This window comes from Kitasatospora azatica KCTC 9699 (genome assembly GCF_000744785.1).
Classification (GTDB): domain Bacteria; phylum Actinomycetota; class Actinomycetes; order Streptomycetales; family Streptomycetaceae; genus Kitasatospora; species Kitasatospora azatica.
Genome location: NZ_JQMO01000003.1, coordinates 966,391 through 1,889,136 on the forward strand (window position 1 = coordinate 966,391; position 922,746 = coordinate 1,889,136).

A 922,746-nucleotide genomic window follows, 5' to 3' on the forward strand; every position below is an offset into this window, starting at 1 on the left:
CATTCCGGACGGCCAGTAGGAGCGGCGCTGGAACGGGTAGCCCGGCAGGTCGACCAGCGGCGCCGAACCGGGCAGCAGCGCGGCCCAGTCCACCGCTACGCCGCGCACGAAGGCCTCGGCCGCCGCAGTGAGGAACCGGCGACGGTCCCCGTGGCCGCGCCGGAGCGTGCTCAGCGCGGCGCCGTCGCCGCCGTGGGTGTCGATCGCCTGCCGGATGCCCATCGCCAGCACCGGATGCGGGCTGACCTCCAGGAACGTCGAGTGGCCCGCGTCCAGCAGTTTCTCGACGGCCGGTCCGAACCGCACCGGCTCGCGCAGGTTGCGGAACCAGTACCCGGGGTCGAGCTCGGCGGTGTCGATCGGTTCCGCGGTGACGGTGGACCAGAACGAAACGTCGGTGGAGTGCGGGGCGATCCCGGCGAAGGCGGTGAGCAGTTCCTCCCGCAGCTCCTCGACAGCCGCGCTGTGCGAGGCGTAGTCGATCGGCACCCGCCGGGTCCGCACCTGCGGCCCGTAGTGGGCGGCCAGCGCGTCGAGCGCGGCCGCCGGCCCCGCGACCACCGTCTGCGCGGGGCCGTTGACCGCGGCGATCGACAGCGAAGCGTCCACCACGGCGAGGTCCCGCCGCAGCTGTTCGGCCGGCAGTTCCACCGACAGCAGCCCGCCACTGCCAGCGATCCGATTCAGCACCCGGCTGCGCAGGGCCACGATCCGGGCGCCGTCCTGGAGCGACAGGGCGCCCATGGCGGTGGCGGCGGCGATCTCGCCCTGCGAGTGGGCCACCACGGCGGCGGGCTCCACCCCGGCCGAGCGCCACAGCGCGGCCAGCGACACCATCACCGCCCACAACGCGGGCTGGATCACCTCGTCGCCCGCCAGCGGCGGCGCACCGGGGACACCGCGCAGGACATCGAGCAGCGACCAGTCCACGTACGGGCCCAGCGCGTCGGCGCAGTCGCCGATCCGATCGGCGAAGACGGTGGAGGTCTCGATCAACTCCGCTGCCATGCCCGCCCATTGCGAGCCCTGGCCGGGGAAGACGAAGACCGGCCGGACCGGCGGCCCCTCGTGACGGCCCTCCACCACGGCCGCCGACGGCTGGCCGGCCGACCGTGCCTCCAGTTCGGCGAGGAAGCCGTCCCGGTGGTCCGCGAGGACGACGGCGCGGTGTTCGAAGGTGGTGCGGGTGGCGGCCAGCGACCGGCCGACCGAGGCCACCCCGAGTTCGGGGCGCGCCTCCAGCTGAGCGCGCAGCCGTTCGGCCTGGTCGCGCAGCGCGGGTTCGTCCCGCGCTGACAGGACCCAGGGCAACACCCCGGCATCGCCTTCGCCGACGGGACGATCCGCGCCCTGCCAGTCCGTCAGGACGATGTGGCAGTTGGTGCCGCCGATCCCGAACGAGCTGACTCCCGCGACCAGCGGCCCCTCGGGCGCCGGCCAGGACCGGGTCTCGGTGTTCACCCGCAGGTGCAGCTCGTCGAGCGGGATCCGGTCACCGGGGTCGGAGTAGTTCAAGCTGGGCACGAGTTCGCGTTCGCCGACGCACAGGACGGCCTTGATGAACCCGGCGATCCCGGCCGCGCCCTCCAGATGACCGATGTTCGTCTTCACCGATCCGACCAGCAGCGGGGCGTCCAACGGGTGGGCCGATCCCAAGGTCGCACCGAGCGCGGCGGCCTCGATCGGGTCGCCGGCCCGCGTCCCCGACCCGTGCAGCTCGACGTACTGGACCTCGCCCGGCTCGACGCCCGCGTCGGCGCAGGCGGCCAGGAGCACCCGCTCCTGCGACGCACGGCCCGGCGTCGGCAGCGTCTCGGTCGCACCGTCGTTGTTCAGCGCACTGCCGCGGATGACGGCATGGATCCGGTCGCCGTCCCGGACGGCGGCTTCCAGGAGCTTGAGGACGACCACCCCGCCGCCCTCGCCCCGGACGTAGCCGTTCGCGCGGGCGTCGAAGGTGAAACATCGCCCGTCCGCCGACAGCGTCCCGGCCCGTTCCAGGGCCAGCGTGCTGTCCGGCGCGAGGATCAGGTTCACACCACCGGCCAACGCCAGGTCGGACTCGCCGTCCCGCAGGCTCGCACAGGCCAGGTGCACGGCGGCCAGCGAGGAGGACTGCCCGGTGTCCACCACCAGGCTCGGACCGTTCAGGCCCAGCGTGTAGGAGATCCGGTTGGCGGTCACACCGCGCTGCAACCCGGTCAGCGTGTGTCCGGTCACGGCGTCGGGGCCCAGGCCGTGCAGCAGCGTCGCGTAGTCGTCGGCGATCACCCCCAGGAACACGCCGGTCCGGCTGCCCGCGAGGTCGCCGGGCAGGGTCCTGGCGTTCTCCAGGGCCTCCCAGGCCAGTTCGAGGGCCAGCCGCTGCTGCGGGTCCATGGCCACGGCCTCACGGTGCGAGATGCCGAAGAACTCGGGATCGAATCCGTCCACCCGATCGAGGAACCCGCCGCGCGCCGGCCCCCGGCCGTCTCGCCGGTCGGTGATCGCGTCGCCGCCGCCGCGCAGCAGCCGCCAGAACGCGTCCGGCCCGTCCGCCTGCGGAAACCGGCAGCCGATCCCGACGACCGCGACCGCGCGCGAAGGGAGATCACGCGCGCCATGACCAGCAATGTCCATCATCGATGCACCCCGTAGTGAACCCAGACAACCAGATGGCAAATGACCAGAACGGGCGTGACAGGTCGCCAAGTCGGCCCCGCAGCCGCAGGATTCTCCCCCTCCGCCAGATCCGGACCATGGGCATGGCCCTGTCGACCCCCCACCCGCAGGCATCCTGCCCCGCGCCGCTACCGGACCCGGGCGCCCCTGGAGTAGGCCGTGTACCTACGGGGAACCGCCCTGACACATCGTCATCTACCGCCCGAGAGGTTTCGGCCTCCGGGACGGCACAGGTAAGCGCTTACTCGCTATGTCAGAAGCCGACCTGACCCAGCATCGGATCCGGCCGAGGGGCGCGAGACCTAGACCTGAGGCTGCGTCAGTCGTGCTGCTGGGAAGGCAGGTTGTCCAGGGTTTCCTCGAAGCCGCGGATCAGGATGCTGAGGCCGGTTTCGAAGGCCAGGTCACTGAGGCGGAGCGAGCCGGGGAGGGTGGGGTCCGGGCTCGACGCCAGGCCCTCGCTCTGCACCGCGCGCGGCAGGCCGAAGTCGAGGGCCGCGCCGGCGAGGAAGTACTCGAGGCACTGCACGATCGGCGCCAGGCGGTCCTCCGGCCAGCCCGCCTCGCGCAGCACCGCGAAGGTGTCGGTGTAGCCCTGGAGTGCGGCGATGGACTGCGCCGGCCGCATCACCAGCAGCGGAACCATGTTCGGGTGAGCGGCGAAGGTGGCGCGGTAGGCGCGCGCCCAGCTGTCGAGAGCCGCGGTCCAGGGGCGGATGGTCGGATCGAGATCCATCTCGGCGACGATGAGTTCGCTGACCCCGTCCACGATCTCGGCGCGGCTGGAGACGTAGTTGTAGAGGGACGGACCCTTGACGCCGAGGCGGGCTGCGAGCCGGGTGGTCGACAGGGCCTCGGCGCCTTCCTCGTCGACCAGTGCGAGAGCGGCCTGCATGATCCCGTCCCGGGTCAGCATCGGCCGCGACGGTCTGCCCATCTGGCCCTCCTCTCGCTGTCCGGATTCGTCCACCCCGTGTTGGGCGGCGAACGCCGACTAGTGTACGTTCACGCCAGGCAAAACTACTGGCTCTAGTTTTAGCGGGCGCCAGGTGGATCCTGCCTGGCGGCACCTGGTGCCGGCGGGCATGGCCTCGGAGAACGACGATTCTTCGCAGGCTCGGCCGACGGCGGACTTCGGCCACCACCCACGCATCCCCCTTGACCTGCCAGCAGCCACCGAGGCTCCCCCGAGGTGGAACTTGCCGACGTCACATCTGGCATGAGCGTGACACTTCATCGCTCTGCCGGCTGCCCCTGTCCGCCTTTCGCCGAAGGTGACCCTCCGCATGTCCACAATGCGCACCCTCGGGCTGCCCGTGCTCGCCGCATCCGTTGTGCTCTCGCTCAGCGCCTGCGATCCGACCGCGCCGGCCGCCCAGTCCGCCAACCCTTCCAGCGCCGCCGCCCTGGCCGCGCCCAACACGACCGACGGGAACCCGTCGGACACGTCGAGCGCCTCGGCGAGCCAGCGGGTGACCCTGGTGACCCCGGCCTCCGACCAGACGCCGGCCGGCCCGAGCAGCGGCGGCCCCACCGCCACCACTCCGACCCCGGCTCCGGTGTCCGCGCCGAACCAGGCGTCTACCGGCGCGGTTCCGTCCGGAACACCCACCGCAGCCGCCACCCCCGACCTCAAGCTGGACTCCTACGACCAGGCGAGCGGCAAGGCCGTCCTCACCGTCGCCGACAACCCAGGAGCGCCCAGTTCGGGCACGCCCGGCCCGGGAACGCCCAGCCCGGCCCGGACGGCAGCAGCCAGCCCCGACCCGGCCACCTCGGCAGCGGCCACCCCCAGCCCGGCCGGCTCGGCGGCGGCCGCCGCTGCCGTCCGGCCCGGCCAGCTGATCGACAGCCCGCCGTCGGCCGCCGCGCCGCACGGAGCCCTGCTCGCCATCACCGACGTCAAGCCGGCCGCCAATGGCAAGGTGGTGGCCAGCACCCGCCCGGCCACCATCTCCGAACTGCTCGGCCGGACCTGGGCCGACATCAAGAGCGCGCTCGACCCGCACAAGATCCAGGTCACCCCGAAGCTCAAGGACCTCAAGGCCTCCTACGTCCCGAAGCCCGACGGCGGCAGCGGCTCCGCCTCGGCCGCCCTCGAGCTGGACGCGAACGACAGCATCCCGCTGCCCGGCGGGGCCACGGCCACCCTCAGCGGCTCGCTGGAACTCGACCCCAGCGTGACCTTCTCCTACCACGGCACCACCGGCATCCTCGGCGCCGACCAGGCCAAGGTCGGCTTCGACCTCGGCGCGCACGCCAACTGGCACCTCACCGCGAGCCTTTCCGGCTCCACCGGCCAGGTGAAGATCCCGATCGCCACCCTCACCGCCACCCCGACGGTGATGGTCGGTTCGGTGCCCGTCGTGATCACCCTCAACCTGACCGTCTACGCCGAGGTCAGTGCCGACGGCACCGTCACCGTCGACACCACGCAGCAGCTCGACGGCGCCTGGGCGATCCACGCCGACTACACCAAGGCGGCCGGCTGGACCTCGGCGACCGAACCGGTCACCACCAAGGTCTCCCCGGTCAAGGCCAGGTTCACCGGCTCCGCCAACGTGCGCAGCGGCCTGGTCGCGGACGGGTCCGTCGCGCTCTACGACAGCCTGGGCGTGAAGGCGACCGTCGAGCCGTACCTGCGGGCGGCGGTGAACGGCGAGGTCAGCATCGACAGCAGCGGCGCCGCTCCCACCGTCACCGGCACGGCCGGCCTCTACGGCGGCCTCGACGTGACGGGAGCCGTCATGGCGCGCATCGCCGTCCTCGGCACTCCGCTGCTCGAGAAGGACCTGCCGTTCAAGCAGTACCACAACGAATGGCCCATCATCACCCGATCGGTGGCCAAGCAGACGCCGAACAGCACTGCCTCGCCCACTGGCTGACGATCCATCAGGGACAGCACCTGCCAGACCCTCGGCAGGTGCTGTCGAGGGTTGCGTCGCCGTCGTGGTCGGCGATCCGGCCGGTGAACGACGCCGGCAGTGTGCTGCTGCGGGCCGACGCCCGCTCCGAGCTCGTCCGCGCGGTCTCCGGCGCGCTGGTCGCCTTCGAAGCAGGCGAGGTCGGCGAAGCGGACGGCAGCGACTGGAGCGTCACCGTGCTCGGGCACGCGGACGCGACCGAGGATTCACCTGGGGACGAGCCCGGCTGCCGGGCCTCGGTCCCCACCGGTTCGCAGCTGCCCGGCCAGGTGTCGACCCGCATCCGACCCGAGCCGCTGACCGGCCGCCTGCTGACCGGCGGCCTGCTGTCCACCGCCGGCGCCCCGCCCGGCCCTCCCGACAGGACGAAGGCGCGGACCTCAACACCAACGCCCCGTCCCTGACGGACCGTCCGACATGCGCACCCGTCACCGACCGCCTACCGTGCGTCAGAAGGGGGCAACCATAGTGAGAGGACCATCCCCATGGCAGGCAAGTTCGAGCTCTACACCGACGAGAGCGGCATGCACCGGTTCCGGCTCAAGGCGAGCAACGGTGCGGTCGTCGTGGTCGGCGACGCGCACGAGACCAGGGAATCGCTGCTGAAGAACATCGAGTCGCTCCGCAAGCTCGCTCCCTACGCCCAGGTGCAGGAGACGGCGGCTAGCCCGGCGTAGCAGGTCGACTCGACCGAGTGGCCTGGACCCGTGGCGGTCCAGGCCACTCGTCGGTCATTGGCCCTGCCCGGCGCGGACCGACAGCGTCTACGCTCACGGAATGCGCATCTCGATCATCGACGCCTTCACGGATCGCCCGTTCGCCGGCAACCCGGCCGCCGTCTGTCTGCTGACGGGCGAGCAGTGGCCCCGGGAGCAGTGGCCGCAGGAGCGCTGGCTGCGTCAGGTCGCGCGCGAGATGAACCTCTCGGAGACGGCCTTCGTGCTGCCGAGCACCGACCGGGACGAGGCCGACTGGGCGCTGCGCTGGTTCACCCCGATGACCGAGGTCCCGCTCTGCGGCCACGGCACCCTCGCGGCCGCGCATGCGCTGCGCGCCCACGGCCTGGCGCCCGAAGGGCCGATCCGGTTCAGCTCGCTGAGCGGCGTACTCACCGCGACGCCGCGCGCGGACTCGATGATCAGTCTGGACTTCCCGGCCGCGCGCCTGGCCGCGGCCGAGATCCCCGACGGGCTGGAGGAGGCGCTCGGGACAACGGTGCTGAGCTGCCGCACCACCGGCCCGCTGGACATCCTGGTCGCCGAGGTCCGCAGCGAGCACGCGGTCCGCGGCCTGGCCCCGGACCTGGCCGCGGTCACCCGGCAGCGGGCCAGGGGCATCGTGGTCACCGCCCGGGCCGAGGATCCGAGCGAGGGCTACCAGGTCGTCTCGCGCTACTTCGCGCCCGCCGCCGGGGTGGCCGAGGACCCGGTGACCGGCAGCGCGCACACCGCGCTGGCCCCGTTCTGGGCCGAGCGCCTGGGCCGTACCGAGCTGACGGGGTACCAGGCCTCGGCGCGCGGCGGCCTGGTCCACTGCGAGCTGCGCGGCGACCGGGTCCTGCTCTCGGGCCGCGCCGTCACGGTGCTGACCGGCACCCTGCACAGCACGCCCTGAGCCGGCCTCCTCAGTTGAGCCATCCCACGTGCCCGTGCAGCAGCGCGTACCCCACGAAGGCCACCGTGTCGATCAGCGCGTGCGCCGCCACCAGCGGCATCACCCGCCCCCAGCGCCGGTACAGCAGGACGAAGACCGCCCCCATCACCATGTTGCCGACCAGCCCGCCGATCCCCTGGTAGAGGTGGTACGAGCCGCGCACCGCCGCGCTGGTCAGCAGCACCGCCACGGCCCCCCAGCCGCGCTGGTCGAGTCGGCGGATCAGGTAGCCGAGCACCACCACCTCCTCCAGCACCGCGTTCTGGCAGGCGGAGAGGATCAGGACCGGGATCCGCCACCAGACGTCGGGCAACCCGGAGGGCACCACGGTGAGGTTGAAGCCGGCCGCCCGCGAGCCGAAGTAGAGCGCCAGGCCGCTGCCGCCGATCACGGCGGCCACGGCCGCGCCGCGCCCGAGGTCGGCGAGCTTGCGTCGCAGGTCGAAGCCGAGCACCCGCAGTGAGGTGCCCTCGCGGATCAGCAGGTAGCCGACCAGCACCACGGGCATCAGGCCGCGGCAGATGTAGTAGAGCTGCCAGGCCAGGTCGATCCACGGGCGGCCGGGGGCCGCGGAAGTGTTGAGCGCGGCGGTCTGGTGGGAGAGCGCGACGTTCTGGGTGAGCGAGTCGGTGAAGCTGATCAGTGCGCCGATCCCGCTGGCGCCGAGCGAGAGGCCGAGCACGATGAGCAGCTCCGCGCCGAGCAGCCGGCGCCCGCGGTCACCGGGTGGCAGGGTGTTCGCGGGCTGTGCGGGAGGTGCCATCGTCATGGCGGATCATCTTGTCACACCGTGCTGAGCCTGCCCCTGAACGCAGCGCGCCCCACCGGCCGAAACGCAGCCCTCACCCCACCGGCCAGGTGTGCACCGGCTCCCCGGCCCGGGACAGCTCCATGTACCGGCGGGTCATGGTGGCCAGCGCGGTGGCCCGGTCCATCCCGTACCGCTCGCGCAGCTGGTGCACGGTGGCGGCCTGCCAGTTGGCGCCGTTGGTGCGGCGCAGGCAGCGCTGCTCGATGATGCCGAGGTAGCGGTCCCGGTCGGCGGGCTGCACGCCCCACTCGTCCAGCCCCTGGTGGGCCAGCGGCAGCAGCTCGCCGAGCACCAGGTCGACCACCGGCACCTCGGTCAGGGCGCCGCGGGCGCCGCGGCCCTGGCGCGGCCAGTGCACCGAGGCGTCGATGCCGTAGCGGGCGGCGGTGTGGAAGTTCTCGTCGGCCTTGGCGAACGGCAGCTTGTTCCAGATCGGCCTGGGCTGTTCGGCGAGCACCCGGACCAGTCCGTAGTAGAAGGCGGCGTTGGCCAGCGTGTCGACGACCGTCGGGCCGGCCGGCAGGCAACGGTTCTCCACCCGCAGGTGCGGGACGCCGTCGGCGACGTCGTAGACCGGGCGGTTCCAGCGGTAGACGGTGCCGTTGTGCAGTCGCATCTCGGCGAGCCGCGGTATGCCGCCGGAGGCGAGCACCTTGGCCGGGTCCTCGTCGTCGCAGATCGGCAGCAGGGCCGGGAAGTAGCGCAGGTTCTCGGCGAAGAGCTCCAGCGCGGAGTTCACCCAGCGCTCCCCGAACCAGGTGATGGGGCGCACGCCCTGGGCCTTGAGCTCGGCCGAACGGGTGTCACAGGCCTGTTGGAAGAGGACCGGGCGGGTCTCCCGCCACAGTTCGCGGCCGAACAGGAACGGCGAGTTGGCGCCCAGCGCCACCTGGACGGCGGCGATCGCCTGGGCGGCGTTCCAGACCGGGGCGAACCGGTCCGGGGTGACCTGCAGGTGCAGCTGCAGCGAGGTCGCGGCCGCCTCGGCCACCATGGTCACCGACTCCAGCTCCAGGCGCTCCACGCCCTCGATGTCCAGCGCGATGTCCTCGCCGCGGGCCGCCATGATCTGGTCGCTGAGCAGGCTGTAGCGGTTGTTGTGGGACATCGCGTCCAGCCCGGTGTGGGCCAGGTCCAGGGTCGGCAGCACACCCACCATGACGATCCGGGCGCCGGCCTCGGCGGCCCGCCGGTCGGCGTAGCGCAGCCCGATGTCCAGCTCCTCGCGCAGTTCCTCGAAGACGTGGCCGCTCAGCCGGTGTGGCGCGATGTTGACCTCGATGTTGAACTGGCCCAGTTCGGTCTGGAAGTCGGCGGAGGCGATCGCGGCGAGCACCTGCTCGTTGCGCAGCAGCGGCAGGCCCTGTTCGTCGGCGAGGTTGAGCTCGATCTCCAGGCCGAGCACCGCCCGCGGGCGGTCGAACCGCCCCTCCCGGAGCATCCGCTCCAGCGCCTCCTGGCAGGACTGCAGTTTGCGCCGGTACTGCTGCCGATCGGACAGATCGGCTCGGGTCGCGATGACCTTCTCCCCCATGGATACCCCCTCAGGCCGAGACACCGTGCCCTGCATCATGCCCACCCGGAAGATCGATACCCGACTCCGGGTAATGCCGTGCGGCACAAGGGATCTGACGATTTCTCACCTCCCTCCCGACTTGCCGTGCACGACAGAAGGTGATAAACAGGTCACCCTGCGCACTTGTTCGAGTAGACTCCGCGCTGCACTCATCGCTTGCCGCGGAGCCCCCTCGCGCGCCCAGCCCCGCGATCACGCCCAACCGGACCCGGCCCTTCGCGCCACGCCGGTATGCCGCCTTCGCACGCCGATCTCGCACGGAGAGGCGACCCGCCATGACCTTGCAGACACCTCAGCCCCCGCCCAGCGCCCTACGGGCCGTGCTGGCCGCCCTGACCTCGGAGGCCGCCCTGCGGCAGTCCGGCGCGGCGGCGCTACGCAGTACCACCGGCCCGCTGCTGCCGTCCCATCCGCTGGCAGTCCATCAGCTGCCGCCGGGTACCGCGACGGCGCGCGCGCTGGCCGCAGCGCCCCGGACGGGCTGGCGGTTCCTGGTCAAGCACGGCGGCGCGGTGCTGGCGGCCGCCGAGGTGGTGAAGTCCACCGAGGGCCACACCTTCGCGCACTTCGCCGCCGGCCCCTACCTGGACTCCACCGTGCAGGCGCTGGCCGAGGCCTGGCAGCTGGTCCAGCCGAGCCGCACCCTCTTCCAGGCCCGGCTGCTGTCGATGCCGGACCACTACGCCACCGCGCTGTGGCTGCACGCCACCGAGGCCGACCCCGAGGGCGACCTGCTGCTGCCGCTGGCGCCCGCCCCACTGGGCATCACCGCGCACCACGCCTATCCGGCCGACCAGCTGCTCGCCCTGCTCACCCGGCCGTCGGCCAGAGTGACGGCGTTCGCCTGAGAGAAGGCCTCCGCCCGAGCGGTGGCCTTCAGCCTCCAGTCTTCACCGGAGAACGACCGCCTCACCCCGATGGACTACCCCGCAGCCACCCGGCCAGGTCAGGGCCGGGTGGCCCTTTCGGTGCCCCAAAACCGCCGCCAACCATCTGAATGGGTGATCTCTGGGCCACAGTTGTGGCACATGTCACCGAAACCGCTGCGCGAGGGCCCACCGACGCCGACACTGGGACCCAGCGTGGAAGGACCACCTTCCTACCCACAGACGCGCGGGTTCACACCTGAGTGCCACTGCGGGGGGCGTGGATCGTTGAGTGAAGCGAGGTACAACGATGTGCCAGCACCGACCTGAGTGCCCGTCGGCCGAGTCCGCCGACCGTGAGGCGGCCGAGCCGGTCGCCCGCCACCCCGAGCAGGGCTGGAGCCTGCTCTGCAACGGGGTCCTGCTCTTCGAGGACACCGGCGAGCTGCTGCCGGACGGCCGGGTGATCGCGCCCCGCCGCTCCCTGGTGATCGCCGCCTGACCGCCGCCCTACCGGCGCGAACACGACGAGGTCCCCTGCGGCAGTGCCGCAGGGGACTTCGTCAATCCCGTCAGACCCCGTACTCGTCCAGCGGCGGGCAGGAGCAGACCAGGTGGCGGTCGCCGTAGGCGCCGTCGATCCGGCGCACCGGCGGCCAGTACTTGTCCGCCGGGTTGACGCCCGCGGGGAAGACCGCGTCGTGGCGCGAGTAGCCGTGCGCCCAGTCGCCGGCCAGCGTGGCGGCGGTGTGCGGGGCGTTGCGCAGCGGGTTGTCGTCCGCGGCCCACTCGCCCGAGCCGACCTTGTCGATCTCCGCACGGATCTCGATCATCGCGTCGCAGAAGCGGTCGATCTCGTGCAGGTCCTCGGACTCGGTGGGCTCGATCATCAGCGTGCCGGCCACCGGGAAGGACATGGTCGGGGCGTGGAAGCCGTAGTCGATCAGGCGCTTGGCGATGTCGTCCACGGTCACCCCCGTCTCCTTGGTGAGCGGGCGCAGGTCGATGATGCACTCGTGCGCGACCAGGCCACCGGGGCCGGTGTACAGCACCGGGAAGTGCGGGGCGAGGCGCTTGGCGATGTAGTTGGCGTTCAGCACCGCGACCTGGGTGGCGCGCTTGAGGCCCTCGCCGCCCATCAGCCGCACGTACGCCCAGGAGATCGGCAGGATCGCGGCCGAGCCCCACGGGGCGGCCGAGATCGGGCCGACGCCGGTGGCCGGGCCCGCCTCGCTCTGCAGCGGGTGGTTGGGCAGGTACGGCGCCAGGTGCGCGCGCACCGCGACCGGACCGACGCCCGGGCCGCCACCGCCGTGCGGGATGCAGAAGGTCTTGTGCAGGTTGAGGTGCGAGACGTCGGCGCCGAACTTGCCCGGCTTGGCCAGGCCGACCAGCGCGTTCAGGTTGGCGCCGTCCACGTACACCTGGCCGCCGGCCTCGTGCACCAGGCCGCAGATCTCGGTGATCTGGGTCTCGAACACGCCGTGGGTGGACGGGTAGGTGACCATCAGCACGGCGAGCTGCTCGCGGTGCTGCTCGATCTTCGCCTTGAGGTCCTCGACGTCCACGTCGCCGTCGGTCAGCGTCTTGACCACGACCACCCGCATGCCGGCCATCACCGCGGAGGCGGCGTTGGTGCCGTGCGCCGAGGCGGGGATCAGGCAGACGTCGCGCTGGACGTCGCCGTTGGCGTGGTGGTAGGCGCGCACCGCCAGCAGGCCGGCGAACTCGCCCTGCGAGCCGGCGTTCGGCTGGATCGAGACGGCGTCGTAGCCGGTGACCTCGACCAGCTGCTGCTCCAGCTGGCGGATCAGCGTCAGGTAGCCCTGGGCCTGCTCGATCGGGGCGAAGGGGTGCAGCTGGCCGAACTCCGGCCAGGTGACCGCCTCCATCTCGGTGGTGGCGTTGAGCTTCATGGTGCAGGAGCCGAGCGGGATCATGCCGCGGTCCAGCGCGTAGTCCCGGTCCGAGAGGCGGCGCAGGTAGCGCAGCATCGCGGTCTCCGAGCGGTGGCTGTGGAAGACCGGGTGGGTCAGGTACTCGTCCTCGCGCAGCAGCTCGGCGGGCAGCGTGTCGGCGGCCTCGGCCACCTCCGCGCCGGCCACCCCGAAGGCGGTCCAGACGGCGGCCAGGTGCTCGCGGGTGGTGGTCTCGTCGCAGGAGATCGAGACGGTGTCCGCGTCGACCTGGTACAGGTTGACGCCCTCGCCTCGGGCGGCGACCACGACCTCGGCGGCCCGGCCCGGGACCTTGGCGGTGACGGTGTCGAAGAAGGCCTGGTGGGCCAGCTCGACGCCGCCGGCCCGCAGGCCCTCGGCCAGCGCGGCGGCGTAGCGGTGGGTGCGGTGGGCGATGTCGGCCAGGCCGTCGGGGCCGTGGTAGACGGCGTACATCGAGGCCATCACGGCGAGCAGCACCTGGGCGGTGCAGATGTTGCTGGTGGCCTTCTCGCGGCGGATGTGCTGCTCGCGGGTCTGCAGCGCCAGCCGGTAGGCGCGGTGGCCGTCGGCGTCCACCGAGACGCCGACCAGGCGGCCGGGCAGCGAGCGGGCGTACTCGGCGCGCACCGAGAGGTAGCCGGCGTGCGGGCCGCCGAAGCCCATCGGCACGCCGAAGCGCTGCGAGGTGCCGCAGGCGATGTCGGCGCCGAGCGAGCCGGGCGACTTGAGCAGGGTGAGCGCCAGCAGGTCGGCGGCGACCGCGACGATCGCGCCCAGGCCGTGCGCCTGCTCGATCACGGCGGTCAGGTCGCGCACCGCGCCGGAGGCGCCCGGGTACTGCAGCAGCACGCCGAAGACGCCCTGCTCGACCACCTCGGCCGGGATGCCGGCGGAGAGGTCGGCGACGACCACCTCGACGCCGGTCGGCAGTGCGCGGGTCTTGATCACCGCGATGGTCTGCGGCAGCGTGTCGGCGTCGACCAGGAAGACACCGCCCTTGACCTTGGTGACCCGGCGGGCCAGGGCCATCGCCTCGGCGGCCGCGGTGCCCTCGTCCAGCAGCGAGGAGCCGGAGGTCGGCAGGCCGGTCAGGTCGGAGACCAGGGTCTGGAAGTTGAGCAGCGCCTCCAGCCGGCCCTGCGAGATCTCCGGCTGGTACGGGGTGTAGGCGGTGTACCAGGCCGGGTTCTCCATGACGTTGCGCAGGATCACCGGCGGGGTGAAGGTGCCGTAGTAGCCCAGCCCGATCATCGGGGTGAGCACCTGGTTGCGGCCGGCCAGCTCGCGCAGCTCGGCCAGGACCTGGGCCTCGCTGCGGCCGGCCGGCAGGTCCAGGCCGGTGATGCTGCGGATCGCCTCGGGGACGGCGGCGGTGGAGAGCTCCGCCAGTGAGCCGTAGCCCACCTGGGCGAGCATCTTCGCCTGGGCGGCGGCGTCGGGGCCGATGTGGCGCGACTCGAACGGGCTGGCCGCTTCGAGTTCGGCGAGGGTCGCGGAGCTGCGGGGACGACCGGCGGTCGGCTGGGCAGTCATGGTGGTCGAGGCCTCCTGGTCACGGACCGGCGGGGGCGCGCACGCCGTGAGCCTCGCCGCCGTGGGGAGCGGACGGACCTGCAGCGGACGAGCCGTCAGGCCTCCCCCTCTGTCATCGGGACCTGAGAGCTTCGCCCGCACGGGGCTGATGCCCCGCCGGCTTGCACCGTCGGTGAGGGTGGGGTCCACCGGCTCCCTCGCCGGAGGTCCTGCCCTGCTTTCCAGAGTGACCTATCCCACACGGTACGGATGCCTGAGAGATTCCGGGGAGGAGTTGCTCCTTCGGCGCCTCACGCCCTTGGAATCCAAGAGGTGGGGACTCTCCCGAGCGGGTTCGGCGGTCGCGCCAAGGGTACCAGCGCGGGCCCCCGCAGTGACCGGGCAGGTGATCGATCGCACTCCCCCGGACGGCCCATGACCAGCCCGTACGGCGGCGTTCGGCTGGCCGTTGTCCGCTTGGTGCCTTTTGGTGTGAATCGAAAGTAGTAGCACCAGGAGGAAAGCGTGCAGACCGACATCGACCCCCGAGACCTGATCGGGCACAAGGCCGTCGACCGGAACGGCGACAAGATCGGCACGGTGGACGAGGTCTACCTCGACGACGCGACGGGCGAGCCCGAATGGGCGGCCGTGCGCACCGGGATCTTCGGCCGGGACGCCTTCGTCCCACTGACCACGAGCGAGTTCTCCGGCGAGGAACTGCGCGTGCCCTACGACAAGTCGCTGATCAAGGAGTCGCCGGACTTCGGGGTCGGTCAGCACCTCTCGCCCGCCCAGGAGCTGCAGTTGTACCGGTACTACGGTCTGGACTCGCCCGGCGCCGACCGACCGACCGCCGCGAACAACACGCCCGCCACCTCGAACACCGCGCGGGACATGGACTTCGGCGTCGCCGCCGGCGCCGCGACCACCACCGCGAACCGGCCGACGGCCGCGACCACCACCCACGCGGCCACCCCCACCCAGACCACCACCACGCCGATGGCGACCACCATCGGCCTGGACAAGCCGGTCGAGCGGGAACCCCAGCCGGTGCCCACCCCGACGCCGACCCCCGACCCGGTGCACGCGGCCGCGGCCAAGCCGGCCGCCGCCGAGGGCACCGCCACCATGCCGCCGCCCGACCCGATCGAGCTGACCCTGCGCGAGGAGCGGCTGGAGATCACCAACGAGTGGCATGTGCTGGGCACCGCCCGGATGCACAAGTACGTGGTGACCGAGCCGGTGGAGCGCCGGGTCGAGGTGGTGCGCGAGCGGGTCCGGGTGGAGCGGGTCGCGGTCGGCGAGGCGGAGCGGTCCTCGCTCTCGGCGCAGGAGATCGCCGAGGCGGTGGAGGAGGTGACGCTGCACGAGGAACGGCCGACCGTGCGCAAGTTCACCGCGCCGCTGGAGCGGGTGCGACTGGTGGTGGAGCGGTACACCGAGGAGAAGGTGATCAAGGACGAGCTGCGTCGTGAGCAGGTGGAGATCCACGACAGCACCACGCCCGCGGATGACCCCGGCAGCACCCACGCCCAGCCCCAGCCCCATACCCAGGCCCAGGCCCAGGCCCAGGCCCATGCCCATGCCCATGCCCAGGCTCCGACTCAGTCCCAGGCTCAGTCGCAGACTCAGGCCGCCAAGACCACGGGCTGAGCAGCGCCGTTCCGGCCCGGACCCCGCAGGCGCGGGTTCCGGGCCGACGTCCTGCCCAAAGCTTCAGCGATAGATATTTGACAAACTGAAGCACTTCTCGGCATGGTTACTTCAGCACATTGACTATCGCTGGCTTGAAGCAGCCTGACAGGCCGCCAGAGCCCGTCCCTGAAGGAGCCATCCGTGAGTGAGGCAGCCAAGCCCGCCGCCACGGCCGTGAACCCGAGCAGTGCCCGGGTGCTGCCCGCCCTCGTGCTGGCGATGCTGGCCTACAGCGTGATCCAGACCGCCGTGGTGCCGATCCTGCCGTCGCTGGCCAAGGAGCTGCACGTCTCGGGCTCCAACATCACCTGGCTGATGACGGCCAACCTGCTCTCGGCCGCCGTGCTCACCCCGCTGCTCGGCCGCTTCGGCGACCTGCGCGGCCGCAAGCCGATGCTGCTGATCTCGCTGTCCGGCCTGGTGCTGGGCTCCGGGCTGGCCGTGGCCACCCACTCCTTCGGCCTGCTGGTGCTGGCCCGAGTGCTGCAGGGCGCCGGCGGTGGCGTGCTGCCGCTGGCGATCAGCATCGTCCGCGACGAGCTGCCCCGGCACAAGGTGACCGGCGGCGTCGCCGCGATCAGCGCCTCGATGGGCGTCGGCAGCGGTCTCGGCCTGGTCGCCACCGGTCTGCTGCTGGAGCACTGGGACTACAAGTCGATCTTCTGGATGGGCCTGATCTTCGGCCTGATCGCCGTCGCCCTGGTCATCTGGCGGGTCCCGCAGGACCCGGTGGTCGACAAGGCCGGCGGCGCCGACCCGCTGGGCGCGCTCACCCTGGCCGGCTGGCTCTCCGCCCTGCTGATCGCGGTCAGCCGCGGAAACGAGTGGGGCTGGACCTCCAACAAGACGCTGGGCCTGTTCGCCGTCGCCGCCGTGGTCGCCCTGGTCTGGGGGATCATCGAGGTCAAGGTCAAGCACCCGCTGGTGGACATGAAGATGATGGCCCGTCCGGCCGTCGCCTTCACCAACATCTCCGGCCTGCTGATCGGCTTCGGGATGTACGGCTCCTTCCTGGTGATCAGCAACTTCGCCCAGACCCCGGCCAAGCTCGCGCACTACGGCTTCACCGCCACCGTGCTGCACGCCGGTGTGATGCTGCTGCCCTCCGCGCTCGGCTCGATGGCCGCCGCCCCGGTCGGCGCCCTGCTGATCGCCCGCCGCGGCCCGCGCCTGCCGCTGGTCCTCGGTGGCCTGCTCGGCTTCGTCTCGATGGCCTACCTGGCCGTGCGGCACAGCGCCGAGGGTGACATCTACTTCGCTTCGGCGATCTTCGGCCTCGGCGTGGGCCTGGCCTACGCGGCCATGCCGGCCTACATCAACGGCGCCGTCCCGGCCGAGCAGAGCGGCATCGCCAACGGCATGAACGCGGTGCTGCGCACCGTCGGTGGCGCGATCGGCACCGCCGTGATGGGCGCGATCCTCACCGGCGACACCATCAAGCACCTGCCGATCCCGATCCAGCTGCCGACCCTGCAGGCCTACCAGCACGCCTACTGGGTGGCCGCCGTGATGTGCGTGATCGCCGCCGTCGTCCCGTTCGCGATCCGCACCGTCCGGCCCGCCCCGGTTCCGGTCGAGGCCGCCGCTCAGCCGAGCGACGCCGCTGCCGAGCCCGCCAGGACCAGCGCCTGACGCTGGGCTCCTCCCGGCCGAAGGCTGGGGGAGCCGTCCGCTGAGTGCCGCCCAGGGATCGGCGGCACCCGGGGACCCCCGTCGCCCCCGTTCGGAAAGCCCGGACGGGGGCGACGGCTATTCCGGGCGCTGCCTCAGCGGCAGCGGGTCCGACGGCGTCAGCGCCGCATCGTCGACCGGGAAGGTCCGTACCCGCCCCGGCGGCGAGTACGGCGTCTCGAAGCGGACCGTGACCCGGCCCACCCCGCTGCCCTGCACCCAACCCGGGCCGTACTCCTCGTGCGTCACGTCCTGACCCGGGAGCCAGATCCGCCACCGCACCGGCTGGGCGGCCGAAGCGGTCGGCAGCGGTTCGGCGGCGGGTTCCGGCTCGGGCCCCGAGGAATCCGCATCGGCCTGCGCAGCGATCTCCGCCTCCGCCGCCTCCGCTTCCGCCGCCTCTGCTTCGGCCGCATGCGCGAAGAGGTCCTCCTGGGTGTACTCGGCCAGTTGGGAGACCCCGACCCCGAGCAGCCGGATGCCCCCGGTGAGGTTGACCTGAGCGGCCAGCCGGCGCGCGGTGGCGGCGATCACCCGCTCGTCGTCGGTCGGCCCGCGCAGCGTCTCGGACCGGGTCAGGGTGCTGAAGTCGAACCGCCGCACCTTGATCACCACCGTCCGCCCCGACCGCCCGGCGGCCCTGAGACGGCGCACGCAGCGGGCGGTCAGCTCGTCCAGCTCGTGCAGGATCCGATCGCGATCGGCCAGGTCCACCTCGTAGGTGTCCTCCACCGAGACCGACTTGGCGTCCCGGTCCGGTACCACCTCGCGCTCGTCCAGGCCGCGGGCCATCAGCGACACGCCGGCGCCGTGGGCCTTGCCGAGCAGGCGCATCAACTCGTCCTCGGACTGCTCGGCGACCTCCGCCACGGTGAGCAGCCCGGCCCGGCGCAACGCCTGCTCGGTGGCCGGACCGACCCCGGGCAGCGCCCGCACCGACATCGGGCCGAGCACCGCGCGCTCCTGACCCGGCGTCACCAGCACCAGGCCGTTGGGCTTGGCCTGCTCGGAGGCGATCTTGGCCATCAGCTTCGAGCCGGCCGCGCCGATCGAGGCGGTCAGCGCGGTGCGCTCCTCGATGTCGGCGCGCAGGTCCTGGGCGATCGCCTGGACCAGCTCGGCCCCCTCGGCGGGGGTCGCGGCGGCCAGCGCCGGACCGTACGGGCCGGCCTCGAGGTCCACATAGGCCTCGTCCACGCTCAGTTGCTCGACCAGCGGGGAGAGTTCCCGGATCATCGCCATCACCTGCTCGCTGACCTCGCGGTAGGCGACGAACCGCGGCCACAGGTAGGCGGCATTCGGACAGAGCCGGCGGGCCACCGCGGTGGCCATCGCCGACCGCACCCCGAAGACCCGCGCCTCGTAGGAGCAGGTGGAGACCACCCCGCGCAGGCCGAGCCCGCCGACGATCACCGGCTTGCCGCGCAGGCTCGGCTTGGCCGCCTGCTCCACCGAGGCGAAGAAGGCGTCCATGTCGAGGTGCAGGATGCTCGGCAGGGTGCGCACACTGCCGATCATCGCGCACCCGTCTGACAGTCCCTGCCAGGGTCTGTCCGGTCGATCTTGTCGGATCAGCGCGCGGCTCCCCCAGCCTTCGGCCGGGAGGGGCCCCCATTCCGCGCCCGGGTGGGCGTGCGCCCGAGTCGACCTCGTACTGGGCCGTACTTGGGCGATTCGGGCGTGCGTCCAGCCGGGATGCCCGGCGTCGCGCGCCCGGCAAGATCGGCCGGACAGACCCTAGCTAGGGCGTGCGTGCGGCGTCCGCCAGCGCCTGTGCCACGCCCGGCTCGGTGGGGCCGAGCAGCGCCGGGTCGGGATGCAGCAGCGCGCTGAGCGCGGCCTTGCCGGCTCCTGGCAGCTCGCGCACCCCGCCGTAGTACCAGGTGGCGTCGTGCGGCTCGGCCACCCCGACGGCGTACGAGTCGATCCCGGCCGCCCGGCACAGGCCGAGGGCCCGGCGGACGTGGAAGTCCTGGCTGACCAACACCGCATGGTCGACTCCGAAGATCCGTCGGGCCCGGGCGCAGGAGTCCCAGGTGTCGAAGCCCGCGTAGTCGCGCACCACCCGCACCGGCGGCACCCCGTGCCCGACCAGGTAGTCGTACATCGCGCCGGGCTCGTTGTAGCTGGTGCGGCCGTTGTCACCGGTGACCAGGATCGCCTGCACCTTGTGCGCCCGGTAGAGCTCCAGCGCGGCGTCCAGCCGGTGCGCCAGGTAGGCCGAGGGCTCGGTGCCGACCACTCCGGCGCCGAAGACCACCGCGACCGGCTCGGCCGGGACGTCCGCCACCGTGCGGATCCGGGAGCTGTCGGCGCAGAACAGCCAGGTGCTCGGGACCAGGGCCAGCGAGCAGAGCAGCAGTAGGCCCTGGAAGGCCCGCCGCTGACGGCGCCGCCCGCGCAGCACGCTGGTCACCCGCATGATCACTACCCCCTCCGTGGACCACCGTGGCCCATCACGAGGGCGGACGATACGCGCGGCTGCGGCGGTTCCGCCGACCGGGGGTCGGACCGCCGACCGGGACGGTCCGCTGACCGGGGGTCAGACCGCGCGGTTGCGCCGCTGGGCCAGCTCGTCGGCCGGATCGTGCCCGACCAGCGTCTCGCCGGTGTCGGTGCGCTCGGCGTGCAGCCGGCCGAGGGTGCCCTCGAGCTCCTGCCAGACCGCGCCGACCGCGATCCCGAAGACGCCCTGACCGCCCTTCAGCAGGTCGACCACCTGCTGCGGGGAGGTGCACTCGTAGACCGTCGCCCCGTCACTCATCAGGGTCAGTCCGGCCAGTTCGGAGAGCTCGCTGGACTGCAGATGGGTGACGGCCACTCGGATGTTCTGCAGCGAGACGCCGGCGTCCAGCAGTCGCTTGACGATCTTGAGGATCAGGATGTCCCGGAAGCTGTAGAGGCGGTGCGCTCCGGCCGGGTAGGCGGTCCGCACGCTCGGCTCCAGCAGGCCGGTGCGGGCCCAGTAGTCCAGCTGCCGGTAGGTGATGCCGGCCGCCGCACAGGCCGTCGGCCCGCGGTAGCCCAGCAGGTCCGAGGACGGACCGATCCGCTCGATGGCCGGCTGACCGGCCTGAACTGCGGGAAAGCGCCCCACCCGGGGCAGTTCGGCGACCGTCTCGATCGCCGGCGCCTCCCAGGCGCGTCCGATCCGAGGCCGGTTGCCGGGCGGCAGGTGGAGGGTGCACGGGCCTCCCACGGCCGCCTCGTCGCCGCTGCTGCTCATGCCAACCTCCGTCCAGTCGTGTTCCGGCATCGCCACCGCCATCCGCACCGTGGAATCCCGGTGACCACCCCTGACGGTAGGCAGTCGTCCAAGACGCGTCAACGATCGCCACGCCGGGTCGGCGAAACAACGTCACTCCGAAGAGTGGTTTCGCGTGCCCCTAGTGTGGGTAGGACCGAACATTTTGGCAAAACAGCTGATCGACTGCGGACGATTTCAGCCAGGCGTGACGCGCTTACTGCGCGCTGCCGCCGAAGTCCTCCGGCGAGACCTGGTCGAGGAACTCGCGGAACTTCTCCACCTCGTCCTCCTGCTCGTCCGGGATCGCGATGCCCGCCTCGGCGAGCACCTCCTCGGCCCCGTAGATCGGCGTGCCGGTGCGCAGCGCCAGCGCTATCGCGTCCGAGGGGCGCGCGCTCACCTCGACCCCGCCGGCGAAGACCAGCTCGGCGTAGAAGACGCCCTCGCGCAGATCGGTGATCCGCACCTCGGTGAGCTGTTGGCCCAGGGCCTCCAGCACGTCCTTGAAGAGGTCGTGCGTCAGCGGCCGCACCGGAGTCATGCCCTGCTGGGCGAAGGCGATCGCGGTCGCCTCGCCAGGGCCGATCCAAATCGGCAGGTACCGATCACCCCCCACTTCGCGCAGCAGGACGATCGGCTGGTTGGAGGGCATCTCCACCCGGACACCCACGACGTCGAGCTCATTCACAAGGCAACCCTATGGCCCCTGTCCGATATAGGAAAGCGCGGCCCGAATCGGCCCGCACTTATTGGGGTCGGGCACGCAGCCCGGCCTGCACCATGGTGGCGTGCAACCGCACGGCCAGCGTGGCCAGCTCCCGGGCGGTGGTCTCGGCGTGCGCCCTGGTCTGCGGGTTGCGGTGCCGGCGCAGCGGGGCGACCACCTGGTCCACCAGGGCGATCTCCCGCTCGGCTGCGGCCTTCACCTGGCGCAGGTGGCGCGGCTCCAGTCCGAACCGGCCGAGCTCGGCCACCAGGCGGGCGATCTGCAGGGTCTCCGCGTCGTACCCGCCGTCCGGTCCGGGCAGCACCAGGCCGTAGGACTCCCATTCGGCCAGGTCACGCTCCTCGGCACCGGCCGCGGCCAGCAGCTCGGCCCGGCCCAGCCGGACGCCGGCGGGCGGCACGGTGTCCAGCTCGCGGTCGGCCTCCTCCAGCGGACCGGGACGGGACTCCGCCACCGGCAGCGCCGGCGGGGCCTCACCGCGCTCGATCGCGTCCAGGTGCTCACGGATCACCCGCAGTGGCAGGTAGTGGTCGCGCTGCATCCGCAGCACGTAGGCGAGCCGCTCGACGTCGGCCGGGCCGAACTTGCGGTAGCCCGAGGGCGTGCGCTGCGGTTCGACCAGACCCTCCGCCTCCAGGAAACGGATCTTGGAGATGGTGACTTCGGGGAAGTCCTCGCGCAGGAAGGCGAGCACCGCACCGATGCTGAGCAGTTCGGCCCCGCGCCGCTCGGCGGCCCGCAGCTGCGGGCCGCTGGGGCGGCGGGGGGCCATCACGGTCTGATTCGAGGTCACTCGCGCTCTCCTGCCGACGTCGTGTGCGAACCCCCGCCTGCCCGTGCCCGATGACCCAGTGGATCAGTACCGCTGCATCAGTACCGCTGAACCCGTTACCGCTGGACCTAGTACCGGTGGGGTCCCGCGAAGAAGACCAGGCGGTACTTGCCGATCTGCACCTCGTCACCGTTGTTGAGCGCGACCTCGTCGATCGCCTCACGGTTGACGTAGGTCCCGTTCAGGCTGCCCACGTCCGCGACCGAGAAGCCGCCGCCCGGCTGGCGGCGGAACTCCACGTGCCGCCGGGAGACGGTGACGTCGTCCAGGAAGATGTCACCCTGCGGGTGGCGGCCGGCGGTGGTGATGTCGGCGTCCAGCAGGAACCGGCTGCCCGAGTTGGGCCCGCGCAGCACGATCAGCAGCGCGGAGCCCGGGGGCAGCGCGTCGATCGCGGCGAGCACCTCGGCCGACAGGGCCGGGGTGGCGCCGGTGCTGGTGGCGGCCGGGTCGTAGGACTCCAGACCGGAGATCGAGATGGTCGAGGTGGTCTCGACCGAGCTCTCGGGCGCGCCGACCCGCAGCGGGGTGCCGCAGTTGTTGCAGAACCTCGCGGTACCCGGGTTGTGGTTGCCGCACCGCGGACAGACGATCTGGCCGGTCATGTTCGCAGCCTCCTGGTACGGCACTCCCCCTGGGACGTGCCCGGCGTAGGGATCCGGGGCAAACCCTCCACCAGAGGTTGAGGGTCCTGTCGGGAAACCTATGCGCGGCGCACCCGGGGAATCAACCGACGCGCCGTAGCTGCCGTCACGGAACAGCGGACGCTCGCCACCGGCGGGCTGGTACCCCTCCGGAGCCGAGCGCATCCCGGGGACCTGGCCCGGCTCCTCGTCCCGGCGGTGGCGCGCGGTGGGCGCCTCCACTGCCGCAGCGCGGCGGTTGTTACGGCCGAACAGCTTCGAGAACAGACTCACGGGCGAATCCCCTTGCGTGAAACAGACCCGCCCGCGGGGCAGGATGGGAGTGGTACTGCACAGTCTGGCCGACGCCGTCTTCGGCCCGCACACCGGGGGCCACTCGCAAGCGCAGGTGAAGGGCGGTGGAGCCGACGGACCGTCAGCGAAATCGGGCGGGCCCTCACTTCGCCGCCGGCTTGGCGAACTGCGCGGCGGACGGCACCGCCAGCGCGTCCACCGTCACCTTCTGCTGTTCCGAGATGGTGGTGGCAACCTGCTGCTTCTCAAGAGTACGGACGATGCCACCGGGAATGTTCAACGCGGGACTCAGATCCTGCGGGTTGCCGATCACCGTGAACCGGTAGGGCTGCACGACGGTCTTGCCGTCGATCTGCACGCCACCGCCGGGCACGTCGGTGAAGTAGGTGTTGGCCACCACGCGGACATCGTTGATCTGAATCGCCTCCGCCCCCGCCGCTCGGAGTTCCTGCAGGGTGTCCAGCAGCATATCCGCCTTGACCTGCCCCTGGGGGTCATCGACCGTCAGTACGATGCCCGGGCCGGTCGCCTTCACCGTACCGGCCAGCACGCCCAGCTCCAGCGCCTTCTGCCTGGTCTGCTCCTGGGCTTCCTTGGCCTGGTTCGAGCTGTTCTGCAACTGCGCCAGGGACTGGTCGAGTTGGGCCTTCTCCTGCTGCAGGCGCTGCTGCCGGCTGTCCAGCTCGTCGAGGATCCGGACCAGGTCCTCCTGGCGGGCGCCGCGCAGCGCACTGTGGTCGTTGGTGGAACGGACCTGGATCGCCAGGCCCAGTCCCAGGGCGAACAGCAGCAGCGCCACCACCAGCTGACCGCGCGAGATCCGCGGCGGCCAGAGGGCGCTGCGCAGCCGGCGCCGGGCGTCGGCGGCGGGCGCCGCCGAGTCCTCGGCGGGCTCGGGGGCGAGCTCGGGCTCGGGGGTCGGCTCGGGTTCGGGGGTCGGCTCGGGCTCGGGCGTCGCCTCGGGCTCAGCCGTCGGCTCGGCCTCGGGCGTCTCCTCGACCGGCTCGTTCTCGTTCTCGTCCTTGGTCACCGCGTCCCCCGCTCAGGCCCGGAACACGTGGCGCCGGATGGCCGCCGCATTCGAGAAGATCCGGATGCCCAGCACCACGACCACCCCGGTGGACAGCTGCGAGCCCACGCCCAGCTGGTCGCCGAGGAAGACGATCAGCGCCGCCACCACCACGTTGGAGAGGAAGGAGACCACGAAGACCTTGTCGTCGAAGATCCCGTCCAACATCGCCCGCACCCCACCGAAGACCGCGTCCAACGCGGCCACCACGGCGATCGGCAGATACGGTACGACGGCGGCCGGCACCGAAGGCTGCACGAAGAGCCCGACGATGACTCCGGCCACCAGGCCCAGTACGGCGATCACGGCTTGGATGCTCCTGTCGTAGGGGTCGAGGGTGCCGGGCTCGGACTCGGCGAGCCGGCGTCGGGGGTGGCCAGCCGCAGCGTGAAGCCGACCGCGGCGGGCAGGTCCATCGAATGCTGTGCGGCGGCGGTGGCCTTGATGCCGTAGCTGTCCTGCAGGAGCCGCAGATAGTGCCCGCCCATGCTCTCCTGGAACGCACCCGGCAGCCGCTTCTCGTCGCCTACCGCCAGCACCGTGTACGGCGGCACCAGCGGGCGGTTGTCGACCAGGATCGCGTCACCGGCCGCGCGGATCGGCGAGAGCGCCGTCAGCCGTTGCCCGTTGACCGCGATGGCCTCGGCGCCGGCCTGCCAGAGCCCGTTGACGATCAACTGCAGGTCCCGGTCGCGCAGCCGGCCGCCGCTGAACCCACCGGAGGTGCGCGGGTCGATCCCACCGCCGGTACTGGCGTTGGCCGGGTCGTCGATCACCAGCTTCAGCCCCGGGCCGGTCACCGCGCCGGTGCCCACCGAGGCACCCAGCGCCACCAGGCCCGCGTCTCCGCCGCTGGCCCGCAGGGCGCGCTGCTGCTCCTGGTCGACCTGCGCCCGGGCCGACTCCACTTGGTGCTGCAGCCGGTCGGCGGCAGCGGTCGCATCGGTGACCCGCTGGATCAGCGCGTCGCGCTCCTTGGCCAGCGCCGGACTGGACTCGTGGGCGTTGACCCCACTGACCGTCACCACCACGGCTGCCAGCGCCAGGCCGACCGCCAGCAGCACCTTGCCCTTGGCGGTGGTGGGCAGCCGACGGCTCCCCTCCTCGCCACGGGCCCGCGCGGCGGCCGCGTAGCCCTCGTCCAGGCTCTGGTCCATCACCGTGGTCAGCAGCGTCATCGAGGCGTCGGGACGGGCGAACCGGCCGTTTCGCTCGTTCGGTGATCGCGTGGCTGGCATGCGGGACATCGTCCCATGCGGCCGCGGCCCCGGGCGAACAGCCCCCATCAGGTGACTGCCCGCCCGGGGCCTCGACTCGACTACGCGCTAACGCCCGGCGCTGTCGACCACCGCCGCCCACTCGTCCAGCAGGCGTTGGGTGGCCTCGTCGTCCGGACCCTCCGCCCACAGGTGGGTGACCGCCTCGGCCGGGTCGGGCAGCACCAGGGTCCAGCGACCGTCCGCCTCGACCACCCGCACGCCGTCGGTGGTGTCCAGCCGGCGAGCGCCCGCCGCCTCGACCACCGAGCGCATCACCATGCCCTTGGCCGCCCACGGCGTGGCAATGTCCCGCCGCTGCATGTGGGCCTGCGGAATCCGGGCGTCGATCTGACTGAGCGTCAGCTGGGTCCGGGCCACCAGCCCGACCAGCCGGACGAAGGCGGCTGCCCCGTCCAGCAGGCCGCTGAACTCCGGCACCACATAGCCGCCGCGGCCGTCGCCGCCGAAGATCGTGCCCTCGGCGGCGGCCGCCTTGGCGAGATCGTCCGGTGAGGTGCTGGTCCAGCTGACCTGGGTGCCGTGGTACGCCGCCACCTGCTCGGCGATCCGCGTGGTGGTCACCGGCAGCGCCACCTGCCCGCTGCGCCGCTCGGCGGCCACCAGGTCGAGCAGCACCAGCAACGCCCGGTCGTCCTCGATCACCCGGCCGAGCTCGTCCACGAAGGAGACCCGCTCGCCGACCGGGTCGAACCGCACGCCGAATGCCGCCCGGGAGGAGGCCACCAGCGCGCCCAGCCGGGCCAGCCCCGCGCGCCGCTCCTCCGCGCCCTCGGTCGGCCGCGCCTCGTCCAGGCCTCCACTGACTGTCAGGGCCTCGACCCCGAGCCGACCCAGGATGCTCGGCAGCACCAGCCCGGCGCTGCCGTGGGCGGTGTCCACCACCACCTTCAGCCCGGCCTCCCGGACCCCGGTGATGTCGATCGCCCGCAGCAGGTTTCCGGCATAGGAGTCGAAGACGCTGGACGGGAAGGTCAGGTCGCCGATCTCGCCCGGGAAGGCCCGGCGGAACTCCTGGCGGGCATAGACCCGGTCCAGCTTGCGCTGGCCGGCCTGGGAGAGGTCGGCACCGCGTTCGTCGAAGAAGAGGATGTCGAGCGAGTCCGGCACGCCCGGTGTGGTGCGCAGGAAGATGCCGCCGGCACTGCCCCGCGCGGTGTGCTGACGCGCCACCGGCATCGGCACGTTCTCCAGGTCGCGGACGTCGATCGCGCTGGTCTGCAGCGCCGAGATCATCGCCCGCTTGAGCGCACGCGCACCACGAGAGTGGTCACGCGCGATGGTGACGGTGGCGCCCTTCTTGAGCGTGGTCGCGTAGGCACCCGCCAGCCGGACGGCCAGCTCCGGGGTGATCTCCACGTTGAGGATGCCCGAGACGCCACGCGCGCCGAACAGGTGCTCCTGGCCGCGCGACTCCCAGATCACCGAGGTGTTGACGAACGCGCCGGCCTCGATGGTCTTGAACGGGTAGACCCGGACCGAGCCCGCGATGATCGACTCCTCGCCGATCAGGCACTCGTCGCCGATCACCGCGCCGTCGTCGATCCGGGCCGCGCGCATCACGTCGGTGTTCTTGCCGACCACGCAACCGCGCAGGTTGGTCTGCGGACCGATGTAGACGTTGTCGTGGATGACCGCCTTGTGCAGGAAGGCACCGCGTTTGACGACCACGTTGCTGCCGAGCACGGTGTGCTCGCGCAGCTCCACGCCCGCCTCGACCTTGGCGTAGTCGCCGATGTACAGCGGACCGCGCAGGATCGCCTCCGGGTCGACCTCGGCACCCTCGGCCACCCAGACGCCCGGCGAGATCTCGAAGCCGTCGAGTTCGACGTCGACCTTTCCCTCCAGCACGTCGGCCTGGGCCTTCTGGTAGCTCTCGTGGGTGCCCACGTCCTCCCAGTAGCCCTCGGCGACGTAGCCGAAGACCGGCTTGCCCTCCTTGAGCAGTTGCGGGAACACATCACTCGACCAGTCCACCGAAGTCCCGGCCGCCACGTAGTCGAAGACCTCGGGCTCCATGACGTAGATACCGGTGTTGACGGTGTCCGAGAAGACCTGACCCCAGGTGGGCTTCTCCAGGAAGCGCTCGACGCGGCCCTCGTCGTCGACGATCGTGATGCCGAATTCCAGCGGATTGGGAACCCGGGTCAGACAGACCGTTACCAGAGCGCCCTTGCTCCGGTGAAAGGCGATCAAATCGGAAAGATCGAAGTCGGTGAGCGCGTCACCGGAGATCACCAGAAAGGAGTCGTCACGGAGCGCGTCCTCGGCGTTCTTGACACTCCCGGCGGTGCCGAGCGGAACCTCCTCGTTCGCATAGCTGAGGTTCATCCCGAGTTCCTCGCCGTCACCGAAGTAGTTCTTCACCAGTGAGGCGAGGAACTGCACGGTGACGACGGTATCGGTGAGGCCGTGCCGCTTGAGCAGTCGTAGCACGTGCTCCATGATCGGTCGATTGGCAACAGGCAGGAGCGGCTTCGGCATACTCGAAGTCATCGGGCGGAGACGAGTTCCCTCGCCTCCTGCCATCACAACGGCTTTCATTGCGGATGCGTCCTCCTTCGCGGCAATGGACTCCTCGTCCATCAAACCGTTCCAGGAGACCTCTACCCGGTTGAAATGATCCGACGCGCGGACGGACCGGTTGTCTCAACCAGTACTCAGCCAGTACTCGGCCGCCCGTCAGCAGTCAGCTGCTGGGGAGGGCGTCCGCCTTGACGATCTGCCGCGCCTGGACCGCATAGAGGATGCCGGCCCACCAGTACAGGATCGTCCCCCACCAGATGAACGCCCAGCTGACCGCGGCGGCGGTGTGATGGAACCAGCCCTGACCCTGTCCCAGCAGCAGAAGCGGAAAGGCGTACATCAGATTGAAGGTCGCCGCCTTGCCGAGAAAACTCACCTGGAGCGGACCGTATCCATGCCGGTTGAGAATAGGCAGTAGCGAAGCGATGAAGATCTCGCGAGCCAGCAGGATCGCAGTCAGCCACCAGGGCAGGATCTCCCGCCAGGTCAGGCCGAGCAGGGTGGAGAGCACATACAGCCGGTCCGCGAGCGGGTCGAGGATCTGGCCGAGCCGGCTGATCTGGCCCCAGCGCCGGGCCAGCTTGCCGTCCAGGTAGTCGCTGATCCCACTGAGCATCAGGATCAGCAGGGCCCAACCGTCGTTGTTCGGCCCGTCGAACTGCGGCCAGAGGATCAGCCAGAGGAAGACCGGGACCCCGACCAGCCGCGCCATGCTCAGCACGTTGGGGATGGTGAGGACGCGGTCGGTCTGGACGCGCGTCTCCTGGACCTCCACCCGGGGGCCTCCTCTTCTCGTACGGCGACTGTGCGGGCCCGACTTTACCCGGAACCGTCCGGGAACGCGAAGAAGCCCCCACCGACTGCGTTTAATTAAACACAGTACGGTGGGGGCTTCTTCTGAATGATTGTTCGGCGGCGTCCTACTCTCCCACAGGGTCCCCCCTGCAGTACCATCGGCGCTGTAAGGCTTAGCTTCCGGGTTCGGAATGTAACCGGGCGTTTCCCTCACGCTATGACCACCGAAACACTATGAAACTTATCGCCGCACCATCCCCGTGACCAAACGGGATGGGGTCGTTGTTTCAGAACAACACAGTGGACGCGAGCAACTGAGGACAAGCCCTCGGCCTATTAGTACCGGTCAGCTCCACCCATTACTGGGCTTCCACATCCGGCCTATCAACCCAGTCGTCTACTGGGAGCCTTACCCTCTCAAGGAGGTGGGAGTGCTCATCTCGAAGCAGGCTTCCCGCTTAGATGCTTTCAGCGGTTATCCCTCCCGAACGTAGCCAACCAGCCATGCCCTTGGCAGGACAACTGGCACACCAGAGGTTCGTCCGTCCCGGTCCTCTCGTACTAGGGACAGCCCTTCTCAACACTCCTACGCGCACAGCGGATAGGGACCGAACTGTCTCACGACGTTCTAAACCCAGCTCGCGTACCGCTTTAATGGGCGAACAGCCCAACCCTTGGGACCTACTCCAGCCCCAGGATGCGACGAGCCGACATCGAGGTGCCAAACCATCCCGTCGATATGGACTCTTGGGGAAGATCAGCCTGTTATCCCCGGGGTACCTTTTATCCGTTGAGCGACGGCGCTTCCACAAGCCACCGCCGGATCACTAGTCCCTGCTTTCGCACCTGCTCGACCCGTCGGTCTCACAGTCAAGCTCCCTTGTGCACTTACACTCAACACCTGATTGCCAACCAGGCTGAGGGAACCTTTGGGCGCCTCCGTTACCCTTTAGGAGGCAACCGCCCCAGTTAAACTACCCACCAGACACTGTCCCTGATCCGGATCACGGACCCAGGTTAGACATCCAGCACGACCAGAGTGGTATTTCAACGACGACTCCACCAAGACTGGCGTCAAGGCTTCAAAGTCTCCCACCTATCCTACACAAGCCGAACCGAACACCAATATCAAGCTATAGTAAAGGTCCCGGGGTCTTTCCGTCCTGCTGCGCGAAACGAGCATCTTTACTCGTAATGCAATTTCACCGGGCCTATGGTTGAGACAGTCGAGAAGTCGTTACGCCATTCGTGCAGGTCGGAACTTACCCGACAAGGAATTTCGCTACCTTAGGATGGTTATAGTTACCACCGCCGTTTACTGGCGCTTAAGTTCTCAGCTTCGCCCGGACGAATCCAAGCTAACCGGTCCCCTTAACGTTCCAGCACCGGGCAGGCGTCAGTCCGTATACATCGCCTTACGGCTTCGCACGGACCTGTGTTTTTAGTAAACAGTCGCTTCTCGCTGGTCTCTGCGGCCGGCCCCAGCTCGGGCAGCAAGTGCCTCCACCAGTTCCGGCCCCCCTTCTCCCGAAGTTACGGGGGCATTTTGCCGAGTTCCTTAACCATAGTTCACCCGAACGCCTCGGTATTCTCTACCTGACCACCTGAGTCGGTTTGGGGTACGGGCCGCCATGAAACTCGCTAGAGGCTTTTCTCGACAGCATAGGATCATCCACTTCACCACAATCGGCTCGGCATCAGGTCTCAGCCTTAAAGAGTGGCGGATTTGCCTACCACTCGGCCTACACCCTTACCCCGGGACAACCACCGCCCGGGCTGGACTACCTTCCTGCGTCACCCCATCGCTCACCTAATACCCTGTCGGATCAGCGGCTCCACCACGTCCCTTTGTCCGAAGACTCCGGGCCGGCTTCACGGCCTTAGCATTCAGAGGTTCAGCGTTGGCGCTTCAAAGCGGGTACGGGAATATCAACCCGTTGTCCATCGACTACGCCTGTCGGCCTCGCCTTAGGTCCCGACTTACCCTGGGCAGATCAGCTTGACCCAGGAACCCTTGGTCAATCGGCGCAAGAGTTTCCCACTCTTGTATCGCTACTCATGCCTGCATTCTCACTCGTATCCCGTCCACGACTCGATTCCTCGGCCGCTTCACCCGGAACACGACGCTCCCCTACCCATCCACAGCGTCGTTGGACGTATTCTGTGAATGACACGACTTCGGTGGTGTGCTTGAGCCCCGCTACATTGTCGGCGCGGAATCACTTGACCAGTGAGCTATTACGCACTCTTTCAAGGGTGGCTGCTTCTAAGCCAACCTCCTGGTTGTCTCTGCGACTCCACATCCTTTCCCACTTAGCACACGCTTAGGGACCTTAGTCGGTGTTCTGGGCTGTTTCCCTCTCGACCATGGAGCTTATCCCCCACAGTCTCACTGCCACGCTCTCACTTACCGGCATTCGGAGTTTGGCTAAGGTCAGTAACCCGGTGAGGCCCATCGCCTATCCAGTGCTCTACCTCCGGCAAGAAACACGTGACGCTGCACCTAAATGCATTTCGGGGAGAACCAGCTATCACGGAGTTTGATTGGCCTTTCACCCCTAACCACAGGTCATCCCCCAGGTTTTCAACCCTGGTGGGTTCGGTCCTCCACACGGTCTTACCCGCGCTTCAACCTGCCCATGGCTAGATCACTCCGCTTCGGGTCTTGGGCATGCAACTCAAACGCCCTATTCGGACTCGCTTTCGCTACGGCTACCCCACACGGGTTAACCTCGCTACACACCGCAAACTCGCAGGCTCATTCTTCAAAAGGCACGCAGTCACGGCTGGTCCGAAGACCAACGACGCTCCCACGGCTTGTAGGCACACGGTTTCAGGTACTATTTCACTCCGCTCCCGCGGTACTTTTCACCATTCCCTCACGGTACTATCCGCTATCGGTCACCAGGGAATATTTAGGCTTAGCGGGTGGTCCCGCCAGATTCACACGGAATTTCTCGGGCTCCGTGCTACTTGGGAGAAGCTCAAGTGAGCCGCTAATGTTTCGTCTACGGGGGTCTTACCCTCTACGCCGGACCTTTCGCATGTCCTTCGACTACACCAACGGTTTCTGACTCACCCAGCCGCCGGCAGACGACTGAAGAACTTTCCCACGACCCCGTATCGGCAACCCCTGCCGGGTCTCACACCAATACGGTTTAGCCTCATCCGGTTTCGCTCGCCACTACTCCCGGAATCACGGTTGTTTTCTCTTCCTGCGGGTACTGAGATGTTTCACTTCCCCGCGTTCCCTCCACGCACCCTATGTGTTCAGGTGCGGGTGACAGCCCATGACGACTGCCGGGTTTCCCCATTCGGACACCCCCGGATCAAAGCTCGGTTGACAGCTCCCCGGGGCCTATCGCGGCCTCCCACGTCCTTCATCGGTTCCTGGTGCCAAGGCATCCACCGTGCGCCCTTAAAAACTTGGCCACAGATGCTCGCGTCCACTGTGCAGTTCTCAAACAACGACCAGACACCCACCTACACCACCCGAAAACGAGTACTGTCCATGGGACCGGCATCCTCGAGGTTCAGACCATACGGCCGTTCCCTCAGGACCCAACAACGTGCCCGACACACCAGACTCAAGAACGCTTTCCACGCCGAAGCAGTACTCACGAACCATCACCCAGTGTGCCGAATAGTCAACGTTCCACCCATGAGCGAGCACTCCGGGACATTCGCCCGAAGCTGCTATGTGCTCCTTAGAAAGGAGGTGATCCAGCCGCACCTTCCGGTACGGCTACCTTGTTACGACTTCGTCCCAATCGCTGGTCCCACCTTCGACGGCTCCCTCCCAAGGGTTAGGCCACCGGCTTCGGGTGTTACCGACTTTCGTGACGTGACGGGCGGTGTGTACAAGGCCCGGGAACGTATTCACCGCAGCATGCTGATCTGCGATTACTAGCAACTCCAACTTCATGGGGTCGAGTTGCAGACCCCAATCCGAACTGAGGCCGGCTTTTTGGGATTCGCTCCGCCTCGCGGCATCGCAGCCCTTTGTACCGACCATTGTAGCACGTGTGCAGCCCAAGACATAAGGGGCATGATGATTTGACGTCGTCCCCACCTTCCTCCGAGTTGACCCCGGCAGTCTCCTGTGAGTCCCCACCACCCCGAAAGGCGTGCTGGCAACACAGAACAAGGGTTGCGCTCGTTGCGGGACTTAACCCAACATCTCACGACACGAGCTGACGACAACCATGCACCACCTGTATACCGACCACAAGGGGGCGACTATCTCTAGCCGTTTCCGATATATGTCAAGCCTTGGTAAGGTTCTTCGCGTTGCGTCGAATTAAGCCACATGCTCCGCTGCTTGTGCGGGCCCCCGTCAATTCCTTTGAGTTTTAGCCTTGCGGCCGTACTCCCCAGGCGGGGAACTTAATGCGTTAGCTGCGGCACCGACGACGTGGAATGTCGCCAACACCTAGTTCCCAACGTTTACGGCGTGGACTACCAGGGTATCTAATCCTGTTCGCTCCCCACGCTTTCGCTCCTCAGCGTCAGTAATGGCCCAGAGATCCGCCTTCGCCACCGGTGTTCCTCCTGATATCTGCGCATTTCACCGCTACACCAGGAATTCCGATCTCCCCTACCACACTCTAGCCTGCCCGTATCGAATGCAGACCCGGGGTTAAGCCCCGGGCTTTCACATCCGACGCGACAGGCCGCCTACGAGCTCTTTACGCCCAATAATTCCGGACAACGCTCGCACCCTACGTATTACCGCGGCTGCTGGCACGTAGTTAGCCGGTGCTTCTTCTGCAGGTACCGTCACTTGCGCTTCTTCCCTGCTGAAAGAGGTTTACAACCCGAAGGCCGTCATCCCTCACGCGGCGTCGCTGCATCAGGCTTTCGCCCATTGTGCAATATTCCCCACTGCTGCCTCCCGTAGGAGTCTGGGCCGTGTCTCAGTCCCAGTGTGGCCGGTCGCCCTCTCAGGCCGGCTACCCGTCGTCGCCTTGGTAGGCCATTACCCCACCAACAAGCTGATAGGCCGCGGGCTCATCCTGCACCGCCGGAGCTTTACACCCAGAACCATGCGGTCCCAGGTCATATCCGGTATTAGACCCCGTTTCCAGGGCTTGTCCCAGAGTGCAGGGCAGATTGCCCACGTGTTACTCACCCGTTCGCCACTGATCCACCCCGAAGGGCTTCACCGTTCGACTTGCATGTGTTAAGCACGCCGCCAGCGTTCGTCCTGAGCCAGGATCAAACTCTCCGTGAATGTTTTCCCGTAATCGGGTCGACACCCGCGCAGAGCGGCACGACAATCAGCGGAATAGGCCGACCCCGTGCACTGCGTCCTCGCTAGTGTTTTACTTCAAAAGGAATCTCCAACCCGAACCAGAAGGTCCAGGCCGGGGATGTCAACATATCTGGCGTTGACTTTTGGCACGCTGTTGAGTTCTCAAGGAACGGATACTTCCTTCAAGTCACTCTCGTGAACTCTCCGGGTGTTTCGTTCTTTCGTGTTCTCAGCGTATCAGATGAGTTTCGCTCCGATTTCACTGGAGATTCGCTCAGCCGTCTCGCTGCATTCACCATCACCTCGCGGCGACCTGAGCAACGATAGCCGCTCCGGGCCGGTCCGCCTAATCGAGCATGTTGCGCCCTCGGCCACCCGAGTGCCAGCACCGCCGAGGACGGCGCGCCGGGACGATTCTCGGCCTCACCCGTATGCCGTAGAGTGCGGCACATCGACACAGAGGACTAGACCACTTGAGTCGAGCAGGGGCCTGACCGGCCCGGGACCTGGGCGGTGGCCTGCGGCGAGGTGTCGCGGGCGCCGGATCGGCCGGGCAGGTACCTGGTCCCTTCTGTGACGAGATGTCCTAAGTTGGCATGATTTAGGCTTCAGTCGGTATGTCCCCGCCGCTGCTCGCGGCCGCACGCTGTACTCCGCACCTGGGAGGCTCCACCATGACCACTGTGACGTCGCCGCTGACCGGCCGCGCCATCGGACTCGCCGCCGTGCCCGACCCCGTCTTCGCCGGCGCGATGGTGGGGCCCGGCACTGCCATCGACCCGGTGCGCGAGCCGACGACCGCTGTGGCGCCGGTGGACGGCCTGGTGGTGTCGATGCACCCGCACGCGTTCGTGGTGATGGACTCCGACGGTCATGGCGTGCTCACCCACCTCGGCATCGACACCGTCCAGCTGAACGGTGCGGGCTTCGAGCTGCTGGTCAGCAAGGGCGACCAGGTGAAGCGCGGCCAGCCGGTGATCAAGTGGGACCCGGCGGCGGTGGAGGCCGCGGGCAAGTCGCCGATCTCCCCCATCGTGGCGTTGGAGGCCTCGGCCGAGGCGCTCAGCGCGGTCGCCGAAGCCGGCGAGGTCGCCAGCGGCGGCGAGCTCTTCACCTGGAACTGAGTCCGGCCCGGCCCAGGCCCCCAGGACCCAGGCCGCCCAGGACCGGGGTCACTCGGGCCCAGGGCACCCATAGAACGAGCAATTGGCCGGACAGCACCCCGCCCACCGTGTTTCGGTGGGCGGGGCAGCACTGCCGGGGCGAGAGGAACTGAAGGACATGCAGAAGACGCTGCGCGGCGTGGGCGTCAGCCACGGCGTCGCGATCGGCCCGGTGCGGCACATGGGGACCGCGGTGCTGGAGCCGCCGGCCACCCAGATCCCGACCGAGGACGCGCCGCGCGAGCAGGCCCGGGCGCAGCAGGCCGTCGACGCGGTCGCCGCCGACCTGATCGCCCGCGGCAACCTGGCCGGTGGCGAGGCGCAGGCGGTGCTGGAGGCCCAGGCGCTGATGGCGCAGGACCCGGAGCTGATGGCGGACGTCTCCCGCCGGATCGCCGTGGGCAGCAGCGCCGAGCGCGGCGTCTACGACGCGTTCGCCGCCTACCGGGCGCTGCTCGCTGCGGCCGGCGAGTACCTGGCGGGTCGGGTGGCGGACCTGGACGACGTGCGCAACCGGATCGTCGCGCGGCTGCTGGGGGTGCCGATGCCGGGTGTGCCGGACAGCGACGAGCCGTACGTGCTGCTCGCGCGTGACCTGGCGCCGGCCGACACCGCGCTGCTGGACCCGACGCTGGTGCTGGGCTTCGTCACCGAGGAGGGTGGGCCGACCAGTCACTCGGCGATCCTGGCGCGGGCCTTGGGGGTGCCTGCCGTGGTGGCGCTGCCGGGGGCGACCGACCTGGCCGAGGGTGTGGTCGTGGCGGTCGACGGCAGTAGTGGTGAGGTGCTGATCGAGCCGGCGGCCGAGAAGCAGGCGGAGCTGCGTCGGCTGGCGGCCGAGCGGAAGGCGGCGCTGGCGGCGTCCTCCGGTCCCGGGCGGACTTCCGACGGGCATCTGGTGCCGCTGCTGGCGAACGTCGGCGGCCCGGGTGATGTGGCGGCGGCGCTGGAGAACGGCGCCGAGGGCGTCGGGCTGTTCCGGACCGAGTTCCTCTTCCTGGACGACTCCAAGAAGGCGCCGGGTGAGGACGCCCAGGTGGAGGCGTACCGCAAGGTGCTGGAGGCGTTCCCCGAGGGACGCGTGGTGGTGCGGGTGCTGGACGCCGGCGCCGACAAGCCGTTGGACTTCCTGACGCCGGCCGACGAGCCGAACCCGGCGCTGGGTGTGCGGGGTCTGCGCACGCTGCTGGAGCACCCCGAGGTACTGGCCACCCAGCTGCGGGCGCTGGCCCGGGCGGCCGAGGGGCTGCCGGTGCACCTTGAGGTGATGGCGCCGATGGTGGCCGATCGGGCGGACGCCAAGGCGTTCGCCGAGGCCTGTGTGGCGGCGGGCCTGCGGGCGAAGTTCGGCGCGATGGTGGAGATTCCGTCGGCCGCGCTGCGGGCCCGGTCGATCCTGCAGGAGGTCGAGTTCCTCTCGCTGGGGACCAACGACCTGGCTCAGTACACCTTCGCGGCGGACCGCCAGGTCGGTTCGCTGGCCCGGCTGCAGGACCCGTGGCAGCCGGCTCTGCTCGACCTGGTGGCCGCGGCCGCGGAGGCGGCGAAAGCAGCTGGGAAGAGCTGCGGCGTGTGCGGCGAGGCGGCCTCCGACCCGCTGCTGGCCTGTGTGCTGACCGGTCTGGGTGTGACCAGCCTGTCGATGGGCTCCGCGTCGATCCCCTACGTCCGGGCTTCGCTCGCGAAGTTCACGCTGGCGCAGTGCCGGCGGGCGGCCGAGGCCGCGCGGGCGGCGGACAGTGCCGAGGAGGCCCGGGCGGCGGCGCAACAGGTGCTGTCGGGCGAGTGAGCTGACCGATCGACAGTGGAAGGGCCCCGCCGCGGCGGGGCCCTTCCACTGTCAGGAGCGGCGTTCGCGGCCGAGGCGCTCGAAGAACCGCAGGTGGTCGAGGTTGTCCACGGAGCCGGGGTTGACGGCCTGGTCCAGCGGGGTGCCGCTGAGCAGCCGCTTGACCGGGACCTCGATCCGCTTGCCGGTGAGGGTGTGCGGCAGGCCGGTGACGGCGATCACCTCGTCGGGGACGTGGCGCGGCGAGAGCTGCTCGCGGATCACCGCGCGGATCCGCGAGCGCAGCGCGTCGTCGAGTTCGGCGCCGGGGGCGAGCACCACGAAGAGCGGCATCCAGTAGCCGCCGCCGTCCTCCTCCAGGCCGATCACCAGGGATTCGGCGATCTCGGGGAGGCGCTCGACCACCTCGTAGATGTCCGAGGAGCCCATCCGTACGCCCTGGCGGTTGAGGGTGGAGTCGGAGCGGCCGTGGATCACCACGGTGCCGCGGGAGGTGACGGTGATCCAGTCGCCGTGCCGCCAGATGCCGGGGTACATGTCGAAGTAGCTGTCGTGGTAGCGCTGCCCGTCGGGGTCGTTCCAGAAGCCGGTGGGCATGGACGGGATCGGCTTGGTGACGACGAGTTCGCCGACCTCGTCGGTGTGCGGCTTGCCGTGGACGTCCCAGGATTCGACGGCGGCGCCCAGGCAGGGGGCCTGGATCTCGCCGAGGTACACGGGCAGGGTGGGGACGCCGCCGACGAAGCAGCTGCAGACGTCGGTGCCGCCGCTGACCGAGGCGAGCCAGACGTCCGGCTTGACCTCGTCGTAGATCCAGCGGAAGCCGTCGGGCGGCAGCGGGGAGCCGGTGGTGCCGATGCAGCGGACGGCGCTCAGGTCGAGGTCGCGGCCGGGGTGCAGTTCGGCCTTGCGGCTGGCGATGGCGTAGGCGGCGGAGGTGCCGAGCACGGTGGCGCTGGTGCGGGCGGCGACCTCCCACAGGGCGCCGGTGGTGGGGTGGCCCGGGCTGCCGTCGTAGGTGACGATCGTGGACCCGACGAGCAGGCCGGCGATCAGGAAGTTCCACATCATCCAGCCGGTGGAGGTGTACCAGAAGAACCGGTCCTCCGGGCCGAGGTCGAGGTGGAGCCCGGCCTGCTTGAGGTGTTCGACCAGGATGCCGCCCTGGCTCTGCACGATGGCCTTGGGCAGGCCGGTGGTGCCGGAGGAGTAGAGCACCCAGAGCGGGTGGTCGAAGGGGAGCGGCTCGAAGACCGGCTCGACCTCGGCGGCGACCAGCTCGTCCCAGGCGAGGGCGCCCTCGGGGGCCGGGGTGCCGAGCAGCGGGACGTGCACGAAGGCGCGCACCGAGGGGAGTTCGCGGCGCAGCTCGGCGACCACCTCGGTGCGGTCGTGGTTCTTGCCGCCGTAGTGGTAGCCGTCGACGGCGAGCAGCACGTCGGGCTCGAGCTGCTGGAACCGGTCGAGGACGCTGCGGGCGCCGAAGTCGGGGGCGCAGGAGGTCCAGATGGCGCCGATCGAGGCGGTGGCGAGCAGTGCGACGGCCGCCTGCGGGATGTTCGGCAGGTAGGCGCCGACCCGGTCGCCGGGCTTGAGGCCCTGGGCGCGCAGGGCGGCGGCGAGCGAGCCGACCTGGCGGCGCAGCTCGGCCCAGCTGACGGCGACGGGCTGTTCGGTGGTCTCGTCCAGGTGCAGGATCGCGGGCTGGTCGGCGTGCGCGGGGTCGGCGCCGTGCCGCAGGGCGTGCTCGGCGTAGTTGAGGCGGGCGTCGGGGAACCACCGGGCGCCGGGCATGGTGGCGTCGGCGAGCACGGCGCTGGGGGCGGTCTGGAAGCGGACGTCGAAGTACTCGGTGACGGCGGTCCAGAACCGGTTGAGGTCCTCGGTGGACCAGGCGTGCAGGGCCGCGTAGCGGGCGGCGGCGGTGGCGTCGTCCGAGGCGGGGGCGAGCGGGCCGGCCGGAGCTCCGTGCCGCTCGGCGGCCCACTGCTGGAAGGCGACCAGACGGGTGGCGGCGGCCGCGGCGGGGTCCGGGCGCCAGAGCGGCTCGGTGCGGTCGGCGGCGTCCTGGGGTGGGGTGCTCACGGTGGTGGTCTCCCGGCCGGAGGTGGGCGGGATCATCGCTTGTGGCGCGGCCCGCGTCGGTGCGTGCTGACGGTGCAAGACCCTGCCATGTGATCGTCGGTACGCCAAGATGCAATGGTCTCTCGGTGAGCTGTTCCTCCACTGCGTCACAGCGCAGTCGCTCGGCCGGGGGCTGGCTACGCTGACGGCATGTCGAACTTCGCGCGGGTCGAGCGGGACCGGTTGGCGGATCTGCTGGTGGCGGTGGGACCGGACGCCCCGACGCTCTGTGCGGGGTGGCGGGCCAGGGAGCTGGCGGCGCACCTGGTGCTGCGGGAGGCGCGGCCGGATGCGGCGCTGGGGATCCAGCTGCCCTGGCTGGCCGGGTGGACGGCGCGGGTCCAGGGCGGGTACGCGCGGCTTCCGTACCCGGAGCTGGTGCGGCGGTTCCGCAGCGGGCCGCCGCGGCTGTCGCCGTTCGCGCTGCCGGGCTTCGACGAGCTGGCGAACGCGGTGGAGTACTTCGTGCACGCGGAGGACGTGCGGCGGGCCGGCGAGGGTGACTGGGAGCGGACGGCGGTGGCGCCCGCGCTGGCCGAGCTGCTGTGGCGCCGACTACCGCTGACGGCCCGTTGGGAGCTGGGCCGGCGCACTCCGGTGCGGGTGGCGCTGGCGCGCCCGGACGGGCGGGACCTGACGGTGGGTCAGCGCCTGCCGGGCTCGGTCCGGGTGACCGGTGAGCCGGCCGAGCTGCTGCTCTTCGCCTTCGGCCGGGGTGCCCGCACCGAGCTGACGCTGACCGGACCGGCCGCGGAGCTGGCCCGGTTGCGCGCGGCGGTGGCGCTGCCGCCGGAGTAGCGGGCGCCCTGGGCCGTTGGGGATGCTGCGGCCGCTGCTGACGCCTGCTCAGAGGTGCTTGCCGTAGTCCCCGCTGAACCAGGCGTTGGCCACCTTGGTGTGGAACGGGAAGGCCAGCGGGGTCGGGCCGTCGATCAGCTGCCAGCCCTCGGTCTCGTCGGTCGGCACCGAGGGCGGCAGGGCGGCCAGGTCCTGGGCGGGCAGCAGGGCGAAGAGGCAGAGGAACCCGCCGCGGCTGTCACTGGCGGTGTCGACCAGGATGACCTGCTCCGCCTCGGCCAGGATGCCGGTCTCCTCGCGCAGCTCGCGCACGGCGGCCTGCTGCCAGCTCTCGCCGTAGTCGACGTAGCCGCCGGGCAGCGCCAGCTCGCCGTAGCCGGGCTCGATGGTGCGGCGGATGACCACCAGGCTCTGCCCGCCGTCGGGACGGTTGACCGGGAGCAGTGCGACGGTGACCGGCAGCGGGTTGCGGTAGCTGATCTCGCCGCAGCCGGGGCAGGTGCGCGGCCAGCCGGTGGTGCCGGCCGGGTAGGCGGTGCCGCACCAGTGGCAGTACGCGCCCGGGCCGAAGATCGCGGGTCGGGTGGCCTGGTGAGTGGTCATGGGCTGGATGGTAGTCCGGGGCTACCGTGCAAGAGAGGTGAATGGCGGTGGAACTGCGACTGGACCGGGGGCCGGTGGTCCTGGACGGCGGGCTGTCCAACCAGCTGGAGGCGGCGGGCCACCGGGTGGACGACGAGCTCTGGTCGGCCCGGCTGCTGCTGGACGATCCGCAGGCGCTGGTGGCCGCGCACGGGGCGTACTTCGCGGCCGGTGCCCAGGTGGTGATCACGGCCGGCTACCAGGCGAGTTTCGAGGGTTTCGCCCGGCGCGGGATCGGGCCGCGCGGGGCCGCCGAGCTGTTCGCGCGCAGCGTCGAGCTGGCCCGGGAGGCGGCCGGCGGGGTGCCGGGCCGGTGGGTGGCGGCCTCGGTCGGGCCGTACGGGGCGGTGCTGGCGGACGGGTCGGAGTACCGGGGGCGTTACGGGCTGAGCGTGGCCGAGCTGGAGCGGTTCCATCGGCCGCGGGTGGCGGCCCTGGCGGCGGCCGGTCCGGATCTGCTGGCGTTGGAGACGGTGCCGGACGTGGACGAGGCGGTGGCGCTGCTGCGGGTGGTGCGCGGGCTGGGGGTGCCGGCCTGGCTCTCCTACACGGTCGACGGCGCCCGTACCCGGGCCGGGCAGCCGCTGGAGCGAGCCTTCGCGGTGGCGGCCGAGGTGCCGGAGGTGGTGGCGGTCGGGGTGAACTGTTGCGCGCCCGGTGAGGTGGCCGAGGCGGTGCGGATCGCGGCGCGGGTGACCGGCAAGCCGGTGGTGGCCTATCCGAACAGTGGTGAGGGGTGGGACGGGGTCGGCTGGACCGGTGAGCCGAGCGGACCGGCGGTGTTCGCCCGGGGCTGGGTGGCCGACGGCGCGCGGCTGGTGGGCGGCTGCTGCCGGGTCGGCCCGGAGCGGATCGCGGAGCTCGCCGCGGTCCTGGCCGCCGGTAGTGCCACCGGCAGGTAGCAGGCCGGGAAACGGGCGTGAACCGGTGGGCGACGTGCATCAGCGCCCTCGCGCCTGGCAGACTCGGGACGATGCCCCCGCAGTCGACATGACCACGAACCGTGCGACATTGTCGAATGCCTGCCTGACTGCCAGTGGAGGTCCCCATGCCCGGCCCGATCCAGTCGCTCTCCCGGGCCGCCGCGATCATGCGGCTGCTGGCCGGCGGTGAGCGCCGGCTGGGCTTGTCCGAGGTGGCCACCTCGCTCGACCTGGCCAAGGGCACCGCGCACGGCATCCTGCGCACCCTGCAGTTGGAGGGCTTCGTCGAGCAGGACCCGGAGAGCGGCAAGTACCAGTTGGGCGCCGAACTGCTGCGGCTGGGCCAGAGCTACCTGGACGTGCACGAGCTGCGGGCCCGCGCCCTGGTCTGGGCCGACGACCTGGCCCGGGCCAGCGGCGAGACCGTCTACCTCGGGGTGCTGCACCATCGCGGGGTGCTGATCGTGCACCACGTGTTCCGGCCGGACGACACCCGTCAGGTGCTGGAGGTCGGCTCGATGCAGCCGCTGCACAGCACCGCGCTGGGCAAGGTCCTGCTGGCCTACGACCCGGTGGCCCGGGGCGAGTTGGGCGACGGCCCGTTGGAGTCGTACACCCCGCGCACGCTCACCTCGCTGGACGACCTGGACGCCGAGTGCGCGCTGATCCGCGAGCGGGGCTGGGCGGACGCTGTCGAGGAGACCTGGGAGGGGGTGGCCTCGATCGGTGCGCTGATCCAGGACCGCCGCCGCAACCCGGTCGGCGCGGTCTGCGTGAGCGGCGCGGTGGAGCGGGTCTGCGAGGACGGTTTCGTCCGTCCGCAGCTGGTCGCCTCGGTGCGGGACGCGGCCCGGGCGATCTCCCGTGACCTGGGCGCGAACCGGTTCTGAGCCCCGCCTGAACGAACGCCGGAGGGTGGACAGTGGCACTGTCCACCCTCCGGCGTTTTGTCCGTATTTGCAGCCATTTGGGTGTTAGCGTCGCGAAACACCGACCCGGGGCCGAGGAGGGGAGGGTCACAGGCAGGTCACCGCGCCTTGACGTGGCGGCTGGCAGGGTGAAAACTCCCGCATAGCGGTCGACAATGTCGAACGGTGGCCGTCGAAACCCCCTAGCAGCTCCGTCCCCAGCGGAACCGGGGTCGCGCCGGCCTCTCTCCCCCACCCGCCTCCTGCCTGCTTGCGGACCGAACCGGAAGCACCCGGCAAACGGCCATACGGACAAAGGAGTCTTTGTGTCCGCCCTCTCCAACGGCGACATCTTCGTCGGCGAAACGCTCGGCACCGCCGCGCTGATACTCCTCGGCGGTGGCGTCTGCGCCGCCGTCACGCTCAAGAAGTCCAAGGCCCAGAACGCCGGCTGGCTGGCCATCACCTTCGGCTGGGGCTTCGCGGTCCTGATCGCCGCGTACATGTCCGCCCACAAGTCCGGCGCCCACCTCAACCCGGCCGTCACCCTGGCCATCGCCGTCAAGACCGGCGAGTGGAGCCACGTGCCGCTCTACCTGGGCTCCCAGATGCTCGGCGCGATGATCGGCGCCGTGCTGGTCTGGCTGACCTACCTCGGCCAGTTCCAGGCCAACGAGGAGCCCACGCTCGGCATCTTCTCGACCGGTCCCGAGATCCGGAACCCGGTCCAGAACCTGATCACCGAGATCATCGGCACCATGGTGCTCTGCATGCTCATCCTGACCTCGGGCCTGACCCTCGGCGACAGCCTGTCCGGCCTGGGCATCCTGATCACCGCCTTCACCGTGGTCGGCATCGGCCTCTCGCTCGGCGGCCCGACCGGTTACGCCATCAACCCGGTCCGCGACCTCGGCCCGCGCATCGTGCACTCGCTGCTGCCGATCCCGAACAAGGGCGGCTCGGACTGGAGCTACGCCTGGATCCCGGTCGCCGGACCGGTGATCGGCGGCCTGCTCTCCGGTCTGCTCTACAAGGGTCTGTTCTAACCCCCAAGCCGTTTACGTCCCCCACCTCAGAGCCGAGGATCACCCTATGACCGCCACTGCCAACTTCATCGCCGCGATCGACCAGGGCACCACTTCGAGCCGCTGCATCATCTTCGGCGCCGACGGCCGGATCGTCTCCGTCGACCAGCAGGAGCACCGCCAGATCTTCCCGCAGCCCGGCTACGTCGAGCACGACGCCGCCGAGATCTGGACCCGGGTCCAGTCCGTGGTCCGCGGCGCGCTGGACAAGGCCGGCCTGACCAAGGACGACATCCGCGCGATCGGCATCACCAACCAGCGCGAGACCACCGTGCTGTGGGACAAGAACACCGGCGAGCCGGTGCACAACGCGCTGGTCTGGCAGGACACCCGCACCGAGGCGCTCTGCCGGGAGCTGGGCCGCAACGTCGGCCAGGACCGGTTCCGCCGCGAGACCGGCCTGCCGCTGGCCAGCTACTTCGCCGGCCCGAAGATCCGCTGGCTGCTGGACAACGTCGAGGGCCTGCGCGAGCGCGCCGAGGCCGGCGACATCCTGTTCGGCACCATGGACACCTGGGTCATCTGGAACCTGACCGGCGGCGTCAACGGCGGCAAGCACGTCACCGACGTGACCAACGCCAGCCGCACCATGCTGATGAACCTGGCCACCCTGGCCTGGGACGAGAAGATCGCCGAGTCGATGGGCGTGCCGCTGACCGTCCTGCCGGAGATCCGCACCTCCGCCGAGGTCTACGGCACCGCCGTGGGCGACCTCGACGGCGTCCCGGTCGCCTCCGCGCTCGGCGACCAGCAGGCCGCGCTGTTCGGCCAGACCTGCTTCAGCGAGGGCGAGGCCAAGTCGACCTACGGCACCGGCACCTTCCTGCTGCTCAACACCGGCGAGAAGGTCGTCAACTCGTACCACGGTCTGCTGACCACGGTGGGCTACCAGATCGCGGGCCAGAAGCCGGTCTACGCCCTGGAGGGCTCGATCGCGGTCACCGGCTCGCTGGTGCAGTGGCTGCGCGACCAGCTCGGCATCATCTCGACCGCGGCCGAGATCGAGACCCTGGCCTCCACTGTCGAGGACAACGGCGGCGCCTACTTCGTGCCGGCCTTCTCCGGCCTGTTCGCCCCCTACTGGCGCTCCGACGCCCGCGGCGTGATCGCCGGCCTGACCCGGTACGTGACCAAGGGCCACCTGGCCCGCGCCGTGCTGGAGGCCACCGCCTGGCAGACCCGCGAGGTGGTCGACGCGATGGAGAAGGACTCCGGCGTGACGCTGACGGCCCTCAAGGTCGACGGCGGCATGACCTCCAACAACCTCCTGATGCAGAACATCGCCGATGTCCTGGACGCCCCGGTCGAGCGGCCCTACGTGGCCGAGACCACCGCGCTGGGCGCCGCCTACGCGGCCGGCCTCGCGGTCGGCTTCTGGCCGGACCTGGACACCCTGCGGGCCAACTGGCACCGCGCCGCCGAGTGGACTCCCCGCATGGACGAGGCCACCCGGGAGCGCGAGTACAAGAAGTGGCTCAAGGCCGTGGAGCGCACCATGGGTTGGGTGGAGGAGGACCAGGAGAGCTGAGCCGTCAGCCGGCCGGGGCGTCACACGCCCCGGCCGGCCGCTGAGTTTCAAGGCCCGAACCCTGGGCCGAACCGTACTTCGAGAGGAGACCCGGCGCCGCCCGCACCGCGGCCCGGAAAACACATCATGGCAACCATCCCGACCCTGGGCGCCGAGCGCACCCCCGGCCACGCCGCTTCCCGTGCCGAGACCCGTGAGCTGCTGGGCAAGGCCACCTACGACCTGCTGGTGATCGGCGGCGGCATCCTCGGCACCGCGGTCGCCTGGACCGCCTCCCAGGCCGGCCTCAAGGTCGCGATGGTGGATGCCGGCGACTTCGCGGGCGCCACCTCCAGCGCCTCCTCCAAGCTGGTCCACGGCGGCCTGCGCTACCTGCAGACCGGCGCGGTCAAGCTGGTCGCCGAGAACCACAAGGAGCGCCGGGCGCTGGCCACCGACGTGGCCCCGCACCTGGTCAACCCGCTGACTTTCTTCGTGCCGGTCTACAAGGGCGGCCCGCACAGCGCCCCCAAGCTCGGCGCCGGAGTCTTCCTCTACTCCGCGCTCTCCGCCTTCCGGGACGGCATGGGCCGGGTCTCCACCGCCGCGCACGCCGCCCAGCAGGTGCCCGCGCTGCGCACCGAGGGCCTGCGCTCGGTCGCGGTCTACGGCGACCACCAGATGAACGACTCCCGGGTCGCCGTGATGACGGTCCGGGCGGCCGTGGACGCCGGCGCCGTGGTGCTCAACCACGCCGAGGTGACCGGTCTTCGGTTCACCGGCGGCCGGGTGACCGGTGCCGAGCTGAAGGACCGGCTGGACGGCGCCGAGTTCGGCGTCAACGCCCGCCTGGTGCTCAACGCCACCGGCCCGTGGGTGGACCACCTGCGCGCCATGGAGGACGCCGGCGCCGCGCCGAGCATCCGGCTCTCCAAGGGCGCCCACGTGGTGGTCAAGCGCCGTGCGCCGTGGCGGGCCGCGCTGACCATCCCGATCGACAAGTACCGGGTCTCCTTCGCCATCCCGTGGGAGGACCACGTCCTGCTCGGCACCACCGACGAGGAGTACACCGGCGACCCGAAGGACGTCCGGGCGACCGAGGCCGACATCGACCAGATCATGGACGAGGCCGGCCACGCGATCAAGGACGAGCACCTGGACCGCGACCTGATCACCTACGCCTTCGCCGGCCTGCGGGTGCTGCCCGGCGGCCCCGGCGACACCGCCGCCGCCAAGCGCGAGACCGTGGTGACCGAGGGCAAGGGCGGCATGCTGTCGGTGGCCGGCGGCAAGTGGACCACCTACCGCCACATCGGCCGCACCGTGCTGGAGAAGCTGGCACACGTCCGCGGCACCGGGATCGGCGAGGACATCTCCCCCATCCCCGCCACCGTGCCGCTGCCGGGCGTCGGCGCGCCGAACGCCGTCGCGCACCGGCTGCTGATCGACCGTGAGCCCGGCTCCCGGATGGAGCCGCTGGTGGCCAAGCACCTGGCCAGCCACTACGGCACCCTGTCCTTCGACATCGCCCGCCTGATCGCCGACGACCCGACGCTCGGCGAGCCGATCCACCCGGACGGCCCGGACGTGTGGGCGCAGGTCGCCTACGCCGCCGACAACGAGTGGGCGTACACCCCGGACGACGTGCTACGGCGCCGCACCACCATGACGGTGCGCGGCCTGGACACGCCGGAGATCCGCGACGAGGTCGCGCAGTTCCTGAAGAAGCGCACCCAGAGCTGACGCCGCGTGACCTGAAGGGCGGTCACCCCGTGAGGGGCGGCCGCCCTTCGTCTACTCTCGGACCGACCTGTTCCACCGACTCTGGAGGCACCCCCGCGTGACCAGGCCACCGCTTCCGCACGACTTCCAGCGGCCCGTCCCGAGCTTCACCGTGACCAGCACCGACGTGCCCGACGGCGGCATCCTGCCCGAGGCCCAGGTGCTGGCCGGCGGCGACACCTCACCGCAGTTGAGCTGGTCGGGCTTCCCCGCCGAGACCAAGAGCTTCGCCGTCACCTGCTTCGACCCCGACGCGCCGACCGGCAGCGGCTGGTGGCACTGGGTGCTGTTCGACATCCCGGCCGACGTCACCGAGCTGCCCACCGGCGCGGGCAGCGGGGACTTCGCGGGCCTGCCGGCCGGCGCGGTCCAGGCGCGCAACGACTACGGCACCAAGAACTTCGGCGGCGCCGCCCCGCCAGCCGGCCACGGCCCGCACCGCTACGTCTTCACGGTGCACGCGGTCAGCGTGGAGAAGCTGGGGCTGGACGCGGACACCTCGGCGGCGGCGATCGGCGGCACGCTCGGGTTCCTGGCCCTGGGACGGGCGAGCATCGTCGCGGAGTACGAGAACAAGTAACCGGCGGCAGCTGTGTGGTGCGGCGGCGAACCGGTCGGACCGGTTCTCCGCCGCACCGCTCTCCTGACCTGCCAGAGTACGCAGGAATCGGGCCCCTCCGACGGCTCGGCCCGACCCCGTACCGCGGTCCACCGGACCCGCGCGCGTCGCAGGCGTCGGGACTCACCAGCAGCCCGTCCGAACACCTGTCGCACCAGTGTTGACCTCGGCACACACCGCCGCCTCCCGCTGCCTGGGCGCGCCCGGCCGGCTCGGCACGAGCTGCCGCCCGGTGCCCGAAGAACCGTCAACATCGCACTGAACAGGCCTAGTTGACGGTACACCGGCACGCTTGGCCGTCGGCTCCACCCGTACGATCGCCGCATTCCGGCAGGGTTGGTTCCGGGGAGCCGAAGGAGAGCTGGTTGATGGGCATCGACAGCACCACGGGCACGGTGGCTGAAGTCGAGGAACTCTACGAGCGGCCACTGGCCGAACTGTTCGCGATACAGGTCCGTGAGCACCCGGACCGGCCGGCCGTGGCGGGGCCGGAGGCACAGCTCAGCTATGCCGAACTCGACTCGCTCGCCGAGCAGTTCGCTCGCGGGCTGCGGGAGTTCGGGGTGCTGCCGGGGGCCGTACTCGGGGTGGCGGGGCAGCGCGGGGTGGACGCCTGCGTGGCCCTGCTGGGCGCGGCGTCGGCCGAGGCGAGCTATCTGCCGCTGGACGCCTCGCTGCCGGCCGAGCGGCTGCGGACCATGCTCGCGGACAGCGGTGCGACCGCGGTGGTGCGGCTGCCGGGGTCCGCCGAACTGCTCGCGCCGGGTGCGCGGGTGCTGGACTTCGACGAGGTGTTGGCGGGCGGCGATCTGGCCGACCCGCTGCCGCTGCCCGATCCGGCGACACCCGCCTATGTGATGTTCACCTCCGGCACCACCGGGCGGCCCAAGGCGGTGGCCGTCCCGCAGCGCGGCGTGGCCCGGCTTTCGGTGGCCAACGGCTTCCTGGAGATCCGCCCGGACGACCGGGTGCTGCATGCCGCCACCCTCTCCTTCGACGCCTCGGTGCTGGAGATCTGGCCGACCCTGCTGAACGGCGCCTGCCTGGTGCCGGCCGCCGCCGAGGTACTGCTGTCACCGCCCGCGCTGGCCGAGTTCATCCGGCGCGAGCGGATCAGCGTGCTCTTCCTGACCACCAGCGTCTTCCACCTGATGGCCCGCGAGCGGCCCGAGATGTTCGCCGGGCTGCGCTACGTGGTGACCGGCGGCGAGGCCCTGCAGCCGGAAGCGGCCCGCCGGGTCCTGGAGTTGGGCCGGCCCGAGCACCTGGTCAACGCCTACGGCCCGACCGAGGCGGCCTGCGTCGCGGCCGCCCACGAGATCACCGACCTGGCCGAGGACGCCACCGCGGTGCCGATCGGCCGGCCGATCGCCGACACCCGCTGCCACGTCCTGCGCGCGGACGGCACGCCGGCCGCCGTCGGCGAGGAGGGCGAACTGTGCATCGGCGGCGCCGGGGTGGCCGCCGGCTACCTCAACGCGCCCGAGCTGGCCGCGACCCGTTTCGTCCACCTCCCGCTCGCTCCTGACGGTGCGTCAGAACGCGTCTACCGCACCGGGGACTACGTACGCCGTCGACCGGACGGGGTGCTGGAGTTCTGCGGCCGGCGGGACGAGCAGGTCAAGGTCAGGGGCTTCCGGGTGGAGCCGGGCGAGATCCGCACCGCGCTGCTGCGCCACCCGGCCGTCGCCGACGCCGCCGTACTGGCCCGCGAGGACGGCGTCAGCCGCTACCTGGCGGCCTACGCGGCGATCCCCGACGGACCCGAACCCGCCCCCAGCGGAGCGGAGTTGCGCGCCTTCCTGCGGGAGGTGCTGCCGAGCTACGCCGTCCCCGCCACGCTGACCGTGCTGGAGCGGCTGCCGCTGACCCCGAGCGGCAAGCTGGACCGCGAGGCGCTCCCCGACCCGGCCGCCGCACCCGCCCCCGTGATCCCGGGCGATCCCGACTCCACCGCCGCCAGGGTGGCCACGGCCTGGGCGGCCCTGCTGCCCACCGGGCAGGCCGAGCCGACCGACGACTTCTTCGAGTCCGGTGGCAACTCGCTGCTGGCCGTCCAGCTGGTGGCCAAGGTGCAGACCGAGCTGGAGATCGACGACCAGCACAACGACCTGCTGGTGACCGAGCTGCTCAACGAGCCGACGCTGCGGGCCTTCACCCGAGTGGTGGAGCGGGTGGCCCAAGGCGACGCCGACCGGGCCCCGGGCGCAGCGCCGGTCAACCGCTGGCGCCCGGACACCCGCTGGGCGGTGCCCACCGTCACCAGCGCGCAGCCGCACCCGCGCTGGCGTGCCCCGCGGCACGTGCTGCTGACCGGCGCCACCGGCTTCCTCGGCGCCTACCTGCTGCGCGAGCTGCTGGACAGGACCGAGGCACAGATCCACACCCTGGTCCGGGCCGAGGACACCGCGCACGCCCGTGAGCGGCTCGCCCAGGCGCAGCAGCGCTACGGCAGCGGCCGGCCGCTGCCCGCGGACCGGGTGCGCCCGCTGCTCGGCGATCTGGCGAAACCGCGGCTGGGGCTGAGCGACCGGGACTGGGCCGAGCAGGCCGCGTCGGCGGACGTGGTCCACCACTGCGGCGCCGAGGTCAACTTCCTCTACCCGTACGAGAAGCTGCGGGTCGCCAACGTCCACGGCACCCAGGAGGTGCTGCGGCTGGCGGCCGGCCGTGCGGTCCCGGTGCACCATGTCTCGACCCTGGCCGTGGTGCACGGAATGGGCGCGGCGGGTCTGCGACTGGTCACCGAGGACACTCCGCTGGACCATGTCGAACAACTCGCCATGGGCTACCCGGAGAGCAAGTGGGTGGCCGAGGAGGTGGTGCGCGGCGCCGCCCGGGCCGGGCTGCCGGTGGCCGTGCACCGCCCGTACGAGGTGTCCGGCAACACCGAGAACTTCACCTGGAACAGCAACGCGGCGCTCTGCGAACTCTTCCGGCTGATCGCCGAGATGGGCCTGGCCCCGGACCTCGACCTGGCACTGAACCTGCTCCCGGTGGACTACGTGGCCGCCGCGATCGTCCACCTGTCCCTGCACACCCCGGCCGAGGGCCAGACCTACCACCTGGTCAACCCGCACGAGGCGGTGCTCGGCGACCTGGTGGACCGGCTGCGCGCGCACGGCCACCGGATCGAGACGGTCGGCTACCCGGAGTGGATCGAGGCCATGCTCGGTTACCTGGCGGACCGCCCGTCCCACCCGTTCACCCCGCTCACCCAGCTCTTCACCAAGCGGATCCCGCCCAGCGGCATCACCGTGCAGGAGCTCGCCGCGGTCAGCGTCTCGCCGGTGATCGACCGGGCGAGGGTGGACCGGGACCTGGCCGACAGCGGGATCCACTGCCCGCCGGTCGACCGGACCCTGCTGGACCACTACATCGGGTACTTCCACGCCTCCGGCTTCATCCCGGCCCCGACCACTGCGACCACCACCGCGGGAGCGCGCCGTGACTGACACCCTGACCGTCGTGCCGGACCTGACCGACCCCAGGTTCTTCGACCCCGCCCCACCGCATGCCGCCTGGGCGGAGCTGCGTCGCCGCCCGGGACTGCACTACCAGGAGCGCGCCGACGCCCCCGGATTCTGGTCGGCCACCCGCTACCGGGACCTGGACGCCGTCTTCCGGGACACCAGCGGCTTCAGCTGCGAGTCGGGCATGACCCTGGACTCCGCCCTCGGCACCCGCGACCCGGCCGCCGGGAAGATGATCGAGATCTCCGACCCGCCGGCGCACACCCGGCTGCGCCGGCTGCTCAGCGGCGGGCTGAACAAGTCGATGGCCCGCACCATGGACGGGGCGCTGCGCAGCCTGATCACCGGCTGGGTGGAGCAGGCGGTCCAGGCCGACGCGTGCGACTTCGTCGCGGCGGTCAGCGCCAGGTTGCCGGCGGCCGCGACCGGTCTGCTGCTCGGTCTGCCGGAGCGGGAGTGGGACAAGCTCGCCGATCGGGCCAGTCGGGCGATCAGCGGCTCGCTCACCATGGACGACCCGCGCGCCGGTGACCTGACGGCCCGTCGGGCTTCCACCACCACCGCCAACGGCCAGCTGCTCATGCACCTGGCGGGCCTGCTCGACCACGCCGAGCTGGCGCCCGAGGGGCTGATCCGGCGGCTGCTGGACGCCGAGTTCGACGGCGACCGGCTGACCCGCGACGAGGTGCTGCTGAACTGCCTCAACCTGGCCGTGGCCGGCAACGAGACCACCAAGAACGCCACCGCCGGCGGTCTGATCGCCTTCGCCGAGCACCCCGATCAGTGGCAACTGCTGCGGAGCAACCCGGAGTTGCTGGACTCGGCGGTGGAGGAGGTGCTGCGCTGGGTCACCCCCACCCAGCACTTCATCCGCACCGTGCTGGAGCCCCGGGTGGTGGGCGGCACCGCGCTGGAGCCGGGCGACCTGCTCTGTCTGTGGATCACCTCGGCCAACCGCGACGAGGAGGTCTTCGCCGATCCGTACCGCTTCCGGATCGACCGCAACCCCAACCCGCACTACTCCTTCACCAGCGGCAAGCACTTCTGCCTGGGCGCTCCGCTGGCCCGGCTGGAGATCAGGCTGGTCTTCGAGGCACTGCTCGCCCGGGTCGAGCGGATCGAACTGCTCGGGCCGCCCGAGCGCCGGGCGACCACGCTGATCAACTCCTTTGTGAGCCTGCCGGTCGCGCTGCACGCTTCCTGACGGTCCGTCAGCGCCGAAGACCACGGAGGCAGCGAGGTCGGCGGGCGTGCTGTCCGGTAACGCCGGGCGCACCACCGTCCCGTCCGCGCGCCCGGCCTTGATGGTGCGGGTCAGGTGATCGACGGACGGGACGATGGTGGTCGGTCGGCCCGCGGAGCCGGGGTCAGTGGGGGGCGGGTGCCGGCTCCAGGAGGAAGACGGGGATCACCCGGTCGGTCTTCTTCTGGTACTCGGCGTAGTCCGGCCAGGCCTTGACGGCCCGGTCCCACCACGTCTCCCGTTCCTCGCCGGTGAGCTCACGCGCCGTCATGTCCTGGCGGACCGGGCCGTCCTGCAGCTCGGCGCGTGGATCCGCGACCAGGTTGTGGTACCAGACGGGGTGCTTGGGCGCACCGCCCTGGGAGGCGACCACGGCGTACTGGCCGTTGTGCTCGACCCGCATCAGCGGGGTCTTGCGGAGCTTGCCGCTCTTGGCGCCGAGGGTGGTCAGCAGCACCACCGGCAGGTCGCGCAGGGTCGTGCCCTGGGTGCCGCCGGAGGATTCGTACAGCTCGACCTGGTCGCGCACCCACTGCGTCGGGCTGGGCTGGTACTCGCCGGTGAGGGGCATGATCGCTGTCCGATCTCTCGATGGGTACTGGCAGTTCACCATCATCCATCAATCAACCGACGGATCGTCAGATCTGGCGTGCCGCCGCCGGCGTCACCAGGCACGGCCCGCTGAACGGGGAGGGTGTCAAGCGAGGTCTCCATTGACGGGCCGCAGTCGCGCCACGGCCGTCTCGACGAGTTCGTGGGGGGTGAGGATCCGGCCGTCCTGGTCGGGGCCGACGTCCAGGACGGTGCCGTGCTCGTCCGACTGGAGCGGTTCGAGGACGGCGTACTGGGAGTCGAGCAGCGAGGCCGGCATGAAGTGGCCGGTGCGGGCCGCGAGGCGGCTGGCGACCAGCCGGCGGCCGCCGTCCAGGTGCAGGAAGTAGGCGTCGGGGCAGCCGGCCCGCAGGGTGTCGCGGTAGCGGCGCTTGAGCGCGGAGCAGGTGACCACGCCGCCGGTGCCGGCCTGTCCGCGCTCGTGCAGCCAGGCCGCCAGGGCCCGCAGCCAGGGCGCCCGGTCGGTGTCGTCCAGCGGGATGCCGGCCGTCATCTTGGCGATGTTGGCGGCGGGGTGGAAGTCGTCCGCCTCGGCGCAGGGCAGGCCGAGGCGTTCGGCGAGCAGTTGCGCGACGGTGGTCTTGCCGACACCCGCCACGCCCATCACCACGATCAGCTGGTTGTCGGCGTTGAGAGCCATGGGGTTCGCTCCTTGCTCTGGCTGCGGTGACGCCACTATCGCTCCAAAGGTATGACTTATTCAAGGCGTCGACAACAAATCGTCATACTTATATGCGCAAGGCGGGCGGTCCGCACCTTCGGGCCGGTGGAACGCCTCTAGTGCCGCGTCAGGCAACCTTTGCCCGTCAAGGAGCGGCGTCCGGTGCGTGCTCTCGGCGTGCCGGCTGGAAGTCCTCGTACTGGACGTACTTGGGCTTTCGGCCGGTGCGGCGAGAGTGCGTGCCGGGCGTCGCGACGGGGCGAAGGTTGCCTGACGCGGCACTAGGCTGGCGGGATGGAGATCCAGGGGCTGCCCGGCAAACTGCTCGCCCAACTCGGGCCGGCCATCGCGTCCGGCGAGCTCCCCACCGGGTCCGTGCTGCGGATCGAGGAGTTGGAGGAGCAGTTCGGCGTCTCCCGGACGGTGGTGCGCGAGGCCGTGCGGATCCTGGAGTCGATGCGCCTGGTGGTCTCCAAGCGGCGGGTCGGGATCACCGTGCAGCCCAAGAGCGACTGGGACGTCTTCGATCCGCTGGTGATCCGCTGGCGGCTGGCCGGCGCCGACCGGGCGGCCCAGCTGCGCTCGCTCGGTTCACTGCGGGTGGCCGTCGAACCGGCCGCGGCGGCCCTGGCCGCCCAGCATGCCACTCCCGACCATTGCCGCGAACTGAGCGCGCTGGCAGTGGAGTTGACGGTCACCGCGCGAGCCGCCGACCTGACGTCCTTCCTCCGGCACGACATCGCCTTCCACGCGACCGTGCTGCGCGCCTCCGGCAACGAGATGTTCGCGCACCTCGGCGACACGGTGGGCGCGGTACTGACCGGGCGGACCGAGCACAACCTGATGCCGCACCAGCCGCGCGCCTACGCCGTGCAGTTGCACCGCGAGGTGGCCGAGGCGATCTGCGCGGGCGCCGCCGAGCCGGCCGAGCGGGCGATGCGCACCATCGTCACCGGGGCGCTGGAGGAGCTGGCCGTCGAACTGGGCTGAGGGCTGCTTTCCCGCCACTGTTTGCCTGCCGTGATCGGGGGCAGGGAGTGGGCGGAAAGGCCGGCGGGAAGGGGGGCGTCGATGTCCGCTGGAGGGCGGCGGATGCCGGACGAGGTGCGCGCGGCCAGCGTTCGGACCGTGATATTCCTGGCGTTCACCCTGGTCAGCCTGATCTTCGCGTCGCTCGCCTCGCTGGCGCACGCGCGCCGGGCGATGACCATGGCACTGCTGATCACCGGTCTGGGCGTGTTCGGGATCGTCTGGTGCCTGCTGGAGATCGTGATCTCCCGACAGATCGCCGCCCAGCGCCGGCGCGGCCCCGGCGGCGACACACCGTCGACGGGCAGCAGGCAGCCCCGGCGGTGAGGGTGCGTCATCACGGCCGGGGCTGCGAACGGGGGCGGCGTCAGCCGCGGCTGCCGACCGCGTAGGCGTACTGGGTCGGCCAGCGGCGCTCGGCACCCAACTCACGCGCGGCGTAGTGGGCCCAGTACGGGGTGCGCAGCAGCTCGCGACCGAGCAGGACGACGTCCGCGCGCCCCTCGGTGAGGATCTGCTCCGCCTGCGCGGGTTCGGTGATCAGGCCGACCGCGCCGACCGGCAGGCCGGTGGCCTCGCGCACGGCGGCGGCGAACGGCACCTGGTAGCCGGGGTGGAGCGGGATCTGCGCGTTGCTCACCAGGCCGCCGGTGGAGACGTCGAGCAGGTCGACGCCGGCCGCCTGCAGCTCCTTGGCCAGCCGGACGGTGTCCTCGCCGGTCCAGCCCTCGCGGTGGTCCTCGTCGTTCTCGGTCAGCCAGTCGGTGGCCGAGGTGCGGAAGAAGACCGGCAGCTCGGCGGGCCAGACGGCGCGCACCGCCGCGACCACCTCGAGCGCGAAGCGCAGCCGGTTCTCGAAGGAACCGCCGTACTGGTCGGTGCGGTGGTTGGAGTTCGGCGAGAGGAAGGAGTGGATCAGGTAGCCGTGCGCGCCGTGCACCTCGACGGCCTGGAAACCGGCCGCCAGCGCGCGCTCGGCCGCGGCGCCGAAGGCCTGGACGATCCGCTGGATCTCCTCGACGGTGAGCGCGTCGGGCTCGGGGTGGTCACCGTAGGACTCGCCGGTCGGGCCGACGGTCTGCCAGCCGCCGTCCCCGGCCGGGATGCCCGCACTGCCCTGCCACGGGGTGCGCGAGGAGGCCTTGCGGCCGGCGTGCGCGAGCTGGATCGCGGCGACCGAGCCGTGGCTGCGGATCGCGCTCGCCACCCGGGTCAGTTCCTGCTGCTGCCGCTCGTTCCACAGGCCCAGGTCGTACGGGGAGATCCGGCCCTCCGGGGCGACGGCGGTGGCCTCGACGATCACCAGCCCGGTGCCGCCGGCCGCCCGGGCGGCCAGGTGGGTGAGGTGGAAGTCGGTGGCCACACCGGTCTCCGGCCCCTCGCTGGCGGCCGAGTACATGCACATCGGGGCCATCCAGACCCGGTTGGGGACGGTGAGCTCGCGCAGGGTGATCGGCTCGAACAGGGCAGACACGGGTGCTCCTTGGCGGGGTACGGGGCCTCTCGGAAGTACGTGAAGCATCGTACTACGTGGTGCATCAAACTACGACAGATGTCGAACTACGAGGATCGCCGTACAATCGCTTCCGTGACCGAAGCCGCGAGCACCCTCCTTCCCGAGCCGGCCACCGGCGAGATCCGCCTGGTGGCGGTACTGAGTGCCCTGGCCGACCCGATCCGACTGCGGATCGTGCGGGAACTCGCCGCCGGACACGAACAGATGGCCTGCATCGCGTTCAGCCTGCCGGTCAGCAAGTCGACCAGCACGCACCACTTCCGCGTCCTGCGCGAGGCCGGCGTGATCCGCCAACACCGGGTCGGCACCTCACGGATGAGCACACTGCGCGAGACCGACCTGGGCGAGCGCTTCCCCGGGGTACTGGAGAGCGTGCTCGCGGCGGTCCGGGGCGAGGGGCTCGACGAGGAACGGGAACTGACGGAGTAACCGGCACCGGAGCAGCCCGCGCCGGAGCGTCCGGCACAGCTGCAGCCGACACAGCTGCGGCTGGCACAGGTGAGCGACGCGCCCACGATGGAGTGACCGGACTTGGGCGTGGTGGCCCGGCCGGTGGTACCTCTGTGCGGGTGATCTCCCTGCGCATCCGCGCGGCGCTGGCCGCCGTCGCTCTCGCCTTTCTGACCGTCCCCACACCGGCCCAGGCCGAGCCCGTCGTCTCGGACTCGCTGCTGAACCTGACCGTGGTGGACACCGGGACCGGCACCCCTCTGGGCCGGGCCGACCTGCTCTGCCATCCCGCCGCCGGCACCCATCCCGAGGCCCGGGCGGCCTGCGCGGCACTGGATACGGCGGACGGCGAGCTCGACCGGCTCGCCGGGACCCCCGGGGTGCTCTGCTACCAGCTCTACGCGCCGGTGACCGCCACCGCGGTCGGCAGCTGGGCGGGCCGTCCGGTGCGCTGGGAGAAGACCTTCGGCAACATCTGCGAGCTGCACACCAAGACCGGCCCGGCGTTTCGGATCTGACCCAACGCGGATCCGACCCAGCACGGATCCGACCCAGCACGGTCGGCCGCGCCGACGGGCGGCCCGACAGCCACGCCCGTACGGTGTTGCCTGGGTCACATCCGAAAATCCGATCTGACGGACCGTCAATTCGACTGACGGTCCGTCAGAGCCCTGTCCAGGCAACGCTGCTGCGATCTGATGGTTCGTCAGTTTGGCTCACGCTGCGCCCAGTTGGCCCAGTTCGCTGGATTTCCAACCGGGCTAGTATTGATCGGGTTGTTGTGCTCCGGGACGGGGCAGGGCACCCAGCCGAGCGGATCTCCGCAGGTCAGCAGGGGTCCTGGACCAGCCCGAGTGGGGGTCGAGGGACGAGGACCGTATGGCTGTCATGACGCAGATCAGCACACCGGACGACCGGCAGGAGCCGGCCGTCGAGCTCGCGCTGTTCGGCGGCCGCCCGGCGCCACGGCCGCGCACCCTGGTGGAGGTGCTGGCCGCCACCGTCGCCGCGCACCCCCAGGAACCAGCGCTGGACGACGGCCGCACGGTGCTCAGCTACCGCACGCTCGCCGCCGAGGTGGAGGGGCTGCGCCGCCGGCTCGCCGCCGCCGGGGTGGGGCGCGGCGACCGGGTCGGCATCCGGGTGCCGTCCGGGACCAACGACCTGTACGTCGGCATCCTGGCCGTGCTGGCCGCCGGCGCCGCCTACGTGCCGGTGGACGCGGAGGACCCGCAGGAGCGCGCCGACCTGGTCTTCGGCGAGGCCGCCGTGACCGCCGTGCTCGGCGCCGAGCGGGAGCTGACCGTGCTGCGCCAGGGCGGCGGCACGGCGGCCGGCCCGACCCCCGAGGACGACGCCTGGATCATCTTCACCTCCGGCTCCACCGGCAAGCCCAAGGGCGTCGCCGTTACCCACCGCAACGCCGCCGCCTTCGTGGACGCCGAGGCCGCGCTCTTCCTCCAGGAGGAGCCGATCGGCCCGGGCGACCGGGTGATGGCCGGGCTCTCGGTCGCCTTCGACGCCTCCTGCGAGGAGATGTGGCTGGCCTGGCGCTACGGCGCCTGCTTGGTCCCGGTGCCGCGCTCGCAGGTGCGCGGCGGCGCCGACCTCGGCCCCTGGCTGGCCGAGCAGGAGATCACCGTGGTCTCCACGGTGCCCACGCTGGCCGCGCTATGGCCGGCCGAGGCGCTCGGCGACGTCCGGCTGCTGATCTTCGGCGGCGAGGCCTGCCCGCCCGAGCTGATCGAGCGCCTGGTCACCGAGGGCCGCGAGGTGTGGAACACCTACGGCCCGACCGAGGCCACCGTGGTCGCCTGCGGCGCCCTGCTGGACGGCAACGGACCGGTGCGGATCGGCCTGCCGCTGGACGGCTGGGAGCTGGCCGTGGTGGACGAGGCGGGCGAGCCGGTCCCGATGGGCGGCAGCGGCCAGCTGGTGATCGGCGGCGTCGGGCTGGCCCGCTACCTGGACCCCGAGAAGGACGCCGAGAAGTACGCGCCGCTGGAGTCGCTCGGCTGGGAGCGCGCCTACCGCAGCGGCGACCTGGTCAAGGCCGAGCCCCAGGGCCTGCTCTTCCTCGGCCGGGCCGACGAGCAGATCAAACTCGGCGGCCGCCGGATCGAGCTCGGCGAGGTGGACGCGGCGCTGCAGGCGCTGCCCGGCGTGGCGGGCGCGGCCGCGGCCGTGCGCACCGCGCGCGGCGGCAACCAGCTGCTGGTCGGCTACCTGGTCACCCAGGACGGCTGGGACCGCGAGACGGCCGTCCAGCGGCTGCGCGCGGAGCTGCCGGCCGCCCTGGTCCCGCTGCTCGCACCGGTCGCCGAGCTGCCCACCCGCACCTCCGGCAAGGTGGACCGCAACGCGCTGCCCTGGCCGCTGGAACTGCCCGAGGCCACCGGCCCGGTCGAGCAGCTGTACGGCACCGAGGCCTGGCTGGCCGAGCAGTGGAGCGAGATCCTCGGCGTGACCGTGAGCAGCGCCCGCGAGGACTTCTTCGAGATCGGCGGCGGCAGCCTGGCCGCCGCCCGGCTGACCACTCTGCTGCGCACCCGCTACCCGGCCGCCGCCGTACTGGACATCTACCAGCAGCCGGTGCTGCGCAAGCTGGCCCGGCACCTGGAGCGCTCGGCGCAGGGCGACGGCGCGGCGCGCAGCATCGCACCGACCCCGACCCGGGCCAAGCTGGTCCAGCTGCTCCTGCTGCTGCCGCTGTTCACCCTGACCGGCCTGCGGTGGAGCGTCGGACTGCTGGCCTTCGGCAACCTGCTGCACTGGTTCGGCGCCTACCCGTGGGCGCCGGGCGCCTCCTGGTGGCTGGTCGGCGCCGGCGCCGCGCTGCTGTTCAGTCCGCCCGGCCGGCTGGCGATCGCCGCCGGCGGGGCCCGGCTGCTGCTGCGCGGTCTCCAGCCGGGCAGCCACCCGCGCGGCGGCTCGGTGCACCTGCGCCTGTGGGCGGCCGAGCGGCTGGCCGAGGCGAGCGGGGCGACCGGGCTCTCCGGCTCCTGGCTGATCCGCTACGGGCGGGCCCTGGGCTGCCGGATCGGGCCCGAGGTGGACCTGCACGCGCTGCCGCCGGTGACCGGGCTGCTGCGGCTGGGCCGCGGCTGCGCGATCGAGGCCGAGGTGGACCTGTGCGGCTACTGGCTGGACGGCGACCGGCTCGAGATCGGCGCGGTGCGGGTCGGCTCGGGGGCCGTGGTCGGCACCCGCAGCTCGCTCTTCCCCGGCGCCCGGGTCGGCAAGCGGGCCGAGATCGCGCCCGGCTCCTCGGTCACCGGCCAGGTGCCGACCGGCCAGCGCTGGGGCGGCGCGCCCGCCGTCAAGCTGGGCCGGGCCGAGCACGGCTGGCCCAAGCAGCGCCCGCCGCACCGGGCCCAGTGGGCCGCCGCGTTCAGCGCCAGCGGCTTCGGCCTGACCCTGCTGCCGCTGCTGGCCGCACTGCCCGCGCTGCTGCTGGCTGGCTGCTTCGTCGACCCCTCGGACGGGCTCGGCGCGGCGCTGCGCGGCGCGCTGCTGGCGGTCGTGCCCGCCGCCCTGGTCTTCGGGCTGGTGTACGCGACGTTGCTGGTGCTCGCGGTCCGCTTGCTGAGCCTCGGCCTGCGGGCCGGCTACCACCCGCTGCACGGGCGGGTCGGCTGGCAGGCCTGGACGGTCAGCCAGCTGATGGACCTGGCCCGGGAGCAGCTCTTCCCGCTCTACGCGGGCCTGGTCACCCCGGTCTGGCTGCGGCTGCTCGGGATGAAGGTCGGCCGGCGCGCCGAGGTCTCGACGGTGCTGGCGCTGCCCAGCCTGACCACGGTCGGCGACGGCGCCTTCCTGGCCGACGACACCCTGATCGCACCCTACGAGCTGGGCGGCGGCTGGCTGCGGGTCGGGAAGGCCGAGATCGGCCGCAAGGCGTTCCTCGGCAACTCCGGGATGACCGCGCCCGGCCGCGCGGTGCCCGACCGGGGCTTGGTCGGGGTGCTCTCGGCCACCCCGAAGAAGGCCAAGAAGGGCAGCTCCTACCTGGGACTGCCGCCGATGAAGCTGCCGCGCGCGGCCGAGGGCGGCGACCAGAGCCTGACCTACGAGCCGCCGACCCGGCTGCTCTGGGCGCGCGGGCTGGTGGAGCTGGCCAGGCTGGTGCCGGTGTTCTGCTCGGTGGCGCTGGCGGTGCTGACCGTCGCGGCACTGGCCGCGCTCTCCTCCCCGCTGCTGATGGCGCTGCTCGGCGGGGTGCTGCTGCTGTCGGCCGGGCTGCTGGCCTGCGTGGTGTCGGTGGCGGCGAAGTGGCTGCTGGTCGGCCGGTTCCGGGCGGTCGAGCACCCGCTGTGGAGCAGCTTCGTCTGGCGCAACGAGCTGGCCGACACCTTCGTCGAGGTGCTGGCGGTCCCGTGGCTGGTCGGCGCGGTGCCGGGGACTCCGGTGCTGGTGCTCTGGCTGCGCGCGCTGGGTGCCCGGATCGGGCGCGGCGTGTGGTGCGAGAGCTACTGGCTGCCCGAGGCGGACCTGGTGACCCTCGGCGACGGGGTCACCGTGAACCGTGGCTGTGTGCTGCAGACCCACCTCTTTCACGACCGGATCATGCGCATGGATAGTGTGGTCCTCCGCGAGGGCGCCACCCTGGGCCCGGGCGGGATCGTGCTGCCCGGCAGCACCGTCGGGGCCCGCAGCACGCTCGGGCCGGCCTCGCTGGTGATGCGCGCCGAGTCCGTCCCGGCGGACTCCCGCTGGCTGGGCAACCCGATCGAGGCCTGGCAAGCGTGACCCAAGGAGTGGACCACCCGGTGAGCCCCAAGCAGGCCGATCCGTACTTCCCGAACAACGGCGACCCCCGGTACCGAGTCCACCGTTACGAACTGACCCTCGACTACCGTCCGGGGCCCAACCGGCTCGCCGGCACCGCCCGGATCAGCGCGCTGGCCGGCCCCGAGGTGCTGCGCGAGTTCGCCCTCGACCTGGCCGAGTTCCGGATCGGCCGGGTGCTGGTGGACGGCAAGGCCGCGCACTACACCCACCGCGGCGCCAAGCTGCGGATCAAGCCCGCCAAGCCGCTGGCCGTCGGTGCGGCCTTCACGGTCGAGGTGCACTACAGCGGCAATCCGCGCCCGGTCCGCAGCCAGTGGGGCGGCCTGGGGTGGGAGGAGCTGACGGACGGTGCCCTGGTGGCCAGTCAGCCGGTCGGTGCGCCCTCCTGGTTCCCGTGCAACGACCGGCCCGCAGACAAGGCCGCCTACCAGATCTCGATCACCACGCCCTCGCTCTACCAGGTGGTGACGGGTGGTCGGCTGCTCACCAGGACCACCCGGGCGAGCAGCACCACCTGGGTCTACGAGCAGTCCGCGCCGACCCCGAGCTACCTGGTCGGGGTGGCGATAGCGCCGTTGGAGAAGGTCCTGCTGGTCGACGCCGAACCGGGCGCCGTCCCGCAGACCGGTTATGTCCCCGCCGAGCTGGTGCCGCGCTTCGCAGGCGACTTCGGACGGCAGCCGCAGATGCTGCGGCTCTTCGAGGAGCTCTTCGGCCCCTACCCGTTCGGCGAGTACGCGGTGGTGATCGCCGAGGAGGAGCTGGACGTCCCGGTCGAGGCCCAGGGCATGGCGGTCTTCGGCACCAACCACGTGGACGGTGTGCGCGGCTCCGAGCGGCTGGTCGCCCACGAGTTGGCGCACCAGTGGTTCGGCAACAGCCTGACCATCGCCGACTGGCGGCACATCTGGCTCAACGAGGGCTTCGCCAAGTTCGCCGAGTGGATCTGGTCCGAGCGCTCGGGCGGCCGCAGCATCGCCGCGCACGCCGCCGAGGCGCACCGCAAACTGGCCGCCCTCCCGCAGGACCTCCGCCTCGCCGACCCCGGCCGCAAGCTGATGTTCGACGACCGGCTGTACGAGCGCGGCGGCCTGACCGTCTACGCCCTCTACCGGGCGCTCAGCGCGCCGATGTTCCTGCGGATGCTGCGGGACTGGACGACCGGCCGCCGCCACGGGGTGGTGACGACGGCCGACTTCATGGCGCACGCCCAGCGCTACACGGCTCCCGGGCAGTCCCTGGTGGAGTTGTTCGACGCCTGGCTGTACCAGGGGGAGCTGCCGCAGCTGCCGTAAGCGCGGGGTAAGTCGGCGGTAAGGGCGGGGGCGGATCGTCCTCGGTGGGGGCGAGAGGCGCTCCCACCGACTGGAGGACTCCATGCGCATTCCTCGCACTGCGGCCAAGATCGGCGCCGCCCTCGCCATCGCGGCTTCGGCCGCCACCCTGACCAGCGCGCCCGCGCACGCGGCGAGCGGCTGGGTCTGCCGCGACGCGGTGCCCAACGTGGGCCCGCTCCACCTGTCCGTCCAGCCCTGCATGGTCATCTACTCCGACCACGTCACCGGCGTGACCATCCTGAGCGGCAGCGGGTCCGGCAGCGTGCGCGCGATGGTCGGCCTGAACCACGTGTACTCGTTCTACCGGATCGAGACCGACAGCTGGACCCCTGGCTCGGAGGACCCGTTCTACAACGTGTCCCACGGCAACTCGTACAACATCTCGGGCGGCTACTACTACGGCGGCGCCGAGTACGGCGACATCCAGAGCCCGGTCGTCAACTACTGACCCGCCGGGACGGGAGCCCGCGGCGGCCCGCATCCGCCGCCGCGGGCCGCTCACGGCTGGTACGGCGGGGTCAGGCCCCAGCCCCAGCGGGGCATCGGGGTCTGCACCACGCGCTCGGCGCCGGGCGCGGAGAACATCTTGGCCATCCGGGTGCCCCACTCCAGGTACCCGGTGAAGGCGGCCCGGAACTCCGGGTCGTCCGGCAGGCCGACCTGGTCGGCGGTGTCCTGGAGCAGTGCCACCCAGCGGCGGCGCTGCTGCTCCGTCAGATTGCGGCCCAGGTGGCGGGAGACCATGTGCGGGTGTCCGCCGCGCTCGGCGGAGTAGGCCGGCGGGCCGCCGAAGACCTCGCCGAGGAAGAGCGCGACGTGCTGCGGGTGCTCGTCGTCCATGCCGGCGAAGACCGGGGCGAGGATCTCGTCCTTGGCCACCTGCGCGTAGAAGGCACTGGTGAGCCGGGCCAGCGCCGGGGCGCCGCCCAGGTACTCGTAGAGGGTGGGCGGTTCGCCCCGGCCGGGGCCGCTGCCCTGGATGCCGGTGTCGGCGTAGTGGCGCATCTCCTGGATCGCGCCGACATAGGGTTTGATCGCCGCGAAGAACTCGGCGAACTGGGTGGAGCGGCGGAAGCCCTCCAAGTGGTCGTGGACCGAGGTCCAGCGGATCCGAAGGATGTACGAGCCGGGCTCGTCCACGCTCTCGGTGAGCTCGTAGTCCACGCAGTGGGGCGAGGCGGCCAGCGGGACGGCGGCGCGGCGGTAGGCGGCCGTGAACTCCTCGCGGTCGCTCTCCGCGATCTGGTAGCGGATGTACTCGACAGTTGTCATGGCAGCTATGATGCTCCGTCAGAACCTGTTCAGCGGGCGGACTTTCGGGGCGATCGCGGAATTGAGCTGTAGGAGAACGAGCACCGCCACGCTGAGGTAGGTGCTGATCGCACCGAGCAGCACCGCTCCCGCGTAGAGCTGCTGGGCGACCACGATCCGCCGCCGGGCGGCCGCCACCGTCCCGGTCGGCGCGTCGGCCCGGACCAGGCCGGCCGAGTCCGCGTAGCGCAGTCCGGCGAGCAGCAGCAGGCCGAGCACCAGCAGGTGCAGCCAGTAGACCAGCAGCGCGACCCGGTACGCCTCGTACTCGGCGAGCAGTGCGGTGGAGAACGGCATCAGTGAGATCAGCCCGAGGAACGCCAGGTGGATCCAGGTGAGTTGGCGGTCGCTGCGGGCGAAGTGGTCCAACTGGGTCTGCTGGCCCATCCAGAACATGCCCAGGGTCAGGAAGCCGAGCAGGAAGATCCCCAATCGCGGCGCCAGGTGCAGCAGTTCGCGGGCGAGTTGGCCCTCGCCGTGCAGCGCGTCGGCCGACCAGAGGGGCTGGCCGCCGTGCACCGCCGCCAGCTGCGGCACGTGCAGGTCCAGCACCAGCAGGGTCATCGCGACGGCGAAGATCCCGTCGCTGATCGCGGCCAGCCGGTGCAGACTGCCGCCCGCTATCCGGTGGTACGTCGTGGTCATTCGCGTGCCCTCTCCCCCGGTGGAATACTCGTTGATCACGTTCCAACGGGGAGGATGATACGAAGATGAACCGTTTCACGGTGCATTACATCGGCGGTCCGACGGCGGTGCTGGAGTTGGACGGGGTGCGGTTCCTGACCGATCCGACCTTCGACGCGCCGGGCGAGTACCCGCGCGGGAACCGGGTCCTGACCAAGACCGCAGGGCCGGCGTTGACGGCGGATCAGGTCGGTCCGGTGGACGCCGTACTGCTCTCGCACGACCAGCACCCGGACAACCTGGACCGCGCCGGGTCGGCGTACCTGGTCGGCGCGCCGGTGGTGCTGAGCACCGGCGCCGCCGCCGAGCGGCTCGGCGGGACGGTTCGGGCGCTGGCGAACTGGGCGAGCGTGGAGGTCGGCGGGGTGCGGGTGACCGGGGTGCCCGCGCAGCACGGTCCGGACGGCAGCGAGCACTTGGTGGGCGAGGTGACCGGGTTCGTGCTGCAGGGCTCCGGGCTGCCGCGGGTGTACGTGAGCGGGGACAACGCCTCGCTGGAGGTGGTCCGCGAGGTGCTCGACCGGATCGGCCCGATCGATGTCGCGGTGCTCTTCGCGGGCGCCGCCCGGATCCCGGTGATCGACGGGCAGCTGACGCTGACCAGCGAGGACGCCGCCGAGGCCGCCTCGATCCTGGGCGCCCGGCACGTGGTCCCGCTGCACTTCGAGCACTGGGGCCACTTCACCGAGGGCGCCGACACGCTGGTCGAGGCCTTCGAGAAGTCGCCTGCCCGGCTTCACCTGCCCAAGCCGGGCGAGCGGATCGAACTCGGCGGCGAGTTCAGCTAGTCGGATCCGCCGCCGGCTCCGCCGGGCGCTTGAACATCCGGGTGGCGGTGATCTCGCCGTGGATGACCGGGGCGTCCGGCTCGGGGCTGGCCGGCAGGCCGGGGCGCAGGTGCTCCTCGACCGAGATGTACTTGAGCCCGGCCCGCAGGTCGGCGTCGTTGCGCAGCCGGATCACCAGCGGGAACTCGGCCAGCGCGGTGGTGTCGAACAGGCCGGTGGTGTAGATCAGCTGGACCCCGAGGGCGTCGGCCACCGCGCGCTGCAGCTCCAGCAGGTAGGTCGCGTTGGCCCGGCCGATCGGGTTGTCCAGGAAGAGCGTTCCGGCGTGCCGCAGCTGCGACTGGCCCCGGTCGTTGGCGCGCAGCGCGGCCATCGTGCAGTACAGCGCGATGGCCGCGGTCAGCAGCTGGCCGCCGGAGAAGACGTCGGACATCTGGCCCACGCTCACCCGCTCGGCGCGCAGCACCGCGTCCGGCTTGAGGATCTCCACCGAGACGCCCTTGGGGCCGAGCGCCGCCGCCACCGCGCGCAGCAGCAGGGACATGCCGTCCCGTCGAAGGTCCGAGTTCTTGCGGACGGCGGCCCGGGTGGCCTCGTCGATCACCTCGCCGAGGCGTTCGGCCAGCACCGTCTGGTCCGGGTCCTCGAAGCGGATCCGCAGGAACTCCTGCCCGGACCACTCGCCCAGCCCCTCGGGCAGCCGGGAGAGCCGCTGGGCCGCGCGCAGCGTGGCGAGCGCGGACTCCACCAGTCCGCGCAGCCGGTCCACGATGGAGCCGCGGTTGCGCTCCAGCTGGGTGAGTTCGTCGGTCAGCACTCGCAGCCGGGGCGCGAAGGCCTCGGCCCAGGCGGCCGCGTGCTCGGGCAGTGCGGCGGCCGGGAGTTCGCGGATCTGCTGGCGGGCGGGGGTGCGGACGGCCTCGTAGCGCGCGGCGTTGGCGTGCCGGACCAGCGCGTCGGCGGCGTCGCGGACGGCGAGGTCGGCGGCGGTCAGCTCGGCGGAGGCGGCGCGCAGCGCGCGGCGGGTCTCGGTGGCGGCGGTGCGGGCCTCGGTGAGCGTGTCCAGGTACGGCTCGGCGGCGGGCTCCTGGTCCTCGGCGAGGTGGTCGCGCAGCCCGTCGCGCAGTTGGGCGGCCGCCTCGTCGAAGTCGGCGGCGGCCGACTGGGCGGACTGCGTGGTGCGCAGCAGCTCGCTGTGCTCGATCCGGGCGCTCTCCAACAGGTCGCGCCGCTCGGCGAGTTCGGCGGTTGCCCCGCGCAGCAGCTGCTGGGCGTGGGCGGGGTCGGCGGGGACCATCTGCTCGGGCAGCTCGGTGTGCGAGTCGCCGGAGACCGGGGCCGATCGCTCCACCTCGCCGCGCAGTCGGCCGAGTTGCTCGCTGGCGACGGCCGAGCGGGCCTCGATGGTGGCGACCAGTTCCTCGGCGCGGGCGGCGGCGGCCTGCCGGGCCGGGCCGTCGGCGCCGTCGGGGCTGTTCAGCAGCTCCTCGGCGCGGATCCGCACCTTGTTGGTGAGCCGGTCCAACTCCCCCTGGGCGGCGGTCTCGTCGCTCTCGGCGCGGGCCTGCTCGGCGCGCAGGTCGGCGCCGACTCCGACCTTCTCGTAGAGCTGGGCCGCGGCCCGGTAGGCCTCGCGCAGGGCGGGCAGCGAGGCGGTGGGCAGCTCGTCGGTGACGGCGACGGTGCCGGACAGCTCGGAGCGTTCGGCGCGCAGCGTGCGGGCGGTGCGGCGGGCGTCGTCGGCGGCGCGCTGGGCGGCCCGGCGGTCCTCGTCGCAGGCCTGGGCGCGTTCGGCGCAGGCGGCCTGCCGGCGTTCGCACTCGGCGGTGTCCTCGGCGAGTTCGCGCAGCGAGCGGTGCCAGCTGGGGCGCTCGCGCAGCCGGAAGGCGAGGCCGGCCAGCGCGTCGGCGCGGCGGCGGCTCTGCTGGGCGGCCTCCCGGCGCTCCTCGTGGACGGCGGCGGCCGCGGCCCGGTCGACCTCGGCCTCGGCGTGCTCGGCGCGCGCGGTGGCGAGCTGGGCGGCGGCAAGTTCGGCCTGCTCAGCGGCTTCTGACGCGGCGTCAGCCAGTTCGGCGAGCGTTCCGGGCGGGCAGCTGGCCTGCCAGGAGGCCAGCCGGGCGGCGAGCGCCCGGTCGCCGCCGAGCCGGGCGGCGAGTTCGCGGATGTGCTCCTCGCGGGCGCCGGCCCGCTCGCGCAGCTCGCGGCGCTCCTGGTCGGCGGCGAACTCGTCGTGCATGGCCGGGTTCGGCGGCACCAGGAAGAACGCCGGCTCGTCAGTGATCGGCGCGATCAGCGAGGCGGCCGCACCGACCGCGACGGTCGAGCGGGGCAGCAGCGCGGCGTTCTGCAGCGCCTCGCGGGCCCGCTCCAGCGAGGACGGGTCGGTGACCACCACGCCGTCCACCAGCTCGGGCCGGGCGGCCAGGATCCGCTCGTGGTCCTGCGGGTCGACGGACTGGGCCAGGTAGCGCCAGCCGGGCAGCGCCGGGATGCCGTGCTCGCCGAGGAACTCCACGGTGGCCAGCACGTCGGGCCCGGGGGGCAGCAGGCCGCCGTCGCCGAGCGCGGCGAGGATCCGCGAGTCGTCGGCGGCGGCGGTGCGCAGGTCGAACAGGGTGCGCTCGGCGGTGGCGATCGAGGTGTCGAGCAGCTCGGTCAGGTCCTCGGCGGCGCGGTCGAGGACGTCGGGGGTGAGCCGGTTCGCCTCGTCCTCCTCGTGGTAGGGCGCCAGCCCCAGCAGTTCGGCGAGCCGGGGTTCGCCCGCCAGCTGCACGGCGGTACGCCGCTCGGCGGCCAGCGCACGCTGGGCGGCCACCCGGGCGTCGGCGGCGCGGGCGGCGGCCAGTTCGGCGCGGCCTTCGGCGGCGGCGGCCTCGCGGGTGCGGGCGGTGGCCTGCTCGGCGGCGGCCCGGGCCTGGTCCAGGCCGGCGGTGGCGGCCTGCTCGGTGTCGGCGGCCTGCAGTGCGGCGCGGGCCGGGTCGCCCGCAAACATCGACGCAGTGGAGGCGGTGTCGATCCAGCCGGCATCGACGGCGGCCTGCAGCTCCTGCTCGACCTCGGCGAGGCGCTGGCGCAGGTGGTCGGCGTCGGAGCGGGCCTTCTGCCCGGCGGTGGCGGCGGCCAGCCCGTCGGCCTGGGCCCGGGCGCCGTCCTCCTGCAGCTCGGCGGCGCGCGACTCCTCGGTCTCGGCCCGCTCCTCGGCGGTGGCGGCGGCCGCCTCCAGGGCGTGCGCGAGGGCGCCGGCGGCCTGGGCGCGGGCGGCCAGGGCGGGAGCCGCGTCGAGTTCGGCCTCGCGGATCGCGGCGGCCACCCTGGCCGCCCGGTCGGCGGCGGCGCGGTGGCGCAGCACCGCCTCGGCGGCCTGCCAGGCGGAGTAGAGGGTGCGGGCGTCCAGCAGTTCGCGGCGCAGGCCGGCCGCCTCGGTGGTGGCCGCGGTCAGCGAGAGGGTGGCGTGACGGTGGGTCAGTTCGGCGGTGATCAGCGAGTGCCGGGTGCGGTCGGCCTCGGCGGCGGTGACGGCGCTCGCGGCGGCGGCCACCTCGATCGCCAGGTCCTGGGCCCGGTCCCGCTCGGCGCCGGCCCGGGCGGCCAGCGCCTGGGCGAGGCGGCGGGTGCGGCGCTCGGCGCCGCGGTGCGCCTCGCGGACCGACTCGCGGGCGGCGGTGGCCGTGACGATCCGCTCCAGCAGCTCCACCGATCCGGCGGTGAAGTCGCGCTCGGCGGTGAGCTCGGCGCGCCGGCCGAGCTTGGCGGCGAAGCCGTGCACCAGGTCGGCCAGGCCGTCGGTGTCCCGGGTGTCGGTGACGGCGCGCAGCAGCAGGTCGGTGAAGTCGGCGTCGTGCTTGACCGCGAAGAGGCCGGCCGCCTCGCCCTCGTCGGCGTTCATCTCGCGCTGGTAGCGGAAGAGTTCCGGGTCGAGGCCGAGCTCGCCGAGGTGCTCGGTCCAGCGGTCGTGGCCGTCCTCGAAGGTGAGGTCGAGGTAGGGGTAGGCCTTGGCGGCCTCGGTGAGCGCGTCGCGGAAGCCCTTCATGGTGCGGCGGCGGCCGCGCGGGCGGGCGGTGGGGTCGCCGAGCGCGGCGCGTTCGGCCACCGGCAGCGAGTCCAGGGTCAGGCCGGGGCCCGGCCGGAAGGAGTACCAGGTCTCGGCGAACTTGCGCGGGTCGGAGGAGACCTGGCGGCCGCGCCACTCGCTGACCTTGCCGACCACGACCAGCTCGCTGGTGACGGTGTGCTGCCACTCCAGTGCGACGTGCCCGCAGTCGTCGGCCAGCAGGAACTTGCGCAGCACGCCGGAGCTGGCGCCGCCCAGGGTGTTGCGGTGCCCGGGGAGCATCACCGAGAAGATCAGCTTGAGCAGGACCGACTTGCCGCCGCCGTTCTCCAGGAAGAGCACGCCGGCCGGGGCCGGGCGGCGCTGCGGGCCGACCGGGTCCTCACCGAACATGCCCAGCTGCTGCGGGGCGGGGTTGGCCACCGGCTCGCCGACTCCGCGCAGGTCCAGCACGGTGTCGGCGTAGCGGGCGCCGGCCGGACCGATGGAGTAGAGGCGGACCCGGTTGAGCTCGTACATGTGCAGCCTTCAGCAGGTGTTCAGAGGGAGTGGCGAGCGATCAGAGGGAGTGGAACGGCAGGCCGGCGTCGGCGACCAGCTCTTCGCTGTGGTCGGCGGGCAGCAGGGTGGCGGTGCCGTCGCTGACCGGGACCACGCCGAGGTCCAGCAGCTCGGCCATCGCGGCGCTGCCGGCCAGGTCGCGGACCTGGAGCTGGTAGCGGGCGGTGGTGCGGTAGGTGCCGCCGGCGTCGTCGGAGGCCTTCTGCAGGAAGCCGGAGTCGACCAGGAAGGCCACCGCCTTGCCGGTGATGCCGATGGTGGAGCCGGCCAGGCGGCGGGCGTCCTTGGTGGCGCCGGTGGTGGAGCGGCGGGCCCAGACCCGCCAGGCGGCCTCCAGTCCGGGGGCGTCGCTGGCCGGGTCGGTGTTGGCGCCCTCGGCCTCGGCCTGCTCCTCCAGCCGGCGGCAGGCCTGGCGGACGAAGGCGTCCACGCCGTTGACGGTGATCCGGCCGAGGTAGCCGTCGTCGGCGAGGTCCTCGGGGCGGGGGAAGGCGAGCGCGGCGACGGCGAGGTGGGCCAGGCCGTGCAGGAACCGGTCGGTGGTCTCGGAGGCGGCGCGGCGCGAGTAGTCGCCCATCCGGACGGCGAAGACCGAGTCCTCGGCGGCGGCCAGCGCCATCCCGGCGCGCGGCGAGACCTCGAGCACCATCAGGTTGAGGCCGGTGGCGACGGCGTCGGCGAGCCGGGCGAACGGCGGGTCCTCCCGGTAGCGGCGGACCAGCTCGGTGTACTCGGCGTCGCGGGCCGGGAGCAGCTTGGCCTGCAGACCGAAGGAGACGAGTCGGGCGGCATCGGCGACGTCACTGGGGGTGAGCGCGGCGGCGGGCGCATCGTCGTGCGGGGTGGTCACAGCTGGTGCTCCTTCGGCCGGACAGGCCTTGGCTGATGGTTCGTCACTGCGCGTCCTGCCGGTCGGCCGCCATGCCGGCGGCGTCCAGCAGGGCGCTGCCGACGATCAGGTCGGCGCCGCCGAACTCCGGGTCGGTGAGCTGGGTGCCGTCGTCCACTGCGAAGAGCAGCCGCTGCTCGCCCTGGCGGTAGGCGGTGCCGACCGGCGGGCTGGCGGCGTGCACGGCGAGCAGGGCGACCAGGTACGGCAGTTCCGGGTCCTGCCGGCGGGCGTCGGCGAGCAGGCCGGACAGCCGCCGGGGTGCGTCGGCCGGCAGGTCGAGCAGTTCCAGCGCGGCCTCCAGCTGGGCTTCGGAGAACCGACTGTCGTCGGGGGTGGCGACCAGGTCCGGGTCGGGCAGCTCGGCGCCCAGGTGCTCGCGCTCCACGGGCGGGGTGAGCAGCAGGTCGACCAGGTCGGTGACGCGGACGGCGGTCGGGGTGCGCAGGCCGGCGCCGCGGGCGAAGAAGGCATCGGTGGGCCGGATCGCCTGCTCTATCGGCAGCCGCAGGACCGGCGCCAGCAGCTGGCCGTAGAGGTCGACGCCGGAGCGGGCGGCGGGCGCGGCGAAGGCCTGCCGGTCCTGTTCTGCGCGGAACAGCGGTCCGGCCTCCAGCAGGCGGGTCTGCAGTTGGGTGTGCCGGCGGATGCAGTCCTTGACGATGTCGACCAGCTCGGCGGCCTGCCGCTTGTGGTCGGCGCCCTCGGCCTCGTCGCGGGCCTTGCGGATGTTGGTGAGGATCGCGTTCTCGTGCCGGTAGCGGTCGGCGATGTGGTCGAGCGCCTCGTCGATCAGGTCCGGGACGGCCTGCATCCAGTCGACGGCGCGCACGTTGCGGCGGGTCGCGTCGAGCGCGCGGCGCAGCGTCTCGGCGTACTGGACGGTGCGGTAGCGGGCCTGCTCGGCGGCGAGCTGGGCGTCGGCGAGGCGGCCGCGGCGGATCAGCACCTCGAGCTTGACCTCGGCGGCGATCTGGGCCGAGGTGACGTCCGTGTCCAGGGCGCCGACCAGGACGTTGACCGCCTCGTCGGTGGTGCGCAGGTAGACCCCGCCGTCCGGGCCCGGGACCTCCTCGATCAGTTTGAAGTCGTAGTCGCGGCGCAGGTAGGCGCCGTCCGGGCCGAAGGTGCCGTAGACGGCGCGGAAGCCGCGGTCCACGCTGCCGACGTTGATCAGCGACTCCAGCACCCAGCGGACCACCCGCTGGTGCTCGGCGCCCGGGCGCTCGGGGTGCTGGGCGGCGGCCCGGGGCAGCAGCCGGGCCAGCACTATCTCCCGGTCGGCGCCGGTGTCGAAATCCATGTGCAGGGTGACCAGGTCGATCGCGGCCAGGCCGACCTCGGCCATCGCGTAACCGCTGTACTCGCCGGCCAGGTTGACCTTGCGGTTGTCCAGGTCGTGCAGCGGCGCCGTGCAGGCCAGCGCCTTGAGCCGGCGGGCCAGGCCCTCGTCGGCGGCCGGCCCCGGGGCGGGGCGAGCGGCGGTGGGCGGCCTGAGCTCCTGCTCTGCGGGTTGGGCGGCGGCGATGACGGTCACGGTGGACAAGACTAGGGCCCCGCGCGGACATCGTCCGAAACGGTCCCTCTCGTCCCGCTTCGTCCCCACCACTCGCAAGCAAGTTGAACGTGTTCAGTTTCAGGTCTAGAGTCCTGACCGTCGCCGGGCAACGGCCCGGCCCGAGGGGGTGCGTGATGGCCAACGAGAGCGCTGACCTGCGATATGTCCGCCGCTGGCTGTGGGTCTTCATCGTCTGCCTGGTCCTGAGCGGACTGACCGCCTTCCCGCTGCGCACGGAGAGCGGTCTGCTGGTCGACCTCGCCCACCGGCTGCCCACCCCGGCGCCGCTGCTCGACTGGCTGCAGCGGGTCCGGACCGGGCTGGTCGACACCGACGCCCGCTACCCGTTCCTCGCCTACGGCACCGACTGGCTGGCCTTCGCGCACCTGGTGATCGCCGGGGCGTTCTGGGGGCCGCTGCGGGACCCGGTGCGCAATGTGTGGGTGGTGCGGTGGGCGCTCGGCGCCTGCGTCGGAATCCTGCCGCTGGCGCTGATCTGCGGGCCGCTGCGCGGCATCCCGCTGTACTGGCGGTTTGTCGACATGTCGTTCGGCTTGGTCGGCGCGGTGCCGCTGCTGCTGGTGCTGGCCGGGATCCGGCGACTGGAGCGGCGACCCGAGGCCGTTCCCAGCACCTGACTTGAAGCGGTGGGCCAAGGGAGTGGCCGCAGCCGCCTGGGGGAAGTCGGAAGCCCTACGATCCCCTCAGGCATCCGCTTCAGGCACCCGCAGCAGCTCTGGGAGGCAGTCGGCCGTGACCGGTACGGTGATCGATCTCAACGCGGACCTCGGCGAGGGGTTCGGACGCTGGACGCTGACCGACGACGAGGCCCTCCTCTCGGTGGTCACCAGCGCCAACGTGGCCTGCGGTTTCCACGCCGGCGACCCGTCGACCATGCGCCGGGTCTGCGCCCTGGCCGCCGAGCGCGGCGTGCGGATCGGCGCCCAGGTCTCCTACCGCGACCTGGCCGGCTTCGGCCGACGAGCGATGGACGTGCCACCGGACGAACTCGCCGACGAGATCGCCTACCAGATCGGCGCGCTGCAGGTCTTCGCCCGCGCCGCCGGCTCACGGGTCAGCTACGTCAAGCCGCACGGCGCCCTCTACAACCGGGTGGTGGCCGACAGCGAACAGGCCGAGGCGGTGGTGGCCGGGGTGCTGCGGGCCGGCGCGGTCTGCGACGGCCCGCTGCCGGTGCTCGGGCTGCCGGGCTCACGGCTGCTCCAGGTCGCCGAAGGCGTCGGACTGCCCGTGGTCACCGAGGCCTTCGCCGACCGCGCGTACACCTGGTCCGGCACCCTGGTGCCGCGCAAGGAGCCGGACTCGGTGGTGCACGACCCGGAGGCGGTAATCGCCCGGGCCGTCGGGATGGCGCGCGACGGCCTGGTGACGGCGATCGGCGGCGAACCGGTGGCCGTCGACGCCCGCTCCCTCTGCGTGCACGGCGACACCCCCGGCGCCGCCCAACTGGCCTGGCGGGTGCGCGGCGCGCTGGCCTCGGCCGGGATCCGGGTGGAGGCCTTCACGTGATACTCCATCAGGTGGGCGGGCAGGCGCTGCTGCTCGAAGTCCCCGACGCCGAGCAGGTGGCCGCCCTCTACGCCCGGTTGCTCGCCGAGCGCGCGGCCGGCACCCTGGGCGAGGTGGCCGAGATCGTCCCGGCCGCCCGGACCGTCCTGCTGGACGGGCTGGCCCGTCCCCGCGAGCTGGCCAAGGTGCTGGCCGACTGGGAGCCCCCGGCCGCACCCTCCACCGACGGGCCGCTGGTCGAGGTCCCGACCGTCTACGACGGCGCCGACCTCGCGGAGGTCGCACGGCACTGGGAGCTCACTGCCGCCGAGGCGGTGGAGCTGCACAGCGGGATCGAGTACCGGGTGGCGTTCTGCGGCTTCCTGCCGGGCTTCGGGTACCTGACGGGCCTGCCGGCCGAGCGCGCCGTGCCACGCCGGTCCACCCCGCGCACCTCGGTGCCGGCCGGCTCGGTGGCGGTGGCCGGACCGTACACGGGGGTCTACCCGCGCTCCTCCCCCGGCGGCTGGCAGCTGCTCGGGCGCACCGAACTGCGGTTGTGGGACTCGGCGCGCGAGCCGGCCGCGCTGCTCGCGCCAGGGGTCCGGGTGCGGTTCGTGCCGGTCGGAGCGGTCTGATGGCCGCGCTGCTGGTCACCCGCCCCGGGCCGCTGACCACCGTTCAGGACCTCGGCCGGTTCGGCGTCGCCCATCTCGGGGTCCCGCGCGCCGGCGCCCTGGACCAGCCCGCGCACCGGGCCGCCAACCGCCTGGTGGGCAACGCTCCGACGGCCGCCACCCTGGAGACCACGCTCGGCGGGGTCACCGTCCGGGCGCAGGGCGGTCCGCTGCTGCTCGCGGTCACCGGCGCGCCGGGAGGGGTGCGGCTGGACGGGCGGCCGGCGGCCTGGGGGGCGGCGGTGCTGGTGCCGGCGGGGGCGACGCTGGACGTCGGACCGGCCGACTTCGGCGTCCGGAGCTATCTGGCGGTGCGCGGCGGGATCGCCGTCCCCGCGATGCTGGGCAGCCGCTCGGCCGACCTGCTGGCCGGGCTCGGCCCCGGGCCGCTGCGGGCCGGCGACCTGCTGCCGGTGGGCGCCGAGTACGGTGCGCCGGCCGCCGAGCTGGTGCCGCTGCCCGCGATACCGAGCGAGTTGGTGCTGCGGCTCGGCCCGGGCCCGCGCGCGGACTGGTTCCTGCCGGGCACCCTGGCCGCTCTCGCCCGGGCGCGCTATCAGGTGGCGGCCGCCAGCAACCGGGTGGCACTGCGGACCGAGGGCCCGGCGTTGATCCGGTCCCGGCACGGCGAGCTGGAGAGCGAGGGCATGGTGCTCGGGGCCGTCCAAGTCCCGCCGGACGGCCGGCCCGTGGTCTTCCTCGCCGACCACCCCACCACCGGAGGCTACCCCGTGATCGGCGTCGTCCCCGCCCCCGACCTGGCCGCCGCCGCCCAGGCCGGACCGGGCACGCCGGTACGGTTCGTACCGGTCCGGGCTTGACCTTCCCGTTGCGGGAAGGTGAACGCTGGTCGCGAAGGGGAGGGGGCACCAGGTGGAACGGCTGACCATCGGGGTCTTCGCGCAGGCCTGCGGGCTCTCGGCGAAGGCGCTGCGGCACTACGACGAGCTCGGGCTGCTGCGCCCTGCCGAGGTGGATCCGTTCTCCGGCTACCGCTACTACCGGCCCGGGCAGGTGGAGCAAGCGCGACTGATCGCCCACCTGCGGCGGATCGGCGTGCCACTGGCCCGGATCCGGCGGCTGTGCGAGCTGACACCCGGTCAGGCCGCCGCCGAGCTGGACGCGTACTGGGCCGGGGTGCTGGCCGAGACCGCGGCGCGGCAGGACCTGGTCACCCTCCTGATCGACCATCTGACAGGGAGGGACAGCGAGATGACCAGGACTCTCACACTGCGCTGCGCGGCCCGAGCGGACGCCGGACTGGTGCGCTCGAACAACCAGGACAGCGCGTACGCCGACCCCGGGCTGCTGGCCGTCGCGGACGGCTTCGGCGGCACCGGCGAACACCTGAGCAGCGCCGCGATCTCGGCCCTGCGCTCCTTCGACACGACCGCGGCCGACACCGGAGAGCTGCTCAACCTGCTGGGCGAGGCGGTGCGCGGCACCCTGCCGGACCACGCGCACCAGGGCGGCACCACCCTGACCGCACTGCTGCTCAGCGGTGAGCGGCTGGCGCTGGTGCACATCGGTGACTCCCGCGCCTACCTGCTGCGCGGCGGCGAGCTGTTCCAGATCACCCACGACCACACCATGGTCCAGGCGATGGTGGACGAGGGCCGACTCACCGCGGCCGAGGCGGCCTCGCACCCGCAGCGCTCACTGCTGGTCCGCGCGCTCGCGGCCGGCTGCGAGACCTGCCCGGACCTGTCGCTGCACGCGGCGCGCGCCGGCGACCGGTACCTGCTCTGCTCGGACGGCCTGAGCACGGTGGTCCCGCCCGATCTCCTGCACACGGTGCTGGCCACCGTCTTCGACCCGGAGCAGGCCGTGCAGCAGCTGATCGCGCTGGCGAACAAGGCCGGCGGTCCCGACAACATCGCCTGCGCGATCGCCGACGTGGTCGAGACTTCGGGCTGAGCGCGCGTGGAGACCGAACTGCTCCGCCGGTATCCCGCGTTCCGGCGGTTCTGGGCTTCGACGGTGCTGACCACCGTGGGTGGGCAGCTGACCGCGGTGGCCGTGCCACTGCAGATCTACGACCTCACCCGCTCCTCCGCCTGGGTGGGCCTGGCGAGCCTGGCCGGCCTGGCGCCGCTGGTGCTGTTCGCGCTCTGGGGCGGCGCGCTGGCCGACGCGGTGGACCGGCGGCGGATGCTGCTGGCCACCGGCGCCGGCATCGCGCTGGTCTCCGCGCTGCTCTGGGCGCAGGCCGTGGCCGGGCTCGGTTCGGTGGCGGTGCTGCTGCTCCTGGTCGCGGTGCAGCAGGGGCTGTTCGGCGCCAACGCCGCCGTGCGCGGCGCCGTGCTGCCGCGCCTGGTCCCGCCCGAGCGGCTGACCGGCGCGAACGCCCTGATGGGGGTGGTGACCTGGTCGGGCGGGATCGCCGGCCCGCTGCTCGCCGGCGGCCTCGCGGGGACGGTCGGGCTCGGTCCGCTGTACCTGCTGGACGCGGTGGCACTGGTGCTCGCGCTGCTGACGCTGCGCCGGCTGCCCGGGCTCGCCGCGCCCGAGCGCGTGGGCAGTCGGCGCGCCGGGCTTCGGGAGGTCGGGGCGGGCCTGCGGTATCTGACCGGCCACCGGATCCTGCTGACCGCGTACCTGGCCGACGCCATCGCGATGTTCTTCGGGATGCCCGCGGCCCTGTTCCCGCAGCTCGCCGAGGAGCGGTTCGGGCGTTCCGCGATCGGGATGCTCGGTGCGGCCATGGCGATCGGCGCGGTGGCGGCGAACTGCCTCTCCCGCCCGCTCGGCCGCACCCGGCGGCACGGCGCGATGGTCACCCTCGCGGTCTGTGCCTGGGGTCTGGCCGTCGCCGCCTTCGGCGCGAGCCGCTCGCTCTGGTTCGCCATCGCCTTCCTGGCGTTGAGCGGCAGCGCCATCGCCGTGCTGAGCATGTTCCGCAAGACCATCCTGCAGAGCGCCAGCAGCGACGCGCTGCGCGGCCGCCTCCAGGGCCTGGACACCGTCGTGGCCGCCGGCGGCCCCCGGCTGGCCGGCCTCGCCCACGGCGCCGTCGGTGCCGGGTGCGGCACCACCTGGGCGATCACCGGCGGTGGACTGCTGGCCGTCCTGGGCATGGTGGCCGCCGTCGCGGCCTGGCCGGCCTTCTGGCACTACCGGCCGGAAACGGCGCCTGCGGCCGCTCCTGCGGATCTCGCCGAGCCGGCGAAGCCGGCCGATCCCGGGCCCGCGCGCCGACTGGTCGCGGCGGCGCCTGACGCCGCCGCCCGGCCGGACGGCCCCTAACGCTCCCGTGCGGTGAGGCGGCCGCGGACTGCGGCGTGCACCTCGGCCTCCTCGGCGGGGTCCGCGGCCAGTCGGCGCAGGCGTTCCAGGACGCGGGCGTCGCCGGTGGTGACCACGTGGCGGGCGGCCAGCTCGCGGGTGGTCTCCTCGCAGTCCCAGAGGCACTCCACCGCGGGGCCGCAGGCGAAGTAGCGGTCGGTGAGGGAGAGCGCCCGGGCCGCGCGACCGCGCAGCTCCGAGGAGGCCGACTCACCGTAGATGTGACGCAGCGTGGGCACGGCATCGGCGGCGGCCAGCCGCCCCGCACCGTCGACCAGCCCGGCCAGTCCGGCGCCGCGGACCCCGTGCACCAGTACCCACTGGCGCAGGCCCGCGACCACCACGGCGGCGTCGCCGGGCTCGCCGATGTCCGCCAGGAGCAGCACCGCGGCCTCGCCGAGCGCACTGTCGGCCCCGCCGGTGGCGGGGTCGGCCCAGCGGCGGGCGTAGCGCAGCGCGCGTGGGCCGCGCATCCGGCCCAGGGTGTCCAGGGCGGCGCGGACGACCCGCTGGTCGGCGTCGGCGGCAGCGGCCTCGATCAGGCCGGGCACCGCCGGGTCGTCCTGGTCGACCAGGTGCCGCAGGGCGGCCCGACGGGCGCCCTCGGCGCCCTCGCGGGCAGCGGTGAGCAGGGCGGGGCGGTCCTCCGGCCGGGCCACCGCGGCCAGGCAGCGGGCGGCGGCGGCCGAGCGGCGTTCGACTGCGGCGGGATCGGTGCGGTCGGCCTCGGCCTGGTCGGCCCAGACGAGCACGTCGGCCACGCTCCAGCCGGGCGTCACACCGCCGCGGTCGAACTGGCGCTGCCACAGGTCGAAGGGCGACTGCTCGCCGGCGGCCGCGATCCGCGGATGGTGCGCGGCCCACAGGCGCCAGGGTTTCGGTTCGTAGGCGGCCCGGATCGCGGCACGCAGTTCGGCCTCGCCCCGCGGGTCCTCGGGGAAGCGGCCCAGCACGGCGGGAGCGAGCGCGAGCAGCGCCTCGTCCTCGTCACGCAGCGCCAGCTCGTCCAGCGCCCAGGCCCAGTTGCCACCGCCGGCGGTGTACTGGCGCAACAGCAGCAGGGCGTCGCGGCGGCCGTAGCCGGCCAGGTGGCCGAGCACCGACAGGGCCAGGCCGGTCCGGTTCTCGTCCAGGTCGAGCAGGTCGTCGGGGTGGTTGAGGTGGCGCTCGATGCCGCCGAGCGGGGCCTCGAGGTCCATGTAGACGCGGGCGTAGTAGAGGGAGCGGTTCTCGACCTGCCAGTCGGTGCGCGGGTCGCTGGTGACGCACTCCTCGAGGGCGGCGATCGCTTCGTCACGGTCGGCTGCGAGCGCATGCAGCTGCCCGTCGCCGCGTCCTCTTTGCAGAAGGCCGAGGAGGCTGGCACTGGGGGCTATCACGGGCTCGAACATGAGGTCAGCATCCGTTGCGGCGGTCGTCGTGGCAACGGGATTTCCGTCGCCGGGGTCTGATAAGGAGGGTGGAGCGGGCGCCCGGGCGCCGGAATCACCGTAGGTTACCGCCTGAGTGGGCGGGACGCACACAGTCCGACCGGTCGGACCTCCGCGGGTGTCCGACCGTAGCCGTCTGGCATATGCCTGGTGAAAGTTCCCTGCACATCTGCGGTTCATGTCCCGTTCTGGCTCAGAGTGTGGGACAGTCGAACAATGAGTCACCCTCCCCTCGCCGCAGCGCGTGAAACCGCGGCGGTCGAGTGGGACCTGGTCAGGGACACCGTGCGCTGGTCCCCCGAGGCTTACCAGGTGTTGGCCCGCGATCCGCGGCTCGGCCCGCTGACCCTCGACCAGTTCCCCTCCTACCTGGTCCCGCAGGACCGCCCACTGCTCTGCCGGATGGTCACCGAGGCACTGGTGCACGGCCGGCCGCTGGACGGCGTGGTGCGGGTCCACCGCCCGGAGCAGCCGGACGCCGCCGTGCACTGTACGGGCCGGCCGCGGCTGGGCCCGGACGGCCAGGTGGTCGCGCTGAAGATGGTGCTCAGCCCCGTCGGGTGAGACCGACCGCACCGGTTTGTGGTGCGAGCCCCCGACGATCGCTTGCAGACCGGCGCACATATGCTGTCGGCACAGGGCGGACCTGCACCACTGGGAGGACCGTTCCGATGGACAGCCAGATTCTTCACAAGGCCGCGTTCCTGCTGCACGATTGCCACGAGCCCGAGCAGGTCGTGGTCGAGCGGCTCAAGGAGTACTTCCCGGCCCTGACCCTGGTCGAGCGCGAGCGCTACGTGGCCGAGGCCTGGGACAAGGTGCACACCGCGGGCGCCGACAGCATCTGAGCCGCCTCAGTCGGCAGGGCGGCGGGCCGGCGGTACCGCCGCCCTGATCTCCGCGCGCAGCTGCGCCACCTGGGGCAGCGCCTCGAAGCGGTCGCAGAGCCGGTACATCCGGCGCAACCGGTCCCAGGTGCGGTGCGAGGAGGTCTCGCCGATCTTGAGCAGCGCCGACCGGGTCTGCTCCTGCGCCGCCTCCGGCTCCCCGGCGATCCAGTACACCGAGGCGAGCGTCACGTGGTCGAGCACGTTGGAGCGCTCCTGCCCCCGTCTGGCCCGCAGCCGCATCGCCTCCTGGGCGTGCTCCACCGCCTTCCGGGCCGCGCCCGGATCGTGCTCGGCCAGCGTCCGGTAGACCAGGAACTGCATGCCGTGCAGCTCCGCCTCGTTGAAGGTCTGCATCCAGACCGGCTGCGGCTCGCGGATGTCCTGGACGTAGTACTCCTCGGCCTCGCCGAGCAGCTGGTCGACCTCCTCGGTCCGGCCCAGCGTGGCCTGGGCCCAGGCCTCCACCGTGTTGAGCATCGCCCGGGTGCGCGGCGCCATCCCCGGCCCGGCTCCGGTGCGGGCCAGCCGCATCAGGTCCAGCGCCTCCGCGCCACGGCCGTGGTGCAGCAGTTGCCGGGCGCAGCGGGAGACCGCCTCGCCGGCCCGCGGCCGGTCGCCGGCCTCCTTGGCGGCCTGCGCGGCGATCACGAAGTACCGCTGGGCGGTGGACTCCAGGCCGACGTCGTGCGACATCCAGCCGGCCAGCACCGCGAGGTTGGCGGCCACCAGCCAGAGGCGGCGGGCCAGCTCGGGCGGGTGGCGGTGGGTCAGCAAGCCGCCGACCTCGTTGAGTTGGCCGATCACGGCCTTGCGCTGGAGCCCGCCGCCGCAGGAGGCGTCCCAGGAGCGGAACACCTCGAAGGAGCGCTCCAGGGCCTCGACCTCCTCCAGGCCGGCCGGGCCGGATTCGTAGACGTCGACCAGGGGGTGGGTGGCGGTGCCGGTGATCACCTGGCGGGGGCCGGGGCGCTCGGCGGCGTAGCTGACGCTCTCGCCGGAGAGCCAGCTGTAGAGGGAATCGGGCACGGCGGAGGCTCCCAGTAGGGTCGGGCCTCCGACGGCCTGTCCGCGTCGGTTGAGCATGAGATCCATTCCCGTGAAATCGGCGAGGATCTCCGCCGTCCGCTCCGGCTCCGCGACCGTGGCGCCCTGCGCCAGAGCCGAAGCGGGCCGCCGATGTCGCGCCAGGCCGAGGTCCTCGATGGAGATGACACGACCGAGGCGCTCGGTGAACACGGCAGCCAGCACCCGCGGGACCGGATCGCGTGGGACCTCGCCCTGCTCGATCCAGCGCCGCACCCGGGAGGTGTCGGTGGACAGCTGCTGCTGCCCCATCGCGGCACCCCGCCGGTTGACCAACCGGGCCAGCTCGCCCTTGGACCAGCCGGTCAGGGCGAACAGGTCGGCGAGTCGGGTGTTGGGTTCCTTGCTCACATCAAGCCCCCAGAATCCTCGGCTGCTTCGAGCCTAACGGGCTGTCATGTGCCACGCGAGCATTCGCCAGGCTTCGCCAGGGCTGCGCTTGTGGATAGCCAGTGCCGTCCGGGTGTCAGGTAGAGATGCGCCACCTCACCCCGGGCCAACTGGCCCGGAATGCAGGCTCCGGAGCATTTCGGAGGCTGCCACCGGCCGCTCCGGCGGCCTGGCGAGAGGGGTGGCGCGACCGGGTGGCGCGCCTGGCGTCGAGCCCGGCCGACCGGTCCGACCGGCGCATTTCCCCAGAATGCGCGGATCGACCGGGGCGGCCGAGCCCGCGCTCGGCGCACCATCCACCGCGGTTCCGTCGTCCGTCCACCCACCGGGCGACCGCCGCGCCGCCGCGAAGCTCGATTGCGCCGGAGCACGCCCCGTTGCCCCAGCGCGTGCACCAGGTCTGAATCCGCCAGGGCCGCAGCCTTGGCTGACATATGCCGTCGGCAAGGAAGGGAATTTCTCCTCCTCATGTACTCCTCAGCGACTTCCCCCACCGCGCCCCGGACCGGCACCGCCCAGCGGCCGCCGTCCTCCGTGGCGGTCCGCCGGCCCGTGGCGAAGCCTGCGTTGCCTGCCCGTCCCGCCGGGCGGATCGAGGCGCCCGGATTCGTTCCGCGCGCCGGTGAGCGCCTGCTGCGCCCCCGTACACCGCAGTCCGCTCCCGGCACCCTCGGCGCCGGCCAGGCCGGCAACTGGGGGAAGGTCGACACCGCCGCGCTCGGCACCCCCGCCGTGAAGGCCGCGCTGGCCCACATCACGCGGATATGTCCCGCCTTCTCGGCGCGCCAGGTGCTGCGCGCGGACGGGGCGCACATCCTGATCACCGGGCTGATCGGGCGCACCCCCGTGGTCGCCAAGTGCCTCTCGCCGCAGGCGGTGCAGGCCGACCGCCGCGGGGTCCTGGTGGAGCGCTTCCGCCGCGAGGTGGCGGTCTACCGGGCCTTCGTCCGGCACCGCCCGCCGGTCCGGATGCCCCGCCTGGTGGCCGCCGACCACGACCGCTGCGTGCTGGTGATGGAGCGGATCCCCGGCCGCCCGGCGGCACTCGAGCGCCACCCGGCCAACGCTCCGACCCCGGGCGAGGTCCGTGCCATCCTGGGCGCCGTGCGCGGGCTCAACCTGTGGCGCCCGCCGACCGACGTGTTCCAGCAGCCGCTGGACTACCAGTGGGAGATCAGCCGCTACCACTCGGTCGGCCAGCTGACCGACCGGGACGCCGGGGACCTGCGCCAGCTGCTGCACGGCCTGGCGCACACCGGCTGGCAGCTGAACCACGGCGACGCGCTGCTGAGCAACATCATGCTGGCCCCGTCGGGACCGGTGCTGCTCGACTGGGAGCAGGCCGGCTGGTACCTGCCGGGCTACGACCTGGCGGTGCTGTGGAGCGTGCTGTCCGGCGACACCGCCGCGCGCCGGCAGATCAGCCAGGTCGCCCAGCTCGGCGGCACGCTGGCCCGGGACGCCTTCCTGGTCAACCTGGTCCTGGTGCTGATGCGCGAGCTGCGGATCTACGACGTGCCGGGGGCCGGCGAGGAGCAGCGGCTGATGATCCGTCGGCTGTACGAGGACGCGGCGCTGGCCCGGCGCGCGGTGCGGGCCGCAGTGGGCACCCGCTGAGCGCGGCGTGTCGGCTGGGCGCGGCGGCTGACGGTCGCTCAGGCCTGCTTGCGGACCGGCTGCTGGAACGACGGCTTCTGGGGCCGCCCCGCACGCGCCAGGGCGGCCAGCCCGGCGGCCTCCAGCACCGTCTGCGGGCAGCGCCCGTGCGGTCGCCCGCTCAGCGCGTCGCGCAGGTGACGCTCCAGCGGGTGACGCCGGCTCAGTCCCTGGCTGCCGGTGAGCTCCACCGCGGCCTGCACCGAGTCCACCACCGCCCGGGTGGCCAGCAGGTACGCCGGTCCGGTCCGGCCCACCGCACCCTGGTCCCCCGCGTCGATCCGCGCGGCCAGGCCCACCAGCAGCTCCTCGGCGCCGATCAGCGCGGTCTCCAGCTCGCCGAGCGCGGCCTGGTAGCGCGGCAGCGTCCCCAGCGGTTCGACCACGGCTCCGGCCACGGGCGCGGCCACAGGTCCGGCCACGGCTCCGACCGGGTTCCCCGGCGTGCGCCGGCTCAGGAAGCCCACCAGCCAGTCCCGCGCGGCCCGGCCCACGCCGAGCTGGACCGCCGCGAGCGACAGGTCCCGCCAGGCCGTGCCGAGTGCGGCCGCCGGCCCCGGCTCGGCGTCCTGCGGGCGCAGGGCGAGCGCCAGTTCGGCCGGCACCGGCACCTCGGTGAAGCTCAGGTCGTGGCCGGCGGCGGCCCGCAGGCCCAGCTGTTCCCAGACCGGGTCGACCTCCAGCCCGGGGCTCTCGCCCCGGACCAGGAAGGCGCCGACCCGTGGTTCCGGCTCGTCCGTGACGGCCTGCACCACCGCCCAGGCGAGCGCCTCGGCACCGGCGCAGCCGCTCGCGCGGCCGGTCAGCAGCCAGTCACCGCCGTCCCGCCGGGCGAGCACCGGGAGGCCGTCCGCCGCCGGGAGGCTCCGCGCCGGGTCCGCGCCCACCGTGTTGACCAGCGCCGGGCCGCGCCGGGACTCGGTCAGCAGGCGACGGTAGACGCCGGCCGGCCAGAGCGCGGTGCGGTCCTGCTCGGCGTGCAGCAGCAGGGTGAAGGCGGTCAGCAGCGCCACCGAGGCGTCGCCGCGGCCGAGTTCGGCGAGCACCTGGACGGTGTCGGCGAGCGTGGCGGCGGGGCCGCCGTAGCGCTGACCGACCGTCAGGGTGAGCAGTCCGGCCTCGTGCACCGCCTCGACGCCCTGGTACGGGAAGGTGGCGTCGCGGTCGTGCTCCTCGGCCCGGGCGGCCAGCAGGTCGACCACCCGGGGCAGCTTGGCCAGCGCCTCGGCGAGGGCCGACGGGCCGGTGGATGACGGGCTGGCGGTGCGGGTGCTCATGGCGCTGCCTCCGGGGGCCGGCGTGCGGGCGTGCGAGTACGTGGCGAGGAGCGAGACGCGACGGCACCGCCCGGCGGGAGGACCCGTCGGGGACGAACTGGAAGCAGCCTGCCGCGCCGGGCTACGGACAGAGCGCGCTGGCGGTCCGCCGCAGGTCCAGGTAGCTGCGGGAGGTCAGCAGCGGGCGGCAGGACGACATGCTGGTGACTGTACGAAGTAATGATCGACAGCGTCAAGCACCACGAGCGGGCGCTCGGCCCGGCCGGGATCAGCCCTGCTGGAACATGTCCCCGGGCAGCGGCTTGAGCAGCTGGTACAGGTCGTCCGCGATCGGCCGGTCCCAGGAGGCGATGGTCACCTGGACCTGGTCGCTGCGGTCGAACTGGGCGCAGAACACCCGCTCCTCGGAGACCTTGACCTTCTTCACGATCAGCAGGTCGTCCCGCAGCATCACCGGGAAGTCCTCGGCGGAGACGAACTCCACCGGCTCCTCCACCTCGAGCGCCGCGAGCAGCTGTCTGACCTCGAACGGCACACCGTCCGGGGTGTCCCGGGCCGGCGAACCCTCGGGCAGGTTCCCGATGAACATCGCCGGGCCGCGGCCGCCGAACAGGTCGTACCGCAGGAAGATCCCCTGACAGGAGCCGTCGGGGCCGGTCATCACCGCGGCGCCGAAGAGGCCGGGCCAGTCGCCCGGGTCCATCGCGAGTACGTCGAAGTCCGGGCCCGCGGGGGTGCCGGAACGTCGGCGGAGAAAAGACATGTCGCCATCGTACGTGGCCCGTCCGCGCGGACCCGCACTGGGCGGTGGTGTTCGAGTCCCGTTCACAATTGCGCGAGCTCCACGCTCCGAGACGAATGTTGACGCTGAGCAACCGTCCGGGCTACGGTCGCGATGTACGGCAGCTGCTGTGGACGTGCTCCACGTGGGGGTGGCCTGCTGTGGCGCATTCCTGTGCGCCCACTCTCCCTGTGGCACATCGTCGTGCGGCGGCTGCAAGCTCCAGCACTGGTTCCGGCTCCGTTTCCAGCTCCAGCACACCCCTTCACCCCAAAGCCTGGTTCGCGGGTTCCCCGACAACTGTCGCGCCCACGGACCGCGCCCGGGACACCGACGCGTGGGGGCGTTCGGATCCCGGGCACCGGCGGCCTGGGCCCTAGGCCCCGCCGCCAGCCTCCCGGCGACCGCCGGTCCGCACGGGCCGGTTCGGGGAAACCTCGGGAGGGAGCCCGGTGTCGCGAACCGGGCCGCGCAGCAGGCGCCGTGCACGACCGCGTGGGGGCGGTCGGCACGGCGCCTGCCTGTCTTTCCCGGCGTCCCCGACCAGGGTGCCGACCTCGCCGGGCTCCTGACGTCAGGTCAGGTCGAACTCGCCGTCCTGGGCGCCGAGCACGAAGGCCCGCCACTCCTCCGGGGTGAAGACCAGCACCGGCCCGTCCGGGAACCGCCCGTCGCGCATCGCGATGTACCCGTCCACGAAGGCGATCTGCACGTCGCCCGGGGAGCCGTCCTCCTGCTTGGCGGAGAGCCACTCGGCCCCCGTGGTGTCCAGCTTGGGCTTGCGGGCCGGCGGGACCGTCGCGGCCTCCGCGCTCTGGTCGGCGGTGTCCCCGGGGCTGATCTCGGTTGCCACTGCTGGTGCTCCTCCCGAACGTCCTTCAAGGGGGTCAGCGTATCGGTCGGGATCGTGACGGGAGTGCGCTTTTGGGTCGATACCCGGCGCGGGCGCGGGACGCGGCGGGCCGGGTTTGCGAGAGTGGGCCGGTACGAGAGTGGGCCGGGAACCTGGGCGACGGCAGAGCTGGGAGCAGTCGATGGCACAGATCACCCCGCGAGGCGGGATGGGCGCGGACGTCATCCCGATCGGGGAGGCGCCCTCCGCGGCCCGGGTGCCGAGCCAGGCGCCGGTCCGCACCGCCGCCCTGGGCCGGGTCGGGGTGGTGCTGGTCTCGCACAGCCGGGACCTGGCGCAGGACGTGGCCGACCTGGCCCAGGCGATGGCGCAGACCGAGGACCCGTCGGCGGTGGCGGCCACCGGCGGGAACCCCGGCGACGGCCTGGGCAGCAGCGCGCTGCTGATCGCGGCGGCGGCCCGCCGGGTGGACCAGGGGCACGGCGTGGCGGTGCTGGCCGACCTGCCGGCCGCCGTCCAGACGGTGCTCTCGGTACTGGCGGCGGCCGACGAGCACGGGTTGCCGTTTCCGGTGCGGTTCGCCGACGCACCGTTCGTGGAGGGCGCGGTGGCGGCAGTGCTGACGGCCTCGGCCGGCGGGGACCTGGCGGCCGTGGTGGACGCGGCCGAGGAGACCTACCGCCAGCGGAAGGTGTGAACCGGCCGCCGGGCACGGGCCGGGCTCGCGCGGCGGCGCGCGAAAATGTCCGACCCATCGCGTACAACCATCCACGCGGCGCAGGAGTCTGCACTGCGTCGAGGGATCTCACGCCGGGTCAGCCCGGCCTCGCCTGGGGAGCACCGTGCCGCGATCGGACGCCACTACACCTGACCTGACGACCGCCGTTGACCTGGCCGCGCAGCTTGCCACCGCAACCGCCACCGCTGCGACCGCTCCCGGGCCGGCGCCCGCCCACGCCTCGTCGCAGTCCGCCGCGCTCGCCCCGGACCGGCTGGCGCACTGGCTCAGCCACTCCCCCGCCCAGCCGCTCTTCCGGGCCCACGCGGCCCGCCGCCTGGCCGTCCTCGCCTACCGCCGGGTGACCGACCAGCGGGCCTTCGGCGCCCAGTTGGACCGCCTCTGCCAGGTCGCCGTGCCGATCTCGCTGCCCGCCCTGGAACAGGCCGTCTCCGAGGGCCGGCCGCTGCCCCAGCGCAGCGTGCTGATCACCTTCGACGACGCCGACCGGGACGTCCTGGAGCACGCGCTGCCCGCGCTGACCGCCCGTGGGCTGCCCGCCGTGGCCTTCGTGGTGACCGAACTGGTCGGCACCGACCGGCCGTCCTGGCGGGACGAGGCGGCCTTCCTGCTCGGCCACGGCGGCCAGGCCCGGGCGCTGCGCGCGGACGGACTGCGCGGGCGGCTCGAACAGCTCGCCACCCTCCCCGACCCGGACCGGCGGCGCAGCCTGCACGAACTGCGGGTGAGCAGCCCCGTCATGGCCCCCAGGCGCGAGCGGCTGACCGCGCTCGACCTGCGCCGTCTGGTGGCCGGGCGGGTGGCGGTCGGCAGCCAGAGCCTGGGCGAGCCCGAGCTGCGGCGCTGTGACGACGCCACGGTGCGGGCGGAGATCCACACCGCGCACCAGCAGCTGACCGGCTGGCTGGGGGCCGCGCCCACGGCCTTCGCCTACCCCGGCGGCGAGCACGACCCGCGTGCGGCCGCGCTGCTGGCCGACCTGGGCTACCGCGCCGCATTCCTGACCGACCACCGGCTCAGCCCGCGGTTGCCCCGGGAGGCGCTGCACATCAGCCGTCTGGAGGTTGACGCCACCGCCGACCAGCCGCACTTCGAGGCGATCCTCTCCGGCCTGCACCCGGCGCTGACCCGCTGGCGCGGGCAGTGAAGCCCCGCAGTGCGGTGAGCCCCGTCGTGCGGTGAGCCCCGCAGTGCAGTGAGCCCCGCAGTGCAGTGAGCCCCGCAGTGCCGTAGTACGGCGTCAGACGGTGGCCGTCACCGTCTCGGTGGCCCCGGCTGCCGCCAGCAGCGCGCGTCCCTCGGGGTAGCCTGCGGCGGCGGCCGGGAGCGGGCCGGGCCGGCCGGTGAGCAGGACGGTGAGGGTGCCGGTGCCGGCGCGGGCGAGGCTTTCGGTGGGCACCCGGCGCAGTGCCTGGGCGGCGACCGCGCCGGCCGAGCCGTGCAGGGTCAGCGCCGGATCGGCGGTGGCCGCGACGGCGGCCCGGATCCGGTCGGCGACCAGCTCGTAGTGCGTGCAGCCCAGCACGATCTCCGTGGTGCCGGCGGGGGTGAGCGCGGCGGCGGCGGCGATGGTCCGCGCCATGGCGGCCTCGTCGGCCTGCTCGACCGCGTCGGCGAGTCCGGGGCAGGGCACCTCGGTGATCTCCGCCTCGCCGCCGAACTCCGCGATCAGGCCTCGCTGGTAGGCGCTGCCGGTGGTGGCCGGGGTGGCCCAGATCGCCACCCGTCCGCCGGCCCGGGCGGCCGGCTTGATCGCGGGCACCGTGCCGATCACCGGAATACCGGGCTCCAGTTCTGCCCGCAGAGCGTCCAGCGCGTGCACGGTCGCGGTGTTGCAGGCCACCACCAGCACGTCGGGCCGGTGCGCGGCCGCGGCGCGGGCGCACGCCAGCGCGTGCTCGGTGAGATCCGCCGGCGTGCGCGGACCCCAGGGCATGCCCTCGGGGTCGCAGGAGATCACCAGATCCGCGTCGGGCCGCAGGTTCCGCAGCGCGGTGGCCGCCGGCAGCAGGCCGATTCCGGAGTCAACCAGTGCGATCTTCATAGTGAACGACCCTAGCCGATCGCGCCGTGCCGCCCACCTGAACGGGGCCGGTGCGGCAGACTGCCCGAGTGACATTGCTGCTGTGGGTGACCGGACTGTCGCTGCTCTGCTGGCTCTGGCTGGCCGTCGGGCAAGGGTTCTTCTGGCGCACCGATCTGCGCCTGCCGCCGAACCGGCCGGAGCCCGGGCACTGGCCCGAGGTCGCGGTGGTGGTGCCGGCTCGGGACGAGGCCGAGGTGCTCCCGCTGAGCCTGCCCGGGCTGCTCGCGCAGAAGTACCCGGGACGGGCCCGGGTGATCCTGGTGGACGACCACAGCTCGGACGGCACCGCCGAGGTCGCTCGCCGGCTCGCCGCCGGGGGCGGCCTGCCGCTCACCGTCAGCACCCCGCCCCCGCTGCCCGCCGGGTGGACCGGCAAGCTCTGGGCGGTGCGGCACGGGGTCGAACTCGCCGGCCAGGCCGAGCTGCTCTTCCTCACCGACGCCGACATCGCGCACGGCCCGGACACGCTGGCCGCGCTGGTGGCCGGCGCCGAGGCCGGCCGCCTCGACCTGGTCTCGCAGATGGCCCGGCTGCGCACCGACACCGCCTGGGAGCGGCTGATCGTGCCGGCCTTCGTCTACTTCTTCGCCCAGCTCTACCCGTTCCGCTGGAGCAACCGGCCGGGCGGCCGGACGGCGGCGGCCGCCGGCGGCTGCTCGCTGGTGCGCCGCACCGCGCTGGAGCGGGCCGGCGGCGTCGAGGTGATCCGCGGCGCGGTGATCGACGACGTGTCACTCGCCCGCGCGGTCAAGCGCACCGGCGGCCGGACCTGGCTTGGCCTGGCCGAGCGCGACCCCGAGTCGACCGTGCTGAGCGTGCGCCCGTACGTCGGCCTGGGCCCGCTGTGGCGGATGGTCTCGCGCAGCGCGTACGCCCAGCTGCGGCACTCACCGCTCCTGCTGCTGGGGACGGTGCTCGGCCTGTCGCTGATCTACCTGGTGCCGCCAGCGGCCGCCCTCGCCGGTGCCGTCACCGGCGGGCCGGCGGTGCTCGCCCTCGGCCTGGCCGGCTGGGCCGTGATGACCGGGACCTACCTCCCGATGACCCGCTACTACGGCCGCTCGCCACTGGCCGCGCTGCTGCTGCCGTTCACCGCGCTGCTGTACCTGCTGATGACGGTGGACTCGGCGGTTCAGCACTATCGCGGCCGTGGCGCGGCCTGGAAGGGCCGCACCTACTGACCGGGCCTACTGACCGGGCCCCTACTGACCGCGCCCTACTGACCGAGTTCGACCTACCGACCCAGCTCGACCTACCGACCCAGCTCGACCTACCCACCCAGCTTGGCCAGGAAGTCGGCGATCAGGGGCGCGGTCTCGGGCAGCGTCTCCTCCAGCGCGAAGTGCCCGGTGTCCAGGATGTGCAGCTCGGCCTCGGGCAGGTCGCGCAGGTAGGCGCGGGCACCGGGTTCCAGGAAGAAGGGGTCGTTACGGCCCCAGAGGATCAGCGCCGGTGGCCGGTGCGTGCGCAGCCACTCCTGCCAGCGCGGGTAGCTCTCGACGTTGCTGTGGTAGTCCAGCGCGAGTTCGACCTGGATCGCCTTGCGGCCCGGCAGGTCGAGGAAGTGCTGGTCCATGGTCCAGCCGTCCGGGCTGATCAGGGTCGGATCGCCGGCGCCGCCCTCGTACTGGCTGCGGGTGACCGGCAGGGTGAGGATCTCGCGGACCCGCTCGGCCGCGCCCGGGACGCCCGGGCGGTTGGCGATCATCTGCTGCGCCGTCGCGGAGAGGCCTTCGGCGTAGGCGTTGCCGTTCTGCACCACCAGTCCGGTGATCCACTCCGGGTGCCGAGCCGCGAGCCGGAAACCGACCGGGGCGCCGAAGTCGAAGGCGTAGAGCACGAAACGGTCGAGGCCGAGCTGCTCGCAGAAGCCCTCGATCACCTCGGCGAGCGCGTCGAAGCTGTACCGGAACTCGGCCGGGTCGGGGCTGTCGCTGCGTCCGAAGCCGGGGTAGTCCGGGGCGACCAGGTGGTAGTCCGCGCCGAGCGCGTCGATCAGGCGCGCGTACTGGTGCGAGGAGGCCGGGAAGCCGTGCAGCAGGAGCAGGGTCGGCGCGTCGGCCGGGCCGGCCTCGCGGTAGAAGATCCGCAGGCCGTCGATCTCGACGTGGCGGTGGTGGACACGCGGTATCCGCAGCTCGGCCATGGGCCGACCCCCTCTGATCGGAGCAGTCGTGCTGACAGCTCCGATCTAACCACTAAAACGCATTTAGGTGGTAGGAGTTCTGGTCAGGGGCTCTGCCAGTGGCTTCTGGCAGCGGCTCTCAGTGGCTCGTCGACCGGACCTGCGCCAGCAGTTGGTCCAGCACACCCGGGATCGCCTCCACCCCGCCCGCCGCCGTGGGCGAGGTCTGGTAGCGGCCCTGCACCACCAGGCTGGGCAGCTCGGTGGTCTCGTACCTGACCAGGTCGTCGGGCGCCTGCTCGACCTCGCGGCGCACCTGCTCGGACTCGTACGCGGCGGTGAACTGCCGCCGGTCCACCCCCTGGCGCTCCGCCCAGCCGGCGGCCGCCGCCTCGCTGCCGAGGTCCGCCCCCTCGCCGCGGACCGCCCGGAACACGGCCCGCTGCAGCCGGTCCACCTGACCGAGCTTCTCCAGCGTGAAGTAGAGCCTGGCGTGCGCGGTCTGCACCCTCTGCTCCGGACCTCCCGGCCAGACCGCCGGGATCCGGCGCAGCACCACATCGGAGGGCTGGCGGGCGGCCCACTGCTCCAACGGCTGCTCCAGCAGCTCGGAGTGGTAGCACCCGTACCAGAAGACCTCGACCACCTCGCGCTGGGCCGACGCGCTCACCTGCTGCGGATGGCGCAGGCTGACATACCGTCCGTCCGCGGCGGCGGGCACCGAGCCCAGGGCGCAGGCGACGGACACCACCAGGACAACGGCACGGGTCAGGGGCTTCATACCGCCACCGTGGCAGCCCCGCCCGCCGGCCGGCCAGCTGACGCGCGATCAGTCCCCCGATCGAGCGGTCCGGCTACTCCTCCCGAGTGAGGCGCTCGGTCTGCGCCTCGAAGAAGCGCAACAGCTCGACCGGGAACGGCAGCACCAGCGTGGAGTTCTTCTCGGCCGCCACCTCCACCACGGTCTGCAGCAGCCGCAGCTGCATCGCGGCCGGCGTCTCGGACATCCGCTGCGCCGCCTCGGCCAGCTTGCCGGCGGCCTGGAACTCGCCGTCGGCCGTGATGATCCGGGCCCGCCGCTCCCGATCGGCCTCCGCCTGCCGGGCCATCGAGCGCTTCATCGAGTCGGGGAGCGCGACGTCCTTGATCTCCACCCGGTCGATGTGCACGCCCCAGCCCACCGCCGGGCTCTCCAGCATCAGTTCGAGCCCCCGGTGGAGCTGCTCGCGCCCGGAGAGCAGGTCGTCCAGCTCGCTCTTGCCGATGATCGAGCGCAGCGAGGTCTGCGCCACCTGCAACATCGCGAACTGGTAGTTCTGCACGTCCACGGTGGCCCGGATCGGCTCATTGACCCGGAAGTACAACACCGCGTCCACCCGGACCGTCACATTGTCCTTGGTGATCCCCTCCTGCGCGGGCACCGGCATGGTGACCACCTGGACGTTCACCTTGCGCATCCGGTCCAGCACCGGCACCAGCAACGTCAACCCCGGCCCCCGCACCTGCTGACGCACCCGCCCGAGCCGGAACACCACCCCGCGCTCGTACTGCTGCACAACACGCACACCGGTGAGGAGCCAGAGCAGGGCGACCACGGCCAGGGCTATGACGACGGGCATGCGGTCAGTATGCGCGCGCCCGTGCGGCCGCGGAAGGAGTTTGACGAGTAGTACACACACCGCCCCTGGCTCACCCCCAACTCCCGGGCCGCGTTAGCCAGTCCGGGTGACGGCGGTTGGACCGTGGGGTGGCTGCTCGCCCAGGATGGCCGGGCAAGCGGGCGGGCCATCGCCCCGCGTTAACCCCCTGGAGTCAGAGCCGTGTTCAAGGGCTTTCGCAGCTTCCTGCTGCGCGGAAACGTTGTCGACCTGGCGGTCGGTATCGTCATCGGTGCGGCCTTCACCGCCGTGGTCACCGGCTTCGTCACGGCGTTCCTGACGCCGCTGGTCGGGGTCGCCATGGGGGCGGTGGGGGACTTCACCAAGGAGGCCTTCGAGGTCGGCGGCACGGCGTTCCCGTACGGCGCGTTCCTGAACGCGTTGATCAGCTTCGTGCTGATCAGCGCGGTGATCTACTTCGCGGTGGTGCTGCCGGTCGGCAAGCTGCAGGAGAAGTTCGAGGCGCCGAAGGCCGAGCCGGCCAAGGTGGACTGCCCGCAGTGCCTCAGCCGGATTCCGGCCGCGGCCGTGCGCTGCTCGTACTGCACCTCCGAGGTGGCCGGCACGCCGGGCTTTCCTGCTCAGGCCATGCAGCGCGGCTGACGCGTGCGCCGGTGTGAGCCCCCCGTCGCGGGGGGGCTCACGTGTTCATTGCCGTCTTTCATTGACTCTCAATGACCGGAAAGCGTCGACAAAATGTCCGATCTTCCCTCGTTCGAGGGGTTTGCGCTGGAGAAGACTGCGTAAACACTCGAACTGCCACCCCTCCTGCTCTCCTCAGGGGCGCATTCTGGGCTTACGGTATGCCCCATGACCTCGCCCCGCCCCTACGACGGAGTTGGTTACTACCCTCCGTCCTTCTCGTCGGGCACGCCCATCTACGACATGCTGGTCGCAGAGCGCGGAGTCCCGCAGATCGCGCCGATCAACGTGCCGGCCGCCCTGCCGCCGGCCCCCATGCCGTCGCCGTCCTACGGGTCGGCGATGGAATCGACCAGCCTGCTGCCCGCGCTGCCGCCCGCCCGGCTCGCGCTCGGCCCGGGCACCAGCAGCGGCTACCAGTCGGCGCAGCCCGTCCCCGGGTACGGCGGCCAGCCGTACGTCCCGGGTCCGCGGGTGCCCGGCCAGCCGGTACCGCCCGGCTATCCGCAGCCGGCCGCGCCGCAGCCCTGGGACCAACAGCCCGGCGCCTTCCGGCCGGGCCAGGGTGCACCCGCACCGATGGCCCCGGTGCGCCCGATGCCGCCGCAGCCGTTCTTCCAGCAGCAGGGCACCCCGCCGCACGGCTTCCCGCAGCCGCAGTTCGGGCAGCAGCAGCCGCAGCAGAGCCCGCAGCCGCCCGCCGCCCAGCCGCAGTTCGGCCAGAGCCAGTTCGGACAGCAGCAGTTCGGGCCCGGGCAGTTCGGACAGCAGCAGCAACAGCCCTACCCGGGGCAGGTCTACTGACCGGAGGCAACACCGGTCAGCCGATCGAGGGGGACGGTCATCAACGGGCCGCCCGGCCCGCCGGAACACGGCAGGCCGGGCGGCCCGTCCGCATCCCCGCACACGCATCCCGGCACCGCTCGACATCCATCTTCCGGCCCGCCCCCCGCGCCGCCCCCATGGCTCTCGCTTGCGAGCGTACCTGGCAGGATGGGCGACATGCCGCTTCTCACCGGACTTCACCGATACCCCGTCAAGTCGATGTACCGGCAGAACCCGCGGCAGGCCGTGGTGGAACCCTGGGGTCTGAGCGGGGACCGGCGCTGGATGCTGGCCCGGGCCACCGGCCGGGCGGTCACCCAGCGCGAGATCGCCGCGCTCGGCCAGTTCCGCACCGACCTGGACGAGGACGGCGCACTGCAGATCACCTCCCCCGGCGGCGAGCAGCTGCGGGTGCCCGCGCCGAGCGCCGCCGAGGGCGCCGTCGACACCCAGGGCGATGTCTTCGGCAGCCTGTTCGCCGCCGTCGAGGCCGAGGAGAAGGCCCAACTCTGGTTCCGCGAGCGGCTCGGCGAGAGCGACCTGCGGCTGCTGCACCTGGCCGACCCGCGGGCCCGGCGGATCGCGCCCGACTTCAGCGAGCCGGGCGAGACGGTGAGCATGGCCGACGGCTTCCCGCTGCTGGCCGCCAGCACCGCCTCGCTGGCCGCGCTCAACGAGTGGCTCACCGAGGCCGACACCCCGGCGGTGCCGATGGAGCGGTTCCGCCCGAACCTGGTGATCGACGGCACCGAGCCCTGGGAGGAGGACGGCTGGCGGCGGGTCAGGATCGGCGAGCTGACCTTCCGGGCCGTCAAGCTGTGCGGCCGCTGCGTGGTGACCACCACCGACCAGGAGACCGGCGAGCGCACCGGCGCCGAGCCGCTGCGCACCCTGGCCAAGCTGCGGCGCTTCGACAAGAAGGCGGCGTTCGGCGTCAACCTGGTACCCGAGCGACCCGAGGGGGTGACCGGCGACGAGCTGGGCACCCTCCGGCTGGGCGACCAGGTCACCGTGCGGGCCCGCGGCGAGCGGCTCCCCGCCGCATAGCTTCGGAGGACCCATCCCGGCACGCTACGGTGAGGCCCGAGGCGGCACGAGCACGGAAGGCGGGGCGACGGAACGTCATGGGTGAGCACAGGGTCCGGGTCACGCAGGACAGCGGCTCGCGCTGGCGGCGTCGCGCCGGGGAGTACGACACGCTCGCCGAGGCGCTGGCCGCCGCCGAACCGGGCGACACCGTCACCGTGCGCCCCGGCGTGTTCCGCGAGAACGTGCTGCTCGACAAGGCGGTCACGGTGCTGCCCGCCGAGGGGCCCGGCACCGTACGGATCGACCCGCCGTCCGGCGTGGCGCTCACCGTCACGGCCGGCGCGACCGTCCGCGACCTGGTGATCGAGAGCTACGACAGCTCGGCGGCCGCCGTGCGGATCACCGGCCCCGAGGCCACCGCCACACTGACCGGCTGCCGGGTGGACACGCACGCCGCGGTGGGCATCGAGGTGGCCGAACGGGCCGAGGCGCGGATCACCGGATGCACCGTCAGCAACCCGTCCGGCCTCGGTCTGCGGCTGCGCGGCGGGGCCACCGCGCGGTTCCAGGACTGCGAGGTCGCCGCCGCCGGCCAGGCCGGGCTGGCGGTCCTCGAAGGGGCCCGGGCCGAGCTCGACCGCTGCCGACTGCACCACGCGGCGGGCGCCGGCGTGCTGCTCACCGACGCCGGAAGCCTGGCCGAGCTGACCGGCTGCGAGATCTACGAGATCCGCGGCAGCGGCGTGCAGGCCGAGTCCAAGGCGGTCGGCCGACTGACCGACTGCGAGGTGCACCGGGTCACCGGCAACGGCCTGACCCTGGACACCGAGGCCGAACTGCAGCTGCGCGACTGCCGGCTGCACGACCTGCCGGAGAACGCCGCCGACCTGCGCGGCCGCGCCACCCTGACGCTGGAGCGCAGCACGATCCGCTCGTTCGGCCGGGGCGCGCTCTCGGTCTGGGACCCGGGCACCAGGGTCGAGGCCACCGGCTGCGAGATCGAGGACTCCACCGGCGACTACCCCGCGATCTGGGTCAGCGACGGCGCCCGGCTCACCCTCACCGACTGCGCGCTGCACGACCTGCCGGACGCCCTGTTCGTCCTGGACCGGGACTCCCAGGCGACCGTCACCGACACTTCGTTCAGCCGGATCCGCAGCTCGGCCGTCTCGGTCAGCTCCGGCGCCACCGTCGCGCTGCAGCGCTGCCGGGTGCAGGAGGCCGGCACCGGGCTCTGGTTCCGCGACCACGGCAGCGGCGGACTGCTGACGGAGTGCGAGATCGCCGAGGTGGCCACCGGGGTGATCGTCACCAAGGGCGCCGACCCGGTGCTGCGCGACTGCGTGGTGCGCGCCAGCGCCGAGGCGGCGGTCTACGTCTCGGCGCAGGGCAAGGGCAGCTTCGAGGACTGCCGGGCCGTGCAGGGCAAGGGCTTCGGCTTCCACATCATCGACGGCTGCCGCACCAAGCTGACCCGCTGCCGGGCCGAGCAGAACGGCCGGGCCGGCTTCGAGATCGCCGAGCCCGGCCCGCTGGTGGAGGCCTGCACCTCGGACGACGTGCCGACCGCGCCGGCCCCGGCCCCCGCCGAGACGGTGCCGGCCCCGCGCACCGCCCAGCTGACCGCCGGCGCCCCGGCGCTGGTCGCGCCGCCGCAGATCGCGCCGATCCCGGACTGCCGCCCGGCCGACGAGGCGCTGGCCGAGCTGGACGCGCTGATCGGCCTGGCCACCGTCAAGCAGGAGGTGCGCACCCTGATCGACCTGATCGCGGTGGGCCGGCGGCGCCGCCAGGCCGGGCTGAAGGCGCCCTCGCTCCGTCGGCACCTGGTCTTCACCGGTTCCCCCGGCACCGGCAAGACCACGGTGGCGCGGCTCTACGGGGAGATCCTGGCCGCACTCGGGGTCCTGCAGCGCGGACACCTGGTGGAGGTGGCCCGGGTGGACCTGGTGGGCGAGCACATCGGCTCCACCGCGCTGCGCACCCAGGCGGCGTTCGACCAGGCCAGGGGCGGGGTGCTGTTCATCGACGAGGCGTACACGCTGGCCCCCGAGGACGGCGCCCGGGACTTCGGCCGGGAGGCCATCGACACCCTGGTGAAGCTGATGGAGGACCACCGGGACGAGGTGGTGGTGATCGTGGCCGGCTACACCGCCGAGATGGAGCGCTTCCTCGGCGCCAACCCCGGTGTCTCCTCCCGCTTCTCACGGACCATCAGCTTCCCCGACTACACCGACGCCGAGCTGCTGGAGATCGCCCGCACCCAGTGCGTGGAGCACGAGTACCAGCTGGCCGAGCCGACCGCGGCGGCGCTGCTCGACCACTTCTCGACCCTGCACCGCGGCCCGACCTTCGGCAACGGCCGCACCGCCCGACAGGTCTTCGAGACCATGGTGGAACGCCATGCGATGCGGGTGGCACAGCTGTCCGACCCGTCCACCGAGGAACTCCAACTCCTCGTCCCGGCCGACCTCCCGCTGCCCCGCTGAGCCCTGCCACGCTGAGCACTGGGACGCTGAGCACTGGGACGTGGCAGGATAATCAGAGGGATCGATCTTCTCTGAAAGGCGGGGCGACGCACGTGGCCGACAGCAGCAACCTGCTCGCCGAGCAGCGCCGGGCACTGATCCTGGACGAGGTGCGCCGACGCGGCGGGGTCCGGGTGAACGAGCTGACCCGGCGACTGAACGTCTCCGACATGACGATCCGCCGGGACCTGGACGCGCTGGCCAAGGTCGGCGCGATCGAGAAGGTGCACGGCGGCGCGGTGCCGGTCGAGGAGGCCCGCACCCACGAGCCCGGCTTCGAGGCCAAGTCCTCGCTGGAGCTGTCCGCCAAGGAGGAGATCGCCCGGGCCGCGGCCGCGCTGGTCACCGCCGGGATGGCGATCGCGCTCTCCGGCGGGACCACCACCTTCGCGCTGGCCCAGCACCTGGTGACGGTCGGTCAGCTGACCGTGGTGACCAACTCGGTCCGGGTCGCGGACGTCTTCGAGCGGGCCCAGCGCCAGGGCGAGGGCACCGGGACCACGGTGGTGCTGACCGGCGGGGTGCGCACCCCCTCGGACTCGCTGGTCGGGCCGGTGGCGGACCGGGCGATCCGCTCACTCCACTTCGACCTGCTCTTCCTGGGCACCCACGGCCTCTCCCCCGAGGCCGGCCTCTCCACCCCGAACCTGGCGGAGGCGGAGACCAACCGGAACTTCGTGGCCTCGGCCCGCCGGGTGGTGGCGGTGGCCGACCACACCAAGTGGGGCGTGGTCGGCCTGTCCACCTTCGCCGAGCTGAGCGAGGTGGACACCTGGGTGACCGACGCGGCGCTCTCCGCCGAGGCGGCGGAGGCGGCGCGTGACCATGTGCGTGAGCTGGTGCTCGCGCCGTCGGGGATCTAGCGCTCGGTCGGGGTCTGGAGCTCTATCGCGTAGTACTTGAGCTCGCCGTCCTCGTGGGTGAAGGTCAGGCCCGCGGCCTCCATCACCCGCTGGGACGGGAGGTTTTCGTGGTCGGTGTCGCCCTTCAGGGACGTGACGCCCCAGCCGGGCGCGGCGGCCACGATCGCGCGCAGCGCCTCGCGGGCGTACCCGTTGCCGCGGGCGGAGGCGGACAGGCCGTAGCCGACGGAGACGTGCCCGTGCTCGTCGGGCGCGCCGTGGAAGCCGATGCCGCCGATCGCCGTACCGCCCTCGCGCAGGCGGATCTCGTAGCCGCCGAAGGGGTGGGCGGTCTGGTACTTGACGAACATGCCGGCCCCGACCCGCTCGCCCTCCGACGGGTAGTCAGGGGCCCAGTTGTCCGCGGGGCCGGCTTGGCCCGCCGCGACCCGCTCCGCTTCGGCGATGGTGAAGGGGTGCAGGATCAGGCGCTCAGTCAGAAGATCGTTCATGCACGCTGGATATCACGCGGGCAGCGTCTCCGACCAGCCGTTTCCGACGAGGAACGAGTCCAGCGCGCGACGGTGCGGTGCGATGTCCAGGCCCTGCTCGGCGAGCCAGTCATCGGAGTAGTACTTGTCCAGGTAGCGATCACCGGGGTCGCAGATCAGCGTGACCACGCTGCCGTGCTCACCGCGCTCGCGCATTTCGGCCACGATCCGCAGGGCGCTCCACAGCCCGGTGCCGGTGGAGCCGCCGGCCTTCTTGCCGAGGGCCCGCTCCAGGACCCGCATCGCGGCTATCGACGCGGCGTCAGGAACCTTCATCATCCGGTCGATCGCGCCGGGCACGAAGCTCGGCTCCATCCGCTGCCGGCCGATCCCCTCGATCCGCGAGCCGCTGGCGCTGGTGGCGTCCGGGTCGTGCTTGAGCCAGCCCTCGAAGAAACAGGAGTTCTCCGGGTCGGCCACGCAGATCCGGGTGTCGAACTGCTGGTAGTGGACGTAGCGGGCGATGGTGGCGGAGGTGCCGCCGGTGCCGGCGGTGGCGACGATCCAGGCGGGCTCGGGGTGCGGTTCCAGACGCAGCTGGGCGAAGATCGACTCGGCGATGTTGTTGTTGCCGCGCCAGTCGGTGGCCCGCTCGGCGTAGGTGAACTGGTCCATGTAGTGGCCGCCGGTCTCAGCGGCGAGCCGGGCGGAGACCTCGTAGACCTCGCAGGGGTTGTCCACCAGGTGGCAGGTACCGCCGTGCAGCTCGATCAGCTCGATCTTGGCCCGGCTGGTGCTCTTGGCCATCACGGCGACGAACGGCACGCCGATCAGGGCGGCGAAATAGGCCTCGGAGACGGCGGTGGAGCCGCTGGAGGCCTCGATCACCGGCTTGCCGGGGCGGATCCAGCCGTTGCACAGGCCGTAGAGGAAGAGCGAGCGGGCCAGCCGGTGCTTGAGGCTGCCGGTGGGGTGGGTGGACTCGTCCTTGAGGTACAGGTCGATGCCCCAGTCCGCCGGGAGCGGGAAGCGCAGCAGGTGGGTGTCGGCCGAGCGGTTGGCGTCGGCCTGCACCTTGCGGACGGCTTCCTTGAGCCAGGTGCGGTAGGCGGCGTCGGAGCGGTCCACATCTACTGTTTCCATACCTTCAGTGTAACGGAAAGTAGTCATTCTGAATGATTAAGGTTCCGCTTATGGGGCCCCGGACGTGGTCGCCCGGGGCCCCGCCGGCCGTCAGTCGGCCTGGATCGCCCGCAGCACGTCCAGCCGCGCTGCCCGGCGGGCCGGGCGCAGGCCCGCCACCGCGCCGGCCAGCAGACCGGCCAGCAGCACCACGGCCAGCTGGGTCGGCGGCAGCGCGAAGGAACCGGTGCCCGCACTGTCCGAGGCTTTGACCAGGGCCCAGCCGAGGAAGGCGCCCAGCCCCAGCCCACCGACCGAGCCGAACGCGGCCACCAGCACCGACTCCCAGCGCACCATGGCCCGCAGCTGGGCCCGGGTCTGGCCGACCGCGCGCAGCAGGCCCAGCTCCCTGGTGCGCTCGTGCACCGCGAGGGTGAGCGTGTTGGCGATGCCCAGCAGGGCGATCAGCACGGCCAGCGCGAGCAGGGCGTAGACCAGCGAGAGCATCGTGTCGATACCGGAGGCGGCGGTGCTCGCGTACTCGGCGCGGGTCTGCACCTGCGGGTTCCCGTAGCTGGCGGCGACCGGCTGCAGCGCCGCCTTGCCCGCCGCGGCCGACACACCCGGCTTGAGCGCGACGGCGACCAGGGTGTCGCTGTCCTGTCCCCGGTGCGGGGCCCAGGCCTGGCGGGTCATCAGATAGTCACCCGTCAGGCCGGTGCCCTGGTAGAGCGCCCGGACGGTGAACTGCTGGGTGCTGCCGTCGGCGAAGGCCACCGGGACCGACCGGCCCAGCTGCCAGCCGCGGTTGGCGGCCTCGGCACGGGAGACGGCCAGACCGTCGCCGCCCAACTGGTCGAGCTGCCCGTCGACCCGGCCGAGGTCCACCACACCGGCGAACCTGGACGGATCGGTGATGTCCAGGACCCGTCCGTGGCCGTCGATCCGGGCCACGCCCTTGCCGAGTCCCACCGCCTCGCGGACCTGTGGCACCGCGGCCACGGCGTCCGCCAGCTTCGGGCTCAGGCCGCTGCCGCCGGCGCCCCGGGCCGGCGAGCTGATGGCCAGGTCCCCCGCGAAGGAGCTGTTGACGCTGGTGTCGAGGGTTGCCTTGAGCGAGGCGCCGAAGACGGTGAACAGGGTCACCACCGCCACGCCGATCATCAGCGCGGTCGCGGTGGCGGCGGTCCGCCGCGGGTTCCGGGCCGCATTGCGACGGGCCAGCGCACCGGTCACACCACGCAACCGGGGCAGCGGGGCGCCCAGGGTGCGCACCGCCAGCGCGGCGGCCACCGGGCCCAGCACGATCACCCCGGCCAGAGCCGTGACGGCGCCCAGCGCGGTGAGGTTGACGGAGGGTCCGCCGGTGGCGCCCTCGACCGCCAGCGGGATCCCGGCGGCCAGCAGCACGGTGCCGAGCGCCGCCCGGACCAGTCCGGCGCGGCCCGAGGCGGCCCGGTCCACGTCGGTCTCGCGCAACGCGGCCAGCGGCGCGGTCCGGCCGGCCCGGACCGCCGGGACCAGGGCCGAGGCCAGCGTCACCAGGGTGCCGGTGAGCAGCGGCAGCGCGATCGCCCAGCCGCTGACCACCAGTCCGCCGGTGGGCAGCGAGAACCCGGCGGCGTGGAACAGCGCCTTGAGGCCGGTCGCCACCCCGATCCCGCCCGCCAGGCCCGCGACGGAGGCCACCAGACCCACCGTCAGGGCCTCGGCCAGGGTTGCGCCGAGAACCTGGTCCCGGCCGGCGCCGAGGGCGCGCAGCAGGGCGTTCTCCCGGGTCCGCTGGGCGGTCACGATGGCGAAGGTGTTGTGGATGGTGAAGGTGGCGACCAGCAGGGCGATGCCGGCGAAGACCAGCAGCAAGGTGGTGAACAGTTTCAGGAAGCCGCCGGAGACCTGCTGGTTGCTCTCGGCGCTCGCGGCGCTGCCGGTGATCGCCTCGACGCCCTGCGGCAGCCGGGGCTTGATCGCGTCGACCAGCTGCTGCTGCGAGGTGCCGGCGGCGGCCCGCAGTCGCAGCGCGGAGGCCTGGCCCTGGCCCTGCGGGGTCAGGTGGCGCTCGGCGTCGGCCAGGCTGAGACCGGTGTAGGTGGACGGGCCCATGCCGTCGGCGTTGTCGCCGAACACCGCGATGCCGACGATCCGCACCGTCACCGGGTCCGGGGTGCGCACCACCGTGGTGTCGCCGATCGCCAGGTGGCCGGCGTTCGCGGCGCCCCGGTTGATCACCGCCTCGCCGGGCCCGGCGGGCGCCCGGCCGGCGGCCAGGTGGAACGGGTTGAGCTGGGTGTCCGTCAACCAGTTGCCCGCGATGGTGGGCGGGCCCTGGCCGCCGACCGGCTTGCCGTCGGCGCCGACCAGCTGGCCCGCGCCCTGCACCTCGGGCTCGACGGCGGCCACCTGCGGCAGGCCGCGCAGCCGGTCGGCGAGCGCCAGGTCGACCGGCGCCCGGACGCCGCCCGGGGTGTTGGGGGCGGCGAGCACGTCGGCGTTGCGGACCACCGCGTCGGTGCCCGCGTCGGCGCTGGCGAACAGGGTGCCGAAGTTGGCGTGCAGGGTGTCACTGAGCATCATGGTGCCGGCCAGGAAGCTGACGCCGAGCAGGATCGCCGCGAAGGTGCCGAAGAGCCGTCGACGGTGGGCGCGCAGGGAGCGCAGGCCGAGGCGGACGGTGGGGTTCCGGGTGGGGTTGAAGGTGGGGTTCACGGTGGGGTTCATGACCGCACCGGCTTTCGGGACGGCCGGGAGTCCATCGCCTTCATTCGGTCCAGCACCCGGTCCGCGGTGGGGGCGGCCATGGTGTCGACCAGTCGGCCGTCGGCGAGGAACAGCACCTGGTCGGCGTGGGCGGCCGCGCTCGGGTCGTGGGTGACCATCACCACCGTCTGGGCCATCTCGTCCACCGCGCGGCGCAGCAGGCCGAGCACCTCGGCGCCGGTGCGGGAGTCCAGGTTGCCGGTGGGCTCGTCGGCGAAGACCACCTCGGGGCGGGCGGCCAGCGCCCGGGCCACCGCGACCCGCTGCTGCTGGCCGCCGGAGAGCTCGGTGGGGCGGTGGCGCAGCCGGTCGCCGAGACCGATCACGTCGATCAGGCTGGTCAGCCAGGCCTGGTCGGGTGTCGCGCCGGCCAGGTCGAGCGGCAGGGTGATGTTCTCCGGCACGGTCAGGGTCGGGACCAGGTTGAAGGCCTGGAAGACGAAGCCGATCCGCTCCCGCCGAAGGAGCGTCAGCCGACGGTCGGTCAGACCGGTCAGCTCGGTGTCACCGAGGTAGGCGGCGCCGGCGGTGAGGGTGTCCAGGCCGGCGGCGCAGTGCATCAGGGTGGACTTGCCGGAGCCGGACGGGCCCATGATCGCGGTGAATCGCTCGGCCGGGAAGTCGACGCTGACGTGGTCCAGGGCGCGGACCTCGGTGTCACCGATGCCGTAGATCTTGACCGCCTCCTCGACCCGGGCGGCCGGGCGCGCATCGGGCAGCGTGGCGAGACTCTCCAGCAGGCTCATCGGTCGCGCTCCGGCTGCTCGGTGATGACGGCCTTGCGGGCCCGGTACTCGTCTTCGTCGATCTCGCCCCGGGCGTAGCGCTCGCCCAGGACGGCGAGCGGGCCCTGCTGGCCGGCGTGGTGGTACGCGTACGGGCCGAAGCACCCGGCCCGGCGCCAGACGGTGCGACGCAGCACAGCGAAGACGATCACCAGGAAGGCCAACCAGAAGAACGGGATGAACAGGAACCACGGGTGCCAGCCTGAATCGGCCAGCAGCGCGGTCGCGGTGGTCGCGTACATGGGGATCCATCTCCTCGGGTGCGACCCGGGCTCCGCCGGGTCCGTCCCCATGAGCGTCCCGCCGCACGGTGTCCCGGCGCGTCGTGCGGGCGGCGGCCGTCGGCGTACCACGAGGGGAGTAGGCGGAGCGGCGGTCCGCTACTCCGGGGAGGGGTACGCCGGGGAGGTGCGGGGTGCTCGGGGGCCACGTGGTGCTGGGTGCTCGGGGGCCGCGTGGTGCTGGGGGGCGCGTGAGGGCACGTGAAAGCGCGTGGTGGGCTTTGCAAACTTTGCAAAGCCCACCATCAGGGGCACGTGTAGGGCTTTGCAAGCTTTGCAAGGCCCTACCGGGCACCCGCCCAGCGGTTTGCAAAGCTTGCAAAGCCCGACCGAGCGCGCCGCCTCCACCCACCCAAACCCCGCTACTGCACCGCCACCTCCTGAGGGTCCGTCAAGTACGGCTCCCACGCCAGCTCCGCCGCTCCCACCAGCCCCGCGTGGCGCAGCTGAGCAGCCACCACCGGCACCCGGTCGCACCGTCCCCAGAGACTGTGCCCGGTCACCACCTCGGGCAGCCGCTGCGGCGCCGCCGCGAGCAGGTCCTGGTGCAGCCCGCTCAGCACGATCCGGTCCGGGTTGAGGATGTTCGCCAGCCCCGCGAGCCCCAGCCCAAGCCGGTCCACCACCGCGTCCACCGCCGCCCTCGCAACGGGATCGCCGGCCGCCGGCCCAGCACCCACCGCGTCACCGGCCGCCGGCCCGCCACCCCTCGGGCCGCCCGCAACCGATCCACCCGGCACCGCGTCACCATCCGAGACCGCGCCACCCACCGCCGAACGGGCCACCGCCGAACGGGCCAGCTCCCGCGCCTGGTCGAGCAGCGGCTTCCCCGGGTCCGGGGTCCGCCCGGCCGCCGCCAGCAGCGCCTCCGGGTCGGTCTCGACGTTCAGACAACCCCGGTTCCCGCACGGGCAGGGCCGGCCGAGCGGATCCACCGTCAGATGCCCGACCTCCAAGGCCAGCCCGGCGCTACCCGTGTGCAGCCGCCCGTCCACCACCAACGCCCCACCGACCCCCCGGTGCCCGGAGGTGACCAGCAGCAGGTGTCGCGCGTCCCGCCCCGCGCCGTGCCGGTGTTCGGCGAGCGCCGCCAGGTTGGCGTCGTTGGCGACGGCGGTCGGCAGCGGCCGTCGCGCGCGCGGCCCGAGGTCCTGCTCGGCCATCGCTGCCGCGAACAGCTCTGCCACCGGCGTACCGCCGGGCCAGCCGAAGTGCAGGGCGGCCAGCGCGGTGCCCTCCGGCTGGCGCACCGGGTTGGGCAGCGCGAGTGCGGCGCCCAGGCAGCGGCGCCGTTCGGCCCGGATCAGTTCGGCGCCGGCCGCGGCGATCGCGCCGAGCATCCGCTCGGGTCCGGTGCTGGCGGGCAACGGATGGTAGACGGCTTCGCCCAGTACGCCGCCGAGCCCGGCGAGTGCGACCGAGAGGCCGTCGGCGTGCACCTGCGCGGCGAGCACCACCGGCCCGTCCGGCGCCAGGCCGAGCCGGTGCGAGGGCCGGCCCCGGCCGGTGCCGACCGGGTGCGCGTCGACGGTGACCAGGCCGAGCGCGGCCAGCTCCCCCGCGACGGCGCCGGCGGTGGCGCGGGTGACGTCCAGCGCGGCGGTGAGCGCGGACCGGGTGGGGGCCCGGCCGGTGTGGATCAGCTGCAGCGCGGGGCCGAGCAGGCTCCGCCCCCGCTCGAGGGCGGGGCGGCGGACCGGCGCGGGGTGGCTTGTCGGAGTGTGCGGCACTCCTCTATTCTGACTTTGTGCCGCTCCTAAACAAAAAGCCCGCCGCCTCTGCCCGCCCGTCCGGCGCACAGCCGGCCGCCACACAGTCGTCCAGCGCACACCCCACAGCCACACAGCCGTCCAGCACACACCCGCCGGCCGCGAGCCGCTCCTGGAGCCTGGCCCGGATCGCCCTCACCGCCTTCTTCGCCGTCGACGGCTTCCTCTTCGCCGCCTGGGTGGTCCGGATCCCCGACATCCGCGCCCAGGTGCACGCCTCGCACTCCGCCCTCGGCCTGGCCCTGCTCTGCGTCTCGGGCGGCGCGGTGGCCACCATGCCGGTGATCGGCCGGCTCTGCGTCCGGTTCGGCAGCCGCCGCGTCACCGTCGTCTCGCTGCTGCTGCTCAGCGCCGCCGTGGTGCTGCCCCCGCACGCGCACTCGGTACCCACCCTCGGTGCCGTACTCGTCCTCTTCGGCGCCGGGTACGGCGCGGCCAACGTCTCGATGAACAGCGCCGCCGTCGAGGTGGTGGCCGAGCTGCGGCGGCCCGTCATGCCGAGTTTCCACGCCGGCTACAGCCTGGGCGGACTGCTCGGGGCGGCGGTCGGCGGGCTGCTGGCCGGCACCCTGACGGCCAGTTGGGCGCTGGCCCTGAGCGGGGTGCTGGGCCTGGCGGTGACCGCGATCGCCGGTGCGGCACTGCTGCGCACCCGCCCGGCCGGGCAACTGCCCTTCGTGAAGACCGGGAAGCAGACCGCCACCGGGAAGCAGCCCACCGGAAACCCGCCCGGCAGGCTGCCGCACGCCCGCCTGCTGGTCCTGCTCCTCGGCCTCACCGCGCTCTGCAGCTCCTACGGCGAGGGCTCGCTCGCCGACTGGGCCACCCTGCACCTGACCGACGACGTGCACGCGAGCGCCGCGCTGGCCGCCTTCGGCTACGCCGCCTACGCGTTCGCGATGACCACCGGCCGGCTGGCCGGCACCTGGCTCTCCATCCGGCTCGGCCCGGCCCGGCTGATGGTGGCGGGCGGCCTGACCGCCGGCGTCGGCATGCTGGTCGCCGCTCTGACGCCGTCCGTCCCGGTGGTCCTCGGCGGTTTCGTCCTGGTCGGCCTCGGCCTGTCCAACCTCTTCCCGCTGGCGATCGCCCGAGCCGGTGAGGCCGGCGGCCCGCACGGTGTCGCCACTGCCTCCACCCTCGGCTACGCGGGCATGCTGATCGGCCCCCCGGTGATCGGTTTCCTCGCCGACGCGGCCAGCCTGCCGGTGGCCCTGACCACGGTCGCGGCGGCGGGCGCGGGAGCCGCGGCGCTGGCTCTGGTGGTGCACCGCCCGGCGGCGGGGGCGCGCCAGTAGTCCCGCCCGGCGCCGCCAGGTCCGCGCTACCCTGCGGCATGCCCATTGATCAACTCCCCGCCGCCGAGCGGACCGCCGTGCCCTGGCGCAACGGTGGCGGCGTGACACGAGAAGTCGCATCCGCCGACCTTTGGCGCGTCAGCCTGGCCGAGATCGCCACCGACGGTCCGTTCTCCGTCTTCCCCGGGTTGTGGCGGGTGCTCACCGTGGTGGCCGGTCCCGGAGTCGAGCTCACCGTCGCCGACGCGCCACCGGTGACCGTCGAGCCGCTGCGTCCGTTCGCCTTCCCCGGTGACGCGCCGACGAGCGCGCGGCTGCTCGGCGGGCCGGTCACCGCACTCAATCTGATGACCCGTCAACCAGATGCCGATCTGACCCTGCGAACCGGTGGCGAGCTGGTCCCGACTCCCGGTCACCCGCTGCTCGCCGTCGCCCTGGACGGCTACGACGCCCTCCTCGTCACGCATCCGTCCACCGTCGCGGCGCCCGCCGGACCGCTGGCCGTCATCACCCTCTGAAGGATTCCGATCGATGCACCTCGACCAGGCCCGACGCCTCGTCGCCACCCGATTCCCGCAGGCCCTCGGCGCCGTCCTGGCCGGTTCCAGCGCGACCGGTCAGGCCCGGGCCACCAGCGACCTGGACCTAGCGGTCCTGGTCCCGAACGGCGCCTACCGCGAGACGATCCGGTTCGAGAGCCGGGTCGCCGAGCTCTTCGTGCACACCCCCGACACGCTGCCCGAGCTGTTCGCCGCCGGCCGCGCCGACCGGCGCGGGGTGATGCAGACGATGTACGCGGAGGGCCTGGTCCTGCTCGACCCCGAGCAGCTCGTCGCCGGGGCGAGGGCCACCGCCGCCACCGAACTGGCCGCCGGCCCGCCCCAACTGACCCCGGGACAGCGCGAGAGCCTGCGCTACGGCCTCACCGAGGCGCTGGACGACCTCGCCGACAGCACCGACCCCGACGAGCGCGCCGTCCTGGCCGGCGGCCTGCTGCGCAGCGCCGCCGACCTGCTCTGCGACCACCACCGCGCCTGGACCGGCAACGGCAAGTGGCTCCCCCGCCGCCTGCTCATCGCCGACCCTCACCTGGGCGCCACCCTGCTCGCCGCTCACCGCGCCGCCGCCACCGACCCCACCGCCCTGGTGCGGGCGGGCGGCGAAGTCCTCGCCCGCACCGGCGGCCCGCTGCGCGAGGGCTTCCGCCGCGAGTGGTCAGCCGTCGGCGGCTGAGCGGACCGTTCTCGTCCCCCGCCAGTCCGCCGGACTCGCCGTCAGTTCTCGGCCGGCGGGTGCAGGTCCCAGCCCACCAGCGCCCTCAGTTGCTCGGCGGTGATGCCGTCCGGAAGCGGGCGCGGTGGGTCGTGGCGGAAGGGGGGCTGCCAGCCCTCGTCGGGGGTGAAGCTGCGCACGATCCGGGCGGGGGCGCCGGCGACCACGGCGTGGTCGGGGACCTCGCCGCGGACCACGGAGCCGGCGGCGACGACCACGTTGCGGCCGAGGCGGGCGCCGGGGAGGATCACGGCGCCAGTGCCGATCCAGCTGCCGGAGCCGATCTCGACCGGTTCGTTGCGCGGCCACTGCTTGCCGATCGGCAGCGAGGTGTCGCGGTACTCGTGGGCCTGGTCGCTGATATAGACGTTGGGGCCGGTCCACACGTCGTCGCCGAGCACGATGGACTGGTGGCCGACCAGGTGGCTGCCGCGGCCTATCACGCAGCCGCCGCCGATGGTGATCACCGGCTCGGGGCCGAGGTCCAGGCCGGGCAGGAAGCCCGCCGACATGGTGACCCGCTCGCCGATGATGCAGAACGGGCCGATCGCGATCGACTGCTCGTTGAAGACGGTGCCGAGCGGGAAGGCCAGCTTGCTGCCGTCGCCCAGGGTGTGGAAGCGGTACGGGCCGGGCTGCTGATTGCTGACCGCGCCGCGCTCCTGCACCCAGCGCCAGCCTCGGTGCACGGCCCGCGCGGCGGTACGGCGGGTCCGGGCGCGGACGGTGGCGAGCAGGCGGGCGGCGATCGGCATGCGATCACGGTAGCCGCCGGGCCCGCCCGCCTACCGTCGGGGGGACGCAGATCACACCTGGTCAGGCCGGGTCGGGCGGTGTCAGTCGGCCTGGACGGCCCACGGCGCGGGGCGGCGCTCGAGGAAGGCCCGCATCCCCTCCTGGGCCTGCGGCGAGCCGAAGAGCCGGGCGGACTGCTCGACCCGGGCCTCGGTGTCGGCCTCGAAGGAGCGCAGCACCTCCGCGTTGACCAGCTGCTTCGACTCGGCGAGCCCCTGCGGGGAGGCCAGCCGCAGCGCGTCGAGTACCTGAGCAAGCGCTTGCTCGGGGTCCTCGGCCGCGATCGTGACCAGGCCGATCCGGGCCGCCTCGGTCGCGTCGAAGGTCTCACCGGTCAGGTAGTAGCGAGCGGCGGCGCGCGGCTCCAGCTTGGGGCGCAGCGGCAGCGAGATGACGGCGGGCGCCAGGCCGAGCCGCACCTCGGTGAAGGCGAAGGTGGCGGCCGGCCCGGCGATCGCCAGGTCGGCGGCGCCGACCAGTCCGAGTCCGCCGGCCCGGACGTGCCCGTTGGCGTAGGCGATCACCGGCTTGGGGCACTCCACGATGGCCCGCTGGATCTCCACCAGGCCGCGCGGCCCGACGGTGGGGTCGTCGCCGGTCGCCTCGGAGAGGTCCGCGCCCGCGCAGAACACCTTCCCGGTGTGGCCGAGCACCACGGCCCGTACCTCCGGATCCTTGGCAGCCTCGGCCAGCCCCTGCGCGAGTTCGGCCATCAGCCGGCTGGAGAGCGCGTTGCGGTTGTGCGGCGAGTCGAGTTCCAGGGTGGTGACGACCCCGGTCGTGCTGACGCGGACGAGGGGCTCTGCTGCGCTGGTCATCGTGGTGGGACCTGCTTTCCGGTATCCGATATGAGGGTGGGTCGGACGGGTTGGGACGACTCTGGCATGCGGAGGGCGGCCACGACTAGTGCGCCCCGAAACGCGGTGGTGGTCGGTGCCCTCGGCCGGGCAGAATCCCAGGTCATGACCCGTCTCCTGCTGCTGGCTCCCCGGATCAACGAGACCGGGCTGCAGCTGCTCACCGCCGCCCGCCGTCGTGGCCTGCGCGCCCACACCGCGCGCGGTTGGTCCGTCCCGGAGGAGCTGACCGGCCTCGGCCCGGCCCATGTGTACGGTGGCCCGCTGTTCGCCGACGCGGTGGGGCTCGAGCTGGGCCTGGCCGCGCTGGACGCGCCGCTGGACTGGCTCGCCGGGCTGCCGGTGGAGCTGACGCACCGTCAGATCTCCTGCACCACCCTGGTCGAGGCGCGCCGGTTGCGCCGCCCGGCCTTCCTGAAGCCGCCGGTGGACAAGCTCTTCCCGGCCCGGATCTACCCCGACGGCAGCGGCCTGCCCGGCCCCGACGCCCTGGACGACGACACTCCGGTGCTGGTCAGCGACCCGGTCGCGTTCGTCCGCGAGTACCGGCTCTTCGTCCTGGACGGCGCGGTGCACACCGCCTCCCGGTACGCCGTCGACGGCCGCCTCGACATCGCGCCGGTGACCGACGCGCTGGTGGACGTCGCGCCGGCGACCGACGCGCCGGTGGCCGAGGACCGGCACGCCCCGGCGGCCCTCGCCTTCGCCCGGCAGGTCCTGGCCGCGACGGCCGACGGGCTGCCGAGCGCGGTGGTAGTGGACGTCGGCCTGCTCGCGGACGGCCGCTGGGCGGTGGTCGAGGCCAACCCGGCCTGGGCCAGTGGTGGTTACGCCTGCGACCCGGACCTGGTGCTCGACGTGGTGCTGCGCGCGGCCGGCCCGGCGGACGAGCTGCGTGCGACGGACCTGCCGTACTGCCGCGCCCTGCCCGCGGTGTGGCGCTGACCCTCCGCCCATCGCTGACGATCCGTCAGATCCCCCGCTCCAGCAGGGTGTTCTCGGGCCCGTCGACGGTGCGCAGGTGCGCGGTCAGCGGGTCCTGCTAGCCGACCTCGCCGCGCCCGTCCAGGTCGGTGGCCGCTGCGTCGGCGGCGGCGTACTCATGACGCCACCGCCAGCGCGCGCGAGACCGTCAGGGTGCCGGCGACGACGGCCACGACGGTCGGGTGGCAGCGGTCGCGGAAGGCCTGCTCCGGATCGCTCGGCGGTGGGTTGACGCCGTTGGGCAGCATGCCGTCCGGCCGCTGGGCCAGGGCGAGTTGCTCCCAGGCGTCGGCGTACCCGTGCGGCCGGTCGAGGCAGCCGGCGACGATCAGCAACTCGCCGAGCAGGTCCCAGGAACGGGTCTCGGTGAACACCTCCACCCAGACGGGGAGCCAGCGGTGCAGGTACTCCTGCAGGAGTGGCGGGAGACCTCCGGGGTGGGCGGCGTAGTCGGTGAGGTGGCAGACGGTGTGGGCAACGCCGTGGGCGGTGTTGGCGTCCAGCATCCACGGCTCGGGCGTGCCGCCCAGCCAGCTGCGGGCCACCAGGTCCGCGGTGTCGGGCGGGTCCGGCAGGCCGAGCCGACGGTTGGCCGCGAGGACGGCCAGCCGCCGGTTGGGTGCCTGCTCGGGTACGGCCGCCGCGCGCAGCCCGGCCAGGTGCTCGGCGAGCGAGTCCAGCCGTGGGTGGCGGTAGCCGGCTGCGGCGAAGAGCGAGTAGATCTCGGTCGGGTGGCTCGCGGCCGGCGCCTGGCGCTGCAGGGCCAGCAGCAGCTCGCCGAAGCGGAACTCGCGCCAGGCGTAGTCGAGCAGTTCCTCGGCGGTCCGGGCACCGGCCTCACCGGCCACCGCCTCGCGCCGGACGGTACCGCCGGCCAGCGCCAGGTCGGCCAGGGCCTTCAGCGCGTTGCCGTCGATCTCGTGGTCGGGGAGGTCTCGGGGCAGTGCGAAGCTCGCGCGCATCCGGCCCAGCCAGCCGAGTGCGCCGTCGGCGACCTGTCCGGCCCGCCGCACCATGGTCGGGTCCATCAGCGTCCACCTTCCAGCAGGTACCGGGCCAGTACGGTCTCCAGCATCGTGCGCGGCTGGTCGAAGGCGAGCTGCTCGAGGTGCTCGATCGCGGGGGCGAGCAGCGGTTCGGGGGCGTGCTGGTGGTCGAGTGCGAGCCAGCGGGCCAGTCGGGCGGCGCTGAGGTGGTCGCGGCGCAGCAGCGCCCGAGTCATGCCCCGGGTGAGGTCGAGGCGGTGCCGGCGGGCCTGGTCACGCAGCGGACTGGCCAGCGGGGGCAGGGCGAGAGAGGAGAGCCGGGCCAGGTCAACGCACCACGGCACCCAGTGCGGCGGCTCGGCGGGATCCGCGGTGCCGGCGGTGGTCGCCAGGCCCTCCCAGCCGTCGGTGGCGACGCCCAACTCGCCCAGCGCGCCGGCCAGCGCCTGGTCCCGCCAGGCCCACAGCTCGCGGTCCGCGGCGCCCTCGGGCGGCGCGGGGAAGGCGCCGACGGCGGCGTGCACCAAGGCGGCGTCGGCCGCGGGGAAGGCGTGGCCGGCCAGTAGCGCGGCGGTCAGCGCGTCGGCGCCGAGGACCCGGACGGCGGCCAGTGCGGGGACCGGCTCGGCCTGGGCGGCCACCCGCCGGTGCAGGCAGAAGGGTTCGGCGCGCGGCTCGGCCCGACCGCGGATCGCCTCGGCCAACTGGCCGGCCAGTGTCCCGGCGGCCGATTCGACCGCACCGGGCATCACCTCGTGAGCAGACATACCGCTTGCCTCCTGGGGCGAAGTCGGGTGCGGTATGTCCCACGCTGCTCCGGTTGCCGCCGGACCGAGGGCTTCAGTTGGGCCATCCGGGGGACGGCCGCGCGGCCCGCCGGGGAGGAGCCGGCAGACAGCAGAGTGCCCCGCCCCGTGTGTGGGGCGGGGCACTTCGGCACCCGATGGTCTGTCAAGCCGGGCGGAGCCACTGGCCCCAGTGCGACGGCGCCTCCACCGGCCGGCAGCACGGCCGGGCGCAGTGCGTCTCGTGGGGCGAGGGCGCCTCGTCCTCCGGGTCGATGACGAAGGTGCCGGTGGCGTCGATGGTTCTTGGGATCTTCTTGCGGTCCATCCTGCTGCTCCCCTCCGAAGGTGGCAGAGATTGACACTACCTTCTGTTGCCGAGCATGTACATGGCGTACATGTTCGAAGATACAGGATGTCAGCAAGAGCGCCGACCCGGCCCGCCAAGCTCCCCCGGTGCCGGCCCGCCCGCGCTACCCCAGCCACCCCGGGCGGACCAGCCCGCTCTCGTAGGCGAGGACCACCAGTTGGGCGCGGTCACGGGCGCCGAGCTTGACCATCGCACGGCTGACGTGGGTCTTCGCCGTGAGCGGGCTGACCACCAGACGGCGGGCGATCTCCTCGTTCGACAGACCCATGCCGACCAGGGTGAGCACCTCGCGCTCGCGGTACGTGAGGGCGGTCAGGGCCGGGCCGGCGGCTTCGGCGGGGGCCTTGGAGCGGGCGGCGAACTCGCCGATCAGCCGGCGCGTCACACCCGGTGACAGCAGCGCGTCCCCGGCGACGGCCACTCGGACGGCGCGCAGCAGGTCGGCCGGCTCGGTGTCCTTGACCAGGAATCCGGCCGCGCCGGCGCGCAGCGCCTCGAAGACGTACTCGTCCAACTCGAAGGTGGTCAGCACGACCACCTTGACGGCGGCCAGTTCGGCCCGGGCGCCGATCCGCCGGGTCGCCTCGAGACCGTCCAGCACGGGCATCCGGATGTCCATCAGGACCACGTCCGGCAGCAGCTCGGTGGTCAGCCGCACCGCCGCCTCGCCGTTGTCGGCCTCGCCGACCACCTCGATGTCGGCCTGCGCGTCCAGCAGCGCCTTGAACCCGGCCCGGACCAGCATCTGATCGTCCGCCAGCAGCACTGTGATCATCGCTCCCCCGCTCCCTCTCGTGCGGTCGGCAGCCAGGCTGTCACCCGGAAGCCGGTGCCGTGCGGCCCCGCCGCCAGGGTGCCACCGAGCGCGGCCGCACGTTCGCGCATCCCGGCCAGCCCGTTGCCGCCGCCCACCGGCTCCGCCACGTCCGGTGCAGCGGCCGGACCGGGGTCGTCCACCTGGACGGTCAGGCCGTCCGGCGCGGTCCAGTCGAGCAGGATCTCGGCGCGGCGGGCCGCGGAATGGCGGATCACGTTGGTCAGCGCCTCCTGGACGATCCGGAAGGCGGCCAGGCCGACTCCGGTCGGCGGCGGGCGCTCGGCGCCCTCGACGCGGACCGCGACGTCGAGGCCGGCGTGCGCGGCCTGGGCGGTCAGCTCGGGCAGCCGGTCCAGGCCCGGGGCCGGCCGGCGCGGCGCGGCGGTGCCGGGGGTGCGCAGGGTGCCGAGCACCTGGCGGACCTCACCGAGTGCCTCCTTGCTGGCCGCCTTGATGGTGACCAGGGCGGAGCGGGCCTGCTCGGGCTGATCGTCGATCAGCTCCAGTGCCACGCCGGCCTGCAGGTGGATCAGCGAGATGCTGTGGGCGAGGATGTCGTGCAGCTCGCGGGCCATCTTGAGCCGCTCCTCGTCGGCCCGGCGGCGGGCGGCGGCCTGCTCGGCGGCGCGGTGCGCGGCGATCTGCTCGTGCCGGAACCGGACGAGCTCGGCGACCGCGGCCAGCAGCAGGACCAGCGCGGTGACACCGAGCTCCTGCCACCAGCCGCGCGCGATGTGCCCGCGCTGCCAGTCGGCGGGCAGCGCGAAGGTGAGCAGGAGATGGCCGAGGTAGACGGCGCCGAGGCTGAGCCAGGCGGCCCGGCGGTGATCGCTTCCGACGGCGGTGCAGTAGGCGACGGCGAAGCTGAGGAAGACCGGCCCGTAGGGGTAGCCGGCGCCGAGGTAGAGCAGGGTGACGGCGGCACTCGCGCCGACCACCGCGACGGGGTGGCGCTTGCGCAGCACCAGCAGCGCCGGGCCGACCAGCAGCAGCACGTACCCGAAGGCATCCAGCGGCACCCGCTGCGGCACCTGGTGCTTGGCCGCGACGGAACTGCCGAACAGCTGGATCACACCGACCAGCACCGAGGACGCCACCGGCCAGCCGGCCTTGCCGGCCCGGATCCAGGGCGGCTGCCAGGGACCGTGGTCCGTACCGGTGCTCATACCGTGCGGCCTTGAGTGCTCATGCCGGAAGGCTAGGGGAGAACGGGCGGCCCGGGCGTCAGCCGGCCGGGGTGCTCGCGGGTACTCCCTGGGGAGTATGCAAAGTGTGGGGCTTTGCAAAGTTTGCAAAGCCCCACACGAAAGCAGTCCCTACCGCGAAGCCAGCGCAGCCAGCCGGCGGGCGGCGCTGTACTGGCGCAGGATCTGGGCGAAGGTGGTGTGCCCCTGGGTGGTCTGGGCGAAGGCGCGCCAGGCGGGGCCGATCGCGCAGACCGCCAGGTGGAACAGGTGCGGGCGCCGCTCGAAGGCCTCCAGCATCACCTTGCCGGCCCGCATCTCCACGCCCAGGCCGGCCTTCACGGCGAACGCGTAGTTGAGCGCCTGGCGCCGCACGTCGCTCGGCCCGGCCGCCTCGGCGACCTGCACCGCCCACTCCCCCGCCAGCCGTCCGGAGCGCAGCGCGTACGAGATGCCCTCGCGGGTCCACGGCTCCAGCAGGCCGGCGGCGTCACCGGCGACCAGCACCCGGCCCCGGGAGAGCGGCGAGTCCTCCGCGCGGCAGCGGGTCAGGTGGCCGGACTCGATGGCCGGCGCGAAGCCGGCCAGGCCCAGCCGGCGGATGTAGTCGGCCAGGTAGCGCTTGGTCAGCTCGCCGTCCCCGCGCGCCGAGATCACGCCGACGGTCAGCGTGCCCGAGTCGGTCTTCGGGAAGACCCACCCGTAACTGCCGGGCAGCGGCCCCCAGTCCAGGTGGATCCGCCCTTCCCAGGACCGGATCACCCGCTCGGGCACCGGGATCTCGGCCTCCAGGCCGAGGTCGATCTGATCGAAGGTCACCCCGACGTGCCGCCCGATCCGGCTGGCGCTGCCGTCCGCCCCGACCACCGCGCGGGCCTGCACCGAGCGTCCGTCGGCGAGGGTGACGGCCACCGTCCGCCGGTCCGCGCCGCCCTGCTGCTCGACGCCGGTCGCGGTCACGCCGGTGACCAGCACCGCGCCCGCCTGCTGGGCCGCGTCGACCAGCCGCAGGTCGAACTCGGTCCGGTTGACCAGTCCGAAGAGCATCCGCTTGGAACGCCGGGTCCGGGTGAACCGCCCGTTCAACGCGAAGGTGACGGCGTGCACCCGGTCCTGGAACGGGATCTTGAAGTCCGGCGGCAGACTGTCCCGGGACGGTCCGATGATCCCACCGCCGCAGGTCTTGTAGCGGGGGTGCTCGGCCTTGTCCAGCAGCAGCACCCGCCGGCCCTGAGCGGCCGCGGCGTGTGCGGCCGAGGCGCCGGCCGGCCCGGCACCCACCACCACCACGTCCCAGATCCCACTCAGCGGATCGGCGGCACGCTCATCGGCGGCATCCTGCACATCGGCGGCGTCCTGCACATCGAGCACATCATCGAGGGGCAGGCTGGGATCAGGGGCGTTACCGGAGTCTCTCACGGCGAATCATCCTATGCGCCACGACACGGCGGGCCCGCCCAGCAGCCCCGCACGGTCTTCGGAGCGGCGCCTATGCTCGTCGAGCAGGCGATCACCCAGCTCCCGGAGACCACCATGACCGCTTCCGATCTCGCCACCGCCGTCCGTGCCCTGATGCCCCGTGCCCAACGGGAGCTGGCCGAGCTGGTGGCCTTCCCGTCGATCGCCGACCCCGAACTCGGTCTGGAGCAGGAGTGCCGGGCTGCCGCCCGATGGGTGGCCGAGGCGCTGCGCGCCGAGGGCCTGACGGACGTTCGGCTGCTCGACACGCCGGACGGCACCCAGTCCGTCTACGGCGAACTGCTGGGCCTGCCCGACGCGCCGACGGTGCTGCTCTACGCGCACTACGACGTGCAGCCGGAGCTGGACGCCGCGGCCTGGACCAGCCCGCCGTTCGAGCTGACCGAGCGCGACGGCCGCTGGTACGGGCGCGGCGCGGCGGACTGCAAGGGCAACATCCTGATGCACCTGACGGCCCTTCGGGCGCTGCGCGAACTCGGCGGCGGCACGCTGCCGGTCAATCTCAAGGTGATCGTCGAGGGCTCGGAGGAGCAGGGCACCGGCGGGATGGAGAAGTACGCGCTCGGCGCCCCCGAGCTGCTGCTGGCCGACGCCATCGTGATCGGCGACGTCGGCAACTTCGCCGCCGGCCTGCCCACGGCGACCGCCTCGCTGCGCGGGATCACCGAGGCGGAGATCGAGATCCGCACGCTGGCGGGCAACCTGCACTCGGGCCAGTTCGGCGGCGCCGCCCCCGATGCGCTGGCCGCGCTGATCAAGGTCCTCGGCACGCTCTACGACGAGCAGGGCGCCACCGCCATCACGGGCCTGCCGGCCGACCAGACCTGGCCGGGCGTCAGCTACCCCGAGGACCGCTTCCGCGCCGACGCCAAGGTGCTGGACGGCGTGCAGCTGATCGGTGGCGGCGAGATCGCCGACCGGCTCTGGGCCCGCCCGGCGGTCACCGTGGTGGGCATCGACGTGCCCTCGGTGCTCGGCTCGACCTCCTCGGTGCAGGCCACGGCCCGGGCGAAGGTCAGCCTGCGGGTGCCGCCGGGCATGGACGTGGACGCCGCGCAGGCCGCGCTGCTGGAGCACCTGAAGGACGCGGCGCCGTGGCACGTGGACGTCCGGGTGACCGCCCTGGCGAGCGGCTCGCCGTTCAGCGCCGAGACCGCCGGCCCGGCCTACGAGGCGCTGGGCGCCGCGATGCACGAGGCGTACGGGGTGGAGATGGTGGTGTCCGGCGAGGGCGGCTCGATCCCGCTCTGCAACACCCTGCGCAACCTCTACCCGAAGGCCGAGATCGTGCTGATCGGGGTCGAGGAGCCGGGCTGCCAGATCCACGCCGTGGACGAGAGCCTCGACCCCTCCGAGCTGGAGAAGATGGCCCTGGCCGAGGCGCTCTTCCTGCGCGACTACCCGAAGGTCTGGGGCAGGTAGCGACGGTTGCCGAGCCGGTCGGCGAGCGCCAGCAGAGCGGCGCCGGTGACCACCCCGGCGCCACCGCCGAAGCACAGGTCGGCGATCAGGCTCGGGTGCCCACCGCCACCGTCGGCGCGGCGGAGCCGCCTGGCGCGGGCCACCCGGTGGGCCGCGCCGAGCCCGGCGGCGAGCAGCACCGCGGCGCGCCGGACGGGCTGCGGGAGGATGGGCGGCGCGGGTGCGGGGGCGTCGTCCGGCGCCGGCAGCTCGCGCACCTCACGCAGTTCGCGGTCCAGGTAGCGCAGCAGGCCGACCAGTGCGACCGCCGAGCCGCCGTACTGGGCGACCACGCAGAGCGGGACGGCGCCGACCCGCCGCTCCAGCACCGGCAGCAGTCGGCCGCCGGCCCGGCCGGGGTGGGTGAACTCGTCCCAGCCGACGTGGCTGGCGGCGCCGATCGCCGCGGAGAGCGCGAACGCGGCGACACCGGCCGGCCCGGTGACGTGCCCGGCCCGGTATCCGGCCCGGCGCCCGGCCGGGTAGCCGGTCGCACGCCCGCTCGCGCGCCCCGTCCCCCACCCGGTCCTGCGGCGCGCGGTGACCGCCTCGGCGGGGGCGGCCCAGCGCGGCGGCAGCAGTCCGAGCAGCGGGCGGCGCAGCGCCAGGTGCCAGCCGCCGACCAGCACGGCCGCCAGCGCGACGTCCACCGTGGGGACCGCCCACCAACGGTGCGTCAGCGTGCCGCCCCGGTACAGCTCGGGCTGCCAGGAGGCCGCGAAGAACGGCAGGTCCGGCGCCATCGACCCGGCCACCAGGGCGGATGCCACCAGCGGCCCGCGCCCGCGCAGTCCGCGCAGCAGCGGGAGCACGGCGACGGGGTGGCTGAAGGTGAACGGCATAGGCCCATCCTGCCCCCTCGCACCCGAACCCGCCCACGCCGCCCTGCGCGCCCGCGTACCGGCAGACCCGCAGACCCTCAGCCCCGCACCGAGGGCGGTCTCAGCCTCCGCCCACCCCCTGCGCCGCCGGAAGCCCCGCCTCCAGGTAGCGCGGAGTGCCGGTGGGCCGGGCTTCGAGGGCTCCGGCCAGGCGGCGGTAGCGGCCCGGCGACAGCAGCCGCTCGGCCTCCCCCAGGGTGACGAACCGCCAGTCCCGCAGCTCGTCCGGCGGCAGCCGGAGCGCCGCGCGCTGACCCGCGGTCAGCCGACCGCCGTCGTAGACCAGCCGCATACCGCCGCGGTGGTCACCCGTCCGCGGCTCCCAGTCCACCGCGAGCAGCCGAAGCGCTCCCGGCTCCAGGCGCAGGCCCAGCTCCTCGGCGGCCTCGCGGACCGCGGCGGTGGTCGGCGCCTCGCCGCGTTCGACCACCCCGCCGGGGAACTCCCAGGCGGGCTTGTAGACGGGGTCGACCAGCAGCACCCGGTCCTGCTCGTCGAAGAGCAGCACGGCGGCCGCCACGGTGTCCCCGGGGGTGGTGCTGCTGCGCACGATCGGGCAGCGGGCGGTGCCCTCCTTGACCAGCGCGGCCAGCGTCTCGGCGACCTGGCGCGGGGTCAGCTCGGCGGTGTCGAGCACATGGGCGTCGCGGTGCAGCCACTCCCGCGCTGCCTGGTACTCCGGGAGGTGGTCGAAGCGCCAGCGACGGACCCGCTCGCTGGCCACCGGGTCGCCCGGGACCTCCTCGCCGGCCGCGATCCTCGCACGCAGGATCGTTTCCTCAGCGTGCAGCACGAAGTGGTGCACCGGCAGTCCGCGGGCTGCCAGGGCGCCGAAGATCTCGTCCCGGTACTCCTCGCGCAGCAGGGTCATCGGCACCACCAGCGTGCCCGGCACCTCGCTCAGCAGGGCCGCCGCCACCTCGGGTACCAGTCTTCGCCAGGCCGGCAGGTCCTGGAAGTCGGTGACCTCGGCCAGCCGCTGGGCCGGCAGCAGCTCGCACAGCGCGTGGCCGACCAGCTCCGGATCATAGAGCGTGCTGTCCGGCAGCAGCTCGAGCAGTTCCCGGCAGGCACTGGTCTTGCCCGCCCCGAACGTCCCGTTGACCCATACGATCACGACTCCCCCTGACCTCGGGTGGCCCCGGCACGGTGTGCGCCGGGTGTCCCGGCACCATCTCGGGTGGTACCCGTCGGGCCCGATCCCTCACTCCTGACGATCTGACCGACCGTCAGCTACTGCCTTCACGCCGGCGCGTGTTCGCCGGTTCCCGCCGGGTGCGCACGCCCCGCGCGCCTCCCGGCCCGCCCCGGCGCCCACCCGGCGGCAGTCACTTCTCGGTGGCCCAGAGGGCAGCCGCGGCGGCGCCCACCAGCCCGGCGTCGGTGGCCAGTTCGGCCTGGCAGATCCGCAGCCCCCGGACGTAGGAGAGCGTCGCGTACTCGGCCAGCCGGGCCCGCAGCGGACCGAGCAGCAGGTCGCCGGCCTGGGCCACGCCGCCGCCGATCACCACCACGTCCAGCTCGACCAGGGTCGCGGTGGCCGCGATCCCGGCCGCCAGCGCCTGGCCGGCCCGGGCGAAGGCGGACAGGGCGCGCGGATCACCGTCGCGCGCCGACTCGGCCACCGCGACGGCCGTCGCGCCGCCGGAGATGTCCACCAGCCCGCCGCCGCGCGGTCGCCAGCCGGCGGCGAGCGCATGCCGGGCGATCGCGGTGCCGCTGGCCAGGCCCTCCAGGCAGCCACGGCTGCCGCACGGGCACGGGTCGCCGTCCAGGTCGACGCTGATGTGTCCGATGTGGCCTGCGTTGCCGCTCGGCCCCGGGTAGAGCGCGCCGCCCAGCACCAGACCGCCGCCGACACCGGTGGACACCACCAGGCAGAGCGCGTTGTCGAAGCCGCGGGCCGCGCCGCGCCAGTGCTCGGCGGCGGCCATCGCGACACCGTCGCCGGTCAGCACGGTCGGCAGTCCGTCGGCCAGGAAGCTGACCTCGCGGACCACCGGGAAGTCGCGCCAGCCGGGAATGTTCACCGGGCTGACGGTGCCCCGGACGGTGTCCACCGGCCCGGCACTACCGACGCCGACCAGCCGCACCCGGGACCAGTCGGCACTCGCCCGCAACTCGGCCAGCACCTCGGTGAGCGCGGCGAAGACCGCCTGGCCGCCCTCCCCGGCCCGGGTCGGGCGCTCGGTGCGGTGGTGCAGCAAGCCGTCCTCGGCGCCGACCAGCGCACCGGCGATCTTCGTCCCGCCGATGTCGATCGCCGCCACCAGGGCCTGACCGGCCACCGCCTGCCCACGGAGCATCCGCCGCCTCTTTCCTCAAAGCCGGGACCCCGCACGGCCGGCAACCCGCCGCTGACCCTATCGGCTCCCCCGCCCCGGACACGTCAGGGGCACCAGCGGCAACCAGTACCCCGGCAGCACCCCGGCACGGTCCCGCTCCTGGACACATACGCCCGGCACGGCCGAGAATCGCCCTATGACCGCACTCGAGCCCCGCACTGACGCGGCGCCATCCGGCCTGCTCGACCGGCCTTCCGAGGCCGACCGCGACCGGGCGCTCGAGATGCTGCGGGAGAGCGCGGGCGACGGCCGGCTCTCCCATGACACCTTCATGCGCCGGATGGAGCTGGTCCTGACCGCGCGCAGCCGCACCGAACTGGACGCGGTCCTCGCCGACCTGCCCAGCGACGGCCCACTGGCCCGCGCGGTGCTGCGCACGGTCGGCCGCCTCTCCGCGTTCACCGTCCGCCTGCGCAACGCCTGGCGCACCGAGCGCCTCCCCGGACTGACCCTCCCTCAGCTGGGCCCGCAGGCCCTGCGAATCGGCCGCGCCCCCGGCTCCGACCTGCGGCTGGCCGACACCTCGGTCTCCCGCTCACACGCCGAACTTCGCCGTGAGACCCACGGCTGGGTCCTCTACGACCTCGGCTCCACCAACGGCACCCACGTCAACGGCCACCGAGTCACCGGCGGCGTCCCGGTCCACCCCGGCGACCAGGTCGCCTTCGGCAACCTGGCCTTCCGGCTGGCCGCAGGCTGACGGGGCGTCAGCCGGACGGGCGCGATCGCGCGGCGGATCGGCGCGGTGGGCCATAGCTTCGTCAGTGGGCGATCAATCGCCTACTGACGAAGGGCGGCGCGGATGGCGCAACGGCTCGCACGACTGGGCGCGGCCGCACTGCTGACCGGGCTGGCCTTCGCGGTTCCGGGGCACGTCGCGCGCGCCGAGGAGCCACATCCGCATCCGTGGCCGTCGGCCTCGCCAGCGTCGGACCCAGACACGGTGTGTGCGACCGCCCAGGCGTACCTGGACGCTGGCGACCCGGATCGTGCGGAGGCGCTGTACAACTCAGTGCCGCCGGTGGGCCCGAAGTCCTGCGCCGTCCGTGGGCTGAACCTCGTCGACCAGCAGCGGGTGCTGGCCGCCAACGAGGTAGCCGAAGGGCGGAGGTCACTCCGCGCGGGCCACCTGGACACCGCCGAGGAGTCCTTCCACTCCGCGCTCTGTGCCGACGGCGCGAACAAGGACGCCATCGCCGGGCTTGCACAGATCGTCGCGCTGAGAGGGCACTCACTGCCGACGGCATCGTCGAATTGGGACTACTTCTACGGCGATTGGGTGCGGCCCGTCGGGAAGCTGCTGCTACCGATCGCCATCGGGATCGCGGTCCTGCTGGCTGCGGCGAGCCTCGCCTCGCACTGGCTGGTCCGGCCGGAGTCGGTGGCTTGGAGCAAGAGTCGACGCGGGCTGATGGGCGGGATCGGGATCCTCCTGCTGGCCCACTCCGCGGTCATGCTGCCCGTATACCCGATGTTCCAACCGTACGACCCGGGCAGCACACTACTGCTGACCGCGCTGCTCCTGGCCATCGCGCTGACTCTGACCGTCTGGGTACTGACGGTCCTGTCCGCCCGCGCCATCACGGCGGACAAAGGAAACTGGCGGGATGTCATGGCGGACTGGCGGGCGCTGCTGGTCTCCCTCCCGATTGTCCTCGGCCTGGGTCTCGCGCTGGGCCTCACCGCGTTGCACGGGTCGGACGACCACCAGATCCTGGTCGCCTACGGTGTCCTGACCGTCTTCGGCGTCTTGCTGACCGGTGCCGCCCTCGGCCAGCTGCGGCGGCTGCAGGTGGTGGTGCAGGACCACAGCGGGACGACCGAGGTAGCGTCAACAGACTATCTGCTGGCCCGAATGCAGAGCCTGGGCGAAGAGACACCCCTGCACCTGGTCGCGACCTCGGCGCTCACCCCGCTGTCCAAGCTGTCCAGCGGGGACCTGAGCACACTGCCGACCGGCCGCGTAGTCGGAGCACTCGCCCGGGTGTTCTTCGCCCTGCGCCCCGATCTCACGTGGCGAGCCACAGTCTCCGTCGTCGACTGCAACCGAGTGGCGGTCACCATCACCCGCAACGGACGGCACGCCAGCAGCGAGATCATCAGCCGACCGGAACTCGGGCTGCTCCCGATCCCGACCGCCGGTGTCGACGCTGAGGTCAAAGCCGCCCAGGAGCGCGCCAAGGCGCAGTTGATCACCGGTGCCGCCGCCTGCGTTCTCATGCGGCTCAGCGAGGTTCACCACGAGCTCAAGGAGAATCTGTACGGCGCCGACAACTGGCGCAGCATCACCCAGCAGGTCATCGCCACCAGCAAGTCGCTCATCGACCACGAGGAGCAGCAGGTGCCGCTCCTCGGTCAGGCGCTCAACGACGATCCCGGCTATCTGCTGGCCCGCTTCGAATACCTCTGGGCGATCTTCCGGCACACACCCGCCGAGGATCGCAACCACCGACAGTTCGCGTTGACGGTCGACCGGCATCTCAGGACTGCCCCCCATGACCTCAAGCTCCTGATGGGATGGCCGTTCCTGAACATCCGGATCCTTTACAGCAGTGCCACCCAATGGCTGAACGCCTACCTGCACAGCGGGCTCACCGACACCGAGGCGCTGAGAGAAGCGAGGACCTCTGTCGGCCAACTGCTGAGGAACTGCTACACCGACAGCAGCCGACCGCCGGAGCTCGGGATGCTCAAGGAGCGGATGCGCCCGTTCGCCGACAATCTGCAGTACTGCCTCATGGTCCTTGACGGGAACCTACCGCTGGCACCCGAGGCTGCTCATCCCCACGAGCTCGACCCGCTCTCGCCGCGCCTTGCCTTGCACCACGCCTGCCTCGACAGCTTCCTGCTCATCCACACCAACAATCGGGACTGGGAGAGCAAGGCCGTCGAGGATCTGCGGTACGCCTTGGCCACCCCTGTGGACCGCACGGATGCCTTGGCCGACCCGTGCCTGCAGCAACTCAAGGAGAACGCCGGCTTCCGGAACCTGGTCGGTCTTCCTCCGAGGAGCTTCCTCGACCTCGCCGTCCTCGCCAACTATCGGGCGAAGCTGCTCCACGAGAACATCACCACCTCCCGGCACCTGGAGCTCCGCACCGCCACCCCGGCCCTGTGCAAGGCCCTGGCCACTCAGCTGCAGATCACTCTGACCGAAGCCGAACGCCTCCGTGACCTCGCCGAACTCGCCCAATTCGATCAGGACCTCAAGCACCCCGGTGCGCTGCACCTCCTGCACGCCATCAACGTCGACTCCCGCGAGGACCTGAACGAGCTGGCGCAGCGCGATCCGAAGGAGCTGATCCGCAGCCTGCGGCGAGCAGCCACCGAGGCCAACCTCTCCGCTCTGCCCGCAGTGCGGACACCCTGGCGCTGGCTGTACAAGATCGGCGTGGACCCGGCCCGAGTGCGGGACGCCCAGGATGCCGACCGCCCCCCGAACTCCCTCGGCTAACCCTCCAACAGCCGCTTCTTCAGCACCTTCCCCATCGCGTTCCGCGGCAGCTCCGCCACCAGCACCACCCGCCGCGGGCGCTTGTGCACCGACAGCCGTTCGGCGACGAAGGCGGTCAGCTGGTCTCCCGTCACCGCCCCGTCCGCGACCACGAAGGCCACCACGGCCTGCCCGAGGTCGGCGTCCGGGGCGCCCACCACGGCGGCGTCCGCCACGGCCGGGTGGTCGCGCAGCGCCGCTTCCACCTCGCCTGCGCCGATCTTGAAGCCGCCGCTCTTGATCAGGTCGACGGAGGCGCGCCCGACGATGCGGTGGAAGCCGTCGGGGGCGATGGTGGCGACGTCGCCGGTGCGGAACCAGCCGTCGGAGGTGCGGACCTCGGCGTCGGCTTCGGCGCGGTTGAGGTAGCCGTCGAACAGGGTCGGTCCGCTGACCTGCAGTTCGCCGACGCTCTCGCCGTCCCAGGGCACGGGTGTGCCGTCCTCGCCGACCAGTCGGGTGGCGACGCCCGCCACCGGGAGGCCGACGCTGCCCGGGCGGCGCTCGCCGTCGGCGCGGGTGCTGACGGTGATCAGGGTCTCGGTCATGCCGTAGCGCTCGATCGGCTGGTGGCCGCTGAGGGCGGCGAGCTTCTCGAAGACCGGCACGGGGAGCGGGGCGCTGCCGGAGACCAGCAGTCGGGCGGCGGCCAGCGCGCGGGCCGACGGCTCGTCAGCAGCGACCCGGGACCAGACGGTCGGCACCCCGAAGTACAGGCTGCCGCCGGCTCGCGCGTACGCCTCGGGGGTGGGTCGGCCGGTGTGCACCAGGCGGCTGCCGGTCCGCAGCGCGCCCAGTACACCGAGCACCAGCCCGTGCACGTGGAACAGCGGCAGGCCGTGCACCAGGGTGTCCTCCGGTGTCCAGGCCCAGGCGGCGGCCAGCGCGTCCAGGTCGGCGGCCACGGCGCGGTGGGAGAGCACCGCACCCTTGGGCGGCCCGGTGGTGCCGGAGGTGTAGAGCACGAAGGCGGGCCGCTCGGATGCGGGCTCGGGCAGGCTGACGGCCTGCGTCTCGGTGAGGTCCACCGGCAGCGGCTCGACACCGTCGACCGGCTCGTCGGCGCCCGCCAGCAGCTCCGCGCCGGAGTCGCGCAGGATGTGCGCCCGCTCCACCGGACCGGCGTCCGGCGGCACCGGCACCACCGGCACGCCCGCCAGCAGGCCGCCGACCACGGCCACCACGGTCTCCGCCTCGGGTCGGGCCAGCACGGCGAGGGCCCGAGCCCCGGCCGCCCGCGCCGCGACCGCGCCCGCCGCGCCCAGCAGGTGCTCCCGGCTCAGCGGCCGGCCGTCGATCCGCAGGGCGTCGGGGGCGTCGCCGAAACCGCCCTGAAGTGCCGTCAACAAGTCCACGCTCGTACTCTAACTGCCACAGGGCGTGCTCCCCGGTGAGGGGGAGCACGCCCTGTGGCAGTTCAGCGAGGGTGCGAGGTCAGCCCTTGCGCGACTTGACCTCGGTGGTGAGCTGGGGGAGGACGTCGAAGAGGTCGCCGACGACGCCGTAGTCGACGAGGTCGAAGATCGGCGCCTCGTCGTCCTTGTTGATCGCGACGATGGTCTTGGAGGTCTGCATGCCGGCCCGGTGCTGGATCGCGCCGGAGATGCCCGCGGCGATGTACAGCTGCGGGGAGACCTGCTTGCCGGTCTGGCCGACCTGGTTGCTGTGCGGGTACCAGCCCGCGTCGACCGCGGCGCGCGAGGCACCCACCGCCGCGCCCAGCGCGTCGGCCAGCTCCTCGACCACCGAGAAGCCCTCCGCCGCACCCACACCACGACCGCCCGAGACCACGATCGCGGCCTCGGTCAGCTCCGGACGGCCGGTCGACACCCGCGGGGTGCGGGCGGTGACCGTTGCCGCGTTCCCGCCGAACACCACGCTCACGTTCTCCACCGCACCGGCCGCCGGGGCCGGCTCGGGGGCCGCCGCGTTGGGCTTGACGGTGATCACCGGCGCGCCCTTGGTCACCTTCGACCTGACCTGGAACGAGGCCGCGAACACCGACTGCGTGGCGACCGCGGTGCCGTCGGTGTCGGCCTCCAGGTCCACGGCGTCGGTGATCACGCCCGAGCCCAGGCGCAGCGCGGTGCGGGCGGCGACCTCCTTGCCCTCGCCGGAGGAGGTGACCAGCACCGCCACCGCGCCCGACGACCGGGCGATCTGGGTCAGCGCGTCGACCTTGGGCACGACGAGCAGGTCGGTGAACTCGGGCGCGTCGGCGACGTAGACCTTCGCGGCGCCGTACTCGCCGGCCTTGGCGGCGATCGCGGCCGCGTGGTCGCCGGCGCCCAGCACCACCGCGGCGGGGGTGCCCAGGCGGCGGGCCAGGGTGAGCAGTTCGAGCGCGGGCTTGCGCACCGCGCCGTCGGCGTGGTCGACCAGGACGAGGATCTCGCTCATGACGTTCGTTCTCCTAACAGCGGATCAGGGGCGGCGGATCAGGGGCGGCTTAGATGAACTTCTGCTCGGCGAGGAAGCCGGCCAGCTGCTTGCCGCCCTCGCCCTCGTCCTTGACGATCGTGCCCTTGGTCCGCGCGGGACGCTCGGTCACGGTCTCGACCGCCGTCCACGCGCCCGCCAGACCCACGCTCTCGGCGTCGATGCCCAGGTCGTCCAGGTCCCACTCGACGACCGGCTTCTTCTTCGCCGCCATGATCCCCTTGAACGAGGGGTAACGGGCCTCACCGGACTGGTCGGTCACCGACACCACCGCCGGCAGCGCCGCCTCGACCTGCTCGGTCGCCGTGTCCCCGTCCCGACGACCGCGCACGGTGCCGTCCTCGACCGACACCTCCGACAGCAGCGTGGCCTGCGGCAGGCCCAGCCGCTCGGCCAGCAGCGCCGGCAGCACGCCCATGGTGCCGTCGGTGGACGCCATCCCGCACACCACCAGGTCGAAACCGGTCTTCTCCAGCGCCTTGGCGATCACCGCGGAGGTCGCGATCACGTCCGAGCCGTGGATGTCGTCGTCATTGACGTGCACACCCTTGTCCGCACCCATCGACAGGGCCTTCTTCAACGCGTCACGCGCGTCGTCCCCACCAACGGTCAACACGGTCACCTCCGCGTCCCCGGAAGCCTCCGCGATCCGCAGCGCCTGCTCGACGCCGTACTCGTCGAGCTCCGACAGGAGGCCGTCCACGGCATCCCGATCGGTGGTGGTGTCGTCCGCGAAGCGACGGTCACCGGTCGCATCGGGCACGTACTTCACACAGACAACGATCCTCAAGCTCACGGCCTGTCTCCTGTACTGGTCTCGTCCGGCGGCTGCGGCGGTGCAACGGACGGGCGCGCACTCGGCGGCACCCGCTACGGACAGCGCATTCCTGCTGCCCCGACCGGCACTTCCGGCAGCATACTCGGCAGCATCCCGCTATGGTTACTCGTCAGTATCCAAATACCCGTCGCCCACATCTTGCCGCAATATCGGGGCGTCCTACCGCCTGATCATTGTGACGAAGCTCTCGGCTTCCGGGCCGGTCAACCCACCGGAAAGGGCCGGTCAGATGGCCTGGCCGAGCGCGGCGATCACATCCGCCTTTCGCGGCTGACCGCTGGCCCGCTTCACCACCCGGCCGGCGGTGTCCAGCACCAGAACGGTCGGGGTGCGCAGGATCTCCAGCCGGCGGACCAGGTCCAGGTGCTGCTCGGCATCGATCTCCAGGTGCGCGACGCCCTCGACCAGCTCGGCGACCTCGGAGAGCACCCGGCGAGTCGCCCGGCAGGGCTGGCAGAAGGCGGTGGAGAACTGCAGCAGGGTGGCCCGCTCCCCCAGCGTCACGCCCTCCCCCAACTCGGCTGCCGACACCCGCACGGCCTCGTCCCTCCCGCGCGCCACGGCAGCGCGCAACCTCCCGTCGCGGCGGGATCGGATCAGCCCGAAAGCGCTCGCCAGCGCGAGCACCGCGACGCACACCAGCAGTCCGGTCATGCGCTCCAGTGTGCGCCACCGTGCGCCGTCCATCGGCACTGGCTCCCGGGCTACTGCGACGCGTACCATCGCGGCGTGGACAACGCGGGTTCCGAGCTGACGCGCCGACGGGTGATCGACCTGTGCCGCGCGACCGCGACACGCTGTCGCTGAGGAACTCCCCCGGCTCGCCCTTCTGGCCCTTCTCGCTCTTCTGGCACGGCGTCACCGTGCTGTTCGGAGTCCACCCATGCAGATCGATCCCCGCGGACCGCGTTTCGCCGCCGCTCTCACCACCCTCGTGCTGGCCACCGTGCTGATCACCGGCAGCGGCGCGCTCCTCGCCGCGCAGACCGTGGTCTTCGCCGTCGGCGCCCTGGCCGGCCTCGGCCGCTCCCCCTACGGCTGGCTCTACCGGGTACTGGTGCGACCCCGGCTCGGGCCGCCCGCCGAGCTGGAGGACGCCCGACCGCCACGCTTCGCCCAGGGCGTCGGCCTGCTCTTCGGCCTGATCGGCACCGTCGGCTACCTCAGCGGCGCGGACTGGCTCGGCCTCACCGCGACCGGCTGCGCACTGGCCGCCGCCTTCCTGAACGCCGCTTTCGGCTACTGCCTCGGCTGCGAGCTGTACCTGGTGCTGCGCCGCGGCCAGGCCCGGCTCGGCACCACCCGTTGAGGCCCGCCGAGCCCCGTTCCTGAAGTTCCCTGAAGTTCCGCTAACGCGCTGATCAGGGGTGTGATGACAATCTCGCCCGGGTCAGGCACGCCCAGATGACAGAAGGCACCCCTTCGAGGGACGATGCTCCGCAGTATCACCCGTGTCAGCTGCGGCGTGCCGCGGCCCAGGGGCCCGGCCGCCACCCCCGCCGGCCCGGGTGCCATCGCACCGGGCCAGGGCCCGTTTGAAAGAAGTAGGGCTGACCGTGGCTGAGTTCGTGTACCCGCCGGTGATCCGCGCCGCGCTGACCGCTTTCAAGGCGCTGGACGTGAGGCTGAACATCGTGGGCGCCGAGCACGTGCCGGCCACTGGTGGTGCGGTCCTGGTGAGCAATCACATCAGCTACCTGGACTTCATCTTCGCCGGGATGGGCGCCTACAAGAACGCCAAGCGCAAGACCCGCTTCATGGCCAAGGACGAGGTCTTCAGGCACCGGATCTCCGGCCCGCTGATGCGCGGCATGAAGCACATCCCGGTCGACCGGACCGACGGCCAGCCCGCCTACGACGCGGCGGTCAAGGCACTGCAGGACGGCGAGGTGGTGGGCGTCTTCCCCGAGGCCACCATCAGCCGCTCGTTCACGCTGAAGAAGTTCAAGACCGGCGCCGCCCGGATGGCTGCCGATTCCGGAACCCCGCTGCTGCCGGTGATCCTCTGGGGCACCCAGCAACTGTGGACCAAGGGCCGGCCGAAGACCCTGACCAAGCGGCACGTGCCGGTGACGATCATGATCGGCGAACCCATTCACCTGGCGCCGACCGACAAGCCGGTGATGGTCACCCGGCGGCTGCGGGCGGCGATGAGCGAGATGCTGGACCGCGCCCAGCGCGAGTACCCCGCGAAGCCGGCCGGCCCCGAGGACTCCTGGTGGCTGCCCGCCCACCTGGGCGGCACCGCGCCGACCCTGGAGGTCGCGGAGGCCGAGGACGAGCAGGAGGCGGCAGCGAAGGCGGCCCGGCGGGCGGCGAACTGAGGTTCTGTGCTCTGATGGCGCGTCACCCCGCAGGTTCGGGGTGACGCGCCATCAGTCGTTTCAGCGATCGGCCGTTTCAGCTCTCTGCTGTTTCAACTCTCGGCCAGCGCCTTGGCGATCCGGCGGTTGGTCTCGTCCCAGGCCTCGGTCGACTGCTTGGGCAGCACGTCGTTCCAGAGCGGCAGGCAGGTGCCACGCAGCTGCATCATGCCCTCGGGCCGGGCGATCAGCCACCAGTGCAGGTGGGCACCACCGTCACCCCACCGGTTGACGTGCACCCGGGAGATCCCGCCGAGCGAGAGGATCGCCCGCTCGACCCGCTGGATCATCTCGCCCATCTCGACCAGGAGTTCTGCGGGCAGGTCGACCAGGTCGTAGTGTGCACGCGGCACCAGCATCACCATGGCCGGCAGCGCCTCCGGCTCCGAGAGACGGCGGACCGCCCAGTTCTCATTGGACCAGATGACGTCGGGGTCGTCGTCGCCGCGCTTGCAGGCGTAGCACTCGTCCGGACCATCCTCGCCGTTCCGCGCCGGCTCGGGCAGTACGGGCTGCTCCAGGACCTTGATCTCAATGTCGCCCTCGTAGGGGAAGACCTCCCAGAACGGGATGCCGTCGCTCGGCAGCGGGATCCGCTCGCCGATCGGAAGGCTGCGGACGTAGTCACTCGGCTGTATATCGGTCACCACCCGCAGTCTGGCACAAACGCGAAGAAGCCCCCACCGACTGCGTTTAATTAAACACAGTACGGTGGGGGCTTCTTCTGAATGATTGTTCGGCGGCGTCCTACTCTCCCACAGGGTCCCCCCTGCAGTACCATCGGCGCTGTAAGGCTTAGCTTCCGGGTTCGGAATGTAACCGGGCGTTTCCCTCACGCTATGACCACCGAAACACTATGAAACTGTCGCCGCACCATCCCCGTGACCAAACGGGATGGGGTCGTTGTTTCAGAACAACACAGTGGACGCGAGCAACTGAGGACAAGCCCTCGGCCTATTAGTACCGGTCAGCTCCACCCATTACTGGGCTTCCACATCCGGCCTATCAACCCAGTCGTCTACTGGGAGCCTTACCCTCTCAAGGAGGTGGGAGTGCTCATCTCGAAGCAGGCTTCCCGCTTAGATGCTTTCAGCGGTTATCCCTCCCGAACGTAGCCAACCAGCCATGCCCTTGGCAGGACAACTGGCACACCAGAGGTTCGTCCGTCCCGGTCCTCTCGTACTAGGGACAGCCCTTCTCAACACTCCTACGCGCACAGCGGATAGGGACCGAACTGTCTCACGACGTTCTAAACCCAGCTCGCGTACCGCTTTAATGGGCGAACAGCCCAACCCTTGGGACCTACTCCAGCCCCAGGATGCGACGAGCCGACATCGAGGTGCCAAACCATCCCGTCGATATGGACTCTTGGGGAAGATCAGCCTGTTATCCCCGGGGTACCTTTTATCCGTTGAGCGACGGCGCTTCCACAAGCCACCGCCGGATCACTAGTCCCTGCTTTCGCACCTGCTCGACCCGTCGGTCTCACAGTCAAGCTCCCTTGTGCACTTACACTCAACACCTGATTGCCAACCAGGCTGAGGGAACCTTTGGGCGCCTCCGTTACCCTTTAGGAGGCAACCGCCCCAGTTAAACTACCCACCAGACACTGTCCCTGATCCGGATCACGGACCCAGGTTAGACATCCAGCACGACCAGAGTGGTATTTCAACGACGACTCCACCAAGACTGGCGTCAAGGCTTCAAAGTCTCCCACCTATCCTACACAAGCCGAACCGAACACCAATATCAAGCTATAGTAAAGGTCCCGGGGTCTTTCCGTCCTGCTGCGCGAAACGAGCATCTTTACTCGTAATGCAATTTCACCGGGCCTATGGTTGAGACAGTCGAGAAGTCGTTACGCCATTCGTGCAGGTCGGAACTTACCCGACAAGGAATTTCGCTACCTTAGGATGGTTATAGTTACCACCGCCGTTTACTGGCGCTTAAGTTCTCAGCTTCGCCCGGACGAATCCAAGCTAACCGGTCCCCTTAACGTTCCAGCACCGGGCAGGCGTCAGTCCGTATACATCGCCTTACGGCTTCGCACGGACCTGTGTTTTTAGTAAACAGTCGCTTCTCGCTGGTCTCTGCGGCCGGCCCCAGCTCGGGCAGCAAGTGCCTCCACCAGTTCCGGCCCCCCTTCTCCCGAAGTTACGGGGGCATTTTGCCGAGTTCCTTAACCATAGTTCACCCGAACGCCTCGGTATTCTCTACCTGACCACCTGAGTCGGTTTGGGGTACGGGCCGCCATGAAACTCGCTAGAGGCTTTTCTCGACAGCATAGGATCATCCACTTCACCACAATCGGCTCGGCATCAGGTCTCAGCCTTAAAGAGTGGCGGATTTGCCTACCACTCGGCCTACACCCTTACCCCGGGACAACCACCGCCCGGGCTGGACTACCTTCCTGCGTCACCCCATCGCTCACCTACTACAGACTTGGACCACCGGCTCCACCACGTCCCTTTGTCCGAAGACTCCGGGCCGGCTTCACGGGCTTAGCATCACCTGGTTCAGCGTTGGCGCTTCAAAGCGGGTACGGGAATATCAACCCGTTGTCCATCGACTACGCCTGTCGGCCTCGCCTTAGGTCCCGACTTACCCTGGGCAGATCAGCTTGACCCAGGAACCCTTGGTCAATCGGCGCAAGAGTTTCCCACTCTTGTATCGCTACTCATGCCTGCATTCTCACTCGTATCCCGTCCACGACTCGATTCCTCGGCCGCTTCACCCGGAACACGACGCTCCCCTACCCATCCACAGCGTCGTTGGACGTATTCTGTGAATGACACGACTTCGGTGGTGTGCTTGAGCCCCGCTACATTGTCGGCGCGGAATCACTTGACCAGTGAGCTATTACGCACTCTTTCAAGGGTGGCTGCTTCTAAGCCAACCTCCTGGTTGTCTCTGCGACTCCACATCCTTTCCCACTTAGCACACGCTTAGGGACCTTAGTCGGTGTTCTGGGCTGTTTCCCTCTCGACCATGGAGCTTATCCCCCACAGTCTCACTGCCACGCTCTCACTTACCGGCATTCGGAGTTTGGCTAAGGTCAGTAACCCGGTGAGGCCCATCGCCTATCCAGTGCTCTACCTCCGGCAAGAAACACGTGACGCTGCACCTAAATGCATTTCGGGGAGAACCAGCTATCACGGAGTTTGATTGGCCTTTCACCCCTAACCACAGGTCATCCCCCAGGTTTTCAACCCTGGTGGGTTCGGTCCTCCACACGGTCTTACCCGCGCTTCAACCTGCCCATGGCTAGATCACTCCGCTTCGGGTCTTGGGCATGCAACTCAAACGCCCTATTCGGACTCGCTTTCGCTACGGCTACCCCACACGGGTTAACCTCGCTACACACCGCAAACTCGCAGGCTCATTCTTCAAAAGGCACGCAGTCACGGCCCACCAGCAAGCTGGCGAACGACGCTCCCACGGCTTGTAGGCACACGGTTTCAGGTACTATTTCACTCCGCTCCCGCGGTACTTTTCACCATTCCCTCACGGTACTATCCGCTATCGGTCACCAGGGAATATTTAGGCTTAGCGGGTGGTCCCGCCAGATTCACACGGAATTTCTCGGGCTCCGTGCTACTTGGGAGAAGCTCAAGTGAGCCGCTAATGTTTCGTCTACGGGGGTCTTACCCTCTACGCCGGACCTTTCGCATGTCCTTCGACTACACCAACGGTTTCTGACTCACCCAGCCGCCGGCAGACGACTGAAGAACTTTCCCACGACCCCGTATCGGCAACCCCTGCCGGGTCTCACACCAATACGGTTTAGCCTCATCCGGTTTCGCTCGCCACTACTCCCGGAATCACGGTTGTTTTCTCTTCCTGCGGGTACTGAGATGTTTCACTTCCCCGCGTTCCCTCCACGCACCCTATGTGTTCAGGTGCGGGTGACAGCCCATGACGACTGCCGGGTTTCCCCATTCGGACACCCCCGGATCAAAGCTCGGTTGACAGCTCCCCGGGGCCTATCGCGGCCTCCCACGTCCTTCATCGGTTCCTGGTGCCAAGGCATCCACCGTGCGCCCTTAAAAACTTGGCCACAGATGCTCGCGTCCACTGTGCAGTTCTCAAACAACGACCAGACACCCACCTACACCACCCGAAAACGAGTACTGTCCGTGGGACCGGCATCCTCGAGGTTCAGACCATGACGGCCGTTCCCTCAGGACCCAACAACGTGCCCGACACACCAGACTCACAGAACGCTTTCCACGCACCGAAGTGCAGTACTGACAGAAGACCATCAGCCCAGTGTGCCGAATAGTCAACGTTCCACCCATGAGCAACCACTGCGAAGACATTCGCTCCGCAGCTGGCTATGTGCTCCTTAGAAAGGAGGTGATCCAGCCGCACCTTCCGGTACGGCTACCTTGTTACGACTTCGTCCCAATCGCTGGTCCCACCTTCGACGGCTCCCTCCCAAGGGTTAGGCCACCGGCTTCGGGTGTTACCGACTTTCGTGACGTGACGGGCGGTGTGTACAAGGCCCGGGAACGTATTCACCGCAGCATGCTGATCTGCGATTACTAGCAACTCCAACTTCATGGGGTCGAGTTGCAGACCCCAATCCGAACTGAGGCCGGCTTTTTGGGATTCGCTCCGCCTCGCGGCATCGCAGCCCTTTGTACCGACCATTGTAGCACGTGTGCAGCCCAAGACATAAGGGGCATGATGATTTGACGTCGTCCCCACCTTCCTCCGAGTTGACCCCGGCAGTCTCCTGTGAGTCCCCACCACCCCGAAAGGCGTGCTGGCAACACAGAACAAGGGTTGCGCTCGTTGCGGGACTTAACCCAACATCTCACGACACGAGCTGACGACAACCATGCACCACCTGTATACCGACCACAAGGGGGCGACTATCTCTAGCCGTTTCCGATATATGTCAAGCCTTGGTAAGGTTCTTCGCGTTGCGTCGAATTAAGCCACATGCTCCGCTGCTTGTGCGGGCCCCCGTCAATTCCTTTGAGTTTTAGCCTTGCGGCCGTACTCCCCAGGCGGGGAACTTAATGCGTTAGCTGCGGCACCGACGACGTGGAATGTCGCCAACACCTAGTTCCCAACGTTTACGGCGTGGACTACCAGGGTATCTAATCCTGTTCGCTCCCCACGCTTTCGCTCCTCAGCGTCAGTAATGGCCCAGAGATCCGCCTTCGCCACCGGTGTTCCTCCTGATATCTGCGCATTTCACCGCTACACCAGGAATTCCGATCTCCCCTACCACACTCTAGCCTGCCCGTATCGAATGCAGACCCGGGGTTAAGCCCCGGGCTTTCACATCCGACGCGACAGGCCGCCTACGAGCTCTTTACGCCCAATAATTCCGGACAACGCTCGCACCCTACGTATTACCGCGGCTGCTGGCACGTAGTTAGCCGGTGCTTCTTCTGCAGGTACCGTCACTTGCGCTTCTTCCCTGCTGAAAGAGGTTTACAACCCGAAGGCCGTCATCCCTCACGCGGCGTCGCTGCATCAGGCTTTCGCCCATTGTGCAATATTCCCCACTGCTGCCTCCCGTAGGAGTCTGGGCCGTGTCTCAGTCCCAGTGTGGCCGGTCGCCCTCTCAGGCCGGCTACCCGTCGTCGCCTTGGTAGGCCATTACCCCACCAACAAGCTGATAGGCCGCGGGCTCATCCTGCACCGCCGGAGCTTTACACCCAGAACCATGCGGTCCCAGGTCATATCCGGTATTAGACCCCGTTTCCAGGGCTTGTCCCAGAGTGCAGGGCAGATTGCCCACGTGTTACTCACCCGTTCGCCACTGATCCACCCCGAAGGGCTTCACCGTTCGACTTGCATGTGTTAAGCACGCCGCCAGCGTTCGTCCTGAGCCAGGATCAAACTCTCCGTGAATGTCTACCGGTAATCCGGCAACCACCCGCGCAGAGCGGCACGACAATCGGCGGAATAGGCCGACCCCGTGCACTGCGTCCTCGCTAGTGTTTTACTTCAAAAGGAATCTCCAACCCCGATCAAGCGATCGAGGCCGGGGATGTCAACATATCTGGCGTTGACTTTTGGCACGCTGTTGAGTTCTCAAGGAACGGGGACTTCCTTCGAATTCGCTCTCGCGTTTTCTCCGGGCCCTTCGTTCTTACTTCGTAGAGCTTATCAGATCCGCCTCTCGGCGTTTCCCGACTCGCTCTCGGTGTTTCCAACCTTACCAGGTCTTCCGCACCGCTTCGGCCTCAAGAGGCCTTCGCCGTACCGGACCTGACGGCCCGTCCGACGTGTTGAACTTTAGCTCAGCTCCGCTCCGAAAAGCGAATCCGGGCCCACTCAGCGAATTACCGGCACAGCAAAACAAGCCCGCCCCGACGGTGCGCAGAAAAGGCCGCACGCCGATGACCGACGATCTTGCTGAGAGTGGTGTTTCAGGAGAGTGGCTGCACCCGGGACCGTCCGCACAGAGCGTGCGTCCGGTGCTCCCTGACGGGCAGCTCGAAGAACACTAGACCTCTCCGAGGTCAGAGTCAACCTCGGGATCGGACGGCGGCTCCTCGTCCCCCGGCAGCTGGAAGGCCAGCACCGCCACGTCGTCGTCGTGCTCGGCGGTCACGCCCATCGCGCGCAGCAGCCGGGCGCAGACCACCGCGGGGGAGCCGACGGCGCCGGACAGCGTGTGGGCGAGCCGGCCGAGGCCGTGGTCGATGTCCTGGTCCCGGCGTTCGACCAGGCCGTCGGTGTAGAGGACGCCGGTGGTGCCGGGGAGCAGGCGCAGGGTGTGCGAGCTGTGGGTGCCGCCACCGGTGCCCAGCGGGGGGCCGTTCTGCTGTTCGCCCTGGAGGACGGTGCCGTCGGGGCTGCGCAGCATCAGCGGGAGGTGCCCGGCCGAGGCGTAGGTGAGGGTGCCGGCGGCAGGGTCGTAGACGACGTAGACGCAGGTGGCGATCTGGTTGGCGTCGATCTCCATGGCGATGCCGTCGAGCAGGCTCATCACCTGGTGCGGCGGCAGGTCGAGGCGGGCGTAGGCGCGGACGGCGGTGCGCAGCTGGCCCATCACGGCGGCGGCGCGCAGGCCGCGGCCCATCACGTCGCCGATCACCAGCGCGGTGCGGCCGCCGCGCAGGCTGATCACGTCGTACCAGTCACCGCCGACCGCGGCGTCGGCGCCGCCGGGCTGGTAGGTGGCGGCGACCCGCAGGTCGGCGGGCTGTTCGAGCTTCTGCGGCAGCAGGCTGCGCTGCAGGGTGACGGCGGCCTCGCGCTGGCGGCGTTCGGCCTCGCGCAGTCGGGCGGCGGCGTGCACCTGGTCGGTGACCTCGGCGGCGAAGACGAGGACGCCGACGGCGGGGGGCGACTGGCCGTCGCGGGCTCCGGTGCGTTCGGTGGAGTGCAGCGGGACGCAGGAGACGTTGAAGGAGCGGCTGGGGCCGCCGATGGCGCGGTCGGCGATGCTGCGGGCCTTGACCCCGCGGCCGCGGCCGCTGCGCAGCACCTGGTCGAGCAGCGGGAGCAGGCCGAGCTCGGCGAGCTCGGGCAGGGCCTCGTCGGCGGGCAGCCCGACGGCGCGGCTGCCGAAGAGCTCGCGGTAGGCGTCGTTGGCGTAGCCGAGGCGGTGCCGGGTGCCGTAGGTGATGACCACGGGTGCGGGCAGGCGGCCGAGCACGTCGCGCAGGTCGTAGAGCTCGTGCAGGTCGAGCAGCTGCTCGACCTCGGGCAGGCCGGTGAGCGACAGGGAGCCCTGCGGGTCGCGCTGCCCGGGCAGGGCGGGGACAGGGTCGTCCTGGGGCGGAGCGACGCGCCAGGGGGCCCCGGTGAGCCGCGCACTCCAGCGCATGAGGTTCAACCGACTGTCGCTTTCCTTGGGGGCACCACCCGGCCGGAGGCTGGGGGATCTCGTGGGTCCGTCACGTTTCGTACAGGTGTCCATACGCGACGTAACGGGCTGTCACGCAGATCCTGTCAGGTGAAGGCATGGTTCCGGAAGTCGTACGTGTGTTGGTCGTGTTGTCAGCCGTCCGCATCGCTCGCCGCGGACTCGAACTCGGCGCGCGGGTGCTCGACCGTGCCGAGCGAGACCACCTCGCGGGCGAAGAGCCCGGCCAGCAGCCAGTCCGCGAGTATCCGCACCCGGCGGTCGGGGCTGGGCAGCCGGCGCAGCGTACGGGCCCGGTGCAGCAGCCAGGCGCGGCGGCCGGTGAGGCTGCGCCGGCGGGTGTGGGCGACGGCGCGGCGCAGGCCGAGCGAGGTGGAGGCGTACGTCTGTTCGGGCCGGTAAGCGGTGACCGGGCGGCCCGCCCGGACGGCGACCAGGTTGGCGGCGAGCACCTCGGCCTGGGCCAGCGCGTGCTGGGCGTTCGGCGGGCAGGCGGCGGCGTCGGGACCGGGCACGGCGGCGCAGTCGCCGGCCGCCCAGGCGCCGGGCAGCGCGGCGCCGTCCGGCCCGAGCACCTGCAGGGTGTCCAGGCAGCCGACCCGGCCGTCGGGTTCGAGCGGCAGGTCGGTGGCGGCGAGCAGCGGGGCGGGGCGGACGCCGGCCGTCCAGACCAGGGTGCGGGCGGCGAACCGGCTCCCGTCCGAGAGCGCGATCCGCTGCTCCTGGGCGGAGTCCAGGGTGGTGGCGAGCCGGACGTCGACGTTGCGGTCGCGCAGCTGGGCCAGGGTGTGCGCGGCGAGCTGCGGGTCGGCCTCGGCCAGGATCCGGTCGGTGGCCTCGACCAGCACCCAACGCAGGTCTTCCGGCTGGATGTTGGGATAGCCGCGGAGCGCGTGGCGGGCCATGTCCTCCAGCTCGGCGAGCGCACCGACGCCGCCGTAGCCGGCCCCGACGAAGACGAACGTGAGTGCGGCGTGCCGCAGTTCGGGGTCGCGGGTGGAGGAGGCCAGGTCCAGCTGGGTGAGCACGTGGTTGCGCAGGCTGACCGCCTCTCCGACGGTCTCGAATCCGAGGCCGTGCTCGGCCAGTCCGGGGACCGGGAGCGTGCGGGATACCGAACCCACCGTCAGAATCAGCTCATCGTACGGGAGTTCGACCTCCGTGCCGGACTGCGGCGCCAGCCAGGCCAGTCGGCGGGCGTGGTCGATCCGGGCGATCCGCGCGGTCAGCACCCGGCAGTCGGGCAGCGCCCGGCGCAGCGGGACCACCACATGCCTGGGATCGATCGATCCGGCGGCCACCTCGGCGAGCAGCGGACGGTACGTCAGGTAGGGTGCGGCCTCAACCACGGTGATCTCTGCCCGGCCGGCCCGCAGCTCCTCGTGCAGGGCTCGCTGGAGCCGCTGGGCCGTGGTGAGCCCAGCGCAGCCGCCGCCCACGATCAGGATCCGGATGGTGCCACCCCCTGTCGATGTGACCTGGTTCACGCACCAATGACGCCTTGCCGAGGGCGGTGTTGTCCACAGTCCGTACCGGATTCGCCCGGACAAGGTCGTGCATGAGCCTCGGGGAAGTCGTCACCCCGGGTGGTGAATCCATTACGGCCTGATTTACCGTAGGCCGACCAGCCCGACTGTCCCACGCTGAAACGGGGAAGGGTAGTCCGCGGATGATCCTCGCTCGGATGCGACGGAGGCCGTGCGGATCCGGCGCGGGCGACGGGCGGCTGCGACGACTACGCACAGGAGCCCCGGACGGGCTCCTCCGGGGGAGGGTTGGGAATGATGGAACAGGATCACCTGCTGGGCGACGCGACGATGCCGCAGGTCGACGGGGGTACGAGCACCGTGCCTGAGCAGCGGGTGCCGGAGGGCACGACCGTGGACCAACCCCCTGCCGTCGAGCGCCGTCCGAGCGGCCCCCGACTACGGGTGGACGCGCGCCGCAACCTGGAGAGCGTGCTGCGCGCGGCCCGCGAGGTCTTCGGCGAACTCGGCTACGACGCGCCGATGGAGGAGGTGGCCCGGCGCGCCGGAGTGGGTGTCGGCACGGTGTACCGGCGCTTCCCCAGCAAGGAGGTGCTGGTCCAGCGGATCGCCGCCGAGGAGGTGGCCTGGCTGACCGCCCGGGCGCGCGAGGCGCTGTACGGCCCGGCCGGGCCGTGGGAGGCGCTGGCCGGCTACCTGGCCACGGCGGTCGGCACCGGCGCCGGGCGGCTGCTGCCGCCGGAGGCCTTCGGCTATGCCGAGGAACTGGCCCGGGTGCCGGAGCAGCGGCTCTCCCCGGACGGGTACGGCGGTTACGGCGGCTACGGCCTCGGCGACGGCCTGGCGGATCCGGGCGGCCAGCAGGCCGACCCGCGACTGCTGCTGCAGCTGCTGGCGGCGCTGGTGGCGCGGGCGGCGGCGGCCGGTCAACTGCGGCCCGGGGTCACGGTCTCGGAGATCGTGCTGGTGCTGACGGCGGCCGTACCGCCGTCGATCGGCCGCGCGGTGGGGCCGCAGGGCTCGGACCCGGGCGAGCGGCTGCTGCGGATCCTGCTGGACGGGCTGCGGGCGGGCTGAGCACCGGCTGAGCACGGGCTGACCGCCGGCGGCGGGTCGGCGGCGGGTCGGCCGGGCGGCAGCTGGGCGCGCGGCGCGTCAACCTGGCGTCAACTCGCTGCGCCGGAGCAGGGGAACCGGACCTCGGGCGCTTCCCCGGAAGAGTGGGTCGGGCGGGGTGCGGCTTCCGGAGCACCCGCCGCTATGCCATTCTTTGGCCGTGGTTGGAGCCAATGTCCCGGTGCGCACCCTTCGGGGTGCCGAAGCCGCCGTCGCGCGCCCCGGCGCATCGCTGCACGTCAGCGGAGCACCCGTGCGCCAAGCGTGCGCTGTGGGTGCGCCCTGCGGGCGCGGATCGGGCGGGGCGCGGCGATGAGTGCCGAGGAGCAGAACGAGCGGAGCGTCGAGCCCGGGGCCGAGGCCGCGACCGGCCAGGTGCCGGGTCAGGCCGGTGCGCCGGTCCGCGAGTCGCTGACTCCGCCGAGAACCCAGGCCGCGACCGGCAGCCCCCGGGTCCCCGGGCAGGCCGTGGCCGGTCAGGGCGGGGTGACCCCGGAGGCCTTCGTCACCGCAGCCGCCCCGATCGAAGCGGAGGACTCGGTTCCGTTCGGCCGGGTGCCGCCGCCCGCCGACCCGGTGGACGGCGACCGCCCGCCCTCCGACGCCGAGTTGACCGCCCTGGTCCGGGCCGGCGACGACACCGCGTACGAGGAGATCTACCGCCGGCACGCCGAGGCCGTCCGCCGCTACGCCCGCTCCTGCTGCCGTGACAGCTTCACCGCCGAGGACCTGGCCGGCGAGGTCTTCGCCCGCACCCTGCAGGCCCTGAAGGCCGGCAAGGGCCCCGAGTTCGCCGTCCGCGCCTACCTGCTGACGGCCGTGCGCAACGTCGCCGCCGCCTGGACCCGCAGTGAGCGGCGCGAGCAACTGATCGACGACTTCGGCGCCTTCGCGCAGACCGCGGCCGCCGCGGCGGTGGGGTACGACCTCGCCGACCCCGGCGCGGACGCCTGGGCGATGGCCCAGGCAGACCAGCGCATGGTGATGCAGGCCTTCATCGAACTGCCCGAGGACGACCGGGTGCTGCTCTGGCACACCGAGGTCGAGCAGGAGTCGCCGAAGACCGTCGCGGTCATGCTCGGCAAGACCGCCAACGCGACCGCCGTCCAGGCACACCGCGCCCGCTCCCGGCTGGCCGCCGCCTTCCTGCAGGCACACGTCTCGGGCAGCCAGGACCAGGGCTGCGAGGAGTACGCCAGCCGGCTCGGCCAGTACGCCCGCGGGGCGCTGCGCAAGCGGGCCTCCACCGAGGTGGGCGACCACGTGCGCGACTGTGCGCGGTGCACGGCCGCGCTGCTGGAGCTGGTGGACATCAACCACGCGCTGCGCCTGCTGCTGCCCGGTGGGGTGCTGCTCTGGGTGGGCGCGGGGACGTTCTCGGCCTTCGCCGCGGCTGCGGTGGCGGGTGGCGCGGTTGCCGGCGGGGCGGCGGCTGGTGGGGCCGCTGCTGCGGCTTCCGGGGCTTCCGGAGCCGGTGGGACTGCGGGTGCTGCCGCCGGCGCAGCCGGTGGCGGTGCTGCCGGTAGCGCAGCCGGTGGTGCCGCCGGCGCCGCGTCGGGTGGTGCCGCTTCAGGTGGCGGGTCGGCCGCGAGCGCCATTGCCGGGCAGGGGATCGGGGCGGCCGGCAAGGCCGCGATCGCCGCCGCCGTGGCCGTGGCCACCGTCGCCGCCGTCGCCTACGCGCTGAGCAGCTCGCCCGCCGCCGCGCCCCCGCCGCCGCGCCGCCCCCGAGCAGCGCACCCGCGAGCCCCCCGCCGCCACCGGCGGCGGTCGCACCCGCGCCCGTACCGACCCCGACCCCGACCCCGACCCCGACCCCGACCCCGGAGGCGTCCACGCCTCCCCCGCCGTCGCCGCCCCCCGCGCCGACCCCGTCGCCCACGCCGGCCAAGCCGAGGCCCACACCTTCGCCGACGCCCTCCGCCTCGCCCACCCCGACGCCGCCGGCACCGCCGTCCCCGGCAGCGCTGCCGCCGACGCTCTCGCCGGTGCCGAGCTTCGCGCCGCCACCGGTGCCCACACCGGTGGTCCCGACGGTGCTGCCCCCCGTGCCAGCGCCGCCGCCCCCGCCACCCACCAGCTTCTGGGTGGACGAGCTGCCGTTCAGCAAGGAGTCACACCGGGGCCGGTCGATCTCGCCGAGCATCGACCGCCACCACAGCGACTGGCTACTGCTGCAGCGTGACGGCCTGTCGATGGCCGGCGCCTCCTACAAGCGGGGCGTCAGCGTGCACGCGCCGTCGACCGTGACGATCGACCTCAACCGCCCCTGCTCGGCCTACGACGGCCTGGCGGGGGTGGACGACCTGACGCTCGCCCCCGGTGCCGTCCGCTTCTCGGTGCTCGGCGACGACGACCGCTCGCTGTGGCGCTCCCCCGCGCTGCACGCGGGCGACGCCCCGGTGCCGGTGCACGTCCCGCTGGCCGGCCAGCACTCGATCCAGCTGGTGGTCACACCGGTGGACGGGTACTGGTCGACCGGGATCCTGGCGGACTGGGCGAACGCGCAGTTCAGCTGCTGAGCGTTCAACTGCTGGGCGTTCAACTGCTGAGCGTTCAGCCGGCGGGCTGAGGCCGGATCAGACGGCGCAGGCCCCGTCGGCGCAGGCCTCGCCGTCGGTGGTCTCCGCCTTGGCGGCCGCGCCGGTCTCGGCGGCGACCTGCTGCAGGACCTTCAGGAAGGTCTCCGTCTCCTGGCCGCCCTGGACCGCCCACTGGCCCTCGAAGACGAAGGTCGGCACCGCGCTGATGCCGATCGCGCGGGCCTCGGCGAGCTGCGCCCGCACCTGGGCCACGCCCTCCTCGCCGGCCAGGTACGCCGTCACCCGGTCCCGGTCCAGCCCGGCCGTGACGGCCACCTCGGTGAGCGCGGCGCGGTCGCCCACGTCCACGCCGTCCGTGAAGTGCGCCTTGAGCAGCGCCTCCTTGAGCGCCCCCTGCACCTTCGCCCCGTACTCGGTCTCGGCCAGGTGCAGCAGCCGGTGGCCGAGGAAGGTGTTGGCGTGCAGCGCGCTGTCGAAGTCGTACTCGATGCCCTCCGCCTTGCCCAGCTGCGTGACCCGGTCGTCCATCGCCCGCGACTGCGGCCCGTACCGCTCAGCCAGCCACTCCCGGTGCGGGCTCGCCGTCTCCGGCGCGTCCGGCACCAGCTGGTACGGGCGGTAGACCACCTCGACCTCGCCGTCGAACTTCTCCAGCGCCTGGTCGAACCGGCGCTTGCCGATGTAGCACCAGGGGCAGGCGATGTCGGAGTAGATCTCGACCTTCATGGGGGCTGGCTCCAGTGTCGCTCGGGGGTGAACGTGAAAGTTCAACCAAAATGTCCGGCCCCGCATTCCCGGACCACCGACAGGAGCTGCCGATAGCATCTCGAGCGTCAGCGTGTTCGAGCAGGCGGGGGCCCACATGGCAGACACCGGTGGACAGTTCACCATTCATCCGGGAGACGTGCAGGCCGTCGCGCCGACCTTCTCGCAGCAGAGCGCCAGTCTGCAGACCGCTCTGGAGTCCCTCAAGCAGAGCCTGACCGGCCTCGGCGCGCCCTGGGGCGACGACAAGCAGGGCAAGGAGTTCGGCGACGCGTACTCCCCGCCGCACGACTCGGTGATCGCATCGATCGGCGTCCTCGTCCAAGGCCTGGAGAGCATCCACGACGGCCTGGCCGCCCACGCGGACAACCACACCCGGGCCGACCAGTACAGCGCCCAGCAGTTGCCGAAGCAGTCCGCCCGGCTGGCGGAGTGACGCGCGATGGGTGAATCCGAGGCGGCGAAGCTGGTCCGCGAGGTGACCGGCATGTGGTGGCCGGCCGCCGACTCCGACAAGCTCCGCCAGGCCGCCGACGCCTGGAAGGCCATGGGCAAGGCGCTGGACGACGTCACCGGCCCCACCAACCAGGCCGCGCAGAGCGTCACCGGCACCAGCTCCGGCCCTGCCATCGACGCGTTCGCGAAGTTCTGGGGTCAGTACTACAGCAGTGGCAAGGGCTGGCTGCCCGACACCGCCAACGCCTGCCGCCAGATCGCGAAGGCGCTGGACGACTTCGCCGACGCGGTCGACAAAGCGGTGGACAAGCTCGAAGAGGAAGCCGCCATCGTCGGCGCGACGCTGGTCGCCGGCACGGCCCTGGCCTTCTTCACCGCCGGCCTCTCCGAGGCGGCCGCCGGGGCCGCGACTGCGGGAATCATCGCCGCTGCCGACGGCCTCGGCATCGCGGTCTCCGAAACCGTCGCCACCATCGCCGCGACCACGCTGACCGGCGCGGCCTTCGGCGCGGTCGAATCCGTCGCGGTCGATGTCGCCGTCGCCCAACCGGTGCGGATGTCCTTCGGCGACGGCGGCTTCAGTGGCACCGAGATCCTGGACGCGGCCGAGACCGGCGGCTTCGCGGGCGGCGCCACGGGCGGCCTCGGCTCCGGTGCCCGTGCCCTGAGCCAGGCCGCCGACGGCAGCACCTCCGCGCTGCTCAACGGCCTCGGCCGGATGTCCACCGGCCTGGACAGCCTGCCCGGGCGGATGGCCACCGGCGCGGCGCTGGGGGCCGGTCAGGACGCCCTGTTCAACGGCGGAGACGTAAACCTGCTGGACGTGGCGACGGGGGCGGTCGGCGGCGCGGCGGGACCCCGGGGCGGCAGACGCCCCGAGGTGGACGGACTCGGCGACGGCTACCTCCCCAAGACATCGGGCTCCGACTACATCGAGGGCGCCCAGTCGCCCGAGGCGGAACAGGCCTACCAGCGGATTCGCCAGACGACCGGCGACACCGCCCGGATCGCGGGGAATACGAAGATCAGCCAGGACGTGCTCGACCGAATCAAGGACCACATCTTCAATACGGTCCACCAAGACGTCCCGGTCCCGCCGACCGGGGAACTCCGCACCGGCCGGTTCGCACCCATCGACAATATCGCGGACCTGTGGACAAAGGCGGAAGCCGGAACGCTCGACGCCGACGAGTCGGTCAGGTTCAAGAAGTGGGCCATGCACGAAGGTGTCGAGAGTATCCTCATGGCCAACGGAATGCCCTACCGCGCCGGCGTGTGGGAGGACGGGGTCAATTTCCCCGCGCCGGACTCGTGGGGGGCCCACGATGTGGCACCCCACGAGTACCACCCCACCGACCCCTTCGTGGCTTGGCCGAATCGCGGACTCGACAAGCCCGGCTTTCCCATCGCCGATAACCTGTCAAATCTGGACGAGGTTGCTGCCATCGTCCTCGGAAGGAAAACGCAGTGAGCACTTCGCCCGAATCCGTCGCAGCGCGACTCCTCAAGGTCGACTGGACCCCGAGTGGCGCTTACACCCGGCAGCGAATCTCACTGATGCGCGAATTCCTGCGGCGGAGCGCCCTCTGGTCGGAGCAGCTCGGGTCCGACGAGTGGCCGTTCTTCGACATCGCCTACCTGGTGGACCCGACGGTGCGGGCCGCGCCCGAAATCGTGGCTGCGGTGGCCGGCGGCAGCGCGCAGCAGAATGTGACGGTCAGTCGGAGCTGCGAATGGGCACTGCATTTCGCGGCCCTGCGGGAATCCGGAAAGGCGCCGTTGCAGCTGCCCGATCCGTTCGAGCCGCTGCTGACCCTGTTCGAGCACGGCGGCGGGTTCAACCTCGATGGCACGGGGATGATCGATATCGACTTCAACGCCAGCATGGCCCGGGGAAGCCGTGCGCAGTGGCTGGCCGCCGGGCCCGGGGCCTATTCGTAGATCTTCGCCGCGGAGAGCTGCAGCGCGACCGACCGCCAGGTGACCGGTTCGAGCTCGGCGTGCAGCGGGGAATCGGCGGCGACCCAGGAGGCCCAGCCGGCCAGCCAGCCGTGCAGGGTGCGGTGGGCCCAGCTGCCGCCGTCGCCGACCCACTCGCCGCGCTCGGCCTTCGCCCGCATCTCGCGCCGGTCGCGGGCGAAGTCGACGGCGAGCGCGGCCGCGTAGGCGCGCAGGTCGGCCGCGCCGGCCACGTCCTCGGAGTCGAGCTGCGGGTCGGCGACAGCGAGGTTGGTCTCGCCCGGGGCGGTGCGCAGGACGTCCAGTTGGCAGGCCAGTCCTCGCCATCCCGGACCGGCGTCCGCGGCCTGGCCCCTCAGCAGGAGGACCCAGGCCCAGAGGAAGCCGTCCACCGTGCGGTTGGTCCAGCGCGTCGCCACCGGAAAGCCGGGGTCCCGCTCCTGGCACACCTGCTCGCAGTCGTACGCGAGGAGCCGCAGGTAGCAGGCGAAGTCCTGACGGGAGCTCACCTGCCAGGCCTCGAGGCTTAGCGGTATCGGCATGCCGAGAGGCTAGCCGACCTCACCCGCGCCCGGCCCCACCAGGTCGCTCGGGTCGGTGTTGGCGCCGCACAGGATGACGGCCACCCGCTCACCCGGCAGCGGGCGGTGGACCGTGAGGCCGGCCAGGGCGGTGGCGGCGGCGTGTTCGGCGGCGATCCGGTGCTGGTCCCAGAGGGACTGGCGGGCCTCGATGATGGCGGAGTCGGGGACGAGCACCGAGTGCACGCGGTCCTGCTGGGCCGCGTGCAGGGCATTGGCGGAGGCCCGACGGGCGCCGAGCGAGTCGGCGGCGACGGAGGAGACCGGGACGTCGACGGGGTGACCGGCGGCCAGTGCGGCGTTCAGTGCCCGGCAGTGCTCGGGTTCGACGGCGACCACCCGGATGCCGTGGTGCCGGGCGGCGGTGGCGACGCCCGCGAACAGGCCGCCGCCACCGACCGAGAGCACCACCGTGTCCAGGGTGGGGAGTTGGCGGGTGATCTCGTCGAGGAGGGTCCCCGCGCCGGCCGCGATCAGCGGGTGGTCGTAGGCGTGCGAGGCCAGTGCGCCGGTGGCGTTGGCGAACTCCTCGCAGGCGGCGAGCGCTTCGGCGTACTCGGTGCCGGTGAGGCGGACCTCGGCGCCGTACGAGCGCAGCTTGGCGACCTTGACCTCCGGCGCCGTCTTGGGCAGGAAGACGGTGGCCCGCACCCCTTGGCGCTGCGCCGCCCACGCGCAGGCGAGCCCCGCGTTGCCGCCGGAGGCGATGGTCACGCCGGTGTCGGGCAGGGTGCCGGCCTCGCGGTGCGCGGCGAGGAAGTTCTGCGCACCGCGCGCCTTGAAGCTCCCGGTGTGCTGCAGGAACTCCAGCGCGAACCAGAGCTCGGGCCCGGCCGGGGCGAGGGTGACCGGCCGGACCTGGCCGGCGATGCGGTCGGCGGCCTGCTTGACGTCGCCGTAGCTGAGGTGCGGCACTCGGATGATCTCCTTGCTGACAGGGGCTCGCCTCCCATCATGTCGGTTACGGTAACGGGTCCGGTTGCCTGACCCCGCCCACCACCTTGTAGGTCTGGTCGGTGACAGGGTTGCCGTTCGAATCCAGCGTTGCGACGCGCTCGGTGCCGTTTCCGGCTGCGTCGGTCGTACGGCTGGTCAGCGTGCTGCTGCCGTCCGACTTCCTTTCGGAATTGGTGACCGACGCGTTGCCCTGCGCATCGACCTCGCCCTCCGCGCTGGCCGTGGAACCGTCACTTGCCTGGTCGCTCCGCGTGAACGATGAGGAGCCATCGCTGTTCTTGGTGCGGTCGATGGTGTACTCGGTGGTGACGCCGCCAGGCATGGCCTCGGTACCGGTCTCGTGCTCGGTCCCACTGCCGTCCGGGTTCCTGGTGGTTTGCAGATCCCGTTGCTGGTTGCCGTTGGCATCGGTGTCGGTCTCGTGGGTCGTCACGACTCCGGTGTTCGGGTCGGTGCTCTCGGTGCTGATCTTCGACTCGCCCGTGGCCGGGTCCGTGGTGTGCGAAGCGGTACCGGTGGCCACCGGGGTGCCGGCGGAATCGACGGTACTGATGGTCGACGTGGTGTCCCCGGTGACCGGATCGGTGGTCGTACTGGTGGTGGTGGTCAACCCGGTGTCCGGGTCGGTTGTCACGGTCACGACTGGATCCGCCATGGTGAACCTCCCGAGGCGTCCCGCAGGCGTCTGCCCGGCTGACGACGGTGGACGGCACCATTCTCCTCGTAAGTGGGCCCAGGCGCTCAGTGGTGAAGGGTGAGCGTGAGCAGGACGGTGGCGATGGGGACGAGCGCCGCGAACGAGACGGCGTACGCGGTAGCGCGGGCGCGGGGTGAGGGGAAGTCAGCGGGGTCGGTTTTGCGGGGGCATCGGGTCATGCGGGATCGGTCGTGGGGTTCAAGGCCTCGGCGAGGAGCAGGAGTTCGGTCGGATAGAGGGGGCGGAGCCGGGCGAGGACGGTGCCGTTGGGGAGGATGCACCAGCCGTCCGAGAGGTCGGGCAGGTCGACTTCCGCATCGATGAGCGCGGTGGTGAACGCGGCGAGGGCGGCCACCGCTTGGTGACGGGGGTGGCTGCTCATGTGGGCTTCACCAGCCAGCGGGGGTCGGCTTCCCATTCCGGACCGCCGTGTTCGGGGCGCAGGTAGATGCGGGGGCCGACCCGGTCCATGAAGGTGCCGAGCCGGTCGTTGAGGACGTCGTAGACCAACTCGCCGCGCTGGACCGGGAGATAGCTGACCTCGGGCGGGCGGGCATCGCCGGGGACGATGGTGGGGTAGGCGGGGCCGAGGCGCAGGGTGGCCTCGGGGCGGCCGCCACAGTTCGCGGGACAGGCGCACTCGGGAAGGGTGCGGTCGGCGAAGGCGGAGGGGGGATAGATGGCGGCGCTTTTCTGACTATCGGTCATTAGGGAAACTCCACGGGGCATTTGGGGAGCGGGAACTTCACTTTCCGTGCCACAAGGGTTGCGCTTCGAAGTTAGTGTTGGGAAGGCATCGCAAGTTCCAGGTTTGTCAGACGGAACAAGGAGGGGTCGGTCATGGCCTTCGAACCTCGCGAGCTTCACCCGGGCCGATCGGCACGGGACTTGTACGGCTGGGAGATCCGGCGCCACCGCAAGATGGCCGGGGACATGTCGATGACGCGGCTCGCCGAGGTGCTGAAGTTCTCGAAGGCGCACCTCTCGCGGATCGAGTGCGCCGAGTCCCTGCCGCCGGAGGGGCTCTCGGAGAAGCTGGATGCGGCGTTCGGGACGGACGGGGTGTTCCTTCGGCTGTACCCACTGGCGAAGAAGGAGCAGTTCCCGAACCGCTACCGGCGGTACATGGAACTGTCCAACGAAGCAGTCGCGTTCGAGAGCTATACCGACACCGTGCACGGCCTGCTGCAGACCCCCGCTTTCGCTGCGGCAGCCCTGAGAGCGGGCGATCCGTTCGCGAGCGCAGAGGAGATCGCGCAGAAAGTGGCCGCTCGACTGCAGCTACAGGAGCGCCTACGCGGGGCCGCACCACCCCAGTACTGGTTCATCCTGGACGAGAGCGGGTTGCGCCGGGCCGCTGGTGAACCGCACGTCATGCGCGACCAACTCCAGTCGCTGCTGGACGCAAGCATGATGCGAAATGTAACCCTGCAGATCCTGCCGTTCTCTGCCGGCTTCCACTCGGAAACGGGTGGGTCGCTGACCTTGCTCACGCTTCCCAACGGGAAGGTCGTCGCCTACGAAGAGGGCAGCCGTTCAGGCTCGTTGATCGAGGAATCGGACGCCGTCGCGAAGCGTGACGCGTACTACGATCTTCTCAGGGCTCAGGCCCTGTCGCCTCGGGACACCCAGGCGATGCTCAGCGTGGCCTTGAAGGGATTCGAAGATGCAGCCCCAAAAGCAGCCCGCCCAGTGGCGGAAGAGTAGCCACAGCAACAACGATGGCGGCGCGTGCATCGAGGTGGACGACGCCAACCCCGGCCACGTCCGCGACTCCAAGGACCCCGAGGGCCCCGTCCTCTCGTTCCCCCCGACCTCGTGGAACGCCTTCGTCCGTGCAACTGCAAGCGGGGAGTTCGTGTGAGCTGGCGGAAGAGCACCTACAGCAACAACGACGGCGGCGAGTGCATCGAGGTCAACGACGCCCACCCCGGCCAGGTCCGCGACTCCAAGGACCCCGAGGGCCCCGTCCTCTCGTTCCCGCCGGCCTCCTGGAACGCCTTCATTCGCGAGTTCGCTCGCCACTGATCGTCCCGAGCCACCGCTGCGCCTCGCCCGCGCTCGACAGCCTCACGACCTCCAGGTGCGGGTGCGCGGCGAGGCGTTCGGCTGTGTTCTTCCGCTTCACTCCGTGCCGCGCCCAGGCCCAGCGGACCGGGTGCTCCGGGTCCAGCAGGAGGCCGCGCCAGGTCTCGCGGTTTCCGTTCCACAGCTCGCGCCGGAACGCCACGCGGCTGAGCGAGCGCTTGATCACCCGCCACATGACGGTCCGTCGGGGCAGGTCCAGCCAGACCAGGGTGTCCGCCCGGCGCCACAGCAGGTCACCCAGCGCCCCCTGGTACTGCTCCTCGCAGACCCAGGCCTCGCCCGCCGTGAACTGCTCCACCTCGGCCTCGAACTCCGGCCGCTTCACCCAGCCGGGCCCGTGGTGCAGCGCGTCCAGTTCCACCCTGGGCAGCCCGAACCGGGCCGCCAGCTCGGTCGCCATCGTGGTCTTGCCCGCACCCGAGATGCCCGCGACGATCACCCGTTCCATGCCGCCCATCATCACCTGTCCTCAGCACAGCCATCCTCATCACCGCCGTCCTCGTCACCTCCGGGCCGGCGGCGCCGGAACCACCAGCACCGGGCAGGCCGCGTGGTGCACGGCGGCCGTGCTCACCGAGCCGAGCAGCAGTCGGCTGAAGCCGCCGTTGCCGCGCGTGCCGATCACCAGCGTGTGCTGGCCCACCGAGCCGGCCAGCACCACCTCGACCACCTGGCCGAGCACCACATGAAGCGTCAACTCACCCTCGAAGGGCCGGTGTCGGGCCCGCTCCACCAGGCCGACCGCGCGGCGCAGACCGTCGCCCATGCTGCCGTTGAGCTGCTCCACGCTCTCCTGCATCAGCTCGGCCATCCCGGGCGGGTAGCCCCCGGGCGAGGGGTTCACCACGCCCAGCACGTACAGCGGCAGCTCGTACCGCTCCGCCTCGGTCATCGCCCGGTCCAGCGCCCAGAGCGAGCCGTCGGAACCGTCGCAGGCCGCCAGGATGCCGGGCGGGGTGGGGGTCGGGGCGGAGGTGGAGACGGGGATCGGGTCGACGGCCGGCTCGGTGGTGGTCATGCAGCCCATGATGGGTCGGCCGATGGTGGAAACTGGTGATTGACGGACCATCAGCGGGAGAGGGTGCGGGGTTGAACGGCTCGACGGTGCAGGACTTCGACCGGCGGATCGACCCCTACCGGTCGGAGCTGCTCACGCACTGCTACCGGATGCTCGGTTCGGTGCACGACGCCGAGGACCTGGTCCAGGAGACCTGTCTGCGGGCCTGGCGGGCCCGGGACCAGTACGACGAGTCCAAGGCCTCGCTCCGGACCTGGCTGTACCGGATCGCCACCAACGCCTGCCTGACCGCGCTGAAGGGCCGTGGCCGACGACCGCTGCCGTCCGGTCTGGTCGAGCCGAGCGATCCCACCGGGCCGCTGGTCCCGGGTACCGATGTCAGCTGGCTGCAGCCGTTCCCGGATGCCCGGCTGGCCGAGGGCGATCCGGCGGCCGCGCTGGTGGCCAGGGGCAGTCTGCGGCTCGCCTTCGTGGCGGCGATGCAGGTGTTGTCGGCCCGCCAGCGCGCGGCCCTGATCCTGCGCGAGGTGCTCGACTTCTCGGCCGCCGAGGCCGCGCAGATCCTCGGCACCAGCACGGCTGCCGTGAACAGTTCGCTGCAGCGGGCCCGCGCGCGGCTCGGTGAGGCGGGCGTCTGCGAGGCGCGGATCGAGGAGCCGTCGCAGGCCGAGCAGCGGGCGATGGTCGACCGCTACGTCGAGGCGTTCCTGCGGGCCGATGTGGCGGCGATCAAGCAGCTGCTGACCGAGGACGTGCTGATGGAGATGCCGCCGATGGTCAACTGGTTCGTCGGACCCGAGGCGTACGGCCAGTTCATGACCTGGGTCTTCACCGACGGCCGCACCGACTGGCGGGCGCTGCCGGTCTGGGCGAACGGGCAGCCTGCGGTGGCCGCCTACCTCCGTGCGGCAGACGGCGCGTACCGGCTGCACACCCTGCAGGTGTTCACCGTCACGACGGCGGGGATCAGTCGCAACTCGGTGTTCCAGGAACCGGAGGTGTTCGCGGCGTTCGGGCTGGCGCCCCAGCTCTGAGCAGAGCCGATGAGCGCCGGCCCGAACGCCGTTCGATCAGCCCGCCTGGACCGGGCTGTTGTGGTACGCGGCGACCAGCCAGCCGCTGTCGCGCCGCTCCAGCACCCAGGTCGCGTTGACCATGCGCTCGGCGGGCACCTCGGTCTCACCGGCGAACAGGACGCCGGTCTCGCTGATCACCACGGCGGCGTCGGCGCCGAGGAAGCGGAGCTGGTCGACCCGGTTGATCGTGGTCGAGCCCTTCAGCGGGCCGGCGAAGCCGCCGGCCATGCTCCGGCGGATCTCCTCCCGGCTGCTGCGGTAGCTCCCGGGCAGGATCGCGCTGGCGTCCTCGGTGTAGTCGGCGACGAACCCGTCGGCATCGCCGTCGTCCCAGGCCTGGTAGAGGCCGGCCAGCACCGCGTGGATGGCGGCCTCGTCGGCCTCGCGGAACCGGGCGGGCTGTGAGGCCTGCTCGGACCGCTGGGACTGCTCGGACTGCTGGGTGGTCATGGTTCTGCTCCTCGTCGGTGTGCGTGTCACGGACCCTTCGACGGGCCCACGAGTACATACCGAGGCGGTCGGCGGAACTCATCGCGCCGGAGAACCGGCTTCAGGCGAACCGCGCTCCAGCCACCGCCCGCCGCTGCGGCATCGGCAACCCCGTCCAGCAGTTGCCGCCCCGCCGCGCCTCGAAGCGGCGCAGCCACAGCTCGACCGCCACCAGGTCGGCGAGGCCGTCCAGCCCGCCCGGTGGCAGGTCCGAGTACGGGTCCACCGCCCGCCCGAGCGCCCGGCGCACGGCCGGCAGGTCGATCAGGCCGGCCTCCGCCAGCAGCGGCGCGTGGAACAGGTCGGCGAGCGCGTCCGCGGCCTGCCGCAGCCCGCTGCGCGCGGCCTCGGCCCGGTCGGGGCGCGGTGCCCGGCCCCAGTCGGCGGGCAGGTCGGAGCGCCCCGCGCCGGCCAGCACCGCGCGCAGCAGGGCGTGCCGGGCGCCGGGCTGCAGGCGGACGTCCGCCGGGAGCAGCCGCGCCGCGCGGATCACCCGATTGTCGAAGAACGGCGCGTGCAGCCGCTGTCCCACGTGCTCGGCGGCCTGCATCAGCACCCGGTAGTGGCCCGCGTGGTGGTGCAGCGCCAGGCGGGCCCGGTGGGCGCCGGGGTGCAGCACCGGCTCGGGGCCGCGCCCCGCGAGCCGGAGCCGCAGGGCCACCTCGCTGAGCGCGTCGTCGGAGAGCCAGCGGGCCGCCGGGCCGGGGACCACCCAGGCCAGGTCGGCCACCGAATAGGCGCCCGCGGTGAGTCGCGCGCCGGGGCGGGCACTCCCGCGCTCGGGTCCCCGACGGGCCGTCAGCTGCACGGCGGCGTCGTCCATGGCGTCCGCGTACCGCACCCGGGCCAGTTTGCGGGCCGCGCGCAGCACGGTGACGGGGGTGCGGACGGCGCCGGTCAGGGTGCCCGCGATCGCCCGGTCGACGCCTGCCAGGGCGGCCACCGGCGGCAGCAGTTCGCGGGGTCGGCCGTCCCGGATCAGGTCGGCCAGCCGGGCCGGGTGGCCGTCGAGCACCTGGCGGGCGCCGTGTCCGGTGAGGTGGTCGGTGCCGCCCGCGCCGAGTCGGGCGGCGGTGGCGGCGGCCGTGATCAGGGCGCGGTCGGGGGCGTCGGTGAGCGGGCCGGCCAGCGGATCGTCGGCGAGTTCGGCGTACGGCAGGGTGCGCGGCTCCACGGACAGCACGGTGTGGCGCAGCCGCGGGCGGCCGGGATCGTGCGGGGGCTGCGGGGCGGTGCGCGGGGACTCGCGGGAGGTGACGGCGGTGAGCAGGTCGGGCGGCGGCTCCGCCGGCCGGTCCGCCGGCTGCGGGCGGGCCCAGGAGCCCTTGGTGGCGCCGGTCCTGGGCGCCGGTTCGGTCGGGGCCGGCGGCCGTGCGGGCGCGGGGCCGATCGGGACGGCGGCCGCGAGCAGGGCCAGCGCCGGGGAGGCGGTGCCGTAGGAGAGGTCGGCGCCGATCCGGGGGCGGCCGGGCAGGCCGCTGCCGGTGGGCGCGTTGCGGATCCGGGAGCGGACGGCCTCCAGCAGACTGCGCGTCAACTCCCGTACTGCGGGAGCCTCACCCTGGGGAGTGGCGGGCTGGTCGGTGTCGTAGGCGGTGACGTGCGGGCGACCGCCGCGAATGGCCAGGGTGTGGCCGGGCGGGACCCGGTGCACGCCGGTGTACGGGGTGCCGGTGCCGATCGCCTCGGGGGACTCCGGGCAGGCGAGGGCGGCGGCGAGGTGGCCGGTGTCCAGGGTGGCGCCGACCAGGTCGGCGAGCGGCAGGCCGGCGGTGGCGAAGGCCGTGCCGCCGCACCAGGGGGTGTGGAAGACCTGCTGCAGGCCCGCGAGGTCGGTGAGCAGCAGGGTGCTGCGGGTGCCGATCCGCAGCACCACGGTGTAGCTGCCGGGCCAGCCGCTCAGGTGCCGGACGGCGCCGCCGCGGGCGGCGGCCAGACCGGCGGCGAGTTCCTGGTCGGCGGCGCCGCAGTGGCCGAGCACCAGCAGACGGGCGGTGGCCTCGGTGTCCTCGCTGAGGTCGGCTGGGGCCTGGACGGCGGTGGGGGCGCCCTTGGGGCGCAGCACGAACTGCCGGATCTCGTCCGGGCGCCAGTCGCCGACCGCCCAGAGCGGGTCGGGGCCGGTCCACAGCTCGGTGGCGGCCAACGGGCGGACCGCGGCCAGGACCTGCTGCACCTCGTGGTTGTGGCGGGCCCGGGTCGCACTACCGCTCCAGCCGGCCAGCCACCGCATCGCGCCTCCCGTGCCTCGTGCTCCGTGGAGACATGGTGCCACTGCGGGAGCGGTGCGGCGTGGGGCGTGCAGGGTCGGGTGATTCCGTGCGGGGACAGGCCAATTCGGGCACCTGAGCGGATCGGGGTTGGTTGCCGCGCGGTCCGGGCCTCCCCCTCCGTGGCCCGGGCCGCGCGGCGCGGGCGGCGCAGGCCGGGTCTACCCGGCGGTGGCCGCCCGAGCTCCGAGGACCCGTCGACCGGGCTGAGGGACGGGACGGCCCGCTCCCGTCCGCCAGTGCGGGCCGTCCACCTGGCCGCTGCCTCCCGGCGGCGGCACGGGCGCCGCGCGTCCGATTCGCGGCGCCCCGCTGCACCGTTCCTCCGCCAGCCTGGCGGCTGGGAGGTGCCCCCTCGGTCATGGCCATGCCGATATGGCCGAAAAGCGGCGTAAGCCCGGGAGGGCATCCGCATGCCCTCCCGGACCTCGGCCACCGCCCGCGGGGAACTGAGGCAGCGGCATCCCCCGGCCCGCCGGGTCCTCGACGGCGGGCCGACCCACTGCCACTAGCGAACTGCCGGGACGCCCGTGGAACCAGGGGGCACAGGTGGGCGCACGTCAACACAGGACCGGAGCACGCCACTCCTCCTGACGACACCCGATCCACCCGGGCCGGCCACACCCCGTCAACGGCTCCCCGAAAGAGTCCCCCGCGCAGGCGATTGCGAACCGATGCTGCGTCATCTCCGGTACGCGATCCCGCCATCCGGAATATCTACCCTTAACCCTGGGAACCCGGCCGACTACGCTAGGTGCCACCGCGCCGGGCACGCCACGCCCGCGCCACCCAAGCCTCACCCGTACAAGGGGGGCCGTCGTATGAGCATCACCTCGCGAGGACCGAACGAGCGGCTCGGTACCCTGCTGACGCAGGCTCAGATCAGCAATGCCGGCCTGGCCCGCCGGGTCAACGACCTGGGCGCCCAGCGCGGCTTGACGCTGCGCTACGACAAGACCTCGGTGGCTCGCTGGGTGAGCAAGGGCATGGTCCCGCAGGGCCCGGTCCCGCACCTGATCGCCACCGCGATCGGCGGCAAACTCGGCCGCCCCGTCCCACTGGAGGAGATCGGCCTCGGCGACACCGACCCGACGCCCGAACTCGGCCTGGCCTTCCCGCGCGAGGTGGCCGAGGCGGTGCGCTCCGCCACCGACCTGTGGCGGGTCGACCTCGACCTGCGGCGTGGCCCCGGCGGCGGGCGGTGGAGCGACAGCCTGGCCGGCACCTTCTCGGTGGCCGCGTACGCGACGCCGGTGTCCCGCTGGCTGATCAGCCCGGCCGACGGATCGGTGGCCCGCGGGGAATCGGAGGGGTCCGCCGCTGCCGCACTCCCCGGCCCGCGCTCCGGCGGCTTCCGCGTCGGCCAGTCCGATGCCGCCAAACTGCGCGAGGCCGCCCAGGAGGCCCGCCGCTGGGACTCCAAGTACGGCGGCGGGGACTGGCGTTCCTCGATGGTCCCGGAGTGCCTGCGGGTGGAGGCCGCGCCGCTGCTGCTCGCCTCGTACAGCGACGCGGTGGGCCGCGCGCTCTTCGGCGCCACCGCCGAACTCACCAGACTGGCCGGCTGGATGGCCTTCGACACCGGCCAGCACGAGGCCGCCCAGCGGTACTACATCCAGGCCCTGCGACTGGCCCGGGCAGCCGCCGACGTCCCGCTCGGCGGCTATGTGCTGGCCTCGATGAGCCTGCAGGCCTGCTACCGCGGCTTCGCCGAGGAGGCCGTCGACCTCGCCCAGGCCGCCCTGGAGCGCAACCGGGGCCTGGCCACCACCCGCACCATGAGCTTCTTCCACCTGGTCGAGGCCAGGGCCCAGGCCAGGGCCGGCAACGCGGCGGCGTGCTCGGCGGCGCTCGCCGCCGCCGAGAGCGCGCTGGAACGCTCACGCGCCGGTGACCCCGATCCGGCGTGGATCGACTTCTACGCCTACGACCGGCTCGCCGCCGACGCCGCCGAGTGCTTCCGCGACCTCGGCATGCCCGCCAAGGTCCGCCAGTTCACCCGCGAGGCGCTGGCCCGCCCGACCGAGGGCTTCGTCCGCTCGCACGGCCTGCGGCTGGTGGTCTCCGCGATGGCCGAGGCCGAGGCCGGCAACCTGGACGCCGCCGTGGAGGCCGGCGCCCGCGCCGTCGAGGTGGCCGGGCGGATCTCCTCCCAGCGCAGCCGGGAGTACGTGCTGGAGATGCTGCGCCGCCTGGAACCCTTCCAGGGCGAGCAGCGGGTGAAGGAGCTGGCGGAACGGGCGCGGCTGGTCCTGGCGGGGGCGGCGACCTAGTGGCATGGGCGGCGGGGGCGGACTACGACGTCCTGGTCGTGGGCGGCGGGATCGTCGGGCTCTCCACCGCCTGGGCGCTGGGCCGGGAGCGGCCCGGCCTGCGGGTCGCGGTGCTGGAGAAGGAGACCCGGGTCGCCGCGCACCAGACCGGCCACAACAGCGGCGTGATCCACAGCGGCGTCTACTACCGCCCCGGCTCGCTCAAGGCGCGGTACGCGGTCGCGGGGGCGGCGGCGATGGTGAAGTTCTGCGCGGAGTACGGGCTGCCCTGCGAGGTGACCGGGAAGCTGATCGTGGCGACCTCCCAGGCGGAGCTGCCCCGGCTGGCGGCGCTCGCCGAACGGGGACGGGCCAACGGCATCCCGGTCCGGGAGTTGACGGCCAGTCAGATCGGCGAGTACGAGCCGGCGGTGGCCGGTCTCGCGGCCCTGCACGTGGCCACCACCGGGATCTGCGACTTCACCGAGGTCGCCCGCGGCTACGCCCGGCTCGCCACCGAGGCCGGGGCCGAGCTGCACACCGGCTGCGAGGTGCTGGCCGTCGACCGGCGCGCGGACGCCGTCACCGTGCACACCGCCGACGGGCGCGAGCTGCGCTGCGCGGTGCTGGTCAACTGCGCCGGGCTGCACAGCGACCGGGTGGCCGAGCTGGCCGGGGACGACCCCGGGGTGCGGATCGTGCCGTTCCGCGGCGAGTACTACGAACTGCGTCCGGCCGCCCGGGGCCTGGTCCGCGGGCTGGTCTACCCCGTCCCCGACCCGGCCTTCCCGTTCCTCGGCGTCCACCTCACCCGCGGCATCCACGGGGACGTGCACGTCGGGCCGAACGCCGTCCCCGCGCTGGCCCGGGAGGGGTACGACTGGCGCACCGTCCAGCCGGGCGAGCTCGCCCGGACCCTGGCCTTCCCCGGCACCCGGCAGCTGGCCCGCCGGCACTGGCGCTACGAGTGCGGCGAGCTGCACCGCTCGCTCTCCAAGCGCGCCTTCACCCGAGCCGTGCGGCGGCTGCTCCCGGGGGTGCGCGCGGAGGACCTCGTCCGGGCCGGTGCGGGCGTGCGGGCCCAGGCGGTGGCCCGCGACGGCGCACTGCTGGACGACTTCGCCTTCGCGGGCTTCGACCCGGCCGACCCGCACTCCCCGCGTCGCACCGTCCACGTGCTCAACGCCCCCTCCCCCGCCGCCACCGCCTCGCTGCCGATCGGCCGGGAGATCGCCCGCCGGGCCCTGGCCGCCCTCGCCGCCGGGGGGTCATGAGAACGGCCCCCGTAGAATCGACGGCATTGTGACTTCGACTGCCCCCACCCCCCAGCTCCCCGTCCAGCGGCCGTCCGCGCGCCTGTCGGCCGCTCCGGCGGGCTACCCGGCGCCGATGTACCCGCACAAGGCGACCGAGGAACAGCACCGCGAGCACCGGATCCGGACCTTCCAGCCGCGCCGCGGTCGGATGACGCCCGCGCAGGCGGGAGCGCTGGACCGGAACTGGGAGAAGTGGGGCATCGCGATCGACGGGACGCCCCTCGATCTCGGGCAGGCCTTCGGCGGCCTGCCGGTCACCCTGGAGATCGGCTTCGGGATGGGCGAGACCACGGCCGCGATGGCCGCCGCCGACCCGGGCACCGGGATCCTGGCGGTGGACGTGCACACCCCCGGGCACGGGAACCTGCTCAACCTGCTGGAGCAGAACGGCGCGCAGAACGTCCGCCCGGCCGCCGGGGACGCGATCATCCTGCTGCGCGACATGCTCGCCGACGCCTCGCTGGCCGGCCTGCGGGTCTACTTCGCCGACCCGTGGCCCAAGCCCAAGCACCACAAGCGCCGCCTGGTGCAGCACGGCTTCCTGGACCTGGTGCTGCCGCGGCTGGCCCCCGGTGCGCTGGTGCACTGCGCCACCGACTGGGAGCCGTACGCCGAGCAGATGGTGGAGGTCCTCTCGGCCCGCCCCGAGCTGGTCAACCTGCACCCCGAGGGCGACGGCAGCGGCTGGACGGACGGCCGCGAGGACGGCACCGTCCCCGGCTACGCGCCGCGCCCCGAGTGGCGCCCGCTGACCAAGTTCGAGCGCGCCGGGATCGCCAAGGGCCACGTGGTGCACGACCTGCTGTTCCGGAAGGCCTGACGCCGGGCCCCGGCGGCCCTACGCTTTTCGGGTGAGCAGTCCGATCAGTGCCCGCCCCACCGGGAGTGCGCTGCTGCTCGCCGCCCTGCTGGGCTGCACCGGGCTGCTGGTCCACCAGGTGCAGCGGCAGACCGGCACCACCGGGCTGCTGGTCGGTCTCGGGCTGGCCGTGCTGCCGGTGCCGTTCGTGCTCGCCGCGCTGACCTGGCTCAACCAGAGCGCCCGGGTGCCGGGCCGGCGACTGGCCCTCTGCCTGGCCTGGGGGTCCAGCGCCGCCACCACCATCGCGCTGTTCGCCAACGGCTGGGCCAGCGACTACCTCACCGCACTGCAGGGCAGCGCCAGGGGCGGTGCCTGGGGCGCCGACTACGCCTCCCCGCTGATCGAGGAGACCGCCAAGGGCGCGGTGCTGCTGGTCACCATGCTGCCGCTGCGCCGGCTGGGCAGGAAGCGGCCGGGCTGGCAGGGGCCGGGCAGGCGGCGGCCGGGCAGGCGGCGCGGCGCCGGCCCCACCCCGCTGGCCCGGGCCCGGCTGCGGCACCGGGCGGTCGCCACCGGCCTGGTGCTCGGCGGGATGAGCGCCTGCGGCTTCGCCTTCACCGAGAACGTGCTCTACCTGGGCCGCGCCTTCACCGACGACCAGCAGCAGCGACTGGAGTCGATCGGCCTGGGCCTCAACCCGAGCCTGCGCGACTACGACGGCACCGTGCACACCTTCGTGCTGCGCGCCCTGCTCTCCCCCTTCGCGCATCCGCTCTTCACCGCGCTGACCGGACTGGGCCTGGCCGTCTCGCTCAGCTGCTCGCGCCGCTGGGCGGCCCGGCTCGCCGCCCCCGCCGGTTGGCTGGCCGCGGTCGCGCTGCACAGCACCTGGAACGCCGCCGCCGGGCTGGGCACGCACGGCTTCCTGCTGGTCTACGCACTGTTGATGGTGCCCTGCTTCGGCGCCCTGGCCGGGCTCGCCCTGTGGGCCCGCAGCCGACCCCGACAGCCACGAATGCCCTGATCAGCGCGGTGCTACCAGCGGTAGGCGAATCGATTTCCCTTCTGCGTCGGCATCACGTAGTGTTGGGTTCACCGACGCGGGGTGGAGCAGCTCGGTAGCTCGCTGGGCTCATAACCCAGAGGTCGCAGGTTCAAATCCTGTCCCCGCTACTCAGTAGCACGGAAGGCCCGGCAGACATCGTCTGCCGGGCCTTCCGGCGTTTGCCTCGATAAATCCGTTGCCTCCCGCCCGGGCGTCTGCCTATCGTGGCGGCACACTGAAAGGAGGTGATCCTGGTTGAGTACCGTCAGGATGTGTGAGGTGGCTGCTCGCTAGAGCCGCCCCGGCCTGTGGCTTCAAGGCGGCAGGCGAATACCCAGCAGTCACCCGGCCCGTGAGCTCGTCGGTACATCCCCGACGCCACGGCGGTTCGCCGCCGCGGAAGCAGCTCACGGGCCGTCTGCATGTGCGGACCCGTGCACCTGCCAACCCGCTCCTTGGACTCCCCGGGACGCTCTGAGACACTTTCGTTGGCCCAGGGCCAACCTTGGGGTTTCACAGGGGGATTCACATATGTGGGGTCGGGGGACGGTTCTCGGGGGCCGTTACACGTTGGCCGAACGACTCGGCGGCGGCGGGATGGGCGAGGTCTGGCGGGCCGTCGACGGCGTGCTCGAACGGGACGTGGCGGTCAAGATCCTGTTGCCGGCGCTGCTGGACGACGCCACCTTCGCCGCGCGGTTCCGGCGCGAGGCCAAGGTGCTCGCCGCGCTCAGCCACCCCGGCATCGTGGACGTCCACGACTACGGCGAGGACGAGACCGATCCGGACTCGCGGATCGCGTACATCGTGATGGAGCTGGTGGACGGCCGGCCGCTGGACGAGGTCCGCGAGGAGAACGGGCAGCTCCAAGATCACCGACACCCACGCGGTGATCGGCACCGCCCTGTACATCGCCCCCCGAGCGGGCCGAGGGCATCGCCACCACGCCGGCCTCCGACCTCTACTCGATCGGCGTCGTCTGCTACGAACTGCTCACCGGCCGACCGCCCTTCACCGGGGAGGCCGCGCTCGAGATCGTGCTCAAGGACATCAGGGAGCCCGCGCCGGAGCTGCCCGAGACCTTCCCCGAGCCGGTGCGCGCCTTCGTCGCCACGGCGCTGGCGAAGCAGCCCGAGGAGCGGCACCCGGACGCCCCCACCACTGCCGCACCACCGCCGGCCCCGGCCAGGCCCGCGGCCTGCGGCACCGCGGGCGACATCACCAACGTGGGTGACGGGCTCAAGGTCGGCCTCGCCTCGGACAGCACCACCGGCGGCGTCGCGGCGGTCATGGGACGCAACACCCAGTACGGCTGGGTGCACACGGTTCCGGACAGCTGGTCGCGGTTCAACCCCTGCAACCTGGACAAGCCGAACCTGGTCGAGGACAGCAACGGGGTCTCCCTCGCCACCTTCTCCAACAGCTTCATGATGTATTGGACGGTGACCCCCACCGGCTCGGGCAGCTACTACCTCAAGGACTACATGGGGCAGAGCTGCATGACCGACAACGGCGACGGGAGGCAGCTGACCATGACCACCTGCACTCCCGGCAACAAGACCCAGGAGTGGTGGATCCCCTAGCCCACCCCCGAATGGCGCTACAGTTCCTGCCATTCAGACAGGCTGACGGGGAGTGAGCGATGACGGTTCCGGCGGACCAGGCCGCGCAGTTGCGGCGCTGGCAGGTCATCGCGGTGAGCACCCTGGTCGGGGTCGGACTGCTCGGGCTGCTGCTCTACACCACGGCTGCCCCGCACCCGGTCAGCGCGCTGGGCGCCGGGGTGATGATCGCCTGTGCGACCACGGTCGGCGGGGCGCTGCTGGGGTTCCTGTTCGGGATCCCGCACGCGCTGGGCGCCGGGAGCCAGTCGAGCGGGCAGCGGACCGGGCAGTACACCACGAACACCAATCTCGAGCAGGTCTCCGACTGGTTGACCAAGCTGCTGCTCGGCGTCGGCCTCACCCAGCTCGGCAGCCTCTGGCAGAGCGCCCGGCAGCTCGGGCACGCCCTCGCCCCGGCGCTGGGCGGGCGGGTCGACGCGGCGCCGTTCGCGGCCGCGCTGGTGCTGTACTTCCTGGTGCTGGGCTTCCTCGGCGGATGGCTGGCCACCAGGCTGCTGCTGGCCGGCGCGCTGACCCAGGCCGACGGCAACGCGCTGCAGCTGTTCAGCAGTGCCCAGGAGCAGCTGCGCGAGGGCAACGAGGTTGGCGCGGAGGACCTGCGGGTGCAGGCGATGGGCCACCTCGGCAAGTTCACCACCCGGGCCGGCAGCCCCGACCCGGAGCGGCCGGCCACGCTGGAGGGGCAGCTCGCCGAGGTGCGGGCCGGCGCGAAGCGCTCGGCGGCGACGCCGGAGGAGGTGCGCGGGCTGTTCGCCTCGGACGACGCGGCGCTGCGGCTCCAGGCGCTGGCCCTGACCCAGGGGAACGCCGCGCTGGGGGACTTCGAGAGCGTGCTGGACTACATCGAGCGCCCGCGCTCCGCCTTCGAGCACTACCACGCGCTGCTCGCGGCCCGCGGCATGCTCAACCGCCTGGGCCGCGACCAGCGGATGCGGCTGCGGGCCGCCGTGGTCTCCCAACTGCTCGCCCCCGACGGCATCCCGGACTCCTCGGACCGCCGCTGGGTGGCCGAACGAATCCTCGCCAAACTGGACGCGATCGGCCAGGTCCCCACCCCCCGCCCCGCGGGGGTGTGACCTCCTCGGCAGGGGTCAGATCAGGCGCTGGAGGTAGCCGTTGGTGATCAGCCAGCCCACGTTGATCCGGTCCGGGGCACCCGGGACGAGGGTGGCGTCGAGCTGGTACTGCCAGCCGTAGCCGGGCTGGTTGAACCACGGCGCGATCGGGCCGGCGTGCACCTTGAAGGTCTTGAGGACCCGGTAGTCGTGGTAGTTGCACCCCGCCGCCGGGTTCCCGTCCAGGCTCTGCGGCGGGATCGAGCGGCTCGCGTACGGCAGCCCCTCGGGCGCCAGGAAGGACCCGTACTCGCTGCCGAAGCGGTCGATGTGCTGCCCGGGCAGCAGCGGCTGCTCCAGCTCGATCGGCTGCCCGTTGAGGCCGATCAGGTACCCGTTGGAGGGCGGGTACTTCCAGGAGCCGGCCGCCGAGTCGTAGTACTGGTTGAGGAACTCCTGAGCCCCGGCCCCTCCGGTGCGCTGGTAGCCGATCAGTTCACGACCCACCGGGCCGGTGGTCGGCAGTTGCTCGGGCCCGAGCCGTGGATCGCCGCTCTCGAATGCGGCGGAGCACTGGTCGGAGGGCAGTGCGTCCGCGTGCGCCACGGGGGCGACGGCGAACGCGAGGAGGGCCGTGGCGGCCAGGACGCTGGTGCGCTGGAAAGTGACGATCACTCACGCAGGGTAGCGCGCAGGGCAGTTGCTTCGCCGGGATTCAGGCCATGTCCGATCAGATACGCTTCGATGCTCCCGTGCCGCTGCCGGATCCGCTCCAGCACCCCGGTGAGCAGCTCGGGCGTCGCCGGGTTGCTGAGCCGCACGTTCCCGTCCGCGTCCAGGTACTCCACCGGCCCGTCCTGCAGGCCGAGCCCCTCGTTGGAGCGCAGGTAGTCGGCGATGATCTGCTCGTCCGAGGCACCGAGCAGGTCCAGCAGCACCGCCACCGCGATCCCGGTCCGGTCCTTGCCGACCGCGCAGTGCAGCAGCGCGGGCAGCGCACCCGGCGCGAGCAGCCTGCGCAGCAGGGCGACCAGCACCGGCCCGGCGGTGTCGGCCATCAGCGGGTAGAGCTCGACGAGCGGCGTGCCGGTGCGGTCCTCGCCGTCCTGCGGCAGGAACGGGAGGTTGGTCAGCTCCACGTCCAGGTCGTGCAGCCGGTCCGGCCAGTGGTCGAGCTCGGCGGGGTCGCGCAGGTCGATGACGGTGCGCAGCCCGAGTTTGGCCAGCCCGTGGGCACCCTCGGGGGTCAGCTCGTTGAGCGTGGCGGAGCGGTAGAGCCGGCCGGGGCAGACCTCGCGCAGGTTGCGCAGGCCCGGTATCTGAGGATCAGTCATGCGCCGGACGGTACCGGCGGTGCCGGGTCAGCGCGAGGACATATCGGCGTCGGCCGTCGCCCGGGGCGCGGTGGCCGCGCAGCTCGCTGCGCACCCCGTGGCGGCCGAGTGCGGCCCGCAGCTGCGGCAGGTGCGGGCTGCGGCGGGCCGCGCCGTCGTGCAGCGGGTGGACCAGCACCTCGCCGCCGGGCGCGGTGACCCGGACCAGTTCGAGCAGGGCGGCCAGCTGCGCCGGTGGCCCGAACAGCTCGGGGTAGGCGAAGAGCAGGTACGAACTGAGCGTCAGCGCGAAGGTCCCGTCCGCGAACGGCAGGGCGGGCAGCGCCGCGGCCAGGTAGCTGCCGGGGTTCGTGGCCCGGTCGGCCGCGAAGAGCCGGCGGGCCCGGTCCCAGCTGCGCAGGTACTTCTCGTACGGGAGGTGCCGCGGCGCCAGGTAGCGGTGCGGCGCGGCGGGCATCGCGCGGGCCATGGTGCGGCGGGCCCGCTCGGCCTCGGCCAGGAGTTCGGCGGCGGGCCGCGCATAGGCGGGGTCGGCGGCCACCACCCGGCAGCCGAGCTCCCTGGCCTCGGCCACCAGCGCGGCGGCGCCGCCGGGGCAGTCGAGCACCGGGCCGGGCAGCGCGCGCAGCCGGGCCCGGGTGAGGCCGAAGAAGGCGCAGTACTCGTCCAGCGGGCGGGAGGTGATCAGCACGCAGCCCAGCCGAACACGCGGGCGCCCGCTCCGCATCCGGAGCGGGACGCCCCGTCGCCGCAGCGGAGCGGGGCGCCCGGTCGCCGCTGACGGCCGTTCAGCCCGCGAGCATGGCGCGGGCGGCGGCCCGGGAGACGCTGGTCAGGCCGTGGGTGATCCGGACGGTCAGGAAGATCAGCAGGATGCCCGCCAGCGAGGTGCCGGCCACCTGCCAGAACGAGCTCAGGTAGTAGTCGTGCCGCACGCCGTGGCTGTCCTGGTAGTCCAGCACCCGGTAGCCGGGCCAGCCGAGGTAGTGCCGGAAGACCCAGTTGTACGCCGGCAGCAGGGCCATCGACAGACTGCACGCCCAGAGCGTGACGGACAGGCAGAAGCTGAAGACGTGCCAGGGGAACATCACCACCTGGTACGCCGCCGCCTTCCACCCCGCCGGGTCGGCCAACTGGGCGTTGGCGCGCGCCCAGAAGCCGGGGCGGCGCGGCACCACCGGGGCGGGCGCGGCCAGCCGCTGACCGAGCAGCCGGGCGATCCGGCCGCGCTCCACCGCGCCCTGGCCGCGGGCACCGGCCAGCAGCAGCGCCAGCACCGGCAGTCCGAGCACGGTGACCAGGGTGCCGGCGCCGAGCGCGAAGACGGTGACGGCCCAGCTGAAGCCGAGCACCGCGGTGACCAGCGAGCCGGCCACGTAGCCGAGCTCCCGGTAGGACTCCCGGGCCCACGGGGCGCGCCAGAAGGACGGGGTGTCGTACTCGTCGAACCGCGTAGTCGTCGTCATGCCTCCAATCTGCCCGGCGGCGGCCGGCGCCGGTACCCGGCTGCCCGGCGGACCGGAGGTGGGGTTAACCCCCCTGCCACTCGTGTTCGAGCAGCGAGTACTGCAGCGCGTCGTGCCAGGTGTCACGGAGGTACAGGTCGTCGCGGATCCGGCCCTCCAGCTGGAAACCGACCTTGCGCAGCACCCGGGCGGAGGCCAGGTTGGCCGGGTCGAGCCGGGCGGCCAGCCGGTGCAGGCCGAGTTCGCCGAAGCCGAACCCGCAGAGCAGCCGGGCGATCTCGGTGGCGTAGCCGAGCCCCCAGGCGTCGCGGCGCAGCGCGTACCCGATGAACGCGGCGCGCTGGCTGTCGGCGCCCTCGACGCCGAGCACCGCGTTGCCGAGCGGGACGGCGTCCTCGCCCTCCTCGGTCAGCGTGACGGCCAGCCGGTAGACGGTGCGCGGCTCGTTCTCGGCCTCCTCCAGGTAGAGCGCGACCTGGTCGGCGCAGTCCTCCCGGTCGCGCGGCTCGAACGGCAGGTAGCGGGCGGTCTCGGGATCGCCGAAGATCGCGTGCAACGCGTCGATATCGCGCGGCACATGATGGAACTCACGGATCGTCAGCCGTGGCCCGGTGAGCAGGACGGGGTGCATGGCACGTACGGTAACGGGCCCGGGAGCGGTTACCGTACCGGTCATGGACGACGAGGACCTGCGGCTGGCGCCCCGGCCGCACACCGCTGAGCTGCTGCGTTGGGCCGAGCAGCAGGGGCTGGACCCGGTGCCGCAGGGGCCGCTGAACGCGGTGCTGACGCTGCTCGAACTGGGTGACGCCAAGTTGCACGACGGCTTCCCCGAGCTCAGCTCGGCGCTGCTGCAGGAGCTGCTCTACGAACGGATCCACCTGTACGTGCAGCCCCGCCAGGACCAGGACCCGCTGGCCTACGGGGCCGCGGTGCGGCTGCTGGTCGATCACCAGCGGGCCGCCAAGCGCCTCAACGCCAAGCGGCAGCAGCGGCTGCACGAGGAAGCCGAGTGGCAGGGCGAACTGCTGGCCGGGCTGCTGCGCCAGCCGCACCTGCTGACCTGGCCCCGGCTGTACGCGCTGCTGCTCTGGCAGGCCGGGGTGGACACCGAGGACCTGGACGCGGTGCGGGCCTGGCTGGCCGGTTTCCGCGAGCTCGGCGAGGCGGAGCGGATCATCGCACTGGCCGCGCTGACCGAACTGGACCAGCCGGAGGGCGTCGAGGGCTGGACCGAGGGCGTGCTGCTCTCGATCGGGATGGCCACCGACGGCGCCCGGCTGCTGGTGGAGAACCGGCTGATGCAGCGCAGCTACCGCAACCTGGCCGGGCTGAACGCGCTCGGGCTGCCGATGCCGGCCGAACTGTCCGGGGACTTCCCGGCCTTCGAGGCGGCCGTGCAGGCCGAGGCGCTGCGGCTGCTCGGCGAGTGGACGGTTCCCGGACTGCCGGAGCTGCTGCTGACGGAGTACCAGGACCTCGCGCCGGAGCCGGGCGCGGCGGAGGTCGACCGGTACATCGTCCAGCGCGGGCTGGTGGAGCTGCCGGACATCGCCGACTGGCCGACCGACGAAGCCGCCGCCGAGGCGGGCGACGAAGCCGCCGGACAGGCCAACGAGGCCGCCGGAGCGGCGGGGGACGCTACGGAGTGACGCCCTGCGCCTGCAGCCAGGCCACCGGGTCGACCGGGGCCGCGCCGCCGGGGCGGACCTCCAGGTGCAGGCGCGGGCTGGTGCCGCTGCCGGTGGCGCCGACCTTGCCGAGCGCCGTGCCGGGGGCCACCTGGCCGGCGGTGACGGTGATCGAGGCGAGGTTGCAGTACCAGAGCTCGGTGCCGTCGGGCAGGGTCTGGATCACCCGGTAGCCGTAGCTGCCGGACCAGCCGGCCGAGCTCACGGTGCCGCCGGTGACGGCGACCACGGGGGTGCCGGCGGGGGCGGCGAAGTCCAGTCCGGTGTTCAACTGCGCCCAGGGGGAGCCTGGCGCGGTGAGGGTGTACTTGGCGACGGGGAGCCGGGCCTGCGCACCCTGCGGTGGGGCGGCCTCGACCGGGGGAGCCGGCTCGGTCGGGGCCTGCGGTGCCTGCGCCTCGGGGGCCTGGACCTGCGGGGCCTGCGCGGCGCGCTTGGCGGCGGCCTCCTGCGCGGCCTCCAGGCGGGCGGCCTCCTCGGCGGCGGTGCGTGGGTCGGCCTGCTGCTGGATCCGGGCGGCCAGCGCCAGACCCGGGTCCGCGGCGCTCGCCGCGGGGCTCTCGTCGGGTGCGATCACGGCGGTCGCCGGGGCGCTCGCCGGGGTGGCGGCCGCGGCAGCGGTGGCGGTCAGGCCGGTGGTGGCGCCGAGTGCGGCGGCCATCGCGGTGACGCCGAGTACCGGGGAACCGGAGCGCGACTGGCGGGGCAGCCGGTGGCGGGGAGTCTCCTCCGGCGCACCGGCGTGATCGAGCAGAGCCGGAGTATGCGTCAACGCCACGGGGGCGCGCTCCTTTCCTTCCCTCGCGCCTACCGGGTTAGCTGACGGGTTCGGAGAGGAAGGTCTCCTACGGACCGGCCCCTGATGGGAGACAGTCCGATTCACCCCAAGGAACGGTGGTTCCCCGGCTCCCTTGCCCGCATTTTTGACAGGTTCAGGATTAGGCGACGGCGCACGGTGCCGTTCGGGTACGGCGTTGCCGACCGCGCTGCGTTATCAAACGTTAATCCCAGGAGCCCCTGATTCCAAGCCATACCAGGGGGATTGGCACACCCTTACTTTGGGTGCCGAACTGAGTACGCGTACTCATGTGACGGGCACCGGAGTTGGCGATCCTTCAAGCATGACTTCCTCGGTTCAGCCGCGGACCACGTCCGCCTACTACGTCCAGGCGATCCTCTCCTTCGCCCTCGCCGCCGGTGGCCTTTCCATCGGCATCGCCTATCTGCCGGTCAGCGCCTGGATGCGGGCTTTCCTCGCGCTCGGCCTGCTCTACACCGTCACCTCCGCCTTCACCCTCGCCAAGGTGATCCGTGACCGGCAGGAGGTCGGCGAGATCGTCACCCGGGTCGACCAGGCCCGACTGGAGAAGCTGCTGGCCGAGCACGACCCGTTCCGGGTCGAGAGCTGACCCGGCGGTCCGGAGGCGGTGCCCAGGAGGGGTTGACGGCTATGGCTATTAGCCATAGCTTTGTGGGTGTCGGTAGCAGCCGGCACCCACCTCGTCAGGCCAGGAGGCCCGTCGTGAACGCCACCACCGCACCGCAGACCCGGTACCTGCAGCTCGCCGGCGGCACCCTCGCCTACGACGACACCGAAGGCGAAGGCACCCCCGTGGTGCTGCTGCCCGGGATGCTCGACTCCCGCGCCGTCTACCGGCACCTGCGCCCACTGCTCACCGCCGCCGGACACCGCGTGATCACCATGGACCTGCGCGGCTTCGGCGAGTCCTCGATCGCCTGGGACGACTACGGCCCGGCCGGCGCCGCCGCCGACGCCCTGGCCCTGCTGGACGAGCTGGGCATCGAGCGCGCCGTGCTGGTCGGCAGCTCCTACACCGGCGCCAGCGTGGTCAAGGCCGCCACCACCGCGCCGCAGAAGGTCGCCGGGATCGTGCTGGTCGACGCCTTCGTCGAGAACCTGCCGCAGAACGCGCTGATGCGCGGCCTGGTCCAGCTGACGGGCTCGGCGGTGCTCGCCTTCCCGAAGGTCTGGGGCTGGTACCTGAACAAGATGGCCTACCCCGGCGGCGTCACCCCCGAGATCGCCGCCTACAACGCCCGCCTGGAGGCCGCGCTGCGCACCCCCGGCCGCAAGCAGGCCACCCGGGGCTACGTCCGCGGCAACTCCTCGCCGATCGGCTGGACCGAGGGCGTCGAGTGCCCGGCGCTGGTGCTGATGGGCACCAAGGACCCCGACTTCCCGAAGCCGGAGGTGGTGGCCGACCGCCAGGTCAAGGCGCTGAACGGCCGCAAGGTGATGATCGACGGCGCCGGCCACTACCCGATGGCCCAGTTCCCGCAGGCCGTCGCCGACGCCCTGCTCCCCTTCCTCACCGAGGTGTCCTGATGCCCCGCGCCGGACTGACCCCCGATGCCGTGGTCGACCACGCCCTCGCGCTGATCGACGAGCAGGGCCCCGAGACCCTCACGCTGGCCGCCGTGGCCGCGCGGGCCGGGGTGGCGGCCCCCTCGCTCTACAAGCACGTACCCGGGGGCCTGGCCGGACTGCGCCGGCTGATCGCGGCCCGGGTGACCGGCGACCTGGCCGCCCGGCTGCGCGCGGCGATCGCCGGACTGCACGGCCAACCGGCCGTGGAGGCACTGCTGCGGGCCTACCACGGCTACGCCACCGAGTACCCGCGCCGCTACGCCGCCCTGCCGCAGGCCCCCTCGGCCGGCGACGAGCAGCTGATCGGCGCGGGCACCGCCCTGGTCGGGGCGATCTTCTCGGTGCTGGAGGGCTACGGGATCGAGAACTCCGAGGCCGTCCACGCGGCTCGCACCGTGCGCGCCCTGGCCCACGGCTTCGCCTCGCTGACCATCGGCGGCGCCTTCCAGCTCAGCGAGGAGCTGGCGGTCACCCAGGACCGGCTGATCGCGGTGCTGACCGCCGGCCTGCGGGACTGGCCGGGCACGGGCACGGGCACGGGCACTCAAGGGTGATTCATCCCCTGGTGTGATGGTTAATCCATCGGATAGGACTAAAGTCCCATGGACTGCTGATCCGCTGGAGGGCCCCATGACGCAGCCGAGCACCGCGCGCCGCACCGCCGCGATCCCCGGGCAACGCGCCACCACCGAGGCCGCCGCCGTCGACACCGCGGCCACCGGGCAGCTCGGGCCGCTCGACTCGTACGAGCCCCTGGAACCGCAGCCCCGTGGGTGGGCAGCGGTCCGACGGGGACTGGCGATCGTGCGGGGGCTGCGGACGCTGGGGAGCGTGCCGGCCCGTCCGCAGGCCGGCTACGGGGAGGTCGACGGGCAGTGAGGTGACCACTCCCCTCATTGCCCTCGAGATGCGCCTCGAACCCCTTCAGGGCCGTTCACACCGCCCTCAACTCCCTCGGCCTGGGCTGGGTTCGACCATCACAGCCCGCGCGCGCGGCCCGGAAAAAAATCTTCGCGGTCCGGGGCAACCTTTCCGGGGGCGGTGGCAACTGGGGGGTGTCCGGCCAGGCGGTCCGGTCAGAGGCCACGGCTGAAAGTGAGCATCGACATGTTCCCTCGCCCATCCACGTCGTCGGAGGCGTCCCCGGGCGGCCGCGCCCGCCGTGGTCGCGCGTCGTCCCGCTCGGCCGAGCCGGGGCGGCGGCAGTCCCATCGTGGCCGTCGGTTGTACCAGCGTCGGAGTCTCTGGGCGGCCGTCAGCCTGGCGGTCGTGGGCGGCTCCGTGGTCGCGGTCAACACGGCCTCGGCGGGAACCATGGACACGAGCTCCTGGTACCTGCTGGTCAACCGCGACACCGGCAAGGCGCTGGAGGACACCGGCTACGCCACGAACGACGGTGCCCCGATGGGGCAGTGGAGCCGTACCGGCGACGTCAATCAGCAGTGGAAGTTCATCGACGCGGGTGACGGGAACTACCGGCTGCAGAACCGGAACTCCGGCAAGGTACTGGACGACACCGGCTGGTCGAAGACCGAGGGCTCCGAGCTGGTGCAGTGGAGCGACCTGAACGGCGGCAACCAGCAGTTCCACGTGGAGAAGTCGTCGGACGGCTACGTGCGTCTGATCAACCACTTCAGTGGTAAGGCCGTTGAGGTCCCGGGCGGCTCCAAGGCCGACGGGGCTCACGTCGCCCAGTACCACGACTGGAACGGCCCCCAGCAGCAGTGGCAGCTCGTCCCGGCCGGTAGCGTCAGCGGCACCGGGAACACGGGGGGCTCCGGCAGCAGCGCCGCGCCCTCCTCCTCCGCCAAGCCCACCGCGCCTGCCACGCCGGGCGGCAGCGGGCCGGCGAGCCAGGCTCCGAGCGGTACCCACCCGACGTCGGCGCCGCCGACGTCCGCCCGGCCGACCTCGGCCCCGCCGGCGGCTCCGGCCGGCGCCGGCTCCGGCGGCAGCTCGACGAAGAGCTTCATGGGCAGCAACACGATGCTCATCGGCGGCTCGATGACCGACACCTCGGCGAACGCCGCGCCGTTCGACATGCGGTACGCGTACGTGCACAGCCAGCCCGCGCCCTCGTCGGACTACTACTCGGCATCGCTCTGCAAGTCCACCTGGTCGAGCTGGTGGGGCTGCTGGAGCGGCGAGACCACGGCGCCCGGCTTCTACGTGACCTGGAACGACGACCACGTGTCCAAGGTGACGTACCAGGGCAAGCCGCGCCCGCAGAAGAACTTCTGGACCTGGTACTCACTGCGCGACCTCGGCGATCTGGCGGGCGAGGGCGACGGTCCGGGCGAGGTCAAGGCCATCAACAGGACCGACCTGCTCACCCGCTACATGAACGACTACCGCTTCTTCCTCCAGAAGATCGGCAACAAGCAGGACGCGATCGACATCGAGCCCGACTTCTGGGGCTACGTCCGGTCGCTCGGCAACCCGCACCAGATCGCCGCGCAGGTCACGGCCTCGAACCCGACGGACTGCGGCTCGCAGGAGAACAGCGCCGTCGGCCTGGCCCAGTGCATGATCGCGATGGCCCACAAGTACGCGCCGAACACGGGCGCCGGGTTCCACCTCACCTGCTGGGACTGGCAGAGCAACATGCAGAAGTGCGTCAACGACTACACGGACCTCGGTGCGAAGAACGCCGACTTCCTGGTCGCCGACGTCGTGGACCGCGACGCGGGCTGGTACGCGCTGCCGGCTAACGGCGGCCGTGACACCTACTGGAACGACCAGAAGGCCGCCGCCACGCTGAATTGGTACAAGACGATGACCGAGTCGGTGGGCAAGCCGATCGTCCTGTGGCAGATCCCCCTGGGCAACATGGCTCAGAACAACACCCTCGGCCACTACAAGGACGACAAGGTCGACTGGCTGATGTCGCACACGGACCAGCTGGCGAGCGTGCACGTCGCCGCCCTCCTGTTCGGCCCGGGCCAGCAGGAGCAGACCACGGTCGAGTCCGACGGCGGGAACCTGATCAACAAGACGACCGCGTACCGCAACTCGGGCGGCACGCCGCTCAAGTAGCCGCACGCAGCACGGAAACGGCCGAGCGGGGCCGGGGGACTACCAGCCCCCGGCCCCGCTCGACGGATCATCGTCAGTCTCGCCTAGTCGTCCTCGCCGCACTCCCGCAGCGAGATGGACCAGATGCCGCGCCCGTGGGTGGCCGCGTACAGCCGCCCGTCCGGGCCGAGCTTCAGCTGGTCGACCGCGACGGCCGGCAACTCGCCGACCCGCTGCCAACCCGTCCGGCCCGCACCCCGGTAGAGCACCCCGAGGTCGGTGGCCAGGGCCAGCCCGCCGGTCCTGGTGACCACCAGCGAGTCCGCCGGGACGTCCGGCAGATCGGCCGAGATGTCGCTCCAGTGCGCGCCCGAGTCGGTGGACTCGAAGACATGGCCGACGCCCGCGCCGGGACCCGAAGTCCAGTGCCGGGAGAAGCCGTTGACCGCGAGGTAGACGTGCGCGGAGTTCTTCGGGTCGATCGCCAGTCCGGCCAGGTAGCGGTTCGGCACGGTGGCGTCCACCGGCAGGGTGAGCTGCTGCCAGCCGGTCCCGTCCGCGTTGCCGACCGCGATGCCGCGGGTGAAGCCCTGGTTGTTGCACGGACCGCACCAGGCCGCGTAGACCTTGCCGCCGGAGGCCGCCACGGCGGTGGCGACATGGCCGTCACCGAGGTCGAAGGCGCTGCTCCAGGCAGCGGCGTCGCGGATCGCGTAGCCCTGGGTCTGCACCCAGACGTGCCGGCCGCCGGCCACCCAGAGGTTGCCGTTCTGCTGGTCCGCGGCCAGCGGGGCGATGAACCGGGCACCGGCGCCGCCGAGCGCGTTGTCCGGCGGGGCCACCGAGAAGGTGGTCGCCTTGCTCGGGTCGACCAGGTAACTGCCGTCATTGACCGCGCAGTTCTGGGTCACGTTGATCGCCAGGTAGACGTACTCCTGGGCGATGTTGCAGCCGTTGGCCGGGTCGGTCAGGGTGTCCCCGCCGTCGCCGCCGAAGTTGGAGCCCATCACCTTGTCACGGCCGCGCAGGATCGACTGACCGTTGTCCTGCAGCCCGCCGTTGACCGCGACCCCGCCGTAGGTCAGGTCCTTGCCGACGCCCACCGAGTAGTACTGGAGGGTGTCGATGGTGCCGTCGTTGAGCGAGGTCCAGTCGGTGCCGTGGCCCAGGCTGTCCACGCTGCCGTTGACCGGACGGCTGTACAGGCCGCCGTCGTTGCCCGCCAGCACGTAGGACTTGCCGTGCAGGCTGCCGAACGCGAGGGCGTGCTGGTCGGGGTGCGTGGTCTGCGGGCAGCTGCCGCTCTGCTTGGTCGGATCGATGCTCCAGCAGGCGAAGTTGAAGTTCCAGTACGGGCCGACGGTGTTCCAGTTGCTGCCGCCGTCCTTGGTCTCGAAGACCTCCTCCAGACCGGCGTAGACGTGGTCCGGGTTGGCCGGGTCGACCTGCAGCGACTGGTCGTACCAGGACTGTGCGCCCGGCAGGTCGTCGGCCCGGGTGAGCGCCGAGCCGGACGCGGCGAGCTTGTTGTAGTCCGCCTGCTTGGTCCAGGGGCCGAGCGGAGAGCCGGACTTGGAGACGTAGATGCCGGCCAGGGCGCTGGCCGGGTTGCTCGCCTGCAGGGCCGGGGACTGGTCGATGGCGTAGTAGCGGGAGCCGTCCGCCGAGCGGGCGAAGGTCACCGCGCCGACGTTCGCGGCGTCCGTCGGCAGCTCGCCGAGTGCGCCGATCCGCTGCCAACTGCCCTCCGCGGCCTTGCTGTAGAAGCCGTTGGTCGGGTCGCCACTGCGCCAGCCGACGGCCAGCACCACCTTGGTCGGGTCCTTGGGGTCGATGGCGATGTCGTTGGTGATGTTCTTGTACGGCGCGTTGGGGTCGTTCGCGAGCGGACCGCCCGGCAGGTAGTCCGGGTTGGGGGCGAACTCCAGGGTCCACGGGCCGCTCAGGTCGGTGGTGGAGTGGCTCCAGACGCCCTTGCTGGTCGCGGCCCAGACCTTGTCGCCACCGAACCGCAGCTCGTGGATGGTGCTGCTGTCCAGCTCCTTGCCACCGACCCGGGAGCCGGCGCTGAACGAGCCGTGCTCGGGGTGGTCCAGCAGGTAGACGCCGGAACCGAGGTAGGCGTCGGCGTTGGTGGACGACTCGCCGGTGCCCAGCCAGAGTCGGCCGCGTGCGTCCAGCGCGAGCGCGCCGGTGGCCTGGGTGGGCAGCTTGTCGCTGATCGGCTCCCAGTGACCGCCGCCGGTCGAGGAGCGCCAGACGCCGCCGCCGGCGCTGCCGGCGTAGACGTGGCCGTTGGCGTCGGCCGTCACGGCCGCCATCCGGCCGGTGACATTGCCCATCCCCGCACTGGAGTTGGAGGCCGTGTCGCGGTAGCGCGGATCGTCGGAGTTGTAGGCCAGCCCGGTGGTGTGCCGCCATTGGCCGCCGGTGTTGGACAGCGCGCGCAGCGCGTCCCAGGCGGCGGCGAAAGCGCCGGGGGCGACGATGCCGGGGGACGTCCGGGCCTCCGCGCGCTGATCGGCCCCCTCCTGGATCGAGTCGGCCTCACCGCCGTCGTCGCCCTTGTCCGCCGCCTTGACGGTGGTGCCTTGCGGAACCGGGACGGAACCGGCAGGTGAGCCGATCATCCCGAGAGTCGCGGCGACGGCGCAGATCGTGAGCCATCGCCTGGTGCGCAGTGGTGCCGACAACAGAACCTCCCAGTGGTTCTTGAGCGAGTACCGCGCGGCACTCGATCACAACTGGGCACTGGGAGGGACTGGTTGGGATGAAATTTTACTCAATCGTTGTCGGTGGACTGACGTGGCGTCAGTGGCGGCCGCCGAGCTGGAAGAGCAGGAAGAGGAAGCCGCCGAAGAAGTGCGCGGCGGCCATGTAGATGCCCACCCGGATGGCCACCCGACGGTCGGTGCGCTTACCACCGTCGGTGGTCGGGGCGTAGCGGGGGCGGGGGTGCTGGACGGCGGCCATCAGTGCACGCCTTTCGAAACGGGAGCGGGCTTCGAGGTGGGAACGGGCAGGCAGAGCTCGCTGGCCGGGCTCTGCAACAGGGTGTGCACGAAGAGCAGTTCGACGCCGTCGACGCCCTCGGCGGCGAACCGGTGCGGGGTCAGCGAGTCGAACTGGGCGCTGTCGCCGGGCTCGAGGAGGTGGGCCGTCTCGCCCAGGGTCAGCCGCAGCCGCCCCTGGGTGACGTGCAGCCACTCCTCGCCGGCGTGCACCCGGACCACCGCGTCCTGCAGGCCCGGCGGGATCTGCACCCGCAGCGCCTGCATCGCCATCCCGGGCGCGCCGGCCCGGCGGTAGCCCCAGCCGCCGGTGCGGCTGGGCTCGATCGCGCCGCCGCGCACCACCGGGTCGGGGGCGCCGGGCTCCTCACCCAGCAGCCCCGCCACGGTGGCGCCGTAGAGCCGGGCCAGCGCCAGCAGCACCGGCAGCGAGGGCTGGCGCCGTCCGGTCTCCAGTCGGGACAGGTACGCTGGCGACAGCCCGGCCCTGGAGGCCGCGGCCTCCAGCGTGAGCCGGCCGGCCTGCCGGTGCTCGCGAAGCCGGGCACCGAGCCCGGGCAGCTCCTCGGTGGTCATGCCACCAATAGACACCTGCCGTGCCCGCCAGGCAACAAATGTGCCTCCCAGGCAAAAGTGCCATCGGCACAATGGCATCCGCACAAAAGGCATCGGCACAGTGCCATCGGCAGAATGGCCGTGCCCCGGTTTCCCGGGCCACGGCCTTTCGCCTGCTGCCGCTACTCGGCCGCCAGGTGCTCCGCGGCGCTTATCGGCGATCCGCCGATGGTGGCCGCCGTGGCCTTGCGCCGGGCCGGCTCGCGACCGGGCGGCTGGACCGGCCGCTCCCCGGCCGGCGGTGTGACGGTCGGCCGGGAGACCGGCGCGCCGACCTCCACCCAGAGCTTCTCGGTCTCGTGCTCCACCAGGATCTTGTCGCCCTCGCGCAGCGTGTAGGTGGTCTCCTCGTGGGTGATCTCCACCCGCAGCAGGTGCTGGCGGATCCGCATCGAGAAGGACAACCGGACCAGCCCGGCGGGCAGCCGCGGCCGGAAGCCGATCGCCTCGCCGTGGTCGCGCATCCCGCCGAAGCCGGCCACCAGCGCGATGCAGGCGCCCGCCAGCGAGGCCATGTGCAGGCCGTCGCGGGTGTTGCCGCCCAGGTCGTGCAGGTCCATCAGGGCGGCCTCGGCGGTGTAGTCGTAGGCCAGGTCCAGCTGGCCCACCTCGGCCGCCATCACCGCCTGGGTGCAGGCCGAGAGCGAGGAGTCACGCACCGTCAGCCGCTCGTAGTAGGCGAAGTTGCGCGCCTTCTGCTCGGGCGTGAAGGCGTCGCCGCGCAGCTGCATGGCGAGCACCAGGTCGGCCTGCTTGACCACCTGCTTGCGGTACAGGTCGAAGTACGGGAAGTGCAGCAGCAGCGGGTACTTCTCGCGCGGGGTGCCCTCGAAGTCCCACAGCTGGTGGTCGGTGAAGCCGTCGGCCTGCGGGTGCACGCCGAGCTTCTCGTCGTACGGGATGTACATCGCGGTGGCCGCGTCGCGCCAGGCGGCGGTCTCCTCGGTGTCCACCCCGAGCGCGGCCGCCTCCAGCTGGTGCCGGGCCACCGCCTCGGCGGCGGCCCGCAGGTTGGTCTGGGCCATCAGGTTGGTGAAGACGTTGTTGTCGGCGATCGCGCTGTACTCGTCCGGGCCGGTGACGCCCTCGATCCGGAACTGCCCCGCGGAGTCGTGGTGACCGAGCGAGCGCCACATCCGCGCCGTCTCCACCAGCAGCTCCAGCCCGTAGGCGCGCTCGAACTCCACATCGCCGGTGGCCCGCACGTAGCGGGCGGCGGCCACCGCGATGTCCGCGCCTATGTGGAAGGCCGCGGTGCCGGCCGGCCAGTAGCCCGAGCACTCCTCGCCGCGGATCGTCCGCCACGGGAAGACCGCACCGGCCAGGCCGAGTTGGGCGGCCCGCTCGCGGGCCAGCGGCAGCGTGGAGTGGCGCCAGCGCAGCGCCTGTGCGACGGCGCCGGGCAGGCAGTAGGTGAGCACCGGCAGCACGAAGGTCTCGGTGTCCCAGAAGCTGTGCCCGTCGTAGCCGGGGCCGGTCAACCCCTTGGCGGGGATGGCCCGTTCCTCGCTGCGGGCGGAGGCCTGCAGGACGTGGAAGAGCGCGAACCGGACCGCCTGCTGGAGTTCGACGTCACCGTCGATCTCGATGTCGCTGGCGGCCCAGAACTCCTCCAGGTACTCCTTCTGCTCGCTGACCAGGCCGTCCCAGCCGGAGTAGCGGGCGGCCGTGATCGCCGCCTCCACCTGGTCCCGGACGGCCGGCAGCGAGCGGGTGGCCGACCAGCCGTAGCCGAGGAACTTGGTGATCCGCAGCCGCTCGCCGGGCCGCAGCACCGTGGTGGTGCTGATCCGGGCCTGGTCGTGCCGGGCCTCGGAGGTCACACTGACCCCGTCCGGGCCCTCGATCACATGGTCCATCCCGGCCGCCACCCGCAGGTTGCTGTACCGGGTGCGGTGCACCAGGGTGGCCTTGGTCCCGTGCGCGTGGTTCGCCTCGGCGACCAGCGGCGCCTCCAGCACGGCGGCCGCCCGCGGGTCGCCCTCGCCGCCCTCCGGGAGCTGCTCGTTGGCGACCAGCTCGGACTGGACCACGATCCGGACCGGCCCGTCCACCGCCTCGACCTCGTAGTCCACCGCGGCGATCGCCCGCTGGGTGAGCGAGACCAGCCGGGCGGAACGGATCTTGATGGTCCGGCCGGCCGGCGAGGTCCACTCCGCCTCGCGCCGCAGCACGCCCTCGCGGAAGTCCAACGAGCGGCGGTGGCCGCGCAGTTCGCCGTACCGCAGGTCGAACGGCTCGTCGTCGACCAGCAGTCGGATCAGCTTGCCGTTGGTGACGTTGATGACGCTCTGCCCGGACTCCGGATAGCCGTAGCCGCCCTCCGGGTAGGGCAGCGGGCGCAGTTCGAAGACGCCGTTCAGGTAGGTGCCGGGCAGGCCGTGCGGCTCACCCTCGTCGAGATTGGCCCGCAGGCCGATATGCCCGTTGGAGAGTGCGAAGACGGATTCGCTGCGGGCCAGGCCCGCCAGGTCCAGTCGGTGTTCGGTGATGCTCCACGGGTCGACCGCGAAGCCCTCCTGTGCGGTCATTGCGCCGCCCCCTCGATCAGTTCGGACAGGTCGTCCACCACCAGGTCCGCGCCGTTCTCCCGCAGGGCCTCGGCCTGGCCGGTCCGGTTCACCCCGACCACCGTGCCGAAGCCGCCGGCGTGGCCGGAGGCGACCCCGGCCAGCGCGTCCTCGAAGACCGCGGCGTGCTTCGGCTCGACGCCCAGCGCCTTGGCGGCGGCCAGGTAGGTGTCGGGGGCCGGCTTGCCGGGCAGGCCCTGGCGCTTGGCCACCTCGCCGTCGATCACCACGTCGAAGAGGCCGTCGATGCCGGCCGCCTTGAGCACGTCGCGGCAGTTGGCGCTGGACGAGACCACCGCCCTGGGCAGGCCGAGCACCCGCAGCCGGTGCAGGTACTCCACCGAGCCCGGGTAGGGCTGTACGCCCTGTTCCCGGATCAGCCGCAGCACCAGCTCGTTCTTGGCGTTTGCCAGGCCGTTGACGGTGCGGGTGCCATGGGGGTCCCCCCGGACGAAGTCTGGGGGAGGGTCGGCCGGACTGCCCTCCGGCAGTTCGATCGAGCGCGACGCGAGGAAGGTCCGGGTGCCGTCCAGGCGCGGCCGGCCGTCGACGAAGCGGTCGTAGTCCTCGACCGGGTCGAACGGCACGAACTCGTCGCCGGTGCGGCGGGCCTCCTCACGCAGGAAGTCGTCGAACATCGACTTCCAGGCGGCGGCGTGCACCTTGGCGGTCTGCGTCAGCACACCGTCGAGGTCGAAGAGATAGGCGCGGATGTGGTCGGGTAGCCCCAGCATGGTTGCAGTCTGGCTCAGAAAACGCCCCCTGGGGTCGATTCCGGGCGGCGCGTCGTACAGCGTTCAATCGCGCTCGGCGTTGCCTGACGAGGCGTCAGCCGGTCTGCCGGGCCCGTCGGTGCAGCTGCTCGGCCAGATCCCGCCAGCCGGCCGCGCACTCCAGCGCCAGATCCGCCACCACCGGGAGCAAGTGCGGTGGGATCTGCTGGAGTTCACTTTCCGCGATACTGACCGCGACCAGCCGGCGGTGCAGCCAGACCAGCAGCGCGCGGCCGTGGTCGGTGAACCGCAGCGAGGGGTCGCGGCGCAGCACGGCGAGGCCGGCGAAGGCCTCGGCGGTGCGGGCGCCGGCCGGCCGAGCCGCGGCCAGCCGACGGGCGCCGAACGGCCGCAGCGCGGGCGGCGGCTGGTGCGCGGCGGCGGCCAGGTCCTGCGCCTGGGGCTCGGGCTGGGCCTGGCGGTGCGCCTGCGGGTGGTCCTGGCGCTGCGCCGGACGGGCCGGCACCGGCCCGCCCGCCTGGGACGCGGACAGTGACTGCGGCCGCGACTGGGGCAGCTGCAGCGGCCGGCCCTCGGCGCCCTCGCGCGGCGCGGGGACGGTCGCCGTCACCTCCGCCGCCCGGGTCTGGCGGGCCGGGCGCGCGGTGCGCACCAGCGCGGGCTCCTCGCCCCGCCCGATCCGGGCCCGCACCCCGTGCGCCGTACCCAGCGACACACCGGCAGCCTGGGCGATCTCCCGCAGCGAGGCGTCCGGGCGCTCGCTGAGCACCTTCAGCACCCGCTGGCGGCCCTCGTCCGGGTTGACCGGGCGCAGCCGGCCGTCCCGACCGACCCGGGCGATGGTGCCGGCGCCGCTGGAGCGGCGGCGGATCTCGCCGATGGTCTTGGCCGACAGGCCCGAGCTCTGCGCGATCGACCGGTCGGACAGTTCGGGCCGCAGCCGGACGATCCGCTCGGCCGCGGCCTTGCGCTCGGCGATGGACAGCGGCAGCCCGAGGGTGTCGCCGGCCTTGCTCTCCACGGCCCGCACGAAGGCGGCCTCCGGGGAGCCCTCGAAGTACTCGACGGCGATGGTCCGCTCACCGCGCAGTTCGGCGGCGCGCAGCCGGTGGGCGCCGTCGATCACCCGCATCGTGCTGCGGTGCACCAGGATCGGCGGCAGTTCGGTGGCGAGGGCGGCCAGCTCGGCGGCGTGCTCCTCCTCCACCGGCGTGAAGCGGGGCGACTCCCCGAGCTGCACGGCATCGAGCGGGAGCCGGTCGACGGGATTCATTCGAGCCCCCGCACGGGCGCGCAGGGCGTCGGAATTCCCGAGCCGATCCCGAATACCGACTCAGCGCCACCGGTGATCATTTTTCGATTCCTTCCGAATCATTCGCGAGGCATTGGCGAGTTCATAGGCGAGTCATGGGGGCGGGCCGTCGAACACCCTCGGACAGCACGCCTGATCTGCGATACCGCGGCGGCCTGTCGGCGGCTATTCGCTCATCTCAACGACCTTGCGCGGCAACGGGATTCCCGGATTCCGCCGGTCCGGCATACGCCTTTCGAGGCAGCCCACCCCCCATTCGGGACAACCGGCCCGAGCGCGTACGGTGGCAACGGCACGGTCGCCGCATCCAGGCAAGGAGCACCCTCGATGACCTCGCAGCCCGACCAGGACCTGGTTCTCGCCCGCAGGGACGGCCGGGTAGGCCGGATCACCCTCAACCGCCCGCGCGCCATCAACGCGCTCAACCACGCGATGATCCTCGCCGTGCGGGCCGCCCTGGACGCCTGGGAGCACGATCCCGAGGTGGCCGCCGTGGTGATCACCGGCGCGGGCGAGCGCGGGCTCTGCGCCGGCGGGGACATCCGCTTCTTCCACGACGACGCCAAGATCGGCGGCGCCGCCGCGCGGGCCTTCTTCCGCGACGAGTACCTGCTCAACCACCGGATCGCCCGCTATCCCAAGCCGTACGTGGCGGTGATGGACGGGCTGGTGCTGGGCGGCGGGGTCGGCGTCTCGGCGCACGGCTCGCTGCGGGTGGTCACCGAGCGCGCCGCGGTCGGCATGCCGGAGACCGCGATCGGTTTCGTCCCCGACGTCGGCGGCAGCTGGCTGCTCGCCCGCGCCCCCGGCGAGCTCGGCACCCACCTGGCGCTCACCGCCGGGCGGATGACCGCGATGGACGCCCTGCACTGCGGTTTCGCCGACCACTACCTGCCGAGCGAGCGGATCGCCGAGTTCACCGCGGCCCTGGCCGAGCTCGAACCGGTCGAGGCAGTACGGGAGTTCGCCGCACCGGCGGAGCCCGCACCGCTGGCCGCCCAGCGCGGCTGGATCGACCACTGCTACGCGGCCGACACCGTCGAGGAGATCCTCGACCGGCTGCTCACCGCCGGCCTGCCGGAGGCCAAGGAGGCCGCCGAGCAGATCCTGGACAAGTCGCCGACCGCGCTCAAGGTCACCCTGGCGGCACTCCGCCGGGCCCGCCGACTGCCGTCCCTGGAAGCCGCGTTGGACCAGGAGTACCGGGTCTCCAGCGCCAGCCTCGGGGCGCCCGACTTCGTCGAGGGCATCAGGGCCCAGGTGGTGGACAAGGACCGCAACCCGCGCTGGTCGCCCGCCGGCCTCGCCGAGGTCTCGGAGCTCGACGTGGCCCGCTGCTTCGAACCTCCGGTGGGCGTCCCGGAGCTGGGCCTGGCATAGGGCCCGGCGTAGGGCCCGGCGTAGGGCCTGGCGTAGGGCCCGGCGTAGGGCCTGGCTACTCCTAGGTACGGGTACTCAGGGAAGGCGAGTACAGCAGCGGTGTCCGGGCCCGCCGCCGTGGCCGATGCTCAAGCCATGACCTCAGCTCCGCGGCGTCTCTGGTGGATCGCCCCAACCGTCAGCACCGTGCTCGCCCTGCCGCTCCTGGCCCTGGCCTGCCTGATCCTCATGTTCGTCGGGTTCGCCTACGACTCCTGCGACCCCGGCGGCTGCCCCGGCACCGACCGCCATGTGCTGACGGCGCTGGCGGCGCTGCTCGCCACCGTGCCACTGGCCGTCGGCGCCTGGCTCACCAGCCGTTTGGCCAAGCCGGGTTGGGGCGCCGCGCTGTGCGTGCTGGCCCCGCTGACGGCGGCCGGCTCGGTGCTCTCCTTCCTCACCATCCCCGCCGGACGCTGAGGCCAGGACCGCCCGGCCACCAGGGTGAGCACGGCGCGGGCGACGGCGGTCGATCTGGCACGGGGTCAGCAGTAGGCGAACGGTCGGAGCGCCGCGCTGGCGCCCAACTCCGGCCGCTCCTGCGGCAGATGGTGCCCGGCCGAGGGCGGCGATTCGTTGCCTCGGACTGCGTGACGTCCACCGACGATCGTGCCTTGACCCCATACATCTCAGCTCATACGGTCTATGCAGATCTGACGGGGCGTCAGATCAGCAGCAGAATTGGACCGCCACATGTCTGAAGGTTTGGCGCCGCCCTGACCCGAGCACCACCCTGCTCCACGCACCGCACCGCACCGCACCACGCCGCACCACGCCGCACCGCACCGCACCGAGCCGGCGTCGACCCGGCTCAACGGCGCCTCCCCCGCGCCGCACACTCACGCTGCGAAACTCTCCCACCGCCCGGCCCGCCCACTGCGCAGGCCGCCCGGTCCGCAGCCTCTCTCGCCGGCGCTCCCCCCGCCAGCACCGCTTCAGCTCCGCCCGCGCCGCCCTTACGGCGCGGCGTACGGAATCCGCGCTGCCCTGCGGCGGCTCGCCGTGCTCAGCCTCCCACCCGAGCACGGTGAGCCCCTTCAGGTACGCCGCCAAGCGAACGTCCCGGGGGCCGGCCACCCGCACCGCATGTCCACGCACCCTGCCCAGCCGGCAGGTCCGTGCGCCATGCCCGCGCGGCCGGAGAATCCCATCCGCGAACAGAGAACCGGGGAACTGTCATGAAACTCCGCACCGCCCTGCTCCCGCTGGCCATCGCGGCCACGGTGCTCGCCGGCGCCCAGACCGTCAGCGCCCAGACCGTCAACGCCCAGACCGTCAACACTCAGACCGCCGGTGCTGCCACCACCGGCAACGCTCAGACCGTCAGCGCCACCGACGACGCCAAGGGGCACGTCGAGCGCAACCGCGACGAGGGCACCGTCGCCTACGTCTCCATCACCACCTGGGAGCACATCCCGGCGACCGCCAGAGCCGGCTTCATCGCGGCCGCGCAGGACGACGGCTACGACTCGCTCCGGCACGAGCCCGGCACCTACAGCGTCCACGTGGTGCCCGACCCCGACGACCCGTCCCGCGTGGTGATCGCCTCGACCTTCACCAGCGAGGCCGCCTACCAGCGCCACCAGCACGGCCGTTACGAGCGGGACCTGCGCGCCCACGCCGCGAGAGCCGGTATCGCGGGCCCGGCCAAGGTGGTGCGCAACTACTCGCTGACGGCCACCACCGGCGACGGCAAGCTCGCCTCCCCGCACGGCGACGGCGGCACCGTCTTCACCGTGGTGGCCGTCTTCACCAACGTGCAGGCCCAGTACCGCGCCGAGTTCCTCAAGATCGCCCAGGCCGACGGCTACGGCTCGCTGACCGGCGAGCCCGGAACCCTCGGCTTCCACTTCGTCCCCGACCCCGACGACCCGACCCGCTTCGTCTTCCTGGAGACCTTCACAGACCAGGCCGCCTTCGTCGCCCACAAGAACGGCGCCCCCGCCCAGGCCTACCTCGACCTGGTGTCGCGGGCCGGCATCATCGGCCCCGAGTTCGTCATCACCAACGTCACCACCGGCTTCGACAAGCCCGGCGGCTGGTCCGTCCCCAACCTGGACTCCTGACGCCAACGGGGCCCGTGGACATCCACGGGCCCCGCCGGTCGGCCGTCGGCCCCCGCCTCACCGCTGCGCAACGGCCCCGGCCGGCGTGGGCTGCGCGAGCTCGGCTGCCGGACGGCCGACCGGCTACTCCTGTTCGGCGGGTTGGTCCGGCTCGCCGACCCGACCGGTCGCGGAGAGCAGCGCGAGGATGGCGAGCGCGACCAGCAGGACGGCGACCAGCAGCAGGACGGTCAGGACCGTCGGGTGGTCCCACAGCGCGAACACCAGGGCGAGGACCAGCAGCACGGCGAGGGCGATCCAGCGGCGGTGGGCGTCGGTCCACTTGCCGGCCTGCCCGGTGTGCACACCGTGCGCGTCGCCCCAGCGTGCGGCGGACAGCGCCGCACGGTCGGCCGCCCCACGGGTGGCCCGCGGCAGCCGCCCGGCACCGGACAGGTAGGCGCCGAGCCCGACCACCACGCCCAGCACGATCGCGGTGCGCAGGCTGACCCGCAGGAAGTGCAGCAGCGTGTCGAAGACCGCGGCGGCCGCCGCCTCGGACTGCACCTGGGCCGGCAGGTGGTCGAGATAGTAGTGACGGGCGATCACCAGGCCGATCGCCAGCACCAGGCTGGCGAAGGCCGCACCGAAGGCCGTGGTGACCAGGGCCCGGCGCCGCCGCCTGGCCAGCACCACCCCGATCGCGCCGAGCAGCACGGTGATGACCGGCATCCAGTTGCCGACCGTGTCGAGCAGCCGGGCACCCGCCTGCAGCTTCGCCAGCTTGTCGGACTCGAAGAGCACCATCTGCTTGTCGACGTCGGGGATCTTGTCGGCCGGGGAGACGCCGGCGTCGATCAGTTCCTGCTTGACCCGGTCGACGGCCGCACCGACGTCGAGGACGACGGTTCCCTCGCTGACGCCGATCGCGCCCCGGCCCTTGCCGGTGAGCGCGTGCACCACGGTGCTGTGGGCGACGCGGTTGGTCTGGATCCAGACGGTCTCGAACCGGTCGCTCTGCACGAAGCGCGTCGCCACCTTGGCGACGGCCTGGTCCACGGCCGAGTCCAGCTGCGGCCCCAGGGCCTTGATCGCGCTGCCGACCCGGGGCGGCAACCCCTGCGACTGCAGCCAGGCGGCGATGTCCGCGGTGACGTCCTTGCCGTCGACCCGGACGGCGACCGCCTGGGTGATGCGGTCGGCAGCGGCCGCCTCGATGGCCGGGTTGGACGCGAGCGGACCGACCGTCGCCACGTACCGGTCGGTGTCCAGCGCGATGTCGTGCACCCAGACGGTGAGCAGCGAGACCGGGACGAGGATGCAGCAGAGCGTGATGAGCACGGCCGAGGCGGTGCTCATCACGATCCGCCCGGCCCGGGACGGACGCCTCGATCGCGGGCCCGCACTCCCCCCGGAGGACTCGGGCTCGGGCTCGGGCTGGCTGTTCACGAGGGCTCCAACCGACGCGGGGTGGCCGAAGCGCCACTCACGTCCATTGGCACGGACAGCGACCGCCTCGGCACCTCCAGGTGCGCCGACCGGGCGAGGCGACGCCCGGACGGCCGCGAACACCCGGCCGGGTCGATGCGCCGCCACCGGGGGGACAGCCGGTGTCCGGACGGGACATGATGGGAACAGCCCGGTGTCTGGTTCACCCCGTCGGCCCGATCGAGGTGGTTGCGGTGGTCACGCCACGGCCCGCATCCGTGCGGCTGGGGAGCGAGGGCGCCCAGCCGGCGGTCGAGGCCGACCTCGAACCGCTGGCGGAGCTCCTCCTGTCGCTGCCCGATCGACTCGACGCCCACATCGGTGGGCTCTACCTGCTCTCGGGGGACCAGGACCTGCTCCATCTGCTGATCACCCTCGGTGCGGCCCGGCAGTTCACCCGGCCCTGGCAACGGGTCTCGCTGGCCGCGCCGATCCCGGTCGCCGAGGCCGCACGCGAGGACCGCTTGGTCTGGGTCGGCGGCGCGGAGGAGATGGCGCGCCGGTACCCGCAGGTCGCGGTCGCCATGCCGTACGCCTTCTCGCTGCTGGCCGCGCCCCTGGTAGCGCAGGACACCACCTACGGGGTCGTCTTCTTCCTCTGGCCCGCCGCGCATCCGCCCGTCCTGACGCCCGAGGAGCGCCAGGCCGTCCGGATCCTCGCCGCGGAGCTCGCCGAAGTACTGGCCAGGGCGGCCCGGTCCGGCCACTCCTTCCTGCCCCGGGCGCGCCCGCTGGCGATCGCCGTCGGCAACGGGAGGCCGCAGACCCTCGCCGAGACGGTCGCGCGGCTGCCCGAGGGAGTGTGCGGCATCGGCCTGGACGGCCGGATCGCCGTCGTCACCCCGGGCGCGGCCGAGCTGCTCGGCAAGCCCCCCGAGCGGCTGCTGGGCCAGCGGCCCTGGGTCGTGCTGCCCTGGCTGCGCGACCCGGTGTACGAGCACCACTACCGGGCGTCGGTGATCAGCGGCCAGCCCAACTCCTTCGTGGCGATGCGGCCGCCGGACCAGTGGTTGTCCTTCCATCTGTTCCCGGACCATGACGGGCTCACCGCCCGGATCTCCGTCGCCCACGTCACCCGGCGCGGGCTGCCCGTCTCCGAATCGACCACCGAGCAGCTTCCGCACACGCGGCCCGGAGCGATCTACCACATCCTCCACCTGGCCAGCGCGCTGACCGAGGCCGCCACCGTGCAGGACGTGGTCAGCATGGTGTCCGACCAGATCGTCCCCGCCTTCGGCGGCCAGGCCGTCGCGGTGCTGCTGGCGGAGAGCGGACGGCTGCGCATCATCGGCCACCGCGGGTACCCGCCCGGCCTCGTCGACCAGTTCGACGGCACTCCGCTGACCGAGCAGACCCCCGGGGTGCGGGCCGCGACCAACCCGGTGCCGGCCTTCTTCCAGACCCGGGCCGAGCTGGAACGGGCCTACCCCGGACGCCACGAGACCCAGGACGACATGGCCGCCTGGGCCTACCTGCCGCTGGTCACCTCGGGACGGTTGATCGGCACCTGCGTCCTGGCCTTCGCCGAACCGCACCGCTTCAGCATCGAGGAACGCGCCGTCCTGACCGCGCTCGGCGGCCTGATCGCCCAGGCGCTCGACCGCGCCCGGCTCTACGACACCAAACTGAACCTCGCCCAGGGCCTGCAGGACAGACTGCTGCCGCAGGCCCTGCCGAGCGTCCCCGGTCTCGAGACCGCCGCCCGCTACCTGCCCGCCACCGAGGGGATGGACATCGGCGGCGACTTCTACGACCTGATCCGCGTCGCCCCGGACACCGCGGCCATCGTCATCGGAGACGTCCAGGGCCACAACGTCCACGCCGCCGCCCTGATGGGCCAGATCCGCACCGCCGTCCGCGCCTTCGCCACGGCCGACGCCGACCCCAGCACCGTGCTCGCCCGCACCAACCGCCTGCTGGCCGACCTCGACACCACCCTGCTCGCCAGCTGCGTCTACCTCTGCGTCGACCTGGCGCGGCACGATGCCTGGCTGGCCGACGCCGGCCACCCCGTGCCGCTGCTGCGCAGTCCCGACGGCCGGGCCCGCCGCCTGGAACCGCGCAACGGCATGGTGCTGAACGTGGACCGCAGCGCCGAGTACCCCGTGACCCACCTGGCGCTGCCCGTCGGGACCACCCTGGTCCTGTACACCGACGGACTGATCGAGACGCCCGGAGCCGACCTGGACAAGGCCCTGGAACACCTCGAAGCCGTCCTCGCCCGCCACGGCGGCGAGCCGCTCGACGACCTCGCCGACGCGCTGATCGGCCAGGCCAGGAAGGCCGAGCACCGTACCGACGACATCGCACTCCTGCTGGTCCGTTCCGTCCCCCGATGAACCGCGCCCCGGGAAGGAGGTGGTTACCGTGGCACGCACCCCGTTGCTCGCCGTACACGGGATCTCCAAGCGGTTCGGCGCCGTGCAGGCGCTGTTCGAGGTCGACCTCGAGATCGCCGAGGGCGAGGTGGTCGCGCTCGTCGGAGACAACGGTGCGGGCAAGTCCACCCTGGTCAAGGCGGTGTCCGGGGTCTCCCCACCGGACAGCGGCGTGATCGAGTGGGAGGGGCGTCCGGTCGACCTCCGTCAGCCCTCGGACGCCCAGGGCCTCGGCATCGCCACCGTCCACCAGGACCTCGCGCTCTGCGACAACCTCGATACCGTCGCCAACCTCTTCCTCGGCCGCGAGATCCAACGGTTCGGCATCCTCGACGAGGTCAGGATGGAGCGGAGCTCCCACCGACTGCTCAGCCTGCTGTCCATCCGCCTCCCCAGCCTGCGCGTCCCGGTCGGCTCGCTCTCCGGCGGCCAGCGGCAGAGCGTCGCCATCGCCCGCGCGCTCATCGGCAAGCCCCGGGTCGTGATCCTCGACGAGCCCACCGCCGCCCTCGGCGTCGGACAGACCGCCCAGGTCCTCGAACTGATCGAGCGGCTGCGCGACCGGCACCTCGGGGTCCTCGTGGTCAGCCACGACCTGGAGAACGTGCGCTCCGTCGCCGACCGGATCGCCGTGCTGCGCCTCGGCCGAAACGGCGGCACCTTCGACACCAAGTACGCCACCCAGGAGCAGATCGTCTCGGCCGTCACCGGTGACCAGACCGTCGCCGTCGCCCTGCAGCAGAGCCTGCTGCCGCGGGGACTCCCCGAAACCAACGCCCTCGACGTGGCCTTCCGCTACCTTCCGGCCCAAGCCGGCGTGGGCGGCGACTGGTTCGACGTCATCCCGCTGCCGGGAAGCCGGGTCGCCCTGGTCGTCGGTGACATCGTCGGACACGGCCTGCACGCCGCCGCCACCATGGGACGCCTGCGGACGGCGGTGCACAACTACTCCATGCTCGACCTTCCACCCGACGAACTCCTCGCCCGCCTCGACGAGTTGGTCGGACAAATCGACCGGGACGGCAGCGGCGGCAGCAATGACCCGATCACCGGAGCGACCTGCCTCTACGCGATCTACGACCCGGTGTCCCGGATCTGCGAGCTGGCCCGGGCCGGCCACCTCCCGCCCGCGCTGGTGAGGCCCGACGGCACGGTGGAGTACCTCGACCTGCCGTCCGGGCCGCCGCTCGGCGTCGGCGGACTGCCCTTCGAGACACTGCGGCTCGACATGCCGGAGGGCAGCCAACTCGTGCTGTACACCGACGGGTTGGTCCGGAACCACCATCGGGACATCGACTTCGGCCTGGAGCTCCTGCTGGGCACACTGGCCGGCCGCGACCGGTCCCCGCAGCAGACCTGCGACACCGTCCTGGACGTCATGGTGCCGACGGTCCCCAGGGACGACGTCGCCCTGCTGGTAGCCTCCACCCGCACCCTGCCGGACGATCAGATCGCCCAGTGGGACGTGCCGTCCGATCCCGCCGCCGTTGCGCACGTCCGCGCCGCAGCCACCCGTCAACTGGCCAAGTGGGGCCTGGAAGAAGCCGAGTTCGCCACGGAGCTGATCCTCAGTGAGCTGATCACCAACGCCATCCGCTACGGCGCCGAGCCGATCCACACCCGCCTGCTCCGCGACCGCTCCCTGATCTGCGAGGTTTCCGACACGAGCGGTACCTCCCCGCACCTTCGCTACGCCGCCACCACCGACGAGGGCGGCCGGGGCCTTCTCCTCGTCGCCCAACTCTCCGAACGCTGGGGCACCCGGTACACCGCCACCGGCAAGATCATCTGGGCCGAACAGTCAATTCCCGCCCACACCGCCGGCGGACCCGACCCCGGCGACGCGCCGGCGCCGTGACCGCTCGCGTCGAGCAGCGGTCACCAGTCGCAGCCGGGCTCCAAAATGCGGCGGCACCCCGCGCCGAAGAACCAGCCGGGGTGCCGTGCTGCAGGTCAGCGGGGGTTTCCCCGCCTCATTCCGAGTGGGCCGCCAGGGGCTCGAACCCTGAACCTACGGATTAAAAGTCCGCAGCTCTGCCGATTGAGCTAGCGGCCCGGTGGCGAGGGTGTCGTCATTGCAGTACGGCACCTGCCGGGACGATCCTACCCGGTGATCCCCGACGGTTGGCCAGCACATTGCGGCTGTCCGGGCGCCGGGTCCAGGTGGGCGAGGCGGACGCGGCGCAGCCAGGCTTCGACGGGGGCGGGGTCGGGGGTGGGCGGGAGGGCGCCGGGGCGGGCCAGGCGTTCGGCGGCGGCGGCGAGCAGCGGCTCGGCCAGGGACGGGTCGGCGGCGATCCGCTCGCCCAACTCGCGCACCCGCTCGGGGTCGGCGAGTCGGACCTGCAGCTCGCCGGTCTCGTGCAGCAGCAGCGCCTGCTCGACCAGCCGCAGCAGGTGCCGGGCCGGCTTGGCCCGCCGCTCGGGCTCGCGGGCCCGCAGTTTGCGCAACTGCTGGTCGGCGTAACCGAGGTAGGCCGAGCGCACCGCGCCGGCGCTCAGGAAGCTGCGCCGAAGGCCGATCAGCTCCTCCCCGAGCGGGGTCCTGACCTCGTACAACTCATCGGGCAGCCAGACGAGTTCGGTCACCGTCGGATTCCCGGCCAGAGCCAGCCGGCACCACTTCGCCACCTCGTGGAAGGTCCGGTCCGGTTCGGTCGTGACCACCGACTCGCGCGGCCGGTCCAGTCCGTGCAACTCCTGTGTGGGCACCGCGAAGACGCCGAGCCGGTCCACGTCCGAACCCGGCCGCGCCAGCCCGTACGCGGTCGAACCGACCACGCCCGACAGCACCACCCGCACCCCGGCCACCCCCCTTCCGTCCAAGAGCACGCAGTCTCTCCCGGGCCGCACCGCCGGCGCATCCGGTTTAGCGGCAGTCGGTCTAGGGTCGAGTCAGACCGACCGAGAAGGAGCCCACGATGCCCACCATGCCCGCCGTCCCCACCTCCGCCATCGCCGCCGCCGGCCTGATCGGCGGCTACGGCACCGCGCGCTGGACCGGAAAGCGCGAACTCGGCGGCGCCGTGCTCGCGGCCGCCGGCGCGGGGGCCGCGTACCGCTGGCGGCGGCAGGCGGGCGGTACCACGGCGGCCGCGCTGACCGGCCTGTACGTGGCCGCCTTCGGGGGCTCGCACCCGCTGGCGAAGAAGATCGGCGCCTGGCCGTCGGTCCTGGCGGTGACCGGCGTGGTGGCGGCCGCCTCGACCCTGGCGGAGCGCCGGCAGCACGGCCGGTAGGGCCGACAGCGCAAACCGGCGTTCCTGACAGGCTCCTGACCAGGGGTGGTGACAGCGGCCCGGGAACGGGGCAGGATCAGAGTCGGCTACCGAGGTGGCCGTATGCGACAGCGGGGAGTTACCAGAGGGGATCTGCGGAGAGGTCGGGGGGCACGGCGATGGGCCAACTCAGCCATGGGGTCATGCTGTTCTGCTGGTGGACGGGTCTGGTGCTGCTGGTGGCCGGGGTGCCGGCGGCCGCCCTGCGGCTCACCCGGTTCGCCCGGCGCGGCACCGAGGTGCAGGGCACGGTGGCCGAAGTACGGGTGGAGCGGTGGCACGGGACGGACGCGGTGCGCCCGGTGGTGCGGTTCACCGATCCGGCCACCGAGCGGGAGGTGGTCGGCCGGCCGGCCTGCGGGCGGGTGCCGCTGGCGGGCTGGCCGGGGCAGCCGATCGCCGTCCGCTACCTGCCGGGGGACCCGGAACGGTTCCAGATCGGGCCGCAGACCAGCGTCCTCGACGCCGCGCTGACCAGCCTGCTGGTGATGACCCTCGGCTCGGTCGCGCTGGTGCTGACCCGGTGGACCGATCCGGACGCGATCGCGACCAGCACCGTGCTGGCGGCCTCCGGCCTGGCGCTCGGCACCGCGACCGCGCTGACCCGTCACGCCTCCCGGGTCGATCGGCGCAGCCGCCTGTGCGTCAAGGGAGTTGTCAGCCTCGGACAGGTCGTCGGCAGCTTCGTGGTGGACGGCGGCGGCGACCGCGCGCACAAGCACCACCCGGTGGTCAGCTTCACGGCGGCGGGCGGCCAACAGGTCACCGGCGTCGACCTGACCACCCACAGCCGCCACGGCTACCCGCCGGACGGCGCCCCGATCCCGATCCGCCACCTGCCGGAGGACCCGATGTCCTTCGGGCTGGACTGGACGGCCAAGCGACACCGCCCCCTCACGCCACGCCGTCCGCGCAACCCGGCCCGGGCCGCCGTCGGCCTGTTCGGCGCCCTCGCCTGCTGCGGTGCGCTGATCACGCTCGGCGCCACCCTCGCCAACCGCTGAGGGCCCGCCCCACCGGAGTGGAACGGGCCCTCAGCGAACCGGGTTCAGCGAACCGGGTTCAGCGAACCGGGTTCAGCGAACTGTCCGCGGTGACTACGACTCAGCAGTCACCAGGAGTCGGTGTCAGTTCTTCCAACGCGGCTTGCGGTCGCCGCCGTTGAAGCTGCCACCACGGTTGTCGCGGTCGCCGCCGAAGGAACGCTCACCGAACGAACGGCCGCCACGGTCACCGTAGGAGGAGCCGCCCTGCGGACGCCCACCCGAGCGGTGGTCGTCGCGACGGGCGAACGGACGGCTGCTGCCGCCGCCACGGCTGTCGCGGTCGCCGCCGAAGGAACGCTCACCGAACGGACGGGCCGGACGGTCACCGAAGGAACGGCCGCCGCGGTCGTCGCGGTCACGGTTGAAGCCGCCACCACGGTTGTCCCGGTCACGGTCACCGAACGGACGGGCCGGACGGTCACCGAAGGAACGGCCGCCGCGGTCGTCGCGGTCACGGTTGAAGCCGCCGCCACGGTTGTCACGGTCGCCGAAGGAACGGCCGCCACGGTCGTCGCGGTCACGGTTGAAGCCGCCACCACGGTTGTCACGGTCACCGAAGGAACGGGCCGGACGGTCACCGAACGAGCGCCGCTCGCCACCGCGCTCACCACCACGCTCGCCACCACGGCTGTCGCGGTCCCGGTCCCGGTCACCGAACGAACGCGCCGGACGGTCGCCGTACGAACGCCGCTCGCCCCGCTCCTCGCGGGCCGGCCGCTCGTTGCGCGCCTCCCGGTAGGCCGGCACCCGCTCCTCGCGCGGCTCGCGCACCTCGGTGACCTCGGCCACCGCGGCGGTCTCGGTCTCGGCGCCCTCGACCGGCGCCTCGTCCTCGATGCCCAGCTCCGCCCGCTCCCGAGCGGCCCGCGCGGAGAGCCGGTCGGCCTCCTCGCGCAGCTCGGTCGCCCGGCGCTGCGCGCGCTCCAGCTGACGGGTCATCTCCTCGACCTCGCGCTCCGCCGCACCGGCGATGCCCGAGGCGCTCTCCGCCTGGACCTCGATCAGCGAACGGGCGCCGGTGATCTTGGCGACCTCGGCGTCGAAGGCGTGGTCCAGGATGTGGCGCGAGGCGTCCACGCCCGCGTCCTCCATCAGGCGGAAGACGCCACGGCGCTGGTGCGGCAGCACCAGGGTGACGACCGCGCCGGAGCGGCCGGCCCGCGCCGTACGACCGGAGCGGTGCAGGTAGTCCTTGTGGTCGCCGGCCGGGTCCACGTTCAGCACCAGGTCGATGCCGTCCACGTGGATGCCGCGGGCCGCCACGTCGGTGGCGACGACCACGTTGACGTAGCCGTCCTTGAAGTCGCCCAGCACCCGGGTACGGGCGCCCTGGGTCATCCCGCCGTGCAGCGCGTCGGCCTTCACGCCGGCCTCGATCAGCTGCTCGGCGACCCGGTCCGCGCCCATCTGGGTGCGGACGAAGATGATCGTGCGGCCCTTGCGGGCGGCGATCGCGTTGGTGATCGGCGCCTTGTCCTTGGGCTTCACCACGAGGATGTGGTGGGTCATGGTGGTGACCGCACCGGCCGACGGGTCGACCTCGTGGGTGACCGGGTTCTTCAGGTAGCGCTTGACCAGGCTGTCGATCTCGTTCTCCAGGGTGGCGGAGAAGAGCAGCCGCTGGCCGCCCACCGGCACCTGGTCGAGGATCTCGGTGACCTCGGGCAGGAAGCCCATGTCGGCCATCTGGTCGGCCTCGTCGAGCACCACGGTCCGGACGTCGGCGAGCTTGGCGCTGCCACGGTTCAGCAGGTCACGCAGTCGGCCGGGAGTGGCGACCAGGATGTCGACGCCACGCTCCAGCGCGTAGATCTGGTTCGACATCGAGGTGCCGCCGCAGACCACCTTGAGCTTGAGACCGAGCACCGAGCCGAACGGCTCCAGCGCGTCGGCCACCTGCATGGCCAGCTCGCGGGTCGGGACCAGGATCAGGCCGCGCGGGTGCTTGGGCTTGGTGCGCTCGCCGTCGGCGAGGCGGGTCAGCAGCGGCAGGCCGAAGCTGAGCGTCTTGCCGGAGCCGGTGCGGCCGCGGCCGAGCACGTCCTTGCCGGCCAGCGCGTCCGGGATGGTCGCGGCCTGGATCGGGAACGGGGTGGTCACGCCGCGCTTGGCGAGGGCGCGCACCACGTCGTCGTGCAGGCCCAGGTCACCGAAGGTGACGGTGGGCTCAGCGGGCTCGGTCTCGGTGGAGTCGAGGGTCTCGGGGGACTCGAGTTCGGTGGCCTCGAGGGAGTCGGCCACCGCGTCGGCGGTGTCAACCGCGTCGTCGGCGTCAGTGGGCATGACGAAGCGGGCGTCGTCAACGAGAGACAATGCAAAACCTTCCGGAAGTGGCACGCGCCAAAGTCCGGGGTTCTGACTTACAACCGCCTCTATGCGGTCAGCCACGGATCGCCGGAACGCGCCAAGGGCGCCAGATGGGATTAGGGCGCCAGTCAAATGGATCAAACGAACGATCTACCACCATAGACGACCCATCACTCCGAAGGCAAACGCGCTGGCCAACTCTCTAATGTGAGGTGGAACCCAGTCCGCCGACAGCAGATCCGGAGCCGCTGGCCGAGGGCGCCGGGGAGGTGGGGGCGGACGAGGACGGCGAGGGGTGGCCGGATCCCGCCGACGGGGCGGCCGAGCCGCTGGCGCCCGCCGAGGGGGCGCCAGAGCCGCCACCCGCACCGCCGGAGCTCCCGGCACTCGGCGCGGCCGAGGGGCTCGCGCTGCCCGCCCCGCCCTCCCCCGCCGACGGCGCGCCGCCGGTCGCGCCGTGCCCGCCCGAGGCACCGGCCCCGGGGGCGCTGGGCCCGCCCGCCGGCTCGCTCGGCCGGGGCGGGACGGCCACCACGCCGCCCGGCACCGGAGCGGCCGGCGAGGCCCCCGGGCTGGGGTCGTTCACCGGCGCCACCTCGCCCACGACGGCCGGCGACCCGCCACCCGTCGCACCTGACGGTCCCTCACCCCTGGCGGCGCCGACCGGGGCCGGGTGGGCCCGGCCGACCCCGCCCGTCGTCCCCGTGGAGGCGTGCCCGCTCGGGCTGGCGGTGCCGGTGACATGGCCGGCCGGCTGCTTCTCCGAACCGGCGCCGACCTCCATGCACCCGGCCGCGCTCAGCCCGGCCAGCGCCAGCACGGCGGTCCGCACCGCCACCGAGCGGAACACCGCCGCCCGCTCCACGCCCCGCGTGCTCCGGGTCACCCGGGCGTCCCGCACCCGCGCCGCCACCGACGGGCCTCCGGACGGCAGCCTCCGCGCCACCGGCGCCGTCCCCAGCGCCACCCGTCCACCCGAACGCCTGCTCGCACCCGTCGGAACCATCGCCGCCGCCTCTCCCGCACACCCCACCCTGGCCGCCCCAACCGGCGGCCCTTCCGCTGCCCAACGCCCACCCCGCCCCCGGGGACACGGCCACCTCGCGCAATACCCGGTGCAATACCTGGCACACCCTCACCGAGGCCACGACAATGAGGCCGTGGACATGAGCCGGGACGACTTCGAGACGCTGGTCAGCGATGCCCTCGACCAGATCCCCCCGCAGCTGGCGGCGATGATGGACAACGTGGCCGTCTTCGTCGAGGACGAGCCCGACCCGGCCACCCCGGACCTGCTCGGTCTCTACGAGGGCACCCCGCTGACCGAGCGCGGCGAGTGGTACGCCGGTGTGCTGCCCGACCGGATCATCGTCTACCGCGGCCCGACCCTGCGGCTGTGCGAGACCGCGGAGCTGGTGGTGGCCGAGGTGCGCACCACGGTGATCCACGAGGTCGCCCACCACTTCGGCTTCGACGACCACGAGCTGCACGAACTCGGCTGGTCCTGACCTCGCCCGGCGTTAACCGTTTTGGCGTTCCCGCCCGCATCCCATATGCTTCTCACGTCCCCGACCGCTGGAGATCAGCCGGGCGGGCCGCAAGCCCTCATCGTCTAGTGGCCCAGGACGTCGCCCTTTCAAGGCGGTAGCACGGGTTCGAATCCCGTTGGGGGCACGCAGTAACAGCAGTATGCAGTGCACGTAGTAAAGTCGGGGCCGCAAGGCTCTGTCGAGGTCCTGTGGAGCAGTTGGTTAGCTCGCCACCCTGTCAAGGTGGAGGTCGCGGGTTCAAGTCCCGTCAGGATCGCTCGTCCCGCGAGGGACGGTGCAGTACGGCCAGGTAGCTCAGTTGGTACGAGCGTCCGCCTGAAAAGCGGAAGGTCGCCGGTTCGACCCCGGCCCTGGCCACAGCCTCGAGCCCCCGTAGTGAACATCACTGCGGGGGCTTCTTCGTGTCCTGTTCGAGTCGGCCGGACGGCATGCAGCCAGACCGCATGCAAAGGGGCCCCGCACCGCGACGAACGCGGTGCGGGGCCCCTTGCGGAACTACTGCGGAACTACGCGGCGCTGATTAGAGCGGGCGAATGTTCTCGGCCTGCGGGCCCTTCTGGCCCTGCGTGACGTCGAACTCGACCTTCTGGCCCTCGAGCAGCTCGCGGAAGCCACTGGCGTTGATGTTCGAGTAGTGGGCGAACACGTCCGGGCCGCCACCCTCCTGCTCGATGAAGCCGAAGCCCTTTTCCGCGTTGAACCACTTCACGGTGCCGTTAGCCATGGGAAATCTCCTTTTGATGGGGCAATTCGAAACTCACACCTCGTGAGTCCCGCGTCGCCGCGATGATGCCCCGTCCGGGGAAGAGCCGGAAAAACAAAAATGCGCCTGCAACCAGCAGGCGCACACAAAGTTCATGGGAACCACAACTGCAACTACCGACGACTGTAGCAGGGTCCGACGTCAAACGGGCGGATCCGCCGCGCCGTTCTTTCGGCGCGGCGAGGACCGGTGCCGCGCGGCGGGGATCGGCGAGGCCCGGGCAGGGTACCGCTGGGACGTCCACGGGGCCGGGGCGGCGGCGAGCCAGAAAAATTCGATGCCCCTGTGCATGACCCAACCGCACCGGATGGGGCGCATACTGGCACGGATGACGAATTCAGCGCCGCGGCGCCACCTTCCCACCAGTCCCTTCCGCGCCGCGGCCGTGCCGGCGCCCAAGCAGTTCGCCGTAGGGGACCGCGTGTCGCACGACGAGTACGGCCTCGGTCGGATCATCAGTGCCGAGGGCGACGGCGAGATCGCCGTGCTCGTCGACTTCGGCTCGCGGCAGGAGCGGATCTCGAAGCCCTTCGCCAAGCTTTTCCTGCTCTGAGGCGCTGAGCCTCAGAGCAGGCTCGGGCCGATTCCGCTGACCGACGGTCAGCGGAACGCTTCCAGGTACCCCGCCGTCAGCTCCGGTGTCGCCAGCCAGGCCGCGTAGTCGGCCGGGTCGGCGTAGGTGTTGGCGAAGCGGCGGGCCACGGCTTCGTGCTGGGCCGCCGCGGCGAAGACGCCCTGCAGGTGCTCGGGCATGGTCAGCATGGCCGTGGTGAACTCCACCGAGTGCCGGGCGTGCTGCCAGCAGAGTTCGAAGGTCTCCCGCATCCAGTCCGGGGTGAACGGCGCGCCGCCGCGCTCGATGATCGCCCGCTGGTAGAGCGCCGCCGCGCGGGCCGCGTTGTTGGCGCCCTGGCCGGTGATCGGATCGTTGAGCACCAGCGTGTCCGCGATGCCGAGGACGTGACAACCCTCACCCAGTCGGGCGACGGGGTGACGCACCGTCGGGGTGACGGCGCCGTACAGGTTGGCCAGCCCGTCGGTGGGTTCGGCCTCGGCGCACAGCTCGTACTCCCAGGGCAGCCGGGTGCGCAGCAGGCCGAGGATCCGGTCGAGCTGCTCGTCGGGGGCCGGGCGGTCGGCGAAGCAGTCCAGCGGTCCGCCGGGGAGCGCCTCCCAGAGCAGGATGGTGCACGGGCCGGAGCCGGTCAGGGCGGGCTGCAGGTAGAGCTCGCCGGCGCCGGGGATCGCGTGCATCCGGGCCCGCGGTTCGGCCGCCGGGTCGGGCACCCCGACGCCGTGCAGGTAGAGGCAGGTCAGGGTGCGTTGCGGGCGGTCGAAGGGGGAGCGCCCGGCGTCCCGTTCGAAGAGCTCGGCGAGTTCGCCGCGGCCGGCGGCGACGATCGTCAGCTCGTGGCGTTCGGCCAGCGCCCGCAGGCCCGCGCCGTCCAGGGTGCGGTACTCGATCCGGCCGCCGCGCTCGGCGAGGAGTTCCAGCCAGCCGGCCATCTTGATCCGCTGGTCCACCGACTGGCCCGGCTCGTCCATCACGGCGGTGAAGGCCAGCGCCTGCACCGCGACCTCCTGCGGGCCGTCGGGCGGTGCGGCCAGGGTGCCGCGGACCGAGTGGACCGCCGGGGTCTCGGCCTCCCAGAGGTTGAGGCCGGCCGCCCGCTCGATCCGCAGTGCGGGCCCGAACATCGCCTGGGTGGACAGCACCGGACCGGTGCGCAGTTGCTCCGGGGTGCGCGCGGCGACCACGGTCACCCGGTACCCGGCGGCGAGCAGGCCCAGGGCGAGCTGCAGCCCGGCCTGGCCGGCTCCGACAATGGCGATCCGACGCATGGGAGCCTCCCGGGAGCCGGTCTGCTGGATCCCTGATGGTACGTCAGTTCGGCTGCGCCGAGTAGCGCTTGGCGAGCGGGCGGAGCACGGCCAGGACCGCTGCCAGGTCCGGCGCGGCGGCGAAGAACTCGGCGTCCGCCCGCTCCACCACCTCGACCGCCCGGACCGCCACCTCGACACCGCGCTCGGTGATCGCCAGCCGCTTCATCCGGGTGTCCGCCTCGTCCACCTGGCGGGTGAGGAACTCCTTGGCCTCCAGCCGGCGCAGCACCTGGGAGGCGGTCTTCACGTCGGTGCCGGTGTACTGGGCCAGCTCCAGCTGGTTGGGCCGGCCGCCCTCGCGGCCCAGCCACCACAGGCCGGCCAGCAGCACGAACTGCGGATGGGTCAGGTCCAGCGGGGCCAGCGCGGCGGCGATCCCACGCTGCCAGCGCAGGGTGGCGTGCCAGAGCAGGAAGCCGGGACTGTCATCGGGTTCGAGCGCCATGACCACGGAGATTATCTGCCCGACGACTATCCTGCCAAGCTCGACCGGCCGGTACAGCCAGATGTGACACTTGAGGCGCCGACAAGCCGAGAAGCCGAGAAACTGAGGTGCGGACCGCCGCCCCTCCTTGCGACCCTTGAGGGATGCCCGCGATGAGTTCCCCCGCAGTCCAGCCCGCCGACGCGCCCACCATCGGTGAGCTGGCGGCCCGACTGCCCGAGCTGACGCTGCGCGACCAGCAGCGGATCGGCCGCCGGCTGGACGGGGCGCGGCGGGTCCGCAAGGCCGAGGCCCGGGAGGCGATCGCCGCGGAGCTGGCCGCCGAGGTGGCCAAGGCCGAGCAGCGGATCGAGCAGCGCCGCCAGGCCGTCCCGCAGATCAGCTATCCGGCCGAGCTGCCGGTCAGCCAGAAGAAGGACGAGATCCTGGCCGCGATCCGCGACCACCAGGTGGTGATCGTCGCGGGCGAGACCGGCTCCGGCAAGACCACCCAGATCCCGAAGATCTGCCTGGAGCTCGGCCGCGGCATCAAGGGCCTGGTCGGCCACACCCAGCCGCGCCGGATCGCCGCCCGCACGGTGGCCGAGCGGGTGGCCGAGGAGCTGCGGACCCCGCTCGGCGAGGCGGTCGGCTGGAAGGTGCGGTTCACCGACCAGGTCGGCCAGGACACCCTGGTCAAGCTGATGACCGACGGCATCCTGCTGGCCGAGATCCAGACCGACCGCGAGCTGCGCCAGTACGACACCCTGATCATCGACGAGGCGCACGAGCGCAGCCTCAACATCGACTTCATCCTCGGGTACGTCAAGCAGCTGCTCCCGCGCCGCCCCGACCTCAAGGTGGTCATCACCTCGGCGACCATCGACCCGGAGCGCTTCGCCCGCCACTTCGGCGACGCCCCGATCGTCGAGGTGTCCGGCCGCACCTACCCGGTGGAGGTCCGCTACCGGCCGATGGTCGAGGAGGGCGACGGCGAGGAGGGCGACGAGAACATCGACCGCGACCGCGACCAGATCCAGGCGATCTGCGAGGCGGCCGAGGAGCTCCAGGCCGAGGGACCGGGCGACATCCTGGTCTTCCTCTCCGGCGAGCGTGAGATCCGCGACACCGCGGACGCGCTCAACAAGCTGAAACTGAAGTTCACCGAGGTCCTGCCGCTCTACGCCCGGCTCTCCTCGGCCGAGCAGCACAAGGTCTTCCAGCGCTCCAACTCCCGCCGGATCGTGCTGGCCACCAATGTCGCCGAGACCTCGCTGACCGTCCCGGGCATCAAGTACGTGATCGACCCGGGCACCGCCCGGATCTCCCGCTACAGCCACCGCACCAAGGTCCAGCGGCTGCCGATCGAGGCGATCAGCCAGGCCAGCGCCAACCAGCGCAAGGGCCGCTGCGGCCGCACCAGCGACGGCATCTGCATCCGGCTCTACTCGGAGGAGGACTTCCTCGCCCGCCCCGAGTTCACCGACGCCGAGATCCTGCGCACCAACCTGGCCTCGGTCATCCTGCAGATGACGGCGGCCGGCCTCGGCGACATCGCCGCCTTCCCGTTCCTGGACCCGCCGGACTCGCGCAACATCAAGGACGGCGTCAACCTGCTCCACGAGCTGGGCGCGCTCGACCCGGAGGAGAAGGACCCGCGCAAGCGCCTGACCCAGCTCGGCCGCAAGCTCGCCCAGCTCCCGGTCGACCCGCGGCTGGCCCGGATGGTACTGGAGGCCGACAAGAACGGCTGCGTGCGCGACGTCATGGTGATCGCCGCCGCGCTGTCCATCCAGGACCCGCGCGAGCGCCCCACCGAGAAGCGCCAGGCCGCCGACGAACGGCACCGCCGGTTCAGCTCGGAGACCTCCGACTTCCTCTCCTACCTGGCCATGTGGCGCTACGTACGGGAGCAGCAGCGCGAGCTCTCCTCCTCGGCCTTCCGCCGGATGTGCAAGAGCGAGTTCCTGAACTACCTGCGGATACGGGAGTGGCAGGACATCTACGTCCAGCTGCGCACGGTGGCCAAGCAGTTGGGCGTCACCATCGAGGAGCCCCACGACGACGTGGAGCCCGACGCCGACCGGATCCACCAGTCGCTGCTCGCCGGACTCCTCTCCCACCTGGGCCTGTTCGACGTGGAGAAGCGCGAGTACGGCGGCGCCCGCGGTGCCCGGTTCGCGATCTTCCCGGGTTCCGGCCTGTTCAAGAAGCCGCCGCGCTGGGTGATGTCCGCCGAGCTGGTGGAGACCTCCCGGCTCTGGGCCCGGATCAACGCCAAGATCGAGCCCGAGTGGGTGGAGCCGCTGGCCGCCCACCTGATCAAGAAGACCTACAGCGAGCCGCACTGGGAGAAGAAGGCCGGCGCGGTGATGGCCTTCGAACGGGTCACTCTCTACGGCATGCCGATCGTCGCCCAGCGCCGGGTCAACTACGGCCGGATCGACCCGGAGCTCTGCCGCGAGCTGTTCATCCGCAACGCCCTGGTCGAGGGCGACTGGGAGACCCACCACCACTTCTTCGCCGCCAACCTCAAGATGCTCGGCGAGGTCGAGGAGTTGGAGAACCGCGCCCGCCGGCGCGACATCCTGGTGGACGACCAGACCCTCTTCGACTTCTACGACGCGCGGCTGCCCGAGGAGATCGTCTCCACCCGGCACTTCGACTCCTGGTGGAAGAAGACCCGGCACGAGCAGCCCGACCTGCTCAACTTCGAGAAGTCGATGCTGATCAACGACGCCGCCGACGGCGTCACCGAGGCCGACTACCCGGACTACTGGCAGCAGGGCAAGCTCCGGTTCAAGCTGACCTACCAGTTCGAGCCGGGCAGCGACGCGGACGGCGTCACCGTGCACATCCCGCTCCCGGTGCTCAACCAGGTCAGCTCGGAGGGCTTCGACTGGCAGATCCCGGGCCTGCGCGGCGAGTTGGTCACCGCCTACATCCGCGCCCTGCCCAAGGCGATCCGCCGCAACTTCGTCCCCGCCCCGGACTTCGCCAAGGCCGCACTGCGCGAGATGACGAACCGTCAGGAGCCGTTGCTGCCAACGCTGGAGCGGATCCTGCACCGGATGTCCGGGATCCCGATCCCGCCCGAGGCCTGGGAGGACGAGCGGGTCCCCGACCACCTCAAGGTGACCTTCCGGGTGGTCGACGGCAAGCGCAAGCTGGCCGAGTCCAAGGACTTGGAGGAGCTGCGGCTCAAGCTGACGCCCAAGCTCAAGGAGACCCTCTCCTCGGCCGCCAGCGGCCAGGGCATCGAGCGCACCGGCCTGACCGGCTGGCCGGAGGACCTGCCGCTGCTCCAGCGCACCTTCGAGCAGCGCTCCCGCGGCCACTCGCTGCGCGCCTACCCGGCGCTGACCGACGAGGGCGAGAGCGTGGCGATCAAGCTCTTCGACACCCCGCAGGCCCAGCAGCAGGCGATGTGGCAGGGCACCCGCCGGCTGCTGCTGCTCACCACCAACTCCCCTGCCAAGCAGATCCAGGCGCGGCTGGGCAACCAGGCCAAACTGGCGCTCTCCTACAACCCGCACGGCTCGGTCCCGGCGCTCTTCGAGGACATCACGGCCTGCGCGGCGGACCGGCTGATGGCCCTGAACGGCGGCCCGGTCTGGGAGGCCGAGGCCTTCGGCAAGCTGTACGACAAGGTCCGGGCCGACCTCTACGAGCTGTCGGCCGACACCACGCTGAAGACCGCGAGTGCCCTGATCGCCTTCCACCGGGCGGCCAACCGCTTGAAGACGGTCAGCAGCCCGGTGCTGCTCTCCGCGGTCAACGACATCAAGCTGCACCTGACCTCGCTGGTCCACCCCGGCTTCGTGACCGACAGCGGCTGGCAGCGGCTGCCGGACGTCAAGCGGTACCTGGTCGCGGTGGACCGCCGGCTGGAGGCGCTGCCCAACCACCCGCAGCGCGACCTGCAGCAGCTGCTGAAGGTGCAGGAGGTGCAGCGGGCCTACGGCGAGCTGCTGGCCGCCGTACCGGCCGGGCAGCAGCCCAGCGCGGAGCTGCGGCAGATCCGCTGGATGATCGAGGAGCTGCGGGTGAGCTTCTTCGCCCAGTCGCTGGGCACCCCGACCCCGGTGTCGGAGAAGCGGATCCTCAAGGCCATGGACGCCGCCGCGGCCACCCTCTGAGCGAACCCCCCCAGGTCGGGCCGGGCGGTCCCGTTCGGCCGGTTCGACCTGGGGGCCCGGCATGCAGTACGATCTGTCTTGTCGCTGCGAAGAACAGCGGCGAAACACTGAGGTCAGCAGTGAAATCCCTGGCCCTGTGGAGCAGTTGGTTAGCTCGCCACCCTGTCAAGGTGGAGGTCGCGGGTTCAAGTCCCGTCAGGGTCGCCACAAGCAAGAGGCCCGGAACCGTAAGGTTCCGGGCCTCTTGTCGTTCCCGTGCGATCGGCTCCCGACGGACCGTCAGGTCATTATCGCCATCCTGGTCCAGACCACAAGAGGGCAGCCTGTGACGGTCGTCACTTATCTTTTCTTGAACTTGGCCAGGTGGGACCCCCCCTCAATGGGCCCTCATTTAATATATAAAATTGTACTGACTTCCGCTGCATTCCCACCCCTCGCCATCCGCATTTAATCCCGCATCAGGCGCCCCAACAATCACTGATTTCCCGACCATTAAATGGTCAAAGGACAGTCATGAACCAGTTGACGCTCATGTCGCCGAACCCCCCTCGGATAAACATCCCACCATTTCCGGGACGGCCTGCGGGCATGCAGAAAGGCCACCCTCCCGGACCCGGCGGAGTCCGAGGGGATGGCCCCTACTGTCGTGCGTTCAGCGCGGCGGGCTGAGCGGCCCGCCGTGGGCGGCTCAGGCCTCGGTGCGCTGGGCGGGGATACCGGCCAGCAGCGCTCGCACCTCCGCCTCCCGGTACCGGCGGTGGCCGCCAAGCGTGCGGATGGACGTGAGCTTGCCTGCCTTGGCCCAGCGCGTGACCGTCTTGGGGTCGACACGGAACATGGTGGCAACCTCTGCCGGCGTCAGCAGGGGCTCAGCGTCAGGGGTACGAGCGGTCATGAGCGGCCTCCTCGGAGAACCGAACCAGGGCGGTTCTATCCTTCAAATTCTGCACCTTGGCCCGCGATGCCCGAAATGGCATAGACGGACCGAGTCGGTTATAGGACGAACGGCTTGTCCTGGTGTCTACGGCGGTCCGCACGGGCAGATGGTGGTGCAGGCGCACAACGCCTTCCTCTCCTCGCAGTGGTTCGCCGACCAGGGCTTCGCCGTGGTGGTGGCGGACGGGCGCGGCACCCCGGGCCGCAGCCCCGCCTGGGAGAAGTCGATCGCCTTCGACTTCGCCGGACCCACCCTCGAGGACCAGGTGGAGGCGGTGCAGGCGCTCGCCGCCGAGTTCCCGTTGGACCTCGGCAAGGTGGCGATCCGCGGCTGGTCCTACGGCGGCTACCTGTCCGCCCTGGCGGTGCTGCGCCGTCCCGACGTCTTCCACGCGGCCGTGGCCGGTGCCCCGGTCACCGACTTCGCGCTCTACGACACCCACTACACCGAGCGCTACCTCGGCCACCCCGGCGAGCGTCCCGAGGTGTACCGGGCGCAGTCGCTGATCGAGGACGCGGCCAAGCTGGAGCGGCCGCTGATGCTCATTCACGGGCTGGCCGACGACAACGTGGTGGCCGCGCACACCCTGCGGCTCTCCTCCGCGCTGCTGGCCGCCGGGCGTCCGCACACGGTGCTGCCGCTCTCCGGGGTCACCCACATGACCCCGCAGGAGCAGGTGGCGGAGAACCTGCTGCTGCTCCAGGTCGACTTCCTGAAGGAGAGCCTGGGCCTGAAGCCGACGCCGGGGCTCTGACCGGCGCTGTCACGGTCCTCGGCATGACATCCGTCATGCCGAGGACGCGACGGCGCACACTGACCCGCGCACCCCGTCGCGCGGCACTCTGGACAGGTCGGGAGAACCACCGGAGAGGACGGGGACATGAGCCAGGAAGTGGCCGCCTTCAGGCAGGTCAGCAAGAGCTACGGCCGGGTCAAGGCGGTGAACGGCCTCGACCTGACCCTGTACCCGGGCCAGACCGTCGCCCTGCTCGGCCCGAACGGGGCCGGCAAGTCCAGCAGCCTGGACCTGCTGCTCGGCCTGCGCGAGCCGGACCAGGGCCAGGTCACCCTCTTCGGCGGCACCCCGCGGGCCGCGATCGAGGCCGGCCGGGTCGGCGCGATGCTGCAGAGCGGCGGGCTGATGACCGATGTGACGGTCCGTGAGCTGGTCCAGCTGGCCTGCGACGTGCACCCGCGCGGCCACCGGCTCGACGAGGTGCTGCGTGACGCCGGCATCGAGGAGATCGCCGGGCGCCGGGTGGACAAGCTCTCCGGCGGTCAGGAGCAGCGGGTCCGGTTCGCGCTGGCGATCGCCGGGGCCAACGACCTGATCGTGCTGGACGAGCCGACCACCGGTATGGACGTGTCGGTCCGTCAGCAGTTCTGGGCCTCGATGCGCCGGCAGGCCGAGCAGGGCCGCACGGTGCTCTTCGCCACCCACTACCTGGAGGAGGCCGACTCGATCGCCGACCGGGTGCTGGTGCTGCACCGCGGCCGGCTGATCGCCGACGGCTCCTCGACCGAGATCAAGGCCAAGGCCGGTGCCCGACGGGTCGGCTTCGAGCTGCACGCCTCGGACGGTCAGGTCGAGGAGGCGGTGCTGCGGGCGCTGCCCGGACTGGTGGCGCTGGAGCTGAGCGGGGCCGCGGACGGGGTGCGCACGGTGCGGATCCGGTCCACCGATGCCGACGCGGTGGTCGCGGGCCTGTACAAGGCCGGCTGCTACCCGCGCGGGCTGGAGGTCACCAGCCTCGGCCTGGAACAGGCCTTCCTGACCATCACCGAGGCCGCCGAGGCGACCGACCCCTCGCTGGAGAGTGCGCGATGAAGACGCTGATCAAGCTCGAGATCCTGCGCACCCTGCGCAACAAGCGGTACGTCTTCTTCACCGTCCTGTACCCGGCGCTGATGTACTTCTTCTTCATCAACGCCTACGGCGACCACGGCACGGCCGGCGGGGTCAGCGCCAAGAGCTACTTCATGGTCTCGATGGCCACCTTCGGCGCGGTGGGCGCGGTGCTCACCGGTAGCGCGCAGCGGATCTCGCTGGAGCGCAAGAGCGGGTGGACCAGGCAGCTGCGGCTGACCGCGCTGCCCGGGCGGGCGTACGCGACGGCCAAGATCTGCGCCTGCGCGGTGACCACGCTGCCGGCCATCCTGGTGGTCTTCGGGCTCGGCGCGGTCGAGGGGGTGCGGCTGGACGCCGGGCAGTGGCTGGGCCTGGTGGCGGTGCTCTGGGCGGGCAGCTTCGTCTTCGCGGCGCTCGGGGTGGCGCTGGGGTACGCGGCCGAGCCGAACGCGGTGCAGCCGATCGTGATGATCGTCTACATGCTGATGGCGGCCTTCGGCGGGACCTGGTTCCCGGTGAGCGGCACCCTGAAGACGATCGCCCGGTTCAACCCGGTCTACCTGTACAACCAGCTCGCCGCCTTCGTCCGCCCCGGCACCGCCTTCGACACGGCGGCGGCCGCCTCGCTGGCCGGCTTCCTGGCGGTCTTCGTGGCCGGGGCGGCGTTCCTGTACCGCAGGGACACCAAGCAGGCATGATGACGGCCATGCAGTACACGCCCCTGGACCCCCGCCCCACCGAGTCGGAGCGGAAGGTCCGGGGGCGCGGTGCGTGCGACCCGGACGCGGACCCGCCGGCGCTGAGCAACATCCCGGGCTCACCGGTGGAGAACCGGCGGCAGTTGCTGGTCAAGATCTGCTGGATGCTGCTGTGGATGGTCTACCTGGTCTACCCGATCAAGGACCTGGGCAGCGGTCACTACTCCACGACGGCCGTGGTGTTCGGCTGGCTGGCCCTGACAGCGTTCCTCGGCTGCTACCTCAGCCTGGTGATCTTCCGTTCGGCGAACGGGATCTGGTGGCGCGGCAGCTACCCGCTGCTGGCCGGGATGCTGGCGATCGCGCTGAGCACCTCGTTCTACTACGGCGAGGCCTGGCTCGGCCTGTTCACCTACCTGTCGGTGGCCACCGGGGCGATCCTGCCGCCGCGGATCGCGCTCTGGGGTGTGGGCGCCGTCACGCTGCTGCTCGCGGGAACCGCGCTGGCCGTGCACGCCCAGAGCGGCGCGCTGGTCGCACTGGCGCTGCCCACCTTCCTGAGCGGCGCCGCGATGACGGGCGTGCAGCGGCTGGTCGCCACCATGCGCGAACTGCGCGAGGCCCGGCTGATGGCGGCCCACCTGGCCGCCTCCGAGGAGCGGCTGCGGCTGGCCCGCGACATGCACGACCTGCTGGGGCACTCGCTCTCGCTGATCACCTTGAAGAGCGAGCTGGCCGGGCGCTTCATGGACGCCGGCAACCAGGAGCAGGCGCGGGCCCAGGTGAGCGAGATCGAACAGGTGGCGCGGCAGTCGCTGACCGACGTCCGGGCCGCGATCACCGGCTACCGCAAGCCCACCCTCTCGGTCGAACTCGCCGCCGCCCGCACCGCCCTGGCCACCACCGGGGTCACCCTGGAGGCGCCGTCCACGCTGCTGGAGGAGCACCCGGGGCTGGGCGCGCCGGAGGGCGAGGCGCTGGCCTGGGCGCTGCGCGAGGCGGTCACCAACGTGGTCCGGCACGCCGCCGGGGCCAGCGTCTGCACGGTGGGGCTGGACGAGACCTGGGACGAGGACGGCTCGCGCTACGTGGTGCTCGAGGTCGCCGACAACGGGCGCGGCCCCGGCAAGTCCGCCCCGGGCAACGGCCTGACCGGTCTCGACGAGCGCCTCGCGCTGGTCAGCGGCCGACTGGAGACCGCCACCGGCCCGCACGGCAAGGGCTTCACGATCCGGGCCCTGGTCCCGCTGGGTGCCAGGGCCGCCTGAAGCCGTAGGGTCGCGGCATGACTGACGATCACATCCGGGTGCTGCTCGCCGAGGACCAGTCGATGGTCCGGGAGGCACTGGCCGCGCTGCTCGGACTGGAGGGCGACATCGACGTGGTCGCGCAGGTCTCGCGCGGGGACCAGGTGGTGGCGGCGGTGCTGGAGCACCGGGTGCAGGTGGCGGTGCTGGACATCGAGATGCCCGGGCTGACCGGGATCGAGGCGGCGGCGCTGGTCAAGCGGCAGAGCCCGGGGACCAAGGTGGTGATCGCGACCACCTTCGGCCGGCCCGGCTACCTGCGGCGGGCGATGGAGTCCGGCGCGGACGCCTTCCTGGTCAAGGACGCGCCGGCCGCCGAACTCGCGGAGGCGGTGCGCCGGGTGCTGCGCGGCGAGCGGGTGATCGACCCCACGCTGGCGGCCGCCGCGCTGGCCGATGGGGCCAACCCGCTGACCGGGCGCGAGCTGGACGTGCTCGCGGTGGCCGCCGAGGGCGCGGTGAACGCCGAGATCGCCCGCCGGCTGCACCTGTCCGAGGGCACCGTGCGCAACTACCTCTCGATGGCGATCCAGAAGACCGGCGCGCGCAACCGTGCCGAGGCGGTGCGGGTGGCCAAGGAGAAGGGTTGGATGTAGCGGGTCAGTTGAGCCGGTGGCGGGCCGCCCGGGCGTCCTGCCGGACCCGGGCGGCGGACTCCGGGTCGAAGGCGTCCAGGATCTGCGCGTACGCCTCCATCTCGCCCGCCCCGCCCAGGAAGTCCCCGGTGCGGACCAGGAGTTCGGCCCGTTCCAGGCGCAGTTGGGCCGGGTGCCGGGGGAGCAGCAGGGACAGCTCGGTGGCCCACAGCTGGGTGCGGGCGTGCTCGGGCCGCTCGCTCGCCCAGTTTCTGATGTTCCCGAGCACCCGCAGCATGATGTCCAACGGCTGTGCGGGGGTGAGCAGTTCGGGCGTGAACCGGTGCCCGGACGCGACCACGATCGCGGCCGCGTCCTCGGCCGAGAGCAGCCGGCCGCCGTGGTACGGGTCGGCCAGCACGTACTCCTCGCCCGGATCGGGACCGCCCACCGCCACGATGAAGTGGCCGGGCAGCGCGATCCCGTGCACGGTGAGCCCGGCCCGCTCGGCCACCGCCGACCAGACCAGCGAGAGCAGGATCGGCAGCCCACGCCGCCGCCGCAGCACCTCGGGCAGCAACGAGGACTCCAGCCGCCGGTAGTCCGACTGCTGTCCGTGGAACCGCTCGCGCCCACCGAGCACCGCGGCCAGCAGCGCGGCGGTCTCCTCGGGGCTGCCGGGCGCACGCTCGGCCACGGCCCGCCGCACGGCCGCGGCGTGCCGGTCGAGCGCCGCCTGGCAGGCGGCCAGCAGCGCCTCGAGGGTGGGCGGCGGCTCGTACTCCCCGTCCTCGGTGCGCACGTCCTCGGCGAGGGTGTGCTCGGCGGCGGCCAGCAGGCAGAGCAGCACCGGATCGGGCTGCTCGGACCTGGCCTCGGCGCGGAAGCGGGCTCTGCTCTGCTCGGTCACGGTGGCTGCGGTGGCTTTCGGTCGTGACGGTCTGACTGGGTGGGACTGACCGGGTGGGACTGACTGGGTGGGGCTGACTGGATGGGAACCTACGCGCGGTGCTACGCCCGGGGAAGACAGGCGTAGTGGTAAGTGTGGCTGGTCGTGAAGCCCAGCCCGTCATAGAGCGTGATCGCACTGTCGTTGTCGGCCTCGACCTGCAGGTAGCCGCCCCGGGCGCCCTCCTCGGCCGCGCGCGCCGCGAGCACCGCCATCAGCGCGGTGGCCAGGCCCTGGCGGCGGGCGGCCGGCTGCACCTCGACGGCGCCGAAACAGGCCCAGGGGCCGTCGATGACGCACCGTCCGATCGCCAGCGGGACGGCGGAGTGCGGGTCGGGCACGGTGGCGAACCAGACCGAGGGCCCGCCGTGCAGCACCTGGCGGGCCGCCGCGTCGGCCGCCGGGTCGCCGCTGACCCGCCGGTAGACGGACATCCAGTCCGGGCCCGCCGTGCGGGAGAGCCGGACCAGCTCGGTCCCGGAGGCCGCCGCCTTGACCAGCGGGGCGAGCGGCGCGGTGCGCACCAGGGTCGGGGCGTAGACGGCGCCCAGCCGGTCCAGCTCGGCGGTCAGCCCGGTGGGGGAGCCGGGGGTGGTCACCTCGACCCAGGCGGGCAGCCCGCGCTGCGCGTACCACTGCGCGACCCGGTCCAGCGCGGCGGGCAGCGGCAGGCCCGGGTCGCCGAGCGCCTGCACCGAGTTGGCCCGCCGGGTGAAGCCGGCCGAGGCGCGCAGCGTCCACTCGCCGAGCGGCTGCTGCTCCACAGCCGGCCAGCCGCGGGCGGCGATCCGCTGCAACTCCACCGGATCCACAGGCGGTACCGGCACGCTGCGGGCAGGGAAGAGCGGGACCACCTTGCCGGCGACCAGCCGGTCCAGGCCGATCCTGGACCGGGCGGCCGCGCGGGGCTCCACGGTTACTTCGTGAGCGTCCCACGATGTGAGCACGCCGATCACATCACGAAAACGCGGGCGTCCGGTGGCCGGGTCCAGGGCAGTCTCCAGACAGCGCACCGACACACGTCGTCCCACGTCAGAGGGGTCTATCCGAACTTCGGGACGCGCGCTGCCCGGAATCCGGTTGGTGTTCATAGTGATCTCCGGTGCATGTGTAGTGTCTGACCCGCGATACTAGGGGCGGGCATCGACGACGCCGCGCTCACCCGCGCACGCAAGTACATAGTTTGGGCAGCAGCCCAACCGAGGAGGAACGACAGCGTGACCTACGTCATCGCGCAGCCTTGTGTCGACGTCAAGGACAAGGCGTGCATCGAAGAGTGCCCGGTCGACTGCATCTACGAGGGCCAGCGCTCCCTTTACATCCACCCGGATGAGTGTGTCGACTGTGGCGCGTGCGAGCCGGTCTGCCCGGTCGAGGCGATCTTCTACGAGGACGACACTCCGGAGGAGTGGAAGGACTACTACAAGGCGAACGTCGAGTTCTTCGACGACCTCGGTTCGCCCGGTGGTGCCTCCAAGCTCGGTCTGATCGAGCGCGACCACGAGTTCATCGCGGCGCTGCCCCCGCAGAACCAGGGCGAGCACTGAGACCGTGAGTACCGAACAGCCGCGCGCGCCGTTCCCGGGTCACCCGGGGGCGGCGCGCCGCGTATCCGACCTTCTTCCGGTCTTCCCGTGGGACAAGCTGGAGCCCTACAAGGCGACCGCGCTGGCCCACCCGGACGGGCTGTGCGACTTCTCGGTCGGCACCCCGGTGGACCCGGTCCCCGAGCTGATCCAGAAGGCGCTGGCCGGCGCCGCCGACTCGCCCGGCTACCCGACCGTCTGGGGCCCGGTGGAGCTGCGCCAGGCGATCGCCGGCTGGTTGCACCGCCGCTGCGGCGCCGAGATCGAGCCGGACGCCGTGCTGCCGACCATCGGCTCCAAGGAGCTGGTCGCATGGTTGCCCGGACAGCTCGGGCTCGGCCCCGGAGACCAGGTGGCCTACCCCCGCCTGGCCTACCCGACCTACGAGGTCGGCGCCCGGCTCTGCGGGGCCGAGCCGGTCGAGTACGAGGACGTGGCGGAGCTGGACGGCTCCCGGGTGCGGCTGCTCTGGCTGAACTCGCCGTCCAACCCCACCGGACGGGTCCTGACGGCCGACCAGCTGCGCCGCGCGGTGGTCTGGGCCCGGCAGCACGGGGCACTGGTGGTCAGCGACGAGTGCTACCTGGAGCTTGGCTGGGAGGCCGAGCCCGTCTCGGTCCTGCGCCCCGACGTCTGTGGCGGCTCGCACGAGGGCCTGCTCGCGGTCCACTCGCTCTCCAAGCGCTCCAACCTGGCCGGCTACCGCGCCTCCTTCGTGGCCGGCGACCCGGTGGTGGTGCGTGAGCTGCTGGAGATCCGCAAGCACGGCGGCATGATAGTGCCGGCGCCGGTGCAGGCGGCCACCATGGCGGCGCTCGGCGACGACGCGCACGTGGCGGAGCAGCGGGCCCGGTACGCGGCCCGGCGCTCGGCGCTGCGGGCGGCGCTGGAGGGCAACGGGTTCCGGATCGAGCACTCCGAGGCGAGCCTGTACCTGTGGGCGACCCGGGACGAGCCCTGCTGGGACACCGTGGCCGACCTGGCGCGGCTGGGCATCCTGGTGGCGCCGGGCGACTTCTACGGGCCGGCCGGCGAGCGGTTCGTCCGGGTCGCGTTCACGGCGACCGACGAGCGGGTGGCATCTGCGGTCGCGCGGCTCGAGAGCCGGTCGCACAAGCGGTAGTCGGACAGCCGGAAGGGCCGGGCCGTTCTCGCGAACGGCCCGGCCCTTCGGTGTGCCCGGTGTCAGCCGACCGTCGGCAGCTGCTGCAGCGGCCCGGTGACCCCGCTGAGCAGGTTGGTGGCGCTGCCCAGGTCGGGCAGTCCGCCGAGCCGGTGGGTGGCGCCGGTGGCCTGCCCGCTGAGCTCGTCCAGGTGCGCGGCGTCGGCGGCCTGCGCCGGGTGGGTCAGGTCGGCGGCGGGCAGCACGTGGGTGAGCTGGTCGAGACCGGCCAGGTTGCCGGCCAGGCCGTGGGTGGCGGGCAGCGTGTCGGCCAGCTGCTGGGTGGCGGGCAGCGCGCCCAGCGAGTCGACGCCGGGAACGGCGCCGGTCAGCCGGTCCTGGCTGGGCAGCTGGCGGGCCAGGCTGCTGGTCGCCGGGAACTGCTCGGCCAGCTGGCCGGTCGCGCCGACCGGGTTGCTCAGGGCGTCGCCGTTCAGCACCTTGCCCAGGCCGTTGACCTTCTGCATCACCGTCGGCGTCGCGGCGGGGCCGCCGTGCTCCATGTCGAGCGGCATCGAGCGCGGTGCGGCGGCGCCGCCCAGGTGGGGCAGCCCGCCCAGCGGCGTCAGGGTGGCGACCTTGCCGACCGTGTCGGCCAGCGGGCCGCCGCCGGCCGTGGTGGCGCCGGCGTGGTCGCCGAGGCCGCCGACCGCCTTGTCGGTCTGCGGCAGCGCGGTGGCCGCCGCGGAGCCGGTGGCGTCGGCCGCGGCGGGCAGCGCCGTTCCGGCCAGCAGCGCGCCGGTGGTGCCCAGGGCCTGGCCGACCTGGTGGGTCTCCCCCTTCAGCGTCGAGGCCGAGGTGACGCCGTCCAGCTTGCTGATCCCGGCGCCGACGTCGGTGCCCTTGGGCATCAGCTGGTCGGCGGACGCCGACCCGGCGGCGACCAGCGGGGTCGCACCGGCCGCGACGAGCAGTGCGGCCTGGGCGATCCGGCGTGAGAGGGGGAGGGACATGGTGCTCCTAAGAAGTGACGACACGACAGGTCCGCCGGGCGGACGCCGTGATTACCGCTTGAGGAGCGAGAAGGTTTCGGTCGCCGAAGGTAAAGAGTCACTAAAGATCGCATGATCCTCTTTCCGCCAGCGGAGGCATTTCCGCTGGAAGTGACGTTTCTTCGGGCTGTCGGCCTGCGTTCGGCGAGCCGGCCGGCGGTGTCCCGTCGCCCCCTCCCGGTTCACCCTGGAGGGAGGCGACCGGGTGAACGTTCGTCAATCCCGGCTGACGCGGCGTCAATGCTTGGCGGCAGGCATCCCGAGGGTCACCAGCACCCGGTCGGTGGCCGCCGGGTCCGGCTGAGCCGTCCACCCGGCGTCCGAGCGGTCCATCCGCCAGGCCTTGCCGTCGAAGTGGATCGTCCCGATGCCCAGCTCCTGCGCGTGCGCCACCGACCACTCGGCCACCGCCCAGCCGCTCTGCCGCTGCGCGTCGGGGCCGGTGTCGGTGTTGGCGGCCGGGTCGGGGGTGAGGGCGAGGGTGCTCGTCCTGGCGTCCGAGGAGGTCGGGCCGGCTGCCGCGGTGACGGCACGCCCGAACTCCCGCTTGAGCCGGTCGGTCAGCTGCTTCGGCGAGCCGGGGCCGGTGGCGGGTGCGCCCGACGGCGAGGCCGAGGCCGAGCCCGAGCCGGCGGTGGCGGCGGCGGGCGCGGCGGCGGTGGTGCCGGCGGTGGTGCCGGCGGCCGCCGGGTCCGTCGGGTCCGGCTCGGCGAAGGAGTGCACCACGCAGCTGAAGGTGGCCGGTGCCCGGCCGGTCAGCGCCGAGGCGAGCAGCGAGGCCTTGGCCTCGTGCTTGGCGTAGGCGCCGGGGTAGCCGCTCTTCTGCACCGTCTGCGCCGCCTCGGTGAGCGGCATCCGGGCGTAGTTGGGCGCTTCCTTCTTCAGGGCGTCGAGGAACTTCTGGGACGCGTAGACCGGGTCCTGGATCTGCTGCGGGGTGCCCCAGCCCATGGAGGGCCGCTGCTGGAAGAGGCCGATCGAATCGCGGTCGCCACCCTCCAGGTTGCGCAGCTTGGACTCCTGCAGCGCGGTGGCCAGCGCGATGGTCAGGGCCCGCTCGGGCATGCCGCGGGAGAGCGTGACGGCGGCGATGGTCGCCGCGTTGGAGCCCTGGTCGAGGTCCATGGTGACCGGCTTGCCACCGGCCGGGGTGACCGTGCAGCCCTCGTCGGCCTCGGTGTGGTGGGTCCGCTTCCACAGCACCAGGCCCGCGACCACGGCCGCGACCAGCAGCAGCGAGGTCAGGACCCAGCGCAGCGGCCGGCGCCGACGGCCGCGGTCGGGGCTCGACTGGCCCGTCTGCTCCTCCATGGCCACCGTGGCCCCTCTCACCTCGGGTTGTTTCCGCACACCGTACTCACCCACCACCGACTCGGACGACAGTACGGTCCCCGCTGGTTGCGTCACGGCGCAACCAACGTCGGCAAGCGGCCCCCGATAGGCTTGGCGACCATGAGCAGCCTGCCCTCCACCAGCGCCCCGACCGCCCTCGACCTCGCCCTGGACGGCGGTGCGCTGACCGCGCAGCTGGTCGACTTCCCCTCGGTCAGCGGGAACGAGCAGGCGCTCGCCGACGCCGTCGAGCAGGCGCTGCGGGCGTTCGGGCACCTGACCGTGGACCGGTACGGCAACAACGTGGTGGCCCGCACCGACCTGGGCCGGGCCGAGCGGGTGCTGCTGGCCGGGCACCTGGACACCGTCCCGATCGCCGACAACCTGCCCTCGCACGTCGAGGGGGACCTGCTCTACGGCTGCGGCACCTCCGACATGAAGTCCGGCGTCGCGGTCCAGCTGCGGCTGGCCGCCACCCTGCCGGCGCCCAACCGCGACCTCACCTTCGTCTTCTACGACTGCGAGGAGATCGAGGCCAGCCGCAACGGCCTGGGCCACCTGGCCGCCCAGCACCCCGACTGGCTGAAGGCCGACTTCGCGGTGCTGATGGAGCCGAGCGGCGCGATGGTCGAGGGCGGCTGCCAGGGCACCCTGCGGGTCAAGGTCACGCTGACCGGCACCCGGGCGCACGCGGCCCGCAGCTGGCTCGGCGACAACGCGATCCACCACGCCGCCGAGCTGCTCGGCCGGCTCGCCGCCTACCAGCCGCGCCGGGTGGAGATCGACGGTCTGGAGTACCGCGAGGGCCTCAACGCGGTGGACATCCGCGGCGGGGTGGCCGGCAACGTGATCCCCGACGAGTGCGTGGTGACCGTCAACTTCCGCTACGCGCCGGACCGCAGCCCGGCCCAGGCCGAGGCGCACGTCCGCGAGGTCTTCGCCGGCTTCCCGGTCGAGGTGACCGACTCCGCCCCCGGCGCGCTGCCCGGCCTGGCCCAGCCGGCCGCCCAGGCCTTCCTGGCCGCCACCGGTGGCCAGGCCCGGGCCAAGTTCGGTTGGACGGACGTGGCCCGGTTCAGCGCGCTCGGCGTCCCCGCCGTCAACTACGGCCCCGGTGACCCGAACCTGGCGCACAAGCGCGAGGAGCACTGCTCGCTGAGCGCGATCGCCGAGTGCGAGCAGCGGCTGCGCGACTGGCTCAGCGGCCCCGACCTCATCGCCCCGGAGCTGGACGCCCCCGCCGAGTAGCGAGCGCTTCGCCGGTCGGTCATTCCGATGTTCCCCGTTATCCGCCCTCGTCAGGCGTACAGTTTCGTCATGACAGGGACATCAGCGCAGGACGGCGCAGACGGACGGCGCTTCGGCCACGGGCCGGAGCTGGTGGACGAGGCCGCACCACTGGCCGAGCCGCACAAGAAGGCCTGGCCGGAGAAGCAGAAGGGCCCGGTGCTGCTGCGCCGGGAGCAGGTCGGCACCAGCACCACCGACCAGCGCCTGCTGGACACCACCGGGCCGACCGACTGGCTGCACACCGACCCGTGGCGGGTCTGGCGGATCACCTCGGAGTTCGTCGAGGGCTTCGGCGCGCTCGCCGAACTCCCGGTCGCGGTCAGCGTCTTCGGCTCGGCCCGGACCCCGGTGGACTCGGCCGAGTACAAGGCGGGCGTGGCGATCGGCCGAGCCCTGGCCGAGGCCGGCTACGCGGTGATCACCGGCGGCGGCCCCGGCGCGATGGAGGCCGCCAACCGCGGCGCCTCGGAGGGCGGCGGGCTGAGCGTCGGGCTCGGCATCGAGCTGCCGTTCGAGCAGGGGCTCAACGAGTACGTCGACCTCGGGCTGAACTTCCGTTACTTCTTCGTCCGCAAGACCATGTTCGTCAAGTACGCGCAGGGTTTCGTGGTGCTGCCCGGTGGGCTCGGCACGCTGGACGAGCTGTTCGAGGCGCTCACCCTGGTGCAGACGAAGAAGGTCACCCGCTTCCCGGTGATCCTGTTCGGCAGCGCCTACTGGAGCGGTCTGGTGGCCTGGCTCAAGGACACCCTGGTGGCGCAGGGCAAGGCCTCCGAGGCCGACCTGGAGCTCTTCCACATCACTGACGACGTGGACGAGGTGCTGAAGATCATGGCCGAGAGTCGCCGGCCCAACGGCCAGGAGATCTGACCTCGCCCCTTCGGCTCCGGGCCGAGCGGGCGGACAGCGCTCAGGCCAGCCCCCGGCGGGCCACCGCCGGGGGACGGGTGCCCCGGATCGAGGCGACCATGTCCAGCACCTGGCGGGTCTCGGCCACCTGGTGCACCCGGTAGATCCGGGCGCCGAGCCAGGCCGAGACGGCCGTGGTGGCCAGGGTGCCGAGCAGGCGCTCGTTCACCGGCTTGTCCAGCGTCTCCCCGACGAAGTCCTTGTTGGAGAGCGAGACCAGCACCGGGAACCCGGTCGCGGTCATCTCCGGCAGCCGCCGGGTGGCCTCCAGCGAGTGCCGGGTGTTCTTGCCGAAGTCGTGCCCGGGGTCGATGACCAGCGCGTCCCGGCGCACCCCGAGCGCGGCGGCCCGCTCGGCCAGCCCGACCGTCACCGCCAGGATGTCGGCCATCACGTCCGGGTAGCCCACCCGGTGCGGCCGGGTGCGCGGCTCGGCGCCCCCCGCGTGCGTGCAGACCAGGCCCACGTCGTAGCGGGCGGCCACCTCGGCCAGCTTCGGGTCCACCCCGCCCCAGGCGTCGTTCAGCAGGTCGGCACCGACCGCGCAGACCGCCTCGCCCACCTCGTGCCGCCAGGTGTCCACGCTGATCACGGCCTCCGGGTGGCGCTTGCGCAGTTCCGCCACGAACGGCACGGTGCGGCGCAGCTCCTCCTCGACCGTCACCTCCTCGCCCGGGCCGGCCTTGACCCCGCCGATGTCCAGGATCGCCGCGCCCTCGGCCATCGCCCGGTCGGCGGCGGCGAAGGCGGCCTCGTCGGCGAAGGTCGAGCCCTGGTCGAAGAAGGAGTCCGGGGTCCGGTTGACGATGGCCATGATGACCAGTTCCTCCGCGCCGAACTCACGCGGTCCCAGGCGCAGTGCCACCCTTGCTCCTCACAGGTCTCACAGCAGTCGACTATCGATCCACGGGTGCCCTGGTGCGATGATGGGGCCCCGGCCTTCCCAGGGACTCCATGATCCCTCACGCGGCCGCATACTCACGTGTCGGGAGGACAGCTCGTGTTCTGGGTGATCGTGGTGGCGATGGCCGTGGTCGTCGGCGGTGCCGCGCTGGTGGCGCTGGGCGGCGGCGGCTCGCTGCCGGAGGCCGTGCACGACCGGATCGCGGCCCGACTGCCGCAGGAACGGCCGCTGAGCCGGGCCGACGTGGACGAGATCCGACTGCCGATGGCGGTGCGCGGCTACCGGATGGACGAGGTGGACGACGTCCTGGACCGGCTCGGCGCCGAGCTCGCCTACCGCGACTCGCGGATCGCCGAGCTGGAGGCCGCGGTGGCGGTGCGCGAGGGCGTCCAGGTGGGAGCCGGGGCCGGCGCCGCCCAGGCCGGTTCCGAGCCGCTGCCGGGCCTGGAGGACTTCGCCAAGGCGGTCGACCAGGGCGCCCACGCCCCGGCGGCCGAGCAGCCCGCCGACCGCCCCCGCGACGACCGCTTCCGCGACGACGCGGCACAGCAGTGAGCGAGGCGGTCGCGGGTCCGGACGGCCTGCTGCGCTGCCCCTGGGGCGAGTCCGCCGAGGACTACCGGAGCTACCACGACACCGAGTGGGGCCGTCCGGTGCACGGCGAGGACCCGCTGTTCGAACGGATCTGCCTGGAGGCCTTCCAGTCCGGCCTGTCCTGGATCACCATCCTGCGCCGCCGGGAGGGCTTCCGGGCCGCCTTCGCGGGCTTCGAGATCGCCAAGGTCGCTGCCTTCGGCGAGGCCGAGGTGACCCGGCTGCTCGCCGACCCGGGGATCATCCGCAACCGGGCGAAGATCGAGGCCTCGATCGCCAACGCGCGCGCCGCCCAGGCGCTGGACGGCGGCCTGGACGAGCTGGTCTGGCGGTTCGCCGGCGATCCGGACCGTCCGGCACCCGCCACCCTGGCCGAGGTCCCGGCGATCACCCCGGAGTCCACCGCGCTGGCCAAGGAGCTGAAGAAGCACGGCTTCCGGTTCGTCGGCCCGACCACCGCCTACGCCCTGATGCAGGCCTGCGGGCTGGTCAACGACCACCTGGTGGACTGCCACGTCCGGCAGTCCACCAACTGATCGTCCGTCAGCGCCCGACGTAGTTCGGCTGTTCCTTGGCCACGAAGGCCCGCACCGCGATCCGGTGGTCCTCGCTGGCCCCGGCCAGGGTCTGCAGCTCGTCCTCCTTGTCCAGCGTCTCGCTCAGCGAGTGCGAGGCGCCGAAGTCGAGCGCCGCCTTGATCGCGCCGTAGGCGACGGTCGGGCCGTGCGCCAGCTTCTGGGCGAACTCCCGTGCTGTGGCCGCGAGTTCGGCAGTGGGGACGACCTGGGTGGCGAGCCCGAGGGTGAGCGCCTCGGCGGCCTTGACGGTGCGCGGGAACATCAGCAGCTCGGTGGCCCGGGCGTGCCCGACCAGCCGCGGCAGGGTCCACGACGCGCCCGAGTCCGCGGTCAGTGCCACGCCGGCGAAAGAGGTGTTGAACCCGGCCGTCTCGGCCACGATCCGGAAGTCGCAGGCGAAGGCCAGCGAGGCCCCGGCCCCGGCGGCCACCCCGCCGACCGCGGCCACGGTCGGCTTGCGCATCCCGGTCAGGGCCCGGACCAGCGGGTTGTAGTGCTCGGCGACGGTCTTCAGCGGCGGCTCACCGGTCTCCTCGGCGCGCTGCAGCAGGCCCAGGTGCTCCTTGAGGTCCTGGCCGACGCAGAAGGCCTTCTCCCCGGCCCCGGTCAGCAGCACCGCCCGCACCGCCGGGTCGGCCGCCGCCTCGATCACGCTGTCGCGCAGGGCCACCTTGGTCGGCACGTCCAGCGCGTTCATCGCCTCGGGTCGGTTGATGGTGATGACGGCGAGCGCGCCGTCGCGCTCGTAGAGCACGGAGTCGGACATGGGGGAGGGCTCCCAACCGGTCGGTAACACCTGGACCCGAGTCAGCATGCCGGAGCCGGACGGGTGGCGGGAGTGTGAGGTAGCGCACCTTTGCCGACTCTTGTGCCTACCCGGGCGCGCCGCCACCCGGTGCTGCCCCGGCGGCGGGAGGATAGCGCGCCGGGGCAGCCCGCAGGCGGCAACTGAGGGGTCTTCGCTCGCCCGGGTGACGGTGTGTCTGAGACGTAATCAGGCGGTCTGTGCCGGTGTGGTCACTGGTGCGGAGAGAGTGACGTTGGTCATCGGGGCGCCGTATGCGGGATAATGGCTTCCGATCAAAGCGTTCGATACCAGCGGTGGACGGACTGCTGGTACCTAGCTGAGCGGCTGCAGGAAGGGGAACGAGCATGGCGGCCATGAAGCCGCGGACGGGTGACGGCCCGCTGGAGGTCACCAAGGAGGGGCGGGGCATCATCATGCGAGTTCCGCTCGAAGGCGGCGGTCGCCTGGTGGTGGAGCTCACTCCGGACGAGGCGAGCGCCCTGGGCGAGGCCCTGAAGCAGGCCTGCGGCTGACTCCAGCCTGACGTGCCCGCAGGGCCCGGTACCGACCGAACCACGGTCGGCACCGGGCCCTTCGCTCTTTCCGGGGTCCGCCCGGGGTCAGCGCTTGATGGCGCAGAGCAGCCCGTCGCTGACCGGCAGCAGCGCGGGCAGCAGCCGCTTGCTCTCCCGGACCTCCTGGACCAGCTCGCGCACCGCCGCGGTGCGCGGGTCGTCCAGCGCCGGGTCGGTCAGCCGGCCCTGCTGGAACACGCCCTCGAAGCAGACCACCCCGCCCGGCCGCAGCAGCCGCAACGATTCTGCAAGGTACGCCTGCGACTCCGCGGCGTCCCCGTCGCACAGCACCAGGTCGTACTGCCCGTCGGCGAGTCGCGGCAGCACGTCCAGCGCCCGTCCGGGTATGAACCGGGCCCGATTGGCCGCGAATCCCGCCGCCAGATAGGCCTCGCGGGCGAACTCCTGGCGGATCGGCTCCGGGTCGACGGTGGTCAGAATGCCGTCCGGGCGCATGCCGCGCAGCAGGTAGAGGCCGGACACGCCGGTGCCGGTGCCGATCTCGGCCACCGCCTTGGCGCCGACCGCCGCGGCCAGCAGCCGCAGCGCGGCCCCGCCGCTCGGACTGATCGCCCGCACGCCGGTCCTGGCCGCCTGCGACCGGGCGTAGGTCAGCACGGCGTCCTCGCTGACATAGGTGTCGGCGAGGGTCGCAGCCGCGGGCCCGAAGTCGATGATTTTCGTCCTGGAGAGTAGGGGCGCTGCCGGATGTCGATATTTCTTGCCACAGATTACTGGCCGGGTGGGAACCGCGTCCGGCGGCGGGCCGTTGAAGTCAATGCGCGGTTGGTGCGCACGGTCGGTGGATGAGCACACTTTTATCCAGAACTGACGGGTGAGGTGGATATGGTGGTGGCCCTGCTGGGCAGAAGAGCCAACCGAGGAGGTGTGGCCGAGGGCGACGTCCCTGTGCGGCGGCAACTCCGCGGCACCTCGTCGGCCCGTACGCCGAAGCCCGTGATGAACCAGTCTGCGCACTCTCCCCTGGACCAGTCGTCCGACGGCACCGCCGCCGAGTCCTCGGCCCCCGCCGCTATCGCGACCTTCGCCGACGGGGCCGACGCGCAGAGCTGGACTCCGCCCAGTTGGGAGGAGATCGTCGAGGCGCACAGCGCCCGGGTCTACCGCCTGGCCTACCGCCTGACGGGCAACCAGCACGATGCCGAGGACCTCACCCAGGAGGTCTTCGTCCGGGTCTTCCGCTCGCTGTCCACCTACACCCCCGGCACCTTCGAGGGCTGGCTGCACCGGATCACCACCAACCTCTTCCTGGACATGGTCCGCCGCCGTCAGCGGATCCGTTTCGACGCGCTGGCCGAGGACGCCGCCGAGAGGCTGCCCAGCCGCGAGCCGAACCCGGCCCAGGCCTTCAGCGACACCCACTTCGACGCCGACGTGCAGCACGCACTCGACACCCTGGCCCCCGAGTTCCGCGCGGCCGTGGTGCTCTGCGACATCGAGGGCCTGTCCTACGAGGAGATCGCGGCCACCCTGGGCGTCAAGCTCGGCACCGTGCGCAGCCGGATCCACCGCGGTCGCTCGCACCTGCGTGCCGCCCTCAAGCACCGGGCCCCGGGCGCCGAGCCCGGCCGTGCCCGGCGTGGCGGCTCCGAGCCGCTCGAGCCGGTGATCGTCGGCGCGCTCGCGGCCGATCCGGGCGGGAGCGGGCGGAGGCGATCGTGAGCGGCGCAGGCCGGTCCGGCGCCAAGCGCCCGGCGCCCGCCCGGCAGGATCTCGTGGGGCAGGAGTTCCCGGTGCTGCGGCCGATCGCCGTACGCCCGGCAGAACCCGCGGCGAGCACCGAGGAACACCACCTCGGCGAGGCGCTGACCGCCTACCTGGACGGCGAGCTGGGTCATGACGCCCGGGAGCGGGTCCAGTCCCATCTGGCGACCTGTCCGAGCTGCCTGGCCGAGGCCGAGGCGGCCCGCGCGGTCAAGCAGTTGCTCACCCGGACCGAGGCCCCCGGCCCGTCCGGGATGCTGATGGCCCGGCTGCTCGCGGTGGCCGCGCTGCCCGAGGACGACGGTGCGGACGACGGTCCGCGGGACGGCTCCGGCGGACTGTCCAGTGCGGAGCTGCCCAGCGCCAGTCTGCTGGGCAACCCGTCACTCGGTAGCCCCTCGCTGGGCGGCAGCCGGCTGACCGGCGGCTCCTTCGGCCGGGGTGCCGGCGCCTCCTTCGGCAGCGGGGCGCTCGGTTCCGACGCGCCACTGCCCGGGGTCGACCCGCGGGCCGGGCGCGGCCCGGACGTGCGGCTGTGGAGCGGTCGGCGCGGTGGCGCGGCGCGTGCCGCCGCCAGCAGCCCCGAACGGCAGCGGCCGGCGGCGGTACTGCCGATCTCGCGACCCGGGGTGCCGCGCGGGCGGCGGCTGGTGGTCGCGGCGGCCGGCGCCTTCTCGGTGGCCGCGGTGACCCTGGGCGGCTTCGGCAGCCTGGGCCTGGCCTCGGTGGCGGGCGACACCCCGCTGGACGACCAGCACGGCAACGCGGTCAACCCGCAGGTGCCGGGCAACGTCCCGGGCGGTCCGCTGACCGCCCCGCTGACGGTGAACTTCCCGCTGCGCCCGAGCGGCGGTCACCCGTACGACCTGCTGACCCCCGGTCCGCTCGGTCACCCGGGGCAGGGGGGCAACGGTCAGGCGGACACCGGCCAGGTGGTCAATCCGGTCGTCAACGGTCGCCCGTTTCTGCCGTAGTCCGACCAGTAGTCCCGACAGTGTTCGGCCACCAGTTGGTCTTTACCACGGTTTCATCCGCCCGTGGACCACAGACCTGCTGGTGGCCATTACGCTGTAGGGACCGGTGTCGCGGGCCGAACCGGGTTCGTCCTCCAGCAGCTGGGAGCTTCCGTGTTCTTCGACATAGGCCCACTCGAAATGATCACTCTGGCCGTCATGGCGATCGTGATCTTCGGGCCCGACAAGCTGCCGAAGCTGATCCAGGACACGGTCGGCTTCATCCGCAAGGTGCGCTCCTTCGCGGACAGCGCCAAGGCCGACATCCGCAGTGAGCTCGGCCCCGAGTTCAAGGACTTCGAGTTCGAGGACCTCAACCCGAAGACCTTCGTGCGCAAGAGCCTGCTCGGCGACGGCGACGACCCGCTCGGCTTCAAGGAGCTGCGCGAGGGCATGGACATCAAGTCGGTGCTGGACGACAAGCCGGCCAACGGCACGATCAGCACCACCACGTCGGCCGCGGCGCCTGCCGCGCAGCCGGTCAGCGCGCCGCTGGCCGCCGGCGAGCGGGCTCCGTTCGACCCGGACGCCACCTAGGGCCCTCGGGCCTGTCCGGCCGGCCCTGAACCGGGGCTCCTCGAAGCCCGTCACGACCACGACACCCCGCCAGGGCAGCCGCCCGGCGGGGTGTCGGCGTGGTGCGCCGCTATTGTGCTGAGTGCTCGACAGGTAGCTGAGGAGGTCCCGGATGGACGCGACGAACAGCCGTGCGGTGGAACCGACCGAGACGGCTCGGCGCGGTACGGCCACCGCCGAGGCGGCGGAGGTGCCGGCCCGACGCGCGGCCGAGCCCACCGACCCGCTGGCGCCCTACCTGGCCGCCGACTTCCCCTGGTACGGCCTGGACGAGGGCTGGACCGGGCGCCGCTGGCTGCTGCAGGCCGGCGCCGGCGGTCAGCAGCGCCCCGCCCAGCAGCGCAGCATCGACTACGGCTCGGTCGGCCACGGCGAGGAGCCGCCCAAGCAGCAGGAGGCGCACGGCGGCCGCCGGTTCGCCGTGGTGGTCACGGTGGCCCGCCGCCCCGGCCGGCGCAGCGCGGACGGCACCGGCGTACTGGAGGCCACCTCCGCCTCCTCCGCGGCCTGGCTGGCCGGCTCCGGCCTGCTCGCCTCCACCTGGCCCGGCCAGCTGGACCGCAGCCGCCGCCAGGAGTGGCTGGACCAGCAGACCGGCCTCGCCTGGGACCTCGCCGACGACCTCGGCGGCCCCGGCTGGTCCCCCCTCACCCTCCCGGTCAACGGCCTCCCCGAGCCCTTCCGCTACCGCGAGTCCGAGTACGGCTGGGTGCTGGCCGGCGAGGCGCCCGGCGTGCTGCTCGGCGCCTACGGCCGCGGCATCAGTGCCTACGGCATGGGCTTCAGCGCGATTCAGGACCTGGCGTCGTACACCAGGTCCTGAAGGCACGTCAGCTGCGGGTCGGCAGCGGGCCTGATCGGGTCGGCAGAGCGCCCGATCAGAACTTGTTCTTCGGGGTCAGCCCGAGCGAGAGGCCGGAGAGGCCGCGCTGGCGGCCGCCGAGCTTGCCGGCCACGGTGCGCAGGGCGGCGCCGGCCGGGGAGTCGGGGGCGGCCAGGACGACCGGGCGGCCGTCGTCGCCGCCCTCGCGCAGGCGGACGTCGATCGGGATGTTGCCGAGCACCGGGACGGTGGCGCCGGTGGCCCGGGTGAGGGCGTCGGCCACGGTCTGGCCGCCGCCGGTGCCGAAGACGTCGACCATCTCGTCGCAGTGCGGGCAGGGCATGCCGGACATGTTCTCGATCACGCCGACGATCTTCTGGTGGGTCTGCAGCGCGATGGTGCCGGCTCGCTCGGCCACCTCGGCGGCGGCCTGCTGCGGGGTGGTGACGATCAGGATCTCGGCGTTCGGCACCAGCTGGGCCACCGAGATCGCGATGTCGCCGGTGCCGGGCGGAAGGTCGAGCAGCAGCACGTCCAGGTCGCCCCAGTAGACGTCGGCCAGGAACTGCTGCAGCGCGCGGTGCAGCATCGGGCCGCGCCAGACCACCGGGGCGTTGCCCGGGGTGAACATGCCGATCGAGATCACCTTCACGCCGTGCGAGGACGGCGGCATGATCATGTCCTGCACCTGGGTCGGGCGGCCCTCGACGCCCAGCATCCGCGGCACGCTGTGCCCGTAGATGTCGGCGTCCACCACGGCGACCTTCAGCCCGTCGGCGGCCATCGCCGCGGCCAGGTTGACGGTGACCGAGGACTTGCCGACCCCGCCCTTGCCGGAGGCGACCGCGTACACCCGGGTCAGCGTGCCCGGCTTGGCGAACGGGATCTCGCGCTCGGGCGCACCGCCGCGCAGCAGCTGGGAGAGCTCCTTGCGCTGCTCCTCGCTCATCACGTCGAGCTCGACCTCGACCGAGGTCACCCCCGGCACGCGGCCGACCGCGGTCTTCACCCGGTCGGTGATCGTCTCGCGCATCGGACAGCCGGAGACGGTCAGGTAGACGGCGACGCGCACCGCGCCGCCCGCGGAGAACTCCACCGATTTCACCATGCCGAGCTCGGTGATCGGGCGGTTGATCTCCGGATCCTGCACGGTGGACAGCGCCTTGCGGACGGACTCCTCCGTCACGCCGGTCGCCACCTCTGTCTCATTGGCCATGTCTTGATGGTACGGCTCGCCGTCAGGGCGGTTGACTGGCCGGTAGCGTGCCGAGGGTCACAACCGGCCCGAGTCGCCGCCGGTTCGAGCGGGCCGCCCGACCTCAGGCGGCCTCGCTGGCGCCCAGTCGCTCGTCCATCTCCTTGAGCAGGCTCTGCAGCTCGGAGCGGATGAAGTCGCGGGTGGCCACCTCGCCCAGGCCCTGGCGCAGCGCCGCCACCTCACGGGTCAGGTACTCGGTGTCGGCGATGTTGCGGTCGCTGCGGGCCCGGTCCTGCTCCATGTTGACCCGGTCGCGGTCGTCCTGACGGTTCTGCGCCAGCAGGATCAGCGGGGCCGCGTAGGAGGCCTGCAGCGAGAGCGCCAGGGTGAGGAAGATGAACGGGTACTCGTCGAACCGGACACTGACCGGCAGCAGGGTGTTCCAGCCGATCCAGACCAGCACCACCACCGTCATCCAGACGATGAAGCGCCCGGTGCCCAGGAAGCGGGCGATCCGCTCGGAGAGCTTGCCGAAGGCCTCCGGGTCGTAGGAGGGCAGGGTGAAGACCGACGGGCGTCCGGTGCGCGGTTGGTCGAGCCGGGTCCGGATGGCCGTGCCGTGTGCGGTGTCCACCCGCTGAACCCGGCCGCCCTCGCGGGTGCGCAGCTCACGCAGCCGGCTCAGCTCGCTCAGGATCCGCTTGCGGTCAGCGTCCACTGCTCGTCTCCGTCTCGTGCTTGTGGTCCGCCGGGTCCTGCTCCAGGTCCCCGTTGTGGCCGTGCAGCGCGGCCTCGCGCCAGTCCTCGGGCAGCAGGTGGTCCAGTACGTCGTCGACGGTGACGGCGCCGAGCAGGTGGTCGGCCTCGTCCACCACCGGGGCGGCGACCATGTTGTAGGTCGCCAGGTAACTGGTGATCAGCGGGAGCGGGGTGTCCGGCGGGAGCGGGTCGAGATCACCGTCCACGATCGAGCCGACAAGGGTGTACGGCGGCTCGCGCAGCAGCCGCTGGAAGTGCACGGTGCCCAGGTAGGTGCCGGTGGGGGTCTCGTTCGGCGGGCGGCAGACGTACACCTGGGCGGCCAGCGCGGGCTTGTGGTCGGAGACCCGGACCCGGGCCAGCGCCTCGGCCACCGTGGCGTCCGGCTCGAGCACGATCGGCTCGGTGGTCATCAGACCGCCGGCGGTGTCCTCCTCGTAGGAGAGCAGCCGGCGCACCGGTGCGGCCTCCTCCGGCTCCATCAGCTGGAGCAGCCGCTCGGCCTCCTCGCCGGGCAGTTCGGAGAGCAGGTCGGCGGCGTCGTCCGGGTCCATCGCCTCCAGCACGTCGGCCGCCCGCTCGTCCTGCAGCTTGCCGAGGATCTCCACCTGGTCGTCCTCGGGCAGCTCCTCCAGCACGTCGGCGAGGCGCTCGTCGTCCAGCGCGGCGGCCACCTCGGCCCGGCGCTTGGCGGACAGGTGGTGCATCACGTTGGCCAGGTCGGCCGGGCGCAGCTGCTCGAAGGTGGCCAGCAGGTTGGCCGCGCCCTGGCCCTCCTCGGTCAGCGTGAAGCCGGTCACCGCGGTCCAGTCCAGGGTGACCGCCTCGCCCTTGCTCTTGCGCAGCCGGGCGACCTTGCCGCGCTGCACGAAGACCTTGCTGATCTCCCACTCACGCGCCCGGGTCTGCACCATGGCCACGTCGAGCACGGTCACCTCGGCGCTGGTGGCGGTCTCGGTGACCCGGCGGTCCAGCAGTTCGGCCAGCACCAGGGTCTCGGTCGGCCGCTGCTCGAAGCGGCGCATGTTGATCACCCCGGTGGTCAGCACCTGGCCGGACTCGAGACTGGTCACCCGGGTCATCGGCAGGAAGATCCGGCGCCGGCCGACCACCTCGGCCACCAGGCCGAGCACCCGCGGCGGGCGTCCGGCGAGCCGCAGTGAGACGACCACGTCGCGGACCCGGCCGACCTGGTCGCCGTTGGGGTCGAAGACGGCGACTCCGGCGAGATGGGAGATGAAGACCCGGCTGCCTGGCCCTGCCATGGACTTCCTTCCGCTCGTCCTGGGGAAAGGCTATCTAACTGTCCCGTTTCGGGCGTCGCGGAGCCGCCGTTACGGTCCATGCGGCACAGCGGCCGTTGCGCCGCCCCGTACGCTGTGGCGCATGGACGGGATCAACACCACTGCTGACGACTTCCTGGGCCGTGCTCTGCTGGAGGAGGCGGTGAAGAAGTCCGGGCTGCTCTGGGTGCGGGCCGACGGCGCCGGCGAGAGCCGACCGCTCTGGCACGCCTGGCACGACGGCGCGGTGGTGGTGGTCGGCGACGGCGGCGAGCAGCCGCTGCACGGGCTGCGTGCCCAGGGCTCGGCCGAGGTGACCGTGCGCAGCAAGGACAAGTGGGGGCGGCTGGTCGCCTTCACCGCCGCCGTCTCGGTCCTCGAGCCCGGCAGTGACGCCTGGACCGGGGCGGTCGAGGAGCTCAAGGGGAAGCGGCTGAACGCGCCGGACACCGACACCATCACGGACCGCTGGGCGGCCGAGTGCCGGGTGTTGCGGCTGGCGCCGGTGGGGGCGCCGACCCAGCAGCCGGGCGCGATGCCGGAGGGCTCGCACGCCGCCGTGCCGATGGTCAGTTCGGCGACCACCCGGCAGCCGATCCCGGCCGGGCTGCCGAAGCTGGTGCTGGGGCGGTTGCGCCGGAAGTCTTGAGGCGGTCACGCCGGAAGTCTTGAGATGTGGGCGACAGCGGCGTCATAGCGGCACGGGCCTTACCGTAGTACGGCCCGCCCCCCCTTTGCTCCGCCCTGCACCTTTGAGGAGAGCCGTGCCCGTCGCTCGGCCCGAGACCGCCACCGCCGCCGCCCACGCCCCGTCGGTCGCCACGCCCGCACCGGCGCTGCCCAGGACGGATCTGCTGCTGCTCGCCGTCTCGATCGCGGGCATCTCGCTCTCCGCGCCGCTGATCAGCGCCACCGCCGCACCAGCCCTGGCCATCGCCTGCTGGCGCAACATCATGTCGGTGGGCGTGCTCGGCCCGTACGCGCTGCTGCGCCACCGGGCCGAGCTGCGCGGGATCGGCCGGCGCGCGCTGCTGCTGGCGATCGCCGCCGGGGTGCTGCTCGCGGTGCACTTCGCGCTCTGGATGCCCAGCCTGCGGATGACCTCGGTGGCCTCGGCCACCGCGCTGGTCACCACCACCCCGCTGTGGACCATCCTGATCATGCGGATCACCGGGGTGCGCCCGCCCCGACTGGTCTGGCTGGGCATGTGCGTGGCCTTCACGGGCGTGCTGGTGCTCACCGGCGTCGACCTGGCGCTCTCCTCCCGGGCGCTGCTGGGCGACGCGCTGGCGCTGGGCGCGGGCCTGGCCGCCGCCGGCTACATGCTGCTCGGGGCCGAGGTCCGACGGACCGTCAGCACCACCGCCTACACCCTGGTCTGCTACGCCACCACGGCCGTGGTGCTGCTGGCGCTCTGCCTGGTCACCGGCACCCGGATGGTCGGCTGGCCGGCCGGCGTCTGGGGACAGATCGCGCTGCTGATGGTGGCCGCCCAGCTGCTCGGGCACTCGCTGAGCAACCGGGTGGTGCGCACCCTCGGTCCCTCGGTGACCTCCACCGCGATCCTGCTGGAGACCCCGGGCGCGGCGCTGATCGCCGCCGTCTGGCTGGGCCAGTGGCCGCCGTACGCCGCCTACCCGGCGGTGGCGGTGATCCTGCTCGGGCTCGGCCTGGTGGTGCGGGGCGGGCGGCAGTGACCGCCGCCCGCCAGGGCCACCCGTCCGGTCAGAGCCGGCCGTCCGCTCAGAGCCGGCCGTACGCTCAGAGCCAGCCGTTGCGCTTGAAGCCGCGGTGCATGCCGACGCAGATCACCAGGACGCCGACCAGCACCAGGAAGTAGCCGTACTTGTAGTGCAGTTCGGGCATGTTGTCGAAGTTCATGCCGTAGATGCCGGTGATCATCGTGGGCACGGCGAAGATCGCCGCCCACGCGGTGATCTTGCGCATGTCCTCGTTCTGCGCCACCGAGACCTGGGCCAGGTTGGCCTGCAGCAGCGAGTTGAGCAGTTCGTCGAAGCCCTGCACCTGCTCGATCACCCGGGCCAGGTGGTCGGCCACGTCGCGGAAGTAGGTCTGCACCTCGCGGTCGATCAGCTGGGCCGCGGCCGGTTCGGTGAGCTGCTGCATCGGCCGCAGCAGCGGGACCACCGCGCGCTTGAACTCCAGCACCTCGCGCTTGAGCTGGTAGACCCGCCCGGCGTCGGTGCCGGGGCCGCCCGCGGGGGAGAAGACGTCGAACTCGATGTCGTCCACGTCGGTCTGCAGCCGGTCGGCGACCAGCAGGTAGTCGTCCACCACCTGGTCGGCGATCGCGTGCAGGACGGCGGCCGGGCCCTTGGCGAGCAGTCCGGTGCCGTCCGTGCCGTCGGTGGCGTTCTCCAGCTGGTGGCGCAGCTCGGTCAGCGAGCCGTGGCCGCCGTGCCGGACCGTGATCACGAAGTCGGCCCCGGCGAAGACCATCAGCTCGCCGGTGTCCACCACCTCGCTGGTCGGGGTGAGGCGGTCGTGGTCCACGTAGCAGACGGTCTTGAAGACGGCGAACAGCACATCGCCGTACCGCTCGATCTTGGGGCGCTGGTGCGCGTGCACCGCGTCCTCCACGGCGAGCGGGTGGAGGCCGAAGCGTTGGGCGATGCCCTCGAACTCCTCCTCGGTCGGCTCGTGCAGGCCGATCCAGCTGAACGCGCCCGGCCCGCCGTCCCGTACCTTGCGGACGGCCTCGCGCGGGGAGCAGCTCTCGCCGAGTCGGCGGCCCTCCTGGTAGACGGCGCAGTCCACCACGGCCGTGTGCGGCCCGCCGGGGCGGCCGGTCCGACCGGGCGTCTCGGGCTGACGGCGGGTCGGCCGTACGGCGGCCCGAAGATTGTTCATCATCGACATCCGGGATCCTCTGCTCGAACGTTCACCCTAACAGCAGGTCAGGACGGGCCTCAGGGGCGTGCACCCGGCCGGGTACGCTCGCCGTATGGCCCACGACTTCCCGCTCTTCGGCGACCCAAGCCAGCCGCACGGCCCGCAGGGCCCGACCCGCGCCGAGGTGCTGGCCGCCGTCGAGGCCCGACTGCTGACCACCTTCGGCGAGCCGAGCGGGCGCGCGGCGGTCACCTTCCTGGGCGCCGAGCGGATCGAGGTGCTGCGCTTCGGCCCCGGCGCCGAGGGGCTGGTCCGGTACGCGACCCTGGGCATGGCCGCCGCCCCGATGGCCGACCCCACCTCGGCGGTGGCCGACCCGGTGCGCGGGCCGCGCGCCGAACTGCTGCTGACGCTGCGCGCCGGACGCGACGAGGTGCTCCGCGCGCTGGCCACCTTCGCGGCGACACCGCAGGTCGAAGGCCTGGTGGTGGCCCCCGGCAGCTCGCTCGACCTGGGCGGGCCGCTCTGGCCGGACGCGCCGTTCACCTCGGTGCTGGCGGCCGAGAGCGGCGGCCTCGTCGAGGACCTGGAGCTGGCCGAGCCGGCCGAGCCGGTGCGCTTCCTGCCGCTGCTGCCGATGACGCCCAACGAGGCCGCGCACAAGCGGGTGCACGGTGCGGCGGCGCTGCAGGAGCGGTGGCTGGCCAAGGGCACCGACCTGCGCGATCCGCAGCGGCGCGGGGTGGCGCTGGACTGAGAGTGGACCGCGACCGGTCGGCTGCTACTTGTAGGTGTGGATGAAGCCGTAGACGCCGCTCGCCACCAGCTGCACCGCGATCGCCGAGAGCAGGAGACCGGAGAGCCGGGTGATCAGCACCACGCCGCCCTCCTTGATGATCCGGATGATCACCAGCGAGAACCGCATGGTCAGCCAGAGCACCCCGTGCATGGCCACGATCGCGGTCCACACCGCCAGTTCCTGGCCGCTGCCGTGGGCCTTCTGCACGGCGAGGATCACCGCGACGATCGCGCCCGGGCCGGCCAGCAGCGGGGTGCCGAGCGGGACCAGGGCGACATTGACGTCCTTGGTCTGGGTCGGCTCCTCGATCTTGCCGGTGAGCAGGTCGAGCGCGATCAGCAGCAGCAGGATGCCGCCCGAGACCTGCAGGGCCGGGATGGAGACGTGCAGGTAGTCGAGGATCTGCCGACCGAACAGGCCGAAGGTGGTGATCACCCCGAGTGCCACCGCGGCCGCCTGCCAGGCCATCTTGCGCTGCACCCGGCCGGCTCGCCCGGAGGTGAGGGCCAGGAAGATCGGGATGGTGCCCGGCGGGTCCATGATCACGAAGAGGGTGACGAAGAGCGAGCCGAAGGTCGTCCCGTCGAAGAAGCCCATAGCCCGAATTGTCGGGTTGGTGACTGATGGCCGCATGTGGGGTGGGCTGACCCGGCGTCAGCTGGGTGGCCTGCCTGGGGTGGCTGGGTGGCCTGCGTGAGGGTGGCTGGGTGGCGGCGTGCCTGAGGTCGGCTGGGTGGCTGCCCGGGTCAGCTGATCGGCTTGGCGCCGGTCGCCTGGGACAGCAGCGCCTCGTAGGCCTGCGGCGCGGTGGTGAACGCGCCGAGCGCGACCGTCTTGCGCGAGCCGTGGTAGTCGCTGGAGCCGGTGCAGAACAGCCCGAGCTCGCCCGCGAGTCCGCGCAGCCGCGTCCGGGCCGCCTCGTCGTGGTCCACGTGGTCCACCTCGAGACCGCCGAGGCCGGCCGCCGCCAGATCGGCGATCACCTGCTCGGAGACGGTGCGTCCGCGCTTCTCCGCGCCCGGGTGGGCGAAGACCGGCACACCGCCGGCCGCCCGGACCAGTCGGACCGCCTCGGCCGGGTCGGTCTCGTGCTTGGGCACGTCGGCCCGGCCGCCGTTGGCCAGCCAGTCGAGGGTGAAGGCCTCCGAGACCGTGGTCACCACGCCCGCCTCGACCAGCGCGCTGGCGATGTGCGGCCGCCCCACCGAGCCGGAACCGGCGATCCGCTGCACCTGCTCCCAGCTGATCGGCGCGCCCAGTGCCCGGCAGCGCTCGACCACGGCCTGCCCGCGCCGGAACCGGTCGGTGCGGACCAGCTCGCGCTCCGCGGCGAAGGCCGGTTCCGCCGGATCGAAGAGATAGGCCAGCAGGTGCATGCTGATGCCGTCCACCCGGCAGGACAGCTCGGCACCCGGGATCAGGGTCAGCGCGCTGCCGGCCGGCAGATCCCGGACCGCGGCGGTCGCCTCCTCGTAGCCGGCGACGGTGTCGTGGTCGGTCAGCGCCACCACGTCGAGTCCGGCCGCGACTGCCGCGGCCACCAGCTCGGCCGGGCTGTCGGTCCCGTCGGAGGCGTTGCTGTGGGCGTGCAGGTCGATGCGCACGGGGCTGGGCTCCTGGCTGACGCGGTGGAGTGGCTGGAGCAGCCCAGGATAGTCGGCGCGGCTTGGGGGCTTGGGGCTTGGCGGTGTTGAGGGCTCGGGGTGGAGGGTTCGGCGTGGCGCGGCGGGTTCGGGGTGGTGGGTTCGGTGTTGGCGGCTCAGCCCAGCAGGCGCGGGGAGAGCGCTCCGCAGGGCAGCAGGTCCAGCTCGGCGCCGGCGTCGCGCAGGTCGGTCAGCACCAGCTCGTCGTACATCACCAGAGCGGACTGCTCGGGCCAGGCGATCGCCCAGAGCCAGATGCCGCGCGCCTCGCCGACGTAGACCGCACGGTCACTGGGCGCGCCCTGGACGTGCCACATCGGCGTCGGGCGGCCGGCCGCCATCAGCTTGGCGCCGACCGGCTTGTCCAGCGAGATGGCCTCACCCGGATCGGGACCGGGGAGCCCGGCGTAGCGGGCGCCGAGGCCGACCCCGAGCTCCTCGGCGACCAGCACCAGCTCGCCGAAACCGCCGAGCGGGGCCGGGCCCGAGCAGGCCACGGCGGTGGCGCGGGAACCCGACAGATCGTCACCCGCGTGGGCGATGCCGGTGTACAGCCAGCTGACCGGGAGCGGCCACGGAAGCCAGACGGGCACCTCGGACCTCGTCACCGCCGCGCCCAGGGCCTCCACACTGGGCGGCAGTACGGGTTGTACCGGGTGCACGGCTCCGTGCTTGTCACACTGCCAGGTGTCGGAGAAGAGACCGGGGGCACGCACCCGACCGGCGCACCTCGGGCAACTTGGCTCGCCCCTCATAACAGCCAACGCTCCTCCCTCCGGACCGCCGCGTCAAGGACGGTCACCCGTACGGAGTGAGTCACCGGCGCGGTCCGGACATACGTGCGGACGTACGTCCGGACGGGTCGGCTCGGCCGGGGCCGGGGCGGTGGTCCCCGCTAGGGGATGTCCCGCGCGGCTCGGCGGCAAACGTCGGTCGGGCGCGCTCGCGGGTGCGCGCGCCGGGTACGCCGCGTGCGCCCGGTGGGGCAGGCGCGGATACGCTGACGCCCCGTCACCGGCAAGTGGGTGACGGGGCGTCAGCGAGCCTGCGACCGCAGCGGACCGGACGTGGCGTCAGACGGTCTGGCACGGGCGGATGTAGAGGCGCTCGCCGGTACGGGCGGCGTCCTCCACGAGTCGGCGAACAGTCTCCGCGTCGACGATCACACGATCGACGGCAGAGCCCTGCTGGTCGTCCAGTCGGAGAATCTCGAAACGCATGGGCCTCTCCTCTCTTGGTCCCGGCGGGAGCCGGGGCGGCGGGGTGGTGCTCATCGGTACCGACGGTGGTGCCTGGGTCAGTGCCACTTGTCCCCCCTCGTTGCAGCCTCTGGTTGGACACCCCCCGGCCATCGACTGGGGGAAGACTGCTGGGCCCTCGTTCATCAGGGTCGCGCCGAGCGGCTTCCTGGCAGTTGCCCGCTCGTGAAGTCCTGGTTACTTGGCTGCGCGGTGACGCGTGGTGACTCTCGGGATAGAACCGCGCGGGCGGGGCGTTCATTCCCGGTCTGAATCAAATATTACCGGACCTAATGAAATTCGGCCCGGCAGAGCGTGCGGCCACGGCGGCGCTCAGGCTCACTGGGGCTCTGGTCGACCGGCGTTCGGGCCGGCTGGCGGTGTGATCGACCGGCGCTCGGGTCTACCGACGGTCGGGTCGGCTGGGCGTTCAGGCCGACTGGACGGAGGACCAGAACTCGGTCAGAGCGGCTGCCGTCTCGGTCGGGCGCTCCGCGTTCGGGGAGTGGCCGGCGCCGTCGATCCGGACGTACCGGGCGCCGAGCCGTGCGGCGGTCTCGGACTGCTCCTCGACCGGCCAGGCGTAGTCCCGCACGCCGGAGACGGCCAGCTTGGGCAGCGGAACGGCCGCCAACTCGGCGGTGCGGTCCGGCTCGCTGAGCAAGCGCTCACCCATGGCCAGCAGGGCCTGGGGGAGGTTGGCCAACCAGCGGCGGTGCAGGAACTCGGCGATCTGGGGCGCGGGCTTGCCGGCCGGGTCGCCGCTGCCCTCCTCCAACTGCTGCATCACCTGCCAGATGGTCTCCAAGTCCACGCTGCCGAGCGCGTCCATCAGCATCTTGGTGCGGGCCGCCTCGGCGGGGTCGATCGGGCCCGGGCCGGTGGAGAGCATGGTGAGCGAGGACCAGGGCAGGGCGGTGGGGGTGTTGGCGGGGGCGTTGACGCCGGCGAGGACGGCTTCGCGGGCCACATAGCCGCCGAAGGAGTGGCCGAGCAGGTGGAGGGGGGTGCCGGGGGCGGCTTCGGTGAGCGCGTCGGAGATCGCGCGCAGGTCGCGGCCGAGCTCGGGCAGCGCGTAGGCGGCCTGGTCGGCGGGGCCGCCGGTCTCGTACTGGCCGCGCTGGTCGACGGCGACGGTGCGGAATCCGGCGGCGGCGAGCGGTTCGAGGAGGGCGATGAAGTCCTCCTTGCTGCCGGTGAAGCCGGGCACCAGCAGGGCGGTGCCGCGCGCGGGGCCGGTGGGCTCGGCGCGCAGGACGGCGAAGCTGCCGCGACTGGTGGGCAGGCGCAGGGCGGTGGCGCAGGCGGGGAGGGCGAGGAAGGGCGGGGTGCTCATCAGGGGGAGTCCTCCTCGGCTGCGGTCGGCGAGAGCTGTAGTTGAGGGTAGGGGGTGGGGGCGAAGCGCGATGACCGGTGACAGTTAACAGAATCTGAAATCTGTCAGCTGTCACCGGTCATTCGTCAACGGTCATCCGTCATCCGTCGTCCGCCATCGACCATCGCGAAGCCGGTACCGAGAATCGGCCGGCGCGAATCCGTCATCGCGAAGCGCTCGTCGCCCGCCGGACAGCCGACGAGGGGTGGGCTGTCCGCCACACCCCTCGTCAGGTGATGCTCCGTCAGTCGGTCGCCTCGGCCGCCACCGCCGCCTTGCGGGTGCGGCGGCGCGGCGCCGGTGCTGCCTCGGCCGCAGCCTCAGCCGGCACCTCGGTCTCGGCGACCGCCTTCTTGGCGGCGGTCTTCCGGGTCCGAGTGGCCTTCTTGGCGGGGGCCTCGGCCGAAGCCGGCTCGGTCTCCGCCGGAGCGGCAGCCGCCGCAGCCTTCTTGATGGTCCGCTTGGCAGCCGCCTTCTTCGCGACCGGCGCCTCCTCGGCGACCACGACGGCCTCGGCAGCCGCGGCGGTCTTCTTGGCCGCGGTCTTCCTGGTGGTCGTCTTCTTCGCCGGAGCCTTCTCGACCGGCTGCTCCGCGATGTCCGCGACGGTCGCGATGTCCGCCTCGGCCGGAGCGGCAGCCGCAGCCTTCTTGGTGGTCCGCTTGGCGGGCACCCGCTTGGTGGCGGTCTTCTTGGCCGGCTGCTCGGCAGTGGCCTCCTCGACCGGAGCCGCGACCGGGGCCGCCACCTCGGCCGGAGCCTCGGTCACGGTCGTCGCCTTGCGAGTGCGGCGGCGCGGGGCCGGCGCGGTCTCGGTGACCACGGCCACCGCCACCGCAACCGCCTCGGCCTCGGCCTCGGCCGGAGCCTCTGCCACGGCCGTCGTCGCCTTGCGAGCGCGGCGGCGCGGGGCCGGCGCGACCTCGGTGGCCGCAGCCTCGGCCGGAGCCTCGGTCACGGCCTCGGCCGGGGTGACAGCCGCGTCCTCGGCAACCGCCTTCTTCGCGGCGGTCTTCCGGGTCCGGGTGGCCTTCTTCGGTGCGGGGCTCGCGCTCTCCTCGACCGGCGCACCGGCCTGGCTCGGCACGGTCACCGTCGCGGGCGCCTCGGGCGCCGGAGCAGCCTCGGTGACGGCAGCGACAGCAGCAGCCACCGGGGCGACAGCCACAGGTGCCGCCTCCACGGCCTCGACCGCACTCGCCGTCGTCGCGGCCTCGACCGCCGCGTTGCCACGCGAGCGCCGACGACGCCGACGCGGCGCCGCCGTCTCGCCGTCCCCGCCGGCGGGCACACCGGCCGCCGGGACAGCCGCCCCAGCACCGTCTGCGCCAGCGCCGCCCGACACGGCACCGGTCACCGGCGCCGTCCCCTCGGCGACCGAAGAGCCGCCACGGGTACGCCGACGGTTGCGCGGCGCCCGGGCCGACCGCTCCTCGGTCGCCTGCTCGCCGACCGCACAGCGACGCCCGTTCCCGCGCTCGCCATTGGGGCGGTCACTGCCGGAGCGCTCAGCGGAACGCTCGCCCGAGCGCTCGCCGCCGGGTCGCTCGCCGCCACGGCCGCCACGACCGCGGTCGCGCTCGCCGCCCCGGCCGCCACCGGTGCGCGCACCGCGCCCGCCGGTCTCGCCGAGGTCCTCGACCTCCTCGGCGGCCAGTCCGGCCCGGGTGCGCTCGGAACGCGGCAGCACGCCCTTGGTACCGGGCACGATCTTCAGCAGCTCGTACAGGTGCGGGGAGGTCGAGTAGGTCTCCTCCGGCTCGTTGAAGCCCAGCTCCAGCGCCTTGTTGATCAGCTGCCAGCGCGGGATGTCGTCCCAGTCGACCAGCGTGACCGCGGTGCCCGAGGCGCCGGCCCGGCCGGTCCGGCCGATCCGGTGCAGGTAGGTCTTCTCGTCCTCGGGGCACTGGTAGTTGATGACGTGCGTGACGCCCTCGACGTCGATGCCGCGGGCCGCGACGTCGGTGCAGACCAGCACGTCGACCTTGCCGCTGCGGAACGCCCGCAGAGCCTGCTCGCGGGCGCCCTGGCCGAGGTCGCCGTGCACGGCGCCGGCCGCGAAGCCGCGCTGGGTCAGCTGGTCGGCCACATCGGCGGCGGTCCGCTTGGTGCGGCAGAAGATCATCGCCAGCCCGCGGCCCTCGGCCTGCAGGATCCGCGCGACCATCTCGACCTTGTCCAGCGAGTGGGCGCGGAAGATGTGCTGCTCGACGGAGGCGACGGTGTGGCCGGTGTCGTCCGGCGCGGCCGCCCGGATGTGGGTCGGCTGGCTCATGTACCGACGAGCCAGGCTGATCACCTGTCCCGGCATGGTGGCCGAGAACAGCAGGGTCTGCCGCTTGGCGGGCAGCATGGTCAGGATCTTCTCGACGTCGGGCAGGAAGCCCAGGTCGAGCATCTCGTCGGCCTCGTCGAGCACCAGGGCCCGGATCTTGGAGAGGTCGAGCTTCTTCTGCCCGGCCAGGTCGAGCAGCCGGCCGGGGGTGCCGACCACGATGTCGACGCCCTTCTTCAGCGCCTCGACCTGCGGCTCGTAGGCCCGGCCGCCGTAGATGGCGAGCACGCGGACGTTGCGGACCTTGCCGGCGGTCTGCAGGTCGTTGGTCACCTGGGTGCAGAGTTCGCGGGTGGGGACCACGATCAGCGCCTGCGGGCTGTCGGAGAGCTGCTCCTCGGTGGCCCGGCCGGCGTCCACGTCGGCGCGCACGATCGCGCGCTCGATCAGCGGGAGGCCGAAGCCGAGGGTCTTGCCGGTGCCCGTCTTGGCCTGGCCGATGACATCGTGCCCGGTCAGCGCGACCGGGAGGGTCATCTCCTGGATCGGGAACGGGTGGATGATGCCGACCGACTCCAGCGCCTCGGCGGTCTCCGGGAGGATGCCGAGTTCGCGGAACGTGGTCTTCGTGGGTTCAGTCGTGGTGGACAGGGTGCTGCCTCTTCCGTGTGGCGGGCCGAGAGCGAGTGGACGGCGGGCAGCCGCGTGACTGTGCCGGGTCCGAGGACCCGTCAGTTACGAGGTCGTGCACGACCGCGCCGGTCCCTGCTGCGCGCGGGCGCCGGCCCTGGCTGGGCTGCGGCGTCCCGAGGCGTGGGGGAGATTTCCCTTGAGGGGTCGGCGCGGGACCGGCGCCCTGCGGCGCGGTCCGCGGCGGCCCTCGCTCGGCCACTGATGCGGTGCCTGGCTTGAGGTCCAAGCCAAGGTCGGAGCCGATCGGCTCTCCGACCGGGCATCCGCGTACGTGAGACCCTGGCGCCGCGAACCGGAATGATCCGGACGAAGCGAACCCGCGCGGTCTGCGAACCGTGCGGGTATACGGGTCCCTGTACCACTGTACCGGCAGCGGCCGACTCGAACACGTGATGCGCCTGACACGGCCGCACCGGGGGCCGCAGGTGGAGCTCGACGGCAGGTCACGGCGGTCTAGAGTGACGGTCCATGGAGACTCAAGGCGAGGCCGGCCAGGTCGGCTCGATCGGTGACTGGACGACCTGCTCGGCCGACCCGGACTACCGGGCCGCCGTGCTCGACCTGCTGGGCGCACTGGCCTACGGGGAGCTGAGCGCCTTCGAGCGCCTGGCCGACGACGCCAAGCTGGCGCCCGGCCTGGCCGACAAGGCCGCGCTGGCCCGGATGGCCTCGGCCGAGTTCCAGCACTACCAGCTGCTGCACGACCGGCTGGCCGAGATCGGCGCCGACCCGACCGAGTCGATGACCCCGTTCGTCGAGCCGCTGGAGTCCTTCCACCGGGTGACCGCGCCCTCGGACTGGCTGGAGGGCCTGGTCAAGGCCTATGTCGGCGACTCGATCGCGACCGACTTCTACCGCGAGGTGGCGGTCCGGCTGGACGACGACACCCGCGACCTGGTGCTGAGTGTGATGAGCGACACCGGGCACGCGCAGTTCGCGGTGGACAAGGTGCGCCAGGCGATCGAGGAGAACCCGCGGGTCGGCGGCCGGCTCGCGCTCTGGGGTCGACGGCTGATGGGCGAGGCGCTCAGTCAGGCGCAGCGGGTGGTGGCCGAGCGCGACGCGCTCTCCAACCTGCTGGTCGGCGGCGCGGAGGTGCGCGGCTTCGACCTGGTCGAGGTCGGCAAGATGTTCAACCGGATCACCGAGGCGCACACCAAGCGGATGAGCGCGCTGGGCCTGGCTTCCTGAGCGAGCGCTTGCTCGGTGCGCGCCGCCTGGCCAAGCGCTTGCTCAGCGAGTGCCGCCTGGCCAAGCGCTTGCTCAGCCAGCACGGCCTGGCCAAGCGCTTGCTCAGGCCGACCCCTGCTCGTCAGGCCGCGTGCCGCCGGTGCCGCCGGTGGCTGCCGTGCTGGGCGGCCAGGTCCGGCCGGGCCGGCACCGAGGTGAGCAGCCCGGTGCAGATCGCCGTCATCACCAGGGTGGCCGCCGGCTCGCCGCCCGCCAGGGTGAAGCGGATCACCAGACCGCTGAGCAGCGCCGAGACCAGCGCGGTGCCGATGGTCAGCCCGCGGGACATCGGGTAGTACTCCGGGACCAGGACCAGCGCGGCGGCTGCGGCCAGCAGGCCGATCAGTGCGAACAGCACGGCTTCGACGGGCAGGGGCACGGTCGGCCTCCCGGAACTGGTGCGGAGCCGCGGCGGGGGGACCGCGGTGGCCCACCCATACCCGAAGCCGTCGGCGCGGAAACGGTGCCGAAACAACGAAGCCCGCCACTGCTCGAGGCAGTGACGGGCTTCGTTCGGTCCGCTCAGATGGTGCCGAAGCCGACCTTGCGGACCGCCTGCTCGCCGATCTCGACGTACGCCAGCCGCTCGGCCGGGACGATGATGCGGCGGCCGTGCTCATCGGTCAGCGAGAAGAGCTTCGAGGTGCCGTCCAGCGCCTTGGCGACCGCGTTCTCGACCTCGTCCGCGGTCTGCGAGCTCTCGATGACGATCTCTCGCGGCGCGTTCTGCACGCCGATCTTGACCTCCACGGCTTCCGTCCCTCCGGGGTTGCAGCCTCCACGCGCGACGGTCGGCCAGGTGAGCCCGGCTGCCGCGCCGTACGGCTTCACCTTAGAGCAAGCCGAGGCGACGGATCCGTTGCCGGGCTCAGCTGTCGGCGAACCCCTGACCGGGCGCCATCGGCTGGTCGCCGGGGTGCATCGGGAAGCCCTTGAGGCCGCGCCAGGCCAGGCTGGCGACCAGCCGGACGGCCTCCTCGCGCGGGATCTCGCGCCCCTGCGAGAGCCAGTAGCGGGCGGTGATCTGGGCAAGCCCGCAGACTCCGGCGGCCAGCAGCTTGGCCTCCGTCTCCGGCAGGTCGGTGTCCTCCGCGATCACCTTGCTGACCAGCGTGGCGCTCAGGTCGGCGGCCCGGTCCACCCGCTCGCGCACGGCGGGCTCGTTGGTCAGGTCGGACTCGAAGACCAGCCGGAACGAGCCGGACTCGCTGGCCACGTAGTCGAAGTAGGCCTGCATGGTGGCCGCCACCCGCTGCTTGTTGTCGGTGGTGGCGTCCAGCGCCGCCCGGGTCGACTCGACCAGGGCGTCGCAGTGCTTGTCCAGCAGCGCGAGGTACAGCTCCAGCTTCCCGGGGAAGTGCTGGTACAGCACCGGCTTGCTGACTCCGGCGCGTTCGGCGATGTCGTCCATCGCCGCGGCGTGGTAGCCCTGGGCGACGAACACCTCCTGCGCGGCTCCGAGCAGCTGCTCACGGCGGGCGCTACGCGGCAGCCGGGCGCCGCGTGGGCGGTCCTGGGCCTCCTGGATGGCCGTCACGGCGCTCCTCACTTGGCGTTGATGGCAGGGCGGCTGATTCTACTTTCGAGTAACCCTCGGCGCGCCCGTCCGGAGGGGGAAAAGCGCAGCTCTCGGGTTGTTGGGTGCCCACAATACGGCGCGGGCCCCCGTCCGGCGCCAGAGTCTCACTACCATCTTCTCCCATGAGCACTGAGCAGCAGGAGCGGGCCGGGGCGGAGCCGGGCGAGGGTGCGGACGGCGGTCCGGGCGAACGCCCGGCCGGTCTCTGGGAGACCCGGGTGGTCGAGGTGCCGGGTGCGGTGCTGTCGGTGACCGGGCCGACCGCGGACGCGGTGGCGGGCCTGCCCGAGGCGCTCTTCGTGCACGGTCTGGGCGGCTCGGCCGACAACTGGACCGAGCTGATGGCCGACCTGGACGGCGTGGTCCGCGGCGAGGCGATCGACCTGCCGGGCTTCGGTTGGTCGGCCCCGCCGCTGGACGGCAACCTCTCGGTCTCCGGGCACGTCCGGGCGGTGATCGGCTACCTGGAGGCGACCGGCCGCGGCCCGGTGCACCTGTTCGGCAACTCGCTCGGCGGAGCCGTCTCGGTGCGGCTCGCGGCGCTGCGCCCGGACCTGGTCCGCAGTCTGACGCTGATCTCGCCGGCGCTGCCCGAACTGCCGCCGCAGCGCTCGGCGCTGCCCACCGGACTGCTCGCGGTGCCCGGGGTGCCCCGGCTGCTGGCCCGGATCCCGTCCGACGGGCGCAGCGTGGAGCAGGCCACCGACGGGCTGCTCGACCTGGTCTACGGCAACGCCCGCGCGATCCCCGCCGAGAAGCGCGAGTTGGCGGTCGCCGAGTACCGGCGGCGGATCGGGCTGCCGTACGCGATGCAGGTGCTGGTCGGCTCCGCGCGCGGGATCGTCTCCGCCTACACCGAGCGCGGCGACCAGGCGCTGTGGCGGCAGGCGGAGCGGGTCGAGGTGCCGGTCCTGCTGGTCTACGGGCTGCGCGACAAGCTGGTCTCGTACCGCTCGGCGGCGCGGGCCTGCGCGGCCTTCAAGGACGCCCGGCTGCTGGTGCTGCCGGAGTCCGGGCACGTGGCGATGATGGAGCACCCGGCGCAGGTGGGGCGCTCGGTACGGGAGTTCCTGCGCGAGGTCGGGGACTGACCGAACGTCAGAGGTCAGCCGAGGTTACGGGCATTCACTCCTTCAGGTGGCGGATGCGCAGGTGAGCGATGCCGGGGCGGATTCCGTTCTACCTTCTAGGTGTCGGACCGAACAGATGTGGGGGGCGTGGGGGCGCCCGAGAGTGTGTGACTGATGTGCGCAGTGGGCGGGGTCGGCCCTCCCTCAGCCTCCGGCTGGGAGGCGCCCCCCATTCGGCCCGGGCGTGGGGGTGCCCGGTGAGGTGCGACGGGCCGTGCCTGTCGCCGTGCGCTCTTCGCTAGGTCCCTGGGTCCGCTGGTCGTCCGCTGATTCGCACCCGCGTCGTTTCGGCGTTCCCGTTCGCTCTGCTTCTGGAGGTCGTCGTGCGCATTGCTCTGCTCACCGAGGGCACTCACTCGTACCCGCAGCGTGCCGCAGTCGGGCGCGAGCCCGGCTGGTGCGACCGGCTGGCCGAGGGGCTGCCGGAGCACGAGTTCGAGCGGTTCGTGCTGTTGGCCGGGGCCTCCTCGGCCACCGACCGGCCCGACCCCGGGATCCGCACGCTCGCGCTGCGCGGCCCGCGCCCTGCCGGTCGCGGGCCCGGCGCGGTCCGTCGCCGGCACTACGCGCGGGCCTACGAACAACTGGTCCAGGCCCTGGTACTGCCGCGCGAGCACGAGGCTTTCGCCGTCGGGCTGCACCGGCTGGCCGCGCTGGCCCGGGAGGACGGCGCACTGCCCGCCTTCCTGGCCTCCAGCCACGCGCACGCGGTGCTGGAGCGGGTCTGGCGCTCGCCCGGCGCCGACACCGCCGCCGGACAGCCGCTGGTCCGGGACGTGCTGGTCGCCGGAGACCTTCTCGAGCAGTGCCTGCGCCCGCTGGCCGCCGACTGGTACGGCGACGGGCCGGGCGGCCTCGCCGGCGTCGACCTGTGCCATGTGGTCGGCGGCGGCCCGGCCGCGCTGCCCGCCCTGGTGGCCAAGGAGCGGTTCGGGATGCCGTTCGTCCTCACCGAGCACGGGCTGCACCTGCGCGAGCAGTACCTCGGCTACCGGCAGGCGCCGTACCGCTGGCCGGTCCGGGCGCTGCTGCTGAGCTTCTTCCGGCTGCTCACCGCCGAGACCTACCGGCAGGCCGCGCTGCTCACCCCCGGCAGCGGCTACGACCGCGAGTGGCAACTGCGCTGCGGGGCCCGGCCGGAGCGGATCCGGGTGGTCTACCAGGGCCTGCCCGCGGTGGCCCGCCCGGCCGCGGGCGCCGAGCCGGACCAGCCGACCCTGGTCTGGGCCGGGCGGCTGGAGCCGGCCGCCGATCCGGAGTCGATGCTGCACGCCTTCGCCCGGATCCGCGCCGAACTGCCCGGCGCCCGGCTGCGGATGCACGGGCCCGAGGGGCTGCCCGGCTACCGCGAGCACTGCGCGGCGGTGGCCCGGCGGCTCGGGGTGAGCGAGCAGGTGGAGTTCAGCGCCGAGCCGCGCCTGCTGGCCGAGGTCTGGGCCGGCAGCACGGTCGCGGTCTTCTCGGCCCGCTCGCTGCCCCAGCCGCGCCCGCTGGCCGATGCGATGCTCAGCGGCCGGGCCCTGGTCGCCACCGACGTGGGCGTGGCCCGTGAGGTGGTCGGGCCGACCGGCCTGCTGGTACCGCCCTGCGATCCGCCCGCGCTGGCCGTCGCCTGCCTGGCCCTGCTGGGGGACGAGGAGCGGCGCGCCCGGCTGGGCCTGGCCGGCCGACTGCGGGCGCAGGAGCGGTTCGCGGTGGAACCGGTGGTGGCCTCGTTCCGGGAGATCTATCTGGAACTGGTCTCGCAGTGGCCGGCCTTCCCCGCCGCCGAGCGCCGGGCGGGCGCGCTGCCGCGCCCGTTCACCCGGCCCGCCGAGTACTGGGTGGCGGGCGATACGCCGAGCCCCACGGCGGCGCAGACCGGTGCCGGCTCGGCCGAGGCGATGGCGCAGGCGAGTTGATGGTCCGTCAAGACGAAGTCCCGGCCTCGGTGGCGGATCCGGTCCGGGAACTGATGGCGGCACACCGCGATGTCTGCGAGCGGGCGACGCACCCACTGGAGATCGCCGCCGCGCTGGAGGCGGCCGGGGTCGGCGCCGCGACGGCCGGGCGGTACCGGCACGCGGACGTCTTCTCGCTGGCCGAGGAGCTCTTCGCCCGGGTGCCGAGGCGGCCGGCCGGCGGCAGCCCCTCGAACGAGGGCACGTCCGGCACACCCACCGGGTCGGACGGTACGGCGACCGGTCGGCGGTGCCGGGCCGCGACCGGCGTCGGGCTGCTCGGGGCGATGCTGCTCCCGCTGGTCACGGTGCTCGGCTCGGCCGGACCGCCCGGCGCGGTGGAGGTGCCGCTGGTGCTGGCCGTGGCGGCCTGGGTGGCGGTCGGACCGGCCGACTGGTCGGCGCGCTGGGTGCGGCACGCGGGCCGGGTGCAGCTGCGCTCCGCGGTGACGATCGCCGAGTTCCGGGGTCGGATGCGCCCGGTGCTGCCGGTGGCCCTGGGGCTGCAGCTGGCCGCGCTGGCCGGGACCAGCTTCGCCGCGCTGGCCGTGCTCACCGCGGTGGCCCCGCGCCCGGGGCCGGCCGGTCAGGGCGCCGACCTGCTGCATTCGGTGGTCCAACAGGCCGGACCGGCGCAGTGGTGCGGGCAGGCCGCGCTCGGGCTGCTGCTCGCCACCGCGGCCACGCTGCGCCGCTGCGGCCGCCGGGCCCTGGCGGCGGCCGGCCTGCTCGGAGCCACCGGGCTCGGGATCGCCCTGGTGGCCCTGCGCTCCGCCGGCGCCCTGCCCGACTGGGCGACCACGTCGGGCACCTTGACGGCCCTGGCGGCCGGCGCGGTGGCCGTGCTGCTGCTCCCGTGCGCCTGGCTGACCGTCACCGCTCCGGGGGCCCACCGCTGATGGCCGGTGAGTCCTGTTCCGTCCCTGCTCTGCTGCGCTCTGCTGTGCCGCGCTCCGTTGTCGTGCGCTCTGTTGTGCCGCGCTCCGTTGTCGTGCGCTCTGTTGTGCCGCGCTCTGTTGTCCCGTGCTCTGCTGTCTCGTGGAAGGACGCCCCATGAGGGTGCTGTTGCTGGGGTCCGGTGGCTACATCGGCCGCCGGGTCGCCGACCGGTTGCTGCTCGACCGGGATCTGCAGGTCACCGTGCTCGGCCGGCGGGATGCGGCCGACATCCGGTTCGACCTGGCGGCCGGGAGCCCGGGGGCGCTGGCCCGGTTCCTGGACGCGGTGGCGCCCCAGGTGGTGATCAACTGCGCCGGTGCGACCTACGGCACCCCGCGCACCCTGGTGCGGGCCAACTCGCTGGCGGTGGCGACCGTCTGCGAGGCGATCCGGCGCAGCCGCGAGCCCGCCCGGCTGGTGCACATCGGCTCGGCCGCCGAGTACGGCCCGGTCCCGGTGGGCACCCCGATCCCGGAGAGCACCGAACCCCGGCCGATCGGCCCGTACGGGGTGTCCAAGCTGGCCGGTACGGAACTGGTGCTCGCCTCCGGGCTGGACGCGGCGGTGCTGCGGGTCTTCGACGTGGTCGGCCCCGGCACCCCGGCGGCCTCGCTCTTCGGCCGACTGGCCGAGGGGCTCCGCCGGGCCCTGGAGCAGCAGGAGAACCTGGTCCGGATGCCGGACCTCTCGGCGTTCCGGGATTTCGTGGACGTCCGCGATGTCGCGCGGGCGGTGCGGGCGGCGGCGGTCTCGGCGGCCACCGGCGTGATCAACATCGGCAGCGGGCACGCCGTCCGGGCCCGCGAGGCGGCCGACCTGCTGGTCCGGGTCTCGGGCTTCGACGGTCCGCTGGTCGAGGAGGTGCGGCCGGTGGCGCTGCCCGTCCAGGCCGCCGGCGAGACACCGGCCAGGTCTATGGCAAACCTCACACCGCCCCACCCGGCCGGCGAACCGGTCCCGTGGCGCCAGGCCGATGTCCGCACCGCCCGCGAGCGACTGGGCTGGCGGGCACACACCCCGCTGGAGGAGTCGCTCGGCGACATCTGGCTGGAGACCGCCTGCCGGGTCTAGGGCCGGTCCGGCCGATCCCACGATCCGGTGGAGCTTGTCTCGCCTGGCGGACATGCTGTCTCGGAATAGGGAGCCGGCATGACACTGTTGGCGTAGTCACCACCGTATTGACGACCATCGGAGTCCCCGTGTCGCTGCCACCCCTGGTCGAGCCGGCCGCCGAGCTCACCGTAGACGAGGTCCGCCGGTACTCCCGCCACCTGATCATCCCGGACGTCGGGATGGCCGGGCAGAAGCGGCTGAAGAACGCCAAGGTGCTCTGTGTGGGCGCGGGCGGCCTCGGATCCCCGGCGCTGATGTACCTGGCCGCGGCCGGTGTCGGCACGCTCGGCATCGTCGAGTTCGACACCGTCGACGAGTCGAACCTGCAGCGCCAGATCATCCACGGTCAGTCCGACATCGGCCGCTCCAAGGGCGAGTCCGCGCGCGACTCGGTCAAGGAGATCAACCCGTACGTCAACGTGATCCTCCACGACGAGCGTCTCGACAACGACAACGTCATGGAGATCTTCTCCGGCTACGACCTGATCGTGGACGGCACCGACAACTTCGCCACCCGGTACCTGGTGAACGACGCTGCGGTGCTGCTCGGCAAGCCGTACGTGTGGGGCTCGATCTACCGCTTCGACGGCCAGGCCAGCGTCTTCTGGGCCGAGCACGGCCCCTGCTACCGCTGCCTCTACCCGGAGGCCCCGCCGCCGGGCATGGTCCCGTCCTGCGCCGAGGGCGGGGTCCTCGGGGTGCTCTGCGCCTCGATCGGCTCGATCCAGGTCACCGAGGCGATCAAGCTGCTGGCCGGTGTCGGCGAGCCGCTGGTCGGCCGGCTGATGATCTACGACGCCCTGGAGATGAACTACCGCCAGGTCAAGGTCCGCAAGGACCCCGACTGCGCGCTCTGCGGCGAGAACCCGACGGTCACCGAGCTGATCGACTACGAGTCGTTCTGCGGCGTGGTCTCCGAGGAGGCCCAGGAGGCGGCCCTCGGTTCGACCATCACGCCCAAGCAGCTCAAGGAGATGCAGGACAACAACGAGGACATCCTGCTGATCGACGTCCGCGAGCAGAACGAGTACGAGATCGTCAGCATCCCGGGCGCGGTGCTCATCCCCAAGAACGAGTTCCTGATGGGGAACGCGCTGGAGAAGCTGCCGCAGGACAAGAAGATCGTGCTGCACTGCAAGACCGGTGTCCGCTCGGCCGAGGTGCTGGCCGTGCTCAAGGCGGCCGGTTTCAGCAACTCGGTCCACCTGGGCAGCGGCGTGATCGGCTGGGTCAACCAGATCGAGCCCGAGAAGCCGGTGTACTAGAAGCCGGAGCACTAGAGGCTGTGTGACGACGGGCCGGCTCCCACCAGCGAGGTGGGAGCCGGCCCGTCGTGCTTCCTCAGAGGCTCTGCTCAGAGGTTGCCGCGCCGTTGCAGGTAGCTGTACGCGATCCAGCCCGGCAGCACCGGCAGCCAGAAGGTCAGCGCCCGGTACAGGAAGACCGCCGAGGTGGCGGTGGCCGCCGGCAGTCCGGCCAGGCTGAGCGCACCGAAGATCGCCACCTCGACCGCGCCGATCCCGCCCGGCGTCGGCACCGCCGAACCGGCCGCGTTGGCGGTCAGGAAGATCACCGCGACCGCCGGGAAGCTCATCGACCCGCCGAAGGCCCGCACCGAGGCGTCCAGGCAGGCGGTGAAGGTCAGGGTGAGCAGCAGGATGCCGCCGAAGCCGGTGAGCAGCTTGCTCGGCGTCTGCATCAGGTCCAGCATCCGGGGCACCACGCCGAAGAAGAGCGAACGCACCCGGGTCACCACGAACCGCCGCAGCGGCGCGACCGCCGCGATCACCAGCGAGAGCACCGCCGCCGTCAGCACCCCGATGATCACCGCACGCTGGCTGCCCAGGTCGCCGTTCTTCTGGCTGCCGGTGATCAGGCCGAAGCTGAACAGCAGCAGCAGGTGCCCGCCCAACCCGGCCAGCTGCGAGGCGCCCACGCTCGCCACCGCCTGCCCCGGCCGGATGCCGGACTTCTGCAGGTAGCGGGTGTTGAGCGCGATGCCGCCGATCGCCGCGGGCGCCACCAGCTTCACGAAGGAGCCGGCCAGCTGCGCGGCCACCGTGCGCCGGAACGGCAGCTTCTCCGGCACGAACCCGGTCAGGCTCATCGCGGCGGCGCCGTAGCTGGCGGCGGCGGCCGTGATGGCCACCGCGGTCCAGGCCCAGTTCATCTGCGAGAGCTTCAGCTGGCCCGGCTGGATGGTGGTCACCGCGAGGTAGGCGGCGAAGGCCAGCGCGACCACCGTGATCAGCGTCTTCGGCTTGAGCCGCTCCAGCTTGGCGGGAGCCTCCGGCGCCTCGGGGGCGATCTGCAGGATCTCGGCGCGGATCCGGCTGAGCAGGTCCTCGCCGGCCACCGCGATGTCCTCCTCGGCTTGCTCCCTGGTCCGTTCGCCGGCCGCCACCTGCTCCAGCGCCAGCGCCTGGGCGGCGGCCTTGCGGTCCTTGGCCTGCTTGGCCAGGTCGGCGCGGGTCTGCCGGCTCATCGCGACCGGCTGCAGCAGCGGCAGCGCGGCCGCCACCCGGTCCGCGCCGAGCACCCGGTTGGCCACCGAGACCGCCCGCGCGGGGCCGATCCGCAGCGCGAAGGTGGTGAGCAGCTGGGCGAGGTCGATCCGCAGTGTCAGGTCGCCGGCCGCGATGTCGCCGCCGGACAGGTTGACCAGCGCGCCCAGCTTCTCGTCCACCACCAGCAGCGACTCGCCGGTCAGCCGCCGGTGTGCGATCCGGCGTCCGTGCAGGTCGGCCACCGACTCCCAGAAGGAGGCCATCACCTCGTCGGTGATCTCCTCGTCCGCCAGCTCGTCGAGGGTGCGGCCCTCGATCTTCTGGTAGACCAGGATCGCGGCGTCCGGACCCAGCTCGGAGGTGGCCACCAGCTGCGGTGCGTTGGCCCCGGCGGCGGCTGCCGCGTAGGCGATCAGCGCCTCCTGCTCGAGCGCCTGGCGCAGCGACTGGGGACTGCGCCGCACCGCCACCGAGCGCAGCCGCAGCCGGCGCCAGGCCCGGTAGAAGAAGCCGGAGGCCTGCTGCTCGCGGTCGATGATGTGGACGTCGAGCGCCGGCCCGTCCTGCTGGTTGACGAAGTAGCGGCGGGTGCCACCGGGGGCGTCGGGGGCCCGGTGCGCGTTCCTGGGCGTGAAGCCGACCCGGCGCAGCCCGAGCATCAGGTGCTGGCCGGTCGGGCGGATGTTGGGCGAGCCGATCGCATAGAGCGTCCCGTAGGCGACCGACCAGCCGATCAGCAGGGTCAGCAGCAGTGAGAGCGGCGTGGTGTAGCCGCTGATCAGCTCGGTGGCGCCGCTGAGGATCACCACGATCCACAGGGCGACCCGCCAGCGCGGCCGGTGCACCATGCCGACGGCGGTCATGTAGGCGATCACCGGCGCCAGATAGCCGTGCACCGGCTCGGTGATCGGGCCGCCGCCCTCGGGGAGCCGGGTGAAGGCGGTGCGGATGGTCTGGCTGGCGCCCTCGGCCACCCACCAGTCCACGGCCAGCGAGACGCCGTAGGCCAGCACCGAGGCGAGCACACCGTCGGCCACCCGCAGGCCGTCCCGCTTGATCAGCCGCTCGACCGCGAAGGCCACCGGCACACCGAGCACCGCCACACCCGAGAGCAGGCTGCCGAGTGTGCTCAGCCACGGTGTGACGTGCTTGATGTTGGCGTGGATGTCCGTCTCGATACCGCTGGTGGTCGAGGTGGCGATGTTCGCGATCACGAAGAGCGCGATGATGCTGAGCAGGCCGGCCACGAAGCGGATCAGGTCGGAGGGGCGGTGCGCGCGGGCGGCGAGCAGCGGCTCGTCCACCGCGAGGTGGCCGTCGTCCTCCTCCGCGGTGCGACCCGGCTGCGGCCCGGGCGGTCCCGGCGGCTGCTCCGCCGGCGGTTGCTTCTCCAGCGGCTGCTTCTCCTGGGGCTGCTTCTCCAGGGGCTGCTTCTCCAGGGAAACAGGGGGCTCGGCGGGCTCCTCGGCCGATGGGTGCGCGGGGATGGGCTCGTCGGAGCCCTCGTCCACGTCCACGTCAGCCGTCCCGGTCATCTGGTCTTGTCCTCGTATCACCACTCACCGCCTCGAAGATGGTGGCATGCCGGGCTGCCGGCCGCCGGACAGGGGCCGTACCGGGCGCGGCGAAGTACCCCGCAGGGAATCGCCGGCCGGTCCGGATGGGCAAGAATGCCCGGGTGACGGACAACAGCGCGGGCGTTCGCCCCACCGCAGACCTGCCCCCGTTCGCCGAGCTGGTGCTCGATGTGGTCGACCGTATCCCGCCGGGGCGGGTGATGACGTACGGGGACGTCGCCGAGTTCCTGGGTCAGGGCGGCCCGCGCCAGGTGGGCCGGGTGATGGCCCTGTACGGGGGCGCGGTGCCGTGGTGGCGGGTGGTGCGGGCGGACGGTGCGCTGCTGCCGGGGCACGAGCAGCGGGCTTTGGCGGCCTACCGGACCGAAGGCACCCCGCTGCGCGAGACGGCCGAGCTGTTCAAGGTGGACCTGCGAAGCGCCCGGTGGGACGGGCGGTAACACGCGCCCCCAATCGGTGCACCGCGTCACGCGCGCGCCCCGGCGTCTCGTAGGCTCTATGGTCTTCGGCTCCCGATCCCAGGACTTCCGTGGCCTCCCCCTACCGCTTGGTGCGCAGCCCGCTCGCGACGCCCGCCCCGCCGGTGCTGGACCCCTACCAGCAGGCGGTGGCCGAGCACGCGGGCGGTCCGCTGCTGGTGCTCGCGGGCCCGGGGACCGGGAAGACCACCACGCTGGTGGAGGCGGTGGCCCGGCGGGTGGAGCGGGGCACCGATCCGGAACGGATCCTGGTGCTGACCTTCAGCCGCAAGGCGGCGATGGAGCTTCGCGACCGGATGGCGGTGCGGCTCGCGGCCGCGCCGCAGGCCACCACCTTCCACTCCTTCTGCTACGCGCTGCTCCGCTCCCACCAGGAGCCCGAGCGGTACGCCGAGCCGCTGCGGCTGCTCTCCGGCCCCGAGCAGGACGTGATGGTGCGCGAGCTGCTGGCCGGCGGCGCCGAGGACGCGGCGGCCGGGATCGGGAAGATCCGCTGGCCGCTGGACCTGCGGGCCTGCCTGACCACCCGCGGTTTCGCCGACGAGGTCCGCGCGGTGCTGGCCCGCAGCCGCGAGTTGGGGCTGGGCGAGGCGGAGCTGGCCCGGTTCGCGGCGGGGGTGGCACGACCGGACTGGGCGGCCGCCGCGCACTTCCTGGCCGACTACCTGGACGTGCTGGACCTGCGCGGGGTGCTGGACTACGCGGAGCTGGTGCACCGTGCGGTGCTGCTGGCCGAGCGGCCCGAGGTGGACTTGGCGGCCCGCTACGACGTGGTCTTCGTGGACGAGTACCAGGACACCGACCCGGCCCAGGTGCGGCTGCTGCGGCAGCTGGCCGGCGACGGGCGGGACCTGGTCGCGGTCGGCGACCCGGACCAGTCGATCTACGCCTTCCGCGGCGCCGACATCAACGGCATCCTCGACTTCCCGCAGGAGTTCCCGCAGCGCGACGGCCGGCCGGCCGAGGTCAAGGTGCTGCGGGTGTCCCGCCGCTCGGCGCCGGTGCTGCTCGCCGCCTCCCGGGAGCTGGCACGGCGGATGCCGATGGGGCGCCTGCCGGCCGAGAAGCTGGCCCAGCACCGGGCCCTGCTGCCGGGCCGCGCGGGCACCGACGGGACGGTCGAGCCGGGAAGGGTCGAGGTCTACACGTATCCGACGCCGGGCGCCGAGCTGGAGAGCGTCGCGGACCTGCTGCGCCGCGCGCACCTGGAGGACGGTGTGCCGTGGGGCGAGATGGCGGTGCTGGTCCGGGCCGGTGCGCGCGCCATACCCGGGGTGCGGCGGGCGCTCAGCTCGGCCGGGGTGCCGCTGGAGATCGACGGCGACGACCTGCCGCTGCGCGAGGAGCCGGCCGTGGTGCCGCTGCTGCTGGCGCTGCGGGTGTGCGCGGAGGGAGCCGCGCGCGAGAAGTCGAGCGGGCCGACTTCCGGTACCGAGGCAGCGGAGGGGACGGAGGGGGCGGACACAGCGGACCCGCTCACCGCCGAGCTGGCCCACACCCTGCTGACGGGCCCACTGGCCGCCCTGGACGGGGCCGACCTGCGCCGCCTGGGGCGGGCGCTCCGCGAGGAGGAGCGGGCCGCCCTGCGCGCTGCGGTGCAGGGGGAGCCGGGGGAGCCTAGGGAGGACGCGGAGCCCAGGGAGGACGGGGAGCAGGAGGGGGAGCCGGAGGCACCGCAGCCGCGCGTGCGCACCATCGTGCGCTCGGCGGAGGAGCTCATTCGCGAGGCGCTCGCCCAGCCCGAGCGCCTGGTGCTGCTCGACACCGCCCCCGCCCGCCGGGCCCGCGAGCTGGGCACGCTGCTGCGCAAGGTCCGCGACCTGCTGATCGGCGGCGGCACCGCCGAGGAGGCGCTCTGGCAGCTCTGGGACGGCAGCCCCCGCTGGCGCGAACGCCTGGAACGCGCCGCCCTGCGAGGCGGCCCGGCCGGCCGCAACGCCGACCGGGACCTGGACGCGCTGTGCGCCCTGTTCGAGACCGCCGCCCGCGCCGAGGACCAGGTCACCGGCCACCGCGGCGCCCTCGACCTGCTCGAGGAGCTGGCCGCCCAAGACATCGCCGCCGACACCCTCACGGTCCGCACCGCCCGCCGTGAGGCGGTCCGGCTGATGACCGCCCACCGTTCCAAGGGCCTGGAGTGGCGCCTGGTCGTGGTGGCCGGCGTCCAGGAGGGCCTCTGGCCGGACCTGCGCCGCCGCGGCTCGCTGCTGGAGGCGGACCGGATCGGCCGCGACGGCCTGGCCGAGCCGCTCACCCCCGGCGCGCTGCTCGCCGAGGAACGCCGCCTCTTCTACGTGGCCGCCACCCGCGCCAAGGAGCGCCTGATCGTCACCGCGGTCAAGGCCCCGGCCGAGGACGGCGACGAACCCTCCCGTTTCCTGCGCGAGCTCTACCGCGAGGAGCTGGACCTTCCCCCAGCCTCCGGCCGGGGGGCCCCCATTCCGGAAAGGTGCTGCGCCGCACCCCGCCGGTCACCGTCGAGGACGTCACCCACCGCCCGCGCCGCCCGCTCTCGGTCGCCGCGCTGGTCGCCGAGCTGCGCGCGGTCACCGTCGACCCCGGCCGCTCGCCCGAGCTGCGCCGCACCGCCGCCGAACGGCTGGCCCAGCTGGCCGGCGCGGCGGACGAGACCGGTGCCCCGCTGGTCCCGCTGGCCCACCCCGACCGCTGGTGGGGCATGGCCGAGGTGACCAGCAATCCGATACCGCTGCGCGAGCCCGACCGCCCGGTGCAGCTGTCCGGCAGTGGCCTGGAGCAGCTCGACTCCTGTTCGCTGCAGTGGTTCCTGGCCAAGGAGGTGAAGGCGCAGACCACCACCTCCGGCGCCCAGGGCTTCGGCAACGTGGTGCACGCGCTGGCCGACGAGGTGGGTTCCGGGCGCACCCCGGCCGACCTCGGGGTGCTGCTCGAACGGCTGGACACGGTCTGGGACGCGCTGGCCTTCGACGCCCCGTGGAAGTCCACCCAGGAGAAGGCGCAGGCCCGGGCCGCGCTGGAGCGCTTCCTGCACTGGCACGTGCTGGAACGCGGCCGCGCCACCCTGGCCACCGAGCACGACTTCGACCTGACCCTGCCGGTCGGCGAGCTGGCGGTGCGGATCCGCGGGGTGATGGACCGGGTCGAGCAGGACGCGGTCGGGCGGGCCTACGTGGTCGACTTCAAGACCGGCAAGCGGGCGCCGAGCGACAAGTCGCTGCCCGAGCACAAGCAGCTGGCGGTCTATCAGCTGGCGGTCCGCGAGGGCGCCCTGGACGACCTGGTGAACCAGCGTCCACCGCTGGGCGGCGCCGAGCTGGTGCAGCTGCGGTTCGAGGACAAGAAGCTTCCGGACGCCCCGAAGGTGCAGCACCAGCCGCCGCCCGAGGGCGAGCCGTGGATCGAGAACCTGCTCGCGGACGCGGCCGGCCGGGTGCTGGCCGAGCGCTTCGTCCCGACCGCCGGGGACAGCTGCGGCCACTGCGCCTTCAAGGGGAGCTGCTCGGCCCAGCGCGACGGGCGCCAGCTGGTCGACTAGCCCTCGACCGGCCGCTGACCGGGCACTGACCGGGCACTGATCGATTAGGCGCTCTGTCGGGCCCGCCGGTTACCGTGTCCCAATGCTCAGCCACCCCGACCAGCTCAAGGAGCTGCTCGGCATCCCCTTCAACCGCGAGCAGATGCGGGCCATCGGCGCCCCGCTGGACCCTGCTGTGATCGTCGCGGGCGCGGGGTCGGGCAAGACCACGGTGATGGCCGCCCGGGTGGTCTGGCTGGTCGGCTCGGGGGCGGTCAAGCCCGAGCAGGTGCTCGGCCTGACCTTCACCAACAAGGCCGCCGCCGAGCTCGCCGAGCGGGTGCGCACCGCGCTGGCCCGGGCCGGGCTGCGCGAGGCCGAACTCCTCGGCCAGTCGGCCGGCGAGCTGGGCGGCGAGCCGGAGATCTCCACCTACCACGCCTTCGCCGGCCGCCTGCTCAAGGAACACGGGCTGCGGATCGGCATCGAGCCGGACGTCCGGCTGCTCGCCGACGCCACCCGCTTCCAGCTGGCCGCCCGGGTGCTGCGCTCGGCGCGCGGCCCGTTCCCGCACCTCAAGGACCGCTTCTCGGCCCTGGTCGGCGAGCTGACCGCGCTCGACGCGGAGCTCGCCGAGCACCTGGTGGAGCCCGCCGAGCTGCGCGCCTTCGACGCCGAGCTGCTGGACGAGCTGGCCGTCGCCAAGCTGACCAACCAGGACCTGCGCGACGTCCCGGAGGCGGCCCGCGGCCGCCAGGAGCTGCTCACCCTGGTCGAGGAGTACCGGCGGCGCAAGCACGCGGCAGGGCTGATGGACTTCGGTGACCAGATCGCCGCCTCGGCCAGGCTGGCCATGCAGCGTCCGGAGGTGGGCCGGCTGCTGCGCGAGCAGTACCGGGTGGTGCTGCTGGACGAGTACCAGGACACCTCGGTCGCCCAGCGGCGGCTGCTGGCCGGGCTGTTCGGCGGCCCCGGCAGCGACGGCCACCCGGTGACCGCCGTCGGCGACCCCTGCCAGGCCATCTACGGCTGGCGCGGTGCCTCGGTGGCCAACCTGGACGACTTCCCCGGCCACTTCCCCAAGGCCGACGGTGCGCCGGCCGCCCGCTACGCGCTGAGCGAGAACCGGCGCAGCGGCGGGCGGCTGCTGGCCTTCGCCAACGAGCTGGCCACCCCGCTGCGTGAACTGCACGAGGGCGTCGAGGCGCTGCGTCCGGCCCCCGGCGCCGAGCTGGACGGCTTCGCCCGGGTCGCCCTGCTGCCCACCCACGCCGAGGAGATCGCCTGGCTGGCCGACTCCATCGCGCATCTGGTGCGCACCGGGACGGCGCCCGGCTCGATCGCGGTGCTCTGCCGGGGCGGCGCGGCCTTCCCCGACATCCACGCGGCGCTGGTGGCCCGGGAGGTCCCGGTCGAGGTGGTGGGCCTGGGCGGGCTGCTGCAGCTGCCCGAGGTGGCCGACCTGGTCGCGGTCTGCGAGGTGCTGCAGGACCCGACCGCCAACGCCGCCCTGGTCAGGCTGTTGATCGGCCCGCGCTGGCGGATCGGCCCGCGCGACCTGGCGCTGCTCGGGCGCCGGGCCGCCGAGCTGGTGCGCACCGCCCGGCTGGACGGCGGCGACCCGCTGGCCGCGGCGGTGGCCGAGACCGATCCGACCGAGGTGGTCTCGCTCTCGGACGCGCTGGAGACCTTCCTGGAAGCCGCCCAGCCGGACGAGCTGCCGTTCTCCGCGCAGGCCCGTCAGCGCTTCGCATACTTTGCAAAGGAGATCCGGGACCTGCGTCGAGTACTCGCCGAACCGCTGATGGACGTGCTGCACCGGGTGCTCACCGTCACCGGCCTCGAGGTCGAGCTGGCCGCCTCCCCCCACGCCCTGGCGGCCCGCCGCCGGGAGACCCTGCACGCCTTCCTGGACATCGCCGCCGGCTTCGCCGATCTGGACGGCGACCCGGGCCTGGCGGCCTTCCTGGCCTTCCTGCGCGCCGCCCAGGAGTACGACCGGGGCCTGGACACCAGCCTGCCCGGCGGCGAGGACACCGTGAAGGTGCTCACCGCGCACAAGTCCAAGGGCCTGGAATGGGACGTGGTCGCCCTGCCCGGCCTGGTCAAGGGCGCCTTCCCGAGCAACCGCAGCCGGGAGCGCTGGACCAGCCGCCGCCACGTGCTGCCCTACCCGCTGCGCGGCGACGCCGCCACGCTGCCCGAGGTGCCGGGCTGGAACGCCAAGGGCATGACCGCCTTCAAGGCCGGCCTCAAGGAGCAGACCGGCACCGAGGAGCTGCGGCTCGGCTACGTCGCGGTGACCCGCCCGCGCTCGCTGCTGCTGGCCGGCGGCCACTGGTGGGGCCCGAGCCAGAGCACGGTGCGCGGCCCGTCCGAGTACCTGGACGCGCTGCGGATGCACGCCGAGCGGCCGGGCGCCGGCGAGGTCGAGCACTGGGCCGAGCCGCCGCTCGAGGGTGCCGGGAACCCGGCCCTGCAGACCACCGGCGACACCCCTTGGCCGTTGCCGCTGGACCCGGCCGCGCAGCTGGCCCGGCGCCGGGTGGCCGAGGTGGTGACCCGACGCCTCGCCGGGCAGCCGGCGCCCGCCGCCGAGCGGCTGACCGTCGAGGAGCAGCGCCAGGTGGCCTCCTGGGACCGCGATCTGACCGCGCTGCTCGGCGAGCTGGAGCGGTCCCGCCGTACCGTGCGCGAGGTGCCGCTGCCGCCCGCGCTCTCGGCCTCCCAGCTGATGCGGCTGGCCGCCGACCCGGACGGCTTCGCCCATGAGCTGGCCCGCCCGCTGCCCCGCCCGCCGCAGACCGCGGCCCGTCGCGGCACCCGCTTCCACGCTTGGATCCAGGCCCAGTTCAGCCGCAGCGCGGCACTCCCGCTGCTCGAACCGGACGCGCTGCCCGGCCTGGAGGACGACGGCATCGCGGACGAGCATGACCTGGAGCAGCTCAAGGAGGCCTTCCTGCGCGGCCCGTACGCCCACCGCCGCCCGTACCGGGTCGAGGTCCCGGTGCAACTGGTGCTCGGTGGGCGGGTGGTGCGCGGCCGGATCGACGCGGTGTACCGCGAGGGTGACGACGACGCTGGGTCACGTTTCGAGGTGGTGGACTGGAAGACCGGCCACCAGGAGAGCGCCGACCCGCTCCAGTTGGCGATCTACCGGCTCGCCTGGGCCGAGCAGTACGGCCTGCCGCTGGAGCAGGTCACCGCTGCCTTCTGCTACATCCGCAGCGGTCGGATCGAAAGACCGGTAGGACTTCCTGACCGGAATGCGTTGGAAACGCTTCTGATCGGGAACAGTGACTATTAGGTCACAGAGAGCATTCAACTCGTCACACAGTCGTGCGAAATCGATGCAGAGTGCACGTTTCGCGCCTATTGTGGGGTCGGTAACCGGTCACCCGCTTCTGCTCGGCCGCCGGACAGGCCCCCGATCATCACCCTCAGTCATCGCCGCAGGTGCCCAGGGCACCGGGCGCCTTCTGCTGGAGACACCTACCTTGAGCGTGACCGGATGGTTCAGAGACCGGCTGGCCGGTCCGACCCGGGGCCCGGCCACCGTCCGCTCGACGGGCACCTGGCCCAGAACAGCACTCGCCCTGCCCTTCATCGGCATGGCCCTGGTGGTCGGCCTGGACTACCTGAGCACCCTCGAGGTGACGGTCGAACCGGCCCTGACCGCGGTGCCCGCACTCGCGGCCATCGTCAGCCGCCGGGTCTGGTACCCGATCCTGACCGGCGTGCTCGCGGAGTTCGCCGCCTTCCTGATGGCCGTCTACAACAACGTGCTCGGCGATTCCGTGCACAGCGCCACCGTCTTCGCGATCGCCCTGGTCACCGCGATCAGCTGGGTCAGCGCCACGCTGCGGGTCAGACAGGACCAGGCGCTGGCCGACGCCCAGCTGGTGGCCGAGATCGCCCGCCGGGTGCTGCTGCGCCCGGTCCCCGACCGGGTCGGCACGGTGCGGGCCGCCGTGCACTACGCGGCCGCCGCCGCGCACGCCCGGATCGGCGGCGACCTCTACGAGGTGGTCAACACCCGGCACGGGGTCCGCGCGGTGGTCGGCGACGTGCGCGGCAAGGGACTGAACGCGGTGGAGACCGCGGCCGCCGTGCTCGGCGCCTTCCGCGAGGCCGCGCACCAGGAGCCGGCGCTGGACAAGGTGGCCGGCTGGCTGGCGGTCAGTCTGGACCGGGCGCTGCACGAGAACGACCACCCCGGGGTGGAGGAGGAGTTCGTCACCCTGGTGCTGATCGGGGTCGGCCACGACGGCATCGCCGAGATCGTCAACTGCGGCCACCCCGCCCCGCTGCTGCTGCGCGGCGACGGGACGGTGACGGTGCTCGAGCTGGACGAGACGGTGCCGCCGCTCGGCGTGCTCGACCCGGCGGACGTGGCGCCGCCGGTGCAGCGGGTGCTGTTCGAGCCGGGGGACCGGGTGCTGCTCTTCACCGACGGCGTGATCGAGGCCCGCAACCGGGCCGGGCACTTCTACCCGCTGGCCGAGCGGCTGCCCGGCTGTGCCGAGGGCGGCCCGGTGGACGTGCTGCGCCGGCTGCACACGGACGTGGTGCGCCACGTCGGCAGGCAGCTCGGCGACGACGCGGCGATGCTGCTGCTGCAGTACGAGCCGGCGGCCGCCGGTCCGCAGCAGCAGTTGCCGCACCAGAACGGCCGGCTGGCCCGCCAGTAGCGCCAGCCGGTCCACCCGGCCCGGCTCAGAGGTCCACTTCGACCAGCAGCGGCCGGTGGTCCGAGACGCCGACCCGCGGCGCCGCGACCGTGCCCACCGCGGTGCGCGGCACCCCGACGGCGAGCACGTGGTCGAACTGCACGGTCGGCCGGTGCGACGGGTAGGTGGGCGTGCGGGCCAGGTCGTGCCAGCCCTGCAGCTGGGCGCCCGGCTCCCGGCCCCGGCGCCGGCGTGCTCCCGGTACCGCCGGTCCGGCGCCGCGTGCGTGCCGGGCCGCGCGCAGCTCGCGGATCCGCCGGCGGGAGGCGGGCGCCCGGTCCAGGGCGGTCGCGCCGCCCAGCACCGTGCGGGGCACCGGGCCGACCAGGTTGAAGTCGCCGAGCACCAGGTACGGCCGCGGCAGGTCGGCGATCCACCGCCGGATGCCCGCGAGTTGGGCCATGTTCCAGCCGGGCACGAAGGACAGATGGGTGGCCACCACGGTGAACGGCCCCTGCTCGCCCTCGAGTACGGCGGCCAGCGCGGCCCGCGGCTCGTCCGGTACGGGGGTCAGCCCGCGTCGGCCCGCCACCCGCAGCGGCAGGCCGAACGGCGCCGGCGCGAACCGCCGGGCCCGCCAGTGGTGCACCGGGAGCCGGGTGAGCAGCGCGGTTCCGTAGGAGGGACGGTCGGTGGCGGTGTCCAGGTCGTCCGGGCCGTAGACCTGGAGGCCGGTCACCGCGGGGTCGCGCAGCCAGCCGGCCACCGGCGCCGGGCGGCCGTGCAGCGCGGCGGCGAACCGCCAGTCGGCCGCGCCCATCGCCTTGGCGGCCACCGCGCTCTGGTCGGTCAGGCCGGAGCGCTGTTGGTGGCGGTCCACCTCCTGGAGCGCCAGTACGTCGGGGTCGAGCGCGGCGATCGCCTCCTGCAGCGGATCGGCTGCCTCGGCCGGGTAGGGGAGCGGGCTGCCGTCGGCGGCGAGCGGCTGGCCGTGCAGCAGGTTGAAGGTCGCAATTCGCAGTGGGCTCACACCTGGTGACGGTACGCCTCGACCCGGTCGAAGCTTGTGAGTGCACCGCATACCGGGTATACATACTCGGTATGTCCATCAGACACGGCCTGCTCGCCCTGCTCGACCAGGGCCCCCGCTACGGCTACCAGCTGCGCACCGAGTTCGAGGCCAGGACCGGCGCCACCTGGCCGCTCAACGTCGGCCAGGTCTACACCACCCTCGGCCGACTGGAGCGCGACGGCCTGGTGGTCCCGGACGGCGAGGACGAGGAGGGGCACCTCTTCTACTCCGTCACCGAGAAGGGACGCGCCGAACTGCGTGCCTGGTTCGACACCCCGGTGCCGCGGACCAACCCGCCCCGGGACGAGCTGGCGATCAAGCTCGCCATGGCGGTGACCGTGCCCGGCGTGGACGTGCACGCGGTGGTCCAGGGCCAGCGCCGGCACAGCATCCAGGCGCTGCAGGACTACACCCGGCTGAAGGCCCGGGCGCTGGCCGGGATGGCGGACGAGGCCGCCGGCAGCTCCGAACTCGCCTGGCTGCTGGTGCTGGACCAGCTGATCTTCCAGACCGAGGCCGAGGTCCGCTGGCTCGACCACTGCGAGACCCGCCTCGCCGCCCACCGGGCTCCGGCGCCCGAGAGCGCCGGCGCGCCGCCCGCGCGCCGCCGGACCAAGCAACGACAGGGGGAACGATGACCGACACCCGAGCAGTACTCCATCTCGAGCAGGTGACCCGGATCCACGGCCAGGGTGCCGCCGAGGTGCACGCGCTGCGCGGCGTGGACCTGGAGGTCCGCGCCGGCGAGTTCGTCGCCGTGATGGGCCCCTCCGGGTCCGGCAAGTCCACCCTGCTCACGCTGGCGGGCGGACTGGACAGTCCGACCGGCGGCCGGGTCCTGGTCGAGGGCAGGTCACTCGGCGACCTCTCCCGCAAGAAGCTGGCCGAGGTCCGCCGCCGCTCGATCGGCTACGTCTTCCAGGACTACAACCTGATCCCCGCGCTGACCGCCGTCGAGAACATCATGCTGCCGCGGGAACTGGACGGGACCTCCACCCGCGCCGCCCGCCGGGAAGCGCTGGCCGCGCTCGAGGAGCTCGGCATCGGCGAGCTGGCCGACCGGTTCCCCGACGACATGTCGGGCGGCCAGCAGCAGCGGGTGGCGATCGCCCGGGCGCTGATCGGCGACCGCCGCCTGGTGCTGGCGGACGAGCCGACCGGCGCACTCGACTCCGCCAGCGGCGAGCAGGTGCTCGCGGTGCTGCGGGCCCGCTGCGACGAGGGCGCGGCCGCCATGATGGTCACCCACGAGGCCCGGCACGCGGCCTGGGCGGACCGGGTGGTCTTCCTGCGGGACGGTCTGATGGTCGACGAGACCGGCCGGCAGAACGCCGAGTCCCTGCTGGTCACCGCCGCCACCAACTCGCTGCCCAAGTCGGTGGACGAGTGAAGCTCACCGCCTGGCGGGTGGCCCTGCGAATAGCGCGCCGCGACGCGCTGCGGGCCAAGGGCCGCAGCGCCCTGGTGCTCGCGATGATCGCGCTGCCGGTGCTCGGGGTGGCCGGCGCCGATGTGGTCTACCGCAGTTCCACCCTGACACCGGCCCAGAAAGCGACCCGTCAGCTCGGCACCGCCGACCTGCTGCTGCAGTTCGACGCTCCCGGCCTGCGCCTGATCCAGGCCCCGTTCGCCTCGGACGGGACGAACGTCGACGAACCCCGGTCGAACCAGGCGCTCACCCCCGAGCAGCAGCGCAGCAAGAACACCGACCCCGCCACCCTGGCCGCCCAGCTGCTGCCGGCCGGCTCGGCCCTCACACCGGTCAGCTCGTCCAACCGCGCGCTGGCCACCAGCAAGGACGGCCTGCTGCGGACCGACCTCGTCGAGGCCGACCTGACCGACCCGATCTGGCGCGGCAGGCTGAACCTGGTCGCCGGCCGGGCCCCGGCCACCGACCACGAGATCGCGGCCACCCGGTCCTTCCTGGACAGCGCCGGACTGAAGCTCGGCGCCGGCACCGTGCTGCGCGGCCTGGGCGACCAGCCCTTCGTCATCACCGGCGTGGCCGAGCACCCGGACGAGCTGAACGCCACCGAACTGATCGGCCGCCCCGGCACGTTGACCCACGACCAGGCCGGGCGGGACAAGCCCGCGGACGACACCGGCTGGCTGGTCCGGCTGCCGGCCGGCGCCCAGGTCGACTGGGCGGCGGTCCAACAGCTCAACAGGTACGGCTTCGTGGCCACCTCGCGCAGCGTGGTGCTGCACCCGCCGGCCCGCTCCCAAGTCCCGTACTTCGTCCAGCAGGACCGCGAACCGAGCGCCAAGTACCTGGAGAACTCGGCCGTGGTGGCCCTGGTCACCGTGGTGGGCATGGCGCTGCTGGAGGTGGTGCTGCTCGCCGGCCCCGCCTTCGCCGTCGGCGCGCGGCGCTCGCGCCGCCAACTCGGGCTGCTCGCGGCCGGTGGCGGTGACCGCGCGCAGGTGCGCGCGGTGGTGCTCAGCGGCGGTCTGGTGCTCGGCCTGGCCGGCGCGCTGCTCGGGGTGCTGCTCGCGGTGCTGCTGGTCGCACTGGCCCGCCCGTGGCTGGAACCGATGGCCGGTCAGCGCTTCGGCTCCCTGACCCTGGCACCGCTCGACCTGCTGGGCGTGGCCGCGATCGGGCTGGTCACCGGCCTGCTGGCGGCAGTGGTGCCGGCGTTCCAGGCGGCCCGGCAGGACGTGGTGGCCGCACTGACCGGGCGCGGCTCGGTCAAGCCGCCGTCCAAGCGGCTCACCCTGCTCGGCCTGCTGATGCTGGCCGGCGGCGCCGCGCTGGCGCTGTTCGGTGCGACCAGCGGGCTCGGCAGCCGCAGCTCGGCGGTGCTCGGCGGCTCGATGATCGCCGAACTGGGCATGGTCGCCTGCACCCCGATGGTGGTGGGCCTGTTCGGCAAGCTGGGCCGTTGGCTGCCGCTCGGCCCCCGGCTCGCGCTGCGCGACTCGGTCCGGCACCGGGGCCGCACCGCGCCGGCGGTGGCAGCCGTGATGGCGGCGGTGGCCGGCTCGGTGGCGGTCGGCGTCTACGGGGCGAGCGCGGACAAGGAGAGCAGGGAGCACTACACCGCGATGGCGCCGCTCGGCGCGGTGACCCTGATCGGCTCCGACAGCTCGTCGAACGGCGCCGCCTCGCTCGACTCCGAGCGGGCCGCGGTCGAGCGGGCGATGCCGGAGCTGGGTCGGCGGGCCGACATCCTGGAGGTCCGGTTCGGGGGCGACTGCGTGGGCCCGAGCAAGAGCTCCTGCGGCTCGGTGCGGATCGTGGCCCCGCCGGCCAAGCGCTGCCCGACCGAGGACCACCCAAGCGGGCCGGTCGACTTCCAGCAGCTGCGCCAGGACCCGCGCTGCGTGAGCTGGCTCGCCGGCAGCCGCTTCGGCGGGATCGTCTCGGGCGACGCCGACGTGCTGCACAACCTGTTCGTGGTGCGCGACAGCGCCGTCGACCAGGCCGCGGCCGCCGGCAAGGTGGTGGTCTTCGACCCGTCGCTGATCGAAGGCGGGAAGACCGTGCTGCGCACCACCGCCGACTACGACCCGGCCTCCCCGGAGCGGGCCGACCGGGACGTCACGGTGGACGCGGTACTGGCCACGCCGGGCTACCGCACCGGGGCCGCCTACATCACCCCGCAGACGGCCGCCCACCTCGGGCTCACCACCCGGGACAACGGCTCGGCCTGGCTGCCGGCCGCCGCACCCTCCAGTGGAGCCGAGCAGCAGGCCCTGGCCGAGATCGGCAAGGTCGGCGGCGCTTCCTGGAGCCTGCAGGTGGAGCGCGGCTTCCAGCCGCACAACACGCTGCTCGGGCTCGGCCTGACCGCCTTCGCCGCACTCGTCGCGCTGGGCGCGGCCGGCATCGCCACCGGCCTGGCCTCGGCCGACTCGCAGCAGGACCTGACCACCCTGGCGGCGGTCGGCGCGGCGCCACGGATCCGCCGGAGCCTGTCCGGCTTCCAGTGCGGGGTGATCGCCGCGATGGGTGCGGTGCTCGGCACGGTCTGCGGGCTCGTCCCGGCGGTGGCACTGCGCGAGGCGGCGGGGGCCTCCGTTCCTCCCGGCGAGGCCACGCACGTGGTGCTGGCCTTCCCGTGGCTGAACATCGGGCTGACCCTGGTGGCGCTGCCGCTGCTCGCGGTGCTGCTGGCCACCCTGCTCACCCGGTCCAGGATCACCCTGCTGCGGCGCGCTACCTGACGCACCGAGGTGACGCACGGCACAGCGCCGCCGCGGCCCAGCACCTGGACCGCGGCGGCGCACACGCAGGCGGGCGAACTAAAGTCGTCCGTATGACGAAAACCCCGGACAGCGTCGTCCGCTCCTTCATCGACCAGCACGAGGCAGCCTTCCTCGCCGACCTCGCCGACTGGCTGCGCATCCCCTCCGTCTCCGCCGACCCGCAGCGGGCCGGCGAGGTGCGCCGCTCGGCCGAGTGGCTGGCGGCGAAGTTGCGCGAGACCGGGTTCCCGGTGGTGGAGGTCTGGGAGACGGACGGGCTGCCGGCGGTCTTCGCCGAGTGGCCCTCGGGTGAGGCCGCGGCGCCCACCGTGCTGGTGTACGGCCACCACGACGTGCAGCCGGCAGCCCGGGAGGACGGCTGGGACACCGACCCGTTCGAGCCGACCACGGTCGGCAACCGGCTCTACGCCCGGGGCGCGGCCGACGACAAGGGTCAGGTCTTCTTCCACACCCTCGGCCTGCGCGCCCACCTGGCCGGTACCGGCCGCAGCGCGCCGGCGGTCAACCTCAAGCTGCTGATCGAGGGCGAGGAGGAGTCCGGCTCGCCGAACTTCGGCGCGCTGATCCGCCGCGAGGCCGACCGGCTGGCGGCCGACCTGGTGTTCGTCTCCGACACCGGGATGTGGGACGGCGACACCCCGACCGTCTGCACCGGCATGCGCGGCAAGCTGGACTGCCAGATCGACCTGGCCGGTCCGGACAGCGACATCCACTCCGGCTCGTTCGGCGGCGCCGTCCCCAACCCGGCCGCCACCGCCGCCGAGCTGGCCGCCGCGCTGCACGACCCGGACCGCCGGATCGCGGTGCCGGGCTTCTACGACGGTGCGGTCGAGCTGACCGAGCAGGAGCGCGAGCTCTTCGCCAAGCTCCCCTTCGACGAGCAGCGGTGGCTGGCCACCGCCAAGTCGCACGGCACCCAGGGCGAGGCCGGCTTCTCCACCCTGGAGCGGGTCTGGGCCCGGCCGACCGCCGAGGTCAACGGCGTCTGGGGCGGCTACACCGGCCCCGGTACCAAGACCATCGTGCCGGCCGAGGCACACCTCAAGCTCTCCTTCCGGCTGGTCGCCGGGCAGCAGCCGGAGCGGATCGAACAGGCCATCCGGGACTGGGTCGCCGCCCGGGTCCCGGCCGGGATCCGGCACACCGTCAGGTTCGGCAGCATCACCCGGCCCTGCCTGACCCCGCTCGACCACCCGGCGCTGCGCTCCACCGTCCGGGCCATGGGCCGGGCCTTCGGGCAGGAGATCCTCTTCACCCGCGAGGGCGGCTCCGGACCAGCCGCCGACCTGCAGGACGTGCTCGGCGCCACGGTGCTCTTCCTGGGGATCTCGATCCCCTCGGACGGCTGGCACTCGATCAACGAGAAGATCGAGCTGGACCTGCTGCGCAAGGGCGTGGAGACCGCCGCCTACCTGTGGGGCGACCTGGCCGAGAACTACCGGTGATGACTCTTCAGATCTTCAGGACGGGGACGCAATGACGACGAGGACGACTCCCGAGAGCGAGCAGCCGCTCCAGCTCGCACTGGCCCGCGCCGGGGTGGACCGGGCGGCCCAGCACCGGCTGGACGAGCCGTGGCTGGCCGCGGCCTGGAGCCACCCGAGCACCAAGGTGCTGCCGATCGCCGGCGGCGAGGCCTTCGTGGTGGACACCGCGAACCGCACCGAGCTGGTGCTGCTGCCCTCCTTCGAGGCGCCGCAGACCGGCGACCGGTACTTCCTGGGCACCGACGAGGACGGCGTCTCCTACTTCGCGCTGGCCGGTGAGACGCTGCCCGGACGTCTCGACGGCGATGCCCGCCCGGCGGGGCTGCGCGAGGTCGGCGGCACCCTGTCGGACCGCGACGCCGGCCTGCTGGTGCACGCGGTGGCGCTGGAGCACTGGCACCGGCTGCACAGCTTCTGCTCGCGCTGCGGGCACCCGACCGAGAAGGCCGGGGCCGGCCACCTGCGCCGTTGCACCTCCTGCGCGGCCGAGCACTACCCGCGCACCGACCCGGCGGTGATCATGCTGATCACCGACGAGCAGGACCGCTGCCTGCTGGGCCGCCAGGCGCTCTGGCCGGAGGGCCGCTGGTCCACCCTGGCCGGGTTCGTGGAGCCGGGCGAGTCGATCGAGCAGGCGGTGGCCCGCGAGGTCTTCGAGGAGGCCGGCGTGCGGGTCGGCGAGGTCAGTTACGTGGCCAGCCAGCCCTGGCCGTTCCCGGCCAGTCTGATGCTCGGCTTCGTCGGCCGGGCCGAGACCGGCGGCACCGACATAACGGTGGACGGCGAGGAGCTGGCGGAGGCGCGCTGGTTCTCCCGGGAGGACCTGCGGGCCGGCTGGGAGTCCGGCGAGGTCGTGCCGCCGTCCGGGATCTCGATCGCCCGGCACCTGATCGAGCTCTGGTACGGCGAGCCGATGCCGAGCGCGGTGCGCTGGTAGCGGAATTCCGGGACGGACGCTCGGGCGTTCCGTGGCGGGTGGTTCGGGGGCGTGCAGAGGTTAATGCGCGCCCCCTTTCGCTGCTTTGCGCGCGGAATAGCGCGGCGCTGCTTCAAGATCGGTCATCCATGCAGGCCAGGAACGTTCCGAGGGGCACCCGGAGCGGTACTGCTCAGGCAATCATGGCCAATTATGGTCGGTTTAGCTGAAAGGCCATCAGCTCAATCGCTACATTTCCAGGGTGACCCTCTCCAGTGGAAGCGTGTCCTCCCCCAAGTACCAGCGGCTGGCCGCCGACCTGCGTCGGCGGATCGCGGCCGGTGAATGGCGCGCCGATACCGCGCTGCCGGTGGAGTCCGAGCTCGAGCAGCAGTACGGCGTGGCCCGCAACACCGTCCGGCTGGCCGTCGACGTGCTGGTCAACGAGGGGCGGCTGGTGCGGCTCCAGGGCAAGGGCACCTATCTGCGCGAGCACCCGGTGCTCGACCACCGCGCCTACGGGCCGCCGCTCGACCAGCTGCCGCTGCCGGCCCAGCCGCAGACCGGCCGGCTGCCCGCCCAGCGGGACGGGCTGGCCGCACCCAGCGAGGTCTACGCGGCCGAGGCCGGGGCGGCCGGCCGGGCGCTCACCACCGAGTTCGAGATGCTGATCGTGCGGGCCCGGGTGGACGTCGCCGAGCGGCTCGGGCTGCGGCCCGGCGAGGCCGTGGTGGTCCGCCGCCAACTGCGGCTGATGGACCGTGAGCCCTACTCGATCGAGGAGAGCCATTACCGGGCCGGAGTGGCGGCCGGCACCGCGCTGATGGAGCCCGACCCGGTGCCGGGCGGGGACGAGGCGGTGCTGGCCGTGCTCGGGCGGGTGGAGATCGGCGCGGTGGACCAACTGGTCGCCCGGATGCCTGGGCCGGAGGAGGCCCAGTGGTTCCAGGGCGGGCCGGGTGTCCCGCTGCTGGTGCAGACCCGGGTCACCTACGACGGGCGCGGCCCGGTCCGGGTGATCGAGACCCGCTACTCCGCCGACCGCTGCCGCCTGGTCTACGGCCTGGGCGAACTGGAAGCCCGGCGCGCCGCGCGGAGTTGACGCGCGGCGCACCGACGAAGGCGCCCCGACGAAGGCGCCCCGACGAAGCCTCGGAGCGGCGCCCGGGGACTGGGCCTCAGGCGGCGAGCGCCTTCTTGACCTGGAGCAGGCTCGGGTTGGTCATCACGGCCTGCTCGCCGCTGGGCGCCACCACCAGCACGGTGGGCACCGTCTGGTTGCCGCCGTTGGCCTCCTCGACGAACTTGGCGGCGGCCGGGTCCTGCTCGATGTTGATCTCGGTGTAGCCGATTCCCTCGCGGTCCAGCTGGCTCTTCAGACGAGTGCAGTAGCCGCACCAGGTCGTGCTGTACATCGTGACGCTGCCGGACATCGAACAGGCTCCTTCTCCAGGGAACGGACTTTCGCCGGTGCACAACGTACGCGAGCGGCCGGCCATTCCAGCGGGCGCGGCGGACTGATCGTCATACCGAGCCTGTGGACAACCCGGGGCCCGGTGTCGGTACGGGCTGCCAGGATGTCCGGACCGGGCAGCGACGTCCGGCAGTGACGTCCGGCACAGACCTCCGGCACGGACCGCGGGCTGAGAGGATGGAGCCCATGCAGGAAGAGCTCTCGATCGACGGCGGCGGGTACGGCAGTCACGGCGGCCACGGCGCCCGCCCGGGCGACCCGGACGCCGTGCTGGCCGGGCTCGACCCGGAGCAGCGAGCCGTCGCGACCGCCCTGCACGGGCCGGTCTGCGTGCTGGCCGGCGCCGGCACCGGCAAGACCAGGGCGATCACCCACCGGATCGCCTACGGGGTGCGCAGCGGCGTCTTCCAGCCCCAGCAGGTGCTGGCGGTGACCTTCACCGCCCGGGCCGCCGGCGAGATGCGCGGGCGGCTGCGCCAGCTCGGCGCCGACGGGGTCCAGGCCCGCACCTTCCATGCCGCCGCGCTGCGCCAGCTTCAGTACTTCTGGCCGCGCGCCGTCGGCGGCGAGGTGCCCCGGCTGCTGGAGCGCAAGGTCCAGCTGGTGGCCGAGGCCGCCGGGCGCAGCGGCCTGCGCGTGCAGCGCTCCGAACTGCGGGACCTGACCAGCGAGATCGAGTGGGCCAAGGTCACCCAGATCGTCCCGGACGACTACCCGGTCGCCGTGCTCAAGGCCGGCCGCGACGCCCCGCGCGACGCCGCCGAGATCGCCCGGGTCTACGCGACCTACGAGCAGACCAAGCGCGACCGCAATGTGATCGACTTCGAGGACGTGCTGCTGCTCACCGCCGCGATCCTGGAGGACCGACCGGAGATCGCCGAGCGGGTGCGCGGCCAGTACCGGCACTTCACCGTCGACGAGTACCAGGACGTCTCGCCGCTGCAGCAGCGGCTGCTCGACCAGTGGACCGGCGGCGGCAGCGGGGCCAGCCTCTGCGTGGTCGGCGACGCCAGCCAGACCATCTACTCCTTCACCGGCGCCACCCCCGACTACCTGCTGAACTTCCGGACCAAGCACCCCGACGCCACCGTGGTGAAGCTGGTCCGCGACTACCGCTCCACCCCGCAGGTGGTGCACCTGGCCAACGGGCTGCTCGCGCAGGCCCGCGGCGAGGCGGCCCGGCACCGCCTCGAGCTGATCTCGCAGCGCGAGCCCGGCCCCGAGCCGGTCTACGTCGAGTACGCGGACGAGCCGACCGAGGCCGAGAGCACCGCGCACCGGATCAAGGAGCTGATGGCCCAGGGCGTGCGGGCCAGCGAGATCGCGGTGCTGTTCCGGACCAACAGCCAGTCCGAGGTCTACGAGCAGGCGCTGGCCGATCTGGGCCTGGCCTACCAACTCAAGGGCGCCGAGCGGTTCTTCGAGCGGCCCGAGGTGCGGGAGGCCGGGCTGCTGCTGCGCGGCGCCGCCCGGGCCGGCAACGATCCGCTCACCGCCGAGGCACCCGACCTGGCCGCCCAGGTCCGCGCCGTGCTGACCACCCGCGGCTTCACACCGACGCCGCCGGCCGGCTCCGGCGCGGTGCGCGAGCGCTGGGAGTCGCTGGCCGCGCTGGTCCGCCTCGCCGAGGAGTTCGAGGCCGGGCGGCTGGCCGCCGGCGAGCCCGCCGACCTGGCGGCCTATGTCGCCGAGCTGGACGCGCGGGCCGCCGCCCAGCACGCCCCGGCGGTCGAGGGGGTCACGCTGGCCTCGCTGCACGCGGCCAAGGGCCTGGAGTGGGACGCCGTGTTCCTGGTCGGGCTGACCGAGGGCACCCTGCCGATCATCTACGCCAAGACCGACGAGCAGTTGGAGGAGGAGCGCCGACTGCTCTACGTCGGGGTGACCCGGGCCCGGGCCCACCTGAGCCTGTCCTGGGCGCTGTCGCGCTCCCCGGGCGGGCGGGGCAACCGCAAGCCCAGCCGGTTCCTGGACGGGCTCCGCCCGGGCTCCGGCGCCGCCGGGCGGGCCAAGGGCGGCGCCCAGGGGAGTGGGCAGGGCGGTGTGGAGCGCTCGGCCGGGCGGCGTGCGCCACGCGGGCCGGTCAAGTGCCGGGTCTGCGGGCGCACCCTGACCGAGGCGGTCGAGCGCAAGCTGCGCCGTTGCGAGGACTGCCCGTCCGCGATGGACGAGGGGCTCTACGAGCGGTTGCGCGAGTGGCGCTCCCGGCGGGCCAAGGAACAGGCCGTGCCGGCCTACGTGGTCTTCACCGACGCGACCCTGATGGCGATCGCCGAGGACGCGCCCACCAGCGTCGCGGAGCTGACGTTGATCTCGGGTGTCGGTGCCATGAAGCTGGACAAGTACGGGGCCGACGTGCTGTCGTTGTGTTCGGGGGAAGACCCCGAGGTGGACCGGGCCGCTGAGTCGGACGACCCCTCGGGTGAAGCCGTCGGCGACCTCGCCGGCGATGACTCCCGAAACTCGCCGGAAAAATAGTTTGCGCGCTGTGCATGAAGCGCAATAGCCTGCCGGAGCGGTCAAGGGGACGCGACCGCGAAGCCACTCAGGAGCACTCCTGAGGGGGCTTTCCCCTGCCCCATCGCAGGACAGCTCGACTGACAGACATCCGAACACCGGAGCCCGGGGGACTGGGCACCGCGAGACGCCGAGGGAGGCGAAGACAGTGAACACCACGAAGACGATCACCACCGACCTGACTGGCCAGAACTCTGTCGTCTCCTCGCTGTGCGCCCTCGCCCTTGTCGGCGCTCCCGGCGCTGCTGGTGCCTCGCGCACCAGTGTGCTCAGCGTCCTGGGAACGGCTGTCGAGACCGGTCTGTCCCTGGGCTGGGGCACGGTCGCCGTCGACTCCCCGCGTGTGATGCGCGATGAGCGACCGACCGAGGCACCGAAGGCAGTGGAAGCGGCGGCCAAGCATGGCGCCTATCTGCAGGTCGTCGGTGCCGGAGCCGCCAAGCAGGACGAGCAGCTGATCAACCAGGCCAAGGCCGCCTTTATCGGCGCCGAGGTCATCCGGAACAGGGCCTTCCGCGGGCCTGAACCCTGGAGAGAGCGAACCTGAGGAAGCCTCAGGTCGGCACCCTCCAGGGCCGCGGAACCCGTACACCGGGATCCGCGGCCCTCTTGTTTTGTCCGGTACGACAGACCACCAGGCCCCTCGGGGCCTCCGATCCAGCCAGCCAGTCGGCTGGATCGGAACCAGAAACCAAGACGAGGAAGACGCCACCAGTGTCCACGGTCATCACACCGCCCCTCCCGTCCGTACCGCCGACAACGCCGACCACGGCCGCGCTCGCTCCATTCCCCCCTCCGGAAGGCTCTCTCATGCAGATCACCGCGCTCGACGACGCCGAGACGCTCGGCGCCCCCATCCCGTGTCGCTCCTTCGACCCCGAGGTCTTCTTCGCTGAGACCCCGGCCGATGTCGAGTACGCGAAGTCCCTCTGCGGCACCTGCCCGGTCAAGGAGGCTTGCCTGGCCGGCGCCCTCGACCGCCGCGAGCCGTGGGGCGTCTGGGGCGGCGAGCTCTTCGTCCAGGGTGTCGTAGTCGCTCGGAAGCGGCCGCGTGGTCGCCCGCGCAAGACCGAGGTTTCGGCGTGATCCCCGCGCCGCGAGCAGCCACAGTCCCCCGGGAATGCCCCCCGGCGGACGGCGCACTGCGCCACTCCGTGCGCATCGCCCTTGCCCAGGCTGATGCCGCGATCCAGACCCCGTACCCGACGAACCACCACGAGCAGGACCACGACATGGCGATCACCGCAGGGCCCAGCGCCCGCGCCGAGCAGACCACCGAACTTCTGATCCAGAACAGGACCCTTGAGATGCATCTAATGCAGGAAAACCTGGCCCGTGCCCATATGCAAGAACGCCTCCAGGAGGCCGAGGACCAACGCCTCGCGCTGCGGGCGATGCGGGTCGCCAAGCTGCGCCGCAAGGCCGAGCGCGCCTCGCTGCGGGCCCGCAAGGTGCTGGCCGGCGCGGTGCTCTGAGCTGGTGTGAGCTGAGCCGCAGTCGGCTGAGCTGCAGCCAGCCGAGCGCTGTGAGCTGAGCACTCCTCACCGTGTGGCGGTGCCCCGGTAACCCCGAGAGTCGGGGCTACCGGGGCACCGCCGCGTCCGGCTACTCCTCCTCGGCGAAGCCCGGGAGCCAGTCGAGCATCTCGGCCCGGAACGGAGCCTGGGCACCGAGCTGGCAGAGCACCCCGATCGTGCTCAGCGTGACCCGGTGGATCAGCAGGTAGTCCGGCGGCAGGTTGAGCTGCTTGCCCAGGTTGTAGGCGGGGGAGCGGGGATCGGCGATCCGGGCCGCCTGGGACCGCATCCAGGCCCGGGTGAAGTGGAACCGGTCGACCGCCGCCGGTTCGATGATCGGGCGCAGGTAGTCCAGCACCGCGTCCGAGTCGAGCTCGATGGTCGGCTTCACGAAGCCCTCGGCACGCAGCATCTCCAGCACGCCGACCGCGTCGTCGGCCAGCGCCATCCGCAGCGAGTCGCCGATCGGCTGCGGCAGCCCGCCGGGCAGCCGGTCCACCGTGCCGAAGTCCATCACGCCGAGCCGCCAGCCCTCGGCCGGGCCGTCGTCCTTGAGCAGCCGGAAGTTGCCGGGGTGCGGGTCGGCGTGCAGCAGACCGGTGCGGGCCGGGCCGGCGAAGAGGAAGCGGGCCAGCAGGTGTCCGGCGCGGTTGCGTTCGGCCTGGCCGCCGCCCGCGATCACCTCGGCCAGCGGCGTACCGTCCAACCACTCGGTGACCAGTACCTGGTCGGCCTGGGCCACCACGGCGGGCACCACGATGTCCGGGTCGTCGGCGAACTCCTCGGCGTGCACCTGCTGGGCCTCGGCCTCCAGGGCGTAGTCCAGCTCCTCCGCCACCCGGCTGCGCAGCTCGGTGATCAGCGGCTTGATGTCCAGGCCCGGGATCAGCGGCCCGACCAGCCAGGCCACCCGGCTGAGTTGGCCGAGGTCGGAGAGGAGCGCCTCGCCCGCGCCGGGGTACTGCACCTTCACCGCGACCGGTCGGCCGTCCTGCCAGACGGCCCGGTGCACCTGCCCGATCGAGGCCGCGGCGGCCGGCCGGTCGTCGAAGCTGCGGAAGTTGGACCGCCAGTCCTTGCCGAGCCGCTCGGCCAGCGCCGCGTGCACACTGGCGGCGGGCATCGGCGGGGCGGCGTCCTGAAGCTTCGTCAGGGCCGCCCGGTACGGGCCGGCCACCTCCTCCGGCAGGGCCGCCTCGAAGACCGAGAGCACCTGCCCGAACTTCATGGCACCGCCCTTCAGTTCACCGAGCACCTTGAAGAGCTGGTCCGCCGTGGCCTGCTGGAGCTCGGCCGTGACCGCCTCGGCCGAGCGACCGCCGATCCGCTTCCCCAGGCCCAGGGTGGCCCGCCCCGCTATCCCCAACGGCAGGGCGGCGAGCCGTGCGGTGCGGGTCATAGCCTTACGCGGAAGATCGCTCACCCGGGGCCTCCCAATCGAGCGTGCGCCAGCGGTCACCGCGGCTGCGGCGACCGGGGGACGGCGGTCACTAGGCCATTGTGCCCGCTCCCCCTCAGCGCCCGGCCGGAGCCTGCCACACGGCTCGCCCGCCCACCGTGCGGTGCCCGGTGAGGTGCGGTGCTCGGCGCGCAGTGCTCAGCGCCAGTAGCAACCGCACTCGGTGTGCGGGGGCAGCCGCAGCCGGCGGACCATGCCGTCCACGGCGGAGACCTCGCACCAGCCGTCCACGCTCGGTGGCCGCACCCCGTCGAGCAGCAGCAGGGCGTGCAGCCCGGCGAGCCCGGCCACCGCCGAGGCGAGCGCACCGTCGCAGGCGGGTTCCCGAGCCCGCCCCGGGCCCTCGGTGGCCAGCTGGGCCAGCAACCGGGGCCAGGCGGCGTCCCGGTCGGTGCGGGTGAGCGCCACGCAGCCGCCGCAGGCGGAGGCGCCGGGCAGCACCAGCGGGCCGACCACGCCCAGGTGTTCAACCACCCCCACGTAGAGGTGCGGCACGCCGGAGCGCATCAGGCCCCGCGCCTCGACCGCGGAGCCGGCGAAGGCACCGCTGCCGTCGCGCGGGGCGAGCACCACCAGATCGGGCGGCCGCCCGGGCGTCGCCCGCGCCTCGTCGATGTCGGGCGTGCCGCTGCCCGCTCGGCCGCAGTCTGCTGTGCTCTTGTCCGGGGTGCCGCTCCCGGCCGGGGGGAGACCGGCGGCCCGCCGCACCGCCTCGCGGGCGGCGGTGCCGCGCGGCCGGCCGACGTCCGCGGCCGGGATGCCGCCCGGCGCGCAGTCCCCGGCCAGCACCCGGCCCTGGTCCACCACCTCGACCGTGCCGACCCCGCCTGCCGCGAGGGTGGCCGCCACCGCGGCGCCGACCCGGCCGGCCCCGCGCACCTCCACCCGCAGCGCCGTCCGCCGGGCCAGCGTGCCGGCCCCGGCGCCGGGCTCGGGGCTGAGCAGCGAGAGCGAGGCGAGATCGGGGGCCAGCAGCGCCCGGCGGCTCGGCGGGATCCCGGCCAGTGCCTGTTCGACCGCGGAGGCGTCCTCGAGCAGGCCGGTCTGCTCCAGTGAGTGCAGCGCCTGGGTGACGTACTCGGAGGCGAGGCCGAGCTGCTCGGCGGCGGCGGTCACGGCGGGGACGCCGCGCTCGCCGTCCAGCAGGGTGAGGAAGGCGCAGAACCGCTCGTCGGCCTGGGCGACCACTTGGGCCCGCTCGGGGGCGGTACCGAATTGCAGGGTCTGCTGATCGCGCCAGGCACGGGAGAGCGCGGGCTTGAGCATGGGACGCATGCGGTGCTCCTTTCCCGGGGGTACCAGCGAGGCGATTGCCGAATGGATGCGATCGACTCCGGTGCGTAAAGAGAGCCTCTCCCAGCTGCGGAAATTCCCCTAACCGGTTATCCACAAGCGCCGGAGATCATCTGACCAGCATTCAGTTTCGATGAATGTTGATCACCGTTGAAAAGAATTCGGCCGGGGCAGCGGACTTCTGTCAGTGTCAACAGGTAACGTCGTGTGCCATGGCAGCCGAACGGGACTCCCAGCCCTCGGCGTCGCCTCGGCGTGCCCGTGCAGCGGCCGGGTCGGGGTTCGCGACGCCCGCGCATCCGACAACCAGCCCGAGCACGACCACCAGCCCGAGCACGACCACCGGATCACACACCACGACCGGCCCGAGCACGACCACCGGACCACACACCACGACCGGCCCGGTCGAGGTGCGCCGCAGCGCCCGTCGCAGCCGTACCGTCTCCGCCTACCGCGAGGGTGATCGCACGATCGTGCTGATCCCGGCCCGGATGTCCTCGGCCGAGGAGCAGCGCTGGGTGGCCCAGATGCTCGACCGGCTGGCCGCCCAGGAGAGTCGTCGCACGCTCGGCGACGACGCGCTGGCCGAGCGGGCCAGACGGCTGTCCGCGAGCTACCTCGACGGCCGGGCCCGCCCCGACCAGGTGCGCTGGGTCACCAACCAGAACTCCCGCTGGGGCTCCTGCACCCCGAGCGAGCGCACCATCAGGCTCTCGCACCGCCTCCAGGGCATGCCCGAGTACGTGCTGGACTACGTGCTGCTGCACGAGCTCGCGCATCTGCTGGTCCCGGACCACGGACCGCGCTTCTGGGCCCTGCTGGAGGCCTACCCGCGCACCGAGCGGGCCCGAGGCTACCTGGAGGGCGTCATCTCCGCCGCCCGCCTGCCGCACATCCCCGGGGCCCGCGGCGGTGCTGCCGAGGAGCCCGAGGTGTGCGGCTGAGCCGCCGTCAGACGGTGGCGACCAGTTCCCGGGCCAGCCCGACCAGTCGGCGCACCGAATCGTCGGTCAGCTCCGGCAGCGCGTCGAAGTCGAACCAGCGCAGGTCCAGCGACTCCTCGCTGATCAGCTCCTTGGACCCGGCCGGTGCAAGCGCCACGTACTGCACGTCCAGGTGGGTGTTCTCCGGCCGGTCCTTGCCGGTGCACCGCACCTGGTGCCGGTCCAGCTTCACCGGCACCGGACGCCCGCCGTCGGCGCCGTCGGCCGAGAGCAGGGTCAGCCCGGCGATCCCCGACTCCTCGGTGGCCTCGCGCAGCGCGGCCGCGCCCAGCGTCGCGTCGCCAGGCTCGCAGTGGCCGCCCATCTGCAGCCAGAGCCCGACCTTCGGGTGCAGGGTCAGCAGCACCCGCCCGGCCGCCGGGTCCACCACGGCGGCGCTGGCCGTGATGTGGGCGGGCAGGCAGGACTTGAACAGGCCGTCCTGATGCTTGGTCAGGTGGTCCAGGTAGTCGCGCCGGAGCTGTTCCTGGTCGGGGTCGGTCGGCGCCCAGGACTCGAGGGCCGAGGTGGCGTCGGTGTGCAGGCCGGTGTTCAGGAGGGTCATGAAGCGGGCTTGTCCTTGTCGTTCTTGTCGTCGCCGTCGGTCTCAGCAGCCTCGGGGGCCTCACTGGCCCCGGCAGCACTGGCCCCGGCAGTGGCGGAGCCGCCGGCCGCCTCGCCGAGCAGCTTGTCGATCGCGTCGAAGTCCAGCCCGCCCTCGGCCGGCTCGGTGGTGTCGCGGTGCACGAAGCCGTCCGGGTCGTCCAGGTCGCTCGCGGTCGGCAGCATGTCGGGGTGCTCCCAGAGCGCGTCGCGGCCCTCGACGCCCCGGGCGTCGGCCAGCGAGGCCCACAGCCGGGAGGCGTCGCGCAGTCGGCGCGGGCGCAGCTCCAGGCCGACCAGGGTGGCGAAGGTCTGCTCGGCCGGACCGCCGGTGGCGCGGCGGCGGCGCAGCGTCTCGCGCAGCGCGGAGGACTGCGGCAGGTGCGGTTCGGCGGCGGCGTGCACCACCGCGTCGACCCAGCCCTCGACCAGTGCGAGGGCCGTCTCGAGCCGGGCCAGCGCGGCCTTCTGCTCCGGGGTGTCCTCGGGCTGCAGCAGGCCGTTGCCCAGCGCCTCCTGCAGCGCCTCGGGGTTCTCCAGGTCGAGCCGGCCCATCAGCTCCTCCATCCGGGAGGTGTCCACCTTGATGCCGCGGGCGTAGGCCTCGACGGCGCCGAACAGGTGGGCCCGCAGCCACGGCACGTGGGCGAAGAGCCGCTGGTGGGCGGCCTCGCGCAGGGCCAGGTAGAGCCGCACCTCCTCGGCGGGGACGTTCAGGCCCTCGCCGAACTCGGCGATGTTCTGCGGCAGCAGCGCGGCCTTGCCGGCCGGGGCCAGCGGCAGGCCGACGTCGGTCGAGCCGAGCACCTCGGCGGCGAGTGCGCCCAGGGCCTGGCCGATCTGGGTGCCGAACATGGCCCCGCCCATCGAGCGCATCACGCCCATCAGCGGACCGGCCATGGCCTGCATCTCCTCGGGCAGCACGCCGCCCATGGCGTTGCCGACCCGCTCGGCGACCGGGTCGACCAGCTCCTGCCAGACCGGCAGGGTGGCCTCGATCCACTCGGCCCGGCTCCAGGCCACGGCGCTGGCGGAGGAGGACGGGAACTCGGTGGCGGAATCCAGCCAGAGCTCGGCGAGCCGCACCGACTCCTCGACGGCCGAGCGCTCGGCCGAACTCACCGAGCGGTCCTTGGCCTTGCCTTCGGCCGGCTCGGCCACCACGGTCTGGCGGGCGATGTCCTTGGCCAGCTGCCAGTTCACCGGGCCGCCGTCGAACGAGAGCATCTGGCCGAGCTGCTGGAACGCGGCGCCCAGGTCGTTGGGGTCGAGGCCGCCCATCATGGCGGCGAAGGGGTTGTCCCCGCCGGCGCCACCGGGACCGCCCGCGCCGAACAACGCACCGAACGGGTTGGCGCCGAAGCCGAAGGACTGGGGCTGTTCCGGCTCGCCGCCGGACTTGTCGTCTTTCTTGCCGCCCTGGTCCTTGCCCTCCTCGGGCTCCTCGGGCGGGACACCGAATCCGAAGGGGAGGTCGCTCACGGGGTCCTCGATCTGGTCGGCCGTCACGCGGGGGCGGTGGCGGGAAAGCAAATGGCTAAGCGGACGGCAGGTTGCCGCAGACAGCGGGCGCGCCCGCGCCGGGTGCACCGCCGGGCCCTCTCCTCGGGCAGGATGGACCGTACGTGACACTCGTACGTACGCACATAAGCTAACCGTGGAGGATGGCCGGTGAGTTCCCCGCCTTCGGACGTTCGCTCTGGGCTGACCGGGGGCGAGGAGGCCCAGGTGGCGCCTGGGTCCGCGCCCCCAGCCTACGGCGGACGGCCGCTCACCGTCGCCGTGACCGGCGCCGCCGGCGTGCTCGGTGAGCGCCTGGTCCGCCGCCTGGTCGATTCGCCCGGCATCCGCAAGGTGCTGGCGATCGACGACCGACGCGGCGAGGCCGCCGGAGTGCAGTGGCGGGTGCTGGACGTCCGCGATCCGGCGGTGGCCGAACGGCTGCGCGGGGTGGACGTGGTGGTGCACCTGGCGATGGACCTGGGCATGGAGTCCGATCCGCGGGCCCGCAGCGCGTACAACGTCCGGGGCGCGCAGACGGTGGTGACCGCCGCGGCGGCCGCCGGTGTGCACCGGGTGGTGCTCTGCACCTCGGCGATGGTCTACGGCGCGCTGCCGGACAACGAGGTGCCGCTGGCCGAGGACTCCGAGCTGCGGGCCACCGAGGAGGCCAGCCTGGTCGGCGACCTGCTGGAGATCGAGCGGCTGGCCCGCCGGGCGCCGCGCGCCCACCCGGGACTGCAGGTGACCGTGCTGCGCCCGGCCGTGGTGGTCGGTCCCGGTGTGGACACCGTGCTGACCAGGCACTTCGAGGCGCCGCGCCTCCTGGTGGTGGCCGGCTCGCGGCCCTGCTGGCAGTTCTGCCACGTGGACGACCTGGCCACCGCGCTGGAGTACGCGGCGCTCGGCCTGGTCGAGGGCGAGGTGACGGTCGGCTGTGACGGCTGGCTGGAGCAGGAGCAGGTGGAGGAGCTCTCCGGGATCCGCCGGATGGAGCTGCCCGCCTCGCTGGCGCTGGGCACCGCCGCGCGGTTGCACCGGCTCGGCCTGACCCCGGCCCCGGCCGGGGACCTGGCGTACACCATGTACCCGTGGGTGGTGTCCGGCAGCCGGCTGCACGAGGCGGGCTGGCGGCCGCAGTACAGCAACGAGGAGGTGCTGACCGAGCTGCTCGCCCAGGTCGCGGGCAAGCACGCGGTGGCGGGGCGGCGCCTCGGCGGCAAGGAGGCCGCCACCAGCCTGGGCGCGGCGGGCGCGACGGTGGCCCTGGTGGGCACCGCGGCGCTGGTCCGGCGGGCCCGTAAGCGGCGGCGCATCTAGGGCCGGCGGACCCTGAGGCCCGCGGATTCATTGGACGACCCGACAATTGCCGGTTGAGCCCGGGCATGACCGATCATTGGGAGCATGTCCGAGAACCACGACCCCATCCGTCTGCTCGCCGTCCGCGAGACGCCGCTCTCCCTCGACGAGGTCTACGCGGCGGTCGGCCATGACGCCGCCGGTGGCACCACGGTCTTCGTCGGGACGGTCCGCGACCACGACGGCGGCAAGTCGGTCGCCGCGCTGGAGTACAGCTGCCACCCGAGCGCCGAGCAGGAGATGCGCCGGATCGCGGAGAAGGTGGTTGCCGACTATCCGGTGAAGGCGCTGGCGGCGGTGCACCGGATCGGCCGGCTGGAGATCACCGACGCCGCCGTGATCGTCGCCGTCTCCTGTCCGCACCGGGGCGAGGCCTTCGCCGCCGCGCGCAAGCTGATCGACGATCTGAAGCACGAGGTGCCGATCTGGAAGCACCAGGTCTTCTCCGACGGCGAGGAGGAGTGGGTCGGCGCAGGCTCCTGCTGACACCCGCTCAGCCCAACCGGACACATGAATGCGCCCACCGGGTGGCAGTGACTGACCTGCCGTAACCCGGATGGCGCTGCCGCCGTTCACCGTCCAGGCGGTTAATGTGCTGATAGGCACGACGAGCTGGGAGGACGGACATGGCAGCGCTGGCCTGGTTGGGGATCCCTGTCGCCGCGGGCGTGATCGCCGTCCTGTGGGCGGCCTGGGCCGCCCGTCCGCCGAAGGCCACCGGGGACGGCGCCTCGCTGGCCGAGCACCAGCGGTTCCTGGCGGCCATGGAGCGCAGCACCGGCAGCTACCGGGTGTCGGACGGGCACAAGGTCTCGGACGGCCAGGGGCGCTGACCCGGCGGGCGGGGCGCAGGGGTGGTCCCGTACTGTCGTGGCATGCCACGCCGCTCTGCGACGATGCTCGCCGCCACCCTGACGCTCATAGCGCTGCTCTGCGTCTCCGTGCTGCTCCCGGTGCCGTACACGCAGCTGAGCCCGGGACCGACGTACAACACGCTCGGCGTCCAGTCCGGGACCCCGGTGATCAGCATCTCGGGGCAGCAGACCTATCCGACCAGTGGTCACCTCAACATGACCACGGTCCAGGTCACCGGTGCGAACTACCAGCCGAGCCTGGTCTCGGTCGTGGTCGGCTGGCTGCGGGACGACCAGCTGGTGGTGCCGCACGACACGCTCTACCCCAAGGGCCAGACCGAGCAGCAGTCCGAGCAGCAGAACGCCGAGGAGTTCGCCTCCTCGCAGGACAGCGCCAAGACGGCCGCGCTGAACCAGCTCGGCTACCCGGTCGGCACCAAGCTGATCGTCGCCTCGGTGGTGGCCGGTGGGCCGAGCGAGGGCCGGCTGCACGCGGGTGACGAGATCATCGCGGTGGACGGCACCAAGGTCACCGACCCCACCCAGGTGGCGCCGCTGGTGACCAAGCACAAGCCGGGCGAGACGGTGGTCTTCACGGTGCGCTCCAAGGACCCGACCGACGCCCTGGAGAAGCAGGTCCCGATCACCACCACCAAGGCCCCCGACTCCGACCGCGCGATGGTGGGCATCGTGCCCGGCACCACGCACACCTTCCCGTTCACCATAGACATCGGGCTGCAGGACGTCGGCGGGCCGAGCGCCGGGCTGATGTTCGCCCTCGGCATCGTGGACAAGCTGACCCCGACCGACCTGACCGGCGGCAAGTTCGTGGCCGGCACCGGGACGATCGACGACCACGGCAAGGTCGGGCCGATCGGCGGCATCTCGATGAAGGTGATCGCGGCCCGGGAGGCCGGCGCCCGCTACTTCTTCACCCCGAGCGAGAACTGCGCCGAGGCGGGCAAGAACACCCCGGACGGGCTGCGGCTGATCAAGGTGGACACGCTGGACGACGCGCTCAAGGCGCTGGGCCAGGTCCGGGCCGGGCAGGACTCGGCACTGCCGTCCTGCCAGGCCTCGTAGGACTCGTCGTAGTTCAGGCGAAGGTCGCGAGCAGTGCCTTGGTCAGGCCCGGCACCAGGTCGGGGCCGGTCAGCACCTCGCGGGCGATGTCCTTCTCGCGCAGCCGCAGCGCCGTCTCGCGCTTGCCGTCGCGCAGCACGGCGGCGGTGATCCGGACCTCCTGACGGTCCGGGTGGTGGGCCACCCACTCGGCGATCTGCGCCTCGGTGGCGTTGGCCGGGCGGCTCTTCTCCGCGCCCGGCGGCAGCATCAGCCGCTCGACCACCAGTGCGCAGCCGGCCACCCCGGCCGGCCAGGCGATGGTGCCGAGGAACTCGTCCAGCGCCATGCCGGCCGGCAGCTCGTCCTGCTCGACCGGGGTGAGCGAGCCGTCCTGCGAGGCGTCCAGTCCGAGCTGCCGGGCCACCGCCGGGTCGGTGCGGCGCAGTTGGGCGCTGTCGACCAGGGCGAACAGGCGGGCGGGCCGGTCCCAGCCGAGCCCGGCGACGTACTCGTCGATCTCCAGGGCGGCGCGGGTGAGCGGGGTGGCGGCCGGCGGCAGGCCGCCCTCGAGGGGGGTGTTCGGGGCATCGGACATGGCTCCATCCTCACATGTCGCCGGGGCGCCGGGCCGCGCAGCGCACCGAGCCCGGTGGGAAGGTGCGAGGGCGGCTGGGAACTCGGTGCGAGGCTGGTTAAGTTGCTCTGGTGGGCTGCCGGCCCACCGGCGTTCACCCAGCCGCCCCGACCACTCCAGCAGAGGTGCCGCCTTGGTATTCCAGATGCCCGACCGTGAAGGTCCGGCGTACCGTCCACGGGTCGGCCCGCCGTCGCGCCGCACTCGGGTCCTGCTGCTCACGCTGGGTGCGCTGGTCCTGCTCTTCCTGGCGTTCGTGCTGTTCGCGGGCTTCTGGACGGACTGGCTCTGGTTCAAGTCGGTGCACTACTCCTCGGTCTTCGCCACCGAGCTGTGGACCAAGGTCGGGCTGTTCGCGGTCTTCGGACTGCTGATGGCGGCGGTCGCCGCGCTGAACATCTGGCTGGCGTACCGGCTGCGGCCGCCGCTGTCGGCCATGTCGGTGGAGCAGCAGAGCCTGGACCGCTACCGGATGGGCATCGCGCCGTTCCGCAAGTGGCTGGTGCTCGCGATCGCGCTGCTGGTCGGGCTGATCGCGGGCGCGTCGGCGGCCGGGCAGTGGCGGCTGTGGCTGCTGTGGACCAACGCGAGCTCCTTCGGGGTGCGGGACAGTCAGTTCCACCTGGACGTCTCCTTCTACGCCTTCGACCTGCCCTGGTACGAGTTCCTGCTCGGCTTCGCGTTCAGCGCGGTGGTGGTCTCGGTGATCGCCGCGCTGCTGGTGCACTACCTCTACGGCGGCCTGCGGCTGCAGGGCCCCGGCCGGCGGGCCAGCGCCGGGGCGCAGGGGCACCTGGCGGTGCTGCTGGGCATCTTCGTGCTGCTGAAGGCCGTCGCGTACTGGCTGGACCGGTACGCGCTGGCGGTGAAGAGCGGCTCCTTCAAGCGCGTCTCCGGCTACACCGGTCTGCGTTTCGTGGACGCCAACGCCTATCTGCCGGCCAAGACCATCCTGTTCTGCGTGGCGCTGATCTGCGCGCTGCTGTTCTTCCTGACCCCGGTGCGGCGGACCTGGGCGCCGGCCCTGATCGGCTTCGGGCTGATGGCGCTCTCGGCGGTGCTGATCGGCGGGGTCTACCCGGCGATCGTGCAGCAGTTCCAGGTCAGGCCGAACGAGCAGGCCAAGGAGACGCCGTACATCAAGAAGAACATCGACGCGACCAGGCAGGCGTACGGCATCGCGGACAGCCAGACCATCCAGTACAGCCCGAACAATACGGCGGACGCGCAGTCGCTGGCGCCGGACGCGCAGACCATCGCGGACATCCGGCTGCTCGACCCCAACATCGTCTCGCCGACCTTCCAGCAGCTCGAGCAGCAGCGCTCCTACTACGGCTTCCCGGGCACCCTGGACATCGACCGGTACGGTCCCAAGGCCGCCGCCCAGGACACCGTGCTCGGGCTGCGCGAGCTCAACCTCGACGGGGTGCAGCAGCGCAACTGGATCAACGACCACTTCAAGTACACCCACGGCTACGGCGCCGTGGCGGCCAAGGGCAACCAGGTCGACGACCGCGGCCAGCCGGTCTTCACCGAGTCGGGCCTGCCGGCCGGCGGATCGCTCGGCGACTACGAGCAGCGGATCTACTTCGGCGAGAAGACCGACACCTACGCGATCGTCGGCGGCACCAATCGGGAGATCGACTACACCTCCGACAGCGGTCTGCAGACCTCCCAGTACGGGGGCGGCGGCGGGGTCTCGCTGGACAACCCGGTCACCCGGGCCGCCTACGCGGTGAAGTTCGCCGAGCCGCAGTTCCTCTACTCCGGGGCGATCAGCAACGGCGCCAAGGTGCTGTACGACCGCACGCCCAAGGAGCGGGTGGAGAAGGTCGCGCCCTGGCTGGCGATCGACGGCGACCCCTACCCGGTGGTGCAGGACGGCCACCTGGTCTGGGTGCTGGACGGCTACACCACCTCGGACGGGTACCCGTTCTCCTCCAAGACCACGCTGGGTACCGCGACCAAGGACTCGCTCACCGACCAGCGCGGCGGTGTGCTCACCCCCAGCAACCAGGTCAACTACATCCGCAACTCGGTCAAGGCCACGGTGGACGCCTACACCGGCGAGGTGACGCTCTATCAGTGGGACGACAGCGACCCGGTGCTGAGGACCTGGATGAAGGCCTTCCCGGGGACGGTGGAGCCGAGGAGCGCGATCCCGGCCACGCTGCTCCCGCACCTGCGCTACCCGCAGGACCTGTTCAAGGTGCAGCGCGACCTGCTGGGCATGTACCACATGACCGACCCGAACTCCTTCTTCAACGGCACCGACATCTGGCAGGTGCCGGTCGACCCGACCAGTGAGTCCAAGCAGGTCCAGCCGCCGTACTACCTGACGCTGCGGATGCCCGACCCGGCGGCCACCGACGCCGCCTTCTCGCTCACCAGCAGCTTCGTGCCCGGCGCGCGCGAGAACCTGGCGGCCTTCATGGCGGTGGACTCCGACCCGGGCCCCGACTACGGGAAGATCCGGCTGCTCAGGGTGCCGAGCAGCGACTCCAGCACGCCCGGCCCCAACCAGGTGCAGGCGAAGTTCAACTCCCGCCCGGACGTGGCCACCACGCTGAACCTGATCAAGAACGGCGGCGACTCGGACATCGAGTACGGCAACCTGCTGACCCTGCCGGTCGGCGGCGGCTTCCTGAACGTCGAACCGGTCTACGTGAAGGCGCGCGGAGCCAAGTACCCGGTGCTGCAGAAGGTGCTGGCGGTGTACGGGACGGACAACGTCGCCTTCGAGAACACTCTGGACGCGACGCTGAAGCAGCTGTTCAACGGCGCCGCGGTGGGCGCCACCGGGACGGCGCCAAGCGGCGGCAACCCGCCCTCGGGCGGCACCGGCACGCCGTCGGGCAGCATCGACCCGGCGCTGAAGCAGGCCCTGGACGCGATCCAGAAGGCCTACACGGACAGTCAGAACGCCTTCAAGGCAGGCGACTGGACGGCCTACGGCGCGGCGCAGAAGGCGCTGCAGGACGCGATCAACGCGGCCGCTGCCGCCGAGCACAAGCCCTGAGCTGCGGCGCTGCGCACACCATCGAACCGGTGGTGTGCGCAGCGGCCTCCGTGATCGTGCTATGGTTGGGACACAACGACGCGGGGTGGAGCAGCTCGGTAGCTCGCTGGGCTCATAACCCAGAGGTCGCAGGTTCAAATCCTGTCCCCGCTACTCAGGTTGAAGGCCCGGATTCCCATCGGAATCCGGGCCTTCGGCGTTCCCGGATCCCGGCGGCCCGCTTTTCGTCATGGACACCTCTTGACGCCGACTTTGGTCTAGTCCACCGTGTGGCAATGGAATCGGGGGGCGCGGCCGGACCGCTGCGCTACGAGCTGCTCGGGCCGCTGCGGGTGCGGCGCGCCGGCGAGCCGGTGGACGCCGGTCCCGCGATGCAGCGGGCGGTGCTGGCGGTGCTGCTGCTGAGTGCGGGCGAGCCGGTGGTGCGCGAGCAGATCGTGCAGGCCGTCTGGGGGACCAGGGCCGGCCCGAACGCGCCCGGCCTGGTCGCCACCTACGTCTCGCGGCTGCGCCGGGTGCTGGACCCGGATCGGCCCCGACGCACCCTCGGCGGGGTGTTGGCCACTCGTGGCGCCGCCTACCGGCTCGCCGTCGAACCCGGCGAGCTGGATCTGCACACCTTCGAAGCCGCCCGGGCCAGGGCCCGCACCCAACGCGCGGAGGGCTCACCGGCTCGGGCGCTCGACACGCTGGACCAGGCACTCGGGCTGTGGCGCGGCGCCGGACTCGACGGGCTGCCGGGACCCTTCGCCGCCCTGCACCGCGGGCGGTTGGCCGAACTGCGCCTGGCCACCTCCGAGGAGCGGTTCGAGCTGGCCCTGCTGCTCGGGCAGCACCACGAGGTGGTCGCCGAACTGGGCCTGCTGGCGGCCGCCCACCCGCTCCGCGAGCGGCTGCGCGCACTGCTGATGCTCGCGCTCCACCGGGCCGGTCGGCAGGGCGAGGCGCTCGCGGTCTACACGCAGACCCGACAGGCTCTGATCACCAGTCAGGGACTCGAGCCTGGGCGGGAGTTGGAGGAGTTGCAGCAGCGGATCCTGCGTGGTGACCCGGCCCTGGAGCTCGGCGTGCCGCCGACCGTGCTGCGCACGCTCTGCCTGCCGGCCCAACTCCCGTCCGATCTCTCGGACTTCACCGGAAGAACCGCAGAGCTTCGGACGCTGGCCCGACTCCTGGGTGGCGGCACCGGCAACGCCGAGAACGGTCGCAGCGGTGCCGGCCGGTGGCTCGGCGCGGTGCCGGTGGTCGTGCTCAGCGGGCCACCGGGGGTGGGCAAGACCGCGCTCGCCGTGCACGCCGCACACCGGCTGCGCGAACGGTTCCCGGACGGCCAGCTGTTCGCCGCGCTGCACGAGCCCGACGGGCGGCCCGGAGAGGCGGGCGCGCTGCTCGGGCGGCTGCTCGCCGACCTCGGCGTCGAAGCCCGGGACCTGCCGGTGGAGACCGAGCGGCGGGCCGCGTTGCTGCGTTCGGTCAGCTCGGGCCGCCGGCTGCTGCTGGTGCTGGACGACGCCGCCGACGCGGGGCAGGTGGCGGCGCTGCTGCCGGGCTCGCCGAGCTGTGCGGTGCTGGTCACCGCGCGCGGGCGGCCGACCGTGCTGCCCGGGGCCCGGGCGATCGCGCTGGACGCGCTCGGCCCGCAGGAGGCGCGCCGGCTCTGGCGCCGGCTGCTCGCGGACGGGCCGCCGGGCGGCGGTGCGGCGTCGGCCGCGGACGAGGCCGCGGTGCTGGCGGTCTGCGCCGGTCTGCCGCTGGCGCTGCGCGCGGCCGCCACCCGGGTGGCGGCCCGGCCCGGTCTCGGCCTCGGGCCGGTGGCGGCGCGACTGCTGGACGGGCGCCGAAGACTGGCCGAACTCAGCCCGGGCGGTCGCGGGTTGGCGCAGGCGCTGGCCTCGGCCGAGACCCGGCTGCGCCGGACGCCGGACGGCCCTGCGGCCGTCGAGCTGCTGCGGCGGCTGAGCGCGCTCGGGCCGGACGGGCTCGACCCGCTGCCGCCGGACCTCCCCGAGGAGTTGCTCGATCGGCTGGCCGAGTACGGTCTGGTGGGGACGGCGCCCGACGGCCGGTACCGGATGCACCCGTTGATCGCCCTGATCGGGCGAGCCCCGGATGGACGGGGAATGGAATCCGGATGTCACCACCCGTTCTCCGAGGCTTCGCCCGACCGGTCTGACCAGCCCTGATGGCAATCGGGCCGACCTTGCGTCAGGTCCGCCGGGCTGCCTCGGGCGCCCGGCTGTCGCCGGTCCGTCAGCTCCCCTTGACCGGCTATTTGGTCTAGTCCACTCTGAGTCCGCCCCGGCAGCGGCGCAGCAACCCGTGCCGGTGGTGTACCGCTCCCTGCCGCCCGCATCCAGCCGTCAAGCGCCGATTCGAGGAGCAGAACCGTGCACCGTGCGACCAGACAGACCCAGAGAAGACCCGACCGGGCCGAGCGGCCGAAGTCGGGCGTCCGCATGGCGGTGGCCTCGGCAGCGGCCCTCGCCGCGACCGCGAGCGGCACCCTGCTGCTCGCCACCGGCGGCAGCGCCAGCGCCGATGTCGCCAACCTGCTGCAGAACCCCGGCTTCGAATCCGGCAGCCTGGCCGGCTGGACCTGTAGCGCCGGCTCCGGCGCCACCGTCACCAGCCCGGTGCACAGCGGGAGTCACGCCCTGCAGGCGACCCCGGCCGGCTCGGACAACGCCCAGTGCACCCAGCGGGTCTCGGTGCTGCCCAACTCGACCTACACGCTCAGCGGTTGGGTCCAGGGCAACTACGTGTACCTGGGCGACAGCGGGACGGGTGGCACCGACACCTCCAACTGGAGCACCAGCTCCGCCTGGAACCAGTTGAAGACCAGCTTCACCACCGGTGCGTCCACCACCAGCGTGACCATCTATCTGCACGGCTGGTACGGCACCGGCGCGTACTACGCCGACGACCTGGTACTGAGCGGGCCCGGCGGGCCGACCCCGACCTCGACCGGGAGCCCCACCCCGACGCCGACTCCCACCCCGACGCCGACCCCGACGCCCACGCCGACCCCGACCCCCACGCCCACCCCCACGGGTCCTGGTGGCGGGAGCAAGCACAAGCTCACCGGCTACTGGCAGGACTTCGACAACGGCGCCACCGACCAGCGGATCAGCGATGTCAACGCGGCCTACGACATCATCGCGGTGGCCTTCGCCGATGCCACCAGCACGCCCGGCGCGATCAGCTTCACGCTGGACAGCACCCTCTCCGGCAAGCTGGGCGGCTACACCGACGCCCAGTTCAAGGCGGACATCGCGGCCAAGCACGCGGCCGGCAAGAAGGTGGTCATCTCGGTCGGCGGCCAGAACGGCACCATCTCGGTCAGCGACTCGACCTCGGCCGCCAACTTCGCCAACAGCGCCTACGCGCTGATCCAGCAGTACGGCTTCGACGGCGTCGACATCGACCTGGAAAACGGCGTCAGCTCCACCTACATGGGCCAGGCGCTGCACTCGCTGGCGGCGAAGGCGGGCAGTGGCTTCGTGCTCACCATGGCGCCACAGACCATCGACATGCAGTCCACCGGCACCGAGTACTTCAAGCTGGCGCTGAACACCAGGGACATCCTCACCCTGGTCAACACCCAGTACTACAACTCCGGTTCGATGAACGGCTGCGACGGCAACGTCTACGCCGAGGGCGGCGTGGACTTCCTGACCGCGCTGGCCTGCATCCAGCTGAAGGGCGGTCTGGCGCCGAGCCAGGTGGGCCTCGGCCTGCCGGCCTCCACCCGCGCGGCGGGCAGCGGCTATGTCTCCCCGAGCACCGTGAACAACGCCTTGGACTGCCTCGCGAGCGGTCTGAACTGCGGCTCCTTCAAGCCTTCCACGACCTGGCCGGGCATCGGCGGTGCGATGACCTGGTCGACCAACTGGGATGCCAGCAACGGCAATTCCTTCGCAAGCTCGGTCGGCGGCCACCTGCACGGCATGCCGTAGACCGGATCTCTCACCCCCACACAGAGAGAAGAGAAACCGAATGCGCAGAAGCAGTCGATCGGCATGGGCGGTGACCTCGGCGGCAGGACTCCTGCTGGGTGGCGCCCTGTCGGTGCTGGGCATGGCGCATGCCCAGGCCTCGCAGAGCCTCCCGGCGGCCACCCCCGCGGCCGCTCCGGCCAACACCACCGGCGCGCCCGCCAGTTCGGGTGGGATCAAGGTCGCCTACTACGACCAGTGGGCGGTCTACCAGAACGCGTTCTACCTGAAGAACGTGGACACCACCGGTGAGGCGAGCAAGCTCAACTACCTGCTCTACGACTTCGAGAACATCGACCCGTCCAACCTCACCTGCTTCGAGGCCAACTCGGCCGCCTCGCAGGACGAGAACAACCCCAACGCGGGTGACGGCGCCGGCGACTCGTTCGCGGACTACGGCAAGACCTTCGCCAACGGCAACTCGGTGGACAACTCCACCGACACCTGGAACCAGCCGATCGCCGGCAACTTCCACCAGCTCCAGGAGCTGAAGGCGAAGTACCCGAACCTCAAGGTGGTGCTCAGCCTCGGCGGTTGGACGTACTCCAAGTACTTCTCCGACGCGGCGGCCACCGACGCCTCGCGCAAGAAGCTGGTCTCCTCCTGCATCGACATGTTCATCAAGGGCAACCTGCCCTCACAGGGCGGCTACGGCGGCGCGGGCACCGGCAAGGGCATCTTCGACGGCTTCGACATCGACTGGGAGTACCCGGGCGGCGGCGGGCACACCGGCAACCACGCCAGTCCGAACGACAAGCAGAACTTCACCGCGCTGCTGGCGGAGTTCCGTTCGGAGCTGAACGCGCAGGGGGCGGCGGACGGCAAGACCTACTCGCTCTCCGCGGCGCTGCCGGCCGGCCAGGACAAGATCAAGTACGTCGAGACCGACAAGATCGGCCAGTACCTGACCTTCGGCGACCCCATGACCTATGACATGCACGGCGGTTGGGAGCCCACCGGGCCGACCAACCACCAGTCGCCGATCTACGAGAACCCGGCCGACCCGTCCAACCCGATCACCCCCGGCACCTCCAAGTACTCGGCCAACGAGGCGATCAAGGCCTACACGGTCGGCGACTCGCAGTACGGCATCCCCGGCGGCTTCCCGGCGAGCAAGCTGAACATGGGCGTGCCGTTCTACTACCGCGGCTGGACCGGCGTGCCGGCCGGCAGCAACCACGGGCTCTTCCAGACGGCCACCGGACCCGCGCCCGGCGCCGCCGACTCGGGCAACGTGGCGGGCACCCGGATGTACAAGGAGCTCTCCGGGGTGGTGGACAACGCCTCCACCACCTTCTGGGACCCGGTCTCGCAGGCCGCGTACTTCTACGACGGGACCAACTTCTGGTCCGGTGAGTCCAAGCAGTCGATCCAGGCCAAGGCCGACTACCTGCACTGCAACGGTCTCGGCGGGACGATGATGTTCTCGCTCTACGACCTGGACCCGGCGGCCACCCTGTTCAACGCGGTGGTGACCGACACCAACGGTTCGGCCGGCAACTGCCCGGCGCCGACCCCCACGCCCACGCCGACCCCACGCCCACGCCGACCCCCACGCCCACGCCGACCCCCACCCCCACCCCCACGCCGACTCCCACCCCCACGCCGACCCCCACCCCGACCCCGACTCCCACCCCCACGCCCACCCCGACCGGCCCGTCCGGGAACCCGGTGGTCAACGGCGGCTTCGAGTCCGGCGCGCTCTCGCCGTGGACCTGCACCGGCAACCTCGGCTCGGTGGTGAGCACCCCGGCGCACTCCGGCTCGCACGCCCTGGCGGGGGCTGCCAGCAGCAGTGACGACGCCCAGTGCTCGCAGACCATCACGGTCAAGCCCAACACCACCTACACGCTCTCCGGTTGGGTGCAGGGCAACTACACCTACCTCGGAGTGACCGGCTCCGGCGCGGACAGCTCGAACTGGACCACCGGCCCCAACTGGTCCCAGCTGTCGACCAAGTTCACCACCGGCGCGACGGTGACCTCGGTGACCGTCTGGGTGCACGGCTGGTACGGCCAGGGCACCTACTACGCGGATGACATCAGCGTGAGCTGAGGGTCCGTGAGCAAACGGAGGCGGTGTCACCGGATAAGCGGTGGCGCCGCCTCCGGTACTATGGGCAGACGCTCGCACCATCCTTCGCACCACGGGGGTTTGTGAGGCGCAAGTGTCGGGAAATCGACAAAGCGCCGAAGCAATCTCCGCCGGCTTCGGCCCGGCCCGGCAAAATCGCGCGGGCAGGTGTACGCGGGTGTTCGGGTGATGCGACGATGGACCACATGGGGGACGGGACACGGCTGTTGGCGGGCCGTGCGCCGAGACGCGTCCCTGCTGGATGCCGCGGCACTCGGGGGGAGCGGGAGTCGGCATGAAGCTGATCGGCAAGAACCAGCCGGGCGCCGACAGCGGCCCGGTGGACACCTCCGCCGCGATGGCCGCGCCCACCGCACCGGTACCCGCCCAGCGCGGCCTGGGCCGTCCCGGGCCCGGCCGCTCCTACGGCCCCGAGAGCCTGGAACCGGTCCCCCTCCCGCAGGTGACCGGCCCCTACCCCGCGCCCGCCGCCTCGCCCGCCCTCCGCGAGCCCGATACAGCCGATGCCGCCAGCTTCGAGAGCGAGCTCGCGGCCCGCGAGTCCGCCGCCCTGGAGACCAGGCACCGCGCCGCGGCCGACGCGGGCGACGCCGGGGCGGCCAGCCAGCTCGGTGCGCTGCTGCTGCGCCGCGGCGACCTGGACGACGCCGAACCGTATCTGCGCCGCGCTGCCGCGGCCGGACTGCGGGCCGCCGCCAACAACCTCGGCGTGCTGCTGCACCAGCGCGGCCACCGGTCCGAGGCCGGCCAGTGGTGGCGCCACGCGGCGGTGGCCGGCAGCGCCCCGGCCGCGCACGCGCTCGGCCTGCACCTGCGCGACCACGGCGACGAGGAGTCCGCCGAGTACTGGCTGCACTTCGCCGCCGAGCAGGGCCACGCGCTCGGCGCCTACGCGCTGGGCGACCTGATGGAGCACCGGCGCGACGTGCGCGCCGAACGCTGGTTCAAGCTGGCCGCCGACGCCGGGCACCGGGAGGCCGCCTACCGGCTGGCCCGGATGCGCGAGGCCGCCGGCGACAAGGACAGCGCCGAGACCTGGTACCGCACCGCGGCCGTGCGCAGCCACGCCCGGGCGGCACTGCGGCTCGGCGTGCTGGTCGAGGAGCGGGCCACCGGCGACCAGGCGCTGCGCGAGGAGGCGGCCCGCTGGTACCGGCAGTCCGCGCAGAACGGCGAGCCCCGGGCGGCCTGCGCGCTCGGCTTCCTGCTGCGCGACTCGGGCGACCTGCCGGCCGCCGCCGAGTGGTGGCAGGAGGCCGCCGAGGCGGGCGACGGCAACGCCGCCAACGCGCTCGGCGCACTGCACGCGAGCCGTGGCGAGGACGGCGCCGCCGAGCGCTGGTACCGCGCCGCGCTGGAGGCCGGCGACCACAACGGCGCGTTCAACCTGGGCCTGCTGTGCGCCGCCACCGGCCGCGAGGCGCAGGCCGAGCAGTGGTACCGCCGGGCCGCCTACGCCGGGCACCGGGAGGCCTGCAACGCGCTGGCCGTGGTGCTGCTGCAGCGCGGCGACGAGTCCGGCGCCGAGCCCTGGTTCTCCAAGGCCGCCGAGGCGGGCAGCGTGGACGGAGCCTTCAACCTGGGCATCCTGCACGCGGGCCGGGGCGAGCAGCAGCAGGCCCAGGAGTGGTACGCCCGCGCCGCCGCCGAGGGCCACGGTGAGGCGGCGCTGCAGCTCGCGGTGGTCAAGGAGCAGCGCGGCGACCTGCCCGCAGCCCTGGACCGCTACCGGCAGGCCGCCGCCGGTGGCTCGGCCGAGGGCGCCTTCCGGCTGGCCTCGCTGCTGGACCGGCGCGCGGACGTGCCGGAGGAGGCCGAGCACTGGTACGCGGTGGCGGCCGACGCGGGACATGCCCGGGCTCAGGTACGGATGGGCGTGCGGGCCGCCGAGCGCGGCGCGCTGGAGATCGCGGAGAGCTGGTACCGGCGGGCCGCCGAGTCCGGCAGCCGCAGCGCGGCCTTCAACCTGGGCCTGCTGCTGGCCCGTCAGGAACGCGAGCCGGAGGCGATGCTCTGGTACACCCGGGCCGCCGACGCGGGTCACGGGCGGGCCGCGCTGCGGCTGGCCCTGCTGGCGCTGCGCCGGGGCGAGCCGGTGCAGGCCGAGAACTGGTGCAAGCGGGCCGCCGACTACGGCCCGCCGGAGGTCGCCGAGCGCGCGGCCCGGCTGCTGGATGCGATGCACCCGGAGATGACGGCCTGACGGGACGTCAGTTGCCGCTCAGGCAGTCCGGACAGAGCCCGCGGTAGGTGATCTCCGCGCCGGAGACCGCGAAGCCGAAGCGCTCGGCGTCGGGCAGCGCCGAGAGCGGGTCGCCGAACGGGTGGACGTCGCGGATGGTGCCGCAGCGCGAGCAGATCAGGTGCTGGTGCGAGTGGTGCGCGTTGGGGTCGTAGCGCTTGGCCCGACCGTCGGTGGAGACCTCCAGTACCTCGCCGAGCACCACGAGCTCGCCGAGCGTGTTGTAGACCGTCGCGCGGCTGATCTCGGGCAGCCGGGAGACCGCACGGGCGTGCACCTCGTCGGCGGTCAGGTGGACGTGGTCACCGTCGAGCACCTCCGCCACGACTCGCCGCTGCGCGGTCAGTCGCCAGCCTCGGCTTCTCAGTCGTTCCAGCAGGTCGCTCATGCGAACAGGGTAGGGCACGATCCGAACTTGGCTCTAGTATTGACTTAGATATTGTCCAAGCTAGGATCGGCTCCAGAACTTCACCGCTGAACCAGCTGTACGACCGGACAGAGACCCCGGAGGCTTCCCATGACTGCCCAGGACGAGCTGCGGCCGATCCTCACCACCGAGGCCGGCGCGCCCGTGGCCGACAACCAGAACACCGAGACCGCAGGCATAGGCGGCCCGGCCCTGATCCAGGACCAGCTGCTCTTCGAGAAGCTCGCGCACTTCAACCGCGAGCGGATCCCGGAGCGCGTGGTGCACGCCCGCGGCGCCGCCGCCTACGGCACCTTCACGGTGACCGCGGACGTCACGCCGTACACCCGGGCGGCGTTCCTCTCCGAGGTCGGCAAGCAGACCGAGACCTTCCTGCGCTTCTCCACGGTGGCCGGCAACCTCGGCTCGGCCGACGCGGTGCGCGACCCGCGCGGTTTCGCGCTGAAGTTCTACACCGAGGACGGGAACTACGACCTGGTCGGGAACAACACCCCGGTGTTCTTCATCAAGGACGCCATCAAGTTCCCGGACTTCATCCACACCCAGAAGCGCGACCCGTACACCGGCTCGCAGGAGGCGGACAACGTCTGGGACTTCTGGGGCCTGTCGCCCGAGTCCACCCACCAGGTCACCTGGCTCTTCGGTGACCGCGGCATCCCCGCCTCCTACCGCCACCTCAACGGCTACGGCTCGCACACCTACCAGTGGCAGAACGAGGCCGGCGAGTACTTCTGGGTCAAGTACCACTTCAAGACCGACCAGGGGATCAAGAACCTGACGGCCGAGGACGCGGCCAAGCTGGCCGGCGAGGACCCGGACAGCCACCAGCGCGACCTGCGCGAGTCGATCGAGCGCGGCGAGTTCCCGAGCTGGACCGTGCAGGTGCAGATCATGCCGGCCGCCGACGCCGCCGAGTACCGGTTCAACCCGTTCGACCTGACCAAGGTCTGGCCGCACGCGGACTACCCGCCGATCGAGATCGGCAAGCTGGAGCTCAACCGCAACCCCGACAACGTCTTCGCCGAGGTCGAGCAGTCGATCTTCTCCCCGGCGCACTTCGTGCCCGGCATCGGCCCGTCCCCGGACAAGATGCTGCAGGGCCGGCTGTTCGCCTACGCGGACGCGCACCGCTACCGGGTCGGCATCAACGCCGACCACCTGCCGGTGAACCGCCCGCACGCCACCGAGGCGCGCACCAACAGCCGCGACGGCTACCTCTATGACGGCCGCCACGGCCGCCAGAAGAACTACGAGCCGAACAGCTTCGGCGGCCCGGTGCAGACCGGCCGGGCGCTCTGGTCGGCCACCCCGGTCAGCGGCGCGACCGGTAACCACGAGGCGCCCTCGCACCGCGAGGACAGCGACTTCGTGCAGGCGGGCAACCTGTACCGGCTCTTCTCGGAGGACGAGAAGCAGCGTCTGATCGCCAACCTGGCCGGCTTCATCGCCAAGGTCTCGGCCGACCGCGAGGACATCGTGGAGCGGGCGATCGACAACTTCCGCCAGGCGGACGCCGACTACGGTCAGCGCCTGGAGGCCGCGGTGCGCGAGCTGCGCAAGCAGCAGTAGGCACCACCCCCAAGCCGCGGGCCCCGACGATCAGCTGACTGATCGTCGGGGCCCGCACCCAGTGTTTTCGCCCGCTCGCCGCCGGGCGCTCGAGCCCGGTGTCGACGGTCGGCGGGCGCTGCGCTCCCTCGTTCCTCGGTCGCTTGACCCTTCTCCCTTTCGACACCGGCGCGCCCTTTGGCTCGGGGCGGGTGCGGAGCATCAGACGCTGAGGTGGCGCAGCGCTTCCTGGTGCAGGATGCCGTTGGAGGCCACCGCGTCCGCGCCGCCCGGGCCGTCGATGCCGTCCAGGCCGGTGAAGCGGCCGCCGGCCTCCTGCACCACGATGCACGGGGCGGCCATGTCCCACAGGCTCAGCTCCGGCTCGGCGGCGATGTCCACCGCGCCCTCGGCGACCATCATGTAGGACCAGAAGTCGCCGTAGGCGCGGGTGCGCCAGCAGGCCCGGGTCAGGTCCAGGAACGGGTCCAGGCGGCCGCGCTCCTCCCAGCCGCTGAGCGAGGAGTAGGAGAGCGAGGCGTCCTCGATCCGGGAGACCGCGGAGACCTGGATCCGGCTCGCCTTGGCCAGGCTGCGCCCGGCGTACGCGCCCAGACCCTTGGCCGCCCACCAGCGCCGGTTCAGGGCGGGCGCCGAGACCATGCCGACCACCGGCTGCTCCTGGCCGTCCGCGCCGACCTCGAGCAGCGCGATCAGGGTGGCCCAGACCGGCACGCCGCGGATGTAGTTCTTGGTCCCGTCGATCGGGTCGATCACCCAGCGCCGCGGCCCCGAGCCGACCAGGCCGAACTCCTCGCCCATCACCGCGTCGCGCGGCCGGGCCCGCTGCAGCACACCGCGGACCAGCTCCTCGGCGGCCTTGTCGGCGTCGCTGACCGGCGTCAGGTCGGGCTTGGTCTCGACCTTCAGGTCCAGCGCCCGGAACCGCTCCAGGGTGACCGAGTCGGCCGAGTCGGCGAGCACATGGGCGAGGCGGAGATCATCGTGGTAGTCGGCCATGGATCGAACAGTACCGTCCGGGCACCCTCGCGGACCGGAGCGTTTCAGTGTCCGGACCCGCTGAGTTGGAGCCCGACCACGCCGGCGATCACCAGCGAGATGGAGACCAGCTTGAGCGCCGAGGTGGTCTCGTTCATCCAGATCATCCCGTAGACCGCGGTGCCGGCCGCGCCGATGCCGGTCCACACCGCGTAGGCGCTGCCGACCGGCAGGTGCTTGAGGGAGAGGGTGAGCAGGCCGAAGCTGCTGAGCGCGAAGAGGCAGAAGGCGATGGTGGGGACGAGCTTGGTGAAGCCGTGGCTCAGCTTGAGGTTGATCGCGAAGCCGGTTTCCAGCAGCCCCGCGAGGACCACCATGACCCATGCCATCGGTTCGTCTCCCTTGGTATCCGCCGACCCTCTTATGATCACCAGTCACAGCGGCGCTGACACCTCGGGACTCTCAGCCGCCCTCGCGCTCCTGGTCCCGTTCGTGTTCGCCCTCGCGCGTCTCCCGGGAGGCGAGCAGTCGGCGCAGCGAGTAGAGCCGGGCCGGGTCGGCATGGCCGTCGGCCACCCAGGCGTCCAGCGCGCAGTCCTTCTCGTCGTGGCTGCAGGCGCGCGGGCAGTCCTCGGTGCCCGGCTCCAGGTCGGGGAAGGCGTGGATCACCCGGGACGGGTCGATGTGCGAGAGCCCGAAGGAACGGAAGCCGGGCGTGTCGATCACCCAGCCCGGGTCCAGCGCCTTCTTCGAGCCCGGCTTGGTCCCCGGCGGCGGGGGCAACCGCAGCGCCAGCGCCGAGACCGTGGTGTGCCGGCCGCGCCCGGTCACCGCGTTGACGTTCCCGGTGATCCGCTGGTGCTGCGGCACCAGCGCGTTGACCAGGGTGGTCTTTCCGACGCCCGAGTGGCCGATGAAGACCGTGGACAGGCCGCGCAGGTGCTCGCGGACCGCCTCGGCGCCGGCCGTCGCCAGCTCGTCCCGCCGGGTCACCACGTACGTGATGCCGAGCGGGGCGTAGGACTCCAGCAGCGGCTCGGCCGAGGCCAGGTCGGACTTGGTGAGCACCAGCAGCGGTTCCATGCCGGCGTCGTAGGCGGCCACCAGGCAGCGGTCGATCAGTCGCGGGCGCGGCTCCGGGTCGGCCAGTGCGGTGACGATGGCCAGCTGGTCGGCGTTGGCCACCACGATCCGCTCGTACGGGTCGTCGTCGTCCGCGGTGCGGCGCAGCACCGAGGTGCGCTCCTCCACCCGGACGATCCGGGCCAGCGTGTCCGGCTCGCCGGACAGGTCGCCGACCAGGTGGACGATGTCGCCGACCACCACCCCCTTGCGGCCCAGCTCACGGGCCTTCATGGCGGTGACCTCGCGCTCCCGCTTGGTCCCGGCGTCGACCAGGCAGGTCAGCCGGCCCCGGTCGACGGTGAGGATCATCCCCTCGTCGGCGTCCTCGTGCTTGGGCCTGATCCGGGTCCTGGGCCGGGATCCCTTGCGGCCCGGGCGGTTGCGGATGTCGTCCTCGTCGGCGTCCTTGCCGTAACGGCGCATGGTGCTCGTACCCGCTCAGCCGGCCGCCTGGCCGAGTAGGTCGGCCCACATCACGGGGAAGTCCGGCAGGGTCTTGGCGGTGGTGGCCACGTTCTCCACCTGGACGCCGGGGACCGCCAGGCCGAGGACGGCGGCGGCGGTGGCCAGCCGGTGGTCCTCGTAGGTGTGGAAGACGCCGCCGTGCAGCGCGCGCGGACGGATCCGCAGACCGTCCTCGGTCTCGCTGACCTCGCCGCCCAGCTCGTTGATCTCCTTGGCCAGCGCGGCCAGCCGGTCGGTCTCGTGCAGGCGCAGGTGGGCGATCCCGTAGAGGTGGGACTCGGAGTCGGCCAGCGCGGCCAGCGCGGCGATCACCGGGGTGAGCTCGCCGACGTCGTGCAGGTCGGCCTCGATGCCGTGGATCGCGCCGCCGCCGGTGAACTCCAGGCCCTCGTCGGTGAACTGGCAGGAGCCGCCCATCCGGGTGTAGATCTCGCGCAGCTGGTCGCCGGCCTGGGTGGTGTGCTTCGGCCAGTCCCGGACCGTCACCCGGCCGCCGGTGACCAGCGCGGCGGCGAAGAACGGCGCCGCGTTGGACAGGTCCGGCTCGATCACCAGGTCGCGGCCGAGCAGCGCGCCCGGGGTCACCCGCCAGACGTCCTTCTCGCCGCCGTCCTCGGGCGCGTCGACCTGGACGCCGGCCTGGCGCAGCATGTCGACGGTCATCCGGATGTGCGGCAGCGAGGGGACCGGACCGCCGATGTTGCGGACCTCGACGCCCTGGTTGTAGCGGGCGCCGGAGAGCAGCAGGGCGCTGACGAACTGCGAGGAGGAGGAGGCGTCCAGCTCCACCACGCCGCCGTCCAGCGCGCCGGTGCCGTGCACGGTGAGCGGGAAGCCGCCGCGGCCGCCGTCCTCGATCCGGGCGCCGAGCGCGCGCAGCGAGTCGATCACGCCGTGCTGCGGGCGCTCGTAGCTGCGCGGGTCGCCGTCGAAGTGCACCGGCCCGTCGGCCAGCACCGCGAGCGGCGGCAGGAAGCGCATCACCGTGCCGGCGTTGCCGACGTCGATCCGGGCCGGACCGCTGAGCCGACCGGTCGGGATGATCCGCCAGGCCTCGCCGCCCCCGGTACCGCCGGAGGAGTTGTTGACCCGCTCCTCGATGCCGACGCCGAGCGCCCGCAGGCCGTCCGCCATCAGCTGGGAGTCGCGGCTGCGCAGCGGTCGACGCACCCAGCTGGGCTCGCCGGCCAGCGCCGCGAGGATCAGCGCGCGGTTGGTGACGGACTTGGAACCAGGGATGGTGACAGTCGCGTCGACAGCGGCGGTCGCGACGGGGGCGGGCCACAGGGTCTCGGTCATGCGGCCAGTTTAGGTGGGCCCGCCACGGATGCGGCCCACCCGCCCACGGGGTGGGACCGGCTCAGTATCCGAGGAGCTGGCTGCCGCCGGTGAGCAGACAGACCAGCGCGACGACCACGAACAGCGCCACCCAGAGCAGCGCGCCCACCCCGGTGAGCCGGGCCAGCTGGTCGGCGTCCGAGTCGCGGGCCCCGCCGTACCGGCGCTTGCGCTGCAGTTCGAGGACCGGGCGGACCCCGGCCAGCAGCAGGAACCAGACGCCCAGGTAGGCGAAGCCGGCCTGCAGCCGGGCGCTGCCGTACCAGGAGACCGCGAAGCAGGCGGCGCCGGTGACCAGCACCGAGAGCAGCCCGAAGGCGTTGCGGATCTTGATCAGCATCGCGACCAGCAGCGCGATCGAGATCCACAGCAGCGCCGTGATGTGCCCGGTGGCGAGCAGCGCGGCGCCGCCCAGGCCGAGCAGCGGCGGCGCGGTGTAGCCGGCGGCCGCGGTGAGGATCATGCCCAGTCCGTGCGGGCGCCCGGCCGAGACGGTCAGGCCCGAGGTGTCCGAGTGCAACCGGATCCCGGCCAGCCGGCGCCCGGTGAGCAGCGCGATCAGCCCGTGCCCGCCCTCGTGCGCGATGGTCACCACGTTGCGGCTCAGCCGCCACACCGGGTGCGGGAGTATCGCCAGCAGGGCGGCGCCGGCGCAGGCCAGCACCAGCCAGCGCGGCGGGTCGGGCTGGGTGCCCAGCACCCGCTGCCAGACGTCGCTGATGCTGTGGTTCATGGTCGGTCCCAAAGGTGCGGGGCGGCGGCGGAGAGGGCAGCCTCCCATGCCAGGACGGCCGCGCGGTAGCCCGCGGTTGCACATGGCCGGTCGGCCATAGGCTGGCCTCATGTGTGGTCGATTCGCGGCGAGCACCAAGCCGGAGGACATCGTCGAGCTCTTCGACGTGCAGCAGTGGGACCCGGCCGAGACGCTCGCCCCCAGCTGGAACGTGGCCCCGACCGATCCGGTCCTGGCGGTGCTGGAACGGGTGCCCAAGGGGGAGCAGGAGCCGGTCCGGCAGCTGCGCAAGCTCCGCTGGGGCCTGGTGCCGGCCTGGTCGAAGTCGCCGGAGACGGCGGTGAAGATGATCAACGCGCGGGCCGACACCGTGCATGAGAAGCCCGCCTACCGGCAGGCCTTCGCCTCCCGCCGCTGCCTGCTCCCGGTGGACGGCTACTACGAGTGGCAGACCATCCAGCCGGAGAGCGGCAAGGGCAAGCCCCGCAAGGTTCCCTACTTCGTGCACCGGGTGGACGGCGCGCCGCTGGCGCTGGCCGGGCTCTACGAGTTCTGGCGGGACCGCTCGGCCCCGGCGGAGGCTTCCGGCGGCTGGCTGGTGACCTGCACCATCGTCACCACCGAGGCCGAGGAGCTGCTGGCCCCGATCCATGAGCGGATGCCGCTCTTCCTGCAGCCCGACACCTTCGCCGACTGGCTGGACCCGGCGCTGGACAACGCCGAGGAGGCCCGCTCGCTGCTGGTCGCGCCGCACCCCGGGCTGCTGACCGCGACCCCGGTCGGCGCCGCCGTCGGCAACATCCGCAACAACCACCCCGGACTGACCGATCCGGTCACGCCCGAGGCCGAGGGAGCGCTGTTCTGATGCGCGAACTGCGCGAACTGCGCGAACTGGTGGACACCCCGGCGGGCCAGGCGGCCGTCAGCTGGCACCGGGCGACCGGCCGGGCCCGGCTGCTGCTCGCCCTCGGGCACGGCGCCGGCGGCGGGATCGAGGCACCGGACCTGGTGGCGCTGGCCGCCGCGCTGCCGGCGCACGGGGTGAGCGTGGCGCTGGTCGAGCAGCCCTGGCGGGTGGCCGGCAAGAAGCTGGCGCCCGCGCCGAAGACCCTGGACCTCGGGTGGCTGCCGGTGGCCGAGAAGCTGGCCGCGGAGGGTCTGCCGCTGGTGGTCGGCGGGCGCAGCGCCGGGGCCCGGGTGGCCTGCCGGACCGGTGCGGCCACCGGCGCGGTGGGGGTGCTGGCGCTGGCCTTCCCGCTGCACCCGCCGGGCAAGCCGGAGAAGTCCCGGGCCGAGGAGCTGCTCGGCAGCGGACTGCCGACCCTGGTGCTGCAGGGCGAGAAGGACACCTTCGGCACTCCGGCGGAGTTCCCCGAGCTGCCCGCCGGCCACCGGATCGTTCCGGTGCCGGGCGCGGGCCACGGTTTCAAGGTGCCGAAGTCCGCCGTGCTCGGCCAGGCCGCGGTGCTGGAACTGATCACCGACTCGGTGACGGAGTGGCTGGCGGGGCTCGCCGGGCGCGCGTCGCGCTGACTGGCGGGCCGGTCGATTCTGTGATCGGCGGGGAATGCCGGGGCGACGGGCCGGGTTAACCCTTCCGTCAGCAGTGCCCCAGGCGAAAGGCAGCGCACATGGGTTCGATCGCGTGCCCCGAGCGACCCGAGGAGCGGAGCGCCGAGAGCGCCTTCCTCCCGTGGTCGGAGTGGCTTGTCGCGGGCGAGAAGCCCGTGAGCCCGATATCCTCGCTTCCGGGCGGGCTCGCGGTGAGCCATGCCCGCATCAGCGAGGAGGTGGGTCCGGTCGTCGCGACCGAGGACGAGCCGAACGTGGGCCTGGGCGGGCAGGACGCCGATCCTGGGACCGAACCGTCGGGCGAGGCGCCGCTGACCGGTGACGCCACCCTGACCGGTGAGGGGCCGCTGACCGGCGAAGAGCTGGCCGAGGCGATCGGCGAGGACACCTTCCGGGTGTCCTCGGACGAGAGCGAGGAGGCCCGGCGGGCGCGCTTCGAGCGCGATGCCCTGGGTTACCTGGACCCGATGTACTCGGCCGCGCTGCGGATGACCCGCAACCCGGCCGATGCCGAGGACCTGCTGCAGGAGGCCTTCGCCAAGGCGTACGCCTCCTTCCACCAGTTCCGCGAGGGGACCAACCTCAAGGCCTGGCTCTACCGCATTCTGACCAACACCTTCATCAACTCGTACCGCAAGAAGCAGCGGGAGCCCCAGCGGACCGCCGCCGAGGAGATCGAGGACTGGCAGCTGGCCCGGGCCGAGTCGCACATGTCGACCGGTCTGCGCTCGGCCGAGACCCAGGCACTCGACCACCTGCCGGACAGTGATGTGAAGGACGCCCTGCAGGCGATCCCCGAGGAGTTCCGCATCGCGGTCTACCTCGCGGACGTCGAGGGCTTTGCATACAAGGAGATCGCCGACATCATGGGGACCCCCATCGGTACGGTGATGTCCCGGCTGCACCGAGGCCGCCGCCAGTTGCGCGGCATGCTGGAGGACTACGCCCGCGAACGCGGACTGGTCCCGGCCGGCAGCGGGGCTGGGCGCGAGGCGAAAGGCACGGGCTCATGAGCTGCGGAGGTCCGCACGCCACGGACTGCGGCGAGGTACTTGACCACCTCTACGAGTTCCTTGACAACGAAATGGCCGAGGGCGACTGCGCCAAGCTGCGGCAGCACTTCGAGGAGTGCTCGCCCTGCCTGGAGAAGTACGGTCTCGAGCAGGCCATCAAGGCACTGATCAAGCGCTCCTGCGGATGTGACGACACTCCGACGGATCTGCGGAGCAAGGTGCTGGCCCGGATCGACAGCATCCGGGCGGGTCAGCGCAGCGGTGAGCCGGTGGTGCAGGTGGACGCGTCCGCCGCGGTGCACAGCGAGGCCGGACTGCTGACGGCCGGGCCGGTGGCGACGCCGGCGGAGTGAGGCAGACCCTGCGGGGGGCTTGGGAGTTCGCTCCCAAGCCCCCCGCTGTTTTTTGCTCTGCTGGTTTCCGCCCTGCCCCCGTGTGACGCACCGTCAGTTCGCCGAACTCACTCGATCGGGTGAGTGTGGTGGGTGCTCGGCCGGGTATGGCGCGATGGCGGCTCCCTGGACGGGAGTTGAGCCCTATCCTCCTCAGACGAGCCCGGCGAGGTGGGGAGGCTGAGATCGCTGTCGATCGCGGGAGCCGTGCGCTCCCTGAGCGAACTTCGGCTGAACGGACACCGGCGCGGCTGACCGCGACGGCCGTCGGCTATGTCGTGCTGGTGCTGGCCGCCGCCTGCTGCTGCCTGCTGCCGATCCGGTTCAGCTGGGACGGGCCGGTCGACTGGCCCAAGGTCGGGCTGCTGGCCTTCCTGCACACCTGCTGGGAGTCGGTCGCCCAGGGCCTGCCCACCCCCTGCCTGCGCGCCGCCCGTCGGGCAACAGCGCTGGTCACCGGCCGCCGCCCGGAGCCCGGCGAGGAGCGCGGACCGATCCGGCCCAGTGCCAACACCTTCCTGCCGGTGCTCTTCGCCGGGGTGCTGATGCTGCCACCGGCGGCGGCCGCGCTGGTCGCCCTGCTGGCCGCGCTGGCCGGCTCCAGCCCGGACGGGCCCCGGTTGCTGCGTCGGGGGTGGAACGCCGCCCAGTTCGCGCTGGCGGCCTGGACGGCGGCGGTGCTCTTCCACCTGCTGGACGGCCCGCGCCTGCTGCTCGGCGCCCGCTATCCCGCCGCACTGGTCCCCGCGCTCGCCGCCATGCTGGCGTTCTGCCTGGTCAACGGCGTGCTGGTGGCCGGGATCCGGGTGCTCGCCGAGCACAGCCCGCCGGCCGAACTGCGGCGCGGCGCGCGCAGCGTGCTGGGCCTGCCGGCCCTGGTGCACGGGCTCGGCGGACTCATGATGGCGGTGCTCTGGCAGGGCCCGTACGGCGCCTTCGCGGCGGTGCTCGCCCTGCTGCCGCTCTCCATCTCCGCCTGGGTCTTCGCCCAGGGCCACCGCGAGCGGGCCGCGCACCGGGCCACCGTGGAGGCCCTGGTCCAGGCGGTGGAGATCAAGGACTCCTACACCCGGGGACACAGCGAACGGGTCGGCCGCGCCTCGGTGCTGATCGCGGGGCAGCTCGGCATGGCCGGCGAGCGGCTGCGCACCCTGCACTTCGCCGGCACCCTGCACGATGTCGGCAAGCTCGGGGTGGCGACCGAACTGCTGCGCAGAAACGGTCCCCTCACCGAGGCCGAGCGCCGGGCCGTCGAGGTGCACCCCGAGTACGGGCACGAGCTGGTGCGCGGCATCGAGTTCCTCGGCGAGGCGCATGCCGGGATCCTGCACCACCACGAGCGGATGGACGGCCGCGGCTACCCGCAGGGTCTGGCGGGGGAGCGGATCCCGGAGTTCGCCCGGATCATCGCGGTGGCCGACGCCTTCGACTCGATGACCTCCACCCGCTCCTACCGGCGCGGCCGCCCGGTCCCGGAGGCGGTGGCCGAGCTGCGCCGCTGCGCGGGCAGCCAGTTCGACCCGGTGATGGTGGACGCGCTGGTCACGGCGGTGGAACGGCACGGCTGGCAGCCCGTGCTGCCGCCCGCCGAGCACCAGGACCAGGCGGTGCCGGACATTCCGCTCGGGGTTCCCGAACCGCCGCCCCGGATCCCCGCCGGCGGCGCCAGATGAGGCGGCTGCCGGTCGCCGACCGGGGCGACGGGGTGAGCGGCGCCTCGCTGCTGCGGGCAGCGGCGCTGCTGCTGCTCACGGCAGCGCTGGTGGCGTTCGCGGCCCATGGGCTGACGGAGCCTCAGGTGGCGCTCAGCTTCGCGGCGTTGATCACGGTGGGGGAGGCGGTGCGGATCCGTCGGCCGGGCGGGCGGGAGCAGGCTCCGCTCGGTGCGGCGGCGGGGCTGGCCTACGCGCTGCTCGGCCCGTTGCGCGGGCTGCCCACCGGGCACGGGGTGCTCCAGGTGGTCGCGGTGGCCGGGATCGGGCTGGCGGCCGGTGGGCTGTTGCGGGCCGGCGCGCTGACGGTGCTGCGCCGGTGGTTCGCGGAGCCGGTGGCCGCCGTGCCCCGGCCGCGGCGCACACCGGTCGGCGGCCACCCGCACGCGCGTCCGCGCCACTCGCCGGTGAGTCCGGTCGGCCGGACCCGGCGGGTGCAGGCGCGCCGCCACGGCCACCCGCATGCGCGTCCGCGCCGGCGGCGGCAGGTCTGGTGGGCGGGGGTGCGTCCGTTCGGCTGGGACGGGGCGGCCCGCCGGCTGCTGGTGGTCGGCTTCGCCGCCACCCTCTTCCAGCCCCTCTACAACAGCGGCGCGCTGGACCGGGTCCCGTTGGCCGGCCCGGCCTACGGGGTCTTCCTGGTGCTGGTCGCGGCGCTGGCCGGGCTCTGCGACGCGGTGCTCGCGGCCTGCCAGCACCGGGGCGGCGGCCGGTTCGGCTCGGCGCTGGAGGAGGAGCTGCGGGCGCTGCCCGGGATCGGTTCGGCGATCGCCGCCACCGGGATGCTGGTCAGCCTGGCGGCCGGCGAGGTCGGGCTGTGGGCGCTGCCGGTCTTCTGTCTGCCGCTGCTGCTGGCCCAGGCCTCGTTCCGCCGGGCGGCGGCCGTTCGGGCCACCTACGGGCAGACCATCGCCACCCTGGCCCGGGCCACCGAGGTGGCCGGCTACACCGCCGCCGGCCACGCGCGCCGGGTCGCGGACACCGCGTGCGCGCTCGGGCGTGAGCTGGGTCTGGGCACCCATGAGCTCGTCCTGCTGGAGTACGCCGCGCTGATGCACGACATCGGCCAGCTCTCCCTGGTCGAACCGGTTGCCGCAGGTGCCACCGCGGACCTGCCGGAGTGCGAGCAACAGCGGATCGCCCGGCTCGGCAGCGAGGTGATCCGGCGGACCGGGGTGCCTGGCCCGGTGGCCGAGCAGGTGGCCCGGTCGGCCGACCCGCTGCTCGGTCCGGACGGCCGGCCGGACCGCACGCTGCCGCTGGCGGCCCGGATCATCCGGGTGGCCAACGCGCACGAGGACCTGACCTGCGCGGCTGACGGCGGCCCGGCGGCACTGGCCGCACTGCGGGCGCAGAGCGGGCGGATCTACGACCCGGTGGTGGTGGCCGCGCTGGAGCGGGTGCGGGCCGCGGGCACCGGGCCGTGCATGGTCGCCCGGGCCGACGCGGGGTGAGCGGGGCAGCCTGCTGCCCACCGTGCGTAAAGGGGGCTGCGCGGGGAGCGCACCCTGCCGCCGCCGTGGTTGGATGCGGTCATAGCGTGGAACACCCGAACCGGGGCTCCGGGCTCCCGGCTCCGACATCGGGGTGGCGGGCCGGCCAGGCGGACCGGCTCCCAGCAGGATTCAGCGGAACCGAGCGGACAGGCGGCAGGGCAACGTGAAGATCTTCCACCGGGCACGGCATCGGCCGTCCGCCACCTGGCGGCAGACGACCGACCGGGCCTTCACGCTGATCGGCGACGGACGGTACGAGGACGCCGGCGCGCTGCTGGTGATGGCCGCCGACCTGGAGCCCTGGCTCTCCGACTCCTGGTTCAACCTGGCGCTGCTGCACAAGTTCCGCCGGGACTGGGAGCAGGCCAGGGTGGCCGGGCTGCGCGCGGTCGCGCTGCTCGACCGCGACCAGGGCGCGCCCGACTGGTGGAACCTGGGCATCACCGCGACCGCCCTGCAGGACTGGCCGCTGGCCCGCCGGGCCTGGCAGGCGTACGGCCTGCGGCTGCCCGGCGGTCCGAGCGCGGCGGCCGACGGCCCGGTCCGGCTGGACCTGGGCACCACCCCGGTCCGACTGTCGCCGGAGGGCGAGTCCGAGGTGGTCTGGGGTCGCCGACTGGACCCGGCCCGGGTCGAGGTGCTCTCCATCCCGCTGCCCTCCTCCGGCCGCCGCTGGGGCGAGGTGGTGCTGCACGACGGCGCCCCGCACGGCGAGCGGGTGGCGAACGGCGCCGCCTTCCCGGTCTTCGACGAGATCGAGCTCTGGGCGCCCTCGCCGGTGCCCACCTACGTGGTGCTGCTGCAGGCCGCCGCCGAGGCGGACCGGGACGGGCTGGAACGGCTGGTCGCCGAGGCCGGTTACGCCGCCGAGGACTGGACCTCCTCGGTCCGGCTGCTCTGCCGGGCCTGTTCGGAGAGCCGGATGGTGACCGACGACGGCCGCACCGTGCACCACGACCCGCACGACGACGGCGACGCCGCGCACCCCGGCCACCTGAGCCACCTCAGCCAGGGCAGTGCCGGCACCGCCTGGCAGACCGAGCGGGAGTGCGGGATCGCGGCCCCGGCCGGGCTGGTCCGGTTGCTGCTCGACCGCTGGGTCGCGGCCTCCCCGACCACCCGGGCCTACCGGGACGTGGAAGAGGTCTGCTGATCGCCCGTAGGCTCTGCTCGGCCCCGTAGGCTGGGGAGGTTACCGAGCACGCGCGTACAGGAGCGGACAGAGCGATGGCGGACCAGCACGACGAGCACACCCACGAGCACGAGGAGACGGCTGAGCAGGCCCCGAAGGTGGTCGGCGAGGCGCCCGACCTCAGCAAGGGCACGGCGCGCCCGATCACCGTGGTCGGCAACCCGGTGCTGCACCGCGAGTGCCGGACCGTCACCGAGTTCGACGGCGAGCTGGCCGGCCTGATCGACGACATGTTCGTCTCGATGTACGCGGCCGAGGGTGTCGGCCTGGCGGCCAACCAGATCGGCGTGGACGCCAAGGTCTTCGTCTACGACTGCCCGGACGACAACAACGTGCGGCACATCGGCCACGTGATCAACCCGGTGCTCGAGGAGCTCGCGGTCGACCGGCGGACCCTGGACGACGGCAACGAGGGCTGCCTCTCGGTGCCCGGCGCCTACGCCGAACTGCCGCGTCCGGACTACGCGGCGGTGACCGGTCAGGACAAGGACGGCAACCCGATCCGGGTCGAGGGCACCGGCTTCTTCGCCCGCTGCCTGCAGCACGAGACCGACCACCTGAACGGGTACCTGTACATCGACCGGCTCTCCAAGCGCGACCGCAAGGACGCCTTGCGGCAGATGGCCGAGGGCACTCCGCGCTACGCCACGGTGCCGAACGACTGACGAGTCCTCGCATCCCCAGCGGCTCCGCTTCGGCGGGGCCGCTGTGGCGTGTGTGCGCAGATGTGGCGTCGGCCATGCATATTATCGTTCGCATTGCGCTTGATTGATCATCAGACGCTTACGAACGAAGGGGTGGAACACCCGCATGTCCAAGCGCTTGGCCAGCAGTACCGCCGTCATCCTCCTCGCCACCGGCGGGCTCTCCGCCGTCGCGCCCGGAGCGCAGGCGGCCGACAGCACCCGCACTGTCGACTACCGGGGCTACCACCTGCAGGTTCCGGCCGACTGGCAGGTCGTCGACCTCGCCCAGAACCCGCACACCTGCGTGCGCTTCGACCAGCACGCCGTCTACCTCGGCACGCCCGGCGAGCAGCAGAACTGCCCGGCACACCTGGTGGCGGGCCGCACCGACGCCTTCCTGATCCAGCCCGCGCCCGCGCCGACCGCGAGCCGTCCGGCGGCCCCGCTGGTCGACCCCGGCACCGCGGTGCTCCCCGGGATCGTCGACGCCGGCGCGAGCAGCCGCGAGATCAACGTCCAACTGCGCGGCACCGGACTCCAGCTGACGGCCAGTTACGGCGACAGCGCGCAGACGGTGAACACCATCCTGGCCGCGGCCGGCTACACCAGGACCGGCGCCGCCGCCCCGGCCGCCGCGCCGCTGGCAGCGCCCGCAGCGCCTGCCGCCACAGTTGCCGGCGCGACCACCAGCAGCACGGTGGCGCCCTCCACCGACGACGTCGCCAAGGGCTTCGACGCCTGCAGCGCGCCCTCCGACAACCTGATGTCGGCCTGGATGGCCAACTCGCCCTACCGCTCGGTGGGCATCTACATCGGCGGCCCGGCGCAGAGCTGCGCCGCCGGGGTGCTGGACGCCGGCTGGGTCGGCCGCCAGGCCCAGAGCGGCTGGTCCTTCCTGCCGATCTACGTCGGCCACCAGGCCAACGCGAACATCTCGCTGCAGATCTCCACCGACCTGCCGACGGCCGCGCAGCAGGGCACCGACGAGGCGAGCGACGCCCTCGGCAAGGCCGCCGCACTCGGCTTCCCGGCCGGCTCGGTGATCTACAACGACATGGAGAACTACAGCTCCTCCACCTCCAGCGCCCGGGTGCTCGCCTACCTGAACGCCTGGACCGCCCGGATCAAGCAGGGCGGCTACCGCTCCGGCGTCTACTCCGGTCCGTACAGCGGGCTGAGCGACCTCTCCTCGCAGTACAACAACGGCAGCTTCGCCCGTCCGGACGTGGTCTGGTCGGCGGCCTGGAACAGCCACCAGGACACCGGCGACGCCGGGACGGGCCTGTCCGCCGGTTACTGGCCGGGTGCCCGCCGCGCCCACCAGTACGCCAACACGACCGAGAGCTACGGCGGCTACTCGCTCAACATCGACGCCGACGCGGTCACCGTGGCCTCCACGGCCAGCGGCAACTCGATGGCCCCCGGCCAGCGGCTGGAGGGCGGGCAGAGCCTGAACAGCGCCAGCGTCAGCCTCACCATGCAGACCGACGGCGACCTGGTGGTCTCGCTCAAGGTCGGCGGCAGCGCCGCGCAGCCCGTGCTCTGGCGCTCCGGTACCGGCGGCAACTCCGGTGCCTACCTGGTGATGCAGCGCGACGGCAACCTGGTGATCTACCGTGCCGACGGGGTGGCGATCTGGTCCACCTACAGCAGCGGCCGGCCGGGCAGCTGGCTGAGCGTCCAGGACGACGGCAACGTGGTGCTCTACGGCAGCAACGGCGGCCCGATCTGGTCCACCGACGCCTACCGGGTCCCGTCCACCTTCACCGCCGGCCAGGGCCTCAAGCCCGGCCGCTGGACCGAGAGCGCGTTGATCAGGGTGGTGGTCCAGCAGGACGGCAACCTGGTGATCTACCGCAAGCGCGACGGTGCGGTGCTCTGGACCCCCAACACCTGGGGCAACCCCGGCGCCTACCTGACCATGCAGGCCGACGGCAACCTGGTGCTCTACCGCCAGGGCGGCGGCCCGTCCTCCGGTGGCGCGCTGTGGTCCAGCAACACCTGGGGCAACTCCGGTGCCTACGCGCTGACCCAGGACGACGGCAACTTCGTGGTCTACCGCCAGGGCGGCGGCCCGTCCTCCGGTGGCGCGCTCTGGGCCACCAACACCTACGGGAACGCCTCCTGACCAACCGTCGGACATGACACTGCCCCGCCGGTTCGATGACCGGCGGGGCAGTGTCGTTTGCGGCCTAGAAGTCGTCGTCGAAGGAGACCGAGCCCTCGACGGCGACCTGGTACGCGGAGACCCGGCGCTCGAAGAAGTTGGTCAGCTCCTGGACGTTCTGCAGCTCCATGAACCCGAACGGGTTGCTGGAGCCGTAGCGGATCGGCAGGCCGAGACGGGCCAGCCGCTGGTCGGCCACCGCCTCCAGGTACTGGCGCATCGACTCGGTGTTCATCCCGGCCAGGCCCTCGCCGCACAGGTCACGGGCGAACTGGAGCTCGGCCTCGACGGCCTCCTCCAGCATCTCGGTGACCTGCTGGGCCATCTTGTCGTCGAAGAGGTCGGGCTCCTCCTCGCGGACGGTGTCCACCACCGACATCGCGAAGTCCATGTGCATGGACTCGTCGCGGAAGACCCAGTTGGTGCCGGTGGCCAGGCCGTGCAGCAGGCCGCGGCTGCGGAACCAGTACACGTAGGCGAAGGCGCCGTAGAAGAACAGGCCCTCGACGCAGGCCGCGAAGCAGATCAGGTTGAGCAGGAAGGCCCGGCGGTCGTCCTTGCTCTGCAGCGAGTCCAGGTGGTCGACCGCGTTCATGTACTTGAAGCAGAACTGGGCCTTCTGGTGGATGGAGGGGATGTTCTCCACCGCGGCGAAGGCCGCCGTGCGGTCCTCGGGATCGGGCAGGTAGGTGTCGAGCAGCGTCAGGTAGAACTGGACGTGCACGGCCTCCTCGAAGAGCTGCCGGGACAGGTAGAGCCGGGCCTCGGGCGAGTTGATGTGCTTGTAGAGGCTCAGCACCACGTTGTTGGCGACGATCGAGTCACCGGTGGCGAAGAAGGCGACCAGCCGGCCGATCAGGTGCCGCTCGCCCTCGCTCAGCTTGGCCAGGTCGGCGACGTCGGAGTGCAGGTCCACCTCCTCGACGGTCCAGGTGTTCTTGATCGCGTCCCGGTACCGGTCGTAGAACGACGGGTAGCGCATCGGACGCAGGGTCAGCTCGAAGCCGGGGTCGAGCAGCATCTTGTTCTGAGTCAAGGAGGTGCCGGCGCTCTGCGCCGTCGAATAGGGGTGGTGGTCGGGCGACGGGTGGGAACTCACTGGCAGGCCTCGCAGGACTCGGGGTTCTCCAGGGAGCAGGCGATGGCCGCCTCCTCCTCCGGGGAGAGGGTGGGGGTCGGCACGCTCACCGCCGTACGGGCGGCGCCGGAGGCCGCCTGGGCGATCCGGGTGGCCGGGCGCGAGCGCAGGTAGTAGGTGGTCTTCAGACCGACCTTCCAGGCGTACGCGTACATCGAGCTGAGCTTGCCGATGGTCGGCGCGGCCATGAACAGGTTCAGCGACTGGCTCTGGTCGATGTACGGCTGCCGGGCGGCGGCCAGGTCGATCAGCGCGCGCTGCGGCAGCTCCCAGGCCGTGCGGTAGAGCGAACGAACCTCGGCGGGCAGCCAGTTCAGCTCCTGGACGCTGCCGTTGGCGTCGCGCAGCGCGTCCCGGGTCTGCTGGTCCCAGACGCCCAGCTGCTTCAACTCACGCACCAGGTACGGGTTGACCTGCAGGAACTCGCCGGACAGGGTCTCGCGCTTGAACAGGTTGGAGACCTGCGGCTCGATGCACTCGTAGACACCGGCGATCGAGGCGATGGTGGCGGTCGGGGCGATCGCCAGCAGCAGCGAGTTGCGCAGACCGGTGCGGGCGATGGTGGCGCGCAGCGCGTCCCAACGCTCCTGCCACTGGGGCGTTGAGCCGCTGTGCTGGTCTTCAAAGAAATGGTCGATGTGCAGCTGACCGCGGGCCGCGCGGGTCTCGCCGTACGCCGGGTGCTGCCCGAACTGCTCGGCCAGCTCGCTGGAGCGCTCGTACGCGGTGAGCATGATCCGCTCGGCGATCAGCGTGGAGAGCCGCTTGGCCTCGGCGGAGTCGAAGTCCAGGCGCAGCTGGAAGAAGACGTCCTGCAGGCCCATCACGCCCAGACCCACCGGCCGCCAGCGGGAGTTGGAGGTGCCGGCCTCGGTGGTCGGGTAGAAGTTGATGTCCACCACGCGGTCCAGGAAGGTCACCGCGGTCCGCACGGTGGCGTCCAGCCGCTCCCAGTCCATCGCGTTCAGCAGGTCGGCGGCTGACGCGCCGTCGGCCAGGTGGGCACCCAGGTTGACCGAGCCCAGGTTGCAGACCGCGGTCTCGGAGTCGTCGGTGACCTCCAGGATCTCGGTGCACAGGTTGGAGGAGTGCACGGTGCGGCCCGGCAGCGCGGTCTGGTTGGCGGCCCGGTTGGAGGCGTCCTTGAAGGTCATCCAGCCGTTGCCGGTCTGCGCCAGGGTGCGCATCATCCGGGCGTACAGGGTCTGCGCGGGGATGGTGCGCACGGCCTTGCCGGCCTGCTCGGCCTTCAGGTAGGCCGCGTCGAACTCCTCGCCCCACAGGTCGACCAGCTCCGGCACGTCGGCCGGGGAGAAGAGCGACCAGTCGGCGTTGGCGTTGACCCGGCGCATGAACTCGTCCGGGATCCAGTGCGCCAGGTTGAGGTTGTGGGTCCGCCGGGCCTCCTCGCCGGTGTTGTCGCGCAGCTCGAGGAACTCCTCGATGTCCGCGTGCCAGGTCTCCAGGTAGACGCAGGCCGCGCCCTTGCGCCGGCCGCCCTGGTTGACGGCGGCCACCGAGGAGTCCAGGGTGCGCAGGAACGGCACGATGCCGTTGGACTTGCCGTTGGTGCCGCGGATCAGCGAGCCGCGCGAACGGATCCGGGAGTACGACAGGCCGATCCCGCCGGCGTGCTTGGACAGCCGGGCGATCTGGGCGTAGCGCGAGTAGATCGAGTCCAGGTTGTCCAGCGGCGAGTCCAGCAGGTAGCAGCTGGACATCTGCGGGTGCCGGGTGCCGGAGTTGAACAGCGTCGGCGAGCTGGTCAGGTACTCCAGACGGCTCATCAGGCGGTACAGCTCGGCCACCTCGGCCACCGACTGCTCGCTGTCCCCGACCGCGAGACCGCAGGCCACCCGGAGCAGGAAGTGCTGCGGGGTCTCGACCACCTTGCGGGTGATCGGGTGGCGCAGCAGGTAGCGGGACTGCACGGTGCGCAGGCCGAAGTACTCGAAGCGGTCGTCGCCCTGCGGGTCGATCAGCGCGTCCAGGGCGGCGGCGTGCTTGGTCACGAAGGCGGCGGTGGTGTCGCCGATCAGGCCCTCGGCGTGGCCGACGGCGATCGAGGCGGCGAAGGAGACCGCACCCTGGCTCGCGGCCTCGTCCAGGATCTCCTGGGCGAGCAGCCGGGCGGCCAGCTTCGAGTACTGCGGGTCCTCGGCGATCATCGAAGCGGCGGCGTCCACGGCCAGCCCGCGCAGCTCGGCGAAGTCCGAACCGGCATGGCGGCCGCGCAGCGCGGCGGCGGCGACGTGGCCGGGGTCCACCTGGGGGAGGTCGGTGCTTCGGTCGGTGAGCAGCCGAAGCAGCGCAGTACCGGGGTCGGTCTGGGCTTCGTCGGCAGAACCCTGTGAGGGCAGGGCAACTGAGGCAGCGACGGTCAAGGCGCACTCTCTCCTGTGGCGGCGGCGGACGGGCTCGTCCGGAGGAGCGCGCGGCAGGGAAAAACGGCACGCCGAAACGTTCCGGCGCGCGCGTCAACCCTGGCCCACCCGCGAGGCCGGACGGTACTTCAGTGCTGGGAGGCCTCTGCGGGGAGGCCGGGTGGCACACCGTCGGCAGGTCCTCGGACTTGCGGGCCCTTCGTGTGCAGCCCCGCTCACCGCTGCGGGGCAGTCCCGGACTCACACCGGATTCCCCTGCGTCGACAGCGAGAGTGAGCATACATGTAGTGCGGACTCCTGCGAGTAGCCCCATATGTAGTGTCGCGCGCGGTGTCTGACCCAGTACCGGACGGTTGCGAAACGTGGCTTCCGGGGCCCCGAGGGGCTTGGCGCACAGCCCGCTGGCCTACCCTGTAGCGCATGCTGAAGCACACGGGGAGAAGGCAGCAGATACTGGTGGCGCTGGTGGCGTTCCTCGTCTCGGCGCTCGCGACCGTTCTGGCCAGTACCGTCACCACTGCCTCGCCCTCGGTCCAGCCGGGGAGCGACGGGAAGTCCGGCTCGCCGGGCGCGACCAGCACCAAGCCGTCGGCGCCGAGTTCGCTGAGCGACCCGCGCAAGCCGCTGCCGATCGGCCTCGCCTACGGGGACACCCTCACCTGGAAGAACGACCAGGAGCTCGCGGTCGGCCTCGGCGACGCCGTCGACTCCGGCGCCAAGTGGATCCGGGTCGACCTGTCCTGGAACGACATCCAGCCGGACAGCCCCAAGACCTACGAGTGGCAGCGCTTCGACCGGGTGCTGAACGGCGCCCGGGCCCGCGGCCTGGAGGTGCTGGCCACCATCGGCTACACGCCGAAGTGGGCCCGCAAGGCCGGCTGCAGCACCGACGACGCCTGCCCGCCGGCCGATCCGGCCAAGTTCGCCGCCTTCGCCCGGGACGCCGCCAAGCGCTACGCATCGCAGGGCGTGCACATGTGGGAGGTGTGGAACGAGCCGAACATCCCGTTCTGGGCGCCCAAGCCCGACCCGGCCGGCTACACCGAGCTGCTGACCGCCACCAGCAAGGCGCTGCGCCAGGCCGACCCGCAGGCCTACGTGCTGATGGGCGGTCTGGCGGCGGTGGGCACCGATCCGTCGATCGCCTACGTCTCGCAGGGCGACTTCCTCACCGCGGTCTGCAAGCTGGGCGGCAACAAGGTGGTCGACGCGATCAGCTACCACCCCTACACCTATCCGTACCTGCCGAGCGCCAAGACCTCCTTCGGCACCGCCATGGAGGACATCAGCAGCGCCCAGGGCAACCTGGTGTCGATCCTGGCCGGCAACGGCACCCCCGACCTGCCGATCTGGATCACCGAGACCGGCGCGCCGACCAACGGCCCCGGCACCGCGACCGACGGCAAGACCATCCCGCCGGACACCACCCACGTGACCGAGGCCTACCAGGCCGCGATCGCCACCGACACCGTGCAGGCAGCCGCCGCCAACCCCCATGTGGGCGCGGTCTTCTGGTTCTCCGACCAGGACACCGGGCAGGCCGCGGACAAGCAGCACCGCTCGATGTTCTACGGGCTGCGCCACTTCGACGGCACGCCCAAGCCCGCGCTGGCCGCCCTCAAGGCCGCGATCCTGGCCTACGAGCACAGCAGGTAGCAGAGCCGCTGACGCTGAGCGCTACCGCGGCTCGCTCGGCAGGCTGCGGAACAGCTCGAGGTAACGCGTCATCAGGTCGTCCCAGTCGTAGTGCTCCCGCGCCTGCCGGCAGCCGGCCGCGCCCAGCCGGTCGGCCAGCGGGCCGTCGGTCAGCAGCTCGCGCAGCGCCCCGGCCAGCGCGCCGGCATCGCCCGGCGGGACCAGCAGGCCGGTCCGGCGGTCCGTCACCACGTGCGGGATGCCGCCGACGGCCGAGCCGACCACGGGTGTGCCGCAGGCCATCGCCTCCACCAGGGCCATCCCGAACGACTCCGCCTCGGTGCGCGAGGGCAGCACCAGGACGGCGGCCGTGCGCACCGCCGTCACCAGCTGCTCGCCGGTGAGTTCGCCGTCGGCCGTCACCCGGTCGGCGATGCCGAGCCGGTCGGCCAGCGCCAGCAGGTCCGGCAGCGCGTCGCCGCCGCCGACCAGCCGCAGCCGTGCCCGCGGCAGCCCGGTGCCGGCCGCCAGCAGGGCGAAGGCGTGCAGCAGCACGTCCACGCCCTTCCAGGCCGAGCTGCGGTCCAGCCGCCCCGCGTAGACGACCACCGGCTCGCGGCGGGAGGCGGGCTCGCCGGGGGTGAACCGGGCGGTGTCCACCCCGGGGGTGATCTGCACGGCGTGCGGGTGGCCGGCCGCCAGCGAGACCGGGGAGACCGCCACCAGGCGGGTGGCGCGCCGGAACACCCGGGGCAGCAGGTGCCGTTCGTACCAGCCGATCAGCCGGTCGGCGGCGCCGCTGCCGGCCTCGCCCTTGTGCATCGAGCCGGCGTGGTAGGTGAGCACGGTGGGGCGCCGTCCGGCGACCGCGAGCGCGAGGTCGGCGAGTCCGGGCACCGGCGCGTGGGCGTTCACCAGCTCGGCGCCGGTCCGCCACAGCCACCAGCGCAGCTGCAGTGGCCAGAGCGGGCCGAGCGGCGTGTTCGACAGCCGCAGCCAGGCGGCCAGCCGGACCACCCGCACCCCGTCCTCGACGCTCACCGTGGAGCGCAGGCCGCCCTGGCGGGTGGTCAGCACCACCGGGCACAGGTCGGGCGAGTCGGCCAGCGCGCGGGCGATCCGGGCGGCGTAGTGCTCCACCCCGCCGACCTTCGGCGGGTAGTAGGGCGCGACCACCGCGACGGTGCGCCGGCTCACCGCAGCGCCATCCGCTCGGCCGCCGGGAGCTGCTCGACCGGCACCGACACCAGGGGTGTCAGCTCGGCCCGCAGCAGGTCGACGAAGCCGTGGGCGCGCGCGGCGTAGCCGGGGACCTCGGCGGCCAGGAAGCGGCGGTAGGCCGGGCTCTCGGCGAGCAGCCGGTCGAGCAGCCCGATCAGGGTCGGGGCGTCGGCCTCGGCCATCGGGACCACCCAGTGGTCCAGGCTCAGATCCGCCATGATGCCGCGGGTCTTGTGGTCGTACTCGACGGCCGCGCACGGCACCTGGGCCACCAGCCCGAATATCACCGAGTGGAAGCGGGTGCCGAGGATGCAGTCCGCGGCCCGGTAGAGCGCGAAGATGTCGTGGTGGTCAAGCTCGCCGTCGTCCAGCACCCGCAGGCGGGGGTCGGCGACCAGGGCAGTGATCCGGGCGTTGACGATCCGGTCGTCGTCCTCCTGGTAGGCGCAGGTGACCTGGGGGGCGAGCACCACCGTGCAGCCCTGGCGCTCGATCAGGTGGCGGACGGCGTCGGCCATCGCCCGCTCGTAGCCGAGCTGCCCGGCGCTGCCGAGGAACTGACGGGCCGTCACCAGGACCAGTCGGCTGCCCTCGGGCACCCGCAGCTCGGCGCGCCAGTCGTGCTGCGAACGGCTGCGGAAGGCGAAGGCGCTGTCGACACCACGCTCCACATTGCCGGTCGGCACGCCGGCCTCGACGAGCCGGTGCACGCTGATCGACTCGCGGGCCACCACCTTGCGGCAGCTGCCGAGCACCCGGCGCATCATCAGCCGCTGGATCCGGGTGGGGAACGGCCCGAAGGACTGCGGACCGAGCACCACCGGTACCCGGAACCGCCGGGCGAGCCAGAGCGGCAGCAGCAGGAAGAAGATGCTGAGGTCGCTGGGCAGGTCGGCGCGGCCGTTGAAGTGGCCGCCGCCGACCGAGAGCACCAGGTCGGCCGCGCCCAGCGCGCTCAGCTCGGCCCGGATCTCGCCCGGCAGCAGCCGGCTCAGCGCGCGCAGCGCCCGGCCGGAGCCGGGCAGCGCGGCGAGGGCGGCCAGGGCGAAGGCCGACAGCTTGCGGGCGATCCGCCGCGGGCGGCCGATCTCCTCGTCCCCGGTGTAGCGGCGGATGGAGCCCAGGTTGGGGACGCCGTCGAAGCTGGGCCAGCGGTCGGGCGCCTCGAAACCGGCGATCTCGATCAGCGCACCCGGGAAGGCCTGGGCCAGCTGGTCGAGCGTGACGCTCAACAGGGCCGCATCGCCTCGGTTGTCCCGCCGGAAGGCGTTGACCACCAGGATTCTCACGCTCGTGTGACCCCTTGTCCGCTGACCTCTTGATAGTGCTGCTGCAGGCCGTCGAGGAACTCCTCGACCCCGTACCGTCCGGCTCGCGCCGCCGATCCGGCGCCCAGCCGGGCCAGCAGCTCCGACCGGCCCACCAGCGCGCCCAGCGCGGCGGCGAGCGCGTCCGGGTCGCCCGGCGGGACCAGTGCGCCGTTGTCCGGGCCGACCAGCTCGGGCAGCCCGCCGACCGCGCTGGCCACCAGCGGGCGGCCCAGTTGCAGGGCCTCCAGCGCCACGGTGGGGAAGTTCTCCGGCCACAGCGAGGGCAGCACCACGACGGCGGCCGACCGCAGCCGCTCGCGCACCTGCTCCGGCGTCAGCCAGCCGGTGAAGGCCACGCTGCCTTCGGCGACCAGGTCGGCGGCCGCAGCCTCCAGGGCTGTCCGCGCCGTCCCGTCGCCGACGATCGTAAGCCGCGTACCTGGGTGATTCCTGACGGTCTCCCGGAAGGCGTCCAGCAGGACCCGCACGCCCTTCACCGGCTCCAGCCGGCCGACGAAGAGCAACTGCTCCAGGTCCGTCAGCGGAGCCGGCCCGGGCCCCGCCTCGATCCCGTTGGGCAGCACCCGCACCGGTACCCGGCCCAGGTCGCGGCCGACCGCCCGGGCGAAGTACCGGCTGGGCGCCAGCACCCGGTCGACCCGCCGCAGCCGGGGCAGGTAGCCGGGACGCTGGACCAGCCGCAGGTAGAGGTAGCGGGCGGCGTCGGCCGGGCTGAGCCGGCCGCCGGCGGCCGCGCTGGGCAGGTTCCAGCGCAGCAGCTCCAGGGTCCAGTCCTCGGGGCCGTGCACGGTCAGCACCCGGGGGACGCCACGGGTGGCGGACAGCACCGCCGGGCTGAACTCGCCGATGGTGTGCAGGTGCACGCAGTCCGGCCGGAACTCCTCGACGGTGCGGCGCACCGCGCGGTGGGCCTGCCGGTACCAGGCCTTGGCGAGCAGGCGGCGCAGCGGGTGGCCCGCGATGGCGGGGACCAGCTCGTCCGCGAAGACCTGCTGACCGTCCGCCAGCAGGTCGGTGGCGATCACCCGGACCTGGTGGCCGCGGGCGGTCAGCCCCTCGGCGATCAGCCGGACACTCTTCTCGGCACCGCCCGCCTCGAAACCGAGGTTGACGATCTGCAGGATCCTCACAGCGCCTCCGCCGTCCGTACCGCCGTTGTGCTGCGGGCCCGCCGCCGGGCCAGCAGGGCGACCAGCGCCACCAGCCCCGAGGTCAGGTTCCCGGCCGCCCAGGCCCAGCCCAGCCAGGCCAGCCCGCGCGGCGCCCAGAGCGCCGCCAGGCCGATCGCCACCGCGGCGTAGACCGCGTTGCTCAGCATCAGCGCGCCCATCTGGCGGGTGAGTTTGAGCGCGAAGCTGGTCCAGGTGTTCAGCGCCACCGCCAGGGCCGCCAGGGCGAAGACCAGCAGCAGCGGACGGGCCCTGGCGGGGTAGTCGCCGCCGAACAGGGTGAGCAGCAGCCCGCTGCCGCCGGCCACCGCGGCCGCGGCCGGCAGTTGGGCGCCGGCCATGATCAGCGCCGAGCGGCGCAGCAGCACCCGGAACCGTGACGGGTCGTAGGAGGCCTCCGCGAAGACCGCCTCGCCGACCGAGAAGGAGACGGCGTTGAGCAGGCTGGCGATCTGGAAGGCCACGTAGTAGTAGCCCGCGGCGGCCTCGCCCAGACGCTGCAGCACGATCAGCGGGATCGCCAGCTGCGGGGCGAGGTTGAGCAGGCTGGACAGGTAGTTGGCGACCGAGAAGCCCAGTTGCTCGCGCAGCCGGGTGCCGCGGGCCAGGAAGTCGAAGCGGAAACCCAGCTTGCGGCGCATCAGCAGGACCGAGGCGAGCACCGCCGCCAGGTATCCGCCGCCGGTCGCGGTGAAGATGCCGAAGGCCCCGAGCCCGGTCAGCGCGATCGGCAGCGCGAGCTTGGCCAGGCCCTGCAGCAGGCCGTCCACCAGCACGTTGTACTGCGGGAGTCGGGCGCCGACGAAGACCGAGTCGGTCAGCAGATTGACCGAGGAGCAGATGCAGAACAGCACGAAGACCACCGCCTGCGGCAGCTGGTCGCGAATCGCGAGCAGCTTGGGCCCGTACAGCGGCAGGCCGAGCAGGTACCCGGTGCCGACCGCGCAGGAGACCAGCGCGACCAGCGCGATCGACTGGCTGACCTGCCCGTTGCGGGCCTCGGCCTGGGCCGGGAACCGGATCAGCGTGCTGTTCAGCCCGAACAGGCTCAGGTACGAGATCAGCGAGGTCGCCGAGATCAGCGAGGTCGCCAGGCCCACCTGCTCGGGCGGGTAGAACCGGGCGACCACGACCCAGAAGACGAAGCCCAGGGCGGCCGTGGTCACCGTCGCCGAGAGCAGGAAGAACGAACTGCGGTAGACCTGATCGGGCGGCCGGGCGTGCTTGCCCCTAGCCACGGCTCTCCTCGGGGCCGCCGCCCCGGTAGTACTCCAGCAGCCGCTCGGCGTGCTGCGGCCAGCCGAACGCCGAGCTCGCGTAGCGGTGCGAGTAACTCCCCATCCGGGCGCGCAGCTGCGGGTCCGCGGTCAGCTCGGCGAGCGCCGCCCGCAGCGGCTCCACCGCGCGCGGCAGCAGCCGCAGCTGCTCGCGGTCCAGCTCGTAGGGGGCGTAGCCGGGGTCGTCGGTGGTCACCACCGGCAGCCCCGAGGCCATCGCCTCCTGCACGGTGAGCGGGAAGCCCTCGGCGGTGGACGGCAGCGCGAAGACGTCGCAGGCGCGGTAGACCCGGGCCAGCTCCGCCGGGGCCAGCGTGCCCAGGTGGTGCACGCCGGCCCGGTCGCGCAGCGGGCCGGCGTCGCCGTCGCCCGCGAAGACCAGGTCGTAGGCCGCCGGCTGATGGGCCTCGAGCAGCAGCTGGTACCCCTTCTTGGGCACCAGCCGGCCGGCGAAGAGCACCAGCGGCCGGTCGGCGGGCAGCCCGAACCGCTCGCGGTCGAGCCGGCGTTCCTCGGCCGAGTCGGCCGGGCGGAACAGCGCGGTGTCCACCCCGTTCGGCAGGTGCCGGACCCGCTCGGGCCGTGCGCCGAAGGCCTGGACGAAGTCGGCCACCGAGGCGTTCAGGGTCAGCACCCGGCGGGCCCGGCGCAGCAGCGCCCGTCCGGCCACCGCGTAGACCGCCCGCTGGACGGCCCGGACCAGCGGCGACGGGTGCTCGACCAGGCCCACGTGCTGGGTCACCAGATGCGGGGTGCGGGTCAGCGCGGCGGCCAGCCCGGCCGCCCAGCTGGTCAGGTAGAGGCAGTCGTGCAGGTGCACGGCGTCCGCCCAGCGGGCCCAGCGCAGCGCGGCCGGCAGCAGGGCGGGGGAGAGCACCGGGAAGGGCACGCCGGCCCGCTGCTCGAAGCCGTTCCAGGCGGCCACCCGGACCACCCGCACCCCGTCGGCGCGGCTCTCCTCGGACCGCTGACCGCTGGTCAGCACGGTGACCTCGGCGCCCAGCGCGGCCAGCCGCAGCGCCTCCTGGTGCACCACGTTCTCGATCCCGCCCAGGTGCGGCGGGTAGTAGTGGCTGACCAGCAGCACCCGATACGGAGTCACTTGAAGATCGCCGCCCCTTCGCTGCTGTAGATCTGGTCCTTGGTGGTGTCCAGCAGGCCCATCGGGTAGCGGTAGGTGACCAGGTCGCCCTGGTAGGAGAAGGTCACCCGCCCGGTGCGCACGGTGGTGGTGCCCAGCACCACGTACGGGTGGCTGCCCAGCTCGGTCGGGAAGATCCCGCCGACGGCCGGCCCGGTGATCAGGGTGTGCAGCCGCCCGAAGGTGTAGGACTCGCTCTGCACCACCGGCACCGGGTGGCGGCCCGCGATGTCCTGCTCCAGCCAGTACGCGGCCAGCCGCTCCTCGGTGCTCGGGTAGTAGATGTCGTAGTACTGGCCCGCGTTGTTGAGCTGGAGCTGCGCCGGATACCCGCCGAGCAGCTGCGGCACCACACCGGTCAGGTCCAGGAAGAGCCCGAGGATCAGCGTGCAGGCGATCGGCACCGCCCGCCGCCCCGCCCAGCGCACCACCCACAGGGTGCCGGCCGCGATGAACGGCGCGAAGAAGAGCAGGCCCTGCTGGAAGGCGCGCAGCACGCTGTAGTCGACCGAGAGTTGCGGCACCACGGTGAGCAGCGCGATCACGCCGAGCGCGCCCACGGTCAGCGCGACCTGGTCACGCAACGGCTGGAAGACCCGGCGCCGGGCCCGCAGCGTCACCACCACGCCGATCAGCAGGAGCAGTTGGAGCAGGCTCGCGGCGCCCTGGCGGAGCAGCCCGTTCATCCCGGCCACGTCGACGCCGATCGCCGCCAGCCCGCGCCCGGCCGAGGTCAGCGGCATGTCGGGGGCCGGGACCAGGACCGCCGGATAGGCGTTGACGGTCTTCAGCGGCAGGTAGTCGCCGGCCGCCCGCTTCGGCGCGGTCTGCACGATGCTCTGCGCCTGGTAGTCCTTCAGCCGCTGCTCGGGACTGACCTTGTTGCCGCCCAGCAGGCTGTACTTGGTGTCCGAGGAGCCGCTCGTGCCGCCACCGCCCAGCTGGGTGACCTGCTGGTAGGCGGCGGACAGGGTGGCGGTCAGCTGCCCGCTGGTGTGGGTGACCGGTCCGGCCCAGACCAGCGCCAGCACCGCCGGCACCAGCACCATCCACCAGGTGACGAAGGACTTCGCGCCCGGCCCGCCCACCGTCCGGCTGCGCCGCCGCCGGCCGCGCCGCCCGGCCACCAGCGCGACCAGCCGCCAGAGCAGCGTGCTCCCCACCGCGATCCCGAGCACCGCGACCACCACGTAGGTGGTCGAGTAGTGCGAGAGCACCACCCCCGCGAGCAGCACGCTGAAGGCCAGCCGGCGGGTGCGCAGCGGGCGGCCGGAGTCCGTCAGCACCAGCGTCGCGCAGCCGAGCAGGACGAAGGCCACCTCCTGGCGGCCGAGGAAGGTCATGTCCGTGAAGAAGGTCGGGAAGGCCATGAAGTACATCGCCGACAGCAGCGCCACCAGCTGCGGCGCGACATTGCGCACCGCCCGGTAGACCATCACCGGGGTGAGCGCGAAGAGCAGCGGCAGCACGACCTTGAAGACGTAGACGTCCTGGACCGCGGTCAGCCGGACCAGGCTCACCGGCAGCAGCGTGATGCTCAGGCAGGCGTTGTAGGCGTCCGGATAGGTGGAGACGCTCCACAGCGAGCCGCCCAGGGTGAGCCGGAAGTACTCGTACTCGCGCTGGATGTCGTGCCCGGTGATGTACCAGCCGCGCAGCGAGTTCAGCAGCAGCAGCGCGGCGGCGGCCGTGAACAGGCCGCTCTCCAGCACGCCGGTGGGGTAGCGCCGCCGGCGGACCAGCAGCAGGAGCAGCAGGCCGGCCACGGCCAGCAGGGCGAACAGGCTGACCGTGCCGCTGAGCCCGTTGTTCAGCCGGATCGGGCCGGCGACCGCCAGCAGCAGGCAGAGCCCGCCCAGGCCGGCCACCGGGCCGAGGCCGGGGGGCCGGTGGGCCAGCCGGTCGAGCAGGCCGCGCGGCCGCGCCGCGGGCCGGTCCTCCACCGGGAGCAGGGCGCCGAGCACGATCAGGGTCATCGCGGTGGCGCCGGTCAGCGGGACGCGGGTCAGCGGGTGGGCGTTGCCCAGCTGGGGGAGCGCGGTGTTGACGCCGAGGGCGATCAGCAGGTCGGTGATGGCGGCCAGGCCGACCGCGAGCAGCAGGTTGGCGTCGCGGCTGGAGACCACCTTGGCCGCCGTACCGCGCCACAGCAGCGTCGGGGCGAGCAGCAGCAGCCACAGGCCGGCCAGCGAGCGGGGCAGCCCGGGCATGCCGGGGACCAGCTCGAGCACGCAGGCGAGGGCGATGGAGAGCAGCAGCGCCGAGCGGCCGCGCAGCCAGCCGGGCAGGGTGCGGCGGCGGGTGCGGGGCTCGGTGGGGTCGGCCTCCGGAGCGGGCTCGGGCGCGGTCTTCGGGTCGGCCTCGGGCTCGTTCTCGGGCTCGTGCTCGTACTCGTTCTCGGGCCCGGCCTCGGGGTCGGTCCCGGGACCCTTCCTGGGACCGTTCTTGGGTCCCGTCCTGGGTCCCGTCCTGGGGCCGGTCTTGGGGTCGGTCCCGGTCCGGGCCGCGCGCCGCTGTGCGCTGGTGGCGCTCATCCGGCCACCGCCACGGGTATCGCCGGTCCGTACACGGTGTCGTACACGCGCTCCACCCGCTCGCCGACCGCCCCCCAGGAGTACCCCCGCGCGGCCTGCGCGCTGCGCTCACCGAGCCGGGCGTGCAGCTCGGGGTCGCGGGCCAGTTCGTCGATCGCCGCCGCCAGCGCGGCCGGCTTCGGCGCGGCGAGCAGGCCGACGCCGCGCAGCAGTTCCGCGCTGCCCGGGACCTCGGTGGCCACCACCGGCAGCGCCGAGGCCATGGCCTCCAGCGCGGCCAGCGGCATGCCCTCCTTGTCGGAGGGCAGCACGAAGGCGTCCGCCTCGGCGTAGGCGCGCACCAGGTCGGCACCGTGCAGGCCGCCGGCGAACTCGACGCTGCCGCCCAGCCCGAGCCGGGCCGCCTGGGCTTCGAGCCGGCCGCGCAGTTCGCCGTCCCCGACGATCCGCAGCCGCACCGGTTCGTTCAGCAGGCTGATCGCCTCCAGCAGCCGGGCCACGTTCTTCTGCACGCCGAGCCGGCCGACGAACAGCAGCCGCAGCGGACCGGCCGAGCGCGGGCGGGGCGCCGTGAAGTACTCCGGGCCCACCCCGTTGGGCACCACGAACACCCGCTCGGCGGGCACCCCGTACGTCTCGCGGACCAGCGAGCCCTGGCCCTCGGTCAGCACGATCACCCCGGCCGCCCGTCGCATCACCCGCCCGAACAGGTGCTTCTTGTACAGCGGCAGCAGCCGGCCGGCCGGCCCCGAGGCGTCCACGTCCAGGTGGAAGTGGAGCAGGTAGCGCTGCCCGCGCAGGGCGGCGCTCAGCGCGACCAGCTCCGGCAGCAGGGCGTTCGCGCAGTGCAGGTGCAGGACGGCCGTGCGGGGCGCGCGCAGCAGCGAGACGGGCAGGCCGGGTGCGACGGCGGTGTGCGCCAGCTCGACCGCCCGGTGCCGACGGACCGTCACCGCGGCTTCGGACTCGCGCCGCTCCGCGCCGTCCGCCCCGAGCACGGTGGTGACCACCTGGACCCGGTGCCGCCCGGCCAGCTCGCGCGCCAGCTGCTGCACCACGCGCTCCAACCCGCCCAGGTGGGGCGGGTAGTAGGGGGTGATCTGCAGGATCGTGCGCATTCGCCAGGGTCCAGGGCTCAGGGGTTGGTGGTCGGCTGCTTCCCGAGGTGGAAGTGCAGGGTCTGCGGATGCCCGGCCAGGGTGACGCGCACCGCGGCCACGTTGCCGTTCGACTGCATCCGCACGACGGTCGGTACCGCAGTGCCGTCCTTCGGTACCAGGCTGACCGTGGAGGTGGCCGCGACCGAGCCGTCCCGGGATTCTAGCGTCACGGTGATCCGGTAGGACTTGGCGCCCGTGCCGTGGTCGGTCACCGCGAGCGGGACCAGCACCACCGCGCCGTCGAAGGTCGGATCGGCGGTGAAGTACAGCTCGGTGAAGGAGGAGCCCCGCTCGGTGAACGAGTCGAGCAGCTGGGTGCGCACGGTCGGGACCGACCAGAGCCCACCGGCCAGCCCGATCACCGCGCCGACCGCCAGCAGCACCGAGGTGATCCGGAACCGCAGGCTCGGCGCACGTCGTCGGCGGCGACGGGCCGCGATGGCCCGGGCGGAGCGCCGACGGGCCGGTGTGACGGCGGGTTCGGGCTCGGCCTCAGGCTCGGGCTTCGCGTCCGGTTCGGTGGCAGCCTCGGGTTCAGCCGCGGGTTCCGGGGCTGACGGGGTGTCGCCTTCGGTCCCCTCCGGCTGCTCGGGTTCCTCGCTCATACCGACTCGAACTTGCGCGGGCCGCGCTGCGCCGGGATCGGGACCCCGCCCTGCTGCGGGTCGGCCGAGCGGCGGAAACGGTGCACGAAGAGCTGGCGCAGGTTCGCCATGCCGTCGGGCAGCGCATTCAGCTTCACCTCACCGCCGCGCCGGCGGTACTCGATCGGTACTTCGAGCGAGCGGTAACCGGCCCGGATCGCGGCGTTCTTGATCTCCTGTGAGAAGGCCATCCCGGTGGAGCGCACATCCAGGCCGTGCCAGACGTGCCGGCGGAAGACCCACATGCCCGACTGCGAGTCGCGCAGCCCGTTGCGGAACAGCATCCGGCTGAGCGCGCTGAGCGCGTGGTTGGCCAGGGCGTGCGAGCGCTTCATCGCGTCGCGGTTCTCCCGGCTCAGCCGATCGGTGGTCAGGAACTCGATGTCCCCGTCCACCAGGGTCCGCAGCAGCTGCGGCAGCGCGTCGAACGGGTAGGTGCAGTCCGCGTCACCGGTGGCGATCACCTCGCCCTTGGCGGCCTCGAAGCCGGCCAGGTAGGCGTTGCCGTAGCCGCGTGCGGGCTGCGAGACCACCCGGGCGCCGAGGGAACGGGCCACCTCGGCGGTGCCGTCGGTGGAGGCGTTGTCGACCACCACCACCTCGGTCTCCCAGCCGGCCTGCGCCAGCGCGTCCACCGGCACCGATGCCATCACCGTAGGGAGGTTGGAGGCTTCGTTGAGTGCCGGTATGACGATGGACAGCGTATTCACCAAGGCCCCCGAGACGGCTGCTGCGGACGGGGCTGGGTGTGCCCCCGGTGCCCCTGTTGCACGCGGGTGGCAATGGTGCGGAACGCAGCCACGGCAGGTGGCTTCAGCCTCCCGCGGGTCGTCACTTTAGCCGATGCTTATTCCGGCAAGTCGGCCGCCCGTGTCACTGACCGTCAGCCGACCGCTCGTCAGGGTCAGCGGGCGGCTGCCGCTCCGCAGTGGCTCCCCGGCTCCCCGGCTCAGCCGCTCAGCCGATCAGCCACGATGCCATCGGCTTGGCCGACTGCCCCGTGCCGCCGTTCTTGAGATCGGTCACCTGGGGCGCGGTCAGTGCCTGGTTCCACACCAGGATGTGGCCGACCACACCGGCCCACATGCTGCCCCACTGGTTGTGCTCGCGGCTGCGACCGAACTGCATCGGCCCGGGCCCCGACCAGATCGAGCCGTTGGGCAGCGGGGTGCTCTGCGCGGGCTGGCCGTTGACGTAGAGCGTGATGTTGCGCTGGGTGGCGTCGTACACGCCGGTGAGCAGCGCCCACTGGCCGACCGTGGTGGTGCTCTCGGCCACGGCCTGGACGGCGTTGCTGTCGTTACCGCCGTCGGCGGTCTGCACCCGGAACACCCAGCTCTTCTTGCCGCCCGCGTCGTCGCGGCCCAGCTCGAAGGAGTACGAGACGCCGTCGCCCTGGCTCAGCGCGATCCGCGGGCCGTCGGCCGCCTCGTTCTCCACCCAGGCGGAGATGCTGAAGCTCTTGGTCACGTCGACCACCGGGCTCGCCGACTGCGCGAAGGAGTTGCTGTCCGCCTTGAACCGCAGCACATAGCCGTCGGTCACCGCGTTGACCTGGGCGTCCGGGCCGATCGCCACGTTCGCCTGGCCCGAGTGGTCGGCGAGCAGGTTCGGCTGGCCCGGCACGGTCGGGGTGTTGGAGGGCACCTTGGAACTGCCGGCGGTGGGCTTGGTGCTGGCAGAGGCCGTCGCGGTGCCGGAGGCCTGCGGCTTGTCCGGGCCCTTGTCCTTGCCGAAGCCGATGAACAGGGTGCCGGCGCCGATGCCGAGCAGACAGGCGGTCACCACGATGCCGGTCGTCCACAGTCGGCGCTTACGGCGGCTCTGAGTCTCCGCCAGGTCGGCCAGCTGCTCCCAGTTCGGACCGTCGGGGCCCGACCCGAACGGCTGCTGCGGCTGGGAGGTGAACGGCGACTGCGATTGCGGCTGCGGCTGGGGCGGTTGCGGTTGCTGTGGGAAGGCGGGCTGCGGGAAGGCTGACTGTTGCGGCATCTGGGGCGGGGTCGGCTGCGGACCCGGCTGCGGGTAGCCGCTCGCCGGTTGCGCGTACGGGTTGCCGCCCTGCGGGTAGCCGTAGCCGGACGGAGTGCTCGGCACCTCGGGTACCTGCGGGTAGCCGTAGCCGCCGGGCGCCGCCGGTGCGCCCTGGTGCGGCGCAGCCGCCGGCTGCGTCGGGTCCGCTCCCTGCTCCTGCTGCGGGAGGGCGGGATTGTGCGTGGGGGCGGCGGACTCTCCCCGGTGTTCCGTGCCGTCAGTCATAGAGCGGATGCTAGAACATGATCCGCCGGGTCCCAATTGTTTGTTCGTATCGTTGCCTTCGGCGGGCGTGCTCGATCACGGGTTGAACGTCATTGCGTACACCCACAGCTCGATCTCCGGCCGGGGGCGCCAGTCGCGTTCGGGGGCCCGGCGAAAGCCCAGGCGTTCGTAGATGCGGTGGGCCGCCTTCATGTCGGGGCGGGTGGAGAAGGCCATGCCGTGCAGGCCGAGTTCGCGGCTGCGGGCGATGGTGGCGCGCACCAGGGCCTCGCCGACGCCGCGGCCGCGGGCGCCCGCGGCGGCGGCGAGCATCCGGATCTCGCTCTCCTCGGCGGTGGCGATGTCGGCCCACTCGGTGCCGCCGACGGCCAGCGTGACGCAGCCGAGCACCCGCCCTGCCGGGCCCCGGGAGAGGTCGGCGGGGTCGACGGCGACCAGCAGTTCGGCCTCGGCGGCCCGGCGGCGGGCGTCGCGCAGCAGCGTGACGTACTGGGCGTCGGGGCTGGTGTGACCGTCACCGACGAAGGCCTCGACGGTCACCTCGCCCGCGGCATCGAGATCGGCTTCGGTCGCGGCGCGGATGAGGAGGTCCATCGGCCCAGTGTGCCAAGACGCAGGTCGGGAGTTGCGGTCGAGGTCGCGGCCGAGCAGACCGAATCCGCCGATCAGGCCGGCGACGGCGAGCACGCTCACCAGGGTGGAGGAGGGCATGGCTCCACTCTCGCGAGCCGTTCGCGCCGGGACGAGTGGCAGTAATGACACTCTCCGTCGAATTTCTGCCATGGGCTCGCTAGGCTGCCGTGCATGCTGAAAAACGTCGTCGCGGTGGTGCTGGAGGAGGTCCACCCGTTCGAGCTCGGGGTGGCCTGCGAGATCTTCGGACTGGACCGCAGTGAGCAGGGGCTGCCGGTCTACGACTTCGCGCTGGCCTCGGACCGGCCGGGCGAGCTGCGCACGCACGCCGGCTTCACGGTCAACGTGCCGTACGGCGCCGAGCGGCTGGCCGAGGCCGACCTGGTGATCGCCGCCGCCACCGGGATCCGGGACAGCTACCCGATCGAACTGATCGAGGCGCTGCGCGCGGTGGTGGACCGGGGCGCCCGGGTGCTGTCCATCTGCAGCGGCACCTACCTGCTCGGCGCCGCCGGGTTGCTGGACGGGCGCCGCTGCACCACGCACTGGCGGCACGCGGAGGACCTCGCCGAGCGCTTCCCGCTGACCCGGGTGGAGCCGGACGTGCTCTACGTGGACGATGACCCGGTGATCACCTCGGCCGGCACCGCCGCCGGCATCGACGCCAGCCTGCACCTGGTCCGCAAACTGCAGGGCGTGGAGGTGGCCCGCGGCATCGCGCGGCGCATGGTGGTCGCGCCGCACCGCGAGGGCGGGCAGGCCCAGTACGTCAACCGGCCGCTGGCGAACGAGGAGTGCACCTCGTTCGGCTCGGTGCTCGACTGGATGCGGGCCGAACTGGACCGGGACTGGACGGTCGACCAACTGGCCGCCCGGGCGCACATGGCACCGCGCACCTTCGCCCGCCGCTTCCAACAGGAGACCGGCACCACGCCGCTGCGCTGGCTGATCGGCCAACGGGTGCTGTACGCCCAGCGGCTCCTGGAGGAGACCACCGACCCGGTCGAGACCGTGGCCGCCCGCGTCGGCTTCGGCAACGCGGCCACCCTGCGCCACCACTTCGGCCGCTGGCTGGGCACCACACCGGGGGCGTACCGGCGGGCTTTCGGAGGGTGAATGGGTCGGGGGCAGCCGGGAACCGACTGCCCCCGGTGTTCACCCCGCCTGGGTGAACACCCAGCGCTGCCAGGCCGCCCCCGCCGAGGCCGCCTGGACCAGCGGTGTCCCGTCGGCGGTGGAGCCGGAGGAGCCCACGCTCAGCAGCTTGCCCGAGTGCTGCGCGGTGACGGCGTACCCGCCGCCGGTCGCGGCGGTCAGGGTCCAGGTCTGGTTGGCGGTTGTGCCGCAGGTCCACTGGATCACGGCGGCGCCGTCGGTCCGGGCGGAGCCGGTGACGTCCAGGCAGAGGCCGCTCTTCACCGAGACGAGGTGGAAGGCGCCGTTGCCGGCGTCCTGGAGGGTCCACTGCTGGTTGCCGCCGCCGGTCGGGTGGTACTCGATGACGGCGGCGCCGGCGGTGGTGGAGCCGCCGTTGACGTCGGCCGCGCTGCCGCTGGAGGCGGCGGTCAGCGTGTAGCTGTGCCCGGCCGAGGGCGGCGGGGTGGCGGCCGACTGGTAGGCCTCCACCTCCCAGAGCGAGTAGCCGTAGCCGGTGCCGCGCTGGGTCAGGTAGATGCGCAGGTAACGGCCGCTGCCGTGCAGGCCGGTGAGGTCCTGCACACCGCCGGTGCCGGCCGTCGTGCTGTAGGCGGTGGTCCAGTTCACCGCGTCCTCGGAGAACTGCACCTGGAAGGCCTTGGCGTAGGCCGCCTCCCAGCTCAGCTTGACCCGCCCGACGGTCGTCGAGGCGCCGAGGTCGATCTGCAGCCACTGCGGGTCGGCGTAGGCGCTGGACCAGCGGGTGCCGTAACTGCCGTCCGTCGCGGCCGAACCGGGGAAGGCCGCCGTCTCGGTGGAGGAGACGGTGACCGGCCGGCCGAGGGCCAGGTCGCCGGGGGCGGTGTCGGCGGGCCAGCCGGGGGCCCGGCCGATCGCGGTGATCAGCGGCTGGAAGTCGGTGTAGGCGGCGACCGGCTTCGGCGAACCCCAGGTCTGCTGGGCCAGGGCGCGGATCGGGGCCAGGATGCCGGCGGCGGTCTGCTGCTCGGTCTCGGCGCCCGGGTTGTCGCACCAGACGTGCAGCACCGAACCGCTGTTGCGGCTCGGGTCGCCGATGGTGGCGCCGCCCTGGAAGATCCCGGGGTTCCAACTCTCGTACATGTATGTGGTGTCGGGCTTCTCGCCGCCGTAGACGTAGTAGGTCGGGGTCCAGCTGGAGTTCATCACCTGGTGTCCGGCTGCGACCAACTGGGCAGGCGTGAGGCCGTAGTTGTACCAGTAGTCGACGGTGATGTCGGGGTTGACGGTGATGGTGCCGTCGCTGGCCTTGATCCCGTCGTTCCACATCCGCATGGTCTTGCCGCCGCCCCGGACCAGCGCGTCCGCCCAGTTGACGAAGCCGTAGAAGACGTCCTTGGCGGTGGCCGTGGCGCCGTAGTGCGCGCGGGCGTAGCTGAGCAGCTGCGGGTAGGCGCTGTAGTCGGTCACGTACTCGTCGGCGCCCAGGTGCCAGAAGGCGGCGGGGAAGAGGGGCAGGTACTCGCTGATCAGGTCCTGGATCAGCGTGTAGGCGGCGGGGTTGGACAGGTCGATGAAGGAGTTGTCGGGCGTGCCTGAGCTGTTGACCAGCCGCAGCTCGGGGTGCGCGGCGAGCACGGCGTTCAGGTGGCCCGGCGCGTCGATCTCGGGGACCACGGTCACGTGGTACTGCGCGCCGAGCGCGATCAGGTCGGTGATCTGCTGCTTGGTGTAGTGGTCGGCGGAGGTGATCTCCGGGTGGCTGCTGCTCTCCAGCCGGAAGCCGTAGGTGTCCGAGAGGTGCAGGTGGAGGTAGTTCATCTTGACGTAGGCGAGGTCCTTGACCTCCTGGCGCAGCCAGTCGACGGTGAAGAACTTCCGTCCGGTGTCGACCATCAGCCCGCGCTCGGCGTACTGCGCCCAGTCGTGCGCGGCGCCGCCGGGCACCGTCCTCGACTGGTGCAGGAGTTGCAGCACGCTCCGGGTGCCGTAGAAGACCCCGTCCTCGGCGGCGCCCTGCACGGTCAGCACGGAGCCGACGGTCAGCGTGTAGGCGGAGCGCCGGGTGTCGGTGCCGCCGAGGGTGAGGAAGAGGTCGCCGGGCTGGGCGCCGGCGGCGGTCAGCTCGGTGACCGTGGCGCCGGTCAGCTGGGTCAGGTCGGCGGCGAACACCTGCCCGGTGCCGGTGAGTTGGGTGGCGTAGGCGCTGTCGACGACCACCCGGCCGGTGGCGGTGAAGGTGTACGAGCCGGTGCCGGCCGTCCACTGCTGGAGTGCGGGGATGATGACGGGAGCGGCGCCGGCCGCCGCCGTCGTGGGCGTCGTCGTGGTCGCCGTCGTGGTCGTCGTCGTGGTGGCGGCCCGGGCGGGCAGTGGGAGCAGCAGCAGGGCGAGCAGGGTGAGCAGTAAGCCGAGGGCGGAGCGGGATCGTTTCATGATCGTGGCCTCCTGGGCTGGAAGCCGGCCGCGGTGCGGTGGGGCGCCCCGCGGCCGGCGTACGTGGGGGTAAATCCGTGCGATCGATCAGACCCGGTCGGATCAGATCAGGTCGGGCCCGGTCGGATCCGGTCAGGCCGGCAGCGACCAGGCCTGGTTGGCCTGGTGGTAGCCGCAGGTCCAGGTGTCCAGTCGAGTGGCGTCGGCGGTCCCGCCACCGTAGACGTCCAGGCAGAGTCCGGACGCGCTGTTCACCACCGTGCCGTCGGGCTGGGCGTGCCACTGCTGCGCGGTTGCGCCGCCGCAGCTGCTCAGCACCACCCAGGAGCCGGCCGAAGTGCCGGACGCGGTCAGGCACTTGCCGAGGGTGCGGATCGTCCCGTCGCCGTTCACGGTCCACCGCTGGTTGGCGTTGCCGGTGCAGCCGTAGAGGATCACCGAGTTGCCATCGGTGGTCGAACTGTTGGAGTCGTCAACGCACTTGGTGCCGTTGCCGGTCAGCTGCCCGGTCGGGACGGGGGCGGCACAGCCCTTCGGGGTGAGTCGCCAGACCGCGGTGCCGTGCGCGGGGACGCTGGCGGTCAGCGCGGTCGAGACGGTCGAACTCGCGCCGGTCCACAGGTCCTTGGCGGTCACGGTACAGCTCGGCAGGCCGATCGAGGCGAGCGACACCGAGACCGAGCGGGCGCTGCTGGTGCGGTTGAGCACGGCCACCGCGCGGTCGCCGTTGGCCAGCGGCCGGGCCAGCGTGTCGGTGCTGCCGTCGGTGGCGACCACACCCGCCTGCCGACCGGCGCTGTCCTGGTCGACCGCGACCAGGTCGGTGTTGCCGAGCGCGGCCAGCGCGGTGGGGGAGAGCTTGGCGACGTCCGAGGAGAGGATCATCGGAGCGGCCATCATCGACCAGAGGGCCACCTGGCTGCGCGACTCCTCGTCGGTCAGGCCGCCGTCACCGGCGATCAGGAAGTCCGGGTCGTTCCAGTTGCCGGGCTTGGCGTAGCGGCCGATCCAGCGGTTGTAGCCGTAGTTGGACAGCACCGAACCCCACCGCGAGGCGTTCGGGTTCCTGGCGTCGAAGGTGGCGATGTCCCAGCCCTCGCGCCAGAGTTGACCGTCCTGGCCGACCCAGCCGAGCACCGAGAACCAGCTCGGGCTGCCCCACTCGCCGTTCTGGAAGTAGGCGGGCGCGGACTCCGAGAAGGTGATCGCCCGCCCGCTGCCGGCCAGTGCGATGGACTGTGCGTCATAGGCCTGGCGGTAGGCCTGCTCCTGGGTCTGGCCGGCGGCCACGTACACGTTGCAGCCGTCCAGCTTGAGGTAGTCCACGCCCCAGGCGGCGAACGAGGCGGCGTCCTGGGCGAAGTGGTCCGCCCCGCCGCCCTGCGGCCGCCCGCTGCCGGGGTAGCCGCCGCAGGTGCTGGATCCGGCGTCCTCGTAGATGCCGAACTTCAGGCCCTTGCCGTGCAGGTAGCTGCCCAACCAGGCCATCCCGTGCGGGAACTTGACCGGATCGGCGACCAGGTTGCCGGCGCCGTCCCGGCTGCCCGCCATCCAGCAGTCGTCCACCGTGACAGTGTCGTAGCCCTTGGCGGCCAGCCCGCTGCTGACCAGCGCGTCGGCGTTTCCGGTGATGGTCTGCTCGGTGATCCCGCACTGGTAGTGCGCCCAGTCGTTCCAGCCCATCGGCGGCGTGGCGGCGAGTGTGGTGCCGCCGGCCGTGGTGCCGCCGGCCGTGGTGGTGCCGGCCGTGGTGGTTGTGGTTGCGCTCGTGGTGGCGGCGGAGGCGGTGCCGGTCAGCGGGAGGGCTATCAGGGCGGAAGCGGTCAGCAGGGTATGGAGGGTGCGGCGGACCGAGGGCACGGCAGGCTCCTTCTCGACGGGGTCGTGGGCGCGCGACCGCACCAGCGCACGAGGACGACTGCGCGGCCGTGCGGTGCGCGACCAGTGCACCGTTGATGCGCATTCACGTCAAGAGAGCCACCTAAATGAGCAGAAACGAGCAGACCACTCAGGCAAGGCAAAAGTACTTTCGTCCTGCAAAAGTAGATGCCATGATGAGGGAACGTCAGCAGACGATCCGTCAGGGGGAACACCCATGTCCACGTCCGACCAGCCCACGGTCAAGGCCGCCGCGGCCGCGCTCCAGACCTACGGGAAGGCGCGCGCGGCCGCCGCCGGCTCCCGGCCGACCCCGGCCTGGTATCCGCCGGCCCGAGGCCTCCTCGCGGCGCTCACGTATGCGCTCGGTCCGGCACTCCTCCCCGGCCGGTGGCAGCCGTGGCTCGTCGGACTCCTGCTGGTGTCGGCGCTGGCCTTCCTCGCGGTGCACGGCGCCGCGGTCCGCCCCGGCGGCGTACTGGTGCTGCCCAAGGACGATCCGCGCCGCCGGGCGAAGCTGCGCGCCCACTGGCAGAGCCTGCCCGTCTACGGCCTCGGCTGGCTCGCGGCCGTCCCCGGCGGGGTCTGGGCCGGGTCGGTCACCTCCGCGCTGCTGCTCGGCGGCTTCCTCTGGGCGACCAGCGAGTACGAGCGCCGGCTGGCGGCCCGCCGGTGACCGTCGACGAGCTGATCCACCACCCCACCCGCCTCGCCTTGGTCGGCTTCCTCTCCGGCTGCCACGAGGCCGAGTTCGCCGCCGTCCGCGACTACTGCGGGATCTCGGACGCCAGCGTCAGCCGGATCGTGGCCGCGCTGGAGCCCGCCGGCTACGTGCACGTCCGCAAGGGCTACGTCGGCAAGCGCCCGCGCACCTGGCTCTCGCTCACCCCGGAGGGCCGCAGCGCCCTGGCGGCCCACCTGGCCGCCCTGCGCGCCATCGTCGACGCGGCCGCCCGTACAGCGGCCGCCGCTGAGGCGGAGTGAGCCCCTCGCCCGTCCACTCGGGGGAATCCGGCCTAATGTTGATAGAATACAAATCCTTGTACATGGCCAATATCGCTGCTGGAGGTGTGCGATGACCGTGACCCAGATCGACATCGACGACGATGCCCTGGAGCGCGCCATGGCGCTGTCCCACGCCAAGACCAAGAAGGAGGCAGTCAACCTCGCTCTCCAGTACTACGCCGATCGGCAGGAGCGGGCGGCGCGGATAAGCCGCCACTTCGAGCGCGCGCGGCAGTGGGGGGCGGTCGAGGCGGCCGAGCGCCTGCACGATGAGGAGAAGAGCGGCCGGTGATCTACCTGCTCGACACCTCGGCGCTCGTCCGGCTGCTCCGGGACCCGAGGCTGCAGGCCGGCTGGTACGACGCCATCGATGCCGGAGTTGTTGGCTCCTGCTACCCACAGCGGACTGAGTTCCTGTACAGCGCCCAGAACAGCAGGGAGTACGGCGAGATCGCGGAGATGTTCGCAGACCTCTACCCCGATGTGTCCGTGCCGAAGAACGCCGCCCGCTGGATCGGCGCGGTCCAGCACCGCATGGCGCAGAGCGGTGAGCACCGGAGCGCGTCGGCCGTGGACCTCGTGATCGCCGCGACGGCGGCCCACCATGGCTTGACCGTTCTTCATGACGACGCCGACTACCGCACGGTTGCCCGCCACGCCACCGACCTCAGCGAGCACAGCGTTCACGACCTGGCTTGATGCGCGGCCAGGCCCCTCGGGTCAGTCCCGCAGGTGTCCGACCCCGTTCCACAGCTCCGCCCGCAGTCGCCCGTGCTGCGAACGCCACAGGCTGGCCGAGCAGTTGTGCACCGCCTCCAGGGCCACCAGCTCCGCCTCGGTGAGCCGGTCCAGGACGTAGCGCAGCATCAGCACCACGTTGTCGTGCGCCACCAGCAGAACCGGGCGCTCGGCCTCCTCGGCGCACAGGTCGCGCAGGCAGTCGCGGACCCGCAGTGCCACGTCCGACCAGCTCTCGCCGCCCGGCGGCCGGTAGTAGAGCTCGCCCATCTTGCGCCGGCGGGCGGCCTCCTCGGGGTGGTGCTTCTCGATCGCGGCCGCCGTGAGCATCTCCAGCACGCCGAGCTCCCGGTCGCGCAGCCGCTCGTCGTAGCGGACCGGCAGGCCGACCGGCACCGAGCCGAGCCCGGCCGCCTGGGCGATCGCGATCCGGGCCGTCTCGGCCGCCCGCACGTACGGGGAGCACCAGACGGCGCGCGGCCGGTCGCAGGACGGCAGCTCGGCCCACCAGCGGCCGAAGGCCTGCGCCTGAGCCTGGCCGTGCATGGAAAGCGGGATGTCGGCGTCCCGGCAGCTGATCGGGACGCTGAGCGCACCGGTGCTCTCGGCGAGCTGGAACTCCACGTTGGCGGTGCTCTGGCCGTGCCGGGTGGCGATCAGCACGGACGGCTGCGCGGCCGCGAGGTCCTGGCGGGGCTGTCCGTTGAGGATGGTGCTCAGCTCTGGCATTCCCGCTCCCCGTTGGTTCGGTGCGTATCGGCTCTTACCGCTGAGTAACGGTGCGACTTTCGGTGCAAAATGCGAGCTTCGCTGCAAAAGGGGTGCCCTACATATGATCGCGCCGCCACCCCCTCAGTGTTGAGGCCGATGGCGGCGCGATCACAGGGCGCGCAGTGGGGCGCTTAATGCGCCGCCACCGGCTGGGGCGCGTTTTTGAGCTCGGGGTCGCCCGTCTCCGCGCTGTAGTCCGCCGGGGAGGTCTCGTCCACGCCCTCAGGGGCCTTGGCCGCCTTGAGGACCAGGGTGAGCAGGACCGCGACCCCCAGGTTGAGGACGAACGCGGTCAGGCCGATGTAGCCGATCTGCCCGATCACCGGGATGGTCGTGCTGTTGCCCCCGAAGTGCTTGGTGGCGGGGGAGGCGAGACCGTACGCCTTCCAGGTGCCGTACGCCATGCCGGCCGCCCAGCCGGCCAGCAGCGCCCAGCGGTGGAACCAGCGGGTGAACAGGCCCGCGACGATGGAGACGCAGGTCTGCAGGATCCAGATCCCGCCGAGCAGCTGCAGGTTGATCGCCAGCTGCTTGTCCATGCCGAGCACGAAGACCAGCGCGCCGACCTTGACCAGCAGCGAGACGATCTTGGCGACCTTGGTCTCCTGCTCGGGGGTCGCGGCCGGGGCGATGAACTCCTTGTAGATGTTGCGGGTGAACAGGTTCGCCGCGGCGATCGACATGATCGCGGCCGGCACCAGCGCGCCGATCCCGATCGCGGCGAAGGCGACGCCGGTGAACCAGCTCGGGAAGAGCTTGTCGAACAGCTGCGGGACGGCCAGCTGCGGGTTGTACCCCGCCACGCCCTTGCCGACCCCGGCCGCGATGGCCAGGAAGCCGAGCAGTGCCAGCAGACCGAGCATCAGCGAGTAGGCGGGCAGGATCGCCATGTTGCGGCGCACGGTGTTGCGCGACTTGGCGGCCAGTACGCCGGTGACGGTGTGCGGGTACATGAAGAGCGCGAGCGCCGAGCCGAGCGCCAGGGTGGCGTACGTCCACTGCGCCTTCGGCCCGGTGAACATCGCGCCGACCGGCTGCTTGGTCTTCGGGTTGATCGTGCTGAACTTCTGCGCGGCCTGGTCGAAGATGTGCCCGTAGCCGCCGAGCCGCATCGGCAGGTAGATCACCGCGACGATGATCACGATGTAGACCAGGGTGTCCTTGACGAAGGCGATCAGCGCCGGCGCCCGCAGACCCGAGGAGTAGGTGTAGGCGGCCAGCACGGCGAAGGCCAGGAAGAGCGGCAGGTCCTTGACGAACCAGTTGGAGTTCGCGCCGCCGCCCACCCCGAGGGTGTCCAGCACCGCCTGGATGCCGACCAGCTGCAGCGCGATGTACGGCATGGTGGCCAGGATCCCGGTCACCGCCACGGCCAGCGACAGACCACGCGAGCCGTACCGTCCGCGCACGAAGTCGGCCGGGGTGACGTACCCGTGCACCCGGGCCACCGACCACAGGCGCGGCAGGAAGAGGAAGACCAGCGGGTAGGCGATGATCGTGTACGGGACGGCGAAGAAGCCCGCCGCGCCCGCGCCGTAGACCGCCGCCGGCACCGCGATGAAGGTGTACGCGGTGTAGAGGTCGCCGCCGAGCAGGAACCAGGTGATCCAGGTCCCGAAGCTGCGCCCGCCCAGACCCCACTCGTCCAGGTGCAGCGCGGAGTCGGCCCGCCGCCAGCGCGAGGCCAGGAAGCCCATCACGGTGACCAGCAGGAAGAAGAGGACGAACACCACCAGGGCGACCGTGTTCACGCCGTGCTTCATCAGTTCACGCCCCAGTTCGCGCTCTTCGCGGTCTTCCTGCTCTTGCGCTGCTTGGCGTCATGGTTGAGCAGCAGGTACGCGGCGCCGGTGAAGAGCGCCGAGACCGGGATCCAGAGGATCTGGTACCAGTAGAAGAACGGCATCCCGCCGAGCTTCGGCGTCAGTCGCGCATAGGAGTTCACCCAGAGCAGCGCGACGATCGGCACGGCCAGGCTGACCCCGGCGAGCACGCGGGCGGGTGTGACGGGCGGCAGCGGCGCGCCCGGGGGCGGCGGGGGTGGCGGTACTGGGCGGGCGTCGGTATCGATGGACATGAGAGCGGCTCCGGCGGTTGCAGCGGTTGCGAGGTTGCGGCTGTTGCGGGGTGCGACGTTTCAGCGCGATCCCGAGCAGCACCGCAGCGCCTCGGCGTACGTACGACCGATGCGCCCGCCGAGCAGCGCCCCTGGTGATCGGCTTGGACTGTCCGGAATGTAGGGCACCGTATGCCCCGGTGTCACCAGGTAAAACCGACAGTCTCGGAAATTGGACACCCGTTCGACGTGCAGTCAGCTGCTGCGTCGGGTCGGCCGGTTGATCGTGCTTGACGAATGGTCAAGGAACGTTGACCATTACTCCTGTGACTGATGCTCCTGATGACCACTCCGTGGCGCCTTCTGACGACGATCCCTTCGCGGGTCCTTCCGAGGACGAAGTCGTCCACCTCTCCACCGACGAGCAGCTGCGCGCGATCAACAACGTGGTCCGCCACCGGATCCTCGGCATCCTGCGCGACGGCCCCGCGACCATCACCCAGCTCGCCCAGAAGCTCGACCTGGCCAAGGGCAGCTCCAGCTACCACGTCCGGCTGCTGGAGCGGGCCGGACTGGTCGAGGTGGTCAGCACCCGCAAGGTCCGTGGCGTCAACGAGCGCTACTACGCCCGCACCTCACGCGGCATCAGCCTGCCCGACCCCGCCCCCGGCGAGCCCGACATCGTGATGCGGCACGCCGTCGCCGACCTCGAGGCGGCCCCGCCCGGACCCCGCCTCGTCCGCCTGCAGCACGTCCGGATCGGCGAGTCCGCCTACGAGGAGTTCGCCCGCCGCCTGGTCGCCCTCACCGAGGAACTGCGCGCCGCCGCCGACCCCGACGAGCCCACCGCCAACCTGGCCATCGCCTTCTACCGCCCGCAGGAGCCGAAGTGACCATTGCTCAGCCGGCCGTCGCCACCCCGCAGTCACCGGCCGCCGCCCCGCGACCCACCCTCCCCGCCGCCTTCCACCGCCTCTGGGCCGCCTCCGCCGCCTCCTCCCTCGGCGACGGCGTCTACCTCGCCGCCCTCCCACTGCTCGCCGCCGGCCTCACCCAGGACCCGCTCACCCTCGGCCTGGTCACCTCCGCCGCCCTGGCTCCCTGGTTCTTCTTCGGCCTGATCGGCGGCGCCCTGGTCGACCGCTGGGACCGCCGCCGCACCATGTGGCTCACCGACCTCTGCCGCGCCGCCCTGCTCGCGATACCCGCTCTTGCCATCGGTCTTGGCTTCGCGAGCATCCCGCTGCTGATCGCGGTGGCCTTCCTGCTCGGCATCGGCCAGATCCTCTTCGACACCGCCTCCTCCGCCTACCTCCCGCAGCTGCTCGACCGCGACATGACGCTGCTGCAGAAGGCCAATGCCCGTGCGATGGGCGCGCGTACGGTCGCCGCCGACTTCGCCGGGCCGCCGGCGGGGAGCGCGCTGTTCGTTCTCGGCCGCGCCCTTCCGTTCGGGCTCGACGCCGTCTCCTTCCTCGCCAGCTCGCTGCTGATCCGGACCCTGCCCAGCCGCCCGGTCCCGCCGCGCGAGGCGGGGCCCTCCCTGTGGGCGGAGGCCAAGGTCGGAGCCTCCTACCTCCTGCGCGACAAGGTCCTCCTCGGCCTCGCCCTGCGCCCCGCCATCGGCAACCTCGCCTTCGTCGGCGCCGACGCGATCCTGGTCCTCTTCGCCCACCAACTCCTCCACCTGGGCGACTTGGGCTACGGCGTCCTGCTCGCCTCGCAGGCAGCGGGCGGCCTCCTCGGCGCGGCCCTCGCCCACCGCCTCGGCGCCTGGCTCGGCACGGGTGGCGCCCTGACCGCCACCGCCCTCCTCGAAGCCGTCGCCCTCGTCGCCCTCGGCCTCTCCGGCAACCCGTTCGTAGCCGGCCTCGCCCTCGCCCTCCTCGGAGCCGCGATGGGGGCGACCATGGTCCTCGCCCCGTCGGTCTCCCAGGCCCTGATCCCGGCGGAACTGGCCGGCCGCGTGGGCGCGACGCGCAGGCTGATGGCGGTGGGGGCCGCCCCGATCGGCGCACTGCTGGGTGGGTGGCTGGCCACGGCGGCCGGGTTGCGCGCGCCGTTCCTGGCGGGAGCGGTGCTGCTGGCGTCGACGGCGGTGCTCTCGCTCACGCTGGCTAGCAACCGGCGGATCAGCGAGGCCCTGGCGGCGGCCGAATAGCCTGCGGCTCAACTGCGGGCCGGGGCATACTCGGCGCATCGAGGAGGGCACCCATGAAGTCCTGGAAGGACATCCGGTCCAACGCCATCACCGACCCGCAGCACGTTGCCGCACACCGCGAGAAGCTCGATGCCGAGCTACGCGCCCACCGCCTCGCCGAAATGATCTCGCCAGACTCGTGAGAAATGTCCAATGAGGCAACATGGCCGTCCTCGACTTGCTTGATCAGAAGTGCCGCATCAATCGGATCTGCATCCGTCCCTTCTCTCCAGAACGAGGTATGTGAGTAGAGCACGAACGCCGGCGTGCTTCGATGTGAGAGGACCGATCGAATAGTCGGAACCTCTCGTGCGAGAGTTGCTTCGACCCTGGCTCTTACAAGGTCGATCTCACGAACAATGTCGGCGATCTCGGAAGTACTCACTTGGCAACCTTTGCTACGTCTACGACTGCCCCAAGAAGTTCCTCGGTCAGGGCATGCGGTGCGGTCGCAGCACCCGGCCGCGACCCAATCCATTCGTCCATTTGCGACAAATCCTTTGGCCGAAGCACCGGCCTTCCGGCCCACCCTGGTCGACCTGCTCGGGGTGTTTGCGGGGCCTGGTGCGGTTGTATTCGACCTCGAATGGTCGTCGAGCGCGGTTTCGATTGGATCATGATGCACCGCCGACTCGCCCGCGACTGCGAGAGCAAGCCTGAGCACTCCGAAAGCTTGATCCCCTCGCGATGATCTCGAACCTTGCCAAGCGGCAATGGGTGAAAATGCCATAACCTGGCACAATCGGTGAACTATCGCTCACTCGAGCAGGACGTTCTCGTGGCCGCCCGCCTCCGGCGACAGTTCACAGAGCGGCGTCAAATGAGCGGGATTCCCCCGTACCGCAGAATAGCGTAGCCGCCAGCGACAAGCGAGACGGAAGATATCGCAATAATACCGATAGCGCGGATCTTCGACCGGGCAAAGATCCTTTTAAGTCGCACGCAGGCCCACACGGCTAGCATTGGGGAAGAAAGTAGCAAAATGAACACAACGGCATTAAAGAGAAACGATACCAACGTGGCAATCATCAAGAATCAGCGCCTTCCACATTCCACCGACTGCGAGCATTGTACCGTGTTGGTGGGTGCCGCTACACCATGCAAGTAAACCTGTTAATTGCCACAGCGGTCCCGTCGGCGCCTGTGTCGACGGGACCGCAGCAACGGAACCGGCTACTGGAACTGATCCCAGTTGCCCCCGATGAGATCACCCCAGGTGCTCACGGATGTCCAGTCAACTTGAGGCCTGGACGGTTTTACTCCGAGATTTGAGCGCAGGTTGTGAGCCATATCCTTCCACGTTGTGTGGATAAACCCCGCCATTTCTCCCGAATGCACGAACGGTGAATTGCTCCTGGCCTCCGCATGCTGGGTCAGATACAGCTCATTGTGGTCCGCCGCCAGCGAGAATCGGATAGTGGAGCCTGCCTTGTCAAAGTAGTGGTCAGACATCACGATGAAGGTGAAACTTGCGGGTGTGTCCAACACCACCTTGACAGTTCCAACTCCATCGACCCATTTCGGTCCGGGATGCAACTCACACGTTGCGCCATCCCAGAACGAGGTGCACCCCGTCACAGGGAACGGGAATATTGCGCCCGGAGCTTGCCTGAACTTCGACATCACATCGATCGGCAGGCCTGTCTTTGAGACCGGGCCGATGTCTTCCCGGTAGGTGTAGGTGTAGTCAGAATTCGGGGTATGGGGCGTGCACTGGTCCTTGCAGTCGCTGGTGTCGACGTGAGGCGGCTGGTAGCCCGGCTTCGATATCGCCTTCGTTACAGCGTCCTGAAAATGCGTCGCGCCCGCGGCAACCCCAGTGTCCGGGTCCCAGGCTATCCGGCCATCCGGGTCGCTGAGGTTTACGGGGTTGTTGTTGCTGTAGGCGTAGCCGTTCCACTGCTGGGGGTCGGCAGTGGTGAGCAGCGGGTCAGGGCTGATGAAGCGACCTGTTGAGGCTTGGTATTCGCGGGCGCCGAGGTTGGTGAAGTAGTTGGTGGTGTCCCGTGTGCCGCCGACGAAGCCCTTGTCACCGGCCCAGTTGCTGGTGGCTGTGTTGGTGGTGCGGGGGTTGCCGAAGGGGTCGACGGGGTTGCGGGTCGCGGCCAGTGAGGAGGCGTCGATGCTGAGGGTGTTGGTGCCATGGTTGTCGGCGAATTGATAAGAGGAGGTGCTAGCGGTGCGGACGAGAGTCATGCCGCTGGGCAGTGCGTAGTAGCGGGTGCCGGTGCGGGCGCCGTTGGACGGGTTGTAGGTGAGCTCGTCCTGGCCGCCGTTGAGGGTGACCGTGGTCTTGCCCGGGTTGCGCCGGATGAGCTGGTTACCGTCGGCGTCGTAGAGGTAGGTGGTGGTGGCACCGGCGCGGGTCTGGGAGGCGAGCTTGCCCTCAGTGTCCCAGGTGAGGGTGGTGGTGTTGGCCGCGTCGATGGTGTTCCAGCAGTTGGGGCTCCAGATGGGGTTCTGGTTGAGGGCCTGGGCGGATTTGTAGATGACCAGGTTGCCGTCGTCCTGCAGGGCGAGGTAGGCCCCGGGGGTGGGGTAGGTGCCCGAGGCCCAGAGCGGGTTGTGGTTTGTGTCGTAGATGACGAAGTTGCCGTCGGTCTGCATGGTGGCCCATGCACCGGGGTGGTTGTAGGTCCCGCTGCTCCAGGTCACAGCTCCGTTGCGCAGGGAGACGACGACGAGGTTGCCGTCGGCCTGCATTGCCAGGCGAGTCGTGTTGGAGGTGATGCTCTGGCCGGAGCCGAGGACCCAGCCGCCGAACATGTTGCGCGTGCCGGAGGGGTCGACGATCTTCGTGGTGTTGCCGGCGGCGTCGTACTGGTTGCTGCCCGCGGCGGCGGTAACGCCGTTGACGGTGTTCTGGCTGCCGGTCAAGGCGTGCGGGCCGCCGTTGCCGTTGCCGTTGTTGACCGTGCCAGTGGGCTGGAAGGTCTGGTTGGTGGTCTGGTCCTTGGTGCTGTCGCCGCCGGTGTCGTGCTGGACCTGTTGAATGCGGTTGCCGGTCAGGTCATAGCTGTACGACTGCCAGTACGAGGACGGGCCGCCGACCGTGGTGCGGTTGGGGGTCTGAGCGCCACTGGTGGGGGTGGTGTTGGTGCAGTTGCCGATCGCACCGACGGAGGGCTGCGGGGCCATGGTGGTGGAGCCGGTGTCGGTCCACGCCGTGCTCAGGCGGCCGAGGTAGTCGTAGGTGAAGCACTGACGGTCGGTCGCGGACGGCGTGTTGTTCGGGATGGTGGTGATCGCCGTGATCTTGCCGGCCTGGTTGTACGCGTAGTTGAGCTGCTGCACCGACCCGGTCGGGTTCGGCTGCGCATCCACGAACTGCGACACCTGACGACCCGTCGGCTCGTCCCAGGTGTTCGTCGCCACCAGCTCGGTGCCCCAGGGGTTGACCGTGGTGCGTACGTTGCGGCCGTAGGCGTCGTAGGCGTTGATCTTGTCGTACGTGACGGTGCTTCCGAAGCCGCCCAGCGGACCGAGAAGATCGTACTTGTAGTCGATCTGCTCGGTGGCCACATCGCCAGCAGCACCGCGGATGTCCTCGTTGAGGGCGCCGCTGATCGGGTCATAGGTGCGCAGGTCGGTGAAGGTGTACGGGCTGGTGAGACCCACCTCGCTACCCGGGATGGACTCGGTGACCGAGGTCGGGTGATACGCCGTGTCGTAGGAGTTGAAGGCCTTGGAGTACACGCTGCCCGAGGCGCCGCCCACGTAGCGGGTGGAGGTGGCGATCTGACCCTTGGCGCCGGAGACGGTGTCGTAGGTGAAGCCGGTCAGCTGCTTGGTCGTGTCCGTCGTCGACGTGCCATTGAACGATCCGGTCTTGCGGCCGAGCAGGTCGTAGGCGAAGGCGATGGACTGGCCGCGCGCGTCGGTGGTGGTGGCCAGGCGGCCGTCGGCGTCGTAGCTCTGGGTGGTGGTGCCGGTGTCGGGGTCCACGGCCGAGATCTGTCGATTGCGCTGGTCGTACGAGTAGGACCAGGTGTTGCCGGCCGCGTCCTGGCGGGTGTTGGGCTGGCCGGACGGGTTGTAGGTGTAGCGGGTGACGTCTGCGTTACTCGCGCTACCGGTCGCATTGGCGGTCCGGTACTGCCACAACTGGGCGGTGCGACCACGGGCGTCCAGCACCGTGCTGGTGGCGGTACCGCCCGCCGGCGGGGTCACGTCGGTGCGGTCCACGCCGGGGTAGGCGGTGGTGGTGGTGTTCTGTGATACGCCGTAGGCACGGAACTCGCTGGTCACCGGTCGGCCACGGCCGTCGAAGGTGGTCAGCGTCTCGTGCGGAACCTGGTTCAGGTTCGGGTTGAACCAGGTGGTGCCAGGAGCGGCGTCGGCATTGTAGTAGGTGGCGTTGGCCCACCAGACACGGCCCTGTGAGTCGTAGAGGTTGTCCGTCACCAGGCGGCCCGCATAGCCGCTGACCCCCGCCGAGCCCTGGGTTTGGATGGTCCGGCCCAGGCCGTCCAGGATCGCGATCGAGGTGGTGTAGTTGGCGCCGTCGATCTGCAGGGTCTTACTGGTGACGGTTGAGGCGGCGCCGGTGCCGTTGACTGCGTAGGCGAACGTCGCCGAAGCGGTCTGCGAGGTCGCTCGTCCGGGCGCCCACGCGGAGGTGACCCGGCCCAGCGCGTCGTAGGACTTCGTGATGGTACGGCCGTTGGGGTCCGTGACTGTCAACGGCAATGCCCGGGCGAGGTCCAGCGTGCTCGTCGTCGTACGACCACTCGCGGCATCCGAGGCGCCGGCCGGGGCCGGAGCCGTCACCGCGACCGAGTTCGGCAACTCGCCGGCGTTCGCCGTGCTGTACACGGTGGTCGTGGTCGCACCGCCGGTGTGCGCACCGTCGGTCGCGTTCGCGTCGGTCACCGAGACGGGTCGGCCGTAGGTGTCGTAGCTGGTGGTGGCGGTGGTGGTGTATTGCGGGTTGCCGCTGGCGTCGTAGCGGTCCAGCACCTGGGCACTGGTGGCCTCCGCCTTGGCGCCCGCTGCACCGTACGGCTGACCGTCGAACAGCGTGCGGCTGCCCGAAACCGTGCTGGCTGCCGTTGGTGTGGCCGTGCACGCACCCGCGCCGGAGAGGGTCAGGGTCTGCGCGACCAGGCCGGTCAGCATCGGGTTGCTGCTCGTCGCGTACGTTGGCACCGCACACACATCGGGCGTCCCATCAGCGCTGCTCAAGCTGGAGACCACTCGGTTGGTGTGCCCTGGATCAGTCGTCGTGACGGTGCCGGTGGTCTGCCAGGTACCGTCGGCCTTCAATGCCTTACCGGCGGTGGTGGCCGTAGTAGCAGCGTAGCGGGCGACCAGGTCCGGCAGACCGGAACGCGGGTGGGTGGCTGTGGTCACCGGACCACTGCTGGTGTTTACGGTGTACGCCTGGACCGAACCGCCGGCGGTGCTGTAGGTGTCGGATTCCAGGGCACGGCCGGACAACCAGTCGTCGTCCGAGACGGCGCCGCTCTTTGGCCCCGACACTGTAGCCGAGCGAGTACCTGTGCTGGTCAGGTCGCCATTCATGCCCTGGTAAAAGCTGGTCGAACTCTGACCCTGCGGGCCGTCGTTGCCGGTACCCTTCACTGCCGTCACCGACGCGTAGCCGCGGAACTGGTCCCAAGTGCGGGACTTGGCGTCCACAATGGTGGCGTCGTTGTGATGCCAGGCGGCCGGGCCGTAGGTGTAGTTGGTGGTCTGCGGCTTGTCACCGGCGGCGAGCTTGGGGTCGACGGTCACGGTGGTGACCGGGTAGCGCAGGAACCAGTCGTCCACCGGCGTGGTGTCGGCGGTCGAGTTCGGTGGGTACCACTTGACGTTGTAGCAGCTCAGCGTGTCACTGTCTGCACTGGTCGGCATGACGTGGTTGGCGTTTGAGCACGCGCTCTGCTGGTAGACGACGCCGATCGTGCCGCCGGTCTCGGTGGTCACCACCGTCAGGCGGGGGCGGTTGTAGTCGGGGCGGGCCGGGCTGTTGCCGTCCACCCGGTTCGGCATGAGCATCCAACCGAACGACACCGGCGGCAGCGGGGCTGCCGTCTGACCGTTCTGGTTGTCCTGACCGGTTCGCTGGACCGACGCCAGCCACGGGATCTGGGTGTTCTCCGAGCTGTTCTGCGCGCTCACGAACAAGTGCGTCAGCTGGTAGCTGTCGACCGTTCGATAGGCGCCGTTGCTGCGGACCTGCGTGGCAATGGTGTTCAGCCACTTGCTGGTCCAGAACGACGGGCCGATGTTGGTGCAGCTCGAGGCGTCGCACTGCTGGTCCAGGGGGACATCAGGCCAGTTCGCGCCATTGGCCAGGGTGCGCTGGCTCGGGTCGCACGCGGCCGTCGAGGTGACGCAGCGCTCACCGGAGGTGAAGACGACCTTCGCGGCGCTCTGGTAGTTGCCGTTGGCGTTCAGCTGGTCGGAGAGCAGCTGGCCGTAGTCGATCTCCGCCAGCACACCTGCACGGGTGTAGGACGAGTTTCCGCTGCCGGGCTGGCCGGCGCCACGGGAGTAGTAGTTCGCCTCCGCGTTGTACCGGTACGTGGTCAGGTTTCCGTGCAGGTCGACGACGGCGTCCAGGTTCCAACGCCAGGCGCTCTGGCACCACGAGGACGTGGTGGTCGAGGAGTTGTAGCAGGGGTCGCCCGGCTTTGGTGAGTAGACGGGGACGGTCCACGCGGACTGGGCGTCCGGACCGATGGTGCTCGCCTTGCCGTCCGCACCGGGCAGGTGGCTCGCGCCGAAGTAGTAGACCGTGCCGGTGGTGTCGGTGACCCGCAGGTAGGAGCCGTTCCAGGTGCCGTTGCTCGCACCGGTCAGGTACTCGATCTTCGTGCCGTCGTCGTTCTTCAAGTGCCAGGAGCAGTTCGACTGCTCCTCTGTGGCAACGAACGTCTTGTTGCACGACACGTCGTCCGGCACCAGCTCACCCGAGTGACCCGCCAGCGACATCGTCAGATTCGCACCCGCCCAGCACTCATCACCCGAGCCAGTGATCCCGTCACGGTTGCACGGCTGATAGGACCGCTCCACGAAACCCGTGCCCAGGTCCCAGCCGTCGCCACCCACCCACGACACCTGCGCGTTCGTCGACGACGTCTTGCCGTCCACCGACGCCGAGTCATAGGACAGCCCAACACTGGGTGCAGACCCGCCGATCGACGGCGGGACCGACACCGGATACCCGTACGTGAACGCACCCGAAGAACCGCCGGCCGTCCAACCCATACTCGGATTCAACGAAGTCGCGCTGTAGGTACCGGCACCACTGCTGCTTCCGGAGACCACACCCACAACCGCAGGAGCGGCAGCAGCAGGCGCAGCCTGAGCTGACAGGGCCTGCGGGTGGACACCACCAGTCGGGGTTGCGGTCGCGTCAGTAGCAGCGGGCACGGTGACATCCGCGACCAAGCGCTTGCTCACCTCGTCGTAGTGCGAGGGGATCGGCGTACGCGTCTGGCAACCCTTGACCTGCGGAGTGGTCAGCGAGCACGCGGGAAGCTGCACCAAAGTCGCGCGGCTGAGGAAACTGCCCCCGACACCACCGAGTTGGGTCGGGTCGACACCGACCCGCAGCTTCGAACCGGGCTTTGCACCATCACCGGAAAGCGCGATGACGCCCTCCGGAGCACCGGCGGCCGCCGCCGTGGCTTGATCAGCAAGAGAGACCTGCACCGACGCGCCAGCCGCCGGCTCGGCGGACTGCGCCTGTGCCTGCGGCGTCCCAGCGGGCTTGTCAGCAGCAAGCGGCGCCACCCAGATGGGCAATGTCCCCGCCTGCACATCAGCACCAGCAGCCGGAGCCTGGTCACTGCCACCCAGCGCATTCGCGCGTGGAGCAGTCGCACCCGCCGCCGGAGCCGCCGGCAGCGTCACGCTCGCCTGCCCGGGCTTCGCCTTCTTTGCACCCCCAGCCGGCGGCGTCCACACCTGACCGGCCGGATACGAGGGCTTCGACGCCGCCAGCGCCGCCTGACTCTTCCCCGGCACCGAAGCCGTCTTCGGCAACGGCGTGTTGGGCGGCGACCAGACCTTGTCGCTCGGGTCACCCGCCAGCGCGAAGGCCGGCGTGGACAGCATCGCCGTCACCACCGCCAACGCGCTGACCATCGCTATGCGTGGACGCAAGGACTGCCAAAGGCCGCCGGAAGCTGCGCGGGCAGCAGGCACGGACACCAGAACCCCCCAGGTGACACAGGGTCACCATATTTGTGTGTTCGTCAGATAGTCCGGGTGACGTTAGCGCGGTCAGATCAAGCGGTGCGAGACCCCCAAGAGAAATCCTCACAGTGATTCATCTCATACGTATTCAGAAGTCGACTATGTCCACCTATTCCGGTCATAACCAGTTGCTCGCGGCACTGCTCCAGCCACAGCGTGTCGGAGTCTGCGGCCATAGTGAGGCCAGAAATTTGAACACCTAGTACAGGAGGGGGATTTTTCGTGTCTGCTCGGCTGTCATCGCAGCGCCGCCGACCTCGCGGCACCCCGGCCCGCCTGGCGGCTGCCGCAAGCGTCCTTATACTCACCACCGCGACCCTGGCCACCCAAGCCGGCCTGGCCCCCCACGCCGGCGCCACGACCGGCCTTCCGGATGCCGCCACCGCTGCCGCCATCAACGCCGCGCACGCGAACGACCCGAGCCCGGCGGGCCAGGACGACACGGCGTTCGCCCAGGCCAAGTCGACCGGCAAGAACGTCCAGATCGACCGCCTGACCACCGAGTTCACCGAGACCTACGCGACGCCGGCCGGCCACTACCAGCAGACCGCGCATCCCGACCAGCAGCGTCTGAAGGCGGGCGACCAGTGGAAGAGCCTGGACGCCACCCTCGCGCCCCAGCAGGGAGGCGGCTACGCGCCCGGCGCGACTCCCTCCGGTGTGGTCCTGTCCGGTGGCGGTAGCGGGCCGCTGGCCACGATGACCAGCCCCGACGGCAAGAAGCTCGCCCTCACCGCGCCGTTCAACCTGCCCGCCCCGCAGGTCAGCGGCGACAATCTGCTCTACCCGAGCGTGCTCCCCGACACGGACCTCAAGGTCACCGTCGGCAAGAGCGGCAGCGTCAGCACGGTCCTGGTCCTCAAGACCAAGGCGGCCGCCGCCAACCCGGCGTTGAAGAAGCTGCACTTCGCCACGACCGCCGACGGTGTCACCGTCCAGACGGGTGCCGACCAGAACCTCACCGCCCAGGGCAGCGACGGCAAGCCCCGCTGGACCGCGCCTGCACCCACCATGTGGGACAGCAGCAACACCACGCTCCAGCCTGTGCAGGCCAAGGCAGCTGTGATGAGCAGCACCGTCACCGACCAGTCCGACCCGACAGCCAAGCCTCCGATCTCGGCGACGAGTTCCGCCGACGGGCCGGGCAGCGCGGCCAAGGTCGTCACGATGCCAGTCGATGCCACGTCTGACGGCCTGGACCTGACGCCGGATCAGACCCTCCTCACCACAGGCGTGGCGCCGTTCTACGTCGACCCGGCCTGGATTCCCTGGTCCACCAGCAGTAACGGCAACACCTTCGTCCAGTCGAACTACCCGACCGCGACGCACTACAACGTCAACACTGAGCGCCTCGGCGTCGGCAAGTGCGGCACCTACTCCGCCGGCGACAGCTGCGTCCCGTCCGGCCTCTATCGTGCCTTCTACCAGTTCGACACCAGCCCACTGCGCGGCGCGATCATCAACTCCGCCAAGCTGGACGTCTGGGAGTACTCCTCCGCCGACTGGAGCTGTACCAACTCCTACCCGGTCGACGTCTACTGGGAGGACGGCCCGATCGGCCCTGGCACCGACTGGGGCCATCAGCCCAACCCCCAGGGCGGGAAGCTCGACTCCAGCAATGTCGCCGGGTCCGGCAGCAGCGGTTGCTACAACGACATCGACGTCCAGTTCTCCAACATGGGCGCCACCCTGAGCAACGCCATCACGGGGAACAACATCGTCACGATCGGTCTGCGTGGCGACGAGAACAACCAGAACGCGTTCAAGCGCTTCGAGTACAACGCCAGCCTCTCGGTGACCTACGACCGGGTGCCCAGCGTGCCCACCGACCCGCAGGTCAACCCGGCGCCGTACATGGTGAGCACCGGCCAGACCAACCAGAACTGCAACGGCGGTTGGCAGAACTGGAGCTGGCTAGGCGCCGGCACCGACGCGGCGGGCGCTGTGACCATCAGCACGGTGGTCTCCAGCCCGGTGCAGGACCAACTGCGCAGCAACCTCGGCATCTGGGACTACACCAGCGGTGGTGCCGGGCTGCCGGCCGGCACCAACACCGAGTCGCCGTGGACGACGAACGGCTCCCGGGCGACCTACACGCTGCCCGGTGGCTTCATCAAGAACGGCCACGTCTACGGCTACCACCTGCAAGCCACCGACGAGCTCTCCGGAAGCTCCTGGTCGGGCTGGGGCCCGGTCTGCACCTTCGGAGTAGACCAGACTCCGCCGGTGGTCAGTCTCCCGAGCCGGGTGAACGACCTGGCACACCAGTTCCCGCCGTCCGGCAATGGGCAGACCACCCAGCTCTTCGCCGGTCAGTCCGGGTACCTCCCGATTACTGTCACCGATCCGGTCCCAACCGGGGGCACGGACGTATCGGGACTGGCCTGCCTGCGCTGGTCCGCGGACCCGCAGTTCAACGGCGCCAGCTTCCAGTGCGGCAGCAACATGCCCAACGGCCAGGTCCCGGTGACCCCTGGGCACTGGGGCACGAACATCGAGTACATCCAGGCCAAGGACAACGCGGGCAACGTCTCGCCTGTCCTGCAGTACCCCTACTACGCGCCGTGGAATCCGAACGGTCCACCGCCGGTCTTCGGCGACCTCACTGGTGATGGTGCGCCCGACATCCTGACCACCGACGCCGGCGGCAACCTGCGCACGTACAGCGTTCCCGGCAATGCCTCGGCCAGCGGACCGGCGGTCGCGCTCTCCGCACTGAAGAGCGACAGCCCGCACTACTACGACCCCGCCAACCCGGGCAACGACCCGTGGTCGAACTACCAGATCACCCACCGCGGCAGCCTCAGCGGCGGCAACAATGTGGACGACGTCATCGTTCACAAGCCCGGTGACGCCACTCTCTACTACTATCCCAACAACTCGACCGCCAGCGGAATTCCGGGGCGCCTAGGCCAGAAGTTCACGCTAAAAAAGCCGGACTGCTTTATCAGTGCGAACCAGAACTGCTCTTCCTACCAGACTGACTGGTCCGGCACAGTGCAGATCGCCGCGATCGGCGACCCCAAGAACAGCAAGCTCAGCCCGGTTGACTACAAGAAGGCCGGCTTGATCGCCGAGGAGCTCGGCAGGGACGGGAACACAGGTCTCTGGTTCTACCCGACCCCGACCACTGGCACATTCGACAAGCCGGTCCAGCTCGCGACCACCGGCTGGGCGGGCATGGACCTAATCACCCCTGGTGACTGGACCGGAGGCGGCACCCCGGGCCTGTGGGCGCGCAATCGCAGCACCGGCGTGATCACTGCCTACGCCCTGACCCCGGGCACCGACACGAGCAGCAAGACCAACCTTGGCTACGACACCCTGACCGCCATCAGCGCTCCGATTACCATCGGCATGGTCCCGGTGTCCGACGTCCCGATCCTGCAGTCCGACGGCAACCTCACTGGCCAGGGGTTCCCGTCCCTGTGGGGCGTGACCGCGGACAAGCCCGGAGACAAGAGCCGTATCACCACCTGGTACGGCGCCCCGGCCATGACTAACGGTGTTGCCACCGGCTACAACTGGACAGGCGGCGACTGGACCATCGGCAACACCACCACCGTGCCGGATGAGTGGCTCGGCACGGTCACTCAGGAAGCGGTCGGAGTCAGCGGCGAGGACCGCGCCGGCATCAACCCCCTGACCGGCACCGGCAGCGTCAGCTACAGCCCCGAGCATCCGGGCGGGCTGGCGGCCCCCCTCAAGGGATCTGTGACGGTGAACAACACTGGGATCCTCGCCACGCCGTACCTTCCCAACTCCGATGTGACCACCCTGAGCAATGACCAGATTGCCTCGGGTAAGTCGATCGCCTCGAAGACTGCCACGCTGACCATGCAGAGCGACGGTAATCTCATCCTCTCGCCGCTCAATTCGACGAGAGTGCTGTGGAGTTCGGGCACCTACAACCATCCGGGCGCGATCGCCAAGATGCAGGTGGACGGCAACTTCGTCATCTACGACGGCCAGAACGCGATCTGGAGCACCAACACATTCGGCACTAACCTCCAGCTGAAGCTGCAGTCCGACCTCAACCTGGTCATCTATCAGGGCACCAACGTGGTCTGGACGACCAATACCTACAACACCGCCTACAGCTCTGTGCGGGTCGCGGCAGGACGGTCGGACATCGCCAACAGCCTCGCCGCTCCCGGCGTGGACACCAGCGGCAGCTACAGTGTCGCCGCCTGGGTGAAGATCAAGGGCGACACCGGACACGATCAGACGCCGGTCTGCCAGCAGGGCAACTCCGTCCCGTCCATGAACATCGTCTACCGGGAGTCGGACCACGGCTGGGGCGTCTACGCCCCCAACCAGGACGACCCCAACGCCTCCTGGGCCTACGCGGGTGCACCAGCTGGGACGGCCTTCGTGGATGGCTGGACGCATGTGGCGGCGACCTACTCGGCTGATTCCAAGATGCTGAGCTTCTACCTCAACGGCTATTTCGCCGGTTCCACGCCGGCCAACAGTTGGGGCGAGAGCCGGCCGATGATGATCGGTGGCTGCTACTTCAACAACAACTACGGCGCCATCGTCTACCAGCTCAACGGCTTGGTCTCCGATGTCCGTACCTACCCCTACGCGCTGACCACACAGCAGGTCGCCGCGCTGTACAGCCTTCCGAAGCAGACCATGACCAGCGGTCTGAGCAGCAGCAAGTGCATTGATGATGACCAGGGGAGCCGGAACAACGACAACAAGATCCAGATCTGGGACTGCAACAGCTCCGACCCGCAGAAGTTCTCCCTCCCCGGTGACGGCACCATCCACATCTACGGAAAGTGCCTCGACTCCGGGGCAGGGACTGCCGGAACGCCGCTCAAGCTCTGGGACTGCAACGGCAGCGGGCCACAGAAGTTCAACCCGGACCCGAGCAACAACAACCGTCTGGTGAGCCAGACCCACAACGAGTGCGTGGACTTGCCGCAGAGCAATATCGCCAACGGCACTCAGCTCCAGCTGTGGGACTGCAACTCCTCCAACGCGCAGAGCTGGCCGATCAACTAGCCCAACTGATCGACACTCCGTAGGACCTACTGCGCCCTGCCCCGAGGCTCCCGGGGCAGGGCGCAGGCGCTCATTAGGAGCGAGCGGTAGGCGCGGGTCGCCGTCACCTGGCCGGCATGCCGCCGTGCGGGCTGTTGACGATCAGCGGCACCGACCCCTCGGCGAGGTAGAAGTGGCCGGGGTAGTGGTCGATGTGGAGGTGTCCGCCGTCCTCGGCGTCGGCCATCCCGTGCAGGTTCTCCGCGAGTACTGCCCGGGCGGCGGGGTCGCCGCTGATCACCAGGAGCTGCCGTGGGGAGTCCAGCAGGATGAGGACTCCGGGACCGGGACTCTCCCTGACCTCGATCCCGGCCAAGGCGTGGTCATCCGGCGAGGGCGTGGCGCTGACCAGCCCTTCGCCCTGGGTCACCGCGCTTGCCAGGCGGTGCAGTTCTTCCGCAGAGGCGGTGAGGTCCACCTCGCCGTACGCCGGGTCGCACAGGAGTATCACGTGGGGCACCCGTTCGCGATGGCCCAGGAGCGGAAGAGGGTGAGGGCTTCGGTGAGGTTGCCGGGGCCGCAGGCTGCATGGAAGACCTTGTCGGCGGTCCACACCCAAACCCAGTCGTGCTGGCTGCGATTGACGTCCTGGCGGGGAAGCTCGTGGTCCTCGAGGTCGGTCTCCTCCAGGTCGATCCGGACGCTCCAGCCCGGGTTGTCGAGCGTGTCGATCCGCACGCCCCACTCATGTTCCCAGTCCTCGTTGCACTGAGCCGCGTACCAGCGCTGCAGCCAGTCGAGGACCTGCTCCGTTTCGTTCATGGACGGGATGCTAGGCGAAGGCGCCGGCCTTGATGCTCGCGACGAAGGCGGCGAAGGAGGCGGTAGGGAAGGCGAGCACCGGGCCGGACGGGTCCTTGGAGTCGCGGACGGGGACGAGGTCGGTGAACTGACCGTCGGCGACCTCGATGCAGTCGCCGCCACCGTCGCTGTAACTCGACTTGCGCCACTGGTCATTGCTCATGAGTACAGGTCCTGTCTGGCTTTGCGGATCACGTCCAGGGACGCGTCCTCCGAGAGGGCTGCGATCTGGAGGAGAGCATACTCACGCTGCCAGTGGCGAACCGTTGCCTGATCACGTACCAGCGACCCCTGGTGCAGCGACTCGCTGTATCCGATCAGCGAACTGTCAGGAAGGCTCAGCAGATTCAGCTTCCGCCACAGTGGAAGGCGCTCGCCGAGCGACAGCGGCGCCACCTGCAGTGCGATGTTCGGCAGTTGCGCAGTAGCTACCAGGTGGTCCAACTGCTCACCCATGACCTTTCGGCCGCCGACCGGTCGCATCAGCGCACTCTCGTCGATCACGAAAAAGGCGAAGGCCGGGCTCTCGCAGGTGAGGATCTGCTGGCGGTCGAGCCGCAGTGCCAGCCGCTCCTCCACCGTGTCCGGACCCTCTTGCAGCTGAGAGCCTCGTGAGGCCCCAGCTTCGAGCATCGCGCGAGCGTAGGCGGGCGTCTGGAGCAGTCCCGGCACGCACGCGATTTCGTAGATCTTCAGCTCCGTGGCCTTCGCCTCCTCGGCCACGTAGTCCATGTAGCCCTCGCGGAAGATCAGCGCCTGACGCCGCTTCACATAAGGCATCAGATAAGCCAACGCCCCCTGGGTCTCCAGGATCTCGTCACACCGCTCCGCGAACCCGTCCTTGGGCGCCCGCGTACCGCTCTCGATACGGCTCACCAGGCTGTCGTCGCACGGAATCCGCCCGGCCAGCTGGGGCTGTGACAGGCCCCTCAACTCCCGGTACATCCGCAGCATTCCGCCGAACAGGCTGCCGGGGGATTCGCTCGGATCCAGCTCATTCTTTCGACCAGCCACCGCACGTCCTCATCCTGCGACGAAGCCCTGCCGGATCTGTCAACGGTCTGTCAGGTCAGGCAAGATCCAGCCCTAGCGAGGGTATGCCCAACTGCCGATCCTGGAATCACACAGTTACCACTCGATCGCAGATTGCGCTCAAGGACGGGATGCCCCATGCCCACCACCCCTCTCGCCCGGCAACTCGCCTACGCCCGCCGGGAAGCCGCCGACGCCCTGGACGACCTCACCGCCGTGCTCGCACTCGCCGGCGTGCAACTGCCCAGCGTGGGCGTCGACTGGCGCAGCGGGCAGGTGACCGGCCGCTTCCTGATCGACCTCGGCGCGGCTCGCCCGGAGACCGTCGCCAAGCTCACCGCCGTGCTCCGCAGAGGAGTCGCAGTCACCAGCCGGCCACCCAAGTGACCTTGTTGACCTTGAAGGTCCTCCGCCGCCTCCGCCGACCTCCCGCAGCGCCGCCGCCCTGCCCCCTCGGCTGGCCGAGCTGTCCCCTCTGCCTCCGCGTCTCGACACAGGAGTTGACCGCATGAGCAGCCGCATGACCATCCGCGTCTACCGCATCACCGCCACGGGCAAGCGCGTTCCTCTCACCCGTAAGCGCACCGTCCAGGGCGAGCCGGGATACCTCGATTCCCCGCGCTACGACCAATGGCCGGACTGCACGTGTCCGCGACACGCAGAGCACCGGCTGTCCTGAGCCGTGACGCCCTTCACAGCAGGGTGACCTGGACGACGAAGACACGCTTGAGACGCGGAGCGATGAAGGAAATCGGCGGGAGCGCCCGCGGCCACCTACTCAACGTCGGGGTGGTACTCCCAGGACCAGCTAGCTCATCCCTGGACAGCCCGCGTGGCCACGCGGAGGATCTCGCTGGAGACGGTCAGGTGCTCGCGGGCTTCATCGGGGGTGTCGGCCTGCTGCGCCAGGTACAGACTCCGGTGGCACTTGCGCGCGGTGTCGGGGAAGCGCTCGATCTCGACCATCGCGGACCAGTGCGCCAGGAACGCGTGCACGGGAGTGAGGCTGTCCAGCTCGGCAGCCCGGTTGAACGCCTTCTCCGAGTCGGCCTGCATCTTCGGCAGGAGGTTCGGTGCCACGACCGCCAGGGCGGCCTTCAATGCCGCCGGAGTTTTCGCAGGCCTCGGGATGAGTTCCTCGGCGCTGTGTGCTGCCGTGCTCAACATGGCCTCCACAAAGTGCCCCGGACACAGTACAGCGGCTGAGGTCGGATCGACGTCCACTCACGCCATGTCGAAGCGACAAACAGCCCACGGCCCCGCCCTCCGAACGCAACCGCGATCGCAACCGCAACCGCAACCGCGATCGCGAGCGCGAATGCGGGGATCGGGGCCGTGGACTGCGCCCCCGAACCGCCTCAGACCCCCGGCCGCTGCAGCCGCGTGATGAACTTGTACCTGTCCCCCCGGTAAATCGACCGCACCCACTCCACCGGCGCCCCCTCCGCGTCGAAGGAGTGCCGCGCGAGCTGCAGCATCGGCAGCCCGAGGTCCGATCCCAGCAGGCCGGCCTCCCTCGGGTTGGCCAAGGTCGTCTCGATGGTCTCCTCGGCCTCGGCCACCACCACCCCGTACACCTCCCGCAACGCCGTGTACAGGGAGTTGTGCTTGACCAGGTTGCGCCGCAGGGCAGGGAAGCGCTTGGCGGAGAGGTGGGCCACCTCGATGGCCATGGGGTCGCCGTTGGCCAGGCGCAGGCGCTCGATCCGCAGCACCCGGCCGCCGGGCTTGATGTCGAGGAGCGGGGCGAGGTGGTCGTCGGCGGTGATGTAGCCGACCTCGATCAGGCGGGAGGTGGGCTCGAGGCCCTGGGCGCGCATGTCCTCGGTGTAGGAGGTCAGCTGCAGGGCCTGGGCGACCTTGGGCTTGGCGACGAAGGTGCCCTTGCCCTGGATGCGCTCCAGGCGGCCTTCGACCACCAGTTCCTGCAGGGCCTGGCGCACGGTGGTGCGCGAGGTGTCGAACTGCGCCGCGAGTGCGCGCTCGGGCGGGACCGGGGTGCCGGCTGGCTGGGTCTCGGTGAGCTGGAGCAGGTGGCGCTTCAGCCCGTAGTACTTGGGCACCCGCGCTGCTGCCGGGTCGCTTCCCGTGCCAGCCCCGGGACTGGTCTGCGTGGGCAGCGCCCCCGCCTGGGGGAGCTGGGCCGTGGTGCCCCCATCGCTGCTCATGGCCGCTTCTCCGCTTCCTCGCGAGGCCGCTGTCGACCCCACTACCTCGTTAACGGCACACATCGTTGCACGTATGCCGGGGCGACGGGGAGCTCATCACGCGATGAACGGTGAGCGTCACGCGATGAACGATGAGCGGTGTCGGCTTGATAACGGCTCGTCCGGATTGGTCTTCGGCCCGTTGACAGTGCCATTGGTCTAGGCCAAGCTCCAGGCATCTGGTCTACACCACTGCAGGCCAAGTACTTGAATCCCAGCCCATCTCACGGGTTCGCGGCACCGCTTCCTAGCATTTTGCGATGGTTTGCGGGCGTATGTCGCCAGCCGCCCGATGGGGGGCACACCGGGCATCCCTCAGGAGGATGGCGTGAAGCGTCAGCTCATCGCGGCGGTCGGCGTCGCGGCTATGGTCGTCGGCGTGGCGGCTTGTGGTTCCTCGACCAAGTCGTCGGACAACTCTGCGAGCAGCAGCTCGGCCAAGCCGGCCAACTACAACGGCAAGACCCTGACCGCCTGGTTCATGGACGGGTCCGCCCCGCAGGCCTGGCAGGACGGCGTGAAGGCCGACTTCGAGGCCGCCTACCCCGGCGCCAAGCTGAACATCCAGATCCAGAAGTGGGACGGCATCGGCCAGAAGGTGACCACCGCCCTCTCCGAGGGTTCGGTGGACGTCCTGGAGCTCGGCAACACCCAGACCGCGGGCTACGCGGCCACCGGTGGTCTGCTCGACATCACCAAGGACAAGGCCGACATCGGCGGTGCCGACTGGGCGCCGAACCTGAACGCCTCCTCGGTGCTGGACGGCAAGCAGTACGCCGCCCCGTGGTACTTCGCCAACCGCGTCGTCATCTACAACAAGGCGCTGTGGACCAAGGCCGGCATCTCCGCCGCCCCGAAGACCCTGGACGAGTTCTACGGCGACCTGGACAAGCTCAAGGGCGCCGGCGTCGCGAACCCGATCTACCTGCCCGGCCAGGAGTGGTACACCTACTTCGGCCTGATCGCCGGCTCCGGCGGCCAGATCGCCAAGCAGAGCGGCGGCAAGTGGGTCGGCAACCTGGAGTCCCCGGAGGCCAAGGCCGCCTTCGCGACGTACCAGAAGCTGCAGAGCTACTCGACCGCGCCGAAGGACAAGGACGAGGCCACCCCGCAGCAGATGACCCTGTTCCCCAAGGGTGACATCGGCGCGATGATCGGCCTCGGCTGGGAGGCCCCGGCCCCCAAGGACATGCCGGCCGACCAGGTGGGCTTCTTCCCGCTGCCGGGCGCGACCGCGGACAAGCCCTCGGGCGTCTTCCTCGGCGGCTCCAACCTGGCCATCGCCCAGGCGAGCAAGAACCAGGACCTGGCCAAGGGCTTCCTGAAGATCGCCCTGTCGGACAAGTACGAGGGCCAGATGGCCTCCGCCGGCCTGGTCCCGAACAAGACCTCGCTGAACGCGCTCGCCACCACCGACTACGCCAAGGCGGCCATCCCGGCCTCCACCAACGGTGCGACCACGCCGAACGTCCCGGCCTGGGCGAACGTCGAGAACACCCCGAACCCGATCAAGGACTTCATGGCCGCCGCCCTGCAGGGTGGCGACTACGACAGCCTCGCCAAGAAGTACGACGACGAGATCACCAAGCGTCTCGGCCAGAAGAACTAGTACCCCGAGCGGCGTCGCTCACCGGCCCTCCTGACGGAGGCGGTGGGCGGCGTCGCCGCCCTGTTTGGGGCCGCGACGGCGGCCGGACGGTGGCCGCCCCAGTTCGGCCAGGCGTGAGGAAGAGAGAACGATGGCTGTTCAGTCGGACCCGGTGCGGGTGCAATCCCCAGGGCAAGTGACGGCGGATGCGTCCCGGAAGGCACCCAGACCGTCGGCCGGCCCGGGACTGCTGAGCAAGGCCGCCCCGTACCTGCTGCTCCTGCCGGCCATCGCCGCCACGCTGGCGCTGCTGGGCTGGCCGCTGCTGAAGACGCTGCTGCTGTCGTTCCAGAACATGAACAAGCGCCAGCTGATCCAGCACATCACCGAGTGGAACGGCTTCGACAACTACAAGGAGCAGCTGACCAGCTCCGACTTCTGGCACACCACCGGCCGCTCGGTCGCGTTCGTGCTGGTCAACGTCGTGCTGATCATGATCGGCGGGACCCTGGTCGGCCTGCTGCTCAACAAGCTCGGCAAGAAGATGCGGCTGGTGCTGTCGGTCGGCCTGATCCTCGCCTGGGCGATGCCGTTCGTGGCCCAGGCCACCGTCTTCACCTGGCTCTTCGACTCCCGCTACGGCGTGGTCAACTGGTTCCTGGACAAGCTCGGGTGGCACGGCATGGCCACCTTCAACTGGTACAGCACCCAGTACTCGACGTTCTTCGTGATCATCCTGCTGATCGTCTGGGGCTCGATCCCGTTCGTCGCGTTCAACATGTACGCGGGCCTGACCACCATCCCGACCGAACTCTACGAGGCGGCCCGGATGGACGGCGCCGGCTCGTTCAAGATCTTCAGCTCGGTGATCTTCCCGAGCCTGAAGCCGTTCTTCCTGGGGACGACCTTCCTGGAGATCATCTGGGTCTTCAAGTGCTTCACCCAGGTCTTCGCCATCAACAACGGCGGCCCCGAGCGGACCACCGAGACGCTCCCGGTCTACGCCTTCGTCGAGGGCATGGGCAACCAGCACTTCGGCGTCGCCGGCGCGATCGCGATGCTCACCATCCTGATGCTGGCCGTGGCGATGGTCTATTACTTCCGGATCATTCTGAAGCAGGAGGACGAGCTGTGAGGCGCTCTTTCCTTGGACGCAGCTGGGCCAACGCGGTGGCGGTCGTCCTCCTGGTCTTCTTCGCCTTCCCGGTCTACTGGATGGCCTCCACGGCCTTCAAGCAGAACAACGACATCATCAGCAAGACCCCGGTCTTCCTGCCGCTGAACGCCACCTTCGAGCACTTCAGCACCGCGACCCACGCGCCGCAGTTCTGGGACATGGTGCGCAACAGCTTCGTGGTCACCGTGACCTCGGTGCTCGCCTCGCTGGTGATCGCCACCCTGGCCTCCTTCGCGGTGGCCCGGATGAAGTTCCGCGGTCGCAAGACCTTCATCCTGGTGATCATGCTGGCGCAGATGGCGCCCTGGGAGATCATGGTCATCTCGGTGTACCTGATCGTCCGCGACAACGACATGCTCAACAGCCTGGTGCCGCTGGTCATCTTCTACATGATGATGGTGCTGCCCTTCACGATCTGGACGCTGCGCGGCTTCATCGCCGCCGTGCCCAAGGAGCTGGAGGAGTCGGCGATGGTGGACGGCTGCACCCGGCCGCAGGCCTTCGTCAAGGTGGTCTTCCCGCTGCTCGCGCCCGGTCTGATGTCGACCTCGCTGTTCGGCTTCATCACCGCCTGGAACGAGTTCCCGTTGGTCCTGGTGCTCAACAAGGCCACCGGTCCGGGCACCGCCCAGACCCTGCCGCTCTGGCTGACCTCGTTCCAGACCACCTTCGGCGACGACTGGGGCGCCACCATGGCCGCCTCCACCCTCTTCGCGCTGCCGATCCTGATCCTCTTCCTCTTCCTCCAGCGCAAGGCCGTCGGCGGCATGACCGCCGGCGCAGTGAAGGGCTGACGACCGATGAGCATCCTCACCCCCAGCATCCTGGACAGCGACCAGCTGCACCGGGACGCGCTCACCGTCCTGCAGCCCGGCTTCGAGGGCACCGAGCCGCCGGAGTGGGTGCGCCGGCACCTGGCCGCCGGCCTCGGCTCGGTCGCGCTCTTCGGACGCAACGTCACCGACCAGGCCCAGCTGGCCGAGCTGACCCGGGCGCTGCGCGAGCAGAACCCGGACGTGCTGATCGCGATCGACGAGGAGGGCGGCGACGTCACCCGGCTGGAGGTCGGCTCCGGCTCCTCCTGGCCCGGCAACCTGGCGCTCGGCGCGATCGACGACCCGGTGCTGACCCGGGACGTGGCCCGCGAGCTCGGCCGCGCGCTGGCCGAGTGCGGGATCACCTTCAACTGGGCGCCCGCGGCGGACGTCAACTCCAACCCGGGCAACCCGATCATCGGGGTGCGCTCGTTCGGCGCCGACCCCGAGCTGTGCGCCCGGCACACCGCCGCCTGGGTGGAGGGCCTGCAGTCGGCCGGCGTGGCCGCCTGCGCCAAGCACTTCCCCGGCCACGGCGACACCGCGGTCGACTCGCACCACGGCCTGCCGCTGATCGACGTGGACGAGGAGCTGCTGCGCTCGCGCGACCTGCCGCCGTTCCGGGCCGCGGTCGCCGCCGGGGCCAAGGCCATGATGAGCGCGCACATCATGATCCCGGCCCTGGACCCGGTCTACCCGGCCACCCTGAGCCCGGCCGTGCTGGGGCGCCTGCTGCGCGGGCCGGCCAGCGAGGGCGGCCTCGGCTACGACGGGCTGATCGTCACCGACGCCATCGAGATGGGCGCCATCGCCGACACCTACGGGATCGCGGAGGGGACGGTGCTGGCGCTCGCCGCGGGTGCCGATGCGATCTGCGTGGGTGGCGGCCTGTGCGACGAGGAGACGGTGCTGCAGCTGCGGGACGCCATCGTGGAGGGCGTCCGCTCGGGCCGGCTTCCCGCCGAGCGGCTGGCCCAGGCGGCCCAGCGGGTGCGGGAGCTGGGCAGCTGGGCCCGGCAGCGGGCGCAGGGAGCGCCGACCGAGCCGGACCTGTCGATCGGCCTGCGGGCGGCCCGTCGGGCGCTGCGGGTGACCGCCGATCCGGCCCAGCCGTTCGTGCCGGTGACGGACCGTCCGTATGTCGCCTCCTTCTCGGCGGAGTCCAACATCGCGGTCGGCGACGAGACCCCGTGGGGCCTGGCCGGCATGCTGGCCGAGCGCTTCCCGGGCACCCGCAGCCGCAACTTCGGCCCGGAGCAGGCGGCGAGCGGGCAGCTGGACGCGCTGATGGCCGAGGTGCTGGCGGAGGCCGACGGGCGACGCCTGGTGCTGGTGGTGCGTGACCTGCACCGCCACGAGTGGATGTCGGCGGCGCTGCGCCTGCTGCTGACGGCCCGTCCGGACGCGCTGGTGGTGGAGATGGGTGTGCCGCAGGCCGAGCCGGTCGGCGCGCTGCACATCGCCACCCACGGCGCGGCCCGGGTCTGCGCCCTGGCCGCGGTCGAGGTGCTCACCGGCCAGCCGTCGGTCAGCGTCTAGGACGTCACCCGCAGGCCCCACTGACTGCCGCTCAACCCGAAGGCCCCGAGAGGAATCCTCCTCTCGGGGCCTTCGCGTTCCCGCGGTTCGCACCGGACTTGTCATGCCTTAAGCAGGCATTAAGGCAACCTCAAGTGACGGTGCGACAGCGGAGTGCTGATCGGTGACAACAGGTGTGCAACGGCGGGCGGCCAAGTGAACCCACGGCGTTGACAGCGCGTTTGGTCTAGGCCAGGCTCCAGGCACCTGGTCTGGACCACTCATGGGCCACGAAGACCACGCAGACCACAGAACCCTTCGGTTGCCCCTGGCCCAGCCTGCCGCGGGAACACCCTCTTGCCGTCCCTCCGGGAGGATTGCGTGAAGCGTCAGCTCATGGCCGCGTCCGTCGTCACCGCGCTCGTCGCGGGACTGGCTGCCTGCGGGTCGTCAGGCGGGTCGGGGGCGACGGCCAACCAGTCGGTCGACCCGAAGTCGGTGACCGGGACGGTCAACATCTGGCTGATGAGCGACGCGCAGACCAGCTGGCCGGAGCTGGTGCAGCAGGTCAACGACGAGTTCGCGGCCCAGTACCCGAACGTCACGATCAAGCTCAGCTACCAGACCTGGGCCGACAAGGTGAACAACCTGGACACCGCGATCGGTCAGGGCAAGGCCCCCGACGTGGTCGAGCTGGGCAACACCGAGACCATGAAGTACATCCTCAACGGCACCCTGGCCTCGCTCGACAAGGCCGACTTCGAGAACTCGGACAGCTGGATCCGCGGCCTGGAGAACACCTGCACCTACAACGGCAAGCTCTTCTGCGTGCCGTACTACGCGGGCGCCCGGGTCGGCATCTACAACACCGCGATGTTCCAACAGGCCACCGGAAGCGCCGAGTTCCCCAAGACCGAGGACGACCTCAAGGCGGCCCTGGACAGGCTCCAGGCCTCCCACAAGGAGGACAAGAGCTACTCCGCGCTCTACCTCCCGGGCCCGTACTGGTACGCCGCGATGTCCTACGTGGCGGCCTTCGGCGGCAACATCGCCCGCTTCGACAGCGCCGGCAACTGGCACGGCACCCTGGAGGACCCCAAGTCCCAGCAGGGCATCCAGCACTTCGTCGACCTGGTGAAGAAGTACAACCACGGCGATCCGACGGTCAACGAGCTGCACCAGTCGGACGTGCTCGGCAAGCAGAAGGCCGCGGTGATCTACGGCAACGGCTGGGAGGCGGCCGGTGCGGCCACCGCGCCCGGCGGCGACCCGGCGCTCAAGGACAGCCTCAAGGTGGCCGGCTTCCCCGGCCCGAACGGCAAGCCGCTGCCCAGCTTCATCGGCGGCTCGGACCTGGCGATCACCGCCAAGTCGCAGGTCACCGACGTGGCCAAGGCCTGGGTGAAGCTCTTCACCGGCACCAAGTCCGAGGCCCTGCTGGCCGCCAAGAACATCCTGCCGAACAACCTCACCCAGCTGGGCCCGCTGCGCTCCAAGCCGGAGACGGCGGCGGCCGCCAACGCGGTGCCGGACGCCTGGTTCACCCCGCTAGCGCCGGGCTGGGCCCAGGTGGAGAAGCAGAACGTCCTGGTGAACATGCTCGACGCGATCCTGGCGGGCAAGTCCATCGACGAGGCGACCAAGGCCGCCGACGCGCAGATCAACCAGCTGATCAACAATCAGTCGTAGGATCGGTCGCTGACGGGGGGGCAGGCCAGCCAATCACCGGAGGTCACCGGATGTCCGAGCAGCAGACCAACCTCCCCGGACGGATCATGGCGGCCGAGATGGCCGAGCAGCCCGCTGTCCTGCAGCGGATCCTGGACGAGGGCGCGCCCCGGATCCGGGACATCGCCGCCGAGATCGCCGCCCGCGGCCCGCGCTTCGTGCTGCTGACCGCGCGCGGCACCTCGGACAACGCGGCGCTGTACGCGAAGTACCTGATCGAGGTGCTGCTCGGCAAGCCGGCCGGGCTGGCCTCGATGTCCACCACCACGGCCTACGGCGCCAAGCCCGACCTGCGGGACGTGCTGGTGATCACGGTCAGCCAGTCCGGCGGCTCGCCCGACCTGGTGGCCTCCACCAAGGCGGCCCGGGAGGCCGGCGCGGTCACCCTGGCGGTGACCAACAACCCCGCCTCGCCGCTGGCCGAGGTCTCCGAGTTCCACATCGACGTACTGGCCGGCGCCGAGAAGGCACTGCCGGCCACCAAGACCTACACCGCCGAGCTGCTGGCGCTCTACCTCCTCGTGGAGGGGCTGCGCGGGGGCGGCACGGAGGCGGCCAAGGGGCTGCCGCAGCTGGCCGCCGCGGTGCTGGCCCGGCAGGCCGAGGTGAAGGCGCTGGCCGAGCGGTACCGGTTCGCCCAGCGGTTGGTGATCACCTCGCGCGGCTACGGCTACCCGACCGCCAAGGAGGCGGCGCTGAAGCTGATGGAGACCACCTACATCCCGGCCTCGCCGTTCTCCGGCGCGGATCTGCTGCACGGGCCGCTGGCGATGGTGGACAACGTCTCGCCGGTGATCGCGATCGTCCCGGACGGCAAGGGCGGCGAGGCGCTGCAGCCGGTGCTCGACCGGCTGCGCGGGCGCGGCGCCGATCTGATGGTGGTCGGGCAGCAGGACCAGGTGGACGCGGCCTCGGCCGGCTTCGCGCTGCCCGCCGGGGTGCCGGAGGAGGTGCAGCCGATCCTGGAGATCCTGCCGCTGCAGCAGCTCGCCTACGAGATCACCATCGCCCGCGGCCAGGACCCGGACGCGCCGCGGGCGCTCGCCAAGGTCACCGAGACGCACTGAGCCGCACCGCACCGCACCGAGCTGGGCCGCACTGAGCCGCACCGCACCGAGCTGGGCCGCACTGAGCCGCACCGCACCGAGCTGGGCCGCACTGAGCCGCACCGCACTGAGCAAGCGCTTGGAAAGCACTACGGGCCACGGCGCCGACGCGGGACCCTCAACCCACGTGGCACCGCAGCCCGGAGCTGTCGTCGGCCGCCTTGGTGTGGCGCTGGAACTGTGCGGGGTCCCGGTGCGTCGGCGGCCGACCGTGGAGCGACCGCGCGCGGTCAGGGCAGTTGCGCGGGTGGTCGTTCCTTGGTGCGCCTCCATTGTGGACTAGACCAATCTGGGTTGTCCAGAAGTAGCTCCACATTGGTCTGGACAACCAAGATCGCGCCCCGCGGCCTCAACTTGGCTACGCTCGCGGTGTGCCCTCGTTGAACGAACTCGTCCGCCGCCACACCACCCTCACCGGTGCCGACGTGGAATGGCTCCACCTGCTGGTCTCGGAGTGGCAGCTGCTCTCCGACCTATCCTTCGCCGACCTGGTGCTGTGGATCCCCACCTGGGACGGCATCCGGTACGTCTCGGTGGCCCAGATGCGGCCCAATACCGGGCCCACCTCGTACCAGGACGACATGGTCGGCCACCTGGTCCCGCGCGGCCGCCGGCCGCTGCTGGACGCCGCCTTCGACGAGGGCCGGATCGTCCGCGAGGGCGATCCGGAGTGGCGCGAGGAGGTGCCGGTCCGGGTCGAGTCGATCCCGGTCCGGCGCGAGGGCCGGGTACTCGGAGTGATCGCCCGCAACACCAACCTGCTCACCGTGCGCACCCCGAGCCGGCTCGAGCTCACCTATCTGCAGAGCGCCTCGGACCTGGCCCAGATGATCGCTGCCGGAACGTTTCCCTACCCGGGCGAGCAGGTCGACATGGATGCCGCCCCCCGGGTCGGCGACGGCCTGATCCGGCTGGACGCCGACGGCATCGTCACCTACGCCAGCCCCAACGCGCTCTCCGCCTACCACCGGCTCGGCCTGACCACCGATCTGGTGGGTGGTCACCTGGGGCGCACCACCGCCGAGTTGGCGCCCCCGTCGCGCAACGCGGTGCACGAGGCGCTGGTCAAGCTGGCCAGCGGCTGGGCGCCCCGGCAGACCGAGGTGGAGGCGCAGGGCGGGGTGGTGACCCTGCGGGCCATCCCGCTGAAGCCCAAGGGCGTGCACACCGGTTCGCTGGTGCTGGCCCGGGACGTCACCGAGCTGCGGCGCCGGGACCGGGAGTTGATCACCAAGGACGCCACCATCCGGGAGATCCACCACCGGGTGAAGAACAACCTGCAGACGGTGGCCGCGCTGTTGCGGCTGCAGTCGCGCCGGCTCGGCGACGACTCGGCCCGGGCCGCGCTGGACGAGGCGGTGCGCCGGGTCGGCTCGATCGCCATCGTGCACGAGACGCTCTCGCAGACGCTGGACGAGCAGGTGGCCTTCGACGAGATCGCCGACCGGGTGCTGGCGATGGTGATGGAGCTGTCCCAGGACGGTCAGGTGACCACCCGGCGCAGCGGCAGCTTCGGCATCCTGTCGGCCGAGGTGGCCACCCCGCTGGCGATGGTCCTCACCGAGCTGCTGCAGAACGCGCTGGAGCACGCCTTCGGTCCGAAGGCGGCCGGCAACCTCTCGGTCAGCGCGCTGCGCGGCCGGGCGCCGGCCACCGGCAAGGGCTGGTCGGACAGTTGGACGGGCGGCGAGAAGCCGGAGGAGTACCTGCTGATCACCGTGCAGGACGACGGTCGCGGGATGCCCGAGGACTTCGACCCGCAGGAGGACGGCAACCTCGGACTGCAGATCGTCCGCACACTGGCCACGGGGGAGTTGGGCGGCACCTTCGACATGGTCGCGGCGCCGGGCGGCGGGACCAAGGTGGTGCTGGAGATCCCGGTCAGATAAGCCCCGGGAGAAGGTTCGCGGAGCGACCTTCGCGGAGAAGGTGCCACGGAGAGGGTGCACAGAGAGAGAAACGAGACCCTGCCGACCGGGGGGGGAGGGTCGGCAGGGCCTCTCAACCCGTTCCGGCCGTCGGGGGGAGTCGGTCGGAACGGGGGCTCTGTGTTGCGGTCTGTCGTCGGCCGACGAGGGTCGGCCTGCGGCAGTCGCAGGCGGGTCGCCCGCCCCGTCATATTGCGTACGGTGAGCGTCCCAGGTCCACGATATTGCTCTGCGTGAACAGTGGCAAGTGTCGCGACCGAGTCGGAAGGCTTCGACGGAGTGGCGGTCGAAGCCTGTGATCATGTGTTGATCGGTACTACGTGATCGGTACTACTGGGGTGTTGCAAGTGAAGCGAGGTGACTCGCTTCAGGCGGTGCGCGCGCGGTTGCGGGCGGCGCGGCGCTTCATGGCGCGACGCTCGTCCTCGCTCATGCCGCCCCAGACGCCGGCGTCCTGACCGGTCTCCAGGGCCCACTGGAGACACTGCTCCATGACGGGACAACGGCGGCACACGGCCTTGGCTTCCTCGATCTGCAGCAGAGCAGGACCGGTGTTCCCGATCGGGAAGAACAGCTCCGGGTCCTCTTCGCGGCAGACAGCGCGGTGGCGCCAGTCCATGGTCGTCCAACTCCTCCTGCTGACAGGCGGTGGCCGGTCAGCACAATCGATGGCTTGTGAATGTGAACGCTTTCACGAATCCCACAACGGCAAAACGGACCAGAGGCCTCTACGGCCTGGCGGTCTGAGCTGAGGGGGTTTCGGGCGAATCCTGAGCGGATCCCCAGCCGGAGGCTGAGTGGGATGCCATCAGTGGGTCGCTTCGCTGTCCCGCTGCGATGCGTCCCGATCGCCATGTAGAGGTTCGCAAACCTCGGGCTCGGATACAACCCCCTTCGAGGAGGAATTTTTGATTCTTCGGTGTCGCCTACCTCACAGGCAGTACTTCTATGGGGTGAAGGGGGCTAGCGCGTTCGAGAAGAAGGGCGGGACCCCCTTCTGGTCACACAATCACACGCAGTGCCCGCCGTACGCCTGTGAAACTGACGCGACTCCTGTCTCCAAGGTGGTCCCCATCGACCTGAAATGGGGCCGGTTCCTCTGAAACCAAGGTGAAGTGCCTGACGTCGTGATAGGAGACGACATGCTTCCCGGAAGGTCCAACAGCCTTCTGCGACTGCTCCGAAGGAGTGTGCGGCCGCAGGATCTGACGAACCGTACGAGCGGTTCCGAACGCCGTCATTCGAGTGATGCCGAAGACGTCAAGGTCGGTTTCGAAGGATGCCGACGGAGAGGGCAGTACCGGGCGGTTACCGAGAAAGGTCCACGGTGAGGTGTTCGAAACTATGGTCATCACCAGTCCCGGCTGAGGTGCCCTACCCGGCAGTACCAAGGTGACCGGCCCGCTCCGGCGGTGCTCACGTTCGGTGACGTAGTGCCGGAGCGCCTCGCGGACATAGAGCGCGTGCGTCGATTTGCGCCCCGACCGGCGCTGCTCCTCCACCCGGCCGACCACGCCGGCGTCGAAGCCCAGCCCCGCGGTGAAGGTGAACCAGCGGTCCGGCAGCCCCTCGGTCATCGCCTTGCCCAGCGAGATCGCCCGCTCCCGGCGTTGCTCCAGTGCGTCCAGCAGCACCCCGGTGGCCTCCACCGGGTGGTTGGGCAGGCCCAGCGCGCGGGCGAAGACATTGGTGCTGCCGCCCGGCACCACCGCCAGCCGCGGCACCTTCTCGCCCGGACCGGCCGCGAGCAGTCCGTTGACCACCTCGTTGACCGTGCCGTCGCCGCCGAGCGCCACCACCAGGTCCACCGCGCCGTCCGCGGCCGCCTGGCGGGCCAGGTCCCGGGCGTGGCCGCGGTACTCGGTGACCGCCACCTCCAGCTTGAGATCACTGCGCAGCGCGTGGGTCAGGACGTCCCTGGTCCGGCCACTGGTGGTGGTGGCTTTCGGATTCACGACCAGGAGCGCGCGCATGGGGCTCAGCCTACGGCTCGGCACTCGCGGGGCGGCGGCTACCCTGCTGGGGTGACCGCAGAAACCTCCGCACCCGTCCAGTCGGCAGCCCGCCCGCCCCAGCTGCTCGCCGCCGTCGCCCTCACCGTGGCCGAGGGCTCCGCGCTGGTGGTCTGGGGCGGCTACATGATCGTGGCCGGCCTGGTCGAGAGCACCAGGAACCAGGGCCTGGCCGAGTACGGCGGCGCGGTGATCCTGCTGATGGGCCTGCTGCCGCTGCTGGCCGCCCGGGCCCTGCTGCGGCTGCGCCGCTGGGGTCGCACGCCGGCCGTGCTGACCCACTCGCTCTGCCTGCCGGTGGCCTACTACATGTGGCAGAGCACCGGGATGATGCCGCTGCTCGGGGCGCTGGTGGGCCTGGTGGGGCTGGCCGGGCTGGTGGTGCTGCTCAACCCCAAGGTGACCAAGGCGCTGTACGAGACGGCGGACTGAGAGCACCCGCCAGGCCGGGACCACTCGTCGGGCCGGGACCACCCGCCGGACTGGGATCACTCGTCGGGCTGAGCTCGTAACAGCAGAACCGGGGCGCGCGCCGACTGGCGCGCGCCCCGGTGCATGCTTCGAGCTCTACTCCTCGACCAGCAGCTTGTCCCGCAGCTGGGCGAGCGTGCGCGCCAGCAGGCGCGACACGTGCATCTGCGAGATCCCCACCTCGGCGGCGATCTGAGACTGCGTCATGTTCCGGAAGAACCGGAGCACCAGGATCTTCTGCTCGCGCTGCGGCAGTTGGGCCAGCAGCGGCTTGAGCGACTCGCGGTACTCGACCCCCTCCAGCGCCTCGTCGGTGGCGCCCAGGGTGTCCGCCACGGCCGGCGACTCGTCGTCGCTGTCCGGCACGTCCAGCGAGAGCGTGGAGTAGGCGTTGGCCGACTCCAGGCCCTCCAGCACGTCCTCCTCCGAGATGCCCAGGTGCTCGGCCAGCTCGTGCACCGTGGGGGAGCGGCCGTGCCGCTGGGAGAGCTCGCTGGTCGCCGTGGTCAGCGACAGCCGCAGCTCCTGCAGCCGGCGCGGCACCCGCACCGCCCAGCCCTTGTCGCGGAAGTGCCGCTTGATCTCGCCCACGATGGTCGGAGTGGCGTAGGTGGAGAACTCCACCCCGCGCTCGTGGTCGAACCGGTCCACCGACTTGATCAGGCCGATGGTGGCCACCTGGGTCAGGTCGTCCAGCGGCTCGCCGCGGTTGCGGAACCGCCGGGCCAGGTGCTCGACCAGCGGGATGTGCATCCGGACCAGCTGGTTGCGCAGCTCCACCCGCTCCGGCGAGCCCTCGGGCAGCGTGGACAGCTGGACGAAGAGCGCCCGGGCCGCCTCCCGGTCCGGCGCGGACGAGCGGTGGTGCACGGCGGTCTGGGCCGGCAGCGCGGCCCGCACCACCTCCGCCAGCGGGTCCTCGTCGGCGGCCGGCGGCAGCGCTGGTGCTGTCTGGTCCGGCGTCGGGTCGGTCGGCTGGCTCATCCGCTGGGCGTCCTTCGGGTGCGCGTGCTGGTCGGTGGCGGGCCCCGGCGCGGGTCCGCCGGGCTGCGCCGGTACGGTACGGCGCCGGGCGCCCGGAGTGCGCGCGGCACGGGCGCCGGCGGACGAGGCGTCCGTCGGCAGGCCGTCCACGGGCGGGTGCCCGACGGCAGAGTTGCGATCCAGATCACTCACGGCGATCCCCCGTTCCGTTCCGGGAGCACCCGGGCCGCCTTCGCGGCCGGGCCATCACATTGGTTGTACCGCGACCGGACTCCCGAACGGGAGCGATTCCGGTCGCGGACCGGCCGGTACTTCGCCCCAGGGCGGGGTTCACGGCTGCAGGATGGTCCCGCCGCGCTTCTTGTGCAGGCTGATGCTGACGGTGCGGTCCGCGGCCACCGAGGACTCCACCTCGCCGGCCAGTGCGGAGAGCACCGTCCAGGCGAAGGTGTCCCGCTCGGGGGCCCGACCGTCCGTGGTCGGGGCCGAGACGGTGACCCGGAGTGCGTCGCCGACCAGCCGGAACTCGCAGGACAGCACCGACCCGGGCACCGCCTGCTGGAGCAGGATGGCGCAGGCCTCGTCCACCGCGATCCGTAGATCCTCGATCTCGTCCAGGGTGAAGTCCAGCCGGGCCGCGAGCCCGGCCGTGGCCGTCCGCAGCACCGAGAGGTACGCCCCCTGCGCGGGCAGCCGGACCTCCACGAAATCCTGGGCAGCCCGGTCCTGTTCGGCCTTTCCCGCGGGATCGCCGACGTTCTGGTCCACCCTCACCTCCTGGGTGACGCGCTGTGCTTGTGACCCCGAGGCCGCGGCACGTTCTGTTGCTTGGCTCAACTGCTTCGCCCCAACTGTCTTGAGGGGTGGTGCGGTACGTTCCGATTCCTACCCAGCCGGGCGGCACCGGACGCGGGCCGTCCGCCGAGACGTTACCGCGATCAGAGTGCGGATGTCGCGACCTGGAGCCGGATTCCCGCTTACGTGGTTCAGGAAGTGCCCAGCTCGCGGAGCGCGTCCCCGGTCAACCGGTAGACCGTCCAGCCGTCCAGCGGCTCGGCGCCGAGCCGCTTGTAGAAGCCGATCGAAGGTTCGTTCCAGTTCAGCACGCTCCACTCGAAGCGCTGGTAGCCGCGCGTCACGGCGATCCTGGCCAGCTCGCTGAGCAGTGCCTTGCCGTGCCCGCCGCCGCGGTTGCCCGGGCGGACGTACAGGTCCTCCAGGTAGACGCCGTGGGTGCCGTTCCAGGTGGAGTAGTTGCGGAACCAGAGCGCGAAGCCCACCGTCTCGCCGGTCGCCTCGTCCGCGGCGATCAGTGCGTGGACCACCGGCTGCTCACCGAAGAGCGCCTCGGCCAGCTGGTCCTCGGTGGCCCTGGCCTCCTCGAGCGCGCGCTCGTAGTCGGCCAGCTCACGGATCAGCTCGATGATGGTCGGGACGTCCTCGCGGACGGCTTCTCTGATCATGCAACCGAGGGTACTGGGCCGAAACGCGGACGGCGCCGCTCACTCCAAAGGGTGAGCGGCGCCGTCGACGGGACCGGGCGATCAGGCCTGCTTGGTCTCCCAGAAGATCTTGTCGATCTGGGCGATGTAGTCCAGCAGCGTCTGGCCGGTGGCCGGGTCGGTCGAGGCCTTGGCGGCCGAGGCGGCCTTGAGGGCGTCGTTGAAGAGCTGGTGCAGCTCCGGGTACTTCTCGAAGTGCGGGGCCTTGAAGTAGTCGCTCCAGAGCACCGACAGGTGGTGCTTGACGGCCTCGGCGCGCTGCTCCTTGATGATGATGGCGCGAGCGCGGAAGTGAGCGTCCTCGTTGGCCTGGTACTTCTCCTGAGTACCCTTCACCGACTCGGCCTCGATCCGGGCCTGAGCCGGGTCGTAGACACCGCAGGGCAGGTCGCAGTGGGCGTGAGCGGTGACCCGCGGCGCAAACAGACGAGAGAACATGGGAGTCCTTCCTTAGATCGTCTTCCCGCGCCGAGACTACCCCGCCGGACCCCGGTTCTCTCGGCCGGGACGGGGGCCTAGGGCAAAAGGTGGAGTCGGAACCGGTCGATATCGGGCACGCGTTGTCCATGCGGGATGCTGGACCCGACCGGGTCGGCAGGACGAGGAGGAGGGCACCAATGGCGGCGATGCGGCTGCGGGACGCTGACACGGGTACTGAGCCCGTGCAGAGTACGGCTGGCGGGCTCTTGCCGTTCGGCTTGATGGACGTGGACGGGCCGTCGATGGTCCCGACCCTCTACCACGGCGACAAGGTGGTGGTCCGCTACGGAGCCCGGGTCCGCCCGGGTGCGGTGGTGCTGGTCCGCCATCCGATGCGGCAGGACCTGCTGGTGGTCAAGCGGGCCGCCGAGCTGCGGCCCAAGGGCTGGTGGCTGCTGTCGGACAATCAGTTCCTCGGCAACGACAGCCGGGACTTCGGCGCGGTGCCGACCGAGCTGGTGCTCGGCCGGGTGCTGCTGCGGGTCAGTCCGCGGGTGTCCTGGCTGGCGCCGGCCGGCTGGCTGGAGCGGCTGCTCTGCCGTTGGCCGCTGGGCCGGGTGCCGTGGCTGGCGGCCCGGTTCGGGGTGCTGCGCCGGCTCAGCCCCTCGCGGTAGCGGCGGCCGCGGCGGCCTCCTGCTTCTTGCGGGCCCGGTAGGCGGCCACATTGGCGCGGGTGGCGCAGCGGTCCGAGCAGTAGCGGCGGGACCGGTTGGTCGAGGTGTCCAGGTAGGCGTTGCGGCAGGGCGCGGCCTGACAGATGCCGAGCCGGTCCGCGCCCAGCTCGGTCAGGTGGATGGCCAGGCCCATGCACGCCACCGCGGTGAAGTTCGCGGTGGCGCTGGGCGCGTTGTCCGCCAGGTGCAGGTGCCAGCGCGGCCGGCCGCTCTCGTCCAGGTAGTCGTGCCCGGAGACCTGCGGGCTGACCGGGTACTCGGCCAGCAGGCCGTTCAGCAGGTCGACCCCGCGCACCTCGTCGCCGCCCGCGGCGGCCTCGAAGACCGCCCGCAGCCGGGCCCGCACGCCCCGCAGCCGGGGCAGGTCGGCGGGCTCGGTCAGCTGGGCGGCGCGCGAGTCAGGGCTGCCGAACAGGTCGCGCACGGCGTCCACCGAGACCAGCGCGTCGGTGCCGCGGTCCGGCTCCTCGCTGTTCACCAGCCGGACGGCGTAATCGGCGTAGGAGGCGAGCTCCACAGGGCCCTCCGAGGGAGCGGTAACGGGTGAGTCGCCTTAAGCCTATTACGCCGTCCGGGTAAACGGTGCGTTCGTTCTGCCCGGTCTCCGAGCGCTACAGCACCTTCGAGAGGAAGGCCTTGGTGCGGTCGTGCTGCGGGTTCGCCAGCACGTCGCGCGGGTGGCCGGACTCCACCACCACACCGCCGTCCATGAAGACCAGCGCGTCGCCCACCTCGCGGGCGAAGCCCATCTCGTGGGTGACCACGATCATCGTCATGCCGTCCTCGGCGAGGCCGCGCATCACGTCCAGCACCTCGCCGACCAGCTCCGGGTCGAGCGCCGAGGTGGGCTCGTCGAAGAGCATCAGCTTGGGCTCCATGGCCAGCGCCCGGGCGATCGCCACCCGCTGCTGCTGCCCGCCGGAGAGCTGGGACGGGTAGCTGGCGGCCTTGTCGGACAGGCCGACCCGGTCCAGCAGCGCCCTGGCCCGCTCCCGGGCGGCCGCCTTGGACTCGCCCTTGACCTGCACCGGCGCCTCGACGATGTTCTCCAGCGCGGTCATGTGCGGGAACAGGTTGAAGTGCTGGAAGACCATGCCGATGTCGCGCCGCTTCTGGGCGACCTCGCGGTCCTTCAGCTCGTAGAGCCGGTCGCCCTTCTGCCGGTAGCCGACCAGCTCGCCGTCGACCCAGAGCCGGCCGGCGTTGATCTTCTCCAGGTGGTTGATGCAGCGCAGGAAGGTCGACTTGCCCGAGCCGGACGGCCCGACCAGCACGAAGACCTGGCCCTGCCGGACCTCCAGGTCGATCCCCTTGAGCACCTGGACCAGGCCGAAGGACTTGTGCAGCGCCTCGGCCTTCACCATCGGGGTGACCGAGTCGCTGATCACCTTCGGCGTGTCGTTGACGGTGTCGTTCACAGGTGGCCGCCTCCCTCGAGTCCGGGGACCACATCGGGTGCGCTGGGTGGCTTGGGTCGACCGGAGAAGAGGCCGCGGAGCCGCTGCATCGGGGTCGGCGGCAGGATCCGGTTCGCACCTCGAGCGTAGTGCCGCTCGATGTAGTACTGGACGACGGTCAGGATCGAGGTCAGGAACAGGTACCAGAGGCTGACCACGACCAGCAGTGGGATGGTCTGGAAGGTGCGGGAGTAGATGTTCTCACCGGCCCGCAGCAGCTCCTCCAGCGAGATCGCCGAGACCAGCGAGGTGGTCTTCAGCATCGAGATGGTCTCGTTGCCGGTCGGCGGGATGATCACCCGCATGGCCTGCGGCAGGATGATCCGCCGCATGGTCGAGGACTGGCTCATGCCCAGCGCGTGCGCCGCCTCGGTCTGGCCCAGCGGCACCGACTGGATGCCGCCGCGGACGATCTCGGCCATGTAGGCGGCCTCGTTGAGGCCCAGGCCCAGCAGCGCCGCGACGAAGAGCGGGATCAGCTTGTTGGTGTCCTCGGACCAGAAGGCGCCGCCGTCGGACAGCCCGAGGAAGCCGCCGAACGGCACACCGATGGAGAGCTTGCCCCAGAGCGCGCCGAGGAAGTTCCAGAACAGCAGCTGGACCAGCACCGGGGTGCCGCGGAAGATCCAGATGTAGAACCAGGCGGTGGAGGAGAGCACCGGGTTCGGCGACAGCCGCATGATCGCCAGCACGGTGCCGCCGGACACACCGATCAGCATGGACAGCGCCGTCAGCTCGAGGGTGACGCCGAGCCCGTGCAGGATCGAGGAGTCGAACAGGTACTGCCCGACGACATGCCACTGGAACTGGGGATTGGTGACAAGGGCGTGGATCAGCATCGCGGCGAGCACCGCGACGACGATCGCTCCGGCCCAGCGTCCGGGGTGGCGGACCGGGACGGCCTTGATGGCTTCAGGCCGTCCCTTGTTCACCGCCCCGTGATCGGATGAATTCACGGTGTGTGGCCTCGGGGGTTAGGGGTCCGGACGGAGCGTCAGCTGGGGTTGATCTGTGAGCTGCTGATCGCGCCGGCCTGGACGCCCCACTTCTGCAGGATCGCCTTGTAGGTGCCGTTGCTCATCAGCGACTGGATCGCGCCCTGGACCGCCTTGGTCAGGTCGGTGCCCTTGGGCAGCACCACGCCGTACGGGGCGGTGTCGGTGACCGAGCCGATGGTCTGCAGCTGGCCGCCGGTCTGCTGGACCGCGTAGTCGACCACCGGGGAGTCGGCCAGCATCGCGTCGTCGCGGCCGGAGACCAGGGCGGTGGTGACGTCGGTCTGCAGGTCGAACTTGTCCCCGTCGTTCGGGATGGGCGGCTTGCCGGCCTTCACACACGCCGGGTTGATCGTGTTCTTGATCGAGTCCGCCTGCGTGGTGCCGGTCTGCACCGCGACCTTCTTGCCGCACAGGTCGTTGGCGTCGACCTTGTTCGGGTTGCCCTTCTTCACCGCGGTGCCGGTGCCGGCCGAGAAGTAGCTGACCATGTCGACACTGGCCTCGCGCTCCGTGGTGATCGAGAAGGAGCTCAGGCTCATGTTGTACTTCTTCGCCGTGATGCCCGGGATGATCGAGTCGAAGGTCGCGTTCTGCACGTCGGCGGTCAGCCCGAGGGTCTGCGCGATGGCCTTGGCCATGTCGACGTCCATGCCGACGATGGTGCCGCTGGCGTCCTTGAACTCGTTCGGCGCGTACGAGGCGTCGGTGGCGACCACCAGCTTGCCGCCGGCCTTGACGTCGGCCGGCACCAGGGCGGAGAGCGAGGCGACCGCGGTCGGCGTCGGGACCGCCGAGGAGCCGCTGGAGCTGCTCTTGCTGCTGCTACAGCCCGTGACCACCAGCGAACCGGTGACCAGGACGGCGCCGAGGGCGGCGAGGCGGGAACGGCGAGTACGGGTGCTCATTTGGGGGGAGCCTCCTGGTGAGAGGTGAGGCGGATCGGGCCCGCTGTTTTCGGGGGTGAATCGGGTGTGAATGGTGGCCCACCCTCCGCCTGAGGTGGTGGTGGAGATCCTGCCATCACCGAACTGTTGAGCGGAGCACCATTCAGATCAAAAATGGATAACGGGGGTAGCCGACCCTCCTTCTGACATCCGCTTATCTGTGCTGAGCCGGCGAGAGCCCTTTTCTGACAGCCTCTCACCGGTGACCCGGACCCGCCCGGCGGTGCGTCCGAGCGGGTCCGGTCAGCGGCTGTCAGAACCCGCCGTTGATCTCCGAGACCGGGACCGCGCCGTTGCGCGCGTTCCACTTGGTGAGGATCTTGTCGTAGGTGCCGTTGCGGATCAGCTGGTCCACCGCCTTGGCCAGCACGTCACGCAGCGCGTTGTCGGCCTTGTTGACGGTGATCCCGTACGGGCTGGTCTGCAGCATCGCGCCGGTCACCTGGAAGCGGTCGCCGCCCCGGTCGGGCTGGGTGTTGTAGGCGGCCACCGGGTAGTCGTTCAGGTCGGCCACCGCCTTGCCGGAGGCCACCTCGGCCAGCGCCTGCTCGTCGGTGTCGAACAGGTCGATGGTCAGCGACTTGCCGACCTTGGTGCAGGCCGCCACCTGGCGGGCGGCGATCTCGGCCTGGATGGTGCCGCGCTGCATCGCCACGGTCCGCCCGCAGAGCCCGTCCAGGTTGACGATCGACTGCGGGTTGCCGGCCTTGACCAGGATCGCGGTGCCGGTCAGGAAGTAGTCGACGAAGTCGACCCCGGGGTTGGCCTGCCGGCCGTTGTCGTCGGCCCCGCTCTGGCGCTGCGGGGTGTCGATCACCGCCGACATGGCGAGGTCCAGCTCGTGGTTCTGGACCGCGGGGATCAGCTGCGCGAACGGGCGGTCGACGAACTGGATCCGCAGGTTGAGGTAGGCGCCGAGCGCGTTGGCCAGGTCGATGTCCAGGCCAGCCGGCGTGCCGTCGCTGCCCTTGAAGTCGACCGGGGCGTAGTTGAGGTTGGAGCCGATCCTGAGCGCGCCGGCGGAGCGCAGCGAGGCGGGGAGCTTGGCGCGCAGGGCGGCGCCGGGGTCGGTGGTGGTTCCGGTGGCACTGCCGCAGCCGGCGAGCAGCAGGCCGCCCACGCCGAGGCCGGCCGGCAGCGAGCGGTTGAGCAGGGAGCGGTGGCGGACGGGACTGAGGGTGCGTCTGGGCATGGAGGTGCGTCTGAACATGACGAAGGACTTCCTGAGGGAGGGAAGAACGAAGTGAGCTCCGCCACGGACCGGCTGCTGGGGTGTGCAGCGTGACCTCGGGTCTGCCCTGGTAGGCCGCAGGAGGAGGGTGCGCGGCCGGTGTCCGACGAGGTCCGGTGAAGGGAGCGGGAAAGGGGATCCTCCCATCCCGGTCTGCCGGTCGGAGCGCCGGGTGTGTCAGAATCTGCTATCGGGTGACCCCCGATACCGAACAGAGACCACCGGTTCGCGACAGGACCGGGGTGCCCAGGACCGGAAGTCATGACGCCGACTCCGTATCCGAAGCACCAGCTCCCGTGAGCGTCTTCCTGTTCACTCCTGCGGGTGTGCGCGCCTTACCGCTACGGCCGGTGAACAGTGCGTGACGAGGAACCAAGGCATCGGTGTGGTGCCTGGTCCGAGGCCTAGGCTCAGCCCGTTGCACCGTGCGAAACACCCAAAAACCCTCATTCGAGGGCGGCCCCGACAGTCGCCCCGACCCCCCGAATCCGGATCGCGACGACGCGGCCCGGGATTTTCAGCTTCTTCGGGGCGGGTCGAAAACGTCGGGCGTCGTCCTCGCTGATCATGACGAAGAGGTCATCGTGGCAGCGGAGATCATTCACCCTCGTACTCAGGACACCGAGGACCCCGTCGACGCCGTGTTCGCGCTCCACCGCGGCGGCAAGATGGAGGTCCGGGCGACCGTGCCGGTGCGCGACGCGGACGACCTGTCCCTCGCCTACACCCCCGGGGTCGCCCGGGTCTGCACCGCCATCGCCGAGCAGCCCGAGCTGGTGAACGACTACACCTGGAAGTCCAACGTGGTCGCGGTCGTCACCGACGGCACCGCCGTGCTGGGCCTGGGCGACATCGGCCCGCAGGCCTCGCTGCCCGTGATGGAGGGCAAGGCGATCCTGTTCAAGCAGTTCGGCGGCGTGGACGCGGTGCCGATCGCGCTGGACTGCACCGACGTGGACGAGATCGTGGAGACCGTGGTCCGGCTGGCCCCGTCCTTCGGTGGCGTCAACCTGGAGGACATCTCCGCCCCCCGCTGCTTCGAGATCGAGCGCCGGCTGCAGGACGCGCTGGACATCCCGATCTTCCACGACGACCAGCACGGCACCGCGATCGTCTCCACCGCCGCGCTGTGGAACGCCGCCAAGGTGACCGGCCGCGAGATCGGCGAGCTGCGGGCCGTCATCTCCGGGGCCGGTGCGGCCGGCATCGCGATCGCCAAGATGCTGGTCGCGGCCGGCATCGGCGACGTGTCGGTCTGCGACCGGCGCGGCGTGGTCTACCAGGGCCGCGAGGACCTCACCGACGTCAAGGCCGAGATCGCCGCGCTGACCAACAAGGCCGGGCTCAAGGGCTCGCTGGCCGAGGCGCTGAACGGCGCGGACGTGTTCATCGGCGTCTCCGGCGGCACCGTGCCGGAGGAGGCGGTGGCGACCATGGCCGAGGGCTGCTTCATCTTCGCGATGGCCAACCCGAACCCGGAGATCCACCCCGAGGTCGCGCACAAGTACGCCTCCGTGGTGGCCACCGGCCGCTCCGACTTCCCGAACCAGATCAACAACGTGCTGGCCTTCCCCGGCATCTTCGCCGGCGCGCTGCAGGTGCGGGCCACCCGGATCACCGAGGGCATGAAGCTGGCCGCCGCCGAGGCGCTGGCCGCCGTGGTCGCGGACGAGCTGACGGCGCAGAAGGTGATCCCGTCGCCGTTCGACCCGCGGGTGGCCCCGGCGGTCACCAAGGCCGTCGCCGAGGCGGCCCGGCGCGAGGGCGTCGCACGGCGCTAGGGCCGGACAGGCCCTAGCCGTACCCACCGGCACCGGGCCCGGGACACGCGGTGGAGGTCACACTCGCGCGTGGTTCCGGGCCCCGGTCGTTGCGGGCTAGTGTCCGGTCCATGTTCGCCGCCTACGCCGCCCGTATCGATGCTGACGACCCGTTGGGTGCCCTGGAACTCGGGGAGCTGCCCGAGCCGCAGGCCCGGCCCGGCTGGAGCGTGGTGACCGTCAAGGCCGCCAGCCTCAACCACCACGACCTCTGGTCGCTGCGCGGGGTGGGCCTGCCCGCCGAGCGGCTGCCGATGATCCTCGGCTGCGACGCGGCCGGGGTGGACGAGCAGGGCCGCGAAGTGGTGATCCACTCGGTGATCGGGCAGAGCGGCCACGGGGTCGGACCCGATGAGCCGCGCTCCATCCTGACCGAGCGTTACCAGGGCAGCCTCGCGCAGAAGGTGGCCGTCCCCACCTGGAACCTGCTGCCCAAGCCCGCCGAGCTGTCCTTCGCCGAGGCCGCCTGCCTGCCGACGGCCTGGCTGACGGCCTATCGGATGCTGTTCACCAACGCGGGCGTCCGCCCGGGCGACACGGTGCTGATCCAGGGCGCGGGCGGCGGCGTGGCCACCGCACTGATCGTCCTCGGCAAGGCGGCCGGCCTGCGGGTCTGGGTCACCGGGCGGGACGAGGCCAAGCGGGCCCGGGCGGTCCAGCTGGGTGCGGACGCCGCCTTCGAGTCCGGCGCCCGGCTGCCGGAGCGGGTGGACGCGGTGATGGAGACGGTCGGAGCCGCCACCTGGTCGCACTCGGTGAAGGCGCTGCGGCCCGGCGGGACCATCGTGATCTCCGGCGCCACGTCCGGGCCCTCTCCCAAGTCGGCCGAGCTGAACCGGATCTTCTTCCTGGAGCTCAAGGTGGTCGGCTCCACCATGGGCACCAAGGAGGAGCTGGCCGGACTGCTCGCGCTGTGCGCCAACACCGGGGTGCGCCCGGTGATCGACTCGGTGCTCCCGCTGGCCGAGGCCCGCGAGGCCTTCGCCCGGCTGGCCAAGGGCGAGGTCTTCGGCAAGATCGTCCTGGAGCCGTAGCAGAGCGAGCGCGAGCCCGGGGGACCGGGCTCGCGCTCGCTGTTCATTTCGCTCTGCGGTCAGCCCAGCCGGCGGCGCAGCCGTTCGGCGGCCGAGGCGAGCACGGACTGGGCCTCGGCCAGCTGATCGGCCGTCAGCGGGCCGCCGTCCCGGGCCGCGTCGCGGATCTGGTCGCGGAAGCGGTCCAGCAGGCGGTCCAACTCGCGGCTCGGGTCGGCCGACGCGTCGGTGCGGGCCCAGTCGGGCAGGTCGGCCGGGGCGGTGTCCTTGTCGAGGTCGACCCGGCTGACGGTGATCTTCTCCTCGGACTTGGCCGAGGTGTCCCAGCGGGACGGATCGGCCAGGCCGGCCAGGCCCTTGGTCAGCTCGGAGAAGCCCTCGGCCAGTCCGGTCGGCCAGTCGCCCTTGCTGACGTGGTCGCGGACCTGCTGCTCGACCCGCCGCTTGATCCGCAGCGCCTCCTGCTGGGCGGCCTGTCGGACGGCCTGGGACTGCTCGCGCGCCTTGCGGGCCTCCTCCTTCGCCCGCCTGGCCTGCTCCTTGGCGGCCCGCTCCTGCTCCTTGGCCCGCTTCGCCTGGGCCTTGAACTCGGCGAACTCCTCCTTGGTGCGCTGCCAGGCCGGGTCGCCGGCCGGCTCCGCGGGCTCGGCCCGGCGGGCGGTGCGGGCGGCGGTGCGCAGCTCGTCGCGCAGGTCCTTGGCCAGGTCGCGGACGTCCTCGCGGATCGCGCCGGCCAGCTGGGCGACCGAGTCGCTGATCTCCACCTCCAGCTCCGCCAAGTCCTCCTGACGGGCGGTCAGCTCGGCCCGGCCCGCGTCGGTGATCCGGTAGACCTTGCGGCCGCCCTCGGTGGAGTGCTCCACCAGGCCCTCCTGCTCCAGCTTGGCCAGCCGGGGGTAGACCGTCCCGGCGGAGGGCGCGTACAGACCGTGGAAGCGCTCCTCCAACAGGCGGATCACCTCGTAGCCGTGGCGCGGCGACTCCTCCAGCAGCTTCAGCAGGTAGAGCCGCAACCGCCCGTGTGCGAACACGCTACTCATGCGCCCGCCTCGCTTCGCTCGGCGGCCGCTTCGCAGCACGCGCCGCCCATCATGATTCGCTCGCTTCGCTCGCTCATGCCTCCGCGCCCTTCTCCAGTTCCTTGACCAGGCTGGGGCCCTCGTCCTCCGGCTCCGGGCGGCGCAGCACCGAGATGGCGCCGGAGACGGTGGCGACCTGCAGCTTGCCGGTGCCCGCGCCGAGCGTGCCGGTGAGCCGCTTGGCACCCCAGGTGCCGCCCACGGTCAGCTCCTCGAAGGCGGTGGAGAACTCGCCGCTGGTGCTGCCGGCCTCGACCTTGGTGTCGGCGGGCTGGGGGAGTCGGACCGCGACGTCCCCGGTGACGGTGTTGATCTTGATGTCGGCCGGCGAGCCGCCCGCCAGGTCCAGGGTGACCGCGCCGCCGACCGTGTTGGCGCGCAGCTTGGCGGCGGTGCCGGAGACCACGGTCAGGTCGCCGGAGACGGTCTTGACCCGCAGCTCGCCGGAGACCGACTGGGCGTCCACGTCACCGGAGACCGAGCTGGCCTCGACGGTGCCGTCCAGCCCGACCAGCGTGGTGCCGCCGGCCACGCCGTAGACCGTGGTGCTGCCGCGGACGCCGGAGACGGTGGCCTCGGCGTTGACGGTGCCGAGCCGGACCGGGGTCTCGGCCGGGACGGTGAGCGAGACCACTGCGACGGCCTGGCGCTTGCGCCGCCAGGAACCGAAGAGGCTCTTGGCCGCGTCGACCGACTTGAGGCCCTCGCTGAAGTCGCCCCAGGAGAGGTTGGGGTACGTCACCGTCAGCACGCCGTCGACCAGCGTGACCTGGAGCGGCTCGCCCTCCAGCTCGGTCACCTCCAGGCGGGCGGGGCCCTCGGCGGCGACCACGTTGACCGCGCCGCCGATGATCCGCACCTGCAGGGCGCTGACCGGCTCCTCGATGGTGATCTTGTCAGGCTCGCTGACCGTCCACTGGCTCATTGCTTCTTCCTCCCGTTGCGCGGCCGCCGTCGTACCCTGGAGGGGCGACGATCCGGCGATCGCGATGTATCGCGTCTTCCGAGAAACACGATATATCGCGTGGCGCAGAAGTCAAGGAGTTCTGCGCGCCGAGAACGTTGAAGGGCCCAGGAGGCGGTTGCCTCCCGGGCCCTTCAACGTGGTGCTCCTGCTACTCGTCGTCCTCTACTCGTCGTCCTCGTCGTCGAGCCGGGCCAGCCAGGTGGCCAGCCGCTCGACGGGGATCTCGAAGTCGGGGTTGAGGTCCACGAACTCGCGCAGACGGTCGGCCAGCCACTCGAAGGTGACCTCCTCCTCGCCACGCCGGTCCGCCAGCTCCTCGATGCCGCGGTCGGTGAAGTACACGGTGTGCTCCGGTTCGGGATGGGTGCTACCGGGTCAGGATAGTCGGGGATCGTCAGCCGTCATTGCGGTAGTAGCTGAGCGAGCAGGTGGTGGCGCCGTTGGTGTCGGCCGGCTTGACCACCCGCAGCACCACGACGGCGCCCGAGGCGCGAGAGCGCAGGCAGAAGAAGCGGTTGGCCGGCAGGGCGCTGGCGGCGAGCTCGCCGGTGGGCTCGCGGTCGATGCCGGCCGAGCACTGCTCGGCGGTCAGCGCGCTGCCGTCCTTGGCGATGTAGGCGTCGGTGCCGTCGCTCATCTGGTAGTACGGGCCGTACGTGCTCAGGTGCCAGTCGGCCGCGCCGCCCGGCTCGACCTTGCCGTTCTTCAGGTCGAACTGGTAGTCCGCGTCCGTGCCGATCGACAGCACCCGGTCCTTGTAGACCGCGGTGTACTTGGGCGGCCGGGCGGTCGGCGACGCGTTGCCGCTCGCCGACGGGCCGCCGCTCGGCGAGCCACTGGCCGCCGGGGAGCCGGTGCGCGCGGCGTCGGTGGTCGGCGTCAGCGTCGGCGTCGGCGGCGCCGAGGTCGGGTTGGCCGGCTGCGCCGTGCTCACGTGGTCGGCGCTGCGGCCGCCGCCACCGTGGTCGTCGCGGGTCAGCGCCACGCCCGCCGCCGCGCCGCCCAGGGCCGTCGCCACGGCCACCGCCAGTACGGTCTTGCGGGAGGCGCCCTTGGGCCGCTGCGGCTTCGTCGGCAGGGTCTCGGTCGCCGGTGCCACCGGGTGCACCGACGGTGCGGCCGCCCGGAGCACCATGGTCTGCCGCGCCGGCGACAGCGGGCCGGCGAGGACCTCGCCGGGCGGCGCGACGGTGGTGGCGGGAGCGCTGGGCAGCTCCGAGCGCCGGGTGATCTCGCTGTCCACCGTCGCCGGCAGCCAACCGTCCGTGAACCGCAGCTGCCCGCCGACCTCCGGGTGGCTGCGGGCCGACTCGATGATCTCGGCGGGCGCCGGCCGCTCCTCGGGCGACTTGGCCAGGCAGCGCAGCAGCAGCCCGCGCAGGTCGGCCGGCACCGCGGCCATCTCGGGCTCCTCGTACACCACCCGGAAGAGCACCGCGGTCTCCGAGCCCTCGCCGAACGGCGGGACACCGCCGGCCACGTAGGCGGCGAGCGCGCCGAGTGCGAAGACGTCGGCGGCCGGGGTGATCTCCCTGCCCTGGGCCTGCTCGGGAGCCATGAAGGAGGGCGAGCCGACCCGCAGGCCGGTGCTGGTCAGCGAGGTCGCGTCGGCGGCCCGGGCGATGCCGAAGTCGATCACCCGCGGACCGTCGGCGGCCATCAGCACATTGGCCGGCTTGAGGTCGCGGTGCACCACCCCGACGCTGTGGATCGCCTGCAGCGCCTCGGCGATGCCGCCCATCAGCAGCAGCACCGTGCGCACCGGCAGCGGACCGTGCTCGCGGATCACCTGCTGCAGCGAGGGACCGGGCACGTACGCGGTGACCAGCCAGGGCACCTCGGCGGTGGTGCCGGAGTCGATCAGCTGGGCGGTGTAGAGGCCATGGATCCGCTGGGCGCTCGCCACCTCCTGGGCGAACCGGCGGCGGAACTCGGGGTCCTCGGCGAGCTCCGGTCGGACCACCTTGATCGCCACCGGGCGCCCGCCGGGGGTGTACGAGAGGTAGACCCGTCCCATCCCGCCGGAGCCGAGCCGCGCGTACAGCCGGTACCCGGCGACCTCCGCCGGGTCGTCCGAGAGCAGCGGCTGGAAGATCGGAAACGGAGACATGGCTGGTCGCGAGTGCTCGGCAGGCATGGCGCAGAGACTAGCGAAGGGCCCGGTCTCAGGATGAGACCGGGCCCCACAACATCATTGACGCGATGTCAGGCGTGCTGTCAGAGGCTGAAGACCTCTTCGACCAGCGCCTGCTGCTCGGCGGCGTGCCGCTTGGCCGAGCCGACGGCCGGAGCCGAGGCGGCCGCACGGGCCACCCGGCGCAGCCGGCCACCGCTGGCCTTGCGACCGATCACCACGTCCAGGTGGTCGACCAGGTTCATCGCGATGAACGGCCAGGCACCCTGGTTGGCCGGCTCCTCCTGGGCCCAGATGAACTGGACGTCCTCGCCGTAGCGGGCCAGCTCCTCCTGGAGCTCCGCGACCGGCAGCGGGTAGAGCCGCTCGATCCGGACCAGGGCGGTGTCGGTGACGCCGCGCTCGGCGCGGGCCGCCTCCAGGTCGTAGTAGAACTTGCCCGCGGTGATGACCACCTTGCGCACGTTCTTCGGGTCGACCGTGGAGTCGCCGATCACCGGACGGAACGAACCGGAGGTGAACTCCTCCGCCGCACTCGCCGCCGCCTTCAGACGCAGCATCGACTTCGGCGTGAAGACGATCAGCGGCTTGTGGTGCGGGTTGTGCACCTGCCAGCGCAGCAGGTGGAAGTAGTTCGACGGCAGCGTCGGCATGGCGACCGTCATGTTGTTCTCGGCGCACAGCTGCAGGAAGCGCTCCGGGCGGGCCGACGAGTGGTCCGGTCCCTGGCCCTCGTAGCCGTGCGGCAGCAGCAGGGTGACGCCGGAGTGCTGGCCCCACTTCTGCTCGGCCGAGGAGATGTACTCGTCCACCACCGACTGCGCGCCGTTGACGAAGTCGCCGAACTGCGCCTCCCACATGACCAGCGAGTTCGGGCGGGTCAGCGAGTAGCCGTACTCGAAGCCCATCGCCGCGTACTCCGACAGCAGGCTGTCGTAGACGGTGTAGCGGGCCTGGTCCTCGGTCAGGTACAGCAGCGGGGTGTAGTCCTCGCCGGTGACCCGGTCGATCAGCACCGCGTGGCGCTGGCCGAAGGTGCCGCGGCGGCTGTCCTGGCCGGCGAGCCGGACCGGGTGACCCTCCATCAGCAGCGAGCCGATGGCGAGGGTCTCGCCGGTGGCCCAGTCGATGGTGCCGTCCTCGATCGAGGCGGCGCGGCGCTGCAGCTGCGGCAGCAGACGCGGGTGCACGGTCAGCCAGTCGGGCAGGTTGACCTGCGAGGCGGCGATCCGCTTGACCATCTCCTGGGAGATGCCGGTCTGGATGTTGACCGGGAAGTCGGCGACCGGGCGGCCGTTGGCGGCCGCGGTCTGCGCCGAGGCCGCGTCGCGGACCTCCGCGAAGACCTTCTCCAGCTGGCCCTGGAAGTCCTGGAGCGCCTGCTCCGCCTCTTCCATGGTGATGTCGCCGCGACCGATCAGACCCTCGGTGTAGAGCTTGCGCACCGAGCGCTTCTTGTCGATCAGGTCGTACATCAGCGGCTGGGTGAACGACGGGTTGTCGGCCTCGTTGTGACCGCGGCGGCGGTAGCAGATGAGGTCGATCACGACGTCCTTGTGGAAGGCCTGACGGAACTCGAAGGCGAGCCGCGCGATGCGGACCACGGCCTCCGGGTCGTCGCCGTTCACGTGGAAGATCGGGGCCTCGATCATCCGGGCCACGTCGGTGCAGTACATCGAGGAGCGGGACGAGGCCGGGGCGGCGGTGAAGCCGACCTGGTTGTTCACCACGATGTGCACGGTGCCGCCGGTGCGGTAGCCGCGCAGCTGCGACATGTTCAGGGTCTCCGCGACCACGCCCTGGCCGGCGAAGGCCGCGTCGCCGTGGATCTGGATCGGCAGCACCGGGAAGGTGGTGCCGCCCTGGTCCAGGATGTCCTGCTTGGCCCGGGCGATGCCCTCGACCACCGGGTCGACCGTCTCCAGGTGGGACGGGTTGGCGGCCAGCGAGACCTTGATGGTCTCGCCGTCCAGGCCGGTGAAGGTGCCCTCGGAGCCGAGGTGGTACTTCACGTCGCCGGAGCCGTGCATCGACTTCGGGTCCAGGTTGCCCTCGAACTCGCCGAAGATCTTGCCGTACGGCTTGCCGACGATGTTGGCCAGCACGTTGAGCCGGCCGCGGTGGGCCATGCCGATGACGGCCTCGTCCAGGCGGTGCTCGGCCGCCGAGTCGATGGTCGCGTCCAGCAGCGGGATCAGCGACTCGCCGCCCTCCAGCGAGAAGCGCTTCTGGCCGACGTACTTGGTCTGCAGGAAGGTCTCGAAGGCCTCCGCCGAGTTCAGCCGGCGCAGGATCCGCAGCTGCTCCTCGCGCTCCGGCTTCGTGTACGGCTTCTCCAGGCGTTCCTGCAGCCACTTGCGCTGCTTGGGGTCCTGGATGTGCATGTACTCGATGCCGACGGTGCGGCAATAGGTGTTGCGCAGCAGTCCGAGGACGTCGCGCAGCTTCATCATCTTCTGGCCGCCGAAGCCGCCGACCGCGAACTCGCGCTCCAGGTCCCACAGGGTGAGGCCGTGCTGGACCACGTCCAGGTCGGGGTGCTTGCGCTGCTTGTACTCCAGCGGGTCGGTGTCGGCCATCAGGTGGCCGCGGACCCGGTAGGAGTGGATGAGCTCCATGACGCGGGCGGTCTTGTTGACGTCGTCCTCGTGCGTGGTGGCGACGTCGGTGGCCCAGCGGACCGGCTCGTACGGGATCCGCAGCGACTCGAAGACCTCGTCGTAGAAGCCGTGCTCGCCCAGCAGGAGCTGGTGGATCGCGCGCAGGAACTCGCCGGAGGCGGCGCCCTGGATGACCCGGTGGTCGTACGTCGAGGTCAGCGTCATGATCTTGGAGACGCCGAGCCGGGCCAGGGTCTCCGGGTTGGAGCCCTGGAACTCGGCCGGGTACTCCATCGCGCCGACACCGAGGATGGTGCCCTGACCCTGCATCAGGCGCGGCACCGAGTGCACGGTGCCGATGCCGCCCGGGTTGGTCAGCGAGACGGTGACGCCGGTGAAGTCGTCCATCGTCAGCTTGTTGGCGCGGGCCCGGCGGACGATGTCCTCGTAGGCCTGCCAGAAGCCGAAGAAGTCCAGCGTCTCGGCCTTCTTGATGGCCGCGACCACCAGCTGGCGGTCACCGTTGGGCTTCACCAGGTCGATCGCCAGGCCCAGGTTCACATGGTCCGGCTTCACCAGGAAGGACTTGCCGTCCTTGACCTGGTAGCTGTGGTTCATGCCCGGGGTCGCCTTCAGCGCCTGCACCATGGCGTAGCCGATCAGGTGCGTGAAGGAGACCTTGCCGCCACGGGCGCGCTGCAGGTGGTTGTTGATGACGATGCGGTTGTCGATCAACAGCTTGGCCGGGACGGCGCGCACGCTGGTGGCCGTCGGGACCTCGAGCGAGGCGTCCATGTTGGTCGCCACCGCCTTGGCCGGGCCGCGCAGCGGGACGAGCTCGGGCCCTGCGCTCTCCACCACCGGAGCGGCCTGCGCGGCGGCCTTGGGGGCCGGGGGCGCGGCCGGAGCGGCTGCCAGCGGCGCGGCGGCGACAGGCGCGGGCGCGGCCACGGGGCGGCGGGCGCGGCTGCCGGAGCGGCGGCGGGGGCAGGCGCCACGGGGGCGGCAGCTGGGGCAGGGGCAGCAACGGTGGTCGGCGTGGGGCCGACCTGGGTCGCGGCCTGGGTCACTGGGGTCACCTCGGTACCGGGCTTGTAGTCGGCGAAAAAGTCCCACCAGGCTCGGTCGACCGAGTTCGGATCCTGGAGGTACTGCTGGTAGATCTCGTCGACGAGCCACTCATTGGGGCCGAAGCCAGTGGAGCTTGCCGAGCTGTTGGGGGTTTCAGGGGACTGTGGCGACACGGCGGCAACCGCCCTCTTCCGCTTCCTTTTGGGATGTTTGGACAGCGGGGATTAAGGCTACGCCCCTGATCAGTGATCGCGCAGTCCCCGGGGGGTAGGCGTCGCCCAGATCACAGTGTCCTCAGCCACATTGGCCGGAAAGATGCGTTAGAAACGCGCCTGGGCGGGGAAGCGATCGCGGCTGAGCAGCGGATAAAACAGCCCCAAAGCGGACAAAGAGCCGGGAGATTGGCCGGTTGTGACCGTTTCGGGGCTGTCGATCACCGAGTTGTCCCAATTCGGTGACAAAGCTGGCCGCGGTGGACAGTACGGGAGGTCGGCGCTGGTCAGCGGCCACCTCCGGGCTTCACGGCGAGCTTCACAGCGGGCTGCGCGGTGGGCTTCACAGCCGAGGCCGTGGCACCGCCGGCAGCTCGCCCGGCAGCGCCACCTGGATCAGGCAGCCGCCGGAGCCGTCCGCCACCTCGATCCGACCGCCGTGCAGGTCCACCGCCCAGCGGGCGATGGCCAGGCCGAGACCGGTGCCGCCGTCGCTGCCCGGACCGTGCGCGGTCGCGGTGCCGGTCCGGCTGAACCGGTCGAAGACCCGGGTGCGGTCCTGGGCCGGGATCCCCGGGCCCTGGTCCTCCACCTCGAGCAGCAGGGCCTGCGGCGACTCGCCGGCCCGGGCCCGGACCGTCACCAGTCCGCCGGCCGGGGAGTGCTTGCAGGCGTTGTCCACCAGATTGGCCACCACCTGGTGCAGCCGCTCCGGATCGGCCACGCCGGTCAGGCCCTCCGGGTGCACGTCGAGGCGCAGCCGGACGTCGTCGCGCCGGCTCCACGCGCCGCCGGCGGTCGCGCCGTCCACCGTGAGCCCGCGCAGCACGCCGGTGAGGAAAGGGCCGACCTCGAACTCGCGGGCGTCCAGTGGCACCACGCCGCCGTCCAGCTTGGACAGGTCCAGCAGGTGGGTGACCAGTCGACCGAGCCGCTCGGTCTGCTCCAGGGCTGCGCCGAGGGTCCCCGCATCGGGGGGGACCACGCCGTCCACCATGTTCTCCAGCACCGCCTGCAGTGCCGCGATCGGTGTCCGCAGCTCGTGCGAGACGTTGGCCACCAGCTCCCGGCGGTGCCGGTCGGCGGCCTCCAGATCGGCGGCCATGGTGTTGAAGGTGGCCGCCAGCTCGCCGATCTCGTCGCGTGAGCCGGCCTTGACCCGGCGGCTGTAGTCGCCGCCGGCCATCGCCCGGGCCGCCACCGTCATCTCGCGCAGCGGCGCGGTGAGGGTGTGGGCCAGCAGTTGCATGAAGAGCAGCGAGGCGATCATCGAGAAGACCATGATCACCCGCACCTGGGTGCCGGACCGGATCGCGATCACCACCAGGCCGGTGGCGATGACCACCGCGATGATCACCAGCAGGCCCAGCCTGCCCTTGATCGAACGCACCGGATCGAGCGGCCGGATGGCCTGCCAGATCCGCGCTGCCAATCGACCCAGCGGCCGCCGGCGCGGCTTCGGGTCGGACTCGGTATCGGTTGTCATCGGTGCTCGGTCCCCGTGCTCCTGTGCCCCCGTGGCCCCCCGCAGGTACCCATTCACATCACTGGTCGACCCACCTCGGTGGTCGACCGGGCCGGTCATCCGACCGGTGCCTCCAGTGCGTAGCCCACGCCGTGCACGGTACGGATCCAGGTCGCACCGATCTTCCGGCGCAGCGCCTTGACGTGGCTGTCCACGGTGCGGGTGCCGGAGGCGTCGGTCCAGTCCCAGACCTCGGCCAGCAGCTGCTCGCGGGTGAGCACCGCGCGCGGCTGGGCGGCCAGGCAGGCCAGCAGGTCGAACTCGGTCGGCGTCAGGTGGACGTCGCCCGAGGCGAGCCGGACCCGGCGCTGGACATGGTCGATCTCCAGTTCGCCGAAGCGCAGCGATCCGAGGGCCGGGGTTCTGGCCGCCTGCTGGGCCCGTTCGACCCGGCGGAGCAGCACGTTGACCCGGGCCGCCAGCTCGCGCATCGAGAACGGCTTGGTCATGTAGTCGTCGGCGCCCACACCGAGGCCGACCAGCAGGTCGGTCTCGTCGTCGCGGGCGGTCAGCATCAGCACCGGGACCGGGCGCTGGGCCTGGATCCGGCGGCAGACCTCGAGGCCGTCGAAGCCGGGGAGCATGATGTCGAGCACCACGAGATCCGGCTGCCAGGTGTGGAAGCCGTCCACCGCGCCGGGACCGTCGTGCGCCACGGCGACCTTGAAGCCCTCCGCGCCCAGTCGGGCCGCGATGGACTCGGCGATGGTGGGTTCGTCCTCCACCACCAGAACACGTCGTTGGGCAATCACACCGCTCGCGCTGGTGTCCTGCTGAATTTCTGTCACGGTCACGCCACCGCCCCCAGGGCCTGCGGGCCGTCACCTGTGGGAGTGCGGCACCGCTCGTAGTCTTGTTCCGTCGTTGTTTGCCGTGCCGGTACGTGGTCCCGGGCTGCACACCTCGCAGCGTACGGACAGCGGGCAGGCCCCGGCAGGCGGACCGCAGATTTCCGGACCACCGGCCGTAGCGCGCGCCCCGGGGACCGGCACGGGCCGCTACCTTACCCGTCCATGTCGCCTCACCGTAACGGTGTGTATGCACGAACCCGTCACCGCCCCGGCGGCTGTGCTTTCCCGCATGAAGGTCTATACCAAGTCCTGAACTGCCGTAACGAGCACCACAGAAGCTTCCTCAGCTGACTCTCAGGCTGAACCCGTACCGTGGACGAAACCGGCCCCTGATGGCACGGTGTGCACGCGGAGCGAGCGTGTCATGCTCACCTGGCCCCGACTGGCCCGGTGGACCGGCGACGGACGGAGGCGCAATGGCGGACGCATCTCGGGGCGGCGCGCGATGCGCCCCAGTGGCGCCCTACGCGGGCCTGCGCCTGGGCCTGCGGACCGGCCCGCTGCAGTGGGTGCTGGATCGTGCGCCGACGCCCCGGCGCAACCCCTTCGCGCTGCTCTACCTGCTGGTGCTGGCCGGCACCACGGTCTTCGCCCGGCTCGCCGACCCGCGGCTGGTGCACCAGCTGCAGACCATGTCCAGCACCGACGGCCACCACCTGCTCAGCACCCCCGTGCGCTCGCTGCTGATGAGCGGGCTCTGGGTGGCCGGGCCGGTCTGGATGCCCTACCTGTGGGCCTTCGCCTTCACCGTGGCGCCGCTGGAGCGCCGGGTCGGCCCGCTGCGCGCGGCCGGGGTCTTCGCGGCCGGCCATGTCGCCGGGACGCTGCTCTCCCAGCTGGTGGTGGGGGTCGCGGTGGCGCTCGGCAAGATCGGTCCGGGCATCCTGGACGAGCTGGACATCGGCGTCAGCTACGGCGTGCTGGCCAGCCTGGGGGCGCTCAGCGGCCTGCTCACGCCGCGCGGGCGGCTGCTCGGTCTGACCGGGGCGGTGCTGTTGATCGTCCACCAGATCACCTCGGACCAGGACCTGGTCACGGCGGTCGGGCACCCGACCGCCCTGCTCGCCGGAGTGGCGCTCTGGCCGGTGCTGCGGCGGCCGCGCCGCGGTCCGCGCGGGCCGCTCCGGCCGGTGCGGCAGCGCAGTCGGCTCGATGCCAACTTGACGCAGCCGGCGCTCGACCGGGCGTAGTCCGAACCTTCCCTCCCTGATCGCTCAGAGCGAACAAAGCCCGGGGAACATCCGGCCCTGACCAAGCCTTAGTCATGTCGACTCAAGTTCACTGACTGGGGAGAGATCATGGCATCGACGTCCGCTTCGCTCACTCTGCCCGTGCTGCCCCTCGACGACGAGGTGGTGCTCCCGGGCATGGTGGTGCCGCTGGACCTCAAGGACACCGAGGTGCGGGCCGCCGTGGAGGCGGCCCGGGCCGCCGCCCGGTCGTCGGTGGACGGCGGCAAGCCGCAGGTGCTGCTGGTGCCCCGGCTGGACGGCTCCTACGCGGCGGTCGGCACCCTGGCCACCGTCGAGCAGGTCGGCCGGCTGGCCGACGGCGAGCCGGCCGCACTGGTCCGCGCGGTCCGCCGGGTGCGGATCGGCGTCGGCACCACCGGCCCCGGCGCCGCGCTCTGGGTGGAGACCAGCCCGTTCCGCGAGTCCTCGGTGGGCACGCCGGTGGCCGGCCGGGCCGCCGAGCTGGTCAAGGAGTACAAGGCGGTCTCCACCGAGTGGCTGCGCAAGCGCGGCGCCTGGCAGATCGTCGACCGGGTCGCGCAGATCGAGGGCGTCGGCGAGCTGGCCGACAACGTCGGCTACGCCCCCTTCGCCACCGCCGAGCAGAAGCTCAAGGTGCTGCTGGAGGCCGACCAGGTGGCCCGGCTGGAGTACGCCCTGCAGCTGCTGCGCGACCACCTCGCCGAGGAGGAGGTCAACGACACCATCCGCAAGGACGTCGAGGAGGGCGTGGCCAAGCAGCAGAAGGAGTTCCTGCTCCGCCGCCAGCTGGAGGCGGTGCGCAAGGAGCTGGCCGAGCTGAACGGCGAGGCGGTGGACGAGGAGGGCGACTACCGCGCCCGGGTCGAGGCCGCCGACCTGCCGGAGAAGGTCCGCGAGGCCGCCCTCAAGGAGGTCGACAAGCTGGAGCGCTCCAGCGACCAGTCGCCCGAGGGCAGTTGGATCCGCACCTGGCTGGACACCGTGCTCGAGCTGCCGTGGAACAACCGCAGCGAGGACACCTACGACATCGCCGGCGCCCGCGCGGTGCTGGACGCCGACCACGCCGGCCTGGCCGATGTGAAGGACCGGATCGTCGAGTACCTGGCGGTGCGCAAGCGCCGGTCCGACCAGGGGCTGACCCTGGTCGGCGGCCGTCGCGGCGGAGCGGTGCTGGCCCTGGTCGGCCCGCCCGGCGTCGGCAAGACCTCGCTGGGCGAGTCGGTGGCCCGGGCGATGGGCCGCGACTTCGTCCGGGTGGCCCTCGGCGGGGTGCGCGACGAGGCCGAGATCCGCGGCCACCGGCGCACCTACGTCGGCGCGCTGCCCGGCCGGATCGTGCGGGCCATCAAGGAGGCCGGCTCGATGAACCCGGTGGTGCTGCTGGACGAGATCGACAAGGTCGGCTCGGACTACCGGGGCGACCCGGCCGCCGCCCTGCTCGAGGTGCTGGACCCGGCGCAGAACCACACCTTCCGGGACCACTACCTGGAGGTCGAGCTCGACCTGTCCGACGTGGTCTTCCTGGCCACCGCCAACGTGCTGGAGGCCATCCCCGAGCCGCTGCTCGACCGGATGGAACTGGTCCGACTGGACGGCTACACCGAGGACGAGAAGGTCGTCATCGCGCGCGACCACCTGCTGCCCCGGCAACTGGAGCGGACCGGCCTGTCCGGCGACACCGTGACGGTCTCCGAGGAGGCGCTGCGCAAGCTGGCCGGCGAGTACACCCGCGAGGCCGGCGTGCGGAACCTGGAGCGGGCGGTGGCCCGGATCCTGCGCAAGGTCGCCGCGCAGAGCGAGCTGGGCGAGCGTGAGCTGCCCACCGCGATCGGCGCCGAGGACCTGCGCGGCCTGATCGGCCGGCCGCACCACACCCCGGAGTCGGCCCAGGAGCCCGCGGAGCGGCGTACCGCCGTGCCCGGCGTGGCCACCGGCCTGGCGGTCACCGGCGCCGGCGGCGACGTCCTCTACATCGAGGCCTCGCTGGCCGACGCGGAGACCGGCTCCACCGGCCTCACGCTGACCGGGCAGCTGGGCGACGTGATGAAGGAGTCCGCCCACATCGCGCTCTCCTTCCTGCGCTCGCGCGGCGCCGAGCTGGAGCTCCCGGTCACCGGACTGCGGGAGCGCGGCATCCACCTGCACGTCCCCGCGGGCGCCGTCCCCAAGGACGGACCGAGCGCCGGCATCACCATGACCACCGCGCTGGCCTCGCTGCTCTCCGGCCGCAAGGTCCGCACCGATGTGGCGATGACCGGCGAGGTCTCGCTCACCGGCCGGGTGCTGCCGATCGGGGGCGTCAAGCAGAAGCTGCTCGCCGCCGACCGGGCCGGTATCACCACGGTGATCATCCCCAAGCGCAACGAGCCCGACCTGGACGACGTCCCGGCCGAGGTGTTGGAGCGCCTGACCGTGCACCCGGTCGCGGACGTCCGCGAGGTGCTGGCGCTGGCCCTGGAGCCGGCGGGGGTGCTGGTGGAGAGCGCGGCGGCGTGAGCTGACGCGGAGCGGTGCCCGACCGGAGCGTGACCGGTGCCCGACGGACCTGACGGTCCGCCGGGCATCGGTCGTGCACCCACCGCCGGTGTGGTCCACCAGGGCGCTACCACGGGCGCGCTCCGGATCGCGGCAGGCTGACCGGCGTGCCGATCCGGGGAGTCGGGTGACAGCCGATCGGGTTCCTGTGCGACACTGCGCAAATGCCGTCGCCTACACAGAAAGCCCTGGCCAAGGTGCCTGGGCCGCTGCGTCCGTTCCTGGTGCAGCACCGCAGTCTGGTGAAGTTCCTGCTGGTGGGTGGCACGTGCTTCGTGCTGACGCTGGTGATCAACTACGGGCTGAAGCTCACCGTCTGCGGATCCAAGCCGGTGGTCGCGCTGACCATCGCGACGGCCGTGGCCACCGTGGTCTCCTACCTGCTCAACCGGGCGTGGTCGTTCCGCTCCGAGGGCAGCCACAAGGAGGCCATCCCGTTCATCGTGGTCAGCGCGATCGCGGTGGGTGTGAACGACCTGCCGCTGCTGGCCAGCCGGTACGTGTTCAACCTGCGCGAGCCGAATGTGACGCACTTCACGCAGGAAGTCGCCGACTTCATGAGCGGCATGATCCTCGGCACGCTGGTGGCGATGGCGTTCCGCTACTGGGCGATGAAGAAGTTCGTCTTCACCACCACCAAGGCGAGCGGCGAGACCGCCGACGAGCAGGCCGAGCCGCCGGCGCGGGTGGGCTGACCGCCTTCCGCACGACCCGCAGACCTGCGCGACCTGCACGACCCCACGACTTTCAGGGCTGAACCCGCGTCAGCTCGACCTCCGGCCCCGGGGCCGCCGCCATCGGGCGGCCGCTCCGGGGCCGGATCACTACCGCGAGCAGGGCGAGCGCGAAGCCGGCCACCGCCCAGGCGCTGAGCACCAGCAGCGGCGCGGTGACGTCGGTGCCGCCGAAGTGGGCGATCGAGCGGGCCACCTCGGTGCCGGCGCCGTTCGGCAGCCAGGCGCCGATCGCCCGCCAGAACGGCGGCATCAGCGGAGCAGCAGCACGGCGACGACCAGGAGGGCTGCGCGGGCGGTGACGGCGTCCTTGAACTCGCTGACGAATCCTGGCATCGGCGCTCCATTTCCGGCGATACGGCAGCAAGACGGACTAGTTCGACACGTCATAGCATGAACGGTTTCGTGGATACTGATCGCGCGCCGGGGATCGGCGAAACGGGCTGGTGAGCGGCGGTGGGCGTGGACGAGGAGCAGGCGGCGCAGGAGGCTGTCTTCCGTGCGGTGGAGCGCGAGGTCGCGGTGATGTTCCGGCGCGGCCGGGCCCGCTCGGCCGAGATGTCCCGCCTGGTGCACCCGCAGCTGGAGGGGATGGCCTACAGCCTGCTGGCCCACCTCTACGACGCCGGCGAGGTCCGGGTGACCGAGGTCGGCACTCACTTCGGGGTGGGCAAGGCGACCATCAGCCGGCAGATCAAGGCGCTGGAGGAGCTCGACCTGGTGGCCCGGCAGCCGGACCCGCTGGACGGGCGGGCCTCGCTGGTCTCGCTCACCGAGGACGGCGCCCGGCGCTACCGCAGGGCGCACGAGGCGCGGCTGGCCTCGTTCCGCGAGCTGCTCGGCGCCTGGGAGGCGGACGACCTGGCCCAGTTCGCCCGGCTGCTGGCCCGGTTCAACGAGGCGGCCCAGACCCTCTACCGGCACCCGGAGCTTGCCGACTGACAAGGTTGCCGGCCGAGAAGGTTGCCTGAGTCAACCAATGTCCTTATAGTTGCCCTGGGCAACGAATCTAAGGACGCGTCTCCATGGCCGCAATACCCGCGACACCCCAGGTCCACCGCCAGCACCAGGGCGGTGCCGACGACCGTCCGATGACGCACCGGGAGATCCTCGAAGCGCTCTCCGGCCTGCTGCTCGGCCTCTTCGTGGCGGTCCTCTCCTCGACCATCGTCTCCAACGCGCTGCCGACCATCCTGCGCGACCTGCACGGCGGCGAGTCCGCCTACACCTGGGTGATCACCGCTGCCCTGCTCAGCCTCACCGCCTCCACCCCGATCTGGGGCAAGCTCTCCGACCTGGTCAGCAAGAAACTGCTGATGCAGGTGGCACTGGTGATCTACATCGTCTCCTCGACGCTGGCCGGCCTCTCGCAGAACACCAGCGAGCTGATCGGCTGCCGGGTGCTGCAGGGCATCGGCGCCGGCGGCGTGGTCGCGCTCGGCCAGATCTGCCTGGCGGCCATGGTCCCGCCGCGCGAACGCGGCCGCTACAGCGGCTACTTCGGCGCCGTCTTCGCACTGGCCACGATCGGTGGGCCGCTGATCGGCGGCGTCATCGTGGACACCCCCTGGCTCGGCTGGCGCTGGTGCTTCTACGTCGGCATCCCGTTCTCGCTGGTCGCCATCGTGGTGCTGCAGCGCACCCTGCACCTGCCGGTGGTCCGGCGGAAGGCCAGGATCGACTACCTCGGCGCGCTGCTGATCGCCGGCGCGGTCAGCCTGCTGATGATCTGGGTGACGCTGGCCGGCAAGAACTACCCCTGGGCCTCCTGGCAGACCGCGGCGATGGTCGGCGGCGGGCTGCTGCTGGCCGCGCTCTTCGTGCTGACCGAGTGTCGGGCCGCCGAGCCGATCATCCCGCTCACCCTGTTCCGGCACCGCACGGTGAGCCTGGCCGCCGCGGCCAGCGCGCTGGTCGGGATCGGGATGTACGGCGCGACCACCTTCCTGAGCCAGTACTTCCAGCTGGCCAGGGAGAAGACCCCCACCATGGCCGGCATCATGACGCTGCCGATGATCCTGGGCCTGGCCGCCTCCTCCGCGGCGGCCGGCCGACTGATCACCAAGCACGGCAAGTGGAAGCGCTACCTGGTGGCCGGCACCTTCCTGCTCGCCCTCGGCTTCCTGCTGCTCGGCACCGCCCGGGCCGACACCCCGTACGGACTGCTCTCGCTCTACATGCTCGCCACCGGCGTGGGCCTCGGCCTGACCTCGCAGAACCTGGTGCTGGCGGTGCAGAACACCGTCCCGGTCAAGGAACTGGGCACGGCCAGTTCGGCGGTCACCTTCTTCCGCACCATGGGCGGGGCGATGGGTGTCTCCGCGCTCGGCGCGCTGCTCGGCACCAAGGTCACCCACTACCTGACCCAGAACCTGGCGGCCGCGCACCTGCCCGCAGCCGGCGGTGCGCCGGGCGGCGGCGAGCTGCCCGACCTGCACCGGCTGCCCGCGCCGCTGGTGCCGCTGGTCACCGACGCCTTCGGGCACGGGATCGGCACCGTCTTCCTGGTCGCGGCGCCGTTCGCGCTGCTGGCCTTCCTGCTGGTGCTGGGCATCCGCGAGGTGCCGCTGCGCACCCGCGAGAGCGGCTGACCGCGACCAACGCGAGAGGGGCTCCGCACGGTTCGTGCGGAGCCCCTCTCGCGTTGTGTCCGGGTGTCAGCCCGCGATCAGGCTGATCCCGTAGCCGACCGCCGCCGCGCAGGCGGCGAAGCAGACACCCGCGCCGGCCAGCGCGACGGTGCCGCGACCGGCGCCGGACTCACCGGCGGCCGAGGCCTCGACGGCGGCCTCGCGCCGGGACAGGGCCAGGATGCCGAGGGCGAAGGCGGCGACCACGAGCACCGTGATGGTGAAGCTGATGCCGGCGGTCTGCGCGAGGGCGTTCCACTTGATCTGCATGGCAGCCTCCTCAGGCAGCGACGGTGGTGGTGACGGCGGACGGTGCGGTGGCGGACGCGGTCGGCGTCACGTCCACCGGGGTGACCTCGTTGACGTTGCCGGCGGTCACCGGCTGGCGGCGCGAGATCAGCCACATGGAGCCCGAGCCGAGCACCAGCGCGGCACCGACCAGCAGCACGCCCCAGGTGCCGCGGTCCGCGACGAAGGCGGCCGCGCCGGCCACGGTGGCGGCGGCGGGCAGGGTCAGGCCCCAGGTGTAGACCATCCGGCGGGCCATGCTCCAGTGCACCTGGGCCTTCGGGCCGCCCAGGCCGGCGCCCATGATGCCGCCGGAGACCACCTGGGTGGTGGACAGGCCGTAGCCCATGTGCGAGGAGGTCAGGATGACCGCGGTGGTGGCCGTCTCGGCGGCGAAGCCCTGCGGCGCCTGAACGTCGGTCAGGCCCTTGCCCATGCTGCGGATGATCCGCCAGCCGCCCATGTAGGTGCCGATCGCGATGGCCAGGCCGGCGCTGACGATCACCCAGGTGGGGGGCAGCGAGTGCTTGGGCAGCGCGCCGGCCGAGACCAGGGTCAGGGTGATGATGCCCATGGTCTTCTGCGCGTCGTTGGTGCCGTGCGCCAGCGAGACCAGCGAGGCGGAGAACATCTGGCCGACCTTGAAGCCCTTGGTGCTGGTCTTCTCACCGGCCTTGCGGGTGATCAGGTAGGCGGCCTTGGTGGCGCCCCAGGCGGCCAGGCCGGCCACGATCGGGGAGGCCACGGCCGGGATCAGGATCTTGCTGACCACGACGCTGAAGTTCACCCCGTGCAGTCCGACCCCGACCACGGTGGCGCCGATCAGGCCGCCGTACAGCGCGTGCGAGGAGCTGGACGGCAGGCCGCGCAGCCAGGTCAGCAGGTTCCACAGGATCGCGCCGGCCAGCGCGGCGAAGATCACCGAGGGGTGGATGCCCGCCTTCTCGTTGACGATGCCGCCGGAGATGGTCCCGGCCACCTTCACGGACAGGAAGGCACCCGCGAAGTTGAGGATCGCGGCGATGGTGACGGCGACCTTGGGCCGCAGTGCGCCGGTGGCGATGGAGGTGGCCATCGCGTTGGCGGTGTCGTGGAAGCCGTTGGTGAAGTCGAAGGCGAGCGCCGTGACGATCACCACCGCCACCAGGAACGTGATGTGTTCCATAACCAAACAATCGTCGTAGTTGTCGGACTGACGTGTTCTGCAGCTGTGCTCAGCGGTGACCGTAGGGATGGTGGGTGAACGGAAGGTTAACTACCCACGGCTTCAGGGAGTTGTACATGTCCTGAGCCTTGCCGCAGAGAGTCTGGCAGATGTCTTGACCTGGTGCGATCTGGGGGTATGCGGAGAATGTCCGTCTTGCTGCCGAAAGATGAGATCTGCGTCACCAGTCGGCGTTCGGCTGAGAATTCATCAGTTCGCCCGGACGCCACCTGCCGTCTCCGACGGCTGGCATGGCAGGATCACCCGGGGGCCCGTGACCAGCGGGCGGACGAAGGGGGAGGCCGGCGCCGATGTGGGCCGTGCGACGTGACCAGATGATCGGCAGCCAGCCCTGGCTCCGGGCCGCCCTGCGCTGCGGCGCCGTGCTGGCGATGGCCGCGCTGGCGCTGCCGGTGGCCGCCACCGCCGCCTTCGCCGCTCCGGCACCCTCGCCCGCGCCCTCCAGCAGCGCCCCGGCGGTGCCCGGCACCGACCCCGCGGCCGACCCGCTGGCCGCCGCCAAGGCCACCCTCGGGCCGCTGCTCGACAAGATCCACCTGCTCTACCAGAACGCCGAGTCGGCGACCGAGCAGTACAACGCCACCGCCCAGCGCCTGACCGCCCAGCAGGGTGACCTGGCCGCCGTCAACACCCGGCTCGACCAGCAGCAGAAGCTGGTGGACTCCGGAGTCGACGTGGCCGCCGAACTCGCCGCCGCCCAGTACCGCAACGGCAACCTCTCCGCCTACGGCCAGCTGCTCGCCACCGACGACCCCTACCAGGCCGTCCACCTCGCCGAACTGCTCGCCGCCGCCGGCCGCTCGCAGGCCGCCTTCATCGCCCAACTCAAGACCGAGCAGGCGCAGCTGGAGCAGCTGAAGGCGCAGTCCACCGCCGCACTGGCGGACGCCAAGGCGCTGCTGGCCCAGCAGGACCAGAACAAGGCCGAGATCGCCCGCCAGCTGACCACCGTCGAGCAACTGGTCTCGGGGCTGACCGGCGCGCAGCGCAACGACCTCGAGCTGCTGGAGAAGAAGCAGGCGGACGACGCCCAGGTGACCTTCCTGGCCTCCGGGGCGCTCGGACAGGGCGAGCGGACCCCGTCGGCGGCCGGCCGGCAGGCGGTGGCCTACGCGCTGGCACAGCTCGGCAAGCCGTACGTCTGGGGGGCCGCCGGGCAGGACGCCTTCGACTGCTCCGGGCTCACCTCGCAGGCCTGGCTGCACGCCGGCAAGGAGATCCCGCGCACCAGCCAGGACCAGTGGGCCGCCCTGCAGCACATCCCGCTGAACCAGCTGCGGCCCGGCGACCTGGTGGCCTACTACCAGGGGGCCACCCACATCGCGCTCTACATCGGCGGCGGGCTGGTCGTGCAGGCCCCGCACACCGGTGCGGTGGTGCGGGTCTCGCCGATCGGGATCGCGCCGATCCTGGGCGCGGTGCGACCGGACCCGGAGGCCAACGCCGACGATCAGGGCGGCGCCTGGAAGGTGCCGGACGTGCTGCAGAACGCGCAGACGCTGACGCCGATAGCGCCCTCGCTGGCCACCGTGCCGGGACTGCCGACCGTGCCGCCGCTGCCCGCGCTGCTGCCGGTGCTCCCGGTGGTGCCGCCGGCGCCGACGGCGGTGCCCGCGCCGTCCGCTCCGGCCTCCTCGTCCTCCTCGGGTCAGCCGAGCCCGGGCTCGCCGAGCCCCAGTGCCTCCGCCTCGGGGAGCGCGAGTGCGTCCGCCTCGCCGCAGCCGACCACGAGCGGCAGCGCCTCGGCCTCCGGATCGGGCTCCGCGACGCCGTCCGGGTCCGGTTCGCCGTCCGGCTCGGCTTCGCCGTCGGGGACGGCCTCCGGCAGCCCGTCGGGGACGGACTCTCCCTCGGCCGCCGCCTCCGGGACCTCGCCCTCGGCCACGCCGTCGAACTGAGGCCTGACGAACCGAGGCCTGGCGAACCGAGGGTTGGCGAACCGAGGGTTGGCGAACCGGGACCGGTCGGTCCGAGACCGACCGGCCCGAGCCGGGGCCGATGGGCTACTGGCCGGAGTCCGGTTCGAAGCGGATCACCACGGCCTTCGAGGTCGGGGTGTTGCTGATGTCCGCCGTGGAGTCCAGCGGGATCAGCACGTTGGTCTCCGGGTAGTAGGCCGCCGCCCCACCCCGGGCCACCGGGTAGCCGACCAGCTTGAAGTGCGGGGCGCGGCGCTCGGTGCCGTCGTGCCACTCGCTGACCAGGTCGACGTAGTCGCCCTCGGTCAGCCGCAGCTCGGCCAGGTCCGCCGGGTTGACCAGCACCACCCGGCGGCCGCCGGTGATGCCCCGGTAGCGGTCGTCGAGGCCGTAGATGGTGGTGTTGTACTGGTCGTGCGAGCGCAATGTCTGCAGCAGCAGGCGGCCGGCCGGGACCTCGGGGGCGGTCTGCGGGTTGACGGTGAAGTTGGCCTTGCCGGTGGCGGTCGGGAAGGTCCGGCTGTCCCGCGGGCCGTGCGGCAGCGCGAAGCCGCCGGGGGTGCGCACCCGGGCGTTGAAGTCGGCGAAGCCGGGCACCACGCGGGCGATCCGGTCGCGGACCGAGTCGTAGTCCACCGCGAAGTCCTCCCACGGGGTGGCGTCGGCCGGGCCCAGGGTGGCGCGGGCCAGCCGGCAGACGATCGCCGTCTCGGAGAGCAGCCCGGGGGCCGGCGGGCGCAGTCGGCCCTGCGAGGAGTGCACCATGCCCATCGAGTCCTCGACGGTGACGAACTGGTCGCCCTTTCCGGTGCGGTCGCGGTCGGTGCGGCCCAGGGTGGGCATGATCAGCGCGCGGGCGCCGGTCACCACGTGCGAGCGGTTGAGCTTGGTGGAGACGTGCACGGTGAGCCGGCAGCGGCGCATCGCGGCCTCGGTCACCTCGGTGTCGGGGGTGGCCGCGACGAAGTTGCCGCCCATCGCGAAGAAGACCTTGACCCGCCCGTCGCGCATCGCCCGGATGGTCTCCACCGAGTCGAAGCCGTGGTGGCGCGGCGGCCGGAAGTCGAACTCCCGCTCCAGCGCGTCCAGGAAGGCGGTGCTCGGCCGCTCGAAGATGCCCATGGTCCGGTCGCCCTGCACATTGCTGTGCCCGCGCACCGGGCAGACCCCGGCCCCCGGCTTGCCGACATTGCCGCGCAGCAGCAGGAAGTTGACCACCTCGCGGATGGTCGGCACGGCGTGCTTGTGCTGGGTCAGGCCCATCGCCCAGCAGACGATCACCTTCTGCGAGCGCAGCACCATCGAGGCCAGCTCCTCGATCTGCTCCCAGGGCAGTCCAGTGGCGGCCAGCACCTCCTGACGGTCCGTCAGCTTGGCCTCGGCGGCGAACTCGGCGAAGCCGTGGCAGTGTTCGGCGACGAACTCGTGGTCGACGCCGTCCGCCTGCAGGATCAGCTGGTTGAGCGCGCGGAACAGGGCCAGGTCGCCGCCGAGCCGGATCTGCAGGAACAGGTCGGTCAGCTTGGTGCCGTGGCCGACCAGGCCGCGGGCGTTCTGCGGGTTCTTGAACCGCTCGAGCCCGGCCTCCGGCAGCGGGTTGACGCTGACGATGGTGGCGCCCGCCCGCTTGGCCCGCTCCAGCGCGGAGAGCATCCGCGGGTGGTTGGTGCCCGGGTTCTGGCCGGCCACGATGATCAGGTCGGCCTGGTAGAGGTCCTTGAGGCTGACGCTGCCCTTGCCCACCCCGAGGGTCTCCACCAGCGCCGAGCCGGAGGACTCGTGGCACATGTTGGAGCAGTCCGGCAGGTTGTTGGTGCCGAGCCGGCGGGCGAACAGCTGGTAGGCGAAGGCGGCCTCGTTGCTGGTCCGGCCGGAGGTGTAGAAGGCGGCGCCGTCCGGGGTCTCCAGTGCCTTGAGCTCCTCGGCGATGATCGCGAAGGCCTCGTCCCAGCCGACCGGCACATAGTGGTCGGCGCCCTCGGCCAGCAGCATCGGCTCGGTCAGCCGACCCTGCTGGCCCAGCCAGTAGCCGGAGCGCTCGGCCAGCTCGCTGACCGGGTGGGCGGCGAAGAACTCGGCGGTGATCCGACGCTCGGTGGCCTCCTCGGCCACCGCCTTGGCGCCGTTCTCGCAGAACTCGGCGGTGTGCGGCTTGTCCGGCTCGGGCCAGGCGCAGCCCGGGCAGTCGAAGCCGCCGTGCTGGTTGACCTTGAGCAGGGTGGACAGCGCCCGGCGGGCGCCCATCTGCTCGCCGGCCATCCGCAGGCTGTGGCCGACGGCGGGCAGCCCGGCCGCCGCGTGCTGCGGGGCGCCTACCGCCGGGGCGTCCTGTGCCGGGTCGCTCTGCGGGGCCTGCTTGGCCATGACTGCCACTCCTCCAACTGGGGTCAGGGCCGCGCCGTCGTCAGCCCGACCTCCATCTTTTCACTGCTCGCCAGTGCGGTGAGCAGCGCGCGGGCGGCGGCGTCGTTCTGCCGGAAGGCCGGGGCGTTGGTGCGGGGGCGGGCGAAGGCGGCGAAGGCGCGGCCGTTGGTGTGCGGGCCGAGGGCGAGCCGGCGGGGGTGGCCGGTGCCGCCGGGCTCGAGACCGGGATCGAGGCTGGGGTCGAGGCCGCGATCGAGGTCGGGGTCGAGGCTGGGGTCGATCAACCGGCCCTCGGCCGGGGTGGTGGTCAGCAGGCCGGAGCGGTGGGTGTGCTCCGGGTCGGCCAGCACCTCCTCGGCCAGCTCGCCCGACCGCAGCAGGCCGGCCAGCAGCCGGTCCTCGGTGCGCTCCAGGGCGTGCCGCGGCAGGTAGGCCTCGATCAGCGCGGTGGCGACCGTGCGGTGACCGGGCAGGCTCGGGCTCTCGGCGACGAAGCTCCCGGTGGCCTCGTCGGTGCCGACCCGCAGGTCGGCGCCGAGGAAACGGACCACCCCGGCCTCGGCGAGGGCGAGCAGCTCGCGCAGTCGAAAGCCCGGCGGCCCGGAGGCGAGGAAGCTGAAGAAGCCCTGCCACCAGCCGTCCAGCTCCCGGGCGGTGGAGCGGGCCGTCAGGCGCCCGGCGGCGAGCAGCCGCGGGAGTTGCCCGTAGAGCGAGAGCAGGGCGAGGAAGGCCCCGAGATCCGCACTGAAGGCCGGGTCGGCGCGGCGGTCGGCGTCGGCGCGGATGTAGTCGCGCAGGTGCCGCTGGAGCTGTTCGGGGTCGGTCAAGCGCAGGCCGGCCAGCGGGTGGTCGAGGCGCTCGAAGTCCAGCCGGTCGGCCTCGGCGGGCACCGCGCGGGCGACCAGGGCGGCGGTCTCGGGGTGGTACCAGTCGAGCCGGTCGTAGTCGGCGAGGAACTGCTCCCAGGGCAGGGCGGTCCGCTCGGGGTGGGCGTGGAAGAGCTCGTGGTAGTAGCCGAAGCCGATCTCCTTGGCCATCAACGGCCAGACGTCCCTGCGTAGTTCGAGCCGCCCCGGGCGGGCCAGCAGGGCGTCGACCGCGGCCGGACCGAAGAAGCGGGGCAGCGGAGCGGGCGGGCCCTGCAGGGCGTAGCCGGTCTTGGAGTGGTACGGCACACCGCGCCGCGAACCGACATGGATCACCGGCTCGCGACCGGAGGGGTGGTAGACCTTGGAACCGTCCGGACGGTCCTCGAAGCGGCCGCCGCGGCCCTCGGTGAGCAGCGTCGTCAGGTCCACGAAGGCCAGCCCGAAGCCGCGCAGGATCAGCCGCTCGCCGGGGGCGACGCCGCTCAGGTCGGCCTCGGTGGAGAAGGACGGCGGCAGATAGTAGCGGCCGTGCCGGGCGGCGAACGCGGCGGTGGCGGCGTGCTGTCGGTCCGGCACGGAGCCCAGGTGGCCGAGCGTCAGCACGATCTGATCGACCGTCAGGATCGTGCCGCAGGACAGGGTGACCCGCTGCGGTCCGTCGGGCGGGCCGTCCAGGGCCGAGGCGGTGTCCCGGTGCACGGTGAGCGTGACCCGTTGCGGCAGTTCGGCCACCGCGCGGCGCAGCACCCAGTCCAGGTAGGCGCTCTGGGCCCGCCGGGTGGGGAAGTCGGTGGGCGTCAGGGCGGCCAGTTCGGCGGCGGTGACCGGGTCGGTGACCGGCCGGTACGGCGGGTGGGCGCGCTGGTCGGCGGCCCACTCGGCGAGCGAGGGGCCCGGGCGGACCGGGCCGTCCAGGACCGAGCGCTCGTCGGTGAACATGGTGACGTCCGCGGCCATCGAGTTCATCCGCAGCAGCGGCGACTGTTCGTGGCGCCAGATCCGGCCGCCGCCGGGCGGGTACGGGTCGATCAGGTGGATGAGCAACTCCTGCTCGGGGGAGAGGAGTTCTTCGGTATTGGCGGCGATCCGCTCGAGCAGGCCGGTGCCGCGCGGGCCGGCCCCGACGATCGCGAGTGAGGTGGTCGCCGGGCCGGTCACCGTGCGGTTCGCCGGGCGGGTCGTTGGGCGTGTCGCCGGGCGGGTCATCGGGCGTCCACCCGCTCGCGCAGCCGGGCCAGGCCGGCCCGGGCCTGCCGCAGCGGGCCCGGCGTCGGGGTTCCCCGGCCGGAGCCGCGGGCGAAGTGGCGTTCCAGGTAGTACTGGCCGATCGAGAGCAGGCTGGTCAGCAGCAGGTACCAGAGGGTGGCGACCAGCAGCAGCGGGATGATCTGGTAGGTCTGGTTGTAGATCAACTGCACCGAGTAGAGCAGGTCCTGGACCGCCAGCACGCTGACGATGCTGGTGCCCTTGAGCAGTGCCACCAGCGAGTTGGCGGCGGTCGGCACGATCGAGCGCATCGCCTGCGGCAGCACGATCCGGCGCAGCACCCGCAGCCGTCCCAGGCCCAGCGACTGCGCGGCCTCCAGCTGCCCCTGGTCGACCGAGAGGATCCCGCCGCGCACCACCTCGGCCGCGAAACCCGCCTCCAGCAGGGTGAGTCCGATCACCGAGGTGAGCACCGGGCCGAACAGGTTGACCGTCCGCACGGTGAGGAACTCCGGGCCGAACGGGATGCCCAGGCCCAGCGTCGGGTAGAGCGCGCCGATGTTGAACCAGAGCAGCAGCTGGACCAGCGGCGGGATCGACCGGAACAGCCAGACATAGGCCCAACTCAGGGTGCGCAGCAGCAGGTTGCCCCAGATCCGGGCGGCCGCCAGCAGGGTGCCGAGGGCGAAGCCGAGCAGCATGGTGGCGGCGGTCAGCCAGAGCGTCAGGGTCAGCCCGTGCAGCACCGCGCCGGTGGTCAGGTAGTCGCCGACCACGCCCCACTGGAAACGCGGGTTGCGGACCAGCGAGTTGACCACCATGGCCAGTGCCAGCAGGGCGAGCGCGGTGCTCAGCCACTGGCCGGGGTGCCGGCGGCGGACGATCGGCAGGTCGGCGGCAGCATCGGCGGACCCGGCGGTGGGCGCCGCGGTAGGCGCGGCGGGCGCGGCGGGCGGAACGCGATCGTGGACGGGAACGGCGGGGCGGACCTCGGGAGAGGTGGCCATCAGGGGAGCTCCAGTGCGGGCAGGCGGGACTGGTGGCAATCCGCCATCACACGCGGGCCGCGTCCCTCAACGCGGCGGCACTGCTCTCGCTCCGTCACGATCGTACGTCGAGTGCCCGGTTCTGGACAGTGGTTGACGAATTCCACCATTCGCTGCTCAACTGGGGCTCATGAACGCCGCGCAGCCTCTGGTCACTCGCGACCACATCGACTTCGGTCGGGTGTGGTCCGCGGCCTGTCTGGGCTGATCCGGCGACGGGCCGTCCGATCGGCCCCGCTTCCCAAGTCATGGACTTCGGAGCCTCCTCCCTCGGTGCCCCGTAGCGGGCCGGGACCCTGCCGTCGCTGACCCTCGCGCTCTCGCGCCAGCCATCACGCGCACTCGCTCTGCTCTCCCGCACTGCTCTCTCGCTCTGCCCCTTTCGCCGTACCCCGGCGCCCGTTCGGCGCGCCCTGGGGTCCCTCGGTCGTGCCACGAAACTGATCTGAGAGGTCGTCAGCCATGCCCGTCGAGTTCCTCGGTATCGCCGCCACCAGCGACGCCTCGGAGACCACCGCCCGGTCCACCACCGCCTTCGACCGCGACTACACCCTGCGGCTCGGCCGCGCCCACGAGGAGCACGGCTGGGACCGGGTGCTCTTCGCCTACGGCTCGGGCTCGCCGGACCCGGCGCCGGCCGCCGCCTTCCTGGCCTCCCACCTGGAGAAGCTGCAGATCCTGCTGGCGCACCGCCCGAACGTCTCCTCCCCGACCTTCGCCGCCAAGACCTTCGCCACCCTGGACCGGATCAGCCAGGGCCGGCTCACCGTGCACTTCATCACCGGCGGCAGCGACCGCGAGCAGCAGCGCGAGGGCGACTTCCTGACCAAGGACCAGCGCTACGACCGGACCCGGGAGTACATCCGGATCGTCAAGCAGGCCTGGACCAGCCAGGAGCGCTTCGACCACGAGGGCGAGTACTACCGCTTCAACGACTTCGTCGCGGACGTCTTCCCGGTCCAGCAGCCGCGCCCGGGCGTCTCGTTCGGCGGCTCCTCGGAGGCGGCCTACGCGGCCGGCGGCGCCGAGGCGGACATCTACTGCCTCTGGGGCGAGCCGCTGGCCGAGACCGCGGCGCAGATCGAACGGGTCAAGCAGGCCGCGGCGGCCGCCGGACGCACCACCCCGCCGCGGATCCAGGTGGCGTTCCGGCCGATCATCGCGCCCACCGAGGAGCTGGCCTGGGAGAAGGCGCACCGCACGGTGGAGGCGATCCGGGCCCGGCGCGGCGACGCCGTCGGCACCGCCGGGGCCGCGACGCCCGAGAACGTCGGCTCGCAGCGCCTGATCGCGATCGCCGAGGCCGGCGAGCGCTACGACCGGGCGCTGTGGACCCCGACCGCGGCCGCCACCGGCGGCGCCGGCAACTCCAACGCCCTGGTCGGCACCCCGGAGACGGTCGCCGCGGCGCTGCTCGACTACTACGACCTGGGCGTGGACATCCTCTCCGCGCGCGGCTACCACCTGCTGGACGACGCGATCGACTTCGGCCGCTACGTGATCCCGCTGGTCCGTGCCGAGGTGGCCCGCCGGGACGCCGAGCAGGCCCGCAAGGCGGCCGACGCCGAACGCGACCGGCACCAGCTGATCGCGGTGCAGGCGTGAGCGTCCTGACCATCCGCCAGGTCGAGGCCGACCACCCGCTGGCCGAGCCGCTGGTGCGCGAGCTGACCGAGGAGTACCTGACCCGCTACGGCGAGGGCGCGCACGCCGAGATGAGCCGCTACCCGGTGGCCGAGTTCGCCCCGCCGGGCGGCCTGCTGCTGCTCCTGCTGGAGGACGGCGAGCCGGTGGCGGGCGGCGCGTTCCGCCGCTACGACGAGCGGACGGCCGAGCTCAAGCGGATGTGGACGCACTCCGGGCACCGCCGGCGCGGCCTGGCCCGCCGGGTGCTCGCCGAGCTGGAGCTGCGCGCCCTCGACGCCGGCTACCAGCGGATCCACCTGACCACCGGACCGCGCCAGCCCGAGGCCAAGGGCCTCTACCTGGCCGCCGGCTACACGCCCCTGTTCGACCTCGCCGCGGACCCGCTCACCATCGGTCCGCTGCCGTTCGAGAAGGCCCTGAACCGAAAGGCACCGAGCTCGTGAGACCCCTCAAGACCCTCGCCGCGGCCCTGCTACCAGCTCTGGCCCTGACCGCGTGCGGGTCCTCGGGTGCACCGGTGAAGGCCGCCCAGGGCGTGGACCCGCAGCGCGACGTGGTCTCCCAGGAGCACAAGGTCGACGCGATCGCCGCGCTGCTGCCCGCGGAGGTCCGCGCGGCGGGCAGCATCAAGGTGGGCGCCGCCGTCGGCACCCCGCCGACCGCGTACTACCCGGACCCGGCCACCAAGAAGCCGGCCGGCCTGGACGTGGACTTCACCGACGCCGTGGCCAAGGTGCTCGGCCTGACCGTGACCCGCGAGGACGCCGCCTTCGAGACCATCCTGCCCGCCCTGGGCAGCGGCAAGTACGACCTGGGCACCGGCAACTTCGGGGTCACCACGGCCCGGCTGAAGACCATCGACTTCGTCACCTACATCGACGACGGTCAGGGCTTCGCGGTGAAGAAGGACAACACCACCCTGGGCACCGTCACCGACCTGGTCCAGCTCTGCGGCCTGACCATCGGCACCGGCACCGGCACCACCTTCGAGAGCACGCTGAACGCCAGGAAGAACGTCTGCACCGACGCCGGAAAGAAGCCGTACACCGTGCAGTCCTTCTCGGAGAACGCCGCGATCCTGACCAGCCTGCAGCAGGGCCGGGTCGACGCCGTCATGTCGACCATCAACGGCCTGCGCTACCAGGCCGCCCAGCCGGCCGCCGGCACCCGGTTCCTCGGCGAGTTCCACCGCCTGGACGTCGGCTTCGCCTTCAAGAAGGGCACCCCGCTGGCACCCGCCTTCCAGGCCGCGGTCAACCAGCTGATCAAGGACGGGACGTACCAGCGGATCCTGGAGAAGTGGGGGACCACCGGGTCGGCCGTCCCGCAGTCCCAGATCAGCCCGCCCGAGCACAGCTGATGGCGGCCACCGAGGTGCGGGCGACCAGGCCCGCCGACGACCTGGCCGAGCTGCCCGTGGTCCCCGCCCGGCACCCCGGGCGCTGGCTGGCCGGGCTGGCAGCCCTGCTGGTGGTCGCCCAGTTCGTCCACGGCCTGGCCACCAACCCCGGCTGGGAGTGGCAGACCTTCGCCCGCTACCTGTTCACCGACACCATCCTCAAGTCGGTCGGCATCACCCTCGAACTCACCGCCTACGGCACCGTGCTGGGCTTCGCGATCGGCATCCTGGTGGCCTTCCTGCGGCTCTCCGGCAGCCGGATCCTGCAGAGCATCGCCTGGACCTACATCTGGGCCTTCCGCTCGATCCCGCTGATCGTCCAGCTGGTCTTCTGGTTCAACATCTCCTACCTCTACCAACACCTGGCGCTGGGCGTGCCGTTCGGCCCCGAGCTGTGGTCCTTCAAGACCATCGACGTGCTCAGCGCGCAGGGCGCGGCGGTGCTGGGCCTGGCGCTGTACCAGAGTGCCTACGCCGCCGAGGTGGTGCGGGCCGGGGTGATCGCCATCGACGCCGGGCAGTTCGAGGCGGCCGCCGCGCTGGGCATCCCGTGGCTGCGGCAGGTCCGCCGGATCGTGCTGCCGCAGGCCATGCGCTCGATCCTGCCGAACGCCGGCAACCAGGTGATCGCGCTGCTCAAGATGACCTCGGTGGTCTACGTGATGGCGATCGGCGAACTCTTCTACCAGGTCCAGGTGGTGTACGGGCGCAACGGCCGGGTGGTGCCGCTGCTGATGGTGGCCACCGTCTGGTACATCGCGCTGACCACCGTCCTGTCCGTCCTCCAGTACTACGTGGAACGGCACTTCAGCCGAAGGGGCAAGGCATGAGCGGCGACGTGATGATCGAGATCCGGGGCGTGCACAAGAGCTTCGGTGAGCTCGAGGTGCTGCGCGGGGTGGACCTGCGGGTGCCGGCCGGCTCGGTCACGGTGATCCTCGGCCCGTCCGGCTCCGGCAAGTCGACGCTGCTGCGCAGCATCAACCACCTGGAGCGGCTGGACCGGGGGATCGTGGCGATCGACGGCGAGCTGATCGGCTACCGGCGGGTCGGCGACCGGCTGCACGAGCTGCGCGAACGGGAGGTGCTGCGCCAGCGCACCCACATCGGCTTCGTCTTCCAGAACTTCAACCTCTTCCCGCACCTGACCGTGCTGGAGAACATCACCGAGGCGCCGATCAGCGCGCTCGGCCGGCCCAGGGCCGAGGCCCGGGAGCTGGCCCGGGAACTGCTGGCCCGGGTCGGCCTGGCCGACAAGGCCGAGTCCTACCCGCGCCGGCTCTCCGGCGGCCAGCAGCAGCGGGTGGCGATCGCCCGGGCGCTGGCCCTGGAGCCCAAGGTGCTGCTCTTCGACGAGCCGACCTCGGCGCTCGACCCCGAGCTGGTCGGCGAGGTGCTCGACGTGATCAAGGACCTGGCCCACTCGGGCACCACGATGATCGTGGTCACCCATGAGATCGGCTTCGCCCGCGAGGTGGCCGACACCGTGGTCTTCATGGACGGCGGTGTGGTGGTCGAGCAGGGCCCGCCGCAGGCCGTGCTGGACCACCCGCAGCACCAGCGCACCCGCGCGTTCCTCTCCAAAGTCCTCTGACGTCCTCTGATGCCCTCCCGTAAGGAGCCCGTTGTGACCGCCACCCGCCGACTGCTGCTCGCCGCCCTGGCCGCCACCACACTGGCCGGCTGCGCGAGCGCCACCGCCGACCCGCAGCCCAGGGCCGCGCCGTCCGGGATCAACCTGACGCCGGATCAGCACCGGCTCACCACGCCGAAGGTGGACTCGATAGCCGCGCTGGTCCCCGACGGGGTGCGCAGCAGAGGCACCCTCCAGGTGGTCGACTCGCTCGGCACCGTGCCGCCGCTGGACTTCTACGCCACCGACGACAAGACCATCATCGGCGCCGAACCCGACCTGGCCTCCCTGGTCGCCGACGTGCTCGGCCTCAAGGTCCAGTTCAACCCGGAGAGCTGGGAGAACGTCTTCGTCGGCCTGGACAGCGGCAAGTACGACGTGGGCTTCACCAACATCACCGTCACCGAGGCCCGCAAGGAGAAGTACGACTTCGCCACCTACCGGCTGGACAACCTCGGCTTCGAGGCCAGGAAGGGCAGCGGCTGGAAGGTCACCGGCCCCGAGGACGTGGCCGGCCGGACCATCGGCGTCTCCTCCGGCACCAACCAGGAGAAGCTGCTGCTCGCCTGGAGCGACCAGGACGTCAAGGCCGGCCTCAAGCCGGTGGACGTGAAGTACTACCAGAACTCCGCCGACCACTACCTGGCACTCGGCTCGGGCCGGATCGACGCCTGGCTCGGCCCCAACCCGACCACCGCCTTCCACGCCGCGCAGACCGGCCAGACCGAGATCGTCGGCACCTACTCGGGCGCCGGCAAGGACGTCCAGGGCAAGATCGCCGCCACCGTGAAGAAGGGCAACCCGCTGAACACCGCGGTCAACGCGGCGCTCAACGAGATCATCAAGAACGGCACCTACGCCCAGGTGCTGCAGTGCTGGGGGCTGTCCAACGAGGCGGTGCCGGGCTCGGAGATCAACCCGCCGGGGCTGCCGAAGACGAATTGACGCCCGATAGGCTGGCCGCCATGTCAGATCTGGAGGGGTACCAGCTGCTGCGGGAGCTGGAGAGCGGCGCCACCGGCACCGTCTGGGAGGCGGTGGACCGCCAGCTCGGCCACCGGGTCGCCGTCCACATCGCGCCGGCCGGCGCGCCGGCCGAGCTGGTCGAGCGCTTCCAGCAGGAGGCCGCGGCCGTCGGCAAGCTCGCCCACCCGCACCTGGTCGCGGTCCAGCACGTGACCGGGCGGGCCCTGGTGACCGAGCTGCTCAGCGGCCGCACCCTGGACACCGCCGGCCGCGCCGACATCGGCCACCTGCTGGTCTGGGCCCAGCAGGCCTTCCTCGGGCTGCAGGCCGCGCACGCCCTCGGCGTGGTGCACTGGGCGCTCAAGCCCGGCCGGCTGCTGGTCACCGAGCAGGGCGGCCTCAAGCTGCTCGGCTTCGGCACCGCCTACCTGGCCCCCGCCACCGAGACCGGCAACGGCCCGTACCTGGCGCCCGAGCAGTGGCGCCAGGTCCCGGCCGACGGCCGCGCCGACCTCTACGCGCTGGGCTGCGTCATCTTCGAACTGATCACCGGACACCCGCCGTACACCGGCGCCACCGCCGAGGAGTTGATGCACCGTCACCTCAGTGACCCGGTGCCCTCGCCGGCCGCCCACCGCCCGGGCCTGCCGCCCGCACTGGACCAGCTGGTCCAGGCCCTGCTGGCCAAGGACCCGGCGGCCCGCCCCGCCGACGCGGCCACCGTGCGCGTCCAGTTGGGGACGATCGCGGCCGGCTACCACGGCGAGAGCGACCACAGCGCGCAGGGCCAACTGCGCGCCCAGGTGGACCAGGCCTGGGCCTACGGCGAGGCCGGCCACCCGATGGAGGCCGTCCGGCTGCTGACCGCGCTCACCACCCAGGCCGCCCGCACCCTCGGACCGACCGCGCCGCCCACCCTGCAAATCGCCTACGACCTTGCCATCTGGCGCGGGATGGCTGACGATATCGCTGGCGCGGCAGGTCTGTTGGCCGATCTCGTGCCACTGATGACCGCCACCCTGGGGCCGGGGGACGAGGACGTGGCGAAGGCGACCCGGGACCTCTGGTCCTACCGAACCGACCTGGAGCGCAAGCGCAACCGGCAGGGCACCATCGCCCGCCCGGGCGAACTCGCCATGCTGCTCGGCCTCCCCGCCTACCACCTGCCCGCCTGAACCACCCTGTGCTGGGGGAGACATGAAAGCCGGCGACCTGCTGGAGGAGCGCTATCGACTGGTCGGCGAGCTGGGCCGCGGCGGCTTCGGCGTGGTCTGGGAGGCCTACGACGAGCGGATCGGGCGGCAGGTAGCGGTCAAGACCCTGCGTCACCAGGGCGCCGGATCCGACGCCACCGACCTGGCCCGGCTGCGCCGCGAGGTGGAGGTGCTGGCCCGGCTGGTGCACCCGAACATCGTGCTGGTCTTCGACGTCGGCGAGTTCGACGCGGACGGCGAGCGGTTCAGCTACATCGTGATGGAGCTGCTCAACGGCCTGACCCTGAAGCAGGCCCTGCTGGCCGGCCGACCGCAGCTGCTGCAGGCCCTGGACTGGGCCGGCCAGCTCTGCGCCGCGCTGGCCGCCGCCCACGCGCACGACGTGATCCACCGCGACATCAAGCCGGAGAACATCATGTTCGCCGCGCCGGACCGCAAGCTGCTCAAGGTGCTGGACTTCGGGATCGCGCAGATCGGCGACAACCGGGACGCGCTGACCACCGTGGGCTCGGTGATCGGCTCCACGCCCTACCTGGCCCCCGAGCGCTGGCGCGGCGAGCCGGGGACGGTCCGCTCCGACCTCTACGCGGTCGGCTGCGTGCTGTACGAGATGCTCACCGGCGCCCGGCCGTTCACCGCCACCAGCACCTACAACCTGATGGTCCAGCACGTGGACGAGGAGCCGCCGCACCCGGGGGCGCTGCCCGCCGAGCTGGCCGATCTGCTGCTCGCGCTGCTGGCCAAGGACCCGGCCGACCGGCCGGCCGACGCCGCCGAGGTGGGCCGGCTGCTGCAGCAGGTGAGCGGGGCGGTGCGGGACCTGCGCCGCCAGGCCGACGCCGCCTTCCAGGCCGCCACCGAGGGCCGGCCCGCCGAGGCGGTCGAGCAACTGCGGCCGCTGATAGAGAAGTTCGCGCTCGCCTTCGGCCCGGACGACGGCCGCACGCTGCGCACCTGCCACGACCTGGCGGTGGCGCTGGCCCGGCTGGACCAGCAGGTGGAGGCGTACTGCCTGCTCAGCGAGCTGCTCCCGGTGGCCGTCGGCGCGCTCGGTGAGGACCACCCCGACGTGGAGGCGATCGAACGCCGACTGGCCCGCACGCCGGTGCCCGAGCGCCCCTGTCCGCCGGGACTGCTCGACGCCCTGCTCGGCACTGTCAACCGTACGGGCAGCTGATTCGACCCCCCCTCGCGATTGGATGAATTGATAGGAACTCGCCGAGATCGACCCCCTGGTTGCCAGGCGCCGCTGGTTGATATACCTCGATTTTCCAGATTTTCCCCCAGCGTGCGATGAGGTGATGGGCAGATGAAGCTCCTCCGTGTTGGCCCCCCGGGTGCCGAGCGCCCGGCTGTGCTCGGCCCGGACGGCACCGCTTACGACCTCTCGGGGCGGACCCGGGAGATCGACGGCGATTTCCTGTCCCGGCTGGACCCGGCCGAGCTGGCCGAGGCGGTGGCCCGCGGTGAGCTGCCGGTGCTGGACATCGCCGGGCAGCGCCTGGGCGCACCGGTGGCCCGGCCCGGCAAGGTGGTCTGCGTCGGCCTCAACTACCGCGACCACGCCGAGGAGGCCGGCGCGGCGATCCCGGTCGAGCCGGTGCTCTTCCTCAAGGCCAGCAACACCGTGGTCGGCCCCGAGGACGAGGTGCTGATCCCGCGCGGCAGCACCAAGACCGACTACGAGATCGAGCTCGGCGTGGTGATCGGGCGCACCGCCCGCTACCTGGAGAGCGAGCAGCAGGCCGCGGCCTGCGTCGCCGGCTACACCATCTCCAACGACGTCACCGAGCGGGCCTTCCAGCTGGAGCGCGGCGGCCAGTGGGACAAGGGCAAGTGCTGCGAGACCTTCAACCCGCTGGGCCCGTACCTGGTCACCCCGGACGAGCTGGCCGACCCGCAGGCGCTGGAGCTGAAGCTCTGGGTCAACGGGGAGCTGCGGCAGGACGGCAGCACCGCGCAGATGATCTTCCCGGTGCTCTCGGTGCTGCGCTACATCAGCCAGTTCATGGTGCTGGAGCCCGGCGACGTGGTCACCACCGGCACCCCCGCCGGGGTCACCATGGGCCGTCCCGGCACGCCCTTCCTGCAGCCGGGCGACGTGATGGAGCTGGAGGTCAGCGGGCTCGGGCGGCAGCGCCAGGTGCTCGGGAAGGCCTGACCGGAGCGCTCGCTACCGGCCGGTCCTGAGGGTGCCGAGGCGGGCCAGCAGCCGGGCGGCCCGCCCGTCGGGCGCCTCCAGGGCCAGCAGCGCGGCCAGCACTTCGGCGGTCTGCGGGTCGTGCGCGGCGGTGGCCGCGGTCATCGCCAGGAACTCGTCCACCAGCCAGTCGCGCAGCTCGGTGGGCGGGATCTGGCGGCCCTCGTCCAGCCAGGTCAGCGAGGAGGCCTCGACCACCGAGATCCAGCAACGGACCAGCAGGGTCAGCCGGGGTCCGGCCTCCCGCACACCCAGGTAGCGCAGCGTGCGGCGCAGCGCCGTGCGCCGCACCTCGTCCACGATCGCGCTGGTGCGCGCCGTCTCCACCACCGAGCCGCCGCGCAGCAGGGCGCCGTAGCCGGCGTCGTGCTCGGCGACGAAGGAGAAGTAGCCGTCCAGCACGGCGCCCAGCTGCTCGCTCGGGGTGCCGCGCTTGGGCACGCTGAACCGCGCGGTCAGCTCGGTGGCGGCGCTGCGCAGCGCGGCCTCGTAGAGCTGCTGCTTGCCGCCGGCGAAGTAGCGGTACACCAGCGGGCGGGAGGCGCCGGAGGCCTCGGCCACGTCGTCCAGGCTGACCTCGTCCGGTGGTCGGGTGCTGAACAGCGCCAGCGCCACGGCGATCAGCTGCTCGCGGCGCTGCTGCACCGGGAGCCGACGGTAGCCGGACCGCTTCTTGGTGGCGGGGGTGCTGCCCGAGGCCGGCTCCGTGTCGTTCATGGCGGTCAGCGTAGTGTGCGCTGCTGGCGCGTCCCAGCCGGATAAATCGTCATTAAAGCCGCATGATACGAGCATGCAGCGGACGGTTCGGGGGGAGCGCGGCAGCGCGCGGGTGGTGCACGCGATCTCGCGGTACGTCAGGGCGGCGCCCGGTACCTACATCTGGCTGGCGCTGCTGGCGGTGACCAGCTTCATCGTGGCCCGGATCAACCCCGAGAACCTGGAGTGGTTCCTGCAGGGCCGCAGCACCAACCTGGACCAGCTGAAGCACCATCCGGTGCACGCGCTGGTCGCCAGTGCGATCTGGACCGAGTCCGCCTCCTTCCCCTTCTACTTCGTCCTCTTCAACATCTTCCACGTGCCGGCCGAGCGCTGGCTGGGCACCTGGCGCTGGCTGACCGTGGCGGCCACCGCGCACGTGCTGGCCACCCTGATCAGCGAAGGCGTGGTCGCGGTGGGCATCCACCACGCCCGGCTGCCGGCCAGCCTCGCCGACACCGTGGACGTCGGGGTCTCCTACGCGCTGGCCGGGGTGGAAGGCGTGCTGACCTACCGCCTCGCCAGGCGCTGGCGGCCGCTCTACGGCGGCGGGCTGCTGCTCTTCTACCTGGTCCCGCTGATCACCTCGCACACCTTCACCGACCTCGGCCATTTCTGCTCGATCCTGATCGGCTTCTGCTTCTATCCGATCACTCGCGGCAGGCCGGTCTGGGACCCGCTGGTCGCCTGGCGCAACTGGCGGGCGCACGGACGGTAGTTGGAGGGCGCACGGAGCGGTAAACAGCACCCTCGGTTCCGGAAAGGGGCTTGCAAAGCGACCGAGCTGCGAAAGGATGTCCGAATGGCTTCCGTATCCCACCGCTCCGCCTCCGACGCCGTGACCCCGCGTCAGATCGCGGACGCGTACGTCCAGGCTCTCGCCGAGCTCGACCCGCTGACCGCGGTCTACCTCGGCCTCAACCCGGAGGACGACCGCCTCCCCGACCTCACCCCGGCCGGCACCGCTGCCGTCGCCGACCTGGCCCGCCGCACCCTGGCCGAGCTGGAGGAGGCCGAGGCGGCCGGCGCGCTGACCGCCGCCGCCGACCCGCAGGCCGAGCAGCGCTGCGCCCGACTGCTGCGCGAGCGGGTCACGGCCGAGCTGGCCGTGCACGAGGCCGACGAGGACCTGCGCTCGCTGCGCAACCTCGGCTCGCCGCTGCACAACCTCCGTGAGGTCTTCACCCTGCTGCCGACCGAGACCGCGGAGGACTGGGCGCGGCTCGGCCGCCGGCTGGCCCGGGTCCCGCTCGCCGTCCAGCAGTACCGCCAGACCCTGGAAGCCGGCGTCGCCAAGGGCCTGCTGGCCGGACCGCGGCAGGTCAGCACGGTGATCGAGCAGATCGCCGAGTGGCTGGCGCCGGACGAGGCGATCGCCGAGCCGGCCCGCGCCGCCGGCTGGTTCGGCGTGCTGGTCGACCCGGCCACCGAGCCGTCGCGCACCGAGCTGGCCGCCCACGCGCAGGCCGCCGCCGACGAGATCGCCGCCTTCAGCGACTGGCTGGGCGAGGTCTACGCGCCCGCCGCCGCCGGCACCCCCGACGCCGTGGGCCGGGAGCGCTACACCCGCTGGGTGCGCTACTGGACCGGTGCCGAGCTGGACCTGGACGAGGCCTACCAGTGGGCCTGGACCGAGTTCCACGACCTGGACGCGCAGATGCGCACCGAGGCCCAGAAGGTGCTCCCCGGCAGCACGCCGATGCAGGCGATGAACTGGCTGGAGAGCGACGGCCCGGCGATCACCGGCGCCGAGCCGGCCCGCGAGTACCTGCAGGGCCTGATGGACCAGGCGATCAACGACCTGCAGGGCGTCCACTTCGACCTGGCCGAGCCGGTCACCCGGGTGGAGTCGAGGATCGCCCCGGCCGGCAGCGCCGCCGCCCCGTACTACACCGCCCCGTCGCTGGACTTCACCCGCCCCGGCCGCACCTGGCTGCCGCTGCTGGGCCGCGACAGCTTCCCGGTCTGGGACCTGGTCAGCACCTGGTACCACGAGGGCGTGCCCGGCCACCACCTGCAGCTCGCGCAGTGGAACTACGTGGCCCAGAGCCTGTCCACCTACCAGGTCAGCCTCGGCGCGGTGAGCGCCAACCTGGAGGGCTGGGCGCTGTACGCCGAGCGGCTGATGGACGAGCTCGGCTACCTCACCGACCCCGGCCACCGCCTCGGCTACCTCAACGCCCAGATGATGCGGGCGCTGCGGGTGATCGTGGACATCGGCATGCACGTCGGCCTGGAGTTCCCGGCCGACTCCCCGTTCCACCCGGGCGAGGCGATGACGCCGGAGCTGGCCCGCGCGTTCTTCGGCGAGTACTGCGGCCTGTCGCCGGCCTTCCTGGACAGCGAGCTGGTCCGCTACCTGGGCATGCCCGGCCAGGCGATCGGCTACAAGCTGGGCGAGCGGGCCTGGCTGCGCGGTCGGGCGGCGGCCCGGGCGGCGCACGAGGCGCGCGGCGAGGAGTTCGACCTCAAGGCCTGGCACATGGCGGCGCTCTCGCAGGGCTCGCTGGGTCTGGACGACCTGGTCGCGGAGCTGTCCGCGCTCTGACGGAGTCCTCCGTGGCCTGATGCTGGCCGGGCCCCGTCTGCGCCGGGGCCCCGTCAGACCCTCAAGGCTCGGGTCAGACCCTTAAAGCTTGGATAAAATAATCAAATTTGTCCTGCTTTGAACCGGTTTTGCCTTGCCTCGCTCACGACTGCGAGCTTCGCTGGAGAGAAGTGCCGTCCGCGCACGCCGACGGCACCCCCGTCCGGAAGGCTCCTCCCGTGTCCGCGCAGCAACACGCGATGAGCGACCCGGTGCCGGACCCCCGCCGCTGGCGGGCGCTGGCCGTGATCGCCGTCGCTCAACTGATGATCGTGCTCGACATCACGATCGTGAACATCGCCCTCCCCTCCGCCCAGCAGGACCTGGGTATCTCCACCGGCGACCGGCAGTGGGTGATCACCGCGTACACCCTGGCCTTCGGCGGTCTGCTGCTGCTCGGCGGGCGGATCGGTGACATCTACGGCCGCAAGCGCACCTTCATGATCGGCCTGCTCGGCTTCGCCGCCGCCTCCGCACTCGGCGGTTTCGCGGTCACGGGCGGCATGCTCTTCATCTCCCGCGCCCTGCAAGGAGCCTTCGGCGCGCTGCTGGCCCCGTCCGCGCTCGGGCTGCTCTCCACCACCTTCCACGAGCCCCGGGAACGCGCCACCGCCTTCGGCATCTTCGGTGCCATCGCGGCCGGCGGCAGCGCGATCGGGTTCATCGCGGGTGGCCTGCTGACCGAGTACCTGAACTGGCGCTGGTGCCTGTTCGTCAATGTGCCGATCGCGCTCGCCGCCGCCACCGGCGCCTACGTCCTGCTGAAGCGCGACTTCATCACCAAGAACATCCGCATCCCCCTGGACCTGCCCGGCGCGCTGCTCGGCTGCGGCGGCCTGCTGGCGATCGTCTACGGCACCTCGGAGGCCGAGTCGCGCGGTTGGGGCGACTGGCTGGTGCTGGCCTGCCTGACCGGCGGCGCCGCACTGCTCGCGCTCTTCGTGCTGGTCGAGCGCAACTCCACGCACGCCCTGCTGCCACTGCACATCATCCGCGACCGAAACCGCGGCGGCGGCGCGCTGTCGGTCGGCCTGGCCGTGATCGGCCTGTTCGGACTCTTCCTCTTCCTCACCTACTACCTGCAGTCGGTCAAGGGCTTCTCGCCGGTGAAGACCGGCATCGCCTTCCTGCCGATGACCGCCGCGATCATCTTCAGCTCCACGGGTGTGGCCGCCCGCCTGATGAACCGGGTCCCGGCCCGCAACCTGCTGGTCCCCGGCCTGCTGCTGGGCGCCTCCGGGATGGCCTGGCTGACCCAGATGAAGGTGGACAGCCCCTACGTGGCCATGGTGCTGCCCGCCGAGATCCTGCTCGGCCTGGGCATGGGCCTGGTCTTCATGCCCGCGATGAGCCTGGCCACCCTCGGCGTCGCGCCGGCCGAGACCGGCGCGGCCTCGGCCACCATCAACACCGCCCAGCAGGTCGGCGGCTCGTTCGGCACCGCGCTGCTCAACACCATCGCGGCCAGCGCCACCGCGAGCTACCTGGTCGGGAAGGACATCACCAGCAAACTGGTCCGGGACACCGGAGCGGTGCACGGCTACAGCATCGCGGCGGCCGTCGCCCTCGGGGTGTTCCTGCTCGCGGCGGTGGTGGCCTTCGTGATGGTCGACCACCGACCGGGCGCGGGCGAGGAGGTCGGAGAGGGAGAGGCGTCCCCTTCTCTTGCCACGAACGTTCAGCCATGATGGTCCCTCCCTTGCCGATCACCCGGTCGGTGGATTCTCAGACGGCTCTCAGTCGGAAATCATCCGGTTACCAGTCGTCCGGGCGATAGTCGAAGAGGACCAAGGCGCCTCACCCCGGTGCCGACCAGTCGGCCGACCGTGGCCACCGAGCGGGCAGGAGTCACTGTCTGATGAGCAGTCAGCGTCGGCGACACCGCAAGCAGCCCAAGTTCGGCCTGCGCCCGATGCTGGTGATCGCCACGCTGGGCGCTGTCCTGGCCGGTGCGATAGCGGGTGTCAGCCTGCTCACCTCGCGCGCCGCCGCCTCCAGCCAGCGGTCCGCCGCCGCTCCGTCGGCCCGGGCTGTGCACGGCAAGGACGGCAAGGGGTCCAAGCACCGCTCGGCGAGCTCCTACTCGCCCGCGCCGGCTGCGGCGCCGGCCGCTCCGCAGCCGAGCACCGACTCGCCGGTGGCCCAGCTCCCGCCGTCGAACGCCCCTTCCCCCTCCGCTTCCCCCTCCGCCGCCCCCAGCACATCCCCGTCCCCGTCCCCGTCGCCTTCCGACTCCTCTCCCTCGGCCTCGCCCTCCGACGCTCGGGCCCTGCCCAGCGCCTTCACGACCACCGCTTCCCCCGGGCCCGAGGCCGACCGGGTCGGCGCACTCTTCACCAACTCCGTCTCCGCCGGCAACCACTTCTGCACCGCGAGCGTGGTGCACAGCGCCACCCGCAACCTGCTGCTCACCGCCGCCCACTGCCTGAGCAGCACCACCGGCGTGCAGTTCGCCCCCGGCTACCGCAACGGCCAGTCCCCGTACGGTAGTTGGCAGGTCACCCAGATCTACACCACCACCGGTTGGTCGCAGAACGGCGACGTCGACCAGGACTTCGCCTTCCTCGAGGTCGCCCCCAACGCCAAGGGCCAGCAGATCGAGGACGTGGTCGGCGGCGGCACCCTCGGCACCAACGAGTCCTTCACCGCCACGGTCCGCCTCTACGGCTACCCCGACAGTGGTGAAGCGCCCCTGGCCTGCTCCAACGCCACCACCCAGCAGTCCGGCTACCAGCGCCGGATCGACTGCCCCGCGTACTCCGGCGGCACCAGCGGCGGCCCCTGGATCTCCACCACCACCGGCCGCGTGATCGGCGTCATCGGCGGCTACCAGCAGGGCGGCGACACCGACGACACCTCGTACAGCGCCTACTTCGACGCCACCATCGCCAACCTCTACCAGACGGCGGTGGCCTCCTCGGCCTCCTGACCCGGTCAGGAGGCCGAGGAGTCAGGACCAAGCTCACTCGCTCTCGAAGCCGCCGTCCTTGCCGGTCTGGTTGTCGTGCGTCTCGGTGACCATCCCGTGGCCGGCCGTCACGCTGCCGCTGGTGTTGTGGTGCTTGGAGAACCACGCGCTGTGCCCGTGCGCGCTGGCGCTGCCCGCAGCACCCACCACGGTGAGGGAGGCGAGGGCGAAGCCGATCACGGCGGTGCGAATTCGCATATGCATTCCATTCTCCGGTGGGCCGATCACTTTGGCCCGATATGTCAGAGAGAATGCACCGCCCACCCTGCTGAAGTCAGTCGCATACGCACGTGATCACCCTGATGGCCGCGCCACTTCGTCCTGCCGAGTGCTCAGATGGGCACAGTCCGAACAGACTTGTGGGCCCGGCCGCCGACACGACGAAGGCCCAGGTCATCAGACCTGGGCCTCGATCAAGCACTTCGGTGAAGTGCCCCCGGTAGGATTCGAACCTACGCACCCGCCTCCGGAGGGCGGTGCTCTATCCCCTGAGCTACGGGGGCTTGCCTGTCGCATCTCTGCGACGAGAAGAACATTACCAGCTCGGCGCGGTGCTTCGTGCAGGGGTTTGTGCAAAGGCGCCACGGGGGCGCGGTGGCGGCTCTAGGCTCGGTGGGGTGTCGGGTGTGTCCGGGCGGGTCCTCGTGGTGGACGACAGCGAGGTGATCCGTCAGCTGATCAGGGTCAACCTGGAGCTGGAGGGCTTCGAGGTGGTGACCGCGGCCGACGGTGCCGAGTGCCTGGAGGTGGTGCGCCGGGTGCGGCCCGACGTGGTCACCCTGGACGTGATGATGCCCCGGCTGGACGGGCTGCGGACGGCGGCCCGGCTGCGCGGCCAGGAGGAGACGGCGGCGCTGCCGATCGCGATCGTGAGCGCCTGTACGCCGGCGGATCTGGACCGGGGGGAGTCGGTCGGGGTGGACGGCTATCTGGCGAAGCCGTTCGACCCGGTGGATCTGGTGACCCTGGTACGGCAGTTGATGGGACTCAAGCGGGACCGGGGGAGCGGCTTCACCTTCGGCGAGTTTCGCTGAGAGCGAACAGCTGTCGGAAGGCACCATGTCTCAAACCGTGGCCTCGGCGCTGCCCGCCCCCGCCCCTCGCCTAGGCTTGGGCCCGTGACACCCGCAGAGCTCTCCCACGCAGTCCAGGTCGCCGTGCGCACCGCCGTCGAGGCGGGCGAACTGTCCGTCGACGTCCCCGAGCAGGTGACGGTCGAGCGACCGAAGAACCGCGAGCACGGCGACTACGCCACCAACGTGGCCCTCCAGCTCGCGAAGCCGGCCGGCAAGCCGCCGCGCGCCGTGGCCGAGTTGGTCGCCGCCCGTCTGCGAGAGCTGCCCGGGGTCGCGAAGGTCGACATCGCCGGGCCGGGCTTCCTGAACATCACGCTGGACGCCGCCACCCAGGGCGAGCTGGCCCGCACCATCGTCGAGGCCGGCGAGTCGTACGGCCGCAACGAGGCGCTCAAGGGCCTGAAGATCAACCTGGAGTTCGTCTCCGCCAACCCCACCGGCCCGATCCACATCGGCGGCGTCCGCTGGGCGGCCGTCGGCGACTCGCTCGCCCGGATCCTCAAGGCCACCGGCGCGGACGTCACCACCGAGTACTACCTGAACGACGCCGGCGTGCAGATCTCCAAGTTCGCCGCCTCGCTGCAGGCCGCCGCGAACGGCAAGCCGGTCCCGGCCGACGGCTACGTCGGCGAGTACATCGTGGACATCGCCAAGGCGATCACCGACGGCGTGCCCGGCGTGCTCGACCTGCCCGAGACCGAGCAACTGCAGGCCTTCCGCACCCACGGGCTGGGGCTCATGGTGGCCGAGATCCAGCGTTCGATGGACGAGTTCGGCACCCACTTCGACACCTGGTTCTCGGAGCAGTCGCTGCACGACTCCGGCGCCGTGACCAAGGCGATCGAGCGGCTGCGCGAGCAGGGCCACGTCTTCGACGAGGACGGCGCGATCTGGCTGCGCACCACCGACTTCGGTGACGACAAGGACCGGGTGCTGATCAAGGCCGACGGCGAGACGACGTACTTCGCCGCCGACGCCGCCTACTACCTCTCCAAGCGCGACCGCGGCGCCGAGGTCAGCGTCTACATGCTGGGCGCCGACCACCACGGCTACGTCAACCGCCTCAAGGCCATCGCGGCCTGCGCGGGCGACGACATGGACCGCAACATCGAGGTCAAGATCGGCCAGTTCGTCAAGATGCTGCGCGATGGTGAGGAGGTCCGGATGTCCAAGCGGGCCGGCAACATCATCACCATCGACGACGTGGTCGACTGGATCGGCGTGGACGCGGCGCGGTACACGCTGGCGCGGTCCTCCACGGACTCCACGATCACCCTCGACATCAACCTGCTGACCAGCCAGACCAGCGAGAACCCGGTCTACTACATCCAGTACGCGCACGCCCGGATGTGCTCGGTCCAGCGCAACGCCGACAGCAAGGGCATCGTCCGGAGCGCGGACTTCAAGCCGGAGCTGCTCGACAGCGAGTGGGAGTCCGTCCTGCTGGGCCAGCTCGGCGAGTTCCCGCGGGTGCTGGCGAAGGCCGGCGAGCTGCGCGAGCCGCACCACGTCGCCCGGTACCTGGAGGAGGTCGCTCGCGACTACCACCGGTTCTACGACAACTGCCAGATCCTGCCCAAGGGCGACGAGGAGGTCACGGACCTCACGCACGCCCGGCTCTGGCTCGCCGACGCGACGCGCACGGTCATCGCCAACGGTCTGACGCTGCTCGGCGTCTCCGCCCCCGAGCGGATGTAGCCGCCAACCTCTCGCACTTCAAAGGGGCGGTGACGGACCTTCGGGAACGTCACCGCCTCTGCCACAAGGGAGAACCAATGAGCCGCTCCGCGCACCCCGCGGGCCCCCGCCACGGCGACGTGCTGCCCGAGGGCCACTACCTCGCCCCGCCGGCCGACCTCAACGCGCTGGACGCCAAGGTCTGGTCCCGCACGGTCGCCCGGGACGCCGACGGCACCGTCACCGTCGGCGGGGTCAAGGTGACCGCGCTGGCCGCCGAGTTCGGCACCCCGGCCTACGTGATGGACGAGGCCGACTTCCGCTCGCGGGCCCGCGCCTGGCGCGAGGCCTTCGGCGCGGACGCCGACGTCTACTACGCGGGCAAGGCGTTCCTCTCCAAGGCGGTCGTCCGCTGGCTGCACGAGGAGGGGCTCAACCTCGACGTGTGCAGCTCCGGCGAGCTCGCGGTGGCGCTGGCGGCGGGCATGCCGGCCGGCCGGATCGCGCTGCACGGCAACAACAAGTCGGTGCACGAGCTGGAACAGGCCGTGAAGGCGGGGGTCGGCCACATCGTGGTCGACTCCTACCAGGAGATCGAGCGGCTGGCCGCGATCGCCGAGCACCAGGGCGTCCGGCAGCCGGTGCTGATCCGGGTGACGGTGGGTGTCGAGGCGCACACCCACGAGTTCATCGCCACCGCGCACGAGGACCAGAAGTTCGGTCTCTCGCTGGCCGGGGGAGCGGCGGCCGAGGCGGTCCGGCTCACTCTCGCGCAGCCGAGCCTGGAACTGCGCGGGATCCACTCGCACATCGGCTCGCAGATCTTCGACACGGCCGGGTTCGAGGTGGCCGCCCGCCGGGTGGTCGGCCTGCTGGCCGAGATCCGCGACGAGCACGGTGTCGAGCTGCCCGAGATCGACCTGGGCGGCGGCCTGGGCATCGCCTACACCAGCGAGGACGATCCGCGGGAGCCCGCGGAGATCGCCGTCTCACTGGCCGAGATCGTGCGCCGGGAGTGCGCGGCGGCCCGGCTGACCGCCCCGCGGCTCAGCGTGGAGCCCGGCCGGGCGATCGTCGGCCCGACCGCCTTCACGCTCTACGAGGTCGGCACCGTGAAGGAGTTGGCGCAGCTGCGGACGTACGTCAGCGTGGACGGCGGAATGTCCGACAACATCCGCACCGCGCTCTACGACGCCGCGTACTCGGTGGCCCTGGTCTCGCGCACCAGCACGGCCGAGCCGATGCTGGTCAGAGTGGTCGGCAAGCACTGCGAGTCGGGTGACATCGTGGTCAAGGACGCCTTCCTGCCCGCCGACCTGGCTCCGGGCGACCTGGTCGCGGTGCCCGCCACCGGCGCCTACTGCCGCTCGATGGCGAGCAACTACAACCACGCCCTCAAGCCTCCGGTGCTGGCCGTCCGCGACGGCGCGGCCCGGGTGATCGTCCGGCGCGAGACGGAGGAGGATCTCCTGCGCCTCGATATCGGATGACGAAAATCCTGTCTCAAACTCTGGAACGACGGTAGATCTTTACTAATCGTCCCCGAGACTGGGACACAAGACCGGAACCAGAACATGGGAATGAGCGGAGTCGGATGATGCGTACGCGGCCGCTGAAGGTGGCGTTGCTGGGCTGTGGTGTGGTGGGCTCCGAGGTGGCGCGCATCATGACGACAGACGCCGCCGACCTCGCCGCGCGCATCGGCGCGCCGGTCGAGCTCGTCGGCATCGGGGTCCGCCGGGCGGGCCGGGCCCGTCCGGGCGTGCCCGCGGAGCTGATCACCACCGACTCCGAGGCCTTGGTGAACCGGGGCGACATCGACGTGGTGATCGAGGTGGTCGGCGGCATCGAGCCGTCCAAGCACCTGATCCTGTCCGCCTTCAAGCAGGGCGCCTCGGTGGTCAGCGCCAACAAGGCGCTGCTCGCCCAGGACGGCGCCGAGCTGCACGCGGCCGCCGCCGCGGCCGGGGTGGACCTCTACTACGAGGCCGCGGTGGCCGGCGCGATCCCGCTGATCCGCCCGCTGCGCGAGTCGCTGGCCGGCGACCGGGTCAACCGGGTGCTGGGCATCGTCAACGGCACCACCAACTTCATCCTGGACAAGATGGACTCCACCGGCGCCGGTTACTCGGAGGCGCTGGAGGAGGCCACCGCGCTGGGCTACGCCGAGGCCGACCCGACCGCCGACGTGGAGGGCTTCGACGCCGCCGCCAAGGCCGCGATCCTGGCCGGCATCGCCTTCCACACCAAGGTCACCGCGGCCGACGTCTACCGCGAGGGCCTCACCGAGGTCACCGCCGCCGACATCGCCTCCGCCAAGCAGATGGGCTGCGTGGTCAAACTGCTGGCGATCTGCGAGCGGGCCGCCGACGGCGGTTCGGTCACCGCGCGGGTGCACCCGGCGATGATCCCGCTCAGCCACCCGCTGGCCAGCGTCCGGGAGGCCTACAACGCGGTCTTCGTGGAGGCCGAGGCGGCCGGCCGGCTGATGTTCTACGGCCCGGGCGCCGGCGGCGCACCGACCGCCTCCGCGATCCTCGGCGACCTGGTCGCGGTCTGCCGCAACAAGCTCAACGGGGCCACCGGGCCCGGCGACTCGGTCTACACCCAGCTGCCGGCCAAGCCGATGGACCAGGTGGTCACCCGCTACCACGTCAGCCTGGACGTGGACGACCGGGCGGGCGTGCTCGCCCAGGTGGCCTCGGTCTTCGCCGAGCACGGCGTCTCCATCGACACCGTGCGCCAGCAGGGCCGCGACGGCGACGCCTCGCTCGTCGTGGTCACCCACCGCGCCACCGACGCCGCCCTGTCGGCGACCGTGGACAAGCTCCGCGCGCTGGACAGCGTGCGCGATGTGGCCAGCATCATGCGGGTTGAAGGGGAGTAAAGCAGCCATGAACGCCGTGGTCGACAGAGTCAGTGGACACACCCACCAGTGGCGGGGCCTCATCGAGGAGTACCGCGACCGGCTGCCGGTCAGTGCCACCACGCCGGTGGTCACCCTGCTGGAGGGCGGCACGCCGCTGGTCCCCGCCCAGCTGCTCTCCGAGCTGACCGGCTGTGACGTGTATCTCAAGGTCGAGGGCGCCAACCCGACCGGTTCCTTCAAGGACCGCGGGATGACGATGGCGATCTCCAAGGCCAAGGAGGCCGGCGCCCAGGCGGTGATCTGCGCCTCCACCGGCAACACCTCGGCCTCCGCCGCCGCCTATGCGGTGCGGGCGGGGATGGTCTGCGCCGTGCTGGTCCCGCAGGGCAAGATCGCGCTCGGCAAGATGGGCCAGGCGCTGGTGCACGGCTCGAAGATCCTCCAGGTGGACGGGAACTTCGACGACTGCCTGACGCTGGCGCGCGAACTGTCCGAGAAGTACCCGGTCGCGCTGGTCAACTCGGTGAACCCGGTGCGGATCGAGGGCCAGAAGACGGCCGCCTTCGAGATCGTCGACATGCTCGGCGACGCCCCGGACATCCACGTGCTGCCGGTCGGCAACGCCGGCAACATCACGGCCTACTGGAAGGGCTACCGGGAGTACGCAACGGACGGCCTGGCCACCCGCACGCCGCGGATGTGGGGCTTCCAGGCCTCCGGTTCGGCCCCGATCGTGGACGGCGCCCCGGTGCTCAAGCCGCAGACCATCGCCACCGCGATCCGGATCGGCAACCCGGCCTCCTGGGCCTACGCCGAGGCCGCGCGGGACGAGTCCGGTGGTCTGATCGACAAGGTGACCGACCGTCAGATCCTGGCCGCGTACCGGCTGTTGGCCGCCAAGGAGGGCGTCTTCGTGGAGCCCGCCTCGGCCGCCAGCGTGGCCGGCCTGCTGGCCAAGGCGGAGGCCGGACTGGTCGACCCGGGCCAGCGGATCGTCTGCACGGTGACCGGCAACGGGCTCAAGGACCCCGACTGGGCGGTGGCCGGAGCGCCGCAGCCGCACGTGGTCCCGATCAACGCCGAGGCCGCCGCCCAGCGGCTGGGTCTGCTGGACTGAGCCGGCCGCACCGGACTGCGTCAGGTCGGTGACACCCGGACCTGACGACACGTCGACGTTCGACACCGAGGCGTTTCCCGCCGGATCGGGGGGTAACGCCTCGGTGTCGTTTTCGTTGTCCCATGTGAGGCCGATTCCACGCGAATTCCGGCCATAACCTGCAACACGGCAGATCGAAGGGGAGCGGGGTGTACCGCTGTGGAACCTCTCTTCGATACGCTGAGTCCTGGCGGCGTGGCACATGCCAAGGGTCTTCGCCCTGACGGGCACTGACACCCCCCCGCCGCCGTACCACCGCCGGCCCCTGACGACGGGCCTGCCTCACTTCCCCAGGAGAGTCCACCGCATGGCCGGTCCCGCGTTCCGTGCCGCCGCCGTCCGGGTGCGCGTCCCCGCGACCAGCGCCAACCTGGGCCCCGGCTTCGACGCCTTCGGACTCGCCCTGGGCCTGTACGACGACATCGTGGTCCGGGTCTGCGACTCCGGCCTCTCGGTGGACATCGCAGGTGAGGGCGCCGAATCGCTGGCCCGGGACGAGCGCCACCTGGTCGTCCGCTCGATGCGCGCCGCCTTCGACCGGCTCGGCGGACAGCCGCGCGGCCTCGAAGTCGTCTGCGCCAACCGCATACCGCACGGCCGCGGCCTGGGCTCCTCCTCGGCCGCCATCTGCGCGGGCATCGTGGCCGCCCGCGCGGTCACCATCGGCGGCCCGGCCGCCCTGGACGACGCCGCGCTGCTGGCCCTCGCCTCCGAGCTCGAGGGCCACCCGGACAACGTCGCCGCCTGCCTGGCCGGCGGGTTCACCATCGCCTGGACTGACGAGGACTCAGCCAAGGCGGTGCGGCTCGAACCGGCCGCCGAGGTGGTCCCGGTGGTCTTCATCCCGGCCACCGAGGTGCTCACCGAGACCGCCCGCGGCCTGCTGCCCAAGACCGTTCCGCTGGCCGACGCGGCCGCCAACGCGGGCCGCTCCGCGCTGCTCGTGGAGGCGCTGACCAGGCGGCCCGAGCTGCTGCTGGCCGCCACCGAGGACCGGCTCCACCAGGACTACCGCGCCTCCGCGATGCCGGACAGCGCCGCGCTGGTCGCCGCGCTGCGCTCCGAGGGCATCCCGGCGGTGATCTCGGGCGCGGGTCCGACCGTGCTCGCGCTGACCGACGAGGCCGGCGCCGACAAGCTGCTCCAGTTCGCCGGGGAGAACTTCGCAGCTCACCGGCTGCGGCTCGACCGTGACGGAGCAGGCGTCCGTCCGTTGGACGGGTGACCGTTCTCACTCGACCGACCGCGCGGCACCACGCGCCCGGCCCGCCCGTCGCCACGGTGCACGGCCGTGCGCCAAAAGTGCCGGGCGGGCCCGGCGGGCGGAACGGACACGATTGGCAAGCACCAGGCTGGGGAATGTGTGAGGGGGTCGGTAGTGTTAACCTCATGTCTGCATCAGGCGCCCCGCGGGGCCCGGTGCACCGCGTCCCCCTCCCCAGGACCCGATTCCACGGGCCCGAGGCGTTGTCGGGGACCACGATTCTCCGGGAGCCCGCCACAGCGCGTACGCAGCCTGCCTGCGCGATTGCGGCCGCATCCCGAAGCCGTGTCGGATCCCGACCCCCACCCTCCGCAACTGGCCTGAAGTCCAGTAGGGCGGGAGCGCGGGAGACCGTCACGCGACGGGGGCCCGGGATTCGCAGGCAGCGCGGTCGGCATGCAGTGTCGATTTCACTGGCCGCTCGCCGCACCACATTTCGCACCACCGTGCCTCGTGCACCGCACTTCGCACCTCTCCCCCCACCCAGCACCGTTGCGGTGGAGGGACCACCGCCTCCGACTTGCGCACCGCAGAGCCGCAGGTCAGACAGCACAACCGGTCGCCGAGCCAGACAGGCCGACGTCCGCTCCAGGGAAGGACCCTTAGTGAGCGACACCACCGATCTGATGGGCGCGCGCCCGGACGCCGACGCGACGGACACGCCCGCCGCCCCCGCGGCGCCGGCCAAGCGCCGCCGTACCGCTGCCGCAGGCCTTGACGGTCTGGTCCTGGCCGAGCTGCAGAAGCTCGCCTCGACCCTCGGCATCAGCGGCACCGGCCGTCTGCGCAAGAGCCAGCTCATCGAGGCCATCAAGGAGAAGAGCGGCGGCGACCCGCTGCTCGCCTCCGCCGGCACCGCGGCCGCGCCGGCGCGCGCCGCCGCCAAGGAGGCGGCCCCCGCGGCCGCCGCCGAGAAGCCGGCCCGCCGGACTCGCAGCACCGCCGCGGCCGCCACCGCGCCGGCCACCGAGGCTCCGGCCCAGATCGAGATCCCGGGCCAGGCGGCCCCCGAGGCCGCCGCTCCGGCGCGGGCCGAGCGCGGCCGTCGCCGGGCCACCTCGGCCGCCGGTGCGCCCGCCGCCGGTGCGCCCGGTGCCGTCGAGGCGGCCGCCGCGGGCACCGCCGTGGAGACCGTCGAGCCGGCCGCCGAGGCCAAGGCCGAGGCCAGGACCGAGGCGAAGGCCGAGGCGAAGACCGAGACCCAGCCGCGGACCTTCGAGGGCCGTGACGACCAGCGTGAGGGCCGTCGCGACCGCCGGGACCGCCGGGACCGCCGCGAGGGCGCCGAGCAGCGCACCGACGCGGCCGAGGGCGAGGGTGGCGACAGCCGCGAGTCGCGTCGCGACCGCCGCAACCGTCGCGACCGCGCCGACCGCCGGGACGGCCAGCAGGGCGGCGGCGCCCAGCAGCAGCCGGCCCAGCAGCCCGCGGCCCAGCCCGCCGCCGCCCAGCAGGGCGGCCAGGGCAGCCAGGGCGGTTACGACGACGACGAGTTCGGCGACGGCCGGCGCGGCCGCCGCGGCCGCTACCGCGACCGCAACCGCCGTGGCCGCGGCGAACGCTTCGAGGGCAGCGTCGCCGAGCCGCAGGTGGGCGACGACGATGTGCTGATCCCCGTCGCGGGCATCCTGGACATCCTCGACAACTACGCCTTCGTGCGGACCTCCGGCTACCTGCCGGGCCAGAACGACGTCTACGTCTCGCTCGCCCAGGTCCGCAAGAACGGCCTGCGCAAGGGTGACGCGATCACCGGTGCGGTGCGCCAGCCCAAGGACGGCGAGCGCCGCGAGAAGTTCAACGCCATGGTGCGGCTGGACTCGGTGAACGGCATGGACCCGGAGAGCGGCCGCAACCGCCCCGAGTTCGGCAAGCTCACCCCGCTCTACCCGCAGGAGCGGCTGCGCCTGGAGACCGACCCGGGCGTGCTGACCACCCGGATCATCGACCTGGTGTCGCCGATCGGCAAGGGCCAGCGCGGTCTGATCGTCGCCCCGCCGAAGACCGGCAAGACGATGATCATGCAGGCGATCGCCAACGCGATCACCCGCAACAACCCCGAGTGCCACCTGATGGTCGTCCTGGTCGACGAGCGTCCGGAAGAGGTCACCGACATGCAGCGCTCGGTCAAGGGCGAGGTCATCTCCTCGACCTTCGACCGTCCGGCCGAGGACCACACCACGGTCGCCGAGCTGGCCATCGAGCGCGCCAAGCGCCTGGTGGAGCTGGGCCACGACGTGGTGATCCTGCTCGACTCGATCACCCGCCTGGGCCGCGCCTACAACCTGGCGGCGCCGGCCTCCGGCCGCATCCTGTCCGGTGGTGTCGACTCGACCGCGCTCTACCCGCCGAAGAAGTTCTTCGGTGCCGCGCGCAACATCGAGAACGGCGGCTCGCTGACCATCCTCGCCACCGCGCTGGTGGAGACCGGCTCGCGGGCCGACGAGGTGGTCTTCGAGGAGTTCAAGGGCACCGGCAACATGGAGCTGCGGCTGGACCGCAAGCTCGCCGACAAGCGGATCTTCCCCGCGGTGGACGTGGACGCGTCCAGCACCCGCAAGGAGGAGATCCTGCTCGGCAGCGAGGAGCTGGCGATCACCTGGAAGCTCCGCCGGGTGCTGCACGCGCTCGACTCGCAGCAGGCGATCGAGCTGCTGCTGGACAAGATGAAGCAGACCAAGTCGAACGCCGAGTTCCTGATGCAGATCGCCAAGACCACGCCGGGGTCCAGCGACTGACGCATCGTCGGAGCGACACGGCCGCGGGCGGCCACTGGATTCCAGTGGCCGCCCGCGGCCGTTGGCGTCCCGGCCTGTCCCCGGCTCAGGACAGGGCTGTGACACGAAGCGGACATACCGTCCTATTGGCTCGCTTATGCTCGAAAGATGTCCGATGAACAGCAGCAGCCGAGTACCCGCCGGGAGCGCCGGGCCGCGCACCGCCGGGTGCGCAGCCGCAAGGCCAAGGTGCTGCGAGCCGTCGCCTTCACGGCGGCCGGCCTGGTGCTGGCCGGTGCGGGTACCGCCGGTTACGCGTACTGGAAGCTGAACGGCAACATCAAGAGCGTCGACATCGACTCCCAGCTCGGCACCGCCCGCCCCTCGGCCCCCAGCGACGGCTCGTTCAACGTGCTGGTGCTCGGCTCCGACTCGCGCAGCGGCGCCAACGGCAGCCTGGCCGGCGGCGACACCGGCGACACCGCCCGCTCGGACACCGCGATGGTGGTGCACGTCGCCCAGGACCACAAGACCGCCACCGTGGTCTCGATCCCGCGCGACACCCTGGTGGCCCGCCCGTCCTGCACCGCCAAGGACGGCAGCACCGTGCCGGCCGCCAAGAGCGCGATGTACAACAGCGCCTTCGAGGTGGGCGGCGCGGCCTGCGCGGTGAAGACCACCGAGCAGCTCACCGGCATGCGGATGAACCACTACATCGAGATCGACTTCGCCGGTTTCGCGGGCTTCATCAACGCCATCGGCGGCGCGACCGTGACCACCTCGGTGAACATCCACGACAAGGACAGCGGCCTGGACCTCAAGGCCGGCACCAACCACCTCAACGGTGACCAGGCACTGGCCTTCGTCCGGACCCGGCACGGCGTCGGGGACGGCAGCGACCTGGGCCGGATCGAGCTGCAGAAGCAGATGGTGAAGTCGATCATCAAGCAGATCGGCAGCATCGGGCTGTTCTCCAACCCGGCCAAGCTCTACTCGGTCGGCGACACCCTGACCAAGTCGATCACCACCGACTCGGCGCTCGCCTCGGTGTCCGCGCTGACCGGTCTCGGCGAGGAGCTCAAGGGGATAGGGACGGACCAGCTGACCATGGTCACGCTGCCGGTGGCGCCGGCCCCCGGCGACCCCAACCGGGTGGTGTCCAAGGCCCCCGAGGCCGGCCAGCTCTGGGACGCGCTGCGGGCCGACCAGCCCGCACCGAGCGCCATCGTCAGCAGCCAGCCGTCCAACCCGGCCGACCCCAAGGGATCGGCCGGCAGCGCGGCGAGCGCCACCGCTACCCCCTGAGGCGTGCGGAATAACCTCGGACCCGCGTCAGTTTGGGAAGAAGCGGTCAGTGCTGGCACACTGGTCCGTCGGCCCCGGTTCACGTGCGGCATCCAAGCCGCCGACCCGGCGCCCTCCCGATCACTAGGAGAATCCCTTGAAGCGCGACGTCCACCCCGAGTACGTGGTCACCAACGTGACCTGCACCTGCGGCGCCGAGTTCACCACTCGCTCCACCGAGACCTCCGGCGTCATCCGCGCCGAGGTGTGCTCGCAGTGCCACCCGTTCTACACCGGCAAGCAGAAGATCCTCGACACCGGCGGCCGCGTGGCCCGCTTCGAGGCTCGCTTCGGCAAGGGCCTCAGCGGCAACCGGGCCTAGCGCTCCCGCGGCGCCGGTCCTCGGCGCCCCCGCACTGCGGGGGCGCCGGGACCGGCGCCGTTCGCGTCTTGCCCCTCAGTCGCCGCCGGCGGATGTCACCGCACCCAACCACGCTCCCGGGAAAGTAGGCCCACCCCATGTTCGAGGCAGTCGAAGAGCTCCTCGTCGAGCACGCCGCCCTCGAAGAGCGGCTGGCCGACCCGTCGGTCCACGCGGACCAGGCCAACGCGCGCAAGCTGGCCAAGCGGTACGCCGAGCTGACCCCGATCACCCGCACCTACCGGGCCTGGCGACAGGCCGGCGAGGACATCGAGGCGGCCCGCGAGTTCGCGGCCGAGGACCCCGACTTCATCGCCGAGGCGAAGGCCGCCGAGAAGCGCCAGGAGGAGCTGACCGAGGAGCTGCGCCTGCTGCTGGTGCCGCGCGACCCCAACGACGACAAGGACGTCATCCTCGAGGTCAAGGCGGGCGAGGGCGGCGAGGAGTCGGCGCTGTTCGCCGGCGACCTGCTGCGGATGTACCTGCGGTACGCGGAGCGGGTGGGCTGGAAGACCGAGATCATCGACGCCAACGAGTCCGACCTCGGCGGCTACAAGGACGTCTCGGTGGCCGTGAAGACCAAGGGCATGACGGAGCCCGGCCAGGGCGTCTGGGCCCGCCTGAAGTACGAGGGCGGCGTGCACCGGGTGCAGCGGGTGCCCGCGACCGAGTCGCAGGGCCGCATCCACACCTCGGCGGCGGGCGTGCTGGTCACCCCGGAGGCCGAGGAGGTCGAGGTGGAGATCCACGCCAACGACCTGCGGATCGACGTCTACCGCTCGTCCGGCCCCGGCGGCCAGTCGGTCAACACCACCGACTCCGCGGTCCGGATCACGCACCTGCCGACCGGTATCGTGGCGTCCTGCCAGAACGAGAAGAGCCAGCTGCAGAACAAGGAGTCGGCGATGCGCATCCTGCGGTCGCGACTGCTGGCCGCAGCGGTGGAGGCGGCCGAGCAGGAGGCCTCGGACGCCCGGCGCAGCCAGGTCCGCACGGTCGACCGCTCGGAGCGGATCCGGACGTACAACTTCCCGGAGAACCGGATCTCGGACCACCGCACCGGCTTCAAGGCGTACAACCTGGACCAGGTGCTCGACGGCGACCTGGCCGCGCTGATCCAGTCCGCCGTGGACGCCGATGCCGCGGCGAAGCTCGCCGCGGCGCAAGAGCAGTAACCACCGCAGAGGGGTACGTACGGATGAACCTGCTGCTCGCCGAGGTGGCCCAGGCCACCCAGCGGTTGGCCGCGGCCGGCGTGCCGTCGCCGCGCTTCGACGCGGAGGAGCTCGCCGCACACATCCACCACGTCAAGCGCAGCCAGCTGCACACCGTGAAGGACGCCGACTTCGACGCCCGGTACTGGGAGGCCGTCTCCCGCCGGGAGGCCCGCGAGCCGCTGCAGCACATCACCGGGCGGGCGTTCTTCCGCTACCTCGAGCTGGAGGTCGGCCCCGGGGTGTTCGTGCCCCGGCCGGAGACCGAGACGGTGGTCGAGTGGGCGATAGAGGCCGTGCGCGAGATGGACGTGGCCGAGCCGCTGGTGGTGGACCTCTGCTCGGGCTCCGGCGCGATCGCGCTGGCCCTGGCCCAGGAGCTGCCGCGCTCCATCGTGCACGCCTTCGAGCTGGACGAGGGTGCGCTGAAGTACACCCGGCGCAACATCGACGCCAGCAGCGACCGGGACCGGGTCACCCTGCACGCCGGGGACGCCACCCTGGCCTTCGCCGAGGACCGCTCCTGGGACGGCCGGTTCGACCTGGTGATCAGCAACCCGCCGTACATCCCGCTGACCGAGTGGGAGTACGTGGCCCCCGAGGCCCGCGACCACGACCCGCAGATGTCGCTCTTCTCGGGTGAGGACGGCCTGGACACCATCCGCGGCATCGAACGGGTGGCGGCCAGGCTGCTGCGCCCCGGCGGCGCGGTGGTGATCGAGCACGCGGACACCCAGGGCGGGCAGGTGCCGTGGATCTTCAACGAGGAGGGCGGCTGGACGGACACCGCCGACCACCGTGACCTGAACGGTCGTCCGAGGTTCACCACCGCCCGCAAGACCTCGCTGTGACGACTGCTGTGACTACCGCTGTGACTTTCGTTGTGACTTCCAAGAGGGGACTGCACCGATGAGCCGCCGTTACGACTGTGCCGATGCCGGCGACCGTGCCACCGGGCTGCGCGAGGCCGCCTCGGCGATCCGCCGCGGCGAGCTCGTCGTGCTGCCCACCGACACCGTGTACGGGATCGGCGCGGACGCCTTCAACGCGGAGGCCGTGGCCGGTCTGCTGGCCGCCAAGGGCCGCGGCCGCGACATGCCCTCGCCGGTGCTGGTCGGCTCGCCGACCACCCTGCACGGTCTGGTCACCGACTTCTCCGAGAAGGCCTGGGAGCTGGTCGACGCCTTCTGGCCGGGCGGCCTGACCCTGGTGGCCCGTCACCAGCCGTCGCTGCGTTGGGACCTGGGCGAGACCCGGGGCACCGTCGCGGTCCGGATGCCGCTGCACCCGGTCGCCATCGAGCTGCTCAACGCCACCGGTCCGCTCGCGGTCTCCAGCGCCAACAAGTCCGGCCAGCCGGCCCCCAGCGACTGCGAGGACGCCGAGTACCAGCTGGGCGACTCGGTCGCGATCTACCTCGACGGCGGCAAGACCGAGCACGGCCAGGCCTCCTCGATCGTGGACGTCACCGGCAAGATCCCGGTGCTGCTGCGCGCGGGTGCCGTCAGCCTCGAGCAGCTGAGGGAGGTCGTCCCCGACCTGGAGGCCGGCAGTTGACGGCCTCGCTGCACCCCGGTCTCGACCCCGGCTGGGTGACGGGCGCACTGGCCGCCCGGCACCGGCCGGCCGACAGCTTCCGGATCCTCTTCGTCTGCACCGGCAACGTCTGCCGGTCGCCGATCGCCGAGCGGCTGACCCGGCACGAGCTGGACGCCCGGCTGGACGCCCGGGCGGCCGGCCGGATCCTGGTGGAGAGCGCCGGCACCTGGGGCCACGAGGGCGCCCCGATGGAGGCGCACGCGGCCACCGTGCTGGACGAGTACGGCGTGGACAGCCGCAACTTCGCCGGCCGTGAGCTGCTGGACGAGCACGTGGTGCTGGCCGACCTGGTCCTGACCGCGACCCTGGACCACCGCGCACAGGTGATCTCGATGGGCCACGCGGCGGGCCTGCGCACCTTCACGCTCAAGGAGTTCACCCGCCTGGTGCGGCTGATAGACCCGGCCACGCTGCCCGCGGTCGGCCAGGGCGCGGAGGTCGCCGAGCGGGCCCGGGCGCTGGTCCGGGCGGCCGCCGCGCTGCGCGGCTGGCGACCGGCCGCCAACCCCGAGGCGGACGAGGTGGACGACCCCTACGGCGCCCCGATCGGCATGTTCCGCAACTGCGGCGAGGAGATATTCGACGCGCTGGACCCGGTGATGACCGCACTGACGGGTGTACCGGGCCCGCGCCCTCAGGACAGTCCCGGCGCGGCGTCCTAGGCTGGTTTCCACCGCCCCAAGGCCCCGGAGCGCCGCCATGACCCTCACCGATGCCGCGCACGGTCTCGAACAGCACCGCCACTGGGAGCCCGCCGAGGCCCTGCGCACCGCCGATCCCGAACTGGCCGACCTGCTCTCGGCGGAGGCCGAGCGGCGGGCGAGCGGACTGCAGCTGCTGGCGGGGGAGAACCTGGCCACCGAGGCGGTGCGGGCCGCGCTGGCCGGCCCGCTGATCGACAAGTACGCCGAGGGCTACCCGGGCCACCGCCACCACACCGGCTGCGCGGTGGCCGACGCCACCGAACTGCTCGCGGTCTCCCGGGCCCGCACCCTGTTCGCCGCCGAGCACGCCAATGTGCAACCCCGCTCCGGGACTTCGGCGATGCTGGCGACCTATGCCGCGCTGCTGCGGCCCGGCGACGCGGTGCTGGCGATGTCGCTGGAACACGGCGGCCACCTCTCCTGCGGGTCGAAGGCCAACTTCTCCGGGCGCTGGTTCGACTTCATCGGCTACGGGGTGCGCGAGGAGGACGGCCTGGTCGACCTGGACCAGGTCCGCGAACTGGCCAAGGCGCACCGACCGAAGGCGATCATCGCCGGCTCGATCTCCTACCCGCGGCACCTGGACTGGGCGGCCTTCCGGGAGATCGCCGACGAGGTGGACGCCTACCTGATCGCCACCGCCGCGCAGACCACCGGCCTGGTGGCGGCCGGCGCGGCCCCCTCCCCGGTGCCGTACGCCGACGTGGTGGTGGCGGCCACCCACAAGCTGCTGCGCGGCCCGCGCGGCGGCCTGCTGCTCTGCACCGAGGAGCTGGCCGAGCGGGTGGACCGGGCGGTCTTCCCGTTCACCCAGGGTGGTGCGGCGATGAACGAGGTGGCGGCCAAGGCGGTGGCATTCGCGCAGGCGTCCACGCCGGAGTTCGGTGCGTACATCCGGCGTGCGGTGGACGGTGCGCGCGCCCTGGCCGGCTCGCTGGCGCTCAGCGGGGTCCGGCCGCTGACCGGTGGCACCGACACCCACCTGGTCACCGCCGACGTCGGCCCGCTGGGCCTGACCGGCGCGCAGGCCGAGCGGCGGTGCGCCGCGGCCGGGCTGCTGCTCGGCAAGTGCGCGCTGCCGTTCGACCCGGCGCCGGCCGCCGAGACCTCCGGGATCCGGCTGGGCACCGGGACGGCGGCGGCGCTCGGACTGGGCGCCGCCGAGCTCGGCGAGGTCGGTGAACTGATCGGTGCCCTGCTCAGCGGGGGTGAGCAGGCCGCGGTGGCGGCCCGAGTGCGGGAGTTGGCGGGCGGCGTGAGCCAGGAAGGCGCCCGGTAGAGCGAACCGCGATGCACGCACCGCGCGTCCGACTCAATAAGCTGTGTGCCGTGGCGACGCACCTCGAACCCCTCACCCGTGCGGGAGTACCTTCCGTACGCACCTGTCTGCGCGCGCGGAAGGAGGCTGTCGGTGCGTGAATACCTGCTCGTGCTGTTCTGCACGGCCGCCGTCACCTACCTGCTGACCGGGCCGGTGCGGAAGTTCGCCATCCTGGCGGGCGCGATGCCGCCGGTGCGCGCCCGCGACGTGCACCGCGAGCCAACCCCGCGGCTCGGCGGCATCGCGATGTTCGGCGGGCTCTGTGCCGGACTCCTGGTCGCCTCCCAGCTCCACAACCTGGCCAAGGTGTTCCAGAACGACTCGTCCGACATCCGGGCCTTGCTGTCGGGGGTCGGGATCATGTGGGTGCTCGGCGTGCTGGACGACAAGTGGGGCGTGGACGCGCTGGTGAAGCTGGGCGGCCAGATGATCGCCGCCGGCGTGATGGTCTACCAGGGCATCACGGTGATCTCGCTGCCGGTGCCCGGCGTCGGACCTGTCGCGCTCAGCCCCACCCTGGGCATGGTGATCACGGTCGCCCTGGTGGTCGTCATGGTCAACGCGGTGAACTTCATCGACGGTCTGGACGGCCTGGCCGGCGGCATGGTCTGCATCGCCGCGATGGCCTTCTTCCTGTACTCCTACCGGCTCTGGTACGGCTACCAGATCAGCGAGGCGGCGCCCGCGGTGCTGTTCAGCGCGCTGCTGATCGGGATGTGCCTGGGCTTCCTGCCGCACAACCTGCACCCGGCGCGGATCTTCATGGGCGACTCCGGCTCGATGATGCTGGGCCTGATGCTGGCGGTGGCCGCGGTCTCGGTGACCGGCCGCGTCGACCCCGACCTGATCACCGCGCAGACCGGCGGATCGCAGACCACCACCACCCACATCCTGGTGCCGATCTACATCCCGCTGCTGCTGCCGCTGGCCGTGATCGCGCTGCCGCTGGCCGACCTGCTGCTCGCCGTGGTGCGGCGCACCTGGGCCGGGCGCTCGCCGTTCGCCGCCGACAAGCAGCACCTGCACCACCGGCTGCTGGAGATCGGGCACTCGCACAGCCGGGCCGTGCTGATCATGTACTTCTGGGCCGCGCTGATCGCCTTCGGCACGGTGGCCTTCTCGGTCACCAACACCGGGCGCACCGTGGTGCTGGCCTGCGCCGGGTTCTGCCTGGTCGGCCTGGTGGCGCTGCTGCTGCCGTGGTTCAAGCCGAAGGCGCCGGCCGGCGTGCAGTCCTTCGTGCCGCCGCGCTACCGCCGTGGCGGCACGGCCCGGCGGGGCGCGGCCGTCACCGTCGAGGCGGTCGAGACGCCCCGCGGTGCGCAGCCCGCGCCGGCCGTGAGCGAGCTGTCCGCCGCGGACCGGGATATCCTGCGGGGCAGCGGCGCCACCGCGCTCGGCAGCAGGAGCGGCGACCGGCCGTGAGACCGGGCCGCTTGGGCTGCCGAGCGGCGCTCAGGCCGAGCGCGGCACCGTGATGGCGGTGAGCGCCAGGCCCTGCTCGGTCAGCCAGCGGCCGGTGAAGCCGGTCAGCTGGCGGCCCTCCACTACCGGCGCCGGGACCAGCAGCTGGGCCGTGAACCCGCCCTGCGCGTCGAAGGTGAGCGAGGCCTCCTCGAAGTCCAGGAACACGTGGGTGAGCGGGAACCAGGCCTTGTAGACGCTCTCCTTGGCGCTGAACAGCAGCCGGTCCCAGGGCACCTCCGGCCGCTGCGCGGCCAGCGCGCGCAGCCGGGGCAACTCCTCCGGCCTGGCGATCGCCTCCAGCACGCCCTCCGGCAGCGGCTCGGCGGGCTCGGCGTCGATGCCGATGGTCAGCACCTGGGACGAGCGGGCCAGCGCGGCCGCCCGGAAGCCCTGACAGTGCGTCATGCTTCCGACCACCCCTTCGGGCCAGCACGGCACGCCTCGAGGACCGGGCAGGATCGGCGCCGCGGGCACGCCGAGCTCGGCCAGCGCCCGCCGGGCGCAGAGCCGCACCGCGCGGAACTCGTCCTGGCGCGACTCGACCGAGGTGCTGATCAGCTCCTCCTCCGCCGGGGAGAGCCGCTCGGTCACCGGCCCCGCGCTGCGGTCGCTGACGCTCACCACCGACGACGGCAGGATCCGCCCGATCACGCCGCGCCCTCGGCCGGCGGCGCCGGAAGGATCCGCCGCAGGCCGGGCGTGCCGGAGCCGCGCCGCTGCCACTCACGCGGATAGCCCACTGAGACCTCCTCGAAGCGCACACCGTCGTACCAGGTGGTCCGGGGGATGTGGAGATGGCCGTAGACCATGACCTCGGTCCGGAACCTGGTGTGCCAGTCGGCCGTGGCGGTGGTGCCGCACCACAGGGCGAACTCCGGGTAATACAGGATGTCGGTCGGCGTGCGCACCAGCGGATAGTGGTTGACCAGGACCAGCGGCACCGACGGATCGCAGTCCGCCAGCCGCCGCTCGGTCTCGGCCACCCGGGCCCGACACCAGGCCTCGCGGCTCGGGTAGGGGTCGGGGTGCAGCAGGAACTCGTCCGAGCAGACCACCCCCACCTCGTGCGCGTGCTCCAGGGCCTGCTCCTGGGTGCGCGTGCCGGCCGGGCGGAAGGTGTAGTCGTACAGCAGGAAGAGCGGCGCGATCCGCACCGGCCCGCCCTGGCCGTGCCAGACCGGGTACGGATCCTCCGGTGTTATGACCCCGAGCTCCCGGCACAGGTCCACCAGCCGCTGGTACCGGGCGACCCCGCGCAGCTGCGAAGGGTCGTCGCCGTGCGACCAGAGTTCGTGGTTGCCCGGTGCCCAGATGACCTTGGCGAACCGCTCGGCGAGCAGCCCCAGGGCCCAGGCGATGTCGTCCACGATCTCGCTGACGTCGCCGGCGACGATCAGCCAGTCGTCCGGGGAGTGCGGCTGGAGCGCCTCGACCAGGGAGCGGTTCTCGGCGTAGCTGATGTGCAGGTCGCTGATGGCGAGGAGGGAACCGCCTCGCTCATCAGTGGTGTTCGTCACTGCGTGCCTTCCAGATGGTGCGGGAGCGGTCAGGCCTGAGTCTGGCGCCAGGCCCGGTAGGTGGCCGCGATGCCTTCACTGAGCGAGATCTGCGGCTGCCAGCCGAGGGCGGCCAGGCGACCGGTGTCCAGCAGCTTGCGCGGCGTGCCGTCCGGCTTGCTGCTGTCCCAGACCAGCTCGCCGGTGTAACCGACCGCGTCGGCCACCGTGCGGGCCAGCTCATGGATCGTCAAGTCGTAGCCGCAGCCCACGTTGACGGGTGCGTCGCCGTCGTAGCGCCGCAGCAGCACCTCGCAGGCGGCGGCCAGGTCGTCCGAGTGCAGGAACTCGCGGCGCGGCGTGCCGGTACCCCACAGGGCCACCTCGGGACGGCCCGCCTCCTTCGCCTCGTGGAAGCGGCGGATCATCGCCGGCAGCACGTGCGAGGTCTCCAGGTCGAAGTTGTCGCCCGGGCCGTACAGGTTGCCCGGCATCGCCACCACGTAGGAGGCTCCGTACTGCTTGCGGTAGGACTGGACCTGCACGATCCCGGCGATCTTGGCAATCGCGTACGCCTCGTTGGTGGGCTCCAGCGGCCCGGTCATCAGGGCGTCCTCGGTGATCGGCTGCGCTGTCACGCGCGGGTAGATGCAGCTGGAACCGAGGAAGAGCAGCCGCCGTACGCCCGCCGCGTACGAGCCGGCGATCACGTTCAGCTGGATGCGCAGGTTGTCCTCGATGAACTGCACCGGGTAGGTGCTGTTCGCCATGATCCCGCCGACCTTGGCGGCAGCGAGCACCACGGCGTCCGGGCGCTCTTGGCGCAGGAAGGCAGCGGTGGCGGCCTCGTCGCGCAGGTCGAGCTCGGCGCGGGTGCGGACGATGATCTCGTAGCCCGCAGCGGTCAGACGGCGGACCAGGGCGGAGCCCACCAGGCCGCGGTGGCCGGCCACGAAGATCCGGGCGGGCGGCGGCAGCAGGTCCTCGTGAAGGTCGGCCCTCTCCTGGTTGCTCATCGGTCCACCCGCACACCGACGCCGGCGACCTGGTTCTCCAACTGCTCGATGTCGGCGGCGACCATGATCCGCGCGAGCTCGGCGAACTTCGCCTGCGGGGTCCAGCCGAGCTGCTCGCTCGCCTTGGAGGCGTCCCCGATCAGCGCGTCCACCTCGGAGGGACGGTCGTAGCTGGGGTCGTAGCGCACGTACTCGCTCCAGTCCAGGCCGGCCGCGTCGAAGGCGACCTCGCAGAACTCGCGCACGGTGTGTGCCTCGCCGGTGGCCACCACGTAGTCGTCGGGCGTGTCGGTCTGGAGCATGCGCCACATCGCCTCGACGTACTCCGGCGCGTAGCCCCAGTCGCGGCGGGCCTCCAGGTTGCCCAGGTACAGCCGGTCCTGGAGGCCGGCCTGGATCCGGGCCACCGCGCGGGTGATCTTGCGGGTCACGAAGGTCTCGCCACGGCGAGGGCTCTCGTGGTTGAAGAGGATCCCGTTCACCGCGTGCATGCCGTAGGCCTCGCGGTAGTTGACGGTGGCCCAGTACCCGAAGACCTTGGCGCACCCGTACGGGCTGCGCGGGTGGAAGGGCGTCTTCTCGTTCTGCGGCGGCGGGGTGGCGCCGAACATCTCCGAGGAGGACGCCTGGTAGACCTTGGTCCGCACGTCGCTGGCCCGGATCGCCTCCAGTAGCCGCAGCGAGCCGAGCCCGGTGACGTCGCCCGTGTAGAGCGGCATCTCGAAGGAGACCCGGACGTGGCTCTGCGCGGCGAGGTTGTAGACCTCGTCGGGCTGTACCTCGCGCAGCAGGTTGACCAGCGCCACCCCGTCCGAGAGGTCCACGTAGTGCAGCTTCAGCCGGCGTCCGACGGTCTGCGGGTCCTCGTAGATGTGGTCGATGCGCTCGGTGTTGAAGCTGGACGAGCGCCGGATCAGGCCGTGCACCTCGTAGCCCTTTTCGAGCAGGAGCTCCGCGAGGTAGGAGCCGTCCTGACCGGTGATCCCGGTGATCACGGCCGTCTTCCGTGGCAGCTGAGACATCTGATGGGTCCTCATATCGTTCATGGGTCGGTGGGGTTGGGGCGATCGGCCGGGTGGGGCGGCCGGATGGGGTGGGGCGGCGGCTGGTACGGCCGCCGCCCCGGCACGGCGCGGGCGATTCAGCCGCGGACGCGCGCCAGGTACGCCTCGATCTCGTCCACCACCCGGATCGCGCCGCCGCCCTCGACGACCTCCTTCTGCATGACCCGGCAGCGCTCCTGCATCTCCTGGTCGGCGGCGACCTTCAGCACCGCCTCGCGCAGCGCCTCCGGGGTCACCTCGTCACCCGGGATCCGCAGCCCCAGGCCCAGCTCCTCGGTGCGGAGCGCGACCAGGTCGAGCTCGGCGGCCTGCGGCACCGCGACCAGCGGAGTGCCGTAGTACATGGACTCCATCGTGCTGCCCAGGCCCGAGTGGGTGACGAAGACCTGACCGTGTTCCAGCACCGCGAGCTGCGACGGGATCCGCTGCTTCACCTCGAAGTTCGCCGGGATCGGGCCGAGGTCGGCCGGGTCGACGTTCGGGCCGGTCGCGATGACGACGTTCCAGTCCAGGTCGGCGAAGGCGGCGATGGCCTTCTTGTAGAACTCTGCCCGTGCGTTCCAGACCGAGCCGAGGGTGATCAGCAGGGTCGGGTTGTCGTTCTGCGGCGGCTCCCAGTGCTCCTCGGTGCTGCGGTCGATCAGGCTGGGGCCGACGAAGACGAAGCGCTCGTCGAAGGTCTCCCCGGCCGGCTGGTAGGAGCGCGCCATGAAGACCAGGTTGAGGTCCTCGATCCCGTCGAGGATCTCCCCGGTCGAGCCGGTCGCGAGGTTGTGCGTCTCGCGGAACTCGGTGAGCCGGGTGAAGAACTCGACCAGCTTGGGGTGCTCGGGGGTGATCGAGGGGAACTCGCCGGCCAGCGCTTCGTTCAGCGAGTAGTGCTCGTTGGATGCGAAGAGCGGGATCGACTGCACCGCCGGGCAGCTCCACTTGGTGGCCAGCGCGCGGCCGGCGTGGTGCATCAGCGCGTCGTAGAAGAGCAGGTCGGGCTCGTCACCGACGAAGTGCGGCGCGGCGCCGGCCACGGCGGCCTCGTTCTCCAGCAGGAACTTCAGCGGACCGCCGGCCATCTCGTCGTCGGAGACCTTCTCCGGCGCGCTCTTCCCCTCCGGCCACGTGGAGGTGTAGTGCGCCACGGCCGCGCCGACCGAGGAGACCTTCTCGGTGAAGTCGGGGGTGGTGATGTAGGTGACCCGGTAGCCACGGCGCACCAGCTCGGCGACCACCACGAGGGTGGGGTTGATGTGGCCGTGGAAGGGCGCGTTGAGGATGGCTATGTGCTTGCTCACTGGTTCTGACTCCATGGGGCTGGTGCGGTTGTTGGTGCTTCGGTGATCAGGCGTTCTTGGTGTGCCGCGCGAGGTGGTCGGAGATCGTGCGGAGCACCGGCTGCTGCTGGGCCGCGAGATAGAAGTGGCCGCCCGGGAAGACCTCCAGCTCGAACGCCGCCGAGGTGTGCTCCTGCCAGGCCCGGGCCTCGTCGATGCTCGTCATCGGGTCGGCGTCGCCGGTGAGCATGACGATCGGGCAGTCGAGCTTCGCGCCGGGCACGTAGCGGTAGGCCTCGATCGCCCGGTAGTCGCTGCGCAGCGCCGGCAGGATCATCCGCAGCAGCTCCTCGTCCGAGAGCAGCTGGGCATCGGTCCCGTTGAGCCGCTGCATCTCGCGGATCAGGCCGTCGTCGTCCAGCGAGTGGACGTTCTCGTCCCGGTAGCGGTCCGGCGCCCGGCGCCCGGAGGCGAACAGGACCACCGGCGGGGCCCCGAGCTTGTCCTGGAAGCGCCGCGCCACCTCGAAGGCGAGAACGGCGCCCATGCTGTGGCCGAAGAAGGCCAACGGCCGGTCGGTCCACGCCTGGAGAGCGTCGAAGATCTGGTCCGCGAGCGGGGCGATGTCCTCGATGGACGGCTCACTGCGCCGGTCCTGCCGGCCCGGGTACTGCACGGCCAGCACCTCCACCGACGTCGGCATCGCGGCGGAGACCGGGAAGTAGAAGGTGCCCGAGCCACCGGCGTGCGGGAAGCACACCAGCCGGACGGCGGCCTCGGGGGAAGGGTGGTAGCGCCGAATCCAGGGATCGGTGCCCGCGGCAGCCACGGTCATGGTTCCGTCTCTCTTTTCGTCATGCTCGTCGGGTGAGGTGTTGCCTGGTGTGGTGCGGTGTGCTGAGGTGGCCGGCCGGTTCAGAGGACTTCGGTCAGCCATTCCTCGACGGCGTCCGCGGTGGTGGCCGCGTGATTCTCGACAATGGTGAAGTGATCACCAGGGACTGACGTCTCGTCATGCTTCAGCTGCCACTCGATGTGCAGCCGGTCCGAGGCGTCGGTGTTCGCCGTGGCGTCGCTCCCGAGCGGTATCTGATCCGTCGCGCGGACCAGGAGCGTGGGCGTGTTGACCTCCTCCGGGTGCCATTCGGGGAGGATGCGGTGATAGGCGCCCATCGCCGTTAGGCGGGTGGCGTTCATCAGGTCGCCGCCCAGCTTCTGCTCCCGGTCGAAGACGATGCCGAGCATGGCGTCGCCCACCCGCTGGCTGACCTCGGTACCCGGCCACGGGCTGTCCAGCAGGACCAGGCCCGCCGGTGCGGCCCCGAGGGCTTCGAGCCGCTCGGTGACCGCGTGCGCGACATGGCCGCCGGCGGAGTGGCCGGCCAGCACGAACGGCTCCTCACCGGCGTACCGCAGCACCGCCTCGGCCTGCAGCCGGACCAGGGCGTCGAACGTCTCCGGGACACTCTCCCCCTCGATGAACCCCGGCTGCGGCAGCACGGACACCTGCCGACGATCGCGCAGGGCGGCGGCGAAGCGCGAGTACTGCTGGGGCCCGGCCGTCGCGACCACGGCGGGGAAGCAGATCAGGGACGGCCTCGCACTCCCCGTGGCGAGGCGCACCGGCCGTGGGATGTGCGCGAAGGCCGTGTTGCCGTCGAACGACTGGCGCAGGCGCGAGGCCGCGATCAGCAGGTCGTTGCCGGCGGCGTTCTGACCGGTGCTGAAGGACTGGCGGAACAGCGCCACCAGGCCGGCCGGGACGACCTCGGCGCGCGGTGGTCGGTCCGCGGTGGTCTCCGTGGCGGGGGCTGCCTCGGGGGCGACCGCGTCCTCGGCCGGGGCGCCGGCTTGGTCGAGTTTGGTGCGGAGGAACGCGGCCACGGCCGTCGGCGTGCTCTGCTCGAAGAGCAGCGCGGCCGGGAGGCGCAGGTCCGTTGCCGAAGCCAGCCGGTTCCGGAGCTTGACGGCGGTCAGCGAGTCGAAGCCCAGGTCGAAGAACCCGCGTGCCGGGTCGATGGCCTCGGCCGACGCGTGGCCGAGGACGGCGGCCGCCTCCCTGCGCACCAGGTTGAGCAGGAGGCTGTCCCGCTCGGCGTCCGGCGCGCTCCGCAGCTGCTTGGCCATGGATGGTGCGGCGGGGGCTGAGGTCAGGTCGGCGTTGCCGGTCGGTGCTGCTTCGAGCCAGTAGTGGCGGTGTTGGAAGGCGTAGGTGGGGAGTTGGGTGGTGGTGCCGCCGGTGAGGAGGGGGGTGAGGTTGGTGGGGTGGCCGTGGGTGTGGAGGGTGGTGAGGGAGGTGAGGAAGCGGTGGTGGCTGCTTTCGTTTCGGCGCAGGGTGCCGGTGATGAGGATGGTGTCGGGGTTGTCGGTGGTTTCGGCGGTCTGGTCGATGCCGTAGGTGAGGACGGGGTGGGGGCTGATCTCGATGAAGGTGGTGTGGCCCTGGTCGATGAGGGCGCGGACGGTCTCTTCGAAGCGGACGGTCTGGCGCAGGTTGCGGTACCAGTACGCGCCGTCGAGGGTGGTGGTGTCGGTGAGTTCGGTGGTGACGGTGGAGTGGAACGCCACCTGGGCCTCGCCCGGCGCCAGGTCGGCCAGCAGGACGGCGAGTTCGGCTTCGAGGTCTTCGACCTGGGGTGAGTGGGAGGCGTAGTCGACGGGGATGCGGCGGGCGCGCACACCCTCCGCCTGATAGTGGGCCTGGAGCTCGTCCAGCGCCTGGGTCTCGCCCGACACGACGATCGAGGTCGGGCCGTTGACGGCGGCGATGGCGAGGCCGCCGTCGGGGCGGGTGGCCAGTTCGGCCTGGATCTCGTTCAGGGGGAGGGGGATGGAGAGCATGCCGCCGCGTCCGGCGAGCGCGGTGATGGCCTTGCTGCGCAGGGCCGCGACGCGGGCGCCGTCTTCGAGCGTGAGGGCGCCGGCGACGACGGCGGCGGCGATCTCGCCCTGCGAGTGCCCGATCACGGCGGCCGGCTGGACGCCGTAGGACTGCCACAGGGCGGCGAGGGAGACCATGACGGCGAACAGCACGGGCTGCACGACGTCGACGCGCTCCAGCGAGGGCGCGCCTTCCGTCTCGCGCAGCACGCCGGTCAGCGACCAGTCCACGAACGGCGCGAGGGCCTGCTCGCACTCGGCGATGCGCTGCGCGAACACCGGCGAGGTGTCGAGCAGTTCGACGGCCATCCCGGCCCACTGCGCACCCTGACCGGGGAACACGAAGACGGTGCGTCCCCTGGAGCCGAAAGCCGTGCCTCGCACCACATTGTCGGCTTCGCTGCCTTCGGCGAGCGCGGTCAGGCCGGCCAGCAGCCCCTCGTGCCCTTCGCCGATGATGGCGGCGCGGTGCTCGAAGGCGGTGCGGGTGGTGGCGAGGGAGTGGGCGACGTCGAGCGGCGTGAGCTCGGGGTGCGCCTGAAGGTGGGTCAGCAGCTGCTGGGCCTGAGCCTGGAGAGCGTCAGGGGTGCGGGCGGAGACCAGCCATGGAAGGACGGAGGGTTCGGTGGCGGGCACTGGCGGCTCGGCGTCCTGTGCGGGTGCCTGCTCGAGGATGACGTGCGCGTTGGTGCCGCTGATCCCGAAGGCGGAGACGGCGGCCCGGCGGGGCTCGCCGGTCTCCGGCCAGGCCGTCGCCTCGGTCAGCAGCTCGACCGTGCCCGCCGACCAGTCGACCTCGGGTGTCGGCTCGTTGACGTGGAGGGTCTTGGGCAGCACGCCGTGCCGGAGCGCCTCGACCATCTTGATGACGCCGGCGACGCCGGCGGCGGCCTGGGTATGGCCGATGTTGGACTTCACCGAGCCGAGGTGCAGCGGTCGGCCGTCGGGGCGGTTCTGCCCGTAGGTGGCGAGCAGGGCCTGGGCTTCGATGGGGTCGCCGAGCTTGGTGCCGGTGCCGTGCGCCTCGACCGCGTCGATCTGACCCGGTGTCAGGCGGGCGTTGGTCAGGGCCTGGCGGATGACGCGTTGCTGCGAGGGCCCGTTGGGTGCGGTGAGGCCGTTGCTGGCGCCGTCCTGGTTGACGGCGCTGCCGCGCAGGACGGCGAGCACCTGGTGGCCGTTGCGCCGAGCGTCGGAGAGGCGTTCGACGAGGAGCATGCCGACGCCCTCGCCCCAGCCGGTGCCGTCCGCGTCCGAGGAGAACGCCTTGCAGCGGCCGTCGGCGGCCAGGCCGCGCTGGCGGCTGAAGGCGACGAAGGCGGCGGGGGTGGACATCACCGTCACGCCGCCCGCGAGCGCGAGGTCGCACTCGCCGTTGCGCAGCGCCTGAGCTGCGAGGTGGAGGGCGACCAGGGAGGACGAGCAGGCGGTGTCGACGCTGACGGCCGGGCCTTCCAGGCCCATGGTGTACGAGATGCGGCCCGAGACGACGCTGGCCGCCGTGCCGGTCCCCAGGTACCCCTCGATCTGCTCCGGCGCGTGCTTAAGCAGGCCGATGTAGTCCTGGCCGTTGGTGCCGGCGAAGACGCCGGTGCGGCTGCCACGCAGCGAGGTGGGGTCGATGCCCGCGCGCTCCACCGTCTCCCAGGAGGTCTCCAGCAGCAGGCGCTGCTGCGGGTCCATCGCGAGGGCTTCGTACGGACTGATGCCGAAGAAGTCCGGGTCGAACTGGGTTGCGGTGTCCAGGAATCCACCCTCCTGGACGTAGCTGCTGCCCGGGTGGTCCGGGTCCGGGTGGAAGAGGGTCTGGAGGTCCCAGCCACGGGTGGTGGGGAAGCTGGCGACGGCGTCGGTGCCGCTGGTGAGCAACTGCCAGAGCTCGTCGGGGGAGTTGGCCTCCCCGGGGAAGCGGCAGCTCATGCCGATGATGGCCAGCGGTTCGTCGCTGTTGCTCGTGGTGGAGTTGAACTGGTTCTGCGGCAGATCGTCGTCGGTGCCGAGGAGTTCGGTGTGGAGGTGGTCGGCGAGGGCGTTGGGGGTGGGGTGGTCGAAGACGAGGGTGGCGGGGAGGTTGAGGTTGGTGGCCGCGTTGAGGCGGTTGCGCAGTTCGACGGCGGTGAGGGAGTCGAAGCCGAGTTCCTTGAAGGCGCGGCCGGCTTCGATGGTGGCGGCGTTCGCGTGGCCCAGGACCAGGGCGACCTGTTCGCGGACGAGGTCGAGCAGGAACTGGTCCCGCTCGGTGGCGGGGAGTGCGGTCAGGCGCGTGCGCAGGGCCGAGGCCTGGTCGCCCGGGGCGGAGTGGCCCTGGGGTGCGGACTCCAGAGCCGCGCGCGCCTCGGGCACCTGGTCGAACAGGGTGCTCGGCCGCGTCGAGGTGAACGAGACGGCGAGGCGTTGCCAGTCGATGTCGGCGATGGCGATGTGGGTGTCGCCGTTGTCGAGTGCGCGTTGGAGTGCGGTGATGGCGAGGTGGGGGGTCATGGGGGGCATGCCGCCGCGCTTGAGGCGTTCTTCGTTGGCGCCGGCGTCGATGAGCATGCCGGTGTCGGCCCAGGGGCCCCAGGCGATGGAGGTGGCGGGGAGGCCGTCGGTGTGGCGTTGGTGGGCGAGGGCGTCGAGGTAGGCGTTGGCGGCGGCGTAGTTGGCTTGGCCGGGGCTGCCGATGGTGCCGGCGATGGAGGAGTAGAGGACGAAGGCGGTGAGGTCGTGGTCGCGGGTGAGGTCGTGGAGGTGGTGGGCGGTGTGGGCTTTGGCGGTGAGGACGGTGGTGAGGCGGTTGGGGGTGAGGGTGGTGATGGTGGCGTCGTCGAGGATGCCGGCGGTGTGGATGACGGCGGTGAGGTCGGGGTGTTGGGCGATGAGGTCGGCGAGGGCTTGGCGGTTGGTGGTGTCGCAGGCGGTGATGGTGACGCGGGTGCCGAGGGTTTGGAGTTCTTGGGTGAGTTGGGTGGCGCCGGGGGCGTTGGGGCCGCGTCGGCTGGTGAGGAGGAGGTGGGGGGCGCCGTGGTGGGCGAGGTGGCGGGCGAGGTGGGTGCCGAGGGCTCCGGTGCCGCCGGTGATGAGGGTGGTGCCGGTGGGGGTCCAGGCGCTGGTGTTGGTGTTGGTGGGGGCGTGGGTGAGGCGGCGGGTGTGGATGGCGGTGTCGCGTAGGGCGAGTTGGTCTTCGCCGGTGGTGTTGGTGAGGGCGGTGGTGAGTTGGGTGGTGGTGTGGTTGGTGATTGTGGTGGGGAGGTCGATGAGGCCGCCCCATTGGTCGGGGTGTTCGAGGGCGGCGACGCGGCCCAGGCCCCAGATTTGTGCTTGTTCGGGGTTGTTGATGCGTTCGGTGGGGGTGGTGGAGACGGCGCTTTGGGTGAGGGCCCAGATGGGTGCGTCGATGCCGGTTTGGATGAGTGTCAGGGTGTCTTCGAGGTCCAGCAGGGAGACGATGCCGGAGGGGTCGGTGTTCTGGAGGGCGTCGGTGTTCTGGAGGGCGTCGATGGTGCGGGCCTGGACGGTGGCGCCGCCTTCGGCCAGGGCTTGGGTGGTCCAGTCGAGCAGCGGGTGGCCGTCGGTGGGGGTGACGACCAGCCAGGTACCGGTGAGCTGACGGGTCGACTGTTCGGTGAGCGAGTGCCAGGTCTCGCGGTAGCGCCAGGTGTCGACAGTCGCGTGGCTGCGTTGGTCCTTGCGCCAGGTGGAGAGCGCGGGCAGGACGGTGCTCAGTGGGGCGTCGGGGTCGAGCTGGAGGGTGGCAGCGAGGGCTTCGAAGTCCTGATCCTCCACGGCCTGCCAGAACTGGGCGTCCGCCGGATCCGCTGCCACCAGAGCGTTCTGGGGCGCGTCGAGCCAGTAGTGCTGGTGTTGGAAGGCGTAGGTGGGCAGGGGGGTGGTGGTGGCGCCGGTGCCGGTGTAGTAGGCGTTCCAGTTGATGGTGGTGCCGGTGGTGTGGAGTTCGGCGAGGGCGCGGGTGGCGGTGTGGGGTTCGGGGCGGTTGGCGCGCAGGAGGGGGATGGTGGTGGCGTTGTCGAGGGTGTCCTGGGTCATGGCGGTCAGGACGGTGTCGGGGCCGAGTTCCAGGAAGGTGGTTGCGCCTTCGGTGGCGAGGGTGGTGATGGCGTGGGTGTAGCGGACGGTTTCGCGGACGTGTCGGACCCAGTAGTCGGGGGTCTGGAGGTCCTGGGGGTCGGCGAGGGTGCCGGTGAGGTTGGAGACCAGGGGGATGGTCGGCTGGTTGTAGGTGAGGGAGGAGGCGATGGCTCGGAACTGGTCGAGCATCGGGTCCATGTGGGGGGAGTGGAAGGCGTGGCTGACCCGCAGGCGGCGGGTTTTGCGTCCTTGGTCCGCGAAGATCTGGGCGACGCTGGTGACGGTGTCGTCGTCCCCGGACAGGACGATCGAGTTGGGGCCGTTGATGGCGGCGATGGAGATGCGGTCGGTGAGGTGGGGGGTGATCTCGTCTTCGGTGGCCTGGACGGCGATCATGGCGCCGCCGGTGGGGAGGGCCTGCATGAGGCGTCCGCGTGCGGCGACCAGGGTCGCGGCGTCCTGGAGGGTCCACAGGCCGGCGAGGTGGGCGGCGGTGACCTCGCCGATGGAGTGCCCGGCGAGGAAGTCCGGCCGGATTCCCCAGGACTCGACGAGCCGGAACAGGGCGGTCTCCAGCGCGAACAGGGAGGCCTGCGTGTAGGCGGTCTGGTCGATCAATCCGCTGTCGCCGAAGACGACCTCGCGCAGCGGCGTGTCGAGGTGCTTGTCCAGCTCGGCGCACACCCGGTCGAAGGCTGCGGCGAACACCGGGAACGCCCCGTACAGCTCACGTCCCATCCCGGCCCGCTGGCTGCCCTGACCCGAGAACAGGAACGCGAGTTTTCCGCGTCCGGCCTGCCCGCGCACCACACCAGCCGCATCCCGGCCCTCGGCCAGCGCGGCCAGCCCTTCGAGGAAGGCCTCCCGGCTGTCGGCGACCACGGCCGCCCGGTGCTCGAACGCCGAACGCGTCGTCGCCAGCGAGTACGCCACATCCAGCGCCGAGGCACCGTCAGCCCGCACATGCTCCAGCAGCCGCTGCGCCTGCGCCCGGACCGCCTCCGCCGTGCGGCCGGAGAGGAGCCAGGGCAGGACGGCGGGCGCCGGCACCTCAACAGTCGGCTCGGCCTCCCGGGCGGGTGCCTGCTCCAGGATCACGTGCGCGTTCGTCCCGCTCAGGCCGAAGGCCGAGACGCTCGCGCGGCGGGGTTCACCGGTCTCGGGCCAGGGTGTGGCCTCGGTCAGCAGCTCGACCGCGCCCGCCGACCAGTCGATCTGCGGGGACGGCTCGTCCACGTGCAGCGTCTTCGGCAGCACACCGTGCCGCATCGCCATGACCATCTTGATGACGCCGGCGACACCGGCCGCCGCCTGGGTGTGGCCGATGTTGGACTTCACCGAGCCGAGCCGCAGGGGCCGTTTGGCGGGCCGGTTCTGGCCGTACGTCGCGAGTAGCGCCTGCGCCTCGATCGGGTCGCCGAGCTTGGTGCCGGTGCCGTGGGCTTCGACGGCGTCGACCTGATCAGGTGTCAGGCGTGCGTTGGCCAGGGCCTGGCGAATCACGCGCTGCTGCGAAGGACCGTTCGGCGCGGTGAGCCCGTTGCTCGCCCCGTCCTGGTTGATCGCGCTGCCGCGCACCACCGCGAGGATCTGGTGTCCGTTGCGCTGGGCGTCGGAGAGGCGTTCGACGAGGAGCATGCCGACGCCCTCGCCCCAGCCCGTGCCGTCCGCCGCAGCCGCGAACGGCTTGCAGCGGCTGTCGGCGGCCAGGCCGCGCTGGCGGCTGAACTCCACGAAGGCGGCGGGGGTGGACATCACGGTCACACCACCGGCCAGCGCGAGGTCGCACTCGCCGTTGCGCAGCGCCTGTACGGCCATGTGCAGCGAGACCAGGGACGCGGAGCAGGCCGTGTCCACCGTCACCGCCGGGCCTTCCAGACCCAGCACGTAGGAGATACGACCCGAGGCGACGCTGGCCGCGTTGCCGGTGCCGAGGTACCCCTCAAGTCCTTCCGGCACCTCGGTCAGCAGCCTGACGTAGTCCTGGCCGTTGGTGCCAGCGAAGACGCCGGTCCGGCTGCCGCGCAGGCTGGTCGGGTCGATGCCCGCACGCTCCACAGCCTCCCAGGAGGTCTCCAGCAGCAGGCGCTGCTGCGGGTCCATCGCCAGCGCCTCACGCGGCGAGATCCCGAAGAAGGCGGCATCGAACTGCCCGACCGCCTGGACGAACCCGCCTTCGCGCGCATAGGTCGTGCCGCGCCGGTCCGGGTCGGGGTCATAGAGGTCGGCGAGGTCCCACCCACGGTCCTCGGGGAACTCCGACACGGCGTCCCTGCCGTCGGCGAGCAGCTCCCAGAGTTCCTCCGGTGACCCGACGCCCCCCGGAAAGCGGCAGCTCATTCCGACAACGGCGATCGGCTCGCGCGATGCCACGGTGAGCTGTCGGTTCTGCTGCCGTAGGCGTTCATTCTCCTTGAGCGATGCGCGCAGCGCTTCGAGAAACTTCTCGGGAGGCGTTTCCATTACAGGCTCCACAATTCACGCATCGTCAGGAATCGGTGCTTTCGAATGCCATCCGGAGCAAGTCCTCGGCATCCATCGTGTCGATCGACTCGATCGACTGAGGGCGAATCTCGTTGGGCTCCGTGGACTGTTCCTCGCCGTGGAAGTCGGCCATCCGCAGCAGGACGTCCAGCAGGCCGGCATCGCGTAGCTGGGCCAGCGGGATGGTGGCCAGTGCCTCCCGGACGCCGAGCTCCTGAGAGTCCTGGCCCGAATCCCTGTCGGTGCCGAGGAGTTCGGTGCCGAGGTGGTCGGCGAGGGCAGCCGGTGTCGGGTAGTCGAAGACGAGGGTGGCGGGGAGGTTGAGGTTGGTGGCCGCGTTCAGTCGGTTGCGCAGCTCGACGGCGGTGAGGGAGTCGAAACCGAGCTCCTTGAACGCGCGGTCGGCCTCGATGCCGGTCGGGTTGGGGTGCGCGAGGACCAGCGCCACGTGCTCGCGCACGAGGTTGAGGAGATGGCGGGGGCGCTCTACGGCGGGGAGCCGGCTGAGCTGGTCGGCCAGGCTCTGCTGATGCGCGGGGGTGACGCCGACCTCAGGCGCGCCGGCGGCCTCGGGGATGCCCTGGAACAGGGTGCTCGGCCGCGTCGAGGTGAACGAGACGGCGAGGCGTTGCCAGTCGATGTCGGCGATGGCGATGTGGGTGTCGCCGTTGTCGAGTGCGCGTTGGAGTGCGGTGATGGCGAGGTGGGGGGTCATGGGGGGCATGCCGCCGCGCTTGAGGCGTTCTTCGTTGGCGCCGGCGTCGATGAGCATGCCGGTGTCGGCCCAGGGGCCCCAGGCGATGGAGGTGGCGGGGAGGCCGTCGGTGTGGCGTTGGTGGGCGAGGGCGTCGAGGTAGGCGTTGGCGGCGGCGTAGTTGGCTTGGCCGGGGCTGCCGATGGTGCCGGCGATGGAGGAGTAGAGGACGAAGGCGGTGAGGTCGTGGTCGCGGGTGAGGTCGTGGAGGTGGTGGGCGGTGTGGGCTTTGGCGGTGAGGACGGTGGTGAGGCGGTTGGGGGTGAGGGTGGTGATGGTGGCGTCGTCGAGGATGCCGGCGGTGTGGATGACGGCGGTGAGGTCGGGGTGTTGGGCGATGAGGTTGGCGAGGGCTTGGCGGTTGGTGGTGTCGCAGGCGGTGATGGTGACGCGGGTGCCGAGGGTTTGGAGTTCTTGGGTGAGTTGGGTGGCGCCGGGGGCGTTGGGGCCGCGTCGGCTGGTGAGGAGGAGGTGGGGGGCGCCGTGGTGGGCGAGGTGGCGGGCGAGGTGGGTGCCGAGGGCTCCGGTGCCGCCGGTGATGAGGGTGGTGCCGGTGGGGGTCCAGGCGCTGGTGATGGTGTTGGTGTTGGTGTTGGTGTTGGTGGGGGCGTGGGTGAGGCGGCGGGTGTGGATGGCGGTGTCGCGTAGGGCGAGTTGGTCTTCGCCGGTGGTGTTGGTGAGGGCGGTGGTGAGTTGGGTGGTGGTGTGGTTGGTGATTGTGGTCGGGAGGTCGATGAGGCCGCCCCATTGGTCGGGGTGTTCGAGGGCGGCGACGCGGCCCAGGCCCCAGATTTGTGCTTGTTCGGGGTTGTTGATGCGTTCGGTGGGGGTGGTGGAGACGGCGCTTTGGGTGAGGGCCCAGATGGGTGCGTCGATGCCGGTTTGGATGAGTGTCAGGGTGTCTTCCAGGTCCAGCATGGAGACGATGCCGGAGGGGTTGGTGTTCTGGAGGGCGTCGATGGTGCGGGTCTGGACGGTGGCGCCGCCTTCGGCCAGGGCTTGGGTGGTCCAGTCGAGCAGCGGGTGGCCGTCGGTGGGGGTGACGATCAGCCAGGTACCGGACAGAGAGGAACTGTTGGTGGTTGACAGGGGCTTCCAGGTGATCTGGTAGCGCCAGGTGTCGACGGCCGAACGGTCGCGTTGGTCCTTGCGCCAGGTCGACAGTGCCGGGAGCACGGTGCTCAGTGGGGCGTCGGGGTCGAGCTGGAGGGTGGCAGCGAGGGCTTCGAAGTCCTGATCGTCCACGGCCTGCCAGAACTGGGCGTCCGTCGTGTCGACTACCTCGTCTGCCGACGTCTCCTCAGGACCTTCGAGCCAGTAGTGCTGGTGTTGGAAGGCGTAGGTGGGCAGGGGGGTGGTGGTGGCGCCGGTGCCCGCGTAGTACGTGGACCAGTTGATGGTGGTGCCGGTGGTGTGGAGTTCGGCGAGGGCGCGGGTGGCGGTGTGGGGTTCGGGGCGGTTGGCGCGCAGGAGGGGGATGGTGGTGGCGTTGTCGAGGGTGTCCTGGGTCATGGCGGTCAGGACGGTGTCGGGGCCGAGTTCCAGGAAGGTGGTTGCGCCTTCGGTGGCGAGGGTGGTGATGGCGTGGGTGTAGCGGACGGTTTCGCGGACGTGTCGGACCCAGTAGTCGGGGGTCTGGAGGTCCTGGGGGTCGGCGAGGGTGCCGGTGAGGTTGGAGACCAGGGGGATGGTCGGCTGGTTGTAGGTGAGGGAGGAGGCGATGGCTCGGAACTGGTCGAGCATCGGGTCCATGTGGGGGGAGTGGAAGGCGTGGCTGACCCGCAGGCGGCGGGTTTTGCGTCCTTGGTCCGCGAAGATGTGGGCGACGCTGGTGATGGTGTCGTCGTCCCCGGACAGGACGATCGAGTTGGGGCCGTTGATGGCGGCGATGGAGATGCGGTCGGTGAGGTGGGGGGTGATCTCGTCTTCGGTGGCCTGGACGGCGATCATGGCGCCGCCGGTGGGGAGGGCCTGCATGAGGCGTCCGCGTGCGGCGACCAGGGTCGCGGCGTCCTGGAGGGTCCACAGGCCGGCGAGGTGGGCGGCGGTGACCTCGCCGATGGAGTGCCCGGCGAGGAAGTCCGGCCGGATTCCCCAGGACTCGACGAGCCGGAACAGCGCGGTCTCCAGCGCGAACAACGCTGCCTGCGTGTAGGCGGTCTGGTCGATCAACCCGCTGTCGCCGAAGACGACCTCGCGCAGCGGCGTGTCGAGGTGCTTGTCCAGCTCGGCGCACACCCGGTCGAAGGCTGCGGCGAACACCGGGAACGCCCCGTACAGCTCGCGTCCCATCCCCGCGCGCTGGCTGCCCTGACCGGAGAACAGGAAGGCGAGTTTTCCGCGTCCGGCCTGCCCGCGCACCACACCAGCCGCCTCCCGGCCCTCGGTCAGCGCGGCCAGTCCGTCGAGGAAGGCCTCCCGGCTGTCGGCGACCACGGCCGCCCGGTGCTCGAACGCCGAACGCGTCGTCGCCAGCGAGTACGCCACATCCAGCGCCGAGGCCGCGTTGTCCCGCACATGCACGAGCAGCCGCTGCGCCTGCGCCCGGACCGCCTCCGCCGTGCGGCCGGAGAGGAGCCACGGCAGCACCGCCGGGGCCGCCACCTCAACCGCAGCCGCCTCGCTCGCCACCTCGGGCGCCTGCTCCAGGATCACGTGAGCGTTGGTCCCACTCACGCCGAACGCCGACACCCCGGCCCGGCGCGGCTCGCCCGTCTCCGGCCAGGCCGTCGCCTCGGTCAGCAGCTCGACAGCGCCCGCCGACCAGTCGATCTGCGGGGACGGCTCGTCCACGTGCAGCGTCTTCGGCAGCACACCGTGCCGCATCGCCATGACCATCTTGATCACGCCACCGACACCGGCCGCGCCCTGAGTGTGTCCGATGTTCGACTTCAACGACCCCAGCAGCAGGGGCCGGTCCGCGGGCCGGTTCTGGCCGTAGGTGGCGATCAGCGCCTGCGCCTCGATCGGGTCGCCCAGCCGGGTACCCGTCCCGTGTGCCTCCACCGCGTCGACCTGACCGGCAGTCAGGCGTGCGTTGGCCAGCGCTTGGCGAATCACCCGCTGCTGCGAAGGACCGTTCGGCGCCGTCAGCCCGCTGCTCGCGCCGTCCTGGTTGACCGCGCTGCCCCGCACCACGGCCAGCACCTGGTGCCCGTTGCGCTGGGCGTCCGAGAGGCGCTCCACGAGCAGCATGCCGACGCCCTCGGACCACCCTGCGCCGTCCGCCGCCGCCGCGAAGGACTTGCAGCGGCCGTCAGTAGCCAGGCCGCGCTGGCGGCTGAACTCCACGAAGGCGCCAGGGGTGGACATCACCGTCACACCACCCGCGAGCGCCAGGTCGCACTCGCCGTTGCGCAGCGCCTGCACCGCGAGGTGCAGGGCCACCAGCGAGGACGAGCACGCCGTGTCCACCGTCACCGCCGGGCCCTCCAGGCCCAGCACGTAGGAGATACGACCCGAGGCGACGCTGCCCGCGCTGCCGTTGCCCAGGTAGCCCTCGAAGCCGTCCGGGACGGCCTTCAGCCGCGCGACGTAGTCGCTGTACATGACGCCGGCGAAGACGCCGGTCCGGCTGCCGCGCACGGACTCCGGTTGGACGCCGGCCTGCTCGAACGCCTCCCAGGTTGCCTCCAGCAGCAGGCGCTGCTGCGGGTCCATCGCCAGCGCCTCGCGCGGGGAGATCCCGAAGAAGGCTGGGTCGAACTCGGCCGCCTCGTAGAGGAAGCCGCCTTCCCGGACATAGCAGGTGCCGGCCCGGTCCGGGTCCGGGTCGTAGAGTCCGTCCAGGTCCCAGCCCCGGTTGGTCGGGAAGCCCGAGACCGCATCCCTGCCCTCGGAGACCAACTGCCACAGGTCCTCGAGCGAGTTGACGCCCCCGGGGTAGCGGCAGCCCACGCCCACGATGGCGACGGGCTCGATCTCCTTGTCCTCGAGCTCCTGGAGGCGGCGTCGAGTCTGGCGCAGATCGGTGGTCGCCAACTTGAGGTAGGAACGAAGCTTTTCCTCATTCGACATGCGTGGTCAGCCCCTCGAGGACTAGCAGGAATATCACGTACATGGGGTTCAGGACTTCCCGAGCTCGAAGTCCAGGGCGTCGAACAGCTCGTCGTCCGTGGCGGAGTCGAGGTCGTCGTCCGCGAAAGCCTCGTCGGCGGTGCCGCGCGAGTCGTTCAGCCTGCCGAGTAGGGCCTTCATCCGCAGGACGATCTCCAGGCGGGTGTCGTCGTCCTCGGCCGCGGCCTCCAGGACCGTTGCCAGCCGGTCGAGTTCCTTGAGTGCGGACGCGCCCGGCGCCACGCCGTCCAGGTGGATCTCCTTGCGGAGGTGTCCCGCGAGCGCGCTGGGGGTGGGGTAGTCGAAGACGAGCGTCGCCGGGAGTCGGAGCCCGCTCGCGGCGTTGAGCCGGTTGCGCAGTTCGACGGCGGTGAGCGAGTCGAAGCCGACGTCCATGAAGCCGCGAGCCGGGTCAATGGCGTCGCCCGAGGGGTAGCCGAGCACGGCGGCGGCGGTCGACCTGACCAACTCCAGGACCATAGCGTCCCGTTCGGCCTCCGGCAGGGCGGCGAGGCGCTCCTTGAGGGCCGTCCCGTTGCCGCCGGCACCGGTCTCGGCCGTCCGGCGGGCGGGCAGTCGGACCAGGCCGCGCATCATCGGCGGGATGTCCACCACGCCGGCCGCCGGGCGCAGGATCGCGTTGTCGAGCTTCATCGGCAGCAGGACGGCCTGCTCGCCGGCCTGGGCGGCGTCGAGCAGGGCGAGGCCCTCCTCGTTCAGCAGCGGGATCATGCCCCCGCGTGCCATCCGCCGCACGTCGGCGTCGGTGAGCTGACCGGTCATGCCGCTGGCCTGGGCCCAGAAGCCCCAGCCGAGCGAGCCGGCGGGCAGCCCCAGCGCCTTGCGGTGCTGGGCGAGCGCGTCCTGGAAGACGTTCGCGGCAGCGTAGTTGCCCTGTCCGGCGCTACCGAAGGTGGCGGCGGCGGAGGAGAACATCACGAAGGCTGCGAGGTCCAGGTGCTTGGTCAGGTCGTGCAGGTGGAAGGCCGCGTCGACCTTGGGCCGCAGCACGCGGGCGAGCCGCTCGGGCGACAGCGAGTCGATGACGCCGTCGTCCAGCACGCCCGCGGTGTGGACGACCGCGGAGAGCGGGTGCTGGGCCGGGATGATCGCAAGCAGCTCGCGCAGCGCCTCCCGGTCGGCGGCGTCGCAGGCGGCGATGGTCACCGAGGCGCCGAGCGCGGTGAGTTCGGCCGTCAGCTCGGCCGCGCCGGGAGCGGTGGCGCCGCTGCGGCTGGCCAGCAGCAGGTGCCGCACCTGGTGTTCGGTCACCAGGTGGCGGGCGACCAGGCCGCCCAGGGTGCCGGTCGCGCCGGTGATCAGCACGGTGCCGGTCCCGAAGCCGCGCGGCGCGGCGTCGGCCTGGGCCGGCCGCACGGCACGGCTCAGCCGCGGCACATTGATCTGCCCACGTCGCACAGCAAGCTGTCCCTCCCCCGTTGTCCTGGCCCAGCTCGCCGCGGGCAGCAGCACCGCGCAGGATTCCTCCTCGCCGTCCACGTCGATGACGGTGAAACGGCCAGGGTTTTCCGACTGAGCAGATCGAATCAGTCCCCAGATCGGAGCGGAAACCAGACCTGGGACATCCTCACTCGCACGCGTGGAGACAGCGTGATGAGTGATCAGAGCCAGCTGCGACGATGCGAACTGATGATCGACCAGCCAGGACTGTATCAGAGTCAGAACTTCCTGGGTCATCGCGCGAGCGTCGTCCGGGAGGCTTTCGGAATCGACGTGCGAGGGCCCGGCGCAGGTGACGAACACCACGTCAGGGGCGCTCTGACCAGCGGCGATACGCTTGCTCAACGAGGTCAGATCCGGGTGCTGCTCCAGCCGGTACCCGGCCGTGCGCAGCGTCTTCTCCAGGCCGAGCGTGTCCGGCCCAACGAGAACGAACGATCCCTGCGGCGAAGCGGAAATCGGGGAACTCGGCCCCCCCCGTACCCAGTCGATCTGGAACAGCGCATCACTCAGCGTGCTCCGGGCGGCCGTGAGTTGCCCGGAACTGATCGCACGCAGAGCGAGCGATTCCGCACGGGCGACCGGGGCGCCGGTGCCGTCCGCGATGGTGAGCGCGAGGGTGTCGGTCCCGGTGGGCGTGAGCCGGACGCGCAGTGAAGTCGCGCCGACCGCATGCAGGGTGACGGACTCCCAGGAGAACGGGAGCACCGGCGCCGAGGCATTCGTGCCGCCGTCGGAGCCGGCAGCGGCGGTGCGGGTCAGCCCGACGGCGTGCAGGGCGGCGTCGAGCAGCGCGGGGTGGATGGTGCAGTGCGCGGCCTGGGCGCGCTGCTCCTGCGGGAGCGTGACCTCGGCGTAGATGCTGCCGTCGTGCTGCCAGGCGGTGTGCAGGCCCTGGAAGGCGGGGCCGTAGCCGTAGCCGGCCTGGTCGAGGGTGGGGTAGAGCGCGCTCAGGTCGATCGGGGTGGCGCCGGCCGGGGGCCATACGGTCAGGCCGGCGGGCGCGGACTCGATCACCGGTTGGGCGGTCAGTGTACCGGCGGCGTGCTGGGTCCAGGGGCTGCCGTGGGCGGCGTTCTCCGGCTGGGAGTGGATGGTGATGGTGCGTCGGCCGGTGTCGTCGGGGGTGCTGACGGCGACCTGGAGGCGGGTGGCGCCGGTGGTGTGGAGGGTGAGTGGGGTGTGGAGGGTGAGTTCTTCGAGGTGGGTGGTGTTGGTGTGGTCGCCGGCGTGGAGGGCGAGTTCGACGTAGGCGGTGCCGGGGAGGATGACGGTGCCGTTGACGGCGTGGTCGGCCAGCCAGGGGTGGGTGGTGAGGGAGAGCCGGCCGGTGAGGAGCAGGGTGTCGGTGTCGGCGGGCTTGATCACCGCGCTGAGGAGAGGGTGGGTGGTGGTGGCCAGGCCGGCTGAGGTCAGGTCGGCGTTGCCGGTCGGTGCTGCTTCGAGCCAGTAGTGGCGGTGTTGGAAGGCGTAGGTGGGGAGGGGGGTGGTGGTGCCGCCGGCGAGGAGCCCGCTGAGGTCGGTGGGGTGGCCGTGGGTGTGGAGGGTGGCCAGGGAGGTGAGGAAGCGCTGCTGGCCGCCTTCGTTTCGGCGCAGGGTGCCGGTGATGAGGACGTCGCTGGAGGTTTCCTCGATGCCGTAGGTGAGGACGGGGTGGGGGCTGATCTCGATGAAGGTGGTGTGGCCCTGGTCGATGAGGGCGCGGACGGTCTCTTCGAAGCGGACGGTCTGGCGCAGGTTGCGGTACCAGTACGCGCCGTCGAGGGTGGTGGTGTCCATCGGCATGGTGGTGACGGTGGAGTGGAATGCCACCTGGGCCTCGCGTGGCGCCAGGTCGGCCAGCAGGTCCGCGAGCTCCGTCTCGAGGTCTTCGACCTGGGGTGAGTGGGAGGCGTAGTCGACGGGGATGCGGCGGGCGCGCACGCCTGCGTTCTCGTAGTGGGCCTGGAGCTGGTCCAGCGCCTGGGTCTCGCCCGATACGACGATCGAGGTCGGGCCGTTGACGGCGGCGACGGCGAGGCCGCCGTCGGGGCGGGTGTCCAGCTCCTGCTCGACGGCCGCCAGGGGGAGGGGGATGGAGAGCATGCCGCCGCGTCCGGCGAGCGCGGTGATGGCCTTGCTGCGCAGGGCCGCGACGCGGGCGCCGTCTTCGAGCGTGAGGGCGCCGGCGACGACGGCGGCGGCGATCTCGCCCTGCGAGTGCCCGATCACGGCGGCCGGCTGGACGCCGTAGGACTGCCAGAGGGCGGCGAGGGAGACCATGACGGCGAACAGCACGGGCTGCACGACGTCGACGCGCTCCAGCGAGGGCGCGCCCTCGGCTTCGCGCAGCACGCCGGTCAACGACCAGTCCACGAACGGCGCGAGGGCCTGCTCGCACTCGGCGATCCGCTGCGCGAACACCGGCGAGGTGTCGAGCAGTTCGACGGCCATCCCGGCCCACTGCGCACCCTGACCGGGGAACACGAACACCGTGCGCCCACCCGTGCCGGTGCCGCGCACGAGGTTCGGGTTCTCCTGGCCGGTCGCGAGCGCGGCCAGGCCGTCGAGGAGGGTCTCGTGGCTGTCGCCGATGATGGCGGCGCGGTGCTCGAAGGCGGTGCGGGTGGTGGCGAGGGAGTACGCGACGTCGAGCGGCTTCAGCTCGGGGTGCGCCTGGACGTGCTCCAGCAGGCGCTGGGCCTGGGCCTGGACAGCGTCAGCAGTGCGGCCGGAGATGAGCCAGGGCAGGGCGCCGGACATCGTGACCTCGGCGGTCGGCTCGCTCTCGCGGGCGGGGGCCTGCTCCAGGATGACGTGCGCGTTGGTGCCGCTCACGCCGAACGAGGACACCGCCGCCCGGCGCGGCTCGCCGGTCTCCGGCCAGGTCATCGCCTCGGTCAGCAGCTCGACCGCGCCCTCGGACCAGTCCACCTGCGGCGTCGGCTCGTCCACGTGCAGCGTCTTCGGGAGCACACCGTGCCGGAGAGCCTCGACCATCTTGATGATGCCGCCGGCACCCGAAGCCGCCTGTGTGTGGCCGATGTTGGACTTGAGCGAGCCGAGGCGCAGCGGCCGGTCGGCCGGGCGGTTCTGCCCGTAGGTGGCGAGCAGGGCCTGGGCTTCGATCGGGTCGCCGAGCTTGGTGCCGGTGCCGTGTGCCTCCACCGCGTCGATCTGACTTGCCGTCAGACCCGCGTTGGTCAGCGCTTGGCGGATCACCCGCTGCTGCGACGGCCCGTTCGGCGCGGTGAGCCCGTTGCTCGCGCCGTCCTGGTTCACGGCCGTGCCGCGCACTACCGCGAGGATCGGGTGCCCGTTGCGCTCGGCATCCGAGAGCCGCTCCACCACGATCACACCGGCGCCCTCGCCCCATGCGGCGCCGTCGGCGGCCGCCGCGAAGGACTTGGCGCGGCCGTCCGGAGCGAGTGCCCGCTGACGGCTGAACTCCATGAACGCCACCGGCGTGGCCATGATCGAGACACCGCCGGCGAGCGCCAGGTCGCACTCGCCGTTGCGCAGCGCCTGCACCGCGAGGTGCAGGGCCACCAGCGAGGACGAGCAGGCGGTGTCGACCGTCACCGCCGGACCTTCGAGGCCGAAGGCGTAGGAGAGGCGCCCGGAGACCACGCTGGCGGAGGTCGCGGTGGCGAGGTAGCCCTCGGCGGCCTCCCCTGCCTCGCTCAGCAGCATGGTGTAGTCCTGGCCGTTGGTGCCCGTGAAGACGCCCGTCCGGCTGCCGCTCAGGGACGTCGGGTCGATGCCCGCGCGCTCCACCGCCTCCCAGGCGGTCTCCAGCAGCAGGCGCTGCTGCGGGTCCATGACGAGCGCCTCGCGCGGCGAGATGCCGAAGAAGTCGGCGTCGAACTCGGCGACGTCGTACAGGAATCCGCCGCTACGCACATACGACGTGCCGCGCTGATCGGGGTCTGGGTCGTACAGCCCGTCCAGGTCCCAGCCGCGGTTGGTGGGGAACCCGGAGATCGCGTCGGTCGCGTTCGCCACCAACTGCCACAGGTCCGCCGGGGAGGCCACGCCGCCTGGGTAGCGGCACCCCAGTCCGACGATCGCGATGGGCTCGTCGAGCGAGGCCACCACGGCCGGCGAACCGGCCGGCTGCTCGGCGGTGTTGGAGATCTCGCCGAGCATGAACTTGGCCAGCGAGGTGGCGTTCGGGTAGTCGAAGACCAGGGTGGCGGGCAGGCTCAGGCCGGTGACCGTCTTCAGGCGGTTGCGCAGCTCGACGGCCATCAGGGAGTCGAAGCCGAGTTCCATGAACGCGCGGCCCGCCTCGACCGCCTCCGGACCGGAGAAGCCCAGCACGAGCGCGACCTGGGACCTGATCAACTCCACGACCAGTCGACCCTGTTCGGCCTCGGGGAGGCCGGTCACCTGCTTGGCCAGCGAGGTGTCGTCGGCGGCCGACGGCTGGGCCGCAGAACCTGTGGCGCCCAGCGCCTGGCGGACCTCGGGGAGGTCGGAGATCAGCGGTGCGGGCCGCGTCGAGGTGAACGCCGGGGCCAGACGCTCCCAGTCGATGTCAGCCACGGTCGCCGTGGCGTCACCCGAGGCCACCAGCGGGCCGAACAGCGCGACCGCCGACGCCGCGGGCAGAGCGGCCACGCCGCTGCGACGGAGCTGGACCTCGCTGGCCCCCGCGTCGGCCCAGGGGCCCCAGGCGATGGAGGTGGCGGGGAGGCTGTCGGTGTGGCGTTGGTGGGCGAGGGCGTCGAGGTAGGCGTTGGCGGCAGCCTGGGTGGCCTGCCCGGCGTTGCCCAGGACGCCCACGATGGAGGAGTAGAGGACGAAGGCGGTGAGGTCGTGGTCGCGGGTGAGGTCGTGGAGGTGGTGGGCGGTGTGGGCTTTGGCGGTGAGGACGGTGGTGAGGCGGTTGGGGGTGAGGGTGGTGATGGTGGCGTCGTCGAGGATGCCGGCGGTGTGGATGACGGCGGTGAGGTCGGGGTGTTGGGCGATGAGGTCGGCGAGGGCTTGGCGGTTGGTGGTGTCGCAGGCGGTGATGGTGACGCGGGTGCCGAGGGTTTGGAGTTCTTGGGTGAGTTGGGTGGCGCCGGGGGCGTTGGGGCCGCGTCGGCTGGTGAGGAGGAGGTGGGGGCGCCGTGGTGGGCGAGGTGGCGGGCGAGGTGGGTGCCGAGGGCTCCGGTGCCGCCGGTGATGAGGGTGGTGCCGGTGGGGGTCCAGGCGCTGGTGATGGTGTTGGTGTTGGTGTTGGTGGGGGCGTGGGTGAGGCGGCGGGTGTGGATGGCGGTGTCGCGTAGGGCGAGTTGGTCTTCGCCGGTGGTGTTGGTGAGGGCGGTGGTGAGTTGGGTGGTGGTGTGGTTGGTGATTGTGGTGGGGAGGTCGATGAGGCCGCCCCATTGGTCGGGGTGTTCGAGGGCGGCGACGCGGCCCAGGCCCCAGATTTGTGCTTGTTCGGGGTTGTTGATGCGTTCGGTGGGGGTGGTGGAGACGGCGCTTTGGGTGAGGGCCCAGATGGGTGCGTCGATGCCGGTTTGGATGAGTGTCAGGGTGTCTTCGAGGTCCAGTAGGGAGACGATGCCGGAGGGGTCGGTGTTCTGGAGGGCGTCGGTGTTCTGGAGGGCGTCGATGGTGCGGGTCTGGACGGTGGCGCCGGCGGTGGTGAGGGCTTGGGTGGTCCAGTCGAGCAGCGGGTGGCCGTCGGTGGGGGTGACGACCAGCCAGGTACCGGTGAGGTTGCCGGTGCTGGTCGTGGTGAGGGGCTTCCAGGTGATCTGGTAGCGCCAGGTGTCGACGGCCGAACGGTCGCGTTGGTCCTTGCGCCAGGTGGAGAGCGCGGGCAGGACGGTGCTCAGTGGGGCGTCGGGGTCGAGCTGGAGGGTGGCAGCGAACGCCTGGAGGTCCTCGCGTTCGACGGTCTCCCAGAAGGACTGGTCCGTGGGGTCGCTGGCGACCGGGGTTCCTTCGAGCCAGTAGTGCTGGTGTTGGAAGGCGTAGGTGGGCAGGGGGGTGGTGGTGGCGCCGGTGCCCGCGTAGTAGGCGGACCAGTCGACGGGGGTGCCGGTCGCGTGCAACTCCGCGAGGGCACCGGTGATGTTGCGCTCTTCGGGGCGGTTGGCGCGCTGGAGGGGGATGGTGGTGGCGTTGTCGAGGGTGTCCTGGGTCATGGCGGTCAGGACGGTGTCGGGGCCGAGTTCCAGGAAGGTGGTTGCGCCTTCGGTGGCGAGGGTGGTGATGGCGTGGGTGTAGCGGACGGTTTCGCGGACGTGTCGGACCCAGTAGTCGGGGGTCTGGAGGTCCTGGGGGTCGGCGAGGGTGCCGGTGAGGTTGGAGACCAGGGGGGTGGTCGGCTGGTTGTAGGTGAGGGAGGAGGCGATGGCTCGGAACTGGTCGAGCATCGGGTCCATGTGGGGGGAGTGGAAGGCGTGGCTGACCCGCAGGCGGCGGGTTTTGCGTCCTTGGTCCGCGAAGATCTGGGCGACGCTGGTGACGGTGTCGTCGTCCCCGGACAGGACGATCGAGTTGGGGCCGTTGATGGCGGCGATGGAGATGCGGTCGGTGAGGTGGGGGGTGATCTCGTCTTCGGTGGCCTGGACGGCGATCATGGCGCCGCCGGTGGGGAGGGCCTGCATGAGGCGTCCGCGTGCGGCGACCAGGGTCGCGGCGTCCTGGAGGGTCCACAGGCCGGCGAGGTGGGCGGCGGTGACCTCGCCGATGGAGTGCCCGGCGAGGAAGTCCGGCCGGATTCCCCAGGACTCGACGAGCCGGAACAGGGCGGTCTCCAGCGCGAACAGGGAGGCCTGCGTGTAGGCGGTCTGGTCGATCAATCCGCTGTCGCCGAAGACGACCTCGCGCAGCGGGGTGTCGAGGTGCTTGTCCAGCTCGGCGCACACCCGGTCGAAGGCTGCGGCGAACACCGGGAACGCCCCGTACAGCTCACGCCCCATCCCGGCGCGCTGGCTGCCCTGACCGGAGAACAGGAACGCCAACCCGCTGCTCTCACCAGCAGCCGTGCCGCGCACCACACCAGCCGCATCCCGGCCCTCGGCCAGCGCGGCCAGTCCGTCGAGGAAGGCCTCCCGGCTGTCGGCGACCACGGCCGCCCGGTGCTCGAACGCCGAACGCGTCGTCGCCAGCGAGTACGCCACATCCAGCGCCGAGGCCTCGTCAGCCCGCACATGCACGAGCAGCCGCTGCGCCTGCGCCCGCACGGCCTCCGCGCTGCGCCCCGAGAGCACCCACGGCAGCACCGCCGGGGCCGCCACCTCAACCGCAGCCGCCTCGCTCGCCACCTCGGGCGCCTGCTCCAGGATCACGTGCGCGTTCGTCCCACTCACGCCGAACGCCGACACCCCGGCCCGGCGCGGCTCGCCCGTCTCCGGCCACGCCGTCGCCTCGGTCAGCAGCTCAACAGCGCCCGCCGACCAGTCCACCTCGGGCGTCGGGCCGTCCAGGTGCAGCGTCTTGGGCAGCACACCGTGCCGCATCGCCATGACCATCTTGATCACGCCGGCGACACCGGCCGCCGCCTGGGTGTGGCCGATGTTCGACTTCAACGAGCCGAGTCGCAGCGGCTGTTCGGACGGCCGCTCCTGGCCGTACGTCGCGAGCAGCGCGTCAGCCTCGATCGGGTCACCCAGCCGGGTGCCAGTGCCGTGTGCCTCCACCGCATCGACCTGACGTGCCGTCAGTCGCGCGTTGGCCAGTGCCTCGCGGATCACGCGCTGCTGCGACGGGCCGTTCGGGGCGGTGAGCCCGTTGCTCGCCCCGTCCTGGTTGACCGCGCTGCCCCGCACCACGGCCAGCACCTGGTGCCCGTTGCGCTGGGCGTCCGAGAGCCGCTCCACGAGCAGCACCCCGACGCCCTCGCCCCAGCCCGTCCCGTCCGCCGCCGCCGCGAAGGACTTGCAGCGGCCGTCCGCCGCCATCCCGCGCTGCCGGCTGAACTCCACGAACGCGGTCGGCGTGGACATCACGGTGACGCCACCGGCCAGCGCCAGGTCGCACTCGCCGTTGCGCAGCGCCTGCACCGCAAGGTGCAGCGCCACCAGCGAGGACGAGCACGCCGTGTCCACCGTCACCGCCGGGCCCTCCAGACCCAGCACATAGGAGAGCCGCCCCGAGAGCACCGCCCCGGAGCCGCCGGTCAGCAGATGCCCCGAGAACTCCTCGGGGATCGCGCCGACCGTGGTGCCGTAGCCGGAGTGCGAGCCGCCGACGAAGACGCCCGCCCGGCTGCCCTTGGCCGAGGCCGGGTCGATGCCGCCGCGCTCGAAGGCCTCCCAGGCCGCCTCCAGCAGCAGGCGCTGCTGCGGGTCCATCGCCATCGCCTCGCGCGGGCTGATGCCGAAGAACGAGGCGTCGAACCCGGCGGCGTCGTAGACGAACCCGCCCTCGTGCGCGTCACTGCGGCCGGACCGCTCCGGGTTCCGGTCGCGCAGCTCGTCGAGGTTCCAGCCGCGGTCGGTCGGGAACCCGGAGACCGCATCCCGGCCGGTTGCGGCCAGCTGCCACAGCTCCTCGGGGGAGCCGACCCCGCCTGGGAAACGGCAGCTCATGGCCACGATCGCGATCGGCTCGTGCTTTCCTGACTCGAGCTCACGAAGTCGCTCGCGAGTCTCCTTCAGGTCGGCCGTCACCCACTTGAGGTAGTCGCGGAGCTTGTCTTCGTTAGCCATGTCCAACCTTTTTTCGTTCTCGGGATTTCTCGGGCGTCTGCTGCGGGGCGATTCAGGAACGCCCGAATTCCTCGTGGATGAAGTCGAAGAGCTCGTCATCCGTCGCGGAGTCGAGCTGCTGGACGGTTGCCGCCCGGTGCGTGCCGCCGGGGACGGCGCCCAGCTGGGTGAGCAGCGCTTGCAGGCGGGTGACCACCGTGGAGTGCAGCTCGTCGTCGTCCGGCTGGAGGGTGGCGACGGCCGTTTCCAGCTTCGCCAGCTCCTGCAAGGCGGACGGCTTCTCCGCCGCCGGTGCGCCGGCCGGGGCCAGCCGGTCCCGCAGCAGGTCGGCCAGCGCCGTGGGGGTCGGGTAGTCGAAGGCCAGCGCGGCCGGCAGCCGCAGGCCGGTGGCCTTGTTCAGGCGGTTGCGCAGCTCGACGGCGGTGAGCGAGTCGAGCCCCAGGTCCTTGAACGCCGTCGTCGCACTGACCGTGTCCTGGCTCGCGTGGCCCAGCACGGCGGCCACCGTGCCGCGGACCAGGTTCAGCAGCACCCGGTTCTGCGCCTGCGTGCTCTGGCCCGCCAACTGCTGGGCCAGGGTGGCCGCCGCGTCGGAGGCCTCCGCGCCGGCGCCGCTCTCCGCCGCCGCCAGGATCCGGCGGACCTCGGGCAGCCCGTCCAGCAGCGGACGGGGACGGGCCGCGGTGAACCCGGGCACGAACCGGTCCCAGTCCACGTCGGCCACCACCAGGCAGGTCTCCTCGTGGTCGAGCGCCTGCTGGAGGGCGGCCAGGGCCAGGGTCGGCGCCATCGCCAGCACACCGCGCCGGCGCAGCTGCTCGGTCGCCGCACCGTCCGACGCCATCCCGCCGCCGGCCCAGGAGCCCCACGCGACGGAGGTGACGGGCAGGCCGGCGGCCTCACGCTGCCTGGCCAGGCCGTTGAGGAAGGCGTTCGCCGCTGCGTACGCCCCCTGGCCGCCGCTGCCCCAGACACCGGCGTTGGAGGAGAAGAGCACGAACGCGTCGAGCTCGTCCTGGAGCAGCAGTTCGTGCAGGTTGACCGCGCCCGCGACCTTGGCCGCCAGGACGTCGGCGAACTCGGCCAGGTCGCTCTCGTCCAGCGTGGTGGCCCGCACGACACCGGCCGCGTGCAGCACCGAGCGAACGGGGGAGCCGGAACTCCGCAGCTCCGCCAGCAGGGCCGCGAGCGCGTCGCGGTCCGCCACGTCGCACGAGGCGATCGTCACCCGGGTGCCGAGCCCGGTGAGCTCGGCCGCCAACTCGGCGGCCCCGGCGGCCTGGGAGCCGCTGCGGCTGGTCAGGACGAGGTGCTCGGCGCCGTTGTCGGCCAGCCAGCGGGCGGCGTGAGCGCCGATCCCGCCGGTGCCGCCGGTGATCAGCACCGTGCCCTGGGGCTTCCAGGCGCGCGGGGCGCGGGTGTCGCCGAGCGGGGCGTGCACGAGCCGGCGGACGAACAGCCCGCCCTCGCGCACCGCGACCTGGTCCTCGGCCGCGCCGAGACCGGAGATCGCCGCTCGCAGCCGGTCGGCCGAGAGCTCGTCGGGCGACTCGGGCAGGTCGACCAGACCGCCCCAGCGCTGCGGGTGCTCCAGACCCACGACCCGTCCCAGGCCCCAGAGCTGAGCCTGGGTCGGCCGGACCGGGTGAGCGGCCGCGCCGACGCGCACCGCGCCTCGGGTGCCGATCCACAGCGGCGCCTCGATACCCGCGTCGCCCAGCGCCTGGACCAGCAGCAACGTGCCGGCCACCGCGCGCGGAACCACCGAGAACGTGCCGTGCGCGGCCTCGTCCAGGGCGAGCAGCGAGAACACACCGCCGATCGGGGCGCCGCCCGCCGACGACTCCCGCAGCCGCGCGGCCAGCGCGGGGCGGTCCGTGTCGGCCGGTTCCAGCTCCAGGACGACTGGAGTGGCGCCGCCCTCGGTCAGCGACCGCACGGCCGCCGTGACCCACGCGTCCTCGGCCCGGCCGGTGGGCGTCACCACCAGCCAGGTCCCGGGGGCGACGGCCGCCGGTGCGGCCCCCGCGGCGGGCTGCCAGTCCACCCGGTAGCGCCAGGAGTCCACCATCGAGCGGTCCCGGCGGCGCCGACGCCACGAGGAGAGCATCGACAGCGTCGGCAGCAGGTCGCCCAGCGGGGCCCGGTCGAGCTCGCTGTCGATGTCGAACTCCGTTGCCAGGGCTTCGAGATCCTCGTTCTCCACCGCCTGCCAGAACAGCGCGTCCGTCGCGTCGGTCGGGTGTGAGGTCAGGTCGGCGTTGCCGGTCGGTGCTGCTTCGAGCCAGTAGTGGCGGTGTTGGAAGGCGTAGGTGGGGAGGGGGGTGGTGGTGCCGCCGGTGAGGAGGGGGGTGAGGTTGGTGGGGTGGCCGTGGGTGTGGAGGGTGGTGAGGGAGGTGAGGAAGCGGTGGTGGCTGCTTTCGTTTCGGCGCAGGGTGCCGGTGATGAGGATGGTGTCGGGGTTGTCGGTGGTTTCGGCGGTCTGGTCGATGCCGTAGGTGAGGACGGGGTGGGGGCTGATCTCGATGAAGGTGGTGTGGCCCTGGTCGATGAGGGCGCGGACGGTCTCTTCGAAGCGGACGGTCTGGCGCAGGTTGCGGTACCAGTACGCGCTGTCGAGGGTGGTGGTGTCGGTGAGTTCGGTGGTGACGGTGGAGTGGAACGCCACCTGGGCCTCGCCCGGCGCCAGGTCGGCCAGCAGGACGGCGAGTTCGGCTTCGAGGTCTTCGACCTGGGGTGAGTGGGAGGCGTAGTCGACGGGGATGCGGCGGGCGCGTACGCCTGCGTTCTCGTAGTGGGCCTGGAGCTCGTCCAGCGCCTGGGTCTCACCCGATACGACGATGGAGGTGGGGCCGTTGACGGCGGCGATGGCGAGGCCGCCGTCGGGGCGGGTGGCCAGCTCCTGCTCGACGGCCGCCAGGGGGAGGGGGATGGAGAGCATGCCGCCGCGTCCGGCGAGCGCGGTGATGGCCTTGCTGCGCAGGGCCGCGACGCGGGCGCCGTCTTCGAGCGTGAGGGCGCCGGCGACGACGGCGGCGGCGATCTCGCCCTGCGAGTGCCCGATCACGGCGGCCGGCTGGACGCCGTAGGACTGCCACAGGGCGGCGAGGGAGACCATGACGGCGAACAGCACGGGCTGCACGACGTCGACGCGCTCCAGCGACGGAGCACCCTCGGCCTCGCGCAGCACGCCGGTCAACGACCAGTCCACGAACGGCGCCAGCGCCTGCTCGCACTCCGCGATCCGCTGCGCGAACACCTCGGACGAGTCCAGCAGTTCGACCGCCATCCCGGCCCACTGCGCACCCTGACCGGGGAACACGAACACCGTGCGCCCACCGGAGCCGAAAGCCGTGCCTCGCACCACATTGTCGGCTTCGCTGCCTTCGGCGAGCGCGGTCAGGCCGGCCAGCAGCCCCTCGTGCCCTTCGCCGATGATGGCGGCGCGGTGCTCGAAGGCGGTGCGGGTGGTGGCGAGGGAGTGGGCGACGTCGAGCGGCTTCAGCTCGGGGTGCGCCTGAAGGTGGGTCAGCAGGCGCTGGGCCTGGTCCTGCACCGCCTCCGCCGTACGCCCGGACAGCAGCCACGGCAGCGCACCAGGCGCCGCGGCCTCGGCAGTCGGCTCGCTCTCGCGAGCGGGTGCCTGCTCCAGGATGACGTGCGCGTTGGTCCCGCTCACGCCGAACGCCGACACGCCGGCCCGGCGGGGTTCGCCGGTCTCGGGCCAAGTCATCGCCTCGGTGAGGAGTTCGACCGCGCCGGCGGACCAGTCGATGTGCGGGGAGGGCTCGTTGACGTGGAGGGTCTTCGGGAGCAGGCCGTGCCGCATCGCCATGACCATCTTGATGACGCCGGCGACGCCGGCGGCGGCCTGGGTATGGCCGATGTTGGACTTCACCGAGCCGAGGTGCAGCGGTCGGCCGTCGGGGCGGTTCTGCCCGTAGGTGGCGAGCAGGGCCTGGGCCTCGATGGGGTCGCCGAGCTTGGTGCCGGTGCCGTGCGCCTCCACCGCGTCGATCTGACTTGTCGTCAGACCCGCATTGGTCAGGGCCTGGCGGATGACGCGCTGCTGCGAGGGCCCGTTGGGTGCGGTGAGGCCGTTGCTGGCGCCGTCCTGGTTGACGGCGCTGCCGCGCAGGACGGCGAGCACCTGGTGGCCGTTGCGCCGAGCGTCGGAGAGGCGTTCGACGAGGAGCATGCCGACGCCCTCGCCCCAGCCGGTGCCGTCCGCGTCCGAGGAGAACGCCTTGCAGCGGCCGTCCTCCGAGAGCGCACGCTGCCGGCTGAACTCCACGAAGATGCCCGGGGTGGACATCACCGTCACGCCGCCCGCGAGCGCGAGGTCGCACTCGCCGTTGCGCAGCGCCTGGGCGGCCATGTGGAGGGCGACCAGGGAGGAGGAGCAAGCGGTGTCGACCGTGATGGCCGGGCCTTCCAGGCCCATGGTGTAGGAGATGCGGCCCGAGACGACGCTGGCCGCCGTGCCGGTCGCCAGGTACCCCTCCAGGTCTTCCGGCACCTCGTTCAGCAGGCCGAGGTAGTCCTGGCCGTTGGTGCCGGCGAAGACGCCGGTGCGGCTGCCACGCAGCGAGGTGGGGTCGATGCCCGCGCGCTCCACCGTCTCCCAGGAGGTCTCCAGCAGCAGGCGCTGCTGCGGGTCCATCGCCAGCGCCTCGCGCGGCGAGATCCCGAAGAACTCCGCGTCGAACTCCGGGGCTCCGTGCAGGAATCCGCCGTTCCGGGCGTACGTCGTGCCGGGCTGCTCGGGGTCGGAACTGAAGAGGGTCTGGAGGTCCCAGCCACGGGTGGTGGGGAAGCTGGCGACGGCGTCGGTGCCGCTGGTGAGCAACTGCCAGAGCTCGTCGGGGGAGTTGGCCTCCCCGGGGAAGCGGCAGCTCATGCCGATGATGGCCAGCGGTTCGTCGCTGTTGCTCGTGGTGGAGTTGAACTGGTTCTGCGGCAGATCGTCGTCGGTGCCGAGGAGTTCGGTGTGGAGGTGGTCGGCGAGGGCGTTGGGGGTGGGGTGGTCGAAGACGAGGGTGGCGGGGAGGTTGAGGTTGGTGGCCGCGTTGAGGCGGTTGCGCAGTTCGACGGCGGTGAGGGAGTCGAAGCCGAGTTCCTTGAAGGCGCGGCCGGCTTCGATGGTGGCGGCGTTCGCGTGGCCCAGGACCAGGGCGACCTGTTCGCGGACGAGGTCGAGCAGGAACTGGTCCCGCTCGGTGGCGGGGAGTGCGGTCAGGCGCGTGCGCAGGGCCGAGGCCTGGTCGCCCGGGGCGGAGTGGCCCTGGGGTGCGGACTCCAGAGCCGCGCGCGCCTCGGGCACCTGGTCGAACAGGGTGCTCGGCCGCGTCGAGGTGAACGAGACGGCGAAGCGCTGCCAGTCGATCTCGGAGATCATCACGGCCGGGTCGCCGAGGTCCAGCGCCCGTTGCAGCGCGGCGACCGCCATGTCGGGCGCCATGGGGGTCAGCCCGCCGCGACGCAGTCGCTCGTCCGGGGTCTCCTGTGCTGCCATGCCGGTGTCGGCCCAGGGGCCCCAGGCGATGGAGGTGGCGGGGAGGCCGTCGGTGTGGCGTTGGTGGGCGAGGGCGTCGAGGTAGGCGTTGGCGGCGGCGTAGTTGGCTTGGCCGGGGCTGCCGATGGTGCCGGCGATGGAGGAGTAGAGGACGAAGGCGGTGAGGTCGTGGTCGCGGGTGAGGTCGTGGAGGTGGTGGGCGGTGTGGGCTTTGGCGGTGAGGACGGTGGTGAGGCGGTTGGGGGTGAGGGTGGTGATGGTGGCGTCGTCGAGGATGCCGGCGGTGTGGATGACGGCGGTGAGGTCGGGGTGTTGGGCGATGAGGTCGGCGAGGGCTTGGCGGTTGGTGGTGTCGCAGGCGGTGATGGTGACGCGGGTGCCGAGGGTTTGGAGTTCTTGGGTGAGTTGGGTGGCGCCGGGGGCGTTGGGGCCGCGTCGGCTGGTGAGGAGGAGGTGGGGGGCGCCGTGGTGGGCGAGGTGGCGGGCGAGGTGGGTGCCGAGGGCTCCGGTGCCGCCGGTGATGAGGGTGGTGCCGGTGGGGGTCCAGGCGCTGGTGATGGTGTTGGTGGGGGCGTGGGTGAGGCGGCGGGTGTGGATGGCGGTGTCGCGTAGGGCGAGTTGGTCTTCGCCGGTGGTGTTGGTGAGGGCGGTGGTGAGTTGGGTGGTGGTGTGGTTGGTGATTGTGGTGGGGAGGTCGATGAGGCCGCCCCATTGGTCGGGGTGTTCGAGGGCGGCGACGCGGCCCAGGCCCCAGATTTGTGCTTGTTCGGGGTTGTTGATGCGTTCGGTGGGGGTGGTGGAGACGGCGCTTTGGGTGAGGGCCCAGATGGGTGCGTCGATGCCGGTTTGGATGAGTGTCAGGGTGTCTTCGAGGTCCAGCAGGGAGACGATGCCGGAGGGGTCGGTGTTCTGGAGGGCGTTGGTGTTCTGGAGGGCGTCGATGGTGCGGGTCTGGACGGTGGCGCCGGCGGTGGTGAGGGCTTGGGTGGTCCAGTCGAGCAGCGGGTGGCCGTCGGTGGGGGTGACGACCAGCCAGGTACCGGTGAGGTTGCCGGTGCTGGTCGTGGTGAGGGGCTTCCAGGTGATCTGGTAGCGCCAGGTGTCGACGGCCGAACGGTCGCGTTGGTCCTTGCGCCAGGTGGAGAGCGCGGGCAGGACGGTGCTCAGTGGGGCGTCGGGGTCGAGCTGGAGGGTGGCAGCGAGGGCTTCGAAGTCCTGATCCTCCACGGCCTGCCAGAACTGGGCGTCCGTCGTGTCGACTACCTCGTCTGCCGACGTCTCCTCAGGACCTTCGAGCCAGTAGTGCTGGTGTTGGAAGGCGTAGGTGGGCAGGGCGGTCGTGGCGGCGCCGGTGCCCGCGTAGTAGGCGGACCAGTCGACGGGGGTGCCGGTCGCGTGCAACTCCGCGAGGGCACCGGTGATGTTGCGCTCTTCGGGGCGGTTGGCGCGGAGCAGGGCCAGGGTGTTCGTGTCGGGGAGGGTGTCCTGGGTCATGGCGGTCAGGACGGTGTCGGGGCCGAGTTCCAGGAAGGTGGTTGCGCCTTCGGTGGCGAGGGTGGTGATGGCGTGGGTGTAGCGGACGGTTTCGCGGACGTGTCGGACCCAGTAGTCGGGGGTCTGGAGGTCCTGGGGGTCGGCGAGGGTGCCGGTGAGGTTGGAGACCAGGGGGGTGGTCGGCTGGTTGTAGGTGAGGGAGGAGGCGATGGCTCGGAACTGGTCGAGCATCGGGTCCATGTGGGGGGAGTGGAAGGCGTGGCTGACCCGCAGGCGGCGGGTTTTGCGTCCTTGGTCCGCGAAGATCTGGGCGACGCTGGTGATGGTGTCGTCGTCCCCGGACAGGACGATCGAGTTGGGGCCGTTGATGGCGGCGATGGAGATGCGGTCGGTGAGGTGGGGGGTGATCTCGTCTTCGGTGGCCTGGACGGCGATCATGGCGCCGCCGGTGGGGAGGGCCTGCATGAGGCGTCCGCGTGCGGCGACCAGGGTCGCGGCGTCCTGGAGGGTCCACAGGCCGGCGAGGTGGGCGGCGGTGACCTCGCCGATGGAGTGCCCGGCGAGGAAGTCCGGCCGGATTCCCCAGGACTCGACGAGCCGGAACAGGGCGGTCTCCAGCGCGAACAGGGAGGCCTGCGTGTAGGCGGTCTGGTCGATCAACCCGCTGTCGCCGAAGACGACCTCGCGCAGCGGGGTGTCGAGGTGCTTGTCCAGCTCGGCGCACACCTGGTCGAAGGCTGCGGCGAACACGGGGAACGCGTCGTAGAGTTCGCGTCCCATCCCGGCCCGCTGGCTGCCCTGACCGGAGAACAGGAAGGCGAGTTTTCCGCGTCCGGCCTGCCCGCGCACCACACCAGCCGCATCCCGGCCCTCGGCCAGCGCGGCCAGTCCGTCGAGGAAGGCCTCCCGGCTGTCGGCGACCACGGCCGCCCGGTGCTCGAACGCCGAACGCGTCGTCGCCAGCGAGTACGCCACATCCAGCGCCGAGGCCTCGTTGTCCCGCACATGCTCCAGCAGCCGCTGCGCCTGCGCCCGGACCGCCTCCGCCGTGCGGCCGGAGATCAGCCACGGCAGCACCGCCGGGGCGGCAACACCATCTTCTGATGCAACGTCAGCAGCCTGCTCGGCCTGCTCCAGGATCACGTGCGCGTTGGTCCCACTCACGCCGAACGCCGACACCCCGGCCCGGCGCGGCTCGCCCGTCTCGGGCCAGGCCGTGGCCTCGGTCAGCAGCTCGACCGCGCCCTCGGACCAGTCGATCTGCGGGGACGGCTCGTCCACGTGCAGCGTCTTGGGCAGCACACCGTGCCGCATCGCCATGACCATCTTGATGACGCCGGCGACACCGGCCGCCGCCTGGGCGTGGCCGATGTTCGACTTCAACGACCCCAGCAGCAACGGCCGGTCCTCCGGCCGCTCCTGCCCGTAGGTGGCGAGCAGCGCCTGCGCCTCGATCGGGTCGCCCAGCCGGGTACCCGTCCCGTGTGCCTCCACCGCGTCGACCTGACGTGCCGTCAGTCGAGCACTGGCGAGTGCCTGGCGGATCACCCGCTGCTGCGACGGGCCGTTCGGGGCGGTGAGCCCGTTGCTCGCCCCGTCCTGGTTCACGGCACTGCCCCGCACCACGGCCAGCACCTGGTGCCCGTTGCGCTGGGCGTCCGAGAGGCGCTCCACGAGCAGCATGCCGACGCCCTCGGACCACCCGGTCCCGTCCGCCGCCGCCGCGAAGGACTTGCAGCGGCCGTCCGGCGAGAGGCCACGCTGGCGGCTGAACTCGATGAAGAGGGCGGGGGTGGACATGATGGACACGCCACCCGCGAGCGCCAGGTCGCACTCGCCGTTGCGCAGCGCCTGTACAGCGAGGTGCAGGGCGACCAGCGAGGACGAGCAGGCCGTGTCCACCGTCAGCGCGGCGCCCTCCAGGCCCAGCGCGTACGCCACCCGGCCGGAGACCGCCGCCGTCGCGCTGCCCGTGAGGAAGTAGCCCTCGGTGCTCTCCAGCGACTGCTGGAGGCCGGTGGCGTAGTTCTGCGACGACGCGCCGGCGAAGACGCCGGTCCGGCTGCCGCGCAGCGAGGCCGGGTCGATGCCCGCCTGCTCCAGGGCCTCCCAGGACGACTCCAGCAGCAGCCGCTGCTGCGGGTCCATCGCCAGCGCCTCACGCGGGCTGATGCCGAAGAACGAGGCGTCGAACCCGGCGGCGTCGTAGAGGAACCCGCCCTCGCGGACGTAGGACTTGCCGGAGCGGTCCGGATCCGGGTGGTAGAGGTTCTCCACGTCCCAGCCACGGTCCATGGGGAAGCCCGCGATCCCGTCGCCGCCGGTCGCGACGAGCTGCCAGAGGTCGTCGGGGGTGCGGATCTGGCCGGGGTAGCGGCAGCTCATGCCGACGATGGCGATCAGCTCGTCCGCGTTCGCGTCCCCGCCAGCGTTCGCGTTCGCCCGCACCACGACACCGCTGTTCGCACTCGCGGGAGTGTCCGCGAACTGGCTGAGCAGGTGGCGGGCGAGGGCCTCGGGGGTGGGGTGGTCGAAGACAAGGGTGGCCGGTAGGCGCAGACCGGTGGCCGCGTTGAGGCGGTTGCGCAGTTCGACGGCGGTGAGCGAGTCGAAGCCCAGCTCCTTGAACGCGCGGGTCTCCTCGACGCTGTCGGCGGACTGGTGCCCGAGGGCGGTGGCCGCGTGGGTGCGGACCAGGTCCACCAAGAGTCGCTGGCCGTCGGCGGCGGTCAGGGCGGCCAGGCGCTGGCCGAGCCCGCCGGCCTCCTGACCGGCTGCGGCGGCGCGGGCCCGCCGGGCCGGGGCCTTGACCAGGCCGCGCAGCAGCGCGGGCAGGCCCTCGGTGCGGGCGCGGCGCTGCAAGGCCGCGGTGTCCAGTCGGACCGGGAGGAGCAGGGCCTCGTCCAGCTCGCGCGCGGCGTCGAAGAGGGCCAGGCCCTCCTCGGAGGAGAGCGCGATCATGCCGGCCCGGGCCATCCGGGCGAGGTCGGCGTCGTCCAGGTGCCCGGTCATGCCGCTGCGCTGGGCCCAGAAGCTCCAGGCCAGCGAGACGCCGGCGAGTCCACGGGCGCGGCGCTGCTGGGCGAGCGCGTCCAGGAACGCGTTGCCGGCGGCGTAGCTGCCCTGGCCGGGGTTGCCGAAGACGCCGGCGGCGGAGGAGAACATCACAAAGGCGGAGAGGTCCAGGTGCTCGGTCAGCTCGTGCAGGTTGACCGCCGCGTCCACCTTGGGCCGCAGCACCGGGGCGACCCGCTCCGGGGTCAGCGCGGAGACCAGGCCGTCGTCCAGCAGCCCGGCGGTGTGTACCACGGCGTCCAGCGGGTGCTCGGCGGGGATGGTCGCGAGCAGCTCGGCGAGGGCCGCGCGGTCCGCGATGTCGCAGGCGGCGATGGTCACCGAGGCGCCGAGCGCGGTGAGTTCAGCCGACAGCTCGTCCGCGCCGGGGGCCGTGGCGCCACTGCGGCTGACCAGCAGCAGGTGCCGCGCGCCGTGTTCGGTCACCAGGTGACGAGCCACCAGGGCGCCCAGCGTCCCGGTGCCGCCGGTGATCAGCACCGTGCCGTCCGCCGCCAGGGTGCGGGGCATGGTCAGCACAACCTTGCCCACGTGCCGGGCCTGGCTCAGGTGGCGGAACGCCTCGGGAGCCCGGCTGATGTGCCAGGTGGTGACGGGCAGCGGCGTCAGCACGCCTTGCTCGAAGAGCGCGAGCAGCTCGGTGAGCATCTCCTGGATCCGGTCCGGACCGGCCTCGGCCAGGTCGAACGCCTGGTAGGCGACGCCCTGGTGCGCGGCCGCGACCGCCTCGGGGTCGCGCTTGTCGGCCTTGCCCATCTCCAGGAAGCGGCCGCCGCGCGGCAGCAGCCGCAGCGAGGCGTCCACGAACTCGCGGGCCAGCGAGTCCAGCACGACGTCCATGCCCCGGCCGCCGGTGGCGTCCAGGAAGGTCTGCTCGAAGTCCAGGGTGCGGGAGTTGGCGATGTGGGCGTCGTCCAGGCCCAGGGCGCGCAGGGTGTCCCACTTGCCGAAGCTGGCGGTGCCGTAGACCTCGGCACCCCAGTGGCGGGCCAGCTGGGTCGCGGCCATGCCGACCCCGCCGGCGGCCGCGTGCACCAGCACCCGCTCGCCGGGCTGCAGGCGAGCCAGGTCGTGCAGGCCGTAGTAGGCGGTCAAGAAGACGATCGGGATGGACGCCGCCTGCTCGAACGACCAGTCCCGCGGCATCCGGACCAGCATCCGGCGGTCGGTGACCGCGACCGGGCCGAAGGAGCCCGCGAACAGGCCCATCACCCGGTCGCCCGGGGCGAGGTCGGTCACGCCCGGGCCCACCTCGGCCACCAGGCCCGCCGCCTCGCTGCCCATCACGTCCTGGTCGGGCACCATGCCCAGGGCCAGCACGACGTCACGGAAGTTCAATCCGGCGGCGCGCACGGTGACCCGCACCTCACCGGAGGCGAGCGGCGCCACCGCCGCCGGGTGCTCGATCAGCGCCAGCGCGTCGAGCGTTCCCTGCTGACGGACGTCCAGCCGCCAGCCGTCCGCCCCGACCGGGGGTGCGAGCAGCTCGCCCGAGGCCGCGCGGGCCACGCGCGGGGCGAACAGCCGGCCGTCCCGTACGGCCAGCTGGGTCTCGCCGCTGTCGACCACGGCGGCTGCGGCGCCGGGCAGGGCGAGCAGCGAGGCTGGATCGGCGTCCAGGTCCACCAGGGCGAACCGGTCCGGGTTCTCCGACTGGGCGGAGCGGATCAGGCCCCACACGGCGGCGCCCACCAGGTCCGACAGGTCCTCGCCGGCTCGGGTGGCCGCCGTGCCACGGGTCACCAGGACCAGCCGGGACGAGGCGAACCGGTCGTCGGCCAGCCAGGCCTGGACGGTCTCCAGCACCTCGTGCAGCGCCGCGCGGACCGCGTCCGCGAGGTCACCGGCCGAGCCGGCGCTGTTCTCGGGCGCGCAGGGCAGCAGGACGGTGGCCGGGAGGCCGAGCCCGGCGTCCAGGGCCGAGCGCAGCCTGCCCACCCCGGCGTGCCGGGACACCGGAACCCCCGCACCGGCCAGGCCGTCGGCCAGGCCCAGCGCGTCGGCGCCCAGCACGATCCACCCGGACGGCGCGTCCTGACGCTCCGTCGGCGCGGCGAGCGGTGCCCAGTCGAGGCGGAAGAGCGAGGAGTCACGGTGCGAGCCGGCACTGCCGAGCTGACCGGCCGTCACCTCACGCAGGGTGAGTCCCCCGATCGTGGCGACCGGGGCGCCGGTGTTGTCGGCGATGGTGAGGGTGACGGTCTCCGGACCGGTGGCGGACACCTGCACCCGCAGGGCGGTGGCGCCGACGGCGTGCAGCGTGACGCCGCGCCAGGCAAACGGCAGGCGGGTCCGCTCGCTCGCCGGGAAGAAGCCGCCCAGCCCGACGGCGTGCAGCGCGGCGTCGAGCAGCGCGGGGTGCAGGCCGTACCGGTCGGCCTCCGCCTGCGGGCCCTCCGGGAGCGTGACCTCGGCGTAGATGCTGCCGTCGTGCTGCCAGGCGGTGTGCAGGCCCTGGAAGGCGAGGCCGTAGCCGTAGCCGGCCTGGTCGAGGCTGGAGTAGAGCTCGCTGACGTCGATCGGGGTGGCGCCGGTCGGGGGCCAGGCCGTCAGATCGGCGGCCGCGTGCGCGGGCTGACCGCTGAGGGTGCCGATGGCGTGGGTGGTCCAGCTGGGGACATCGGTGTCGCTGTCCGGCTGGGAGTGGATGGTGATGGTGCGTCGGCCGGTGTCGTCGGGGGTGCTGACGGCGACCTGGAGGCGGGTGGCGCCGGTGGTGTGGAGGGTGAGCGGGGTGTGGAGGGTGAGTTCTTCGAGGTGGGTGGTGTTGGTGTGGTCGCCGGCGTGGAGGGCGAGTTCGACGTAGGCGGTGCCGGGGAGGATGACGGTGCCGTTGACGGCGTGGTCGGCGAGCCAGGGGTGGGTGGTGAGGGAGAGCCGGCCGGTGAGGAGCAGGGTGTCGGTGTCGGCGGGCTTGATGACGGCGCCGAGCAGGGGGTGGGTGGCGCTGCTCAGGCCGGCGGAGGTGACGTCGGCGGTGCCGGCCTGGAGGGCGTCGAGCCAGTAGTGCTGGTGCTGGAAGGCGTAGGTGGGCAGCAGGACCGGGGTGCCGCCGGTGAGGAGGGAGGCTAGGTCGGTGGGGTGGCCGTGGGTGTGGAGGGTGGCCAGGGAGGTGAGGAAGCGGTGGTGGCCGCCTTCGTTGCGGCGCAGGGTGCCGGTGATGAGGACGTCGCTGGAGGTTTCCTCGATGCCGTAGGTGAGGACGGGGTGGGGGCTGATCTCGATGAAGGTGGTGTGGCCCTGGTCGATGAGGGCGCGGACGGTCTCTTCGAAGCGGACGGTCTGGCGCAGGTTGCGGTACCAGTACGCGCCGTCGAGGGTGGTGGTGTCGGTGAGTTCGGTGGTGACGGTGGAGTGGAACGCCACCTGAGCCTCGCCCGGCGCCAAATTAGCCAGCAGGACGGCGAGTTCGGCTTCGAGGTCTTCGACTTGGGGTGAGTGGGAGGCGTAGTCGACGGGGATGCGGCGGGCGCGTACGCCTGCGTTCTCGTAGTGGGCCTGGAGCTCGTCCAGCGCCTGGGTCTCGCCCGACACGACGATGGAGGTCGGGCCGTTGACGGCGGCGATGGCGAGGCCGCCGTCGGGGCGGGTGGCCAGCTCCTGCTCGACGGCCGCCAGGGGGAGGGGGATGGAGAGCATGCCGCCGCGTCCGGCGAGCGCGGTGATGGCCTTGCTGCGCAGGGCCGCGACGCGGGCGCCGTCTTCGAGCGTGAGGGCCCCGGCGACGACGGCGGCGGCGATCTCGCCCTGCGAGTGCCCGATCACGGCAGCGGGCTGGACGCCGTAGGACTGCCACAGGGCGGCGAGGGAGACCATGACGGCGAACAGCACGGGCTGCACGACGTCGACGCGCTCCAGCGACGGAGCCCCCTCGGCTTCGCGCAGCACGCCGGTCAACGACCAGTCCACGAACGGCGCCAGCGCCTGCTCGCACTCCGCGATCCGCTGCGCGAACACCTCGGACGAGTCCAGCAGTTCGACCGCCATCCCGGCCCACTGCGCACCCTGACCGGGGAACACGAACACCACCCGGCCGGCCTCACCCGGCGCCGTGCCGCGCACCAGGTTCGGGTTCTCCTGGCCGGTCGCGAGCGCGGCCAGGCCGTCGAGGAGGGTCTCGTGGCTGTCGCCGATGATGGCGGCGCGGTGCTCGAAGGCGGTGCGGGTGGTGGCGAGGGAGTGGGCGACGTCGAGCGGGCTGAGCTCGGGGTTCGCCTGAAGGTGGGTCAGTAGCTGCTGGGCCTGGGCCTGGACGGCGTCGGTGGTGCGGCCGGAGATGAGCCAGGGCAGCGCGCCGGGCGCCGTGACCTCGGCGGTCGGCTCGCTCTCGCGGGCGGGTGCCTGCTCCAGGATGACGTGCGCGTTGGTGCCGCTCACGCCGAAGGCTGAGACGGCGGCCCGGCGGGGTTCGCCGGTCTCGGGCCAGGTCGTCGCCTCGGTGAGGAGTTCGACCGCGCCGGCGGACCAGTCGATGTGCGGGGAGGGCTCGTTGACGTGGAGGGTCTTGGGCAGGATGCCGTGCCGGAGCGCCTCGACCATCTTGATGACGCCGGCGACGCCGGCGGCGGCCTGGGTATGGCCGATGTTGGACTTCACCGAGCCGAGGTGCAGCGGTCGGCCGTCGGGGCGGTTCTGCCCGTAGGTGGCGAGCAGGGCCTGGGCCTCGATGGGGTCGCCGAGCTTCGTCCCCGTGCCGTGCGCCTCGACCGCGTCGACCTGACCCGGCGTCAAGCGGGCGTTGGCCAGCGCCTGGCGGATCACGCGCTGCTGCGAGGGCCCGTTGGGTGCGGTGAGCCCGTTGCTGGCGCCGTCCTGGTTCACCGCGCTGCCGCGCAGGACGGCGAGGATCGGGTGCCCGTTGCGCTGGGCGTCGGAGAGCCGCTCGACGAGGAGCATGCCGACGCCCTCGCCCCAGCCGGTGCCGTCCGCGTCCGAGGAGAACGCCTTGCAGCGGCCGTCCTCCGAGAGCGCACGCTGCCGGCTGAACTCCACGAACGCCTCGGGAGTCGCCATGACGGTCACACCGCCGGCCAGCGCCAGGTCGCACTCGCCGTCCCGCAGCGCCTGAGCTGCGAGGTGCAGCGCGACCAGGGAGGACGAGCAGGCGGTGTCGACCGTCACCGCCGGGCCCTCCAGGCCGAAGGTGTAGGAGAGGCGGCCCGAGATGACCGCTGCGGCCACGCCCGTGGCGAGGTACCCCTCCGAGCGCTCGGGGTCGCGGCGCAGCACCGTCGCGTAGTCCTGGCCGTTGGTGCCGGCGAAGACGCCGGTCCGGCTGCCGCGCAGGCTGGTCGGGTCGATGCCCGCGCGCTCCATCGCCTCCCAGGAGGTCTCCAGCAGCAGGCGCTGCTGAGGGTCCATCGCCAGCGCCTCGCGCGGCGAGATCCCGAAGAACTCCGCGTCGAACTCGCCGGCCTGACGGAGGAACGCACCCACCCGGGTGTAGAGCGTGCCGATCCGGTCGGGGTCCGGGTCGTAGAGCTTCTCCAGGTCCCAGCCCCGCTCCTCGGGGATCTCCGCGACGGCGTCCTCGCCGTTGACGAGCAACTCCCACAGCGCCTCGGGGGAGTTCACGTCGCCAGGGAAGCGGCAGCTCATGCCGACGATGGCGAGCGGCTCCTGGCCGCCGGCCTCGAGTTCCTGCAAGCGCTGCCGAGCGTCGTGAAGCTCGCCGGTCACCCGCTTGAGGAAGTACCGGAGCTTGTCGTCGCTGTTGCCCGTCACTGAAATGCCGCCTCGGAAGAGTGGAAGTTTGCGTGGTTCAAAATGGCGATCGGACGCCGGCTTACGAAATTCCGAGTTCTTTGCTGATGAAATCGAAGACTTCGTCGTCCGATGCCGAGATCAGCTTTTCGGAGGTTGTCGCGGAATCCGCGGTGGTCGAACCCGGCGAGTGCGCCTTGAGGATGTTCTGCAGGCGCAGCTCGATGGCGCCGAGTGCGGAGTCGCCGGGGTCCAGGGCCGCGAACACGGCCTCGACCCGGTCCAGGTACTGGAGGACCGACTCGACCTCGCTCGGATCGTCCTGCGACATCTCCAGTCGCAGGTACTTCGAGAGTTCGGCCGGTGTGGGGTAGTCGAAGACCAGCGTCGCCGGCAGCCGAAGGCCGGTCGCGCCGGTGAGGCGCTTGCGCAGTTGCACCGCGGCCAGCGAGTCGAACCCGACGTCGCGGAACGCCTTGCCGGGCAGCACCCCGTCCGGCGAGGCGTGGCCCAGAACGGCCGCGGCCTGCGTGCGGACCAGTTCGAGGAGCACCCGGCCCTGCTCCGACTCGGACAGGCCGGCCAGGCGCTGGCGCAGCGCCGAGCCGGCGTCGGCGTCCGTGCCCTCGGCCTCGCCCGACGGCAGCTCGTGACGGACCTCCGGCAGGTCGGACAGCAGCCCGCGGACGGGTCCGGACATCTGGACGGAGGCGAACCGCTGCCAGTCGACGTCGACGATCGCGGTCACCGGCTCGGCGCTGTCGAGCGCCCGCTGCATCGCCCGCAGCGCCAACTCGGGTTCGAGCGGTGAGAGCCCGAGCCGCCGCACGGTGTCCTGGACGGTCCCGCTTCCCGCTGCCATGCCGGTGTCGGCCCAGGGGCCCCAGGCGATGGAGGTGGCGGGGAGGCCGTCGGTGTGGCGTTGGTGGGCGAGGGCGTCGAGGTAGGCGTTGGCGGCGGCGTAGTTGGCTTGGCCGGGGCTGCCGATGGTGCCGGCGATGGAGGAGTAGAGGACGAAGGCGGTGAGGTCGTGGTCGCGGGTGAGGTCGTGGAGGTGGTGGGCGGTGTGGGCTTTGGCGGTGAGGACGGTGGTGAGGCGGTTGGGGGTGAGGGTGGTGATGGTGGCGTCGTCGAGGATGCCGGCGGTGTGGATGACGGCGGTGAGGTCGGGGTGTTGGGCGATGAGGTTGGCGAGGGCTTGGCGGTTGGTGGTGTCGCAGGCGGTGATGGTGACGCGGGTGCCGAGGGTTTGGAGTTCTTGGGTGAGTTGGGTGGCGCCGGGGGCGTTGGGGCCGCGTCGGCTGGTGAGGAGGAGGTGGGGGGCGCCGTGGTGGGCGAGGTGGCGGGCGAGGTGGGTGCCGAGGGCTCCGGTGCCGCCGGTGATGAGGGTGGTGCCGGTGGGGGTCCAGGTGCTGGTGTTGGTGTTGGTGTTGGTGTTGGTGTTGGTGGGGGCGTGGGTGAGGCGGCGGGTGTGGATGGCGGTGTCGCGTAGGGCGAGTTGGTCTTCGCCGGTGGTGTTGGTGAGGGCGGTGGTGAGTTGGGTGGTGGTGTGGTTGGTGATTGTGGTGGGGAGGTCGATGAGGCCGCCCCATTGGTCGGGGTGTTCGAGGGCGGCGACGCGGCCCAGGCCCCAGATTTGTGCTTGTTCGGGGTTGTTGATGCGTTCGGTGGGGGTGGTGGAGACGGCGCTTTGGGTGAGGGCCCAGATGGGTGCGTCGATGCCGGTTTGGATGAGTGTCAGGGTGTCTTCGAGGTCCAGCAGGGAGACGATGCCGGAGGGGTCGGTGTTCTGGAGGGCGTTGGTGTTCTGGAGGGCGTCGATGGTGCGGGTCTGGACGGTGGCGCCGCCTTCGGCCAGGGCTTGGGTGGTCCAGTCGAGCAGCGGGTGGCCGTCGGTGGGGGTGACGACCAGCCAGGTACCGGACAGAGAAGAACTGTTGGTGGTTGACAGGGGCTTCCAGGTGATCTGGTAGCGCCAGGTGTCGACGGCCGAACGGTCGCGTTGGTCCTTGCGCCAGGTCGACAGTGCCGGGAGCACGGTGCTCAGTGGGGCGTCGGGGTCGAGCTGGAGGGTGGCAGCGAACGCCTGGAGGTCCTCGCGTTCGACGGTCTCCCAGAAGGACTGGTCCGTGGGGTCGCTGGCGACCGGGGTTCCTTCGAGCCAGTAGTGCTGGTGTTGGAAGGCGTAGGTGGGCAGGGGGGTGGTGGTGGCGCCGGTGCCCGCGTAGTAGGCGTTCCAGTTGATGGTGGTGCCGGTGGTGTGGAGTTCGGCGAGGGCGCGGGTGGCGGTGTGGGGTTCGGGGCGGTTGGCGCGCAGGAGGGGGATGGTGGTGGCGTTGTCGAGGGTGTCCTGGGTCATGGCGGTCAGGACGGTGTCGGGGCCGAGTTCCAGGAAGGTGGTTGCGCCTTCGGTGGCGAGGGTGGTGATGGCGTGGGTGTAGCGGACGGTTTCGCGGACGTGTCGGACCCAGTAGTCGGGGGTCTGGAGGTCCTGGGGGTCGGCGAGGGTGCCGGTGAGGTTGGAGACCAGGGGGATGGTCGGCTGGTTGTAGGTGAGGGAGGAGGCGATGGCTCGGAACTGGTCGAGCATCGGGTCCATGTGGGGGGAGTGGAAGGCGTGGCTGACCCGCAGGCGGCGGGTTTTGCGTCCTTGGTCCGCGAAGATCTGGGCGACGCTGGTGACGGTGTCATCGTCCCCGGACAGGACGATCGAGTTGGGGCCGTTGATGGCGGCGATGGAGATGCGGTCGGTGAGGTGGGGGGTGATCTCGTCTTCGGTGGCCTGGACGGCGATCATGGCGCCGCCGGTGGGGAGGGCCTGCATGAGGCGTCCGCGTGCGGCGACCAGGGTCGCGGCGTCCTGGAGGGTCCACAGGCCGGCGAGGTGGGCGGCGGTGACCTCGCCGATGGAGTGCCCGGCGAGGAAGTCCGGCCGGATTCCCCAGGACTCGACGAGCCGGAACAGCGCGGTCTCCAGCGCGAACAGGGAGGCCTGCGTGTAGGCGGTCTGGTCGATCAATCCGCTGTCGCCGAAGACGACCTCGCGCAGCGGCGTGTCGAGGTGCCTGTCCAGCTCGGCGCACACCTGGTCGAAGGCTGCGGCGAACACGGGGAAGGCGTCGTAGAGTTCGCGTCCCATCCCGGCGCGCTGGCTGCCCTGCCCGGAGAAGAGGAAGGCGAGTTTTCCGCGTCCGGCCTGCCCGCGCACCACACCAGCCGCATCCCGGCCCTCGGCCAGCGCGGCCAGTCCGTCGAGGAAGGCCTCCCGGCTGTCGGCGACCACGGCCGCCCGGTGCTCGAACGCCGAACGCGTCGTCGCCAGCGAGTACGCCACATCCAGCGCCGAGGCCTCGTTGTCCCGCACATGCTCCAGCAGCCGCTGCGCCTGCGCCCGGACCGCCTCCGCCGTGCGCCCGGAGAGGAGCCAGGGCAGGACGGCGGGCGCCGGCACCTCAACAGTCGGCTCGGCCTCCCGGGCGGGTGCCTGCTCCAGGATCACGTGCGCGTTCGTCCCACTCAGACCGAACGAGGACACGGCGGCCCGGCGGGGTTCGCCGGTCTCCGGCCACGCCGTGGCCTCGGTCAGCAGCTCAACAGCACCCGCCGACCAGTCGACCTCGGGCGTCGGCTCGTCCACGTGCAGCGTCATGGGCAGCACACCGTGCCGCATCGCCATGACCATCTTGATCACGCCACCGACACCGGCCGCCGCCTGGGCGTGGCCGATGTTCGACTTCAACGACCCCAGCAGCAACGGCCGGCCCTCCGGCCGCTCCTGGCCATACGTCGCGAGCAGCGCGTCCGCCTCGATCGGGTCACCCAGCGTGGTGCCGGTCCCGTGTGCCTCCACCGCGTCGACCTGACCCGGCGTCAACCGAGCACTGGCGAGTGCCTGGCGGATCACCCGCTGCTGCGAGGGCCCGTTGGGCGCGGTGAGCCCGTTGCTCGCCCCGTCCTGGTTCACGGCACTGCCCCGCACCACGGCCAGCACCTGGTGCCCGTTGCGCTGGGCGTCCGAGAGCCGCTCCACCAGGAGCATGCCGACGCCCTCGGACCACCCGGTCCCGTCCGCCGCCGCCGCGAAGGACTTGCAGCGGCCGTCGGTAGCCAGGCCGCGCTGGCGGCTGAACTCCACAAAGGTGTCGGGGGTGGACATCACCGTCACGCCGCCGGCCAGCGCCAGGTCGCACTCGCCGTTGCGCAGCGCCTGCACAGCGAGGTGCAGGGCGACCAGCGAGGACGAGCACGCCGTGTCCACCGTCAGCGCGGCGCCCTCCAGGCCCAGCGCGTACGCCACCCGGCCGGACGCGATGCTGCCGGCGCTGCCGCTGCCCAGGTAGCCCTCGAGGCCGTCGGGGACAGCCGTCAGGCGTGAGGCGTACTCGTGGTACATCAGCCCGGTGAAGACGCCGGTCCGGCTGCCGCGCAGCGAGGCCGGGTCGATGCCCGCCTGCTCCAGGGCCTCCCAGGACGACTCCAGCAGCAGCCGCTGCTGCGGGTCCATCGCCAGCGCCTCACGCGGGCTGATGCCGAAGAACGAGGCGTCGAACTCCGCCGCGTCGTACAGGAATCCGCCCTCGCGCACGTAGGACGTGCCGGGCCGGTCCGGGTCCGGGTCGTAGAGCCCGTCCAGGTCCCAGCCCCGGTCGGCCGGGAGCGCGCCGATCGCGTCGCGACCCTCGGCGACGAGCTGCCAGAGGTCCTCGGGGGTGCGGACCTGACCGGGGAAGCGGCAGCTCATGCCGACGATGACGATCGGCTCGTCGGAATCCGCGTTCGCCCGCACCACGACACCGCTGTTCGCACTCGCGGGAGTGTCCGCGAACTGGCTGAGCAGGTGGCGGGCGAGGGCCTCGGGGGTGGGGTGGTCGAAGACAAGGGTGGCCGGTAGGCGCAGACCGGTGGCCGCGTTGAGGCGGTTGCGCAGTTCGACGGCGGTGAGCGAGTCGAAGCCCAGCTCCTTGAACGCGCGGGTCTCCTCGACGCTGTCGGCGGACTGGTGCCCGAGGGCGGTGGCCGCGTGGGTGCGGACCAGGTCCACCAAGAGTCGCTGGCCGTCGGCGGCGGTCAGGGCGGCCAGGCGCTGGCCGAGCCCGCCGGCCTCCTGACCGGCTGCGGCGGCGCGGGCCCGCCGGGCCGGGGCCTTGACCAGGCCGCGCAGCAGCGCGGGCAGGCCCTCGGTGCGGGCGCGGCGCTGCAAGGCCGCGGTGTCCAGTCGGACCGGGAGGAGCAGGGCCTCGTCCAGCTCGCGCGCGGCGTCGAAGAGGGCCAGGCCCTCCTCGGAGGAGAGCGCGATCATGCCGGCCCGGGCCATCCGGGCGAGGTCGGCGTCGTCCAGGTGCCCGGTCATGCCGCTGCGCTGGGCCCAGAAGCTCCAGGCCAGCGAGACGCCGGCGAGTCCACGGGCGCGGCGCTGCTGGGCGAGCGCGTCCAGGAACGCGTTGCCGGCGGCGTAGCTGCCCTGGCCCGCCGTCCCGAAGATGCCGGCGGCGGAGGAGAACATCACAAAGGCGGAGAGGTCCAGGTGCTCGGTCAGCTCGTGCAGGTTGACCGCCGCGTCCACCTTGGGCCGCAGCGTGCGGTGGATCCGCTCGGGCGTCAGGGAGGCGATCACGCCGTCGTCCAGTACGCCTGCCGCGTGCACGACCGCGTTGAGCGGGTGCTCGGCGGGGATGGTCGCGAGCAGCTCGGCGAGGGCCGCGCGGTCCGCGATGTCGCAGGCGGCGATGGTCACCGAGGCGCCGAGCGCGGTGAGTTCGGCCGACAGCTCGTCCGCGCCGGGGGCCGTGGCGCCACTGCGGCTGACCAGCAGCAGGTGCCGCGCGCCGTGTTCGGTCACCAGGTGACGGGCCACCAGGGCGCCCAGCGTGCCACTGGCGCCGGTGATCAGCACCGTGCCGGCGGGGTTCAGGGCGGGGGCGGCGGTTCGGTCGGAGCGCCCGGTGCGGGCCAGGCGCGGCGCGCGCAACACGCCGGAGCGCAGCGCCAACTGCGGCTCCCCGGCGGCCAGGGCGGCCCGCAGGGTATCGGCCGTCAGCGGCTCTCCGGTCGGCACGTCCAGCAGGACGAACCGGTCGGGGTTCTCCGACTGCGCGGAGCGGACCAGGCCCCAGGCCGGGGCGGCCGCGAGCTGCTCGATCGCCTCGCCGCCGTCCAAGGCGACCGCGCCCCGGGTCAGCAGGACCAGCCGGGACGCGGCGAAGCGCTCGTCGCCGAGCCACTCCTGAAGCAGCGTCAGCACATGCTCGGTGCTCTGGTGCGCCCGGGCCGTCAGCTCCTCGGCGCCCGTGAGCGGCGCCACGCAGGCGGCGAAGACCACCTCGGGAGCCGCCGCACCGGCCTGGACCGCCTCGCCCAGCGCGGCCAGGTCGGCGAAGGCCGGCACGTCCCCGAAGGCCGCCGCCAGGTCGAAGGCGTCGGGGCCGACGAGGCTCAGGGCCTCGGGCGCACCGGCCGGGTTGCCGAGAGCCGCAACGGTCGTCCAGTCCAGCCGGAACAGCGCATCGTGCAGCGCGGCTGCGGAGTCGCTGAGCTGATCGGACGTCACCTCGCGCAGTGTGAGCGCCTCGATCGTGGCGACCGGGGCGCCGGTGTTGTCGGCGATGGTGAGGGTGACGGTCTCCGGGCCGGCGGCGGACACCTGCACCCGCAGGGCGGCGGCGCCGACGGCGTGCAGCGTGACGCCGCGCCAGGCGAACGGCAGCCTCGGCCGGTCGCTCTCGCGGAAGAAGCCGCCCAGCCCGAGGGCGTGCAGCGCGGCGTCGAGCAGCGCGGGGTGCAGGCCGAACTGATCAGCCTCCCCCTGCGGGCCCTCCGGCAGCGCCACGTCGGCGAATACCTCCTGGCCGCGTCGCCAGGCCGCCCGCAGGCCCTGGAAGGCGGGGCCGTACTCGTAACCGGCCTGGTCGAGGGCGTCGTAGCGACCGGTGAGGTCCACCGCGACGGCATCGGCGGGCGGCCAGACGGAGAGCTCGACCGGCTCGGCCGGTCGGCCGGTCGACAGGACGCCGGTGGCGTGCTGGGTCCACGGGCTGGGGTCGGTATCGGCGTACGGCTGGGAGTGGATGGTGATGGTGCGTCGGCCGGTGTCGTCGGGGGTGCTGACGGCGACCTGGAGGCGGGTGGCGCCGGTGGTGGGGAGAACGAGCGGAGCGTGGAGGGTGAGCTCTTCCAGCAGGTCGCAGCCGGTGTGGTCGCCGGCGTGGAGGGCGAGTTCGACGTAGGCGGTGCCGGGGAGGATGACGGTGCCGTTGACGGCGTGGTCGGCCAGCCACGGGTGGGTGCCGAGGGAGAGCCGGCCGGTGAACAGGAAGCTCTCGCTGTCGGGCAGTTCGACGACGGCGCCGAGCAGGGGGTGGGTGGCGCTGCTCAGGCCGGCGGAGGTGACGTCGGCGGCGCTGGAGGCGTCCAGCCAGTAGCGCTGGTGCTGGAAGGCGTAGGTGGGCAGCGCGACGGCGGTGCCGCCGGCGAGGAGCCCGCTGAGGTCGGTGGGGTGGCCGTGGGTGTGGAGGGTGGCCAGGGAGGTGAGGAAGCGCTGCTGGCCGCCTTCGTTTCGGCGCAGGGTGCCGGTGATGAGGACGTCGCTGGAGGTTTCCTCGATGCCGTAGGTGAGGACGGGGTGGGGGCTGATCTCGATGAAGGTGGTGTGGCCCTGGTCGATGAGGGCGCGGACGGTCTCTTCGAAGCGGACGGTCTGGCGCAGGTTGCGGTACCAGTACGCGCCGTCGAGGGTGGTGGTGTCCATCGGCATGGTGGTGACGGTGGAGTGGAATGCCACCTGGGCCTCGCGTGGCGCCAGGTCGGCCAGCAGGTCCGCGAGTTCGGCTTCGAGGTCTTCGACCTGGGGTGAGTGGGAGGCGTAGTCGACGGGGATCCGGCGGGCGCGCACACCCTCCGCCTGATAGTGGGCCTGGAGCTGGTCCAGCGCCTGGGTCTCGCCCGATACGACGATCGAGGTCGGGCCGTTGACGGCGGCGATGGCGAGGCCGCCGTCGGGGCGGGTGGCCAGTTCGGCCTGGATCTCGTTCAGGGGGAGGGGGATGGAGAGCATGCCGCCGCGTCCGGCGAGCGCGGTGATGGCCTTGCTGCGCAGGGCCGCGACGCGGGCGCCGTCTTCGAGCGTGAGGGCGCCGGCGATGACGGCGGCGGCGATCTCGCCCTGCGAGTGCCCGATCACGGCAGCGGGCTGGACGCCGTAGGACTGCCAGAGGGCGGCGAGGGAGACCATGACGGCGAACAGCACGGGCTGCACGACGTCGACGCGCTCCAGCGAGGGCGCGCCCTCGGCTTCGCGCAGCACGCCGGTCAACGACCAGTCCACGAACGGCGCCAGGGCCTGCTCGCACTCGGCGATCCGCTGCGCGAACACCGGCGAGGTGTCGAGCAGTTCGACGGCCATCCCGGCCCACTGCGCACCCTGACCGGGGAACACGAACACCGTGCGCCCACCCGTGCCGGTGCCGCGCACGAGGTTCGGGTTCTCCTGGCCGGTCGCGAGCGCCGCCAGGCCGTCGAGGAGGGTCTCGTGGCTGTCCCCGATGATGGCGGCGCGGTGCTCGAAGGTGGTGCGGGTGGTGGCGAGGGAGTACGCGACGTCGAGCGGCTTCAGCTCGGGGTGCGCCTGGACGTGCTCCAGCAGGCGCTGGGCCTGGGCCTGGACAGCGTCAGCAGTGCGGCCGGAGATGAGCCAGGGCAGGGCGCCGGACATCGTGACCTCGGCGGTCGGCTCGCTCTCGCGGGCGGGTGCCTGCTCCAGGATGACGTGCGCGTTGGTCCCGCTCACGCCGAACGAGGACACCGCCGCCCGGCGCGGCTCGCCGGTCTCCGGCCAGGTCATCGCCTCGGTCAGCAGCTCGACCGCGCCGGCCGACCAGTCCACCTGCGGCGTCGGCTCGTCCACGTGCAGCGTCTTCGGCAGCATCCCGTGCCGGATCGCCTCGACCATCTTGATGATCCCGCCGACACCGGCGGCCGCCTGGGTGTGGCCGATGTTCGACTTCAACGAGCCCAGGAACAGCGGCCGGTCCGCTGCCCGCTCCTGCCCGTAGGTCGCGATCAATGCCTGTGCCTCGATCGGGTCGCCCAGCGTGGTGCCCGTGCCGTGCGCCTCCACCGCGTCGACCTGAGCAGCCGTCAGACCGGCGTTGGTCAGCGCCTGGCGGATGACGCGTTGCTGCGCCGGGCCGTTCGGCGCGGTGAGCCCGTTGCTCGCGCCGTCCTGGTTCACGGCCGTGCCGCGCACTACCGCGAGGATCGGGTGCCCGTTGCGCCGAGCGTCCGAGAGCCGCTCCACCAGGAGCATGCCGACGCCCTCGCCCCAGCCGGTCCCGTCCGCCGCCGCCGCGAAGGACTTGCAGCGACCGTCGGCGGACAGCCCGCGCTGGCGGCTGAACTCCACGAAGACGCCGGGGGTGGAGAGCACGGTCACGCCGCCCGCGAGCGCGAGGTCGCACTCGCCGTTGCGCAGTGCCTGGACCGCCAGGTGCAGGGCGACCAGCGAGGACGAGCACGCGGTGTCGACCGTCACCGCGGGACCCTCCAGGCCCAGCGTGTAGGCGATCCGGCCCGAGGCGATGCTGCCCGCGCTGCCGTTGATGAGGTAGCCCTCGAGCCCGTCCGGCGCGTCCTGGACGCGGGAGCCGTAGTCGCCGTACATCACGCCGGCGAAGACGCCGGTCCGGCTGCCGGCCAGCGAGGTCGGGTCGATGCCCGCCCGCTCCACCGTCTCCCAAGAGGTCTCCAGCAGCAGGCGCTGCTGCGGGTCGATGGTGACCGCTTCCCGGGGGTTGATGCCGAAGAAGTCCGCGTCGAAGTGGTCGCTCTCGTGCAGGAACCCGCCTTCGCGCACGTAGCTCTTGTGCAGGCGGTCCGGGTCGGGGTCGTACAGCCCGTCCAGGTCCCAGCCACGGTTGTCGGGGAACCCCGAGACCGCGTCCCGCCCCTCGGCGACCAGGCGCCACAGGTCCTCCGGCGACTGCACGCCACCGGGGTAGCGGCAGCTCACGCTCACGATGGCGATCGGCTCGGGTGCGGCCTCCTCCAGTGCCCGCAGGCGCTGGCGGGTGTCGGTCAGCTCGGCGGTCACCCGCTTGAGGTACGTGCGCAGCTTGTCCTCGTTCTGCATTACTGCCGCTCCCTCAAGGGTTCCTGGAAAACCGGTGCTTGTGCGTTCGATGCCGGGTTGTTCGATGTCATGGCGTCGGTCATCGCGTCGGTCATCGCGTCGGTCATCGCGTCGGTCATGGCGTGGGTCCGGGTGCGCGTGGAGTCGCTGCTAGAGCTGCGCATCGATGAAGTCGAAGAGCTCGTCGTCGGAGACGGATTCGAGGGTCTCGGCCACCGAGCGGCCCGCCGAGTCCGCCGTCTCCTCGCCGACCGGGTCGTTGACCTTGGCCAGCAGGTCCTGAAGACGCTTCCTGAGCTGCCCGCGCAGTTCGTCGGACGGGGGAGCGGCCGACAGCGCGGCCTCCAGCTCGTCCAGGTTCATCAGGTCCAGGCCGACGGCCTTGGCCCCGATCCCGGCCTTGGCGAACTCCTCGTGCAGGTGGTCGGCCACGGAGGACGGCATGGGGTAGTCGAAGACCAGCGTGGCGGACAGGCGCAGGCCGGTGGCCGCGTTCAGCCGGTTGCGCAGCTCGACCGCCGTCAGCGAGTCGAAGCCGCTCTCCTTGAACGAGCGCCCGCCGTCGACGGCCGCCGCCGTGCTGTGGCCGAGGACGGCAGCCACCTGCGTGCAGACCAGCTCCAGCAGCAGCTCCCGCTGCCCCGGCCCGTCGAGCTCGGCCAGCCGGCGGCGCAGCAGCTCGCACTCGTCGGGCGTCGCGGCGCCCGCCGCCGGGAGGTGCTGCGCCTGGCGCCGGACGGGGCCCCGCACCACCGTGCGCAGCAGGCCCGGCAGCGTGCCGGCCGCCGCCTGCGCCCGCAGGCCGACGGTGTCCAGCTGGACGGGCAGCAGGGCCGCCTCGTCCGTGCCGAGCGCCGCGTCGAAGAGAGCGAGCCCGGTCTGCGAGGACATCGGCGCGAAACCCTGCCGGGCCAGGCGCTGCACGTCCTGCGCGGCCAGGTTGGCCGTCATGCCGCTGCGCTCGGCCCAGAATCCCCAGGCCAGCGCGAGGCCGGGCAGGTCGGTGTCCCGCCGGTGGCGGGCCAGGGCGTCCAGGAAGACGTTGGCCGCCGCGTAGTGGCTCTGACCGCCGCTGCCGAAGGTGCCGGCGGCGCTGGAGAAGAGGACGAACGCCGCGAGGTCCAGGTCACGGGTGAGCTCGTGCAGGTTGAGCGCGGCGTCGACCTTGGGCGCCAGCACCTGGTCCACCTGCTCGGTCGTCAGACCCGTGAGCACCCCGTCGGCCACCACGCCCGCCGCGTGGATGACGGCGGTCAGCGGGTGCGCGGCGTCGATCTCGCCGAGGACCCGGACGAGGTCCTGCCGGTCGGCCGCGTCGCAGGCCGCCAGCGTCACCTCGGCGCCCAGGCCGGTGAGCTCGGCCAGCAGCTCCGGCGCGTCGGGCGCGTCGAGCCCGCTGCGGCTGGTCAGCAGCAGGTGCCGGGCTCCGTGCGTGGTCACCAGGTGCCGGGCGACCAGGCGGCCGAGGGTGCCGGTGGCACCGGTGACCAGGACGGTCCCGTCGGGGTCCAGGCCGGGCGCGCTCGCGCCGGTGGACGGCACGACCCGCGCGAGCTGCGGTGCCAGCAGCTCACCCTGACGCAGCGTCAGTTCCGGCTCTCCGGTGGCGAGGGCGGCGCCGACGGCCTCGGCGGAGGCTCGCTCCTCGTCCAGGTCCAGCAGGACGAACCGGCCGGGGTGCTCGGCCTGGGCCGAGCGGATCAGGCCCCACACCGGCGCGTGCACCAGGTCGGCGAGGCTCTCCTGCCGCGCGGTGGCGACCGCCCCACGGGTCAGGAAGACCAGCCGGGAGCCGGCGAACCGCTCCTCGGCCAGCCAGGCCTGGGCCAGCGCCAGCGCCCGGTGGGTGGCCGCCCGCGCAGCCCGGGCCGTGGTGGCGGCGTCGGCGGCGTCGGCGGCGTCGACCTCGGTGCCGAGCGCGGAGACGCAGGAGACCAGGACGGCCGTCGGGACCGGCGCACCGGCGAGCACGGCGTCGCCGAGTTCCGCGAGATCCCAGTGGTTCGCCACCTCGGCGTCGTCGGCCAGCGCGGCACCGACCTTGAACTCGTCCTCGGCCAGCAGCGCGTACCCGCCCTCGTCGGCCGGGCGCGCGGCCGGGGTCGGGACGGCCGACCACTCCAGGCGGAAGAGCGAGTCCTGCCCCGCCGTCCGGGCCGGCCGGATCTGCTCGGCGGTGGCCTCCAGCAGCACCAGGCCGTCGATCGACAGCACCGGACGGCCCGAGAGGTCCGCCGCCAGGACGGCCACGGCGTCGTGACCGGCCGGCGCGATCCGCACCCGGAGCCCGGAACCGCCGGCGGCGGAGAGGTTGATCCCGCGCCACGCGAACGGCAGCCGCGTGCGGCCGCCGCCGCGCAGGATGGTCGGGTGCAGGGCGGCGTCCAGCAGCGCCGGGTGGATGGCGAACTGGGCGGCCTGGTCCTGCTGTGCCTCGGGGAGGAGCACTTCGGCGAAGACCTCCGGACCGCGCTGCCAGGCGGCGCGTAGTCCCTGGAAGGCGGGCCCGTAGCCGAAGCCGGCTTGGTCCAGCGCCTGGTGCAGGTCGGCCACGTCCAGCGGCTCGGCACCCTGCGGCGGCCAGTTGGTCAGGTCCTCGGCGAACTCCGGGGCACCCGGGGCAACGGTTGCCTCGGCGTGCAGGGTCCAGGGCTGGGTGGCGTCGTCAAGGTCGGGCTGGGAGTGGATGCTGAGGGTGCGTCGCCCGGCGTCATCCGGTGCGCCCACGCTGACGTTGAGGCGGACCGCGCCGCGCTCGGGCAGGGTGAGCGCGGCGTGCAGCGCGAGATCCTCCACCCGGGCGCAGCCGGCCTGCTCGCCCGCGTGGAGGGCGAGCTCGACGAAGGCGGTGCCGGGCAGGATCACGGTGCCCAGGACGGCGTGGTCGGCGAGCCACGGGTGGGTGCTGAGCGAGAGGCGGCCGGTGAGCAGGAAGCCGTCGGTGCCCGGGAGTTCGACGACCGCGCCCAGCAGCGGGTGGGCGGTCGCTGCCAGGCCGACGGAGGCGATGTCGGCCGAGGTGGCGGAGGGCGAGGTGTCGAGCCAGTAGCGCTGGTGTTGGAAGGCGTAGGTGGGCAGGGGGGTGGTGGTGGCGCCGGTGCCGGTGTAGTAGGCGTTCCAGTCGATGGTGGTGCCGGTGGTGTGGAGTTCGGCGAGGGCGCGGGTGGCGGTGTGGGGTTCGGGGCGGTTGGCGCGCTGGAGGGGGATGGTGGTGGCGTTGTCGAGGGTGTCCTGGGTCATGGCGGTCAGGACGGTGTCGGGGCCGAGTTCCAGGAAGGTGGTTGCGCCTTCGGTGGCGAGGGTGGTGATGGCGTGGGTGTAGCGGACGGTTTCGCGGACGTGTCGGACCCAGTAGTCGGGGGTCTGGAGGTCCTGGGGGTCGGCGAGGGTGCCGGTGAGGTTGGAGACCAGGGGGGTGGTCGGCTGGTTGTAGGTGAGGGAGGAGGCGATGGCTCGGAACTGGTCGAGCATCGGGTCCATGTGGGGGGAGTGGAAGGCGTGGCTGACCCGCAGGCGGCGGGTTTTGCGTCCTTGGTCCGCGAAGATGTGGGCGACGCTGGTGACGGTGTCGTCGTCCCCGGACAGGACGATCGAGTTGGGGCCGTTGATGGCGGCGATGGAGATGCGGTCGGTGAGGTGGGGGGTGATCTCGTCTTCGGTGGCCTGGACGGCGATCATGGCGCCGCCGGTGGGGAGGGCCTGCATGAGGCGTCCGCGTGCGGCGACCAGGGTCGCGGCGTCCTGGAGGGTCCACAGGCCGGCGAGGTGGGCGGCGGTGACCTCGCCGATGGAGTGCCCGGCGAGGAAGTCCGGCCGGATTCCCCAGGACTCGACGAGCCGGAACAGCGCGGTCTCCAGCGCGAACAGGGAGGCCTGCGTGTAGGCGGTCTGGTCGATCAACCCGCTGTCGCCGAAGACGACCTCGCGCAGCGGCGTGTCCAGGTGCCTGTCCAGCTCGGCGCACACCCGGTCGAAGGCTGCGGCGAACACGGGGAACGCCCCGTAGAGCTCACGTCCCATCCCGGCCCGCTGGCTGCCCTGCCCGGAGAACAGGAAGGCGAGTTTTCCGCGTCCGGCCTGCCCGCGCACCACACCGACGGCCTCCCGGCCCTCGGCCAGCGCGGCCAGTCCGTCGAGGAAGCCCTCGTGGTTGTCGGCGACCACGGCCGCCCGGTGCTCGAACGCCGAACGCGTCGTCGCCAGCGAGTACGCCACATCCAGCGCCGAGGCCTCGTTGTCCCGCACATGCTCCAGCAGCCGCTGCGCCTGCGCCCGGACCGCCTCCGCCGTGCGCCCGGAGATCAGCCACGGCAGCACCGCCGGGGCGGCAACACCATCTTCTGATGCAACGTCAGCAGCCTGCTCGGCCTGCTCGATGATGACGTGCGCGTTGGTCCCGCTGATCCCGAAGGCGGAGATGCCGGCCCGGCGTGGCTCGCCCGTCTCCGGCCAGGCCGTCGCCTCGGTCAGCAGCTCGACCGCACCCTCGGACCAGTCCACGTGCGGCGTCGGCTCGTCCACGTGCAGCGTCTTCGGCAGCACACCGTGCCGCATCGCCATGACCATCTTGATCACGCCACCGACACCGGCCGCCGCCTGGGCGTGGCCGATGTTCGACTTCAACGACCCCAGCAGCAACGGCCGGTCCTCCGGCCGCTCCTGCCCGTAGGTGGCGAGCAGCGCCTGCGCCTCGATCGGGTCGCCCAGCCGGGTACCCGTCCCGTGTGCCTCCACGGCGTCGACCTGGTCAGCCGTCAGGCTGGCGTTGACCAGGGCCTGACGGATCACGCGTTCCTGCGCCGAGCCGTTGGGCGCGGTGAGTCCGTTGCTCGCGCCGTCCTGATTGATCGCGCTGCCGCGCACGACTGCGAGGATCGGGTGGCCGTTGCGCTCGGCGTCCGACAGGCGCTCGACGAGGAGCATGCCGGCGCCCTCGGCCCAGCTGGTGCCGTCCGCCGCCGCCGCGAAGGACTTCGAGCGGCCGTCGGCGGCCAGGCCGCGCTGGCGGCTGAACTCCACGAACATGCCCGGCGTGGGCATCACCGTCACGCCGCCGGCCAGCGCGAGGTCGCACTCGCCGTTGCGCAGCGCCTGCGCGGCCAGGTGCAGGGCGACCAGCGAGGACGAGCACGCCGTGTCGACCGTCACTGCTGGACCTTCCAGGCCAAGCGCGTAGGCGATCCGACCCGAGACCACGCTGGACGACTTGCCCGTCAGCATGAAGCCTTCGAAGGTGCTCGGCGTTTCGTGTAGGCGGGACGCGTAGTCCTGGTACGTCATGCCGGCGAAGACGCCGGTCTGGCTGCCGCGCAGGCTGGTCGGGTCGATGCCCGCACGCTCGAAGGCCTCCCACGAGGTCTCCAGCAGCAGGCGCTGCTGCGGGTCCATCGCCATCGCCTCACGTGGGCTGATGCCGAAGAACCCGGCGTCGAACTCCGCTGCGTCGTACAGGAATCCGCCGTCCCGGACGTAGGACGTGCCGGGCCGGTCCGGGTCCGGGTGGTACAGCCCGTCGATGTCCCAGCCCCGGTCGGTCGGGAGCGCGCCGATCGCGTCGCGCTCCTCGGCCAGCAACTGCCACAGCTCCTCGGGCGTGTGGACGTTGCCGGGCAAGCGGCATCCCATGGCCACGATGGCGATCGGCTCGTCGTGGGCGGACGCAGGGGCCGCGACCGGAGCCGGGACCGAGGTCCGAGCGCCCATCAGCTCGGCGCGCAGGTGCTTGGCCAGCGCGGTGGGCGTCGGGTTGCCGAAGATCGCACTGGTCGTCATCCGGGATCCGGTCACCGCCACCAGCCGGTTGCGCAGGTCCATCACCGTCAACGAGTCGAACCCGAAGTCCTTGAACGCCCGTTCGGTGTGGATCGCGTCCACCCCGGAATGGCCCAGAACCGAGGCCGCCTCGGTGCGGACCAGCTCCGTCAACAGCCGCTCCTGTTCGACCTCGGAGAGAGCGCTCAACTGCTGGACCAGCTTCGACCGGGGACGCGTCGCGGTCGACTCGACCTCGCCGGAAGCAGCGGCGGCGGCACGAGCCTCGGGGAGCGCGTCGAAGAGGCGACTGGCACGCGGTGCCGTGAAGTCCGCGATGAAGCGCGGCCAGTTCACATCGGCGACGGTGATCCGGGAGTCCCCCTGATCCAGGGCCTGCTGAAGCGCCATGACCGCAGCCTCGGGCGCCATCGCGGTCAGGCCGCGGCGCTGCATCCGGCTGTCGACCTCGGCCCCGACCATGCCGCCACCACTCCATGTGCCCCAGGCGATGGAGGTGGCGGGCAGGCCGTCGGTGTGGCGCTGCTGGGCGAGGGCGTCGAGGTAGGCGTTGGCGGCGGCGTAGTTGGCCTGCCCGGCGTTGCCCAGGACGCCCACGATGGAGGAGTAGAGGACGAAGGCGGTGAGGTCGTGGTCGCGGGTGAGGTCGTGGAGGTGGTGGGCGGTGTGGGCTTTGGCGGTGAGGACGGTGGTGAGGCGGTTGGGGGTGAGGGTGGTGATGGTGGCGTCGTCGAGGATGCCGGCGGTGTGGATGACGGCGGTGAGGTCGGGGTGTTGGGCGATGAGGTTGGCGAGGGCTTGGCGGTTGGTGGTGTCGCAGGCGGTGATGGTGACGCGGGTGCCGAGGGTTTGGAGTTCTTGGGTGAGTTGGGTGGCGCCGGGGGCGTTGGGGCCGCGTCGGCTGGTGAGGAGGAGGTGGGGGGCGCCGTGGTGGGCGAGGTGGCGGGCGAGGTGGGTGCCGAGGGCTCCGGTGCCGCCGGTGATGAGGGTGGTGCCGGTGGGGGTCCAGGCGCCGGTGACGGTGTTGGTGTTGGTGTTGGTGTTGGTGGGGGCGTGGGTGAGGCGGCGGGTGTGGATGGCGGTGTCGCGTAGGGCGAGTTGGTCTTCGCCGGTGGTGTTGGTGAGGGCGGTGGTGAGTTGGGTGGTGGTGTGGTTGGTGATTGTGGTGGGGAGGTCGATGAGGCCGCCCCATTGGTCGGGGTGTTCGAGGGCGGCGACGCGGCCCAGGCCCCAGATTTGTGCTTGTTCGGGGTTGTTGATGCGTTCGGTGGGGGTGGTGGAGACGGCGCTTTGGGTGAGGGCCCAGATGGGTGCGTCGATGCCGGTTTGGATGAGTGTCAGGGTGTCTTCGAGGTCCAGCAGGGAGACGATGCCGGAGGGGTCGGTGTTCTGGAGGGCGTCGGTGTTCTGGAGGGCGTCGATGGTGCGGGCCTGGACGGTGGCGCCGCCTTCGGCCAGGGCTTGGGTGGTCCAGTCGAGCAGCGGGTGGCCGTCGGTGGGGGTGATGACCAGCCAGGTACCGGTGAGCTGACGGGTCGACTGTTCGGTGAGCGAGTGCCAGGTCTCGCGGTAGCGCCAGGTGTCGACAGTCGCGTGGCTGCGCTGGTCCTTGCGCCAGGTGGAGAGCGCGGGCAGGACGGTGCTCAGCGGGGCGTCGGGGTCGAGCTGGAGGGTGGCAGCGAGGGCTTCGAAGTCCTGATCGTCCACGGCCTGCCAGAACTGGGCGTCCACGGCGTCCGCCGGGGCGAGTGCTGCGGTCACGGCCGGGGTCTCCAGCCAGTAGTGCTGGTGCTGGAAGGCGTAGGTGGGCAGCAGGACCGGGGTGCCGCCGGTGAGGAGGGAGGCTAGGTCGGTGGGGTGGCCGTGGGTGTGGAGGGTGGCCAGGGAGGTGAGGAAGCGGTGGTGGCCGCCTTCGTTGCGGCGCAGGGTGCCGGTGATAAGGACGTCGGCCGAGGTCTCTTCGATGCCGTAGGTGAGGACGGGGTGGGGGCTGATCTCGACGAAGGTGGTGTGGCCCTGGTCGATGAGGGCGCGGACGGTCTCTTCGAAGCGGACGGTCTGGCGCAGGTTGCGGTACCAGTACGCGCCGTCGAGGGTGGTGGTGTCGGTGAGTTCGGTGGTGACGGTGGAGTGGAATGCCACCTGGGCCTCGCGTGGCGCCAGGTCGGCCAGCAGGTCCGCGAGCTCCGTCTCGAGGTCTTCGACCTGGGGTGAGTGGGAGGCGTAGTCGACGGGGATGCGGCGGGCGCGCACTCCTGCGTTCTCGTAGTGGGCCTGGAGCTCGTCCAGCGCCTGGGTCTGGCCGGAGACGACGATGGAGGCGGGGCCGTTGACGGCGGCGATCGCCAGTCCACCCTCGGGGCGGGTGTCCAGCTCGGCCTGGACCTCGTCCAGGGTGAGCGGGACGGAGAGCATGCCGCCGCGTCCGGCGAGCGCGGTGATGGCCTTGCTGCGCAGAGCGGCGATCTTGGCGCCGTCGTCCAGCGACAGCGCGCCGGCGACCACGGCGGCGGCGATCTCGCCCTGCGAGTGCCCGATCACGGCGGCCGGCTGGACGCCGTAGGACTGCCAGAGCGCGGCGAGGGAGACCATGACGGCGAACAGCACGGGCTGCACGACGTCGACGCGCTCCAGCGACGGAGCACCCTCCGCCTCGCGCAGCACGCCGGTCAACGACCAGTCCACGAACGGCGCCAGCGCCTGCTCGCACTCCGCGATCCGCTGCGCGAACACCGGCGAGGTGTCGAGCAGTTCGACCGCCATCCCGGCCCACTGCGCACCCTGACCGGGGAACACGAACACCGTGCGCCCACCTGAGCCGGCAGCGGTCCCACGCACCACACCGGCGGTCTCGCGGCCCTCGGCGAGCGCGGCCAGCCCCTCCAGGAAGTCCTCCCGGTTGTCGGCGACCACCGCAGCACGGTGCTCGAAGGCACCCCGCGTCGTGGCGAGCGAGTAGGCGATGTCGAGGGGCGTGAGGTCGGGGTGCGTCTGGACGTGGCTCAGCAGCCGCTTGGTCTGGGCCTGGAGGGCGTCGGGGGTGCGCGCGGAGATCAGCCAGGGCAGCACCGCCGGGGTGGCGCGCTGCGCCGACGGAGCGTCAACGCCCTTGTCTGTCTGCTCGGTCGGCTCGGCTTGCTCGATGATGACGTGGGCGTTGGTCCCGCTGATCCCGAACGAGGACACAGCCGCTCGGCGGGGTTCGCCGGTCTCCGGCCAGGCCATGGCCTCGGTCAGCAGCTCAACAGCGCCCGCCGACCAGTCCACCTCGGGCGTCGGCTCGTCGACGTGCAGGGTCTTCGGCAGCATGCCGTGCCGCATCGCCATGACCATCTTGATGATCCCGGCGATGCCGGCGGCGGCCTGTGTGTGCCCGATGTTGGACTTCAGTGAGCCCAGCCGCAGCGGCCGGTCCGCCGGCCGGCCCTGCCCGTAGGTGGCGAGCAGCGCCTGCGCCTCGATCGGGTCACCCAGTCGCGTCCCGGTGCCGTGCGCCTCCACTGCGTCGACCTGGCCCGGTGTCAGGCCTGCGCTGGCGAGTGCCTGGCGGATCACCCGCTGCTGCGACGGACCATTGGGCGCGGTGAGGCCGTTGCTCGCCCCGTCCTGGTTGATCGCGCTGCCGCGCACCACCGCGAGGACGGGGTGGCCGTTGCGCTCAGCGTCGGAGAGCCGCTCCACGAGGAGCATGCCGACGCCCTCGCCCCAGCCGGTCCCGTCCGCCGCCGCCGCGAACGCCTTGCACCGGCCGTCGGCGGACAGCCCGCGCTGGCGGCTGAACTCCACGAACATGCCCGGGGTGGGCATGACGGCCGCGCCGCCGGCCAGGGCCAGGTCGCACTCGCCGTTGCGCAGGGACTGCACCGCGAGGTGCAGGGCCACCAGGGAGGACGAGCAGGCCGTGTCCACGGTCATTGCCGGGCCCTCCAGGCCCAGCGTGTACGCGATTCGACCCGAGGCGATGCTGACGGACTTGCCGGTCAGCACGTAGCCGTCGACTCCGTCCGAGGCCTCGTGCAGCGGGGAGCCGTAGTCCTGTGCCATCGCGCCGACGAACACGCCTGCCTGGGTGCCGTACAGGCCGGCGGGGTCGATGCCCGCCCGCTCGAACGCCTCCCAGGAGGTCTCCAGCAGCAGCCGCTGCTGCGGGTCCATCGCCAGTGCCTCGCGCGGCGAGATCCCGAAGAAGCTCGAGTCGAACAGGCCCGCCTCGTGGAGGAAACCGCCGCCGCGAGCGTAGGTCTTACCCGGGTGCTCGGGGTCGGGGTCGTAGAGGCCGTCGAGGTCCCAGCCCCGGTTGGTCGGGAACCCGGAGATCGCGTCGGTACCTTCGACGACCAAGTGCCACAGGTCCTCGGGGGACTTGACGCCCTGCGGGAGACGACAGCTCATCGCGACGATCGCGATGGGCTCCTGACTCGCCGGCACCGTGGCGGATGCCGAAGGAGCAGAGTTGCCGGCCGGCTCCAGGATCTCCAGCACCAACTGCCGTGCCAGGGCGACGGGCGTGGGGTAGTCGAAGAGGAGCGAGGACGGAAGCCGCAGGCCGGTCGCGGAGGCAAGGCTGTTGCGTAGCTCGACGGCGGTTAGGGAGTCGAAGCCGAGGTCCTTGAAGGAGCGGTGGGGGTCCACCACCTCCGAAGCGGTGTACTCCAGCACGACGGCGATCTGGGTACACATCAGGTCCAGAAGGACACGCGCGCGCTCGGTCTCGGCCGCACCAGTCAGGCGGTCCCGCAGTGGCGACGAGACGACGCTGAGTGACTCCTCGGCGGCGGCGCTCTGAGGCGTCGCGCTGTTCGTGCGCGTCGGAGCGGCCTGGGTGCTGTCGAGCCAGTAGCGGCGGCGCTGGAAGGCGTAGGTGGGCAGGGGGGTGGTGGTGGCGCCGGTGCCCGCGTAGTACGTGGACCAGTTGATGGTGGTGCCGGTGGTGTGGAGTTCGGCGAGGGCGCGGGTGGCGGTGTGGGGTTCGGGGCGGTTGGCGCGCAGGAGGGGGATGGTGGTGGCGTTGTCGAGGGTGTCCTGGGTCATGGCGGTCAGGACGGTGTCGGGGCCGAGTTCCAGGAAGGTGGTTGCGCCTTCGGTGGCGAGGGTGGTGATGGCGTGGGTGTAGCGGACGGTTTCGCGGACGTGTCGGACCCAGTAGTCGGGGGTTTGGAGGTCCTGGGGGTCGGCGAGGGTGCCGGTGAGGTTGGAGACCAGGGGGGTGGTCGGCTGGTTGTAGGTGAGGGAGGAGGCGATGGCTCGGAACTGGTCGAGCATCGGGTCCATGTGGGGGGAGTGGAAGGCGTGGCTGACCCGCAGGCGGCGGGTCTTGCGTCCTTGGTCCGCGAAGATCTGGGCGACGCTGGTGACGGTGTCGTCGTCCCCGGACAGGACGATCGAGTTGGGGCCGTTGATGGCGGCGATGGAGATGCGGTCGGTGAGGTGGGGGGTGATCTCGTCTTCGGTGGCCTGGACGGCGATCATCGCGCCGCCGGTGGGGAGGGCCTGCATGAGGCGTCCGCGTGCGGCGACCAGGGTCGCGGCGTCCTGGAGGGTCCACAGGCCGGCGAGGTGGGCGGCGGTGACCTCGCCGATGGAGTGCCCGGCGAGGAGGTCCGGCCGGATTCCCCAGGACTCGACGAGCCGGAACAGCGCGGTCTCCAGCGCGAACAGGGAGGCCTGCGTGTAGGCGGTCTGGTCGATCAACCCGCTGTCGCCGAAGACGACCTCGCGCAGCGGCGTGTCCAGGTGCTTGTCCAGCTCGGCGCACACCTGGTCGAAGGCTGCGGCGAACACCGGGAACGCCCCGTAGAGTTCGCGCCCCATCCCGGCGCGCTGGCTGCCCTGCCCGGAGAACAGGAACGCCAGCTTCCCGCCCTCGGTAGCCGCGGTACCCGATACGACCCCAGGAGCAGCGCTGCCTTCGGCGAGTGCTGCGAGTCCGTTGAGGAAGCCCTCGTGGTTGTCGGCGACCACGGCGGCGCGGTGTTCGAAGGCGGTGCGGGTGGTGGCCAGGGAGTAGGCCACATCGAGGGGCTTCAGCTCGGGGTGCGCCTGGACGTGCTCCAGCAGGCGCTGGGCCTGGGCTTGGAGGGCGTTGGGGGTGCGGGCGGAGATGAGCCAGGGCAGGACGGCGGGTGCGGTGGCCTCGGTGGTGGGCTCGTCGTCACGTGCGGGTGCTTGTTCGAGGATGACGTGGGCGTTGGTGCCGCCCATGCCGAAGGCGTTGATGCCGGCGGTGTGGGGCTGGTGGGGGTGGGGCCACGGGGTGGGGGTGGTGGGGATGTGGAGGTTGAGGGTGCTGAGGGGGATGTTGGGGTTGGGGGTGTGGTGGTTGAGGGTGGGGGGGATGGTGCGGTTCTTGATGGCGAGGACGGTTTTGAGGAGTCCGGTGATGCCGGCGGCGCCTTCGAGGTGGCCGATGTTGGTTTTGGCGGAGCCGACGAGGAGGGGGTCGGTGGTGGGGCGGTGGGTGGTGGTGAGGGCGTTGGCCAGGGCGTGGGCTTCGATGGGGTCGCCCAGGGGGGTGCCGGTGCCGTGGAGTTCGACGTACTGGACGGTGGCGGGGTCGATTCCGGCGTGGTGGTAGGTGTCGCGCAGGAGTTGTTCCTGGGCGGCTTGGTGGGGGGTGGTGAGGGTGTCGCCGCCGCCGTCGTTGTTGACGGCGCTGGCGCGGATGACGGCGTGGATGCGGTCGCCGTCGGCCAAGGCGCGGGTGAGGGTCTTGAGGACGATGAGGGCGCCGCCTTCGCCGCGGACGTAGCCGTTGGCGCGCTCGTCGAAGGTGTAGCAGTGGCCATCGGGGGAGAGGCCGCCGAATTTGGCGGAGGTGATGGTGCTGTCGGGGATGAGGGTGAGGTTGACTCCGCCGGCCAGGGCGAGGTCGCTCTCGCCGCGGCGCAGGCTTTCGCAGGCGGTGTGGACGGCCACGAGGGAGGAGGACTGGCCGGAGTCGATGGTGTAGCTGGGGCCGCGTAGTCCCAGGGTGTAGGAGACGCGGTTGGCGATGATGCTGCGGTGCAGGCCGGTGAGGGTGTGATGGGTGGTGTTGTCCGTGGCGTGCTGGTTGGTCAGGGTGGCGTAGTCGTCCCAGATCGCGCCGATGTAGACGCCGGTGCGGCTGTCGTGGAGGTCGGCGGGGACGATGCCGCCTTCTTCGAGGGCTTCCCAGGCGAGTTCGAGAATGAGGCGCTGCTGGGGGTCCATCGCGGCGGCTTCACGCGGTGATATCCCGAAGAAGGTGGGGTCGAAGTGGTCGACCTGGTCGAGGTATCCGCCTCGGCGCGTGTGGGTCTTGCCAGGTGCGGCGGGGTCGGGGTCGAAGACCGCGTCGGCGTCCCAGCGCTCGAGGGGGGTCTCGGTGATGGCCTCGATGCCCTCGCTCAGCACCCGCCAGAACGCCTCCGGGTCCGGAGCCTGCGGAAAGCGGCACGCCATGCCGACGATCGCGACGGCGTCCGAAAGGTCGCGCGCAGCATTGTTGTTCGTCATGTTCGCAGATCCCCGTTCGCGACTGTCACACTCGAAACACCACACCTGACCCCAGACGGCATCCCACTGCCAGGGACTCTTAACAAGCCCTACGCCAGGAACTGTTGATGCCGCATCATGGTCGGCGCGCAGGCTTCCGGTCGGCGACGCAGAAGTCCTGCGGGCCGTGCCGTGCCCAGGCCGATAGGTCAGATCGTTGTGAAACAGTCAGTAGACACCCCGTTGTGACGGACAAGAGCCGTCGGCGTGTAGCTAAATCTGTGACCGCCAGGCCTGTCAAGCTGGGCTCTGACGGGTCCTCGGCGAGAGGCCGCATGACAGTCGACTCATGGTCCTGACAGGAAAGCGCGAACGCCCTCCGACCGGCGATGATGGGAACTTCCTGTGAGTCTGCCAGGTACTGACCGGTCCTCAGGATCCGCTTTGAAACAGATTGTTGATGCTCATGGCGCGGACATGGCGCAAGCCTTGAGCTGGATTTGAGGGTGGTCCAGGGGGCCGGCAAGGAGCCCTTATCCACATCGAGCGGCAGAATATGACGGGGAGATGATGCGCCGTCAGCAAGCGCAGCCCCTCTCCAGATGGATCGGACATACTGGCTGATAGCCCATCAGGATCTGACGAAAGGGATAGGCATCTCCCGTGCCGGGGAACAACATTGACGTGGTGTCGAACGGTGGGCAATGATGACCCGGACTGTGGCATCCGTGGTTGTCGGTGCCAGCGGGCTTCCGTGACGTCGATCTGTTCGGGAACCCTGTGACCCCACTCGGCGTGCACTGTTCCGATGCGCCCCAACGGCTCGTCATGGTGGCTGCTGGACTTCCGGGACTCTGTTTCCACTGGCTGAATTCGTGAAGGCGCTACCGCGGCAAGGGCGGGGCTCCTGGACTGGGTACGAACGGGGAGTAAGTGGTGAGGTCAGATATCCTCAACCGGGTCAGTGAGTTCTCCAGGCGGGAGCTCTTCGACAATCAGGAGCATTTGGACTCCCTGGCTGAGGCGCCGCTTCCCCTGTATCAGAGCTTTCAAGACACCGGGCTGATGAACTGGTGGTTGCCGGAGAATGCCGGCGGAGCCGGGCTGGGCCTCGAGGACAGCATCGACATCGTCTCCGAGCTCGCCTATGGAGATGCCGGGGCCGCGTTCACGCTCTTCATCTCGATTCTCGGGACCAGCATGGTGTCGCTGTACGGGAGCGACGAGCTCAAGGAACGCTACCTGGCGCCGATGGCCAAGTCCGGGGGTTTCTGCGCGACGCTGGGCAGCGAGCAGGTGGCCGGCAGCGAGCTGGGGAACATCACCACGACTGCCACGCTCCAGGGTGGCAACCTCGTGCTGAACGGCCAGAAGTTCTTCTCCACCAACTCGAAGTTCGCGGACTTCCTGGTGGTCGTCGCGAAGTCGGCCACAGAGCCCTCCGGCTACTCGGCGATCCTGGTTCCGAAGAACACGCCGGGCGTTCGCATCGTCAAGCGCTGGGACATGATCGGACTGCGCGCGTCCGGGACCTATCAGGTAACGCTCGAGGGATGCCGAGTTCCGGCGTCAAATGCACTTAACGGCCCAGGGCTCCGGTTGTTGGAGATCGGCCTGAATGCGAGCCGGATCCTGATCGCGACCACTGCCGTCGGCGTGGCACGACGAATTCGTGATCTCTCGATGGAGTACGCCAAGACGAAGCCGCTCGGTGGTGGAAAGCTCGTCGACAATGCCGTCTTCGCAAGCAAGCTCGGTCAGATGGAGATGCAGATCGACGCGATGAAGAGTCAGTGCAAGGCGGCCGCGCGAGACTACGACGCCATCATGCACAGCCCCGACGCTGCGACTACATTCGTCCGCCAGGGCACTCTGAAGTCCGCTCTGACTGCCAAGATGATATGTGGTCAGCTTGGCTGGGACATTGCCAGCAAGGGGTCGGAGATGTTCGGCGGCCTCGGCTACACGAACGAGATGCTCATCGGAAAGCTGGTCCGCGACATGCGGTACGTCTCGATCGTCGAGGGTGGGGACGACGTTCTGCGGGAGCTCATGTTCAACCGTTACGTCGTACCGGTGGCAAAGCGCTCCTAGCGTTTGCTTGCCCCGCGATGCGGGGTTTCCCGGGAGTGCGCATTCGGCTTCGACCGAGTGAACTCCCGTCAGTAGGTGTGCCCTTGCCCGTTAGTTGTGGCTCGGGTCAGGTGTGGTGTTTCGAGTGTGACAGTCGCGAACGGGGATCTGCGAACATGACGAACAACAATGCTGCGCGCGACCTTTCGGACGCCGTCGCGATCGTCGGCATGGCGTGCCGCTTTCCGCAGGCTCCGGACCCGGAGGCGTTCTGGCGGGTGCTGAGCGAGGGCATCGAGGCCATCACCGAGACCCCCCTCGAGCGCTGGGACGCCGACGCGGTCTTCGACCCCGACCCCGCCGCACCTGGCAAGACCCACACGCGCCGAGGCGGATACCTCGACCAGGTCGACCACTTCGACCCCACCTTCTTCGGGATATCACCGCGTGAAGCCGCCGCGATGGACCCCCAGCAGCGCCTCATTCTCGAACTCGCCTGGGAAGCCCTCGAAGAAGGCGGCATCGTCCCCGCCGACCTCCACGACAGCCGCACCGGCGTCTACATCGGCGCGATCTGGGACGACTACGCCACCCTGACCAACCAGCACGCCACGGACAACACCACCCATCACACCCTCACCGGCCTGCACCGCAGCATCATCGCCAACCGCGTCTCCTACACCCTGGGACTACGCGGCCCCAGCTACACCATCGACTCCGGCCAGTCCTCCTCCCTCGTGGCCGTCCACACCGCCTGCGAAAGCCTGCGCCGCGGCGAGAGCGACCTCGCCCTGGCCGGCGGAGTCAACCTCACCCTCATCCCCGACAGCACCATCACCTCCGCCAAATTCGGCGGCCTCTCCCCCGATGGCCACTGCTACACCTTCGACGAGCGCGCCAACGGCTACGTCCGCGGCGAAGGCGGCGCCCTCATCGTCCTCAAGACCCTCACCCGCGCCTTGGCCGACGGCGACCGCATCCACGCCGTCATCCGCGCCAGCGCCGTCAACAACGACGGCGGCGGCGACACCCTCACCACCCCCCACCAAGCCGCCCAGGAACAACTCCTGCGCGACACCTACCACCACGCCGGAATCGACCCCGCCACCGTCCAGTACGTCGAACTCCACGGCACCGGCACCCCCCTGGGCGACCCCATCGAAGCCCACGCCCTGGCCAACGCCCTCACCACCACCCACCGCCCCACCACCGACCCCCTCCTCGTCGGCTCCGCCAAAACCAACATCGGCCACCTCGAAGGCGCCGCCGGCATCACCGGACTCCTCAAAACCGTCCTCGCCATCAAGAACCGCACCATCCCCCCCACCCTCAACCACCACACCCCCAACCCCAACATCCCCCTCAGCACCCTCAACCTCCACATCCCCACCACCCCCACCCCCTGGCCCCACCCCCACCAGCCCCACACCGCCGGCATCAACGCCTTCGGCATGGGCGGCACCAACGCCCACGTCATCCTCGAACAAGCACCCGCACGTGACGACGAGCCCACCACCGAGGCCACCGCACCCGCCGTCCTGCCCTGGCTCATCTCCGCCCGCACCCCCAACGCCCTCCAAGCCCAGGCCCAGCGCCTGCTGGAGCACGTCCAGGCGCACCCCGAGCTGAAGCCCCTCGACGTCGCCTACTCCCTGGCCACCACCCGCACCGCCTTCGAACACCGCGCCGCCGTGGTCGCCGACAACCACGAGGGCTTCCTCAACGGACTCGCGGCACTCGCCGAAGGCAGCGCTGCTCCTGGGGTGGTGCGCGGCACGGCGCAGGGTGAGGCCGGGCGCGCGGTGTTCGTGTTCCCCGGTCAGGGTGCGCAGTGGGCCGGGATGGCGGTCGAACTGCTGGACTCGTCCGAGGTGTTCGCGCAGCGGATCGCGGAGTGCGAGCAGGCGCTGGCGCCGTTCGTGGACTGGTCGTTGACCGGCGTGCTGCGCGAGGCGGAGGGTGCTCCGTCGCTGGAGCGCGTCGACGTCGTGCAGCCCGTGCTGTTCGCTGTCATGGTCTCCCTCGCCGCGCTCTGGCAGTCCTACGGCGTGCAGCCGGCCGCCGTGATCGGGCACTCGCAGGGCGAGATCGCCGCCGCCGTGGTCGCCGGCGCGCTGTCGCTGGACGACGGCGCCAAGATCGCCGCTCTGCGCAGCAAGGCCATCACCGCGCTCGCCGGGCGCGGCGGCATGCTCTCCGTCCCGCTCACCCTGGACGAGGTCCAGGCCGAGTTGGACACCCGCCCCGAGGGTGGACTGGCGATCGCCGCAGTGAACGGCCCGACCTCGATCGTCGTCTCCGGCCAGACCCAGGCGCTGGACGAGCTCCAGGCCCACTACGAGAACGCAGGAGTGCGCGCCCGCCGCATCCCCGTCGACTACGCCTCCCACTCACCCCAGGTCGAAGACCTCGAAGTCGAACTCGCCGAGGCCCTCGCCCCCGTCGCCCCCCGCACCGGCGAGATCCCCTTCCACTCCACCGTCACCACCGAACTCACCGACACGGCCACGCTCGACGCCGCGTACTGGTACCGCAACCTGCGCCGGACCGTCCGCTTCGAGGAGACCGTCCGCTCGCTGATCAACCAGGGCCACACCACCTTCGTCGAGATCAGCCCCCACCCCGTCCTCACCTACGCCATCGAGGAGACCGCCGAAACCACCACGGAGGTCCTCGCCACCGGCACCCTGCGCCGCAACGAAGGCGGCCAGCAGCGCTTCCTCACCTCCCTGGCGACCCTGCACACCCACGGCCACCCCACCGACGCTAGCGCGCTCCTCGCCGGCGGCACCGCCGTCCCGCTCCCCACCTACGCCTTCCAGCGCCGCGCCTACTGGCTCGATACCAAGGGCGAGGCGCGGGCGCGCCAATTCACCTCGGTGAGCACCGCGTTCGCGGGTGAGGCGGTCGAGGCGTCGCAGTCGGCACTGCCCCCGCAGGTGACCTCGGGGACGCCGGAACAGCGTCGTGCCGCGCTGCTCGAACTGCTGCGGAAGGACATCGCGGGTGTGCTGGGCTTCGCCCGGCCGGAGGAGGTCGAGGTCGGCCAGACCTTCAAGGGCCTCGGCTTCGACTCGCCGACCGCCGTCGAGCTGCGCAACCTGGTGAACGCTGCCCTGGGCCTGCGCTTGCCGTCCTCGCTGCTCTTCGACTACCCGACCCCCCTCCTGCTGGCCGAGCACCTGCTGGCCGAGATCTCGGGGACCGGGACCGGCGCGGACGCCGTCTCCGTGCGGCGGCCGATCGCCGTTGACGAGCCGATCGCCATCCTGGGGATGAGCTGCCGCTATCCGGCGGGCGTGCGAAGCCCAGAGGACCTCTGGCAGCTCGTCGCGACCGGCGGCGACGGGATCGCGGGCTTCCCCACCGACCGTGGCTGGGACCTGGCGGTGGCCGACTCGGCGGAGCCGGGCGAGAGCTACCTGCGCGAGGGCGGCTTCATAGACGACGCGGCCGGGTTCGACGCTGGCTTCTTCGGCATCAGCCCGCGTGAGGCGCTGGCGATGGACCCGCAGCAGCGCCTGCTGCTGGAGACGTCCTGGGAGGCGATCGAGCGCGCCGGCATCGACCCGGCTTCGGTCCACGGCGAACAGGCGGGTGTCTTCGTCGGCGCGATGGCTCAGGACTACGGCCCTAGGCTGAACGACGCTCAGAGTGACGCGCGCGGTTACGTTCTGACGGGTAGCACGGCAAGCCTGGCGTCGGGTCGGATCGCCTACTCGCTGGGCCTGGAGGGTCCGGCGGTGACGGTGGACACGGCGTGCTCGTCCTCGCTGGTGGCGCTGCACCTGGCGGTGCAGTCGCTGCGCAACGGCGAGTGCGACCTGGCCCTCGCCGGTGGCGTGACGGTGATGCCCACCCCCGGCATCTTCGCCGAGTTCGACAAGCAGCGCGGCCTGGCGGCGGACGGCCGCTGCAAGTCCTTCGCGGCAGCGGCGGACGGCACCAGCTGGGCCGAGGGTGTCGGCATGCTGGTGGTGGCGCGACTCTCGGACGCGGTACGCGACGGGCACCAGGTGCTCGCGGTGGTGCGCGGCAGCGCGGTCAACCAGGACGGGGCGAGCAACGGCCTCACCGCGCCGAACGGTCCGTCGCAGCAGCGGGTGATCCGCCAGGCACTCGCCAGCGCAGGCCTGACACCGGGCCAGGTCGACGCAGTGGAGGCGCACGGCACCGGGACGCGACTGGGTGACCCGATCGAGGCGCAGGCGCTGCTCGCCACCTACGGGCAGGAGCGGCCGGAGGGCCGACCGTTGCTGCTGGGGTCGTTGAAGTCGAACATCGGACACGCCCAGGCGGCGGCCGGTGTCGGTGGCGTGATCAAGATGGTCATGGCGATGCGGCACGGAGTGCTGCCGAAGACGCTGCACGTGGACGAGCCGACGCCCGAGGTGGACTGGTCGGCGGGCGCTGTTGAGCTGCTGACCGAGGCCATGGCCTGGCCGGAGACCGGCGAACCCCGCCGAGCGGCTGTGTCCTCGTTCGGGATCAGCGGGACCAACGCCCACGTCATCATCGAGCAAGCCGAGCCGACCGAGCAGACGGACAAGGGCGTTGACGCTCCGTCGGCGCAGCCTGTGCTGTCGTGGCTGATCTCCGCCCGCACCGCTGACGCCCTCCAGGCCCAGGCCCAGCGCCTGCTGGAGCACGTCCAGGCGCACCCCGAGCTGAAGCCCCTCGATGTGGCCTACTCCCTGGCCACCACCCGCACCGCCTTCGAACACCGCGCCGCCGTGGTCGCCGACAACCACGAGGGCTTCCTCAACGGGCTCGCGGCACTCGCCGAAGGCAGCGCTGCTCCTGGGGTCGTATCGGGTACCGCGGCTACCGAGGGCGGGAAGCTGGCGTTCCTGTTCTCCGGTCAGGGCAGCCAGCGCGCGGGGATGGGACGTGAGCTGTACGGGGCGTTCCCGGTGTTCGCCGCAGCCTTCGACCGGGTGTGCGCCGAGCTGGACAGGCACCTCGACACCCCGCTGCGCGAGGTCGTCTTCGGCGACAGCGGGTTGATCGACCAGACCGCCTACACGCAGGCCTCCCTGTTCGCGCTGGAGACCGCGCTGTTCCGGCTCGTCGAGTCCTGGGGAATCCGGCCGGACTTCCTCGCCGGGCACTCCATCGGCGAGGTCACCGCCGCCCACCTCGCCGGCCTGTGGACCCTCCAGGACGCCGCGACCCTGGTCGCCGCACGCGGACGCCTCATGCAGGCCCTCCCCACCGGCGGCGCGATGATCGCCGTCCAGGCCACCGAAGACGAGATCACCCCCCACCTCACCGACCGCATCTCCATCGCCGCCATCAACGGCCCCAACTCGATCGTCCTGTCCGGGGACGACGACACCGTCACCAGCGTCGCCCAGATCTTCGCGGACCAAGGACGCAAAACCCGCCGCCTGCGGGTCAGCCACGCCTTCCACTCCCCCCACATGGACCCGATGCTCGACCAGTTCCGAGCCATCGCCTCCTCCCTCACCTACAACCAGCCGACCATCCCCCTGGTCTCCAACCTCACCGGCACCCTCGCCGACCCCCAGGACCTCCAGACCCCCGACTACTGGGTCCGACACGTCCGCGAAACCGTCCGCTACACCCACGCCATCACCACCCTCGCCACCGAAGGCGCAACCACCTTCCTGGAACTCGGCCCCGACACCGTCCTGACCGCCATGACCCAGGACACCCTCGACAACGCCACCACCATCCCCCTCCAGCGCGCCAACCGCCCCGAAGAGCGCAACATCACCCGCGCCCTCGCCGAACTCCACACCACCGGCACCACCATCAACTGGTCCACGTACTACGCGGGCACCGGCGCCACCACCACCCCCCTGCCCACCTACGCCTTCCAACACCAGCACTACTGGCTCGAAGGAACCCCCAAGGCCGGTAGCTCCAACGCATCCGGGCTCGGCCTGGGTGATGTCGACCACCCGCTGCTGGGTGCCGTCCTCGGCGTCGCCGACACCGAGGGCCTGGTCTTCACCGGTCGCCTCGCCCTCAGCACCCACCCGTGGCTCGCCGACCACGCCGTCCTGGGCACCGTGATCCTGCCCGGCACCGCCTTCGTCGAACTCGCCCTGCACGCGGGGGACCAGACCGGCTGCGGCCGGCTGGACGAACTCACCCTGGAGGCCCCGCTCCTCCTCCCTGAGAGCGGCGGCGTCCAGCTCCAGCTCGCGCTGAGCATGGCGGACGAGCACGGCAGCCGCTCGGTGATGCTCTACTCCCGGCCGGATGACGGCGCGGCCGGTGGCGGTCCGTCCGACACGCCGTGGACCAGGCACGCCACGGGTGTGCTCTCCCCAGTGCGTCCGTCCGAGTCGTTCGACCTCTCCAGCTGGCCGCCCGCCGACGCGGTGGCCGTGGACCTGACGGACCTGTACGGACGTCTCGCGGCGAAGCACTACGGGTACGGCCCGGCGTTCCAGGGCGTCCAGGCGCTCTGGCAGCGGACGGACGAGGTCTTCGCCGAGGTGCGCCTCCCGCAGGAGCAGGAGGGCCAAGCGGCTCGCTTCAGCCTGCACCCGGCGCTGCTCGATGCCGCGCTGCACGCGTTGGCCCTCGGGCTGCTGCTGGACGGGGGAGAACCGGAGGAGTCCGCGCTTCTCCCGTTCATGTGGAGCGGCGTCACCCTGTATGCCACCGGTGCTTCGACCCTGCGCGTGCGGCTGTCCAAGAAGGCCGAGGACCGGGTGACGCTGGCGGCTGCCGATGTCACCGGCCGCCCGGTGGCCGCCGCCGACACGCTCGTGCTGCGCCCGATCTCGGCGGAGCAGCTCCGGGCATCGCTCTCCGCGCGCCGGTCGGAGTCGGTGTACCGGGTGAACTGGGTCCCGGCCACCACCTCGTCCGCCGTCGCCGCCGTCACCAACGGCGCCCTGGCCGTCCTGGGGGCCGATGAGCTGGGACTGACCGGCACCCTGTCGGCCGATGGGCACCAAGTCGTCTGCTACCCGGACCTGATGGCGCTCACCGACGCCCTGGCCTGGGGCACCCCGGCCCCGGCGACGGTGATCGCGCCATGCCTGCCGCCCGCTGACACGGCCGACCCGGCCTCGGCCGACGCCGTCCACGCCGCGACCCATCACGCCCTGGAGCTGGTGCAGGAGTGGCTCGCGGACGACCGCTTCGCCGCCTCGCGCCTCGTCCTGCTCACCCAGGGCGCCGTTGCCACGGCCGCGGGCGCGCCGGTCGGCGATCTCGCGAACGCGGCGGTCTGGGGCCTGGTCCGGTCTGCGCAGTCGGAGAGCCCCGGCCGGCTGGTGCTGGTCGACCTGGACGCCGCCGCCACGTCTGCCCAGGCGCTGCCCCAGCTGCTGGCCTCCGGCGAGCCGCAATTGGCCGTGCGCGACGGTGTGGCCCACCTGCCGCGGCTGGCTGCTCAGGTGGCTGACGGGCCGTCGGCCCGGCCGCTGGACCCGCAGGGCACCGTGCTTCTCACCGGTGCGACCGGCACCCTGGGCCGCCTGCTGGCCCGGCACCTGGTGACCGAGCACGGCGTGCGACACCTGCTGCTGACCAGCCGGCGCGGCGCGGCCGCCCCGGGGGCTGCCGAACTCGAAGCCGAGCTGGCCGAGTTGGGTGCGACGGTGACGCTGGCGGCGTGCGACACGGCGGACCGCGCGGCGCTCGCGGCGCTGCTCGCCGCCGTACCTGCTGACCGCCCGCTGACCGCGGTGATCCACGCCGCGGGCATCACGGACGACGGCGTGATCTCCTCGCTCTCGGCAGGGCGGGTCGACGCGGTGCTGCGCCCGAAGGTCGACGCCGCGCTGCACCTGCACGAGCTGACCGCCGAGCTGGACCTGTCCGCGTTCGTGCTCTTCTCCTCGATCTCCGCCACCCTGGGCTTCGCCGGGCAGGGCAGCTACGCCGCCGCCAACGCCTTCCTGGACGCGCTGGCCCGGCACCGCCGTTCGCTCGGCCGTCCCGCCTCCTCGCTGGCCTGGGGCCTGTGGGCCGAACGCAGCGAGCTGAGCGGCCACCTGGGGGACACCGACCTCCAGCGGATGGCGCGCTCGGGCCTGCTGGCGCTGCCCTCCGAGGAGGGCCTGGAGCTCTTCGACCACGCGCTGACCTCGGCCGAGGCCGCGCTGGTGCTGGCCCGGCTGGACCTGGGCGCCCTGGCGGCGCAGGCCGGTTCCGACGCCGTGCCCGCGATGCTGCGCGGCCTGGTCCGGAGACCGGAGCGGCGTGTCGCCGAGACCGCCGCGACCGGCGCCGGCGCCGACTCCTCGCTGCGCGGTCAGCTGGCCGCGCTGCCGGCCGCCGAGCGGGACCGGGCGCTGCTGGACCTGGTACGCATGCAGATCGCCGCCGTCCTGGGCCACGCCTCCATCGACGAGGTCGACCCCGGCCTGGCCTTCAAGGAGCTCGGGTTCGACTCACTCACCGCGATCGAGCTGCGCAACCAGCTGAACACGGCCACCGGGCTGCGTCTGCCGTCGACCCTGCTCTTCGACTACCCGTCACCCAACACGCTGGTCCAGCACCTGTGGGACGAACTGGCGATCGACCAGGCCGCACCGAGTGACGCGGCGTCCGCGGCCGCCGTGGCACCCGAACGGGCGGCTCTCGCCGCCGCGCCGGCGGGCATCGCGGACGACGAGCCGATCGCGATCGTCGCGATGAGCTGCCGTTTCCCGGGCCAGGTCCGCACGCCCGACGAGCTGTGGCGGCTTGCAGCCGAGGGCCGCGACGAGATCACGCCGTTCCCGACCGACCGGGGCTGGGACTTGGACGGACTGTACGACCCGGACCCGGACCGGCAGGGCAAGTCCTATGTGCGGGAAGGCGGTTTCGTCCAGAACGTCGCCGACTTCGACGCCGACTTCTTCGGGATCTCACCGCGCGAGGCGCTGGCGATGGACCCGCAGCAACGGCTGCTGCTGGAGACCTCCTGGGAGGCCTTCGAGTACGCCGGCCTCGATCCGGCCTCGCTGCGCGGCAGCCGCACCGGCGTCTTCGCCGGGCTGATGTACCACGACTACGCCTCGCGGATGACCACGATCCCGGACGGCTTCGAGGGCTACCTGGGCAACGGCAGCGCCGCCAGCATCGCCTCCGGGCGCCTGTCCTACACCTTCGGCCTGGAGGGCCCGGCGGTGACGGTGGACACGGCCTGCTCGTCCTCGCTGGTGGCGCTGCACCTGGCGGTGCAGTCGCTGCGCAACGGCGAGTGCGACCTGGCCCTCGCGGGCGGTGCGGCCGTGATGTCCTCGGCGCTGCCGTTCGTGGAGTTCAGCCGGCAGCGCGCTCTCTCCCCGACCGCGCGCGCCCGGTCATTCGCGGCCTCGGCGGACGGCACGATCTGGTCCGAGGGCGTGGGCATGCTGCTCGTCGAGCGACTCTCGGACGCCGAGCGCCACGGGCACCAGGTGCTCGCGCTGGTGCGTGGCAGCGCGGTCAACCAGGACGGCGCGAGCAACGGGCTCACCGCACCCAATGGTCCGGCGCAGCAGCGGGTGATCCGCCAGGCGCTGGCCAGCGCTCGTCTGACGCCGAGTCAGGTCGACGCGGTGGAGGCGCACGGCACCGGCACCAAGCTCGGCGACCCGATCGAGGCGCAGGCCCTGATCGCCACCTACGGTCAGGCGCGACCCGCGGACCGGCCGCTGCTGCTGGGTTCGCTGAAGTCCAACATCGGGCACACGCAGGCCGCCGCCGGCGTCGCCGGGATCATCAAGATGGTCATGGCGATGCGGCACGGCATGCTGCCGAAGACGCTGCACGTGGACGATCCGTCCCCGCAGGTGGACTGGTCCGAGGGTGCGGTCGAGCTGTTGACCGAGGCGACGGCCTGGCCGGAGACCGGCGAGCCGCGCCGGGCGGCGGTGTCCTCGTTCGGGATCAGCGGGACCAACGCCCACGTGATCATCGAGCAGGCGCCCGCCCGCGACGGCGAGCCGGTGGAGCCCGATACCGAGCCCGCCACGGTCCCGTGGCTGCTCTCCGGGCGAACTGCTGACGCTGTCCAGGCCCAGGCCCAGCGCCTGCTGGAGCACGTCCAGGCGCACCCCGAGCTGAAGCCCCTCGATGTGGCCTACTCCCTGGCCACCACCCGCACCGCCTTCGAACACCGCGCCGCCGTGGTCGCCGACAACCACGAGGGCTTCCTCAACGGGCTCGCGGCACTCGCCGAAGGCAGCGCTGCTCCTGGGGTGGTGCGCGGCACGGCGCAGGGTGAGGCCGGGCGCGCGGTGTTCGTGTTCCCCGGTCAGGGTGCGCAGTGGGCCGGGATGGCCGTCGAACTGCTCGACACCTCGCCGGTGTTCGCGCAGCGCATCGCCGAGTGCGAGCAGGCCCTCGCGCCGTTCGTGGACTGGTCGTTGACCGGCGTGCTGCGCGAAGCCGAGGGGGCTCCGTCGCTGGAGCGCGTCGACGTCGTGCAGCCCGTGCTGTTCGCCGTCATGGTTTCCCTCGCCGCCCTGTGGCAGTCCTACGGCGTCCAGCCGGCCGCCGTGATCGGGCACTCGCAGGGCGAGATCGCCGCCGCCGTCGTCGCCGGCGCGCTGTCGCTGGACGACGGCGCCAAGATCGCCGCTCTGCGCAGCAAGGCCATCACCGCGCTCGCCGGGCGCGGCGGCATGCTCTCCGTCCCGCTCACCCTGGACGAGGTCCAGGCCGAGTTGGACACCCGCCCCGAGGGTGGACTGGCGATCGCCGCCGTCAACGGCCCCGCCTCCATCGTCGTCTCCGGCCAGACCCAGGCGCTGGACGAGCTCCAGGCCCACTACGAGAACGCAGGAGTGCGCGCCCGCCGCATCCCCGTCGACTACGCCTCCCACTCACCCCAGGTCGAAGACCTCGAGACGGAGCTCGCGGACCTGCTGGCCGACCTGGCGCCACGCGAGGCGCAGGTGGCATTCCACTCCACCGTCACCACCATGCCGATGGATACCACGACACTCGACGGCGCGTACTGGTACCGCAACCTGCGGGAGACCGTCCGCTTCGAGGAGACTGTCCGCTCGCTGATCGACCTCGGCCACACCACCTTCGTCGAGATCAGCCCCCACCCCGTCCTCACCTACGGCATCGAGGAGACCGCCGAAACCGCCGACAACCCCGACACCATCCTCATCACCGGCACCCTGCGCCGCAACGAAGGCGGCCAGCACCGCTTCCTCACCTCCCTCACCACTCTCCACACCCACGGCCACCCCACCGACCTCACCCCCCTCCTCGCCGGCGGCACCACCACCCAACTCCCCACCTACGCCTTCCAGCACCAGCGCTACTGGCTCGACATCCCGCAGGCCGCCGCCGCCGACGTCACCTCCGCCGGTCTGAGTAGCGCCACCCACCCGCTGCTCGGCGCCGTCATCGAACTCCCCGGCACCGACACCCTGCTCCTCACCGGCCGGCTCTCCCTCACCACGCACCCCTGGCTCGCCGACCACGCCGTCAACGGCACCGTCATCCTCCCCAGCACCGCCTACGTCGAACTCGCCCTCCACGCCGGCGACCTCGCCGGCTGCGACCTCCTCGAGGAACTCACCCTCCGCGCACCCCTCGTCATCCCCAGGACAGGCGCCGTCCGCCTGCACCTCAGCGTGGCAGCGCCGGACGACAGCGGACGCCGCACCCTCACCCTCCACTCCCAGCCCGACACCGACACCGATACCGGCACCCTGCCCTGGACGCTGCACGCTGACGGCACCCTGGTCCCCGGGGCCCAACCCTCCACCGACGACCTGACCGCGTGGCCGCCCGCCGGCGCCACCCCTGTCGACGTCACCGACCTCTACCGCAGCCTCGACCAGGCCGGCTACAGCTACGGCCCTGCCTTCCAAGGCCTCCAAGCCGCCTGGACCCGCGACAACGAGATCTTCGCTGAGGTCACCCTCCCCCAGGACCAGCACGCCCAGGCCGCCCACTACAACATCCACCCCGCCCTCCTCGACGCAGCCCTCCACGCCACGTTCCTGCACAACCCCACGGCGAGCCCGCTGCCGTTCGCCTGGCGCGCCGTCACCCTGCACGCCATCGGCGCGACCTCGCTGCGTGTCCGCCTCAGCTCGGCCGCCCCCGACACCTACACCCTCGCCATCACCGACCACACCGGCACGCCCGCCGCGACCATCGAAGCCCTGGCGGTACGACCGCTCTCACCCGAACGGCTGCTCAGCGGCCGCAGTGGGGGGCACCAGTGGCTCTTCCAGGTGGACTGGGTTGCGGCGGCCGAGTCGGCCGCGCCCAAGGACAGGCCGCGGTTGGCCGTCCTCGGGGAGGACATCCTGCGGGTGAGGGCCTCGCTCATGGCGGCGGGCACCTACGCCGAGGCCTACCCGGACTTCGCGGCCCTGAGCAAGGCAGTGGACGAGGGCGGTCCGGTGCCGGCCGCAGTGTTCGTCACCAGCGTGTCCGAGGCCGGTGGCGGGGACTCGGCGGATGGCGCCGCGGCCGCCCACATGCTGACCCACCGGGCGCTGGAGTCGGCACAGTCCTGGATCGGCGACCAGCGCTTCGCCTCCTCCCGGATGGTGTTCCTGACCCGTGGCGCCGTGGACGCGCGAGGGGCCGGTGAGCCCCGGGACCTGTCGGCGGCGTCGGTCTGGGGTCTCATCCGCTCCGCACAGGCGGAGAACCCCGACCAGTTCATGATCGTCGACATCGACGATCACCGGGCCTCCTGGAAGGCCCTGCCGTCGCTGGTGGCCGGCCGGGAGTCGCAGCTGGCCCTGGACCGAGGCACCGTGCTCGTCCCCCGTCTGGCCCGCACTGCCGCGGGTGCCAGCGGCGGCGGTTCCCCGTTGGATCCGCAGGGCACCGTCCTGATCACCGGGGCCACCGGGATGATCGGCATACTGGCGGCGCGTCGTCTGGTGACCGAGCACGGAGCGAAGCACCTGCTGCTGACCAGCCGTCATGGAGCCGAGGCGCCGGGCGCCGCGGAGCTCGAAGCCGAGTTGGCCGCGCTGGGCGCGAGCGTCACACTGGCTGTGTGTGACACCACGGATCGCCAGGCCCTGAAGGCCCTGCTCGCCACCGTCCCCGCCGACAAGCCGCTGACCGCGGTGGTCCATGCCGCCGGCGTGATGGACGACGGCGTTATCTCCTCGCTGACGGCCGACCGCCTCGACGCCGTGCTGCGCCCGAACGTCGACGCGGCCTGGCACCTCCACGAGCTCACCGCGCACCTGGATCTCTCGGCGTTCGTCCTCTTCTCCTCGTTCTCGGGCACGTTGGGCGTGGCCGGCCACGGTGGCTACGCGGCCGCTAACGGTTTCCTCGAAGCGCTGGCGCAGCAGCGGCATGCTCAGGGCCGGGCAGCGGTGGCGGTGGCATGGGGCCTGTGGGCCGAGGGGAGTTCAATGACCAGCCACCTGGGCGAGGCCGACCTGACCCGGTTGGCTCAGGCGGGCGTGGCAGCGCTCTCCCCCGCCGAGGGGATCGAGCTGTTCGACGCCGTGCTGCGGACCGAGCGGGCCACCGTCGCCGCGGTGCGGCTGGACTTCGACGTCCTGCGCGCCGGAGCCAGGTCAGGGACGACACCGCCGCTGTTCCGAGGACTGGTCCGGGTGACCACCCGCCGGGTCGCGGGCGTTGCGACCGGCGCGGTCGCCACGCTGCGCCAGCGACTGGCGGCCCTGCCCGACGCCGAGCGGGACGCCCTGCTGGTGGACCTGGTGCGGACGACCGTGGCGACCGTGCTCGGCCACGCGTCGCCCGACACGGTGCTGGCAGACCGGGGTCTGAAGGAGCTCGGCTTCGACTCACTCTCCGCCGTCGAGGTCCGCAACCGGCTGAACACGGCGACCGACCTGCGCCTGCGGGCGACGGTGGTGTTCGATCACGCGTCCCCGCTGGCGCTCGCACAGTTCATCAAGACCGAGATTCTGGGGCGCTGAACCGGTCCGCGTTGGCGGCGCAACCGTCACCGGAAGTCGGCGTGCACCCAGAGCAGAGCAATCAGGAAGAAGGAAAATATGCAGGTTTCAGGCGTCTACATCGACTCCATCGGAGTGCACTTGCCGGAGTGGGTGAGTGCCGAGAAGGCGGTGGTCGACGGGATCTACGACGCGGACATCCAGGCTGCAAACGGGCTGACGGGTACTCACATCGCCGGTGACGTACCAGCGGTGGAGATGGCGATCACGGCCGCCCGCAACGCTGTCGAGCGTTCGGAGCTGGAGCTGGACGAGGTCGAGTCGCACATCCACAGCGGCGTCTTCTTCCAGGGGCCGGAAGGCTCGTACCCGCCCGGCTACATCCTGCGCGAGCTCGGTGTCAGCGGTGCCTCCAGCCTGGACCTGCGCCTCGGCTGCAACGGCTTGCTCGGTTCGCTGGAGGTCGCGGTCGGCCAGATCACCGGGGCCGCCAAGGCGAAGAACGTGCTGCTGACCACGGCGGAGAACTGGGGCACCCCGCTGCTGAACCGGTGGCTCGGCCTGGGCCCGGCGTTCATCCTGGCCGACGGCGCCTCCTCCGTGCTGCTCAGCAGCGAGGGCGGCTTCGCCGAGGTACGTGCGGTCAAGTCCGGTGTGCTGCCGGAACTCGAGCAGTGGCACCGCGGTGAGGACTCGCTGCTGCCGCCGCAGGACCTGGAGACCAACCCGTACGACCTGAGCAACCGCGCCACTGTCTTCAACGAGAAGACGATGTCGCTCACGGACGTGCTGGAGAAGCTGACGGTCTTCAACCTGAACATCGTCTTCGGCTGCCTGGTGGACGCCGGCCTCAACGGCTCGGACCTCGCCAAGGTGATCGCCATCAACACTGATGGTCGGATGATCGAGCAGGGCCTGATGGCGCCGCTCGGCCTCGGGATGGACCGCTCCACCTGGGACTTCGGCAAGTCGGTCGGTCACATGGGTGGCTCGGACGTGATCGTCTCGCTCAACCACCTGCTGGAGTCCGGCGAACTCGCCCCGGGCGACCACGTTCTGCTGACCTCGTCCGGTCCGGGCTGGACCTGCACCGCCGCCGTGATCACCATCCTCGCCAAGCCCTCCTGGGGCGGCTGAGCGCGACTGAGAGCCCGCTGAGCACGGCTAAGTGGGCACCCTAGGGGCTGGGCCGGCGAACCGCCTGTCCAGCCCCTGGCAGTTTCAACCGTTCGAGTGACACATTCGATCTTTGGTGTGTCTAGCGCCACACTCCGTCAGTAAAGACCTCATCAAATAGTTTGTGATACCGTTCACGAGCACCAGGGATGAGTCGAAGTGCCTCACATGGAGGACTTCTTGGCTGACAAGGTCAGCCCTTCGGTCGCTGAGCACACGCACCCCTGGTGCTCATCCCAGCTACACGTCCACGTTCCCCGACATGCCGCCGGAGTTGCCGACATGCCGTCCGCTGACGCCCCGCTCGTTCGAGGCGCCGCAATTCCCACTGCGGTCGCCGGAGTTGCCGCAGTCGCGGCCGCGACCGTCCTCGCGGGCGCCAAGGGTCTGTACGGTGCGCTGTTCGCGCTTCTCCTGGTGATGGCCTTCTTCAGCTTCGGGCAGATCGCCATCGATCGCCTGACCAGGAACAACCCGCAGATGATGCTTGCCGTGGCGATGTGCGTCTACATGACCCAGATCCTCGCGGTGGGCATCGTCCTCGCCTTCTTCAAGGGCACAACACTCTTTGACACCAAGGTCTTTGGCTTCGCCGTGCTCGGCCTCACCGCCGTCTGGACCGTGGGTGTGGTGCGGGCGGCAATGAAGGCCAAGATCTTCTATGTGGTGGCGCAGTCGGCTGATGAGAGCGTGACGGCCCCGGAGCGTCAACCGTGAAGGTCACCTCCTCCTCCAAGGGGAGGGGGTCGACGCTTATGCGAAACCAACAGGCTGCTATCGTCCGGGGCAGCAGCCACGGAGTACGGGAAGCGTCCGGATCGCTCCACCAGCCGGATTGATCACCGATGACGTCGCACAGCCTCCGCCAGAATCTGGACGCGTGCGGGGCTGCGTCTTGACGCGGCTCGCCGTCACCCCCAAGCGCGCGAAACAAGAAATCAGTCAAAGTGCCGCACCGTGGCCGAAAGCCGCGCCGACACACCGAGGTTGCCGTAACTATGTGTCACGACGAAGGAGTCCGTGGTGAGTGCTGACAGGCTCACGCAGCAGCTTGCCTCAGAAGGCTGCCACCTGTTCTCCGGCTGCGGCTTCCCGGCCCCCGGCCTGAACGAGTTCCAGTTCAAGCCGATCTTCACGGTCGCCGGCTTCGATTTCAACAAGCCGATGCTGCTGTCGCTGATCGTCATGCTGCTGGTGATCGGCTTCTTCTGGGCCGTGTTCGCCCGGCCGAAGGTGGTCCCGGGCAAGCTGCAGCTGGTGGCCGAGATCGGCTACGAGTTCGTGAAGCGCAGCGTCGTGCTGGAGAACATCGGCAAGCGGGGCGAGAAGTACGTCCCGATGATGGTCTCGCTGTTCTTCTTCGTCTGGATGCTGAACGTGATGTCGATCATCCCGTTCGCCCAGTTCCCCGCCGCCGCGGTGATCGGCTTCCCGGTCGCTCTGGCCCTGGTGGTCTGGGTCACCTACATGGGGCTGACCTTCAAGAAGCACGGGTTCATCGGCGGCCTGAAGCACCTCTGCTGGCCGTCGGACGTCCCCGTCGGGGTCATGTTCATCCTGGTCCCGATCGAGTTCATCTCGAACATCTTCCTGCGGCCGTTCACCCTCGCGGTGCGACTCTTCGCGAACATGTTCGCCGGTCACCTGCTGATCGTGATGTTCTCGGTGGCCTCCTGGTATCTGCTCAGTCCGAGCATCGGTGTGCTGTACGCCGGCGCGTCCTTCTCGCTGACCCTGGCGCTCACCGCCTTCGAGCTGCTGATCCAGTTCCTGCAGGCCTACATCTTCACGCTGCTCGCCAGCACCTACATCGGCGGCGCGCTCGAAGAAGCGCACTGACCCCGCTGTAGCCCCCTGCCTCATCTCCCCTCGCTCGTCCGGTGGCCAACCACCACCGGTTCACCACCCTGCAAAGGAAAATCTGAGATGTCGATCGAGAACCTCGCTGCGGTCAGCGGCTCCGTCGCCTCCATCGGTTACGGCCTTGCGGCGATCGGCCCCGGCATTGGCCTCGGCCTCATCTTCGGCAACAGCGTGCAGGCCATGGCCCGCCAGCCCGAGGCGGCCGGCCTGATCCGCACCAACATGTTCATCGGTCTGGCGGTGACCGAGGCGCTCGCGCTCGTCGGCATCGTCATGCCGTTCGTCTTCGGCAAGTAATCGGCCGTAGTCCCACCGGACGGAAGGTCCAGATATGTTGCTCGCAGCGGCCAATCTGGCGGCAGAGGACTTCAATCCTCTGATCCCCAAGGCTCCTGAGCTCATCATCGGCCTGATCTGCTTCTTCGTGGTCTTCGGTCTGCTCGGCAAGAAGCTCCTCCCCAGCATCGAAAAGGTGCTGGCGGAGCGCCGGGACATGATCGAGGGCGGCATGGAGCGTGCCGACGCCGCACAGGCCGAGGCCCAGGCCCTCCTTGAGCAGTACCGCGCCGAGCTCGCTGAGGCGCGTCACGAGGCCGCTCGGATCACCGAGCACGCTCGTGAGCAGGGCGCTGCCCTGATCAGCGAGATGCGCGAGGAAGGCCAGCGTCAGCGCGAGGCCATCGTCGCGGCCGGTCACGCCCAGATCGAGGCCGACAAGAAGCAGGCGACTGCCGCCCTGCGCCAGGACGTCGGTTCGCTCGCCACCCAGCTGGCCTCCCGCATCGTGGGCGAGTCCCTCGAGGACGCGGCCCGGCAGACTGGCGTGGTCGACCGCTTCCTGGACGACCTGGAGGCCAAGGCCGCCGCGAGCGCGGCGGTCGCCAAGTGATCGGCGCCAGCCGTGAGGCGCTGGCCGCCGGTCGCGAGAACCTCGACAGCCTGACCGACAACACCTCGGTGGACGCGGCCAAGCTGGCGGAGGAGCTCAGCGCCGTGACGGCGCTGCTGGACCGCGAGGTCTCGCTGCGCCGGCTGCTGACCGACCCCTCGCGGAGCGGTCAGGACAAGGCGCAGCTGGTCGGCTCGCTGCTGACCGGTCAGGTCTCCGGCGAGACCGTCGACCTGGTGTCCGGCCTGGTTCGGTCCCGCTGGTCCGGTGGCCGCGACCTGGTCGACGCCGTCGAGGAGCTGTCCGCCTACGCCGAGGTGATCGCCGCCGAGAAGGCCGGCCGCCTCGACGACCTGGAGGACGAGCTCTTCCGGTTCGGACGGATCGTCAGCGGCTCGCACGAGCTGCGCGCCGGTCTGACCGAGCCGAAGGCCGGCACCGCCGCCAAGGCGGAGCTGATCAAGAAGCTGCTCGGCGGTCGTGCCCTGGCGGGCACCGTCCGCCTGGTCACCTCGCTGGTCACCCACCCGCGTGGCCGTAGCCTGGAGCAGGGCCTGGAGTCCTACTCCAAGCTCGCCGCCGACCGCCGCGGCCGTGTGGTGGCCCTGGTCACCACCGCGGTTCCGCTCAGCGACGGCCAGAAGGAGCGCCTCTCGGGCGCGCTGGCCAAGCTGTACGGCCGCGCCGTGCTCCTGAACATCGACGTCGACCCCGAGGTCGTCGGCGGTGTCCGGGTGCAGATCGGTGACGAGATCATCGACGGCACCGTGTCGAGCCGCCTGGAAGGCGCTCGACAGGCCCTCGAAGGCTGAGCCACCCGCACAGCACATCCGACCCTCGGTCGGGCGCCGGTCCCATCCCACGGGGCAGCCGGCACATACGTACGGCCGGTCCAACAGCACCGGCCGAGGATCGAATACTTGCGGCCCTCCTTGGGCGGGCCGAGGATCGCAACCTAGGAGAGCAGGGAAGCCTGATGGCGGAGCTTACGATCCGGCCGGAGGAGATCCGGGACGCGCTGGCCGACTTCGTCCAGTCGTACCAGCCGGACGCCGCCTCGCGTGAAGAGGTCGGCACGGTCACCGAGGCCATGGACGGTATCGCCAAGGTCGAGGGCCTGCCCTCGGTCATGGCCAACGAGCTGCTGAAGTTCGAGGACGGCACCCTCGGCCTCGCGCTGAACCTCGACACCCGCGAGATCGGTGTCGTCATCCTCGGTGAGTTCGCGGGCATCGAGGAGGGCCAGACGGTGCACCGCACCGGCGAGGTCCTGTCCGTCCCGGTCGGTGACGGCTACCTCGGCCGCGTCGTGGACCCGCTGGGCAACCCGATCGACGGCCTGGGCGACATCGCCTCGACCGGTCGTCGCGCCCTCGAGCTGCAGGCCCCCGGCGTCATGGTCCGCAAGTCGGTCAAGGAGCCGCTGCAGACCGGCATCAAGGCCATCGACGCGATGACCCCGATCGGCCGCGGCCAGCGTCAGCTGATCATCGGCGACCGCCAGACCGGCAAGACCGCGGTGGCCGTCGACACGATCATCAACCAGCGTGACAACTGGCGCTCCGGCGACCCGAAGAAGCAGGTCCGCTGCATCTACGTCGCCGTCGGCCAGAAGGGCTCCACCATCGCCTCGGTGCGTGGCGCCCTGGAGGAGGCCGGCGCGCTGGAGTACACCACCATCGTGGCTGCTCCCGCCTCCGACCCCGCGGGCTTCAAGTACCTCGCCCCGTACACCGGTTCGGCCATCGGCCAGCAGTGGATGTACGACGGCAAGCACGTCCTGATCATCTTCGACGACCTGTCGAAGCAGGCCGAGGCCTACCGCTCCGTCTCCCTGCTGCTGCGTCGTCCGCCGGGCCGCGAGGCCTACCCGGGTGACGTCTTCTACCTGCACTCCCGCCTGCTGGAGCGCTGCGCCAAGCTCTCCGACGAGCTGGGCGGCGGCTCGATGACCGGTCTGCCGATCATCGAGACCAAGGCCAACGACGTCTCGGCGTACATCCCGACCAACGTCATCTCGATCACCGACGGCCAGTGCTTCCTGGAGTCCGACCTGTTCAACGCCGGCATCCGCCCGGCCGTGAACGTCGGCATCTCGGTCTCCCGCGTCGGTGGCTCCGCCCAGATCAAGGCCATGCGCTCGGTCGCCGGCCGCCTGCGTCTGGACCTGGCCCAGTACCGCGAGCTGGAGGCGTTCGCCGCCTTCGGTTCCGACCTGGACTCGGCCTCCAAGGCCCAGCTGGAGCGCGGTGCCCGCATGGTCGAGCTGCTCAAGCAGGGCCAGTACCAGCCGTTCCCGGTCGAGGAGCAGGTCGTCTCCATCTGGGCCGGCACCACCGGCAAGATGGACGACGTCCCGGTCGCCGACATCCGCCGCTTCGAGCGCGAGTTCCTGGACTACGTCCGGGTCGAGCACAAGAACCTGCTCGCCGGCATCGTGGAGACCGGTCTGCTCGCCGACGGCACGATCGACGCGCTGACCGAGGCGATCAAGTCCTTCAAGCTGGGCTTCACCACGGCCGACGGCAAGCTGCTCTCCGAGCAGGCCTGAGTCCGGTAACGAGGGAAAGGACGTAACGACCCATGGGAGCACAGCTTCGGGTCTACAAGCGCCGGATCCGCTCTGTCACCGCGACGAAGAAGATCACCAAGGCGATGGAGATGATCTCCGCGTCGCGCATCGTCAAGGCGCAGCGCGCGGTGGCCGCCTCCACTCCGTACGCCGACGAGCTCACCCGCGCGGTGACGGCGGTGGCCACCCGGTCCAACGCCAAGCACCCGCTCACCACCGAGAACCCGCAGGCCAAGACCGCCGCGGTGCTGCTGATCACGGCAGACCGCGGTCTGGCCGGCGGCTACTCGACCAACGCCATCAAGCAGGCGACCTCGCTCACCGCGCGGCTGCGTGCCGAGGGCAAGGACGTGGTGACGTACATCGTCGGTCGTAAGGGTGTCTCGTACTACGGCTTCCGTGGCCTCGAGGTCACGGGCTCGTGGACGGGCTTCTCGGACAAGCCGACCTACGGTGACGCCAAGGCCGTGGCGAGCGATCTCATCGAGGCGTTCGTGTCGGAGACCGGCGGGGTGGACGAACTGCACCTGATCTCGACCAAGTTCGAGTCGATGCTCACCCAGACCGCGGTCGACGCCCGGCTGCTGCCGCTGAAGCTGGACGAGGTCCAGCTGAGCGACGACAAGCCGGCCAAGGCCGAGATCTTCCCGCTGTACGACTTCGAGCCGTCGGCGGAGGGCGTGCTGGACGCGCTGCTGCCGCGGTACGTCGAGAGCCGGATCTACAACGCGCTGCTGCAGTCGGCCGCTTCGGAGCACGCCGCTCGTCGGCGCGCGATGAAGAGCGCCACCGACAATGCGGGAGAGCTCATCAAGTCGCTGACGCGGCTTGCCAACTCGGCCCGCCAGGCCGAGATCACCCAGGAAATCAGCGAGATCGTCGGCGGCGCCAACGCCCTCGCCGACGCTAGCCGCGGGAGCGAATGAGAATGACCACCACTGTTGAGCCGACGGGCGCCGGACTGGCCACGGGCCGCGTTGCCCGGGTCATCGGCCCGGTCGTCGACGTGGAGTTCCCCGTCGACGCGATTCCCAACATGTTCAACGCCCTGCACGTCGAGGTCGACAACCCCGACGGCACGGGCAAGAAGGTCCTGACCCTCGAGGTCGCCCAGCACCTCGGCGATGGCATGGTCCGCGGCATCTCGATGCAGCCGACCGACGGCCTGGTCCGTGGCGCCCAGGTGTCCGACACCGGCTCCGCCATCTCCGTGCCGGTCGGCCAGATCACCAAGGGCAAGGTCTTCAACGCCCTCGGCGAGGTGCTGAACACCGACAAGGCCGAGTTCGAGTCGCAGGTCGAGGTTCGCTGGCCGATCCACCGCAAGGCCCCCGAGTTCAAGGACCTCGAGTCCAAGACCGAGATGTTCGAGACCGGTATCAAGGTCATCGACCTGCTCACCCCGTACGTCCAGGGTGGCAAGATCGGTCTGTTCGGTGGCGCCGGTGTCGGCAAGACCGTCCTCATCCAGGAGATGATCTACCGCGTCGCCGAGAACTTCGGTGGTGTGTCGGTCTTCGCCGGTGTCGGTGAGCGCACCCGTGAGGGCAACGACCTCATCGAGGAGATGACCGACTCGGGCGTTCTGGACAAGACCGCGCTGGTCTTCGGCCAGATGGACGAGCCGCCGGGCACCCGCCTGCGCGTCGCCCTGTCCGCCCTGACGATGGCGGAGTACTTCCGCGACGTCGAGCAGCAGGACGTTCTGCTCTTCATCGACAACATCTTCCGGTTCACCCAGGCCGGTTCCGAGGTGTCGACCCTGCTCGGCCGGATGCCCTCCGCGGTGGGTTACCAGCCGAACCTGGCCGACGAGATGGGCCTCCTGCAGGAGCGCATCACCTCGACCCGCGGTCACTCGATCACCTCGATGCAGGCGATCTACGTCCCCGCGGACGACCTGACCGACCCGGCCCCGGCGACCACCTTCGCCCACCTCGACGCGACGACGGTTCTCTCCCGTCCGATCACCGAGAAGGGCATCTACCCGGCCGTCGACCCGCTGGACTCCACGTCCCGCATCCTGGACCCGCGCTACATCGCGCAGGACCACTACGACACGGCCATCCGTATCAAGGGGATCCTGCAGAAGTACAAGGACCTCCAGGACATCATCGCGATCCTCGGTATCGACGAGCTGAGCGAGGAGGACAAGATCACTGTCCACCGCGCCCGCCGCATCGAGCGCTTCCTCTCGCAGAACACCTACGTGGCGAAGCAGTTCACCGGCGTCGAGGGTTCGACCGTGCCGCTGTCCGAGACGATCGAGGCCTTCAACAGCATCGCGGACGGCAAGTACGACGCCGTTCCGGAGCAGGCCTTCTTCATGTGCGGTGGCATCGAGGACCTCGAGAAGAACGCCGCCGAGCTCGCGAAGAAGTAAGTCGCAGCCGATCGGTCGGTTGATGGCCCAGTGACCATGAGGGGTGGTCCCCACTTCTGGGGACCACCCCTTGTGGCACGAGGGCTGTGATTCCGGTCATCTCCGTGCCGCAGGTTTCATGTCAGCGGCGCGAGCCCGTTATTCTTACCGAAACTCCCGAGTAATCGGGTGTTGCAAGAGCCTAGGAGCCCACGTTGGCTGAGCTGCACGTCGAGCTGGTCGCAGCCGACCGCAAGGTGTGGTCCGGTGCGGCCACCCTCGTTGTCGCCCGCACGGCTTCCGGAGACACCGGCATCATGCCGAACCACACCCCGGTGCTGAGCGTGCTGGAGTCCGGTCCGGTGACCATCCGCACGACCGACGGCGGCACTGTCGTCGCCGCCGTGCACGGCGGTTTCATCTCGTTCGCCGACAACAAGCTGTCGCTGCTCGCCGAGGTCGCCGAGCTCGCGGACGAGATCGATGTGACCCGCGCGGAGCGCGCGCTGGAGCTCGCCAAGAGCGAGAGCGACGCGCACGCCGAGCGCCGCGCCGAGGTTCGCCTCGTCGCCGCAGGCCGCCGCATGGCTGCCTGACACTGAGCTTGACCGATGGTCCCGGGGACGCCTGAGCGTGACCCCGGGACTGTCGTATCGGTTGATAAACGGGGACGCGGGTAGCGAGGAGGTCGGTGAGCATGGTCCTCGCCCTTGTGGTGTGTGCGACGGTCGTGGCTCTCGGGGTGGTCGGCCTGGTGGCGTTCGCAGTACGGCGGCGCCTGATCCAGCGAGTCGGAGGAACCTTCGACTGCAGCTACCGGCTGAAAATGCCCGCCGACGCCTCGACCGTTCCCGACCTCGACGAGAACGGACAACCCACCTCCGCCCCGGTCCCCGCGACCGACGGCAAGGGGTGGGTTTTCGGTATCGGGCGGTACAGCGGCGACCACATCGAGTGGTTCCGGGTCTTCTCCTACGCCCCCCGCCCGCGCAAGGTGCTGCCCCGCCGGGAGATCGAGGTGCTCGGCCGGCGCTACCCCGAGGGCCAGGAGGAACTCGCCCTGCTCTCCGGCTCCGTGGTGCTGCGCTGCCTGCACCAGGGCGCCCCGCTGGAGCTGGCGATGAGCGAGGACGCGCTGACCGGTTTCCTGGCCTGGCTGGAGGCGGCTCCGCCCGGCCAGCGGGTCAACGTCGCCTGAGAGGTGGTCGCTCGTTCGAGCGGCCACTTCCGGTTTCGGCGCGGGTGGGCGGGTTGTTGTGGAGGATGGTGCTGTCCGCCCGGACTGTACGGAGGAGGTGTGTTCTCGATGACCGCTATGGCGGCTGAGCCGGATCTCGTTCTGGGCCTGGACGAGGTCCTGTGGCACGCGTGGCTCGCGCTGGAACTCCCCGAGGGCTATCGCGCCGAGATCATCGAGGGGTTCATCGAGGTGTCACCCGCTGGCCGACTCAGCCACGGGAAAGCCGCCAATGCGCTCCGCCGCGCGCTGGATGCCTACTTGTCCGACAGCGGGCTCGCCGCTTATCAGGCCCTCAATGCCCTGCACGGTTACAAGGTCTCCACCCCGGACGTCCTCATTGCGCCCCTGGACCTGGATGACATCTCGGCTGCCGACGATTTGGGTGTCGACGCCGCCCGAGTGCACTTGGTGGCGGAAGTGGTCTCCCCGGGATATGACGACCGGCAGCGTGACCGGGTGCGCAAGCGCCGCGCCTATGCGCGGGCCGGCGTCCCCGTCTACGTGATCATCGATGACTACGACGGTGAGGGCCACGTCACCGTTCTCACGAAGCCGAACCCGAAGAAGGCAACCTACGAGGCGGAGCACCGGGTGCCCTACGGCACCCCCGTCACCGTCCCCGAAGGCCCCGCCAAGGGCTTCGTGATCGACACCACAGTCACCGGCGAGCCGCGCAAGTCTGAGTAGGCTGCCCGCATGGTCAACCTGACGCGCATCTACACCCGCACCGGCGACGACGGCAGTACCGCGCTCGGTGACATGAGCCGCACCACCAAGACCGATCCGCGGCTGATCGCCTACGCGGACGCCAACGAGGCCAATGCCGCGCTGGGCGTGGCGATCGCGGCCGGCGCGCTGTCCGAGGACCTGGTGGCGGCGCTGACGCGGATTCAGAACGACCTCTTCGACGTGGGCGCGGACCTGGCGACGCCCGTCGTGGAGAACCCGAAGTACCCGCCGCTGCGGGTCGAGCAGGGGTACATCGACTGGCTCGAGGGCCAGTGCGACCTGTACCTGGAGCAGTTGGAGAAGCTGCGCAGCTTCATCCTGCCGGGTGGCACCCCCGGCGCCGCGTACCTGCACCTGGCCTGCACGGTGGTGCGCCGGGCCGAGCGGGCCACCTGGGCGGCGATCGAGGAGCACGGCGAGAGCGTCAACCCGCTGGCCGCCAAGTACCTCAACCGGCTCTCCGACCTGCTCTTCATCCTGGCCCGGGTGGCCAACAAGGAGCGCGGCGACGTGCTCTGGGTGCCGGGCGAGAACCGCTAGTCCCCGTCCGCTAGCCGCCGTCTCCCGCGCGGTCCGGTCGCAGGGTCCACGGCAGCAGGAACCACAGGCCCGCGAAGACCAGCGAGGTGACCGCCGTGACGCCGACCGCGGCGGTGTGCCCGAGCACCACGTCGGTCACCAGCAGCACGGCGCCGTTCAGTGCGACCGCCAGGATCACCAGGCCCAGCACCGCGAGCCGCGAGGAGGCCCGGACGATCCGCCGCTTGAAGCCGCGGTGGAAGAGCGCCCGGTGGATCGCGACGGGAGTGGCGAGCACCGCCGAGGCCAGCACGGTGAGCAGCAGGGTGATGATGTAGACGTCGCGCTGGAAGTCGTCCAGTTCCGGGAAGCGGCTGGTGAACGCCAGACCGAGCAGGAACGCGAAGACGATCTGCACGCCGGTCTGGATCACCCGCAGCTCCTGCAGGAGCTCGACCAGGTTGCGGTCCGCGCGCTCCTCGGGCGTCTCGCGGCGCAGCGGTTGCGGTTCGGGGTCCGGCTCGTTGACCATGGCGCTCATTCTGCCCGGCCGGACCGGCCCTGAGGCTGCCTCGGCGGCTGCTTCGGGAAAACCGTGTAGCTGGCCGCGACCACCAGGTTGACACCGGCGATCACGGCGAGCGTGCGGTACCAGCCGGTCAGCGCCTGGGTGCGGGCCGGGTCGCCGGTGAGTGCGATCATCGCGGCGAGGAGCAGCGCGCTGATCCCGGCCGCGAGCAGCGTGCGGGCCAGCATCCGCCACTCGTGCCGGGCGCGCCGCGCGCCGTAGCCGGGGTGCGGGCGCGGTGCCCCCGTGAAGCGGTGCGCGGCATGGCCGTCCGCCCAGCGCACCAGGTAGGGCCCGTAGGGGAGGGCGAAGCCGACGTACAGGGCCGCCAGGCCGTGCGAGGCGTTGGCGGTGGCTCCGTGGCGCAGGTCGAGCACGGTGGCGCCGAGCACCACCAGGTCGACCAGCGGCACCGCCAGCAGCACCGCGGCGCCGGCTCGGGGCCGGCGCGCCGGATACCGCAGCGCGAGGCCGGCGGCGATCAGCAGCCAGAACGCGATCTCGCCGGCGACGATCAGGCTCACGAGCACGGGACGGCTCCTCTCCACGTCACCTCCCAGCCTGGCCACTCCGGTCGGCCGGCACCTCGTCGCTGAGGCCGAACCAGGGCTGCAACCTTCGATGTACAGCGCGGCCGCCGCCTCGGATGGTGAGATGGAGGGGTGATCAAGGCGCAGCTCTCCCCCCGTCAGGAGGACCTCGCGATCGCCGCGGGCGGGCTGATCGGCGGCCTGCTGCTGGTCGCCTTCCGCGCGTACGACTACCACGGCGTGCCGGTCTGGCTGACGGTCCTGCTGCTGGTGGCGATGGCCGGCCTGGAGCCGCTGCGGCGGACCCACCCGGGGTGGACGGTCTGCGTGGGCGGCCTGGTCTTCACCGCGGCCGTGTTCGCCGGCAGCCTGCTGGCCACCGTGATCATGTACACCGACCTGCTCTATGCCGGCGCACTCTACGGGCCGCCCCGGATGTCGGTGGTGCAGCGGCTGTGCGGGGCGGCCTCGACCCTGGTACTGACCGGCCTGGCCGCGCTGTACGGCACGGTCGGCGGGGCGCTGCTGGTGGCGGTCTTCGTGGCGCTGGTCCTGCTGGCGCCGGTGTGGACCGCCGACGTCGTGCGCAAGCACCGCGACCGGGCCGACGCCGAGCGCCTGCGGGCCGAGCAGACCGCGCTGCTGGCCGAACTCGACCGGCGCGGCGCGGTGGTCGCCGAGCGGGCCCGGATGGCCCGCGAGCTGCACGACGTGGTGGCCAACCACCTGTCCGCGATCGCGATCCACGCCACCGGCGCGCAGTCGCTGGCCCGCCGTCAGCAGCGCCCGACCGAGGACCCGCTGCTCAGCACCCTCGCGGTGATCCGGGAGAACAGCGTGCAGGGGCTGGCCGAGATGCGCCGCATGATCGGTCTGCTGCGGGACGGCGGGGAGCAGCAGGACAGTTACCAGGCGCCCAGGCTGGAGGCCTTGGACGCGCTGCTGGCCAAGGCCCGGGAGGCCGGCCGGGCCGCCGGGCTGAGCTTCGAGGCCGAGCAGTGCGGCGAGCGCACCGAGCTGCCGGCCCCGGTGGAGCTGGCCGCCTACCGGATCGTCCAGGAGTCGCTGACCAACGCGCTCAAGCACGCCTCGAGCGGCACCGTGCGGCTACGGCTGCTGCACCGCCCCGAGCGGGTGGAGATCGCGGTGGACAGCCCGTACCGGGCGGGCGCCGGACAGCGATTGCCCGGCGCCCGGGCCGGTCTGGTCGGCATGGGGGAGCGGGCCCAGCTGCTCGGCGGCAGCTTCCGGGCCGGGCCGTGCGGGGACCAGTGGTGCGTGCGGGCGATACTGCCACTGGTGCCGGCGGTCGGGCCTGGGGAGGACACATGACGGTGATCAGGGTGCTGGTGGCGGAGGATCAGGCGGCGGTCCGGGCCGCGCTGGTGATGATCCTGCGCAGCGAGCCCGGGATCGAGGTGGTCGGCGAGGCAGCCGACGGCGAACAGGCCGTCAGCCGGGCCCTGGAGCTGCGCCCGGACGTGGTGCTGATGGACGTTCAGATGCCTCGGCTGGACGGCGTCGCGGCCACCCGGCAGATCGTCGCGGCCGGCGCCGCTCAGGTGCTGATGCTGACCACCTTCGACCTGGACGAGTACGTGCACGGCGCGCTGCGGGCCGGCGCGGCCGGCTTCCTGCTCAAGGACGTGGAGGCGGACAGCCTGATCGAGGGCATCCGCACGGTGGCCCGGGGCGACGGCATGCTGGCGCCCTCGGTCACCCGACGCCTGATCAGCTCCTTCGCCGGCCGACCGGCTGCCGACCACACCGCGCTGGCCGCCCTCACCGAGCGCGAGCGCGAGGTGCTGGCCGCGATCGGCGCGGGCCTGTCCAACGGCCAGATCGCCCGCCGGCTCGAGATGGCCGAGGCCACCACCAAGACCCATGTGAGTCGGATCCTGGCCAAGCTCGACCTGCGCAGCCGGGTCCAGGCCGCGATCCTGGCCCAGGACTTGGGCCTCACCCCGCCCGCGGCCGGCGGAGCCGCCCAGCCGCCGCGCTGACGCAGATCACACCCGGGAGTCGTTTCATCACCCCGCCCGGGGCACTACAGTCCGAGCCGTGAGCAGCGCGGCTCCCGGGGGGTGATCCCTGTCCTGGGGCGCGCCTGGACGGGATTTCGGGAGAGCCAGCCATGAGCAGTGTTTCCACGCAGCGTCAGCAGATCGCCGTGATCGGCGCCGGACTCATGGGCGCGGGCATCGCGCAGGTGTCCGCGCAGGCCGGGCACCCGGTGGTGCTGCGGGACGTCACCGAGCAGGCGCTGCGCCGCGGGTTGGACGGCATCGAGGCCTCGTACGCCAAGTTCGTCAGCAAGGGCAAGCTGACCGAGGAGGAGGCCGCGGCCGCGCTCGGGCGGATCACCACCACCACCGACCTCGGTGCGGTGGGCGAGGCCGACATCGTGATCGAGGCGGTCTTCGAGCAGCTGGAGGTCAAGGAGGCGGTCTTCCGCGAGCTCGACAAGATCGCCAAGGACGGGGCGGTGCTGGGCAGCAACACCTCGGCCATCCCGATCACCCGGATCGCGGCGGTCACCGAGCGGCCGGAGTCCGTGGTCGGCGTGCACTTCTTCTCGCCGGTCCCGCTGATGCGCCTGGTCGAGCTGGTCCGCGGCTACAAGACCAGCGACGCCACGTTGGCCACCGCCCGCGGCTTCGCCGAGGGGGTGGGCAAGGAGGTGGTCGTGGTCAACCGGGACGTGGCCGGCTTCATCACCACCCGCCTGATCACCGCCCTGGTGGTGGAGGCCGCCAAGCTCTACGAGTCGGGCGTGGCCACCGCCGAGGACATCGACACCGCCTGCCGGCTCGGCTTCGGCCACCCGATGGGCCCGCTGCAGACCGCCGACCTGACCGGTGTGGACATCCTGCTGCACGCCGCCCGCAACATCTACGCCGAGACCCAGGACGAGAAGTTCGCCGCCCCGGAGATCATGGCCCGGATGGTCACCGCCGGAGACCTCGGTCGCAAGAGCGGCCAGGGCTTCTACGGCTACCAGGGCTGAGCCCCGGCAGCTCGTGAGTTTGCTCACGAGGGGTGGCTCGGATGGGTGATTTGCACCGCAATCGAGCGTGAGTGCCGGGCACCACTGCGTATATTCCCTCGGACGAGTGAAGTTGCTTCAGATCGGGCGGGGACCAGCAACCTGGACCGCTGGTCCGGCGTCAGATGGTGGGGGCCTCAATGCTGAAGGAGGACAGCGTGCGCATCGTGGAGTACCCGGAAGCCTGCGGCCAGGCTGTCCTCGGCCTGGAGGGCGGTCTGGACGTGCGCAGCGCCGCCGACGCCCGGGCCCGGCTGCACCGGGCCGTCGACCACGGCGCCGGCGACCTGGTGCTGGACCTCGGCGGCCTGGAGTCCTGGGACGCCACCGGGCTCGGCGTGATCATGGGCACCCACCGGCGGGCCGGCCGGCTCGGCCGCCGGCTGGTGCTGCGCTCCGTCCCGCCGCAGCTGCAGCGGCTGCTGGTGGCCACCCGGCTGCACCGGATCCTCGCGGTCGAGGGCGCGGTGGCCGATCCGCTCGGCGCCACCCTGCCCGGCCTGGCCGGCGTTCCGGGGGCCGGAGCGCTGCCCTCGGTGATCGCGCCGACGCTCTGAGTCGCGGTCGGCCCCAGTTGGGGGACCGGCGCTGCACAGTCGGTGGTGAGTGTGCGAGAGTCTGCGCTCGACAGGACCGTTCCACCCGCGCGGCCCGGCTGTGGCGGCGCCGCCCGGGCGAGGTGAAGGTCCGTCGCCCGTCGGACGCATCGGACGCGTCCTACGGCTCGGTCCCTCAAGGCGGCCGGCGGCCGGCAGCCGCCCGGCGGAGCACAGGCGGAGCGCATCGTGGCACAGCCATCCGGTGAATTCGGGCAGGAGAACCTGCGCGTGCGAGCGGGCGACCTGGTCGCAGGGCGGTACTTGGTGACCGTCTCCGGAGTGGACGGCTCCGACGTCCAGCCGTGCCCGCCCGACCGCCGTCCGGTCCTGCGTCGGCGGCTCGACGGTGACAACCGGTCCGGCGGCCGACCCGCCGTCGGCCCCGGACCCAGTCCGGCCGTCGGCCCGCTCGCGCTCGGCGCCGGGCTGGCCGACCTGCCGCTGCTGGACCGCGAGGCCGAGGTCGCCCAGCTGCTCGGCATGCTCGCCGAGGGCCGCTCGATCCGGCTGACCGGCGAGGCGGGTTCGGGCCGCAGTGCGCTGCTCGCAGCCGTCGCCGAGGCCGCGGGCGAACTCGCCCCGCACGGCGTGATCCAGCTGTGCGGGCACCGGCGGACCGCCGAGGACCTGCTGCAGGACCTGTTCGCCGCCACCTACCAGGCCCCCGAGTACCGCCCGGGCGCGACCGAACTGCCCGAACTGCTCGCCCAGGTGGGCGCCGTGGTGGTGATCGACGAGGTGGTCCCGGACGGCGCCGAACTGGAGCAGCTGCTGGCCACCGCCCCCGAGTGCGCCTTCCTGATATCCGCCGCGCCCGGCTCCGGCGGCGCGCTGCCGGTCGGCTCCCGGCTGGAGGACCACGCCGTCGGCGGCCTGTCCAGGACCGCCTGCCTGGCGCTCACCGCCCGGCTGGCCGGCCGCGCGCTGGACGAGACCGAACGGGCCTGGGCGGTCGACCTCTGGTTCGAGTCGCAGGGCCTGCCGCTGCGCTTCGTCCAGGCCGCGGCGCTGCTGCGGCGGCGCGACACCGAGGTGGACGCGCTGCTGGCCGCCGAGGAGGACCGGCGCAGTGTCTTCGGCGGGCCGGTCGGCGACCGGCCGGAGGAGGAGTACGCGGACCCCGCCGTCCACGAGGCCGAACTGCGCGAGACCGTGCCGCTGCCCTCGGTCGCCGAGGCCGCGGCGCCCGCGCTGCTGCTGGTGGACGGCCTCAGCGAGGAGGCGCAGGAGGTGCTGCGGCTCGCCGTGGCGTTCGGCGGCGAGTGCCCGACCGCGCCGCACCTGCCCGCGCTGATCGACGTGGACCACGGCGAGAGCGCGCTGCGCGAGCTGGTGGAGTGCGGCCTCGCCCAGTCGATCGGTGGCCACCACCGGCTGACCTCAGGGGTGGTGGAGGCGCTGGCGCCGGTCTGGGGAATCGACCGGGCCCGCACCGAGGGCGCGGCCCAGCACTTCTCCTGGTGGGTCGGCCACGGCTCGGTGAGCAGCGCGCAGATCGCCGCCGAGGCCGAGGTGGTGCTCGGTGCGCTGCAGGCCGACCGGGCGGCCGGCCGGACCGCCGCGGTGCTGAGCCTGGCCCGGGCGGCCGCCCCCGCGCTCGCCCTGACCCTGCGCTGGGGCGCCTGGCGGCAGGTGCTCGACCTCGGCGCCGCGGTGGCCCGGGAGGCCGGCAGCCCCCGGGACGAGGCCTGGTTCCTGCACGAGTCCGGCGTCTACTGGCTCTGCCTCGACGTCCCGCAGCGGGCCAGGACGGCCCTGGAGGCCGCCAGCGCGCTGCGCGGTGCCGCCGGCGACTCGCGCGCCGTGCTCGCCTCGCGGCGGCTGCTGACGCTCCTTCAGGAGGCCGAGCGGACACCCGTGGTGGCGGAGGACCAGACCCAGGTGATCCGCCGCCCGGTGATCCGGGTGCTGGCCCAGCGCTCCTGGAACTCGGCCACCATGCTGCGCGGCTGGTCGCGCCGGAACGTGCTGCTGGCCGCCGGCGGACTGGTGGCGCTGGCCGTGGTGGGCACAGCCGTCGGCGTGCTGGGCTCCGGCTCCGCCGGCAGCGGTGGGACCGGCGGGACCGGCGGCGACAACGGGGTGTCGGGCACGGTGCTGACCGGCGGGACCGGGGCGGCCTCGGCCACCGCGACCGGCAGTGCGTCGGGGACGGCCTCCGCCACGGCCTCGGGCAGCGCCTCCGACTCGGCATCGGCCACCGCCTCGGGCAGCGCCACGGCCACCGGCACGGACAGCGCGAGTGCGAGCGCCGGCCCGACCCACGGGCGCAGCGGCTCCCCGTCCGGTACGGCGACGCGCCCGGGGGACCCGGGAACGACGCAGCCGCCGACGCAGCCGGCCCCGACGACGACGAGCGCGCCGGCGCCGACGACCACGAGCGCGTCGCCTACGAAGACGCCTCCGCCGCCGAGCAGCACGCCGCCGTCGACCCCGCCGAGCAGCCCGCCCACGCCGACCCCCACGGCCACCGCTTCGGCGACCGCGACGAACACCGCGTCGCCACCCACCAGCCCGTGATCTGAGTCACCGTCACGTCTGAGGGGCGGGTGGGGGGAGGCCGGCTCTGCCGACTTCCCCCCACCCGCCCCTCAGACGCGCGGCTTTTGCGTGTGCGCCGGCCTTGGGAACCCGGTCCGGGGGTGGCGCGGGGCCCGCGCAGCGAGCGGGGCGGCCGGCCCTGCTGAGGCGCGGCCGAGCGGCGGCGGTCCGGGGCGGGCGGCCCCGCTGAGGGGCGCGCAGGGTGGCTGACGCTGCGTCAGAAGAGCTTCAGCTTGTCGTCGTCGATCCCGCGCAGCTCGTCGTAGTCCAGTACCACGCAGTCGATGCCGCGGTCGTTGGCCAGCACGCGGGCCTGGGGCTTGATCTCCTGGGCGGCGAAGATGCCCTTGACCGGGGCGAGCAGCGGGTCGCGGTTGAGGAGCTCCAGGTAGCGGGTGAGCTGCTCGACGCCGTCGATCTCGCCGCGGCGCTTGATCTCCACGGCGACCGTGCCACCCGCCGCGTCGCGGCAGAGGATGTCGACCGGGCCGATCGCGGTGGGGTATTCGCGGCGGACCAGCGACCAGCCGGCGCCGAGCACCTCCATCCGGTCGGCCAGCAGCTCCTGCAGGTGCGCCTCGACGCCGTCCTTGATCAGCCCGGGGTCGACGCCCAGCTCGTGCGAGGAGTCGTGCAGCACTTCTTCCAAAGTGATGATCAGCTTCTCGCCGGCTTTGTTCTCGACCGTCCACGAGCCGTCGGCCTCCTTGAGGGTGCACGGCGGCGACATCCAGTTGAGCGGCTTGTAGGCGCGGTCGTCGGCGTGGATGCTCACGCTCCCGTCGGCCTTGACCAGGATCAGCCTGGTGGCGGAGGGCAGGTGGGCGGAGAGCCGACCGGCGTAGTCGACAGAGCAACGGGCGATGACAAGACGCATGGGCGCAAGCCTAGGCGCTCCGGCACCCCACCCCGGCCCATCTGGGCGGGGTCACGACAAGTGACTGAACAGAAACCGTGCGTACGTCAATACGCCGCGCAGTCGTTCGACTGCGGACGCGATACCCGGCCCCGTGGCAGCTCCGCGCTTGAACGTGCGGTCGGGCGGCCGACCACGGCAGAGCCAATTGAAGCGAGTCGGTCCAGAGGGTGTACCGGGGAGTAGAAGGGGGCGAACCATGGGAACCCGGGAGCCGGTCGCTCCCGAAGTCTGGCGCCTGCGCGCACGGACCGCTACGTTGGGTGACGCCTTCGAACGCCCGCGTAGCCAAACGGGGATGGAGTGTGTGGAGATGTACTGCCTCTGGGCTGATTCCGGCCATTCTGGCCACGCCGGCGGCGTTTTCGACGGAAATAGTGGCATTCGCCAGATCTGCCACGTCTAGCCTGCCAACCTGGCAGAGCCGCGTCCGCCCCAGCCGGGTCCGACCGGCACGCCCCTGAGCGGGGCCAACCGACTGAGCACGGCACGGCACCACCCGCACCAAGCACGACGCACCAAGCACGACGCACCAAGCACGACGCACCAAGCACGACGCACCAAGCACGACGCACCAAGCACCGCCACCCGCGCGAGGTGCGCGCGGTGGACCGCGAGAGGAGAACCCATGTCGCTCGACGTCTCACCGGCTCTTCTGGAGAAGGCCGAGCGAGGCGAGGTCGACGAGCGGGAGTTCGTCGACTGCGTCCGTACGTCCCTGCCCTACGCCTGGGACCTGATCAGCTCGCTCGTCGCCCAGATGGAGGTCGACGGCACCGGCTTCGCGGACAACCAAGTCCCGCCGCCGAGCGAGCAGGCGCGTGGCCAGCTGCTGCGCGCGATGGCGAGTGACGCCATCCGCGGCGCCCTGCAGCGGCACTTCGGGGTGCAGCTGGCCTTCCAGAACTGCCACCGGGTGGCGGTCTTCGGGCCGTCCGCCGAGGCCGAGGAGCGCCACCGGCGCTTCACTTCGGTCCGGGCCCAGCTGCTGAACCAGTCGCCGGGCCTGCGCGACTGTTGATCCGTCAGAGGGGGGGTGGCGCGCCACTGCGCGCCACCCCCCCCTCTGACGCGCAGTCAACTCAGCTGGGGCAGGACCTCGGCCCCCAGTCGGGCGATGTTGTGCAGGGTGGCCTCCTGGTCGCCCGAACCCTCGGCGAGCAGGGCGAACCGCCGGATCCCGGTCCGCTCGACGGTGGCCAGCAGCCGGTCCGCGCACTGCCGGGGCGTGCCCACCGCGTGCAGGTCGCAGAGCAGCTCGGTGTAGGCGTACGGGTCGCGCATCCGCCGCTCGCGGCCGTCCACCGTGCGGTGCGCGCCGAGCCCGTACTCGAACCAGCCCGGCATCGCCTGCAGCAGGGTGGCCCGGGCGGCGGGGGAGCGGTCGGCCACCTGAGCCACCCCGGCGGCCACGTGCTCGCGCTCCACCCGGGCGAGCTGCTCCTCGCCGCGTCCGGCAGCCCGCCAGGCGGTGCGGTAGGCGGTCAGCATGGCGAGCTTGTCGTCATCGCCGGAGTGCATGCCGAGGAGCATCGGCAGGCCGCGCTCGGCGGCCAGTTTGACGCTGCCGGGCGAGGTGCAGGCGACCACCACCGGCGGCCCGCCGGCGGTGCCCGTCTCGGTCGAGGGGCCGGTCTCGGTGCGCTGGCGCGGGAAGCGCAGCGCGGGCCCGGGCGTCAGGCCCAGCCAGTTGGCGAGTTCGTTGCCGCTGAGCCGGGCCGGCTCCACGGCCCGGGGCACCACCGCGACCTCGGGGAAGCTGAACTGCGGTCCGTCCGCCCGGACTCGGGAGCCGCGCAGCCAGCTGAGCAGCAGGTCCAACCGTTCGGCGAAGCCCTCCTCGTAGGCGGCCACGCCGCTGCCGAAGACCGCCAGGTCGATCCACGGCCCGCCGCGCCCGACGCCGAGGGTGAACCGGCCGCCGGAGGTCAGGTGGAGCAGCGCGGCCTGTTCGCCGAGGGCCACCGGGTGACTGGTGGAGAGCACGCTGACCGCCGTGCCGAGTTGGATCCGCCGGGTCCGGCCGAGCAGCAGCGCCGCCAGGGTGGCCGCGTTCGGGCAGACCCCGTACGGCACGAAGTGGTGCTCGGCCAGCCAGACGGCGTCCAGTCCGGCCCGCTCGGCCGCGACGGTGGCGGCCACCGTCCGGTCCAGTGCCTGGGCGTGGGTCTGGCCGGGGAACTGGGCGGAGAGCAGGAAGGCACCGACCCGGACGGTGTCCTGGGCCGCTGGATGGCAGCCGCCGCGCTCCGGTGCGGTGACCGGGGGGAGGTCGGGAGCAGCCAGCGGGGGAAGATCGGCGCGGGTCTGGGTCACGGGATTGCCCTCCTCGGGTGCGAGCGGGCGGTTTGGGAGTCCCACTCTGTCCCCATGTGAGTAACTGTCCTCACGTGAGTAACTCATGTCATGTGCCATTGGCACCTAGAACAGCCGATTTCGCCGAAGAACGGGTGGATATTCCCGAAAACGCCCTGCGGGAGCCCGGGCGCGTGATAGGGGTCTCGGTAGGCGGCCCGTAACCTGAACGGTGTACCGCGTCGCGTCCCCGCCGGAAGGTGAAGCCCCGTGTCTCCCCGTCGCAACCGCATCAGCAGCTCCGCCGACCGCAGCGCGGAGCCTGCCGCGGCCCCGCTGGGCGGCTCGCTGCGTCGGGTGGAGAGCTACCGGGGCGAGGACTGGGTGGTGCAGACGGTGGCCGGGACGGCGGGCCGGTTCTACCGCTGCCCGGGCTGCGACCAGGAGATCCCGCCCGGGATGGGCCATGTGGTGGCCTGGCCGGACCACGGCGCCGGGGTGGAGGACCGCCGGCACTGGCACCGGGCCTGTTGGGGCGCCAGGGAGCGCCGCGGCTCGGCGGTCCAGCGCGGCCGCGGCGCTCCCAAGTACTGACGCAGTACTGACGCGTCAGGCGTCGCGCTTCTTCAGCACCGCGGCGCCGCCCAGCAGCGCCAGCAGGGTCCAGCCGCCGCAGATGAAGAATCCGGCCAGCCAGCCGTAGGGCGCGCTCGGCTCCTGGAAGACCATCAGCATCTGGCGTCCCGCGTAGTCGGGGAAGTAGTGCGCGACGTTCTTGACCTTGGGCACCGCCGAGAGGATCGGCGAGAGCAGGAAGAAGAACGGGACCAGCACGCCCAGCGCCAGTGTCTGGTTGTGCAGCATCGCGGTCACTCCGGCCGAGAAGAGGCAGAGCAGGGTCAGGTAGACCGCCGCACCGAAGACCGCGCGCAGCACGTGCGGTGAGCCCAGGGTGGTGTGGTGCCCGCCGAGCAGCGCCTGCCCGAGGAAGAAGGTGACGAAGGCGGTCAGCAGCGAGACCAGCAGCGCCAGCACGCCGATCACCACCGACTTGCCGGTCAGCAGGGTGCCGCGCTGCGGCACGGCGGCCAGCGAGACCCGGATCATCCCGCTGCTGTACTCGTTGCCGATGGCCAGCACGCCGAAGACGATCATCGCGATCTCGCCGAGCACGATGCCGGCGAAGCTGGTCGCGGTGGCGTCGAACGGGGTCTTCGAGTCCTTGGTGAAGTCGGCGAAGTTGTTCTTGGTGAGCAGCGAGATCAGCGCGCCCAGCGCGGCCGTCACCAGGAAGGCCAGCAGCAGGGTCCAGATGGTGGAGCGGACGGTGCGGATCTTGGTCCACTCGGACTGCAGGATCGCGGGGAAGGAGGCCATCGTCAGTTCGCGCCTTTCTTGTGGCTCTGCTGCTGCCAGCCCGCTCCCCAGGTGGCCGGTCCGCCGACGGCGGCGTCCCGGGTCCGGGCGTCGGCGCCGTCGATGCCCCCGTCGATGCCCCCGTCGAGACCTCCGGTGAGACCTCCGTTGAGACCCGCGTGGTACTCCACCGAGTCGGCGGTCATCTGCATGAAGGCCTCCTCCAGCGAGGCGCGCTGCAGGCTCAGTTCGTGCAGCGTGATGCCGTGCGCGGCGGCGAGTTCGCCGAGCTTGGCGGGGTCGCCGCCGACCACCTCGTAGGAGCCGTCCGGGCCCGGCTCGGCGGTGATCGACTGGCGGGCCAGTGCGTCCAGCAGCTGCTCCGGGTGCGGGGTGCGCACCCGCACCGCCGAGCGGGAGTTCTGCTCGATGAACTCGGCCATCGGCAGGTCGGCCAGCAGCATGCCCCTGCCGATCACCACCAGGTGCTCGGCGGTCAGCGCCATCTCGCTCATCAGGTGCGAGGAGACGAACACCGTGCGGCCCTCGCCCGCCAGCCGCTTCATCAGATTGCGGATCCACAGGATGCCCTCGGGGTCGAGCCCGTTGACCGGCTCGTCGAACATCAGGATCTCCGGGTCGCCGAGCAGGGCGGAGGCGATGCCCAGGCGCTGGCGCATGCCGAGCGAGAAGCCGCGGGCCTTCTTGTTCGCCACCTCGGTCAGCCCGACCAGGCCGAGCACCTCGTCGACCCGGGTGATCGGGATCCGGTTGCTCTGGGCCAGCCAGAGCAGGTGGTTGCGTGCGGTCCGGCCCGGGTGCACCGCCTGAGCCTCCAACAGCGCGCCGATGTACTTGAGCGGTTCGCTGAGGTGGCCGTAGCCCTTGCCGTCGATGGTGACCTTGCCGCTGGTCGGGCGGTCGAGGTCGAGGATCAGTCGCATGGTGGTGGACTTGCCGGCGCCGTTGGGGCCGAGGAAGCCGGTGACGACGCCCTGGGGCACCTGGAAGGTCAGCCCGTCCACAGCGGTCTTGTCACCGTAGCGCTTGGTCAGCTCGTGCAGTTCGATCATCACTGCTCCCGGTTCGTCATTCCTCGTCAGGTTATGACAAATCAGACGATTGGGCCCGCATTGTGCACCTCTTCGGGATGCCCCCTACGGTGGGCGCCATGACCGATCTCTCCGTACGTGACAGCGGCGGTGCGGGTACGCCCCTGCTCCTGCTGCACGCCTTCCCGCTCAACTCGGCGATGTGGCGCGGCCAGCTGGACGGCTCGCTGGGCGCGGTCCGGGTGCTGGCCCCGGACCTGCCGGGCTTCGGCGCCTCACCGGCCCCGGCCGGCGAGCCCTCGCTGGACGACTGGGCGGACCAACTGGCCCAGGTGCTGGACCGGGCCGGGGTGGCGCGCGCGGTGGTCGGCGGACTGTCGATGGGCGGCTACCTGGCTATGGCCTTCGCCCGACGGCACGGGGACCGGTTGGCCGGGCTGCTGCTCGCGGACACCAAGGCGAGCACCGACGCCCCGGCGGCGCTGACCAACCGGGAGCGGATCGCCAGTGCGGTGCTGGCCCGGCAGAGCGTGGCGCTGCTGCTCGAGGAGAAGACCGAGGCCTCCCTGCTCGGTACCGAGGCCGGCGAGGAACTGGCCGAGGAGGTACGGGGATTGATCGGTGCGGCGACACCCGAAGGGGTGGCCTGGGCGCAGCGGGCGATGGCCGGGCGGGCGGACTCCTTCGCGACCCTGGCGGGCCTCGCGGTGCCGGCCGCGGTGGTGGTGGGGGAGGACGACCGGCTGACCCCGGTGGACGACGCCGAGGACCTGGTGCTGACCCTGCCGGACGCCGAACTCACGGTGATCCCGGGCGTCGGACACCTGAGCGCCCTGGAGGCGCCGGCGGCCTTCAACGCGGCACTGGGGGCCCTGCTGCGCCGGGTGCGTTAGCGCCGCGACCTGCCCCGACCGGTTCGAGAGGCACAACGGCCGTCGGCCCCCGCCCGTTCGAGAAGGCGGGGGCCGACGGCCGTAGCGGCTGAGCGGGTGTCAGCGGGACTGCTGGGCCGGGACGCCGAGGCTGTCGTCGGTCGGCAGCGAGGCCGCGGCGACGGCGGCACCGGTGAGGGTGGCCAGCATCTCGCGGACGTTGGTGAGCTGGGCGTTGATCGAGTCGCGGCGGTTGGTCAGCGCCGCCAGCTCGCGCTCGGACTCGCTGCGGATCCGGTCGGCCTTGGCGTTCGCGTCCGCCACGATGTCCTCGGACTGGCGCTGGGCCGTCTCGACCGTCTGGCGGGCCCGGCGCTCGGCGTCGGTGCGCAGCTTCTCGGCCTCCAGGCGCAGCTGCTCGGCCCGGTGCTCGATCTCGGCCAGCCGCTTCTCGGCCTTGGCCTGACGGGCCGCCAGGTCGCGCTCGGACTGCTCGCGACGCTTGGCCAGGTTGGTCTCGAACTCCAGCGCGGCCTGGGCGGCCTTGGTGCGGGTCTCCTCGAAGAGGGCGTCCGCCTCCTCACGCTTGTTCTGCGCGTCCTTGTTGGCCTCGGAGCGCAGCTGGGCGCTGTCGCTCTTGGCCTTCTCGACGATCCGCAGGCCCTCGTCCTCGGCCTTCGCCTTGCGGTCCTTGGCGTAGTTCTCGGCCTCGGAACGAACCTGCTGGGCGGCGGCCTCGGCCAGCTCGCGGTGCTGCTCGGCGGCGCGGTGCGCCTCCTCACGCAGGTCCTTAGCCTCTTCCTCGGCCAGACGCAGGATCTTCTCGACCCGGGCACCGAGACCGGCGTACGAGGGCTCCGCCTCGGTCACCGCGGCCTGCGCGCTCTGGGTCTCCAGGTGGAGTTCCTCGATGCGCTTCTCGAGCGCGCTGATCCGGGACAACGCGCTGTCACGGTCGGCCACCAGCTTGGTGATCCGCTCGTCGACCTGGGCGCGCTCGTACCCACGGCGCACCAGGTCGAAGCCGTGAGGGGAGTGACTGTCGCTCATGGGGTTGGGCTTCCTGTCGTCAAACCAATGAGGTGGTTGAGGGAATCCTGACACGGTACCGGAGTGTCGTAGGCAAAAAGCCTATGGCGGACGGACAATGTCCGCTCAATCGGGTGGTGTCCTTTCGGACCTGCTACCACTCGAACGGGGGGCGCCCACTCCCGCGCCCGCCTTTGATCCCCCGTTGGCTCCACTGCCCCCCTTGGCGCCGGACGCCGCCGGCGCCTTGCCGGACGAGCCGGCCGCCTCCCGGGCCGCCGCCTGCTGCACAGGGGACGGCGCCTCGAAGGCCTCCAACGCGGACAGGACGTCCTGCACGCGCGAGATCTCGGTGTTGATGTCCTTGCGGCGGCGGACCAGTTCGTCCAGCTCGCGCCGGCCCTCGTCGGTGACCCGCTGGGCCTCGGTCCGAGCCGTGGCCTGCACCCGGTCGGCCTCCTCCTCGGCCAGGCGCAGCTGCTCGGCCGCGGTCTCCTCGGCGGCCCGCAGCCGCTTGCTGGCCTCGCCGGCCGCGGCCTCCAACTGCTCCTCGGCCTCGTCCCGGGCGGCCTTGAGCCGCTCCTCGGCCTCGGCGCGCAACTGCTCGGCCTTGCTGCTGGAGTCGGCGAGCTTCTGCTCGGCCTCCTTGAGCAGGCCCTCGGCCTTGCGCACGGCGGCGATCCGGACCTTGCTGGCCTCGGCGGAGGCCTGCGAGGTGAGCTCGGCGGCCCGCTCCTCGGCGGCGGCGACCAGCGCGGCCGCTCGCTCCTCGGCCTCGGCGACGGCGGCCACCGCCTGCTCCTCGGCCTCGGTGAGCTGTTCCTGAGCGGCGGTCACCAGCGCGTCCACCCGCTCCCCGGCGGACTTCATGGCCTGCGCGTTCTCCTTGCGGGAACGCTCGTGCAGGGCCTCCACCTCGGCCTGGGTGCGCTCGCGCAGCTCCTCGGCGCGCTCGCGGATCGCGGTGGCGTCCCGGCGGGCCTCGGAGAGCATCGTGTCGGCGTCGGTGCGGGCCCGCTCGACCTCGGCCTGGCCGGCCGCCTCGCCGGCCGCGACCAGTCGGTCGGCCTCCTTGCGGGCCGCCGCCACCATCGCGTCGGCCTGCTCCTCGGCGGCGGCGGTGGTGGCCAGCGCGGTGGTCTGGGCCTCCTCGCCGAGCGACTCGGCGTCCGCGAAGGCCTTCTCCAGCACCGAGGTGGCCTGCGCCCGGGTGGCCGTGTCGAACTGCTCGGCCTGCTCGCGGGTGCTGTTCTCGTACGCCTCGGCCTGGGCCCGGGTGGTGGCGTCGTACTCCTCCGCCAGGGTACGGGTGGCGGAGGCGAACTCCTCGGCCTCGGTGCGCAGTCGGGAGGCGTACTGCTCCGCGTCGGCGAGCAGCGCGGCGCCGCGCTCCTCGGCCTCGGCCACGGTGCGCTGGGCGTGCGCCTCGGCGTCGCCGACCATCTGCTGGGCCTGCGCCTCGGTCTCGGCACGCAGCGCCGCCGCGTACTGCTCGGCCTCCGAGCGCAGCGCGGCGTCGTACTCGCGGGCCTCGCCGGCCACCCGGGCGGCCTCGGCCTCGGCCTCGGCGCGCAGCCCCGCGGCGTACTGCTCGGCCTCGCTGCGCACACCCGCGTCGTAGGCGTCCGCGTCGGCGCGCAGGTGGCCGCTGTAGGTCTCGGCCTCGGCGGTGATCCGGGCGGCCTCGCGCTCGGCCGCCTCCCGCTCGGCGGCGGCTGCGGCCTGCGCCTCGGTGCGCAGTTCGGCGCTCTCCCGCTCGGCGCCGGCCCGCAGTTCGGCCACCTCGGCGGCGGCCTGCTCGCGCGTCTCGGTGGCCTCCCGCTCGGTGCGCTCGACCAGTTCGGCCACCTGCTGCGAGGCCCGCTCGTGCAGCCCGGCCACCGACTGACGGACCGCCGCCGCCTCGTCCTCGGCGGTGCTGACCAGCTCGGTGGCCCTGGCGGTGGCCGCGGCGGTGGCGCCGGCCGCCTCCAGCCGGGCCTGCTCCAGCGCCTCGGCGGCCTCGGCGCGCAGCCCGGCGATCTCCTCGGCGGCCTCGGCGACCAGCGCCGACGCCTCCTCGTTGGCCTCCGCGCGGGCGGTGGCCGCGGCGGCCTCGGCCTGCTCCAGCTGCTCGGCGGCCTGCACCTGCAGCGCCTCGGCGGCGGCCTCGGCCTCGGTCCGGATCCGGGACGACTCGGCCGTGGCGGCCTCCCGCTCGGCGGTGGTCTCGGCGTTCGCCCGCTCGCGCAGCTCGGCCACCTCGGCGGCGGTGCGCTCGGTCAGTTCGGTGGCGGCCGTCTCGGCCTGCTCGCGGGCAGTGTGCGCGGCCGTCAGCTGGGCGGCCGTCTCCTCCTGCTCGCGGCGCAGCGCCACGCCCGCCTCCTCGGCGGCCCGGCGGCTCTCCTCGCGCAGCGCGTTGGCGGTGGCCTCGGCCTCGGCGACCAGTCGCTCGGCCTCGCTCTGCGCCTGCGCCTCGCGCTCCTCGGCGGCCTGCTGGGCGGCGGCCTGCACGGTGCTCGCGTGCGCCTCCGCCTCGGCCCGCACCCGCTGGTCGAACTCGCTGGCCTCGCGGCGCAGTTCGGCGGTCTCCCGCTCGGCGGCGGCCCGGTTCTCGGCGGCCGCGGCCTTCGCGGCGGCGACCGCGTCCTTGTGCTGCTGCTCGGCGGCGGCGGCCAGCTTCTCGGCCTCGGTGCGGGCCCGGGTCAGGGTCTGCTCGGCCCGCGCCTGGGTCTGGGCGGCCTGCTCCTTGGCCTCCGCGCGCAGCCGGGCGACCTCGGTGGCGGCGCCCTCGCGCAGCTCGTCCGAGTCGGCCTTGGCCTTGGTGAGCAGCTCCTCGGCGTTCCTGGCCGAGTCCTCTATCTGGGCCACGGCCTGCCGGCGGGCCTCGCCGCGGACCCGCTCGGCCTCGGTGGCGGCCTGGGCGCGCAGGGCCTCGGCCTCGGCGCGCTGCTGGGCCGCCTCGTCCTGCAACCGCTCCATCCGGGCCCGGATGTCGGCGGCGTCGTCCAGTGCGGCGTTCTGCGCCTGCTCGACGGCCGCCTGGGCCTGCTCGCGCAGCCGTTCGGCCTCGGCGGCGGCTTCCGCGCGGACCCGCTCGGCCTCGGCGGCGGCCTCGGCCCGGGTCGCCTCGGCGTCCTGGGTGGCCCGGGCCAGCGCCTCCTCGGCGCTCTTGGCGGCCTTGGCCAGGTGCACGGTGGCGTCCTTGGCGCCCTCGGCCCGGCCCTGCTCGCGGGCGTCGGCCCGGACCGCCGCGGCGGCGGCCTCGGCCTGGGCCCGGATCTCGGCGGCCTCGGCCTGCGCGGCGGCCCGCTGCTCGGCGATCGCGGTCTCGGCCTCGGCCCGCAGCTGGGTGGCGACGGACTCGGCGGCGGTGCGCAGCCGGGCGTTCTCGTCGTCGGCGGCGGCCTTGGCGGCGTCCGCCTCGGCCTGGGCGGTCTGGGCGCGGGCCATCAGCTCGGCGGCCGCGGTCTTGACCCGCTCGGCCTCCGCGGTGGCCTTGGCGACCATCTGGGCCACCGCGGCCTTGGCGGTCTGCGAGCGCTGCTCGCTGGCGGCCTCGCCGTCGGCGACCCGCTGCTCGGCGAAGGCGGTCGCGTCGGCCTGCAGCTGCTCGGCCGCCCTGGCCGCCTGTTCGCGCAGCTCGGCGGCCTCCTGGCGGGCCCGCTCGGCCTCCGCCCTGGCCTCCTCGCGCAGCCGCTCGATCTCGGCGGCGGCCTGCGCGGCGGCGGCCTCGGCCCGCTCCTTGTCGCGGGCCGCCTCCTGCTGGAGCCGGGTGATCTGGGCCTCGGCCGCGGCGAGGCGCTGCTCGGCGGCGGCCTGCGCACCGGCCAGCTGCTGCTGCGCCTCGGTGGCGGCGCTGCCGCGCAGCTCGGCGGCTTCGGCGTTGGCCTGCTGGGCCTGCTCGGAGGCGGCCCGCAGCAGCCGTTCGGCGTCGGTCTGGGCGCGCAGCAGTGCCGCCTCGGCGGCGGCCTGGGCCTCACCGCGGGCGGCGTCCACATCGGCGGCGGTCTGGGCGCGGGCCTGGTCGGCCAGGGCGGTGGCCTCGGCGCGGGCCGCGGCCATCATCCGCTCGGCCTCGGCCCTGGCCTCCTGGAGCAGGCGCTGGGCCTCCTGCTCGGTGCCGGCCCGGGTCTGCTCGGCCCAGTTGACGTTCTCGTTGACGTGCTGCTCGGCGGCCCGGCGCAGGTCGGCGAGTTCCTCGTCGAGCTGGCGGCGGCGGGCCTGCAGCTCGGCCTCGAGGCGGGCGGTGCGTTCGGCGGCCTCGGCCATCAGCCGCTGGGTGGCCGCCTGGGACTCGCGCAGCTGCCGCTCGGCGGTCTCGCGCAGCTGCTGGGCCTGGAGTTCGGCGGTGCGCAGCAGCTGCTCGGCCTGGCCGGAGACGGCGTCGAAGGCGCGCGGCTGGGCCAGCTGCCGACGGGATTCGTGCAGCTTGGCCCGGAGCACCTCCACCTGGTAGGCGAGGTCCTCGGCATGCTCGACGGTCTTGTCCCGCTCCTTGCGAAGCCGATCCATCTCGGCTTCGAACTGGGAGAGGTGATCCTCAACCTCGTAGCGGTCGTTGCCCCGCACTGCGCGGTCCCATCCATCTCCTGGTCGCGTCCTCGACCGGCGCCGGCCCCGAGGGGGCCGGCCACGCCGGTCCTTGCACCCGCGGCCGCGCGGACGTCCCCCGGGCCGTGGTCGGAGCTCCGGACGGTGGGCACGCGGTACTGACCGCGCTCCTCCGACCGGGTGGACTCCTGGGCGAACTCTTGCCTGTGGAGAATGGTGACAGATCCGAACTGCGACCGTTCAGCCGTGCCCTGGTTTTGGACTCCCCTGCGACCCTGGGCAGTGTAGTGGGCCGGAGCGGCACTGTAACCGGGCAGGTGGCGACTTCCGAAGGTTACCGGCCGGTCAGTGGGTGTCCCCGGAGGCCGAGGTGACCAGCTCGGTGAGCACCCCGCCGCAGTCCTTCGGGTGCAGGAAGGTGATCCGCGAGCCCATCGAGCCGATCCGCGGCTCGTCGTAGAGCACTCGCACACCCTTGGAACGGATGTCGGCAGCATCGCCGTCGACATCCGCGGTGCCGAAGGCGATGTGGTGGACGCCCTCGCCGTTCTTGGCCAGCCACTTGGCGACCGTGGAGTCCTCCCGGGTGGGCTCCAGCAGCTGCAGGTACGAGGCGCCGCCGTCGCCGGTGTCGTTGATCTTGAGCATGGCCTCGCGGACGCCCTGCTCCTCGTTCACCTCGCTGTGGAACACCTCGAAGCCGTACGTGGCACGGTAGAACTCGACGGTCTTGTCGAGGTCGAAGCAGGCGATGCCGATGTGGTCGATGCGGGTCAACAAGGAAGCCTCCTGAAGGGTGAGTCGCACCAGTGCAGCGCAGAATCCCGCTGCCGCGCCACCGGGCCGTGTGCGAGCCTGATCACACCGTCGCTCCGGTGACGCCCGGGTTACACCTCAGTACATTGAGCAGCATCCCTCCCCCCGGGCCCGTCGCCGTGCTCTCGGCCCGACGGACTCGCTGGCCAAGACGTGCGAAGGGGCTCGTTCCATGCCTACCGCTTCCACCGCTACCACCTCCGTGATCGTCGCGGGCGCCCGGACCCCGATGGGCCGACTGCTCGGCTCGCTCAAGGGCTTCTCCGGCGCCGCACTCGGCGGTCTGGCGATCAAGGCCGCCCTGGAGCGTGCCGGCGTGACCGGCGACCAGGTCCAGTACGTGATCATGGGCCAGGTGCTGCAGGCCGGCGCCGGCCAGATCCCGGCCCGCCAGGCGGCCGTCGCCGCCGGCATCCCGATGAACGTGCCGGCGCTGACCATCAACAAGGTCTGCCTGTCCGGCCTGGACGCCATCGCGCTGGCCGACCAGCTGATCCGGGCCGGCGAGTTCGACATCGTCGTGGCGGGCGGCCAGGAGTCGATGACCAACGCCCCGCACCTGCTGCCGAAGTCCCGCGAGGGCTACAAGTACGGCGCGATCGAGCTGCTCGACGCGATGGCCCACGACGGCCTGACCGACGCGTACGAGAACATCCCGATGGGCGAGTCCACCGAGAAGCACAACAGCCGCCTGGGCATCGCCCGCGAGGTGCAGGACGAGATCGCCGCCCGCTCGCACCAGCGCGCCGCGGCCGCCCAGAAGAACGGCATCTTCGACGCCGAGATCACCCCGGTGGAGATCCCGCAGCGCAAGGGTGACCCGATCCTGTTCAGCCAGGACGAGGGCATCCGCGGCGAGACCACGGTGGAGGCGCTGGCCAAGCTGCGCCCGGCCTTCGCCAAGGACGGCACGATCACCGCCGGCACCTCCTCGCAGATCTCCGACGGCGCCGCCGCGGTGGTCGTGATGAGCAAGGCCAAGGCCGAGGAGCTGGGCCTGAGCTGGATCGCCGAGATCGGCGCGCACGGCAACGTGGCGGGCCCGGACAACTCGCTGCAGTCGCAGCCGTCCAACGCGATCAGGCACGCGGTCGCCAAGGAGGGCATCAGCGTCGAGGACCTCGACCTGATCGAGATCAACGAGGCCTTCGCGGCGGTGGCGCACCAGTCGATGAAGGACCTCGGGGTGACCGAGGAGAAGGTCAACGTCAACGGCGGCGCGATCGCGCTCGGCCACCCGATCGGCATGTCCGGCGCCCGCGTGGTGCTGCACCTGGCGCTCGAGCTGGGCCGGCGCGGCGGCGGCATCGGCGCGGCCGCGCTGTGCGGCGGCGGTGGTCAGGGCGACGCGCTGATCATCCGGGTGCCGAAGGCCTGAACCTCAGTCACAAGGGGAGAGACAGCTCAATGATCGACGTGCCGACCCTGGTCGAGCAGGCCCGTGCGGGACGCCCGCGGGCGGTGGCCCGGCTGATCTCGCTGGTCGAGAACGCCGCCCCGCAACTGCGGGAGGCGATGGCCGCGCTGGCGCCGTACACCGGCCAGGCGTACACCGTGGGCCTGACCGGCTCGCCCGGGGTCGGCAAGTCGACCTCCACCTCCGCGCTGGTGTCGGCCTACCGCCGGCTCGGCAAGCGGGTCGGCGTGCTGGCGGTGGACCCGTCCTCGCCGTTCTCCGGCGGTGCGCTGCTCGGCGACCGGGTGCGGATGCAGGACCACGCCACCGACCCGGACGTCTTCATCCGCTCGATGGCCACCCGCGGGCACCTGGGCGGTCTGTCCTGGGCGGCCCCGCAGGCGCTGCGGGTGTTGGACGCGGCCGGCTGCGAGGTGATCCTGGTGGAGACCGTCGGGGTCGGCCAGTCCGAGGTCGAGGTGGCCGCGCAGGCGGACACCACGGTGGTGCTGCTGGCGCCCGGGATGGGTGACGGGATCCAGGCCGCCAAGGCGGGCATCCTGGAGATCGGCGACCTGTTCGTGGTCAACAAGGCCGACCGGGACGGCGCCGACGCCACCGCGCGGGAGCTGAGCCACATGCTGGGCCTCGGCGAGGCGCGCGAGCCGGGGGACTGGCGACCGCCGATCGTCAAGACGGTGGCGGCCCGCGGCGAGGGCGTCGACGAGGTGGTCGAGGCGCTGGAGAAGCACCGCGCCTGGCTGGAGGAGCACGGCGAGCTGACGGCCCGTCGGCGGCGCCGGGCGGCGCAGGAGATCGAGGCGATCGCGCTGGCCCAGCTGCGGGCCAGGATCGGCGACCTGCACGGTGACCGGCACCTGGACGCGCTGGCCGAGCAGGTGGCGACCGGCGCACTGGACCCGTACGGCGCGGCCGACGAGCTGGTCGCGGGCCTGACGGACCAGCCCTAGTCAGGCCGGCTCGGGCGCCGCTCGGGCACGGCTCAGGCGCGGCCGCGCAGGCCGCGCAGGTGCTCGGCGATCGGGGCCAGCGCCTCGTACATCGCGTCCAGCTGGTCCTGGTCGAAGCGGTCGATGAAGTGGGCGCGGACGCTGCGCACGTGGTCGGGAGCGACCTTGCGCAGCGTCTGCCAGCCCTGTTCGGTGAGGTGGGCGAAGAGCCCGCGGCGGTCGCCCGGACACTCCTGCCGCAGCACCAGACCGGCGTTCTCCATCCGGGTGATCTGGTGCGAGAGCCGGCTCTTGGACTGCAGGGTGGCGGTGGCCAGGTCGGTCATCCGCATCCGGCGGTCGGGCGACTCGGAGAGCACCACCAGGATCTCGTAGTCGTTGATCGCGAGGTCGTGCTGCTGCAGCTCGCGGCTGAGCTGGTACTCCAGCAGCTTGCTGACCTCGAGATGGGCACGCCACAGCCGCTGCTCCCGGGCGTTGAGCCAGGGGGCGTCTTCCTCGGCGGGGGCGGCCGCAAGTTCGGCCGGCTCAGTGGCGTGCGTATCCATACGAGCCATGATACCCGATATTGTTCAACTTTCTACAAACTGCCTCGCGCCCGGCACCCCGGCCTCCGCCGCCACCGCGCCCACCGGGCGTTCGGCCATCAGCTCCTCCGAGGACTGCACCAGCACCTGGCCGGCCCCCACGAACTCGAACTGGTGCTCCTCGCCGGACATTCCGCCGACCCCGGTGAGCCGGCGCAGGCCGCCGAACACGCCCTGCAGGTAGTGGTGGTCGTAGTGGTGGCACGGCGCGGGGCAGTCCGCCCAGCCGACCAGCGCCTGCGGATCCACTCGGACGGGTGGCTCCATGAAGTGGACCGGGCCGTTCGAGGCCGCCACGAACCGGCCGGTGCCGATCAGGGTCAGGAAGCCCGGGATGATCGACTGCTTGAGCGAGAGGGTCGGCTCGAACCCGAGCAGATTGCCCGAACGGACCGTCAGGTTGCCGTCCTCCAGGTCGTAGGAGTTCAGGTCGAACGCCCGGTCGGCCAGCAGCAGTTTGCCCCGGCCCTGGGCCACCACCCAGTCCGCCGCGTGCAGCGGCGAGTTGAAGGTGCCGGCCAGGTACCGGTCGAAGGAGCCGTGGCCGACACCCTGGAAGCCGATGTCGCCGTAGTAGGCGATCATCTTGCCCTTCTGCAGGAAGTACCTGCCGTTCAACTCGACCGAGAAGACGTACGGGTTGACGTTGTCGCCCGCCGGCAGGCTGTACGCGTCGTACACCGTGAGGTCGGTCATCAGAGCTTCTCCTCGCTCGCCTGCACGTAGACCACGCCGTGGCCGGACAACTCGAGCTGGAACGCCTCGCCCGAGCCGCGCCCCACGAACTCGCGCCAACCCAGCGCGCTGGACAGCCGGTTGCGGACCTCGCCGCGGTGCCCGACGTACGCCTGCGGGTCCACGTGCACCGGCTGGTCCGGGGTGATCGGCAGCTCGAAGACGCCGCCGTGGGCGAGCATCGCCGCCGAGCCGTGACCCGACAGCTGGGTGGTGAACAGCCCCTGGCCGGTCACCTGGCCGCGCACGATGCCCAGCACGCCGCCCTGGGCGCCCATGAACATGGTGGACTGGCGCAGCGTCCCGTCGAAGGCGAGCAGCCGGTCCGCCTCCACGTACAGGGTGTCGCCGACCAGGTCGACCACGTGCACGTGGTGCCCGCCGTGGCCGAACAGCACGGTGCCGTGGCCCTCGACGGTCATCAGCGGGGTGTCCTCGTTCGCCACCCGGCGCCCGATCATCGACAGCACCCCGCCTTGGCCGCCCATCAGGTCCGGGGTGAAGCTGACCTCGCCCCGGTAGGCGAGCATCGCCCCGCGCTGGCTGAAGACCCGCTGCCCGGGCAGGATCGACGCCTCCACCAGCTTCCCGTTGATCCGCTGGAAGGGCATCAGACGTCACCCCCGACGGTCCGCCGCTCGGCGGGCTGCACATAGACCAGGCCCTCGCCGCTGAACTCCAACTGGACCGCCTCGCCGCCGCCCTCGCCGATCAGCGTGGTCCAGCCGGCGCCGGAGCGCAGCTCGCGGCGCAGGCCGCCGGTGTGCGCCAGGTAGGCGCCCGGGTCCACCCGCAGCGGCAGGTCGCGGCCCACCCGCAGCAGCACCGCCGGGCCGTTGGAGGTGAGCGCCGCCCAGCCGGTGCCCTCGACCTTGGTGGTGAACAGGCCGTCGCCGGAGGCCATCCCGTTCAGGCCGGTGAAGCTGGTGCCGGTGCGCAGCACCGCCTCGGTGCAGAGCAGGTTGGCCGCCTCGACGTAGAGCGTCTCGCCGTTCAGCCGCACCAGGTTGACCTCGGTGGCGCGGTCGGCGAAGAAGACCGTGCCCTGGCCGCGGACCTCCATCACCGCCATCTGCTCCCCGGTCAGCCGACGGGTCACCATGCCGCGCAGGCCGTCGCCGCCGCCGGTGAGCTTCTTGAAGGACATCTGCCCGGTGTAGGCCACCATCGAACCGTTGCGCGCCTTGACCGCCTCGCCCGCCAGGTCGACGGCGAGCACCCGGGAACCCTGCAACCGGAACCGGGCCATCTCAGGCCTTGGCCAGCTGGGTCGAGTCGGTGCCCGCCGAGTGCTCGACCTCCAGCAGCGAGGCCGAGTGGCGCTGCGCCTCGAAGGCCGCGTGGCCGCCGCGCAGCCCGAACAGCCGCTTGGAGAGCAGGATCCACAGCACGGCGGCGATGTTGACCGCGATGGTGACCAGCTTGATCGGGCTCACGTGGTGGGTCAGCTCCAGGCCCTCCAGCGGCAGGAAGGCGGCGGTGGCGATCACCGCCAGGTACTCGGCCCAGCGCTGGTTCAGCCACAGGCCGACGCCCTCGACCAGCTCGATCAGCGAGTAGAGCAGCACCCCGAGGGCGACGAAGCCCAGGGTGCTCCTCTTGTAGTCGAAGGTCTTGCGGATGGTGTCGACCACGGAGGAGTGCTCGAGGTCCCAGTGGAAGTGGTCGGCGACCGGGTGGAAGACCGTCAGGTTCTGGTCGAAGAGCTGGTGCACCGCGTCCTGGCTGTTGGCGAACCGCCACACCGCCCAGGCGATCAGGATGCCCAGCACGCCGCGCAGCGCCCGCTCCACGGCCAGGAAGCGCAGCACGAACAGGTCGCGCAGCGCCTTGCCGCGCGGCACCAGCGGCGCGTCGGCGGCCGGGCCGCTGCCGTGCGGCGCGCCGAGCGCGAAGTCGCCGCAGCGCAGGCAGCGCCAGGCGTCGCCGAGCGCGGTGGCGGCGTGCAGCCGGGCCCGCAGGTCGGGTTCGGTCGGGGCGTAGGTGAGGTGGCCGCGCTTGGCGCAGGTGCGGCGGTTCCAGTCGCGCTTGAACATGTCGTGCTTCCCCCCGGTCGGGTCTGGCGGCGGACCCGGCGCCGGGCCACGCGGCAGCAGGATAGCGAGACCCTCGCGGAATGTGACCTCTCGCACCCCGGGGGCCCCGGATGCCGGGCGCGGCGGAGGGTCTGCTCATAATGGGCGAGCGCTTGTGCTCCTGTTCACAAGCGACTCCCCGTCACCCGTGAGGTTGTCCGCCATGCAGAACAGTGCCGCCCACCGCCTGCGCCTGGTCTCCGGCCCGGAAGGGCTGTCCTTCGTACTCCTGCTGATCTGCTCGGTGCTGAAGCGGACCACCAGCTTCGACGCGGTGCCGGTGATGGGCATGATCCACGGCATGCTGTTCATCGCCTACGTCGCCTTCCTCGGCCTGGCCTGGCAGAAGCAGCGCTGGACCGCCAAGCGCGCACTGCTGCTGCTGGTCCTCTCGGTGCTGCCGACCGGCGGCTTCTTCGCCGAGCGGATGCTCGCCAAGGAGGAACGCGGCGAGGTCCCGGCGGCGACCCTGGAGAAGGCCGCCGCCTGAGACCCCGCCGCGCCGGGTCACCGCGTGCCGGTGGGTCAGGGCGTGCCGACGTTGACCGCCGCCCAGGCCGCCCGCACGGTGGTGTACTCGGTGCTGGTGCTGCCGTAGAGCGCCGCCGCCGCGTTCAGCGTCGCGGTGCGGGCGCCGGCGTAGTCGGTGGTCGAGGTCATGTACTCGGTCAGCGCGTGGTACCAGACCTGCGCCGCCTTGTCCCGGCCGATCCCGGTGACCGTGCTGCCGTTGGAGACGGTGCCGTCGCCCCAGAGGTTGTCGGCGTCGGTGTAGAGGGTGCCGTTGCCCGAGGTCCGGTGCTTCAGGTCGGTGGTGTACTGCCCACCGCGGGTGGTGTCCTTCAGCTGGTACGTGCCGCTGCTGAGGTTGGTGGTCAGCGGGACCCGGCCGACGTAGACGCCGGTGCCGGTGCCGGCCGAGACGGTGTGGATCTCCTCGTGGCTGGAGAGCAGCTGCCCGGTGGCGGCGTCGGTGACCAGCTGCTGGCGGCTCGGCGTGCCGTCCGCGCGGACACCCTCGACGGCCGTCTGGTAGGCGAGCCGCGGCGTGCCGTCGACGGCCCAGACCACCAGGGTGGGGCGGCCGGCACCGGAGACCTCGCGCAGCGGCTGCTCGTCCCGGTCCTCGGCGCTGCCCAGGCTGGCCCGGACCGTTCCGGTGGCCTGCGCGGCCGCCTGGTCGGCCGAGAGCGCGGGGGTCAGGCTCGGCAGTGCGAGCTTGGCGCCGACCGCGCGGTCCACCGAGCGCAGCGTGCCGTCGGCACCCTGATGGACGACCAGGTCGCCGCCGATCACCGGCAGGCCGCCGTAGGTGCGGTCGAACCGCAGGTGACGGGTACCGTCGGGGCCCACCACGGCGTCCTTGACAAAGCCAAAGGCCCGCTAAACGCCACTGAATGGCGAGGTTCCGCCGCGCGCCGGACCTGTCCAGCATCGTGGACAACTGGTACGCGTGATCGGGGCCGCCGGTACGGTGTGGGACGTGGCCAAACCCCTCTCGCTCGACTTCGACCCGATCGCCCGTGCCGACGAGCTGTGGACCCGCCGCTGGGGACAGGTGCCGTCGATGGCGGCGATCACCTCGGTGATGCGCGCCCACCAGATCCTGCTGGGCCGGGTCGACGCGGTGGTCAAGCCGTACGGTCTGACCTTCGCCCGCTACGAGGCGCTGGTGCTGCTGACCTTCAGTCGCACCGGTGAGCTGTCGCTGTCCAAGATCGGCGAGCGACTGATGGTCCACCCGACCAGCGTGACCAACACAGTGGACCGGCTGGAGAAGGCCGGACTGGTCTCCCGGCGGCCCAATCCGCTGGACGGCCGCGGCGTGCTGGCGGCGATCACCGTGCGTGGGCGCGAGGTGGTCGAGCTGGCCACCCGGGAGCTGATGGCGATCGAGTTCGGTCTGGAGTCCTACGACGAGGAGCAGTGCCGCCAGGTGTTCGAGCTGCTCAGGCCGCTGCGGGTGGCGGCCGGCGACTTCGCCGAGACCCCCGCCGAGGACGACCGGTAAGGGCGGCTACCCTCGATCGAAGCCCCTTGTCTAGCGAAGGCTGCCGACCATGAAGTCCAACCCCCTGCTCACCTGGTACCGCGTGCTGGCCATCGCCACCGGCTGCGCGCTGCTGATCTTCTGCGGCTTCATGATCGCGAAGTACGGTTTCGGCGCCGCCAAGGACCTCACCACCTACGTGGCGATGCTGCACGGCTACCTGTACATCGGTTACTTCGTGGTGACCTTCCTGCTCGGCCAGAAGCTCAAGTGGCCGCTCGGCCGGCTGGTCTTCACGCTGGCCGCGGGCTGCATCCCGTTCGCCTCGTTCTTCGCCGAGCGCCGGGTGGTCCGCGAGGCGGCCGGCGACCGGGCCGAGGCGCCGGCCAAGCAGCCGGTCAGCGCCTGACCCGTACCGGTGCGGCCTTACCGGTGAATTGGGACCCCCGCTCCGGCGGGGGTCTTTTGCGTTCCGTCGGCCATCGACAAGTAGTAGGACGTCCGAGTAAATTGCTAGGACGTCCTACTATCAAGCAGCGGAGCGGAGCCCATGGACGCCGAGGAGATCGAGCGCGGCAGGCAGCGCTGGCAGCAGCGCTACGACAGCGCGCGCAAGCGTGACGCCGACTTCACCACCCTCTCGGGCGACGAGGTGCAGCCGCTCTACGGCCCGCCCGCCGGCCAGGACTACGAGGGGTTCGAGCGGATCGGCTGGCCGGGGGAGTACCCGTACACCCGCGGCCTGCACCCCACCGGCTACCGCGGCCGGACCTGGACCATCCGCCAGTTCGCCGGCTTCGGCAACGCCGAGCAGACCAACGAGCGCTACCGGATGATCCTGGAGGCCGGCGGCGGCGGCCTCTCGGTCGCCTTCGACATGCCCACCCTGATGGGCTTCGACTCCGACGACGCCAAGGCCCTGGGCGAGGTGGGCCACTGCGGCGTCGCCATCGACTCGGCCGCCGACATGGAGGTGCTGTTCAAGGGCATCCCGCTCGGCGACGTCACCACCTCGATGACGATCAGCGGCCCGGCGGTGCCGATCTTCTGCATGTACCTGGTGGCCGCCGAGCGCCAGGGTGTCGACCCGGGCGTGCTCAACGGCACCCTGCAGACCGACATCTTCAAGGAGTACATCGCGCAGAAGGAGTGGCTCTTCGCCCCCGAGCCGCACCTGCGCCTGATCGGCGACCTGATGGAGTACTGCGCGGCCGGCATCCCCGCCTACAAGCCGCTCTCGGTCTCCGGCTACCACATCCGCGAGGCCGGAGCCACGGCCGCGCAGGAGCTCGCCTACACGCTGGCCGACGGCTTCGCCTACGTCGAGCTGGGCCTCTCCCGCGGCCTGGACGTCGACGTCTTCGCGCCGGGGCTCTCGTTCTTCTTCGACGCGCACCTGGACTTCTTCGAGGAGATCGCCAAGTTCCGCGCGGCCCGCCGGATCTGGGCCCGCTGGCTGCGCGACAAGTACGGCGCCAAGACCGCGAAGGCGCAGTCGCTGCGCTTCCACACCCAGACCGCCGGCGTCTCGCTGACCGCCCAGCAGCCGTACAACAACGTGGTGCGCACCGCTGTCGAGGCGCTCTCGGCGGTGCTCGGCGGCACCAACTCGCTGCACACCAACGCCCTTGACGAGACCCTGGCACTGCCCTCCGAGCAGGCCGCCGAGATCGCCCTGCGCACCCAGCAGGTGCTGATGGAGGAGACCGGGGTGGCCAACGTGGCCGACCCGCTGGGCGGTTCCTGGTACGTCGAGGCGCTGACCGACCGGATCGAGGCGCAGGCCGAGGAGATCTTCGCGCGGATCCTGGACAAGGGGAGCCTGGCGAAGGGCACCGAGGACCACCCGATCGGTCCGATGACGGCCGGCATCCTGCGCGGCATCGAGGACGGCTTCTTCACCGGCGAGATCGCCGAGGCCGCCTTCCAGTACCAGCAGGGGGTGGAGAAGGGCGAGAAGCGGGTGGTCGGCGTCAACTGCTTCCCGAAGTCCGTCACCAAGGAGCTGGAGATCCTCCGGGTCAGCCACGAGGTGGAGCGCGAGCAGGTCCGGGTGCTGGCGGCGCGCAAGGCCGACCGGGACGAGGCCGCGGTGCGGGCCGGGCTGGACGCGATGCTGGCGGCCGCGCGGGACGGCGGCAACATGATCCCGCCGATGCTGCAGGCCGTCCGGGCGGAGGCGACGCTGGGCGAGATCTGCGACGCGCTGCGCCAGGAGTGGGGCATCTACCGGGAGCCGGCCGGCTTCTGACGCGTGGGCTGAGCGGCGGACCGCCGTCCGGGGACGTCCCGGGCGGCGGTCCGCCGTGTCAGCAGCCCTGGTAGAGGCCCGGGGTGAGCAGCAGGTCGGTGAAGCGGCGGATCCACTCGGGGGTGGCGGGCTCGCCGATCACCAGCATCCGGTGCTCGACGGCGCCGGCGATGGTGTCGAAGATGATGTCGATCTCCTCGGCCTTCTGCCCCGGGTCGCTGTCCCCGGAGATCTCGCCCCGGGCCTGCGCGTTGGCCAGCCCCTGGTGCACCAGCCGCTTCTGCGGGTCCACGATGTGCTCGCGGATCCGCAGCCGCAGCTGCGGGTCGCGGCTGCCCTCGGCGAACAGCGCGAGCAGTGCGGCCTGGCTCTCCGGGCGGGCCAGCAGTTCGGCGAACTGGGTGACCACCGATTCGATGTCGGCCTGCAGGCTGCCCCGGTCAGTCACCTCCAGCTGGTCGAAGAGGCTGGCCACGGCGTCGACCACCAGCTCGTTCTTGGACGGCCAGCGCCGGTAGAGGGTGGTCTTGGCGACGCCGGCGCGGCTGGCGACGTCGCCCATGGTGAGCCCGCCCCAGCCGAGTTCGGCCAGCGCGGCGCGGGTGGCGTCGAGGATCGCCAGGTCCGCGGCGGCACTGCGCGGACGCCCCTTGGCACGGGGTGGGGCCGGCTGCGTGGTGGGGGCCACCGGGCCTCCTTGACTTTACTGATGAGTAGCTTGGGTGGGGACGCTCACCGTACCGAGAGACGGACGGGATCGAAAGTGGGGCACATCACGTGGCGCCGGGCGGTCGGGGGCTTGCGGCACCGGGGGCCGGGCCAGATACGCTACGACCTGTAGCGAATAGAGCGGCAACCACGTGCTGGCCCTGTGGGAGGGGCGGGTGCGGGGCGCGGGTGGGGATCCGCGCCGGCTGGAATTGGCTATGGCGGGGCATCTGCGGAGGGTTTTCCCCGCGGATGGCGCCCGGCACCGGCGCGAACGGGGGAGGATGGTGCCATGCAGCCACGGAACACGCATCTGAACAGCGCCGCCCTGCGCGGTGCGGTCGACCTCGCCGCGGTGAAGGCGGCCGGAGAGGCCGCACAGAAGGCCGAGCAGGCCCGCGCCGAACGAGCCCGCCAGGCTGAGGCCGGCGAGCCGGCCGCCGGCGCCGGCTACCCGCTGGTGATCGACGTCAGCGAGGAGACCTTCGAGGAGGAGGTCGTCCAGCGCTCCACCGAGGTTCCGGTGGTGGTCGACTTCTGGGCCGAGTGGTGCGGCCCGTGCAAGCAGCTCAGCCCGATCCTGGAGCGCCTGGCCGAGGAGTACGCCGGCCGGATCGTGCTCGCCAAGATCGACGTCGACGCCAACCAGCTGATCGCCCAGCAGTTCGGCATCCAGGGCATCCCGGCCGTGATGGCCGTGGTGGCCGGCCAGCTGGTGCCGCTCTTCCAGGGCGCCGAGAACGAGGCCAACGTCCGCAAGATCCTGGACCAGCTGATCGCGGTGGCCGAGCAGCGCTTCGGCATCGTCGGCGGCTCGGGTGCGGGCGCCGAGGCCGGCGACCCGGCCGCGGCGGCGCCGCGACGGCCGCTGGACCCGGCGCTGGAGGCCGCGCACGAGGCGCTGGACCGCGGCGACCTGGGCGGGGCGATCCAGGCCTACCAGAACGTGCTGGCCGACCAGCCGGGCAACGCAGAGGCCCAGCTCGGCCTGGCCCAGGCGCAGTTGCTGCGCCGGGTGGAGGCCTTCGACCCGCAGGCCGTCCGCGCCGCCGCCGCGACCGAGCCGAAGAACGTGCAGGCCCAGCTGGACGCGGCGGACCTGGATCTGGTGGGCGGTCATGTCGAGGACGCCTTCGGGCGGCTGGTGGACACCGTCGGGCGGACCGCCGGGGCCGACCGGGACACCGCCCGGCTGCGGCTGCTGGAGCTCTTCGAGGTGATCGGCTCGGAGGACCCCCGGGTGACCGCGGCCCGGACGGCGCTGGCCCGGGTGCTCTTCTAGTCCGCTGAGTCCGCTGCGGCAGTCCGTTGCGGCAGTCCTCGGCGGCCGGGCGGCTGGCCCCCGGTGCAACCGGTGGCACGGCAGGTGACCTGCGGTGTCGTCAGGGATAAGGCGACAATCAGGTGTATCCGGCCGAGGTTTATCAAATCTTGACACGGCCCGTGCGCGGTCACCTCGGGTGACCGCGCACGGGTGTTTCCTTCCTGTTTCCAGGAGATTTCTCCAGCACGAAGCCCGACTTTCGTCACGCTGCGTCGATGTCATGATCCAGTCATGATCATTACCGCCAAGTGTTGGATTACCCGTCAGTAAGGCACCTCTTGTGCTTCGGCCGGGATTCCAGCACGATCGGCCACGCCCGGTCCCTCACTTCATTCCCCGGCAGCTTGCCGGACACCTGAAGCGCGGGATCCCCACCGGGTGACCGTCGGCCCCCGGCCGGTGGTTGGGAGGGCAGGGGGGTGTCCGCGTCCCACCGCGGTTCCTGTCCTTCACTTCTCGATCGCGCGACCCCGCGTGATCGTCTGGTTGTCGCTCGGGGGGTGATCGCCGGCCGTCCGGTCCGCTTGACGCCGGTGCTCGTCGCTACCGAGGACGTAGCTCTTCTCCCATCCCAGGACGGGATCCGCGCGAGGCGTGTCGGACCCGAACCGGAGATGTACGTCCGAGAAGGAGGACACGCATGTCCAAGACTTATGGCAAGACCCGCTGGAAGCGCTTCGCCCTCGTGATGGTGCCCAGCATCGCCGCCACCGCCGGTATCGGCGTCAGCATCGCGCAGAGCGCGCTGGCCGCGTCGTTCAGCGTGTCGGGTCAGAGCTTCAAGGTGACCACCGACCAGCTGCACGGCACCAACTTCGCCCAGTTCGGCGGCGTCGACCTGGAGACCAACGGCACTCCGCACGTGATCGCCGTCTCCGCGTTCGACCACGCCACCATCAAGAACCTGTGCCAGTCCGTGGTCACCGACCTCGGCCCGCTGGGCAAGTGGACCCTGGTGCTGAACGCCGGTCAGTCCGACGACCCGGCCAAGCAGGTCCAGGCCAGCAACCTGCTGATCGACCTGAACCAGCTGAACGCCGACGCGACGTTCAACAACATCGCCATCGGTCAGGACGCCTCCACCCTGAAGGGCACCGCCACCCAGGGCTGGAAGGACCACATGGGCCACGGCCTGCCCAGCGGCGCCACGGGCTTCGCCCAGGCCGCCGACTCGGCCGACCTGAGCAACGTTCAGCAGACGGCCTACGCCACCTCGGCGGGCACCTTCTCGCTCAACGGCCTGAAGCTCAACATCCACCAGGGCTCCGGCGCCGGCGTCGAGTGCTACTGATCCGTCCCTGACGGTCCGTCCGACCGGGTCACAGCGCCGGGCGGACCACACGGAAACGGACCGAGGCCATCCTGATGGCCCCGGCGGGCAGGGGGCGGCTGATTCGAGCCGTCCCCTGGCCGCACACCCCCCAAGCTTTCCCCCTCGGACAGATCCCGCGAGGAGTTCCATCGTGACCAGCGCAACTGCCCCCCTCTGGCCCGAAGGCACCGGCCTGCCCACCCGGCTGTGGCGGCGGTTCACCGCCTGGCGCCGCACCCGGCCGTTCTGGGGCGGCCTGCTGGCCATCCTCGCGGGCCTGCCGATCCTCTACTTCCCGTACGCGAACCTGACGCTGGGCGGCCTCACCATGGCGCTGGCGACCACCGGCGGCGCCGGTGCGCTGGTGATCGGGCTGCTGCTGATCGTGCTCGGCATCACGGCCTGGTTCCAGCCGATGAGCAGAGTCTTCTGCGGCGTCGGCGTCACCATCCTGACCCTGATCTCGATCCCGGTCTCCAACTTCGGCGGCTTCCTGGCGGGCATGATCCTCGGGCTGATCGCCGGCGGCATGCTCTGCGCCTGGGTGCCGCTGTCGCCCGAGGACGCGGAGCGGGCGGAGGCGATGATCGCCGCCGGTCCGCCGGTGATGAACCACTGGGCGGCCGACACCGAGCAGGCCCCGGCGGCCGAGGCGGCCGTGGAGCAGAGCACCGAGCCGGTCGCTGAGCAGAGCACCGAGCCGGCTGTCGAGCAGAGCAGCCCGCAGGCACCGAGCGCCGAGCAGGCGGGAGGGACCAAGTGACCGCGCGGGACGAGCAAGCCGAGCCGGTGCTGCCCGCGCAGCGCCGTGCCGACGGCCCCCGGCACGCCGCCCCCGCGAGCGCGGCCGCAACCGGGCCCGGCTGCTGGCCTTCGCCGCCGTGCCGACCGCGCTGCTGATGGGCAGCAGCATGGCCCCCAACCTGGCCGCGGCCGCCGGCTCGACCAGCACGGCCTGCGCGCCCGACAGCCAGACCACGGTCACCCAGGTCCCGAAGAGCCAGCTCACCCCGGTGCCCGCGCCCAGCACGGCGGCCACGGCCACGCCCAGCAAGGCGGCTGCGCCCACCAGCGCGCCCACCAAGGCGGCCACCGCCGCGCCCACCGCCGCGCCCACCAAGGCGGCCGCGAACGGCACCGGCCAGGCGGTCAGCGCGACCCTCGGCACGCCGCCGCAGGCGCCGGCCGGCGTCAGCCCGCTGCAGGCGGCCAGCACGGTCACCAACCAGGTGGTGCAGGCCTCCGCGGTCCAGCCCGGGACCACCCAGAGCCAGGACCTGATCGGCGACATCCTCGGCGGCATCGCCGGGATCTTCGACCCGAACCACCAGAACCAGCAGACCCCGCAGAGCACTCCGGCCCCCGCCGCACCCCAGGTCGGCGCCCCGGTCACGCCGAGCACGGCCGCGCCGAGCGGCTCGCCCAGCGCGGCGCCGAGTGCCAAGCCCACGGCCGCCCCGACCGGCGCCCCGACCACCGCGGCGCCCACGCCGGGTGCACCGGCGCCGTCCAGTGCGCCGGGCGCGGCAGCCGGCGGGTCCGCGAGCGCCGCCCCGTCGAGTGCGCCGTCCGGTTCGTCGAGCGTCGCCCCGAGCGGCGCGGCCTCGCCGAGTGCCGGTGCCACCGCCTCGCCGACCGCCACCGCCTCGCCCTCGGCCGTCGCCTCGGCGCTGGCGAACGGTGACGCCCGCCCGCTCTGCGCCGTGGACGCCAGCGGCCTGAAGCCGGCGGGCGTGCTGGGCGGCCAGGTGGTGCCGGACCAGAGCTGGACCCTGCACACCTCGCGGCTGTCGCTGTACGGCGCGGTCTTCGGCGGCGTCTACGAGGTGCACAGCCCGACCCGCACCTACCGGGTGCTCAAGTTCACCGTCTCCTCGGTGGACATCGAGAATCTCGACATGTCGACGATCGAGAACACCGCGACCGGCAAGAATCCGGCCCAGACCTTCCACGTGAAGGGCGCCCCGGGCTCCACCTCGACCATGCGTCAGGGCCCGATCATCATGTACGTGGAGAGCCTGAGCGGCGACCTCGCCTCGCTCTACGGCATCCCGCTGCCGGACCTCGGGGCGATCACCCTCACCCCGGACACGCTGCCGCAGTGGCTGTACAACCTGATCGGCTCGGTCCCGATCCCGATCGACATGGCGCTGACCAAGGTGAAGGCGGTGCAGGCCGGCCAGTTCGGCGGCAACCTGCACATCCCCGGGATGCACATGTACAACGACGACACGCCGTACGACGGCCTCTGAGCCGCCGAGGCTCCGGGACTCCGAGGCTCCGGGCCGACAGTAGAAGGCCCCCGCTCGCGCTGCGAGCGGGGGCCTTCCGCGTGTGCGTCAGACGCGCGAACCCAGGTGGTGCACCTGGACCATGTTGGTGTTGCCGGGCACGCCGGGCGGCGAGCCGGCGGTGACGATCACCGTGTCGCCCTCGCCCAGGCGCTTCATGCTCAGCAGCTCCTGGTCGACCTGGAGCACCATCTCGTCGGTGGTGGCCACCTGCTCGGTGACGTAGGCCTCGACGCCCCAGCTCAGCGAGAGCTGGTTGCGGGTGGCCGAGTCCGGGGTGAAGGCGATCACCGGGATCGGCGAGCGGTAGCGGGAGAGCCGGCGGGCGGTGTCACCGGACTTGGTGAACGCCACCAGCGCCTGTGCGTCCAGGAAGTCGCCCAGCTCGCAGGCCGCGCGGGCCACCGAGCCGCCCTGGGTGCGCGGCTTGCGGCCCGGGTTGAGCGGCTGCAGGCCCTGGGCGAGCAGCTCGACCTCGGCCTGCTCGGCGATCCGGCTCATGGTCTTGACCGTCTCGACCGGGTACTTGCCGACGCTGGACTCGGCGGAGAGCATCACCGCGTCGGTGCCGTCCAGGATCGCGTTGGCGACGTCCGAGACCTCGGCGCGGGTCGGCCGGGAGGCGTGGATCATCGACTCCATCATCTGGGTGGCGACGATGACCGGCTTGGCGTTGCGGCGGGCCAGCGTGATCAGCTTCTTCTGGACCAGCGGCACCTTCTCCAGCGGGTACTCGACGGCCAGGTCGCCACGGGCCACCATGATCGCGTCGAAGGCGAGGACGATCTCCTCCATCGCCTCGACCGCCTGCGGCTTCTCGATCTTGGCGATCACCGGCACCCGGATGCCGACCTCGTCCATCACCTTGTGCACGTCGTCGATGTCGGCGGCGTTGCGGACGAAGGAGAGGGCGACCATGTCGACGCCCAGACGGAGCGCGAAGCGCAGGTCGTCCTTGTCCTTCTCGGAGAGGGCGGGCACGTTGACGGCCGCGCCGGGCAGGTTGATGCCCTTGTTGTTGGAGAGCACACCGCCCTCGACCACCACGGTCTTCACCCGCGGGCCGTCGACGCTGACGACCTCCAGGGCGATGACGCCGTCGTTGATCAGGATCGGGTCGCCGGGCTTCACGTCGCCGGGCAGGCCCTTGTAGGTGGTTCCGCAGATGTGCTGGTCACCGGGGACGTCCTCGGTGGTGATGGTGAACGTGTCGCCGTTGTCAACGGTCACCGGCCCGTTGGCGAAGGTCGCCAGACGGATCTTGGGGCCCTGCAGGTCGGCCAGCACGCCAATGGCGCGGCCGGTGTCCCCGGCGACCTGGCGGACCTTGAGGTACCGCTCCTCGTGCTCCGCGTGGGAGCCGTGGCTCATGTTGAGGCGGGCGACGTTCATGCCCGCCTCGACGATGGCCTTCAGCTGTTCGTAGGAGTCCGTGGCCGGACCCAGGGTGCAGACAATTTTCGCTCGGCGCATATGGATGATCCTATCCGTATGAGTTATTCCCGGGGATTGGGGCGAACCTCCGATACCCGGTCATTGACTCGGATGGACGAGGGCGAAAGCCTGTTGGGCGATCTCCAACTCCTCGTCGGTCGGAACCACCGCCACAGTTACTCGCGAGTATTCCGGTGAAATCACCCGGGCCTCGCCCGAGCGGACCGAGTTGAGCTCGGCGTCCACCGCGATGCCCAGCCCCTCGAGACCGGCGGTGGCGGCCGCGCGCACCGGCGCGGCGTTCTCGCCGACCCCCGCCGTGAAGGCGATCGCGTCCACCCGGCCGAGCACCGCGTAGTAGCCGCCGAGGTACTTGCGCAACCGGTGGATGTAGCTGTCGAAGGCCAGTTGCGCGGCCTCGTCGCCCTGCTCCACGCGGCGCAGGATCTCCCGCATGTCGTTCTCGCCGCACAGGCCGAGCAGGCCGCTGCGGCGGTTGAGCAGATCGTCGATCTCGTCGATTGACAGGCCGCCCACCCGGTGCAGGTGGAAGACCACACCGGGGTCGATATCACCCGAACGAGTGCCCATCACCAGGCCCTCCAGCGGGGTCAGACCCATCGAGGTCTCAACGCAGACCCCGCCGGCCACCGCCGAGGCCGAGGCGCCGTTGCCCAGGTGCAGCACGATCACGTTCAGCTCCGCCGGGTCCCGGCCCAGCAGCCGGGCGGTGGCCCGGGCCACGTACTGGTGCGAGGTGCCGTGGAAGCCGTAGCGGCGCACCCGGTGCTCGTCCGCCACGGCGGTGTCGATCGCGTAGCGGGCGGCGTACTCCGGGACGGTGGTGTGGAAGGCGGTGTCGAAGACCGCCACCTGCGGCAGGTCGGGGCGCAGCGCCCGGGCCACCTCGATGCCGGTGATGTTGGCCGGATTGTGCAGCGGGGCGACCGGCACCAGGCGGCGGATCTCGGTCAGCACCTCGTCGGTGACCACGGTCGGTGCGGTGAACCGCTTGCCGCCGTGCACCACCCGGTGGCCGATCGCGGCGAGTTCGGGGGAGTCCAGGCCGAGCCCGTCGGCGGCCAGCTCCTCGGCCACCGCCTTGAGCGCGGCCGAGTGGTCCGCGAAGACCTGCGTCGACTCGCGCCGCTCCCCGGTGCCGGGGGTGTGCACCAGTCGGCCGGTCCGCTCGCCGATCTTCTCCACCAGGCCGGCCGCCAGCCGCCGGCCGTCCAGCATCTCGATCAGCTGGTACTTGACCGAGGAGGAGCCGGCGTTGAGTACCAGGACCCTGGTCGCCTCGCTCATCGGGACTCCTCCTTGGCGCTCTGGGACTGGATGGCGGTGATCGCCACGGTGTTGACGATGTCCTGGACCGTCGCGCCCCGCGACAGGTCGTTGACCGGCTTGCGCAGGCCCTGCAGCACCGGGCCGACCGCCACCGCGCCGGCCGAGCGCTGCACCGCCTTGTAGGTGTTGTTGCCGGTGTTCAGGTCCGGGAAGATCAGCACGGTGGCCCGCCCCGCCACCGCCGAGCCCGGCAGCTTGGTCGCGGCCACATGCGCGTCCACCGCCGCGTCGTACTGGATCGGGCCCTCCACCAGCAGCTCCGGGCGGGCCGCCCGGACCAGCTCGGTGGCCTTGCGGACCTTGTCCACGTCCGCGCCGGAGCCCGAGGTGCCGGTCGAGTAGGAGAGCATCGCGACCCTCGGCTGCACGCCGAACTGGGCGGCGGTCTCGGCGGACTGGATCGCGATGTCGGCCAGCTGCTGGGCGTCCGGGTCGGGATTGACCGCGCAGTCGCCGTAGACCAGCACCTTGTCGGCCAGGCACATGAAGAAGACGCTGGAGACGATGGCCGCGCCCGGCGAGGTCTTGATCACCTCGAAGGCCGGGCGGATGGTCGCGGCGGTGGAGTGCACCGCACCGCTCACCATGCCGTCGGCGATGCCCTCCTGCACCATCAGGGTGCCGAAGTAGCTGACGTCGGTGACCAGGTCGAGGGCCAGCTCCACGGTCATGCCCTTGTGCGCGCGCAGTTCGGCGTAGAGCTCGGCGAAGCGCTGGCGCAGCGGGCTGGTGGCCGGGTCCACGATCCGCACCTGTGCGCGGTCGCCGGTCTCCTCCACGGGCAGCGTGATGCCCAGGCTCGCGGCCTTGCGGCGCACCGCGTCCACCTCGCCGAGCAGGGTCAGGTCGCAGATGTTGCGGCGCAGCAGGATCTCGGCGGCCCGCAGCACCCGCTCCTCGGTGCCCTCCGGCATCACCACGTGCCGCCGGTTGCCACGGGCCCGCTCCAGCAGCTCGTGCTCGAACATCATCGGGGTCACCCGGTCCGAGCGGCTCAGCTCGATCCGGCTGGTCAGTTCGGCGGTGTCGACGTGCAGTTCGAACAGGCCGAGGGCGATCTCGGCCTTGCGCGGACTGGTCGAACCGAGCTTGCCCTCCAGGTGGGTGAGGGCGGCGGCGGTCGGCCAGCTGCCCTCGCCGACCACGGCCACCGGGGTGCCGGGGGCCAGTCGGGCGGCCAGCGCCAGCACGTCCGGGCCCGGGTGCTGATCCAGTGTCAGCAGCACCCCGGCGATCGGCGGCGCGCCGGCCGCGTGGGCGGCCAGCGAGCCGATCAGCAGGTCGGCCCGGTCCCCGGGGGTCACCACCAGCGCCCCCTCGGTCAGCGCGCCGAGGAAGGTCGGCAGCATCGCGCCGCCGAAGACGAAGCCGCGCACGTCCCGGGCCAGTCCCGCCGCATCACCGAGCAGCACCTCGGCGCCGGTGGCCTCGACCAGCTGCGCCACCGTGGGCGCGGAGAGCGCGAGTTCCTCGGGGATCACATAGGCCGGCACCGGCAGCTTGCTGCTCAGCCCGCGCAGGACCGGCTGCTTGGCACCCGGGGCCACCCGGTTGGCGATCATCGCCAGGGTGGAGCAGCCGAGGTCGGTGTAGGCGCGGTAGGCGTTGCGGACCTCGGCGACCACCGCCTCCGGCTCCTTCTGCTGGCCGCCCACCACCGGCAGCACCCAGGCGCCGAACTCGTTGGCGAGCCGGGCGTTGAAGGCCAGCTCGTCGGGGATGTTGGTGTCCGCGAAGTCGGTGCCGAGCACCAGGACGGCCTGGCAGTGGCGCTCCAGCGCGCGGAACCGGTCGACCAGCGCCGAGACCAGCTCGTCCTGCCCCTGGGCGGCCTGCAGCGCGGCGGCCTCCTCGTAGGTGAGCCCGTACAGTTCGGCGGCCGGCAGGTCCAGCCGGTAGCGGGCCCGCAGCAGCTCCACCACGTGGTCCGAGCCCGCCTCACCCGGCGCCGCCGCGTGCACCAGCGGACGGAACACCCCGACCCGGTCCACCTGACGGGTGAGCAGTTCCATGACCCCGAGCTCGACCGCCTGGCGGCCGTCCCCCCGGTCGATCCCGGTCACGTACACACTGCGCGCCACCCGCGTCACTCCGTTCGCTCCGGGCTTCCCGTCACCCGTGCGGGCCGGACCCAGCTCCGACCATACCTTCGCAGTTGGGTCAGGCGTTCGCATGCGGATGCGGCCGGGCGGAGCAAGGGACGAAGGTCACTTGGGCGGGGGCGGAACGGCCGGAACGGCTCAGGGATAGACGCCGTCGAGTTCGACCCGGGCACCCTGGTCGGTGGAGGTGAGGGTGAGACGGACCTGATGGTGGATCAGCAGCCAGCCGAACCGCTGCTGCGCGGTGTCGCTCGGGCCGAGCTGCCAGCCGTGTGCGGAGATCAGGTGGGCCTTGAGCCGGAGCACCACCTGGTCCGGCGGCTGGCCGTGGGTGCCGCCGATCACCAGGTACCGGTCGCAGGAGTCGGTGGTGCACTCGGTGGTGTCCGAGAGCACGGTCAGGCCGCCGGGCAGCGGCAGCACCGAGGTGCTGGAGGGGACGAACGAGTCGTAGGACTGGAACATCAGGTACCCGGGGGCGGCCAGGGCGGTGGCCGCGAGGTACACGCAGAGCGCCGTGACGACGGCGCCGGGCATGTCCACGTACACCTTGCTCGGTCGCTTCCCCCGCAGTCGCCCCTCGGTCAGCGTCCCGAGCGCGATCAGGGCGACCGTCAGCGGCGCGTAGGCGAGGTACACCTCCGCCTGGATCTCGTCCGGGATCCATTCCAGGTGCATGGCGACGACGACCGCCGCGTACGTCAGCAGCAGCGCGCCCACCACCGAGCCGACCACCGCCGTGCGCAGCAGGACGGCCCAGCAGCCGAGCGGGACGGCGACGAAGACGATGCCCAGGAGGGTCCATATCCACACCCGGGTGATGATCCCCGCCGTCGGTGCCCGGCAGCGGGCACCGACGGGGACCGTTGATCAGTTGTTACCTGACGGTACGAGCCAGACCGTCGCCAGCGGCGGGACGATCAGTTCGGCGCTGCGCGGCTGGCCGTTCCATTCGACGGCCTCGGCCTTGATCGGCACGGAGTTGCCGACCCCGCTGCCGCCGAAGTGGGCGGCGTCGGTGTTGAGGGCCTCGGCCCAGAGGTGGTCGGTGCCGGACAGGGCGGGCAGGCCCACCCGGTGGCCGTGCCGGACGACGGGGGAGAAGTTGCAGACGGCGACCAGGGGGGAGCCGTCGGCGGCGTAGCGGACGAAGGTGAGCAGGTTGTCCTCGGCCGCGCCGCCGTCCAGCCAGCGGAAGCCGTCGGGGGTGGTGTCCAGTTCCCAGAGGGCGGGGGTGTCCCGGTAGACCCGGTTGAGTTCGCTGACCAGGCGCTGCACGCCACGGTGGTCGGCGGCGGCCGGCCACTGCTCGTCGAGCACCCACCACTGCGGGCCCTGCTCGTGGTGGAACTCGGCGCCCTGGGCGAACTCCTGGCCCATGAACAGCAGTTGCTTACCGGGGTGGGCCCACATGAAGCCGAGGTAGGCGCGGTGGTTGGCGCGCTGCTGCCACCAGTCGCCGGGCATCTTGGAGACCAGCGCCCGCTTGCCGTGCACCACCTCGTCGTGCGAGATCGGCAGGATGTAGTTCTCCGAGTAGGCGTACACCATCGAGAAGGTGATGTCGTTGTGGTGGTACTTGCGGTGGATCGGCTCCTTGGAGATGTAGACCAGCGAGTCGTGCATCCAGCCCATGTTCCACTTCAGGCCGAAGCCCAGGCCCCCGGTGTCGGTGGGGCGGGTGACGCCGTCCCAGGCGGTGGACTCCTCGGCGATGGTCATCGCGCCGGGGCAGCGCCGGTAGACGGTGGCGTTCATCTCCTGCAGGAAGCCGACGGCGTCCAGGTTCTCCCGCCCGCCGTACTGGTTGGGGGCCCACTGGCCGTCCTCGCGCGAGTAGTCGAGGTAGAGCATCGAGGCCACCGCGTCCACCCGCAGTCCGTCGATGTGGAACTCCTCGCACCAGTACACCGCGTTGGCGACCAGGAAGTTGCGCACCTCGGTGCGGCCGTAGTCGAAGGTGAGGGTGCCCCAGTCGGGGTGCTCGGCGCGGCGCGGGTCGGCCGGCTCGTACAGCGGCTCGCCGTCGAAACGGGCCAGCGCGAAGCCGTCCTTGGGGAAGTGCGCCGGGACCCAGTCGACGATCACCCCGATCCCGGCCTGGTGCAGCGCGTCGATCAGGTACTTGAAGTCGTCCGGCGAACCGAACCGCGCGGTCGGGGCGTAGAAACCGGACACCTGGTAGCCCCAGGAACCACCGAAGGGGTGCTCCATCACCGGCATGAACTCCACATGGGTGAAGTTCAACTCCTGAAGATAGGCGGGAAGTTCCTCGGCCAGCTGGCGGTAGCTCAGGCCCGGCCGCCAGGAGCCGAGGTGCAGCTCGTAGACCGACATCGGCGCGCGGTGGTGGTGGGTGCGGGCCCGGCGGGCCAGCCAGTCGGCGTCCTGCCAGGTGTACTCGGAGGCGGTGACCACCGAGGCGGTGCCGGGCGGGCACTGGGCCGCGCGGGCCAGCGGGTCGGCCTTCTGCACCAGCTGCCCGTCCCGGGTGCGGATCTCGAACTTGTAGAGCGCGCCCACCCCGAGCCCGGGGACGAACAGCTCCCAGACCCCGCTGGCGCCCAGCGAACGCATCGGGAAGCCGGTGCCGTCCCAGTGGTTGAAGTCGCCCGCCAGCCGCACCCCGACGGCGTTCGGCGCCCAGACCGCGAAGGCCGTGCCGGTGATCCCCTGCACGGTGCGCGGGTGCGCGCCGAGCGCCTGCCACAGCTGCTCGTGGCGGCCCTCCCGGATCAGGTGCAGGTCCAGCTCGCCGAGGCTGGGCGGCAACCGGTAGCCGTCCTCCTGCAGGGTGGGCTCGGTGCCCGGGTAGCCCACCCGCAGCTGGTAGGCGGGGATCGCCGAGCCGGGCAGCAGACCGGTGAACAGTCCGCCCTGCTGGTGGGTCAACTCGGCCGGACCGTACGCGGTTTCGATGGTCACCCGGTCGGCCAGCGGGCGCAGCACGCGGATCGCGGTGCCGCCGGTGGTGGGGTGCGCACCGAGCAGCGCGTGCGGGTCGTGGTGCGCGCCGGCGACCAGGCGGTCGATCTCCGCCGGGGCCAGCGGCGCCTCGGCCAGCCGCAGCACCGGGGTGTCGACGGCGATCGCCGGCGCGGGCGAGCCGGGAGCCGGCACCACGACGGGGACCACCTCGGACGCAGTCTCAGCGGCCTCGGCTGCGTCCTCGACGGCCGCAGCCGCCGCCTCGGCTGCGGTCTCGGCCGTGGGCTCGGTCGAGCGGGACGACTGGGCCCGCCGGGGCGTCTGGGCTCGGCCGCCCCTGGTGCCCGGGCGTCCCGGCAGGAAGGTGGCGGGCACGGTCGGGTTGGGGCGGTCGAGCGGGGCCACGGCGGGATCCTCCAGGCTGGGTCGGAACGGACGGGCAATCAGCTGGCGAGCGGTCAGGTCGAGGTGGCAAGGCGGTGGATGGCGGTCAACGGGATCGGCAGCCAGCCGGGCCGGTGCCGGGCCTCGTAGACCACCTCGTACACCGCCTTGTCGATCTCCAGGGCACGCAGCAGCTCCGGGCAGCTCGCCGGATCGGTGCCGCCGGCCGCCGTGTAGCCGGCGCAGTAGGCGGTCCGGTTGCGGGCCGCCCAGCCCGCCGCCAGATGGGCCAGCTGCGGATCCGGCTCGGCGCCGGCCAGCAGGTGGGCCGCCGCATAGTCGAAGGAGCGCAGCATCGCCGCCACGTCCCGCAGGGCCGGCTGCGGCACCCGCCGCTCGGCCACCGACTTGGCCGGCTCGCCCTCGAAGTCCAGCAGCACCCAGCCGTGCGGGGTGCGCATCGCCTGGCCCAGGTGCAGGTCGCCGTGGATCCGCTGCACGGTGAGCCCGGTGAGGTGGTCGGCGGTCAGCTGCTGGAAGGCGGCGTGCAGGGCCGGCCGGTACCGGCGCAGCGCCGGGACGGCCGCGGCGGCCACGTCGAGCCGCTCGGCCATCTGGGTGGCCAGCCGACTGACCTGCTCGCGGTCCAGCCGGGCCACCGGCAGCGCTCGGGCCAGCACCCGGTGCACCTCGGCGGTGGCCCGGCCGAGCCGGTGCGCCTCCACCGCGAAGTTGCCGGGGCTGGGGTCGCCCTTGAGTCGGGCCACCTGGTCCAACGCCAGCTCCCAGCCGTCCTCCGCATCCGGCAGGAAGCGTTGCAGCAGGCCCAGGGTGGCCGGTTCGGCACCCACCAGCCGGCTCTCGAACCAGGCCGCCACCCGGGGGATCCGGGTGGAGCCGGCTCGGGAGAGCGCCAGCGAGAGCTCCAGGTCCGGGTTGGTGCCGGGGCTGATCCGACGGAACAGCTTCAGGATGAACTGGGTGCCGTAGATCACCGAGGTGTTGGACTGCTCGGCGGTGCCGGCCCGGCCCAGCAGGTCGCTCGGCAGGCCGGGACCAGGGGTGCGCCGGAAGGCCAGCGGACCGAACCGGTCGGCGGTGGCCAGGTGGCCGAGCAGCCGGCCGGTCAGCTCCGGGTCGTGCACCGCGTCGTAGAGCGCGGCGCCGTCGTACGGGCCGTGGGTGAGGCTGCCCAGCGAGGCCTCCGGGAGCAGCCCGGGCGGCGCCTCGGCGCGCAGGCCGAGCAGCAACTGGTACAGGTCGGCGCCGTCGCCGTGCTCCACTCGCAGCAGCAGGTGGACCATGGCCGGGTCGCCGGTCAGCAGCGGGGTCGCGGTGACCGGGCGCAGCCCGGTGATCGCCTGCCCCTTGCCCGCGTACCAGCGCTGGCTGGGCAGCCAGTCCGCGATCAGCGGCAGGGCGGCCTCGACCAGGTCCCCGACCGCCAGCGACCCGCTGGTGCGGGGTCTGCCGGTGTGTCCCGCCGGCGGGTGCCCCCCGGCGCCGCGGCCGGCGCCGGCGGCACCGTGCGGCCCGCCGGGACTGCCTGGGCTGCCCGAGCCGCGCGGCGCGGTACCCGCGTCGCGGTGGGCGTGGGCTTGAGAACGGGAGATTTCCGACATGACTCCCTTTCCCCGGAAGCGGGCTGACGGCCTGACGGATCTGGCCGGGCCCGCCAGTCTTCCGGATTTCGGCGGCGCTGCTGCGGCGGCACGCGAGGGACACTCGGGTGTCACGCCTGAGGGTGGGTACGCGTTGGGCTGTTCTCCGTACGTGGTGGCGCGCGGCCCGTCGGGGGCGCGCGAGCTGGCCCGCGCTCCCCCGAAACTGGTGGATCGTTACTGCGCGCCGGGCTTGCGCAGCTGGAACCAGTAGAAGCCGTGCCCGGCCAGGGTGAGCAGGTACGGCCACTCACCGATCGACGGGAACCGCACCCCGCCGATCAACTCGACCGGGTAGTGCCCGCCGTACCGCCGCAGGTCCAGCTCGGTGGGCTGGGGGAAGCGGGAGAAGTTGTTCACACACATGACCAGGTCGCCCTCGTACTCGCGCACGAAGGCCAGCACGGCCGGATTGCTGGAAGGAAGTTCGGTGTAACTGCCGAGCCCGAAGGCGGGGTTGAGCTTGCGAATCTCGATCATGCGCCGGGTCCAGTGCAGCAGCGAGGAGGAACTGCTCTGCTGCGCCTCGACATTGGTCACCTGGTATCCGTAGACCGGATCCATGATGGGCGGCAGACTGAGCCTGCCCGGGTCCGCCGAGGAAAAACCCGCGTTACGATCCGGCGTCCACTGCATCGGGGTGCGCACGCCGTCGCGATCCCCCAGCCAGATGTTGTCGCCCATGCCGATCTCGTCGCCGTAGTAGAGCACCGGCGAGCCGGGCAGCGAGAGCAGCAGCGCGGTGAACAGCTCGATCTGGTTGCGGTCGTTCTCCAGCAGCGGGGCGAGCCGGCGGCGGATGCCCACGTTGGCCCGCATCCGCGGTTCCTTCGCGTACTCCGCGTACATGTAGTCGCGCTCCTCGTCGGTGACCATCTCCAGGGTCAGCTCGTCGTGGTTGCGCAGGAAGATGCCCCACTGGCAGCCGAACGGGATGGTCGGCGTCTTGGCGAGGATTTCCGAGACCGGGTAGCGGGACTCGCGGCGCACCGCCATGAAGATCCGCGGCATCACCGGGAAGTGGAAGGCCATGTGGCACTCGTCGCCGCCGGAGGAGAAGTCGCCGAAGTAGTCGACCACGTCCTCGGGCCACTGGTTGGCCTCGGCCAGCAGCACGGTGTCCGGGTAGTCGGCGTCGATCTCCTTGCGGACCCGCTTCAGGAACTCGTGGGTCTCCGGGAGGTTCTCGCAGTTGGTGCCCTCGCGGGCGAACAGGTACGGCACCGCGTCCAGCCGGAAGCCGTCGATGCCGAGGTCCAGCCAGAACCGCAGCCCCGCGACCATCTCCTCCTGGACCCGGGGGTTGTCGTAGTTCAGGTCCGGCTGGTGGGAGAAGAACCGGTGCCAGAAGTACTGCTTGCGGACCGGGTCGTAGGTCCAGTTGGAGGTCTCGGTGTCGACGAAGATGATCCGTGCGTCCGGGTACTGCTTGTCGTCGTCGGCCCACATGTAGAAGTCGCCGTACGGGCCCTCGGGGTCGTTGCGGGAGGCCTGGAACCACGGGTGCTGGTCGCTGGTGTGGTTCATCACGAAGTCGATGATCACCCGCATGCCGCGGGCGTGGGCGGCGTCCACGAACTCCACGAAGTCGGCCAGGTCGCCGAACTCGGGCAGCACCGACTTGTAGTCGGCCACGTCGTACCCGCCGTCGCGCAGCGGGGAGGCGAAGAACGGCGGCAGCCAGAGACAGTCGACGCCCAGCCACTGGAGGTAGTCGAGTTTGCTGGTGAGCCCCTTGAGGTCGCCCACGCCGTCGCCGTTGCTGTCCTGGAAGGACCGCACCAGGACCTCGTAGAAGACCGCACGCTTGAACCACTCGGGGTCCAAGTCCTTCTTCTCGGTGTCCGCGAAGGTGTCGTGGACGGGCTCGTTCACAATCACAGGGAGATCCTCCGAACCGTGAGGAGGTGAGCCGGCGCGGTTGAGGGGTCGAGCCGGACGTAGTTGTGGCGGTGCCAGGTGTACTGCTCGCCGGTCAGCTCGTCGGTCACGGAGAGCGGGATGTCCGCCGGAAGAGTGACAGTGGCCTCCTGCGGGTGGTGCGGATCCAGGTTGGCCACGATGATGACGTGGTCCTCGCCGGTCTGCTTGGCGTAGGCGATCACCTGGTCGTTGTCGGTGGGCAGGAAGCGCAGGTTGCGCAGCCCCTGCAGGGCCGGGTGGGCGCGGCGCAGTTCGTTCAGCCGGGTGATCAGCGGGGCGAGCGTGTCGGTGCGGGTCCAGTCGCGCGGGCGCAGCTGGTACTTCTCCGAGTCCAGGTACTCCTCGGTGTCCGGGCCGGCGGGGGCGGACTCGGCGAGCTCGAAGCCGGCGTAGACGCCCCAGCTGGGCGAGAGGGTGGCGGCCAGCACGGCGCGCACCGCGAAGGCGGCCGGGCCCTGGTGCTGCAGGTGGCGGGGGAGGATGTCCGGGGTGTTGGCGAAGAAGTTCGGGCGCATGTAGGCCGCCGCCTCGCCGGACAGCTCGGTCAGGTACTCCGTCAGCTCGTGCTTGCTGTTGCGCCAGGTGAAGTAGGTGTAGGACTGCTGGAAGCCGATCTTCGCCAGGGTGTGCAGCATCGCCGGGCGGGTGAAGGCCTCGGCCAGGAAGATGACGTCCGGGTCGGTCCGGTTGATCTCGGCGATCACCTTCTCCCAGAAGTGCACCGGCTTGGTGTGCGGGTTGTCGACCCGGAAGATCCGCACGCCGTGCGACATCCAGTGGCGCAGCAGCTTGAGGGTCTCGATCACCAGGCCGTCGAAGTCCTGGTCGAAGTTGATCGGGTAGATGTCCTGGTACTTCTTCGGCGGGTTCTCGGCGTGGGCGATGGTGCCGTCGGGCCGGTGGCTGAACCACTCCGGGTGCTTGTTCACCCAGGGGTGGTCGGGGGAGGCCTGAAGCGCGAAGTCGAGTGCGATCTCCAGCCCGAGTTCACCCGCCCGGGTGACGAAGGCGTCGAAGTCCTCGATGGTGCCGAGGTCCGGGTGGATCGCGTCGTGCCCGCCCTCGGGCGAGCCGATCGCCCAGGGCGAGCCGACGTCCTGCGGGCCGGCGGTCAGGGTGTTGTTGGGGCCCTTGCGGTAGGCCAGGCCGATCGGGTGAATGGGCGGCAGGTAGAGCACGTCGAAGCCCATGGCGGCGACGGCCGGCAGCCGTTCGGCGGCGGTCCGGAAGGTGCCCGAGCGCATGGGCCCCTCCTGCCCGTTGCCGGGCAAGGAGGGAGGTTCCAGGGTGGCGCCCTCGGAGCGCGGGAAGAACTCGTACCAGGAGCCGTACAGCGCCCGGCGCCGCTCCACCTGCAGCACGTGCGGACGGGAGGCGGTGACCAGCTCGCGCAGCGGGTGGCGGGTCAGCGCGGCGGTCACCTCCGGGGCCAGCGCGGAGGCCAGCCGGGTCAGCGGGGGCAGGGCCGGCTCGCGCAGCGCGTCCACGGCCTTCAGGACCAGGGCGCGGCCCTCCCGCTTGGGGACCCCGGCGGCGGCTCGCTCGAGCAGCAGGGCGCCCTCCTCCAGGGTGAGTTCGACGTCCTGCCCGGCCGGGACCTTGACGCTGGCGTGGTGCCGCCAGGTGGCCACCGGGTCGCTCCAGGCCTCCACCGTGTAACTCCACCGGCCTTCGGCCGTCGGAGTGACCTCGGCGCCCCAGCGGTCGGTGCCCGGGGCCAGCTCACGCATCGGCAGCCAGGCGCCACCGCGGCCCCTGGGGTCGCGCAGCACCACGTTGGCGCCGACCGCGTCGTGGCCCTCCCGGAAGACCGTCGCGCTGACCTGGAAGGTCTCGCCGACCACGGCGCGGGCCGGCCGGCGGCCGCCGTCGACCTGCGGGGCGACGTCGAGGACGGGGATCCGGCCGATCATCGGGTCGCTCTCCTTCGTCCCACGCGTGGTGGCGGTGGTACGGCGCGGGGCCGCGGGCGGGCGCGCGGCAGTGGACTTGCGGGTGGCGGTGGACTTGCGGGTGGTGCTGGTGGTTTTTGACGGTGCTTCGGCCGTTCGGGGGGCGCGCACCGCGGGGAGCTCCGTTATGGCCGGAATGGATACCGGCGCGGCGAGTGGCTCCAATCCCTCGGACACCAGTGCGGACTGATTCCGTGTGTCGCCGTGCATGCCAAACTCCTGCCCGAGATCGGCGGCAGTCCCACGGGCGGATCGAGCACCGGGGAGTACCGGGAGGACTGCTGGGTGGGGGACTGACGAGCGACCGGAGCCTGCCCGTACCACCGTGCTCAAGAAACTGGCCTACTGCTGCCATTGCTGCCTGGCGACGCCCACGGTGGTCCGGAACTGCGAGACGGCGCGCGTCCCGGCGCGCGGCCTCGCGGCACGCCCTGAGGGCGATTCCGACCCACCCCGGAAACGATCCGGGCAGGGATAGGACACGCGGTAGCCCACCAGGGAGGACACCAGGTGAGCCGAGTGGGCTAACGGGGAGTCGGGAAAGGATTTCGAGCGCGGAGGACCGACCGCGCCGCACGGGGTACGCCACCCATGTCGACCCGCTGCGACAGCGGCCTGTGCCCATCCTCGCACTGATCGTGGCCGCTACCACTCGGTTCGCGGCCAGCGTGGTGGTGCGGGGGAGCAGACCAGCCATCAGCATCCGCCTCTGCGGAGTACTTCTGCAAGCCCGGCGTGCGCTCCCGAGAAGGCGTGCGCCCCCTGCGCCCCCCATGTTGCGAACTGCGCCATCCGCGATCTCATCAGTCGCCCGAATGGAGCCGTGTTACGAGAGTTGACGTCCCATCAGCCCCGTCGGCCGGTCTACGCTTCGGGCCGTGAAGGCCATCCGCAGATTCACCGTCCGCACCGTCCTGCCCGAGCGCCTCCAGTCGCTGCACGAACTCGCGCTCAACCTGCGCTGGTCCTGGCACCCGGAGACCAGGGAGCTGTTCCGCTCGGTCGACCCCGGAGTCTGGGAGGCCGTCGGCGAGGACCCGGTCCGGCTGCTCGGCGAGGTGCCGGCCCACCGGCTCGCCGCGCTGGCCGCCGACCGCCGCTTCCTGCGCCGGCTCGGCGACCTCACCGACGACCTCAACGACTACCTGAGCGCGCCGCGCTGGTACCAGGGCGCCCAGACGGTCGAGCCACTGCCCGCGGCGATCGCCTACTTCTCCCCCGAGTACGGGATCGCCGCCGCGCTGCCGCAGTACTCCGGCGGCCTGGGCATCCTGGCCGGCGACCACCTCAAGGCCGCCAGCGACCTCGGGGTGCCGCTGATCGGCGTCGGACTCTTCTACCGGCACGGCTACTTCCGCCAGTCGCTCACCCGCGACGGCTGGCAGCAGGAGCGCTACCCGCTGCTCGACCCCGACGAACTCGCGGTCTCGCTGCTGCGCGAGCCGGACGGCGAGCCCTGCCGGGTGGAGCTGGCCCTGCCGGCCGGCCGCCGCCTGGTCGCCCAGATCTGGAAGGCCCAGGTCGGGCGGGTCCCGCTGCTGCTGCTCGACTCCGACCTGGACGCCAACGCCGCCACCGAACGCGATGTCACCGACCGCCTCTACGGCGGCGGCAGCGAGCACCGGCTGCTGCAGGAGATGCTGCTCGGCATCGGCGGCGTGCGGGCGGTGCGGACCTTCTGCCGACTCACCGGCCACGCCGAGCCCGAGGTCTTCCACACCAACGAGGGACACGCCGGCTTCCTCGGCATCGAGCGGATCCGGGAACTGGTCGCCCGGGGCTCGACCGACTTCGGTGCCGCCCTGGAAGCCGTCCGGGCCGGCACCCTGTTCACCACCCACACCCCGGTGCCGGCCGGCATCGACCGCTTCGAGGCGGACCTGGTGGCCCGTCACTTCAGCGGCGACGCGGCACTGCGCGGGGTCCCGGTCGACCAGGTGCTCGCGCTCGGCCTGGAGAGCTGGCCCGGTGGCGACCCCAAGCTGTTCAACATGGCCGCGATGGGCCTGCGGCTGGCCCAGCGGGCCAACGGCGTCAGCACGCTGCACGGCGAGGTCAGCCGCGCCATGTTCGGCGCCCTGTGGCCCGGCTTCGACAGCGCCGAGGTGCCGATCACCTCGATCACCAACGGGGTGCACGCGCCCACCTGGATCGACCCGGCGGTGGTCCGGCTCGGCGCCGCCGAGATCGGCGCGGAGCGGGCCGAGGCCGCGATGTCGGTCGGCGCGGCCGAGCGGTGGAGCGGGGTCGAGCAGATCGGCGACGCGCGGATCTGGGAGGTCCGGCGGGAGCTGCGCGGCCAGCTGGTCGAGGAGGCCAGGCGGCGGCTGCGCGCCTCCTGGCGTCAGCGCGGGGCGGGGGACGCCGAACTCGGCTGGACCTCGGCCGTGCTCGACCCCGATGTGCTGACCATCGGCTTCGCCCGCCGGGTCCCGTCCTACAAGCGGCTCACCCTGATGTTGCGCGACCAGGACCGGCTGCGCTCACTGCTGCTGCACCCGACCCGTCCGGTGCAGATCGTGGTGGCCGGCAAGGCGCACCCGGCCGACGACGGCGGCAAGCGGCTGATCCAGCAGCTGGTCGCGTTCGCCGACGACCCGGCGGTGCGCCACCGGATCGTCTTCCTGCCGGACTACGACATGGCGATGGCCAAGCACCTCTACCCCGGCTGCGACGTCTGGCTGAACAACCCGCTGCGCCCGCTGGAGGCCTGCGGCACCTCGGGGATGAAGGCCGCGCTCAACGGCTGCCTCAACCTCTCGGTGCTGGACGGCTGGTGGGACGAGTGGTACGACGGCCGCAACGGCTGGGCGATCCCCACCGCCGACGGCCCCGGTTTCGACGAGGACCAGCGCGACGACATCGAGGCGGCCGCGCTCTACGACCTGATCGAGCACCAGGTCGCGGCCCGTTACTACGAGCGCGGCCCGGACGGTCTGCCGCACCGGTGGATCGCGATGGTCCGGCACACCCTGGTCACCCTGGGCCCCAAGGTGCTGGCCGGGCGGATGGTCCGGGAGTACGTGGAGAAGCTCTACGCCCCGGCCGCGATCGCCCAGCGCGAGCTGTCCGACGGCGGCGCGAAGCAACTGGCCGAGTGGAAGGCCAAGGTCCGCGAGGCCTGGCGGGCGGTCCGGGTGGAGCACGTGGACGCGGCCGTCGCCGAGGCCGCCGAACTCGGCACCTCGCTCGCGCTGCGGGTGCAGGTGGCGCTGGGCAGCCTGACCGCGGAGGACGTCGAGGTGCAGGTGGTCTCCGGCGCGGTGGACGAGCGCGACCGGATCCGGGAGGCCGAACTCCTGGCGCTCAAGCCGGTCGGCGGTCCGGACCTGAACGGCTGTCAGCGCTACGAGGGCACCCTCGAACTCACCCGCACCGGCCCGTTCGGCTACACCGTCCGGGTGCTGCCCGCCCACCCGCTGCTGGCCTCGCCCGCCGAGCTGGGCCTGGTGGCACTGCCGGCCCCGTCGGCCGGGATGGACGCGGGGGTGCTGCGCTAGCCCCGGCGCCGCTGACTGGTGCTCAGGAGGTCGGGTGGGTCGACTTCCTGAGCACCTTCCGTCGGGTTGCCTTGGGCCGACTCGGTGCTTATGCGGCCGGGTTGACCGCGACCGGCCAGTGGCCGCCGGGGAAGGCTGCCTTGTCCACGGCCAGCCCGTGCAGGGTGCCCATCTGCGTCGCCTGCGCGGTCAGCAGCGCGGAGAGGGCGCCGACAGCGGTGAGGATCACCGTGGTGTTGACCCCCAGCTCCTCCAGCAGGGCGAGGAACCCCGCCCAGGAGAAGACCCCGCTGGCGAGCGCCGCGATGGAGGCCATCACCACCAGGAAGAACTTCGCGGCCACGGCGGCCAGCGCGAGGTAGAAGATCAGCCCCGCCCCAGCACAGAGGTAGAGCGAGGTGGAGGTCTTGTCGGCGATGGTGGCGATCGAGGTCGCTGCGGTGGCCTGCGGCGCCAACTGCTTGGTGTACGCGGTGGCCGCGGGGCCCTGCCACTCGCCGGTCGAGCCGAGTACGTTCGGCTGGATCTCGCCGGCAACCCCGGAGGCCTGGCCTCGGATGCTCTCCCACTCGTACCCGTGGATGAACATGTAGATCGGCGCGGCGGCGCCCTCGACCAGGTCCTTGAGCGTGTTCAGGATCTGGGTGCCCATCTCGATGATCTGCTTGCCGAACCAGATGATCGCCTCGGCGATCGGGTCCGGGATCCACCAGTGGTCGGCGGCGGACTGGGCCTTGGCCGGAACGGTTTGCAGATGGTCCGAGATCGAGCCCATCTTGGCGGAGAGCTGGTCCAGGGTGGCCTGGTACTGGGCCATGGTGAAGGCCATGGATCGGGTCCTCTCTGGTCAGCGGGTCAGCGGGTCAGGTTGGAGAGCACGGCGCCCTGCTGCTGCTCCTGGGCCTGGTAGCGGTCGGCGACCGTGCGCAGTCCGGTGGCGACGCCCGCCATCGCCGTCTGCCCCTCCTTGGCCCGGTCGATCACTTGGGTGACCACCGCGTCGTAGGCGTCGACCAGGAGTTGGAACACTCCCGCCTGGAGTCGGTCCATCTGTAGGGGCGGGGTGGCGGCGGCGATGGCGGCCATGGTGGCGGACTGCTGGTCCCACAGGTCGGCCTCGTTGCGCAGGGTCTGGATGGTGACCTGGTAGCCGTGGGCGTCAGTCATGAGAGCCGCCGATCGGTGAGGGAGTCAGCAAGCTTCTGGGGATCGGACAGCAGGGCCAGCGCCTCGTTCAGCAGTCCGTCCAGTCCGCCACCGGTCTGGGCGGCGGCGCGCGCCCGCTCGTCGGCTCGACGCAGCTCGGCCGCGGCCTCGCGCAGCGCCTCGCGCAGCGCGGAGTTGAGGCTGTCGGTGCTCTGTCGGGCAGCCCAGTCCCTGTCCACCTCGCAGCCGGTCAGCCCGGCCGCAGCGAGCTCCAGCCGCAACCGGCCGTCGGCCGCCGTGCCGTGGCCGGTCAGCGGAGCCGGCAGGGTGCTGCGGGAGGCCGCGGCGAGGATGTCCTCAGCGAGTGCTTCCGGTGGGCGCGGGGCTACCTGGGGGGCGGAGTCGGAGGCGGCACCGGGGTGGGAGGGCTGCTCGGCGGCGTGGGCCGAGGTGCCGTAGCCCGGCTGTGCGACCCGGTCTGCCAGCCAGGAGCTGCCGCCGAGGCTCTGCATCCAGACCTCGGCCCGTTTCACGGAGGCAGCCCGCGCGGCGTCGAGCACCGCCGGCCCGAGCTCGGCCGCCGAGACCCGGCGCTGCCACCCCGGTGCGACCGACACCGACTGCGGCAGGTTGTCCGGCCCGAGCACCACGGTGACCGCTCCTGCGGCGTCGTGCCCCTCGGCGCGGGCGGGGGTGGCGGCGCGGGCTTCGGCGAGGACGGCGTTGAACTGTCCGAGTCTGGCGGTCATCTCGTGCAGACGTTGCTGCAGATCCGGTTGCGGACTCGAGTCGGGAAACTGGTACGGGTCGGTCACTCGTGATCCCCCTTGATGTTCACGGTGATTGCCTGGATGTTCAATTTGGCTGTGAAGTCTTGCGGGAGAGCAGGGCGCCGCAGAGTGCCACTGTCGGCCACGCGCTCAGCAGGATCATGAAGCCCACCCCCGATGCCCTGGAGTCACCGGCGCCGAACTGGGCGAAGCCGAGTGCGAGGAGGCCGACGGCGAGCGCGCCGAGAACCGCGCCGACAGCCCTGCGCACTCGGCGCAGGGTGGGCGCCATGGCGACCGCGGTGGCGGCGGCGACGCCGATGATGGCGCCGATCAGCAGACCGGGCGCCGGGTAGGCAGGCGGTCGGACCTCGCCGGACATGTGGGCTGCGGTGAGCCGGATCATCAGCGAAGTGCCCAGCGCGACCTCGGCCATCAGGCCGAAGGTCAGCAGCATGCCCCGGCTGACGGGTTTCGACTTCTTACTCACAGTCACCTATCGGGTCGACGGACACTGACATGGTGAAGGATGGGGCTGGTAAAGCTGGATCAATATAGCGTCAGCTCACAATCGCTCGACCCAATTTGAGGATCAGCTGAGGGTTTGGAGGCAGCGGGACCGCCACCGTCAGACCAGGCTCTCCCGCCAGGCCTGGTGCAGGCCGGCGAAGCGCCCTTCGCCCGCGATCAGTTCGGCCGGGGTGCCGTCCTCGACGATCCGGCCCTGGTCCATCACCAGCACCCGGTCGGCGATCTCCACCGTGCTCAGCCGGTGCGCGATGATCACTGCGGTGCGTCCGGCCAGGACCGTGCGCATCGCCTGCTGGACCGCCTGCTCGCCGGGGACGTCCAGCGAACTGGTCGCCTCGTCCAGCAGCAGCACCGCCGGGTCGGCGAGCAACGCCCGGGCGAAGGCGACGAGTTGGCGCTGACCGGCGGAGATCCGGCCGCCGCGCTTGCGCACGTCGGTGTCGTAGCCGTCGGGCAGCGCGGCGATGAACTCGTGCGCGCCGATCGCCTTGGCGGCGGCCTCGATCTCGTCCCGGGTGGCCTCCGGGCGGCCGACCGCGATGTTCTCGGCGACCGTGCCGGAGAAGAGGAAGGACTCCTGGGTCACCATCACCACACCGCGCCGCAGTTCGGCCGCGGCCAGGGTGCGCAGGTCGACGCCGTCCAGCGTGATGCTGCCCGAGGTCGGGTCGTAGAACCGGGCCAGCAGCTTGGCCAGGGTGGACTTGCCCGCGCCGGTGGCGCCGACCACGGCGGTGGTGCTGCCGGCCGGCAGTGTGAGGTCGAAGACCGGCAGCACCTCGCGGCCGGTGCGGTAGGCGAACCGCACCTGGTGGAAGGCGACTTCGCGGCCGGTGGCGGTGGTGGCCGGCAGCGCCACCGGGGCGGCGGGCTCGGCCACCGAAGGCTCGTGGGCGAGCAGGCCGGAGATCTTCTCCAGGGCGGCCGCGGCCGCCTGGTAGCTGTTCAGGAACATCGCCAACTGGTCGATCGGGTCGTACAGCCGGCGCAGGTAGAGCACGAAGCCGGTGAGCACGCCCAGTTCCAGGCTGCCGTCGGTGACCAGGTAGGCACCGGCCAGCACCACCAGGGTGATCCAGACGTTGGCGGTGGCCCGCGAGGAGGCGACGTAACGGGCCATCTCCAGCAGCCCGTTGGCGCTGGACCGGGTGTACTCCCGGTTGGCCTCGGCGAAGACCGCGAGGTTGGCGTCCTCGCGGCGGAAGGCCTGGACCGGGCGGATGCCGTTCATGGTCTCGGTGAAGCGGACGATCACCGAGGCCACGGCGGTGCGGCCGGTGCGGTAGACCCGGGTGCTGCGGCGGCGGAACATCCGCACCAGCAGGTACATCGGCAGCACCGAGGTGAGCGCGAGCAGGCCGAGCCGCCAGTCCATCACCAGCAGGATGACGGCGATGTAGCAGACCGACAGGAAGACCGAGAGCAGCTCCTGCAGGCCCTCGTTGAGCAGTTCGCGCAGCGCGTCCACGTCGCTGGTGGCCCGGGAGATGATCCGGCCCGAGGTGTAGCGCTCGTGGAAGTCCAGGCCGAGCCGCTGGGCGTGCCGGAAGATCCGGGTCCGCAGCTCGAGCAGGATGTCCTGGTTGAGCAGACCGGAGAGCCGGATGAAGGCGCGCTGCAGCAGCGTGCCGGCCAGTGCGCAGCCCAGGTAGGCGGCGATCACGGCGACCAGCGGGCCGCTGTCGTGCCGGCGCAGCGCCGGGATGCCCCGGTCGATGGCGAGCGCCACCAGCAGCGGCCCGGACTGCAGGGCCGCCTGCTGGAGCAGGATCATCAGGGTGGCCACCACCACCCGCCGCCGGTGCGGGGCGAGCAGCGAGCGCAGCAGCGCGGCGGGGGCGCCGGGCGGGACGGGGATCTCCTCGTCCTCCACCGCCACGGGTTCGAGAACGGTGGTCATCGGGTCACACTCTCTTCCATCGCACCGCTCATCAGTTCCCGGTACTGCGGGCAGCTCTCCAGCAGTTCCGCGTGGGTGCCGACCGCGAGCACCACGCCGTCGGCCAGCACCGCCACCCGGTCGGCGAGCAGCACGGTGCTCGGGCGGTGGGCCACCACCAGGGCGGTGGTGCCGCTCAGCACCTGGCGCAGCGCGGCCTCGACCAGCGCCTCGGTGTGCACGTCCAGGGCCGAGAGCGGGTCGTCCAGGACCAGGAAGTCGGGGTCGCCGACCACCGCGCGGGCCAGCGCCAGGCGCTGGCGCTGGCCGCCGGACAGGCTCTGGCCCTGCTCGCCGACCTCGGTGTCCACGCCCTGCGGCAGCTGGTGGACGAAGTCGGCCTGGGCGGTGGCCAGCGCCCGGTCCAGCGCCTGCGCCGAGGCGCCGGGGGCGCCCATCAGCACGTTCTCGCGCACCGAGGCGGAGAAGAGGATCGGGTCCTCGAAGGCCACCGCGACCCGGCGGCGCAGCTCGGGCAGCGGGAGGTGCTGGATGTCCTGGCCGTCCAGCGTGATGGAGCCGCCGGTGGCGTCGTACAGCCGGGGCAGCAGGGTGGTCAGCGTGGTCTTGCCGCTGCCGGTCGCGCCGACCAGGGCCATCGTCTCGCCGCGCCGGATGTGCAGGTCGATGCCGCGCAGCAGGTCGGGGCTGTCCGCGGGGGCGTCGGGGTAGCGGAACCGGACGTCGGTGAAGCGGATGCCGTCGCCGTTCGGGGCGGCCGGGGTGGTGCTGGGGGCCGGCTCCTCCGGGGTGTCCATCACGTCGAAGAAGCGGTCGGCGGCGGTGCTCGCCTCGTTGCTGTAGGCGAGCAGCCAGCCCATCGACTCGACCGGCCAGCGCAGGGCCAGCGCGGTGGACAGGAAGGCCACCAGGGTGCCGGCGCTCAGCTCGTCGTGCGCGACCAGGACGGCGCCCAGTGCCAGTGCGGAGCCCAGCGCCAGTTCGGGCAGGCCGACGATCAGCGCCCACAGGTCGGCGAGCATCCAGGTCTTGCGCAGTTCGGTGTCGCGCAGCCGGTCGGCCCGTTCGCGGAAGTGCCGGGCCATGGTGCGCTGGCGGCCGAAGGACTTGAGGATCCGGATGCCGAGCACCGACTCCTCCAGCACCGTGGCCAGGTCGCCGTTCTGGTCCTGGGCGGTGCGCGAGGCGGCCGAGTAGCCCTTCTCGAAGTGCGTGCAGAGCATGATCAGCGGGACCGTGGGCAGCAGCGCGATCAGGCCGAGCCGCCAGTCCAGCAGCAGCATCAGCACGCTGCCGGAGAGGAACATCAAGGAGTTGACGATCAGGAAGACCAGCGGGAAGGCCAGGAAGAGCCGCAGGGTGTACATGTCCGAGGTGGCCCGGGAGAGCAGCTGTCCGGACGGCCAGCGGTCATGGAAGGAGACCGGCAGCCGTTGCAGCTTGGCGTACAGGTCGTCGCGCATCGCGGCCTCGACCCGGGCCAGCGGACGGGCGATCAGCAGCCGGCGCAGCCCGAACAGGCCGGCCTCGGCCAGACCCAGCACCAGCAGCAGCGCCACCAGCGGCCAGAGCCGGTGCAGGTCGTGGTGGGCGATCGGCCCGTCCACGATCCGGCCCAGCACCAGCGGCACCAGCAGCACCGCCCCGGAGGCCAGCAGGGCAGCGGTCACCGACCCGGCCAGGAACCACCGGATCGGGTGGGCGTAGGTCCTGAGCCTGAGCAGCGAGCGCACCGTGGACCTGGTGGGTTCGGCGGTGGGCGGCGGAAGCGGGGGTGCAGCGTTCTCGGCCATCTCGGCGAGGGTAGGCGCCGGGTCGGACATTTCTCATCTGGTTTTTCGCACCTGACGAAGTAGCCGTAGCGAACGCGCCATGAGCGCTCCGTCGGTCCGCCCGGCGGTGTCGAGCAGCAGCTCGAAGGGGCCGCCGGGCGGCATGGTGAAGTCGACCGGCCGCTCGGAGGCGTTGAGCAGCAGCAGGAAGCTGTCGTCGGTCAGCGGGCGGCCGTGCTGGTCGCGCTCGGACATCGCGTCGCCGCTGAGCAGCATGCCGAGCACGGCGGTCGGCGCGTACCAGTCGGCCTCGGCCATCTCGGTGCCGCGCGCGGTGTACCAGGTCAGGTCGGGCAGCCCGCCGGGCACGGCCGCGCGGCCGGAGAAGAAGGCCCGCTGGCGCAGCACCGGGTGGGCCCGGCGCAGCCGGATCAGCCGGGCCGTCAGCTCGTGCAGCTCGCGCCACTCGGGCTGGTCCAGCAGCGACCAGTCCACCCAGCTGGTCTCGTTGTCCTGGCAGTAGGCGTTGTTGTTGCCGTCCTGGGTGCGGCCGAACTCGTCGCCGGCGGTGAGCATCGGCACGCCGGTGGAGAGCAGCAGGGTGGCCAGCAGGTTGCGCAGTTGACGGTGCCTCAGGTCTCGCACGGCCGGGTCGTCGGTGGGGCCCTCGGCGCCGCAGTTCCAGGCCCGGTTGTCGTTCGTGCCGTCCCGGTTCTCCTCGCCGTTGGCCAGGTTGTGCTTGGCGTTGTACGAGACCAGGTCGCGCAGGGTGAAGCCGTCGTGCGCGGTGACGTAGTTGACCGAGGCGTACGGGCGCCGGCCGCCGCGCTGGTAGAGGTCGGAGGAGCCGGAGAGCCGGTAGCCGAGCTCGCCGACGTCCGGGCGGGCGCCGCGCCAGAAGTCGCGCACCGTGTCGCGGTACTTGTCGTTCCACTCGGCCCACAGTGGCGGGAAGTGGCCCACCTGGTAGCCGCCGTGGCCGACGTCCCAGGGTTCGGCGATCAGCTTGACCCGGCTGAGGAAGGGGTCCTGGGAGATCGCCGCGAGCAGCGGGTGGTGCATGTCGACCCCGTCGCTGCCGCGGGCCAGCGCGGCGGCCAGGTCGAAGCGGAAGCCGTCCACGCCCATCTCGGCGGCCCAGTAGCGCAGCGAGTCGGTGATCAGTCGGACGGTCTGCGGCTGCCGGGTGTCCAGGGTGTTGCCGCAGCCGGTGAAGTCCTGGTAGCCGCGCGGGTTGCGGCCCAGCCGGTAGTAGCCGGCGTTGTCGATGCCGCGCAGCGAGAGGGTCGGGCCGAGCGGGCCGCCCTCGGCGGTGTGGTTGTAGACCACGTCGAGGATCACCTCGATCCCGGCGGCGTGCAGCGCCCGGACCATCCGCTTGAACTCGCCGACCTGCTGGCCGCGGGTGCCGGAGGCGCAGTAGCCGCCGTGCGGGGCGAACCAGCCGATCGAGTTGTAGCCCCAGTAGTTGGTCAGGCCGCGCCCGGCCAGGAAGTCCTCGCTGGCGAACTGGTGGACCGGCAGCAGCTCGACGGCGGTCACCCCGAGGCCGACCAGGTGCTCCACGGCGGCCGGGTGCGCCAGGCCGGCGTAGGTGCCGCGCAGCTCGGGCGGCACGCCGGGGTGGCGCATGGTGAAGCCGCGCACGTGCAGCTCGTAGAGGACGGTCTCGGCCCAGGGCGTCTTGGGCCTGCGGTCGTCGGACCAGTCGTCGTCGTCGTGCACCACCACGCCGCGGGCGGTGAACGGCGCCGAGTCGCGGTTGTCCCGGACGGTGTCGGCCACCTCGGCCTCGGGCCAGTCGCGCACCGCGCCGCAGCAGGCGGCGTCGCCGGTGAAGGCGCCGTCCACGGCCCGCGCGTACGGGTCGAGCAGCAGCTTGGCCGGATTCCACCGGGCGCCGGTCCACGGGTCCCAGCGGCCGTGCACCCGGTAGCCGTAGCGGGTGCCGGGGCCGACCCCCGGCAGGTAGCCGTGCCAGGTCTGGAAGGTCTGCTCGGCCAGCGGGTGCCGGGTCTCCTCGCCGTCCTCGTCGAAGAGGCAGAGCTCCACGGCCTCGGCGCCGGGCGCCCAGAGCGCGAAGTTGGTGCCGTGGCTGCCGTCGGCGCCGTGCCGGTAGCGGGCGCCGAGCGGCTGCCAGCTGCCGGGCCAAGGGCCGGTCGGCGGTTCGGGGGCACCCCCGGCCGGAGGCTGGGGGAGGGTCGCGGCCGCGGGGCCGGGCCGGCCGCGCTCCAGTTCCTGCCGTGCCGTCATACCCGCACCCTCCGAAGGAGCCTGGTCTGTTACGGGCTGATGTCCGTTGAGTGGAATCGTTCCCTCGTGTTCCAGGGGGAATCCGATTGTTGAAGGCTGGACCGGATCTGCAGGGCATTCACTGCTCGGCCACTCCCCTCCCGCCGAAGATTCACTCAGACGGCCCAGTTATCCTTGCGCTCGCGCGGGCCCTGTGCGGGGCCCGACCAGGGAACGAACGGGAGGGGAGCCGCCCAGTGGAGCCGGTTCAGGCGGCGAAGGCCGCGAGAGGCAGCAGGACGATCCGGATCGGGGCCCGTCGCGCCGCCGTCGCGCTCTTGACGGGCGGTGTGCTGGTGCTGGCCGCCGCCTGCGGGCCGGACGACAGCTCCAAGGCCGGCGGATCCAGCGACGCCTCGGCCGGCAGCGGGGGCTCCGCCGCCTCACCGGCCGCTCCGGCCTCGCCGAAGCTCTCGGCGGCCGTGGTCAGCGTCGACCCCAAGGACGGCTCGCAGGACGTGCCGCCCAGCGGCGCGGTCAAGGTCTCGGTGGCCAACGGCAAGCTGACCCAGGTCGCGGTGGCCGACAAGGACGGCAACCCGGTGCAGGGCACGCTGGCGGCGGACGGCTCCTCCTGGACGCCGTCCGGCACCCTGGCGGTCGGCATGCTCTACAAGGTGAACGCCCAGGCGGTGGACGCGACCGGGCTGCAGTCCGCGCTGGACAGCACCTTCACCACGCTGACCCCGGCGAAGACGGTCTCCTCCAACGACAACATCTCGACCGGCGCCAGCTATGGGGTCGGGATGATCGTCTCGGTGAACTTCAACAAGGACATCGTCAAGAAGGACGACGTCGTCAAGGGCATCACCTTCGAGGCCTCCGACGGCACCCAGGTGAAGGGCCACTGGTTCAGCAGCCGCCGGCTGGACTTCCGTCCGCAGCAGTACTGGAAGCCGCTCACCAAGGTGACCATCCACTACAAGCTGAAGAGCGTCGAGGTGGCGCCGGGCGTCTACGGCGGCTCGGACCGCGACGAGTCCTTCACCATCGGCCGCTCGCAGGTCTCCACCGCGGACGCCGCCACCCACGAGATGACGGTCACCCGCGACGGCAAGGCCGTGCAGACGATACCGATCACCGCCGGCAACGACGACAACCCGTCCTGGAACGGGACCATGGTGATCGAGGGCAAGGAGAAGGTGACCCGGATGAACTCCGCCACCGTCTCCAACATCGTCGGCTCCGAGTACGACGTGCCGGACGTGCCGCACGCGATGCGGCTGACCGACACCGGCACCTACGTGCACGGCAACTACTGGAGCAACGCCTTCGGCAGCTCCAACGCCAGCCACGGCTGCATCAGCATGCAGGACACCAACACCAAGGGCGGCGACGACAGTTCGACGGCCGGCAAGTTCTTCAACTCCTCGATGATCGGCGACGTGGTGATCATCAAGAACTCCAAGGGCAAGACGGTCAGCGGCAGCAACGGGCTGAGCGGCTGGACCGTGCCGTGGACCACCTGGTGACCAGTTCGTAGCAGTTCGGCGGCAACCTGCGGCCCGTGCCAAGGCGTTCTTGGTACGGGCCGAGTCTTTTCATCAGGGCTTTTCATCAGTTGGTGTAACAATCGGGTGAATCGTCCGTTCGGCGGGAACCGGCGGCCGGCTCGCCGCGTGTGTAGGCAGTACCGGACTGAGCAAGGGGAGTAGAGGAATGCGCTCGATACGCGTGGGGGCGGCTTTGGCGGTCGGGACCACCCTGCTGCTGGCGACGGCGTGCGGTGGCGGCGGCACGCCGAACGCGAGCGGATCGGCCACACCGGGCGCGACGGCCGGCAGCGGGGGCAGCGGCTCGGCCGCACCGCCCAGCTCGGCCGCACCGAAGACCTCGGCGGCCGTGGTGGACATCGAGCCCAAGGACGGCACCCAGGACGCCGCGCCGAACGCCCTCAAGGTGGGGGTGACCAGCGGCAAGCTGACCCAGGTCGCGGTCACCGACAAGAGCGGCGCGGCCGTGCCGGGCAGCATCGCCCCGGACGGGCTGAGCTGGGTCCCGGCGAACGGCCTCTCGGTGGCCAGCTCCTACCAGGTCAACGCCCAGGCCACCGACGCCAACGGGGTCTCCACCACCGCCACCAGCAGCTTCAGCACGCTGACCCCCAGCCAGACCTCGCGCAGCTCGGACAACGTGGTGACCGGCTCCACCTACGGGGTCGGCATGATCGTCTCGTTCGACTTCCACATGCAGATCCAGAACACCAAGGCCGTCGAGAAGGCGATCACCTTCGAGACCCCCGACAACACCCAGGTCAAGGGCCACTGGATGGGCAACGGGCGGCTCGACCTGCGCCCGGAGAACTTCTGGAAGTCCGGCACCACGGTCAAGGTGCACATCCGGCTGAAGAGCGTCGAGGTGGCGCCGGGCGTCTACGGCGGCTCGGACCGCGACGAGTCCTTCACCATCGGGGACTCCAGGATCAGCACGGTGGACGCGGCCGCGCACACCATGACCGTGCAGAAGAACGGCCAGACGGTCGAGACCATCCCGATCAGCTCCGGCTCCAGCGAGCACCCGACCTACAACGGGACCATGGTGATCGAGGCTCGGGAGGACACCGCCCACATGACCTCTGCCTCGGTGCCCGGCCTCAAGCCCGGCGAGTACGACCTGCAGGTGCCGCACTCGCTGCGGCTGACCGACACCGGCACCTACGTGCACGGCAACAACTGGTCCTCGCACGACACCTTCGGCTCGGAGAACGTCAGCCACGGCTGCGTCGGCCTGGAGGACGCACCCGGCGACGCCGGCGGCACCGACACCCCCGCGGCCAAGTTCTACGCCACCGCACAGGTGGGAGATGTCGTGAAGGTCGTCAACTCCAAGGGCGCGACCGTGGCGGCCGACAACGGCCTGAGCGGCTGGAACATGCCCTGGAGCACCTGGTAGGGCAACACCGGGCACACCGGTCATATGCCAATCGAATAGTGATCGTTTCGTCATTGTCCGTACATGGGCCGCTGCGAACCGCAATGATGGTGCGCATGGCGGGATGGGGCGAAGTTGATCAGTCATCACATCTCGGGCGCGGCCTGGCCGCTGACGGTCCCTCAGGGGAGGGGCGGTCGGCCCTGGCCGCCCTGGAACGACTCTCCCCGTGGGAGCTGGAGCGGGTCGTGCTGCCCCGGCTGCGGGACCCCGCGGGCACCGAGGAGGTCCGCCTGCCCTCGCGCGGCGAGTCGGGCCCACTGGCCCGCCGACTGGTGCTCTCGGTGCTCCGCACCTGGGGCCTGAACAACCTGCTCGAAGTCGGCGAGTTACTCACCGCCGAGCTGGTGGCCAACGCCGTGCGCCACACCGGCGGCCGCACCATCGGCCTCAAGCTGCTGCGCCGCCCCGGCTGGCTGCGGATCGAGGTGCGCGACTCCTCCCGCTCGCTGCCCTGCCTGATCGTGGCCGAGCCCGGCGCCGAGTACGGCAACGGCCTGGTCGTGGTCAACACCCTCGCCGACCGCTGGGGCGCCGACCTGCTGCCCCGCGGCAAGGGCGTCTGGTTCGAGCTGAAGGTCCGCGAACGAGTCGCCTGAACCCCTCGCCTGAACCCCTCGCCCCGAACGCCGAAGGGCCCCCGCACACGGCGGAGGCCCTTCGTACCGTTCATCCGATCCGGTGGTTCAGCACTCGATGACGTTGACGGCGAGGCCGCCGCGGCTGGTCTCCTTGTACTTGACCTTCATGTCGGCGCCGGTCTCCTTCATGGTCTTGATCGCCTTGTCGAGGGAGACGTGGTGGCGGCCGTCGCCGCGCAGGGCCATCCGGGCGGCGGTGACGGCCTTGACGGAGGCCATGCCGTTGCGTTCGATGCAGGGGATCTGGACCAGGCCGCCGACCGGGTCGCAGGTGAGGCCGAGGTTGTGCTCGATGCCGATCTCGGCGGCGTTCTCGACCTGTTCGGGGGACCCGCCGAGGACCTCGGCCAGGCCGCCGGCGGCCATCGAGCAGGCGGAGCCGACCTCGCCCTGGCAGCCGACCTCGGCGCCGGAGATGGAGGCGTTCTCCTTGAAGAGCATGCCGATCGCGCCGGCCGCGAGCAGGAAGCGGACGATGCCGTCCTCGTCGGCGCCGGGGATGAAGTTCTGGAAGTAGTGCAGGACGGCCGGGATGATGCCGGCCGCGCCGTTGGTCGGGGCGGTGACCACGCGCTGGCCGGAGGCGTTCTCCTCGTTGACGGCCATCGCGTACAGGGTCACCCACTCCATGGCGTTGGCCGGCCCTATGCCCTCGGCGCGCAGCGCGCGGGCACCGGAGGCGGCCCGGCGGCGGACCTTCAGGCCGCCCGGCAGGATGCCCTCGCGGGTCATGCCGGCGCTGACGCACTCCTTCATCACGGCCCAGATCTCCAGCAGGCCGGCCCGGATCTCCTCCTCGGTGCGCCAGGCCTTCTCGTTCTCCAGCATCAGGCCGGAGATCGACAGGCCGGTCTCCCGGGTGTGGCGCAGCAGTTCCTCGCCGGTGCGGAAGGGGTAGCGCAGCTGGGTGTCGTCGGGGACCACCCGGTCCGCGCCGATCGCGTCCTCGTCGACCACGAAGCCGCCGCCGACCGAGTAGTAGGTCTTCTCCAGCAGCGGGGTGCCGGCCGCGTCGTGGGCGACCAGGGTCATCCCGTTGGCGTGGTACGGCAGCGAGCGGCGGCGGTGCAGCACCAGCTGCAGGTCGGGGTCGAAGCCGATCCGGTGGGTGCCGAGCAGCGAGAGCTGCTTGCTCTCCTTGATCCGCTCGACGTCCAGGTCGGCCTTGGCGACGTCCACCGTGCGCGGCGAGTTGCCCTCCAGTCCGAGCAGCACCGCCTTGGGGGTGCCGTGGCCGTGCCCGGTCGCCCCGAGCGAGCCGAACAGCTCGGCCTTGACGGAAGCGACCTGGTCGAGCAGCCCCTCCGAGCGCAGTCGGCGGGCGAACATCCGGGCGGCCCGCATCGGGCCGACGGTGTGCGAACTGGAGGGGCCGATGCCGATGGAGAAGAGGTCGAAGACGCTGATGGCCACGGGGGACGTCCTTGTCTGGTCTCGTGGACCGAAAGGTAAGGAGAGACACGGCGCGGGGCACCGGCTCACGTTCCAGTGTGCGCGGTGCCCCGGTGGATCGGGCCTGGTCGACGGGGGTGACGTCGACCACGGGCCCGAGGTGGAGGCTAGAGCTCCGGGTAGAGCGGGTACTTCTCGGCGAGGGCGGTGACCCGGGCCTTGAGGGCGGTGGCCTTGGCCTCGTCGAAGGAGGGCAGCAGGGCCTCGGCGATGATGTCCGCGACCTCGCGGAAGTCCTCGGCCTGGAAGCCGCGGGTGGCCAGCGCCGGGGTGCCGATCCGCAGGCCGGAGGTGACCATCGGCGGGCGCGGGTCGTTCGGGACGGCGTTGCGGTTGACCGTGATGCCGACCTCGTGCAGCCGGTCCTCGGCCTGCTGGCCGTCCAGCTCGCTGTGCCGCAGGTCGACCAGGACCAGGTGCACGTCGGTGCCACCGGACAGCACCGAGACACCGGCGGCCTTGGCGTCCTCCTGCAGCAGGCGCGCGGCGAGGATCTTGGCGCCCTCGAGGGTGCGCTCCTGGCGCTCCTTGAACTCCGGGGAGGCCGCGACCTTGAAGGCCACCGCCTTGCCGGCGATCACGTGCTCCAGCGGGCCGCCCTGCTGGCCGGGGAAGACCGCGGAGTTGATCTTCTTGGCCCACTCGGCCTTGGAGAGGATCACGCCACCGCGCGGGCCGCCCAGGGTCTTGTGGGTGGTGGTGGTGACCACGTCCGCGTAGGGGACCGGGGACGGGTGCAGACCGGCCGCGACCAGACCGGCGAAGTGCGCCATGTCGACCATCAGCAGGGCACCGACCTCGTCGGCGATCCGGCGGAACTCGGCGAAGTCGAGCTGGCGCGGGTAGGCGGACCAGCCGGCGATGATCAGCTTGGGCTGGTGCTCCTTGGCGAGGCGCTCGACCTCCTCCATGTCCACCAGGTTGGTCTGCTCGTCCACGTGGTAGGCCACCACGTTGTAGAGCTTGCCGGAGAAGTTGATCTTCATGCCGTGGGTCAGGTGACCGCCGTGGGCCAGATTCAGGCCCAGGATGGTGTCGCCCGGCTGGATCAGCGCGAACATCGCGGCGGCGTTGGCCTGGGCACCGGAGTGCGGCTGCACGTTGGCGGCCTCGGCGCCGAACAGCGCCTTGATCCGGTCGATCGCGATCTGCTCGACCACGTCGACGTGCTCGCAACCGCCGTAGTAGCGGCGGCCGGGGTAGCCCTCGGCGTACTTGTTGGTCAGCACCGAGCCCTGGGCTTCCATGACCGCCACCGGGGCGAAGTTCTCGGAAGCGATCATCTCGAGGGTGGACTGCTGACGGTGCAGCTCGGCGTCGACCGCGGCGGCGATCTCCGGGTCGAGAGCGTGCAGGGACTGGTTGAGAACAGTCATGGTGGCGTCTTCCCGTGGGGCGGGGCGGGTGGACCAGTGGGGGCGGCCGCCGCGCTGCGACCGCCCCGTCGGATGAGTCAGCCGGCGGTGAAGGCGGTGTACTCGTCGGCGCTCAGCAGGTCCCCGGGGGTGTCGGTGACCTTGAGCTTGAACAGCCAGCCACCCTCGAAGGCGGCCGAGTTGACCAGGGCGGGCTCGTCGACGACGTCCTGGTTGACCTCGACGACCTCGCCGGTGGCCGGCGAGTACAGGTCGCTGACCGACTTGGTGGACTCGAGCTCGCCACAGGTCTCGCCGGCGGTGACGGTGTCACCGACGGACGGCAGGTCCACGTAGACGATGTCGCCGAGGGCGCCGGCGGCGTGCTCGGTGATGCCGACCGTGGAGACCCCGTCAGCGTCGGCGGCGGTCAGCCACTCGTGCTCCTTGCTGTACTGCAGGTTCTGGGGGTTGCTCATGGGTTCATTCTCCATTACATGGAAGCGGGTATGCCGAAGTGGTCCGCTGAACGGACAGGCAACAGAAGGTCAGATTCTCAGCGGGCGCGCTTGTAGAACGGGAGCGCCACGACCTCGACCGGCTCGTGCTTGCCACGCACGTCCACCGCGACGGCGGTGCCGGGGGCCGCGTGCGCGGCGTCCACGTAGGCGATGGCGATCGGCTTGCCGAGGGTGGGGGAGGGGGCACCCGAGGTGATCCGGCCGATCACGGCGCCGTCGGCGTCGACCACGGCGTACTCGGCGCGCGGCACCCGCTTGCCGTCGGAGACCAGGCCGACCAGCTTGCGCGGCGGGTTGGCCTCGGCCTGCGCGGCCGCCGCCTCCAGCGCCTTGCGGCCGACGAACTCGCCGCCGTTGGTGGTCTTGTCGAACCGGACCACCCGGCCCAGGCCCGCGTCGAACGGGGTCAGCGAGGTGTCCAGCTCGTGGCCGTACAGCGGCATGCCGGCCTCCAGGCGCAGCGTGTCGCGGCAGGACAGACCGGCCGGCACCAGGCCGTGCGGGGCGCCGACCTCGGTCAGCGCCTGCCACAGGTGCTCGGCGTCGGCGGGGGCGCAGAAGATCTCGAAGCCGTCCTCGCCGGTGTAGCCGGTGCGGGCCAGCCAGACCTGCTTGTCCGCGACGGTGGCGGGCAGCAGCGCGTAGTACTTCAGGCCGGGCAGGTCGGCGTCGGTGACCGAGGAGAGGATCGCGTTGGCCTCGGGGCCCTGGACGGCGATCAGCGCGTAGGCGTCGCGGTCGTCGCGGACCACGGCGTCGAAGCCGGCCGCGCGCTCGACCAGCGCGTCCAGCACCACCTGGGCGTTGGAGGCGTTGGCGACCACCATGTACTCGTCCTCGGCGGTCCGGTAGACGATCAGGTCGTCCAGGATCCCGCCGTCCTCGCGACAGATCATCGTGTAGCGGGCGCGCAGCACGCCGAGCGCGGAGATGAAGCCGACCAGCGCGTGGTCCAGCAGCTCGCCGGCCTGCGGGCCGGAGACGGTGATCTCGCCCATGTGCGAGAGGTCGAAGAGACCGGCCTTGGTGCGGACGGCGAGGTGCTCCTCGCGCTCGCTGCCGTAGCGCAGCGGCATGTCCCAGCCGGCGAAGTCGGTCATGGTCGCGCCCAGGGCACGGTGCAGCGCGTCGAGCGCGGTCAGGCGGGGGGACATGGAGGGACTCCCGGTCGTGGATGTGGACATGCGGGGGTGGAGTCTCCCCGTCTGTCGTCACAACCTGAGAGCTTCACCGCACCAAGAATGGCGTGGCTTGCACCGTGGGTGGGCGCACGGCACGGCCGTGTTCCACTTTCCAGATTCGCCTCGCCCACACGGTAGGGGTGCCTGAGAGATTCCGGGGAGGACTTGCTCCTTCGGCGCCGGTCCGTGCCGAGTGGCACCTCCGGACTCTCCCGCGCGGGTTCGAGCGGCCAGTATGAAATTTCGCGTGCGGGCACATCATGGCATGCCGGTCCGCCCGACGGGAGGGGGGTCGGGCTCGGTAGGCTCTGCTCGTGCAGATTCAGGGTGGCGGCTGGCCCGCGAACGAGTTGGAGCAGGTGCTCACCGCCGCGCTCGGCGATCCCGGCGCCACCCCACGGGTGATCGAGGTGCTGGCCCGCAGTCAGGTGTGGATCCCGCTGCCGGTCGGCGCCGACCCCAGCGGGCAGGGCCTGGACCTGCCGACCCTCGAGCTGGCCGGCGCCCCGTACGTGCCGGTCTTCTCCTCCGAGGAGCAGTTCCTGAAGCACGCCCCCGGCCTGTCCTGCGCGGTGGCCCCGGTCTGGGAGTTCGCCCGCGGCCTGCCGCTGGGGGTCGGGATCGCGGTCAACCCCGAGGCCCCGGTGGGCCTTCCGGTGCCGCCGGAGGGCGTCGGCGAGCTGCGCCGCGGCCCGCAGGGCGACCGCTGGGGCACCGAGCCCGGCGCGCCGCCGGCCGAGGGCGCCCGAGTCGCGCTGCGTGAGCCGGAGCCCGCCGAGGAGCCGGTCGCCTTCCTGGAGGCGGTGCGCGCCGAGCTGGCCGTGCTGCCCGGTGTGCTGACCGCCCGTCGGGCGCTGGCCTCGGTGGAGGGCGAGCCGACGGTGCTCTTCGTGGGCGTCCAACTGGATCCGGCGGCGCCCGCCGACCCGGTGGAGGCCAACGCCGCGCTGGGCCGGGCACTGGGTGTCGCACCGCTGCCCGGCGGCGTGCACATCGTGCTGCTGGACCTGGCGGCCGACCCGGTGGTGGACTGGATGCTGCACCAGGTCCGGCCGTTCTACGAGCGGGGCTGACCGGGCGATGGGCGAGATGGGCGAGTCGAGAGAGGGGCGGGTGCGGTGACAACGGGAGCGGCAGGCGGCGGGCCCGGACCGTGGGGACCTGCCCCGGGGACCCCTGATCACGAGTGGAAGCAGCCCGGAATCCTGGAACGCGCCTTGCAGCAGGTCGTCCCGGAGCGTTGGGACGCCTACGAGCACCTGCTGCGCACCCTCGCCGAGGGGCGGGTCTGGATGCTGCTGTGGCACGGTACGCCCGGCAGTCCGGACGCGCAGTACGGGAACATGGACATCGGCGGGCACGGCTACGCGCCGGCCGCCACCTCGCCGGAGCAACTGGCCGCCAGTGGCTGGACCAGGGCCCACGAGGTGATCTCCGGGCGGGAGATCGCCGCCACCCTCTACCGCACCCGCTGGGGCCTGTGGCTCAACCCGCACGCCCCGGGCGGCGGAGTCGGCGTGCCCTGGGCCGACCTGCGCCGGGTGGCGGCCGGTCTGGAGCGGCTGCCGGCCGGCCCGCTGCAGCTGAGTGATCCGCAACTGCCGGGCACCGAGCAGTTCTTCGGGTTGCTGCAGCACCAGGCGCCGTCGGTGCGTCCGGTGCGGGCGTTGCGCCGGGCCTGGGTGCGGCCGGTCGTGGGCGAAGCCTATCTGGCCATCGGCCTCGAGCTCTACGACACTTCGCCGCCGGCGGTGGAAGCGGTGCGCGCGCTGATGCAGCGGGCGATCTCGCAGGCCCCGCCCGGGCTGGCCGTCTCCACGGTGGCGATGAGTGACGAGTTCGACCCGGTGGCGCTGTGGATGCGCGCCAACTCCCGGCCGTTCTACCACCGCGAGGCCACCCCCACGCCGCACCCGACCGGCTACGGCTACCCCCAGCAGGGCTGGCCGCAGCAGCCTTGGCCCGGTCGCTGACCGGGAGACTGACACATCGTCGGTTTAGCGATCTCGGATATCGGTAGATCACAGTCGGGCATCTTTCATCAGTGGGGGCTGGCGCGGGGCTGTAGTGAACGTGAAGAGTTCTGCGCACCGCACCAGCCGAGCAGCCGGGGCGGCATGACACACAGGCTCTGACCAGGACCTGACCAGTCATGCCTGTCCGCGGGCCGCCTTGGGCCGACCATCGTCGGCGAGGGGACGCCACCTGCCCATGACCACACCCATCGACACCACCGCACCCGCTCCGGGCGACCCCGGAGCCGCCACTTCCGGCGTGCCGCAGAGCCGGATCGAAGGCCGCTCACTCGGCCGGATCGCCTGGACGCGCTTCAAGCGCGACAAGGCGGCCGTAGCCGGCGGCATCGTGGTGATCCTGCTGGTGCTGCTGGCCGTGCTGGCCAAGCCACTCGAGGCGGTCTTCGGGCTGGACCCGAACGCGCCGAACCCGGATCTGCTGGACGCCAACCTCGGTGGTCTGCCGCTGGGTTCGTTCGGCGGCATGAGCGGCAGCCACCCACTGGGCGTCGACCCGCTGCAGGGCCGCGACGTGCTCGCCCGGATCGTCGAGGGCTCCTGGGTCTCGCTGCTGGTCGCCTTCGGCGCCACCGTGCTCTCCAACACCATCGGCACCGTGCTCGGCGTGATCGCCGGCTACTACGGCGGCTGGGTGGACGCGGCGATCAGCCGGGTGATGGACACCTTCCTGGCCTTCCCGCTGCTGCTGTTCGCGATCTCCATCTCGGCCTCGCTGCAGGCCGGCGCCTTCGGCCTGCACGGTCTGCCGCTGCACATCGGTGTGCTGATCTTCGTCATCGGCTTCTTCAACTGGCCCTACATGGGCCGGATCGTGCGCGGCCAGACGCTCTCGCTGCGGGAGCGCGAGTTCGTCTTCGCGGCCCGCTCGCTGGGCGCACGCGGCCCGTTCATCCTGTTCAAGGAACTGCTGCCGAACCTGGTCGGTCCGATCCTGGTCTACTCGACCCTGCTGATCCCGACCAACATCCTCTTCGAGGCGGCGCTCAGCTTCCTCGGCGTCGGTGTCCAGGCCCCGCAGGCCTCCTGGGGCGGCATGATGAACGACGCGATCAACTACTACCAGGTGGATCCCGCCTACCTGGTGGTCCCGGGCCTGGCGATCTTCGTCACCGTGCTCGCCTTCAACCTGCTCGGCGACGGGTTGCGCGACGCGCTCGACCCGCGCAGCAACTGACTTACCCCCACGCGCAGTCACTGCGTCCACCTGTCACACCCGCCCACCATCCGTTTTAAAGGGGTTGATCCTGCAATGCGCCGATCTCGTACCCTCGCCCTGGCCGCGGCGGTCGCTACCGCCGCGCTGGTGGTGAGCGGCTGCTCAAGCAGCGGCAAGGGGTCCGCCAGCCCGTCGGGCGGCTCCTCCGGCGGCTCCGCCGCCACCGGTGCCGACGCCGCGACCAAGGGCATCGTGAACGTCTCGGACCACAAGGGCGGCACGGTCACCTATGAGATGAAGGGCACCCCGGACTCACTGGACCCGGGCAACACCTACTACTCGTACATCTACAACTTCTCGCGGCTGTACGCGCGTCCGCTCACCACCTTCCAGCCCGGCGCGGGCAAGGACGGCAACAAGCTGGTCCCGGACCTGGCCTCGGGCATGGGCCAGGTCAGCGCCGACGGTCTGACCTGGACCTACCACCTGCGCGCCGGCCTGAAGTACGACGACGGCACCGCGATCAGCTCCAAGGACGTCAAGTACGCGGTGGAGCGCTCCAACTTCGCTCCCAAGGTCAACTCCAACGGCCCGACGTACTTCAACGAGCTGCTGGTCGACAACGCGACCCCGTACGCGGGTCCGTACGACGACAAGAGCCCCGACGGCCTGAAGTCGATCGAGACCCCGGACGACACCACCGTGGTCTTCCACCTGAAGCACCCGTTCGCGGACTTCGACTACCTGGTGAGCGCCCCGCAGACGGCCCCGGTCCCGCAGCCCAAGGACGACGGCGCCGGCTACGTGAAGCACATCGTCTCCAGCGGCTCCTACAAGTTCCAGTCCTACGAGGACGGCAAGGGCGCCACCCTGGTGCCCAACACCAGCTGGGACGCGAGCACCGACCCGCTGCGCAAGCAGCTGGCGGACAAGATCGTGCTCAAGATGAACATCGACCAGGCCACCATCGACCAGGACCTGATCGCCGGTAACGCCCAGGTCGACCTGGTCGGCGGCGGCGTCGACCCGCAGACCCAGGCGAAGATCCTGACCGACCCCAAGCTGAAGGCGAAGACCGACAACGCCTACGGCGGCCGGCTGGTCTACATGGCGATCAACAGCCACCAGGCGCCGTTCGACAACGTGGACTGCCGCAAGGCCGTCCAGCTCGCGATCGACAAGGTCGCGGTGCAGACCGCCGAGGGCGGCCCGATCCGCGGTCAGATCGCCTCCACGGTGCTGCCCCCGGACATCCCGGGCCAGGTGGCCTTCGACACCTACGCCACCCCCGGTCAGAAGGGTGACGCGGCCAAGGCCAAGGACGCCCTGAAGGCCTGTGGCCACGCGGACGGCTTCAAGACCGTCCTCACCGCCCGCACCGAGCGCAAGGCCGAGGTGGCCGCGGCCACCGCGATCCAGAGCCAGCTGAAGGCGATCGGCATCGACGCCGAGATCCAGCAGTTCCCGCAGGGCAAGTACTTCTCCGACTACGCGGGTGTGCCGAACTTCATCAACTCCAAGGGCGTCGGCCTGATGATGATGCAGTGGGGCGCCGACTGGCCGACCGGCTACGGCTTCCTGCAGCAGATCGTCGACGGTCGGGCGATCAAGGACTCCGGCAACAGCAACCTGTCGCAGCTCAACGACCCGGCGGTCAACAAGCTGATCGACGACGCCGCGACCAACACCGACCAGGGCGCCCGAGAGAAGGACTACGCGCAGATCGACAAGCTGGTCATGGACGACGCGGTGATCGTGCCGCTGACCGACTTCAAGGTCTTCCTGTACCGCTCGGACAGCGCCACCAACCTGGCCTCCACCCCGGCCTTCAGCGGCGAGTACGACTACCTCAACATCGGCACCAACAAGTAAGAGCCTGGCTCACCATCCCTGAAGGCAGGTGAAGGCGAGCGGAGCCCGCCCCCGTCCGTGATTGTCCTCGCTGGGACGAATGTCCCAGCAGGACGGTCCGGACGGGGGCGGGGCACCCGGAAGCCGTACAACTGTGTTGGCCTACATCATCCGCAGGACGTTCGCGGCCCTGGTACTGCTGCTGGTCGTCAGCGCGGTCACCTTCGGCATCTTCTTCCTGCTCCCCCGCCTGGCGGGCGAGACCACCGACCAGCTCGCCGCCCAGTACATCGGTAAGAACCCCTCGCCAGAGGCGATGGAGGCGATCAAGAAGAACCTCGGCTTCGACCAGCCGCTGTACGTCCAGTTCGGACGGTTCATCAAGCAGCTGTTCGTCGGTGCGCAGTACAAGTTCGGCCCGGACGCGACCACGTGCCACGTGCCCTGCTTCGGCTACTCCTTCAAGAACCACCTGGAGGTCTGGCCGGAGATCAGCAGCCGGCTCCCGGTCACCTTCTCGCTGGCGCTCGGTGCCGCGGTGCTCTGGCTGCTCTCGGGCGTCGCCACCGGCGTGATCTCGGCGCTGCGGCCCAGGTCGATCTTCGACCGGGTCTCGATGGGCGTCGCGCTGGCCGGTGTCTCGCTGCCGATCTTCTTCACCGGTGCGCTGCTGCTCTTCCTGTTCAGCTACCAGTGGCCGATCTTCGACAACCTGCACTACGTCAACTTCACGGACGACCCGTTGAGTTGGGCCAGAAACCTGATCCTGCCCTGGGTCGCGCTGACCTTCCTCTACTCCGCGCTCTACGCCCGGCTCACCCGGGCCGGGATGCTGGAGACGATGAACGAGGACTACATCCGCACCGCCCGGGCCAAGGGCCTGATGGAGCGCAAGGTGGTGGTCCGGCACGGGCTGCGGGCCGCGCTGACCCCGATCCTCACCATCTTCGGCATGGACCTGGGCCTGCTGCTGGGTGGCGCGGTGATCACCGAGCAGGTCTTCTCGCTGCAGGGCGTCGGCTTCTTCGCGGTCAAGGCGATCGACGACAACGACCTGCCCAAGATCCTCGGCGTGACCCTGGTCGCCGCCTTCTTCATCGTCATCTGCAACCTGCTGGTTGACCTCCTGTACGCCGCCGTCGACCCCCGGGTGAGGCTGTCATGACCCCCTCGGACACGCCGTCCGGCAGCGCGTTCCTCTCGGTGCGCGACCTGCGGATCCACTTCGACACCGACGACGGCCTGGTGAAGTCCGTCGACGGGGTCAGCTTCGACCTCGAGCCCGGGCGCACCCTGGGCATCGTCGGCGAGTCCGGCTCCGGCAAGTCCGTCACCTCGCTCGGCATCATGGGCCTGCACAACACCAAGCGGGCCCGGATCAGCGGCGAGATCTGGCTGGACGGCGAGGAACTGGTGGCCGCCGAGCCCGACCGGGTGCGCCAACTGCGCGGCCGCTCGATGGCGATGATCTTCCAGGACCCGCTGACCGCGATGCACCCGTACTACACGGTCGGGCAGCAGATCATCGAGGCCTACCTGGTGCACCACCCGAAGGCCAGCAAGCGGGACGCCCGCAAGCGCGCCATCGAGATGCTCGACCGGGTCGGCATCCCGCAGCCGGACCAGCGGGTGGACGCCTACCCGCACCAGTTCTCCGGCGGCATGCGCCAGCGCGCGATGATCGCCATGGCGCTGGTCAACGACCCCTCGCTGCTGATCGCCGACGAGCCGACCACCGCGCTGGACGTCACCGTCCAGGCGCAGATCCTGGACCTGATCCGGGACCTGCAGCAGGAGTTCGGCTCGGCCGTCATCATCATCACCCACGACCTGGGCGTGGTGGCCGAGTTGGCCGACGACATCCTGGTGATGTACGGCGGGCGGTGTGTCGAGCGCGGCCCGGCCGCGACTCTCTTCGACGCCCCCGAACACCCCTACACCTGGGGCCTGCTGGGCTCGATGCCGCGACTGGACCGGGAGTTGCAGGACCGACTGGTCCCGGTCAAGGGCACCCCGCCCAGCCTGATCAACGTGCCCAGCGGCTGCGCCTTCCACCCGCGCTGCCCGTACGCCGAGCAGACCGGCGGACGCTCGTCCACCGAGCGGCCGGTGCTGGCCGAGGCCGCGCCCGGGCACTTCGCCGCGTGCCATCTGCCGGCCGCCGACCGGCACCGGATCTTCGCCGACGAGATCGCCCCGCGGCTGTGAAATCCCTGGAGAACAAGGCATCATGACGGACCTTCAGAAGACGGACATCCCCGCCCCGGCGCCCTCCCCGGAGCGTGAGCCGCTGCTGCGGGTCACCGACCTGCAGCGGCACTTCCCGCTCCGCTCGGGCCTGCTGCGCCGCAGCAGCAGCGCGGTGCGGGCGGTGGACGGGATCTCCTTCTCGGTGCTGCCCGGTGAGACCCTCGGCGTGGTCGGCGAGTCCGGCTGCGGCAAGTCCACGATGGGCCGCCTGGTCACCCGGCTCGACGAACCCACCGGTGGCACCGTGGAGTTCGAGGGCCGGGACATCACCCACCTGAGCACCGGCGCGATGCGGCCGCTGCGCAAGGACATCCAGATCATCTTCCAGGACCCGTACTCCTCGCTGAACCCCCGGCACACCGTGGGCACCATCGTCGGCGCCCCGTTCCGGCTGCAGAAGGTGGCCACCGAGCACGGGGTCAAGCGCGCGGTCCAGGACCTGTTGGAGCTGTGCGGGCTCAACCCCGAGCACTACAACCGCTACCCGCACGAGTTCTCCGGCGGGCAGCGGCAACGCATCGGCATCGCACGGGCGCTGGCGCTCAAGCCGAAGATGGTGGTGGCCGACGAGCCGGTCTCGGCGCTCGACGTGTCGATCCAGGCCCAGGTGGTCAACCTGCTGGACGACCTGCAGCGCGAACTCGGCCTGACCTACCTGATCATCGCGCACGACCTCTCGGTGGTGCGGCACGTCTCGGACCGGGTGGCGGTGATGTACCTCGGCAAGATCGTGGAGATCGCCGACCGCGAGTCGCTGTACGCCCGTCCCGCGCACCCGTACACCACCGCGCTGCTCTCCGCCGTGCCGGTGCCCGACCCGCGGCGCAAGGAGCGGCGGGAGCGGATCCTGCTCACCGGAGACGTGCCCTCGCCGATCAACCCGCCGAGCGGCTGCCGCTTCCGCACCCGGTGCTGGAAGGCCCAGGACATCTGCGCGAGCGAGGAGCCGCCGCTGGTGGCGCTGCGCGCGGGGCACCAGGCCGCCTGTCACTTCCCGGAGAACCAGGACCAGCCGCAGGACCAGCCGCAGGACCAGGCCCAGGCGTAGTGCCTACCGGCCGGTGCGCTGTGCGCGCCGGCCGGAGAGCCAGACGATTCGCTCGAACCCGGCGGTCGCCACGACCAGCCCCGCGACCCCGAGGTCCGTCCCGTCGAGGTCCGTGTCGGCGGACATCGGACCGAGCCAGCCCGACGGGTCGACCAGCACCTCCTTGGTCTCGCCGAGGTCCTCCTTCCCGTAGCAGTCCTCCGAGCCGATGTTGGGGTGCTTCAGCGGCTTGCCGTCGGTGCGCCGCAGGTCGCAGCTGTAGACCGGCCCGTGCTTGCCCTTGCTGGTGTGCACGGCGGTGACCACCACCTCGGTCCGGACGCCCTGACGGCTCATCAGCTCGGCCTTGAAGAGCGGCAGCGGGATCGCCAGCACGGCGATCCCGAGGACCATCGCGCCCGCGAACAGCCAGCCGCTCTGGGCGAGCAGCAGCACGGACGTCAGGGCGATGATCAGCACCAGCACGTCCAGGAAGAAGGCGGCGCCGCCGTAGTCCGGGTTGCCGGCCAGCACCCCGAGCCCGATCAGCAGCACCGGGGCCAGTGCGGTGATCCAGGTCCAGCGGCGGATCGCCCGGGCCGAGAGCGGCGGAAGCTTCTTGGACCGCCGGGGCTTGGCGGTCCGGAGCCCGCGGTGCTCCGGGTTCAGCGGCCGCTTCGACTTCTTGTTCGGGTGCTTCTGGGACACCGGCACAGTGTGGCGGGCCGGACCGCCACGCGGAACCCCGGGGGCTGCGGTTTCGGCGCCGGACTACGGCCGGGAGACACTGGCCCGGTGACCTCGCAGATTTTCTCCCCGGACGTGCAACAGCCCCTGGACGTGATCGGCATCTTCGTCTTCGGCCTGTCCGGGGGCCTGCTCGCGGTGCGCAAGAACATGGACATCTTCGGCATCTGCGTGCTGGCCGAGGCCACCGCGCTGGGCGGGGGAGTGGTGCGCGACCTGCTGATCGGGGCCACCCCGCCGGTCGCCTTCACCAACCTCGGCTACTTCCTGGCGCCGCTGCTGGCCGGGCTGGTGGTGTTCTTCCTGCACCCCGAGGTGGAGCGGATCAACCGCAGCGTGCAGACCCTGGACGCGCTCGGGCTCGGCCTGTTCTGCGTCACCGGCACCGCCAAGGCGCACGACTACGGCCTCGGCTCGGTCGCCTCGGTCGCGCTCGGCATGCTGACCGCCGCCGGCGGCGGCGTGATCCGCGATGTGCTGGCCAACGAGACGGTCTCACTGCTGCGCTGGGACCGGGAGATCTACGCGGTGCCCGCGCTGGTCGGGGCCACCATGGTGGCGCTGCTGATCGCCGCGAACCACCTGACCTCGCTGACCGCCACCACCGCCGCGATGACCGCCTTCGGACTGCGGATGCTGGCGCTCAAATATGGCTGGCGCGCACCGCGTGCTTGGCACCGCAACGGTTCTCGCACCAGCGAGGAGTAGGCGAGCCGCCGTAGGCCAGCGAGATCGCCTCGACCGTGCAGAGCAGCTCGGGCAGCAGCCGGTTCAGCTCGCCCACCGGCGCCACCGCCGTCGGCACCGAGATCGAGCAGGCCGCGATCGCCTTGCCGTCGATGCCCTTGATCGGGGCGGCCAGACAGTTCACCGTCTCCTGGTACTCGGCCTGGTCCAGCGCCCAGCCCTGCCGGCCGACCGCGAGCAGCTCGGTGCGCAGCTCCTCGGCCGAGCGCACCCCGCGCGGGGCGCGGGTCGGGAACTCCAGGCCCTCCAGCGCCACGGCGAGCTGATCCTCCGCCAGATCCGCCAGCAGCACCCGACCCGCCGCGGTGGCGGCGGCCGGCGCCCGGCGGCCGATCCGCGAGGCCGGGCCGAGCCAGCTGTCCCCGGGGGCCGGATAGCGGCTCTCCACCTTGTCCACGTACAGCACCTCGTCGCCCTCCAGCACCGCCAGGTGCACGGTGTGGCCGTAGCGCTCGCTCAGCGAGGCCAGATAGGGGGCCGAGACCTGACGGACGTCGATGCCCTCCAGGGCGGTGTGGGCGAGCGACAGCAGCCGGCCGCCGAGGCGGTAGCGGTGGTCGGACTGGCGGTGCACGAAGCCGTGCTCCTCCAGGGTGCGCAGCAGGCGCAGTGCGGTGGACTTGTGCACACCGATCGTGTTGGCCGCCTGCTCCAGCGAGGCGGGGCCGTCGCCCAGCGAGGTCAGGATGGTCAGCGCCCGGTCGACGGTCTGCGACATCGGCCGCACCTCCCCTGCTGTGCCGCCCGCCCGGCGGTTTGGCAGGAGGCTAACCCCGCGTTGCAGCCCGTGCAATGGCCAAATTGTGACTTGGGGACAGGGCAGTGGGGCGCGGCGCCTACACTGGTGCAGCCATGCCATACCTCGACCATGCGGCCACCACCCCGATGCTCCCCGAGGCGATCGCCGCGATGACGGCGCACCTCGGCGTCACCGGCAACGCCTCCTCCCTGCACGCGGCCGGCCGTCGGGCCCGCCGGGTGATCGAGGAGTCCCGCGAATCGCTGGCCGCCGCGCTGGGCGCGCGGCCGAGCGAGATCGTCTTCACCGGCGGCGGCACCGAGTCGGACAACCTGGCGGTCAAGGGCCTGTACTGGGCGCGGCGGGACGCCGACCCGGCGCGGGTCCGGGTGCTGTGCAGCCCGGTGGAGCACCACGCGGTGCTGGACGCCGTGCACTGGCTGGCCGAACACGAGGGCGCGCAGGTCGAGTACCTGCCGGTGGACCACTACGGGCGGGTGCACCCCGACGCGCTGCGGGCCGCGATCGAGGCTGACCCGGCGTCAGTCGCGCTGGTCACCGTGATGTGGGCCAACAACGAGATCGGCACCCTCCAGCCGGTGGTCGAACTCGCGGCGGTGGCCAAGGAGTTCGGCATCCCGATGCATGCCGACGCGGTGCAGGCGCTGGGCCAGGTGCCGGTCTCCTTCGCCGACTCCGGCCTGGACGCGCTGACCGTCACCGGGCACAAGATCGGCGGACCGTACGGGGTCGGCGCACTGCTGCTCTCCCGGGCCGCGGCACCGGTGCCGCTGCTGCACGGCGGCGGCCAGGAGCGGGACGTCCGCTCCGGCACGCTCGACGTGCCCGCCGCCGCCGGCTTCGCCGCGGCCGCCGCGCTCGCCGTGGAGCGGCACGCCGAGCACGCCGCCGCGGTCGGCGCGCTGCGTGACGACCTGATCGCGCGGGTGCGCGCGGCGGTGCCGGACGCGGTGCTGAACGGCGACCCCGACGAGGCCGGCCGACTGCCCGCCAACGCGCACTTCTCCTTCCCCGGCTGCGAGGGCGATGCGCTGCTGATGCTGCTGGACGCCGCCGGGATCGAGGTCTCCACCGGTTCGGCCTGCTCGGCGGGGGTGCCGCAGCCCAGCCACGTACTGCTGGCGATCGGCGCCGATCCGCTGCTGGCCCGCTCCTCGCTGCGGTTCTCGCTCGGGCACACCTCCAGCAAGGCCGACGTGGACGCGCTGGCCGAGGCGATCGGCCCGGTGGTGGCGCGGGCCCGCAACGCCGGGCAGCGCTGAGCTGTGCTTTCCCCCGCTCGCCTCCGGGCGCTCGTACCCGCTGCCAACGCTCTCCCCCAGCCTGGCGGCCGGGAGGTGCCCCCACCCTCCGGCGCTCCCTCGTTCCTCGGTCGCTAGTCGCTCGTCCCTTTCGGCAGCGGCGCGCCCTTCGGCTCGGGGGGAGGCAGGGCATTGCGTACCCTGGGGGGACTATGACTGAGTTCCCTGGTGCCCCGACCGGCCGGTCCGCCGGCTCCCGTCTGCGTGTGCTCGCCGCGATGTCCGGCGGGGTCGATTCCGCCGTCGCTGCGGCGCGGGCGGTCGAAGCCGGGCACGAGGTGACCGGCGTGCACCTGGCGCTCTCCTCCAACCCGCAGTCCTTCCGTACCGGCGCGCGCGGCTGCTGCACCCTGGAGGACTCCCGGGACGCCCGCCGGGCCGCCGACGTGATCGGCATCCCGTTCTACGTCTGGGACCTGGCCGAGCGGTTCCGCGAGGACGTGATCGACGACTTCGTCGCCGAGTACGCGGCCGGCCGCACCCCCAACCCCTGCCTGCGCTGCAACGAGAAGATCAAGTTCGCCGCGCTGCTGGACAAGGCGCTGGCCCTGGGCTTCGACGCGGTCTGTACCGGGCACTACGCCCGGATCGTGGAACTGCCCGGCGGCGGCCGCGAGTTGCACCGGGCCGTGGACGCCGCCAAGGACCAGTCCTACGTGCTGGGCGTGCTGGACGCCGAGCAGCTCGCGCACTCGCTCTTCCCGCTCGGCGACACCACCAAGGAGCAGATCCGCCTCGAAGCCGAGCGGCGCGACCTCGCGGTGGCCAAGAAGCCGGACAGCCACGACATCTGCTTCATCGCCGACGGCGACACCCAGGGCTTCCTGGCCCGCCACCTGGGCACCGCGCCCGGCGACATCCTGGACACCGACGGCACCAAGGTCGGCGAGCACGACGGCGCGTACGGCTTCACCATCGGCCAGCGCAAGGGCCTGCGGATCGGCCGCCCGGCCGCTGACGGCAAGCCGCGCTACGTGCTGGACATCTCGCCGGTGAACAACACGGTGACGGTCGGCCCGGCGGCCGGCCTGGACGTGCTCGCGCTCACCGCGATCAAGCCCCGCTGGTGCGGTACCGCGCCCGCCGGGGAGGGCCGGTACACCGCCCAGCTGCGGGCGCACGGCGAGGAGGTGCCGGTGACCGCCTCGCTGCTGGACGGCGAGCTGCGGGTCCGGCTGGACCAGCCGGCCCGGGGCATCGCGCCAGGCCAGGCCGTGGTGCTCTACGACGGCACCCGGGTGGTCGGCTCGGCCACCATCGCGGAAACGGAGCGGCGGGCCGTGGAAACGGAGCAGCGGGCCGTGGAAACCGAGCGGCGGGCCGTGGCGGAGATCTGATAAGCCTCTTCCCACTATGAACATCACGGTCTTCTGCTCCGCGTACTCGCTCGACGAGCGCTACACCGCCCCCGCCGCCGAGTTCGCCCGGCTGCTCGGCGCGGGCGGCCACACCCTCGTCTGGGGCGGTTCCGACGCCGGCCTGATGGGCCTGCTGGCGGACGAGGTAAAGGCGGCCGGCGGCAAGCTGGTCGGCGTACTGGTCGACATGCTCGCGCACAAGGGCTACGAGGGCGCGGACGAGCTGGTGATGACCCGCGACCTGGCCGAGCGCAAGGCCCTGCTGCTGGCCCGGGCGGACGCCATCGTGGTGCTGGTCGGCGGCCTCGGCACGCTGGACGAGATCACCGAGGTGCTCGAGCTCAAGAAGCACAACCTGCACGGCAAGCCGGTGGTCGTGCTGGACACCGACGGCTTCTACGACGGCCTGCGCGCCCAGCTGGCGCGGATGGACGCCGAGGGCTTCCTGCCGCGCCCGCTCGCCGAGCTGATCGCCTTCGCCGACACCCCCGCCGAGGTCTTCGCCCACCTCGCCGCCGCCTCCTCCTGACAGGATCTCAGCCATGGCTACCCATCTGATCACCGGCGCCGGTTCCGGCATCGGCGCCGTCGTCGCGCAGCGCCTCGTCGACCGCGGCGACGAGCTGTGGCTGCTCGCCCGCAACGCCAAGCGCGCCGCCGAACTGCGCGAGCGCTTCCCCACCGCGCAGACCCTGGTGGGCGACCTGGGCGACCCGGCCAAGCTCTCCTGGGCGCTCGGGCACCAGAGCCCGCCGGTCGAGCTGGACTCGCTGCTGCACATCGCCGGCATGGTCGAGCTGGGCCCGATCGGCGACACCCCGGTCAAGGTCTGGAACGAGACCCTGGCGATCAACCTGGTCGCCCCGGCCGAGCTGACCCGCCTGCTGCTGCCCCAGCTGCGGATGTCCCGCGGCCACGTGGTCTTCGTCAACTCCGGCGCCGGCCTGACCGCCCACGCCGAGTGGGGCTCCTACGCGGCCAGCAAGTTCGGCCTGCGGGCGCTGGCGGACTCGCTGCGCGCCGAGGAGCACGCCGCCGGTGTCCGGGTCACCACCGTCTACCCCGGCCGGACCGCGACGCCCATGCAGCAGAAGGTGCACCAGCAGGAGGGCAAGGCCTACGAGGCCGAGCGCTGGATCGCGCCGGAGTCGGTGGCGACCGCCGTACTGACCGCGCTCGACCTGCCCCGTGACGCGGAGATCACCGACATCACCGTCCGCCCGGGAGGGTAAGGCCAGCGGGCCTTCCCACGGGCCCCCGTGCGCTGTCGGTCTCGCCCGTTACCGTGTGCCGGTGCACAGGACTGACGACGTGGTGATCCACTTTGCCGACGGCCCGCGGCTGCTCCGGCCGGAGCGCGACGAGCTGACGTACGCGGTCGAGGAACGGGTGACGGCGCAGGCCCCCTGGCTGTGCCTGGTGCGTGGCGGGCCGGACAGCGAGTTGTACGCCCAGGCGTACTGCCACGGCCCGGACCAGTGGCAGTTGGAGCACCGCCACGGGTCCTCGGGGGAGCACTACCAGGCGGTGGAGAACGTGACCTGGTCGGTGACCGAGCAGGTCCTCTGGGGCTGGATCGCGGCCGAGCCGGGCTGGCGCGACCAGGTCGCCTGGCGGAGGCTGGACTTCCCGGCCCGGCAGGTGCCGGTCGCCTACGAGCCGCACGCCCGCACGCGGTGGATCGGCAGTCACGCCGGCGGCCAGTTCTTCGGCGATGTCGCCGATGCAGCGGACGCGGCGGGCGACCTGGCGCTGCTGCACCTGTTCGACTCGGCGGGGAACCATCTCGCGACCGAGTTCCGCCCGGCCGCCGACTGGGACGACGCGGAGCGCGAACTGTCCGGGCTGCTGGGCGGCTTGAGCGAGGTGGTGTACGGCGCGATCCGGATCCGGCCGTTCGCGGTCGAGGCGCACGGGGTGAGGTGGGGGCTGATCGACGAGACGGCGGAGCGCGACGGCATGGAGCACTACGAGCTGGTGCCGCAGCAGCTCGGTTTCGGGGAGCCGTTCGACGGCTTCTACTCCACCTGACGGCCCGCCCGAACGTGCCGTGGCAGGCGGCATCGGGCGGGCGGCATCAGTGGCGGTCCAACTGCCTGCCGGACCACGGGCTGACGGCTCGGGCGATCAACTCCCTGAACCAGGCGGCGGCGAGGTCGGCCCCCTTGATGCTCCCGTAGGCTGCCGAGCGTGACCAGTGAGTATGCGTTCCCCGCCCTGCACGGCGCCGCCACCGGTGTCGGCTCGATGCCCGGTACCGATGCCCGGGAGGCTGCCAAGACCTCGGTCGGGGCGTTGGAGCAGCTGCCGTTCCTGCCCGAGTTGCCGGCTCGCGGGCCGGGGGCGGACATGATCGGGCGGTCGGCCGGGCTGCTGGTGGAGCTCTTCGCCGAGGTGCAGCCCAGTGGGTGGCGGTTCGCCGACCGGCCGGGGCGGGACACCAGGCGGGCGCGCTCCTGGCTGGGCGAGGACCTGGACGCGCTGGAGGAGTTCACCCAGGGGTACCAGGGTGCGCTGAAGCTGCAGGCGGTCGGGCCGTGGACGCTGGCCGCCGCGGTCGAGCTGCGGCACGGCGAGAAGGCGCTGGCCGACCCGGGGGCCTGCCGGGACATCGCCGGCTCGCTGGCCGAGGGGCTGCGCCGGCACCTCGCGGAGGTGCGCAAGCGGATCCCGGGCGCGCAGCTGGTGCTGCAGCTGGACGAGCCCTCGCTGCCGGCGGTGCTGGCCGGCGAGGTGAAGACGGCCAGCGGCTTCCAGCGGCTGCGCGCGGTGGACCGCCAGCGGGCCGAGGAGGCGCTGCGGGAGCTGATCCGCTCGCTGGACGTGCCGGTGCTGGTGCACAGCTGCGCGCCGAACGTGCCGATCCCCCTGCTGCGCCGGGCCGGTGTGGCCGGGATCTCGCTGGACTTCGGGCTGCTGACGGAGCGTGATGACGACGAGCTGGGCGAGGCGGTGGAGGCGGGGACGGTGTTCCTGGCCGGTGTGGTGCCGTCCACTGACCAGCCCCGTGGCGAAGTGAAGGCAGTGTCCGACCCGGCCGGTAGTGTCACCGGTGTCAGGACGTTGTGGCGCAGGCTCGGGCTCGATCCGGAACTGCTGGGCCGCCGCGTGCTGGTGACACCGACCTGCGGGTTGGCGGGGGCGAGCCCGGCCTACGCGCGCACGGCGCTGTCACTCAGCGTGAGGGGCGCCCAGAGCCTGGTGGACAACCCGGAGTAACGGTCAGGGAGGTTGCGGTGGCGGCGGTCGAGGGCTGGGAGGACGTTCCGGCGCAGGTGCGCAGGCGCCACGCCGAGTTGGCGGCCGAGGTGGAGGACCACCGCGCGCGGTACTACGACCAGGACGCCCCGATCGTCAGCGACGCCGAGTTCGACCGGCTGATGCGCGAGCTGGAGGCGCTGGAGGCCGAGCACCCGGCACTGGTCACCCCCGACTCGCCCACCCAGAAGGTGGGCGGCGGCGTCAGCGAGGACTTCGCCAAGGTCGAGCACCGCGAGCGGCTGCTCAGCCTGGACAACGCGATGGACGGGGAGGAGCTGGCCGCCTGGGCCGAGCGCGTGGCGAGCGAGCTGGCGGGCACCGAGTACCACTACCTCTGCGAACTCAAGGTCGACGGCCTCGCGGTCAACCTCACCTACGAGCACGGCCGGCTCACCCTCGCCGCCACCCGCGGCACCGGGCGGATCGGCGACGACATCACCGCCAACGTCCGCACCATCAAGGAGATCCCGCACCAGCTGCAGGGCGAGAACATCCCCGAGCTGGTCGAGATCCGCGGCGAGGTCTACCTGCCCACCGAGGCGTTCGCCGAGCTGAACGCCTCGCTCGCCGCCGAGAACGAGCGCCGCAAGGCCGAGAACGAGCAGCGCGCCAAGGAGGGCAAGCGCCCGCAGGCCCTGCTCAAGCTCTTCGCCAACCCGCGCAACGCCGCCGCCGGCTCGCTGCGCCAGAAGGACATCCAGGTCACGGCATCGCGCCCGCTGCACATGGTGGTGCACGGCATCGGCGCCCGCGAGGGATTCACCATCGACTGCCAGTCGCACGCCTACCAACTGCTGCACGACTGGGGCCTGCCCACCGCCAAGCACAACCGGGTGGTGGGGACCCTCGACGAGGTGCGGGCCTTCATCAAGGAGTACGGCGAGAAGCGCCACTCGGTCGAGCACGAGATCGACGGCGTGGTGGTCAAGGTGGACGAGATCGCCCTGCAGGGCCGGCTCGGCGCCACCTCCAAGTCGCCGCGCTGGGCGATCGCCTGGAAGTACCCGCCGGAGGAGGTCACCGCCAAGCTGGCGCGCATCCAGGTCGGCATCGGCCGCACCGGCCGGGCCACCCCGTTCGCCGTACTGGCCGAGCCGGTGAAGGTGGGTGGCGTCATGGTGCAGTACGCCACCCTGCACAACCAGCAGGTGGTCAAGGCCAAGGGCGTGCTGCTCGGCGACACCGTGGTGCTGCGCAGGGCCGGTGACGTGATCCCGGAGATCCTCGGCCCGATCGAGGACCTGCGGGACGGCACCGAGCAGGAGTTCGTGATGCCCTCGCACTGCCACGAGTGCGGGTCCGAGCTGCGCCCGATGTCCGAGGGGGACATCGACCTGCGCTGTCCCAACGCCCAGTTCTGCCCGGCCCAGGTCCGCGAGCGGATCGCCTTCCTGGGCGGACGCTCCTGCCTGGACGTGGACGGCCTGGGCTACGTGGCCGCCACCGCACTGACCCAGCCGTTGGAGCCCGTCGAGCCCCCCGTCAAGAACGAGGGGGACATCTTCGGACTGACTGTGGAGCAGTTGCTGCCGATCAAGGTGCTGGTGCGCGACCAGAAGAGCGGGATGCCGAAACTGGACGACGTCACCGGCGAGGAGAAGGAGGTCTTCTTCTTCGCCAACCTGGAGGGCGAGCCGAAGAAGACCGCGACCCTGCTGCTGGAGAGCCTCGCGGCGGCCAGGCAGAAGGAACTCTGGCGCTATCTCAACGGCCTGTCGATCCGCCATGTCGGCCCGGTCGCGGCCCAGGCGCTGGCCCGCGAGTTCCGCGACCTGGACGCGATCTTCGCGGCGAGCGAGGAGCAGCTGGCCGCCGCCGAGGGGGTCGGCCCGAAGATCGCCCGCTCGATCATCGAGTGGTACCAGGAGGAATGGCACCGCGAGATCCTGCGGAAATGGCGCGAGGCGGGGGTCCGGTTCACCGAGGAGGCGACCGAGGAGGAGGCGGAGCGGCCGCTGGACGGGCTCACCGTGGTGGTCACCGGCACGCTGGCCGGGCACACCCGGGACGGTGCCAAGGAGGCCCTGGTCTCGCGCGGTGCGAAGGTGACCGGTTCGGTTTCGAAGAAGACCGACTTCGTAGTGGTCGGTGACAACCCTGGGTCTAAGTATGACAAGGCGGTCCAGCTGGGGCTGCCGGTGCTGGATGATGCCGGCTTCGCGGTGCTGCTCGACTCGGGTCCGGCCGCGGCGCGCGCCCACCTCGGGCTGCCGACCGGCGAGGAGGAACCGGCCGAGGTAACCCCCGAGGGGGCTGACCAGGTCTGACGTGTCCCTCTTGTTATCGTGCTGATGCGCCGTCAGCAGGGTGGTGGGCGCGTAAAGGGGGCATCGTGTCAGTGTGCGGCGCCGGATCCGTGCTGGCGTGCTCCCGGATGACCGAAAGTCCGCCCTCGCTGTGAGGGCGGACTTACCCTGGAGCGCAACAGTGTGTCAGCAGGAGTGGGGGGCACCGGCCAGTGAGATCCGCGGGGGCCGGCGCCGACAGGGGCGCTTCCCGGCTGAGACCGACTGGCACTTCATCAGAAGGGCCAGGGCCGACCGTTCTTCGGGTCGGCTCCAAGCCGCGATGCGGCCTGGCGGGGGCGGGCCTGACGGAGGACAGGGCGTATGGATCGTACGACCGGCGGCGCGCCGACACGCCCGCCGCAGGGGGTGGCGGGTGCGGTCCTGCTGCTCGGTGTGCTGCTGGCCGGAGCCGCACCGCTGATCCCGCTTGCGGTCCTGGTCAGCCGGCACGAGCCCGAGCTGCTGCCGCTCTTCGCGGTCCCGCTGGCCGTCCTGGTGGCGGCCTGGCGGATCGCCCGCGACCGCGCCAGGGACCAGCTGACCGATCCGCTGACCGGTCTGCCGAACCGTCATGCCCTGCTGCTGGCGGCCCAGGAGGCGATCGCCGAGCACGAGGCCGAGGACGGGTACGCCGTCGGTCTGATCCTGCTCGACCTCGATCGGTTCCGTTCACTCAATGACACGCTCGGTCATGCGGCCGGTGACCGCTTACTCGTGCACATCGGGCGGCGACTGCACCGGGTGCTGCGCGGCGGATCGCACGACGGCCGGGAGAACCCCGGCGAGCCGGCCGGCCCGCTGCTCCCGGTCGCGCCCCTGGCACCGGTCGGCCCGCTGGCCCCGTTCGGCGCCGCCGAGCGCCGCCGGGAGACCGAGGACCTGCTCGCCGGCCTGCCCCCGGCCGCCGAGGCCGGCCGCCGCGCGGTGGTGGCCCGGATGGGCGGCGACGAGTTCGCGGTGCTGCTCCCCGGCGTCGGCTGCCCCGACACCCTGGAACGACTGGCCCGGGCGCTGATCGCGGAACTCGCCGCGCCGATCCGGCTCGACGGCCTGCTGCTGGTGCTGGAGGCCACCGCCGGCGTCTGCGTCTACCCGCAGCACGCGGGCGACGCAGAATCGTTGTTGCGCAGGGCCGACGTCGCGATGGGCCACGCCCAGCGCGCGCGCACCGGCGTCGAGCAGTACGACCACTCCCAGGACGCCGACACGCCCTACCGGATCGGCCTGCTCGGCGACCTGCGCCGGGCCCTGGAGACCGGCGAGGTGCAGCTGCACTACCAGCCCAAGGTGGCCTTCGACGGCCGGGTGGTGGGCCTGGAGGCGCTGCTGCGCTGGGAACGGCCCGGGCGCGGCAAGGTCTCGCCGGACGAGTTCGTCGGCCTGGCCGAGTCCAGCGGCCTGATGCCCCGGCTCACCGACTACGTGCTGGAGGCCGCGATCGGCCAGCTGGCCGCCTGGCGGGCGCAGGGCCTGCAGGTCCAGGTCGCGGTCAACGTCTCGCCGCGCGACGTGCTCAACCCCGGCTTCGCCCAGCGGGTGGCCGGCCATCTGGAGCGCCATCAGGTCCCGGCGCAGGCCCTGCAACTGGAGATCACCGAGCGGCTGCTGCTGGACGACTCCCGGCTGGCCGCCGACACCCTGGCCGAACTGCGCGGGCACGGCGTCGGCATGTCCCTCGACGACTTCGGCACCGGCCACTCCTCGCTGGTGCGGCTGCGCAGCCTGCCGGTCGGCGAGCTCAAGATCGACCGCTCCTTCGTCTCCCGGATGGTCGCCGACCACCACGACGCGGCGGTGGTCCGCTGCTCGGTGGAGCTCGCGCACTCGCTCGGCCTGACCGTGGTCGCCGAGGGCGTCGAGGACGACGAGACCTGGGAGCGCCTGCACGGCCTGGGGGTGGACGCCGTCCAGGGCTGGCTGGTCTCCGCCGCGCTGCCGGCCGACCAGGCCACCGCCTGGCTCCGGGTGCACCGCACCGGACCGCCCTCCGCCGAGCGGCTCGCCCCACTGGAGCGCTGGACCGGGCAGGCCGAACTCCCGTACCCCACCTTGCCCCGCCAGCCCCTCACCCCACCCACCGAGGCCCCCACGACCCCTCAGTAACACGGGTGGCACGCCGGGCCCCCTAGGATGGGCGGTAAAGACATAGAGAACGGATCGCCCGCCGTGCGCGCTGCGCGCGGTGTCGCGGCGGTGTCGTACTCACCCAGAACTCAGATGAGGATCGCTGCATGCCTGGCATCACGCGCGAGGAGGTCGCCCACCTCGCCCGGCTGTCGCGTCTGGAGTTGCAGGCGGAGGAGCTGGACCACTTCGCCGAGCAGCTGGACGTGATCATCGGCGCGGTCGCCCGCGTTTCCGAGGTCGCCGGACAGGACGTCCCGCCGACCTCCCACCCGCTGCCGCTGACCAACGTCATGCGCGCGGACGAGGTGCGGCCCTCGCTCACCCCCGAGCAGGCGCTGGCCGGTGCCCCGGCCGCCGAGGAGCAGCGTTTCCGGGTTCCGCAGATCCTGGGGGAGGACTAACACCCATGACCGACCTCATCAAGTTCACCGCCGCCGAGACCGCCGCCGCCATCGCGAGCGGCAAGGTCAGCGCGGTCGAGGTGACCCAGGCCCACCTGGACCGGATCGACGCCGTCGACAAGAAGGTCAACGCCTTCCTGCACGTGGACACCGAGGGCGCGCTGGGCGCGGCCCGCGCGGTGGACGCCAAGCGCGCCGCCGGCGAGGAGCTCGGCCCGCTGGCCGGCGTCCCGCTGGCGCTCAAGGACGTCTTCACCACCAAGGGCATCCCGACCACCTGCGGTTCCAAGATCCTCGAGGGCTGGATCCCGCCGTACGACGCCACCCTGACGACCCGTCTGAAGGACGCGGGCGTGGTCATCCTCGGCAAGACCAACATGGACGAGTTCGCGATGGGCTCCTCCACCGAGAACTCCGCCTACGGCGCCACCGGCAACCCCTGGGACCTGTCCCGGATCCCCGGCGGCTCCGGCGGCGGCTCGGCGGCCGCGCTGGCCGCCTTCGAGGCCCCGCTGGCGATCGGCACCGACACCGGCGGCTCGATCCGCCAGCCCGGCGCCGTCACCGGCACGGTCGGCGTCAAGCCCACCTACGGCTCGGTCTCCCGCTACGGCCTGGTCGCCTTCTCCTCCTCGCTGGACCAGGGCGGCCCGTGCGCGCGCACCGTGCTGGACGCGGCGCTGCTGCACGAGGCGATCGCCGGCCACGACCCGCTGGACTCCACCTCGATCGACGCCCCGGTCCCGGCCGTGGTCGCCGCCGCCAAGCTGCGCGACGTGCGCGGCATGCGGATCGGCGTGGTCAAGGAGTTCGCCGGCGAGGGCTACCAGGCCGGCGTGATGCAGCGGTTCAACGAGAGCGTGGAGCTGCTGCGCGAGCTCGGCGCCGAGGTGGTCGAGGTCTCCTGCCCGTCCTTCGACCTCGCGCTGCCCGCCTACTACCTGATCGCGCCCAGCGAGGCCTCCTCCAACCTGGCCCGCTTCGACGCGATGCGCTACGGCCTGCGGGTCGGCGACAACGGCAACCGCTCGGCCGAGGAGGTCACCGCGCTGACCCGCGAGGCCGGCTTCGGCCCCGAGGTCAAGCGCCGGATCATCCTGGGCACCTACGCCCTCTCCTCCGGCTACTACGACGCCTACTACGGCTCGGCCCAGAAGGTCCGCACGCTGATCTCGCGCGACTTCGACGCCGCTTTCGCCGGTGTCGACGTGCTGATCTCGCCGACCACCCCGACCACCGCCTTCCCGATCGGCGAGCGCGCCGACGACCCGATGGCGATGTACCTGGCCGACCTGTGCACGATTCCGTCGAACCTGGCGGGCAACGCGGCCATGTCGCTGCCCTGCGGCCTGGCGCCGGAGGACAATCTCCCGGTCGGCCTGCAGATCATCGCTCCCGCGATGGCGGACGACCGCCTGTACCGCGTGGGCGGCGCCGTCGAGGCCGCACTCAACGACAAGTGGGGGCACCCCCTGCTCGAGGAGGCACCGGCACTGTGAGCAAGATCGAGAAGGCCAAGGCCAGTTCTTCAATCAAAGGGTGGAAGCACAGCAAGCCCGGCCTGTGGCTGTCCATCGGCACCAGCGCCTTCGGTGTGCTGAGCATCGTCAAGGACGTCAAGAAGGCCCGCACCGAGCAGGACACCCTGCTCCTCGCCAACGCCGTGGTCGGCGCCCTGGCCCTGGTCACCGGCACCGCCCTGCTCGTCCGCGAGCTGCGCCAGCTGACCAGCGACGACGTGCTGGCGGGCTGACGCCCCCTCGGGTCCGGCCCCCGGTGAACCGCGGGGCCGGGCCGGTACCTCCAAGACTTTTTAGTGAAGGGGACGCTGTGAGCGTCATGAACCTGGTCTCCTACGACGACGCACTCGCCTCCTACGACCCGGTGATGGGCCTGGAGGTCCATGTCGAACTGGGTACCAAGACGAAGATGTTCTGCGGCTGCTCGACCGAGCTGGGTGCCGAGCCGAACAGCCAGGTCTGCCCGACCTGCCTGGGGCTGCCGGGCTCGCTGCCGGTGGTCAACGCGGTCGGCGTGGAGTCGGCGATCCGGATCGGGCTGGCGCTGAACTGCGAGATCGCCGAGTGGTGCCGGTTCGCCCGGAAGAACTACTTCTACCCGGACATGCCGAAGAACTTCCAGACCTCGCAGTACGACGAGCCGATCGCCTACAACGGCTACCTCGACGTGCAGCTGGAGGACGGCTCGACCTTCCGCGTGGAGATCGAGCGCGCCCACATGGAGGAGGACACCGGCAAGTCCAGCCACGTCGGCGGGGCCACCGGCCGGATCCACGGCGCCACCCACTCGCTGCTCGACTACAACCGGGCCGGCATCCCGCTGATCGAGATCGTCACCAAGCCGATCGAGGGCGCCGGCGAGCGCGCGCCCGAGGTGGCCAAGGCGTACGTGGCCGAGCTGCGCGAGCTGATCCGGGCGCTGGGCGTCTCCGAGGCCCGGATGGACAAGGGCCAGATGCGCTGCGACGTCAACCTGTCGCTGCGCCCGCACGGCCGCGAGACCTTCGGCACCCGCAGCGAGACCAAGAACGTCAACTCGCTGCGCAGCGTGGAGCGGGCCGCCCGGTTCGAGATCCAGCGGCACGCCACCGTGCTGGGCGACGGCGGCACCATCGTCCAGGAGACCCGGCACTTCCACGAGGAGGACGGCACCACCACTTCGGGCCGGATCAAGGACAACGCGGAGGACTACCGCTACTTCCCCGAGCCCGACCTGGTCCCGATCGCCCCGGCCCGCGACTGGGTCGAGGAGCTGCGGGCCTCGCTGCCCGAGCTGCCCCGGGTGCGCCGGGCCCGGCTGCAGGCCGAGTGGGGCCTGTCCGACAAGGACATGCAGTCGGTGCTCAACGCGGGCGCGGTGGAGCCGATCCTGGAGACCATCGCGGCCGGTGCCCCGGCCGACCAGGCCCGCAAGTGGTGGCTGGGCGAGCTGGCCCGCCGGGCCAACGAGACCGGCACCGACCTGGCCGAGCAGCCGATCACCCCGGCCCAGGTGGCCCGGGTCTGCGCGCTGGTCGCCGAGGGCAAGCTCAACGACAAGCTGGCCCGCCAGGTGATCGAGGGCGTGCTGGCCGGCGAGGGCGAGCCGGACGAGGTGGTCGCCAAGCGCGGCCTGGCCGTGGTCTCCGACGACTCCGCGCTCGGCGCGGCCGTCGACCAGGCGATCGCCGACAACCCGGACGTCGCCGCCAAGATCCGCGACGGCAAGGTGCAGGCGGTCGGCGCGCTGGTCGGCGCGGTCATGAAGACCACCCGCGGCCAGGCCGACGCGGCCCGGGTGAAGGACCTCATCCTGGAGAAGCTGGGCGCCTAAGCACCTGTCAGTACCGAGGCCACCCCTCCTTAGGGGTGGCCTCAGTGCTTTTCCGGCCCTTTCGGCCCCCGCCTAAGGACCTGACCCCGCGCAAGATCCGGCATGCTGCCGATGCCCCGCACCCCCCTGGGAGAGGAATCTCTAGGTATCGGGAAACCAGCCCGAGCAGAACCCAGAGGGGAACCGAAGTGATCGAGTACGAGATCTACCGTCAGCGCAACGCCGAGCTGCGGGCCGCCGCCGCGCACGAGCGACTGGCCGACGAGGCCCGCCGGGCCAACCGCGCCGCCCGCGGCCAGGACGGCACCGTCGCCGCCCGGATCGGCCGGTTCACGGCCGGTCTGCGCCGCACCCCGGCGCACACCACCCGCGCCGCAGCTGAATGCTGACAGCGGGGGGCGGTTCCGGTGCCACGAGGGGAGCACCGGAACCGCGCACCGAGCACACGGAGGGGAGGGACGCCGACGGCGCCCTCCCCTCCGGCCTGCGGGCGGTTCGTCCACAGCTTGGGATAACCCGTGGGCCGTTGTCGGCGCGCTATGGCATGCTCGGCGCCGTGGAGCAGATGTCGGTCAGTCCCGTCTTCGTCGGCCGTGGCAACGAGCTCGCAGCGCTCACCGCCGCGCTGCGCCGTGCGGCCGGCGGTGCCCCACAGGCACTGCTGATCGGCGGCGAGGCGGGGGTTGGCAAGACCCGGCTGCTGGAGGAGTTCCTCTGCGCCGCCGAGCAGGGCGGCACCGGCACCGTCACCATGCTCGGCAACTGCCTCGAGGTGGGCGCCGAGGGCCTGCCGTACGCCCCGCTGGTCACCGCGCTGCGCCGACTGCACCGCCGGATCGGCCCCGAGCTGGAGCGCGCCGCCGACGGCCTCGAGGGCCACCTGTCCCGCCTGCTGCCCGAGTTCGGCGAGGCCGACACCGAGCCCAACGACGAGTACGGCCGGGCCCGGCTGTTCGAGCAGATCGCCCTGCTCTTCGAACGGCTGGCCGCCGAGCACCCGTTGGTGCTGGCGATCGAGGACCTGCACTGGTCCGACCGCTCCACCCGCGAACTGCTCGGGTACCTGATCGCCACCCTGCACCGGTCCCGGGTGCTGATCGTGGCCACCTACCGCACCGACGACCTGCACCGCCGCCACCCGCTGCGCCCGTTCCTGGCCGAGCTGGAGCGCCAACGCACCGTGCAGCGCCTGGAGCTGAACCGTTTCGGCCGCCAGGAGGTGGCCGCCCAACTGGCCGGCATCCTGCGCACCGAGGCCCCCGACCACCAGTTGGTCGAGCGGATCCACCGCCGCTCCGAGGGCAACCCGTTCTTCGTCGAGGAGTTGGCCTGCTCCTACACCGGCGGCTGCGCGGTGGGGATGAGCGAGACGCTGCGCGACATCCTGCTGGTCCGGGTCGAGGCGCTGCCCGAGGCCACCCAACGGGTGGTCAGGATCGCCGCCGAGGGCGGCTCCCGGATCGAGCACGAGCTGCTGGCCGCCGTGCTGGACGGTCCGGAGGACGAACTGCTCGACGCGCTGCGCACCGCCGTCGGCGCCAACATCCTGCAGCCCGACAAGGACGGCGAGGGCTACCGGTTCCGGCACGCGCTGGTCCGCGAGGCGGTCTCCGACGACCTGCTGCCCGGCGAGCGGACCAGGATCAACCGCCGCTTCGCCACCGTGCTGGCGGCCGAACCCGGCCTGGTCCACTGCGACGAGGGCCCGGCCCGACTGGCCAACTACTGGTACCACGCGCACGATCCGGCCCGGGCCCTGCCCACCGCGCTGGACGCCGCCCGGGCCGCCCGGCGGCGCAACGCCTTCGCCGAGCAGCTCAGCCTGCTGGAGCGGGCCATCGAACTGTGGGACGAGGTCTCGGAGGAGACCCAGAAGGCCACCCTGCGCCCGCCGGACTGGGCCGAGACCTACCCGCCGTGCTGCTGCGCCCCGGGCACCTGCGAGCCGGAGTGCGACCAGCTGCAACTGGTGGACGTGCTGGCCGAGGCGGTGGTCGCGGCCCGCCGGGCCGGCGACCGGGACCGCGGCCTGAGCCTGGCCAAGCGGGCCCTGAAGCAGGTGGACGAGACCGAGAACCCGCTGCGCGCCGCCTGGTTCCGGATGAACCGGGCCAAGATGCTCGGCCACCTCAACCGCGCCGGCGGCGACGAGGAGTTGGCGCACGCCCGGCGCCTGGTCGAGGGCCGCGCGCCGTCCGCCGTGCAGGCCGACGTCTTCTCGCTGGCAGCCGGTCAGGCGATGCTGCACGGCGCGACCGAGGCGGACCTGGTGACGGCCGAGCGCGCGGTGGCGATCGCCCGCGAGGTCGGCGCGACCAGCGTCGAGCTGCACGCGCTGATGACCCTCGGCTCGCTGTACACCGAGTTCGGCGACCCGGAGCGCGGCATCGCCCTGCTGCGCCAGGCGATCGAGGGCGCCCGCCGGCACGCCGTGCCGGACCTGCTGACCCGCGGCCTGAACAACCTGGCCAGCCTCTTCGGCCACCTGGGCCGCGCCGAGGAGGCCGTGACGCTGGCCCGCGAGGGCCTGGCGGTGGCCGGCCGGCTCGGCCTGCTGCGCAACACCGGCGCGATCCTGGCCGGCAACCTGGCCGAGTGCCTGCTGCTGGTCGGCCGCCCGGCCGAGGCCGCCGAGGCGCTGGCCGCCTGGAAGGAGGACAGCCGGGCCGAGGCCTACGACCCCTTCCTGCACCGGCTGCGCGGCGAACTCGCCCTGGTGAACGGCGATCTGACGGCGGCCCGGGAGCACCTGGGCCGCTCCGAGGTGAGCTTCGACCGGGACCAGCCGCAGCATGCGGTGCCCCGGGCCCGGCTGGAGATCGACCTGGCCGGGCGCACCGGCCGGCCGCTGGAGGCCAGATCGGTGCTCCTCGCGGTGCTGGACAGCCCGATCACCACCCGGGAGAGCCTGCTGCTGCCGCTGCTGGCCCGGGCCGCCGGGGTGGAGGCCGACTCCCGGGGCCTGCCCGCCGCCGACCAGGACCGCCCCGCCGTACTGGACCGGATCGCGGCGGAACTGGCCGAGCAGCGCCCGGTGGTGCCGCTGCACCAGGGGTGGGCGCGGCTGGCCGAGGCCGAACTGGCCCGAGCCGCCGGCGTCGACACCGCGGCGCACTGGGCCGCCGCGATCGAGCCGCTGCGCGCCACCGGTCTGCCCTACCCGCTGGTGCTCGCGCTGCTCGGCGCGGGCGGCGCGGCCGCGGCCGCCGGCGACCGCGAGCGGGCCGGTGAACTGCTCCGCGAGGCGGCCGAACTGGCCGCCCGTCGCGGCGATACCGGGCTCGGCCGGGAGATCGCCCGGCTGGCCGACCGGGCCGGGGTGGCCCGGGCCCTGGCGGCCACCGAGGGGGCGCGGGAGGGGGCGCGCGCGGATCGGTCCGAGCCGGGTGGCGCCTCCGCCTTCCATCTGACCCCCCGCGAGACCGACGTGCTGCGGCTGCTGGCGGAGGGCCGGACGAACCGTCAGATCGCCGAGGAGCTCTTCATCTCGCCCAAGACGGCCAGCGTGCACGTCTCCAACATCCTGGCCAAGCTGGAGGTGTCCGGCCGTGGTGAGGCGGCGGCGCTGGCCCACCGGCTGCGGCTCTTCCCGGAAGGCCGCACACCGGTTGCGGTCGGCGGCGCGTAGTCCGGCGCACGGACGCACGCGCCCCGGCGCGCGTGCACCCGCGCGTGCGCTACGGCCAACCAGGCCGATCTGGTCGAAACGGGTGCGGATCCCTACTCTCTGACCATTACTCTAAGTTGAGTGCACGTGTCATTGAGTGACCGAACTGGTGTAGGGTCCCGGCTGGGAACAGAGGGGGAGGTGCCGGGTGGACCCCAAGCCTGAGGCCGCGCCCGGCGCGGTCGCGGCTGACACCGCATCGCCGTCCGCCGCCGCATCGCCGTCCGTGGCCAGGCAGTTGACCGCTGCCAGACCGCTGCCCGACTGCTCGCAGCCGTCCGACTGCCCGCAGCCGGTCGACCTCGCGGCGCGGCCGCCGGTGCTGTCCGGTCGACTGCCCGCCCTGGCGATCGCGCTGCTCTGCCTCGGCTATGCGCTGGGCGCCGCCACCGGCTGGGGTTCGCGCCCGCTGGCCCTCTTCATGGGCGATTTCGGCCTGGCCGGTGCGGCCCTGGCGGCCGCCCTCTCCTGCCTGGTGCACGGCTGCACGGTGCCCGGCCCGGCCCGCCCCGCCTGGCTGCTCTTCGGCCTCTCCTCGGCCGCCGTCGCGCTCGGCAACGGCGCCTGGGGCTGGTACGAGGTGGTGCTGCGGACCAGCGTCCCGCCGGACTCGGTGGCCGACTACGCCTTCCTCGCGTTCGCCCCGCTGGCCGTGATCGGCCTGCTGGTACTGGCCCAGCGCCCACGCGGCGCGGCCGGCTGGCTCTGCCTGCTGCTGGACGGCTGGATGGTGGCCGGCTCGCTCTTCACCCTGGGCTGGAGCCTGGCGCTCGGCCACGCCGCCGAGGGCGAGGTCGGCGACCCGCTGCGGCTCGCCCTCGGCCTGGCCTACCCGGTGCTGGACATCCTGATGGTCTCCCTGGTGGTCGGCCTGCGGTTCCGCGGCCGGGACGGCAACCGGGCCGCCGTGCACACCGCGATGCTGGGCCTCGCGGTCACCGTGGTCTGCGACGCGCTCTTCACCTCGCCCGCGCTGCGCGACAGTTACCACTCCGGCGAGATCCTGGACGCCGGCTGGTTCTGCGGCAGCCTGCTGCTGGCCTGTGCCCCCTGGTCGGCCCGCTGGCGCCGGGGTCGCCCGAGCCGCGAGCACCCCTCGGCCGGCGGCATCCCGCGCCGCCGGGTGGCCTCCACCTTCAGCGCGCTCACCCCGTACGCCGCCGCCTCGGTCTGCACCGCGGGCATCCTCTACAACGCCCTCGGAGGCCGTCCGATGGACCGGGTGGTGATTGTGGTCGCCTGCACGGTGGGGCTGGCGCTGATCGTCCGTCAGGGCATCATGCTGCTCGACAACCTGTCGCTGGCCCAGGAACTGGCGCAGAAGGAGGCGCACTTCCGCTCGCTGGTGCAGGGATCGAGCGACGTCATCATGATCACCGGCGCCGACGGGGTGCTCTCCTACGTCTCCCCGGCCGCCCTGGGCGTCTACAGCCGGGACCCGGAGGAGCTGGTCGGCAGCCGACTGCTGGACCTGGTGCACCCGCAGGACGCCGACCGGGTAATCGGCGAGGTCCGCCGGTTCCTGGCCCGCACCCAGCGGCTGGCCCGCCAGCTCAGCCCGGGCTCGCACCGCGGCTCGGCCCGCAGCGGCGAGCCCAGTGCCCGGGTGGAGTGCCGGATCAGGGCCGGCGGCGGCGAGTGGCTGCACGTCGAGTCCACCGTCAACCGGTACCGCGACGGGCTGATCCTGAACAGCCGGGACGTCACCGAACGAGTCCGACTGCAGGCCCAGTTGCAGCACAACGCGTTCCACGACCCGCTCACCGACCTGCCCAACCGGGCGCTGTTCGCCAAGCGGCTCAAGGCGGCGCTCGGCGGCCGCGGCGCCGGCCCCGACGGGGACGGCCCGCGCGAGCACCCCTACCCGGACGGCGCCACGGTGGCCGTGCTCTTCCTGGACCTGGACGGCTTCAAGGCGGTCAACGACACCGCGGGCCACCAGGTGGGTGACCAGCTGCTGGTGCAGGCGGCTCGCCGGCTGCAGGCCACGGTGCGTTCCGGCGACACCGTCGCCCGGTTCGGTGGCGACGAGTTCGCGGTGCTGGTCAGCGGCCCGCTCGGCCGGCTGCGGGTGCAGGAGCTGGCCGAGCGGCTGCGGCACGCGCTCTCCGAGCCGTACTGGATCGGCGGCGCCGAACTGGGCGTGGCCGCCAGCATCGGCATCGCCTTCGGCCCGTGCGACACCCGGCAGAGCGACGCGCGGCAGAGCGACACCCGACAGAGCGACGCGCGGCAGAGCGGCACCGGGCATGGCGGCACCGGGCCGGGCAGCTCGGAGGCCCCGGCCACCGAGCCCGGCGCCCTGGCCGACGAGCTGATGCGCGACGCCGACCTCGCGATGTACCGGGCCAAGTCGGAGGGCAAGGGTCGGGTGGTGCTCTACACCCCCGCGATGCGGCTCGACGTCGACCGTCGCCGGGAGCTGGACGAGCGGCTGCGGGTGGCGGTCCGCGAGGGCGGGTTCGCGCTGCTGCACCAGCCGGTGGTCGACCTGCGCACCGGCGCGGTCACCGGTCTGGAGGCGCTCGCCCGCTGGCGCTCGGCGCAGGGACTGCTGCTCACCCCGGCGGAGTTCCTGCGCGGCGCCGAGCAGGGCGACGCGGCCACCCGGTTCGCCCGCTGGCTGCTCCAGCAGGCGGTCGCCCAGGCCGCGGTCCGTGGCGTCGGCGACGGCCCCGGGCCCGCGCGCACCGGCCCGGGCGCCGTCCCGGTCTCGGTACGGCTGACCGCCGAGCGGCTCTGCGCGCCGGGCGTGTACGAGACCATCGCGGCCGCCCTGCGGGACCACGGGCTGCCCCCCGGGCGGCTGGTGATCGAGCTGGCCCGGATGGGCCCGGACAGCACCGCCGACGAGCTGGGCCGCCGTCTGGCCGCGCTGCGCCGCCTCGGGGTGGGCACCGCGCTGGCCGGTTTCGGGGCCGGTGGCGGCTCGCTCGGCACCCTCGCGCAGTTGCCCTTCGACTGCCTCAAGCTGGACCGCTCGCTGGTGCAGGAGGTGGCCGAGTCGCCGCGCTGCCGGGCGCTCGCGGGCCATGCCCTGCGGCTGGCCCGGGAGCTGGGTCTGGTCACCGCCGCCGAGGGGGTGGACCAGCAGCGCCAGGTCTCGGTGCTCCAGGAGCTGGGCTGCCGGCACGGGCAGGGCCTGGCCTTCGCCCAGCCGCTGGACGAGTTCCGGCTGCGCCGGGCGCTGGCCCGTAGGCTCTACCCGTTGCCCCGGCCGCTGGGCACGGTCTCGGCCCGGCGGGCCTACCTGTCGGCGGCGGACACCCGATCGGGTGGCAGGCCGTCCATTCTGGGTCCGCATGGCGAGACGGCCGTCCCACCTGCTTGACATCCATCCTCGCTGAGGAGGAAGGTCGGTGCCATGCGCACCCGAATTCTCGTACTTGGCGGGCGCGTCGGCTGAGCGGGCCACGTTGCCCGACTCGATAGAGACCGACGCGCCACCCCTCGCATGCCCTGGGCACGAGGGGTTTTTTGTTGCACTCGCACCGTCGCGACACCGTTGTACCGCCCGCCCGTTTCCCCTGAAAATAGGAGGAAACGGACAGCCGCCCGGCGAAAGAAGACAGGCAGATGACTGAGCACACGGCATCCCCCCGCCGCGGGGAGCACCCGGCCGCCCCGTCCCAAGACACTCCCGTTGTGGTCGAGACGATGACCGGAGCGCAGTCGCTCATTCGCTCGCTCGAGGCCGTAGGCGCGGAGACGATCTTCGGTATCCCGGGCGGCGCGATCCTGCCGGCGTACGACCCGCTGATGGACTCCACCAAGGTCCGACACATCCTGGTCCGGCACGAGCAGGGCGCCGGCCACGCGGCCACCGGCTACGCGCAGGCCACCGGCAAGGTCGGCGTCTGCATGGCCACCTCGGGCCCGGGCGCGACCAACCTGGTCACCCCGATCGCCGACGCCTTCATGGACTCGGTCCCGATGGTCGCGATCACCGGCCAGGTCGCCTCCAAGGCGATCGGCACCGACGCCTTCCAGGAAGCCGACATCTGCGGCATCACGATGCCGATCACCAAGCACAACTTCCTGGTCACCGACCCCGCCGAGATCCCCCGGGTGATCGCCGAGGCCTTCCACATCGCCGCCACCGGCCGCCCCGGCCCGGTGCTGGTCGACATCGCCAAGGACGCCCTGCAGGCCACCACCACCTTCCGCTGGCCGGTGGACACCTCGCTGCCCGGCTACCGCCCGGTGACCAAGCCGCACGCCAAGCAGATCCGCGAGGCCGCCAAGCTGCTGGTCGGCGCCAAGAGGCCGGTGCTCTACGTCGGTGGCGGAGTGATCAAGGCGAACGCCACCGCGGAGCTGCGGATCCTGGCCGAGCTGACCGGCGCGCCGGTGGTCACCACCCTGATGGCCCTGGGCGCCTTCCCGGACAGCCACCCGCAGCACCTGGGCATGCCCGGCATGCACGGCAGCGTCCCGGCGGTCACCGCGCTGCAGAAGTCCGACCTGCTCTTCACCCTCGGCGCCCGCTTCGACGACCGGGTCACCGGCAAGCTGGACGGCTTCGCGCCGTACGCCAAGGTGGTCCACGCGGACATCGACCCGGCCGAGATCGGCAAGAACCGCCCCGCCGACGTGCCGATCGTGGGTGACGCCCGCGAGGTGCTGGCCGACCTGATCGTGGCCGTCCAGGCCGAGCACGAGGCCGGTCGCAAGGGCGACTACTCCGACTGGTGGGTCAAGCTCAACGAATGGAAGAAGACCTACCCGCTGGGCTACGAGCCGGCCCCCGCAGGTGAGTTGTCGCCGCAGCAGGTGATCGAGCGGCTCGGCCAGCTGGTCGGCTCGGACGCGATCTACGCCGCGGGCGTCGGCCAGCACCAGATGTGGGCCTCGCAGTTCATCAACTACGAGAAGCCGGCCACCTGGCTGAACTCCGGTGGCGCGGGCACCATGGGCTACGCGGTGCCGGCCGCGATGGGCGCCAAGGCGGGCCGGCCGGAGGCCGTGGTCTGGGCGATCGACGGCGACGGCTGCTTCCAGATGACCAATCAGGAACTGGTCACCTGCGCGCTGAACAACATCCCGATCAAGGTCGCGGTGATCAACAACGGTTCGCTGGGCATGGTCCGCCAGTGGCAGACGCTCTTCTACAACCAGCGGTACTCCAGCACCGTGCTGCACTCCGGTCCCGACCACGACGGCATCGCGCCGCCCCCGCAGGGCACCCGGATCCCCGACTTCGTGCTGCTCTCCGAGGCGATGGGCTGTGTCGGCCTGCGCTGCGAGCGGCCGGAGGACCTGGACGCGGTGATCAAGCAGGCGATGGAGATCAACGACCGCCCGGTGGTGATCGACTTCATCGTCCACCAGGACGCCATGGTCTGGCCGATGGTCGCGGCCGGCACCAGCAACGACGAGATCCTGTTCGCCCGGGGCATTCGCCCCGACTTCGGCGACGACCTCGACTGACAGCCCCTCAGGAACGGGAAATCCGACTTATGTCCAAGCACACCCTCTCCGTCCTGGTCGAGAACAAGCCCGGCGTGCTCGCCCGCATCGCCGCGCTGTTCTCCCGTCGGGGCTTCAACATCGACTCCCTCGCCGTCGGCCCGACCGAGCACCCGGACATCTCCCGGATGACCATCGTGGTCAACGTCGAGGACCTGCCCCTGGAGCAGGTCACCAAGCAGCTCAACAAGCTGATCAACGTGATAAAGATCGTCGAGCTCGACCAGTCCGCTGCGATCCAGCGGGAACTGGTCCTGGTCAAGGTCCGGGCCGACAACGAGACCCGGTCCCAGATCGTCGAGATCGTGCAGCTCTTCCGCGCCAAGACCGTGGACGTGTCGCCGGAGGCCGTGACCATCGAGGCGACCGGCAGCTCGGACAAGCTCGAGGCGATGCTGCGGATGCTGGAGCCGTACGGCATCAAGGAACTGGTGCAGTCCGGTCTGGTGGCGATCGGGCGTGGCGCCCGCTCGATCACCGACCGCTCGCTGCGGGCGCTCGACCGAAGCGCCTAGCAGCCCGCCCGTCGCCCGCCACCGCCCTTCCAAGGCCGCGCTGCGCGCGACACCCCCTGTTTGTCTCAACCTCTGAGCGCATCCCCCCGAACCCCCCTCATCTGCGCGTACGGTAGCCAGAGCACCGACGCGATTCACGCAAGGAGAAGTCCCACCGTGGCCGAGCTGTTCTACGAAGACGACGCCGACCTGTCCATCATCCAGGGCCGCAAGGTCGCGGTCATCGGCTACGGCAGCCAGGGCCACGCCCACGCGCTGTCCCTGCGCGACTCGGGCGTGGACGTCCGGGTCGGCCTGAAGGCGGAGTCCAAGTCCCGCACCGCGGCCGAGGAGGCCGGCCTGCGCGTGGTCACCCCCGCCGAGGCGGCGGCCGAGGCCGACGTCATCATGATCCTGGTGCCGGACCCGATCCAGTCCGACGTCTACGAGGCGGACATCGCGCCGCACCTGAAGTCGGGCGACGCCCTGTTCTTCGGCCACGGCCTGAACATCCGCTTCGGGTTCATCAAGCCCCCGGCCGACGTCGACGTCTGCATGGTCGCCCCGAAGGGCCCGGGCCACCTGGTCCGTCGCCAGTACGAGGAGGGCCGCGGCGTCCCCGCGATCGTCGCGGTCGAGCAGGACGCCACCGGCGGCGCCTTCGCGCTGGCCCTGTCGTACGCCAAGGGCCTGGGCGCCACCAAGGCCGGCGTCATCAAGACCACCTTCACCGAGGAGACCGAGACCGACCTCTTCGGCGAGCAGGCGGTCCTCTGCGGCGGCACCGCCGCCCTGGTCAAGGCCGGTTTCGAGACCCTGGTCGAGGCCGGCTACCAGCCGGAGATCGCCTACTTCGAGTGCCTGCACGAGCTGAAGCTCATCGTCGACCTGATGTACGAGGGCGGCCTGGAGAAGATGCGCTGGTCGATCTCGGAGACCGCCGAGTGGGGCGACTACGTCACCGGCCCGCGGATCATCACCGCCGACACCAAGGCCGAGATGAAGAAGGTCCTCGCGGAGATCCAGGACGGCACCTTCGCCAACACCTGGATCGCCGAGTACAAGGCCGGTCTGCCCAAGTACAACGAGTACAAGACGGCCGACCAGGACCACCTGCTCGAGACCACCGGTCGTGAGCTGCGCAAGCTGATGAGCTGGGTCAAGAACGCCTGATCGCCCAGGTCAGCCGCGGCGGGGGGCAGGTCCGGAGACCCGGGCCTGCCCCCGCTGTACAACCCGTCTGGTCCCGTCCGGGTGATTTCGCCCTTCGGGCACAGGTAACTCCCCTGCACGTCGATACACTTCCGAGTGCGCGTCAGGCCCACAGCGTCGTGCGTCTACTTACGCGGCATGCCACCATCCCCCACGCCCGCCGGCCTCCTGCGCCGGCCACGCCACCCACGTGCCCGTGGAGCGGGGGAGTACCGGACAGTAAGGACAAACTGTCGTGAGCAACGTGACATCCAAGACCGCCGTGGTTCTGATCGCCGAAGAGCTGTCTCCCGCCACCGTGGACGCGCTGGGGCCGGACTTCGAGATCCGGCACTGCGACGGCGCCGACCGCACCGAGCTGCTGACCGCCATCGCCGACGTGGACGCCATCCTGATCCGCTCGGCCACCCGGATCGACTCCGAGGCGCTGGCCGCGGCCAAGAAACTCAAGGTGGTCGCCCGGGCCGGTGTCGGCCTGGACAACGTGGACGTCGCCGCCGCCACCAAGGCCGGCGTGATGGTCGTCAACGCGCCGACCTCCAACATCGTCACCGCCGCCGAGCTCGCCTGCGGCCTGCTGATCTCGGTCGCTCGCAACATCGCGCCCGCCAACGCCGCGCTCAAGCAGGGCGAGTGGAAGCGCAACAAGTACACCGGGGTCGAGCTCTCCGAGAAGACCCTCGGCGTGGTCGGCCTGGGCCGGATCGGCGTGCTGGTCGCCCAGCGGATGTCCGCCTTCGGCATGAAGATCGTCGCCTACGACCCCTACATCCAGGCGGCCCGCGCGGCCCAGATGGGCGTCAAGCTGCTCTCCCTGGACGAGCTGCTCGAGGTCGCCGACTTCATCACCGTGCACCTGCCCAAGACCCCCGAGACGATCGGTCTGATCGGCGACGAGGCGCTGCACAAGGTCAAGCCCAGCGTGCGGATCGTCAACGCCGCGCGCGGCGGGATCGTCGACGAGGCGGCCCTGGCCAGCGCCCTCAAGGAGGGCCGGGTGGCCGGCGCCGGCCTGGACGTCTACGCCAAGGAGCCGTGCACCGACTCGCCGCTGTTCACCTTCGACAACGTGGTGGCCACCCCGCACCTGGGCGCCTCCACCGACGAGGCGCAGGAGAAGGCCGGCATCGCGGTCGCCAAGTCGGTCCGGCTCGCGCTGGCCGGCGAGCTGGTACCGGACGCGGTCAACGTGCAGGGCGGCGTGATCGCCGAGGACGTCCGTCCGGGCCTGCCGCTGGCCGAGAAGCTCGGCCGGATCTTCACCGCGCTGGCCGGCGAGGTGGCCGTCCGGCTCGATGTCGAGGTCCGCGGCGAGATCACCCAGCACGACGTCAAGGTGCTCGAACTCTCCGCGCTCAAGGGCGTCTTCGAGGACGTGGTGGCGGAGACCGTGTCCTACGTCAACGCCCCGCTGTTCGCCCAGGAGCGCGGCGTCGAGGTGCGGCTGACCACCAGCAGCGAGAGCCCCGAGCACCGCAACGTGATCACCGTGCGCGGCACCCTGGCCAACGGCGGCGAGATCGCCATCTCCGGCACCCTCTCCGGCCCGAAGCAGCAGCAGAAGATCGTCGGCGTGGACGCCTTCGACGTGGACGTGGCGCTCACCGACCACATGGCCTTCTTCAAGTACGAGGACCGCCCCGGCGTGGTCGGCACCCTCGGCCGGATCCTCGGCGACGCGGGCATCAACATCGCCGGCATGCAGGTGGCCCGGGACGGCGAGACCAAGGACGCGCTGGCCTCGATCACGGTCGACACCGAGATCCCGCAGGAGGTGCTGGCCGAGATCGCCGCCGAGATCGGCGCCAAGTTCGCCCGTTCGGTGGACCTCGGCTGACGCATCGTCGGCTTCCGGGGGCTCGGACCGCTGGTCGGTCCGGGCCCCCTTTGCTGTGTCCGGGTGAGGCTCGTCTCAGATACTAGGAAATCCAACTAAATCTAGAGACAGTCGCTCGGCGCGGGCGTACCGTGAAATGGCACCCGGTGACCCCGTGTCCTGGACCCCACCAGAACGTCCGACACGAGCGGGCCGTGTGTGCACGTACGCACCGTGGCGGGCGATCCCCGCCAGGCGTACCACCCTCCTCCCTCATCCGACGCCGCCTCGGCGTCTCCTGACTCAAGGAGCCCGGTATGCCCCCCACCGCAAACCTGCTCGCCCGTGACCACTCCGCCGCGGCCCCCGCCGCCCCGGCCCGCCGTCGGCGCCGCCGCAGCGAGCCGCATCCCTCCGATGCCGCCGCCGCCCTCCAGCGCGCGCTCGACCGCCGCGACAACGGCGGCGAGACCGGCCACTGAGACGGCCCGGCAGTCGGGGGCGGTCTGACGTTCAGCGCTCCGGTTAGGCCATTGGCCTGACGCTTCGTCAATTCTCGGGCGCGCCTCCCGAACAGGCCCGATTCTGGGGAGGTGCGTACCCGATCCTCCTTCGTCCTGATCCGGCTCGGCCTGGTGCTGGCGCTGCTGGCGGCCGCCCCCGCGGCCTCGGCGGCGGCCCGCGCCCAGGGACCGGCCGAGCGGCAGTCCGTGCTGCTCGAACTCGACACCGAACCCGCCGCCCCCGCCTGGCACCGCGCCGCCGAGGGCGCCCGGCGCGAGCAGCGCTCGGCGGCCGAGACCAGACGCGCGGCCGCCGAGGCCGGGCGCACCCAGCGGCAGCGGGCCGCCAGCGCGCTGGATCAGCTCGGCCACGTCCTCGGCCGGGACGCCCGGGTGCTCTACCGCACCCAGACCCTGCTCACCGGCCTGGCGGTGGACCTCCCCGCGGCCCGGCTGCCGTTGCTGCGCGCGCTGCCCGGGGTGCGGGCGGTGCATCCGATCACGCTCAAGCAGCCGTCCAACGGGCACTCGGTGCCGCTCACCGGCGCGCCCGCGGTCTGGGACGGGCCGCCCGCCGTTGCGGGCAGCACCGGTGAGGGCGTGACGATCGGGATCATCGACAGCGGCATCGACTACACCCACGCCGACTTCGGCGGCCCCGGCACCGAGGCCGCCTACCGCGCGGTCGACGGCACCCGGCCCGCCCCCGCCGCGCTCTTCCCCAACGCCAAGGTGGTCGGCGGGGCGGACCTGGTCGGCGACGACTACAACCCCGAGCCGGGCGCCCCGAACCACCAGCCCGTCCCGCACCCCGACCCCAACCCGCTGGACTGCGACCGCAACGGCCACGGCACCCATGTCGCGGGCACCGCCGCCGGCTACGGCGTCGCGGCGGACGGCAGCGGCTACCGCGGCCCCTACCGTCCCGGCCTGGCGCCGGCCGCCTTCCGGGTCGGCCCGGGCGCCGCACCCGGCGCCCGGCTCTACCCGATCCGGGTCTTCGGCTGCCAGGGCTCCACCGACCAGCTCGCGCACGCCCTCGACCTGGCCGCCGACCCCGACCAGGACGGCGACCTCAGCGACCACCTCGACGTGGTCAACCTCTCGCTCGGCAGCGGCTTCGGCGACCCGCAGGACGCCGACGCGGTGGCCGCCGACCGGCTGGCCGAGGCCGGCACCGTGGTGGTCGCCTCGGCGGGCAACGACGGCGACGTCTTCGGCGTCGGCGGCAGCCCCGGGGTGGCCGCACGGGCCATCGCGGTCGCCGCCTCGGTCGGCGGGCACGGCGACGCTGACGGGGTGCGGGTGCTCGCCCCCGCCACGCTGGCCGGGGTGCTGCCCGCCCACTGGAGCGCCCGCTACCCGTCCTGGAGCAGCGCCGAGGTGGCCGGCGTGCTGGCCCGCCCGGTCGACCAGGCCGACGGCTGCGCCCCCTTCTCGGCCGCCGACGGGGCCCGGCTGCGCGGCAGGGTCGCGCTGCTCGACTGGACGGTCCGGGACGCCGACCGGGCCTGCGGCTCGGCGCCGCGGGTCGACCAGGCCGCCGCGGCCGGCGCCGTCGGCGTGCTGCTGGCAGCCGACGGCGACCACCTCGGCGAGATCACCGGCGACGAGCGGATCCCGGCCGCGATCCTGGCCCGGGCCGACGGCGACCGGCTGCGCCAGGCCGTCGCCGCCGGCGAGGTGCGGGTGCAGCTGGCCGCGCCGGGCAACCCGCTGCACGGCTCGGTCGCCCAGGACCAGCCCGAACGCGTCGACACGCTGGCCGCGTTCAGCTCCCGCGGCCTCGGCGCCGACGGAGTGCTCAAACCCGATCTGGCGGCCCCCGGCGAGACCATCTGGTCGGCGAAGGCGGGCAGCGGCAGCCTCGGCACCCGGGAGGACGGCACCTCGATGGCCGCCCCGCACATCACCGGCATCGCCGCCCTGGTCCGGGCCGCGCACCGGGACTGGACCGTGGCCCAGGTCAAGGCCGCGCTGATGAACACCGCCACCGACCTGTGGGCCGGCGACGGTCGGTCAGGCCCGGTGCTGGGGCCCGAGCGCGCCGGTGCCGGGCGGGTCCGGGCCGACCTCGCGGTGGCCACCCCGGCGATCGCCTACGCGGCCGAACCGGCCGGCGCCGTCGGCCTCTCCTTCGGCCCGGTGCCGGTGAGCGGACCGGCGGCGCCGAGCCGCGAGGTGGTGGTGCAGAACCTCTCCGCCGCCCCGCTGAGCTACACCACCGGGTACCAGCCGGCCACCGAGCTGCCCGGGGCGCGCTTCGAACCGACCCCGGAGCGGATCACCCTCGGCCCGGGGGAGAGCGCCCGGGTGCGGGTGACGCTGAGGGTGGCCGGACGGGTCGACCGGGCCCCCGACCCGAGCCTGGCCCTCACCCAGGCGGGGCGGGCCCGCAGCTACCGGGGCGAACTCTCCGGGCAGTTGCTGCTCACGCCCGCCGAGCCGGGGCCGCCGACGCTGCGGGTGCCGTTGTTCGCCGCACCGCGCCCGGCCTCGGAGCTGACGGCCGTTCAACTGTCCGGCGGGCTGCTGGCGCTGGCTGGCACCCCCGCGCTGACCAGCACCGGAACCGCCTCCCTGGTCAGCGCCTTCGCGCTGGGCGCCGAGGCGCCGCGCTGGCCGGACTGCCCCGGCGCCGACACCTGCGCGAGCCGGCCCGGCGAGCGGGCGGCCGCCCTGCGGGCGGTCGGCGCGGCCACCGACAGCCCGACCGGCGGCGGGCTGCTGTACCTGGCCGCCGTCAGCTGGGCCCCGGCGGCCAGCCCGGTCGGCGCCAGTGCGGTGCGCGCCTCGCTGGACACCGACGGGGACGGCGTGGCCGACGCCGTGGTGCTGGCCGACCGGCTGCGGGGCAGCGACGTCCTGGTGGCCCGGCTGCTGGACGCGCGAACCGGGCGGGAGCTGGACGTCCAGCCGCTGAACGGCCGCTGGGGCGACACCGACACCGACCTGCTGGACAGCGACGCGGTGCTGCTGCCGGTCCGGCTGGCCGCGCTGCCCGGCCTGGCGCCCGGCGGCGGGCTGCTGCGCTACGCGGTCTGGACCGGGCCCACCGGCGGGCCGCCGGAGCCCGGGCAGGCGCTCTCGGCGATCGGGTTCACCGACGGGCACCCGGCGCTGGAGTTCGACACCCGACACCCGGCGCTGGACGTGCGCCTGGCCCCCGACGAAGCCCCGGCCGTGCTGGCCGCCGCCCACCCCGGCACCACGCTGGAGGTGCGCCGGGCCGGCGGCGCCGAGGCCCGCCTGCTGCTCATCCACCACCTGAACCCGGACGGTCGCCGTGCGGAACTCCTGACCCTGCCCGCGCAGTGACGGTCCGTCGCCCTGGGCGCCGCCCGGGGCCGCGCCACCAGGACCAGCCCGTCACCAGCACCCAGGCCGCCGTCGCCCCCGCCGCGACCCGCAGCCCTTCCGCCAGCCCCGGCTGGCGGAAGTCGCAGTCCACCCGGGCGGCACCGGCGCCGAGCGGCACCGCGATCAGGCCCTGCACCGACTGCGGGGCGGCCGGTGCCCGGCCGTCCACCCCGCACCGCCAACCCGGCACGGCGGGTACCGCCAGCACCGCCGTCCCGGTGCTCCCCGGCGGCAGCGTGGCGCTGATCGCGTGCCCGCCCGCTCGCACCGCCGTCGCCCCGGACGCCCGCAGGGCGCGCACCGCCGCGTCCAGCGCCGCCTGGTCCAGGCAGCCGAAGGGATGCGCCGGCACCTGGGTGGCCAGGGCGGCCCGGACCGTCACCCGCAGCACCCCGTCGGCCGGCACCGGGCCCAGCGCGGTGATCGGCAGCGCGACCGTGCTCTGCTGCCCGTCGGCCGCCAGCGACCCGCCCGGCCAGCTCACCGCCCCCGCCAGGTAGGGCGCGTACAGGTAGCCGGCCCGGCCGGGCGTGCAGTGCGCGGTCAGCTCGGTCCCGTCGGAGCCGTCCGGGGTGGTCGGGATCGACCAGCCGCTGCTGCCGTGGTCGGTGGGCGCCGGGCCGCCGCCGGGCACCAGCGCCGGGATCTCGTAGACCGTCGCGCCCAGCACCGCCTGCTGCCGCGCCCAGACCGAGGAGCTGTCCCGGCTGCCCGCCCCGGGCAGGCTCACCAGCGGCGGCGCGGCCGATCGACGCACCGTCAGGTCGGGGTCGAGCGAGCTGGTGACGCCGAACAGGGCCTGCCCGACCGGGTCGGTGAAGCTCAGCGTCTGCCGGCCCTGCAGCAGCCAGCCCGCGCCGAGCGTGTGCAGGGTCTGCGCGGTGGCCGAGGGCAGGTAGTCGCTGCGGTAGCCGCCGCCCTGCCCGCCCAGCAGCATCGGGTCATTGCCGGTGAACAGGTGCGGGCCGGGGTCGCTGCGCCCGTCCGGCCAGTGGTCGGCGCCCTGCACCAGGGCCCGGGCCGCCCGCAGCTGCGGCGAGTCGGGCGCGACGGCGGCCGGCTGCCGTCGCTCGCGCAGCGCCAGCACCGAGTACGCCGCCCAAGTCGACCCCGCGAACACCCCACAGGCCAGCACCACCAAGGCCACCCGCCGCTCGCGAGCCCCACGCCCCAGCGCCCGGACGGTCAGCACCACCAGCGGCACCCCGACCCCCAGCAGCACCCAGGTGATCGGCCGGGTCGAGCCGCGCCCATGGGTGGTGGCCGCGAGCACGGCCAGCAGCGCCACCCCGCCGCCCAGCGCGAACAGCCGCGGCCGGTGCGCCAGACAGACCCAGGCGGCCATGGTCAGCAGGCCGCTCAGCACGAAGGTCGACCGGTACGGGTCGCCCTCGGGTGCGGTGGAGACGTGCCAGAGCAGGATGGTCGGCCGCCACACGAAGGAGACCGCGACCAGCAGCAGCGCCACCGTCCAGGCCACCCGCTCGCGCAGCCGCACCCGCCGGTTGAACGGCAGCGAGGCCACCAGCAGCAGCCCGAGCACCCCGACGAATACGTTCGGCAGCGCCCGCGCCGACAGCCCGCCGGGCAGCAGCTGGGCCAGGTAGTCGGTCAGCCCCGGGGTGCTCGGATGCAGGGCCGAGGCCGGCTGGGCCGCCCGCCCGGCCTTGTAGGTGAGCCAGAGCACGGGTGCGGCGAAGCCGATCCCGACCGCTGCCATGCCGAGCGCCCGTCCCAGCGAGCGCAGCCGCTCCCGCACCGGCCGCCGGGAGACCGCCAGCCGCAGCACCAGCACCAGCGCGGCGCCCAGGGAGGCGGTGGCGGCCGTGTAGAAGTCGCCCAGCCAGGCCACCGCCACCGCCAGGGTGCCGAGCGGCCAGCCGGTGTGCCGCAGGCAGCGGTCGAAGGCCAGGCAGAGCAGCGGCAGCGAGACCAGCCCCCACATCCAGGCCGGCCGCCCGACCCCCGCCGCCAGCACCCAGGCGCAGAGCCCGTACCCCACCGCCAGCAGCGCCCGCGCCCAGGCCGAGCCGATGTGCAGCCGCCCCAGGAAGACGGTCATCAGGGCGGTCCCCAGCCCCAGGCTGAGCAGGGTCGCGAAGAAGACCCCGAGCGCCACCTGATCCCGGGGGAAGAGCGCCACCAGCCAGGAGAAGGGATTGAGCAGATCGGTCACCAGGTCCGGCAGGAAGGGCACCCCGTACCCGCTGTTCCAGTTGACCAGCAGGTCCCCGCCGCCGTCCCCGCGCAGCAGGTCCCACAGGTGCGTGTGCAGCGGCACGATCTGCTCCGCCAACTGCGCACCGGCCCTGGGCCGTCCCCCGAACGGGTAGCTCCCGTGCGCCGCCAGCGCCAGGCAGTAGCCCCCCACCGCCATCCCCGCAGCCCCTGCGGCGGCCTTCAGCTCTCGCATGCGGCCATCCTGGACACGTTCGGGTGATTCGCTGTCAGGACCCGCCGGGTAGATTGAGGTGGACCGCCAGAATCTCTCGCATGGGAGTAACGATGAGCGTCGAACCGTTCCCGGACTGGCTGGTTCCCCCTACCGGGGGTTGGACGGCCGAGGACTTGGACCGGCTCCCCGAACTGCCTCCGCACACCGAGCTGATCGACGGGAGCTTGGTCTTCGTGAGTCCTCAGACGATCTTTCACGCCTGGGTGATCCGGAAGCTGTTGAACGGTCTGTTGTCCGCAGTGCCGTCCGGTCTTGAGGTCTGGTCGGAGTTCAGCGTTGTTCTCGGACGCAGCAACCGCCCTGAGCCGGACCTGGTCGTGACAAGGGCAGAGGCACGGACGAGCCTGCGCCAGACCTCCTTCCGCGCCGAGGACGTGCTGCTCGCCGTGGAGGTGATGTCTCCTGACTCGGTCTCCCGAGACCGGGAAGTCAAGCCTCGGAAGTACGCGGAGGCTGGCATCCGCCACTACTGGCGGGTCGAGAACGACGACGACCACGCTGTCGTCTACACCTACGAACTCGACCCGGCATCCGGCCTTTACGGAAAGGCCGGAATCCATCACGACGGTGTCAAGCTCGATCGGCCGTTCCTGATCGACATCCCTTTGGCCCTCCGCTGACCGTCCGCATAATGGACGCCAGATGTCACCCCCCGAGACCCGGAGTACCGTTCCCACCATGTCTCGCACCCTTCGTCTCGCAGTGATCCCCGGTGACGGTATCGGCCAGGAAGTGGTGGCCGAGGGTCTCAAGGTGCTCACCGCCGCGCTCCCGGCCGACGTCAAGCTCGAGACCACCGAGTACGACCTCGGTGCGCGCCGCTACCACGCGACCGGTGAGACCCTCCCGGACAGCGTGCTCGAGGAGCTGAAGGTCCAGGACGCGATCCTGCTCGGCGCGATCGGTGACCCGTCCGTCCCCTCCGGGGTGCTGGAGCGCGGGCTGCTGCTCAAGCTGCGGTTCGCCTTCGACCACCACATCAACCTGCGCCCGGGCAAGCTCTTCCCCGGCGTGCAGTCCCCGCTGGCGGGCAACCCGGACATCGACTTCGTCGTGGTCCGCGAGGGCACCGAGGGCCCGTACGTCGGCAACGGCGGCTCGCTGCGCACCGGCACCGAGCACGAGGTGGCCACCGAGGTCAGCCTCAACACCGCCTTCGGCATCGAGCGCGTGGTCCGCGACGCCTACCGCCGGGCGGCCGCCCGCCCGCGCAAGAAGCTGACCCTGGTCCACAAGAACAACGTGCTGGTGCACGCCGGCCACCTGTGGACCCGGATCTTCCAGCAGGTCGGCCAGGAGTTCCCCGAGGTCACCACCGACTACCTGCACGTGGACGCGGCGACGATCTTCTTCGTCACCCAGCCCGAGCGGTTCGACGTGATCGTCACCGACAACCTGTTCGGCGACATCATCACCGACCTGGCCGCCGCGGTCACCGGTGGCATCGGCCTGGCTGCCAGCGGCAACATCAACCCGTCCGGCGCCTTCCCCTCGATGTTCGAGCCGGTGCACGGCTCGGCCCCGGACATCGCGGGCCAGGGCAAGGCCGACCCGACCGCCACCGTGCTGTCGGTCGCCATGCTCCTCGACCACCTGGGCTTCACGGCCGAGGCGGCCACGGTGGAGGCGGCGGTCGCCGCCGACCTGACCGAACGCACCGGTACTCGCAGCACCTCGCAGGTCGGCGACGCGCTCGCCGCCCGAGTATCCGGCTGACGGGCCGGCTGGGAGGCGGAACTAGGCGCCCCTTCGGGGGCGTACAACCCCACAGCTGTTCGGCACGGCCCCTGAGATGCGACTATCAACAGTGGGCCGTGCCGTCCTGCGTTTGTCACCGATGGCGGTCGCGGCCCTGACCAACCCCACGGTGAAGGACTGAAGCCATGACCACGCCCACCCAGGCGCCCATCACGTTCGAGCTCAAGCCCTCCGCGCACCCGCTGTCCGCGGTCGAGCGCGAGGCCCGGCTGGCGAATCCCGGCTTCGGCCGGATCTTCACCGACCACATGGTCACCATCCGCTGGACCGAGGGGCGCGGCTGGCACGACGCCCAGCTCACCCCGTACGCCCCGCTGGAGATGGACCCGGCGAACATGACCCTGCACTACGGGCAGTCCATCTTCGAGGGCCTCAAGGCCTACCGCCAGCCCGACGGCTCGATCGCGACCTTCCGCCCGGAGGCCAACGCGGCCCGCTTCCAGGCCTCGGCCCGTCGCCTCGCGATGCCGGAGTTGCCCGCCGAGGCCTTCGTCGAGGCGGTCGAGCTGCTGGTCCAGCAGGACCGTGACTGGGTGCCGAGCCAGCCGGAGCAGAGCCTCTACCTGCGCCCGTTCATGTTCGCCACCGAGGTCGGCCTGGGCGTGCGCCCGGCCAACGAGTACCTGTTCATGATCATCGCCTCGCCGGCCGGTGCCTACTTCTCCGGTGGCGTGAAGCCGGTCTCGGTCTGGCTCTCCGAGGAGTACGTCCGTGCGGCTCCCGGCGGCACCGGCGCCGCCAAGTGCGCGGGCAACTACGCCGCCTCGCTGGTCGCCCAGGCGCAGGCCGCCGCCCAGGGCTGCGACCAGGTGGTCTGGCTGGACGCCGCCGAGCACAAGTGGATCGAGGAGATGGGGGGCATGAACCTGTACTTCGTCTTCGGCGAGGGCGAGGACGCCCGCATCGTCACCCCGGCGCTGTCCGGCGCGCTGCTGCCCGGCATCACCCGCGACTCACTGCTCACCATGGCTTCCGACCTCGGCTACTCCACCGAGGAGCGCAAGATCTCCACCGACGAGTGGAAGCAGGGCAACGCCGACGGCACCCTGACCGAGGTCTTCGCCTGCGGGACCGCCGCCGTGATCACCCCGGTCGGCTCGGTCAAGTCCGCCCGCGCCGACTGGACGGTGGGCAAGGGCGAGCCCGGCCCGGTCACCATGCGCCTGCGCGAGACGCTGCTGGGCATCCAGGGCGGCACGGTCAAGGACACCCACAACTGGCTGCACCCGATCGTCTGATCCGCCCTCCGGGTGGTTTCCCCGTCTCGGGATCCGGGACGGGGAGGCCGCCCGTCGGACCGATGTGCCAGACTGCCAACGTGTCCTCGCTCGCGCTCATTATTAGCAGCAGGCGCGCCGGTCCGCAGTGACCGTCCCGCAGTGAACCCCGCGGGACGACCACCGTGTCAACAGACCCGCGCGCAGACCTCTCGCACCCGCGAGGGGTCTTTTGTTTTGCCCCGCCGAGCCCACCCCACGCCGGCCGGGCAGGACCCGCAGCACCGGCCGCGCCGACCAGGCGGGCACGGGTTCCGGGTGGCGCGCGGGAAGGTGGACAGTGGAGCCGGGAACTCGATTCCGGCAACAGCAGACTCTCTCCCCCAGCCTTCGGCCGGGTGGTGCACCCACGAGCGGAGAAACCAGGGCCATGACCGACGGCAGTACACGTCACCCCGACGACAGCTTCCACGTCTTCGACACCACCCTGCGCGACGGCGCGCAGCGCGAGGGCATCAACCTCACGGTGGCCGACAAGCTGACCATCGCGCGGCACCTGGACGACTTCGGCGTCGGGTTCATCGAGGGCGGCTGGCCGGGGGCCAACCCGCGCGACACCGAGTTCTTCGCCCGCGCGGCCACCGAACTCGAGCTCAAGCACGCCCAGCTGGTGGCCTTCGGCGCCACCCGCCGGGCCGGCGGCAAGGCCGCCGACGACCCGCAGCTCAAGGCCCTGCTCGACTCCGGCGCACCGGTGATCACGCTGGTGGCCAAGTCGCACGACCGCCACGTCGAACTCGCCCTGCGCACCACGCTGGACGAGAACCTGGAGATGGTCCGGGACAGCGTCAGTCACCTGCGGGCCCAGGGCCGACGGGTCTTCATCGACTGCGAGCACTTCTTCGACGGGTACCGGGCCAACCGCGACTACGCCCTGGCGGTGGTGCGTACCGCGCACCAGGCCGGCGCGGACGTGGTGGTGCTCTGCGACACCAACGGCGGGATGCTGCCCGGCGGGGTGCGCGAGATCGTCGCCGACGTACTCACTCAGACCGGTGCCCGGCTCGGCATCCACGCCCAGGACGACACCGGCTGCGCGGTCGCCAACACGCTGGCCGCCGTGGACGCCGGCGCGACGCACGTGCAGTGCACCGCCAACGGCTACGGCGAGCGGGTCGGCAACGCCAACCTCTTCCCGGTGGTCGGCGCCCTGGAGATCAAGTACGCCCGCCGGGTGCTGCCGCTGGGCCGGCTGGCCGAGATGACCCGGATCTCGCACGCCATCGCCGAGGTGGTCAACCTGACCCCCGCCACCCACCAGCCCTACGTGGGCGTCTCCGCCTTCGCGCACAAGGCGGGCCTGCACGCCTCGGCGATCAAGGTGGACCCGGACCTCTACCAGCACATCGACCCCGAAACGGTCGGCAACACCATGCGGATGCTGGTCTCCGACATGGCGGGGCGGGCCTCGATCGAGCTCAAGGGCAAGGAGCTCGGCTACGACCTGTCCAGCGACCGCGACCTGGCCGGTCGGGTGGTCGCCCGGGTCAAGGAGCAGGAGAACCTCGGCTACACCTACGAGGCCGCCGACGCCTCCTTCGAGCTGCTGCTGCACGGCGAGGTGCACGGCCGGCCCGCGCGGTTCTTCGCCCTGGAGTCCTGGCGCACCATCAGCGAGCAGGGCCCGGAGGGCACTGCGGCCAACGAGGCCACCGTCAGGCTCTGGGCCAAGGGCGAGCGCATGATCGCCACCGGCGAGGGCAACGGCCCGGTGGACGCCCTCGACAAGGCGCTGCGGGCGGCCCTGGAGAAGATCTACCCGCAGCTGGCCAAGCTGGAGTTGGCGGACTACAAGGTCCGCATCCTGGAGGGGCAGCACGGTACCGGGTCCAAGACCCGGGTCCTGATCGAGAGCACCGACGGCAGCGGCACCTGGTCCACGGTCGGGGTGGCCGACAACGTGATCGCCGCCTCCTGGCTGGCCCTTCAGGACGCCTACACCTACGGCCTGCTCAAGGCCGGTCTGCAGCCCGAGGGCTGACGTGGTGTCGGGGCCCCGCGTACCACCGGCGGGGCCCCGCTACGACTAGCGCAGTCGAGCCAGCAGGGCGTGTTCGACCAGGGTGATGAGTGCGCTTTTGGCGCTGTCTCGGCGGCGGGCGTCGAGGGTGATGATGGGGGTGTCGGGGCCCAGTTGGAGGGCTTCGCGGACTTCGTCGGGGGTGTGGGGCTGGTGTCCGTCGAAGCCGTTGAGGGCGACGACGAAGGGGAGTCCGCTGTTCTCGAAGTAGTCGAGGGCGGGGAAGCAGTCGGCGAGGCGGCGGGTGTCGACGAGGACGACGGCGCCGATGGCGCCGCGGACGAGGTCGTCCCACATGAACCAGAAGCGGTCCTGGCCGGGGGTGCCGAAGAGGTAGAGGATCAGGTCCTCGTCGAGGGTGATGCGGCCGAAGTCCATGGCGACCGTGGTGGTGGTCTTGCCGGAGACGTGGCTGAGGTCGTCGATGCCGGCGGAGGCGCTGGTCATGACGGCTTCGGTGCGCAGGGGGTTGATCTCGGAGACGGCGCCGACGAGGGTGGTCTTGCCGACGCCGAAGCCGCCTGCGACGACGATCTTCGCGGAGGTGGTGGCGCGCGTGGCGGCCGCGGGGCTAGAGCTTGCGAAGTCCACTGAGGACCCTTTCGAGCAGCGTGACGTCGGGCTGGTTGCCGGATTCGCCCCCGGCAGCGGGCTGGTGGATGGCGACCAGGCCGGCTTCGGCGAGGTCGGCCACGAGGATCCGGGCCACCCCCAGCGGCAGCGAGAGCAGCGCGGAGACCTCCGCCACCGACTTCACCTCGCCGGCGCACAGGCCGCAGATCCGCTGGTGTTCGGGAAGCAGCGTCGCCATGCGGTCCTGGTCGATGCTGGACGAGACCAGCGCCTCCAGGGCCAGCTCGTACCGCGGCCGGGTACGGCCACCGGTCATCGCGAACGGCCGGATCAGCGGGCCGCTGTCCTCCTCCGACTCCTGGTGCACCGGCTCGCGGCGCGAGGGACGCGGGTACGAGGGGTCGGCGGCGGGCTGCTGGTACGGCTGGCCCTGCGGCGCGAAGGGCTGGCCGTACTGCTGCTCGCCGTACTGCGGGTGGCCGTAACTGGGACCGTTTCCGGCGCCGGGCGCACCGAACGCGTCGTGGCCGGTACCGGGGTACGGAACTCCGTACTGGCCCTGGCGGTCGTCGGGCGGTGTCACGGTTCCTCTCCTCACAGGATGCTGCGGTGCGGTGCAAGGGTGCGGGATCAGCCCGGACCGGCCGGGCTGGTGGTGCGAGGGGCCGTACAACGCCCGAAGCCGAGTCCGCCGGAGCGGACTCGGAGTTGGGCGGCGCTGGATACTACAAGTACTACGGAGCTGTCAGCATGCCAGCACCGGGGTGCCGCTGACGGCTCATCAGTCGAACAGGCCGTCAGTGCAGCAGGCTGCCTTGGAGTTCGGCGCGCAGGGCCGGGGTGAGGACGGCTCCGGCGCGGTCGACGAGGAGGGCCATTTCGTAGCCGACCAGGCCGATGTCGGAGTCGGGGGAGGCGAGGACGGCGAGGGAGGATCCGTCGCTGACGGCCATCAGGAAGAGGAATCCGCGTTCCATCTCCACGACGGTCTGGTTGACGTCGCCGCCCTCGAAGATCCGGCTGGCGCCGGAGGTCAGCGAGGTGAGGCCGGAGGCGACGGCGGCGAGCTGGTCGGCGCGGTCGCGCGGGAAGCCCTCGGACATGGCGAGCAGGAGACCGTCGGCGGAGACCACCACTGTGTGGGACACCCCGGGGGTGTTGTCCACGAAATTGGTGATCAGCCAGTTCAGGTTCTGTGCGGCCTGGCTCATCTGACTCAACTCAACGCTCCTGGTGGTTCGAGCCGCCGAAGAGATCGGTGCTGTTGTTCTGCTGTGGGTCGATCCGGAAGCTACCCGTATTGCCGGCGTCCCCACCGGCGTTACGGCCCTGCTCCACGCCGCGGCGCAGGTTGGTCAGCCGGCCGCGGACCTCCTCGGGGTTGCGGGAGACCTGCGGGCCGTCCTGGGCAGCCGGCTTGGCGTTGCCGGGCACCAGGTTCTGCTTCGGCACCCGGCGCGGCAGACCGGACTCGGTCACCCCGCCGGCGGCCGGCTCCCGGACCTGCTCGGCGCGCTGCCAGGAGTCGTCGTTGGCCGACTGCCAGGCACCCGCACCGGTCGGACCGGTCGGTCCGGAGGCACCGAGCCCGGACACCTCGTGGCGGCGCGCCGAGGCGTCGCTGCTGGAGGTGTCCTTGGCACCGGTGAACCAGTTCGGCTGCTCGCCGCTGTCCAGGCCACCGATCGCCCGGGCGCCCAACCCGCCGCCCGCGGCGAGCTGCTGGCCGGGACGGCGCTGCGGCAGGCCGGAGCCCAGGGTGTCGTTGCCGGATGCCGGAGCCGGCAGCGCCGGGGTCTGCTCGGGGTACGGGTGGCCGGCCGCGGTCTCCGGGCCGGAGTGGCCCCAGTCCCGGGCAGGCTGCTGGTAGCCCTGGTCGTACTGCTGGTAGCCGCCCTGACCGGCGTACTGCTGGTCGTCGGCGTACTGCCCGGCGTAGTGGCCGCTCTGCTGCGGCTGCTGGTAGCCCTGCTGGTACGACTGGTCCTGGTAGGGCTGCTGGTCGGCGTAGTAGCCGCCCTCGTAGGGCTGCTGGTAGCCGTCCTGCGCGTGGTCGCCCTCGACGAACTCGGCGTCCACGTACTCGCCCTGCTCGTAGCCCTGCTGCTCGTAGCCCGGCTCGTACGCCGACCCCTCGCCCTCGGGCTCGGTCGCGTCGCCGGAACCGGCCTCCAGGGCGGCCCGGCGGCGCTGGTCGAGCCGCAGCGAGCGCTGCATCGAGTCCAGCGCGGGGCTGAACCCGCCGGCGCCGCTGCCGACCGCCAGGGTGTCGTCGAAGCCGAGCTCCGCGGCGCTGCGCGTGCCGTACGGGTCCTGCTCCCACGGGGACTGCGGCGCCTGCTCGGCGAAGATCCGCGAGACCGTGAACTCCTCCTCCGGCTCCGGCATCGCGCGCAGCTGGGTGAGCGCGGCCGGGAGCATGACCAGCGAGGTGGTGCCGGCGGACTCGCCGGAGGGGCGCAGCTGGACCCGGATGTCGTGGCGGTCGGAGAGTCGGCCGACCACGAACAGGCCCATGCGGCGCGAGATGGAGGCGTCGACGGTGGGCGGCTCGGCCAGCTTCTCGTTGATCTCGGCGAAGTCCTCGGCGGTCAGGCCGATGCCCTTGTCGTGGATCTCGACCAGTACCCGGCCGTCCGGCAGTCGGGTCGCGGTGACGTTGACCCGGGTCTGCGGGCTGGAGAAGGAGGTGGCGTTCTCCAGCAGCTCGGCGAGCAGGTGGACGAGGTCGGTCACGGCGGCGCCGATGACCTCGGTCTCCGGGATGCCGGAGAGCTCGATGCGCTCGTACTGCTCCACCTCGGAGGCGGCGGCGCGGAGCACGTCGACCAGCGGCACCGGGGTGTTCCAGCGGCGGCCCGGCTCCTCACCGGCCAGAACCAGCAGGTTCTCACCGTTGCGGCGCATACGGGTGGCCAGGTGGTCCAGCTTGAACAGGTTCTCCAGCTGGTCCGGGTCGGCCTCGTTGTTCTCCAGGTCGGTGATCAGCGCCAGCTGGCGCTGGATCAGGCCCTGGCTGCGGCGCGACAGGTTGGAGAAGATCGCGTTCAGGTTGCCTCGGAGCAGGGCCTGCTCGGCGGCGAGCGAGACCGCCTGCCGGTGGACCTGGTCGAAGGCGCGGGCCACCTCGCCGATCTCGTCCTTGCCGTGCAGCGGGATCGGTTCGACGTTGGTGTCCACCCGGTCCGGGTCGGTCTTGGAGAGCTTCTCGACCAGGTCGGGCAGGCGGAAGTTTGCGATCTGCAGCGCCGAGGTGTTCAGGGTGCGCATACCGAGGATCATCGAGCGGGCGATGAAACCGGTGAGCAGACCGGCCAGCGCCAGCGCCGCGACCACGATCGCCGCGTTGAGGATGGCGTCGGTCTGGGCGCCGTCCTTGGCGTCCTTGGCGTCGGTAACGACGCTGTCGAGCAGGCTGGCCTCAGTGGCCCGCAGCGGCTTGAGGTGGCTGTCGGTGGCCTGCAGCCAGCGCATCGGGTCCAGGCCGGCGTCCCGCGAGCTGGCCAGCGCCGCGTCGGCGGAGGCCTGCCCGTTGAGCAGGCCTTGCTGGGCGACCTCGGAGTAGGCGAGCGCGATGTTCATCAGGCCGGCCATGCTCGGGATGGTGGTGTTGTCCGGCATCCGCAGCGGCACCCGGGTGTCGGCGGCGGCCTGCAGGACCAGCTGGTCCGCGTAGGTCTTGGCGTCGGCCGGGCTGGTGCCGGTGCGGAACTCGGTCAGCGAGACCTGCTCCAGCTTGCCCGAGACCAGCAGGTCCTCGATCAGGTCGGTGTTCTCGTGCCGGGAGTTCTGCTTGGTGACGAAGCCGACCAGCAGGTCGAGCATCAGGTCGCGCTGGGTGGAGGCGGCGGCCTTGGCCAGCGACATGGCGTAGATCGCGCGGCCACGGGCGACACCCGCGGAGCTGCCGGCACCGACCGAGTTGTCGAAGGCCAGCAGGGGGGAGACCAGCACCGAGTACGCGGCCTGGGTGGCGCTGGCGTAGAGCTCCGGCTTGTAGGCGTTGGCCCGCAGGTGCGGAAGCGCTGAGAGCACACCCTGGGCGGAGAAGTTGCGGGCTGTCAGCTCGGCGTCGTGGTCGGGGGCGACCTTGCTGTACGCATCCTGGTAGGCCTTCAGGGCCTGGTCACTGGCGGCCCGGTACTTGGCCACCGCGCCCTGGGGGTCCTGGTTGGTCATCAGGGGTATCAGGGTGAGGTCGCGCTCGTTCTCCAGCGCGTCGGCCAGCGTGGTGGCGGCGCGCGCCAGCTCGGCGGCCCGCTCGGAGTGGCTGGCCCTGACGTAGCTGTCGAACGAGGTGTTGACGCGAAGGCCGCCGAAGACCAGGCCGATGATGACCGGGATCAGCAGGATCGCGATCAGGCGGGTGGGCACCCGCCAGTTGCGGAAGGCCAGGAACTCGTACCGGCCGCCGGGCGTTGGGCGGTCGTTACCGCTGCCCAGCACCTCGGGGCCGGGGCCGCTGGGGCCGCGTCCGGCATCGGTCGAACCGCTCTGGGGGCGCTCGGGGTTCGCCGCGAAGGGGGAGAACCCGGCTGTGCTCTGGCCGCTGCGGTCCGTCTCGCGGGGCCCTGGGCGCCGCTGCGGGGTGACTGGCTGCTTACGCCTCACTCGACAACAACCTCTCGGCCGACTGGCGGCCATGGATCAATCCAGCGGCTACCCCTGGCCGCAGCCCGCTGCCGGGATGGAACTGCCGTAGGTGACTTCGGGGTAGCTGGAATTTCAGCACGTGCGGGGGGACGGGACAAACAGCTCCGGCGGTCCGCCCACCGGGGCGCATATCGGACATTCGGTGACAGGTCCGACGAAACTCTCGGATACGGTAAGCCGAGTGAATGCGAACCACTACGCTCTGCCACAAAAATGTCCGAAATGCCTACCGAACCGTTATGCGATACACAGTGGGGACCTCGATCCCGAGGCCCCCACTTTTCCATTACCGCAACCTGGCGAGCAGGGCGTGTTCGACCAGGGTGATGAGTGCGCTTTTGGCGCTGTCTCGGCGGCGGGCGTCGAGGGTGATGATGGGGGTGTCGGGGCCCAGTTGGAGGGCTTCGCGGACTTCGTCGGGGGTGTGGGGCTGGTGTCCGTCGAAGCCGTTGAGGGCGACGACGAAGGGGAGTCCGCTGTTCTCGAAGTAGTCGAGGGCGGGGAAGCAGTCGGCGAGGCGGCGGGTGTCGACGAGGACGACGGCGCCGATGGCGCCGCGGACGAGGTCGTCCCACATGAACCAGAAGCGGTCCTGGCCGGGGGTGCCGAAGAGGTAGAGGATCAGGTCCTCGTCGAGGGTGATGCGGCCGAAGTCCATGGCGACCGTGGTGGTGGTCTTGCCGGAGACGTGGCTGAGGTCGTCGATGCCGGCGGAGGCGCTGGTCATGACGGCTTCGGTGCGCAGGGGGTTGATCTCGGAGACGGCGCCGACGAGGGTGGTCTTGCCGACGCCGAAGCCGCCTGCGACGACGATCTTCGCGGAGGTGGTGGCGCGCGTGGCGGCCGCGGGGCTAGAGCTTGCGAAGTCCACTGAGGACCCTTTCGAGCAGCGTGACGTCCGGCGTTCCGCCCGACTCGCCGGCGGCGGCGGGCTGGTGGATGGCGACCAGGCCGGCTTCGGCGAGGTCGGCCACGAGGATCCGGGCCACCCCCAGCGGCACCCCGGCCAGGGCCGAGATCTCGGCGACCGACTTGACCTCCTGGCACAGCTGGACGATCCGCTGGTGCTCGGGCAGCAGGCCGCCGGAGCGGCCGGCCGACGCGGTGGTCGAGATCAGTGCCTCGATGGCGAGCTGGTAACGCGGACGGGTACGGCCACCGGTCATCGCGTACGGGCGCACCAGCGGCTGCTGCTCGTAGCCGCCGTTGTTCTGGTCGCCGTAACCGGAGCCGTACCCGTTGCCGTACGAGCCGGCCGGTGTCGGGGGCGGGGTCATGCGGGTCCTCCTAGCGCTGCGGCTGATGCTGCATCAGCTATGGGGTAGAGGCGTCGGGTCCGGCTGCCACCGGACCCGACGAGGGTGACGTGAGTCCCTGTCAGTGCAGGAGGCTGCCTTGGAGTTCGGCGCGCAGGGCCGGGGTGAGGACGGCTCCGGCGCGGTCGACGAGGAGGGCCATTTCGTAGCCGACCAGGCCGATGTCGGAGTCGGGGGAGGCGAGGACGGCGAGGGAGGATCCGTCGCTGATGGCCATCAGGAAGAGGAATCCGCGTTCCATCTCCACGACGGTCTGGTTGACGTCGCCGCCCTCGAAGATCCGGCTGGCGCCGGAGGTCAGCGAGGTGAGGCCGGAGGCGACGGCGGCGAGCTGGTCGGCGCGGTCGCGCGGGAAGCCCTCGGACATGGCGAGCAGGAGACCGTCGGCGGAGACCACCACTGTGTGGGACACCCCGGGGGTGTTGTCCACGAAATTGGTGATCAGCCAGTTCAGGTTGCTGGCTGCCTGACTCATCTGACTCAACTCAACGCTCCTGGTTCTCAGTGCCGAAGGCGTCCGGTGCGGCTGTTCGGTAGCCAGGCCGGCCGCCGTTGGCACCGGTGGGGCGTCCGAAACCGTCGAACGGCTGGCCGGCGGCCGTACCGTCCGGAGTCTGCAGCCCCTGGGTGGGGATGCCCTGGGTGGACTCGGCGCCCGCCCGGCGGCCCTGCTGGATACCGCGACGCAGGTTGGTCAGCCGGCCGCGGACCTCCTCGGGTGCCCGGGAGACCTGCGGACCCGTCAGCGGAGCGGCCTCGGCGGTGCCGGCCACCAGGTTCGCCTGCGGGGTGCGGCGGGGCAGCCCGGAGAGGGTGACCCCGTCCGAGGAGGGCTCGCGCAGCTGCTCGGCCCGGCGCCAGCGCTCGTCGTTGGCCGACGGACGCCACGGTGCCTCATCGTTGCCGCCACCCATCGGCGGCTGGCCCGGCCGGCCCTGCTGCTGGGCGGCCTGCTGCGGGTCGAAGCCCGGCGCGGTGGTGCCCGGCCGCTGCGGCTGGTAGCCGCGGGGCCGGCCCTGCTGCGGCGCCTGGCCACGCTCGGCCGGGGGCTGCTGGTTGACCTGGACCGAGGCCATCCGGCTGGCGCCACCGTTGCGGAACGCCTGCTGCGGGTCCTCGACCTGGCCGCCGGTCGGCATCGGGCCGTGCTCGGGGGAGCGGCGCGGCGGCAGCGCCATCGGCTGCTGCTGACCGTACTGCTGTCCCTGCTGCGGCTGGCCGTACGGCTGCTGCGGCTGCGGCTGCTGCCCGTACTGCTGGGCGGCCTGCTGCTGACCGAACTCCGGCTGGCCGTAAGGCTGCTGGCCCTGCTGCGGCCCGAACTGCTGCTGACCCTGCTGGGCCGGCGGCGTCTGGGTGCGACCCTCGCCGGGCCGCGGCTGCGGGTTGGCGACGCTCGGCAGCACCGGCTCGACCAGGCCCAGACCCAGCGGGTCACGCGGGTCGATCTCGCTGGCCTCGAAGCGCGGCCGGGCGAAGGAGGCGGTGCTCTCCACAGGGGTGGGCGCGGGCGCGCCCTGGCCGATCACCGGCTGCTGGACGGTCGGCGGACCCTGCGGGTCGCCGGCCTGCGGCCGGTTCTGCGGCTGGCCCTGCTGCGGCTGACCGGACTGGCGCTGCGGCAGACCGCCGGGGCGCCCGTTCGGGCCCACATCGGTCCGCACGTTGGGGCCCTGCGGACGACCGTCGGCCCAACCGTGCTGCGGCTGCTCGGCGGGGCGCTCGTGCCCGGAGCCGCGCGCCGCCGGCCGACCGGCCGGCTCCTGCGGCGCACCCCGACGGGGCAGACCGGGAGCACCGGCCGGCGCACCGGGACCACCGGGCGCGGCGGGACGGCGGCCGCCCTGCTGCTGACGTCCGGCCGGCGGGGTCTCGCGCAGCGACTGGCCGACCTCACGGGTCGGCAGGCCGAGACTCGGCGAACCCTGCGCGGGCATGGCGGGAGCCTGCGGCGCCTGCTGGCCCTGCTGCTGGCCCTGGCCGAGCTGCGGCCGGCCGGTCGGCGCACCCTGGCCGCCGCCACCCTGGCCGAGGGCCGGGGCGGGACGACCGGGCAGACCGCCGGGACCGTCCGGACCGGCCGGCAGCGGGCGCTGCTGACGCGCGGTCGGACCGACCCCGCGCGGCGCCTTGCTGGGCACCGCACCCGGGCGCTGACCGCGCCGGTCGGCGGAGTTGGTGACGTCCACCGGGAGCATGACCAGCGCGGTGGTGCCACCGGAGTCGCTGGGGCGCAGCTGGATCCGGATGCCGTGTCGCAGGGACAGGCGGCCGACCACGAACAGACCCATGCGGCGGGAGACCGAGACGTCCACCGTCGGCGGGTTGGCCAGCCGCTCGTTGATCTCGGCCAGGTCGTCGGGGCTCAGACCGATACCGGTGTCGTGGATCTCGATCAGCACCCGGCCGTCCGGCAGCGCGTGGCCGGTGACCCGGACCCGGGTCTGCGGGCTGGAGAAGGAGGTGGCGTTCTCGAGCAGCTCGGCGAGCAGGTGGACGAGGTCGTTGACGACCCGGCCCGCCACCTCGGCCGAGGGCACCGAGGCCAGTTCGATGCGCTCGTACTGCTCCACCTCGGAGGCGGCGGCGCGGAGCACGTCGACCAGCGGGACCGGACGGGTCCACCGGCGGCCCGGGTCCTCACCCGCGAGAACCAGCAGGTTCTCACCGTTGCGGCGCATACGGGTCGCGAGGTGGTCCAGCTTGAAGAGGCTGGCCAGCTGGTCCGGGTCGGCCTCGCGGCTCTCCAGTTCGGAGATCAGCGAGAGCTGGCGCTGGATGAGGCCCTGGCTGCGGCGCGAGAGGTTGGTGAACATCGAGTTGATGTTGCCGCGGAGCAGCGCCTGCTCGGCCGCGAGGCGGACCGCCTCGCTGTGCACCATGTCGAAGGCGTGCGCCACGTGGCCGATCTCGTCGGCCGAGTCGACACCGACCGGCTCGACCGTGACGTCCACGTCGTGCGGGTCGGCCTCGGAGAGGGTCTTGACCAGCTCGGGCAGCCGCCGCTCGGCGACGTCCTCGGCGGCGTTCTGCAGCTTGGTCAGCGAGCGCACCATCGAGCGGGCCACCAGGGCGGCGCCGAGGACGGCGACCAGCAGCACCAGGGCGATCAGCACACCGTTGAGGATGGCGTCGTTGTCGGCCTGCGACTGCAGCGACTGGGCCTTGCCCTTGAGCTCCTCGAGCAGCTGGTTCTCGATCGCCCGCTCGGCGTTGATGCGCACGCTGGACTGGTCGTACCAGTCCTTGTAGGAGCGCACGTCCGCCTGCTTGATGCCGTTGGCCTGCAGCACCTGGTCGGCGAACCGGTCGGCGAGCGCGACCTCGGAGTTGAAGCTCAGCCGGGAGCGCAGCTTCTGCGCCGCGGTGTTGCCGTAGATCGAGTTGAAGTTGGTGGCCGCGTTGTCGAACGCGGTGGTCAGGCGGTAACCGAAGCTCTGGTCCGAGGTGGACAGGTCGGGGCCGCCCGGGCGGGCCAGCGCGGCGCTGATCAGCGCGCGCTTCATCGAGCTGCTCTCCTTCTCGAGGGAGAACTGCTGCAGCGCACGGGTCGACTTGACCAGGTCGGGGTTGGAGGACGCGAGCGCGATGTCCTGGCTGATCGACAGCAGGTCCTTGATGATCGTGTCGTAGGACGCGACCGTGGCCTCGATGTTGTCGACCTGGGTGTACGCGTTGTTGCGGAAGTTCGACAGCAGCACCATGTCCTTGCGGACCTGCATCAGCAGGGAGTTACCGCCGGACAGGTCCATGTTGTCGAAGCTCTCGGCGCGCGCGTTGTACGCCTTGCTCACGTCGTCGGTGACCTTGCGAGCGGCGGCGACGTCGTCGTCCTGCTGGGCGGGGTGCATGGTCAGTGGGCCGGCGCTGAGGTCGCGCTCGTTCTCCAGCGCATCGGCCAGGGCGGTGGCCTTGACGGCCAGGTCGCTCAGGTTGGCCATCTGCGCCAGCTGCTGCGAGCTCTGCATGGACCCGGAGATGCGCAGGCCGCCGAGGACCAGCGCGACCACCACGGGCAGCAGCAGAAGCGCGATCAGACGGGTCCGGATGCGCCAGTTGCGCATCCGGAGCCGGCCCAGACCGGTGGCCCGGCGTCGGGTCAGCGAGCTGCGCAGCCGGGTACGGCGGCCGGCGTCGGCCTGCTCGGAGTCGGCCCTGTCGCTCTCGGGCGCCCCATTGCTGAGCCGGTCTCCCATGAGGGGGTCCGGCTCCGACTGGTGGGGGCCAGCGAGGGGCTCCGGCGACTCCGGCTGGCCTGCGGCGCCGCTACCCCTTTTGAAACGTCCCTGCACTGGCGTCGCAACCTCTGGACCGGGCGCCCCCTCCTCGTTGCCGAGGACGGGACGGTGTCGAGTTTCGATTTCGGCAAACCCAGCGGATCCGGGAATGCACGCGAGCCGCCGTGGGTAGCTCCTCTGCACTGCGCTGAGCCCGAGGGGCGGTCGTTGGACCGCGCTTCGCGGCGCTCGCAGAGCCGAGGAGGGTTCACCTCCGGCGGTTCGTGGCATTCCAGCACAGCGCGGGAACTCCAACAAGGGGCGGGGTGCCGCCCCCTCGGGTACTACCGACCGCGCGCACCGCCTCACGGACGGTGTGTCGAGGGCCGCGAATACGGCTCTTTTCGGACATCGGGCGGCCGACTGTCCGGAACCCGACCCTTCGGCGGGTTCCCGATATGCGCAGATCTTCCGGATTGTCGGAATTTACTTCTTGGGTGAAATATCCAATTTGGGAGCCTTGCCCAGGGAATTGTGAGCAAACTCACAGGCCAATGTGTAGCTTTGGTCACGGTCTCTGTGGAATGCGGTCCCTACCCTGACTCGTTGTACGGGACCTCCCGTCGCCGCAAGCCGTTCCCCAACCAAAGGTGTAGAAGAGATGTCCCAGACCCCGGCCAACTCGGTCACCAAGTCGACGCTCGGCTCCCGTTCCACGGCGAACCCGCGCCGGACGACCCTGGCCTCGGTCGCGGACTTCAGCCAGCTGCCCGGCGCCCGCAGCTCCCGCGAGCCGGTCGAGTACGCCGCCGAGCTGCCCACCAGCACCGCCAACCCGCGCCGCACCATCCTGATGAAGGTCCCGGAGCAGCAGCAGGCCTGAGCACGGCCCGCCTCTCCCGCACTTGATCCCCTTTCCGGTCGCGACCTGAGCTGCCCCTTCGCTCCGGCCGGGTGCCGCCTCGTTCCTCAGCGACCCCCACCCTCCGCTGCGTCGCAACTCAGTCGCTCAACGGGCGCCGTCACCGCTGGTGGCGGCGCCCTCGCCTGTTGGCCGGGCGATAGCCTGGAGCGGAATCGACCCAGCACCGAAAGGGCGCCAGCGTGCGTATTGCCAGGTTCTCCGTCCGGGAAGGTGACGCTGCCGGCAGCGTCACCTTCGGTGTGGTCGAGGGCGATGCCGCCCAGCCCGAGTCACTGGTGGTGCACGCCATGGCCGGGCACCCGTTCGGCGCCCCGCAGCTGACCGGCGAGAGCTACCGGCTCGGCCAGGTCCGGCTGCTCACGCCGATGCTGCCCAGCAAGATCGTCGCGGTCGGCCGCAACTACGCGGCGCACGCGGCCGAACTGGGCAACCAGGTCCCCGAGGTCCCGCTGACCTTCTTCAAGCCCTCCACCGCGGTGATCGGCCCGACCGAGTCGATCGCCTACCCGCCGTTCTCCTCCGACGTCCAGCACGAGGCCGAACTGGCCGTGGTGATCGGCCGGATGTGCCGAGAGGTCCCGCAGGACCGGGTGTCAGAGGTGATCTTCGGCTACACCTGCGCCAACGACGTGACCGCCCGCGACGTGCAGCAGCGCGAAGGCCAGTGGGCCCGGGCCAAGGGCTTCGACACCTCCTGCCCGCTCGGCCCGTGGATCGAGACCGAACTCGACCCGAGCGATCTGGCCATCACCTGCACGGTCAACGGCGAACTGCGCCAGACCGGGCGCAGCTCGCTGATGCTGCGCGGCATCCCCGAGCTCGTCTCGCACATCTCCGAGGCCATGACGCTGCTCCCGGGCGACGTCATCCTCACCGGCACCCCGGCGGGTGTCGGACCGCTCAACGTCGGCGACGAGGTCGCCGTCTCCATCGAAGGCATCGGCACTCTCACCAATAGGGTGATCAAGCGTGGCTAACACAGACCCGAGCGTTCGGGTTCGCTTCTGTCCCTCCCCGACCGGCAATCCGCACGTCGGACTGGTCCGCACCGCCCTGTTCAACTGGGCGTTCGCCCGCCACAACGGCGGCACCCTGGTGTTCCGGATCGAGGACACCGACGCGGCCCGCGACTCCGAGGAGTCGTACAACCAGCTGCTGGACGCGATGCGCTGGCTCGGCTTCGACTGGGACGAGGGCCCCGAGATCGGCGGCCCGCACGCGCCCTACCGGCAGTCCCAGCGGATGGACATCTACGCCGACGTGGCCCGCCGGCTGCACGAGGCCGGCCACGCCTACGAGTGCTTCTGCAGCACCGAGGAGTTGGACGCCCGCCGCGAGGCGGCCCGCGCCGCCGGTCTGCCGTCCGGCTACGACGGACTGTGCCGCACGCTGACCGAGGAGCAGAAGGCGATCTTCCGGGCCGAGGGCCGGCAGCCGATCCTGCGCTTCCGGATGCCCGACCAGACCATCGTCTTCGAGGACCTGGTCCGCGGCACGCTCAGCTTCGAGCCCAAGGACGTGCCGGACTACGGCATCGTCCGGGCCAACGGCGCCCCGCTGTACACCCTGGTCAACCCGGTGGACGACGCCCTGATGGGCATCACCCACGTGCTGCGCGGCGAGGACCTGCTCTCCTCCACGCCCCGTCAGATCGCGCTGTACGCCGCGCTGGCGGAGATCGGCGTCGGCAACGGCGGCACCCCGCGCTTCGGCCACCTGCCGTACGTGATGGGCGAGGGCAACAAGAAGCTCTCCAAGCGCGACCCGCAGGCCAGCCTGAACCTCTACCGGGAGCGCGGCTTCCTGCCCGAGGGCCTGCTCAACTACCTGGCGCTGCTGGGCTGGTCGCTGGCCGAGGACCGGGACCGGTTCTCCATGGACGAGTTGGTCGCGGCCTTCGACATCGGCAAGGTGAACGCCAACCCGGCCCGCTTCGACCTGAAGAAGTGCGAGTCGATCAACGCCGACCACCTGCGGGCGCTGGCGCCCGAGGACTTCGTGCAGCGATTGGTTCCGTACCTGCAGGCGCCCGGCCTGCTGCCGGCCGAGCCGACCGCGGAGCAGCTGGAGCTGCTCGCCAAGGCCGCGCCGCTGACCCAGGAGCGGATGGTCGTGCTCTCCGAGGTGGTCGACATGCTCGGCTTCCTCTTCGTCGACCCGGCCGCCTTCACGGTCAACGGCGAGGACGCGGCCAAGGCGCTGACCTCGGACGCCCGCCCGGTGCTGGAGGCCAGCATCAAGGCGCTGGAGGAGCTGGGGGACTTCACTCCGGAGCCGATCCAGGCCGCGCTGCGCGAGGCGCTGGTGGACGGTCTGGGCATCAAGCCCAAGTTCGCCTTCACGCCGCTGCGGGTGGCCGTCACCGGCCGCCGGATCTCGCCGCCGCTCTTCGAGTCGATGGAGCTGCTCGGCCGCCCGGAGACGCTGCGCCGGCTCACCCTGGCGCTGGACGGCCTGCCGGCCGCTTGAGGCACTGTCGGGCCTGGTCACAGCGCGGTGCTGTGACCAGGCCCGCGGTTATCGATTTTGGAGCGGGGCCGGGCGTCGGGTAATGTTCTTTCTGCGCCGCCCGGGAGGGAACGGAGAGGGACCAGAAGCCTCGCCAAGATCCACCCGACGGAGCCCGGTGCAAACATCGAGCAAGACCCCGCTAGGGGTTGCGTTCTGATGGGGTATGGTGTAATTGGCAGCACGAGTGATTCTGGTTCATTTAGTCTAGGTTCGAGTCCTGGTACCCCAGCGCAGTACGAGCAAGTAGTAGTACCGCAAGCCCCCGTTGTGTAGCGGCCTAGCACGCTGCCCTCTCACGGCAGTAGCGCCGGTTCGAATCCGGTCGGGGGTACGCAGTGCAAACAACTGTGACAGTTGCAGAATTGCATAGCAGGAGCCCCCGTTGTGTAGCGGCCTAGCACGCTGCCCTCTCACGGCAGTAGCGCCGGTTCGAATCCGGTCGGGGGTACCAGATCCTTCATCAGCCACCATCCGGAAGCTCCATCCCTGGAGGCGGCGAAGCTGGATCACCAAGTTTGCCCCCGTTGTGTAGCGGCCTAGCACGCTGCCCTCTCACGGCAGTAGCGCCGGTTCGAATCCGGTCGGGGGTACCAGCAAGTCGGCCGATGGATCAACTCCATCGGCTGCCTGCTGTTGGGGTATGGTGTAATTGGCAGCACGAGTGATTCTGGTTCATTTAGTCTAGGTTCGAGTCCTGGTACCCCAGCCACAAAGAAGCGCCCCCGGTCTCCCCGGGGGTTTTCTGTTTTCTCGAATGCGAGCCCGAAAAGGGGGCCGCGCACCGTTTCCGGTGCGCGGCCCCCTTTCTCCGTTTCGGATCAGCCCCGACGCAGCGCGTCGGTGAGGCGGTTGGCGGCTTCGATGATGGCCTGGGCGTGCAGCCGGCCCGGGTGGCGGGTCAGCCGCTCGATCGGTCCGGAGACCGAGACAGCGGCCACCACGCGGTTGGAGGGCCCGCGGACCGGCGCGGAGACGGACGCGACGCCCGGCTCCCGCTCGCCGATCGACTGGGCCCACCCGCGGCGGCGTACGCCGCTCAGCGCGGTGGCGGTGAAGCGGGCGCCCTGGAGGCCGCGGTGGAGCCGTTCGGGCTCCTCCCAGGCCAGCAGCACCTGTGCGGCCGAGCCGGCCTTCATCGGCAGGGTGCTGCCGACCGGGACGGTGTCCCGCAGACCGGAGAGCCGCTCGGCGGCCGCGACGCAGATCCGCATCTCGCCCTGCCGGCGGTAGAGCTGTGCGCTCTCGCCGGTGACGTCGCGCAGGTGGGTCAGGACCGGGCCCGCGGTGGCGAGCAGCCGGTCCTCGCCCGCCGCGGCGGAGAGTTCGGCAAGTCGGGGGCCGAGGATGAACCGGCCCTGCATGTCCCTGGTGACCAGGCGGTGGTGTTCGAGTGCGACGGCGAGTCGGTGGGCGGTGGGCCGCGCCAAGCCGGTGGCGGCGACCAGCCCCGCCAACGTGGCGGGGCCCGACTCCAGTGCGCTGAGCACCAGAGCGGCCTTGTCGAGAACGCCGACGCCGCTAGTGTTGTCCATACGTCGATACTGCAGTCTCAGTGGGCGAGACGCAAGTTCAATCTTCCGGGAAACCCGGCACCCTGGATGGAGAAGCCCGGGAGAGACCCCCGGAATGGGCACCCCACGACCATGATCAGGCCGGCAGTGCGGTCGGCTGGAGGGAACGCGATGGGACGGACACTGGCAGAGAAGGTCTGGGACGACCACGTCGTCCGGCGCGCCGAGGGCGAGCCCGACCTGCTCTACATCGACCTGCACCTGCTGCACGAGGTGACCAGCCCGCAGGCCTTCGACGGTCTGCGGCTGGCCGGCCGCCCCGTCCGTCGGACCGATCTGACGATCGCCACCGAGGACCACAACACTCCCACCCTCGACATCGACAAGCCGATCGCGGACCCCGTCTCCAAGGTGCAGCTGGAGACCCTGCGTCGCAACGCCGCCGAGTTCGGCGTGCGGATCCACTCGCTGGGCGACGTGGAGCAGGGCGTGGTCCACGTGGTGGGCCCCCAGCTGGGACTGACCCAGCCCGGCATGACCGTGGTCTGCGGCGACTCCCACACCTCCACCCACGGCGCGTTCGGCGCGCTGGCCTTCGGCATCGGCACCAGCCAGGTCGAGCACGTGCTGGCCACCCAGACGCTGCCGCTGGCCCCGTTCAAGACCATGGCGATCACCGTCGAGGGCGAACTGCCCGAGGGCGTCACGGCCAAGGACCTGATCCTGGCGATCATCACCAAGATCGGTACCGGCGGCGGCCAGGGCTACGTCCTGGAGTACCGCGGCTCGGCCATCCGGGGCCTGTCCATGGAGGCCCGGATGACCATCTGCAACATGTCGATCGAGGCGGGTGCCCGGGCCGGCATGATCGCCCCGGACGACACCACCTTCGCCTACCTGCAGGGCCGTCCGCACGCGCCGCAGGACGCCGACTGGGACGCCGCGGTGGAGTACTGGCGGACCCTGGCCACCGACGAGGACGCGGTCTTCGACGCCGAGGTCTTCATCGACGCCAACGAGCTGACCCCGTTCGTCACCTGGGGCACCAACCCGGGCCAGGGCGCCCCGCTGGGCGCCTCGGTGCCGGACCCGGCCTCCTTCGAGGACCCGCAGGAGCGCACCGCCGCCGAGAACGCGCTCAAGTACATGGGCCTGGAAGCCGGTACGCCGCTGCGCGAGGTCAAGGTCGACGCGGTCTTCGTCGGCTCCTGCACCAACGGCCGGATCGAGGACCTGCGGGCCGCGGCGGCCATCGTCGAGGGCCGCCAGGTCGCCGACGGCGTGCGGATGCTGGTCGTCCCCGGTTCGGTCCGGGTGGCGCTGCAGGCCATCGAGGAGGGCCTGGACAAGGTCTTCACCGCGGCCGGCGCCGAATGGCGGCACGCGGGCTGCTCGATGTGCCTGGGCATGAACCCGGACCAGCTGGCTCCCGGTGAGCGCTGCGCCTCGACCTCGAACCGCAACTTCGAGGGCCGCCAGGGCAAGGGCGGTCGCACCCACCTGGTCTCGCCCCAGGTCGCCGCCGCCACCGCGGTGCTGGGCCACCTGGCCTCACCGTCCGACCTGTCCAACGTCCCCGCGGAGGTCTGAGTCCGATGGAGAAGTTCACCACCCACACCGGCCGGGCCGTTCCGCTGCGCCGCAGCAACGTCGACACCGACCAGATCATCCCCGCCCATTGGCTCAAGAAGGTCACTCGCTCGGGTTTCGAGGACGGACTCTTCGAAGCCTGGCGCAAGGACGAGTCGTTCATCCTGAACCAGCCCGAGCGAAGGGGGGCCAGCATCCTGGTGGCCGGTCCTGAGTTCGGTACCGGATCTTCGCGCGAGCACGCGGTCTGGGCGCTGCAGAACTACGGCTTCCAGGCCGTCATCTCCTCGCGCTTCGCCGATATCTTCCGAGGGAACTCGCTGAAGAACGGCCTGCTCACCGTGGTGCTGCCGCAGTCGACGGTGGATCAGTTGTGGACCCTGATCGAGGCCGACCCGAACGCCGAGATCACGGTGGATCTCGGGGCCCGCGAGGTCCGCGCCGAGGGCGTGGTGGCGCCGTTCGAGCTGGACGAGAACGTGCGTTGGCGGCTGCTGAACGGACTGGACGACATCAGCATCACGCTGCAGAACGCTGATGACATCTCGGCGTTCGAGGAGCTCCGCCCGTCCTTCAAGCCGCGCACCCAGCCGGTCGCCTGACCCAGCGCATTCCGATGGCCCGTCCCCTTGCGAGGGGGCGGGCCATCATCCGTTGCGGGGGGGAGTTCACTCCTGACTGGGCGTGAGGATCAGGCATCAGCTGTGGTGAAGATGCGCTCCGTGATTTGTGAGAAGACGGGCCCCGCGCGTCGCAACTCTCAGTAGATGGCACAATCAAGGCATGCACCGGCACCACGAACCTCCGTACGCGGGCGGCGATCCCGCGTCGTCGGAGTTCGTGGCCCGGGAAGCCGAGAGTCGAATTGACGATCGGCCGGACGTCGAGACCTCACCCGATGAGGGACCGGACGACCCGGAAGTCGCGGCGCTCTACGCGCTTGTCGCAGAGCGGTTGAAGCAGGCTCACGCCCGCGTGCACGCGCTGCACGTGTCCGCGGAAGCAAAGACCGCTCTCACCCGGCAGCTGTTGATCGTCACCGAGACCGCCAAGCGCGATCTCCCGGAGGCGGCACGGCGGTTGAGTCGCTTTGTGCAGGACCTCGACGAGGGGCGTCCGCCCGTCGGCTGAGGTCGCAGACGCGCAAATCCATTGCGACACTAGGGTGATTCGCGCGTTTGGTAATTGAAAGTCCGCAAATAGATGCCTAACGTGCGAATTGAACGGATGGAATCATCCGGCGCCCGTTTCTGAAGGGGAAGACGTGAACAAGGCTCAGCTTGTCGAAGCGGTGGCCGAGCAGCTGGGTGGTCGCAAGGCTGCCGCAGAGGCCGTCGACGCAGTGCTCGACACCATGGTGCGTGCCGTTGTGGCCGGTGACCGGGTTTCGGTCACCGGGTTCGGCACCTTCGAGAAGGTGGAGCGCTCCGCGCGCTTCGCCCGCAACCCGCAGACCGGCGAGCGCGTCAAGGTCAAGAAGACCTCGGTGCCCCGCTTCCGTCCCGGCCAGGGCTTCAAGGACCTGGTCAGCGGCAGCAAGAAGCTGCCGAAGGAGGGTCCCTCGGTCAAGAAGGCCCCCAAGGGCTCGCTGACCCCGGGCAAGGCCGGTACCACCGCCGCCGTCAAGCGTGCCGCCACCAAGCGGGCCGCCGCTGCCGCCGAGGCCGCTCCGGCCAAGAAGGCCGCAGTGAAGAAGACCACCGCGGCGAAGAAGGCGACCGCCGTCAAGGCGACTGCCGCCAAGACCACTGCGGCGAAGAAGACCACGACGGCGAAGAAGGCGACCACCGCCAAGACCACCGCGGCGAAGAAGACCACCACGGCCAAGGCGGTTGCCGCCAAGACCACTGCGGCGAAGAAGACCGCTCCGGCGAAGAAGACCACCACCCGCAAGACCACGGCCCGCAAGACCGCCGCGAAGTAGTCGCGCGCTCTCCAGGCTCCTGGTGGTCCGTCAGGACCGAACAACGCCGCGGCGGCCCGCTCTCCCGTTCCGGGAGCGGGCCGCCGCGGCGTTGTTGACGTTGTGGCAGGTGGCGGTCGGTCAATCCTGCCCGGGATCGGGGAAGGTCTGCAGGGTCACGAAGACCACCCGGCGCTCCTCACCCTCGCCCGCCACCCGGATCCGCACCCGCTGCCCGGGCCGGAGCAGTCGCAGCCCGCCGGCTTCGAAGGCGGCGGCGTCGAAGGGCACCGGAGTGCCGTCGTCGAGCAGCACGGAGCCCTCGTGGGTGGTCGGGTCGAAAGTGAACGCGGTCGCCTGCATGCGGCCCAGCATAAAGGTGGGGTCAGACGAGCGCTGCGGCCGCTGCGAGGGTGTGCGGGCCGACCCCGAGCGCCAGGGCCTGAGCGAGGTCGGCGCCGGTGTCCACGTCGCGGCGCACCGACGGCACGTCGGGCAGCGCGAGTTCGTGGGCACCGCCGGCCGCGTGCCGACGGCGGGAGGCGCCGCCGAAGGCCGGGGCGAGCGGAAGTCCGGCGGCGCAGGCCAGCAGCGTGGTCCCGTGGCCCGGCGCGTCGGCCAGGAACGCACGCCCCGCGGCCGGCACCGCGCCCAGGACGCGGGCGAGTTCGTCGGGGCGCAGCGCGGGCAGGTCGGCCGAGAGCGCGGCCAGGGGCGTGCCGGGGCGCAACCGCCGCGCGTGCGCGGCGCCGTGCGACAGCGCGGGGTTGAGTCCGCCGCCGGGCTCGTCGGTGACCAGCACCGCGCCCAGTTCGGCCAGCCGCGGCCCCGCCACCGGGTCCCGGGTGACCACCAGCACCTGGCCCACGGCCGGGCAGTTCAGGGCGGCCGTCACGGTGTCCAGGGCGAAAGCCAGCGCCAGCTGAGAGCGGTGCGCCCCGGCGTACGGTTCGAGCCGGCTCTTCGCCAGGGCCAGCGGCTTCACCGGCAGGACCAGGCTCCAGTTGTCACGCGGTGGGCGTACGGTGTGCTGGGTCATCGGCGACATTCTCGCCCCGGTCCGTCCGTCTCGGCCAGAGTGCCTCCGTGCGAGGATGGCCCGCGACCGCTTTTCGCGCATTCCGCGTAATCCCGCGCCCACAACCGCGGCACCCGACGTGCCGCAGCACACGAGGAGGACCTGGGGTGGCCCGCCGCTCGTACGCCAGTTTCGGCAACGCCGACTACGGAATCTGGTACCGCTTCGCCGCGGTCCTGGTGAAGCCGGTGACGACCGCACTGGTGAAGCCCGAGTGGCGCGGGTGGGAGAACTTCCCCGAGGAGGGCGGCTTCCTGACGGTGGTCAACCACAACTCGGTGATCGACCCCGTGGTGTACGCCCACTTCCAGTACAACAGCGGCCGCCCGCCCCGGATACTGGGCAAGTCCTCGCTGTTCAAGGTGCCGTTCATCGGCTTCATGCTGCGCAAGACCGGCCAGATCCCGGTCTACCGGGACTCCACGGACGCCGCGCACGCCTTCCGGGCCGCCATCGCGGCGGTCAACAGCGGCCAGGTGGTGCAGTTCTACCCCGAGGGCACGATCACCCGTGACCCGCAGCTGTGGCCGATGACCGGCAAGAGCGGCGCCGCCCGGGTGGCCCTGATGACCGGCGCGCCGGTGATCCCGGTGGCGCACTGGGGCGCGCACGAGATCTTCCCGCCGTACGGGCGCGGGCTCGGCGGCGGCAAGGCCAAGGTGAGCCTGTTCCCGCGCAAGAAGGTGGTGGTGGCGGCCGGTCCGCCGGTGGACCTGAGCCGCTATCAGGGCAAGGAGCTGACCGCGCAGGTGCTGCGCGAGGCGACCGAGGACATCATGGCGGCGATCACCGGGGTGCTGGAGGGCATCCGCGGCGAGCAGGCGCCCGCCGAGCGCTACGACCTGCGCAAGGCCCGGGCCGGCCGGGCGGTCGCCGAGACCGAGGCGGCCGCGGCGGAGAAGAAGGCCGCGCCCACCAAGCAGGCCGCGCCGACCGAGCAGGTCGCCCCGGCCGAGCAGGCCGCTCCCAGCGAGAAGGAGGGCGACCGATGACCCGCTGCGCCGTCTTCGGCACCGGCTCCTGGGGCACCCCGTTCGCGATGATCCTGGCCGACGCCGGCTGCGAGGTGGCGCTCTGGGGCCGCCGCAAGGAGCTGGTGGACACCATCGCCAGCACCCGCACCAACCCGGACTACCTGCCCGGCATCGTGCTGCCCGACTCGATCACCCCGACCACCGACCCGGCCGTCGCACTGGCCGGCGCGGACTTCGCGGTGCTCGCGGTGCCCTCCCAGACGCTGCGCCAGAACCTCGCCGCCTGGGCGCCGCTGATCGGCCCGCAGACCGTGCTGGTCTCGCTGATGAAGGGCATCGAGCTGGGCACCGTCAAGCGGATGACCGAGGTGATCCGCGAGGTGGCCGGCGTCGGCGAGGAGCGGGTCGCGGTGGTCTCGGGGCCCAACCTGGCGCCGGAGATCGCCAAGCGCCAGCCGGCCGCCAGTGTGGTCGCCTGCACCGACGAGAGCGTTGCCAAGCGCTTCCAGCAGGCCTGCCACACCCCGTACTTCCGCCCGTACACCAACACCGACGTGATCGGCTGCGAGCTGGGCGGCGCGGTGAAGAACGTGATCGGTCTGGCGGTCGGGATGGCCGACGGGATGGGCCTGGGCGACAACACCAAGGCCACCCTGATGACCCGCGGCCTGGCCGAGATCACCCGGCTCGGGGTGGCGCTGGGCGCCGACCCGATGACCTTCTCCGGGCTGGCCGGGATGGGCGACCTGGTGGCCACCTGCTCCTCGCCGCTGTCGCGCAACCACACCTTCGGGGTCAACCTGGGCCGGGGGATGACGCTGGAGCAGACCATCGCGGCCACCAAGCAGACCGCCGAGGGCGTGAAGTCCTGCGAGTCGGTGCTCGACCTGGCCCGGCGCAACGGCGTCGACATGCCGCTGGTCGAGGCCGTGGTCGACGTGGTGCACAACGGTCGGCCGCCGCAGTCGGTGCTCAAGGACCTGATGGCCCGCTCGGCGAAGCCCGAACGGCGCTGACCGAGACCTCCGCTACATGGAACCGAAGCACCCACGCGGTAGTCTCACATCTGATATGAGCAACGAACCGACCTCCCCGAACCAGGCGGCCAAGCCGCGGGTCGCCATCGTCTTCGGCGGCCGTTCCTCCGAGCACGGCGTCTCCGTGGTCACCGCGGCGAGCGTGCTCCGGTCGATCGACCGGAGCAGGTACGAGGTGCTGCCGGTCGGCATCACCCATGAGGGCCGCTGGGCCCTGGTCAGTGACGAGCCGGGCCGGATGGCCATCACCGACGGCCGGATGCCGGACGTCGACCAGGTCGCCGAGTCCGCCGAGGGCCAGCTGGCCCTGCCGGCCAGTCCCGCCTCCCGCGAGGTGGTCTGGAGCGAGCCGGGCGCCGCGCCCAAGGTGCTCGGCGAGGTCGACGTGGTGCTGCCGCTGCTGCACGGTCCGTGGGGCGAGGACGGCACCCTGCAGGGCCTGCTGGAGCTCTCCGGCGTGCCCTACGTCGGCTCCGGCGTGCTGGCCAGCTCGGTCGGCATGGACAAGGAGTACACCAAGCGGGTGCTGGAGTCCTTCGGGCTCGGCGTCGGCCCGTACACCGTGGTCCGCCCGCGCGACTGGGAGACCGAGGCCGGCCGCGCCGCCGCCCGGGAGCGGATCGCCGAGCTCGGCCTGCCGGTCTTCGTCAAGCCCTGCCGGGCCGGCTCCAGCATCGGGATCACCAAGGTCAAGGACCTGGCCCAGCTGGACGCGGCGATCGAGGAGGCCCGCCGGCACGACCCGAAGGTGATCGTCGAGGCGATGCTGGAGGGCCGCGAGATCGAGTGCGGCGTGCTGGAGTTCGAGGACGGCCCGCGGGCCAGCCTGCCGGCCGAGGTGCTGGTCGGCGACGGCTTCGAGTTCTACGACTTCGACGCCAAGTACATCGACTCCTCCGAGGTGCGGATCCCGGCCGAGCTGGCCGCGTTCGAGACCGCCGAGATCCGCCGCCAGGCGGTGGCCGCGTTCGAGGCGCTCAGCTGCGAGGGCCTGGCCCGGGTCGACTTCTTCCTGCTGACCGACGGTCGTTGGGTGATCAACGAGATCAACACCATGCCCGGCTTCACCCCGATCTCGGCCTACCCGAAGATGTGGGAGGCCACCGGCGTGCCCTACGCCGAGCTGATCGACCGGCTGCTGCAGGCTGCGCTGCGCCGCTCCACCGGCCTGCGCTGACCCCCGCTCCGGGGCAACACCGAAGGCGGAGACCGCCGCAGGCAGGGACTACCGAAAGCGCCGCGCCCGGACCGGGTGCGGCGCTTTCGGTGGTTGCTACAGGTGCACCACCGGACAGGTCAGCGTGCGCGTGATGCCCTCGACCTGCTGGATCTGGGCGACCACCAGACGGCCCAGGTCGTCCACCGAGTCCGCCTCGGCCCGCACGATCACGTCGTAGGGGCCGGTCACGTCCTCCGCCTGGACCACGCCCTTGATCTTGGAGATGGTCTCGGCAACGGCGCTGGCCTTGGCGACTTCGGTCTGGATCAGGATGTATGCCTGTACCACGGAGGACCTCCCAGGGGTGGGTGGGGGCGGGAGCGCGCCGCGAAGACTGGATCACCACGCTACCGCGCCCCGGCCCCGGGAGGGGAGACCCCGGGCGGGCCGGTGGGCGTACGCTTCGCGCGGGGAGCGCGCCGCGCGACCACGACCGTGATCTGGTTGTCGCGATTCCGGTCGCCGGGATTCTGGAGAGGACGGCACATGCAGGGGACCGTGGGCGAGCTCGGCGAGTTCGGTCTCATCAGGGAGCTCACCGCCCGGCTGCCGCTCACCCCGTCGGTGGAACTCGGCCCGGGTGACGACGCCGCGGTCGTCCAGGCCCCCGACCGCCGGGTGGTGGCCACCACCGATGTGCTGATCGAGGGCCGGCACTTCCGCCGCGACTGGTCCACCGCCTACGACGTGGGCCGCAAGTCCGCCGCCCAGAACCTCGCCGACATCGCCGCGATGGGCGCGGTGCCGACCGCGATACTGCTCGGCCTGGTGGTCCCCGCCGACCTGCCCACCACCTGGGCCACCGAGTTGATGGACGGGCTGCGCGACGAGTGCCAGGTGGCCGGGGCCGGTGTGGTCGGCGGCGACGTGGTGCGCGGCGACACCATCACGCTGGCCATCACCGCGCTCGGCGACCTGCAGGGCCGGGAGCCGGTCAAGCGGTCCGGTGCGCAGGTCGGCGACGTGGTCGCGGTGACCGGCTGGCTGGGCTGGTCGGCGGCCGGACTCACCGTGCTCTCCCGCGGCTTCCGCTCGCCGCGCGCTTTCGTCGAGGCGCACCGACGCCCCGAACCGCCGTACCACGCCGGGCCGGCCGGCGCCGAGTTGGGCGCCACCTCGATGATCGACGTCAGCGACGGACTGGTCGCCGACCTCGGCCATGTCGCCGCCGCCAGCGGGGTGGACATCGACCTGAAGGCCGCCGACTTCGACATCCCCGCGCAGATGGCCGACATCGGCCAGGCGGTCGGCGTCGATCCGCTGGTCTGGGTGCTCTCCGGCGGCGAGGACCACGCGATCGCGGCCACCTTCCCGCCCGGCGTCCAGCTGCCGGCCCGCTGGCGGGTGGTCGGCGAGGTGGTCGCACCGAGCCGGCAAGGTGCCCGTGGCAAGGTGACGGTGGACGGCGCGCCCTGGGATCGCACGGCCGGTTGGGACCACTTCGCCGAGTAGCCTTGCGGCATGCGTATCGGTGTGCTGACCAGCGGTGGCGACTGCCCGGGACTCAACGCGGTGATCCGCTCGGTGGTGCACCGGGGGTTGGACGTCCACGGGGACGAGATCCTCGGCATCGAGGACGGCTTCCTCGGTCTGATCGAGGGCCGGGCCCGGGTGGTCGGCCACGACGACGTCACCGGGCTGCTCACCCTCGGCGGCACCGTGCTCGGCTCGGCCCGGGTCCGCCGGGACCGGATCGAGTGGGCGGTGGACCACGCCCAGGAGTTGGCCGCCAACCTCGGCATCGACGCGCTGATCGCGATCGGCGGCGAGGGCACGCTGACCGCCGCCAAGCAGTTCAGCGACGCCGGACTGCCGGTGGTCGGCGTACCCAAGACGATCGACAACGACATCGACGCCACCGACGTCACCTTCGGCTTCGACACCGCCGTGCACGTCGCCACCGAGGCGATCGACCGACTGAAGACCACCGCCGAGTCGCACCAACGGGTCATGGTGGTCGAGCTGATGGGCCGTCACACCGGCTGGATCACCCTGACCGCGGGCATGGCCGCCGGCGCCCACGGCATCCTGATCCCGGAGAAGCCCTTCGACATCGAAGCCGTGGCCCGGATGATCGAGGAGCGCTTCGACCGGGGCAAGAAGTTCGCCATCATCGCGGTGGCCGAGGGCGCCAAGCCGCAGCCCGGCACGTTCCGCTTCGACCACGGCGGGGTCGACCAGTTCGGCCACCAGACCTTCGGCGGGATCGGCACCCGGCTGGCCCACGAACTGGAGGACCTGCTCGGCAAGGAGGCCCGCCCGGTGATCCTCGGACACACCCAGCGCGGCGGCACCCCCACCGCCCGCGACCGGGTGCTGGCCACCCGGTTCGGCTGGCACGCCGTGGAGGCCGTCCACAAGGGCGCCTTCGGACACTTCACCGCGCTGCGCGGCACCGAGATCCAGCTGGTCCCGGTCGCCGAGGCGGTCACCCGGCTGAAGACCGTGCCGCAGGACCGCTGGACGGAATCCGAAGCCGTGCTCTGACCGGCTGAATATAGGTTGGGGTCATGTCCCAAGAAGCACCTCCTCGCGTTCTCACCATCGCCGGCTCCGACTCCGGCGGCGGCGCCGGCATCCAGGCCGACCTCAAGACCATGCTGGCCCTCGGCGTGCACGGGATGAGCGTGATCACCGCCGTCACCGCGCAGAACTCGCTCGGCGTCCAGGGCTACTGGGAGCTGCCCGCCGAGGCGGTCCGGGCGCAGTTCACCAGCGTGGTCGGCGACATCGGGGTGCAGGCTGTGAAGACCGGCATGCTGGCCTCGATCGAGCTGGTCGAGACCGTCGCCGACCTGCTCGCCGGCCTCGACGCGCCGGTGGTGGTCGACCCGGTCGGGGTCTCCAAGCACGGCGACGCGCTGCTCGCCGCCGAGGCGGTCGCCACCGTGCGCGAGCGGCTGCTGCCGCACGCCACGCTGGCCACCCCGAACCTGCACGAGGTGGCCCAGCTCACCGGCATCACGGTGCTGGAGGAGGGCGAGATGCGGCCGGCCGCCGATGCGCTGCTGGCGCTCGGCCCGCGCTGGGTGCTGGTCAAGGGCGGCCACCTGCCCGGCGAGGCCGCCGACCTGCTGGTCGGCCAGGACGGCGAGGAGTACTGGCTGCGCAGCCCGCGCTACGACAACCGGCACACCCACGGCACCGGCTGCACGCTGGCCAGCGCGATCGCCGCCGAGCTGGCCAAGGGCAGCGAGATGCCGCAGGCCGTGGCGGCGGCCAAGGAGTACGTCACCGGCGCGATCAAGGGCGGTTTCGCCCTCGGCGCGGGGATCGGCCCGGTCGACCACGGTTGGCGGCACCGGGGCTGACGGAGAACAGCAGCGGGCCCGACAAGAACAGAAGGCCCGTTCCATCCGAGGATGGAACGGGCCTTCTGGAGGACCGGGGTGGCGTCCTGCGCGTCAGCGCGAGACCTTGCCGGCCTTGATGCACGAGGTGCACACGTTGAGCCGCTTCGGCGTCCGCCCGATCACAGCGCGCACCGTCTGGATGTTGGGGTTCCAACGACGACGGGTACGACGGTGCGAGTGGGAGATGTTGTTGCCGAAGCCCGGCCCCTTGCCGCAGACGTCGCAGTTGGCAGCCACAGGAGTCACTCCAAGACTTCAGATCATTTACGTTCGAAAACCCCGGCTGATCCACCGGGACCACTCTGCGTGGGCCTGATCGGGTCAAGGGGGAAGCCCGGATTGTTCCAGGCAACCGGAGCAGCATACAACGACTGCTCCCGTCCCACGAAACTACCATGGTGGCTCGCTTGATCGCTGCGTCACGCAGGGTGCCCCAGCGCCCCGATGCCCCACACCCCAACAACGTGCCGGGATCCCGATAGCCTGCCCAACAGGCCCCACCCCGTTCCCGCTGCGTTCACCTGGAGGAGACCCGGTGCTGGAGACGCTCGACGCCACCGCCGTCCGCACCTGGTGCCGCCTCGCGCTGTCCGCCCTCGGCCAGGCCCGCGAGGAGATCGACGCGCTCAACGTCTACCCGGTGCCGGACGGGGACACCGGGACCAACCTCTACCTGACCGTGGAGGCCGCCACCGCGGCCGTGGAGCGCTGCTTCGAGGCCGGCGCCGACCCGGAGCTGGCCCCCGCCGTGAAGGCCATGGCCAAGGGCGCGCTGCTCGGCGCCTGCGGCAACTCCGGAGTGATCCTGGCCCAGCTGCTGCGCGGGGTGGCCGAGGTGCTGGCCGAGCAGGGCGGCGGCCCGCAGGCGCTGCGCGCGGCGCTGACCCGGGGCGCCGAGGCCGCCTACCAGGCGGTGGCCGACCCGGTGGAGGGCACCCTGCTGACCGTGGCCGCGCGGTCCGCCGAGAGCGCCGCCGCGGCCGCCGGCAGCCTGGTGGAGGTGGCCGGTGCCGCCCACCGGACGGCCCGCGACGCGCTGCTGCGCACCCCTGAGCAGTTGCAGGTACTGGCCCGGGCCGGCGTGGTGGACGCGGGCGGCCGCGGCCTGGTGGCCGTGCTCGGCGCGCTGGCCGACGCGGTGGCCGGCCAGCAGCCGATGGGCCCGGTGGCGCTCGGCGAGGACCTTCCGCCCACACCTTCCTCCCTCGGGGCGGATCCCTGCACCGATGAGCCCGAGCGGCTGCCCGGCCACCCCGCCTTCGAGGTGATCTACCTGCTGGACGCCGCCGACACCGCGCTGCCCGCACTGCGCGAGCGGCTGGCCGGCCTCGGCGACTCGCTGGTGATCGGCGGCGGCGACGGGCTGTGGAACATCCACGTGCACGTGAACGACGCCGGCGCGGCCGTGGAGGCCGGCGTGGCGGCCGGCCGGCCGCACCAGATCCGGATCACCCACTTCGCCGAGGCCGCCGCCCGGGCCGGCGCCCGGTCCGGCCTGGAGCCGGAGCCCGCCGCCGAGCGCGCGGTGCTCAGCGTGGTCACCGGCGAGGGCCTGGCCGAACTCTGCCGCTCGGCCGGCTCCGCCGTCCTGGCCGCCGACCCGGACGCGCCACCGTCCAGCACCGAACTCGCCGAGGCGGTGCGCCGCTGCGCCGCCCGCGAGGTGATCGTGCTGCTCAACGACCCGGAGCTGCGGGCCGGCGCCGGCGCCGCCGCCGACCAGTTGCGCGAGGAGGGCCTGCGGATCGCCGTGCTGCCCACCCGCTCCCCGGTGCAGGGCCTGGCCGCGCTCGCCGTGCACGAGGTCGCCCGGCGCTTCGACGAGGACGTGGTCGCCATGACCTCCGCCGCCGGCGCCACCCGGTACGCCGAACTCGCGGTGGCCGAGGGCGAGTCCTGGACCATGGCCGGCGTCTGCCAGGCGGGCGACGTGCTCGGCCTGATCGACGGCGACGTCGCGGTGATCGGCCGCGGGATCGCCGAGACCGGCGCCGAGGTGCTCTCCCGGATGCTCGCGGCCGGCGGCGAACTGGTCACCCTGGTGCTCGGCGAGGGCGCGCCCGGCGGACTGGCCGACCAGCTGGTGGCGCACGCCCGGCGGCAGCGGCCCGAGGTGGACACCCTGGTGTTCGCGGGCGGCCAGGAGAGCGCGCCGCTGCTGATCGGGGTCGAATAGGGGCATCGGGGTCGCGTGGCGCCCGTACTGTCACGGCTTTGGTGTTCCATAGGGTGCGATGGCTGCTCTCGATGAACCCCTGACCAAGCTGGTCGGCCCGCGCACGGCGAAGGCGCTCGCCGACGGACTCAAGCTGCACACGGTCGGCGACCTGCTGCACCACTACCCGCGCCGGTACGCCGAGCGCGGCGAGCTCACCAGCCTGGACGAGCTCGAAGTGGACGAGCACGTCACCGTGCTGGCCCGGATCGAGAAGGTCACCCTGATCCCGTTCCGCGGCCGCAAGGGCGACCGGCTCGAGGTGATCGTCACCGACGGGCGCGGGCGGCTCTCGCTGGTCTTCTTCAACCAGGGCTGGCGGCAGAAGGAGCTGCGCCCGGGCGCGCAGGGGCTGTTCGCGGGCAAGGTCGGCGTCTTCAATCGCACCCGGCAACTCGCCTCGCCCGACTACCAGCTGCTCGACGACGAGGCGGACTCGGGTACCGCCCAGCAGTTCGCCGGGCGGCTGATCCCGGTCTACCCGGCCAGCTCCCAGCTGCCCAGCTGGAAGCTCTCGCTGGCGGTGCAGACCGCGCTCGACAAGCACCTCAGCGACGTCGGCGAACCGCTGCCCGAGACGCTGCGCGCCGAGCGCGAGCTGATCCCGCTGCCCGAGGCCCTGGAACTGATCCACCGCCCGCGCAACCACGCCGAGTTGGAGCGGGCCCGGGACCGGCTGCGCTGGGACGAGGCCTTCGTGCTGCAGGTCGCCCTCGCCCAGCGCCGGGCGGCGGCCTCCGCGCTACCGGCCGTCCCCCGCCCGGTCCGGGCCGGCGGTCTGCTGGACGCCTTCGACGCCAAGCTGCCGTTCACCCTGACCGCGGGCCAGCAGGCGGTCGGCGCCGAGATCTTCGCCGACCTGGCCACCGAGCACCCGATGCACCGGCTGCTGCAGGGCGAGGTCGGCTCCGGCAAGACGCTCGTCGCGCTGCGCGCGATGCTCGCGGTGGTGGACGCCGGCGGGCAGGCCGTACTGCTGGCGCCGACCGAGGTGCTGGCGCAGCAGCACCACCGCTCGATCGTGGAGATGATGGGGGAGTTGGCCGAGGGCGGGATGCTCGGCGGCTCGGAGATCGGCACCAAGGTAGTGCTGCTGACCGGCTCGATGGGCGTGCCGGCCCGCCGGCAGGTGCTGCTCGACATGGCCTGCGGTGACGCCGGGATCGCGATCGGCACCCACGCGCTGATCGAGGACAAGGTGCAGTTCCAGGACCTCGGCCTGGTGGTGGTGGACGAGCAGCACCGGTTCGGCGTCGAGCAGCGGGACGCGCTGCGGGCCAAGGGCGGGCAGCCGCCGCACCTGCTGGTGATGACCGCCACCCCGATCCCGCGCACCGTCGCCATGACCGTCTTCGGTGACCTGGAGACCTCGGTGCTGGACCAGCTGCCGGCCGGCCGCTCGCCGATCTCCACCCATGTGGTCCCGGCCCTGGAGAAGCCCAACTTCCTGGCCCGGGCCTGGGAGCGGATCCGCGAGGAGGTCGGCAAGGGCCACCAGGCCTATGTGGTCTGCCCGCGGATCGGCGACGAACCGGAGGAGCCGGCCGGCAAGAAGAAGCGCAAGGCCGTGGCGGACGACCCCGAGGACCTGGGCGCCGCCAGTGACGAGCGCCGCCCGCCGCTGAGCGTGGTGGACACCGCCGAGATGCTCGGCAAGGGCCCGCTGGCCGGCCTGCGGGTGGAGATCCTGCACGGGCGGCTCGCGCCGGAGGTCAAGGACGAGGTGATGAAGCGCTTCTCGGCCGGGCAGCTGGACGTGCTGGTCGCCACCACGGTGATCGAGGTCGGCGTCAACGTCCCCAACTCCACCGCGATGGTGATCATGGATGCCGACCGGTTCGGTGTCTCCCAGCTGCACCAGCTGCGCGGCCGGGTGGGTCGCGGCAGCGCGCCCGGACTCTGCCTGCTGGTCAGCGACATGCCCGCGGGCAGCGCTGCGCGGGCCCGGCTGGAGGCGGTGGCCGGCACCCTCGACGGCTTCGAGCTCTCCCGGATCGACCTGGAGCAGCGTCGCGAGGGCGATGTGCTCGGCCAGGCCCAGTCCGGCGTCAAGTCCTCGCTCAAGGTGCTCTCGGTGCTGGAGGACGAGGAGGTGATCGCGGCCGCCCGCGAGGAGGCCGCGAAACTGATCGCCGCCGACCCCGAGCTGACCGATCATCAGGAGCTGCGCGCCGAACTCGCCGGCCTGCTCGACGAGGACCGCGCGGCCTACCTGGAGAAGGGCTGACGCCGCCCGGATCGTCAGGCAGCCCGGATCGTCAGGCGGCCCGGATCGTCAGACAGCCCGGATTGTCAGTACCGCGGGAGAGAATGAAGGTGTTCAGGGCGCACCCCCAAGGTGCGTTCCTGGCACGACATTTGGGGGTCCTGCCATGGCATTCCGTCATCTCAACGAGCTCCCGCTGGGCGACAAGATCTTCCGGGTCGAACTCGCCAGCGACGACGACCGAGAGGTCACCCTCACCCTGACCGGCTGGCGTGAGGGCCAGGCGGCCAACCCGCTGGCCTCCGGCAAGCTCCGCCTCCCGGTGGAGGACGTCGCCAACCTGCGGATCGCACTCAACCGGGCGCTGCGGGCGATGGCGATCGTCGCCGACGTCTCCGAGCCCATCCCCGACCGCGACGTGCTGCGCGAGCTCTACCCCGGCCACGGCGCCCCCTGGGTGCCGCAGCACGAGGAGGAGCTGACCCGGCGGTTCCACGAGGGCGAGACCGTCGCCCGGATAGCCGCCCGGTTCGGCCGCACGCCCGACTCCGTCCGCACCAAGCTGCGCGAGCTCGGGCACGACCCGCGCCGCCCCGAGTACTGCCCGCCCGACGGCTGCCTGTCCTGGTCGCGCTATGCCTCCCCGGCCCTGCTCGGCGCCGCGCCGCAGGAGTAGCGGGCGCGCCCCGTCCGTATCGTCGCCGGTCGCCCCGTATAGCGTGGTCATGCGTTACCCGAGAGACAGCACCCACCAGCAGAGGGACGGGTATGACCCGCGTCATCGCCGGGGCGGCCGGCGGCCGCCGACTGGCCGTACCGCCCGGCCGGGGGACCCGGCCGACCTCCGACAAGGCCCGCGAGGCGATGTTCTCCACCCTGGAGTCGCTGCGCGGCACCCTGGTCGGGGCCCGGCTGCTCGACCTCTTCGCCGGGTCCGGCGCGGTCGGCCTGGAGGCGCTCTCCCGGGGCGCGGCGCACGTCCTGCTGGTGGAGGCCGACGCGGCCGCCGCCAAGGTGGTCCGGGCCAACGTCAAGGCCATCGCGCTGCCCGGCGCCGAGGTGCGGGGCGAGCGGGCCGAGCGGGTGGTCGCGGGGGCGCCCCCGCAGGACCCGTACGACATGGTCTTTCTCGATCCGCCGTACGTCGTGACCGATGCCGAGCTGCGGGAGATGCTGATCACACTCCGGGCCGGAGGCTGGATCACGGACTCCGCACTCGTCACCGTGGAACGCAGCACCCGAGGTGGCGAATTCGGCTGGCCCGGGGGCTTCGAAGCGTTGCGCTCGCGTCGCTACGGCGAGGGCACGCTCTGGTACGGACAGGCAGTCTGACCAGTCACGAGAAAGGGACCCCACCCATGCGCCGCGCCGTCTGTCCGGGTTCGTTCGACCCGATCACCAACGGGCATCTCGACATCATCGAGCGCGCCTCCAGGCTCTACGACGTGGTCCACGTCGCGGTGCTGATCAACAAGAACAAGCAGGGCCTGTTCACCATCGAGGAGCGGATCGCGCTGATCGAGGAGACCACCGCCCAGTACGGCAACATCCAGGTCGAGTCGCACGCCGGCCTGCTGGTGGACTTCTGCAAGGACCGTGGCATTCCGGCCATCGTCAAGGGCCTGCGCGCGGTCAGCGACTTCGACTACGAGCTGCAGATGGCGCAGATGAACCGCGGCCTGACCGGCGTCGAGACGCTCTTCGTGCCGACCTCGCCGACCTACAGCTTCCTGTCCTCGACGCTGGTCAAGGAGGTGGCCTCGTACGGCGGCGACGTCTCGCACCTGATCCCGCCGGTGGTGCACCGCCGACTGGTCGACCGGATCGCCGAGCGAGCCGCCGGGTAGCGACGAGTGGGCGGGCGATTCTGTCGTACAGTCAGTACCCCCGCCCCGCGGTACTCACGGAAAGACTGAAGCCCCGTGGACGTCCAGAACAGAGTCGACGAGATCATCGCCGTGGTCGAGAGTGCCCGCGCGATGCCGATGTCGGCCTCCTGTGTGGTGAACCGGGCCGAGCTGGTCGCGCTGCTGCAGGGCCTGCGCGCGGAGCTGCCCGCCGAGCTCGCCCAGGCGCAGTCCGTGATGGCCGACCACGAGCAGGTGGTGGCCGACGCCCGCGGTGAGGCCGACCGGATCATCCAGGGGGCGCACGCCGAGCGCGGCTCGCTGATCTCGGACACCGAGGTGGTCCGCCGGGCCCAGGCCGAGGCTGACCGGATCCTCGCCGAGGCCCGCGAGGAGGTCACCGTGAAGCGCCAGGAGGCCGACGACTACGTCGACAGCAAACTGGCCAACTTCGAGGTGGTGCTCACCAAGACGTTGGGCGCGGTCGGCCGGGGCCGGGACAAGCTGCGCGGCGAGGGCGGCTACGAGCCCGAGGACGGCGAGGAGTTCCAGCCCGCCACGACGCCCAGCCCCGAGGTCGACGAGTACGTCGACGTCAAGCTGGCCACCCTGCAGGCGGTGCTCAGCGGCACCCTGGAGGCGGTCGGCCGGGGCCGGGACAAGCTGCTCGGCAAGGCCCCGATCGACGAGCTGGGTGCCTACCTGGCCGCCGCCGACCAGGCCCAGCAGCAGAAGGACCGGGCCGAGGCGGTGGCCGCCGGACTGGCCGACGCCGGACTGGCCGGCGAGGAGGAGCAGCCCTGGTACCGCGAGGAGGCGCCGGCCTGGCCGGAGCAGACCCCCGCGCAGGCCGGCTGGCAGACCGCTCCGGGCGAGTCCCCGTACCAGCCGGCCGCCGCCTACCAGGGCCAGGAGTACGCGCAGCCCGTCCCCTACGCCGGCGGCGAGTACCAGGACGCCTACGGCGGCAGCTACGACCCGTCCACCGGGCAGTACGCGGACCACCAGGGCTACGGCTACCAGCCGCAGCAGGCCGACCCCTACGCGGCGGGCTACGGCTACCCGCAGGACCAGGGCGGCGGCTACCAGGGCGTTCCGCAGCAGCAGGGCTACGAGCAGCAGTACGCCGGCTACCAGCAGCCGGCCCTGCCCGCGCTGCCGTCCGCGGCCGCCCAGCAGGCCCTGGACGAGACCAGCTTCTTCGACACCAGCATGATCGACATGACCCGGTTGCGGGAGCTCGGCGGCCGCTGAGCCCGGCCGCCGGGGTGCGAAGTTGGGCCTGGGCGCGCTCTCGGGTAGTCTGACCACTCCGGCCTTTCCGACGCCGGACCGTTCGGCTGCCCGCGCACCAGCGCAGCGGACCGAACCACCCCAGCCAAGACCCGCGCCGCGCAGGAATGCGCCCGCCGCCAGGAAGTCAGGAACCGTGAACCGCCTCGACCACCGCGACCCACTCGTGTTCGACACGCACGAGCTCGGCCGTCGCCCCGGCTCGATGCGCACGGTCGAGCGGACGCTCCAGGCGCCCGACGGCTTCGGCATCGTGGACGTGATCGGCGTCCCGACCGGCAGCGAGATCGCGCTGGAGCTGCGCCTGGAGTCGGTGGTCGAGGGAGTGCTCGTCACGGGCACCGCCGAGGCCCACGTGACCGGGGAGTGCGTGCGCTGCCTGGAGCCGGTCGAGGACGACCTCGACGTGGACTTCCAGGAGCTGTACTACTACCCGGAGACCGACGAGCGCGGCCGGACCCGGGCCTCGGCTGAGGAGGAGTCCTCCGAGGAGGACGAGGAAGAGACTTACCGGCTGGAGGGCGACTACTTCGACCTCGAACCGGTGCTGCGTGACGCGGTGGTGCTCGCACTGCCGCTGCAGCCGGTGTGCCAGGACGACTGCCTGGGCCTGTGCTCCGAATGCGGAGCTCGACTCAGCGACGACCCGGACCACCACCACGACGCCGTCGACCCCCGGTGGGCGGCCCTGCAGGGACTCTCCGCCGCCCCCGGCGACGAGGGTGACGAGAACAAGAACAGCGACACCCGTGAGGGTCTCGCCGAGAACCAGGAGAAGTAGCCGTGGCTGTTCCGAAGCGGAAGATGTCGCGCAGCAACACGCGCCACCGCCGTAGCAACTGGAAGGCCGTTGTCCCGGCCCTCGTGGCGTGCGACCGCTGCCACGAGCCGAAGCTCGGCCACATCGCGTGCCCGAGCTGCGGCACGTACAACCGTCGCCAGGTCCTCTCGGTCTGATCGGCGGGGTGCATCGATCGATGTCGGACGGTAACTCCTCCCGCAAGTCGTCTCCCGGCAACGGGGTGAAGGGCGGCGGGCCGGCCTCGACCGCATACGACGTCCTGGAAGGGCGCCTCGGGTACGTACTCGAGCGCGCCCTTCTGGTGCGTGCCCTGACCCACCGTTCCTTCGCCTACGAGAACGGCGGTCTGCCCACCAACGAGCGCCTCGAATTCCTCGGGGACTCGGTGCTGGGCCTGGTGGTGACCGACACCCTCTACCGCATCCACCCGGATGTCCCGGAGGGCACGCTCGCCAAACTGCGCGCCGCGGTGGTCAACTCCCGCGCGCTCGCCGAGGTCGGCCGCGGCCTGGACCTCGGTACCTTCATCCGGCTCGGCAAGGGTGAGGAGGGCACCGGCGGCCGCGACAAGTCCTCGATCCTCGCGGACACCGTCGAGGCCGTGATCGGCGCCATCTACCTGGACCAGGGCCTGGAGTCGGCGACCGAGTTCGTGCACCGCCTCTTCGACCCGCTGATCGCGGAGTCCTCGCAGCTGGGCGCCGGCCTGGACTGGAAGACCAGCCTGCAGGAGCTCACCGCCTCGGTGGGCATCGGCGTGCCCGAGTACGTGGTCGCGGAGTCCGGTCCGGACCACGAGAAGACCTTCAACGCGGCCGCCAAGGTGGCCGGCGAGGCCTTCGGCAGCGGCACCGGCCGCTCGAAGAAGGAGGCCGAGCAGAAGGCTGCCGAGAGCGCCTGGCGGGCCATCAAGGCCAAGTACGGCGACAACAACAACCCCGCCGCCCCTGCCGCGTAAGTGAGCTGAGCTGCCGTGCCCGAGCTTCCCGAAGTCGAGGTGGTCCGGCGCGGCCTGGCGAACTGGGTGACCGGTCGCACCGTCGCCGAGGTGCAGGTCCTGCACCCGCGCGCGGTGCGCCGACAGGCAGCCGGCGGCGGCGACTTCGCCGACCGGCTGACCGGCGCCACCCTGGGCTCGGCCCAGCGGCGCGGCAAGTACCTCTGGCTGCCGTTCACCGATGGTGGCTTCGCGCTGCTCGGGCACCTCGGGATGAGCGGCCAACTGCTGGTGCAGGACCCGGCCACTCCCGACGAGACCCATCTGCGGGTCCGGCTGCGGTTCACCGACGACGGGCGCGAACTGCGCTTCGTGGACCAGCGCACCTTCGGTCACCTGGCAGTGGAAGCCCTGTCGTTCGAGGCGGGCGATCCTGACGGCCTGCCGGCCTCGCTCGCGCACATCGCCCGGGACCCGCTCGACCCGCGGTTCGACGAGGCGGCCTTCTTCGCCGCGCTGGGCGCCAAGCGCACCACGGTCAAGCGGGCGCTGCTCGACCAGTCGCTGATCAGCGGGGTCGGCAACATCTACGCGGACGAGGCGCTGTGGCGCTCCAAGCTGCACTACGACCGCCCGACCGCCACCCTGACCCGTCCGCTGGCCGCCACCCTGCTGGCCAACGCCCGGGACGTGATGAACGCGGCGCTCGCGGTCGGCGGCACCAGCTTCGACAGCCTCTACGTCAACGTGAACGGCGAGAGCGGCTACTTCTCCCGCTCGCTGGACGCCTACGGCCGGGAGGGCGAGCCCTGCTACCGCTGCGGCACCCCGATCCGGCGGGTCGCCTGGATGAACCGTTCCAGCTACTTCTGCCCGCGCTGCCAGCGGGTCCCGCGCCAGCGCACCGACTAGCCCGCGCCAGGCCCTGGTTCGCCCCAGGCCCTGGTTCGAGGTCCTGGTTCGAGGTCCTAGTTCGCCGCCGCGGCGGGCTCCTTGGCCTCCTGCTGGATGGCCCCCTCGCCCTCGCCGTAGTGCGCCACCGCGACCGCGCCGGCCACCGCGAGGACGAAGCCGAGCACGCCGAGCCAGGCCATGCCGGCCCGGGTCGCGTCGCCCAGCCAGACCACCCCGACCACGCCGGGCACCACCGTCTCGCCGACCACCAGGGCGGCGGTGGCGCCGTTCACCGAGCCGATCTGCAGGGCCACGGTGTGCAGGTACATCCCGCCGAGGCCGCCGACCAGGATCGCGTAGAGCGCCGGATCGCTGAGCAGTTGGCCCAGGTCGAAGGGGTTGATGCCGTTCAGCACCCGGACCCCGATGCCGAGCGCGCCGAAGCCCAGGCCGGAGAGCAGGCCGGCCACGATCGCGCCGCTGGTGCCCATCCGCCGCACCACCAGCGAGCCGCCCGCGATCAGCGCCACCGAGATCAGCAGCAGCCACCAGTGGGTGGCGATCGGCGTGGTTCCGGTCCCCTCCGGACCGGCGGCCACCGCCAGCAGCACCAGCGCGCCGCAGACCACGCCGATCGCCGTCCACTCCGCACGCTTGAGCCGCAGGCCGAGCAGCTTGGTGCTGCACACCGCGGTGATCACCAGGTTGGCGCTGATCACCGTCTGGGAGAGGAAGAGCGGCAGCAGCCGCGCGGAGAGCGCGCCCAGCACGAAGCCGACGAAGTCGAGCACGGTGCCGAGGATGAACTCCCAGGTGACCACGGCCTTGGCGGTGGAGCTGAGGCTCGGCCCGCCGTGCTCGGTGACCTGTGACCGGTCGGCGGCCGCTGCCTCCTCGCGGGCCGAGCGGCGCGAGCCGACAGCCTGCAGGACCGAGCCGACGCCGTAGCAGGTGGAGGCGGCGACGGCGGTCACCAGGCCGATGATCACAAAGACTCCCGTTGCGGTGGGTTTGGTCCCACTATGCCCTGCCGGCGGGAGTTCACAGAACCCCCGCCCGGTCCCACCAGCGCACTTGCCCTAGTCCACGCACGGAATGCCGCCCATCTTCACCGCGGGGCCCTGCATCGGCAGGCCGGCCGCCGGGTCGGCGGCTGCGGAGCTCGCGGCGCCGCCGGCCGCCGAGGGCGCGGCCGAACCGGGCGGGGTGAAGCCGGTGCCCAGGGTGACCAGGATGTGCCCGGCCTTGACGGCGGAGCTCGCGGCGGCGGTCACGCCGTACCGGGCCGCGACTTGCTCGGCGCCGTCCTTGGCCCCGGCGCCGTAGGTCACCGTGGTCTTGGCCTGGTGCGGGCCCTGGGCGGCGCGGCCCTCGGTGAAGCCGAGTTGGACCAGTGCCTTCAGCTCGCTGTCGGCGGCGTGCGCGACCGCGGAGGTGTTGGTCACGTCGACGGTGCCGCTGCCCCGGGCCGCCGAAGCGGCAACCTGGTCGGGGGAGGGGCTCGGCGCGGCCGCGGGGGGCGGCGCGCTCGCGGCCGAGCCGCCGTCCACCGGGTTGTCGGCCGGCGCGGGGTCGTGTCCGATCAGCTGCTGCACGATCCGCTTGATCTGGACCGGGTCCACCTTGTTGACGTCCTGCCCGTTGATCGTCGCGAAACCGGCGATCGGCAGGGTGTTGGCCGTGACGTGGCCCCCCGACAGGTTGGGCGCCTGCTGGGCGAAGTCCAGCACGTCCCACCGGTCGTCCATCACCACGTCCTTCTTGACCACGCCGAACAGCTGCCGCATCTTGCCGAGGTCGCCGACCACGCCCTGGTCCTTGAGCTTCTTCACCACCGAGGAGATGAAGGCCTGTTGGCGGTGCGTCCGGTCGAAGTCGCCGCCGGCCAGGTTGTGCCGCTGGCGGACGAAGGAGAGTGCCTGCGAGGCGTTGAGCGTGTTGAGGCCGGCGCGGAAGTCGGCGCCGGAGCCCTGGCCGGCCATCGCCGGGTCCTTGGTGTCGTGGTTGAGGCAGACGGTGATCGGTTCGACGGCCTTGGCGATGTCGTAGAAGCCGATCAGGTTGACCTCGGCGAAGTGGTCGATCGGAATGCCGAGGAAGTTCTGCACGGTGGCCAGCGTCGCCCGGCGGCCGGCCTCCCGGCTCTGCCGCTCCAGATCGGCCTTGGAGAGCCCCTTGCCGGCCAACTTGGACTCGGCGCTGGCCTTGGCGATCCCGTAGGCCTCCTTGATCTTGTGCATCTTCCCGTCGGCGCCGACCGTCTGGACGTAGTCGTCGCGCGGGATGGAGAGCGCGGTGACCTGGCCGCCGTTGGCCGGGATGTGCATCACCATCAGGGTGTTGGTGTTGTAGCCGCCGACCTCGCTGCTGGAGCCGGCGTGCAGCTCGTCCTGGACGAACTGGCCGTCGATGTCGGAGCCGTCCATGTTCTTGCGGCTGTCCAGGCCGATCAGCAGCAGGTTGACCGAGTTGTCCAGGTGGGGCGGGGCGGCCTTCTTGATGTCGTCCAGCGCGCTGGAGGTGGTCAGGCCGGTGCGCAGCGAGTGGACGGCGAACCAGGTGACGCCGCAGGTGCCGAGGATCGCTAGCGAGGTGGCGCAGGCCACCGTGCGGCCGGCCACCAGCAGGGGCGAGCGGCGCTTGGCGGGGGAGCGGTCAGCCATGGCGGGCGCCCTTCTTCCCGGGCTTGCGGTCGAGCTTCTCGGGCTTGCTGTCGAGCACGATGCGCAGCAGGACCACCGCGAGGGCCGCGCCCAGCGCGGCCACCATCACCAGGAACCCGGCGGCCAGCCAGCGGGCGAGGTCGGCGGCCAGCGCCTTGGCGGTGTCGTCCTGGCCGCGGCGGGCGAGGTACTCGGCGCCGCAGGTGCTGACCAGCACCACCGGGGCGACGGCGCTGAGCACCCACCACCAGCCGGCCCGGGTGGCCAGCCAGGCGGCGGCGGCGAAGCCCAGCACGGTCAGCACCTGGTAGGTCGCGCCGAGGCCTGGGCCGAGCAGTTCGTCGGTGAGGGCGCCGAGGACCGGCAGGCCGAGGGCGGCGGCCAGGGTCGGGCCGGTGGCCGGGCGGCGGGTTCTGATCCGGCCCGACGCCGAGCGGGCGGCGGCCCGGCCGGCCCGGGGCCGCCGGTCCCGGGCCGGCGGCGCGTCCGAGCCGCGGCGCGGCGCCGGCAGCGGGGTGCGCGCCTGGTGGTGCGGTTGCCCGTCGTCCTGGACCTCGCCGGGGAGCGAGGTCACCCGTTGGCCTGCCATGTCCCCTACCTCGTCCGGTCAGCCGGGGTTCCCGGCGGTCGAGCCGACGGCCGTCGGCATATGACAGTTGCGCAATCTAGCAAGTGTTTGGACGACTTGGGCGGATCGAACGGTTCCGCGATCCCGGGAACGTAACACTTGCGTAAGAGAACAAGTTTTGGTCCGGCCTTGGGTCTGCCTTGGTTGACATGCTAACCATCCTTCAAGATGCGGTAGTTGGCGGCTCGCGCGACAGCCGGGCGCCCCGCACCGGGCCGGGTGCTCCGATCAGGTCGGTTGGGCGGCCCGGTAGCGTCTGGTGCATGAGAATCGTTCTTCGCCGTTCCTGGGCACGCGGTCCGGCCGTCGCCCTGGCGACGCTGCTCGGACTGCTGGTCCTGCTCGTCCCCGGCTCCGCCGTCGCGGCGGGCGGACTCGACGACGCCGCCGCCTCCCTCAAGCAAGGCAAGGTCTACGTCGACCCGGCCATGACCGGCCAGTTTTCGAAGGCCCAGGCCGACGCCCTGACCAAGAAGATCAAGGACGCCGACAAGCCGATCATGGTCGCCGTGGTCCCGGCCACCGACCAGTACCCGGCCCGGACGGTCTTCCAGGACCTGCGCACCAAGGCCGGCATCACCGGCGTCTACGCCGTCTGGCGCGGCACCCAGTTCGACGTCCGTGCCGACGCCGCCGCGCTGAGCAGCCAGACCGCACGGAACTACGCCCAGGCCGCGTCCGATTCCCACCACGGTGACATCAACGGCACACTGACCGATTTCGTCACCAACGCCGCGCCCAAGGTCAAGGGCCACGCCCCCGGCTCCTCCGGCTTCAGCGCCGCGATGATCGTGGTGCCGCTGGTCCTGCTGGCCCTGGTCGGGGTCGGCGCCTTCCTGCTGATCCGGCGCTCGCGCAAGCGCAAGGCCGAGAAGCTGGCCGCCGAGCTGCGCGCCCTGAAGGTCGTGGTGGACGAGGACATCACCGCCTTCGGCGAGGAGCTCGACCGCCTGGACTTCAGCCCGGGAGCCCCCGGTGCCGACGACGCCCAGCGGGCCGACTACACCCACGCGCTGGACGCCTACGAGACCGCCAAGCGCACCATGGACGAGGCCAAGAAGCCCGAGGACGTCAAGGCCGTCACCACGGCCCTGGAGGACGGCCGGTTCTCGCTGGCCACGCTGGCCGCCCGGCGCGAGGGCCGGCCGCTGCCGGACCGCCGCCCGCCGTGCTTCTTCGACCCGCGCCACGGCCCCTCGGTGCAGGACGCCGACTGGGCGCCGGCCGGTGGCGCGGCCCGCTCGGTGCCGGTCTGCGCGGCCGACGCGCAGCGCCTGGCCGCCGGCCTGGACCCGGCGATCCGCACCGTGCAGACCGAGCACGGCCCGCAGCCGTACTGGAACGCCGGGCCGGCCTACGGCCCCTGGGCGGGCGGCTACTTCGGCGGCTACGGATCCGGCCTGCTGCCCGGCCTGCTGGTCGGCACCATGCTCGGCTCGGTCTTCTCCAGTACGCCGGCCTACGGCTACGGCGGTGGCTACGGCGGCGGCGATTACGAAGGCGGCGGCCACGAGAGCTACGAGGGCGGCGACTTCTCCGGCGGCGACTTCAACAGCAACGACTTCGGCGGCTTCGACGGCGGTTCGTTCGACGGCGGCGGGGACTTCGGTGGTGGCGGGGACTTCGGCGGCAGCGACTGGTGACACCCGAGCGGGTTTGAGAACAGAACCCGCTATGGCAGTGTTGGCATCGTGACCGCCAACACTGCCAGCTCCGGTTCCGCCGCCGGCCGGCCCGGCCCGCCGCCCGGCCGGCCGTGCTCGATCGCCGCCGCACTGCAGATCCTCGGTGAGAAGTGGGCGCTGCTCGCGGTCCGCGAGATCTTCTACGGCAACCGCCGCTTCGACCGGATCGTCCGCAACACCGGCGCCCCGCGCGACCGCCTGACCGCCCGGCTGCGCGCCCTGGAGGAGGCCGGCGTGCTGGAGCGGCGGCGCTACCAGGAGCGGCCGGCCCGCTACGAGTACCACCTCACCCAGGCCGGCCGAGAACTGGCGCCGGTCACCCAGGCGCTGCTGGTCTGGGGCGACCGCTGGGCGGTGGACGAGCCCCCGGTCACCCTGTGCCACCACGACCACGCGCTGGACGCCGCCTGGGTCTGCCGCGACTGCGGCGAGGAGGTCCGCCAGGGCGAGATCGGCCTGGAGATCCACTCGCCCGGCTGGCAGCGCGAGGGCCCGGTGGGCTGAGCGATATCGTCAAGGGATGTACGAAGACGTCCGAGTCACCGCCTGGGTGCGCGGCAAGGTCCAGCAGGTGGGGTTCCGCTGGTGGACCAGGGCCCGCGCGTTGGAGATCGGCCTGACCGGTTATGCCAGCAACCTCGACGACGGACGGGTCCAGGTGGTGGCCGAAGGCAGCCACGCCGACTGCGAGCGCCTGCTCGCGCTGCTCCGCGGTCCGGACACTCCGGGCCGGGTGAGCGGGGTGACCGAGATCTGGAGCGCCACCGGTGACGGCTACGACTCCTTCGCGATCCGCTGACCCGAGGCCGATGTCCAACGTTCGGCGTTCAGGGGTTGCCTTTGTCGCGTTCTCGTGGTTGACTCCGCATCGAGCAGTGATCCACCACACGGGGTGAGGTTTCACCGCTGCCTCTGGCGTGACTCGACCGCCATGCAGGTGACAGAGCACTTGTAGCTCGCGGTGATCGTGTTGACCCGTACGGTCTTTGGTGAGACCCTGGAAGCCCGCGCATGCGACGGCGATTTCGGGCAGGGCCATGCCCTGTGGCCGCACATCCACAGTGTTTGACCTCTTGTGCCCAGCCAGCACTGCCCTTGATCGTGCAGCGCGTGCGTCACCCCTTCCCTCGACCTGTACCGTACCGGTTCGGTCACTCAGCGTGGAGGACCATACATCATGGCAAAGGCGCTTCTCGGGTACGTCGGCGGCCCCGACCCGCGAATGCTGTCCGAGATGCGGCGGCTTCAGCAGCGCGTCCAGGACCTGGAGGCCGAACTCGTTCGGATGCAGGCCGAGAACGACGCACTCGTCGCTGTCGCTGACGAGCACTCACTGCTCGACAGCATCGGTCTTGGACAGCGGGAGCCCGCACTCACCTGATCCAGGAATCGAGATCGACCGGCCATCCGACCGGCCGATTTTGCCGCGCACCGACGCGATCACCCTCGGGACGCGAACATCGGGGACGCCCTTACCGGCGTCCCTTCGTCGTTTCCTCCAGCTTGACAGCAGCTCAGCAAATTCTTCCTGAGGCTGCCCACGGCCCGGCCGGGTGAAACCGCCGAGGCACGGCGGATACAGTCGGGCGGGTGCACCTGAAGAGCCTGACCCTGCGCGGCTTCAAGTCCTTCGCCTCGGCCACCACGCTGCGCTTCGAACCCGGTATCACCTGCGTGGTCGGCCCGAACGGCTCGGGCAAGTCCAACGTGGTCGACGCGCTCTCCTGGGTGATGGGCGAGCAGGGCGTCAAGTCGCTGCGCGGCGGCAAGATGGAGGACGTCATCTTCGCCGGCACCAGCGGGCGGGCCCCGCTCGGCCGGGCCGAGGTCGCGCTCACCATCGACAACAGCGACGGCGCCCTGCCGATCGACTACGCCGAGGTGACGATCAGCCGCACCATGTTCCGCAACGGCGGCAGCGAGTACGCGCTCAACGGCGACACCTGCCGACTGCTGGACATCCAGGAACTGCTCTCCGACTCCGGCATCGGCCGCGAGATGCACGTGATCGTCGGCCAGGGCCGACTGGACTCCGTGCTGCACGCCGACCCGATGGGCCGCCGGGCCTTCATCGAGGAGGCCGCCGGGGTGCTCAAGCACCGCAAGCGCAAGGAGAAGGCGCTGCGGAAGCTGGACGCGATGGCGGCCAACCTCAACCGGGTGCAGGACCTGGTGGCCGAACTGCGCCGCCAGCTCGGACCGCTCGGCCGACAGGCCAAGATCGCCCGCCGGGCGGCCGGCATCCAGGCCGAACTGCGCGACGCCCGGCTGCGGCTGCTCGCCGACGACCTGCTGAGCCTGCGCCAGGCGGTGCAGGCGGAGGTGGCCGACGAGTTGGCGCTGCGGCTGCGGCGCTCCACCGTGGAGCAGGAACTCATCCGGGCCCGGCAGCGCGAAGCGGTCCTGGAGGCGCAGGTCGAGCAGCTCGGACCGCGACTGGAGGCCGGCCGGCAGGCCTGGTACCAGCTCTCCGCGCTGGCCGAGCGGACCAGGGGCACGATCGGCCTGGCCGAGGCCCGGGTGCGGCACGCGAGCACCGGGGGAGCGGCCGAGGAGCGGCGCGGGCGTGATCCCGAGGAACTCGCCGCCGAGGCCGAGCGGGTGCGCGAGGAGGAGGCGGCGCTGACCGAGGCGCTGGAGGAGACCCAGTACGCGCTGGCCGAGGCGGTGGAGCGGCGCGCCGAGCTGGAGCGGGCGCTGACCGTGGAGGAGCAGCGGCTGCGGGCGGCCGCCCGGGCCGCCGCCGACCGGCGCGAGGGCCTGGCCCGGCTGCAGGGCCAGGCCGCGGCCGCGGCCTCGCGGGCGGCCGGCGCGCAGGCGGAGATCGACCGGCTGGCCGCCGCGCGCGAGGAGGCCGAGCTGCGTGCCCAGGCGGCGGGCGCGGAGTACGAGCTGCTGCGCGAGCAGGTGGCCGGGCTGGAGACCGGGGACGAGGAGCTGGAGGCGGCGCACGACCAGGCGCGCGAGCGGCTGGCCGGCGCGGAGCGTGAACTGAGCGGCGCGCGGGAGGCGGCAAGTGCTGCCGAGCGTGAGCGGGCCGCCCTGACGGCCCGTCACGAGGCGCTCTCGCTCGGCCTGCGGCGCAAGGACGGCACCGGTGCCCTGCTGGCCGCCGCCGACCGGCTCACCGGGGTGCTCGGCCCGGCGGCCGAGCTGCTCACAGTGGCACCCGGCCACGAGGTGGCGCTGGCCGCGGCGCTCGGCGCGGCCGCTGACGCCGTCGCGGTGGCCGGCCTCGATGCCGCCGCCGACGCGCTGCTCATGCTGCGCACCGAGGACGCCGGACGAGCCGCGCTGCTGATCGCCGGCGCCCCCGACACCCCGGCACCGGCCCCGGCCGTCGAGCCGAGCCTGCCCGCCGGTGCCCGCTGGGCCGCCGAGCTGGTCGACGGCCCCGCCGCACTGCTGCCCGCCGTGCGCGGGCTGCTCGCCCGCACCGCGCTGGTCGCCGACCTCGACGCCGCGCGCCGGCTGCTCGCCGACCACCCCCGGCTCACCGCCGTCACCGCCGAGGGCGACCTGCTCGGCCCCGGCTTCGGCCAGGGCGGCGCGGCCGGCGCGCCCAGCCAGCTGGAGACCCAGGCCGCCGTGGACGCCGCCGCCCGGCAGATCGAGGAGCTGACCGGCCGCTGCGCCGAGCTCGCCGAGCAGCTGGCCCAGGCCAAGGAGGACCGCCGCGAGCAGGCCGCCGAGCTGGAGCGACTCACCGTCGACCGGCGCCGCGCCGAGAAGCAGCGCGCCGAGGTGGCCGGCTCGCTCGGCCGCCTCGGCGGCCAGGCCCGGGCCGCGGCCGCCGAGGCCGAGCGCGCGGCGGCGGCCGTGCAGCGCGCCGAGGAGGGCCGGCAGGCCGCCGACGCCGCGGCCGAGGAGCTCGCCGCCCGACTGGCCGCCGCCGAGGAGCTGGCCGAGGAGGGCGCCGAGGAACCCGACGCCGCCGAACGCGACCGCCTCGCCGAGGCCGGCACCCAGGCCCGGCAGGCCGAACTGGAGGCCAGGCTCGCGGTCCGCACCCATGAGGAGCGGGTCCGCTCGCTGGCCGGCCGCGCCGACAGCCTGGACCGGGCCGCCCGCGCCGAACGCGAGGCCCGGGCCCGGGCCGCCGAACGTCGCCGCCGGGCCGCCCACGAGGCCGCCGTGGCCGGCGCCGTTGCGGCCGGCGCGCGGGGGCTGCTCGCCTGCCTGGAGGTCTCGCTGGGCCGCGCCGACGCCGAGCGGGCCCAGGTGGAGCAGGCCAGGGCGGCCCGGGAGAGCGAGCTGCGGGCGGCCCGCGAGCGCGGCCGGGAACTCAAGGACGAACTGGACAAGCTGGTCGACGCCGGCCACCGGGACGAGGTGCTGCGGGCCGAGAAGCGGCTGCGGATCGAGCAGCTGGAGGACCGCGCGCTGGAGGAGTTCGGCATCGAGGGGGAGGAACTGCTGGCCGGCTACGGCCCCGACCAGCTGGTCCCGGCACCGGCCCCCGAGGAGGGCCAGCAGCCCGGCGAGCCCCGTCCGTACGACCGGGCCGAGCAGGAGAAGCGGCTGCGCGCGGCCGAGAAGGCCTACCTGCAGCTCGGCAAGGTGAACCCGCTGGCGCTGGAGGAGTTCGCCGCGCTGGAGGAGCGCCACCAGTTCCTCGGCGAGCAGCTGGAGGACCTCAAGCGCAGCCGGCGCGACCTGATGGAGATCGTCCGCGACGTGGACCAGCGGGTCGAGGAGCTCTTCACCGCCGCCTTCCACGACACCGCCGCCCAGTTCGAGGGCGTCTTCTCGCGGCTCTTCCCCGGCGGCGAGGGTCGGCTGGTGCTGACCGACCCGGACGACATGCTCAGCACCGGCGTCGAGGTGGAGGCCCGCCCGCCCGGCAAGAAGGTCAAGCGGCTGTCGCTGCTCTCCGGCGGCGAGCGCTCACTCACCGCGGTCGCCATGCTGGTCTCGATCTTCAAGGCCCGCCCCAGCCCGTTCTACGTGATGGACGAGGTGGAGGCGGCGCTGGACGAGACCAACCTGCGCCGGCTGATCGCGATCATGGAGGAGCTGCGGGACAGCTCCCAGCTGATCGTGATCACCCACCAGAAACTCACCATGGAGTGCGCCGACGCGCTCTACGGCGTGACCATGAAGGGCGACGGCATCTCCCAGGTGATCAGCCAGCGGCTGCGCGATGAGCACCGCGAGCGCAAGGTACCGATGCGGCAACAGCCCCAGACGGTGTAGGCCGCCTGCCCCCGTTGCGGCTCCCGGTCACGGATACTGGCCTGGTTATGGAATACGTGATCCTTGCCGTAGTCATCGCCGTGATCGCCGTTGGTGCGGTCGCCGGCCTCGTCGTCAGCGGCAGACGACGTAAGGAACTGCCCCCGAAGTCGACGGCCACCATCGCGCCGCCGACCCCGAGCGAGCCCCAGGTCGGCGAGGAGGCCGCGCCACCGCGTGAGGCGCCGGTCCAGACGGTCGAGGAGGTCCAGCTCCCCGCTCCGGTCGAGGTGACCCCCGAGGTTCCCGCACTGGAGGTGCCGGAGCCGACCGCCGGCCGGCTGGTCCGGCTGCGCTCGCGCCTGTCGCGCTCGCAGAACTCGATCGGCAAGGGCCTGCTGACCCTGCTCTCCCGGGACCGCCTCGACGATGACACCTGGGAGGAGATCGAGGACACGCTGATCACCGCCGACATCGGCGTGGCGCCCACCCAGGAGCTGGTCGAGCGGCTGCGCACCCGGGTCAAGGTGCTCGGCACCCGCACCCCGGCCGAGCTGCGCACCCTGCTGCACGAGGAACTGGTCGCGCTGATCGGCACCGAGGCGGACCGCTCGCTGAAGACCGCCAAGCACGAGGACGACCGCCCGGCGGTGGTCCTGGTGGTCGGCGTCAACGGCGTCGGCAAGACCACCACCTCCGGCAAGCTCGGCCGGGTGCTGGTGGCCGACGGGCGCAAGGTGGTGCTCGGCGCCGCCGACACCTTCCGCGCCGCCGCCGCCGACCAACTGCAGACCTGGGGCGAGCGGGTCGGCGCCCGGACCGTGCGCGGTCCGGAGGGCGGCGACCCGGCCTCGGTCGCGTTCGACGCGGTCAAGGAGGGCATCGCCGAGGGCGCGGACACCGTGCTGATCGACACCGCCGGCCGGCTGCACACCAAGACCGGCCTGATGGACGAGCTCGGCAAGGTCAAGCGGGTGGTCGAGAAGCACGGTCCGGTGGACGAGGTGCTGCTGGTGCTGGACGCCACCACCGGCCAGAACGGTCTGGTGCAGGCGCGGGTCTTCGCCGAGGTGGTGGACATCACCGGCATCGTGCTGACCAAGCTGGACGGCACCGCCAAGGGCGGCATCGTGGTCCAGGTCCAGCGCGAGCTGGGCGTGCCGGTCAAGCTGATCGGCCTGGGCGAGGGCGCCGACGACCTGGCGCCGTTCGAGCCGGCCGCCTTCGTGGACGCTCTGATCGGCGACTGACGGTCCGTCAGTCGGTGGCCGCTTCCCTGATCGGGGAGGCGGCCACATCCTTTTCGGGGGACGGCATTCTCGGGGGACGGCTTGTTCGGGGGGACGGCCTCTTCAGGAGGCCAGCCAGGCCGGTTCGGTGGCCACCGCCCGGTCCCGCCCGCGGTGGCAGGCGTAGGCCAGGGTGCCGAGCAGCAGCCGGGCCTCCGGCGGACGGGCCGCGCTCTCCCGGCAGGGACGGCGCAGCCAGCGCACCGGGCCCAGGCCCGCCTGCGCGGTGGGCGGCGCGGCGAGGTAGCTGCCCTCGCCGTGGCAGACCAGGTCGAGGGCGGCGTCGTCCCAGCCCATCCGGTAGAGCAGGTCGGGCAGCCGCTCGGCGGTGCCGCGGGCGACGAAGAAGAGCAGTCGGCCGGTCGGCGCGGCGAGCACCGGTCCGACCTGGGTGCCCATCCGCTCCAGACGGACCAGGGCGCGCAGCCCGGCCGACTCGGGGACGTCGAGCACGTCGAAGGTGCGCCCGGCGGGCAGCAGCACGCTGGCCTCGGGCTGGCCGTCCCAGAGTGCGCGCACCTCGTGCGGAGCGGCGCCCGGCGGCAGTTCGCGGGCGGTGCGGCCGGCCGGCGGGTGCAGCCCGGGCGCCGCGCAGCGCGCGCGGCCGCACGGGCAGGGCCCGACCAGTGCCCGGGCCGGCGGGCCGCCGAGGGCGACCGTCCAGCCCCAGCGCCCGGCGTACTCGGCTGCGGCCTGGCACGCGGTGGCGCGGGTACGGCGGCGGGAGCCGAACCTCAGATCGCCGAACAGGTTGTCCATGCCTCCCCCAACAGATTTCGATTGCCGGCGGTTACGGGACTGTGACGTTCCGTCAATTCTCTCGGGTGGCGCGGGATTCGCAGCGACGGCGCGCGGTATGCGGTGCGCGCCGTCCGATCGGTGCGGCATATTCCGGCCGCATGACCGGCGACTTCCAGTGAAGCGCTGCTGGCGCTCGGTCGGCCTCACTCGTGGGGGTGGCGAATGGTGGCGTTTCCCGGCGAACCATCCCCGGACGGCTCACGGAACGCTACTTTCGGTGCACACACCGAGGTGGTAAGGCTCCTAGTGGGCCGGGCGGGAGCAGGTGGACCCTCAATGGCAGAGAAGCAGCCCAACGAGAAACTGACGGCGTGGTTCGCGCGCAGCGGCTGGTCCAAGGGCGAGTTCGCTCGGCAGGTCAACCGCCAGGCCCGGCAGATGGGCGCCCACCACGTCAGCACCGACACCTCCCGGGTGCGCCGCTGGCTGGACGGCGAGCAGCCGCGCGAGCCGATCCCGAAGATCATGTCCGACCTCTTCTCCGAGCGGTTCGGCTCGGTGGTCTCCGAGGAGGACCTCGGCCTGCGGGTGGCCGTCCCGGTCTCCACCGTCGCGGCCAACGGTGTGGACCTGCCCTGGAGCGGCCCGCAGACGGTCCAGCTGATCAGTGAGTACTCGCGCAGCGACCTGATGCTGAACCGGCGCGGCTTCCTCGGCACCTCGCTGGCCCTGACCGCCGGCGCCGCGCTGATCGAGCCGATGCAGCGCTGGCTCACCCCGGGCCCGAGCGGCCACCCGACCCCGATCCTGACCGCCGCCAACGGCGGCGAGCCCTACACCGGCCGGCTCTCCGAACCCGAGCTGCAGCTGCTCGAGCAGACCACCGTGATGTTCCGCCAGTGGGACGCGCAGAACGGCGGCGGCCTGCGCCGCAAGGCCGTGGTCGGCCAACTGCACGAGGTCACCGACCTGCTCCAGGAGACCTACCCGCCGCAGGTCACCCAGCGGCTCTTCCGGCTCACCGCCGAGCTGGCCCACCTGGCCGGCTGGATGTCCTACGACGTCGGCATGCACCCGAGCGCGCAGAAGTACTACGTGCTCGCCCTGCACGCGGCCAAGGAGGCCGGCGACCGCCCGTTCGGTGCGCTGATCCTGACCGACATGAGCCGCCAGATGATCCACCTCAACCGCGGCGAGGACGCCCTGGAGCTGATCCACCTGGCCCAGTACGGCAGCCGCGACACCGCCACCCCGCGCCAGCAGGCGCTGCTGTACGCGATGGAGGCGCGGGCCTACTCCAACATCGGCGAGGTCAACCGCTGCGCCCGCGCGGTCCGTCTCGCCGAGGACACCTTCACCGACGCCGGCCCGCTCGAGGGCGACCCGGACTGGCTGAAGTTCTTCTCCAAGGCCGAGCTGTACGCGGAGAACGCGCACTCCTTCCGGGACCTGGCCTACCACTCCAGCCGCAGTCCGCGGTACGCCTCGCTGGCCGCCCCGCACATGGAGACCGCAGTCGACCTGTTCCGCGAGGACATGGAGAACCACACCCGTTCCTACGCCTTCAACCTGGTCGGCATGGCCAGCGTGCACCTGCTGCAGGGCGAGCCGGAGCAGGCCGCGGTGATCGCCGAGGAAGCGGTGGAGATCGCCGGCAAGGTGCGCTCGGAGCGGCTCAACACCCGGGTCCGCAAGACCTCGGCGACGGCCAACCGGGACTACCGCTCGGTTCCGGCCGTCAATCGACTGGCCGAACTCGTGGTCGACCAGATTCCTGAGTACGAGACGGTCTAGCGCTGGGCCGTTCGGTGGACTCGGGGTGATCGTCCGTGCACCCCGGGTGTGGTGCGGCGGTACCGTACCTCACAAGCTGTCATGGCACGGCCGTAGTTCACGCACCTGTAACTCGTGCGTCAACCGCGTCACGGCAGCGAAACACCGAGCCGCACTGGCCGAAACCCGTCTTCGGCACTCTCCTCTTCATCGCCGACACCCCGGGTGGCACGGGACAGGAATCCCGAGGGTGGAGCGGCTTTCACCATGAGGAGACCCGCCGATGCCGGACGGCTTCAGCGCAGGCGATACCGCCTTTGTGCTCATCAGTGCGGCCCTGGTCATGTTGATGACCCCGGGCCTGGCCTTCTTCTACGGGGGCATGGTCAGGGTCAAGAGCACCCTCAACATGCTGGTCATGAGCTTCATCTCGCTGGCCATCGTCAGCGTGCTCTGGGTGCTCTACGGCTACACCCTCAGCTTCGGCACCGACGCCTTCCACGGCCTGATCGGCAACCTGGACCACCTGGGGATGCGCGGCATCGGCATGAACGACCTGACCGGGTCGATCCCGGTCACCGCGTTCGCCGCCTTCCAGCTGATGTTCGCGATCATCACCCCCGCGCTGATCAGCGGCGCGATCGCGGACCGCGCCAAGTTCGCGGCCTGGTCGCTGTTCATCGCGCTCTGGGTCACCCTCGTCTACTTCCCGGTCGCGCACTGGGTCTTCTTCTTCGACGGCGGCCACGGCGGCTGGCTCGGTGACCGCCAGGGCGTGATCGACTTCGCCGGTGGCACTGCGGTGCACATCAACGCCGGTGTCGCGGGTCTGGCCCTGTGCCTGGTGCTGGGCAAGCGGGTCGGCTTCAAGAAGGACCCGATGCGTCCGCACAGCCTGCCGCTGGTGATGCTCGGCTCCGGTCTGCTCTGGTTCGGCTGGTTCGGCTTCAACGCCGGTTCGGCGCTGGCCGCCAACGGCGTGGCCGGCATGGCGTTCATGAACACCCAGGTCGCCACCGCCGCCGCGATGCTCGGCTGGCTGGCCTTCGAGAAGATCAAGCACGGCGCCTTCACCTCGCTGGGCGCGGCCTCCGGTGCGGTGGCCGGTCTGGTCGCCATCACCCCCGCCTGTGGCTCGGTCTCGATGCTGGGCGCGGTGGCCATCGGCCTGATCGCCGGCGGGATCTGCGCGGCGGCGATCAGCCTCAAGTACAAGCTCGGCTTCGACGACTCGCTCGACGTGGTCGGCGTGCACGCGGTCGGCGGTGCGGTCGGCTCGCTGCTGATCGGCTTCTTCGCCACCGGCCACGTCGGCCAGACCGCCCAGGGCCTCTTCTACGGCGGCGGCTTGGGGCAGCTCGGCAAGCAGGCGCTGGGTGTCGTGGTGGTCGCGGTCTACTCCTTCGTGATCTCCTGGCTGCTCGGTCAGGCGATCCAGAAGACCATCGGCTTCCGGGTCACCGAGGACATCGAGGTGGCCGGTATCGACCGGGCCGAGCACGCCGAGTCGGCGTACGACTTCAGCGCCGTCGGGGCCAGCCTGTCCCGTGCGCTCAATGCCCCCACCCTGGTGCCCGCCGGCGCCGAGACGAAGACTGAGGTCGACGCCTGATGAAGCTGATCACCGCCGTCATCAAGCCCCACCAGCTGGACGCAGTCAAGGAGGCCCTGCAGGCCTTCGGAGTGGCCGGACTGACCGTCACCGAGGCCAGCGGCTACGGCCGCCAGCGCGGTCACACCGAGGTCTACCGGGGCGCCGAGTACACCGTCGACCTGGTCCCGAAGATCCGGATAGAGGTCGTCGTCGCCGACGAGGACGCCGACGATGTGATCGACGTCCTGGTCAAGGCAGCCCGAACCGGCAAGATCGGGGACGGCAAGGTCTGGAGCGTCCCGGTGGAGACCGTGGTCCGGGTCCGGACCGGCGAGCGCGGACCCGACGCGCTCTAGCCTCCGCAGACAGACCGATCGAGCGGACCCGCGACACCCTGTGTCGCGGGTCCGCTGACGGCATTTCACGACCCCGGGGAGCCCGCAGTGACCACGATCGACTCGTCCGAGCCCGCCGCCTTCCAGGCCGCCCGGGCCACCCTGCTGGCCGATCCCGGGGTGACCGGCCAGGCCCGCCGCACCGCCCTGGCCCAGCTGACGGACCGTTGGCTGAGCGTGCTGCTGGCCCAGGCCGGCGCGCCCGCCGGGGTCGCCCTGGTCGCGGTCGGCGGCTACGGCCGCGGCGAACTCTCCCCGCGCAGCGACCTGGACCTGCTGCTGCTGCACGACGGCGGCGAGGTGGCCGCGCTGGCCGAGCGGCTCTGGTACCCGATCTGGGACAGCGGGGTGGCGCTGGACCACTCGGTCCGCACCCTCGCCGAGGCCCGTTCGGTGGCCGCCACCGACCTCAAGGCGCAGCTCGGCCTGCTGGACGCCCGGCACATCGCCGGGAACGCCGAGCTGACCGCCGCACTGCGCTCGACGATCCTGGCCGACTGGCGGGCCGGGGCCGCCCAGCGGCTGCCCGAGCTGCGCGAACTCGGCCGTGAACGGGCCGAGCGGCACGGCGAGTTGGCCTTCCTGCTGGAGCCCGACCTGAAGGAGGCCAGAGGCGGCCTGCGGGACGTGGTCGCGCTGGACGCGATCGCCGCCTCCTGGCTGGCCGACGCCCCCCGGGACGGCCTGGCCGACGCCAGGCAGTGGCTCAGCGATGTCCGCGACACGCTGCACCTGGTCACCGGGCGGTCGACCGAGCGGCTCAGCCTGCAGGACCAGGACCAGGTGGCCGCCGCCCTCGGGGTGCTGGACGCGGACACCCTGCTGCGGCAGGTCTACCAGGCCGGCCGCACCATCGCCTACGCCGGCGACGTCACCTGGCGCTCGGTCGACCGGCTGCTGACCGCCCGCCGCTCGCGCGGCCGCCGCCCGTTCTCCTTCCCGTTCACCGGCGCCGGGCGCGGCTCCGGCGCGGTGGCCCGCGGCACGATCGAGCGCCGACCGCTCGCCGAGGGCGTGGTGGAGCAGGACGGCGAGGCGGTGCTCGCCCAGGGCGCCCGGCCCGGCGCCGACCCGGTGCTGCCGCTGCGCGCCGCCGCGGCCGCCGCCCAGGCCGGGCTGACGGTCAGCCATGCCACGATGCGCCGGCTGGCCGCCGAGACCAAGGCGCTGCCGGTGCCCTGGCCGGACGAGGCGCGCGAGCAGCTGGTCACCCTGCTGGGTGCCGGCGAGGCCTGCGTGCCGGTCTGGGAGGCGCTGGAGGCCGAGGGGCTGATCGGGCGGCTGCTGCCGGACTGGGAACGGGTGCGCTGCCGCCCGCAGCGCAACGCGGTGCACACCTGGACCGTGGACCGGCACCTGGTCGAGACCGCGGTGCGGGCCGCCGCGATGACCCGCCGGGTGGCCCGGCCGGACCTGCTGCTGGTCGCGGCGCTGCTGCACGACATAGGGAAGGGCTGGCCGGGCGACCACTCGGAGGCCGGCGAGGTGATCGTGCGGGACATGGCCGCGCGGATGGGCTTCGACCAGGACGACACCGAGAGCCTGGCGCTGCTGGTCCGCCACCACCTGACGCTGATCGACACCGCCACCCGGCGCGACCCGGACGACCCGGCGACGGTCGACCTGATCGCCAAGACGGTGGGCACCACCCAGCACCTGGAGCTGCTGCACGCGCTCACCGAGGCCGACGCCACCGCCACCGGGCCGGCCGCCTGGAGCACCTGGCGGGCCTCGCTGGTGGCCGGCCTGGTGACCCGGGTGGCCGCGGTGCTGACCGGCGACCCGCAGGCGGCGCCCGCCGCGGCCGCCAAGGCGGGTTCGGCGGCCTCGGTGGACGAGGAGCGGCTCGCCGTGGAGGCGGCCAGAACGCTCGAGCCGGCGCTGTTGCTGCGGGCCGAGGCCACCCACGACCCGCACGCGTTCGAGCCGATGGGTGTCGAACTGGCGCTGGCCATCCCGGACCGGCCCGGACTGCTCGGCACCGTCGCCGGGGTGCTGGCGCTGAACCGGCTGACCGTCCGCTCGCTCACGCTGCGCGAGCTGGACCCGATCGGCGCGGGCCCGGTGCTGCTGCTCTCCTGGCGGGTGGCCGCCGAGTTCGGCGAGCTGCCCGAGCTCGCCCGGCTGCGGGCCGACCTGCGCCGCGCGCTGGACGGCTCGCTGGACCCCGGCCGCAAGCTCGCCGAGCGCGACGCCGCCGCACCGCGCAGGCGCGGCATCGTCCCGCCGCCCCCGGTGGTCTCGGTCGCGCCCGGCGGCGCCTCGGCCACCGCCACCGTGCTGGAGGTGCGCGCGCACGACATGCCGGGCCTGCTGCACCGGATCGGCCGGGCGCTGGACGCGGCCGGCGTGCGGGTGCGCACCGCCCACGTCAGCACCCTCGGCGCGGACGCCGTGGACGCCTTCTACCTGACCGATCCGGCCGGTCGTCCGCTGGAGCCGGCCGCCGCCCGACAGGTCGCCGCCGAGGTCCAGCAGGCACTGCGCTGACCGGGTGGGGCCCGTCCACCGGGCGGGCGGATACCCTGGGGGACGACGACCGTACTCATACCGATGCCGCAAGGGACCCGCGACCGACGTGTTCGACACTCTTTCCGACCGCCTCGCAGCGACGTTCAAGAACCTCCGGGGCAAGGGCCGCCTCAGTGAGGCGGACATCGACGCCACCGCCCGGGAGATCCGGATCGCCCTGCTGGAGGCGGATGTCGCGCTCCCCGTGGTGCGGGCCTTCATCAAGCAGGTCAAGGACCGCGCGCTCGGTTCCGAGGTCTCCGGTGCGCTGAACCCGGCCCAGCAGATCGTCAAGATCGTCAACGAGGAGCTCGTCAACATCCTCGGTGGCGAGACCCGTCGCCTGCGGTACGCCAAGACCGGCCCGACGGTGATCATGCTCGCCGGTCTGCAGGGTGCCGGTAAGACCACGCTGGCCGGAAAGCTCGGCCACTGGCTGAAGAAGCAGAAGCACACCCCGCTGCTGGTCGCCTGCGACCTGCAGCGCCCCAACGCCGTCACCCAGCTGAACGTGGTGGCCGACCGGGCCGGTGTGGCCTTCTACGGCCCGGAGCCGGGCAACGGCGTCGGCGACCCGGTCAAGGTCGCCCGTGACGCGATCGAGTACGCCAAGCAGAAGCAGTACGACGTCGTCATCGTCGACACCGCCGGCCGCCTGGGCATTGACTCCGAGCTGATGCAGCAGGCCGCCGACATCCGGGCCGCAGTCAACCCGGACGAGGTCCTGTTCGTGGTCGACGCGATGATCGGCCAGGACGCGGTCACCACCGCGCAGGCCTTCCTCGAGGGCGTCGACTTCACCGGCGTGGTGCTCTCCAAGCTGGACGGCGACGCCCGCGGTGGCGCGGCGCTCTCGGTGGCGCACGTCACCGGCCGGCAGATCATGTTCGCCTCCAACGGCGAGAAGGTCGACGACTTCGACGCCTTCCACCCGGACCGGATGGCCTCGCGGATCCTCGGCATGGGCGACGTGCTGTCGCTGATCGAGATCGCCGAGCAGAACTTCTCGCAGGCCGAGGCCGAGAAGATGGCCGCCAAGCTGCAGGGCGGCGGCAAGGACTTCACCCTCGACGACTTCCTGTCGCAGCTGGAGCAGGTCCAGAAGATGGGCTCGATCTCCAAGCTGCTCGGCATGCTCCCCGGCATGGGCCAGATCCGGGACCAGATCAACAACATCGACGACAAGGACGTCAACCGGGTCGGCGCGATCATCAAGTCGATGACCCCGGCCGAGCGGACCGACCCGAAGCTGATCAACGGCTCGCGCCGGCTGCGCATCGCCAAGGGTTCGGGCGTCGGCGTCGGCGAGGTGAACAACCTGGTCGAGCGGTTCTTCGAGGCCCGCAAGATGATGACCGCGATGGCCTCCGGCAAGGGGATCCCCGGAATGCCCGGCATCCCGGGCATGGGCGGCGGCAAGAAGTCGGCCAAGAAGGCCCCGGCCGCCAAGGGCCGCAAGAAGTCCGGCAACCCGCTCAAGCGGGCCCAGGAGGAGCAGGCCGCGGCCGCCCGCAGGGCGCTCGGCCCGGGCGCCGGCCAGGCGCCGGTCGAGGGCGGTGCCTTCGGCATCGGCGCGGGCAAGGGCCCGGCGGACTTCGACCTCCCCAAGGAGTTCAAGGACCTGCTGTAGCAGCTGGTCCCGCACAGGTGATCAACGGCCCGTCACGAAAGTGACGGGCCGTTGGCATGCTCCATGATGGTCCGATGACGCGAGTGACCATCCGTGCCCCCCGGCCCTCCGACGCCGGTCCGTACGCCGCGGCGGTGCGGCGTTCCGCCGAGCACATCGGGCGGTGGAACCCGGTGGAGCCGGACGGCCTGCCGGACCTGTTGCAGCGTCAGGGGCCCGGTCTTCGCAGTTATCTGATCATCGATCAGGAGGACGGCGGCCTGGTCGGCAAGTGCAACGTCTCCAACATCGTGATGGGCCGGTTCTGCAATGCCGCACTCGGCTACGACAGCTACCTGCCCTATGCCGGGACCGGGCGGATGACCGAGGGGATGCGACTGGTGGTGGACCGCTGCTTCGCCGACCTGAGCCTCGGCGGGCTGGGCCTGCACCGGCTGGAGATCAACGTGCAGCCGGAGAACGAGCGCTCGATCGGGCTGGCCCGTCGCCTGGGCTTCCGGCACGAGGGGTTCACCCCCCGGATGCTCTTCCTGGACGGCGCCTGGCGCGACCACGAGCGGTTCGCCCTGACGGTGGAGGAGTGGCGCCCGCTGGGGCCCCCGCCGGGGGAGCGCCCATAGCGGCGGTGCGGACCGGGTCAGCCGCGGGCGGCCAGCAGGTACTGGAACTCGGTGGCCATCCGCACCGTGCCGTCCTCCCGGGTGAACGGGTGCAGCGCCTCGACGAGCTCCTTGGCCACCGGCACCTCGCCCGCGTAGGCGACCGCCGCGTCGAACCAGCCGGTGGCGAGCAGCCCGCGCACCGCGCTGTCCAGGTCGGCGTAGCCGAACGGGCAGGCCGCCTGGCCGTGGCCGACCAGCCGCAGCCCGACCCCGGCCGCAAGCTCACCCAGCGAGCCCAGCTCGCCCGCGCCGGCGAGCGGTGCGGGCGCCGGGCGCGGACCAGCGCACCGGCGCGCCACCTCCAGCACCGCCGTGCTCTCGCACGCCGCCGCGGGCCCTGGCGCGGCCAGCACCACCACTCCGCCGGGCAGCGTCAGCCGGGCCGCCTCGCGGATCGTGCGGTGCGGATCGGCGCCCAGGCGCAGCGGCTCGAAGACGGTCACCACGCTGTGCGCCGTTCGGGGGAGGGACCCCGCGGCGACCGTCAGCCGGCGGGCCCGGGCCAGCTCGCGCAGTTGCGGGTCGGGCTCCAGACCGGCCACCTCGGCGCCGCGCGCGGCGGCCAGCAGCAGCGCCAGGCCGGAGCGGCAGCCCAGGCCGAGCAGGCTGGTGGCCGGGCCGACCGCCAGCCGCTCGTGCACCGCCTCGTAGAGCGGCACCAGCGTGCGCTCCTGGATCTCGGCCCAGTCGCGGGCCCGTGAGCCCGGTCGAGGTCGTGTCAGATCCGGGGCCGTGCCGTGCGCTGAAGCCATCTGGTGGGCCTCCCATCGGTCCGCGGTGAACCCCCATGACTCTCCGCCCCATCACAAGCGAACAGCCGCCCGGGCGCGCCGTCCAGAGGAGCGCGCCGGAGCATTCGCGCCGCCGGGCGTGCGCCCCCAGGCGATATCGATTCACGCTCGACCTGCCCGGCACCGTACGATTCGCCCCATGGCAAAGGCTCCCGTTCTCACCCCCCAGGCGGACGACTTCCCGCGCTGGTACCAGGATCTGATCAACAAGGCCGAGCTGGCCGACAACGGTCCGGTGCGCGGCACCATGGTCATCCGACCGTACGGCTACGGCCTGTGGGAGCGGATGCAGCAGGAGATGGACGCGCGGATCAAGAAGGCCGGCGCGCAGAACGCCTACTTCCCGATGTTCATCCCGCAGCACTACCTGACCAAGGAAGCCGAGCACGTCGAGGGCTTCGCCCCCGAGCTCGCGGTGGTCACCCACGGCGGCGGCAAGGACCTCGAGGAGCCGGTCGTCGTGCGGCCCACCTCCGAGACCATCATCAACGAGTACTTCTCCAAGTGGGTGCAGAGCCACCGCGACCTGCCCCTGCTGATCAACCAGTGGGCCAACGTGGTCCGTTGGGAGCTGCGCCCGCGGATCTTCCTGCGCACCACCGAGTTCCTCTGGCAGGAGGGCCACACCGCGCACGCGACCTACGAGGACGCCCGCGACTACGCCTCGATGATCCACACGGACGTCTACGGCGACTTCATGACCAACGTGCTGGGCATCGACGTGGTGCTCGGTCGCAAGACGATCAAGGAGCGCTTCGCCGGCGCCATCAACACCCTCACCCTCGAGGGCATGATGGGCGACGGCAAGGCGCTGCAGCTGGGCACCAGCCACGAGCTGGGCCAGAACTTCGCCAAGGCCTTCAACACCACGTACCAGCTGCAGGGCGCCGAGCGCGAGTTCGTCTGGCAGACCTCCTGGGGCGTCTCCACCCGGATGGTCGGCGGCCTGATCATGTCGCACGGTGACGACAACGGCCTGCGGGTGCCGCCGCGGCTGGCGGCCACCCAGGCCGTGGTGCTCGCCATCAAGGGCGACGACGCGGTGATCGCCAAGGTCCGCGAGATCGGCGCCCAGCTGGAGGCCGCCGGCATCCGCACCCTGGTGGACGACCGCACCGACACCCCGTTCGGCCGCCGCGCGGTGGACTGGGAGCTCAAGGGCGTCCCGGTGCGGATCGAGGTCGGCCCGCGCGACCTGGAGGCCGGCACCGCGATGCTGGCCCGCCGGATTCCCGGCGGCAAGGAGCCGGTGTCGATCGACGCCCTGGCCGCCCTGCTGCCCGGCATCCTGGAGGAGGACCAGGCGCTGCTGCTGCGCCAGTCCCGCGAGCGCCGCGAGGCCCGCACGGTGGACGTGAAGACCCTGGACGAGTGCGTCGAGGCCGCCGCCACCGGCTGGGGCCGGATCTCCTGGGCCGATCTCGGCCCGGAGGGCGAGGCCAAGCTGGCCGAGCAGGGCGTTTCGGTGCGCTGCCTGGTGGCCGCCGATGGTTCGGTCCCGACCTCTTACGACCAGGACGGCAATATCGCGATTGTCGCGCGCGCGTACTGAAAGCCGCGTTCGCACTCCGGTTGCGTAACCAGTAGGTGACGGCGTCTCGTCTACTGGCCAGTCAACTCCCAGTGCGGGCGAACTAGCGGTACGGTGTACGGCCCGTGGCCCTGTCAAAACCCATGGGACCACGGGCCGTACACTCGGCACGGCGATCCGCCGTGCCAGGAATCGGCCGACCCGGCGAGGATCGACGGGTGCAGACACCGAGGGGGTTGGTCTTGCGTCAGATTTCGCACGCTCATCAAGGGCACGATTACGCCCAGCTGAGAGTTTCCCGGGAATTCCCCGAGAACACTCAGGAATGGAACGCCGGAACCGATTCCCTCGTTGGTATAGCGTGAGCACGACACAGCCCCTCGTCCTCGCGGCCGAACTGGCCGCCGCCTGGAGCGACATCCAGGCCTACCACCACGACCTGCCCGACCTCGCCTCGCCCGAGGCGCTGATCGGCGAGTCGTCCTCGGCCTGCGGCACCCAGCTCGGCTTCGAGCGGCTGCTGCACGAGGCCGCCCACGGTCTGGCCGCCGCCCGCGAGATCCGGGACACCTCCCGGGCCGGGCGCTACCACAACCGTCGTTTCCTGCTGCTCGCCTCCGAGTTGGGGCTGGCCCACCCGGTCGAGCCGCATGCCAGCAGCGGCTTCTCCCAGGTGACCATGCTCGCCGAGACCCAGGAGCGCTACGCCGCGACCATCGAGCGGCTCGAGCGTGCGCTCGGCGCCCACCAGCAGGCCGTGGCCGGCTCGGTGGACGGCGGCGTGCTGCGCACCTTCCGCGGCCCGGCCGCCCGGCACGGCTCCTCGGGCGGCGGCGTCCGGGTCAAGGCCGTCTGCGGCTGCGGGCGCAACGTCCGGGTGGTGCCCTCGGTGCTGGCCCAGGCCTCGATCGTCTGCGGCGCCTGCCAGCAGCCGTTCAAGATCGCCTGATGTCCCGAAATGCTCCCCCCGGCCTCGGTCGGGGGGAGCTTCGGGCTTGTGGCACAATTGACAGCTGATACCCGACAGCCAACAGGACCCTCTCTCCTACGGCTGGCGTGTCACCGGAACGACCGACCCCGCAACCCCACGCGGAGCGCGGTCGCTCACCCACGTCAACTCCAGGAGAATCCACTCCCGTGGCAGTCAAGATCAAGCTCAAGCGTCTCGGTAAGATCCGCTCCCCGCACTACCGCATCGTCGTCGCCGACTCGCGCACCAAGCGTGACGGCCGCGCGATCGAGGAGATCGGCATCTACCAGCCGACGTACAACCCCTCGAAGATCGAGGTCGACACCGACCGCGCCCAGTACTGGCTGTCCGTCGGCGCCCAGCCGACCGAGCCGGTGCTCGCCATCCTGAAGCTCACCGGTGACTGGCAGAAGTTCAAGGGCCTGCCGGCCCCGGCGCCGCTGCTGGTCGCCGAGCCGAAGACCGAGGACTTCTCGCACCTGTTCGCGAAGGCCGTCGCCGGCTTCGAGGACGCCACCACCGGTGTCGCCATCACCCCGAAGGCCAAGAAGTCGGACAAGGCCGAGGCTGACGCCGACGCCGCTTCCACCGAGGCCTGAGCGTGATCGAGGACGCCCTCGATCACCTGGTGAAGGGCATTGTCGAGCACCCCGAGGACGTGCAGGTGCGCTCGCGCAACCTCCGTCGCGGGAACACCATCGAGGTGCGGGTGCACCCCGATGACCTCGGCAAGGTGATCGGCCGCGGTGGCCGCACCGCGCGTGCGCTGCGCACCGTGGTGGGCGCGCTCGGCGGTCGCAACATCCGCGTCGACCTGGTCGACGTGGACAACATCCGCTGACGATCACCGTCGTCTGCTCTTGGACCGGCTGGGACGCGTGACGCGTCCCGGCCGGTTCTTTTTGGTTCCAGTCCGCTGGTTCCTGCTCGCTCTGGTTCCACCCACTCACGCTCAGGAGTAACACCGTGCAGCTCGTCGTCGGCCGGATCGGCCGTGCCCACGGCATCAGGGGGGACGTCTTCGTCGAGGTCCGCACCGACGAGCCGGAGCTGCGGCTCGGCCCGGGTGCGGTCCTGCTCACCGACCCCGCCACGGCCGGACCGCTGACCGTCGAGTCCGGCAAGGTGCACAGCGGGCGGCTGTTGATCCGCTTCGCCGGGGTCAAGGACCGCACCGACGCCGAGGCGCTGCGCGGCACCATGCTGATCGCCGAGGTCGATCCCGAGGAGCGGCCCGAGGAGGAGGACGAGTACTACGACCACCAGCTGATCGGCCTGGACGTGGTGCTGCAGGACGGCACCCCGGTCGGCGAGCTGACCGAGGTCGTGCACCTGCCGTACCAGGACCTGCTCACCGTCACCAAGCCGGACGGCACCGAGGTGCTGGTCCCGTTCGTCGCGCAGATCGTGCCGACCATCGACCTGGAGAACCAGCGCTGCGTCATCACCCCGCCCGGCGGGCTGATCGACGAGGCGCAGGCCGAGGTCGACGGCGGCCCGGAGGCCGACCGGTGACCGCTGAGCACGGCATGCGGATCGACGTGGTCACGATCTTCCCCGAGTACCTCGAGCCGCTGAACGTCTCACTGGTCGGCAAGGCCCGGGCCCGCGGCCAGCTCGACGTCCACCTGCACGACCTGCGCTCCTGGACCCACGACGTGCACCGCACGGTGGACGACACCCCGTACGGCGGCGGCCCCGGCATGGTGATGAAGCCCGAGCCGTGGGGCGAGGCGCTGGACGCCGTGCTCGCGGCCGGCCCGGCCGACGAACTGCCCACCCTGGTGGTGCCCACGCCCAGCGGCGCGCCGTTCACCCAGGAGCTGGCCCAGGAGCTGGCGCAGCGGCGCTGGCTGGCCTTCGCCCCGGCCCGCTACGAGGGCATCGACCGCCGGGTGATCGAGGAGGCCGCCACCCGGATGCCGGTGGTCGAGGCCTCGATCGGCGACTACGTGCTGGCCGGCGGCGAGGTGGCGGTGCTGGTGATGGTCGAGGCGATCGCCCGACTGCTGCCCGGGGTGCTCGGCAACGCCGAATCGCACCGCGACGACTCCTTCGCCCCCGGCGCGATGGCCGACCTGCTGGAGGGCCCGGTGTACACCAAGCCCGCCGAGTGGCGCGGCCGCGAGGTGCCCGAGGTGCTGCTCAGCGGCAACCATGGCAAGATCGCCCGCTGGCGCCGCGAGCAGGCCTTCGCCCGCACCCTCGCCAACCGCCCTGACCTGGTGGCGCGCTGGCAGCTCGGCGGCTTCGACAAGAAGGAGCGGGAGGCGCTGAGCGTGCTCGGACTGCGCTGGGACGAGGCGGCCGGCCGATTTCTCTCGGTGACCGAGGCTGTGGAAGAATAGGCGGCTGTTGTCTGTCGCTGGGCCCGCACTCGTGCGGGCCAGTGGTCCGGCGCCCCCGCCACGGGGGAGTCGCCGCCAACCGGTGCGGCCCGCAGCAAACCCCATTGTGACGAATTTTCCGTGGGCGGCCCGTGGCGCCTGCGATGGAGAACACCATGAGCAACAAGCTCGCTGCTGTCGACGCGCCCTCGCTGCGCACCGACATCCCGGCCTTCCGCGCCGGTGACACCCTGAAGGTCCACGTCCGGGTCATCGAGGGCAACCGCTCCCGTGTCCAGGTCTTCCAGGGCGTCGTGATCCGCCGCCACGGCGCGGGCATCGGTGAGACCTTCACCGTCCGCAAGGTGAGCTTCAACGTCGGCGTGGAGCGCACCTTCCCGGTGCACACCCCGATCGTCGAGAAGATCGAGGTCGTCACCCGCGGTGACGTCCGTCGCGCCAAGCTGTACTACCTGCGTGACCTGCGCGGCAAGGCCGCGAAGATCAAGGAGAAGCGCGACCGCTGATCCGCCGCCCCCGGGTCGCCCCGGGGGTTCAGCACGCTCGGAGCGGGCCGCTAAGCTCAGCCCGATGAGCACGCACGAACCGATCGCGGACCGCGACGGCACCTCGGTACCTTCGGGTGCGGACCAGCCGTCGCGGTCCGCGGCCGTTTCCGGCCTTCTCGGCTGGCGGTGGCGGGACCTGGCCAAGCTCCTCGCGGTCTGCGTCCTGGTGCTGCTGCTGGTCAACGCCTTCGTCGCGCAGCCGTTCGTGGTGCCCTCGGCCTCGATGGAGAACGCGCTGCGGCCCGGCGACCGGCTGCTGGTGAACAAACTGGCCTACCAGTTCGGCGGTTCGGTGCACCGCGGCGACGTGGTGGTCTTCGACGGCACCGACTCCTTCGTGCCGGGCGGCGACAACTCGATCGGCATCGGTACCGAGTTGAGCCGGCTCGCCGCGTCACTCGGTCTGGGCAGTGGGGACGGCTCGGTCTTCGTGAAGCGCGTGATCGGGGTCGGCGGTGACCGGGTGACCTATCGGGTGGGGGAGGACGAACTGACCGTCAACGGTGTGCGGCTGGCCGAGTCCGACTACCTGTTCCCGGGTGACGCACCGTCAGCCGTCGGCTTCGACATCAAGGTGCCGGCCGGCGAACTCTTCCTGCTCGGCGACCACCGCAGCAACTCGCGCGACTCCCGGGACCACCTCGGCGACCCGGGCGGCGGCTTCGTCCCCGAACGCAAGGTGATCGGGCGGGCCGACTGGGTGCTCTTCCCGATCGGGCACTGGCGCAGCCTGGACCGGCCTGCCGGTTTCGCCGCCGTCGCCTCGGCAGGGGGGACCGGTGGGCATGGGGACCAGGGGTAGGAGCACACCCGCCGCCGAACGGCGCACCGAGGACCGGTCGGCCCGGCGCGGCCGGGCCGAGCGGCGTCGGACCGCCCAGCGGGCGGCCCGCAAGCGCCGCCGATCGCTGCTGCGCGAGCTGCCGATCATCGCGGTGGTCGCGCTGCTGATCGCGCTGACCCTGAAGACCTTCTTCGTGCAGGTCTTCGTGATCCCGTCCGGCTCGATGGAGCAGACCATCCAGATCGGCGACCGGGTGCTGGTCGACAAGCTCACCCCCTGGTTCGGCAGCACCCCGCACCGCGGCGACGTGGTGGTCTTCAAGGACCCGGGCGGCTGGCTGGAGAACGAGCGGCACCCGGACACCGACGGGGCGGTCACCAAGGGCGTCAAGGAGGTCTTCAGCTACGTCGGTCTGCTGCCCTCCTCGAGCGAGCAGGACCTGATCAAGCGGGTGATCGGGGTCGGCGGCGACACCGTGGTCTGCTGCGACGACCGGGGCCGGATCACCGTCAACGGCAAGCCGATCGACGAGCCGTACCTGGCCCCGGGCAACCCGCCCTCGCGCACCCCGTTCCGGGTCACCGTGCCACCCGGGCGGCTGTGGGTGATGGGCGACCACCGCGACCTGTCGGCCGACTCCCGCTACCACATGACCGGCCCCGACCAGGGCACGGTGCCGCTCTCGAACGTGGTCGGGCGGGCCTTCCTGATCGCCTGGCCGCTCGGCCGGTTCCAAGGCGTGACGCAGCCGAGCTACCCGACCCTGTCGGCCGCCGGGCAGCCCGGTCAATCCGATGTGTCGAGGCCGGATCTCCTGGAACCGTCACTCGTTATGGGGATGTTGGGTGTCTGGCCGACCGTGCTGCGGCGCAGGCGCCGGCACGGGTCGACCGCCGGACCGGTTGATCGCCCGGCGCGTGGGAAGACCCGGGTGGGACGCCCGGGGTGATAGAGAAGTGCTGGAGTACCAGGCGTGTTGCCCGCTGTGCGGGACTCATCAGCGCGGACGGTAGTCGTCCGCACAGCAGGGAGGAGATGTCGTGGGGGATCTGGTGATCGGTGCCCGCGGTGCCGGCGAGCCTGAGGGCTCCGGCGGCCGTACGGCCCAGTCCACCGAATCCGCCGGGCCCCCGGAGCCGAACGACGGTGCCGGCGATCAGGGCTCGGGCGGGTACGGCGAAGGCGGGTACGGCGAGGGCGGTGCGGCGCGACACGAGGGCGGCGCCCCCGAAGCAGTGCCCGAGGAGATCGTCGAGGAGCCTCCCACGGAGCGCAAGCAGCGCTCCTTCTGGAAGGAACTGCCGATCCTGATCGGCATCGCCCTGGTACTGGCGCTGGTCATCAAGACCTTCTTCGTGCAGGCGTTCTCGATCCCCTCGGAGTCGATGCAGAACACCCTCCAGGTCGGCGACCGGGTGCTGGTGGACAAGCTGACGCCCTGGTTCGGCGCCAAGCCGGACCGCGGCGAGGTGGTGGTCTTCCACGACCCGGGCGGCTGGCTGAACGAGGTGCCCAGCCAGCAGAGCTCCAACTCGGTGGTTCGCGGCCTGCAGGACGTGCTGAGCTTCATCGGTCTGATGCCCTCGGCCAACGAGAAGGACCTGATCAAGCGGGTCGTCGCGGTCGGCGGCGACACCATCGAGTGCCAGGGCAACGGGCCGCTCAAGGTCAACGGCGTGGCGCTCAACGAGCCGTACGTCTTCAACACCAACCCCGAGTTCGGGGCCTGCGGACAGAAGCCGTTCGGGCCGGTCAAGGTGCCGGCGAACAGCATCTGGGTGATGGGCGACCACCGCGACGACTCGCTGGACTCGCGCTTCCACATGGACCAGCCCGGCGGCGGCAGCGTGCCGGTGAAGAACGTGGTCGGCCGCGCCTTCGTGGTGGCCTGGCCGCTGAACCACTGGTCCACACTGCCGATCCCGTCCACCTTCGACCAGAAGGGCGTCTCGGGCGCCGCGGCGGTGCTGGCACCGCCGCTGCTCGGCGTGGCGGGGGCGCTGCCGGTCACCCTGGTGCTGCGCCGACGGCGGCTGCAGGACTGACCGGGCCGCTGGGTTGGCTGAGCGTTCCTTGGCTCCGGCTCTTGCGCGGGCCGTGGTACCGACGAGTAATCTGCTCGGACGTGCCACGGCCCGCCGCCGTGTCCGGCCCCTCGCACCCTGGATGGCAGACGAATGAGCAGCCTCGCCGAAGAGACGCCCGGCCCCGCGGCTGCCCGTGCCACGCCCGCCGCCACCGGGCCCGTCCCGCGCCGGCGGCTCCCGGGCGTGCTGCAGGCGGTGGCGCTGGTGCTCGGCCTGGGCATGCTGGTCGGCGGCTTCGCCCTGCTGGCGTTCGACTACGCCGTCTCCTTCGTGCCGACCCCTTCGATGAAGCCGACCATCGCGGCCGGTGACACCGTGCTGGCCCGCCGGGTGGACGGGGGCTCGATCGGGCGCGGCGACGTGGTGATCTTCAGCGACCCGCTCTGGGGCAACGAGACCATGGTCAAGCGGGTGATCGGGGTCGGCGGCGACACCGTGACCGGCGACGAGCAGGGCCGGATCACGGTCGACGGCAAGCCGATCGACGAGACCTACCTGGCCGCCGGCGCCCCGATCAGCCCGGCCTTCAAGGCCACCGTTCCGGCCGGGCGGCTCTTCGTGCTCGGCGACAACCGCAACGGCTCGCTGGACTCCCGGGTGCACCTGGACCAGCTGTCCGGCACCATCGCCGCCACCGAGGTGACCGCCCGGGTGGAGGCCACCGTCTGGCCGCTGTCCCACCTCGGCCTGCACGGACGTACGGTGGCCTTCGACGCGCTGACCGGCCCGGTCGCGGCCCGGCCCGGGCCACTGGTGCCGCTGGCCTGGACGACGGTGGCGGGCGCGGTGGTGATCGTGCTGACCTCGCTGACCGGGCCGGTCGCCGGGCTGGCGCGGCGGCTGCGCGGGAGGCGATGACGGTGGCGGTGCGGCGGCGTGAGGCGGCCCGCGTCCTGCTGCTGGACGCCGCCGACCGGCTGCTGCTGTTCCGCGGCTTCGACCCCGCCGAGCCCACCCGGACCTGGTGGATCACGCCGGGCGGCGGCCTCGAGCCCGGCGAGGAAAGCCGCCAGGCCGCCCTGCGCGAGCTGGCCGAGGAGACCGGTCTGACCGGCATCGAGCTCGGCCCGCCGGTCGCCGAGGAGCTGGCGGTCTTCAGCTACGCCGGGCGGCCCTACGAGCAGCGGCAGGTCTTCTACCTCGCCCGCACCGGGCTGACCGACCCGGCCGCCCTGGACAGCTCCGGCTGCGAGCCCGAGGAGCGCGAGCAACTGCGCGAGTCCCGCTGGTGGACGGTGGACCAACTGCGCGCCACCACGGAACAGGTCTACCCCGAGCGGCTGGCGGAGCTGCTGGCCCTACTGCTGGAGCAGGGGCCGCCAGTCGTCCCGGTCAGCCTCTGAGCGACGGTGGTGTGGTCCACAATGGGGAGGTACCTGACGAGCTGAGGGGACGCCTGAATGAGTGCCGAAGATCTCGAGAAGTACGAGACCGAGATGGAGCTCAAGCTCTACCGGGAGTACAAGGACGTCGTCGGCCTCTTCAAGTACGTGATCGAGACGGAGCGCCGGTTCTACCTCACCAATGACTACGAGCTGCAGGTGCACTCGGTGCAGGGGGAGGTGTTCTTCGAGGTCTCGATGGCCGACGCCTGGGTCTGGGACATGTACCGGCCGGCCAGATTCGTCCGCAAGGTGCGGGTGCTGACGTTCAAGGACGTCAACATCGAGGAGCTGGCGAAGAGCGACCTGGAGCTGCCCTCGGACGATGCGGGCTTCGGGAACTGATCTCCTCGGCCGATCCCTCCACACTGGTCTCTTCCTACTCGGGGTTATCCACACCCCCTGGGTTGTCCACAGGCTGACGACTGCTGCTCGCCGGTGGGACGACGACACGGCAACCTCCGTCATCGGAGGTGATCGCCGTGCAGAACGCACAGCAGGCCCTCGGCCGCTACGGCGAGGAGGTGGCCGTCCGCCGACTGGGGCAGGACGGCCTGCGAGTCCTGGAACGCAACTGGCGCTGCGCCCAGGGGGAGCTCGACATCATCGCGCTGGATGGTGACACGGTTGCCGTCTGCGAGGTCAAGACCCGCTCCGAACACGGCTTCCAGCAGCCCGCGGAGGGCCTCGGCCCGGTCAAGGCCGAGCGGCTGCGTCGGCTCGCCGAACGCTGGCTGACGGAACGCTGGCCGGAACACTTCGCCCGGCTGGCGGGGGTGTCCGCCGTCGAATCCGGGCCGGCTGGGCCAGCCGGGCCGCCTGGGCCAGCTGGGACAGCCGGGCTGCTGCCGGTGTCCCTGCCGGTGTCGCTACCGGTGCCGCTGCCGCCCGGCGGTGTGCGGATCGACCTGGTGTCGGTGGTCAGCCGGGCCAGGGGCGCCGCGCTGGTCGAGCACCTGCGGGGGGTGGTCTGAGATGGCCTTCGCCCGGACCTGCTCGGTGGCCCTGATCGGCGTGGACGGCGTGGTGGTCGAGGTACAGGCCGACCTTGAACCCGGCGTGGCCGCCTTCACCTTGGTGGGCCTGCCCGACAAGGCACTCAGCGAGGCCCGCGACCGGGTCAGGGCTGCCGTGGTCAACAGCGGCGAGGCCTGGCCGCAGCGCAAACTCACCGTCGGGCTCAGCCCCGCCTCGGTGCCCAAGAGCGGCAGCGGCTTCGACCTGGCCGTGGCCTGCGCGGTGCTGGCGGCGGCCGAGCGGCTGCCCCCGCCCGCCATCGCCGACCTGCTGATCATCGGTGAGCTGGGACTGGACGGCCGGGTCCGCCCGGTGCGCGGAGTGCTGCCCTCGGTGCTGGCCGCCGCCGAGGCAGGGTTTCGGCAGGTGGTGGTCGCCGAGCAGACCGCGGCCGAGGCGGCCCTGGTCCCCGGCGTCTCGGTGCTCGGCGTCCGCAGCCTGCGCCAACTGATCGCGCTGCTCACCGACGCCGAGGTGCCCGAGGAACCGCCCGACCGGATGGCCGGCAGCCCCGATCCGCTGATGGCGGGACTGCTGCTGCCGGGCGCGGCCGTGCGTCGGGGCACCGCCGATCCCGAGTTCGGGCCTGACCTGGGCGATGTCGCCGGTCAGTACGAGGCCCGGCGGGCCCTGGAGATCGCCGCGGCCGGTGGCCACCACCTCTACCTCAAGGGCCCGCCGGGCGCCGGCAAGACGATGCTCGCCGAGCGGCTGCCGGGCCTGCTGCCGCCGTTGACCAGGTCCGAGGCGCTCGAGGTGACGGCCGTTCACTCGGTCGCCGGGCTGCTGCCGCCAGGGCGCCCGCTGGTCGACCTGCCGCCCTACTGCGCCCCGCACCACTCGACCACGATGCCCGCGATCATCGGCGGCGGCAGCGGTCTGCCCCGCCCCGGCGCCGTCTCGCTGGCCCACCGCGGAGTGCTCTTCCTGGACGAGGCACCCGAGTTCCCGGTCCGGGTGCTGGACGCGCTGCGGCAGCCGCTGGAGTCCGGCGAGGTGGTGATCGCCCGCTCCGCCGGGTCGCTGCGGCTGCCCGCCAACTTCCTGCTCTGCCTGGCCGCGAACCCCTGCCCGTGCGGGCGGTACTCCCGGCGGGGCGAGGGGTGCGACTGCACGCCGGTGATGGTGAGCCGCTATCAGGGGCGGTTGTCCGGGCCGCTGCTGGACCGGGTGGACCTGCGGGTCCAGGTCGAGCCGGTGACCAGGGCCGAGCTACTCGAACGGGACCAGCTCGCCGAGCGGACGGCGGTGGTGGCCGAGCGGGTCCGTACCGCCCGGGAGCGCGCGGCCGCGCGCTACACCGGGACTCCGTGGCGCACCAACGCCCAGGTACCGGGCCGCGAACTGCGCTCCCGCTGGCGCCCCGACCCGGGGGCCCTGGTGGAGGCCGAACGCGAGATGGAGCGCGGGCTGCTCACCGCCCGCGGCCTGGACCGGGTGCTGCGGGTCGCCTGGACGGTCGCCGACCTGGCCGGCCGGGACGCCCCCGGCGCCGCCGAACTGCGCACGGCCCTGGTGTTGCGACGCGGCTTCCCCAGCGGTGTCCGCCCGCTCGGCGGTCTGCTGTGACGGGCCGTCAGCCGGAGCTGGGCGGCGGGTACCAGCCCACACTCGACCTCCCCGGGACGAGTCCGGCCGCGCCACCTCCCGGACCTGCCGGATCCGCCGATCGGGAGCGGTTGGCCCGGGCCGCGCTGACCAGGTTGGTCGAGCCGGGCAACAGCGCCATCGGGCACTGGCTACGAGCCCGCCCCGCCGCCGAGCTGATCCAGCTGCTGCGAGGCGGTGACCGCCACCCGGAACTGAGGATCGACCGGCAGCGGCTCGCCGCCCTGCGCAACCGGCTGGCCACCATCGACCCGGTCGCCGATCTCGATCGCATCCGTTCACTCGGCGGCCGCTTCCTGACCTGTGCCGACGCCGAGTGGCCGAGCCAGCTCACCGACCTGGCCGAGACCGCGCCGATCGGCCTGTGGGTACTGGGCACCGGGTCGCTGCGGTTGCTCGCCCTACGATCGGTGGCCGTGGTCGGCTCCCGCGCCTGCACCGCCTACGGTGCCCACGTAGCCACCGAGCTCGCCGCCGAGCTGGCCGAGCGCGGCTGGGTGGTCAGCTCCGGCGCCGCCTACGGCATCGACGCGGCCGCGCACCGCGGCGCACTGGCGGTCGGCGGCATGACCGTGGGCGTGCTCGCCTCCGGGGTGGACGTCGAGTACCCGCGCGGCAACAGCGGCCTGATCCGCCGGATCCGTGAACAGGGCCAACTGGTCAGCGAGCACCCGCCGGGCGAGCACCCCAACCGCTTCCGGTTCGTGCTGCGGAACCGGGTACTGGCGGCGCTCACCAGGGGCACCGTGGTGGTGGAGGCCGCGCACCGCAGCGGGGCGCTCAGCACGGCTCGCCGGGCGATCGAGCTGAACCGGCACACCATGGGCGTCTGTGGACCGGTCACCTCCGAGCTGTCGGCGGGCGTGCATGAGCTGATCCGGGGCGGCGGCGCCACCCTGGTCACCAGTGCCGCCGAGGTGATCGAGCAGATCGGCGCGATCGGTGCGGACCTGGCGCCGCTGCACCGCTCGCTGGACCACCCGCGCGACCTGCTGGACCGGGCTGCCGCCCAGGTGCTGGAGGCGATCCCGGCCGGCCGCACCGGCGCACCGGTCGGCGCCCTCGCGCTGCGCACCGGCCTGTCCCCGGACCAGGTGCTCAAGCAGCTCTACGAGCTCTGCTCGCTCGGCTTCGTCCAGCGAGCGGGATCGCACTGGAGGGTGATCCGGTGAGTCTGGACGCACCGTCAGGAGCCGACGGTCGTTGGTGATCGATGGCGCGGTCACGGGTGCGGCCCTGGCGGGGCCGACCGGGTGGGGTTACCAGGTGGGGCTACCGGGACGGCGTGAGCGGGCGTACGCCTGGCGACGGCGCCGGTCACGGCGGTGGCGTTCCCGCGTCAGAGTGAACGCCACCGGAACGAGCGACGGCCAGGTGGTGGTAGCGCAGCGCATCGACTCGATCACGCTACGCTCCCTATGGCTTCCCTATCAGCACATGACTCGGCAGAACGGCGCAGACCCACGTATGCCCACACACATTCCCGGACACAGGGCGACCAGTGCCGGCCGGCCCCCGGGGGGATCCGGCACCGAAGCGCGCCCCGGCCTCGATGCCCAACCTGCGAAGCCCGTCCTGCCGACGATCCACCCACCGAGTGCCGAGCCGTCACTGGGGCGGCGCGGTACCGCGGCTGACGGTCCGGCGGGTGAGGGAGGGCCACCGGGCGGGGGCGGGGGAGAGGCGCCGGTCGGCCGGACGATCCCGCTGCCGCAGCCACCGCCACCGCCACTGCCGCCGCTTCCGATGGCCGGGCCGCTCGCCCTGGTGACGTCCCGGGCGTCGGCACCGCCGATCGCTCCACCTGGCCCGACCGCCGTGCCCGCCCCGCCCACGCGGCCTGCCAAGTCCGCCCAGCAGGCCGGTTCCGGTGAGTCGGCGAGGCCCGGCAAGAAGGCGAAGGCCGGCAAGTCCACCGGCACCGCCAGGGTCGCCGGTCTCGGGTCGGTGCCGCAGCCGTCGCGCGGAGCGGGTCGGCGGCCCGAGGGCGGAGGTGCAGTCGGCGCGCCGCAAGCGTCCGGACCGCCGACCGGACCCGCCCCACAGGGCACCGCCCCACAAGGCACCGCCCCACAAGGCACCGCCCCACAAGGCACCGCCCCACAGGGCAGCTCCCCGCCGCCCGCTCCTTCCACCGCAGCTGACGCCGCCTCTGGTCCCGCCGCTGGACCCGTCACCGGTACCGCTACCGCCCCGGAAGTCACCCAGCGCAGCGCGCTCGAATCGCTCTGGCGCTCCTACAAGACCACCGGCGACCCCAGGCTCCGTGAGCAGCTGATCCTCCACTACTCCCCGCTGGTGAAGTACGTGGCCGGCCGGGTGGGCGTCGGACTGCCGGCCAATGTCGAGCAGGCCGACTTCGTCTCCTCCGGTGTGTTCGGTCTGATCGATGCGATCGAGAAGTTCGACCTGGACCGGGCGATCAAGTTCGAGACCTATGCGATCAGCCGGATCCGCGGCGCGATCATCGACGAACTCCGGGCCCTGGACTGGATTCCCCGGTCGGTCCGGCAGAAGGCCAAGGCGGTCGAGCGGACCTATGCCGCGCTGGAGGCCCGGCTGCGGCGGACCCCGCACGAGCCCGAGGTGGCGGCCGAGATGGGCATCGCGCTCGAGGAGTTGCACGCGATTTTCAGCCAACTCTCACTGGCCAACGTGGTGGCGCTGGACGAGTTGCTGCACCCGGCCGGTGAGAGCGGCGAGCGGCTGACCCTGGTGGACACCCTGGTGGACATCGGAGCCGAGAACCCGGTCGAGGTCGCCGAGGACCGCGAGCTGCGCAAGCTGCTCGCCGGAGCCGTCAACACGCTGCCCGAGCGGGAGAAGACGGTGGTGACGCTCTACTACTACGAGGGCCTCACGCTGGCCGAGATCGGTCAGGTCCTCGGGGTGACCGAGAGTCGGGTCAGTCAGATCCACACCAAGTCCGTGCTGCAACTACGGGCGAAACTCTCCGATCTTCGCTGAATCCGGTATCCGCTGAACCGCTGAATCCGGTGGCTCCGGAGTACCGCGGGCTCCGTACAGTGGGAGGGTGCCGAAGATCCGAGCCGCCACCCTGGCCGAGCACCGTCAACTTCAGCGGGCAGCCCTCCTCGATGCGGCCCGCTCGCTGCTGACCGAGGGCGGGATGGACGCGCTGACCTTTCCCGCCCTGGCCGCCCGGACCGGACTGGCCCGCTCCTCGGTGTACGAGTACTTCCGCTCCCGGGCCCATGTGGTCGAGCAGCTCTGCGAGGCGGACTTCCCGCTCTGGGCGGCCGAGATCGAGGCGGGCATGGCCGTCTGCGACAGTGCGCTCAGCCGGCTGGAGGCGTACGTCCGCGGCCAGCTGGTCCTGGCCGGCGATCCCCGGCATCGCGCCATCGTCGCGCTCTCGGCGCTGGAGCTGGACGAGGCGGCACGGACCAGGATCCGCACCGCGCACGCCGGACTGGTCGGCCTGGTCATCGAGGCGCTGGGCGAACTGGGCCACCAGGAGCCGCGCCTGACGGCGGCGCTGCTGCAGGGCGCGGTGGAGACGGCGGTCAAGCGGTCCGAGGGGCGCTCCGCCGAGGAGCGCGAACAGATCGCCGACGCCGCCGTCGCCCTCGCCCTGCACGGGCTGGCTGGGCCGACGTTCACCGTCGCCGCCACCACGGCTGCGGAGTGCAGCGGCAACAGTCGCGCCTGACCGGAACCCAACAGCGCGAGCGGATCGAGGTAGCGGTCGCCGCGCAGCAGCCCCCAGTGCAGACACCCCGCCGCGCAGTGGCCGGCGCCCGGCGCGAGCAGACCGATCGGCTGGCCGGCCGCCACGGTCGTCCCGACGGGCGGGCCGCCGGTCACCGGCAGGTAGGTCGTGCGCAGCGGCGGGCTGCCGGTGCCGGGGTGCAGCACCGTCACCACCGGCCGACCGGCGACCTCACCCGCGAAGCTGATCACCCCGGGCGCGGCCGCCCGGACCGCCTCGCCCGCTCCGGCCGCAAGGTCGACCCCGCGGTGCCCGGCCGCCCACGGCTTCGGCGGCGCCGCGAACCGGTCCAGCAGCCCGCCCGGCCCGCCCACCGGCCAGGCCCGCCCGGGTGCGGGGGATGCCGCGCCCAGCAGCGAAGGCGGTGCGGCCCGCGCCGGAGTGGGTGCGAACAGCGTGCCCAGCACCGCAAGCAGCGTGAGCAGCGTGAGCGCGAGCCACCCGGCGGGCCGGCGGATGCGTACAGGTACCAGAACAGTGGTCATGCCAGCGAGGTTCCGCCCTGCTGCCCGCCTCCACTACCCCCGCCCACGAACCTGTGGACAACCCCGCACCTGTGGACAACGCCTCCACCGAACGCCTCCACCCCAACGCCCCCGCCCGAACGCCCCCACCCCAGCGCCCCACCCGAACGTCTCACCCCCCAACGCGCAGAGTCGCCGGTCGCTCGGGGCTTCCCGTACACTTCACACGCGACCCGGTCCGCCGGGTCGACTTCGCACGCCCCGCCACCGGCAGACCAACGGCCCCGGCCGCTGCTCCGCCCGGTGCGAGTGCCGCTCGGTCCCCCGAGCCTGTCGCGGTCTCGCCGCCCAGGATTCGGTCGGCTCGGCACGTCGGGGCGTCAGGCGTGACGGTCACCCGACCGGCACGGACAACCGAGCCAGACCCGGTAGTTGCCGAGTGCCCCGAGCCCCATCGGATCGGATCAAGGCAGCAACAACCAGCCGGGCGCAACACGAGGAGTACACGGCTATGGCCGTCGTCACGATGCGGGAGCTGCTGGAGAGCGGCGTCCACTTCGGTCACCAGACCCGTCGTTGGAACCCGAAGATGAAGCGCTTCATCTTCACGGAGCGCAACGGCATCTACATCATCGACCTGCTGCAGTCGCTGAACTACATCGACCGCGCCTTCGAGTTCGTCAAGGAGACCGTTGCCCACGGCGGCAGCGTCCTCTTCGTCGGCACCAAGAAGCAGGCCCAGGAGGCCATCGCCGAGCAGGCCACCCGCGTGGGCATGCCCTACGTGAACCAGCGCTGGCTCGGCGGCATGCTGACCAACTTCTCCACCGTCTACAAGCGTCTGCAGCGCCTCAAGGAGCTCGGCGAGCTGGACTTCTCGGACGTGGCCGGCTCCGGCCTCACCAAGAAGGAGCTCCTGGTCCTCCAGCGCGAGCACGACAAGCTGGAGAAGACCCTCGGCGGTATCCGCGACATGCAGCGCGTGCCCAGCGCTGTCTGGATCGTGGACACCAAGAAGGAGCACATCGCGGTCGGCGAGGCCCGCAAGCTCAACATCCCGGTTGTCGCGATCCTCGACACCAACTGCGACCCCGACGAGGTCGACTACAAGATCCCCGGCAACGACGACGCGATCCGCTCCGTCACCCTGCTGACCCGGGTGATCGCCGACGCCGTCGCCGAGGGCCTCAAGGCCCGCGCCGGTGTCGCCAAGGGCGATGTCAAGGCCGAGCCGGGTGCCGACCAGCCGCTGGCCGACTGGGAGCAGGACCTGCTGGCGACCGGTGAGGCGAAGGCCGAGGAGGCCCCCGCCGCCGCCGAGGCTGCTGCCGAGGCCCCCGCTGCCGAGGCTCCGGCCGCTGAGGCTCCGGCCGCCGAGGCCGAGCAGGCCTGACGTACCGAGGGTGAGGGGCGCTCGCCGGTACGAACCGGCGGGCGTCCCTCTCTCCACGTGCCGGGGCTGAAACACCAGCCCCGGCGCACACACCCCGCAGACACGCGAGACGCGAGAAGAGATTCACACCATGGCGAACATCTCCGCCGCGGACGTCAAGAAGCTCCGTGAGCTCACCGGCGCCGGCATGATGGACTGCAAGAAGGCGCTCGACGAGGCCGAGGGCGACGTCCAGAAGGCCGTCGAGCTGCTTCGTATCAAGGGCCAGAAGGGCGTTGCCAAGCGCGAGGGCCGCGACGCCTCCAACGGCGCCGTTGCCGCGCTGATCGCCGAGGACGCCAAGGCCGGCGTGCTCGTCGAGCTGAACTGCGAGACCGACTTCGTCGCCAAGGGTGGCAAGTTCGTCGAGGTCGCCGAGGCGCTCGCCGCCCACGTCGCCGCCACCTCCCCGGCCGACCTGGAGACCGCGCTGGCCTCCGAGATCGCCGCCGGCCAGACCGTCCAGCAGTTCGTGGACGAGGCCAACGCGACCCTGGGCGAGAAGATCGTCTTCCGTCGCTTCGCGCAGTTCGACGGTGACGGCTTCGTCGCGGTCTACCTGCACAAGACCGACCCGGACCTGCCGCCGGCCATCGGTGTCCTGGTCGAGCTCGACAAGGCCAACGCCGAGGTCGCCAAGGACGTCGCGCAGCACATCGCCGCCTTCGCGCCGAAGTACCTGTCCCGCGAGGACATCCCGGCCGAGGACATCGAGAACGAGCGCCGCGTCGCCGAGGCCACCGCTCGCGAGGAGGGCAAGCCGGAGGCCGCCCTGCCGAAGATCGTCGAGGGTCGCGTGACCGGCTTCGTCAAGGAGAACTCCGTTCTGGAGCAGGCCTTCGCGAAGGACAGCAAGAAGACCGTCGCCAAGGTCCTCGAGGAGAACGGCGTGGCCCTCAAGCGCTTCGCCCGCTTCCGCGTCGGCGCCTGAGCCACGTTCACCCGGTTCCCGCCTAAAGTTGGAACCGCCGCCGCAGCTGTGAACCAGTGAGTCGGCACCATGAACGACGAGGAGGCCATTGCCGTGCAGGAGACCGTACCGGTTCCCGCGGCAGTGGCCTCCTCGCGTGTACGCGCGGGCCTGGGCGCCGCACACCCGGGCCGGTGAATCAGCAGGTGCAGAAGGAGAAGTCCATGCAGGAGACGCAGGAGACCGCGCAGGACGGCACTGGCCGTCGTGTTCTGCTCAAGCTGTCCGGTGAGGCGTTCGCCGGCGGAGGCGGCCTCGGCGTCGACCCCGACGTCGTCCACAAGATCGCCCGCGAGATCGCCACCGTGGTCCGCCAGGGCACCGAGGTCGCGGTGGTCATCGGCGGCGGCAACTTCTTCCGCGGCGCCGAGCTGCAGGTCCGCGGCATGGACCGGGCCCGCTCCGACTACATGGGCATGCTCGGCACCGTGATGAACTGCCTGGCACTGCAGGACTTCCTGATGAAGGAAGGGATCGAGACCCGGGTCCAGACCGCCATCACGATGGGCCAGGTCGCCGAGCCCTACCTGCCGCTGCGGGCCATCCGGCACCTGGAGAAGGGCCGCGTGGTGATCTTCGGCGCGGGTATGGGCATGCCGTACTTCTCCACCGACACCACCGCCGTGCAGCGCGCCCTGGAGATCCACGCCGAGGTGCTGCTGATGGGCAAGAACGGGGTGGACGGGGTCTACGACTCCGACCCCAAGACCAACCCGGACGCAGTGCGGTTCGACGCGCTGGAGTACGTCGAGGTGATCTCCCGCGACCTCAAGGTCGCCGACCTGACGGCGATCACCCTGTGCAAGGACAACGGCCTGCCGATCCTGGTCTTCGAGCTCCTCGCGGAGGGCAATATCGCTCGCGCGGTCAGGAATGAGAAGATCGGCACACTCATCAGCCAGGATTCCGTCCGGGCCTGAGCCGTCATCAGCCGCGCCCCGCCGGACGACGCGGGGCCTATCAGTACGCCACGGGGCGGCCCACGCCACGGGCAACCGGACAGGGAGCAGACTGTGATCGAAGAGATCCTCCTCGAGGCCGAGGAGAAGATGGAGAAGGCGGTCTCGGTCGCGAAGGAAGACTTCGCCGCCATCCGCACCGGCCGGGCCCACCCGGCGATGTTCAACAAGATCGTCGCGATGTACTACGACGCGCCGACGCCGATCAACCAGCTCGCCTCGTTCTCCGTCCCGGAGCCCCGGATGGCGATCGTCACGCCGTTCGACAAGAGCGCCCTGCGCAACATCGAGCAGGCGATCCGCGACTCCGACCTGGGCGTCAACCCGAGCAACGACGGCAACGTCATCCGCGTGAACTTCCCGCAGCTGACCGAGGAGCGCCGCCGGGAGTACATCAAGCTGGCCCGTAGCAAGGGCGAGGACGGCAAGATCTCGATCCGGGCGATCCGCCGCAAGGCCAAGGAGAACCTGGACAAGCTGGTGAAGGACAAGGAGGCCGGCGAGGACGAGGTGCGCCGCGCCGAGAAGGAGCTCGACGACACCACCGCGAAGTACGTCGCGAGCATCGACGAGCTGCTCAAGCACAAGGAAGCCGAGCTGCTCGAAGTCTGATGAACGACGCCCCCAACGCCCCAGGCTCCAGGGGCACAACCCCGTCCCCGTCCCGAGCGCAGGAGAGTCCGGTGGCCCAGTCCGAGCCGCAGCAGCCCCGCAAGCAGCGCGGCGGCCGCAATCTCCCCGCCGCGATAGGCGTGGGGCTCGGCCTGGGCGTGGTGATCATCGCCTCGCTCTTCGTGGTCAAGGTGCTCTTCCTGGCCGTCGTGGTGGCTGCGGTCTCGGTGGGCAGCTGGGAGCTGACCAGTCGGCTGGCCGAGCGCAAGGGGATCCAGGTCGCGCAGCCGCCGCTGCTGCTCGGCGGCATCGCCATGCTGACGGCCGGCTACTGGATCGGTCCGCAGGGCGCGGCCGCGGCGCTCGCACTGACCGCGCTGGCGCTGATGATCTGGCGGATGAAAGAGCCGCCGGAGAACTACCTGCGGGACATAACGGCGGGCGTCTTCACGGCTTTCTACGTGCCGTTCCTGGCCACCTTCGTGGCGCTGATGCTCTCCGCGCACGACGGGCCGCAGCGGATCGTGCTCTTCCTGGTGGTCACCATCTGCAGTGACACCGGGGCGTACGCGGTGGGCTACAAGTTCGGCCGCACCAAGCTGGCGCCGACGATCAGCCCGGGCAAGACCCGCGAGGGCCTGGCCGGCGGCATCGGCCTGTCGATGCTGGCGGGTGCGCTGCTGATGCAGTGGATCATCGATGACGGGCGCTGGTGGCAGGGCCTGATCCTGGGCGGTTGCGCGGCGCTGATCGCCACCCTCGGCGACCTGGCCGAGTCGATGATCAAGCGCGACCTGGGCATCAAGGACATGGGCACCCTGCTGCCGGGCCACGGCGGGATCATGGACCGGCTGGACTCGCTGCTGCCGACCGCGCCGGTGGTCTGGATGCTGCTGGCCGCCTTCGTCGGCAGCTGACCCACACCCGCGTCGAGGGCCCCGGACGGCACCCGTCCGGGGCCCTCGCGGCATCTGCGACACTGGATGAACCATGCCTGCACCCGGAGAACTCACCTTTGTCGCGCCGCGCGGCGCCAAGCCCCCGCGACACCTCGCCGATCTCAACCCCGCCGAGCGCAAGGAGGCCGTCGCCGAGCTGGGCGAGCAGCCCTTCCGCGCCAAGCAGCTGGCCAACCACTACTTCGGCCGGCTCTCGAACGAGCCGGCGACTTGGACGGACATCCCGGCGGCCAGCCGCGAGAAGCTGACCGAGAAGCTGCTGCCCGAGCTGATGTCGGTGGTCCGGCACGTCTCCTGCGACGAGGACACCACCCGCAAGACGCTCTGGAAGCTCTTCGACGGCACCCTGGTCGAGTCGGTGCTGATGCGCTACCCGGACCGGGTGACGATGTGCATCAGCTCGCAGGCCGGCTGCGGGATGAACTGCCCGTTCTGCGCCACCGGCCAGGCGGGGCTGACCCGCAACCTGTCGACCGCCGAGATCGTCGAGCAGATCGCGGCCGGCATGCGGGCACTCAAGGCCGGGGAGATCCCCGGCGGCGAGGCGCGGCTGAGCAACGTGGTCTTCATGGGCATGGGCGAGCCGCTGGCCAACTACAACCGGGTGCTGGCCTCGATCCGCCGGCTCACCGACCCGGCGCCGGACGGCTTCGGCCTCTCCCAGCGCGGCATCACGGTCTCCACCGTCGGCCTGGTGCCGGCCATGAACCGGCTGGCCGACGAGGGACTGAGCTGCCGCCTCGCGCTCTCCCTGCACGCGCCGGACGACGAGCTGCGCGACGAGCTGGTCCCGGTCAACACCCGGTGGAAGGTCGCCGAGGTGCTGGACGCCGCGTGGAACTACGCGGAGAAGTCGGGCCGGCGGATCTCCATCGAGTACGCGCTGATCAAGGACATCAACGACCAGGCCTGGCGGGCCGACCTGCTCGGCCGGTTGATCAAGAACCACCGGGTGCACGTCAACCTGATCCCGCTGAACCCGACCCCGGGCTCCAAGTGGACGGCCTCCCGGCCCGAGGACGAGCGCGAGTTCGTCCGCCGGCTGGAGGCGCACGGCGTGCCGACCACCGTCCGCGACACCCGCGGCCAGGAGATCGACGGCGCCTGCGGTCAGCTCGCCGCCGCGGGCTGAGCCGGTCCAACTCAGCCGGTCCAACTCAGCCGGTCCAACTCAGCCGGTCCAACTCAGCGGTCCGGCTCAGTGGTTCAGGCTCAGTGGTTCAGCTCAGCATTCCCGAGCCCAGCGCCGCCGTCAGGCCGCCGGTGGCCAGCACCACCAGCCCGGCCAGCGCCCAGCGCAGCAGGGCGGCGCCGACCAGCAGGTGCGGCGAGGAGCCGAGCCGCAGCAGGGTGGCGGTGACGGGCCGTCGGGTGGCCCGGACCTCGGTCAGCCGGGCGATCACCGCCGCCACCGCGCAGCCGGTGATCAGCAGCGCCTCGGCGGCCGGCAGTGGCCCGGTGCCGGCCGCACCGGGGGCCACCCAGTGCCGGACCGAGGTGAGCACCACCGCCAGGGTGAAGGCCAGCACCGCGAGCGGGGCGCTGAGCCGGGGCGCGGTGCTGGTCAGCCCGCGCCCGGCCAGCAGGCGGCGGGCGCTCGGGCGGCCGAGCGCCAGAACGCGGCCGGCCGCGGCCAGCAGCGGGCCGGTCAGCAGTGCGGCGCCCAGCGCCGCAGTGGCCCAACCACCCAGCAGCGCGCCGCTGGTGTGACCGAGGCCGGCCGGCAGCTGCAGCGGGCGCGGATCGCCCGCGGCCGCCGGGCGCAGCGCATACAGCTCGGTCAGCGTGCCGGCGAGGGTGAGCAGGCTCGCCGTGACGGTGCGGACCAGCCCGAACCGCTCGGCCCCGACCGGCTCCCGACTGCCGGGCAGCGTCTCCCGGTTGGGCACCGCGCAGGCCGCCGCGATCCCGCCGACCAGCGGCAGCAGCGTGATCAGGGCGATCGGCGCGGCCGGCGGCAGCGGCACGCCCATGCCCAGCTCGGGTGCCAGCGAGGGTCCGGCGATGTCGTTGCGCAGCACCAGGAAGAGCAGCAGTGTGACCAGTGCGCCGAGGGCGCAGGCCAGCGCGATCTCGCCGGCGATCAGCAGCCGCAGTCGCCTCGGTCCGGCGCCGGCCGCGGTCAGCCCGGCGATCCGGTCCGGCCGCTGGGCCGGCAGGGCGCGCGCCGCGACGGCGGCGAACCAGGCGACGGCCAGCAGCGGCGGCAGGCACCAGAGCAGCCGCGCGGTCGCCGAGTGGGCACCGGGCGGATCGTTGAGCGCCCGGCCGAGGGCCCGCAGCAGGAAGGCGGCAACCACGGCGGCCGCCGTGGCGGTGAGCAGCCAGCGGCCCAGGTCGACGACCCGGTAGCCCCTGACCAGCCGGAGATAGAACACCTGCGTCCTCAGTGTGAAGCGGTGACGGGCGCGGCCGCCGGGCGTCGCACCGGGGCCGCCGGTGCCGGGGTGCGGCCGTCGACCAGCGCCACCGTGCGGTCCGCGTACCGGGCCAGTTCGGGGTCGTGGGTGGCCAGCACCAGGGTGAGCTGGTGGGAACGGGCCGCGCTGGTGAGTATCCGCAGCACCTGGTCCTGGGCCTCGCGGTGCAGCGGGGCGGTCGGGTCGTCGGCGAAGACCACCCGGGGGAGCGGGGCGAGCGCCCGGGCGACCGCGATCCGCTGGCGCTGACTCTGGACCAGTTCCTCGGGGCGGCGCTTGGCGCAGTCGCTCACGTCCAGCCGGTCCAGCCAGTCGTCGGCCGCGCCGTAGGCGGCCTTGTGGCCGGCCCCGGCCAGCAGCAGTGGCAGCGCGACGTTCTCCCGGGCCGTCAGTTCCGGTACCAGCTGCGGCTCGGAGCCGACGAAGCCGAACCGGTCGCGGCGCAGCTTCTCCCGCCCGGCCCGGCTGAGGGTGTGCACCGGGGAGCTGTTGAACCAGACCTCGCCGGAGTCCACTGGGAGCTGGGCGGACAGGCAGCCGAGCAGGGTGGACTTGCCGGACCCGCGGGCGCCGGTGATGGCCAGCACCTCGCCCTCGCGGATGCCGATCGAGACGTCGCGCAGGGCGGGGGTGCCGTGGTGGGACTTGACGATCCCCCTGGCCCAGAGCACGTCGTTGTCGGGCGGGGCCGCTGACATGGAGTTCCTCCGCCGGTCCACGGGAGATGGGTGACAGTCGTCAGATTAGAACGACTAAGTCGCATTGCGGTTGCGGCGCACCCGGAGCAGTTGTGATAAACCCGGACGAACCATCAGCAGATCGTCGGGAAAAATCACCGCGTCAGCCAAAGGCACCGCGCCGGCCGAAAACCCGCAGGGCGGTCCCGGCAGCCCTGAGGAGGAGACTGCTGGGACCGCCCTGCGGCAGAGGGTGGGTCAGAGAGCTCTAGATCTTCGCCCACGCGTCGGTGAGGCTGGTCCGCAGGATCTGCTCGATCTCGTCGAAGGTCGACTGGTCGGAGATCAGCGGCGGGGCCAGCTGCACCACCGGGTCGCCACGGTCGTCGGCGCGGCAGTACAGGCCGTTGTCGAAGAGCGCCTTCGACAGGAAGCCGTAGAGCACGCGCTCGACCTCGTCGTCGTTGAAGGACTCCTTGGTGACCTTGTCCTTGACGAGCTCGATGCCGTAGAAGAACCCGTTGCCGCGCACATCGCCGACGATCGGCAGGTCACGCAGCTTGTTCAGGGTGCCGAGGAAGTTCGCCTCGTTGTCCAGCACGTGCTGGTTGAGGCCCTCGCGCTCGAAGATGTCGAGGTTGGCCAGCGCGACCGCCGAGGAGACCGGGTGGCCGCCGAAGGTGTAGCCGTGCAGGAAGGTGTTGTCGCCCTTGTAGAACGGCTCGGCCAGGCGGTCCGAGATGATCGTGGCGCCGATCGGGGAGTAGCCCGAGGTCATGCCCTTGGCGCAGGTGATCATGTCGGGCTGGTAGCCGAACTTGTCGGCGCCGAACATGGTGCCCAGGCGGCCGAAGGCGCAGATGACCTCGTCCGAGACGAGCAGCACGTCGTGCCGGTCGCAGATCTCGCGCAGGCGCTGGAAGTAGCCGGGCGGCGGCGGGAAGCAGCCACCGGCGTTCTGCACCGGCTCGACGAAGACGGCGGCGACGGTCTCGGCGCCCTCGTTGAGGATGGCCACCTCGATCTCGTCGGCGCACCAGCGGCCGTAGGCCTCCGGGTCCACCGTGCCGTCCGGGCCCTCGAGGAAGGCCGGGGCGCGGTAGATGTTGGTGTTCGGAGCCTTGTGGGTGCCCGGCACCAGCGGCTCGAACGGGGCCTTCAGGCCCGGCAGGCCGGTGATCGACAGGGCGCCCTGCGGGGTGCCGTGGTAGGCGACCGCGCGGGAGATGACCTTGTACTTGGTCGGCTTGCCGGTCAGCTTGAAGTACTGCTTGGCGAGCTTCCAGGCGGTCTCGACGGCCTCGCCGCCACCGGTGGAGAAGAAGACCTTGTTCAGGTCGCCGGGCGCGTAGTGGGCCAGGCGCTCGGCCAGCTCGACGGCCTTGGGGTGGGCGTAGCTCCACACCGGGAAGAAGGCGAGCTCCTTGGCCTGCTTGGCGGCGGCCTCGGCGAGCTCCTCCCGGCCGTGACCGGCCTGCACCACGAACAGGCCGGCCAGGCCGTCGAGGTACTTGCGGCCCTTGTCGTCCCAGATGTAGGTGCCCTCGCCGCGCACGATGGTGGGGACGGGGGAGTTCTCGTACGACGACATGCGGGTGAAGTGCATCCACAGGTGGTCGTAGGCGGTCTTCGAAAGGTCCTTCTGTGCCGGGTCGGCGCTCATCGGGTGCCCCAGGTGTAGGTCTGTTTCCGGAGCTTCAGGTAAACGAAGCTCTCGGTCCTCCGCACGCCGGGAAGCGCACGGATTCGCTTGTTGATCATTTCGAGCAGGTGCTCGTCGTCCTCGCACACCAGCTCGGCCAGCAGGTCGAACGAGCCCGCGGTGCAGACCACGTAGTCGACCTCGTCCATGGCGGCCAGAGCGTCGGCGATCGGCTCGATGTCACCCTCGACCGTGATTCCGACCATCGCCTGCCGGGTGAATCCGACGGTGAGGGGATCGGTGACGGCGACGATCTGCATCACGCCCTGGTCGAGCAGTTTCTGGACCCGCTGCCGAACGGCGGCCTCGGAGAGGCCGACGGCCTTGCCGATGGTCGCGTACGCACGGCGGCCGTCCTCCTGCAGCTGCTCGATGATCGCCTTGGAGACGGAGTCGAGGGGAACGCTGCTGTTCCGGTCGCGGTTGGCCACGCCGCCACTGTGCCCGATCGGAGGGATGTTCGCAAGTAGCGGTGCTGCTGATTTCGTCGTCATGGTCGGGAAACGGTACGGATTTCATCGCAACAAGCTGGCAGCTATGTCGATACCAGCAGCTTTCCCGCTACCCTGTCAGCGTCACGCGCGCGCGTCCCCCCGGGGCGTACGCTCCCCACCAGTGGATCGTGTCCAACAGGGCCCGGCCACCCGGCGCCGCCTCGGCGTCGGACCGGGCCACCCGCCCGGTCCACTGGCACAGCCCCCGACGGATCGGCCGCCACAGCGCCGACCGCAACCCGAGGAGAGAGTCGTGAGCGACCTTCGTACGCTGCGCAACTACATCAACGGCCAGTTCGTCGACGCGGCGGACGGTCGCACCTTGCAGATCGTCGACCCCACCACCGGCCAGGCGTACGCGACCTCCCCGCTGTCCGGTGCCGCCGATGTGGACGCCGCGATGGCCTCGGCCGCCGCCGCCTTCGAGACCTGGCGCGACGCCACCCCGTCCACCCGGCAGAAGCTGCTGCTGAAGATCGCCGACGCGGTCGAGGCGCGGGCCGACGAGCTGGTGGACGCCGAGTGTCGCAACACCGGCAAGCCGCGCGGCCTCACGCTGTCCGAGGAGATCGGCCCGATGGCCGACCAGATCCGGTTCTTCGCCGGCGCCGCCCGCCTGCTCGAGGGCAAGGCCGCGGGCGAGTACATGGACGGCATGACCTCGATCGTGCGCCGCGAGCCGGTCGGCGTCTGCGCCCAGGTCGCGCCGTGGAACTACCCGATGATGATGGCGGTCTGGAAGTTCGCCCCGGCGATCGCCGCGGGCAACACCGTGGTGCTGAAGCCCTCCGACACCACCCCCGCCTCCACCGTGCTGCTGGCCGAGATCATCGGCGGCATCCTGGCCGAGCTGGAGCTGCCGGCCGGCGTCTTCAACGTGCTCTGCGGTGACCGCGAGACCGGCAAGCTGATGGTGGAGCACACCACCCCGGCGATGGCCTCGATCACCGGCTCGGTGCGGGCCGGCATCCAGGTCGCCGAGTCGGCCTCCAAGGACGTCAAGCGGGTGCACCTGGAGCTCGGCGGCAAGGCCCCCGTGGTGGTCTTCGAGGACGCCGACATCGCCGAGGCCGTCGAGGGCATCTCGGTGGCCGGCTTCTTCAACGCCGGCCAGGACTGCACCGCCGCCACCCGGGTGCTGGTGCACGAGTCGATCCACGACGCCTTCGTCGCCGCCCTGGCCAAGGCCGCGGCCGACACCAAGACCGGTGGCGTCGACGAGGAGGACGTCCTCTACGGCCCGCTGAACAACGCCAACCAGCTCAAGCAGGTCTCCGGCTTCATCGACCGCCTGCCGTCCCACGCCAAGGTCGAGGCGGGTGGCCACCGGGTCGGCGAGGTCGGCTACTTCTACGCCCCGACCGTGGTCTCCGGCCTGAACCAGGACGACGAGATCATCCAGAACGAGGTCTTCGGCCCGGTCATCACCGTGCAGAAGTTCACCGACGAGGAGCAGGCGGTCAGCTACGCCAACGGCGTGGAGTTCGCGCTGGCCTCCTCGGTCTGGACCAAGGACCACGCCCGCGCGATGCGGATGTCGCGTCGGCTGGACTTCGGCTGCGTCTGGATCAACACCCACATCCCGCTGGTCGCCGAGATGCCGCACGGTGGGTTCAAGAAGTCCGGCTACGGCAAGGACCTGTCCTCCTACGGCTTCGAGGACTACACCCGGATCAAGCACGTCATGACCGCGATCTAGCGGGTCATGACCGTTCAGCGCTGTATGACCGCGATCTAGCGGGTCATGACCGTTCAGCGCTGTATGACCGCGATCTGATGACCCTCTGAACGCGATCTGCTGATCCTCTAAAGCGGAGGGCCCAGGAGGACCGCCTCCTGGGCCCTTTCCACGATGTCAGGCTCGCCCGCAGACCACCTGACAAGATGCCGCTGCACGGGCCCGCTCCGCTTCCTTACGCTGGCGGGTATGAGCATCCCCACTGCCGATCCCGCCGCCGGGCAGGCCGTCAAGGCCGCCGACCGCGCGCACGTCTTCCACTCGTGGTCCGCCCAGGCCCTGATCGACCCCCTCGCGGTGGCCGGTGCCGAGGGCTCCTACTTCTGGGACTACGAGGGCAACCGCTACCTCGACTTCTCCTCCCAGTTGGTGAACACCAACATCGGCCACCAGCACCCCAAGGTGGTCGCCGCGATCCAGGAGCAGGCCGGCAAGCTCTGCACCATGGCGCCCGGCTTCGCGGTCGAGGCGCGCAGCGAGGCGGCCCGGCTGATCGCCGAGCGCACCCCCGGAGACCTCGACAAGATCTTCTTCACCAACGGCGGTGCCGAGGCCGTCGAGAACGCGATCCGGATGGCCCGGCTGCACACCGGCCGCCAGAAGGTGATGTCCACCTACCGCTCGTACCACGGCGCCACCGCCAACGCGATCGCCCTGACCGGCGACCCGCGCCGCTGGGCGAACGAGACCGGCACCTCCGGCGTGGTGCACTTCTGGGGCCCGTACACCTACCGCTCCGCCTTCCACGCCGAGAACGAGGCGCAGGAGTGCGAGCGCGCGCTGGCCCACCTCGAGCAGACGATCGCCTTCGAGGGCCCGCAGACCGTCGCCGCGATCATCCTGGAGACCGTGGTCGGCACCGCCGGCATCCTGATCCCGCCGGCCGGCTACCTGGCTGGGGTCCGGGAGATCTGCGACCGCTACGGGATCGTCTTCATCCTGGACGAGGTGATGGCCGGATTCGGCCGCACCGGTGAGTGGTTCGCCGCCGACCACTGGGGCGTCGTCCCCGACCTGCTGACCTTCGCCAAGGGCGTCAACTCCGGCTACGTGCCGCTCGGCGGGGTGGCGATCAGCGCCGAGATCGCCGCCACCTTCGCCGAGCGCCCGTTCCCCGGCGGCCTGACCTACTCCGGGCACCCGCTGGCCTGCGCTTCCGCCGTGGCGACCATCAACGCGATGGCCGAGGAGGGCATCGTGGCGAACGCCAAGCTGATCGGCGAGACCGTGCTCGGCCCCGGCCTGCGCGAGCTGGCGGAGCGCCACCCGTCCATCGGCGAGGTGCGCGGCCTCGGCGTCTTCTGGGCGCTCGACCTGGTCCGCGACCGGTCCACCCGGGAGCCGCTGGTCCCCTACAACGCGGCCGGCGCCGCCAACGCGCCGATGGCCGAACTGGCGGCGGCCTGCAAGAAGCGCGGTCTGTGGCCGTTCACCAACATGAACCGGTTCCACGTGGTGCCCCCGTGCACCGTCACCGCCGAGGAGGCCAAGGCGGGCCTCGCCGCCCTGGACGAGGCCCTCACCGTGGCCGACGCGCACGTCAACTGACTCACCGTCGGACGGCGTCCAGCGCCAGCAGGGCCACGTGCAGGGAGAGACAGGACTCCACCTGGTCCAGGTCCACCGCCAGGATCCGCTCCACCTTGTGCAACCGGTCGTAGAAGCTCGGCCGCGACAGATGCGCAGCGTCTGCCGCGGCCGACTTGTTGCGCCCCTGCTCCAGATAGACCCGCAGCAACTGCACCAGCTGCGAGCCGTGCTCCGCGTCATGCGCCAGCAACGGCCCCAACTCGCGCTCCACGTAGGTCTGCAGCCGCGCGTCGTCACGCAGCAGATGCAGCAGGCCGCGCAGCCGCACGTCCGGCAGCCGGTAGTACGAGGCGGCCCGCGCGCCCGGCGCGTCGTGCAGCGCCGCGTCCGCCACCTGGGTCGCCTCCATCAGGGTGCGCCGGGCGTCGCGCACCGAACCCACCGAGGAGCCCACCGCCACCACCGGCGGCGCCGACTCCTTGCCGCTGTCCGCGACCAGCCGGCGCAGCGAGGCCGCGAAGCTCTCCAACGCCGCATGCTCGTCCTGCTGCGACCCGAGCGCGATCAGCAGCCCGACCCCCTCGTCGTCCAGCGCGCCGACCAGCGCGGCCAACCGGCTGGCCCGGGCCGCGCCGGCCGCCAGCTCGGTGAAGTCCCGCAGCCGGGCCTGGGCCTCCAGCGCCGCCGGCAGCGGCCCGCCGCGCCGGCGCAGCACCACGCCGACCAGCCGCCGGCCCTCCAACGGCACACCCAGTGCCTGGGCCCGCAGCGCCACCTCGGAGACCGTCAGCGCGTGCGTCAGGATCCCGGACAGCAAGGTGCGGTGGGTCTGCCGCTCCAGGCTCTCCCGGTCGCGCACCAGCAGCCGGTTGAGCGCGAGGGTCGCGGCACCGCGCTCCAGCAGCATGGTCGCCGGATGCGACTCCTGGCCGGGCAGCGCCCCCGGATCGTCCACCAGCACCAGCCGCCCCCAGTCCTCACCCCGGGCGCCGACCGTGGTGACCAACCAGCCGCTGCGCGGGTCGTGCCCGGTCCGGCCGCTCGGGCGCACCGCGCGCGAGCGGCGCTCCCAGTTCTCCAGCAGCTCGTCCTCGGTGCGCCCGGCCGGATCGTGCGCCAGCACCTGGTGGCTCAGGTTCTCCAGCACCACCGGACGCCCCGCCATCCGGGCGATCTGCCGCAGCACCTCGGTGGGCTCGGCGCCCTCCACCGCCAGCTCGTTGAAGACCTGGTGCACCGCCTCGGACGCCCGCAGCTGCTCCAACTGCGCGTTCACCACCAGCGCGTGCACCGCCTCGGTCACCGCGACGAAGCGCAACTCCCGGCGGAGCACGATCAGCGGCAGCCCGCGCTGCTCCGCCGCGTGCACCAGAGCGCGCGGCAGCGTGTCGAAGTACCGCCGGCCGAACTCCACCACCAGACCCGCGACGCCGATCTCCACCAGCTCCCGGACATAGCGAGCCAGCCCCTCCCGGTCCTCCGGCAGTGCGATCCCGGTGGTCAGCACCAGCTCGCCGCCCTGCAGCATGCCCGCCACGTCCGGCAGCTCGCTCACGTGCACCCAACGCACCGGCTGCTCCAGCCGGTCGGCCCCGGCCACCACCTGCGGCAGGCCGCGGCGCATCACGTCGAGATCGAGAACACGGGCGACGGTGGGCAACACGATGGGTCCTCCAAGCAGCGGGGGTGCAGGGTGTCAGGTGAATCATGCAGCCCCGTGACGACCTGTCACCCCTGCGCGCGGTTAGCACCTTGTAAACCGCTTCGCCGCTCGGCTGTCGGAGTGACCCTTGCCCGGCTTCCCTGCGGCGGGAAGGGTCGGCGGCATCGAAGCGAGTGGAATGGACCTATGGAGGAGAAGCGACCCATGGCGCTGAGCAATTTCACGGACGGTGCGCAGTACATCGGCGGCCGAGCCACCATCGGCACCGGGTTCGAGCCCTTCGACGTGGTCAACCCGGCCGACGGCAGCACCGTCCAGCAGGTCCGGCTCGCCTCCACCGAGGACGTGGACGCCGCGGTGGCCGCCGCCGCGGCCGCCCTGCCCGAGTGGTCCCGCGCCACCCCCGGCACCCGCTCGGAGGCCCTGCTGCGGCTGACCGCCGTGCTCACCGAGCACGCCGCCGAGTTCGCCGAGGTCGAAACCGCCCAGACCGGCAAGCCGATCAAGCTCTCCACCGAGTTCGACGTCCCCGGCACCATCGACAACACCGCCTTCTTCGCCGGCGCCGCCCGCAACCTCGAGGGCAAGGCCGCCGGCGAGTACTCCGGCGACCACACCTCCTACGTCCGCCGCGAGGCGATCGGCGTGGTCGGCTCGATCGCGCCGTGGAACTACCCGCTGCAGATGGCCGCCTGGAAGATCCTGCCGGCCATCGCGGCAGGCAACACCATCGTCCTCAAGCCCGCCGAACTCACCCCGCTCACCTCGCTGATGTTCGCCCGCGCCTGCACCGAGGCGGGCATCCCCGACGGCGTGGTCAACGTGGTCACCGGCGCCGGCCGCGACGCCGGCGAGCGGCTCGTCGCCCACCCCGGCGTGGCCATGGTCTCCTTCACCGGCTCCACCGGAGTCGGGCAGCGGGTCGCCGAACTGGCCACCGCCACCGTCAAGCGCACCCACCTGGAACTGGGCGGGAAGGCCCCGTTCGTGGTCTTCGAGGACGCCGACCTCGAGGCCGCCGTGCACGGCGCGGTGGCCGGCGCACTGATCAACAGCGGCCAGGACTGCACCGCCGCCACCCGCGCCTACGTGCAGCGCCCGCTCTACGCCGAGTTCGTGGCCGGCGTCGCCGAACTCTTCGCCGCGATCCGACTGGGCGACCCGCGCAACCCGCAGACCGACCTCGGCCCGCTGGTCTCCTACGCCCACCGCGACCGGGTGGCCGGCTTCGTCGACCGGGCCCGCGGCTACGGCGCCACCATCGTCACCGGCGGCGGCCGCCCCAAGACCGGCCACGACGGCACCGACCTCACCCGAGGCGCCTACTACCAGCCAACCCTGATCACCGACGTGCGCCAGGACAGCGAGGTGGTGCAGGGCGAGATCTTCGGCCCGGTGCTGGTGGTGCTGCCCTTCGACAGCGACGACGAAGGCCTGCGGCTGGCCAACGACACCCCCTACGGTCTGGCCGCCTCCGCCTGGACCCGCGACGTGCACCGCTCGCTGCGCGCCACCCGGGAGCTCGCGGCCGGCTGCGTCTGGGTCAACGACCACATCCCGATCATCAGCGAGATGCCGCACGGCGGCTACAAGTCCTCCGGCTACGGCAAGGACATGTCGCAGTACTCGCTCGACGAGTACACCCAACTCAAGCACGTCATGTTCGACACCACGGCGGTGGCCAGGAAGGACTGGCACCGCACGATCTTCGGAGACCGCGGCTGACAGTCGTGTAAGAGTCGTGGCCGGGCCCGCTCTCCCTGATGACAGGTGAGCAGAGCGAAGGGCGGGCCATGGACAGCACCGAACCCAGCAGCGCGGTGGCCTGGCTCGCGGCCGCAGCCCCCGACCCCGAGGCCTGCCGACGGGAGTGGGAGCGGAGCACGCTCGGGCTGGCGCTGCTCCCCGCCGGGCGGCTGTGGGACGTGCTGATCGTCCCCGCCCGGCTAGGGCTTCCCGCGCTGCGCCTGCTGGACCGCCTGCCCGGCCCGGGACCGGCGCTGCTGGACCCGGGCGACGACACGGCCGGGTTCCTGGTCCCGGTCGGCACCGTCGACCGCTGGATCGGCACCGGGGTCCGCGGCGCCGGCGAGGGCACCTGGGTGGTGGTCCCGCACCCCGGCAGACGCGGGCGTGGACTGCGCTGGCTGGCGCCGCCCGACGGCTCCGGCCGGCTGGTCGACCCGATCGCTCTGGAGCTGGCCCTGCACGAGGCGGCGGCCACCCTCGGTGGGCCGGGAGAGCACCTCTGAGGCAGCCGACGCAGGCCGTGCCCAGCAGCTACTACGAGGTGTAAGGCCAAACGAGCTATCACCGTCAGTGTGCTCGTTGAGCAGCCGCGATCCGGGGACCAGACTGGAATCGAGCCCGTGATTTGGAGGCAGACGACCGTGAGCAAGCCCACTGAGCGCCAGAGCAGCGCGAAGAAGCACGTCATCCACTGGATCGACGGAGCGCCGGTACCGACGGCCGGCGCCGCGCCGCGCCGTGGCGACATCTACGACCCGGCCACCGGTCGGATCTCCGGCCAGGTGGACTTCGCGGAGAACGCCGAGGTGGACCAGGCGGTCGCCGCGGCCTCCGCCGCCTTCGCCGACTGGCGGCACGCCTCGATCGCCAAGCGCACCTCGGTGCTCTTCGCCTTCCGCGAGCTGTTCAACGCCCGCAAGGAGGAGCTGGCCTCGATCGTCGTCGCCGAGCACGGCAAGGTGCACTCCGACGCGCTCGGCGAACTGGCCCGTGGCCAGGAGGTGATCGAGTACGCCTGTGGCATCCCGCAGCTGATCAAGGGCGGCTTCACCGAGCAGGCCTCCACCGGCATCGACGTCTACTCGATCCGCCAGCCGCTCGGCCCGGTCGCCATCATCTCGCCGTTCAACTTCCCGGCGATGGTGCCGATGTGGTTCTTCCCGATCGCCATCGCGGCCGGGAACACGGTGGTCCTCAAGCCCTCCGAGAAGGACCCCTCGGCGGCCAACTTCATCGCCGAGCTGTGGAAGGAGGCCGGTCTGCCGGACGGCGTCTTCAACGTGGTGCACGGCGACAAGGTCGCGGTCGACCGCCTGCTGGAGCACCCCGACATCAAGTCGGTCAGCTTCGTCGGCTCCACGCCCATCGCCCGCTACGTCTACGAGACCGGCACCCGCTACGGCAAGCGCGTGCAGGCCCTCGGCGGCGCGAAGAACCACATGCTGGTGCTCCCCGACGCCGACCTGGACCTGAGCGCCGACGCCGCGATCAACGCCGGCTTCGGCGCAGCCGGCGAGCGCTGCATGGCGGTCTCGGTGCTGGTGGCGGTCGACCCGATCGGCGACGAGCTGGTCGACAAGATCAAGCAGCGGATGGCCACCCTCAAGGTCGGGCCCGGCTGCAACGGCGACTCCGAGATGGGTCCGCTGGTCACCGGCCAGCACCGGGACAAGGTCACCTCCTACGTCGAGTCCGGGGTGGCCGACGGCGCGGAGCTGGCCGTGGACGGCCGAAAGCACACCATCGCCGGCGAGGACGCCAACGGCGAGACCACGGCTGACGGCTTCTGGCTCGGCCCGACCCTCTTCGACCACGTGAAGCCCGGCATGTCCGTCTACAACGACGAGATCTTCGGCCCGGTGCTCTCGGTGGTGCGGGTCGCCTCCTACGAGGAGGGCCTGGAGCTGATCAACTCCAACCCCTACGGCAACGGAACCGCCATCTTCACCAACGACGGCGGCGCCGCCCGGCGCTTCCAGCACGAGGTGGAGGTCGGCATGGTCGGTATCAACGTGCCGATCCCGGTGCCGGTGGCCTACTACTCCTTCGGCGGCTGGAAGGCCTCGCTCTTCGGCGACTCGCACGCGTACGGACCGGACGGGGTGCAGTTCTTCACCCGCGGCAAGGCGGTCACCCAGCGCTGGCTGGACCCGTCGCACGGCGGGATCAACCTCGGTTTCCCGACGAACAGCTGAGGTGCTGAGGTGCTGAGATGCTGAGGCGCTGAGACCAGGTCAGTCGGCCGGCCCACCCGCTCCGCGGGCGGGCCGGCCGACTCTGTTTGCACCTGGGCGCGGGAAGGCGTAGCGTGTCCTAGTCGCTCGGCAGGGAGCACCGGACACGTATCTACGCGGACGGTCCCGGGGCGGCCAATCCTTTGAACCAGCACTTCTGATCCGTACCGGGTCGCGCTTTGTCGCGGGTCGGTGCCTATTCGGCGTGCACGTTTATATGGATTGTGGCTGGATTCGCCTTTCGGGGCGGGGATCGGCTAAAGTTCAACACGTCGGACGGGCCGTCAGGTCGCGGAAGACGAAAGCGAAGTCGGGAAAGAGCACAGACTCGGATCTGATAAGCTTTACGAAGTAAGAACGCAGTAACACTGAAACGAATGCCCGGAGAGCTTGCGAGAGCGGCTTGAAGGAAGTGTCCGTTCCTTGAGAACTCAACAGCGTGCCAAAAGTCAACGCCAGATATGTTGACATCCCTGGCCTCGATCGCTTGATCGGGGTTGGAGATTCCTTTTGAAGTAAAACACTAGCGAGGACGCAGTGCACGGGGTCGGCCTATTCCGCTGATTGTCGTGCCGCTCTGCGCGGGTGTCGACCCGATTACGGGAAAACATTCACGGAGAGTTTGATCCTGGCTCAGGACGAACGCTGGCGGCGTGCTTAACACATGCAAGTCGAACGGTGAAGCCCTTCGGGGTGGATCAGTGGCGAACGGGTGAGTAACACGTGGGCAATCTGCCCTGCACTCTGGGACAAGCCCTGGAAACGGGGTCTAATACCGGATATGACCTGGGACCGCATGGTTCTGGGTGTAAAGCTCCGGCGGTGCAGGATGAGCCCGCGGCCTATCAGCTTGTTGGTGGGGTAATGGCCTACCAAGGCGACGACGGGTAGCCGGCCTGAGAGGGCGACCGGCCACACTGGGACTGAGACACGGCCCAGACTCCTACGGGAGGCAGCAGTGGGGAATATTGCACAATGGGCGAAAGCCTGATGCAGCGACGCCGCGTGAGGGATGACGGCCTTCGGGTTGTAAACCTCTTTCAGCAGGGAAGAAGCGCAAGTGACGGTACCTGCAGAAGAAGCACCGGCTAACTACGTGCCAGCAGCCGCGGTAATACGTAGGGTGCGAGCGTTGTCCGGAATTATTGGGCGTAAAGAGCTCGTAGGCGGCCTGTCGCGTCGGATGTGAAAGCCCGGGGCTTAACCCCGGGTCTGCATTCGATACGGGCAGGCTAGAGTGTGGTAGGGGAGATCGGAATTCCTGGTGTAGCGGTGAAATGCGCAGATATCAGGAGGAACACCGGTGGCGAAGGCGGATCTCTGGGCCATTACTGACGCTGAGGAGCGAAAGCGTGGGGAGCGAACAGGATTAGATACCCTGGTAGTCCACGCCGTAAACGTTGGGAACTAGGTGTTGGCGACATTCCACGTCGTCGGTGCCGCAGCTAACGCATTAAGTTCCCCGCCTGGGGAGTACGGCCGCAAGGCTAAAACTCAAAGGAATTGACGGGGGCCCGCACAAGCAGCGGAGCATGTGGCTTAATTCGACGCAACGCGAAGAACCTTACCAAGGCTTGACATATATCGGAAACGGCTAGAGATAGTCGCCCCCTTGTGGTCGGTATACAGGTGGTGCATGGTTGTCGTCAGCTCGTGTCGTGAGATGTTGGGTTAAGTCCCGCAACGAGCGCAACCCTTGTTCTGTGTTGCCAGCACGCCTTTCGGGGTGGTGGGGACTCACAGGAGACTGCCGGGGTCAACTCGGAGGAAGGTGGGGACGACGTCAAATCATCATGCCCCTTATGTCTTGGGCTGCACACGTGCTACAATGGTCGGTACAAAGGGCTGCGATGCCGCGAGGCGGAGCGAATCCCAAAAAGCCGGCCTCAGTTCGGATTGGGGTCTGCAACTCGACCCCATGAAGTTGGAGTTGCTAGTAATCGCAGATCAGCATGCTGCGGTGAATACGTTCCCGGGCCTTGTACACACCGCCCGTCACGTCACGAAAGTCGGTAACACCCGAAGCCGGTGGCCTAACCCTTGGGAGGGAGCCGTCGAAGGTGGGACCAGCGATTGGGACGAAGTCGTAACAAGGTAGCCGTACCGGAAGGTGCGGCTGGATCACCTCCTTTCTAAGGAGCACATGGCCAGCTCGGAGCGAATGCCTTCGAGTGGTTGCTCATGGGTGGAACGTTGACTATTCGGCACACTGGGTGATGGTTCGTGAGTACTGCTTCGGCGTGGAAAGCGTTCTTGAGTCTGGTGTGTCGGGCACGTTGTTGGGTCCTGAGGGAACGGCCGTATGGTCTGAACCTCGAGGATGCCGGTCCCACGGACAGTACTCGTTTTCGGGTGGTGTAGGTGGGTGTCTGGTCGTTGTTTGAGAACTGCACAGTGGACGCGAGCATCTGTGGCCAAGTTTTTAAGGGCGCACGGTGGATGCCTTGGCACCAGGAACCGATGAAGGACGTGGGAGGCCGCGATAGGCCCCGGGGAGCTGTCAACCGAGCTTTGATCCGGGGGTGTCCGAATGGGGAAACCCGGCAGTCGTCATGGGCTGTCACCCGCACCTGAACACATAGGGTGCGTGGAGGGAACGCGGGGAAGTGAAACATCTCAGTACCCGCAGGAAGAGAAAACAACCGTGATTCCGGGAGTAGTGGCGAGCGAAACCGGATGAGGCTAAACCGTATTGGTGTGAGACCCGGCAGGGGTTGCCGATACGGGGTCGTGGGAAAGTTCTTCAGTCGTCTGCCGGCGGCTGGGTGAGTCAGAAACCGTTGGTGTAGTCGAAGGACATGCGAAAGGTCCGGCGTAGAGGGTAAGACCCCCGTAGACGAAACATTAGCGGCTCACTTGAGCTTCTCCCAAGTAGCACGGAGCCCGAGAAATTCCGTGTGAATCTGGCGGGACCACCCGCTAAGCCTAAATATTCCCTGGTGACCGATAGCGGATAGTACCGTGAGGGAATGGTGAAAAGTACCGCGGGAGCGGAGTGAAATAGTACCTGAAACCGTGTGCCTACAAGCCGTGGGAGCGTCGTTCGCCAGCTTGCTGGTGGGCCGTGACTGCGTGCCTTTTGAAGAATGAGCCTGCGAGTTTGCGGTGTGTAGCGAGGTTAACCCGTGTGGGGTAGCCGTAGCGAAAGCGAGTCCGAATAGGGCGTTTGAGTTGCATGCCCAAGACCCGAAGCGGAGTGATCTAGCCATGGGCAGGTTGAAGCGCGGGTAAGACCGTGTGGAGGACCGAACCCACCAGGGTTGAAAACCTGGGGGATGACCTGTGGTTAGGGGTGAAAGGCCAATCAAACTCCGTGATAGCTGGTTCTCCCCGAAATGCATTTAGGTGCAGCGTCACGTGTTTCTTGCCGGAGGTAGAGCACTGGATAGGCGATGGGCCTCACCGGGTTACTGACCTTAGCCAAACTCCGAATGCCGGTAAGTGAGAGCGTGGCAGTGAGACTGTGGGGGATAAGCTCCATGGTCGAGAGGGAAACAGCCCAGAACACCGACTAAGGTCCCTAAGCGTGTGCTAAGTGGGAAAGGATGTGGAGTCGCAGAGACAACCAGGAGGTTGGCTTAGAAGCAGCCACCCTTGAAAGAGTGCGTAATAGCTCACTGGTCAAGTGATTCCGCGCCGACAATGTAGCGGGGCTCAAGCACACCACCGAAGTCGTGTCATTCACAGAATACGTCCAACGACGCTGTGGATGGGTAGGGGAGCGTCGTGTTCCGGGTGAAGCGGCCGAGGAATCGAGTCGTGGACGGGATACGAGTGAGAATGCAGGCATGAGTAGCGATACAAGAGTGGGAAACTCTTGCGCCGATTGACCAAGGGTTCCTGGGTCAAGCTGATCTGCCCAGGGTAAGTCGGGACCTAAGGCGAGGCCGACAGGCGTAGTCGATGGACAACGGGTTGATATTCCCGTACCCGCTTTGAAGCGCCAACGCTGAACCTCTGAATGCTAAGGCCGTGAAGCCGGCCCGGAGTCTTCGGACAAAGGGACGTGGTGGAGCCGCTGATCCGACAGGGTATTAGGTGAGCGATGGGGTGACGCAGGAAGGTAGTCCAGCCCGGGCGGTGGTTGTCCCGGGGTAAGGGTGTAGGCCGAGTGGTAGGCAAATCCGCCACTCTTTAAGGCTGAGACCTGATGCCGAGCCGATTGTGGTGAAGTGGATGATCCTATGCTGTCGAGAAAAGCCTCTAGCGAGTTTCATGGCGGCCCGTACCCCAAACCGACTCAGGTGGTCAGGTAGAGAATACCGAGGCGTTCGGGTGAACTATGGTTAAGGAACTCGGCAAAATGCCCCCGTAACTTCGGGAGAAGGGGGGCCGGAACTGGTGGAGGCACTTGCTGCCCGAGCTGGGGCCGGCCGCAGAGACCAGCGAGAAGCGACTGTTTACTAAAAACACAGGTCCGTGCGAAGCCGTAAGGCGATGTATACGGACTGACGCCTGCCCGGTGCTGGAACGTTAAGGGGACCGGTTAGCTCCATTTCGGTGGGGCGAAGCTGAGAACTTAAGCGCCAGTAAACGGCGGTGGTAACTATAACCATCCTAAGGTAGCGAAATTCCTTGTCGGGTAAGTTCCGACCTGCACGAATGGCGTAACGACTTCTCGACTGTCTCAACCATAGGCCCGGTGAAATTGCATTACGAGTAAAGATGCTCGTTTCGCGCAGCAGGACGGAAAGACCCCGGGACCTTTACTATAGCTTGATATTGGTGTTCGGTTCGGCTTGTGTAGGATAGGTGGGAGACTTTGAAGCCTTGACGCCAGTCTTGGTGGAGTCGTCGTTGAAATACCACTCTGGTCGTGCTGGATGTCTAACCTGGGTCCGTGATCCGGATCAGGGACAGTGTCTGGTGGGTAGTTTAACTGGGGCGGTTGCCTCCTAAAGGGTAACGGAGGCGCCCAAAGGTTCCCTCAGCCTGGTTGGCAATCAGGTGTTGAGTGTAAGTGCACAAGGGAGCTTGACTGTGAGACCGACGGGTCGAGCAGGTGCGAAAGCAGGGACTAGTGATCCGGCGGTGGCTTGTGGAAGCGCCGTCGCTCAACGGATAAAAGGTACCCCGGGGATAACAGGCTGATCTTCCCCAAGAGTCCATATCGACGGGATGGTTTGGCACCTCGATGTCGGCTCGTCGCATCCTGGGGCTGGAGTAGGTCCCAAGGGTTGGGCTGTTCGCCCATTAAAGCGGTACGCGAGCTGGGTTTAGAACGTCGTGAGACAGTTCGGTCCCTATCCGCTGTGCGCGTAGGAGTGTTGAGAAGGGCTGTCCCTAGTACGAGAGGACCGGGACGGACGAACCTCTGGTGTGCCAGTTGTCCTGCCAAGGGCATGGCTGGTTGGCTACGTTCGGGAGGGATAACCGCTGAAAGCATCTAAGCGGGAAGCCTGCTTCGAGATGAGCACTCCCATCTCCTTGAGAGGGTAAGGCTCCCAGTAGACGACTGGGTTGATAGGCCGGATGTGGAAGCCCAGTAATGGGTGGAGCTGACCGGTACTAATAGGCCGAGGGCTTGTCCTCAGTTGCTCGCGTCCACTGTGTTGTTCTGAAACAACGACCCCATCCCGTTTGGTCACGGGGATGGTGCGGCGACAGTTTCATAGTGTTTCGGTGGTCATAGCGTGAGGGAAACGCCCGGTTACATTCCGAACCCGGAAGCTAAGCCTTACAGCGCCGATGGTACTGCAGGGGGGACCCTGTGGGAGAGTAGGACGCCGCCGAACAATCATTCAGGAAAAGCCCTGTCCAGGATATGGACGGGGCTTTTCCGCTTTTCCGGGGCCGCGCGCTACCCTCTCTGGCACACAGTCGGGCAGCTGGAGAGGCACACGGCGTTGCAGAACCTGACCCTTTCCTACCAGAGCGCCGGCGGTACGGCGGCAGCTCTGCTGGGTGCCTCGTACGCCGTGCACCGCATTGCACCGACCCATCGCCATGTGGTGGCCGTGCTGCGTGAGGCCGGTACGCTGCTCGCTCTCTTCGCGCTCTGGCAACTGGTCGGCCAGCTCTCGCTGATGTCCACCGACCACGCACTCGACCGGGCCGAGTGGATCCACCGCACCGAGTTGCGAGTCGGCCTGCCGGACGAGGCCTCCTGGCAGCAGGCGATCATGCCCTATCCGGTGCTGGTCCGATTGGCGAACTACTACTACGCGATCATGCACTTCGGCGTGATGATCGCACTGCTGCTCTGGGTCTTCGTACGCCACCGCGCCCGGTACGCCTGGGTGAGGACCACCGTGGTCCTGGTGACCGCAGCCTGCCTGCTGATCCAGTTCATTCCGGTGGCGCCGCCGCGCATGCTGCCGGACCGCGGCTTCGTCGACGTGGCGGCCCAGTACGGCCAGTCCGTCTACGCCGGCGGAATCGGCGGCATGCACGCGGACGAGCTCTCCGCGATGCCGTCCGTCCATGTGGCCTGGTGCGTGCTGGTGGCCGTCGTGGTGATCGTGGTGGCCCGCTCGCCCTGGCGCTGGCTGATCCTCTTGCACCCGGCGCTGACCATCGCGGTCGTGGTGATGACCGCCAACCACTTCTGGGCCGACGGTCTGGTGGCGGTCTGGCTGCTGATGCTCGCGTACGCCGCGCAGTACGGCGCCCGCCGGGTGCGGGTGGCACGCCGGAGCGGGGCCGGTGGGGAGACCCCCAACCGACCCCGCCCGCTGACCTCAGTGCGCTGAGGTCATTTCCTCGAGGTCACTGCTTCGAGGTCATTTCCCCGAGGTCACTGCTTCGGCTCTCACTTCATCGGCAGGGCCGCCCGGCCCCAGCCGCTGTTGGTGAGCGCGGCCGTGGCCCAGTACCAGCTGACCAGGCCGGCCACTGCGGCGACCCAGCCGGCCGCCTTGACCAGCCCGCCGGTGCTGCCGAAGGTGCCGATCGCGCCGAGCAGCAGGGCGACCGTCAGCAGGCCGTAGACCCCCCGGCTGAACAGGCCGGACTGCCAGCTCGCGGCCGCGAGGGTGAGGGCCAGCAACGCCCAGAGGAGCAGGAAGAGACCCGCCGCGTTCTTGCCGCCGGCCGCTCCAGCACCCGCTGCCCAGGCGGCCCAGAAGGCGCCGAGCCCGGCGAAGGCGGTGCCGCCGAAGGTGTCGCCGGAGCGGAACTGCCAGAGGCCGGCGATGAACAGCGCGACCCCGCCGACCAGGTGCGCGAGGCCGGCGGCGTCGGCGACGCCGGTTCCGTGCAGGATCCCGGTCTGCAGCAGGCCGTAGGCGAGAAGGGTCAGGCCGAGTGCGAGGTGTCCGAGTGGGCCCGCGTCGAGGGATGCGGGTCGGGCGTTGGCCCCGGAAGCGTCACTGCTCACCGGAGGCTCCTTTCATTTCATGTTCCGTGTACGGAGGATGTTCCGGGCATGGCCCTGCTGTGTCCGTGCGCAGAGATGCGGGCGCGCGGGGCCGCGTGGGAGATGGGGGAGGGTGACTGCGGCGGCGGGATCCGACAACCGTCGCGGTGGCCGCATCGGGCCCGGTGATCAGTGGACTTCCCTGACTAGCAGGTCTCTACCCGCACGGACGCCGCTTGTACCCTTGTGAATCGTAGAATTTGTTGGTTTGTCACATGACGAGCCATCAGGACCGTCACGGCGGTCAGGGCCCTCAGCCCTGCCGCTGGAGCGGTACCCGCAGCGCGATGATCGCCATGTCGTCCGAGGGCGGCTCGGGCGCGAACCGCTCCACCGCCCGCTGCACCCGCGCCGCCACCGCTCCGGCGGTCAGCCCGGTGCACCCGGTGAGCACCTCGGCCAGCCCGTCCTCGCCGAGCATCCGCAGGCCCTCTCGCCGCTCGGTCACCCCGTCGGTCACGCAGAGCAGCACGTCGCCCGGCTCCAACAGCACCTGTTCGGCCGTCAGTTCCAGGTCCTCCAGCACCCCGAGCAGCGGTTGCGAACTCGCCGCCGCAGTCACCTGCCCGTCGGTCCGCAGCCGCAGCGGCAGCGGATGCCCGGCGCAGACCAGGCTCAGCTCGGTGTGGCCGTCCGGGCGGGGCGTCAACTCGCCGTAGAGCAGGGTGAGGAAGCGGCCGCGGCTGCCCTCGTCGAGGATCGCCCGGTTCAGCCGGGTCAGCACCTGCGGTGCGTCCAGGCCCTCCCGGGCCAGCAGGCGCAGCGAGTTGCGGGCCAGTCCGGTGACCGAGGCGGCCTGCGGTCCGGTGCCACAGACGTCGCCGATCGCGAAGCCGTAGGTGCCCTCACGGATCGAGAACAGGTCGTAGAAGTCGCCGCCGACCTCGTTGCCCTCGCCGGCGGCCTGGTAGAAGACCTCCACCTCGACGCCCGGGATCTTCGGCAGCTCCGGCGGCAGCAGGCTGCGCTGCAGCGCCTGGCTGGTGGCGTTGCGCTCTGAGTAGAGCCGGGAGTTGTCCATCGCCAGCGCGGCGCGGCGGGACAGGTCCTCGGCCAGTTCCAGGGTGTCCTGACGGAACGACACCCCGGCCCGGGTGCCGAGCACCAGCAGGCCGATCACCCGGTTTCGGGCGGACAGCGGCAGCACCACGGTCTCGCCGATCAGTCCGCTGGGCTCGGCGCCGGTGACCGCCTCGGCCGGCCCGCTCCAGAAGGCGGTCCCGGCGGTGGCGATGGCGGCGGGCGCCGGGGTGCGGCGCAGCAGGGCGCGCAGCGGGTCGATCCGGTCCTCGTCCTCGTGCAGCACGAAGGCGAGTTCGGCGAGCTTGCTGTGCTCGGCGAGGGTGTGCACGGCGCACCAGGAGGCCAGGGTGGGCACCGCCATCTGTGCCAGCAGGGCCAGCGTCTGCTCGTGTTCCAGGGTGCCGGCCAGCAGGTCTGAGGCTTCGACCAGGAAGGAGAGCGCGCCGCGGCGCAGCCGCTCCCGTTCGGCGAGTCGGGCGTTCTCGACGGTCAGGGCGATCCGGTCGGCGGCGAACTGCAGGCGCAGCGCCTGCTCGTTGTCGTACTGGCCGGGCCGTCCGGCGGCCACCGCGAGTGAGCCGATCAGTCGGCCCTCGACCTTGAGTGGCACGGTGATCAGCGAGCGCAGGCCGGTGCCGGCCAGCAGCGGGACGGCGTTCGGCCGCACCGACAGGTCCTCATGCACGGCGGGCAGCCGGGCCGAGTCGTAGCGGCCGTGCCCGGCGTCCACCGGGATCCGGACGTTCTTGGCGCGGCCGGCGGGCAGCCCGGTGGCCGCCCGCACCTCGAACTCGCTCTCGTCCTCGGTGGTGAGCAGCAGGTAGGAGGCGTCGCCGTCGAGCAGGTCGCGGGCGCGTTCCACGGTCTGCTGGAGCAGTCCTGACAGATCGTCAGCCGGCATCGCCTCGAGCAGCAGCTCCAGCGGTTCGATCCCGCCGGTGGCCGGGCTGCCGGCCGCCGCGAGGCGCTCGGGGGCCCGAAGCACGGCACGGTCGCGTTCCTGGACCACCAGGCAGAGCGTGGCGGGGGTGCCGGTCGCGTCCAGCACCCGGACCTGGGAGCCGTAGACCTCGATCGTCCGCTGGTCGGCCCGCCGGATCCCGAAGACGCCCTCCCAGCGGGCCAGCCGCAGTACCTCGGTCAGGCCGCCGGCGGGGGACTGCGGCCAGACCACCAGGTCCGCCCAGGCGCGGCCGAGCACCTCGGTGGAGCTGCGACGGAACAGACCCTCGGCGTCGGCGTTCCAGGCCCGCACCCGGCCCTCGGCGTCCAGCTGGACGACCGCGACCAGCACCGGCCCGTCGGTGCTGGGCAGCACCTCGCCGGGTGCCTGCGGCAGTGCGTAGCGGGTGCCGGGCAGGGCGCGCTGCAGCGGCAGCCGGAACCAGACGGTCTTCTGCCCGGCCGCGTACTCCACTCCCCAACGGCTGGAGAGCGCCGAGCACATCAGCAGCCCGCGGCCGCCCTCGCCCTCGGCGTCGGCGAAGTGCTCGGAGACGGCCTCGCCGGCGTCGCTGGTGGCGGGGGTGGCGGCGAAGGCGGGCAGTCCGCGCTCGGGGTGGCGGTCGGTGACGCCGATCTGGACCGAGTCCGTCTCGCGCAGACAACTGACTTCGGCCGCGGTGCCGGCGTGCACGACGGCGTTGGTGACCAGCTCGCTGACCAGGACGACGGCGTCGTCCACCACCTCGGGCAGTCCCCAGCCCAGCAGCGCGTCGCGAACGAACCCGCGCGCGGCAGATGCCGACCGGCCGTCCGGCTCGAAGGTGGCGGCTGCGCGCGCGGTGACCACGGGCTGCTTCTCCTCTGGTTCGGCTAGGGCTGCTCGGCGCCTGCTGCCACCGGGGGCAGTCGGTGGTGCCCCGGGGGGTGGGGCCAGGGCGAGGTGCAGCGCTCCACCCTACTTTCCGGCTGCCACACTACTTTCTGGCTGGCTTCCCGGTGGTAAGGGGGAGCGAAACAGGCCCCACGGAGTGATTCTGCCCACCACAGGGCCCTCACATCGGTGTGAGCCTGCGCAAAGGGGGTCAACTCCGTCGGTGGGTGCTGTCAGACTGGGGGATCCGCAGGAGCGGCGCTCAGGGCCGGTCCCGCGGAAACCAAGCCAGTCCGCGACGTGGGAGGGTCCCGTTGAGTTCGGCCACCAAGGACGCTGCCCCGCAGAACTCCACCGGGCCAAAGAGCGCGGCCGCCGCGCGCGGCGCGCGCTCGGCCGCCGCGCCCCGAGGCGCGGCCGGGCGCCGCTCGGGCCACAACCGCGGGGCTGAGCCCGCCGAACTGCGCAAGCTGCTCGGCGCGCTGACCGCGATGCGTGACGGCAACTTCCGCCGCCGGCTCACCGTGCCCGGCGACGGGCCGATGGCCGAGATCGCCGCCATGTTCAACGAGGTGGCCGAGCGCAACCAGCACCTGACCGGCGAGCTGGCCCGGGTGCGCCGCGCGGTCGGCCGCGAGGGGCGGCTGACGGCGCGGCTGGAGAACGGTGCGGGCGAGGGCGCCTGGGCCTCGGCGGTGGACAACTGCAATGCGCTGATCGACGACCTGGCCCGTCCGATGGCCGAGGTGGGCCGGGTGCTCGCCTCGATCGCCGAGGGCGACCTGGACCAGCGGATGGAACTGCGGTCCAACCAGCCGGACGGCGGCAGCCACCCGCTGCGCGGCGAGTTCCTCAAGGTCGGCCGGACCGTGAACGGGCTGGTCGACCAGCTCTCGGAGTTCACCGACGAGGTGACCCGGGTGGCCATCGAGGTGGGTACCGAGGGCAAGCTCGGCGGCCAGGCCCGGGTGCGCTCGATGTCCGGCAGCTGGAAGGACCTCGCCGACTCGGTCAACACCATGGCCGGTCGGCTGACCGCGCAGGTGCGCAACATCGCCGAGGTGACCACGGCGGTCGCCAAGGGCGACCTCTCGCACAAGGTCACCGTCGACGTGGCCGGCGAGATGCTGGAGCTCAAGAACACCGTCAACACGATGGTGGACCAGCTGAACTCCTTTGCCGCGCAGGTGACGCGGGTGGCGCGGGATGTGGGGACCGAGGGTCGTCTCGGTGGTCAGGCGCAGGTGCCCGGGGTCGCGGGGGTGTGGCGGGATCTCACCGATTCGGTGAACTTCATGGCCAACAACCTGACCGACCAGGTGCGCAACATCGCGCAGGTGACCACGGCGGTGGCCCGTGGTGACCTGTCGCAGAAGATCGAGGTCGACGCCCGCGGCGAGATCCTCGAGCTGAAGAACACCATCAACACCATGGTCGACCAGCTCTCCGCCTTTGCCGCGCAGGTGACGCGGGTGGCGCGGGATGTGGGGACCGAGGGTCGTCTCGGTGGTCAGGCGCAGGTGCCCGGGGTCGCGGGGGTGTGGCGGGATCTCACCGATTCGGTGAACTTCATGGCCAACAACCTGACCGACCAGGTGCGCAACATCGCGCAGGTGACCACGGCGGTGGCCCGCGGTGACCTGTCGCAGAAGATCCAGGTCGACGCCCGCGGCGAGATCCTCGAGCTGAAGAACACCATGAACACCATGGTCGACCAGCTCTCCGCCTTCGCCGACGAGGTCACCAGGGTGGCCCGGGACGTCGGCACCGAGGGCATCCTGGGCGGCCAGGCCACCGTGCCCGGCGTCTCCGGGACGTGGAAGGACCTGACCAACAGCGTCAACTTCATGGCGTCCAACCTGACTAGTCAGGTTCGCAACATCGCCGAGGTCACCACCGCAGTGGCGCTCGGCGACGTCTCCAAGAAGATCACCGTCGACGCTCGCGGCGAGATCCTCGAACTGGTCACCACCGTCAACACCATGGTCGACCAGCTGAGCGCCTTCGCCGACGAGGTGACCCGGGTCGCCCGCGAGGTCGGCACCGAGGGCATCCTCGGCGGCCAGGCCCGGGTGCGCGGTGTCTCGGGCATCTGGAAGGACCTGACCGACAACGTCAACTTCATGGCGTCCAACCTGACGAGTCAGGTCCGCAACATCGCCGAGGTGGCCACCGCGGTGGCCCGCGGCGACCTCTCCAAGAAGATCACCATCGAGGCGCAGGGCGAGGTCGCGGCCCTGGCCGGCACCCTCAACACGATGGTCGACCAGCTGAGCGCCTTCGCCGTCCAGGTGACCAGGGTGGCCCGCGAGGTCGGCACCGACGGCATCCTCGGTGGCCAGGCGGACGTGCCGGGCGTGGCCGGCATCTGGAAGGACCTGACCGACAACGTCAACCAGATGGCCAACAACCTCACCGGCCAGGTCCGCAACATCGCCCTGGTGATCACCGCCGTTGCCCGCGGCGACCTCTCGCAGAAGATCGACGTGGACGCCCGCGGCGAGATCCTGGAGCTCAAGACCAGCATCAACACCATGGTCGACCAGCTGTCCGCGTTCGCCGACGAGGTCACCCGGGTCGCCCGCGAGGTGGGCACCGACGGGCGGCTCGGCGGCCAGGCCCGGGTACCCGGGGTGGACGGCACCTGGCAGGACCTCACCGAGTCGGTGAACGAGCTGGCCAACAACCTGACCCGGCAGGTCCGCGCGATCGCCCAGGTGGCCACCGCGGTGACCAGGGGCGATCTGTCCCTGCGGATCGACGTCGACGCCTCCGGCGAGATCGACGAGCTCAAGGACAACATCAACCAGATGATCGCCAACCTGCGCGAGACCACTCGCACCAACCAGGAGCAGGACTGGCACAAGACCAACATCGCCCGGTTCTCCGGCCTGCTGCAGGGCCGGCGGGACCTGGAGGCGGTGGCCTCGCTGATCATGAGCGAGCTGACCCCGGCCGTCTCGGCCCAGCACGGCGCCTTCTTCCTGGCCCAACCGGCCGGCCGCACCGCCGAGATGCTCACCGAGGACGACGACGAGTCGGACACCGTGCTGCGCCTGATCGGCTCCTACGGCTACCAGCGCCGCTCGATGCCGACCACCTTCCGGCCCGGTGAGTCGCTGGTCGGCCAGGCCGCGATCGAGAAGCGCCCGATCAGCCTGACCGAGGCGCCCCCCGGCTACCTGCGGATCTCCTCCGCGCTCGGCGAGTCCCAGCCGGCCCACGTGGTGGTGCTGCCGGTGCTCTTCGAGGGCCGGCTGCTCGGCGTGATCGAACTGGCCACCTTCAGCTCCTTCACCACCGTGGTGATGGACTTCCTGACCCAGATCGCCGACCTGATCGGCGTCACGGTCAACACCATCAGCGTCAACACCAAGACCGAGGGGCTACTGCTGGAGTCCCAGCGCCTGACCGCCGAGCTCTCCATGCGGTCGGCCGAACTGGAGGCCCGCCAGGAGGAGTTGGAGCGCACCAACGAGGAGCTCCAGGAGAAGGCCGAGCAACTGGCCCAGCAGAACCGCGACATCGAGATCAAGAACAGCGAGATCGAGGAGGCCCGCAAGGTGCTGGAGGAGCGCGCCGAGCAACTCGCGCTCGCCTCCCGGTACAAGAGCGAGTTCCTCGCCAACATGTCGCACGAGCTGCGGACCCCGCTCAACTCGCTGCTGATCCTGGCCAAGCTGCTCTCCGACAACAACGAGGGCAACCTGTCGGCCAAGCAGGTCGAGTTCGCCGACACCATCCACGGCGCCGGCTCCGACCTGCTGCAGCTGATCAACGACATCCTCGACCTGTCCAAGGTCGAGGCCGGCAAGATGGACGTCCGCCCGGCCAGGATCGCGCTGGTCCAGCTGACCGACTACGTGGAGGCGGCGTTCCGCCCGCTGACCGCCGAGAAGGGCCTGGACTTCACCGTCACCGTCTCGCCCGAGCTGCCGCCGACCCTGCACACCGACGAGCAGCGGCTGCAGCAGGTGCTGCGCAACCTGCTCTCCAACGCGGTGAAGTTCACCGACGGCGGCGCGGTGCGCCTGGAGATCCGCCCCTCCGGACACAACGTGCCGCAGCACGTGCAGGAGCAGCTGCTGGAGTCCGGGCAGATCGACGACCCGGACGCGGCGCTGGTGGCCTTCTCGGTCACCGACACCGGGATCGGCATCCCCGAGGACAAGCTGCGCGAGATCTTCGAGGCCTTCAAGCAGGCCGACGGCACCACCAGCCGCAAGTACGGCGGCACCGGCCTGGGCCTGTCGATCAGCCGGGAGATCGCCCGGCTGCTCGGCGGCGAGATCCACGCCGAGAGCGAGCTGGGCGTCGGCAGCACCTTCACGCTCTACCTGCCGCTGCACAGCGAGGCCCCCGGCATCTCGTTGGAGCGCTCCGGCACCCCGGCACTGCCGGCCGGCAACGGCTCGGCACGGGCCGCGGTGGGCGTGACGCCGACCAGGCAGCCGGTGCCGGTGGGCAGCAACCCGGCCGAGCACTGGGCGCAGGAGGTTCGCGAGCTGGCCCTGGAGCGGCGCCGGGACGCGGCCGAGCGACGGCGCGCGGCCGAGGCCGCCGCCAGGCCGGAGGCGGTGCCGACGGCCCGCGCCGAGGCGGCGTCCAGCTCCCGCAGCGGCGGCGTCGAGCAGTCCGACAGCCGGTTCGACGGGCGATTCGAAGGCCGCTTCGAAGGCGAGGAAGTGCTGATCGTAGATGACGATGTGCGCAACGTCTTCGCGCTCACCAGCGTTCTGGAACAGTACGGGCTGACCGTGCTGTACGCGGAGAACGGCCGCGAGGGCATCGAGGTCCTGGAGCAGCACGAGAACGTGGCGCTGGTCTTGATGGACATCATGATGCCGGAGATGGACGGCTACGCGACGACCGAGGCGATCCGTCGGATGCCGCAGTTCGCCGGGCTGCCGATCATCGCGCTGACCGCCAAGGCGATGAAGGGCGACCGGGAGAAGAGCATCGAGGCGGGTGCCTCCGACCACGTCACCAAGCCGGTGGACACCGACCACCTGCTCGGCGTGATGCGCCAGTGGCTGGGGGCGCGCGGTTAGCCCACGGACATCGGCGTTTACTGGCGGGCCGGACCGGGAACCCGCTAGGGTCACTCATCGTTGCGAACAGTAACCGGACGACGACGGTCTGCAGGTGCATGCCGCCGCCTTCGGTCATCCGATAGGGCTGGGCAAGGGGGTGCGGCTAGCATGACCGGGTCGGTGGCAGGCGGTACACGGGTGCCGTCGCGCGGAAAACAGGTTGGCTATCCGGCAGGAGGGCGGGTCGTGGTGCAGAAAGCGAAGATCCTCCTGGTCGACGACCGACCGGAGAACCTGCTGGCGCTGGAGGCGATCCTCTCGGCGCTGGACCAGACGCTGGTGCGCGCCGTCTCCGGTGAGGAGGCGCTCAAGGCGCTGCTCAACGACGACTTCGCGGTGATCCTGCTGGACGTCCAGATGCCGGGCATGGACGGTTTCGAGACCGCCGCCCACATCAAGCGCCGGGAGCGGACCCGGGACATCCCGATCATCTTCCTCACCGCGATCAACCACGGCCCGCACCACACCTTCCGCGGCTACGCGGCCGGCGCGGTGGACTACATCTCCAAGCCCTTCGACCCGTGGGTGCTGCGCGCCAAGGTCTCCGTCTTCGTCGACCTCTACATGAAGAACTGCCAGCTCAAGGAGCAGGCCGCGCTGTTGCGGCTGCAGTTGGAGGACGACCGCGAGGACAGCGACCGGTCGGGTCGGCACGCCGCCGAGCCGCTGCTGGCCGAGCTGTCCGCCCGGCTGGCCTCGGTGGAGGAGCAGGCCGAGGCGCTGACCAAGCAGCTGGACGACTCGCCCGAGGCCGGGGCCGCCGCCACCGCCGCGCACCTGGAGCGCAAGCTGGCCGGTCTGCGGGCCGCGCTGGAGGCGCTGCGCCCGGGTGTCGAGCGGGCCTGACCAGTTCTTCGGCCGCTCGGGTGAACCGTTGACTCGCTGACGGTGTGTCGGCCGGCTTCGGCGACACGCCAAGGGCATGAGGGTCGGTCATGTGTCCACGGCTGTGGCCCGCCGGTAGGCTCTGGTGCCATGGCACCACGGACGCCGGGAAGCGCGGCACGCACCTCCAGTTCGGGGGCGGCGAAGAAGGCCGCACCGGCGAAGAAGGCCGCCCCGCGCAAGCCGGCGGCCAAGGCGCCCGCCAAGAGCCCTGCCAAGAGTCCTGCGAAGCCGCCCGCCAAGGCGGCGGCGAAGCGGGCCGCACCGGCGAACTCGGCCGCCAAGCCGCCCGTCGCGCCGCCCGCCCACAAACCCCCGATACTCTTCCGCGCCGTCCGAGCCTGCTGGCTGGGCCTGGCGCACAGCGTGGGCGCGGTCTTCCGCGGCTTCGGCGACGGCGCCAAGGGCCTGCACCCGCACCACCGCAAGGACGGTCAGGCGCTGCTGATGCTGGCGCTGGCCCTGGTGACCGCGGCCGGCACCTGGTTCAGCCCGCAGGGCTGGCTCGGCGCGGCCGCCACCAACGTGGTCAGCGGCCTGTTCGGCCGCCTCGACGTGCTGGTCCCGCTGCTGCTGGCGGCGATCGCGATCCGGTTGATGCGTCACCCGGAGCTGCCGGAGGCGAACGGACGGATCGTCATCGGCCTGTCCACGCTGGTGATCGGCGTGCTCGGTCTGGTGCACATCGGCTGCGGCGCCCCGGGCATGGACAGCGGCGCGACCCGGATCCGCGAGGCCGGCGGCATCCTCGGCTGGGGTGCCTCCACCCCGATGATGGCCGCCGCCGGGCCGCCGCTGGCGGTCCCGCTGCTGTTGCTGCTGGCCTTCTTCGGCCTGCTGGTGGTCACCGCCACCCCGGTCAACAAGATCCCGGAGCGGCTGCGGCTGCTCGGTGAGCGGCTCGGCGTGGTCGAGCCGCTGCCCGCCGACGATCCGGACCTGGAGTACGGCACCGACGGCCGCGAGTACTCCACCGAGCCGCCCGAGGACGCCGACCCGGACGCACTGCCCTACACCGTCGAGGGGGCCGGCGCCGAGGACGAGCTCGGTGCCCGTCGCCGCCGGCGCGGCCGCCGCAAGCAGGTGGACGAGCCGGAGCTGGCGCCCGCGGTGCCCGACATGTTCGTCAAGGACCCGTTCCAGACCCGCGACCTGGCCGCCGGGGTGGCCGCCGACCTGGACGGCGCGCTGTTGCACGGCGTGCCGGCCTCGCCGGCGGTGGCCAGCATGATGCACCAGGTGCAGGACCGGACGGCGCCGCCGGAGGACGCCGCCGTGCCCTCGGCGCGCACACCCGCGCCCGGCGCGGCGCCCGGTGAGCCGTCCGCGCGCCCCGAGCACACTGCCGCGCCCGACCGGATGGAGCAGCTGCAACTGCTCAGCGGCGGGGGCTACGCGCTGCCCTCGCTGGACCTGCTGGAGCGCGGCGGCCCGGGCAAGACCCGCAGCAAGCTCAACGACGACGTGGTCGCCCAGCTGACCTCCACCTTCGCCGAGTTCAAGGTGGACGCGAAGGTCACCGGTTTCACCCGGGGTCCGACGGTCACCCGCTACGAGGTCGAGCTGGGTCCGGCCGTCAAGGTCGAGCGGATCACCGCGCTGGCCAAGAACATCGCCTACGCCGTGGCCAGCCCGGACGTGCGGATCATCAGCCCGATCCCCGGCAAGTCCGCGGTCGGCATCGAGATCCCCAACCGGGACCGCGAGATGGTCAACCTCGGTGACCTGCTGCGCTCGCGGGTGGCTGCCGAGGACACCCACCCGATGGTGGTCGGCATGGGCAAGGACGTCGAGGGCCACACGGTGCTCGCCAACCTCGCCAAGATGCCGCACATCCTGGTCGCGGGTGCCACCGGCGCGGGCAAGTCCAGCTGCATCAACTGCCTGATCACCTCGATCCTGGCCCGGGCCACCCCGGACGAGGTCCGGATGGTGCTGGTCGACCCCAAGCGGGTCGAACTGACCGCCTACGAGGGCATCCCGCACCTGATCACGCCGATCATCACCAACCCGAAGAAGGCCGCCGAGGCGCTGCAGTGGGTGGTCCGCGAGATGGACCTGCGCTACGACGACCTCGCCGCCTACGGCTTCCGGCACGTGGACGACTTCAACGCGGCGGTGAAGGCCGGCAAGGTGACCCCGCCGCTGGGCAGCGAACGGGAGCTGACGCCGTATCCGTACCTGCTGGTGATCGTCGACGAGCTGGCCGACCTGATGATGGTCGCGCCGCGCGACGTCGAGGACTCGGTGGTCCGGATCACCCAGCTGGCCCGCGCCGCCGGCATCCACCTGGTGCTCGCCACCCAGCGGCCCTCGGTGGACGTGGTGACCGGTCTGATCAAGGCCAACGTGCCCTCCCGGCTGGCCTTCGCCACCTCGGCGATGGCCGACTCCCGGGTCATCCTGGACCAGCCGGGCGCCGAGAAGCTGATCGGCAAGGGCGACGCGCTCTTCCTGCCGATGGGCGCCAGCAAGCCGGTCCGGATGCAGGGCGCCTTCGTCACCGAGGCCGAGATCGCCGCCGTGGTGCAGCACTGCAAGGACCAGCTGAGCGCCTCGTACCGGGACGACGTCACGGTCGGGGGTGGCCCCAAGAAGGAGATCGACGAGGAGATCGGTGACGACCTCGACCTGCTGATCCAGGCCGCCGAGCTGGTGGTCTCCACCCAGTTCGGCTCCACCTCGATGCTGCAACGAAAGCTGCGGGTCGGCTTCGCCAAGGCCGGCCGGCTGATGGACCTGATGGAGTCACGCGGCATCGTCGGCCCCAGCGAGGGGTCCAAGGCCCGGGACGTACTGGTCAAACCGGACGAGTTGGACGGGGTGCTGGCCCTCATCCGTGGGTAGGCCATCAGGGGAGTCGACGAAGCTGACGCCCCTTCACCCCGCTGCCGCGCGTTCGGTCGAACTCCGGTTGAGAAACGATTCGCCTGCACCCCTAGACTGTTCTTCCAGCAGGTGGCCTCCGCTCGAAAGGCGTGCCCAGTGACCGTCGGCAAGTCTTCCCACCACGACAAGCGCCGATCCTCCGCCACTCCCAGCGACCCCGCCGCGGGGTCGGCTGCCGGTGCCCAGGACGGTGGCCCGAGCATCGGCCGGACGCTGGCCGAAGCCCGACTCGCCGCCGGCCTGACGGTGGACGAGGTGAGCAGCGCCACCCGGGTCCGGGTGCCGATCGTGCACGCCATCGAGGAGGACGACTTCAGCCGCTGCGGCGGCGACTTCTACGCCCGCGGCCACCTGCGCGCGCTGGCCCGCGCGGTCGGCGCCGACGGCGACGCCCTGGTGGCCCGGTACGACGAGATCCACGGCACCGAGCCGGTGCAGCTCTCCCCGGTGGCCACGCTGGAGGCCAAGCGGATCCGGGCTGCCTCCGGCCGGCCGAACTGGACCGTGGCGATGCTGGTGGCGATCGCGGCGGTGGTCCTGCTGATCGGCTACAACCTGGTCAACGGCAAGCCGGGCAAGGTCTCGGCGGGCGCGGCCAGCGCCCCGCTGCCCAGCACCGCCTCGGCGCCCGCCTCGCCCACCGCCGTCCAGCCGCCCGCCCCGGCCCCCAGCGTGGCGCCGATCGCCGCCGCCCCGGCCGACAAGGTCACCGTCAAGCTGGTCGCCGAGGGCGGCACCAGCTGGATCTCGGCCGTGGACGGGGACGGCAAGTCGCTCTTCCAGAACAACCTGGACGAGGGCAAGGACCAGACCTTCACCGACCCCAAGCAGATCAAGCTGGTGATCGGCAACGCGGCGGCCGTGCACCTGTACGTCAACGGCAAGGACCTCGGTCCCGCCGGCAAGGACGGCCAGGTGGTGCACCTCACGTACACCCCCGGTGACCCGCAGGCCGGTTAGGCCCCGGACCAGCGACGATCTTCGAATCTTCGCCGCGCGGCCTCCGGGGGAAACGGCACCGGGGGCCGCGCGTTAATCTTGGCCCTATGCCTGAACGCCGTACTGTCGCCCTTGTCACGCTCGGATGCGCCCGCAACGAGGTGGACTCCGAGGAACTCGCCGGGCGACTGGAGGCCGATGGCTGGCTGCTGGTCGACGACGCCACCGAAGCCGATGTCGCGGTGGTGAACACCTGCGGCTTCGTGGAGGCCGCCAAGAAGGACTCGGTGGACGCCCTGCTGGAGGCCAACGACCTCAAGGGGCACGGCCGCACCCAGGCCGTGGTCGCGGTCGGCTGCATGGCCGAGCGCTACGGCAAGGAGCTGGCCGACGCGCTGCCCGAGGCCGACGGCGTGCTCGGCTTCGACGACTACGCCGACATCAGCGACCGCCTGCAGACCATCCTGTCCGGCGGCCACCACGCCTCGCACCTGCCGCGCGACCGCCGCAAGCTGCTCCCGCTGACCCCGGTCGAGCGCCAGGCCGCGGCCGCCGAGGTGGCGCTGCCCGGCCACGGCGCGGCCGAGGACCTCCCGGAGGGCCTGGCGCCCGCCTCCGGCCCGCGCACGCTGCGCAAGCGGCTGGACGACTCCCCGGTGGCCTCGATCAAGCTGGCCTCCGGCTGCGACCGCCGGTGCTCCTTCTGCGCCATCCCCGCCTTCCGCGGCTCCTTCATCTCCCGCCGCCCCTCCGACGTGCTGAACGAGGCCGTCTGGCTCGCCGAGCAGGGCGTCCGCGAGGTGGTCCTGGTCAGCGAGAACAACACCTCCTACGGCAAGGACCTGGGCGACATCCGGCTGCTCGAGACGCTGCTGGGCGAGATCGCCGCGGTCCCCGGCATCGAGCGGGTCCGGGTCAGCTACCTGCAGCCCGCCGAGATGCGCCCGGGGCTGATCGACGCGATGACCGGCACCGCCGACGTCCTCCCGTACTTCGACCTCTCGTTCCAGCACTCGGCGCCGGCCGTGCTGCGCCGGATGCGCCGGTTCGGCAACACCGAGCAGTTCCTGGAGCTGCTGCGGACCATCCGCGACAAGGCCCCGCAGGCCGGCGCCCGGTCCAACTTCATCGTCGGCTTCCCCGGCGAGACCGAGGAGGACTTCGCCGAGCTGGAACGGTTCATCACCGCGGCCGGCCTGGACGCGATCGGCGTCTTCGGCTACTCCGACGAGGACGGCACCGAGGCCGCGACCTTCGACGGCAAGTTGCCCGAGGACGTGGTGGCCGACCGGCTGGCCAAGCTCTCCAGGCTCGCCGAGGAGCTCACCGCGCAGCGCGCCGAGCAGCGGATCGGCACCGAGGTCGAGGTGCTGGTGGAGAGCATCGAGGATGGCGAGGTGGTCGGCCGGTCCGCCCACCAGGCCCCCGAGACCGACGGCCTGACCACGCTGACCGGTGCGTCGCAGGCCCGGCCGGGTGAGTTCTACCGTGCCCGGGTGGTCGCCTCCGAGGGTGTCGACCTGGTGGCCGAGGCGATCGAGCTCGTCCGTTCGGCGGCCGCGGTATGACCGGCGGGCCGGGCAGCCCGGCAGCGGCCCGCCCGGCCCACTCGGGGGCCGCACGGCCGGCGGTGCCCTCGCTGTGGAACCTCGCGAACATGCTCACCATGCTGCGGCTCGCGCTGGTGCCGGTCTTCGTGCTGCTGCTCTTCGCCGACGGCGGGCACAACCCGAAGTGGCGGGCGGTGGCCTGGGCGGCCTTCGCGATCGCGATGATCACCGACCTGTTCGACGGGGAGATCGCCAGACGCCGCGGTCTGGTGACCGACTTCGGCAAGATCGCCGACCCGATCGCCGACAAGGCGATCATGGGTGCCGCGCTGGTCGGCCTCTCGGTGCTGGGCGATCTGGCCTGGTGGGTCACCGTGGTGATCCTGGCCCGCGAACTGGGCATCACCCTGATGAGGTTCTGGGTGATCCGCTACAGCGTGATCCCGGCCAGCCGGGGCGGCAAGATCAAGACGCTCACCCAGGGCATCGCGGTCGGCATGTACGTGCTGCCGCTGACCGGCTGGCTGGCCACCGGACGGGCGGTGCTGATGGCTCTGGCCGTGGTGCTGACCGTGGCCACCGGCGCCGACTACGTGCGCCAGGCCGTCCAGCTTCGCCGGGAGGGGCGGCGGGCCGAGGCGGCCCGTGCCAAGGAGGCGAGATGACCGAGTTCGTTCCGCTGGCCCAGCAGGTGCACGCCGAGCTGCGCGGGCTGGGGGCCACCCTGGCGGTCGCCGAGTCGCTGACCGGGGGCCTGCTGGCGGCCCGGCTGGTGGACGTCCCCGGCGCCTCGGCGACCTTCCGCGGCTCGGTGACCACCTACGCCACCGAACTGAAGGCGGAGCTGCTGGGGGTGGACGAGGGGCTGCTCGAGGTCCACGGGCCGGTGCACCCGGTGGTGGCCCGGCAGATGGCCGAGGGAGTCCGTCGGCTGCTCGGCGCCACCTACGGGCTGGCGACCACCGGAGTGGCCGGTCCGGAGGCCCAGAACGGTCAGCCAGTCGGCACAGTACACCTGGGTTTCGCCGGTCCGGGCGGAACTGTCGCGAGATCGCCCCAGCTGTCGGGGGACCGTGCCACAATCCGACGCAAGGCCGTGGACGGTGCCCTGGAGCTCTTCCTGGCACACGCGGCCGCCACCGAGAGCGCGTCCGACACCACAAGCGTCGCCTGAACAACGGCTGAACAGGCAGAATCCGGGAAACCTCTCTCAACGAGGGGCGTGCCGGCGCCTGGGGCGGGAACAACAGGGGAGGGGAGAGCCTTGCAGCCCAGAGTGAACACGACCACGGTCCCCGCACACGACGCGGGCAAGGCGGTACGGTGGGGACGTGACATCTCGATCCGCAGTCCGAGGAGGGAGCCACCGATGATCCTGCTCCGTCGCCTCTTGGGTGACGTGCTGCGTCGGCAGCGCCAGCGCCAGGGCCGCACACTTCGCGAGGTGTCGGCCGCCGCACGAGTGTCGCTCGGATACCTCTCCGAGGTCGAGCGCGGGCAGAAGGAGGCCTCCTCCGAACTGCTCTCAGCGATCTGCGACGCTCTCGACGTCCGGATGTCCGAGGTCATGCGCGAGGTGAGCGACGAACTGTCGCTGGCCGAGCTCGCCACGATGGCCGCCCTGTCCGAGGACGACCTGCTTCGTCCGGTGCTGGAACCCGTGCAGTTGCCGGCGCCCGGTGAGCGGATGAGCTCGATCACTCCGAAGGCCGCGGCCGTGGACGTCGTCGCAGCCTGACCTCGCCCTGCAAACGGGGGGCCGAGAGAGGGAGTCGCGAGTGCACCGCTCCAACGCGGGCGGGCCAGCCGGCCGAATAGGACCCTCTGGCCGACGCCGGTTACCGATCCCGTACGGCCTGCGCCTGGTGGCGTCGGCCGTTCCGCTCAGTGTGGTGCTCTGGCTGCTGTTGACGCCGGGCTCCGGCCCTGGCGGGTCCGGAGCGCTGTTCGCCCTGCTCACTCTCGGCGGCTGGGGCATAGGTGTCCTCCCCGTGCACTGTGACCAGCGGCAGACCGGCCCCGCGCGGCGCGGCCTGCGCTCAGCCGCGCAGCCGCAGCCCGCGGGGAGTGGCGTGGAACCCGGCGGTCTCCAGGACGGCGCCCAGGGCTGAGCCGAGCGCCGGCTCACCGTTCGCCCGTTCCACCGTCAGCCCGCTCAGCAGGCCGCGCCGCACCGCCTCGACCAGCGCCCGCACCGCCGCCTGCAGCGGCTGCTCCTGCCCGGCCTGCTCGGCCCAGCAGAGCAGCGACTTGCCGCCGCGCTCCAGATAGAGCACCAGCTCGCCGTCGACCAGTACCACCAGGGCGCCCGCCTTGCGGCCGGGGCGGTGTGCCGAGGACTGCTCGCCCGGCGGCTCCGGCCAGGGCAGTGCGGCGCCGTAGGCATTGGCCGGATCGGCCGCCGCCAGCAGCTGGGCCTGCGGCTGAGCGCCGGAACCGGCGGGCTCGGGGGCGCGCTCCGGCCAGTCGGCGCCCCGGTCGCGCTCCAGCCGACCGTTGATCGACCGCAGCCGGTCCACCGCGCCGTCCAGCGCGAACTGGGCGCCGCCCAGGCCCTCGACCAGATAGCCCCGGCGGGCCCGCCCGCGCTCCTCGAAGGCGGAGAGCACCCGGTAGACCGCGGCGAAGCCGCCCTGGATCCGCTCGGCCTGCACGGTGCCCCTGGTGAGCACGCCGTGGCGGTCCAGCAGCACCTGGGCCTGGGCGGCGGCCCGAGCGGTCGGCTCGGCCGGCTCGGGCAGCAGCGACCAGCGGCCGGCGGTGGTGGGGTCGTTGCGCCTGGCCGGGGTGCGGGTCAGGCCGCTGTAGCGCCCGCGCGGGACGGACTTGGGTGCGCGGTGCGCGGTGGACCCGGCGGTACGGCCCGAGCCGAGCAGGGCGCGCACCGGGCCGAGGGTGTCGTTGGTGATCCGACCGGCCCAGACCAAGTCCCACAGGGCGGCGACGATCTCCGGCTCGGGGGTGTCCATCACCTGGGCACAGAGATCCCTGAAGTACAGGCCGTAACCGCCGGCCAACGGAGCCAGCAGGGCTTCGTGCAGTGGGGTGGGGGTGAACGGGAGCGCGTCGGGGCGCACCAGGTCCGCGGCCTCGCCCAGGTGCAGGCTGATCCAGCCGTCCTTGCCCGGCAGCGCGCCGGCGCCGGTCCAGCCGATCTCGCCCTCGGACATCAGCTGGTCCAGCAGGCCGCTCTGATAGTCGCTGAGCCGAGCCGGCAGGATCAGCCGCTCCAGCGCCGAGGCGGGCAGCACGGCGCCCTGCAACTGCTCGACCACCCGGAACAGGCCGTCCTCGCCGCGCAGCTGATGGCCGCTCAGATGCTGCCACTGCGGCAGGAAGGCGGCCAGCGCGCGCGGTGGCACCGCCTCCACCTCCTGGCGCAGCGCGGCCAGTGAGCGGCGGCGCAGCCGACGCAGCGTCTCGGCGTCGCACCACTCGACCTCGCCGGTGCCACCCGCCTCGACCGGGCGGAACTCGCCCTGGACCAGGCGCCCGGAGGCGGTCAGCCGCTGCAGCGTGCCGGTGACCACGGCGGTGCCCAGACCGAACCGGGCGGCGGCGTGCTGGGCGGTGAACGGGCCGTTGGTGCGGGCGAAGCGGGCCAGCAGATCGCCGAGCGGGTCCTTGACCGGTTCGGTGAACGCTTCCGGGATGCCCACCGGCAGGGGGGTGCCGAGTGCGTCGCTGAGCCGGCCGGCGTCCTCGATCGCGGCCCAGCGCTGCTCGCCGGCGATCCGGACCAGGATCGCCCGGCGGGTGGCCTGCAGCTCGACGACCCAGCCGGGTTCGGCGCCGCGCAGGACCAGCTCCTCGGTGCTGAGCGGGCCGAGCAGGCGCAGCGCGTCGGCGACGCCCTCGATGTCCTTGACCCGGCGCTCCGGGGTGAGCCGCTGGAGCTCGGCCTCCAGTTCGGCGAGCACGGCCGGGTCGATCAGCTCGCGCAGCTCGGCCTGGCCGAGCAGTTCGGCCAGCAGCCGGGAGTCCAGGGCCAGCGCGGCGGCGCGGCGCTCGGCCAGCGGGGAGTCGCCCTCGTAGAGGTACTGGGCGACGTAGCCGAAGAGCAGCGAGCGGGCGAACGGCGAGGGCTCGGGGGTGGTGACCTCGACCAGCCGCACGGCGCGCGATTCGAGGTCGCGCATCAGCTCGACCAGGCCCGGCAGGTCGAAGACGTCCTGCAGGCACTCGCGAACCGCCTCCAGCACGATCGGGAAGGAGCCGAACTCGCTGGCCACCTCGAGCAGCTGGGCGGCGCGCTGGCGCTGCTGCCAGAGCGGGGTGCGCTTGCCGGGGCTGCGGCGCGGCAGCAGCAGGGCCCGCCCGGCGCACTCGCGGAACCGGGAGGCGAACAGCGCCGAGCCGCCGACCTGGTCGGTGACCAGCTGCTCGACCTCGCCGGGGTCGAAGAGCACGGCGTCGGCGCCGACCGGGGCCTCGTCGGCGGCCGGGGCGTCGGGGGAGGGGAAGTCCAGGAGATCGGCGTCCGGCAGCCGCAGCACGATGCCGTCGTCGCCGTGCATCACCTGCGGGTCCAGGCCGTGGCGTTCGCGCAGCCGGGCGCCGAGCGCCAGTGCCCAGGGGGCGTGCACCTGGGCGCCGAAGGGGGAGTGGATGACGATCCGCCAGTCGCCCAGCTCGTCACGGAAGCGCTCGACCACGATGGTGCGGTCATCGGGCAGGTGGCCGGCGGCCTGGCGCTGCTCGGTGAGGTAGCCGAGCAGGTTGCCGGCCGCCCAGTCGTCCAACCCGGCCGCCAGCAGCCGCTGCCGGGCCTCGGGCTCGGGCAGGCCGCCGAGCTCGCGGACGAAGGCGCCCAGGGCCCGGCCGAGCTCCAGCGGGCGACCCAGCGAGTCGCCCTTCCAGAACGGCAGCCGGCCCGGGACGCCCGGGGCGGGGGTGACCAGGACCTTGTCGTGGGTGATCTCCTGGATCCGCCAGGAGCTGGTCCCGAGGGTGAAGACGTCGCCGACCCGGGACTCGTAGACCATCTCCTCGTCCAGCTCGCCGACCCTCCCGCCGCCCTTCTTGGGGTCGGCGCCGGCGATGAAGACGCCGAACAGGCCGCGGTCGGGGATGGTGCCGCCGGAGGTGACGGCCAGGCGCTGGGCGCCGGGGCGGCCGGTGACGGTGCCGGCCACCCGGTCCCAGACCAGGCGCGGGCGCAGCTCGGCGAAGGCGTCCGAGGGGTAGCGGCCGGCCAGCATGTCGAGCACCGAGTCGAAGGCGGACTGCGGCAGGGTGGCGAACGGGGCGGCCCGGCGGACCAGGGTGAGCAGCTCGTCCACGTCCCAGCTGTCCAGCGCGGTGATCGCGACCAGCTGCTGGGCCAGTACGTCCAGCGGGTTGCGCGGCACCCGCAGGGCCTCGATCCGCCCGGCCCGCATCCGCTCGGTGACCACGGCGGACTGCACCAGGTCGCCGCGGTACTTGGGGAAGACCACACCGGTGGAGACCGCGCCGACCTGGTGCCCGGCCCGCCCGACCCGCTGCAGGCCGGAGGCCACCGAGGGCGGCGACTCGACCTGGACCACCAGGTCGACCGCGCCCATGTCGATGCCCAGCTCCAGGCTGGAGGTGGCGACCACGGCGGGCAGCCGGCCGGCCTTGAGCTCCTCCTCGACCAGCGCGCGCTGCTCCTTGGAGACCGATCCGTGGTGCGCCCGGGCCAGCACCTGGGGGGCGCCCTTGGCGACCCCGGACTCGGCCATCAGCTGGGCCGGGGTGTGGTGCTCGGGCAGAGGCTCGCCGGTGGCGCGTTCGTGCGCGATCTCGTTCAGCCGGTTGCACAGGCGCTCGGCCAGGCGGCGGGAGTTGGCGAAGACGATGGTGGAGCGGTGGGCCTGGACCAGGTCGACGATCCGCTCCTCGACATGCGGCCAGATCGACGCCTGCTTGGCCGGGTCGTCCGCGGCCGGGGCGGGCGAGAGCTCGGCCAGGTCGGCGACCGGGACCACCACCGAGAGGTCGAACTCCTTGGCGGAGGGCGGTTGGACGATCGCCGCGCCGCGCTGCGGCGACAGGTAGCGGGCCACCTCCTCGACCGGGCGGACCGTGGCGGACAGGCCGATCCGGCGGGCCGGGCGCTCCAGCAGCTGGTCCAGCCGCTCCAGGCTGAGTGCCAGGTGGGCGCCGCGCTTGGTGCCGGCCACCGCGTGCACCTCGTCCAGGATCACCGTGTCGATGCCGCGCAGCGCCTCCCGGGAGGCCGAGGTGAGCAGCAGGAAGAGCGACTCGGGGGTGGTGATCAGGATGTCCGGCGGGTGGCTCTGGAAGCGGCGCCGGTCGGCGGCCGGGGTGTCGCCCGAGCGGATGCCGACCTGCACCTCGGGTTCGGGCAGGCCGAGCCGGACGGCGGCCTGGCGCAGGCCGGTCAGCGGGGCGCGCAGGTTGCGCTCGACGTCCACCGCGAGGGCCTTGAGCGGCGAGACGTAGAGCACCCGCAGGCGTTTGCGCGGCTCGGCGGGCGGCGGGGTGCTGCTCAGGTGGTCCAGCGCGGAGAGGAAGGCGGCGAGCGTCTTGCCGGAGCCGGTGGGGGCCACCACCAGGACGTCGTTCTTCTCGCGCAGGGCGGCCCAGGCGCCGGTCTGGGCGGTGGTCGGGCCGTCGAAGGCGGCCTCGAACCAGGCCCGGGTGGCCGGTGCGAAGCCGGCCAGGGGATCGGAGGGGAGTCGCTGGTCCGCCATGCCCCCATGGTGCCGGGTGGCACTGACAGGGCGGGCAGGCGCGGTCGAAGAGGTGCGGCCGGATGGCGGCGGGCTGACCTCTCAAAAATGGTCAAATAGGACATTTCGCTCATAGGGTGAGGCCTTGGTTCCCCCTGGAACATCCCCCGGAACACCCCCTGGAGCGGAGGAGCGCGATGGCCGAGGTGCGGCTGGTCTCCCGCCGTCGCCGCCGGGCGCTGGTGCTGCGCAGCTCCCCGGCGGTGGTCGCCGCGGCGCTGCTGCTCGGCGGCGCGCTGCCGTACATGGCCGGCGGATCGCAGGCCTACCTCAGCTACCTGGTGCTGGCCGACCGGACCGACGCCCAGGGCGCGGCCCTCGCCGACTCCGCCGTCCGCGCGGCCGGCGGTCGGGTGGTGCAGGACTACCCCCAGGTCGGCATGGTCCTTGCGTACGCGGCCGACGGCGGCTTCGCGACCCGGCTGCGCGGCCGCCCCGGGATCGCCGCCGTCGGCGCCACCCGCACCGCCGCCGTGCCCGGTCCGCCCGGCGCGCTGGCCGGAGCCGGGGACTTCCACCGGCCGGCCGCCGCGGACGCGGTGGAGGGGGACAGCACGCCCACCGTCCCGGACCCCGGCGAACACGGGGGCTGGAACCTGGCGATGATGGGCGCCGATCCGACCGCCCCGGACGTCGGCTCGCTGCTCGCCGCGCCCGGCTCGGCCCCCGCGCCCGGTGCGACCGCCGTACCCGGCTCGGCGCCGGCGTCCGTTCAGGCCGCCACGTCCGCGCCGCCGGAAACGCCGCCGCGCAACTCCGCGCAGCGGGAGTCGGCGCTGCGTCAGGTACTGGTCGCGGTGCTGGACTCCGGGGTCGACGACACCCATCCCGACCTGCGCGACGCGGTGAGCCCGGCCGACTCGGTCTCCTGCGCCGACGGACGCCCGGACGCCCGGTACGGCGCCTGGCGCCCCGACCCGGGGGTCGCCGAGAGCGGCCACGGCACCCATGTGGCCGGCCTGATCGGCGCGGCCAGGGACGGCCACGGCGTGGTCGGGACCGCGCCGGGGGTGCGGATCGCCGCGGTGCGGCTGCTCGGGCCGCTCGGCCAGTACTACCCGGAGAACATCGTCTGCGGCTTGCTCTGGGCCGCCGACCACGGCGCGGTGGCGGTCAACGACAGCTACTTCGCCGATCCCTGGAAGTACAACTGCCCGCAGGACCCGGACCAGGGGGCGATGGTCCAGGCGGTCGGCCGGGCGGTGGCCTACGCCCAGCGCCGCGCCCTGGTGGTCGCCTCGGCGGGCAACGACGCCCAGGACCTGACCGGCCCGCGGACCGACCAGCGCAGTCCGAACGACCGGCTCTCCGGCCCGGCCGAAGACCGCCGACTCGGCGCCGAGTGCATCCGGCTGCCCGGCGAGCTGCCGGGCGTGGTCTCGGTCAGCGCGGTGACCCGCAGCGGCGCCGTCGCCGACTACTCGAACTTCGGCGACGGCCGGATCACCCTGGCGGCGCCCGGCGGCGACCCCGACGGCGGGCCCGACGAGGCGATCGTCTCGGACTGGCCGGGCGGACGCTACGCCGCGCTGGCCGGCACCTCGATGAGCGCCGCCCAGGTGACCGGAGCGATCGCGGTGGCCGCCGCGCTGCACGCCGACTGGGGGCCGGACCGGCTGCGCGAGCTGCTGCTCGCGCAGGCCCGGGCGAACTGCCCGGTCGGCCCCGGCCGGTGCCGCGACCGCAGCACGTACGGTGCCGGGATCGTCGCACTGCCGCGCTGAGGCGCATGGCCTCAGCCACGGGCACGGCCGCGCCGAGGGCTCCGGAATACTGGGGCGCATGAGGCTGACCGAGTTCTGGGGACGGATGGACGAGCACTTCGGTGCGGGGTACGCGCGGTCCTTCGCGCACGACCACGTGATGAGCGAGCTCGGCGGCCGGACGGTGCAGCAGGCGCTGGACGCCGGCTGGGAGGCCAAGGACGTGTGGCGGGTGGTCTGCCAGGTCATGGGAGTGCCGGCCCGGCTGCGCTGAGCGGCGACCCCGCTGCGGTTCCCACCGGGCGCGGATGCGAACATTGAATCGAACTGATGTTCCCTATACTGGTTTCCCGGCGAGTTTTCCACAGGCTGAGCCCGTCCGGGGCCGATTGTCGGTGGGACGCGCTAGCGTCGAGGACGATGAAGCGCACAGCACAGAACCCGAGGGTGGAAGCCATGGCAGGTACGGACCGCGAGAAGGCTCTTGAGACCGCACTCGCCCAGATTGAGCGGCAGTTCGGCAAGGGCTCGGTGATGCGCCTCGGCGACCAGTCCCGTGCCCCGATCGACGTGATCCCCACCGGATCCACCGCGCTGGACGTCGCCCTCGGCGTCGGCGGCCTGCCGCGCGGCCGGGTGATCGAGATCTACGGCCCCGAGTCCTCCGGCAAGACCACGCTGACCCTGCACGCCGCGGCCAGCGCCCAGAAGCTCGGCGGCACGGTCGCCTTCGTGGACGCCGAGCACGCCCTCGACCCGGAGTACGCCCGCAAGCTCGGGGTCGACACCGACGCGCTGCTGGTCTCCCAGCCGGACACCGGTGAGCAGGCGCTGGAGATCACCGACATGCTGATCCGCTCCGGCGCGATCGACCTGATCATCATCGACTCGGTGGCGGCGCTCGTGCCGCGCGCCGAGATCGAGGGCGAGATGGGCGACTCGCACGTCGGTCTGCAGGCCCGGCTGATGAGCCAGGCGCTGCGGAAGATCGCCGGTGCGCTGAACCAGTCGAACACCACCGCGATCTTCATCAACCAGCTGCGCGAGAAGATCGGTGTGATGTTCGGCTCGCCGGAGACCACCACCGGTGGCCGGGCGCTGAAGTTCTACGCCTCGGTCCGCCTGGACATCCGCCGGATCGAGACCCTGAAGGACGGCACCGAGGCGGTCGGCAACCGCACCCGGGTCAAGGTGGTCAAGAACAAGGTGGCCGCGCCGTTCAAGCAGGCCGAGTTCGACATCCTCTACGGCCACGGCATCAGCTGGGAGGGCGGCCTGATCGACATGGGTGTCGAGCACGGCTTCATCCGCAAGGCCGGTGCCTGGTACACCTACGAGGGCGACCAGCTGGGCCAGGGCAAGGAGAACGCCCGCAACTTCCTGCGGGACAACCCGGCGCTGGCCGAGGAGATCGAGAAGAAGATCAAGGTCAAGCTCGGCATCGGCGTCGACCCCGACGCTCCGGCCGAGGGCGCCCCGGCTGCTGCCGCCGACGCTGCGGACGGCGCGGTCAAGCCGATCACCGCCACCGCTGCCAAGGCCGCGCCGGCCAAGAAGACAGCGGCGGCCAAGGCCTGAGCAGCACATGAGCGCTGACAGGGGTTCGGGCGGGGGGGAGCGCCCGGACTGGGTGGTCGATGTCAAGGGCGAGGAGGAGGGGGAGCGCCCGGATTGGGTCGTGGACGCGAGGGGCTCGGCCGCAGGGGGGCCGGGCGCCGGCGGTCCAGCCGCGAGCAGCACAGGCGCGAGCAGTTTGCGGGCGAGCAGTTCGGGCGCGAGCAGTTTGCGGGCGGGCAGCCCAGCCGTGAGCAGTTCGGGCGCGGGCAGTTCGGGTGGTGGGGAGCGCACGGACTGGGTGGCGGAGGCGGAGCGCGAGCTGGCCGAGGCCTCCGCGCGCCCGCGGGCGCGGCGGTCCCGCCGGTCGGGTGGTGAGCGGGAGCAGCGCGCGCCCCGGGGGGAGCGTCGCGCCCGGGCAGCCGAGTCCGAGCCGCCCGCCGATCCGGCCACCCGGGCCCGGGACATCTGCCTGCGTCTACTCACCGGCACACCGCGCACCCGCAAGCAACTCGCCGACGCCCTGCGCAAGCGGGAGATCCCGGACGAGGTCGCCGAGGAGGTGCTCTCCCGTTTCGAGGAGGTCGGCCTGATCGACGACGCCGCCTTCGCCGCCGCCTGGGTGGAGTCCCGGCACGCCGGGCGCGGCCTGGCCCGTCGGGCGCTGGCCCAGGAGCTGCGCACCCGGGGGGTGGACGGCACCCTGGTCGAGGAGGCCGTGGCCCAGCTCGACCCGGACGAGGAGGCCGCCACCGCGCGCACTCTGGTGGACCGCAAGCTGCGGGCCACCACCGGCCTGGAGCGGCAGGCCCGGCTGCGCCGGCTGGTGGGCATGCTGGCCCGCCGCGGCTACCCCGAGGGTCTCGCCTTCCGGGTGGTGCGCGAGGCGCTGGACGCCGAGGGCGAGAGCACCGAGGAGTTGGAGGACTGGTCGCTCGGCTCGGAGTGACGCCCGGTCGGCTTCTGACCGTACGTCAGTCGGGCGGCCGTCGGTGAGGCGGTGCGTCAGGCCGACTGCTCGGCGCCCGCCAGTGGCGCCGGCCCGCCGCGGGCGCGGTCGGCCAGGGCCTGGAGGTCCTCGGCCCGGGCGCCCTGGGTGACCCCGACCAGGTGGCCGTCCGGGCGGATCAGCAGCACGGTGTGCGGGCCGGCCCCCGGGTACTCCTCGGTGACCAGCACCTCGGCCGGCACCGGGAGCGCCGCCGCCACCTCCGCCAGCCGGGGCATCAACCCGGCGCCCATCCACCGCTCGGCCGACCAGACCGCCGTCCCCGGTGCCACCAGCAGCAACAGGAAGGTGGCGCCGAGTCGGGCGTAGAGCTGGTCCGGCACCCCCTCGGTGGTGACCACCGAGACATCCGGCACCAGCACCCCGGGGGCGGTGGCGGGCAGGCTCTCGGTCAGTGCCGTCCCGCGCCCGGGCCCACGCTGGGCGGGTACCCCGGAGGGCGCTGCCGGGTAGGCCGGTGCACCGCCGAACCGCCCGGTGCCGAGCAGCCCGTCGGCGAGCAGCGGCGCGTGCTTGCGGAAGGAGCCGGTGAGCAGCGAGCGCCTGGTCTGCTGCCAGCCGCGCAGCGGTCGCAGCAGCGGCATCGTCTGGTCCACCGCGCGCAGCCGGGCACCGACCGCTCCGCGCCGCTCCGCCTCGTAGCCGTCCAGCAGCGAGCCGCCCGGTTGCGGACCGCCCGCGTGCAGGTGCCAGGCGACGGCGAGCCGCCAGGCCAGGTTGTCCACGTCGCGCAGCCCGTCCGCCAGGTTCTGCATGCCGAGCGCCCCGTGCAGGTGGGCGGCGTCCCCGGCGAGGAAGCAGCGGCCGTTGCGGAAGCGGGCGGCCAGCCGCTGCTGGGCGGTGTGGTCGGCGGCCGCCAGCAGCTCGTAGCGCGGCAGTTGGCCGCACCAGCCGGTCAGGGTGGATTTCACCCGGGTGAGCAGGGTGTCTCCGGTGACCAGGCCCGGCCAGGTGGCGTGCGGGTCGACCGGTTCGCTGGGTGCGGGACGTCCCGGCGGCAGTCGCCAGTCCAGTCGCCACAGCCCGTCCGGCAGCGGCCGGGCCGAGGCCTCGCGGTCCCCGCGCCACGGCGGTTCGCGGTGCAGCCGGGCCTCGCCGGGAAACGGCAGGTCGACCCGGACGGTGGCGATCGCGTGCCGGTCCACGGCCGGCCGCCCGGGGAACCGGATCCCCAGTAGCTTGCGCACCGAGGAGCGCGCGCCGTCGCAGCCCACCAGCTGGCTGGCCCGCCACCAGGTGTCGGACCCGTCCTGCGGGTGCCGGCTGCGCACGCTGACCCCGTCCCGGTCCTGGTCGATCTCCTCGACCCGGGCGTGCGGCACCAGTTGGACCAACGGTGTGGCGGTGGCCGCGTCCCGCAGCCCGCGCTGCAGCCGGTGCTGCGGCAGGTGGAGCACCGGATGGTCGGTCAGGTCGAGGTTCAGCACCTCCTGGCGGCGCCGCCAGACGGTCAGCCGGTCCCAGCGCGCGGCGTCCGAGGCGGCCCGCAGGTAGCCCAGCCGCTCCAGGAAGGCGGTGCTCTCCGCGCCGAGCACAGCACTGCGCGGTCCCTCGGGGCAGACCCCGTTGCCCTGGTCCAGGACGATGCTCGGCACCTCGTGCCGGGCCAGCGCCAGGGCCATCGCGAGCCCGACCGGCCCGGCCCCGACCACGATCACCGGGTCCACGAACGGCCCCCACAGCATGCGTCAGCGGGCATCGACAGGTGGCTCGAGGGGCGGGCGGCGGTGCAGGTCCCGGGTGGTGTCACGAAGAGCAATGCAACAGATCACCTGGGTGTCCGTCAAGCAGCGGCCGGTGTGCGCCGGTTCGAGCCGCGGCGCCCACGCGACTCGATCCAGCGGGCGAGCGCGGTCAGCGCGAGGCAGAGGAGGATGTAGATCGGTGCGATCACCAGGACCACGGGGATGTAGGGGTAGCCGTGCGGGGTGCTGGTCGTGTTGGCGATCAGCTTTCCGATGTAGAGCAGCTCGGTGTAGGTAATCAGGAAGCCCAGCGAGGTGTCCTTGAGGGTGACCACCAACTGGCCGATCATGGCCGGCAGCATCGAGCGGACCGCTTGCGGCACCAGGATGGTCATCATCACCTGGCTCTTGCGCAGCCCCAGCGCGTAGGCCGCCTCGCGCTGCCCGCGCGGTACCGCCTCGATGCCGCTGCGGATGATCTCGGCCTGCACCGCGCCGTTGTACAGGGTCAGCCCGAGCACCAGCGCGTAGAGCGGCTGGTCGCTGAAGACCGCCTGGTAGAGCGCGAAGATCATGATCAGCAGGGGCATCGCCCGGAAGAACTCGATCACCGAGCCGGCCGCCCAACGCAGCGGCTTGTGGTCGGAGAGCCGGCCGGTGGCCAGCAGGGTGCCGAGCAGCAGCGAGAAGCCGGCGGCCAGCCCGAAGGCGGTCAGGGTGTCCCGCACCCCGTCCAGGATCCGCTGCTGCACGGCGGTGTACTCGAACGGGGACCACATCGCCGCGTCGAACTGTCCGTTCGAGGCCAGCTGGTCGTAGACGTACCAGAGCAGCCCCGCGATGGCGACCAGCGAGAGTGCGCCGAACAGCCGGTACCGGGCCCGGGTGCGCGGACCGGGAACCTCGTAGAGAACGCTCGCTGCCCTGCTGCTCATGCGGCCACCGCCAGCTTGCGCTCCAGCGTGCGGAAGGCCAGCCCCACGGCCGCGCTGATGCACAGGTAGGCGAGCGCGATCCAGAAGAAGATGGCGAAGATGGCGTAACCCCGTTCGGAGAGCGTCTGCTGCAGGCTGAGGAGCTCGGCGACGTTGAAGGCGCCGGCGATCGCCGAGTTCCTGGGCAGCGCGATGAAGACGCTGCTCATCGGGCCGAGTACGGCGCGTCCGGCCTGCGGCAGCACGATCAGGGTCAGGGTCTGACTGAACGTCATCCCCAGGCTGCGGGCGGCCTCGGCCTGACCGATCGGGATGGTGTTGATCCCCGCACGCAGGACCTCGCAGACGAAGCTGGCGGTGTAGCAGCCCAGTGCCACCGCCGCGCACAGGAATGCCGGCAGGTGCACGTCCACCCGGGGCAGGCCGAAGGTGACCGCGAAGAAGAGCAGGGTGAGCGGGGTGTTGCGGAAGACTCCGATCCACACGGTCCCGAAGGCCCGCAGCACCGGCACCGGGGAGACCCGGCAGGCCGCCAGCAGGGTGCCGAGGACGATGGCGAGCAGCGCGCTCGCCGCGCTCAACTCGATGGTCTGGACGAACGCGTGCCAGAACAACGAGAAGTTGTGATCCTCGAACAATATGCCCATGCCGGCGGCCTTCCCCTAACTCGCTCGTGACGTCCGGTCAGTACCGCTCGAGAGCCGGCGGCTGCGGGGCGGCGGAGCCGGACTTGGCGAGGGTGGCGTCGAACGCCTTCTTCCAGTCGCCGTTGTCCTCGTGGGCCTTGAGCGCGTCGTCGATCGCGTCGCGCAGCACCTTGTCGTCCTTGTTCAGGCCGACGCCGTACTTCTCGGTGGAGAAGGGCTTGCCGACCACCTTGAGCTGGCCCTCGTTCTTGGCCGCGTAGCCCATCAGGATGGCGTCGTCGGTGGTGACCGCGTCGACCTCCTTGTTGAGCAGCTTGTCGACACACTGCGAGTAGGTGTCGAAGGCGGTGACGGTGGCGCCGTAGGTCTTGATCCTGTCGATCGAGGTGGAGCCGGTGGCCGTGCAGACGTTCTTGCCCTTGGTGGCGTCGGGCCCGGTGATGTCGCTGTTGTCCTTGCGGACCAGCAGGTCCTGACCGGCGATGTAGTACGGGCCGGCGAAGGACACCTGGGCCTTGCGCTTGTCGTTGATGCTGTAGGTGCCGACGTAGTAGTCGATCTGACCGCCCGACAGCGCGGTCTCGCGGTTGGCCGAGGCGATGGTCTTCCACTCGATCTGGCTCTCCGAGAAGCCCAGGTCGGCGGCGACCATCTTGGCGACCTCGATGTCGAAGCCGTTGCGGGTGTTGGTGGTCACGTCCTCGAAACCGAGGAACGGCTGGTCGGCCTTGGCACCGATGACCAGCTTGCCGCGCTTCTTCGCGGCCGCGATGGTCGGCGAACCGTCCAGCTTCGCGTCCGTCTTCACCGGGTAGGCGGCGGCCTTCACGGAGCTGTCCGTGCTCGCGGACGGCGAGCCGCTCTTGCCGCAGGCGGCGGTCGCGGCCAGGGCCAGCACGGCCAGGGCAGCGGCAGAGGTACGGCGGTTGAGCATGACGGGGAATCTCCTAGCGACTTCGGTGCCTGGCGGCGTCAGTGGTGGAGGATCTTGGAGAGGAAGTCCTGGGCGCGCTCACTGCGCGGGTTCGTGAAGAACTCCTCGGGTGTGTTCTGCTCGACGATCTTCCCGTCGGCCAGGAAGAGCACCCGGTTCGCGGCGGAGCGGGCGAAGCCCATCTCGTGGGTGACCACGACCATGGTCATGCCCTCGGCGGCGAGGCCGCGCATCACGTCCAGCACCTCGTTGATCATTTCCGGGTCCAGCGCCGAGGTCGGCTCGTCGAAGAGCAGCACCTTGGGGTCCATGGCCAGCGCGCGGGCGATCGCCACCCGCTGCTGCTGACCGCCGGAGAGCTGGGCCGGGTACTTGTCCGCGTGGGCGGCGACGCCGACCCGGTCCAGCAGGGCGCGCGCCTTGGCCTCGGCCTCGGGCCGCGCGGTGCGGCGCACCTTGACCTGGCCGAGAACCACGTTCTCCAGCACGGTCTTGTGCGCGAAGAGGTTGAAGGACTGGAAGACCATGCCGACCTCGGCCCGCAGCTTGGCCAGTTCGCGGCCCTCGGCGGGCAGTGGCTCGCCGTCGACCGTGATGGAGCCGGTGTCGATGGTCTCCAGCCGGTTGATGGTGCGGCAGAGCGTCGACTTGCCCGAGCCCGAGGGGCCGATCAGCACCACGACCTCGCCCTGGTGGATCGTCAGGTCGATGTCCTGGAGCACATGGTGGCTGCCGAAGGACTTGTTGACCCCGGCCAGCACCACCAGCGGGGTCGCCGGACGGTCCGTAGTCGTCTCGGTCATGGCGCCCCTGCCCTCTGGAGTTCGTCGGGGCGAAGCGACTCCCCCCGATGTTCGACGTGCGATGCACCGGGGGCTGTGGCCGGCGGAGCACGCAGCCCCCGGTGAAATTTGACCCTAGGTTGGTTGATCGGGTGTCGTCAGTGCATCTGAGCAGAACTTGAGCATCACGAAAGGGCCACGTGCCCGCCACGGTCCCGGTCGGGGCTGGCCCGGGCGCCCCGGCGTGGGGGAGGATGGCCGCTTCGTCGGCAGCCTGCGGCTACCGGCCGGTTACCCAGTAGGAAGGTGTGGGATGCGGCTGCTCCTCGTCGAGGACGACGACCGGGTCGCGGCGGCGCTGGTCGCCGTGCTGAGCCGGCACGGCTTCCAGGTGCGGCACGCGCGCAGCGGGCACGAGGCGTTGGACGCCCTGGTGCCGGACGGCAACGACCCCTACCGGGTGGTGCTGCTCGACCTCGGACTGCCCGACCGGGACGGCTTCGAGGTGTGCAGCCGGATCCGGGCCGGCAGCGGGGTCCCGGTGATCATGGTGACCGCGCGGGCCGACATCCGTTCCCGGATCCACGGCCTGAACCTGGGCGCCGACGACTACATCACCAAGCCCTACGACATGGGCGAGCTGCTCGCCCGGATCCACGCGGTGGCCCGGCGCTTCCAGCCCGCCCCGGCCGGCCCGCCGGCCGGCGGCCCCGAGACGCCCGCCGGACCGGGCTCGCTGGAGTCCTGGGGGATCAGCATCGACCGCGAGCGCCGCCGGGTCAGCGTGGACGGACGCGATGTGCCGCTCACCCGCAAGGAGTTCGACCTGCTCGCGCTGCTCGCCCAGAGCCCGGGCGTGGTCTACCGGCGCGAGCAGATCTTCAGCGAGGTCTGGCGCAGCGGCTGGGAGGGCAACGGCCGCACCCTCGAGGTGCACATCGGCTCGCTGCGCACCAAACTCGCGCTGCCCGGCCTGGTCGAGGCGGTGCGCGGGGTCGGCTACCGGCTGATCCCGCAGTCGCCCGCACCGGAGCCGACCTCAGAGAGCGCTCCCTAGGCATGCGCACCCGCCTGCTCGGCATCCTGCTGGCCCTGATCGCCTGCGTGCTGGCCGCCCTCGGCGTGCCCCTGGCCGCCTCGATGGCCTCGACCGAGCAGATCAGCGTGGTGGTCGACCGGATGGACGACGTGGCCCGGTTCGCCCAGGAACTGCCCACCCAGGGGCTGCCCGAGCGCGGCGCGGCCGGCTCCTCGCCGGGCGTTCCGACCAGCCCCGAGACCTCGCAACTGAGCGCGCTGCGCGCCGAGGCGACCCGCTACGAGGAGCTGTACGGCGTACGGACCGGCTTCTTCCTGGCCGACGGCCGACCCCTGGCCGTGGCGCCCGCCGACTGGAAGCTGCCGACCACCGGCGCCGGGGCGCAGGCCGTCCAGGAGGCCAGGGACGGGCGGCGCAGCCGCAACCCGCCACGGGTCTGGCCCTGGACCCCCGACCGCACCCTGGTCATCGCCTCCCCGGTGGTCCGCGACGGCGATGTGGTGGCCCTGGTGGTCACCGAGTCGCCGACCGGCCCGCTGCGCGCACGGATCCTGCACCGCTGGCTCTGGCTGGGCGCCGGCGAGGCGGTCGCGATGATCGCCGCCGTGCTGCTCGCGGTCCGGCTCACCGAGTGGGTGCTGCGTCCGGTGCGCACCCTGGACCGGGCCACCCACGACATCGCCACCGGTCGGATGAACGCCCGGGTGGCCGCGGTCGGCGGCCCGCCCGAACTGCGCCGACTGGCCACCTCGTTCAACGAGATGGCCGACCACGTGGTGATCGCCCTGGACCAGCAGCGGGCCTTCGTCGCCGACGCCTCGCACCAGCTGCGCAACCCGCTGGCCGCGCTGATGCTGCGGGTCGAACTGCTCGGCCTGGAGCTGCCCGAGGGCCACGAGATCGAGCTCTCCCAGGTCCGCGAGGAGGGCAGCCGGCTGGCCCGGGTGCTGGACGACCTGCTGGGACTGGCCACCGCCGAGGGCGGACGGCCGCAGCCGGAGGCGGTCGACCTGACCGCGCTGGTGCTGGCCCGGGTGGACGCCTGGCATCCGGTGGCCGATCAGCGCGGCATCCGGCTGGGCTGCGGGACGCCGCCGCCGGCCCGCGCCTGGACCGACCCGATCGGCTTCGGCAGCGCGCTGGACGCGGTACTGGACAACGCCCTCAAGTTCAGCCCGCCGGGCGGCCGGGTGGCCGTCACGGTGCAGCTGCGGCGGGAGGAGGTGGCGGTCACCGTGGCCGACGACGGGCCCGGGCTGACCGAGGAGGAGCTGGCCCGTGCCGGCGACCGGTTCTGGCGCAGCCCCCGGCACCAGAACGTGGACGGTTCGGGCCTGGGCCTGTCCATCGCCCGCACCCTGCTGCTGGCCGGCGGCGGCTCGCTGGACTTCGCGGCGGCCCAGCCGAACGGCCTGGCGGTCACCCTGAGCGCACCGCGCGAGCAGCGCCGCTGAACCGGCCTCGGCCCGTCAGGGTCTGACCGAGCGTCAGCACTCGGTCAGGGCTTGACCGAGCGGTAGTAGCGGCGCGCGCCCTCGTGCAGCGGCAGCGGGTCGGTGTAGACGGCCGTCCGCAGGTCCACCAGCTGGGCGGAGTGCACCTGGCCGCCGATCCAGTCGCGGCTGTCGATCACCGCCCTGGTCAGCCGCTCGACCAGCCGCGGGTCCAGGTCCTCGCGGGTGATCAGCAGGTTCGGCACCGCCATGGTGAGCACCGCCGGGTTCCTCGGGTAGATCCCGGCCGGCAGCACCGCGGTGCGGTAGGCGGCGGAGTCGGCGAACTGGCTGTGCAGCGCGTCGGTCAGGTCGCCCAGCGGCACGATCCGGATCGGCATGGTGCCGGCCAGGTCGGTCAGCGCCGAGGTCGGCAGCCCGCCGGACCAGAAGAACGCGTCCAGCTTCCCGGCGGCCAGCTGCTGGGCCTCGTCGCCGACCCCGAGCAGGGCGGGCTGGATCCCGTGGTCCGGGTCGATCCCGGCGGCCGTGAGCAGCCGGCGGGTCACCAGGTTGACCCCGGACTTGCTCTGGCCGACGCCCACCCTCAGGGTGCGCAGGTCCGCGACCTTCTGGATCTTGGAGTCCACCGGGACCACCAGCTGCAGGTAGTCGTCGTAGAGCCGGGCGATCGCGCGCAGCCGGTCGTCGCCCTGGCGCTGGGCCTGGTAGTCGGCCACGGCGTCGGCGGTGGCTATCGCGAAGTCGTCCCGCCCGGACGCCACCCGCTCCAGGTTGTCCACCGAGCCCTGGGAGCGGTCCAGCCGCAGTTCCACCCCGGGCAGCGCGGTGCGCAGGTACTGCTGCAGCATCGTGCCGTACCTGTCGTAGACGCCGTTGGGCACTCCGGTGGCGAAGCCGTCGACGCCCCTGGGGTAGGAGTCGGTGCCGCCGCTGGTCAGCCACCAGCCGGCCAGCAGGCCGGCCACCAGCAGCAGCGCGGCCAGGGCGGGCCACAGGCGGTGCAGGCTGGTCCTGGTCATGCGGGGGATCCTGCCAGGCCACGGCCCCCGGCGGGAGGGCGGGCGGCAAACCGTTGCCGGACGGCAAGCCGGCTGCCCTTACCCTTGCTGCTGTGGGTATGGGAGAGAGCTTGCGAACTTACAAGGTCGTCACGCACGGCTGTCAGATGAACGTCCACGACTCGGAGCGCCTCGCGGGGCTGCTGGAGGACGCCGGATACGTGAAGGCCGACCAGGTCGGGGACCCGGACCTGGTGGTCTTCAACACCTGCGCGGTGCGCGAGAACGCCGACAACAAGCTGTACGGCAACCTCGGGCAGCTCGCCCCGGCCAAGACCCGCCACAAGGACATGCAGATCGCCGTCGGCGGCTGCCTGGCCCAGAAGGACCGCGACACCATCGTGCGCAAGGCGCCCTGGGTCGACGTGGTCTTCGGCACCCACAACATCGGTCACCTGCCGGCGCTGCTGGAGCGGGCCCGGGTCGAGCAGCAGGCCCAGGTGGAGATCCTGGAGTCGCTGGAGACCTTCCCCTCGACGCTGCCCACCCGCCGCGAGTCGGCCTACGCCGCCTGGGTGGCGATCTCGGTCGGCTGCAACAACACCTGCACCTTCTGCATCGTCCCGGCGCTGCGCGGCAAGGAGGAGGACCGCCGCCCCGGCGACGTGCTCGCCGAGGTCGAGGCGCTGGTCGGCGAGGGCGTCATCGAGGTGACCCTGCTCGGCCAGAACGTCAACGCTTACGGCTCCGACCTGGGCGACCGCGAGGCCTTCTCCAAGCTGCTGCGGGCCTGCGGCCAGATCGAGGGCTTGGAGCGGGTCCGCTTCACCTCCCCGCACCCGCGCGACTTCACCGACGACGTGATCGCCGCGATGGCCGAGACCCCGAACGTGATGCACCAGCTGCACATGCCGCTGCAGTCCGGCTCGGACACCGTGCTGCGCGCGATGAAGCGCTCGTACCGCCAGGAGCGGTTCCTCGGGATCATCAACAAGGTCCGCGAGGCGATGCCGGACGCCGCCATCTCCACCGACATCATCGTGGGCTTCCCCGGCGAGACCGACGAGGACTTCGAGCAGACCCTGCACGTGGTCCGGGAGGCGCGGTTCACCAACGCCTTCACCTTCCAGTACTCCAAGCGGCCCGGCACCCCGGCGGCCGAGATGGACCAGCAGGTCCCCAAGGCCGTGGTGCAGGAGCGCTACGACCGGCTGATCGCCCTCCAGGAGGAGATCTCCTGGGCGGAGAACAAGAAGCAGGTCGGCCGCACCCTGGAGATCCTGGTCGCCGAGGGCGAGGGCAAGAAGGACAGCCGGACCGACCGGCTCTCCGGCCGCGCGCCCGACAACCGGCTGGTCCACTTCGACCCGAGCTTGCGAGGGCCGAACGACCAGCACAGCACCCGCCCGAGCGAGCCGGTCCGGCCGGGCGACGTGGTGACCGTCGAGATCACCTACGCCGCCCCGCACCACCTGCTCGCCGAAGGCCCGATGCTCGGCGTGCGGCGCACCCGGGCCGGCGACGCCTGGGAGAAGCGCAACGCAGCCCCGGCGCCGAAGCCCGCCGGAGTGATGCTCGGGCTGCCGACCATCGGCGCCCCCGCCCCGCAGAGTGCCGCGCCCAGCAACGGTTGCGGCTGCGACTGACCAGGGCGGTTCGGGGCGGCGGCTAGAGTGATCCACATGCTGGTCGCCGCCGCCGTCTGCCCCTGTCCGCCACTGCTGGTCCCCGAGGTCGCCTCGGGGGCGGCCGCCGAACTGGACGGGTTGCGGGCGGCCTGTGCGGCTGCGGTCGGCGAGCTGCTGGCCGCCGGTCCCGAGCTGCTGGTGCTGGTCGGCGACGGCCCGCAGGCCGAGGTCTGGACCGAGGGCGGCCTCGGCTCCTTCCAGCGCTTCGGTGTGCCCCGAGCCGTCCGGCTGCCGTCCGGCGGGGTCGAGGGGCCCGAACTCAGCCCGGCGCTCAGCGTCGGCGCGTGGCTGCTCGAACAGGCCGAGGCCGCGCTGCCCACCCATGCCTGCGCGGTACCGGCCGACGCGCCGGCCGACCGGATGCTCGGACTGGGCCAGGGGCTGGCCGGGCTGGCCGACCGGGTCGGGCTGCTGGTGCTCGGCGACGGCAGCGCCCGCCGCTCGCTGAAGGCACCCGGCTACCTGGACGAGCGGGCCGAGGACTTCGACGCCGAGCTGGCGCGGGCGCTGGGCTCGGCCGACACCGAGGCGCTGGCCGCGCTGGACCCCGGGCTCTGCGCGGAGCTGCTGGTGGCCGGGCGGGCGCCCTGGCAGGTACTGGCCGGGGCGGCCCGGGGCACCGGGCTGGGCGGCCGGCTGCGGTACGCCGAGGCGCCGTACGGGGTGGGGTACTTCGTGGCGTCCTGGAGCTGATCCCCAGAACGCAGCCGGACAGCCGGACAGCCGGACAGCCGGACAGCCGGACGGGGCCGGGCGATCCGATCCGCCCGGCCCCGTCCGGCTGTGCTCAGCTCGCTGCTCAGCTCTCCTTGGCGCCCGGCTCCTCCGGCTTGGCCGGCTCGCCGTGCTCGTCCGGCTTCTCGGCGAAGCCGTCGACCGCGCCCTTGGCCTTCTCGGTGCCGGTGGCGATCTTGTCGCTGTACTTCCCCTTGGTGGCCTTGTCGATCGCGCCGCCGGCCTTGTCCACCAACTCGTCGATCTTCTCGTTGTGCTGGCCGGCCAGGTGGCTCGCCTTCTCCTTGAGGTCCGTGGCGAGCTCCTCGGCCTTGCCCTTGAGGTTGTCCATCAGGCCCATGGCTTCGTCTCCTGTGTCAGGCCGCTCGGGTCGGCGCTGCGGATGGCTGTCCTCCGCCGGTGCCGCACCCTGGGCCACCGCGGCGACGGCGGCGGCCAGCAGCTCGGCGACGTCGGGCGCCAAGCCCTCCGGCAGCGCCACCCCCTCGCTCGGCGCCTCCGCCGCCGGGCCGGCCTCCGGAGCCGTCCGGGCACTCGGCACGCCGGGCGGCGGCTCCTGCTCCGTACGGCTCTCGGGGGCCAGCACGGCGACGGCGCCCCCCTCGGCGGCCTCGGCCGTCGGTGTCGTGGTGGCCGTCACCGTGGTGGCGGTGGCTGCGGTGGTCGTGGTGGCGGGCTCCCGGCGGCGGAACCAACTGAAAACACCCATATCTTCTCCCAAGCTACGCGGTCTGCGGCGGACTCGGCCGCATCCGCGACCGCCAATCGGGCAACGACCCGGGTAGGGGGTGGTCACGTCGCTCGTTCGAGTGGGGGTTGGATCTTTGCGAGACTTGGCGGTGTGAGCAGCTCCCCTGAATCCGTGCCCGTCGTCTCCGTGGTCGGCGCGACCGCCGCCGGCAAGTCCGACCTCGCCGTGGCGATCGCCCGCGCGCTGGGCGGCGAGGTGATCAACACCGACTCGATGCAGCTCTACCGGGGCATGGACATCGGCACGGCCAAGCTCACCTCCGCCGAGCGCGACGGGATCCCGCACCACCTGATGGACGTCTGGGAGGTCACCGAGACCGCCAGCGTCGCCGAGTACCAGCGGCTGGCCCGGGCCGAGATGGACCGACTGCTGGCGGCCGGCCGACCACCGGTGCTGGTCGGCGGCTCCGGCCTGTACGTGCGCGCGGCGATCGACGAGATGGAGTTCCCCGGCACCGACCCGGCGATCCGGGCCCGGCTGGAGGCCGAGCTGGAGACGGCGGGCCCGGCCGTGCTGCACGCCCGACTGGCCGCCGCCGACCCGGCCGCCGCCACCGCGATCCTGCCCAGCAACGGCCGCCGGATCGTCCGGGCGCTGGAGGTGATCGAGCTCACCGGTCGCCCGTTCACCGCCAGCCTGCCGAGCAACACCGCCGTCTACCCGGCCGTCCAGATCGGGGTCGCGGTTCCCCGGCCCGAGCTGGACGCGCGGATCGCCGTGCGGGTGGACCGGATGTGGCAGACCGGGTTGCTGGACGAGGTGCGGGCGCTGGAGGCGCACGGGTTGCGCGAGGGGCTGACGGCCAGTCGGGCGCTCGGTTACCAACAGGTGCTGGCGCACTTCGCGGGGGAGTGCACCGAACAGGAGGCGCACGCCGAGACGGTGCGCGCCACCAAGCGGTTCGCGCGCCGTCAGGAGTCCTGGTTCCGCCGGGACGATCGGATCCACTGGCTGGACCGCCCCGCCGGGGCCGACCCCGCCGAGCTGCTGGAACGCTCGCTCGAGTTGATCGACCGACAGATCTGACGACGGGTTTCGGCCCGCCGCCCGACCGGATCAGGCCATCCGGGAGTGCACCTGCCCCGGCAGCTGCAGGTGCAGAAGGAAGCGGCGGTTACAGGCGGATCACGTCCTGGCCACGGATCACCCGGCGACCCGGGTTACGCGCTGTGAGCGCGTTGGGACATGCCATTATCGAGGCAAGAGGGACCGGTCGCGCGGGCCGGGTCCACCGTTCGCGAGTCCTGCGCTCGTGTCGAACTGTCAGGGGAGGCCGCGTGTCCACGGGTCCCGGCCCCGAGACCGACCAGTTCCCCCGCCATGCCCTGGCCGAGGAGGCCTTCGTCCTGCCCACCGTTCTGCCGTCAGACGACCTGCTGCCGCCGCTGGACCCCGACGCCCCGCTCGGCCTGCCGGCCGACCCCGTGGTGCTGGAACGGGAGATCCGGCCGCTGCGCCGGCTGCGCTGGTGGCAGATCCTGCCGATCGTGCTGATCGGCGTCATCGGCTCCCTGATGTTCGCCTTCCCGCTGGCCTTCGGCTCGGGTGACGGCGGCTCGATGGTCGGCATGCTCGGCCTGCTGCTCACCTCCGCCTCGGTCGGCTGGGGTGCGATGGCGGCCCGCCGGGCTGGCTACGCCTGGCCCGGGCTGCCCCGGCGCGGCTCCGGCCGACCGGCCCGTTGGCAGGCCATCGCCGCCTACACGCTGATCGCCTGCAGCTGCTTCGGACTGGCCGTCTGGCGGGTCGTCCAGCTGCGCGGCTGAGACGGCGCATCGCGCTTCCCACCTGGTCAGTACCATCGGCAGGGTGAGCGCACCCATTCCCTTCCTCAAGGGCCACGGCACCGAGAACGACTTCGTGATCGTCCCCGACCCGGACGGTCTGCTGGCGATCGACCCGGCCACGGTGGCCCGGCTCTGCGACCGCCGGGCCGGCATCGGCGGCGACGGCCTGCTCCGGGTGGTCCGCTCGGCCAACGACCCGGCCGCCGCCGACCAGGCCGACCGGGCCGAGTGGTTCATGGACTACCGCAACTCCGACGGCAGCATCGCCGAGATGTGCGGCAACGGGGTCCGGGTCTTCGCCCACTACCTGGTGCACGCCGGACTGGCGAAGCCGGGCCCGCTGGCGGTGGCCACCCGGGCGGGGGTGCGCCAGGTGGTGATCGGCGAGGACGGCAACGTCACCGTGGACATGGGCCGGGCCGTGCTGCCCGGTCCGGACCGGATCGAGGTGACGGTGGGGGAGCGGCACTGGCCGGCCCGCAACGTCAACATGGGCAACCCGCACGCCGTCTCCTTCGTCGCCGACCTGGCGGAGGCCGGCAACCTGTTCACCGCCCCCGAGGTCAGCCCGGCCGAGGTGTACCCGGACGGGGTGAACGTGGAGTTCGTGGTGGACCGGGGCGAGCGGCACGTCGCCATGCGGGTGCACGAGCGCGGCTCCGGCGAGACCCGCTCCTGCGGCACCGGCGCCTGCGCGGTGGCGGTGGCCACCGCCCGGCGCGACGGCCTCGACCCGGCGGTCACCGGCGAGCCGGTCAGCTACACGGTGGACGTGCCGGGTGGGCGGCTGGTGATCACCGAGTACCCGGACGGCCGAGTCGAGAAGACCGGACCCGCGGTGATCGTGGCCGAAGGGACGATCGAGCCGGGCTGGCTCTGACGGTCGGTCGGGTGACGGGCTGTCGGCTGACGCCTGGTCAGTAGGCGGCGCCGCTTTCCCCGTTCCGCTTGTGCCTGAATCCGCCCATTCGGGTGATCCCGTGCACAGAGCGGAAGCGGGGCCTCGCGGAACGTGGTCTGCTCGGTAGCATGGACCACCGGGGCAGTCGTCGCTCCGGTGTTCGCTGCCGGAGGTTGCCATGACCGTTGAGACCGGCCGGCCCACCGGCCAGACCGCTGAACAGCCCGTTGACCAGCCCAGTTCCGCACCGCAGAGCTCGGACACGCAGACGCCGGGTACACAGACACCGGGCACGCAGACCCCGGGTGCACAGACCCCGGGCACGCAGGCACCGGGTACGCAGGGCCGGCGACTGCTCGGCCGGGCCGCGCTCGGCCGAGCGGGCCGCGCCGCCCTGCTGGCCACCGGCCGCGGCCCGGTGCCGGATGCGATCGAGCCGATCGTCCAGGTGCACCGCCGGCACCATCCGCAGGCCGACCTCGCACTGCTCGGTCGCGCCTACCGGCTGGCCGAGGAGAGCCACCGCGGCCAGAAGCGCAAGAGCGGCGAGCCGTACATCACCCACCCGCTGGCCGTGACCCTGATCCTGGCCCAGCTCGGCGCCGAGACCACCACCCTGGTCGCCTCGCTGCTGCACGACACGGTCGAGGACACCGAGGTGACGCTCGATCAGGTGGCCGCCGACTTCGGACCCGAGGTGGCCTATCTGGTCGACGGGGTGACCAAGCTGGAGAAGGTGGACTTCGGCGCGGCAGCCGAGGCCGAAACGTTCCGCAAGATGCTGGTCGCCACCGGGGACGACGTCCGGGTGATGGTGATCAAGCTCGCCGACCGGCTGCACAACATGCGGACGATCCGTCACATGAAGCCCGCCAGCCAGGTGCGGATCGCCAAGGTCACCCGGGACGTGCTGATCCCGCTGGCCGAGCGGCTGGGCATCCAGGTGGTCAAGACCGAGCTCGAGGACATCGTCTTCGCCACCCTGCACCCCGAGGAGTACGCCGGGACCAGGGCCCTGATCGCCGCTCAGGAGGCCGCCCAGGAGGAACTGTTCATCCCGTTCGCCCAGGCGCTGGGCCGACAGCTGGCCGAGGCCGGGGTCAGCGCCGAGGTCACGCTGCGCCCCCGGCACTGCGTCTCGGTCCACCGCGAGCTGCTGCGTCGCGGCCGGGGCGGTCGGCCCGGCCGGCCGCACCCGGCCGACCTGGCCCGACTGCTGGTGGTGGTCGAGGAGAACGCCGACTGCTACGCCGTCCTCGGCGAGCTGCACACCTGCTGGACCCCGCTGCCGGGCGAGTTCAAGGACTTCGTGGCGAGCCCCAAGTTCAACCTCTACCAGTCGCTGCACACCGCGGTCTCGGTGGACGGCCAGGTCTTCGAGGTGCTGGTCCGCACCCCGCGGATGCACCAGATCGCCGAGTTCGGCGTGGTCGCGCTGGGCAGCCCGCAGCAGTCGGAGCCGCAGCAGCCGGGCGGCGAGCAGGGCAGTCGGGACGAGCTGGACGGCACCGACCCGGCCCGGCCCGGCTGGCTGAGCCGGCTGCTCGAGTGGCAGCAGGAGACCCCCGACCCGGACGCCTTCTGGTCCACCCTGACCGCCGACCTCTCCGACGACCGGGAGATCACCGCCGTCACCGAGGAGGGCGCCACCCTGGTGCTGCCGTCCGGCGCCAGCTGCGTGGACGCGGCCTACCAGCTGGGCGAGGAGATCGGCCACCGCTGTATCGGCGCCCGGGTCAACGGGCGACTGGTCGCACTCTCCACCACCCTGGCCGACGGCGACGTGCTGGGCGTGCTCACCGAGCCGGCCGGACCACCGGGCGGCCCGGAGCCGTCCGGGCCCAGCCCGCAGTGGCTCGACTTCGCCCGCACCCCGGGCGCCCGGATCGCCATCGAACGCTGGCTGGCCGGGCACCCGGCGCCGGCCGAGCCGGCCCAGGGCGCCGATCCCGTGCCGGCACCGGCCGGCGCGGGCGGACTCCCCGCCCCGGGGCAGCCGGCGGCCACCGTGCCCGAGCCGGCCCGGGCGTCGCCCGCGCAGCCGGCCCGGCACCTGGCGGGGCGCGGTCGACTGGTGATCGCCCCCGGCCATCCGGGCGCCACCGTCCGACTGGCCCGCTGCTGCACGCCGGTGCCGCCGGACCGGGTGACCGGCTTCCAGATCCGCGGCGGCTCGATCGCCGTGCACCGGGCCGACTGCCCGACCGGCGAGCGGATGCGCGGGGCCGGGCGCGGCCCGGTCCAGCTGGACTGGGCGCCGGGGGCCGGCGCACCCGCCGAGACCGGCACCGGCAGCGGCTTCCGGGTCACCCTGCAGGCCGAGGCGCTGAACCGGCCCCGGCTGCTCGCCGACCTGACCGCCGCGATGTCCGCCACCGGCCTGGACATCGTCTCCGCCGTGGTCGAACCGCCCGAGGAACTGCGGGTCCGGCACACCTACACCGTCGAGCTGCCGCATGCCGCGACGCTGCCGGTGGTGATGCGCGCGATGCTGCGGGTCTCCGGGGTCTACGATGTCCGCCGCCCCGGTCTGGAGGCCCCCCGGCCGCCCAGACTGCGCCCGCACGCCCGTTCCGCCGGAAATGCGGGTGACCCGGGGGCGGCGCACATGCGACCATCGAAGGGAATTCGGGACCGCTCCGCCGCGTTAGGCGCAGTGGACGGACCCTCCGATTCGACCCAGTAGTCTCACGACCTTAAGGACACGATGACCTCCACGTTCGAAGACCGCGATTTTTCCAGCGAGACCGCCGGCCGCAGCGCTCGCCGTCCCGCTGACCTCCGGGCGGAAGCCCTGATGGACGAGGACCTCGCGGCGCTCGACGAGGACTTCGGCCAGAACTACGACGGCGACCAGTACGACCGCAGCGAGCGCGCCGCGCTCCGCCGCGTCGCGGGTCTGTCCACCGAGCTCGAGGACGTCACCGAGGTCGAGTACCGCCAGCTCCGCCTGGAGCGCGTGGTGCTCGTCGGGGTGTGGACCGACGGGACGATGGAGGAGGCCGAGAACTCGCTCGCCGAGCTCGCCGCCCTCGCCGAGACCGCGGGATCCCAGGTGCTCGACGGTGTGATCCAGCGCCGTGACAAGCCCGACGCCGCGACCTACATCGGCTCCGGCAAGGCCAAGGAGCTGCGCGACATCGTCGCGAGCACCGGCGCCGACACCGTGGTCTGCGACGGTGAGCTCACCCCCGGCCAGCTGATCCACCTCGAGGACGTGGTCAAGGTCAAGGTGGTCGACCGGACCGCGCTGATCCTGGACATCTTCGCCCAGCACGCCAAGTCCCGAGAGGGCAAGGCCCAGGTCTCGCTCGCGCAGATGCAGTACATGCTGCCGCGACTGCGCGGTTGGGGTCAGTCGCTGTCCCGGCAGATGGGTGGCGGTGGCTCCGGCTCCTCGGGCGGCGGCATGGCCACCCGTGGTCCCGGTGAGACCAAGATCGAGACCGACCGGCGGCGGATCCGCGAGAAGATGGCGAAACTCCGCAAGGAGATCGCCGAGATGAAGAAGGGCCGCGACACCAAGCGCCAGGAGCGCCGGCGTCACCAGGTCCCCTCCGTCGCGATCGCGGGCTACACCAACGCCGGCAAGTCCTCGCTGCTCAACCGGCTCACCGGCGCCGGCGTCCTGGTGGAGAACGCGCTGTTCGCCACCCTGGACCCGACCGTGCGCCGGGCCCAGACCCCGTCCGGCCGGATCTACACGCTGGCCGACACCGTCGGATTCGTCCGGCACCTGCCGCACCACCTGGTCGAGGCCTTCCGCTCGACCATGGAGGAGGTCGCTGACGCCGACCTGATCCTGCACGTGGTGGACGGCTCGCACCCCGAGCCGGAGACCCAGCTGGCCGCGGTCCGCGAGGTGATCGTCTCGGTCGACGCACAGAACGTGCCGGAGATCGTGGTGATCAACAAGGCCGACGCCGCCGACCCGCACGTGCTGCAGCGGCTGCTGCGCCGCGAGCCGCACGCGATCGTGGTCTCCGCCCGCTCCGGGCTGGGCATCGAGGAGCTGCTCCGGCTGATCGACGAGGAGCTGCCGCGCCCCGCCGTCGAGGTGCAGGCGCTGGTCCCGTACACCCGCGGCGACCTGGTCTCCCGGGTGCACGCCGAGGGCGAGCTGCTCTCCACCGAGCACACCGGTGAGGGCACCCTGCTGCGGGCCAAGGTGGCGGCCGAGCTGGCCGCCGAGCTGGAGCGCTACGCGGTGGCCGTGCAGCACTGACGGTACGCGTCGAGGGCCCGGAATCCTGCTGGATTCCGGGCCCTCGGGCGTTGCGGGCGTTGCGGGCGTTGCGGGCGTTGCGGGTTACGGCAGCTGCGTCATGTAGTCGAACATCTGCTTGGCCTGGTCATCCAGCTCCGGACCGGCCAGCCAGGCCGAGGGGTTCGGGCCGATCGAGGTGTTGCTGACCAGCGCCGCCTTGCCGTTCGGGCCGGGCGCCAGCCAGCCGCCGCCGCTGGAACCGGCGGTCATGGTGCAGCCGATGGTCAGCATGGTGGGGCGGGTGGCGTCGAAGGAGAGCTTGCTCGGCCGGCCGCCGTCGCAGTACTCCAGCTCCTGGCCGTCGAAGGGCTTGGCGGACGGGAACCCGTAGGCGGTCAACGCGGAGATCTTGTCCCGCGGCGCGTTGAACCAGACCGGCACCGAGCCGCCGACGATCTCCTCCAGCGACTTGCCGGGCATGTCGGGGTTGGTCACCCGGATGATGCCGGAGTCGTACTGGCTCACCGGACCGCCGCTCTCGCCGCCCTCCTCGACCCACTGCGGGGCGACCGTCGCGTAGTCGGCCCACCAGCGGCCGTACGGGGCGACCTGGTCGAGCGTGACCCGCTTGCCGCCGCTGGCCGCGCCGGAGCGGTTGTAGGAGGGGATGAAGGCGATGTTCTTCAGCCAGTCCTGGCCCTTGCCGCCGTGCAGGCAGTGGCTGGCGGTCCACACCAGGTTGCTCTTGCCCGGGTGCTGCGGGTCGGAGACCACGGTGCCGGAGCAGACGTAGGTGCCCTGCGGGCTCTTCATGAAGAGCTTGCCGAAGACCGCCATGTTGCCGGTGTACGGGTGGTGCTCGCCCTTGGCCGGGATCGAGGCGGGCACCGGGTCGTTCTGCGAGGTGTCCACGGCCGACTTGGTGCTCGGCCGCATCGCCTCGGTCGGGGTGGCGGAGTTCATCGCGTCCACCGACCAGAGGTCCTTGACGATCTCGTTCTTGAAGACGTGCTGCTTGGCCCAGTTGGACCAGTCCGCGGCCTTCCAGCTCTTCAGGTCCTGCAGGCTGGTCGGCAGGCCCAGGCCGGGCTTGCCGCCGCCGCTCGCGGTGGCGCTGCTCGGGGCGGCCGAGGAGGCGTCGGTGCTCTTGGTCTCGTCCGGGCCGCAGCCGACGGCGGTCAGTGCGAGCGTGGTGACCAGGGCGGCGGTCAGGCCGGCCCGGCGGGATATGCGGTGTGACATGTGTTCAGTTCCCCGTTGTGATGGGTCGTCGAGCGGACGGGTCGTCAGTTCTTCTTGGCGATGTAGGAGAGGGCGTTCGCGGCCACGTCGTCCAGGTACGGACCGGCCAGCCAGGTGCTGTCCTCAGGGCCGATCGAGGTGTTGCTGACCAGCGCGGGCTTGCCGTCCTTGACCGCGAACCAGCCGCCACCGCTGGAACCGGCGGTCATCGTGCAGCCGATCACCTGCATCGGCGGGCGGGTCTTGTCGAAGGAGAGCCGGGACGGCTTGCCGGCCTCGCAGCGCTCCATCTCCATGCCGTCGAAGGGCTTGGCGGACGGGTAGCCGATCGCGGTGATCTTCAGCTGGTCGCGCGGGGCGTTGAACCAGACCGGCACCGAGCCGCCGACCGTCTCCTCCAGCGACTTGCCGCCGCCGTTCTGGTTCTCCACCTTGAGGATCGCGAAGTCGTACTGGCTGGCCGCGCTGCCGTACTCGCCGCCCTCGGCCGACCACTGCGGCGAGGTGATCGCCATGGTGGCGTCCCAGACCCCGTACGGGGCGTACTCGGACTCGGCCTTGGCCCGCTTGCCGCCGCTGACCGCGCCGGAGCTGTTGAAGGACGGCACGAAGGCGATGTTCGAGTACTGCTGGTTGGTCTTGCCGCTGGTCAGGCAGTGGCCGGCGGTCCACACCAGGTTGCTCTTGCCCGGGTGCTGCGGGTCGGAGATCACGGTGGCCGAGCAGACCGCGTGCTGGTTGGCGGCGATGTCGAAGAAGACCTTGCCGTCCACCGGGTACTGGGCGTACGGGTGGGTCATCGGCTTGGCCTGGATCGCGCTGGGCAGCGGGTCGTTGCCGTCGTCGGTGGGCGGCTGCTTGGGGCTGACCGGGTCCTTGGGCTTGGCCTGGAGCAGCTTCTCCAAGTCCCAGAAGCCCTTGGCGGCGGGGGTGACGACGTGCTGCTTGGCCCAGTTGTCCCAGTCCTCGAACTTCCACTTCTTGAGGTCGTCCAGGCTGGGCAGGCCGGCCGGCAGGCCCGCCTTGCTCGCGCTCGCGCTCGGGCTTGCCACGGCCGCCGCGGAGGAGGGCGCCGGCGGCGGCTTCTCGGTCTCGTCCGGGCCGCAGGCCGTCGCCGTGAAGAGGGTCAGCGCCGCCGTGACGCCGGCGGCTGCCGAGGCCAGCGAGCGGTTGGTGCGGTTGATCGGTGACATGCGTTCAGTTCCCCCAGGTGGAATCGGGCAACCCGCGAACGGATTGAACAAGGGAGTCTCCCATGCGGCAAGGACGGCCCGGTTCGCCCCCCAGTTGCGGCCGGTGAGAGACAGTCACCGAGCTGTGACCCTGGCATGCCCCGCTCGTTAGCCCAAGTGGATGTCCCCGCATCCCCATGCGCACCGAGGAGCAGCCTTGAGCACCGCCCTGACCGGAGCCCCGGCCACCGTCCCCCGACAGTTGGACCAGTCCGCCGAGGCGGACCCGCTGCTGCACCAGGATTCCGCCGTCGCAGCCGAACAGGCCGCGGTGGAGGCACTGTTGCGCTGCTGGTGTCGGGAGACCGGGGCCCGGCCCGATCAGGACGGCCTGCTGCGGATCCCGCTGCTCGGCGGCCTGGCCCGGCTGCTGGCGGACGTGCGGCACTGGTCGCCGTGCGGTTGGCACCGGTTCGGCCCGGCCGTGCTGGCGGCGGGACAGGCGGAGAGCGGGACCCCGCTGGACGCGGTGACCGCGGCGGCGCTGCTGGCCCGCTCGGCCAACGGGCGCCCCGAGCAGATCGCCGACCTGGTGGGCCGGGTGGCCGACTCGGTGCAGCGCACCGCGGAGCTGCTGCTGCACCGGCGCGAGCGGCCGGGGCCCGGCCCGGACAGCGTCTTCCTCCGCGGCGAGCAGGCGCTGCTGCTCGGCCATCCGCTGCACCCCACCCCGAAGAGCCGCGACGGCCTGGCCCCGGCCCAGAGCGCCGCCTACTCGCCCGAGCTGCGCGGCAGTTTCGCCCTGCACTGGTTCGCCGTCGACCGCGAGCTGCTGGCCGCCGGATCGGCGCTGGACCGGCCGGCCGAGCAGCTCACCGCTGAACTGCTCGGCGCACCCGCGCTGTTGCCGCCCGGGACCGCCGCGCTGCCGCTGCACCCCTGGCAGGCCCAGGAGTTGGCCCGCCGGCCGCAGATCGCCGAACTGCTCGACCAGGGCCGGCTGCACGACCTCGGCCGGCACGGCGAGCCCTGGTACCCGACCTCCTCGGTGCGTACCGTCCTGCGTCCCGGCACCCCGTGGATGCTCAAGCTCTCGCTGGGGCTGCGGATCACCAACTCCCGCCGGGAGAACCTGCGCAAGGAGCTGCACCGCGGTCTGGAGGTGCACCGGCTGCTGGAGGCGGGGCTCGGCGCCGAGTGGCGGGCCGCGCACCCGGGCTTCGACATCGTCCGCGACCCGGCCTGGATCGGCGTGGACCTGCCGGGGCTGGCGGAGGGCCGGGCCGGAGGGCTGGACACGGTGCTGCGCCGGCAGCCGTTCGCCCCCGGCGACCGGGCGCTGTGCGTGGCCGGACTGGTCGCCGAGCGGCCGCTGGGCGAGCCGGCCCCCGGTGTGCCGTCCGAACTCGGGGACCTGCTGCGTTCCTTGGCCCGGCGCAGCGGACGCCCGCTGGCCATGGTGGCCGCCGAGTGGTTCCTGCGCTACCTGGACGCCGTGGTGCTGCCGGTGCTCTGGCTGGACGGGCGGGCCGGCATCGCCCTGGAGGCCCACCAGCAGAACAGCCTGGTGCTGCTGGACGCGGACGGCTGGCCCAGCGGCGGCCGGTTCCGCGACAACCAGGGCTACTACTTCCGCAGCTCGCACGCCGAGCGGTTGGAGCGGCGGCTGCCCGGTCTCGGCAAGGCCAGCGACACCTTCGTCGAGGACGCGGTCGCCGACGAGCGGTTCGCCTACTACCTGGGGATCAACCACATCCTCGGGCTGATCGGCGCACTCGGCTCCCAGCGGCTGGCCGACGAGCGGGTGCTGCTGGCGGCGCTGCGCGGATTCCTGGCCTCGCCGGCCGTCCGTGCCACCGGCTCCACGCTCCCCGCCCACCTGCTGGAGTCCCCGACCCTGCGCTGCAAGGCCAACCTGCTCACCCGGCTGCACGGCATGGACGAGCTGGTCGGGCCGGTGGAGACCCAGTCGGTCTATGTGAGCATCGACAACCCGGTGGCCGGGTGAACGCGGTGGGGGCGTTCGAGCTCCGGCCGGTCCAGGAGGGTGACCTGCCGCTGATCACCGCATGGATGAACGATCCGGCGGTGGCCGCCTTCTGGGAGCTGGCCGGCCCGCCCGAGGCCACCGAGCGGCATGTCCGCCCGCAGCTCGCGGCGGACAGCCCGAGCCGTCCCTGCCTCGGGGTGCTGGACGGCGAGCCGGTCAGTTACTGGGAGGTCTACCAGGTCGAACGGGACCGGCTGGCCGAGTACTACCCCGTGCGTCCCGGTGACACCGGGGTGCACCTGCTGCTCGGCCCGGTCTCGGCACGCGGCCGGGGGCTGGGCGCGGTGCTGATCGACGCGGTGGCCGGCCGGCTGCTCCAGCACTGCCCGCGGGTGGTGGCCGAACCGGACGTGCGCAACACCGCCAGCGTCCGGGCCTTCCAGCGGGCCGGGTTCCGCCTCGACCGCGAGCTTCAGCTGCCCGAGAAGCGTGCGGCGCTGATAGTGCGTGAGCGCCCTACTGCGAGGACAACCTGATGAACCAGCAGTCCGACGAGTCCTACGATCTGCTCGGGGTCGGTATCGGCCCGTTCAACCTCTCGCTGGCCGCACTGGCCGACCAGGTGCCCGGGCTGCGGGCGCTGTTCTGCGACAGCAGGCCGGAGTTCCGCTGGCACCCGGGCATGCTGGTGGACGGCGCCCGGATGCAGGTGCCCTTCCTGGCCGACCTGGTCTCGCTGGTCGACCCGACCAACCCGTGGTCCTTCCTCAACTACCTGCGCGCCCAGGACCGGCTCTTCCCGTTCTACTTCGCCGAACGGTTCCAGCTGCCCCGGCGCGAGTACGACCACTACTGCCGCTGGGCCGCCGACCGGCTGCCCAGCTGCCGGTTCGGCACCGAGGTCACCACCGCCCGCTGGAACGGCGAGGCCTTCACCGTGACGCTGCGAACGGGCGGCGCCGAACGGCAGGTGCTGGCCCGCAACCTGGTGCTCGGGGTCGGCACCGCGCCGATCCGCCCGCCCGCCTTCGAAGCCCTGGAGGGGCACCCGGCGGTCTTCCACTCCGGCGAGTACCTGGAACGCGCCAGGAACCTGGCCGGGGCCCGGGACATCACCGTGGTCGGCTCCGGGCAGTCCGGCGCCGAGGTCTTCCTCGATCTGCTGCGCGGCCGGGCCGGCGACGGCACCCGGCTGCGCTGGCTCACCCGGACCAGGGCGCTGGCACCCATGGAGTACTCCAAGCTGGGCCTGGAGCACTTCACCCCCGACTACACCCGCTACTTCCACGCGCTGCCCGAGGCGGTGCGCGACCGGCTGGTGGCCGAGCAGTGGCAGCTGCACAAGGCGGCCAGCGCCGAAACCCTCGCCGAGATCCACGACCTGCTCTACGAACAGACCATCGGCCGCCCGATCAGCGCCGTCGAGGCCGAGATCACCCCCGGCACCGAGGTGACCGCCGCCTTGCCCGGACCCTGCGGCGGCCTCGAACTGCGCTGCCTGCACCGCGACTCGGGCCGCCGCCGGGTGCTGCGCACCGACGCGGTGGTGCTGGCCACCGGCTACCGGGCACGCCGCCCGGCGCTGCTGGAGCCGCTGGCCGAACTGATCGACTGGGACCCGCAGGGCCGGTTCCGAGTCGACCTTGACCACCGGGTGGCCACCGTCCCCGAACTGGCCGGCGGGCTGTACGTGCAGAACGCCGAGCTGCACACCCACGGCGTCGGCACGCCCGACCTGGGCCTGGGCGCCCACCGGGCGGCCGTCATCCTCAACGCGCTCACCGGCCGCACCGTGCACCGGCTGCCCGCCCGGACCGCCTGGACCAGCTTCGCCCCGGCCGCCCTGCCCGCCCAGTCCGCCGCCGTCCCCGAGGAGTGGAACCGTGCACCGTCCGCCAGCCGATGACCTGTTGACCCCGACGCGCTGGCAGCAGGCCTGCCGGGCGCTGCTGGCCAAGCTGCTCGGCGAGTTCAGCTACGAGGAGCTGCTGCGGCCCGAGGCCGTCGACGGCGGCTACCGGCTGCGGCTCGCCGAGGCAGGCGGCTCCGAGCGAGGCCCGGAGTACCGTTTCGCTGCCCGGCGCGGTGCGTACGGCAGCTGGCAGGTCGACCCGGAATCGGTGCGCCGCGACGGCCGGCCGGCCGAGGACCCGTTCGCCTTCCTGCTGGCCGCCCGCCGGTTACTGGGCCTGCCCGGCGACACCGTCGGCCACCTGGTCCGGGAACTCACCGCCACCCTGCTGGCCGACGTCCGGCTGGCCGCCGGCGCGCTGAGCGCGGCCGAACTCGCCGACCTGGACCACACCGCGCTGGAGGGCTACCAGAGTGGGCACCCGTGGATCGTCCTCAACAAGGGCCGGCTCGGCTTCTCGGCCGCCGATGCCGCCGCCTGGACCCCGGAGGCGCGCAGGCTGCAGCCGCTGAGCTGGCTGGCCGTGCACCACGACCTGGCCGCCTACCGGGGCGTCGGCGAGCTGGCCGAGGCCGAGCAGCTCTACCGCCAGGAACTCGACCCCGAGGTGCTGGCCGAGTACCGCCGGCTGCTCACCGAGCGCGGGCTCGACCCGGCCGGCTACCGGCTGCTGCCGGTGCACCCCTGGCAGTGGGACGAGACGGTGCTGCCGCTCTTCGCGCCCTGGGTCGCCGACGGCCGGATCGTCCCGCTGCCCGCCGACCACGACCTGCGGCTGCCCCAGCAGTCGATCCGCTCCTTCTTCAACGTCACCAGTCCGCACCGGCGCACCGTCAAACTGCCGCTCTCGGTGCTGAACACGCTGGTCTGGCGCGGTCTTCCCACCGAGCGGACTTTGGCCGCGCCGGCCGTCACCGCCTGGATCCACCAGCTGCGCGAGCAGGACGCCTTCCTGCGCGACGAGTGCCGGGTGGTGCTGCTCGGCGAGGTCGCCTCGGTCACCGTCGAGCACCCCTACTACGCCCAACTGCCCGAAGCGCCCTACCAGTACAAGGAGCTGCTCGGCGCGATCTGGCGCGAGCCGCTGGGCAGCTGCCTGGAACCGGGGGAGCGGGGTCGGACCCTGGCCGCGCTGCTGCAGACCGGCGCGGACGGACGCAGCCTGGTCGAGGAGCTGATCGCCCGCTCCGGGCTGACCCCGCGCGACTGGACGGCCCGGCTCTTCGCCGTGATGCTGCCGCCGCTGCTGCACTTCCTGTACCGCTACGGCACCGTCTTCTCGCCGCACGGGGAGAACGCGATCCTGCTCTTCGACGAGCACGACATCCCGGTCCGGCTCGCGGTCAAGGACTTCGTGGACGACGTCAACCTGAGCGACCAGGACCTGCCGGAGCTGCGCTCGCTGCCGCCCGCCGTCGCCGAGGTGCTGCTGCGCGAGCCGCCGCAGGGCCTGTGCCAGTTCCTGCACGCCGGCCTGTTCATCGGCGTCTACCGCTATCTGGCCCCGCTGCTCGAGCGCCGCTGCGCGCTGCCCGAGCCGCAGTTCTGGGCGCTGCTGCGCGCCGAGATCCTCGGCCACCAGCGGCGTTTCCCCGAGCTGGCCGACCGGTTCGCGCTCTTCGACCTCTTCACCCCCGAGATCGACCGGCTCTGCCTGAACCGCAACCGGCTGTTGCTGGACGGCTACCGGGACCGCCCGCAGCGCCCGCACGCGGCGGTGCACGGGCGGGTCGCCAACCCGCTGGCCGTGCCGATCGACGTCGCTCTGCCCCGTCCGCGCGAGGGCGTTGTCAGTCCCGCCCCGTAGGGTGGAAGGGCCATGAGGAACGACTCCGAACCCCAGCTGCTGCCCGACGCTCGGTCCCCCGAGGTCGAGGAGCCCGCCGGCCGCATCCCCGAACTGCTGCACGCCGCGGTGACCGCGGTCGGCGGCGTCGAGCGGCCCGGCCAGATCAGGATGGCCGAGGCCGTCGCCGAGGCCGTCGACAGCGCCGAGCACCTGCTGGTGCAGGCCGGCACCGGCACCGGCAAGTCGCTCGCCTACCTGGTCCCCGCGCTCGCGCACGGCGACCGAGTGGTGGTCGCGACGGCCACCCTGGCCCTGCAACGCCAGCTGGTGGAGCGGGACTTGCCCCGCACGGTGGAGGCGCTGCACCCGATCCTGCGGCGCCGCCCGCAGTTCGCCATGCTCAAGGGCCGCTCCAACTACCTCTGCCTGCACCGGGCCAACGAGGGCACCCCGAGCGAGGAGGGCGAGGGGCTCATCCCGCTCGAGGAGATCGCCGGCCCCACCGGCAAGCTCGGCCAGGACGTGCTGCGGCTGCGCGACTGGGCCGACGAGACCGAGACCGGCGACCGCGACGACCTGACGCCGGGCGTCTCCGACAAGGCCTGGGCCCAGCTCTCGGTCAGCTCCCGGGAGTGCCTGGGCGCCAGCCGCTGCGCCTACGGCCAGGAGTGCTTCGCCGAGAAGGCCCGCGAGCGCGCCAAGCTGGCCGACGTGGTGGTGACCAACCACGCGCTGCTGGCGATCGACGCCATCGAGGGCGCCCCGGTGCTGCCCGAGCACGAGCTGCTGATCATCGACGAGGCGCACGAGCTGGTGAACCGGGTGACCGGTGCGGCCACCGCCGAACTGACCGTCGGCGCGGTCAACCGGACCGTCAAGCGGGCCGCCCGGCTGGCCAACGAGAAGGCGGTGGACGCCCTGCAGGCGGCCGCCGAGAGCTTCCACGGCCTGATGGAGACCGCCCAGCCCGGCAAGGTGGACGAGCTGCCCGAGTACCTGGGCTACGCGGTCGCCGCGATCCGGGACGCCAGTCGGCAGGTCATCACCTCGCTCGGCGAGACCAGGGACAAGAGCCTCTCCGACGAGGACGTGGTCCGCAAGCAGGCGATGGCCGCCGCCGAGACACTGCACGACACCACCGAGCGGCTGCTCTCCGAGAACCCGTACGACGTGGTCTGGATCGAGCGCAACGACCGCTACGGGCTGGTCCCGGCCTCCCTGCGGGTGGCGCCGATGAGCGTCTCCGGGCTGCTCCGGGAGAAGCTCTACGGCGAGCGCTCGGTGGTGCTGACCTCGGCCACCCTCAAGCTCGGCGGCGACTTCAACGGGGTGGCCGCCTCGGTCGGCCTGCCGGTCGAGGGGCGGTTGCCGGACGAGCGCACCGAGACCGAGCCGGCCCGGGTCGGCGGCGAGGACGCCCCGCCGTACTGGCGCGGGCTGGACGTCGGCTCGCCGTTCTCCTACCCCAAGCAGGGCATCCTCTACGTCGCCAAGCACCTGCCGCCGCCCGGCCGGGAGCCGGAGCGGCCGCAGATGCTGGACGAGCTGGCCGAGCTGATCGGCGCGGCCGGCGGCCGCACGCTCGGGCTCTTCTCCTCGATGCGGGCCGCCCAACTGGCCGCCGAGCAACTGCGCGAGCGGCTGGACTTCCCGATCCTGCTGCAGGGCGAGGACACCCTGGGCGAGCTGATCCGGGCCTTCGCCAGTGACCCCGAGACCTGCCTGTTCGGCACCCTGTCGCTCTGGCAGGGGGTGGATGTGCCGGGCTCGGCCTGCCAGTTGGTGGTGATGGACCGGATCCCGTTCCCGCGTCCGGACGACCCGCTGATGAGCGCCCGGCAGAAGGCGGTGGAGGAGGCCGGCGGCAACGGGTTCATGGCGGTGGCGGCGACCCATGCCGCGCTGCTGATGGCGCAGGGCGCCGGGCGACTGGTGCGGGCGGCGGAGGACCGCGGGGTGGTCGCGGTGCTCGATCCGCGGCTGGCCACGGCCCGGTACGGCGGCTTCTTCCGGGCCTCGATGCCCGACTTCTGGTACACCACCGACCGCAACCAGGTGCGCCGCTCGCTGGCGGCCATCGCGGGGAGTGCGCCGCCGGTGCGGCCGGTGGCCAAGCGGGGGTGAACAGACTGGTGCCCCTGTCCCGAAGGGACAGGGGCACCAGTCTGTTCAGATGCTTTCCGAGCCGGCACAGCTGTTCAGAGCCGGCTCGGGTGCTTCAGAGTCGGTAGAGGTGGTTCAGAGTCGGAGCAGGTCGGTCAGAGCCGGCGCAGGACCGCGACGACCTTGCCAAGGATGGTCGCGTTGTCGCCCGGGATGGGCTCGTAGGCCGGGTTGTGCGGCATCAGCCAGATCCGGCCGTCCTCGCGCTTGAGGCGCTTGACGGTGGCCTCACCGTCGATCATCGCGGCCACGATGTCGCCGTTCTCGGCGACCGGCTGGCGGCGCACGGTGACCCAGTCGCCGTCGCAGATGGCGGCCTCGATCATCGAGTCACCCTTGACGACCAGGGCGAACAGCTCACCCTCGCCGACCAGCTGACGCGGCAGCGGGAAGACGTCCTCGACGGTCTGCTCGGCCAGGATCGGACCACCGGCGGCGATCCGGCCGACCAGCGGCACATAGGAGGTGGCCGGCCGTCCGGCCGCCTCGGCGGTGTTCGGACGGCTGACCTCGACGCCGCGCACCTCGTAGGCGCGCGGGCGGTGCGGGTCGCGGCGCAGGAAGCCCTTGCGCTCCAGGGCCATCAGCTGGTGGGCCACCGAGGAGGTGGAGGAGAGCCCGACGGCCTGGCCGATCTCCCGCATGCTCGGCGGATAGCCGCGGCGCTGCACGGAATCCCGGATCACGTCGATCACCCGGCGCTGGCGCTCGGTCAGACCGGCCTCGTCGGTCCTGATCCCGGGGGGGCGGCCGGGCATCGAGCGGACCTGACCGTTCGGCAGGCCGATCGGTACGTCCTGCACCGAGGCGTGCTCGACGGGCTGTTCCCCGAGATAGCCCGGCGTGGCTCCGGGGCGGTGGCTGTCCATGCTCCTACGGTCCTCCTGCACGGGGATGCCGCGGGTGTCGGCGATGGTGTTCTGGGTGGCGGTGTGACTGGTGCTACTGGTCTGTACGGCGCTCACGGCGGCCCCTCTCGACGGGCGGTCTCCCTTGCTTGCCCAGCCCAACGGCAGCACCTATCGAAAGGTTGCGCCAAACACACGTTCGAGTGAATTATTGAGGAGTCGGCTGACTCGATCAAGGCTTTGGGTGTATGTCGATTAAATGTTCGATCGCCCTGATTCTAGCGTGCCGCCACGGCTGTTCGGGTGAGCTTCGGGCGAGCCCGGGAAAGGCCGCCGCCGACTGACCAGCATCGATTGCGCGGGGTGATTCCCGGACTACCGAGTCCTGGTGTGTCGAGTGGTGCATCGACCTAGATCTAGTGGTTACATAGCTGCTCGCAGCCCACAGGTTGTGGTCCCGGGTATTTGGATCATGGTCGCGTGTCCTAGACTGTGTGCTCTGCTCAGCCGCCCCGTCAGGAAGGGAGTCGTTCCGTGTACTGCCCCTTCTGCCGGCACTCCGACAGCCGCGTGGTCGACAGTCGGACCACCGATGACGGGAGCTCGATCCGTCGGCGTCGCCAGTGCCCGGACTGCGGTCGACGCTTCACCACGGTGGAGACCGCCGCACTGATGGTGATCAAGCGCAGCGGGGTGACCGAGCCGTTCAGTCGGGAGAAGGTGATCTCCGGAGTCCGCAAGGCCTGTCAGGGCCGACCGGTCACCGAGGACGCCCTCGCCGTGCTGGGCCAGCGGGTCGAGGAGTGCGTGCGGGCCAGTGGCAGCGCCGAACTCTCCACCCATGACGTGGGGCTGGCCATACTCGGTCCGTTGAAGGACCTGGACGTCGTCGCGTACCTGCGGTTCGCGTCGGTCTACCAGGCGTACGACGGACTGGCAGACTTCGAGGCCGCCATCGCCGAGTTGCGTGGCGCTGAGCGGCCCACCACCGCGCAGGACGACGACGGCTCCGCCGTCCCCGTCCCCGTCGCGGCGTCCTAGGCAGTCAGGATCTCTTGGCCCCCTAGGGCTGAGGTGCGCCCGAAAACGGCGCGCAAACCCTTGCAAACGGTGCGAACCGGTCGGTGTTCCCGGCCCGCCCGCCCACTCGGAGAAGCGAGGCCCCAGATGGCAACAAATGGGGCACCCGGGGCGTTAGCCCAGGAGGAGGAGAAGAAGTGACAGACACCACGAGCGGCAGCGCACGCGGGTCGAAGTCCGAGAAGGCGGCCAAGGGAGCCGGCAAGGCTCCCAAGGGTGGCCTGCGGATCGAGCGCATCTACACCACTCCTGGGGTCCACCCCTATGACGAGGTCAGCTGGGAGCGGCGCGACGTCGTCATGACCAACTGGCGCGACGGATCGATCAACTTCGAGCAGCGCGGCGTCGAGTTCCCCGACTTCTGGTCGGTCAACGCGGTCAACATCGTCACCAGCAAGTACTTCCGCGGCGCCGTCGGTACCCCGCAGCGCGAGTGGAGCCTCAAGCAGATCATCGACCGCGTGGTGCTCACCTACCGCGCCGCCGGCGAGAAGAACGGTTACTTCGCCTCCCCGGCCGACGCCGAGGTGTTCGAGCACGAGCTGACCCACGCCCTCCTCCACCAGGTGTTCAGCTTCAACTCCCCGGTCTGGTTCAACGTCGGCACCAAGCAGCCCCAGCAGGTCTCCGCCTGCTTCATCCTGGCCGTCGACGACTCCATGGAGTCGATCCTCGACTGGTACAAGGAAGAGGGCATGATCTTCAAGGGCGGCTCCGGCGCCGGCCTGAACCTCTCCCGGATCCGCTCCTCCAAGGAGCTGCTCTCCTCCGGCGGCAACGCCTCCGGCCCGGTCTCCTTCATGCGCGGCGCCGACGCCTCGGCCGGCACCATCAAGTCCGGTGGCGCCACCCGCCGCGCGGCCAAGATGGTCGTGCTGGACGTCGACCACCCGGACGTCGAGGCCTTCATCGAGACCAAGGTGAAGGAGGAGGAGAAGATCCGCGCGCTGCGCGACGCGGGCTTCGACATGGACCTCGGCGGGGACGACATCACCTCCGTCCAGTACCAGAACGCCAACAACTCGGTCCGGGTCTCCGACGAGTTCATGACCGCGGTCGAGAACGGCACCGAGTTCGGCCTGCGCGCCCGGATGACCGGCGAGGTCATCGAGACCGTCGACGCGAAGAAGCTGTTCCGCAAGATGGCCGAGGCCGCCTGGGCCTGCGCCGACCCGGGCATCCAGTACGACTCGACCATCAACCACTGGCACACCTGCCCGGAGTCGGGCCGGATCAACGCGTCCAACCCCTGCTCCGAGTACATGCACCTGGACAACTCCAGCTGCAACCTCGCCTCGCTCAACCTGATGAAGTTCCTCCGCGACGACGACTCCTTCGACGCCGAGCGCTTCGCCAAGGTGGTCGAGCTGGTCATCACCGCGATGGACATCTCCATCTGCTTCGCTGACTTCCCGACCGAGAAGATCGGCGAGACCACCCGCGCCTACCGCCAGCTGGGCATCGGCTACGCCAACCTCGGCGCCCTGCTGATGGCCACCGGCCACGCCTACGACTCCGACGGCGGCCGTGCGCTGGCCGGCGCGATCACCTCGCTGATGACCGGCACCGCCTACCGCCGTGGCGCGGAGCTGGCCGGCGTGGTCGGCGCGTACGACGGCTACGCCCGCAACGCCGCCCCGCACCAGCGGGTGATGAAGCAGCACGCGGACGCCTCCGTCGCCGCCGTCGCGGTGGACGACCTGGACGCCCCGGTCTGGGCCGCCGCCACCGAGACCTGGCAGGACGTGCTGCGGCTCGGTGCGCAGAACGGTTTCCGCAACGCCCAGGCCTCGGTGCTGGCCCCGACCGGCACCATCGGCCTGATGATGGACTGCGACACCACCGGCGTCGAGCCCGACCTCGCCCTGGTCAAGTTCAAGAAGCTGGTCGGCGGCGGCTCGATGCAGATCGTCAACGGCACCGTGCCGCGCGCGCTGCGCCGACTCGGCTACCACGGCGAGTCGGTGGAGGCGATCGTCGCCCACATCGCCGAGCACGGCAACGTGCTGGACGCCCCGGGCCTCAAGCCCGAGCACTACGAGGTCTTCGACTGCGCGATGGGCGAGCGCTCCATCTCGCCGATGGGCCACGTGCGGATGATGTCGGCGATCCAGCCGTGGATCTCCGGCGCGATCTCCAAGACCGTCAACATGCCGGAGAACGCCACCGTCGAAGAGGTCGAGGAGATCTACTTCGAGGCGTGGAAGCTCGGCGTCAAGGCGCTGGCGATCTACCGCGACAACTGCAAGGTCGGCCAGCCGCTCTCGGCCAAGACCAAGACCCCGGCGGTTGCCGCGGCCGCCGAGCCCGCCGTGGTGGAGAAGACGGTCGAGAAGGTCGTCGAGTACCGCCCGGTCCGCAAGCGTCTGCCCAAGGGCCGCCCGGGCATCACCACCTCCTTCACGGTCGGTGGCGCCGAGGGCTACATGACCGCCAACTCCTACCCGGACGACGGCCTCGGCGAGGTCTTCCTGAAGATGTCCAAGCAGGGCTCGACCCTCGCGGGCATGATGGACGCCTTCTCGATCGCCGTCTCGGTCGGCATGCAGTACGGCGTGCCGCTGGAGACCTACGTCTCGAAGTTCACCAACATGCGCTTCGAGCCGGCCGGTCTGACCGACGACCCGGACGTGCGGATGGCCCAGTCGATCGTCGACTACATCTTCCGCCGCCTGGCGCTGGACTTCCTGCCCTTCGAGACCCGCTCCGCGCTCGGCATCCACTCCGTCGAGGAGCGCACCCGCCACCTGGAGACCGGCTCCTACGAGCCGCTGGAGGCCGAGGACGTGGACGTGGAGGGCCTGGCCCAGTCCGCACCGCGCGCCGTCGAGCCGGTCAAGCCCGAGGCCCCGAAGGCCGCGGCCAAGGCCCCGCACAACTCGACCGAGCTGCTGGAGATCCAGCTCGGCCTGAACGCGGACGCCCCGCTCTGCTTCTCCTGCGGCACCAAGATGCGCCGCGCGGGCAGCTGCTACCTCTGCGAGGGCTGCGGCTCCACCAGCGGCTGCAGCTGATCGCAGCTGATCGCCTGACGACAGGGGCGGTCGGACCGGGTTCTCCGGTCCGACCGCCCCTGTCGTTTCTGCATACGCGTGTTCAGGCGTCCTCTGGCGTCCTCTGGCGTGCTCTGGCGTGCTCTGGGGTGTCCGGGTCTGGTTCGGGGCGCTCAGCTCTGATCGTGTTCGTGCGGGGAGGTACCGCTATTCGTGATGAGCGGTACCGCTGGGCGTACTCGGCGGTGCCGCTGTTCGTACTCGGAGGCATCGGCTTGCTGGACGTCACGTCAACTGACCGGTTGAGCCCATGATCTGAGTCGATATGATCTATTGACCGCGTGAACTGATCATGCAGCTCCCGGCCGCGGGAGGCTGGTGCGCTGTCGCCTGCCCTGCCTCCAACGCCCGCCGAGGAACCTCCCCATGAGCGCACGCTCCCGCCTCTCCGGCAGACCGGCCACCCTGCTCGCCGCCCTGGCGGCGGTGCTGGTGGCCGCTGCCGCCGTGGCCGCCGCCACTTCCGCGGCGCCCGTCGCGGACCGCTCGGTGGTCGGCAGCTGGTCCACCGTGGCCGCCCTCGCCTGGTGCGCGGCCGTCGCGGTGGCACTGACCCAGCATCGGCGGGCCAGGCAGCTGGCGGCCGAACTGGCCACCAGTCGGACCAAGGGCGAGGCCGCGCTGGCCGCCGTCCTGCGCGCCGAGTCCGCCACCGCCGGCGCGGTGGCCGAGTCCCAGGCCTCCCGGGCCCGGGCCAACGCCGCCCACACCGACGCCGAGGCGGCCCGGGTGGAGATGTTCGCCGCCCGCGCGGAAGCCGTCGAGGCCCGTGCCGAGGCCGCCGCGGCCCGGGCCGCGGCCAACGACGAACGCGAGGAAATCGCCCGGCTGGCCAAGGAGACGATCCCCGAGGTGGTCCGCCGGCTGCGAGCCGGCGCTTCGGTGGAGACCGTGCTGGTCGAGCACCGGCAGACCGCGCACGAGGAACTGCTGGGGCTGCTCGCCCGCGAGATCGCACACGGCGAGCGCCAGCGCGCGGCCGCCCTCGCGGTCTGCGCCACGGCAGCCGGCCGGGTCCAGGCGCTGGCCACCAGCATGCACGCCGAGCTGCGCCAGATGCAGCACCAGCACGGCGAGGAGGTGCTCGGCGACCTGCTCCGGCTCGACCACAGCACCGCCCAGGCGGGCAGGATGGCCGACAGCATCGCCGTGCTCACCGGCGCCCGTAGTGGCCGCCGGTGGGCCAGGCCGATCCCGGTGGAGAGCGTGCTGCGTGGCGCGCTCGGCCGGATCAGCGCCTACCAGCGGGTCCGGCTGCACTCGGCGAGCACCGCAGCGGTGGCGGGCTACGCGGCCGAGGGCGTGATGCATGTGCTGGCCGAACTCATGGACAACGCCGCCAACTTCTCCGCACCACCGGCCGAGGTGCACATCTACGTCGAGGAGTTGCACGCCGGGTTGGCGATCACTGTGGAGGACGGCGGGCTCGGGCTCTCCGAGGTCTGGCTGCGCCGCGCCGAACAGGCCGTCTCCGGCGAGCCGCTGGACCTCACCACCCTCTCGGCCGGAACCCGGCTCGGCTTCGCGGTGGTCGGCGCGCTGGCCCGCAAGCACGGTCTGGCGATCTCCTTCCGGCCCTCCTCGCGCGGCGGCACGGGCGTGGTGGTGCTGGTGCCCGAGCAACTGATCACGCACCTGGAGCCGGTGACGGCCGATGTGCTGTCCGGCTCGGCGGGAATGGCAGGCACGGTGGGCACAGCGAGCACGGTGGGCACAGCGAGCACGGCGGGCACTGTGGGTACGGCGGGCACGGTGGCTGCCATCGCGTCGGCAGCCGCGCCCGCGGCGGTCGCAACTCCCGATACCGGTACCGACGCCGCCCACGCGAGCACCGCTAGCGGGGCCGAAGTCGAAGCCGCGACCGAAGCCGACAGCGGCCTGCCCAAGCGTCGTCGCGGCCAGACCCTGGCGGCGGCCACAGGCGCGCCGGCTGCGCCGGCCGCCTCGCGGACCCGCCCGTCGGGGAGCGCCGCCCGGTTCGGCGCCTTCCGGCAGGCCGTCCGGGGGTCGCAGCCCACCGCTTCCGCTCCCGCTCCGGCTGCTCCCGCTCCCGCTCCCGCCCCGGCCGTTGCCGTTGCCCCTGCTGCTCCCCACCCCGCTCCGACCGCCGACTTCCCGAAGGACAACGCCTGATGAGCAGCACCACCGACCGCGATCTCGACTGGCTGTTGGAGAACCTGCTGGCCGACACGCCCGACTCCCGACACGCCCTGGTGCTCTCGGCGGACGGACTGAAGCTCTGCCACAGCGCGGGACTGAGCGAGGACCAGGCCGACCAGCTGGCGGCCATCGCCTCCGGTATCCAGAGCCTCGCGCACGGCGCCTCGATCGAGTTCGGCGACGGCAGCGGCGGAGTGAGGCAGTCGATGACCGAGTTCCACGGCGGGATCCTGTGCATCGTCGAGGCGGGCCAGGGCGCGCACCTGGCGGTGGTGACCGACGAGAGTGCCGATGTCGGGCTGGTCGGTCACAAGATGCACGGTCTGGTCGAGCAGATCGGCGACTTCCTCAGCGCGCCGCCGCGGGAGAACGACACCGCCGAGGACGCGTGACCCGGGCAGGCCGGCCGGGGCCGGAGGACGGTCCGGACCGCTTGTACACGGTGACTCGGGGGCGCAGTCGGGCCAGTACCGACGCCTTCGACGTGGTGACGCTGATCGTCACGGAGCGCCCGCCGGTCCCCGGCATGCAGTCCGAGCACGCGCGGATCCTGCGGCTGTGCGAGCAGCCGACCGCGGTGGTGGAGGTGGCGGCAGAGCTGCGGTTGCCGATCAGCGTGGTCAAGATCCTGCTCGGCGACCTGCTGGAGGCCGGCCAGATCACCGCGCGCCATCCGCGCTTCGTCCCCCGGGCCCAGCTGCCCGACCTCGACACGTTGAAGCAGGTGCTGCATGGACTCCAACGGCTCTGACACCGCGGTGACCCCGCGTCAGCCGCTGCGCAGTACGGCCGCCAACGCGTGGAAGATCGTGGTGGTCGGCGGTTTCGGCGTGGGCAAGACCACGCTGGTCGGATCGGTGAGCGAGATCCGGCCACTCAACACCGAAGAGGTGCTGACCCAGGCCGGGGTCGGGATCGACGACCCGTCGGCGGTCCGGGGGAAGCGCTCCACCACGGTGGCCTTCGACTTCGGGCGGATCACCCTGTCCGCCGAGAGTGTGCTCTACCTCTTCGGGGCGCCCGGGCAGGAGCGGTTCTGGTTCCTCTGGGACCGGCTGTTCAGCGGGGCACTCGGCGCGGTCGTCCTGGTGGACCCGCGCCGACTGGCGGACTCCTGGTACGCGATCGACCGGCTTGAGCACCACGGGATGCCGTTCGTGGTGGCCCGCAACAACTTCGAGCCGCCCGCACACACGTTGGACCAGGTGCGCGAGGCACTCGACCTGGCGCCCGAGGTGCCACTGGTGGACTGCGATGCGCGCGACCGGGAGTCCAGCAAGCAGGTGCTGATCGAGCTGGTACGCCATCTGACCACGCTGGCCGAAGCCGGCTCTGCCGACGCTGATTTGGAGATGTCCTCATGACCGAGCCGGCGACCACCCCGCCTCCCGGCTGCCCCGCGCACCGCGCGGCGGCGCCGCTGTACGGGCCGCGGTTCCAGACCGATCCCGGGCAGGTCTACCGCGAGCTGCGGACCGCGCACGGCCCGGTGGCACCGGTCGAACTGTTCGGAGGCGTCCCCGCCTGGCTGGTGATCGGCTACCGCGAGCTGCAGTTGGTGACCAGTCAGCCGAAGCTGTTCGGGCGAGACTCCAGCCGCTGGAACGCCTGGCCGACCATCCCCGAGGACTGGCCGCTCAAGCCGATGATGGCCCCGGTGCCGTCGATCCTCTACACCGAGGGCTCCGAGCACCAGCGGCGCTCGGCCGCGATCACCGATGCGCTGAGCGCCGTCGACCCGTACGAGCTGAAGACCTACTGCGAGCGGATCGCCGACCGGCTGATCGACGAGTTCGCCGGTCGCGGCGAGGCGGACCTGGTCGCCGAGTACGCGCACCGGCTCCCGCTGCTGGTGCTCTGCTGGATGCTCGGGCTGGACCCGGCGCAGGTCCCGGTGCTGATCCAGGGCCTGCTCGACATGCTGGACGGTGGGGCGAACGCGCAGCAGGGGGCGCAGCAACTGCTGGCCGTGATGCTGGAGCTGGTCGAGGCCAAGCGGGCCCAGACCGGCGCCGACATCACCTCCCGGCTGCTGGTCCACCCCGCCGGGCTGAGCGACGACGAGGTGGTGCGCGACCTACGGGTGCTGCTGATCGCCGGTCACCAGCCAACGGCCTACTGGATCGCCAACGCGCTGCGGCTGATGCTCACCGACAACCGGTTCGCGGCCTCGCTCTCCGGCGGGCGGCGCAGTGTCGGGCAGGCGCTCACCGAGGCGCTCTGGGAGGACACCCCCACGCAGAACTTCGCCGGGCGGTGGGCGACGCGCGACACCCAGTTGGGCGGGCAGAAGATCGCGGCCGGCGACCTGGTGCTGCTGGGCTTCGCCGGGGCCAACGCGGACCCGGCCGTGCGGCAGGCGAACGGCGAGGCGGCCGAGGGAAACCACGCGCACCTGAGCTTCTCGCACGGTGAACACCGCTGCCCGTTCCCGGCGCAGGAGGCGGCCGAGGTGATCGCCGCGACGGCCATCGAGGTGCTGCTGGACCGGCTGCCCGACCTGCGACTCGCGGTGGCCGAGCACGCGCTGGTCTGGCGGCCCTCGGCCTGGGTCCGGGCACTGGTGGCCCTGCCGGTCGGGTTCACCCCGGCGACTGTGACGACAGGAGGAGCCTTCGGATGAGTGATCCGACCGTGAGTGATTCGGCCGGTGTTCAGGCCGCGAGTGGTTCGGCCGGTGTTCCGTCCATGAGTGTCCCGGCGAGTGTTCCGGCCGTGAGCGACTCGGCCGTGGGTGTCTCACCCATGACTGTGCCGCCAATCGCCCTTGACCCGCTCGCTCGGGACAGTGCGGGGGAGGGCGCACTGCTGCGAGCCGCCGGGCCGGTGGTCCGGGTCGAGCTGCCCGGTGGCGTGTCGGCCTGGGCGGTCACCGAGCATGCGGCTGCTCGGGCGCTGCTCACTGATCAGCGCCTGGTCAAGGACGCCGCGCACTGGGCCGCCTACCAGCGCGGCGAGGTGCCGAAGAGCTGGCCGTTGATCGGTCTCGCGGTACCCGGGCCGAGCATGGTCACCACCGACGGCGAGCAGCACCGGCGGCTGCGGGCACTGGTCTCGCAGGCCTTCACGCCGCGTCGGGTGGAGCTGATGCGTCCTCAGGTCGAGCAGATCACGGCCGAGCTGCTGGACGGGCTGGCGGCCGGTAGCCGTGAGGTTGACCTGAAGAGCGCCTTCGCCTTCCCGCTGCCGATGACGGTGATCGGCTCGCTGCTCGGTGTGGACCCGGCCGACCACGAGTACCTGCGGGACCTGTACGAGCGGTTCTTCAGCAGCGTTCCGGACCCGGCCGGTATCCAGGCGACCATCGCCGCGCTGAACGCCTTCGTCAACGACCTGGTGAAGCAGCGCCGGGCCGACCCGGGCGACGACCTGACCAGCGCACTGCTTGCCGCGGACGTCGACAGCAGCGACGGCAGTGCGGGCAGCGAAGGCAGTGACGCTGGCGGTGGCGGTGGCGGTGGCGGGGGCAGCGAGAGCAGTGACGGCGGCACGGGAAGCGGGCGCGGCGGGCTGTCGGACGCCGAGGCTGCTGCCACCATTCGGGTGATCATCGCCGCCGGGCACGAGACCACGGTCAACCTGATCAGCAACGCGGTGCGGGCCCTGCTGGGCCACCCGGACCAGTTGGCGCTGGTCCGTTCGGGTGAGGTTGGCTGGGCGGCGGTGGTCGAGGAGTCGCTCCGCTGGACGCCCCCGACCAGCAACTTCCTGTTCCGGTTCGCCAGCGAGGACATCGCGGTCGAGGGTGTTGTGGTTCCCGCCGGGGACCCGGTGCTGATCTCCTACAACGCGATCGGGCGGGATCCGCTGCAGCACGGAGTAACGGCCGAGCTGTTCGACATCACCCGCGACCCGATCCGGCACCTCTCCTTCGGGCACGGCCCGCACGTCTGCCCGGGCTCGCCGCTGGCCCGACTGGAGGCTCAGATCGCGTTGCCGGCGCTGTTCGAGCGGTTCCCCGAGCTGGAGTTGGCGGTACCGGACGAGCAACTGCGGCCGACGGCCTCGGTGGTGGTGAACAGTCTGCGGGAGCTGCCGGTCCGGCTCTGGTAAGTGGCGGCGTGCGGCATGCGGCATGTGTGCCATGTGCGGTCTCTGTGGCATGTGCGGTGTCTGCGGCGTGGGAAGTCGGCTTGGGCGACTTCCCACGCCGCTGGCGTGTTCAGGCTCGGTCGGGGTAGATATCCGCGGACACTCGCACCACAACCAGGTCACGACTGGAACACCGGGCGATGAAACATGAACGCGTCCCTTGGCGCCGGATGACCGTTGCGTTAACGTCTTCAAGCCCAGTCACCGATGACTCGGCCGCGGCCGGTCCTGCCGCGGCTTTTTTGGATCTCAGGTTCAGCGCGCGCCCACACGTTCGTTCCCGCCGTTCGTTCAGCCCAGGCCGCAGGAGAACGTTTTGAACATCAGAATGAGTGCCCGGCTTCGGAATCGACTGCTGGTGGTCCCGGCGGTGCTGGGCCTTGCCCTCACCGGTGCCTGCTCCAACAGCTCGGGGAAGGGCGGCAACGCCGCCAGCGGGGCGCCGACCCTGTCAGCCGAGTGTGCCAAGTACCAGCCCTACGCCGGGCATGCCGGGACCAAGGTGACCATGTTCGCCTCGATCCTGAGCCCCGAGTCGGATTCCCTGGAGAGGTCCTGGGCTGAGTTCAGTTCTTGTACCGGGATCAAGATTTCCTACGAGGGTTCGAACGACTTCGAGTCTCAGCTCCCGGTCCGGGTCAGCGGCGGCAACGTGCCCGACTTCGCGATCATTCCGCAGCCCGGCCTGCTCGCCCAGATGGTCAAGACCGGCAAGGTGGCCAAGCCACCGGCCCAGACGGTCTCCAACGAGAACCAGTGGAACCCGGTCTGGAAGACCTACGGCTCGGTCAACGGGACCTTCTACGCGGCTCCGATGAGCGCCAACATGAAGTCGCTTGTCTGGTACTCGCCGAAGGCGTTCAAGCAGGCCGGCTACGAGGTGCCGAAGACCTGGGCCGACCTGATGGCGCTCAGCGACAAGATCGCCAAGGCGGGCGCCAACGGCAGCAAGCCCTGGTGCGGCGGCATCGGCTCCGGGACGGCCACCGGTTGGCCGGCCACCGACTGGCTGGAGGAGGTCGTTCTCGGCAGTCAGGGCGGCGACGTCTATGACCAGTGGGTCAGCCACAAGGTGAAGTTCAGCGACCCGCAGATCACCCAGGCCATGCAGACGGTGGCCGGCTGGATGCAGAACCCCGCCTGGGTCAACGGCGGTATCGGCGACGTGAAGTCGATCGCCACCACCACCTTCCAGGACGCCGGTGCGCCGATCCTCACCGGCAAGTGCTGGATGCTGCAGCAGGCTTCGTTCTACGAGGCGCAGTGGCCCAAGGGCACCAAGATCGCATCGGACGGGGACATCTTCGCCTTCCCGCTGCCGGCCGTGAGCCCGTCGGTGGCCAACCCGGTGGAGGGCGGTGGCGAGTTCCTCGCCGCGTTCTCCGACCGGCCCGAAGTCCAGGCGGTGCAGAACTACCTCTCCACGTCGGACTGGGCCAGCAGCCGGGTGAAGGTCGCCACCGGTTGGGTCTCGGCCAACCAGGGCGTGGACAAGAGCCTTTACACCGATCCGATCGACCAGCTCTCGGCGAACGCGCTGACCAACCCGGCCGCCACCTTCCGCTTCGACGGCTCCGACCTGATGCCGGCCGCTGTCGGCGCCGGTCAGGAATGGAAGTCGCTCACCGCCTGGTTCGCGGAGGGCAAGTCGATCCAGCAGGTTGCCTCCGACATCGACGGCGCCTGGCCGCAGTAGCGGTTCCTGGCACCTGTCGGTCTTTCAGCCGTCAGCCTCTCGACCACCGGACCATCGATCACCAGTCCCTGGATCACCAGTCTCTGGATCACCGGTCCCTGCTCCGCCTCAGGCCACTGGAAGGACGCCACATGCCGTTCACCGGCGCCCAGCTTGCCGGCTCCGCACTCGCTGACTCCTCGTGGAACGATGCGGTGATCAAGCTGGGCAACAGTTTCGGTGCGATCGCCGGGTTCCTGGGCATCCTGCTGGTGATCTTCTTCGTGGCCGGTCGGGCGACCGGGCGGCTGGGCCGACCGCTGGCGATCGCGGTCTTCCTGGGGCCGGCGGTGCTGCTGCTCCTCGTAGGACTGGTGGCACCGCTGGTTCGGACGATCTACCTGAGCTTCTTCAGTGACGACAGCAGCCGCTTCCTCGGCGGTAAGAACTACGGCTGGGCGCTCACCAACGACTCCATTCACCAGGTGCTGCTCAATACCCTCCTCTGGCTGGTGGTCGCTCCGCTGGCGGCCACCGGTCTCGGTCTGACACTGGCGCTGTTGGTGGACCGGATGAAGGGTCAGGCGGTCTACAAGTCGCTGATCTTCATGCCGATGGCGATCTCCCTGGTCGGGGCCAGCATCATCTGGAAGTTCGTCTATGACTCGCGGGAGTCCTCCCAGTCCCAGATCGGCCTGCTCAGCCAGACGGCGATCTGGTTGGGCTGGAAGCATCCGCCGAACTGGATCCTCTCCCACCCGCTGAACAACTTCCTGCTCATGGCGGTGATGGTCTGGGTGCAGACCGGATTCGCCATGGTGGTCCTGTCAGCCGCGATCAAGGCGATCCCGGATGAGGTCACCGAGGCGGCCCGGTTGGACGGCGCCCGCGGTCTGCGGCTCTTCTGGTACGTCACAGTGCCGATGATCCGCACCACCCTGGTGGTCGTACTGACCACGGTAATGATCGTCACCCTGAAGGCCTTCGACATCGTCCGCACCATGACCGGGGGCAACTTCGGCACCCAGGTCCTGGCGAACGAGATGTACTCGCAGTCCTTCGTCCAGTTCAACGTCGGCCGGGGAAGCGCCCTCGCGGTGATCCTCTTCCTCGCGGTGCTCCCGCTGGTCGGCTACAACATCGTCCAGCTGCGCAAGGAGCGGGCCACCCGATGAGCAGCCAGACCTCTGATCAGACGGCGGACCGGCCCCTGGGCGGGGACTCCCGACCGCTGCCCGCCGTCAAGGCCGTGCGGAAGTCCTTCAGTAGCCCGCTCGGCTCTCTCTTCGTCATCGTCATCACGGTGCTGTGGACCATCCCCACACTGGGCCTGTTGGCCACCTCACTACGCCCCAAGAAGGACGTGGCCGCCAACGGTTGGTGGAACGTCTTCGCTCACCCCGACGTAGGCCTCTCCAACTACCACACGGTGCTCTTCGAGGGCGGTTTCGGTGTCAGCGGCGGGCTGATGCCCTATCTCGTCAACTCACTGGCCATCAGCATCCCGGCCACGATCTTTCCCCTGGTCCTGGCCGCGATGGCCGCCTATGCGTTGGCCTGGGTGCGGTTCCGAGGGAGCGACACGCTTTTCTTCCTGATCTTCGCGCTGCAGGTGGTGCCCCTGCAGATGGCCCTCATCCCGCTGCTTCAACTCTTCTCGGGTGGCGCCCATTTGGGCAGCGTGACCGTCATCCCGGCCTTCGACCTGAGCGGCACGTATGCTCCGGTCTGGCTGGCGCACACCATGTTCGCTCTGCCGCTGGCCACCTTCCTGTTGCACAACTTCATCTCTCAACTGCCCCGGGACCTGATGGAGGCTGCGGTGGTGGACGGAGCCTCGCACTTCAAGATCTTCCGGTCCATCGTGCTCCCGCTCTGCGCGCCGGCGCTGGCCTCCTTTGCGATCTTCCAGTTCCTCTGGGTCTGGAACGACCTGCTCGTCGCGCTGACCTTTGCCGGCGGGACCCCCGAGGTGGCGCCGATGACAGTCCGGCTGGCCCAGCTCTCGGGCTCCTTCGGCGGCCGATGGGAGCTGCTGACCGCCGGGGCGTTCCTGTCGATCATCGTGCCGCTGCTGGTCTTCTTCGGGCTCCAGCGGTACTTCGTGCGCGGGCTACTGGCGGGGTCGGTCAAGGGCTGAGCTGTCTGCCGCCTTGGCCCGGGCTTTGCCGGCGCGGGGACCTGCACCGGCAAAGCCTCCTGGCGCATGGTCAGAGCGCCACGCCTGCTGCTTCGGTGGGAAGATCACCCGGCTTCGCCTTGATGACCACGATGGATATCAGCAGGGCCACGCCCGCCAGCACCGCACCGATCACGAAGGCGTGCGAGATGCCGTAAGCCAGGACCTCGTTGGCCCAGCTGGTACCGACGGGGAACTGTTTCGTCTTGCCGAACTCGGCGAGCTGATCGGGAGTGGCATGTGCCTTGAAGTCAGGGAAGAGCGCGGTTCCCTTGCTGGTGGCGGCCCGAGCGAAGACCGTGGTGAGAATCGACAGGCCGAGTGAACCGCCGATCTGCTGCATCGAGTTGAGCAGGCCGGAGGCGGCGCCGGTCTCGCGCAGAGCCACACCCGCGACTGCGAGCAGCATGACCGGCACGAAGATCAGACCCATCCCGAAGCCGAACATCACCGTCGGACCGAGTACTCCGGTGAGGTAGGAGCTGTCCGCACTGGTCTGTGTGAGCCAGATCAGCCCACCGGTCACCAGCACCGAACCGCCGACCATGAAGGGTTTCGCACCGAGCCGGGCCTGGAAGATCGAGGCCAACTGGGCGGCGACGATGATCGCCACACTGATCGGCAGGAACGCCACGCCAGCTTTCAACGGACTGTAGCCGAGTACACGTTGGGCGAAGATCGTGATGTAGAAGAAGATCCCGAACATCGCCGCGGCCAGGCAGAGCATCATCACCAGGCCGCCGGTGCGGTTGCGGTTGGCGAGCAGGTGCAGCGGGGTGATCGGCTGCGAGGTCCGCCGCTCGATCAACAGGAAGGCGAGGAGCAGGATCGCCCCGATGACGAACGAGACCAGCGTGCCCGTGTCGCCCCAGCCCTTCGAGGCCGCCCGGATGAACCCGTACACCAGCCCGATCAGGCCGAGGGTCGAGGTGAAGGCGCCGGGCAGGTCGAACCGGCCGGTCTGTCGATCGGACTCGTTGATGTAGAGCGGTGCCGCGAGCGCGATGGCGATCGCAATGGGCACGTTGACGAACAGCACCCAGCGCCAGTTCAGGTACTCGGTGAGCAGGCCGCCGGCCAGCAGGCCGATGGCGGCGCCGGACCCGGCCACTGCCGAGAAGACGCCGAAGGCCCGGTTGCGCTCCGGCCCTTCCTCGAAGTTCGTGGCGATGAGGGCGAATGCCGTGGGTGAGCAGATCGCACCCCCGATGCCCTGCAGCGCACGCGCGGCCAGCAGCATGGTGCCGTTCTGTGCGAAGCCACCGAGCAGTGAGGCGAAGCCGAAGAGCAGCACGCCCGCGATGAAGACCCTGCGGCGGCCGAGGATGTCGCCCGCGCGACCGCCGAGGAGCAGCAGGCCGCCGAAGGTCAGGGTGTAGGCGTTGATGACCCAGGACAGGTTGGTGGTGGAGAACTTCAGCGCGTCCTGGATGTGCGGAAGGGCGATGTTCACGATCGTGGCGTCGAGCACGACCATGAGCTGGGTTGCCGCGATGACCGTCAGGGCCAGGCCCTTGTACTGGCCGCGGCTGGCCCTGGGAGGTGAGACCTTACTGAGCGTGTCGGAGACAGCCATGTACTTCCCCCTGCTGGCTATTGTGTCGCTGACGTGCTGGTTGGTCGGGCTGAACGGCCGGTCAAGCCGTCCAAGCGGATACCTTCATAAGGAACGTAGTCGTTCACTATGACGGAACCATAGCGCCCCTAGTATTGTGAACGCAAGCGTTCCTTGCGCGAATTTTTTCTCAGGGCGAGTGGTGATGGTGAGTGACGATGAAGCAGACATCGGCTCGGTCGGAGGCGGCTGAACCGGGGCCGGCCGCCGCAGGCGCGGCCCGTCGCCGCGGCAAGGCCCTGGAGCAGGCGATCTTCGAGGCCGCGCTGGAGCAGCTGACCTCCGGTGGCTTCGCGCGGATGACGATGGAGGGTGTGGCCGGCGCGGCGCAGACCGGGAAGGCAGCGCTGTACCGGCGTTGGCCGTCCAAGCTGGAGCTTGCCCTCGACGCGCTGGCATCCACTCTGCCAGCCCGCACCGACGTCCCCGATCTCGGGTCGGTCCGTAGCGAGTTGATGCAGCTCATGGGCACCTACCAGGCTGCGCTGGACTCCCCGGGCGGCGCCGCGATGCGGGCTCTGATGGCCGAGCTGGACCACGATCGCAGCGCGCTGGTCAAGGACTTCGTGATGGGCCAGGTCATGGAGCCGGCCCGGCGGGCCACGCTGGCGGTGCTGCGGCGCGGTGAGCAGCGGGGCGATGTCCGGCCCGGTGCGGCGACCGAGTTGGTCGCCGATGTCGGGCTGGCGCTGCTGCTGTACCGGAACAAGTTCAGCGATGCTCCGGTGACGGCCGAGTTCTGCGCCCAGCTGGTCGACGAGGTCATGCTGCCGCTGGTCCGGCCGGCGGGCTGAGCGGACCGTCGGCCGCCGTAGGGTGGGAGCGTGAGCGTGTGCCGCCTGCGAGCGGGCGCCGTTCTGCCCTGGCCGCCTCAGCCGAAACGGATCCGCTGTCATGCCGTACCAGCCGCCGACCCACAGTGTGGAGCGGTCCCTGCGCCGAGCCGGTGCGACGGTCGTCGTGGGACTGGACGAGGTGGGTCGCGGTGCCTGGGCCGGTCCGGTGACGGTTGGCGCCGCCGTGACGGGACTGCGACGCCCGCCGGAGGGACTGACCGACTCCAAGCTGCTCACTCCGCGCCGCCGGGAGCAGCTCGCCCCGATCCTGGCCAGCTGGGTCACCGCCTACGCACTCGGTGAGGCCTCCGCCCTCGAATGCGACGAGCTCGGCATGACCGCCGCCCTCCGGCTCGCCGCGATCCGCGCTCTGGAGGCACTCCCGGTCATTCCCGATGCGGTCATCCTGGACGGCAAGCACAACTACCTCGGCGGGCCGTGGCGGGTCCGTACGGTGATCAAGGGTGACCAGACTTGTGTCTGCGTCTCCGCGGCCTCGGTTCTCGCCAAGGTCCATCGGGACGGCCAGATGGCCGAGCTGGCACCGCAGTTCCCGGCTTTCGGGTTCGAGGACAATGCGGGCTACCCCTCGCCGGTGCACCGCGCGGCGCTGGAGGAGTTCGGGCCGACCGAGCACCATCGGCTCTCCTGGTCCTATCTGGACGCGTTGCCGCAGTGGAGCCACCTCAAGCGCTCCCGCGAGGCGGTCGGCGCAGCGGACGGCGACGAACAGCTCACGCTCGGCTTCTGAAGGATCATCAGGAACGTTCGACGGGAGCACGTTCCGCTGACCGGGTCGATGCCGTAGTGACCAACAGGTGGGGCGCCCGTGCGCATTCGACCGGCATTTGATAGATATCCGGGTATGCCTGTCTTCCCCGAGGAGCCGGAGATTCACGAGAGTATCCCGGGCCCCGGCGTTCCCTTCCCCCGCGAGTCGGACGCACACGCCCCCAGCACCCCTGCCGCCGGCAACGCGGCCCCTGCCAGTACCGCGGTCCAGGTGTCCGGCGCTGCCGGCGGGACGCCTGGCGCGACCGGCTCGGTCCGAGCCGCTGCGGCGGCCGTTCCGGTGCCCGGCCCCCGCCCCGGTCCGCCGCGCCCGACCGCGCCGCGTCCTGGTCCGCCCCGGCCCGGAGCGCGGCCCGGGCAGATCCCCAAGCCCGGACCGCGGCCGGCTCCGGCCGGCCCGGCCGTCCAACTGGTCCCGGCCCAGCCGGGGAACGCGTTGGAGCGGGCCGACGAAGCGGTGGACCTGCTGTTGGAGGCGGGCCGCAATCCCGGCGACATCCTGGTGCTGACCGCTGACCAGCCGCACCCCTGGCAGCAGCACGAGCTGTCCTTCGGCGAGGAGCGCTACTGGGCGCAGCTCGCCGAGGGCGCCGACGTGTTCTACGCCGACCTGGCCCTGACCCGTCCGGCCCGCCGCGACGTGGTGGTCCTGGTGGTGGACGCGGCCGACGCGGGCAGTGCCGTGCTGGCGGCCGAGAAGGCTCGGACCCATGCGGTCTCGCTGCTCGTGGTGTGTGGCGCCACGGGCGGACTGACCGGTGTGCCGACGCTCGAAGGGCAGCCGGTTCCGGCTTGAACGGCAGCCGCTGAACCGGTTGGTGTGTGTCGTCGGCCGGGCCGGCCGAGCGCCTGAATGGGCGCGCCTGCCGGCCCGGCCGGCTGCTGACATGCCGTCATGCCTCGTAGCGTCCGCCTGGCGACGCGGGCGGCTGCCGGGTCAGCGCGCTGCCTGGCGGATCGGCTCAGGACTTGCCGCGGCAGCGGTCCACCCGCGGCTCGGGAGGGCCAAGTCCGGCACCGAGCGGACACTTGGCGTCGGCCGGGTCGGGAGCTCGGAGACGGTGCGCACTGGACGCTCGGACCAGGATCCCGCGTGCGGGGTACGGCCGGACCGCTCCTCGCCGAACACCCGCCAGCCGGCGGCTGTCAGCGCGATGAAGGCGCCGCAGCGCAGGCCGTGCAGTGAGGCCGCGTCGTGGAGCGCCCACATCCAGGCACCGTCCTGCTCCGTCCAGCCGGAGCTGCCGTCACGGCAGTGCAGCAGCACGGCGGTTCTCCGAGGAGTGGCGAGTCGCAAGTCGTGTGCGGTCACCCGGCGCAACTGGGTGAGAAGCGAGTTTCGATGCTGCCAGCCGTCGGTGACATGCGGTCGGGAGCTGACGGACGCCGAGGCGACCACCCGATGCTCGGTGTCGAGCACGGCGATCACGCCGGTGCCAGGCTGCGGCAGATGGCGCTGGTGCAGCTCGGTGACCAGCTCGCGCGGGTCGCGCAGCAGGGGCACCCCCGCGCTCGACCAGCTCTCCAGGTCGATGGACCGGCCCATGGCGGAGGCAAGCTGACCGCGGTCGATGCCGTGGAGCATGGTCCTCCTTCCCCTGCCCGCACAACGTACGGGCACATGCGTACGCCGAAGTCAGGTCCTGAGGACCGGCGTCTGGGTACGCTGCAATTCTCACGTCAGAAGGCTCGAGCGGCAACGATGAAATGACGAATGGCGCCCGAAAACCGTTGATCTGCCGGAATTATTCCCCAGATGGCGCAGACTTGGCCGGGTGTGTTGCACCCGGGTGGGTCACGCCCGGCGTCACACCGGCTCATGCCTGTACCGCCAGGACCAGGGGCAACACTGCTTCGGCGCCTGCCCTGCGGAGCAGCCGTGCGGCGACCGTGACAGTCCAGCCGCTGTCGACCAGATCGTCCACCAGGAGAACCGGTCCCGGGGCGGTGGCCAGCGAGTGCGTCAGATCGGCCGGGAGAACCAGCGCTCCGGCGAGCGATCTCAGCCGTTGAGCGCTGTTGCTCCGCGCACCGTAGGGCGGCTGGCCGTCCATGTACTCGATCCGGCCGAGCAAGGGCAGCCGACCGATCTCCGCGATCCGGGCACCGAGCGTGCCGACGAGCTGCGGGCGCGAAGCCGAGGCCATGGTGACCACACCGACCGGGCGGCTGGTCTCCGGCGTCACCCCTGCCCACCCGCCGGGACCGCGGGCCCAGTCGGCCAGCACTGTCACCAGCGCGTCCAGCACGTCCTGCGGGACCGGCTGGTCCGGCGCGCCCTCGGCGAGCATGGTCCGAAGCCGGCCACCCCAGCCGATGTCCGAGAGTCGCCCCAGCGCGCGGCCGGTCTGGGCCTGCTCGTCGGCCGGGATCTTGCCCTTCAGCGGGACTCCCAGTGCCTCCATGCCGGTCGGCCAGAGCCGCCGCGGTTCGAACGTCACCCCGGGGCGGCCGAGCGCCGCGCGGGCGGCGTCGAGCGTGCTTGCGGAGACCGCCTCGCCGTGTCGGGCGCCGGCGCAGACATCGCAGCGCCCGCACGGCGCCGCCTGCTCGTCGTCCAGCTGCCGACGGAGGAACTCCATTCGGCAGCCACTGCCGGAGGCGTATTCGCGCATGGCCTGCTGCTCGTCCGAGCGGGCCCGGGCAACCTTGGCGTAGCGCTCGCCGTCATAGGCCCAGGGCTCGCCGGTGGCCAGCCAACCACCGCGTACCCGGCGAACGGCGCCGTCCACGTCGAGGACCTTGAGCATCGTCTCCAACCGGGCTCGACGCAGGTCCACCCGGGTCTCCAGCGCGGCCGTGGAGAGCGGCCGACCCGCCTCGGCCAGCGCGTCGATCGTTCGGCGCACCTGCTCCTCCGGCGGGAAGCCGAGGGAGGCGAAGTAGCGCCAGATCGCTTCGTCCTCCCGGCCGGGGAGCAACAACACCTCGGCCCGGTCCACGCCACGGCCGGCTCGGCCGACTTGCTGGTAGTAGGCGATCGGTGAGCCCGGCGAGCCGAGGTGCACGACGAAGCCCAGATCGGGCTTGTCGAATCCCATGCCCAGAGCTGAGGTGGCCACCAGGGCCTTGACCCGGTTGGCGAGCAGGTCGGCCTCGGCGGTGCGACGCTCGGCATCCTCGGTCCGCCCCGAGTACGAGGCGACGGCGAAGCCCTGGCTGCGCAGGAAGTCGGTGACCTCCTCGGCGGCGGCCACCGTCAGCGTGTAGACGATGCCGGAGCCGGGCAGCTCGTTCAGATGGTCGGCGAGCCAGGCCAGGCGGTGGGCCGGGTCCGGCAGCGAGAGGACGGCCAGGCTCAGACTCTCCCGGTCGAGTGCGCCCCGCAGCACCAGCGCGCGACCATCGGCGCCAGTGGTGCCCAACTGCTCGGCGACATCCTCGGTGACTCGCGCGTTGGCGGTCGCGGTGGTGGCCAGCACCGGGACGCCGGGGGAGAGGTCCGCGAGCATGGTGCGCAGGCGACGGTAGTCCGGCCGGAAGTCGTGGCCCCAGTCGGAGATGCAGTGCGCCTCGTCGACCACGAGCAGACCGGTCGAGGCCGCAAGCTTGGGCAGCACTTGATCACGGAAGTCGGGATTGTTCAGCCGTTCGGGGCTGACCAGCAGGATGTCCACCTTCCCGACCGCGATCTCGGCCTGGATCTCGTCCCATTCCTGCGGGTTGGCCGAGTTGATCGTGCGGGCGTGGATTCCGGCCCGGGCAGCGGAGTCCACCTGATTGCGCATCAGGGCCAGGAGCGGGGAGACGATCACCGTCGGGCCCGCACCCGCCGACCTCAGCAGTGAGGTGGCGATGAAGTAGACGGCCGACTTGCCCCAGCCGGTGCGTTGGACGACGAGTGCCCGGCGACGGTCGACCACCAGGGCTTCGACGGCCACCCACTGGTCCTCACGCAGCTGGGCGGTCGCTCCCGCGAGCTCCCGCAGGACGGCTTCGGCGCGCTCGCGGACGGCCGCGCGGTCGACGGTAGTGGTGCCGAAGGCAGCGGTGGGATACGGGCCGGGGGTGGTGATCGGCTGGTCCATGGCCTCTATGTAACCCTGCTCGACCGACAGCGGGCGAACGAGCGTCGCAGGCTGTGGACAACTCGGCTACCGCGAGAACGTGTTGTCCACAGGTGCGGGGTTATCCACAGCCTGAACGGAATTTCGCCGTGCTGATGGCGATCGATCCCATGCTTCCCCCATGACTCGCAACGACCCCACCCCCATCGGCCGCCCCTCCGAGTACCAGCTCCTGCGGATGCGCGGCCCGGCGGACATGGCCGCCATGCTCCCCTACCTGCTGGGGTTCTACCCGGACGACAGCATCGTCGCCGTCGGTCTGCACGGCCCGATGCTCCAGCAGGGCGGCGCGATCCGGCTCGACATTCCCGACGACCCGCAGCACTGGCCACTCGTCGCTGCCGAGATCGCCCAAACGCTGGTCGAGCTCTCCGAACAGCGTGTCGGGCGTCCGGAGGCGGTGCTGCTCTACCTCTGCCGCGATCCGGAACCGGACGGCCCGCCGATCGTGTCGGCCCTGCGCCCGCTGGCCGACCGCCTGCTGCAGGCATTCCGCGAGGCCGATGTGCCGGTGAAGGAGTCGCTCTGCGTCTCCGCCGGCCGATGGTGGTCGTTCCTCTGCTCCGACCCGGCCTGCTGCACCCCGGAGGGGGTCCCGGTCTACACCGGGCGGGACACACGTGCCGTGGTGGCTGCCGCCACCTTCGCGGGGCTCGCTCCGCGCGGCAGCCGAAAGGCTATCGCCGCCGCTCTCACCCCGGTCGGCCCGCCGCGCAGCGATGCGCAGCGCCAGGCTCTGGAACGCCAGATGACCGGGCTGGTCAAGGAGCTCGCCGAGCCGGACGGCCCGCTGCGGGTGCTGGAGGCCACGACCGCCCTGATCGAGCAGGCGATGGTCGACTTCCGCTCCGGGGCGCCGCAGCTCGACGACGAGCGGGCAGCCCGGCTGATCATCGGCCTGCAGGACAGGGTCGGTCGCGACCGAGGCGCCGAGTACGCCGAGGCGGACGAGCTGGCCGGCGCCCAGCGGCTGTGGCGGTTCCTGATCCGGCGGTGCGTCGCCCCGTACGAGGAGTACGCGAAGGCCCCGCTGACGCTGCTGGCGTGGACGGCCTGGCTGGCAGGGGACATCGCTACCAGCCGGGTGGCGCTCGGCAAAGCACTCTCCCTGGACCCCGACTACACGCTTGCCGAGCTGCTGTACCTCTCCTTGAACGGTGGCATGGCGCCGGACGGACTACTCGAGATCATCCGGACCGAGCGTGCCCGACGCGCAGCCGCGGAGGCCGAGTGCGGCGCAGGTCAGCCCGATGATGACGGGGGCAAGTCCTCGGCCAGCCTGCCTGACGACCCGCCATCGGCCGAACCCTTCACGGTCGAACCGCCGAAGCCGCCGGCTGCCCGCTCCAGAACCGCCTCGCCCGGCAACGGGTCGCGCACTCGAGGGGCGCGCGGGCGGCGTGCGCCGCAGGCTCCCGAGAGCGCTGCTCGGCCGGCGCCCGGCGCTCATGACAGCGCCGATCCGCCGCCCGCCCCGACGTGGCCGAACTCCGCTGCGAACAGGAACCTGATTCCGCCTCAGCGCCGTGGCGGCGGTTCGCAGCCGCCGCAGTCGCCGGTTGCTCGGGCCCCGCAGCCCGACGCAGGTACACCGACACCGCCGGACGGACGCACCGCGCCACCGAGCACGACCCCGGTCCCCGGCCGCTTCGCCCGGCTCACCCGCCGAGCCAATCGCCGGACTCCTCGGAACACCCACGACTCCACGATCGGAAGCTGACATGGAAATCCGTGCCCAACGTCTCCGGGTCGCGAATGCTCTGTGGCTGGCCCGGGCGCTGCGAATCGCGCCCGGCCCGGCCCGGGCACCGCGAACTGCGCTCAACCCGGCCTCGCCCGCGCCGAGCCAGGGCGAGGTGCCTAGCGGGGCCGGGGTGTCGAGTGCGCATGGTGAGGTGCCGAGCGTGCCGCATCCCAGGCTGCGCGCCGGTGCTCGCCACAAGCCGCAGAAGCCGCCCGGCGGACGCCAGGCGAGCCCCGCTTCCCGGCCCCGGCCGGCGCAGCGCGCCTGCACCGACAGCGAGCGACCGCGCCGGCTGACGCCGGCTCCGGCGTTGCCCCGCATGCGCTGCCAGGCCTGGCAGCGCCGCCCGGCGCACGCGTCGCGGGGCTCGCGCGCCCTGCGCCGAGGTCGTCCGGTTCGGTACCGCGCCAACTCGCGGTGGTACCGCCGCCGGCCGCTACAGCTCGCCGCGAACCATGCGGATCAGCCGGTCCAGGACCTGGCCCCCACTGACCCGCAAACCGTCGTGCTCCCACTCGTTGGTCACCCAGGTGCGCAGGCCCCGCACCGCGTCCGCGGTCGCCAGCGAGTCGGCGGTGTCGACGTACATGTCGTCGTGGTAGACGGCCGCGGCCACCGGTACCTGGTTCGCCGCGAGTACCTGCGGCGCGTACAGATCGGGCCACTGCGTGCGGCTGGCCAACAGCTCCGCCGTCTCACGCAGCGGCCGCAGCGCGGGGTCGGTCTCGAACATCCACGGGTAGATCATCTCGCCGGTGAAACGCACCGGGCCGTCCCCCTTCAGCGCCAGCGCGGCGTCGAACTCAGGGAACTCGCTGCGGACCTGCTCCGCGGCCCAACCGGTCGGCCCGGCGTCCACCGACCGCTGGCCGTAGATGGACTCGTGCAGCACGGCGTAGAGCGGTCCGTCGGCGAAGGAGAGCTTCGCCTGGGCACCCGCGAGGAAGGTGTCGGAGAGCTCGAGCCCGGCACCGCCACGGACCCAGGCATCCTCCAGCAGGTAGTGCAGGGTGTCCGAGCCGCTCCCGGACCCGAGCAGCAGCCCGAGCGCCTGGAACGCCTCGACCGTCAGCAGCCCACCGCCCGGCAGCTGGGCGGGCCTCGCGGCCAAGTGCTCCACGACCTGCCGCACCGCCGCGACATCCTGCGGGTAACGGGTGTAGTGCGCCGCGTTCTTGCGGGCCACCCGCGGGTACGCGGCCCGGTACACATCGGCCGCGCTGCTGCGCAGGCCGGCCAGTCCGCCCGTCACGAGTGCCTCGCGCAGCCCCTCGGGCGCCAGCGACAGGTAGGTGAGGGTGCAGAAGCCGCCGAAGCTCTGCCCGAGCAGGCTCCACTGCCCCTGCTCCCCGAGCAGCTGACGCCGGATCAGCTCAGCGTCGCGGACGATCGAGTCGGCCCGGAAGTGCGAGAGGTACTCGGCCTGCTCGGCCGCGCCGCCGCGCAGTGGAAGGGTCTGACGGGTCGCCGGAGTCGACCGCCCGGTGCCGCGCTGGTCGAGCAGGAGCACCCGGTAGTCGTCCAGCGCACGGTCCAGCCAGCTGTCCCGGCCCAACGGCCGTGCCGCACGTCCGCCCGGACCGCCCTGCAGGAAGAGCAGCCACGGCAGATCCGCCCGCTCCTTGCCGACCGCGACCACCTCACGGGCGTAGACCTCGATCTGCTCACCCTGCGGAGCCGCGTGGTCGAGGGGCACCTGGAAGTGGCGATCGGTCAGGACGACGCCGGGCTGTCGGATCACGACGGACATGGGACTCCTTGGTCTGTGCTCGGCGCGGCGGGTGCCCGCGCTGTTCCAGCTGCGCCGAAGCCGGGCGAGTCGCCCGCGCTGGTCGCGGATCTCCGCCGGCGCCGACCTGGGCACTTCCCGGTGCGGGCGGTGCCACCTCGGCACCGTATCCTGGCGCCGAGTGAGCGGCACTGGCGCCGTCCACCCGAAGCGGCCCAAGGCCCGGCGCGGTGGCACCGGGCACCCTCGGTGGCCGCGCCTGCCCCAGTGGGTGCACCCGAGCCGGTCCATCGAGCGGCGGGGCGTGACCTGGGCCCCGTGCGTTGCGTTCACTCTGAGGGGCGCCACCGTGCTCGCCACCGATGGTGGCCCCGTCCTTGGGGGAAAGCCGCGCCGGGCGATCCGGACCTGGCCTACCGTGATCCCGGTACTCGACCGGGAGGCGCACGGCCGAGCCCGTGCGCGATAGAGACCATCCACGGCAACTGTGGCCCCCGGGCGCACACTGCCAACCGACAGGAGGAGAGTCCGGTGACGGCCCCCAGGCCAGCACAGACCGCGATCCCGGCCACGACGGTCGGTGGCTCCCGGCCGGCCTCGCCGGGACGGCCCGAGGCCCACCCGGGTGGTCCGGCCCGCCCGCCGGCCCAGGCCCGCCGACTGCCCGCATCGACCCACACCGACGTGCTCTGCGTGAGTGCCCCTGCCATGGCGGCCTCGGGCCCGGACGGTCAGCTGCGCGGCGACGGGCTGCACGGGTTCTTCCGGTCCGGCGTGCGGATGCTGAGCCGCATGGAGCTCCGCCTGGGCGGGGTCGAACCACTGGCCCTGCAGGGTGACCTCTCCTCAGCGGCCCAGGCCCGCTTCCTCGGTGCCGTGCGCATCCCCGGTGAGCCCGATCCCGACCCGGCGCTGACCGTCGAGCGGCTGCGCCACGCGGACGGAGTGGAGACCGTCACCGTGCGCAACGCGGGCAGCCGTCCCGCCCGACTGCCGTTGGAGATCGCCCTTGGCACTGATCTCGGGAACCTCGCCGAGATCGGCGCCGGGGCGCGGCCTGCGGAGATCCCCGGGCAGGTGCAGTCCGCCGGCCTGCGGTGGACCAGCCGCACCCACAGCGCGATCGTCACCGCCCGCCCCTCGCCGCACGCCGTCCTGGCCGGTGCCGGCGTGCTCCGCTGGGATTTGGAGCTGCAGCCAGGCGCCCGCTGGGCGGTGGAGCTGCAGGTGGCGTTGGAGCCCTTCACCGCCGCGCCGGTTCGCCCGCCGATCGGCCGCGGCGCAGGTGTCCCGGCCCCCTGGACGGATCTGCGGATCCGCTGTGACGACCCGCGGGCCGAACTGCTCGTCGGGCGATCGCTGGACGCCCTCGGTGGCTTGCTGCTGGCCGACGCCGACCGGCCGGGCGACCTCTACGCGGCCTCCGGCGCGCCATGGCGGTTCGGGCTGACCCCGGCTGACGCTCTGTGGGCGGCCCGACTGACCCTGCCACTCGGCACCCGACTGGCGGCGGGAACCCTGCGGGCCCTGGCACGGCGTCAGCAGTCCCCGGCTGCCGGTGGTGCCCATGCCGAGGGGATCATCCCCGGCCCGCTGCGCCATGCCGGGCCAGAACTGCCGCCCTCCTGCACGGCGACCGAGGCGACGCTGCTCTTCGTCACCGTGCTGGCGGAGGCCTGGCGCTGGGGGCTGCCCAAGCAGGAGGTCGCGGATCTCCTGCCGGTCGCCGAGCGCGCACTCGGTGCCCTGCGCGCCACTGTCGAGGCCGACGTCCTCGACGGGTTCGTCACCGACCTCGGCCGCCTGGGCGAGGACCGCCCGGGGCAACCCCCCACCGCGCGCTGCGAGGTACAGGCTCAGGCCCACCGGGCCGCCCTGCACGGCGCCGACCTGCTGGAGGCGTTCGGTCGGCCCGGGGCGGGCGCGTGGCGGGAGTGGGCCGAGCAACTGCGTCTCCGCTTCCGTGAGCAGTTCTGGGTCGACGACCTGTCCGGCGGGCGGCCTGCGGCAGGCCTGACCACCGGGGGGCGGGCCGTCAGCGCGGTCACGGCCTCCTTCGTCCACCTCTTCGACCTCGGTCTCGGTGCGGCGGGCGCCTCGCTGCCGGGTCTGCTGGACCGCGAGCAGACCCGGCTGCTGGCCCAGCGCCTGGTCACGCCCGAGCTGGACTGTGGTTGGGGTCTGCGGACGCTCAGCGCCAAGTCGCCCCGGTTCAACCCGCTCGGCCACCGCAGTGGTGCGGTCCGTGTCCAGGAGACGGCCATGGCGGTCACCGGGCTGGCCGAGGCCGGCTTCGAGCGCGAGGCGGGTGCGCTGCTGGAGGGCCTCCTGGACGCCTCGGCGCAGTTCGCCGGACGATTGCCGGAGATGTACGCGGGGGAGCAGCGGATGCCGCACTGTCCGCCGGTCCCGCACCCTGCCGCTTGTCGGCCCGCGGCCGGCTCCGCCGCGAGCGCCGCTCATGCGGTCCTCGCACTCGCCGGAGTGCGGCCGGACGCACCGGCCAAGCGCGTGGTCGTCCGCCCGGTGACCTCCACACCCCTGGGTGAGCTCGAGCTGTCCGGTCTCCGGGTGGCGGGGGAGCCGTTCTCGGTGCGGGTCAGTCGGATCGGCGTCGCGGTGGTGGAGGAGGCCTCCCCGGAGCTTCTGCTCGGCAAGGACTGACGATTGGTCAGCCGCGCGGTGTGCATTCCGCACGCTCCGGGTCCGGCGCAGTGTGCGGCGGCGCAGGGCGTCAGCAGCGCGGTTGCTGCGGGTCGCGCGGCCTTGCTGCCCGGACCAGGCACCTGGACCAGGCAACCCGGACCAGGCAACCCGGACCACGCAACCCGGACCGGGCACCTGGACCAGGCACCTGGACCTTCGACTCCTGGCCGTTCCTGCGGCGGGCTCCCAGGCCCGGTATCGCCGACCTCGTGTTTATCGTCAAAGAGACGACTATGATCGACCGCATGTCGCGCTATGACCCGTCGGCCTTTCCTCCGTTCGCAGTCACGGTCGACCTGGTGGTGCTGACGGTCCGGGAGCATGAGCTCTGCGCGCTGCTGGTGCGCCGGGGCGAGCCGCCGTTCCAGGGGTACTGGGCACTGCCCGGCGGCTTCGTGCGGCCCGATGAGGGGCTCGGTGACGCGGCCTCCCGTGAGCTGGCCGAGGAGACCGGTCTGCGCGCGCACTCGACGGCCGGTCAGGCGGCGGCCGGTGCCCACCTTGAGCAGCTGGCCACCTATGGTCACCCGCAGCGCGACCCACGCATGCGGGTCGTGAGTGTGGCCCACCTGGCGCTGGCACCCGACCTGCCGACCCCCAAACCGGGGGGCGATGCTCGCGGAGCCCGTTGGGCGCCGGTCAGCGAGCTGCTCGGTCCGGGCCCGGCGGATCGCGACCCGCTCGCCTTCGACCATGCGCTGATCCTGGCGGACGGGGTGGAGCGCGCCCGTTCCAAGATCGAGTACTCCGCGCTGGCCACCGCGTTCTGCCCCGAGGAGTTCACCGTCGGCGAGCTGCGTCGGGTCTACGAGGCGGTCTGGGGCGTGGTGCTCGATCCGCGCAACTTCCACCGCAAGGTCACGGGCACGCCCGGGTTCCTGGTGCCGTCGGGCGGGACCACGACCCGTCAGGGCGGGCGCCCCGCCCAGCTGTTCACCGCCGGTGGGGCGACTGTGCTCAACCCCCCGATGCTGCGCCCGGAGTCCTGACGCTGCGTCGATAGCAGGTCCGCAGGCCCCCGGTCGCGGCCCCTGGGCCCCTCGATCGCAGGCCCTGGCCTCCTGGTCGCAGGCCCGTCCCGAGCCCTGGAACGGACATCGACGTGCCTGCCGCGCGACGAAGCGTTCGGTGGTCCCCGTGGCAGGGCATCCGGTGAGCCCGGGTCAGGGCCGTCGCACCGCCGATCCCATGACTGTCCCCTGATCGGGTGAGACGGGTTGTCGAGTGGCCCGTTCTGCCCGAGCAATGCCCGAAATCTCCCGATGCTCGTCCTAGGGTGCTGAATCCGGAGCGGCCGTGCCGCCAGGGGCAGCAGAGCACGTGGGAGCAGCCAGTGATGATCCAGGCCAGTGGACTCACCAAGGTCTACCGCCGTGGCCACCGCCCGGCCCTGCTCGACCTCGGATTCGACGTCGGACCGGGCTCGATCACCGCCCTACTGGGTCCGGCGGACGCGGGCAAGACCACCGCCCTACGCCTCATGCTCGAGTTGGAGCGAGGCGAGGGGGCCGCACTCTTCGACGGTCGCACCTACCGCCGACTGCGGCGGCCCGAACACGAGGTGGGCGTGCTGCTGCCGAGCGAGCAGCGTCGCATCGGAAACCCCGGGCGCACCGCGCGTGGCCAACTCCGGATGCTCGCCGCGGCCGTCGGCGTCCCCTCGCGACGCGCGGACGAACTCCTGGAGCAGACCCGCCTGGCGACCGTCGCCGACCACCGGCTGCGGTCCTTCTCCCCGGGGATGACCCGTCGCCTCGCGCTCGCGGCCGCGCTGCTCGGGGATCCGAGCACGCTGCTGCTCGACGCTCCCACCGACGGCCTGTCACCCCGCAATGCTGAGTGGCTTCACGCCTTCATCCAGGCGTTTCCGGCCGGTGGCGGTTCGGTGCTGGTCACCACCCGCAGTCCGCAGGAGGCTGCGCTGCTCGCCGACCGGGTGCTGACCTTGGACGGCGGGCAGCTGGTCGCCGACCAGTCGGTCTCCGAGTTCCGGCGCACCCGACTGCGCCCCGAAGTCGCGGTCCGAGGTCCGCAGATGGCTCGCCTCGCGGATCTCCTGCTGGCCCATGGAGCGCAGGTCCGCCAGGACGACGGCGCCGGAATCGCGGTCAGCGGTCTTGGCCGCACCGAGATCGGTGAGTTCGCCTATCGCAACGGCATCCTGCTGCACGAGCTGGCCGACCGCCTGGTCGAGCAGCCCGCACCGCGTGCGCCCAGGCCGTCCGGAGTGCGAGCGGGAGCCGCCCCCGCCGTCCAGGTACGACGGGTGTCGCCGATCACCGTGGGCGAGCGGCTCAGGCCGCCGACCGCCTCAGTGGCGGCGCCGGCCGGAGTCGCTCCCGAAGCCCCACCGACCGTCCGGCTGGCCCGCGTCACCGCCCCCGCCACAAGCGATACCTCCGCCCGCGTGCCAGCCGGCGCCTCGGTCCCCGCCCCCGTCAGCGCCGCTGCCCTCAACGAAGCCCAAAACGCCCTCGACGCTGTAGGCGCCCAAAACGCCCTCACCGCCCATGACGCCCTCAACGACGCACCCGACCACGCTCCCCTCAGCACACCGGTCTCGGTCTCCGCTGAGTTCACCCCGCAGCCCCTGACCGGGCCCGACCACTGGAACGGGTGACCCCGTGCGCGTACTCGCCTACGAAGGACGCCGACTGCTGGGTCTGCGATCGAGCTGGCTGATCCTGGCCAGCGCCCTGCTGGCCCAGGTCGCCGTGACCGCCGTGCTCGCCCGACGGGCCGCCGCAGCGGCGTCGGCCGTTCCGGACGCCGTCCGACTGGTCACGGCAACGATGCCGCTGGTGCCCGTACCGCTCGCCGTCCTGGCTGCAGGCCTGCTCGGCACGCTCGCCTCGGCCCATGAGGTCCGTTACCCCGGCCTCGCTGCCGCCCAGGTCCGCTACGGCGTCCGGCTGCGCCTGCTGCTCGCCAAGCTCGCGGTGGTGGGCGCCGTGGCGGCGCTGTTCGCGGTGGCATCGCTGCTGGCGAACGCCCTGACGCTCCGTCTGGTGTGGGCGCCGAGCGGTTCAGCGGCCCGGCTCCTCGCCTCGGCGCTGCTCCACGCCGACCACCGCCCGCTTCCACTACTGCTCAGCTTCGCCGCGCTGATGGTCGCCGCCGGGTGGACCGGGGTGCTGGCTGCCGCGCTGACCCGCAGTGCGGCAGCCGGGTTCCTACTGCTCTGCGCACTGCCGATGCTGGTCGACCTGGCGGCCGCAGCACCCGTGCCGACGCGTCTGCGAGCAATCGGCCGGACCGCGACGGACTGGGCCAGGGGGGCCGGTTGGGCTGGATCTGACGGACCGTCAGCGCTAGGCGGGACCGTACCGGCCTTCCTGGTGCAGGCACTCGACGCCTTGCTGCTGCCCGCCGTCCTGCTGCTGGCGGTCTGTCTGCTGGTCCAGCTCCGCCGTCGGTCGTTCTGACGGCCACGCTCCTTGCCCAGTCGTACAGTTCATCACAACCCCATGGTCGATATGGGTGTTTCACCCTGATAAGAAGTCAATGGTCCGGCTGCGGGCGATCACCCTTTCGTGTGCTTTTCACGAGAATCCTCAAGCCGCGCGCGCCGATCGCCGACAAAGGACGTGTGAGTACCCTTGCGCACCCCGCCATGACCGTCGCCCGCACCGCCGAGGCCCCCGCTCCCGGCGCTGCCGAGCTCGACCGTTTCTCCTACGCCGATCGGCCGACTCCACCCATCCCCCGATGGGAGGGGGCGGAGAGTGATCTCGCCCGGGTCGGCCGCAAGACCACCAGCAGCCGGGGCCGTGGACTGCACGGACAGCTGGTACAGCAGCTCGGCCAGATGATCGTCTCCGGTGACCTGGGCGCGGACCGCCCGCTGGTCCCGGAGGAGATCGGCCAGCGCTTCGAGGTCTCCCGCACCGTGGTGCGCGAGTCACTGCGGGTGCTGGAGGCCAAGGGCCTGGTCAGCGCCCGCCCGAACGTCGGCACCCGGGTCCGCCCGGTGGGGGACTGGAACCTGCTGGACCCCGACATCATCGAGTGGCGCGCCTTCGGCCCGCAGCGTGAGGAGCAGCGCCGTGAGCTGTTCGAGATGCGCTGGGCGATCGAGCCGCTGGCCGCCCGGCTGGCCGCCGGCCACGGGCGCGAGGACATCCAGCAGCGCCTGGCCGAGATGACCGAGATCATGAGCCACGCCGCGGCGCAGGGCGACCTGATCACCTTCTCGCGGGCCGACGCCGAGCTGCACGCGCTGGTCCTGCAGATGGCCGGCAACCGGATGCTGGAGCACCTGTCCGGCATCGTGGGCGGCGCGCTGCAGGTCAGCGGCGGTCCGGCGACCGCCTGCGAGCGGCCCTCGGACAGCTCGGTGAGCGTGCACAGCCGGCTGGTCGACGCGATCGGAGCCGGCGATGGCACCGCCGCCGAGGTGGCCATGCGTACGCTGCTCACCGCGCACCCGGACGTCGAACACTCAGTGCCCGCCCCCCGCGAGCACTGAGCGGGCCGACCACGGAACCGCTGGACATGAGCAGAGCCCTCCGGAGGTCCGCGCCTGACTCGTCGCGACCCACCCGGAGGGCCCGCCGCTGCGAGGGCCGGGACGGCCGTCGGGGAGGCGTGTGACCTGTGCCACGAGCGGCATGCGTAACACTTGAGGAGCGGCAGCGATGTGTACGGAGCGGAAGCAGCTCCGGAATACCGCGCCATGTCAGAATGCTGTGTTGGTCTGCGGCGCTGCTGCCGTCCCACAAACCCAGCGTCCTGCAAACCCAGTCCTCAAGTCCGAGCCGGTCGGAACCTCCACGTGCCCTGTGGCACGTGCTCCTTCCTCGCCCTCTCGGGCGGTCCGGTACGGGTTCGAGTCCACTCTTCGTCCGAGAGGTTGTTCGTGTCGGCCAGCACATCCCGTTCGCTCCCCCCCGAGATCGCAGAGTCCGCGGCCCTGCTGGCGCTCATCGAGCGGGGCAAGGCCCAGGGGCAGATCGCCGGTGACGACGTGCGTCAGGCATTCGAGGCGGACCAGATCCCGGTCACCAAGTGGAAGAACGTCATGCGCAGCCTCAACCAGGTGCTGATTGAGGAAGGGGTGGACCTGATGGTCAGCGCGGCCGAGCCGTCCGCCGCCAAGCGCAAGAGCGTCGCTGCCAAGAGCCCCACCAAGCGCACCGCCACCAAGGCGGTCACCACGCGAACCCCGGCCGCCCCCACCAAGCCGCCGGTGCGGATCGCGCCCGCCGCGACTGTCGCGCCGGCCGCAGTGGCCTCGGTCACCTCTGTCACATCGGTCACCGTGGAGGCCTCGCTGGACGAGCCGGTGGACATCGAGTCGACGTCGGCCGTGGCCAAGAAGGCCGCCGCCCCCGCCAAGAAGGCCGTGGCCAAGAAGGCCGCCGCCCCCGCCAAGAAGACCGCAGCGAAGAAGACCGCGGCCGGTAAGTCGGAGAAGGGCGACGAGGAGCTGCTCGGCGAGGAGGAGCTGCTCGAGGACGTTGCCCTGCCGGGTGCCAAGACTGAGACCGAGGGCGAGCCCGAGGAGGAGTCGGAGGGCTTCGTCCTCTCCGACGACGACGAGGACGACGCGCCGGCCCAGCAGGTCGCCGTGGCCGGTGCCACCGCCGACCCGGTCAAGGACTACCTGAAGCAGATCGGCAAGGTTCCGCTGCTCAACGCCGAGCAGGAGGTCGAGCTCGCCAAGCGGATCGAGGCCGGCCTGTTCGCCGAGGACAAGCTGAGCCAGGCCGACAAGCTCGCCCCCAAGCTCAAGCGCGAGCTGGAGATCATCGCCGAGGACGGCCGCCGGGCCAAGAACCACCTACTGGAGGCCAACCTCCGCCTGGTGGTCTCGCTGGCGAAGCGTTACACCGGTCGCGGCATGCTCTTCCTGGACCTGATCCAGGAGGGCAACCTGGGCCTGATCCGTGCGGTCGAGAAGTTCGACTACACCAAGGGCTACAAGTTCTCCACCTACGCGACCTGGTGGATCCGTCAGGCGATCACCCGCGCGATGGCCGACCAGGCCCGCACCATCCGTATCCCGGTGCACATGGTCGAGGTCATCAACAAGCTCGCCCGCGTCCAGCGCCAGATGCTCCAGGACCTGGGCCGCGAGCCCACCCCGGAGGAGCTGGCCAAGGAGCTCGACATGACCCCTGAGAAGGTCATCGAGGTCCAGAAGTACGGCCGCGAGCCGATCTCGCTGCACACTCCGCTTGGCGAGGACGGCGACAGCGAGTTCGGTGACCTGATCGAGGACTCCGAGGCGGTCGTCCCGGCCGACGCGGTCTCCTTCACCCTGCTCCAGGAGCAGCTGCACTCGGTGCTCGACACCCTCAGCGAGCGCGAGGCCGGCGTGGTCTCGATGCGCTTCGGCCTGACGGACGGTCAGCCGAAGACGCTCGACGAGATCGGCAAGGTGTACGGGGTCACCCGTGAGCGCATCCGCCAGATCGAGTCGAAGACCATGTCCAAGCTGCGTCACCCGTCGCGTTCCCAGGTGCTGCGCGACTACCTGGACTGACAGATCTGGGCGGATCGGACGACGGTCCGCCGCCAACCGCAGGGCCCGGAGCAGTTCGCTGCTCCGGGCCCTGCGGCGTTTCCGCAAGGTCTGCCTCGTCATCCGGCGGCGTGCCGGGTCCCTCGTCCGAGTGTTTGCCCGGCCTCTGACGGGAACTCAGGGTGAGATTCTGACTACGCTGTGGCGGTTGCCCGCTGTCGAACCGCTCGGAGTGCCTGTGATGTCCATCTCGTCCGTTCCGTCCGACTGCGGCATCGGCCGGGTCGCCCGCCTGCTTCCCGGTGGACGCCGGCGGGCAGCAGCGCTGGTTCTGCTGGCCGTGCTCCCGACCGCGCTGGTCTCACTCGGCTCGTCTCCCGCCCAGGCCGATCGCCGGATCGTGGGCGGCTGGGCGGACAGTACGGTCCAGCGTCCGTGGATGGTGGCGGTCGCCAGTCGGGCACAGTTCGGGGATTCGCGCTCGGGCCAGTTCTGCGGTGGTGCACTGGTGACGCCCACCAAGGTGGTCACGGCCGCGCACTGCTTCTACGACGAGCGCGAGGGCCACTCGACCGAACGGCCGGGGCTGACGGTGGTGGTGGGGCGGACCGATCTGACGAGTCGGGCCGGCGTCGAGGTGCCGGTCACCGATGTCTGGATCCACCCGCAGTACTCGTTCGACCAGAACATGCAGGATGTGGCGGTCCTCACGCTGCAGTCCCCGCAGGACGGGCGTGAGCTGCTGCCCCTGGTCAGGCAGGGCGACATGGCGCCGTATGCCGCGGGTACGCCGGCGCAGGTCTACGGCTGGGGTGACACCACCGGCCGCGGCTCGTACGCCAATACGCTGCACGGCGTCGACGTGCCCATGGTGGCTGACGCAGTGTGCGCACGCGACTACCCGGGTGGTCCCGATGGCGCGTTCGACGCGCGCGGGATGGTCTGCGCGGGAGAAGCACACGGCGGCAAGGACGCCTGCCAGGGCGACAGCGGTGGCCCGTTGGTGGTGAACGGCCGACTTGTCGGCCTGGTCTCCTGGGGGACCGGCTGTGCGGAGGCCAGGCATCCGGGCGTCTACACCCGGCTGGCAGCCGTCGCGGACGCGGTCAACGCCCAGCTGTGACCGGGTGGTTACGTTCAGCGCCGGAATATGACGCCGGGCGACAGGCTCTGCAGCCTGTCGCCCGGTGGCCGGCCCGCAAGGGCCGACCTCAGCACGTCAAGGGGAGCGTCGAAGTCTCAGCGCTCGTCGTTGGTGGCCGAGGCCGTCGTGGTGGCGAGACGACCGCTCTCGTCCTGTATTTCCACGGCGATCTTCTTGAGCTCCGGCTCGAACTTCCGCCCGTGGTGGGCGCAGAACAGCAGCTCTCCGCCACTGGCCAGTACGACGCGCAGGTATGCCTGGGCGCCGCAGCGGTCGCAGCGGTCAGCCGCGGTGAGCGGGCTCGCAGGTGTCAGAACAGTAGTCACGTCGCCTCTTCTCTAGCTCGACGAGCTGTCGTACCAGGGTCAACATCCAACCAGGCCGAAAACGTTCCCGCTCGTGGCTTTTCTTCTTTGAGGATTCTGCTGTGTTGATGAGGACGTGCCCCGGGCGCCGGTGGTTCATGCGTGCCGGAATCCGCGACCTGTCTATCACTCGAACGCGCCTTCGAACTGTTGTCCGAGGGTGGGCGTAGCATAATCCCCTATTGGGTTGGAGCATAAGCCCCGCCTCGAGCACCCGGTAGCCTGCATCTCGGCAGCTCCAGCGCTCGCGAACGGCTCGACGGTCCGCCAGGATCCGTCGGACGTGGGCAAGATGGCGCTTCCGCGGGGCGAACCGGACGGGATCCGTGTTCGCGCAGCGCGTACAAGCCGCAGAGTCGGGGCGGAACATGCAGTGGGCGGATGTGCGCGGAGCGGGGCGCCACCCGAGGGGTGCGTCCGACGAAACGCCGCCGGATCGAGTCAGAGTCTCATTGGAGGAGTGCACCGCGTGAGTGCCGAAACGACCGTGTCGCCCGCCCTTCGTGCCGCGGAAGACGGATCCAACTACACCGCTCGGCATCTGCTCGTCCTGGAGGGGCTCGAGGCGGTCCGCAAGCGGCCCGGCATGTACATCGGCTCGACCGACAGCCGAGGCCTGATGCACTGCCTCTGGGAGATCATCGACAACGCGGTGGACGAGGCGCTCGGCGGGTACTGTGACCGAATCGACGTGCTGCTGCACGACGACGGCTCGGTCGAGGTGCGGGACAACGGCCGCGGCATCCCGGTGGACGTGGAGCCCAAGACCGGCCTGTCGGGCGTTGAGGTCGTGATGACCAAGCTGCACGCCGGCGGCAAGTTCGGCGGCGGCTCCTACGCGGCATCCGGCGGTCTGCACGGTGTCGGCGCCTCGGTGGTGAACGCGCTCTCCGCCCGGCTGGACGTCGAGGTGGACCGTAGCGGCCACACCCACGCGATCAGCTTCCGGCGCGGTACCCCGGGCCTGTTCACCGAACTGAGCCCGGACGCGCCCTTCGACCCGGCCAGCGGGCTCACCAAGACCCGCAAGGTACCCAAGACCCGTACCGGCACCCGGATCCGCTACTGGGCCGACCGGCAGATCTTCCTCAAGGAGGCCAAGCTCTCCCTGGAGAACCTGCACAGCCGGGCCCGGCAGACCGCCTTCCTGGTCCCCGGGCTGACCATCGTGGTCCGTGACGAACGGCGCACGGAGAGCGAGCAGATCGAGGAGTCCACCTTCCGCTTCGACGGTGGCATCGGCGAGTTCTGCGAGTTCCTGGCGCCCGACAAGCCGGTCTGCGACGTGCTGCGGCTGCGTGGCGAGGGCACCTTCAAGGAGACCGTCCCGGTCCTGGACGAGCTCGGCCACATGACCCCCACCGAGGTCACCCGCGAGCTCGGCGTGGACATCGCGCTGCGCTGGGGCGCCGGCTACGACACCACGCTGCGCTCGTTCGTGAACATCATCGCCACCCCCAAGGGCGGCACCCACGTCACCGGCTTCGAGCGCTCACTGGCCAAGACCGTCAACGAGGCGCTGCGCGCCGCCAAGCTGCTGCGGGTGGCCGAGGACGACATCACCAAGGACGACGCGACCGAGGGCCTCACTGCGGTGGTCACCGTCCGGCTGGCCGAGCCGCAGTTCGAGGGGCAGACCAAGGAGGTGCTCGGCACCTCGGCTGCCAACCGGATCGTGGCCGCGGTGGTCGCCCGTGAGCTCAAGGCCTTCCTGACCTCGAGCAAGAAGGACGAGAAGCTGCAGGCCCGGGCCGTCCTGGAGAAGGTCGTCGCGGCTGCCCGCACCCGGGTCGCCGCGCGCCAGCACAAGGAGGCGCAGCGTCGCAAGACCGCGCTGGAGACCTCCTCGCTGCCCGCCAAGCTGGCCGACTGCCGCAGCGACGACGTCGAGCGCAGCGAACTGTTCATCGTCGAGGGCGACTCGGCGCTCGGCACCGCCAAGCTGGCCCGCAACTCCGAGTTCCAGGCGCTGCTGCCGATCCGCGGCAAGATCCTCAACGTCCAGAAGGCCTCGGTCTCGGACATGCTGAAGAACGCCGAGTGCGCGGCGATCATCCAGGTGATAGGAGCCGGCTCGGGGCGGACCTTCGACATCGACCAGGCCCGCTACGGTCGGGTGATCTTCATGGCCGACGCCGATGTCGACGGCTCGCACATCCGCACCCTGCTGCTGACGCTCTTTCAGCGCTACATGCGGCCGATGATCGAGCAGGGCCGGGTCTTCGCCGCCGTCCCGCCGCTGCACCGGATCGAGCTCACCAACCCCAAGCGCGGCCAGGAGAAGTACCACTACACCTACTCCGACGGGGAGCTGCGCCGCACCCTGCTGGAGTTCCAGGCCAAGGGCCTGCGCTGGAAGGAGCCGGTCCAGCGGTACAAGGGGCTGGGCGAGATGGACGCCGACCAGCTGGCCGAGACCACCATGGACCCGCGCTACCGGATCCTGCGCCGGATCAACCTGGCCGACCTGGAGGCCGCTGAGAGGACCTTCGACCTGCTGATGGGCAACGACGTGGCGCCGCGCAAGGAGTTCATCGTGGACTCCGCCGCCACCCTGGACCGGTCGCGCATCGACGCCTGAGTGCGGGCCGGACCGGCCGGCTGAGCAGGGCGAGGGGGCTCTCCACCCACGGGTGGAGAGCCCCCTCGGCGTTGAATCAACCCTGGAGCCGATCAGCGGGCGCAGCGGAATCCGTAGCGTCGTAGCTGTCAGAAACCCCTCCAGCAGGGAACCCCTCCAGTCGGGACGGAGCAGACCAATGGTCGGCCTTGTCAACATCCTCGTCATCCTCGCGGTGGTCGCGCTCATCGCGCGCCGTCAGTTCCAGGCGCGGAAGATCGACACCGAGCGCCGCTTCTGGCTGCTGCCGCTGATCCTCGGAGCCCTGGCCCTGCGCGATCCGCATCTGATCGATCCGGCGCACAAGACCGCGGCGATCGCGCTGCTGGCCGGCTCGGTCGTGGTCGTGCTGGCCATGGGATCGGTCTGGGGCTGGACGGTCAGGCTCTGGCACGAGAGGGACGGAAGCATCTGGGCCAAGGGAACCGCCGCGACCGTCGCCGCCTGGGCCGGACTGATAGCCATGCGGGTCGGCCTGTACGGGCTCGGCTCCGCACTCCACATCCACCAGAGCTCGAACGCGCTGCTGCTCACCCTCGGCGTGCTGCTGCTCACTCGTGGTGTCGTGGTGAACTGGAGGGCCCGCGCACTGGACGCCCCGCACTCCCTGCGCGCGGTGGCCTGAGGCACCGTCACCATCGTGGAAGGATCGCTCGTGCAGTTGGAGACCTGGACGCGCTGGCCCTCGCGGGAGGCACTGACCCGCGAGCAGCGCTCCCGGCCCGGCCTTGTGCTCTCGTTCGCCGGTCGACTCGCCCTGTTGCTGACGGTGGTCCTGGGAACCGTCACCAGCAGCCGGTTCACCGGCGGGGCCGCAGTGGTCTCGGCCCTGGGCCTTGCGGCCACCGCAGTGCTCGTCCAACTGCTCTTCCGAACCACGCGTCGGCACCAGATCAGCTGGGCCCTGGCCGCTGTCGCCCAACTGCTGCTCCTCGCGCCGATCGTGCACCACACAGGCGCCGTCATGCTGGCGAACGTCATCTGGTGCGCCCTCGCCGTCCTCGCCCTCATCCGACTTCCGCTGGTGGCCGCGGTGCCGGTCTGCGCGGGGGCGCTGGTCTCCTACGCGGTGGTCAGTGGTGACAGCTACCTGGCGCTGATCGCCACGGTGGTGGGGCTCGTCTTCCTGGGATACCTGGTACGCCTGGACTCGGAGGCACGGGGCACCGCACAACGGTTGCTCCAGCAGGAGCGGGCTGCCCGGGCGGCCGAGGCGGAGAGCGCGGCCCTCGCGGAGCGGGCCAGGATCGCCCGGGAGATCCACGACGTGCTCGCCCACAGCCTCTCCGCCCAGTTGGTCCACCTGGAAGCCGCCCGCCTGATGCTGGACAGCGGGGCCGATCGGGGTCAGGTCAGGGAAAGGGTGGTGGCAGCCCGTCGAATGGCCCAGGACGGACTCAAGGAGACCAAGCAGGCGCTCTCCGCCCTGCGCGGCGAGTTCACCGCAGTCGGCGAGTTCCTGCTCGACCTGACCGAGCGCGAGCAGGTCCCACTGACCGTTACCGGTACACCGCGTCCGCTCGGTGCCGAGGTGGGCCTGGCGGTGCGCAGGACGGCCCAGGAGGCCCTGACCAACGTCCGCAAGCACGCTCCTCGGGCCGTGTGCACGGTGGAACTGCGTTATCTGACCACGGAGGTGGAGTTGGAGATCCGCAACACGGCAGCAGGGACTGCTCAGGTGTCGGCCGAGTTGGCCGGCAGCGGCAGCGGGTACGGTCTGTTGGGGATGCGTGAGCGGGCCGAACTCCTGGGAGGAAGCCTGCGAGCCGGACCGGACGGTGACGGCTGGCTGGTCCTCCTGCGGTTGCCCGTCTGACGGCAGGGGTCGGCGGGACCGGGTGGGCGCAGCGGCAAGGCTCAGCGCAACCCACCGGAACCCAGCAGACCCCAGCGGAACCAGTGGACAGGGCAGGACGGACGAATGAGCGAGCCGAGCGGTAGCCGAAGCGCGGAAGGGGTGACGCGCGTACTGGTCGCGGACGACCAGACCGTGGTGCGCGAGGGCATTGTGATGCTGTTGGGGCTGCTGCCCGGCATCGAGGTGGTCGGAGCCGTGGCGGACGGAGAGGAGGCCGTCCGCCTGGTGGCCGAGCGGCAGCCGGACGTCGTCCTGATGGACCTTCGAATGCCGCGCTGTGACGGAGTGGAAGCGACCCGACGGATCCGCGCCGACCATCCGAGGACGGAGGTGGTCGTACTGACCACGTATGCGGATGACGACTCGCTGTTTCCTGCGCTTCAGGCCGGCGCCCGTGGCTACCTCACCAAGGACGCCGGCGCGGAGGAGATCGCAAAGGCGATCGCGGACGTGCGGGCGGGGGCGGCAGGTCTGTCCCCGCAGGTCCAGCGCCGGCTCCTGGAACGGCTCGCGCCGCCGTCATCCACGCATTCGCCGTCACCCAACAATTCACTGTCACCCACCCATTTGCCGGATCCCACCCATTCCTCGCCCACCCATTCGCCGTCACCCGCGCAATCGCCGTCACCCATTCAGCAGCGTCCGCTCCCGGATGGCCTAACTGCCCGTGAGGCCGAGGTTCTCTCGCTGATCGCCGAAGGGCTCTCCAACAGCGAGATTGCCGAGGCGCTCTTTGTCAGCCCGGCCACGGTGAAAACACATATCAACAACCTCTTTGCCAAGACTGCGGTACGAGATCGGGCACAAGCGGTCAACTATGCATTTCGGCATGGCCTGTCTCGGAGCTCGCAAACCGACTGATCTCACCTTATTGAGTGAAAGGCCTGGCCGAATGTCACAAATCGGTTTCTGACGCGCCATCATAGGACCGTCAGGGCGCCGTCAGTACGCCGAATGGATCTTCGGGGCGGGTCGTCCGGAGTGCCCGGTGCCGATACCGAAAGCCCACCGCAGCCACCGCTCGGTGGTGCATCCTGGGCCAGGAGCAGCATTGGCACAGCACGAAGTCACCGGCTCAGCCGGTCGGACGCCCCGACAGGGACAGCGTTTCGACTGGTGGTCCGCCCCCGGAGCGGCAGGCTCTTCCGGAGCGGCCCGGCGCAACACCAAGAGGCCTGCAGTTACTACGCCACCCATCCTTCCCGCGCAGTCATCCGTGCGCCGGGCCGAATCTTCCAGCGTCCCGGCGGCGGTAGTTCGGCAACTGCCTCCGGGGGGACCGCTGGAGGAGCAGCGGCAGGATTCGGCTGCGGCCGAGGTCTATCGAGAAGTTCAGCAGAGTGCGGCCTTCCGGGAGATCCGTCGCAGCTACCGAAGCTTTGTCTTCCCGGCCACGGGGATCTTTCTCGGTTGGTACCTGCTCTATGTGACCGCCCAGGCGGCCGCACCGGAGCTGATGCGCATTCAGCTGCTCGGCCCGCTCAGTGTGGCCTGGCTACTCGGCCTTCTGCAGTTCGTCTCCACTTTCGTGATCACCTGGCTCTACTCCCGCAACGCCCGCACCAGGCGCGACCGAGCAGCCCTCGGCCTGCGCTGGGACACTCAGGACCAGCTCCGATGACACCGATGACTCCGGTGACACAGTTCACCGACTTCGCCCTCGCAAGCACCGCCGCCACCACCACCCTTCACCAGCCCCTCGCCCCGCACCAGCCCCTCGCCCCGCACCAGCCCGGTGATCAGCACCACGGGCTCGCGATCGTGCTCTTCGCGTTGGTGGTCGTGGTAACCCTGGCCATCACCCTCTGGGTGGGGCGCCGAGGGCAGGTGGCCGAGGACTTCTACGCCGGCGGGCGGGACTTCGGCCCACTGCAGAACGGCATCGCGCTCTCCGGCGACTACCTCTCCGCCGCGTCCTTCCTCGGTGTCACGGGCCTGATCGCGCTGTACGGCTACGACGGCGTCCTCTACAGCATCGGCTTCCTGGTCGCCTGGCTGGTGGTGCTGATGTGGGTGGCCGAGCTGGTCCGCAACACCGGCCGGTACACACTGGCCGACGTGCTGGCGACGCGGATGCGCCAGCGCCCGGTGCGGGCCGCGGCCGGTACCGCCAGCGTGGTGGTCACCTTGCTGTACCTGATCGCCCAGATGGTCGGTGCGGGCTCACTGGTTGCCCTGCTGCTCGGCACCACCGGGGCGGCTGCCAAGACCTGGACCATTGTGGCCGTCGGCGCCCTGATGATCATTTATGTGACGGTCGGCGGGATGCGGGCCACCACCTGGATCCAGATCGTCAAGGCCCTGATGCTGATGACCGGTGCCGTGCTGCTCACCGGCTGGGTGCTGGTGCACTTCCACGGCAACCTCGCCGACCTGATGCACTCGGCCGCCCGGGGCAGTGGCCACGGTCAGAAGTACCTGGAGCCCGGCCTCAAGTACGGAGCCACCACCACCAGCCGGCTCGACTTCGTGAGCCTGGGCCTGGCTCTGGTGCTCGGCACGGCGGGCCTGCCGCACATCCTCTCCCGCTTCTACACGGTGCCCACCGCCCGGGCTGCCCGCCGTTCCACGATCTGGGCGATCGGACTGGTCGGCTGCTTCTACCTGATGACCATCGTGCTGGGCCTTGGTGCCACCGCGCTGGTCGGCTCCAAGGCGGTGAAGGCCGCCAACTCGGCAGGGAACACCGCTGTTCCGCTGCTGGCGCTGAACCTCGGCGGCGGCGAGGGGAGCACCGGCGGCACGCTCTTCTTTGCCGTCACCTCGGCGATCGCCTTCGCCACCATCCTCGCGGTGGTGGCCGGCCTGACCCTGGCCTCCTCCGTCTCCTTCGCCCATGACCTCTACGCCCAGGCCTTCCGTCGGGCCGACCGGCCTGCGGTGACGGACCGTCAGGAAGTGCTGGTGGCACGGCTGGCGGCGGTGGTGATCGGTGGCCTGGCGATCGCGCTGAGCCTCTTCGCCCAGCGGCTGAACGTCGCCTTCCTGGTCAGTCTGGCCTTCGCGGTGGCCGCCTCCGCCAATCTGCCCACGCTGCTCTACAACCTCTTCTGGCGCCGCTTCACCACCCGGGGCGCCTGCTGGGCCACGTACGGCGGGCTGGTGCCGGCGCTGGTGCTCGTGATCTTCTCGCCGGTGGTCTCCGGCTCCAAGACGGCGATGTTCCCCGGTGTCGACTTCCACTGGTTCCCGCTGGAGAACCCCGGCCTGATCTCCATCCCGCTGGGCTTCCTGCTCGGCTGGGTCGGCACGGTCAGCGGCGAGGAGCGGGCGGACGCCGACAAGTTCGCCGAACTGGAGGTCCGTTCGCTGACCGGCGCGGGCGCCGTCTGACGCCGCCCAAGCCAAGCGGGGCACGGCCCCGGCACACGTGAGGACGCCCGGGCGCGATGGGGGAAGCGCGCCCGGACGTCCGGCTTATTTTGGGGGCCTTCGGGGGTTACTTGGCCTTCTGCACGTACGCGTTGGTGTAGGTCTTGGACAGGTCGACGGTGCGACCCTTGACCGTCGGGTCGAAGGCGGAGAGCACGTTGAGGACGGTCTGCGGGCCGTCGGAGGGCATCACACCGTCCGGCGAGTACATCGCCTTCTCGTTCTCCAGTGCCTTGACGTAGACGTCCTTGCCGACGCCCGCGTAGTAGTCGGCCGGCATCTTGTCGGTGATCTCCGCCGGGCTGTGGCCCTGGATCCACTTCAGCGTCTCGACGAAGGCGTTGGCCAGCTTCTGCACCGCCTCCGGGTTCTTCTGGATGTAGCTGCTGGTCAGGTAGAGGCACGAGGAGGGGTAGGTACCACCGAGCGCCGCCTTGGCGCCCTCGGCCGTCCGCATGTCGATCAGCGGCTTGGCCAGGCCCTTCTGCTGGAGCATCGAGATGGTCGGCTCGGTGGTCATACCGGCCTCGATCTGCTTGTTGTCCATCGCCGCGACGAAGGTGCTGCCCGCGCCCACCGCGATCGAGGTGGCCTCGCCCGGCTGCACGCCGTTCTTCGCCTCGAGGTACTGGGTCAGGAAGTTGGTCGAGGAGCCGAGCCCGGTGACGCCCAGGTGCTTGCCCTTGAAGTCGGCGGGCGACTTGATGGTGTCCGCCTGGTCGGTGCGGACCATCTCGACCTCACCCGGCGCCTGCAGCAACTGCACCACGGACTGGGTGGCCTTGCCCTTGGACTGCAGGTCGATGTTGTGGTCGTAGAAGCCCACCACGGCGTCGACCTGGCCGGCCAGCATCGCGGTCTCGGCGTCCACGCCGGCCGGCTCGTCGGACAGTTGGGCGTCGATGCCCTGTGCCTTGAAGTAGCCCAGGTTCTGAGCCAGCATCACGGGCAGGTAGATCTGCTTGTTGAGGCCGCCGACCATGATCTTGACGGTGATGTCGCCGCTGCCGTTCTTCGCTGCGGCCTTGGCGCCACTGCCGCCGCAGGCAGTGAGCGAGAGGGTGAGGGCGGCGGCGGCAGCCACGGCGACGGCGGATCTTCTGGCCAGGGACATTGCGTTCTCCTACAAGGGGTGGGAGCGGAGACGAGGGTGGGGGAGAGGCGGGGGAAGGGGGAACTGGGGGAGGGGTCTCAGACGCCGGCGCTGTCGCTGCCGGACTGGGCGGGGCGCCAGCGCAGCACCCGCTTCTCGAAGCGGGTCACCAGCCACTCGGCGACCAGCGCGAGCACCGCGATGATCACGGTCCCGGCGTAGATGCCGTTGGAGTTGAAGGAGCCCTGGGCCTGTGCGATCAGCTGGCCGAGTCCGTACTGGGCGCCGAGCATCTCGCCGACGATCGCGCCGATCAGGGCGAAGCCGAAGGCAGCGTGCAGCGAGGCGATGATCCAGGTCATCGCGGACGGGAGGACCACTTGGGTGGTGACCCGCCAGGGCGAGGCGCCGAGGATCTTGGCGTTGGAGATCAGGTTCTGGTCGACCTCGCGGGTGCCCTGGAAGGCGTTGAAGAAGACGGAGAAGAAGACCAGCACGGTGGCCAGCGCGATCTTGCCGGACGGGCCGAGGCCGAACCAGATGATGAAGATCGAGCCGAGCACGATGCGGGGGATCGAGTTGGCCGCCTTGATGAACGGGGCGGCGATGTCGGCGAGCACCCGGATCCGGCCGAGCGCGATGCCGAGCACCACACCGGAGGCGGTGCCGATCAGGAAGCCGAAGACGGTCTCCTGCATGGTGACGCCGATGTTGCGCCAGATCGAGCCGGTCGCGGTGCCCTCGGTGAACCAGATCCGCAGCTGGTCGGCGACCCCGCTGGGCGAGCCGTAGGTGAAGGAGTCCAGCCAGCCCTGGTTGGCGCCGAGCTGCCAGCCGCCGAGGACCACGGCGACCAGCGCGAGCTGGGCGAGCAGGATCAGCAGTCGGCGTCGGCGCACCCGGGCCCTGGCGGCCCGGATCAGCGCGGCGTCGTCCACCGGCGGGGTGCCCGCCGGAGCGTCCAAGGGGGCGGGGGTGGCGGCGAGTTCGGTCATCACGAGGTCACCTGGGCAGGGGTCTTGGCGGTTGCCGCCGTTCGGGCGTAGGCGAGTTGGACCTCGTCGCGCAGGCTGGTCCAGATCTGCTCGTAGAGCTCCACGAACCGCGGGTGGAAGCGGATCTCCTGGACCTTGCGGGGGCGCGGCAGGTCGATCGTGAAGGTGTCCTTCACGGTGGCCGGGCCGACCGTGAGCACGACCACCTTGTCCGCCAGCGCGATGGCTTCCTCGAGGTCGTGGGTGACGAAGACCACCGCCGGCCGGGTCAGCTCCCACAGCGCCAGCAGCTCGTCCTGCACGATTTGCCGGGTCTGCACGTCCAGCGCCGAGAAGGGCTCGTCCATCAGCAGGATCTCGGGCTCGTTGATCAGCGTCTGGGCCAGCGCCACGCGCTTGCGCATACCGCCGGAGAGCTGGTGCGGCAGCCGGTCCTCGAAGCCCGACAGGCCGACCCGGCGCAGCCAGTCGCGTGCCTTGGCGACCGCTTCCTTCTTCGGCACGCCGCGGAAGATCGGCCCGGCGGCCACGTTGTCCAGGACGGACTTCCACGGGAAGACCGCGTCGGTCTGGAACATGAAGCCGACCCTGGGGTCGATCCCGTTCACCGGCTCACCGTGGATCAGGGTCTGCCCCGCGCTGGCCGGCTCCAGGCCGGAGATCAGCGACAGGGTGGTCGACTTGCCGCAGCCGGTGGGACCGACCACGGCGCAGAACTCGCCGGGGGCGACGGTCATCCCGAGCTCCCGCATCGCGGTGTAGACGCCCCCGGAGGGCGTTCGGAACCGTTTGGTCGCCTCACGCAGCTCGATCGCCGGGATCGCGCCGCTCCATGCTGTCGATGGCTTGTTCATGTGCCGTGCACCGCCTTGGGACCGGGTCGTGCTGGGAACCCGCCGTTCCCGCTGTGTTTCCGCGGGGTTAAGCGGTGCCCAGAAGGTAGGGCGGCGGGCCGGGGGGCCGGGAGTCTTGCGCGCAATGCGCGGCTTCACCGCAATGCGAAGAGTTCTGCTCGTTCTGCGCATGGTGACGGGGGTGGGCAAACCGGCTCTCACCAGGCACAATCGCCGCAACACGGGACGGCGACGAGGCCGTCCCGGGCGCGGGACGAGCCGGCGAGGCCGTCCTGGGCCGGTGAACCGGGACGGAGGTGGGGCGAATGCGCCGACGACGCCAGGGCCGAAGGCTCTCCGCCCGGATCCTCACCGGCCAGCTGGCCATCCTCGCGATCACCAGCGTGATCGGCTTCGTCCTGCTGGCCTTCGCCCAGCGAGCCCAGCTGGACCGCGACTACGAGCAGCGGGCGCTGGCCATCGCGCAGACCGCCGCCGCCGAACCCGAGATCCGCAACGCGATGGAGTACGGCGGCGGCGGTGACGCGGTGCAGACGGTCGCCGACCGGATCGAGCGCGCCTCCGGAGCCTCGTACGTGGTGGTGATCGACCTGAACCGGATCCGGCACTCGCACCCCCAGCCCGACCTGGTCGGCAAGGCCGTCGAGGAACCGCTCGCGGTGCTCGACGGTCACCCCTACGTCGGCATCGACCACGGCGCCACCGGCAGCTCGGCCAATGCCAAGGCCGCCCTCTACGGGCCGACCGGATCGCTGGTCGGCGAGGTCTCCGTGGGCATCGCGGAGAAGGACGTGCTCTCCCAACTGCGCCGCGAACTCGCCACCTTCGGCATCTTCGCGGGCATCGCGCTCACCGTCGGCGTGGTCGCCTCCTATGTGCTGGCCCGCCGCCTCAAACGGACCACCTTCGGCCTCGAACTGGAGGAGATCGCCGGCCTGTTGCAGGACCGCGAGGCGATGCTGCACGGCATCAAGGAGGGCGTGATCGCCTTCGACCCGCAGGGCAGGGTCAGCATGGTCAACGACGAGGCCCGGCGGTTGCTCGGCCTCGGCACCGCACTCGGCTCCCCGCTGGCGGACCTGCTGCCGGACGGTCGGCTGCGCCGCGCCCTGGACGGCACCCTGGAGGGCGTCGACCTCACCGTCCTGACGGACAGTCACTGCCTGGCCGTCAACCGGATGCCGGTGGTGCTGCACGGGCGGGCCCTGGGCGCCGTGGTCACCGTCCGGGACCGGACCGAACTGGTCGGCTTGCTGCGTGAGTTGGACTCGGTGCGCGGTCTCACCGACGCACTGCGGGCGCAGCAGCACGAGTTCGCCAACCGGATGCACACGCTGGCCGGGCTGCTGGAACTCGGCGAGCACGAGGCGGCGTTGGACTACGCCGTCGAGCTGAGCCGAAACGAGGCCGCGCCCGCCGAGGGGGTCCGGGACCGGATCGCCAACCCGCTGATGGTCGGGCTGATCGTGGCCAAGACCACGGTGGCCGCCGAGCGCGGGGTGCGGATCGTGCTGGACGAGCAGTCGCGGCTCGGCGAGCAGCCGGGCCACCTGCGCCGTCTGCTGACCGTCACCGGCAACCTGTTGGACAACGCCGTGGAGGCCGCGCAGCGGGAACCGCGGGGCGAGGTACGGCTGAGTCTGGTGGAGACCGAGCAGGCGATCACGCTGCGGGTCGCCGACAGCGGCCCGGGCATCCCGCCCGGGGCCGCCGAGAAGATCTTCGAGGACGGCTGGTCCACCAGCCCGGACCGCGGCACCGCCCGGCGCGGCCTTGGCCTGGCCCTGGTCCACCGCCTGGTGCAGCGGCACGGCGGCTCGATCACCGTCAGCGAGGGCCCGGGGGCGGTCTTCACCGTCCGCTTCCCGCTGCCCGACCACGACCCGGCGCCGCTCGGCGCGGCCCTCACCGCCGAGTACAGCACCGTTGAATACCGCACCGTCGCCCCCAGCGTCCTGGAGGGAGCCCCGTGATCAGCACCCTGGTGGTGGACGACGACTTCCGGGTCAGCGCCATCCACGCCGCCTACGTCGGCCGGGTACCCGGCTTCGAGGTGGCCGGCCAGCGCACCAGCGTGGCCGGCGCGGTCGAGGCCGTCCGCGAACTGCGCCCCGACCTGTTGCTGCTCGACGTCTACCTGCCGGACGGCAGCGGCCTGGACGTGCTGCGCACGCTGACCGCCGACGGCTCCGGCAGCCGCCCGGACGCGCTGGTGATCACCGCCGCCCGCGACCTGGCCTCGGTGCGGGCCGCCATGCAGCTGGGCGCCACCGGCTACCTGGTCAAGCCCTTCGGCTTCGCCGTCCTCGCCGAGCGCCTGGACGGCTACCGTGAGCTGCGCGAGCGGATGGCCGCACTGGCGGACAGCGCAGAGAACGGCCAGGCCGAGGTGGACGCGCTGTTCAGCGCGGTGCGCCCGGCCGCCTTGCCGGCCGTCCCGGCGAAGGGGCACTCGGCGCCGACCCTCTCAGTGGTGCTGGCCGCCGTGCGCAGTGAGCCGGGGGACCTGTCGGCCAGCCAGGTCGCCGAGCGGACCGGCGTCTCCCGGGCCACCGCCCAGCGCTACCTCTCCTACCTGGTCCGCGAGGGCCTGGTCCGGCTCGACCTGCGCTACGGCACCACCGGACGCCCCGAGCACCGCTACCGGAGCGCAGCGCGCCCGTCGGCCTGAGCGCGCCCGTCGGCCCGAGTGCGCCCGTCGGCCCGAGTGCGCCCGTCGGGCTGAGCGCGGGCGCCGGCCCCTGAAGATGACTCAGGGTCAGCTCCGGTGCTGCTCAGGGTCGTTCCCCGATGAACCCGGCGGACTCCCGGCAACAGACTGGGGCTCATGCGAACCGAACCCCAGCAGCCCCGCCGAAGCCGACTCGCGATCCTCGCCGCGCTGACCGTGCTCGCGGTCGGCTGCGCCTCGGTGCCGGCCTTCGCCGCCGCAGGCGACACGGCAGCCAGTACGGCAGGAATCACCGCGGGCCGTCAGTACGACGGCCCGGAGCACGCGCGGCGCGGCACCATCGTCTGGGTCCAGCCGATCGACCGGCTCAGCCAGGCCGAGGCCGCCCAGCAGATCGCCGACCGCGGCTACAGCGGCCCGGCCCCACGGTTCGGCGTCGACAACTACCGGGTGCTCTACCGCACCGTCGACCCGCAGGGGCGGCCCACCACCGCGAGCGGCCTGGTCAGCCTGCCCGAGCGGGACCAGCGCGCGTTGAGCACCGTGGTCTACGAGCACGGCACCACCGCCGCCAGGAGCCAGGCACCCTCCGCCTCGGGCACCGACCAGGCCGATGCGGTGCTGTTCGCCGGCGCCGGCTACGCCACCGTGGCACCCGACTACCTGGGCCTGGGCAGCGGCCCCGGCCCGCACCCGTACGCCGACACGGTCTCGGAGGCCACCGCCTCCGTCGACCTGCTGCGCGCCGCCCGCGACCTCGCCCACCGGCACGGACACTCGCTGGAGCGCGGCGTGCAGGTCACCGGCTTCTCCCAGGGCGGCCCGGCCGCGATGGCGCTCGGCCGGGCCCTGCAACAGGGCGTCGACCCGCACTTCGAGCTGGTCTCGCTGGCCCCGATCAGCGGCCCCTACGACGCCCAGCACGCCGAGGCGCCCGCCGGCCTGGTCGACGACACCCTGCGCGGACGCGACACCAACTACTACTTCGGCTACTGGCTGACCGCGATGAACCGCGAGCACCACCTGTACGACAGCCCCTCGGAGCTCTTCCAGGCGCCCTACGACCAGCAGGTCGAATCGCTCTACGACGGCAGCCACACGGACGCCGAGATCTTCGCCGCACTGCCGGACGACCCGCGCGCGTTCCTCACCCAGCACGCGATCGACTGGGCGCTGCACCCCACCGGCGAGCTGCTGCGCGCCTTCCGGGCCAACGACACCACCTGCACCGACTGGGTGCCCGAGGTCCCGGTGCAGCTCTTCGCCGCCGACGGCGACAAGGACGTGGCCTACCCCAACTCGGAGCACTGCTTCCAGGCGCTGAGCGAGCACGGCGCGCAGGTGACGCTGACGGACGTGGGGCCGGTGGAGCACTCGCCGTCGCGGCGCGCCGCACTGCCGCAGGTGGCCGCCCTCTTCGCCGAACGGCTGCCGGCCTGAGCCGGCCCGCCCGGCAAGATCGATGAGCAAGATCGGCGCGCAAGATCGGCGCGCAAGACCCAGAAGCAAGTGCCGTGAACAAGAGCCACCAGAAAGGCTTGAGGGCCCCGGCAGACTCGCCGGGGCCCTCAGGCGGGTTCGCTGCTACGGCCGCCCCATCTGGGTGGGCCAGTAGCCGCGGTTGAGCGTGGAGATCCGCACCGTGGTGCCGGGGTGCGCCGCCTCGACGTACTTGTTGTTGCCCAGGTAGATCGCCGCGTGCTGGATCCCGCGGGCGCTGCCGTCGGGGGACCAGAAGATCAGGTCGCCACGGCGCAGCTGGCCGGCGCTGACCGGGGTGGTGGCCTGGTACTGGTCGTTGGCGACCCGGGGCAGGGAGGTGCCGGCGCGTCGGAAGGACTGCTGGATCAGGCCGGAGCAGTCGTAGCTGTCCGGGCCGTTGCCGCCCATCACGAAGGGCTTGCCGATCTGGGCCAGGGCGAACTGGACCGCGGTCTCGACGTCGCCGCGCGCGGTGGCCGGGGCCTCGGCGCCGCTGCTGCTCGGACTGCTGCTGGTGGCGGTGCCGCCGGAGCCGATCCGGTTCAGGTAGATGTCGCGGTGGGCGGTGTAGCGCCATTCGCCGCTGCTGTTGCGGAACCAGTAGACCGAGCCGTCCCAGCCCTGGTGCAGGCCGCCGGCACTGGTGTCGGGGCTGTCCTGGTCGTCCGAGTCGGCGTCGTCCGAGGCGGCGGCGTCGTCCGAGCTGGCGGTCTCGTCGGCGGAGGCGTAGTCGCTGTCCTCGCCCGACTGGTCGTCACTGCCGTAAGTGTCGCTGTCCGAGGTGTCGTCAGTGGCCTGGCTGTCGTCAGTGGCCTGGGCGTCCTCGGTGGTCTGGCTGTCCTCGTTCGCCCGGGTGTCCTCGGTGGCCTGCTCGGTGGCCTCCTCGCTCTGGACGGGATCGTCGGCGACCACCAGCCCCGGCTGGGCGGCGGTCGGCGCGGCCTGGGCGAGGCCCGCGCCGAGGACGATCGAGCCCGTGCCCGCGACGATCGCGGCGGCCAGGCCGAGCCGGTGGCGAAGTCGCCCCGGTCGGCAGGCGGGGGCCTGGGCAGAGGAGAGCTGCTGCGGCTGATCGGCAGAGTTCAGATCCGGCATCATTTCCGGTGCTTCCTTTCGTGCGCCCGGCCGGGCGGCCGGATCGGCGGAAGCGGCCCCGTGACGGGGGCTCGCTCCGCGCTGCACTGCGGCCTCCGGACGCAGCCGGAAGCCGGGTTCGTGGGTGGTCCCACGGCCGCCACGCTAGGCACCGACGCGCGACCGCGGCCCACTGGAGTGCGCCGAAGGGGGGTGCACGCTCGGTGAGGAAGGCCGCTGCCAGGGCGGCATTCGGTCGTAGGCTGGAATGAGTCCGCCGGGCCGTCCACCGGTCCGGCAGGGGGACGACGGGGGCCGCGCCGACGGGCGCCGCGGGCGGGGCCGCGCAGAGCCGCGGTGCGGGTTCGTCCGGCCGGTCACGAGCCGAGACAGAGGTGCCCCATGTCCGTCGTGATGACCCTGCACTGGCCGGAGATCACACCCGAGCTCTACGAAGCCGCTCGAACCGAGGTCCACTGGGAGGACGAGCTGCCGGACGGCGCGCAACTGCACGTCGCCTGGTTCGCCGAGGACGGTTTCCGCGTGCTCGACGTCTGGGACAGCCGGGAGGCCTTCGAGCGGTTCGTCACCGAGCGGCTGAACCCGGTGGTGGTGGGCAAGTTGGGTGCCACCACGGCGCCCTCCGTGACCTACGCGCCGCTGCACCGGCGCTTCATCGCCCCCGGCGTCACCGGGTCGAGTTCCTAGCAAGCCGAAGCCGGAACTAGAGCGCCGTCACGGTGCGGACGTCCATCCGCACCGGGGTGGCCGGCGCCTTGCCGCAGCTCTCCGAGCGCGGGGGCTCGCTGAGTGCGCGGGCCACCTCGACCTGCCAGGCCCGGCCGTCGCTGTGCGTCACCCGGCAGCGCCAACCGCCCTCGGGCGAGTCCTCCTGAGTGACCGTCAGGGCGTCGGCCGCGTGTTCCCCGGTCAGTTCGCGGACCGCGTGCTCGGCCGCCTGGCCGGGCCGGTCCCAGCAGGAGCGGCCGCGTGACCAGGGCAGGGCGGTGCGCCCGGCGGCGGTGGCGGCCAGCACCTCCTTGGCGGCGGTGTCGGTCAGCCGCCCGTAGGCGTACCCGTAGGGCAGCACCAGCATGGTGGGGGAGAACCGGTGTCCGCCCAGGTGGGTCACCTCCCAGACCTCACTGTGCCCGGCGGCGGCCAGCTCGGCGGCCAGCGGGCGGCCGAGCAGCGCGCAGCAGCGGTCGCGGCGGCCGTTGGTGCACACCAGCGCGATCGGGCCGCCGGCGTGCGCGCTGCCGAAGCCCCCGTGGTCCCCGGCGCCCAGGGCGGCGAAGTCCAGCTCCAGCAGGGCGGCCGGATCGAGGGTCTCGGCCCGCCGGATCCAGCCCCGGCCGGGCACGGTGTGTGCCAGGACCACCTGGTGACCGGCCGTCGGCCGGTCGTCCGCATGCCGCCCGGGGCGGCGGATCAGTGCGATCCTCACGCCGGTCCCCGCGCAGGCGGCGTCCAGCGCACGACCCAACTCGGAGTCGAAGTGACTCTCGGTGAGCGCCTTCGCGCCCCATGGCCCGGACTGCTCGATCAGCAGCCATGTCGTCGCGCTGGCGGCGGTGGCCGTCAGCGGCTCGGCCAGTTCGTTCGACAGATTCGTACACGTGATCATCGGGGTCACCCTACCGCCGCGGGACAGGGTGACCCGAGGCCATCAATCAGCTCGTACAGGTCGGGCAGCTCGTACAGGTCGGGCAGGTCGTACAGGTCGGGCAGGTCGGGCAGGCCGTGCGGGTCATCAGGCCGGCCCGGCCACCGCCGCGACCGGCGTGCTCACCGGGGTGCCCGAGCCGTCGCGGCGCGGGTCGCGCTCCGGCAGGGTGACCGGTGCGCCGGCCGCAGTGGCCGCCCGGGCCGGCGCGGCGCCCGCCCAGGCGAAGGCCAGCGCGTCCTCGCCGCGCAGGAACCGCTGGCAGCGCACGCCGCCGGTGGCCCGCCCCTTGCGCGGGTACAGGTCGAACGGCGTCACCTTCCAGCTGCTCTGCGCCTCGCCCGTGAGAGTCCCCGAGGCGCCCGCGACCGAGACCACCACGGCGTCTGCCGCCGGGTCCACCGCCGTGAAGGAGAGCACTCGGGCGCCGTCCGCCAGCTTGATCCCGGCCATGCCACCTGCTGGGCGGCCCTGCGGCCGGACCTGGCCCGCCTGGAAGCGCAGCAGCTGGGCGTCGCTGGTGATGAAGACCAAGTCCTCCTCGCCGGTGCGCAGCTCGACCGCGCCCACCAGCTCGTCGCCCTCCTTGAGCGCGATCACCTCGAACTCGTCCTTGTTGGCCGGCCACTCCGGCACCACCCGCTTGACCACGCCCTGCACCGTGCCGAGCGCCAGACCGGGGGAGGACTCGTCCAGCGTGGTCAGCGCGATCAGCCGCTCGCCGGCCTCCAGCTTGAGGAACTCGCTCACCTGGGCGCCGCCTGCCAGCGACAGCGCGGGCTGCGGCGGCAGCGCCGGCAGGTCGATCACCGGCAGCCGCAGCACCCGGCCGGCCGAGGTGACCGCGCCGACGTCCGCCCGCGCCGTGGCCGGCACCGAGGAGACGATCACATCGTGCTTCGAACGGCTCTCACCGACGTCACCGGCGGGGAGCGGTTCGCCGTCCGCCGTGCGGGCCAGCAGGCCGGTGGAGGAGAGCAGCACCCGGCACGGGTCGTCCGCCACCTCCAGCGGCACCGACAGCGCAGCCGAGGCCACCGCGCCGGCCTCCAACAGCACAGTGCGCCGCTCGGTGCCGAACTGCTTGGCCACCGCCGCCAGCTCGCCCGAGACCACGCCGCGCAGCTTGCTGTCCGACTCCAGGATCTCGGTCAGCTCGGCGATCTCGGTGGTCAGCTTGGTCTGCTCCGCCTCCAGCTCCACCCGGTCGAAGCGGGTCAGCCGGCGCAGCGGAGTGTCCAGGATGTACGCCGTCTGCGTCTCGGACAGCGAGAAGCGCTCCATCAGGCGCTCCTTGGCCTGCGCCGCGTTGTCGCTGGACCGGATCAGCGCGATGACCTCGTCGATGTCGACCAGCGCCACCAGCAGGCCCTCGACCAGGTGCAACCGCTCCTGGCGCTTGCGGCGGCGGAAGTCGCTGCGCCGCCGGACCACCTCGAAGCGGTGGTCGACATAGACCTCCAGCAGCTCCTTGAGGCCCATGGTCAGCGGCTGGCCGTCCACCAGCGCCACGTTGTTGATGCCGAAGGTCTCCTCCAGCGGGGTCAGCTTGTAGAGCTGCTCCAGCAGGGCCTCCGGCACGAAGCCGTTCTTGACCTCGATCACCAGCCGCAGGCCGTGCTCACGGTCCGTCAGGTCCTTGACGTCCGCGATGCCCTGCAGCTTCTTCGCGTTGACCAGGTCCTTGATCTTGCCGATCACCTTCTCCGGGCCGACCGTGAACGGCAGTTCGGTGACCACGATGCCCTTGCGCCGGGCGGTGACGTTCTCGATCGTCGCGGTGGCGCGGATCTTGAAGGTGCCGCGGCCCGTCTCGTACGCGTCCCGGATGCCCGAGAGGCCGACGATCCGACCGCCGGTCGGCAGGTCGGGGCCGGGGATGAAGCGCATCAGGGTGTCGAGGTCGGCCGTCGGATGCTTGATCAGATGCCGGGCGGCGGCCACCACCTCGGACAGGTTGTGCGGCGGCATGTTGGTCGCCATCCCGACCGCGATCCCGGTCGCGCCGTTGACCAGCAGGTTCGGGAAGGCGGCCGGGAGCACCACCGGTTCCTGCTCGCTGCCGTCGTAGTTCGGCCCGAAGTCGACCGTGTCCTCGTGGATCGACTCCACCAGCGCCATCGAGGCGGAGGTCAGCCGCGACTCGGTGTAGCGCATCGCGGCCGGCGGGTCGTCGTTGCCCAGCGAGCCGAAGTTGCCGTGACCGTCGATCAGCGGCACCCGCATGGAGAACGGCTGGGCCATTCGCACGATCGAGTCGTAGATCGAGGCGTCCCCGTGCGGGTGCAGCCGGCCCATCACCTCGCCGACCACCCGGGCGCACTTCACGTGCGCGCGCTCCGGGCGCAGGCCCATCTCGTTGGCCTGGTACAGGATGCGCCGGTGCACCGGCTTGAGGCCGTCCCGCGCGTCCGGCAGGGCCCGGGAGTAGATCACCGAGTAGGCGTACTCCAGGAAGGAACCCTGCATCTCGTCGACAACGTCGACGTCGAGGATCCGCTCCTCGAAATCTCCGGGCGGCGGGGTCGGCGAACTGCGGCGGGCCATCGCGGCGGGGCTCCCTTGCGTCTGTGAGCTCTGGGGTACGGCGCCCCCCATTGTGGACCCTCGCGCTGACACTCCCCGCCAGCGCGTTGCGCCGGTGGCGAACGTCCCACAAGCGCGGGCACAACCCGGCACGGTACGCGTTGGACCACAATGGGGGCTGCAACGCCCCGACGATCACCCCCGAGTTCGAACGACGGGAAGGACCCGAGCGCATGGCCAACCCGGCCGCCACCTCCACTGGAGGCATCGCCATTACCGAGCACCGCCTGGCCAACGGCCTGCGGGTGGTGCTCTCCGAGGACCACCTCACGCCGGTGGCCGCGGTCTGCCTCTGGTACGACGTCGGCTCCCGCCACGAGGTCAAGGGCCGTACCGGGCTGGCGCACCTCTTCGAGCACCTGATGTTCCAGGGCTCCGCCAACGTCTCCAACAACGGCCACTTCGAACTGGTCCAGGGCGCCGGCGGCTCGCTGAACGGCACCACCAGCTTCGAGCGCACCAACTACTTCGAGACCATGCCGGCCCACCAGTTGGAGCTCGCGCTCTGGCTGGAGGCCGACCGGATGGGCTCGCTGCTGGCCGCCCTCGACGAGACGTCCATGGAGAACCAGCGCGACGTCGTCAAGAACGAGCGCCGCCAGCGCTACGACAACGTCCCGTACGGCACCGCCTTCGAGAAGCTCACCGCACTCTCCTTCCCCGACGGCCACCCGTACCACCACACCCCGATCGGCTCGATGGCCGACCTGGACGCGGCCACCCTGGAGGACGCCCGGACGTTCTTCCGCACCTACTACGCGCCCAACAACGCGGTGCTCTCGGTGGTCGGCGACATCGACCTCGAGCAGACCATCGCCTGGGTCGAGAAGTACTTCGGCACCATCCCCGCCCACGACGGCAAGCAGCCGCCCCGCGACGGCAGCCTGCCCGAGGTGATCGGCAGCGAGATCCGCGAGCTGGTCGAGGAGGAAGTCCCCTCCCGCGCCCTGATGAGCGCCTACCGGCTGCCGCAGGACGGCACCCGCGAGGCCGACGCCGCCGACCTGGCGCTCACCGTGCTCGGCTCCGGCGAGTCCAGCCGCCTCTACAACCGGCTGGTCCGCCGCGACCGCACCGCCGTCTCGGCCGGCTTCGGCCTGCTGCGCCTGGCCGGTGCCCCCTCGCTCGGCTGGCTGGACGTCAAGTCCTCCGGCGAGGCCACCATCGCGCAGATCGACACCGCGGTCGACGAGGAACTCGCCCGCTTCGCGGCCGACGGCCCCACCACCGAGGAGCTGGAGCGGGCCCAGGCGCAGATCGAGCGCGAGTGGCTGGACCGGCTCACCACGGTGGCTGGCCGGGCCGACGAACTCTGCCGCTACGCCGTGCTGTTCGGCGACCCCAAGCTGGTCAACGGCGCACTGGACCGGGTGCTCGACATCACCGCCGAGGAGGTCCGCGCCGTCGCCGCGGCCCGCCTGCGACCCGACAACCGCGCGGTGCTGGTCTACGAGCCGGTCTCCGCTTCCACCGACGAAGAGGAGGACGCCGCGTGACCTCCGCAGTCCCCACCATGACCTTCCACCCGCAGCCGCAGCCGGGCACCCCCACCCCCTGGGCCTTCCCCGCGCCGCAGCGCGCCACCCTGGCCAACGGCCTGACGGTGCTGCACTGCGACCGCCCCGGCCAGCAGCTGGTCGCCGTCGAGGTGCTGGTCGACGCCCCGCTCGCCGCCGAGCCGGACGGCCTGGACGGCGTCGCCACCATCCTGGCCCGGGCCCTCAGCGAGGGCACCGACACGCTCACCGCCGAGGAGTTCGCCGGCGAACTGGAGCGGGCCGGCGCCACCCTGGACGCGCACGCCGACCACCCCTGCATCCGGGTCGTCCTGGAGGTCCCGGCCTCCCGCCTGGAGCGCGGCCTGACCCTGCTCGCCGACGCACTGCGGGCCCCCGCGCTGCCCGCCGACGAGATCGAGCGACTGGTCGCCAACCGGCTGGACGAGATCGTCCACGAGCAGGCCAACCCGGCCCGGCGCGCCGCCAAGGCGCTCTACGCCGAACTGTTCGCCGCCGAGGACCGGCTCTCCCGCCCGCGCTCCGGCAGCGCCGAGACCGTCCAGCGGATCGACCGGGCCGCCGTCCAGGCGTTCTACGCCGCGCACGTGCGCCCCGCCACCGCCACCCTGGTGATCGTCGGCGACCTCACCGGCGTGGACCTGCCCGCACTGCTGGAGTCCACCCTCGGTCGCTGGAACGGCGAGAAGGCCGAGCCCAGCAGCTCCGCCCCGGTCAGCGCCGACGACCGCGGCCGGGTGGTCATCGTCGACCGGCCCGGCTCGGTGCAGACCCAGCTGCTGATCGGCCGGATCGGCCCCGACCGGCACGACCCCGCCTGGGCCGCGCAGATCCTCGGCACCTACTGCCTGGGCGGCACCCTGACCTCCCGACTGGACCGGGTGCTGCGCGAGGAGAAGGGCTACACCTACGGCGTGCGGGCCTTCGCCCAGCCGCTGCGCTCCAACGCCGAGGGCTCGGGCCGGGCGCTGCTGGCGATCAGCGGCTCGGTGGACACCGAGTCCACCGCCCCCGCGCTCGCCGACACCTGGACCATCCTGCGCACCCTGGCCGCCGAAGGGCTCACCGACGGTGAGCGCGAGGAGGCCGTGCAGTTCCTGGTCGGGGTCGCCCCGCTGAAGTACGAGACGGCCGGCTCGGTCGCCGCCACCCTGGCCGACCAGGTCGAGCAGCACCTGGCCGACGACTTCCAGGCCGAGGTCTACCGGCAGCTGGCCGAACTCGGCACCGCCGCCGCCACCGAGGCCGTGGTCGCCGCCTTCCCGACCGAGCAGCTGGTCACCGTGCTGGTCGGCGACGCCTCGGTGATCGCCGAGGACGTCAAGGCGCTGGGCATCGGCGAGGTCACCGTCATCAGCAACTGACGCCGCATCAGCAGGCCCGGCGGGTGCGCCCGTCGGGCCTGCTTTTTATTTCCTTGCGCGCCGTGGCCGATCCATGGGTAGATATCGCCACCTGAGAGATTCGGAAAGGAGGACGGTCACCATGCGGGTCGAGCAAACCGGTAGGCGAACTGACGCCCGACGCTCCCCGAGGCCGTCCTGCCCTGCCGTCTCCGCCTGAGGCCCTTCACGGCCTGCCCTTTCTCTCCGTTTCTCTCCGTTTCTCTCCCTTTCGCTTCCCGAGCCACGCCGGACGCTTCGCGTGGCAGTTCTACCCTGGATCTGTCGACCTTTGGGGGTCAGTTTCACCATGTCGTACACCGAGGTACCCGGCGCGCGGGTCCCCATCCGGATGTGGGCCGACCCGGCCACCGTCGAAGGCGCGGCCATGCAGCAGCTGCGCAACATCTCCACCCTGCCCTGGCTGCACGGCCTGGCCGTGATGCCCGACGTCCACCTCGGCAAGGGCGCGACCGTGGGGTCGGTCATCGCGATGAAGGGCGCGGTCTGCCCGGCGGCGGTCGGCGTGGACATCGGCTGCGGAATGAGCGCGGTGAAGACCTCGCTCAACGCCCGCGACCTGCCCGACGACCTGAGCCGGCTGCGGTCGAAGATCGAGCAGGCGATCCCGGTCGGGCGAGGGCTGCACAGCGAGGCGGTGGACCCGTCCGGGCTGCACGGCTTCGCTGCTGCGGGCTGGAGCGACCTGTGGGACCGGTTCGACGGTGTGGCGTCGGACGTGAAGTGGCGCCGGGAGCGGGCGATGCAGCAGATGGGTTCGCTTGGATCAGGAAATCACTTCATCGAAGTATGTGTTGATGAGACCGGCGCGGTCTGGCTGATGCTCCACTCGGGCTCCCGCAACATCGGCAAGGAGCTGGCGGAGCATCACATGACCGTCGCCCGTTCGCTCCCGCACAACCAGGGCATCGTCGACCGCGACCTCGCGGTCTTCATCGCGGACACCCCGCAGATGAACGCCTACCGCAACGACCTGTTCTGGGCGCAGGAGTACGCCAAGTACAACCGCGCGGTGATGATGGCGCTCTTCCAGGACGCGGTGCGCAGCGAGTTCCGGCGGACCAAGGTCACCTTCGAGCCCGTGATCAGCTGCCACCACAACTACGTGGCGGAGGAGCGTTACGAAGGCGTCGACGTCCTGGTGACCCGCAAGGGCGCGATCCGCGCGGGCTCCGGTGACCTCGGGATCATCCCCGGCTCGATGGGCACCGGCTCCTACATCGTCCGCGGCCTGGGCAACCCGGCCTCGTTCAACTCCGCCTCGCACGGCGCCGGCCGCAAGATGAGCCGGACCGCGGCGAAGAAGCGGTTCACCACCCGCGACCTGGTCGAGCAGACCAAGGGCGTGGAGTGCCGCAAGGACGCCGGTGTGGTGGACGAGATCCCGGGCGCGTACAAGTCCATCGAGAAGGTGATGGAACAGCAGCGGGACCTGGTCGAGGTGGTCGCACACCTCAAGCAGGTGGTCTGCGTGAAGGGTTGAGCGGGAACCGTCCGCCTCATTCGCGCTGCCGGAGCAGCAGGGTGACGAAGCCGAAGGTGCCCTGGTAGCCGCGTAGCCAGCCGGTGCGGTGGTCGGCGGCGCGTTGGGCGGCCTGGGTGGCGTCGGGGTCTTCGGGGTGGTCGAGGGCCCACTCGGCCAGGGAGCCGGTCCAGCTCCACTCGTAGTCGTCCAGTTCGCTCTGGCTGCTCTGGTGGCCGTAGACCGGGACCCAGCCCTCGGCGGTGACGCGGTCGACCAGGGTGGGCAGGTCGTCGAAGTCCTCCCGGGTCGCGCCGCCGAAGCCGTCGAGGGTGGCCTGGTCGGGCGCGCGCTGCCAGTAGCCCTCGCCGACCAGGACCTGTCCGCCGGGGGCGAGGTGGCGGCGGGCGGCGGCCAGGGTGGGCAGCAGTCCGTCGAAGGCGTGCGTGGCGCCGACGCAGAGCACCAGGTCGTAGGGGTGCGGCGCGGTGAACTCGGCGGCCGGCCGGTGGTGCAGGCCGAGCCGGCGGACCACGCCGAGTCGCTCGGCGCTCTCGCGCGCCTGGGTGAGCCCGCCGGCGTCGATGTCCACCCCGTCGGCGGTCAGGCCGGGATGCGTGGCCAGCGCTCGCAGCAGCCAGGCCCCCTCGCCGCAGCCGAGGTCCAGTACCCGTTCGTCCCCGCGCCGAACGGCCCGCCGGAGCAGGGTGGCCACGCTCTCGTCGCTCAGCGGGGCGGCGATCGGGTGGTGGGTGTGGGCGAGGCGGGAGATCTTCTGGCGGTCCATCCCTCCACCATGGCAGCCGGTCGGGCGGTCTGGGAACCCGATTACTGCACCGGCTGAACCGTCGTCAGCTCCGAGGGCGCGGGGGCGGGGCCGGTGACGGTGCCGCCCCCGCGATCGCAGGTCGGTCTCAGGCCGCGGGCAGCTCGTCCAGTCCGTTCTCGACCATCTTGGCCAGCCGGTCCAGCGCGGCGTCGGCCTCGGGCGCGTCGGAGGCCAGCACGACATCCTCGCCGCCCTCGGCGCCGAGCGCCAGCAGGCCGAGCATGGAGGCGGCGTTGACCGGGGCGCCGCCGGCCTTGGCGATGGTGACGGGCACGCCGAGGGCGGCGGCCGCCCGGACGAAGACGGAGGCGGGACGGGCGTGCAGGCCCTCGGGCCAACCGATGGTGACGCGGCGCTCGGCCATGAGACGTGCCTTTCAGGTGGTGCTGCTTGCAGACATGTTGTCTAGACCATTCTGACACGACGGCCCAGAAACGAGTTCCACCCTGTCGCGCCCGCACACCGGGCGCCATCCGGCTCGCCGCCGGATAGCCTGGCGCCTGTGGAGCACCCCGCAGACGTCGACCAGCCCGGTTATCCCCAGCACTGGGAGGCCGACATCCTGTTGCGCGACGGCGGCACCGCGCGGATCCGGCCCATCGTCCCGGCCGACGCCGACCGTCTGGTGGAGTTCTACGCCCAGGTTTCCGACCAGTCGAAGTACTTCCGGTTCTTCGCCCCCTATCCCCGGCTCTCCGCCAAGGACGTCCAGCGCTTCACCCACCACGACTTCGTCGACCGGGTCGCGCTGGCCGTGGTGGTCCGCGACCGCTTCATCGCCACCGTCCGCTACGACCGGATCGACGAGCACGGCCGCCCGTCCACCACCGGCACCGACGCCGAGGTGGCCTTCCTGGTCCAAGACGCCCACCAGGGCCGGGGCGTGGCCTCCGCGCTGCTGGAGCACATCGCGGCCGTCGCCCAGGAACGCGGCATCCGCCGGTTCGTCGCCGAGGTGCTGCCCGAGAACCGCAAGATGACCAAGGTCTTCACCGACGCCGGCTACACCCAGAAGCGCAGCTTCGCCGACGGCGTGGTGCACCTGGAGTTCGACCTGGAGCCCACCGCCGCCTCGCTCGCCGTGATGCGGGCCCGCGAACACCGCGCCGAAGCCCGCTCGGTGCAACGGCTGCTGACGCCCCGTTCGGTCGCGGTGATCGGCGTCTCCCGCACCGAGCTCTCGGCCGGCCGCTCACTGCTGCGCGCCGCGCTGGGCAGCGGCTTCACCGGACCGGTGTACGCGGTGAACAGCCGGGCCCCCAAGGGCACCGAGCTGGAGGGCGTGGAGCTGCACCGCTCGGTGCTGGAGATCCCCGGACCGGTGGACCTGGCGGTGATCGCGGTGCCCGCCGAGGCCGTGCCCGCCGTGGTCGCCGAGTGCGGTGCGCACGGGGTGCGCGGACTGGTGGTGGTGACCGCCGGCTACGCCGAGACCGGACCGGCCGGCCGGGACCGGCAGCGCGCCCTGGTCCGCCAGGCCAGGGCAGCCGGCATGCGGGTGATCGGACCGAACGCCTTCGGCCTGCTCTCCACCGCTCCCGAGCACCCGCTCAACGCCTCGCTCGCCCCGCTGCTCCCCGCGCCCGGGCGGTTCGGGATCTTCTGCCAGTCCGGCGCGATCGGCGTGGCCCTGCTGGAGGCCGCGCACCGCCGCGGCCTCGGCGTCTCCTCCTTCGCCTCGGTCGGCAACCGGGCCGACGTCTCCGGCAACGACCTGCTGCAGTACTGGGAGGAGGACCCGGCGACCGAGGTGGTGCTGCTCTACCTGGAGTCCTTCGGCAACCCGCGCAAGTTCACCCGGATCGCCCGCCGGCTGGCCACCACCAAGCCGATCGTGGTGGTCAAGGGCGCCCGGCACACCGGCAGCCTGCCCCCGGGCCACGCCGTCCCGCCCACCGCCAGCGGCCTGCGCGACGCCACCGTGGACGCGCTCTTCCAGCAGGCCGGGGTGATCCGGGTCGAGACCATCACCGAACTCTTCGACACCGGCGAGCTGCTGGCCCAGCAACCGGTGCCGGCCGGCGACCGGGTCGCGGTGGTCGGCAACTCCGACTCGCTGGGGCTGCTCACCCACGACGCCTGCCTGAGCGCGGGCCTGCGCCCGCGCCCACCGGTGGACCTGACCACGGCCGCCACCGGCGAGCACTTCCGGGTCGCACTGGAGACCGCGCTCAGCGACAACGCGGTGGACGCGGTGATCGCGGTGGCCATCCCGCCGATCACCACCTCCACCACCGGCTTCCTGAGCGACGAGCCGCTGGCCGCCGGCGACCCGGCGATCACCGAGGCGCTGCTGGCGGCGGCCGCCACCGCCCACCGGCGCGGCAAGCCGCTGCTGCTCACCCACCTCGCGCTGACCGACCTGCCCGCCGCGCTGCGCACCGCCGAGCACGCCGTCCCGGCCTTCCCGGCTCCCGAACGCGCGGTGCGCGCCCTGACCCACGCCGTCCACTACGGCGCCTGGCGGCGGACCGCGGAGGCCGCCGAGCAGACCGCCCGGGTCCCCGAACTCGACCGGATCGACACCTTGGCCGCCCGCACCCTGGTGGAGTCCGCCCTGGACAGCCGCACCTCCCACCCGTCGCCCGCCACCACCCTTGCTCGAGGCGCTACGCGCCGCACCTTTCGTGCCCGCACCCAGCCGGGTGGCGCCCGGTTCACCCTGCCCGAGGAGCAGACCGCCGCGCTGCTCGCCCACTACGGCATCGACGTGCAGCGCGCGCTGCCCGCCGCCGAGGAGGAGCAGGCGGTGCGTGCCGCCGCCACGCTCGGTTACCCGGTCGCCCTCAAGGCCACCGCCGCCCACCTGCGCCACCGCCCCGACCTCGGCGGTGTGCGGCTCGACCTGACCGAGGAGGACGGGCTGCGCCGCGCCCACCGCGAGCTGTCCGCGCTGCTCGGCGGCGCCGCCCGGGCCGAACTCGTGGTGCAGAAGATGGCCGCGCGCGGGGTGGACACGGTGATCGGGGCCGCGGTGGACCCGGCGGTCGGCGCGATCCTGACCTTCGGGCTGGCCGGCGCCCCGGCCGAGCTGCTCGGCGACCTCGGGCACCGGTTGATCCCGGCCACCGACCTGGAGGTGGCCGCGCTGGTCCGCGAGGTGCGGGCGGCTCCGCTGCTGTTCGGCTGGCGCGGCGCGGCGCCGGTGGACACCGCCGCCCTGGAGGAGCTGCTGCTGAGGGTCTCCCAGCTGGTCGACGACCTGCCCGAGGTGGCCGGGGTGGACCTCGAGCCGGTGGTGGTGGCCCCGCACGGCCTGGCCGTGCTGGGGGCCAGGATCCGGCTCGCACCGCTGCCGGTCCGCAGTGATCTGGGCCCGCGCAGCATGAGCACCCTGTAACCTTCCTGGGTTGCGCCTTGCCGCTCCCGGCGGTAACGGCGCAGTCCAGCCCGCCGCCTTGGCGGGGCATGCCAGGATGGAGTTATGGCCAAGACCGGTACCACCACCACGCAGGACCTGCGCTCCGCGATCGAGCGCAGCGGCTACTACCCCGCGCTGGTGTCCGAAGCGGTGGAGTCCGCGGTGGGCCCCGAGCCGATCACCTCCTACCTGGTCCACCAGGAGACCACCTTCGACGCCAACGAGGTCCGCCGGCACGTCACGGTGCTGGTGCTGACCGCGACCCGGTTCGTGGTGAGCCACACCGACGAGCAGGCCGCCGACGCGTCCAGCCCGGTGCCGTACGCGACCACGTCCACCGAGAGCGTGCGGCTGGACCGGATCGGCTCGGTGGTGCTGAGCCGGATGGTGGCCAACCCGGAGACGTACACCCCCGGCACGCTGCCGCGCGAGGTGGTGCTGACCATCGGCTGGGGCGCGGTGCAGCGGATCGACCTGGAGCCGGCCGGCTGCTCCGACCCGAACTGCGAGGCGGACCACGGCTACACCGGTTCGGCCACCGCTGACGACCTGTCACTGCGGGTCAGCGAGGCGGGCGACGGCCCCGAGACGGTGGGCCAGGCGCTGGTCTTCGCCCGGGCGCTGTCCGAGGCCACCATCAGCAGGGTCTGAGGCCTACCAGCGCATGATGTCGCACGCCTACGACCACGACGGCTTCGAGCTGCTCGACCCCGCCGACGCACCCGCCCCCGGCTACGGCGGCGGCTCGCTCAGCGACCTGCTGCCCTCGGTGGCGGCGGGCCTCGGTGTGCCCGGGTTCACCAGCACCCTGCCGCTGGCCCCGGCCGACCGGGTCTGCGTCTTCCTGGTGGACGGCCTGGGCTGGGAGCTGATCCGCCGGCACCCCGAGTACGCGCCGTTCCTGAACTCGCTGCTGCCGAGCTCGCTGGGCGGCGCCGGCCGCCCGCTGACCGCCGGCTTCCCGTCCACCACCGCCACCTCGCTGGCCTCGGTGGGCACCGGCCTGCCGCCGGGCCTGCACGGACTGGCCGGGTACACGGTGGCGATCCCGGGCCAGAACCAGCTGATGAACCAGCTGCGCTGGCAGCCACCGGTGGATCCGCACAGCTGGCAGCCCTACCCGACGGTCTTCGAGCGGGTGCACGCCGCCGGCGTGGCGGCCAGCCAGGTCTCCTCGCCGCTGTTCGCGCAGACCCCGCTGACCCGGGTCGCGCTCTCCGGCGGCGAGTTCCTCGGCCGTACCACCGGTGAGGAGCGGATGGACCTGGCGGCCCGTCAGCTCGCGGCCACCGACCGGGCGCTGGTGTACACGTACGTCAGCGAGCTGGACGGGATGGGCCACCGGTACGGGGTCGACTCGGACGAGTGGCGGATGATGCTCGACACCGTCGACCGGCTCGCCCGGCGGCTGGCCGAACAGCTGCCGCCGCGCTCGGTGCTGTACGTCACCGCCGACCACGGCATGATCGACATCGCGCCCGAGGACCGGATCGACTTCGACGAGGACTGGGAGCTGAGCGCGGGCGTGGCCCTGCTCGGCGGCGAGGCCCGGGCCCGGCACGTGTACGCGGTGCCGGGGGCGGCCGCCGACGTGTTCACGGTCTGGAGCGAGGTGCTGGGCGACCGGATGTGGGTGGCCACCCGGGACCAGGCGATCGAGGCCGGCTGGTTCGGCCCCTCGGTGGACGACCGGGTCTACCACCGGATCGGCGACGTGGTCGCCGCCGCCCGGGACGACGTCGCGGTGATCGCTTCGCGCAGCGAGCCGGGGGAGTCCGCGATGACCGGGCTGCACGGCTCGATGACCCCGGTGGAGCAGCTCGTCCCGCTGCTCGAAGTCCGTCCCCGATAGTCCCGACAAGAGAGGCTCTCGCCCCACCCATGGCTGAACTGGTGTTCTTCTCGGGCACGATGGACTGCGGCAAGTCGACCCTGGCACTGCAGATGAACCACAACCACGCGGCCCGCGGCCGGCAGGGGATCATCTTCGCCCGGCACGACCGGGCCGGCGCCTCGACCATCTCCAGCCGGCTCGGCCTGCGGGCCGAGGCGGTCGAGGTGACCGACGGCTTCGACTTCCAGCACTACGTGGTGCAGCTGCTCTCGGCCGGCGGCAAGGTCGACTACCTGATCTGCGACGAGGCCAACTTCTACACCGCCGAGCAGGTCGACCAGCTGGCCCGGGTGGTCGACGAGCTGGGCATCGACGTCTTCACCTTCGGCATCACCACCGACTTCCGCACCCGGCTCTTCCCCGGCTCGCAGCGGCTGATCGAACTGGCCGACCGGGTCGAGGTGCTGCAGGTCCAGGCCCTGTGTTGGTGCGGGGCCCGGGCCACCCACAACGCCCGCACGGTCGGCGGAGTCATGGTGGTCGAGGGCCCGCAGGTGGTGGTCGGCGACGTCGCGGTCAGCGAGCACGAGGTCGGCTACGAGGTGCTCTGTCGCCGTCACCACCGCCGCCGGCTGACCGCCGCCACCGCCCGCGCGGCCACCCTCTCGCCGGACGTGCTCCCCTTCGAACGGAGCTAGGGCCTGTCCCGCTGCGGCCTCAGGGCAGCGCCACCACGGAGAACCGGCCGCCCTCGGGGTCGGCCAGCCGGGCCACCCGTCCGTACGGCGTGTCGTGCGGCGCCACCAGCAGTGCGCCGCCCAGCTCCCGGCACTGGCGGACCGTCAGGTCCACATCGGCGACGGCGAAGTAGATCCGCCAGCGCGGCGGGCCGTCCCGCAGGTCGGTGGTCTGCCTGATCCCGGCCACCCGGTGCCCCTCCACCAGCAGGGTGGCGTCCTCCTCGCCGCGGGCCACCGCCGAGGGCTCGGCCGCCACCACCGCGCGCTCGAAGACCGAGCCGTAGAAGGTGGCGGCCAGCGGCTCGTCACTGGTCACCAGCTCGCTCCAGACCGGGGCGCCAGGCTCGCCGACCACCTCCCAGCCGAGGTGCTCCTGCCCCTCCCAGAGGCCGAAGAAGGCACCCGACAGGTCCGCCGCGACGGCGAGCCGACCGGCCCGCTCGCTCTGCAGCGGGCCGACCGCGACCGTGCCGCCGAAGTCGCGCACCCGGGCGGAGGCCTGGTCGGCGCTGTCCACGGCGAAGTAGGTGGTCCACTCGGTGGGCAGGCCCGGCTGCTCCGGGGCCAGGCCGATCCCGGCCACCTTGGCCCCGTGCAGGGTGGCCCGGACGTACGCGCCCAGCTCGGCGGGCCCCGGGGTGAAGCTCCAGTCCAGCAGGGGTCCGTAGAACGCCTTGGCCCGTTCGAGATCATGGACCAGCAGACTCACCCAGCAGGGTGATCCGTGCGCCACCCGGACCTGCACCGCAGTCATCGCCGACCTCCTCGCAGGGGTACCCGGCCCGGCGGCACGGGTCCCCGGGGCGATGCTCCCATCTGCTCGGGCGACACACCGGACGACGGCGCGGACATCATGGCAAAGAGCGCACAAAAGTCAGGTGGCCGCAACTTGATGAGCGGCTGAGGCAGCAGAATGGCCGTCATGGACAACACCTCTCCGTTGATCTCCGTCGAGGAGCTGGCCCAGGCGCTGACCGGCGACCGGCCGCCGGTGCTGCTGGACATCCGCTGGCAGCTGGGTGGGCCGCCCGGGTTCGAGGACTACACGGCCGGCCACCTGCCCGGCGCGTACTTCCTGGAACTGGACCGCGAGCTCTCGGCGCCCCCCGGCCCGCCCGGGGTCGGTGGCCGCCACCCGCTGCCCGACCCGGAGGCGCTGGGCACCGCGCTGCGCCGGGCGGACGTCAGCGCCGACCGCCCGGTGGTGGTCTACGACTCCGCCCCCGCGACCGCCGCCGCCCGCGCCTGGTGGCTGCTGCGCTGGGCGGGCCACACCGACGTGCGGGTGCTGGACGGCGGCTTCAACGCCTGGCAGGCCGCCGGCCTTCCGGTGACCACCGAGATCCCGGCCCCCGGTGAGGGCGACTTCAAGCCGGTCCCCGGCCAGCTGGCCACCCTGGACAAGGAGGCCGCGGCCGAGCTGGCCCGTACCGGTCTGCTGCTGGACTCCCGGGCGGCCGAACGCTACCGCGGCGAGGTGGAGCCGATCGACCCGCGGGCCGGGCACATCCCGGGCGCGGTCAGTGCGCCGACCTTCGAGAACAACACCGCGGACGGGCACTTCCGGCCGGTGGCCGAGCTGGCCGAGCGGTTCCGCGCCCTGGGCGCCGACGAGCAGCCGGTGGTCGGCGTGTACTGCGGCTCGGGCGTGACGGCGGCGCACAACGCACTGGCGCTGGAGCTGGCGGGGTATCAGGTGGCGCTCTACCCGGGCTCCTGGAGCGAGTGGTCGAGCGACGAGGCCCGTCCGGTGGCCACCGGCCCGGAGCGCGGCTGATCCAGCGGCGGCGGCCACCCCGCTCGGGGTGGCCGCCAAAACGCTGGTCCTACTACTACTCCTACTCCTGCTTCTTGCGCCGACTGCCGAAGACGATCTCGTCCCAGCTCGGCACGGTGGCCCGGCGTCCGGGGCGCACCCCGTCGGCCTCGGCCTGCCGGTCGGTGGTGCCGACCAGCCGCTCGCGGTGCGGGGCGACCGCCCGCGGCATCAGGATGTCCGCGTACGCGGAGCCGGCGCCGACGGCGGGAGCCGCCGCCGCTGCGGCCGCAGGCTCCTCGACCTCCTGGCCCTCCTCCACCGGGGCGGCCTCGATCGTCGCCGGACCCACCGTCAGATCGCCCCGGAAGGCCGGGACCACGTCCAACAGACTGGTCAGCGAGTCACGCGACTCGGCGGTGGCGGCGACCTCCCGCGCCTCGCGGGCCGGCAGCCGGTCCGGTGCCGACATGATCCGGTCGGCCGAGGGCCGCTCGATCATCGGGCGGTGCGGGCGGTCCTGGGGGAGCCGGGCGATCCGCGGGATGAACGGGAAGACCGACTCCTCCTCGCGCTCGACGCTCTCGCCGATCAGCGCGCGGGCCTCGTCGTCGTTCGGCTGGACCAGGCGGCGCGGCGGGTCGTACGTCCAGCTCGCGGTGCGGCCCTCGCCGTCCGAACGGTAGGAGAGGACGACCTCCCAGGTGCCGTCGTCACGGCGCCAGGAGTCCCAGCGCTCGGTGTCCTTCTCGGCGGCGCGCAGCACCAGGCGCTCGGCCACGGCCTCGCCCAGCTGCGGACCGGTGGACTCGCCGGGGCGGCGGATCGGGGTCTTGCGGGCGCGCTCGGCCATGAAGGCGCGCTCGGCCAGCACCGGGCCCTCGAAACGGCGCACCCGGTCCACCGAAATGCCCGCCGCCTGGGCGACCTCCTCGGCGGAGGCGCCGGCTCGTATCCGGGCCTGGATGTCGCGGGGGCGAAGGTGGCTCTCGACCTCGATCTCGATCTGGCCGAGGCGCGGACGGTCACCGCGAATGGCGGCGCGCAGGCGCTCGTCGATCGGGAGGGTGTACTCCGTACTGTCGGCAGCCTTGAGCACCAGCCGTGTGCCGTCGTTGCTGACGGCCACAACCCGCAGTTCGGGCACGGTTACCTCCCGGGTGGTGCCTGCCGACGTCACCTGCGTCGCTGCTCCCGTACTGAGTGTGGCCTGCCCACTGTCGACTTGCCACAACCTTGCAGAGTTCTCCGGCGTGTCGGACTTCCGCCCGGTTACGCCGCTGTGGCACGGTGGCCTGTTCGCGTCATCCGGTGACGCCGCGTCAGGACCTCCCGGCCGTTCCCCGCACGTGGATGTGGAGCGACGGTTCGGGTCAAGCGCCGCCGTGCGTGTCCGCTCCTGCGGCCGCCGTTCCGATTGCCGGTGGAAAGGCAGTCGAGAGGATGACCGAAGGCTCAGACTCCACGAACAGTACTCCATTCGTGGCATCCACAGGGGCGGCTCGCCGCTCAAGTCTCCCGCGATTCACGGGAATCTCAAGAGCGGGGACTCCATTGGCGGACCGCCGATCAGCTGACGGTGATCATCTTCACATATATCGACTGGAAAGAACTGGATTTTCGACCCTTGTGTCCTTCTATGTGCACAATGGGCGCTCCTATCGGATGGACTGATGAACCGAAGGACCGCCTGTTGGGCGGACCTGACGAGATATCGAGGACTTGGCGAGGGACGGATGCCCGAGAAGACGAAGCGGCCGACGAGCGGTCGGCGGATCGATCTGAGCGTCACCCAGGTCGCCGCCAGCGCACTGGCCGCGGTGGTCGGCGCGGTGCTCGCCTCGGAACTCGGGGTCTACGGGACGGTGATCGGCGTGGCGGTGGTGAGCATCGGCGCGACCACCGGCGGTGCGGTCTTCCAGCACCTCTTCAAGCGCACCGGCGAGCAGCTGCGGGAGGCCACCGACCGGGGGCCCGGCAGTTCGCTGAACGAGTTGCGGCAGGTGGCCGCCACCGACACCGCGCCGCTGCCGGCCGCCTGGCGCCCCGACGCGCCGCCCAGCAGCGCCTGGAACGTCTCCCCGGCGCGGCGGGCCGGGAAGCGCCGGGGCTGGAGGACCTGCGCGGCGCTCTCCGGACTGGTCTTCGTGCTGGCGATGACCCCGATCGTGGTCACCGAACTGGTCGCCGGCAAGACCATGCACGCCATCACCACCGGCCAGGACGGTGGCGGCACCTCGGTGGTCCCCGGCAGCGGCGGCAAGGGGTCCACCCCCGCGCCGGCGCGCAGCAGCGAGCAGGGCGCGCCGCCGAGCCCGCCCGCCTCGGACAGCGCCACGCCCAGCCCGAGCCCCTCGACCAACCCGTCGACCAGTCCTTCGCCCAGCCCGTCGTCCAGCCCGTCGGCCAACCCATCGTCGAGCCCGAGCCCGAGCGGGACGCCCAGCCCCGGTCCGTCGCCGAGCGCGCCGCCCACGCCGACACCCACCCCGAACGCGGCCACCGGCACACCCTCGGACCCGGCCACCGCGCAGGCGCCGCCCGCCGCGTCCGGCACGCCGTCGCCCTAGGCTCCGCCCGCTAGTCGCCCAGCACCCGGCGCAGGTACCCGTTGGCGAACCGGCGCTCGGGGTCGACCCGGTCGCGCAGTGCGGTGAAGTCGCCGAAGTGCGGGTAGACCCCGGCCAGGTACTCGGCGTCGCGGGTGTGCAGCTTGCCCCAGTGCGGGCGGCCCTGGTGCGCCGTCATCAGCTGCTCGACGGCGGTGAAGTAGCCCTGCTCCGCAGTGCCCCGGTAGAGGTGGACGGCGATGTAGACCGAGTCGCGCCCGTTCGCGGTGGAGAGCCACAGGTCGTCGGCGGGGGCGCAGCGCACCTCGACCGGGAAGCTGATCTGCCAGTCGCTGCGCTCCACCAGGCGCTTGAGCTCGCACAGCACCGTGGTGGCCGCCTCGCGCGGTACGGCGTACTCCATCTCGATGAAGCGGACCTTGCGCGGGCTGGTGAAGACCTTGTACGCCAGGTCCGTGTAGGTCCGCTCGGACCAGGCCCGGCTGGCCACCGCCGCGATCGCCGGGATGCTCTTCGGGAACGCCCGGCCGATCCGGCAGGCGCCCTCCCAGACGGTGTTGGACAGGAAGTCGTCCTCCAGCCAGGCCTTGAACGGCGCCAGCGGGGCGGCCGGGCCCTGGCTCCGGTTGTTGCGCTTGGTGCTGCAGCGGTCGGTGTGCGGGAACCAGTAGAACTCGAAGTGCTCGTTGACGCCGGTCAGCTGCTCGAAGTCGCCGAGCACCTGCTCGAAGCCCATCGGCTGCTCGTGGGCGGTCAGCAGGAATGCGGGTTCGACGCCGAAGGTGATCGCGCTGATCACGCCGAGCGCGCCCAGGCCCAGCCGGGCGCCCTGGAACAGCTCGGGTTCCTCGGTGGGCGAGCAGCGGTGCACGCTGCCGTCGGCGAGCACGATCTCCAGGGCCTTGATCTGCGCGGCCAGCGAGCCGGAGTCGCGTCCGGTGCCGTGGGTGCCGGTGCTGGTGGCGCCGGCCACCGTCTGCACCTCGATGTCGCCCATGTTGGTCAGCGACAGGTCGGCCGCCGCCAGCAGCCGGTTGAGCTGGGCCAGCGGCAGTCCGGACTCCACCGTGACGGTTCCGGCCTGGCGGTCCAGCTCACGGACGGCGGTGAGCGCCTCGGGGCGGACCAGCACGCCGTTGTCGGCGGCGGCGATCGCGGTGAAGGAGTGCCCGGAGCCGACCGCCTTGACGGTGCGGCCCTGCTCGCCGGCCTGCTTGACCACCGCGGCCAGCTCCTCGGCGGAGCCCGGCGTGACCATCTGGCTGGGCTCGGCGCTCTGGTTGCCCGCCCAGTTGCTCCAGCGGCCGTCGGTGACGCTAGCGGGCATGCGTAAGCCTCCTGCGAGAGTGCCTTACCAGTGGGTAGGGAGCCTAGTCACCGGCTTCCCACAGGTCTACGCCCGTGGGGCGGCCATCCCGCCCGATGAGCAGCCCGCCCACTGGTCAGTCCGTCCACTGGTCAGTCCGTCCACGGAGTCAGGGTGTCACCGAGACGGCGGGCGGTGCCGGGACCCGCGCTGCCGGGCGCAGCCAGCGTCCGCCGGCGAGCGCGACCAGCAGGGCGAAGACGCCGGCCGCGAGCGGGACCCGGTAGCCGGCCGCGGCGCCGGCCGCGTCCACCACCAGGCCGGCCAGCGAGGAGCCGCCGGCCACGCCGAGGGCCAGTCCGGTGGTGGTCCAGGTCATCCCCTCGGTCAGCTGGGAGGCCGGGACCAGGCGCTCCACCAGGCCCATCGCGGTGATCATCGTCGGGGCTATGGAGAGTCCGGAGAGGAAGAGCGCGCCGCCGACCGCGACCAGCCCGAGCGTCCCGGAGCACCAGGCGGCCGCGAGCACCAGCGGTAGCATGCTGACCGCCATCACGCCGACGCCGGCCTGGAACCGGTGGGCCGCGGTGCCGCGCGGGCGCAGCGCGCCGAACACCACCCCGGCCAGTCCGGAGCCCAGCGCGTAGACCGCGAGCACCAGGCTGGAGGCGGCGGTGTGCTGCTGGGCCTGGGCGTAGGCCACGGTGACCACCTCGACCGAGCCGAAGATCGCCCCGGTGGCGACGAAGGTCAGCACCAGCACCCGGAGCCCGGCCGAGCTGAGCGCCGACCCGCCGGAGCGGCGGGCGGCCGGGTGGACCGGCGGTTCGGTGCTGCGCTGCGCGGTGAACAGGGCGACGCCGACCGCCAGGAAGATCCCGGCCAGCAGCACGCCGGCCTCCGGGAAGACCGAGGTGGCCAGGCCGATCGACAGGATCGGGCCGACGATGAAGATCACCTCGTCGACCACCGACTCCAGCGCGTACGCGGTGTGCAGCTTGGAGGCGTCGGTGCGGTACAGCAGCGCCCAGCGGGCCCGGACCAGCGCGCCGGTGCTCGGCATGGTGCCCATGCCGATCGCGCACAGGAAGAACGTCCAGTCCGGGGTGCCGGCCTGGGCGCAGAGCAGCATCGCGATGGTGGCCAGCACCGAGATCGCGGTGGCGGGCCGGGCCACCCGGCGCTGTCCGTACCGGTCGACCAGTCGGGAGACCTGCGGTCCCATCGCCGCCGCCGCCAGCGCCATGGTCGCCGAGACCGCGCCGGCCACCCCGTAGGAGCCGCGCAGCTGGGAGAGCATGGTGACGACCCCGATGCCGGTCATCGAGATCGGCAGACGGGAGAGGAAACCGGTGGCCGAGAAGGCCAGGCTGCCGGGTGCGGCGAAGATCTGGCGGTAGCTGGACAGCACGGTTTCTCCGGGGACAGGAACGGCGTAAGGAACATGGCTTGCCATGACAGCTTACGAAGTTTGGCAATCGGAATAAACCGGACAGCTTCCCGGGGCCCTGCCCGACCCGCCGACCCGGCAGTGGCAGGATCAGAGCCATGGCTGACTCGACTGCTGGGGGCCCCGCCCCCTACGACGCCCTGCTGCTGCTCTCCTTCGGCGGTCCGGAGGGCCCCGAGGAGGTGGTGCCGTTCCTGGAGAACGTCACCCGCGGCCGGGGCATCCCCAAGGAGCGGCTGGTCGAGGTCGGGCAGCACTACTTCCTGTTCGGCGGCGTCAGCCCGATCAACGCCCAGAACCGCGAGCTGTTGGCCGCGCTGCGCAAGGACTTCGCCGAGCACGACCTGGAGCTGCCGGTCTACTGGGGCAACCGGAACTGGGCGCCCTACCTGGTGGACACCCTGCGGGAGATCGCGGACGACGGCCACCGCCGGATCGCCGTGCTCGCCACCAGCGCGTACGCGGGCTACTCCGGCTGCCGCCAGTACCGGGAGAACCTCGCCGACGCGCTCGCCACGCTGGCCGCCGAGGGTCGGCCCGAGCTGACCGTCGACAAGCTGCGGCACTTCTACAACCACCCCGGCTTCGTCGAGCCGATGATCGAGGCCACCCTGGCGGCGCTGGCCGAGCTGCCCGCCGAGGTCCGCGACAGCGCCGAGCTGGCCTTCACCACCCACTCGATCCCCACCGCGATGGCCGAGACCTCCGGCGCCCCCGACGACCCGGCCCGGGGCACGCCCGGCGGCGCGTACGTCGCCCAGCACCTGGACGTGGCCGCACTGATCGCCGCCGCCGTCGCCGAGGCCACCGGCGTGGCCGAGCGCCCCTGGCAGCTGGTCTACCAGTCCCGCAGCGGCGCCCCGCACATCCCGTGGCTGGAGCCGGACATCTGCGACCACCTGAGCGACCGTCAGGCCGCAGGCGCGGCAGCGGTGGTGATGGTCCCGATCGGCTTCGTCTCGGACCACATGGAGGTCAAGTACGACCTCGACACCGAGGCCACCAACAAGGCCGCCGAACTGGGCCTGCCGGTGGCCCGGGCCGCCACCGTCGGCGCCGACCCGCGGTTCACGGCGGCGGTGCGCGAACTGCTGCTGGAGCGGGCGGCGGCCGAGCGCGGGCAGGCGGTGCGGCGCTGCGCCCTGGGCAGCCTCGGCCCCAGCCACGACGTCTGCGCGGTCGCCTGCTGTCCCAACCCGCGGGCGCCCCGCCCCGCCGCTGCCCAGGTCTGACCCACCACTCACCCAAGGAGCGCACCGTGCCGGACCAGACCCTGCTGGACGAGTTGCTCGCCCTCGCCCTGGACGCCGCCCGGGAGGCCGGCGCACTGCTGCGCGACGGCCGCCCGGCCGACCTCGGTGTGGCGGCCACCAAGAGCAGCCCGGTCGACGTGGTCACCGAGATGGACCTGGCCTCCGAGAAGCTGATCGTCGAGCTGATCACCGGCCGCCGCCCGCGGGACGGCTACCTCGGCGAGGAGGGCACCGAGCGGCCCACCGAGAGCGGGGTGCGGTGGATCGTCGACCCGCTCGACGGCACCGTCAACTACCTGTACGGACAGCCCAACTGGGGTGTCAGCGTGGCCGCCGAAGTGGACGGGGAGGTGGTGGTCGGGGTGGTCGCGGCACCGGTCAGGCGCGAGCTGTTCCAGGCGGTGCTGGGCCGTGGTGCCCAGCTGGACGGGCGCCCGATCGGCACCCGCCCGACCCCGCCCTGGGGGCAGGCACTGGTCGCCACCGGCTTCAACTACGTGCAGCCGGTCCGGGTGCACCAGGCCGAGGTGCTGCACCGGCTGATGCCGGAACTGCGCGACATCCGACGTGGCGGGGCGGCCGCGATCGACCTGTGCGACCTGGCGGCGGGCCGGCTGGACGGCTACTACGAGCGCGGCCTGGCGCCCTGGGACCTGGCCGCCGGCGGCCTGATCGCCCGCGAGGCCGGCGCGCTGACCGGCGGCCGCCCCGGCGCCGCGGCCTCCGGCGAGCTGGTGGTGGCGGCCGCGCCCGGCGTCTTCGAGACGCTGCAGGCCCGCCTCGAGGAGCTGGGCGCCTGGCACGACTGACGGGGCGTCAGCGGACGAGGCCGTCAACGGACGACGAAACCCCGGCGCGGGAAGAGCGCCGGGGTTTCGTCACGTGTAGTGGGCCGGTCGACCGGCCCGGGAGAGGAGCGCCTCGTCGGGCGGGCGCTGGGTCAGGCGCTGCGGGGCAGCGAGAGGACCGGGTCGACGCCGTGGTCGGCGGCAATCCGGCGCAGGTCTTCCAGTTCGGACTGTTCGACCTCGGCCAGGAACTCGTCCCCGGACTCAAGTGCACGGTGCAGATCCTGCTCGGCGTTCCTTATGCGCTGCAGGATTCCGGCGGTGAAGGCGTCCATGCGGCAGACCCCCTTACGGTGTCGGACGTGCGCGGTCGAGCGTTCAACCGGTTGGGAGGGCGGTGTCCAGCGGCTGTGCCCGACCGGTCGGCTGGCTCCGGTACGGACGATCGCTGCGGCCGAGGGCCGCGCCGTGGATTGTTGCTGACCCCCATCCGGTGCGGATGAACGCGCGGGCGGGTGGGTGCGACCGCCTGACGGCGTGATCGCGGGTGTGCATTCGTCCTCCCCAGCCATGCGGCGGGGAAACCTCCGACCCGGCAGAAACCGTGGAAAGTTGCCGCCGTCACATTCGCAGGTCGCCCGAAACCGCTGCTCGAGGGGGTCACTGCCCGCTGTCCAACTGGTGACTTACCGCTGCTTTACCGGCCCACGAGGCAGGATGGAGGGACCGTCGGAGTCGCAGGCCCGCGTACGGGACCTTTCCGATCCCGCGGCGCGTGCCCCAGAGAAGGGACAACCGCTGTGCGGGTTCTTGTCGTCGAGGACGAGCAGCTGCTCGCCGAAGCCGTGGCCACCGGCCTGCGCCGGGAGGCCATGGCCGTCGACGTGGTGTACGACGGCGAGGCCGCGCTGCAGCGGATCGCCGTCAACGACTACGACGTGGTGGTACTCGACCGTGACCTTCCGCTGGTGCACGGCGATGACGTGTGCCGCAGCGTGGTCGAGCAGGGTCTGGCCACCCGGGTGATCATGCTGACCGCCTCCGGCGACATCAGCGACCGGGTCGAGGGCCTGGAGATCGGCGCCGACGACTACCTGCCCAAGCCGTTCGCTTTCAGCGAACTCGTCGCCCGGGTCCGGGCGCTCGGCCGGCGCGCCACCGTTCCGCTGCCACCGGTGCTGGACCGGGCCGGCATCACCCTGGACCCGGGCCGCCGCGAGGTGCTGCGCGACGGCCGCTCGATCCAGCTGGCACCCAAGGAGTTCGCGGTCCTGGAGGTGCTGATGCGGGCCGGCGGTGCCGTCGTCTCGGCCGAACAGCTGCTCGAGAAGGCCTGGGACGAGCACACCGACCCGTTCACCAACGTAGTGCGGGTCACCGTGATGACCCTGCGCCGCAAGCTCGGCGACCCTGCGGTGATCGTCACCGTGCCCGGTTCCGGCTACCGGATCTGACCACCTCCCTGACCTCCACCTTGAGGGGACGACACTGATGACCACCCCGCCCACGCTCGGCGGGCCCTCCGGCAGTTCCCACGCCGTGCCGCCGCGTCCGGGACACCCGCCGCGCCCCACCGCGCCGCCACTACCGGCCGAGCACCAGCACTACCGGCCCGGTGACGGCCTCGGTTGGCTGCCGTTCCGCCCGACCATCCGGATCCGGCTGACCCTGCTGTACGGCGGGATGTTCCTGATGGCCGGGGTGCTGCTGCTGCTGATCATGTACGTGGTGGTCCGGCAGGCCTTCCAGGACACCACGCTGCCGACCATCAACATCGACCGCGGTGTGACCGGAACGATCAACGGCGTCCCGGTGACCGGCGACGAGTTCAACTCCTACCTGCGCAACGCCCAGACGGCGAACGCGCACAGCGAGCTCGACACACTGCTGCGCAAGTCGCTGACCATCCTGGTCGCGCTCGCCGTGATCGCCTTCGCGGCCGGCTACGCGATGGCGGGGCGGGTGCTGCGCCCGCTCGGCCGGATCACCCGCGCCGCCCGCGAGGTGGCCAGCTCCGACCTGCACCGCCGGATCGAGCTGGACGGCCCCGACGACGAGCTCAAGGAGCTCGCCGACACCTTCGACGACATGCTCGACCGGCTCGACCGCTCCTTCGACTCGCAGCGCAAGTTCGTCGCCAACGCCTCGCACGAGCTGCGCACCCCGCTGGCGATCAACCGCACCCTGCTGGAGGTGCAGCTCTCCGACCCGGCCGCCTCGCCCGACCTGCAGCAGCTCGGCAAGACCCTGCTGGCCACCAACGAGCGCAGCGAGCAGTTGGTGGAGGGCCTGCTGCTGCTGGCCCGCAGCGACAACGAGCTGCTCGACCGCCGCCCGGTGGAGCTCTCCGAGGTCGCCTCCCGGGCGGTCGAGCAGACCCGCGCCGAGGCCGGCAACCGTGAGGTGGAGATCCGCACCATGCTGAACCCGGTGGCGGTCTCCGGCAACGGCGTGCTGCTGGAGCGGATCGCGCTCAACCTGCTGCAGAACGCGGTGCGCTACAACCTGCCCGACGGCTGGGTGGAGATCAGCACCGCCACCGGCCCGGGTGGGCTCGGCGAGCTGGTGGTCAGCAACACCGGGCCGGTGGTGCCCGGCTACGAGTTGGAACACATCTTCGAACCCTTCCGCCGGGTCAAGGGTGCCGATCGCACCCGCAGCGACAAGGGCGTGGGCCTCGGTCTGTCGATCGTCCGTTCGGTGGTCCGGGCCCACGGCGGCGCCATCGAGGCCGTACCTCGCCCCGGCGGTGGGCTGACCATGCGGGTACGAATCCCCGGAGCCTGACCCGTCGAAGCCATTCCAGGCGCCCCGTGCACGCCCCTCACCTGCGGGAAGGAGCGGACCGGGGCGCTTGTCTTTTGCGGCCGAATGAACTTACGCTGCCGTAACCTACGCTGCCGTAAGGTACGGAAGCGTAAGTGCCGCACTCGCTAGTGACGCATTCGCACGTGTCCCGTCCGTCAGGAGCCACCGTCGTGACCCTCGCCCCCGCCCAGCGCACCGGCTCGACCGCCTGGACCGATGCCCGGCTGATCCTCGCCCTGGAAGAGGTCGTCGAGGCCGAGCTCAACCGGCACCTGAAGGTGGCCAAGGAGTGGATGCCGCACGAGTACATCCCGTGGAGCCAGGGGCGGGACTTCGACGGCGTGCTCGACGGTGAGGCCTGGGACGTCGCGCAGTCCAAGGTGACCCCGCTCGGCCGGATCTCGCTGGTGGTCAACCTGCTGACCGAGGACAACCTCCCCAGCTACCACCACGAGATCGCCACCATGTTCGGCCGGGAGGGCGCCTGGGGGACCTGGGTGCACCGCTGGACGGCCGAGGAGGGGCGCCACGGCATAGCCATCCGGGACTACCTGCTGGCCACCCGCGCGGTCGACCCGGTGGCCCTGGAGCGGGCCCGGATGGAGCACATGGCGGCGGGCTTCGAGTCCGACAACGCGCACAGCATGCTGCACTCGGTGGCCTACGTGGCCTTCCAGGAGCTCGCCACCCGGATCTCGCACCGCAACACCGGCCACTTCGCCGGCGACCCGCTCTGCGAGCAGCTGCTGGCGAAGATCGCCAACGACGAGAACCTGCACATGGTCTTCTACCGGAACCTGCTGCGGGCCGCGCTGGAGATCGCCCCCGACCTCGCCATGCAGGCCGTCCGCGACGTGGTGTGCGACTTCCGGATGCCCGGCCACGGGATGCCCGGCTTCGAGCGCTCCGCCGCGCAGATCGCCATCGGCGGCATCTACAACCTGCGGATCCACCACGACGACGTGCTGCAGCCGGTGCTGCGCCACCTGAAGGTGATGGAGATCGGCGGCCTCGGCCCGGCCGGTCTGCAGGCCCAGCAGGAGCTCGGGCTCTTCCTGGACGGCCTGGACGCGCAGGCCACCAAGTTCGACGAGCGGCAGGCCGCACTGCTGGCGCGGCGGGCCGCCAACGCCGAGCGCAAGGCGGGCTGAGCACGCACGGCGATGTGCAGGTTCCGGCCTTTTCGCCCGAAAAATGCCACACCGTGACGAAGGTCACATCCGCGACCTGTACACGTTCGGATGATCTCGTAGCGTGATCATCCGAGTGGCGTAATCCATTGCAGACGGTAGTCGGAACCGGCGGATCGGGTTCCGCTCCCGTGCGCCGTGAATGCGCCTCCTACCTGCGCCGGGGCGCCCTGGTGCAAGTGCCTGCCAGGGCGTACCATCACCTTCCGTATTCGACTGCAGAGGCTCACCCACCATTGGTGGCCACTGTCCGCAAGCCTGCCGAGGGCGGCTCGGAGCACCCGGTCGGGCCCGTCTCTGAGTGTCGATTGAGTAACAGGGCTTGAAGTAAGGCACAATCTCGGCCTCGGGTCGGGCACAAGACCGGCCCCTCATGCGTTACGTGCGCTGGAGATACCGCACACACCCAGAGGGGGAGAGCGAACAATGGCAACGGACTACGACACCCCACGCAAGACCGATGACGACCTCAACGAGGACAGCATCGAGGAACTGAAGGCGCGCCGGAACGACAAGTCGACCACCACGGTCGACGTCGACGATTTCGACTCGGCGGAGAGCCTTGAACTGCCCGGCGCCGACCTCTCCAACGAGGAGCTGTCGGTCCGGGTGCTGCCGCGTCAGGCCGATGAGTTCACCTGCATGAGCTGCTTCCTGGTGCACCACCGGAGCCAGCTGTACAGCGAGAAGAACGGCCAGCCGATCTGCAAGGACTGCGGAGCCTGAGCAGGGGCCGGACTCGGTCCGAGCCCGGTGGTCGCGGTGCCTGGCACCGTCACCGGCTCGGCACACCGTCCCGTCCGGCCCGGGCCCCCGTGCCGGAGGCTGATTCCGCGACCGCCCTCGCGGGCGCACTTGAACGGCGAAGGGGCGGTCCGTACCCACGGACCGCCCCTTCGCCGTTCGCGTCAGCCCCGATCGCTGCTCTGATCGCCGCCCCGATCGCTGCCCAGCGCGGCGGCCAGGCTCTCCGGGTCGCGGGTCGAGAGGTAGAGGTACGGCGTCGGGTCGGCCGGATCGGTCACCTCGACCCGCAGCGCGGTCCGCACGTAACTGCGCAGCAGCATGAAGGCGCGCGGATCGGCCTTCACCGACCGCCAGGCCACCGCCTCGGCGGCGTCCAGCGGCCGGGCCTCGCCGAGTGCCGAGAGCGGGATCCGGGCCTGGCCGGCCACCAGCGAACCCTGCACCACCCGGATCCGGGCACTGCCGTAGGAGCTCAGCGCCACCGCCCCGGCGACGAACCCGGTCAGCAGGCCGACCAGGGCGGGCACCGGGCCGAAACGCAGCAGGATCAGGCCCAGCGAGAGACCGGCACCGACCGGCAGCAGCCACCAGGAGCGGGGCGCGGTGAGGCGTTCGTCGTACATGCGGCCATTCTGTCCCAGGCCCGTTCGAAGCTGACCATTGCGTCTTAGCTACTCGTGAGTAGGGTCGACCCCGTGACCGCAGACACCACCCCCACCACCCCCACCACGCCGCCCCAGGACGCGACCGAACCGGTCCGCCACCCGGACGCGCCGGCTCCCGGTACCCCCCTCGGCTCGCACTACGTGCACTGCTTCGGCTGTGGCCCGCAGCACCCCGGTGGGCTGCAGCTGGACGTCCGGGCCGGCCAAGGCGTCGACGTCACCGCCGAGTTCACCGTCAAGCCGACGCACCAGGGCGGCCCCGGACTGGCCCACGGCGGCATCCTCACCACCGCCATGGACGAGACCCTCGGCTCGCTCAACTGGATCCTGCACACCGCCTCGGTCACCGGCCGACTGGAGACCGACTTCCTGCGCCCGGTGCCGGTCGATTCGGTCCTGCACATCCGCGCCTGGGCGACGGGCGTACACGGCCGAAAGCTCTACTGCGCGGCCGAGGGCCGCATCGGCGACCCCGAGGGACCGGTCGCGATCCGCGCCACGGCACTCTTCATCCAGGTGAAGCTGGAACACTTCACCACGCACGGTCGTCCCGAGGACATCAAAGCCGCTCTGGACGACCCCGACCTGTTCAAGCGCGCCAGAGCCTTCGAGGTGAATCCGTGAGTTCCACCGTCCGCCCTCCGGTCGACATCCTGATCCGGCGGCTCGACCCAGAGCTGCCGCTGCCCGGGTACGCCCAGCCGGGAGACGCCGGCGCGGACCTGTGCGCAGCCGTCGACGCCGACCTGGAACCGGGCGAGCGCACTGTCATTCCCACCGGCATCGCCATCGCGTTGCCGGACGGTTACGCGGCGTTCGTCCACCCGCGCTCAGGGCTGGCAGCGCGTTGCGGAGTTGCGCTCGTGAACGCCCCAGGGACGGTCGATGCCGGGTACCGTGGTGAGATCAAGGTGATCGTCGTCAACCTGGACCCGCGCGAGCGGGTCAGCTTCCGACGTGGGGACCGGATCGCTCAGCTGGTGGTCCAGCAGGTCGAGAAGGCCCGCTTCCACGAGGTGGCGGAACTGCCCGGGTCTGCACGTGCCGAGGGTGGGTTCGGGTCGACCGGTGGCCACGCAGCGGTTTAGCAAGCAGGTTCAGCGCAGGAGTTCTGTAAGCAGCGCAGCAGTTCCGTAAGCAGCACAGCAGCAGGTACGCGCAGGTATTTCGCATCGGTCTTGGACCGGGAAGGACAGTGACCGTGTTCCGTCGTCGCCACAAGAGCGAGGACGCTGTCGAGCAGCTCGCCGAGGACGCCATCAGCGCCGACGAGACGGCCGATGACGTCGAAGACCCCGCCGGCTCCGAGAGCGAGACTGACGTCGAGGAGACCGAGGAGACGGAGGAGGACCTCGCCGACCGCGTCGGTCTGCCCCCGGCCCCGCGGCCCGACGGCCCCTGGGACCACTCCGAGCTGGAGAGCCCCGAGGAGGGCCGGGTCGACCTCGGCGGTCTGCTGGTCCCCGGCGTCGAGGGCATGGAGCTTCGAGTGGAGGTGGCCGGCGACGCGATCGTGGCCGCCACCCTGGTGCTCGGCAACAGCGCCGTCCAGCTCCAGGCCTTCGCCGCACCCAAGTCCGAGGGCATCTGGAGTGAGGTCCGCGACGAGATCGCGGGCGGCATCCGCGCCCAGGGCGGTCTGGTCGAGGAGGAGGAGGGCCCGCTCGGCTGGCACCTCCGCGCCCAGGTGCCGGTGCAGCTGCCCGACGGGACGCAGGGTGTCCAACTGGTCCGCTTCGTCGGCTGCGACGGCCCGCGCTGGTTCCTGCGCGGCGTGATCTCCGGCCAGGCCGCGGTGCAGCCGGAGTCGGCGGACGTGCTGGAACAGGTCTTCCGGCAGACCGTCGTGGTGCGCGGCGAGGCGCCGATGGCGCCGCGCGACCCGATCGTGCTCAAGCTGCCGGAGGACGCCCAGATGGTGGCGGACGGCGGCGTGGGCTCGAGTGAGAGCGAGGGTTCTCGGTTCGGCGGCGAGGCACTGAGCCCGTTCTCGCGTGGCCCGGAGATCACCGAGGTGCGCTGACCGCGCTGCGGTAGACCCCACCGGCGTAGACCCCACCGGCCCCGGACAGCCTGGCTGTCCGGGGCCGGTTTGACTCTGCTGGACCTGGTGCGTAACGTTCTCCGAGTTGCCCGGACCGCCCTGAGCGGCGGCGAGTAAATCTGATGAGCGTGAAAATCGCGAGACAGAAACTCTGCTAGAGTCTGGGAGCGCCGAAAGCCGAAAGGCCGGAAGCAAAATGCGGAAAGCGAAGTGGAAAAGGCACTGAGCCGGACCTGATAAGCTTTACGAAGTAAGAACGCAGTAACACTGAAACGAATGCCCGGAGAGCTTGCGAGAGCGGCTTGAAGGAAGTGTCCGTTCCTTGAGAACTCAACAGCGTGCCAAAAGTCAACGCCAGATATGTTGACATCCCCGGCCTGGACCTTCTGGTTCGGGTTGGAGATTCCTTTTGAAGTAAAACACTAGCGAGGACGCAGTGCACGGGGTCGGCCTATTCCGCCGATTGTCGTGCCGCTCTGCGCGGGTGTCGACCCGATTACGGGAAAACATTCACGGAGAGTTTGATCCTGGCTCAGGACGAACGCTGGCGGCGTGCTTAACACATGCAAGTCGAACGGTGAAGCCCTTCGGGGTGGATCAGTGGCGAACGGGTGAGTAACACGTGGGCAATCTGCCCTGCACTCTGGGACAAGCCCTGGAAACGGGGTCTAATACCGGATATGACCTGGGACCGCATGGTTCTGGGTGTAAAGCTCCGGCGGTGCAGGATGAGCCCGCGGCCTATCAGCTTGTTGGTGGGGTAATGGCCTACCAAGGCGACGACGGGTAGCCGGCCTGAGAGGGCGACCGGCCACACTGGGACTGAGACACGGCCCAGACTCCTACGGGAGGCAGCAGTGGGGAATATTGCACAATGGGCGAAAGCCTGATGCAGCGACGCCGCGTGAGGGATGACGGCCTTCGGGTTGTAAACCTCTTTCAGCAGGGAAGAAGCGCAAGTGACGGTACCTGCAGAAGAAGCACCGGCTAACTACGTGCCAGCAGCCGCGGTAATACGTAGGGTGCGAGCGTTGTCCGGAATTATTGGGCGTAAAGAGCTCGTAGGCGGCCTGTCGCGTCGGATGTGAAAGCCCGGGGCTTAACCCCGGGTCTGCATTCGATACGGGCAGGCTAGAGTGTGGTAGGGGAGATCGGAATTCCTGGTGTAGCGGTGAAATGCGCAGATATCAGGAGGAACACCGGTGGCGAAGGCGGATCTCTGGGCCATTACTGACGCTGAGGAGCGAAAGCGTGGGGAGCGAACAGGATTAGATACCCTGGTAGTCCACGCCGTAAACGTTGGGAACTAGGTGTTGGCGACATTCCACGTCGTCGGTGCCGCAGCTAACGCATTAAGTTCCCCGCCTGGGGAGTACGGCCGCAAGGCTAAAACTCAAAGGAATTGACGGGGGCCCGCACAAGCAGCGGAGCATGTGGCTTAATTCGACGCAACGCGAAGAACCTTACCAAGGCTTGACATATATCGGAAACGGCTAGAGATAGTCGCCCCCTTGTGGTCGGTATACAGGTGGTGCATGGTTGTCGTCAGCTCGTGTCGTGAGATGTTGGGTTAAGTCCCGCAACGAGCGCAACCCTTGTTCTGTGTTGCCAGCACGCCTTTCGGGGTGGTGGGGACTCACAGGAGACTGCCGGGGTCAACTCGGAGGAAGGTGGGGACGACGTCAAATCATCATGCCCCTTATGTCTTGGGCTGCACACGTGCTACAATGGTCGGTACAAAGGGCTGCGATGCCGCGAGGCGGAGCGAATCCCAAAAAGCCGGCCTCAGTTCGGATTGGGGTCTGCAACTCGACCCCATGAAGTTGGAGTTGCTAGTAATCGCAGATCAGCATGCTGCGGTGAATACGTTCCCGGGCCTTGTACACACCGCCCGTCACGTCACGAAAGTCGGTAACACCCGAAGCCGGTGGCCTAACCCTTGGGAGGGAGCCGTCGAAGGTGGGACCAGCGATTGGGACGAAGTCGTAACAAGGTAGCCGTACCGGAAGGTGCGGCTGGATCACCTCCTTTCTAAGGAGCACATAGCCAGCTCGGAGCGAATGCCTTCGAGTGGTTGCTCATGGGTGGAACGTTGACTATTCGGCACACTGGGTGATGGTTCGTGAGTACTGCTTCGGCGTGGAAAGCGTTCTTGAGTCTGGTGTGTCGGGCACGTTGTTGGGTCCTGAGGGAACGGCCGTATGGTCTGAACCTCGAGGGTGCCGGTCCCACGGACAGTACTCGTTTTCGGGTGCTGTAGGTGGGTGTCTGGTCGTTGTTTGAGAACTGCACAGTGGACGCGAGCATCTGTGGCCAAGTTTTTAAGGGCGCACGGTGGATGCCTTGGCACCAGGAACCGATGAAGGACGTGGGAGGCCGCGATAGGCCCCGGGGAGCTGTCAACCGAGCTTTGATCCGGGGGTGTCCGAATGGGGAAACCCGGCAGTCGTCATGGGCTGTCACCCGCACCTGAACACATAGGGTGCGTGGAGGGAACGCGGGGAAGTGAAACATCTCAGTACCCGCAGGAAGAGAAAACAACCGTGATTCCGGGAGTAGTGGCGAGCGAAACCGGATGAGGCTAAACCGTATTGGTGTGAGACCCGGCAGGGGTTGCCGATACGGGGTCGTGGGAAAGTTCTTCAGTCGTCTGCCGGCGGCTGGGTGAGTCAGAAACCGTTGGTGTAGTCGAAGGACATGCGAAAGGTCCGGCGTAGAGGGTAAGACCCCCGTAGACGAAACATTAGCGGCTCACTTGAGCTTCTCCCAAGTAGCACGGAGCCCGAGAAATTCCGTGTGAATCTGGCGGGACCACCCGCTAAGCCTAAATATTCCCTGGTGACCGATAGCGGATAGTACCGTGAGGGAATGGTGAAAAGTACCGCGGGAGCGGAGTGAAATAGTACCTGAAACCGTGTGCCTACAAGCCGTGGGAGCGTCGTTGGTCTTCGGACCAGCCGTGACTGCGTGCCTTTTGAAGAATGAGCCTGCGAGTTTGCGGTGTGTAGCGAGGTTAACCCGTGTGGGGTAGCCGTAGCGAAAGCGAGTCCGAATAGGGCGTTTGAGTTGCATGCCCAAGACCCGAAGCGGAGTGATCTAGCCATGGGCAGGTTGAAGCGCGGGTAAGACCGTGTGGAGGACCGAACCCACCAGGGTTGAAAACCTGGGGGATGACCTGTGGTTAGGGGTGAAAGGCCAATCAAACTCCGTGATAGCTGGTTCTCCCCGAAATGCATTTAGGTGCAGCGTCACGTGTTTCTTGCCGGAGGTAGAGCACTGGATAGGCGATGGGCCTCACCGGGTTACTGACCTTAGCCAAACTCCGAATGCCGGTAAGTGAGAGCGTGGCAGTGAGACTGTGGGGGATAAGCTCCATGGTCGAGAGGGAAACAGCCCAGAACACCGACTAAGGTCCCTAAGCGTGTGCTAAGTGGGAAAGGATGTGGAGTCGCAGAGACAACCAGGAGGTTGGCTTAGAAGCAGCCACCCTTGAAAGAGTGCGTAATAGCTCACTGGTCAAGTGATTCCGCGCCGACAATGTAGCGGGGCTCAAGCACACCACCGAAGTCGTGTCATTCACAGAATACGTCCAACGACGCTGTGGATGGGTAGGGGAGCGTCGTGTTCCGGGTGAAGCGGCCGAGGAATCGAGTCGTGGACGGGATACGAGTGAGAATGCAGGCATGAGTAGCGATACAAGAGTGGGAAACTCTTGCGCCGATTGACCAAGGGTTCCTGGGTCAAGCTGATCTGCCCAGGGTAAGTCGGGACCTAAGGCGAGGCCGACAGGCGTAGTCGATGGACAACGGGTTGATATTCCCGTACCCGCTTTGAAGCGCCAACGCTGAACCTCTGAATGCTAAGGCCGTGAAGCCGGCCCGGAGTCTTCGGACAAAGGGACGTGGTGGAGCCGCTGATCCGACAGGGTAGTAGGTGAGCGATGGGGTGACGCAGGAAGGTAGTCCAGCCCGGGCGGTGGTTGTCCCGGGGTAAGGGTGTAGGACGCAAGGTAGGCAAATCCGCCTTGCATATAGTCTGAGACCTGATGCCGAGCCGATTGTGGTGAAGTGGATGATCCTATGCTGTCGAGAAAAGCCTCTAGCGAGTTTCATGGCGGCCCGTACCCCAAACCGACTCAGGTGGTCAGGTAGAGAATACCGAGGCGTTCGGGTGAACTATGGTTAAGGAACTCGGCAAAATGCCCCCGTAACTTCGGGAGAAGGGGGGCCGGAACTGGTGGAGGCACTTGCTGCCCGAGCTGGGGCCGGCCGCAGAGACCAGCGAGAAGCGACTGTTTACTAAAAACACAGGTCCGTGCGAAGCCGTAAGGCGATGTATACGGACTGACGCCTGCCCGGTGCTGGAACGTTAAGGGGACCGGTTAGCTTGGATTCGTCCGGGCGAAGCTGAGAACTTAAGCGCCAGTAAACGGCGGTGGTAACTATAACCATCCTAAGGTAGCGAAATTCCTTGTCGGGTAAGTTCCGACCTGCACGAATGGCGTAACGACTTCTCGACTGTCTCAACCATAGGCCCGGTGAAATTGCATTACGAGTAAAGATGCTCGTTTCGCGCAGCAGGACGGAAAGACCCCGGGACCTTTACTATAGCTTGATATTGGTGTTCGGTTCGGCTTGTGTAGGATAGGTGGGAGACTTTGAAGCCTTGACGCCAGTCTTGGTGGAGTCGTCGTTGAAATACCACTCTGGTCGTGCTGGATGTCTAACCTGGGTCCGTGATCCGGATCAGGGACAGTGTCTGGTGGGTAGTTTAACTGGGGCGGTTGCCTCCTAAAGGGTAACGGAGGCGCCCAAAGGTTCCCTCAGCCTGGTTGGCAATCAGGTGTTGAGTGTAAGTGCACAAGGGAGCTTGACTGTGAGACCGACGGGTCGAGCAGGTGCGAAAGCAGGGACTAGTGATCCGGCGGTGGCTTGTGGAAGCGCCGTCGCTCAACGGATAAAAGGTACCCCGGGGATAACAGGCTGATCTTCCCCAAGAGTCCATATCGACGGGATGGTTTGGCACCTCGATGTCGGCTCGTCGCATCCTGGGGCTGGAGTAGGTCCCAAGGGTTGGGCTGTTCGCCCATTAAAGCGGTACGCGAGCTGGGTTTAGAACGTCGTGAGACAGTTCGGTCCCTATCCGCTGTGCGCGTAGGAGTGTTGAGAAGGGCTGTCCCTAGTACGAGAGGACCGGGACGGACGAACCTCTGGTGTGCCAGTTGTCCTGCCAAGGGCATGGCTGGTTGGCTACGTTCGGGAGGGATAACCGCTGAAAGCATCTAAGCGGGAAGCCTGCTTCGAGATGAGCACTCCCACCTCCTTGAGAGGGTAAGGCTCCCAGTAGACGACTGGGTTGATAGGCCGGATGTGGAAGCCCAGTAATGGGTGGAGCTGACCGGTACTAATAGGCCGAGGGCTTGTCCTCAGTTGCTCGCGTCCACTGTGTTGTTCTGAAACAACGACCCCATCCCGTTTGGTCACGGGGATGGTGCGGCCGACAGTTTCATAGTGTTTCGGTGGTCATAGCGTGAGGGAAACGCCCGGTTACATTCCGAACCCGGAAGCTAAGCCTTACAGCGCCGATGGTACTGCAGGGGGGACCCTGTGGGAGAGTAGGACGCCGCCGAACAATCATTCAGAAGAAGCCCCCACCGTACTGTGTTTAATTAAACGCAGTCGGTGGGGGCTTCTTCGCGTTTACCTGTCGTCCATGGCGGAGGGGGGACGCGCAGGGGTGAACGCGTGTCCGAGTAGGATCCCGAAGGTCACGTCGAGAGCCAGGGGTTGATCAACGAATGGCACGTCCATCCCTTACCCGCGCGCACCGCGTGCTGCTTGGCCTGGTGGCGGTCGGGGCCTGCCTGATCTCCGGGATCGGCTTCGCCGGGTCGTACTCGGCGGTGCGCGAGCTGGCCGTTCACAAGGGCTTCGGCGTCTTCTCGTACGCCTTCCCGGTCGGTGTCGACGCGGGCATCGTCGTCCTGTTGGCGCTCGACCTGGTGCTGACCTGGCTTCGGATACCGTTCCCGCTGCTGCGTCAGGCGGCCTGGCTGCTGACCGTCGCCACCATCGCCTTCAACGCTGCGGCGTCCTGGGGCGATGCCTTGGGGATGGGCATGCACGCGGTCATCCCGGTGCTCTTCGTCGTGATCGTCGAGGCCTCTCGGCACGCCGTCGGCCGGATCGCGGCGATCACCGCGGACCGCCACATGGAGTCCGTCCGCCTGATGCGCTGGCTGCTCTCGCCGGTGCCGACCTTCCGGCTCTGGCGCCGGATGAAGCTCTGGGAGCTGCGCTCCTATGACGAGGTGGTGCGGCTGGAGCAGAACCGGCTGGTCTACCGGGCTCAACTGCGCTTCCGCTACGGGCGCGGCTGGCGCCGCTCGGCGCCGATTCAGGCGCTGCTGCCGCTCAAGCTGGCCAAGTACGGTGTGCCGCTCGACGTGACGGCGCTGGACCGGATCGATCCGCCGCCGGTGCAGCAGAGCCCGGCGCCGCGGGTCGCGGCCGAGCCGCAGGCGGAGGCCGAGCCGCCGGCGGTGTCGGCGGCCGCGGTCGTGCCGATCCTGGGCAAGCTGGCTGCCAGTCGCTGGCGGGACACCCAGGGACCGGCCGAGTCGGCCGAGCAGCAGCCGGTCAAGGTGGGCCGACCGGTCACCGCAGTGCGGGACATCCGGGCCACCATGCCGAGCGAGCAGGCTCAGCCGGTCCACCAGTCGCAGCCGGCGGAGCCCTCGGAGCCGGCGCGACAGTCCGCCTGGTTCGCGCCGCGCGCGCAGTCGGAGGCTCCGGCAGCCGCGGCTCCAGCCCCGGCTCCCGCTGCAGTCCAGCCCCCCGCGCCGGCTCGCGTCCCCGCGCCGGTCGCTGAGCCGGCTCCCGACCAGGCCGATCCGACCGATCAGCAGGGGCGTCAGCAGCCGAGTGGCGCTCAGCTGGTGGCGCTCTACGAGCAGGGGCGGCTCCCGATCCCGGAGCCCACGGCTCCCACCGACCCCGAGCCTGCTCCCGAAGCTGCCGCCACCCCGGCACCCGCTCCCGCCGCTGTCCCGGCGCCTTCTCCTGCGCAGCTGCCGCGGCCCCAGTCCGACAACATGTTCGCGCCGCGCACCCAGCCCGCCCCCGAGGCAGTGGTGGAGCCGCCGGTGAGCGGAACCGAGCTGACCGTGGATCTGGGCGTCGAGGCGTTGACGGCCTATCAGGACACCTTCGGCCATGACCCCGACGAGGAGCGGCTGGCCCACTACCTCTTCACCCAGTACGGCGTTGAGTCCGCGCGCCGCCCGGGTACCCCGCCCAGCCGCAGTGAGATGGCCCGGATCTGGCCGTACCTGCTGGACCGCTACGCGACCCTCGGTCGCGACTAGCAACCGGCGAAGCATACAAACCGACAACCGTATAGGCCGCTGGTCCGGCTGCTGGGCGCCCATTGACGCCCGCCGAAGGCCAGGACTACCTTCGCATCAACAATATGTTGAATGAGCGTGGAGGAGTCCGGATGTCGCAGGTAGAGGTGGATGGCGCTGCCGCCGCAGGTGCAGAGAGCCTGACCTTCTCCCCGTCCGCCCGCGCCGTGGTGGACGCCCTGCTCGGCCCGGTCGACGCCGACCTGGCCGCCCGCTACCCGGGTGACTCCGGTAGCCGGCAGCCGGTCCACACGGTGTACGTGCGCGCCGACGCCTTCGCCGCCGACACGGTGGCCGACTGGGGTCGGCAGGCGCTGCAGGCGCTGGACACCCACGCCGGCACCCCCGCCGAGCTGGCCGAGGCGCTCGGCGTCCCGGCCGACGAGCTGATCGCCGAGGTGCACGCCCGGGTGCGGGCCAAGCTCGAGCGGGAGCCGATCGAGGACCTGCGGATCGACTTCGAGGACGGCTACGGCCCCCGCCCCGACGCGGAGGAGGACGCCGGGGCGGTCCGCGCGGCCCGGCTGGTGGCCGCGGCGGTGGCCGACGGCAGCGCCCCGCCGTACATCGGCATCCGGATCAAGTGCATGGAGGCCGCGGTCCGCGACCGGGGCATCCGGACCCTGGAGCTCTTCCTCGCCACCCTGCTCGAGGGTGGCCGCCCGCTGCCCGCCGGCCTGGTGCTCACGCTGCCCAAGGTGACCTACCCGCAGCAGGTGACCGCGCTGGTCCGGCTGCTGGAGGACTTCGAGCAGCGGGCCGGTCTGCCCCCCAAGCGGATCGGCTTCGAGATCCAGATCGAGACCACCCAGGCGATCCTCGGACCGGACGGCCGGGCGACCGTCGCGCTGATGATCGAGGCCGCCGAGGGCCGGGCCACCGGACTTCACTACGGCACCTTCGACTACAGCGCTTCCTGTGGGGTCAGCGCGGCCTACCAGAGCATGGAGCACCCGGTCGCCGACCACGCAAAGGCCGTGATGCAGGTGGCCGCAGCCGGCACCGGGGTGCGGCTCTCCGACGGTTCGACCAACGTCATCCCGACCGGCTCGACCGAGCAGGTCTTCGCCGCCTGGAACCTGCACCACCGACTGGTCCGCCGCTCGCTGGCCCGCGCCTACTACCAGGGCTGGGACATGCACCCGGCGCACCTGCCCACCCGGTACGCGGCCGTCTACGCGTTCTACCGCGAGGGCCTGGCGGCGGCCGCCGCCCGACTGGCCGCGTACGTGGCCAAGGCCGGCGGAGACGTGATGGACGAGCCGGCCACTGCGAAGGCGCTCAGCGGCTACCTGCTGCGCGGTCTGGACTGCGGGGCGGTCGACCCGGCCGAGGTCACCGAACTCACCGGCCTGGACCGCAAGCAGCTGGAGGTGCTCGCCGGGCGCTGAGTCGCCTCGGCTCCGGGTGGTTAGGGTTGAGCGGACTCGTTCCCCTTCCCTGCCACCCGGAGTGCCGCGCGCCATGACCCAGCCAGCCGCCCGTCCGTACCTGACTCTGCGCGCGGACGGCAGCCACGAGATCGAGGTGAAGCGCTCGCGTTTCATCTGCCATCTCGCCCGGGTCGGTGACGAGGAGGCCGCCCAGGAGTTCATCGCCGGGATCCGCAAGCGGTACTGGGACGCCCGGCACAACTGCACGGCCTTCGTGGTCGGCGCCGAGCACCGGCGGGAGCGGTCCAACGACGACGGCGAGCCGGCCGGGACGGCCGGGGTGCCGATGCTCGAGGTGCTGCGCCGACGGGGCGTCACCGACACCGTCGCGGTGGTGACCCGGTACTTCGGCGGGGTGCTGCTCGGGGCCGGCGGGCTGGTCCGGGCCTACGGCGGCGCGGTCACCGCGGCGCTGGACGAGGTGGGGCTGGTGGAGCGCCGACCGGTGGCGGTGCTGCTGGTGGCGGCCGACCACACCCGGGCCGGACGGTTGGAGAACGAACTGCGCGCGGCCGGGCACGTGGTGCGCGAGCTGCACTACGAGGCGGCCGGCGTGCGGATCGAGGTCGGGGTCCCGGTGGACCGACTGCCCGCCTTCCACGCCTGGCTGGCCGAGGCCACCGGCGGGAGCGCCGGCGCGGAGCAGGTCGGGCTGAGTTTCGTCGAGGCGCCCTGGTCGGACGCACCGTGAGCGGTGCAGTTGACTGGGTGTGGAACCGGAGATCGGACAGCCGACCAAGTCGCATATGCTTTCGGCCAAAGCCCATGGATTCGGCTTCCCGAAGGTCTGACGGTCAGTAGCCTGAGCTGACTGTCGAGTCACAGGAGCAGATCCCGAGATGGCCGTGATCCGAAGCATCACCATCGCGCCCGGCGCGAACACCGGCTGGCACTACCATCCAGCCCTGGTCCAGGCGGTGCTGCTCTCGGGGACGCTGACACGGGTGCTGGAGGACGGCACGGTGGAGATCACCCGGCCGGGGCAGTTCCTGATCGAGTTGCCGGAGCAGGTGCACATCGGCTTCAACTACGGCAGTGAGCCGGTGGTGATCCTGGCGAACTACCAGGTGGCGGACGGTTGCCCGCTCTCGGTGCCGGCCTCGGAACCGGAGCTGGGCGCGGCGGCCCTTATACACCATCGGTCGGTAGCGGCGGTGGATGTCGGCTGACCAACACACGAATGAATTAATACGGCCCGGAGCTGGAACTTCAGCTCCGGGCCGCGGCGTTCTCCCCAGCAAGGAACCAGGTCAGCACCGGCTGACCGAGGCCGACATTCACCCCATCGATGGAGGACCGTCAGACCCCACCAGCGCACCACGGAGGCACCACCCATGAGCACTGACCGTGCCGCGCCGCCCGCGGCCGCCGAATCAGCCCCTCTCCTGCCCCGCCCCGGGCCACCCCCGTCGGGCCATACGACGCCCTACCGGATGACGGTGACCACCCGTCAGTCCCATACCGACGCGGTCGCGCTGGCCGACCAGTGCCTGGCCGCCTGGCTGAAGCACGAGGGCTACGCCGAGCCGCCGCCGCCCGAGCAGGCCCCCTGGCCCGCCGCGTCGAGCGCGCCCGCCGGCCCCGAGCCCCCAGCGCCACCCGAGCCCGACACGCCGCCCCAACCGCCGCTCGCCACCCGGTACCGCCTGGCCGACCGGGTGCTGCTGGACCGCGACACCGGCCCGCTGCCGGCCAGAGCCTCCGGAGCGCCACCCGGCCGCTACACCCGCCGGCGGGTCCGCACCCCCGCGCCGAACGGCACCCACCGCCTCACCCTGACCATCGCCACCGAGCAGGGCGGCCCCAGCTGGATCCGGCTGGAGGCCGAGCACCAGCAGGCCGCGCCCGGTGTCCGCACCCCGGGCCGGGTGCCGGTGCCCGAACTCGTGCACGGCCTGCTGCCGTTGATCGACGCGCTGGACGGCGCGGCCGAGGTCCGTCCACTGCCCCGGATCATCACCGCCGCCGAGGTCGACAGCGTGATCGACGAGCTCTGCGACCCGGCGCGCCGACTGCCGACCGTGGTCGCCAGCGTCCCCGCCGACCTCGATCCGCTCAGCTGGACGGCCCGGCTGCTGCACCCGCTGCTGCGCGATGTCGCCGGGCTCGCCGTCGGATACGTCCTCGACCCCACCGCCCGGGTCGCCTTCAACACCGCCCTCGAGTACCACACCGTCTACGGCGGAGCGGTCCGCACCTACCTGCCCGAGGTGGACCCGGCCTCCCGCCGGGACGCGCTGCGCCACCTGGTGCTGCCCCGGCACCGGATCGAGGGGGAGCCGCGCCGGGCCGCCGCGTTGCTGGCCCGGGAGCCGCGCCGGCTGGCCGATCTGGCCCCGCTGCCCGAAGCCCTGGCCCGGGTACCAGTGCTGCGAGTGCGGCCGCCGGAGCAGCGCTCCGCCCCCGGACCAGCGGCGCTGCCGGCGCCACCCCGAGTGGCCGAGCTCACCGAGCTGGTCGGGGAGCTGACGGAGTCCCAGCAGGTCGGCGCCGACGAGTTGCAGCGGGTCCGCCGCAGCCTGCACCGCTCCTGGCGTCGCGAGCTCCATCTGCGGGCCGAGAACGAGGTGCAGAGCACGGCGCTGCGCCGGGTCAGCGCCCAGCTGCGGATGCTCAACAGTCGGCTCTGTCCGACGGGCGGCGATCCGCTGCTGGCGTCGCGCGGCCCGGCCAGCTTCACCGAACTGCTGGGCCGGATCGAGGAGTTCCCGCTGCTCAGCTTCACCGGGGACGAGAAGGACACCCTCGCGCTGGACTCCCACACGGTCGGTGGCAACTGGGTCAGGCTCACCTGGGACGGCCTGACGGCCCTTCAGGAGTACGCCGCCGTCGCCGTTCACGGGGCCGCCGGCGGGGATTTCAAGCAGTGGTGCGAGCACGCGCCGCCTGGCGGCAGCCACTTCCCGCCGCGCAAGGCGGTGCGGGGCGAGTCACGAACGGTCTGCAGCCACAGCAAGATGCGTCGCGAGCGGATGTTCGCGGTGCCGCCCTCGGTGGACCCGAGCGGCCGCGCCTTCATGGGAGCCCATCTGCGGATCGGCGGCGGCCGCACGGCTCCCCGGCTGCACTACCTGGACGACTGCTCGGGCAGCGGCCGGATCTACGTCGGCTACATCGGCATACATCTCACCAACACCATGACCAACTGAGGGGAGAACGGTGGAGAATGCTCGCAGGGGGTATGCCACCTCCAGTCTTCGGCCGAGGCGCCCGTAGCCGGGCGTGCCTGGCCGGCGCAGCCCGGCCACCCAAGAAGCGCCGGACGAGCACGGGGGAACCGACCGCCGATGCAGGATTCGCCCAAGCGTCAGTCGGCCCTGGACGCGGCCCTCAACCTTCGTACCGGGTTCCTGGCCTCGGTCTTCGGGGGCACCACCGACGGGCCGGGGCAGCTGGGGCCCGAGGAGTTCGGGCCGGCTGGCGGATCCGGCGGCGGGTCCGGCGGCGGATCGGGTGGTGGCGGCGCTGGTGCGTCGGGCGGCTTCAGTGCGCTTGACCTCGGGTCCGAGCCGGCGCCCGACGGTGGGGCTCCGGGTTCCGCCGGTGCGTCAGGTTCCTTCGGTGCGTCAGGTTCGGTCGCTGCCGAGGAGCTCGATCCGGCCGTGGCAGCCCACGGCCGGGCCGCCGAGCTGACGCACCATCGGACCGCCACCGTGCGGGCCGAGCAGCAGCGCCTGGCCGAGCTGCTGGCCCGGCTCGCGCTGCCGGTCAGTGCGATGGACTTCGAGAGCCAGCGCCGCAGTTACGAGCCTCGGCCCTATCTCGCCGGTCCGTCGGTGGAGCAGGCCGAGCGCGAGCCGCAGTGGGCGGACTTCGCACCGGTCCAGCCGGCCGCCCCTGCCGCCCCTGCCGTCCCCGGCGTCCCCGCCGTCCCCGAGCAGGCGGGGGGTCCGGACGGTGCCGCAGTGAGCGGCGCGGTGGAGAGCAGCGCCGTCCTCGGCGCCAGGCGACTGCTGGACTCGGGCTACCAGCGGGAGCTGGCCCAGGCCCGGCTGGCCCACCAGCGCGCGCTGCGCCAGTGGCGGACCGATCGGGTGGCCGCCGCCGACCCGGCCGAGGCGGCTGCCCGGCTGGCGCACGAGCAGACGGAGCAGGCCCGCGCCCGCGCCGTCCAGGAGTACAACGACAGCCTGGAGGAGTGCCGGCGCGCCTACCGGGAGGCCGAGCCGGCCGCCGTCGAGTCGCTGTTGGAGCGGGCACTGGCCGCGGCCGAGGCGGTCACCCCCGAGCTGCCCGCCCCCTGTCGAGCGGTGTTCCGCCCGTTGACCCGCACGGTGGTGCTCGATCTCGACCTGCCCCCGCTCGGCCTGGTCCCCTCCCTGGACGGCTACCGGCTCACCCCCGACGGCGAGATCAGCCCGGTGCCCAGGGCGCCCGCCGACCGGGCTGCCGACTACCTGCGCCTGGTCTCCCGGCTGGCCCTGCGGGCGCTGCAGGCGGCCGACGCGGTGGACACCGATGACATCCTGACCGGCGTGGTGCTCAACGGCTGGCTGCGCGAGCCGGATGTGACCTGCCTGCTCTCGGTCGACGCGGACCGCGACGCGCTGGCCCGCACCCGGCTGGTCACCGAGCCCGAGCCGGTCGACGAAGCGGGCGAGCCGGGCGTCTACGCGGCCGCCGAGCAGGACGAGGCGCTGGTGCGGCTGCGTGACCTGGGCGCCTCGGTGAGCCCCGACCCGTACGGCCGGGTCGCGGTGCGCCCGTACGCCACGGCCGGTGCGGCCGTCCCGGCGGTGGCCGACCTCTCCCCGGGCGAGTTCGCGGTGCTGGTCCGGGAGGTCCTCACCCGGGGTGGCCTGTCCGACTGGAGCGTGCGGTTGCGCGGCCAGGCCGGTCTGGTCGCCACCGGCAGCGGCGCCCCCGACAGTGCGCTGCCCGGGCGCTGGGTGGTCTGCGCCTCCCGTCGCCCCGGTGCGGTCGGTGCCGCCGAGGTGCGCACTCTCGCGGAGGCCGTCCAGGAGGAGTCGGCCGGGCACGGCCTGTGGCTGAGCACCGGCGGCTTCACCGAGGAGGCGCTGGACCTGGCCGACACCGCCGAGTACCGCCAGATCCACCTTGCCGACGGCGACGGATTCCGCGCCATGGCCGAGACCCACCTCGGCCTCCCGCTCACCGTCACCGCCCGATAGCGCTGCTGACCAGGTCACTCGGACGACCGCCTTCAGAGGGCGGTGGCCGGGGTGGCGCAGCAGGCTGGGCGGGACAGGGAGAAGACCTGGCTGGGTGGGAGGAACCGGATGACCGCGATTCTCGTCGCCGCCGGAGCCTTCCTGATGACCCTGATCGGTGGCTTCGTCGCCCACCGGACCGGGGACCGGCGGCACCTGGTGCTCGGGTTCGCCGCGGGGCTGATGCTCGGGGTGGTCGCCTTCGACCTGCTGCCCGAGGCACTCGTCCAGGCACCGCAGGCGCTGCACGGCGTCCCGCAGGCGCTGCTGATGTTCGCGGCCGGGTTCCTGACCATCCACTGCATCGAGCGCTCGGTCGCCATCCACCGCGCGCACGAGGGCGAGTACGCCACCCACACCCATGCCCACGGACACGCGCACCCGCATCACGGCCGCGCCGAGGGCATCGGGTTGACCGCGGCCGCCGCGCTGGTCGGCCACAGCCTGATGGACGGCTTCGCGATCGGTGCCGCCTTCCAGGCCGGCGGCACGGTCGGCACCGTGGTGGCGATCGCGGTGGTCGCGCACGACTTCGCCGACGGGTTCAACACCTACACGGTGACCCGGCTGTACGGGAACAACCGCCGCCGGGCCGTGGGGCTGCTCGCCGCCGACGCGGTGGCCCCGGTCACCGGCGCGGCGATCACCCTGCTGTTCACCATCCCCGAGCACGTCCTCGGCCTCTACCTGGGCTTCTTCTCGGGCTTCCTGCTCTACCTGGCGACCGCGGACATCCTCCCCGAGGCGCACAGCCCGCACCCCTCGCGCTCCACGCTGCTCTGCACACTGCTCGGGGTCGGCTTCATGTGGTTGGTGATCGGATTGGCCAACTAGTCCGTCTGGTGCGTCTGCTGGGCCTGGTCCGTCTGGTTCGTCCGGCCCGCCGCCGCCCGGACCGGCCAGTGCCGCCGCATCGCGTCCAGCGCCGCGGTGATCGCCGGGCGGCGGGAGGCCTGGGACCGCCAGAGGGCGAAGACCCGTCGGCTCGGCTCGGGCACCACCGGGCGGGCCACCACGCCGGCCGGCAGCGGCCCGCGCCCGAGCTGCGGCACCAGGCCGATCCCGAGCCCGGCGGCGATCAGCGCGATCTGCGTCTCGAACTCGCCGACCTGGTAGAGCACGTCCGGCTCCTCGCCGGCCTCGCGCATGGTCCGCACCAGCCAGTCGTGGCAGATGTTGCCGGCCGGCACGCTGGTCCAGCGCTGGCCGAGGAGCCGGGGGACCGGCACCACGGCGAGCTCGGCCAGCGGGTGCTCTGCGCGCAGCAGCAGGTCGACCGGGTCCGAGCCGAGGTTCTGCCGGGAGAGCCCGGCGGGGATCGGCAGCGGCACGGTCGGCCAGTCCTGCACCAGGGCCAGGTCCACCTCACCGCGAGCGACCAGCTCGCTGGCCACATAGGGGTCGGTCTCGATCAGCCGGACCTCCAGCTCCGGGCAGGTCTGCCGCAGTTCGGCCAGCGCGCCCGGCAGCAGCCCGCGCGCGCCGGTGGCGAAGGCGGCGATCTGCAGCCGGCCGACCGCCTGGCCGCGCTGCTCCTCCAGGGTCACCTCGGCCTGCTCGACCAGGGCCAGCAGCTCGCGCGCGGTCCCCGCCAGCTCCTGGGCGGCGTCGGTCAGCACCACGCCGCGCCCCTGACGCTCCAACAGCACGGTGCGGGTCTCCCGCTCCAGTTTGGAGATCTGCTGGGAGACCGCCGAGGAGGTGAAGCCGAGCGAGGCCGCGGCCTTGCCGATCGAGCCGTGCACCGCGACCGCGTGCAGTGCCCGCAGCCGTCCGAGATCCATCATGGTGCGATTATGCGCGACTGGTTAGCAGTACTGAAGAGTTGCCTTCAGTATTCATCGCTGGTGCTGAACGGTTCCGGTCGGCCATGCTCGGTGCATGCCCGCACCGAACACCAACTCCGCTGCCATGAGCCCTCGTCACATCGCCCTGGCCGTCCTGGTCGCCGCCGTCTGGGGCCTGAACTTCGTCCTGATCGACATCGGCCTGAAGAACTTCCCGCCGCTGCTCTTCTGCGCACTGCGGTTCACCGTGGTGGCCGTGCCGGCGATCTTCTTCGTGGGCAGGCCCCGGGTGGCCTGGCGCTGGATCCTGGCGGTCGGTGTGGTCCTCGGCGTGGTCAAGTTCGGCCTGCTCTTCCTCGGCATGCACGCGGGGATGCCGGCCGGCCTCTCCTCGCTGGTGCTGCAGAGCCAGGCCGTCTTCACCGTGCTCTTCGCCGCCGGAATGCTGCGCGAGCGCCCCGCGCCGCAGCGGATCGCCGGGCTGGCGGTCGCCTCGGCGGGCATCCTGCTGGCGGCCGTCGACCACGGCCTGGGCGGACCGGCCAAGGCGTTCGCGCTGGTCATCGCCGCCGCCGTGGCCTGGGGGCTGTCCAATGTGCTGACCCGCAAGGCCGCGCCCCCGGACATGCTGCGCTGGATGGTCTGGGTCAGCGCGGTGCCGCCGCTGCCACTGCTGGCGCTCTCGCTGCTGGTCGAGGGCGGGTCGGCCGACCTGCACGCGCTGGCCTCGATCACTCCGGCGGGCCTGGGCGCGGTGGCCTACGTCGGCCTGCTCTCCACCCTCTTCGGCTTCGCCGCCTGGGGCTTCCTGCTGCGCACCTACGACGCGAGCGCCGTCGCCCCGTACTCGCTGCTGGTCCCGGTCTTCGGGATGTCCTCGGCCTGGCTGCTGCTCGGCGAGGCGATCACCCCGCTGGCCGGCTGCGCGGCCCTGCTGGTGATCGCCGGGATCGCGCTCATCGCTCTGCGGCCGGGGAGCCTGACGCCGCGCCGGAGCCTGACACCCCGGCGGACCCTGACGCTGCGTCGACGGGCCCCGGGCGCCGCGGCGCCCGCCCGTGCACCGCTTCCGCGGCCCTGAGCACCCGCAGCATCACGGCGACATCGTCCGGATCGGCGCCGCTGAAGTACTCCTCGGCCACTTCCTGACGGACCCGGGCGAGCCGCTCCACGGCGGCCCGCCCGGCCGTCGTCAGGACCAGGCCGACGGCCCGTCGGTCCGCCGGGTCGGGCACCCGCTCGACCAGGCCGCCCTGCTCCAGCGCGTCCACCACGGTGGTGGCCGAGCGGGGGGCGATGTTCAGCCGGTCGGCCAGTTCGCTCAGCCGGATCGCCCGGCCGGGGGTCTCGCAGTGGGCCGCGCGGGCCAGCACCTGCAGTGCGCGGCCCTGGCCCGGGGTCAGGCCGTACGGTTCCAGGCGGTGCACGGTGCGGTGGCGGATCCGCTTCATCGCCCGGGTCAGCTCGTCGGCGAGCTCGGCCGCACCCTCGGCGGCGGGTTCGGGGGACGGGCTGGTCATGCGGGGACTCCTCGGCGGATCAGGTGGCCTCAGCGTAGCGGCCCGCGCCGGTACCGAGCCAGCCACATGATGAGTCAAGCTCAGCTTTTCTGCTCGGCTTCCCTGCTCGGCTTCCCTGCGCAGCTTTCCTGCTCAGCTTTCCCGTCGACCCGGCAGCCACCGCGCCAGGCAGAGGAGCAGCAGCCCCGCCAGGCACCACCCGGCCAGCACGTCCAGGAACCAGTGGTAGTCGCACCAGATCAGCCCCCAGCCGACACCCAGTCCGAGTAGTGCGGTCAGTCCGTACAGCAGCCGCCGGCCGGCCGCCGCCAGGGTTCGGCCGACCAACAGCGCGCCGACCCCGTAGCTGACGCAGGCCGTGGTGGTGTGCCCGGACGGGTACCAGCCCCACTCGTGCGGCTGCAACGGCAGGCCGAGCGGTCCCGGGCGGGCGAAGTACGCCTTCGCCGGGACCACCAGCAGCGGGATCAGCAGCGCGGCGAGTGCGGCCACCGGCAGCGGCAGCCACCAACTCGGGCGGCCCGTGCGGCGCGACCGCCAGGCGGCCAGCGCACCCGCGCCGAGCAGCACCGGCACGGCGGGCACGGTACTGCCCAGGTCGGAGAGCGACTGGGCCGCGCCGTCCAGCGCGGTGCCGCCGGCCTGGCGCAGCAGGGCGACCGAGTGGCGGATCCAGCGGTCCAGGCCGAGCAGCGGTCCGTCGGCGGCGACCTGCCAGGAGACCAACGCCAGCAGCAGCACCGGAAGAACCGGCAGCCAGGGAACGCGCAGGAGCCGCCCCGGAGCGGGGGGGAGAGCCCCGGGGCGGCCTGGGTGATCGCCGCTCCGTGCGCCCCGGGGGGTGTGGGCCGGACGGCCGGTCGATCGGTCCTGTGGCAGCGTCGTCGCCGACGCCTGGTTGTCCTCGCGGGTCGGTTGACCGACCGTTGGATGAGGCTCGCTGTCCATCTGTGACGACACTACGTCAGGCCGATTCCCCGTGGGCCGGGCTCCGTGGGGTCCGCACAGCATCTTCACCGGATGCAGGGCAACCTCCACCGCACCCCGAGCGTCGTCGAGCCCGAACGCACCGGTGCGCCCGGCCGCAAACGGCTCGGGCGCACCGATGTGATGCTAGGTCAGGCGTTCTCGAAGGACCGTCAGACGGCCGCGAAGGCGTTCTCGATGATGTCCAGACCCTCGGTGAGCAGGTGCTCCGGGATCACCAGCGGCGGCAGGAAGCGCAGCACGTTGCCGTAGGTGCCGGCGGTCAGCACCACCAGGCCCTCGGCGTGGCAGGCCTTCGCCACGGCGGCGGTGAACTCCGGGTTGGCCTCCTTGGTGCCCGGCTTGACCAGCTCGATCGCGATCATCGCGCCGCGGCCGCGGACCTCGCCGATCACGTCGAACTTCTCCGCCATCGCGTGCAGGCGGCCGAGCATGACCTCGCCGATCCGCTGCGCCTTGGCGTTGAGGTCCAGCTCCTTCATGGTCTCGATCGAGCCCAGCGCGGCGGCGCAGGCCACCGGGTTGCCGCCGTAGGTGCCGCCCAGGCCACCCGCGTGCGCCGCGTCCATGATCTCGGCGCGGCCGGTCACCGCGGCCAGCGGCAGACCGCCGGCGATGCCCTTCGCGGTGGTGATCAGGTCCGGGACGATGCCCTCGTCCTCACAGGCGAACCACTGGCCGGTGCGGCAGAAGCCGGTCTGGATCTCGTCCGCGACGAAGACGATCCCGTTGGCCTTGGCGTACTCCACGATGGCCGGCAGGAAGCCCTTGGCCGGCTCGATGAAACCGCCCTCGCCCTGGATCGGCTCGATGATGATCGCGGCGACGTTGTCCGCGCCGATCTGCTTGTTGATGATGTCGATCGCCTGCGCGGCCGCCTCGGCGGCGCAGTTCTCCGCACCGGTCAGCCAGCGGTACGGGTAGGCCACCGGCACCCGGTAGATCTCCGGGGCGAACGGGCCGAAGCCCTGCTTGTACGGCATGTTCTTCGCCGTCAGGCCCATGGTGAGGTTGGTGCGGCCGTGGTAGCCGTGGTCGAAGACCACCACGGCGGTGCGCTTGGTGTAGGCGCGGGCGATCTTCACCGCGTTCTCCACCGCCTCGGCACCCGAGTTGAACAGCGCGGTGCGCTTCTCGTGGTCGCCAGGAGTGAGCTCGTTGAGCTGCTCGGCGACGGCGACGTAACCCTCGTACGGGGTCACCATGAAACAGGTGTGGGTGAAGGCGGCCAGCTGCTCGGTGGCCTTCGCGACCACGGCGGCGGCGCTGTTGCCGACATTGGTCACGGCGATGCCGGAACCGAAGTCGATCAGGCTGTTGCCGTCCACGTCCTCCAGCACACCGCCGCCGGCGCGCGAGACGTACACGGGCAGGGTGGTACCGACACCCGCGGCCACCGCGCCGAGCTTGCGAGCCTGCAGCTCCTGCGACTTCGGGCCGGGGATCGCGGTGACCAGACGGCGCTCCTGCGGGAGCAGCGGTGCGGCGCTCATGGGGCATCTCCAGGGGGGATCGGCGGTTGAACGGTCTGCCTCGGTCTTCGCAGGCTACGGCCGCCGCCGACACACCGGCATGCGCCAGTGGGGCGTACTGCGCCGTCCGACTTGTCCTGACCGGCCAGCCACCGCCAAACGGCTGCCACCCGTGCCCACTCCACTACATTGAGCCCGGGCGTGTCGCCGACCAGGCGACATGGGTAGGCAGACAGCCGGGCGCGTCGGGGCAAGGGAGCGGGGCCGCAATGGGACTGGACGGCACACAGAGCCGGCAGAAGCGACTCCTGGACCCGGAAAGGCTGCCACACCAGGCGGGAGCGGGAGCGGGAGCGGGGAAGCTGGGGAGCTGGCTCGCGGAGGGGCGTCCGGAGGCTGGGCCGGGGATCTATCGGTACAAGTACCAGGCCCGCAGCCCGCAACCAGAGTCCGCCGAGGTTTCCCCCCGCGCATTGCTCATCCGGGCTGCGCTCAATTTCGTGGTTGCCTGGGTCGTCTTCTGGCCGTTGGCTTCCATCGTGTCCGCGCTTCTGGGGGACCTGCTCGGCCTCAAGGGGATCGCGAACCCGGTCTACGCCCTCTCGGTGATTCTGGCGGAGGACCTCCTTGTCGCGGTGGCGGTCGTCTACTTCTTCGGCCGGATGGGCCGCTGGACGGAGGTGTACCGCCGTTACCTCAGCCCGGCGGCGCGCCGATTGAGCGCAGAGGTCCGCGCCCGCGCCATCACCACCGAAGACGGTGGCCCCGCCGCCCCGTTCGCCGAGGCCGCGCCCCTCCCCGTTGCCGATCCCTGGCAGACGCTGCGTCAGGCCGGGCTCGCGCCTGCGCTGGCGGCTGTGGACGAGGACACGCGGGCGGCTCGGGTGACGGATGTCGACTACGTCCGGATCCACCGCGTCTACCGCGATGTCCTGGCCGACCCGGCGCTCCTGCGGGCCTTCGCGGAGCAGATCGCGGCTCGGGGGGCGGCGGCTTGTGCGCATCCGTCGGAGGCGCGGGATCTGCCGGGGCGGGTGGCGGAGCATGACCTGCTGCTCGGGCAGGTGCGGTTGGGGACGGCGCAGGATGTGCCGAAGAATCCGCCGACGCATCGGGGGGCGGGGTTCGCGATGGATCGGGAGCTGTTGGCGACTTCGCTGCTGGCGGTGGGGCCGGCGGGGACGGGGAAGACGACGCGGCTGGCTCGGCCGGTGGTGGAGGCGCTCTGTCTGCAGGCGCTGGCCCGGACGGCGTGCGTGGTGGTGGTGGGCGCGGCGGAGGCGGAGCTCGGGCCGGACGCGGGGTACGACGTGGTGATCGCGCCGGGGGATCCGGGTTCGCCGTACGGGCTCGACCTCTACGGTGCGGCGGCGGATCCGGACGGTGCGGCGGCCCGGCTGGCGGATGCGCTGCTGCCGGACGAGTTGACCTCCCGGGCGGAGACGGCACGGATCGCGGTGCAGCAGGTGGTGGGGCCGTTCCGGGCGGGCTACGGCCGCTATCCGGGGGTGCGGGAGTTGCGCGCGCTGCTCGGTGGGGAGGAGGCGGCCTGGACGGAGCTGGTGGAGCAGTTGCGGGTCCGGGGGGTGCTGGAGCTGCACGAGGCCGATGTGCAGCACCGGCGCAGCCGGCACGGACGGGTGGACGACCCGGGGGTGCTGCTCGCGGACCGGCTGGCGCTGCTGGACCGGCCGGCTTTCGCGGGTTGCTTCAGCCAGTCCAATCCGGGCCAGGCCGAGGGGAGCGCCGGTTCCGCCGCACCGAACGCCAAGCCGGCCTTCGCGATGCGCGCGCTGGAGCACCCGCTCCGGGTGCGGGTGAAGCTGCCCGAGCGCGGCCACCCGGAGGCGGCCCGGATCCTGTCCCGGCTGGTGGTGGGCCAGTTCCTGCAGGCCGCGGTGGCCCGGTCGGACCGTTCGCTGTTCGCCGGGCTGGTGGTGGACGACGCCTCGGCGGCGCTGGACCCGGCCGCGTTGCAGGGGTTGCGCCGGCTGCGGGGGGCGAACGCGGGGGCGGTGCTGCTGCTGCGCAGCCTGGTGGACCTGCCGGAGGCGCTGCGGGTGCCGGTGTTCGGGGCGGTCGGCTGCCGGATGGCGTTCCCGGGGATCGCGCCCTGGGACGGCAAGCTGTTCTCCGAGGCCTGGGGGACGGTGCTGGTGCGCGAGCGGGCGGTGACGCTGGCGCCGGACACCTCCGGCGGGCTGCTGCGCAAGACGGGCCGGCTGGTGCGCAAGGCGTTGGCGGGGACCACGGCGCAGACCGAGAGCGTGACCACCCGGGAGGTGGAGCGTGAGCGCTGGTCGCCCTCGGACCTGGCGCACGCGCTGCCGGCGGGGCACGCGGTGGTCTCGCTGACCACGGTGGGCGGTGAGCAGGTGCCGCCGCTCCTGGTGGACCTGCGGCCCGGACCTCGGTCCTGACGCGGCGCCGCCCGGACCTGCGGTCCTGACGCGGCGCGGCCCGGACCTGCGGTCCTGACGCGGCGCGGCCCGGACCTGCGGTCCTGACGGAGGGTGGCCGCCGGCTGCCCTTTCGGTTAGCTACGGTCCGGTGGATTTGGCATCACGGCTTGTCCGAAGCGTCCATAATGAAGGCGAACCCTCATCTGTCACTGCTCGGCTGCGACGAGGCGGCCGGGTCGTCCTTCCGAAGGTGCCATGCCCCCCACACTCGCCTCCGTCGTGCGCAACTCCTCGCTCCACCTCACGGTCCTCGCCGGTGCGGACCACCTGGAGCGTCCGGTCCGCTGGGTGCACACCAGCGAGCTGGACGACCCCACGCCGTTCCTGGAGGGCGGCGAGCTGCTGCTCACCACCGGGATCAAGCTGGGCAAGAGCAGCAAGGGCCTGCAGGCCTACGTCCACCGACTGGCCGACGCCGGGGTGGTCGGTCTGGGCCTGGGTGTGGGCCTGTCGCACACCGAGGTGCCGCAGCCGCTGGTGGACGCGGCCGCGCAGCGTGGTCTGCCGCTGCTGCGGGTGCCCGAGCCGACCCCGTTCATCGCGATCAGCAAGGCGGTCTCGGCTGCGCTGGCGGCCGAGCAGTACGAGGCGGTGACCACCAGCTTCGAGGCGCAGGAGGAGCTGACCCGGGCGGCGCTGGGTCAGAACGGCACGGCCGCGGTGGTGCGCCGGCTGGCGGCCCGGCTCGGCGGTTGGGCCGCGCTCTACGACAGTTCCGGCGCGCTCTCGGTGGTGGCCCCGGACTGGGCGGCCCGGCGCGCCGCCCGGTTGGCCTCCGAGGTGGACCGGCTGCGCCGTAGACCGGCCCCGGCCAGCGCCGCCCTGCAGGGCCGGGCCCCCGGCTTCGACACCGCCGACGAGGACTTCGTGGTGGTCCAGTCGCTGGGTGCGGACCGGCGGGCCCGCGGCTTCCTCGCGGTCGGCACCGAGGACCGGATCACCCCGACCGAGCGCTATGTGCTGAACGCCGCGGTCGCACTGCTCACCCTGACCCTGGAGCGTTCGCGCGAACTGCGGTTCGCCGAGGAGCGGATGGGCGCCGCGCTGCTGCGCCTGGTGCTGGCCGGGCAGGTGGCGACGGCCCGTCAGGTCGCCACCGGTCTGTTCGGCGGACTGCCGGAGGGGACCATACGGATCCTGGTGGCCGGCGCCGCGCCCGGTGCGGACCGCGAGGACGGGGATGTCCCGGTGCACGACCTCACCGAGTTGGCCGAGCGGGCCGAGCAGGCCGGCGGGCGGGCCGGCGAGAAGCTGCTGGTGGCCCGCGAGCCGGCGGTCAAGGACGTCAAGGAGGGCGTCCCGCACGCCGAGCGGCTGGTGCTGCTCGCGGTGGACGGCGGCGCGGTGCACCGGGCCTGTCTCGGCGCGGTCGAGGAGCACGAGGGCCTGGCCCTCGGCATCTCGGCCCCGGCGCCGGTGGAGGAGGCCGGTGGCGCCTACGCCCAGGCCGAGCGGGCGCTGGCTGTGGCGCTGCGCGGCGGTCGCCGCTCGGTCGGCCACGAGGAGGTCGGCGCCGGCTCGCTGCTGCCGCTGCTCGGCGAGGATGCGGTGGCGGCCTTCGCCGAGGGCCTGCTGCGGCCGCTGCGCGAGCACGACCGCACCGCCCGTGGCGACCTGGTGGCGAGCCTGCGTGCCTGGCTGTCCCGGCACGGCCAGTGGGACGCCGCCGCCGCCGATCTCGGCGTGCACCGGCACACCTTGCGCTACCGGATGCGCCGGGTCGAGGAGCTGCTCGGCCGCTCGCTGGACGACACCGACGTCCGGATGGAGCTCTGGCTGGCGCTGCGCTCGGGGGAGGAGTAGGCCAGTCTGTAGTCGGGGCCCCGGCCCACCGCGCCACCTTGTCCAATCCGTTTACCGCCCTGGTCCCCCTACCGTTGGCGGAGTACTGAACGTCGATGAGAGGGCCGGTAGCACCGTGACCACGACCCACGCATTCTGGCTCGCCGGCCGTCCGGAGACCGGCGAGAGCAGCCTGGAGGTCCGCCACCCCTGGGACAACAGCCTGGTCGGCACGGTCAGCGTGCCCACCGACGCGCAGGTGGACGAGGCCGTGGACGCCGCCGTCGCCGCGCTGCCGGTCTTCGCGGCGACCCCGGCGCACGTGCGCGCCGCCGCGCTGGACCACGTGGCCCGTCGGCTGACCGAGCGCGCCGAGGAGATCGCCCGGCTGATCACCGCCGAGAACGGCAAGCCGATCAAGTGGGCCCGCGGCGAGGTCGGCCGGGCCGCCTCGGTGTTCCGCTGGGCGGCCGAGGAGGCCCGTCGGACCAACGGCGAGACCATGCGGCTGGACACCGACCCGGGCGGCGTGGGCCGTTTCGCGGTGGTCCGCAGGTTCCCCAAGGGCGTGGTGCTGGGCATCGCGCCGTTCAACTTCCCGCTCAACCTGGTGGCCCACAAGGTCGCTCCGGCGATCGCGGTCGGCGCCCCGATCATCCTCAAGCCGGCCCCGGCCACCCCGCTCTCCGCCCTGCTGCTGGGTGAGCTGCTGGCCGAGACCGAGCTGCCGGCCGGCTCGTGGAGCGTGCTGCCGGTGGCGAACGAGAAGATGCCCGCGCTGGTCCAGGACGACCGCCTGCCGGTGATCTCCTTCACCGGTTCGGACAGGGTCGGCTACCAGATCATGGACTCGGTGCCGCGCAAGCACGTCACCCTGGAGCTCGGCGGCAACGCCGCGGCCGTGGTGCTGGGCGACTGGTCCTCCGAGGCCGACCTCGAGTGGGCCGCCACCCGG

General features: G+C 71.7%; 694 protein-coding genes, 13 tRNA genes, 12 rRNA genes, 17 pseudogenes and 5 riboswitches (2 of these 741 cut by a window edge). Of the genes and pseudogenes, 443 read left to right on the forward strand and 293 right to left on the reverse strand.

Annotated elements, in window-relative coordinates; genetic code table 11:
• Positions 1–2,622, reverse strand: partial view of a type I polyketide synthase gene (locus BR98_RS15440; RefSeq protein ID WP_232247424.1) — the 5' portion only. Its footprint begins 6,612 nt before the window's first position; the window shows 2,622 of its 9,234 coding nt (coding positions 1–2,622); its start codon is at positions 2,620–2,622; its stop codon lies off the left edge, out of view.
• 358 nt (positions 2,623–2,980) lie between these two features.
• The gene (locus BR98_RS15445) at positions 2,981–3,598 is read right to left on the reverse strand and encodes a TetR/AcrR family transcriptional regulator (protein WP_051969807.1); all 618 of its coding nucleotides are present in this window, start codon (positions 3,596–3,598) and stop codon (positions 2,981–2,983) included.
• Positions 3,599–3,947: 349 nt separating this feature from the next.
• On the opposite strand from BR98_RS15445, the gene BR98_RS15450 reads away from it, so the two are divergent.
• From BR98_RS15450 to BR98_RS15465, 4 genes are all read left to right on the forward strand, one after another.
• A complete protein-coding gene (locus tag BR98_RS15450) occupies positions 3,948–5,546 on the forward strand; it encodes a hypothetical protein (RefSeq protein WP_157537795.1) in 1,599 nt (532 codons plus the stop codon).
• Positions 5,547–5,584: 38 nt separating this feature from the next.
• Positions 5,585–5,989 (forward strand): PNPOx family protein, encoded by a 405-nt coding sequence (locus BR98_RS15455; protein ID WP_157537797.1) that lies wholly within the window; start codon positions 5,585–5,587, stop codon positions 5,987–5,989.
• 81 nt (positions 5,990–6,070) lie between these two features.
• On the forward strand, positions 6,071–6,262 hold the full coding sequence (locus tag BR98_RS15460) for a YegP family protein (protein ID WP_035845210.1): 192 nt from the start codon (positions 6,071–6,073) through the stop codon (positions 6,260–6,262).
• A gap of 100 nt (positions 6,263–6,362) precedes the next feature.
• Positions 6,363–7,199, forward strand: a complete 837-nt coding sequence (locus BR98_RS15465; RefSeq protein WP_035845212.1) for a PhzF family phenazine biosynthesis protein — start codon at positions 6,363–6,365, stop codon at positions 7,197–7,199.
• A 10-nt stretch (positions 7,200–7,209) separates the two neighbouring features.
• Here BR98_RS15465 and BR98_RS15470 read toward each other — a convergent pair whose 3' ends face one another.
• Entirely contained in the window at positions 7,210–8,001 is a 792-nt protein-coding gene (locus BR98_RS15470) for a CPBP family intramembrane glutamic endopeptidase (protein ID WP_051971076.1), read from the reverse strand.
• Between the two features lie 79 nt (positions 8,002–8,080).
• A complete protein-coding gene (locus tag BR98_RS15475) occupies positions 8,081–9,583 on the reverse strand; it encodes a glutamate-cysteine ligase family protein (protein ID WP_035845214.1) in 1,503 nt (500 codons plus the stop codon).
• Positions 9,584–9,900: 317 nt separating this feature from the next.
• Here BR98_RS15475 and BR98_RS15480 point away from each other — a divergent pair, with 317 nt between their 5' ends.
• Entirely contained in the window at positions 9,901–10,473 is a 573-nt protein-coding gene (locus BR98_RS15480) for a hypothetical protein (RefSeq protein ID WP_035845216.1), read from the forward strand.
• A gap of 328 nt (positions 10,474–10,801) precedes the next feature.
• Entirely contained in the window at positions 10,802–10,993 is a 192-nt protein-coding gene (locus BR98_RS15485) for a DUF5999 family protein (RefSeq protein WP_035845218.1), read from the forward strand.
• Between the two features lie 70 nt (positions 10,994–11,063).
• Here the strand turns inward: BR98_RS15485 and gcvP are convergent, their stop codons facing one another.
• On the reverse strand, positions 11,064–13,964 hold the full coding sequence (gcvP, locus tag BR98_RS15490) for an aminomethyl-transferring glycine dehydrogenase (protein ID WP_035845220.1): 2,901 nt from the start codon (positions 13,962–13,964) through the stop codon (positions 11,064–11,066).
• A gap of 102 nt (positions 13,965–14,066) precedes the next feature.
• Positions 14,067–14,194, reverse strand: a riboswitch (glycine riboswitch).
• A 1-nt stretch (position 14,195) separates the two neighbouring features.
• Positions 14,196–14,301, reverse strand: a riboswitch (glycine riboswitch).
• A gap of 167 nt (positions 14,302–14,468) precedes the next feature.
• Here gcvP and BR98_RS37070 point away from each other — a divergent pair.
• Both BR98_RS37070 and BR98_RS15500 read left to right on the forward strand, forming a co-directional pair.
• Entirely contained in the window at positions 14,469–15,599 is a 1,131-nt protein-coding gene (locus tag BR98_RS37070) for a PRC and DUF2382 domain-containing protein (protein ID WP_063774790.1), read from the forward strand.
• A gap of 183 nt (positions 15,600–15,782) precedes the next feature.
• Positions 15,783–17,273: an MFS transporter gene (locus BR98_RS15500; protein ID WP_051969809.1), complete on the forward strand. Its 1,491-nt coding sequence runs from the start codon at positions 15,783–15,785 to the stop codon at positions 17,271–17,273.
• A 117-nt stretch (positions 17,274–17,390) separates the two neighbouring features.
• On the opposite strand, the gene BR98_RS15505 is transcribed toward BR98_RS15500, so the two are convergent.
• From BR98_RS15505 to BR98_RS15570, 14 genes are all read right to left on the reverse strand, one after another.
• Positions 17,391–18,818: a DNA polymerase IV gene (locus BR98_RS15505; protein ID WP_035852390.1), complete on the reverse strand. Its 1,428-nt coding sequence runs from the start codon at positions 18,816–18,818 to the stop codon at positions 17,391–17,393.
• A 235-nt stretch (positions 18,819–19,053) separates the two neighbouring features.
• The gene (locus BR98_RS15510; RefSeq protein ID WP_035852393.1) at positions 19,054–19,734 is read right to left on the reverse strand and encodes a SanA/YdcF family protein; all 681 of its coding nucleotides are present in this window, start codon (positions 19,732–19,734) and stop codon (positions 19,054–19,056) included.
• Between the two features lie 120 nt (positions 19,735–19,854).
• Positions 19,855–20,538, reverse strand: a complete 684-nt coding sequence (locus BR98_RS15515; protein WP_035852396.1) for a MerR family transcriptional regulator — start codon at positions 20,536–20,538, stop codon at positions 19,855–19,857.
• Between the two features lie 235 nt (positions 20,539–20,773).
• A complete protein-coding gene (locus BR98_RS15520) occupies positions 20,774–21,247 on the reverse strand; it encodes a bifunctional nuclease family protein (RefSeq protein ID WP_035845222.1) in 474 nt (157 codons plus the stop codon).
• Positions 21,248–21,305: 58 nt separating this feature from the next.
• Complete coding sequence (gene ftsR, locus BR98_RS15525) at positions 21,306–22,058, reverse strand: transcriptional regulator FtsR (protein WP_051971077.1); 753 nt, start codon at positions 22,056–22,058, stop codon at positions 21,306–21,308.
• Between the two features lie 128 nt (positions 22,059–22,186).
• Positions 22,187–22,723: an FHA domain-containing protein gene (locus tag BR98_RS42320; RefSeq protein WP_035845224.1), complete on the reverse strand. Its 537-nt coding sequence runs from the start codon at positions 22,721–22,723 to the stop codon at positions 22,187–22,189.
• A 475-nt stretch (positions 22,724–23,198) separates the two neighbouring features.
• Positions 23,199–24,086, reverse strand: coding sequence for a DUF881 domain-containing protein (locus BR98_RS15535; RefSeq protein WP_051969810.1), 888 nt, complete (start codon positions 24,084–24,086; stop codon positions 23,199–23,201).
• 12 nt (positions 24,087–24,098) lie between these two features.
• The gene (locus BR98_RS15540) at positions 24,099–24,431 is read right to left on the reverse strand and encodes a small basic family protein (RefSeq protein WP_035845227.1); all 333 of its coding nucleotides are present in this window, start codon (positions 24,429–24,431) and stop codon (positions 24,099–24,101) included.
• The gene (locus BR98_RS15545; protein ID WP_407639455.1) at positions 24,428–25,372 is read right to left on the reverse strand and encodes a DUF881 domain-containing protein; all 945 of its coding nucleotides are present in this window, start codon (positions 25,370–25,372) and stop codon (positions 24,428–24,430) included. Before BR98_RS15545 ends, BR98_RS15540 begins: the two co-directional genes overlap by 4 nt.
• A 78-nt stretch (positions 25,373–25,450) precedes the next feature.
• Complete coding sequence (locus BR98_RS15550) at positions 25,451–27,946, reverse strand: mannose-1-phosphate guanyltransferase (RefSeq protein ID WP_035845230.1); 2,496 nt, start codon at positions 27,944–27,946, stop codon at positions 25,451–25,453.
• Between the two features lie 145 nt (positions 27,947–28,091).
• Positions 28,092–28,703 carry a CDP-diacylglycerol--glycerol-3-phosphate 3-phosphatidyltransferase gene (gene pgsA / locus BR98_RS15555; RefSeq protein WP_035845233.1) on the reverse strand — a complete coding sequence of 204 codons (612 nt, stop codon included), beginning with the start codon at positions 28,701–28,703 and terminating at the stop codon, positions 28,092–28,094.
• Between the two features lie 132 nt (positions 28,704–28,835).
• Positions 28,836–28,952: ribosomal RNA gene (rrf, locus tag BR98_RS15560) — 5S ribosomal RNA — on the reverse strand.
• A gap of 87 nt (positions 28,953–29,039) precedes the next feature.
• A 23S ribosomal RNA gene (locus BR98_RS15565) occupies positions 29,040–32,155 on the reverse strand.
• A gap of 279 nt (positions 32,156–32,434) precedes the next feature.
• A 16S ribosomal RNA gene (locus BR98_RS15570) occupies positions 32,435–33,956 on the reverse strand.
• A 695-nt stretch (positions 33,957–34,651) separates the two neighbouring features.
• Here BR98_RS15570 and BR98_RS15575 point away from each other — a divergent pair.
• Together BR98_RS15575 and ptsP are read left to right on the forward strand one after the other, a co-directional pair.
• Positions 34,652–35,101: a PTS sugar transporter subunit IIA gene (locus tag BR98_RS15575; RefSeq protein ID WP_035845237.1), complete on the forward strand. Its 450-nt coding sequence runs from the start codon at positions 34,652–34,654 to the stop codon at positions 35,099–35,101.
• Between the two features lie 157 nt (positions 35,102–35,258).
• The gene (ptsP, locus tag BR98_RS15580; RefSeq protein WP_035845239.1) at positions 35,259–36,929 is read left to right on the forward strand and encodes a phosphoenolpyruvate--protein phosphotransferase; all 1,671 of its coding nucleotides are present in this window, start codon (positions 35,259–35,261) and stop codon (positions 36,927–36,929) included.
• A 51-nt stretch (positions 36,930–36,980) separates the two neighbouring features.
• On the opposite strand, the gene BR98_RS15585 is transcribed toward ptsP, so the two are convergent.
• Positions 36,981–39,014 (reverse strand): acetoacetate--CoA ligase, encoded by a 2,034-nt coding sequence (locus BR98_RS15585; RefSeq protein ID WP_035852438.1) that lies wholly within the window; start codon positions 39,012–39,014, stop codon positions 36,981–36,983.
• A 189-nt stretch (positions 39,015–39,203) separates the two neighbouring features.
• On the opposite strand from BR98_RS15585, the gene BR98_RS15590 reads away from it, so the two are divergent.
• A complete protein-coding gene (locus tag BR98_RS15590) occupies positions 39,204–39,851 on the forward strand; it encodes a TIGR03085 family metal-binding protein (RefSeq protein WP_035845241.1) in 648 nt (215 codons plus the stop codon).
• Positions 39,852–39,899: 48 nt separating this feature from the next.
• On the opposite strand, the gene BR98_RS15595 is transcribed toward BR98_RS15590, so the two are convergent.
• A complete protein-coding gene (locus BR98_RS15595) occupies positions 39,900–40,454 on the reverse strand; it encodes an NUDIX domain-containing protein (RefSeq protein WP_051969812.1) in 555 nt (184 codons plus the stop codon).
• Positions 40,455–40,501: 47 nt separating this feature from the next.
• On the opposite strand from BR98_RS15595, the gene mmuM reads away from it, so the two are divergent.
• The 8 genes from mmuM (at position 40,502) to BR98_RS15635 (ending at position 51,994) form a co-directional block, all read left to right on the forward strand.
• Positions 40,502–41,395 carry a homocysteine S-methyltransferase gene (gene mmuM, locus BR98_RS15600; protein ID WP_232247426.1) on the forward strand — a complete coding sequence of 298 codons (894 nt, stop codon included), beginning with the start codon at positions 40,502–40,504 and terminating at the stop codon, positions 41,393–41,395.
• A gap of 146 nt (positions 41,396–41,541) precedes the next feature.
• Positions 41,542–42,306 (forward strand): IclR family transcriptional regulator, encoded by a 765-nt coding sequence (locus BR98_RS15605; RefSeq protein WP_035845246.1) that lies wholly within the window; start codon positions 41,542–41,544, stop codon positions 42,304–42,306.
• A gap of 344 nt (positions 42,307–42,650) precedes the next feature.
• On the forward strand, positions 42,651–43,370 hold the full coding sequence (locus BR98_RS15610) for an MIP/aquaporin family protein (RefSeq protein WP_035845247.1): 720 nt from the start codon (positions 42,651–42,653) through the stop codon (positions 43,368–43,370).
• A 46-nt stretch (positions 43,371–43,416) separates the two neighbouring features.
• Positions 43,417–44,937 (forward strand): glycerol kinase GlpK, encoded by a 1,521-nt coding sequence (glpK, locus tag BR98_RS15615; protein WP_035845249.1) that lies wholly within the window; start codon positions 43,417–43,419, stop codon positions 44,935–44,937.
• A gap of 126 nt (positions 44,938–45,063) precedes the next feature.
• Positions 45,064–46,659 (forward strand): glycerol-3-phosphate dehydrogenase/oxidase, encoded by a 1,596-nt coding sequence (locus tag BR98_RS15620; protein WP_035845255.1) that lies wholly within the window; start codon positions 45,064–45,066, stop codon positions 46,657–46,659.
• A 97-nt stretch (positions 46,660–46,756) separates the two neighbouring features.
• Entirely contained in the window at positions 46,757–47,278 is a 522-nt protein-coding gene (locus tag BR98_RS15625) for a YbhB/YbcL family Raf kinase inhibitor-like protein (protein ID WP_035845256.1), read from the forward strand.
• Positions 47,279–47,685: 407 nt separating this feature from the next.
• Complete coding sequence (locus tag BR98_RS15630) at positions 47,686–50,772, forward strand: amino acid adenylation domain-containing protein (RefSeq protein WP_051969813.1); 3,087 nt, start codon at positions 47,686–47,688, stop codon at positions 50,770–50,772.
• Positions 50,765–51,994 (forward strand): cytochrome P450, encoded by a 1,230-nt coding sequence (locus BR98_RS15635; RefSeq protein ID WP_083976616.1) that lies wholly within the window; start codon positions 50,765–50,767, stop codon positions 51,992–51,994. The genes BR98_RS15630 and BR98_RS15635 overlap by 8 nt, the downstream gene beginning before the upstream one ends.
• Before the next feature lie 163 nt (positions 51,995–52,157).
• On the opposite strand, the gene BR98_RS15640 is transcribed toward BR98_RS15635, so the two are convergent.
• Positions 52,158–52,604 (reverse strand): nitroreductase family deazaflavin-dependent oxidoreductase, encoded by a 447-nt coding sequence (locus BR98_RS15640; RefSeq protein WP_035845258.1) that lies wholly within the window; start codon positions 52,602–52,604, stop codon positions 52,158–52,160.
• A 126-nt stretch (positions 52,605–52,730) separates the two neighbouring features.
• A complete protein-coding gene (locus BR98_RS15645) occupies positions 52,731–53,285 on the reverse strand; it encodes a gluconokinase (RefSeq protein ID WP_035845263.1) in 555 nt (184 codons plus the stop codon).
• Positions 53,286–53,600: 315 nt separating this feature from the next.
• On the opposite strand from BR98_RS15645, the gene BR98_RS15650 reads away from it, so the two are divergent.
• Together BR98_RS15650 and BR98_RS15655 are read left to right on the forward strand one after the other, a co-directional pair.
• Positions 53,601–54,296: a FadR/GntR family transcriptional regulator gene (locus BR98_RS15650; RefSeq protein WP_035845264.1), complete on the forward strand. Its 696-nt coding sequence runs from the start codon at positions 53,601–53,603 to the stop codon at positions 54,294–54,296.
• An 81-nt stretch (positions 54,297–54,377) separates the two neighbouring features.
• Positions 54,378–54,662, forward strand: coding sequence for a hypothetical protein (locus BR98_RS15655; protein ID WP_157537802.1), 285 nt, complete (start codon positions 54,378–54,380; stop codon positions 54,660–54,662).
• A 40-nt stretch (positions 54,663–54,702) separates the two neighbouring features.
• On the opposite strand, the gene BR98_RS15660 is transcribed toward BR98_RS15655, so the two are convergent.
• Positions 54,703–55,809 carry an NADH:flavin oxidoreductase/NADH oxidase gene (locus tag BR98_RS15660; RefSeq protein WP_035845266.1) on the reverse strand — a complete coding sequence of 369 codons (1,107 nt, stop codon included), beginning with the start codon at positions 55,807–55,809 and terminating at the stop codon, positions 54,703–54,705.
• 78 nt (positions 55,810–55,887) lie between these two features.
• On the opposite strand from BR98_RS15660, the gene BR98_RS15665 reads away from it, so the two are divergent.
• The 5 genes from BR98_RS15665 (at position 55,888) to BR98_RS15685 (ending at position 62,877) form a co-directional block, all read left to right on the forward strand.
• Entirely contained in the window at positions 55,888–56,280 is a 393-nt protein-coding gene (locus BR98_RS15665) for an ArsR/SmtB family transcription factor (RefSeq protein WP_051969814.1), read from the forward strand.
• 140 nt (positions 56,281–56,420) lie between these two features.
• The gene (locus BR98_RS15670) at positions 56,421–56,819 is read left to right on the forward strand and encodes an SSI family serine proteinase inhibitor (RefSeq protein WP_232247428.1); all 399 of its coding nucleotides are present in this window, start codon (positions 56,421–56,423) and stop codon (positions 56,817–56,819) included.
• A 370-nt stretch (positions 56,820–57,189) separates the two neighbouring features.
• Entirely contained in the window at positions 57,190–61,050 is a 3,861-nt protein-coding gene (locus BR98_RS15675; RefSeq protein WP_232247429.1) for a Pls/PosA family non-ribosomal peptide synthetase, read from the forward strand.
• A 20-nt stretch (positions 61,051–61,070) separates the two neighbouring features.
• On the forward strand, positions 61,071–62,387 hold the full coding sequence (locus BR98_RS15680; protein WP_035845272.1) for a M1 family metallopeptidase: 1,317 nt from the start codon (positions 61,071–61,073) through the stop codon (positions 62,385–62,387).
• Positions 62,388–62,469: 82 nt separating this feature from the next.
• Positions 62,470–62,877 carry a hypothetical protein gene (locus BR98_RS15685; RefSeq protein WP_035845274.1) on the forward strand — a complete coding sequence of 136 codons (408 nt, stop codon included), beginning with the start codon at positions 62,470–62,472 and terminating at the stop codon, positions 62,875–62,877.
• 50 nt (positions 62,878–62,927) lie between these two features.
• Here BR98_RS15685 and BR98_RS15690 read toward each other — a convergent pair whose 3' ends face one another.
• Together BR98_RS15690 and BR98_RS15695 are read right to left on the reverse strand one after the other, a co-directional pair.
• A complete protein-coding gene (locus tag BR98_RS15690; protein ID WP_035845279.1) occupies positions 62,928–63,701 on the reverse strand; it encodes a group II truncated hemoglobin in 774 nt (257 codons plus the stop codon).
• 18 nt (positions 63,702–63,719) lie between these two features.
• Positions 63,720–64,385 (reverse strand): TMEM175 family protein, encoded by a 666-nt coding sequence (locus BR98_RS15695; protein WP_051969815.1) that lies wholly within the window; start codon positions 64,383–64,385, stop codon positions 63,720–63,722.
• A gap of 65 nt (positions 64,386–64,450) precedes the next feature.
• Between BR98_RS15695 and BR98_RS15700 the strand changes: the two genes are divergently transcribed.
• Positions 64,451–65,212 carry an MBL fold metallo-hydrolase gene (locus BR98_RS15700; protein ID WP_035845284.1) on the forward strand — a complete coding sequence of 254 codons (762 nt, stop codon included), beginning with the start codon at positions 64,451–64,453 and terminating at the stop codon, positions 65,210–65,212.
• Here BR98_RS15700 and BR98_RS15705 read toward each other — a convergent pair.
• From BR98_RS15705 to BR98_RS15715, 3 genes are read right to left on the reverse strand one after another with little or no spacing between them, the layout of a single operon-like run.
• Positions 65,205–69,782: a coiled-coil domain-containing protein gene (locus tag BR98_RS15705; RefSeq protein WP_035845288.1), complete on the reverse strand. Its 4,578-nt coding sequence runs from the start codon at positions 69,780–69,782 to the stop codon at positions 65,205–65,207. The two genes, BR98_RS15700 and BR98_RS15705, sit on opposite strands and share 8 nt — an antisense overlap.
• A 40-nt stretch (positions 69,783–69,822) precedes the next feature.
• Positions 69,823–70,674 (reverse strand): hypothetical protein, encoded by an 852-nt coding sequence (locus BR98_RS15710; protein WP_035845291.1) that lies wholly within the window; start codon positions 70,672–70,674, stop codon positions 69,823–69,825.
• Positions 70,675–70,717: 43 nt separating this feature from the next.
• Positions 70,718–72,241 carry a hypothetical protein gene (locus tag BR98_RS15715; protein ID WP_035852452.1) on the reverse strand — a complete coding sequence of 508 codons (1,524 nt, stop codon included), beginning with the start codon at positions 72,239–72,241 and terminating at the stop codon, positions 70,718–70,720.
• Between the two features lie 164 nt (positions 72,242–72,405).
• On the opposite strand from BR98_RS15715, the gene BR98_RS15720 reads away from it, so the two are divergent.
• From BR98_RS15720 to BR98_RS15745, 6 genes are all read left to right on the forward strand, one after another.
• The gene (locus tag BR98_RS15720) at positions 72,406–72,909 is read left to right on the forward strand and encodes a hypothetical protein (RefSeq protein WP_035845293.1); all 504 of its coding nucleotides are present in this window, start codon (positions 72,406–72,408) and stop codon (positions 72,907–72,909) included.
• Positions 72,910–73,024: 115 nt separating this feature from the next.
• Entirely contained in the window at positions 73,025–73,801 is a 777-nt protein-coding gene (locus tag BR98_RS15725) for a LamB/YcsF family protein (protein WP_232247430.1), read from the forward strand.
• On the forward strand, positions 73,798–74,418 hold the full coding sequence (gene pxpB, locus BR98_RS15730; RefSeq protein WP_035845295.1) for a 5-oxoprolinase subunit PxpB: 621 nt from the start codon (positions 73,798–73,800) through the stop codon (positions 74,416–74,418). Before BR98_RS15725 ends, pxpB begins: the two co-directional genes overlap by 4 nt.
• Positions 74,418–75,278: a 5-oxoprolinase subunit C family protein gene (locus BR98_RS15735; RefSeq protein WP_035845298.1), complete on the forward strand. Its 861-nt coding sequence runs from the start codon at positions 74,418–74,420 to the stop codon at positions 75,276–75,278. Before pxpB ends, BR98_RS15735 begins: the two co-directional genes overlap by 1 nt.
• A gap of 52 nt (positions 75,279–75,330) precedes the next feature.
• Entirely contained in the window at positions 75,331–76,374 is a 1,044-nt protein-coding gene (locus BR98_RS15740) for a MerR family transcriptional regulator (RefSeq protein WP_035845300.1), read from the forward strand.
• 6 nt (positions 76,375–76,380) lie between these two features.
• Positions 76,381–77,703 (forward strand): MFS transporter, encoded by a 1,323-nt coding sequence (locus BR98_RS15745; RefSeq protein WP_063774791.1) that lies wholly within the window; start codon positions 76,381–76,383, stop codon positions 77,701–77,703.
• Here the strand turns inward: BR98_RS15745 and BR98_RS15750 are convergent.
• On the reverse strand, positions 77,700–79,133 hold the full coding sequence (locus BR98_RS15750; RefSeq protein ID WP_035845301.1) for a hypothetical protein: 1,434 nt from the start codon (positions 79,131–79,133) through the stop codon (positions 77,700–77,702). The two genes, BR98_RS15745 and BR98_RS15750, sit on opposite strands and share 4 nt — an antisense overlap.
• Positions 79,134–79,388: 255 nt before the next feature.
• Here BR98_RS15750 and BR98_RS15755 point away from each other — a divergent pair, with 255 nt between their 5' ends.
• Together BR98_RS15755 and BR98_RS40300 are read left to right on the forward strand one after the other, a co-directional pair.
• A complete protein-coding gene (locus BR98_RS15755) occupies positions 79,389–79,736 on the forward strand; it encodes a hypothetical protein (RefSeq protein ID WP_035845306.1) in 348 nt (115 codons plus the stop codon).
• Between the two features lie 107 nt (positions 79,737–79,843).
• Positions 79,844–80,020, forward strand: a complete 177-nt coding sequence (locus BR98_RS40300) for a hypothetical protein (protein ID WP_198042230.1) — start codon at positions 79,844–79,846, stop codon at positions 80,018–80,020.
• Between the two features lie 6 nt (positions 80,021–80,026).
• Here BR98_RS40300 and BR98_RS15760 read toward each other — a convergent pair whose 3' ends face one another.
• Positions 80,027–81,496 (reverse strand): DNA-binding protein NsdB, encoded by a 1,470-nt coding sequence (locus BR98_RS15760; RefSeq protein ID WP_035845307.1) that lies wholly within the window; start codon positions 81,494–81,496, stop codon positions 80,027–80,029.
• 507 nt (positions 81,497–82,003) lie between these two features.
• On the opposite strand from BR98_RS15760, the gene BR98_RS15765 reads away from it, so the two are divergent.
• Positions 82,004–83,152: an aminoglycoside phosphotransferase family protein gene (locus tag BR98_RS15765; RefSeq protein ID WP_083976618.1), complete on the forward strand. Its 1,149-nt coding sequence runs from the start codon at positions 82,004–82,006 to the stop codon at positions 83,150–83,152.
• A 38-nt stretch (positions 83,153–83,190) separates the two neighbouring features.
• Here the strand turns inward: BR98_RS15765 and BR98_RS15770 are convergent, their stop codons facing one another.
• The 3 genes from BR98_RS15770 to BR98_RS15780 form a co-directional block, all read right to left on the reverse strand.
• Positions 83,191–84,468 carry an acyl-CoA dehydrogenase family protein gene (locus BR98_RS15770; RefSeq protein WP_051969816.1) on the reverse strand — a complete coding sequence of 426 codons (1,278 nt, stop codon included), beginning with the start codon at positions 84,466–84,468 and terminating at the stop codon, positions 83,191–83,193.
• A gap of 268 nt (positions 84,469–84,736) precedes the next feature.
• Positions 84,737–85,231, reverse strand: a complete 495-nt coding sequence (locus BR98_RS15775) for a hypothetical protein (RefSeq protein WP_035845308.1) — start codon at positions 85,229–85,231, stop codon at positions 84,737–84,739.
• Between the two features lie 592 nt (positions 85,232–85,823).
• Positions 85,824–86,090, reverse strand: coding sequence for a DUF397 domain-containing protein (locus BR98_RS15780; protein ID WP_051971080.1), 267 nt, complete (start codon positions 86,088–86,090; stop codon positions 85,824–85,826).
• Positions 86,091–86,283: 193 nt separating this feature from the next.
• On the opposite strand from BR98_RS15780, the gene BR98_RS15785 reads away from it, so the two are divergent.
• Positions 86,284–86,799, forward strand: coding sequence for a PTS-dependent dihydroxyacetone kinase phosphotransferase subunit DhaM (locus BR98_RS15785; protein ID WP_324606674.1), 516 nt, complete (start codon positions 86,284–86,286; stop codon positions 86,797–86,799).
• A 145-nt stretch (positions 86,800–86,944) separates the two neighbouring features.
• Positions 86,945–87,988 carry a polysaccharide deacetylase family protein gene (locus BR98_RS15790; RefSeq protein WP_051969817.1) on the forward strand — a complete coding sequence of 348 codons (1,044 nt, stop codon included), beginning with the start codon at positions 86,945–86,947 and terminating at the stop codon, positions 87,986–87,988.
• Positions 87,989–88,081: 93 nt separating this feature from the next.
• On the opposite strand, the gene BR98_RS15795 is transcribed toward BR98_RS15790, so the two are convergent.
• Positions 88,082–88,885 (reverse strand): glutamate racemase, encoded by an 804-nt coding sequence (locus tag BR98_RS15795; protein WP_035845310.1) that lies wholly within the window; start codon positions 88,883–88,885, stop codon positions 88,082–88,084.
• A gap of 68 nt (positions 88,886–88,953) precedes the next feature.
• Here BR98_RS15795 and BR98_RS15800 point away from each other — a divergent pair, with 68 nt between their 5' ends.
• The gene (locus BR98_RS15800; RefSeq protein ID WP_035845311.1) at positions 88,954–90,108 is read left to right on the forward strand and encodes a glycosyltransferase; all 1,155 of its coding nucleotides are present in this window, start codon (positions 88,954–88,956) and stop codon (positions 90,106–90,108) included.
• 89 nt (positions 90,109–90,197) lie between these two features.
• On the opposite strand, the gene BR98_RS15805 is transcribed toward BR98_RS15800, so the two are convergent.
• The 3 genes from BR98_RS15805 to BR98_RS15815 all read right to left on the reverse strand — a co-directional run bounded on the left by BR98_RS15805 (position 90,198) and on the right by BR98_RS15815 (position 92,671).
• Positions 90,198–91,073, reverse strand: a complete 876-nt coding sequence (locus BR98_RS15805; protein WP_035845312.1) for an alpha/beta fold hydrolase — start codon at positions 91,071–91,073, stop codon at positions 90,198–90,200.
• Positions 91,074–91,191: 118 nt separating this feature from the next.
• Positions 91,192–91,833 (reverse strand): thiol:disulfide interchange protein DsbA/DsbL, encoded by a 642-nt coding sequence (locus tag BR98_RS15810; RefSeq protein ID WP_035845314.1) that lies wholly within the window; start codon positions 91,831–91,833, stop codon positions 91,192–91,194.
• Between the two features lie 73 nt (positions 91,834–91,906).
• A complete protein-coding gene (locus BR98_RS15815; protein ID WP_035845317.1) occupies positions 91,907–92,671 on the reverse strand; it encodes a slipin family protein in 765 nt (254 codons plus the stop codon).
• 201 nt (positions 92,672–92,872) lie between these two features.
• Here BR98_RS15815 and mscL point away from each other — a divergent pair, with 201 nt between their 5' ends.
• From mscL to BR98_RS15840, 5 genes are all read left to right on the forward strand, one after another.
• On the forward strand, positions 92,873–93,313 hold the full coding sequence (gene mscL / locus BR98_RS15820) for a large conductance mechanosensitive channel protein MscL (RefSeq protein WP_035845319.1): 441 nt from the start codon (positions 92,873–92,875) through the stop codon (positions 93,311–93,313).
• Between the two features lie 207 nt (positions 93,314–93,520).
• Positions 93,521–94,156: a DUF6643 family protein gene (locus tag BR98_RS15825; protein WP_051969818.1), complete on the forward strand. Its 636-nt coding sequence runs from the start codon at positions 93,521–93,523 to the stop codon at positions 94,154–94,156.
• Positions 94,157–94,354: 198 nt separating this feature from the next.
• Positions 94,355–95,224, forward strand: coding sequence for an MOSC domain-containing protein (locus BR98_RS15830; RefSeq protein WP_051969819.1), 870 nt, complete (start codon positions 94,355–94,357; stop codon positions 95,222–95,224).
• 77 nt (positions 95,225–95,301) lie between these two features.
• Positions 95,302–97,695, forward strand: coding sequence for a right-handed parallel beta-helix repeat-containing protein (locus BR98_RS15835; protein ID WP_035845324.1), 2,394 nt, complete (start codon positions 95,302–95,304; stop codon positions 97,693–97,695).
• A 92-nt stretch (positions 97,696–97,787) separates the two neighbouring features.
• Positions 97,788–98,597 (forward strand): DeoR/GlpR family DNA-binding transcription regulator, encoded by an 810-nt coding sequence (locus tag BR98_RS15840; RefSeq protein WP_035845326.1) that lies wholly within the window; start codon positions 97,788–97,790, stop codon positions 98,595–98,597.
• Here the strand turns inward: BR98_RS15840 and BR98_RS15845 are convergent.
• From BR98_RS15845 to BR98_RS15870, 6 genes are all read right to left on the reverse strand, one after another.
• Entirely contained in the window at positions 98,594–99,088 is a 495-nt protein-coding gene (locus BR98_RS15845) for a GNAT family N-acetyltransferase (RefSeq protein WP_035845329.1), read from the reverse strand. The two genes, BR98_RS15840 and BR98_RS15845, sit on opposite strands and share 4 nt — an antisense overlap.
• Before the next feature lie 12 nt (positions 99,089–99,100).
• Positions 99,101–100,210, reverse strand: coding sequence for a PLP-dependent cysteine synthase family protein (locus BR98_RS15850; protein WP_232247431.1), 1,110 nt, complete (start codon positions 100,208–100,210; stop codon positions 99,101–99,103).
• A 90-nt stretch (positions 100,211–100,300) separates the two neighbouring features.
• Positions 100,301–102,907 (reverse strand): ABC transporter permease, encoded by a 2,607-nt coding sequence (locus BR98_RS15855; protein WP_051969820.1) that lies wholly within the window; start codon positions 102,905–102,907, stop codon positions 100,301–100,303.
• The gene (locus BR98_RS15860) at positions 102,904–103,692 is read right to left on the reverse strand and encodes an ABC transporter ATP-binding protein (RefSeq protein ID WP_051969821.1); all 789 of its coding nucleotides are present in this window, start codon (positions 103,690–103,692) and stop codon (positions 102,904–102,906) included. Before BR98_RS15860 ends, BR98_RS15855 begins: the two co-directional genes overlap by 4 nt.
• Positions 103,689–103,973: an SHOCT domain-containing protein gene (locus BR98_RS15865; protein ID WP_035845337.1), complete on the reverse strand. Its 285-nt coding sequence runs from the start codon at positions 103,971–103,973 to the stop codon at positions 103,689–103,691. Before BR98_RS15865 ends, BR98_RS15860 begins: the two co-directional genes overlap by 4 nt.
• A gap of 401 nt (positions 103,974–104,374) precedes the next feature.
• Positions 104,375–105,742 (reverse strand): ROK family protein, encoded by a 1,368-nt coding sequence (locus BR98_RS15870; protein ID WP_051969822.1) that lies wholly within the window; start codon positions 105,740–105,742, stop codon positions 104,375–104,377.
• Positions 105,743–105,759: 17 nt separating this feature from the next.
• Here BR98_RS15870 and BR98_RS15875 point away from each other — a divergent pair, with 17 nt between their 5' ends.
• From BR98_RS15875 to BR98_RS15885, 3 genes are read left to right on the forward strand one after another with little or no spacing between them, the layout of a single operon-like run.
• Entirely contained in the window at positions 105,760–107,079 is a 1,320-nt protein-coding gene (locus BR98_RS15875; protein ID WP_083976619.1) for an MFS transporter, read from the forward strand.
• Between the two features lie 38 nt (positions 107,080–107,117).
• Positions 107,118–107,597, forward strand: a complete 480-nt coding sequence (locus BR98_RS15880; RefSeq protein ID WP_035845339.1) for a HutD/Ves family protein — start codon at positions 107,118–107,120, stop codon at positions 107,595–107,597.
• 13 nt (positions 107,598–107,610) lie between these two features.
• Positions 107,611–108,312 (forward strand): nucleotidyltransferase domain-containing protein, encoded by a 702-nt coding sequence (locus tag BR98_RS15885; protein WP_035845341.1) that lies wholly within the window; start codon positions 107,611–107,613, stop codon positions 108,310–108,312.
• A gap of 41 nt (positions 108,313–108,353) precedes the next feature.
• Here BR98_RS15885 and BR98_RS15890 read toward each other — a convergent pair whose 3' ends face one another.
• Positions 108,354–109,106, reverse strand: a complete 753-nt coding sequence (locus tag BR98_RS15890) for an acyltransferase (RefSeq protein ID WP_035845345.1) — start codon at positions 109,104–109,106, stop codon at positions 108,354–108,356.
• Positions 109,107–109,187: 81 nt separating this feature from the next.
• On the reverse strand, positions 109,188–109,964 hold the full coding sequence (locus BR98_RS15895) for an enoyl-CoA hydratase family protein (protein WP_035845347.1): 777 nt from the start codon (positions 109,962–109,964) through the stop codon (positions 109,188–109,190).
• A gap of 144 nt (positions 109,965–110,108) precedes the next feature.
• Here BR98_RS15895 and BR98_RS15900 point away from each other — a divergent pair, with 144 nt between their 5' ends.
• Complete coding sequence (locus BR98_RS15900; RefSeq protein ID WP_035852478.1) at positions 110,109–110,948, forward strand: ATP-grasp domain-containing protein; 840 nt, start codon at positions 110,109–110,111, stop codon at positions 110,946–110,948.
• A 155-nt stretch (positions 110,949–111,103) separates the two neighbouring features.
• Here the strand turns inward: BR98_RS15900 and BR98_RS15905 are convergent, their stop codons facing one another.
• The 6 genes from BR98_RS15905 to BR98_RS15925 all read right to left on the reverse strand — a co-directional run bounded on the left by BR98_RS15905 (position 111,104) and on the right by BR98_RS15925 (position 116,473).
• Positions 111,104–112,015 carry a DUF6895 family protein gene (locus BR98_RS15905; protein ID WP_035845349.1) on the reverse strand — a complete coding sequence of 304 codons (912 nt, stop codon included), beginning with the start codon at positions 112,013–112,015 and terminating at the stop codon, positions 111,104–111,106.
• Positions 112,015–112,740, reverse strand: a complete 726-nt coding sequence (locus BR98_RS15910) for a hypothetical protein (protein WP_157537804.1) — start codon at positions 112,738–112,740, stop codon at positions 112,015–112,017. The genes BR98_RS15905 and BR98_RS15910 overlap by 1 nt, the downstream gene beginning before the upstream one ends.
• A gap of 184 nt (positions 112,741–112,924) precedes the next feature.
• On the reverse strand, positions 112,925–113,086 hold the full coding sequence (locus BR98_RS39385; RefSeq protein ID WP_157537806.1) for a hypothetical protein: 162 nt from the start codon (positions 113,084–113,086) through the stop codon (positions 112,925–112,927).
• A 145-nt stretch (positions 113,087–113,231) separates the two neighbouring features.
• Positions 113,232–113,903: a response regulator gene (locus BR98_RS15915; RefSeq protein ID WP_035845351.1), complete on the reverse strand. Its 672-nt coding sequence runs from the start codon at positions 113,901–113,903 to the stop codon at positions 113,232–113,234.
• A complete protein-coding gene (locus tag BR98_RS15920) occupies positions 113,900–115,111 on the reverse strand; it encodes a sensor histidine kinase (protein ID WP_035845353.1) in 1,212 nt (403 codons plus the stop codon). Before BR98_RS15920 ends, BR98_RS15915 begins: the two co-directional genes overlap by 4 nt.
• Positions 115,112–115,261: 150 nt before the next feature.
• Entirely contained in the window at positions 115,262–116,473 is a 1,212-nt protein-coding gene (locus BR98_RS15925; RefSeq protein WP_035852484.1) for a geranylgeranyl reductase family protein, read from the reverse strand.
• A gap of 189 nt (positions 116,474–116,662) precedes the next feature.
• On the opposite strand from BR98_RS15925, the gene BR98_RS15930 reads away from it, so the two are divergent.
• Positions 116,663–118,030 (forward strand): dipeptidase, encoded by a 1,368-nt coding sequence (locus tag BR98_RS15930; protein WP_035852486.1) that lies wholly within the window; start codon positions 116,663–116,665, stop codon positions 118,028–118,030.
• On the opposite strand, the gene BR98_RS15935 is transcribed toward BR98_RS15930, so the two are convergent.
• The 3 genes from BR98_RS15935 to BR98_RS15945 form a co-directional block, all read right to left on the reverse strand.
• Complete coding sequence (locus BR98_RS15935; protein WP_063774792.1) at positions 118,006–118,911, reverse strand: DUF4184 family protein; 906 nt, start codon at positions 118,909–118,911, stop codon at positions 118,006–118,008. The genes BR98_RS15930 and BR98_RS15935 overlap by 25 nt on opposite strands.
• Before the next feature lie 100 nt (positions 118,912–119,011).
• Positions 119,012–120,067 (reverse strand): NUDIX hydrolase, encoded by a 1,056-nt coding sequence (locus BR98_RS15940; RefSeq protein ID WP_035845360.1) that lies wholly within the window; start codon positions 120,065–120,067, stop codon positions 119,012–119,014.
• A 211-nt stretch (positions 120,068–120,278) separates the two neighbouring features.
• Positions 120,279–121,256: an ROK family protein gene (locus tag BR98_RS15945; RefSeq protein ID WP_035845362.1), complete on the reverse strand. Its 978-nt coding sequence runs from the start codon at positions 121,254–121,256 to the stop codon at positions 120,279–120,281.
• Positions 121,257–121,431: 175 nt separating this feature from the next.
• Here BR98_RS15945 and BR98_RS15950 point away from each other — a divergent pair, with 175 nt between their 5' ends.
• Together BR98_RS15950 and BR98_RS15955 are read left to right on the forward strand one after the other, a co-directional pair.
• Positions 121,432–121,995 carry a DUF1707 and FHA domain-containing protein gene (locus tag BR98_RS15950; protein WP_035845364.1) on the forward strand — a complete coding sequence of 188 codons (564 nt, stop codon included), beginning with the start codon at positions 121,432–121,434 and terminating at the stop codon, positions 121,993–121,995.
• 243 nt (positions 121,996–122,238) lie between these two features.
• Complete coding sequence (locus tag BR98_RS15955; RefSeq protein ID WP_198042231.1) at positions 122,239–124,749, forward strand: DUF4332 domain-containing protein; 2,511 nt, start codon at positions 122,239–122,241, stop codon at positions 124,747–124,749.
• Here BR98_RS15955 and BR98_RS15960 read toward each other — a convergent pair.
• From BR98_RS15960 to BR98_RS15975, 4 genes are all read right to left on the reverse strand, one after another.
• Positions 124,746–126,143: an AMP-binding protein gene (locus tag BR98_RS15960; protein WP_035845367.1), complete on the reverse strand. Its 1,398-nt coding sequence runs from the start codon at positions 126,141–126,143 to the stop codon at positions 124,746–124,748. The genes BR98_RS15955 and BR98_RS15960 overlap by 4 nt on opposite strands.
• Before the next feature lie 79 nt (positions 126,144–126,222).
• Complete coding sequence (locus BR98_RS15965; RefSeq protein WP_035845368.1) at positions 126,223–127,188, reverse strand: electron transfer flavoprotein subunit alpha/FixB family protein; 966 nt, start codon at positions 127,186–127,188, stop codon at positions 126,223–126,225.
• A gap of 49 nt (positions 127,189–127,237) precedes the next feature.
• Positions 127,238–128,023: an electron transfer flavoprotein subunit beta/FixA family protein gene (locus BR98_RS15970; RefSeq protein ID WP_035844414.1), complete on the reverse strand. Its 786-nt coding sequence runs from the start codon at positions 128,021–128,023 to the stop codon at positions 127,238–127,240.
• Positions 128,024–128,290: 267 nt separating this feature from the next.
• Complete coding sequence (locus tag BR98_RS15975; RefSeq protein WP_035852492.1) at positions 128,291–128,719, reverse strand: thioredoxin family protein; 429 nt, start codon at positions 128,717–128,719, stop codon at positions 128,291–128,293.
• A 229-nt stretch (positions 128,720–128,948) separates the two neighbouring features.
• Between BR98_RS15975 and BR98_RS15980 the strand changes: the two genes are divergently transcribed.
• Together BR98_RS15980 and BR98_RS15985 are read left to right on the forward strand one after the other, a co-directional pair.
• The gene (locus tag BR98_RS15980; protein WP_035845370.1) at positions 128,949–129,374 is read left to right on the forward strand and encodes a DUF4395 domain-containing protein; all 426 of its coding nucleotides are present in this window, start codon (positions 128,949–128,951) and stop codon (positions 129,372–129,374) included.
• A gap of 247 nt (positions 129,375–129,621) precedes the next feature.
• On the forward strand, positions 129,622–130,389 hold the full coding sequence (locus BR98_RS15985; RefSeq protein ID WP_035845371.1) for a lysophospholipid acyltransferase family protein: 768 nt from the start codon (positions 129,622–129,624) through the stop codon (positions 130,387–130,389).
• Positions 130,390–130,481: 92 nt separating this feature from the next.
• Here the strand turns inward: BR98_RS15985 and BR98_RS15990 are convergent, their stop codons facing one another.
• The 6 genes and pseudogenes from BR98_RS15990 to BR98_RS16015 form a co-directional block, all read right to left on the reverse strand.
• On the reverse strand, positions 130,482–131,075 hold the full coding sequence (locus BR98_RS15990) for an HIT family protein (protein ID WP_232247432.1): 594 nt from the start codon (positions 131,073–131,075) through the stop codon (positions 130,482–130,484).
• Between the two features lie 87 nt (positions 131,076–131,162).
• A 5S ribosomal RNA gene (rrf, locus tag BR98_RS15995) occupies positions 131,163–131,279 on the reverse strand.
• Between the two features lie 86 nt (positions 131,280–131,365).
• Positions 131,366–134,485 (reverse strand): 23S ribosomal RNA (locus BR98_RS16000).
• A 292-nt stretch (positions 134,486–134,777) separates the two neighbouring features.
• A 16S ribosomal RNA gene (locus tag BR98_RS16005) occupies positions 134,778–136,299 on the reverse strand.
• 655 nt (positions 136,300–136,954) lie between these two features.
• Positions 136,955–138,235 (reverse strand): annotated as a pseudogene (locus BR98_RS16010) (PP2C family protein-serine/threonine phosphatase); the annotation flags it as partial.
• 164 nt (positions 138,236–138,399) lie between these two features.
• On the reverse strand, positions 138,400–139,752 hold the full coding sequence (locus BR98_RS16015; RefSeq protein ID WP_232247433.1) for an NAD(P)/FAD-dependent oxidoreductase: 1,353 nt from the start codon (positions 139,750–139,752) through the stop codon (positions 138,400–138,402).
• A 294-nt stretch (positions 139,753–140,046) separates the two neighbouring features.
• Between BR98_RS16015 and BR98_RS16020 the strand changes: the two genes are divergently transcribed.
• From BR98_RS16020 to BR98_RS41330, 3 genes are all read left to right on the forward strand, one after another.
• Positions 140,047–140,829 (forward strand): TetR/AcrR family transcriptional regulator, encoded by a 783-nt coding sequence (locus BR98_RS16020; RefSeq protein WP_232247434.1) that lies wholly within the window; start codon positions 140,047–140,049, stop codon positions 140,827–140,829.
• A 351-nt stretch (positions 140,830–141,180) separates the two neighbouring features.
• A complete protein-coding gene (locus BR98_RS16030; RefSeq protein WP_051969825.1) occupies positions 141,181–143,118 on the forward strand; it encodes an RNA polymerase sigma factor in 1,938 nt (645 codons plus the stop codon).
• Positions 143,001–143,390, forward strand: a complete 390-nt coding sequence (locus tag BR98_RS41330) for an NPCBM/NEW2 domain-containing protein (protein WP_232247876.1) — start codon at positions 143,001–143,003, stop codon at positions 143,388–143,390. Before BR98_RS16030 ends, BR98_RS41330 begins: the two co-directional genes overlap by 118 nt.
• Before the next feature lie 57 nt (positions 143,391–143,447).
• On the opposite strand, the gene BR98_RS16035 is transcribed toward BR98_RS41330, so the two are convergent.
• A complete protein-coding gene (locus tag BR98_RS16035) occupies positions 143,448–144,137 on the reverse strand; it encodes a DsbA family oxidoreductase (protein ID WP_035845373.1) in 690 nt (229 codons plus the stop codon).
• A gap of 136 nt (positions 144,138–144,273) precedes the next feature.
• Here BR98_RS16035 and BR98_RS16040 point away from each other — a divergent pair, with 136 nt between their 5' ends.
• From BR98_RS16040 to BR98_RS16050, 3 genes are read left to right on the forward strand one after another with little or no spacing between them, the layout of a single operon-like run.
• Positions 144,274–144,612 carry a WXG100 family type VII secretion target gene (locus BR98_RS16040; RefSeq protein WP_063774918.1) on the forward strand — a complete coding sequence of 113 codons (339 nt, stop codon included), beginning with the start codon at positions 144,274–144,276 and terminating at the stop codon, positions 144,610–144,612.
• A 6-nt stretch (positions 144,613–144,618) separates the two neighbouring features.
• On the forward strand, positions 144,619–146,103 hold the full coding sequence (locus BR98_RS16045; RefSeq protein ID WP_035845375.1) for a WXG100-like domain-containing protein: 1,485 nt from the start codon (positions 144,619–144,621) through the stop codon (positions 146,101–146,103).
• Entirely contained in the window at positions 146,100–146,573 is a 474-nt protein-coding gene (locus BR98_RS16050) for a hypothetical protein (protein WP_051969828.1), read from the forward strand. The genes BR98_RS16045 and BR98_RS16050 overlap by 4 nt, the downstream gene beginning before the upstream one ends.
• Here BR98_RS16050 and BR98_RS16055 read toward each other — a convergent pair.
• The 6 genes from BR98_RS16055 to BR98_RS41335 form a co-directional block, all read right to left on the reverse strand.
• Positions 146,564–147,133, reverse strand: coding sequence for a hypothetical protein (locus BR98_RS16055; RefSeq protein ID WP_035845377.1), 570 nt, complete (start codon positions 147,131–147,133; stop codon positions 146,564–146,566). The genes BR98_RS16050 and BR98_RS16055 overlap by 10 nt on opposite strands.
• Positions 147,134–147,142: 9 nt before the next feature.
• Positions 147,143–148,087, reverse strand: coding sequence for a threonine/serine dehydratase (locus tag BR98_RS16060; RefSeq protein WP_051969829.1), 945 nt, complete (start codon positions 148,085–148,087; stop codon positions 147,143–147,145).
• A gap of 46 nt (positions 148,088–148,133) precedes the next feature.
• Complete coding sequence (locus BR98_RS16065; protein WP_157537810.1) at positions 148,134–148,739, reverse strand: hypothetical protein; 606 nt, start codon at positions 148,737–148,739, stop codon at positions 148,134–148,136.
• A gap of 131 nt (positions 148,740–148,870) precedes the next feature.
• Positions 148,871–149,005 carry a hypothetical protein gene (locus BR98_RS42030; protein ID WP_267886072.1) on the reverse strand — a complete coding sequence of 45 codons (135 nt, stop codon included), beginning with the start codon at positions 149,003–149,005 and terminating at the stop codon, positions 148,871–148,873.
• Positions 149,002–149,208, reverse strand: coding sequence for a hypothetical protein (locus tag BR98_RS16070; protein ID WP_157537812.1), 207 nt, complete (start codon positions 149,206–149,208; stop codon positions 149,002–149,004). Before BR98_RS16070 ends, BR98_RS42030 begins: the two co-directional genes overlap by 4 nt.
• On the reverse strand, positions 149,205–149,534 hold the full coding sequence (locus tag BR98_RS41335; RefSeq protein ID WP_035845385.1) for a hypothetical protein: 330 nt from the start codon (positions 149,532–149,534) through the stop codon (positions 149,205–149,207). The genes BR98_RS16070 and BR98_RS41335 overlap by 4 nt, the downstream gene beginning before the upstream one ends.
• A gap of 132 nt (positions 149,535–149,666) precedes the next feature.
• Here BR98_RS41335 and BR98_RS16080 point away from each other — a divergent pair, with 132 nt between their 5' ends.
• The 3 genes from BR98_RS16080 to BR98_RS37080 are packed head-to-tail and all read left to right on the forward strand — an operon-like array spanning position 149,667 to position 150,854.
• Complete coding sequence (locus tag BR98_RS16080; protein ID WP_035845388.1) at positions 149,667–150,533, forward strand: helix-turn-helix domain-containing protein; 867 nt, start codon at positions 149,667–149,669, stop codon at positions 150,531–150,533.
• Positions 150,493–150,690 (forward strand): DUF397 domain-containing protein, encoded by a 198-nt coding sequence (locus BR98_RS38000; protein WP_083976623.1) that lies wholly within the window; start codon positions 150,493–150,495, stop codon positions 150,688–150,690. The genes BR98_RS16080 and BR98_RS38000 overlap by 41 nt, the downstream gene beginning before the upstream one ends.
• Positions 150,687–150,854, forward strand: a complete 168-nt coding sequence (locus BR98_RS37080; protein ID WP_063774794.1) for a DUF397 domain-containing protein — start codon at positions 150,687–150,689, stop codon at positions 150,852–150,854. Before BR98_RS38000 ends, BR98_RS37080 begins: the two co-directional genes overlap by 4 nt.
• Here BR98_RS37080 and BR98_RS16085 read toward each other — a convergent pair.
• Both BR98_RS16085 and BR98_RS36385 read right to left on the reverse strand, forming a co-directional pair.
• A complete protein-coding gene (locus BR98_RS16085; RefSeq protein ID WP_035852510.1) occupies positions 150,829–151,362 on the reverse strand; it encodes a P-loop NTPase family protein in 534 nt (177 codons plus the stop codon). The two genes, BR98_RS37080 and BR98_RS16085, sit on opposite strands and share 26 nt — an antisense overlap.
• 54 nt (positions 151,363–151,416) lie before the next feature.
• Positions 151,417–151,932 (reverse strand): universal stress protein, encoded by a 516-nt coding sequence (locus BR98_RS36385; RefSeq protein ID WP_051969830.1) that lies wholly within the window; start codon positions 151,930–151,932, stop codon positions 151,417–151,419.
• A 71-nt stretch (positions 151,933–152,003) separates the two neighbouring features.
• Between BR98_RS36385 and BR98_RS16095 the strand changes: the two genes are divergently transcribed.
• Entirely contained in the window at positions 152,004–152,966 is a 963-nt protein-coding gene (locus tag BR98_RS16095) for a sigma-70 family RNA polymerase sigma factor (RefSeq protein WP_198042232.1), read from the forward strand.
• Between the two features lie 36 nt (positions 152,967–153,002).
• Here BR98_RS16095 and BR98_RS16100 read toward each other — a convergent pair whose 3' ends face one another.
• Together BR98_RS16100 and BR98_RS16105 are read right to left on the reverse strand one after the other, a co-directional pair.
• Positions 153,003–153,458 (reverse strand): SgcJ/EcaC family oxidoreductase, encoded by a 456-nt coding sequence (locus BR98_RS16100; protein ID WP_083976628.1) that lies wholly within the window; start codon positions 153,456–153,458, stop codon positions 153,003–153,005.
• A gap of 100 nt (positions 153,459–153,558) precedes the next feature.
• Positions 153,559–155,730, reverse strand: a complete 2,172-nt coding sequence (locus tag BR98_RS16105) for an asparagine synthase-related protein (RefSeq protein WP_035845390.1) — start codon at positions 155,728–155,730, stop codon at positions 153,559–153,561.
• Positions 155,731–156,588: 858 nt separating this feature from the next.
• On the opposite strand from BR98_RS16105, the gene BR98_RS16110 reads away from it, so the two are divergent.
• The 8 genes and pseudogenes from BR98_RS16110 to BR98_RS16145 all read left to right on the forward strand — a co-directional run bounded on the left by BR98_RS16110 (position 156,589) and on the right by BR98_RS16145 (position 163,883).
• The gene (locus tag BR98_RS16110) at positions 156,589–158,040 is read left to right on the forward strand and encodes a hypothetical protein (protein ID WP_035845393.1); all 1,452 of its coding nucleotides are present in this window, start codon (positions 156,589–156,591) and stop codon (positions 158,038–158,040) included.
• Positions 158,040–159,293, forward strand: coding sequence for an L-2-hydroxyglutarate oxidase (gene lhgO / locus BR98_RS16115; RefSeq protein WP_035845396.1), 1,254 nt, complete (start codon positions 158,040–158,042; stop codon positions 159,291–159,293). The genes BR98_RS16110 and lhgO overlap by 1 nt, the downstream gene beginning before the upstream one ends.
• A gap of 115 nt (positions 159,294–159,408) precedes the next feature.
• Positions 159,409–160,155, forward strand: coding sequence for a tRNA (guanosine(46)-N7)-methyltransferase TrmB (trmB, locus tag BR98_RS16120; protein ID WP_083977467.1), 747 nt, complete (start codon positions 159,409–159,411; stop codon positions 160,153–160,155).
• A 31-nt stretch (positions 160,156–160,186) separates the two neighbouring features.
• Positions 160,187–161,161, forward strand: coding sequence for a PrsW family intramembrane metalloprotease (locus BR98_RS16125; RefSeq protein ID WP_051969831.1), 975 nt, complete (start codon positions 160,187–160,189; stop codon positions 161,159–161,161).
• 75 nt (positions 161,162–161,236) lie between these two features.
• Positions 161,237–161,310: transfer RNA gene (locus BR98_RS16130), tRNA-Met, on the forward strand.
• A gap of 469 nt (positions 161,311–161,779) precedes the next feature.
• Positions 161,780–161,998, forward strand: a pseudogene (locus BR98_RS42575) (serine/threonine protein kinase); the annotation flags it as partial.
• 110 nt (positions 161,999–162,108) lie between these two features.
• Positions 162,109–162,765, forward strand: a pseudogene (locus tag BR98_RS16140) (hypothetical protein); the annotation flags it as partial.
• A 59-nt stretch (positions 162,766–162,824) separates the two neighbouring features.
• Entirely contained in the window at positions 162,825–163,883 is a 1,059-nt protein-coding gene (locus BR98_RS16145) for a hypothetical protein (protein WP_035845402.1), read from the forward strand.
• A 15-nt stretch (positions 163,884–163,898) separates the two neighbouring features.
• Here the strand turns inward: BR98_RS16145 and BR98_RS16150 are convergent, their stop codons facing one another.
• From BR98_RS16150 to BR98_RS16170, 5 genes are all read right to left on the reverse strand, one after another.
• Positions 163,899–164,537, reverse strand: a complete 639-nt coding sequence (locus BR98_RS16150) for a TNT domain-containing protein (protein WP_198042233.1) — start codon at positions 164,535–164,537, stop codon at positions 163,899–163,901.
• Positions 164,534–165,196: a tyrosine-protein phosphatase gene (locus BR98_RS16155; protein ID WP_051969832.1), complete on the reverse strand. Its 663-nt coding sequence runs from the start codon at positions 165,194–165,196 to the stop codon at positions 164,534–164,536. The genes BR98_RS16150 and BR98_RS16155 overlap by 4 nt, the downstream gene beginning before the upstream one ends.
• Positions 165,189–165,887: a hypothetical protein gene (locus tag BR98_RS16160; RefSeq protein WP_051969833.1), complete on the reverse strand. Its 699-nt coding sequence runs from the start codon at positions 165,885–165,887 to the stop codon at positions 165,189–165,191. The genes BR98_RS16155 and BR98_RS16160 overlap by 8 nt, the downstream gene beginning before the upstream one ends.
• 97 nt (positions 165,888–165,984) lie before the next feature.
• The gene (locus BR98_RS16165) at positions 165,985–166,662 is read right to left on the reverse strand and encodes a sensor domain-containing protein (protein ID WP_051969834.1); all 678 of its coding nucleotides are present in this window, start codon (positions 166,660–166,662) and stop codon (positions 165,985–165,987) included.
• 64 nt (positions 166,663–166,726) lie between these two features.
• Positions 166,727–167,293: a GNAT family N-acetyltransferase gene (locus BR98_RS16170; RefSeq protein WP_035845405.1), complete on the reverse strand. Its 567-nt coding sequence runs from the start codon at positions 167,291–167,293 to the stop codon at positions 166,727–166,729.
• A gap of 43 nt (positions 167,294–167,336) precedes the next feature.
• Here BR98_RS16170 and BR98_RS16175 point away from each other — a divergent pair, with 43 nt between their 5' ends.
• Positions 167,337–168,314: a hypothetical protein gene (locus BR98_RS16175; protein WP_035845407.1), complete on the forward strand. Its 978-nt coding sequence runs from the start codon at positions 167,337–167,339 to the stop codon at positions 168,312–168,314.
• Here the strand turns inward: BR98_RS16175 and BR98_RS16180 are convergent.
• Complete coding sequence (locus BR98_RS16180) at positions 168,304–169,131, reverse strand: M23 family metallopeptidase (protein WP_051969835.1); 828 nt, start codon at positions 169,129–169,131, stop codon at positions 168,304–168,306. The genes BR98_RS16175 and BR98_RS16180 overlap by 11 nt on opposite strands.
• An 11-nt stretch (positions 169,132–169,142) precedes the next feature.
• Positions 169,143–169,308, reverse strand: a riboswitch (cyclic di-AMP (ydaO/yuaA leader).
• A 166-nt stretch (positions 169,309–169,474) separates the two neighbouring features.
• Here BR98_RS16180 and BR98_RS16185 point away from each other — a divergent pair.
• From BR98_RS16185 to BR98_RS16205, 5 genes are all read left to right on the forward strand, one after another.
• Positions 169,475–169,762, forward strand: a complete 288-nt coding sequence (locus tag BR98_RS16185) for a YiaA/YiaB family inner membrane protein (RefSeq protein ID WP_035845409.1) — start codon at positions 169,475–169,477, stop codon at positions 169,760–169,762.
• Between the two features lie 113 nt (positions 169,763–169,875).
• Complete coding sequence (locus tag BR98_RS16190; protein WP_035845411.1) at positions 169,876–170,700, forward strand: alpha/beta fold hydrolase; 825 nt, start codon at positions 169,876–169,878, stop codon at positions 170,698–170,700.
• Positions 170,700–171,296: a TetR-like C-terminal domain-containing protein gene (locus BR98_RS16195; RefSeq protein WP_051969836.1), complete on the forward strand. Its 597-nt coding sequence runs from the start codon at positions 170,700–170,702 to the stop codon at positions 171,294–171,296. The genes BR98_RS16190 and BR98_RS16195 overlap by 1 nt, the downstream gene beginning before the upstream one ends.
• 76 nt (positions 171,297–171,372) lie before the next feature.
• Positions 171,373–171,621: a hypothetical protein gene (locus BR98_RS16200; protein WP_035845414.1), complete on the forward strand. Its 249-nt coding sequence runs from the start codon at positions 171,373–171,375 to the stop codon at positions 171,619–171,621.
• A gap of 390 nt (positions 171,622–172,011) precedes the next feature.
• A complete protein-coding gene (locus BR98_RS16205; RefSeq protein WP_232247436.1) occupies positions 172,012–173,778 on the forward strand; it encodes an RICIN domain-containing protein in 1,767 nt (588 codons plus the stop codon).
• Positions 173,779–173,861: 83 nt separating this feature from the next.
• Here the strand turns inward: BR98_RS16205 and BR98_RS16210 are convergent, their stop codons facing one another.
• The 6 genes from BR98_RS16210 to BR98_RS16230 form a co-directional block, all read right to left on the reverse strand.
• Positions 173,862–176,387, reverse strand: coding sequence for a beta propeller repeat protein (locus tag BR98_RS16210; RefSeq protein WP_407639456.1), 2,526 nt, complete (start codon positions 176,385–176,387; stop codon positions 173,862–173,864).
• 181 nt (positions 176,388–176,568) lie between these two features.
• Positions 176,569–176,730, reverse strand: coding sequence for a DUF6126 family protein (locus BR98_RS39400; RefSeq protein ID WP_157537813.1), 162 nt, complete (start codon positions 176,728–176,730; stop codon positions 176,569–176,571).
• A complete protein-coding gene (locus BR98_RS16215; RefSeq protein ID WP_051969837.1) occupies positions 176,730–177,344 on the reverse strand; it encodes a helix-turn-helix domain-containing protein in 615 nt (204 codons plus the stop codon). The genes BR98_RS39400 and BR98_RS16215 overlap by 1 nt, the downstream gene beginning before the upstream one ends.
• Positions 177,345–177,505: 161 nt before the next feature.
• Entirely contained in the window at positions 177,506–179,914 is a 2,409-nt protein-coding gene (locus BR98_RS16220) for a glycoside hydrolase family 65 protein (RefSeq protein WP_035845423.1), read from the reverse strand.
• The gene (locus BR98_RS16225) at positions 179,911–180,687 is read right to left on the reverse strand and encodes an HAD family hydrolase (RefSeq protein WP_035845426.1); all 777 of its coding nucleotides are present in this window, start codon (positions 180,685–180,687) and stop codon (positions 179,911–179,913) included. Before BR98_RS16225 ends, BR98_RS16220 begins: the two co-directional genes overlap by 4 nt.
• A gap of 94 nt (positions 180,688–180,781) precedes the next feature.
• The gene (locus BR98_RS16230; protein ID WP_035845429.1) at positions 180,782–181,960 is read right to left on the reverse strand and encodes a ParB/RepB/Spo0J family partition protein; all 1,179 of its coding nucleotides are present in this window, start codon (positions 181,958–181,960) and stop codon (positions 180,782–180,784) included.
• A gap of 366 nt (positions 181,961–182,326) precedes the next feature.
• Between BR98_RS16230 and BR98_RS16235 the strand changes: the two genes are divergently transcribed.
• The 3 genes from BR98_RS16235 to BR98_RS16245 all read left to right on the forward strand — a co-directional run bounded on the left by BR98_RS16235 (position 182,327) and on the right by BR98_RS16245 (position 185,484).
• Positions 182,327–183,379: an enoyl-CoA hydratase/isomerase family protein gene (locus BR98_RS16235; protein WP_035845431.1), complete on the forward strand. Its 1,053-nt coding sequence runs from the start codon at positions 182,327–182,329 to the stop codon at positions 183,377–183,379.
• Between the two features lie 135 nt (positions 183,380–183,514).
• Positions 183,515–183,838 carry a hypothetical protein gene (locus BR98_RS16240; protein ID WP_035845433.1) on the forward strand — a complete coding sequence of 108 codons (324 nt, stop codon included), beginning with the start codon at positions 183,515–183,517 and terminating at the stop codon, positions 183,836–183,838.
• Positions 183,839–184,596: 758 nt separating this feature from the next.
• Entirely contained in the window at positions 184,597–185,484 is an 888-nt protein-coding gene (locus BR98_RS16245; protein ID WP_035845435.1) for a putative quinol monooxygenase, read from the forward strand.
• A gap of 123 nt (positions 185,485–185,607) precedes the next feature.
• On the opposite strand, the gene BR98_RS16250 is transcribed toward BR98_RS16245, so the two are convergent.
• Positions 185,608–186,912 (reverse strand): hypothetical protein, encoded by a 1,305-nt coding sequence (locus BR98_RS16250; protein WP_232247437.1) that lies wholly within the window; start codon positions 186,910–186,912, stop codon positions 185,608–185,610.
• A 233-nt stretch (positions 186,913–187,145) separates the two neighbouring features.
• Between BR98_RS16250 and BR98_RS16255 the strand changes: the two genes are divergently transcribed.
• A complete protein-coding gene (locus tag BR98_RS16255) occupies positions 187,146–189,290 on the forward strand; it encodes a SpoIIE family protein phosphatase (protein ID WP_232247438.1) in 2,145 nt (714 codons plus the stop codon).
• An 82-nt stretch (positions 189,291–189,372) separates the two neighbouring features.
• Positions 189,373–191,187, forward strand: coding sequence for a SpoIIE family protein phosphatase (locus tag BR98_RS42580; protein ID WP_407639529.1), 1,815 nt, complete (start codon positions 189,373–189,375; stop codon positions 191,185–191,187).
• Positions 191,188–191,312: 125 nt separating this feature from the next.
• Here BR98_RS42580 and BR98_RS16265 read toward each other — a convergent pair.
• Positions 191,313–191,385: transfer RNA gene (locus tag BR98_RS16265), tRNA-Lys, on the reverse strand.
• A 47-nt stretch (positions 191,386–191,432) separates the two neighbouring features.
• Complete coding sequence (locus BR98_RS16270; protein ID WP_232247439.1) at positions 191,433–192,161, reverse strand: nucleotidyltransferase domain-containing protein; 729 nt, start codon at positions 192,159–192,161, stop codon at positions 191,433–191,435.
• A gap of 98 nt (positions 192,162–192,259) precedes the next feature.
• On the opposite strand from BR98_RS16270, the gene BR98_RS16275 reads away from it, so the two are divergent.
• A complete protein-coding gene (locus tag BR98_RS16275) occupies positions 192,260–192,568 on the forward strand; it encodes a hypothetical protein (RefSeq protein ID WP_035852572.1) in 309 nt (102 codons plus the stop codon).
• Positions 192,569–192,750: 182 nt separating this feature from the next.
• Positions 192,751–193,611 (forward strand): DUF3592 domain-containing protein, encoded by an 861-nt coding sequence (locus tag BR98_RS16280; protein WP_157537814.1) that lies wholly within the window; start codon positions 192,751–192,753, stop codon positions 193,609–193,611.
• 123 nt (positions 193,612–193,734) lie between these two features.
• Here the strand turns inward: BR98_RS16280 and BR98_RS16285 are convergent, their stop codons facing one another.
• On the reverse strand, positions 193,735–195,936 hold the full coding sequence (locus BR98_RS16285) for a DEAD/DEAH box helicase (RefSeq protein ID WP_035845442.1): 2,202 nt from the start codon (positions 195,934–195,936) through the stop codon (positions 193,735–193,737).
• A 1,190-nt stretch (positions 195,937–197,126) separates the two neighbouring features.
• Here BR98_RS16285 and BR98_RS16290 point away from each other — a divergent pair.
• The 4 genes from BR98_RS16290 to BR98_RS16305 all read left to right on the forward strand — a co-directional run bounded on the left by BR98_RS16290 (position 197,127) and on the right by BR98_RS16305 (position 197,867).
• Positions 197,127–197,468, forward strand: a complete 342-nt coding sequence (locus BR98_RS16290; protein WP_035852574.1) for a metallopeptidase family protein — start codon at positions 197,127–197,129, stop codon at positions 197,466–197,468.
• 93 nt (positions 197,469–197,561) lie between these two features.
• Positions 197,562–197,634 (forward strand) — tRNA-Glu (locus BR98_RS16295).
• Positions 197,635–197,692: 58 nt separating this feature from the next.
• Positions 197,693–197,766, forward strand: a tRNA-Asp gene (locus tag BR98_RS16300).
• Positions 197,767–197,793: 27 nt separating this feature from the next.
• Positions 197,794–197,867: transfer RNA gene (locus BR98_RS16305), tRNA-Phe, on the forward strand.
• A 163-nt stretch (positions 197,868–198,030) separates the two neighbouring features.
• Here BR98_RS16305 and BR98_RS16310 read toward each other — a convergent pair.
• Complete coding sequence (locus BR98_RS16310; protein ID WP_030916923.1) at positions 198,031–198,234, reverse strand: cold-shock protein; 204 nt, start codon at positions 198,232–198,234, stop codon at positions 198,031–198,033.
• Between the two features lie 367 nt (positions 198,235–198,601).
• On the opposite strand from BR98_RS16310, the gene BR98_RS16315 reads away from it, so the two are divergent.
• On the forward strand, positions 198,602–198,826 hold the full coding sequence (locus tag BR98_RS16315) for a hypothetical protein (protein ID WP_035845453.1): 225 nt from the start codon (positions 198,602–198,604) through the stop codon (positions 198,824–198,826).
• A 47-nt stretch (positions 198,827–198,873) separates the two neighbouring features.
• Here BR98_RS16315 and BR98_RS16320 read toward each other — a convergent pair whose 3' ends face one another.
• Both BR98_RS16320 and BR98_RS16325 read right to left on the reverse strand, forming a co-directional pair.
• Positions 198,874–200,115: a styrene monooxygenase/indole monooxygenase family protein gene (locus tag BR98_RS16320; protein WP_035845456.1), complete on the reverse strand. Its 1,242-nt coding sequence runs from the start codon at positions 200,113–200,115 to the stop codon at positions 198,874–198,876.
• A gap of 43 nt (positions 200,116–200,158) precedes the next feature.
• Complete coding sequence (locus tag BR98_RS16325) at positions 200,159–200,602, reverse strand: MarR family winged helix-turn-helix transcriptional regulator (RefSeq protein ID WP_035845459.1); 444 nt, start codon at positions 200,600–200,602, stop codon at positions 200,159–200,161.
• A gap of 152 nt (positions 200,603–200,754) precedes the next feature.
• Between BR98_RS16325 and hrpA the strand changes: the two genes are divergently transcribed.
• Positions 200,755–204,720, forward strand: coding sequence for an ATP-dependent RNA helicase HrpA (gene hrpA, locus BR98_RS16330; protein WP_035845464.1), 3,966 nt, complete (start codon positions 200,755–200,757; stop codon positions 204,718–204,720).
• Between the two features lie 130 nt (positions 204,721–204,850).
• Positions 204,851–204,927 (forward strand) — tRNA-Asp (locus BR98_RS16335).
• Positions 204,928–205,408: 481 nt separating this feature from the next.
• Here the strand turns inward: BR98_RS16335 and bldC are convergent.
• The gene (bldC, locus tag BR98_RS16340) at positions 205,409–205,615 is read right to left on the reverse strand and encodes a developmental transcriptional regulator BldC (protein ID WP_014137253.1); all 207 of its coding nucleotides are present in this window, start codon (positions 205,613–205,615) and stop codon (positions 205,409–205,411) included.
• 127 nt (positions 205,616–205,742) lie between these two features.
• Between bldC and BR98_RS16345 the strand changes: the two are divergent.
• The 5 genes and pseudogenes from BR98_RS16345 to BR98_RS16365 all read left to right on the forward strand — a co-directional run.
• Positions 205,743–206,411 (forward strand): annotated as a pseudogene (locus BR98_RS16345) (S9 family peptidase); the annotation flags it as partial.
• 126 nt (positions 206,412–206,537) lie between these two features.
• Complete coding sequence (locus tag BR98_RS16350) at positions 206,538–207,485, forward strand: ABC transporter ATP-binding protein (RefSeq protein ID WP_035845471.1); 948 nt, start codon at positions 206,538–206,540, stop codon at positions 207,483–207,485.
• Positions 207,482–208,204 (forward strand): ABC transporter permease, encoded by a 723-nt coding sequence (locus BR98_RS16355; RefSeq protein ID WP_035845474.1) that lies wholly within the window; start codon positions 207,482–207,484, stop codon positions 208,202–208,204. Before BR98_RS16350 ends, BR98_RS16355 begins: the two co-directional genes overlap by 4 nt.
• An 8-nt stretch (positions 208,205–208,212) precedes the next feature.
• On the forward strand, positions 208,213–209,472 hold the full coding sequence (locus tag BR98_RS16360) for a sensor histidine kinase (protein ID WP_083977476.1): 1,260 nt from the start codon (positions 208,213–208,215) through the stop codon (positions 209,470–209,472).
• Between the two features lie 17 nt (positions 209,473–209,489).
• Positions 209,490–210,107, forward strand: a complete 618-nt coding sequence (locus tag BR98_RS16365) for a response regulator transcription factor (protein WP_035845477.1) — start codon at positions 209,490–209,492, stop codon at positions 210,105–210,107.
• A gap of 4 nt (positions 210,108–210,111) precedes the next feature.
• Here BR98_RS16365 and BR98_RS16370 read toward each other — a convergent pair whose 3' ends face one another.
• Together BR98_RS16370 and BR98_RS16375 are read right to left on the reverse strand one after the other, a co-directional pair.
• Positions 210,112–210,996, reverse strand: a complete 885-nt coding sequence (locus tag BR98_RS16370) for a transglutaminase family protein (protein WP_035845480.1) — start codon at positions 210,994–210,996, stop codon at positions 210,112–210,114.
• A 101-nt stretch (positions 210,997–211,097) separates the two neighbouring features.
• Complete coding sequence (locus BR98_RS16375; protein WP_083976638.1) at positions 211,098–212,126, reverse strand: GNAT family N-acetyltransferase; 1,029 nt, start codon at positions 212,124–212,126, stop codon at positions 211,098–211,100.
• 126 nt (positions 212,127–212,252) lie between these two features.
• On the opposite strand from BR98_RS16375, the gene fdxA reads away from it, so the two are divergent.
• Both fdxA and dapC read left to right on the forward strand, forming a co-directional pair.
• The gene (gene fdxA / locus BR98_RS16380) at positions 212,253–212,582 is read left to right on the forward strand and encodes a ferredoxin (protein WP_035845482.1); all 330 of its coding nucleotides are present in this window, start codon (positions 212,253–212,255) and stop codon (positions 212,580–212,582) included.
• A gap of 4 nt (positions 212,583–212,586) precedes the next feature.
• Positions 212,587–213,744: a succinyldiaminopimelate transaminase gene (gene dapC, locus BR98_RS16385; RefSeq protein ID WP_035845484.1), complete on the forward strand. Its 1,158-nt coding sequence runs from the start codon at positions 212,587–212,589 to the stop codon at positions 213,742–213,744.
• 62 nt (positions 213,745–213,806) lie between these two features.
• On the opposite strand, the gene BR98_RS40305 is transcribed toward dapC, so the two are convergent.
• Positions 213,807–214,736, reverse strand: a complete 930-nt coding sequence (locus BR98_RS40305; protein ID WP_051969839.1) for a hypothetical protein — start codon at positions 214,734–214,736, stop codon at positions 213,807–213,809.
• A 276-nt stretch (positions 214,737–215,012) separates the two neighbouring features.
• Positions 215,013–216,086 (reverse strand): hypothetical protein, encoded by a 1,074-nt coding sequence (locus tag BR98_RS16395; RefSeq protein WP_035845486.1) that lies wholly within the window; start codon positions 216,084–216,086, stop codon positions 215,013–215,015.
• 141 nt (positions 216,087–216,227) lie between these two features.
• On the opposite strand from BR98_RS16395, the gene dapE reads away from it, so the two are divergent.
• The gene (gene dapE, locus BR98_RS16400) at positions 216,228–217,355 is read left to right on the forward strand and encodes a succinyl-diaminopimelate desuccinylase (protein WP_051969840.1); all 1,128 of its coding nucleotides are present in this window, start codon (positions 216,228–216,230) and stop codon (positions 217,353–217,355) included.
• Between the two features lie 69 nt (positions 217,356–217,424).
• Complete coding sequence (locus tag BR98_RS16405) at positions 217,425–218,267, forward strand: LOG family protein (RefSeq protein ID WP_083976640.1); 843 nt, start codon at positions 217,425–217,427, stop codon at positions 218,265–218,267.
• Between the two features lie 40 nt (positions 218,268–218,307).
• On the opposite strand, the gene folP is transcribed toward BR98_RS16405, so the two are convergent.
• Positions 218,308–219,120 (reverse strand): dihydropteroate synthase, encoded by an 813-nt coding sequence (gene folP, locus BR98_RS16410; protein WP_051971086.1) that lies wholly within the window; start codon positions 219,118–219,120, stop codon positions 218,308–218,310.
• 186 nt (positions 219,121–219,306) lie between these two features.
• Here folP and BR98_RS37085 point away from each other — a divergent pair, with 186 nt between their 5' ends.
• Both BR98_RS37085 and BR98_RS16420 read left to right on the forward strand, forming a co-directional pair.
• A complete protein-coding gene (locus tag BR98_RS37085; RefSeq protein ID WP_083976642.1) occupies positions 219,307–219,765 on the forward strand; it encodes a DivIVA domain-containing protein in 459 nt (152 codons plus the stop codon).
• The gene (locus BR98_RS16420; protein WP_035845491.1) at positions 219,762–220,340 is read left to right on the forward strand and encodes a DNA-3-methyladenine glycosylase I; all 579 of its coding nucleotides are present in this window, start codon (positions 219,762–219,764) and stop codon (positions 220,338–220,340) included. Before BR98_RS37085 ends, BR98_RS16420 begins: the two co-directional genes overlap by 4 nt.
• A gap of 7 nt (positions 220,341–220,347) precedes the next feature.
• On the opposite strand, the gene BR98_RS16425 is transcribed toward BR98_RS16420, so the two are convergent.
• Positions 220,348–221,148: an enoyl-CoA hydratase/isomerase family protein gene (locus tag BR98_RS16425; RefSeq protein WP_035845494.1), complete on the reverse strand. Its 801-nt coding sequence runs from the start codon at positions 221,146–221,148 to the stop codon at positions 220,348–220,350.
• A gap of 386 nt (positions 221,149–221,534) precedes the next feature.
• Here BR98_RS16425 and BR98_RS38025 point away from each other — a divergent pair, with 386 nt between their 5' ends.
• A complete protein-coding gene (locus BR98_RS38025; protein ID WP_083976644.1) occupies positions 221,535–221,702 on the forward strand; it encodes a DUF3117 domain-containing protein in 168 nt (55 codons plus the stop codon).
• Between the two features lie 87 nt (positions 221,703–221,789).
• Here the strand turns inward: BR98_RS38025 and BR98_RS16430 are convergent, their stop codons facing one another.
• Positions 221,790–222,422 carry an O-methyltransferase gene (locus tag BR98_RS16430; protein ID WP_035852603.1) on the reverse strand — a complete coding sequence of 211 codons (633 nt, stop codon included), beginning with the start codon at positions 222,420–222,422 and terminating at the stop codon, positions 221,790–221,792.
• 282 nt (positions 222,423–222,704) lie between these two features.
• Here BR98_RS16430 and sigE point away from each other — a divergent pair, with 282 nt between their 5' ends.
• The 4 genes from sigE (at position 222,705) to BR98_RS16450 (ending at position 225,881) form a co-directional block, all read left to right on the forward strand.
• Positions 222,705–223,427 carry an RNA polymerase sigma factor SigE gene (gene sigE, locus BR98_RS16435; RefSeq protein ID WP_051971087.1) on the forward strand — a complete coding sequence of 241 codons (723 nt, stop codon included), beginning with the start codon at positions 222,705–222,707 and terminating at the stop codon, positions 223,425–223,427.
• Entirely contained in the window at positions 223,424–224,443 is a 1,020-nt protein-coding gene (locus BR98_RS41350; protein WP_035845497.1) for a zf-HC2 domain-containing protein, read from the forward strand. Before sigE ends, BR98_RS41350 begins: the two co-directional genes overlap by 4 nt.
• 153 nt (positions 224,444–224,596) lie before the next feature.
• The gene (locus tag BR98_RS16445; protein ID WP_035845500.1) at positions 224,597–225,019 is read left to right on the forward strand and encodes a sec-independent translocase; all 423 of its coding nucleotides are present in this window, start codon (positions 224,597–224,599) and stop codon (positions 225,017–225,019) included.
• A 151-nt stretch (positions 225,020–225,170) separates the two neighbouring features.
• Positions 225,171–225,881 (forward strand): hypothetical protein, encoded by a 711-nt coding sequence (locus BR98_RS16450; protein ID WP_232247440.1) that lies wholly within the window; start codon positions 225,171–225,173, stop codon positions 225,879–225,881.
• A gap of 55 nt (positions 225,882–225,936) precedes the next feature.
• Here BR98_RS16450 and BR98_RS16455 read toward each other — a convergent pair whose 3' ends face one another.
• The 3 genes from BR98_RS16455 to BR98_RS16465 all read right to left on the reverse strand — a co-directional run bounded on the left by BR98_RS16455 (position 225,937) and on the right by BR98_RS16465 (position 229,103).
• Positions 225,937–227,097 (reverse strand): Mrp/NBP35 family ATP-binding protein, encoded by a 1,161-nt coding sequence (locus BR98_RS16455; RefSeq protein WP_035845504.1) that lies wholly within the window; start codon positions 227,095–227,097, stop codon positions 225,937–225,939.
• Positions 227,098–227,200: 103 nt separating this feature from the next.
• Positions 227,201–227,746, reverse strand: a complete 546-nt coding sequence (locus BR98_RS16460) for a DUF1003 domain-containing protein (RefSeq protein ID WP_198042366.1) — start codon at positions 227,744–227,746, stop codon at positions 227,201–227,203.
• Positions 227,747–227,786: 40 nt separating this feature from the next.
• Positions 227,787–229,103 carry a magnesium transporter MgtE N-terminal domain-containing protein gene (locus BR98_RS16465; RefSeq protein ID WP_051969841.1) on the reverse strand — a complete coding sequence of 439 codons (1,317 nt, stop codon included), beginning with the start codon at positions 229,101–229,103 and terminating at the stop codon, positions 227,787–227,789.
• 121 nt (positions 229,104–229,224) lie between these two features.
• Between BR98_RS16465 and BR98_RS16470 the strand changes: the two genes are divergently transcribed.
• Both BR98_RS16470 and BR98_RS16475 read left to right on the forward strand, forming a co-directional pair.
• A complete protein-coding gene (locus tag BR98_RS16470) occupies positions 229,225–229,770 on the forward strand; it encodes a pyridoxamine 5'-phosphate oxidase family protein (RefSeq protein ID WP_035845507.1) in 546 nt (181 codons plus the stop codon).
• A 115-nt stretch (positions 229,771–229,885) separates the two neighbouring features.
• On the forward strand, positions 229,886–230,818 hold the full coding sequence (locus tag BR98_RS16475; protein WP_083976646.1) for a DMT family transporter: 933 nt from the start codon (positions 229,886–229,888) through the stop codon (positions 230,816–230,818).
• A 64-nt stretch (positions 230,819–230,882) separates the two neighbouring features.
• Here BR98_RS16475 and BR98_RS16480 read toward each other — a convergent pair whose 3' ends face one another.
• Positions 230,883–232,001: a magnesium and cobalt transport protein CorA gene (locus BR98_RS16480; protein WP_035845510.1), complete on the reverse strand. Its 1,119-nt coding sequence runs from the start codon at positions 231,999–232,001 to the stop codon at positions 230,883–230,885.
• Positions 232,002–232,086: 85 nt separating this feature from the next.
• Here BR98_RS16480 and BR98_RS16485 point away from each other — a divergent pair, with 85 nt between their 5' ends.
• The gene (locus tag BR98_RS16485) at positions 232,087–232,731 is read left to right on the forward strand and encodes a suppressor of fused domain protein (RefSeq protein WP_083976648.1); all 645 of its coding nucleotides are present in this window, start codon (positions 232,087–232,089) and stop codon (positions 232,729–232,731) included.
• A gap of 24 nt (positions 232,732–232,755) precedes the next feature.
• On the opposite strand, the gene BR98_RS16490 is transcribed toward BR98_RS16485, so the two are convergent.
• The 6 genes from BR98_RS16490 to BR98_RS16510 all read right to left on the reverse strand — a co-directional run bounded on the left by BR98_RS16490 (position 232,756) and on the right by BR98_RS16510 (position 239,841).
• Positions 232,756–233,370 carry a MarC family protein gene (locus tag BR98_RS16490; RefSeq protein WP_035845512.1) on the reverse strand — a complete coding sequence of 205 codons (615 nt, stop codon included), beginning with the start codon at positions 233,368–233,370 and terminating at the stop codon, positions 232,756–232,758.
• 149 nt (positions 233,371–233,519) lie between these two features.
• Positions 233,520–234,377 carry a PHP domain-containing protein gene (locus BR98_RS16495; RefSeq protein ID WP_035845514.1) on the reverse strand — a complete coding sequence of 286 codons (858 nt, stop codon included), beginning with the start codon at positions 234,375–234,377 and terminating at the stop codon, positions 233,520–233,522.
• Between the two features lie 155 nt (positions 234,378–234,532).
• Complete coding sequence (locus tag BR98_RS16500; RefSeq protein WP_035845515.1) at positions 234,533–235,171, reverse strand: DUF6758 family protein; 639 nt, start codon at positions 235,169–235,171, stop codon at positions 234,533–234,535.
• Between the two features lie 318 nt (positions 235,172–235,489).
• Positions 235,490–235,636: a hypothetical protein gene (locus BR98_RS40310; protein WP_198042235.1), complete on the reverse strand. Its 147-nt coding sequence runs from the start codon at positions 235,634–235,636 to the stop codon at positions 235,490–235,492.
• Between the two features lie 448 nt (positions 235,637–236,084).
• Positions 236,085–236,990: an alpha/beta fold hydrolase gene (locus BR98_RS16505; protein ID WP_035845518.1), complete on the reverse strand. Its 906-nt coding sequence runs from the start codon at positions 236,988–236,990 to the stop codon at positions 236,085–236,087.
• A 283-nt stretch (positions 236,991–237,273) separates the two neighbouring features.
• Positions 237,274–239,841, reverse strand: a complete 2,568-nt coding sequence (locus BR98_RS16510; protein WP_035845521.1) for a DEAD/DEAH box helicase — start codon at positions 239,839–239,841, stop codon at positions 237,274–237,276.
• 624 nt (positions 239,842–240,465) lie between these two features.
• On the opposite strand from BR98_RS16510, the gene BR98_RS16515 reads away from it, so the two are divergent.
• Positions 240,466–241,188, forward strand: coding sequence for a ferritin-like fold-containing protein (locus tag BR98_RS16515; protein WP_035845524.1), 723 nt, complete (start codon positions 240,466–240,468; stop codon positions 241,186–241,188).
• A gap of 121 nt (positions 241,189–241,309) precedes the next feature.
• On the opposite strand, the gene BR98_RS16520 is transcribed toward BR98_RS16515, so the two are convergent.
• The 3 genes from BR98_RS16520 to BR98_RS16530 all read right to left on the reverse strand — a co-directional run bounded on the left by BR98_RS16520 (position 241,310) and on the right by BR98_RS16530 (position 242,764).
• Positions 241,310–241,606, reverse strand: a complete 297-nt coding sequence (locus BR98_RS16520) for a hypothetical protein (RefSeq protein WP_035845527.1) — start codon at positions 241,604–241,606, stop codon at positions 241,310–241,312.
• 143 nt (positions 241,607–241,749) lie between these two features.
• Entirely contained in the window at positions 241,750–241,977 is a 228-nt protein-coding gene (locus BR98_RS16525) for a DUF3107 domain-containing protein (RefSeq protein WP_035845529.1), read from the reverse strand.
• Between the two features lie 118 nt (positions 241,978–242,095).
• On the reverse strand, positions 242,096–242,764 hold the full coding sequence (locus BR98_RS16530) for a TetR/AcrR family transcriptional regulator (RefSeq protein WP_035845531.1): 669 nt from the start codon (positions 242,762–242,764) through the stop codon (positions 242,096–242,098).
• Between the two features lie 164 nt (positions 242,765–242,928).
• On the opposite strand from BR98_RS16530, the gene BR98_RS16535 reads away from it, so the two are divergent.
• From BR98_RS16535 to moeZ, 5 genes are all read left to right on the forward strand, one after another.
• Entirely contained in the window at positions 242,929–243,897 is a 969-nt protein-coding gene (locus BR98_RS16535) for an alpha/beta fold hydrolase (protein WP_083976652.1), read from the forward strand.
• A gap of 362 nt (positions 243,898–244,259) precedes the next feature.
• Positions 244,260–245,837 carry a DUF3492 domain-containing protein gene (locus tag BR98_RS16540; RefSeq protein WP_051969842.1) on the forward strand — a complete coding sequence of 526 codons (1,578 nt, stop codon included), beginning with the start codon at positions 244,260–244,262 and terminating at the stop codon, positions 245,835–245,837.
• Positions 245,837–246,775: a hypothetical protein gene (locus tag BR98_RS16545; RefSeq protein ID WP_035845537.1), complete on the forward strand. Its 939-nt coding sequence runs from the start codon at positions 245,837–245,839 to the stop codon at positions 246,773–246,775. The genes BR98_RS16540 and BR98_RS16545 overlap by 1 nt, the downstream gene beginning before the upstream one ends.
• A gap of 154 nt (positions 246,776–246,929) precedes the next feature.
• Complete coding sequence (locus BR98_RS16550) at positions 246,930–247,886, forward strand: NAD-dependent epimerase/dehydratase family protein (protein WP_035845540.1); 957 nt, start codon at positions 246,930–246,932, stop codon at positions 247,884–247,886.
• Between the two features lie 128 nt (positions 247,887–248,014).
• Positions 248,015–249,193 (forward strand): adenylyltransferase/sulfurtransferase MoeZ, encoded by a 1,179-nt coding sequence (gene moeZ / locus BR98_RS16555; protein WP_035845543.1) that lies wholly within the window; start codon positions 248,015–248,017, stop codon positions 249,191–249,193.
• Positions 249,194–249,282: 89 nt separating this feature from the next.
• Here moeZ and BR98_RS16560 read toward each other — a convergent pair whose 3' ends face one another.
• Positions 249,283–251,970, reverse strand: coding sequence for a lysylphosphatidylglycerol synthase transmembrane domain-containing protein (locus tag BR98_RS16560; protein ID WP_083976654.1), 2,688 nt, complete (start codon positions 251,968–251,970; stop codon positions 249,283–249,285).
• 125 nt (positions 251,971–252,095) lie between these two features.
• On the opposite strand from BR98_RS16560, the gene BR98_RS16565 reads away from it, so the two are divergent.
• The 4 genes and pseudogenes from BR98_RS16565 (at position 252,096) to BR98_RS16580 (ending at position 260,675) form a co-directional block, all read left to right on the forward strand.
• Positions 252,096–252,452 (forward strand): MGMT family protein, encoded by a 357-nt coding sequence (locus tag BR98_RS16565; protein ID WP_035845546.1) that lies wholly within the window; start codon positions 252,096–252,098, stop codon positions 252,450–252,452.
• 110 nt (positions 252,453–252,562) lie between these two features.
• Positions 252,563–256,005: pseudogene (locus BR98_RS16570) on the forward strand (ATP-dependent helicase).
• A gap of 82 nt (positions 256,006–256,087) precedes the next feature.
• Complete coding sequence (locus BR98_RS16575; protein ID WP_035845549.1) at positions 256,088–259,291, forward strand: ATP-dependent DNA helicase; 3,204 nt, start codon at positions 256,088–256,090, stop codon at positions 259,289–259,291.
• Positions 259,292–259,487: 196 nt separating this feature from the next.
• Positions 259,488–260,675, forward strand: a complete 1,188-nt coding sequence (locus BR98_RS16580; protein WP_051969843.1) for a PP2C family protein-serine/threonine phosphatase — start codon at positions 259,488–259,490, stop codon at positions 260,673–260,675.
• 25 nt (positions 260,676–260,700) lie between these two features.
• On the opposite strand, the gene BR98_RS16585 is transcribed toward BR98_RS16580, so the two are convergent.
• Positions 260,701–261,684: an endonuclease/exonuclease/phosphatase family protein gene (locus tag BR98_RS16585; protein ID WP_051969844.1), complete on the reverse strand. Its 984-nt coding sequence runs from the start codon at positions 261,682–261,684 to the stop codon at positions 260,701–260,703.
• 71 nt (positions 261,685–261,755) lie between these two features.
• On the opposite strand from BR98_RS16585, the gene BR98_RS16590 reads away from it, so the two are divergent.
• From BR98_RS16590 to BR98_RS16615, 6 genes are all read left to right on the forward strand, one after another.
• Positions 261,756–262,364, forward strand: coding sequence for a PadR family transcriptional regulator (locus BR98_RS16590; RefSeq protein ID WP_035845552.1), 609 nt, complete (start codon positions 261,756–261,758; stop codon positions 262,362–262,364).
• Entirely contained in the window at positions 262,361–263,116 is a 756-nt protein-coding gene (locus BR98_RS16595) for an ABC transporter ATP-binding protein (RefSeq protein WP_035845554.1), read from the forward strand. Before BR98_RS16590 ends, BR98_RS16595 begins: the two co-directional genes overlap by 4 nt.
• Positions 263,113–265,896 carry an FtsX-like permease family protein gene (locus tag BR98_RS16600; protein ID WP_035845556.1) on the forward strand — a complete coding sequence of 928 codons (2,784 nt, stop codon included), beginning with the start codon at positions 263,113–263,115 and terminating at the stop codon, positions 265,894–265,896. Before BR98_RS16595 ends, BR98_RS16600 begins: the two co-directional genes overlap by 4 nt.
• A 92-nt stretch (positions 265,897–265,988) precedes the next feature.
• Entirely contained in the window at positions 265,989–267,383 is a 1,395-nt protein-coding gene (locus BR98_RS16605) for a dipeptidase (protein WP_035845559.1), read from the forward strand.
• Positions 267,384–267,414: 31 nt separating this feature from the next.
• Positions 267,415–268,362, forward strand: coding sequence for an NAD(+) diphosphatase (nudC, locus tag BR98_RS16610; protein ID WP_035845562.1), 948 nt, complete (start codon positions 267,415–267,417; stop codon positions 268,360–268,362).
• Positions 268,363–268,624: 262 nt separating this feature from the next.
• Positions 268,625–269,443, forward strand: a complete 819-nt coding sequence (locus BR98_RS16615) for a GntR family transcriptional regulator (protein ID WP_035845565.1) — start codon at positions 268,625–268,627, stop codon at positions 269,441–269,443.
• A gap of 76 nt (positions 269,444–269,519) precedes the next feature.
• Here BR98_RS16615 and BR98_RS16620 read toward each other — a convergent pair whose 3' ends face one another.
• Complete coding sequence (locus BR98_RS16620) at positions 269,520–269,774, reverse strand: mycoredoxin (RefSeq protein ID WP_035845568.1); 255 nt, start codon at positions 269,772–269,774, stop codon at positions 269,520–269,522.
• 227 nt (positions 269,775–270,001) lie between these two features.
• On the opposite strand from BR98_RS16620, the gene BR98_RS16625 reads away from it, so the two are divergent.
• From BR98_RS16625 to BR98_RS16640, 4 genes are all read left to right on the forward strand, one after another.
• Positions 270,002–272,293 carry an ATP-dependent DNA helicase UvrD2 gene (locus BR98_RS16625; protein WP_198042236.1) on the forward strand — a complete coding sequence of 764 codons (2,292 nt, stop codon included), beginning with the start codon at positions 270,002–270,004 and terminating at the stop codon, positions 272,291–272,293.
• 187 nt (positions 272,294–272,480) lie between these two features.
• Positions 272,481–272,879 carry a hypothetical protein gene (locus BR98_RS16630; protein ID WP_035845573.1) on the forward strand — a complete coding sequence of 133 codons (399 nt, stop codon included), beginning with the start codon at positions 272,481–272,483 and terminating at the stop codon, positions 272,877–272,879.
• A 179-nt stretch (positions 272,880–273,058) separates the two neighbouring features.
• The gene (locus BR98_RS16635) at positions 273,059–273,418 is read left to right on the forward strand and encodes a WhiB family transcriptional regulator (RefSeq protein WP_063774921.1); all 360 of its coding nucleotides are present in this window, start codon (positions 273,059–273,061) and stop codon (positions 273,416–273,418) included.
• A gap of 68 nt (positions 273,419–273,486) precedes the next feature.
• Positions 273,487–273,807: a hypothetical protein gene (locus BR98_RS16640; RefSeq protein WP_232247441.1), complete on the forward strand. Its 321-nt coding sequence runs from the start codon at positions 273,487–273,489 to the stop codon at positions 273,805–273,807.
• 130 nt (positions 273,808–273,937) lie between these two features.
• Here the strand turns inward: BR98_RS16640 and BR98_RS16645 are convergent, their stop codons facing one another.
• Both BR98_RS16645 and BR98_RS16650 read right to left on the reverse strand, forming a co-directional pair.
• Positions 273,938–275,272 carry an ABC1 kinase family protein gene (locus tag BR98_RS16645; RefSeq protein ID WP_035845577.1) on the reverse strand — a complete coding sequence of 445 codons (1,335 nt, stop codon included), beginning with the start codon at positions 275,270–275,272 and terminating at the stop codon, positions 273,938–273,940.
• A 174-nt stretch (positions 275,273–275,446) separates the two neighbouring features.
• Positions 275,447–276,583: a ThiF family adenylyltransferase gene (locus tag BR98_RS16650; RefSeq protein ID WP_035845579.1), complete on the reverse strand. Its 1,137-nt coding sequence runs from the start codon at positions 276,581–276,583 to the stop codon at positions 275,447–275,449.
• Positions 276,584–276,996: 413 nt separating this feature from the next.
• Between BR98_RS16650 and BR98_RS16655 the strand changes: the two are divergent.
• Positions 276,997–277,545: pseudogene (locus tag BR98_RS16655) on the forward strand (M48 metallopeptidase family protein); the annotation flags it as partial.
• A 7-nt stretch (positions 277,546–277,552) separates the two neighbouring features.
• On the opposite strand, the gene BR98_RS16660 reads toward BR98_RS16655, so the two are convergent.
• Complete coding sequence (locus BR98_RS16660) at positions 277,553–278,149, reverse strand: NUDIX hydrolase (protein WP_035845583.1); 597 nt, start codon at positions 278,147–278,149, stop codon at positions 277,553–277,555.
• Positions 278,146–279,669, reverse strand: a complete 1,524-nt coding sequence (locus tag BR98_RS16665; protein WP_035852659.1) for a zinc-dependent metalloprotease — start codon at positions 279,667–279,669, stop codon at positions 278,146–278,148. The genes BR98_RS16660 and BR98_RS16665 overlap by 4 nt, the downstream gene beginning before the upstream one ends.
• A gap of 189 nt (positions 279,670–279,858) precedes the next feature.
• Here BR98_RS16665 and BR98_RS16670 point away from each other — a divergent pair, with 189 nt between their 5' ends.
• From BR98_RS16670 to BR98_RS16685, 4 genes are all read left to right on the forward strand, one after another.
• Positions 279,859–281,007, forward strand: a complete 1,149-nt coding sequence (locus BR98_RS16670) for an NAD-dependent epimerase/dehydratase family protein (RefSeq protein ID WP_035845586.1) — start codon at positions 279,859–279,861, stop codon at positions 281,005–281,007.
• A gap of 84 nt (positions 281,008–281,091) precedes the next feature.
• Complete coding sequence (locus tag BR98_RS16675; protein WP_157537818.1) at positions 281,092–281,532, forward strand: molybdenum cofactor biosynthesis protein MoaE; 441 nt, start codon at positions 281,092–281,094, stop codon at positions 281,530–281,532.
• Positions 281,533–281,672: 140 nt separating this feature from the next.
• Entirely contained in the window at positions 281,673–281,879 is a 207-nt protein-coding gene (locus BR98_RS16680) for a hypothetical protein (protein WP_035845591.1), read from the forward strand.
• A 42-nt stretch (positions 281,880–281,921) separates the two neighbouring features.
• Positions 281,922–282,983, forward strand: a complete 1,062-nt coding sequence (locus BR98_RS16685; RefSeq protein ID WP_063774795.1) for a YlbL family protein — start codon at positions 281,922–281,924, stop codon at positions 282,981–282,983.
• Between the two features lie 13 nt (positions 282,984–282,996).
• On the opposite strand, the gene BR98_RS16690 is transcribed toward BR98_RS16685, so the two are convergent.
• Positions 282,997–283,560 (reverse strand): PPA1309 family protein, encoded by a 564-nt coding sequence (locus tag BR98_RS16690; RefSeq protein WP_051969846.1) that lies wholly within the window; start codon positions 283,558–283,560, stop codon positions 282,997–282,999.
• 184 nt (positions 283,561–283,744) lie between these two features.
• On the opposite strand from BR98_RS16690, the gene BR98_RS16695 reads away from it, so the two are divergent.
• The 7 genes and pseudogenes from BR98_RS16695 to BR98_RS16720 all read left to right on the forward strand — a co-directional run bounded on the left by BR98_RS16695 (position 283,745) and on the right by BR98_RS16720 (position 294,910).
• Positions 283,745–286,618 carry a UPF0182 family membrane protein gene (locus BR98_RS16695; protein WP_083976658.1) on the forward strand — a complete coding sequence of 958 codons (2,874 nt, stop codon included), beginning with the start codon at positions 283,745–283,747 and terminating at the stop codon, positions 286,616–286,618.
• Between the two features lie 79 nt (positions 286,619–286,697).
• Positions 286,698–286,771 (forward strand) — tRNA-Met (locus BR98_RS16700).
• 122 nt (positions 286,772–286,893) lie between these two features.
• A complete protein-coding gene (locus tag BR98_RS16705) occupies positions 286,894–288,801 on the forward strand; it encodes a BTAD domain-containing putative transcriptional regulator (protein WP_051969847.1) in 1,908 nt (635 codons plus the stop codon).
• A gap of 273 nt (positions 288,802–289,074) precedes the next feature.
• On the forward strand, positions 289,075–290,574 hold the full coding sequence (locus BR98_RS16710) for a chitinase (RefSeq protein WP_035845595.1): 1,500 nt from the start codon (positions 289,075–289,077) through the stop codon (positions 290,572–290,574).
• A 40-nt stretch (positions 290,575–290,614) separates the two neighbouring features.
• Positions 290,615–292,357, forward strand: coding sequence for a glycoside hydrolase family 18 protein (locus BR98_RS41355; protein WP_456152114.1), 1,743 nt, complete (start codon positions 290,615–290,617; stop codon positions 292,355–292,357).
• Positions 292,288–292,662, forward strand: a pseudogene (locus tag BR98_RS42780) (carbohydrate binding domain-containing protein); the annotation flags it as partial. The gene BR98_RS41355 and the pseudogene BR98_RS42780, both read left to right, overlap by 70 nt.
• Positions 292,663–292,981: 319 nt before the next feature.
• Positions 292,982–294,910 carry a tetratricopeptide repeat protein gene (locus BR98_RS16720; protein ID WP_232247442.1) on the forward strand — a complete coding sequence of 643 codons (1,929 nt, stop codon included), beginning with the start codon at positions 292,982–292,984 and terminating at the stop codon, positions 294,908–294,910.
• Between the two features lie 7 nt (positions 294,911–294,917).
• Here BR98_RS16720 and BR98_RS16725 read toward each other — a convergent pair whose 3' ends face one another.
• Positions 294,918–295,337: a Fur family transcriptional regulator gene (locus BR98_RS16725; RefSeq protein WP_035845596.1), complete on the reverse strand. Its 420-nt coding sequence runs from the start codon at positions 295,335–295,337 to the stop codon at positions 294,918–294,920.
• Positions 295,338–295,466: 129 nt separating this feature from the next.
• Here BR98_RS16725 and BR98_RS16730 point away from each other — a divergent pair, with 129 nt between their 5' ends.
• Positions 295,467–296,945 (forward strand): catalase, encoded by a 1,479-nt coding sequence (locus tag BR98_RS16730; RefSeq protein WP_035845597.1) that lies wholly within the window; start codon positions 295,467–295,469, stop codon positions 296,943–296,945.
• A gap of 201 nt (positions 296,946–297,146) precedes the next feature.
• Here the strand turns inward: BR98_RS16730 and hisN are convergent, their stop codons facing one another.
• From hisN to BR98_RS16755, 5 genes are all read right to left on the reverse strand, one after another.
• Complete coding sequence (gene hisN, locus BR98_RS16735; protein WP_035845599.1) at positions 297,147–297,944, reverse strand: histidinol-phosphatase; 798 nt, start codon at positions 297,942–297,944, stop codon at positions 297,147–297,149.
• 44 nt (positions 297,945–297,988) lie between these two features.
• Positions 297,989–298,312 (reverse strand): DMT family transporter, encoded by a 324-nt coding sequence (locus BR98_RS16740; protein ID WP_035845601.1) that lies wholly within the window; start codon positions 298,310–298,312, stop codon positions 297,989–297,991.
• Between the two features lie 73 nt (positions 298,313–298,385).
• Positions 298,386–299,471, reverse strand: coding sequence for a ribosome small subunit-dependent GTPase A (rsgA, locus tag BR98_RS16745; RefSeq protein ID WP_035845604.1), 1,086 nt, complete (start codon positions 299,469–299,471; stop codon positions 298,386–298,388).
• Positions 299,472–299,486: 15 nt separating this feature from the next.
• Positions 299,487–300,812, reverse strand: coding sequence for a 3-phosphoshikimate 1-carboxyvinyltransferase (gene aroA / locus BR98_RS16750; RefSeq protein WP_035845607.1), 1,326 nt, complete (start codon positions 300,810–300,812; stop codon positions 299,487–299,489).
• Positions 300,813–300,873: 61 nt separating this feature from the next.
• A complete protein-coding gene (locus BR98_RS16755; RefSeq protein WP_035845610.1) occupies positions 300,874–301,584 on the reverse strand; it encodes a M50 family metallopeptidase in 711 nt (236 codons plus the stop codon).
• 109 nt (positions 301,585–301,693) lie between these two features.
• Between BR98_RS16755 and BR98_RS16760 the strand changes: the two genes are divergently transcribed.
• The 9 genes from BR98_RS16760 to BR98_RS36395 all read left to right on the forward strand — a co-directional run bounded on the left by BR98_RS16760 (position 301,694) and on the right by BR98_RS36395 (position 311,775).
• Positions 301,694–302,449 carry an SOS response-associated peptidase gene (locus BR98_RS16760; RefSeq protein ID WP_035845612.1) on the forward strand — a complete coding sequence of 252 codons (756 nt, stop codon included), beginning with the start codon at positions 301,694–301,696 and terminating at the stop codon, positions 302,447–302,449.
• On the forward strand, positions 302,449–303,117 hold the full coding sequence (locus BR98_RS16765) for an alpha/beta hydrolase family protein (RefSeq protein ID WP_035845614.1): 669 nt from the start codon (positions 302,449–302,451) through the stop codon (positions 303,115–303,117). The genes BR98_RS16760 and BR98_RS16765 overlap by 1 nt, the downstream gene beginning before the upstream one ends.
• 98 nt (positions 303,118–303,215) lie before the next feature.
• Complete coding sequence (locus BR98_RS16770) at positions 303,216–304,169, forward strand: sigma-70 family RNA polymerase sigma factor (RefSeq protein WP_407639457.1); 954 nt, start codon at positions 303,216–303,218, stop codon at positions 304,167–304,169.
• Complete coding sequence (gene rsrA / locus BR98_RS16775; protein ID WP_051969848.1) at positions 304,166–304,522, forward strand: mycothiol system anti-sigma-R factor; 357 nt, start codon at positions 304,166–304,168, stop codon at positions 304,520–304,522. The genes BR98_RS16770 and rsrA overlap by 4 nt, the downstream gene beginning before the upstream one ends.
• A gap of 317 nt (positions 304,523–304,839) precedes the next feature.
• Positions 304,840–306,234 carry an HD-GYP domain-containing protein gene (locus BR98_RS16780; protein ID WP_232247443.1) on the forward strand — a complete coding sequence of 465 codons (1,395 nt, stop codon included), beginning with the start codon at positions 304,840–304,842 and terminating at the stop codon, positions 306,232–306,234.
• The gene (locus BR98_RS16785) at positions 306,231–307,727 is read left to right on the forward strand and encodes an HD domain-containing phosphohydrolase (RefSeq protein WP_051969849.1); all 1,497 of its coding nucleotides are present in this window, start codon (positions 306,231–306,233) and stop codon (positions 307,725–307,727) included. Before BR98_RS16780 ends, BR98_RS16785 begins: the two co-directional genes overlap by 4 nt.
• Positions 307,728–307,932: 205 nt before the next feature.
• Complete coding sequence (locus tag BR98_RS16790; RefSeq protein WP_035845615.1) at positions 307,933–308,922, forward strand: tetratricopeptide repeat domain-containing protein; 990 nt, start codon at positions 307,933–307,935, stop codon at positions 308,920–308,922.
• A gap of 74 nt (positions 308,923–308,996) precedes the next feature.
• Positions 308,997–309,626 (forward strand): peptide deformylase, encoded by a 630-nt coding sequence (gene def, locus BR98_RS16795; protein WP_035845617.1) that lies wholly within the window; start codon positions 308,997–308,999, stop codon positions 309,624–309,626.
• A gap of 145 nt (positions 309,627–309,771) precedes the next feature.
• Positions 309,772–311,775: a glycoside hydrolase domain-containing protein gene (locus BR98_RS36395; protein ID WP_051969850.1), complete on the forward strand. Its 2,004-nt coding sequence runs from the start codon at positions 309,772–309,774 to the stop codon at positions 311,773–311,775.
• 64 nt (positions 311,776–311,839) lie between these two features.
• Here BR98_RS36395 and BR98_RS16805 read toward each other — a convergent pair whose 3' ends face one another.
• Both BR98_RS16805 and BR98_RS16810 read right to left on the reverse strand, forming a co-directional pair.
• Positions 311,840–312,835: a ribonucleotide-diphosphate reductase subunit beta gene (locus tag BR98_RS16805; RefSeq protein WP_051971094.1), complete on the reverse strand. Its 996-nt coding sequence runs from the start codon at positions 312,833–312,835 to the stop codon at positions 311,840–311,842.
• A 74-nt stretch (positions 312,836–312,909) separates the two neighbouring features.
• Entirely contained in the window at positions 312,910–315,336 is a 2,427-nt protein-coding gene (locus BR98_RS16810; protein WP_035845622.1) for a ribonucleoside-diphosphate reductase subunit alpha, read from the reverse strand.
• Between the two features lie 156 nt (positions 315,337–315,492).
• Positions 315,493–315,622, reverse strand: a riboswitch (cobalamin riboswitch).
• A gap of 134 nt (positions 315,623–315,756) precedes the next feature.
• Here BR98_RS16810 and BR98_RS16815 point away from each other — a divergent pair.
• Positions 315,757–316,992 (forward strand): cellulase family glycosylhydrolase, encoded by a 1,236-nt coding sequence (locus tag BR98_RS16815; protein WP_083976662.1) that lies wholly within the window; start codon positions 315,757–315,759, stop codon positions 316,990–316,992.
• A 21-nt stretch (positions 316,993–317,013) separates the two neighbouring features.
• Here BR98_RS16815 and BR98_RS16820 read toward each other — a convergent pair whose 3' ends face one another.
• The 11 genes from BR98_RS16820 to BR98_RS16870 all read right to left on the reverse strand — a co-directional run bounded on the left by BR98_RS16820 (position 317,014) and on the right by BR98_RS16870 (position 330,418).
• Complete coding sequence (locus BR98_RS16820) at positions 317,014–318,168, reverse strand: glycosyltransferase family 4 protein (RefSeq protein ID WP_035845628.1); 1,155 nt, start codon at positions 318,166–318,168, stop codon at positions 317,014–317,016.
• A complete protein-coding gene (locus BR98_RS16825) occupies positions 318,165–319,481 on the reverse strand; it encodes a polysaccharide pyruvyl transferase family protein (RefSeq protein ID WP_035845631.1) in 1,317 nt (438 codons plus the stop codon). The genes BR98_RS16820 and BR98_RS16825 overlap by 4 nt, the downstream gene beginning before the upstream one ends.
• Complete coding sequence (locus BR98_RS16830; RefSeq protein ID WP_035845633.1) at positions 319,478–320,653, reverse strand: glycosyltransferase family 4 protein; 1,176 nt, start codon at positions 320,651–320,653, stop codon at positions 319,478–319,480. The genes BR98_RS16825 and BR98_RS16830 overlap by 4 nt, the downstream gene beginning before the upstream one ends.
• On the reverse strand, positions 320,650–321,930 hold the full coding sequence (locus BR98_RS16835; protein ID WP_035845636.1) for a lipopolysaccharide biosynthesis protein: 1,281 nt from the start codon (positions 321,928–321,930) through the stop codon (positions 320,650–320,652). Before BR98_RS16835 ends, BR98_RS16830 begins: the two co-directional genes overlap by 4 nt.
• Positions 321,923–323,071: a glycosyltransferase family 4 protein gene (locus tag BR98_RS16840; RefSeq protein WP_035845639.1), complete on the reverse strand. Its 1,149-nt coding sequence runs from the start codon at positions 323,069–323,071 to the stop codon at positions 321,923–321,925. Before BR98_RS16840 ends, BR98_RS16835 begins: the two co-directional genes overlap by 8 nt.
• Positions 323,068–325,644, reverse strand: a complete 2,577-nt coding sequence (locus tag BR98_RS42035; RefSeq protein WP_035845642.1) for a DUF2206 domain-containing protein — start codon at positions 325,642–325,644, stop codon at positions 323,068–323,070. The genes BR98_RS16840 and BR98_RS42035 overlap by 4 nt, the downstream gene beginning before the upstream one ends.
• Positions 325,641–326,762: a glycosyltransferase family 4 protein gene (locus BR98_RS36400; protein WP_051969851.1), complete on the reverse strand. Its 1,122-nt coding sequence runs from the start codon at positions 326,760–326,762 to the stop codon at positions 325,641–325,643. Before BR98_RS36400 ends, BR98_RS42035 begins: the two co-directional genes overlap by 4 nt.
• A 17-nt stretch (positions 326,763–326,779) precedes the next feature.
• On the reverse strand, positions 326,780–327,409 hold the full coding sequence (locus tag BR98_RS16855; protein WP_035845644.1) for a hypothetical protein: 630 nt from the start codon (positions 327,407–327,409) through the stop codon (positions 326,780–326,782).
• On the reverse strand, positions 327,406–328,158 hold the full coding sequence (locus tag BR98_RS16860) for a glycosyltransferase family 2 protein (protein ID WP_035845646.1): 753 nt from the start codon (positions 328,156–328,158) through the stop codon (positions 327,406–327,408). The genes BR98_RS16855 and BR98_RS16860 overlap by 4 nt, the downstream gene beginning before the upstream one ends.
• Positions 328,159–328,405: 247 nt before the next feature.
• Positions 328,406–329,707, reverse strand: coding sequence for a LamG domain-containing protein (locus tag BR98_RS39410; protein ID WP_035845648.1), 1,302 nt, complete (start codon positions 329,705–329,707; stop codon positions 328,406–328,408).
• Positions 329,708–329,782: 75 nt separating this feature from the next.
• Positions 329,783–330,418 carry a GNAT family N-acetyltransferase gene (locus tag BR98_RS16870; RefSeq protein ID WP_324606677.1) on the reverse strand — a complete coding sequence of 212 codons (636 nt, stop codon included), beginning with the start codon at positions 330,416–330,418 and terminating at the stop codon, positions 329,783–329,785.
• 93 nt (positions 330,419–330,511) lie between these two features.
• Here BR98_RS16870 and BR98_RS16875 point away from each other — a divergent pair, with 93 nt between their 5' ends.
• Entirely contained in the window at positions 330,512–331,456 is a 945-nt protein-coding gene (locus tag BR98_RS16875; RefSeq protein WP_035845651.1) for a helix-turn-helix domain-containing protein, read from the forward strand.
• A gap of 39 nt (positions 331,457–331,495) precedes the next feature.
• Here BR98_RS16875 and BR98_RS16880 read toward each other — a convergent pair whose 3' ends face one another.
• Both BR98_RS16880 and BR98_RS16885 read right to left on the reverse strand, forming a co-directional pair.
• The gene (locus BR98_RS16880) at positions 331,496–333,892 is read right to left on the reverse strand and encodes a family 20 glycosylhydrolase (RefSeq protein WP_083976668.1); all 2,397 of its coding nucleotides are present in this window, start codon (positions 333,890–333,892) and stop codon (positions 331,496–331,498) included.
• 132 nt (positions 333,893–334,024) lie between these two features.
• On the reverse strand, positions 334,025–335,752 hold the full coding sequence (locus BR98_RS16885) for a ricin-type beta-trefoil lectin domain protein (protein WP_035845653.1): 1,728 nt from the start codon (positions 335,750–335,752) through the stop codon (positions 334,025–334,027).
• A 235-nt stretch (positions 335,753–335,987) separates the two neighbouring features.
• Here BR98_RS16885 and BR98_RS16890 point away from each other — a divergent pair, with 235 nt between their 5' ends.
• The 4 genes from BR98_RS16890 to BR98_RS16905 all read left to right on the forward strand — a co-directional run bounded on the left by BR98_RS16890 (position 335,988) and on the right by BR98_RS16905 (position 337,474).
• Complete coding sequence (locus BR98_RS16890) at positions 335,988–336,446, forward strand: hypothetical protein (protein WP_051969854.1); 459 nt, start codon at positions 335,988–335,990, stop codon at positions 336,444–336,446.
• Positions 336,443–336,754 (forward strand): transcriptional regulator, encoded by a 312-nt coding sequence (locus BR98_RS16895; RefSeq protein ID WP_035845658.1) that lies wholly within the window; start codon positions 336,443–336,445, stop codon positions 336,752–336,754. Before BR98_RS16890 ends, BR98_RS16895 begins: the two co-directional genes overlap by 4 nt.
• 91 nt (positions 336,755–336,845) lie before the next feature.
• Entirely contained in the window at positions 336,846–337,067 is a 222-nt protein-coding gene (locus BR98_RS16900; RefSeq protein WP_035845660.1) for a type II toxin-antitoxin system VapB family antitoxin, read from the forward strand.
• Complete coding sequence (locus BR98_RS16905) at positions 337,064–337,474, forward strand: PIN domain-containing protein (RefSeq protein ID WP_035845662.1); 411 nt, start codon at positions 337,064–337,066, stop codon at positions 337,472–337,474. The genes BR98_RS16900 and BR98_RS16905 overlap by 4 nt, the downstream gene beginning before the upstream one ends.
• A gap of 21 nt (positions 337,475–337,495) precedes the next feature.
• On the opposite strand, the gene BR98_RS16910 is transcribed toward BR98_RS16905, so the two are convergent.
• The 3 genes from BR98_RS16910 to BR98_RS16920 form a co-directional block, all read right to left on the reverse strand.
• Complete coding sequence (locus BR98_RS16910; RefSeq protein WP_051969855.1) at positions 337,496–338,242, reverse strand: histidine phosphatase family protein; 747 nt, start codon at positions 338,240–338,242, stop codon at positions 337,496–337,498.
• A 173-nt stretch (positions 338,243–338,415) separates the two neighbouring features.
• A complete protein-coding gene (gene mctP, locus BR98_RS16915; protein WP_035845664.1) occupies positions 338,416–340,047 on the reverse strand; it encodes a monocarboxylate uptake permease MctP in 1,632 nt (543 codons plus the stop codon).
• Complete coding sequence (locus BR98_RS16920) at positions 340,047–340,361, reverse strand: DUF3311 domain-containing protein (RefSeq protein WP_083976670.1); 315 nt, start codon at positions 340,359–340,361, stop codon at positions 340,047–340,049. Before BR98_RS16920 ends, mctP begins: the two co-directional genes overlap by 1 nt.
• Positions 340,362–340,693: 332 nt before the next feature.
• Here BR98_RS16920 and BR98_RS16925 point away from each other — a divergent pair, with 332 nt between their 5' ends.
• The 4 genes and pseudogenes from BR98_RS16925 to BR98_RS41375 form a co-directional block, all read left to right on the forward strand.
• Complete coding sequence (locus BR98_RS16925) at positions 340,694–341,233, forward strand: ArsR/SmtB family transcription factor (RefSeq protein WP_035845666.1); 540 nt, start codon at positions 340,694–340,696, stop codon at positions 341,231–341,233.
• Positions 341,230–342,501, forward strand: coding sequence for an MFS transporter (locus tag BR98_RS16930; RefSeq protein WP_232247444.1), 1,272 nt, complete (start codon positions 341,230–341,232; stop codon positions 342,499–342,501). The genes BR98_RS16925 and BR98_RS16930 overlap by 4 nt, the downstream gene beginning before the upstream one ends.
• 53 nt (positions 342,502–342,554) lie before the next feature.
• A complete protein-coding gene (locus tag BR98_RS42040; protein ID WP_267886073.1) occupies positions 342,555–342,683 on the forward strand; it encodes a hypothetical protein in 129 nt (42 codons plus the stop codon).
• A gap of 440 nt (positions 342,684–343,123) precedes the next feature.
• Positions 343,124–343,289: pseudogene (locus tag BR98_RS41375) on the forward strand (IS5 family transposase); the annotation flags it as partial.
• A gap of 424 nt (positions 343,290–343,713) precedes the next feature.
• On the opposite strand, the gene BR98_RS16935 reads toward BR98_RS41375, so the two are convergent.
• Positions 343,714–349,479: an RHS repeat-associated core domain-containing protein gene (locus BR98_RS16935; RefSeq protein ID WP_051969856.1), complete on the reverse strand. Its 5,766-nt coding sequence runs from the start codon at positions 349,477–349,479 to the stop codon at positions 343,714–343,716.
• Between the two features lie 1,491 nt (positions 349,480–350,970).
• Between BR98_RS16935 and BR98_RS16940 the strand changes: the two genes are divergently transcribed.
• A complete protein-coding gene (locus tag BR98_RS16940) occupies positions 350,971–355,761 on the forward strand; it encodes a ricin-type beta-trefoil lectin domain protein (RefSeq protein WP_035845669.1) in 4,791 nt (1,596 codons plus the stop codon).
• Positions 355,762–355,864: 103 nt separating this feature from the next.
• Here BR98_RS16940 and BR98_RS16945 read toward each other — a convergent pair whose 3' ends face one another.
• From BR98_RS16945 to BR98_RS16960, 4 genes are read right to left on the reverse strand one after another with little or no spacing between them, the layout of a single operon-like run.
• The gene (locus BR98_RS16945) at positions 355,865–356,260 is read right to left on the reverse strand and encodes an Imm32 family immunity protein (protein WP_232247445.1); all 396 of its coding nucleotides are present in this window, start codon (positions 356,258–356,260) and stop codon (positions 355,865–355,867) included.
• A complete protein-coding gene (locus tag BR98_RS16950) occupies positions 356,248–356,562 on the reverse strand; it encodes an immunity 53 family protein (protein WP_035845674.1) in 315 nt (104 codons plus the stop codon). Before BR98_RS16950 ends, BR98_RS16945 begins: the two co-directional genes overlap by 13 nt.
• A gap of 10 nt (positions 356,563–356,572) precedes the next feature.
• Entirely contained in the window at positions 356,573–356,764 is a 192-nt protein-coding gene (locus BR98_RS16955) for a DUF397 domain-containing protein (RefSeq protein ID WP_035845675.1), read from the reverse strand.
• A complete protein-coding gene (locus tag BR98_RS16960) occupies positions 356,761–357,615 on the reverse strand; it encodes a helix-turn-helix domain-containing protein (protein WP_035845677.1) in 855 nt (284 codons plus the stop codon). The genes BR98_RS16955 and BR98_RS16960 overlap by 4 nt, the downstream gene beginning before the upstream one ends.
• 156 nt (positions 357,616–357,771) lie before the next feature.
• Here BR98_RS16960 and BR98_RS16965 point away from each other — a divergent pair, with 156 nt between their 5' ends.
• The gene (locus BR98_RS16965) at positions 357,772–358,020 is read left to right on the forward strand and encodes a hypothetical protein (RefSeq protein ID WP_035845680.1); all 249 of its coding nucleotides are present in this window, start codon (positions 357,772–357,774) and stop codon (positions 358,018–358,020) included.
• A gap of 121 nt (positions 358,021–358,141) precedes the next feature.
• A complete protein-coding gene (locus BR98_RS39415) occupies positions 358,142–358,312 on the forward strand; it encodes a hypothetical protein (RefSeq protein ID WP_157537819.1) in 171 nt (56 codons plus the stop codon).
• A 134-nt stretch (positions 358,313–358,446) separates the two neighbouring features.
• Here the strand turns inward: BR98_RS39415 and BR98_RS16970 are convergent, their stop codons facing one another.
• Both BR98_RS16970 and BR98_RS16975 read right to left on the reverse strand, forming a co-directional pair.
• A complete protein-coding gene (locus tag BR98_RS16970) occupies positions 358,447–358,800 on the reverse strand; it encodes a DUF6247 family protein (protein ID WP_051969858.1) in 354 nt (117 codons plus the stop codon).
• Positions 358,801–358,991: 191 nt separating this feature from the next.
• Entirely contained in the window at positions 358,992–359,801 is an 810-nt protein-coding gene (locus BR98_RS16975) for a GntR family transcriptional regulator (RefSeq protein ID WP_035845685.1), read from the reverse strand.
• A 367-nt stretch (positions 359,802–360,168) separates the two neighbouring features.
• Between BR98_RS16975 and BR98_RS16980 the strand changes: the two genes are divergently transcribed.
• The 7 genes from BR98_RS16980 to BR98_RS17010 all read left to right on the forward strand — a co-directional run bounded on the left by BR98_RS16980 (position 360,169) and on the right by BR98_RS17010 (position 369,661).
• Entirely contained in the window at positions 360,169–361,449 is a 1,281-nt protein-coding gene (locus BR98_RS16980; RefSeq protein WP_035845687.1) for an extracellular solute-binding protein, read from the forward strand.
• A 130-nt stretch (positions 361,450–361,579) separates the two neighbouring features.
• The gene (locus BR98_RS16985; RefSeq protein WP_035845689.1) at positions 361,580–362,563 is read left to right on the forward strand and encodes a carbohydrate ABC transporter permease; all 984 of its coding nucleotides are present in this window, start codon (positions 361,580–361,582) and stop codon (positions 362,561–362,563) included.
• Positions 362,560–363,399 carry a carbohydrate ABC transporter permease gene (locus BR98_RS16990; protein WP_035845692.1) on the forward strand — a complete coding sequence of 280 codons (840 nt, stop codon included), beginning with the start codon at positions 362,560–362,562 and terminating at the stop codon, positions 363,397–363,399. Before BR98_RS16985 ends, BR98_RS16990 begins: the two co-directional genes overlap by 4 nt.
• A 6-nt stretch (positions 363,400–363,405) precedes the next feature.
• The gene (locus BR98_RS16995) at positions 363,406–364,959 is read left to right on the forward strand and encodes a glycoside hydrolase family 3 protein (RefSeq protein WP_035845695.1); all 1,554 of its coding nucleotides are present in this window, start codon (positions 363,406–363,408) and stop codon (positions 364,957–364,959) included.
• A gap of 360 nt (positions 364,960–365,319) precedes the next feature.
• Positions 365,320–366,627, forward strand: a complete 1,308-nt coding sequence (locus BR98_RS17000; RefSeq protein ID WP_035845698.1) for an extracellular solute-binding protein — start codon at positions 365,320–365,322, stop codon at positions 366,625–366,627.
• Between the two features lie 50 nt (positions 366,628–366,677).
• A complete protein-coding gene (locus BR98_RS17005) occupies positions 366,678–367,733 on the forward strand; it encodes an SIS domain-containing protein (protein ID WP_035845701.1) in 1,056 nt (351 codons plus the stop codon).
• Between the two features lie 410 nt (positions 367,734–368,143).
• Positions 368,144–369,661 carry a sensor histidine kinase gene (locus BR98_RS17010; protein ID WP_083976674.1) on the forward strand — a complete coding sequence of 506 codons (1,518 nt, stop codon included), beginning with the start codon at positions 368,144–368,146 and terminating at the stop codon, positions 369,659–369,661.
• A gap of 406 nt (positions 369,662–370,067) precedes the next feature.
• Here the strand turns inward: BR98_RS17010 and BR98_RS17015 are convergent, their stop codons facing one another.
• Positions 370,068–370,319, reverse strand: a complete 252-nt coding sequence (locus BR98_RS17015; protein ID WP_014138019.1) for a WhiB family transcriptional regulator — start codon at positions 370,317–370,319, stop codon at positions 370,068–370,070.
• A gap of 382 nt (positions 370,320–370,701) precedes the next feature.
• The gene (locus BR98_RS17020; protein ID WP_035845705.1) at positions 370,702–371,673 is read right to left on the reverse strand and encodes a diacylglycerol/lipid kinase family protein; all 972 of its coding nucleotides are present in this window, start codon (positions 371,671–371,673) and stop codon (positions 370,702–370,704) included.
• 51 nt (positions 371,674–371,724) lie between these two features.
• Between BR98_RS17020 and BR98_RS17025 the strand changes: the two genes are divergently transcribed.
• Positions 371,725–372,144: a hypothetical protein gene (locus BR98_RS17025; protein ID WP_051969859.1), complete on the forward strand. Its 420-nt coding sequence runs from the start codon at positions 371,725–371,727 to the stop codon at positions 372,142–372,144.
• A gap of 135 nt (positions 372,145–372,279) precedes the next feature.
• Here the strand turns inward: BR98_RS17025 and BR98_RS17030 are convergent, their stop codons facing one another.
• From BR98_RS17030 to sodN, 4 genes are all read right to left on the reverse strand, one after another.
• Positions 372,280–373,350: an RNA polymerase sigma factor SigF gene (locus BR98_RS17030; RefSeq protein ID WP_407639530.1), complete on the reverse strand. Its 1,071-nt coding sequence runs from the start codon at positions 373,348–373,350 to the stop codon at positions 372,280–372,282.
• 147 nt (positions 373,351–373,497) lie between these two features.
• Entirely contained in the window at positions 373,498–373,941 is a 444-nt protein-coding gene (locus tag BR98_RS17035; RefSeq protein WP_407639459.1) for an ATP-binding protein, read from the reverse strand.
• A gap of 212 nt (positions 373,942–374,153) precedes the next feature.
• The gene (locus tag BR98_RS17040; RefSeq protein WP_035845710.1) at positions 374,154–374,630 is read right to left on the reverse strand and encodes a GNAT family N-acetyltransferase; all 477 of its coding nucleotides are present in this window, start codon (positions 374,628–374,630) and stop codon (positions 374,154–374,156) included.
• A gap of 81 nt (positions 374,631–374,711) precedes the next feature.
• The gene (gene sodN / locus BR98_RS17045; protein WP_035845712.1) at positions 374,712–375,107 is read right to left on the reverse strand and encodes a superoxide dismutase, Ni; all 396 of its coding nucleotides are present in this window, start codon (positions 375,105–375,107) and stop codon (positions 374,712–374,714) included.
• Positions 375,108–375,295: 188 nt separating this feature from the next.
• Here sodN and sodX point away from each other — a divergent pair, with 188 nt between their 5' ends.
• Positions 375,296–375,763, forward strand: a complete 468-nt coding sequence (gene sodX, locus BR98_RS17050; RefSeq protein ID WP_083977484.1) for a nickel-type superoxide dismutase maturation protease — start codon at positions 375,296–375,298, stop codon at positions 375,761–375,763.
• Here sodX and BR98_RS17055 read toward each other — a convergent pair.
• From BR98_RS17055 to BR98_RS17075, 5 genes are all read right to left on the reverse strand, one after another.
• Positions 375,747–376,340, reverse strand: coding sequence for a CGNR zinc finger domain-containing protein (locus BR98_RS17055; protein ID WP_035845714.1), 594 nt, complete (start codon positions 376,338–376,340; stop codon positions 375,747–375,749). The genes sodX and BR98_RS17055 overlap by 17 nt on opposite strands.
• 94 nt (positions 376,341–376,434) lie before the next feature.
• Positions 376,435–377,187: an amino acid ABC transporter ATP-binding protein gene (locus BR98_RS17060; protein ID WP_035852735.1), complete on the reverse strand. Its 753-nt coding sequence runs from the start codon at positions 377,185–377,187 to the stop codon at positions 376,435–376,437.
• 50 nt (positions 377,188–377,237) lie between these two features.
• On the reverse strand, positions 377,238–378,212 hold the full coding sequence (locus tag BR98_RS17065; protein WP_232247448.1) for an amino acid ABC transporter permease: 975 nt from the start codon (positions 378,210–378,212) through the stop codon (positions 377,238–377,240).
• A gap of 62 nt (positions 378,213–378,274) precedes the next feature.
• The gene (locus BR98_RS17070) at positions 378,275–379,183 is read right to left on the reverse strand and encodes an ABC transporter substrate-binding protein (protein WP_035845716.1); all 909 of its coding nucleotides are present in this window, start codon (positions 379,181–379,183) and stop codon (positions 378,275–378,277) included.
• Positions 379,184–379,475: 292 nt separating this feature from the next.
• A complete protein-coding gene (locus tag BR98_RS17075; RefSeq protein WP_063774922.1) occupies positions 379,476–380,414 on the reverse strand; it encodes an ABC transporter substrate-binding protein in 939 nt (312 codons plus the stop codon).
• Between the two features lie 623 nt (positions 380,415–381,037).
• Here BR98_RS17075 and BR98_RS17080 point away from each other — a divergent pair.
• Both BR98_RS17080 and BR98_RS17085 read left to right on the forward strand, forming a co-directional pair.
• Positions 381,038–382,234: an NAD(P)-dependent malic enzyme gene (locus BR98_RS17080; RefSeq protein ID WP_035845719.1), complete on the forward strand. Its 1,197-nt coding sequence runs from the start codon at positions 381,038–381,040 to the stop codon at positions 382,232–382,234.
• A gap of 110 nt (positions 382,235–382,344) precedes the next feature.
• On the forward strand, positions 382,345–383,307 hold the full coding sequence (locus BR98_RS17085) for a zinc-binding dehydrogenase (RefSeq protein WP_035845721.1): 963 nt from the start codon (positions 382,345–382,347) through the stop codon (positions 383,305–383,307).
• A gap of 59 nt (positions 383,308–383,366) precedes the next feature.
• Here BR98_RS17085 and BR98_RS17090 read toward each other — a convergent pair whose 3' ends face one another.
• The 7 genes and pseudogenes from BR98_RS17090 to BR98_RS17120 form a co-directional block, all read right to left on the reverse strand.
• Positions 383,367–384,347, reverse strand: a complete 981-nt coding sequence (locus tag BR98_RS17090) for a PadR family transcriptional regulator (RefSeq protein WP_035845723.1) — start codon at positions 384,345–384,347, stop codon at positions 383,367–383,369.
• Between the two features lie 73 nt (positions 384,348–384,420).
• Positions 384,421–385,311: a DUF4097 family beta strand repeat-containing protein gene (locus tag BR98_RS17095; protein ID WP_035845725.1), complete on the reverse strand. Its 891-nt coding sequence runs from the start codon at positions 385,309–385,311 to the stop codon at positions 384,421–384,423.
• 204 nt (positions 385,312–385,515) lie between these two features.
• Positions 385,516–385,695 (reverse strand): DUF6104 family protein, encoded by a 180-nt coding sequence (locus BR98_RS17100; protein ID WP_035845728.1) that lies wholly within the window; start codon positions 385,693–385,695, stop codon positions 385,516–385,518.
• Between the two features lie 52 nt (positions 385,696–385,747).
• Entirely contained in the window at positions 385,748–387,463 is a 1,716-nt protein-coding gene (locus BR98_RS36405; protein WP_051969862.1) for a serine/threonine-protein kinase, read from the reverse strand.
• Between the two features lie 107 nt (positions 387,464–387,570).
• Positions 387,571–391,331: pseudogene (locus tag BR98_RS17110) on the reverse strand (multifunctional oxoglutarate decarboxylase/oxoglutarate dehydrogenase thiamine pyrophosphate-binding subunit/dihydrolipoyllysine-residue succinyltransferase subunit).
• Positions 391,332–391,713: 382 nt separating this feature from the next.
• Positions 391,714–392,856, reverse strand: coding sequence for a sensor histidine kinase (locus tag BR98_RS17115; protein WP_051969863.1), 1,143 nt, complete (start codon positions 392,854–392,856; stop codon positions 391,714–391,716).
• A 95-nt stretch (positions 392,857–392,951) separates the two neighbouring features.
• Positions 392,952–393,683: a response regulator transcription factor gene (locus BR98_RS17120; RefSeq protein ID WP_083977488.1), complete on the reverse strand. Its 732-nt coding sequence runs from the start codon at positions 393,681–393,683 to the stop codon at positions 392,952–392,954.
• A gap of 479 nt (positions 393,684–394,162) precedes the next feature.
• On the opposite strand from BR98_RS17120, the gene BR98_RS17125 reads away from it, so the two are divergent.
• The 3 genes from BR98_RS17125 to BR98_RS17135 all read left to right on the forward strand — a co-directional run bounded on the left by BR98_RS17125 (position 394,163) and on the right by BR98_RS17135 (position 398,190).
• Entirely contained in the window at positions 394,163–394,936 is a 774-nt protein-coding gene (locus BR98_RS17125) for a rhomboid-like protein (protein ID WP_157537821.1), read from the forward strand.
• 108 nt (positions 394,937–395,044) lie between these two features.
• Entirely contained in the window at positions 395,045–397,456 is a 2,412-nt protein-coding gene (gene lon / locus BR98_RS17130; protein ID WP_035845732.1) for an endopeptidase La, read from the forward strand.
• 203 nt (positions 397,457–397,659) lie between these two features.
• On the forward strand, positions 397,660–398,190 hold the full coding sequence (locus BR98_RS17135; RefSeq protein WP_083976678.1) for a GtrA family protein: 531 nt from the start codon (positions 397,660–397,662) through the stop codon (positions 398,188–398,190).
• A gap of 52 nt (positions 398,191–398,242) precedes the next feature.
• Here the strand turns inward: BR98_RS17135 and BR98_RS17140 are convergent, their stop codons facing one another.
• Entirely contained in the window at positions 398,243–398,482 is a 240-nt protein-coding gene (locus BR98_RS17140; RefSeq protein ID WP_035845734.1) for a hypothetical protein, read from the reverse strand.
• Positions 398,483–398,685: 203 nt separating this feature from the next.
• Here BR98_RS17140 and BR98_RS17145 point away from each other — a divergent pair, with 203 nt between their 5' ends.
• Positions 398,686–399,171, forward strand: coding sequence for a MarR family winged helix-turn-helix transcriptional regulator (locus tag BR98_RS17145; protein ID WP_051969865.1), 486 nt, complete (start codon positions 398,686–398,688; stop codon positions 399,169–399,171).
• A gap of 149 nt (positions 399,172–399,320) precedes the next feature.
• The gene (locus BR98_RS17150; protein WP_083977492.1) at positions 399,321–400,820 is read left to right on the forward strand and encodes an MFS transporter; all 1,500 of its coding nucleotides are present in this window, start codon (positions 399,321–399,323) and stop codon (positions 400,818–400,820) included.
• A gap of 66 nt (positions 400,821–400,886) precedes the next feature.
• Here the strand turns inward: BR98_RS17150 and BR98_RS17155 are convergent, their stop codons facing one another.
• Both BR98_RS17155 and BR98_RS17160 read right to left on the reverse strand, forming a co-directional pair.
• Entirely contained in the window at positions 400,887–401,129 is a 243-nt protein-coding gene (locus tag BR98_RS17155; protein WP_035845737.1) for a hypothetical protein, read from the reverse strand.
• A gap of 10 nt (positions 401,130–401,139) precedes the next feature.
• On the reverse strand, positions 401,140–402,312 hold the full coding sequence (locus tag BR98_RS17160) for an inorganic phosphate transporter (protein ID WP_083976679.1): 1,173 nt from the start codon (positions 402,310–402,312) through the stop codon (positions 401,140–401,142).
• A gap of 359 nt (positions 402,313–402,671) precedes the next feature.
• Between BR98_RS17160 and BR98_RS42045 the strand changes: the two genes are divergently transcribed.
• Positions 402,672–404,270, forward strand: a complete 1,599-nt coding sequence (locus tag BR98_RS42045) for a C40 family peptidase (RefSeq protein ID WP_157537822.1) — start codon at positions 402,672–402,674, stop codon at positions 404,268–404,270.
• A gap of 105 nt (positions 404,271–404,375) precedes the next feature.
• Here the strand turns inward: BR98_RS42045 and BR98_RS17170 are convergent, their stop codons facing one another.
• From BR98_RS17170 to BR98_RS17180, 3 genes are read right to left on the reverse strand one after another with little or no spacing between them, the layout of a single operon-like run.
• A complete protein-coding gene (locus BR98_RS17170) occupies positions 404,376–406,655 on the reverse strand; it encodes an FdhF/YdeP family oxidoreductase (RefSeq protein ID WP_035845739.1) in 2,280 nt (759 codons plus the stop codon).
• Positions 406,656–406,678: 23 nt separating this feature from the next.
• A complete protein-coding gene (locus BR98_RS17175; RefSeq protein WP_198042238.1) occupies positions 406,679–408,730 on the reverse strand; it encodes an FAD/NAD(P)-binding protein in 2,052 nt (683 codons plus the stop codon).
• The gene (locus tag BR98_RS17180; RefSeq protein WP_035845744.1) at positions 408,727–409,737 is read right to left on the reverse strand and encodes an amino acid ABC transporter permease; all 1,011 of its coding nucleotides are present in this window, start codon (positions 409,735–409,737) and stop codon (positions 408,727–408,729) included. Before BR98_RS17180 ends, BR98_RS17175 begins: the two co-directional genes overlap by 4 nt.
• Before the next feature lie 501 nt (positions 409,738–410,238).
• On the opposite strand from BR98_RS17180, the gene BR98_RS17185 reads away from it, so the two are divergent.
• From BR98_RS17185 to BR98_RS17225, 9 genes are all read left to right on the forward strand, one after another.
• Positions 410,239–411,381, forward strand: a complete 1,143-nt coding sequence (locus BR98_RS17185) for an LLM class flavin-dependent oxidoreductase (protein WP_035845746.1) — start codon at positions 410,239–410,241, stop codon at positions 411,379–411,381.
• On the forward strand, positions 411,378–411,866 hold the full coding sequence (locus tag BR98_RS17190; protein ID WP_051969868.1) for a GNAT family N-acetyltransferase: 489 nt from the start codon (positions 411,378–411,380) through the stop codon (positions 411,864–411,866). Before BR98_RS17185 ends, BR98_RS17190 begins: the two co-directional genes overlap by 4 nt.
• A complete protein-coding gene (locus BR98_RS17195) occupies positions 411,863–412,783 on the forward strand; it encodes an ABC transporter substrate-binding protein (protein ID WP_035845749.1) in 921 nt (306 codons plus the stop codon). The genes BR98_RS17190 and BR98_RS17195 overlap by 4 nt, the downstream gene beginning before the upstream one ends.
• Positions 412,783–413,652, forward strand: a complete 870-nt coding sequence (locus tag BR98_RS17200; protein WP_035845751.1) for an amino acid ABC transporter permease — start codon at positions 412,783–412,785, stop codon at positions 413,650–413,652. The genes BR98_RS17195 and BR98_RS17200 overlap by 1 nt, the downstream gene beginning before the upstream one ends.
• Positions 413,649–414,416: an amino acid ABC transporter ATP-binding protein gene (locus BR98_RS17205; protein ID WP_035845752.1), complete on the forward strand. Its 768-nt coding sequence runs from the start codon at positions 413,649–413,651 to the stop codon at positions 414,414–414,416. Before BR98_RS17200 ends, BR98_RS17205 begins: the two co-directional genes overlap by 4 nt.
• A 9-nt stretch (positions 414,417–414,425) precedes the next feature.
• Positions 414,426–415,400 (forward strand): ABC transporter substrate-binding protein, encoded by a 975-nt coding sequence (locus tag BR98_RS17210; RefSeq protein WP_035845755.1) that lies wholly within the window; start codon positions 414,426–414,428, stop codon positions 415,398–415,400.
• A gap of 20 nt (positions 415,401–415,420) precedes the next feature.
• On the forward strand, positions 415,421–416,596 hold the full coding sequence (locus tag BR98_RS36410; RefSeq protein ID WP_051969869.1) for a serine/threonine-protein kinase: 1,176 nt from the start codon (positions 415,421–415,423) through the stop codon (positions 416,594–416,596).
• Between the two features lie 22 nt (positions 416,597–416,618).
• Entirely contained in the window at positions 416,619–417,812 is a 1,194-nt protein-coding gene (locus BR98_RS17220; protein ID WP_051969870.1) for a serine/threonine-protein kinase, read from the forward strand.
• Between the two features lie 132 nt (positions 417,813–417,944).
• Positions 417,945–418,796, forward strand: coding sequence for a fumarylacetoacetate hydrolase family protein (locus BR98_RS17225; RefSeq protein WP_035845758.1), 852 nt, complete (start codon positions 417,945–417,947; stop codon positions 418,794–418,796).
• A 12-nt stretch (positions 418,797–418,808) separates the two neighbouring features.
• Here BR98_RS17225 and BR98_RS17230 read toward each other — a convergent pair whose 3' ends face one another.
• A complete protein-coding gene (locus BR98_RS17230; protein ID WP_035845760.1) occupies positions 418,809–419,552 on the reverse strand; it encodes a TetR/AcrR family transcriptional regulator in 744 nt (247 codons plus the stop codon).
• Positions 419,553–419,625: 73 nt separating this feature from the next.
• Between BR98_RS17230 and BR98_RS17235 the strand changes: the two genes are divergently transcribed.
• The 4 genes from BR98_RS17235 (at position 419,626) to BR98_RS38050 (ending at position 425,107) form a co-directional block, all read left to right on the forward strand.
• A complete protein-coding gene (locus BR98_RS17235) occupies positions 419,626–420,309 on the forward strand; it encodes a rhomboid-like protein (RefSeq protein ID WP_051969871.1) in 684 nt (227 codons plus the stop codon).
• Between the two features lie 84 nt (positions 420,310–420,393).
• Positions 420,394–422,139 (forward strand): DUF885 domain-containing protein, encoded by a 1,746-nt coding sequence (locus tag BR98_RS17240; protein ID WP_035845762.1) that lies wholly within the window; start codon positions 420,394–420,396, stop codon positions 422,137–422,139.
• A 239-nt stretch (positions 422,140–422,378) separates the two neighbouring features.
• Positions 422,379–423,866, forward strand: a complete 1,488-nt coding sequence (locus BR98_RS17245; protein WP_063774796.1) for an MFS transporter — start codon at positions 422,379–422,381, stop codon at positions 423,864–423,866.
• Between the two features lie 170 nt (positions 423,867–424,036).
• The gene (locus BR98_RS38050) at positions 424,037–425,107 is read left to right on the forward strand and encodes a trypsin-like serine peptidase (RefSeq protein ID WP_051969872.1); all 1,071 of its coding nucleotides are present in this window, start codon (positions 424,037–424,039) and stop codon (positions 425,105–425,107) included.
• A 33-nt stretch (positions 425,108–425,140) separates the two neighbouring features.
• On the opposite strand, the gene BR98_RS17255 is transcribed toward BR98_RS38050, so the two are convergent.
• Both BR98_RS17255 and BR98_RS17260 read right to left on the reverse strand, forming a co-directional pair.
• Positions 425,141–425,344 carry a hypothetical protein gene (locus tag BR98_RS17255; protein WP_035845764.1) on the reverse strand — a complete coding sequence of 68 codons (204 nt, stop codon included), beginning with the start codon at positions 425,342–425,344 and terminating at the stop codon, positions 425,141–425,143.
• A gap of 233 nt (positions 425,345–425,577) precedes the next feature.
• Positions 425,578–425,649, reverse strand: a tRNA-Arg gene (locus BR98_RS17260).
• Between the two features lie 123 nt (positions 425,650–425,772).
• On the opposite strand from BR98_RS17260, the gene BR98_RS17265 reads away from it, so the two are divergent.
• The 15 genes from BR98_RS17265 to BR98_RS17335 all read left to right on the forward strand — a co-directional run bounded on the left by BR98_RS17265 (position 425,773) and on the right by BR98_RS17335 (position 443,870).
• Positions 425,773–426,180, forward strand: a complete 408-nt coding sequence (locus BR98_RS17265; RefSeq protein WP_051969873.1) for a response regulator — start codon at positions 425,773–425,775, stop codon at positions 426,178–426,180.
• A gap of 84 nt (positions 426,181–426,264) precedes the next feature.
• Positions 426,265–427,920 carry an arginine--tRNA ligase gene (gene argS, locus BR98_RS17270; RefSeq protein ID WP_035845765.1) on the forward strand — a complete coding sequence of 552 codons (1,656 nt, stop codon included), beginning with the start codon at positions 426,265–426,267 and terminating at the stop codon, positions 427,918–427,920.
• A gap of 77 nt (positions 427,921–427,997) precedes the next feature.
• Entirely contained in the window at positions 427,998–429,389 is a 1,392-nt protein-coding gene (lysA, locus tag BR98_RS17275; protein ID WP_035845766.1) for a diaminopimelate decarboxylase, read from the forward strand.
• 104 nt (positions 429,390–429,493) lie between these two features.
• Positions 429,494–430,786, forward strand: coding sequence for a homoserine dehydrogenase (locus BR98_RS17280; RefSeq protein ID WP_035845769.1), 1,293 nt, complete (start codon positions 429,494–429,496; stop codon positions 430,784–430,786).
• 7 nt (positions 430,787–430,793) lie between these two features.
• On the forward strand, positions 430,794–431,885 hold the full coding sequence (gene thrC, locus BR98_RS17285) for a threonine synthase (protein ID WP_035845771.1): 1,092 nt from the start codon (positions 430,794–430,796) through the stop codon (positions 431,883–431,885).
• Positions 431,886–432,231: 346 nt separating this feature from the next.
• Positions 432,232–433,149 carry a homoserine kinase gene (gene thrB / locus BR98_RS17290; protein WP_035845772.1) on the forward strand — a complete coding sequence of 306 codons (918 nt, stop codon included), beginning with the start codon at positions 432,232–432,234 and terminating at the stop codon, positions 433,147–433,149.
• Between the two features lie 644 nt (positions 433,150–433,793).
• On the forward strand, positions 433,794–435,923 hold the full coding sequence (gene rho / locus BR98_RS17295; RefSeq protein ID WP_035845776.1) for a transcription termination factor Rho: 2,130 nt from the start codon (positions 433,794–433,796) through the stop codon (positions 435,921–435,923).
• A 147-nt stretch (positions 435,924–436,070) separates the two neighbouring features.
• On the forward strand, positions 436,071–437,207 hold the full coding sequence (locus BR98_RS17300; protein WP_083976683.1) for an LCP family protein: 1,137 nt from the start codon (positions 436,071–436,073) through the stop codon (positions 437,205–437,207).
• A gap of 136 nt (positions 437,208–437,343) precedes the next feature.
• The gene (gene rpmE / locus BR98_RS17305) at positions 437,344–437,568 is read left to right on the forward strand and encodes a 50S ribosomal protein L31 (RefSeq protein ID WP_035845778.1); all 225 of its coding nucleotides are present in this window, start codon (positions 437,344–437,346) and stop codon (positions 437,566–437,568) included.
• Between the two features lie 137 nt (positions 437,569–437,705).
• On the forward strand, positions 437,706–438,782 hold the full coding sequence (gene prfA / locus BR98_RS17310) for a peptide chain release factor 1 (protein ID WP_035845780.1): 1,077 nt from the start codon (positions 437,706–437,708) through the stop codon (positions 438,780–438,782).
• A gap of 23 nt (positions 438,783–438,805) precedes the next feature.
• Complete coding sequence (gene prmC, locus BR98_RS17315) at positions 438,806–439,672, forward strand: peptide chain release factor N(5)-glutamine methyltransferase (protein ID WP_035845782.1); 867 nt, start codon at positions 438,806–438,808, stop codon at positions 439,670–439,672.
• A 58-nt stretch (positions 439,673–439,730) separates the two neighbouring features.
• Entirely contained in the window at positions 439,731–440,378 is a 648-nt protein-coding gene (locus BR98_RS17320; RefSeq protein ID WP_035845783.1) for an L-threonylcarbamoyladenylate synthase, read from the forward strand.
• Between the two features lie 35 nt (positions 440,379–440,413).
• On the forward strand, positions 440,414–441,082 hold the full coding sequence (locus BR98_RS17325) for an arsenate reductase/protein-tyrosine-phosphatase family protein (RefSeq protein ID WP_035852793.1): 669 nt from the start codon (positions 440,414–440,416) through the stop codon (positions 441,080–441,082).
• A gap of 37 nt (positions 441,083–441,119) precedes the next feature.
• Positions 441,120–442,403, forward strand: coding sequence for a serine hydroxymethyltransferase (locus BR98_RS17330; protein WP_035845786.1), 1,284 nt, complete (start codon positions 441,120–441,122; stop codon positions 442,401–442,403).
• 132 nt (positions 442,404–442,535) lie between these two features.
• Complete coding sequence (locus BR98_RS17335; protein WP_035845787.1) at positions 442,536–443,870, forward strand: MraY family glycosyltransferase; 1,335 nt, start codon at positions 442,536–442,538, stop codon at positions 443,868–443,870.
• 30 nt (positions 443,871–443,900) lie between these two features.
• Here the strand turns inward: BR98_RS17335 and BR98_RS17340 are convergent, their stop codons facing one another.
• From BR98_RS17340 to BR98_RS17395, 13 genes and pseudogenes are all read right to left on the reverse strand, one after another.
• Positions 443,901–444,563: a 4'-phosphopantetheinyl transferase family protein gene (locus BR98_RS17340; RefSeq protein WP_035852796.1), complete on the reverse strand. Its 663-nt coding sequence runs from the start codon at positions 444,561–444,563 to the stop codon at positions 443,901–443,903.
• Entirely contained in the window at positions 444,560–445,429 is an 870-nt protein-coding gene (locus BR98_RS17345) for a metallophosphoesterase family protein (RefSeq protein WP_035845791.1), read from the reverse strand. Before BR98_RS17345 ends, BR98_RS17340 begins: the two co-directional genes overlap by 4 nt.
• 29 nt (positions 445,430–445,458) lie before the next feature.
• Entirely contained in the window at positions 445,459–446,424 is a 966-nt protein-coding gene (locus tag BR98_RS17350) for a GDP-L-fucose synthase family protein (protein ID WP_051969874.1), read from the reverse strand.
• Positions 446,421–447,446 carry a GDP-mannose 4,6-dehydratase gene (gene gmd, locus BR98_RS17355; protein ID WP_035845793.1) on the reverse strand — a complete coding sequence of 342 codons (1,026 nt, stop codon included), beginning with the start codon at positions 447,444–447,446 and terminating at the stop codon, positions 446,421–446,423. Before gmd ends, BR98_RS17350 begins: the two co-directional genes overlap by 4 nt.
• Before the next feature lie 119 nt (positions 447,447–447,565).
• The gene (locus BR98_RS17360) at positions 447,566–448,777 is read right to left on the reverse strand and encodes a macrolide family glycosyltransferase (RefSeq protein WP_051969876.1); all 1,212 of its coding nucleotides are present in this window, start codon (positions 448,775–448,777) and stop codon (positions 447,566–447,568) included.
• Between the two features lie 46 nt (positions 448,778–448,823).
• Positions 448,824–449,591, reverse strand: coding sequence for a thioesterase II family protein (locus BR98_RS17365; protein ID WP_035845798.1), 768 nt, complete (start codon positions 449,589–449,591; stop codon positions 448,824–448,826).
• A gap of 110 nt (positions 449,592–449,701) precedes the next feature.
• Positions 449,702–458,134: pseudogene (locus BR98_RS17370) on the reverse strand (type I polyketide synthase); the annotation flags it as partial.
• Positions 458,135–458,455: 321 nt separating this feature from the next.
• Positions 458,456–462,959: pseudogene (locus BR98_RS42325) on the reverse strand (type I polyketide synthase); the annotation flags it as partial.
• Between the two features lie 294 nt (positions 462,960–463,253).
• Positions 463,254–464,765, reverse strand: a pseudogene (locus BR98_RS42785) (type I polyketide synthase); the annotation flags it as partial.
• Between the two features lie 192 nt (positions 464,766–464,957).
• Positions 464,958–473,089 (reverse strand): annotated as a pseudogene (locus BR98_RS42790) (type I polyketide synthase); the annotation flags it as partial.
• A 55-nt stretch (positions 473,090–473,144) separates the two neighbouring features.
• Entirely contained in the window at positions 473,145–488,900 is a 15,756-nt protein-coding gene (locus BR98_RS41400) for a type I polyketide synthase (protein WP_035845805.1), read from the reverse strand.
• A 61-nt stretch (positions 488,901–488,961) separates the two neighbouring features.
• Positions 488,962–499,002: a type I polyketide synthase gene (locus BR98_RS17390; RefSeq protein ID WP_063774797.1), complete on the reverse strand. Its 10,041-nt coding sequence runs from the start codon at positions 499,000–499,002 to the stop codon at positions 488,962–488,964.
• A gap of 150 nt (positions 499,003–499,152) precedes the next feature.
• On the reverse strand, positions 499,153–512,250 hold the full coding sequence (locus BR98_RS17395; RefSeq protein ID WP_051969878.1) for a type I polyketide synthase: 13,098 nt from the start codon (positions 512,248–512,250) through the stop codon (positions 499,153–499,155).
• A gap of 915 nt (positions 512,251–513,165) precedes the next feature.
• Here BR98_RS17395 and BR98_RS17400 point away from each other — a divergent pair.
• The 15 genes from BR98_RS17400 (at position 513,166) to BR98_RS17470 (ending at position 539,502) form a co-directional block, all read left to right on the forward strand.
• Positions 513,166–514,323, forward strand: a complete 1,158-nt coding sequence (locus BR98_RS17400; RefSeq protein WP_083976688.1) for an acyl-CoA dehydrogenase family protein — start codon at positions 513,166–513,168, stop codon at positions 514,321–514,323.
• Positions 514,324–514,478: 155 nt separating this feature from the next.
• Positions 514,479–528,152: a type I polyketide synthase gene (locus BR98_RS41405; protein ID WP_035845812.1), complete on the forward strand. Its 13,674-nt coding sequence runs from the start codon at positions 514,479–514,481 to the stop codon at positions 528,150–528,152.
• Between the two features lie 78 nt (positions 528,153–528,230).
• On the forward strand, positions 528,231–529,268 hold the full coding sequence (locus BR98_RS17410) for a ketoacyl-ACP synthase III family protein (protein ID WP_035845814.1): 1,038 nt from the start codon (positions 528,231–528,233) through the stop codon (positions 529,266–529,268).
• A gap of 321 nt (positions 529,269–529,589) precedes the next feature.
• Positions 529,590–530,024, forward strand: coding sequence for a hypothetical protein (locus BR98_RS17415; RefSeq protein WP_035852803.1), 435 nt, complete (start codon positions 529,590–529,592; stop codon positions 530,022–530,024).
• A 306-nt stretch (positions 530,025–530,330) separates the two neighbouring features.
• Entirely contained in the window at positions 530,331–531,146 is an 816-nt protein-coding gene (gene atpB, locus BR98_RS17420; protein WP_035845816.1) for a F0F1 ATP synthase subunit A, read from the forward strand.
• A gap of 87 nt (positions 531,147–531,233) precedes the next feature.
• Positions 531,234–531,467 (forward strand): ATP synthase F0 subunit C, encoded by a 234-nt coding sequence (gene atpE, locus BR98_RS17425; protein WP_035845818.1) that lies wholly within the window; start codon positions 531,234–531,236, stop codon positions 531,465–531,467.
• Between the two features lie 34 nt (positions 531,468–531,501).
• A complete protein-coding gene (locus tag BR98_RS17430) occupies positions 531,502–532,059 on the forward strand; it encodes a F0F1 ATP synthase subunit B (RefSeq protein ID WP_035845820.1) in 558 nt (185 codons plus the stop codon).
• Positions 532,056–532,871, forward strand: a complete 816-nt coding sequence (locus BR98_RS17435) for a F0F1 ATP synthase subunit delta (protein ID WP_035845822.1) — start codon at positions 532,056–532,058, stop codon at positions 532,869–532,871. The genes BR98_RS17430 and BR98_RS17435 overlap by 4 nt, the downstream gene beginning before the upstream one ends.
• A 164-nt stretch (positions 532,872–533,035) precedes the next feature.
• Positions 533,036–534,610: a F0F1 ATP synthase subunit alpha gene (gene atpA / locus BR98_RS17440; protein ID WP_035845824.1), complete on the forward strand. Its 1,575-nt coding sequence runs from the start codon at positions 533,036–533,038 to the stop codon at positions 534,608–534,610.
• 32 nt (positions 534,611–534,642) lie between these two features.
• A complete protein-coding gene (locus BR98_RS17445; RefSeq protein WP_035845826.1) occupies positions 534,643–535,557 on the forward strand; it encodes a F0F1 ATP synthase subunit gamma in 915 nt (304 codons plus the stop codon).
• 2 nt (positions 535,558–535,559) lie between these two features.
• Entirely contained in the window at positions 535,560–537,014 is a 1,455-nt protein-coding gene (gene atpD / locus BR98_RS17450; RefSeq protein ID WP_035845828.1) for a F0F1 ATP synthase subunit beta, read from the forward strand.
• Positions 537,015–537,208: 194 nt separating this feature from the next.
• On the forward strand, positions 537,209–537,589 hold the full coding sequence (locus BR98_RS17455; RefSeq protein WP_035845830.1) for a F0F1 ATP synthase subunit epsilon: 381 nt from the start codon (positions 537,209–537,211) through the stop codon (positions 537,587–537,589).
• A 101-nt stretch (positions 537,590–537,690) separates the two neighbouring features.
• Positions 537,691–538,191: a DUF2550 domain-containing protein gene (locus BR98_RS17460; RefSeq protein WP_035845833.1), complete on the forward strand. Its 501-nt coding sequence runs from the start codon at positions 537,691–537,693 to the stop codon at positions 538,189–538,191.
• A 108-nt stretch (positions 538,192–538,299) separates the two neighbouring features.
• Entirely contained in the window at positions 538,300–538,920 is a 621-nt protein-coding gene (locus BR98_RS17465; RefSeq protein WP_035852807.1) for a Uma2 family endonuclease, read from the forward strand.
• A gap of 9 nt (positions 538,921–538,929) precedes the next feature.
• Positions 538,930–539,502 carry a cob(I)yrinic acid a,c-diamide adenosyltransferase gene (locus tag BR98_RS17470; RefSeq protein ID WP_035845835.1) on the forward strand — a complete coding sequence of 191 codons (573 nt, stop codon included), beginning with the start codon at positions 538,930–538,932 and terminating at the stop codon, positions 539,500–539,502.
• Between the two features lie 10 nt (positions 539,503–539,512).
• Here BR98_RS17470 and BR98_RS17475 read toward each other — a convergent pair whose 3' ends face one another.
• Positions 539,513–540,013, reverse strand: coding sequence for a DUF6328 family protein (locus BR98_RS17475; RefSeq protein WP_035845837.1), 501 nt, complete (start codon positions 540,011–540,013; stop codon positions 539,513–539,515).
• Positions 540,014–540,018: 5 nt separating this feature from the next.
• Positions 540,019–540,579, reverse strand: coding sequence for a hypothetical protein (locus BR98_RS17480; protein ID WP_035845838.1), 561 nt, complete (start codon positions 540,577–540,579; stop codon positions 540,019–540,021).
• 132 nt (positions 540,580–540,711) lie between these two features.
• Here BR98_RS17480 and BR98_RS17485 point away from each other — a divergent pair, with 132 nt between their 5' ends.
• The 5 genes from BR98_RS17485 (at position 540,712) to BR98_RS17505 (ending at position 546,744) form a co-directional block, all read left to right on the forward strand.
• Positions 540,712–541,911, forward strand: a complete 1,200-nt coding sequence (locus BR98_RS17485) for a sensor histidine kinase (protein ID WP_035845839.1) — start codon at positions 540,712–540,714, stop codon at positions 541,909–541,911.
• A gap of 2 nt (positions 541,912–541,913) precedes the next feature.
• Positions 541,914–542,582 (forward strand): response regulator, encoded by a 669-nt coding sequence (locus BR98_RS17490; protein ID WP_035852809.1) that lies wholly within the window; start codon positions 541,914–541,916, stop codon positions 542,580–542,582.
• A gap of 131 nt (positions 542,583–542,713) precedes the next feature.
• Positions 542,714–543,586, forward strand: a complete 873-nt coding sequence (locus tag BR98_RS17495) for a 3-hydroxyacyl-CoA dehydrogenase family protein (RefSeq protein ID WP_035845841.1) — start codon at positions 542,714–542,716, stop codon at positions 543,584–543,586.
• 206 nt (positions 543,587–543,792) lie between these two features.
• Complete coding sequence (locus BR98_RS17500) at positions 543,793–544,182, forward strand: STAS domain-containing protein (protein ID WP_407639533.1); 390 nt, start codon at positions 543,793–543,795, stop codon at positions 544,180–544,182.
• Positions 544,183–544,410: 228 nt separating this feature from the next.
• Positions 544,411–546,744: an ATP-binding protein gene (locus tag BR98_RS17505; RefSeq protein ID WP_157537825.1), complete on the forward strand. Its 2,334-nt coding sequence runs from the start codon at positions 544,411–544,413 to the stop codon at positions 546,742–546,744.
• 238 nt (positions 546,745–546,982) lie between these two features.
• Here BR98_RS17505 and nucS read toward each other — a convergent pair whose 3' ends face one another.
• On the reverse strand, positions 546,983–547,642 hold the full coding sequence (gene nucS / locus BR98_RS17510; RefSeq protein ID WP_035845843.1) for an endonuclease NucS: 660 nt from the start codon (positions 547,640–547,642) through the stop codon (positions 546,983–546,985).
• A 667-nt stretch (positions 547,643–548,309) separates the two neighbouring features.
• Here nucS and BR98_RS17515 point away from each other — a divergent pair.
• Positions 548,310–548,702: an SCO5389 family protein gene (locus BR98_RS17515; protein WP_035845845.1), complete on the forward strand. Its 393-nt coding sequence runs from the start codon at positions 548,310–548,312 to the stop codon at positions 548,700–548,702.
• Between the two features lie 56 nt (positions 548,703–548,758).
• Here the strand turns inward: BR98_RS17515 and BR98_RS17520 are convergent, their stop codons facing one another.
• Positions 548,759–549,997 (reverse strand): LLM class flavin-dependent oxidoreductase, encoded by a 1,239-nt coding sequence (locus tag BR98_RS17520; RefSeq protein WP_407639460.1) that lies wholly within the window; start codon positions 549,995–549,997, stop codon positions 548,759–548,761.
• Positions 549,998–550,246: 249 nt separating this feature from the next.
• On the opposite strand from BR98_RS17520, the gene BR98_RS17525 reads away from it, so the two are divergent.
• Positions 550,247–550,570, forward strand: coding sequence for a hypothetical protein (locus tag BR98_RS17525; protein WP_035845847.1), 324 nt, complete (start codon positions 550,247–550,249; stop codon positions 550,568–550,570).
• A gap of 15 nt (positions 550,571–550,585) precedes the next feature.
• Here BR98_RS17525 and BR98_RS17530 read toward each other — a convergent pair whose 3' ends face one another.
• Positions 550,586–551,353: an ABC transporter permease subunit gene (locus BR98_RS17530; protein ID WP_035845849.1), complete on the reverse strand. Its 768-nt coding sequence runs from the start codon at positions 551,351–551,353 to the stop codon at positions 550,586–550,588.
• Positions 551,354–551,355: 2 nt separating this feature from the next.
• Positions 551,356–552,405, reverse strand: a complete 1,050-nt coding sequence (locus BR98_RS17535; protein ID WP_063774798.1) for an ABC transporter ATP-binding protein — start codon at positions 552,403–552,405, stop codon at positions 551,356–551,358.
• 98 nt (positions 552,406–552,503) lie between these two features.
• Here BR98_RS17535 and BR98_RS17540 point away from each other — a divergent pair, with 98 nt between their 5' ends.
• Positions 552,504–553,277, forward strand: a complete 774-nt coding sequence (locus tag BR98_RS17540; protein ID WP_035845851.1) for an alpha/beta fold hydrolase — start codon at positions 552,504–552,506, stop codon at positions 553,275–553,277.
• Between the two features lie 99 nt (positions 553,278–553,376).
• On the opposite strand, the gene BR98_RS17545 is transcribed toward BR98_RS17540, so the two are convergent.
• From BR98_RS17545 to mce, 3 genes are all read right to left on the reverse strand, one after another.
• Complete coding sequence (locus tag BR98_RS17545) at positions 553,377–554,306, reverse strand: coiled-coil domain-containing protein (RefSeq protein ID WP_035845853.1); 930 nt, start codon at positions 554,304–554,306, stop codon at positions 553,377–553,379.
• A gap of 105 nt (positions 554,307–554,411) precedes the next feature.
• Complete coding sequence (locus BR98_RS17550) at positions 554,412–558,779, reverse strand: hypothetical protein (RefSeq protein WP_456152116.1); 4,368 nt, start codon at positions 558,777–558,779, stop codon at positions 554,412–554,414.
• A 384-nt stretch (positions 558,780–559,163) separates the two neighbouring features.
• On the reverse strand, positions 559,164–559,598 hold the full coding sequence (gene mce / locus BR98_RS17555; protein WP_035845857.1) for a methylmalonyl-CoA epimerase: 435 nt from the start codon (positions 559,596–559,598) through the stop codon (positions 559,164–559,166).
• Positions 559,599–559,806: 208 nt separating this feature from the next.
• Here mce and BR98_RS17560 point away from each other — a divergent pair, with 208 nt between their 5' ends.
• Together BR98_RS17560 and meaB are read left to right on the forward strand one after the other, a co-directional pair.
• Positions 559,807–561,012 (forward strand): acetyl-CoA C-acetyltransferase, encoded by a 1,206-nt coding sequence (locus tag BR98_RS17560; protein WP_083976694.1) that lies wholly within the window; start codon positions 559,807–559,809, stop codon positions 561,010–561,012.
• Positions 561,013–561,041: 29 nt separating this feature from the next.
• Entirely contained in the window at positions 561,042–562,001 is a 960-nt protein-coding gene (meaB, locus tag BR98_RS17565) for a methylmalonyl Co-A mutase-associated GTPase MeaB (protein WP_035845859.1), read from the forward strand.
• A 32-nt stretch (positions 562,002–562,033) separates the two neighbouring features.
• Here meaB and BR98_RS17570 read toward each other — a convergent pair whose 3' ends face one another.
• From BR98_RS17570 to BR98_RS17590, 5 genes are read right to left on the reverse strand one after another with little or no spacing between them, the layout of a single operon-like run.
• On the reverse strand, positions 562,034–562,549 hold the full coding sequence (locus tag BR98_RS17570; protein WP_035845861.1) for a MarR family winged helix-turn-helix transcriptional regulator: 516 nt from the start codon (positions 562,547–562,549) through the stop codon (positions 562,034–562,036).
• Between the two features lie 24 nt (positions 562,550–562,573).
• Positions 562,574–563,284: an AIM24 family protein gene (locus tag BR98_RS17575; RefSeq protein WP_035845863.1), complete on the reverse strand. Its 711-nt coding sequence runs from the start codon at positions 563,282–563,284 to the stop codon at positions 562,574–562,576.
• Positions 563,284–563,934, reverse strand: coding sequence for an AIM24 family protein (locus BR98_RS17580; protein ID WP_035845865.1), 651 nt, complete (start codon positions 563,932–563,934; stop codon positions 563,284–563,286). Before BR98_RS17580 ends, BR98_RS17575 begins: the two co-directional genes overlap by 1 nt.
• Positions 563,934–564,572 (reverse strand): AIM24 family protein, encoded by a 639-nt coding sequence (locus BR98_RS17585; RefSeq protein ID WP_035845867.1) that lies wholly within the window; start codon positions 564,570–564,572, stop codon positions 563,934–563,936. The genes BR98_RS17580 and BR98_RS17585 overlap by 1 nt, the downstream gene beginning before the upstream one ends.
• Position 564,573: 1 nt before the next feature.
• On the reverse strand, positions 564,574–565,359 hold the full coding sequence (locus BR98_RS17590) for a DUF2127 domain-containing protein (protein WP_035845869.1): 786 nt from the start codon (positions 565,357–565,359) through the stop codon (positions 564,574–564,576).
• 202 nt (positions 565,360–565,561) lie between these two features.
• Here BR98_RS17590 and BR98_RS17595 point away from each other — a divergent pair, with 202 nt between their 5' ends.
• Positions 565,562–565,888, forward strand: a complete 327-nt coding sequence (locus tag BR98_RS17595; RefSeq protein ID WP_035845872.1) for a DUF3817 domain-containing protein — start codon at positions 565,562–565,564, stop codon at positions 565,886–565,888.
• Between the two features lie 35 nt (positions 565,889–565,923).
• Here BR98_RS17595 and BR98_RS17600 read toward each other — a convergent pair.
• Positions 565,924–566,766 (reverse strand): annotated as a pseudogene (locus BR98_RS17600) (M4 family metallopeptidase); the annotation flags it as partial.
• Between the two features lie 115 nt (positions 566,767–566,881).
• Here BR98_RS17600 and BR98_RS17605 point away from each other — a divergent pair.
• The 3 genes from BR98_RS17605 to BR98_RS17615 all read left to right on the forward strand — a co-directional run bounded on the left by BR98_RS17605 (position 566,882) and on the right by BR98_RS17615 (position 569,639).
• A complete protein-coding gene (locus tag BR98_RS17605; RefSeq protein ID WP_035852824.1) occupies positions 566,882–567,409 on the forward strand; it encodes a MarR family winged helix-turn-helix transcriptional regulator in 528 nt (175 codons plus the stop codon).
• 49 nt (positions 567,410–567,458) lie between these two features.
• Positions 567,459–567,797 carry a DUF3817 domain-containing protein gene (locus BR98_RS17610; RefSeq protein WP_035845876.1) on the forward strand — a complete coding sequence of 113 codons (339 nt, stop codon included), beginning with the start codon at positions 567,459–567,461 and terminating at the stop codon, positions 567,795–567,797.
• Between the two features lie 141 nt (positions 567,798–567,938).
• Entirely contained in the window at positions 567,939–569,639 is a 1,701-nt protein-coding gene (locus BR98_RS17615; protein ID WP_035845877.1) for an acyl-CoA mutase large subunit family protein, read from the forward strand.
• A gap of 58 nt (positions 569,640–569,697) precedes the next feature.
• Here the strand turns inward: BR98_RS17615 and BR98_RS17620 are convergent, their stop codons facing one another.
• Positions 569,698–570,327, reverse strand: coding sequence for a TetR/AcrR family transcriptional regulator (locus tag BR98_RS17620; RefSeq protein ID WP_035845879.1), 630 nt, complete (start codon positions 570,325–570,327; stop codon positions 569,698–569,700).
• Positions 570,328–570,639: 312 nt separating this feature from the next.
• On the opposite strand from BR98_RS17620, the gene trxA reads away from it, so the two are divergent.
• The 4 genes from trxA to BR98_RS17645 all read left to right on the forward strand — a co-directional run bounded on the left by trxA (position 570,640) and on the right by BR98_RS17645 (position 575,235).
• Complete coding sequence (gene trxA, locus BR98_RS17625) at positions 570,640–571,629, forward strand: thioredoxin (RefSeq protein WP_035845880.1); 990 nt, start codon at positions 570,640–570,642, stop codon at positions 571,627–571,629.
• Between the two features lie 682 nt (positions 571,630–572,311).
• On the forward strand, positions 572,312–572,962 hold the full coding sequence (locus BR98_RS17635; protein ID WP_035845884.1) for a DUF6230 family protein: 651 nt from the start codon (positions 572,312–572,314) through the stop codon (positions 572,960–572,962).
• 172 nt (positions 572,963–573,134) lie between these two features.
• A complete protein-coding gene (locus BR98_RS17640) occupies positions 573,135–573,746 on the forward strand; it encodes a DUF6114 domain-containing protein (RefSeq protein ID WP_157537826.1) in 612 nt (203 codons plus the stop codon).
• 118 nt (positions 573,747–573,864) lie between these two features.
• Positions 573,865–575,235, forward strand: coding sequence for a hypothetical protein (locus BR98_RS17645; RefSeq protein WP_035845886.1), 1,371 nt, complete (start codon positions 573,865–573,867; stop codon positions 575,233–575,235).
• 87 nt (positions 575,236–575,322) lie between these two features.
• Here the strand turns inward: BR98_RS17645 and pyk are convergent, their stop codons facing one another.
• The 8 genes from pyk to BR98_RS17685 form a co-directional block, all read right to left on the reverse strand.
• Complete coding sequence (pyk, locus tag BR98_RS17650; protein ID WP_035845887.1) at positions 575,323–576,747, reverse strand: pyruvate kinase; 1,425 nt, start codon at positions 576,745–576,747, stop codon at positions 575,323–575,325.
• 60 nt (positions 576,748–576,807) lie between these two features.
• On the reverse strand, positions 576,808–578,016 hold the full coding sequence (locus BR98_RS17655; protein ID WP_035845888.1) for an acetate kinase: 1,209 nt from the start codon (positions 578,014–578,016) through the stop codon (positions 576,808–576,810).
• Positions 578,013–580,139 (reverse strand): phosphate acetyltransferase, encoded by a 2,127-nt coding sequence (gene pta, locus BR98_RS17660; protein WP_035845890.1) that lies wholly within the window; start codon positions 580,137–580,139, stop codon positions 578,013–578,015. The genes BR98_RS17655 and pta overlap by 4 nt, the downstream gene beginning before the upstream one ends.
• Positions 580,140–580,298: 159 nt before the next feature.
• Positions 580,299–580,973, reverse strand: coding sequence for a hypothetical protein (locus tag BR98_RS17665; protein WP_035845891.1), 675 nt, complete (start codon positions 580,971–580,973; stop codon positions 580,299–580,301).
• A 57-nt stretch (positions 580,974–581,030) separates the two neighbouring features.
• Entirely contained in the window at positions 581,031–583,493 is a 2,463-nt protein-coding gene (gene glgB, locus BR98_RS17670; RefSeq protein WP_232247449.1) for a 1,4-alpha-glucan branching protein GlgB, read from the reverse strand.
• 53 nt (positions 583,494–583,546) lie between these two features.
• Positions 583,547–585,094 carry a maltokinase N-terminal cap-like domain-containing protein gene (locus tag BR98_RS17675; RefSeq protein WP_198042240.1) on the reverse strand — a complete coding sequence of 516 codons (1,548 nt, stop codon included), beginning with the start codon at positions 585,092–585,094 and terminating at the stop codon, positions 583,547–583,549.
• A gap of 216 nt (positions 585,095–585,310) precedes the next feature.
• Positions 585,311–587,014, reverse strand: coding sequence for a maltose alpha-D-glucosyltransferase (gene treS / locus BR98_RS17680; RefSeq protein WP_035845892.1), 1,704 nt, complete (start codon positions 587,012–587,014; stop codon positions 585,311–585,313).
• The gene (locus BR98_RS17685; RefSeq protein WP_035845894.1) at positions 587,011–588,969 is read right to left on the reverse strand and encodes an alpha-1,4-glucan--maltose-1-phosphate maltosyltransferase; all 1,959 of its coding nucleotides are present in this window, start codon (positions 588,967–588,969) and stop codon (positions 587,011–587,013) included. The genes treS and BR98_RS17685 overlap by 4 nt, the downstream gene beginning before the upstream one ends.
• Positions 588,970–589,886: 917 nt before the next feature.
• Here BR98_RS17685 and glgP point away from each other — a divergent pair.
• Complete coding sequence (glgP, locus tag BR98_RS17690; RefSeq protein ID WP_035845896.1) at positions 589,887–592,508, forward strand: alpha-glucan family phosphorylase; 2,622 nt, start codon at positions 589,887–589,889, stop codon at positions 592,506–592,508.
• Positions 592,509–592,596: 88 nt separating this feature from the next.
• On the opposite strand, the gene BR98_RS17695 is transcribed toward glgP, so the two are convergent.
• The 7 genes from BR98_RS17695 to glgX form a co-directional block, all read right to left on the reverse strand.
• A complete protein-coding gene (locus BR98_RS17695; protein WP_035845898.1) occupies positions 592,597–593,337 on the reverse strand; it encodes a hypothetical protein in 741 nt (246 codons plus the stop codon).
• Between the two features lie 26 nt (positions 593,338–593,363).
• Positions 593,364–593,675 carry a hypothetical protein gene (locus BR98_RS17700; RefSeq protein ID WP_051969881.1) on the reverse strand — a complete coding sequence of 104 codons (312 nt, stop codon included), beginning with the start codon at positions 593,673–593,675 and terminating at the stop codon, positions 593,364–593,366.
• A complete protein-coding gene (locus BR98_RS17705) occupies positions 593,672–594,403 on the reverse strand; it encodes a hypothetical protein (protein ID WP_157537827.1) in 732 nt (243 codons plus the stop codon). Before BR98_RS17705 ends, BR98_RS17700 begins: the two co-directional genes overlap by 4 nt.
• 106 nt (positions 594,404–594,509) lie before the next feature.
• Positions 594,510–594,920, reverse strand: coding sequence for a hypothetical protein (locus tag BR98_RS17710; RefSeq protein WP_198042241.1), 411 nt, complete (start codon positions 594,918–594,920; stop codon positions 594,510–594,512).
• Between the two features lie 132 nt (positions 594,921–595,052).
• Entirely contained in the window at positions 595,053–596,855 is a 1,803-nt protein-coding gene (locus BR98_RS17715) for an ABC transporter ATP-binding protein (protein ID WP_035845904.1), read from the reverse strand.
• On the reverse strand, positions 596,852–598,648 hold the full coding sequence (locus tag BR98_RS17720; protein WP_051971104.1) for an ABC transporter ATP-binding protein: 1,797 nt from the start codon (positions 598,646–598,648) through the stop codon (positions 596,852–596,854). The genes BR98_RS17715 and BR98_RS17720 overlap by 4 nt, the downstream gene beginning before the upstream one ends.
• Before the next feature lie 33 nt (positions 598,649–598,681).
• Positions 598,682–600,880: a glycogen debranching protein GlgX gene (glgX, locus tag BR98_RS17725; protein ID WP_051969882.1), complete on the reverse strand. Its 2,199-nt coding sequence runs from the start codon at positions 600,878–600,880 to the stop codon at positions 598,682–598,684.
• A gap of 236 nt (positions 600,881–601,116) precedes the next feature.
• On the opposite strand from glgX, the gene BR98_RS17730 reads away from it, so the two are divergent.
• From BR98_RS17730 to BR98_RS17740, 3 genes are all read left to right on the forward strand, one after another.
• The gene (locus tag BR98_RS17730; RefSeq protein ID WP_083976698.1) at positions 601,117–602,391 is read left to right on the forward strand and encodes a L,D-transpeptidase; all 1,275 of its coding nucleotides are present in this window, start codon (positions 601,117–601,119) and stop codon (positions 602,389–602,391) included.
• A 187-nt stretch (positions 602,392–602,578) separates the two neighbouring features.
• Entirely contained in the window at positions 602,579–603,811 is a 1,233-nt protein-coding gene (locus BR98_RS17735; RefSeq protein ID WP_035845906.1) for a L,D-transpeptidase, read from the forward strand.
• Positions 603,812–603,906: 95 nt separating this feature from the next.
• The gene (locus tag BR98_RS17740; RefSeq protein ID WP_232247450.1) at positions 603,907–604,449 is read left to right on the forward strand and encodes an ATP-binding protein; all 543 of its coding nucleotides are present in this window, start codon (positions 603,907–603,909) and stop codon (positions 604,447–604,449) included.
• 87 nt (positions 604,450–604,536) lie between these two features.
• On the opposite strand, the gene BR98_RS17745 is transcribed toward BR98_RS17740, so the two are convergent.
• The 4 genes from BR98_RS17745 to gcvT all read right to left on the reverse strand — a co-directional run bounded on the left by BR98_RS17745 (position 604,537) and on the right by gcvT (position 608,973).
• Positions 604,537–605,904 carry an L-serine ammonia-lyase gene (locus BR98_RS17745; protein WP_035845910.1) on the reverse strand — a complete coding sequence of 456 codons (1,368 nt, stop codon included), beginning with the start codon at positions 605,902–605,904 and terminating at the stop codon, positions 604,537–604,539.
• Positions 605,905–606,050: 146 nt separating this feature from the next.
• On the reverse strand, positions 606,051–607,319 hold the full coding sequence (gene glyA, locus BR98_RS17750; RefSeq protein ID WP_035845912.1) for a serine hydroxymethyltransferase: 1,269 nt from the start codon (positions 607,317–607,319) through the stop codon (positions 606,051–606,053).
• Between the two features lie 77 nt (positions 607,320–607,396).
• On the reverse strand, positions 607,397–607,777 hold the full coding sequence (gcvH, locus tag BR98_RS17755; RefSeq protein WP_035845914.1) for a glycine cleavage system protein GcvH: 381 nt from the start codon (positions 607,775–607,777) through the stop codon (positions 607,397–607,399).
• Positions 607,778–607,854: 77 nt separating this feature from the next.
• Positions 607,855–608,973, reverse strand: coding sequence for a glycine cleavage system aminomethyltransferase GcvT (gene gcvT / locus BR98_RS17760; protein ID WP_035845916.1), 1,119 nt, complete (start codon positions 608,971–608,973; stop codon positions 607,855–607,857).
• A gap of 149 nt (positions 608,974–609,122) precedes the next feature.
• Positions 609,123–609,225: riboswitch (glycine riboswitch) on the reverse strand.
• 89 nt (positions 609,226–609,314) lie between these two features.
• Here gcvT and BR98_RS17765 point away from each other — a divergent pair.
• From BR98_RS17765 to BR98_RS17795, 7 genes are all read left to right on the forward strand, one after another.
• A complete protein-coding gene (locus BR98_RS17765; protein ID WP_232247451.1) occupies positions 609,315–610,073 on the forward strand; it encodes an enhanced serine sensitivity protein SseB in 759 nt (252 codons plus the stop codon).
• A gap of 144 nt (positions 610,074–610,217) precedes the next feature.
• Positions 610,218–610,973, forward strand: a complete 756-nt coding sequence (locus tag BR98_RS17770; protein ID WP_051969884.1) for an enhanced serine sensitivity protein SseB C-terminal domain-containing protein — start codon at positions 610,218–610,220, stop codon at positions 610,971–610,973.
• Positions 610,974–611,211: 238 nt separating this feature from the next.
• Entirely contained in the window at positions 611,212–612,210 is a 999-nt protein-coding gene (locus tag BR98_RS17775; protein ID WP_035845920.1) for an ABC transporter permease, read from the forward strand.
• Positions 612,211–612,285: 75 nt separating this feature from the next.
• Positions 612,286–614,064, forward strand: a complete 1,779-nt coding sequence (locus BR98_RS17780) for an ABC transporter substrate-binding protein (RefSeq protein WP_035845922.1) — start codon at positions 612,286–612,288, stop codon at positions 614,062–614,064.
• Between the two features lie 133 nt (positions 614,065–614,197).
• Positions 614,198–615,208, forward strand: a complete 1,011-nt coding sequence (locus BR98_RS17785; protein WP_035845924.1) for an ABC transporter permease — start codon at positions 614,198–614,200, stop codon at positions 615,206–615,208.
• Entirely contained in the window at positions 615,205–616,251 is a 1,047-nt protein-coding gene (locus tag BR98_RS17790) for an ABC transporter ATP-binding protein (RefSeq protein WP_035845925.1), read from the forward strand. The genes BR98_RS17785 and BR98_RS17790 overlap by 4 nt, the downstream gene beginning before the upstream one ends.
• A 22-nt stretch (positions 616,252–616,273) precedes the next feature.
• Entirely contained in the window at positions 616,274–617,341 is a 1,068-nt protein-coding gene (locus BR98_RS17795) for an ABC transporter ATP-binding protein (RefSeq protein ID WP_035845927.1), read from the forward strand.
• 3 nt (positions 617,342–617,344) lie between these two features.
• On the opposite strand, the gene BR98_RS17800 is transcribed toward BR98_RS17795, so the two are convergent.
• Positions 617,345–618,028 (reverse strand): hypothetical protein, encoded by a 684-nt coding sequence (locus tag BR98_RS17800; RefSeq protein ID WP_035845929.1) that lies wholly within the window; start codon positions 618,026–618,028, stop codon positions 617,345–617,347.
• Positions 618,029–618,115: 87 nt separating this feature from the next.
• On the opposite strand from BR98_RS17800, the gene BR98_RS17805 reads away from it, so the two are divergent.
• A complete protein-coding gene (locus tag BR98_RS17805; RefSeq protein WP_035845931.1) occupies positions 618,116–618,775 on the forward strand; it encodes a trimeric intracellular cation channel family protein in 660 nt (219 codons plus the stop codon).
• Here the strand turns inward: BR98_RS17805 and BR98_RS17810 are convergent.
• Complete coding sequence (locus BR98_RS17810) at positions 618,711–619,532, reverse strand: IclR family transcriptional regulator (RefSeq protein WP_035845934.1); 822 nt, start codon at positions 619,530–619,532, stop codon at positions 618,711–618,713. The two genes, BR98_RS17805 and BR98_RS17810, sit on opposite strands and share 65 nt — an antisense overlap.
• Positions 619,533–619,666: 134 nt before the next feature.
• Between BR98_RS17810 and BR98_RS17815 the strand changes: the two genes are divergently transcribed.
• From BR98_RS17815 to BR98_RS17910, 21 genes are all read left to right on the forward strand, one after another.
• Entirely contained in the window at positions 619,667–620,836 is a 1,170-nt protein-coding gene (locus BR98_RS17815) for a cysteine desulfurase family protein (RefSeq protein WP_035845936.1), read from the forward strand.
• 191 nt (positions 620,837–621,027) lie between these two features.
• Positions 621,028–622,212, forward strand: a complete 1,185-nt coding sequence (gene mnmA, locus BR98_RS17820; RefSeq protein WP_051969885.1) for a tRNA 2-thiouridine(34) synthase MnmA — start codon at positions 621,028–621,030, stop codon at positions 622,210–622,212.
• Positions 622,213–622,228: 16 nt separating this feature from the next.
• Positions 622,229–622,762: an LOG family protein gene (locus BR98_RS17825; RefSeq protein WP_035845940.1), complete on the forward strand. Its 534-nt coding sequence runs from the start codon at positions 622,229–622,231 to the stop codon at positions 622,760–622,762.
• Positions 622,763–622,775: 13 nt separating this feature from the next.
• On the forward strand, positions 622,776–623,465 hold the full coding sequence (locus tag BR98_RS17830) for an SDR family oxidoreductase (protein WP_035845943.1): 690 nt from the start codon (positions 622,776–622,778) through the stop codon (positions 623,463–623,465).
• Between the two features lie 61 nt (positions 623,466–623,526).
• Complete coding sequence (locus BR98_RS17835) at positions 623,527–624,264, forward strand: hypothetical protein (protein ID WP_157537829.1); 738 nt, start codon at positions 623,527–623,529, stop codon at positions 624,262–624,264.
• A 216-nt stretch (positions 624,265–624,480) separates the two neighbouring features.
• On the forward strand, positions 624,481–625,452 hold the full coding sequence (locus BR98_RS17840; protein WP_051971106.1) for a methionine synthase: 972 nt from the start codon (positions 624,481–624,483) through the stop codon (positions 625,450–625,452).
• A gap of 17 nt (positions 625,453–625,469) precedes the next feature.
• Entirely contained in the window at positions 625,470–627,761 is a 2,292-nt protein-coding gene (gene ligA, locus BR98_RS17845) for an NAD-dependent DNA ligase LigA (RefSeq protein ID WP_035845950.1), read from the forward strand.
• A gap of 342 nt (positions 627,762–628,103) precedes the next feature.
• Positions 628,104–629,885, forward strand: coding sequence for a putative bifunctional diguanylate cyclase/phosphodiesterase (locus BR98_RS38120; RefSeq protein WP_051969886.1), 1,782 nt, complete (start codon positions 628,104–628,106; stop codon positions 629,883–629,885).
• A gap of 128 nt (positions 629,886–630,013) precedes the next feature.
• Positions 630,014–630,310, forward strand: coding sequence for an Asp-tRNA(Asn)/Glu-tRNA(Gln) amidotransferase subunit GatC (gene gatC, locus BR98_RS17855; protein WP_035845952.1), 297 nt, complete (start codon positions 630,014–630,016; stop codon positions 630,308–630,310).
• A 5-nt stretch (positions 630,311–630,315) separates the two neighbouring features.
• Complete coding sequence (gatA, locus tag BR98_RS17860) at positions 630,316–631,809, forward strand: Asp-tRNA(Asn)/Glu-tRNA(Gln) amidotransferase subunit GatA (protein WP_035845954.1); 1,494 nt, start codon at positions 630,316–630,318, stop codon at positions 631,807–631,809.
• Positions 631,806–632,063, forward strand: coding sequence for a hypothetical protein (locus tag BR98_RS17865; RefSeq protein ID WP_083976702.1), 258 nt, complete (start codon positions 631,806–631,808; stop codon positions 632,061–632,063). Before gatA ends, BR98_RS17865 begins: the two co-directional genes overlap by 4 nt.
• Before the next feature lie 86 nt (positions 632,064–632,149).
• Positions 632,150–633,643 (forward strand): Asp-tRNA(Asn)/Glu-tRNA(Gln) amidotransferase subunit GatB, encoded by a 1,494-nt coding sequence (gatB, locus tag BR98_RS17870; protein ID WP_198042370.1) that lies wholly within the window; start codon positions 632,150–632,152, stop codon positions 633,641–633,643.
• 188 nt (positions 633,644–633,831) lie between these two features.
• On the forward strand, positions 633,832–634,032 hold the full coding sequence (locus BR98_RS17875) for a hypothetical protein (RefSeq protein WP_035845958.1): 201 nt from the start codon (positions 633,832–633,834) through the stop codon (positions 634,030–634,032).
• Positions 634,033–634,208: 176 nt separating this feature from the next.
• Complete coding sequence (locus BR98_RS17880) at positions 634,209–637,271, forward strand: helix-turn-helix transcriptional regulator (RefSeq protein ID WP_232247890.1); 3,063 nt, start codon at positions 634,209–634,211, stop codon at positions 637,269–637,271.
• Between the two features lie 358 nt (positions 637,272–637,629).
• Entirely contained in the window at positions 637,630–640,641 is a 3,012-nt protein-coding gene (locus BR98_RS17885) for a putative bifunctional diguanylate cyclase/phosphodiesterase (protein WP_232247891.1), read from the forward strand.
• A 245-nt stretch (positions 640,642–640,886) separates the two neighbouring features.
• Complete coding sequence (locus BR98_RS17890) at positions 640,887–642,740, forward strand: acetolactate synthase large subunit (protein ID WP_035845959.1); 1,854 nt, start codon at positions 640,887–640,889, stop codon at positions 642,738–642,740.
• A 29-nt stretch (positions 642,741–642,769) separates the two neighbouring features.
• The gene (gene ilvN, locus BR98_RS17895; RefSeq protein ID WP_035845960.1) at positions 642,770–643,294 is read left to right on the forward strand and encodes an acetolactate synthase small subunit; all 525 of its coding nucleotides are present in this window, start codon (positions 642,770–642,772) and stop codon (positions 643,292–643,294) included.
• 156 nt (positions 643,295–643,450) lie between these two features.
• Positions 643,451–644,446 (forward strand): ketol-acid reductoisomerase, encoded by a 996-nt coding sequence (gene ilvC / locus BR98_RS17900; RefSeq protein ID WP_035845961.1) that lies wholly within the window; start codon positions 643,451–643,453, stop codon positions 644,444–644,446.
• 283 nt (positions 644,447–644,729) lie between these two features.
• The gene (serA, locus tag BR98_RS17905) at positions 644,730–646,322 is read left to right on the forward strand and encodes a phosphoglycerate dehydrogenase (protein ID WP_198042371.1); all 1,593 of its coding nucleotides are present in this window, start codon (positions 644,730–644,732) and stop codon (positions 646,320–646,322) included.
• Positions 646,323–646,618: 296 nt separating this feature from the next.
• Positions 646,619–646,783, forward strand: coding sequence for a hypothetical protein (locus tag BR98_RS40385; protein WP_198042243.1), 165 nt, complete (start codon positions 646,619–646,621; stop codon positions 646,781–646,783).
• A gap of 111 nt (positions 646,784–646,894) precedes the next feature.
• Positions 646,895–650,122 carry a S8 family serine peptidase gene (locus BR98_RS17910; RefSeq protein WP_051969888.1) on the forward strand — a complete coding sequence of 1,076 codons (3,228 nt, stop codon included), beginning with the start codon at positions 646,895–646,897 and terminating at the stop codon, positions 650,120–650,122.
• Here the strand turns inward: BR98_RS17910 and BR98_RS17915 are convergent.
• Positions 650,061–652,577, reverse strand: coding sequence for a YfhO family protein (locus tag BR98_RS17915; RefSeq protein ID WP_051969889.1), 2,517 nt, complete (start codon positions 652,575–652,577; stop codon positions 650,061–650,063). The genes BR98_RS17910 and BR98_RS17915 overlap by 62 nt on opposite strands.
• A gap of 92 nt (positions 652,578–652,669) precedes the next feature.
• On the opposite strand from BR98_RS17915, the gene BR98_RS17920 reads away from it, so the two are divergent.
• The 4 genes from BR98_RS17920 (at position 652,670) to cimA (ending at position 657,635) form a co-directional block, all read left to right on the forward strand.
• Positions 652,670–653,239, forward strand: a complete 570-nt coding sequence (locus BR98_RS17920; RefSeq protein WP_035852854.1) for a Uma2 family endonuclease — start codon at positions 652,670–652,672, stop codon at positions 653,237–653,239.
• A gap of 58 nt (positions 653,240–653,297) precedes the next feature.
• Positions 653,298–654,335, forward strand: a complete 1,038-nt coding sequence (locus tag BR98_RS17925; RefSeq protein ID WP_035845963.1) for a 3-isopropylmalate dehydrogenase — start codon at positions 653,298–653,300, stop codon at positions 654,333–654,335.
• A 167-nt stretch (positions 654,336–654,502) separates the two neighbouring features.
• The gene (locus BR98_RS17930) at positions 654,503–655,615 is read left to right on the forward strand and encodes a branched-chain amino acid aminotransferase (protein ID WP_035845965.1); all 1,113 of its coding nucleotides are present in this window, start codon (positions 654,503–654,505) and stop codon (positions 655,613–655,615) included.
• 409 nt (positions 655,616–656,024) lie between these two features.
• Positions 656,025–657,635 (forward strand): citramalate synthase, encoded by a 1,611-nt coding sequence (gene cimA / locus BR98_RS17935; protein ID WP_035845967.1) that lies wholly within the window; start codon positions 656,025–656,027, stop codon positions 657,633–657,635.
• A gap of 45 nt (positions 657,636–657,680) precedes the next feature.
• Here the strand turns inward: cimA and BR98_RS17940 are convergent, their stop codons facing one another.
• From BR98_RS17940 to BR98_RS17975, 8 genes are all read right to left on the reverse strand, one after another.
• Positions 657,681–658,265, reverse strand: a complete 585-nt coding sequence (locus BR98_RS17940) for a GTP-binding protein (RefSeq protein WP_035845968.1) — start codon at positions 658,263–658,265, stop codon at positions 657,681–657,683.
• A complete protein-coding gene (locus BR98_RS17945) occupies positions 658,246–658,830 on the reverse strand; it encodes a DUF742 domain-containing protein (RefSeq protein WP_051969890.1) in 585 nt (194 codons plus the stop codon). The genes BR98_RS17940 and BR98_RS17945 overlap by 20 nt, the downstream gene beginning before the upstream one ends.
• A gap of 214 nt (positions 658,831–659,044) precedes the next feature.
• Positions 659,045–659,458 carry a roadblock/LC7 domain-containing protein gene (locus BR98_RS17950; protein WP_035797811.1) on the reverse strand — a complete coding sequence of 138 codons (414 nt, stop codon included), beginning with the start codon at positions 659,456–659,458 and terminating at the stop codon, positions 659,045–659,047.
• A gap of 10 nt (positions 659,459–659,468) precedes the next feature.
• Positions 659,469–662,858, reverse strand: coding sequence for a sensor histidine kinase (locus tag BR98_RS17955; protein WP_232247452.1), 3,390 nt, complete (start codon positions 662,856–662,858; stop codon positions 659,469–659,471).
• 328 nt (positions 662,859–663,186) lie between these two features.
• Positions 663,187–663,771 (reverse strand): GTP-binding protein, encoded by a 585-nt coding sequence (locus tag BR98_RS17960; protein WP_035845968.1) that lies wholly within the window; start codon positions 663,769–663,771, stop codon positions 663,187–663,189.
• Positions 663,752–664,177, reverse strand: coding sequence for a DUF742 domain-containing protein (locus BR98_RS17965; RefSeq protein ID WP_035845970.1), 426 nt, complete (start codon positions 664,175–664,177; stop codon positions 663,752–663,754). The genes BR98_RS17960 and BR98_RS17965 overlap by 20 nt, the downstream gene beginning before the upstream one ends.
• 100 nt (positions 664,178–664,277) lie before the next feature.
• Positions 664,278–664,691 (reverse strand): roadblock/LC7 domain-containing protein, encoded by a 414-nt coding sequence (locus BR98_RS17970; protein WP_035852859.1) that lies wholly within the window; start codon positions 664,689–664,691, stop codon positions 664,278–664,280.
• Between the two features lie 10 nt (positions 664,692–664,701).
• Positions 664,702–668,412, reverse strand: a complete 3,711-nt coding sequence (locus tag BR98_RS17975) for a nitrate- and nitrite sensing domain-containing protein (RefSeq protein ID WP_063774800.1) — start codon at positions 668,410–668,412, stop codon at positions 664,702–664,704.
• A gap of 682 nt (positions 668,413–669,094) precedes the next feature.
• Between BR98_RS17975 and BR98_RS17980 the strand changes: the two genes are divergently transcribed.
• The 8 genes from BR98_RS17980 to BR98_RS18015 all read left to right on the forward strand — a co-directional run bounded on the left by BR98_RS17980 (position 669,095) and on the right by BR98_RS18015 (position 672,578).
• Complete coding sequence (locus tag BR98_RS17980) at positions 669,095–669,316, forward strand: hypothetical protein (RefSeq protein WP_035845972.1); 222 nt, start codon at positions 669,095–669,097, stop codon at positions 669,314–669,316.
• A 221-nt stretch (positions 669,317–669,537) separates the two neighbouring features.
• Entirely contained in the window at positions 669,538–670,335 is a 798-nt protein-coding gene (locus BR98_RS17985) for a fumarylacetoacetate hydrolase family protein (RefSeq protein WP_035845973.1), read from the forward strand.
• Positions 670,328–671,827: a glutamate--tRNA ligase gene (gene gltX, locus BR98_RS17990; RefSeq protein WP_035845974.1), complete on the forward strand. Its 1,500-nt coding sequence runs from the start codon at positions 670,328–670,330 to the stop codon at positions 671,825–671,827. The genes BR98_RS17985 and gltX overlap by 8 nt, the downstream gene beginning before the upstream one ends.
• A 199-nt stretch (positions 671,828–672,026) precedes the next feature.
• Positions 672,027–672,098 (forward strand) — tRNA-Gln (locus tag BR98_RS17995).
• Positions 672,099–672,127: 29 nt separating this feature from the next.
• A tRNA-Glu gene (locus BR98_RS18000) sits at positions 672,128–672,200 on the forward strand.
• 44 nt (positions 672,201–672,244) lie between these two features.
• Positions 672,245–672,320, forward strand: a tRNA-Glu gene (locus BR98_RS18005).
• A gap of 66 nt (positions 672,321–672,386) precedes the next feature.
• Positions 672,387–672,462, forward strand: a tRNA-Glu gene (locus tag BR98_RS18010).
• A 41-nt stretch (positions 672,463–672,503) separates the two neighbouring features.
• A tRNA-Gln gene (locus BR98_RS18015) sits at positions 672,504–672,578 on the forward strand.
• A gap of 109 nt (positions 672,579–672,687) precedes the next feature.
• Here BR98_RS18015 and BR98_RS18020 read toward each other — a convergent pair.
• Positions 672,688–673,401, reverse strand: coding sequence for an IclR family transcriptional regulator (locus BR98_RS18020; protein ID WP_035845980.1), 714 nt, complete (start codon positions 673,399–673,401; stop codon positions 672,688–672,690).
• Positions 673,402–673,551: 150 nt separating this feature from the next.
• Here BR98_RS18020 and leuC point away from each other — a divergent pair, with 150 nt between their 5' ends.
• The 4 genes from leuC to BR98_RS18040 all read left to right on the forward strand — a co-directional run bounded on the left by leuC (position 673,552) and on the right by BR98_RS18040 (position 676,894).
• The gene (gene leuC / locus BR98_RS18025) at positions 673,552–674,970 is read left to right on the forward strand and encodes a 3-isopropylmalate dehydratase large subunit (RefSeq protein WP_035845982.1); all 1,419 of its coding nucleotides are present in this window, start codon (positions 673,552–673,554) and stop codon (positions 674,968–674,970) included.
• A 5-nt stretch (positions 674,971–674,975) separates the two neighbouring features.
• Complete coding sequence (gene leuD, locus BR98_RS18030) at positions 674,976–675,572, forward strand: 3-isopropylmalate dehydratase small subunit (protein WP_035845985.1); 597 nt, start codon at positions 674,976–674,978, stop codon at positions 675,570–675,572.
• A gap of 181 nt (positions 675,573–675,753) precedes the next feature.
• Positions 675,754–676,101, forward strand: a complete 348-nt coding sequence (locus tag BR98_RS18035) for an SCO5555 family protein (RefSeq protein ID WP_051969892.1) — start codon at positions 675,754–675,756, stop codon at positions 676,099–676,101.
• A 133-nt stretch (positions 676,102–676,234) separates the two neighbouring features.
• Positions 676,235–676,894: an HU family DNA-binding protein gene (locus BR98_RS18040; protein WP_035845987.1), complete on the forward strand. Its 660-nt coding sequence runs from the start codon at positions 676,235–676,237 to the stop codon at positions 676,892–676,894.
• 120 nt (positions 676,895–677,014) lie between these two features.
• Here BR98_RS18040 and BR98_RS18045 read toward each other — a convergent pair whose 3' ends face one another.
• Complete coding sequence (locus tag BR98_RS18045; RefSeq protein WP_035852867.1) at positions 677,015–677,236, reverse strand: hypothetical protein; 222 nt, start codon at positions 677,234–677,236, stop codon at positions 677,015–677,017.
• A 22-nt stretch (positions 677,237–677,258) separates the two neighbouring features.
• Positions 677,259–677,912, reverse strand: a complete 654-nt coding sequence (cofC, locus tag BR98_RS18050; RefSeq protein ID WP_035852870.1) for a 2-phospho-L-lactate guanylyltransferase — start codon at positions 677,910–677,912, stop codon at positions 677,259–677,261.
• Between the two features lie 146 nt (positions 677,913–678,058).
• On the opposite strand from cofC, the gene BR98_RS18055 reads away from it, so the two are divergent.
• The 3 genes from BR98_RS18055 to BR98_RS18065 are packed head-to-tail and all read left to right on the forward strand — an operon-like array spanning position 678,059 to position 681,139.
• A complete protein-coding gene (locus tag BR98_RS18055) occupies positions 678,059–678,943 on the forward strand; it encodes a lysophospholipid acyltransferase family protein (protein ID WP_051969893.1) in 885 nt (294 codons plus the stop codon).
• Positions 678,940–679,941 carry an NAD(P)H-dependent glycerol-3-phosphate dehydrogenase gene (locus BR98_RS18060; RefSeq protein WP_035845989.1) on the forward strand — a complete coding sequence of 334 codons (1,002 nt, stop codon included), beginning with the start codon at positions 678,940–678,942 and terminating at the stop codon, positions 679,939–679,941. Before BR98_RS18055 ends, BR98_RS18060 begins: the two co-directional genes overlap by 4 nt.
• 55 nt (positions 679,942–679,996) lie before the next feature.
• Positions 679,997–681,139: a D-alanine--D-alanine ligase family protein gene (locus BR98_RS18065; RefSeq protein WP_035845991.1), complete on the forward strand. Its 1,143-nt coding sequence runs from the start codon at positions 679,997–679,999 to the stop codon at positions 681,137–681,139.
• A 96-nt stretch (positions 681,140–681,235) separates the two neighbouring features.
• Here BR98_RS18065 and BR98_RS18070 read toward each other — a convergent pair whose 3' ends face one another.
• The gene (locus BR98_RS18070; RefSeq protein ID WP_035845992.1) at positions 681,236–681,469 is read right to left on the reverse strand and encodes an Lrp/AsnC family transcriptional regulator; all 234 of its coding nucleotides are present in this window, start codon (positions 681,467–681,469) and stop codon (positions 681,236–681,238) included.
• A 198-nt stretch (positions 681,470–681,667) separates the two neighbouring features.
• On the opposite strand from BR98_RS18070, the gene BR98_RS18075 reads away from it, so the two are divergent.
• Genes BR98_RS18075 through thiD form a run of 3 tightly spaced genes read left to right on the forward strand, consistent with a single transcriptional unit; the run spans position 681,668 to position 684,492 of the window.
• Positions 681,668–682,633, forward strand: coding sequence for a thiamine-phosphate kinase (locus BR98_RS18075; protein ID WP_035845994.1), 966 nt, complete (start codon positions 681,668–681,670; stop codon positions 682,631–682,633).
• A 9-nt stretch (positions 682,634–682,642) separates the two neighbouring features.
• Positions 682,643–683,668, forward strand: coding sequence for a 6-phosphofructokinase (locus BR98_RS18080; protein ID WP_035845996.1), 1,026 nt, complete (start codon positions 682,643–682,645; stop codon positions 683,666–683,668).
• 23 nt (positions 683,669–683,691) lie between these two features.
• Complete coding sequence (gene thiD, locus BR98_RS18085; protein WP_035845998.1) at positions 683,692–684,492, forward strand: bifunctional hydroxymethylpyrimidine kinase/phosphomethylpyrimidine kinase; 801 nt, start codon at positions 683,692–683,694, stop codon at positions 684,490–684,492.
• A gap of 93 nt (positions 684,493–684,585) precedes the next feature.
• Here thiD and rpmB read toward each other — a convergent pair whose 3' ends face one another.
• On the reverse strand, positions 684,586–684,771 hold the full coding sequence (gene rpmB, locus BR98_RS18090; RefSeq protein WP_035846000.1) for a 50S ribosomal protein L28: 186 nt from the start codon (positions 684,769–684,771) through the stop codon (positions 684,586–684,588).
• Between the two features lie 298 nt (positions 684,772–685,069).
• Between rpmB and BR98_RS18095 the strand changes: the two genes are divergently transcribed.
• From BR98_RS18095 to mutM, 10 genes are all read left to right on the forward strand, one after another.
• Complete coding sequence (locus BR98_RS18095) at positions 685,070–686,710, forward strand: DAK2 domain-containing protein (RefSeq protein WP_035846002.1); 1,641 nt, start codon at positions 685,070–685,072, stop codon at positions 686,708–686,710.
• A 58-nt stretch (positions 686,711–686,768) separates the two neighbouring features.
• On the forward strand, positions 686,769–688,976 hold the full coding sequence (gene recG / locus BR98_RS18100; protein WP_035846004.1) for an ATP-dependent DNA helicase RecG: 2,208 nt from the start codon (positions 686,769–686,771) through the stop codon (positions 688,974–688,976).
• 145 nt (positions 688,977–689,121) lie between these two features.
• Positions 689,122–689,631, forward strand: coding sequence for a hypothetical protein (locus BR98_RS18105; protein ID WP_035846005.1), 510 nt, complete (start codon positions 689,122–689,124; stop codon positions 689,629–689,631).
• Between the two features lie 38 nt (positions 689,632–689,669).
• On the forward strand, positions 689,670–690,287 hold the full coding sequence (rsmD, locus tag BR98_RS18110; protein ID WP_267886125.1) for a 16S rRNA (guanine(966)-N(2))-methyltransferase RsmD: 618 nt from the start codon (positions 689,670–689,672) through the stop codon (positions 690,285–690,287).
• A gap of 26 nt (positions 690,288–690,313) precedes the next feature.
• Positions 690,314–690,802 (forward strand): pantetheine-phosphate adenylyltransferase, encoded by a 489-nt coding sequence (gene coaD / locus BR98_RS18115; RefSeq protein ID WP_035846008.1) that lies wholly within the window; start codon positions 690,314–690,316, stop codon positions 690,800–690,802.
• Between the two features lie 75 nt (positions 690,803–690,877).
• Complete coding sequence (locus BR98_RS18120; protein ID WP_035846010.1) at positions 690,878–692,056, forward strand: hypothetical protein; 1,179 nt, start codon at positions 690,878–690,880, stop codon at positions 692,054–692,056.
• Between the two features lie 175 nt (positions 692,057–692,231).
• Positions 692,232–692,876: a YceD family protein gene (locus tag BR98_RS18125; RefSeq protein ID WP_035846012.1), complete on the forward strand. Its 645-nt coding sequence runs from the start codon at positions 692,232–692,234 to the stop codon at positions 692,874–692,876.
• 2 nt (positions 692,877–692,878) lie between these two features.
• A complete protein-coding gene (gene rpmF, locus BR98_RS18130) occupies positions 692,879–693,052 on the forward strand; it encodes a 50S ribosomal protein L32 (RefSeq protein ID WP_030056747.1) in 174 nt (57 codons plus the stop codon).
• Between the two features lie 20 nt (positions 693,053–693,072).
• Positions 693,073–693,855, forward strand: coding sequence for a ribonuclease III (gene rnc / locus BR98_RS18135; protein WP_035846015.1), 783 nt, complete (start codon positions 693,073–693,075; stop codon positions 693,853–693,855).
• 15 nt (positions 693,856–693,870) lie between these two features.
• The gene (mutM, locus tag BR98_RS18140; RefSeq protein ID WP_035846017.1) at positions 693,871–694,746 is read left to right on the forward strand and encodes a bifunctional DNA-formamidopyrimidine glycosylase/DNA-(apurinic or apyrimidinic site) lyase; all 876 of its coding nucleotides are present in this window, start codon (positions 693,871–693,873) and stop codon (positions 694,744–694,746) included.
• Between the two features lie 56 nt (positions 694,747–694,802).
• On the opposite strand, the gene BR98_RS18145 is transcribed toward mutM, so the two are convergent.
• The 3 genes from BR98_RS18145 to BR98_RS36420 all read right to left on the reverse strand — a co-directional run bounded on the left by BR98_RS18145 (position 694,803) and on the right by BR98_RS36420 (position 697,980).
• Positions 694,803–695,717, reverse strand: a complete 915-nt coding sequence (locus tag BR98_RS18145; RefSeq protein ID WP_035846020.1) for a hypothetical protein — start codon at positions 695,715–695,717, stop codon at positions 694,803–694,805.
• A gap of 90 nt (positions 695,718–695,807) precedes the next feature.
• A complete protein-coding gene (locus BR98_RS18150) occupies positions 695,808–697,391 on the reverse strand; it encodes an LCP family protein (protein ID WP_157537833.1) in 1,584 nt (527 codons plus the stop codon).
• Complete coding sequence (locus BR98_RS36420) at positions 697,384–697,980, reverse strand: DUF6542 domain-containing protein (protein ID WP_051969894.1); 597 nt, start codon at positions 697,978–697,980, stop codon at positions 697,384–697,386. The genes BR98_RS18150 and BR98_RS36420 overlap by 8 nt, the downstream gene beginning before the upstream one ends.
• A gap of 302 nt (positions 697,981–698,282) precedes the next feature.
• Here BR98_RS36420 and BR98_RS18160 point away from each other — a divergent pair, with 302 nt between their 5' ends.
• The 6 genes from BR98_RS18160 to ftsY all read left to right on the forward strand — a co-directional run bounded on the left by BR98_RS18160 (position 698,283) and on the right by ftsY (position 706,129).
• Positions 698,283–699,662 (forward strand): hypothetical protein, encoded by a 1,380-nt coding sequence (locus tag BR98_RS18160; RefSeq protein WP_035846022.1) that lies wholly within the window; start codon positions 698,283–698,285, stop codon positions 699,660–699,662.
• A gap of 48 nt (positions 699,663–699,710) precedes the next feature.
• Positions 699,711–700,208: a winged helix-turn-helix transcriptional regulator gene (locus tag BR98_RS18165; protein ID WP_051969895.1), complete on the forward strand. Its 498-nt coding sequence runs from the start codon at positions 699,711–699,713 to the stop codon at positions 700,206–700,208.
• A 16-nt stretch (positions 700,209–700,224) separates the two neighbouring features.
• Positions 700,225–700,503, forward strand: coding sequence for an acylphosphatase (locus BR98_RS18170; RefSeq protein WP_035846024.1), 279 nt, complete (start codon positions 700,225–700,227; stop codon positions 700,501–700,503).
• 378 nt (positions 700,504–700,881) lie between these two features.
• Complete coding sequence (locus tag BR98_RS18175) at positions 700,882–701,085, forward strand: hypothetical protein (RefSeq protein WP_035846027.1); 204 nt, start codon at positions 700,882–700,884, stop codon at positions 701,083–701,085.
• A gap of 209 nt (positions 701,086–701,294) precedes the next feature.
• Complete coding sequence (gene smc / locus BR98_RS18180; RefSeq protein WP_051969896.1) at positions 701,295–704,900, forward strand: chromosome segregation protein SMC; 3,606 nt, start codon at positions 701,295–701,297, stop codon at positions 704,898–704,900.
• 47 nt (positions 704,901–704,947) lie between these two features.
• The gene (gene ftsY / locus BR98_RS18185) at positions 704,948–706,129 is read left to right on the forward strand and encodes a signal recognition particle-docking protein FtsY (RefSeq protein WP_035846029.1); all 1,182 of its coding nucleotides are present in this window, start codon (positions 704,948–704,950) and stop codon (positions 706,127–706,129) included.
• Positions 706,130–706,231: 102 nt separating this feature from the next.
• On the opposite strand, the gene BR98_RS18190 is transcribed toward ftsY, so the two are convergent.
• Positions 706,232–706,927, reverse strand: coding sequence for a bifunctional DNA primase/polymerase (locus tag BR98_RS18190; RefSeq protein WP_035846031.1), 696 nt, complete (start codon positions 706,925–706,927; stop codon positions 706,232–706,234).
• Positions 706,928–707,245: 318 nt separating this feature from the next.
• Here BR98_RS18190 and nsdA point away from each other — a divergent pair, with 318 nt between their 5' ends.
• The 6 genes from nsdA (at position 707,246) to BR98_RS18220 (ending at position 715,432) form a co-directional block, all read left to right on the forward strand.
• Entirely contained in the window at positions 707,246–708,703 is a 1,458-nt protein-coding gene (gene nsdA / locus BR98_RS18195) for a transcriptional repressor NsdA (RefSeq protein WP_035846033.1), read from the forward strand.
• Positions 708,704–708,965: 262 nt separating this feature from the next.
• Entirely contained in the window at positions 708,966–710,294 is a 1,329-nt protein-coding gene (locus tag BR98_RS18200) for an ammonium transporter (RefSeq protein WP_035846035.1), read from the forward strand.
• Complete coding sequence (locus tag BR98_RS18205; protein WP_035846037.1) at positions 710,294–710,632, forward strand: P-II family nitrogen regulator; 339 nt, start codon at positions 710,294–710,296, stop codon at positions 710,630–710,632. Before BR98_RS18200 ends, BR98_RS18205 begins: the two co-directional genes overlap by 1 nt.
• An 87-nt stretch (positions 710,633–710,719) precedes the next feature.
• Positions 710,720–713,161 carry a [protein-PII] uridylyltransferase gene (locus BR98_RS18210; RefSeq protein WP_035846039.1) on the forward strand — a complete coding sequence of 814 codons (2,442 nt, stop codon included), beginning with the start codon at positions 710,720–710,722 and terminating at the stop codon, positions 713,159–713,161.
• A gap of 88 nt (positions 713,162–713,249) precedes the next feature.
• Positions 713,250–714,812 carry a signal recognition particle protein gene (gene ffh, locus BR98_RS18215; protein WP_035846041.1) on the forward strand — a complete coding sequence of 521 codons (1,563 nt, stop codon included), beginning with the start codon at positions 713,250–713,252 and terminating at the stop codon, positions 714,810–714,812.
• A gap of 74 nt (positions 714,813–714,886) precedes the next feature.
• Positions 714,887–715,432, forward strand: coding sequence for a GNAT family N-acetyltransferase (locus BR98_RS18220; protein WP_035846043.1), 546 nt, complete (start codon positions 714,887–714,889; stop codon positions 715,430–715,432).
• Between the two features lie 17 nt (positions 715,433–715,449).
• On the opposite strand, the gene BR98_RS18225 is transcribed toward BR98_RS18220, so the two are convergent.
• Complete coding sequence (locus tag BR98_RS18225) at positions 715,450–716,226, reverse strand: class I SAM-dependent methyltransferase (RefSeq protein WP_063774801.1); 777 nt, start codon at positions 716,224–716,226, stop codon at positions 715,450–715,452.
• A gap of 178 nt (positions 716,227–716,404) precedes the next feature.
• Between BR98_RS18225 and proS the strand changes: the two genes are divergently transcribed.
• The 18 genes and pseudogenes from proS to BR98_RS18315 all read left to right on the forward strand — a co-directional run bounded on the left by proS (position 716,405) and on the right by BR98_RS18315 (position 732,213).
• The gene (gene proS / locus BR98_RS18230) at positions 716,405–717,817 is read left to right on the forward strand and encodes a proline--tRNA ligase (protein WP_035846045.1); all 1,413 of its coding nucleotides are present in this window, start codon (positions 716,405–716,407) and stop codon (positions 717,815–717,817) included.
• A 340-nt stretch (positions 717,818–718,157) separates the two neighbouring features.
• On the forward strand, positions 718,158–718,745 hold the full coding sequence (locus tag BR98_RS18235) for a hypothetical protein (RefSeq protein ID WP_035846047.1): 588 nt from the start codon (positions 718,158–718,160) through the stop codon (positions 718,743–718,745).
• A 188-nt stretch (positions 718,746–718,933) separates the two neighbouring features.
• Positions 718,934–719,365 carry a 30S ribosomal protein S16 gene (gene rpsP / locus BR98_RS18240; RefSeq protein WP_035846049.1) on the forward strand — a complete coding sequence of 144 codons (432 nt, stop codon included), beginning with the start codon at positions 718,934–718,936 and terminating at the stop codon, positions 719,363–719,365.
• Between the two features lie 2 nt (positions 719,366–719,367).
• Entirely contained in the window at positions 719,368–719,607 is a 240-nt protein-coding gene (locus BR98_RS18245; RefSeq protein ID WP_035846051.1) for an RNA-binding protein, read from the forward strand.
• A 125-nt stretch (positions 719,608–719,732) separates the two neighbouring features.
• Entirely contained in the window at positions 719,733–720,281 is a 549-nt protein-coding gene (gene rimM, locus BR98_RS18250) for a ribosome maturation factor RimM (protein WP_035846053.1), read from the forward strand.
• A 14-nt stretch (positions 720,282–720,295) separates the two neighbouring features.
• A complete protein-coding gene (gene trmD, locus BR98_RS18255) occupies positions 720,296–721,114 on the forward strand; it encodes a tRNA (guanosine(37)-N1)-methyltransferase TrmD (RefSeq protein WP_035852883.1) in 819 nt (272 codons plus the stop codon).
• A gap of 155 nt (positions 721,115–721,269) precedes the next feature.
• Positions 721,270–721,620, forward strand: coding sequence for a 50S ribosomal protein L19 (gene rplS, locus BR98_RS18260; protein WP_035846055.1), 351 nt, complete (start codon positions 721,270–721,272; stop codon positions 721,618–721,620).
• Between the two features lie 64 nt (positions 721,621–721,684).
• Positions 721,685–722,464, forward strand: coding sequence for a signal peptidase I (gene lepB / locus BR98_RS18265; protein ID WP_035846057.1), 780 nt, complete (start codon positions 721,685–721,687; stop codon positions 722,462–722,464).
• Complete coding sequence (gene lepB / locus BR98_RS18270) at positions 722,448–723,395, forward strand: signal peptidase I (RefSeq protein WP_051969899.1); 948 nt, start codon at positions 722,448–722,450, stop codon at positions 723,393–723,395. The genes lepB (BR98_RS18265) and lepB (BR98_RS18270) overlap by 17 nt, the downstream gene beginning before the upstream one ends.
• 91 nt (positions 723,396–723,486) lie before the next feature.
• Positions 723,487–724,491, forward strand: coding sequence for a signal peptidase I (lepB, locus tag BR98_RS18275; RefSeq protein ID WP_035846059.1), 1,005 nt, complete (start codon positions 723,487–723,489; stop codon positions 724,489–724,491).
• A 132-nt stretch (positions 724,492–724,623) separates the two neighbouring features.
• On the forward strand, positions 724,624–725,391 hold the full coding sequence (lepB, locus tag BR98_RS18280; protein WP_083976710.1) for a signal peptidase I: 768 nt from the start codon (positions 724,624–724,626) through the stop codon (positions 725,389–725,391).
• Positions 725,388–725,876, forward strand: a complete 489-nt coding sequence (locus tag BR98_RS18285) for an NUDIX hydrolase (protein WP_035846060.1) — start codon at positions 725,388–725,390, stop codon at positions 725,874–725,876. Before lepB (BR98_RS18280) ends, BR98_RS18285 begins: the two co-directional genes overlap by 4 nt.
• Positions 725,877–725,933: 57 nt before the next feature.
• Positions 725,934–726,260, forward strand: a complete 327-nt coding sequence (locus tag BR98_RS18290; protein WP_035846061.1) for a DUF2469 domain-containing protein — start codon at positions 725,934–725,936, stop codon at positions 726,258–726,260.
• A gap of 128 nt (positions 726,261–726,388) precedes the next feature.
• Positions 726,389–726,889: a YraN family protein gene (locus BR98_RS18295; RefSeq protein WP_051969900.1), complete on the forward strand. Its 501-nt coding sequence runs from the start codon at positions 726,389–726,391 to the stop codon at positions 726,887–726,889.
• A 1-nt stretch (position 726,890) separates the two neighbouring features.
• Positions 726,891–728,501 (forward strand): YifB family Mg chelatase-like AAA ATPase, encoded by a 1,611-nt coding sequence (locus tag BR98_RS18300; protein ID WP_035846063.1) that lies wholly within the window; start codon positions 726,891–726,893, stop codon positions 728,499–728,501.
• On the forward strand, positions 728,498–729,712 hold the full coding sequence (dprA, locus tag BR98_RS18305; RefSeq protein WP_157537834.1) for a DNA-processing protein DprA: 1,215 nt from the start codon (positions 728,498–728,500) through the stop codon (positions 729,710–729,712). Before BR98_RS18300 ends, dprA begins: the two co-directional genes overlap by 4 nt.
• Positions 729,713–730,754: 1,042 nt before the next feature.
• Positions 730,755–731,507, forward strand: a pseudogene (gene whiG, locus BR98_RS18310) (RNA polymerase sigma factor WhiG); the annotation flags it as partial.
• Between the two features lie 91 nt (positions 731,508–731,598).
• Positions 731,599–732,213: a TetR/AcrR family transcriptional regulator gene (locus tag BR98_RS18315; protein WP_051971109.1), complete on the forward strand. Its 615-nt coding sequence runs from the start codon at positions 731,599–731,601 to the stop codon at positions 732,211–732,213.
• 80 nt (positions 732,214–732,293) lie between these two features.
• On the opposite strand, the pseudogene BR98_RS38125 reads toward BR98_RS18315, so the two are convergent.
• Positions 732,294–732,758 (reverse strand): annotated as a pseudogene (locus BR98_RS38125) (peptidoglycan DD-metalloendopeptidase family protein); the annotation flags it as partial.
• Positions 732,759–733,248: 490 nt separating this feature from the next.
• On the opposite strand from BR98_RS38125, the gene rpsB reads away from it, so the two are divergent.
• From rpsB to rlmN, 6 genes are all read left to right on the forward strand, one after another.
• Positions 733,249–734,130 (forward strand): 30S ribosomal protein S2, encoded by an 882-nt coding sequence (gene rpsB / locus BR98_RS18320; protein WP_035846065.1) that lies wholly within the window; start codon positions 733,249–733,251, stop codon positions 734,128–734,130.
• 130 nt (positions 734,131–734,260) lie between these two features.
• A complete protein-coding gene (gene tsf, locus BR98_RS18325; RefSeq protein ID WP_035846067.1) occupies positions 734,261–735,100 on the forward strand; it encodes a translation elongation factor Ts in 840 nt (279 codons plus the stop codon).
• 203 nt (positions 735,101–735,303) lie between these two features.
• The gene (gene pyrH / locus BR98_RS18330) at positions 735,304–736,059 is read left to right on the forward strand and encodes a UMP kinase (RefSeq protein ID WP_035846068.1); all 756 of its coding nucleotides are present in this window, start codon (positions 735,304–735,306) and stop codon (positions 736,057–736,059) included.
• 93 nt (positions 736,060–736,152) lie between these two features.
• Positions 736,153–736,710 carry a ribosome recycling factor gene (gene frr / locus BR98_RS18335; RefSeq protein ID WP_035846070.1) on the forward strand — a complete coding sequence of 186 codons (558 nt, stop codon included), beginning with the start codon at positions 736,153–736,155 and terminating at the stop codon, positions 736,708–736,710.
• On the forward strand, positions 736,710–737,627 hold the full coding sequence (locus BR98_RS18340) for a phosphatidate cytidylyltransferase (protein WP_157537835.1): 918 nt from the start codon (positions 736,710–736,712) through the stop codon (positions 737,625–737,627). Before frr ends, BR98_RS18340 begins: the two co-directional genes overlap by 1 nt.
• Before the next feature lie 73 nt (positions 737,628–737,700).
• The gene (rlmN, locus tag BR98_RS18345) at positions 737,701–738,801 is read left to right on the forward strand and encodes a 23S rRNA (adenine(2503)-C(2))-methyltransferase RlmN (RefSeq protein ID WP_035846072.1); all 1,101 of its coding nucleotides are present in this window, start codon (positions 737,701–737,703) and stop codon (positions 738,799–738,801) included.
• 88 nt (positions 738,802–738,889) lie between these two features.
• On the opposite strand, the gene BR98_RS18350 is transcribed toward rlmN, so the two are convergent.
• From BR98_RS18350 to BR98_RS18365, 4 genes are all read right to left on the reverse strand, one after another.
• Positions 738,890–740,047 carry a hypothetical protein gene (locus BR98_RS18350; RefSeq protein ID WP_035846073.1) on the reverse strand — a complete coding sequence of 386 codons (1,158 nt, stop codon included), beginning with the start codon at positions 740,045–740,047 and terminating at the stop codon, positions 738,890–738,892.
• 8 nt (positions 740,048–740,055) lie between these two features.
• The gene (locus tag BR98_RS18355; RefSeq protein WP_035846074.1) at positions 740,056–740,787 is read right to left on the reverse strand and encodes an ABC transporter ATP-binding protein; all 732 of its coding nucleotides are present in this window, start codon (positions 740,785–740,787) and stop codon (positions 740,056–740,058) included.
• A gap of 247 nt (positions 740,788–741,034) precedes the next feature.
• Positions 741,035–742,429 (reverse strand): aspartate aminotransferase family protein, encoded by a 1,395-nt coding sequence (locus tag BR98_RS18360; RefSeq protein WP_035846075.1) that lies wholly within the window; start codon positions 742,427–742,429, stop codon positions 741,035–741,037.
• Complete coding sequence (locus tag BR98_RS18365; protein ID WP_035846077.1) at positions 742,426–742,899, reverse strand: Lrp/AsnC family transcriptional regulator; 474 nt, start codon at positions 742,897–742,899, stop codon at positions 742,426–742,428. Before BR98_RS18365 ends, BR98_RS18360 begins: the two co-directional genes overlap by 4 nt.
• Positions 742,900–743,215: 316 nt before the next feature.
• On the opposite strand from BR98_RS18365, the gene BR98_RS18370 reads away from it, so the two are divergent.
• Together BR98_RS18370 and BR98_RS18375 are read left to right on the forward strand one after the other, a co-directional pair.
• Complete coding sequence (locus tag BR98_RS18370; protein ID WP_035846079.1) at positions 743,216–744,661, forward strand: gamma-aminobutyraldehyde dehydrogenase; 1,446 nt, start codon at positions 743,216–743,218, stop codon at positions 744,659–744,661.
• Between the two features lie 228 nt (positions 744,662–744,889).
• Positions 744,890–746,248 carry an aspartate aminotransferase family protein gene (locus tag BR98_RS18375; protein ID WP_035846081.1) on the forward strand — a complete coding sequence of 453 codons (1,359 nt, stop codon included), beginning with the start codon at positions 744,890–744,892 and terminating at the stop codon, positions 746,246–746,248.
• A 1-nt stretch (position 746,249) separates the two neighbouring features.
• On the opposite strand, the gene BR98_RS18380 is transcribed toward BR98_RS18375, so the two are convergent.
• Positions 746,250–747,893: a PucR family transcriptional regulator gene (locus BR98_RS18380; protein WP_035846083.1), complete on the reverse strand. Its 1,644-nt coding sequence runs from the start codon at positions 747,891–747,893 to the stop codon at positions 746,250–746,252.
• Positions 747,894–748,097: 204 nt separating this feature from the next.
• Here BR98_RS18380 and BR98_RS18385 point away from each other — a divergent pair, with 204 nt between their 5' ends.
• The 7 genes from BR98_RS18385 (at position 748,098) to BR98_RS18415 (ending at position 758,568) form a co-directional block, all read left to right on the forward strand.
• Entirely contained in the window at positions 748,098–749,618 is a 1,521-nt protein-coding gene (locus tag BR98_RS18385) for a gamma-aminobutyraldehyde dehydrogenase (protein ID WP_035846085.1), read from the forward strand.
• A 68-nt stretch (positions 749,619–749,686) separates the two neighbouring features.
• Positions 749,687–750,145: a hypothetical protein gene (locus tag BR98_RS18390; protein WP_035846087.1), complete on the forward strand. Its 459-nt coding sequence runs from the start codon at positions 749,687–749,689 to the stop codon at positions 750,143–750,145.
• A gap of 138 nt (positions 750,146–750,283) precedes the next feature.
• Complete coding sequence (locus tag BR98_RS18395; RefSeq protein ID WP_051969901.1) at positions 750,284–751,837, forward strand: CoA-acylating methylmalonate-semialdehyde dehydrogenase; 1,554 nt, start codon at positions 750,284–750,286, stop codon at positions 751,835–751,837.
• 649 nt (positions 751,838–752,486) lie between these two features.
• Positions 752,487–754,008, forward strand: a 16S ribosomal RNA gene (locus BR98_RS18400).
• A gap of 280 nt (positions 754,009–754,288) precedes the next feature.
• Positions 754,289–757,408 (forward strand): 23S ribosomal RNA (locus BR98_RS18405).
• A gap of 86 nt (positions 757,409–757,494) precedes the next feature.
• Positions 757,495–757,611, forward strand: a 5S ribosomal RNA gene (gene rrf / locus BR98_RS18410).
• A 111-nt stretch (positions 757,612–757,722) separates the two neighbouring features.
• A complete protein-coding gene (locus BR98_RS18415; RefSeq protein WP_083976712.1) occupies positions 757,723–758,568 on the forward strand; it encodes a phosphatase PAP2 family protein in 846 nt (281 codons plus the stop codon).
• A gap of 59 nt (positions 758,569–758,627) precedes the next feature.
• Here BR98_RS18415 and BR98_RS18420 read toward each other — a convergent pair whose 3' ends face one another.
• Both BR98_RS18420 and BR98_RS18425 read right to left on the reverse strand, forming a co-directional pair.
• Entirely contained in the window at positions 758,628–759,194 is a 567-nt protein-coding gene (locus BR98_RS18420) for an acetate uptake transporter (RefSeq protein WP_035846089.1), read from the reverse strand.
• Between the two features lie 292 nt (positions 759,195–759,486).
• Positions 759,487–762,048: a SpoIIE family protein phosphatase gene (locus BR98_RS18425; protein WP_035846091.1), complete on the reverse strand. Its 2,562-nt coding sequence runs from the start codon at positions 762,046–762,048 to the stop codon at positions 759,487–759,489.
• A 515-nt stretch (positions 762,049–762,563) separates the two neighbouring features.
• Between BR98_RS18425 and BR98_RS18430 the strand changes: the two genes are divergently transcribed.
• The 8 genes from BR98_RS18430 to BR98_RS18465 all read left to right on the forward strand — a co-directional run bounded on the left by BR98_RS18430 (position 762,564) and on the right by BR98_RS18465 (position 775,166).
• Complete coding sequence (locus BR98_RS18430) at positions 762,564–767,123, forward strand: hybrid sensor histidine kinase/response regulator (RefSeq protein ID WP_051971111.1); 4,560 nt, start codon at positions 762,564–762,566, stop codon at positions 767,121–767,123.
• 228 nt (positions 767,124–767,351) lie between these two features.
• Positions 767,352–768,011, forward strand: coding sequence for a response regulator (locus tag BR98_RS18435; RefSeq protein ID WP_035846094.1), 660 nt, complete (start codon positions 767,352–767,354; stop codon positions 768,009–768,011).
• A gap of 129 nt (positions 768,012–768,140) precedes the next feature.
• A complete protein-coding gene (locus BR98_RS18440; RefSeq protein WP_035846096.1) occupies positions 768,141–770,897 on the forward strand; it encodes a DNA translocase FtsK in 2,757 nt (918 codons plus the stop codon).
• 138 nt (positions 770,898–771,035) lie between these two features.
• Positions 771,036–771,899 carry a helix-turn-helix domain-containing protein gene (locus BR98_RS18445; protein ID WP_232247453.1) on the forward strand — a complete coding sequence of 288 codons (864 nt, stop codon included), beginning with the start codon at positions 771,036–771,038 and terminating at the stop codon, positions 771,897–771,899.
• Positions 771,900–771,985: 86 nt separating this feature from the next.
• On the forward strand, positions 771,986–773,446 hold the full coding sequence (gene rimO, locus BR98_RS18450; protein WP_035846102.1) for a 30S ribosomal protein S12 methylthiotransferase RimO: 1,461 nt from the start codon (positions 771,986–771,988) through the stop codon (positions 773,444–773,446).
• A gap of 89 nt (positions 773,447–773,535) precedes the next feature.
• Positions 773,536–774,093, forward strand: coding sequence for a CDP-diacylglycerol--glycerol-3-phosphate 3-phosphatidyltransferase (pgsA, locus tag BR98_RS18455; protein ID WP_407639463.1), 558 nt, complete (start codon positions 773,536–773,538; stop codon positions 774,091–774,093).
• Positions 774,090–774,602: a CinA family protein gene (locus tag BR98_RS18460; protein WP_035846104.1), complete on the forward strand. Its 513-nt coding sequence runs from the start codon at positions 774,090–774,092 to the stop codon at positions 774,600–774,602. The genes pgsA (BR98_RS18455) and BR98_RS18460 overlap by 4 nt, the downstream gene beginning before the upstream one ends.
• Positions 774,603–774,797: 195 nt before the next feature.
• Positions 774,798–775,166: a helix-turn-helix domain-containing protein gene (locus BR98_RS18465; protein ID WP_035846106.1), complete on the forward strand. Its 369-nt coding sequence runs from the start codon at positions 774,798–774,800 to the stop codon at positions 775,164–775,166.
• 301 nt (positions 775,167–775,467) lie between these two features.
• On the opposite strand, the gene BR98_RS18470 is transcribed toward BR98_RS18465, so the two are convergent.
• Positions 775,468–780,108 carry an ATP-dependent helicase gene (locus BR98_RS18470; RefSeq protein ID WP_051969903.1) on the reverse strand — a complete coding sequence of 1,547 codons (4,641 nt, stop codon included), beginning with the start codon at positions 780,106–780,108 and terminating at the stop codon, positions 775,468–775,470.
• A 176-nt stretch (positions 780,109–780,284) separates the two neighbouring features.
• On the opposite strand from BR98_RS18470, the gene BR98_RS18475 reads away from it, so the two are divergent.
• The 4 genes from BR98_RS18475 (at position 780,285) to recX (ending at position 784,353) form a co-directional block, all read left to right on the forward strand.
• Positions 780,285–781,871, forward strand: coding sequence for a S8 family serine peptidase (locus tag BR98_RS18475; protein WP_035846108.1), 1,587 nt, complete (start codon positions 780,285–780,287; stop codon positions 781,869–781,871).
• Between the two features lie 58 nt (positions 781,872–781,929).
• Entirely contained in the window at positions 781,930–782,124 is a 195-nt protein-coding gene (locus tag BR98_RS18480) for a DUF3046 domain-containing protein (RefSeq protein ID WP_035846109.1), read from the forward strand.
• 182 nt (positions 782,125–782,306) lie between these two features.
• Complete coding sequence (gene recA, locus BR98_RS18485) at positions 782,307–783,428, forward strand: recombinase RecA (RefSeq protein ID WP_035846110.1); 1,122 nt, start codon at positions 782,307–782,309, stop codon at positions 783,426–783,428.
• 226 nt (positions 783,429–783,654) lie between these two features.
• The gene (gene recX, locus BR98_RS40390; protein ID WP_324606678.1) at positions 783,655–784,353 is read left to right on the forward strand and encodes a recombination regulator RecX; all 699 of its coding nucleotides are present in this window, start codon (positions 783,655–783,657) and stop codon (positions 784,351–784,353) included.
• Between the two features lie 56 nt (positions 784,354–784,409).
• Here the strand turns inward: recX and BR98_RS18495 are convergent, their stop codons facing one another.
• From BR98_RS18495 to BR98_RS18515, 5 genes are all read right to left on the reverse strand, one after another.
• Positions 784,410–786,098, reverse strand: a complete 1,689-nt coding sequence (locus BR98_RS18495; RefSeq protein ID WP_232247454.1) for an FAD-dependent monooxygenase — start codon at positions 786,096–786,098, stop codon at positions 784,410–784,412.
• Positions 786,099–786,196: 98 nt separating this feature from the next.
• Positions 786,197–787,033: an amino acid ABC transporter permease gene (locus BR98_RS18500; protein ID WP_035846111.1), complete on the reverse strand. Its 837-nt coding sequence runs from the start codon at positions 787,031–787,033 to the stop codon at positions 786,197–786,199.
• Positions 787,030–787,680, reverse strand: coding sequence for an amino acid ABC transporter permease (locus BR98_RS18505; protein ID WP_035846112.1), 651 nt, complete (start codon positions 787,678–787,680; stop codon positions 787,030–787,032). Before BR98_RS18505 ends, BR98_RS18500 begins: the two co-directional genes overlap by 4 nt.
• Before the next feature lie 37 nt (positions 787,681–787,717).
• Positions 787,718–788,614: a glutamate ABC transporter substrate-binding protein gene (locus BR98_RS18510; RefSeq protein WP_035846113.1), complete on the reverse strand. Its 897-nt coding sequence runs from the start codon at positions 788,612–788,614 to the stop codon at positions 787,718–787,720.
• 38 nt (positions 788,615–788,652) lie between these two features.
• Positions 788,653–789,417 (reverse strand): amino acid ABC transporter ATP-binding protein, encoded by a 765-nt coding sequence (locus BR98_RS18515; protein ID WP_035846114.1) that lies wholly within the window; start codon positions 789,415–789,417, stop codon positions 788,653–788,655.
• Positions 789,418–789,709: 292 nt separating this feature from the next.
• Between BR98_RS18515 and BR98_RS18520 the strand changes: the two genes are divergently transcribed.
• Entirely contained in the window at positions 789,710–790,453 is a 744-nt protein-coding gene (locus BR98_RS18520; protein ID WP_035846116.1) for a response regulator transcription factor, read from the forward strand.
• A 2-nt stretch (positions 790,454–790,455) separates the two neighbouring features.
• Positions 790,456–791,889 carry a sensor histidine kinase gene (locus BR98_RS18525; RefSeq protein ID WP_035846118.1) on the forward strand — a complete coding sequence of 478 codons (1,434 nt, stop codon included), beginning with the start codon at positions 790,456–790,458 and terminating at the stop codon, positions 791,887–791,889.
• A 44-nt stretch (positions 791,890–791,933) separates the two neighbouring features.
• Here BR98_RS18525 and BR98_RS18530 read toward each other — a convergent pair whose 3' ends face one another.
• Complete coding sequence (locus BR98_RS18530) at positions 791,934–792,911, reverse strand: TAXI family TRAP transporter solute-binding subunit (RefSeq protein WP_035846120.1); 978 nt, start codon at positions 792,909–792,911, stop codon at positions 791,934–791,936.
• Between the two features lie 98 nt (positions 792,912–793,009).
• Here BR98_RS18530 and miaB point away from each other — a divergent pair, with 98 nt between their 5' ends.
• Both miaB and BR98_RS18540 read left to right on the forward strand, forming a co-directional pair.
• Positions 793,010–794,536 carry a tRNA (N6-isopentenyl adenosine(37)-C2)-methylthiotransferase MiaB gene (gene miaB / locus BR98_RS18535; protein ID WP_035846122.1) on the forward strand — a complete coding sequence of 509 codons (1,527 nt, stop codon included), beginning with the start codon at positions 793,010–793,012 and terminating at the stop codon, positions 794,534–794,536.
• A gap of 36 nt (positions 794,537–794,572) precedes the next feature.
• Positions 794,573–795,271, forward strand: coding sequence for a class III extradiol dioxygenase subunit B-like domain-containing protein (locus tag BR98_RS18540; protein ID WP_035846123.1), 699 nt, complete (start codon positions 794,573–794,575; stop codon positions 795,269–795,271).
• Positions 795,272–795,377: 106 nt separating this feature from the next.
• Here the strand turns inward: BR98_RS18540 and BR98_RS42335 are convergent, their stop codons facing one another.
• Positions 795,378–796,022, reverse strand: coding sequence for an antitoxin (locus tag BR98_RS42335; protein WP_324606679.1), 645 nt, complete (start codon positions 796,020–796,022; stop codon positions 795,378–795,380).
• A gap of 132 nt (positions 796,023–796,154) precedes the next feature.
• On the opposite strand from BR98_RS42335, the gene miaA reads away from it, so the two are divergent.
• The 5 genes from miaA (at position 796,155) to hflX (ending at position 802,977) form a co-directional block, all read left to right on the forward strand.
• The gene (miaA, locus tag BR98_RS18550) at positions 796,155–797,090 is read left to right on the forward strand and encodes a tRNA (adenosine(37)-N6)-dimethylallyltransferase MiaA (protein WP_035846125.1); all 936 of its coding nucleotides are present in this window, start codon (positions 796,155–796,157) and stop codon (positions 797,088–797,090) included.
• Positions 797,091–797,341: 251 nt separating this feature from the next.
• On the forward strand, positions 797,342–797,830 hold the full coding sequence (locus BR98_RS18555; RefSeq protein ID WP_035846127.1) for a hypothetical protein: 489 nt from the start codon (positions 797,342–797,344) through the stop codon (positions 797,828–797,830).
• 43 nt (positions 797,831–797,873) lie between these two features.
• Positions 797,874–798,731, forward strand: coding sequence for a diaminopimelate epimerase (gene dapF, locus BR98_RS18560; protein WP_035846129.1), 858 nt, complete (start codon positions 797,874–797,876; stop codon positions 798,729–798,731).
• 199 nt (positions 798,732–798,930) lie between these two features.
• Positions 798,931–801,438, forward strand: coding sequence for a RelA/SpoT family protein (locus BR98_RS18565; protein WP_083976716.1), 2,508 nt, complete (start codon positions 798,931–798,933; stop codon positions 801,436–801,438).
• 21 nt (positions 801,439–801,459) lie between these two features.
• Complete coding sequence (hflX, locus tag BR98_RS18570; protein ID WP_035846131.1) at positions 801,460–802,977, forward strand: GTPase HflX; 1,518 nt, start codon at positions 801,460–801,462, stop codon at positions 802,975–802,977.
• A gap of 84 nt (positions 802,978–803,061) precedes the next feature.
• On the opposite strand, the gene BR98_RS18575 is transcribed toward hflX, so the two are convergent.
• Both BR98_RS18575 and BR98_RS18580 read right to left on the reverse strand, forming a co-directional pair.
• A complete protein-coding gene (locus BR98_RS18575) occupies positions 803,062–804,201 on the reverse strand; it encodes a trypsin-like serine peptidase (RefSeq protein WP_051969904.1) in 1,140 nt (379 codons plus the stop codon).
• A gap of 44 nt (positions 804,202–804,245) precedes the next feature.
• Positions 804,246–805,394 (reverse strand): trypsin-like serine peptidase, encoded by a 1,149-nt coding sequence (locus BR98_RS18580; RefSeq protein ID WP_051969905.1) that lies wholly within the window; start codon positions 805,392–805,394, stop codon positions 804,246–804,248.
• A 160-nt stretch (positions 805,395–805,554) separates the two neighbouring features.
• On the opposite strand from BR98_RS18580, the gene BR98_RS18585 reads away from it, so the two are divergent.
• Genes BR98_RS18585 through BR98_RS18605 form a run of 5 tightly spaced genes read left to right on the forward strand, consistent with a single transcriptional unit; the run spans position 805,555 to position 813,188 of the window.
• A complete protein-coding gene (locus BR98_RS18585; protein ID WP_035846133.1) occupies positions 805,555–807,381 on the forward strand; it encodes an IucA/IucC family protein in 1,827 nt (608 codons plus the stop codon).
• On the forward strand, positions 807,378–807,899 hold the full coding sequence (locus BR98_RS18590) for a GNAT family N-acetyltransferase (protein WP_051969906.1): 522 nt from the start codon (positions 807,378–807,380) through the stop codon (positions 807,897–807,899). Before BR98_RS18585 ends, BR98_RS18590 begins: the two co-directional genes overlap by 4 nt.
• Entirely contained in the window at positions 807,899–809,269 is a 1,371-nt protein-coding gene (locus BR98_RS18595) for a lysine N(6)-hydroxylase/L-ornithine N(5)-oxygenase family protein (protein ID WP_051969907.1), read from the forward strand. Before BR98_RS18590 ends, BR98_RS18595 begins: the two co-directional genes overlap by 1 nt.
• A complete protein-coding gene (locus BR98_RS18600) occupies positions 809,247–811,082 on the forward strand; it encodes an IucA/IucC family protein (RefSeq protein WP_051969908.1) in 1,836 nt (611 codons plus the stop codon). The genes BR98_RS18595 and BR98_RS18600 overlap by 23 nt, the downstream gene beginning before the upstream one ends.
• 12 nt (positions 811,083–811,094) lie before the next feature.
• Positions 811,095–813,188 carry an ATP-dependent DNA helicase gene (locus BR98_RS18605; RefSeq protein WP_051969909.1) on the forward strand — a complete coding sequence of 698 codons (2,094 nt, stop codon included), beginning with the start codon at positions 811,095–811,097 and terminating at the stop codon, positions 813,186–813,188.
• 134 nt (positions 813,189–813,322) lie between these two features.
• Here BR98_RS18605 and lexA read toward each other — a convergent pair whose 3' ends face one another.
• The gene (gene lexA, locus BR98_RS18610; protein ID WP_051971115.1) at positions 813,323–813,985 is read right to left on the reverse strand and encodes a transcriptional repressor LexA; all 663 of its coding nucleotides are present in this window, start codon (positions 813,983–813,985) and stop codon (positions 813,323–813,325) included.
• A gap of 624 nt (positions 813,986–814,609) precedes the next feature.
• Here lexA and nrdR point away from each other — a divergent pair.
• The 11 genes from nrdR (at position 814,610) to BR98_RS18665 (ending at position 828,275) form a co-directional block, all read left to right on the forward strand.
• Positions 814,610–815,116, forward strand: a complete 507-nt coding sequence (nrdR, locus tag BR98_RS18615; RefSeq protein ID WP_035846135.1) for a transcriptional regulator NrdR — start codon at positions 814,610–814,612, stop codon at positions 815,114–815,116.
• Between the two features lie 176 nt (positions 815,117–815,292).
• Positions 815,293–818,169, forward strand: coding sequence for a vitamin B12-dependent ribonucleotide reductase (locus BR98_RS18620; RefSeq protein WP_035846137.1), 2,877 nt, complete (start codon positions 815,293–815,295; stop codon positions 818,167–818,169).
• 405 nt (positions 818,170–818,574) lie between these two features.
• Complete coding sequence (locus BR98_RS18625) at positions 818,575–820,341, forward strand: sensor histidine kinase (RefSeq protein WP_051969910.1); 1,767 nt, start codon at positions 818,575–818,577, stop codon at positions 820,339–820,341.
• Positions 820,341–820,760 carry a roadblock/LC7 domain-containing protein gene (locus BR98_RS18630; RefSeq protein WP_035846139.1) on the forward strand — a complete coding sequence of 140 codons (420 nt, stop codon included), beginning with the start codon at positions 820,341–820,343 and terminating at the stop codon, positions 820,758–820,760. The genes BR98_RS18625 and BR98_RS18630 overlap by 1 nt, the downstream gene beginning before the upstream one ends.
• The gene (locus BR98_RS18635) at positions 820,757–821,119 is read left to right on the forward strand and encodes a DUF742 domain-containing protein (protein ID WP_035846141.1); all 363 of its coding nucleotides are present in this window, start codon (positions 820,757–820,759) and stop codon (positions 821,117–821,119) included. Before BR98_RS18630 ends, BR98_RS18635 begins: the two co-directional genes overlap by 4 nt.
• On the forward strand, positions 821,100–821,732 hold the full coding sequence (locus BR98_RS18640) for a GTP-binding protein (RefSeq protein WP_035846143.1): 633 nt from the start codon (positions 821,100–821,102) through the stop codon (positions 821,730–821,732). The genes BR98_RS18635 and BR98_RS18640 overlap by 20 nt, the downstream gene beginning before the upstream one ends.
• On the forward strand, positions 821,729–822,991 hold the full coding sequence (locus tag BR98_RS18645) for a cytochrome P450 (RefSeq protein ID WP_035846145.1): 1,263 nt from the start codon (positions 821,729–821,731) through the stop codon (positions 822,989–822,991). The genes BR98_RS18640 and BR98_RS18645 overlap by 4 nt, the downstream gene beginning before the upstream one ends.
• 122 nt (positions 822,992–823,113) lie before the next feature.
• Positions 823,114–824,421, forward strand: a complete 1,308-nt coding sequence (locus BR98_RS18650) for a cytochrome P450 family protein (RefSeq protein WP_035852934.1) — start codon at positions 823,114–823,116, stop codon at positions 824,419–824,421.
• Between the two features lie 355 nt (positions 824,422–824,776).
• Complete coding sequence (locus BR98_RS18655; protein WP_157537836.1) at positions 824,777–826,156, forward strand: ABC transporter substrate-binding protein; 1,380 nt, start codon at positions 824,777–824,779, stop codon at positions 826,154–826,156.
• Between the two features lie 131 nt (positions 826,157–826,287).
• Positions 826,288–827,310 carry a carbohydrate ABC transporter permease gene (locus tag BR98_RS18660; protein WP_051969911.1) on the forward strand — a complete coding sequence of 341 codons (1,023 nt, stop codon included), beginning with the start codon at positions 826,288–826,290 and terminating at the stop codon, positions 827,308–827,310.
• Positions 827,307–828,275 carry a carbohydrate ABC transporter permease gene (locus BR98_RS18665; RefSeq protein WP_051969912.1) on the forward strand — a complete coding sequence of 323 codons (969 nt, stop codon included), beginning with the start codon at positions 827,307–827,309 and terminating at the stop codon, positions 828,273–828,275. The genes BR98_RS18660 and BR98_RS18665 overlap by 4 nt, the downstream gene beginning before the upstream one ends.
• Positions 828,276–828,345: 70 nt before the next feature.
• On the opposite strand, the gene BR98_RS18670 is transcribed toward BR98_RS18665, so the two are convergent.
• Entirely contained in the window at positions 828,346–829,890 is a 1,545-nt protein-coding gene (locus BR98_RS18670; protein ID WP_035846149.1) for an MFS transporter, read from the reverse strand.
• Positions 829,891–830,087: 197 nt separating this feature from the next.
• Here BR98_RS18670 and BR98_RS18675 point away from each other — a divergent pair, with 197 nt between their 5' ends.
• The 3 genes from BR98_RS18675 to BR98_RS36425 all read left to right on the forward strand — a co-directional run bounded on the left by BR98_RS18675 (position 830,088) and on the right by BR98_RS36425 (position 832,353).
• The gene (locus BR98_RS18675; RefSeq protein WP_035846151.1) at positions 830,088–830,723 is read left to right on the forward strand and encodes a TetR/AcrR family transcriptional regulator; all 636 of its coding nucleotides are present in this window, start codon (positions 830,088–830,090) and stop codon (positions 830,721–830,723) included.
• Positions 830,724–830,823: 100 nt separating this feature from the next.
• Positions 830,824–831,516, forward strand: coding sequence for a ribonuclease HII (locus BR98_RS18680; protein WP_035846153.1), 693 nt, complete (start codon positions 830,824–830,826; stop codon positions 831,514–831,516).
• A 252-nt stretch (positions 831,517–831,768) separates the two neighbouring features.
• Entirely contained in the window at positions 831,769–832,353 is a 585-nt protein-coding gene (locus BR98_RS36425; RefSeq protein ID WP_051971116.1) for a hypothetical protein, read from the forward strand.
• 141 nt (positions 832,354–832,494) lie between these two features.
• Here the strand turns inward: BR98_RS36425 and BR98_RS18690 are convergent, their stop codons facing one another.
• On the reverse strand, positions 832,495–833,142 hold the full coding sequence (locus BR98_RS18690) for a hypothetical protein (protein WP_051969913.1): 648 nt from the start codon (positions 833,140–833,142) through the stop codon (positions 832,495–832,497).
• 232 nt (positions 833,143–833,374) lie between these two features.
• Positions 833,375–835,585 (reverse strand): RecQ family ATP-dependent DNA helicase, encoded by a 2,211-nt coding sequence (locus BR98_RS18695; RefSeq protein WP_083976720.1) that lies wholly within the window; start codon positions 835,583–835,585, stop codon positions 833,375–833,377.
• A gap of 160 nt (positions 835,586–835,745) precedes the next feature.
• On the opposite strand from BR98_RS18695, the gene BR98_RS18700 reads away from it, so the two are divergent.
• A complete protein-coding gene (locus BR98_RS18700; protein ID WP_051969914.1) occupies positions 835,746–837,344 on the forward strand; it encodes a DUF4192 domain-containing protein in 1,599 nt (532 codons plus the stop codon).
• 460 nt (positions 837,345–837,804) lie between these two features.
• Here the strand turns inward: BR98_RS18700 and BR98_RS18705 are convergent, their stop codons facing one another.
• Positions 837,805–839,118: an alpha/beta fold hydrolase gene (locus BR98_RS18705; protein ID WP_035846155.1), complete on the reverse strand. Its 1,314-nt coding sequence runs from the start codon at positions 839,116–839,118 to the stop codon at positions 837,805–837,807.
• Positions 839,119–839,628: 510 nt separating this feature from the next.
• Here BR98_RS18705 and BR98_RS18710 point away from each other — a divergent pair.
• The 7 genes from BR98_RS18710 to BR98_RS18740 all read left to right on the forward strand — a co-directional run bounded on the left by BR98_RS18710 (position 839,629) and on the right by BR98_RS18740 (position 849,392).
• Positions 839,629–841,761, forward strand: coding sequence for an amylo-alpha-1,6-glucosidase (locus tag BR98_RS18710; RefSeq protein ID WP_324606680.1), 2,133 nt, complete (start codon positions 839,629–839,631; stop codon positions 841,759–841,761).
• 287 nt (positions 841,762–842,048) lie between these two features.
• On the forward strand, positions 842,049–842,792 hold the full coding sequence (locus BR98_RS18715; RefSeq protein ID WP_035846157.1) for an NUDIX hydrolase: 744 nt from the start codon (positions 842,049–842,051) through the stop codon (positions 842,790–842,792).
• A gap of 347 nt (positions 842,793–843,139) precedes the next feature.
• Positions 843,140–844,423: an ATP-binding cassette domain-containing protein gene (locus tag BR98_RS42050; protein ID WP_051969916.1), complete on the forward strand. Its 1,284-nt coding sequence runs from the start codon at positions 843,140–843,142 to the stop codon at positions 844,421–844,423.
• A gap of 4 nt (positions 844,424–844,427) precedes the next feature.
• Positions 844,428–845,228: a hypothetical protein gene (locus BR98_RS18725; RefSeq protein ID WP_035846159.1), complete on the forward strand. Its 801-nt coding sequence runs from the start codon at positions 844,428–844,430 to the stop codon at positions 845,226–845,228.
• 110 nt (positions 845,229–845,338) lie between these two features.
• Positions 845,339–846,271, forward strand: a complete 933-nt coding sequence (locus BR98_RS18730) for a FadR/GntR family transcriptional regulator (RefSeq protein WP_035846161.1) — start codon at positions 845,339–845,341, stop codon at positions 846,269–846,271.
• 390 nt (positions 846,272–846,661) lie between these two features.
• The gene (locus tag BR98_RS18735; protein WP_035846163.1) at positions 846,662–848,290 is read left to right on the forward strand and encodes an RNA polymerase sigma factor; all 1,629 of its coding nucleotides are present in this window, start codon (positions 846,662–846,664) and stop codon (positions 848,288–848,290) included.
• Positions 848,291–848,510: 220 nt separating this feature from the next.
• Positions 848,511–849,392, forward strand: coding sequence for a S1 family peptidase (locus BR98_RS18740; protein WP_083976722.1), 882 nt, complete (start codon positions 848,511–848,513; stop codon positions 849,390–849,392).
• Between the two features lie 116 nt (positions 849,393–849,508).
• Here BR98_RS18740 and BR98_RS18745 read toward each other — a convergent pair whose 3' ends face one another.
• Complete coding sequence (locus BR98_RS18745) at positions 849,509–849,739, reverse strand: DUF7455 domain-containing protein (protein ID WP_035846165.1); 231 nt, start codon at positions 849,737–849,739, stop codon at positions 849,509–849,511.
• A 508-nt stretch (positions 849,740–850,247) separates the two neighbouring features.
• On the opposite strand from BR98_RS18745, the gene BR98_RS18750 reads away from it, so the two are divergent.
• The 6 genes from BR98_RS18750 to BR98_RS18775 all read left to right on the forward strand — a co-directional run bounded on the left by BR98_RS18750 (position 850,248) and on the right by BR98_RS18775 (position 857,589).
• Positions 850,248–852,359: a DNA gyrase/topoisomerase IV subunit B gene (locus BR98_RS18750; protein WP_035846167.1), complete on the forward strand. Its 2,112-nt coding sequence runs from the start codon at positions 850,248–850,250 to the stop codon at positions 852,357–852,359.
• Between the two features lie 178 nt (positions 852,360–852,537).
• Entirely contained in the window at positions 852,538–853,023 is a 486-nt protein-coding gene (locus tag BR98_RS18755) for a CcdC protein domain-containing protein (RefSeq protein WP_051969917.1), read from the forward strand.
• A 30-nt stretch (positions 853,024–853,053) separates the two neighbouring features.
• On the forward strand, positions 853,054–854,214 hold the full coding sequence (locus tag BR98_RS18760) for a sensor histidine kinase (protein ID WP_035846169.1): 1,161 nt from the start codon (positions 853,054–853,056) through the stop codon (positions 854,212–854,214).
• A 105-nt stretch (positions 854,215–854,319) separates the two neighbouring features.
• Positions 854,320–855,117, forward strand: a complete 798-nt coding sequence (locus BR98_RS18765) for a response regulator transcription factor (protein WP_051969918.1) — start codon at positions 854,320–854,322, stop codon at positions 855,115–855,117.
• Between the two features lie 355 nt (positions 855,118–855,472).
• On the forward strand, positions 855,473–855,877 hold the full coding sequence (locus BR98_RS18770; protein WP_157537837.1) for a DUF485 domain-containing protein: 405 nt from the start codon (positions 855,473–855,475) through the stop codon (positions 855,875–855,877).
• A 5-nt stretch (positions 855,878–855,882) separates the two neighbouring features.
• Positions 855,883–857,589 carry a solute symporter family protein gene (locus BR98_RS18775; protein WP_083977513.1) on the forward strand — a complete coding sequence of 569 codons (1,707 nt, stop codon included), beginning with the start codon at positions 855,883–855,885 and terminating at the stop codon, positions 857,587–857,589.
• A 106-nt stretch (positions 857,590–857,695) separates the two neighbouring features.
• Here BR98_RS18775 and BR98_RS18780 read toward each other — a convergent pair whose 3' ends face one another.
• The 3 genes from BR98_RS18780 to BR98_RS18790 all read right to left on the reverse strand — a co-directional run bounded on the left by BR98_RS18780 (position 857,696) and on the right by BR98_RS18790 (position 860,570).
• Positions 857,696–858,742 carry an ABC transporter substrate-binding protein gene (locus BR98_RS18780; protein WP_035846171.1) on the reverse strand — a complete coding sequence of 349 codons (1,047 nt, stop codon included), beginning with the start codon at positions 858,740–858,742 and terminating at the stop codon, positions 857,696–857,698.
• 77 nt (positions 858,743–858,819) lie between these two features.
• On the reverse strand, positions 858,820–859,716 hold the full coding sequence (locus BR98_RS18785; RefSeq protein WP_035846173.1) for an ABC transporter permease: 897 nt from the start codon (positions 859,714–859,716) through the stop codon (positions 858,820–858,822).
• Positions 859,716–860,570: an ABC transporter ATP-binding protein gene (locus BR98_RS18790; RefSeq protein ID WP_035846175.1), complete on the reverse strand. Its 855-nt coding sequence runs from the start codon at positions 860,568–860,570 to the stop codon at positions 859,716–859,718. Before BR98_RS18790 ends, BR98_RS18785 begins: the two co-directional genes overlap by 1 nt.
• 305 nt (positions 860,571–860,875) lie before the next feature.
• Here BR98_RS18790 and BR98_RS18795 point away from each other — a divergent pair, with 305 nt between their 5' ends.
• From BR98_RS18795 to BR98_RS42055, 3 genes are all read left to right on the forward strand, one after another.
• On the forward strand, positions 860,876–862,543 hold the full coding sequence (locus BR98_RS18795) for an ATP-binding protein (RefSeq protein WP_051969919.1): 1,668 nt from the start codon (positions 860,876–860,878) through the stop codon (positions 862,541–862,543).
• The gene (locus tag BR98_RS18800; protein ID WP_035846177.1) at positions 862,540–863,241 is read left to right on the forward strand and encodes a response regulator; all 702 of its coding nucleotides are present in this window, start codon (positions 862,540–862,542) and stop codon (positions 863,239–863,241) included. The genes BR98_RS18795 and BR98_RS18800 overlap by 4 nt, the downstream gene beginning before the upstream one ends.
• A 156-nt stretch (positions 863,242–863,397) precedes the next feature.
• Positions 863,398–864,681, forward strand: coding sequence for an alpha/beta hydrolase family protein (locus BR98_RS42055; RefSeq protein WP_035846179.1), 1,284 nt, complete (start codon positions 863,398–863,400; stop codon positions 864,679–864,681).
• Between the two features lie 144 nt (positions 864,682–864,825).
• Here BR98_RS42055 and BR98_RS36430 read toward each other — a convergent pair whose 3' ends face one another.
• Complete coding sequence (locus BR98_RS36430; RefSeq protein WP_051969920.1) at positions 864,826–865,821, reverse strand: C40 family peptidase; 996 nt, start codon at positions 865,819–865,821, stop codon at positions 864,826–864,828.
• Between the two features lie 378 nt (positions 865,822–866,199).
• Here BR98_RS36430 and BR98_RS18820 point away from each other — a divergent pair, with 378 nt between their 5' ends.
• The gene (locus BR98_RS18820; protein WP_035846183.1) at positions 866,200–866,505 is read left to right on the forward strand and encodes a carbohydrate kinase family protein; all 306 of its coding nucleotides are present in this window, start codon (positions 866,200–866,202) and stop codon (positions 866,503–866,505) included.
• A gap of 16 nt (positions 866,506–866,521) precedes the next feature.
• Here BR98_RS18820 and BR98_RS18825 read toward each other — a convergent pair whose 3' ends face one another.
• Together BR98_RS18825 and BR98_RS18830 are read right to left on the reverse strand one after the other, a co-directional pair.
• Positions 866,522–867,424 (reverse strand): sucrase ferredoxin, encoded by a 903-nt coding sequence (locus tag BR98_RS18825; RefSeq protein WP_035852967.1) that lies wholly within the window; start codon positions 867,422–867,424, stop codon positions 866,522–866,524.
• Between the two features lie 126 nt (positions 867,425–867,550).
• The gene (locus BR98_RS18830) at positions 867,551–870,010 is read right to left on the reverse strand and encodes a DNA gyrase/topoisomerase IV subunit A (RefSeq protein ID WP_035846185.1); all 2,460 of its coding nucleotides are present in this window, start codon (positions 870,008–870,010) and stop codon (positions 867,551–867,553) included.
• Positions 870,011–870,222: 212 nt separating this feature from the next.
• On the opposite strand from BR98_RS18830, the gene BR98_RS18835 reads away from it, so the two are divergent.
• The 3 genes from BR98_RS18835 to BR98_RS18845 all read left to right on the forward strand — a co-directional run bounded on the left by BR98_RS18835 (position 870,223) and on the right by BR98_RS18845 (position 874,452).
• Positions 870,223–871,545 (forward strand): M16 family metallopeptidase, encoded by a 1,323-nt coding sequence (locus BR98_RS18835; RefSeq protein WP_035846187.1) that lies wholly within the window; start codon positions 870,223–870,225, stop codon positions 871,543–871,545.
• Positions 871,546–871,562: 17 nt separating this feature from the next.
• Complete coding sequence (locus tag BR98_RS18840; RefSeq protein ID WP_035852969.1) at positions 871,563–872,930, forward strand: M16 family metallopeptidase; 1,368 nt, start codon at positions 871,563–871,565, stop codon at positions 872,928–872,930.
• Between the two features lie 328 nt (positions 872,931–873,258).
• A complete protein-coding gene (locus tag BR98_RS18845) occupies positions 873,259–874,452 on the forward strand; it encodes an RtcB family protein (RefSeq protein ID WP_035846189.1) in 1,194 nt (397 codons plus the stop codon).
• A 16-nt stretch (positions 874,453–874,468) separates the two neighbouring features.
• Here the strand turns inward: BR98_RS18845 and BR98_RS18850 are convergent, their stop codons facing one another.
• Together BR98_RS18850 and BR98_RS18855 are read right to left on the reverse strand one after the other, a co-directional pair.
• Positions 874,469–875,218, reverse strand: coding sequence for an SAM-dependent methyltransferase (locus BR98_RS18850; RefSeq protein ID WP_035846191.1), 750 nt, complete (start codon positions 875,216–875,218; stop codon positions 874,469–874,471).
• Between the two features lie 127 nt (positions 875,219–875,345).
• Positions 875,346–875,624, reverse strand: coding sequence for an HPr family phosphocarrier protein (locus BR98_RS18855; RefSeq protein ID WP_035846193.1), 279 nt, complete (start codon positions 875,622–875,624; stop codon positions 875,346–875,348).
• Positions 875,625–875,762: 138 nt separating this feature from the next.
• Here BR98_RS18855 and BR98_RS18860 point away from each other — a divergent pair, with 138 nt between their 5' ends.
• The 4 genes from BR98_RS18860 (at position 875,763) to BR98_RS18875 (ending at position 881,153) form a co-directional block, all read left to right on the forward strand.
• Positions 875,763–878,600 carry a bifunctional acetate--CoA ligase family protein/GNAT family N-acetyltransferase gene (locus BR98_RS18860; RefSeq protein ID WP_035846195.1) on the forward strand — a complete coding sequence of 946 codons (2,838 nt, stop codon included), beginning with the start codon at positions 875,763–875,765 and terminating at the stop codon, positions 878,598–878,600.
• Between the two features lie 84 nt (positions 878,601–878,684).
• Positions 878,685–879,272, forward strand: a complete 588-nt coding sequence (locus BR98_RS18865) for a DUF5998 family protein (RefSeq protein ID WP_035846197.1) — start codon at positions 878,685–878,687, stop codon at positions 879,270–879,272.
• A 13-nt stretch (positions 879,273–879,285) separates the two neighbouring features.
• Positions 879,286–880,473, forward strand: a complete 1,188-nt coding sequence (locus BR98_RS18870; protein WP_083976724.1) for an alkaline phosphatase family protein — start codon at positions 879,286–879,288, stop codon at positions 880,471–880,473.
• 29 nt (positions 880,474–880,502) lie between these two features.
• Entirely contained in the window at positions 880,503–881,153 is a 651-nt protein-coding gene (locus BR98_RS18875; RefSeq protein ID WP_035846199.1) for a thymidine kinase, read from the forward strand.
• A 19-nt stretch (positions 881,154–881,172) separates the two neighbouring features.
• Here the strand turns inward: BR98_RS18875 and BR98_RS18880 are convergent, their stop codons facing one another.
• Complete coding sequence (locus BR98_RS18880; RefSeq protein ID WP_035846201.1) at positions 881,173–881,949, reverse strand: VOC family protein; 777 nt, start codon at positions 881,947–881,949, stop codon at positions 881,173–881,175.
• Between the two features lie 168 nt (positions 881,950–882,117).
• Here BR98_RS18880 and BR98_RS18885 point away from each other — a divergent pair, with 168 nt between their 5' ends.
• Positions 882,118–882,972 (forward strand): sulfurtransferase, encoded by an 855-nt coding sequence (locus BR98_RS18885; RefSeq protein WP_035852976.1) that lies wholly within the window; start codon positions 882,118–882,120, stop codon positions 882,970–882,972.
• Between the two features lie 61 nt (positions 882,973–883,033).
• On the opposite strand, the gene sepH is transcribed toward BR98_RS18885, so the two are convergent.
• Positions 883,034–884,131 (reverse strand): septation protein SepH, encoded by a 1,098-nt coding sequence (gene sepH, locus BR98_RS18890; RefSeq protein WP_083976726.1) that lies wholly within the window; start codon positions 884,129–884,131, stop codon positions 883,034–883,036.
• Positions 884,132–884,687: 556 nt separating this feature from the next.
• On the opposite strand from sepH, the gene BR98_RS18895 reads away from it, so the two are divergent.
• Entirely contained in the window at positions 884,688–885,521 is an 834-nt protein-coding gene (locus BR98_RS18895) for a hypothetical protein (protein WP_051969921.1), read from the forward strand.
• Between the two features lie 10 nt (positions 885,522–885,531).
• Here BR98_RS18895 and BR98_RS18900 read toward each other — a convergent pair whose 3' ends face one another.
• Positions 885,532–886,848 (reverse strand): D-arabinono-1,4-lactone oxidase, encoded by a 1,317-nt coding sequence (locus BR98_RS18900; RefSeq protein WP_035846206.1) that lies wholly within the window; start codon positions 886,846–886,848, stop codon positions 885,532–885,534.
• 148 nt (positions 886,849–886,996) lie between these two features.
• Complete coding sequence (locus tag BR98_RS18905; protein WP_051969922.1) at positions 886,997–888,238, reverse strand: MFS transporter; 1,242 nt, start codon at positions 888,236–888,238, stop codon at positions 886,997–886,999.
• Between the two features lie 137 nt (positions 888,239–888,375).
• Here BR98_RS18905 and BR98_RS18910 point away from each other — a divergent pair, with 137 nt between their 5' ends.
• Entirely contained in the window at positions 888,376–889,509 is a 1,134-nt protein-coding gene (locus tag BR98_RS18910) for a ferrochelatase (protein WP_035846208.1), read from the forward strand.
• A 26-nt stretch (positions 889,510–889,535) separates the two neighbouring features.
• A complete protein-coding gene (locus BR98_RS18915; RefSeq protein ID WP_035846210.1) occupies positions 889,536–890,339 on the forward strand; it encodes an inositol monophosphatase family protein in 804 nt (267 codons plus the stop codon).
• Positions 890,340–890,470: 131 nt separating this feature from the next.
• Here the strand turns inward: BR98_RS18915 and BR98_RS18920 are convergent, their stop codons facing one another.
• Complete coding sequence (locus tag BR98_RS18920; RefSeq protein ID WP_035846213.1) at positions 890,471–890,653, reverse strand: hypothetical protein; 183 nt, start codon at positions 890,651–890,653, stop codon at positions 890,471–890,473.
• 465 nt (positions 890,654–891,118) lie between these two features.
• Between BR98_RS18920 and BR98_RS18925 the strand changes: the two genes are divergently transcribed.
• The 4 genes from BR98_RS18925 (at position 891,119) to BR98_RS18940 (ending at position 895,042) form a co-directional block, all read left to right on the forward strand.
• Complete coding sequence (locus BR98_RS18925) at positions 891,119–891,772, forward strand: response regulator transcription factor (RefSeq protein WP_035846216.1); 654 nt, start codon at positions 891,119–891,121, stop codon at positions 891,770–891,772.
• 37 nt (positions 891,773–891,809) lie between these two features.
• A complete protein-coding gene (locus tag BR98_RS18930; RefSeq protein ID WP_051969923.1) occupies positions 891,810–893,105 on the forward strand; it encodes a sensor histidine kinase in 1,296 nt (431 codons plus the stop codon).
• Positions 893,106–893,296: 191 nt separating this feature from the next.
• Positions 893,297–894,277 carry an acyl-ACP desaturase gene (locus tag BR98_RS18935; protein WP_035846219.1) on the forward strand — a complete coding sequence of 327 codons (981 nt, stop codon included), beginning with the start codon at positions 893,297–893,299 and terminating at the stop codon, positions 894,275–894,277.
• Between the two features lie 465 nt (positions 894,278–894,742).
• Positions 894,743–895,042 carry a DUF4193 domain-containing protein gene (locus BR98_RS18940; protein ID WP_035846222.1) on the forward strand — a complete coding sequence of 100 codons (300 nt, stop codon included), beginning with the start codon at positions 894,743–894,745 and terminating at the stop codon, positions 895,040–895,042.
• A gap of 182 nt (positions 895,043–895,224) precedes the next feature.
• On the opposite strand, the gene BR98_RS18945 is transcribed toward BR98_RS18940, so the two are convergent.
• Positions 895,225–895,686: a DUF3093 domain-containing protein gene (locus tag BR98_RS18945; RefSeq protein WP_035846225.1), complete on the reverse strand. Its 462-nt coding sequence runs from the start codon at positions 895,684–895,686 to the stop codon at positions 895,225–895,227.
• A gap of 72 nt (positions 895,687–895,758) precedes the next feature.
• Between BR98_RS18945 and BR98_RS18950 the strand changes: the two genes are divergently transcribed.
• The 13 genes from BR98_RS18950 to BR98_RS19010 all read left to right on the forward strand — a co-directional run bounded on the left by BR98_RS18950 (position 895,759) and on the right by BR98_RS19010 (position 912,615).
• On the forward strand, positions 895,759–896,352 hold the full coding sequence (locus BR98_RS18950; protein ID WP_035846228.1) for a PaaI family thioesterase: 594 nt from the start codon (positions 895,759–895,761) through the stop codon (positions 896,350–896,352).
• Positions 896,349–896,816: a dUTP diphosphatase gene (gene dut / locus BR98_RS18955; protein ID WP_035846230.1), complete on the forward strand. Its 468-nt coding sequence runs from the start codon at positions 896,349–896,351 to the stop codon at positions 896,814–896,816. The genes BR98_RS18950 and dut overlap by 4 nt, the downstream gene beginning before the upstream one ends.
• 113 nt (positions 896,817–896,929) lie before the next feature.
• A complete protein-coding gene (locus BR98_RS18960; RefSeq protein ID WP_035846232.1) occupies positions 896,930–897,751 on the forward strand; it encodes a DUF3710 domain-containing protein in 822 nt (273 codons plus the stop codon).
• 530 nt (positions 897,752–898,281) lie between these two features.
• A 16S ribosomal RNA gene (locus BR98_RS18965) occupies positions 898,282–899,803 on the forward strand.
• A 280-nt stretch (positions 899,804–900,083) separates the two neighbouring features.
• Positions 900,084–903,199, forward strand: a 23S ribosomal RNA gene (locus BR98_RS18970).
• A gap of 87 nt (positions 903,200–903,286) precedes the next feature.
• Positions 903,287–903,403 (forward strand): 5S ribosomal RNA (rrf, locus tag BR98_RS18975).
• A 166-nt stretch (positions 903,404–903,569) separates the two neighbouring features.
• Positions 903,570–905,138, forward strand: a complete 1,569-nt coding sequence (locus tag BR98_RS38140; protein ID WP_157537838.1) for a DUF2637 domain-containing protein — start codon at positions 903,570–903,572, stop codon at positions 905,136–905,138.
• A 131-nt stretch (positions 905,139–905,269) separates the two neighbouring features.
• Positions 905,270–906,568, forward strand: coding sequence for a DUF6986 family protein (locus BR98_RS18985; protein ID WP_051969924.1), 1,299 nt, complete (start codon positions 905,270–905,272; stop codon positions 906,566–906,568).
• Between the two features lie 73 nt (positions 906,569–906,641).
• Positions 906,642–907,301, forward strand: coding sequence for a YigZ family protein (locus BR98_RS18990; RefSeq protein ID WP_035846235.1), 660 nt, complete (start codon positions 906,642–906,644; stop codon positions 907,299–907,301).
• A 148-nt stretch (positions 907,302–907,449) separates the two neighbouring features.
• A complete protein-coding gene (locus BR98_RS18995) occupies positions 907,450–907,779 on the forward strand; it encodes a cupin domain-containing protein (protein WP_051969925.1) in 330 nt (109 codons plus the stop codon).
• 270 nt (positions 907,780–908,049) lie between these two features.
• Positions 908,050–909,759 (forward strand): hypothetical protein, encoded by a 1,710-nt coding sequence (locus tag BR98_RS19000; protein ID WP_157537839.1) that lies wholly within the window; start codon positions 908,050–908,052, stop codon positions 909,757–909,759.
• Positions 909,760–909,897: 138 nt separating this feature from the next.
• A complete protein-coding gene (locus BR98_RS19005; RefSeq protein ID WP_035846237.1) occupies positions 909,898–911,742 on the forward strand; it encodes a restriction endonuclease in 1,845 nt (614 codons plus the stop codon).
• Positions 911,743–911,850: 108 nt separating this feature from the next.
• Positions 911,851–912,615 (forward strand): ZIP family metal transporter, encoded by a 765-nt coding sequence (locus tag BR98_RS19010; protein WP_035846239.1) that lies wholly within the window; start codon positions 911,851–911,853, stop codon positions 912,613–912,615.
• On the opposite strand, the gene BR98_RS19015 is transcribed toward BR98_RS19010, so the two are convergent.
• A complete protein-coding gene (locus tag BR98_RS19015) occupies positions 912,612–913,568 on the reverse strand; it encodes a LysR family transcriptional regulator (RefSeq protein WP_051969927.1) in 957 nt (318 codons plus the stop codon). The genes BR98_RS19010 and BR98_RS19015 overlap by 4 nt on opposite strands.
• Positions 913,569–913,692: 124 nt before the next feature.
• Between BR98_RS19015 and BR98_RS19020 the strand changes: the two genes are divergently transcribed.
• Positions 913,693–914,649, forward strand: a complete 957-nt coding sequence (locus BR98_RS19020; RefSeq protein ID WP_063774927.1) for an EamA family transporter — start codon at positions 913,693–913,695, stop codon at positions 914,647–914,649.
• Between the two features lie 136 nt (positions 914,650–914,785).
• On the opposite strand, the pseudogene BR98_RS41425 reads toward BR98_RS19020, so the two are convergent.
• The 3 genes and pseudogenes from BR98_RS41425 to gabT form a co-directional block, all read right to left on the reverse strand.
• Positions 914,786–915,088: pseudogene (locus tag BR98_RS41425) on the reverse strand (MarR family winged helix-turn-helix transcriptional regulator); the annotation flags it as partial.
• A 132-nt stretch (positions 915,089–915,220) separates the two neighbouring features.
• The gene (locus BR98_RS19025) at positions 915,221–915,829 is read right to left on the reverse strand and encodes a phosphatase PAP2 family protein (RefSeq protein ID WP_063774802.1); all 609 of its coding nucleotides are present in this window, start codon (positions 915,827–915,829) and stop codon (positions 915,221–915,223) included.
• A gap of 398 nt (positions 915,830–916,227) precedes the next feature.
• On the reverse strand, positions 916,228–917,568 hold the full coding sequence (gene gabT / locus BR98_RS19030) for a 4-aminobutyrate--2-oxoglutarate transaminase (RefSeq protein WP_035846241.1): 1,341 nt from the start codon (positions 917,566–917,568) through the stop codon (positions 916,228–916,230).
• 518 nt (positions 917,569–918,086) lie between these two features.
• On the opposite strand from gabT, the gene BR98_RS19035 reads away from it, so the two are divergent.
• The 3 genes from BR98_RS19035 to BR98_RS19045 form a co-directional block, all read left to right on the forward strand.
• Positions 918,087–919,967, forward strand: a complete 1,881-nt coding sequence (locus tag BR98_RS19035; protein WP_157537841.1) for a type IV secretory system conjugative DNA transfer family protein — start codon at positions 918,087–918,089, stop codon at positions 919,965–919,967.
• Between the two features lie 237 nt (positions 919,968–920,204).
• Complete coding sequence (locus BR98_RS19040; protein WP_035846243.1) at positions 920,205–921,812, forward strand: PucR family transcriptional regulator; 1,608 nt, start codon at positions 920,205–920,207, stop codon at positions 921,810–921,812.
• A 115-nt stretch (positions 921,813–921,927) separates the two neighbouring features.
• Positions 921,928–922,746, forward strand: the 5' portion of a protein-coding gene (locus tag BR98_RS19045; RefSeq protein WP_035846245.1) for an aldehyde dehydrogenase family protein. 624 nt of this gene lie beyond the right edge of the window; the window shows 819 of its 1,443 coding nt (coding positions 1–819); it begins with the start codon at positions 921,928–921,930; its stop codon lies off the right edge, out of view.

Excerpts from the sequence above, each read along its gene's own strand:
- nudC (WP_035845562.1), top strand. The coding sequence starts at position 267,415 with ATGACGACGAGGACGACTCCCGAGAGCGAGCAGCCGCTCCAGCTCGCA.
- trmB (WP_083977467.1), top strand. The coding sequence starts at position 159,409 with ATGTACCCGCACAAGGCGACCGAGGAACAGCACCGCGAGCACCGGATC.
- BR98_RS17070 (WP_035845716.1), bottom strand. The coding sequence starts at position 379,183 with ATGAGCACCCGTACTCGCCGTTCCCGCCTCGCCGCCCTCGGCGCCGTC.
- BR98_RS16310 (WP_030916923.1), bottom strand. The coding sequence starts at position 198,234 with ATGGCTAACGGCACCGTGAAGTGGTTCAACGCGGAAAAGGGCTTCGGC.
- BR98_RS16035 (WP_035845373.1), bottom strand. The coding sequence starts at position 144,137 with ATGAAGGTCGAGATCTACTCCGACATCGCCTGCCCCTGGTGCTACATC.
- BR98_RS36385 (WP_051969830.1), bottom strand. The coding sequence starts at position 151,932 with ATGACCACCACCGAGCCGGCCGTCGACCCGATCCCCGTCTCCACCTCC.
- BR98_RS16105 (WP_035845390.1), bottom strand. The coding sequence starts at position 155,730 with ATGCGGTGGCTGGCCGGCTGGAGCGGTAGTGCGACCCGGGCCCGCCAC.
- pyrH (WP_035846068.1), top strand. The coding sequence starts at position 735,304 with ATGCAGGAGACGCAGGAGACCGCGCAGGACGGCACTGGCCGTCGTGTT.
- BR98_RS19020 (WP_063774927.1), top strand. The coding sequence starts at position 913,693 with ATGAGCCCTCGTCACATCGCCCTGGCCGTCCTGGTCGCCGCCGTCTGG.
- BR98_RS16350 (WP_035845471.1), top strand. The coding sequence starts at position 206,538 with ATGAGCCAGGAAGTGGCCGCCTTCAGGCAGGTCAGCAAGAGCTACGGC.
- BR98_RS16705 (WP_051969847.1), top strand. The coding sequence starts at position 286,894 with ATGGAATCGGGGGGCGCGGCCGGACCGCTGCGCTACGAGCTGCTCGGG.
- BR98_RS16955 (WP_035845675.1), bottom strand. The coding sequence starts at position 356,764 with ATGAGCAATGACCAGTGGCGCAAGTCGAGTTACAGCGACGGTGGCGGC.
- BR98_RS38000 (WP_083976623.1), top strand. The coding sequence starts at position 150,493 with ATGCAGCCCCAAAAGCAGCCCGCCCAGTGGCGGAAGAGTAGCCACAGC.
- BR98_RS17075 (WP_063774922.1), bottom strand. The coding sequence starts at position 380,414 with ATGCCCAGACGCACCCTCAGTCCCGTCCGCCACCGCTCCCTGCTCAAC.
- BR98_RS15750 (WP_035845301.1), bottom strand. The coding sequence starts at position 79,133 with ATGTTCGAGCCCGTGATAGCCCCCAGTGCCAGCCTCCTCGGCCTTCTG.
- hisN (WP_035845599.1), bottom strand. The coding sequence starts at position 297,944 with ATGGCCGACTACCACGATGATCTCCGCCTCGCCCATGTGCTCGCCGAC.
- ftsY (WP_035846029.1), top strand. The coding sequence starts at position 704,948 with ATGGAATACGTGATCCTTGCCGTAGTCATCGCCGTGATCGCCGTTGGT.
- BR98_RS18820 (WP_035846183.1), top strand. The coding sequence starts at position 866,200 with ATGTCCGTCGTGATGACCCTGCACTGGCCGGAGATCACACCCGAGCTC.
- BR98_RS18930 (WP_051969923.1), top strand. The coding sequence starts at position 891,810 with ATGACCACCCCGCCCACGCTCGGCGGGCCCTCCGGCAGTTCCCACGCC.
- BR98_RS16515 (WP_035845524.1), top strand. The coding sequence starts at position 240,466 with ATGGAGACTCAAGGCGAGGCCGGCCAGGTCGGCTCGATCGGTGACTGG.
- BR98_RS17445 (WP_035845826.1), top strand. The coding sequence starts at position 534,643 with ATGGGAGCACAGCTTCGGGTCTACAAGCGCCGGATCCGCTCTGTCACC.
- BR98_RS19010 (WP_035846239.1), top strand. The coding sequence starts at position 911,851 with ATGACCGCGATTCTCGTCGCCGCCGGAGCCTTCCTGATGACCCTGATC.
- BR98_RS15685 (WP_035845274.1), top strand. The coding sequence starts at position 62,470 with ATGCGCATTCCTCGCACTGCGGCCAAGATCGGCGCCGCCCTCGCCATC.
- atpA (WP_035845824.1), top strand. The coding sequence starts at position 533,036 with ATGGCGGAGCTTACGATCCGGCCGGAGGAGATCCGGGACGCGCTGGCC.
- BR98_RS36395 (WP_051969850.1), top strand. The coding sequence starts at position 309,772 with ATGTCCAAGCGCTTGGCCAGCAGTACCGCCGTCATCCTCCTCGCCACC.
- lepB (WP_035846057.1), top strand. The coding sequence starts at position 721,685 with ATGAGCACGCACGAACCGATCGCGGACCGCGACGGCACCTCGGTACCT.
- prmC (WP_035845782.1), top strand. The coding sequence starts at position 438,806 with ATGAACCTGCTGCTCGCCGAGGTGGCCCAGGCCACCCAGCGGTTGGCC.
- glyA (WP_035845912.1), bottom strand. The coding sequence starts at position 607,319 with ATGACTGTTCTCAACCAGTCCCTGCACGCTCTCGACCCGGAGATCGCC.
- BR98_RS16975 (WP_035845685.1), bottom strand. The coding sequence starts at position 359,801 with ATGAGCAGCGATGGGGGCACCACGGCCCAGCTCCCCCAGGCGGGGGCG.
- BR98_RS16590 (WP_035845552.1), top strand. The coding sequence starts at position 261,756 with ATGTCCATCAGACACGGCCTGCTCGCCCTGCTCGACCAGGGCCCCCGC.
- BR98_RS18430 (WP_051971111.1), top strand. The coding sequence starts at position 762,564 with ATGCGTGACGGCAACTTCCGCCGCCGGCTCACCGTGCCCGGCGACGGG.
- BR98_RS18680 (WP_035846153.1), top strand. The coding sequence starts at position 830,824 with ATGCCGTACCAGCCGCCGACCCACAGTGTGGAGCGGTCCCTGCGCCGA.
- BR98_RS17965 (WP_035845970.1), bottom strand. The coding sequence starts at position 664,177 with ATGACCCCGCCCCCGACACCGGCCGGCTCGTACGGCAACGGGTACGGC.
- lysA (WP_035845766.1), top strand. The coding sequence starts at position 427,998 with ATGAGCCGCTCCGCGCACCCCGCGGGCCCCCGCCACGGCGACGTGCTG.
- BR98_RS18500 (WP_035846111.1), bottom strand. The coding sequence starts at position 787,033 with ATGAGCAGCAGGGCAGCGAGCGTTCTCTACGAGGTTCCCGGTCCGCGC.
- BR98_RS18690 (WP_051969913.1), bottom strand. The coding sequence starts at position 833,142 with ATGCTCCACGGCATCGACCGCGGTCAGCTTGCCTCCGCCATGGGCCGG.
- BR98_RS18875 (WP_035846199.1), top strand. The coding sequence starts at position 880,503 with ATGGCTGAACTGGTGTTCTTCTCGGGCACGATGGACTGCGGCAAGTCG.
- rplS (WP_035846055.1), top strand. The coding sequence starts at position 721,270 with ATGAGCAACAAGCTCGCTGCTGTCGACGCGCCCTCGCTGCGCACCGAC.
- BR98_RS18605 (WP_051969909.1), top strand. The coding sequence starts at position 811,095 with ATGAGGAACGACTCCGAACCCCAGCTGCTGCCCGACGCTCGGTCCCCC.
- BR98_RS16165 (WP_051969834.1), bottom strand. The coding sequence starts at position 166,662 with ATGACGACGACTACGCGGTTCGACGAGTACGACACCCCGTCCTTCTGG.
- sodN (WP_035845712.1), bottom strand. The coding sequence starts at position 375,107 with ATGTTCTCTCGTCTGTTTGCGCCGCGGGTCACCGCTCACGCCCACTGC.
- BR98_RS17205 (WP_035845752.1), top strand. The coding sequence starts at position 413,649 with ATGAGCGGCGACGTGATGATCGAGATCCGGGGCGTGCACAAGAGCTTC.
- BR98_RS15865 (WP_035845337.1), bottom strand. The coding sequence starts at position 103,973 with ATGTACGCGACCACCGCGACCGCGCTGCTGGCCGATTCAGGCTGGCAC.
- BR98_RS16760 (WP_035845612.1), top strand. The coding sequence starts at position 301,694 with ATGTGTGGTCGATTCGCGGCGAGCACCAAGCCGGAGGACATCGTCGAG.
- BR98_RS17890 (WP_035845959.1), top strand. The coding sequence starts at position 640,887 with ATGACTGAGCACACGGCATCCCCCCGCCGCGGGGAGCACCCGGCCGCC.
- folP (WP_051971086.1), bottom strand. The coding sequence starts at position 219,120 with ATGGCCATCGTCAACCGGACCCCGGACTCCTTCTTCGACCAGGGCTCG.
- BR98_RS17220 (WP_051969870.1), top strand. The coding sequence starts at position 416,619 with ATGAAAGCCGGCGACCTGCTGGAGGAGCGCTATCGACTGGTCGGCGAG.
- BR98_RS15900 (WP_035852478.1), top strand. The coding sequence starts at position 110,109 with ATGACCCGTCTCCTGCTGCTGGCTCCCCGGATCAACGAGACCGGGCTG.
- BR98_RS15640 (WP_035845258.1), bottom strand. The coding sequence starts at position 52,604 with ATGCCCCTCACCGGCGAGTACCAGCCCAGCCCGACGCAGTGGGTGCGC.
- BR98_RS16685 (WP_063774795.1), top strand. The coding sequence starts at position 281,922 with ATGCCACGCCGCTCTGCGACGATGCTCGCCGCCACCCTGACGCTCATA.
- BR98_RS38025 (WP_083976644.1), top strand. The coding sequence starts at position 221,535 with ATGGCGGCCATGAAGCCGCGGACGGGTGACGGCCCGCTGGAGGTCACC.
- BR98_RS16195 (WP_051969836.1), top strand. The coding sequence starts at position 170,700 with ATGCCCCGCGCCGGACTGACCCCCGATGCCGTGGTCGACCACGCCCTC.
- thiD (WP_035845998.1), top strand. The coding sequence starts at position 683,692 with ATGTCCCAAGAAGCACCTCCTCGCGTTCTCACCATCGCCGGCTCCGAC.
- BR98_RS18665 (WP_051969912.1), top strand. The coding sequence starts at position 827,307 with ATGAGCAGCCAGACCTCTGATCAGACGGCGGACCGGCCCCTGGGCGGG.
- BR98_RS17575 (WP_035845863.1), bottom strand. The coding sequence starts at position 563,284 with ATGACCGACCTCACGGTGTACGACGCGTACAGCCTGCCGGCGGGCGAC.
- BR98_RS17580 (WP_035845865.1), bottom strand. The coding sequence starts at position 563,934 with ATGCCCTTCCAGCGGATCAACGGGAAGCTGGTGGAGGCGTCGATCCTG.
- BR98_RS15945 (WP_035845362.1), bottom strand. The coding sequence starts at position 121,256 with ATGCTCCGTGGGCAGGCGGTGGCCGGTCAGGCCCTGGTGGCGGCGATC.
- prfA (WP_035845780.1), top strand. The coding sequence starts at position 437,706 with ATGTTCGAGGCAGTCGAAGAGCTCCTCGTCGAGCACGCCGCCCTCGAA.
- BR98_RS17020 (WP_035845705.1), bottom strand. The coding sequence starts at position 371,673 with ATGCGCGCGCTCCTGGTCGTGAATCCGAAAGCCACCACCACCAGTGGC.
- BR98_RS18190 (WP_035846031.1), bottom strand. The coding sequence starts at position 706,927 with ATGGACAACCTGTTCGGCGATCTGAGGTTCGGCTCCCGCCGCCGTACC.
- BR98_RS17255 (WP_035845764.1), bottom strand. The coding sequence starts at position 425,344 with ATGCGAATTCGCACCGCCGTGATCGGCTTCGCCCTCGCCTCCCTCACC.
- BR98_RS18075 (WP_035845994.1), top strand. The coding sequence starts at position 681,668 with ATGCAGGGGACCGTGGGCGAGCTCGGCGAGTTCGGTCTCATCAGGGAG.
- BR98_RS15480 (WP_035845216.1), top strand. The coding sequence starts at position 9,901 with ATGACCTTGCAGACACCTCAGCCCCCGCCCAGCGCCCTACGGGCCGTG.
- BR98_RS18845 (WP_035846189.1), top strand. The coding sequence starts at position 873,259 with ATGTCGTACACCGAGGTACCCGGCGCGCGGGTCCCCATCCGGATGTGG.
- BR98_RS42040 (WP_267886073.1), top strand. The coding sequence starts at position 342,555 with ATGAAGTCCTGGAAGGACATCCGGTCCAACGCCATCACCGACCCGCAG.
- BR98_RS16805 (WP_051971094.1), bottom strand. The coding sequence starts at position 312,835 with ATGCTGCTCGACCCCGGCTTCGAGCTGACCCTGCGTCCGATGCGCTAC.
- BR98_RS16055 (WP_035845377.1), bottom strand. The coding sequence starts at position 147,133 with ATGCCGATACCGCTAAGCCTCGAGGCCTGGCAGGTGAGCTCCCGTCAG.
- BR98_RS15975 (WP_035852492.1), bottom strand. The coding sequence starts at position 128,719 with ATGACCGGACTGCTGGTGTGCGTCGCGGTGCTCGCGCTGGCGAGCGCT.
- BR98_RS16935 (WP_051969856.1), bottom strand. The coding sequence starts at position 349,479 with ATGTCGCTGGCGGGTCACTCGGGTGAGCTGGTGCCGGACGACGTGTCG.
- mctP (WP_035845664.1), bottom strand. The coding sequence starts at position 340,047 with ATGAAGCACGGCGTGAACACGGTCGCCCTGGTGGTGTTCGTCCTCTTC.
- thrB (WP_035845772.1), top strand. The coding sequence starts at position 432,232 with ATGGCCGGTCCCGCGTTCCGTGCCGCCGCCGTCCGGGTGCGCGTCCCC.
- BR98_RS15735 (WP_035845298.1), top strand. The coding sequence starts at position 74,418 with ATGGCCGCGCTGCTGGTCACCCGCCCCGGGCCGCTGACCACCGTTCAG.
- BR98_RS18080 (WP_035845996.1), top strand. The coding sequence starts at position 682,643 with ATGCGTATCGGTGTGCTGACCAGCGGTGGCGACTGCCCGGGACTCAAC.
- BR98_RS17715 (WP_035845904.1), bottom strand. The coding sequence starts at position 596,855 with ATGACCACCGTTCTCGAACCCGTGGCGGTGGAGGACGAGGAGATCCCC.
- BR98_RS16085 (WP_035852510.1), bottom strand. The coding sequence starts at position 151,362 with ATGGAACGGGTGATCGTCGCGGGCATCTCGGGTGCGGGCAAGACCACG.
- BR98_RS15810 (WP_035845314.1), bottom strand. The coding sequence starts at position 91,833 with ATGAAGCCCCTGACCCGTGCCGTTGTCCTGGTGGTGTCCGTCGCCTGC.
- BR98_RS15650 (WP_035845264.1), top strand. The coding sequence starts at position 53,601 with ATGGAGATCCAGGGGCTGCCCGGCAAACTGCTCGCCCAACTCGGGCCG.
- BR98_RS18020 (WP_035845980.1), bottom strand. The coding sequence starts at position 673,401 with ATGGACAACACTAGCGGCGTCGGCGTTCTCGACAAGGCCGCTCTGGTG.
- BR98_RS41405 (WP_035845812.1), top strand. The coding sequence starts at position 514,479 with ATGACGAACAACAATGCTGCGCGCGACCTTTCGGACGCCGTCGCGATC.
- BR98_RS15850 (WP_232247431.1), bottom strand. The coding sequence starts at position 100,210 with ATGGAAACAGTAGATGTGGACCGCTCCGACGCCGCCTACCGCACCTGG.
- BR98_RS18585 (WP_035846133.1), top strand. The coding sequence starts at position 805,555 with ATGTCCCCGCATCCCCATGCGCACCGAGGAGCAGCCTTGAGCACCGCC.
- BR98_RS18865 (WP_035846197.1), top strand. The coding sequence starts at position 878,685 with ATGGCCAAGACCGGTACCACCACCACGCAGGACCTGCGCTCCGCGATC.
- BR98_RS16100 (WP_083976628.1), bottom strand. The coding sequence starts at position 153,458 with ATGACCACCCAGCAGTCCGAGCAGTCCCAGCGGTCCGAGCAGGCCTCA.
- BR98_RS17095 (WP_035845725.1), bottom strand. The coding sequence starts at position 385,311 with ATGAGCCAGTGGACGGTCAGCGAGCCTGACAAGATCACCATCGAGGAG.
- BR98_RS16675 (WP_157537818.1), top strand. The coding sequence starts at position 281,092 with ATGTCCGAGAACCACGACCCCATCCGTCTGCTCGCCGTCCGCGAGACG.
- BR98_RS16870 (WP_324606677.1), bottom strand. The coding sequence starts at position 330,418 with ATGCCCTCCTCCACCCTGGTGAGCGTGCTCGCCGTCGCCGGCCTGATC.
- BR98_RS16995 (WP_035845695.1), top strand. The coding sequence starts at position 363,406 with ATGAGCATCCTCACCCCCAGCATCCTGGACAGCGACCAGCTGCACCGG.
- BR98_RS16210 (WP_407639456.1), bottom strand. The coding sequence starts at position 176,387 with ATGATCGGCTCACCTGCCGGTTCCGTCCCGGTTCCGCAAGGCACCACC.
- BR98_RS15510 (WP_035852393.1), bottom strand. The coding sequence starts at position 19,734 with ATGCGGGTGACCAGCGTGCTGCGCGGGCGGCGCCGTCAGCGGCGGGCC.
- BR98_RS18355 (WP_035846074.1), bottom strand. The coding sequence starts at position 740,787 with ATGTCAGCGGCCCCGCCCGACAACGACGTGCTCTGGGCCAGGGGGATC.
- BR98_RS16740 (WP_035845601.1), bottom strand. The coding sequence starts at position 298,312 with ATGGCATGGGTCATGGTGGTCCTCGCGGGGCTGCTGGAAACCGGCTTC.
- BR98_RS17330 (WP_035845786.1), top strand. The coding sequence starts at position 441,120 with ATGACCCTCACCGATGCCGCGCACGGTCTCGAACAGCACCGCCACTGG.
- BR98_RS18580 (WP_051969905.1), bottom strand. The coding sequence starts at position 805,394 with ATGTCACCGATCAACCGCACCAACCGCTCGCTGGCCTCGGCAGCCGCC.
- BR98_RS15700 (WP_035845284.1), top strand. The coding sequence starts at position 64,451 with ATGAACCGTTTCACGGTGCATTACATCGGCGGTCCGACGGCGGTGCTG.
- BR98_RS17740 (WP_232247450.1), top strand. The coding sequence starts at position 603,907 with ATGGCGGGATGGGGCGAAGTTGATCAGTCATCACATCTCGGGCGCGGC.
- thrC (WP_035845771.1), top strand. The coding sequence starts at position 430,794 with ATGAACGCCGTGGTCGACAGAGTCAGTGGACACACCCACCAGTGGCGG.
- BR98_RS16725 (WP_035845596.1), bottom strand. The coding sequence starts at position 295,337 with ATGAGCGACCTGCTGGAACGACTGAGAAGCCGAGGCTGGCGACTGACC.
- BR98_RS16660 (WP_035845583.1), bottom strand. The coding sequence starts at position 278,149 with ATGACCCTCCTGAACACCGGCCTGCACACCGACGCCACCTCGGCCCTC.
- BR98_RS16755 (WP_035845610.1), bottom strand. The coding sequence starts at position 301,584 with ATGAACCACAGCATCAGCGACGTCTGGCAGCGGGTGCTGGGCACCCAG.
- BR98_RS18630 (WP_035846139.1), top strand. The coding sequence starts at position 820,341 with ATGAGCAGCACCACCGACCGCGATCTCGACTGGCTGTTGGAGAACCTG.
- BR98_RS36410 (WP_051969869.1), top strand. The coding sequence starts at position 415,421 with ATGTCAGATCTGGAGGGGTACCAGCTGCTGCGGGAGCTGGAGAGCGGC.
- aroA (WP_035845607.1), bottom strand. The coding sequence starts at position 300,812 with ATGACCGAGACCCTGTGGCCCGCCCCCGTCGCGACCGCCGCTGTCGAC.
- BR98_RS42035 (WP_035845642.1), bottom strand. The coding sequence starts at position 325,644 with ATGAGCGCCACCAGCGCACAGCGGCGCGCGGCCCGGACCGGGACCGAC.
- BR98_RS18765 (WP_051969918.1), top strand. The coding sequence starts at position 854,320 with ATGAGCGAGCCGAGCGGTAGCCGAAGCGCGGAAGGGGTGACGCGCGTA.
- BR98_RS15590 (WP_035845241.1), top strand. The coding sequence starts at position 39,204 with ATGTCGAACTTCGCGCGGGTCGAGCGGGACCGGTTGGCGGATCTGCTG.
- BR98_RS42055 (WP_035846179.1), top strand. The coding sequence starts at position 863,398 with ATGCGAACCGAACCCCAGCAGCCCCGCCGAAGCCGACTCGCGATCCTC.
- BR98_RS17280 (WP_035845769.1), top strand. The coding sequence starts at position 429,494 with ATGATGCGTACGCGGCCGCTGAAGGTGGCGTTGCTGGGCTGTGGTGTG.
- rimO (WP_035846102.1), top strand. The coding sequence starts at position 771,986 with ATGCCTGAACGCCGTACTGTCGCCCTTGTCACGCTCGGATGCGCCCGC.
- lepB (WP_083976710.1), top strand. The coding sequence starts at position 724,624 with ATGAGCAGCCTCGCCGAAGAGACGCCCGGCCCCGCGGCTGCCCGTGCC.
- BR98_RS16275 (WP_035852572.1), top strand. The coding sequence starts at position 192,260 with ATGCCCGCCGTCCCCACCTCCGCCATCGCCGCCGCCGGCCTGATCGGC.
- BR98_RS16560 (WP_083976654.1), bottom strand. The coding sequence starts at position 251,970 with ATGACCGGGACGGCTGACGTGGACGTGGACGAGGGCTCCGACGAGCCC.
- BR98_RS15445 (WP_051969807.1), bottom strand. The coding sequence starts at position 3,598 with ATGGGCAGACCGTCGCGGCCGATGCTGACCCGGGACGGGATCATGCAG.
- nucS (WP_035845843.1), bottom strand. The coding sequence starts at position 547,642 with ATGCGTCTTGTCATCGCCCGTTGCTCTGTCGACTACGCCGGTCGGCTC.
- BR98_RS18985 (WP_051969924.1), top strand. The coding sequence starts at position 905,270 with ATGTCGCAGGTAGAGGTGGATGGCGCTGCCGCCGCAGGTGCAGAGAGC.
- BR98_RS15665 (WP_051969814.1), top strand. The coding sequence starts at position 55,888 with ATGTCGAACTACGAGGATCGCCGTACAATCGCTTCCGTGACCGAAGCC.
- BR98_RS17155 (WP_035845737.1), bottom strand. The coding sequence starts at position 401,129 with ATGCAGATCAAGTGGAACGCCCTCGCGCAGACCGCCGGCATCAGCTTC.
- ilvN (WP_035845960.1), top strand. The coding sequence starts at position 642,770 with ATGTCCAAGCACACCCTCTCCGTCCTGGTCGAGAACAAGCCCGGCGTG.
- BR98_RS16480 (WP_035845510.1), bottom strand. The coding sequence starts at position 232,001 with ATGTCGATGATGAACAATCTTCGGGCCGCCGTACGGCCGACCCGCCGT.
- BR98_RS17655 (WP_035845888.1), bottom strand. The coding sequence starts at position 578,016 with ATGAGCGAGGCGACCAGGGTCCTGGTACTCAACGCCGGCTCCTCCTCG.
- BR98_RS17430 (WP_035845820.1), top strand. The coding sequence starts at position 531,502 with ATGTTGCTCGCAGCGGCCAATCTGGCGGCAGAGGACTTCAATCCTCTG.
- nsdA (WP_035846033.1), top strand. The coding sequence starts at position 707,246 with ATGGCAGAGAAGCAGCCCAACGAGAAACTGACGGCGTGGTTCGCGCGC.
- BR98_RS16625 (WP_198042236.1), top strand. The coding sequence starts at position 270,002 with ATGCAGGAAGAGCTCTCGATCGACGGCGGCGGGTACGGCAGTCACGGC.
- BR98_RS16710 (WP_035845595.1), top strand. The coding sequence starts at position 289,075 with ATGGCGGTGGCCTCGGCAGCGGCCCTCGCCGCGACCGCGAGCGGCACC.
- BR98_RS16020 (WP_232247434.1), top strand. The coding sequence starts at position 140,047 with ATGATGGAACAGGATCACCTGCTGGGCGACGCGACGATGCCGCAGGTC.
- BR98_RS15485 (WP_035845218.1), top strand. The coding sequence starts at position 10,802 with ATGTGCCAGCACCGACCTGAGTGCCCGTCGGCCGAGTCCGCCGACCGT.
- BR98_RS16145 (WP_035845402.1), top strand. The coding sequence starts at position 162,825 with ATGACGGTTCCGGCGGACCAGGCCGCGCAGTTGCGGCGCTGGCAGGTC.
- BR98_RS15460 (WP_035845210.1), top strand. The coding sequence starts at position 6,071 with ATGGCAGGCAAGTTCGAGCTCTACACCGACGAGAGCGGCATGCACCGG.
- BR98_RS15550 (WP_035845230.1), bottom strand. The coding sequence starts at position 27,946 with ATGAAAGCCGTTGTGATGGCAGGAGGCGAGGGAACTCGTCTCCGCCCG.
- gabT (WP_035846241.1), bottom strand. The coding sequence starts at position 917,568 with ATGAGCGCCGCACCGCTGCTCCCGCAGGAGCGCCGTCTGGTCACCGCG.
- BR98_RS18470 (WP_051969903.1), bottom strand. The coding sequence starts at position 780,108 with ATGGCGGACCAGCGACTCCCCTCCGATCCCCTGGCCGGCTTCGCACCG.
- BR98_RS17790 (WP_035845925.1), top strand. The coding sequence starts at position 615,205 with ATGACCCCCTCGGACACGCCGTCCGGCAGCGCGTTCCTCTCGGTGCGC.
- BR98_RS16505 (WP_035845518.1), bottom strand. The coding sequence starts at position 236,990 with ATGAGCACCCCGCCCTTCCTCGCCCTCCCCGCCTGCGCCACCGCCCTG.
- BR98_RS16985 (WP_035845689.1), top strand. The coding sequence starts at position 361,580 with ATGGCTGTTCAGTCGGACCCGGTGCGGGTGCAATCCCCAGGGCAAGTG.
- BR98_RS18520 (WP_035846116.1), top strand. The coding sequence starts at position 789,710 with ATGCGGCTGCTCCTCGTCGAGGACGACGACCGGGTCGCGGCGGCGCTG.
- BR98_RS15645 (WP_035845263.1), bottom strand. The coding sequence starts at position 53,285 with ATGGCTCTCAACGCCGACAACCAGCTGATCGTGGTGATGGGCGTGGCG.
- BR98_RS15915 (WP_035845351.1), bottom strand. The coding sequence starts at position 113,903 with ATGATCACAGTGCTGCTGGCGGACGATCAGATGCTGGTCCGGGCCGGG.
- BR98_RS16970 (WP_051969858.1), bottom strand. The coding sequence starts at position 358,800 with ATGTTGAGCACGGCAGCACACAGCGCCGAGGAACTCATCCCGAGGCCT.
- BR98_RS39385 (WP_157537806.1), bottom strand. The coding sequence starts at position 113,086 with ATGGACCGCAAGAAGATCCCAAGAACCATCGACGCCACCGGCACCTTC.
- gmd (WP_035845793.1), bottom strand. The coding sequence starts at position 447,446 with ATGTCTCAGCTGCCACGGAAGACGGCCGTGATCACCGGGATCACCGGT.
- BR98_RS17015 (WP_014138019.1), bottom strand. The coding sequence starts at position 370,319 with ATGGACTGGCGCCACCGCGCTGTCTGCCGCGAAGAGGACCCGGAGCTG.
- BR98_RS16545 (WP_035845537.1), top strand. The coding sequence starts at position 245,837 with ATGGTCCGTCAAGACGAAGTCCCGGCCTCGGTGGCGGATCCGGTCCGG.
- BR98_RS15720 (WP_035845293.1), top strand. The coding sequence starts at position 72,406 with ATGGCCAACGAGAGCGCTGACCTGCGATATGTCCGCCGCTGGCTGTGG.
- BR98_RS15630 (WP_051969813.1), top strand. The coding sequence starts at position 47,686 with ATGGGCATCGACAGCACCACGGGCACGGTGGCTGAAGTCGAGGAACTC.
- BR98_RS18340 (WP_157537835.1), top strand. The coding sequence starts at position 736,710 with ATGAACGACGCCCCCAACGCCCCAGGCTCCAGGGGCACAACCCCGTCC.
- BR98_RS19005 (WP_035846237.1), top strand. The coding sequence starts at position 909,898 with ATGCAGGATTCGCCCAAGCGTCAGTCGGCCCTGGACGCGGCCCTCAAC.
- BR98_RS17915 (WP_051969889.1), bottom strand. The coding sequence starts at position 652,577 with ATGCGAGAGCTGAAGGCCGCCGCAGGGGCTGCGGGGATGGCGGTGGGG.
- BR98_RS18595 (WP_051969907.1), top strand. The coding sequence starts at position 807,899 with ATGAACCAGCAGTCCGACGAGTCCTACGATCTGCTCGGGGTCGGTATC.
- BR98_RS15885 (WP_035845341.1), top strand. The coding sequence starts at position 107,611 with ATGCACCTCGACCAGGCCCGACGCCTCGTCGCCACCCGATTCCCGCAG.
- BR98_RS17585 (WP_035845867.1), bottom strand. The coding sequence starts at position 564,572 with ATGGCCCGGTTCCGGTTGCAGGGTTCCCGGGTGCTCGCCGTCGACCTG.
- BR98_RS38140 (WP_157537838.1), top strand. The coding sequence starts at position 903,570 with ATGGCACGTCCATCCCTTACCCGCGCGCACCGCGTGCTGCTTGGCCTG.
- lexA (WP_051971115.1), bottom strand. The coding sequence starts at position 813,985 with ATGCCCGGCCGCCCCCCCGGGATCAGGACCGACGAGGCCGGTCTGACC.
- BR98_RS15695 (WP_051969815.1), bottom strand. The coding sequence starts at position 64,385 with ATGACCACGACGTACCACCGGATAGCGGGCGGCAGTCTGCACCGGCTG.
- BR98_RS15910 (WP_157537804.1), bottom strand. The coding sequence starts at position 112,740 with ATGTCTGCTCACGAGGTGATGCCCGGTGCGGTCGAATCGGCCGCCGGG.
- trxA (WP_035845880.1), top strand. The coding sequence starts at position 570,640 with ATGCAGCCACGGAACACGCATCTGAACAGCGCCGCCCTGCGCGGTGCG.
- BR98_RS17825 (WP_035845940.1), top strand. The coding sequence starts at position 622,229 with ATGAACATCACGGTCTTCTGCTCCGCGTACTCGCTCGACGAGCGCTAC.
- BR98_RS16730 (WP_035845597.1), top strand. The coding sequence starts at position 295,467 with ATGACTGCCCAGGACGAGCTGCGGCCGATCCTCACCACCGAGGCCGGC.
- BR98_RS16225 (WP_035845426.1), bottom strand. The coding sequence starts at position 180,687 with ATGCTGGGGCTACCCGACCACATCCGCGCCTATCTCTTCGACCTCGAC.
- BR98_RS18785 (WP_035846173.1), bottom strand. The coding sequence starts at position 859,716 with ATGACCGAACTCGCCGCCACCCCCGCCCCCTTGGACGCTCCGGCGGGC.
- BR98_RS17930 (WP_035845965.1), top strand. The coding sequence starts at position 654,503 with ATGACCACGCCCACCCAGGCGCCCATCACGTTCGAGCTCAAGCCCTCC.
- BR98_RS17150 (WP_083977492.1), top strand. The coding sequence starts at position 399,321 with ATGACGCACCGGGAGATCCTCGAAGCGCTCTCCGGCCTGCTGCTCGGC.
- BR98_RS17410 (WP_035845814.1), top strand. The coding sequence starts at position 528,231 with ATGCAGGTTTCAGGCGTCTACATCGACTCCATCGGAGTGCACTTGCCG.
- rpsB (WP_035846065.1), top strand. The coding sequence starts at position 733,249 with ATGGCCGTCGTCACGATGCGGGAGCTGCTGGAGAGCGGCGTCCACTTC.
- BR98_RS18170 (WP_035846024.1), top strand. The coding sequence starts at position 700,225 with ATGTACGAAGACGTCCGAGTCACCGCCTGGGTGCGCGGCAAGGTCCAG.
- rsgA (WP_035845604.1), bottom strand. The coding sequence starts at position 299,471 with ATGCGCCGTTACGGCAAGGACGCCGACGAGGACGACATCCGCAACCGC.
- BR98_RS17160 (WP_083976679.1), bottom strand. The coding sequence starts at position 402,312 with ATGGAACACATCACGTTCCTGGTGGCGGTGGTGATCGTCACGGCGCTC.
- BR98_RS18880 (WP_035846201.1), bottom strand. The coding sequence starts at position 881,949 with ATGACTGCGGTGCAGGTCCGGGTGGCGCACGGATCACCCTGCTGGGTG.
- BR98_RS18990 (WP_035846235.1), top strand. The coding sequence starts at position 906,642 with ATGACCCAGCCAGCCGCCCGTCCGTACCTGACTCTGCGCGCGGACGGC.
- BR98_RS16690 (WP_051969846.1), bottom strand. The coding sequence starts at position 283,560 with ATGTCCGATGCCCCGAACACCCCCCTCGAGGGCGGCCTGCCGCCGGCC.
- BR98_RS16185 (WP_035845409.1), top strand. The coding sequence starts at position 169,475 with ATGACTTCCTCGGTTCAGCCGCGGACCACGTCCGCCTACTACGTCCAG.
- BR98_RS15675 (WP_232247429.1), top strand. The coding sequence starts at position 57,190 with ATGACGCAGATCAGCACACCGGACGACCGGCAGGAGCCGGCCGTCGAG.
- def (WP_035845617.1), top strand. The coding sequence starts at position 308,997 with ATGGCGGACCAGCACGACGAGCACACCCACGAGCACGAGGAGACGGCT.
- BR98_RS17685 (WP_035845894.1), bottom strand. The coding sequence starts at position 588,969 with ATGATCGGCCGGATCCCCGTCCTCGACGTCGCCCCGCAGGTCGACGGC.
- BR98_RS15755 (WP_035845306.1), top strand. The coding sequence starts at position 79,389 with ATGAGTCACCCTCCCCTCGCCGCAGCGCGTGAAACCGCGGCGGTCGAG.
- BR98_RS16030 (WP_051969825.1), top strand. The coding sequence starts at position 141,181 with ATGAGTGCCGAGGAGCAGAACGAGCGGAGCGTCGAGCCCGGGGCCGAG.
- BR98_RS17700 (WP_051969881.1), bottom strand. The coding sequence starts at position 593,675 with ATGACTGACGCCCACGGCTACCAGGTCACCATCCAGACCCTGCGCAAC.
- BR98_RS18855 (WP_035846193.1), bottom strand. The coding sequence starts at position 875,624 with ATGGCCGAGCGCCGCGTCACCATCGGTTGGCCCGAGGGCCTGCACGCC.
- BR98_RS39410 (WP_035845648.1), bottom strand. The coding sequence starts at position 329,707 with ATGACTGACGGCACGGAACACCGGGGAGAGTCCGCCGCCCCCACGCAC.
- BR98_RS16910 (WP_051969855.1), bottom strand. The coding sequence starts at position 338,242 with ATGCCAGAGCTGAGCACCATCCTCAACGGACAGCCCCGCCAGGACCTC.
- BR98_RS36420 (WP_051969894.1), bottom strand. The coding sequence starts at position 697,980 with ATGGCAGGCCAACGGGTGACCTCGCTCCCCGGCGAGGTCCAGGACGAC.
- BR98_RS16220 (WP_035845423.1), bottom strand. The coding sequence starts at position 179,914 with ATGACCGCACAGGAGGGCTTCGCGGTCGACCCGTGGAGCATCACCGAA.
- BR98_RS17735 (WP_035845906.1), top strand. The coding sequence starts at position 602,579 with ATGCGCTCGATACGCGTGGGGGCGGCTTTGGCGGTCGGGACCACCCTG.
- dapE (WP_051969840.1), top strand. The coding sequence starts at position 216,228 with ATGAGCAGCCTGCCCTCCACCAGCGCCCCGACCGCCCTCGACCTCGCC.
- BR98_RS18660 (WP_051969911.1), top strand. The coding sequence starts at position 826,288 with ATGCCGTTCACCGGCGCCCAGCTTGCCGGCTCCGCACTCGCTGACTCC.
- BR98_RS16595 (WP_035845554.1), top strand. The coding sequence starts at position 262,361 with ATGACCGACACCCGAGCAGTACTCCATCTCGAGCAGGTGACCCGGATC.
- BR98_RS16720 (WP_232247442.1), top strand. The coding sequence starts at position 292,982 with ATGAAGCTGATCGGCAAGAACCAGCCGGGCGCCGACAGCGGCCCGGTG.
- BR98_RS17180 (WP_035845744.1), bottom strand. The coding sequence starts at position 409,737 with ATGGCCACCTCTCCCGAGGTCCGCCCCGCCGTTCCCGTCCACGATCGC.
- BR98_RS17475 (WP_035845837.1), bottom strand. The coding sequence starts at position 540,013 with ATGGTCAACGAGCCGGACCCCGAACCGCAACCGCTGCGCCGCGAGACG.
- BR98_RS16680 (WP_035845591.1), top strand. The coding sequence starts at position 281,673 with ATGGCAGCGCTGGCCTGGTTGGGGATCCCTGTCGCCGCGGGCGTGATC.
- gatA (WP_035845954.1), top strand. The coding sequence starts at position 630,316 with ATGACCGACCTCATCAAGTTCACCGCCGCCGAGACCGCCGCCGCCATC.
- BR98_RS16365 (WP_035845477.1), top strand. The coding sequence starts at position 209,490 with ATGACTGACGATCACATCCGGGTGCTGCTCGCCGAGGACCAGTCGATG.
- BR98_RS18795 (WP_051969919.1), top strand. The coding sequence starts at position 860,876 with ATGCGCCGACGACGCCAGGGCCGAAGGCTCTCCGCCCGGATCCTCACC.
- BR98_RS15470 (WP_051971076.1), bottom strand. The coding sequence starts at position 8,001 with ATGGCACCTCCCGCACAGCCCGCGAACACCCTGCCACCCGGTGACCGC.
- BR98_RS17460 (WP_035845833.1), top strand. The coding sequence starts at position 537,691 with ATGGTCCTCGCCCTTGTGGTGTGTGCGACGGTCGTGGCTCTCGGGGTG.
- BR98_RS15450 (WP_157537795.1), top strand. The coding sequence starts at position 3,948 with ATGTCCACAATGCGCACCCTCGGGCTGCCCGTGCTCGCCGCATCCGTT.
- BR98_RS18200 (WP_035846035.1), top strand. The coding sequence starts at position 708,966 with ATGCCGGACGGCTTCAGCGCAGGCGATACCGCCTTTGTGCTCATCAGT.
- BR98_RS16500 (WP_035845515.1), bottom strand. The coding sequence starts at position 235,171 with ATGAGGGGCGAGCCAAGTTGCCCGAGGTGCGCCGGTCGGGTGCGTGCC.
- BR98_RS16080 (WP_035845388.1), top strand. The coding sequence starts at position 149,667 with ATGGCCTTCGAACCTCGCGAGCTTCACCCGGGCCGATCGGCACGGGAC.
- BR98_RS15805 (WP_035845312.1), bottom strand. The coding sequence starts at position 91,073 with ATGGCCGAGCTGCGGATACCGCGTGTCCACCACCGCCACGTCGAGATC.
- BR98_RS17515 (WP_035845845.1), top strand. The coding sequence starts at position 548,310 with ATGTCGCTCGACGTCTCACCGGCTCTTCTGGAGAAGGCCGAGCGAGGC.
- BR98_RS18480 (WP_035846109.1), top strand. The coding sequence starts at position 781,930 with ATGAGGCTGACCGAGTTCTGGGGACGGATGGACGAGCACTTCGGTGCG.
- BR98_RS16765 (WP_035845614.1), top strand. The coding sequence starts at position 302,449 with ATGCGCGAACTGCGCGAACTGCGCGAACTGGTGGACACCCCGGCGGGC.
- BR98_RS16215 (WP_051969837.1), bottom strand. The coding sequence starts at position 177,344 with ATGACCACCGAGGAGCTGCCCGGGCTCGGTGCCCGGCTTCGCGAGCAC.
- BR98_RS17810 (WP_035845934.1), bottom strand. The coding sequence starts at position 619,532 with ATGTCGCAGACCGTCGACCGGGCGCTGACCATCCTGACCTCGCTGGGC.
- ftsR (WP_051971077.1), bottom strand. The coding sequence starts at position 22,058 with ATGGCCCCCCGCCGCCCCAGCGGCCCGCAGCTGCGGGCCGCCGAGCGG.
- BR98_RS42050 (WP_051969916.1), top strand. The coding sequence starts at position 843,140 with ATGATCCAGGCCAGTGGACTCACCAAGGTCTACCGCCGTGGCCACCGC.
- BR98_RS15950 (WP_035845364.1), top strand. The coding sequence starts at position 121,432 with ATGACCGCACTCGAGCCCCGCACTGACGCGGCGCCATCCGGCCTGCTC.
- BR98_RS18995 (WP_051969925.1), top strand. The coding sequence starts at position 907,450 with ATGGCCGTGATCCGAAGCATCACCATCGCGCCCGGCGCGAACACCGGC.
- BR98_RS16395 (WP_035845486.1), bottom strand. The coding sequence starts at position 216,086 with ATGGAGGAGCAGACGGGCCAGTCGAGCCCCGACCGCGGCCGTCGGCGC.
- BR98_RS15935 (WP_063774792.1), bottom strand. The coding sequence starts at position 118,911 with ATGCCGTTCACCTTCAGCCACCCCGTCGCCGTGCTCCCGCTGCTGCGC.
- BR98_RS19015 (WP_051969927.1), bottom strand. The coding sequence starts at position 913,568 with ATGATGGATCTCGGACGGCTGCGGGCACTGCACGCGGTCGCGGTGCAC.
- BR98_RS18285 (WP_035846060.1), top strand. The coding sequence starts at position 725,388 with ATGACGGTGGCGGTGCGGCGGCGTGAGGCGGCCCGCGTCCTGCTGCTG.
- leuD (WP_035845985.1), top strand. The coding sequence starts at position 674,976 with ATGGAGAAGTTCACCACCCACACCGGCCGGGCCGTTCCGCTGCGCCGC.
- BR98_RS16815 (WP_083976662.1), top strand. The coding sequence starts at position 315,757 with ATGCTGAAGCACACGGGGAGAAGGCAGCAGATACTGGTGGCGCTGGTG.
- BR98_RS18910 (WP_035846208.1), top strand. The coding sequence starts at position 888,376 with ATGGCTGACTCGACTGCTGGGGGCCCCGCCCCCTACGACGCCCTGCTG.
- BR98_RS15705 (WP_035845288.1), bottom strand. The coding sequence starts at position 69,782 with ATGTACGAGCTCAACCGGGTCCGCCTCTACTCCATCGGTCCGGCCGGC.
- BR98_RS17415 (WP_035852803.1), top strand. The coding sequence starts at position 529,590 with ATGCCGTCCGCTGACGCCCCGCTCGTTCGAGGCGCCGCAATTCCCACT.
- BR98_RS18060 (WP_035845989.1), top strand. The coding sequence starts at position 678,940 with ATGACCCGCTGCGCCGTCTTCGGCACCGGCTCCTGGGGCACCCCGTTC.
- BR98_RS17635 (WP_035845884.1), top strand. The coding sequence starts at position 572,312 with ATGTCCAAGACTTATGGCAAGACCCGCTGGAAGCGCTTCGCCCTCGTG.
- recG (WP_035846004.1), top strand. The coding sequence starts at position 686,769 with ATGGCTGCTCTCGATGAACCCCTGACCAAGCTGGTCGGCCCGCGCACG.
- gatB (WP_198042370.1), top strand. The coding sequence starts at position 632,150 with ATGAACCTGGTCTCCTACGACGACGCACTCGCCTCCTACGACCCGGTG.
- BR98_RS17115 (WP_051969863.1), bottom strand. The coding sequence starts at position 392,856 with ATGACAACCGATACCGAGTCCGACCCGAAGCCGCGCCGGCGGCCGCTG.
- mnmA (WP_051969885.1), top strand. The coding sequence starts at position 621,028 with ATGACTGAGTTCCCTGGTGCCCCGACCGGCCGGTCCGCCGGCTCCCGT.
- BR98_RS18715 (WP_035846157.1), top strand. The coding sequence starts at position 842,049 with ATGTCGCGCTATGACCCGTCGGCCTTTCCTCCGTTCGCAGTCACGGTC.
- BR98_RS17005 (WP_035845701.1), top strand. The coding sequence starts at position 366,678 with ATGTCCGAGCAGCAGACCAACCTCCCCGGACGGATCATGGCGGCCGAG.
- atpE (WP_035845818.1), top strand. The coding sequence starts at position 531,234 with ATGTCGATCGAGAACCTCGCTGCGGTCAGCGGCTCCGTCGCCTCCATC.
- BR98_RS16855 (WP_035845644.1), bottom strand. The coding sequence starts at position 327,409 with ATGAGCGAGGAACCCGAGCAGCCGGAGGGGACCGAAGGCGACACCCCG.
- BR98_RS18035 (WP_051969892.1), top strand. The coding sequence starts at position 675,754 with ATGCACCGGCACCACGAACCTCCGTACGCGGGCGGCGATCCCGCGTCG.
- BR98_RS17830 (WP_035845943.1), top strand. The coding sequence starts at position 622,776 with ATGGCTACCCATCTGATCACCGGCGCCGGTTCCGGCATCGGCGCCGTC.
- BR98_RS18650 (WP_035852934.1), top strand. The coding sequence starts at position 823,114 with ATGACTGTGCCGCCAATCGCCCTTGACCCGCTCGCTCGGGACAGTGCG.
- BR98_RS16605 (WP_035845559.1), top strand. The coding sequence starts at position 265,989 with ATGACGAAAACCCCGGACAGCGTCGTCCGCTCCTTCATCGACCAGCAC.
- BR98_RS15795 (WP_035845310.1), bottom strand. The coding sequence starts at position 88,885 with ATGAAGATCGCACTGGTTGACTCCGGAATCGGCCTGCTGCCGGCGGCC.
- BR98_RS16470 (WP_035845507.1), top strand. The coding sequence starts at position 229,225 with ATGGACGGGATCAACACCACTGCTGACGACTTCCTGGGCCGTGCTCTG.
- BR98_RS17815 (WP_035845936.1), top strand. The coding sequence starts at position 619,667 with ATGCCATACCTCGACCATGCGGCCACCACCCCGATGCTCCCCGAGGCG.
- BR98_RS17230 (WP_035845760.1), bottom strand. The coding sequence starts at position 419,552 with ATGAACGACACGGAGCCGGCCTCGGGCAGCACCCCCGCCACCAAGAAG.
- BR98_RS16290 (WP_035852574.1), top strand. The coding sequence starts at position 197,127 with ATGAGCCGGGACGACTTCGAGACGCTGGTCAGCGATGCCCTCGACCAG.
- BR98_RS15620 (WP_035845255.1), top strand. The coding sequence starts at position 45,064 with ATGGCAACCATCCCGACCCTGGGCGCCGAGCGCACCCCCGGCCACGCC.
- BR98_RS18440 (WP_035846096.1), top strand. The coding sequence starts at position 768,141 with ATGGCACCACGGACGCCGGGAAGCGCGGCACGCACCTCCAGTTCGGGG.
- BR98_RS17775 (WP_035845920.1), top strand. The coding sequence starts at position 611,212 with ATGACCACACCCATCGACACCACCGCACCCGCTCCGGGCGACCCCGGA.
- BR98_RS40385 (WP_198042243.1), top strand. The coding sequence starts at position 646,619 with ATGCCCCCCACCGCAAACCTGCTCGCCCGTGACCACTCCGCCGCGGCC.
- BR98_RS17040 (WP_035845710.1), bottom strand. The coding sequence starts at position 374,630 with ATGATCAGAGAAGCCGTCCGCGAGGACGTCCCGACCATCATCGAGCTG.
- BR98_RS18885 (WP_035852976.1), top strand. The coding sequence starts at position 882,118 with ATGGACAACACCTCTCCGTTGATCTCCGTCGAGGAGCTGGCCCAGGCG.
- BR98_RS16920 (WP_083976670.1), bottom strand. The coding sequence starts at position 340,361 with ATGTCCATCGATACCGACGCCCGCCCAGTACCGCCACCCCCGCCGCCC.
- BR98_RS17185 (WP_035845746.1), top strand. The coding sequence starts at position 410,239 with ATGCCCGTCGAGTTCCTCGGTATCGCCGCCACCAGCGACGCCTCGGAG.
- BR98_RS15980 (WP_035845370.1), top strand. The coding sequence starts at position 128,949 with ATGCAGATCGATCCCCGCGGACCGCGTTTCGCCGCCGCTCTCACCACC.
- BR98_RS15830 (WP_051969819.1), top strand. The coding sequence starts at position 94,355 with ATGCCGCTTCTCACCGGACTTCACCGATACCCCGTCAAGTCGATGTAC.
- cimA (WP_035845967.1), top strand. The coding sequence starts at position 656,025 with ATGACCGACGGCAGTACACGTCACCCCGACGACAGCTTCCACGTCTTC.
- BR98_RS16785 (WP_051969849.1), top strand. The coding sequence starts at position 306,231 with ATGAGGCGGCTGCCGGTCGCCGACCGGGGCGACGGGGTGAGCGGCGCC.
- BR98_RS17060 (WP_035852735.1), bottom strand. The coding sequence starts at position 377,187 with ATGGTGAAGGCCGAGGCGCTGCACAAGTCCTTCGGCCTGGTCCAGGTG.
- BR98_RS38120 (WP_051969886.1), top strand. The coding sequence starts at position 628,104 with ATGGATCGTACGACCGGCGGCGCGCCGACACGCCCGCCGCAGGGGGTG.
- BR98_RS17465 (WP_035852807.1), top strand. The coding sequence starts at position 538,300 with ATGACCGCTATGGCGGCTGAGCCGGATCTCGTTCTGGGCCTGGACGAG.
- BR98_RS15575 (WP_035845237.1), top strand. The coding sequence starts at position 34,652 with ATGACCACTGTGACGTCGCCGCTGACCGGCCGCGCCATCGGACTCGCC.
- rnc (WP_035846015.1), top strand. The coding sequence starts at position 693,073 with ATGTCGGACGGTAACTCCTCCCGCAAGTCGTCTCCCGGCAACGGGGTG.
- BR98_RS40305 (WP_051969839.1), bottom strand. The coding sequence starts at position 214,736 with ATGTCCCTCCCCCTCTCACGCCGGATCGCCCAGGCCGCACTGCTCGTC.
- BR98_RS18375 (WP_035846081.1), top strand. The coding sequence starts at position 744,890 with ATGAGCATCCCCACTGCCGATCCCGCCGCCGGGCAGGCCGTCAAGGCC.
- coaD (WP_035846008.1), top strand. The coding sequence starts at position 690,314 with ATGCGCCGCGCCGTCTGTCCGGGTTCGTTCGACCCGATCACCAACGGG.
- BR98_RS17560 (WP_083976694.1), top strand. The coding sequence starts at position 559,807 with ATGCCTACCGCTTCCACCGCTACCACCTCCGTGATCGTCGCGGGCGCC.
- BR98_RS16695 (WP_083976658.1), top strand. The coding sequence starts at position 283,745 with ATGCCCGACCGTGAAGGTCCGGCGTACCGTCCACGGGTCGGCCCGCCG.
- BR98_RS16245 (WP_035845435.1), top strand. The coding sequence starts at position 184,597 with ATGAAACTCCGCACCGCCCTGCTCCCGCTGGCCATCGCGGCCACGGTG.
- BR98_RS16045 (WP_035845375.1), top strand. The coding sequence starts at position 144,619 with ATGGGTGAATCCGAGGCGGCGAAGCTGGTCCGCGAGGTGACCGGCATG.
- BR98_RS18530 (WP_035846120.1), bottom strand. The coding sequence starts at position 792,911 with ATGACCAGGACCAGCCTGCACCGCCTGTGGCCCGCCCTGGCCGCGCTG.
- BR98_RS18460 (WP_035846104.1), top strand. The coding sequence starts at position 774,090 with ATGACCGAGTTCGTTCCGCTGGCCCAGCAGGTGCACGCCGAGCTGCGC.
- BR98_RS15895 (WP_035845347.1), bottom strand. The coding sequence starts at position 109,964 with ATGACCAGCGCAGCAGAGCCCCTCGTCCGCGTCAGCACGACCGGGGTC.
- BR98_RS16175 (WP_035845407.1), top strand. The coding sequence starts at position 167,337 with ATGGACGACGAGGACCTGCGGCTGGCGCCCCGGCCGCACACCGCTGAG.
- atpD (WP_035845828.1), top strand. The coding sequence starts at position 535,560 with ATGACCACCACTGTTGAGCCGACGGGCGCCGGACTGGCCACGGGCCGC.
- BR98_RS16360 (WP_083977476.1), top strand. The coding sequence starts at position 208,213 with ATGCAGTACACGCCCCTGGACCCCCGCCCCACCGAGTCGGAGCGGAAG.
- BR98_RS16235 (WP_035845431.1), top strand. The coding sequence starts at position 182,327 with ATGACCTCGCAGCCCGACCAGGACCTGGTTCTCGCCCGCAGGGACGGC.
- BR98_RS18705 (WP_035846155.1), bottom strand. The coding sequence starts at position 839,118 with ATGTCCGTCGTGATCCGACAGCCCGGCGTCGTCCTGACCGATCGCCAC.
- BR98_RS18790 (WP_035846175.1), bottom strand. The coding sequence starts at position 860,570 with ATGAACAAGCCATCGACAGCATGGAGCGGCGCGATCCCGGCGATCGAG.
- BR98_RS18575 (WP_051969904.1), bottom strand. The coding sequence starts at position 804,201 with ATGTCACACCGCATATCCCGCCGGGCCGGCCTGACCGCCGCCCTGGTC.
- BR98_RS17795 (WP_035845927.1), top strand. The coding sequence starts at position 616,274 with ATGACGGACCTTCAGAAGACGGACATCCCCGCCCCGGCGCCCTCCCCG.
- BR98_RS16240 (WP_035845433.1), top strand. The coding sequence starts at position 183,515 with ATGACCTCAGCTCCGCGGCGTCTCTGGTGGATCGCCCCAACCGTCAGC.
- glgX (WP_051969882.1), bottom strand. The coding sequence starts at position 600,880 with ATGACGGCACGGCAGGAACTGGAGCGCGGCCGGCCCGGCCCCGCGGCC.
- BR98_RS16550 (WP_035845540.1), top strand. The coding sequence starts at position 246,930 with ATGAGGGTGCTGTTGCTGGGGTCCGGTGGCTACATCGGCCGCCGGGTC.
- BR98_RS17925 (WP_035845963.1), top strand. The coding sequence starts at position 653,298 with ATGTCTCGCACCCTTCGTCTCGCAGTGATCCCCGGTGACGGTATCGGC.
- BR98_RS17085 (WP_035845721.1), top strand. The coding sequence starts at position 382,345 with ATGTTCGCCGCCTACGCCGCCCGTATCGATGCTGACGACCCGTTGGGT.
- gcvP (WP_035845220.1), bottom strand. The coding sequence starts at position 13,964 with ATGACTGCCCAGCCGACCGCCGGTCGTCCCCGCAGCTCCGCGACCCTC.
- BR98_RS18045 (WP_035852867.1), bottom strand. The coding sequence starts at position 677,236 with ATGCAGGCGACCGCGTTCACTTTCGACCCGACCACCCACGAGGGCTCC.
- sigE (WP_051971087.1), top strand. The coding sequence starts at position 222,705 with ATGAACCAGTCTGCGCACTCTCCCCTGGACCAGTCGTCCGACGGCACC.
- BR98_RS18150 (WP_157537833.1), bottom strand. The coding sequence starts at position 697,391 with ATGGCTGACCGCTCCCCCGCCAAGCGCCGCTCGCCCCTGCTGGTGGCC.
- BR98_RS18830 (WP_035846185.1), bottom strand. The coding sequence starts at position 870,010 with ATGGCCCGCCGCAGTTCGCCGACCCCGCCGCCCGGAGATTTCGAGGAG.
- BR98_RS17595 (WP_035845872.1), top strand. The coding sequence starts at position 565,562 with ATGCAGAACAGTGCCGCCCACCGCCTGCGCCTGGTCTCCGGCCCGGAA.
- BR98_RS16170 (WP_035845405.1), bottom strand. The coding sequence starts at position 167,293 with ATGCACCCCGTCCTGCTCACCGGGCCACGGCTGACGATCCGTGAGTTC.
- rsrA (WP_051969848.1), top strand. The coding sequence starts at position 304,166 with ATGAGCTGCGGAGGTCCGCACGCCACGGACTGCGGCGAGGTACTTGAC.
- BR98_RS17705 (WP_157537827.1), bottom strand. The coding sequence starts at position 594,403 with ATGACCGCCAGACTCGGACAGTTCAACGCCGTCCTCGCCGAAGCCCGC.
- BR98_RS18205 (WP_035846037.1), top strand. The coding sequence starts at position 710,294 with ATGAAGCTGATCACCGCCGTCATCAAGCCCCACCAGCTGGACGCAGTC.
- BR98_RS40300 (WP_198042230.1), top strand. The coding sequence starts at position 79,844 with ATGGACAGCCAGATTCTTCACAAGGCCGCGTTCCTGCTGCACGATTGC.
- gatC (WP_035845952.1), top strand. The coding sequence starts at position 630,014 with ATGCCTGGCATCACGCGCGAGGAGGTCGCCCACCTCGCCCGGCTGTCG.
- BR98_RS41355 (WP_456152114.1), top strand. The coding sequence starts at position 290,615 with ATGCGCAGAAGCAGTCGATCGGCATGGGCGGTGACCTCGGCGGCAGGA.
- BR98_RS15475 (WP_035845214.1), bottom strand. The coding sequence starts at position 9,583 with ATGGGGGAGAAGGTCATCGCGACCCGAGCCGATCTGTCCGATCGGCAG.
- BR98_RS18475 (WP_035846108.1), top strand. The coding sequence starts at position 780,285 with ATGGCCGAGGTGCGGCTGGTCTCCCGCCGTCGCCGCCGGGCGCTGGTG.
- BR98_RS18835 (WP_035846187.1), top strand. The coding sequence starts at position 870,223 with ATGGCCAACCCGGCCGCCACCTCCACTGGAGGCATCGCCATTACCGAG.
- BR98_RS15855 (WP_051969820.1), bottom strand. The coding sequence starts at position 102,907 with ATGAACCCCACCGTGAACCCCACCTTCAACCCCACCCGGAACCCCACC.
- BR98_RS16280 (WP_157537814.1), top strand. The coding sequence starts at position 192,751 with ATGCTGTTCTGCTGGTGGACGGGTCTGGTGCTGCTGGTGGCCGGGGTG.
- BR98_RS15605 (WP_035845246.1), top strand. The coding sequence starts at position 41,542 with ATGCCCGGCCCGATCCAGTCGCTCTCCCGGGCCGCCGCGATCATGCGG.
- BR98_RS17210 (WP_035845755.1), top strand. The coding sequence starts at position 414,426 with ATGCCCTCCCGTAAGGAGCCCGTTGTGACCGCCACCCGCCGACTGCTG.
- BR98_RS15775 (WP_035845308.1), bottom strand. The coding sequence starts at position 85,231 with ATGTCTTTTCTCCGCCGACGTTCCGGCACCCCCGCGGGCCCGGACTTC.
- BR98_RS16900 (WP_035845660.1), top strand. The coding sequence starts at position 336,846 with ATGACCGTGACCCAGATCGACATCGACGACGATGCCCTGGAGCGCGCC.
- BR98_RS16315 (WP_035845453.1), top strand. The coding sequence starts at position 198,602 with ATGACGAATTCAGCGCCGCGGCGCCACCTTCCCACCAGTCCCTTCCGC.
- BR98_RS18175 (WP_035846027.1), top strand. The coding sequence starts at position 700,882 with ATGGCAAAGGCGCTTCTCGGGTACGTCGGCGGCCCCGACCCGCGAATG.
- BR98_RS17880 (WP_232247890.1), top strand. The coding sequence starts at position 634,209 with ATGTCGGTCAGTCCCGTCTTCGTCGGCCGTGGCAACGAGCTCGCAGCG.
- BR98_RS18825 (WP_035852967.1), bottom strand. The coding sequence starts at position 867,424 with ATGATCACGTGTACGAATCTGTCGAACGAACTGGCCGAGCCGCTGACG.
- BR98_RS16325 (WP_035845459.1), bottom strand. The coding sequence starts at position 200,602 with ATGGCGCTCGAACCCGATGACAGTCCCGGCTTCCTGCTCTGGCACGCC.
- BR98_RS18900 (WP_035846206.1), bottom strand. The coding sequence starts at position 886,848 with ATGCCCGCTAGCGTCACCGACGGCCGCTGGAGCAACTGGGCGGGCAAC.
- BR98_RS18920 (WP_035846213.1), bottom strand. The coding sequence starts at position 890,653 with ATGGACGCCTTCACCGCCGGAATCCTGCAGCGCATAAGGAACGCCGAG.
- BR98_RS36430 (WP_051969920.1), bottom strand. The coding sequence starts at position 865,821 with ATGATGCCGGATCTGAACTCTGCCGATCAGCCGCAGCAGCTCTCCTCT.
- BR98_RS39400 (WP_157537813.1), bottom strand. The coding sequence starts at position 176,730 with ATGGCCGCCGTCCAGCACCCCCGCCCCCGCTACGCCCCGACCACCGAC.
- proS (WP_035846045.1), top strand. The coding sequence starts at position 716,405 with ATGGCAAAGGCTCCCGTTCTCACCCCCCAGGCGGACGACTTCCCGCGC.
- ptsP (WP_035845239.1), top strand. The coding sequence starts at position 35,259 with ATGCAGAAGACGCTGCGCGGCGTGGGCGTCAGCCACGGCGTCGCGATC.
- BR98_RS16650 (WP_035845579.1), bottom strand. The coding sequence starts at position 276,583 with ATGCGTCCCATGCTCAAGCCCGCGCTCTCCCGTGCCTGGCGCGATCAG.
- BR98_RS18670 (WP_035846149.1), bottom strand. The coding sequence starts at position 829,890 with ATGGCTGTCTCCGACACGCTCAGTAAGGTCTCACCTCCCAGGGCCAGC.
- BR98_RS16465 (WP_051969841.1), bottom strand. The coding sequence starts at position 229,103 with ATGGCAGGGCCAGGCAGCCGGGTCTTCATCTCCCATCTCGCCGGAGTC.
- BR98_RS39415 (WP_157537819.1), top strand. The coding sequence starts at position 358,142 with ATGAGCAGCCGCATGACCATCCGCGTCTACCGCATCACCGCCACGGGC.
- BR98_RS18515 (WP_035846114.1), bottom strand. The coding sequence starts at position 789,417 with ATGACCGAGACGACTACGGACCGTCCGGCGACCCCGCTGGTGGTGCTG.
- BR98_RS18850 (WP_035846191.1), bottom strand. The coding sequence starts at position 875,218 with ATGGACCGCCAGAAGATCTCCCGCCTCGCCCACACCCACCACCCGATC.
- BR98_RS17170 (WP_035845739.1), bottom strand. The coding sequence starts at position 406,655 with ATGGCCAAGCAGGCCCCGCAGAGCGACCCGGCACAGGACGCCCCGGCG.
- BR98_RS15655 (WP_157537802.1), top strand. The coding sequence starts at position 54,378 with ATGTCCGCTGGAGGGCGGCGGATGCCGGACGAGGTGCGCGCGGCCAGC.
- BR98_RS16230 (WP_035845429.1), bottom strand. The coding sequence starts at position 181,960 with ATGAATCCCGTCGACCGGCTCCCGCTCGATGCCGTGCAGCTCGGGGAG.
- BR98_RS17975 (WP_063774800.1), bottom strand. The coding sequence starts at position 668,412 with ATGGGAGACCGGCTCAGCAATGGGGCGCCCGAGAGCGACAGGGCCGAC.
- BR98_RS15860 (WP_051969821.1), bottom strand. The coding sequence starts at position 103,692 with ATGAGCCTGCTGGAGAGTCTCGCCACGCTGCCCGATGCGCGCCCGGCC.
- cofC (WP_035852870.1), bottom strand. The coding sequence starts at position 677,912 with ATGACCCAGCACACCGTACGCCCACCGCGTGACAACTGGAGCCTGGTC.
- BR98_RS16155 (WP_051969832.1), bottom strand. The coding sequence starts at position 165,196 with ATGACTGATCCTCAGATACCGGGCCTGCGCAACCTGCGCGAGGTCTGC.
- BR98_RS17125 (WP_157537821.1), top strand. The coding sequence starts at position 394,163 with ATGGCGGACGCATCTCGGGGCGGCGCGCGATGCGCCCCAGTGGCGCCC.
- BR98_RS18300 (WP_035846063.1), top strand. The coding sequence starts at position 726,891 with ATGGCCTTCGCCCGGACCTGCTCGGTGGCCCTGATCGGCGTGGACGGC.
- BR98_RS17570 (WP_035845861.1), bottom strand. The coding sequence starts at position 562,549 with ATGGATACGCACGCCACTGAGCCGGCCGAACTTGCGGCCGCCCCCGCC.
- meaB (WP_035845859.1), top strand. The coding sequence starts at position 561,042 with ATGATCGACGTGCCGACCCTGGTCGAGCAGGCCCGTGCGGGACGCCCG.
- BR98_RS16490 (WP_035845512.1), bottom strand. The coding sequence starts at position 233,370 with ATGGGCTTCTTCGACGGGACGACCTTCGGCTCGCTCTTCGTCACCCTC.
- BR98_RS15545 (WP_407639455.1), bottom strand. The coding sequence starts at position 25,372 with ATGTCCCGCATGCCAGCCACGCGATCACCGAACGAGCGAAACGGCCGG.
- BR98_RS17840 (WP_051971106.1), top strand. The coding sequence starts at position 624,481 with ATGCCCGGTACCGATGCCCGGGAGGCTGCCAAGACCTCGGTCGGGGCG.
- BR98_RS18495 (WP_232247454.1), bottom strand. The coding sequence starts at position 786,098 with ATGCTGTGGGGGCCGTTCGTGGACCCGGTGATCGTGGTCGGGGCCGGG.
- BR98_RS17675 (WP_198042240.1), bottom strand. The coding sequence starts at position 585,094 with ATGTCGGAAATCTCCCGTTCTCAAGCCCACGCCCACCGCGACGCGGGT.
- BR98_RS42030 (WP_267886072.1), bottom strand. The coding sequence starts at position 149,005 with ATGACCCGATGCCCCCGCAAAACCGACCCCGCTGACTTCCCCTCACCC.
- BR98_RS18700 (WP_051969914.1), top strand. The coding sequence starts at position 835,746 with ATGACTCGCAACGACCCCACCCCCATCGGCCGCCCCTCCGAGTACCAG.
- BR98_RS18775 (WP_083977513.1), top strand. The coding sequence starts at position 855,883 with ATGACTCCGGTGACACAGTTCACCGACTTCGCCCTCGCAAGCACCGCC.
- tsf (WP_035846067.1), top strand. The coding sequence starts at position 734,261 with ATGGCGAACATCTCCGCCGCGGACGTCAAGAAGCTCCGTGAGCTCACC.
- BR98_RS18780 (WP_035846171.1), bottom strand. The coding sequence starts at position 858,742 with ATGTCCCTGGCCAGAAGATCCGCCGTCGCCGTGGCTGCCGCCGCCGCC.
- BR98_RS17540 (WP_035845851.1), top strand. The coding sequence starts at position 552,504 with ATGACCGATCTCTCCGTACGTGACAGCGGCGGTGCGGGTACGCCCCTG.
- BR98_RS16620 (WP_035845568.1), bottom strand. The coding sequence starts at position 269,774 with ATGTCCGGCAGCGTCACGATGTACAGCACGACCTGGTGCGGCTACTGC.
- BR98_RS16040 (WP_063774918.1), top strand. The coding sequence starts at position 144,274 with ATGGCAGACACCGGTGGACAGTTCACCATTCATCCGGGAGACGTGCAG.
- BR98_RS17530 (WP_035845849.1), bottom strand. The coding sequence starts at position 551,353 with ATGGCCTCCTTCCCCGCGATCCTGCAGTCCGAGTGGACCAAGATCCGC.
- BR98_RS18740 (WP_083976722.1), top strand. The coding sequence starts at position 848,511 with ATGTCCATCTCGTCCGTTCCGTCCGACTGCGGCATCGGCCGGGTCGCC.
- BR98_RS18505 (WP_035846112.1), bottom strand. The coding sequence starts at position 787,680 with ATGGGCATATTGTTCGAGGATCACAACTTCTCGTTGTTCTGGCACGCG.
- BR98_RS19040 (WP_035846243.1), top strand. The coding sequence starts at position 920,205 with ATGCCCCCCACACTCGCCTCCGTCGTGCGCAACTCCTCGCTCCACCTC.
- BR98_RS17350 (WP_051969874.1), bottom strand. The coding sequence starts at position 446,424 with ATGAGCAACCAGGAGAGGGCCGACCTTCACGAGGACCTGCTGCCGCCG.
- BR98_RS15845 (WP_035845329.1), bottom strand. The coding sequence starts at position 99,088 with ATGAACGATCTTCTGACTGAGCGCCTGATCCTGCACCCCTTCACCATC.
- BR98_RS18645 (WP_035846145.1), top strand. The coding sequence starts at position 821,729 with ATGACCGAGCCGGCGACCACCCCGCCTCCCGGCTGCCCCGCGCACCGC.
- BR98_RS16405 (WP_083976640.1), top strand. The coding sequence starts at position 217,425 with ATGACAGGGACATCAGCGCAGGACGGCGCAGACGGACGGCGCTTCGGC.
- BR98_RS17545 (WP_035845853.1), bottom strand. The coding sequence starts at position 554,306 with ATGAGCGACAGTCACTCCCCTCACGGCTTCGACCTGGTGCGCCGTGGG.
- BR98_RS36405 (WP_051969862.1), bottom strand. The coding sequence starts at position 387,463 with ATGTCTCCGTTTCCGATCTTCCAGCCGCTGCTCTCGGACGACCCGGCG.
- BR98_RS15920 (WP_035845353.1), bottom strand. The coding sequence starts at position 115,111 with ATGAGCACCGGTACGGACCACGGTCCCTGGCAGCCGCCCTGGATCCGG.
- BR98_RS16890 (WP_051969854.1), top strand. The coding sequence starts at position 335,988 with ATGTCCACGTCCGACCAGCCCACGGTCAAGGCCGCCGCGGCCGCGCTC.
- BR98_RS18695 (WP_083976720.1), bottom strand. The coding sequence starts at position 835,585 with ATGGACCAGCCGATCACCACCCCCGGCCCGTATCCCACCGCTGCCTTC.
- BR98_RS17300 (WP_083976683.1), top strand. The coding sequence starts at position 436,071 with ATGTCCGATGAACAGCAGCAGCCGAGTACCCGCCGGGAGCGCCGGGCC.
- BR98_RS17200 (WP_035845751.1), top strand. The coding sequence starts at position 412,783 with ATGGCGGCCACCGAGGTGCGGGCGACCAGGCCCGCCGACGACCTGGCC.
- recA (WP_035846110.1), top strand. The coding sequence starts at position 782,307 with ATGGCAGGTACGGACCGCGAGAAGGCTCTTGAGACCGCACTCGCCCAG.
- BR98_RS18565 (WP_083976716.1), top strand. The coding sequence starts at position 798,931 with ATGACCGTTGAGACCGGCCGGCCCACCGGCCAGACCGCTGAACAGCCC.
- BR98_RS15690 (WP_035845279.1), bottom strand. The coding sequence starts at position 63,701 with ATGACAACTGTCGAGTACATCCGCTACCAGATCGCGGAGAGCGACCGC.
- BR98_RS16770 (WP_407639457.1), top strand. The coding sequence starts at position 303,216 with ATGGGTTCGATCGCGTGCCCCGAGCGACCCGAGGAGCGGAGCGCCGAG.
- BR98_RS18225 (WP_063774801.1), bottom strand. The coding sequence starts at position 716,226 with ATGGCTTCAGCGCACGGCACGGCCCCGGATCTGACACGACCTCGACCG.
- BR98_RS18870 (WP_083976724.1), top strand. The coding sequence starts at position 879,286 with ATGATGTCGCACGCCTACGACCACGACGGCTTCGAGCTGCTCGACCCC.
- BR98_RS17980 (WP_035845972.1), top strand. The coding sequence starts at position 669,095 with ATGTCCCAGACCCCGGCCAACTCGGTCACCAAGTCGACGCTCGGCTCC.
- BR98_RS15515 (WP_035852396.1), bottom strand. The coding sequence starts at position 20,538 with ATGAGCAGCAGCGGCGACGAGGCGGCCGTGGGAGGCCCGTGCACCCTC.
- BR98_RS18465 (WP_035846106.1), top strand. The coding sequence starts at position 774,798 with ATGATCCTGCTCCGTCGCCTCTTGGGTGACGTGCTGCGTCGGCAGCGC.
- gcvT (WP_035845916.1), bottom strand. The coding sequence starts at position 608,973 with ATGTCCCCCCGCCTGACCGCGCTCGACGCGCTGCACCGTGCCCTGGGC.
- BR98_RS16355 (WP_035845474.1), top strand. The coding sequence starts at position 207,482 with ATGAAGACGCTGATCAAGCTCGAGATCCTGCGCACCCTGCGCAACAAG.
- BR98_RS17495 (WP_035845841.1), top strand. The coding sequence starts at position 542,714 with ATGAGCAGTGTTTCCACGCAGCGTCAGCAGATCGCCGTGATCGGCGCC.
- BR98_RS15930 (WP_035852486.1), top strand. The coding sequence starts at position 116,663 with ATGACCGCTTCCGATCTCGCCACCGCCGTCCGTGCCCTGATGCCCCGT.
- bldC (WP_014137253.1), bottom strand. The coding sequence starts at position 205,615 with ATGACCGCTCGTACCCCTGACGCTGAGCCCCTGCTGACGCCGGCAGAG.
- BR98_RS18625 (WP_051969910.1), top strand. The coding sequence starts at position 818,575 with ATGAGCGCACGCTCCCGCCTCTCCGGCAGACCGGCCACCCTGCTCGCC.
- BR98_RS18510 (WP_035846113.1), bottom strand. The coding sequence starts at position 788,614 with ATGCTCAACCGCCGTACCTCTGCCGCTGCCCTGGCCGTGCTGGCCCTG.
- lepB (WP_051969899.1), top strand. The coding sequence starts at position 722,448 with ATGGGGACCAGGGGTAGGAGCACACCCGCCGCCGAACGGCGCACCGAG.
- BR98_RS15890 (WP_035845345.1), bottom strand. The coding sequence starts at position 109,106 with ATGCCGATCGCCGCCCGCCTGCTCGCCACCGTCCGCGCCCGGACCCGC.
- BR98_RS16535 (WP_083976652.1), top strand. The coding sequence starts at position 242,929 with ATGAGCACTGAGCAGCAGGAGCGGGCCGGGGCGGAGCCGGGCGAGGGT.
- BR98_RS18675 (WP_035846151.1), top strand. The coding sequence starts at position 830,088 with ATGAAGCAGACATCGGCTCGGTCGGAGGCGGCTGAACCGGGGCCGGCC.
- BR98_RS40310 (WP_198042235.1), bottom strand. The coding sequence starts at position 235,636 with ATGCGTTTCGAGATTCTCCGACTGGACGACCAGCAGGGCTCTGCCGTC.
- BR98_RS17590 (WP_035845869.1), bottom strand. The coding sequence starts at position 565,359 with ATGTTCAAGCGCGACTGGAACCGCCGCACCTGCGCCAAGCGCGGCCAC.
- hflX (WP_035846131.1), top strand. The coding sequence starts at position 801,460 with ATGACCTCCACGTTCGAAGACCGCGATTTTTCCAGCGAGACCGCCGGC.
- BR98_RS15825 (WP_051969818.1), top strand. The coding sequence starts at position 93,521 with ATGACCTCGCCCCGCCCCTACGACGGAGTTGGTTACTACCCTCCGTCC.
- BR98_RS15770 (WP_051969816.1), bottom strand. The coding sequence starts at position 84,468 with ATGAGCACCCGCACCGCCAGCCCGTCATCCACCGGCCCGTCGGCCCTC.
- BR98_RS18105 (WP_035846005.1), top strand. The coding sequence starts at position 689,122 with ATGGCATTCCGTCATCTCAACGAGCTCCCGCTGGGCGACAAGATCTTC.
- BR98_RS16285 (WP_035845442.1), bottom strand. The coding sequence starts at position 195,936 with ATGCCCACTGACGCCGACGACGCGGTTGACACCGCCGACGCGGTGGCC.
- BR98_RS18160 (WP_035846022.1), top strand. The coding sequence starts at position 698,283 with ATGAGAATCGTTCTTCGCCGTTCCTGGGCACGCGGTCCGGCCGTCGCC.
- BR98_RS17470 (WP_035845835.1), top strand. The coding sequence starts at position 538,930 with ATGGTCAACCTGACGCGCATCTACACCCGCACCGGCGACGACGGCAGT.
- BR98_RS17720 (WP_051971104.1), bottom strand. The coding sequence starts at position 598,648 with ATGGCCGAGAACGCTGCACCCCCGCTTCCGCCGCCCACCGCCGAACCC.
- BR98_RS17245 (WP_063774796.1), top strand. The coding sequence starts at position 422,379 with ATGAGCGACCCGGTGCCGGACCCCCGCCGCTGGCGGGCGCTGGCCGTG.
- BR98_RS15465 (WP_035845212.1), top strand. The coding sequence starts at position 6,363 with ATGCGCATCTCGATCATCGACGCCTTCACGGATCGCCCGTTCGCCGGC.
- BR98_RS17390 (WP_063774797.1), bottom strand. The coding sequence starts at position 499,002 with ATGCAGAACGAGGACAAGCTGCGCACGTACCTCAAGCGGGTGACCGCC.
- BR98_RS16320 (WP_035845456.1), bottom strand. The coding sequence starts at position 200,115 with ATGCGTCGGATCGCCATTGTCGGAGCCGGCCAGGCCGGGCTGCAGCTC.
- BR98_RS17780 (WP_035845922.1), top strand. The coding sequence starts at position 612,286 with ATGCGCCGATCTCGTACCCTCGCCCTGGCCGCGGCGGTCGCTACCGCC.
- BR98_RS16200 (WP_035845414.1), top strand. The coding sequence starts at position 171,373 with ATGACGCAGCCGAGCACCGCGCGCCGCACCGCCGCGATCCCCGGGCAA.
- BR98_RS16510 (WP_035845521.1), bottom strand. The coding sequence starts at position 239,841 with ATGACCCTCCCGGTCGCGCTGACCGGGCACGATGTCATCGGCCAGGCC.
- BR98_RS18220 (WP_035846043.1), top strand. The coding sequence starts at position 714,887 with ATGACGCGAGTGACCATCCGTGCCCCCCGGCCCTCCGACGCCGGTCCG.
- miaB (WP_035846122.1), top strand. The coding sequence starts at position 793,010 with ATGGGAGAGAGCTTGCGAACTTACAAGGTCGTCACGCACGGCTGTCAG.
- BR98_RS16450 (WP_232247440.1), top strand. The coding sequence starts at position 225,171 with ATGGACGCGACGAACAGCCGTGCGGTGGAACCGACCGAGACGGCTCGG.
- BR98_RS16875 (WP_035845651.1), top strand. The coding sequence starts at position 330,512 with ATGCTGAAAAACGTCGTCGCGGTGGTGCTGGAGGAGGTCCACCCGTTC.
- glpK (WP_035845249.1), top strand. The coding sequence starts at position 43,417 with ATGACCGCCACTGCCAACTTCATCGCCGCGATCGACCAGGGCACCACT.
- BR98_RS17550 (WP_456152116.1), bottom strand. The coding sequence starts at position 558,779 with ATGGATCGGCTTCGCAAGGAGCGGGACAAGACCGTCGAGCATGCCGAG.
- BR98_RS18390 (WP_035846087.1), top strand. The coding sequence starts at position 749,687 with ATGGACAGCACCGAACCCAGCAGCGCGGTGGCCTGGCTCGCGGCCGCA.
- pyk (WP_035845887.1), bottom strand. The coding sequence starts at position 576,747 with ATGCGCCGAGCGAAAATTGTCTGCACCCTGGGTCCGGCCACGGACTCC.
- BR98_RS15785 (WP_324606674.1), top strand. The coding sequence starts at position 86,284 with ATGGCACAGATCACCCCGCGAGGCGGGATGGGCGCGGACGTCATCCCG.
- BR98_RS15815 (WP_035845317.1), bottom strand. The coding sequence starts at position 92,671 with ATGCCCGTCGTCATAGCCCTGGCCGTGGTCGCCCTGCTCTGGCTCCTC.
- pgsA (WP_407639463.1), top strand. The coding sequence starts at position 773,536 with ATGCTCACCATGCTGCGGCTCGCGCTGGTGCCGGTCTTCGTGCTGCTG.
- BR98_RS18290 (WP_035846061.1), top strand. The coding sequence starts at position 725,934 with ATGAGTGCCGAAGATCTCGAGAAGTACGAGACCGAGATGGAGCTCAAG.
- BR98_RS17225 (WP_035845758.1), top strand. The coding sequence starts at position 417,945 with ATGAAGCTCCTCCGTGTTGGCCCCCCGGGTGCCGAGCGCCCGGCTGTG.
- BR98_RS17970 (WP_035852859.1), bottom strand. The coding sequence starts at position 664,691 with ATGAGTCAGGCAGCCAGCAACCTGAACTGGCTGATCACCAATTTCGTG.
- BR98_RS17535 (WP_063774798.1), bottom strand. The coding sequence starts at position 552,405 with ATGATCGAACTGCACGAGCTGACCAAGCGCTACGGTGACAAGACCGCT.
- BR98_RS17135 (WP_083976678.1), top strand. The coding sequence starts at position 397,660 with ATGCCGTCGCCTACACAGAAAGCCCTGGCCAAGGTGCCTGGGCCGCTG.
- BR98_RS17175 (WP_198042238.1), bottom strand. The coding sequence starts at position 408,730 with ATGACCCGCCCGGCGACACGCCCAACGACCCGCCCGGCGAACCGCACG.
- BR98_RS15835 (WP_035845324.1), top strand. The coding sequence starts at position 95,302 with ATGGGTGAGCACAGGGTCCGGGTCACGCAGGACAGCGGCTCGCGCTGG.
- BR98_RS36400 (WP_051969851.1), bottom strand. The coding sequence starts at position 326,762 with ATGCGCACGATCCTGCAGATCACCCCCTACTACCCGCCCCACCTGGGC.
- leuC (WP_035845982.1), top strand. The coding sequence starts at position 673,552 with ATGGGACGGACACTGGCAGAGAAGGTCTGGGACGACCACGTCGTCCGG.
- BR98_RS18945 (WP_035846225.1), bottom strand. The coding sequence starts at position 895,686 with ATGTACGACGAACGCCTCACCGCGCCCCGCTCCTGGTGGCTGCTGCCG.
- rlmN (WP_035846072.1), top strand. The coding sequence starts at position 737,701 with ATGCCTGCACCCGGAGAACTCACCTTTGTCGCGCCGCGCGGCGCCAAG.
- BR98_RS17920 (WP_035852854.1), top strand. The coding sequence starts at position 652,670 with ATGAGCGTCGAACCGTTCCCGGACTGGCTGGTTCCCCCTACCGGGGGT.
- BR98_RS16565 (WP_035845546.1), top strand. The coding sequence starts at position 252,096 with ATGGGCAAGAATGCCCGGGTGACGGACAACAGCGCGGGCGTTCGCCCC.
- BR98_RS17365 (WP_035845798.1), bottom strand. The coding sequence starts at position 449,591 with ATGACCGTGGCTGCCGCGGGCACCGATCCCTGGATTCGGCGCTACCAC.
- sodX (WP_083977484.1), top strand. The coding sequence starts at position 375,296 with ATGCGGCTGCGGGACGCTGACACGGGTACTGAGCCCGTGCAGAGTACG.
- BR98_RS18385 (WP_035846085.1), top strand. The coding sequence starts at position 748,098 with ATGGCGCTGAGCAATTTCACGGACGGTGCGCAGTACATCGGCGGCCGA.
- BR98_RS16110 (WP_035845393.1), top strand. The coding sequence starts at position 156,589 with ATGAGCATCACCTCGCGAGGACCGAACGAGCGGCTCGGTACCCTGCTG.
- lon (WP_035845732.1), top strand. The coding sequence starts at position 395,045 with ATGGCATCGACGTCCGCTTCGCTCACTCTGCCCGTGCTGCCCCTCGAC.
- BR98_RS18065 (WP_035845991.1), top strand. The coding sequence starts at position 679,997 with ATGAGCAACGAACCGACCTCCCCGAACCAGGCGGCCAAGCCGCGGGTC.
- BR98_RS16950 (WP_035845674.1), bottom strand. The coding sequence starts at position 356,562 with ATGAACGAAACGGAGCAGGTCCTCGACTGGCTGCAGCGCTGGTACGCG.
- BR98_RS15595 (WP_051969812.1), bottom strand. The coding sequence starts at position 40,454 with ATGACCACTCACCAGGCCACCCGACCCGCGATCTTCGGCCCGGGCGCG.
- BR98_RS18895 (WP_051969921.1), top strand. The coding sequence starts at position 884,688 with ATGCCCGAGAAGACGAAGCGGCCGACGAGCGGTCGGCGGATCGATCTG.
- BR98_RS17395 (WP_051969878.1), bottom strand. The coding sequence starts at position 512,250 with ATGACGAACAACAATGCTGCGCGCGACCTTTCGGACGCCGTCGCGATC.
- BR98_RS18360 (WP_035846075.1), bottom strand. The coding sequence starts at position 742,429 with ATGAGCGCCGACCCGGCACAGAAGGACCTTTCGAAGACCGCCTACGAC.
- hrpA (WP_035845464.1), top strand. The coding sequence starts at position 200,755 with ATGAGTTCCCCCGCAGTCCAGCCCGCCGACGCGCCCACCATCGGTGAG.
- BR98_RS17090 (WP_035845723.1), bottom strand. The coding sequence starts at position 384,347 with ATGAGTAGCGTGTTCGCACACGGGCGGTTGCGGCTCTACCTGCTGAAG.
- BR98_RS16070 (WP_157537812.1), bottom strand. The coding sequence starts at position 149,208 with ATGAGCAGCCACCCCCGTCACCAAGCGGTGGCCGCCCTCGCCGCGTTC.
- BR98_RS16425 (WP_035845494.1), bottom strand. The coding sequence starts at position 221,148 with ATGTCCGACTCCGTGCTCTACGAGCGCGACGGCGCGCTCGCCGTCATC.
- BR98_RS16880 (WP_083976668.1), bottom strand. The coding sequence starts at position 333,892 with ATGAAACGATCCCGCTCCGCCCTCGGCTTACTGCTCACCCTGCTCGCC.
- BR98_RS15880 (WP_035845339.1), top strand. The coding sequence starts at position 107,118 with ATGCCCATTGATCAACTCCCCGCCGCCGAGCGGACCGCCGTGCCCTGG.
- BR98_RS16455 (WP_035845504.1), bottom strand. The coding sequence starts at position 227,097 with ATGGCCAATGAGACAGAGGTGGCGACCGGCGTGACGGAGGAGTCCGTC.
- BR98_RS17695 (WP_035845898.1), bottom strand. The coding sequence starts at position 593,337 with ATGGCCTTCACCATGGCCCAGTACCAGGCCACCCTGGACCAGCTCTCC.
- BR98_RS16965 (WP_035845680.1), top strand. The coding sequence starts at position 357,772 with ATGCCCACCACCCCTCTCGCCCGGCAACTCGCCTACGCCCGCCGGGAA.
- BR98_RS17235 (WP_051969871.1), top strand. The coding sequence starts at position 419,626 with ATGCAGCGGACGGTTCGGGGGGAGCGCGGCAGCGCGCGGGTGGTGCAC.
- BR98_RS16375 (WP_083976638.1), bottom strand. The coding sequence starts at position 212,126 with ATGAACACCAACCGGATTCCGGGCAGCGCGCGTCCCGAAGTTCGGATA.
- BR98_RS38050 (WP_051969872.1), top strand. The coding sequence starts at position 424,037 with ATGAGCAGTCAGCGTCGGCGACACCGCAAGCAGCCCAAGTTCGGCCTG.
- gcvH (WP_035845914.1), bottom strand. The coding sequence starts at position 607,777 with ATGAGCAACCCCCAGAACCTGCAGTACAGCAAGGAGCACGAGTGGCTG.
- BR98_RS17615 (WP_035845877.1), top strand. The coding sequence starts at position 567,939 with ATGGACGCCGAGGAGATCGAGCGCGGCAGGCAGCGCTGGCAGCAGCGC.
- BR98_RS17140 (WP_035845734.1), bottom strand. The coding sequence starts at position 398,482 with ATGCCGCCGTTCTGGCGGGCGATCGGCGCCTGGCTGCCGAACGGCGCC.
- BR98_RS42320 (WP_035845224.1), bottom strand. The coding sequence starts at position 22,723 with ATGACCGGCCAGATCGTCTGTCCGCGGTGCGGCAACCACAACCCGGGT.
- BR98_RS15965 (WP_035845368.1), bottom strand. The coding sequence starts at position 127,188 with ATGAGCGAGATCCTCGTCCTGGTCGACCACGCCGACGGCGCGGTGCGC.
- BR98_RS18755 (WP_051969917.1), top strand. The coding sequence starts at position 852,538 with ATGGTCGGCCTTGTCAACATCCTCGTCATCCTCGCGGTGGTCGCGCTC.
- BR98_RS18940 (WP_035846222.1), top strand. The coding sequence starts at position 894,743 with ATGGCAACGGACTACGACACCCCACGCAAGACCGATGACGACCTCAAC.
- BR98_RS17950 (WP_035797811.1), bottom strand. The coding sequence starts at position 659,458 with ATGAGCCAGGCCGCACAGAACCTGAACTGGCTGATCACCAATTTCGTG.
- BR98_RS15765 (WP_083976618.1), top strand. The coding sequence starts at position 82,004 with ATGTACTCCTCAGCGACTTCCCCCACCGCGCCCCGGACCGGCACCGCC.
- BR98_RS42335 (WP_324606679.1), bottom strand. The coding sequence starts at position 796,022 with ATGGGTGTTTTCAGTTGGTTCCGCCGCCGGGAGCCCGCCACCACGACC.
- BR98_RS15905 (WP_035845349.1), bottom strand. The coding sequence starts at position 112,015 with ATGGACCCGACCATGGTGCGGCGGGCCGGACAGGTCGCCGACGGCGCA.
- BR98_RS18540 (WP_035846123.1), top strand. The coding sequence starts at position 794,573 with ATGCTGGTCGCCGCCGCCGTCTGCCCCTGTCCGCCACTGCTGGTCCCC.
- BR98_RS18525 (WP_035846118.1), top strand. The coding sequence starts at position 790,456 with ATGCGCACCCGCCTGCTCGGCATCCTGCTGGCCCTGATCGCCTGCGTG.
- BR98_RS17610 (WP_035845876.1), top strand. The coding sequence starts at position 567,459 with ATGAAGTCCAACCCCCTGCTCACCTGGTACCGCGTGCTGGCCATCGCC.
- BR98_RS17320 (WP_035845783.1), top strand. The coding sequence starts at position 439,731 with ATGAGCCGCCGTTACGACTGTGCCGATGCCGGCGACCGTGCCACCGGG.
- BR98_RS41335 (WP_035845385.1), bottom strand. The coding sequence starts at position 149,534 with ATGACCGATAGTCAGAAAAGCGCCGCCATCTATCCCCCCTCCGCCTTC.
- BR98_RS16575 (WP_035845549.1), top strand. The coding sequence starts at position 256,088 with ATGCTCAGCCACCCCGACCAGCTCAAGGAGCTGCTCGGCATCCCCTTC.
- trmD (WP_035852883.1), top strand. The coding sequence starts at position 720,296 with ATGCGGATCGACGTGGTCACGATCTTCCCCGAGTACCTCGAGCCGCTG.
- BR98_RS18640 (WP_035846143.1), top strand. The coding sequence starts at position 821,100 with ATGGACTCCAACGGCTCTGACACCGCGGTGACCCCGCGTCAGCCGCTG.
- BR98_RS16485 (WP_083976648.1), top strand. The coding sequence starts at position 232,087 with ATGGCCCACGACTTCCCGCTCTTCGGCGACCCAAGCCAGCCGCACGGC.
- BR98_RS17240 (WP_035845762.1), top strand. The coding sequence starts at position 420,394 with ATGGCTTCCGTATCCCACCGCTCCGCCTCCGACGCCGTGACCCCGCGT.
- BR98_RS18840 (WP_035852969.1), top strand. The coding sequence starts at position 871,563 with ATGACCTTCCACCCGCAGCCGCAGCCGGGCACCCCCACCCCCTGGGCC.